Origin of the sequence: Limnospira fusiformis SAG 85.79 (assembly GCF_012516315.1) — a bacterium.
Classification (GTDB): Bacteria; Cyanobacteriota; Cyanobacteriia; order Cyanobacteriales; family Microcoleaceae; genus Limnospira; species Limnospira fusiformis.
The window spans coordinates 227,408-1,150,153 of the sequence record NZ_CP051185.1; the positions used below are offsets into that span (position 1 = coordinate 227,408).

General features: G+C 45.0%; 808 protein-coding genes, 7 tRNA genes, 1 rRNA gene, 3 other RNA genes, 68 pseudogenes and 3 CRISPR repeat arrays (2 of these 890 only partly in view). Of the genes and pseudogenes, 477 read left to right on the top strand and 410 right to left on the bottom strand.

All coding sequences use genetic code 11. The features are described from left to right. From HFV01_RS01250 to HFV01_RS01290, 9 genes and pseudogenes are all read left to right on the top strand, one after another. Positions 1-566, top strand: a pseudogene (locus tag HFV01_RS01250) (IS1-like element ISArma2 family transposase); it begins 116 nt to the left of the window's first position. A gap of 46 nt (positions 567-612) precedes the next feature. Continuing rightward, positions 613-847: pseudogene (locus HFV01_RS01255) on the top strand (hypothetical protein). A gap of 539 nt (positions 848-1,386) precedes the next feature. Next, the gene (arsB, locus tag HFV01_RS01260; protein ID WP_008054309.1) at positions 1,387-2,535 is read left to right on the top strand and encodes an ACR3 family arsenite efflux transporter; all 1,149 of its coding nucleotides are present in this window, start codon (positions 1,387-1,389) and stop codon (positions 2,533-2,535) included. 7 nt (positions 2,536-2,542) lie between these two features. Further along, the gene (gene arsH / locus HFV01_RS01265; RefSeq protein WP_008054310.1) at positions 2,543-3,187 is read left to right on the top strand and encodes an arsenical resistance protein ArsH; all 645 of its coding nucleotides are present in this window, start codon (positions 2,543-2,545) and stop codon (positions 3,185-3,187) included. A 26-nt stretch (positions 3,188-3,213) separates the two neighbouring features. Next, on the top strand, positions 3,214-3,615 hold the full coding sequence (arsC, locus tag HFV01_RS01270) for an arsenate reductase, glutathione/glutaredoxin type (RefSeq protein WP_006623281.1): 402 nt from the start codon (positions 3,214-3,216) through the stop codon (positions 3,613-3,615). 152 nt (positions 3,616-3,767) lie between these two features. Beyond that, positions 3,768-4,487: a Uma2 family endonuclease gene (locus HFV01_RS01275; protein WP_111890923.1), complete on the top strand. Its 720-nt coding sequence runs from the start codon at positions 3,768-3,770 to the stop codon at positions 4,485-4,487. A 567-nt stretch (positions 4,488-5,054) separates the two neighbouring features. Further along, on the top strand, positions 5,055-5,816 hold the full coding sequence (locus tag HFV01_RS01280; protein WP_006623282.1) for a Uma2 family endonuclease: 762 nt from the start codon (positions 5,055-5,057) through the stop codon (positions 5,814-5,816). A gap of 567 nt (positions 5,817-6,383) precedes the next feature. Next, positions 6,384-7,082: a Uma2 family endonuclease gene (locus tag HFV01_RS01285; protein ID WP_048895258.1), complete on the top strand. Its 699-nt coding sequence runs from the start codon at positions 6,384-6,386 to the stop codon at positions 7,080-7,082. A gap of 300 nt (positions 7,083-7,382) precedes the next feature. Continuing rightward, positions 7,383-9,122 (top strand): Rqc2 family fibronectin-binding protein, encoded by a 1,740-nt coding sequence (locus HFV01_RS01290; protein WP_006623284.1) that lies wholly within the window; start codon positions 7,383-7,385, stop codon positions 9,120-9,122. Positions 9,123-9,296: 174 nt separating this feature from the next. Here HFV01_RS01290 and HFV01_RS01295 read toward each other — a convergent pair whose 3' ends face one another. Beyond that, a complete protein-coding gene (locus tag HFV01_RS01295) occupies positions 9,297-9,770 on the bottom strand; it encodes a VOC family protein (RefSeq protein ID WP_006623285.1) in 474 nt (157 codons plus the stop codon). 290 nt (positions 9,771-10,060) lie between these two features. Here HFV01_RS01295 and HFV01_RS01300 point away from each other — a divergent pair, with 290 nt between their 5' ends. Then, on the top strand, positions 10,061-11,347 hold the full coding sequence (locus HFV01_RS01300; RefSeq protein ID WP_006623286.1) for a tetratricopeptide repeat protein: 1,287 nt from the start codon (positions 10,061-10,063) through the stop codon (positions 11,345-11,347). Positions 11,348-11,405: 58 nt separating this feature from the next. Here the strand turns inward: HFV01_RS01300 and HFV01_RS01305 are convergent, their stop codons facing one another. From HFV01_RS01305 to HFV01_RS01325, 5 genes are all read right to left on the bottom strand, one after another. Next, complete coding sequence (locus HFV01_RS01305; RefSeq protein ID WP_193520755.1) at positions 11,406-11,747, bottom strand: hypothetical protein; 342 nt, start codon at positions 11,745-11,747, stop codon at positions 11,406-11,408. A 243-nt stretch (positions 11,748-11,990) separates the two neighbouring features. Then, positions 11,991-13,517, bottom strand: coding sequence for a ferredoxin:protochlorophyllide reductase (ATP-dependent) subunit B (gene bchB, locus HFV01_RS01310; protein ID WP_006670229.1), 1,527 nt, complete (start codon positions 13,515-13,517; stop codon positions 11,991-11,993). Between the two features lie 319 nt (positions 13,518-13,836). Continuing rightward, the gene (locus HFV01_RS01315; protein ID WP_006670228.1) at positions 13,837-14,850 is read right to left on the bottom strand and encodes a GGDEF domain-containing protein; all 1,014 of its coding nucleotides are present in this window, start codon (positions 14,848-14,850) and stop codon (positions 13,837-13,839) included. A gap of 70 nt (positions 14,851-14,920) precedes the next feature. Next, positions 14,921-15,205, bottom strand: a complete 285-nt coding sequence (locus HFV01_RS01320; RefSeq protein WP_046318556.1) for a hypothetical protein — start codon at positions 15,203-15,205, stop codon at positions 14,921-14,923. 58 nt (positions 15,206-15,263) lie between these two features. After that, the gene (locus tag HFV01_RS01325; protein WP_315644977.1) at positions 15,264-16,334 is read right to left on the bottom strand and encodes an RNA-guided endonuclease InsQ/TnpB family protein; all 1,071 of its coding nucleotides are present in this window, start codon (positions 16,332-16,334) and stop codon (positions 15,264-15,266) included. A gap of 872 nt (positions 16,335-17,206) precedes the next feature. Here HFV01_RS01325 and HFV01_RS01330 point away from each other — a divergent pair. The 8 genes from HFV01_RS01330 to kaiC all read left to right on the top strand — a co-directional run bounded on the left by HFV01_RS01330 (position 17,207) and on the right by kaiC (position 23,763). Beyond that, positions 17,207-17,386, top strand: a complete 180-nt coding sequence (locus HFV01_RS01330) for a hypothetical protein (RefSeq protein ID WP_006625930.1) — start codon at positions 17,207-17,209, stop codon at positions 17,384-17,386. A gap of 352 nt (positions 17,387-17,738) precedes the next feature. Continuing rightward, the gene (locus HFV01_RS01335; RefSeq protein WP_193520191.1) at positions 17,739-17,960 is read left to right on the top strand and encodes a hypothetical protein; all 222 of its coding nucleotides are present in this window, start codon (positions 17,739-17,741) and stop codon (positions 17,958-17,960) included. A gap of 638 nt (positions 17,961-18,598) precedes the next feature. After that, positions 18,599-18,805 (top strand): hypothetical protein, encoded by a 207-nt coding sequence (locus HFV01_RS01340; protein ID WP_158536364.1) that lies wholly within the window; start codon positions 18,599-18,601, stop codon positions 18,803-18,805. Between the two features lie 576 nt (positions 18,806-19,381). Continuing rightward, positions 19,382-19,990 (top strand): low-complexity tail membrane protein, encoded by a 609-nt coding sequence (locus tag HFV01_RS01345; RefSeq protein ID WP_006623295.1) that lies wholly within the window; start codon positions 19,382-19,384, stop codon positions 19,988-19,990. Between the two features lie 170 nt (positions 19,991-20,160). Beyond that, positions 20,161-20,376: a hypothetical protein gene (locus HFV01_RS01350; RefSeq protein ID WP_006623296.1), complete on the top strand. Its 216-nt coding sequence runs from the start codon at positions 20,161-20,163 to the stop codon at positions 20,374-20,376. Between the two features lie 195 nt (positions 20,377-20,571). Beyond that, positions 20,572-21,429, top strand: a complete 858-nt coding sequence (locus HFV01_RS01355; RefSeq protein ID WP_006623298.1) for a circadian clock protein KaiA — start codon at positions 20,572-20,574, stop codon at positions 21,427-21,429. Between the two features lie 96 nt (positions 21,430-21,525). After that, positions 21,526-21,840: a circadian clock protein KaiB gene (gene kaiB, locus HFV01_RS01360; RefSeq protein ID WP_006618253.1), complete on the top strand. Its 315-nt coding sequence runs from the start codon at positions 21,526-21,528 to the stop codon at positions 21,838-21,840. Positions 21,841-22,209: 369 nt separating this feature from the next. Further along, positions 22,210-23,763, top strand: a complete 1,554-nt coding sequence (gene kaiC, locus HFV01_RS01365) for a circadian clock protein KaiC (RefSeq protein ID WP_006623299.1) — start codon at positions 22,210-22,212, stop codon at positions 23,761-23,763. Positions 23,764-23,993: 230 nt separating this feature from the next. On the opposite strand, the gene HFV01_RS01370 is transcribed toward kaiC, so the two are convergent. Further along, positions 23,994-24,218 (bottom strand): hypothetical protein, encoded by a 225-nt coding sequence (locus HFV01_RS01370; protein ID WP_081471220.1) that lies wholly within the window; start codon positions 24,216-24,218, stop codon positions 23,994-23,996. 336 nt (positions 24,219-24,554) lie between these two features. Between HFV01_RS01370 and HFV01_RS01375 the strand changes: the two genes are divergently transcribed. Further along, positions 24,555-24,746, top strand: coding sequence for a reverse transcriptase N-terminal domain-containing protein (locus HFV01_RS01375; protein ID WP_046318551.1), 192 nt, complete (start codon positions 24,555-24,557; stop codon positions 24,744-24,746). A gap of 118 nt (positions 24,747-24,864) precedes the next feature. On the opposite strand, the gene HFV01_RS01380 is transcribed toward HFV01_RS01375, so the two are convergent. Continuing rightward, positions 24,865-25,086 (bottom strand): hypothetical protein, encoded by a 222-nt coding sequence (locus tag HFV01_RS01380; protein ID WP_193520191.1) that lies wholly within the window; start codon positions 25,084-25,086, stop codon positions 24,865-24,867. A gap of 680 nt (positions 25,087-25,766) precedes the next feature. Between HFV01_RS01380 and HFV01_RS01385 the strand changes: the two genes are divergently transcribed. The 4 genes and pseudogenes from HFV01_RS01385 to HFV01_RS01400 all read left to right on the top strand — a co-directional run bounded on the left by HFV01_RS01385 (position 25,767) and on the right by HFV01_RS01400 (position 28,630). Beyond that, on the top strand, positions 25,767-26,642 hold the full coding sequence (locus HFV01_RS01385; protein ID WP_193520756.1) for an IS630 family transposase: 876 nt from the start codon (positions 25,767-25,769) through the stop codon (positions 26,640-26,642). A gap of 14 nt (positions 26,643-26,656) precedes the next feature. Further along, positions 26,657-26,929: pseudogene (locus tag HFV01_RS32265) on the top strand (group II intron reverse transcriptase/maturase); the annotation flags it as partial. A 332-nt stretch (positions 26,930-27,261) separates the two neighbouring features. After that, positions 27,262-28,204 (top strand): annotated as a pseudogene (locus HFV01_RS01395) (IS630 family transposase). A 267-nt stretch (positions 28,205-28,471) separates the two neighbouring features. Continuing rightward, positions 28,472-28,630, top strand: coding sequence for a hypothetical protein (locus tag HFV01_RS01400; protein WP_193520757.1), 159 nt, complete (start codon positions 28,472-28,474; stop codon positions 28,628-28,630). A 140-nt stretch (positions 28,631-28,770) separates the two neighbouring features. Here the strand turns inward: HFV01_RS01400 and HFV01_RS01405 are convergent, their stop codons facing one another. The 4 genes and pseudogenes from HFV01_RS01405 to HFV01_RS01420 form a co-directional block, all read right to left on the bottom strand. Beyond that, on the bottom strand, positions 28,771-29,646 hold the full coding sequence (locus HFV01_RS01405; RefSeq protein ID WP_006623305.1) for an IS630 family transposase: 876 nt from the start codon (positions 29,644-29,646) through the stop codon (positions 28,771-28,773). Between the two features lie 179 nt (positions 29,647-29,825). Further along, positions 29,826-30,701 (bottom strand): annotated as a pseudogene (locus tag HFV01_RS01410) (IS630 family transposase). Between the two features lie 448 nt (positions 30,702-31,149). Further along, positions 31,150-31,416 (bottom strand): 50S ribosomal protein L27, encoded by a 267-nt coding sequence (gene rpmA / locus HFV01_RS01415; RefSeq protein ID WP_006615800.1) that lies wholly within the window; start codon positions 31,414-31,416, stop codon positions 31,150-31,152. Positions 31,417-31,448: 32 nt separating this feature from the next. Next, positions 31,449-31,837, bottom strand: a pseudogene (locus HFV01_RS01420) (zinc ribbon domain-containing protein); the annotation flags it as partial. 927 nt (positions 31,838-32,764) lie between these two features. Here HFV01_RS01420 and HFV01_RS01425 point away from each other — a divergent pair. Next, on the top strand, positions 32,765-32,944 hold the full coding sequence (locus HFV01_RS01425) for a hypothetical protein (RefSeq protein WP_071533554.1): 180 nt from the start codon (positions 32,765-32,767) through the stop codon (positions 32,942-32,944). Between the two features lie 337 nt (positions 32,945-33,281). Further along, positions 33,282-33,503, top strand: a complete 222-nt coding sequence (locus HFV01_RS01430) for a hypothetical protein (RefSeq protein WP_193520758.1) — start codon at positions 33,282-33,284, stop codon at positions 33,501-33,503. Positions 33,504-33,773: 270 nt separating this feature from the next. Here HFV01_RS01430 and rplU read toward each other — a convergent pair whose 3' ends face one another. Both rplU and HFV01_RS01440 read right to left on the bottom strand, forming a co-directional pair. Then, complete coding sequence (gene rplU, locus HFV01_RS01435) at positions 33,774-34,160, bottom strand: 50S ribosomal protein L21 (RefSeq protein WP_006623310.1); 387 nt, start codon at positions 34,158-34,160, stop codon at positions 33,774-33,776. Between the two features lie 8 nt (positions 34,161-34,168). Beyond that, positions 34,169-34,333 carry a hypothetical protein gene (locus HFV01_RS01440; RefSeq protein WP_193521352.1) on the bottom strand — a complete coding sequence of 55 codons (165 nt, stop codon included), beginning with the start codon at positions 34,331-34,333 and terminating at the stop codon, positions 34,169-34,171. A gap of 242 nt (positions 34,334-34,575) precedes the next feature. Here HFV01_RS01440 and HFV01_RS01445 point away from each other — a divergent pair. The 5 genes and pseudogenes from HFV01_RS01445 to HFV01_RS01465 all read left to right on the top strand — a co-directional run bounded on the left by HFV01_RS01445 (position 34,576) and on the right by HFV01_RS01465 (position 39,898). Further along, a protein-coding gene (locus HFV01_RS01445) for an IS630 family transposase (RefSeq protein ID WP_193520759.1) occupies positions 34,576-35,450 on the top strand; the annotation gives its coding sequence in 2 pieces (ribosomal slippage) (positions 34,576-34,903 and positions 34,903-35,450; 876 coding nt in all). Positions 35,451-35,462: 12 nt separating this feature from the next. Beyond that, positions 35,463-36,425, top strand: a complete 963-nt coding sequence (locus HFV01_RS01450) for an APC family permease (RefSeq protein ID WP_006623313.1) — start codon at positions 35,463-35,465, stop codon at positions 36,423-36,425. Positions 36,426-36,460: 35 nt separating this feature from the next. Then, entirely contained in the window at positions 36,461-38,104 is a 1,644-nt protein-coding gene (locus HFV01_RS01455; protein WP_006623314.1) for an alpha/beta hydrolase, read from the top strand. A 113-nt stretch (positions 38,105-38,217) separates the two neighbouring features. Continuing rightward, a pseudogene (locus tag HFV01_RS01460) lies at positions 38,218-38,826 on the top strand (IS607 family transposase). Next, the gene (locus HFV01_RS01465; protein WP_231296516.1) at positions 38,789-39,898 is read left to right on the top strand and encodes an RNA-guided endonuclease InsQ/TnpB family protein; all 1,110 of its coding nucleotides are present in this window, start codon (positions 38,789-38,791) and stop codon (positions 39,896-39,898) included. The pseudogene HFV01_RS01460 and the gene HFV01_RS01465 overlap by 38 nt, the downstream one beginning before the upstream one ends. Before the next feature lie 28 nt (positions 39,899-39,926). Here HFV01_RS01465 and HFV01_RS01470 read toward each other — a convergent pair whose 3' ends face one another. Continuing rightward, positions 39,927-40,217: a hypothetical protein gene (locus HFV01_RS01470; RefSeq protein WP_006623316.1), complete on the bottom strand. Its 291-nt coding sequence runs from the start codon at positions 40,215-40,217 to the stop codon at positions 39,927-39,929. Here HFV01_RS01470 and HFV01_RS30015 point away from each other — a divergent pair. Further along, entirely contained in the window at positions 40,190-40,372 is a 183-nt protein-coding gene (locus HFV01_RS30015; RefSeq protein ID WP_071533556.1) for a hypothetical protein, read from the top strand. The genes HFV01_RS01470 and HFV01_RS30015 overlap by 28 nt on opposite strands. A gap of 528 nt (positions 40,373-40,900) precedes the next feature. Then, positions 40,901-41,134, top strand: a complete 234-nt coding sequence (locus HFV01_RS01475; RefSeq protein WP_006623317.1) for a hypothetical protein — start codon at positions 40,901-40,903, stop codon at positions 41,132-41,134. Positions 41,135-41,186: 52 nt separating this feature from the next. Here HFV01_RS01475 and ilvC read toward each other — a convergent pair whose 3' ends face one another. Then, entirely contained in the window at positions 41,187-42,185 is a 999-nt protein-coding gene (ilvC, locus tag HFV01_RS01480; RefSeq protein ID WP_006623318.1) for a ketol-acid reductoisomerase, read from the bottom strand. Between the two features lie 1,591 nt (positions 42,186-43,776). Between ilvC and HFV01_RS01485 the strand changes: the two genes are divergently transcribed. After that, complete coding sequence (locus HFV01_RS01485) at positions 43,777-44,061, top strand: hypothetical protein (RefSeq protein ID WP_006623321.1); 285 nt, start codon at positions 43,777-43,779, stop codon at positions 44,059-44,061. A gap of 266 nt (positions 44,062-44,327) precedes the next feature. On the opposite strand, the gene HFV01_RS01490 is transcribed toward HFV01_RS01485, so the two are convergent. The 3 genes from HFV01_RS01490 to HFV01_RS01500 form a co-directional block, all read right to left on the bottom strand. Continuing rightward, entirely contained in the window at positions 44,328-46,223 is a 1,896-nt protein-coding gene (locus HFV01_RS01490) for a tetratricopeptide repeat protein (protein WP_193520760.1), read from the bottom strand. A gap of 355 nt (positions 46,224-46,578) precedes the next feature. After that, a complete protein-coding gene (locus HFV01_RS01495) occupies positions 46,579-47,451 on the bottom strand; it encodes a 6-carboxytetrahydropterin synthase (RefSeq protein WP_193520761.1) in 873 nt (290 codons plus the stop codon). Positions 47,452-47,587: 136 nt separating this feature from the next. Further along, entirely contained in the window at positions 47,588-48,238 is a 651-nt protein-coding gene (locus HFV01_RS01500; RefSeq protein ID WP_006623328.1) for a J domain-containing protein, read from the bottom strand. A gap of 531 nt (positions 48,239-48,769) precedes the next feature. On the opposite strand from HFV01_RS01500, the gene HFV01_RS01505 reads away from it, so the two are divergent. Further along, positions 48,770-49,291: a hypothetical protein gene (locus tag HFV01_RS01505; RefSeq protein ID WP_006623329.1), complete on the top strand. Its 522-nt coding sequence runs from the start codon at positions 48,770-48,772 to the stop codon at positions 49,289-49,291. 1 nt (position 49,292) lies between these two features. Here HFV01_RS01505 and HFV01_RS01510 read toward each other — a convergent pair whose 3' ends face one another. Next, positions 49,293-49,763 carry a type IV pilin-like G/H family protein gene (locus HFV01_RS01510; protein ID WP_006623330.1) on the bottom strand — a complete coding sequence of 157 codons (471 nt, stop codon included), beginning with the start codon at positions 49,761-49,763 and terminating at the stop codon, positions 49,293-49,295. An 832-nt stretch (positions 49,764-50,595) separates the two neighbouring features. Here HFV01_RS01510 and HFV01_RS01515 point away from each other — a divergent pair. Further along, on the top strand, positions 50,596-52,191 hold the full coding sequence (locus HFV01_RS01515; protein ID WP_006623333.1) for a hypothetical protein: 1,596 nt from the start codon (positions 50,596-50,598) through the stop codon (positions 52,189-52,191). A 51-nt stretch (positions 52,192-52,242) separates the two neighbouring features. Continuing rightward, entirely contained in the window at positions 52,243-53,238 is a 996-nt protein-coding gene (locus tag HFV01_RS01520; protein ID WP_006623334.1) for a pentapeptide repeat-containing protein, read from the top strand. 460 nt (positions 53,239-53,698) lie between these two features. Here the strand turns inward: HFV01_RS01520 and psbA (HFV01_RS01525) are convergent, their stop codons facing one another. After that, on the bottom strand, positions 53,699-54,778 hold the full coding sequence (gene psbA, locus HFV01_RS01525; RefSeq protein ID WP_006621986.1) for a photosystem II q(b) protein: 1,080 nt from the start codon (positions 54,776-54,778) through the stop codon (positions 53,699-53,701). Positions 54,779-55,041: 263 nt separating this feature from the next. On the opposite strand from psbA (HFV01_RS01525), the gene HFV01_RS01530 reads away from it, so the two are divergent. Both HFV01_RS01530 and HFV01_RS01535 read left to right on the top strand, forming a co-directional pair. After that, positions 55,042-56,034 carry a Uma2 family endonuclease gene (locus tag HFV01_RS01530; RefSeq protein WP_108614680.1) on the top strand — a complete coding sequence of 331 codons (993 nt, stop codon included), beginning with the start codon at positions 55,042-55,044 and terminating at the stop codon, positions 56,032-56,034. A gap of 149 nt (positions 56,035-56,183) precedes the next feature. Continuing rightward, a complete protein-coding gene (locus tag HFV01_RS01535; protein ID WP_193520762.1) occupies positions 56,184-57,155 on the top strand; it encodes a Uma2 family endonuclease in 972 nt (323 codons plus the stop codon). Between the two features lie 209 nt (positions 57,156-57,364). On the opposite strand, the gene HFV01_RS01540 is transcribed toward HFV01_RS01535, so the two are convergent. Then, positions 57,365-57,556, bottom strand: coding sequence for a hypothetical protein (locus HFV01_RS01540; RefSeq protein ID WP_008054669.1), 192 nt, complete (start codon positions 57,554-57,556; stop codon positions 57,365-57,367). Positions 57,557-57,823: 267 nt separating this feature from the next. Here HFV01_RS01540 and HFV01_RS31905 point away from each other — a divergent pair, with 267 nt between their 5' ends. After that, positions 57,824-59,284 (top strand): helix-turn-helix domain-containing protein, encoded by a 1,461-nt coding sequence (locus HFV01_RS31905; protein ID WP_193520763.1) that lies wholly within the window; start codon positions 57,824-57,826, stop codon positions 59,282-59,284. A 36-nt stretch (positions 59,285-59,320) separates the two neighbouring features. Then, the gene (locus tag HFV01_RS01550; RefSeq protein WP_193520764.1) at positions 59,321-59,881 is read left to right on the top strand and encodes a Uma2 family endonuclease; all 561 of its coding nucleotides are present in this window, start codon (positions 59,321-59,323) and stop codon (positions 59,879-59,881) included. Positions 59,882-59,941: 60 nt separating this feature from the next. On the opposite strand, the gene psbA (HFV01_RS01555) is transcribed toward HFV01_RS01550, so the two are convergent. Continuing rightward, complete coding sequence (psbA, locus tag HFV01_RS01555) at positions 59,942-61,021, bottom strand: photosystem II q(b) protein (RefSeq protein WP_006621986.1); 1,080 nt, start codon at positions 61,019-61,021, stop codon at positions 59,942-59,944. A 143-nt stretch (positions 61,022-61,164) separates the two neighbouring features. Here psbA (HFV01_RS01555) and cofG point away from each other — a divergent pair, with 143 nt between their 5' ends. Together cofG and HFV01_RS01565 are read left to right on the top strand one after the other, a co-directional pair. Next, the gene (gene cofG, locus HFV01_RS01560; protein WP_193520765.1) at positions 61,165-62,145 is read left to right on the top strand and encodes a 7,8-didemethyl-8-hydroxy-5-deazariboflavin synthase subunit CofG; all 981 of its coding nucleotides are present in this window, start codon (positions 61,165-61,167) and stop codon (positions 62,143-62,145) included. Between the two features lie 22 nt (positions 62,146-62,167). Beyond that, positions 62,168-62,238, top strand: a tRNA-Cys gene (locus tag HFV01_RS01565). A 132-nt stretch (positions 62,239-62,370) separates the two neighbouring features. On the opposite strand, the gene HFV01_RS01570 is transcribed toward HFV01_RS01565, so the two are convergent. Further along, a complete protein-coding gene (locus HFV01_RS01570; protein WP_193520766.1) occupies positions 62,371-64,095 on the bottom strand; it encodes a CHAP domain-containing protein in 1,725 nt (574 codons plus the stop codon). A gap of 239 nt (positions 64,096-64,334) precedes the next feature. On the opposite strand from HFV01_RS01570, the gene HFV01_RS01575 reads away from it, so the two are divergent. The 8 genes and pseudogenes from HFV01_RS01575 to HFV01_RS01610 all read left to right on the top strand — a co-directional run bounded on the left by HFV01_RS01575 (position 64,335) and on the right by HFV01_RS01610 (position 76,544). Further along, on the top strand, positions 64,335-68,555 hold the full coding sequence (locus HFV01_RS01575) for an NACHT and WD40 repeat domain-containing protein (protein ID WP_193520767.1): 4,221 nt from the start codon (positions 64,335-64,337) through the stop codon (positions 68,553-68,555). 252 nt (positions 68,556-68,807) lie between these two features. After that, on the top strand, positions 68,808-69,827 hold the full coding sequence (gene bioU, locus HFV01_RS01580) for a (S)-8-amino-7-oxononanoate synthase BioU (RefSeq protein WP_006670726.1): 1,020 nt from the start codon (positions 68,808-68,810) through the stop codon (positions 69,825-69,827). A gap of 768 nt (positions 69,828-70,595) precedes the next feature. Continuing rightward, positions 70,596-72,104 carry a reverse transcriptase N-terminal domain-containing protein gene (locus HFV01_RS01585; protein ID WP_006670725.1) on the top strand — a complete coding sequence of 503 codons (1,509 nt, stop codon included), beginning with the start codon at positions 70,596-70,598 and terminating at the stop codon, positions 72,102-72,104. Between the two features lie 233 nt (positions 72,105-72,337). Next, positions 72,338-72,619 (top strand): annotated as a pseudogene (gene ssb / locus HFV01_RS01590) (single-stranded DNA-binding protein); the annotation flags it as partial. A gap of 97 nt (positions 72,620-72,716) precedes the next feature. Continuing rightward, positions 72,717-73,253, top strand: coding sequence for a hypothetical protein (locus HFV01_RS01595; protein ID WP_006623341.1), 537 nt, complete (start codon positions 72,717-72,719; stop codon positions 73,251-73,253). 285 nt (positions 73,254-73,538) lie between these two features. Next, entirely contained in the window at positions 73,539-74,486 is a 948-nt protein-coding gene (locus HFV01_RS01600) for a response regulator (protein ID WP_187758250.1), read from the top strand. 3 nt (positions 74,487-74,489) lie between these two features. After that, a complete protein-coding gene (gene ubiE / locus HFV01_RS01605; protein WP_006623343.1) occupies positions 74,490-75,200 on the top strand; it encodes a bifunctional demethylmenaquinone methyltransferase/2-methoxy-6-polyprenyl-1,4-benzoquinol methylase UbiE in 711 nt (236 codons plus the stop codon). Between the two features lie 111 nt (positions 75,201-75,311). After that, the gene (locus tag HFV01_RS01610; protein WP_006623344.1) at positions 75,312-76,544 is read left to right on the top strand and encodes a DUF445 domain-containing protein; all 1,233 of its coding nucleotides are present in this window, start codon (positions 75,312-75,314) and stop codon (positions 76,542-76,544) included. Here HFV01_RS01610 and HFV01_RS01615 read toward each other — a convergent pair. Next, positions 76,541-77,773 (bottom strand): NupC/NupG family nucleoside CNT transporter, encoded by a 1,233-nt coding sequence (locus HFV01_RS01615; protein ID WP_006623345.1) that lies wholly within the window; start codon positions 77,771-77,773, stop codon positions 76,541-76,543. The genes HFV01_RS01610 and HFV01_RS01615 overlap by 4 nt on opposite strands. Before the next feature lie 136 nt (positions 77,774-77,909). Here HFV01_RS01615 and der point away from each other — a divergent pair, with 136 nt between their 5' ends. The 7 genes from der (at position 77,910) to proC (ending at position 84,660) form a co-directional block, all read left to right on the top strand. Continuing rightward, positions 77,910-79,271, top strand: a complete 1,362-nt coding sequence (gene der / locus HFV01_RS01620) for a ribosome biogenesis GTPase Der (protein WP_006670724.1) — start codon at positions 77,910-77,912, stop codon at positions 79,269-79,271. Positions 79,272-79,332: 61 nt separating this feature from the next. Next, a complete protein-coding gene (locus tag HFV01_RS01625; RefSeq protein ID WP_006623347.1) occupies positions 79,333-80,295 on the top strand; it encodes an energy-coupling factor transporter transmembrane component T family protein in 963 nt (320 codons plus the stop codon). A 188-nt stretch (positions 80,296-80,483) separates the two neighbouring features. After that, positions 80,484-80,753: a transcriptional coactivator PipX gene (gene pipX / locus HFV01_RS01630; protein WP_006623348.1), complete on the top strand. Its 270-nt coding sequence runs from the start codon at positions 80,484-80,486 to the stop codon at positions 80,751-80,753. A gap of 25 nt (positions 80,754-80,778) precedes the next feature. Then, a complete protein-coding gene (locus HFV01_RS01635) occupies positions 80,779-81,450 on the top strand; it encodes a YggS family pyridoxal phosphate-dependent enzyme (RefSeq protein WP_006623349.1) in 672 nt (223 codons plus the stop codon). 175 nt (positions 81,451-81,625) lie between these two features. Continuing rightward, on the top strand, positions 81,626-82,753 hold the full coding sequence (locus HFV01_RS01640) for an RNA-guided endonuclease InsQ/TnpB family protein (protein ID WP_193520768.1): 1,128 nt from the start codon (positions 81,626-81,628) through the stop codon (positions 82,751-82,753). A 384-nt stretch (positions 82,754-83,137) separates the two neighbouring features. Beyond that, positions 83,138-83,752, top strand: a complete 615-nt coding sequence (locus HFV01_RS01645) for a cell division protein SepF (protein ID WP_006623353.1) — start codon at positions 83,138-83,140, stop codon at positions 83,750-83,752. A gap of 101 nt (positions 83,753-83,853) precedes the next feature. Continuing rightward, a complete protein-coding gene (proC, locus tag HFV01_RS01650) occupies positions 83,854-84,660 on the top strand; it encodes a pyrroline-5-carboxylate reductase (RefSeq protein WP_108614688.1) in 807 nt (268 codons plus the stop codon). On the opposite strand, the gene plsY is transcribed toward proC, so the two are convergent. From plsY to HFV01_RS01665, 3 genes are all read right to left on the bottom strand, one after another. Further along, a complete protein-coding gene (gene plsY, locus HFV01_RS01655; protein WP_008054730.1) occupies positions 84,657-85,337 on the bottom strand; it encodes a glycerol-3-phosphate 1-O-acyltransferase PlsY in 681 nt (226 codons plus the stop codon). The genes proC and plsY overlap by 4 nt on opposite strands. Before the next feature lie 69 nt (positions 85,338-85,406). Next, positions 85,407-86,456, bottom strand: coding sequence for a DUF3086 domain-containing protein (locus tag HFV01_RS01660; RefSeq protein WP_006623356.1), 1,050 nt, complete (start codon positions 86,454-86,456; stop codon positions 85,407-85,409). A gap of 56 nt (positions 86,457-86,512) precedes the next feature. Beyond that, positions 86,513-87,583 carry an RNA-guided endonuclease InsQ/TnpB family protein gene (locus tag HFV01_RS01665; protein WP_318286271.1) on the bottom strand — a complete coding sequence of 357 codons (1,071 nt, stop codon included), beginning with the start codon at positions 87,581-87,583 and terminating at the stop codon, positions 86,513-86,515. Positions 87,584-88,121: 538 nt separating this feature from the next. On the opposite strand from HFV01_RS01665, the gene HFV01_RS01670 reads away from it, so the two are divergent. After that, positions 88,122-88,343, top strand: a complete 222-nt coding sequence (locus HFV01_RS01670) for a hypothetical protein (protein WP_193520191.1) — start codon at positions 88,122-88,124, stop codon at positions 88,341-88,343. A gap of 549 nt (positions 88,344-88,892) precedes the next feature. Here HFV01_RS01670 and dxs read toward each other — a convergent pair. From dxs to hpsJ-B, 3 genes are all read right to left on the bottom strand, one after another. Further along, positions 88,893-90,809 carry a 1-deoxy-D-xylulose-5-phosphate synthase gene (dxs, locus tag HFV01_RS01675; RefSeq protein WP_193520769.1) on the bottom strand — a complete coding sequence of 639 codons (1,917 nt, stop codon included), beginning with the start codon at positions 90,807-90,809 and terminating at the stop codon, positions 88,893-88,895. A gap of 127 nt (positions 90,810-90,936) precedes the next feature. After that, positions 90,937-91,830, bottom strand: coding sequence for a glycosyltransferase family 2 protein (locus HFV01_RS01680; RefSeq protein WP_193520770.1), 894 nt, complete (start codon positions 91,828-91,830; stop codon positions 90,937-90,939). A gap of 167 nt (positions 91,831-91,997) precedes the next feature. Next, positions 91,998-92,834 carry a hormogonium polysaccharide biosynthesis protein HpsJ gene (hpsJ-B, locus tag HFV01_RS01685; RefSeq protein ID WP_006623363.1) on the bottom strand — a complete coding sequence of 279 codons (837 nt, stop codon included), beginning with the start codon at positions 92,832-92,834 and terminating at the stop codon, positions 91,998-92,000. 154 nt (positions 92,835-92,988) lie between these two features. Here hpsJ-B and HFV01_RS01690 point away from each other — a divergent pair, with 154 nt between their 5' ends. The 10 genes from HFV01_RS01690 to cobD all read left to right on the top strand — a co-directional run bounded on the left by HFV01_RS01690 (position 92,989) and on the right by cobD (position 104,666). Beyond that, a complete protein-coding gene (locus HFV01_RS01690) occupies positions 92,989-93,489 on the top strand; it encodes an adenylyltransferase/cytidyltransferase family protein (RefSeq protein WP_006670828.1) in 501 nt (166 codons plus the stop codon). A gap of 120 nt (positions 93,490-93,609) precedes the next feature. Then, positions 93,610-94,131: a CRISPR direct-repeat array (repeat unit 37 nt; unit sequence GTTTCCGTCCCCTGACGGGGAATTGGTAGGGTTGGAC). 501 nt (positions 94,132-94,632) lie between these two features. Further along, a complete protein-coding gene (locus HFV01_RS31910) occupies positions 94,633-94,848 on the top strand; it encodes a hypothetical protein (protein WP_438861255.1) in 216 nt (71 codons plus the stop codon). A 393-nt stretch (positions 94,849-95,241) separates the two neighbouring features. Further along, positions 95,242-95,421 (top strand): hypothetical protein, encoded by a 180-nt coding sequence (locus HFV01_RS31915; RefSeq protein ID WP_438861256.1) that lies wholly within the window; start codon positions 95,242-95,244, stop codon positions 95,419-95,421. A 1,355-nt stretch (positions 95,422-96,776) separates the two neighbouring features. Beyond that, the gene (locus HFV01_RS01695) at positions 96,777-97,499 is read left to right on the top strand and encodes a GUN4 domain-containing protein (RefSeq protein WP_008054798.1); all 723 of its coding nucleotides are present in this window, start codon (positions 96,777-96,779) and stop codon (positions 97,497-97,499) included. A gap of 149 nt (positions 97,500-97,648) precedes the next feature. Next, complete coding sequence (pilM, locus tag HFV01_RS01700; RefSeq protein WP_193520771.1) at positions 97,649-98,743, top strand: type IV pilus assembly protein PilM; 1,095 nt, start codon at positions 97,649-97,651, stop codon at positions 98,741-98,743. Between the two features lie 58 nt (positions 98,744-98,801). Further along, the gene (locus tag HFV01_RS01705; RefSeq protein WP_193520772.1) at positions 98,802-99,602 is read left to right on the top strand and encodes a PilN domain-containing protein; all 801 of its coding nucleotides are present in this window, start codon (positions 98,802-98,804) and stop codon (positions 99,600-99,602) included. Positions 99,603-99,652: 50 nt separating this feature from the next. After that, complete coding sequence (locus tag HFV01_RS01710; RefSeq protein WP_006623375.1) at positions 99,653-100,435, top strand: hypothetical protein; 783 nt, start codon at positions 99,653-99,655, stop codon at positions 100,433-100,435. A 248-nt stretch (positions 100,436-100,683) separates the two neighbouring features. Next, positions 100,684-103,035 carry a type IV pilus secretin family protein gene (locus HFV01_RS01715; RefSeq protein WP_193520773.1) on the top strand — a complete coding sequence of 784 codons (2,352 nt, stop codon included), beginning with the start codon at positions 100,684-100,686 and terminating at the stop codon, positions 103,033-103,035. 218 nt (positions 103,036-103,253) lie between these two features. After that, entirely contained in the window at positions 103,254-103,532 is a 279-nt protein-coding gene (locus HFV01_RS01720) for an HU family DNA-binding protein (RefSeq protein WP_006623382.1), read from the top strand. 63 nt (positions 103,533-103,595) lie between these two features. Beyond that, entirely contained in the window at positions 103,596-104,666 is a 1,071-nt protein-coding gene (gene cobD, locus HFV01_RS01725) for a threonine-phosphate decarboxylase CobD (protein ID WP_006623383.1), read from the top strand. 310 nt (positions 104,667-104,976) lie between these two features. On the opposite strand, the gene HFV01_RS01730 is transcribed toward cobD, so the two are convergent. Next, a complete protein-coding gene (locus HFV01_RS01730) occupies positions 104,977-105,768 on the bottom strand; it encodes a hypothetical protein (RefSeq protein WP_193520774.1) in 792 nt (263 codons plus the stop codon). A gap of 428 nt (positions 105,769-106,196) precedes the next feature. On the opposite strand from HFV01_RS01730, the gene uvrC reads away from it, so the two are divergent. The 5 genes from uvrC to HFV01_RS01755 all read left to right on the top strand — a co-directional run bounded on the left by uvrC (position 106,197) and on the right by HFV01_RS01755 (position 112,760). Next, a complete protein-coding gene (gene uvrC, locus HFV01_RS01735; protein WP_006623386.1) occupies positions 106,197-108,071 on the top strand; it encodes an excinuclease ABC subunit UvrC in 1,875 nt (624 codons plus the stop codon). Between the two features lie 97 nt (positions 108,072-108,168). Next, a complete protein-coding gene (locus HFV01_RS01740; protein WP_006623387.1) occupies positions 108,169-109,569 on the top strand; it encodes a cytochrome P450 in 1,401 nt (466 codons plus the stop codon). Between the two features lie 163 nt (positions 109,570-109,732). Further along, positions 109,733-110,290 carry a hypothetical protein gene (locus tag HFV01_RS01745; RefSeq protein WP_008054957.1) on the top strand — a complete coding sequence of 186 codons (558 nt, stop codon included), beginning with the start codon at positions 109,733-109,735 and terminating at the stop codon, positions 110,288-110,290. Positions 110,291-110,575: 285 nt separating this feature from the next. Then, on the top strand, positions 110,576-111,286 hold the full coding sequence (locus tag HFV01_RS01750; protein WP_046318504.1) for an FkbM family methyltransferase: 711 nt from the start codon (positions 110,576-110,578) through the stop codon (positions 111,284-111,286). Between the two features lie 121 nt (positions 111,287-111,407). Next, positions 111,408-112,760 carry a glycosyltransferase gene (locus HFV01_RS01755; protein ID WP_193520775.1) on the top strand — a complete coding sequence of 451 codons (1,353 nt, stop codon included), beginning with the start codon at positions 111,408-111,410 and terminating at the stop codon, positions 112,758-112,760. Here HFV01_RS01755 and HFV01_RS01760 read toward each other — a convergent pair. The 6 genes from HFV01_RS01760 to lhgD all read right to left on the bottom strand — a co-directional run bounded on the left by HFV01_RS01760 (position 112,739) and on the right by lhgD (position 120,602). Beyond that, positions 112,739-113,806, bottom strand: coding sequence for a hypothetical protein (locus HFV01_RS01760; RefSeq protein ID WP_046318490.1), 1,068 nt, complete (start codon positions 113,804-113,806; stop codon positions 112,739-112,741). The genes HFV01_RS01755 and HFV01_RS01760 overlap by 22 nt on opposite strands. A 40-nt stretch (positions 113,807-113,846) precedes the next feature. Further along, positions 113,847-115,379, bottom strand: coding sequence for a hypothetical protein (locus HFV01_RS01765; RefSeq protein WP_193520776.1), 1,533 nt, complete (start codon positions 115,377-115,379; stop codon positions 113,847-113,849). A gap of 120 nt (positions 115,380-115,499) precedes the next feature. Next, positions 115,500-117,011 carry a polyprenyl synthetase family protein gene (locus tag HFV01_RS01770; protein ID WP_315690173.1) on the bottom strand — a complete coding sequence of 504 codons (1,512 nt, stop codon included), beginning with the start codon at positions 117,009-117,011 and terminating at the stop codon, positions 115,500-115,502. A gap of 433 nt (positions 117,012-117,444) precedes the next feature. Continuing rightward, positions 117,445-118,587, bottom strand: a complete 1,143-nt coding sequence (locus HFV01_RS01775) for a pentapeptide repeat-containing protein (protein ID WP_006623395.1) — start codon at positions 118,585-118,587, stop codon at positions 117,445-117,447. 278 nt (positions 118,588-118,865) lie between these two features. Next, positions 118,866-119,069 (bottom strand): hypothetical protein, encoded by a 204-nt coding sequence (locus HFV01_RS01780; RefSeq protein ID WP_008054942.1) that lies wholly within the window; start codon positions 119,067-119,069, stop codon positions 118,866-118,868. Positions 119,070-119,411: 342 nt separating this feature from the next. Next, complete coding sequence (gene lhgD, locus HFV01_RS01785; RefSeq protein WP_193520777.1) at positions 119,412-120,602, bottom strand: L-2-hydroxyglutarate dehydrogenase; 1,191 nt, start codon at positions 120,600-120,602, stop codon at positions 119,412-119,414. A 78-nt stretch (positions 120,603-120,680) separates the two neighbouring features. Here lhgD and HFV01_RS30020 point away from each other — a divergent pair, with 78 nt between their 5' ends. The 4 genes and pseudogenes from HFV01_RS30020 (at position 120,681) to HFV01_RS01805 (ending at position 123,949) form a co-directional block, all read left to right on the top strand. Then, on the top strand, positions 120,681-121,241 hold the full coding sequence (locus HFV01_RS30020) for an ammonium transporter (RefSeq protein WP_235677530.1): 561 nt from the start codon (positions 120,681-120,683) through the stop codon (positions 121,239-121,241). Further along, the gene (locus HFV01_RS01790; protein ID WP_006623398.1) at positions 121,207-122,283 is read left to right on the top strand and encodes a PAS domain S-box protein; all 1,077 of its coding nucleotides are present in this window, start codon (positions 121,207-121,209) and stop codon (positions 122,281-122,283) included. Before HFV01_RS30020 ends, HFV01_RS01790 begins: the two co-directional genes overlap by 35 nt. A gap of 252 nt (positions 122,284-122,535) precedes the next feature. After that, positions 122,536-123,177, top strand: a pseudogene (locus HFV01_RS30025) (PP2C family protein-serine/threonine phosphatase). Between the two features lie 256 nt (positions 123,178-123,433). Continuing rightward, positions 123,434-123,949: a DUF3122 domain-containing protein gene (locus tag HFV01_RS01805; RefSeq protein WP_008054934.1), complete on the top strand. Its 516-nt coding sequence runs from the start codon at positions 123,434-123,436 to the stop codon at positions 123,947-123,949. Between the two features lie 37 nt (positions 123,950-123,986). Here HFV01_RS01805 and HFV01_RS01810 read toward each other — a convergent pair whose 3' ends face one another. Next, complete coding sequence (locus HFV01_RS01810; RefSeq protein ID WP_193520778.1) at positions 123,987-125,936, bottom strand: M48 family metallopeptidase; 1,950 nt, start codon at positions 125,934-125,936, stop codon at positions 123,987-123,989. A gap of 2 nt (positions 125,937-125,938) precedes the next feature. Further along, a complete protein-coding gene (locus tag HFV01_RS01815) occupies positions 125,939-126,550 on the bottom strand; it encodes a LemA family protein (protein ID WP_006623403.1) in 612 nt (203 codons plus the stop codon). A gap of 291 nt (positions 126,551-126,841) precedes the next feature. Between HFV01_RS01815 and HFV01_RS01820 the strand changes: the two genes are divergently transcribed. After that, positions 126,842-128,125, top strand: coding sequence for a valine--pyruvate transaminase (locus tag HFV01_RS01820; RefSeq protein WP_008054929.1), 1,284 nt, complete (start codon positions 126,842-126,844; stop codon positions 128,123-128,125). 174 nt (positions 128,126-128,299) lie between these two features. Next, on the top strand, positions 128,300-128,782 hold the full coding sequence (locus tag HFV01_RS01825) for a hypothetical protein (protein ID WP_006623406.1): 483 nt from the start codon (positions 128,300-128,302) through the stop codon (positions 128,780-128,782). On the opposite strand, the gene HFV01_RS01830 is transcribed toward HFV01_RS01825, so the two are convergent. From HFV01_RS01830 to radA, 3 genes are all read right to left on the bottom strand, one after another. Continuing rightward, entirely contained in the window at positions 128,727-129,473 is a 747-nt protein-coding gene (locus tag HFV01_RS01830; protein WP_008054927.1) for an SH3 domain-containing protein, read from the bottom strand. The genes HFV01_RS01825 and HFV01_RS01830 overlap by 56 nt on opposite strands. 86 nt (positions 129,474-129,559) lie before the next feature. Continuing rightward, a complete protein-coding gene (locus tag HFV01_RS01835; protein ID WP_006623408.1) occupies positions 129,560-129,787 on the bottom strand; it encodes a ferredoxin family protein in 228 nt (75 codons plus the stop codon). A gap of 65 nt (positions 129,788-129,852) precedes the next feature. Continuing rightward, positions 129,853-131,574 (bottom strand): DNA repair protein RadA, encoded by a 1,722-nt coding sequence (gene radA / locus HFV01_RS01840; protein WP_193520779.1) that lies wholly within the window; start codon positions 131,572-131,574, stop codon positions 129,853-129,855. A 150-nt stretch (positions 131,575-131,724) separates the two neighbouring features. Between radA and rpaB the strand changes: the two genes are divergently transcribed. From rpaB to HFV01_RS01865, 5 genes are read left to right on the top strand one after another with little or no spacing between them, the layout of a single operon-like run. Beyond that, positions 131,725-132,456 (top strand): response regulator transcription factor RpaB, encoded by a 732-nt coding sequence (gene rpaB, locus HFV01_RS01845; protein WP_006623410.1) that lies wholly within the window; start codon positions 131,725-131,727, stop codon positions 132,454-132,456. A gap of 34 nt (positions 132,457-132,490) precedes the next feature. Further along, the gene (locus HFV01_RS01850; RefSeq protein ID WP_006623411.1) at positions 132,491-133,156 is read left to right on the top strand and encodes a cofactor assembly of complex C subunit B; all 666 of its coding nucleotides are present in this window, start codon (positions 132,491-132,493) and stop codon (positions 133,154-133,156) included. Between the two features lie 20 nt (positions 133,157-133,176). Beyond that, complete coding sequence (locus HFV01_RS01855) at positions 133,177-133,698, top strand: DUF456 domain-containing protein (RefSeq protein ID WP_006623412.1); 522 nt, start codon at positions 133,177-133,179, stop codon at positions 133,696-133,698. Between the two features lie 52 nt (positions 133,699-133,750). After that, complete coding sequence (locus HFV01_RS01860; protein WP_035759110.1) at positions 133,751-134,122, top strand: hypothetical protein; 372 nt, start codon at positions 133,751-133,753, stop codon at positions 134,120-134,122. After that, positions 134,122-134,457 (top strand): hypothetical protein, encoded by a 336-nt coding sequence (locus HFV01_RS01865; RefSeq protein WP_006623414.1) that lies wholly within the window; start codon positions 134,122-134,124, stop codon positions 134,455-134,457. Before HFV01_RS01860 ends, HFV01_RS01865 begins: the two co-directional genes overlap by 1 nt. A gap of 61 nt (positions 134,458-134,518) precedes the next feature. Here the strand turns inward: HFV01_RS01865 and HFV01_RS01870 are convergent, their stop codons facing one another. Then, entirely contained in the window at positions 134,519-135,118 is a 600-nt protein-coding gene (locus HFV01_RS01870) for a gamma-glutamylcyclotransferase family protein (RefSeq protein WP_008054917.1), read from the bottom strand. A gap of 159 nt (positions 135,119-135,277) precedes the next feature. On the opposite strand from HFV01_RS01870, the gene mgtE (HFV01_RS01875) reads away from it, so the two are divergent. Further along, complete coding sequence (mgtE, locus tag HFV01_RS01875) at positions 135,278-136,657, top strand: magnesium transporter (protein WP_006623416.1); 1,380 nt, start codon at positions 135,278-135,280, stop codon at positions 136,655-136,657. Here the strand turns inward: mgtE (HFV01_RS01875) and obgE are convergent. The 3 genes from obgE to HFV01_RS01890 all read right to left on the bottom strand — a co-directional run bounded on the left by obgE (position 136,640) and on the right by HFV01_RS01890 (position 139,930). Beyond that, positions 136,640-137,650, bottom strand: a complete 1,011-nt coding sequence (gene obgE, locus HFV01_RS01880; protein ID WP_008054914.1) for a GTPase ObgE — start codon at positions 137,648-137,650, stop codon at positions 136,640-136,642. The genes mgtE (HFV01_RS01875) and obgE overlap by 18 nt on opposite strands. A 20-nt stretch (positions 137,651-137,670) precedes the next feature. Beyond that, on the bottom strand, positions 137,671-138,375 hold the full coding sequence (psb32, locus tag HFV01_RS01885; protein WP_006623418.1) for a photosystem II repair protein Psb32: 705 nt from the start codon (positions 138,373-138,375) through the stop codon (positions 137,671-137,673). A 142-nt stretch (positions 138,376-138,517) separates the two neighbouring features. Continuing rightward, complete coding sequence (locus tag HFV01_RS01890; protein ID WP_111891359.1) at positions 138,518-139,930, bottom strand: helix-turn-helix domain-containing protein; 1,413 nt, start codon at positions 139,928-139,930, stop codon at positions 138,518-138,520. A gap of 267 nt (positions 139,931-140,197) precedes the next feature. Between HFV01_RS01890 and HFV01_RS01895 the strand changes: the two genes are divergently transcribed. The 5 genes from HFV01_RS01895 to HFV01_RS01915 all read left to right on the top strand — a co-directional run bounded on the left by HFV01_RS01895 (position 140,198) and on the right by HFV01_RS01915 (position 144,133). After that, on the top strand, positions 140,198-140,596 hold the full coding sequence (locus tag HFV01_RS01895; RefSeq protein ID WP_006670681.1) for a hypothetical protein: 399 nt from the start codon (positions 140,198-140,200) through the stop codon (positions 140,594-140,596). Positions 140,597-140,650: 54 nt separating this feature from the next. Next, positions 140,651-140,986 carry a hypothetical protein gene (locus tag HFV01_RS01900; RefSeq protein WP_006670680.1) on the top strand — a complete coding sequence of 112 codons (336 nt, stop codon included), beginning with the start codon at positions 140,651-140,653 and terminating at the stop codon, positions 140,984-140,986. Positions 140,987-141,002: 16 nt separating this feature from the next. Then, the gene (locus HFV01_RS01905) at positions 141,003-142,490 is read left to right on the top strand and encodes an ABC transporter ATP-binding protein/permease (RefSeq protein ID WP_006670679.1); all 1,488 of its coding nucleotides are present in this window, start codon (positions 141,003-141,005) and stop codon (positions 142,488-142,490) included. A gap of 498 nt (positions 142,491-142,988) precedes the next feature. Further along, positions 142,989-143,597 carry a MiaE family protein gene (locus HFV01_RS01910; RefSeq protein WP_006670660.1) on the top strand — a complete coding sequence of 203 codons (609 nt, stop codon included), beginning with the start codon at positions 142,989-142,991 and terminating at the stop codon, positions 143,595-143,597. A gap of 53 nt (positions 143,598-143,650) precedes the next feature. Further along, a complete protein-coding gene (locus HFV01_RS01915; protein ID WP_006623426.1) occupies positions 143,651-144,133 on the top strand; it encodes a GNAT family N-acetyltransferase in 483 nt (160 codons plus the stop codon). 87 nt (positions 144,134-144,220) lie between these two features. Here HFV01_RS01915 and HFV01_RS01920 read toward each other — a convergent pair whose 3' ends face one another. Continuing rightward, positions 144,221-145,213 (bottom strand): ribose-phosphate pyrophosphokinase, encoded by a 993-nt coding sequence (locus tag HFV01_RS01920; RefSeq protein ID WP_008054907.1) that lies wholly within the window; start codon positions 145,211-145,213, stop codon positions 144,221-144,223. Between the two features lie 354 nt (positions 145,214-145,567). Between HFV01_RS01920 and HFV01_RS01925 the strand changes: the two genes are divergently transcribed. The 3 genes from HFV01_RS01925 to rrf all read left to right on the top strand — a co-directional run bounded on the left by HFV01_RS01925 (position 145,568) and on the right by rrf (position 148,500). Next, positions 145,568-147,532 carry a serine/threonine-protein kinase gene (locus HFV01_RS01925; protein ID WP_193520780.1) on the top strand — a complete coding sequence of 655 codons (1,965 nt, stop codon included), beginning with the start codon at positions 145,568-145,570 and terminating at the stop codon, positions 147,530-147,532. Positions 147,533-147,534: 2 nt separating this feature from the next. Next, on the top strand, positions 147,535-148,251 hold the full coding sequence (bioD, locus tag HFV01_RS01930; protein ID WP_006623430.1) for a dethiobiotin synthase: 717 nt from the start codon (positions 147,535-147,537) through the stop codon (positions 148,249-148,251). 132 nt (positions 148,252-148,383) lie between these two features. Then, positions 148,384-148,500, top strand: a 5S ribosomal RNA gene (gene rrf / locus HFV01_RS01935). 135 nt (positions 148,501-148,635) lie between these two features. Here the strand turns inward: rrf and argZ are convergent. Beyond that, a complete protein-coding gene (gene argZ, locus HFV01_RS01940; RefSeq protein WP_006623431.1) occupies positions 148,636-150,750 on the bottom strand; it encodes a bifunctional arginine dihydrolase/ornithine cyclodeaminase in 2,115 nt (704 codons plus the stop codon). Positions 150,751-151,116: 366 nt separating this feature from the next. Between argZ and HFV01_RS01945 the strand changes: the two genes are divergently transcribed. Next, positions 151,117-154,272 (top strand): efflux RND transporter permease subunit, encoded by a 3,156-nt coding sequence (locus HFV01_RS01945; RefSeq protein ID WP_193520781.1) that lies wholly within the window; start codon positions 151,117-151,119, stop codon positions 154,270-154,272. Positions 154,273-154,455: 183 nt separating this feature from the next. Here the strand turns inward: HFV01_RS01945 and HFV01_RS01950 are convergent, their stop codons facing one another. Next, positions 154,456-156,645 carry a WD40 repeat domain-containing protein gene (locus HFV01_RS01950; protein WP_193520782.1) on the bottom strand — a complete coding sequence of 730 codons (2,190 nt, stop codon included), beginning with the start codon at positions 156,643-156,645 and terminating at the stop codon, positions 154,456-154,458. Beyond that, the gene (locus tag HFV01_RS01955; protein WP_193520783.1) at positions 156,642-158,564 is read right to left on the bottom strand and encodes an ATP-binding protein; all 1,923 of its coding nucleotides are present in this window, start codon (positions 158,562-158,564) and stop codon (positions 156,642-156,644) included. The genes HFV01_RS01950 and HFV01_RS01955 overlap by 4 nt, the downstream gene beginning before the upstream one ends. A 271-nt stretch (positions 158,565-158,835) precedes the next feature. Between HFV01_RS01955 and HFV01_RS01960 the strand changes: the two genes are divergently transcribed. The 3 genes from HFV01_RS01960 to HFV01_RS01970 all read left to right on the top strand — a co-directional run bounded on the left by HFV01_RS01960 (position 158,836) and on the right by HFV01_RS01970 (position 162,030). After that, positions 158,836-158,988, top strand: coding sequence for a hypothetical protein (locus tag HFV01_RS01960; RefSeq protein WP_155839127.1), 153 nt, complete (start codon positions 158,836-158,838; stop codon positions 158,986-158,988). 83 nt (positions 158,989-159,071) lie between these two features. Continuing rightward, complete coding sequence (gene speA / locus HFV01_RS01965; RefSeq protein ID WP_006623438.1) at positions 159,072-161,033, top strand: biosynthetic arginine decarboxylase; 1,962 nt, start codon at positions 159,072-159,074, stop codon at positions 161,031-161,033. A gap of 85 nt (positions 161,034-161,118) precedes the next feature. Continuing rightward, complete coding sequence (locus HFV01_RS01970; protein WP_006623439.1) at positions 161,119-162,030, top strand: UTP--glucose-1-phosphate uridylyltransferase; 912 nt, start codon at positions 161,119-161,121, stop codon at positions 162,028-162,030. Between the two features lie 73 nt (positions 162,031-162,103). Here the strand turns inward: HFV01_RS01970 and malQ are convergent, their stop codons facing one another. Further along, positions 162,104-163,615, bottom strand: coding sequence for a 4-alpha-glucanotransferase (gene malQ / locus HFV01_RS01975; RefSeq protein WP_193520784.1), 1,512 nt, complete (start codon positions 163,613-163,615; stop codon positions 162,104-162,106). A 315-nt stretch (positions 163,616-163,930) separates the two neighbouring features. On the opposite strand from malQ, the gene HFV01_RS01980 reads away from it, so the two are divergent. Continuing rightward, on the top strand, positions 163,931-164,743 hold the full coding sequence (locus HFV01_RS01980) for a hypothetical protein (RefSeq protein ID WP_008054892.1): 813 nt from the start codon (positions 163,931-163,933) through the stop codon (positions 164,741-164,743). A 135-nt stretch (positions 164,744-164,878) separates the two neighbouring features. Here the strand turns inward: HFV01_RS01980 and HFV01_RS01985 are convergent. Further along, positions 164,879-165,007 (bottom strand): annotated as a pseudogene (locus tag HFV01_RS01985) (4-alpha-glucanotransferase); the annotation flags it as partial. Positions 165,008-165,275: 268 nt separating this feature from the next. Between HFV01_RS01985 and HFV01_RS01990 the strand changes: the two are divergent. From HFV01_RS01990 to HFV01_RS02005, 4 genes are all read left to right on the top strand, one after another. After that, the gene (locus HFV01_RS01990) at positions 165,276-165,485 is read left to right on the top strand and encodes a hypothetical protein (protein ID WP_006670650.1); all 210 of its coding nucleotides are present in this window, start codon (positions 165,276-165,278) and stop codon (positions 165,483-165,485) included. A gap of 17 nt (positions 165,486-165,502) precedes the next feature. Further along, positions 165,503-166,246, top strand: a complete 744-nt coding sequence (locus HFV01_RS01995) for a sirohydrochlorin chelatase (RefSeq protein WP_193520786.1) — start codon at positions 165,503-165,505, stop codon at positions 166,244-166,246. Between the two features lie 375 nt (positions 166,247-166,621). Continuing rightward, positions 166,622-167,870: a CRISPR direct-repeat array (repeat unit 37 nt; unit sequence GTCCAACCCTACCAATTCCCCGTCAGGGGACGGAAAC). A 118-nt stretch (positions 167,871-167,988) separates the two neighbouring features. Next, a complete protein-coding gene (locus tag HFV01_RS02000) occupies positions 167,989-168,732 on the top strand; it encodes a sirohydrochlorin chelatase (protein WP_187758141.1) in 744 nt (247 codons plus the stop codon). A 375-nt stretch (positions 168,733-169,107) separates the two neighbouring features. Continuing rightward, a CRISPR array of direct repeats spans positions 169,108-170,259; the repeat unit is 37 nt; unit sequence GTCCAACCCTACCAATTCCCCGTCAGGGGACGGAAAC. Between the two features lie 144 nt (positions 170,260-170,403). Further along, positions 170,404-171,150 carry a WecB/TagA/CpsF family glycosyltransferase gene (locus HFV01_RS02005; RefSeq protein ID WP_193520787.1) on the top strand — a complete coding sequence of 249 codons (747 nt, stop codon included), beginning with the start codon at positions 170,404-170,406 and terminating at the stop codon, positions 171,148-171,150. Here HFV01_RS02005 and HFV01_RS02010 read toward each other — a convergent pair whose 3' ends face one another. Together HFV01_RS02010 and HFV01_RS02015 are read right to left on the bottom strand one after the other, a co-directional pair. Further along, positions 171,151-172,521: a protein kinase domain-containing protein gene (locus tag HFV01_RS02010; protein ID WP_108614696.1), complete on the bottom strand. Its 1,371-nt coding sequence runs from the start codon at positions 172,519-172,521 to the stop codon at positions 171,151-171,153. A gap of 62 nt (positions 172,522-172,583) precedes the next feature. After that, the gene (locus HFV01_RS02015; protein ID WP_006623453.1) at positions 172,584-173,150 is read right to left on the bottom strand and encodes a 1,2-dihydroxy-3-keto-5-methylthiopentene dioxygenase; all 567 of its coding nucleotides are present in this window, start codon (positions 173,148-173,150) and stop codon (positions 172,584-172,586) included. Positions 173,151-173,222: 72 nt separating this feature from the next. Between HFV01_RS02015 and HFV01_RS02020 the strand changes: the two genes are divergently transcribed. Further along, the gene (locus HFV01_RS02020; protein ID WP_006623454.1) at positions 173,223-173,426 is read left to right on the top strand and encodes a hypothetical protein; all 204 of its coding nucleotides are present in this window, start codon (positions 173,223-173,225) and stop codon (positions 173,424-173,426) included. Positions 173,427-173,474: 48 nt separating this feature from the next. Here the strand turns inward: HFV01_RS02020 and rnpB are convergent. Beyond that, positions 173,475-173,857: RNase P RNA component class A (gene rnpB / locus HFV01_RS02025), an RNA gene on the bottom strand. Positions 173,858-173,970: 113 nt separating this feature from the next. Between rnpB and HFV01_RS02030 the strand changes: the two genes are divergently transcribed. Further along, positions 173,971-175,905: a CHASE2 domain-containing protein gene (locus HFV01_RS02030; RefSeq protein ID WP_193520788.1), complete on the top strand. Its 1,935-nt coding sequence runs from the start codon at positions 173,971-173,973 to the stop codon at positions 175,903-175,905. Here HFV01_RS02030 and HFV01_RS02035 read toward each other — a convergent pair. Both HFV01_RS02035 and HFV01_RS02040 read right to left on the bottom strand, forming a co-directional pair. Further along, complete coding sequence (locus HFV01_RS02035) at positions 175,896-176,372, bottom strand: response regulator (RefSeq protein WP_438861257.1); 477 nt, start codon at positions 176,370-176,372, stop codon at positions 175,896-175,898. The genes HFV01_RS02030 and HFV01_RS02035 overlap by 10 nt on opposite strands. Positions 176,373-176,689: 317 nt before the next feature. Continuing rightward, the gene (locus HFV01_RS02040; protein ID WP_006670859.1) at positions 176,690-177,400 is read right to left on the bottom strand and encodes a response regulator; all 711 of its coding nucleotides are present in this window, start codon (positions 177,398-177,400) and stop codon (positions 176,690-176,692) included. A 303-nt stretch (positions 177,401-177,703) separates the two neighbouring features. Between HFV01_RS02040 and HFV01_RS02045 the strand changes: the two genes are divergently transcribed. Both HFV01_RS02045 and aspS read left to right on the top strand, forming a co-directional pair. Then, complete coding sequence (locus tag HFV01_RS02045; RefSeq protein WP_006623458.1) at positions 177,704-178,822, top strand: ATP-binding response regulator; 1,119 nt, start codon at positions 177,704-177,706, stop codon at positions 178,820-178,822. Between the two features lie 87 nt (positions 178,823-178,909). Beyond that, the gene (gene aspS, locus HFV01_RS02050; protein WP_006623459.1) at positions 178,910-180,703 is read left to right on the top strand and encodes an aspartate--tRNA ligase; all 1,794 of its coding nucleotides are present in this window, start codon (positions 178,910-178,912) and stop codon (positions 180,701-180,703) included. 17 nt (positions 180,704-180,720) lie between these two features. Here the strand turns inward: aspS and HFV01_RS02055 are convergent, their stop codons facing one another. Beyond that, positions 180,721-181,113 carry a Fur family transcriptional regulator gene (locus tag HFV01_RS02055; RefSeq protein WP_006623460.1) on the bottom strand — a complete coding sequence of 131 codons (393 nt, stop codon included), beginning with the start codon at positions 181,111-181,113 and terminating at the stop codon, positions 180,721-180,723. An 85-nt stretch (positions 181,114-181,198) separates the two neighbouring features. Here HFV01_RS02055 and HFV01_RS02060 point away from each other — a divergent pair, with 85 nt between their 5' ends. The 20 genes from HFV01_RS02060 (at position 181,199) to HFV01_RS02155 (ending at position 195,613) form a co-directional block, all read left to right on the top strand. Next, positions 181,199-181,471: a DUF4007 family protein gene (locus HFV01_RS02060; protein WP_108614698.1), complete on the top strand. Its 273-nt coding sequence runs from the start codon at positions 181,199-181,201 to the stop codon at positions 181,469-181,471. A gap of 280 nt (positions 181,472-181,751) precedes the next feature. Beyond that, positions 181,752-182,006, top strand: a complete 255-nt coding sequence (locus HFV01_RS02065; RefSeq protein WP_006618799.1) for a hypothetical protein — start codon at positions 181,752-181,754, stop codon at positions 182,004-182,006. Further along, positions 182,003-182,155 carry a hypothetical protein gene (locus HFV01_RS02070; protein WP_006623462.1) on the top strand — a complete coding sequence of 51 codons (153 nt, stop codon included), beginning with the start codon at positions 182,003-182,005 and terminating at the stop codon, positions 182,153-182,155. Before HFV01_RS02065 ends, HFV01_RS02070 begins: the two co-directional genes overlap by 4 nt. A gap of 321 nt (positions 182,156-182,476) precedes the next feature. Next, entirely contained in the window at positions 182,477-183,403 is a 927-nt protein-coding gene (locus HFV01_RS02075; RefSeq protein ID WP_006623463.1) for a DUF4007 family protein, read from the top strand. A 4-nt stretch (positions 183,404-183,407) separates the two neighbouring features. Continuing rightward, entirely contained in the window at positions 183,408-186,923 is a 3,516-nt protein-coding gene (locus tag HFV01_RS02080; RefSeq protein ID WP_193520789.1) for a hypothetical protein, read from the top strand. A gap of 23 nt (positions 186,924-186,946) precedes the next feature. Further along, a complete protein-coding gene (locus HFV01_RS02085) occupies positions 186,947-187,555 on the top strand; it encodes a Uma2 family endonuclease (RefSeq protein ID WP_008055054.1) in 609 nt (202 codons plus the stop codon). Positions 187,556-187,622: 67 nt separating this feature from the next. Continuing rightward, positions 187,623-188,426, top strand: a complete 804-nt coding sequence (locus HFV01_RS02090) for a phosphoadenosine phosphosulfate reductase family protein (protein WP_046318432.1) — start codon at positions 187,623-187,625, stop codon at positions 188,424-188,426. Positions 188,427-188,453: 27 nt separating this feature from the next. Next, a complete protein-coding gene (locus HFV01_RS02095; RefSeq protein ID WP_046318430.1) occupies positions 188,454-188,963 on the top strand; it encodes a hypothetical protein in 510 nt (169 codons plus the stop codon). A 34-nt stretch (positions 188,964-188,997) separates the two neighbouring features. Further along, on the top strand, positions 188,998-190,353 hold the full coding sequence (locus HFV01_RS02100; RefSeq protein WP_193520790.1) for a DNA sulfur modification protein DndB: 1,356 nt from the start codon (positions 188,998-189,000) through the stop codon (positions 190,351-190,353). Between the two features lie 215 nt (positions 190,354-190,568). After that, entirely contained in the window at positions 190,569-190,844 is a 276-nt protein-coding gene (locus tag HFV01_RS02105) for a DUF4258 domain-containing protein (RefSeq protein WP_193520791.1), read from the top strand. Next, the gene (locus HFV01_RS02110; RefSeq protein ID WP_006623474.1) at positions 190,825-191,022 is read left to right on the top strand and encodes a DUF2283 domain-containing protein; all 198 of its coding nucleotides are present in this window, start codon (positions 190,825-190,827) and stop codon (positions 191,020-191,022) included. The genes HFV01_RS02105 and HFV01_RS02110 overlap by 20 nt, the downstream gene beginning before the upstream one ends. A gap of 80 nt (positions 191,023-191,102) precedes the next feature. Further along, a complete protein-coding gene (locus HFV01_RS02115) occupies positions 191,103-191,390 on the top strand; it encodes a hypothetical protein (RefSeq protein WP_318286102.1) in 288 nt (95 codons plus the stop codon). A 236-nt stretch (positions 191,391-191,626) separates the two neighbouring features. Beyond that, positions 191,627-191,866 carry a DUF2281 domain-containing protein gene (locus HFV01_RS02120; RefSeq protein ID WP_006670690.1) on the top strand — a complete coding sequence of 80 codons (240 nt, stop codon included), beginning with the start codon at positions 191,627-191,629 and terminating at the stop codon, positions 191,864-191,866. Beyond that, the gene (locus HFV01_RS02125) at positions 191,863-192,282 is read left to right on the top strand and encodes a type II toxin-antitoxin system VapC family toxin (RefSeq protein ID WP_193520793.1); all 420 of its coding nucleotides are present in this window, start codon (positions 191,863-191,865) and stop codon (positions 192,280-192,282) included. Before HFV01_RS02120 ends, HFV01_RS02125 begins: the two co-directional genes overlap by 4 nt. A 276-nt stretch (positions 192,283-192,558) precedes the next feature. Further along, on the top strand, positions 192,559-192,837 hold the full coding sequence (locus HFV01_RS02130; protein WP_006623473.1) for a hypothetical protein: 279 nt from the start codon (positions 192,559-192,561) through the stop codon (positions 192,835-192,837). A gap of 122 nt (positions 192,838-192,959) precedes the next feature. Further along, a complete protein-coding gene (locus tag HFV01_RS02135; RefSeq protein ID WP_006623474.1) occupies positions 192,960-193,157 on the top strand; it encodes a DUF2283 domain-containing protein in 198 nt (65 codons plus the stop codon). 80 nt (positions 193,158-193,237) lie between these two features. Further along, complete coding sequence (locus HFV01_RS02140; protein WP_318286103.1) at positions 193,238-193,513, top strand: hypothetical protein; 276 nt, start codon at positions 193,238-193,240, stop codon at positions 193,511-193,513. A gap of 157 nt (positions 193,514-193,670) precedes the next feature. After that, positions 193,671-194,297: a type II toxin-antitoxin system toxin DNA ADP-ribosyl transferase DarT gene (gene darT / locus HFV01_RS02145; RefSeq protein WP_193520795.1), complete on the top strand. Its 627-nt coding sequence runs from the start codon at positions 193,671-193,673 to the stop codon at positions 194,295-194,297. Between the two features lie 35 nt (positions 194,298-194,332). Continuing rightward, the gene (gene darG, locus HFV01_RS02150) at positions 194,333-195,388 is read left to right on the top strand and encodes a type II toxin-antitoxin system antitoxin DNA ADP-ribosyl glycohydrolase DarG (RefSeq protein ID WP_008055040.1); all 1,056 of its coding nucleotides are present in this window, start codon (positions 194,333-194,335) and stop codon (positions 195,386-195,388) included. Positions 195,389-195,460: 72 nt separating this feature from the next. Further along, positions 195,461-195,613 (top strand): hypothetical protein, encoded by a 153-nt coding sequence (locus HFV01_RS02155; protein ID WP_157234539.1) that lies wholly within the window; start codon positions 195,461-195,463, stop codon positions 195,611-195,613. Positions 195,614-196,025: 412 nt separating this feature from the next. Here the strand turns inward: HFV01_RS02155 and HFV01_RS02160 are convergent, their stop codons facing one another. Together HFV01_RS02160 and HFV01_RS02165 are read right to left on the bottom strand one after the other, a co-directional pair. Further along, entirely contained in the window at positions 196,026-196,712 is a 687-nt protein-coding gene (locus HFV01_RS02160; protein ID WP_006670695.1) for a hypothetical protein, read from the bottom strand. A gap of 19 nt (positions 196,713-196,731) precedes the next feature. Then, on the bottom strand, positions 196,732-199,896 hold the full coding sequence (locus tag HFV01_RS02165; RefSeq protein ID WP_006670694.1) for an HsdM family class I SAM-dependent methyltransferase: 3,165 nt from the start codon (positions 199,894-199,896) through the stop codon (positions 196,732-196,734). 189 nt (positions 199,897-200,085) lie between these two features. Between HFV01_RS02165 and HFV01_RS02170 the strand changes: the two genes are divergently transcribed. From HFV01_RS02170 to HFV01_RS02245, 16 genes are all read left to right on the top strand, one after another. Then, the gene (locus tag HFV01_RS02170; RefSeq protein ID WP_235720294.1) at positions 200,086-200,595 is read left to right on the top strand and encodes a MerR family transcriptional regulator; all 510 of its coding nucleotides are present in this window, start codon (positions 200,086-200,088) and stop codon (positions 200,593-200,595) included. An 82-nt stretch (positions 200,596-200,677) separates the two neighbouring features. Next, positions 200,678-201,016, top strand: a complete 339-nt coding sequence (locus tag HFV01_RS02175; protein WP_006670692.1) for a DarT ssDNA thymidine ADP-ribosyltransferase family protein — start codon at positions 200,678-200,680, stop codon at positions 201,014-201,016. A 102-nt stretch (positions 201,017-201,118) separates the two neighbouring features. Further along, complete coding sequence (locus HFV01_RS02180; RefSeq protein ID WP_187758636.1) at positions 201,119-201,460, top strand: hypothetical protein; 342 nt, start codon at positions 201,119-201,121, stop codon at positions 201,458-201,460. Positions 201,461-201,696: 236 nt separating this feature from the next. Continuing rightward, positions 201,697-201,936, top strand: a complete 240-nt coding sequence (locus tag HFV01_RS02185; protein ID WP_006670690.1) for a DUF2281 domain-containing protein — start codon at positions 201,697-201,699, stop codon at positions 201,934-201,936. Next, on the top strand, positions 201,933-202,352 hold the full coding sequence (locus HFV01_RS02190; RefSeq protein ID WP_006623471.1) for a type II toxin-antitoxin system VapC family toxin: 420 nt from the start codon (positions 201,933-201,935) through the stop codon (positions 202,350-202,352). The genes HFV01_RS02185 and HFV01_RS02190 overlap by 4 nt, the downstream gene beginning before the upstream one ends. Before the next feature lie 276 nt (positions 202,353-202,628). Further along, positions 202,629-202,907, top strand: a complete 279-nt coding sequence (locus HFV01_RS02195) for a hypothetical protein (RefSeq protein WP_006623473.1) — start codon at positions 202,629-202,631, stop codon at positions 202,905-202,907. A gap of 122 nt (positions 202,908-203,029) precedes the next feature. Further along, the gene (locus HFV01_RS02200) at positions 203,030-203,227 is read left to right on the top strand and encodes a DUF2283 domain-containing protein (RefSeq protein ID WP_006623474.1); all 198 of its coding nucleotides are present in this window, start codon (positions 203,030-203,032) and stop codon (positions 203,225-203,227) included. Between the two features lie 80 nt (positions 203,228-203,307). Next, the gene (locus HFV01_RS02205; protein ID WP_228116406.1) at positions 203,308-203,583 is read left to right on the top strand and encodes a hypothetical protein; all 276 of its coding nucleotides are present in this window, start codon (positions 203,308-203,310) and stop codon (positions 203,581-203,583) included. Positions 203,584-203,740: 157 nt separating this feature from the next. Beyond that, on the top strand, positions 203,741-204,367 hold the full coding sequence (darT, locus tag HFV01_RS02210) for a type II toxin-antitoxin system toxin DNA ADP-ribosyl transferase DarT (RefSeq protein WP_006670689.1): 627 nt from the start codon (positions 203,741-203,743) through the stop codon (positions 204,365-204,367). A gap of 35 nt (positions 204,368-204,402) precedes the next feature. Further along, positions 204,403-205,458, top strand: a complete 1,056-nt coding sequence (gene darG, locus HFV01_RS02215; RefSeq protein WP_006670688.1) for a type II toxin-antitoxin system antitoxin DNA ADP-ribosyl glycohydrolase DarG — start codon at positions 204,403-204,405, stop codon at positions 205,456-205,458. A gap of 180 nt (positions 205,459-205,638) precedes the next feature. Then, on the top strand, positions 205,639-205,980 hold the full coding sequence (locus HFV01_RS02220; RefSeq protein WP_006623478.1) for a DUF433 domain-containing protein: 342 nt from the start codon (positions 205,639-205,641) through the stop codon (positions 205,978-205,980). A 107-nt stretch (positions 205,981-206,087) separates the two neighbouring features. Then, positions 206,088-206,300 carry a DUF5615 family PIN-like protein gene (locus HFV01_RS02225; RefSeq protein ID WP_006623479.1) on the top strand — a complete coding sequence of 71 codons (213 nt, stop codon included), beginning with the start codon at positions 206,088-206,090 and terminating at the stop codon, positions 206,298-206,300. 158 nt (positions 206,301-206,458) lie between these two features. Continuing rightward, the gene (locus HFV01_RS31920) at positions 206,459-206,755 is read left to right on the top strand and encodes a hypothetical protein (RefSeq protein ID WP_006623481.1); all 297 of its coding nucleotides are present in this window, start codon (positions 206,459-206,461) and stop codon (positions 206,753-206,755) included. Further along, a complete protein-coding gene (locus HFV01_RS02235) occupies positions 206,707-207,057 on the top strand; it encodes a hypothetical protein (protein WP_006623482.1) in 351 nt (116 codons plus the stop codon). The genes HFV01_RS31920 and HFV01_RS02235 overlap by 49 nt, the downstream gene beginning before the upstream one ends. Further along, positions 207,050-207,463: an HNH endonuclease gene (locus HFV01_RS02240; RefSeq protein ID WP_006623483.1), complete on the top strand. Its 414-nt coding sequence runs from the start codon at positions 207,050-207,052 to the stop codon at positions 207,461-207,463. The genes HFV01_RS02235 and HFV01_RS02240 overlap by 8 nt, the downstream gene beginning before the upstream one ends. 10 nt (positions 207,464-207,473) lie before the next feature. Then, complete coding sequence (locus HFV01_RS02245) at positions 207,474-208,640, top strand: cysteine desulfurase family protein (protein ID WP_193520796.1); 1,167 nt, start codon at positions 207,474-207,476, stop codon at positions 208,638-208,640. A gap of 174 nt (positions 208,641-208,814) precedes the next feature. Here the strand turns inward: HFV01_RS02245 and HFV01_RS02250 are convergent, their stop codons facing one another. Next, positions 208,815-209,339: a DUF4149 domain-containing protein gene (locus HFV01_RS02250; protein ID WP_006623485.1), complete on the bottom strand. Its 525-nt coding sequence runs from the start codon at positions 209,337-209,339 to the stop codon at positions 208,815-208,817. 282 nt (positions 209,340-209,621) lie between these two features. Between HFV01_RS02250 and queC the strand changes: the two genes are divergently transcribed. Continuing rightward, positions 209,622-210,302, top strand: a complete 681-nt coding sequence (gene queC, locus HFV01_RS02255) for a 7-cyano-7-deazaguanine synthase QueC (RefSeq protein ID WP_006623486.1) — start codon at positions 209,622-209,624, stop codon at positions 210,300-210,302. Positions 210,303-210,730: 428 nt separating this feature from the next. Continuing rightward, a complete protein-coding gene (gene tatC / locus HFV01_RS02260) occupies positions 210,731-211,492 on the top strand; it encodes a twin-arginine translocase subunit TatC (protein ID WP_396442691.1) in 762 nt (253 codons plus the stop codon). Here tatC and HFV01_RS02265 read toward each other — a convergent pair. Then, the gene (locus tag HFV01_RS02265; protein WP_006669337.1) at positions 211,448-212,638 is read right to left on the bottom strand and encodes a glycoside hydrolase family 10-like protein; all 1,191 of its coding nucleotides are present in this window, start codon (positions 212,636-212,638) and stop codon (positions 211,448-211,450) included. The genes tatC and HFV01_RS02265 overlap by 45 nt on opposite strands. 176 nt (positions 212,639-212,814) lie before the next feature. On the opposite strand from HFV01_RS02265, the gene HFV01_RS02270 reads away from it, so the two are divergent. After that, positions 212,815-214,440 (top strand): calcium-binding protein, encoded by a 1,626-nt coding sequence (locus tag HFV01_RS02270; RefSeq protein ID WP_006623489.1) that lies wholly within the window; start codon positions 212,815-212,817, stop codon positions 214,438-214,440. Between the two features lie 431 nt (positions 214,441-214,871). On the opposite strand, the gene ftsH3 is transcribed toward HFV01_RS02270, so the two are convergent. Together ftsH3 and HFV01_RS02280 are read right to left on the bottom strand one after the other, a co-directional pair. Further along, positions 214,872-216,674, bottom strand: a complete 1,803-nt coding sequence (gene ftsH3, locus HFV01_RS02275; RefSeq protein ID WP_006623490.1) for an ATP-dependent zinc metalloprotease FtsH3 — start codon at positions 216,672-216,674, stop codon at positions 214,872-214,874. Between the two features lie 170 nt (positions 216,675-216,844). Continuing rightward, a pseudogene (locus tag HFV01_RS02280) lies at positions 216,845-217,240 on the bottom strand (zinc ribbon domain-containing protein); the annotation flags it as partial. 207 nt (positions 217,241-217,447) lie between these two features. Between HFV01_RS02280 and HFV01_RS02285 the strand changes: the two are divergent. The 3 genes from HFV01_RS02285 to HFV01_RS02295 all read left to right on the top strand — a co-directional run bounded on the left by HFV01_RS02285 (position 217,448) and on the right by HFV01_RS02295 (position 228,374). Continuing rightward, entirely contained in the window at positions 217,448-219,079 is a 1,632-nt protein-coding gene (locus HFV01_RS02285; RefSeq protein ID WP_006669334.1) for a class I SAM-dependent methyltransferase, read from the top strand. A 200-nt stretch (positions 219,080-219,279) separates the two neighbouring features. Further along, a complete protein-coding gene (locus HFV01_RS02290; RefSeq protein ID WP_006669333.1) occupies positions 219,280-220,320 on the top strand; it encodes an O-methyltransferase in 1,041 nt (346 codons plus the stop codon). An 8-nt stretch (positions 220,321-220,328) separates the two neighbouring features. Beyond that, the gene (locus HFV01_RS02295; protein WP_193520797.1) at positions 220,329-228,374 is read left to right on the top strand and encodes a glycosyltransferase; all 8,046 of its coding nucleotides are present in this window, start codon (positions 220,329-220,331) and stop codon (positions 228,372-228,374) included. Positions 228,375-228,376: 2 nt separating this feature from the next. On the opposite strand, the gene HFV01_RS02300 is transcribed toward HFV01_RS02295, so the two are convergent. The 3 genes from HFV01_RS02300 to wecB form a co-directional block, all read right to left on the bottom strand. After that, positions 228,377-229,174, bottom strand: a complete 798-nt coding sequence (locus HFV01_RS02300; RefSeq protein ID WP_008055013.1) for an SAM hydrolase/SAM-dependent halogenase family protein — start codon at positions 229,172-229,174, stop codon at positions 228,377-228,379. A gap of 109 nt (positions 229,175-229,283) precedes the next feature. Continuing rightward, positions 229,284-230,312 carry a DNA cytosine methyltransferase gene (locus HFV01_RS02305; protein WP_006623495.1) on the bottom strand — a complete coding sequence of 343 codons (1,029 nt, stop codon included), beginning with the start codon at positions 230,310-230,312 and terminating at the stop codon, positions 229,284-229,286. Positions 230,313-230,366: 54 nt separating this feature from the next. After that, a complete protein-coding gene (gene wecB / locus HFV01_RS02310) occupies positions 230,367-231,485 on the bottom strand; it encodes a non-hydrolyzing UDP-N-acetylglucosamine 2-epimerase (protein ID WP_008055011.1) in 1,119 nt (372 codons plus the stop codon). A 362-nt stretch (positions 231,486-231,847) separates the two neighbouring features. On the opposite strand from wecB, the gene HFV01_RS30035 reads away from it, so the two are divergent. Genes HFV01_RS30035 through HFV01_RS02320 form a run of 3 tightly spaced genes read left to right on the top strand, consistent with a single transcriptional unit; the run spans position 231,848 to position 234,337 of the window. Next, a complete protein-coding gene (locus HFV01_RS30035) occupies positions 231,848-232,366 on the top strand; it encodes a PAS domain-containing protein (RefSeq protein ID WP_318286106.1) in 519 nt (172 codons plus the stop codon). Then, entirely contained in the window at positions 232,327-233,745 is a 1,419-nt protein-coding gene (locus tag HFV01_RS02315) for a diguanylate cyclase domain-containing protein (RefSeq protein WP_318286272.1), read from the top strand. The genes HFV01_RS30035 and HFV01_RS02315 overlap by 40 nt, the downstream gene beginning before the upstream one ends. A 10-nt stretch (positions 233,746-233,755) precedes the next feature. Continuing rightward, positions 233,756-234,337, top strand: a complete 582-nt coding sequence (locus HFV01_RS02320; protein WP_006669328.1) for a pseudouridine synthase — start codon at positions 233,756-233,758, stop codon at positions 234,335-234,337. A 285-nt stretch (positions 234,338-234,622) separates the two neighbouring features. Here HFV01_RS02320 and HFV01_RS02325 read toward each other — a convergent pair whose 3' ends face one another. Then, the gene (locus HFV01_RS02325) at positions 234,623-234,832 is read right to left on the bottom strand and encodes a hypothetical protein (RefSeq protein WP_006623499.1); all 210 of its coding nucleotides are present in this window, start codon (positions 234,830-234,832) and stop codon (positions 234,623-234,625) included. Between the two features lie 2,207 nt (positions 234,833-237,039). On the opposite strand from HFV01_RS02325, the gene HFV01_RS02330 reads away from it, so the two are divergent. Beyond that, on the top strand, positions 237,040-237,603 hold the full coding sequence (locus HFV01_RS02330) for a hypothetical protein (protein ID WP_006623502.1): 564 nt from the start codon (positions 237,040-237,042) through the stop codon (positions 237,601-237,603). A 1,251-nt stretch (positions 237,604-238,854) separates the two neighbouring features. On the opposite strand, the gene HFV01_RS02335 is transcribed toward HFV01_RS02330, so the two are convergent. From HFV01_RS02335 to murD, 3 genes are all read right to left on the bottom strand, one after another. Next, positions 238,855-239,001, bottom strand: a complete 147-nt coding sequence (locus tag HFV01_RS02335; protein WP_162198551.1) for a hypothetical protein — start codon at positions 238,999-239,001, stop codon at positions 238,855-238,857. Positions 239,002-239,464: 463 nt separating this feature from the next. Beyond that, complete coding sequence (locus HFV01_RS02340; RefSeq protein ID WP_162198551.1) at positions 239,465-239,611, bottom strand: hypothetical protein; 147 nt, start codon at positions 239,609-239,611, stop codon at positions 239,465-239,467. Positions 239,612-239,959: 348 nt separating this feature from the next. Continuing rightward, the gene (gene murD, locus HFV01_RS02345; protein WP_193520798.1) at positions 239,960-241,324 is read right to left on the bottom strand and encodes a UDP-N-acetylmuramoyl-L-alanine--D-glutamate ligase; all 1,365 of its coding nucleotides are present in this window, start codon (positions 241,322-241,324) and stop codon (positions 239,960-239,962) included. A 272-nt stretch (positions 241,325-241,596) separates the two neighbouring features. Between murD and HFV01_RS02350 the strand changes: the two genes are divergently transcribed. Continuing rightward, positions 241,597-241,824, top strand: coding sequence for a photosystem II protein, Psb35-related (locus HFV01_RS02350; RefSeq protein ID WP_006623506.1), 228 nt, complete (start codon positions 241,597-241,599; stop codon positions 241,822-241,824). A 200-nt stretch (positions 241,825-242,024) separates the two neighbouring features. Here the strand turns inward: HFV01_RS02350 and ccmO are convergent, their stop codons facing one another. From ccmO to HFV01_RS02380, 6 genes are all read right to left on the bottom strand, one after another. Further along, positions 242,025-242,825, bottom strand: a complete 801-nt coding sequence (ccmO, locus tag HFV01_RS02355) for a beta-carboxysome assembly protein CcmO (protein WP_006623507.1) — start codon at positions 242,823-242,825, stop codon at positions 242,025-242,027. Positions 242,826-242,911: 86 nt separating this feature from the next. Further along, entirely contained in the window at positions 242,912-243,481 is a 570-nt protein-coding gene (gene ccmN / locus HFV01_RS02360; protein WP_006623508.1) for a beta-carboxysome scaffolding protein CcmN, read from the bottom strand. A 47-nt stretch (positions 243,482-243,528) separates the two neighbouring features. Beyond that, positions 243,529-245,169, bottom strand: coding sequence for a beta-carboxysome scaffolding protein CcmM (gene ccmM / locus HFV01_RS02365; RefSeq protein WP_006623509.1), 1,641 nt, complete (start codon positions 245,167-245,169; stop codon positions 243,529-243,531). A 164-nt stretch (positions 245,170-245,333) separates the two neighbouring features. Beyond that, complete coding sequence (gene ccmL / locus HFV01_RS02370; protein WP_006623510.1) at positions 245,334-245,642, bottom strand: beta-carboxysome shell vertex protein CcmL; 309 nt, start codon at positions 245,640-245,642, stop codon at positions 245,334-245,336. A 167-nt stretch (positions 245,643-245,809) separates the two neighbouring features. Continuing rightward, entirely contained in the window at positions 245,810-246,151 is a 342-nt protein-coding gene (locus tag HFV01_RS02375) for a carbon dioxide-concentrating mechanism protein CcmK (protein ID WP_006618785.1), read from the bottom strand. A gap of 223 nt (positions 246,152-246,374) precedes the next feature. Next, a complete protein-coding gene (locus HFV01_RS02380; RefSeq protein WP_006618784.1) occupies positions 246,375-246,686 on the bottom strand; it encodes a carbon dioxide-concentrating mechanism protein CcmK in 312 nt (103 codons plus the stop codon). Positions 246,687-247,121: 435 nt separating this feature from the next. On the opposite strand from HFV01_RS02380, the gene HFV01_RS02385 reads away from it, so the two are divergent. The 5 genes from HFV01_RS02385 to HFV01_RS02405 are packed head-to-tail and all read left to right on the top strand — an operon-like array spanning position 247,122 to position 254,121. Further along, positions 247,122-248,993 (top strand): NAD(P)H-quinone oxidoreductase subunit F, encoded by a 1,872-nt coding sequence (locus HFV01_RS02385; RefSeq protein ID WP_006623511.1) that lies wholly within the window; start codon positions 247,122-247,124, stop codon positions 248,991-248,993. 33 nt (positions 248,994-249,026) lie between these two features. Next, positions 249,027-250,544: an NADH-quinone oxidoreductase subunit M gene (locus tag HFV01_RS02390; RefSeq protein ID WP_046318406.1), complete on the top strand. Its 1,518-nt coding sequence runs from the start codon at positions 249,027-249,029 to the stop codon at positions 250,542-250,544. 53 nt (positions 250,545-250,597) lie between these two features. Next, positions 250,598-251,755, top strand: coding sequence for a CO2 hydration protein (locus tag HFV01_RS02395; protein ID WP_006669325.1), 1,158 nt, complete (start codon positions 250,598-250,600; stop codon positions 251,753-251,755). A gap of 35 nt (positions 251,756-251,790) precedes the next feature. Next, positions 251,791-253,536: an ABC transporter ATP-binding protein gene (locus HFV01_RS02400; protein ID WP_006623514.1), complete on the top strand. Its 1,746-nt coding sequence runs from the start codon at positions 251,791-251,793 to the stop codon at positions 253,534-253,536. Between the two features lie 42 nt (positions 253,537-253,578). Next, positions 253,579-254,121: a DUF3611 family protein gene (locus tag HFV01_RS02405; RefSeq protein ID WP_006669324.1), complete on the top strand. Its 543-nt coding sequence runs from the start codon at positions 253,579-253,581 to the stop codon at positions 254,119-254,121. On the opposite strand, the gene HFV01_RS02410 is transcribed toward HFV01_RS02405, so the two are convergent. Further along, positions 254,118-255,656, bottom strand: coding sequence for a SagB/ThcOx family dehydrogenase (locus HFV01_RS02410; RefSeq protein WP_006623516.1), 1,539 nt, complete (start codon positions 255,654-255,656; stop codon positions 254,118-254,120). The genes HFV01_RS02405 and HFV01_RS02410 overlap by 4 nt on opposite strands. A gap of 179 nt (positions 255,657-255,835) precedes the next feature. Continuing rightward, entirely contained in the window at positions 255,836-255,961 is a 126-nt protein-coding gene (locus HFV01_RS30040) for a hypothetical protein (RefSeq protein WP_006623517.1), read from the bottom strand. Between the two features lie 65 nt (positions 255,962-256,026). On the opposite strand from HFV01_RS30040, the gene HFV01_RS30045 reads away from it, so the two are divergent. Next, positions 256,027-256,398 (top strand): 3'-5' exonuclease, encoded by a 372-nt coding sequence (locus tag HFV01_RS30045; protein ID WP_318286112.1) that lies wholly within the window; start codon positions 256,027-256,029, stop codon positions 256,396-256,398. A gap of 84 nt (positions 256,399-256,482) precedes the next feature. Next, positions 256,483-258,468, top strand: coding sequence for an exonuclease (locus HFV01_RS02415; protein WP_318286114.1), 1,986 nt, complete (start codon positions 256,483-256,485; stop codon positions 258,466-258,468). Positions 258,469-258,542: 74 nt separating this feature from the next. On the opposite strand, the gene speD is transcribed toward HFV01_RS02415, so the two are convergent. Continuing rightward, the gene (gene speD, locus HFV01_RS02420) at positions 258,543-258,980 is read right to left on the bottom strand and encodes an adenosylmethionine decarboxylase (protein WP_006623519.1); all 438 of its coding nucleotides are present in this window, start codon (positions 258,978-258,980) and stop codon (positions 258,543-258,545) included. Between the two features lie 269 nt (positions 258,981-259,249). Here speD and HFV01_RS02425 point away from each other — a divergent pair, with 269 nt between their 5' ends. Then, positions 259,250-260,095 carry a DNA adenine methylase gene (locus HFV01_RS02425; protein ID WP_193520799.1) on the top strand — a complete coding sequence of 282 codons (846 nt, stop codon included), beginning with the start codon at positions 259,250-259,252 and terminating at the stop codon, positions 260,093-260,095. A 15-nt stretch (positions 260,096-260,110) separates the two neighbouring features. Here HFV01_RS02425 and HFV01_RS02430 read toward each other — a convergent pair whose 3' ends face one another. Further along, positions 260,111-260,251 (bottom strand): hypothetical protein, encoded by a 141-nt coding sequence (locus HFV01_RS02430; protein ID WP_006623521.1) that lies wholly within the window; start codon positions 260,249-260,251, stop codon positions 260,111-260,113. Between the two features lie 238 nt (positions 260,252-260,489). Between HFV01_RS02430 and HFV01_RS02435 the strand changes: the two genes are divergently transcribed. The 5 genes from HFV01_RS02435 (at position 260,490) to HFV01_RS02455 (ending at position 265,841) form a co-directional block, all read left to right on the top strand. Next, the gene (locus HFV01_RS02435; RefSeq protein ID WP_006623523.1) at positions 260,490-261,659 is read left to right on the top strand and encodes an ABC transporter ATP-binding protein; all 1,170 of its coding nucleotides are present in this window, start codon (positions 260,490-260,492) and stop codon (positions 261,657-261,659) included. An 88-nt stretch (positions 261,660-261,747) separates the two neighbouring features. Then, positions 261,748-262,839, top strand: coding sequence for a polyamine ABC transporter substrate-binding protein (locus HFV01_RS02440; protein ID WP_006623524.1), 1,092 nt, complete (start codon positions 261,748-261,750; stop codon positions 262,837-262,839). Between the two features lie 56 nt (positions 262,840-262,895). Then, entirely contained in the window at positions 262,896-263,813 is a 918-nt protein-coding gene (locus HFV01_RS02445; protein ID WP_006623525.1) for an ABC transporter permease, read from the top strand. Between the two features lie 88 nt (positions 263,814-263,901). Further along, a complete protein-coding gene (locus tag HFV01_RS02450; RefSeq protein ID WP_006623526.1) occupies positions 263,902-264,744 on the top strand; it encodes an ABC transporter permease in 843 nt (280 codons plus the stop codon). 77 nt (positions 264,745-264,821) lie between these two features. Then, on the top strand, positions 264,822-265,841 hold the full coding sequence (locus HFV01_RS02455) for a bifunctional riboflavin kinase/FAD synthetase (RefSeq protein ID WP_006623527.1): 1,020 nt from the start codon (positions 264,822-264,824) through the stop codon (positions 265,839-265,841). 416 nt (positions 265,842-266,257) lie between these two features. Here the strand turns inward: HFV01_RS02455 and HFV01_RS02460 are convergent, their stop codons facing one another. The 4 genes and pseudogenes from HFV01_RS02460 to HFV01_RS02470 form a co-directional block, all read right to left on the bottom strand. Next, positions 266,258-267,373 carry an RNA-guided endonuclease InsQ/TnpB family protein gene (locus HFV01_RS02460; RefSeq protein ID WP_369076548.1) on the bottom strand — a complete coding sequence of 372 codons (1,116 nt, stop codon included), beginning with the start codon at positions 267,371-267,373 and terminating at the stop codon, positions 266,258-266,260. After that, positions 267,330-267,935: pseudogene (locus HFV01_RS02465) on the bottom strand (IS607 family transposase). Before HFV01_RS02465 ends, HFV01_RS02460 begins: the two are co-directional and overlap by 44 nt. Before the next feature lie 112 nt (positions 267,936-268,047). Beyond that, positions 268,048-268,404 carry an RNA-guided endonuclease InsQ/TnpB family protein gene (locus tag HFV01_RS30050; RefSeq protein WP_071533561.1) on the bottom strand — a complete coding sequence of 119 codons (357 nt, stop codon included), beginning with the start codon at positions 268,402-268,404 and terminating at the stop codon, positions 268,048-268,050. Beyond that, positions 268,361-269,257, bottom strand: coding sequence for an RNA-guided endonuclease InsQ/TnpB family protein (locus HFV01_RS02470; protein WP_318286116.1), 897 nt, complete (start codon positions 269,255-269,257; stop codon positions 268,361-268,363). The genes HFV01_RS30050 and HFV01_RS02470 overlap by 44 nt, the downstream gene beginning before the upstream one ends. A gap of 692 nt (positions 269,258-269,949) precedes the next feature. On the opposite strand from HFV01_RS02470, the gene HFV01_RS02475 reads away from it, so the two are divergent. Next, positions 269,950-270,111 carry a hypothetical protein gene (locus tag HFV01_RS02475; protein ID WP_193520801.1) on the top strand — a complete coding sequence of 54 codons (162 nt, stop codon included), beginning with the start codon at positions 269,950-269,952 and terminating at the stop codon, positions 270,109-270,111. Positions 270,112-270,382: 271 nt separating this feature from the next. On the opposite strand, the gene HFV01_RS30060 is transcribed toward HFV01_RS02475, so the two are convergent. Further along, a complete protein-coding gene (locus HFV01_RS30060; RefSeq protein ID WP_273247593.1) occupies positions 270,383-270,514 on the bottom strand; it encodes a hypothetical protein in 132 nt (43 codons plus the stop codon). A 188-nt stretch (positions 270,515-270,702) separates the two neighbouring features. Further along, positions 270,703-270,840, bottom strand: coding sequence for a hypothetical protein (locus HFV01_RS02480; protein ID WP_192808266.1), 138 nt, complete (start codon positions 270,838-270,840; stop codon positions 270,703-270,705). Positions 270,841-270,887: 47 nt separating this feature from the next. Between HFV01_RS02480 and HFV01_RS02485 the strand changes: the two genes are divergently transcribed. Further along, a complete protein-coding gene (locus tag HFV01_RS02485; RefSeq protein ID WP_006623534.1) occupies positions 270,888-271,799 on the top strand; it encodes an AAA family ATPase in 912 nt (303 codons plus the stop codon). 216 nt (positions 271,800-272,015) lie between these two features. On the opposite strand, the gene HFV01_RS02490 is transcribed toward HFV01_RS02485, so the two are convergent. Then, positions 272,016-272,408 carry an AbrB family transcriptional regulator gene (locus HFV01_RS02490; RefSeq protein ID WP_006623535.1) on the bottom strand — a complete coding sequence of 131 codons (393 nt, stop codon included), beginning with the start codon at positions 272,406-272,408 and terminating at the stop codon, positions 272,016-272,018. 402 nt (positions 272,409-272,810) lie between these two features. Between HFV01_RS02490 and HFV01_RS02495 the strand changes: the two genes are divergently transcribed. From HFV01_RS02495 to fni, 4 genes are all read left to right on the top strand, one after another. Beyond that, positions 272,811-273,254, top strand: coding sequence for an Rrf2 family transcriptional regulator (locus tag HFV01_RS02495; RefSeq protein ID WP_006623536.1), 444 nt, complete (start codon positions 272,811-272,813; stop codon positions 273,252-273,254). A gap of 39 nt (positions 273,255-273,293) precedes the next feature. Beyond that, positions 273,294-274,295 carry an adenosylcobinamide-phosphate synthase CbiB gene (gene cbiB / locus HFV01_RS02500; protein ID WP_006623537.1) on the top strand — a complete coding sequence of 334 codons (1,002 nt, stop codon included), beginning with the start codon at positions 273,294-273,296 and terminating at the stop codon, positions 274,293-274,295. A gap of 95 nt (positions 274,296-274,390) precedes the next feature. Further along, entirely contained in the window at positions 274,391-274,924 is a 534-nt protein-coding gene (gene pyrR, locus HFV01_RS02505) for a bifunctional pyr operon transcriptional regulator/uracil phosphoribosyltransferase PyrR (protein WP_006623538.1), read from the top strand. Positions 274,925-274,960: 36 nt separating this feature from the next. Next, positions 274,961-275,992 (top strand): type 2 isopentenyl-diphosphate Delta-isomerase, encoded by a 1,032-nt coding sequence (gene fni / locus HFV01_RS02510; RefSeq protein WP_006623539.1) that lies wholly within the window; start codon positions 274,961-274,963, stop codon positions 275,990-275,992. 104 nt (positions 275,993-276,096) lie between these two features. Here the strand turns inward: fni and HFV01_RS02515 are convergent, their stop codons facing one another. Further along, entirely contained in the window at positions 276,097-277,779 is a 1,683-nt protein-coding gene (locus HFV01_RS02515) for an ABC transporter substrate-binding protein (RefSeq protein ID WP_006623540.1), read from the bottom strand. Between the two features lie 12 nt (positions 277,780-277,791). Continuing rightward, on the bottom strand, positions 277,792-278,919 hold the full coding sequence (gene cas6, locus HFV01_RS02520) for a CRISPR-associated endoribonuclease Cas6 (RefSeq protein ID WP_006623541.1): 1,128 nt from the start codon (positions 278,917-278,919) through the stop codon (positions 277,792-277,794). A 114-nt stretch (positions 278,920-279,033) separates the two neighbouring features. On the opposite strand from cas6, the gene egtD reads away from it, so the two are divergent. After that, positions 279,034-280,083 carry an L-histidine N(alpha)-methyltransferase gene (gene egtD, locus HFV01_RS02525; protein ID WP_006623542.1) on the top strand — a complete coding sequence of 350 codons (1,050 nt, stop codon included), beginning with the start codon at positions 279,034-279,036 and terminating at the stop codon, positions 280,081-280,083. Positions 280,084-280,191: 108 nt separating this feature from the next. On the opposite strand, the gene rpmB is transcribed toward egtD, so the two are convergent. The 3 genes from rpmB to HFV01_RS02540 form a co-directional block, all read right to left on the bottom strand. After that, on the bottom strand, positions 280,192-280,428 hold the full coding sequence (rpmB, locus tag HFV01_RS02530; protein ID WP_006669318.1) for a 50S ribosomal protein L28: 237 nt from the start codon (positions 280,426-280,428) through the stop codon (positions 280,192-280,194). A 373-nt stretch (positions 280,429-280,801) separates the two neighbouring features. Next, complete coding sequence (locus HFV01_RS02535) at positions 280,802-281,005, bottom strand: hypothetical protein (protein ID WP_071533559.1); 204 nt, start codon at positions 281,003-281,005, stop codon at positions 280,802-280,804. Positions 281,006-281,343: 338 nt separating this feature from the next. Next, entirely contained in the window at positions 281,344-281,523 is a 180-nt protein-coding gene (locus HFV01_RS02540; protein WP_008050473.1) for a hypothetical protein, read from the bottom strand. Between the two features lie 631 nt (positions 281,524-282,154). Between HFV01_RS02540 and HFV01_RS02545 the strand changes: the two genes are divergently transcribed. The 7 genes and pseudogenes from HFV01_RS02545 (at position 282,155) to HFV01_RS02570 (ending at position 289,067) form a co-directional block, all read left to right on the top strand. Continuing rightward, positions 282,155-282,379 carry a reverse transcriptase N-terminal domain-containing protein gene (locus tag HFV01_RS02545; protein WP_008054763.1) on the top strand — a complete coding sequence of 75 codons (225 nt, stop codon included), beginning with the start codon at positions 282,155-282,157 and terminating at the stop codon, positions 282,377-282,379. Positions 282,380-282,400: 21 nt separating this feature from the next. Next, positions 282,401-282,589 (top strand): annotated as a pseudogene (locus HFV01_RS32270) (reverse transcriptase N-terminal domain-containing protein); the annotation flags it as partial. After that, on the top strand, positions 282,563-283,987 hold the full coding sequence (ltrA, locus tag HFV01_RS02550; RefSeq protein ID WP_311737710.1) for a group II intron reverse transcriptase/maturase: 1,425 nt from the start codon (positions 282,563-282,565) through the stop codon (positions 283,985-283,987). The pseudogene HFV01_RS32270 and the gene ltrA (HFV01_RS02550), both read left to right, overlap by 27 nt. A 180-nt stretch (positions 283,988-284,167) precedes the next feature. Next, a pseudogene (locus tag HFV01_RS31930) lies at positions 284,168-284,248 on the top strand (IS607 family transposase); the annotation flags it as partial. Next, a complete protein-coding gene (locus tag HFV01_RS02560; RefSeq protein WP_438861258.1) occupies positions 284,217-285,848 on the top strand; it encodes an RNA-guided endonuclease InsQ/TnpB family protein in 1,632 nt (543 codons plus the stop codon). The pseudogene HFV01_RS31930 and the gene HFV01_RS02560, both read left to right, overlap by 32 nt. An 85-nt stretch (positions 285,849-285,933) precedes the next feature. Further along, positions 285,934-288,669 (top strand): type I DNA topoisomerase, encoded by a 2,736-nt coding sequence (topA, locus tag HFV01_RS02565; RefSeq protein ID WP_035759138.1) that lies wholly within the window; start codon positions 285,934-285,936, stop codon positions 288,667-288,669. A gap of 128 nt (positions 288,670-288,797) precedes the next feature. Next, on the top strand, positions 288,798-289,067 hold the full coding sequence (locus HFV01_RS02570; protein WP_006623548.1) for a hypothetical protein: 270 nt from the start codon (positions 288,798-288,800) through the stop codon (positions 289,065-289,067). A 399-nt stretch (positions 289,068-289,466) separates the two neighbouring features. Here the strand turns inward: HFV01_RS02570 and HFV01_RS02575 are convergent, their stop codons facing one another. The 5 genes from HFV01_RS02575 to HFV01_RS02590 all read right to left on the bottom strand — a co-directional run bounded on the left by HFV01_RS02575 (position 289,467) and on the right by HFV01_RS02590 (position 293,447). After that, positions 289,467-290,759 (bottom strand): M16 family metallopeptidase, encoded by a 1,293-nt coding sequence (locus HFV01_RS02575; protein ID WP_006623550.1) that lies wholly within the window; start codon positions 290,757-290,759, stop codon positions 289,467-289,469. Between the two features lie 91 nt (positions 290,760-290,850). After that, on the bottom strand, positions 290,851-291,207 hold the full coding sequence (locus HFV01_RS30070; RefSeq protein WP_071533561.1) for an RNA-guided endonuclease InsQ/TnpB family protein: 357 nt from the start codon (positions 291,205-291,207) through the stop codon (positions 290,851-290,853). Further along, positions 291,164-291,811, bottom strand: a complete 648-nt coding sequence (locus tag HFV01_RS02580) for an RNA-guided endonuclease InsQ/TnpB family protein (RefSeq protein WP_006669314.1) — start codon at positions 291,809-291,811, stop codon at positions 291,164-291,166. Before HFV01_RS02580 ends, HFV01_RS30070 begins: the two co-directional genes overlap by 44 nt. A 162-nt stretch (positions 291,812-291,973) precedes the next feature. After that, positions 291,974-292,780 (bottom strand): ABC transporter permease, encoded by an 807-nt coding sequence (locus HFV01_RS02585; protein WP_006669313.1) that lies wholly within the window; start codon positions 292,778-292,780, stop codon positions 291,974-291,976. Further along, positions 292,770-293,447: an ABC transporter ATP-binding protein gene (locus HFV01_RS02590; protein WP_193520802.1), complete on the bottom strand. Its 678-nt coding sequence runs from the start codon at positions 293,445-293,447 to the stop codon at positions 292,770-292,772. The genes HFV01_RS02585 and HFV01_RS02590 overlap by 11 nt, the downstream gene beginning before the upstream one ends. Before the next feature lie 242 nt (positions 293,448-293,689). Here HFV01_RS02590 and HFV01_RS02595 point away from each other — a divergent pair, with 242 nt between their 5' ends. The 4 genes and pseudogenes from HFV01_RS02595 (at position 293,690) to HFV01_RS02605 (ending at position 297,872) form a co-directional block, all read left to right on the top strand. Further along, positions 293,690-294,427: a transporter substrate-binding domain-containing protein gene (locus tag HFV01_RS02595; protein ID WP_006623554.1), complete on the top strand. Its 738-nt coding sequence runs from the start codon at positions 293,690-293,692 to the stop codon at positions 294,425-294,427. A gap of 12 nt (positions 294,428-294,439) precedes the next feature. Beyond that, positions 294,440-294,787: pseudogene (locus HFV01_RS30075) on the top strand (diguanylate cyclase domain-containing protein); the annotation flags it as partial. 9 nt (positions 294,788-294,796) lie between these two features. Then, a complete protein-coding gene (locus HFV01_RS02600) occupies positions 294,797-295,585 on the top strand; it encodes a putative bifunctional diguanylate cyclase/phosphodiesterase (RefSeq protein ID WP_338085933.1) in 789 nt (262 codons plus the stop codon). 40 nt (positions 295,586-295,625) lie between these two features. Beyond that, a complete protein-coding gene (locus HFV01_RS02605) occupies positions 295,626-297,872 on the top strand; it encodes an FUSC family protein (protein ID WP_193520804.1) in 2,247 nt (748 codons plus the stop codon). 508 nt (positions 297,873-298,380) lie between these two features. Here HFV01_RS02605 and HFV01_RS02610 read toward each other — a convergent pair. Continuing rightward, positions 298,381-298,602, bottom strand: coding sequence for a hypothetical protein (locus HFV01_RS02610; RefSeq protein WP_006669309.1), 222 nt, complete (start codon positions 298,600-298,602; stop codon positions 298,381-298,383). Between the two features lie 167 nt (positions 298,603-298,769). Here HFV01_RS02610 and HFV01_RS02615 point away from each other — a divergent pair, with 167 nt between their 5' ends. After that, positions 298,770-299,219, top strand: a complete 450-nt coding sequence (locus HFV01_RS02615; protein ID WP_228116408.1) for a hypothetical protein — start codon at positions 298,770-298,772, stop codon at positions 299,217-299,219. 165 nt (positions 299,220-299,384) lie between these two features. Here the strand turns inward: HFV01_RS02615 and miaA are convergent, their stop codons facing one another. After that, the gene (gene miaA / locus HFV01_RS02620; protein ID WP_193520805.1) at positions 299,385-300,350 is read right to left on the bottom strand and encodes a tRNA (adenosine(37)-N6)-dimethylallyltransferase MiaA; all 966 of its coding nucleotides are present in this window, start codon (positions 300,348-300,350) and stop codon (positions 299,385-299,387) included. 121 nt (positions 300,351-300,471) lie between these two features. On the opposite strand from miaA, the gene gyrB reads away from it, so the two are divergent. Beyond that, on the top strand, positions 300,472-302,409 hold the full coding sequence (gyrB, locus tag HFV01_RS02625) for a DNA topoisomerase (ATP-hydrolyzing) subunit B (RefSeq protein WP_193520806.1): 1,938 nt from the start codon (positions 300,472-300,474) through the stop codon (positions 302,407-302,409). Positions 302,410-302,500: 91 nt separating this feature from the next. Here the strand turns inward: gyrB and HFV01_RS02630 are convergent, their stop codons facing one another. After that, positions 302,501-302,905: an LCIB family protein gene (locus tag HFV01_RS02630; protein ID WP_160162552.1), complete on the bottom strand. Its 405-nt coding sequence runs from the start codon at positions 302,903-302,905 to the stop codon at positions 302,501-302,503. 504 nt (positions 302,906-303,409) lie between these two features. On the opposite strand from HFV01_RS02630, the pseudogene HFV01_RS02635 reads away from it, so the two are divergent. Both HFV01_RS02635 and HFV01_RS02640 read left to right on the top strand, forming a co-directional pair. Continuing rightward, positions 303,410-304,018 (top strand): annotated as a pseudogene (locus tag HFV01_RS02635) (IS607 family transposase). Further along, entirely contained in the window at positions 303,981-305,090 is a 1,110-nt protein-coding gene (locus HFV01_RS02640) for an RNA-guided endonuclease InsQ/TnpB family protein (RefSeq protein WP_318286274.1), read from the top strand. Before HFV01_RS02635 ends, HFV01_RS02640 begins: the two are co-directional and overlap by 38 nt. Positions 305,091-305,100: 10 nt before the next feature. Here HFV01_RS02640 and clpX read toward each other — a convergent pair whose 3' ends face one another. The 3 genes from clpX to tig form a co-directional block, all read right to left on the bottom strand. Beyond that, positions 305,101-306,444, bottom strand: a complete 1,344-nt coding sequence (gene clpX, locus HFV01_RS02645) for an ATP-dependent protease ATP-binding subunit ClpX (protein ID WP_006623564.1) — start codon at positions 306,442-306,444, stop codon at positions 305,101-305,103. A 12-nt stretch (positions 306,445-306,456) separates the two neighbouring features. After that, complete coding sequence (gene clpP, locus HFV01_RS02650) at positions 306,457-307,170, bottom strand: ATP-dependent Clp endopeptidase proteolytic subunit ClpP (RefSeq protein ID WP_006623565.1); 714 nt, start codon at positions 307,168-307,170, stop codon at positions 306,457-306,459. 203 nt (positions 307,171-307,373) lie between these two features. Then, a complete protein-coding gene (gene tig, locus HFV01_RS02655) occupies positions 307,374-308,774 on the bottom strand; it encodes a trigger factor (RefSeq protein WP_006623566.1) in 1,401 nt (466 codons plus the stop codon). Between the two features lie 357 nt (positions 308,775-309,131). Here tig and HFV01_RS02660 point away from each other — a divergent pair, with 357 nt between their 5' ends. The 5 genes from HFV01_RS02660 (at position 309,132) to HFV01_RS02680 (ending at position 317,063) form a co-directional block, all read left to right on the top strand. Continuing rightward, on the top strand, positions 309,132-310,148 hold the full coding sequence (locus HFV01_RS02660) for an aspartate-semialdehyde dehydrogenase (protein ID WP_006623567.1): 1,017 nt from the start codon (positions 309,132-309,134) through the stop codon (positions 310,146-310,148). Between the two features lie 69 nt (positions 310,149-310,217). Continuing rightward, positions 310,218-311,111, top strand: a complete 894-nt coding sequence (gene dapA, locus HFV01_RS02665; RefSeq protein WP_035759143.1) for a 4-hydroxy-tetrahydrodipicolinate synthase — start codon at positions 310,218-310,220, stop codon at positions 311,109-311,111. 133 nt (positions 311,112-311,244) lie between these two features. Further along, complete coding sequence (locus HFV01_RS02670; RefSeq protein ID WP_081587677.1) at positions 311,245-313,143, top strand: ribonuclease J; 1,899 nt, start codon at positions 311,245-311,247, stop codon at positions 313,141-313,143. Positions 313,144-313,434: 291 nt separating this feature from the next. Beyond that, entirely contained in the window at positions 313,435-315,945 is a 2,511-nt protein-coding gene (locus tag HFV01_RS02675; protein ID WP_193520807.1) for a sigma 54-interacting transcriptional regulator, read from the top strand. A 44-nt stretch (positions 315,946-315,989) separates the two neighbouring features. Further along, positions 315,990-317,063, top strand: a complete 1,074-nt coding sequence (locus tag HFV01_RS02680; RefSeq protein ID WP_006623571.1) for a DUF262 domain-containing protein — start codon at positions 315,990-315,992, stop codon at positions 317,061-317,063. A gap of 144 nt (positions 317,064-317,207) precedes the next feature. Here HFV01_RS02680 and HFV01_RS02685 read toward each other — a convergent pair whose 3' ends face one another. From HFV01_RS02685 to HFV01_RS02715, 7 genes are all read right to left on the bottom strand, one after another. Beyond that, positions 317,208-318,149, bottom strand: a complete 942-nt coding sequence (locus tag HFV01_RS02685) for an o-succinylbenzoate synthase (protein WP_193520808.1) — start codon at positions 318,147-318,149, stop codon at positions 317,208-317,210. A 10-nt stretch (positions 318,150-318,159) separates the two neighbouring features. Further along, on the bottom strand, positions 318,160-318,918 hold the full coding sequence (locus HFV01_RS02690; protein ID WP_006669532.1) for a ParB N-terminal domain-containing protein: 759 nt from the start codon (positions 318,916-318,918) through the stop codon (positions 318,160-318,162). 3 nt (positions 318,919-318,921) lie between these two features. Then, positions 318,922-319,779 carry a ParA family protein gene (locus tag HFV01_RS02695; protein ID WP_008055353.1) on the bottom strand — a complete coding sequence of 286 codons (858 nt, stop codon included), beginning with the start codon at positions 319,777-319,779 and terminating at the stop codon, positions 318,922-318,924. A 37-nt stretch (positions 319,780-319,816) separates the two neighbouring features. After that, complete coding sequence (gene menH / locus HFV01_RS02700; RefSeq protein WP_006623575.1) at positions 319,817-320,623, bottom strand: 2-succinyl-6-hydroxy-2,4-cyclohexadiene-1-carboxylate synthase; 807 nt, start codon at positions 320,621-320,623, stop codon at positions 319,817-319,819. 18 nt (positions 320,624-320,641) lie between these two features. After that, positions 320,642-320,830, bottom strand: a complete 189-nt coding sequence (locus HFV01_RS02705; RefSeq protein WP_006669528.1) for a hypothetical protein — start codon at positions 320,828-320,830, stop codon at positions 320,642-320,644. 93 nt (positions 320,831-320,923) lie between these two features. After that, complete coding sequence (locus tag HFV01_RS02710) at positions 320,924-323,047, bottom strand: PAS domain-containing protein (RefSeq protein ID WP_006623577.1); 2,124 nt, start codon at positions 323,045-323,047, stop codon at positions 320,924-320,926. After that, complete coding sequence (locus HFV01_RS02715) at positions 323,047-324,885, bottom strand: putative bifunctional diguanylate cyclase/phosphodiesterase (protein ID WP_006623578.1); 1,839 nt, start codon at positions 324,883-324,885, stop codon at positions 323,047-323,049. The genes HFV01_RS02710 and HFV01_RS02715 overlap by 1 nt, the downstream gene beginning before the upstream one ends. Positions 324,886-325,403: 518 nt before the next feature. Here HFV01_RS02715 and HFV01_RS02720 point away from each other — a divergent pair. Then, on the top strand, positions 325,404-325,763 hold the full coding sequence (locus tag HFV01_RS02720; protein WP_006623579.1) for a hypothetical protein: 360 nt from the start codon (positions 325,404-325,406) through the stop codon (positions 325,761-325,763). Here the strand turns inward: HFV01_RS02720 and HFV01_RS02725 are convergent. Further along, entirely contained in the window at positions 325,723-326,049 is a 327-nt protein-coding gene (locus HFV01_RS02725; RefSeq protein ID WP_006669627.1) for a hypothetical protein, read from the bottom strand. The two genes, HFV01_RS02720 and HFV01_RS02725, sit on opposite strands and share 41 nt — an antisense overlap. Further along, on the bottom strand, positions 326,039-326,626 hold the full coding sequence (locus HFV01_RS02730; protein ID WP_006669522.1) for a tyrosine-type recombinase/integrase: 588 nt from the start codon (positions 326,624-326,626) through the stop codon (positions 326,039-326,041). Before HFV01_RS02730 ends, HFV01_RS02725 begins: the two co-directional genes overlap by 11 nt. Positions 326,627-326,665: 39 nt before the next feature. Here HFV01_RS02730 and HFV01_RS02735 point away from each other — a divergent pair, with 39 nt between their 5' ends. Next, positions 326,666-326,830, top strand: a complete 165-nt coding sequence (locus HFV01_RS02735) for a hypothetical protein (RefSeq protein WP_164468734.1) — start codon at positions 326,666-326,668, stop codon at positions 326,828-326,830. 28 nt (positions 326,831-326,858) lie between these two features. Here the strand turns inward: HFV01_RS02735 and HFV01_RS02740 are convergent, their stop codons facing one another. After that, positions 326,859-327,791, bottom strand: coding sequence for a hypothetical protein (locus HFV01_RS02740; protein WP_006623582.1), 933 nt, complete (start codon positions 327,789-327,791; stop codon positions 326,859-326,861). Positions 327,792-327,829: 38 nt separating this feature from the next. Here HFV01_RS02740 and HFV01_RS02745 point away from each other — a divergent pair, with 38 nt between their 5' ends. The 18 genes and pseudogenes from HFV01_RS02745 (at position 327,830) to HFV01_RS02825 (ending at position 337,952) form a co-directional block, all read left to right on the top strand. Then, positions 327,830-328,342 carry a hypothetical protein gene (locus HFV01_RS02745; protein ID WP_006669520.1) on the top strand — a complete coding sequence of 171 codons (513 nt, stop codon included), beginning with the start codon at positions 327,830-327,832 and terminating at the stop codon, positions 328,340-328,342. Positions 328,343-328,345: 3 nt separating this feature from the next. Then, positions 328,346-329,221, top strand: coding sequence for a group 2 RNA polymerase sigma factor SigC (locus HFV01_RS02750; RefSeq protein WP_193520809.1), 876 nt, complete (start codon positions 328,346-328,348; stop codon positions 329,219-329,221). Next, the gene (locus HFV01_RS02755) at positions 329,218-329,799 is read left to right on the top strand and encodes a hypothetical protein (protein ID WP_193520810.1); all 582 of its coding nucleotides are present in this window, start codon (positions 329,218-329,220) and stop codon (positions 329,797-329,799) included. The genes HFV01_RS02750 and HFV01_RS02755 overlap by 4 nt, the downstream gene beginning before the upstream one ends. Further along, positions 329,787-330,368 carry a hypothetical protein gene (locus HFV01_RS02760; RefSeq protein WP_318286120.1) on the top strand — a complete coding sequence of 194 codons (582 nt, stop codon included), beginning with the start codon at positions 329,787-329,789 and terminating at the stop codon, positions 330,366-330,368. The genes HFV01_RS02755 and HFV01_RS02760 overlap by 13 nt, the downstream gene beginning before the upstream one ends. A 551-nt stretch (positions 330,369-330,919) precedes the next feature. Further along, positions 330,920-331,630, top strand: coding sequence for a hypothetical protein (locus HFV01_RS02765; protein ID WP_318286121.1), 711 nt, complete (start codon positions 330,920-330,922; stop codon positions 331,628-331,630). Between the two features lie 7 nt (positions 331,631-331,637). After that, on the top strand, positions 331,638-332,075 hold the full coding sequence (locus HFV01_RS02770; RefSeq protein ID WP_006623587.1) for a hypothetical protein: 438 nt from the start codon (positions 331,638-331,640) through the stop codon (positions 332,073-332,075). A gap of 6 nt (positions 332,076-332,081) precedes the next feature. After that, positions 332,082-332,525, top strand: coding sequence for a hypothetical protein (locus HFV01_RS30080; RefSeq protein WP_318286122.1), 444 nt, complete (start codon positions 332,082-332,084; stop codon positions 332,523-332,525). Positions 332,526-332,553: 28 nt separating this feature from the next. Continuing rightward, positions 332,554-333,057: a hypothetical protein gene (locus tag HFV01_RS30085; protein WP_318286123.1), complete on the top strand. Its 504-nt coding sequence runs from the start codon at positions 332,554-332,556 to the stop codon at positions 333,055-333,057. Between the two features lie 27 nt (positions 333,058-333,084). Further along, positions 333,085-334,284, top strand: coding sequence for a hypothetical protein (locus tag HFV01_RS02780; RefSeq protein WP_006623225.1), 1,200 nt, complete (start codon positions 333,085-333,087; stop codon positions 334,282-334,284). A gap of 146 nt (positions 334,285-334,430) precedes the next feature. After that, the gene (locus HFV01_RS02785) at positions 334,431-334,799 is read left to right on the top strand and encodes a hypothetical protein (protein ID WP_046319112.1); all 369 of its coding nucleotides are present in this window, start codon (positions 334,431-334,433) and stop codon (positions 334,797-334,799) included. Positions 334,800-334,820: 21 nt separating this feature from the next. Continuing rightward, on the top strand, positions 334,821-335,174 hold the full coding sequence (locus HFV01_RS02790; RefSeq protein ID WP_006669513.1) for a hypothetical protein: 354 nt from the start codon (positions 334,821-334,823) through the stop codon (positions 335,172-335,174). A gap of 3 nt (positions 335,175-335,177) precedes the next feature. Then, entirely contained in the window at positions 335,178-335,597 is a 420-nt protein-coding gene (locus tag HFV01_RS02795; RefSeq protein ID WP_046319114.1) for a hypothetical protein, read from the top strand. 1 nt (position 335,598) lies between these two features. Beyond that, a complete protein-coding gene (locus tag HFV01_RS02800; protein WP_006623222.1) occupies positions 335,599-335,916 on the top strand; it encodes a hypothetical protein in 318 nt (105 codons plus the stop codon). A 122-nt stretch (positions 335,917-336,038) separates the two neighbouring features. Next, positions 336,039-336,320, top strand: coding sequence for a hypothetical protein (locus HFV01_RS02805; RefSeq protein WP_006669510.1), 282 nt, complete (start codon positions 336,039-336,041; stop codon positions 336,318-336,320). Further along, positions 336,310-336,543, top strand: a complete 234-nt coding sequence (locus HFV01_RS02810) for a hypothetical protein (RefSeq protein ID WP_006623220.1) — start codon at positions 336,310-336,312, stop codon at positions 336,541-336,543. The genes HFV01_RS02805 and HFV01_RS02810 overlap by 11 nt, the downstream gene beginning before the upstream one ends. A 40-nt stretch (positions 336,544-336,583) precedes the next feature. Continuing rightward, a complete protein-coding gene (locus tag HFV01_RS02815) occupies positions 336,584-336,742 on the top strand; it encodes a hypothetical protein (RefSeq protein WP_155839128.1) in 159 nt (52 codons plus the stop codon). Between the two features lie 475 nt (positions 336,743-337,217). After that, a pseudogene (locus HFV01_RS02820) lies at positions 337,218-337,613 on the top strand (zinc ribbon domain-containing protein); the annotation flags it as partial. Further along, positions 337,614-337,952 (top strand): CBS domain-containing protein, encoded by a 339-nt coding sequence (locus tag HFV01_RS02825; RefSeq protein WP_046319119.1) that lies wholly within the window; start codon positions 337,614-337,616, stop codon positions 337,950-337,952. It abuts the pseudogene before it with no gap. A 146-nt stretch (positions 337,953-338,098) separates the two neighbouring features. On the opposite strand, the gene HFV01_RS30090 is transcribed toward HFV01_RS02825, so the two are convergent. Continuing rightward, a complete protein-coding gene (locus HFV01_RS30090; protein ID WP_432430806.1) occupies positions 338,099-338,278 on the bottom strand; it encodes a hypothetical protein in 180 nt (59 codons plus the stop codon). On the opposite strand from HFV01_RS30090, the pseudogene mgtE (HFV01_RS02830) reads away from it, so the two are divergent. Beyond that, positions 338,238-338,921, top strand: a pseudogene (gene mgtE, locus HFV01_RS02830) (magnesium transporter); the annotation flags it as partial. The gene HFV01_RS30090 and the pseudogene mgtE (HFV01_RS02830) overlap by 41 nt on opposite strands. Before the next feature lie 4 nt (positions 338,922-338,925). Then, entirely contained in the window at positions 338,926-339,561 is a 636-nt protein-coding gene (locus tag HFV01_RS02835) for a hypothetical protein (protein WP_108614711.1), read from the top strand. An 8-nt stretch (positions 339,562-339,569) separates the two neighbouring features. Here HFV01_RS02835 and HFV01_RS02840 read toward each other — a convergent pair whose 3' ends face one another. Next, the gene (locus tag HFV01_RS02840; RefSeq protein ID WP_006623594.1) at positions 339,570-340,514 is read right to left on the bottom strand and encodes an Hpt domain-containing protein; all 945 of its coding nucleotides are present in this window, start codon (positions 340,512-340,514) and stop codon (positions 339,570-339,572) included. A 6,656-nt stretch (positions 340,515-347,170) separates the two neighbouring features. After that, positions 347,171-348,172, bottom strand: a complete 1,002-nt coding sequence (locus tag HFV01_RS02845; protein ID WP_006623595.1) for a pentapeptide repeat-containing protein — start codon at positions 348,170-348,172, stop codon at positions 347,171-347,173. A gap of 538 nt (positions 348,173-348,710) precedes the next feature. Here HFV01_RS02845 and ssrS point away from each other — a divergent pair. Beyond that, positions 348,711-348,895, top strand: a non-coding RNA gene (gene ssrS / locus HFV01_RS02850) — 6S RNA. A 93-nt stretch (positions 348,896-348,988) separates the two neighbouring features. Here ssrS and HFV01_RS02855 read toward each other — a convergent pair. Next, on the bottom strand, positions 348,989-349,183 hold the full coding sequence (locus HFV01_RS02855; protein ID WP_006669505.1) for a hypothetical protein: 195 nt from the start codon (positions 349,181-349,183) through the stop codon (positions 348,989-348,991). Between the two features lie 464 nt (positions 349,184-349,647). Between HFV01_RS02855 and HFV01_RS02860 the strand changes: the two genes are divergently transcribed. Then, positions 349,648-354,072 carry a Calx-beta domain-containing protein gene (locus tag HFV01_RS02860; protein ID WP_193520811.1) on the top strand — a complete coding sequence of 1,475 codons (4,425 nt, stop codon included), beginning with the start codon at positions 349,648-349,650 and terminating at the stop codon, positions 354,070-354,072. Positions 354,073-354,337: 265 nt separating this feature from the next. Here the strand turns inward: HFV01_RS02860 and HFV01_RS02865 are convergent, their stop codons facing one another. Together HFV01_RS02865 and HFV01_RS30095 are read right to left on the bottom strand one after the other, a co-directional pair. Further along, positions 354,338-356,500, bottom strand: coding sequence for a polyribonucleotide nucleotidyltransferase (locus tag HFV01_RS02865; RefSeq protein WP_008054097.1), 2,163 nt, complete (start codon positions 356,498-356,500; stop codon positions 354,338-354,340). Between the two features lie 370 nt (positions 356,501-356,870). Further along, positions 356,871-357,262: pseudogene (locus tag HFV01_RS30095) on the bottom strand (zinc ribbon domain-containing protein); the annotation flags it as partial. 319 nt (positions 357,263-357,581) lie between these two features. On the opposite strand from HFV01_RS30095, the gene HFV01_RS02875 reads away from it, so the two are divergent. The 3 genes from HFV01_RS02875 to phaB all read left to right on the top strand — a co-directional run bounded on the left by HFV01_RS02875 (position 357,582) and on the right by phaB (position 362,898). Beyond that, positions 357,582-360,758: a sll1366 family intein-prone helicase gene (locus tag HFV01_RS02875; protein WP_006623600.1), complete on the top strand. Its 3,177-nt coding sequence runs from the start codon at positions 357,582-357,584 to the stop codon at positions 360,756-360,758. Between the two features lie 199 nt (positions 360,759-360,957). Further along, complete coding sequence (gene phaA, locus HFV01_RS02880) at positions 360,958-362,148, top strand: acetyl-CoA acetyltransferase PhaA (RefSeq protein WP_193520812.1); 1,191 nt, start codon at positions 360,958-360,960, stop codon at positions 362,146-362,148. Between the two features lie 27 nt (positions 362,149-362,175). Continuing rightward, positions 362,176-362,898: an acetoacetyl-CoA reductase PhaB gene (gene phaB, locus HFV01_RS02885; protein WP_006623602.1), complete on the top strand. Its 723-nt coding sequence runs from the start codon at positions 362,176-362,178 to the stop codon at positions 362,896-362,898. Between the two features lie 534 nt (positions 362,899-363,432). On the opposite strand, the gene HFV01_RS02890 is transcribed toward phaB, so the two are convergent. Both HFV01_RS02890 and HFV01_RS02895 read right to left on the bottom strand, forming a co-directional pair. Further along, the gene (locus HFV01_RS02890) at positions 363,433-364,053 is read right to left on the bottom strand and encodes a PQQ-binding-like beta-propeller repeat protein (protein ID WP_006669501.1); all 621 of its coding nucleotides are present in this window, start codon (positions 364,051-364,053) and stop codon (positions 363,433-363,435) included. Between the two features lie 162 nt (positions 364,054-364,215). Next, entirely contained in the window at positions 364,216-364,701 is a 486-nt protein-coding gene (locus HFV01_RS02895; RefSeq protein WP_006616661.1) for an allophycocyanin subunit alpha-B, read from the bottom strand. Between the two features lie 395 nt (positions 364,702-365,096). On the opposite strand from HFV01_RS02895, the gene rlmD reads away from it, so the two are divergent. Beyond that, the gene (gene rlmD / locus HFV01_RS02900; RefSeq protein WP_006623606.1) at positions 365,097-366,482 is read left to right on the top strand and encodes a 23S rRNA (uracil(1939)-C(5))-methyltransferase RlmD; all 1,386 of its coding nucleotides are present in this window, start codon (positions 365,097-365,099) and stop codon (positions 366,480-366,482) included. A 164-nt stretch (positions 366,483-366,646) separates the two neighbouring features. Here the strand turns inward: rlmD and HFV01_RS02905 are convergent, their stop codons facing one another. Genes HFV01_RS02905 through HFV01_RS02915 form a run of 3 tightly spaced genes read right to left on the bottom strand, consistent with a single transcriptional unit; the run spans position 366,647 to position 368,939 of the window. After that, positions 366,647-367,255 (bottom strand): hypothetical protein, encoded by a 609-nt coding sequence (locus HFV01_RS02905; RefSeq protein ID WP_006623607.1) that lies wholly within the window; start codon positions 367,253-367,255, stop codon positions 366,647-366,649. 2 nt (positions 367,256-367,257) lie between these two features. Then, on the bottom strand, positions 367,258-368,361 hold the full coding sequence (gene thiO / locus HFV01_RS02910; protein WP_006623608.1) for a glycine oxidase ThiO: 1,104 nt from the start codon (positions 368,359-368,361) through the stop codon (positions 367,258-367,260). A gap of 53 nt (positions 368,362-368,414) precedes the next feature. Beyond that, complete coding sequence (locus tag HFV01_RS02915; protein ID WP_006669499.1) at positions 368,415-368,939, bottom strand: hypothetical protein; 525 nt, start codon at positions 368,937-368,939, stop codon at positions 368,415-368,417. A 57-nt stretch (positions 368,940-368,996) separates the two neighbouring features. Between HFV01_RS02915 and HFV01_RS02920 the strand changes: the two genes are divergently transcribed. Both HFV01_RS02920 and HFV01_RS02925 read left to right on the top strand, forming a co-directional pair. After that, positions 368,997-369,251: a DUF8620 family protein gene (locus HFV01_RS02920; RefSeq protein ID WP_006623610.1), complete on the top strand. Its 255-nt coding sequence runs from the start codon at positions 368,997-368,999 to the stop codon at positions 369,249-369,251. Between the two features lie 138 nt (positions 369,252-369,389). Beyond that, on the top strand, positions 369,390-369,560 hold the full coding sequence (locus tag HFV01_RS02925) for a hypothetical protein (protein WP_187757818.1): 171 nt from the start codon (positions 369,390-369,392) through the stop codon (positions 369,558-369,560). Between the two features lie 452 nt (positions 369,561-370,012). On the opposite strand, the gene HFV01_RS02930 is transcribed toward HFV01_RS02925, so the two are convergent. The 5 genes from HFV01_RS02930 to HFV01_RS02950 all read right to left on the bottom strand — a co-directional run bounded on the left by HFV01_RS02930 (position 370,013) and on the right by HFV01_RS02950 (position 375,046). After that, a complete protein-coding gene (locus HFV01_RS02930) occupies positions 370,013-370,243 on the bottom strand; it encodes a FeoA family protein (RefSeq protein ID WP_006623612.1) in 231 nt (76 codons plus the stop codon). Continuing rightward, positions 370,243-371,694: a ferrous iron transporter B gene (locus HFV01_RS02935; protein WP_035759150.1), complete on the bottom strand. Its 1,452-nt coding sequence runs from the start codon at positions 371,692-371,694 to the stop codon at positions 370,243-370,245. The genes HFV01_RS02930 and HFV01_RS02935 overlap by 1 nt, the downstream gene beginning before the upstream one ends. Beyond that, positions 371,618-372,286, bottom strand: a complete 669-nt coding sequence (locus HFV01_RS02940) for a FeoB small GTPase domain-containing protein (RefSeq protein ID WP_193520813.1) — start codon at positions 372,284-372,286, stop codon at positions 371,618-371,620. The genes HFV01_RS02935 and HFV01_RS02940 overlap by 77 nt, the downstream gene beginning before the upstream one ends. Before the next feature lie 433 nt (positions 372,287-372,719). Then, positions 372,720-373,841, bottom strand: a complete 1,122-nt coding sequence (locus HFV01_RS02945; protein ID WP_193520814.1) for an SGNH/GDSL hydrolase family protein — start codon at positions 373,839-373,841, stop codon at positions 372,720-372,722. Beyond that, positions 373,838-375,046 carry an alginate O-acetyltransferase AlgX-related protein gene (locus tag HFV01_RS02950; protein ID WP_193520815.1) on the bottom strand — a complete coding sequence of 403 codons (1,209 nt, stop codon included), beginning with the start codon at positions 375,044-375,046 and terminating at the stop codon, positions 373,838-373,840. The genes HFV01_RS02945 and HFV01_RS02950 overlap by 4 nt, the downstream gene beginning before the upstream one ends. A 282-nt stretch (positions 375,047-375,328) precedes the next feature. On the opposite strand from HFV01_RS02950, the gene mfd reads away from it, so the two are divergent. The 3 genes from mfd to HFV01_RS02965 all read left to right on the top strand — a co-directional run bounded on the left by mfd (position 375,329) and on the right by HFV01_RS02965 (position 380,898). Then, positions 375,329-378,832: a transcription-repair coupling factor gene (gene mfd, locus HFV01_RS02955; protein ID WP_006623618.1), complete on the top strand. Its 3,504-nt coding sequence runs from the start codon at positions 375,329-375,331 to the stop codon at positions 378,830-378,832. A 619-nt stretch (positions 378,833-379,451) separates the two neighbouring features. After that, positions 379,452-380,195, top strand: a complete 744-nt coding sequence (locus HFV01_RS02960; protein WP_006623619.1) for an energy-coupling factor ABC transporter ATP-binding protein — start codon at positions 379,452-379,454, stop codon at positions 380,193-380,195. Between the two features lie 292 nt (positions 380,196-380,487). Continuing rightward, complete coding sequence (locus tag HFV01_RS02965) at positions 380,488-380,898, top strand: CAAD domain-containing protein (protein WP_006623620.1); 411 nt, start codon at positions 380,488-380,490, stop codon at positions 380,896-380,898. Positions 380,899-380,949: 51 nt separating this feature from the next. Here the strand turns inward: HFV01_RS02965 and HFV01_RS02970 are convergent, their stop codons facing one another. Continuing rightward, positions 380,950-381,903: a class I SAM-dependent methyltransferase gene (locus HFV01_RS02970; RefSeq protein WP_006623621.1), complete on the bottom strand. Its 954-nt coding sequence runs from the start codon at positions 381,901-381,903 to the stop codon at positions 380,950-380,952. 92 nt (positions 381,904-381,995) lie between these two features. Between HFV01_RS02970 and HFV01_RS02975 the strand changes: the two genes are divergently transcribed. Next, the gene (locus HFV01_RS02975) at positions 381,996-383,519 is read left to right on the top strand and encodes a serine/threonine-protein kinase (RefSeq protein ID WP_193520816.1); all 1,524 of its coding nucleotides are present in this window, start codon (positions 381,996-381,998) and stop codon (positions 383,517-383,519) included. Positions 383,520-383,594: 75 nt separating this feature from the next. Here HFV01_RS02975 and HFV01_RS02980 read toward each other — a convergent pair whose 3' ends face one another. Next, a complete protein-coding gene (locus tag HFV01_RS02980; protein ID WP_006623623.1) occupies positions 383,595-384,617 on the bottom strand; it encodes an NAD(P)-dependent alcohol dehydrogenase in 1,023 nt (340 codons plus the stop codon). 248 nt (positions 384,618-384,865) lie between these two features. After that, complete coding sequence (adhE, locus tag HFV01_RS02985) at positions 384,866-387,637, bottom strand: bifunctional acetaldehyde-CoA/alcohol dehydrogenase (RefSeq protein ID WP_006669489.1); 2,772 nt, start codon at positions 387,635-387,637, stop codon at positions 384,866-384,868. Between the two features lie 907 nt (positions 387,638-388,544). Between adhE and HFV01_RS02990 the strand changes: the two genes are divergently transcribed. Continuing rightward, positions 388,545-389,963 (top strand): helix-turn-helix domain-containing protein, encoded by a 1,419-nt coding sequence (locus HFV01_RS02990; protein WP_193520817.1) that lies wholly within the window; start codon positions 388,545-388,547, stop codon positions 389,961-389,963. A 187-nt stretch (positions 389,964-390,150) separates the two neighbouring features. Here HFV01_RS02990 and HFV01_RS02995 read toward each other — a convergent pair whose 3' ends face one another. Together HFV01_RS02995 and HFV01_RS03000 are read right to left on the bottom strand one after the other, a co-directional pair. Beyond that, complete coding sequence (locus HFV01_RS02995) at positions 390,151-392,061, bottom strand: S9 family peptidase (protein WP_193520818.1); 1,911 nt, start codon at positions 392,059-392,061, stop codon at positions 390,151-390,153. Positions 392,062-392,202: 141 nt separating this feature from the next. Continuing rightward, positions 392,203-392,544: a hypothetical protein gene (locus HFV01_RS03000; RefSeq protein WP_006623628.1), complete on the bottom strand. Its 342-nt coding sequence runs from the start codon at positions 392,542-392,544 to the stop codon at positions 392,203-392,205. Positions 392,545-392,826: 282 nt separating this feature from the next. Here HFV01_RS03000 and gor point away from each other — a divergent pair, with 282 nt between their 5' ends. Together gor and HFV01_RS03010 are read left to right on the top strand one after the other, a co-directional pair. Then, on the top strand, positions 392,827-394,170 hold the full coding sequence (gor, locus tag HFV01_RS03005) for a glutathione-disulfide reductase (RefSeq protein WP_006623629.1): 1,344 nt from the start codon (positions 392,827-392,829) through the stop codon (positions 394,168-394,170). Between the two features lie 3,394 nt (positions 394,171-397,564). Beyond that, the gene (locus HFV01_RS03010; protein WP_006669486.1) at positions 397,565-398,899 is read left to right on the top strand and encodes a GH39 family glycosyl hydrolase; all 1,335 of its coding nucleotides are present in this window, start codon (positions 397,565-397,567) and stop codon (positions 398,897-398,899) included. A 31-nt stretch (positions 398,900-398,930) separates the two neighbouring features. Here the strand turns inward: HFV01_RS03010 and HFV01_RS03015 are convergent, their stop codons facing one another. From HFV01_RS03015 to HFV01_RS03025, 3 genes are all read right to left on the bottom strand, one after another. Beyond that, the gene (locus HFV01_RS03015) at positions 398,931-399,563 is read right to left on the bottom strand and encodes a pentapeptide repeat-containing protein (RefSeq protein WP_187757825.1); all 633 of its coding nucleotides are present in this window, start codon (positions 399,561-399,563) and stop codon (positions 398,931-398,933) included. Between the two features lie 6 nt (positions 399,564-399,569). After that, positions 399,570-400,991: an HD domain-containing phosphohydrolase gene (locus HFV01_RS03020; RefSeq protein WP_193520819.1), complete on the bottom strand. Its 1,422-nt coding sequence runs from the start codon at positions 400,989-400,991 to the stop codon at positions 399,570-399,572. A 104-nt stretch (positions 400,992-401,095) separates the two neighbouring features. After that, on the bottom strand, positions 401,096-403,831 hold the full coding sequence (locus tag HFV01_RS03025; RefSeq protein WP_050786908.1) for a cation-transporting P-type ATPase: 2,736 nt from the start codon (positions 403,829-403,831) through the stop codon (positions 401,096-401,098). Positions 403,832-404,215: 384 nt separating this feature from the next. Between HFV01_RS03025 and HFV01_RS03030 the strand changes: the two genes are divergently transcribed. Continuing rightward, positions 404,216-405,046, top strand: a complete 831-nt coding sequence (locus tag HFV01_RS03030; RefSeq protein WP_008054054.1) for a sulfurtransferase — start codon at positions 404,216-404,218, stop codon at positions 405,044-405,046. A 3-nt stretch (positions 405,047-405,049) separates the two neighbouring features. On the opposite strand, the gene HFV01_RS03035 is transcribed toward HFV01_RS03030, so the two are convergent. Further along, positions 405,050-405,583 carry a pentapeptide repeat-containing protein gene (locus HFV01_RS03035; protein WP_006623635.1) on the bottom strand — a complete coding sequence of 178 codons (534 nt, stop codon included), beginning with the start codon at positions 405,581-405,583 and terminating at the stop codon, positions 405,050-405,052. A gap of 91 nt (positions 405,584-405,674) precedes the next feature. Here HFV01_RS03035 and HFV01_RS03040 point away from each other — a divergent pair, with 91 nt between their 5' ends. Then, entirely contained in the window at positions 405,675-406,007 is a 333-nt protein-coding gene (locus HFV01_RS03040) for a phage holin family protein (RefSeq protein WP_318286132.1), read from the top strand. Positions 406,008-406,259: 252 nt separating this feature from the next. On the opposite strand, the gene HFV01_RS03045 is transcribed toward HFV01_RS03040, so the two are convergent. The 3 genes and pseudogenes from HFV01_RS03045 to HFV01_RS30105 form a co-directional block, all read right to left on the bottom strand. Continuing rightward, complete coding sequence (locus HFV01_RS03045; RefSeq protein ID WP_193520820.1) at positions 406,260-406,766, bottom strand: hypothetical protein; 507 nt, start codon at positions 406,764-406,766, stop codon at positions 406,260-406,262. 121 nt (positions 406,767-406,887) lie between these two features. Beyond that, positions 406,888-407,433: a hypothetical protein gene (locus HFV01_RS03050; protein ID WP_008054049.1), complete on the bottom strand. Its 546-nt coding sequence runs from the start codon at positions 407,431-407,433 to the stop codon at positions 406,888-406,890. 639 nt (positions 407,434-408,072) lie between these two features. After that, a pseudogene (locus tag HFV01_RS30105) lies at positions 408,073-408,260 on the bottom strand (hypothetical protein). A 66-nt stretch (positions 408,261-408,326) separates the two neighbouring features. Between HFV01_RS30105 and HFV01_RS03055 the strand changes: the two are divergent. Continuing rightward, the gene (locus HFV01_RS03055; RefSeq protein ID WP_193520821.1) at positions 408,327-408,986 is read left to right on the top strand and encodes a PEP-CTERM sorting domain-containing protein; all 660 of its coding nucleotides are present in this window, start codon (positions 408,327-408,329) and stop codon (positions 408,984-408,986) included. A gap of 39 nt (positions 408,987-409,025) precedes the next feature. On the opposite strand, the gene metH is transcribed toward HFV01_RS03055, so the two are convergent. From metH to HFV01_RS03125, 15 genes and pseudogenes are all read right to left on the bottom strand, one after another. After that, positions 409,026-412,571, bottom strand: coding sequence for a methionine synthase (gene metH, locus HFV01_RS03060; protein WP_046319152.1), 3,546 nt, complete (start codon positions 412,569-412,571; stop codon positions 409,026-409,028). A gap of 98 nt (positions 412,572-412,669) precedes the next feature. After that, complete coding sequence (locus HFV01_RS03065) at positions 412,670-413,611, bottom strand: spermine/spermidine synthase domain-containing protein (RefSeq protein ID WP_006668593.1); 942 nt, start codon at positions 413,609-413,611, stop codon at positions 412,670-412,672. 240 nt (positions 413,612-413,851) lie between these two features. Beyond that, a complete protein-coding gene (gene proB / locus HFV01_RS03070; RefSeq protein ID WP_006668592.1) occupies positions 413,852-414,961 on the bottom strand; it encodes a glutamate 5-kinase in 1,110 nt (369 codons plus the stop codon). Positions 414,962-415,000: 39 nt separating this feature from the next. Then, positions 415,001-415,516 (bottom strand): YqeG family HAD IIIA-type phosphatase, encoded by a 516-nt coding sequence (locus tag HFV01_RS03075; protein ID WP_006623643.1) that lies wholly within the window; start codon positions 415,514-415,516, stop codon positions 415,001-415,003. 60 nt (positions 415,517-415,576) lie between these two features. Further along, positions 415,577-416,647 (bottom strand): endolytic transglycosylase MltG, encoded by a 1,071-nt coding sequence (gene mltG / locus HFV01_RS03080; RefSeq protein ID WP_006623644.1) that lies wholly within the window; start codon positions 416,645-416,647, stop codon positions 415,577-415,579. 54 nt (positions 416,648-416,701) lie between these two features. Continuing rightward, positions 416,702-417,277, bottom strand: coding sequence for a DUF3727 domain-containing protein (locus HFV01_RS03085; RefSeq protein ID WP_006668591.1), 576 nt, complete (start codon positions 417,275-417,277; stop codon positions 416,702-416,704). Positions 417,278-417,398: 121 nt separating this feature from the next. Further along, positions 417,399-417,845 carry a Holliday junction resolvase RuvX gene (gene ruvX / locus HFV01_RS03090; protein ID WP_006623646.1) on the bottom strand — a complete coding sequence of 149 codons (447 nt, stop codon included), beginning with the start codon at positions 417,843-417,845 and terminating at the stop codon, positions 417,399-417,401. Positions 417,846-417,853: 8 nt separating this feature from the next. Beyond that, positions 417,854-419,071 carry a GNAT family N-acetyltransferase gene (locus HFV01_RS03095; RefSeq protein WP_193520822.1) on the bottom strand — a complete coding sequence of 406 codons (1,218 nt, stop codon included), beginning with the start codon at positions 419,069-419,071 and terminating at the stop codon, positions 417,854-417,856. Between the two features lie 46 nt (positions 419,072-419,117). Next, positions 419,118-420,338: a F420-0:Gamma-glutamyl ligase gene (locus HFV01_RS03100; protein ID WP_193520823.1), complete on the bottom strand. Its 1,221-nt coding sequence runs from the start codon at positions 420,336-420,338 to the stop codon at positions 419,118-419,120. 537 nt (positions 420,339-420,875) lie between these two features. Continuing rightward, positions 420,876-421,499 carry a group II intron maturase-specific domain-containing protein gene (locus HFV01_RS31615; protein WP_006623649.1) on the bottom strand — a complete coding sequence of 208 codons (624 nt, stop codon included), beginning with the start codon at positions 421,497-421,499 and terminating at the stop codon, positions 420,876-420,878. A 46-nt stretch (positions 421,500-421,545) separates the two neighbouring features. After that, a pseudogene (locus HFV01_RS31620) lies at positions 421,546-422,454 on the bottom strand (reverse transcriptase domain-containing protein). 21 nt (positions 422,455-422,475) lie between these two features. Continuing rightward, the gene (locus HFV01_RS31625; protein ID WP_008052085.1) at positions 422,476-422,700 is read right to left on the bottom strand and encodes a reverse transcriptase N-terminal domain-containing protein; all 225 of its coding nucleotides are present in this window, start codon (positions 422,698-422,700) and stop codon (positions 422,476-422,478) included. A 220-nt stretch (positions 422,701-422,920) separates the two neighbouring features. Next, positions 422,921-423,508: an alpha/beta hydrolase gene (locus HFV01_RS03115; RefSeq protein ID WP_006668584.1), complete on the bottom strand. Its 588-nt coding sequence runs from the start codon at positions 423,506-423,508 to the stop codon at positions 422,921-422,923. 35 nt (positions 423,509-423,543) lie between these two features. After that, positions 423,544-425,772: an APC family permease gene (locus HFV01_RS03120; protein WP_193520824.1), complete on the bottom strand. Its 2,229-nt coding sequence runs from the start codon at positions 425,770-425,772 to the stop codon at positions 423,544-423,546. A gap of 24 nt (positions 425,773-425,796) precedes the next feature. Continuing rightward, a complete protein-coding gene (locus HFV01_RS03125) occupies positions 425,797-426,693 on the bottom strand; it encodes a LysR family transcriptional regulator (protein ID WP_006623655.1) in 897 nt (298 codons plus the stop codon). A gap of 476 nt (positions 426,694-427,169) precedes the next feature. On the opposite strand from HFV01_RS03125, the gene HFV01_RS03130 reads away from it, so the two are divergent. From HFV01_RS03130 to HFV01_RS03150, 5 genes are all read left to right on the top strand, one after another. After that, positions 427,170-428,600, top strand: a complete 1,431-nt coding sequence (locus HFV01_RS03130; RefSeq protein ID WP_006668582.1) for a form I ribulose bisphosphate carboxylase large subunit — start codon at positions 427,170-427,172, stop codon at positions 428,598-428,600. Positions 428,601-428,730: 130 nt separating this feature from the next. Then, positions 428,731-429,096, top strand: coding sequence for a RuBisCO chaperone RbcX (gene rcbX / locus HFV01_RS03135; protein WP_006623658.1), 366 nt, complete (start codon positions 428,731-428,733; stop codon positions 429,094-429,096). Between the two features lie 48 nt (positions 429,097-429,144). Continuing rightward, positions 429,145-429,480 carry a ribulose bisphosphate carboxylase small subunit gene (locus HFV01_RS03140; RefSeq protein ID WP_006623659.1) on the top strand — a complete coding sequence of 112 codons (336 nt, stop codon included), beginning with the start codon at positions 429,145-429,147 and terminating at the stop codon, positions 429,478-429,480. Positions 429,481-429,600: 120 nt separating this feature from the next. After that, positions 429,601-431,199, top strand: coding sequence for a glycosyltransferase family 39 protein (locus HFV01_RS03145; RefSeq protein WP_193520825.1), 1,599 nt, complete (start codon positions 429,601-429,603; stop codon positions 431,197-431,199). 210 nt (positions 431,200-431,409) lie between these two features. After that, entirely contained in the window at positions 431,410-432,984 is a 1,575-nt protein-coding gene (locus HFV01_RS03150; protein WP_231296317.1) for an NHL repeat-containing protein, read from the top strand. Positions 432,985-433,035: 51 nt separating this feature from the next. Here HFV01_RS03150 and HFV01_RS03155 read toward each other — a convergent pair whose 3' ends face one another. From HFV01_RS03155 to ftsH2, 3 genes are all read right to left on the bottom strand, one after another. Continuing rightward, positions 433,036-433,380, bottom strand: coding sequence for an SH3 domain-containing protein (locus HFV01_RS03155; RefSeq protein WP_006623662.1), 345 nt, complete (start codon positions 433,378-433,380; stop codon positions 433,036-433,038). Between the two features lie 153 nt (positions 433,381-433,533). Continuing rightward, positions 433,534-434,844, bottom strand: a complete 1,311-nt coding sequence (locus tag HFV01_RS03160) for an aminopeptidase P N-terminal domain-containing protein (protein WP_006623663.1) — start codon at positions 434,842-434,844, stop codon at positions 433,534-433,536. A 275-nt stretch (positions 434,845-435,119) separates the two neighbouring features. Then, positions 435,120-437,009, bottom strand: a complete 1,890-nt coding sequence (gene ftsH2, locus HFV01_RS03165; protein ID WP_006668579.1) for an ATP-dependent zinc metalloprotease FtsH2 — start codon at positions 437,007-437,009, stop codon at positions 435,120-435,122. A gap of 622 nt (positions 437,010-437,631) precedes the next feature. On the opposite strand from ftsH2, the gene fcmB reads away from it, so the two are divergent. Beyond that, positions 437,632-438,756 (top strand): filament morphology actin-like protein FcmB, encoded by a 1,125-nt coding sequence (gene fcmB, locus HFV01_RS03170; protein ID WP_006668578.1) that lies wholly within the window; start codon positions 437,632-437,634, stop codon positions 438,754-438,756. Positions 438,757-438,887: 131 nt separating this feature from the next. Then, positions 438,888-439,478 carry a filament morphology membrane protein FcmC gene (fcmC, locus tag HFV01_RS03175; RefSeq protein WP_193520826.1) on the top strand — a complete coding sequence of 197 codons (591 nt, stop codon included), beginning with the start codon at positions 438,888-438,890 and terminating at the stop codon, positions 439,476-439,478. Between the two features lie 33 nt (positions 439,479-439,511). Here the strand turns inward: fcmC and HFV01_RS03180 are convergent, their stop codons facing one another. From HFV01_RS03180 to HFV01_RS03215, 8 genes are all read right to left on the bottom strand, one after another. After that, positions 439,512-440,210, bottom strand: a complete 699-nt coding sequence (locus HFV01_RS03180) for a 4'-phosphopantetheinyl transferase family protein (RefSeq protein WP_006623667.1) — start codon at positions 440,208-440,210, stop codon at positions 439,512-439,514. Then, positions 440,211-442,436, bottom strand: a complete 2,226-nt coding sequence (locus tag HFV01_RS03185; RefSeq protein ID WP_193520827.1) for a GumC family protein — start codon at positions 442,434-442,436, stop codon at positions 440,211-440,213. Between the two features lie 162 nt (positions 442,437-442,598). Beyond that, positions 442,599-444,194, bottom strand: a complete 1,596-nt coding sequence (locus HFV01_RS03190) for an SLBB domain-containing protein (RefSeq protein WP_008053976.1) — start codon at positions 444,192-444,194, stop codon at positions 442,599-442,601. Positions 444,195-444,215: 21 nt separating this feature from the next. After that, the gene (locus HFV01_RS03195; RefSeq protein ID WP_006623670.1) at positions 444,216-444,935 is read right to left on the bottom strand and encodes a cyanoexosortase B system-associated protein; all 720 of its coding nucleotides are present in this window, start codon (positions 444,933-444,935) and stop codon (positions 444,216-444,218) included. Beyond that, positions 444,910-445,815, bottom strand: a complete 906-nt coding sequence (gene crtB, locus HFV01_RS03200) for a cyanoexosortase B (protein ID WP_006623671.1) — start codon at positions 445,813-445,815, stop codon at positions 444,910-444,912. Before crtB ends, HFV01_RS03195 begins: the two co-directional genes overlap by 26 nt. A 76-nt stretch (positions 445,816-445,891) precedes the next feature. Further along, positions 445,892-447,043 (bottom strand): DegT/DnrJ/EryC1/StrS family aminotransferase, encoded by a 1,152-nt coding sequence (locus HFV01_RS03205; RefSeq protein WP_006668574.1) that lies wholly within the window; start codon positions 447,041-447,043, stop codon positions 445,892-445,894. Between the two features lie 147 nt (positions 447,044-447,190). Beyond that, positions 447,191-449,323, bottom strand: a complete 2,133-nt coding sequence (locus HFV01_RS03210; protein WP_006668573.1) for a pentapeptide repeat-containing protein — start codon at positions 449,321-449,323, stop codon at positions 447,191-447,193. Positions 449,324-449,375: 52 nt separating this feature from the next. After that, complete coding sequence (locus tag HFV01_RS03215; RefSeq protein WP_006623674.1) at positions 449,376-449,696, bottom strand: hypothetical protein; 321 nt, start codon at positions 449,694-449,696, stop codon at positions 449,376-449,378. Positions 449,697-449,763: 67 nt separating this feature from the next. On the opposite strand from HFV01_RS03215, the gene HFV01_RS03220 reads away from it, so the two are divergent. Next, on the top strand, positions 449,764-450,192 hold the full coding sequence (locus HFV01_RS03220; protein ID WP_006623675.1) for a hypothetical protein: 429 nt from the start codon (positions 449,764-449,766) through the stop codon (positions 450,190-450,192). On the opposite strand, the gene HFV01_RS03225 is transcribed toward HFV01_RS03220, so the two are convergent. From HFV01_RS03225 to HFV01_RS03235, 3 genes are all read right to left on the bottom strand, one after another. Then, positions 450,189-451,022, bottom strand: coding sequence for a glycerophosphoryl diester phosphodiesterase membrane domain-containing protein (locus HFV01_RS03225; RefSeq protein ID WP_006623677.1), 834 nt, complete (start codon positions 451,020-451,022; stop codon positions 450,189-450,191). The two genes, HFV01_RS03220 and HFV01_RS03225, sit on opposite strands and share 4 nt — an antisense overlap. Before the next feature lie 233 nt (positions 451,023-451,255). Then, complete coding sequence (locus HFV01_RS03230; RefSeq protein ID WP_193520828.1) at positions 451,256-452,086, bottom strand: hypothetical protein; 831 nt, start codon at positions 452,084-452,086, stop codon at positions 451,256-451,258. A gap of 90 nt (positions 452,087-452,176) precedes the next feature. Continuing rightward, positions 452,177-454,441, bottom strand: a complete 2,265-nt coding sequence (locus HFV01_RS03235) for a tetratricopeptide repeat protein (protein ID WP_193520829.1) — start codon at positions 454,439-454,441, stop codon at positions 452,177-452,179. Between the two features lie 480 nt (positions 454,442-454,921). On the opposite strand from HFV01_RS03235, the gene HFV01_RS03240 reads away from it, so the two are divergent. Further along, positions 454,922-455,740 carry a creatininase family protein gene (locus tag HFV01_RS03240; RefSeq protein WP_193520830.1) on the top strand — a complete coding sequence of 273 codons (819 nt, stop codon included), beginning with the start codon at positions 454,922-454,924 and terminating at the stop codon, positions 455,738-455,740. A 27-nt stretch (positions 455,741-455,767) separates the two neighbouring features. Next, the gene (locus HFV01_RS03245) at positions 455,768-456,523 is read left to right on the top strand and encodes a DUF561 domain-containing protein (RefSeq protein ID WP_006668567.1); all 756 of its coding nucleotides are present in this window, start codon (positions 455,768-455,770) and stop codon (positions 456,521-456,523) included. A gap of 85 nt (positions 456,524-456,608) precedes the next feature. On the opposite strand, the gene HFV01_RS03250 is transcribed toward HFV01_RS03245, so the two are convergent. Further along, positions 456,609-457,271 carry a calcium-binding protein gene (locus HFV01_RS03250; RefSeq protein WP_006668566.1) on the bottom strand — a complete coding sequence of 221 codons (663 nt, stop codon included), beginning with the start codon at positions 457,269-457,271 and terminating at the stop codon, positions 456,609-456,611. A 79-nt stretch (positions 457,272-457,350) separates the two neighbouring features. Here HFV01_RS03250 and HFV01_RS03255 point away from each other — a divergent pair, with 79 nt between their 5' ends. After that, entirely contained in the window at positions 457,351-458,019 is a 669-nt protein-coding gene (locus tag HFV01_RS03255) for a DUF2301 domain-containing membrane protein (RefSeq protein ID WP_006668565.1), read from the top strand. Between the two features lie 286 nt (positions 458,020-458,305). Next, positions 458,306-459,772 carry a haloacid dehalogenase-like hydrolase gene (locus HFV01_RS03260; RefSeq protein WP_318286140.1) on the top strand — a complete coding sequence of 489 codons (1,467 nt, stop codon included), beginning with the start codon at positions 458,306-458,308 and terminating at the stop codon, positions 459,770-459,772. 77 nt (positions 459,773-459,849) lie between these two features. Here HFV01_RS03260 and HFV01_RS03265 read toward each other — a convergent pair whose 3' ends face one another. Beyond that, positions 459,850-460,353 (bottom strand): hypothetical protein, encoded by a 504-nt coding sequence (locus HFV01_RS03265; RefSeq protein WP_006623687.1) that lies wholly within the window; start codon positions 460,351-460,353, stop codon positions 459,850-459,852. 322 nt (positions 460,354-460,675) lie between these two features. Here HFV01_RS03265 and serA point away from each other — a divergent pair, with 322 nt between their 5' ends. The 4 genes from serA (at position 460,676) to HFV01_RS03285 (ending at position 464,253) form a co-directional block, all read left to right on the top strand. Further along, complete coding sequence (serA, locus tag HFV01_RS03270; RefSeq protein WP_006668563.1) at positions 460,676-462,259, top strand: phosphoglycerate dehydrogenase; 1,584 nt, start codon at positions 460,676-460,678, stop codon at positions 462,257-462,259. A 159-nt stretch (positions 462,260-462,418) separates the two neighbouring features. Continuing rightward, on the top strand, positions 462,419-463,312 hold the full coding sequence (prmA, locus tag HFV01_RS03275) for a 50S ribosomal protein L11 methyltransferase (RefSeq protein ID WP_006623690.1): 894 nt from the start codon (positions 462,419-462,421) through the stop codon (positions 463,310-463,312). 76 nt (positions 463,313-463,388) lie between these two features. Then, positions 463,389-463,811 carry a YeeE/YedE family protein gene (locus HFV01_RS03280; RefSeq protein WP_006623691.1) on the top strand — a complete coding sequence of 141 codons (423 nt, stop codon included), beginning with the start codon at positions 463,389-463,391 and terminating at the stop codon, positions 463,809-463,811. Between the two features lie 4 nt (positions 463,812-463,815). Further along, complete coding sequence (locus HFV01_RS03285) at positions 463,816-464,253, top strand: DUF6691 family protein (RefSeq protein WP_006623692.1); 438 nt, start codon at positions 463,816-463,818, stop codon at positions 464,251-464,253. Here HFV01_RS03285 and HFV01_RS03290 read toward each other — a convergent pair. The 3 genes from HFV01_RS03290 to HFV01_RS03300 all read right to left on the bottom strand — a co-directional run bounded on the left by HFV01_RS03290 (position 464,211) and on the right by HFV01_RS03300 (position 466,811). Beyond that, complete coding sequence (locus HFV01_RS03290; RefSeq protein WP_315690195.1) at positions 464,211-465,938, bottom strand: FAD-dependent oxidoreductase; 1,728 nt, start codon at positions 465,936-465,938, stop codon at positions 464,211-464,213. The genes HFV01_RS03285 and HFV01_RS03290 overlap by 43 nt on opposite strands. 399 nt (positions 465,939-466,337) lie before the next feature. Next, positions 466,338-466,547, bottom strand: a complete 210-nt coding sequence (locus tag HFV01_RS03295; protein ID WP_008053953.1) for a type II toxin-antitoxin system VapC family toxin — start codon at positions 466,545-466,547, stop codon at positions 466,338-466,340. Positions 466,548-466,550: 3 nt separating this feature from the next. After that, positions 466,551-466,811 (bottom strand): hypothetical protein, encoded by a 261-nt coding sequence (locus HFV01_RS03300; protein WP_273247438.1) that lies wholly within the window; start codon positions 466,809-466,811, stop codon positions 466,551-466,553. A 133-nt stretch (positions 466,812-466,944) separates the two neighbouring features. Here HFV01_RS03300 and HFV01_RS30110 point away from each other — a divergent pair, with 133 nt between their 5' ends. Beyond that, a complete protein-coding gene (locus HFV01_RS30110; RefSeq protein ID WP_006623694.1) occupies positions 466,945-467,136 on the top strand; it encodes a hypothetical protein in 192 nt (63 codons plus the stop codon). A gap of 146 nt (positions 467,137-467,282) precedes the next feature. Then, entirely contained in the window at positions 467,283-467,480 is a 198-nt protein-coding gene (locus tag HFV01_RS03310; RefSeq protein ID WP_187757758.1) for a hypothetical protein, read from the top strand. A gap of 97 nt (positions 467,481-467,577) precedes the next feature. Here HFV01_RS03310 and HFV01_RS03315 read toward each other — a convergent pair whose 3' ends face one another. Then, positions 467,578-467,979 (bottom strand): type II toxin-antitoxin system VapC family toxin, encoded by a 402-nt coding sequence (locus HFV01_RS03315; RefSeq protein ID WP_006668559.1) that lies wholly within the window; start codon positions 467,977-467,979, stop codon positions 467,578-467,580. After that, a complete protein-coding gene (locus HFV01_RS03320) occupies positions 467,976-468,233 on the bottom strand; it encodes an AbrB/MazE/SpoVT family DNA-binding domain-containing protein (protein ID WP_006668558.1) in 258 nt (85 codons plus the stop codon). The genes HFV01_RS03315 and HFV01_RS03320 overlap by 4 nt, the downstream gene beginning before the upstream one ends. A 180-nt stretch (positions 468,234-468,413) precedes the next feature. Here HFV01_RS03320 and HFV01_RS03325 point away from each other — a divergent pair, with 180 nt between their 5' ends. Together HFV01_RS03325 and HFV01_RS03330 are read left to right on the top strand one after the other, a co-directional pair. Next, positions 468,414-468,737, top strand: coding sequence for a hypothetical protein (locus HFV01_RS03325; RefSeq protein WP_006623699.1), 324 nt, complete (start codon positions 468,414-468,416; stop codon positions 468,735-468,737). 13 nt (positions 468,738-468,750) lie between these two features. After that, complete coding sequence (locus HFV01_RS03330) at positions 468,751-468,945, top strand: hypothetical protein (protein WP_006623700.1); 195 nt, start codon at positions 468,751-468,753, stop codon at positions 468,943-468,945. A 220-nt stretch (positions 468,946-469,165) separates the two neighbouring features. On the opposite strand, the gene HFV01_RS03335 is transcribed toward HFV01_RS03330, so the two are convergent. After that, positions 469,166-469,354 carry a hypothetical protein gene (locus HFV01_RS03335; protein ID WP_155839129.1) on the bottom strand — a complete coding sequence of 63 codons (189 nt, stop codon included), beginning with the start codon at positions 469,352-469,354 and terminating at the stop codon, positions 469,166-469,168. Positions 469,355-469,406: 52 nt separating this feature from the next. Here HFV01_RS03335 and HFV01_RS03340 point away from each other — a divergent pair, with 52 nt between their 5' ends. The 7 genes from HFV01_RS03340 (at position 469,407) to HFV01_RS03370 (ending at position 471,633) form a co-directional block, all read left to right on the top strand. Then, positions 469,407-469,637, top strand: coding sequence for a hypothetical protein (locus HFV01_RS03340; protein ID WP_006623702.1), 231 nt, complete (start codon positions 469,407-469,409; stop codon positions 469,635-469,637). Positions 469,638-469,796: 159 nt separating this feature from the next. Further along, positions 469,797-470,054: a type II toxin-antitoxin system Phd/YefM family antitoxin gene (locus HFV01_RS03345; RefSeq protein ID WP_006623704.1), complete on the top strand. Its 258-nt coding sequence runs from the start codon at positions 469,797-469,799 to the stop codon at positions 470,052-470,054. Positions 470,055-470,059: 5 nt separating this feature from the next. Further along, positions 470,060-470,473 carry a type II toxin-antitoxin system VapC family toxin gene (locus HFV01_RS03350; protein WP_231296322.1) on the top strand — a complete coding sequence of 138 codons (414 nt, stop codon included), beginning with the start codon at positions 470,060-470,062 and terminating at the stop codon, positions 470,471-470,473. A 147-nt stretch (positions 470,474-470,620) separates the two neighbouring features. Beyond that, entirely contained in the window at positions 470,621-470,848 is a 228-nt protein-coding gene (locus tag HFV01_RS03355) for a type II toxin-antitoxin system Phd/YefM family antitoxin (protein ID WP_006623706.1), read from the top strand. Next, positions 470,848-471,009 carry a PIN domain-containing protein gene (locus HFV01_RS30115; RefSeq protein ID WP_006668557.1) on the top strand — a complete coding sequence of 54 codons (162 nt, stop codon included), beginning with the start codon at positions 470,848-470,850 and terminating at the stop codon, positions 471,007-471,009. Before HFV01_RS03355 ends, HFV01_RS30115 begins: the two co-directional genes overlap by 1 nt. After that, entirely contained in the window at positions 471,009-471,392 is a 384-nt protein-coding gene (locus tag HFV01_RS03365) for a nucleotidyltransferase family protein (protein WP_318286146.1), read from the top strand. Before HFV01_RS30115 ends, HFV01_RS03365 begins: the two co-directional genes overlap by 1 nt. Continuing rightward, positions 471,364-471,633 (top strand): HepT-like ribonuclease domain-containing protein, encoded by a 270-nt coding sequence (locus HFV01_RS03370; protein WP_193520831.1) that lies wholly within the window; start codon positions 471,364-471,366, stop codon positions 471,631-471,633. Before HFV01_RS03365 ends, HFV01_RS03370 begins: the two co-directional genes overlap by 29 nt. Before the next feature lie 34 nt (positions 471,634-471,667). Here HFV01_RS03370 and HFV01_RS03375 read toward each other — a convergent pair whose 3' ends face one another. The 4 genes from HFV01_RS03375 to HFV01_RS03390 all read right to left on the bottom strand — a co-directional run bounded on the left by HFV01_RS03375 (position 471,668) and on the right by HFV01_RS03390 (position 472,963). Further along, the gene (locus tag HFV01_RS03375; protein WP_006668555.1) at positions 471,668-471,913 is read right to left on the bottom strand and encodes a hypothetical protein; all 246 of its coding nucleotides are present in this window, start codon (positions 471,911-471,913) and stop codon (positions 471,668-471,670) included. Positions 471,914-471,950: 37 nt separating this feature from the next. Further along, positions 471,951-472,091, bottom strand: a complete 141-nt coding sequence (locus HFV01_RS03380) for a hypothetical protein (protein ID WP_155839130.1) — start codon at positions 472,089-472,091, stop codon at positions 471,951-471,953. Between the two features lie 197 nt (positions 472,092-472,288). Continuing rightward, positions 472,289-472,735, bottom strand: coding sequence for a type II toxin-antitoxin system VapC family toxin (locus HFV01_RS03385; protein ID WP_006668553.1), 447 nt, complete (start codon positions 472,733-472,735; stop codon positions 472,289-472,291). 15 nt (positions 472,736-472,750) lie between these two features. Then, positions 472,751-472,963 carry a hypothetical protein gene (locus tag HFV01_RS03390; RefSeq protein WP_006668552.1) on the bottom strand — a complete coding sequence of 71 codons (213 nt, stop codon included), beginning with the start codon at positions 472,961-472,963 and terminating at the stop codon, positions 472,751-472,753. A 183-nt stretch (positions 472,964-473,146) separates the two neighbouring features. Here HFV01_RS03390 and HFV01_RS03395 point away from each other — a divergent pair, with 183 nt between their 5' ends. From HFV01_RS03395 to HFV01_RS03405, 3 genes are all read left to right on the top strand, one after another. Continuing rightward, complete coding sequence (locus HFV01_RS03395; RefSeq protein ID WP_006623713.1) at positions 473,147-473,335, top strand: hypothetical protein; 189 nt, start codon at positions 473,147-473,149, stop codon at positions 473,333-473,335. Beyond that, positions 473,335-473,721: a hypothetical protein gene (locus HFV01_RS03400; RefSeq protein WP_006623714.1), complete on the top strand. Its 387-nt coding sequence runs from the start codon at positions 473,335-473,337 to the stop codon at positions 473,719-473,721. Before HFV01_RS03395 ends, HFV01_RS03400 begins: the two co-directional genes overlap by 1 nt. Positions 473,722-473,801: 80 nt before the next feature. After that, positions 473,802-473,993: a hypothetical protein gene (locus tag HFV01_RS03405; protein ID WP_006623716.1), complete on the top strand. Its 192-nt coding sequence runs from the start codon at positions 473,802-473,804 to the stop codon at positions 473,991-473,993. Between the two features lie 573 nt (positions 473,994-474,566). Here HFV01_RS03405 and HFV01_RS03410 read toward each other — a convergent pair. Both HFV01_RS03410 and HFV01_RS03415 read right to left on the bottom strand, forming a co-directional pair. Further along, complete coding sequence (locus tag HFV01_RS03410; protein WP_006668548.1) at positions 474,567-474,947, bottom strand: hypothetical protein; 381 nt, start codon at positions 474,945-474,947, stop codon at positions 474,567-474,569. 18 nt (positions 474,948-474,965) lie between these two features. Next, positions 474,966-475,226 (bottom strand): hypothetical protein, encoded by a 261-nt coding sequence (locus tag HFV01_RS03415; protein WP_006668547.1) that lies wholly within the window; start codon positions 475,224-475,226, stop codon positions 474,966-474,968. Between HFV01_RS03415 and HFV01_RS03420 the strand changes: the two genes are divergently transcribed. Genes HFV01_RS03420 through HFV01_RS03430 form a run of 3 tightly spaced genes read left to right on the top strand, consistent with a single transcriptional unit; the run spans position 475,225 to position 476,846 of the window. After that, entirely contained in the window at positions 475,225-476,088 is an 864-nt protein-coding gene (locus HFV01_RS03420) for a CHAT domain-containing protein (RefSeq protein ID WP_071776781.1), read from the top strand. The genes HFV01_RS03415 and HFV01_RS03420 overlap by 2 nt on opposite strands. 27 nt (positions 476,089-476,115) lie before the next feature. Next, positions 476,116-476,460: a hypothetical protein gene (locus HFV01_RS03425; protein WP_006668545.1), complete on the top strand. Its 345-nt coding sequence runs from the start codon at positions 476,116-476,118 to the stop codon at positions 476,458-476,460. Positions 476,461-476,465: 5 nt separating this feature from the next. Next, positions 476,466-476,846: a hypothetical protein gene (locus HFV01_RS03430; RefSeq protein WP_193521257.1), complete on the top strand. Its 381-nt coding sequence runs from the start codon at positions 476,466-476,468 to the stop codon at positions 476,844-476,846. Positions 476,847-477,059: 213 nt separating this feature from the next. On the opposite strand, the gene HFV01_RS03435 is transcribed toward HFV01_RS03430, so the two are convergent. Together HFV01_RS03435 and HFV01_RS03440 are read right to left on the bottom strand one after the other, a co-directional pair. Further along, on the bottom strand, positions 477,060-479,684 hold the full coding sequence (locus HFV01_RS03435) for a P-loop ATPase, Sll1717 family (protein ID WP_193520832.1): 2,625 nt from the start codon (positions 479,682-479,684) through the stop codon (positions 477,060-477,062). Further along, positions 479,681-480,133 carry a hypothetical protein gene (locus HFV01_RS03440; protein ID WP_006623724.1) on the bottom strand — a complete coding sequence of 151 codons (453 nt, stop codon included), beginning with the start codon at positions 480,131-480,133 and terminating at the stop codon, positions 479,681-479,683. Before HFV01_RS03440 ends, HFV01_RS03435 begins: the two co-directional genes overlap by 4 nt. 310 nt (positions 480,134-480,443) lie before the next feature. On the opposite strand from HFV01_RS03440, the gene HFV01_RS03445 reads away from it, so the two are divergent. Together HFV01_RS03445 and HFV01_RS03450 are read left to right on the top strand one after the other, a co-directional pair. Further along, positions 480,444-480,866 (top strand): hypothetical protein, encoded by a 423-nt coding sequence (locus tag HFV01_RS03445; protein WP_193521353.1) that lies wholly within the window; start codon positions 480,444-480,446, stop codon positions 480,864-480,866. Positions 480,867-480,875: 9 nt separating this feature from the next. Then, complete coding sequence (locus HFV01_RS03450) at positions 480,876-482,279, top strand: hypothetical protein (protein ID WP_193520833.1); 1,404 nt, start codon at positions 480,876-480,878, stop codon at positions 482,277-482,279. 70 nt (positions 482,280-482,349) lie between these two features. Here HFV01_RS03450 and HFV01_RS03455 read toward each other — a convergent pair whose 3' ends face one another. The 6 genes from HFV01_RS03455 to HFV01_RS03480 all read right to left on the bottom strand — a co-directional run bounded on the left by HFV01_RS03455 (position 482,350) and on the right by HFV01_RS03480 (position 485,922). Beyond that, positions 482,350-482,682 carry a type II toxin-antitoxin system RelE/ParE family toxin gene (locus HFV01_RS03455; protein ID WP_006623727.1) on the bottom strand — a complete coding sequence of 111 codons (333 nt, stop codon included), beginning with the start codon at positions 482,680-482,682 and terminating at the stop codon, positions 482,350-482,352. Further along, on the bottom strand, positions 482,666-482,956 hold the full coding sequence (locus tag HFV01_RS03460; RefSeq protein WP_006623728.1) for a type II toxin-antitoxin system Phd/YefM family antitoxin: 291 nt from the start codon (positions 482,954-482,956) through the stop codon (positions 482,666-482,668). The genes HFV01_RS03455 and HFV01_RS03460 overlap by 17 nt, the downstream gene beginning before the upstream one ends. Before the next feature lie 111 nt (positions 482,957-483,067). Beyond that, the gene (locus HFV01_RS03465) at positions 483,068-483,355 is read right to left on the bottom strand and encodes a TMEM165/GDT1 family protein (RefSeq protein ID WP_006623729.1); all 288 of its coding nucleotides are present in this window, start codon (positions 483,353-483,355) and stop codon (positions 483,068-483,070) included. A gap of 34 nt (positions 483,356-483,389) precedes the next feature. Then, the gene (locus HFV01_RS03470; RefSeq protein ID WP_006623730.1) at positions 483,390-483,818 is read right to left on the bottom strand and encodes a TMEM165/GDT1 family protein; all 429 of its coding nucleotides are present in this window, start codon (positions 483,816-483,818) and stop codon (positions 483,390-483,392) included. Positions 483,819-483,899: 81 nt separating this feature from the next. Further along, complete coding sequence (locus tag HFV01_RS03475) at positions 483,900-484,256, bottom strand: YkgJ family cysteine cluster protein (protein WP_006668538.1); 357 nt, start codon at positions 484,254-484,256, stop codon at positions 483,900-483,902. A 43-nt stretch (positions 484,257-484,299) separates the two neighbouring features. Further along, positions 484,300-485,922, bottom strand: coding sequence for a Ycf66 family protein (locus tag HFV01_RS03480; protein WP_193520834.1), 1,623 nt, complete (start codon positions 485,920-485,922; stop codon positions 484,300-484,302). A 71-nt stretch (positions 485,923-485,993) separates the two neighbouring features. Here HFV01_RS03480 and HFV01_RS03485 point away from each other — a divergent pair, with 71 nt between their 5' ends. From HFV01_RS03485 to HFV01_RS03510, 7 genes and pseudogenes are all read left to right on the top strand, one after another. Continuing rightward, positions 485,994-486,131: a hypothetical protein gene (locus HFV01_RS03485; RefSeq protein ID WP_193520835.1), complete on the top strand. Its 138-nt coding sequence runs from the start codon at positions 485,994-485,996 to the stop codon at positions 486,129-486,131. Positions 486,132-486,404: 273 nt separating this feature from the next. Further along, on the top strand, positions 486,405-486,563 hold the full coding sequence (locus HFV01_RS32275) for a QAALIT motif small membrane protein (protein WP_498366155.1): 159 nt from the start codon (positions 486,405-486,407) through the stop codon (positions 486,561-486,563). Between the two features lie 179 nt (positions 486,564-486,742). Further along, complete coding sequence (locus tag HFV01_RS03490) at positions 486,743-487,591, top strand: EAL domain-containing protein (RefSeq protein WP_193520836.1); 849 nt, start codon at positions 486,743-486,745, stop codon at positions 487,589-487,591. 9 nt (positions 487,592-487,600) lie between these two features. Beyond that, entirely contained in the window at positions 487,601-487,726 is a 126-nt protein-coding gene (locus HFV01_RS30120; protein ID WP_006668533.1) for a hypothetical protein, read from the top strand. Positions 487,727-487,920: 194 nt separating this feature from the next. Continuing rightward, positions 487,921-488,772 carry a M48 family metallopeptidase gene (locus HFV01_RS03495; protein WP_193520837.1) on the top strand — a complete coding sequence of 284 codons (852 nt, stop codon included), beginning with the start codon at positions 487,921-487,923 and terminating at the stop codon, positions 488,770-488,772. Between the two features lie 163 nt (positions 488,773-488,935). Next, positions 488,936-490,123: pseudogene (locus HFV01_RS30125) on the top strand (sensor histidine kinase). Then, positions 490,062-492,719, top strand: a complete 2,658-nt coding sequence (locus tag HFV01_RS03510; RefSeq protein ID WP_193520839.1) for a PAS domain S-box protein — start codon at positions 490,062-490,064, stop codon at positions 492,717-492,719. Before HFV01_RS30125 ends, HFV01_RS03510 begins: the two are co-directional and overlap by 62 nt. A gap of 70 nt (positions 492,720-492,789) precedes the next feature. On the opposite strand, the gene moeB is transcribed toward HFV01_RS03510, so the two are convergent. After that, positions 492,790-493,962 carry a molybdopterin-synthase adenylyltransferase MoeB gene (gene moeB / locus HFV01_RS03515; RefSeq protein ID WP_006623740.1) on the bottom strand — a complete coding sequence of 391 codons (1,173 nt, stop codon included), beginning with the start codon at positions 493,960-493,962 and terminating at the stop codon, positions 492,790-492,792. 148 nt (positions 493,963-494,110) lie between these two features. Between moeB and sbcD the strand changes: the two genes are divergently transcribed. The 3 genes from sbcD (at position 494,111) to HFV01_RS03530 (ending at position 499,851) form a co-directional block, all read left to right on the top strand. Continuing rightward, on the top strand, positions 494,111-495,340 hold the full coding sequence (gene sbcD, locus HFV01_RS03520) for an exonuclease subunit SbcD (RefSeq protein ID WP_006623742.1): 1,230 nt from the start codon (positions 494,111-494,113) through the stop codon (positions 495,338-495,340). Positions 495,341-495,407: 67 nt separating this feature from the next. Further along, positions 495,408-497,468, top strand: a complete 2,061-nt coding sequence (locus HFV01_RS03525) for a thioredoxin domain-containing protein (RefSeq protein ID WP_006668527.1) — start codon at positions 495,408-495,410, stop codon at positions 497,466-497,468. A 463-nt stretch (positions 497,469-497,931) separates the two neighbouring features. Then, positions 497,932-499,851 (top strand): GTPase family protein, encoded by a 1,920-nt coding sequence (locus HFV01_RS03530; RefSeq protein WP_187757766.1) that lies wholly within the window; start codon positions 497,932-497,934, stop codon positions 499,849-499,851. A 697-nt stretch (positions 499,852-500,548) separates the two neighbouring features. Here HFV01_RS03530 and HFV01_RS03535 read toward each other — a convergent pair. Together HFV01_RS03535 and HFV01_RS03540 are read right to left on the bottom strand one after the other, a co-directional pair. Beyond that, on the bottom strand, positions 500,549-501,421 hold the full coding sequence (locus tag HFV01_RS03535) for an alpha/beta fold hydrolase (protein WP_006623746.1): 873 nt from the start codon (positions 501,419-501,421) through the stop codon (positions 500,549-500,551). A 7-nt stretch (positions 501,422-501,428) separates the two neighbouring features. Further along, on the bottom strand, positions 501,429-502,016 hold the full coding sequence (locus tag HFV01_RS03540) for a hypothetical protein (protein WP_223064657.1): 588 nt from the start codon (positions 502,014-502,016) through the stop codon (positions 501,429-501,431). Between the two features lie 97 nt (positions 502,017-502,113). On the opposite strand from HFV01_RS03540, the gene rdgB reads away from it, so the two are divergent. Beyond that, a complete protein-coding gene (gene rdgB, locus HFV01_RS03545) occupies positions 502,114-502,695 on the top strand; it encodes an RdgB/HAM1 family non-canonical purine NTP pyrophosphatase (protein WP_006668525.1) in 582 nt (193 codons plus the stop codon). 114 nt (positions 502,696-502,809) lie between these two features. On the opposite strand, the gene HFV01_RS03550 is transcribed toward rdgB, so the two are convergent. Then, entirely contained in the window at positions 502,810-503,148 is a 339-nt protein-coding gene (locus HFV01_RS03550) for a P-II family nitrogen regulator (protein ID WP_006616905.1), read from the bottom strand. Between the two features lie 425 nt (positions 503,149-503,573). On the opposite strand from HFV01_RS03550, the gene ilvB reads away from it, so the two are divergent. Then, the gene (gene ilvB, locus HFV01_RS03555; RefSeq protein WP_006623751.1) at positions 503,574-505,412 is read left to right on the top strand and encodes a biosynthetic-type acetolactate synthase large subunit; all 1,839 of its coding nucleotides are present in this window, start codon (positions 503,574-503,576) and stop codon (positions 505,410-505,412) included. Positions 505,413-505,548: 136 nt separating this feature from the next. On the opposite strand, the gene HFV01_RS03560 is transcribed toward ilvB, so the two are convergent. Next, complete coding sequence (locus tag HFV01_RS03560; RefSeq protein ID WP_035759187.1) at positions 505,549-507,234, bottom strand: hypothetical protein; 1,686 nt, start codon at positions 507,232-507,234, stop codon at positions 505,549-505,551. A gap of 332 nt (positions 507,235-507,566) precedes the next feature. Here HFV01_RS03560 and glmM point away from each other — a divergent pair, with 332 nt between their 5' ends. The 4 genes from glmM (at position 507,567) to HFV01_RS03580 (ending at position 513,083) form a co-directional block, all read left to right on the top strand. Continuing rightward, on the top strand, positions 507,567-509,030 hold the full coding sequence (gene glmM / locus HFV01_RS03565) for a phosphoglucosamine mutase (RefSeq protein ID WP_006668522.1): 1,464 nt from the start codon (positions 507,567-507,569) through the stop codon (positions 509,028-509,030). 156 nt (positions 509,031-509,186) lie between these two features. Beyond that, entirely contained in the window at positions 509,187-510,815 is a 1,629-nt protein-coding gene (hpsL, locus tag HFV01_RS03570) for a hormogonium polysaccharide biosynthesis protein HpsL (protein ID WP_006623754.1), read from the top strand. Positions 510,816-511,099: 284 nt separating this feature from the next. Then, entirely contained in the window at positions 511,100-512,263 is a 1,164-nt protein-coding gene (gene hpsO, locus HFV01_RS03575) for a hormogonium polysaccharide biosynthesis glycosyltransferase HpsO (RefSeq protein ID WP_193520840.1), read from the top strand. Positions 512,264-512,579: 316 nt separating this feature from the next. Next, positions 512,580-513,083, top strand: coding sequence for a GNAT family N-acetyltransferase (locus HFV01_RS03580; protein ID WP_006623756.1), 504 nt, complete (start codon positions 512,580-512,582; stop codon positions 513,081-513,083). On the opposite strand, the gene HFV01_RS03585 is transcribed toward HFV01_RS03580, so the two are convergent. Beyond that, positions 513,054-513,941 (bottom strand): alpha/beta fold hydrolase, encoded by an 888-nt coding sequence (locus HFV01_RS03585; RefSeq protein WP_006623757.1) that lies wholly within the window; start codon positions 513,939-513,941, stop codon positions 513,054-513,056. The two genes, HFV01_RS03580 and HFV01_RS03585, sit on opposite strands and share 30 nt — an antisense overlap. A gap of 145 nt (positions 513,942-514,086) precedes the next feature. Then, a pseudogene (locus HFV01_RS03590) lies at positions 514,087-514,515 on the bottom strand (HNH endonuclease); the annotation flags it as partial. A gap of 63 nt (positions 514,516-514,578) precedes the next feature. On the opposite strand from HFV01_RS03590, the pseudogene HFV01_RS03595 reads away from it, so the two are divergent. Further along, positions 514,579-515,456, top strand: a pseudogene (locus HFV01_RS03595) (IS630-like element ISAtsp1 family transposase). A 17-nt stretch (positions 515,457-515,473) separates the two neighbouring features. Here the strand turns inward: HFV01_RS03595 and HFV01_RS03600 are convergent. The 4 genes and pseudogenes from HFV01_RS03600 to HFV01_RS03615 all read right to left on the bottom strand — a co-directional run. Continuing rightward, positions 515,474-515,881 (bottom strand): annotated as a pseudogene (locus HFV01_RS03600) (group II intron maturase-specific domain-containing protein); the annotation flags it as partial. A gap of 2 nt (positions 515,882-515,883) precedes the next feature. Continuing rightward, positions 515,884-516,953, bottom strand: a pseudogene (locus tag HFV01_RS03605) (IS4-like element ISAtsp3 family transposase). Positions 516,954-517,119: 166 nt separating this feature from the next. Continuing rightward, a pseudogene (locus tag HFV01_RS03610) lies at positions 517,120-517,302 on the bottom strand (reverse transcriptase domain-containing protein); the annotation flags it as partial. A 206-nt stretch (positions 517,303-517,508) separates the two neighbouring features. Then, on the bottom strand, positions 517,509-517,715 hold the full coding sequence (locus HFV01_RS03615) for a hypothetical protein (RefSeq protein ID WP_146743403.1): 207 nt from the start codon (positions 517,713-517,715) through the stop codon (positions 517,509-517,511). 283 nt (positions 517,716-517,998) lie between these two features. On the opposite strand from HFV01_RS03615, the pseudogene ltrA (HFV01_RS03625) reads away from it, so the two are divergent. Next, positions 517,999-519,835: pseudogene (gene ltrA, locus HFV01_RS03625) on the top strand (group II intron reverse transcriptase/maturase). Positions 519,836-519,906: 71 nt separating this feature from the next. Here the strand turns inward: ltrA (HFV01_RS03625) and HFV01_RS30130 are convergent. From HFV01_RS30130 to HFV01_RS03640, 4 genes and pseudogenes are all read right to left on the bottom strand, one after another. Beyond that, a pseudogene (locus HFV01_RS30130) lies at positions 519,907-520,089 on the bottom strand (group II intron reverse transcriptase/maturase); the annotation flags it as partial. Positions 520,090-520,271: 182 nt separating this feature from the next. Further along, positions 520,272-521,147 (bottom strand): IS630 family transposase, encoded by an 876-nt coding sequence (locus HFV01_RS03630; RefSeq protein ID WP_006668515.1) that lies wholly within the window; start codon positions 521,145-521,147, stop codon positions 520,272-520,274. 164 nt (positions 521,148-521,311) lie between these two features. Next, a complete protein-coding gene (locus HFV01_RS03635) occupies positions 521,312-522,187 on the bottom strand; it encodes an IS630 family transposase (protein WP_108614721.1) in 876 nt (291 codons plus the stop codon). A 207-nt stretch (positions 522,188-522,394) separates the two neighbouring features. Beyond that, positions 522,395-522,721, bottom strand: a pseudogene (locus tag HFV01_RS03640) (transposase); the annotation flags it as partial. A 167-nt stretch (positions 522,722-522,888) separates the two neighbouring features. Here HFV01_RS03640 and HFV01_RS03645 point away from each other — a divergent pair. After that, positions 522,889-523,959 carry an IS4-like element ISAtsp3 family transposase gene (locus tag HFV01_RS03645; protein ID WP_048895229.1) on the top strand — a complete coding sequence of 357 codons (1,071 nt, stop codon included), beginning with the start codon at positions 522,889-522,891 and terminating at the stop codon, positions 523,957-523,959. Position 523,960: 1 nt separating this feature from the next. Here HFV01_RS03645 and HFV01_RS03650 read toward each other — a convergent pair. Together HFV01_RS03650 and HFV01_RS03655 are read right to left on the bottom strand one after the other, a co-directional pair. Continuing rightward, positions 523,961-524,110: pseudogene (locus HFV01_RS03650) on the bottom strand (IS630 family transposase); the annotation flags it as partial. A 79-nt stretch (positions 524,111-524,189) separates the two neighbouring features. Beyond that, positions 524,190-524,687 (bottom strand): annotated as a pseudogene (locus tag HFV01_RS03655) (HNH endonuclease); the annotation flags it as partial. Positions 524,688-525,155: 468 nt separating this feature from the next. Between HFV01_RS03655 and HFV01_RS03660 the strand changes: the two are divergent. Further along, positions 525,156-525,479 (top strand): hypothetical protein, encoded by a 324-nt coding sequence (locus tag HFV01_RS03660; RefSeq protein ID WP_006625613.1) that lies wholly within the window; start codon positions 525,156-525,158, stop codon positions 525,477-525,479. A 120-nt stretch (positions 525,480-525,599) separates the two neighbouring features. Here the strand turns inward: HFV01_RS03660 and ltrA (HFV01_RS03665) are convergent. Continuing rightward, positions 525,600-526,917: pseudogene (ltrA, locus tag HFV01_RS03665) on the bottom strand (group II intron reverse transcriptase/maturase); the annotation flags it as partial. A gap of 282 nt (positions 526,918-527,199) precedes the next feature. Here ltrA (HFV01_RS03665) and HFV01_RS03670 point away from each other — a divergent pair. After that, positions 527,200-527,406: a hypothetical protein gene (locus tag HFV01_RS03670; RefSeq protein WP_235677670.1), complete on the top strand. Its 207-nt coding sequence runs from the start codon at positions 527,200-527,202 to the stop codon at positions 527,404-527,406. Between the two features lie 205 nt (positions 527,407-527,611). Here HFV01_RS03670 and HFV01_RS03675 read toward each other — a convergent pair. After that, positions 527,612-528,014 (bottom strand): annotated as a pseudogene (locus HFV01_RS03675) (IS630 transposase-related protein); the annotation flags it as partial. A gap of 175 nt (positions 528,015-528,189) precedes the next feature. Further along, positions 528,190-528,915: a hypothetical protein gene (locus HFV01_RS03680; protein WP_006616009.1), complete on the bottom strand. Its 726-nt coding sequence runs from the start codon at positions 528,913-528,915 to the stop codon at positions 528,190-528,192. 69 nt (positions 528,916-528,984) lie between these two features. Here HFV01_RS03680 and HFV01_RS03685 point away from each other — a divergent pair, with 69 nt between their 5' ends. Beyond that, positions 528,985-529,533 carry a GNAT family N-acetyltransferase gene (locus tag HFV01_RS03685; RefSeq protein WP_006623763.1) on the top strand — a complete coding sequence of 183 codons (549 nt, stop codon included), beginning with the start codon at positions 528,985-528,987 and terminating at the stop codon, positions 529,531-529,533. A 289-nt stretch (positions 529,534-529,822) separates the two neighbouring features. Further along, positions 529,823-530,374: pseudogene (locus HFV01_RS03690) on the top strand (IS630 transposase-related protein); the annotation flags it as partial. Between the two features lie 20 nt (positions 530,375-530,394). On the opposite strand, the pseudogene HFV01_RS03695 reads toward HFV01_RS03690, so the two are convergent. From HFV01_RS03695 to HFV01_RS03715, 5 genes and pseudogenes are all read right to left on the bottom strand, one after another. After that, positions 530,395-531,232: pseudogene (locus HFV01_RS03695) on the bottom strand (IS630 family transposase). A gap of 396 nt (positions 531,233-531,628) precedes the next feature. Then, a complete protein-coding gene (locus HFV01_RS03700; RefSeq protein ID WP_008050473.1) occupies positions 531,629-531,808 on the bottom strand; it encodes a hypothetical protein in 180 nt (59 codons plus the stop codon). 395 nt (positions 531,809-532,203) lie between these two features. Next, positions 532,204-532,383, bottom strand: a complete 180-nt coding sequence (locus HFV01_RS03705) for a hypothetical protein (RefSeq protein ID WP_006625930.1) — start codon at positions 532,381-532,383, stop codon at positions 532,204-532,206. Positions 532,384-533,653: 1,270 nt separating this feature from the next. Continuing rightward, positions 533,654-533,727, bottom strand: a tRNA-Pro gene (locus HFV01_RS03710). A gap of 218 nt (positions 533,728-533,945) precedes the next feature. Next, positions 533,946-534,203 carry a hypothetical protein gene (locus HFV01_RS03715; RefSeq protein WP_081593276.1) on the bottom strand — a complete coding sequence of 86 codons (258 nt, stop codon included), beginning with the start codon at positions 534,201-534,203 and terminating at the stop codon, positions 533,946-533,948. Between the two features lie 282 nt (positions 534,204-534,485). On the opposite strand from HFV01_RS03715, the pseudogene HFV01_RS03720 reads away from it, so the two are divergent. Further along, positions 534,486-535,055, top strand: a pseudogene (locus HFV01_RS03720) (reverse transcriptase N-terminal domain-containing protein); the annotation flags it as partial. Between the two features lie 164 nt (positions 535,056-535,219). Here the strand turns inward: HFV01_RS03720 and HFV01_RS03725 are convergent. Beyond that, positions 535,220-535,399, bottom strand: coding sequence for a hypothetical protein (locus tag HFV01_RS03725; protein WP_008050473.1), 180 nt, complete (start codon positions 535,397-535,399; stop codon positions 535,220-535,222). 185 nt (positions 535,400-535,584) lie between these two features. Here HFV01_RS03725 and HFV01_RS31940 point away from each other — a divergent pair. Together HFV01_RS31940 and HFV01_RS30135 are read left to right on the top strand one after the other, a co-directional pair. Beyond that, positions 535,585-535,776 (top strand): annotated as a pseudogene (locus tag HFV01_RS31940) (hypothetical protein). 168 nt (positions 535,777-535,944) lie between these two features. Continuing rightward, a pseudogene (locus HFV01_RS30135) lies at positions 535,945-537,117 on the top strand (group II intron reverse transcriptase); the annotation flags it as partial. Between the two features lie 124 nt (positions 537,118-537,241). Here HFV01_RS30135 and HFV01_RS03740 read toward each other — a convergent pair. From HFV01_RS03740 to HFV01_RS03750, 3 pseudogenes are all read right to left on the bottom strand, one after another. After that, positions 537,242-537,909: pseudogene (locus HFV01_RS03740) on the bottom strand (IS630-like element ISAtsp1 family transposase); the annotation flags it as partial. Between the two features lie 27 nt (positions 537,910-537,936). Beyond that, a pseudogene (locus tag HFV01_RS03745) lies at positions 537,937-539,584 on the bottom strand (IS1634-like element ISAtsp2 family transposase). Positions 539,585-539,671: 87 nt separating this feature from the next. Then, positions 539,672-539,884: pseudogene (locus tag HFV01_RS03750) on the bottom strand (IS630 transposase-related protein); the annotation flags it as partial. Between the two features lie 102 nt (positions 539,885-539,986). Here HFV01_RS03750 and lipA point away from each other — a divergent pair. Continuing rightward, positions 539,987-540,865: a lipoyl synthase gene (lipA, locus tag HFV01_RS03755; protein ID WP_006615955.1), complete on the top strand. Its 879-nt coding sequence runs from the start codon at positions 539,987-539,989 to the stop codon at positions 540,863-540,865. Positions 540,866-541,921: 1,056 nt separating this feature from the next. Here the strand turns inward: lipA and HFV01_RS03765 are convergent. Next, complete coding sequence (locus HFV01_RS03765; RefSeq protein WP_006625930.1) at positions 541,922-542,101, bottom strand: hypothetical protein; 180 nt, start codon at positions 542,099-542,101, stop codon at positions 541,922-541,924. 834 nt (positions 542,102-542,935) lie between these two features. Between HFV01_RS03765 and HFV01_RS03770 the strand changes: the two are divergent. The 4 genes and pseudogenes from HFV01_RS03770 to HFV01_RS03785 form a co-directional block, all read left to right on the top strand. Continuing rightward, positions 542,936-543,515, top strand: a pseudogene (locus HFV01_RS03770) (IS607 family transposase); the annotation flags it as partial. 127 nt (positions 543,516-543,642) lie between these two features. Continuing rightward, positions 543,643-543,840 carry a hypothetical protein gene (locus tag HFV01_RS31945; protein WP_157234559.1) on the top strand — a complete coding sequence of 66 codons (198 nt, stop codon included), beginning with the start codon at positions 543,643-543,645 and terminating at the stop codon, positions 543,838-543,840. A gap of 6 nt (positions 543,841-543,846) precedes the next feature. Then, positions 543,847-544,368, top strand: a pseudogene (locus HFV01_RS03780) (nuclease/transposase family protein); the annotation flags it as partial. Positions 544,369-544,431: 63 nt separating this feature from the next. After that, a protein-coding gene (locus HFV01_RS03785) for an IS630-like element ISAtsp1 family transposase (protein ID WP_108614679.1) occupies positions 544,432-545,308 on the top strand; the annotation gives its coding sequence in 2 pieces (ribosomal slippage) (positions 544,432-544,761 and positions 544,763-545,308; 876 coding nt in all). A 225-nt stretch (positions 545,309-545,533) separates the two neighbouring features. Here HFV01_RS03785 and HFV01_RS03790 read toward each other — a convergent pair. The 18 genes and pseudogenes from HFV01_RS03790 to HFV01_RS03885 all read right to left on the bottom strand — a co-directional run bounded on the left by HFV01_RS03790 (position 545,534) and on the right by HFV01_RS03885 (position 562,023). Next, a complete protein-coding gene (locus tag HFV01_RS03790) occupies positions 545,534-548,893 on the bottom strand; it encodes a HEAT repeat domain-containing protein (RefSeq protein ID WP_273247425.1) in 3,360 nt (1,119 codons plus the stop codon). 190 nt (positions 548,894-549,083) lie between these two features. Beyond that, positions 549,084-550,130 carry a hypothetical protein gene (locus HFV01_RS03795; protein WP_235720160.1) on the bottom strand — a complete coding sequence of 349 codons (1,047 nt, stop codon included), beginning with the start codon at positions 550,128-550,130 and terminating at the stop codon, positions 549,084-549,086. Between the two features lie 123 nt (positions 550,131-550,253). Beyond that, positions 550,254-550,457: a hypothetical protein gene (locus HFV01_RS30145; protein WP_231296327.1), complete on the bottom strand. Its 204-nt coding sequence runs from the start codon at positions 550,455-550,457 to the stop codon at positions 550,254-550,256. Between the two features lie 112 nt (positions 550,458-550,569). Continuing rightward, on the bottom strand, positions 550,570-550,890 hold the full coding sequence (locus tag HFV01_RS03810) for a type I restriction enzyme endonuclease domain-containing protein (RefSeq protein ID WP_006623779.1): 321 nt from the start codon (positions 550,888-550,890) through the stop codon (positions 550,570-550,572). Continuing rightward, positions 550,839-551,126: a type II toxin-antitoxin system PemK/MazF family toxin gene (locus HFV01_RS03815; protein ID WP_006623778.1), complete on the bottom strand. Its 288-nt coding sequence runs from the start codon at positions 551,124-551,126 to the stop codon at positions 550,839-550,841. Before HFV01_RS03815 ends, HFV01_RS03810 begins: the two co-directional genes overlap by 52 nt. Next, positions 551,123-551,374 (bottom strand): hypothetical protein, encoded by a 252-nt coding sequence (locus HFV01_RS03820; RefSeq protein ID WP_006623777.1) that lies wholly within the window; start codon positions 551,372-551,374, stop codon positions 551,123-551,125. The genes HFV01_RS03815 and HFV01_RS03820 overlap by 4 nt, the downstream gene beginning before the upstream one ends. A 195-nt stretch (positions 551,375-551,569) precedes the next feature. Beyond that, a complete protein-coding gene (locus HFV01_RS03825; protein WP_315663180.1) occupies positions 551,570-551,848 on the bottom strand; it encodes a type II toxin-antitoxin system VapC family toxin in 279 nt (92 codons plus the stop codon). A gap of 121 nt (positions 551,849-551,969) precedes the next feature. After that, positions 551,970-552,218, bottom strand: coding sequence for a hypothetical protein (locus HFV01_RS03830; protein WP_006623775.1), 249 nt, complete (start codon positions 552,216-552,218; stop codon positions 551,970-551,972). Between the two features lie 700 nt (positions 552,219-552,918). Continuing rightward, positions 552,919-553,209, bottom strand: a complete 291-nt coding sequence (locus tag HFV01_RS03840) for a nucleotidyltransferase family protein (RefSeq protein ID WP_193520841.1) — start codon at positions 553,207-553,209, stop codon at positions 552,919-552,921. Positions 553,210-553,487: 278 nt separating this feature from the next. Next, complete coding sequence (locus tag HFV01_RS03845; RefSeq protein WP_193520842.1) at positions 553,488-556,583, bottom strand: type I restriction endonuclease subunit R; 3,096 nt, start codon at positions 556,581-556,583, stop codon at positions 553,488-553,490. Between the two features lie 62 nt (positions 556,584-556,645). Then, the gene (locus HFV01_RS03850; RefSeq protein WP_006623772.1) at positions 556,646-556,954 is read right to left on the bottom strand and encodes a HigA family addiction module antitoxin; all 309 of its coding nucleotides are present in this window, start codon (positions 556,952-556,954) and stop codon (positions 556,646-556,648) included. A 9-nt stretch (positions 556,955-556,963) separates the two neighbouring features. Beyond that, positions 556,964-557,077 carry a type II toxin-antitoxin system RelE/ParE family toxin gene (locus HFV01_RS03855; protein ID WP_081587642.1) on the bottom strand — a complete coding sequence of 38 codons (114 nt, stop codon included), beginning with the start codon at positions 557,075-557,077 and terminating at the stop codon, positions 556,964-556,966. Positions 557,078-557,205: 128 nt separating this feature from the next. Then, entirely contained in the window at positions 557,206-557,784 is a 579-nt protein-coding gene (locus HFV01_RS03860) for a restriction endonuclease subunit S (RefSeq protein ID WP_006621085.1), read from the bottom strand. Then, on the bottom strand, positions 557,781-558,836 hold the full coding sequence (locus HFV01_RS03865) for a PDDEXK nuclease domain-containing protein (protein ID WP_008053740.1): 1,056 nt from the start codon (positions 558,834-558,836) through the stop codon (positions 557,781-557,783). Before HFV01_RS03865 ends, HFV01_RS03860 begins: the two co-directional genes overlap by 4 nt. Continuing rightward, entirely contained in the window at positions 558,833-560,374 is a 1,542-nt protein-coding gene (locus HFV01_RS03870) for a type I restriction-modification system subunit M (RefSeq protein WP_193520843.1), read from the bottom strand. Before HFV01_RS03870 ends, HFV01_RS03865 begins: the two co-directional genes overlap by 4 nt. 169 nt (positions 560,375-560,543) lie before the next feature. Continuing rightward, on the bottom strand, positions 560,544-560,813 hold the full coding sequence (locus HFV01_RS03875; protein WP_006623767.1) for a type II toxin-antitoxin system PemK/MazF family toxin: 270 nt from the start codon (positions 560,811-560,813) through the stop codon (positions 560,544-560,546). Positions 560,814-560,834: 21 nt separating this feature from the next. Continuing rightward, positions 560,835-561,095, bottom strand: a complete 261-nt coding sequence (locus tag HFV01_RS03880; protein WP_006623765.1) for an AbrB/MazE/SpoVT family DNA-binding domain-containing protein — start codon at positions 561,093-561,095, stop codon at positions 560,835-560,837. Positions 561,096-561,145: 50 nt separating this feature from the next. Further along, positions 561,146-562,023, bottom strand: a pseudogene (locus HFV01_RS03885) (IS630-like element ISAtsp1 family transposase). A gap of 55 nt (positions 562,024-562,078) precedes the next feature. Here HFV01_RS03885 and HFV01_RS03890 point away from each other — a divergent pair. The 13 genes and pseudogenes from HFV01_RS03890 to HFV01_RS03950 all read left to right on the top strand — a co-directional run bounded on the left by HFV01_RS03890 (position 562,079) and on the right by HFV01_RS03950 (position 570,908). After that, complete coding sequence (locus tag HFV01_RS03890; RefSeq protein WP_318286156.1) at positions 562,079-562,573, top strand: hypothetical protein; 495 nt, start codon at positions 562,079-562,081, stop codon at positions 562,571-562,573. A gap of 69 nt (positions 562,574-562,642) precedes the next feature. Next, positions 562,643-563,056 (top strand): DUF4336 domain-containing protein, encoded by a 414-nt coding sequence (locus HFV01_RS03895; protein WP_228116391.1) that lies wholly within the window; start codon positions 562,643-562,645, stop codon positions 563,054-563,056. Positions 563,057-563,058: 2 nt separating this feature from the next. After that, a complete protein-coding gene (locus tag HFV01_RS03900; RefSeq protein ID WP_035759200.1) occupies positions 563,059-563,265 on the top strand; it encodes a hypothetical protein in 207 nt (68 codons plus the stop codon). A 305-nt stretch (positions 563,266-563,570) separates the two neighbouring features. Next, positions 563,571-563,924 (top strand): DUF433 domain-containing protein, encoded by a 354-nt coding sequence (locus HFV01_RS03905; RefSeq protein ID WP_006623786.1) that lies wholly within the window; start codon positions 563,571-563,573, stop codon positions 563,922-563,924. An 80-nt stretch (positions 563,925-564,004) separates the two neighbouring features. After that, positions 564,005-564,271 (top strand): hypothetical protein, encoded by a 267-nt coding sequence (locus tag HFV01_RS03910; RefSeq protein WP_228116390.1) that lies wholly within the window; start codon positions 564,005-564,007, stop codon positions 564,269-564,271. Between the two features lie 41 nt (positions 564,272-564,312). Further along, entirely contained in the window at positions 564,313-564,573 is a 261-nt protein-coding gene (locus tag HFV01_RS03915) for a hypothetical protein (RefSeq protein WP_006623788.1), read from the top strand. Between the two features lie 53 nt (positions 564,574-564,626). After that, positions 564,627-565,055: pseudogene (locus HFV01_RS03920) on the top strand (hypothetical protein); the annotation flags it as partial. Between the two features lie 90 nt (positions 565,056-565,145). After that, entirely contained in the window at positions 565,146-565,292 is a 147-nt protein-coding gene (locus HFV01_RS03925) for a hypothetical protein (protein ID WP_006668467.1), read from the top strand. A 137-nt stretch (positions 565,293-565,429) separates the two neighbouring features. Beyond that, positions 565,430-566,335: a hypothetical protein gene (locus HFV01_RS03930; protein WP_193520845.1), complete on the top strand. Its 906-nt coding sequence runs from the start codon at positions 565,430-565,432 to the stop codon at positions 566,333-566,335. A 50-nt stretch (positions 566,336-566,385) separates the two neighbouring features. Continuing rightward, positions 566,386-566,574: pseudogene (locus tag HFV01_RS03935) on the top strand (hypothetical protein); the annotation flags it as partial. Between the two features lie 91 nt (positions 566,575-566,665). Beyond that, positions 566,666-566,812 (top strand): hypothetical protein, encoded by a 147-nt coding sequence (locus HFV01_RS03940; RefSeq protein ID WP_006623791.1) that lies wholly within the window; start codon positions 566,666-566,668, stop codon positions 566,810-566,812. Positions 566,813-566,861: 49 nt separating this feature from the next. Further along, a pseudogene (locus HFV01_RS03945) lies at positions 566,862-567,050 on the top strand (hypothetical protein); the annotation flags it as partial. A 330-nt stretch (positions 567,051-567,380) separates the two neighbouring features. Further along, positions 567,381-570,908 carry a CHAT domain-containing protein gene (locus HFV01_RS03950; RefSeq protein WP_193520846.1) on the top strand — a complete coding sequence of 1,176 codons (3,528 nt, stop codon included), beginning with the start codon at positions 567,381-567,383 and terminating at the stop codon, positions 570,906-570,908. Between the two features lie 105 nt (positions 570,909-571,013). On the opposite strand, the gene HFV01_RS03955 is transcribed toward HFV01_RS03950, so the two are convergent. Both HFV01_RS03955 and HFV01_RS03960 read right to left on the bottom strand, forming a co-directional pair. Next, on the bottom strand, positions 571,014-571,814 hold the full coding sequence (locus tag HFV01_RS03955; RefSeq protein WP_193520847.1) for an EcoRI family type II restriction endonuclease: 801 nt from the start codon (positions 571,812-571,814) through the stop codon (positions 571,014-571,016). After that, a complete protein-coding gene (locus HFV01_RS03960; RefSeq protein WP_193520848.1) occupies positions 571,807-572,790 on the bottom strand; it encodes a DNA-methyltransferase in 984 nt (327 codons plus the stop codon). Before HFV01_RS03960 ends, HFV01_RS03955 begins: the two co-directional genes overlap by 8 nt. A gap of 414 nt (positions 572,791-573,204) precedes the next feature. Here HFV01_RS03960 and HFV01_RS03965 point away from each other — a divergent pair, with 414 nt between their 5' ends. Both HFV01_RS03965 and HFV01_RS03970 read left to right on the top strand, forming a co-directional pair. After that, positions 573,205-573,552, top strand: coding sequence for a hypothetical protein (locus tag HFV01_RS03965; RefSeq protein ID WP_193520849.1), 348 nt, complete (start codon positions 573,205-573,207; stop codon positions 573,550-573,552). Positions 573,553-573,581: 29 nt separating this feature from the next. Continuing rightward, a complete protein-coding gene (locus HFV01_RS03970; RefSeq protein ID WP_006668461.1) occupies positions 573,582-575,039 on the top strand; it encodes a hypothetical protein in 1,458 nt (485 codons plus the stop codon). 37 nt (positions 575,040-575,076) lie between these two features. Here the strand turns inward: HFV01_RS03970 and HFV01_RS03975 are convergent, their stop codons facing one another. The 4 genes from HFV01_RS03975 to pgl all read right to left on the bottom strand — a co-directional run bounded on the left by HFV01_RS03975 (position 575,077) and on the right by pgl (position 578,235). Continuing rightward, positions 575,077-575,430: an FHA domain-containing protein gene (locus HFV01_RS03975; protein ID WP_241081011.1), complete on the bottom strand. Its 354-nt coding sequence runs from the start codon at positions 575,428-575,430 to the stop codon at positions 575,077-575,079. 323 nt (positions 575,431-575,753) lie between these two features. Next, positions 575,754-576,458, bottom strand: a complete 705-nt coding sequence (locus HFV01_RS03980; protein WP_193520850.1) for a PRC-barrel domain-containing protein — start codon at positions 576,456-576,458, stop codon at positions 575,754-575,756. A 132-nt stretch (positions 576,459-576,590) separates the two neighbouring features. Continuing rightward, positions 576,591-577,430 (bottom strand): double zinc ribbon and FHA domain-containing protein, encoded by an 840-nt coding sequence (locus HFV01_RS03985; RefSeq protein ID WP_006623806.1) that lies wholly within the window; start codon positions 577,428-577,430, stop codon positions 576,591-576,593. 79 nt (positions 577,431-577,509) lie between these two features. Then, on the bottom strand, positions 577,510-578,235 hold the full coding sequence (gene pgl / locus HFV01_RS03990) for a 6-phosphogluconolactonase (RefSeq protein ID WP_193521258.1): 726 nt from the start codon (positions 578,233-578,235) through the stop codon (positions 577,510-577,512). A gap of 688 nt (positions 578,236-578,923) precedes the next feature. Between pgl and HFV01_RS03995 the strand changes: the two genes are divergently transcribed. The 5 genes from HFV01_RS03995 to HFV01_RS04015 all read left to right on the top strand — a co-directional run bounded on the left by HFV01_RS03995 (position 578,924) and on the right by HFV01_RS04015 (position 585,414). After that, on the top strand, positions 578,924-579,226 hold the full coding sequence (locus HFV01_RS03995; protein WP_006623809.1) for a hypothetical protein: 303 nt from the start codon (positions 578,924-578,926) through the stop codon (positions 579,224-579,226). Between the two features lie 238 nt (positions 579,227-579,464). Then, positions 579,465-581,852, top strand: coding sequence for an ATP-binding cassette domain-containing protein (locus HFV01_RS04000; protein ID WP_193520851.1), 2,388 nt, complete (start codon positions 579,465-579,467; stop codon positions 581,850-581,852). A gap of 180 nt (positions 581,853-582,032) precedes the next feature. Then, the gene (locus HFV01_RS04005; protein WP_231296330.1) at positions 582,033-583,187 is read left to right on the top strand and encodes an AAA family ATPase; all 1,155 of its coding nucleotides are present in this window, start codon (positions 582,033-582,035) and stop codon (positions 583,185-583,187) included. Then, a complete protein-coding gene (locus HFV01_RS04010; protein ID WP_006623814.1) occupies positions 583,181-583,711 on the top strand; it encodes a DUF4276 family protein in 531 nt (176 codons plus the stop codon). Before HFV01_RS04005 ends, HFV01_RS04010 begins: the two co-directional genes overlap by 7 nt. A gap of 149 nt (positions 583,712-583,860) precedes the next feature. Next, complete coding sequence (locus HFV01_RS04015) at positions 583,861-585,414, top strand: FAD-dependent oxidoreductase (RefSeq protein WP_193520852.1); 1,554 nt, start codon at positions 583,861-583,863, stop codon at positions 585,412-585,414. A 91-nt stretch (positions 585,415-585,505) separates the two neighbouring features. Here the strand turns inward: HFV01_RS04015 and psaK are convergent, their stop codons facing one another. Both psaK and HFV01_RS04025 read right to left on the bottom strand, forming a co-directional pair. Continuing rightward, positions 585,506-585,754 carry a photosystem I reaction center subunit PsaK gene (gene psaK / locus HFV01_RS04020; RefSeq protein WP_006623816.1) on the bottom strand — a complete coding sequence of 83 codons (249 nt, stop codon included), beginning with the start codon at positions 585,752-585,754 and terminating at the stop codon, positions 585,506-585,508. Between the two features lie 168 nt (positions 585,755-585,922). Next, entirely contained in the window at positions 585,923-586,579 is a 657-nt protein-coding gene (locus HFV01_RS04025) for a class I SAM-dependent methyltransferase (protein WP_006623817.1), read from the bottom strand. Positions 586,580-586,682: 103 nt separating this feature from the next. Here HFV01_RS04025 and hemH point away from each other — a divergent pair, with 103 nt between their 5' ends. The 10 genes from hemH (at position 586,683) to glmU (ending at position 594,950) form a co-directional block, all read left to right on the top strand. Then, entirely contained in the window at positions 586,683-587,846 is a 1,164-nt protein-coding gene (hemH, locus tag HFV01_RS04030) for a ferrochelatase (RefSeq protein ID WP_006668453.1), read from the top strand. Positions 587,847-587,926: 80 nt separating this feature from the next. Then, entirely contained in the window at positions 587,927-588,367 is a 441-nt protein-coding gene (gene ureE, locus HFV01_RS04035; RefSeq protein ID WP_006668452.1) for an urease accessory protein UreE, read from the top strand. Between the two features lie 32 nt (positions 588,368-588,399). Continuing rightward, a complete protein-coding gene (locus tag HFV01_RS04040; protein WP_006623820.1) occupies positions 588,400-589,083 on the top strand; it encodes an urease accessory protein UreF in 684 nt (227 codons plus the stop codon). 29 nt (positions 589,084-589,112) lie between these two features. Then, positions 589,113-589,871, top strand: coding sequence for a TIGR04283 family arsenosugar biosynthesis glycosyltransferase (locus HFV01_RS04045; protein ID WP_006623821.1), 759 nt, complete (start codon positions 589,113-589,115; stop codon positions 589,869-589,871). Between the two features lie 129 nt (positions 589,872-590,000). After that, the gene (locus HFV01_RS04050) at positions 590,001-590,486 is read left to right on the top strand and encodes a photosystem I reaction center protein subunit XI (RefSeq protein WP_006623822.1); all 486 of its coding nucleotides are present in this window, start codon (positions 590,001-590,003) and stop codon (positions 590,484-590,486) included. A 96-nt stretch (positions 590,487-590,582) separates the two neighbouring features. Then, a complete protein-coding gene (locus HFV01_RS04055) occupies positions 590,583-590,699 on the top strand; it encodes a photosystem I reaction center subunit VIII (RefSeq protein WP_006618478.1) in 117 nt (38 codons plus the stop codon). Positions 590,700-590,863: 164 nt separating this feature from the next. Next, on the top strand, positions 590,864-592,180 hold the full coding sequence (locus HFV01_RS04060) for a DUF8738 domain-containing protein (protein ID WP_193520853.1): 1,317 nt from the start codon (positions 590,864-590,866) through the stop codon (positions 592,178-592,180). A gap of 99 nt (positions 592,181-592,279) precedes the next feature. Further along, positions 592,280-592,543, top strand: a complete 264-nt coding sequence (locus HFV01_RS04065; protein WP_193520854.1) for a hypothetical protein — start codon at positions 592,280-592,282, stop codon at positions 592,541-592,543. A 75-nt stretch (positions 592,544-592,618) separates the two neighbouring features. Beyond that, the gene (locus HFV01_RS04070; protein ID WP_006623825.1) at positions 592,619-593,536 is read left to right on the top strand and encodes a tRNA (5-methylaminomethyl-2-thiouridine)(34)-methyltransferase MnmD; all 918 of its coding nucleotides are present in this window, start codon (positions 592,619-592,621) and stop codon (positions 593,534-593,536) included. Positions 593,537-593,582: 46 nt separating this feature from the next. Further along, entirely contained in the window at positions 593,583-594,950 is a 1,368-nt protein-coding gene (gene glmU / locus HFV01_RS04075; RefSeq protein WP_046320659.1) for a bifunctional UDP-N-acetylglucosamine diphosphorylase/glucosamine-1-phosphate N-acetyltransferase GlmU, read from the top strand. A 159-nt stretch (positions 594,951-595,109) separates the two neighbouring features. Here the strand turns inward: glmU and HFV01_RS04080 are convergent, their stop codons facing one another. The 3 genes from HFV01_RS04080 to HFV01_RS04090 all read right to left on the bottom strand — a co-directional run bounded on the left by HFV01_RS04080 (position 595,110) and on the right by HFV01_RS04090 (position 598,877). Beyond that, positions 595,110-596,216 (bottom strand): hypothetical protein, encoded by a 1,107-nt coding sequence (locus HFV01_RS04080; RefSeq protein ID WP_193520855.1) that lies wholly within the window; start codon positions 596,214-596,216, stop codon positions 595,110-595,112. Between the two features lie 6 nt (positions 596,217-596,222). After that, positions 596,223-597,746 carry a DNA methyltransferase gene (locus tag HFV01_RS04085; RefSeq protein ID WP_108614729.1) on the bottom strand — a complete coding sequence of 508 codons (1,524 nt, stop codon included), beginning with the start codon at positions 597,744-597,746 and terminating at the stop codon, positions 596,223-596,225. 198 nt (positions 597,747-597,944) lie between these two features. Beyond that, positions 597,945-598,877, bottom strand: a complete 933-nt coding sequence (locus tag HFV01_RS04090) for a DUF1517 domain-containing protein (protein WP_046320663.1) — start codon at positions 598,875-598,877, stop codon at positions 597,945-597,947. Positions 598,878-598,879: 2 nt separating this feature from the next. Here HFV01_RS04090 and HFV01_RS04095 point away from each other — a divergent pair, with 2 nt between their 5' ends. The 4 genes from HFV01_RS04095 to HFV01_RS04110 all read left to right on the top strand — a co-directional run bounded on the left by HFV01_RS04095 (position 598,880) and on the right by HFV01_RS04110 (position 605,049). Continuing rightward, on the top strand, positions 598,880-599,065 hold the full coding sequence (locus tag HFV01_RS04095; RefSeq protein WP_008053128.1) for a hypothetical protein: 186 nt from the start codon (positions 598,880-598,882) through the stop codon (positions 599,063-599,065). Further along, the gene (locus HFV01_RS04100; protein ID WP_006623831.1) at positions 599,065-599,664 is read left to right on the top strand and encodes a hypothetical protein; all 600 of its coding nucleotides are present in this window, start codon (positions 599,065-599,067) and stop codon (positions 599,662-599,664) included. Before HFV01_RS04095 ends, HFV01_RS04100 begins: the two co-directional genes overlap by 1 nt. 22 nt (positions 599,665-599,686) lie before the next feature. Beyond that, positions 599,687-603,145, top strand: coding sequence for a WD40 domain-containing protein (locus HFV01_RS04105; RefSeq protein ID WP_193520856.1), 3,459 nt, complete (start codon positions 599,687-599,689; stop codon positions 603,143-603,145). A gap of 98 nt (positions 603,146-603,243) precedes the next feature. Further along, complete coding sequence (locus HFV01_RS04110) at positions 603,244-605,049, top strand: ABC transporter ATP-binding protein (RefSeq protein ID WP_006623833.1); 1,806 nt, start codon at positions 603,244-603,246, stop codon at positions 605,047-605,049. Between the two features lie 17 nt (positions 605,050-605,066). Here the strand turns inward: HFV01_RS04110 and HFV01_RS04115 are convergent, their stop codons facing one another. Then, positions 605,067-605,897, bottom strand: coding sequence for a tetratricopeptide repeat protein (locus HFV01_RS04115; RefSeq protein WP_006669825.1), 831 nt, complete (start codon positions 605,895-605,897; stop codon positions 605,067-605,069). A gap of 61 nt (positions 605,898-605,958) precedes the next feature. After that, positions 605,959-606,564 (bottom strand): hypothetical protein, encoded by a 606-nt coding sequence (locus HFV01_RS04120; protein WP_006623836.1) that lies wholly within the window; start codon positions 606,562-606,564, stop codon positions 605,959-605,961. Positions 606,565-606,683: 119 nt separating this feature from the next. On the opposite strand from HFV01_RS04120, the gene HFV01_RS04125 reads away from it, so the two are divergent. Continuing rightward, positions 606,684-606,768: transfer RNA gene (locus HFV01_RS04125), tRNA-Ser, on the top strand. A 269-nt stretch (positions 606,769-607,037) separates the two neighbouring features. Here the strand turns inward: HFV01_RS04125 and HFV01_RS04130 are convergent. Both HFV01_RS04130 and HFV01_RS04135 read right to left on the bottom strand, forming a co-directional pair. After that, complete coding sequence (locus tag HFV01_RS04130; protein WP_006623837.1) at positions 607,038-607,379, bottom strand: hypothetical protein; 342 nt, start codon at positions 607,377-607,379, stop codon at positions 607,038-607,040. 523 nt (positions 607,380-607,902) lie between these two features. After that, positions 607,903-608,073: a ribbon-helix-helix domain-containing protein gene (locus HFV01_RS04135; protein ID WP_006623838.1), complete on the bottom strand. Its 171-nt coding sequence runs from the start codon at positions 608,071-608,073 to the stop codon at positions 607,903-607,905. A gap of 117 nt (positions 608,074-608,190) precedes the next feature. Between HFV01_RS04135 and HFV01_RS04140 the strand changes: the two genes are divergently transcribed. The 10 genes from HFV01_RS04140 (at position 608,191) to HFV01_RS30150 (ending at position 613,906) form a co-directional block, all read left to right on the top strand. After that, entirely contained in the window at positions 608,191-609,117 is a 927-nt protein-coding gene (locus HFV01_RS04140; RefSeq protein ID WP_006623839.1) for a hypothetical protein, read from the top strand. Then, entirely contained in the window at positions 609,114-609,272 is a 159-nt protein-coding gene (locus HFV01_RS04145; protein WP_006623840.1) for a hypothetical protein, read from the top strand. The genes HFV01_RS04140 and HFV01_RS04145 overlap by 4 nt, the downstream gene beginning before the upstream one ends. Beyond that, a complete protein-coding gene (locus HFV01_RS04150) occupies positions 609,269-609,472 on the top strand; it encodes a hypothetical protein (protein WP_006669822.1) in 204 nt (67 codons plus the stop codon). Before HFV01_RS04145 ends, HFV01_RS04150 begins: the two co-directional genes overlap by 4 nt. Before the next feature lie 89 nt (positions 609,473-609,561). Further along, the gene (locus tag HFV01_RS04155) at positions 609,562-610,047 is read left to right on the top strand and encodes a hypothetical protein (protein ID WP_006623842.1); all 486 of its coding nucleotides are present in this window, start codon (positions 609,562-609,564) and stop codon (positions 610,045-610,047) included. 56 nt (positions 610,048-610,103) lie between these two features. Continuing rightward, on the top strand, positions 610,104-610,364 hold the full coding sequence (locus HFV01_RS04160; RefSeq protein ID WP_006669821.1) for a hypothetical protein: 261 nt from the start codon (positions 610,104-610,106) through the stop codon (positions 610,362-610,364). After that, complete coding sequence (locus tag HFV01_RS04165) at positions 610,355-610,951, top strand: hypothetical protein (protein WP_111890736.1); 597 nt, start codon at positions 610,355-610,357, stop codon at positions 610,949-610,951. Before HFV01_RS04160 ends, HFV01_RS04165 begins: the two co-directional genes overlap by 10 nt. 60 nt (positions 610,952-611,011) lie before the next feature. Continuing rightward, positions 611,012-611,886 (top strand): IS630 family transposase gene (locus HFV01_RS04170; RefSeq protein ID WP_155839132.1). Its coding sequence is split into 2 segments (ribosomal slippage): positions 611,012-611,339 and positions 611,339-611,886, totalling 876 coding nucleotides; the frame shifts between segments, so codons are not numbered across the junction. Between the two features lie 738 nt (positions 611,887-612,624). Continuing rightward, positions 612,625-613,098: a c-type cytochrome gene (locus tag HFV01_RS04175; protein WP_006623847.1), complete on the top strand. Its 474-nt coding sequence runs from the start codon at positions 612,625-612,627 to the stop codon at positions 613,096-613,098. A gap of 70 nt (positions 613,099-613,168) precedes the next feature. Beyond that, positions 613,169-613,240: transfer RNA gene (locus HFV01_RS04180), tRNA-Thr, on the top strand. A 543-nt stretch (positions 613,241-613,783) separates the two neighbouring features. Further along, entirely contained in the window at positions 613,784-613,906 is a 123-nt protein-coding gene (locus HFV01_RS30150; protein ID WP_280949139.1) for a hypothetical protein, read from the top strand. Between the two features lie 191 nt (positions 613,907-614,097). On the opposite strand, the gene HFV01_RS04185 is transcribed toward HFV01_RS30150, so the two are convergent. After that, positions 614,098-614,974, bottom strand: a protein-coding gene (locus HFV01_RS04185; RefSeq protein WP_108614731.1) for an IS630-like element ISAtsp1 family transposase whose coding sequence is annotated in 2 segments (ribosomal slippage) — positions 614,098-614,283 and positions 614,285-614,974 — 876 coding nt in all. Because the reading frame shifts where the segments join, the coding sequence is not laid out codon by codon here. A gap of 2 nt (positions 614,975-614,976) precedes the next feature. On the opposite strand from HFV01_RS04185, the gene HFV01_RS04190 reads away from it, so the two are divergent. After that, entirely contained in the window at positions 614,977-615,387 is a 411-nt protein-coding gene (locus tag HFV01_RS04190) for an HD domain-containing protein (RefSeq protein ID WP_006623850.1), read from the top strand. A gap of 85 nt (positions 615,388-615,472) precedes the next feature. Here the strand turns inward: HFV01_RS04190 and HFV01_RS04195 are convergent, their stop codons facing one another. Together HFV01_RS04195 and HFV01_RS04200 are read right to left on the bottom strand one after the other, a co-directional pair. After that, positions 615,473-616,777 (bottom strand): RuBisCO small subunit-like domain-containing protein, encoded by a 1,305-nt coding sequence (locus HFV01_RS04195; RefSeq protein ID WP_006623851.1) that lies wholly within the window; start codon positions 616,775-616,777, stop codon positions 615,473-615,475. Positions 616,778-616,923: 146 nt separating this feature from the next. After that, the gene (locus HFV01_RS04200; protein ID WP_006669814.1) at positions 616,924-617,817 is read right to left on the bottom strand and encodes an RNA-guided endonuclease InsQ/TnpB family protein; all 894 of its coding nucleotides are present in this window, start codon (positions 617,815-617,817) and stop codon (positions 616,924-616,926) included. 1 nt (position 617,818) lies between these two features. Between HFV01_RS04200 and HFV01_RS04205 the strand changes: the two are divergent. Beyond that, positions 617,819-618,712, top strand: a pseudogene (locus HFV01_RS04205) (IS630 family transposase). Here the strand turns inward: HFV01_RS04205 and HFV01_RS04210 are convergent. After that, entirely contained in the window at positions 618,696-619,088 is a 393-nt protein-coding gene (locus HFV01_RS04210; protein WP_006669812.1) for a recombinase family protein, read from the bottom strand. The pseudogene HFV01_RS04205 and the gene HFV01_RS04210 sit on opposite strands and share 17 nt — an antisense overlap. Positions 619,089-619,455: 367 nt before the next feature. Between HFV01_RS04210 and hemC the strand changes: the two genes are divergently transcribed. Together hemC and HFV01_RS04220 are read left to right on the top strand one after the other, a co-directional pair. Beyond that, entirely contained in the window at positions 619,456-620,424 is a 969-nt protein-coding gene (gene hemC / locus HFV01_RS04215; RefSeq protein ID WP_006623856.1) for a hydroxymethylbilane synthase, read from the top strand. Positions 620,425-620,447: 23 nt separating this feature from the next. Next, positions 620,448-621,134, top strand: coding sequence for a glycoside hydrolase family 108 protein (locus HFV01_RS04220; protein ID WP_006623857.1), 687 nt, complete (start codon positions 620,448-620,450; stop codon positions 621,132-621,134). A gap of 179 nt (positions 621,135-621,313) precedes the next feature. Here HFV01_RS04220 and HFV01_RS04225 read toward each other — a convergent pair. Then, positions 621,314-621,808 (bottom strand): annotated as a pseudogene (locus HFV01_RS04225) (site-specific integrase); the annotation flags it as partial. Continuing rightward, positions 621,715-621,999 carry a hypothetical protein gene (locus HFV01_RS30155; RefSeq protein ID WP_006669811.1) on the bottom strand — a complete coding sequence of 95 codons (285 nt, stop codon included), beginning with the start codon at positions 621,997-621,999 and terminating at the stop codon, positions 621,715-621,717. The gene HFV01_RS30155 and the pseudogene HFV01_RS04225, both read right to left, overlap by 94 nt. Positions 622,000-622,112: 113 nt before the next feature. Here HFV01_RS30155 and HFV01_RS04230 point away from each other — a divergent pair, with 113 nt between their 5' ends. Further along, a complete protein-coding gene (locus tag HFV01_RS04230; protein WP_006669810.1) occupies positions 622,113-622,988 on the top strand; it encodes an IS630 family transposase in 876 nt (291 codons plus the stop codon). Positions 622,989-623,285: 297 nt separating this feature from the next. Here HFV01_RS04230 and HFV01_RS04235 read toward each other — a convergent pair whose 3' ends face one another. The 7 genes and pseudogenes from HFV01_RS04235 to HFV01_RS04265 all read right to left on the bottom strand — a co-directional run bounded on the left by HFV01_RS04235 (position 623,286) and on the right by HFV01_RS04265 (position 628,291). Then, positions 623,286-623,423, bottom strand: coding sequence for a hypothetical protein (locus HFV01_RS04235; protein ID WP_008048975.1), 138 nt, complete (start codon positions 623,421-623,423; stop codon positions 623,286-623,288). A 721-nt stretch (positions 623,424-624,144) separates the two neighbouring features. Continuing rightward, on the bottom strand, positions 624,145-624,351 hold the full coding sequence (locus HFV01_RS04240; protein WP_006669809.1) for a hypothetical protein: 207 nt from the start codon (positions 624,349-624,351) through the stop codon (positions 624,145-624,147). A 153-nt stretch (positions 624,352-624,504) separates the two neighbouring features. After that, positions 624,505-625,382, bottom strand: a pseudogene (locus HFV01_RS04245) (IS630-like element ISAtsp1 family transposase). A gap of 183 nt (positions 625,383-625,565) precedes the next feature. Then, on the bottom strand, positions 625,566-626,171 hold the full coding sequence (locus HFV01_RS04250) for a superoxide dismutase (RefSeq protein WP_006615995.1): 606 nt from the start codon (positions 626,169-626,171) through the stop codon (positions 625,566-625,568). Positions 626,172-626,493: 322 nt separating this feature from the next. Then, positions 626,494-627,675, bottom strand: a complete 1,182-nt coding sequence (locus HFV01_RS04255; protein ID WP_006623864.1) for a DUF58 domain-containing protein — start codon at positions 627,673-627,675, stop codon at positions 626,494-626,496. Continuing rightward, positions 627,642-627,860, bottom strand: coding sequence for a hypothetical protein (locus HFV01_RS04260; protein WP_006623865.1), 219 nt, complete (start codon positions 627,858-627,860; stop codon positions 627,642-627,644). Before HFV01_RS04260 ends, HFV01_RS04255 begins: the two co-directional genes overlap by 34 nt. Before the next feature lie 233 nt (positions 627,861-628,093). Then, positions 628,094-628,291 (bottom strand): hypothetical protein, encoded by a 198-nt coding sequence (locus HFV01_RS04265; protein ID WP_193521354.1) that lies wholly within the window; start codon positions 628,289-628,291, stop codon positions 628,094-628,096. 294 nt (positions 628,292-628,585) lie between these two features. On the opposite strand from HFV01_RS04265, the gene ltrA (HFV01_RS04270) reads away from it, so the two are divergent. From ltrA (HFV01_RS04270) to HFV01_RS04280, 3 genes are all read left to right on the top strand, one after another. Further along, entirely contained in the window at positions 628,586-630,397 is a 1,812-nt protein-coding gene (gene ltrA / locus HFV01_RS04270; protein ID WP_193520857.1) for a group II intron reverse transcriptase/maturase, read from the top strand. 160 nt (positions 630,398-630,557) lie between these two features. Beyond that, positions 630,558-632,492 (top strand): transglycosylase domain-containing protein, encoded by a 1,935-nt coding sequence (locus tag HFV01_RS04275; protein WP_006669807.1) that lies wholly within the window; start codon positions 630,558-630,560, stop codon positions 632,490-632,492. A gap of 129 nt (positions 632,493-632,621) precedes the next feature. Further along, positions 632,622-632,849, top strand: a complete 228-nt coding sequence (locus HFV01_RS04280; protein ID WP_006617421.1) for a type II toxin-antitoxin system CcdA family antitoxin — start codon at positions 632,622-632,624, stop codon at positions 632,847-632,849. Between the two features lie 688 nt (positions 632,850-633,537). Here HFV01_RS04280 and HFV01_RS04285 read toward each other — a convergent pair. The 3 genes and pseudogenes from HFV01_RS04285 to HFV01_RS04290 all read right to left on the bottom strand — a co-directional run bounded on the left by HFV01_RS04285 (position 633,538) and on the right by HFV01_RS04290 (position 635,216). Further along, on the bottom strand, positions 633,538-634,515 hold the full coding sequence (locus HFV01_RS04285; RefSeq protein WP_006669805.1) for an RNA-guided endonuclease InsQ/TnpB family protein: 978 nt from the start codon (positions 634,513-634,515) through the stop codon (positions 633,538-633,540). Further along, entirely contained in the window at positions 634,505-634,654 is a 150-nt protein-coding gene (locus HFV01_RS30160) for a helix-turn-helix domain-containing protein (RefSeq protein WP_228116618.1), read from the bottom strand. The genes HFV01_RS04285 and HFV01_RS30160 overlap by 11 nt, the downstream gene beginning before the upstream one ends. After that, positions 634,611-635,216: pseudogene (locus HFV01_RS04290) on the bottom strand (IS607 family transposase). The gene HFV01_RS30160 and the pseudogene HFV01_RS04290 overlap by 44 nt, the downstream one beginning before the upstream one ends. A gap of 174 nt (positions 635,217-635,390) precedes the next feature. On the opposite strand from HFV01_RS04290, the gene HFV01_RS30165 reads away from it, so the two are divergent. Together HFV01_RS30165 and HFV01_RS30170 are read left to right on the top strand one after the other, a co-directional pair. After that, entirely contained in the window at positions 635,391-636,167 is a 777-nt protein-coding gene (locus HFV01_RS30165; protein WP_006623869.1) for a hypothetical protein, read from the top strand. Continuing rightward, on the top strand, positions 636,152-637,159 hold the full coding sequence (locus HFV01_RS30170) for a GAF domain-containing sensor histidine kinase (protein ID WP_006623870.1): 1,008 nt from the start codon (positions 636,152-636,154) through the stop codon (positions 637,157-637,159). Before HFV01_RS30165 ends, HFV01_RS30170 begins: the two co-directional genes overlap by 16 nt. A 222-nt stretch (positions 637,160-637,381) precedes the next feature. Here the strand turns inward: HFV01_RS30170 and HFV01_RS04300 are convergent, their stop codons facing one another. Beyond that, complete coding sequence (locus HFV01_RS04300; protein WP_006623871.1) at positions 637,382-637,861, bottom strand: GNAT family N-acetyltransferase; 480 nt, start codon at positions 637,859-637,861, stop codon at positions 637,382-637,384. A gap of 158 nt (positions 637,862-638,019) precedes the next feature. Between HFV01_RS04300 and acs the strand changes: the two genes are divergently transcribed. Beyond that, positions 638,020-639,987, top strand: coding sequence for an acetate--CoA ligase (gene acs, locus HFV01_RS04305; protein WP_006669802.1), 1,968 nt, complete (start codon positions 638,020-638,022; stop codon positions 639,985-639,987). A gap of 851 nt (positions 639,988-640,838) precedes the next feature. Beyond that, on the top strand, positions 640,839-641,966 hold the full coding sequence (locus HFV01_RS04310; protein WP_193520858.1) for an RNA-guided endonuclease InsQ/TnpB family protein: 1,128 nt from the start codon (positions 640,839-640,841) through the stop codon (positions 641,964-641,966). A gap of 30 nt (positions 641,967-641,996) precedes the next feature. Here HFV01_RS04310 and HFV01_RS04315 read toward each other — a convergent pair whose 3' ends face one another. From HFV01_RS04315 to HFV01_RS04325, 3 genes are all read right to left on the bottom strand, one after another. Next, a complete protein-coding gene (locus HFV01_RS04315) occupies positions 641,997-643,769 on the bottom strand; it encodes a glycosyltransferase (protein ID WP_006623874.1) in 1,773 nt (590 codons plus the stop codon). 129 nt (positions 643,770-643,898) lie between these two features. Then, positions 643,899-646,214 carry an FkbM family methyltransferase gene (locus HFV01_RS04320; protein ID WP_193520859.1) on the bottom strand — a complete coding sequence of 772 codons (2,316 nt, stop codon included), beginning with the start codon at positions 646,212-646,214 and terminating at the stop codon, positions 643,899-643,901. Between the two features lie 238 nt (positions 646,215-646,452). After that, on the bottom strand, positions 646,453-647,235 hold the full coding sequence (locus HFV01_RS04325; RefSeq protein ID WP_193520860.1) for an HAD family hydrolase: 783 nt from the start codon (positions 647,233-647,235) through the stop codon (positions 646,453-646,455). A 108-nt stretch (positions 647,236-647,343) separates the two neighbouring features. Here HFV01_RS04325 and HFV01_RS04330 point away from each other — a divergent pair, with 108 nt between their 5' ends. From HFV01_RS04330 to psbV2, 7 genes are all read left to right on the top strand, one after another. Then, entirely contained in the window at positions 647,344-647,631 is a 288-nt protein-coding gene (locus HFV01_RS04330; protein WP_235677597.1) for a hypothetical protein, read from the top strand. 50 nt (positions 647,632-647,681) lie between these two features. Continuing rightward, entirely contained in the window at positions 647,682-648,497 is an 816-nt protein-coding gene (locus HFV01_RS04335; protein WP_006623879.1) for a prepilin peptidase, read from the top strand. 42 nt (positions 648,498-648,539) lie between these two features. Continuing rightward, entirely contained in the window at positions 648,540-648,767 is a 228-nt protein-coding gene (locus HFV01_RS04340) for a hypothetical protein (RefSeq protein WP_006669798.1), read from the top strand. Positions 648,768-648,806: 39 nt separating this feature from the next. After that, positions 648,807-649,754, top strand: coding sequence for an acetyl-CoA carboxylase, carboxyltransferase subunit beta (accD, locus tag HFV01_RS04345; protein ID WP_006623881.1), 948 nt, complete (start codon positions 648,807-648,809; stop codon positions 649,752-649,754). Positions 649,755-649,859: 105 nt separating this feature from the next. After that, complete coding sequence (locus tag HFV01_RS04350) at positions 649,860-650,009, top strand: hypothetical protein (protein ID WP_006669797.1); 150 nt, start codon at positions 649,860-649,862, stop codon at positions 650,007-650,009. Positions 650,010-650,162: 153 nt separating this feature from the next. Next, on the top strand, positions 650,163-650,654 hold the full coding sequence (psbV, locus tag HFV01_RS04355; RefSeq protein WP_006623884.1) for a photosystem II cytochrome c-550: 492 nt from the start codon (positions 650,163-650,165) through the stop codon (positions 650,652-650,654). Positions 650,655-650,844: 190 nt separating this feature from the next. Beyond that, complete coding sequence (gene psbV2 / locus HFV01_RS04360; RefSeq protein ID WP_006623885.1) at positions 650,845-651,333, top strand: photosystem II cytochrome PsbV2; 489 nt, start codon at positions 650,845-650,847, stop codon at positions 651,331-651,333. A gap of 58 nt (positions 651,334-651,391) precedes the next feature. Here psbV2 and HFV01_RS04365 read toward each other — a convergent pair whose 3' ends face one another. From HFV01_RS04365 to HFV01_RS04380, 4 genes are all read right to left on the bottom strand, one after another. Then, entirely contained in the window at positions 651,392-653,134 is a 1,743-nt protein-coding gene (locus HFV01_RS04365; protein ID WP_006623886.1) for a PAS domain S-box protein, read from the bottom strand. 137 nt (positions 653,135-653,271) lie between these two features. After that, positions 653,272-654,468 (bottom strand): S1 family peptidase, encoded by a 1,197-nt coding sequence (locus HFV01_RS04370; protein WP_006623888.1) that lies wholly within the window; start codon positions 654,466-654,468, stop codon positions 653,272-653,274. 138 nt (positions 654,469-654,606) lie between these two features. Further along, complete coding sequence (gene cobA, locus HFV01_RS04375) at positions 654,607-656,142, bottom strand: uroporphyrinogen-III C-methyltransferase (protein WP_193520861.1); 1,536 nt, start codon at positions 656,140-656,142, stop codon at positions 654,607-654,609. A 90-nt stretch (positions 656,143-656,232) separates the two neighbouring features. After that, a complete protein-coding gene (locus tag HFV01_RS04380) occupies positions 656,233-656,382 on the bottom strand; it encodes a hypothetical protein (protein ID WP_193520862.1) in 150 nt (49 codons plus the stop codon). On the opposite strand from HFV01_RS04380, the gene HFV01_RS04385 reads away from it, so the two are divergent. After that, positions 656,370-657,146, top strand: a complete 777-nt coding sequence (locus HFV01_RS04385; protein ID WP_006623891.1) for a hypothetical protein — start codon at positions 656,370-656,372, stop codon at positions 657,144-657,146. The genes HFV01_RS04380 and HFV01_RS04385 overlap by 13 nt on opposite strands. An 18-nt stretch (positions 657,147-657,164) precedes the next feature. On the opposite strand, the gene HFV01_RS04390 is transcribed toward HFV01_RS04385, so the two are convergent. Further along, positions 657,165-657,467 carry a hypothetical protein gene (locus HFV01_RS04390; protein WP_035759228.1) on the bottom strand — a complete coding sequence of 101 codons (303 nt, stop codon included), beginning with the start codon at positions 657,465-657,467 and terminating at the stop codon, positions 657,165-657,167. Between the two features lie 536 nt (positions 657,468-658,003). Here HFV01_RS04390 and HFV01_RS04395 point away from each other — a divergent pair. Together HFV01_RS04395 and HFV01_RS04400 are read left to right on the top strand one after the other, a co-directional pair. Beyond that, positions 658,004-658,468 (top strand): DUF2752 domain-containing protein, encoded by a 465-nt coding sequence (locus tag HFV01_RS04395; RefSeq protein WP_008053561.1) that lies wholly within the window; start codon positions 658,004-658,006, stop codon positions 658,466-658,468. Positions 658,469-658,598: 130 nt separating this feature from the next. Then, on the top strand, positions 658,599-658,865 hold the full coding sequence (locus HFV01_RS04400; protein ID WP_008053560.1) for a TM2 domain-containing protein: 267 nt from the start codon (positions 658,599-658,601) through the stop codon (positions 658,863-658,865). 283 nt (positions 658,866-659,148) lie between these two features. Here HFV01_RS04400 and HFV01_RS04405 read toward each other — a convergent pair whose 3' ends face one another. Beyond that, positions 659,149-659,370: a hypothetical protein gene (locus HFV01_RS04405; RefSeq protein WP_162198548.1), complete on the bottom strand. Its 222-nt coding sequence runs from the start codon at positions 659,368-659,370 to the stop codon at positions 659,149-659,151. A gap of 141 nt (positions 659,371-659,511) precedes the next feature. Here HFV01_RS04405 and HFV01_RS04410 point away from each other — a divergent pair, with 141 nt between their 5' ends. Next, entirely contained in the window at positions 659,512-660,054 is a 543-nt protein-coding gene (locus tag HFV01_RS04410) for a J domain-containing protein (protein ID WP_008053559.1), read from the top strand. Here the strand turns inward: HFV01_RS04410 and HFV01_RS04415 are convergent. The 5 genes from HFV01_RS04415 to gltB form a co-directional block, all read right to left on the bottom strand. After that, positions 660,047-660,208, bottom strand: a complete 162-nt coding sequence (locus HFV01_RS04415) for a hypothetical protein (RefSeq protein WP_231296333.1) — start codon at positions 660,206-660,208, stop codon at positions 660,047-660,049. The genes HFV01_RS04410 and HFV01_RS04415 overlap by 8 nt on opposite strands. A gap of 221 nt (positions 660,209-660,429) precedes the next feature. Beyond that, entirely contained in the window at positions 660,430-660,792 is a 363-nt protein-coding gene (locus HFV01_RS04420; RefSeq protein ID WP_193521355.1) for a hypothetical protein, read from the bottom strand. A 77-nt stretch (positions 660,793-660,869) separates the two neighbouring features. Continuing rightward, complete coding sequence (locus HFV01_RS04425) at positions 660,870-661,379, bottom strand: VHL beta domain-containing protein (RefSeq protein WP_193520863.1); 510 nt, start codon at positions 661,377-661,379, stop codon at positions 660,870-660,872. 11 nt (positions 661,380-661,390) lie between these two features. Continuing rightward, positions 661,391-661,636 carry a hypothetical protein gene (locus HFV01_RS04430; RefSeq protein ID WP_193521356.1) on the bottom strand — a complete coding sequence of 82 codons (246 nt, stop codon included), beginning with the start codon at positions 661,634-661,636 and terminating at the stop codon, positions 661,391-661,393. Between the two features lie 354 nt (positions 661,637-661,990). Further along, positions 661,991-666,694 (bottom strand): glutamate synthase large subunit, encoded by a 4,704-nt coding sequence (gene gltB / locus HFV01_RS04435; protein WP_006623899.1) that lies wholly within the window; start codon positions 666,692-666,694, stop codon positions 661,991-661,993. A 339-nt stretch (positions 666,695-667,033) separates the two neighbouring features. Between gltB and HFV01_RS04440 the strand changes: the two genes are divergently transcribed. From HFV01_RS04440 to HFV01_RS04480, 9 genes are all read left to right on the top strand, one after another. Beyond that, positions 667,034-669,472, top strand: coding sequence for a phosphodiester glycosidase family protein (locus HFV01_RS04440; protein WP_193520864.1), 2,439 nt, complete (start codon positions 667,034-667,036; stop codon positions 669,470-669,472). A 222-nt stretch (positions 669,473-669,694) separates the two neighbouring features. Continuing rightward, positions 669,695-670,105 carry a phosphomannose isomerase type II C-terminal cupin domain gene (locus HFV01_RS04445; protein ID WP_006623902.1) on the top strand — a complete coding sequence of 137 codons (411 nt, stop codon included), beginning with the start codon at positions 669,695-669,697 and terminating at the stop codon, positions 670,103-670,105. Between the two features lie 149 nt (positions 670,106-670,254). Continuing rightward, positions 670,255-670,584 (top strand): HesB/IscA family protein, encoded by a 330-nt coding sequence (locus tag HFV01_RS04450; protein WP_006623903.1) that lies wholly within the window; start codon positions 670,255-670,257, stop codon positions 670,582-670,584. Positions 670,585-670,788: 204 nt separating this feature from the next. Further along, positions 670,789-671,163, top strand: a complete 375-nt coding sequence (rpsL, locus tag HFV01_RS04455; RefSeq protein ID WP_006619092.1) for a 30S ribosomal protein S12 — start codon at positions 670,789-670,791, stop codon at positions 671,161-671,163. A gap of 125 nt (positions 671,164-671,288) precedes the next feature. Next, a complete protein-coding gene (gene rpsG, locus HFV01_RS04460) occupies positions 671,289-671,759 on the top strand; it encodes a 30S ribosomal protein S7 (protein ID WP_006623904.1) in 471 nt (156 codons plus the stop codon). A 69-nt stretch (positions 671,760-671,828) separates the two neighbouring features. Then, a complete protein-coding gene (fusA, locus tag HFV01_RS04465; RefSeq protein ID WP_035759237.1) occupies positions 671,829-673,922 on the top strand; it encodes an elongation factor G in 2,094 nt (697 codons plus the stop codon). Between the two features lie 111 nt (positions 673,923-674,033). Further along, complete coding sequence (gene tuf, locus HFV01_RS04470; RefSeq protein WP_006623906.1) at positions 674,034-675,263, top strand: elongation factor Tu; 1,230 nt, start codon at positions 674,034-674,036, stop codon at positions 675,261-675,263. A gap of 137 nt (positions 675,264-675,400) precedes the next feature. Further along, positions 675,401-675,718 (top strand): 30S ribosomal protein S10, encoded by a 318-nt coding sequence (rpsJ, locus tag HFV01_RS04475; protein ID WP_006619096.1) that lies wholly within the window; start codon positions 675,401-675,403, stop codon positions 675,716-675,718. Between the two features lie 105 nt (positions 675,719-675,823). Next, positions 675,824-676,465, top strand: coding sequence for an LON peptidase substrate-binding domain-containing protein (locus tag HFV01_RS04480; RefSeq protein WP_006623907.1), 642 nt, complete (start codon positions 675,824-675,826; stop codon positions 676,463-676,465). A gap of 1,390 nt (positions 676,466-677,855) precedes the next feature. Here HFV01_RS04480 and pheA read toward each other — a convergent pair. Then, entirely contained in the window at positions 677,856-678,710 is an 855-nt protein-coding gene (pheA, locus tag HFV01_RS04485) for a prephenate dehydratase (RefSeq protein ID WP_006623911.1), read from the bottom strand. Positions 678,711-679,035: 325 nt separating this feature from the next. Between pheA and HFV01_RS04490 the strand changes: the two genes are divergently transcribed. Continuing rightward, positions 679,036-679,653: a DUF1997 domain-containing protein gene (locus HFV01_RS04490; protein WP_006623912.1), complete on the top strand. Its 618-nt coding sequence runs from the start codon at positions 679,036-679,038 to the stop codon at positions 679,651-679,653. A 115-nt stretch (positions 679,654-679,768) separates the two neighbouring features. On the opposite strand, the gene HFV01_RS04495 is transcribed toward HFV01_RS04490, so the two are convergent. Together HFV01_RS04495 and rne are read right to left on the bottom strand one after the other, a co-directional pair. Further along, positions 679,769-680,440 (bottom strand): ribonuclease HII, encoded by a 672-nt coding sequence (locus HFV01_RS04495; protein ID WP_006623913.1) that lies wholly within the window; start codon positions 680,438-680,440, stop codon positions 679,769-679,771. Beyond that, a complete protein-coding gene (gene rne, locus HFV01_RS04500) occupies positions 680,437-682,683 on the bottom strand; it encodes a ribonuclease E (RefSeq protein WP_006623914.1) in 2,247 nt (748 codons plus the stop codon). The genes HFV01_RS04495 and rne overlap by 4 nt, the downstream gene beginning before the upstream one ends. 1,253 nt (positions 682,684-683,936) lie before the next feature. Between rne and HFV01_RS30175 the strand changes: the two genes are divergently transcribed. After that, a complete protein-coding gene (locus HFV01_RS30175) occupies positions 683,937-684,122 on the top strand; it encodes a hypothetical protein (RefSeq protein ID WP_071533565.1) in 186 nt (61 codons plus the stop codon). 400 nt (positions 684,123-684,522) lie between these two features. On the opposite strand, the gene HFV01_RS04505 is transcribed toward HFV01_RS30175, so the two are convergent. Then, complete coding sequence (locus HFV01_RS04505) at positions 684,523-687,255, bottom strand: TIGR03960 family B12-binding radical SAM protein (RefSeq protein ID WP_193520865.1); 2,733 nt, start codon at positions 687,253-687,255, stop codon at positions 684,523-684,525. 535 nt (positions 687,256-687,790) lie between these two features. Between HFV01_RS04505 and HFV01_RS04510 the strand changes: the two genes are divergently transcribed. The 10 genes from HFV01_RS04510 to HFV01_RS04555 all read left to right on the top strand — a co-directional run bounded on the left by HFV01_RS04510 (position 687,791) and on the right by HFV01_RS04555 (position 693,928). Beyond that, positions 687,791-687,985 carry a hypothetical protein gene (locus HFV01_RS04510; protein WP_006623919.1) on the top strand — a complete coding sequence of 65 codons (195 nt, stop codon included), beginning with the start codon at positions 687,791-687,793 and terminating at the stop codon, positions 687,983-687,985. A gap of 242 nt (positions 687,986-688,227) precedes the next feature. After that, positions 688,228-689,400: an LL-diaminopimelate aminotransferase gene (locus tag HFV01_RS04515; protein WP_006623920.1), complete on the top strand. Its 1,173-nt coding sequence runs from the start codon at positions 688,228-688,230 to the stop codon at positions 689,398-689,400. Positions 689,401-689,521: 121 nt separating this feature from the next. Further along, positions 689,522-689,662, top strand: a complete 141-nt coding sequence (locus HFV01_RS04520; protein WP_006623921.1) for a hypothetical protein — start codon at positions 689,522-689,524, stop codon at positions 689,660-689,662. A 541-nt stretch (positions 689,663-690,203) separates the two neighbouring features. Then, positions 690,204-691,232: a helix-turn-helix domain-containing protein gene (locus HFV01_RS04525; protein ID WP_193520866.1), complete on the top strand. Its 1,029-nt coding sequence runs from the start codon at positions 690,204-690,206 to the stop codon at positions 691,230-691,232. Between the two features lie 489 nt (positions 691,233-691,721). Next, a complete protein-coding gene (locus tag HFV01_RS04530) occupies positions 691,722-692,153 on the top strand; it encodes a hypothetical protein (RefSeq protein ID WP_006623923.1) in 432 nt (143 codons plus the stop codon). 133 nt (positions 692,154-692,286) lie between these two features. Further along, on the top strand, positions 692,287-692,577 hold the full coding sequence (locus tag HFV01_RS04535) for a hypothetical protein (protein WP_228116387.1): 291 nt from the start codon (positions 692,287-692,289) through the stop codon (positions 692,575-692,577). A 36-nt stretch (positions 692,578-692,613) separates the two neighbouring features. After that, complete coding sequence (locus HFV01_RS04540; RefSeq protein ID WP_006623926.1) at positions 692,614-692,778, top strand: hypothetical protein; 165 nt, start codon at positions 692,614-692,616, stop codon at positions 692,776-692,778. 7 nt (positions 692,779-692,785) lie between these two features. Beyond that, entirely contained in the window at positions 692,786-692,941 is a 156-nt protein-coding gene (locus tag HFV01_RS04545) for a hypothetical protein (protein WP_006623927.1), read from the top strand. A 138-nt stretch (positions 692,942-693,079) separates the two neighbouring features. Then, entirely contained in the window at positions 693,080-693,502 is a 423-nt protein-coding gene (locus HFV01_RS04550; protein WP_006623928.1) for a hypothetical protein, read from the top strand. A gap of 42 nt (positions 693,503-693,544) precedes the next feature. Beyond that, a complete protein-coding gene (locus HFV01_RS04555) occupies positions 693,545-693,928 on the top strand; it encodes a hypothetical protein (protein ID WP_006623929.1) in 384 nt (127 codons plus the stop codon). 134 nt (positions 693,929-694,062) lie between these two features. On the opposite strand, the gene HFV01_RS04560 is transcribed toward HFV01_RS04555, so the two are convergent. From HFV01_RS04560 to HFV01_RS04580, 5 genes are read right to left on the bottom strand one after another with little or no spacing between them, the layout of a single operon-like run. After that, positions 694,063-694,428 carry a hypothetical protein gene (locus HFV01_RS04560; RefSeq protein WP_006623931.1) on the bottom strand — a complete coding sequence of 122 codons (366 nt, stop codon included), beginning with the start codon at positions 694,426-694,428 and terminating at the stop codon, positions 694,063-694,065. A 5-nt stretch (positions 694,429-694,433) separates the two neighbouring features. Further along, positions 694,434-695,138: a lysophospholipid acyltransferase family protein gene (locus HFV01_RS04565; RefSeq protein ID WP_193520867.1), complete on the bottom strand. Its 705-nt coding sequence runs from the start codon at positions 695,136-695,138 to the stop codon at positions 694,434-694,436. 60 nt (positions 695,139-695,198) lie between these two features. Further along, a complete protein-coding gene (gene tadA, locus HFV01_RS04570) occupies positions 695,199-695,711 on the bottom strand; it encodes a tRNA adenosine(34) deaminase TadA (protein ID WP_193520868.1) in 513 nt (170 codons plus the stop codon). Between the two features lie 12 nt (positions 695,712-695,723). Continuing rightward, a complete protein-coding gene (locus HFV01_RS04575) occupies positions 695,724-695,993 on the bottom strand; it encodes a tetratricopeptide repeat protein (RefSeq protein ID WP_228116386.1) in 270 nt (89 codons plus the stop codon). Continuing rightward, the gene (locus HFV01_RS04580; RefSeq protein WP_193520869.1) at positions 695,947-697,539 is read right to left on the bottom strand and encodes a tetratricopeptide repeat protein; all 1,593 of its coding nucleotides are present in this window, start codon (positions 697,537-697,539) and stop codon (positions 695,947-695,949) included. The genes HFV01_RS04575 and HFV01_RS04580 overlap by 47 nt, the downstream gene beginning before the upstream one ends. Before the next feature lie 148 nt (positions 697,540-697,687). Here HFV01_RS04580 and HFV01_RS04585 point away from each other — a divergent pair, with 148 nt between their 5' ends. The 4 genes from HFV01_RS04585 (at position 697,688) to HFV01_RS04600 (ending at position 705,591) form a co-directional block, all read left to right on the top strand. After that, positions 697,688-698,779 (top strand): glycosyltransferase family protein, encoded by a 1,092-nt coding sequence (locus tag HFV01_RS04585; protein ID WP_008053468.1) that lies wholly within the window; start codon positions 697,688-697,690, stop codon positions 698,777-698,779. A gap of 116 nt (positions 698,780-698,895) precedes the next feature. Next, positions 698,896-701,433 (top strand): sulfotransferase, encoded by a 2,538-nt coding sequence (locus HFV01_RS04590; protein ID WP_318286162.1) that lies wholly within the window; start codon positions 698,896-698,898, stop codon positions 701,431-701,433. Between the two features lie 80 nt (positions 701,434-701,513). Next, positions 701,514-704,312: a sulfotransferase family 2 domain-containing protein gene (locus HFV01_RS04595; protein WP_193520870.1), complete on the top strand. Its 2,799-nt coding sequence runs from the start codon at positions 701,514-701,516 to the stop codon at positions 704,310-704,312. Positions 704,313-704,382: 70 nt separating this feature from the next. Beyond that, complete coding sequence (locus HFV01_RS04600; protein ID WP_193520871.1) at positions 704,383-705,591, top strand: sulfotransferase family 2 domain-containing protein; 1,209 nt, start codon at positions 704,383-704,385, stop codon at positions 705,589-705,591. Positions 705,592-705,728: 137 nt separating this feature from the next. On the opposite strand, the gene HFV01_RS04605 is transcribed toward HFV01_RS04600, so the two are convergent. After that, positions 705,729-706,013 (bottom strand): HU family DNA-binding protein, encoded by a 285-nt coding sequence (locus HFV01_RS04605; protein WP_048895214.1) that lies wholly within the window; start codon positions 706,011-706,013, stop codon positions 705,729-705,731. A gap of 78 nt (positions 706,014-706,091) precedes the next feature. Here HFV01_RS04605 and tnpA point away from each other — a divergent pair, with 78 nt between their 5' ends. Together tnpA and HFV01_RS04615 are read left to right on the top strand one after the other, a co-directional pair. Continuing rightward, positions 706,092-706,490 (top strand): IS200/IS605 family transposase, encoded by a 399-nt coding sequence (gene tnpA, locus HFV01_RS04610; RefSeq protein WP_193520872.1) that lies wholly within the window; start codon positions 706,092-706,094, stop codon positions 706,488-706,490. Between the two features lie 64 nt (positions 706,491-706,554). Then, entirely contained in the window at positions 706,555-707,349 is a 795-nt protein-coding gene (locus HFV01_RS04615) for a sulfotransferase family 2 domain-containing protein (protein ID WP_318286163.1), read from the top strand. A 70-nt stretch (positions 707,350-707,419) separates the two neighbouring features. Here HFV01_RS04615 and HFV01_RS04620 read toward each other — a convergent pair whose 3' ends face one another. Together HFV01_RS04620 and HFV01_RS04625 are read right to left on the bottom strand one after the other, a co-directional pair. Beyond that, complete coding sequence (locus HFV01_RS04620) at positions 707,420-712,240, bottom strand: tetratricopeptide repeat protein (RefSeq protein ID WP_193520873.1); 4,821 nt, start codon at positions 712,238-712,240, stop codon at positions 707,420-707,422. 61 nt (positions 712,241-712,301) lie between these two features. Then, positions 712,302-715,049 (bottom strand): tetratricopeptide repeat protein, encoded by a 2,748-nt coding sequence (locus tag HFV01_RS04625; protein ID WP_006670874.1) that lies wholly within the window; start codon positions 715,047-715,049, stop codon positions 712,302-712,304. Between the two features lie 184 nt (positions 715,050-715,233). Between HFV01_RS04625 and HFV01_RS04630 the strand changes: the two genes are divergently transcribed. Next, positions 715,234-715,527, top strand: coding sequence for a hypothetical protein (locus HFV01_RS04630; protein ID WP_006623945.1), 294 nt, complete (start codon positions 715,234-715,236; stop codon positions 715,525-715,527). An 82-nt stretch (positions 715,528-715,609) separates the two neighbouring features. Here HFV01_RS04630 and HFV01_RS04635 read toward each other — a convergent pair whose 3' ends face one another. From HFV01_RS04635 to HFV01_RS04650, 4 genes are all read right to left on the bottom strand, one after another. Beyond that, positions 715,610-717,298 (bottom strand): hypothetical protein, encoded by a 1,689-nt coding sequence (locus tag HFV01_RS04635; protein WP_193520874.1) that lies wholly within the window; start codon positions 717,296-717,298, stop codon positions 715,610-715,612. A gap of 165 nt (positions 717,299-717,463) precedes the next feature. Further along, the gene (gene rbp, locus HFV01_RS04640; protein ID WP_006623949.1) at positions 717,464-717,766 is read right to left on the bottom strand and encodes an RNA-binding regulator; all 303 of its coding nucleotides are present in this window, start codon (positions 717,764-717,766) and stop codon (positions 717,464-717,466) included. Positions 717,767-717,996: 230 nt separating this feature from the next. Further along, positions 717,997-719,805, bottom strand: a complete 1,809-nt coding sequence (gene sppA, locus HFV01_RS04645) for a signal peptide peptidase SppA (RefSeq protein WP_006623950.1) — start codon at positions 719,803-719,805, stop codon at positions 717,997-717,999. Between the two features lie 431 nt (positions 719,806-720,236). Further along, on the bottom strand, positions 720,237-720,911 hold the full coding sequence (locus tag HFV01_RS04650; RefSeq protein ID WP_006623951.1) for a HEAT repeat domain-containing protein: 675 nt from the start codon (positions 720,909-720,911) through the stop codon (positions 720,237-720,239). Between the two features lie 494 nt (positions 720,912-721,405). Here HFV01_RS04650 and HFV01_RS04655 point away from each other — a divergent pair, with 494 nt between their 5' ends. The 3 genes from HFV01_RS04655 to rimO all read left to right on the top strand — a co-directional run bounded on the left by HFV01_RS04655 (position 721,406) and on the right by rimO (position 724,251). Further along, complete coding sequence (locus tag HFV01_RS04655) at positions 721,406-721,648, top strand: (2Fe-2S) ferredoxin domain-containing protein (RefSeq protein ID WP_035760086.1); 243 nt, start codon at positions 721,406-721,408, stop codon at positions 721,646-721,648. Positions 721,649-721,665: 17 nt separating this feature from the next. Beyond that, the gene (locus HFV01_RS04660) at positions 721,666-722,775 is read left to right on the top strand and encodes a mechanosensitive ion channel family protein (RefSeq protein WP_006623954.1); all 1,110 of its coding nucleotides are present in this window, start codon (positions 721,666-721,668) and stop codon (positions 722,773-722,775) included. A 156-nt stretch (positions 722,776-722,931) separates the two neighbouring features. Further along, positions 722,932-724,251: a 30S ribosomal protein S12 methylthiotransferase RimO gene (rimO, locus tag HFV01_RS04665; RefSeq protein ID WP_008053450.1), complete on the top strand. Its 1,320-nt coding sequence runs from the start codon at positions 722,932-722,934 to the stop codon at positions 724,249-724,251. A 595-nt stretch (positions 724,252-724,846) separates the two neighbouring features. On the opposite strand, the gene aroA is transcribed toward rimO, so the two are convergent. Next, positions 724,847-726,199, bottom strand: a complete 1,353-nt coding sequence (aroA, locus tag HFV01_RS04670; RefSeq protein ID WP_006623958.1) for a 3-phosphoshikimate 1-carboxyvinyltransferase — start codon at positions 726,197-726,199, stop codon at positions 724,847-724,849. Positions 726,200-726,299: 100 nt separating this feature from the next. Here aroA and HFV01_RS04675 point away from each other — a divergent pair, with 100 nt between their 5' ends. Beyond that, positions 726,300-726,791: a hypothetical protein gene (locus tag HFV01_RS04675; protein ID WP_006623959.1), complete on the top strand. Its 492-nt coding sequence runs from the start codon at positions 726,300-726,302 to the stop codon at positions 726,789-726,791. Here the strand turns inward: HFV01_RS04675 and HFV01_RS04680 are convergent. Further along, entirely contained in the window at positions 726,788-727,267 is a 480-nt protein-coding gene (locus HFV01_RS04680) for a hypothetical protein (RefSeq protein ID WP_006623960.1), read from the bottom strand. The genes HFV01_RS04675 and HFV01_RS04680 overlap by 4 nt on opposite strands. Before the next feature lie 29 nt (positions 727,268-727,296). On the opposite strand from HFV01_RS04680, the gene HFV01_RS04685 reads away from it, so the two are divergent. From HFV01_RS04685 to HFV01_RS04705, 5 genes and pseudogenes are all read left to right on the top strand, one after another. Next, the gene (locus HFV01_RS04685) at positions 727,297-727,494 is read left to right on the top strand and encodes a hypothetical protein (protein ID WP_157883458.1); all 198 of its coding nucleotides are present in this window, start codon (positions 727,297-727,299) and stop codon (positions 727,492-727,494) included. Positions 727,495-727,526: 32 nt separating this feature from the next. Further along, positions 727,527-727,979, top strand: a pseudogene (locus HFV01_RS04690) (hypothetical protein); the annotation flags it as partial. A gap of 308 nt (positions 727,980-728,287) precedes the next feature. Further along, a complete protein-coding gene (locus HFV01_RS04695; RefSeq protein WP_108614736.1) occupies positions 728,288-728,587 on the top strand; it encodes a hypothetical protein in 300 nt (99 codons plus the stop codon). 86 nt (positions 728,588-728,673) lie between these two features. Next, positions 728,674-728,859 (top strand): transposase, encoded by a 186-nt coding sequence (locus HFV01_RS04700; RefSeq protein WP_006623964.1) that lies wholly within the window; start codon positions 728,674-728,676, stop codon positions 728,857-728,859. 51 nt (positions 728,860-728,910) lie between these two features. Further along, positions 728,911-730,362 (top strand): NACHT C-terminal alpha/beta 1 domain-containing protein, encoded by a 1,452-nt coding sequence (locus tag HFV01_RS04705; protein ID WP_318286164.1) that lies wholly within the window; start codon positions 728,911-728,913, stop codon positions 730,360-730,362. Positions 730,363-730,507: 145 nt separating this feature from the next. Here the strand turns inward: HFV01_RS04705 and HFV01_RS04710 are convergent, their stop codons facing one another. Together HFV01_RS04710 and HFV01_RS30180 are read right to left on the bottom strand one after the other, a co-directional pair. Continuing rightward, positions 730,508-730,873, bottom strand: a complete 366-nt coding sequence (locus HFV01_RS04710; RefSeq protein WP_006623966.1) for a hypothetical protein — start codon at positions 730,871-730,873, stop codon at positions 730,508-730,510. 73 nt (positions 730,874-730,946) lie between these two features. Further along, positions 730,947-731,069 carry a Z-ring associated ZapG family protein gene (locus HFV01_RS30180; RefSeq protein WP_006623967.1) on the bottom strand — a complete coding sequence of 41 codons (123 nt, stop codon included), beginning with the start codon at positions 731,067-731,069 and terminating at the stop codon, positions 730,947-730,949. A 134-nt stretch (positions 731,070-731,203) separates the two neighbouring features. Here HFV01_RS30180 and HFV01_RS04715 point away from each other — a divergent pair, with 134 nt between their 5' ends. After that, a complete protein-coding gene (locus tag HFV01_RS04715) occupies positions 731,204-732,685 on the top strand; it encodes a CIA30 family protein (RefSeq protein ID WP_006623969.1) in 1,482 nt (493 codons plus the stop codon). Positions 732,686-732,789: 104 nt separating this feature from the next. Here the strand turns inward: HFV01_RS04715 and HFV01_RS04720 are convergent, their stop codons facing one another. Next, the gene (locus HFV01_RS04720; protein ID WP_006623970.1) at positions 732,790-733,812 is read right to left on the bottom strand and encodes a DNA-methyltransferase; all 1,023 of its coding nucleotides are present in this window, start codon (positions 733,810-733,812) and stop codon (positions 732,790-732,792) included. Between the two features lie 83 nt (positions 733,813-733,895). Here HFV01_RS04720 and HFV01_RS04725 point away from each other — a divergent pair, with 83 nt between their 5' ends. Then, complete coding sequence (locus tag HFV01_RS04725) at positions 733,896-734,108, top strand: helix-turn-helix domain-containing protein (RefSeq protein WP_006623971.1); 213 nt, start codon at positions 733,896-733,898, stop codon at positions 734,106-734,108. Between the two features lie 5 nt (positions 734,109-734,113). Beyond that, the gene (locus HFV01_RS04730) at positions 734,114-734,602 is read left to right on the top strand and encodes a PDDEXK family nuclease (protein ID WP_006623972.1); all 489 of its coding nucleotides are present in this window, start codon (positions 734,114-734,116) and stop codon (positions 734,600-734,602) included. A gap of 305 nt (positions 734,603-734,907) precedes the next feature. Here the strand turns inward: HFV01_RS04730 and HFV01_RS04735 are convergent, their stop codons facing one another. Together HFV01_RS04735 and HFV01_RS04740 are read right to left on the bottom strand one after the other, a co-directional pair. Continuing rightward, on the bottom strand, positions 734,908-735,567 hold the full coding sequence (locus HFV01_RS04735) for a hypothetical protein (protein ID WP_006623974.1): 660 nt from the start codon (positions 735,565-735,567) through the stop codon (positions 734,908-734,910). Between the two features lie 24 nt (positions 735,568-735,591). Further along, a complete protein-coding gene (locus tag HFV01_RS04740) occupies positions 735,592-735,735 on the bottom strand; it encodes a hypothetical protein (protein WP_006623975.1) in 144 nt (47 codons plus the stop codon). Positions 735,736-736,026: 291 nt separating this feature from the next. Between HFV01_RS04740 and HFV01_RS04745 the strand changes: the two genes are divergently transcribed. After that, on the top strand, positions 736,027-736,581 hold the full coding sequence (locus HFV01_RS04745) for a GGDEF domain-containing protein (protein WP_231296334.1): 555 nt from the start codon (positions 736,027-736,029) through the stop codon (positions 736,579-736,581). A 32-nt stretch (positions 736,582-736,613) separates the two neighbouring features. Here the strand turns inward: HFV01_RS04745 and HFV01_RS30185 are convergent, their stop codons facing one another. The 5 genes from HFV01_RS30185 to HFV01_RS04765 form a co-directional block, all read right to left on the bottom strand. Then, positions 736,614-737,330, bottom strand: a complete 717-nt coding sequence (locus HFV01_RS30185) for a lipase family protein (RefSeq protein ID WP_318286166.1) — start codon at positions 737,328-737,330, stop codon at positions 736,614-736,616. 63 nt (positions 737,331-737,393) lie between these two features. Continuing rightward, positions 737,394-737,696 carry a hypothetical protein gene (locus HFV01_RS30190; protein WP_318286167.1) on the bottom strand — a complete coding sequence of 101 codons (303 nt, stop codon included), beginning with the start codon at positions 737,694-737,696 and terminating at the stop codon, positions 737,394-737,396. A gap of 76 nt (positions 737,697-737,772) precedes the next feature. Then, on the bottom strand, positions 737,773-738,735 hold the full coding sequence (locus HFV01_RS04755) for a lipoprotein N-acyltransferase Lnb domain-containing protein (RefSeq protein ID WP_318286168.1): 963 nt from the start codon (positions 738,733-738,735) through the stop codon (positions 737,773-737,775). A gap of 449 nt (positions 738,736-739,184) precedes the next feature. After that, positions 739,185-740,219: a M42 family metallopeptidase gene (locus tag HFV01_RS04760; RefSeq protein WP_006623981.1), complete on the bottom strand. Its 1,035-nt coding sequence runs from the start codon at positions 740,217-740,219 to the stop codon at positions 739,185-739,187. Between the two features lie 24 nt (positions 740,220-740,243). Next, positions 740,244-740,690, bottom strand: a complete 447-nt coding sequence (locus tag HFV01_RS04765) for a hypothetical protein (protein ID WP_006623982.1) — start codon at positions 740,688-740,690, stop codon at positions 740,244-740,246. A 558-nt stretch (positions 740,691-741,248) separates the two neighbouring features. Between HFV01_RS04765 and HFV01_RS04770 the strand changes: the two genes are divergently transcribed. Beyond that, complete coding sequence (locus tag HFV01_RS04770; RefSeq protein ID WP_006622681.1) at positions 741,249-741,407, top strand: hypothetical protein; 159 nt, start codon at positions 741,249-741,251, stop codon at positions 741,405-741,407. A 308-nt stretch (positions 741,408-741,715) separates the two neighbouring features. Here the strand turns inward: HFV01_RS04770 and HFV01_RS04775 are convergent, their stop codons facing one another. Continuing rightward, complete coding sequence (locus HFV01_RS04775; RefSeq protein WP_006623983.1) at positions 741,716-743,041, bottom strand: hypothetical protein; 1,326 nt, start codon at positions 743,039-743,041, stop codon at positions 741,716-741,718. A 127-nt stretch (positions 743,042-743,168) separates the two neighbouring features. Between HFV01_RS04775 and HFV01_RS04780 the strand changes: the two genes are divergently transcribed. Further along, positions 743,169-743,858 (top strand): diacylglycerol/polyprenol kinase family protein, encoded by a 690-nt coding sequence (locus tag HFV01_RS04780; protein ID WP_006623984.1) that lies wholly within the window; start codon positions 743,169-743,171, stop codon positions 743,856-743,858. Positions 743,859-744,136: 278 nt separating this feature from the next. Here HFV01_RS04780 and iscB read toward each other — a convergent pair whose 3' ends face one another. The 3 genes from iscB to HFV01_RS04795 all read right to left on the bottom strand — a co-directional run bounded on the left by iscB (position 744,137) and on the right by HFV01_RS04795 (position 746,780). Continuing rightward, entirely contained in the window at positions 744,137-745,408 is a 1,272-nt protein-coding gene (iscB, locus tag HFV01_RS04785; protein ID WP_193520875.1) for an RNA-guided endonuclease IscB, read from the bottom strand. Positions 745,409-745,675: 267 nt separating this feature from the next. Continuing rightward, complete coding sequence (locus tag HFV01_RS04790; RefSeq protein WP_006623986.1) at positions 745,676-745,828, bottom strand: hypothetical protein; 153 nt, start codon at positions 745,826-745,828, stop codon at positions 745,676-745,678. Positions 745,829-746,192: 364 nt separating this feature from the next. After that, positions 746,193-746,780 carry a thioredoxin family protein gene (locus tag HFV01_RS04795; RefSeq protein WP_006623987.1) on the bottom strand — a complete coding sequence of 196 codons (588 nt, stop codon included), beginning with the start codon at positions 746,778-746,780 and terminating at the stop codon, positions 746,193-746,195. A 149-nt stretch (positions 746,781-746,929) separates the two neighbouring features. Between HFV01_RS04795 and HFV01_RS04800 the strand changes: the two genes are divergently transcribed. Together HFV01_RS04800 and HFV01_RS04805 are read left to right on the top strand one after the other, a co-directional pair. After that, positions 746,930-747,334, top strand: coding sequence for an NIL domain-containing protein (locus tag HFV01_RS04800; RefSeq protein WP_006618054.1), 405 nt, complete (start codon positions 746,930-746,932; stop codon positions 747,332-747,334). Positions 747,335-747,344: 10 nt separating this feature from the next. Continuing rightward, positions 747,345-747,785, top strand: a complete 441-nt coding sequence (locus tag HFV01_RS04805; RefSeq protein WP_006623988.1) for a hypothetical protein — start codon at positions 747,345-747,347, stop codon at positions 747,783-747,785. Here HFV01_RS04805 and larE read toward each other — a convergent pair. The 3 genes and pseudogenes from larE to HFV01_RS04820 form a co-directional block, all read right to left on the bottom strand. Continuing rightward, positions 747,782-748,609, bottom strand: coding sequence for an ATP-dependent sacrificial sulfur transferase LarE (gene larE / locus HFV01_RS04810; RefSeq protein WP_006623989.1), 828 nt, complete (start codon positions 748,607-748,609; stop codon positions 747,782-747,784). The genes HFV01_RS04805 and larE overlap by 4 nt on opposite strands. Positions 748,610-748,803: 194 nt before the next feature. Next, complete coding sequence (locus HFV01_RS04815; protein WP_108614739.1) at positions 748,804-751,497, bottom strand: DUF4912 domain-containing protein; 2,694 nt, start codon at positions 751,495-751,497, stop codon at positions 748,804-748,806. A 302-nt stretch (positions 751,498-751,799) separates the two neighbouring features. Then, a pseudogene (locus tag HFV01_RS04820) lies at positions 751,800-754,155 on the bottom strand (IMS domain-containing protein). A 966-nt stretch (positions 754,156-755,121) separates the two neighbouring features. Between HFV01_RS04820 and pdhA the strand changes: the two are divergent. Further along, positions 755,122-756,153, top strand: coding sequence for a pyruvate dehydrogenase (acetyl-transferring) E1 component subunit alpha (gene pdhA / locus HFV01_RS04825; protein WP_006623993.1), 1,032 nt, complete (start codon positions 755,122-755,124; stop codon positions 756,151-756,153). A 276-nt stretch (positions 756,154-756,429) separates the two neighbouring features. Here the strand turns inward: pdhA and HFV01_RS04830 are convergent, their stop codons facing one another. Further along, positions 756,430-757,641, bottom strand: coding sequence for an acetate kinase (locus tag HFV01_RS04830; RefSeq protein WP_006623994.1), 1,212 nt, complete (start codon positions 757,639-757,641; stop codon positions 756,430-756,432). 503 nt (positions 757,642-758,144) lie between these two features. On the opposite strand from HFV01_RS04830, the gene HFV01_RS04835 reads away from it, so the two are divergent. Then, a complete protein-coding gene (locus tag HFV01_RS04835) occupies positions 758,145-760,562 on the top strand; it encodes a phosphoketolase family protein (RefSeq protein WP_006623996.1) in 2,418 nt (805 codons plus the stop codon). On the opposite strand, the gene HFV01_RS04840 is transcribed toward HFV01_RS04835, so the two are convergent. Further along, positions 760,537-760,698: a hypothetical protein gene (locus HFV01_RS04840; protein WP_155839134.1), complete on the bottom strand. Its 162-nt coding sequence runs from the start codon at positions 760,696-760,698 to the stop codon at positions 760,537-760,539. The two genes, HFV01_RS04835 and HFV01_RS04840, sit on opposite strands and share 26 nt — an antisense overlap. 23 nt (positions 760,699-760,721) lie before the next feature. Between HFV01_RS04840 and HFV01_RS04845 the strand changes: the two genes are divergently transcribed. From HFV01_RS04845 to HFV01_RS04855, 3 genes are all read left to right on the top strand, one after another. Next, positions 760,722-761,786 carry a glucokinase gene (locus HFV01_RS04845; protein ID WP_046320751.1) on the top strand — a complete coding sequence of 355 codons (1,065 nt, stop codon included), beginning with the start codon at positions 760,722-760,724 and terminating at the stop codon, positions 761,784-761,786. Next, positions 761,770-761,919, top strand: a complete 150-nt coding sequence (locus HFV01_RS04850; RefSeq protein WP_162198545.1) for a hypothetical protein — start codon at positions 761,770-761,772, stop codon at positions 761,917-761,919. Before HFV01_RS04845 ends, HFV01_RS04850 begins: the two co-directional genes overlap by 17 nt. Positions 761,920-762,088: 169 nt before the next feature. Further along, positions 762,089-767,839, top strand: coding sequence for an alpha-2-macroglobulin family protein (locus HFV01_RS04855; RefSeq protein WP_046320753.1), 5,751 nt, complete (start codon positions 762,089-762,091; stop codon positions 767,837-767,839). A 71-nt stretch (positions 767,840-767,910) separates the two neighbouring features. Here HFV01_RS04855 and HFV01_RS04860 read toward each other — a convergent pair whose 3' ends face one another. Continuing rightward, the gene (locus HFV01_RS04860) at positions 767,911-768,639 is read right to left on the bottom strand and encodes a HEPN domain-containing protein (RefSeq protein ID WP_006624000.1); all 729 of its coding nucleotides are present in this window, start codon (positions 768,637-768,639) and stop codon (positions 767,911-767,913) included. Beyond that, positions 768,623-769,687, bottom strand: coding sequence for a ParA family protein (locus HFV01_RS04865; protein WP_006624001.1), 1,065 nt, complete (start codon positions 769,685-769,687; stop codon positions 768,623-768,625). Before HFV01_RS04865 ends, HFV01_RS04860 begins: the two co-directional genes overlap by 17 nt. Positions 769,688-770,135: 448 nt before the next feature. Between HFV01_RS04865 and HFV01_RS04870 the strand changes: the two genes are divergently transcribed. Then, positions 770,136-770,208: transfer RNA gene (locus HFV01_RS04870), tRNA-Glu, on the top strand. Between the two features lie 75 nt (positions 770,209-770,283). On the opposite strand, the gene HFV01_RS04875 is transcribed toward HFV01_RS04870, so the two are convergent. Beyond that, the gene (locus HFV01_RS04875; protein WP_006670664.1) at positions 770,284-772,563 is read right to left on the bottom strand and encodes a transglycosylase domain-containing protein; all 2,280 of its coding nucleotides are present in this window, start codon (positions 772,561-772,563) and stop codon (positions 770,284-770,286) included. Positions 772,564-772,680: 117 nt separating this feature from the next. After that, entirely contained in the window at positions 772,681-773,817 is a 1,137-nt protein-coding gene (cofH, locus tag HFV01_RS04880) for a 7,8-didemethyl-8-hydroxy-5-deazariboflavin synthase subunit CofH (RefSeq protein ID WP_006624003.1), read from the bottom strand. Positions 773,818-773,885: 68 nt separating this feature from the next. Here cofH and HFV01_RS04885 point away from each other — a divergent pair, with 68 nt between their 5' ends. From HFV01_RS04885 to HFV01_RS04905, 5 genes are all read left to right on the top strand, one after another. Further along, positions 773,886-775,256, top strand: coding sequence for a tetratricopeptide repeat protein (locus HFV01_RS04885; protein WP_318286170.1), 1,371 nt, complete (start codon positions 773,886-773,888; stop codon positions 775,254-775,256). A gap of 671 nt (positions 775,257-775,927) precedes the next feature. Further along, positions 775,928-776,419: a 2-amino-4-hydroxy-6-hydroxymethyldihydropteridine diphosphokinase gene (gene folK / locus HFV01_RS04890; protein WP_006624005.1), complete on the top strand. Its 492-nt coding sequence runs from the start codon at positions 775,928-775,930 to the stop codon at positions 776,417-776,419. Then, the gene (locus tag HFV01_RS04895; protein WP_006624006.1) at positions 776,419-776,964 is read left to right on the top strand and encodes an NUDIX hydrolase; all 546 of its coding nucleotides are present in this window, start codon (positions 776,419-776,421) and stop codon (positions 776,962-776,964) included. Before folK ends, HFV01_RS04895 begins: the two co-directional genes overlap by 1 nt. A 12-nt stretch (positions 776,965-776,976) precedes the next feature. Continuing rightward, positions 776,977-778,401 carry an FAD-binding domain-containing protein gene (locus HFV01_RS04900; protein ID WP_193520876.1) on the top strand — a complete coding sequence of 475 codons (1,425 nt, stop codon included), beginning with the start codon at positions 776,977-776,979 and terminating at the stop codon, positions 778,399-778,401. A gap of 58 nt (positions 778,402-778,459) precedes the next feature. After that, a tRNA-Leu gene (locus HFV01_RS04905) sits at positions 778,460-778,543 on the top strand. 865 nt (positions 778,544-779,408) lie between these two features. Here HFV01_RS04905 and HFV01_RS04910 read toward each other — a convergent pair. The 13 genes and pseudogenes from HFV01_RS04910 to HFV01_RS04965 all read right to left on the bottom strand — a co-directional run. Then, on the bottom strand, positions 779,409-781,259 hold the full coding sequence (locus HFV01_RS04910) for a bifunctional serine/threonine-protein kinase/formylglycine-generating enzyme family protein (protein WP_193520877.1): 1,851 nt from the start codon (positions 781,257-781,259) through the stop codon (positions 779,409-779,411). A 129-nt stretch (positions 781,260-781,388) separates the two neighbouring features. Then, complete coding sequence (locus HFV01_RS04915; RefSeq protein WP_193520878.1) at positions 781,389-783,164, bottom strand: bifunctional serine/threonine-protein kinase/formylglycine-generating enzyme family protein; 1,776 nt, start codon at positions 783,162-783,164, stop codon at positions 781,389-781,391. 323 nt (positions 783,165-783,487) lie between these two features. Further along, positions 783,488-783,757 (bottom strand): hypothetical protein, encoded by a 270-nt coding sequence (locus HFV01_RS04920; protein ID WP_193520879.1) that lies wholly within the window; start codon positions 783,755-783,757, stop codon positions 783,488-783,490. A gap of 95 nt (positions 783,758-783,852) precedes the next feature. After that, positions 783,853-785,664, bottom strand: a complete 1,812-nt coding sequence (locus tag HFV01_RS04925; protein ID WP_193520880.1) for a bifunctional serine/threonine-protein kinase/formylglycine-generating enzyme family protein — start codon at positions 785,662-785,664, stop codon at positions 783,853-783,855. A gap of 126 nt (positions 785,665-785,790) precedes the next feature. Next, positions 785,791-787,641 (bottom strand): bifunctional serine/threonine-protein kinase/formylglycine-generating enzyme family protein, encoded by a 1,851-nt coding sequence (locus tag HFV01_RS04930; protein WP_193520881.1) that lies wholly within the window; start codon positions 787,639-787,641, stop codon positions 785,791-785,793. 441 nt (positions 787,642-788,082) lie between these two features. After that, positions 788,083-789,936 carry a bifunctional serine/threonine-protein kinase/formylglycine-generating enzyme family protein gene (locus HFV01_RS04935; protein ID WP_193520882.1) on the bottom strand — a complete coding sequence of 618 codons (1,854 nt, stop codon included), beginning with the start codon at positions 789,934-789,936 and terminating at the stop codon, positions 788,083-788,085. Positions 789,937-790,226: 290 nt separating this feature from the next. Beyond that, positions 790,227-791,960 (bottom strand): bifunctional serine/threonine-protein kinase/formylglycine-generating enzyme family protein, encoded by a 1,734-nt coding sequence (locus HFV01_RS04940; RefSeq protein WP_193521261.1) that lies wholly within the window; start codon positions 791,958-791,960, stop codon positions 790,227-790,229. A 50-nt stretch (positions 791,961-792,010) separates the two neighbouring features. Next, complete coding sequence (locus tag HFV01_RS04945; RefSeq protein WP_193520883.1) at positions 792,011-792,976, bottom strand: serine/threonine protein kinase; 966 nt, start codon at positions 792,974-792,976, stop codon at positions 792,011-792,013. A gap of 124 nt (positions 792,977-793,100) precedes the next feature. Then, positions 793,101-794,909: a bifunctional serine/threonine-protein kinase/formylglycine-generating enzyme family protein gene (locus HFV01_RS04950; RefSeq protein WP_193520884.1), complete on the bottom strand. Its 1,809-nt coding sequence runs from the start codon at positions 794,907-794,909 to the stop codon at positions 793,101-793,103. Positions 794,910-794,941: 32 nt separating this feature from the next. Beyond that, positions 794,942-795,076, bottom strand: a complete 135-nt coding sequence (locus HFV01_RS30195) for a hypothetical protein (protein ID WP_280949135.1) — start codon at positions 795,074-795,076, stop codon at positions 794,942-794,944. Positions 795,077-795,517: 441 nt separating this feature from the next. Further along, positions 795,518-797,464 (bottom strand): bifunctional serine/threonine-protein kinase/formylglycine-generating enzyme family protein, encoded by a 1,947-nt coding sequence (locus HFV01_RS04955; protein WP_193520885.1) that lies wholly within the window; start codon positions 797,462-797,464, stop codon positions 795,518-795,520. 355 nt (positions 797,465-797,819) lie between these two features. Then, a pseudogene (locus HFV01_RS04960) lies at positions 797,820-799,013 on the bottom strand (formylglycine-generating enzyme family protein); the annotation flags it as partial. 61 nt (positions 799,014-799,074) lie between these two features. Beyond that, a pseudogene (locus HFV01_RS04965) lies at positions 799,075-799,266 on the bottom strand (ISKra4 family transposase); the annotation flags it as partial. 180 nt (positions 799,267-799,446) lie between these two features. Between HFV01_RS04965 and HFV01_RS04970 the strand changes: the two are divergent. After that, positions 799,447-800,019: pseudogene (locus tag HFV01_RS04970) on the top strand (HNH endonuclease); the annotation flags it as partial. A gap of 122 nt (positions 800,020-800,141) precedes the next feature. On the opposite strand, the gene HFV01_RS04975 reads toward HFV01_RS04970, so the two are convergent. The 3 genes from HFV01_RS04975 to HFV01_RS04985 all read right to left on the bottom strand — a co-directional run bounded on the left by HFV01_RS04975 (position 800,142) and on the right by HFV01_RS04985 (position 801,989). After that, positions 800,142-800,357, bottom strand: coding sequence for a hypothetical protein (locus tag HFV01_RS04975; protein WP_193520886.1), 216 nt, complete (start codon positions 800,355-800,357; stop codon positions 800,142-800,144). Between the two features lie 880 nt (positions 800,358-801,237). Beyond that, positions 801,238-801,375: a hypothetical protein gene (locus HFV01_RS04980; protein ID WP_008048975.1), complete on the bottom strand. Its 138-nt coding sequence runs from the start codon at positions 801,373-801,375 to the stop codon at positions 801,238-801,240. Between the two features lie 434 nt (positions 801,376-801,809). Then, complete coding sequence (locus HFV01_RS04985; protein WP_071533566.1) at positions 801,810-801,989, bottom strand: hypothetical protein; 180 nt, start codon at positions 801,987-801,989, stop codon at positions 801,810-801,812. An 850-nt stretch (positions 801,990-802,839) separates the two neighbouring features. On the opposite strand from HFV01_RS04985, the gene petG reads away from it, so the two are divergent. Further along, positions 802,840-802,953: a cytochrome b6-f complex subunit V gene (gene petG / locus HFV01_RS04990; RefSeq protein ID WP_006616220.1), complete on the top strand. Its 114-nt coding sequence runs from the start codon at positions 802,840-802,842 to the stop codon at positions 802,951-802,953. A 171-nt stretch (positions 802,954-803,124) separates the two neighbouring features. Here the strand turns inward: petG and cpcD/petH are convergent, their stop codons facing one another. Next, a complete protein-coding gene (gene cpcD/petH, locus HFV01_RS04995; RefSeq protein ID WP_006669353.1) occupies positions 803,125-804,330 on the bottom strand; it encodes a bifunctional rod-capping linker CpcD/ferredoxin--NADP reductase PetH in 1,206 nt (401 codons plus the stop codon). 467 nt (positions 804,331-804,797) lie between these two features. Then, complete coding sequence (locus HFV01_RS05000; protein ID WP_006624014.1) at positions 804,798-805,160, bottom strand: ArsR/SmtB family transcription factor; 363 nt, start codon at positions 805,158-805,160, stop codon at positions 804,798-804,800. A 159-nt stretch (positions 805,161-805,319) separates the two neighbouring features. On the opposite strand from HFV01_RS05000, the gene HFV01_RS05005 reads away from it, so the two are divergent. Then, a complete protein-coding gene (locus HFV01_RS05005; RefSeq protein ID WP_006616223.1) occupies positions 805,320-805,487 on the top strand; it encodes a metallothionein in 168 nt (55 codons plus the stop codon). Positions 805,488-805,814: 327 nt separating this feature from the next. Here HFV01_RS05005 and HFV01_RS05010 read toward each other — a convergent pair whose 3' ends face one another. The 5 genes and pseudogenes from HFV01_RS05010 to HFV01_RS05030 form a co-directional block, all read right to left on the bottom strand. Then, a complete protein-coding gene (locus tag HFV01_RS05010; protein WP_046320780.1) occupies positions 805,815-809,348 on the bottom strand; it encodes a PAS domain-containing protein in 3,534 nt (1,177 codons plus the stop codon). 243 nt (positions 809,349-809,591) lie between these two features. Beyond that, positions 809,592-810,707 carry an RNA-guided endonuclease InsQ/TnpB family protein gene (locus HFV01_RS05015; RefSeq protein WP_260379045.1) on the bottom strand — a complete coding sequence of 372 codons (1,116 nt, stop codon included), beginning with the start codon at positions 810,705-810,707 and terminating at the stop codon, positions 809,592-809,594. Continuing rightward, a pseudogene (locus HFV01_RS05020) lies at positions 810,664-811,269 on the bottom strand (IS607 family transposase). The gene HFV01_RS05015 and the pseudogene HFV01_RS05020 overlap by 44 nt, the downstream one beginning before the upstream one ends. A gap of 109 nt (positions 811,270-811,378) precedes the next feature. Next, positions 811,379-812,224, bottom strand: coding sequence for a hypothetical protein (locus HFV01_RS05025; protein WP_006624018.1), 846 nt, complete (start codon positions 812,222-812,224; stop codon positions 811,379-811,381). Between the two features lie 41 nt (positions 812,225-812,265). Continuing rightward, positions 812,266-812,871, bottom strand: coding sequence for a DUF1517 domain-containing protein (locus HFV01_RS05030; protein ID WP_006624019.1), 606 nt, complete (start codon positions 812,869-812,871; stop codon positions 812,266-812,268). 95 nt (positions 812,872-812,966) lie between these two features. Between HFV01_RS05030 and HFV01_RS05035 the strand changes: the two genes are divergently transcribed. Continuing rightward, a complete protein-coding gene (locus HFV01_RS05035) occupies positions 812,967-814,391 on the top strand; it encodes an MFS transporter (protein ID WP_046320798.1) in 1,425 nt (474 codons plus the stop codon). Positions 814,392-814,867: 476 nt separating this feature from the next. Here HFV01_RS05035 and HFV01_RS05040 read toward each other — a convergent pair whose 3' ends face one another. Both HFV01_RS05040 and HFV01_RS05045 read right to left on the bottom strand, forming a co-directional pair. Then, positions 814,868-815,167 carry a hypothetical protein gene (locus HFV01_RS05040; protein WP_006624022.1) on the bottom strand — a complete coding sequence of 100 codons (300 nt, stop codon included), beginning with the start codon at positions 815,165-815,167 and terminating at the stop codon, positions 814,868-814,870. A gap of 72 nt (positions 815,168-815,239) precedes the next feature. Beyond that, positions 815,240-816,643 (bottom strand): DUF2079 domain-containing protein, encoded by a 1,404-nt coding sequence (locus HFV01_RS05045; RefSeq protein ID WP_006624023.1) that lies wholly within the window; start codon positions 816,641-816,643, stop codon positions 815,240-815,242. 115 nt (positions 816,644-816,758) lie between these two features. Here HFV01_RS05045 and HFV01_RS05050 point away from each other — a divergent pair, with 115 nt between their 5' ends. Continuing rightward, a complete protein-coding gene (locus HFV01_RS05050) occupies positions 816,759-818,633 on the top strand; it encodes an ArnT family glycosyltransferase (protein WP_187758268.1) in 1,875 nt (624 codons plus the stop codon). A gap of 555 nt (positions 818,634-819,188) precedes the next feature. Here HFV01_RS05050 and hisA read toward each other — a convergent pair. The 11 genes and pseudogenes from hisA to HFV01_RS05105 form a co-directional block, all read right to left on the bottom strand. Beyond that, complete coding sequence (gene hisA / locus HFV01_RS05055) at positions 819,189-819,962, bottom strand: 1-(5-phosphoribosyl)-5-[(5-phosphoribosylamino)methylideneamino]imidazole-4-carboxamide isomerase (RefSeq protein WP_174447167.1); 774 nt, start codon at positions 819,960-819,962, stop codon at positions 819,189-819,191. A gap of 308 nt (positions 819,963-820,270) precedes the next feature. Further along, on the bottom strand, positions 820,271-821,845 hold the full coding sequence (locus tag HFV01_RS05060; RefSeq protein ID WP_006624026.1) for a cation:proton antiporter: 1,575 nt from the start codon (positions 821,843-821,845) through the stop codon (positions 820,271-820,273). Between the two features lie 101 nt (positions 821,846-821,946). Further along, positions 821,947-824,013: an AAA family ATPase gene (locus HFV01_RS05065; RefSeq protein WP_193520888.1), complete on the bottom strand. Its 2,067-nt coding sequence runs from the start codon at positions 824,011-824,013 to the stop codon at positions 821,947-821,949. Further along, a complete protein-coding gene (locus HFV01_RS05070; RefSeq protein WP_006624028.1) occupies positions 824,010-824,252 on the bottom strand; it encodes a hypothetical protein in 243 nt (80 codons plus the stop codon). Before HFV01_RS05070 ends, HFV01_RS05065 begins: the two co-directional genes overlap by 4 nt. Before the next feature lie 279 nt (positions 824,253-824,531). Then, complete coding sequence (locus HFV01_RS05075) at positions 824,532-825,899, bottom strand: DNA phosphorothioation system restriction enzyme (RefSeq protein ID WP_006669361.1); 1,368 nt, start codon at positions 825,897-825,899, stop codon at positions 824,532-824,534. Between the two features lie 48 nt (positions 825,900-825,947). Continuing rightward, positions 825,948-826,370 carry a hypothetical protein gene (locus tag HFV01_RS05080; protein ID WP_006624030.1) on the bottom strand — a complete coding sequence of 141 codons (423 nt, stop codon included), beginning with the start codon at positions 826,368-826,370 and terminating at the stop codon, positions 825,948-825,950. A gap of 44 nt (positions 826,371-826,414) precedes the next feature. Then, positions 826,415-826,810 (bottom strand): annotated as a pseudogene (locus tag HFV01_RS05085) (zinc ribbon domain-containing protein); the annotation flags it as partial. A 621-nt stretch (positions 826,811-827,431) separates the two neighbouring features. Next, positions 827,432-827,800 (bottom strand): phasin family protein, encoded by a 369-nt coding sequence (locus HFV01_RS05090; RefSeq protein WP_006624043.1) that lies wholly within the window; start codon positions 827,798-827,800, stop codon positions 827,432-827,434. A 45-nt stretch (positions 827,801-827,845) separates the two neighbouring features. After that, an RNA gene (gene ffs / locus HFV01_RS05095) (signal recognition particle sRNA small type) lies at positions 827,846-827,942 on the bottom strand. Positions 827,943-827,967: 25 nt separating this feature from the next. Further along, complete coding sequence (locus tag HFV01_RS05100; RefSeq protein WP_006624042.1) at positions 827,968-828,234, bottom strand: YciI family protein; 267 nt, start codon at positions 828,232-828,234, stop codon at positions 827,968-827,970. Between the two features lie 8 nt (positions 828,235-828,242). After that, the gene (locus HFV01_RS05105) at positions 828,243-829,574 is read right to left on the bottom strand and encodes a DUF3370 domain-containing protein (RefSeq protein ID WP_006624041.1); all 1,332 of its coding nucleotides are present in this window, start codon (positions 829,572-829,574) and stop codon (positions 828,243-828,245) included. Between the two features lie 127 nt (positions 829,575-829,701). Between HFV01_RS05105 and HFV01_RS05110 the strand changes: the two genes are divergently transcribed. The 3 genes from HFV01_RS05110 to HFV01_RS05120 all read left to right on the top strand — a co-directional run bounded on the left by HFV01_RS05110 (position 829,702) and on the right by HFV01_RS05120 (position 833,728). Next, positions 829,702-830,514 (top strand): 2OG-Fe(II) oxygenase, encoded by an 813-nt coding sequence (locus HFV01_RS05110; protein ID WP_008053168.1) that lies wholly within the window; start codon positions 829,702-829,704, stop codon positions 830,512-830,514. 107 nt (positions 830,515-830,621) lie between these two features. After that, a complete protein-coding gene (locus tag HFV01_RS05115; protein WP_006624039.1) occupies positions 830,622-831,461 on the top strand; it encodes a 2OG-Fe(II) oxygenase in 840 nt (279 codons plus the stop codon). Between the two features lie 563 nt (positions 831,462-832,024). Further along, complete coding sequence (locus HFV01_RS05120) at positions 832,025-833,728, top strand: MBL fold metallo-hydrolase (protein WP_006624037.1); 1,704 nt, start codon at positions 832,025-832,027, stop codon at positions 833,726-833,728. Between the two features lie 9 nt (positions 833,729-833,737). Here the strand turns inward: HFV01_RS05120 and HFV01_RS05125 are convergent, their stop codons facing one another. Beyond that, the gene (locus tag HFV01_RS05125) at positions 833,738-834,049 is read right to left on the bottom strand and encodes a DUF6679 family protein (RefSeq protein WP_035760090.1); all 312 of its coding nucleotides are present in this window, start codon (positions 834,047-834,049) and stop codon (positions 833,738-833,740) included. A gap of 249 nt (positions 834,050-834,298) precedes the next feature. On the opposite strand from HFV01_RS05125, the gene HFV01_RS05130 reads away from it, so the two are divergent. The 4 genes from HFV01_RS05130 (at position 834,299) to fba (ending at position 838,912) form a co-directional block, all read left to right on the top strand. After that, positions 834,299-836,254, top strand: a complete 1,956-nt coding sequence (locus HFV01_RS05130) for a CapA family protein (RefSeq protein WP_006624035.1) — start codon at positions 834,299-834,301, stop codon at positions 836,252-836,254. Between the two features lie 189 nt (positions 836,255-836,443). Further along, positions 836,444-837,334, top strand: a complete 891-nt coding sequence (locus tag HFV01_RS05135) for an aldose epimerase family protein (protein ID WP_006624034.1) — start codon at positions 836,444-836,446, stop codon at positions 837,332-837,334. Positions 837,335-837,405: 71 nt separating this feature from the next. Continuing rightward, positions 837,406-837,477 (top strand) — tRNA-Lys (locus tag HFV01_RS05140). Positions 837,478-837,832: 355 nt separating this feature from the next. Beyond that, complete coding sequence (fba, locus tag HFV01_RS05145; RefSeq protein ID WP_006624033.1) at positions 837,833-838,912, top strand: class II fructose-bisphosphate aldolase; 1,080 nt, start codon at positions 837,833-837,835, stop codon at positions 838,910-838,912. A gap of 138 nt (positions 838,913-839,050) precedes the next feature. On the opposite strand, the gene HFV01_RS05150 is transcribed toward fba, so the two are convergent. Then, entirely contained in the window at positions 839,051-839,593 is a 543-nt protein-coding gene (locus HFV01_RS05150) for a DUF1176 domain-containing protein (protein ID WP_006624032.1), read from the bottom strand. Between the two features lie 150 nt (positions 839,594-839,743). On the opposite strand from HFV01_RS05150, the pseudogene HFV01_RS05155 reads away from it, so the two are divergent. The 6 genes and pseudogenes from HFV01_RS05155 to HFV01_RS05180 all read left to right on the top strand — a co-directional run. Next, positions 839,744-840,136 (top strand): annotated as a pseudogene (locus HFV01_RS05155) (zinc ribbon domain-containing protein); the annotation flags it as partial. A 112-nt stretch (positions 840,137-840,248) separates the two neighbouring features. After that, a complete protein-coding gene (locus HFV01_RS05160) occupies positions 840,249-840,908 on the top strand; it encodes an IS607 family transposase (RefSeq protein ID WP_193521262.1) in 660 nt (219 codons plus the stop codon). Next, positions 840,820-841,929 carry an RNA-guided endonuclease InsQ/TnpB family protein gene (locus HFV01_RS05165; protein WP_318286275.1) on the top strand — a complete coding sequence of 370 codons (1,110 nt, stop codon included), beginning with the start codon at positions 840,820-840,822 and terminating at the stop codon, positions 841,927-841,929. The genes HFV01_RS05160 and HFV01_RS05165 overlap by 89 nt, the downstream gene beginning before the upstream one ends. A gap of 628 nt (positions 841,930-842,557) precedes the next feature. Continuing rightward, positions 842,558-843,628, top strand: a complete 1,071-nt coding sequence (locus HFV01_RS05170; protein WP_193520890.1) for a class I SAM-dependent methyltransferase — start codon at positions 842,558-842,560, stop codon at positions 843,626-843,628. A 34-nt stretch (positions 843,629-843,662) separates the two neighbouring features. Further along, a complete protein-coding gene (locus HFV01_RS05175) occupies positions 843,663-845,855 on the top strand; it encodes a lytic transglycosylase domain-containing protein (RefSeq protein ID WP_006624048.1) in 2,193 nt (730 codons plus the stop codon). Positions 845,856-845,991: 136 nt separating this feature from the next. Beyond that, on the top strand, positions 845,992-846,960 hold the full coding sequence (locus HFV01_RS05180) for a hypothetical protein (protein ID WP_193520891.1): 969 nt from the start codon (positions 845,992-845,994) through the stop codon (positions 846,958-846,960). Positions 846,961-846,962: 2 nt separating this feature from the next. On the opposite strand, the gene pcrA is transcribed toward HFV01_RS05180, so the two are convergent. After that, entirely contained in the window at positions 846,963-849,302 is a 2,340-nt protein-coding gene (gene pcrA, locus HFV01_RS05185) for a DNA helicase PcrA (protein WP_008053116.1), read from the bottom strand. A 75-nt stretch (positions 849,303-849,377) separates the two neighbouring features. Next, positions 849,378-849,632 (bottom strand): hypothetical protein, encoded by a 255-nt coding sequence (locus HFV01_RS05190; protein WP_006624051.1) that lies wholly within the window; start codon positions 849,630-849,632, stop codon positions 849,378-849,380. Positions 849,633-849,734: 102 nt separating this feature from the next. Between HFV01_RS05190 and HFV01_RS05195 the strand changes: the two genes are divergently transcribed. Beyond that, complete coding sequence (locus HFV01_RS05195; RefSeq protein ID WP_160162553.1) at positions 849,735-849,911, top strand: hypothetical protein; 177 nt, start codon at positions 849,735-849,737, stop codon at positions 849,909-849,911. Between the two features lie 836 nt (positions 849,912-850,747). On the opposite strand, the gene HFV01_RS05200 is transcribed toward HFV01_RS05195, so the two are convergent. Continuing rightward, positions 850,748-850,981, bottom strand: coding sequence for a hypothetical protein (locus HFV01_RS05200; RefSeq protein WP_006624052.1), 234 nt, complete (start codon positions 850,979-850,981; stop codon positions 850,748-850,750). 93 nt (positions 850,982-851,074) lie between these two features. Next, the gene (locus HFV01_RS05205; RefSeq protein WP_006669371.1) at positions 851,075-852,406 is read right to left on the bottom strand and encodes a peptidylprolyl isomerase; all 1,332 of its coding nucleotides are present in this window, start codon (positions 852,404-852,406) and stop codon (positions 851,075-851,077) included. Between the two features lie 199 nt (positions 852,407-852,605). On the opposite strand from HFV01_RS05205, the gene HFV01_RS05210 reads away from it, so the two are divergent. Continuing rightward, complete coding sequence (locus tag HFV01_RS05210; protein WP_006669372.1) at positions 852,606-853,151, top strand: peroxiredoxin; 546 nt, start codon at positions 852,606-852,608, stop codon at positions 853,149-853,151. 75 nt (positions 853,152-853,226) lie between these two features. Here HFV01_RS05210 and HFV01_RS05215 read toward each other — a convergent pair whose 3' ends face one another. Continuing rightward, on the bottom strand, positions 853,227-854,096 hold the full coding sequence (locus HFV01_RS05215; protein ID WP_006624055.1) for a Uma2 family endonuclease: 870 nt from the start codon (positions 854,094-854,096) through the stop codon (positions 853,227-853,229). A 300-nt stretch (positions 854,097-854,396) separates the two neighbouring features. On the opposite strand from HFV01_RS05215, the gene HFV01_RS05220 reads away from it, so the two are divergent. The 4 genes from HFV01_RS05220 to HFV01_RS05235 are packed head-to-tail and all read left to right on the top strand — an operon-like array spanning position 854,397 to position 858,865. After that, positions 854,397-855,452 carry an ABC transporter ATP-binding protein gene (locus HFV01_RS05220; RefSeq protein ID WP_008053110.1) on the top strand — a complete coding sequence of 352 codons (1,056 nt, stop codon included), beginning with the start codon at positions 854,397-854,399 and terminating at the stop codon, positions 855,450-855,452. Positions 855,453-855,495: 43 nt separating this feature from the next. Next, positions 855,496-856,296, top strand: a complete 801-nt coding sequence (locus tag HFV01_RS05225) for an ABC transporter permease (protein WP_006669374.1) — start codon at positions 855,496-855,498, stop codon at positions 856,294-856,296. An 8-nt stretch (positions 856,297-856,304) separates the two neighbouring features. Continuing rightward, complete coding sequence (locus HFV01_RS05230) at positions 856,305-858,149, top strand: GldG family protein (RefSeq protein WP_006669375.1); 1,845 nt, start codon at positions 856,305-856,307, stop codon at positions 858,147-858,149. A 26-nt stretch (positions 858,150-858,175) separates the two neighbouring features. Then, a complete protein-coding gene (locus HFV01_RS05235) occupies positions 858,176-858,865 on the top strand; it encodes a DUF4340 domain-containing protein (RefSeq protein WP_006669376.1) in 690 nt (229 codons plus the stop codon). Between the two features lie 32 nt (positions 858,866-858,897). Here the strand turns inward: HFV01_RS05235 and HFV01_RS05240 are convergent, their stop codons facing one another. Next, a complete protein-coding gene (locus HFV01_RS05240) occupies positions 858,898-860,049 on the bottom strand; it encodes a CBS domain-containing protein (RefSeq protein WP_006669377.1) in 1,152 nt (383 codons plus the stop codon). 325 nt (positions 860,050-860,374) lie between these two features. Here HFV01_RS05240 and HFV01_RS05245 point away from each other — a divergent pair, with 325 nt between their 5' ends. Both HFV01_RS05245 and HFV01_RS05250 read left to right on the top strand, forming a co-directional pair. Beyond that, positions 860,375-862,252, top strand: a complete 1,878-nt coding sequence (locus HFV01_RS05245; protein WP_046320810.1) for a hybrid sensor histidine kinase/response regulator — start codon at positions 860,375-860,377, stop codon at positions 862,250-862,252. 56 nt (positions 862,253-862,308) lie between these two features. Then, positions 862,309-862,980, top strand: a complete 672-nt coding sequence (locus tag HFV01_RS05250; RefSeq protein ID WP_006669379.1) for an N-acetylmannosamine-6-phosphate 2-epimerase — start codon at positions 862,309-862,311, stop codon at positions 862,978-862,980. On the opposite strand, the gene HFV01_RS05255 is transcribed toward HFV01_RS05250, so the two are convergent. Next, positions 862,956-863,906 carry a ribonuclease Z gene (locus HFV01_RS05255; RefSeq protein ID WP_006669380.1) on the bottom strand — a complete coding sequence of 317 codons (951 nt, stop codon included), beginning with the start codon at positions 863,904-863,906 and terminating at the stop codon, positions 862,956-862,958. The genes HFV01_RS05250 and HFV01_RS05255 overlap by 25 nt on opposite strands. Before the next feature lie 60 nt (positions 863,907-863,966). Continuing rightward, positions 863,967-865,436, bottom strand: a complete 1,470-nt coding sequence (locus HFV01_RS05260; RefSeq protein WP_046320813.1) for a phytoene desaturase — start codon at positions 865,434-865,436, stop codon at positions 863,967-863,969. A gap of 286 nt (positions 865,437-865,722) precedes the next feature. Here HFV01_RS05260 and HFV01_RS05265 point away from each other — a divergent pair, with 286 nt between their 5' ends. From HFV01_RS05265 to HFV01_RS05300, 9 genes are all read left to right on the top strand, one after another. Continuing rightward, on the top strand, positions 865,723-867,192 hold the full coding sequence (locus HFV01_RS05265; RefSeq protein ID WP_193520892.1) for a hypothetical protein: 1,470 nt from the start codon (positions 865,723-865,725) through the stop codon (positions 867,190-867,192). Positions 867,193-867,366: 174 nt separating this feature from the next. Further along, positions 867,367-867,717, top strand: a complete 351-nt coding sequence (locus HFV01_RS05270) for a slr0373 family blue light stress response protein (RefSeq protein ID WP_006624065.1) — start codon at positions 867,367-867,369, stop codon at positions 867,715-867,717. Between the two features lie 109 nt (positions 867,718-867,826). Beyond that, positions 867,827-869,356, top strand: coding sequence for a stress-responsive protein Ycf46 (ycf46, locus tag HFV01_RS05275; protein WP_006669383.1), 1,530 nt, complete (start codon positions 867,827-867,829; stop codon positions 869,354-869,356). A 150-nt stretch (positions 869,357-869,506) separates the two neighbouring features. Then, on the top strand, positions 869,507-869,860 hold the full coding sequence (locus HFV01_RS05280; protein ID WP_006617969.1) for a DUF1257 domain-containing protein: 354 nt from the start codon (positions 869,507-869,509) through the stop codon (positions 869,858-869,860). Between the two features lie 367 nt (positions 869,861-870,227). Next, positions 870,228-870,869, top strand: a complete 642-nt coding sequence (locus tag HFV01_RS05285) for an HAD family hydrolase (protein ID WP_193520893.1) — start codon at positions 870,228-870,230, stop codon at positions 870,867-870,869. Between the two features lie 71 nt (positions 870,870-870,940). Further along, a complete protein-coding gene (locus tag HFV01_RS05290) occupies positions 870,941-871,546 on the top strand; it encodes an IS607 family transposase (RefSeq protein WP_071829370.1) in 606 nt (201 codons plus the stop codon). Then, complete coding sequence (locus HFV01_RS05295) at positions 871,509-872,618, top strand: RNA-guided endonuclease InsQ/TnpB family protein (RefSeq protein ID WP_235720216.1); 1,110 nt, start codon at positions 871,509-871,511, stop codon at positions 872,616-872,618. Before HFV01_RS05290 ends, HFV01_RS05295 begins: the two co-directional genes overlap by 38 nt. A gap of 167 nt (positions 872,619-872,785) precedes the next feature. After that, positions 872,786-872,920, top strand: coding sequence for a hypothetical protein (locus tag HFV01_RS30200; RefSeq protein WP_280949136.1), 135 nt, complete (start codon positions 872,786-872,788; stop codon positions 872,918-872,920). A 48-nt stretch (positions 872,921-872,968) separates the two neighbouring features. Further along, positions 872,969-873,502, top strand: a complete 534-nt coding sequence (locus HFV01_RS05300; RefSeq protein WP_006669388.1) for a helix-turn-helix domain-containing protein — start codon at positions 872,969-872,971, stop codon at positions 873,500-873,502. Positions 873,503-873,534: 32 nt separating this feature from the next. Here the strand turns inward: HFV01_RS05300 and HFV01_RS05305 are convergent, their stop codons facing one another. The 6 genes from HFV01_RS05305 to HFV01_RS05330 are packed head-to-tail and all read right to left on the bottom strand — an operon-like array spanning position 873,535 to position 879,308. Next, positions 873,535-874,050, bottom strand: a complete 516-nt coding sequence (locus tag HFV01_RS05305) for a hypothetical protein (RefSeq protein ID WP_006669389.1) — start codon at positions 874,048-874,050, stop codon at positions 873,535-873,537. Positions 874,051-874,099: 49 nt separating this feature from the next. Next, positions 874,100-874,669 (bottom strand): hypothetical protein, encoded by a 570-nt coding sequence (locus HFV01_RS05310; RefSeq protein WP_006669390.1) that lies wholly within the window; start codon positions 874,667-874,669, stop codon positions 874,100-874,102. 17 nt (positions 874,670-874,686) lie between these two features. Further along, positions 874,687-874,980: a hypothetical protein gene (locus HFV01_RS05315; RefSeq protein WP_006616747.1), complete on the bottom strand. Its 294-nt coding sequence runs from the start codon at positions 874,978-874,980 to the stop codon at positions 874,687-874,689. Positions 874,981-874,997: 17 nt separating this feature from the next. After that, complete coding sequence (locus HFV01_RS05320) at positions 874,998-875,273, bottom strand: WXG100 family type VII secretion target (RefSeq protein WP_193520894.1); 276 nt, start codon at positions 875,271-875,273, stop codon at positions 874,998-875,000. Positions 875,274-875,288: 15 nt separating this feature from the next. Beyond that, positions 875,289-878,690, bottom strand: a complete 3,402-nt coding sequence (locus HFV01_RS05325) for an FtsK/SpoIIIE domain-containing protein (RefSeq protein WP_193520895.1) — start codon at positions 878,688-878,690, stop codon at positions 875,289-875,291. A 60-nt stretch (positions 878,691-878,750) separates the two neighbouring features. Next, positions 878,751-879,308 carry a hypothetical protein gene (locus HFV01_RS05330; protein WP_193520896.1) on the bottom strand — a complete coding sequence of 186 codons (558 nt, stop codon included), beginning with the start codon at positions 879,306-879,308 and terminating at the stop codon, positions 878,751-878,753. A 480-nt stretch (positions 879,309-879,788) separates the two neighbouring features. Here HFV01_RS05330 and HFV01_RS05335 point away from each other — a divergent pair, with 480 nt between their 5' ends. Both HFV01_RS05335 and HFV01_RS05340 read left to right on the top strand, forming a co-directional pair. Continuing rightward, complete coding sequence (locus HFV01_RS05335; RefSeq protein WP_046320803.1) at positions 879,789-880,643, top strand: Uma2 family endonuclease; 855 nt, start codon at positions 879,789-879,791, stop codon at positions 880,641-880,643. A 117-nt stretch (positions 880,644-880,760) separates the two neighbouring features. Continuing rightward, on the top strand, positions 880,761-881,702 hold the full coding sequence (locus tag HFV01_RS05340) for a Uma2 family endonuclease (RefSeq protein WP_193520897.1): 942 nt from the start codon (positions 880,761-880,763) through the stop codon (positions 881,700-881,702). An 83-nt stretch (positions 881,703-881,785) separates the two neighbouring features. Here HFV01_RS05340 and HFV01_RS05345 read toward each other — a convergent pair whose 3' ends face one another. Further along, a complete protein-coding gene (locus HFV01_RS05345) occupies positions 881,786-882,103 on the bottom strand; it encodes a type II toxin-antitoxin system VapC family toxin (RefSeq protein ID WP_318286175.1) in 318 nt (105 codons plus the stop codon). A gap of 81 nt (positions 882,104-882,184) precedes the next feature. Further along, positions 882,185-882,418 (bottom strand): antitoxin family protein, encoded by a 234-nt coding sequence (locus HFV01_RS05350; protein ID WP_008053759.1) that lies wholly within the window; start codon positions 882,416-882,418, stop codon positions 882,185-882,187. Between the two features lie 139 nt (positions 882,419-882,557). On the opposite strand from HFV01_RS05350, the gene HFV01_RS05355 reads away from it, so the two are divergent. The 4 genes and pseudogenes from HFV01_RS05355 (at position 882,558) to HFV01_RS05370 (ending at position 886,212) form a co-directional block, all read left to right on the top strand. Next, positions 882,558-883,433 carry a Uma2 family endonuclease gene (locus HFV01_RS05355; RefSeq protein WP_193520898.1) on the top strand — a complete coding sequence of 292 codons (876 nt, stop codon included), beginning with the start codon at positions 882,558-882,560 and terminating at the stop codon, positions 883,431-883,433. A gap of 117 nt (positions 883,434-883,550) precedes the next feature. Beyond that, positions 883,551-884,387: a Uma2 family endonuclease gene (locus HFV01_RS05360; RefSeq protein WP_193520899.1), complete on the top strand. Its 837-nt coding sequence runs from the start codon at positions 883,551-883,553 to the stop codon at positions 884,385-884,387. Positions 884,388-884,716: 329 nt separating this feature from the next. Then, a pseudogene (locus tag HFV01_RS05365) lies at positions 884,717-885,097 on the top strand (zinc ribbon domain-containing protein); the annotation flags it as partial. Between the two features lie 149 nt (positions 885,098-885,246). After that, positions 885,247-886,212, top strand: coding sequence for a glycosyltransferase family protein (locus HFV01_RS05370; RefSeq protein ID WP_006669188.1), 966 nt, complete (start codon positions 885,247-885,249; stop codon positions 886,210-886,212). Between the two features lie 110 nt (positions 886,213-886,322). Here HFV01_RS05370 and HFV01_RS05375 read toward each other — a convergent pair whose 3' ends face one another. The 10 genes from HFV01_RS05375 to hoxE all read right to left on the bottom strand — a co-directional run bounded on the left by HFV01_RS05375 (position 886,323) and on the right by hoxE (position 895,718). Next, entirely contained in the window at positions 886,323-886,802 is a 480-nt protein-coding gene (locus HFV01_RS05375) for a hydrogenase maturation protease (RefSeq protein WP_006669189.1), read from the bottom strand. Between the two features lie 75 nt (positions 886,803-886,877). Next, positions 886,878-888,044 (bottom strand): SpoIIE family protein phosphatase, encoded by a 1,167-nt coding sequence (locus tag HFV01_RS05380; protein WP_006624078.1) that lies wholly within the window; start codon positions 888,042-888,044, stop codon positions 886,878-886,880. 39 nt (positions 888,045-888,083) lie between these two features. Next, complete coding sequence (locus tag HFV01_RS05385) at positions 888,084-888,587, bottom strand: PAS domain-containing protein (RefSeq protein WP_006624079.1); 504 nt, start codon at positions 888,585-888,587, stop codon at positions 888,084-888,086. Beyond that, a complete protein-coding gene (locus HFV01_RS05390; RefSeq protein WP_006624080.1) occupies positions 888,587-888,865 on the bottom strand; it encodes a (2Fe-2S) ferredoxin domain-containing protein in 279 nt (92 codons plus the stop codon). The genes HFV01_RS05385 and HFV01_RS05390 overlap by 1 nt, the downstream gene beginning before the upstream one ends. Positions 888,866-888,954: 89 nt before the next feature. After that, the gene (locus HFV01_RS05395) at positions 888,955-890,385 is read right to left on the bottom strand and encodes a Ni/Fe hydrogenase subunit alpha (protein ID WP_006669190.1); all 1,431 of its coding nucleotides are present in this window, start codon (positions 890,383-890,385) and stop codon (positions 888,955-888,957) included. 98 nt (positions 890,386-890,483) lie between these two features. Next, positions 890,484-891,032 (bottom strand): NADH-quinone oxidoreductase subunit B family protein, encoded by a 549-nt coding sequence (locus HFV01_RS05400; RefSeq protein ID WP_006624082.1) that lies wholly within the window; start codon positions 891,030-891,032, stop codon positions 890,484-890,486. Then, on the bottom strand, positions 891,020-891,736 hold the full coding sequence (gene hoxU / locus HFV01_RS05405) for a bidirectional hydrogenase complex protein HoxU (RefSeq protein ID WP_006669191.1): 717 nt from the start codon (positions 891,734-891,736) through the stop codon (positions 891,020-891,022). The genes HFV01_RS05400 and hoxU overlap by 13 nt, the downstream gene beginning before the upstream one ends. Positions 891,737-891,811: 75 nt before the next feature. After that, positions 891,812-893,461: a hydroxylamine reductase gene (hcp, locus tag HFV01_RS05410; RefSeq protein ID WP_006624084.1), complete on the bottom strand. Its 1,650-nt coding sequence runs from the start codon at positions 893,459-893,461 to the stop codon at positions 891,812-891,814. Positions 893,462-893,519: 58 nt separating this feature from the next. Beyond that, the gene (locus HFV01_RS05415) at positions 893,520-895,133 is read right to left on the bottom strand and encodes a NuoF family protein (protein WP_006669193.1); all 1,614 of its coding nucleotides are present in this window, start codon (positions 895,131-895,133) and stop codon (positions 893,520-893,522) included. Between the two features lie 48 nt (positions 895,134-895,181). Further along, positions 895,182-895,718, bottom strand: a complete 537-nt coding sequence (gene hoxE, locus HFV01_RS05420; protein WP_193520900.1) for a bidirectional hydrogenase complex protein HoxE — start codon at positions 895,716-895,718, stop codon at positions 895,182-895,184. A 382-nt stretch (positions 895,719-896,100) separates the two neighbouring features. Between hoxE and HFV01_RS05425 the strand changes: the two genes are divergently transcribed. Beyond that, positions 896,101-896,343 carry a HypC/HybG/HupF family hydrogenase formation chaperone gene (locus HFV01_RS05425; RefSeq protein WP_498366156.1) on the top strand — a complete coding sequence of 81 codons (243 nt, stop codon included), beginning with the start codon at positions 896,101-896,103 and terminating at the stop codon, positions 896,341-896,343. Positions 896,344-896,526: 183 nt separating this feature from the next. Here HFV01_RS05425 and HFV01_RS05430 read toward each other — a convergent pair whose 3' ends face one another. Then, positions 896,527-896,712 (bottom strand): hypothetical protein, encoded by a 186-nt coding sequence (locus tag HFV01_RS05430; protein ID WP_006624088.1) that lies wholly within the window; start codon positions 896,710-896,712, stop codon positions 896,527-896,529. Positions 896,713-896,734: 22 nt separating this feature from the next. Between HFV01_RS05430 and nifJ the strand changes: the two genes are divergently transcribed. Together nifJ and HFV01_RS05440 are read left to right on the top strand one after the other, a co-directional pair. Continuing rightward, positions 896,735-900,313 carry a pyruvate:ferredoxin (flavodoxin) oxidoreductase gene (gene nifJ / locus HFV01_RS05435; RefSeq protein ID WP_193520901.1) on the top strand — a complete coding sequence of 1,193 codons (3,579 nt, stop codon included), beginning with the start codon at positions 896,735-896,737 and terminating at the stop codon, positions 900,311-900,313. 141 nt (positions 900,314-900,454) lie between these two features. Continuing rightward, positions 900,455-901,465, top strand: a complete 1,011-nt coding sequence (locus HFV01_RS05440) for a dihydroorotate dehydrogenase-like protein (protein WP_006624090.1) — start codon at positions 900,455-900,457, stop codon at positions 901,463-901,465. Between the two features lie 61 nt (positions 901,466-901,526). Here the strand turns inward: HFV01_RS05440 and HFV01_RS05445 are convergent, their stop codons facing one another. The 3 genes from HFV01_RS05445 to HFV01_RS05455 form a co-directional block, all read right to left on the bottom strand. Next, positions 901,527-902,921: an AAA-like domain-containing protein gene (locus HFV01_RS05445; RefSeq protein ID WP_228116378.1), complete on the bottom strand. Its 1,395-nt coding sequence runs from the start codon at positions 902,919-902,921 to the stop codon at positions 901,527-901,529. A gap of 104 nt (positions 902,922-903,025) precedes the next feature. Beyond that, positions 903,026-904,702 (bottom strand): ABC1 kinase family protein, encoded by a 1,677-nt coding sequence (locus HFV01_RS05450; RefSeq protein ID WP_006624092.1) that lies wholly within the window; start codon positions 904,700-904,702, stop codon positions 903,026-903,028. 155 nt (positions 904,703-904,857) lie between these two features. After that, positions 904,858-906,000 (bottom strand): DegT/DnrJ/EryC1/StrS family aminotransferase, encoded by a 1,143-nt coding sequence (locus HFV01_RS05455; protein WP_006624093.1) that lies wholly within the window; start codon positions 905,998-906,000, stop codon positions 904,858-904,860. Positions 906,001-906,201: 201 nt separating this feature from the next. On the opposite strand from HFV01_RS05455, the gene HFV01_RS05460 reads away from it, so the two are divergent. Further along, on the top strand, positions 906,202-906,441 hold the full coding sequence (locus HFV01_RS05460; RefSeq protein ID WP_006619180.1) for an ABC transporter permease: 240 nt from the start codon (positions 906,202-906,204) through the stop codon (positions 906,439-906,441). Positions 906,442-906,598: 157 nt separating this feature from the next. Here the strand turns inward: HFV01_RS05460 and HFV01_RS05465 are convergent, their stop codons facing one another. Continuing rightward, entirely contained in the window at positions 906,599-907,474 is an 876-nt protein-coding gene (locus tag HFV01_RS05465) for an IS630 family transposase (RefSeq protein ID WP_006624094.1), read from the bottom strand. A gap of 165 nt (positions 907,475-907,639) precedes the next feature. On the opposite strand from HFV01_RS05465, the gene HFV01_RS05470 reads away from it, so the two are divergent. The 3 genes from HFV01_RS05470 (at position 907,640) to rpsU (ending at position 908,825) form a co-directional block, all read left to right on the top strand. Beyond that, positions 907,640-907,966, top strand: a complete 327-nt coding sequence (locus HFV01_RS05470) for a calcium-binding protein (protein ID WP_006624095.1) — start codon at positions 907,640-907,642, stop codon at positions 907,964-907,966. A 321-nt stretch (positions 907,967-908,287) separates the two neighbouring features. Beyond that, entirely contained in the window at positions 908,288-908,488 is a 201-nt protein-coding gene (locus HFV01_RS05475; RefSeq protein WP_006669199.1) for a hypothetical protein, read from the top strand. Positions 908,489-908,627: 139 nt separating this feature from the next. Continuing rightward, complete coding sequence (gene rpsU, locus HFV01_RS05480) at positions 908,628-908,825, top strand: 30S ribosomal protein S21 (protein ID WP_006616180.1); 198 nt, start codon at positions 908,628-908,630, stop codon at positions 908,823-908,825. An 88-nt stretch (positions 908,826-908,913) separates the two neighbouring features. Here the strand turns inward: rpsU and HFV01_RS05485 are convergent, their stop codons facing one another. Both HFV01_RS05485 and HFV01_RS05490 read right to left on the bottom strand, forming a co-directional pair. Beyond that, positions 908,914-910,020 (bottom strand): HAMP domain-containing sensor histidine kinase, encoded by a 1,107-nt coding sequence (locus HFV01_RS05485; RefSeq protein ID WP_193521263.1) that lies wholly within the window; start codon positions 910,018-910,020, stop codon positions 908,914-908,916. Between the two features lie 99 nt (positions 910,021-910,119). Further along, positions 910,120-910,617: pseudogene (locus HFV01_RS05490) on the bottom strand (HNH endonuclease); the annotation flags it as partial. Between the two features lie 467 nt (positions 910,618-911,084). On the opposite strand from HFV01_RS05490, the gene HFV01_RS05495 reads away from it, so the two are divergent. Then, a complete protein-coding gene (locus tag HFV01_RS05495) occupies positions 911,085-911,408 on the top strand; it encodes a hypothetical protein (protein ID WP_006625613.1) in 324 nt (107 codons plus the stop codon). 120 nt (positions 911,409-911,528) lie between these two features. On the opposite strand, the pseudogene ltrA (HFV01_RS30205) reads toward HFV01_RS05495, so the two are convergent. After that, positions 911,529-912,813 (bottom strand): annotated as a pseudogene (ltrA, locus tag HFV01_RS30205) (group II intron reverse transcriptase/maturase); the annotation flags it as partial. 366 nt (positions 912,814-913,179) lie between these two features. Here ltrA (HFV01_RS30205) and HFV01_RS05510 point away from each other — a divergent pair. After that, positions 913,180-913,323 carry a hypothetical protein gene (locus HFV01_RS05510; RefSeq protein WP_008053030.1) on the top strand — a complete coding sequence of 48 codons (144 nt, stop codon included), beginning with the start codon at positions 913,180-913,182 and terminating at the stop codon, positions 913,321-913,323. 261 nt (positions 913,324-913,584) lie between these two features. Here the strand turns inward: HFV01_RS05510 and HFV01_RS05515 are convergent, their stop codons facing one another. Then, positions 913,585-913,743, bottom strand: a complete 159-nt coding sequence (locus tag HFV01_RS05515; protein ID WP_228116377.1) for a hypothetical protein — start codon at positions 913,741-913,743, stop codon at positions 913,585-913,587. A 227-nt stretch (positions 913,744-913,970) separates the two neighbouring features. Beyond that, positions 913,971-914,132 carry a hypothetical protein gene (locus tag HFV01_RS05520; RefSeq protein WP_162198544.1) on the bottom strand — a complete coding sequence of 54 codons (162 nt, stop codon included), beginning with the start codon at positions 914,130-914,132 and terminating at the stop codon, positions 913,971-913,973. Positions 914,133-914,974: 842 nt separating this feature from the next. Between HFV01_RS05520 and HFV01_RS05525 the strand changes: the two are divergent. After that, a pseudogene (locus tag HFV01_RS05525) lies at positions 914,975-915,545 on the top strand (reverse transcriptase N-terminal domain-containing protein); the annotation flags it as partial. 64 nt (positions 915,546-915,609) lie between these two features. Here the strand turns inward: HFV01_RS05525 and HFV01_RS05530 are convergent. Next, a protein-coding gene (locus HFV01_RS05530; RefSeq protein WP_108614752.1) for an IS630-like element ISAtsp1 family transposase occupies positions 915,610-916,486 on the bottom strand; the annotation gives its coding sequence in 2 pieces (ribosomal slippage) (positions 915,610-916,155 and positions 916,157-916,486; 876 coding nt in all). Positions 916,487-916,573: 87 nt separating this feature from the next. Between HFV01_RS05530 and HFV01_RS05535 the strand changes: the two are divergent. After that, positions 916,574-917,508 (top strand): annotated as a pseudogene (locus tag HFV01_RS05535) (IS630-like element ISAtsp7 family transposase). Between the two features lie 27 nt (positions 917,509-917,535). Here the strand turns inward: HFV01_RS05535 and HFV01_RS05540 are convergent. Together HFV01_RS05540 and HFV01_RS05545 are read right to left on the bottom strand one after the other, a co-directional pair. Further along, positions 917,536-917,868, bottom strand: a pseudogene (locus tag HFV01_RS05540) (helix-turn-helix domain-containing protein); the annotation flags it as partial. A 32-nt stretch (positions 917,869-917,900) separates the two neighbouring features. Beyond that, complete coding sequence (locus HFV01_RS05545) at positions 917,901-918,971, bottom strand: IS4-like element ISAtsp3 family transposase (protein ID WP_006669216.1); 1,071 nt, start codon at positions 918,969-918,971, stop codon at positions 917,901-917,903. Between the two features lie 164 nt (positions 918,972-919,135). Between HFV01_RS05545 and HFV01_RS05550 the strand changes: the two are divergent. After that, positions 919,136-919,759, top strand: a pseudogene (locus tag HFV01_RS05550) (group II intron maturase-specific domain-containing protein); the annotation flags it as partial. A gap of 134 nt (positions 919,760-919,893) precedes the next feature. Here the strand turns inward: HFV01_RS05550 and HFV01_RS05555 are convergent. After that, on the bottom strand, positions 919,894-920,100 hold the full coding sequence (locus HFV01_RS05555; RefSeq protein ID WP_150105332.1) for a hypothetical protein: 207 nt from the start codon (positions 920,098-920,100) through the stop codon (positions 919,894-919,896). 203 nt (positions 920,101-920,303) lie between these two features. Here HFV01_RS05555 and HFV01_RS05560 point away from each other — a divergent pair. Beyond that, positions 920,304-921,180, top strand: a protein-coding gene (locus tag HFV01_RS05560) for an IS630 family transposase (protein WP_318286178.1) whose coding sequence is annotated in 2 segments (ribosomal slippage) — positions 920,304-921,116 and positions 921,118-921,180 — 876 coding nt in all. Because the reading frame shifts where the segments join, the coding sequence is not laid out codon by codon here. A 229-nt stretch (positions 921,181-921,409) separates the two neighbouring features. Here HFV01_RS05560 and HFV01_RS05565 read toward each other — a convergent pair. From HFV01_RS05565 to clpB, 3 genes and pseudogenes are all read right to left on the bottom strand, one after another. Then, entirely contained in the window at positions 921,410-921,589 is a 180-nt protein-coding gene (locus HFV01_RS05565; RefSeq protein WP_006625930.1) for a hypothetical protein, read from the bottom strand. A 394-nt stretch (positions 921,590-921,983) separates the two neighbouring features. After that, positions 921,984-922,229: pseudogene (locus tag HFV01_RS05570) on the bottom strand (transposase); the annotation flags it as partial. Positions 922,230-922,286: 57 nt separating this feature from the next. After that, positions 922,287-922,746, bottom strand: partial view of an ATP-dependent chaperone ClpB gene (clpB, locus tag HFV01_RS05575; protein ID WP_008052989.1) — the final stretch only. Its footprint extends 2,159 nt past the window's final position; 460 of the gene's 2,619 nt are visible here — the last part of the coding sequence; the start codon falls outside the window, past its right edge; it ends in the stop codon at positions 922,287-922,289.

Here is a 922,746-nt window from a genome sequence, read left to right on the forward strand (position 1 = left end):
AGGTTACAGTTCTGATGTCAAAGAGCTTTGTGTGAAAATTTCCCTCAATGGCATGGGATTTCGAGCCATTGAGAGAGTCACTGGTATTTCTCACAACACAATACTTAACTGGGTTAGAGTTGCAGAAACCCACATTGATGAGGAAAACTATGAAATTCCTGAAATAGCTCAAATTGATGAGCTTCAGACTTTTGTGGGTTCAAAAAAAAACCATCTGGGTCTGGACAGTTGTGAATACCAAACTGCCTGGAATTCTGAAGTTTGTCATAGGCGACCGCTCATTGCTGGCTTTTACCACATTATGGCAAATGATTCAGGGCTGGGCTGGTTTTCTATATATTACGGACGGATACAAAGTTTATCCTTGCTTAATTGAGGATTGCAATCATCTAGTCAGCAAAACGGCTATGACAAGAGTAGAAGGAGAAAACTGCCGTCTGAGGCACTATTTAGCCAGGCTACATCGCAAAACTTTGTGTGATTCCAAGTCCACTGAGATGTTGTACAAATCAATTCGCTTACTTATCTATTATTTGAAGCATGGACAACTTCCTCCGTTCTCTTAATCATTCTTCACTGTGCAATACCTAAAAGACAACGAAATCAACAACGATGGATTCTAACGTATTACCAGATATAGTCAAACTAGGAACTGATGGCATTACAGTTTTTTTTAGTCTGGCAGTTAATGAAGAAAAACCAGAAACTGATATCAGAGGTTAACTCCAGAGACAACGAACTAATGAAGCTGATTTACACAATCCTAAATCAATATAGGCAGTACCCAACAGGATTAAGCGATCGCACTGGCCGGATTAACCATCCCAGAGGAAAAGCCAAGGAGTAATTAATCAGACTGGCCCAATTGGGGACAACCTACTGGGAAAATGGACAATATAAGTACAAATTCCCAGCTAGGACAAAAAAGCGATCGCATCAAGTCCCTGGATACCAATCTGAACTGCTACAATTCCAAGGCTAAAGTAAACGCTTCGCCTCTATTCCTAATCTGACTCTGGGGCTAATGGTAAAACCCAAGTCTCCACTAGCCATCTCTGGGAAGAGGACAATATCAATATTTTTTGATTTTTATAGATTACCATAATCGCAATTAAACCGCTTATTGCTCAAAATTGCTATACCACAATTGTCTGTATTGACTTGCCATAGATGGTTTTAGCCAATATGCTCTCAGTCAATTCTGCCAGATTATATATATTCTGCCTACTTGACATATCAATTTTTTTTGAAATAATAGATACTATACCCAACTTGACCGGGACTAGGGGCCTGATTAATTAGGTTTCCGGGTCCCCGTGGGGTATGTATTTAGTCCCTCAACTTAGATATGGGGATTAAAGCAAGTCCTAATAGTCAGGATTTAACATGAGTAATGATTCGCCAAAAGTCAATAAATCAGCCGTACAAGCAGGGGGTAAATTAAACGTTTTTGAAAAGTACCTCACTGTATGGGTGATTCTCTGTATTATAGCAGGTATTGTCCTGGGTCGATTGTTTCCAGATGTGGCAGTAACCCTGGATTCAATGAGTATCTATCAGGTGTCAATTCCTATCGCCATTTGTCTGTTTTTCATGATGTATCCCATCATGGTAAAAATTGACTTTACCCAGGCGGTGAATGCGGCTAAAGCACCTAAGCCAGTGCTATTAACTCTGGTGATAAATTGGCTAATTAAACCGTTTACCATGGTGGCTTTTTCTCTATTTTTTCTGGGGTGGTTATTTCGACCAATTATCGCCGGAACTGAGATATTAAGAGGGGCAGAAATTCCCATAGCTGATTCCTATATTGCCGGGACTATTTTATTGGGAATTGCCCCCTGTACAGCCATGGTTTTAATGTGGGGTTATCTCTCCTACAGCAACCAAGGACTTACCCTGGTTATGGTGGCGGTTAATTCGCTGATGATGCTGTTTTTATACGCACCATTGGGACGGTGGTTGCTGTCGGCAAATAACTTAACTGTACCTTGGCAAACTATTTTATTATCAGTCCTGATTTATGTGGGTTTGCCACTGGCGGCGGGGATGTATACTCGCTATTTGATTTTTCAGTATAAAGGAAAGGCTTGGTTTGAAAGAGAGTTCCTGAAATATTTAAGTCCTGTGGCTACGGCGGCTTTATTAATTACCCTGATTTTGCTGTTTGCTTTTAAGGGTGATTTAATTGTGGAAAATCCCCTGCATATTCTGTTAATTGCTGTGCCACTATTTCTGCAAACCAATTTTATCTTTTTGATTACCTATGTGGCGGCTTTGAAAATGAAGCTATCCTATGAGGATGCTGCGCCAGCTTCTTTAATTGGCGCGAGTAATCATTTTGAAGTAGCGATCGCTACGGCGGTGACACTGTTTGGTTTAAATTCTGGAGCGGCTTTAGCAACTGTGGTGGGGGTATTAATTGAGGTTCCGGTGATGTTAATGTTGGTGAAGTTTTGCCAAAAAACGGCTTTTTGGTTTCCGCGAGAACCGGAAAAAGCTACACTGCTAGACCCCCGTTGTTTAAACTGCTAATTCAATCATGACTAATTTTGACCATCCTCCCAGAATCCTGTTTTTGTATGGTTCATTAAGAAAGCGATCTTACAGTCGGTTACTAGCAGAAGAAGCCGCTAGAATTATTACTGATATGGGTGCGGAAGTGCGTTTTTTTCATCCCCATGATTTACCCTTGCGCGATCGCTTTGATGAGTCTCACCCAGAAGTTCAAAAATTGCGCGAACTTAGTCAATGGTCAGAAGGTCAAGTTTGGTCATCCCCAGAAATGCACGGTAATATTACTGGTATTCTGAAAAACCAAATTGACTGGATACCTTTGAGTATTGGTGCGGTTAGACCTACTCAGGGTAAAACTCTAGCGGTGATGCAAGTTAGCGGAGGTTCCCAGTCTTTTAATGCGGTGAATACCATGCGAATTTTGGGGCGTTGGATGCGAATGTTTACCATTCCCAATCAATCCTCAGTTGCTAAGGCTTATCAGGAGTTTAATGAGGATGGAACTATGAAAGATTCACCTTATCGCGATCGGGTTATTGATGTCATGGAGGAACTCTATAAATTTACCCTACTGTTGCGGGATCAGGTCGATTACTTGACTGACCGCCACAGTGAACGCCAGGAAATCGCCAAAAAAGCAGTTATTGAAACTGCACAAAAAGCACTTTAGTTATACCTTAAAAATCTGGAGAAACCATGAAAAAAGTCATGTTTGTTTGCAAAAAAAATTCCTCCCGTTCCCAAATGGCTGAGGGGTTTGCTAAGGTAATCGGAAAAGATAAAATAGCTGTGACCAGTTCGGGATTGGAAAGCAGCGAAGTTAACCCTTATGCTATCAAAGCAATGGACGATGTGGGTATTGATATTAGCAAGCAAACCTCTAATGCTTTAAGTGAATTTAAACCCGAAGATTATGACGCGGTAATTTCCCTCTGTGGTTGCGGTGTGAATTTGCCAGAAGAATGGCTAACACGAGAGATATTTGAGGATTGGCAATTAGACGACCCAGCGGAAAAGCCGGAGATTTTTCCCAGGGTTAGGGAGGAAGTTCGAGACCGGGTGGAAAAGTTAATTAAAACATTGTTAGACGATAACTAACCTGATTGAGGTTCTGGGGTGGGTTGCTGTTGTTAATTCACCACAGAATCTGGTTTGAATAACATCTAGTTATTTCGGTCAAGCCTATATCAGCCAAGTTAGTCTAGGGTGGGGTGTATAATATATATCAGTGTAATGCGGAGTTAGGAATTATGATAGCAGTTGACACCCTGACCCATAAAACTGATGTTTTTTATCCGAGTGAGGACGGAGAACCCTTGGCAGAAACTTATGATCACGTTTACGCCATAATGGCGACTATGCTAGTTCTGAAAGAATACCTAAAAAACCGAAAAGCGACGGTTTTGGCTGACCAATTTATGTATTATGCGGCGGGTTTCCCTAAGTTGCGAGTAGCCCCTGATGTGATGGTGATTTTTGATGTGGAACCGGGGGGAAGAGATAACTATAAAATTTGGGAAGAGGGACAGGTTCCGGTTGTCATTTTTGAGATGACTTCTCCGAGTACAAAAGAACAGGACCAAACGGTTAAGAAAAATCTCTATGAAAGTTTGGAGGTGAAAGAATACTGGTTATTTGACCCGAAAGGGGAGTGGATAACTGAACAATTACGGGGTTATCGTTTAGTGGGAGATAGTTACCAATTAATTACGGATAACCGCAGTGCAACTCTGGGTTTGCGTTTACAAGTTGCCGGGAAAATAATCGAGTTTTCCCGAGAAGATAACGGACAAAAATTGCTAATTCCTGATGAGGCATACGAGGCTTTGCAAGAGGCTACTTTGGCTAGAATAGAAGCTGAACAACTGGCGGAAGCTGAAAAACAACGGGCGGAAGCTGAAAAACAACGGGCGGATGAATTGGCAGCATTATTAAATCAATATCGCGAGCAATTTGGGGATTTACGTTAATCAAGTAAATAACTGATCACAACCCTGATAAAATACATCAGGAATAATGGGGGGGTTTTCATTGACGGGGGGTACAGCCATCACCCCCAACTCCTCCCGGGGGAGGGGGCTTGAGAATGTGCTTGCCTAAGAAATCTGCTAGAGTAAAAGTTAGTAGTTAATTGAGATGATTTACTATTGACAAATTCCGGTACTTGACTTATGATGAAACCATGGGATAATGTGGCTGCATATATAAGCCAAAATTAATAATCCTGGTATTGAAACTGCTAAAATATCTAAAGACTAATAACTGTTATTTGAGGATTGGCAATTAGACGACCCAGCGGAAAAGCCGGAGATTTTTCCCAGGGTTAGGGAGGAAGTTCGAGACCGGGTGGAAAAGTTAATTAAAACATTGTTAGACGATAACTAACCTGATTGAGGTTCTGGGGTGGGTTGCTGTTGTTAATTCACCACAGAATCTGGTTTGAATAACATCTAGTTATTTCGGTCAAGCCTATATCAGCCAAGTTAGTCTAGGGTGGGGTGTATAATATATATCAGTGTAATGCGGAGTTAGGAATTATGATAGCAGTTGACACCCTGACCCATAAAACTGATGTTTTTTATCCGAGTGAGGACGGAGAACCCTTGGCAGAAACTTATGATCACGTTTACGCCATAATGGCGACTATGCTAGTTCTGAAAGAATACCTAAAAAACCGAAAAGCGACGGTTTTGGCTGACCAATTTATGTATTATGCGGCGGGTTTCCCTAAGTTGCGAGTAGCCCCTGATGTGATGGTGATTTTTGATGTGGAACCGGGGGGAAGAGATAACTATAAAATTTGGGAAGAGGGACAGGTTCCGGTTGTCATTTTTGAGATGACTTCTCCGAGTACAAAAGAACAGGACCAAACGGTTAAGAAAAATCTCTATGAAAGTTTGGAGGTGAAAGAATACTGGTTATTTGACCCGAAAGGGGAGTGGATAACTGAACAATTACGGGGTTATCGTTTAGTGGGAGATAGTTACCAATTAATTACGGATAACCGCAGTGCAACTCTGGGTTTGCGTTTACAAGTTGCCGGGAAAATAATCGAGTTTTCCCGAGAAGATAACGGACAAAAATTGCTAATTCCTGATGAGGCATACGAGGCTTTGCAAGAGGCTACTTTGGCTAGAATAGAAGCTGAACAACTGGCGGAAGCTGAAAAACAACGGGCGGAAGCTGAAAAACAACGGGCGGAAGCTGAAAAACAACGGGCGGAAGCTGAAAAACAACGGGCGGATGAATTGGCAGCATTATTAAATCAATATCGCGAGCAATTTGGGGATTTACGTTAATCAAGTAAATAACTGATCACAACCCTGATAAAATACATCAGGAATAATGGGGGGGTTTTCATTGACGGGGGGTACAGCCATCACCCCCAACTCCTCCCGGGGGAGGGGGCTTGAGAATGTGCTTGCCTAAGAAATCTGCTAGAGTAAAAGTTAGTAGTTAATTGAGATGATTTACTATTGACAAATTCCGGTACTTGACTTATGATGAAACCATGGGAGAATGTGGCTGCATATATAAGCCAAAATTAATAATCCTGGTATTGAAACTGCTAAAATATCTAAAGACTAATAACTGTTATTTGAGGATTGGCAATTAGACGACCCAGCGGAAAAGCCGGAGATTTTTCCCAGGGTTAGGGAGGAAGTTCGAGACCGGGTGGAAAAGTTAATTAAAACATTGTTAGACGATAACTAACCTGATTGAGGTTCTGGGGTGGGTTGCTGTTGTTAATTCACCACAGAATCTGGTTTGAATAACATCTAGTTATTTCGGTCAAGCCTATATCAGCCAAGTTAGTCTAGGGTGGGGTGTATAATATATATCAGTGTAATGCGGAGTTAGGAATTATGATAGCAGTTGACACCCTGACCCATAAAACTGATGTTTTTTATCCGAGTGAGGACGGAGAACCCTTGGCAGAAACTTATGATCACGTTTACGCCATAATGGCGACTATGCTAGTTCTGAAAGAATACCTAAAAAACCGAAAAGCGACGGTTTTGGCTGACCAATTTATGTATTATGCGGCGGGTTTCCCTAAGTTGCGAGTAGCCCCTGATGTGATGGTGATTTTTGATGTGGAACCGGGGGGAAGAGATAACTATAAAATTTGGGAAGAGGGACAGGTTCCGGTTGTCATTTTTGAGATGACTTCTCCGAGTACAAAAGAACAGGACCAAACGGTTAAGAAAAATCTCTATGAAAGTTTGGAGGTGAAAGAATACTGGTTATTTGACCCGAAAGGGGAGTGGATAACTGAACAATTACGGGGTTATCGTTTAGTGGGAGATAGTTACCAATTAATTACGGATAACCGCAGTGCAACTCTGGGTTTGCGTTTACAAGTTGCCGGGAAAATAATCGAGTTTTCCCGAGAAGATAACGGACAAAAATTGCTAATTCCTGATGAGGTATACGAGGCTTTGCAAGAGGCTACTTTGGCTAGAATAGAAGCTGAACAACGGGCGGAAGCGGAAAAACAACGGGCGGATGAATTGGCAGCATTATTAAATCAATATCGCGAGCAATTTGGGGATTTACGTTAATCAAGTAAATAACTGATCACAACCCTGATAAAATACATCAGGAATAATGGGGGGGGTTTCATTGACCGGGGGTACAGCCCTCACCCCCAACTCCTCCCGGGGGAGGGGGCTTGAGAATGTGCTGGTTTAAGAAATCTGCTAGAGTAAAAGTTAGTAGTTAATTGAGATGATTTACTATTGACAAATCCCGGAACTTGACTTATGATGAAATCATGGGAAAATGTGGCGGCATATATAAGCCAAAATTAATAATCCTGTTATTGAGACTGCTAAAATATCTAAAGACTAATAACTGTTAAGATGCAACCCGTAGATTATACCACGCTGATAGGGTCTTGTTGTGAATTGCGGTCTAACTGGTTACCAGCAAGACTTGAACAGGTGTATCAGCGCGATCGCTTTACTATTTCTCTCGCCCTACGAACGCTGAAGGGTAGGGGCTGGTTAGACATTTCTTGGCATCCCCAAGCGGCACGAATTTGTATTTCTACGCCGCCGCCACGGGTTGCTGATACGTTCACATTTAGCGACCAATTGCGACACCAACTGAGTGGTTTGGCTTTAGTAGACATTGCGGAAGTTGCGCCCTGGGAAAGGGTTTTAGACCTGCAATTTGCGAAGCGTCCGGGAGAAGCGGCGCTCTGGCATTTGTATGTAGAAATAATGACGAAATATAGCAATGTTATTTTAACGGGAAAAGATAACTTAATTGTGACGGCGGCGCACCAAGTGAGTTCTCAACAGTCTAGTGTGCGTCCGATCCAAACAGGCGATCGCTATGAATTACCGCCCGGTCTGACTGACCCCATTCCTAAGCTAGAAGAACCCCTAGAAAAGTGGCAAGAAAGAGTTAGTTTAATTCCCGATTTGCTGAAACGACAATTAATGAAAAGCTATCGAGGTTTAAGTTCGACTTTAGCAGTGGGTTTAATGGCGGCGGCGAATTTGGAAAGCGATCGCACTACGGACAGTCTAAGCAATGAAGAATGGGAAAAACTATTCCAGCAGTGGCGACAGTGGTTAACAGCGTTAGAAACTGGTAAATTTGAACCGGTTTGGACAGCCACAGGTTACAGCGTCATGGGTTGGGGAAAGATAGGGGAAAGTCCGGCGAATGTGCAGGAACTTCTCAATGAGTATTACACCCAGGAATTAAACGGTCAGGAGTTCAGACAATTACAGCATCAAATCAGCCAAAAATTGCAGACACTCCTAAAGAAATTGGGGGTAAAGTTAGCGGAATTTAACCAGCGCCTACAACAGTCAGAAAAAGCGGATTTATATCGTAGTCAAGCGGACTTATTAATGGCTAGTTTACATGAGTGGCAGCCGGGAATGAAATCAATCACCCTCGCTGATTTTGAAACATCTGCACCTGTAAAAATTCCCCTAGAACCGGAAAAAAATGCGGTGCAAAATGCCCAAAGTCTCTATAAACGCCATCAGAAAATGAAACGCGCCCGCATGGCGATCGCTCCACTAATTGAAGCTGTCCGGGAAGAAATCAACTATCTGGAACAAGTAGAAGCAGCCCTATATCAAGTTGCTAATTATAGAAAACCGGGAGATTTGCAAACCCTGACAGAAATTCGAGGGGAATTAATCGAGGAAGGATATCTAACAATTCCCGACTATCGCCCCCAAAACTTAGGAACAGAAACGGAATTTTATCGGTATGTAACCCCTGGTGGTTTTGAGTTATTAGTAGGTCGGAATAATCAACAAAACGATCGCCTCACATTTCGGGTAGCCACGGACTATGATTTATGGTTTCATACCCAGGAAATTCCTGGAAGCCATGCTTTATTAAGGCTACCAGCGGGACAGGTTCCTGATGATAATGATTTGCAGTTTACGGCTAATATCACGGCCTATTATAGCCGCGCGCGTCAGAGTGAACAGGTCCCCGTCATTTACACCCAGCCGAAATATGTTTATAAACCCAAGGGGGCGAAACCGGGAATGGTTATCTATAAAAATGAACAGGTTTTATGGGGTGTACCTCAACAGGCGATCGCCCTTTTGGGGCTAGATGGCTAAAAAGTTAATTTTTTTAAAAAATGTTGTGCTTTTTGTTACAATGCAATGGAGAGGTTTGAGAATTTATACCCGCTACTGAAGGCGGAACGCCCAGCTCGGGTATCCTCAAATCACAACAACAACGGTATCCTTATTTAGCGTGACCAGTCCCCGTCAGGAGTCTGGTCATTTTCATTAAGCCTGACCGGGAAGGCGATCGCAACGGATCTCTATCATAAATCCATCGGGGTCATACAAGTAGATACCGCGACCTGTGGGGCGGCTGATAGGTCCTCTGGCGATCGCGACATTATGATTCTGTAAAGCCTCAACAGCCGTATCAAAGAGAGTCGGATCAATATCAAAAGCCAAATGATTGGCCCCAGTAAACTCATGGGTCGGGTCAGGGTGGGGAGGTTGTAGGTTAGGTTCCGAAAATAAATCAATCACTGTGCCATCTCCGGTGACAAAGTTGGCTACTTTTCCGGCTGCAACTAATGATTTGAGGGTGCTGGGAACCTCATCCCCGGTTAGTTCATGGAGTCCCAGGACTTTGCCATAAAATTGACGAGAAGCCCGGATATCAGCAACATTTAAGGCGATATGATGGACGCGACGTAGCATCCCAGCGGTTAAGCACTTTTGATTATGATTGGAGATAGTCTGCATGGCGAAAACTCCGCAAAATAGCTATTGATCCATTCTAGCTAAATTAGTAGATAACGGGGGTGATATCTGGGGAGATTTTCTCAATTTTTGATTGATTATTAATGGGATGTAATTATAGCATATTTATTCCCGAAACGCCAGCCCAAATCAGTGGCAAAAAACCAGCAGAAGACCAATAGTTAGAGGATTCCGGTTGACCACCCCACGATTATCCTCTGTCACTATGGGGAAAAATTGCTATAATTGCGGATCATATTCAACCCATCAACTGGACCCTTGACAAATATTCTATGGTAAGACCAATTTTTAATAGCATTAAAATTAGTGCGATCGCCTTAATGTTAATAGGGGTAGGATTCCATTTTCCCACCCTTTCCGCCGCCGCCCAAAATCAGTCGGAAGAAGTAGATCTAGGAGTTCTCGATCCCTTTGCGCCTAACCCCCTGCTGAGTCAAGAACCTGACCCTTTATTACCTAACCCCCCCAGAGACGGAAATATCCTCAGTGAAAGTGAACAAGAAACCCTCGCCCCTGAACTCGATCGCCTGAACGCGGAAGCCACGGCTCTCCTGGCGGCGGGAAATGCGATCGCTGCTTTTGAATTATGGACTAGGGAACTGCGCTTACGTCGCTATTTCGGACCTTTGGAAGAAATCGCCGCCCTAGAAAGAGTCGGGTTAATTTCCTGGGAAAATGGTCAGCGTCTCTACTTGGAATTTATTACGGATCGCCTCCATCAAATTCTCCTCAACAGCCCCGATCAGACTATTTTAGAAGCCCTAGGAAATGCCTTTCAAACAGTCCGCGCCAAAGATTATGGAATCCAAGCATATCAGAGGCTGTTAGAAATTTATGCAGAAGATAATATCTGGCAAAAAGAAGGATGGTTAAATGCGATCGCTGTGATTTATCTTAACTGGTTAGACTATCCCCAAGCAGCGGCGGCTTACCGAGAATTACTGCGAACTCAACAACAGATCGAAAACCTGCGCCAACGGGGAGAACTACCGCCACCACCACCACCCATAGCCAACGGAAACCCCCCACCTTCGCGATTACAATCTCTCCGAAATTTAGCATTTATTTATGAACAAATGAGGGAATTTTTAGAAGCGATCGCCACTCGTGATCAACTGGTTGAATATCATCTTGGACAGTCCAATTTAGGGCCGATTCCCGACCTCAAAATAGCGATCGCCACCAACCATGAACAACTCGGTCAATTCCAACAAGCTGGTCAAGCCTATCAACAAGCCTATCAGTTTGCCATAAATATCCAACAATTTGAGAATGCTAGTATCGCCCTCGCGCGATTAGCGCAACTTTATATGGAACAAAATCAAACTGAAACCGCCTTAGAATTATATCAAGCTAAACTACTGGTTAATCAACGTTCCTTCAATTTTTTTTCCATGATGAACACCTATGATAATATAGGAGAAATCCATCGGCAAAAACAAGCATATCCCCAAGCATTACAAGCCTTTCAAAGAGCCTTACAACTCGCCCAACAACTCCAACACAAAGAGGATTATTTTCTCGCCAAAATTGATGAAATCAACCGCCAAATCAGATAAATAATTCCCCCTTAGCAGAGTATTTGATACCCTTTGAAAAAGTCATCAATTGTCCCGCTCAAAATCTAGTAGTTCTGGTTTTCAGTAAATTACAACCCACCAAAATTGAACTTATAGACAACAAAAATGTCAATAAACTGCCAGGACGCAGTATAATTCTGGCGTGTAGAAATACCAAGATAATTCCCAGCGATAGCAGTATCCAACCCAAATTTCCAGTTTCCCTAGGAAAAGAGATCAAAGCCACCAAACCAGAAACCATCAACAAAACACTCCCAGCGGTTGACATACTTCCGAACAAATTGAGTGACAACCTAGTAGCGACTATGATATTCTGACCGAGAAAATAAATCCCCAATAACACTAGCGCCAATCCTACCAATGGTGTTATAATTTTCATAACTCTCCATGACCTTGGTTAATTTGTGTTAATGCTAGTCTAGCATTTTCCTCATACCAATGGGGAAGAGTCTTTCACCCCGGAGAGTTGGTGAGAGTTGCTTTCCGTCCGGTCAACCCCTCACGTAAAACTCATGAAAATTCCCCACCAGTATCTCAACCTCCATTGTAGACTAAAATCATAGACTAAATAGATTGGTTTCTGGTGAGGAGTGTAACCTAGGGGGAATTGGCTGATATATTACTAAGCACCAACGGACTCTTTAGCCGCATACATGACTTCTAAGGTAATTTCTTGGAAACCGCGATCGCGGGCGAATTTCTCCGTGTTGCGCTTGACCTTACCCCGCACAAAACCGGGAACCTTATTTAATTCCGCCTGAGCATCTTTAGACCAACTCAAATCAGAATCAGCGGAAATTCCCTTAGTAATCACTTCCTTGGTATCATGACCACCGAAGATTTCCAACAGGTGATCTTCCATACCCAAGGTAAAGGAATTATACACCAAATCAGCAATCTGATTAGTTCCCTCATAGCCTAAAAATGGCTTATATCCAATGGGGAAATTTTGGATATGAATAGGCGCAGCAATGACACCACAAGGGATATTTAAACGCTTCCCAACGTGGCGTTCCATTTGAGTACCAAAAATAGCAGCAGGTTCAAGACGAGCGATCGCATCAGCGATCGCACCATGATCATCACTAATTAAAACCTGATCACAGTATTCGCTAACTTGCTGTTTAAACCAGTCCGCATCATACTTACAATAAGTTCCAGCCAAAACCACATGAATACCCATTTCCCGCGCCAGAATTTTAGTCATAGCTGCCGCGTGGGTATTATCCCCAAACACCACCGCTTTTTTACCAGTTAAATTCTGGCAATCAATCGAACGAGAGAACCAAGCCGCCTGGGAAACATACAGAGTTTGATTATTGATATATTCTTCATAATCGACACCAGCACCTTGAGCATTAATCAACTCTTGAATTTGGCGGATACACCGCGCAGTTTCTACCACCCCCATAGGAGTTATATCAACATAAGGCGTTCCCAATTCAGCCTGTAAATATTCAGCCGTCATCATTCCCAATTCCCGATAGGGAACTAAGTTAAACCAAGCGCGAGACAGATTTTTGAGGTTATGAACTGATGCGCCTTCCGGGATTACCTCATTTACCTGAATTCCCAAATCTGCCATTAACCGTTTTAATTCAGTACAATCATGTTGATTATGGAAACCTAGGGTAGACATTCCCAGAATATTAACCGAAGGTTGCGCCGTTTTTCCTTCCGGTAAATCCCCTTTTTTTCGGGCTTTTTCAGTATAGAATTGGACAATTTGTTGTAAGGTGCGATCGGCCGCCTGTAGTTCATTAACCCGATAGTGATTAACATCTGCTAACATCACATCCCCTTGAGCGTCCAACTGAGCGCGTTCTACAAAATTCGCCAAGTCTTCTTGCAGAATACTAGAGGTACAGGTAGGGGTCAAAACAATTAAATCTGGGTTTTCTTCCCGATCTTTACGAACAATATTATCAACGACTTTTTCCTGGGAACCGCGCGCCAAGACGTGGCGATCGACGATACTAGCTGTTACTGGGGTGTAGTCCCTTTCCCGTTCTAACATAGACCGCATTACATTAAAGTAATCATCCCCCAAAGGAGCGTGCATAATTGCGTGTACATTCTGAAAAGAACTAGCAATGCGGAGTGTCCCAATATGAGCAGGTCCTGCATACATCCAGTAGGCTAATTTCATACAATTTTCTCCCTTATTTATAATTACTGATCACGGGTTCTGGTGATAGTCTCAATCTGCCAATTTATCGACAGTACCGAGTAAAAACACCTATTTTCCTAGACGATACATTCAGGCTCTAGTGATTCAGTCTGCCACTTAAATAACCATTTGATGATGGGATGCAATGATTCTTATATTTATTGTTGAGATTTGTAAAGATTTCGGCAATTCCCTTGACAAAATTACCCAGATTATCCCACAAAAAATAATGGGTAAAATTTCTCATGCTCTATCACCTATATATCCCCCATCTGGCTCCCTAACGGTTGCTTTGTGATTAAACTAATTCGCTCGTGAAGCTAAAAACCCGATTTCTCCCTAGTTGTTTGGCTTGATAAAGAGCAGCATCAGCAGCAGCAATTAGAGTTTTAGTGGAGGTTAAATAAGTGGGGACTTGACTACTGACACCTAAACTTAGAGATACATAGGGAGAGACTTTTGACTGAATATGAGGGAGTTGTTTATCCTGGACTGCTAGACGGATTTTTTCAGCGATCGCCTCCGCTATTTCCAAATCAGTTTCAGGTAATACTACCGCGAACTCTTCCCCCCCATAACGAGCCACTAAAGCATTAGACTGCTCAACATTTTGATTGATAATTTGGGCGACATTTTTTAAGCAATCATCCCCGGTTTGATGTCCATAATAATCATTATAGTATTTAAAGTAATCGATATCCAACATAATTAAAGATATGGGAAGTCTGACTCGATAATGTCTCTCCCATTCTACCTGTAGAAAATCATCAAATCTCCGACGGTTAGAGATTTGGGTAAGCTGATCAAGATTTACCAACATTTGCAGTTCCAGGTTGGTTTCTTGTAGCTGTGCTTCTGTCTTTTTTAACAGTTCAATTGATACTTGGTGAACATATAATTGAGCCATCAGTAACTGTTGGGTATCTAACAATCTAAAATAGCCATGATTAATCTGTACCACTAACGGCTCATATAGTTCTTCTGTCGAACGATTTAAGGCTGCACCAGCGGCTTCAGCAATTAAAACATTAGCAGGTAAGATTAAAGGTTGAATCCTTAAAAAACGGTACATAGACCGCAGAGGACGGGTCAAAAATAGTTCTCTCCCATAGGGACGGCTGAGGGTACGCCAGAATTGTCGCTGAGAAATTATCCCCACGAACTCATCAAAATTATACAGTAGAACGCCGGGAAGACTGCCATCATTTTCAAAAATTTTAGCCAGCACATTTCCCGGCTGATTGATATCTGTTCGGATATCATAAAGCCTTAAATCCTGGAGAGTAGATTCTATATGAAGGTGGTCCATCATCACAAATTATAAAGGTTAACGATGATTCGCGACCTAATCCATTAAAAGCTGTGATTTCACCTCCATTAATTTAACGGATAACCCTGGGTAAAAACATTTGTAAACTCAAAGCCACAGTCAAGATGATAGCGATAATAGCTCCAGAAGGGATAGTAAATACACCGAACCAATGTAGCATTCCCATAGTGGTTAGTAACTGTCCTAACCCGGGGTTCCCTGGACATTGAAAATCCATACCAGTTGCGGAACACCCCAAGACATTAGCCAACCCGATCGCCAGAATAGCGATCGCCAAAGGAGTAATCATATAAATCAGGGAAACCCCGATCAGAATTACATTGATTTTGATCCACATTTTGCCTCGTCTGCTCTATAAAACTTAAACAAAACCGGACATAGCCGGATATTGATGTTTATTTCTTGCTTCGTCCGGGACTGTCGGCAGCACCCCGTCCACAAGTGTAATCGTCTGAACCAGGCGATTTTTCTAAATTTCTACTGGCGTTCAAATCTCTATCAATCTTCAAGTCACAGTTCTGACATTCAAAAGTCCGACGGACTAGGGGCATTTTTTGACGATAACCGCAATTAGAACACAGTTGACTGGATGGATAAAATCTATCGGCAATAATCAACTTTGAACCATAACGTTCTGCCTTGTAACCGAGTTGACGACGGAACTCATAAAATGAAGCATCAGCGATAGAACCAGCCAAACCATGATTTTTCAGCATACCTGACACATTCAAATCTTCAATGACGACTTGGCTGTGGTTCTTAGCCAAGAAAGTAGTTATTTTATGAATCGTGTCCCGCCGAATGTTTGCTACTCTTTGATGTAGCTTTTGAACTTTTAAGAGACATTTGGCCCAATTTTTCGAGCCTTTGACTTTGCGACTTAAATGACGTTGTAATCGAGCTAGTTTTTTGGTCGTTGCTTTATAAGCCTTGGGATTAGAGAATTGGGTCCCATCGGAGCAAGTCGCCAAATTGTTAATTCCTAGGTCAACCCCGATTCTCTCTCGATATTTCGGTGTGATTTCTGGTGTGATTTCTACGAAAAAGCTCATATACCAGTCACCTGCTTGGCGCGTTATAGTGACTTTCTTAACCCAACTTTCGGGTAGAGCCTCAAATGTAGAAACCCAGCCCACAAAAGGCAGCTTATGGCGAGTTCCTGACAGATTGAATGGCTTTCCGGAATTGTCAAGGGTAAAGCTATCATGGTAGCCTTTCTTCTTAAATTTAGGATAACTGCTTATTCCCTTGAAGAAGCGCTTAAAGGCATCCCCTAGATTAATGAAGGCATATTGATAAACTTTAGAAGACAATTCGGACATCCAAGGATATTGAGGTTTCACATAATTAGTAAAAACCTTTTTAATGGAGTTTATATTAGGCTTGAGTCCCTCTTCATAAGCTGACCTCCATAAGTGTAATCCCCAATTAAACACGAACCGAGCATAACCCGCGTGTTTGGCCATCAAGGTGGCTTGACGGTCATTGAGTTTTAGTTTGGTTCGGAAAGCTTTGTAAGGTTATGGTCGAAAGGGAAGTCACCTTCCCCAACTCCACTTCAAAACCGTACTTGAGACTTTCACCTCATACGGCTCCTAATGTAGATACCCTTTTTGTCACTAGGAACAGGGTTACGAACCCCCGCTTTATGATTCCAACTTTGGGAGCTTGGCATACAACTCGTAGTCTTTAAACTCGCTCTCGTCATATTACTCCTACTTGTCGCAGTCTCTATATCTACACCGTGACTAGTGGGCATATCCTAATCATTACAATTAGGCATTGGCTTTCAGTCACATCCTTTCCCCTCAATGGGTTAGGGATCGAGAGTGAAGTCACCTTCACCCTCTCCCATTCAGAACCGTGCTTGATAGTTTCCCATCACACGGCTCCTGGTGTGGATACCCTATTTGTCAAAGGAGCAGAATCAAGAGACCTGCTTTCTACTTCGATGTTCAGAGCTATATGCACCACGTAGTCTTTAAACTCGTCCTCGCCATTATACTCTTACTGACCGCAGTATCTATATCCCCACCGTGACCTGTGGGCATATCCCAACCATGACAATTGGGCTTTAGCTTCTGGTCACATCCTTCACCCTCTAAGCATGCGCTTACATTTTTCACTACTGCCTTGTGAATAGCATTACTCACTGGTTTATAGGCAGAGCATTAGAGGGGTTACAACGTTCCGATTATATGGGCATTCCATCGTTAGATTTGTCCTCTCCGCCGGGGTACTTTTAAAGGTCTGTGTAGGTAGTCGCACGAACCCCCTACTTTTCCCCTTGCCCTTTTGAGCGCAGCGTGTCAACCTATTTCGCTGCTAGTGTATTACGATGGTTCAAGTCGGACATTCGGTCTTGCTAATCATAGATGGTTGGCAGTGGTCGCGTCTTGGTAGTAGGTTCTACCTCACGCCTTCCGTTCCCCGCTTCAATCCTGGAGTTATGATTTCCAAAACTGGGGGTGGCTATCGCCGTTACTCTCTACTCCCTGATTTCTCAGTTCGTTTATGACCTTGAGTTCCCTGCCTTGCTTAGTTCCCTAAGCGTCGGGACATATAACCAGTTATGAGGATGGTCAGGAGAGGTCTCCTTATATCCAGATTCGGAGCTGGAATCCTCACCGGGTAGTTATTTCGGGCATTTCAGCCCTATTTCATACCCGAACGTCTCGCACTATACGCTTACACTTTTCACTACTCCTTGTGAGTAATATTGCTCACTTTTTTGATAAGGAGAACCAATGAGGAGTTTAAACGTTCCGTTTATATGGGCATTCCATCTTTAGACTTGTCCTCTCCACCGGGGTACTTAAAAAGGTCTGTGTAGGTGTTTTATGCAAAACCCTACTTTTCCCCTTGCTCTTTTGAGCGCAGCGTGGCAACCTATTACGCTGCTAAATCATTACGATGGTTCAAGCCAGACATTCGGTTTCCCTAGTCATGGATGGTTGGCAGTGGTCGCATTTGGTAGTAGGTTCTACCTCACGCCTTCCGTTCCCCGCTTCAATCCCAGAATCGTGTATCCTGAAATTGGGGGTGGCTATCGCCTTTACTCTCTACTCCCTGATTTCTCAGTTTGTTTATGACCTTGAGTCCCCTGCCTTGCTCAGATTTCTCCAAGCGTCGGGACATATAAACAGTTATGGGATGGTCAGGATACGAGTCCCTTATATTCCACCAAGGGGTGGAAGTCCCACTAGGAGGCTATTTCGGGCATTGCATCCCTATTTCACTCCTAAACGTCTCGCACGGTTATGGTCGAAAGGGAAGTCGCCTTCCCCAACTCCAATTCAAAACCGTGCTTGATACTTTCACATCACACGGCTCCTGATGTGGATACCCCTTTTGACATCGGGAACAGGGTAACGACTCCCTGCTTTTGTGATTTCAACTTTTGGAGCTAAATACAACATCGTAGTGTTTAAACTCGCTTTCGTCGTAAACACTCCTAATTGTCGCAGTCTCTATATCCACACCGTGACTAGTGGGCATATCCTAACCATTACAGTTAGGCATTGGCTTTCAGTCACATCCTTTCCCCTTAAAGGTATACGCTTACACTTTCACTACTCCGCAGGTACATCCTGCCACTTGAGAGCCTAAAAGGGGTTTAAACGTTCCGTTTATACGGGCATTCCATCTTTAGATTTGTCCTCTCCACCGGGGTACTTTTAAAAGTCTGTGTAGGTGATGTCATGATTACCCTACTTTTCCCCTTGCTCTTTTGAACGCAGCGTATCAACCTGTTTCGCTGCTAAATCATTACGATGGTTCAAGCCGGACATTCGGTTTCCCTAATCATGGATGGTTGGCAGTGGTCGCATTTGGTAGTAGGTTCTACTTCACGCCTTCCGTTCCCCGCTTCAATCCTGGGGTTATGATTCCCAAAACTGGGGGTGGCTATCGCCGTTACTCTCAACGCAATTGTTAAGGAATCATTAATATTTCCAGTTGGGCGTTTTGACCTTGAGTTCCCTGCCTTGTTTTGTATATTTCTATACCAAACGTTGGGACATATAAACAGTTATGGGATGGTCAGGGTACGAGTCCCTTATATTTCACCAAGGGGTGAAAGTCCCACTAGGAGGTTATTTCAGGCATTGCAGCCTTATTTGACTCCTAAACGTCTCGCACCATGGTTTGATTTTACCATGAAGAATCCGACTTGATGAGTATGTCGTCAAGGAAATTTGGCATGGTCTGGGGTTTGACCGTATACTCATTATTGTTATTGAGTTGCGAATCTTTGGGGTTATTGTACCTTATTGTCCTAAGATGTCAAGCAAATCTTGGATTAAATTCTTGCTCCATTATATCCCAAACTACTATCCTAGAGCGCCACTGTTACCGCCACCAATCCGATCCCACTGAATATGATATGAGTTTTCCCCTATTTGTTGTATGATCGTCCTAAATAGATGCAGGTTTTGCCGACTATTGGGCAACCCACCTAGATCATAATCAAAATCTGCCACCATCAACGTTAAGGAGTACGGAATAACCCATCATGCAACGGTTTAGACTCGATCCCTTTCTCTGGATTCATTTAGCCGGATTGGCAACTCTTCCCATTTGGCTAGGATTATGCCTATTGGGATTTGCCGTGGGTTATCCTGTATTTCCTGTCACCATAGAGTTTTTACTGGTGGCAGTCCTGGGTATAGTGCCAGTGCTATGGATGCAGTGGTTTAGGCCCTTCTATATATATAGCATTTTGGCGATCGCCATTAAGCCGGAACAACTAACCACAGAACAACAGCGGATTCTCACAGGTTTTAAAACCCAACGCCATCAGGGTTTTGCCATAATTACCCCCGTTTTGCTGCTGCCGATTTTGTGGCAACTGTACCGCATTGCACCCCTAGCCACCGATGTCGCCTCCATACTTCCGAATTGGAGGATTTTGGGTTTAGCGATCGCCACCATAGCCTTCTGCGGGTGTAACCTATTTACCCAAGTGCCAATCAGTGTACTATTAGTATTTTTGACCTCCCAATCAAAGCTAAATCAGCGTCATCCCCTATCAACCGATCAGATTAGCCAAGGATTTACCATCGTTGGCTGGAAAGTCGATCGCATCTTACCCATCACCCCCAACCCCGAAAAAACGTCATAGGCTCATCACTCAGATGGACCATAACCCAGATCAATTAACCAACTATGCAGAGATTAGCTTAAACTTTTGTAAAATTGTCATTATGATATAAAGATAGGTTCAGCCTGATATGATGTCTGATCCAGGCCAATCAGGTAGAGCCTCGAACACTGTTTAGTTAACGTATCGTCATGGCTCAATCTACCTCAATTTTCTGGAACCCTGATGCTGGAATGAACCGCCGGGACTCTCAGATCTGGTCTGATCTCAAACAGGCGATCGCCACCAGTTCAGGGTTCAAGGGTTGGCAGCTAGACCGAAATTCTGCCGAAAATCTCCAGAATCTCAATCTTGACCAACAGGTACGCATATATTTACGGGAAACCCTAGAAACCTTAGCCTATTAATCAAGTATCATCAACCCAGAACCGTTGTTCAACCCCAAACCATAACCCCAAAACATCAGTAAACCCTAGTGTAAGCGATCGGCTTACACCAATCAGAATCAATAATCAAAGGAGTAAGAGCTTCTGATTCAACACGAACCCGAAAAGCCAGGCGCAGTACCCAGCCACCTTTGGAGTCTGCAACTGTCCATATGTATGTTTATCCCATCGATTGAGTTATCTCAGTCGGTGTCCTCCTATTTGCCAAAAGAACACTACATAATTATTCAACTCGACTCCCCAGAGGAATTTATAGAATATGTAACAGAACATAAACACCAACTTGACTGTCTCATTCTGGAGTGGTCGCCTCAGTGGCAGGTTTTAGTTGATAAACTCCAGCAAAACTTAATTTCCATCCCCACCTTAATCATTATACCTAATGAGCAGTCCCCTGTAGTCCAGCCTAGCCTAACTGAACCCTCCGAGAATTATATACTTTCCTCAACAGAAGTCCAGTTAAAAGGTAAGCAAATTCATCTAATACAAGGATATATTGATAAAGCTATTAGCCAATTTATTACCCATGCTGTCACCACTCGTCTGACCGATGAATCATCCTCTGTAGATACCCCTACGGAGTTAACTAATTTCATTGTTCGCCAGCAGCGAAGACTCATGGACAAATTACATGAGCGACTAGGATATCTAGGTGTGTATTATAAGAGAAATCCTAAAAATTTTCTGAGAAACCTGTCCAAGGCAGATCGTCAGAAGCTATTGGAACAGCTTAAATCTCAATATCGCCAAATTGTTTTAAGCTATTTTGCTAACGATAAAAATTTGAATAATCAAATTGACGAATACGTTAACATGGCGTTTTTCGGGGATATTCCAGTGACTCGCATTGTTGAGATTCACATGGATTTGATGGATAATTTTTCCAAACAACTCAAACTAGAGGGACGTAGTGAAGATGTTTTACTGGACTACAGACTTACCTTGATTGACACTTTAGCTCATTTATGCGAAATGTATCGTCGTTCCATACCCCGGGAGTCATGGGGAGAATGAACAGGTAAAAGTCCCTGTCAATTTCATCATGGGTCTAATGTCAAAAAAATCTCTGTTACTCCCCCAAATTTTCATCTTATATCGGTAGATATATCTATGACTCCTCTGAAGAAAACTTATGTTCTCAAACTCTATGTAGCTGGGAATACCCCTAACTCAGTTCGAGCTCTCAAAACCCTTAAAGATATCTTAGAACAAGAGTTTCAGGGTGTTTATGCTCTCAAAGTGATCGATGTTCTCAAAAATCCTCAACTAGCCGAAGAGGATAAGATTTTGGCAACACCGACCTTATCCAAAATTCTGCCCCCACCAGTGAGGAAAATTATTGGCGACCTCTCCGATCGCGAAAAAGTGCTGATTGGATTAGATTTACTCTATGAAGAATTAGAAGACGACGATTATAACTTCTAGGTCAGCCATCAACCCCCTTAGCCACCGTTGCTCCCCTAACGCTTTCAGCTAGGGGAGAAACCCCATTGTCCGATCGCAGTTAAGGTCTCCGTGGGAATATCCCCGTCCGCCGATCAATTCGAGATGATCATATTCCCACTGATGCAGCCAAGATTATGGTAAATATAAATAACAGTTATAGCAACCACCAGGCTAAATAGAACCGGGAACAAAAAATAGCCAACTTTTGATATCTATCTTGTGGTTATTCTCGATTACCTTAATACAGTACAATACCAAAGCCTATATCTATATAACCCAGTTTCCATAGACACTGTTGATGGGGAAATATAGAATACTCAAAGCCGAACGTTTTTAAAATCAATAATTATGGTCAATAGCAACCCCCAACCAGAACCCAATAAACGGAACTTAATTAGTGTCCAAAAAATCCGCACCATGATTGAAGGATTTGATGATATCAGTCATGGGGGAATGCCAGCAGGTCGCTCAACCTTGGTTAGTGGTACCTCCGGTACAGGTAAAACTTTATTTGCCGTTCAATTTCTCTACAATGGTATCACCTATTTTGATGAACCGGGTATTTTAGTCACCTTTGAAGAGGCTCCTACCGATATCATCAAAAATGCGGCCAGTTTTGGCTGGGATTTACAGGGATTAATTGATGAGGGTAAATTATTTATTCTTGATGCCTCCCCGGACCCAGAAGGTCAAGATATCGTCGGCAACTTTGACCTTTCAGCACTCATTGAACGCATACAGTATGGCATTCGCAAATATAAAGCTAGACGGGTTTCTATTGATTCGGTAACTGCCATTTTTCAACAATATGAAGCCGCCGGAGTCGTGCGACGAGAAATTTTCCGATTAGTGGCTCGTTTAAAGCAAGTGGGATCCACCACAATTATGACCACAGAGCGAGAGTCAGAATATGGTCCGGTCGCTCGCTTTGGTGTGGAGGAATTTGTCTCTGATAATGTCATGATTCTGCGAAATGTTTTGGAAGGTGAACGCCGTCGCCGCACGGTGGAAATTTTGAAGTTGCGCGGTACTACCCACATGAAAGGAGAATATCCTTTTACGATTACTCAAAATGGGATTAGTATTTTCCCCCTCGGTGCTATGCGACTTACTCAACGGTCTTCTAATGTCAGGGTTTCTTCTGGTAATAAAACTCTTGATGAAATGTGCGGCGGAGGGTTTTTTAAAGATTCAATTATTCTGGCGACTGGTGCTACGGGAACTGGTAAGACTCTCTTAGTTAGTATCTTTGTTAATAACGCCTGTCAAAGTAATGAGCGAGCCATTCTATTTGCTTATGAAGAATCCCGCGCTCAATTGTTGCGAAATGCTCACTCTTGGGGACTAGATTTTGAAGCGATGGAACGTAAGGGATTACTTAAAATTATCTGTAGTTATCCTGAGTCTACAGGCTTGGAAGACCATTTGCAAATTATTCGCTCGGAAATTTCTGAGTTTAAACCTTCCCGCATTGCGATCGATTCTCTTTCTGCTTTAGCTAGGGGAGTTAGTAGTAATGCTTTTCGACAGTTTGTAATCGCTGTCACTGGATATGCTAAACAGGAGGAAATTACCGGCTTTTTTACCAATACAACTGACCAGTTTATGGGTTCACACTCGATTACCGATTCTCATATTTCGACTATTACTGACACTATTCTTATGCTTCAGTATGTGGAAATTCGTGGTCAAATGTCTAGGGCTATTAATGTGTTTAAAATGCGCGGTTCTTGGCATGATAAGGGTATTCGGGAATATACTATCACCGAACATGGTCCCCATATTACTGACTCGTTTAGGGATTACGAACGCATTATTGGTGGTTCTCCTACCCGAATTTCTATTAATGAAAAAAGTGAGTTGTCTCGCATTATTGAGGGAGTTCAAGATGATCAGGATTGACGACTAAACCTTTACCGTGAACCTTTCCCTATCTTCAATGTCACGCATTACGACTCCCGTTAAGGGTGCGAGACGTTCAGGCATGAAATAGGGTTGAGATACCCGAAATAACCGCCTGGTGGGGACTTCAACCCTTTGGTTGAATATAAGGAACGCACTCCTGACCATCCCCATAACTGTTTATATGTCCCGACGCTTGGAGAAATCTAAGCAAGGCAGGGAACTCAAGGTCATAAACCAACTGAGAAATCAGGGAGTAGAGAGTAACGGCGATAGCCACCCCCAGTTTTGGGAATCATAACCCCAGGATTGAAGCGGGGAACGGAAGGCTCCGAGATACAACCTAGTATCAGAAACGAGACCACTGCCAACCATCCATGATTAGGGAGACCGAATGTCCGGCTTGAACCATCGTAAGAATCAAGTAGCGAAATAGGTTGAAACGCTGCGCTCAAAAGAGTAAGGGGAAAAGTAGGAGGCTCCTTATACTACCTACACAGACCTTTAAAGTACCCCGGTTCTGAGGACAAATCTAAAGATGGAAGGCCCATATAAACGGAACGTTTTAAGTCCTCCTGGACTCTGACTATCTGGTCGAGGTAGTTAGTAGGGATAAGTGTAACCGCAAGTCCTAGAGGATGTGAGATGTGACCAAAAGCCAACGCCCGGCTGTAATGGACGGGAAATGCTAACAGGTCACGGTTTGATTGTAAGAATAGAGTCTAGTGGGTGTTTAAATGACGCAAGCGAGTTGAAAGAAAGGATTCGAGAAATCGAAACCAATCAAGACTATGAATAACGTATGGAAAGTTATCCCATGGGCTAAGGTTCAGCGGAAAGTTTTTAAGCTCCAAAAGAGGATATTTCAAGCATCTAAATCGGGACAGGACGCGAAGGCCAGAAGGTGGCAACGTCTATTGGTGAAATCATATTATGCGTGCGAGACGTTTAGGAGTGAAATAGGGATGCAATGCCCGAAATAGCCTCCTAGTGGGACTTCCACCCCTTGGTGGAATATAAGGGACTCGTATCCTGACCATCCCATAACTGTTTATATGTCCCGACGCTTGGAGAAATCTGAGCAAGGCAGGGGACTCAAGGTCATAAACAAACTGAGAAATCAGGGAGTAGAGAGTAAAGGCGATAGCCACCCCCAATTTCAGGATACACGATTCTGGGATTGAAGCGGGGAACGGAAGGCGTGAGGTAGAACCTACTACCAAATGCGACCACTGCCAACCATCCATGACTAGGGAAACCGAATGTCTGGCTTGAACCATCGTAATGATTTAGCAGCGTAATAGGTTGCCACGCTGCGCTCAAAAGAGCAAGGGGAAAAGTAGGGTTTTGCATAAAACACCTACACAGACCTTTTTAAGTACCCCGGTGGAGAGGACAAGTCTAAAGATGGAATGCCCATATAAACGGAACGTTTAAACTCCTCATTGGTTCTCCTTATCAAAAAAGTGAGCAATATTACTCACAAGGAGTAGTGAAAAGTGTAAGCGTATACCATTGAGGGGAAAGGATGTGACTGAAAGCCAATGCCTAATTGTAATGATTAGGATATGCCCACTAGTCACGGTGTAGATATAGAGACTGCGACAAGTAGGAGTAATATGACGAGAGCGAGTTTAAAGACTACGAGTTGTATGCCAAGCTCCCAAAGTTGGAATCATAAAGCGGGGGTTCGTAACCCTGTTCCTAGTGACAAAAAGGGTATCTACATTAGGAGCCGTATGAGGTGAAAGTCTCAAGTACGGTTTGGAAGTGGAGTTGGGGAAGGTGACTTCCCTTTCGACCATAACCCGGCTCTTAGCAGTGCGGCTGTAGGGGCGGGTTCCACGGTCAGCCATGCTTCCAACAGTCAGCTTAATGAACCCGCCCCCCAAGCGGGTCAAGGCCAAAAGACAGCCGGTGTCGATGGAATGATAGTAATATAGCACAAGACAGAACACTTAGGACGTATAATGGAGAGGACGAGATGACTAAGAAGACCAAAAATGCCAGCCCCCTATAGTTACGACCTCAGACAAAAAGTTATTGATGCCATTAAACTAGACGGTATGCCCAAAACAGAAGCCAGTCAAGTTTTCCATGTCAGCCGGAACACCATTAATCTCTGGCTGCAAAGAAAAGCACAGACCGGAGACTTCCTCCCTAAACCTCATCACCGACCTGGCAATAACCACAAAATTACCGACTGGCAGAAATTCAAGGCTTTTGCCCAAGAGCATGGCCACAAAACCTCCGCTCAAATGGCTGAACTTTGGGATGACGACATCTCTCCTCGCACCATATCCAGAGCCTTGAAGAAAATTGGCTTCACCAGAAAAAAAACTTACGGCTACCAAGAACGTTGGAAGCAACAGCGAGAGGAGTTTATGGCTCAGATTGAACAGATGGAGCCGGAAGAAGTGGTCTACCTCGATGAAGCCGCCATGAATAGTCAGGACTCGGATTACCCTTATGGTTACTGCGAGGAAGGAAAACGCTTCCATGCACTCAAATCAGGGAAGAGGCAGGGCAGGGTAAGTATGATAGCCGCATGGTGTCATCAACAACTCTTAGCTCCCTTTAGCTTTGAGGGTTGTTGTAATCGGACAGTGTTTGAGTTGTGGTTGGAGTTCATCTTAATTCCAACATTGAAGCCAGGTCAGACTCTAGTATTGGACAATGCAACGTTTCATAAAGGGGGGCGGATTGCTGAACTGGTGGAGGCAGCTCAATGCCGTTTACTCTATCTACCACCTTATTCGCCAGACCTCAAGAAGATAGAGAAATGTTGGTCGTGGCTGAAAGCCCGTATTCGCCACTGCATTGAGCAGTTTGATTCTCTCCATGATGCCATGGATTCCGTTCTCCAAGCTGCGTCCTAACCACCTTGACTAATGCTATATCTCCAGAACAAAGACTGACTTGAGCGGAGAACATTAAAGGAAATCTCAAAGCCAAAGCACTTAGGAGAGTATGGATACCAAAACCTGGCAGGGATGACAAATGCCCCCTGGGAATACCCACAATCCAAGACAGAGCGAGGCAAGCCTTGGTTAAGTCGGCACTTGAGCCTGAATGGGAATCAAGATTTGAAAGCACAAGCTACGGGTTCAGACCAGGCAGGTCAGCCCAAGATTCAATAGCTCGTATTTTCCTGAGTATAAACCGTTATGGTCGAAAGGGAAGTCACCTTCCCCAACTCCAATTCAAAACCGTGCTTGCTAGTTTCCCAGCACACGGCTCCTGATGTAGATACCCTATTTGTCAATAGGAACAAGGTTACGACCCCTTGCTTTATGACTTCAACTTTTGGAGCTTCATGCAACACGTAGTCTTTAAACTCGTTTTCGCCACTATACTCTTAATTGTCGCAGTCTCTATATCCACACCGTGACTAGTGGGCATATCCCGACCATTACAATCAGGCATTACAGCCTTTACACAAAACACAAAGTACGGTATAATGTATGGCTATTGTATAAGTGATCACAACCAACTACCATGAGCCGTTACTCTTTAGATTTTCGGAAAAAGATAGTAGAAGCCTATGAAAAAGGAGACACTTCTATCCGAAAAGTAGCGAAACGCTTTTTGGTGAGTCCAGACACGGTAAGGCGACTGGTCAAACAGTATCGATTAACGGGAGACTTATCTCCTCGTAAGTGTGGCACTAAAAAGAAAAGCATTTGATCTAAGCATGAGGAAGCCGTGATAGATATTGTAGAAGCCCACCCCGACCTGACCTTATGGCAATATAGTGATAAGCTCAGAGACAAGCTGGGTATAAATGTCAGTATGACCATGATAGATAGATTTTTAAAGCAGCACGATATAAGTCTCAAAAAAAACATACAGGAGCGAAAAAGTAGTAACAGAAGAAGTACAGAAAGCGCGAGTAGATTATTGGTAAAGAATTAGAGATGTGGCTCCTGAAAAGCTTGTGTTTATTGATGAAAGTGGGTTATGAGTAGGGATGAGCAGAGCGTTAGCCAGAGCGACGAAAGGGAAAAAAGTCTATGAACTGCGGAAATCCTATCGAGGTCAAAAAATGACAATAATTGGTGCAATTAAGCTCTCCGGAGTGGTAGCGACTCAAACATTAGAAGGGTCAATGAAAAAAGAGGATTTTCTCCAATTAATCAAGTTAGATTTATTGCCAAAATTAAAAAAAGGAGATGTAGTGGTAATGGATAACTGAAATTCTCATCATCGAGAAGAAGTCAAAGAAATGATAGAGTCAGTAGGAGCCAGGGTAGAATATCTGCCGGTGTATTCCCCTGAGTTTAACCCGATAGAGATGATGTGGTCACAGCTCAAAAGTTTAGTGTGCAAGTTCAGGACGGAGACCATGGAATTATTAGTGAGATTGGTAGAAGTGGCGGTAAGCCTTGTGGATTTACAGTGTTTGAATAACTGGTTTACCAAGTGTTGTTACTGTGCTTAATGATTGAGATAAAGGCTGTAGCTTTCAGTCACATCCTTTCCCCTTAAAGGTATACGCTTACACTTTTCACTACTCGGCAGATTCCTCCTGCTGAGAGCCTAAAAAGGGGTTTAAACGTTCCGTTTATATGGGCATTCCACCTTTAGATTTTTCCTGTCCACCGGGGTACTTTTAAAGGTCTGTGAAGATAATTTCCTCAATTTTCTTCTTTTCCCCTTGCTCTTTTGAGCGCAGCGTGACAACCTATTTCGCTACTTAGCATTTACGATGGTTCAAGCCGGACATTCGGTTTCCCTAATCATGGATGGTTGGCAGTGGTCGCATCTTGGTAGTAGGTTCTACCTCACGCCTTCCGTTCCCCGCTTCAATCCCAGAGTTGTGATTTCTGAAACTGGGGGTGGCTATCGCCGTTACTCTTTCCCATAATCGCCCCAAGTGGGTTTAATACTCCTCCTAGGTATACCTGGACGGTGAATTGCGATTTCTTAAAATGGGATTGACCCTGAGTCTCCTGCCTTGCTTGGTGTAAGTCCAAGCGTTGGAACATATAGCATTAGTCAAGGTGGTTAGGACGCAGCTTTGAGAACGGAATCCATGGCATCATGGAGAGAATCAAACTGCTCAATGCAGTGGCGAATACGGGCTTTCAGCCACGACCAACATTTCTCTATCTTGTTGAGGTCTGGCGAATAAGGTGGTAGATAGAGTAAACGGCATTGAGCTGCCTCCACCAGTTCAGCAATCCGCCCCCCTTTATGAAACGTTGCATTGTCCAATACTAGAGTCTGACCTGGCTTCAATGTTGGAATTAAGATGAACTCCAACCACAACTCAAACACTGTCCGATTACAACAACCCTCAAAGCTAAAGGGAGCTAAGAGTTGTTGATGACACCATGCGGCTATCATACTTACCCTGCCCTGCCTCTTCCCTGATTTGAGTGCATGGAAGCGTTTTCCTTCCTCGCAGTAACCATAAGGGTAATCCGAGTCCTGACTATTCATGGCGGCTTCATCGAGGTAGACCACTTCTTCCGGCTCCATCTGTTCAATCTGAGCCATAAACTCCTCTCGCTGTTGCTTCCAACGTTCTTGGTAGCCGTAAGTTTTTTTTCTGGTGAAGCCAATTTTCTTCAAGGCTCTGGATATGGTGCGAGGAGAGATGTCGTCATCCCAAAGTTCAGCCATTTGAGCGGAGGTTTTGTGGCCATGCTCTTGGGCAAAAGCCTTGAATTTATGCCAGTCGGTAATTTTGTGGTTATTGCCAGGTCGGTGATGAGGTTTAGGGAGGAAGTCTCCGGTCTGTGCTTTTCTTTGCAGCCAGAGATTAATGGTGTTCCTGCTGACATGGAAAACTTGACTGGCTTCTGTTTTGGGCATACCGTCTAGTTCAATGGCATCAATAACTTTTTGTCTGAGGTCGTAACTATAGGGGGCTGGCATTTTTGGTCTTCTTAGTCATCTCGTCCTCTCCATTATACGTCCTAAGTGTTCTGTCTTGTGCTATATAAACAGTTAAGGGGTGGTTGACTCCCCTCTAGGAGGTTATTTCAGGCATTGCAGCCCTATTTCACTCCTAAACGTTTCGCACAAGGGGAATACTATAGCACTAGTCAATACGGTTAGGACGCAGTCTTGAGAACAGAATCCATGGCATCATGGAGAGAATCAAACTGCTCAATACAATGGCGAATGCGGGCTTTCAACCACGACCAACATTTCTCTATCTTGTTGAGGTCTGGCGAATAAGGCGGAAGATAGAGTAAACGGCATTGAGCTGCCTCCACCAGTTCAGCAATCCGCCCCCCTTTATGAAACGTTGCATTGTCCAATACTAGAGTCTGACCTGGCTTCAATGTTGGAATTAAGATGAACTCCAACCACAACTCAAACACTGTCCGATTACAACAACCCTCAAAGGTAAAGGGGGCTAAGAGTTGTTGATGACACCATGCCGCAATCATGCTCACCCTGCCCTGCCTCTTCCCGGATTTGAGGGCATGGAAGCGTTGTCCTTCCTCGCAGTAACCATAAGGATAATCCGAGTCTTGACTATTGATGCCAGCTTCATCGAGGTAAACCAACCCTTCCGGCTCCATCTGTTCAATCTGAGCAATAAACTCCTCTCGCTGTTGCTCATCACGTTCTTGGTAGCCGTAAGTTTTTTTTCTGGTGAAGCCAATTTTCTTCAAGGCTCTGGATATGGTGCGAGGAGAGATGTCGTCATCCCAAAGTTCAGCCATTTGAGCGGAGGTTTTGTGGCCATGCTCTTAGGCAAAAGCCTTGAATTTGTGCCAGTCGGTAATTTAGTGGCTATGACCAGGTGGGCGATTAGGTTTAGGGAGGAAGTCGCCGGTGTGTTCTTTTCTTTGAAGCCAGAGATTGATGGTGTTCCTGCTGACATGGAAAACTTGACTGGCTTCGGTTTTGGGTATACCGTCTAGTTCAATTGCATTAATAACTTTTTGTCTAAGGTCGTAACTGTAGGGGGCTGTCATTTTGGGTCTTCTGTAGATATCCTTGCCATTATACGTCCTAACTGTTCTGTCTTGTGCTATATATTTCGGCATTTAACTCGCTTGTTGTGTACTCGTCTAGCTTAACGCAATTGTTGACCTTTGTCAATCGTTGTTCAGTGAATTGCCTAACAGGAAGAGTCTCTCCAAATCGCACTGTCTTAACCCCTTAAAACTATTTAACGATTCGGTTCTAGAGCCGGGAACTAGCACGCATTCCAGGGTAGGAACTTTAACTCTTGCTCTGAACGTAGCCAGTTACGGCTATAGCTGGTCAGCTATTCTGTTGCGGGAGGCACGAAGCCCCCGTGCTTCAGGCGGGGGTGCTGACTACAATATTTCCCCGAAAACTGAAAAAACCGGACACTTATGGAGTCCGGTTATGGAAAAAATATCTGACGAGGCTGGTGGGAAACCCGCCCTACTATGGCTAGGATGCCACTTCTACGGGATAAACGCTGACTTTCTTGCCGCTTTTCCCCCGGCGCTCAAATTGCACAACTCCATCTACTTTGGCAAATAGAGTATCATCTTTGCCAATGCCTACATTGTTCCCAGGGTGGAACTTACAGCCGCGCTGACGCACGAGGATATTACCTGCACTGACTACTTGACCGCCATAGCGTTTGACTCCCAAACGCTGGGCGTTAGAGTCGCGACCGTTACGGGTGCTTCCTGTTCCTTTCTTATGAGCCATGATCTTCTCCTAATTAACCTGATCTGATACATTTACGCGACATTTTTCCGGTTGTTCCCGGACAATGCGACGATAGCACTATTACCCGTTAAGGTAACAGAGGCGGTATCCCGCAAAGCTTTTAGAAAGATTCCAAAAGCACCGTTCCAGTCCCGTGGTAGAGTGAACCCGCACTCAGGACATCGGAACACTTTTGAGCCACCTAGCTGGGAATGGACATGACCACAGTGAGTACAGGTTTTGCTGGTGTATTCTTCGGTCACATCTACAACTGTTCAGTTATTTCCGCTTGATGTCTCAGGGTTAGTTTGAATCGATAATGCGCCCATGTCAGCATGGCTCGGGCAGTCTTAGACCTGATTAGACGCTTCACCTGACTGGCCATATTGGAAGTCTCGAAGGTGGGCCTAAAAATCAGGCTGTGTTATGGGATGGTCAGGGATGCGACCCAATCAACCAAGGGGTTGAAGTCCTCACCGGGTAGTTATTTCGCCCATTTCAGCTCTATTTCATACCCGAAGGTCTCGCAGTTATGGGCGAAAGGGAAGTCGCCTTTCCCAACTCCAATTCAAAACCGTGCTTGATACTTTCACATCACACGGCTCCTAGTGTAGATACCCTATTGTCACAAGGAACAGGGTTACAAACCCCCGCTTTATGATTCCGACTTTTGGAACTTATTAATACGACTCGTAGTCTTTAAACTCGCTCACGTCATATTATTCCTACTTGCCGCCGTCTCTATATCCACACCGTGACTAGTGGGCATATCCCAACCATTACAGTTAGGCATTGGCTTTCAGTAACATCCTTTCCCCTTATAGGGTTAGGGGTCGAGAGTGAAGTCACCTTCACCCTCTCCCATTCAGAACCGTGCTTGATAGTTTCGCATCACACGGCTCCTGGTGTGGATACCCTATTTGTCAAAGGAGCAGAATCAAGAGACCTGCTTTCTACTTCGATGTTCAGAGCTATATGCACCACGTAGTCTTTAAACTCGTCCTCGCCATGATACTCTTACTGACCGCAGTATCTATATCCCCACCGTGACCTGTGGGCATATCCCAACCATGACAATTGGGCTTTAGCTTCTGGTCACATCCTTCACCCTCTAAGCATGCGCTTACATTTTTCACTACTGCCTTGTGAATAGCATTACTCACTGGTTTATAGGCAGAGCATTAGAGGGGTTACAACGTTCCGATTATATGGGCATTCCATCGTTAGATTTGTCCTCTCCGCCGGGGTACTTTTAAAGGTCTGTGTAGGTAGTCGCACGAACCCCCTACTTTTCCCCTTGCCCTTTTGAGCGCAGCGTGTCAACCTATTTCGCTGCTAGTGTATTACGATGGTTCAAGTCGGACATTCGGTCTTCCTAATCATAGATGGTTGGCAGTGGTCGCGTTTTGGTAGTAGGTTCTACCTCACGCCTTCCGTTCCCCGCTTCAATCCTGGAGTTATGATTTCCAAAACTGGGGGTGGCTATCGCCGTTACTCTCTACTCCCTGATTTCTCAGTTCGTTTATGACCTTGAGTTCCCTGCCTTGCTTAGTTCCCTAAGCGTCGGGACATATAACCAGTTATGAGGATAGTCAGGAGAGGTCTCCTTATATCCAGATTCGGAGCTGGAATCCTCACCGGGTAGTTATTTCGGGCATTTCAGCCCTATTTCATACCCGAACGTCTCGCACCATACGCTTACACTTATCACTACTCCACAGGTACATCCTGCCGAGAGCCTAAAAAGGGGTTTAAACGTTCCGTTTATATGGGCATTCCATCTTTAGACTTGTCCTTTCCACCGGGGTACTTAAAAAGGTCTGTGTAGGTGTTGTATGGAAAACCCTACTTTTCCCCTTGCTCTTTTGATCGCAGCGTGGCAACCTATTACGCTACTCAATAATGACGATGGTTCAAGCCAGACATTCGGTTTCCCTAGTCATGGATGGTTGGCAGTGGTCGCATTTGGTAGTAGGTTCTACTTCACGCCTTCCGTTCCCCGCTTCAATCCCAAGGTTGTGTATCCTGAAACTGGGGGTGGCTATCGCCTTTACTCTCTACTCCCTGATTTCTCAGTTTGTTTATGACCTTGAGTCCCCTGCCTTGCTCAGATTTCTCCAAGCGTCGGGACATATAAACAGTTATGGGATGGTCAGGGATGTGAATCCCTTATATTCCACCAAGGGGTGGAAGTCCCACTAGGAGGCTATTTCGGGCATTGCATCCCTATTTCACTCCTAAACGTCTCGCACCCATACTTGGTATTGTAGCGCATCGCCCTAATTGGTTCAACTAATCTGCGATTAAATTAAGCTCTTATAATTCTAGTTTGCTTTAGTTGAGGACCAACTCCCAATTTATTCTGCTGTCGCGGCCTGGGGTTCTGAGGTTGGGTTTTCTGACTGTTCGCGACTGGCCAAAACTTCCCCGTTGAGAGTAATTGAATCAATCATCAATCGGGTTACTTCTTGGCGGTGGCCACGTTTTTTGCGGGTTTTCTTCTTGGGTCGCATTTTATATACAATAACTTTGCGATCGCGGAAGTGCCGCACAATTGTCCCCTCAATGATCGCCCCAGCTACTAGAGGCTGACCGATATGGACGTTACCATCATGCTGAACCAGCAGCACTTTCTCGATGGTTAGTTTTTCATCTTGATCTACTGGTAGCGATTCAACATCGTAGAACCTACCCGGTTCTACCCGCACTTGTTTACCGCCCGTTTCAATAATTGCGTAAGTCATGGAATTGCTTAGTAAAGTTGCCGTACAGGTAGCCAACAGTAGACGATCGCCTGTTTGTTTATGGTTGCCATTTCCACAAGGCGCGATCGCTCACCACTAGCATTTAGCAATATCTGAACCTGATCCGAGCCAGATTTAGACAGACAATCTCTTATTATTTCATATTCCATCACTGTTTGTCAAGCACCATTAACCCTATACCAGCAATTCTCATTTTGGAAATTCAACTGCTATCGGGTGGGATGTCTAACTCGAGACCCTCAAGCATAAAGGTCAGAAGGTGGTCCCAACTGTCGAAGTACAGTCTGGGTAAGCGCGCGCAAATCATTAAAGAAGGTTTGGCGGGTAGGTATAGCACAAGACAGAACACTTAGGACGTATAATGGAGAGGACGAGATGACTAAGAAGACCAAAAATGCCAGCCCCCTATAGTTACGACCTCAGACAAAAAGTTATTGATGCCATTGAACTAGACGGTATGCCCAAAACAGAAGCCAGTCAAGTTTTCCATGTCAGCAGGAACACCATTAATCTCTGGCTGCAAAGAAAAGCACAGACCGGAGACTTCCTCCCTAAACCTCATCACCGACCTGGCAATAACCACAAAATTACCGACTGGCATAAATTCAAGGCTTTTGCCCAAGAGCATGGCCACAAAACCTCCGCTCAAATGGCTGAACTTTGGGATGACGACATCTCTCCTCGCACCATATCCAGAGCCTTGAAGAAAATTGGCTTCACCAGAAAAAAACTTACGGCTACCAAGAACGTTGGAAGCAACAGCGAGAGGAGTTTATGGCTCAGATTGAACAGATGGAGCCGGAAGAAGTGGTCTACCTCGATGAAGCCGCCATGAATAGTCAGGACTCGGATTACCCTTATGGTTACTGCGAGGAAGGAAAACGCTTCCATGCACTCAAATCAGGGAAGAGGCAGGGCAGGGTAAGTATGATAGCCGCATGGTGTCATCAACAACTCTTAGCTCCCTTTAGCTTTGAGGGTTGTTGTAATCGGACAGTGTTTGAGTTGTGGTTGGAGTTCATCTTAATTCCAACATTGAAGCCAGGTCAGACTCTAGTATTGGACAATGCAACGTTTCATAAAGGGGGGCGGATTGCTGAACTGGTGGAGGCAGCTCAATGCCGTTTACTCTATCTACCACCTTATTCGCCAGACCTCAACAAGATAGAGAAATGTTGGTCGTGGCTGAAAGCCCGTATTCGCCACTGCATTGAGCAGTTTGATTCTCTCCATGATGCCATGGATTCCGTTCTCCAAGCTACGTCCTAACCACCTTGACTAATGCTATATATTTGGTTAGAGCGACGAGAACTAGAAAGCGCCTGGGGAGATATCCGTCAGGGAATTTGGATGGCTTTGGTACGCATGGGAGTGTTCCAACTGAGTTACACCCCAGACACCAAAAACTGGCGACCCCATATCCTCACCTTTTCCGGTGCGCCCAGTAAACGCTGGCTCTTAGTAGAATTAGCCTCCAGCCTCAGTCATAACCGTAGTTTATTTACTGTTAGTACAGTTTTACCCAGTGGAGCCAGGAACCAAGCCCAACGTAGTGAGATGGAAACCACTATTAGAGAGTATCTCAATAAACGGGGGATTCGGGGCTTAGTGCGGGTGATTATGGCTCCTGATACTTTCAGCGGAGCCCAACAACTCATCGAGTCCTATGGTATTGGTCCTTTAGTACCCAATACAATTTTATTAGGAGATTCCCAATCCCCTGAACGTCGAAAATCATATTGTGAAACCCTAGTACATTTTCACAAAACCGCTCGTAGTGTACTTATACTAAGAGATGAATCAGATCGGGGATTTGGCGCGCGACAGAAGATTGATCTCGGGTGGGGGGGTCTTAATACTAATGGAGGCTTGATGCTAATTCTGGCTTATTTGCTGCGGACGAGTCTGGAATGGCGCGGAGCCGAAATTAATTTAAACTTAGTTGTACCCGACGAAACAGCAGCCGTAGCAGCCCATACCAATTTGGCTAAAGTGGTTGCACAGTTACGCATTGGGGCTAAACCCCAGGTGATTGTGTCTCAAGGACAACCTTTCCCGGAAATTCTACGGTCTTCCTCTCAGGATGCCGATTTGGTATTTTTGGGTATGGCTACCCCCAAAGAGGATTTGCAGTACAGTAAATATTACGAGGGACTCCAGAAAATGGCTACGGGATTACCCGCTACAATTTTTGTGTTAGCTGCTCCTGATTTTGCCTTCTCTGAGGTGTTACAAAAAGATTAGGTTCACTTTTTTTTCAACCAGTAGTCTGAGGTGTTATGGGGCTGAACTTTCAATGGTCTAGGTTCAAGTTAGCTGTACTTTCGGCGATCGCATTGGGGACTCATATTGCGATCGCTACCCCAGTGAAGGCAGCAGAAACAATTATAGTTCGCCAAGGGATTATGTCTCTCTCTCTGGCAATCGAAGATTTAGAAACATTAGCCAACACCGGAAAAGTTCCCCCCGGACTCCGAGGTTATGAGCTGTTTCTGTCCCCCCAACAAAAACAACAAGTCCTGGGAGTCTTAAATTCTCAAGTAGGTATCCCACCCACCGCCGTCAGCAATTTACTGACAACCCAAATTGGCGAAAACATCCTTGACGAAATTGCCACCATTACCCGCACTCAGGACCCCCAAACCCGAGGCGCAGACATTAAAACCGCCCTATTAGAAGCAGCCGAAAGCGAGTCTGGGTTATCAATACTAGGGTTTTTACAAAGCTACCCTAACCCAGAATTGAGAATTGATATCGATGTCGCCTTTGATGTATTTAGTCGCCTCAACCGTTCTTTTTGGCAGACTCAGCAGTTTATGGTGGAAATAGTCCAACAATTAGGACCCACAGATGCTAATTTAACCCTCCCCCTAGACCCCACCCAACCGGGTCCTCACCAAGTGATCACCACTACCCATACTTTTGAGGATACAGCCAGAAACCGCACCATTGATGTAGATATTTACTGGTCAGAAGCCGTAACCAGCGATCGCCCTGTGGTACTGTTTACCCATGGTCGCGGTTCCGTTCGCAATGAATTACAATATGTAGCCCGCCACCTAGCATCTCACGGCTATGCTTTCGTCACCTTAGAACATCCCGGGAGTAACCAGACCTATATTAACCAAAATCTGGCAATGCAACCACAGGAGTTGTTAGAACGTCCCCAGGATATTAGTTTTGTTCTCGATCAGTTAACTCAACTAACGCAAACTGGTGGAGTTATAGAACGTAGCCTTAATCCTAACCGCGTTTTAGTGATTGGTTATTCCCTCGGTGGTGGTACAGCTTTAACTATAGCTGGGGGAGAGTTTCAACTCGACTCCCTACGCCGACGCTGTCAGCAGGACGCAATCACTTTAAGTTCAGGACAAATTACCCAATGTATCGCCACTGAACTACCAGGCGATCGCTATCGGCTATATGATCCCCGCATTAAAGCAGCGATCGCCCTTAATCCTACCGCATCGTTGCTTTTTGGTGAAACCGGACTAACTCAAATCCGAGTTCCCACCCTCATTTTCTCCACCTCCGCCGATAAACTCACCCCCGCCTTATCCGACCAAATCGCCATATTTCCCCAAATTCCCGCCCCCAAATGGTTAGTTGGGGTTTTGGGAGGAACCCACCTCAGCGCCAAAGACCCCGATTTTGTCTTAGATCAATCCCGCGTTCCCAGGACACCCCTATCTGGTGATGAGGTAGCAGGTATCGCCGCCGCCGATATCCAAAACTATGTAAAAGCCTTTACCCTAGCTATGGCTGCACAACTGACACCAGAAGCCGAAAAATATCAAGTTTTTCTTACCCCAGAATACTTTGAGTTTATTTCTACCGATGCCTTTCCAGTGCGGCTACTCACGGAAATTCCCGAACCCATGCAGGTCCTGGTTGATTCATTTCTGGAAAACCAGTTACCGTGAGATATTCCCGACCCTGACTCTACCCCCACGAGGGGAGCATGATTTAATCTCAAATTAGGTTAATATTTTAGGGCAATATGGTATAAGAAGCGAGAAGAGTTGAGGATAAACCTATTGCCAGATATGTCAAACCCAAGGAAGCGGCCCAAATCCTTGGAGTCCATGAAAGAACACTCCGCAGATGGGACGAAAATGGCTCAATCGAGACCATCAGAACCCCCGCTGGGCAACGACGATACAACGTTGAGTCATATACTGCTGCCAAATCAGGCAGTGACAAACGCAAAGTCGTTATCTATGCCAGAGTTAGTAGCCGCGCCCAGCAGTCCGACCTCAACCGACAGGTGGCCGCACTGTCCAACCTCTACCCCGAAGCAGAAGTCGTCTCAGAAATCGGAGGCGGGCTCAACTTCAAGGGAAAGAAAATGCTGGCCTGACTGGGACATCATTTGTCAGGAGATGTCCGCATGGTTGTCATTGCCCACCAAGACCGATTGGCAAGGTTTGGATTTGACTTGTTTCGATGGCTCTGTGAGCAAAACAGGTGCTCACTCATGGTTCTCAACCAGACAAGTCTCAGTCCAGAACCAGAAATGGTTGAGGACATCCTCGCCATCCTCCACTGCTTCAGTTCCCGATTATACGGACTGCGTAAATATAAAACTCAGGTCAAAGAAGATCCGGATTTACCCCAGCCCGGAGCTAAATCAAGTCTGGCGTAAATGGCTGGCTGCTTGTCGGTATTGCTACAACCAAGCAATTGCATTATCTAGGAGTGGTAAACGACTAAGCAAGTTAAAGTTACGCAATAAAGTGATGCAGAGCGACTTGCCTGCATGGGTCAAAGAAACACCCGGCCATATTCGGCAGAATGCTATCTTTGATGCCTATCTCGCCTTTTCAGCCAGTCCTGGCGCCAGGTTTAGGAGCTGTCGGGATAGTTCTCAAGCCATCAAGTTTAACAATGCTAATTTCTCTTCAGGGAGTTGGTATCCAAGACTAACGAAAGGATTAACTTTCATGGTTTCCGAAGCTATCCCTAAAACTTGCGGGCAAGGGACTCAGTTGGTGTTTACCAAAGGTCGATGGTTGGCGATTTTCCCTGAACCAGTTGCCGTTACCCCAACTGACGCTACTGGCGTAATTGCATTAGACCCGGGCGTCCGAACTTTCATAACTGGGTTTGATGGTTCACGATTTCTGGAATTGGGCTCCGGGGATATTGGAGGCATTACTAGGCTATGTCAACATTTGGATGATTTGATGAGCCGAATCGCCAAGGAACCCTGTCGTTCAAGAAGGCGACGGATGAGGCAAGCGGATCAACGAATGAGAACCAAAATCCGCAATCTAGTTGATGAAGCCCACAAACAAATTGCTCACTACTTGACTCACAACTACAGTATAATTTTTCTGCCGACCTTCGAGACTTCCAACATGGTTGCCAAGGTGAAGCGTCTAATCAAATCCAAGACTGCCCGCGCCATGCTGACATGGGCGCATTATCGATTCAAACTAACCCTGAGACATCAAGCCGAGATAACTGGAACCACAGTTGTAGATGTGACGGAAGAATACACCAGCAAAACCTGTACTCACTGTGGTCATGTGCATTCCCAGCTAGGTGGCTCAAAAGTGTTCCGATGTCCGGAGTGTGGGTTCACTCTACCCAGGGACTGGAACGGTGCTTTTGGAATCTTTCTAAAAGCTTTGCGGGATACCGCCTCTGTTACCTTAACGGGTAATAGTGCTATCGTCGCATTGTCCGGCCATAGCCGGATAAATGTCGCGTAAATGTATCAGGGGGCTTTCCGGCTAACAGCTAAACCTTACCAAAATGGTAGCTAGTGTGAGCCCCATTAGGGTAGAGAAAAGTGCAAACCACAGAGACATCAGGGTTATAAGTAATTAGCATCTCTTGCAATTTCATCTGTTTCCAATCGGATAGCATGGAATCAAGACTACTCATGGGACGATATTGGAATTGCCATTCTTCCAACTCTGTCGAGTTATTCTCCAACTGGCGCAACAGCACCACTGTTCCTTTTTCCCCACTGTTTTTATAGCCGCGATCGCCGATTTCCGATATTTTATCGGCATTGGCTTCAATCACGTAAAACTCCTGGGAGGGTTGGAAGCTCCGTGATTGATCACGGAGAGGAAAACCGACTCAAGCGGCTGACCGCCGCCAGCACCCCCTTGCGGGGTGGAGGGGTATGGTTGCCCCTCCATGGAGCTATGGTTGGCTCCGACTCCCTTGCGGGGTAATGTTTGCGCTTGCGCTAACGCGCACGCTGCGCGAACGCCAATGTTCAGAGTCGGTACTATCCAAATCGCACGTCCTTAACCCCTTAGAGATGTTTAACGATTCGGTTCTAGGGCCTGGAACTAGCACGCATTCCCGGGTAGGAACTTTAACTCTTGCTCTGAACGGAGCCAGTTAAGGCTATAGCTGGTCAGCTACCTGAAAGGGGGGCACGAAGCCCCCGTGCTTCAGCCGGGGGTGCTGACTGCAATTTGTTGTTCGGGAGTTTCTAAAACATCAGCCATAGTAATTCGCGATCGCCTCATCAGATCATCGAAGCCTTGCCCCTGGTAGGACTTAGGCTCGTAAACCCAGCCAGCACTGACCGTGCGGGGTGCTGAAAGGTTAACATAGAACTATCATCAGGAAACCCGAAACCGGAAACAGGGAAGAGGCATTCCTGGCATCTACCGTGAGATATAGTACATTGGCTATATCTATATTCCACCAATGTCAGTAACCCCACTAAATCTTAGCCCCAATCAGTTAATATGACTCCTAAAAAAATTCTCGGGCTGATAGTGTTCGCCCTAATTGTTACCTTTATTACCTCTGCTGATGGTTTTACCTTCCTACCCGACCCAGTGCGGGGCGCTAGTAAAACCAGCCGCGAATTTTTAATTGGGCTGGTTCCCGACTGGCTAACCCCCCGTAATTTCAACGAAGAACGGGAAAGGGATGTCGAACAGTTACAGAATACCACGCCAGCCAATAGCGGTAATTAAGGCAAAAAGTCAGCCGAGCAATAACTGAGGGACTCTCTCCCCCAGAGTATCATTAGGCTTTCTTTTTCAGCCAGCTAAACATCGCCCGCAGGTCATGACCAACTTCTTCGATAGGATGTTCGGCTTCCTGGCGGCGCATGGCGGTAAACCCGGCTTTACCAGATTGATTTTCTAACACAAACTCCCGCGCAAACTGACCTGTTTGGATCTCTTTGAGGATCTGACGCATTTCTGCGCGGGTCGCATCTGTAATTACACGGGGGCCGCGAGTATAATCTCCATATTCAGCCGTATTGGAGATACTATCGCGCATTTGAGCCAAACCACCCTCAACCACTAAATCTACAATCAGTTTCACTTCGTGGAGGCATTCAAAATAGGCTAATTCCGGCTGATATCCCGCCTCTACAAGGGTCTCAAATCCAGCTTTGATCAGCGCACTTAAACCACCACAGAGAACCGCCTGCTCGCCAAATAGGTCGGTTTCTGTTTCTTCCCGGAATGTGGTTTCTAAGATGCCACCACGAGTGCCACCAATACCTTTAGCATAAGCCATAGCGCGATCGCGGGCTTGTCCTGACGCATCTTGATAAACCGCAAACAGACAAGGAACCCCCTGTCCTTCTTCATATGTACGGCGCACCAGATGTCCGGGACCTTTGGGCGCTACCATGATCACGTCTACATTCTCTGGGGGGACAACTTGACCAAAATGGATATTAAACCCGTGGGCAAATGCTAGGGTTTTGCCTTCGCTGAGATTGGGTTCGATTTCGTTTTTGTAGACGGTTTTCTGCACTTCATCCGGCAGCAGGATCATAATTAGGTCGGCAATTTTAGCCGCTTCATCTACCGGATAAACTGTTAAACCAGCATCTTTGGCTTTAATGGCTGACTTACTCCCCGGATATAGCCCGACGATGACGTTCATGCCACTATCTTTAAGGTTAAGGGCATGGGCATGGCCTTGGGAGCCATAACCGACAATTGCAATGGTTTTACCTGCCAATAGATCTAGGTTGGCATCGGCATCGTAGTACATACGGGCCATAATCCGGGTTCTCCTTTTCAAGTCGTGTGTAAGGGGTACTTGCAAAACTTAAATCATATCATGGTTGCAGACCTAGTGGCATATATAATCCTGGCTACTATTTTCGTGGCTACTCAAAGCCGTCACCTGATAGCTTGGACAGATTTATCATAGATTTCGGGCAGAATACCCCATCCTTCTTGCCAGGTGGGGATGAATGCCCGACCAATATGCTCAATCCGATAGCACAATATACAAAACTGAACTTAACTTTTTGAATCCAATTCGATTGGCTCTAGGGTTCAAAGATTTCGTGATTACGTCTAAGCGGCAAAAATTCCCTAATCCTCGTTATTTTCAAGGTTCATTAAGACGCTGAACCATTCGACAAAGGAGGCTCAGTCGAAAATTTAAAGACTCTAATCACCGCGATAATAGAGGGTTAGACTGGCTAAAATTTACGCAAAAATGGCTAATCAACGATTAAATATCCCATAATAATTAGTCGCTAATTAAGGTGCGATAACCAAGCCATTTGTTACGAATACTTAAACAGTAAAGCCATGGTGAATCGGGATTTTGCTGAATATATTGTAACGTTTTTAGAATACCAATGGGAGTTATAAGGCTGCGAAATTTACCGAGCATATAGATTTTCAATTGCCCAAAAATATTCGATTAATGGGTATATAAAATAATATTTAACTCTATCAAATAGAGAAGGAAATTGTCCGTAATGCCATACATCTCATGATAGAGAGATTAATGCTTGTCTAAACCTTTGGCAATTTGCCGAGTTGAAAAGAGGGCAGGAAGTGTGCGAATCTACGCCTAACCAGACAGTTAAAAGGCGATCCTATCAAGAACGCTAGTTCTTGAGGGTAGGAAGCCCGACCCTCAACGTGGTAGTGTGGGGTACTTCATGTAAACATCTTTTACAAATTGTTAAATATCCGGGATCAATCTTGTTACATCATCTTAAATAGGCGATCGCTCAAAACTCTTGCCAACAGTAACTTAGGGTTTTTTTTGCTCAAATTTTGGCCGGGATTTGTTATTAAGTCTTGTATCAGGGTCTTGCTGTGAAGGGCAAATCTGAGTTTCAATTAGAAGTATAACCAACCATTTGCGGGATGGGAGTTGTTAAAGCCTCCAACCCAGAGTCAGCACCCCCGGCTGAAGCACGGGGGCTTCGTGCCCCCCTTTCAGGTAGCTGACCAGCTATAGCCTTAACTGGCTCCGTTCAGAGCAAGAGTTAAAGTTCCTACCCGGGAATGCGTGCTAGTTCCAGGCCCTAGAACCGAATCGTTAAACATCTCTAAGGGGTTAAGGACGTGCGATTTGGATAGTACCGACTCTGAACATTGGCGTTCGCGCAGCGTGCGCGTTAGCGCAAGCGCAAACATTACCCCGCAAGGGAGTCGGAGCCAACCATAGCTCCATGGAGGGGCAACCATACCCCTCCACCCCGCAAGGGTTCAACCTTTACCAACCCCGCAGGATCTACGCTTATGGCTATCGAATGGGCAATTTCGGGGGTATTTAACCCGGCTCAATTGCTGCTCCTATCCCAACCCACCCACAAGGGGATGGTGTTTCTCGGAGGAAGATCATGAAAAAACCTTCACAGTTGACACGGCTGATTTGGGATTTCTATCGAGAAAACGAAGCCGAATTGCAACAGCTTAGACCCTTGGGACAGTGTAAAGTCTATAGGCGGTGGGGTGTTTTGCATATTCAGTGCGTGAACAAGGACATCGCAGAGGCTGTGAAATCTTCCCGATCGCTAATTCAGGAACCTGTTGTTCTGATGCGACTGGCTCATAAAATTAAAATATCCGTTAAGAATACAACGGTGGCTGTGTTTGATGTTAATTGGGACACTATCATTGCCTAGAACCTTTTGGCAACCCATAATCTAGTCCCTACGGTCATCGGATTGTAGGGACTTTGTTTTTTTCACAATTTTTTCTCAAATTTCCCGGAGTGCTTCATCTGTGACGGGAATAGGAAAAAGTAGATGCACCCTGATGGTTTTCCCCTGGCTTCGGCTGGGGGATTTTTTTGCCAAATAGTGGACGGTTGCCAATTTTAAGGCGATCGCCACCTTAACCGAGCGATCGCCTTCACCAACATCTCAAATGATCAGCAGCTTTCCATCTATTAGGTGGGAACAGGTGAGAAACCATTATTATCACCTATCGATTGAGAAGCATTAGCCGATTTTTTGCCGTTGCGTAAATCCTTTTGAATGGAGATAGCTTTTCCCAAAGAAGCGATCGCCTCCTGATATTTTTTCAGTCGGGACAATAAAGCGCCCCTGTGTCGCCAACTTTCCGCATGATCTGGCTTTAAAGCAATCGCCGTATCAAAACAAGCGATCGCATCATCATGTTGTTCCATTTTCTCTAAACAGATTCCCCGTTGACACCAAGCCTGATAAGCATCTGGCTGTAAAGCAATCACCCGATCCCAATTAGCCAGCGCCTGTTCATACTGTTTTAAAGCCGTTAAAATCTCACCTCGCCCCATCCAAGCCTCATAGCTATCCGATTTCAGGCTAATCGCCCGATCATAACAAATCACAGCCTCTTCATAACGTGCTAATTTTACCAAAACTCCCCCCTGAGAAATCCAAAGTTCTGGCTCCTTAGAATTCAGAGATATCGCCTGTTCATAGCAAGATAGCGCCTCCGAATATTGATGAATATGACATAAAGCCATCCCTCGATTTGCCCAAATATCAAACTGACCTGGATTAATTTGAATCGCCCGATCATAAGATGATATAGCTTCCTGATAGCGTTTTAATTGACTTAAAACATTACCGCGATTATGCCAAGTTTCATAATGATTGGCTTCCAGCCTAATCGCCCGATCATAAGAATCCAAAGCCTGCTCATACTTCTGAAATTTACGCAGTAAAGCCCCCCGATTGTGCCAAACCGCATAATCATTAGGCTCAATCTTTAACGCCTGATTATAGGCTTCCAGAGCCGGGGAATAGCGTTTTAACCGCACCAAAACATTACCCCGATTATACCAAGCATCTGAGCGCTGAGGCTGAATTTTTAAAGCCCGATCATAACACTCCAAAGCCTGCGAATATTGTTGTAGGCGCACCAAAGCATTACCCTTTTGATACCAAGCCTCATCTAAATCAGGGTTAATTTCCAAAGCGCGATCGCAAGCTGCGATCGCTTGTTTATATTGACGTTCATTAATTAACGCTTCCCCCTTTTTGAGGAAATCATCCGCAATTAAAGGCTGAGAAGTGGGGGGATGCTTAGGAGGTAATGGATGATTAGATGTAGATTTCGAGGGTAGTTGAGACATAGGCGGCGCAGGAACTGGTACCCCTGGCGGCTCCACCTGTTCCATTGTCTGATTTCTATAATTTTGCAGCTCCATCATCATCTCTTGTACCTGTCTCAGATACTGTAGCTTCAGATGTTCTAGTTCTTGAATAGAAGCCTTAGAAGCCTCAACCTCTTTTCTTAAAAACTGAATATACTTTTGTGCTACTCTCACCTGAATTTCTAAATCTTTAACCAATTTTTTAGATTGATAATTAGAAGATTTTAGTTGTGATTCTAAACCATCAAACTTATCTAATCTTTTGTTAGTTTCCGTCACCAACTCTCGAATCACCAAGCGCCGCACTAACCAGAAAAACATCAAAGTTAAAGTGGGCGACAAAGTAGAAATTAACAGCAAAGTATTAAGTAATATAACCGTGTAGCCAAATTCAGAAGTACCCACAGAAGGACTCACCTTCGCCACTGACAAAGCTGGGGAAGCTGAAGCTATAAATACCACCTCATCTGTTGTTAATGATGAATCCTCGGCTAATTCTGGCTGACTCCAAGTTTCCGGGGCGCTAACAGTCGCAGTAAGTTCAGCTTGGCTAATTTCGATATCAATTTCATCAACCAAATTTTCCGTATCAGAAACCGGATTATAACTAGATGTTACATTAGGGGCAGCAGTTGCCTGATTTACCGATTCGTTAGCTGCAAGCGCAGTCAGAGTCAACAGTGTTAGGGTCGATAGCCTCATGGATATAACTCACTCTTGCTTGATGATTAGGGGGATGGATAACGGATAGCTAAATAGTGACTCCCCCCCCCGGTTTAATATCCTTTAAACTCAGGGAGAGTGTCTTAGCTAGTTCATAATTACAACCCAATTTTTACAGGTCAGGAAATTGACAGTTATAATCTAGGGAGTTCAGGATGGGTGAAGACGAGATCCTGTTCCTAACCCATCATCAAAGTTCCAGGTAGCAATGGCAGCCCCGACCCTCCGGGAAAAACTATGGGTTCGGATTTTATATAAACATCAAAAAAAGCAGGCAAAATACCTGCTTTGTCTCTGGAAAAATTCAGCTAATTGATATCCGTTGGGATATCCCTTATACACCTACTGCTACCGGTTCTCGATTGGCGGCGAGATGGGGTTGGTGTTCCGATGTTGTGCAGTATACCTCACAGGAATTGTTAGGGCTTTCAATCAACTTGATTTTATGGAGATGCGCTCCTAATTCATCAATGGGATTTTGCAGCAAGTCACGGATATAAACCGCAATATTTTCAGCCGTTGGTACTACCTTAGCAAAGTAGGGGATATCTTTGTTGAGGAAAGTATGATCGAAGGGTTCAACCACATAATCATCGATCGCCTTCTGCACAGCCCCTAAATCCGCAATCATACCCGTCCGGGGGTCAATTTGACCACGAATAGTCACTTCTAGGTGATAATTGTGTCCGTGACCGTGAGGGCGGGCGCATTTGCCATAAATTTTGGAGTTATCCTCATCACTCAGGAGAGGGTGAGCTAGTCGATGAGCCGCGCTAAAGTGGGTGCTGATGGTTAGATATGCTTCCATGGAGTTTCCTTGATAATCTGCCCAAAGTTGGGGGTGTTCAAATAGTTGAATGTTGGTTAGGGGTAAATGGGGGGCTAGACGATGCCAGATTAAATAAGCCAGAAATTCAGTTGTGGGTAGGGTGTCCTGAAATTCCGGCCATGCTTCATTCAGGAATGAAAAATCTAGAGGTTCGGTAACTTCACTTCTGATGGTATGTTTGACGTTCGACAGGTTAAGTACCATGCCATATTCGTCTAGTTCCCCCACCATTGAAACATACAGGACATAATTATGGCCGTGACCGGGGGCGCGGGCTGTTTGTCCAAATTTGGCAAAATTTTCGGCTTCGCTCAGTTCTGGCAACCAGTAACGGTGACTGGCTGAAAACTGGGCGCGACGGGTGATCAGGCATTGCATAAATGCAGGTTAATTTTTGCTTGTTAAGTTCTGTTAACTAATGTAGTCGGTTTCGGAATTTTTTTCAACCTCGATCCCGATGGTATGATGATCTGCTCAAGAAATTATGGCGATCGCTCTCTGGTTAAAGGACTGGTTAAAGGAATTTATGGATTTGGTCTTGGGCTTCTTGACGTAAGCGATCGGCAATGCGGAAAAATTCCTGGCCCGCGTGTAGATAGGATTCGTCATAGTTTAGGGTAAACATATTTAATTCTTCAATACCATCACCAATATGATTCAGACAGTAATAAAGATGCGCCGCCACTCCCGCAATATTCGCCGGGTTGGGAGCCGAACGAAATCGAGTTTGGCTTTCAGCTAGGATATCTCTACAGGTTTCAATATATGCTTGGAAATCTGCCATTAATTCATCATCAAAGGGGTCGCCGGATAAGTTATCTATTTCTTGTTTAAAGGGTTGAAAAATTCGGTCAATATTTTGATTCACAGGTCTATAGACTTCCTGCAACCATTGGTCTAGATCAAAATCTTTAGACCGCCCTTGTGGCTTAGGTTTACCTGGTCGGTTGGGGCGGCTTAGGCTGCGGTCATAATTCTGGCGTTTCTGGGGATCACTCAGCACTTCATAGGCTTGATTAATCCGAATAATTGTATCGTGATTGGCTGTTTCTTCCTGACTGTCTGGATGGAATTTTTTGGCTAATCTCCGATAGGATTTTTTGATATCGGTTTGACTGGAATGGGGGGCAACCTCTAAGATTCTATAGTAATCATCAGTGGGCATAATCTTTTCATGGTGATAATGATAGTTTAAAAGTTGCTAAAATTACCTGGTCTTTAGCTATTATATCAAGTGATGCAGCCCCGGCTATCTCTAGTGGCAATCATCATAATTAACCACATTGTCATATTTAAACACCCAGAAATTATTAGATGTCTGAAGTATTTTATACATAATAGCTGAATTGTATCATCAATATCTAGCCATCTTTTCGGGCCTTCCTTCACGTCGCTGGCCCTGGAGGACTGAGGGCCGACTACAGCCATCTGGTTTCTGGGTTAGGGGACTCAGCAATGGTCTCCTATCACCTATATTTATGCTGATGCTCCAAGTTATCTGGGTTAATCAAATATTAATTTATCCTTGAATCCATCTCCCGGATATCATTTGATGTTTTTTGTCAACCCCCCAAGCGCAGGAATATTATCATCTTTTGGCATATTTTGCTATTAACAACAATCTGTTAAAATTGTAACGGAGAGTGGAATATATCCCCAAGACTAAAACTCGCCAATTCGTCAATGAGGAAAATATATGAGTAGACTGCGTAAAATTCTCGCTGGGGCCGGAATTGCTACCGTCGGTGCTATTGGTACTAAGATGGCTGTCGATTATTTCCGCAATCGCAATAAAGAAGAAGTGGTTGACGAAACTGAAGATGATGTCGAGGAAGAAGAACTTCCGGCTGAACAAGTTAGCTATGCTGTGGTTCAGGATGATTCACTTCAGGAATTCCTTGATGCGGCTTTTGGTGCCCCCGGTCGCTATGTTCCTACCCGTCCTTCTAAGGTTTTCTCCTATCACGGGGAAGAGTATATGGTGGTTTGGACTTATGATAATGATAAGTCTAAAAATCAAATGTTGGCGTTTAAATACACTGATGCCGGACGGAAGATGATCGCTAGTGTTGGATACACCAGCGAGAAGACTGATTATAACTTGACTGGTTTGGATCAAACTGAATTTGCGATCGAGGTTAATGGCGAAAAAATCACTTCTGGTCAAGGGGAAACAGACGGCACAGATGATGTGGATTTTGTTCCGGTAACTGCCTAGATTAGCGTACTGGACTAGATCCGGGAGGACATTTTAATCCTTGACTAGGTACAGGGGTTGAGGATAATAAGGGGGGTACTTTAGATGGTGTGTCCGTTTGGCACAGGTTCGCCATCAAGACCACCCCTCCGTCGTTTTTTCCTACTGTCATGACACCACTATAACTACGCAGGTCATCGGTTTTGGCTGTGGCTGTTATGAAGACGGTTTGAGCCGTTTCGCCTTCGGTTCTAATGGCGTATTGATAACTATCGGTTTCCAGATTTAAATTACCAGATAGACCGTGAAGGGAACTGGCAAAATAACCTTGATTTTGATAATATGTCTGCTGTCCCAAGGCGATCGCTTTCATCATCAAAGGAGCGCGATCGCTGCTTCGCCACCCTGGTATATCTTCCAGGACAGATGAAAAATCCACCTGACAACCGGTTAAAACGATAGGAGCCAAAAATATCAAATATTTCCACATCATCTGAGTTTCCTTGACTTAACGCGATGCTAGACCTCACTACAAGGCGATCTGGCTTGATTCCTGAAATTCATCAGAAATCACAATTGGCTCGGAGATGGTTTCATGGGTGGCTAACCGCAACCTTTGGACAGTCCCGGAGATGACTATATGAGTATTTACTCATGGGGGCTTGACGGCGATCGCACCTCTGAAGCGATCGCTACTCGCATAATTATAGGTAAACTACCTTCAGGGAAGTGGTAGTGTCCTGGGGGATAATATGCGATCGGAGCTAGGGATTGTCCCAAAAGTGCTAAAACTTGGCGATCTTAGTTGAGGCTTTGGGTAGGATCAGCACCTATCGTTGGTAACCAGCTAACAGGCTACCATGGGCTGTGTCAACCGAAAACTATCCGATTATGATTGATATAGCCGGGGTCTGACGCAGCCTACGCCACCAATATCGCACTAAGCGTGCGATCGCATCAAAGTCCGCCATCAGTTCTGGGGGGGTAATCTAAATGGCTGAATGAGAATGATTAACCATTATACAATAAATGACCTACAATGTGTGAACAGGTACAACATTGTAGATAGAGCCGAGTTTGAAATGCTCTATCATGATGATTATTGGGTGTTTATATATTCCGTAAAATCAACTCAAATAATTCCGGTTGGCTTGGTTAACTTTGGCGAAATTATTGATTAATAATCCTACTTTACCAGGCTGAGATACAGGCAATATCTACCCAGATATATATTACCTGTAGATGAATGATTAATTTGGCGAATGTGTGGGCTCGCACTATCACAAAATAACTGTTTATTTATCAATAATTTGTAGGAGGCAAAAATGCCAGCCAAATCGATCCTGGATGATGTTGTGCAAAACTTGGATACCAGTGATGAGGTGTTTCGCATCAAAAAAATTATGATTTGTGCTACCCATGGTAAATGGGAGAGTGATTCAGCAGTCATAGAAAATACTCCTATGCGGGATTTAGTGCAATCTTTGTACTGGAGTACCCAAAGCCTTGAACGACTTAATAGTATTTTGAATAAAATTTTATCTAAAATTAACAAAAAAACAGAATATACAGTTATTGTTAATCTGGTATTGAGTCAAGTTGGGAGATTGTACCTTGAGGGAGATCAGGAATCTTCTACTGAGATGGTTATGACTTCCTATCAGTCGTCAGACCGTCCTCACTCTCAACTTGATTGGTCAGTTAATCCAGAAAACTTTAACCACAATCCTCCCCCCAAAAAACTAGATAATATCTTTGATATTCGTTTCAAGATCATGCAGACTGCCAACCCATTAAGGGTGAAGATATTGATATTTTCCGTCTTAGAAAATGAGTTTACATTTAGCGATCGCGACTGGCTACAACTCAAATCAATCGAGTTAGACAACCTGATTGAACAACTCTTTCAAATGTTCCCTAACTTTGAAGATTTGAAAGTTTATCTAAAAAAAATGGTCGCTTACTTAGAGGATTCTGATGAAGATGCTCAAGTCGCCACAATTTTAATTGAAGCCATGCGTCTTTGTTATGGTAAGCCATCATTTAATTATAGCTCTTTTCAGGAATTACCAGACTCCCATTATAGTCAGGATCAACAATTATCAGAAATAGCTAAAACTCAGGGAATTGATTTGAACGAAAGCCAGACTATTCAAGTATCAACCCCCGCCAATGTAACCCAATCAAACATCCCCGAAATATCAGGATTACAAACTGTACCAATTCCCACAGATTCCGGTCAACCCCTATCAAATAGTCAATTAGTACCAGAGTCATCCGGTAACCGTTCCAAGTCCAATATTATTCAGGAACGTTTGGGGCTAAAAGATGATATTCACAAGCGAGTTAGCCAAGGAGTTACCGAAGCCATAACATCGATCGCTAATACCTTACAGACCTTAGAAGACCAACTAGATGGCAGAATGATTAGCTATGATATTGAGCAGCAATTAAAATTTAAGTATGAGGTGCTTAAAGACTTCATTGCTCAAGTACAAGAACAAATCCTACAACTAGAAGAAATAGTTGATCAATCCGAAACGACAGAACGCCAACAAACCGCAGCCAAATCAGAGATTACTGACCCGTTACCAACACCTACTCAGATATCAGATTCCGGGGGTACTAATCAGGTGCTAGAACTAGCTAAACAGGGTAATCCTAAAGCGATCGCATCCTTCCTCAATCACTTAGTAAAATCCAAAGGTATCCACGTTTTAGCTCAATCTAAAAATCAGTGTTTGCATCTAATTCTCGAATCCCAGCACAGTTTCGCGCCCGAATCAACCACCCAGTTTATCCACAAAAAGTTACTATCCCTACAACTACAATCTATTAACATTGTCAAAATTTACTTCCGTAAGCCAGGTGATCAGTCTTTTATTTGGGCTCAAAAAATCAACTATGTAAACCATAGTTAATAATTGATAATTCCGAATAAATTAACAGCCAAAGTACAAGGATGAAGATGGATGGATGAGCGGACTTTCTTAAATCAATATCGAAGTGGAGAAAAATTGTTTCGAGGTGTTAACCTCCGCAATGCTGAACTAAGTAATGCTGACCTAATTGGAGCCAATTTAAGTGGCGGTGATTTTCAAGGAGCCAATTTTGTGTTAGCCTATCTTAATGGAGTTAACCTAACTAGGGCAAATTTAGAAAAAGCCAGATTAGGAGGAGCTAACCTATCACGAGCTAATTTAAGTGGCGCTCAACTAACCGACGCTGATTTTCATGGTACTATCCTGCAAGCAGCCGACCTGAGAAAAGCTAATTTAACCCTAGCCACATTAGTTGATGCTAACCTAATTCAAGCAGATTTACGCGGTGCTAATTTGCAAGGTGCAGATTTAAGGGGTGCTTGTCTACGGGGTGCAAATATGCGTTATGAAAGGCGTATTTATGAGAGTGTAAATTTACGAGGCGCAGATTTAAGAGGTACCGATTTACAGGGGGTTAATCTCACCGGGGCTGATTTAACTCGCGCTAACCTAACGGGGGCTAATTTAACTGAATGTGTACTGCGTGGCGCGATTCTCAACCAGACTAACCTTTCCGAAACCAATTTACAAGGGGCGATTTTAACAGAAGTTAATTTAAGTGGTGCTAATTTAATTGGTTCCCGCATGGTTAAGGTAAAACTAGAGCGAGCCATCTTGACTAACGCCCAAATGCCTAGGGTGGAATTGTGCGACTCAATTTTACCAGATGCTAATCTCAGTAATGCTAATCTCAGTCATGCTAACCTAAGCCGGGCGAATTTGGTACGGGCGGAACTAAATCGGACTAATTTAAGTTCGGCTAATTTGACTCAGGCTGATTTAACCGATGCTTCTCTTGGTCGGACAAATTTGCGAAATGCTAACCTTAGCTATGCCTACTTAACTCGTGCTGAGTTTAGTAGTGCTAATACCATTGGGGTAAACCTACATGGCGCGATCATGCCTAATGGCGAGATTCATGATTGATAGGGCTTTGATGTACTACTTTAGATATATTTGGTCGGGAATTTGGGCGCTTTTGGCAATACTTATGCTATAGTGTCCGCATGAGAGTTACTCAATCACTAAACAGAATAAGGCTGAGAACAGCACTTTAATTATGACCACAAGTGAAAGCACTAACTCATATTTAGAGGCTCCTCAGCCTAGCAATTGTTCAATTCACAATTCTTCTGAAACATTTTCCAGCATTATGCAAAAACTAATGAACTACGCGGATCGTAGCATTACGGTTTTATTTTCTATTCTGAGACAAGTTGAGGAGAACCTAGGTTAGAACTATAAACCCAAAAAACTTAAAAATCACCCGGTTTCTGTATCTTAACCTTCGAGTCAAAAACCGGGTGGTTTTTTTGGCTAGGTGAAGTTTAAACAAACAAAAAGCGCCCCCCGGCTGGGAGGCGCTTGATTTAATCTAAGCTATCAATTAGCCGATTTGAGGTGCAACCAAAGCTACAGGCTCAGACTCAGCAGAAGCTAAATCTAAGGGGAAGTTGTGAGCGTTGCGCTCGTGCATTACTTCCATACCCAGGTTAGCGCGGTTGATGACATCAGCCCAGGTATTGACTACCCGACCGCTGGAGTCCATTACGGACTGGTTGAAGTTGAAACCGTTGAGGTTAAAGGCCATGGTGGATACACCTAAAGCGGTGAACCAGATGCCGATTACCGGCCAAGCACCCAAGAAGAAGTGCAGGGAACGGCTGTTGTTGAAAGAAGCATATTGGAAGATCAGGCGACCGAAGTAACCGTGAGCTGCCACAATGTTGTAGGTTTCTTCTTCTTGACCGAATTTGTAACCGTAGTTTTGAGATTCGATTTCGGTGGTTTCACGCACCAAGGAAGAAGTTACCAAAGAACCGTGCATCGCGGAGAACAAAGCACCACCGAATACACCAGCAACTCCCAACATATGGAAGGGGTGCATCAGGATGTTGTGTTCTGCTTGGAACACCAACATGAAGTTGAAAGTTCCGGAGATACCCAGAGGCATACCGTCGGAGAAAGAACCTTGTCCGATGGGGTAGATCAAGAATACTGCACTAGCAGCCGCAACAGGTGCGCTGTAAGCTACGCAGATCCAAGGACGCATTCCCAAGCGGTAGGACAGTTCCCACTCACGACCCATGTAGCAGAATACACCGATCAAGAAGTGGAAAATTACCAACTGGTAAGGGCCACCGTTGTAGAGCCATTCATCCAAGCTGGCTGCTTCCCAAATGGGGTAGAAGTGCAGACCGATCGCATTGGAGGAAGGAACAACCGCACCAGAGATGATGTTGTTGCCGTACAACAGAGAACCAGCTACGGGTTCGCGGATACCGTCAATGTCCACGGGGGGAGCAGCGATAAAAGCGATGATGTAGCAGATGGTAGCAGTTAGTAGGGTAGGGATCATCAGAACACCGAACCAGCCTACATAAAGGCGGTTGTTGGTGGATGTTACCCAGCTACAAAAGCGTTCCCAAGCGTTGGCGCTCTCGCGCTGCTGAATGGTAGTAGTCATGTTGGATATGATTGCTATATTGAGTTTTCGAGGTACTTATCCGGCAGTTGTTTTTCTACCGTGTCTATAATATGACACACTCTGTTAAGGTTTGTAAAGGGGTTGAGCCACATTTATTTTAATAGCTGTCATAAGTAGGGCTTATCATCAATTCAACCATAATCGAGTCGAACCCTGAGAGAGCCTGTGGTTCCAGGCGACTATCGGCGGCTTGGGATATAATCATCAGCAACTGAGAAACACGAGAGACGGGGGAACCGCAAATGTCAGTTGAACTCACTGCCAATACTAGCCCCGAAACTGCTACCGAAACGGAATGGGAACCCCCCATGCCGCCAACAGATTTGATTTTTGATGATGGAGAGCCTTTGGAAAGTAACCGTCACCGCATTGCTATGAACGTCCTGATCAGGTCATTGCAACAGGCTTGGAGTGCGCGCCATGATTTCTATACAGGCGGGAATATGTTTATTTACTATAGCAGCGAACAAGCTAGGAACCGAGATTTTCGTGGCCCTGATTTCTTTGCTGTGTTGGATGTAGATGGCACTAAAGAACGACAGGGTTGGGTAGTATGGCAGGAAGGGGGTCGCTACCCAGATGTGATTGTGGAGCTAATGTCTCCCAGTACCGCCAGAATAGATAAAGGAAAGAAAAAGGAGCTGTATCAGCAGACTTTTCGGACACCAGATTACTTTGTATTTGACCCGTTTGAAGCCAACGCCTTTCAAGGATGGCATTTGCAGAGTTCGGGAGGTTATCAGCTTTTAGAGCCGAATGAGCGAGGTTGGCTGTGGTGTGAAAGTTTAGGCTTTTGGCTGGGAACTTGGTCGGGAACTATAGACCGTGAGGAGGCAATTTGGCTGCGGTTTTATGATACCGAAGGTAATTTGGTGTTGTTACCGGAAGAAGCCGAACGCCAAAAAGCCGAAGCCGAACGCCAAAAAGCCGAAGCCGAACGCCAAAAAGCCGAAGCCGAACGCCAAAAAGCCGAAGCCGAACGCCAAAAAGCCGAAGCCGAACGCCAAAAAGCCGAAGCCGAACGCCAAAAAGCCGAAGCCGAACGCCAAAAAGCCGAACAATCTCAACAGCTTGCTGAGGCAGAACGCCAGAAAGCCCAACAAGCTCAACAGCTTGCTGAGGCAGAACGCCAGAAAGCCCAACAAGCTCAACAGATTGCTGAGGCAGAACGCCAAAAAGCCGAACGTCTTGCTGAACGGTTGCGATCGCTCGGTTTAGATCCAGAGGAACTATAAAAGAAGCGATCGCACAACATCCACTTTCTAGGTAATTTACCCAACGCCGTCCCAGTGGGAGAATGTCTGTGGGAGCTAGTCCCCCAATGGGGAAAGTTGGGGATATAATCATCAGCAACTGAGAAACACGAGAGACGGGGGAACCGAAAATGTCAGTTGAACTCACTGCCAATACTAGCCCCGAAACTGCTACCGAAACGGAATGGGAACCCCCCATGCCGCCAACAGATTTGATTTTTGATGATGGAGAGCCTTTGGAAAGTAACCGTCACCGCATTGCTATGAACGTCCTGATCAGGTCATTGCAACAGGCTTGGAGCGCGCGCCATGATTTCTATACAGGCGGGAATATGTTTATTTACTATAGCAGCGAACAAGCTAGGAACCGAGATTTTCGTGGCCCTGATTTCTTTGCTGTGTTGGATGTAGATGGCACTAAAGAACGACAGGGTTGGGTAGTATGGCAGGAAGGGGGTCGCTACCCAGATGTGATTGTGGAGCTAATGTCTCCCAGTACCGCCAGAATAGATAAAGGAAAGAAAAAGGAGCTGTATCAGCAGACTTTTCGGACACCAGATTACTTTGTATTTGACCCGTTTGAAGCCAACGCCTTTCAAGGATGGCATTTGCAGAGTTCGGGAGGTTATCAGCTTTTAGAGCCGAATGAGCGAGGTTGGCTGTGGTGTGAAAGTTTAGGCTTTTGGCTGGGAACTTGGTCGGGAACTATAGACCGTGAGGAGGCAATTTGGCTGCGGTTTTATGATACCGAAGGTAATTTGGTGTTGTTACCGGAAGAAGCAGAACGCCAAAAAGCCGAAGCTGAACGCCAAAAAGCTGAAGCTGAACGCCAAAAAGCCGAAGCCGAACGCCAAAAAGCCGAAGCCGAACGCCAAAAAGCCCAACAATCTCAACAGCTTGCTGAGGCAGAACGCCAGAAAGCCCAACAATCTCAACAGCTTGCTGAGGCAGAACGCCAGAAAGCCCAACAAGCTCAACAGCTTGCTGAGGCAGAACGCCAGAAAGCCCAACAAGCTCAACAGCTTGCTGAGGCAGAACGCCAAAAAGCCGAACGTCTTGCTGAACGGTTGCGCGCGCTCGGTTTAGATCCAGAGGAACTATAAAAGAAGCGATCGCTCCCGCGAATCGCGCCAAGCGGATCCCGAAGGAGCGATCGCACTTTCCCTTCTGCCTCAAAATTGTCCAAAAACAAAGAAACCGGGTTTCTTCAAGAAACCCGGTTTCTGGTCTGCTCTGCTTGGGCGATTTCTCTGCCAGCGATCGCCCTAACTTGAGCATCGAATAAAGAAAGCGATCGGTTTTCCGGAGATATTTAACTATTACCTCCAATACCTCCAGAAGTACCAGCAGCAGCACTAGCGATGGCACTAATTTTCAAAGCCGCCAATAAGGGTGCAGGGTTCATTGCTATAATAGAACCGGCAGCTCCTAAAATGAGAGCCGTACCTACGCCAGCAGCAACGCCAATGACAATTTTTTCTGCGATTTCATCACCTTTAGACATTTCTATTCTCCTTAAATTCGTGAATCAATTTTTTTCATTATGATTTGAACGTAGCTTGCTTACCCTGTCAGTGAATGTGTATCAAAGATTCACACAGAACAAAAAACCAGATCAACTCGCGATCGTTTCCCTAATTTGATCCTGTAACCTTTATATGTGACAAGCCTAAAACAGTAAATTTGGTACACAATTTGTCTAATTATCCTGACGGAATTTAGTAGGATTTGGTAGGATTTGGTTGACACAGTAGGATTCGGTAGGATATCTTTGAAAAAAATTAAAAAATATCTCTATTTTTATCCAAATATTAAGAATGTTGAAGATATATTACAATGGGCGGATCGGTTGATACTTGATAAAACTCGAGAAAATCTGACATCTATAGAGGAGGCTATACTGACGGGGGTGTGGTCAGGAAAAAAATATCCTCAAATTGCTACAGAGTATAAGTGCAGTGAATCTCACGTTAAAAAAGAAGCCGCTAAGTTATGGGAAAAGTTACGGGAAGAATTAGGAGAAGACCTGAATAAATACAATTTTCGTTCCAAGGTACAGAAAAAATATCGGGTTTCTCAATCTCCCCAATCCGGTCACTGTTTACAAGTTGATGTTGATACTGTTAATCAATTTGATACTGTTAATATTGGTCATCAGTTTGTACAATCTATTAAAGATACTCAACACCGATCGCCCTCTTCTCCTGACTCTTCCCCTAACTCTTCTCCTGACTCTTCCCCCACCCAAAATCCCTCACCCATTATTGACTTAATCGATGCACCAGACCTCACGGACTTTGACAACCGCACCACCGAATTAAATACCCTCAAACAGTGGATCTTACAAGACCGGAGGCGCTTAATTACCATCTATGGATTAAGTGGCATTGGCAAAAGCGTACTAACCAGGCAACTAATCGAACAAATTCAGCCGGAATTTGACTATATTTGTTGGAAAAGTCTCACAGAAACTCCCACCTTTTCCTCCCTAACAAACCAACTGCAACAATTTTTTTACCAGTCACAAAATCCCCCATTTCCTACAATAATTGATTATTTCCGTCACTGCCGTTGCTTAGTCATATTGGATGACCTACACAATCTTTTTAAAAGCGGTGCATTGGCGGGGGAATACTTGACAGACTTTAAAGAATACCGGACAATTTTTCGGAAAATTGCCAAAAACCATCATCAAAGTTGCGTGATTCTCCTCGGTTGGGAAAAACCTAGAGCCATTGCTACCTTAGAAGCCGAAAAACACTCCACTTGCACGTTACACCTGAAAGGATTATCAGCCGATGCTGAGGAAATTTTGCGATCGCACCAATTAACCGACTCCGACAAATGGCCGGAATTAATCAACCTCTATCAAGGACATCCTACCTGGTTAAATATCATCGCCTCAACCATAGTCGAACTATTTGATGGTAGCGTTTCCCTATTTTTAAGCCACAGCGAGGACATCTTTTTAGGTGACTTAGAACCCATTTTAGAATCTCAGTTAGAACGATTATCCCAATTAGAACAACAGGTGATTTCTGGTTTCCGAGACCATCAAGCGATCGCCCTTTCTGAACAACCCACTAATCCTGAATTATCCCCATCTGAATTATGGTCAGCCATCCAATCTTTAGTTAGACGGGGGTTGCTAGAAAAAATATCAGAGGGAGAGCGAGGAATGTTTCAACTGCATCCGATTTGGCAACAGTATCTTAAATTTAAGCTAAGTTAGAATAGTTGAAAAAGAAAAACTAGGAGAATCCCTAAAATGCGTTCACCTTTATCCCTGTTTACCGTTGAAGACTATATCATCGCTGAAGCCGAAAGCACCATTCGCCATGAGTATATGGGCGGTTATGTGTTTGCTATGGCGGGTGCTAGTGAAGAACACAATCTCATTGCCGGTAATCTTTATGCCTTATTACGTTCTCATCTGCGGGGGAGTTCCTGTCGGGTATTCATGTCTGATATGAAAGTCAAAGTTCAAGACGATATTTTTTATTACCCTGACTTACTCGTGACTTGTAACCCCGAAGATAATCACCGATACTTCAAAACACAACCTAACCTAATTATTGAAGTGCTGTCAGAAAGTACCGAAAGCACTGACCGACGAGAAAAATTAATGAACTACCAAACCTTAGAAACTTTGAAGGAATATGTTTTAGTCTCTCAAGATGTTATGCAAGTGGAAGTCTATCGTCAAGACACTCCGGGGAGTTGGACAGTTCAAATCTTAGGAGAAGATAATCAGTTAACCTTGGAATCTGTGGGGCTAACTATGACCGTGGCGCAAATTTATGAAGATGTATTGAATGTGGGTCAGTGAATTTAAGCACGAAAAAGCGCCCCCCGACTGGGAGGCGCTCTATTTCATCTAAGCTATAAATTAGCCGATTTGAGGTGCAACCAAAGCTACAGGCTCAGACTCAGCAGAAGCTAAATCTAAGGGGAAGTTGTGAGCGTTGCGCTCGTGCATTACTTCCATACCCAGGTTAGCGCGGTTGATGACATCAGCCCAGGTATTGACTACCCGACCGCTGGAGTCCATTACGGACTGGTTGAAGTTGAAACCGTTGAGGTTAAAGGCCATGGTGGATACACCTAAAGCGGTGAACCAGATGCCGATTACCGGCCAAGCACCCAAGAAGAAGTGCAGGGAACGGCTGTTGTTGAAAGAAGCATATTGGAAGATCAGGCGACCGAAGTAACCGTGAGCTGCCACAATGTTGTAGGTTTCTTCTTCTTGACCGAATTTGTAACCGTAGTTTTGAGATTCGATTTCGGTGGTTTCACGCACCAAGGAAGAAGTTACCAAAGAACCGTGCATCGCGGAGAACAAAGCACCACCGAATACACCAGCAACTCCCAACATATGGAAGGGGTGCATCAGGATGTTGTGTTCTGCTTGGAATACCAACATGAAGTTGAAGGTTCCGGAGATACCCAGAGGCATACCGTCGGAGAAAGAACCTTGTCCGATGGGGTAGATCAAGAATACTGCACTAGCAGCCGCAACAGGTGCGCTGTAAGCTACGCAGATCCAAGGACGCATTCCCAAGCGGTAGGACAATTCCCACTCACGACCCATGTAGCAGAATACACCGATCAAGAAGTGGAAAATTACCAACTGGTAAGGGCCACCGTTGTAGAGCCATTCATCCAAGCTGGCTGCTTCCCAAATGGGGTAGAAGTGCAGACCGATCGCATTGGAGGAAGGAACAACCGCACCAGAGATGATGTTGTTGCCGTACAACAGAGAACCAGCTACGGGTTCGCGGATACCGTCAATGTCCACGGGGGGAGCAGCGATAAAGGCGATGATGTAGCAGATGGTAGCAGTTAGTAGGGTAGGGATCATCAGAACACCGAACCAGCCTACATAAAGGCGGTTGTTGGTGGATGTTACCCAGCTACAAAACCGTTCCCAAGCGTTGGCGCTCTCGCGCTGCTGAATGGTAGTAGTCATGTTGGATATGATTGCTATATTGAGTTTTCGAGGTACTTATCCGGCAGTTGTTTTTCTACCGTGTCTATAATATGACACACTCTGTTAAGGTTTGTAAAGGGGTTTAACAAAGTATTTAGTTATATGTTAGATAAGCAAAACTAATGTTTAGTCAGATGTCTAGGTTGGTTTCCTATTCTCCAGCTTATACGATAGTTCCGACCTATGAGTGTTTTAACCGCTGTAGTTACTGTAATTTCCGCAAGGAACCGGGAGATAGTCCTTGGTTAACTATGGCGGAGATGAAACAGGAACTGGCGGGACTATGTGAACAGGGAGTAGTGGAGATTTTGATTCTGAGTGGGGAAGTACACCCGAACAGTCCCCGGCGAGAGGCTTGGTGCGATCGCATTTATGAGTTGTGCGATGAAGCCCTAAATTGGGGATTTTTGCCACACACTAATGCGGGTCCGCTGAAATTTGAGGAAATGGCTAGATTAAAACAGGTTAATGTGTCGATGGGGTTAATGCTGGAACAAATGACTCGGGAGCTTTTACAAACGGTTCATCGCCACGCGCCTAGTAAAGTTCCTAGTATTAGGTTACAGCAGCTTGATTGGGCTGGGGAACTCAAAATTCCGTTTACGACTGGGTTACTTTTGGGAATTGGGGAAAGTCCCTCAGACTGGGGATGGACATTAGAAGCGATCGCCAAAAGTCACGATCGCTCTGGTCACATTCAAGAGGTGATTGTGCAACCCTACAGGGAAGGAAGCCGACAAGCGCAGCCAGGGTACGGATTTAATCTTAGCCAATTACCGGAAGTAGTGGCGATCGCCCGCCGTATTCTCCCCGAAGAAATCACGGTGCAAATTCCCCCCAACCTAGTCATGGAACCAGAGATATTATTAAAATGTCTGGAAGCGGGAGCCAGAGACCTAGGGGGAATCGGTCCCCAAGATGTAGTCAACCCGGACTATCCCCACATTAACCCGGAAACCCTCAGCCAAATTATCAACCGGAAAGGTTGGCAATTGCAGCGACGACTACCGATATATCCCCAATACGATAGCTGGTTATCGCCTCGATTACAGAGGAGTGTAAATTCTTGGCGAAAAAAGTTGCAGTTTCCCCAGCGGTTGTGATATATTAGTAAATCGCAGTGGTGGCGGCATAGCCAAGTGGTAAGGCAGAGGTCTGCAAAATCTCCATCCCCGGTTCAAATCCGGGTGCCGCCTTTTTTCTGGAAGGATTGCTCTAAGTGCGATCGGCGTTAACTACCTTAGCCAGGCATCCTACCTGATGACTCAAAAATCAATCAGAATCGAGTCCCTAGCCAGGGTAGATAACTCTATGGCATCACCCAGGTTTTAGTAAGTGGGATCACCAGTGATGAAAGCAGCGGAAACCCACTGATTGGTATTTTGAAGACGGAACCAGCGGTTCTCGTTTTTCCTTTCCCTTGTATCCCAATGGGTTGTGCCTACAGTTGTAGCATCAAAAGTGCGACGACTGCCATTGCTTAGAGAGCCGACGACAGAGAAGTTTGTCCCTGGTCCGCTGCGGATATTGAGAGTGGTATCTGCTGCGCCAGTGAACAGTGGATTGCCAGTGATGAAAGAAGCGGAAACCCACTGATTGGTGTTTTGAATACGGAACCAGCGGTTATCATTTCGCTGTTCGCGAGCGTCCCAATGGGTTGTGCCTCGTGCCACAGCGTCAAAAGTACGACTGTGACCAGGGCTCAGAGATCCAACTATCGAGTTGTTCGTCCCCGGTCCGCTGCGGATATTGAGCGCCCCATCTACAGTACCTCGGAATGCACTCGTTGAAGGCTGAGTAGGAAGTGGAGACGGAGTGCTAGCTAAAACGCCAGGAACACGGATATAGCGATCAGGGTTATTTGCCGTGTAGTCAACTATTCGGTGTAAAGTTCCTGCACCACCACCATCAAAATTATTCCTGTAGTGTGACTCCGAAAGAGTTACCCGCCTTACACCATTTTGCTGGTAAACCCTTTCCACAACAGCGACGTGATTTTGCCCATTCCTCGTCCACTGAGCAATATCACCTGGTTGAGGGTCGCTAACGATACGTGCGCCATTAGATAGCTGTGTATGCCACTGATTAGCATTACCCCGCATTGAGTTTAAAGCCGCAACACTACCTCCTAACTCTTTCACCCGACCATGTGCATACCAAGTACAGTTGCCTTCTGTATGACCACGACCACCAACTAAACTAGAACCAAACATCGACTGAGCAAAAATGTTACCAGTCGTGTAGAACTGAGGACGATTCCTAAAGTAGTTTGCATTTTGTTGGGTCAGTAAAGGAGTACGAGAAGATGACTGCTCTATTAGAGTAGCTTCGCCATTGATCATCACAGTGGCGGTATCATCTACTGCCATTAATGCCTCAAGTTCCCCGGCATCAAATTCCCGGCCTTGGACGAGACCGGAAAAAATCGCACCCTCATCTCCAGGTGTATCGGAGATGTTAATCTGCGAGTCGATATAATGCCCTATTTCCTCCAGCAGCACTGAGACGATCGCTTCTGGGTTATCAGCATTCTCAGCCACAAACTCACTGGCCAGATAAATATTGTTAGTTGCTGCCGCAAAAGCTCCGTTAGATCCGTTGATATCAGCAGCAGAAACAACCGTAGTCGGTGGCATCTCAAAAGTACCATTAGTCAAACTATCTGCCAAATCCTGAGCCGCCTCAACATCAAAATCATCTCCAAAAGCAATGCTCATCTGAGAGAGAAACTCTGGGCTATTGGCAAATTGCTGTAATTGTTCGTAAGTATTGGCTAAGGCCATTCCCGTTAACGAATCTACCGACGGCGCGGTGTGAGAATCCGTTTCCGCCGGATTTATTTCTTGGTCAACGGATATATCCAGAGCCATCACAAGACGATCGCCCTCAACTGGTACCAACGTTGGGAGAAGCACTGGCTCGACAGCCCCCGTTACTGGTAGTCCATGGGCATTGAAAGACTCTAAAATATCCCCATCACTGCGAGCGATCGCATTGGGATTTGTTCCCAGCAATCCGCTGATTTCTTTGGTATCTGTGTCCACAGAAAACATGGCTAGTTCCTCCGATCGCATTAACAATCCAATTATCGCGGTGGCAGTTGAGGCTCTGGGTTAGAAAATGATCGGGAAAAAAGTTAGTTTTTGTTAGGTAGGGTTTAGCCGCTTTGTGAGATGAAATCTCAATAAATGGGCAAAACAATGGGATTTTGGTCAAATTTTCTGGCTTGGGAGCCAGGAAACCGTCTATAATAAGTTAGTTTTTACCATGTCAAACTTGGGGAGTATCAGCCATGACTCCAGAAGAGGCCTTTGAGTTTGTTAATCAGAAATATTCATGCGATCGCCAAGGCAAACGTATTAGCGACTTGCAAAAACAAATTTTTTGTTGGTCTTGGCAGGGCAAAAAATATGACGACATCGAAATCCTGCTTAATTTTAATAAAGTTTATATCAGACAAGAAGCCGCCAAATTATGGAAAATACTAACCGATTTATTTGCTAAACCAGTAACCCGCACTAATTTTCGGTTAGTCGTGGAACAGGCCATCAAAGCCGATCGCGATCGCTGCCAATTTGCCTTTCCCCAACAGATGCGAGAATGGTTTGAAATTCTGGATTATGAATTTGATTCGCGCTACAATATTCAAGAAGTAATCGAGGGAAATCGATTTTTTGAGTGGATCATCAAAATTAAGGCCCGCCGAGGATACGATCGCATTCTCGTCCGGGGAGTAGAAGGGGAAGCAGAAATTTCCGATTTTAATGCTTTGCGTCAGTCTGTGGAAAACCAACGCACCAACGAGGGATGGTTAGTCGCTGTCCGTCGAGTCAGTAAAGCCGCCAGAAATGCAGCCCAAAAAAGCCCAAATAAAAACTTATTTTGCTACACATTCGACGAACTTATCGACCAAGAAGCAGACTTTAGTGGCTATTGTCAATGGCTAGAGCAGGAAATTCAACGGCGAGGTATCCACCATAAATATGTACCTCTCGCCTGCATAAAAGAGGAAGTTGACCCCTCTACCAAGCATAAATTAGGAGTCAGCCACTACGACGAAGACGATGGCTGGATCGATGGTTATGTTAATAGGTGGATTGACGATACCGCCAAAAAACATCTATCGATTTTGGGTGAGTTTGGCACAGGCAAAACCTGGTTTATTTTTCATTATGCCGGGCAACAATTAAACCGCTACTTAAAAGCCAAAAATAAAGGAGTGGAACGCCCGCGATTGCCCATAGTTATTCTCTTGCGAGATTATGCCAGTGCCATTAATATGGAATCGCTGTTTTCTGAGTTCTTTTTCCGGCAACATGAAATCCCCTTGCGAGGGGGTTATTCTGCCTTTGAATGGCTCAACCGCCAGGGCAAATTGTTGGTCATGTTTGATGGCTTTGACGAGATGGCTGCCAAAATTGACCGACAGCGGATGATTAATAACTTTTGGGAATTGGCTCAAACTGTAGTCTCTGGTTCTAAAGTTATTTTGACTTGTCGCACGGAGCATTTTCCCGAAGCCAAAGAAGGACGTGCTTTGCTGAATTCAGAACTACAGGCTTCCGTGGCAGCATTAACCGGAGAACCGCCACAGTTTGAAGTTCTGGAATTAAAAAAATTTAGTAACCAGCAAATTCGTCAGGCTCTCTCCTTTGAAGCCTCACCCGCCACGGTGAAAAAAGTCATGAATAATCCCCAACTTGTGGATTTGGCTCGCCGTCCGGTCATGAGTCAGTTAATACTGAAAGCCTTGCCGGATATCGAAGCGGGAAAAGCGATCGATTTAGCCAGAATTTATCTCTATGCAGTTACCCGCAAAATGCAGCATGATATACAGAAAAAGCGCACATTTACTTCTCTGGCAGATAAACTTTATTTTCTGTGCGAACTCTCCTGGGAGATGCTATCTAAGAATCGAATGAGTTTGAATTATCGGGAGTTTCCCGATCGCATTCGTCGCTTGTTTGAGTCGCAAGTGCAACAACAAAAGGATTTAGATCACTGGCATTATGATATGATGGGTCAGACTATGTTAATTCGCAATGAAGATGGGGATTATAGTCCGGCTCACCGTTCCTTATTAGAGTTTTTTGTCGCTTATAAGTTTGCTGCTGAATTGGGGATATTGGCTCCCGATTTCGTCGAGGTGGCACAGCCACAGTCCCATGTAAATCCACAGAAAACCGCTCAAAACTACACTTGGTCTAATTATTTTCGCCGCGAAGTTGATGTTAACGGAGAAGTGATTTTGATTTCGCCTCTCAATATGTTTTCTACGGAGTCTTTGGCACATTTGCGAACTACCTTTGGGGAAATGCCTCTCACGAAAGCAGTGCTAGATTTATTATTGCCGATGCTGCGTCCGGTGACCAACACTGATGAGGAAAACTTACAGGATATTTGCGATCGCTTGCGGGAAGTAGTGAAGGCGACACGGCGAAAAACCCTAGAAAAAGTCGGCTATGTTGGCGGGAATGCAATCACCCTGCTTTTGAAAACTGACAAGGCTGCTTTGGAGGGTTGCGATCTCAGTCATGCCGTGATTTTGGGCGCTGATTTTAGGGGTGCTAGTTTGCAGGATGTAAGTTTAGTAAAAGCCACTTTAACTAACTGTCTTTTTATGGAATCTATGAATATAGTTAGAGCATTAGATTTTACTCCTGATGGTAAACTTTTAGCCACAGGTGATGAATCTGGTCAAATTCATATTTGGCGAGTTGCCGATGGCTCAAAAATTGCCACATTGACAGGGCATCGCCTCTGCATCAAAACCCTAAAATTTAATGAAGATGGGCAAATTCTTGTCAGTGCTAGTTATGATAAAATCGTCAAGTTTTGGGATATGGCAAACCATGAATGTTTCCAAAGCATACTGATAGAGCCTAATTTGTTGTTTGATTCTAACCTGAGTCCAAATATGAAAATATTGGCGATTGGGAGTGTAGATGGTACAGTACAGTTGTGGGATATTAATAATGGTAAATGTTTGGCGTGTCTCCCCGGACACACCAGTTGGATTAATCGAATAGTTTTCAGTAATGATGGTCAAATTTTGGCAACCACAAGCAAAGACACAAATATCAAACTTTGGGATGTCGCTAATGCTAAATGCCTGAAAACTTTACCAGACCATGAAGAAGAAGTATGGGGTGTTGCTTTCAGTTATGATGGTCAAGTCTTAGCTAGTGGGAGTGCTGACGGAACCATTAAACTTTGGCAAATTGCTGATATAAATAATACTTCTCTGGCTGCTAGTATCTCCGCACACGATAGCGATCTCAGAGGATTAGCTTTTAGTCCCAATGGCAAAATACTGGCTAGTGGAAGTGGCGATCTCACGACGAAACTGTGGGACGTGAGCGATATTCATCATCCCCAACTCCTCAATACTTTACAAGAACATACTTCTTGGATAGAGGAACTGGCTTTTACACCAGATGGTAAAATATTAGCTATGTGTGCTGCTGATAAAAAGGTGAGTTTGTGGAATGTGGAAAACATTAATAATATCAAGCTCAACAGCATTTTAGGAGGCTGGTGTAATTGGATACGTTCAGTCGTTTTTAGTCCAGATGGTAAGACATTAGCCAGTGGTAGCGATGATTACTATGTCAGGATTTGGGATATAGAAACAGGGGAGATTTTAGCCAATTTACCGGGACATAAAGAACGAGTACAGGCAGTGGTTTTTAGTCCAGATGGTCAAACGATCGCTAGTGCTAGTCGAGATTTTACCGTCAGGTGTTGGAGTGTTGAGCATCATAAATGTTTAAGTACATTGAGGGCACACACAAACCAGTTATATGCGGTTGCTTTTAGTTACGATCATCAATTGTTAGTCAGTGCCGGGGATGACCGAACTATTAAGTTATGGGATGTGAATCCGACCCCCAAGTTAATCAAGGAAATTAACCCTTATCCTTGCAAAATATTTACAGTTGCCTTTAGTCCTGATAGTCAAAAAATCGCGGTGGGTGGGAGTGATAATATTCTGCAAGTGTGGGACATTGATTTCCAAAAACCTCCCCTAAAATTTGTCGGACATCAGGGAGAGATAATCTCAGTTAATTTCAGCCCTAATGGTCAAATATTGGCTACCAGTAGTAATGATAATACGGTGCGTTTATGGGATGTGACGACCCAAGAATGTCTGGCAATTTTTCCAGGTCAACAAGTTTGGACTTACCTGATTTCATTTAGTCCAGACGGTCAACTATTGGCGAGTGGAGGAGAAAACAATACGGTGCGTTTGTGGGATGTGACGACCCATGAATGTTATGCTACTTTTAACGGACATCAAAGTTGGGTGCTGGCAGTAGCTTTTAGCCCCGATGGTCAAACCTTGGCCAGTAGCAGTGCGGACGAGACAATTAAACTTTGGAATGTCCCAACGCGAGAATGTCTCAAAACTTTGAGAGTACCCAGACTTTACGAAAGGGCGAATATCTGCGGGGTAAAAGGTTTGAGCAATGCCCAAAAAGCAAGTATGAAAGTATTGGGGGCGATCGATTAACTGACGTTAATTGTTGTCTATTGGGTTGGGTTCCCACGGTGAGGGGTCAGAGTTTGATGGGGCGGTGTTGTCCAGGATACTACGACTTTGTGCGCTTCTAGCTAGGACGAGGTGGAGCATGGTATGGCACACCTGGGTAAGGATTAAGGTATGTTAACTCAAATTACCCTAAAATTAATGATTGCCGGAACAGCATTAAGATCAACATTTCCGGCTTGACCATTATAAATTGTCGAATTGACAGCATATTTTATGACGAATCATCAGCCAAATACTGACTTAACCAATAACCCCATACCTGTGGGAGTCCTAGGGTTTGGTGGTTTAGGACAAGCGGCGGCTAGGGTATTAACCCCTAAACAAGAAATGTGCTGGGTCGCAGCAGCAGATCAAAAGGGCTATATCTATTCCCCGGAAGGACTAGATCCAGACCTGTGCATCAGGACATATCGCGATCGCGGTTCTGTGGCAGACATAGAACCCGGCGGAACCCACAGCACCCAGAGTATTATTGACTTAATTAACCATGCTCCCCTAGTAAAGGGTTACTTTTTGGCGCTGCCTAATTTACCAAATACCTTTATGGCTTCCGTAGCCCAAGCCTTTATTAACTCCGGTTGGCAGGGAGTTCTAGTAGATGCCCTCAAGCGTACCAGCGCGGTGGAACAACTCCTAGAACTTCAGGAGGAGTTAAAAGCGGCTGGCATCACCTATATGACCGGTTGTGGGGCGACTCCGGGTTTACTCACGGCGGCGGCGGCGATCGCTGCCCAAAGTTATGCAGAAATTCACAGCGTTAACATCACCTTTGGGGTAGGTATAGCGAACTGGGAAGCCTACAGAGCTACTATCAGGGAAGATATTGCCCACCTTCCTGGTTATAACGTAGAAACAGCTAGGGCGATGACAGATGCGGAAGTAGAAGCCCTATTAGATAAAACTAATGGTTTGCTGAAACTGGAAAACATGGAACACGCCGACGATATTATGTTGGAATTGGCGGGTATTTGTTCTCGCGATCGCGTTACTGTTGGTGGAATTGTCGATACCCGTAACCCCAAAAAACCCCTGAGTACCAATGTACAAGTCACTGGTCGCACCTTCGAGGGGAAAATCTCCACCCACACCTTTACTCTGGGCGATGAAACTAGCATGGCTGCCAATGTCTGCGGTCCAGCTTTTGGCTATTTAAAAGCCGGGGTCAAATTGCACCAAAGGGGCATTTATGGACTGTTCACCGCCGCCGAAGTTATGCCGCAGTTTGTCCGTTAGGCTGGCACAGCCACAGCCGAGCAAATGCCTACAACTTGCTGCTTCACGGTTTGATAGAATGGGAGCCAGGCTGCTGCCTATAAATCACTAACCGGAGATATTGAATGAGTCTAAATGTTGTTACCCTGGTGGGAAGGGCCGGAATTGATCCGGATGTCAAATATTTTGGTGCGACCCGTTAGATGGAAAAGTTGCCCAGTTGGGTAGCGTGCCATCTGCGTAGACTAGGACAAGCGGTCACAGGTCTATGATAACTGGGTGTTTGGGTAGGTGAGGGTTTCACCAATTCCTACCGTCGTGATGCAGACGAAGCGACACCCCCACTGGGGAGACTGACTATCAATCTGGTGAAGCGGGGTGTAACGGAGGTAATCGCCAACCCATGGCGAAATCCCTTCTAGCTGAGATGAGTATGAGTAAGGTTAACTGAATCCACGTCTGAACCGTCGTTATTGATGACAGCCTAAATGGGTTATGGGCTGCGCCAAAAGGCAAGGATAAGGGCTGGGCAACTCGAAATTTGACCCGGAGCATCCCCTAAGAAACCCGGCGGATAGTGGAACTCTAACCTCATCGCAAAGCAGACACTCGGAACGGGGTAATCCGGCGTGCATCTCTCGGACAGGTCGATAACCGAGTAGGCAGTCAAGCCGCATGATGGCGCTGGAAAAGATTGACTCAGAAGCAAAGGCCTTTAGGAAACTAGAGGATAAGCCCACGGAGTCACGGTTACTTGGAGATGGATAATCAAGTCAGAGTTAATAAGCTATGAACACGGTAAAACCGATGTATGGATGGGAGACAATCAACTGGAAAAAAGTTGAATACCATGTCTTCAAGCTCCAAAAGAGAATCTATCGAGCCTCGGAACGTGGCGATGTCAAGGCGGTTCGTCGGTTGCAAAGGTTGTTGACAAATGCCATGGATGCCAAAATCCTGGCGGTGCGAGAACTTATCCAGGACAATGGTACGGAAAAGAGGGCGGGAGTTGATGGGGTAAACAGACTCAGGAATCAGGAGAAGCTAGATTTGGCTAACTGCCTGAAACTGGGAAAGAAAACTCAAACCCGCCGCCAGGTCTCGATACCTGAACCAGGAAAGGAGGAAAAGCCCGCCTTTGGTATCCTAATGATGATGGAAAAAGCCAAACAAGGGCTGGTTAAGCTGGCACTTGAACCGGAATGGGAGGCAAAGTTTGACCGGAATTCCTACGGGTTCCGCCCTGGAAGGTCTGCTCAAGATGCGATCGCAGCAATTTTCAATGGCATTAAGGAAGATCATAAATATGTCCTAGATGCACATATTGAGAAATGCTGTGAGGGAATTTACCATCAGAAACTACTAGCCAAACTAAATACCTACCCTAGACTCAGGCGACCAATTAAAGCCTGGTTGAAATCTGGGGTAATGGACGGAAAGGAATTGTTCCCGACGGAGACTGATACACCCCAAGGGGGATTGATGCCACTATTGGCAAATATCGCCCTTGACGGCTTGGAAAGTCTCCTAGAGGATACATTCAAGGGTGGAGTAGCAAACTGTCAGAATGGAAAAGCCACAGTGGTCAGATATGCCGATGATTTGGTGGTATTGGACGAAGAACTTGCGGTGATTCTGACAGCACAAGAAACTATAGAAGCCTGGTTGGGAGAAATGGGGTTAAAACTCAAAGACAGTAACACCCGCATTACTCACACTTTCACAGAACATAATGGGAATCTAGGCTGGGACTTTCTGGGGTACAATATCCGACAATATCCCACAAGCAAAAAGCGATCGCTCGCGACGGGAAACACGGAGCAGAAAATAGGCTGTCAAACTATCATCAAACCCAGTAAAGAGGCAATAAAACGCCACCTACAGAAAATAGATGAGATCATCGGAAGTCACAAAAACTCAAGTCAAGAACAACTGATCAATGCACTAAACCCAATCATTAGAGGGTGGTCGTCATATTACTCGACTGTGAGTAGTAAGGAAACCTTTGGTAAGATTGACAGTATTTTGTTCCACAAACTGAGAGGATGGGCTTTCTTTAGAAGGAATCGAAATCAGAATAACACGGATGTAATATCGAGTTACTGGGGAGTCAACCAAGGCATCGGATGGAAATTTATCACACCAGATCACAAATACTGTCTGGAAAAACATAGCCAAACCATGCTCAAACAGCACGTCAAAGTCAAAGGGGAAAAAAGCCCGTTTGATGGAGATTACGTTTATTGGAGTGAGCGGCTATTGAACTATCCGGGTGCGACCAATGCTATCGAAGTTTGACAGTAGATAATGTGATGGCAACTGATCACATTGATGGTAATTGAGCCAATAACACACTGTCGAACTGAGAAGGATAATATACGGACACTGCCATGATATCACAGACGCTAGAGGTATCTATTGATGACTGAGTAACTGAGGAGCCGTGTGAAGGGAAACTTTCACGCACGGTTCTGGAGCAGAGGTAGGAAAGGTGACTTTCTTATCGACTGTAATAGTCAGGAGCAGTAAAATGTCGATTACCGTTAGCTGTTGATCGTCGTAGTCGCAATAGCGATAAACCAGACTGGTTTAATTTAGACATTTGGGATAAGACGGCTGAAGTTGCTGCCAACTATGTCCGTAAGGGCAGTTTGATTGGAGTCAAGGGAAGATTAAGGATTGAGACATGGACTGACCGCAATACGGGTGTACCACGTTCGACTCCGGTGATTGTGGTTGATCAACTTGAACTACTAGGATCTCGTCAGGATAATCAGGCATCTGGTGTTCCTGAGAATTATGATGAGTTCTAGGGGTATGCTCTGGTAGTCGGGTTGATAACATAGTTAAAATCCGACTGCTAGGGGATACCACCCTTGATGTGTTGCACTATGAAAGTTCATTTTTGTTGTGAGTTCACCAGAATTAGATCAGATTTTGCATGAGTACAGATCTGGACAAATAGCCTTTGAACAGGGTCGATACCGCCAATCGGTGGTACATTTGGAAACAGCCAGAGATGCAGTGGAGGCTAACTCTGGCTTGGGTGGCGAGGTCCAGATTTGGCTGGTAACAGCCTATGAAGCCCTAGGGGAAAGACAAAAGGCGATCGCTCTTTGCAAAACCCTCAAATTTCATCCCAGCCTACAAACCAGGAAACAGTCGCGCCGGTTGCTAGAAATTTTGGAAGCACCCAAACTCTATAAGGGTTCGGAAGGGTTAATCGAAATTCCCGATCTGAGTAACTTAGGAGAAAACGCAGATAAATTTCCTGTAGCATCATCAAGCCGAGAAACTTCTGGGAAAGCAGCCCCAGTCAAATCTAAATCACCAGACCCAGAGGTTGATCTAACTCAGGTGAATACGAAGGATAATCAATTTTTGTGGGTGGCTCTGATTTTCCTGGGGTTGATAATGACTAGCTTACTCTTGCATAACATCGGGTAATTTTCGGCAGGAGCCAGAAATTACTGATCATCAATGCAGGTAAAGGATTAGACCTAGGTTAAGGGGGTTATGACACCTAACAGGTGAACGCCAGCCGGTTGCTCTGTCGTCTATCTTTAAGGACATGACGGAGGCAAACATTACCCGATCTGGGAGATGGCTTAAATGCCAGATTACCAAAATTACGTTTTTGTGGTTGACACCAAGGGGCAACCGTTAAAGCAGCTAAAGCGATAATAGTCTAAATCCCCTAATGCACGGAATCACTCGTAGTGTAACAATAGTATGGAAACGGAAACTCCAGACCTAGAAAGCATTAAGCGCCAGTTAATGAGTATTAGACGACCTAAAAAACCAAAGATGCTGGTGGTAGACGATGAACCAGATAATTTGGATTTGCTATATCGTACCTTTCGGAGAGACTTTAGCGTTTTTAAAGCGGAAAGCGGGGTCCGCGCCCTAGAAATTCTCTCTCAGGAAGGGGAGGTAGCAGTGATCATATCTGATCAACGGATGCCAGAAATGAAAGGGACTGAATTTCTCAGTAAAACTGTACCCCAGTTCCCTAACACGGTGCGGATTATTCTCACGGGTTTTACGGATATTGAAGACTTGGTGGACGCGATTAATTCCGGCCAAGTTTATAAATACATTACTAAACCTTGGGACCCGAATGAGTTAAAAACGGTGGTTCAACGAGCGGCGGAAACCTATGAACTGCTGAAACTGCGGACAGAGCAACTATGCCGAGCCAACAGCCAAATCCAACTCTTGAGCGATATTATGGGAATGGCACTCAAGGCGACGGAGATAGAGGAAACTCTACAGGCGATCGCTAAGGCTATTGGAGAACAGATAGAAGCTGATGGGGTGATTCTGCAAGTGGTTTCCTCAGATAGTTTGGCTCCCACAGTCGGAGCCTATGGTATCGTGGAGGATGCGAAGGGTTGGCTGGCTGATGATCCGATTGTCAGTGAAGCGATCGCTACTCAAATCGCCCAGGGAGAAATAAATATCCCCAATAACTCAGATCTAGCGGAAAGCGATCGCTATAAAAGCGCCAATATCCAAGCTCACCTGTGTACCCCCATTATCGATCGCAATCAAGTGGTCGCAGTGTTCTCCCTGCAATGGCAAAAACCCTGTCAACTGTCCCCAGATGACCTGTATACGGTTAAGTTGGTGGCTCAGGAAATGGCTCTAGTTTTATCTCGCTTACACCAATCAACTTAAAATATGAAGCTAGATAGAACCGAAGAACATATCCAAGACCTGTTTAACCGTATTGCTCCGGTCTATGACCAGATGAACGACTGGCTGAGTTTTGGGAGTCATCGCATTTGGAAACAAATGGCGGTTAACTGGAGTGGCGCTCGTCCCGGTCATATAGGGTTAGATCTATGTTGCGGGACTGGTGACTTAACCAGACTTTTGGCTATCAAAGTCGGTAGCTCAGGAAAAGTTGTTGGGGTGGATTTTTCCCGTCAACTGCTGGCTATTGCTGGCGATCGCCAACCACCCTTTACCCTATCCCCGGCTCCCATTACCTGGGTAGAAGCAGATGTACTGGATCTTCCCTTCCCGGATCATTACTTTGACTGTGCTACCATGGGTTATGGTTTGCGTAATGTGGTAGACATTCCCCGCAGCCTGAAAGAACTCCATCGCGTCCTGAAACCCGGTGGGACGGCGGCGATTTTAGATTTTCACCGTCCCGAAAATGCCTTTAAAACCTTTCAACAATGGTATCTCGATCGCATTGTTGTTCCAGTAGCTAATACTTTCGGACTAGAGGCTGAGTACGCCTACCTTAACCCTAGCCTAGAAAAATTCCCCACGGGTCCCCAACAGGTCGCCCTAGCAGAGGCAGCGAATTTTAGTCGGGCTACTCACTATGCGATCGCAGGGGGTATGATGGGAGTATTGGTTCTCGAATCAGGGGGTTGATGAGCTGAAACATCCCGATCCCAACAACCACCCTAATTCACAAAGGCGAATATACAAGGCAATTCGTCAGTTGTCCTAGTTACCTGGGATTTGCAGAAATGTTGTGGCATAATGGTCAATTTATCTCAAGTATCGATTTTTATCGTTCCCCCAATTTTGGGGGGAATTATCGGCTACTTTACCAACGACCTAGCCATCAAAATGCTATTCCGTCCCTATAAAGCCAAAAAGGTCGGAAAAATTCAACTTCCCTTTACTCCCGGTTTAATTCCCCGCAACCAAGAAAGGCTGGCGAAAAGGGTTTCTGATACTATTATGCAGTCCCTGCTGACACCAGAGGAACTCCAGAAAGTTGCGCGCCGCCTATTAAAAACCGAACGCATTGAAGCGACGATTTTATGGTTATTACAACTGGCGCTGGCTCAGGTAAAAGCTGATACAGAACAGAAAACCGCAAAAATTTTGGCAGGTATTCTGAGGGACTTTTTGGGGGAATCTTTACCTAGGATATTGCGGGTTATGGCGCGGCGGGAAGATTTTTTAGAGCCGCAGCTAAATCAGATTTTTGATCAAGTGATGTTGGAGTTCCAACTAAGTGACCAACAGGCTCAAAAACTTTCGGAATGGCTATTAGACCGAGTAATTCCCCCAGAAATTATCCGACTGACTTTAATTGATTTTCTGACCGATCGCAATATTTCGATTATTGACGAAGGCTTCCGGGAACAAAGCACGGGAACCTATTGGGTAGTGGCTAATATTTTCGGTCTCCGCACGACTTTAACCCGGTTAAGAACTTTTTGTCTGGATGAAAAAGAAGAAACTAATCACCGACTGGAAAAACTGTTAACTTCTCTGGGTGTTAGGGAGCGACTAAAGGAGTGGTTGCAGAATCTTTCGATGCAAAATTTGCCGCTGTCTACGGTGCGACAATTACGCAAAACTTTCCGGGATACTGTGCGAGAATATGTCCAAGAACAGGGTATAGATTTAATTCAGGAGTTGACTAAATCTATTGATTGGGAAAGGGTTTCCGCCTTAATTTTAAAGCGGCTGCAAACTTCCCCAGTGGTTAATAATTCCCTAGGATTAGTTAGTCAAGAGTTGGCGCTGGTTTTGGAACGCTACCTAGAAGAAGACTTAGAGAAATTGGTGGCTAAGGCGATTCCGATTTTGAATCTTGATGGAGTGATTATAGAACGGGTAATGGCTACTTCTCCACAACAGTTAGAAGTAGCAGTTAATGGAATTGTGAAAAGTGAATTACAAGGAATAGTTAATCTGGGGGGTATTTTGGGGGTAATAGTTGGCTCACTACAAACGGTGATTTTGCTATTGCGTTAAAGTAACATACCCGCCACACAAGCGGTCATAAAACAAGCGAGAGAACCAGCAATCATGGCTCGGACTCCTAATTGGGCTAGGTCTGCTTGTCTTTCTGGTGCGATCGCGGAAATGCCACCGATTTGAATGGCGATCGAGCCAATATTAGCAAATCCACAAAGGGCGTATGTAGCAATTAAAATCCCCCGGGGAGTAATGGTGGGTTCAGTAGTACCTACAACATTGGCATTTTCCATGAGTTGTTTCAGGTCTAAATAAGCGATAAATTCATTAAGAATAATCTTCTTACCCAGTAACACGCCGACGGTGGCGCAGTCTGACCAAGGTACACCCATTAACCAAGCGACGGGAGCAAAGATAAAAGAAAATAGCCATTCCAAGGAAAGTTGAGGTAATCCTATCCCGGCTCCTAACCATCCTAACACGCCGTTAACTAGGGCTAATAATCCTAAAAAAGCAATCAGCATGGCGGCGACATTTAGGGCTAATTTCATGCCTTCAGTGGCTCCGGTGGCGGCGGCATCAATGGCATTAGCAGAAGTGGGTTTTACTTCGATTTTTACCTTTCCGGCGGTGGGGGAAGGCTCGGTTTCAGGATAGAATATTTTAGAAATAGCTAAACTAGCAGGGGCGGACATTACGGAAGCGGCAATTAAATGTTCTGCGGGAACACCAAAGGAAATATAAGCGGCTAACACTCCCCCGGCGACGGTGGCAAATCCCCCGGTCATCATGGCATGGATTTCCGATCGCGTCATGGTGGCAATATAGGGTTTAACTAATAAGGGAGCCTCGGTTTGTCCGACGAAAATATTGGCGGAACAGGAGAGGGTTTCTGAACCGGAAGTCTTGAGGGTTTTCATCATTAACCATGCTACCCATTCGACTACTTTCTGTAAGATGCCATAGTGATATAAGATGGTGATGAATGAGGAAAAAAAGACAATGGTCGGCAAGACCTTAAAGGCGATGAAATGCTGCTCAAAATCGTCTCCAAATACAAATTGGGCTCCCGCATCGGAAAAGTTGAGAAACTGGGTGACAGCAGCGCCTAGGGCTTGGAAAATGGCGAATCCTATGGCGGTTTTCAGAATCACAATGGCAAATAAAATTTGCAGGGCAATGCCCCAGAAAACGGTAGGCCAGCGAATCTGCTGACGATCGCCGGAAAATAAATAGGCGAGGACTACAAATACTACAAGTCCTAATGCGGAAATTGCCCGTTCCATTTGCTGTTGTTAAGTTAGGGTGAGGTTGAGTTGAGCGATCGCTGGTCACAGGTCGCTGGTCACAGGTAGCGACGGTGACGGAGTATGTAACAATAGAGGGTTAGCACTATCAACGCCTGGATAAGGCGAAAGTTCCATGTCTCGACCCATAGTTGCCATTATCGGCCGCCCTAATGTCGGTAAGTCTACACTGGTAAACCGTCTTACACAAACCCAAGATGCGATCGTTCATGATCAACCGGGGATGACCCGCGATCGCACCTATCGTTCCGCCTATTGGCAGGATCGAGAGTTTACCGTAGTCGATACGGGAGGGTTAGTCTTTGATGATGATACCGAGTTTTTGCCACTAATTAGAGAACAGGCCTTGATGGCTTTGGCAGAAGCGACAGCGGCTATTTTGGTGGTGGATGGACAAACAGGACCGACGGGAGGGGATGAGGCGATCGCTAGTTGGCTACGACAACAAAAGGTTCCGATCCTCTTAGCAGTTAATAAATGTGAATCTCCTACCCAGGGACTGACTCAGGCGGCGCAATTCTGGGAATTGGGTTTGGGAAACCCTTTTCCGATTTCTAGCATTCATGGTAGCGGTACGGGGGAACTGCTGGATGCTTTGATTGAAAATTTACCAGCTTCCACAGACAATGAGGACAGCGAAGAATTGCGAGTGGCAATTGTGGGCCGTCCGAATGTGGGTAAGTCTAGCCTATTAAATACTTTTCTGGGTCAGGAAAGGGCGATCGTCAGTCCAATTTCCGGCACTACCCGTGATGCGATCGATACCATCGTAGAACATAATGGCAATACCTATCGGCTAGTAGATACGGCGGGGATACGCCGGAAAAAGCACGTTGAGTATGGGGCGGAGTTTTTTGGGATTAACCGGGCTTTTAAGGCGATCCGACGGGCTGATGTGGTGTTGTTTGTCATTGATGCTGTGGAAGGAGTCACAGACCAAGATCAAAAATTGGCGGGTCGTATTTCTGATGACGGGCGCGCCTGTGTGATTGTGGTAAATAAATGGGATGCGGTGGAAAAGGATAGTTACACGATCCTAGAGTATGAAAAAGTAATGCGATCGCGATTGTATTTTCTCGATTGGGCAGATATGATTTTTGTCAGCGCTATGACCGGACAGCGGGTTGAGAAAATTTTTAAATTGGTGGACAAAGCCGCCGAAGAAAATCGCCGCCGAGTCTCTACATCGGTAATTAATGAAGTCATCGAAGAAGCAGTCCGTTGGCATTCTCCCCCCACCAGTCGCCAAGGACGACAGGGTAAAATCTACTATGGAACTCAAGTTACCTCCAGTCCGCCCACAATTGTCTTGTTTGTGAATGACCCAAAACGGTTTGGGGATAATTATCGGCGCTACATGGAAAGCCAGTTCCGTCAACAATTGGGATTTGCTGGGACTCCCATTAGACTATTATGGCGGGGTAAAGCTATGCGGGAAGTAGAGAGAAATTCCTCTAACCGGGCGACTAAGGTTTGATTACTGACCAGTTGCGCCCAGTTGGCATTGATCCCCCCAACTATAGTTAATTGTTGAGAAAATGGACCTACTGCGATCGCTACCTATCGGTTTATACTTAGAACAACCGATTACTTGGCTTCATCGCCTTGATTCCCGGATTAAGCTAGTCTGGTTGATGAGCTTTCTCATTGCACCGATCCTCTCTAATGCCCTTTGGCGGTTGGGGTTGGTGGTGCTATTGATGGTGATTACCCTAGTGGCAGCAATTCCGTTCCGGGTGTGGAAGCGACAAATGGGCTGGCTATTAACTTTCTGTAGCTTATTGTTGATAGTAAGTGCTATCCTACCTGATGGGTTGAGTGTTAGCCATCAACCTCGCCTCCCCAGAGATGAGATAGCCTTGGAAATGCAAAGTCTTGGGAGAGTGGGAGGACTGGGAGAAAATGCCACAACGGCCGCTGATTCGGTGACTGAGACTGAGGGTTTACCTCAACCAACAGCCTATAGTTATATTCTGCTGGCAGCGGGTCCGTTAACTATTACCCGCTATTCCCTGGATCTGGGTGTTCGGATTAGTACCTTGCTGTTTACCCTGGTTTACAGCACTAATCTATATCTACTGACTACGGCTTCTGAGGAAATTGCTGTGGGGATCGAAAGCCTGATGAAACCATTGCGACGGCTGAAAATTCCGGTAACAGAAATAGCCCTCACCCTCACTCTGTCCCTGCGTTTCTTTCCCCTGGTACTTGAGGAAATTCAGAACCTATATAGATCTGTGCGTACTAGGGCGATCGACTGGAAAAAACTGGGCTGGCGAAGGGCGACTCAAATTTGGCTTTTGGTGGCAGAACGACTCCTAGAAAATTTATTATTGAGAGCAGAACAAATTGCTAATGCCATGAAAGTCCGAGGCTTTACCAGTCCTAACCAACATCGAGTTGAGTGGCATCAACTTCAAATTAATTGGTGGGATTGGGTCGCCCTATTAGCCTTAACTATATTTTGGGGTATGCGTTTGGTTTGGGGCTGGGAATCTTAAGACCAACACTCTTTCCCCGCTTCCCGGTGCGAGGCGCTATGACTTGAAAAGTGCGCCTGAGAGTGTCAAGATAAATCGGCTGATTATTTGATTCTGGGATATATCTCTGATAGACGGGCTCGAATAGCAGAGTAACACCAGGTAATTGCCTTTTTTCTAAGTTAGTGCTTGCTGATGCGTGAGGCGGAATGACAACAGAAACTTACATGAACCATCCCAACTTTGGCTTACTTTTTAAAGTTTGCCCAGTTGAAGATAATCAGGAATTATTTACTACCCTTTACGCCCAACGCCTATTTTTCTTGGTGACTCAATCACCGGCTGGCTTGAAGTTTGAACCGATAAGCCGCTCCGATGCCAAGATGTTAGTGGAAATTCGTTTGCGAATGTTGCGACGCACTGGCCAAATGGAGCCTTATAAAAAACTGCAAATAATTCATCAGCAGACCTTTCTATAGCTTGACTAACCCACTATGACTGACTATGACTGATTCGATCGCTGAAAGAATTGCCCAAATTCGGGCTGCTATTCCCCCAGAGGTGCGACTGGTCGCTGTGACCAAAACGGTTTCGGTGGAGGCTATACGCTTGGCTTATGAAGCCGGAGTGAGGGATTTTGGCGAAAATCGTGTTCAGGAAGCAGAGGCGAAACAACTTCAATTGCAAGATCTCAGGGATATTACTTGGCACTTGATTGGTCATCTACAAAGCAATAAGGCGGCGACGGCGATCGCTCATTTTGATTGGCTCCACTCGGTTGATAGTTGGAAATTAGCCCAAAGACTCGATCGCCTGGCTAGAGAACAGTCTCGCTGTCCCCGGATCTGCCTACAGGTGAAAATCCTCCCAGATCCTAACAAATATGGTTGGACAGTCCCGGAGTTACTGGCTGATTTACCCCAGCTTAATGCCTGTGAGTCCCTAAATATTCAAGGTCTAATGACAATTCCCCCCCAAGGCTTGACCGAAACCCAAACGCGATCGGTTTTTGAAAAAACCCGTCAGTTAGCGGCTGAAATTGGGGCGCAAAACTGGTCTAATATCAAAATGGCAGAATTATCTATGGGTATGTCAGGGGACTATTTACTAGCCGTAGAAGCAGGGGCTACTATGATTAGACCGGGACAAATTATATTCGGCCCAAGGAATATCTAAAGCGATCGGGTCGGAGCCAGAATTTAATCCAAGATTTGCTTTACATCTTAGGACAATAAGGTACAATACCCAAAAAGATTCGCAACTCAATAATGAATATACGGTGAAACCCCAGACCATGCCAAATTTCCCTGACGACATACTCATCAAGTCGGATTCATGGTAAAATAAAATCATGGCTTACAAAGCTTTCCGAACCAAACTAAAACTCAATGACCGTCATCGCACCTTGATGGCCAAACACGCGGGTTATGCTCGGTTCGTGTTTAATTGGGGATTACACTTATGGAGGTCAGCTTATGAAGAGGGACTCAAGCCTAATATCAACTCCATTAAAAAGGTTTTTACTCATTATGTGAAACCTCAATATCCTTGGATATCTGAATTGTCTTCTAAAGTTGATCAATATGCCTTCATTAATCTAGGGGATGCCTTTAAGCGCTTCTTCAAGGGAATAAGCAGTTATCCTAAATTTAAGAAGAAAGGCTACCATGATAGCTTTACCCTTGACAATTCGGGAAAGCCATTCAAGTTGTCAGGAACTCGCCATAAGCTGCCTTTTGTGGGCTGGGTTTCTACGTTTGAGGCTCTACCCGAAAGTGGGGTTAAGAAAGTCACTATAACGCGCCAAGCAGGTGACTGGTATATTAGCTTTTTCGTAGAAATCACGCCAGAAATTACACCGAAATATCGAGAGAGAATCGGGGTAGACCTAGGAATTAACAATTGGGCGACTTGCTCCGATGGGACCCAATTCTCTAATCCCAAGGCTTATAAAGCAGCCACCCAAAAACTAGCTCGATTACAACGTCATTTAAGTCGCAAAGTCAAAGGCTCAAAAAATCGGGCCAAATGTCTCTTAAAAGTTCAAAAGCTACATCAAAGAGTAGCTAATATTCGCCGTGACACGATTCATAAAATAACTACTTTTTTGGCTAAAAACCACAGCCAAGTAGTCATTGAAGATTTGAATGTGTCTGGAATGCTGAAAAATCATGGTTGGGCGGGTTCTATCGCTGATGCTTCATTTTATGAGTTCCGTCGGCAACTAGGTGACAAGGCAGAACGTTATGGTTCAAAGTTGATTATTGCCGATAGATTTTATCCATCCAGTCAACTGTGTTCTAATTGCGGTTATCGTCAAAAAATGCCCCTAGTCCGTCGGACTTTTGAATGTCCAAACTGTGGCCTGAAGATTGATAGAGATTTGAACGCCAGTATAAATTTAGAAAAATCGCCTGGTTCAGACGATTACACTTGTGGACGGGGTGCTGCCGACAGTCCCGGACGAAGCCAGAAATAAACGTCAATATCCGGCTATGTCCGGTTTTGTTTAAGTTTTATAGAGCAGTCCACCTGATGAACTATCAATAGGGGGGATGAGGAACTTTCGGGTTAAACTTTAATCATCTGCCTTTGTGTGAGGGGAGGAAATGTCTAAAAAAATGATGACAATCAGCCCCCACCAGGTCAGCTAGAGCGGTATCTTTAGAGCAGTTACTCAACATATGAGATCTTTAAGGGTTGTTTCCTCAATTGGGGATCTCGTGTAAATTTAGTTGACCCTGTGCTTTAGGGTACAAGGCCTGTCTATCCGGGGACTGGTTACAGTCTGGGTAATGCAGGCAGTAAATATCAAAATGTCAATGGTGACGTTTTGTGGCAGTTTTATGGAGCAGAGTGAGCCGTGAATACACTGTTTAGCAAACTTAGAGATTTCGTAGGACTCAATGAGTCAGTTGAGTACGATTACGAATACGATGAAATGGAAGGGGAACAATACCAGAATATGTATCAAGCCCCTCAACCACAGGCTGCTCCTCTCATGTCAGAGGAAGAACGTCGTGGGTCTCGTCGCCCCCGTGAACGTGCTGTGGCGGCGGTCGGAGGTGGTAATATGACATCTGAATCAGTAACAATGGGTTCAACAGGAATGAATAATGTAATTGGAATGCCAGGAGCGATCAACGGAATTTCGGAAGTGATGGTTATGGAACCTCGCACTTTTGAAGAAATGCCGGCCGCTATCCGCGCCCTGAAGGAACGCAAGTCTGTAGTTCTGAATTTGACGATGATGGACCCAGACCAAGCTCAGAGAGCGGTAGATTTCGTGGCTGGTGGCACTTATGCCCTCGATGGTCATCAAGAACGCATTGGAGAAAGCATCTTTCTGTTTGCTCCTAGTTGTGTTCAGGTTAGAACTCAAGGTGGGGTGGCTAATGAGGTTCCCGGTGTGCGTCCCCGCGTGAGTTCTAGTCCTTCCTCGGCTTGGCAACCAGAAAAGGTCCAGGCGATGCAGTAGTTGCGGGTGATGCAGATACGATGGGACAAGGGGAGATGTTTGGCAGGTGATAGTTATGCTTCTCCCCTAATCCTTAGCCCAAATTTTGAGATAATGGACGGATGAGTGAGTTTAAATTGGGATTGATTGGTGGCGGGGTCATGGGAGAGGCTTTGCTGTCGGGTCTGTTGGCGAAGCAGATTTATGCCCCGGGAATGGTGATGGTTAGTGACCCTTCTGGCGATCGCCGTCAGTTTCTGTCTGACAAATATGGGGTTGGGGTAACATCTGATAATCGGGAAGTGGCGAAAGCTACTGAGGTGCTGTTGCTGGCTGTCAAGCCTCAGATTTTTGGCTGGGTGGCTGACGATTTAAAAGGACTGCTAAAGCCGGGTACTATCATCATCTCTATTTTGGCGGGTGTTACCCTGTTTAAGTTGGAGAGGGTTTTTTCAGACTCTCCAGTGATTAGGGTTATGCCAAATACTCCCGCTACAGTAGGAGCCGGAGTTAGCGCTTTGGCTGCTGGTAGTTCCGTGGAACCTGCACAGATTAAACGCGCTACGGAGATTTTAGCAGCAGTTGGGGATGTGGTGGAAGTTCCAGAATATTTGATGGATGCGGTAACCGGTTTATCGGGTTCTGGTCCTGGATATGTGGCGATTATGATTGAGGCTTTGACTGATGGAGGAGTGGCGGCTGGACTTCCTAGAGCGATCGCCTCAAAGTTGGCTCTGGATACCGTTTGGGGAACCGCTCAACTCTTGCGGGAATCTCAATTACACCCAGCCGAATTAAAGGATCGCGTCACCAGTCCAGGGGGTACAACTATTGCGGGAATTGCGGAACTAGAGGCGGCGGGTTTTCGCTCGGCTTTAATTAAGGCGGTGAAAGCGGCTGGCGATCGCTCCCGGGAATTAGGGAATTAGGGGGTAGGGTCTGCTGAGAGTTTTTGACCAATGCGGGGTTCTGTACCCTGCAAAATCCGCTCGATATTGCTACGATGTCGCCAAATCACATAAGTTCCGGCGGCGATCGCAAAAATTTGGTAGGGGAGGGGTTGTCCGGTGATAATCATTAAAGCCGCGATGGTGATAGCCCCAGCAATAGAACTTAAAGATACAATCCGGGAAACAGCTAAAACCACCCCAAATACAATCAATGTAGCCAAAGCCAGCAGCCAATTGAGAGCAAATAAGATCCCCAAACTGGTAGCCACAGATTTACCGCCCTTAAAGCCTATCCATATAGACATTGTATGCCCGAATACGGCGATTAAGCCAGATAATGTGGCTATCGAGTAAGCCAAAACTTGAGGGGAGTCAATCCCAGCCATAGTAGCAATTTGGCGGGTTTCATTGAGGGAATACACCCAGAAAACCATAGCAATAGCAGCGACACCCTTCAAAATATCGACTGCTAAAACCATGATCGCTGGCAGTTTACCACAGGTTCTTAATACATTAGTTGCGCCAGTTGAACCAGAACCCTCCGCCCGGATATCAATACCATAGAACCAAAGGGCGATCGCATATCCAGTAGGAATTGAGCCCAGCAGATAAGCCACCACCAACACCACCCCATTGAGAATGAACCAATTAACCATATTTAATCAAATTTCCTGCATCCATCGACAATTTGCAAACCGAATCCGACTAGCCTATATCAACTGCCCTCAAAACCTATCGAAGGATGACTGAGCCGCCGCCTGTGGGTCAGGAGCAAAAGCCAACCAGAGGGGAAACTGGAGCAACGAGAGGCTAATTTTGTCCTCTGTATCATCAATAATAATAAACGGAAGCCGACCATCATTAACCAACCTGTCCGCTTTTTGAGCCAATAACTCTGGGTCTTCAAATAATCCCAACCCTCGCTCAGGTCCAAAATCACGGCGGTCAATTCCTAAGCAGTCTTGAAGTCCCCGCCGCCACTCTCCCAGGCGTTCTGGACTATTCGCCAAAACCAAAGTCCCCAAACGTCTGTCATAGAGACTTCTGAGAATAGATATAGTCGCCGAAGCCACCAGAATATTTTGCAGACGGCTTCCCATAGTCCGCAACGCACCGCGTCCACCTTGGTTAAAGAACCAATTAGAAACCTGTTTAGCGTGGATAGGCTCAAAAGTGCGGCGGAACTGCCAAGGGGGGCCATAATAGTCAGGATTAGTGCGGTATTGGTCAATAATCCGACGAATTTGTTTGGTTTGTTCAGCAAAAGCCGACTTCGTAAATTGAGTATTAGGGTCAGGTTCAGCCACGGACTCCGCCGACTGACCTGCGGGAGTGGAACTAGCAGCAGGGGGAGTGATGGGTTCTTCTGGGATTAACTCAAGCTGTTCTGCGGTAGCCGCCAGGTCTTGAAGACTACCAACCAAATAATCTTTAAAACCTTGGACTCGGATAGCCAAATCCTGAGAAACCCCTGCAAAAGTAGTTCGCATTTCTTGCTCAATGCGTTCTCGGCGACGTTCGAGTTTTTCTACTTCCACCTGTAGAGTCTGTCGCCTCGCCTCCAACTGGCTGAGGGCTTCAGAAACCAGGTTTCCCATAGATTGAGTGAGGGCGGTTTGTTCCTGCTGTAATTTTGCCTTAGTTATCTGAAGTTGGGCAATTTCCTGCCTCAAATCTTCAGCCTGACGCTTGAGGTAATCTATAGGCTCGTCGGGGGACTGAGAGCCTGTGGTTAAATTAGGTTCAAGTGGTGATGATTCAGGTTGAGAATTCAATGGTTGTACTGCTCTATAAAACTTAAACAAAACCGGACATAGCCGGATATTGATGTTTATTTCTTGCTTCGTCCGGGACTGTCGGCAGCACCCCGTCCACAAGTGTAATCGTCGGAACCAGGCGATTTTTCTAAATTTATACTGGCGTTCAAATCTCTATCAATCTTCAAGCCACAGTTTGGACATTCAAAAGTCCGACGGACTAGGGGCATTTTTTGACGATAACCGCAATTAGAACACAGTTGACTGGATGGATAAAATCTATCGGCAATAATCAACTTTGAACCATAACGTTCTGCCTTGTAACCTAGTTGACGACGGAACTCATAAAATGAAGCATCAGCGATCGAACCCGCCAAACCATGATTTTTCAGCATACCTGACACATTCAAATCTTCAATGACTACTTGGCTGTGGTTTTTAGCCAAAAAAGTAGTTATTTTATGAATCGTGTCCCGCCGAATGTTTGCTACTCTTTGATGTAGCTTTTGAACTTTTAAGAGACATTTGGCCCAATTTTTCGAGCCTTTGACTTTGCGACTTAAATGACGTTGTAATTGAGCTAGTTTTTGGGTGGCTGCTTTATAAGCCTTGGGACTAGAGAATTGGGTCCCATCGGAGCAAGTCGCCAAATTGTTAATTCCTAGGTCAACCCCGATTCTCTCTCGATATTTCGGTGTAATTTCTGGCGTGATTTCTACGAAAAAGCTCATATACCAGTCACCTGCTTGGCGCGTTATAGTGACTTTCTTAACCCAACTTTCGGGTAGAGCCTCAAATGTAGAAACCCAGCCCACAAAAGGCAGCTTATGGCGAGTTCCTGACAGATTGAATGGCCTTCCGGAATTGTCAAGCGTAAAACTATCATGGTGGCCTTTATTCTTAAATTTAGGATAACTGCTTATTCCTTTGAAGAATCGCTTAAAGGCATCCCCTAGATTAATGAAGGCATATTGATCAACTTTAGAAGACAATTCGGACATCCAAGGATATTGAGGTTTCACATAATGAGTAAAAACCTTTTTAATAGAGTTGATATTAGGCTTGAGTCCCTCTTCATAAGCTGACCTCCATAAGTGTAATCCCCAATTAAACACGAACCGAGCATAACCCGCGTGTTTGGCCATCAAGGTGCGATGACGGTCATTGAGTTTTAGTTTGGTTCGGAAAGCTTTGTAAGGTTATGGTCGAAAGGGAAGTCACCTTCCCCAACTCCACTTCCAAACCGTACTTGAGACTTTCACCTCATACGGCTCCTAATGTAGATACCCTTTTTGTCACTAGGAACAGGGTTACGAACCCCCGCTTTATGATTCCAACTTTGGGAGCTTGGCATACAACTCGTAGTCTTTAAACTCGCTCTCGTCATATTACTCCTACTTGTCGCAGTCTCCATATCTACACCGTGACTAGTGGGCATATCCTAATCATTACAATTAGGCATTGGCTTTCAGTCACATCCTTTCCCCTCAATGGTATACGCTTACACTTTTCGCTACTCCTTGTGAGTAATATTGCTCACTTTTTTGATAAGGAGAACCAATGAGGAGTTTAAACGTTCCGTTTATATGGGCATTCCATCTTTAGACTTGTCCTCTCCACCGGGGTACTTAAAAAGGTCTGTGTAGGTGTTTTATGCAAAACCCTACTTTTCCCCTTGCTCTTTTGAGCGCAGCGTGGCAACCTATTACGCTGCTAAATCATTACGATGGTTCAAGCCAGACATTCGGTTTCCCTAGTCATGGATGGTTGGCAGTGGTCGCATTTGGTAGTAGGTTCTACCTCACGCCTTCCGTTCCCCGCTTCAATCCCAGAATCGTGTATCCTGAAATTGGGGGTGGCTATCGCCTTTACTCTCTACTCCCTGATTTCTCAGTTTGTTTATGACCTTGAGTCCCCTGCCTTGCTCAGATTTCTCCAAGCGTCGGGACATATAAACAGTTATGGGATGGTCAGGATACGAGTCCCTTATATTCCACCAAGGGGTGGAAGTCCCACTAGGAGGCTATTTCGGGCATTGCAGCCTTATTTGACTCCTAAACGTCTCGCACCATGGTTTGATTTTACCATGAAGAATCCGACTTGATGAGTATGTCGTCAAGGAAATTTGGCATGGTCTGGGGTTTGACCGTATACTCATTATTGAGTTGCGAATCTTTGGGGTTATTGTACCTTATTGTCCTAAGATGTAAAGCAAATCTTGGATTAAATTCTGGCTCTGGGTTCAAACTAGGGTAAGGTAGGGTGCGTCAAACCTACTCAATATCGATCATAATTATGCGATCGCACCATACCCCTGCTATTTCAATCCCAATCGAATAATTTTCGCCAAAGAGTGCGATCGCCTCCCGTAGCCTCCGGTCGGGTGCGTCATAACCCGGCTATATAAATGCCTGGGGATAATTCCCTGCTGACGCACCATAGAGACTATATTTGTTATTGGGGAATGTTGACTGTTGAGGGTTCTTTGGTCAAGAACAATTCCCGGATTTTTTCAGCAATTTGGGAACTTGTCAGACCCAGATCAACTTTGGATTGATCCGGTGTAGCATGATCCACCAATTGGTCAGGAATGCCGAACCGCTTAACAGGTACTAAGACATCGTGATCCAGTAGTGCTTCTGCTACTGCGGAACCAAATCCACCCATTATGCAGCCTTCTTCCAGGGTGACGACTTTACCGATTTTTTGGGCTAAGGGTACAATCAGCTCTGTGTCTAGGGGTTTGACAAATCTGGCATTAACCACAGTGGCATCAATGCCGTGTTCACCGAGAATCTCAGCCACCTGCATAGCGGTGTTAACCATTGTACCATAGCCGAGTAATAGGAGATCATCGCCCTGGCGGAGAATTTCACCTTTACCGATCGCAATAGGTTCCCAGCCTTCTTCCATAAGTGGAACCCCATTACCGGAACCACGGGGGTAGCGCATAGCGATCGGTCCTGAAGTATGATTAATACCAGTCACCAGCATTTGCTGCAATTCGGCTTCATCTTTAGGAGCCATAATGGTCATATTGGGGAGACAGCGGAGATAGGCGATATCATACATTCCCTGGTGAGTGGGACCATCTACCCCTACAATTCCGGCGCGGTCCAAACAGAAGAAAACGGGCAAGTTTTGGATACAGACATCATGGATAATCTGATCATAGGCTCGTTGTAGGAAGGTGGAGTAAATCGCCACTACCGGACGCATTCCCTCACAGGCTAAACCCGCCGCCAGAGTAACCGCGTGTTGTTCAGCGATACCGACATCGATATACTGTTCGGGGAGTTTAGCTTGTAGTTTATCCAACCCTGTACCTGTTGCCATAGCGGCGGTGATACCCAAAATTTGGGAATTATCTTCAGCCAGCTTGACTAAGGTATCTGCAAACACTTTGGAATAGCTGGGAGGCTTGGGTTTGTTGGAGGGAATAGCCTTCCCGGTAGCCAGGTTAAAGGGTGATTGAGCGTGATAGCCTACTTGGTCTTTTTCTGCGATCGCATAACCCTTACCTTTGACGGTGGAGACATGAACCATAACCGGGCCTTTAATTTCATGAGCTTGTTGGAAGGTTTCGATCAAATCTTCCAAGTTGTGACCATCCACCGGTCCGATATAGGTGAAGCCCAGCTCCTCAATAATAGCACCCAATTTAGGTACAGCCAACCGTTTCATCCCTTCTTTGAGGCGTTCCATCTCCGGGGTAAAATTCTCACCCACAAAGGGAATTTGTTTAAACTGTTCCCGCAGATTATCTTTCAAAAATTGCACGGGGGGGCTCAGACGCATTTTATTCAAATAACGAGGAATCGCGCCGACATTGGGGGAAATCGACATTTCGTTATCATTGAGAACCACCATCAAGTTAGTGTTAGGTAGATGACCCGCATGGTTAATAGCTTCCAAAGCCATCCCCCCAGTCATCGCGCCATCGCCAATAATTGCCACTACTTTATAATTATCCCCCTGCATATCCCTAGCCAAAGCCATCCCCAGGGCGGCTGATATGCTTGTCGAGGCGTGTCCGGCTCCAAAATGGTCAAAACGACTCTCGCACCGTTTCAGGTAGCCTGCTACCCCATCTTTCTGGCGTAGGGTATTAAAATTGTTATAGCGTCCAGTAATCATTTTGTGGGGATAGGCTTGGTGTCCGACATCCCAAATGACTTTATCTCGGTCTAGGTCTAGGGTTTGGTAAAGTCCTAGGGTTAACTCGACCACTCCCAAACCCGGTCCCAAATGACCGCCAGTAGCTGCTACTGTTTCCAGGTGCTTTTCACGGATTTGTTGAGCCACTGCTTCCAGTTCATGGATAGACAAACCGTGGAGTTGATTGGGATGGGTCAGTTCACTTAGATGCATAGTTGAAAATACTGATGCTAAAAATAAATTAACAATCGGGCTTGTCTGAATATGATAGCCCAGTCTTGACGCTGACGCTGAACTTTGTGGGGAAGGGTTATCGGGAGTCCGCTACAGATAGACTTCCTCACCCCAAACCTTTCCCAGAAACTGAGGAAGTTTCATTGTCCATGGTCAATTGTGGGTGAGGTTGTGGGTCGCCAATAGGCATATTTTCGATTTCCCAGACTTTCAGGAGAATCAGATATTCATAAAAGGCTTGTAGAGTACACCAGGCGAGTCCAGGTTGACCGTCGAGGAACCCTCCCAGGATAAAATACATATAGACGAAGCGGATTAGGGGTCGAAATGGTAGACGCAGAGATAAATCCTTTAAGGCGTGTCGCCTTTCCACCTCTGTTTTGCCGAAAAATAGGTGATTCCAGTTTACCGTACCCGATCGCAATTGTTTGACTGTTTCGTGGGCTTCATCTGTAGAATAACGGTTGTGCTTTTCTATCCATCGCGCCATGCCTTTACTGTTGGTATAGTGGGGATAGGTTTCTTGGAGGAAACTGGTAAGACCCTCACAGACTTCTCTCTCCGTGTGACCATAATCGGTAAACCAGACCCGCTGCTTATCAAATAGACGCATCTGATAACGGGGGTATTGGGTACTGCGGCGAATCCAGCGACCCATAAACATGACTCTTTCGGCTGCATAATAACCGATATAGCCGTCAGTGTTTTGGGTTTGTTTTTGACACTCGGCGAATAGTTCCGGGGTCATGCGTTCATCAGATTCGAGAATATACGCCCACTGATATTTAGTGGTTACTTCTCGCAGCATCCAAGTCCGTTGGCGACCGTGGCTTTCAAACTTATGTTGCAGTACACGGACGGGGTACTGTTGAGCAATTTCTACGGTGCGATCGCTACTAAAGGAATCGACCACAATTATATCATCACATTGACTGGCTGACTCAATGCAGGCGGCTATATCAACTTCATCATTACAAGTCAGGATATAAATTGATAACATTATCGTGAGGTGGTGAATAATATAGATTGGGGAAAGGTTGTCATATTTTATGAACCATAAAACCAGATAATTGAGAGTACAAAAATAGGCTCCATCTTGGTGCAACATAACCCTTGATTGAGGTTTAATTTACAGGGGTGGAGCCAGTAATTCCTAGGGGGGGGGTTTTATCCGGGGTTAGAAGAGGGTTTACGACGACCTTTATTCAGGAGGCCTAAGCCTTTTAAACTCGTCCAACCCAAGACGATATAACCGATCGCCAATAGCAAACTACTCATCCCGGTTTGGAGACTAGATTTGAGCGATCGCGTTTTAGTTTCATCTTCTAGTTGTTGTTGGCGTTGGCGAATTTGGGTAAGTAATTGAACGGGGAGGGAGTCGGCTTGCTGTTCCAAGAACTCATCAAGGACGGCTGGATTAGTTCTAGATTCTTCCAGGACTTGTTGAATTTGCGGGGGAAGGTTTCCTTCCGCAATCACCTGATCTAATTGTGCCTCGTCTTGTATTAAGCCAGTCAACTGCGCTCGGAGTTCAACTTTTCGCTGTTCAATCTCCTGTTGAAACTGGGGACTTCCTAACTGGCTTTCCAGTTGAGTTTCGGCTTGCGCGGCTTGCTGACCAATCTCGGATAAAGCATCTCGTCGGGCTAACCGGGTATTATTTAGGTGCATGGGAAAAATCAGCAGGTAAAGTAACCCGAATAAGCTGGCGAGGATACCAACCCACAATCTTAGGTCGGAGATTTTTTTACCAGACTTAGGAGCATTCCCGAGGACGCTATCCATCCAATACCCCATTAAAACCAGAGCCATTCCTACCAGGGGAACTACGCCTCGGTCAACTAAGCTACTAGCGGTTTGAATTAACCAACCCCTATCGGTTAAATTGGGGGGAAATAATAGAACCAAATAATCGACCAAGGCTGACAGAATCAGGATTAGCCCAACTAATTTGATGCTAGAAGAGGCTTGAAAGGAAAATTGACGGTTTGCTGTTGATGTCATAGGACGGTTAAGGATACTCTAGGTTGGTCTACAGCCAAGATAACAGTTTTGGCTAGTATATAACTACTTTCAGATTTGCCAAGATGTGGGAATTGTTTAATAATTAGCCGCGGCTGAGTAGTGGTCAATGATATCAAAGAAAGGAGAGATAATCATGATTGAGGGCCTTTATTCTGTGGAACAACTACGGGAGGCGATCGCCTATAACCCTGAACAATGGCGACCTCTAGTTTTTAGCAATGGCTGTTTTGACTTGATTCATGTTGGACATATTCGCTACCTGACCCAAGCCAAAAGTTTGGGGCGATCGCTGGTAGTGGGTCTCAATAGCGATCGCTCTGTTCGCCTGATTAAACCCCACTCGGCCGGATATCCTCCCCGTCCTATTATACCAGAATTACAGCGAGCCGAAGTTCTCAGCCAGTTAAAACCCGTAGATGCAGTGGTCATTTTTCCAGAAAGCACTGCTACGGCGATTATTGAACAGCTACAACCTGATATATATGTTAAGGGTGGTGATTACACCATTGACACCCTACCGGAGGCCCCCACGGTTCAAGCCTATAACGGTAAAATCGTCCTCATTGCCGTGGAAATGCCTACTTCTACCAGTGGCATTATTAATCGGATTTTGCACGCCTCAACCCAACCCTAACCCTTCTACACCCCCAACAAGTTTTATCCCCCAGACTCGTCTTTTTCCCCCCTCCCCAACTGCGAAATTACCCCGCCATGACACGACCTCAACCCTCACAACATCCACACACCACCGGGCGTTTCCCTCCCCTCATGGGGAATTTGTAGGGTTGCACACGGCTGCAGTCATTCATCACTAATGTCGGGGCTATTAGTCGGTTTCCGTCCCCTGACGGGGAATTGGTAGGGTTGGACGCTGTAAATATTACGAAGTCAAAGCAAACGCCACTCTCTGGTCGTTTCCGTCCCCTGACGGGGAATTGGTAGGGTTGGACACCCCCGAAACCTGCAGTAGTTCTACGGCAAAGAAATGCGCGTTTCCGTCCCCTGACGGGGAATTGGTAGGGTTGGACCGAGCGAGAAAAGGTTAATTTCTTGGCTAGAAAATTTAGCCCGGTTTCCGTCCCCTGACGGGGAATTGGTAGGGTTGGACCACATATGGTGGGAAAACCAGCGTTCGCGATGGGATTCTTTAAGGTTTCCGTCCCCTGACGGGGAATTGGTAGGGTTGGACCTCGAAGAGCGTTTATCATTTCCATTAGGGGGTATTTTCCCCATTCTTCTGTTTCCGTCCCCTGACGGGGAATTGGTAGGGTTGGACGAGTGTGAAGACTGGGATTTAGTCTCCCAGATCGAAGCCTACAAGGCGGAGAAGTTTCCGTCCCCTGACGGGGGAATTGGTAGGGTTGGACAGACACACAGAAGGCAAAACAAATGAAAACACCGAACTATGAAGCAGTTTCCGTCCCCTGACGGGGGAATTGGTAGGGTTGGACACACCTATTGAAGATGTGTTAACTGCTTTAAATGAGTTTGTCTCTGGTTTCCGTCCCCTGACGGGGGAATTGGTAGGGTTGGACGTCAGGCAGTGGCTTGGGTGGGTTTTTCTGAAGTTGTATCAAGTTTCCGTCCCCTGACGGGGGAATTGGTAGGGTTGGACTTTCGTGCCAAACCATAGAGAAATCTAGTCTACTTGGATAGAGAGTTTCCGTCCCCTGACGGGGGAATTGGTAGGGTTGGACGAGAATATCATGGTGACTGCCCGTGTCCAAGCACTGCGGAACAAAGTTGTTTCCGTCCCCTGACGGGGGAATTGGTAGGGTTGGACACGACAAAGGCTAACAGTTTGAGATTAACCATCAGCACGGAAAGTTTCCGTCCCCTGACGGGGGAATTGGTAGGGTTGGACGAGTGCGAACCAATTGAACCAATTTCGGAACCGGAAATCAAGCCGGAGTTTCCGTCCCCTGACGGGGGAATTGGTAGGGTTGGACCTGATCCAGGCATGGGTGCTTGGTCGACAACAGGCAAAGAATAAACAGTTTCCGTCCCCTGACGGGGGAATTGGTAGGGTTGGACAGAAATGGGGAAGTTGCAGGAGTAAGAGGGCTGAGGCCTTAATGTTTCCGTCCCCTGACGGGGGAATTGGTAGGGTTGGACTTCGGAGCGTTCATGCGAGTGAACATCCCTGAAACAGGGCTAGTTTCCGTCCCCTGACGGGGGAATTGGTAGGGTTGGACCCATTGTCGGAAGTTTCATTAAACAGGAGACTGAAGAAATAAAATCCGTTTCCGTCCCCTGACGGGGGAATTGGTAGGGTTGGACGCGGTTTTAAGTAGTGGGGAAAAATTCACCCCCCACAACTACCCAATGTTTCCGTCCCCTGACGGGGGAATTGGTAGGGTTGGACCACAGATGCTAGATAAGGCCGATGAAAAGGGTCGAATCGTGTTTCCGTCCCCTGACGGGGGAATTGGTAGGGTTGGACTGGAGGTCTATCGGAGTACTAACTACTCCGGGTACGGCTTCAAGTTTCCGTCCCCTGACGGGGGAATTGGTAGGGTTGGACAGTTATAAACCATACCATGAAGATGAATATTTGGGAATATAGAGTGTTTCCGTCCCCTGACGGGGGAATTGGTAGGGTTGGACCTGAATTTGATGAGTTTATCACACCCACACCCCAACTAGGTGCGGTAAGTTTCCGTCCCCTGACGGGGGAATTGGTAGGGTTGGACTCAAAGAGAGGATCCGTAATGGACTGCGTCCTGAAGGGTGACTTGGTTTCCGTCCCCTGACGGGGGAATTGGTAGGGTTGGACATCGCGTATGCGATCTTCGTATTTGGGGTGCTTCCTCGGCTGTTTCCGTCCCCTGACGGGGGAATTGGTAGGGTTGGACTAGCTGATTCAACCGATATCACTCTACGAGTTTCATTGATTTCAGAAGTTTCCGTCCCCTGACGGGGGAATTGGTAGGGTTGGACTCATTACAGAAAAACATGAACAGCGTGGACATTTCTCTAGTTTCCGTCCCCTGACGGGGGAATTGGTAGGGTTGGACCATCGAGGCACCGAAATTTTTTACCCTGTTTATTTTCTTAGTGGTTTCCGTCCCCTGACGGGGGAATTGGTAGGGTTGGACGGGTAGTGAGTCAGTATTCTATTGCAAAAGGAGAAGACTATGGTTTCCGTCCCCTGACGGGGGAATTGGTAGGGTTGGACACTCGGGTAAAGGTTCAGGTCAAAATCCACGGCGAGTGGGTAGTTTCCGTCCCCTGACGGGGGAATTGGTAGGGTTGGACTTAGAACTTTAATTTTTTTAATAAAGGAATGTCTCCCTTGGTTTCCGTCCCCTGACGGGGGAATTGGTAGGGTTGGACCCTATACCTTTGGAAACCTTACGGTATGCGGTTTTCAAGGTGCGATCGCGCGAGAGCACGTAGAAGGTGCTTAACAAAACTTTACAGCCCTTTTTTCGGGGAGCAAATTCGTTTGTTTTCGCTGGATTTATATTATCAGCCATAGTGCCAGACTGTCAACCCCCCGAAACAAAAACTTTTCTTCGCGTGGCTAAAGTTTGCTTTAACTAGGGCAGGATTAGAAGTCGCGCGAGGTTATGAGAATCTGTAATATAACTTTACACAAGCCGAAACCATTACCCTGCAACGAATCCATCGATTAAGTAGGCACGATCGCCCCAAAAAACGGAAATAATTATGAGAATGACCTCGCCAACCATATCCGGGGGACAGGGGCGATGCCACAATTAAGCAAAACCGTAGCAGCCAGAGTCAAGTCCGAGGGGTAATTAAATATCCCGATTGTCCGTAGCGCGTTTATCTGAATCCAATGCACCTGTACAATGGTGGATTAATCACCTTTTTATATTATTGGGCCAAACCAGCCCAGTTACTTTTCCGCCGCCAGTTAACCCTAGGCGGTTTCCAAGCTACCGGAGAAATTCAATGACTGATTTGATCGCCTCCTCCGACCAAGACCTATCAATAGAGTTAAACCAACTGCGCTCACAACTAAACAGCGACAGCCAGACCCAGCAGTTAAAGGCGATCGCCTCATTAGCGACCCAGGGGGAACTTGGTTTAGATGTACTGATAGAATTTTTAATGTCCCAGCAGACCGAAACTCCCACCCCTGTCAGTGGTGAAGCCTATAGAGTCCTGTATCTAGCCAACCTCCCGAAAACCCAAGAGTTTTTGGAAACCCATTTTCCGACGGGAGTAGTTCCCCTAAACTCAGAGGTAGGGGCTGATTATTTTCCCCTCCAACAGGAATTGCTACAGCAAAACTTCCAAGCCGCCGACCTGCTGACCCTGAGAAACCTGTGTGAGTTAGCCAGCGACGCAGCAGTTAAACGAAACTGGCTATATTTTTCGGAAGTCGATCGCTTTCCCGTCGCCGACTTACAAACCATTGACACCCTGTGGCGAGTCCATTCCCAAGGCAAATTTGGCTATACCGTCCAGCGGGAAGTTTGGTTAGGTGTCGGCAAAAATTGGGATAAATTGTGGCAGAAAATTGGCTGGAGAAGCGATCGCACTTGGACCCGCTATCCCCAAGGCTTCACTTGGGAACTAAGCGCCCCCAGGGGACACCTACCCCTTTCCAATCAATTACGCGGTAGAAGAGTCATTGAGGCTCTGTTCAATCATCCCGCCTTCAGTAACTAGGAAAACAGCCCCCCCTTGGTAATACCTAAAAGTCCTCCTCCCTAGAGGACCGGGGAAGCCCTTAATTACCGTGGTGATGGTAACACATTCTGGGCGGAAAAATGCTATGGTTAACCTAAGTCCTCCCTTAACTCATCCAAAAAAAATCTATGGTTGGTTTCCTCAAAGGTATTTTTTCCAGTCGTAAGCCGGGAATGGGTATTGAACTAGCCGCCGAGCGAATTAATATTGTCGAAATTCGCAAAAAAGGCGATAAGTTCAAGTTGTTAACCTTAGCCACTGCCGAGGTTCCCGAAAATGTGGTGCAGGATGGTCAAATAGTTGATACTCCTACCATGTCGGAGTTAATCGAATCGACATTGGCGGACAATAATATCAAAACCAAAAACATCGCCACCGCTATTCCCGGAAGGGAAGCAGTCACTCGTTTAATCCCGGTTCCGGCGGAGTTAAATGAGGAGGAACTTAAAGAATATATGAACGCCGAAGCGGGTTTATATCTGCCTTTTCCCAGGGAAGAAGCCGACGTAGACTATCAGAAACTGGGAACATTTGTTGATGAAGATGGCATCGAAAAAGTACAGGTTTTGTTAGTCGCTACCCGCAAAGAAGTTACCAACACTTACATAGAAACCTTTGAACAAGCTGGCTTACAAATAGAGGTTTTAGAAATCAGTAACTTTGCCCTAATTCGGACTATGAAAAGTCAGTTAGAACACTTTTCTTCTAACGAGGCGGCGATTTTAGCTGACATCGAATTTGATAGCACCGAATTGGTGATTGTGGTCAATGGCGTTCCCCAATTTACCCGGACTATTCCCATTGGTTTGTATCAGGTACAATCGGGACTTAATAATGCCATGAACCTACCACCCTCACGGGATTTTCAGGAATTGCAGGCGATGACCCTTCCCGTAACTGATACAATGGGAGCATTGAGCGAACCCAATCCGGGAGTTAATGCCATAATTAAGGTATTAGCAGAGTTAGCCGATGAACTCCGACGCTCTATTGATTTCTACATCAACCAAAATGATGGTTTGGAAATCGCCCAGTTACTTCTGGCTGGTCCTGGGGCGGCGATCGGACAACTGGATGAGTTCTTTATGCAACGCCTAGCCATGCCAGCCACCCAGGTAGACCCCATAGAAGCCCTGAACCTGTTAACAGATGATCAGGAAATTCCCCCGGAGCAGCGTGCTAGTTTAGGAGTGGTATTAGGTTTAGGATTGCGCGTTACCTAGTTCCGGGAACTCTCACTGCTACCATGTCTATAAAAATACTACCAGAGGGTTTGTTAATATGTACAGCCTTGATATTAATTTTCTTAACGATCGCCCAGAGTATAAAACCCGAGTTATCAAGCCCCCCAAAGGCGCTGCGGGGAAACCCGTTGACCAAACACCCATTTTAATCGGACTGGGGGTAGCTGTGGGACTCAATGCTTTAATGGGAGGCGGTTGGTTTGTGTTAACTAGGCAAAATGCCAGCCTTTCCAGAGAAGTCGATGCTTTAGAGGTGCAACTGGGCGAAAAAAATGTCCAAGTCCAAGCCCTCGATCGCATTTATGCAGAAGCGAAACAGACCAATGAGGAAGCCGATGCTTTGGCTTTGGTATTCAATGAGATTAAGCCCTGGTCAGCTTTAAGTCAAGAAATGGCTAAGATCATGCAAATTGCTGGGGTGAGAATTACCAACCTCCGACAAACCGAACCCACCAACGAAGCAACTACCGCCTCTGAGGAAGAGGGACAGACCCCTGCTAGACAAACCGCACAAGTTACCATTGAAGGAAATGTTGGTTCTTTTGGGCAGCTTAATGATTTCATGTTGTTGGTCAACCAGTCGCCTTTCTTTAATGGCAGCACAACCCGGCTAGTTTCTGCTAGATTGCAAGATAACCCCACCCGTTTAGTGGTGGCTGACGGTTCCTCAGTGCCTGGGGGTCTGCCAGATTTACAGCCCATCGTGCAGTTTAGCATAGAAACCCGTCTGAGTTCTGCCACGGCTTCGGAACTGTTACCCCTATTAAAAGCTAATGACGCACTGGGTTTGGTTAATCGAATTGAAACCCTCACAGAACAAGGTGTAATTCGACCCTAGGCTTTTGGTCTCAGGGTTTTGATGTCAACAAAAAACGGAGGTTTTTTCCTATGGTAGCAGCAAATGAGTATCTTCTTGATGATGAGGAACCGGAGGAGGAGGAGGAAGGTTCTGGCCCAGTGATATTGGGTTTGGCTATCACTTCTAAGGTCGTCGGTATTGCTATTGGAGCCCTAGGCGCGATTTTGTGTGGGGTGGGTGTGTTTTACCTGGCTTTGCCGACTTGGGAAGAACAGCAAATACTCAATTCCAACATTCAAATTAAGCAAAGGGAAATTGAACAGCAAAACGAAAAGTTGCAGCAGCAAGAGGAGGCGGAACGTCAACGAGAGGAAGCTAAACAGCGACTGGCTAGTGTAACGGCTTTGTTTGCTGATGAAGCAAATCTGGAAATGTTGATGTTTGATGTTAATGAACAATTAAATCAAATTAATGCGGGTATTTTGGATGAAGAACTAAAAGCACGTTTGGTTAGGTTTCAACCCCAAAGTGATGGACCCATGCTAGTGACTGATGGTTCTCTCGGTTCCCAAGTTAACAATAAACTGAGACGACAAGAGTACGAGGTGGAGGTGGAAGGGAGTTTTGAGCAAATCCGCAAATTTATGATTTCTCTGGAGAGAATGCAGCCTATGCTAGTGGTTAGAGACTTTAGTTCTCAGTTGCTGGATCGATCGCCAGAATTGAAGGGGGAAATTCGCCAGGGTCGCTTTGTTCCCATAGATAACCAGCCTCAACGCCGCCTCAGAAGTACGTTTAAGTTACACGCCTTAATGCCTTTGAGTGACGAGCAGCGTGAGCAACAACAGCAACCAGAAGCTGAAAAAAAATAATGTTCTGGTTCACAGATAATCGAGCGATCGCCTTATCAACCCCAAATCATGGCGATCGCTCATTTTTTGGCAGAATGGGGGTTGACAAAATCGCTAAAATGTGATAGGTTGCCCAGATAAAATGCCCGTGGGTGTAGATAATTTCCTATTGTCCTGTTGCCCCGGATGAATTATGATTTTTCCAGGCCTAAGCAAACAGAATATATAAACCAATAGCAACGGTTGCTTTCCAACTTTTAGGAGGAAATGTGAGAGATATTTTAGGATTTGGTGGAGGAGTAGCGGGGGGAGTTGCAGCAGCCATGGTTGTGGCTGTGGCTCCCGCCCTGGCGTTTACAGTTGTCCGCGATATTCAATTATTCCAAGCTGACAACGGGGAAATTAACCTGGTGCTGGTCACTGACGGCGGCGAACGTCCAGCGGTGTTTGTGATTCGGCGGGGTAATGATTTTGTGGCGGATATTACTAACGCTCAATTGAGTTCTCCCAATGGCTCATTTCAGCAAAATAACCCGGCTCCTGGTATTGCTTCCATTGTGGTGAACCAGCTAGACCCGACCAGTATTCGGGTGATTGTGACCGGAACTACTGGCTCTCCTGAAGCGCGGATAATTCAGGGTGCGGGAGATGCTATTGCGATCGCGATCGCTCCAGAAGGGGCGATCGTAGATGCTCCGGCTTTTGCACCCCAACAACCTGGGAACGGTGCTTCTCAGGTAATGGTTCCCGACCCACCAGTTAGCATCACTGGTGATCCGACCGCCCAAAACGGCAATAATGATATGATGATGCCCGACCCAGCTTTAACTCCCCAAATGGGTCAAGCGCCATTACAGCCAAGGCGTTCCTTAGACACAACGCCACCCTTCCAACCCCGTGCGGTTGCGCCACCTTTAGGAGATATTGCCGTTTCTAATATCAATCCGGGTGTTTCCAATGTCAACCTAAACACCAACGAAATCATCCCCCGCCTAGTCTTGCGAGACGCATCAGTGCGGGAGGTATTATCATTGTTGGCGCGGGTTGCTGGCCTGAATGTTGCCTTCAGTAATTTAGAGAAAGATCTTACAACGGGACGTTTTCGACCGGGAAATGAAGAACAGGAATTTAGAATTTCCTTGGATATTGAAAATGAACCAGTCCAGGAAGTCTTTAACTATGTCCTGCGATTAACAGGATTACAAGCTAACAGGGTGGGAAATACTGTATTTGTAGGCTTTCAACTGCCTGAGTCCGCTCGAAATCTTGTCATGCGGACTCTGAGAATGAATCAGACCACAGCAGAAGGCGCAGCTAATTATCTCAGTAGCCAGGGTGCAGAAACCCAGATTCCCTTTGAGCAAGTTCAAATCCAGGTCGTAGGGCAGGGCATTAATCAGCGAATTGTAGAAACCAGGACCCCAAGTATTATAGCTGTGGGCGCAGCGGAAGGACAGGGACCTCTGTTGTTAAGGGGGCTGTCAGTAACTGCTGATTCTCGCTTAAATTCTGTGACTCTCGTTGGAACACCTGAACAGGTAGAGATCGCAACTGCTATGTTAATGCAGATTGATCTCCGTCAACGTCAGGTGGCGGTGAATGTGAAAATCATTGACGTGAACCTGACCGGGGAAGCCACCCAGAGCAGTAGTTTCTCCTTTGGGATTAATGATACCTTCTTTGTGAATGATGGCGGTGCGGCTTCTATCAACTTCGGCGGCATCAATCCCCCAACCCGTGGTCAGGCTACAGGTGGTGTCACCTCTCGCCCAATTATTCCCAACCCCCTAAGCGATCAAGACCCATTTTTTGATCGCGATAGCACTATTAGGACTCCGTTAACGGCTCCTGGGGGTGGTATTGGCTTGAGACCGATTCCACCTGTCACCGAGAGACCGGGAGGGGTTGGGCTTTCTGACTACGCACCTTTGACGAGAGACTTAACTGATGGAAGTCTGACTGGCCTTGGTAGCACAACTGCTTCCGTGTTTCCCTTCTTCCAATATCCTCGGCGGTTCCTGTCTACTTTGCAAGCTCAAATCGTCAGCGGTAGAGCCAAAATCCTCACCGACCCCACCTTGGTGGTACAAGAGGGAGAAACCGCTTCAGTGGAACTGATACAAGAGGTATTGCAATCAAGCACAACAATTTTTACAGATACTATTTCTGGTACTAGGCAAACAGAGCAGGGTGAAGTTGTAGATGTGGGCTTGACTTTATCGGTCAATGTTGAGCGAATTGATGATAATGGCTTTGTCACCATGAGGATTAACCCAGAAGTCAGTTCCCCAGGAACTCAGGTACCAGTCGGTAACAATAGTTCTTTCTTACGAGTCTTTCGGCGCAGTTTAGATTCAGGAAGGATTCGTCTGCGGGACGGTCAAACTCTGATTGTCTCTGGTATTATTCAAGATCAGGAACGGACTGACGTTAGCAAGATTCCCCTGTTGGGTGATTTGCCTATCCTGGGTTCTCTGTTCCGTAGAAGCACCACCAGCAGCGAGCGGGCTGAGGTAATTGTGTTGGTAACGCCCAATATCCTGGATGATTCCGATCGCTCTGGGTTTGGCTACCAGAACAATTTTAGCCCCGATGTCCGCCAGATGATGCAAGGGCGTTAAGATCTAGCGTTAAAAACCCCTTCAGCCAAAATCCCCCACCCCTGGGGGATATTTTTATCGGCTAATATCTTAAAAAAAGTGGAAAATTCCCCTAAATATATGACAATTTGGGGTTAAACCCTATCTATGTGGCGACAGAAACCTTAGAATAAGGCAGAAAAATCGTGCAAACCATTGGGGGTCATTGATTGGCCCCCAGTTCTCAAAAGGAGTAATTGATGAATAAGGGTGAATTAATAGATGCGGTGGCGGAAAAAGCAGGTGTCACCAAAAAACAGGCTGATGCGGTGTTGAGTGCGGCTCTCGAAAGTGTTATCGATGCTGTTGCTACACAGGAAAAAGTCACCCTGGTGGGATTTGGTTCTTTTGAAGCCAGGAAACGTAAGGCGCGCGAAGGCCGTAACCCCCAGACCGGCGAAAAAATGGATATTCCTGAAACTTGGGTTCCGGCTTTCTCGGCAGGAAAACTGTTTAAGGAGAAGGTCGCTGATAAATAGTCGTCCATAACCCACCACTAATCAGGATACCGATTTAGTGGGGGTCTGCACGGAGGGAGATTGATGAACAGACCCAGCCACGGGGGAAATTTGATGTGGGCGGCTTCGATCGCTGATTGTCCGCCATCGGAAATTGTCGATTTCTCGGCTAGTATTAATCCCCTCGGCCCTCCGTTAACGGCGATCGCCGCTTTGAATACTCATCAGGGGCAGATTAAAACCTATCCTCAGCCCGATTATATGGACCTGCGACAGGCTGTAAGTCGCTTTCATGAAGATTTACCGGTTGAATGGATTTTGCCGGGAAATGGGGCGGCTGAATTGCTGACTTGGGCGGGCCGGGAGTTGGCACAAATGGGGGCTACATATCTGCTGACTCCGGCTTTTGGGGACTATCGGCGATCGCTCAATGCTTTTAATGCTAGGGTGATTGAATGCCCTATTAGTCTTGAGGGTGGCGATAAGGTCCAATTTGATGGGTTGGGGGAATTAGAGGAAAGGGCGGGACTATTGCTGAATACTCCCCACAATCCCACGGGTATATTACTACGGCCAGAGTTGATTTTGCCCCTGTTGGAAAGGTTTGCTTTGGTGGTGGTTGACGAGGCTTTTATGGATTTTCTGCCACGGTCGGCACAAACTAGCTTAATCGAGAGGGTGGCAGATTTTCCTAATTTGGTGATTTTGCGATCGCTCACTAAGTTTTACAGTCTGCCTGGTTTAAGATTAGGATATGCGATCGCTCACCCAGACCGCCTAAATTTGTGGCGACAGTGGCGAGACCCTTGGTCTGTGAATAATTTAGCCGTGGCGGCGGGTATTGCAGTTTTAGGCGATCGGGCTTTTGAGGAAAAAACCCACCATTGGTTATCTATTAACCGCCCCCAACTCTATCAGGAATTAGGGAAAATTACCGGACTTTATCCTTATCCAGGGGTAGCCAATTTTTTGCTAGTCCGGTGTCAGTCGTCGGTGAGTGAGTTACAAACTCAACTACTTAAAGATTATCGGATTTTGATTCGCGACTGTTTAAGTTTTCCCGAATTAGGAGATAATTATTTTCGCGTAGCTATCCGCACCGAAGCTGACAATCAATATCTGATTAACGCCCTCAAAAATGTATTAATTACTTAGAAACCCGGTTTCTTGACTTCCGAGGGAGAAACCCAATTGCTTAGAAACCCGGTTTCTTGGAGAAACCGGGTTTCTTGACTTCCGAGGGAGAAGCCGGGTTTCTTGACCTCCGAGGGAGAAACCCAATTGCTTAGAAACCCGGTTTCTTAGAGAAGCCGGGTTTCTTGACTTCCGAGGGAGAAGCCGGGTTTCTTGACTTCCGAGGGAGAAACCCAATTGCTTAGAAACCCGGTTTCTTGGAGAAACCGGGTTTCTTGACTTCTGAGGGAGAAGCCGGGTTTCTTGACTTCCGAGGGAGAAACCCAATTGCTTAGAAACCCGGTTTCTTAGAGAAACCGGGTTTCTTGACTTCCAAGGAGAAGCCGGGTTTCTTGACTTCCGAGGGAGAAACCCAATTGCTTAGAAACCCGGTTTCTTGGAGAAACCGGGTTTCTTGACTTCTGAGGGAGAAGCCGGGTTTCTTGACTTCCGAGGGAGAAACCCAATTGCTTAGAAACCCGGTTTCTTGGAGAAACCGGGTTTCTTGACTTCTGAGGGAGAAGCCGGGTTTCTTGACTTCCAAGGGAGAAACCCAATTGCTTAGAAACCCGGTTTCTTGGAGAAACCGGGTTTCTTGACTTCCGAGGGAGAAGCCGGGTTTCTTGACTTCCGAGGGAGAAACCCAATTGCTTAGAAACCCGGTTTCTTGGAGAAACCGGGTTTCTTGACTTCCGAGGGAGAAGCCGGGTTTCTTGACCTCCGAGGGAGAAACCCAATTGCTTAGAAACCCGGTTTCTTGGAGAAACCGGGTTTCTTGACTTCCGAGGGAGAAGCCGGGTTTCTTGACTTCTGAGGGAGAAACCCAATTGCTTAGAAACCCGGTTTCTTGGAGAAACCGGGTTTCTTGACTTCCGAGGGAGAAGCCGGGTTTCTTGACCTCCGAGGGAGAAACCCAATTGCTTAGAAACCCGGTTTCTTGGAGAAACCGGGTTTCTTGACTTCCGAGGGAGAAGCCGGGTTTCTTGACTTCCGAGGGAGAAACCCAATTGCTTAGAAACCCGGTTTCTTGGAGAAACCCGGTTTCTTGACTTCCGAGGAAGAAGCCGGGTTTCTTGACTTCCAAGGGAGAAACCCAATTGCTTAGAAACCCGGTTTCTTGGAGAAACCGGGTTTCTTGACTTCCGAGGGAGAAGCCGGGTTTCTTGACCTCCGAGGGAGAAACCCAATTGCTTAGAAACCCGGTTTCTTAGAGAAACCGGGTTTCTTGACTTCCGAGGGAGAAGCCGGGTTTCTTGACTTCCGAGGGAGAAACCCAATTGCTTAGAAACCCGGTTTCTTGGAGAAACCGGGTTTCTTGACTTCCAAGGGAGAAGCCGGGTTTCTTGACTTCCGAGGGAGAAACCCAATTGCTTAGAAACCCGGTTTCTTGGAGAAACCGGGTTTCTTGACTTCTGAGGGAGAAGCCGGGTTTCTTGACCTCTGGGGGAGAAACCCGACTATAATTGATAATTGTATCGGTGTCTGACGCACCCTACTATTAAATAAACTACTATGACAATTATACCACTAATTGAAGATAGCGATCGCCTAGAAATGAGATTAAAAGAAATTCCCCCGGTTCCGGGTGTGTATTTCATGAAAGATGGTAATGAGAATATTCTGTATATTGGGAAATCGAAAAAATTGCGATCGCGGGTGCGTTCCTATTTTCGCGATCGCCAGAAACATAGTCACCGGATTAACTTAATGATTCAACAGGTGACAGATATTGAATTTATCGTTACTGATACCGAAGCCGAAGCCTTGGCTTTAGAAGCTAATTTGATTAAAAACCATCAACCTCATTTTAATGTCTTACTCAAGGATGATAAAAAATATCCCTATCTGTGTATTACTTGGTCGGAACCATACCCGCGCATTTTTATTACCCGAAAACGTAATTTAAGCAATCCCAAAGATAGATATTATGGCCCTTATGTAGATACCGGACTATTGCGAAGTAATCTACAATTGGTTAAGCGTCTATTTCCCCTGCGTCAACGTCCTAAACCTTTGTTTAAAGACCGTCCCTGTTTAAATTATGATATAGGTCGCTGTCCGGGAGTTTGTCAGCAGATGATCTCCCCAGAAGATTATCATCAAATTGTCCAAAAAGTGGCGATGGTTTTTCAAGGACGCACAGAAGAACTTATCAAAAATTTAACCGCGCAAATGCAACAAGCCGCCGCTGAGTTAAACTTTGAAACCGCCGCCAAATTCCGCGATCGCATTCAAGGTTTACAGTCTCTCAACCAAGACCAAAAAGTTTCCCTTCCTGATGAAACGGTGTCTCTTGATGCGATCGCTTTGGCTACTGACGGACAACAAGCCTCCGTGCAACTTTTCCAAATCCGCGCCGGACATTTGGTCGGTAGATTAGGCTTTTTGGCGAAAGTTTACCCTAGTGAAACAGCCTTGACTTCCCTAGAGTTGGGGGGAATTATTCAGCGGGTTTTACAGGAACATTATCAAACCGTTGATGCTGTGGAAATTCCCAGCGAAATTGTGCTACAATATAGTTTACAAGATGGGGAGTTAGTAGCAGATTGGTTAAGCGATCGCAAAGGTCGGAAAGTTACCTTAATTACTCCCCAAAGACAAGCCAAACTCGATTTAATCGCAATGGTCGAACGCAACGCTAACTATGAGTTAATGCGACTGCAAAAATTAAGCGATCGTCATCATCAATCTCTCCAAGACTTAACCGAAATTCTCGACCTTCCCGACCTTCCCCACCGCATAGAAGGTTATGATATCTCCCATATTCAGGGTTCTGATGCAGTCGCCTCCCGCGTGGTATTTATTGATGGTTTACCCGCCAAACAACACTACCGACAGTATAAAATTAAAAATCCTGATGTGCATTCGGGAAGGTCTGATGATTTCGCCAGTTTAGCAGAAGTAATTGGTCGCCGTTTTCGAGATTATCAGAATTTAGAACCCCAGGATAAGCCAGATTTGATTATGATTGATGGTGGGAAAGGTCAACTCTCAGCCGTCGTGAAAGTTTTGCAAGGTCTGGATATTTTAGAAGAGTTGAAGGTGATTAGTTTAGCCAAACGCCGAGAGGAAATTTTTGTCCCTGGTGAGTCTCAACCATTAACTACCCATCCTGAACAACCTGGGGTACAATTATTGCGACGACTACGAGATGAAGCCCATCGATTTGCGGTTAGTTTCCATCGTAACCAACGCAGTAAACGCATGAAGCGATCGCATTTAGATGACATTCCCGGACTCGGACACCACCGCCAAAAATTGCTATTAGGTCACTTTCGGTCTATTGATTATATTCGCATGGCAACCCCCACACAACTGGCGGAAGTTCCCGGAATTGGCGAAAAACTAGCCCGACAAATTTATGATTATTTCCATCCTTCTACCTGATGCAGATTAAGCTATGATATATGGCAGCTTCCGGGAAGATGTGCTATAAATAGGACTAGATTGGTCTGACTCAAAATCCTAGAATCTCAATCCCACCATGAAATTAATTGACGGTCCGCAAAATCATCCGACTATCCAAAAAATACAGTGGATAACTAACCCCCTTGGTTATATGGAGAATTGTCACCGTAAATATGGAGATGTCTTTGCAGCTAAAATCGGCGTTGCGGGTCGCCCAGTCGTCTTTGTTTCCCACCCCCAAGCTATCCAAGAAATCCTCACCCGCGATACTAAAGAATTTACCGCCCCTGGTTCATCTAATCGTATTCTAGAACCTGTGGTAGGGGATAAATCCGTGATTTTACTTGATGATAAAAACCACCTAAGACAGCGGAAACTCTTAATGCCGCCTTTCCATGGGGAAAGGATGTTTAATTATGGTAAATTAATCTGTGATTTGACCACAAAAATCGGCGACACTTTACCAATTGGCAAGACTTTTCTGGCGCGAGATTATGTGCAGAAAATCTCCCTGGCTATCATTCTTCAGGCTGTGTTTGGAGTCTACGAGGGACCCCGTTACGATCGCCTGAAAAAATTAACCACCGAACTGGTCGCTGTGACTGATTCTCCTATTAGGGCGAGTATCTTATTTTTCCCGATTTTACAACAAGATCTAGGGCGTTGGAGTCCCTGGGGGCGCTTCCAAGGTTTGCGGCGCGATATCGATAAATTACTGTTAGAAGAAATCGAAGAACGTCGCCAAAATCCCGATCCAAATCGCACCGATATTCTCAATTTGATGATGTCCGCTAGGGACGAAAATGGGGAACAGATGACCTATGAAGAACTACGGGATGAACTGTTAACTTTATTATTCGCCGGACACGAAACCACCGCCACCGCCATGGCTTGGTCTTTGTATTGGGTGCATAAACTTCCTACCGTGCGCGATCGCCTTTTATCAGAGTTAGCAACCCTCCCCCCAAATCCCGACCCGATGACTATTTATAGATTACCTTATTTAACAGCAATTTGTCAAGAAACTCTGCGAATTTATCCAGTCGCCATGGTGACATTTCCCCGGGTGACTACTCAAGCGGTGGAACTGATGGGATATCACATAGAACCCAATATAGAAGTGATTGGCGCTATCTATTTAACCCATAATGATCCGACAATTTATCCTGACCCCAAACAGTTTAAACCAGAGAGATTTTTAGATAAAAAATACTCCCCTTATCAATATTTACCTTTTGGTGGCGGTGCGCGTCAATGTATTGGTATGGCTTTGGCTCAATATGAGCTAAAATTAGTCCTAGCAACAGTCATGTTAAACTATCAACTAACCCTGGCTAATTCCCAGCCCGCCAAAGCCGCCCGCCGAGGGGTAACTTTATCAGCGACGGGAGGCATTCCTATGGTGTTAACAGGGCGGCGATCGCTATCTTCCAACCCTGTGGGAGTTGCACCGAAAGAAACCCCGCTTCTGGGTTAACTCTTCTGGTTAAGCCCAACTGTCCCCGAAGTTACCAGGTTGATGGGGAATTTCTCCCCTATTTAATCCTTTTTGGTCTTGATTTCCCTCACATCAGCAGTATAATATTGACAATGGCTTAATTTTTCATGGAGATGAGGTTCTGAAATCTCAAAAATTACCAATGATTGATACCTTGAATTGTTCCCCCCAACAGTTAGCGATTTGGCTGAGTCGTTTGGTGGAAATTTTGCGGAGTCAAGGGGGTTTAACTTGGCATAGCTTTGTTCAAACCGTTGCTGGTAAAACCGCGATCATAGAAATTGATGGCATTCAGTTGAGATTAAATGCCAATCACAGCGAACCTATCCAGGTAGATATTACTGATAATTCCGATAATTTAGAGTCAGTGGAAGCCTTGAATTTTGGCAGCCAAGCCGAAACCTTACGAGATTTAATTGGTGGTCGGTTGACGTTAGATCAAGGGGTGGCGATCGGTAAAATTCATTTGCGGGGAAGTTTATCGGAGTTGTTAGGTATTCATAAACTCACCATGGATATTGTCGCCGAAAGTGCCATTAATCCTCAACTACAGCGACTGTGGAAAGAATTTGACGATCTGTGGTTCCGTCCCAGTTTTCCTCCCCCAGTTTTGTCTCTGGAAGAACAAATAACCCCCCAGGGCGAATTGATTCTGAATGTCCCAAATGACGTGCTAAATATTGAGGTGGAACTGAAATAGAAAGGCTGAAAAACTAACTCTGGAGGGGGTAATTATTTTTATTCTTTGTGCCGTGGCATCTCGACTTTTCCCCGCTCCCAAATTTATCCAGACTCGAAGGCGAAAAAATAGGGTCAACCATCGGATCATCTGAGCCACTTAGAACGGTGCTAAGATGTGTCATACAGACTAATATGGGGGTAGATAAAGCCCCATCATAATGGTTTTGTTTTTTGTCTGATGCCCCGAAATCGGGTCGGATTCCCTCGATTTTGTCAACCTTTATTTTCTTATGTTTACTCTGATATGCTATCTGAATTATTCCATAAATTTGGTGTGCCGTTTTTTTTGTCAGTAGTCCACGATCCAAATCTTTGTATTTCTTGGTCACAATTTGGTGAAGATACTCTAATTTTAGAGTTGATTTCCAGAAATAAATCCAACCTATTTAGCAATTACTATGTTGACATCGGTGCTTATCATCCCAGTCGATTTTCTAACACTAAGCTTTTGAGTATGATGGGATGGAAAGGTATGAATGTAGATCCCAATCCTCAATCTGTGAAACTATTTGAACAGGAACGTCCCCAGGATATCAATCTAAATCTAGGTGTTGCTTCTTATGAAGGGGAGTCAGAAATCTATTGTTTCCGCGAAGGTGCTATCAACACTTTTAATGGGGAAATGGCCGAATATTTCATTAGACACGGATGGGAGTTTATGGGCAAGCAAAAAGTGAAGGTACTCCCCCTTAACCAGCTACTTGACACTTATCTTCCCGACGAAATTAAAGATTCAGAAATTGGTTTCCTAGACATTGATTGCGAAGGTTTAGACAAGGATATTATTCTGAATTTAGATATCGATCGCTATCGGCCTTATATCATTGCAGTTGAGGCACATGATTTCAATCTTATGCATCCTCTCGCTCACGAAATTGTTCAGTTTCTGATCGCTGCCGATTACCAGTTGGCTGCTTACACCGGACCTACCCTTCTGTTTAGACGGTCAACATGATGGTATTGACGTTGGGAAGTTTAATGAGAAAATATATGAATATTTAAGCCGGGATGGTTGGTTCGAGTTTTTCATCGGTTAAAGTTATAATAGAATTTCAGCCGGATTTTCAGAATTAAACATGGTCGATCGCATCGTATTAGCAACATCAGGTTCTTTGGGTGATTTGTATCCTTATTTGGCGATCGCCCGAGGATTAAAAGCCAGGGGGTATCAGCCGATCATCGCCGCCGCCGAAAAATACCGAAGTTATGTGGCGGCGGAGGAAATCGAATTTCACCCTTTGAGGGAAAGGATATGGGAACAGGATAACAAGTTCATGCAAATGCTAATGGACTCCCAACGGGAGGTCGAATACATTATTTGTTATCAATTGATGCCCCACTTGCGGGCGACTTACACCGACTTGATGGCAGCGGTACGGGGGGCGGATTTGTTAATAACTCATCCGCTGATTTTGCCCGGTCGAATTGTCGCCGAACAAACCCAAATTCCTTGGATTTCAACGGTTCTATCAGCCTTTATGTCAGTTTACGATTCGCCTGGGGGCGATAGCTTCGCTTCACGCACCGAGGCGATCGCTTCCCCAGTCTCGGAGTATGAACGGTGTTTGCAATGGGTCGCCAAAGATGCCGAACAACGCCAACTCCGCAGTCGGCTTCGCCATTGGAGTGCCCCCCTGCGTCAACTGCGGAGTTCGTTGGGATTGCCACCAGGCCCAGATCCCCTGTTTGAAGGGCAGCATTCCCCCGATTTAGTGCTGGCTTTGTTTTCCCAGGTTTTTGCCAGACCCCAACCGGACTGGCCCAGGCAAACTGTCGTCACCGGGTTTCCGTTTTATGATAACCCGTCCAATCAGGGGTTATCTGAGGAACTGAGAGAGTTTTTAGACAGCGGGCCGCCACCGATAGTGTTTACTTTGGGTTCAACGGTGGTATGGACTGCCGGTAATTTTTACTGGTCTAGCGCGATCGCCGCCCACCAGTTGGGCTATCGGTCAGTGCTAATGATGGGCCCTGGCGCGGATAGTGTCAGACCCGACCAATTGCCTGAAGGCGCGATCGCCGTCAATTATGCCCCCCACGGGCAAATTTTCCCCAGGGCGGCGGCGATTGTCCATCATGGCGGCATGGGAACCACAGCAGAAGCATTGCGATCGGGGCGGAGAATGCTGGTGGTTCCCCACAAGTACGACCAGCCAGAAAATGCAGCCCGCGTCGTCCGCCTGGGGGTCGCCCGAATGCTCCCACCCCAACAATATACTGCGGAGTTGGTAGCCAACGAACTTCGACAACTGTTGTTTGAAAAACAATATGCCCAAAAAGCCGCTGCCATTGGAGAAGCGATCGGGGCGGAAAATGGCGTAGAAACGGCTTGTGATGCGATCGCCAACCTTATCGGCCAGTACCCGAGTCGGAAACCCGCCAAATATTCCGACTCCCCCAATGATTCTCAGATCACATATTCCCCATAAACTAAGCCGGTGGCGAGCCATGTTTTTTCTCCGAGTTTAAGGGTAACGGCCGCGCGGCCGGTGAGTTCTTCAATAAAAGTATATTGCCGTTGTTGATTGTCGGGGACGATTAATTCTACTACCGACTCAAAATCAATTTCAATTAGCAATTGGTCTTGGTCATCAGCGGCGATAATTTCCAAGGCGCTGGGGGTTTGCAATAAGCGATCGCTAAATAATAGCGCCATAATTCCCGGCAACCTGGGGGGAATAACAGGCAGCTCCGACCAGTCCCAATTAATCTGTAAAGTGGCACCCAAAAACACTTTTCGCAATTGATGATTCACATAAATAAAAATATAGGGAAAACCCCCTTGCGAATGGTCTTTGTTGGTGCGTCTGTCCAATACCAAAGTGATGGCGGTGCCATCAATGCAGGTGCCAAAAGCGACGAACCACTCCCAACCGATATCTTCCCCCCAGCGGAAGCGACCAAAATTGCGATCGTGGTAGCAAAACCAGTTTGGGTGAATGGGAAACGATCGCCCACCAACGGATAAGTTTCCTCTCACCTGTAAGCCCGGTACTAATCCCCAGCCGATGAATCCACTGCCAAACGGTGAATTTTCCGTGACTAATAGGGGAGTGGCTGTAGCTGTCGCCGCCAATTCAATGAATAGCTGCGATCGCTGATCTTGTACTTCTAACCGCGTCTGGGTTCCGTTTACTTGCAATTCCATCCCTTGACCTTGCCAATGTACGGGTTCCGGGCTGATTTGACTGGGGTTCCACTCTTGGGAAAAAGTCGTTCCGAAACTGGCAAAAGGGGCCGCAGGGCGACAGTCTGAGTCGAGAAAATCAGTCGGAACTGTCACCATCAAACTGGTTTGAATTTCTCCAGTTCCCGGTCTGGCGATCGCCGTCAGATTTACGAGGACTCTAATCTGAGTATCAGGATCCAATAATACATAATGATACCAATCTTTCCAATCTAGGGGTGCGGTGGGATCGTCGAGAGGGATTCGCAGTTGTTCCACCCGGGCAAGTTTTTGTTCGTCAATGGTCATTTTTTCTGAGAAAATTAACTAAAATTGGGCGGTGGATAACTTATCGTTGTAGGGAACCTGGCTCGCTGAGAACGTCTTTAATTGGCGGGATGGGGGTTGGGGCGGTTGGGGACACAGACGGTGCGGTAGATGCGATCGCCTGCAATGTCGTAGCTATCCTGGGGGAAACACAACTGATTCCCAAAACAATCTTGAGAAACCAAGCCTCCCCATCTATTCCTAATTGGTTCACCAAGTCCGCCGCCGAAGTCTGGGAATTAGGCATTTGGGAACCAGCAATATCCCACAACCACTGTTCCCAAAACTTGAGCAAACCCGCCCTAGAAGCCGGAGTCCCCACGGAATTGTGAAAAGCGGTAGCCGTCGCTTGACTGACGGCGATCCAACGGGGGACGGAGGCGGCGGCTAAACTCAAAACCCCATTTTTACAGAACCGGGTGAGTCGCAATTGATCCAGTAGCATTCGACCTGGGGGGGTTTTGGCATAGTCGTCCCCTTTTTGGGCGAAAATTAGCAATAATTCTAACACCAACCAACGAGCCGGAAGTAAGTCTAATTCTGGCAATCGCGTCCCTAAATGATACAAGCAACCCGCTATGGTTTGGGGGGGAGGGGTGGCTGGGTTTAATGGCTTAATTTTCTGGGTGGCGATCGCCTCTATATGGGAGGCAATTCGAGGCGACAATGACATCAATCCTAGGAGAAAATAACCCAACCAGCGATCGCTATCTGTTCCCAGTTTAGCCACAAATTCTGTGGCTACAAATAATGGGGCGACGATGGGTTTAGCCGTTTCTGGGGCTTCTACGTCGCTTTCTACCAAACTCAACAGCCACCTTTCCCAAATATAAAGCAGACGTTGTTCCCGGCGATCGCCCTTGAGGACTTGACCGGACATCGATAAAGTTTCCGAAATCCAATCGGGGACTTTTGCCGTGGCCAGCACTGTCGATACAGTTGAGAAAAAAGCCGTTTTTCGCAGTTGCGAGAGCCGTTTTAAACCCTCTGGGGTGCAGGTGTATTCTTCTCCTTTTTGGCTGATGGCTACTAATAATTCTGCCACCAGCCAGCGAGAAGGAATGCGATCGAGGTCGTTCAATGCCGAAATCAATCCCCAGGCATTTTGGGTGGTTATGTCATCATAAATTGACGATTTATGATCCGCTAATTCTCTCGATGGAAAGCTGATATTAACCAGATATTCTCTAGGCTTTTTCTCCGCAATTTTAGCTTTAACATTTAGGATGATTAACAGAGGTTCTTCCAGTAATCCGGGAAATCTTAGCCCACTTTTAATAACCTGTCCTGGTTGCAGTTCTAAAGGTAGTTTTACCGTCACAGTTTGAGTGGCGTTTCCCGCACCAGAACCTAGATAAATATAGTCAGGTTCCACCGGATTAATGGTGGCAAAAATCTCCCCGTTATCGGCGAGCCAATTATCTAAAACTGGTCGCACCAGTAGAGTTTCACCGCTACCATTATGCAGGGACAGTCTCAGCACCAGTTCACCGCCTGGGTGAATTTCAGCTTGGACTGGGGGGGGCATTGCGATCGGGTTTTTATCTTCGATCATCTTGACAATCTCTCTATCTTATGGTAAAATAACTTCCTCAATACAACTTGATTTTATGGTTGGTCAATCCTCCTTAAAATGAGCCAGGGGCTATGGCTCGTATCATAACCCCCCAAAATGCTATAAATTTCGATAAATCACATAGTTAATTAATTCTTTCAGAAAGCGGCGATCGTGAACCGGAGTCTGCCATTTTTCACCGGGTCTGATCGGAGTTTCCGGCTCCATAAAATCCAGACTGTCCAAAATATCGGCAGCTTTTTGAGCTAAAGATCGGGCAACAGCCCAGCCATGTTCGATGCTACCATACTGGCGCATTTGTTCCATAACAAATTCTACCTGTTCCGGGGTCTTTTCCGGTCGGGGGGTGGCGAGAATTTCCAACATTCGGCGGGATTCGACCGGACTACTGTGGGCGATCGCATGATTGAGCATCAAAGTGCGTTTTCCCTCATAAATGTCTCCGCCAATTTCCTTCCCATAAGCCTTCATATCTCCCACCAAGTTTAATAAATCATCTTGGATCTGAAAAGCAATGCCCAAAATCATGCCAAACCGAGTAACTCCCGCCAAAGGTTCCACCAAATCTTGAGGATTAGCCGAGGAATTCCCCACAATCAAACCGATGCGACAGGGTGTCATAAAAGAATACCAACAGGTTTTTTTGACGCACATTTTAAAATAATCGCGATCGCTTAAATTGTCCGTATTTTCTGCCACCCAATCCAATTCCATCGCCTGTCCTTCCACCGATTGACGCGCCATAAACTCAATTTCGTGGAGTACATTCAGAGTTTTGGTTACCCCGATCGCCGATAAATTTTCCAGCAACAAACCCACAGCCAGTACATTGGTTGCATCCCCAACATTAATCGCCCGGGGAATCCCAATATTGTGGTGTAACGTCCCTTTTCCCCGGCGCGACTCTGACCCGTCCTCAATATCATCGTGAATCAGAAACGCATTGTGATACAGTTCCAAAGCCGCCGCCGTCGATAGCGCCACCTGTCCCATGCCACCCACCGCCCGCGCCGCACTAATACACATGGTGGGGCGCAGCATTTTACCTCCCCGAAACGGGTAATCGAGCAACAAATCATATAACGGTTCGTAGGAACCGATAACTTCTCGTCGCCTGCCAATAAATTCCTGAATTTTTGCCCCGATCGCTATCCGGGAGTCTTCTAGTGCTTGGTTAATAATGGTTTGATCAAACTGAGCCGGGTAGGGTGTCGGGAGGGTCGCCTCCGACACCGTATTTAAGTCCGCTTCCAGGTTCGCATCCTCCGGCAGAATCGAACCCCGGTTATTTTTACCGTCGGGAATGCGTTCCGGAAGCGTTGCGGATGCCACATCGCTGACTGCAATGGTGGCGGTTTGGGGAGTGCTGGCCATGCTGATTGGCTGATTTGATGAGGGAGTGCGTTCCGGAAGCGTTGCGGATGCCACATCGCCATTAGCCTCAGAAACCGCGATCGTTTGGGGAACACAGGACTGTAATTCACCAGCCGAGTCCGTTTCCTCAGTCCTCAGAAATGGCACAACAGACTTACCATTCCCACAGCCATTTTCCCCCAATTGAGCGTTCCGGAAGCGTTGCGGATGCCACATCGAGGAAGTAGATTTTTCCAACTGATCCGATACCGAGTCACTCTTGATCCCTAAAAACATCAAATTGAGCAGGATTCCCCAAACCGTAAAATATAACAGGATTCCCCAAAAGACTAAATTGGATGGAGGGCTAAGACCGAGCCAATTGAACAGCAATTCAAACATTGATCAAGTACAGCTAGAAGGGCAGATCGAAGGGCAGATCACCACCGTTAAAATCGGATACATCTTGGCATTATTCATCATTGCCTAGTGCTAGACAGGCAAAGAAAGCCAATTGACAATCTTTACAGAGGCTATCCCTAGGGATAGCCACTTATTTCCATCAATCAATGACAAAAAGCTCACCCCACCCGGTCACACCAGACAATGTAACCGGGTTTGAGGATGGATTTCAACCATGGGAAATTGATACCATCAACGGTAGAATAATTTGTCGTTGGGATTACCTTTATTAGGCAATTCCTAACAGTTGCTTCTGGGCATCATCAAGTTTAGCCCCCGTGAGGTTCGCATTACTGAAGTTAGCCCCAGTGATGTTGGCTCCCCGCAGGTCCGCATTTGTCAGGTTGGCATTGGTGAAGTTAGCCCCAGTCATGTCGGTTCCTTGCAAGTCCGCATTTGTCAGGTCAGCACCACAGAAGTTAGCATAGCCAAGATAGGAATAGCTGAGATTGGCATAGCCCAGATAAGCGTAACAGAAATTCGCGTAAGCCAAGCTAGCCTGGTTTAATTGGGCTCCAATTAGCTTCGCCTGACACAAGTTAGCAAAACTCAGATCCGCTTGGCTGAGAACCGCGTAGCTTAAATCGGCACAGCACAAATTAGCATAGCCCAGATACGCATAGTTGAGATTGGCATAGCCGAGATAGGCGTGACAGAGATAGGCGTAACCCAAATTAGCCGCGACCAGGTTAGTGGCTCCTAAGTTAGTCGCACACAAGTAGGAAAAGCTCAGATCGATACCGCTCAGATTCATTTTGCTCAAGTCTACTTGCGGCAAGTAACTATTCGGAAAATCTCGCTTGCCGATGTCATACGGAATCTTTATCTTTATGTGGCCTGGGGGTGTGGGGGCGCAGCCACCCTGTGGTGGTATGAAACTAGACCAGTCAACATTCGGCGGGGTCGGTTGTGGCTCCTCTGAACCCCCACTGGGCTGGGTCGGTTTCTCGCCTTCGCTGGAACTGCCATCTGGTTTCCCTTCCCACCAGGAGGGGGCTGCATCGCCAATCGAAGGCCATTCTAGCCAGATACCAGCTTTATTGGTCAAACCTAGTTGGCCGGGACGGCAAGACTGGGAGCCTTCTTTGGCTGTGGTTTGCAAGTTCCCAACCGGGTCGGCCATTTCAATGTTAAATACACTCCGGGCTGGGACGGCATTGGCAGGGTTCCCACCAATCACAAAGTGCAGCGTTCCTCTCGCGCCTTTACTCAGATCGATTTGCGTGTCCGGGTCGGTGTAGACAAACTCCCTCAAATCGGTGTGGTAGACTATCTCTTGGTCGTTCGCAGTTTGGGAATTTCCGTAGACAAAGTACCCTTTGCCATAGGTTTGGTTATTGTTAGTGACTGTCCTGAAGTACACTTTCACCATGATTGAAGTCCTTAATTTTGAAAGGCAATAAAATATCGAAATCGTAGTCTCTACAGAACTAGAGTCGGTGACGTAACACCGCCATCGAAAGTCATCAAAAACTAGCCCCCTCTTCCACTGGTAGAGCGGATTTTTGGGTATTACTAATCAGCCGGGTTTAAATTCAACCACATCGGCTCCCCAGCAACATCAAACCATGACATGACCGCGCGATCATGATGCTGGATAGATCACATTGGCTAATTTTTGAGACTAAGACCATCTTCCTGGGTTGATTTTCAAGCCCAGTTGACGCTATATACTTGATGCACCATATCCCCACTTAGATTAAGTTCTTTTAGACCACCACAGATGGCGTTCAAGCCAGAAACTAGACGCGCACTACTGGGGATATGCTTCGCTGTCACTGCCCAGTCGAAAATCAGTTCGGCGCTTAACCTAAGTTGACAACCAACATAACAAATTTGCGGTTTTTTTGTCAACCAAAATACAATTTTTTATTGTAAATATTTATGAACAGGCAACGAACACTATTTAGAGAGCCTAAATGGGCCATATATATAATGGTGTCCTCGCCTGGGTCATCACTCCCTAGATCCGTTTATGGTGGCCATGGGACTTTTTCAGCGACGGGAGGCATTCATTAGCTGTTAACAGGGCGGCGATCGCTATCTTCCAACCCTGTGGGAGTTGCACCGAAAGAAACCCCGCTTCTGGGTTAACTCTTCAAAAGCAATTCCCTTATTGTTATAATAATCAAAAAGGTAGTCGGAGAAATATAAATGAACACTTCATGATCCGCCCAAGACTGCGAGGAAATCAATTTATGAATAATTGGGGACTTTTTGAGCGATCGCTTTCCCAATTTCTAAAGAAGCCGTCGCCGCTGGTGATGGCGCATTACAAACATGAAGCGCACGGGGCTTTTCTACAATTAGAAAATCATCCACTAATCCCCCATTAGGCATTAACGCCTGTGCGCGGACTCCCGCATGGGTGGGGATGATATCCTCCCCTGTTATTTCCGGGATTAATCGTTGTAAACTCCGTACAAATGCCGCTTTACTAAAAGACCTGATAATTTCTTCCACACCATCACTCCAGTATTTAGCAGCCAGTTTCCATAGTCCTGGATAAGTCAGAATTTCCATTAATTCACCCAAATCAACATCAGTTTTTTTATAACCCTCCCGCTTCAGACTTAAAACCGCATTCGGTCCCGCGTGTACCGAACCATCAATCATCCGCGTAAAATGCACCCCTAAAAATGGGAAATCGGGGTTAGGAACTGGATAAATTAAATTCTTAACTAAATATCTTTTTTCCGGGATTAACTCATAGTATTCTCCCCGAAATGGGATGATTTTAGCCGGGGGTTTTACCTGGGTTAATTCCGTAATGCGATCGCTATAAAGACCAGCGCAATTAATCACAAAATCCGTGACAAACTCTCCCTGATTAGTGGCTAATACTAAACCCTGGGAAGTTTCCGTGATTTTATGCACCTTAGTATTTAACCGTAAATTTCCCCCTTTTTCCGCCACTAAATCTGCATATTTGGCGCTAACTTCACTATAGCTAACAATCCCCGTAGATCCAACTTTAATCGCCGCCAAACAACGCACATGAGGCTCAATTTCTGCTACCTCTTCCGGCGTGATTTTAGCCACAGGAATTTGATTATCTAAGCCTCGTTGATACAGATTATCTAACAATGGCAATTCTTCCGGTTCGGTAGCCACAATTATTTTACCACAGACATCATATTTAATCCCATGCTGTTCACAAAAGTTAACCATTGATAAATTTCCCTGACTGCAGAGAGTCGCCTTGAGGCTACCTGGTTTATAATAAATACCCGAATGGATAACCCCACTATTATTGCCAGTTTGGTGAAAAGCCCAAGATTTTTCTTTTTCCAAGATGATAATTTTAGCCCTAGGATGAGTTAAACTTAATGAATAAGCAGTAGATAGTCCGACAATGCCACCACCAATAATTGCTAAATTGTACATAATTTCGATTCTTTCCTGAATTGATTGCTTAATCCTATAAATATTGAACAGCCACCTTTTCCAACCATCTTATAATTCATGAATGATCTGATATGGCTGCTAATTTGCTCAAGTTTAGTATTCCTGATGCAGCCCGGGTTTATGTGTTTGGAGTCGGGGTTAACCCGTTCCAAGAATAGCATTAATGTTGCCATCAAAAACCTAGCTGACTTCGGAATTTCTGTCTGGCTATTTTGGGCGATCGGCTATGGGCTAATGTTTGGTACCTCCCAATTAGGACTATTTGGTTCTAGTTACTTTGTTTTAGATGTTAGCAACATCCCCAGTGTAGCTGCTTTGTTTCTATTTCAGACTATGTTCTGTAGCACCGCCACCACCATTGTTTCTGGGGCGGTTGCGGAAAGAATGCGATTTCAAGCCTATTTAATTGTCGCTGGCTTTACCTCTGGGTTAATTTATCCGATTTTTGGACATTGGGCTTGGAATGGTTTAAATAATGGTGTCGCTAATGGTTGGCTAGATCAGTTAGGGTTTATCGACTTTGCGGGGTCTACTGTTGTTCATAGTATCGGGGGATGGGTAGCCCTGGCTGCTTTATTAGTAATTGGACCCCGCAGCGGGCCGATTTCCTCAAGGTAAAAGTCCCCGTAAAATTCATGGGTCTAATTTACCTTTGTCGGTGTTAGGAGTGATGCTACTTTGGATAGGTTGGCTAGGGTTTAATGGTGGTAGCGCCTTGGTGGTCAACGATAAAATTCCCGTGATTATTGTGAATACTATTTTAGGCGGAGTCGCGGGAATGTTAGTCAATTTATTTGTGTCTTTATGGCGCACAGGTTGGGTAGAAATAGAATGTTTAATTAATGGCTCTCTGGCTGGATTGGTAGCAATTACTGCCTCCTGTAATGCGGTGGGAACTTTGCCAGCCATAATCATTGGAGCCTTGGGAGCTATCATTGCTACAGAGGTATCTAAACAATTAGTTAGGTGGGGCATTGATGATGCTGTAGATGCAGTGGCGGTTCATGTGGGGGCAGGAGTTTGGGGGACTTTGGCAGTGGGTTTATTTGGGCGATTAGATGTGCTAAATACAGGCTTAAATCGCTTTGGTCAAATAGCTGTACAAGTGTTGGGAATAGTCAGTGGTGCTATCCGGGGATTTTTACTCAGTTTGATTTTGCTGTTAATTATCAATAAATTCTACCCTTTGCGAGTTTCGGAAGAAGGGGAAAATATGGGACTAAACATTTATGAACATCGCGCTAAAACAGATAGTTATGAACTGTTTAAAGTTATGGACTTTCAAGCTCAAACTAAGGATTTGAGTTTGCGGGTTCCGGTGGAACCATTTACGGAAGTTGGACAAATTGCCAGCCGCTATAATTATGTAATGGATGCTTTGGAAGCAGCGGTGCGAAAAACGGAGGCGATCGTGGAGACTGCTACTGATGCTATTCTTACTTTTACGGTATCTTCTCTGGTGGTGTTGACCGCTAATCCTAGTGCTGAGGCTATCTTTGGTTATGGGAAAGAACAGTTGATTGGGATGGAAATTAGGAAATTGGTGAGGGCTGATGATAATTCCTACAATTGGGATAGTTTGCTAATTGAAAAATGGTTAAAATCTCCTTGTCAGTCGGCTATAGGATGGCGGGCTGATGGTTCTCAATTTCCGGTATAAGTTACGTTAAATCAGGCTAAATTAGGAAACAGATCATTTATGATTGGCACTTTTAGAGATATTACTGAAAGGCAAAAATCTCAAGAGTCCCTGGCTTTAGCATATCAAGAAATTAAAATGCTTAATCATCAGCTAGATTATGAAAATAAATCTCTGAATATGGAGTTGGAAATTACCCGCCGTCTACAACGTTTGCTGTTACCCAGTGAAGCGGAACTTCAGGACATTAAAAACCTTGATATTGCGGGTTATATGGAACCTGCTACAGACATAGGAGGAGATTATTATGATGTTCTCGCCTTTGGCGGCGGGGTGACTATCTGCATGGGAGATGTCACCGGACACGGTTTAGAAAGTGGTATGGTGATGTTAATGGCTCAAACTGCTGTCCGAACTTTACTGGAAGCGGGAGAAACTGATCGGGTCAGATTTTTGGATGTTCTTAATCGAACTATTTACCTCAATGTGGTAAGAATGAACTGTGATAAAAATATGACTCTGGTATTGCTTGATTATGAAGATGAATAAATCAGAATCTGTGGTCAACATGAGGAAGCAATTTTAGTTCGTGCTGATGGAAATATGCAACGTATCGAAACTATTGATCTGGGTTTCCCGATTGGATTGGTTGATGATATATCGGAGTTTATTAGCCATTATACTACCTATTTAAATGCTGGGGATGTGGTGGTTTTATATACTGATGGTATTACTGAGGCAGAAAATGCTGATCAGCTTCACTATGGAGTAGTTCGACTCTGTGAAGTGGTAGCGGAAAATCGTCATCTGACTGCTGCTGAAATTCGACAGTCTATTATTAATGATGTTATGGAATACATCGGCGATCATCAAGTTCATGATGATATGACTATGTTAGTGTGTAAACAGCGCTAATTTGTGATAATTAATCATCACTATAGCGCTTCTCATATCTATCAAATACAGCCCTCACCCCAAACCCCTCTCCCAGAAAAGGAGAGGGGCTTTGAAAAGTACCTCATCAGTCCGGGAACTGCTATATAAGCAAATATACTCCCAGCCGGGGACACCAGAATACTGGAAGAAATAGCCCCATTTAATGTGATTATCTGTTATTATAACTAAATGGTTAAGTTAACAATCAGTTGGCATCAAAGCTTTGTTTAAAGGGATGTTAGAACTAATGTTGATTAATGTCAGAAAACTGGTGTCGATTTTGTTGCTAATTATCCTCCCTTTGCTGTTGGTTATGGTTTCGCCTGAAACAGCGATCGCCTTAATTCAACAACAGGAGGAGGCTCCCGGACAGATACTTTATAAATCTCGCCATAGTTTGAGAGATCATCAAGGTAATTCTTGGCAGGTCATTCTGTTTAAGCGGGTCAAAAATGGGGAGGTAAAAGACGTTAGTTTGCGTTTGGTGGGGTTTCCGGGTTCGGTAACATTTAATCATCCTGAACCGTTGCAAATTGTGTTCAGTAATGGTAGGATACTTGAGGCGGTAGATGAGTTTGGCGAAAAAGCACCCGGCCCGAATGTTGGACAATACGATTTAACCGATATTTTGCCCAAAATTTCCCAAGCCGATCAAATTGAGCTTAACCTTTCGATCGCTCAAACAAAATCTGCGATCGCTGTGCCGTCTCCAGTGGTTCTGGAATGGAAGGCGATCAACAGTCCTGGTTAATAACTTGCTAGAGTGGAGAAAAATAATTGTCTCCACTCTATCTCTGATTGGCGCTGCTGGGTGCGTCTAAAAATGGTGGAATAGGACAGTTAAGAGAAATCACGATCGCCCTGAGTAACTCGGCTTGGTCTAAGGTGACATGGTGATCAGCCAGGACAGTATAGGCGCAAGCATCAACCACCGCCTGTTTAAGTTTGGGTGCGGCGAGTTCCAGACGTTTGAGACTCTCACCAACTTGAGTCAAACTATATTCACCGGGTTGAGTGGGTAAAGTTTCCCCGGAATTTCTAGGTAGGCGCAACAGTCCGGCTTGAAAAGCCATATCAACCGCCCCCGGAGAATCTTGGCCGACGCGAGCCAAAGCCGATAACACAATAACACAATCGGACCAAATCTGTTTAATCTCAGTAAACTTAACTTTAGGTTCCTGCTGTGTGGCGGGAAAGTAGTTAGTCAACCGTTGACGCAACACGACAAAAATTGCATACTCAGACAGACTCAGATGATTGTCAGCTTGAATCAAAACCCTGGCTTGTTTCAGCAGTTGGGTACACTGGCTAACACTTCCACCACGCAAAGCAGGTATGGCTAAATCAATCAACGGTAGACGAGTCCGCGCGTTCAAACTCTCGAGGTAAGGACTCAGGTTTTGGATCATTTCCAACACTGGCGGCGGGGAGGACTCTCGCAAGGAAGACATTTGGCGATCGCGCACTTCTGGGTCTGTATGCAACAATAAACTATAAATAATGGCGATCGCCCCATTTACATCACGGGTAGCCATGCGTACAGGTTCGGGGATATCCGCCAAAAACCCCCGCACATTATCAAGGTGTTTAGGGTTGGTAGTTCCCACTCCGGCGACTACCCGATCCGGTGAAACCGACAAGGACTCCGGTTGCGGCTGTGGTTGAGGCGATGAACCCGCAAACCCCGCCACCATTTCATTACCGGAAGCTATAGACGACATAGAAGCATTATTTCCGGTTTCTTCCACCGACCAAGTGCGACCCGCGAAACCTTCCAAACGCTTAACCCTTTCTTTCACAGGGGGATGAGTTGCAAAGATTTGTCCGAAACTCTCAAAAATCCCTGTAAAAGCCTCCCCAAAAAACAGGTGACTAGCTTCTTCAGCCCTAGGATTTGTTACCTTAGAACCAGATTTATAGCCCGCAATCTTTTGTAGTGCGCCACTAATACCGTCAGGGTTGCGGGTAAACTGAACTGCGGAAGCATCCGCTAAAAACTCCCGTTGTCGAGAAACGGCACTTTTGATTAACCTACCGCAAAAAAAGCCGATCCCACCAATAACTACCATTCCTAAACCAATAATCAAGCCCGAATCTTTGCCTTTTGACGAGGAGTTGTCACTACCCCCCCACCAACTACCTCTTAACATTACCCGACCCATAATATATATCAGGATTAAACCCTGAATAACTCCGATGAGTCGGAGATTTAGGCGCATATCTCCATTGAGAATATGGCTAAATTCATGGGCGATTACCCCTTGTAACTCATCGCGATCGAGTTGTTCTAAACAACCTCGCGTTACCCCAATTACTGCATCATTGGGAGTAAATCCCGCCGCAAAAGCATTGATTCCCTGTTCTTCCCCTAAAACATACACTTCGGGAACGGAAATTCCAGAGGCGATCGCCATTTCCTCTACAATATTAAGTAGTCGTTTTTCCAGTTCATCTCCGGTCATGCGATCGACTAATGTTCCCCCCAAATCCTCAGCGACTACCTTACCTCCCCCCCGTAATTGAATGGATTTATAGACACTTCCCCCACCCACAGTAGCCACCACTCCCAAGGCTACTAACAACAATAGTTCTGGTCGCCATATCAAAAAATTATCGTGCAGTGCATATACCACCACCCCATATAATAGGGCTATCATCACAATCACAGCCACCAGAAACAGACCCAGCAAATAAACGGTGTTTTGTCTGGCTTGGTCTTGATGCTCAAAGAAATTCATAATTAGAAGGAAACGTTAGGAACTTCTTTCACCTCGGGGGATGATTCTTCTAGTAATTGAGCTTCTTGGAAGTTGAAACTACTAGCGACTAAATTGCTCGGAAATACGTCTCTTTTGGTATTGTAAACAGTTACGGCATCGTTAAAAGCCTGTCGCGCAAAAGCAATCTTGTTTTCAGTCGATCGCAACTCTTCCATGAGTTGATCCATGGACTTATCAGCCTTTAAATCTGGGTAGGCTTCTGATAGAGCAAATAACCTTCCTAATGTACCGGTTAAAGCAGCTTCCGCCTGTCCTAACTGTTGCATGGCTTGGGGGTCACCAGGGTTGGCTGCTGCTTGATTCGTGGCGGTCACAGCAGCATTACGAGCCGCAATAACAGCTTCTAAGGTTCCCCTTTCATGAGCCATATAACCCTTAACTGTTTCGACCAAATTAGGGATTAAATCATGGCGGCGTTTGAGTTGAACATCAATCTGAGCATAGGCATTTTGATAGCGTCTGCGTAGACGTGCTAGGCTATTATAAGCCTGGACACCCACAATAGCCACCAGAATGACGACAACAATACCGATGACAAACAAAAGGGCGAAAATTCCAGCGAGTATCTCCACAGTCTAGGTTCTCCTTGGCGTGTGTCTGCATGGTTCGCGGATTGGACGCGGGTTCTACTCGGTCTATCAAGCTAGGCTAGATGAGTTTAATTATGTTTTCCCAATCTAATCAAGTAACCCGGCTCTGTGCGGCATTATAACACAATCAAATGTGGCTAACCCCAAATTGTTACACTTTTTAACTTGACCTGCACTCCCAACCCGGACAAAATACAAACTGGCTACTTGGCTTCCCCACTGTCTCCAGGTCTGGTTAAAATCTATTCTAGTTAATTATAGGTGAAGTTTACTATGAATCCGGCTTTGACGAACTTTGGCGATCGGATGTCTCGTTTAACGGGAGTCCGAGCTATTATGAAAGATATTATCGAAACGTTGCGCTCTGGTAAAGGTCAAGAATTTATTAATTTAAGCGCCGGAAACCCGGTCATCTTACCAGAAGTCGAACAACTCTGGCGCGAATGTACTCAGCAACTGCTATCTAGTCCCGAATATGGCGAAGTGGTCTGTCGCTACGGTTCTAGCCAAGGGTACAAACCTTTTATTGATGTCATTGTGGAAGATTTTAACTCTCGCTATGGGTTAAATTTAAGCGATCGCAATATCCTAGTCACTCCCGGAAGTCAATCAATTTACTTTTACGCCGCCAACGCCTTCGGAGGTTATAACAGCCAGGGAAACCTTAAAAACATTGTCCTTCCCCTCAGTCCAGACTATACAGGTTACGGCGGCGTTAGTCTTATTCCCGAGGCGGTTTGTGCTTATCAACCCACCCTCGACATAGACGAAAATTCCCATCGGTTTAAATATCGTCCCGACTTTAATCAACTCTCAATTAATGAGGATACAGGCTGCGTTATTTTTTCCCGTCCCTGTAATCCTAGCGGCAATATTCTCACCTCCGAAGAAGTGCAAAAAATCGCAGATTTAGCCTCCCCTTACGATGTCCCAGTCTTCGTAGATTCCGCATATTCTCCCCCTTTCCCGGCTTTGAATTTTACGGACATGGATCCGGTTTTTGCTGATAATATTATCCACTGTATCAGCTTGTCTAAAGCCGGATTACCCGGAGAGCGTTTAGGTGTGGCTATTGGTAATGAAGATGTGATTAGGGTTTTGGAAGCCTTCCAAACGAACGCCTGTATTCACTCCCCCCGCTACGGACAAGCTATAGCAGCTAGAGCGATTGGATCAGGTGCTTTATCGGATATTTCGGTTGAGGTAATTCGTCCCTACTACCGCCAGAAATTTACGATATTAGAAGCGACGTTAAATGATGCGATGTCGAAGGATTTACCCTGGTTCTTGCATCGGGGAGAAGGTGCTATTTTTGCATGGATTTGGTTTAAGGATTTGCCAATCACAGACTTGGAACTATATCAGGAGCTTAAAAAAGTGGGTATTATCGTAGTTCCTGGCAATTCATTTTTCCCAGGATTACAACAAGAATGGTCGCACAAAAATCAATGTATTCGCATTAGCCTGACTGCTACTGATGAGGAGATTATGGAAGGAATGAAGCTTCTGGCTGAGGTTGTGGAAATGGTTTATAGAAAGGCTATGTTAGCGGTTTAATTGATGATTAATTCTGTCTAATGACTACAGTTGATCGGGGTTCACAATGTCTGGAATTATGAACCCCCTTAAATGCTCGATCGCAGTTATTCGCACCTGGACGGGAAGGCGATCGCCTTTGAGTAAATTAGGGGAGATGAGAATCGATCGCCACGGGATGAGCATTAATGTAGAATGAATCAGGGACAATCTCAAATCTCACTCAGAGCCAATATGGGGTCGGAGGGACAAATGGATGAATTGAAGTATCTAGCTACTTGGGTTCGCGAACAACACGCACGGGAGTATATTTTCACTTGGTTACTGAATCAACCGGGGATCTGGTGGTCAAATGGTGATGTTTACCAAGCGGCTATACAAAAATCTGGTTCTCGTCTGAAAGAATATGTAAAAAATAGTAAACAAGAGGGTTTGTTTCAGGGGATTGCCGATAAAATCAGGAGCGATGAGGCTTGGGATGCGATCGCCCTAAGTTTAGCTCGCCTCATTGCTACCTATCAGGAAGAATTAGTCAAACTCCAAGAACAAAATCGGTTAGATATAAACAAAGTCTCGGAAATATCGCCAAAGTTCAACCCGGAAATAGATGATATTTGGTCTTCTAGTCTTCAGGAACCCCTACCGGACCCGAACTCTGACGCTCTGACGGGTCTGTAATGGGTCCATTATCGATTAATTGGGGTTGAATAATCAAATGAGTGGGAGCATGGGTGCGGATAAAATCGGTCATCAGATCCCGTTCTTCAATAGTAGGAGTAGCCAAACAGCCAGCGGTTCCGGTTTCTTCATTATCCTTAAAAACGGAAGGATCATAATGAACCCCAAACCCGCCGCGATCGGTTTCAAAGGTGGGAGTTACTGCTGACCAAACCCCGCCAAATTCGCCGCCAGCATATTCTACGGAACCTGGTATATCAAAAGTATAAACCCCAAAAGGAATGGGTGTTTGAGATCCAGGCTGGTCTGATGGTGTTTGCTGACCGATACGACCAGAGATACAGCGGACTGTATTAACTAACCATCCCCCAGCATCAAATAACTCTGTGTGATAGACCTTTAGACCACCAGCGATGGTCTCTTGTGTTTGAGTAGCGACAATTTTCGGTCCGCCAATAGTATTAGCGAGATGATCATCAGTTTCAGTGGTGGGGTTATGAACAGTTAAAAACTCTCGCGATACCCAGCGATCGCCACCAATAGGAACCCAAGTCAACCCTCCTTGAGGAACAGGAGTTCCGATCACTTCGACCACAGTTCCGGGTTCAACAGTATCAATAACGGGACCATAGGGACTAGAACGCACATTGAGGACATCACCACTGGTAGTCACGATCGCTTGCTGTATCATAATTCGAGTTGTAATGGTGTAGATTAGTGTTCATTGTTAGGGCGATCGCCAAGATCATAAACACACAAAGCGATCGTCACCTCAAGTTATTCTGGAGTTTGTTGCAACTCTGGTCTCTCTTCCGCTACAATAGCGCCTTCTACCGGACAGACCTGTAAACAAATCCCGCAATCAATACAAGTATCGAAATCAATCCAATACCAATCAGTTCCCTTAGTGTTCTTACCGGGACCGGGATGGATACAAGCCACGGGACAAGCGCCAACACAATCAGCGACCCCTTCGCAGACATCAGTAACAATAGTATGAGCCATAATAAATTCCCCCCCCTTGACAACGGACTGAAAAACTAGCAGTTTATACCTACTTTGAGCTTAACTCAAAAACCGATATCATCATCATCGAAATCATCATCAAAACTCTGAGACACATTGGGAGGTTGAGTAGGGATAGAAGCAAGAATCGCATCAATTACTCGACCCACGGGTAAAATTTGCATTCCCAAATCTTCTGGTTTTTGTCCCTTGGGTACAATAGCGCGTTTAAAACCCAACTTAGCCGCCTCCCGCAATCTTAACTCTAATTGTGACACGGGGCGCACCTGTCCGCCTAATCCGACTTCGCCGATTAAAATGGTGCGAGGATCAACAAGGCGATCGCGGAAACTAGCGACAATGGCGATCGCCACTCCCAAATCCGCCGCCGGTTCATCCACCTTTAACCCTCCCACAGAAGCGACAATCGCATCTAACTTAGAAAGAGGGATACCAACGCGCTTTTCCAAAACCGCCAAAATCTGCATCAAACGGCTACTATCAACCCCCGTAGTCGTCCGTCGCGCCGACCCATAACTAGCAGGACTCACCAAAGCCTGGATCTCGACCACAATAGGTCTAGTTCCCTCCATAGAGACAATAGTGGCAGTTCCCGGCGAGCAATCATCGCGATTTCCCAAAAACAATTCCGACGGGTTAGAAACCTCCTGTAACCCGTGGGAAACCATCTCAAACACGCCAATTTCATGGGTAGCGCCAAATCGATTTTTCATCGATCGCAATAGACGGTGAGACGCAAAGCGATCGCCCTCAAAATACAATACCGTATCAACCAAATGTTCCAAAACCCTGGGACCCGCCAGGCTGCCATCCTTAGTCACATGACCCACAATCAACAAAGTAATATTTTCCCGTTTCGCCACCTGCATCAAAGCCGAGGTACATTCCCGCACCTGAGCGACAGAACCGGGAGCCGATGTTAGACTAGCGAAATAAATAGTTTGAATACTATCGATGATCGCCAAAGTGGGTTTAAGGGATTCCAACTCCCGCAGGATGACCTCTAAATCCGTCTCTGGGAGCAAAAATAAATCCGCCTCCTCCCGAGAATCATGGCCATTTTCACCATTTTCCGACTCTGGGGATAATTCCGGTGGCGACTGAGCAGAAGATAAATGACCATTTCCTGTAGCGAGGGATGTCTGTTGAGGGTGTTGGTTGCGTAACTGTTGGGTAAACGGGTCAACATTAGTAACTTCCACAGCATCTGAACTATGGTGGTTATTTACTTGTGCATCATTGTCAGTCTGTAAGTCATGAGCATCATCATCAGCTACACTAGCCACTGATGGAGCATTCCATAAACGCTGCGATCGCAATTTTACCTGTTGACCAGATTCTTCCGCCGACACATATAGCACCCGGGCATGATGGGATAAACTATTAGCCACCTGTAGCAGTAAAGTAGACTTACCAATACCAGGTTCACCGCCAATCAACACCAACGACCCCGGAACAATGCCACCTCCCAACACCCGATCTAACTCTCCATATCCAGAAGGGATGCGCGATTGAGTCTGATCAGAAATCTGAGACAGCTTAAATGATAACCTCGGTTGTCCTTGATTGGGCTTATTGACAGTATCCTCCGTTAACCCAGACCCCAACTCACTCCAACTAAACCGCTGTAGAGACGGCGTGGGGGATGGTTCAACCACCTGTTCTACAAGAGAATTCCAGGCTTGACAATTGGAACAGCGACCAAAGTATTGGGAGAACTCGGCCCCGCATTCACGACAAACATATAATGTTCGAGGCTTGGGCATTGTTTAAAATAGTGGCTGTACAATCTTATTGTATATGCAAACAATGGGATCAACACGCGCTATATGCCACCCGCACAATAGAGGCGATCGCACCTACAGTTAAACTATATGAAAGTAAGTCTAGTGTTATAGAGGGAGTATTGAGGTCAATTGGAAAACCATAAGGAAAGAATTTTAGTTGTCGATGACGAAGCCAGCATCCGCCGGATTTTGGAAACTCGCCTTTCTATGATCGGTTACGATGTAGTAACTGCGGCCGACGGGGAAGAGGCTTTAGAAATCTTCCGCCAGACAGAACCTGACCTCGTGGTTTTGGATGTGATGATGCCTAAACTAGATGGCTACGGAGTTTGTCAGGAATTACGGAAGGAGTCTGACATTCCCATTATTATGCTCACCGCCTTGGGGGATGTCGCCGATCGCATCACCGGGTTAGAATTAGGCGCAGATGATTATGTCGTCAAACCCTTTTCACCCAAGGAACTAGAGGCCCGTATCCGTTCCGTCCTGCGCCGCATTGATAAAAATGGCGCTTCTGGAATTCCCAGTTCTGGAGTTATCCAAATTGCCAGTATTAGGATTGACACCAACAAGCGACAGGTCTACAAAGGTGATGAACGCATCCGCTTAACCGGGATGGAGTTTAGCCTATTGGAACTCTTGGTGAGTCGGTCAGGAGAACCCTTTTCCCGATCCGAAATTCTCCAGGAGGTCTGGGGGTATACTCCCGAACGCCATGTTGATACTCGCGTCGTGGATGTGCATATTTCCCGCCTCAGAGCTAAGTTAGAAGATGATCCTAGCAACCCAGAACTGATTTTGACCGCTCGCGGTACTGGCTATTTATTCCAGCGGATTATTGATCCTTCAGAAGTGGGTTGATCGGATCTCAGTTGTCCTTTAGAGCTTCTCATAAATGGCTCAAATAAATTCTAACCGAGTTCTGCGACTTTTGCCCCTGGTTGTGGGGGGTTTAGGGGGGGTGCTATTGCTCGTCAATCGTTTAGAAACCCCCCAGATTTTGGACTCTCAAGCCCGCTCGGATGCCTTGGGAGTCATATTAAGCGCTTTGTTGATTTTGACTGGCTTACTGTGGCAGCAAATTCAACCTGTCCCACCGGACGCTGTGGAGTTGGAGGGTCCCCAAGGTTTTGAACTCCAGCCGGATTTGCCTGATGTGGTCAAAACTGAACTGGCTTGGGCTTCTCTGATGTTGTTAACTAATACCGTCACCCGATCGCTTTTGGTGGTTTGGGATGCTCAGGTGTTACTCCGACGCGGCGTTTTAGGGGTTAATTCTCAAGTCGAACCCGGACCTATTGTTAAACGGGTTCAGAAGACCCGCAAACCTGTTTACTTGGTCAATTTGGCCTTGTATCCCGGAAGGGTTGAGTTTGACTATTTGCCTCCTAATACTCAGGGTGTCATCTGCCAACCTATGGGCGATCGCGGTGTCTTGATTTTGGGGGCGAATACTCCCCGCAGCTATACCAAACAAGATGAAGTTTGGATCGAGGGAATTGCTGATAAATTGGCTGATACTTTGGATCGCTCTGGTTGGTCTGATGCCACGAAAATTTAGAACTGAAAATGGGGTAGACAATGCTATTTTTATACTGGGTATTGGTGCTGGTAATGCTCCTGGGAGTCATCGGAGCCGTCGTTCCGGGGCTGCCTGGATCAGGTCTGATTGTTACCGCTATTTTGATTTGGGCTATCTTTGCTGGTTTTTCTGGTATGGGGTGGCCTATTGGTGTGGCGATCGCTGTCCTGCTTTTAAGTGTCGGTGTTGAGTTCCTCAGTGCTTATCTGGGTGCTAAAAAAGCTGGCGCTAGTAAATGGGGACAAATTGGCGCGATCATTGGCTTATTATTGGGGTTTTTTGGTCTCTTACCAGCTTTACCTTTTGGCGGACCTTTATTAGGACTGTTAATAGGTCCTTTGGTGGGCGCTTTTGTCGGAGAATTTCTCTATCGTCAGGATTTGGTCTTGGGTCTGCGGGTGCGCTCCGCTGTTAAGGCGGCGATCGGGATTTTTGTCGGGACCGTCCTCGGTAATTTACTCCAAGGGGTTTTAGCTTTCGCCTCCGTAATAGTTTTCCTGACCAGCACCTGGCCCTATTGAAACAGAAGACATAGTGAGCGATCGCTTAATCACGGTGAGGGGTGAATCTATTATGGATCTTGTGTTTGAATCCACTGATGAGTTTAATCAGGACTTAGCTAAATTTAGTCAGGAAGAACAATTAATTATCCTCAAGGAAGTTGAACATTGGCTTCCCTTATTATTAACTAACTCTAGTCTGCGGAGTAGACGACTTCATCAGTTTTGTCAATTTCATCTCAAAGATAACTACCGTTCTTCCCTATACTCATTTATTGTTAACTACTACCTGCGCGTAATTCTCACCATTGACGAAGACCCCCTATTTAATCGCCTGTTAATTACCCTATTTAAAGCCATAGAAAGCCGTCATGCTGCTACAGCTTATCGACAGGTCGGTAACTCCATATATCAAAAAATAATTGACCACAAGGATAGTTATTGATGTCATCACCATTTCCCCCATTAATTGACGATCGCGGTATTATTCGCCAAGCTATGGCAGTTTTTTCCGAACCTCAACAACTGAAATTTTTGGCGGCGATCGCGGAGTTACAAAATCCCCAATCCTATCAAAATCAATACTTTCCTATGAGTCGCCTCAAGCGATTAAAGGGGACTCACGCTAAGATTTACACCGTAGATATTGACCCGACATCAAAATGGATGTTTTACATTGAATATCAAAATGGTAATATCTATTTACGGGAACTTTATAAGCATACCAATAATCAGGCAAAAACCAGCTTGGATATTATTGCAGAAGTCAATGATTTCTGAGGTCTAATCATCAGCCGAGACCAGGCTAGGCTGGTCTCTACAGTAACCCATTGATAATTAATTAGGAATTCTGATAATTAACTTGTTGGCGTTGCAGATTATACATATGGTTAAATAGTTGCCAACAATATTCCTGAGTTAAACCACAGGTAACTGCACCCCGTAAAACTACATTAAAATACCAATCATTGGGGGCTAATTCTTGGGTGAGTTTATTAATGACCATATAAGTCCGCACGTTTTGATAATCCTTACCCTGAGAATGTACGTCAATCATTTCTGGGCGATATCCGCCAATATGAACCTGTTTATCCGGGTCAATTTTCACCTCTTCCCGTTCATCAAGGCGATCGCTTAAACGCCAAGGAAGTCGATACAAAACCCCTTCCACAGAAGAATTAGCATCTTTAACTATATCCAAAGCGCCACAATTGCGCCGCCGGGAATGGCGATAAAACCCCAACCGATAACCCCGTAGAGTAGCAGGTCCGATCACATAGGAATGAGTAGGTTCACCTAGAGTCCGTTGCAAATCTACCGGACACATACAGGAACCGTAGGCGAAATAGTAAAAACTCGGTTCAGCATGAGAAGTTGAGATAAATTTTTCGTCCCACTGAATGGGATCTATAGATTGAATCGTATCTGTGTCAGAGTTCAATGTTACTTCCTCCCGTCCTAGGTGACACCCCCTTATTTTAGCAAAATGCACTCATGTTCATGTATAGCAAGTCACTATTTTTGAGCGGGAATATACTAGATCATAGTGATTTTGCTATATCCTTAATACTGTAGTTAATTATTCCCAGGAGCTAAAACTATGCAGGAGATTGAGGAAAAGAGTTCCCGGAGTGAATTGCGAGCCATTGTTAGGGAACAATTGCGACTGTTATTAGAAGATCGCAACTGGGAAGGTGTTAAAACTCTATTATTGCCAGTGCAGCCTGTCGATATTGCTGAGGCAATAGATGGGTTGCCCAAAGCCATGCAATTGACTGCTTTTCGTTTACTCTCTAAAGCAGAAGCCGTAGAAGTTTATGAACACCTTTCTACAGATATTCAACAGTCTTTAATTGAGGAGTTTCGAGATTCCGAATTATTAGAGATTGTCAATAGTATGGCTCCCGACGATCGCGCGGGTTTATTTGATGAATTACCCCCTCGGTTAGTGCGGCGGGTTCTCGCCCAACTCTCACCCGAAGAACGTAAAGCCACCTCTCAGTTATTAGGTTATCAGGCGGGAACAGCCGGCCGTCTCATGACCCCTGAATATATCGCTTTGAGGTACAATTTAACCATTAAAGAGGCATCCGATCGCATTAGACAATTAGCACGCGATCGCGAAGTGAGTTATTATGTCTATGTAGTTGATGAACAGCGGCGGTTAATGGGAGTCGCTTCTCTGCGGGATGTATTATTAGCTGACCTTGATCAATTCCTCGGTGATATCATTAATCCTGATGTGGTTTTTGCCCAAACAGATACAGACCAGGAAGAAGTCGCCCGTTCCATTCAACGTTATGATTTAGTGGCTTTACCTGTGGTCGATCGCGATCATACCTTAGTCGGAGTCGTAACCGTAGATGATGCGATCGATATTTTGCAAAAGGAAGCCACCGAAGATATTTATATTATGGGTGCTGTCAGGTCTGAGGGGGAAAGCTATTTCCAATCCAATTTAGCCACCATTACCCGTAAACGTATCCCCTGGCTATTCATTTTGTTAATCACCAACGCCTTAACTATTTTGGTGATGAGCAATTTTGAAGCCGTCCTTGATGAGGTCGTCGCTTTAGCCTTTTTTACCCCTCTGTTAATTGATGCGGGTGGGAATGTCGGAGCCCAGTCTTCTACCGTCGTCATTCGCGGGTTAAGTACCGAAGAATTGAAATATAAAAAACCCCTTTGGGTGATTATACGCGAGTCCATGACTGGCGGACTTTTGGGGATTTTATTAGGGGTGGTAGTAATTGGGATGGTGTTTGTCTTTTTAGGACAAATTGAAATCGGTTTAACCGTCGGGATTAGTTTACTTTGTATTACTATTATTGCCGCCACCGCCGGGGCGGGATTACCCTTTCTGTTTCATTCCTTTGGGTTAGATCCCGCCTTGATGTCCTCTCCTTTTATTACCACCATTGTCGATATTTTGGGGATCTGGATTTATTTAAGTACCGCCAAATTACTCCTCGGTCTTTAAGTCATCCAAAAATCGCCAAACTTCCTGTAAAAGTGCCTCCAAACCAATGCGGGCTACCGCCGAAATAAGGAACACTCGAACCCCGGCGATCGCCTCAAGTTGAGAAGCGATCGCCTTACTTCTTTCCTCCGAGTCCCCCGCCGCATCAATTTTGTTAATCGCCAGAATTTGCCGCCGCCTTTCCAAACCTCGCCCATAGGCGATTAACTCCTGTTGAATAATTTGATAATTAGCGATCGGGTCTGTGTCGGTAATATCAATCATGTGTAGGAGAATGCGGGTTCTTTCTATATGGCGCAAAAACTCATGACCTAGTCCAGTCCCTCGGTGTGCGCCTTCAATCAATCCCGGAATATCCGCAAATACCGTCCCATCTCCCGTCGGTTTACGGACTACTCCCAGATTAGGAATTAGGGTAGTAAAAGGATAATCTGCCACCTTGGGACGGGCGGAAGATACTGCCGAAATCAGAGTTGATTTTCCCGCATTCGGTAAACCAATAATCCCCACTTCTGCCAACAATTTTAACTCTAGTCGTAGTCGCCGACTTTCTCCTGGTAGTCCCGGTAAAGCATAATCAGGGGCGCGGTTTTGGTTACTGAGAAAATGACTATTTCCCAAACCGCCTTTACCCCCAGCCGCCACGCAAAATTCCTGATTAGGGGTGACTAAATCCACCATCAGCTCTAAGGTATTGGCATCATAGACCACTGTACCACAGGGGACCTCGATAATGCGATCGCTTCCCGATGCCCCCGTTTTATTTTTCGGGCCGCCTCGTTTGCCATCATCAGCTTTAAAGCGACGGTTATACTGGAAGTCCAGGAGAGTTTGCAAGTCTTCCACCGCTTTCAGGATCACAGACCCCCCTCGGCCCCCATTGCCTCCCGCCGGACCTCCAGCCGGGACGTATTTTTCCCGGCGAAAGGCAACTATGCCATCTCCCCCTTTTCCCGCTTCTACTTCAATTTCAGTGCGATCAATAAACTGCATCGATTTAAATCAGCCCATTTTTAAGGCCGTTGAAGGTAATAATAAGTCGCCATAGGTGCGACTGTGGCAATTACTAGGACTACCACAACTAAGATCGTCGCACTTTTGTCGTCGGTTTCTTCAGCCGATTTAAATGTACTCCCCACTTGCAGATTTTCCAGGAGTTTAGGTGCGCCGGGATCTCCTTGTCCTGAGAGGACTTTGACTATACGATCCGTGGCCGCCAGGAAGGCTTCATTATACTTCTCACCTTCTCGCAGGGGGACTTGTAGGGTTTCGTTGGCAACACTCTCGGCGATCTCAGGAGTTAGCAACTCTTTTACTTTGTCTCCGGTATGGATGGCGCTATTATTGGTTTGGGTATCCACCATCAACAGAGTTTGATTAGCGGCCTCTTCTGCGGTGGGAAACCATTTCTCAAACAACTGATCTGTAAAACTTTGGGCTGTTTCTCCGTAGTCCAGGCGGCGGATCGTCACTAACCGGACCTCATACCCCGTCTCGGCTAGTTTCTCCAGGTTTTGGTTAATTCTGCCTTCGGTAGCGCGACTGAGAATATCCTCATCATCAATAATCCAAGTGCGATCGCCAGTTTTCAAGTCTGGCATTTGATAAACTCCTGTAGCCATAGCTGGCGCAGTGGACAATAGCAATACCATCACTATTGCTATCATTCCCGCCAACAAATGCCACCATTTTGACATGACGTTAAGCTGTTGATTCATAGGGCTATACTAATTTCTGTATTATTAGACCCCACTTTATCGCAAATTTTGCATTAGCGATCGCTATACTTTCACATTAGTTAATCCTACCTATAACCCCTCACCCTCACCAGATGATCACCCGGAAACCACCCTCCAACTCTCAGATTTCAGGTAGACCCCTCATTGAACCCTTCCATATATATTGTTTAAAGACCGGAGATAAACGGAACATCATTGTACCATTTTCCATGGTTTTTAGCAAGCATCGTCTCTGCAAAGATTGTAAACCTTTGATGATCTCCGTCGAGGATAGGGATAATTTTTCGGTTAACTGCGATCGCGACAGGGGACGGTCAACTTGGCTTAACTGTAAGGCGATCGCTTTTTCCATGGAAGATAATCGCTCGAAAACTTCTCCTAATTGACTACTCATTAATTCCGTGATTACCGGGGTGTCTTCTGCCAAAAACTCCGAGACTTTACCGCAAAACATATTCCTAATTAAATAGCAAATATCTTCCAAATAGACTGGATGACCTTCGTATATTTCGATTAAATTTGACCAGCTTTCTCGGTCTGATAATTGCAGGCTCTCTAAAATGTCTACACTATTCAAGCCGGATAAAGTTAAGGATTTGATAGGATATAGGTCATTATTGAGGGATAATAACATTTCTTGGGATTGTTCTTGGCTGATGACAATAATGCTGCTTTTATGTTCAATTTGTGCGATCGTCCTCAAAAATTGGCTATAGTTTTTATATGGTTTTTGGTATTGTCCCGCCAACTTGCCGCTGATAAATAGTTCTTGTAAATCATCAAGTATTAGCAAGCATTTTTGTTGTATTAACAGATTAATCAGGTCATGGATTTGATAATCTTTGGGGCTGGATTCCTTATTAAATTTAGTTAAAATATCATTAGCAATAGGCGTTAAATGTGGTGACAGTTTTAGATTTTTCCAACTCACCACCTCAAAATTATCTTTATGGCGATCGACTAATTTTTTGACTAGGGTAGTTTTGCCAATTCCCGCTATTCCCACCACTGATATTAAGGGGATACTTTCATCAATTAACCAACGGGATAGGGTATCTATTTCATCAGTGCGATCGCCAAATTTCCAGATTTTAGGTGCCATGGTTAAATCGTGGCATATTTTTTGGGGTGGCGGTGGTTGGGGAGTAGCGATCGCTTGTTCTTCCTGTTCAGAATTGCCATTCGGATAATAAGGACACAAAGTCACATTATTGTTATTAAAGCCAAATATTTGGGAATTTATTGCCCTTTCCAGAGTCCAACAAAAATTGGATTTTTTAATATCCTCGTTAAGCTGTTGAGATAAAATCTTAAATAATTTACGGCTAACATCTCCGATATAGTTTTCATTGTAGCCATCATTCCCGATATCTTCCGCGATATCCTTGTAAGTCTTCCCTGTCAACAGTCCTTGAATGATCGACTTTTGTAGGTCGTCTAGGTGTTCTCCCGTCTGTTGTGACACCAACCTATCCACAAATTGTAACAATTCCGTTATATCCATAAACTTAGGCTTGGTAAGGGTTTCAGCCATTATAACTCAGTTCTGAATCAGAAAATCAGGTTTTTTCTGGCATTCGTTTGACATTTTGTCACAAAATTGACCAGAAAATCTGTTTTTTTCTGGTTGCAGGGGTCAGGCGATCGGCTCTATAGTTAGGGAGAACTAAACTTTAAAGGAGTGTAATTCTTTCGATAGCGATCGATTATGGCGATCGTAGCTTTTTGTATGTAACCACACTATGGCCATATTGGTATATGGTTTACCTCATTACCGATACTCTTTCCAAGTCATGGACTTATGTTTATAAAATCTACCAACTCTTCGGTAAATTTAACCAGTCGCCAAAAATTCAAAAAAAACTTGGCAACTCTTCTAATCGCTTGCCTAATTTTGTGGACTCCGGTTCTAGTGGGACTCACATTCAAATACCAAACTTCCTGTCCTAGTCCACTGCTGACCTGGAGTCAACAGGCGAAACAATTATCAAAAGATTGTCAATCACAACTTAGCAATCATCAGGAAACTCAAAATTCAAACAAGGATAAGCCAGAGAATCCAATTAATCCCGATATTGCTGGTTTGATTATCGGAACTGCTACAGGGGCAGTAGTAACTGCTTTAGGAGCGCCAGTCGTCGCCGTAGCTGCTGCCGCTGTAGGTGCATGGTTTATTATCAGAACCATATTAAATAAATGACACCGGTGATTTTTTTCAAAATTTTTGAATCAACTAATTGAGGAGAATAATTATATGTCTGAACATGAAAAACAAGTCGCTCAATCAGCAACTTGGATCGATGTACTTCCCGCAGGACATATCCTGGTTGTCGGATTAGTAATTATTTTAGGGATAGCAACAATTATATTGTTTTCAGGTGAGAGTGGCATCAATATCTGCATTTTTGGGGATTGTGGTAGCCATATTACTTATGATATTACTTCTGGCGGAGGTGGTGTGATCGATAAACTCTTGCCTGTTGCCGCAGCAGGTGGAACAGTCATCGTTTTGACTACAATGTTTGGAATGTCTATTCTTCCTGCTGTTGGCGTTGCTGCCATTGCTTTTGTCATCGTCAATTTACTCTAGCTTTTAGAAAATTTCCATGAAAAGTTTAGTTCAAGTCAAAAATGTATCGAAGATTTTCAAAAAATGGTTTCAAAAAACTACTGTACTGGCAGATATAAGTTTTACGATAGAACCTGGAGAATTCGTCGTACTGAAGGGTCAAAATGGGTCTGGTAAAACGACACTATTAAATCTAATTTTGGGTTTGATAGAACCAACTGATGGAGAAGTTGAGTTGATGGGTTGTCCATCTAACGACCCCGAATCTAAAAGTTTGGTCGGTGTCGTTTTGCAAGAAACCAAGTTGCCAAACAAATTGAAAGTCAGAGAATTAATTAATTTGTTTCGGGGCTATTACTCAAACTCTATTTCAACAGAGGAAGCACTGAAACAAGTCTGTTTAACTGAGAAGAAAGACAGTTTTGCTGCGTCACTATCTGGCGGACAGAAACAGAGACTTTTATTTGCATTGGCATTGATTGGCAATCCTCAACTTTTAATTTTAGACGAGCCGACTCGCAATTTAGATAAAGAAGGATACGAAGAATTTTGGCATCAAATTACCGAGTGTAAAAAACGGGGCGTTACTATTTTGATGGTTACCAATAATAAAGCCGACTGGCAAGAACTCGAGGGTCTGGCAACTCGGTATCTCAATTTGCAAAAATTTTCTCCAAATTTAGAAGGTTCTCAAATTTCTGAAGAACCAGTCGCTGGAGCAGATTTTGAACAGAATAAAGATACTAAAACACAGTCTATTTTATTGCCCAAAAACACAGCGATAGGTTTGTTTTATCAATTTCAGTCATTTAAGGCGCAGATTTGGTCTGAAGTATTACAAATATATCGTACCCCAATTTATCTATTTGGAATTCTCTTGCCGATTGGCGGAATCATTTGTTGTATGATATTCAAACCAGAAACGAATACAGTAAAGCAAGCTTTAATTGGTTTATGTTGCGTATTTCTACTGACATTTTGTTTGCAATCATTACCGGGTCAAATTTCATCAGAACGTGCAGAAGGTTGGCTGAAGCTGATTCGCGCCACTCCACTTTCTTCGATCACCTATATCTTGTCTAAAGTTTTTGTATCTCTTTCGATTTGCATGATAGTTATCATGCTTACCTTAACCTATGGAAATATGCAATTAAAATTAAACTTTGATTTTCAACAATTAATTTATTTGGTGCTGACTTTTTTGATTGTAGCCATTCCCATTATAGCGTTCAGTTTAATTGTTAGTTATTTTGTAGACCCAAAAGCTGTCAATACTGTCAATGGCTTGTCGTTTTTGGGGATCGGATTGATTTCAGGATTGCTGCCCTTTTCTGAGTCGGTTTGGGTTGAAAATGCTATGCTATTATCGCCAGTGTATCACGCCCAAAAACTTATCTCGTTATCGGCGGGTATCAATGACGAACCAAGTTATACATTATTGCATTTACTTTGGTTGTTTTGGGCTAGTTTTGTTTTAATTATCATTGCGGTTTGGGCATATAAAAGAGATGGCTTAACTGAGTAAACGCTAATAAACTATAGCAGTTCTCCGACTCATGAGGTACGATTCAAAGCCCCTCTCCCATTCTGGGAAAGGGATTTTGGGTGAGGGTTAAACCTTATAGACATTAGAACCGCTATATAATAAGGTGCGTCAGTATCAATCATCCGGTTATCAGTCAGGTTGACCGCTTCTGACGCACCCTACTACTGTAGTGCGTCAGTATCAATCATCCGGTTATCAGTCAGGTTGACGGCTTCTGACGCACCCTACTACTGTGGTGCGTCAGTATCAATCATCCGGTTATCAGCCAGGTTGACGGCTTCTGACGTACCCTACTATTGATCACCTCTCAAAGTCCCTCTCCCTCTGTGGGAGAGGGATTTAGGGTGAGGGCAATGTATTAAGCGACTGGTGAACAAGCTGTATCAATCATCGGGTTATCAGCGAGGTTGACCGCTTCTGACGTACCCTACTGGGTCAGATCTGCTATGATTAGGGTGGCTTTTCGGTGGTCTTGATATGGGATCTGTGGTTTCTGGTTCACGAGCAACTATTAAATACTTGAAAGAACCTACGTCAATGGCTTGGGTTCAACAGGCGATCGCTAATTTGGATATCATCCTACTTGACCACTCCCACTGTGAACGTAAGGCGGCGGGAGTAGCCTTGAATTTGATGTTTCGTTATCCCTCTAGTACCCAATTGGTGCGAATGTTAACAGCGATCGCTCAAGAAGAATTACAGCATTTTGAACAGGTAAATCAGTGGCTCGAAAAACTACACATTCCCATGCGATCGCTTCCCTCTCCCCCCTATGGCGCGGGTTTGAATCGCCATGTCCGCCGAGAAGAACCACACAGAATGCTTGATTTATTATTGGTTTCTGGATTGATAGAAGCCCGCAGCCATGAACGTTTGGGCTTATTGTCTGAATATTGTCCCGATCCAGAATTGGCTAAGTTTTATCGCGGTTTGATGGCTTCCGAAGCGCGTCACTATGGCATTTATTGGGTGTTAGCAACTACTTATTTTGAACAGGAAACCGTTAGCCAAAGACTAGAGGAATTGGCTACTATTGAAAGCCAACTCCTTTCCACACTACACCCGGAACCCCGGATTCATAGTTAGTCTCTGCCCAATTCTCCGACTTCTTAACTGATTATATCACCGAATTAACGGTTATGAGAAAAGTATATAAAGATTTTATAATTCGTTCCTGGGAATCAGGCGATCGCCAAGTTGTTCAAGACTTAATCGCCTCAGTATTAGCTGAATATCGCTTAACTTGTGAACCGGAAGGCGCTGATATCGATGTCTGGGAAGTCGAAAAGTATTATCTTAATAATGATGGGGAATTTTGGGTAGTCGAACAACATCAAAACCTAGTCGGAACTGCTGCTTATTATCCGATTAATCGTGGTACAAATGCCGTGGAAATTCGGAAAATGTATTTACAGCCACAGGTCCGAGGTCTAGGGTTAGGCAAATATTTATTAACCCAATTAGAACAAGAAATTAACAGACGAGGATTTCAGGAGATTTGGATTGAAACTGCGACGGTTTTAAGGGAAGCCGTGAAACTCTATGAACACCATGGCTATGAACCGACAACGGGAGTAGAAACTCGACGATGCGATCGCATTTACAAAAAAACTTTGCCTTGACCAACCCGGCGGCGGTTGTAAACCGGACACTCAGCCTTTCCGGTAGAGTCCGCAGTTTTCCCGCCGCCAAAGCTAACAATTGGTCAATTAGCGGAACATACTACTAACGGAACTATCTTCGTGAATGCGCCAGATAGTTTCACCAAGTAAATTAGCAACCGATAACACAGTCAGCTGATCAAAAGTTTTATCCGGGGAAGCTGGGATAGTGTTAGTCACAATCACTTCCTCCAAAACCCCCGTAGACAGACGTTCAATAGCTGGGTGAGAAAACACCGCATGGGTAGCACAGGCATAAACCTGCCTAGCACCCTCTTCCCGGAGGAGGCGAGCGCCTTCGCTAATAGTCCCGGCTGTGTCAATCATATCATCGACCAAAACGGCTGTTTTGCCTCTAACGTCACCAATGACATTGAGAACCTCTGCTACATTATGAGACTGACGGCGCTTATCAATAATCGCCAGGGGTGCGTCATTGAGTTTTTTAGCAAAAGCTCTGGCACGAGCCACACCTCCGACATCTGGAGATACTACGACAATATCAGATAGTTGTTTACTAGCTAGGTAGTTTAAAATAACAGGTGAACCATAAACATGGTCGAAGGGAATATCAAAATATCCTTGAATTTGTGCCGAATGCAAGTCCATGGCTAAAATCCGACTCGCACCAGCTTGGGTGATTAAATTAGCGGTCAGTTTGGCTGTAATCGATTCGCGGCCAGCGGTTTTGCGGTCTGCCCTAGCATAGCCATAATAGGGTATTACGGCGGTAATTTGCCTAGCAGAGGCTCGACGACAAGCATCAATCATAATTAGGAGTTCCATCAAGTTGTCGTTGACTGGATGACAACAGGGTTGAATTAGGTAGACATCACAGCCTCGAATGGACTCCTGAATTTGGATGTAAAGTTCTCCGTCCGCAAACTGCTTGCGAACCATTGGCCCCAAATCAATGCCCAGATAGCGACTCACTTCGGTGGCTAAACCTGTATTGGCAGAACCTGAAAACAATCGTAGTCGATTGTGGTCGGTCATTAGTGCCTCAGAATGAGGAAGGGGTAGAGTAGCAGAACGGATCACGGCATTTCCTCGCAGTTCATTCCTAGTTATTTTACCATTATTCAGTAGCCTAGGAAACAGTTAAATTGGCTATCATTCACGGGTAACTCCCCTTATCAAAGGATCGGAACAGGTGGCGACGGTTGTTGATGATATGCTCAACCAAGTTGGGGCGAGCTTGGCTCAACATATAGGTTATGGGTAAATTGATTCAGACCAGACTAGACGAAATAATACAGCGACGGAAAGGGAAGGTTCACGGAAACATGGTTAAAAATGTTGTTAAACACAAATGAGGGGGGCACAATCAAGACTTTTTGACGGCTTCGCTTTGATTTATCTGTTAATTTGTAACCTATGACAAGTATCAATTCTATGCAATCGGCTATTCCACTAGGGACTGTTTTACAAAATCGCTACCGCTTGATCAGGGTTTTGGGTCAGGGGGGGTTTGGCTTAACTTATCTGGCTGAAGATCTTGGTCGCTTTAATGAGTATTGCGCGTTAAAGGAATTTACCCCGGTGCAAATGGGGACCTATGCTTGGGAAAAGTCTAAAGAACTATTTAGGCGGGAAGCTCAGGTGCTTTACCAAATCCAACACCCGCAAATTCCCAAATTTGGGGCGGTTTTTGAGGAAAATCAGCGCTTGTTTTTGGTTCAAGACTATGTGGAGGGTCAAACCTATTATGCGCTGCTCAAGGACCGGAAAAATGCCCCGGTGGGTCAACCTCGCACTTTTGCTGAGGCTGAGGTGATAACTTTCCTTCAGGAAATGCTACCGGTTTTGGAACATCTCCATGGTCTCAATATTATTCATCGCGACATTTCCCCGGATAATATTATCCGTCGCGATCGCGATCAGCTCCCGGTTTTGATTGATTTTGGGGTAGTTATTGAACAGGCGACTTATATTCAGTCTCCGGGTCTAACTCAGCCGGTGGGTCAAACTAGGGTGGGAAAATTGGGTTATGCTCCTGCTGAACAAATGCAAATGGGGAAGGTTTCCCCCAGCAGCGATTTGTACGCTTTGGCGGTAACGGCGATTTTTCTGCTGACTGGACGAGAACCGCAAGATTTAATTAACCAACAAAATTTAACCTGGATGTGGGAACCTTGGGCGACTGTCACCCCTCAACTGGCCACGGTTCTCAATAAAATGTTGAGCCGTAATCCTGGCGATCGCTATCAGTCAGCTAGGGAAGTAGAACAGGCTCTCAATAATCTCTCTGGAATTGTACCGACTCCCCCCACTACTGACCCGAATTTATCAGGACTCAAAACTCTGGCGGTGGGATCTCCTGTCTCTATGCGATCGGGGTCTAATCATCAAACTACTCCGGTGATATCTACCCCTTCCCTTCAGTCTTTCTGGAATAACCCAGTTGCTGTTATGGCGGCGGGAATTGCTGTGGCTATCATCGCGGGTTATGGGTCTTGGAGTTTGGTCAGCTATCTACTAAATTCTACCGGGTCAGATTCAGACCCAGACCCCATTACTAATGTTGAAACGGAACCTAGACCTAGACCTAGACCGGAACCTAGACCTAGACCGGAACCTAGACCTACGACACCACCAGAATCTGAGTCACAACCACAACCACAACCACAACCACAACCACAACCGGAAGTCTCAACTAGACGCTTAGATATTGCGGCGGGAGATACTACTGTTGTTGAAGGGGCGATCGCCGCGAACCAACTATCTGAATATGTCCTCTCGGCTACGGAAGGACAACAGCTTTATCTCTCTGTTACTGGGGATGGTGTTTTACTGACATTACTCGGACCTGACAACAACCCGGTTAATTCCCGCGCGACTGGGGTATCAATTTGGCAGGGTCCTTTATTTGCTGATGGTGACTATACCATTATCCTGGAAACTCTCCCAGGATTGTCTGAGACTGCATATACCCTAGAGTTGGAATTGATTAACTCTTTACCTCCTATCATTCCTACAGAACCGCAACCACAACCACAACCACAACCACAACCACAACCACAACCACAACCACAACCACAACCGGAACCTATACCGGAACCTATACCGGAACCGGAACCTATAGCGGAACCGGAACCAGAACCGGAACCCAAGCCGGAACCGGAACCCAAGCCGGAACCGGAACCTATAGCGGAACCGGAACCGGAACCCAAGCCGGAACCGGAACCGGAACCCAAGCCGGAACCTATACCGGAAAACCAAGAGAGGAATCTTGATCTGAGTGGGAACCCTAAACCATCGGAAAAATCGCCAACTTTTTTCCCGGAACCAGAGGCGGAGGTGGATGGTATGGGGAATAATGAGGTTAAGAATCTTGACAAATTAATCGCGCCATACTAACTGTGAAAAATACCCTGCTGATTACTGCAACTGATACGGAAGCCGGAAAAACGGTTTTAACTAGCGCGTTAATTGCCTATTTTGACAGTTACCAAAAGTCCCTGAGTTGGGGTGTACTCAAACCAATTCAATCGGGAATAGGCGATCGCGAATTGTATCAACGCCTATTTTTACGCGAAGAGTCCCTAGAGGCGATCGCACCGATTTATTTTGATGCACCCCTCGCCCCCCCCTTGGCGGCGGAAAAGGAAAATCGCCGGGTAGAACTTAATCAGGCTTGGTCAGCTTTGGTCAACCTTCAGCAACAGCGAGATTTTGTCCTGGTGGAAGCCTTGGGCGGTTTGGGTTCTCCTGTCACTAGGGAATTGACTGTGGCTGACTTGGCGCGGGATTGGGCTTTACCGACGGTTTTGGTGGTTCCTGTGCGACTAGGGGCGATCGCTCAGGCTGTGGCTAATGTGGCCCTCGCTAGACAGGCTAAAGTAAATTTGCGCGGCATTGTCCTTAACTGTCTTCAACCCACAGAACCCCAGGATGTTGAGAATTGGACTCCGGCGGATCTGATTACCTCCCTCACCCAAATTCCGGTTTTGGGTGTGATTCCCTATTTGGACAATCCCACAGACCTACAACAATTAGCCCCAGTCGCCGCCCAATTAGATTTAGAGGCGATTGTGCCGATCCGATGGGCGGCAAATCCTTGTCTATCAGGGGTTTGAGGAAATCTCAAAAAAAGTTTGATTTAGGGGTTGACATTTCCTGAACTATCCCCTACTATTAATAACTGTGCGAGAGAGAGAAGCGGCGAAAACGCTAAAGCGATCGCAACCAGAGAGAGATTTTAGGGCTTTCCTGGTGTCTATGGCTCAGTGGAACCACACCGATCCATCCCGAACTCGGATGTGAAACGCTGAAACGGCGAAGATACTTGGCGGGTAGCTGCCTGGGAAAATAGCAAGATGCCAGGATAATTATGAACTAGGACTTCCCGCCAGTGGTAAACGGTAGGAGGTCCTAGTTTGTTTTGATGGGGTATAGAGAGATGCTAATCTCCCCGATGATTAGATCGGGGGAGACTTGTGGCATGGTGTAATTATGGATGGTTAGACGGCAGTTTTGGCATCATAGCGACTGGTCAACCGGTCAAGTTGTTTGACTAACAAGCTGAGGAACAGCCCCACATCAGTGACGACACCCACAGACTCAACGGAACCGCGATCGCTTAACTTGGTAACCACAGCCGGGTTAATATCCACACAAACCATTTTAACCCCAGATGGAGTCATATTGCCGACACCGATAGAATGGAGCATGGTAGAGAGCATCAGAATCATGTCGGTATCTTGTAGCAACTGGTTATAGTGCTGCTGTGCTTGAATTAAATCCATCTGGGTATCAGGTAGAGGGCCATCATCGCGGATGGAACCCGCCAGGGAGAAGGGAACATCATTGCGGACACACTCATACATAATACCACTGGTGATTACTCCCTGTCGGACAGCACTAGCAATGCTACCGCAGCGCCGAATAGTATTAATCACTTTGAGATGATGGCGGTGTCCTCCTTTGACGGCGACTCCCTGTTTCATATCGACACCGAGAGAAGTTCCCATCATGGACTGTTCAATATCATGAACAGCGATCGCATTTCCGCCCAATAAAGCCTGGACATAACCCTCGCGAATGAGACGAGACAAATGCTGAGAGCCGCCAGTGTGAATAACCACAGGACCAGCAGTGACGACGACTTTACCACCGCGATCGCGAATTTGGCGCATTTCCCAGGCTACCTGTTCGACGATCAATTCTACGCGCCGTTCACTAGAAACCCCCGCCGACATAAAGCCAAATTCCTGATTATTACGCTGTTCACGAGATTCAGCTTTGCGGATAGTGCGGATACCCATAACATCGACAACTACTTTTTCGCCAACTTCGAGATCTCGCAACAATTTACAACGGGCGATCGGTCCTGAGGGTCCTTCGGTAACAGCGATCGCACCATCCATGCGCTGATTTTGAACTCTGACCCACTCACCGGCGATGCGTACTTCTGTGGGATAAATGGTAGTCACATAGAAATCATCGGGACTGACACCATGCTGATGGACAGTTTCCAGTTTCGCATCTTGAACATCCTCTTGTAGAGAAAACGCGCCGATATCAATAAGTTGACTCATAATCTCTTCCATGACCTCATGAGAGGGGGCTGAGATTTTAATTTGGGCGCTAGAGGTACTTTGGCGCTGTTCTCCTAGATTAAAATTCTGGACTTGGAAGCTACCGCCACCTTCGACGACTAGATCTAAGGCGCGGTTAATTAAACCTGCATCTAACAAGTGACCCTGTAAACAGACTGTGCGGCTTTCGAGTTGGGTCGCAGCATGGCGATCCTCAATAATGGGTTCAGTTACCCGCAGAGTTAAACATTTCGCCGCCCCTCCAGCTTTCAGAAATTCGGTCAGGGGAGTTTCAACGACATTAAATCCGGCTTCAGATAGCCTTGATTTCAGGTTATCGCTGATTTTGTTCATAATCACCGTCTGGTTAATATTGACGGCGTTACAGGCGAAATTAACCGCGTCTGGTTCATCAATAGCAATGCGCTTTTCTGGGGGAACTCGCAGTTCAATGAGACGATTTGAATAGGAATCAAAAGCTGGGGGATAGTACAGCAAATAACCCCCGGTTAAAGGACAAAAGCAGGTGTCGAGGTGATAGAAGCGATCGTCCATTAATCGCAGGGATAGGACTTCTATATTCAACCATTCCGCCAACAGCGAGTGAGAGTCGAGTTCAGACCGGAAACCATATCCCGCCCATAAATAGCGCCCTTCACGGTCTAATAAAGCATCTCCTGCGCCTTCAAAAGGGAGATCTTTGGGGAGTTCGTGGACGGTAAATCCTTGGCTTTCAAACCACGCCTTAAAATAGGGTTCCTCTCCTTGGCGTTCTTTATGGTAGAACCTACTGATAACGACAGTTTTATCTAAGACAAGTCCGGCGTTAGCTGTGAACACCATATCTGGCCAACCTTTCTCTGGTTGCACTAGATCGACGATCGCATGATCTTTAATGGTATGGTGAAGTTTCTGCCATTGTTCTACAGCGCGATCGTAGGATGATTTATGAATATTACCCTCCATCCACGGGTTGATCACATAATCTACATCATAGTGATCTGGGGGACACATAAGAAAGCGAATCGCATCAGTCATAATTAAGCTAATTGGTAGATATACACATCACAGCCACTAAACCACAAAAACCACTCCCACACCTGACAAGTGTTTTAGAAGTGGTCAAGTTTAGTCATAGTCAAGCCAACTTATCATTCTAACATGGCCGGACACTTTCCCCATTGTCATCTGCAAATGCTAGACTAGGTGCTGGGGACGATCGCATTTCTATCTCCAGTCAATGCACACACATTCTGTGGTGGATACATTGGCTGGCGTACAATAGTCTACTCTCCCCTAGACCTATACCTTTAACATCCACGGGAGAAATAAAGCTATTAAAGCCTTTCCCTCTTGGCAACCAAAACTGATTATATAAGATAACCGGGAATTAATTAATAAATTATGGCTAAAAATAGTTTTAATCTTTCCGAATGGTCGATTCGACAACCTGTTCCCACTTTGGTGCTGTTTTTGATTCTGACTCTGGTGGGGGTGATGTCTTTTTTTCAACTGGGAATTGATGATACTCCTAATATAGATATTCCGGCTGTTACGGTGACAGTTACACAACCGGGAGCGGGTCCTAATGAATTGGAAAATCAGGTAACTAAACCGGTAGAAGATGCGATCGCCGGATTAGGAAATATTGACCAACTTACCTCTACCGTCAGAGACGGAGTATCTACCACTACGGTGAGTTTTGTTTTGGGAACCGATAGCGATCGCGCTACTAATGATGTCCGTAATGCGATCGCCCAAATTCGCCAAAGCCTACCCCAAGATATTAACGACCCCATTGTACAGCGTCTCCGATTTGCGGGCGGGTCGATTATGACCTACGCAGTAACATCACCCACTCGCTCAGTAGAAGAACTTAGCGATCTTGTCGATCGCAACATTAGCCGCGCTTTACTTAACGTTCCCGGTGTCGCCCAAATTCAGCGAATCGGAGGAGTTGACCGAGAAATTTGCATCGAACTTCACCCCGATCGCATTCAGGGTCTGGGCCTTACCACTACCCAAGTTAACGACCAAATTCGTGCCTTTAATATTAACCTTCCCGGAGGGCGATCGCAAGTAGGCGGTAGTGAAAAAAGTATCCGCACCCTCGGAAGCGCCCAAACCGTCGAAGCATTAAGAGACTATCCAATTATACTCCCCAATGGTAACTCAGTTCCCCTGTCCAGTATTGGCACGGTTACCGATGGTTTAGCAGAAGTCCGCCAAGTCGCCAAATTTGCTGACTTTCCCCTCGACTCTAACAGTCAAATGGGTACTCCCGTCGTCGCCTTTTCTGTCCTCCGTAGTACCGGAAGCACCCTAGTATCTGTAGAACAAGGTATTCGCAATCGGGTGGTAGACCTACAAAAGACACTCCCAGAAGACATTAACCTAGAACTAATTGTTACCAGGGCTAACTCTATTCGCGAGTCCTATCAAGCCTCAGTGGATGCTTTAGTTATCGGTTCCATTTTAACCGTTGTGGTGGTCGGTATATTTTTGCGAAACTGGCGACCCACTTTAATTACCGCGATCGCCTTACCTTTATCGATTTTACCCACCTTCCTGGTGATGCGCCTGTTCGATTATACCCTCAATGGGATGACTCTATTAGCCCTAGCTTTAGCCATGGGAAACCTAGTAGATGATGCTATCTGTATGATGGAAAATATAGATCAGCACGTTGAGATGGGTAAACCTCCTTTTAAAGCTGCTATTGATGCTTCCCGCGAAATTGGATTAGCCGTAGTCGCTACCACCGCCACCATTGTCGCTGTCTTCCTTCCGGTCGCTTTTATGGGAGGAGTTCCCGGTCAGTTTTTCCAACCCTTTGGGGTCACAGTCGCCACCTCTACCATGTTTTCTACCCTGGTCGCCTGTACCATGACTCCCCTATTGGGCGCTAGGTTACTTCAACAAAAATCAACACCTCCCAAAACTGACACTAATCACACCCGGCGGCGCTTCTCTCCCTATCGCAGCCTTTTGGGTTGGTCTTTGCGACACCGCATCACTACCCTATTATTAGCGATCGCCTTTTTTGTCGCGAGTTTACAATTAGTTCCCCTCATCCCCAGAGGCTTATTTAATAGTGGAGATACTGGATTAAGTACCATTTCCCTGGAATTACCACCCGGTTCTACTTTAGCTGAATTGCAAACTACCACCCAGGAAGCGATCGCACTCTTAGCCGAAAATCCCGCCGTTGACAACGTTTTAGCAGTCTTGGGAAATCGTGGGGAAGGTGTCGTAGAAGTTAACCGAGCTACCCTGTCTGTAAATTTAGTCCCCTCCGATGAACGGGACCTATCCCAGGCGGAATTTGAAGCACAAATGCGAACCCGTTTTACTCAAATTCCTGGCGCGAGAATTAGCTTTCAGTCCCAAGGTGCAGGTGGCGGCGGGAAAGATTTATCTATTGTTCTGAGTGGTGATAACCCCGATTCTTTGTTAGAAACTGCTAATGCTTTGGAAAGACAAATGCGGTCAATTCCCGGACTCGTAGAAGTTACCTCTAGCGCTAGTTTGGTCAGACCCGAAATCTTGATTCGTCCTGACCCTAGAAGGGCTGGAGATTTGGGCGTTTCTGTACAGGCGATCGCTCGTACCGCTTTATTAGCTACCTTGGGTGATAATCAGTCCAATTTGGCTAAGTTTGACTTACCCGATCGCCAAATTCCTATCCGAGTACAATTGGCTGAGGAGTTTCGCAACAATTTTGATGCGATCGAAAATTTACGCATACCTACCCAGGATGGTCGATTAGTTCCCCTCTCTGCGGTCGCTGATATTACTATCGGTAGCGGTCCCGCTACTATTGACCGCTATTTCCGTTCCCGACAAGTACAATTGGAGGCTAATTTAGAAGGTCTTTCCTTGGGTGATGCTCTCGCACAGGTACAGGCTTTACCAGCTATGAACCCTCTACCGCCTGATGTACAACAGCAGTCCGAAGGTGATGCTAGAATTATGATTGATGTCTTCACCCGCTTTCTCTCCGCTTTGGGTTTAGCTGTCTTGGGGATTTATGCCATCCTCGTATTGCTTTACAACAACTTTATTATCCCCGTTACCATTTTGATGGCTTTACCTCTGTCCCTCGGCGGCGCATTACTAGCCTTGATGATTACTCAAAAAGAGTTGGGCTTATTTGCTCTCATCGGTATTGTCTTGTTGATGGGTTTGGTAACTAAAAATGCCATCCTTTTGGTCGATTGTTCTATGGCTAATCAACAGATGGGAATGTCTCGATTTAATGCAGTCCTAGAAGCTGGCTGCTCCCGACTGAGACCTATTTTGATGACCACTTTTTCTACCATCGCTGGTATGTTACCTATTGCTTTGGAATGGGGCGCAGGTTCTCAGGTACGCAGTCCTATGGCGATCGCTGTTATTGGTGGAATGACTACATCTACCCTCTTAACTTTGATTGTCGTTCCCGTCTGGTTTACCTATGTTGATGGTTTCCAAAACTGGCTGAAAAATCCTTTTAAACCCAAACGGCGGCGCGTATCACCTCCTAAAAGAATCCCTAAAAATATGGCTTCTATTAAATGATTTTGGGCTAGATGATTTTTTGTTCAACACCTCAAAAAAATCGCCTGATTTTGGGGGTAGGGGGTTGACAAATCATCAGCCCCCAGCTATGATGAGACTGTGGGGGTGATATGGCTATACGCTTGATTTTTTGTTCAACACAGAAAAACCTAAAGGGGTGGTAGTTTAGGGGGGGTGGAGGTTTCAGCCCTGAATGGTTAAAAAATACATTTGTCCGCCGCCATCACCAGCGACCACTGTACGGCCATCAGAAGCGATCGCACAGGATCGGACAGCAGAAGAAGTGATGAACTTAGCGAGGACGGTTCCGGTGTTCAAATCCCATAACAGGAGGGTATCGTCAAAAGAACCGGACACAGCCCGTTTAGCGTCTGGGGTAATCGCCACAGCATTAACCGATCGCCGATGACCGACAAGCGATCGCACTTCTCGCCCGGTGAGCAAATCCCATAACTTGAGAGTATCATCAAAGGAACCGGACAGAGCCTGTTTACCGTCTGGGGTAATCGCCAACGCATCAACCCAGCGGCGATGACCAACAAGCGATCGCACTTCCAGTCCAGTTTGTAAATCCCAGAGTTTAAGGGTGTTATCCTCCGACCCCGAAAGCGCCCACCTACCATCACAGCTAATCGCCACCGCTGAAACGGAATCATCATGACCGCTAAAAGACCGAATTTCCTTGAGAGTGATCATATCCCAAAGTTTCAGGGTGTTATCCTCCGACCCCGAAAGCGCCCACCGACCATCACGGCTAATCGCCACCGCCCTAACCGGGTCAGTATGACCATTCAAAGAATATAATTCTTGTCCCGACTCCAAATCCCACAGCTTGAGAGTAGTATCTTCCGACCCAGATAAAGCCCGTTTACCGTCTGGGGTAATGGCTACCGTCCTGACCCAATCACTGTGACCCACCAAGCAGCGCAACTCCTGTCCTGTCCGCAAATCCCACAACTTGAGAGTTTCATCATAGGAACCCGACAGAGCAAACCTATCATCAGGGGTAATTGCTACCGCAGAGATAGCATGACTATGACCGTGGAAACAATCTAACTCCTCTTCCGTACCCAAATCCCAGAGTTTGAGGGTCTTATCAAAAGAACCCGATAGTGCTTGCGTACCGTCTGGAGTGATCGCCACATCCCACACCCAACGACAATGACCCATAAAAGATCGCAACTCTTCCCCGGTTTGTAAATCCCAGAGTTTGAGAGTCTTATCAAAAGACCCCGACAAAGCCCTTTCTCCGTCCGGAGTAATCGCCACCGCATTCACCGAGTCTTCATGACCGACAAACGATCGCAACTCTTTCCCGGTTTGTAGATCCCAGAGTTTTAGAGTTTGGTCAAAGGACCCCGACAGAGCGCGTTTCCCGTCCGGAGTAATTGCCACCGCCCAAACTGAACCTTCATGACCGACAAGCGATCGCAACTCTTCCCCGGTTTGTAAATCCCAGAGTTTGAGAGTCTTATCAAAAGAAGCCGACAGAGCGCGTTTACCGTCCGGAGTAATCGCCACCGCCGCCACCAAATCCCCGTGACCGGTAAAAGTTCGTATTTCCTCCCCCGTCACCAAATCCCACAGCCTGATAGTAGTATCTTTTGAGCCTGACAGAGCGCGTTTACCGTCCGGAGTAATCGCCACCGCTGTCACCCAATCCCCATGACCGACAAGCGATCGCAACTCTTCACCCGTCCGTAAATCCCACATTTTGATAGTGTTATCATAGGAGCCGGAAATCGCCCGCTTACCGCTAGGGCTAATCGCCAAAGCCAAGACCCTACAAGTATGACCCTGAAGCGATCGCACTACCCGTCCCGTCTTCAAATTCCACAACTTTAGAGTAGTATCTCCCGAAGCCGACACACCAGCCCTACCATCAGGAGTAATCGCCACCGCATTCACCGAGTCTTCATGACCCTCCAAAGTCCGAATCAGCACCCCATCAGGGGAATCAAAACAGGGAAACAGCGGACAAAACCAAGACCGCTGCTGGTATTGTTTCACCTGTTCAATAAAACCCTTAATCCCCTCTTCCGAGAAATACAGTAGCCGTCCCATCAACTGTTCCGCCAACTGGTCGTTATTTTCCTCCAGGATATGAGAAGACATCAACAAAGACTTTTGAATCAATTGGAAAACCCGTTGCTGACCTGGGGACACTAAAGGTAAGGCTAAATCATAATCATCAATTATCGCCGCGATCCCCACATTGGCTAACTTTTGTTCCAAAAAGCCAAAATCCATTAACCAATCAACCAAGCGTTTTATATCCTTAATTTCCGCCAGATAAATAGGTTGGTGTCGTAACACATGGAGACGGTCTTCTGGTAACTGTTCAGTCAGCCAATTTGCCAGATTTTGGGTCATAAAGGCGCTCCCTTCGCTAAATTCTCCACAATACCACGTTTAAGTTCTTCAAGATTCACACCAGAATCAGCCGATTGCTTTTCCAGGAAATCATGAAAAGACCCGTGGTAAATACTATATCGAGTTTCGTTGTCAATAATTTGCACCTGCAAAAATTGATCCCATTGTTCCAGGAATGTAGATAGCACCGATTCTTCCACTCCTGTCAACTTAGCCAGCAAACGACAAGACACAGGTTCGCGCACTTTTGATAATACATAAATAGCACGAATTTGCGCCATAGGTAAGGATTTGTGGTTAATCCTCAGCATCTGCCAGTGGTGCTTATAATACCCCCACAAGCCAATCGGTAAACTTGCCAAAGTTTTACCATTATACACCCCATTATGTATATCATTCAACACATAGCGCAAATACATAAAGTTATTTTCACTTTTGGCGACCAGTTGAGTACAAAACTGTTCCGAGGTCAACTTTTGTGATGCCATCCACTGTTGAATAAAGCGACTTTGCGACAGCCGTTTATTGGTGTATTTACCAGCATCCCAAGCACTTTCTGACCGATACTGCCTTAAATTACAGATGGTTTTATTGTCACTGACGGGTAAAGGCAGTTTTTCATCACGTTTCGAGATGATAAAATAGACATTTTCCGGCAGTTTATCCGGTAAGTAAAGCACATTACTTCCCGGTGTTTGACTCGACAAATCCACCTCATTTAAAGCATCCACTACTACCACCAACTTTTTGCCCCGGGGTAGCTTCTGGCTGGCTTCTTTTAACAACCGTGATAAAACTTTACCATTTCGGAGGGCATTTTCTGGTAAACTGGTATAGTCCAGTTGATAATATTCAATTAGTTCAGTGCAGATATTTTCTAAGAATTGTCGAGCGGTCACTTTCCCTAAAGATTGGCTGTTAAAATAGCTCAGGCAATGACCTTCAAATAACTGCACACAACGCGCCAGGATAGAGGTTTTTCCATAGCCGGGATCTGCTTCCAAGACAAAATAACCTGGGGGTTCTTTTTCCAAAAACTCCTTAATGGCTTCAAAAACATGAGTCCGCCCCACAAAATACTTAGTTGTATCAGCTATGATACTTTCGCATTGTGGCGAAATCGTAAAAGGTGTTTTGCTCTGGTCAAAATATGGCTCTAAGGCTTCCTGAATTGACTCTAGTTTATCCTGTAGTCCAGTGTTCAACTGTTTTAAAATAGTTAGGATGTCTTGTTGGGTAATAGCAATTTTATGGGCTGAGGTTTGACCATCTCGCAGCAAGTCTAATACCATACTATGAAAAACTTTACCCCCTTTAGCAGCATCTTGTTTCCAGATTTCTGTGAGATTATGGGCGAACCGTTTATGCAAATGTTTGCTAATAGCTTTAATGGCATCTTGGTAATAGTGAATACCGTGGGATAAATGGGATTTATGTTGTTCCATTAACCAGGTGATTAAGTGTTCCCAACTTTGCAGATCCAGAGTTTTCAGGAAAATATCTGACCCATTAGCTGCTAATGTATAACGCAAATGGTGTTCACCGATCGCCTCATAGTCTGCTATACCTTCGCTACTGTGTTCGATTTGTAGCCAGTATTGTTGAGTATGTTTAGCTAAATGCTTTAATTCTCTGGCGATATGTTGATAGGTTTTTTTTTGGGCTATTTGCAATAACCCTAAAGCGATCGCACCTCCCACAGATTTGGCTAATTTTTCCTTACTCAAGCCTGGGGATTGTTCCCCCAATTTTTTGGCAAAATCCAGCAGTTTACTAGCGGTGATACTATTAACAGTAGGTCCCGAAAAATGTGTGTAAAACGGGGTTGCCGCTTTGGTATAACCTGTAACGACGGAACCCACAGACAGTAAGGCTGTCACCTCTAGGAAGAATTTGTGTTGCTTAACGGTGTTGATCATAATTCGATTTCTGCCAGTGATGTTAACCGAGCAAACCTCTAGGCAATTTTCCGAGGATAACTGGGATAGGGTCTATAGTAAGCTTAATTTTAGAGATAGCAGCAATACATAAACTTATTTTCACTTTTGACCCTGCTCCTAGGTAACTCTCCTAGGATAGATTTCTACATGAATACTCTGTGATATATTTTCAGCCGATATATCTTCAAGAATATCTTGATAGCTATATTCTTGAGCCGTCTATCATCGTCGCATAAATTTTGGACCCGAATTGTATCAGATTATGCGCTTCCGTGGTGATCTGGATCAACTAACCTGTGAGGTACAATTTCAGGCGATCGCTACACCAACACCGATCCTAAAGTTAATCAAAGTTGATCAAAGTTTAGCTAACGATGCCATGTCGCTCCGAAAACATTATTGACCCCAACTATAGTTTTCATGAAGATCCCCGACTTGTCAAGCTACACTGTCTCATAGACGCTAACAGTAAGGAACTTCGCGATTATGAAATTACAACCCCTGACCCCTTCTGCTTCGGACTCGGTTTCTGATCATGGGGTATCTGACCAAATGGGAACTTGGACTATTGAAGATAGCGAGAAACTCTACCACATTCAGGGGTGGGGTGAACCCTACTTTTCTATTAATGCTGCGGGTCATATCACGGTTTCCCCACAAGGCGATCGCGGTGGGTCTATTGATTTATATGAGTTGGTCGAGTCTCTGAAAAAACGAAATCTGGGGCTACCTTTACTGATCCGCTTTCCTGATATCCTGGAGGACCGCATTGAACGCCTAAACGCTTGTTTTTCTAAGGCGATCGCCCGCTATAATTATCCGGGAGTTTATCGGGGAGTTTATCCGGTTAAGTGTAACCAAGAACGTCATCTGATTGAGGATTTGGTGCGCTTTGGGGAGCCTTATCAATTGGGATTAGAGGCGGGTTCTAAACCGGAATTGTTGATTGCTTTGGCTTGTCTGACTACTCCCGGTGCTTTACTGATTTGTAATGGCTATAAAGACCGACAATATATCGAAACCGCCATGTTAGCCCAACGGTTGGGACGTAAAACTATTGTGGTGATGGAACAGTTAGAAGAAGTGGAATTAGCCATAGCCGCTAGTCAAAATCTGGGGATACAACCGATTTTAGGAGTGCGGGCGAAATTGGGAAGCCGAGGTGTAGGACGTTGGGGAGGTTCCACCGGCGATCGCGCTAAGTTTGGTTTAACTATTCCCGAAATTATCCAAGTATGCGATCGCCTCCAGGGTTTGGGAATGTTGGATTGTTTGCAGCTTCTACACTTCCATATTGGCTCACAAATCTCCTCTATTAGTGCGATTAAAGATGCCATCCGAGAAGCTAGTCAAATTTATGTGGAACTCGCTAAATTAGGCGCTAATATGCAATATCTGGATGTCGGCGGCGGCTTGGGGGTAGATTATGATGGTTCTAAAACTAACGCCCCCGCTTCCAAAAACTACAATATGCAAAACTATGCTAATGATATTGTGGCGGAAGTTAAGGAAGCCTGCGAACAGGGAAAAATTGATGCGCCTGTTTTAATTAGCGAAAGTGGAAGGGCGATCGCTTCTCATCAGTCTATCTTGGTTTTTGATATCCTGGGAAGTAGTGAACCCAGCACCGCCAACCCTCCGAATATTAATGATGATGACCATCTCCTACTCAGGAATTTAGCCGAAACCTATCAATCTATTAATCCCGATAATTACCAAGAAGCCTATCACGACGCGATCCAGTTTAAAGGGGAGGCGATTAGTGTCTTTAATTTCGGTTACTTGAATTTACGCGATCGCGCCAAAGCTGAACAATTATATTGGGCTTGTTGTCATAAAATCCGCGAGATTATTCGAGACTTGGAAATTATCCCGGATGATTTAAAGTCTATTGAGCAGATTATGGCTTCTATTTACTATGTAAATCTCTCCGTGTTCAAGTCTGCGCCGGACTCCTGGGCGATTGACCAACTCTTCCCGATTTTGCCAATTCATCGCCTTAATGAAGAACCAACTCAAAGGGCGACTTTGGCAGATTTGACCTGTGATAGTGATGGTAAAATAGACCGCTTTATCAATTGGGGAGATTCTAAACCCATCTTGGAACTGCACCCCTTAACCCCTTCACAGCCCTACTATTTGGGGATGTTTTTGGCGGGCGCATATCAGGAAATTATGGGGAATTTACATAACCTATTTGGCGATACCCATGTGGTTCATATTCAACTCAATCCTCAAGGTTATCAGGTAGAATATGTCATCAAAGGCGACACTATGAATGAGGTTTTGGGTTATGTACAATATGACAGTGAGGATTTGGTGGAAAGTATCCGCCGCCAAACTGAAAAAGCCCTTCAGTCCCAGAAAATTACCATCGAAGAATCTCAGCTTCTCCTACAAAACTATGAACGCAGTTTGACCCAATATACCTATTTGACCTCTCACTGATGCTCAAATTTTACGGAATGACCCCAATTTCAGCATAAAATAAGTTAAAATATACAGGTTTCCCTAAAGGGGATAATTTGAGACTATGAAAGCACAAGAAAATCGTCGGGTTCGCAAAGCTGTCATCACAGCCGCAGGATTTGGTACTCGGATGTTCCCAGCCTCCAAAATGATTAAAAAAGAGTTTTTCCCTATAGTTGATGCTGAGGGAATCGCTAAACCTGTGATTCAGGTGGTCGTGGAAGAGGCTATTAATGCTGGAATTGAAGAGGTCGGAATTATTGTTCAATCGGGCGATCGCTCCTTATTTGAGGACTATTTCCAAGGGTCTCCTAAACCGGAATTTTGGCGGAAATTGTCCCCCAGTAGTCGAGACTATAGCCACTATTTACAAACCTTGGGGGAACGGATTACTATTTTAACCCAGGAACAACAAGAAGGATTCGGTCATGCGGTTTTTTGTGCCGCCCCCTGGGTGCATGATGAGCCTTTTATGTTACTATTGGGTGACCATGTTTATGCTTCCGATTTGGAGGTAAACTGCGCCCGTCAATTGTTGGAGGTTTATGAGAAAGTTCAACAGAGTGTTATCGGTGTGCGAATTACTCCCGGCGATCGCATTCAGCACTATGGTTGTGTAGCCGGAACTCCGGTTAAAGATTCTGATTATTTATTTGACCTGACGGAAATCTATGAGAAGCCAACTCTCAATTATGCGCGGACAAATATGCGAGTTCCCGGACTGGAATGGGATCGGTTTTTGACTATATTTGGGCTGTATATCATTGAACCGAAAATCTTTGACCTCTTAGCCGACAATATCCGCCATGATGTCCGGGAAAAGGGAGAATATCAACTGACTTCCTGTTTGCAAACTCTCCTAGAAAAAGAACAAATTACTGGGTATCTTGTCCCAGGTCGCTGTTTTGATACGGGTCTACCAGAAACCTATTTTAAGACTCTGGTAGAATTCCGCAATATCAAGACTAAATCCTAGGGAGTACAGCCGATTTAATCAGGGGGGGGTTTATCAGTTACCCTCCCCAACCTTCCCTCAAAAAAAGGGGAATTTAGCGGCTATACATTTGGGTTAAATAGCGCAGGCGATCGCACAAAGGATGCGTTAACAATGTGGAACTTTCGTAGCGCCAACGCCAGTTTCCCGCATTGGTGCTAGGGTCATTCATCCTCCCTCGATTATCTAATCCTAACAGGTCTTGAAGGGGGAAAATCGCCAGGTCAGCAATGGAACTTAGGGCTAACCGAATTAACGCCCAATTAATATCCTCAATGGCTTCTGGGAAAGCATACCCTAAATAGCCAGCGACGTGCTGACGAATTTCGGGACTCATGGTTTGCCACCAACCCACTGTAGTATCATTGTCATGGGTTCCCGTGTAAACAATGGAATTTCTGGTATAATTATGGGGTAGATAGGGGTGGCGAGAATCTTCCCCAAATGCGAACATGAGGATTTTCATTCCCGGAAACTCAAAGCGATCGCGTAACTCTTCCACCTCTGGGGTAATGATTCCTAAATCTTCCGCTAAAACTGGTAAACTTCCTAACTGTTGACCGAGACTTTCAAAAAATTCCGCACCCGGCGCGGTCACCCACTCCCCATTCAAAGCCGAAGTTTCCCCAAAGGGAACCCGCCAATAGGCTTCAAAGCCTCGGAAATGGTCAACCCGAACCCAATCTACATATTCCAACGTGGCGCGGAATCTTTCAATCCACCAAGCAAAATTAGTCCGTTTTAGTTCATCCCAATCATAAACCGGATTCCCCCAAAGTTGTCCGGTAGCACTAAAATAGTCCGGCGGTACTCCCGCAATATAGGCAGGGTTCAGGGTTTCTGGGTCTAGTTGAAAGTTGTTGGGCGCAAACCAGACATCAGCACTATTATAGCACACATAAATCGAGATGTCACCAATAATTTTAATGCCCTTATTGTTGGTGTAGCGTCGCAGTTGACTCCACTGTTCAAAAAACTTGAATTGCAGAAACTTATGGTATATAATCTGGGTGTGGAGTTCTTCGGTTTTGGCTTGCAAGGCTTGGGGTTCTCGGCGAGCGATCGCAGGTTCCCACTGATTCCAGTCTTTACCGTCGTTCTGCTCTAGGAGTGCCATAAATAGGGCGTAATCATTGAGCCAGGAGGCTTTTTGTTGACAAAACTCCTCGAAAGGATGGTTAGGTTGTGATTGTAGGGACTCCCAGAAGCAATCAAAGGCTTGTTTGAGGTATTGTCCTTTATGAGCAATGACCCTGGGAAAGTCAACCCGCTGGGGGTTATGGTTATCTGGTAGGGGTAGCAATTCCCGGCTATTTAGCAGCCCTTCTTCCGCTAGGCGATCGAGAGAAATCAACAGAGGATTTCCCGCGAAGGTGCTAAAGTTCATAATGTAGGGGGAATGCTCATAACCGGTCGGACCGAGAGGCAGAATTTGCCAAACTTTCTGGCCACTGCGTTCGAGAAAATCGATAAACTCATAAGCGGCACGTCCCAAGTCACCAATACCAAAGCGACTGGGGAAGCTGGTGGGGTGTAGCAAGATACCGCTGGCTCGTTCAAGGTGCATAATTAATATATATTCCCGTAGAAACCGCTTTTATTTATATCACACAAATGATGCTGGATCTACCATGTATAACATGACCAAAAAAGCTGACCGATATAGTTTTTACCCAACTCCTGAACAGGAAAACCCACCAGGGAGAACTTGGATTTTGTGTCCCCACAGTGTACAACATGGGTAGGGGCGAAAAATCGGGGTCTTTTACTAGCCATGAGGGCGGAAATATGATGAAACGCTTATGGCGATCGCCACGGCTGCTGAAATCTCTTGTGGACGGATGTTCTCATGTCAAGCCACTTACTTGAGGTAATAGCGAATATGAATAGTTTAGTTGATACTCTGAGTCAAGTTTTGATTATTGCGTATAAAGAGCCTACTCAACAATTAGAAGAATACTTGACCAAAGAAGGATTTGAATGTCTAGTTATTCGCCAAGAAGATAAGCCAGAATATCAACAATTTTCTCCAAGTTATAGGTGTATGCTCAACCACCGTCAGGCTTGGGAAATAGCGACTCAGCAGAGCCAGCCTAGTTTAATTGTGGAAGCGGATTTTGTTCCGGTTTTAGAATTTGGACAACTGCCTTTACCTTTTGATAAGGAATTGCCTAATCTCGGAATTACCTGGATTTATACTTGCAGCCCTCAAGTATATTGGGTCTCTCCAGAAGGATATGCCGAAGGTTTTTCAGTCGGTACGGTCGCTTATATTGTCAGCCCCAAAGCCGCAGAACTTCTCATTAAATTCTCCGAGAAAATCACCGAAACAACTCAGGGAAAAACTTATTCTACTTGGGATTCGGAAATAGATACATTCTTGCGCTCTCATAATTTGCAAAACTTTATTCCTTTCCGCAATTACGGAGAACACGGAGGTTTGGCTAACCCTGAACACCGCAAACATGGTTTAAGTCCTGGTCATCAAGCCGATGTTCTCTGGGGAGAAATAGCCTTTGATCCATTATATACCCAGGCATATAATCCCCAACTGATACGCGCTAAAGCCCGCCTTAAAGGCATACTGCGATTACTAGCAGGTTATTTTGTCAGAATCAAAACACTCCGAAATAGTAGAGTTCCTTGGCGGTTAATTAGCTTTAGTTTTGGTCGCCAACTGACCTTGAGATTATAGGGAAAAAACCTGTGTTAGGAATACCCCCTATACTACAGAGGTGGCTTTCTAGCTTAGAAGCCACTTTCTGAAAACATTACCCTCACCCTAAATCCGAATCCCGGGGGGGAGAGGGGCTTCGAGATAGTATGGCCCAACTTTTTGGCCACTGCGTTCCAGGAAATCGATAAACTCATAAGCGGCACGTCCCAAGTCACCAATACCAAAGCGACTGGGGAAGCTGGTGGGGTGTAGCAAGATACCGCTGGCTCGTTCAAGGTGCATAATTAAGATATATTCCCGTAGAAACCGCTTCTATTTATATCACAAAGCGATCGCCTTTTTGGGGGGATTATTGCCTCGGTTAAACTTAAATGAATTGTGGGGTATAATAGAGGGTATCCCCCAGCACGGTTGATGCAAATCACAACTAAGAGCGATGGGGATCACCTGTTAAGGTGATCCAACTCATATGTAGTCGTCTGTATAATCACAGAAAAAATCAGCCACTTGAGGGAAGATATATATATAGTGGAGCATTGAGGTTAGGCACATGAGCAGCTACTATAACAGTATGACCAATTCTAGCGGTTCCCTTGAGGAAATGTTTGGTCAAGTGATGTTTTCCAGTGTGGTGACGACTGAAGACCGCCAAAAGTTGAAAGCTACCCTCCTCAAAGAAACCATCACGGAGGATGAACAGGCGATTATTAACCGCTTGTTGTACAATGTACGCCGGGGATGGGTTAGACTGATTGACTGAAGTTTCATTAGTAACCCGTGTTATCCACTGTTTTGCTTGTGTCCCACGGTAGTCGCGATCGCCGCCCTCAATTAGCTGTAGATAAGTTAGCACAACAGTTGAGCGATCGCCTCAAGGTGACTCAGGGTGGGGATAGTTTAACTGATTCTTTGGTGGGAAGTGCCGTTTTGGAGTTGGGACCGACTCCGCTATCTGCACAAATTCACCAATTCGCTGAGTATAGCCTGAGTTTAGGGATTCATCGAGTCCAAATTCTGCCGTTGTTTCTGTTACCTGGGGTCCATGTGGGAGAAGATATCCCCACCGAGGTGGAGTTAGCCCAAAAATCCCTGGGAACCGAGATAGAAATTTACCTACAACCTTATCTGGGAAGCCAACGCCAGCAGTTGTCTGTACTGCTGGAAAATGTTATGATTGGTTACGATGTTGATGCTTGGATTCTACTTTCCCATGGGAGTCGCCGCGCGGGTGGAAATGAAGCGATCGCTCACCTAGCCCATAAAATCAACGCTTCTGTGGCTTATTGGTCTGTGGCTCCGGGGATGGAGTCACGGGTTCAGGAGTTGCTACAAGCAGGATATCACCGGATTGGGATTTTGCCTTATTTCCTGTTCTCCGGTCGCACTACTGATGCGATCGTTGATTTGGTGGCTAATCTTGGTGACAGGTTTCCCCACAGCCAACTACACCTCACGCCACCCCTAGACCATAGCCCACACCTGGGCGATTTGATTTGTACTTGGGCGGAATCTTGCCTCTAGGATACCACCTGCCTGCTGCAGTGGGTGGTGATTCTCATAATTCTTTCGGTTTTGAGAGGCGATCGACACTCCCTAATGGCTCTGTTGCCTTGGGGGTAATAGTTGCGGGGTTTGTAAAGTTATATTACAGATTCTCATAACCTCGCGCGAGTTTGAATAGGGCGATCGTTCAAGTAAACTGGAGCCAACAACAGAAAAGTTTTTGTTTTTGGGGGTTGACAGTCTGGCGCTGTCTCTGATAGTATTAATTTACGTGAAAAAAAAGGAATTTGCTTCGACAAAAACAGCCTGTAAAGTTTTGTTAAGCACCTTCTAGGTAGTCTCGCGCGATCGCACCTTGAAAACCCCATACTGCAACGTTTCCAAAGGTATAGGGTCCAACCCTACCAATTCCCCGTCAGGGGACGGAAACCACCCCCCCGCTTCGTGGCTGAAAGCGACCAGATCCAAGGTCCAACCCTACCAATTCCCCGTCAGGGGACGGAAACTGCCCATGAGTTATCCCTTACGATCCGCGTGGGGTGATCCTCTTCGTCCAACCCTACCAATTCCCCGTCAGGGGACGGAAACAGGAGATAGTCCTCCGGGAGGAGAAGCTGGACTGCTATCTGCAGTCCAACCCTACCAATTCCCCGTCAGGGGACGGAAACCAAAGGAAAGTGATCTGTTTTTATTTTGTCCATTTTAGTTTAGGTCCAACCCTACCAATTCCCCGTCAGGGGACGGAAACTTAAAAACTTAGTAGCCCTAATTGACAGCCGCAACAGATCTGTTGTCCAACCCTACCAATTCCCCGTCAGGGGACGGAAACTTCTCCTGAAAGTTGTTGGTATACTTCGTACTCTATGTTCTCGTCCAACCCTACCAATTCCCCGTCAGGGGACGGAAACGGGAAACCATGTCGTCCAGTGGGTTCATGCACACCACTGGAAGCTCTAGTCCAACCCTACCAATTCCCCGTCAGGGGACGGAAACTTTACCGGTCTTGTACTGCCGTATGAAGGCATAGTTAGACAGGACGGTCCAACCCTACCAATTCCCCGTCAGGGGACGGAAACCTTCATGATTGAGGACTGGAAGGTGGGAGCAATTTCGAGTCCAACCCTACCAATTCCCCGTCAGGGGACGGAAACCCGGTGGCGGATTTAACTTCAGGAATTTCAAAAATCTCATGGATGGTCCAACCCTACCAATTCCCCGTCAGGGGACGGAAACTTATTCACTATTTCTATCACTTCTGGACTATCTTTGTGGAGTCCAACCCTACCAATTCCCCGTCAGGGGACGGAAACACTACTGCATAAGGAGCAAACTCCATTATTGTGGGGGACTCAGTAGTGATGTCCAACCCTACCAATTCCCCGTCAGGGGACGGAAACACGCGAACCATGCTACTCCGGCAATGACCAAAGTGTAAAGTAGATAAAGTCCAACCCTACCAATTCCCCGTCAGGGGACGGAAACTTCTGGCTTATATATTAATTTGATTAATAATACTCCATTTTTGGTCCAACCCTACCAATTCCCCGTCAGGGGACGGAAACAGTTAGAAGATAATTTTCTAGGTCCTCTGATAATTTATCATAGTCCAACCCTACCAATTCCCCGTCAGGGGACGGAAACTAAAAAAGCGATCGCCTTCTGCTTAGAGGTAAAGCAATACGAGTCCAACCCGACCGCTTGTTGTACAATGTACGCCGGGGATGGGTTAGACTGATTGACTGAAGTTTCATTAGTAACCCGTGTTATCCACTGTTTTGCTTGTGTCCCACGGTAGTCGCGATCGCCGCCCTCAATTAGCTGTAGATAAGTTAGCACAACAGTTGAGCGATCGCCTCAAGGTGACTCAGGGTGGGGATAGTTTAACTGATTCTTTGGTGGGAAGTGCGGTTTTGGAGTTGGGACCGACTCCGCTATCTGCACAAATTCACCAATTCGCTGAGTATAGCCTGAGTTTAGGGATTCATCGAGTCCAAATTCTGCCGTTGTTTCTGTTACCTGGGGTCCATGTGGGAGAAGATATCCCCACGGAGGTGGAGTTAGCCCAAAAATCCCTGGGAACCGAGATAGAAATTCACCTACAACCTTATCTGGGAAGCCAACGCCAGCAGTTGTCTGTACTGCTGGAAAATGTTATGAGTGGTTACGATGTTGATGCTTGGATTCTACTTTCCCATGGGAGTCGCCGCGCGGGTGGAAATGAAGCGATCGCTCACCTAGCCCATAAAATCAACGCTTCTGTGGCTTATTGGTCTGTGGCTCCGGGGATGGAGTCACGGGTTCAGGAGTTGCTACAAGCAGGATATCACCGGATTGGGATTTTGCCTTATTTCCTGTTCTCGGGTCGCACTACTGATGCGATCGTTGATTTGGTGGCTAATCTTGGTGACAGGTTTCCCCACAGCCAACTACACCTCACGCCACCCCTAGACCATAGCCCACACCTGGGCGATTTGATTTGTACTTGGGCGGAATCTTGCCTCTAGGATACCACCTGCCTGCTGCAGTGGGTGGTGATTCTCATAATTCTTTCGGTTTTGAGAGGCGATCGACACTCCCTAATGGCTCTGTTGCCTTGGGGGTAATGGTTTCGGGGTTTGTAAAGTTATATTACAGATTCTCATAACCTCGCGCGAGTTTGAATAGGGCGATCGTTCAAGTAAACTGGAGCCAACAACAGAAAAGTTTTTGTTTTTGGGGGTTGACAGTCTGGCGCTGTCTCTGATAGTATTAATTTACGTGAAAACAAAGGAATTTGCTTCGACAAAAACAGCCTGTAAAGTTTTGTTAAGCACCTTCTAGGTAGTCTCGCGCGATCGCACCTTGAAAACCCCATACTGCAACGTTTCCAAAGGTATAGGGTCCAACCCTACCAATTCCCCGTCAGGGGACGGAAACTCGTTTCTTTTTAAGCAGTCCATAACGGACTTCTGGTAGTCCAACCCTACCAATTCCCCGTCAGGGGACGGAAACGTATACTCCTAACTATCGTTATAGCCTCCTCCTGGAGGAGATAGTGTCCAACCCTACCAATTCCCCGTCAGGGGACGGAAACAGAATTAATTGATGTATGTCCTTTATATATTATAAAGGTAACAGTCCAACCCTACCAATTCCCCGTCAGGGGACGGAAACACCGGAAGATTCCGGTTGTTCCGGTTGTTGTTCCGGTTGTTCCGGGTCCAACCCTACCAATTCCCCGTCAGGGGACGGAAACCTATTGGGTGCGGGCAATTTGGAGTGTTTGGGAAAATTAGGAGTCCAACCCTACCAATTCCCCGTCAGGGGACGGAAACCCAGTGATAATTGCCTGTAAGGGCAAGAGGAAGAGGAGGGGGAGTCCAACCCTACCAATTCCCCGTCAGGGGACGGAAACTCAACGTCTGCTAAATCTTCTCGAAGCAACTCAGCATAAGACTGTCCAACCCTACCAATTCCCCGTCAGGGGACGGAAACAGTTTTAGTAGTCCCCGGTGGAGCGCAAATCCCAAGATTGGTGTTGTCCAACCCTACCAATTCCCCGTCAGGGGACGGAAACAGTCATAACTCGGCGTTCGACAGGTTTTTTTGTACGCCAATCTAGTCCAACCCTACCAATTCCCCGTCAGGGGACGGAAACTTCTGTTGAGGTCAATAGATAATAACCTTATTACCTTGAGTATGTCCAACCCTACCAATTCCCCGTCAGGGGACGGAAACTTAAATAAATGCCCTGCGCTGTTTTTAATTCCAACTTCTTGTCGTCCAACCCTACCAATTCCCCGTCAGGGGACGGAAACCTATGAATGCCATGATGGTCCACAATGGAAATGTGAACATCATGGTCCAACCCTACCAATTCCCCGTCAGGGGACGGAAACTCTTATTAATGTAGTTAAATTCTTTGCACTGCTTTAACTAAGCAGTCCAACCCTACCAATTCCCCGTCAGGGGACGGAAACGGCGGTGGAAGTGGCGGCGGTGGTGGTCAAGCTGTGTCCAACCCTACCAATTCCCCGTCAGGGGACGGAAACCGTTTCCGCTATTTTTGAGCCAACCAAACCATGGAGCCAACCGGACGATCGCATTTCCCAGACGAGGAAAGCGAAACCGCAGAAATTAGTTAATTTGGAGAGCGATCGCCAGTATAATTTTCTGTGAGGGAATTAACTCAATCCATGGCACCAAGTTCATTGACACCAGAAACACACCTACCAACTTTCCCGGTTTTGGGATTACCAGTACATCTGGCTGATAATTATAGCCAGTGGCTGTCATCGCGGCTGAGTCAGGGTTTGGGAACTAATGTCATCACCCTCAATGCTGAAATGGCGATCGCCGCCGAATCTAATCAACCCCTAGCCGAATTAATCCGAAACGCCGACCTAGTAATTCCTGACGGTGCGGGGGTGGTGCTTTATTTAAAATTCAAAGGACACCCTATCCAGCGTTGTCCGGGAATTGAATTAGCCGAAACCCTCCTCCATCAGTTTAACCAGCTAATACCCTCTGGATTGGTGTTTTTTTATGGTGGAAAACCTGGCATTGCTCAAAAAGCCGCAGAGCATTTTCAGCACCGGATTAAAGGTTTGGCGATCGCCTCTTATCACGGCTATCTGTCCGACTCCGAAGAACAGGAAATGCTTGCCAGTCTCCAGGAATTACAACCTCAATTAATTCTAGTCGGTTTAGGGGTTCCCCGTCAAGAGTTTTGGATTGCTAAAAATCGCCATTTATGTCCTGATGCTGTGTGGATTGGAGTTGGTGGCAGTTTTGATATTTGGGGGGGAGAAAAACAACGCGCCCCCGCTTGGTTTTGTGAACATCATTTAGAATGGCTTTATCGTTTGTATCAGGAACCTTGGCGGTGGCGGAGAATGTTGGCTTTACCCTATTTTGCTTGGAAGGCTTGGCTCAGGTCTTGATTAGCCGATGCCACACTCCTCTAATTTTGCCATAATTGCCAGAATTCTCGTCAATCCAAACCCTCCTAATTTCCCCATTAATCTACTGGCGATCGCAATATCCCCCACCCTCCCCGACGGGAGATGACCGGGGGGTGCTTTGTCTATTTCAAACACTAAGTTATTGTACCATAACCAGTCATTCGGTCGCCGCCATCCCACCTTTTCCCCAAACAGCTTATAAGTCTCTATATCCGCACTGGTAGAACCCCCGATTTCTTGCCAAATTCGATACTGGACACTAAATCCGAATCGACCATTACTATATTGACACCAAAGCTGATCAATGGTGCGGAATATATCACAGGGTAACTTCCCCAAACTCTCTATATCCAAATAACCTTGACTTTCCCTATGGGCTACTGCTAAAATTAACGTGGTGGTTTCTCGGTCGGCATCCTTCCATCTGCCACTTTTCAGCAGCTTTTCTAGGAAACTATAGTCCGTAGATGGTGATAACAATGCTTTCAGGTCGTCTCGGACTTCCGACGCACTTGAAGCCCGTTTATTGCTGCTGGTCATCACCATTTTATCTAGTATATCTGCGAGGGGAGAATTTAGGCGATCGCCTAAATATTTGCGCCAATTCCATTCCCCATCATGAACATTGTATAATTGCCAGGGGGGTACTTGGGTTAATAAATAAATACAGGTCACACCCAAGCTGTAGATATCACTGCTAAAGTTAGCCTGTCCCAACGTTTGTTCCGGTGCCGCATATCCCGAGGAACCTATGCTAGTCCCCGGACTGGTTAAAGCCTTCGCTGTCGCAAATTTTGCCGCCCCAAAATCCACTAAAATCAGTTGCTGGTCCGGGTGTCTTCTGATGATATTATCCGGTTTAATATCCCGGTGAATTACCTGCTTATTATGGATAAAATCCAACAGCGGTAATAAACTCCCCAGCAGATTAATCACCTGTTGCTGGCTGAATTTTCCCTGGGTTTCCAACTCCTTTAGCAGCGTTTTACCCGGGATATATTCCTGCACTAAATATTGGCGATTATCCTGGGTAAAATAGGCATAAAGTGCCGGGATTTGGGGATGATGTCCTAACTCATCTAAACGCACCGCTTCCAGTTCAAACAGTTGTTTAGCTTTCTCAATTCCCTGAGTCCCCACCCCTTGGGGAAAAAACTGTTTAATCACACAAAGAGGCTTCGAGGGTTTGTCCTCATCAACGGCTTTAAAAGTGCGACCAAAGCCACCTTGACCGATAATGGCGATCGCCCTATAGCGTTCTTTTAATAACAGTTTAGCACCACATCGCTGACAAAACCTGCTATCAGGTGGGTTATTAGCCAAACAGTCAGGATTGAGACATTGACTCATTCACCCTCCCTCCTAGACAACCCCCTAACCTTATCTTACCTAATCCCAGTGCGATCGCGCCATCAACCCAAAACCGCCGCCGCCGAATCCCGGGAAATCCGAATTTTAGTGTTAGTATATTCCGGGGTCCATCCCTCCGTATTACTAAAATAGCGCACCGCCTTAATTCTCTTAGTATCCGTCAAGTGAAACCAGTGTTCCGTCCCTGCTGGAACATTAATATATTCTTCCGCTTCAATGACTAACTCCATTTGACCACCATCAACACCCACAAAACCAAAGACACCTTCCCCCTCAATAATATAGCGCACTTCATCATCAGCGTGGGTGTGGCACTGCTCAAACTTAGCCAGTAAGCCGTCTAAGTTAGGGATATCAGGATGTAAAACGATTAAATCCCTGGACTGATAACCAGCCGTTTCCTGAAGTTCCTTAAAATACCCATCCAGAGATTGTAGCACCTGTTGTTTTTGGTTGTCATCCAAACTCGCCTCACCCAATAGGCGGCGAATTTCTGGATCTTCTCCCACAGGCCATCTATTTAGGTTAACATTCAAAGCGGAAAGTTCTCGCCTAATATCTTCTAGGTCAGTATAGGTAGCCCCATTTTCCAGGTGTAAAATTGCCATGGTTGTCCTTGATAATCAGCGCCCGTCATTATAGCATATTGACATAATAGCCCAACCCAGAAATCATCACTTATGTCCGAAGATACATCAAGCAACCATCAGGAGTTATTAGAAATTTGGCGATCGCAAATTCGCCAAGCCGATATTAATAACGTTTTCTGTCACTGTCGAGACTGTGAAGCCGAATGGGTAAGTTCAGCCTGGGACGAAAACTGCGCCAGTTGTGGAAGCACAAATATCGAGAGAATATCCTGTTGGCAATTTCCCGATGATTAACAATTCCCCGTCGCCGAGAAATCCCCTTTCTTTGTGGGTTGTTAAAAAGGCAAGAGCCAGACATAAGCCGGGTTCTGTTGTCTCAACTGCCAATAGCAATCAAGATAGCAGTTATCTATCTGGGATGTCTGTTACCAGACACCTCTAGCGGTACACCATAAACGGGATCGGTAAAAGACCAACCGTCATCCCTGCGACCTTGCTCCCAACCGGGGTTTACCGAGCCGATACCTCACGATATCGCTGGTGCGCTCTTACCGCACCTTTGCACCCTTACCAGTGAGCCAAATTAGCCCCTTTGGCGGTATGTTTCTGTGGCACTATCCTCACGATCGCTCGCACTGGGCGTTACCCAGCAAGTCTGGTCTTTGGGGAGCCCGGACTTTCCTCAGATCCAAATTAATGAATCCGCAACCGCCTGCGCCAACTCTCGCCCTAGGGTAATTATAACAAATATCGGCATTCCCCGGTTAAATTTCCCCCAGTCTTTCCCCGTGTGGGTAATAATAATAATGGGAATGGCTAGACCAAATGGGGATTAACCGTGAGTGGGAAGTGGTTGCAAGTTTTCAAAAACAAACGCGCAGATCTCAAAGAGATTATCGCCTGTGCGATCGCCAATGCGATCGTTATCCTGGCAATTTTGCTCCTGAAACAGGCGGGAGGACTCCAAACCCTCGAATTGATAGCCTTTGATATTATGGTGCGGTTGCGCAACGATTTAGAGCCAGATCCGCGATTATTGATAGTTGGTATCACCGAGGAAGATATAGTCGCCTTCAATCGCTGGCCTTTATCTGATGAAGTTATCGCCCAACTTTTAGATCGCCTCTCCCAGCTACAACCTCAAGCGATCGGTTTAGATATCTATCGCGACATTCCCTATGAACCCGGACATCAATCATTAATCCAACAGCTTGACAACCCCAAAATTATCACCATCAAAGCCCTAGGAGATGCAGAAGTTCAGGGAACCCTCGCCCCTCCCACCGTCCCCCCCAGTCGGGTCGGATTCAATGATTTATTGCTAGACCCTGATGGAGTAGTGCGCCGCAATTTAATGTTAGCCACCATTGAAGACGAACCCTTCTACTCATTTTCCATGCGACTCGCCCTCAGATACTGGCAAAAACAGGGAATAGAACCCACCAATAGCCCCCTTCACCCTGATGGTATTCGTTGGGGGGCGGCGGAATTTTTACCCCTTGACCGCACCAGTGGCGGATATCAGACCATTGATGACCAAGGATATCAAATTCTCCTCGATTACCGTTCCCGTAAACCCTTGGCTAGGGTGGTGAGTGTGAGCGAGGTTCTCTATGGTAACATCCCCTCCTCCTGGGTAGAGGATAAAATCGTGTTAATCGGAACGATCGCACCCAGCGGAAAAGATCTATTTCTGACTCCCTATAGTCCCAGCCGCAGAATTTCCCCGAAAATGCCAGGAGTGTTAATTCACGCCCAAATGGTTAGTCAACTTTTAGATGTGGTGGCGGGAGAACGTTCTCTGTTTGTGTTTTGGCCACCTTGGGCAGAATTTGTCTGGGCTATAGGTTGGGGGGTGGTAGGTGTCATGGTCGTTGTCGTGGTGCGTCATCCCCTGGTGTGGATATTTTGCCCCCCACTAATGTTAGGGGTTTTGTGGATGGGGGGATTTTACCTATTTTTAAACAGTGTCTGGGTTCCCATGGTTACCCCTAGCCTTACTCTCCTGTTTACTTCTGTGATTGTGATTATTTACCTGGGATTTCGCGCCCAGCGACAGCAACAGGTGGTGATGGGATTACTCGGACAAAATGCCTCCCCGGAAATCGCCAAGGCTTTATGGAATAGTCGCGATCGCCTGATGACTAATGGCAAGTTACCCGGGGAGAAACTGGTGGCTACTATGCTATTTACTGATATCCGCAATTTTAGCACAATTTCCGAGCAAATACCCCCAGAACAATTAATCGAATGGCTGAATGAGTATCTGGCTACCTTAACTCAATGTGTCCATAGTCATCGAGGTATTATCAACAAGTTTATGGGAGATGGGATTATGGCTGCTTTTGGCGTTCCTATCGCCCGCACTACGGAGGCAGAAATTGCTCAAGATGCCTATGCGGCGGTGGCTTGTGCTTTGGAAATGGGCGATCGTCTCATGGAGTTAAATAAACTTTGGCAATCCCAAAATCTACCCGTTATTGAAATGAGAGTTGGGATTTTTACCGGACCGATAGTTGCTGGCAGTTTAGGCAGTCGCGATCGACTAGAATATTGCTTGTTGGGAGATTCCGTTAATATTGCCTCTCGCCTGGAAAGTTGTGAGAAAGATAGACAGTCTGAACCCTGTCGCATCCTCATTGCTTATCAAACTTTAGTCTATCTTCCCGATGTATTTGAGGTAGAATCTTGGGGATTGATTCCTCTCAAAGGCAAACAGCAACTGATTGATGTTTACCGGATTTTAGGCTGGCAATCTCCACCTCAACCATAGGAACCCAGACAATATTCATTTCTAGGCTTTTTTGTCTTCTTTAACAACCCCTCCACTTGAGACAATAATAAATCCAAATTAATGGGTTTGTAAATGATACCATCCACATCAATCTGTGCCTGTTCTCTTTCTTCCAAATAGCCACAAGCCGTCATAATCAAGACCGGAATAAACGGGATGGTTGGTTGACACCTCAAGATTTTTATCACCTCATAACCGCTCATTTTTGGCATCATCAAATCCAAGATAATTAAGTCCGGCGGTGATGACTCAACCATCTGCAATGCCACCTGACCACTCTCGGCTGTTTGCACGTTGTAGCCAGCATCTTGCAGCAGAATTTCTACTAATAATCTGCCATCTATGGAGTCATCTACTATCAGGATATTAGCCGGGTTTTGGGGGATTACACTATCATAAATATTCATAGTCATTTTGTTGACAATATCCAACCAAATTTTCTGCAATTTACCCAGACAAAGCCAGGGGGAAAACTCTTAACTTATATCTGGGTTATTAGTATCATCGAGATGGCACGGAATTTGATGGTAGCCGATTTACAGTTACCCATTCCATACTCAATAACTTATAATATACAATACCCCCATCTATCCTCTATCTAGGGAAGTATAAAAATACCTATGTCAAGATTTGATGTCAACGCACCTAAAAAGCGGCTGATTAACATAAATCAACCGATAGTGTCAACAGGGTAAAACCCATTTGATTAGAGAGGAGACAATCGCAGAAAGCCAGAGGGGGTGGGGAATAGGAATTAAGGCAATTATTCAATCCAGCCGGAACGTAAAGCCCTGACCGCCGCCTGAGTGCGATCGTCAGCACACAATTTATTTAAAATACTGCGAACATGAGTCTTAACTGTACCCACAGTGATATATAACTTTTCAGCTATTTCGGCATTACTGCGTCCGCCGACAATCAATTCTAAGACCTCCAATTCCCGTTCAGTTAGGGGACAGGTAGATAAAAATTCTTTATACTCTGGTTCAACGGCATTTATAGTAACAGTAGCCGCATCCTTATTTTCACCTGGTAGATTTTGAGCCTGTTGTAAGACAGTGCGAGCAATCACGGGGTCAATCCAGGAATTGCCTTCACTGGTGACTTGGATAGCTTCCATTAAGCGATCGATACTCACATCTTTAACACTATAAGAATCTGCCCCCGCCGAAAAAGCACCCATCACAGCATCTTTATTATCGTGCATAGTCAGAATCAAAATCTTAGTATTTTGTCCCCCTTTTACCCGCAGATATTCTTTAAACTGTTGAGTTAATTCAATGCCATCTATATCAGGTAAACCAATATCAACAATTGCCACATCAGGTCGAGTCAATTTCAACACTTGTAAACCCTGGCGACCGTTGGAGGCTTCCCCCACAACTTCCACCTGTTCACTCTGTTGTAAGGCTGTTTTTAAACCCACACGAGTTAAATCATGATCTTCAATTAAAACCACCCGAATTTTTTTCATGATTTTACCTCCAGAAAATTTTATCAATACCAGTAAATCAATCTTAGGGGAGTTGTAACTGCTTTGTCGGAAAACAGCACTAGGCAAAATCTGCCATAATGTGCTGGTAGGAGGCTGACCCTGAGTTATTGTCAGCCACGAAACAATGATTGTATCATTAATAGGAGATGGGTCATCATCTCAGAGACAAGGCGGGAGTATCTCAACCCGATTTGACCCATTAACTGTTAAGGTGGTCTAAACGGACTCGATAGTGTGGCAAACTTTAGCTTTTTGGATAATTTCTGACAAAATACAATAACTATGTATTCTTCTGCTGTACCCTCAACACACTCCCGCCCAAATATCTTAGCGGTTGATGATTCCCCAGAAAATCTATTTCTGATTGAAGCCATGTTAGCTGACGAGGGATACACGGTTTATTGTCAACCGGACGGGGAGTCAGCCCTAAAAACGATATTAGAGAAGCCCCCCCAACTGGTATTATTGGATGTGATGATGCCGGGAATTGATGGGTATGAAGTGACGCGCCGTATCCGCAATAATCCCAATCTGCCATTTATCCCGATTTTATTGATTACAGCCCATGATCAGTCTAGTGTAGTGGAAGGACTGGACGCGGGGGCGGACGATTTTATCCGTAAACCGGTAGAAATTGACGAACTCCTAGCCAGAGTGCGATCGCTACTCAGACTTAAACATAGTATCGATGAACAGGCGCAAATGGCACGCCAACGGGAAGATTTTGTCTCTCGTCTCACCCACGACCTACGGACCCCCCTGGTGGCGGCGGATAGAATGTTAAAACTATTCCAGCAGGGTGCATTAGGACAAGTGACCCCAACAATGTCAGAGGCGATCGCTACTATGATTAGCAGTAACCAAAATCTGCTACAGATGGTAAATACCCTACTGGAAGTATATCGCTATGAAGCCGATCGCAAAACTATTGCCTTCTCTAGCCTAGACTTGAGTGCATTAGTCAAAGAGGTAGTGGAAGAATTGACCCCCCTGGCTATGGAAAAAGGCTTAACCATAGATATAGACCAGGTGGAAGCGGGGATATCAATGGTGGGAGACCCCTTAGAATTGCGGCGGGTGGTGATGAATTTGTTGGGAAATGCGGTGAAATTTACAGATATGGGCAAAATTACCGTCCTTCTAAAGGTAGCAGCCACGCCGACCCATGGCACACCTGAGATAATTTTACAAGTTGAGGATACCGGAGAGGGAATGTCTGATGGCGATCGCGCCATTATTTTTGATCGGTTTCGTCAAGGAAACCATAAGCGATCGGGAAGTGGCTTAGGACTGCATTTGGTATCCCGAATTGTCGCCGCCCATCATGGCAGTATTGATGTGAAATCCCAAAAGGGTCAGGGTAGCTGTTTTACGGTCAAATTACCTAAAAAGTTGGCCTAAAAAATTAGTGCGAGTTTTCAGCATAATCTCGTATACTGGTACACTGCGAGACTAAAATTTTCAATTGAGAACCTACCCGCGATAACCATGAGAACCTACTACTGCGGACACCTAAGAAGTGTTAATATTGGAGAAACAGTCACCCTCTGCGGCTGGGTCGATCGCTATCGCGATCATGGGGGGGTGGTATTTCTGGATCTGCGCGATCGCAGTGGTCTGGTACAAATTATCAGCGATCCTGAACGCACCCCTAATTCCTACAGCCTTTCTACTTCTGTCCGTAATGAATACGTTTTACGCATCACTGGTCGGGTTTCACAGCGTCCCGAAGAGTCCATCAACCCCAAAATACCTGGGGGGGATATAGAAGTATATGCTGATGAAATCGAGATCCTCAACGGACTAGGAAAGCCTCTACCATTCCTGGTATCTAGTAATGATACCGAATCGGTCCGCGAAGAATTACGCCTCAAGTATAGATATTTGGACCTGCGACGGGAACGCATGACCCGTAACCTACAATTGCGCCATGAGGTGATTAAGGCTATGCGGCGCTTCCTGGAAGATCAAGAACATTTTATTGAGGTGGAAACCCCAATTTTGACGCGATCGACTCCCGAAGGCGCACGGGATTATTTAGTTCCCAGTCGGGTTAACCCCGGGGAGTGGTTCGCCCTTCCTCAGTCTCCCCAATTGTTTAAACAAATGCTGATGGTCTCCGGGTTCGATCGCTATTATCAGATCGCCCGCTGTTTCCGGGATGAAGATCTACGGGCTGACCGACAACCGGAATTTACTCAATTAGACATGGAGATGAGTTTCATGTCTCAGGAGGAAGTTCTCGCTTTAAATGAGAACCTGGTTTGTCATATTTTTAAGACTGTCAAAAATATTGATTTACCCCGCCCATTCCCGCGCATGACCTATAGTGAGGCGATGGAACGCTATGGGAGTGATAGACCAGATACCCGCTTTGGCTTAGAACTGGCTGATGTTTCTGACCTGCTGAAAGATTCCGGTTTTAAAGTATTTTCCGCCGCCATAAAATCGGGGGGGATTGTGAAAATCCTGCCGATTCCTGGGGGAAATGATTTGATTTCTAATGTGCAAATTAAACCCGGTGGGGATTTGTTTAAAGAAGCCACCGAAGCCGGGGCGAAAGGATTGGCTTATATTAGGGTGAAAGCCGATGGACAAATCGATACTATCGGCGCGATTAAAGATAACCTGAGTGATGACCAAAAAGCGGAAATTCTGCAGCGCACTAATGCTAAAGCGGGGGATTTATTACTGTTTGGTGCGGGGGATGTAGCCACGGTTAATAAAACCTTGGACAGACTGCGATTAGTGATTGGTAACAGGTTGGGATTGATTGACCCGAACCAAATTAATCTGCTGTGGGTGACGGATTTTCCTATGTTTGAGTGGAACCAGGATGAAAAACGCCTGGAAGCTATCCATCACCCCTTTACTTCTCCCCATCCTGATGATATTAACGATTTGAAAACGGCGAGGGCTCAGGCTTACGATTTGGTGCTAAATGGTACGGAAATTGGCGGCGGTAGTCTCAGGATTTATCAGCGGGAAATTCAAGAGAAGGTGTTTGATGCGATCGGTTTATCTACGGAGGAAGCCTACAATAAATTTGGCTTTTTATTAGAAGCCTTTGAATATGGAACACCCCCCCATGGCGGTATTGCTTACGGTTTAGACCGCTTAGTGATGCTATTAGCTGGGGAAGATTCGATCCGAGATGTGATTGCATTTCCTAAGACACAACAAGCCCGTTGTTTGCTTACCAATGCACCGTCTGGGGTTGATCAAAAACAGTTAAAAGAACTACAGGTGGCTTCTACCTATAAGCCGAAAAAATCCGAGTGATTTGGTGGTGGAGACCATCAGGATTTGCTGTTCTTAGCACAGCGATCGCATAAACCAAAAAATTCCAGGGTATGATAGTAAATCTTAAAATGGTGGGATTCTTGTAAGGTGGTTTCTAAATGATGCACTGGACACTCATCAATCACAATTGAGTAACCACACTCAACACAGGTCAGATAGTGTTCATCCTCCTGTACCAGACCATAAACAGATTCCCCAGTCCCTAATAGCCGCACATGAACCAAACCCTCCTTTTTCAGTGCATCGAGGGAACGGTAAATTGTGGCTAGTCCCATAGCCTGGTCATTTTTACGCATTTCCATATACAGATCCTGAGCCGAAAGCGATCGCCTCAGGGTTTTAAGTTTGTTCAAAATTCGTTCTTGACTACGAGTCCGACGAGTTTTCATCACTTCCCATTACCATTGCTCAATTTGGCGCTTATCTATAGGCTATCATTAATGATAACAATAGCAACCGCTGTCTACAACTATTATGATTCAAAGCCCTTCAAGTATCCAGTCCCCCAATCCGGTTTTCGCCCGTCACGAGACGTTTCACCCTCGGTTTGGCTGGCTAAAAAAGGGGTTTGATCAATCCGAAAAAGATGATCGTATTTTTTTGGCGGAAGATGCGCCAGTGCGTCTCGGTGTGGGGAAAAATATGGTGCGATCGCTTCGTTATTGGTGTCAAGCCTTTAAGATTTTAGAAGGCGATCGCTCCTTAGACCCAATCAGACTTACACCGTTGTTATCCCTCAATTTTTAGTCCAAGGCAGAGAAAAAACTTAGATTTTTGAACCTGTGAACAGGGGGATATGCACTGTGGGGAAACACTCCGAGATATGCGGTTGATTGTGATTGACCAATGGAAAAAAACTGTCTTCAGTGACGTTTAATCTTCCGTGAAAGCGATCGCACGTTGAGGGTTAAGTAGTGGGAAGACCTGGCGGGTGATCAAACCTCCAGCGTACCCCTGGTGCAAAAGGTCACATAAAATCTGGTTATAATTTGTTCAAAATCTATCAATTGAACAGGCAAAATATACGATGGAAATTATCAAACTCAAAATCCGGGCGGATGGGGAAGGAAAAGTTATTTTACAAGTGCCTCAAGATTTAGCGAATCAAGAGTTAGAGATAGCTGTTATCTATCAATCCGCTTCTCCACCTTCCGCCACTCAAACCCCAGACGAATTAGGCTGGCCTCCGGGATTTTTTGAACAAACCGCAGGCTGTTTAGCCGATGAACCGTTGGTCAGATATGACCCAGGGGAATATCAGGTGAGGGAAGAAATCGAGTGATTTATTTACTGGATACAAATGTCTGTATTCTGTACCTAAATCGTCAGGATGAGAAGCCATGGCAGGAGAAATTTTTCCCCACCAAGGGCGATCGCCTCGGGAAAACCCGGTTGATCCGCCAACAGATTGAAGCGATCGCCCTGGTGTGAACTCTACCGCTTCTGGAATAGGAGGACGATGGCAGGGTCTCTATAGCCGCCGGTAGGTTGACTTTTTGCTCCAGCGCGGTACTATGGACGATGGACATATAGCGTTTCTCATGTCCATAAGGAATACGCCCTCACCCCAAACCCCTCTCCCAGAAAGGGAGAGGGGCTTTGAAAAGTACATAATGAGTCCACCGAACCGCTATAACAAGCTGATCCAGTCCCTGAGTTAAGAATGTAAAATTTTATTGCTCAGGCCGATCGCCCAGGCACAGACTGGGTGACAATAAGGGTTTTGTTTACCAGACGTCACCGGAAACCATCGTGATTCAAACCAGCCTCAATCGTCATATCATCGATCCACCCCAAAGCGTGAATCCGGTTTTTGCCCGTCACGAGACCTTTCACCCTCGGTTTGGCTGGCTGAAAAAGGGTTTTGATAAAGCTAAGGAAGATCCTGGGGTATTTTTGGCGGAAGATGCGCCAGTGCGTCTCGGTGTGGGGAAAAATATGGTGCGATCGCTTCGTTATTGGTGTCAAGCCTTTAAGATTTTAGAAGGCGATCGCCCTACAGTATTCGGCGAAAATCTTTTAAAAGATGACGGCTGGGATCCGTTTTTGGAAGATCCAGCTTCTCTGTGGTTGCTACACTGGAATTTGCTCAAACCCCCCTGCGACGCGGCAGCATGGCATTACACTTTTAATCAGTTTCGGCGGGTGGAATTTTCCCAAAATGATTTGTTCTTGGCGGTGTCCGACTATGGGAAAACTCTCAAAAAAAATCTGGCTGATTCTTCAATTAATAAAGATGTTAGCTGTCTGCTAAGGATGTACGTTAAACAAAGCCGAAATCATCAAGTGAGTGAGGATTCGATTGATTGTCCTTTTGCCGAATTGGGTTTAATTACTAGGGCTGGCGACTCTAAATATTACACCTTCCGAGTCAACCAGAAGCGGAATTTACCCCCGGAAATTGTAGTAGCAGCCTGCTTAGAATACGCTGAATTTGTGGGGCGTGAACAACGCACGATCGCCCTGTCTCGGCTGCTTTATGATATCGGTAGCCCCGGTATGGTATTTAAGTTGCCAGAAAGTGCCGTCTGTGATGCCATTGAACGGGTGGCGCGGGGGTGGGATGCGATCGGTTTATCGGAAGCCGCCGGATTAATTCAGTTTTACTTTACCCAAAATCCCCAAGAATTAGCGGATCATCTGCTGGGAATGTATTACAATAAAAGGAGAGTTGATTAATCCAATGCCTAAACTTTTATCAGATTATTTTAGCCTCAATCGTCGCTATTCTCGGTCTATCAATATCGAGCGGGATTTTGACAATGTGGAAGCCTTAGCCGGATATATTCTAACAGAGCGATCGCTAGATGCACTGCGGCGAATTTTGACCGGATTTACTAACCCCCAAGCTAACCGCGCCTGGACGCTAACCGGAGTCTATGGAACCGGAAAATCATCCTTTGCTCAATTCTTAATTGCCGCCTGTGGCGACGAAAAAAATTCCGCCCACCAGGAAGCCTTAGCACTAATTGAAACTACCCTTGGTAGCGACAGTAAAGAGTATTTATCATTAACTAAAACTATCCCCAAAGCAGGTTTTTTTAGGGCGATTGTCACCGCACAAAGGGAACCTTTAAGCCATACAATTATTAGGGCTTTATATCGTGGCTGTGAAAGTTTTTGGGCTGACAAAAACCCACAGAAAAGACCCCAAGTATACCGAGACTTAGTAGATTTAAATGCAGAAATTGACCACCAAAACTCTGTCAATAGTAAAGATGTTGTCACCCTAGTTAAAGAAATTAGTAAAGCCGCCGCAACTCCCCTGTTAATTATCATTGATGAGTTAGGGAAAAACCTAGAATTTGTCGCCCAAAATCAAGGGGCAGAAGATTTATATCTGTTGCAACAATTAGCAGAACTTCCTCGTGATAGCAATTCTCCCATTTATTTAATTGGTTTGCTACATCAAGCCTTTGCAGACTATGGGGAAAGATTGAGTTCTGTTCAACGCAACGAATGGGCGAAAATTCAAGGCAGGTTTGAAGATATCCCCTTTAAAGATTCCTCCCCTCAAATGCTTCGATTGGTGGGTAAGGCGATCGATGCTTCAAATGCCAAAACCTATACAGGCGCGATTAATGACAGGGCTAGACAATGGTTTGATTCACTACCTGTCGCACTTACCTCAGACATCACTACTGAGGTGCTGGGTGCAACCTATCCCCTGCATCCGTTGGCGGCGTTAGTATTACCTGAATTATGCACCCAATACGCCCAAAACGATCGCTCCTTATTTACATTCCTCACCAGTGCCGAACCCTATTCCTTTAGGCGCTATTTAGAAGAGACGATCGCAGATGATACGAAACTGCCGACCTTGAAACTCGACCGTGTTTACGACTATTTTATCGAAGCCGTGGGGATGGGTATCACCTCCCGCCCGAAACTGCAACGATGGATAGAAGTGCAGGGCTTAATTAACGATGTTTCCAAAACCTTGGATCCTGACAGTTTACGGGTGCTGAAAACTATCGGAACCTTAAATATTGTCACCACCACCGGGGGGCTGAAAGCTACACGATCGCTTGTGGCTTTGGCAATGTGTGACGGTGTGGACGAGTCCCAGGAGTGGGAAAAAGCGATCGAGAACCTGCTGCAAAAAGGAATCGTTACCTATCGGCGACAAGTTGATGAGTTGCGGATTTGGGAAGGGTCTGATTTTAATGTAGATAGCGCCGTAGCCGACTATTTGGGAAGCGATCGCACCACCCTAGTCGAACTTCTGTCGGAAATTCGCCCTTTGGAACCCCTAGTCGCCCAACGACACAGTTATGTTACAGGAACCCTGCGCTATTTTGAACGGCGCTATCTTGATAATCCTATACATCTCTCCGCTCTTTCTTGTACCCTGAAAGATGCCGACGGTGCGATCGCTTATTGGGTGGGGGAACAATTGCCCAATGTTATGCCAGAAATGACCACCGACGGCAAACCTTTAATCGTGGTTGGTGTCGCCAAATTGGAAACCTTGCGGATACAGGCGCGGGAATTGGCTGCATTGCGACACATTGAAAATAATGCTCCCGAATTGCAAAGCGACGGGGTGGCGCGGCGAGAAGTGCGTTACCGTTTAGTGCAAGCCGAGGAGTTATTTGATGATAGCCTTAGTCAGGCTTTTGACCTCGCGGAAAATCCCAACCAATGCTGGATTTTGGGAAAACAAGAAACCCTCAACCACATTACCCATTTTCACGCCCAACTGTCGCGGGTGTGCGATCAGGTTTATCCTCAAACCCCGATTTTGTGGAATGAACTAATCAATCGGCGCGACCTCACCTCCCAAGGCGCTAAGGCGAGACTGGAGTTGATTTCGGCAATGTTGCAATACGGCGATCGCCAACGGTTAGAATTGACAGGATACGGCCCGGAAGTGAGTATCTATTACTCCCTTTTGTCGGAAACCAAAATCCATCGCTGCGAGGATGACCAGTGGGGATTTTACCCGCCGCCGGAAGATGCGGGGATTTTCAACGTTTGGAAGGCGATTGAAACCTTTTGTCTGGAAGCGAAAGAACAACAGCAAACCTTAGATTTGCTTTATCAGCGCCTGCAAGCGCCTCCCTACGGCATGAAACAAGGGGCGATCGCCATATTGTTAGCGGCGGTGCTGCTTTACCTTATCGACGACGTGGGGGTTTATAAAGATGGCTCCTTTATCCCCGTGTTGGGATTGGAACATTTCGAGATATTGGTGAGGTATCCCGATCGCTTTTCCGTGAAATACTTTGAAGTCCTCGGAGTGCGATCGCAAGTCTTTAAAGAATTGGAGGCAATTTGGGGGAAACGCAAACCCCTCAATAAACCGGGGCTTCGTAATATCACCCTGTTAACAGTCGTTAAACCCTTGTTTCAATTCGCCAAAGCATTACCCCCCTACACCACTCAAACTAAGCGCCTCAGCGCCCAAGCAGTGGGGGTGTTGCAGGCGTTGCAGCGAGACCAGGAACCGGACGAACTGGTGTTTACATCTTTACCGCAAGCCTGTGGTTTGCCGGCAATTACCAGCCAAGAGGGAGAGGATACCAATATTGCCAAAACCCTCCGCACCAAGCTAGTAGAAGCCCTGCGAGAGATTCAGACGGCTTATGATTGCTTGCTCAACGACTGTCAGACGCGCTTATACGAGGCGTTTGGCATCAGAAGCCCCGAAACTCGCCTGCGGGAAGATTTGCGAGTGCGTGCGAGTTATATTAGCGGTCAATCTCTGGAACGTCGCCTAACCAGTTTTGCTCAGGCGGCAGCAGATGAGAATAAAAGCGATCGCCAGTGGTTAGAAGCACTGGTGATGATAGTTGCCGATAAACCTGCCGAGTCCTGGACTGATGAAGATGCCACCGGATTCGAGATTAAACTCAGCGACATCGCCAGAAGGTTTAAGAACCTGGAAGCGTTGCAGAAAGAAGTCGCCGCCAAAGGAGAGGGATTTGAGGCGCGGCGGATTACCGTTACCCGTCCCGACGGCAAGGAAACCCACGGCATAGTCTGGAGCGATCGCGAATCCCAAGGTAAAATCGAGGCGTTGGTTGAAGAAATATTGCAAAAACCGATTTTGCGAGATAATCCTCAACTCCAGCAAGCCTTTGTTGCTAAACTAACCGAAAGAGTTTTGGCAGCAACCTCCCCCGAGAATATTCCTCAAATGCAGGGAAAGCGTCAAACCCTGAAGCCTGAAGCCGATCAAATCAGTGTGAATTAATCGCCAAATCCAGGAGGTTTACCATGAATCCGACGAAAACTCCTCAGACTATGGAAAATCATCCGGTGGTGTTGCATCTCCATCCGGCGATCGAGTTAACCCCAGAGCAATTTTTAGAAATTTGTCAACTCAATCGAGACTTACGCCTTGAACGCACAGCCACAGGAGAATTAGTGATTATGCCCCCCACTGGCAGCGAAACGGGTGGACGCAATTTTAGACTACTCGGCCAGCTTTATAACTGGACTGAAGGAGACGAGACGGGAATTGGGTTTGATTCGGGTACGGGTTTTACTTTACCGAATGGAGCGCAAATTTCTCCCGATGCTGCTTGGGTGAAGTTGGAACGATGGAACGCCCTTACAGCAGAAGAACAGGAACAATTTGCTCCCCTTGCGCCGGATTTTGTGGTGGAATTGCGATCGCTATCTGACCCCTTAAAACTACTCCAAGACAAAATGCAACAGTACATCGATAATGGGGTGCAACTGGGATGGCTGATAGACCGCAAACAGCGTCGAGTTTACATATATCGTCCCGGAAATGCGGTAGAATGCCTCAATAATCCGGCTACAGTTAGTGGCGAGCCAATCTTGCCTGGGTTTGTTCTGGATTTAAGCAAAATTTGGTAAAAAAGCCCTCGAAAAACTTGCTAAAGTTAGGGTGAGCAGCCCGAAATGTGGGAAAATTACAGGAGATATGAGCAACAAACCCCTTCGACATATCCTCGGTTTATCCGGTGGCAAGGACAGCACGGCCCTCGCCGTACTCCTGCACAAACAGGTGCCGCAGATGGAGTATTTCTTCTGCGACACTCATAAGGAGTTGCCCGAAACTTACGAGTATCTCGATCGCATCAAAGCTCGCTTAGGGATTAAAATTCACTATCTGAGTGCCAAGCGAGGATTTGACCATTGGCTCGACATTCATGGCGGGTTACTTCCCTCACCCCAAAAGCGCTGGTGTACGGTGATGATGAAAATCAAGCCCCTAGAGGAATTTGTCGGGGACGACGAAACCATAAGCTATATTGGCATCCGCGCCGACGAAAACCGCGATGGTTACATCTCCACCAAACCAAATATTCGCCCAGTATATCCGTTTAAAGAAAAGGGTTTGGTAAAAGCTGATATCCTACGGTTGCTAGAAGAGAGCGGCATTGGACTCCCCGACTATTATCGTTGGCGCAGTCGCTCCGGTTGCTTTTTCTGTTTTTTTCAGCGAAAATATGAATGGGTAAAGCTGGCGGAGGAACATCCGGATCTGTTTGCTCAGGCGGTTGACTACGAGCAGAATCATAGTGACGGCAGGCATTACACTTGGACGGATGGGGAAACGCTGCTCGAACTACTCGAACGCAAGGAGGAAATTATTGCCAACCATGAGAAAGCAATGGCCAAGGAAATCACAAAATCAGTCCCCAATCGACCTTTAGCTGATGTCCTGTCTTCAGTCTTAGATGAGGAAGATGAGGATTTACCATGTTTGGCCTGTCATTTGTAACTTTATGAGTCAGTAATTATCCCTGCTATGTCTGATGTATATGATTTTGCTACTCAAAAGGCAGCAATTTCAGGTCACTTTGCAAGAGAGCATGAATTTATGCTCAGATGGTTGCCCCATTATGTAGAAAATTTTCCTATAGCAATGCGAGGAATTAAGTTAAAATGGGAAAATTGTAAATTTGTCAAAGCAGCTCAAGTTCAAATTCCTAACAAACATGGGGTTTACTGCTTTTCGATAAAACTAGGCCGTCCATTTCCAGAAGACATTCATTTGCCTCTCTATATTGGAAAAGCAGCACCTGGATATTTATCAGAAAGGTTTGAATCTTATTTGAAGGAAAGGGAAAATCTTCAAGGCCGCACCAAAATAGTTTTCATGCTTAATAAGTATAAAAATGAGTTGTATTTTTGGTGGGCAGTGTTACCCCGTATAAATGTTGATACAGTAGAAGAACACCTTCTAATGTGTTGTCAACCTCCCTGTAACACACAAATACCTTCAAGAGAAAAACTCTGGGCTAAAGCATTCGATTAATTGACTTTTGTTAAACGGAAGATAGGAGATCAGAATGGCAGATTATGTTCCAGCCTTAAAAGCGAGAATGGGTGATTGGCAATATTATGTAACCGTGATGAAGCTTGGTAAAATAGCACGAGAATGTCAAATTGCTGAAGACATTCGCCCGAATAAAGAGTTGAATGAGCTGATTCAAAGAGAAATTACCGGGCGTGTTGCCAAAGAGATGGTTCCATATTTATTGAATGAACAACAGAGGTTTTATGGGGCGTTGGTGGTTGCTGTCTATGGGGGTGAACCTGAATTTTCGCAAGTAACAGTTGATGAACATCCCTTGATAGATGATGATGACGATCGACATAGCTATGGTTTTGGTTTATTGCGCTTCGATGGAAGCCAAATTTACTATGCTCTTGATGGTCAACACCGGCTGCGGTCTATCCAAGAAGCCATAAGAATCAATCCCGATCTTGCCAAAGAAGAAATTAGCGTTATTATTCTGAAACATGAAGAAACGCAAGAGGGTCTACAGCGAACTCGCCGGTTGTTTTCTACTCTCAACCGCAGAGCTAAACCTACAACTGCTGGACAAAATATAGCCATTGATGAAGATGACGCTATAGCTATTGTTAGTCGTCAGCTTGTGAAAGAAAATGCTATTCTTAAAGATTTAGTTTCAATCAAACTAACGACAAAAAAAATCCAACAAAATAAAAATGATTATCCTTATATAACAACCCTTGCAGCTTTTTATGCAACCAATGAAATTCTCCTGGGGTGCTATGAGGGTGGATTGGAAATAGACCAAGACTTCAAGCAATTTAGACCTTCAAATGATGAATTGGAAAACTACTACAAATTTTTAGAGCAGATATGGATGTTGATGCTAAACAAATGCCCTGGATTTGAACCTGTGGTTAATGGCAAAAAGAAACCAGGAGATCTTAGGAGACTTATCAATGATGATGGGTCTATATCCTTTAATGAAAAAGGTAAACCTATGGCTGGAGGAAATGTTTTTGCCAGACCGATTGGACAATACATAGTTGCTGAAGTAATAAAACAAGCAGGAATTCAAGGAAAGTCTATAGAAAATGCAATCGATGCAATTATGAATAATGTACCTATGGACATTAATCTAGCTCCCTGGAAAAATCTGGTTTGGAATCCCTCTACACAAAGAATTGTAGGAAGTAAGAGTGAGAGAGCTTTAATTGTTTCGCTAATTAGTCATGCTTTAGGATTAAAAATTAATGTTAAAATACGGGAACTAAAGCAAAAATATCGTGACGCAATAGAGGATCAAAAAGCATCTTTATTGCCTCAAATTAATTGGTCGGGTAACTCTCATGACAACGAAGTAGAAAACGAAGTAGACAACGAAGTAGAAGATGATGAAAATGAATGAAAGAACATGATAGTTAGCGATCGCTACACTGTCAACTATAAAAGCGATCGCAGGTTTCCCGAATCCCCAATTGCTATAATAGAGCAACTCTTTCTGTGTTAGAGGTTTTCCAATGTCTATCATTACCATTGATGTCCCCGATGAACTTTCGGGACAACTGACACAAATAGGCGATCGCCCTTGATTCCTGTCAATCTAAACCGGAGGCGATAGCTTTGACTGCCGAAAAAAGGATAGAACTCAGTCAACACGCCTTACTAAAAATTGAAGTCTTAGAAACTCACGGAATCACGATTTCTCCAGAGATAATTCAAGACACAATCCGAGCGCCAGACAAAGTAGAGTCTAGGGAAGGAGAAAAATACATCGCTCAAAAAAGATTAAATGAGACTTTAGTTCTCAGAGTCGTTTACAGAGAATATGCCGATCGCATTTTAGTCATTACCCACTACCCAGGAAGGAGGTCGCGATATGAAACGGATTCGATATAGTCCAGATGTGGATGCTTTGCTGATTGAACTATCAGAGGAACCCATTGCCTATGCTGAAGATGAAGGCTCCCTAATTCTTCACTATTCTTCCAGTGGAGAGGTAGTGACAATCGAGGTTTTAGATGTCAAAGAATTTATGGCTAAAAACTCCACTGCTGAAGTGAGTTGTGAAAATTGACCTTTAGCTTGACGTTCCCACTTTAAATGCGTTAGTTAAACCTAACCATTTCCCATACATTGTACCACCAAATTACCAAATTGGCAGAAAGAGACAATATCTCCCTTGACCAATGGGTGGCGATCGCCTTTTCGGCTCAAGTTTCCCCTTGGATGACTCAAGATTATGTCGTGGAGCCAGCAAAACAGGGAAATTGGGAACAATTTAAACAGGTTTTGAGCAAGGTTCCCTTAGTTCCGCCGGAGGAAGTAGTTGTCAGATTTCTGAAGTGGCGATCGCAGATTTACCCTTCCTCTGATCAAATAGTACCACCTCTTCAAATGGTCGTATTTTACAAGATTTTCCTCAACTCAGCGCCCAAGATTTAGTCAATGCTTGGAACTATTCCCAGGCTAGAGGAAATGGAAGCGGCAATTCAAAGAAATGAGGATGATTGAAATAGGGTGCGTCTTGATGCCGATGAAAATTTCCCTCTTCCAATTGTCGAATTCCTGCGTTTAGCCGTTCACCATGTCCACCCAGCGATCGCGATTCTATGCCTGGATGGATCACAATCACTTTCAAGCTGATATAATACTCAATAAACTAAAAATGGAGATCCGCCATGAGCCTTGTTCAGACCATTGTGGAAAAATTGGAAAATTTACCTCCTGAAAAACAGCAGGAAGTGCTTAATTTCGTAGAATTGTTACACTTACAAATTGCACCCGATACAGATCTCTCTCAAGAAGATGAAACTGCCGAATCAGTTCTCACTAAAGCGGCACAATTTATTGGCTGTGTGGAAGGACCAGCGGATCTCTCAACAAACAAAAATTATCTTGAGGGATACGGCAGGTCATGAGACGGGGAATCATCATCGATACGGGGCCATTGGTTGCGTTACTTAATAAACGCGATAGTTGGCATGAGTGGGTAAAACAGGAAGTGGCTCAAGTTAAACCGCCTTTATTGACTTGTGAATCGGTAATTTCAGAGGCTTGTTTTCTTTTAAAAAACCTACATAACGGTCAAGAGTCAGTTATTTATTTACTAAATAACGGCACGATTCAAATCTCTTTTCGCTTGAATGAAGAAGCCGCTTCCATACAAGAACTGTCGAGGCGCTACCAGTCGATGCTGATGTCCCTTGCAGATGCCTGTATCGTTAGGATGGCTGAGTTATATCCTCAAAGTATGGTGTTAACCCTCGACAGCGATTTTACGATTTACCGCAAAAACCGAAATCAAGAAATTCCTCTCATTATGCCTCCCAGCTAAGTAGGTCGGCGGAATTAACCCGAAGTTGAGCAACCGGCATAACCCTGGCAGCAAAAGGGTTTTAGGCAAAACGAATCTGGAAATATTTTCGCCTACCTACTTAGTCCTGACTTTGTTTAGGGAGTGTTCGCTGGAAAGTTCCTCTTATATTTCTCTTGATCTACAGAGCGTATTCAGGGGGTTAAATTTCAGGGTGATGGCAGATGCTTTAAACCTTTCCCTTCTATCTCGACCACCTCTCTCTCTGCCAAGCAACGATTTGATTGGAGGTTCGATATGCCTAGAATTACCATTGATGTCCCCGATGAACTTTCGGGACAACTGACACAAATAAGCGAGATTCAGCCCAACTATAGAACCCAGTCTATCGATACTGATATCAATGCTGAACTCCATCAGTTTAAATTGTGGCGATCGCTCCCTTTATGGAAAAAAGCAGAGATAGTCAGCGGTTGGACAAACGGGGTTTGGCAAATGTCTCTCATGGCGATTCAAAACCACTTCTCCAGAGATAATTCAAGACACAATCCGAGCGCCAGACAAAGTAGAGTCTAGGGGAGGAGAAAAATACATCGCTCAAAAAAGATTAAATGAGACTTTAGTTCTCAGAGTCGTTTACAGAGAATATGCCGATCGCATTTTAGTCATTACCCACTACCCAGGAAGGAGGTCGCGATATGAAACGGATTCGATATAGTCCAGATGTGGATGCTTTGCTGATTGAACTATCAGAGGAACCCATTGCCTATGCTGAAGATGAAGGCTCCCTAATTCTTCACTATTCTTCCAGTGGAGAGGTAGTGACAATCGAGGTTTTAGATGTCAAAGAATTTATGGCTAAAAACTCCACTGCTGAAGTGAGTTGTGAAAATTGACCTTTAGCTTGACGTTCCCACTTTAAATGCGTTAGTTAAACCTAACCATTTCCCATACATTGTACCACCAAATTACCAAATTGGCAGAAAGAGACAATATCTCCCTTGACCAATGGGTGGCGATCGCCTTTTCGGCTCAAGTTTCCCCTTGGATGACTCAAGATTATGTCGTGGAGCCAGCAAAACGGGGGAATTGGGAACAATTTAAACAGGTTTTGAGCAAGGTTCCCTTAGTTCCGCCGGAGGAAGTAGTTGTCAGATTTCTGAAGTGGCGATCGCTACACTGTCAACTAGAAATGCGATCGCTGGTTTCCCCACTCCAAAATTGCTATAATCGACAGGGTAAGCCCATCTAATTCGGTATTAAATTTAATTGACAAAAAAGTTAGCTTACAGTATGTGGAAATTAAACGGGCGGGAATGAGTGATGAGTACATGATGCTTACCCTCAAATCCTGCTGTCACGCCTGATTGATATCTGCTTACCCTCCTCCGTCCCCCTATGATTGTCAGATGACCACCGATATCTACCATATTACCCATCTTAAAAATTTACCCTCTATTTTGCGTTCTGAGGGCCTCCTTGCTAACAATCGCTTAAAATCTCAGCGGATCAATTATGTAGATATTGCTCACGAAACCATCCAGAATAAACGCGCTCAAATTAATGTCCCTTGTTCCAGGGGCGGCACTCTTCATGATTACGTTCCTTGGTATTTTGCGCCTCGTTCTCCGATGCTTTACGCCATATCCAGAGGCAACGTTCAAGGATATGAACAGGGGCAAAGTCCGGTGATTCACTTAGTGGCAACAGCGGAGGATATCGCAGCAGCAAGTCTTCCTTTTGCATTTACGGACGGTCACGCAATTGTTAGGTATTCAGAATTTTATGACAATCTCGACTCTCTCAATGCGATTGATTGGGAGATTATGAATGCACGGTATTGGGCAGATACCCTGGAGGATGGAGACCGGAAGCGCCGCAGACAAGCCGAATTCTTGGTTTATGAGTTCTTCCCTTGGACACTCGTGCGAGAAATCGGGGTGATAGATGCCGGAAGAAAAGCCGAGGTTGAAGAAATATTACAAAACTTTACGATTTCGACACCTGTAAAGGTTTTTCGGGAATGGTACTATTAAAATTAAGGCATTGACCAAAAGAGCAACTCCCGGCAATGATTCACTTTAAGCAAGGCAACCTATTGACAGAAAAGGCTGATGCCCTGGTGAACACCGTTAACTGTGTCGGTGTCATGGGGAAGGGGATTGCTTTGCAATTTAAGCAGGCGTTCCCGGAAAATTTCCGAGCCTATAAAACAGCTTGTGATGCTAAGAGAATCCATCCGGGGCAGATGTTTGTAGTTGCTACGGATAAGCTATTCCCCAAATACATCATTAATTTCCCCACTAAGCGCCACTGGAAGGGAAAATCTAAAATAGAAGATATCAAAGCGGGATTAATTGCACTGGTTGAGGAAGTCAAACGGTTAGAAATTACCTCGATCGCAATTCCTCCTCTGGGATGCGGAAATGGGGGCTTAGATTGGGCGGCAGTTAAGCCTCTCATCGTTCAATCTTTTGCGGAAGTTCCCGATATTGAGGTGATGATTTTTGAACCGACTGGCGCACCGGTGGCGGACCAAATACCGGTGGCTACCTCTACCCCTAAAATGACCATCGGGCGTGCTTTATTGATTCGCTTGCTGGAATTGTACGGGATTCCTGGGTATCGCTTAACTAAGCTGGAAATTCAAAAACTCGCCTATTTTTTGCAAGTAGCTGGCGAACCGTTAAGACTGCGCTACGTCAAACATCAATTCGGACCTTATGCAGACAATCTTAATCATGTTTTGCAAAAGATTGAAGGTCATTACATTCGCGGATATGGCGATCGCACTGAAACTTCGGCAATGTATGTCTTAGAAAAGGGGCGTGACGCTGCCGATCGCTTTTTATCAGCACATCCCGATACGGGCGCGCGTCTGCAACGAGTCAGCGATTTAATTGAAGGATTTGAGACCCCTTACGGGCTGGAAATGTTGGCAACCCTTCACTGGGTGGCCACGGAAGATCCGCAAGCTGCCATCGATTGCGATCGCGCTATTGAAAAAGTACAGGAATGGAGCGATCGCAAGCGCCATCTATTTAAACCTAACCATCTGCGAATAGCTTGGGAACGCCTTGACACTCAGAACTGGTTTGATATCAATAGCGATGACGAAATCCAATAATGTTCATGACCCTAAAAAAATGTGCGAACGATAAGATATTGATGAAACTGCCCGATGTAGAACCGGAGGAATTTGATAAGCTGGAGTTGTAGATTGCTGAAGTTGCGATCGCCCACTCTAGGACGGGTCAGGCAGACTTCTAGAATGGCGATCGGCGATCGCCTTTCTATTCCTGGAAATGAATACCCACGATCGGCTGACAGAAAGACGGCGATTGTGCAATAGTTCAGACTTGAGTCAATGGATAGCAGTATAGACCCTATTTATGGCGATCGCCTATAGCAATCCTAAATGATTCCCTCACCCCCAACCCCTCTCCCTTTCTGGGCCGCCATCGGTTGGGGGTGAGGGCATTCCACAACTAATTTAGGGTTGCTATATTAACCTGGTTCTCGAATCATTCCCACTCAAACCCATGAAAAATTAGGCGGTTCCACTATTTTTTTTGAACAAACCGCAGGCTGTTTAGCGGATGAGCCATTGGTGAGAGAGGCCCAGGGGGAATCTGAGGTCAGAGCGGAAATTTAGGGATTTCTTGACTGGATACTAAGGTCTAAGAGGGTTTATAAAAGCAGGTGAAGTTAGAGTTGAAAACTTGCTGGAATGTGAAAATTATCCATTGCTAGTTCAGGATATCCTACAAACTTTTAGTAGTAATCGGCAAAATTAAATGGTGACAAAGAAAGTTAGCAGGATAAGGCTTTCCTGATGGAACTGTACGGTTATGTTTTGATATTTTATGAATTCTATTTAAAAAATGTGGGTGATGCTCCAAACTACAGGAAAGTTTGGCTTCAATATTACTAAATACTTTACTGGTTTCAGGGGAAAAAAGATACCCAAGCATACCGCCTTGGCTAGAAAATGGTGCGTATCGGCAAGTCAAAAATTCATTATTAATGTCGTTTATATACTCAGAAAGTTTCCCCTCCGAACGAAGTACCTTAGCTTCTAACGGCCACATCATTCTTCCGTCACCACCATGCATAACAAAAGCAATATCATATTGTGGTGACTGGGCAGGCGGTGCCTTCCTTGTTTCAAATTCATAGGGACCATGTTCTACATCAAATGGCTCCCATCCCGTCATACATTGTCGAATTCTGGGAACAAATCGCTGGGTAATCGTCCTCTCGCGCTCCTCATAATCTTGCTGCCAGCAAATTTCTAACAAGTCACACTCTCGGAGCCGGTCATATCCCTCCCAAACTAATGTTAAAATCAACATCGATTCGTCTTCACACCACTCTTTTGCTAATTTAACAAAATCAGGTGGAACTGGTAGGTTCTTGGTTTCCCAAGGTGTTGGTCGTCTCCTAGCCACTTATGACTCCTAATTTAATTTATGAGTAAGATTCCAATCCGCTGTGCCACATCATAATATCAGCAGCCACTTCGTCAGCATCCCGTAAAGCCATAGAGCGTGTCCAGTAGCGGATTTGATCTGGCTTTACAAAATACACAGTAGGAATGGTTTTTCCATTCAAGTGAATAGAATCATATATTTTAGCAACCCGCTGATAGAATATTCCCCCCTCCTCTATACTGGACTTTTTTAAAAAGGATTGATTTAACCCCTCTAACTGTTCTATAAGATCTAAAGAATCTACGGGTTCAACCTGGATTTCTTCACCCTCATCATTTAGGGTAAGATAAAAAGCAATTAAACGAAACGGCATATAGGGAGTATTATGCTCTTGAAAAATTTTAGCACAGATGTTTTTATTGGTGCCAAACCCAGCTTTAATCACCTTTAAAAAACAAGTGCAATATTCTTTTAAGACCAATTCCGAAGCTATTGTTCTAAAAAGAGTGCTAGATTGTGAACGAGTGCTTTGACGGCCAGGAGATGAACGATTACCTTTAAAATCAGGTAAGGTGTAATTAAAGATATCCTCAATTAGCAACCACTCACTATCCTTCAAGGAAAAGGCTTCACAGACCCGATTGTCTACATCATCAAAATCCAATGTTTGAATATCCTGCAATCGAATTGGATTTTCAGGAATTGGAACGCGCAGCAATTCATCAACATTAGGTTCAGGTCTATAAGAAGCAAAGCGTCCACTTGACAAAAGAAGATAATAAACAGCAAGCTTGCTGTTATAAGTTAGACAAGCCGCTTCTAAAATTGAAGTATATTGACGTGGAACATGGACAGTCACGTAACTTTCAGAACAAAGCACTCCTTGCTTATCCTCATCTGACAGGATAATTGCTGCTTGAAATCTTTTTGAATCAATTGTCCAAGCTTGCTTTAAAATTAGTTGGGGTATTTCAAACGCCGAAAAATCGCTAGAATCTCGTGAATGGGTATAAGGATCCTCGTTAGGCAGCAAATCTTCTAGATTGATAAAAATAAAGGTACGAGCGGGGAACTGCCGCACCAGGCGTTTTCCCAGGATATCTTCCTGATACTTTTTTCTATTACCCCGGATAATACCTTGTCTTTTAATGGCAATTTTAGCACGCTCCAGTTTTTCAAAGTTTTGTCCTTGGCTCAACCGGCGCACTAAAGCTAAGTCACGTCTGCCACCCCACATTAATGCAGTCCATACTAAAGAATCTTGGATTGCTTCTTGCGGATAAATTAAATTGATATCATGAGGTTCTATAACTATGCGGTAATCATCTTCATTACTGGCAACAGGCTTTGGGCAGATATAAGACAATGGTTCACCATTTGGTAATTCGGCAGATATCGTGACAATGCAAGTGGGTGAAATAGCGTCTTTGAATAACCCAAATCGCAAAGCAGATAAATTCACAATTTCATCTACTTTATATTCATAAAAAAGTTTTTCCCGAAATCTTTTTGCTGTACTAATTTGATTAAAAATTAGTGCAAGAGCAGGCTGGAGCATTGCAATCGGTTGACCAGCCTTTGCTAAAGCCGCAGATTTGGGCAAGAAAAGTGGGCCAATATTGCCGTAAGGAATCGGCCACTTATTTGTTTTTGCCCAAGACTTCGCAAATTGAGTAACTGTATTTTTTCCCCAAGGGGCATTACCTATCACTAAATCATATTGCCCCGCATCAGCCACTGTGCGAAACCCTTCTACATTTTCTTGGAAAAAGTCTGCAGATATTAATCTCTTGTCTCTCAGTCGTGGAAAGCGTACTTGCTCCCAATAATATCGAGGATCTATCTCATCACACATAGTCAAGTAAAGGCTAAATGAAGCAACCCTTACTGCTTGCGAATTAATATCTACTCCCACCAAATTATCTGTAAGAATTTGTTGCAATATGGGTGCAGTGATTTCTTCATTTGGATAAGATTTCTTCCATCTATAAATAAGTCGCTGAAATGCTTTGACTAGAAAAATGCCCGATCCACAAGCCGGATCTAGAATTTTCAGATTCCACTCGCCACTATCCCACGGCAAGACGCCATCCAAGATAAAGTCAACGATATGTCCTGGAGTATAGTGAACTCCTTTATCCGCATTTTTTTTTCCTTTGTCAACAAATTCTTCATAAATACTACTAATGAACTCAAGGGGTATGGCATCAAAGGAATACTGCGGCCAGAGGCAACCCTGTCCCGTTTCCATTTCCAGATCGCCACTGACAAATTCTGCAAGCAGATTGAGATGTTGTTCAGTGACTTTATGTTCCTCTGCTTGCCATTCGTGTTCGCGTTCCGCTTCTGTCGCTCCTTTTCCTGGAAATAAATCCCCATTAAATTTATGGTTAAGCCAGCGAAAAAAATTATAAGTATCTCTTTTATTTCGGAAAATATCAGTTAAATTTTCATAGCTTTCTAATAAGTGTCCTTGTTCATGTAAATGAGCTAGTAAGTCTGGATTTAAAGCGGCGTTTCCCTGAGAATCTTTTCTGTCAAATAGAAATTGAATAAAAATAATCCTGGCTAATAAATCGTGGATGGTGTCGTAATCGAGTTTAAGCTTATTAAGTTGCTTGCGGACACTTTTGAGATTGCTCAGGAGCATTTGGTCAGCAGACTGGCTACGCTGAAATCGCTTATTATTTGCTTGAAAAAACTGCCCTGACACCAAATCAGCCCAGTGGATGTGTAAAGTATCAGCCGCCTGTTGAGAGAGAGAGGTCTGATCGAACAATTCAAGTTGCTGACGCGAAACTTCAGCTACAGGTCTGAGATTCTCAAATTCGGTTGGGGGGCCTTCGTAACAGCTCCAAATTCGCAACCGATCCGGTTCCGCAGTAATTAGCGACGGAGAGCGAGCAAAACTCCATGCAAGTCTGTAAGTTTCTTTAAGCGTAGCCTCTGATACTGGAATAGGAAACTGACAGACCACGGCGATAGGGGCCTCAGTTTCATCCCCGTGAGGATTTGGAGCGAGCACTCCCACTTGGAGGTCAGCACCAGAACCATTTAAAAGATTTTTGATATTCCTTCCCAGTTTTTCCCGAGCTAGGCGTGCATACACGCTGGGCCCAGCACCTGTTGGCTCCATGACTTGAGCCAGTTCAGGCCAGTGGAGCTTTTGGTGAGCTAGTTCTAGTAATCCAGAAACAGACATAGGACGGTTTAACCTGCATTACAGCAGAAGACGACAAGAGGGCTATCGTGTTCTTGATTGAAGACGATTTTGCCTTTTCTTGCGGTGTTGTCACCCGTTATTATATTGCAGTAGCGCTAAAATTAAATAAATTGTATTATATTTTTGTAAAATTATAATAAATAAGGGATCCACACTCCTAGAATGGCTATGATAGAAGGATTCACTCGACGAGAAACCCTCGACCTCACGGCTACCACCTCCAATCGCCTGCAATACCTAGAACGGTGTCAACTGGTAGTCCCCCACCGAATCAGCAAGTCCCGAAGGCCCACAGTGATTTATACCTGGGAGCAGGTTTTAGAAATCCGGGCCATCAAAAATCTTCGAGAAGTCATCTCGCTCCAAACGGTGAGAAGCATTATTAAATTCCTCGATGAGAGCGGATTTGACGATAGCTTACGTGACAAGCAGCTAGTTGTCATTGATGAAGAGGTAATCTGGGTTCAGCAGGATTGGAAAGACTTTGCCGACAAACTCCCGTCAGCTCTGAAGGTGGCAGGACATAAAAACAAAGATGTGGGTCAGTATCTCTTAGTGGTTATTCCACCTCTATCTCAAATTGTGAACGAGGTATGGCTGGCGGCTGAAAAATCGACTGTAGTCCATTTTGAGAGTTTTAAGCAACGGGCTAAAGCCAAACCGACTCAGGTAGCGTGAAAGGATTCTCAGAGGGACACTTCAACAGCAACCCCTATGTCGTGGGTATCACCCCTAGATTTCCTCACGGGTATCACTCCAGATGGCGGAAGCAATTCTCTACCCTATTACCCATCTTAGAAATTTAACCTCTATCTTGCGTTCTGGTGGCATCCTCGCTAACAATCGCTTAAAATCTCAGCGGATCAATTATGTAGATATTGCTCACGAAACCATTCATAATAAACGCGCTCAAATTAATATTCCTTGTTCAATAGGCGGCCCGCTTCACGATTACATTACCTGGTATTTTGAGCCTCCTTCTCCGCTGCTTTACGCCATCTCCAGAGGCAACATTCAAGGATATGAAGAGGGGCAAAGTCCGGTGGTTCACTTAGTGGCAACAGTCGAGGATATCGCCGCAGCCGGAATGCCAATCTGACTGTATCATCACCTAGAATAAAAGAGATTTACAAGAAGCCGAACGTTTGGGCATCAGGATTTTATCACCCAAAGAGTTTCTGCAAGAAGTAGGAGAAATAGAATGAGCGACTTAATTGTTAAAATTCCCGATTCTTTGTACAAACAAGTGGCAGAATTGGGAGAACGAGAAAGTATCTCTCTGAACCAAATGGTTGCGATCGCCTTTTCGGCTCAAGTTTCCCCTTGGATGACTCAAGATTATGTCGTGGAGCCAGCAAAACGGGGGAATTGGGAACAATTTAAACAGGTTTTGAGCAAGGTTCCCTTAGTTCCGCCGGAGGAAGTAGTTGTCAGATTTCTGAAGTGGCGATCGCAGATTTACCCTTCCTCTGATCAAATAGTACCACCTCTTCAAATGGTCGTATTTTACAAGATTTTCCTCAACTCAGCGCCCAAGATTTAGTCAATGCTTGGAACTATTCCCAGGCTAGAGGAAATGGAAGCGGCAATTCAAAGAAATGAGGATGATTGAAATAGGGTGCGTCTTGATGCCGATGAAAATTTCCCTCTTCCAATTGTCGAATTCCTGCGTTTAGCCGTTCACCATGTCCACCCAGCGATCGCGATTCTATGCCTGGATGGATCACAATCACTTTCAAGCTGATATAATACTCAATAAACTAAAAATGGAGATCCGCCATGAGCCTTGTTCAGACCATTGTGGAAAAATTGGAAAATTTACCTCCTGAAAAACAGCAGGAAGTGCTTAATTTCGTAGAATTGTTACACTTACAAATTGCACCCGATACAGATCTCTCTCAAGAAGATGAAACTGCCGAATCAGTTCTCACTAAAGCGGCACAATTTATTGGCTGTGTGGAAGGACCAGCGGATCTCTCAACAAACAAAAATTATCTTGAGGGATACGGCAGGTCATGAGACGGGGAATCATCATCGATACGGGGCCATTGGTTGCGTTACTTAATAAACGCGATAGTTGGCATGAGTGGGTAAAACAGGAAGTGGCTCAAGTTAAACCGCCTTTATTGACTTGTGAATCGGTAATTTCAGAGGCTTGTTTTCTTTTAAAAAACCTACATAACGGTCAAGAGTCAGTTATTTATTTACTAAATAACGGCACGATTCAAATCTCTTTTCGCTTGAATGAAGAAGCCGCTTCCATACAAGAACTGTCGAGGCGCTACCAGTCGGTGCCGATGTCCCTTGCAGATGCCTGTATCGTTAGGATGGCTGAGTTATATCCTCAAAGTATGGTGTTAACCCTCGACAGCGATTTTACGATTTACCGCAAAAACCGAAATCAAGAAATTCCTCTCATTATGCCTCCCAGCTAAGTAGGTCGGCGGAATTAACCCGAAGTTGAGCAACCGGCATAACCCTGGCAGCAAAAGGGTTTTAGGCAAAACGAATCTGGAAATATTTTCGCCTACCTACTTAGTCCTGACTTTGTTTAGGGAGTGTTCGCTGGAAAGTTCCTCTTATATTTCTCTTGATCTACAGAGCGTATTCAGGGGGTTAAATTTCAGGGTGATGGCAGATGCTTTAAACCTTTCCCTTCTATCTCGACCACCTCTCTCTCTGCCAAGCAACGATTTGATTGGAGGTTCGATATGCCTAGAATTACCATTGATGTCCCCGATGAACTTTCGGGACAACTGACACAAATAAGCGAGATTCAGCCCAACTATAGAACCCAGTCTATCGATACTGATATCAATGCTGAACTCCATCAGTTTAAATTGTGGCGATCGCTCCCTTTATGGAAAAAAGCAGAGATAGTCAGCGGTTGGACAAACGGGGTTTGGCAAATGTCTCTCATGGCGATTCAAAACCACTTCTCCAGAGATAATTCAAGACACAATCCGAGCGCCAGACAAAGTAGAGTCTAGGGGAGGAGAAAAATACATCGCTCAAAAAAGATTAAATGAGACTTTAGTTCTCAGAGTCGTTTACAGAGAATATGCCGATCGCATTTTAGTCATTACCCACTACCCAGGAAGGAGGTCGCGATATGAAACGGATTCGATATAGTCCAGATGTGGATGCTTTGCTGATTGAACTATCAGAGGAACCCATTGCCTATGCTGAAGATGAAGGCTCCCTAATTCTTCACTATTCTTCCAGTGGAGAGGTAGTGACAATCGAGGTTTTAGATGTCAAAGAATTTATGGCTAAAAACTCCACTGCTGAAGTGAGTTGTGAAAATTGACCTTTAGCTTGACGTTCCCACTTTAAATGCGTTAGTTAAACCTAACCATTTCCCATACATTGTACCACCAAATTACCAAATTGGCAGAAAGAGACAATATCTCCCTTGACCAATGGGTGGCGATCGCCTTTTCGGCTCAAGTTTCCCCTTGGATGACTCAAGATTATGTCGTGGAGCCAGCAAAACGGGGGAATTGGGAACAATTTAAACAGGTTTTGAGCAAGGTTCCCTTAGTTCCGCCGGAGGAAGTAGTTGTCAGATTTCTGAAGTGGCGATCGCTACACTGTCAACTAGAAATGCGATCGCAGCTTTCCCGAATCCCCAATTGCTATAATCGACAGGGTAAGCCCATCTAATTCGGTATTAAATTTAATTGACAAAAAAGTTAGCTTACAGTATGTGGAAATGAAACGGGCGGGAATGAGTGATGAGTACATGATGCTTACCCTCAAATCCTGCTGTCACGCCTGATTGATATCTGCTTACCCTCCTCCGTCCCCCTATGATTGTCAGATGACCACCTATATCTACCATATTACCCATCTTAAAAATTTACCCTCTATTTTGCGTTCTGAGGGCCTCCTTGCTAACAATCACTTAAAATCTCAGCCGATCAATTATGTAGATATTGCTCACGAAACCATCCAGAATAAACGCGCTCAAATTAATATTCCTTGTTCCAGGGGCGGCACTCTTCATGATTACGTTCCTTGGTATTTTGCGCCTCGTTCTCCGATGCTTTACGCCATATCCAGAGGCAACGTTCAAGGATATGAACAGGGGCAAAGTCCGGTGATTCACTTAGTGGCAACAGCGGAGGATATCGCAGCAGCAAGTCTTCCTTTTGCATTTACGGACGGTCACGCAATTGTTAGGTATTCAGAATTTTATGACAATCTCGACTCTCTCAATGCGATTGATTGGGAGATTATGAATGCAGGGTATTGGGCAGATACCCTGGAGGATGGAGACCGAAAGCGCCGCAGACAAGCCGAATTCTTGGTTTATGAGTTCTTCCCTTGGACACTCGTGCGAGAAATCGGGGTGATAGATGCCGGAAGAAAAGCCGAGGTTGAAGAAATATTACAAAACTTTACGATTTCGACACCTGTAAAGGTTTTTCGGGAATGGTACTATTAAAATTAAGGCATTGACCAAAAGAGCAACTCCCGGCAATGATTCACTTTAAGCAAGGCAACCTATTGACAGAAAAGGCTGATGCCCTGGTGAACACCGTTAACTGTGTCGGTGTCATGGGGAAGGGGATTGCTTTGCAATTTAAGCAGGCGTTCCCGGAAAATTTCCGAGCCTATAAAACAGCTTGTGATGCTAAGAGAATCCATCCGGGGCAGATGTTTGTAGTTGCTACGGATAAGCTATTCCCCAAATACATCATTAATTTCCCCACTAAGCGCCACTGGAAGGGAAAATCTAAAATAGAAGATATCAAAGCGGGATTAATTGCACTGGTTGAGGAAGTCAAACGGTTAGAAATTACCTCGATCGCAATTCCTCCTCTGGGATGCGGAAATGGGGGCTTAGATTGGGCGGCAGTTAAGCCTCTCATCGTTCAATCTTTTGCGGAAGTTCCCGATATTGAGGTGATGATTTTTGAACCGACTGGCGCACCGGTGGCGGACCAAATACCGGTGGCTACCTCTACCCCTAAAATGACCATCGGGCGTGCTTTATTGATTCGCTTGCTGGAATTGTACGGGATTCCTGGGTATCGCTTAACTAAGCTGGAAATTCAAAAACTCGCCTATTTTTTGCAAGTAGCTGGCGAACCGTTAAGACTGCGCTACGTCAAACATCAATTCGGACCTTATGCAGACAATCTTAATCATGTTTTGCAAAAGATTGAAGGTCATTACATTCGCGGATATGGCGATCGCACTGAAACTTCGGCAATGTATGTCTTAGAAAAGGGTCGTGACGCTGCCGATCGCTTTTTATCAGCACATCCCGATACGGGCGCGCGCCGGCAACGAGTCAGCGATTTAATTGAAGGATTTGAGACCCCTTACGGGCTGGAAATGTTGGCAACCCTTCACTGGGTGGCCACGGAAGATCCGCAAGCTGCCATCGATTGCGATCGCGCTATTGAAAAAGTACAGGAATGGAGCGATCGCAAGCGCCATCTATTTAAACCTAACCATCTGCGAATAGCTTGGGAACGCCTTCACACTCAGAACTGGTTTAATATCAATAGCGATGCCGAAACCCCATAATGTTCATGACCCCAAAAAAATGAGCCAAGGATAAGTATTGATCGCCGAATACGGCAGGTCATCAGACGGCGAATTATCAATGCTATGACTTGGATGCCAAAACCTGAAAATTATTTTCATCTTTTCACCTCTAAGTGTTAGCCTTTCAGCTAAAATAGCAGAAAACTGAGTTAAGACAAAATGCAACTTCAGGATTACTTTGACATTCTCTCCTCTGATGAAATTCGCATCAAAGGCTCCCGAATCGGTATTGAAACGATTCTCTATGAGTACATCTATCGCCGTTGCACGGCTGAGGAAATCGCGAAAACTTATCCTTCGCTGACTCTAGAGCAAGTTTATGCCACAATTCTGTACTATCTTCACCATCGAGACATCGTAAGCAATTACATGGGTAACTGGTTGGAATATTGCCTAAAATCTGAGCGCGAACAGGATAATAATCCTCCGCCGCCTGTGGTCAGACTCTTAAATTTAAAAGCAGAAGGAGGGATAAAAAAGCCAGTTTTCCATGAACATTAAATACTTAATTGATGAAAACTTACAGCTTGTTCACCAGTCGCTTAATACATTGCCCTCACCCTAAATCCCTCTCCCTCTGTGGGAGAGGGACTTTGAGAGGTGATCAGATGATTTCTGAACAGGCTGTACCTCCTCTCTATCAAGAGCAAATTTTACGTCGTACCCGGGATTTAACCGTTTGGATGGTGGGAGACCCAGGAATTCCACCCAGAGGGACTCAAGATCCAGAAATATTGTTGTGGTGCGAACTCAACAAGTTTGTTCTGGTGACGAACAATCGCCGGTCAATGCCAGTACATTTGGCGGAACATCTAACCTAAGGTCACCACATACCGGGAATTTTTGTTTTGCGTCCAAAAGCAGAAGTTGGGGTCGTTATTCAAGAGTTGATTTTTATTGCGATCGCAGCAGAGGAAAATGAATTTCAAGACCTAATCATTCACATCCCACTGAAGTAATCTCAAACCTTTGATATCTGATGACTGACTCTCCCCCTATCTATCTCGACTACCACGCCACGACGACCGTTGACCCCAGAGTGGCTGAGAAAATCCTGCATTATATGACGGTAGAATTTGGGAATGCTAACAGTATAGACCATATTTATGGCGATCGCGAAACTCTTACTCAGGATGAGTTGTTACAAAAAAGCGATCGCACCCGGCAGTTTTCCGTTAAGGTGAAGTTATCCCCTCTGCCAAGCAACGATTTGATTGGAGGTTCGATATGCCTAGAATTACCATTGAAGTCCCAGATGAACTTTCAGGACAGTTAACACAAATGGGCGATCGCCTGCCCGAACTTCTGGTCCAATTTCTCCAACAACCGGCACTCCCGGTCCATATTTATCGCTATATCCTCAATTTTCTCGCCAGCGCACCCACTCCCGAAGAAATTGCCGCCTTTAAACCCACACCTGAAATGCAGGAACGCTTACAAACGTTGCTATCTCGTAGCAAAACGGGGCAACTGACACCCGCCGAACAGCAAGAATTGGATGAGTACGAACAAATCGAACATCTAATTATTATGCTGAAAGCTGGCAATCTTCATTATTTAAACCGGGTAAATGAGTGAAAACTATATCAGCGCATCACTTCGCCGTTTCGTTGAAGAACGAGCCAATTATCGCTGTGAATATTGCTTGCTTCCAGCAAATGTTGCATTTTTTTCTCACGAAATCGACCATATTATCGCCCAAAAACACGGCGGTATCACCGAGGCGAATAACCTGGCTTTGACCTGCTGGCGTTGCAATCGCCACAAAGGTAGCGATCTGGGTTCTTTCGATCCAGAAACGGGAGAATTCAGTTTTCTATTCAATCCTAGAACCCAGGAGTGGATAGAACACTTTACTCGGGAACAATTGACAATTTTGGGGGTGACTCCAGAAGGACGCACGACGGTTAAACTGCTTCAAATGAATACCCAGGATCGGCTGACCGAAAGACGGCGATTGTATAATAGTTCAGACTTGATTTGATAGATATTCAATGACTGACTCTTATCCCATCTATCTCGACTACCATGCTACCACTCCAGTTGACCCCAGAGTGGCTGAGAAAATCCTGCATTATATGACGGTAGAATTTGGGAATGCTAACAGTATAGACCATATTTATGGCGATCGCACCCAAAAAGCTGTATCCCAAGCGGCGCGACAAGTGGCGGAATTAGTCGGTGCTTCCCCAAGAGAAATCATCTTTACTTCTGGCGCTACTGAAAGCATTAATTTGGCTATTCAAGGTAGCATCATTAATCATCAATCCCCATATTTGCCGAGAATTGCCGTCTCTCCCGTGGAACATCCAGCCGTTTTAGATACCGGTCAGGCTTTAGTTAAACAAGGGTTAATTGATATCACTTATTTGTCCGTTGATAAACAGGGTCAAATCGACTTGGAATCCGTGGATAAGGTGTGCCGGGATCGGGTTTCTCTGTTATGTCTGATGGCTGCTAATAACGAAATTGGGACGATTTATCCCATAGCAGAAATTGGCAAAATTGCCCAAACTCACCAGGTCGCTTTTTTGTGCGATGGCTCCCAAGCTGTGGGTAAAATACCTATCAATTTTGAGGAATGGGGAATCACTTATTTGGCGATTTCTGGTCATAAACTCTACGGACCAAAAGGAGTCGGTGCGTTGGTGGCTAGAAAAGGTTATCCACTCAAGCCGATGATGTTTGGCGGCGGACATCAAGGAGGAATGAGGTCTGGTACTCTCAACGTGCCGGGAATTGTGGGGTTGGGAGAAGCCTGTCGCCTGCGAGGTTTGGAAATGGCAGAAGATGAGGCAAGAATTGCTAATTTGCGCGATAAATTACAGGATTTACTACTTGAAAAAATACCCGGTTTGGTGGTTAATGGAGATATTAATCATCGCTTATCGGGAAATCTGCATATTTCGATTCCAGATGTTCCGAATAGTGCGATTATAGCACGAGTGCGCGATCGCCTGGCGATTTCTACGGGGGCGGCTTGTTCCTCTGGAGTGGAAGCACCATCCCATGTTTTGCGGGCGATCGCTTTATCCCCAAATGCCATGGAAGGAGCCTTGCGAATTGGTATTGGCAAATTTACCACCGAGTCGGAAATTCATCGCGCCGCCGAGATTTTAGCGGGTGCTATTGGTACTATCCGCCAGTTGATGGAAGCCTAGGGCGATCGCCTAATTCCCTCAACTACGCCACACTCACCCAGGGGCTATTTTGCCTCAAATATCCTGTGCTATTATCCACTAATAAATCACGTCAACCATGAAAAAACTAGGCTACAATCCTGATATATTGGCGGGTTATAACCTAGTCAATTCCTAATAGTAATATTAGGGTCATTACTGTTCGATGGTTTCAGCAAAATTATGATTATGATAACACCAAGCTAAAATAGTCCCGGCGGCGAACAGTTTTAAGGATTCCAGACTTAAATAGCCAAAGTGTAGTTGGTTCATCCCCTCTGGAGTCGATTCAACAGGGTTAAATAGATTCAAATTCACCCCTAGGGCAGTCATTTGGGGGGTGAGGCTGTAGGTGTACAGTAGAGCGATCGCCAACAAGATAGAAGATAACACCGTCAGGGTACGAATCCGATTACTGAACCCTTCAGGTAGAGTCATTCCTAACACCATCATTCCGGTTAAGGCTAAGGCGGCGAAAAGGATTTCCATATGATTAAATGCCGAGAAAACTATTCCGCCTGTGGAGGCAAAACTAGGTTCTTGCATCATCCCAGATACATACATCGCTGGCATAATTACCACATCCAAAATCAGGCTGCCACCGACCCAAAATGCCATGGTGATCAGAACCAGAGTTAGCCAGCGGGAGGGACTGTATTGAACTTTAGGTATAAATGTCATGATTAATAATACCTCGTAACTTGTCGTTTACTTATTAACCAGTGTAGCGAATTTTTGGGGAAGTGAATATGAAGTATTTTTGCGATTTGCCGTCGGCAGAGAATTGTTAAGAAGTTTGTAGTAATTTAACTAAAGGCGATCGCCTTCTATCCCCTAGCAGATGGTGATTTGCTCCCCTCTTAGGGTCATAGCCCATAGATCTAGGTAATTGTTATTAACTTTTGTTACAATTAATTCTATAATTGAAGTAACAAAGATGAAGTTGGGTAAAGGCGAGATAACGTGAAAGCAGTAATTCTACTCTCTGGTGGACTTGATTCTTCCACAGTGCTGTATCAGGCGAAAGCTGATGGCTGTGAATGCTATGCACTGTCCTTCAACTACCAGCAGCGACACCTACGAGAATTGGAGGCGGCGGCCAAAATTGCCGAGGCGGCGGGGGTAGCAGCTCATCAAGTGGTAGAGTTTGACCTCAAGCGTTGGGGAGGGTCAGCCTTGACGGATCATAACATCGATTTACCTTGCGATCGCACTTTGGCAGAAATGTCCGCAACCATCCCCATTACATACGTCCCCGCCAGAAACACCATTTTTCTGAGTTTGGCGCTGGCTTACGGGGAAACCATCGGAGCCGATCGCATTTATATTGGAGTCAATGCACTAGACTACTCAGGATATCCCGACTGTCGCCCTGATTATATCGCCGCCATGCAGTCCGTGTTCCGTCTGGGAACCAAACAAGGACGCGAAGGTAATGCTATTACCATCAACACTCCCCTAATTGACCTCAAGAAAACAGATATCATCCAATTGGGGAACAGTTTAGGGGTTCCCTGGGAATATACCTGGTCTTGCTATGGGGGAGAAGCCCAAGCCTGTGGGGTATGTGATGCTTGTCGTTTGCGTCTGGCTGCTTTTGAAGCCTTGGGGTTAACTGATCCCATTTCCTATGCTAAAAGATAACATCTAACTAACTCTCTTGTTCATAGCGCCAAACACTCCCTAACAGTTCCCTAACAGTTAATTCTATGGAAGACCAATTTTCACAATCTCCTAATTCTGATGCTTATGAGGCTCTGTGTCAAGAGGCGACTGTTCTGCATCAAAGAATTACCAATCTCAAACAACTTCTCGCAGAAACAGAACGGGAGAATCAGAAACTACGCGCGGAATTGGAGGCGAAAGAGACTGCCAAAACTGAGAACCCCACTCCCCCAAAAACTCCCGTAATTCAACCAGATAGCTTGACTATGGCTGCGACTCCTCAACAGGTTTCCAGACCCGCCGATACTAATGGCAAAAATGGTCAAGCACCCTTGAACGGGAATGGCTCAGTTAATGGTTCCCAACCCGCCACCTCTACTAGGGCTAAAAGTTCATCAACAGCCACTCTGATTAAGCCACCAGAACCTCAAATTTCCCCCGATGATGATGACTACCTCAACCAAATTCCTGATGATGTAGAAATGTCTCTGTTTGACCACCTGGAAGAATTAAGACAGCGCATTTTTTACTCCTTAATTTCTGTGGTCGTTGGGATAGTTATTTGTTTTATCGCAGTTAAACCAATTGTCCAAATTTTAAAGGTTCCCGCTCAAGGGGTAAAACTTTTACAATTGGCTCCGGGAGAGTATTTCTTTGTCTCCCTGAAAGTGGCTGGATATAGCGGTTTACTGGTGGCGAGTCCGTTTATTATTTTTCAGATTATCCAGTTCGTTTTACCAGGACTTACCCTCCGGGAACGACGATTTTTGGGTCCGGTTTTTCTGGGGTCAACTTTTCTGTTCTTAATCGGATTGGTTTTTGCTTATCTGGCTATCGTTCCGGCGGCTCTGACGTTCTTTATTAATTATGGTTCTGAGGTGGTAGAACAGCTATGGTCAATTTCTGAATACTTTGAGTTTGTCCTGAAATTGTTGTTGGTAACTGCGATCGCATTTCAAGTGCCGATTATTCAGATTTTGTTGGGGATATTAGGTATTGTCTCTTCTCAGAAAATGTTATCTATCTGGCGATATGTGGTGATGGGAGCCGCTATTATGGGGGCATTTTTAACCCCCTCTACTGACCCATTGACTCAAAGTTTGTTGGGAGGCGCTATTGTCTTCTTATACTTTGGCGGCGTGGGAGCGGTTAAACTCCTGGGAAAATAACTTTTTCAGCCGATTTTCTCGCTCCTCTGGGGGGTCTTCCGCCCAATTCCACAGGCTTTCATAGAAGAAAAAAGATACTCCCGCAAAATGGCGATCGCGTACATTTATCACCTGTTCTTCTATGATATGGGTCGCGGTGGGACGATTGTTTAAACCGCTTAAAATCCCGATGACAACCGGAATATGATGTTTGGCTAATTCGATTTCTGCTCGTTCTATTTCTCTGATAAAATGAGACATATCAGAACGATAGATTTGCGGCACTAACTGTTCAATCCAACCTTTTCTCTCCCAAGTAAACCAGTCCTGAAGATAAGCCGGAAGCGCAAAATGTAGGGGGTTCGGAGACAGGGAAATCAGACAATCTTCTTGAATCGCTTTAACTCCATAAAAGACCCTCTCCATAAACTGATTCAGTTGGTCGGCTCGCCATCTCACCCAATAGGTATCTAGGGGATTTTCTGGCGGTGATTGACCGTGTTCATCCTGAAATAGTTGGACCGTAAAGGGGTCGTAACCTAACTCAGCAGGTAAGCCAAAATGATCATCAAATTGAATGCCATCAATATCATAGTTCTTGACAATTTCAGTCACTAGATTTAAAATGAATTGTTGTACTTCGGGATGAAATGGATTTAACCACACCCACTCAGGATTTCCTCCCGGTTTCGTGAAACTACCATCTTGGGTTTGTGTTAACCAGTTCGGGTGAAGTTTGGCTAATTCTGAATCAATGGGAGCCATAAACCCAAACTCGAACCAAGGGATAACTTTTAATCCCCGTTTATGTCCTTCCCGCACCACCTCCGAGAGCATATCTCGTTTTTGTAATCCGGGGTGGGGGTCTAGGGAAATACCAAAAACCTCCTCAGCTACACGGCTAGGATATAGGGTATAACCTCCCTGCCACACGGTCGGATAAATAGTGTTAAAATTCAGATTTCGTAGGCGGTCTAAAGCCTGAGTTAAGCCGGATTTTGAAAATAAAATATCACTGTCAACATTAGTTAGCCAAACTCCCCTGATTTCCGTGACAGACCTGGCTGGAATTGGAGAAGTAGAGGAAATGGCGATCGCCACAAAAACACTAACAGCTACCACCAATGAAATCAACAGTTTCCAGAATCTATAGGGTGTTTTGCTCATCTCCGATAATGGGTAGTTGTGTCTGTGGGTGAATCACTCTTAATTATCAACGATGATCGTCAATTATTAAAATTTCGGCTGGGAATCGGTTGCCATCTTCTTGTGGTAGACTCTCGGAGAGAATATGCTATTCTGAAAAAAATGGCTCTAGCAGTATTGATCGTGAGGTAAGTTGGATGAGTGCTTTCGGGTTTGGCACAATGGCACAGGATATAAATATATCACCATTATCTGACCTTACCGATATTATTGATCAGGAATCCATACGCGAGGAAGAAGAAGACCCGGAGATCGGACTCCTTGACAATAGCGATAATGACACCCTCCCCGTTGACAATGGCGATAATGGGGACAATGGCGATAATGGGGACAATGGCGATAATGACACCCTCCCCGTTGACAATGGCGATAATGGGGACAATGGCGATAATGGGGACAATGGCGATAATGGGGACAATGGCGATAATGGAGAGGAGGAGGAGGAGGAAATCCCTTTTATCCCAGAACCCGCGCCACCAATTCCTCAACCGACACCTGCACCTTTTGAACCCACACCTCCTCCGGTTGCTCAACCGACACCGCCGCCTCCGGTTCCCATTCCTACACCACCACCCACACCCACACCCACACCCGCACCGACTCCTACACCTACACCCACACCGACACCCACACCGACTCCTACACCCACACCGACTCCTACACCTTCTCAACCCACACCGACTCCTACACCTTCTCAACCCACACCAACTCCTACCCCTTCTGAACCCACACCGACACCTTCTGAACCCACACCTTCTGAACCCACACCCACGCCGACTCTACCAAGCGCAGATCATGTGTTTGAGGGTGGCGACGGTAATAGTTTAATTTTGGGAACAGAAGGAAATGATTTGCTCTATGGTGGGGGTGGTAATAATACCCTCTATGGTTTTACCGGGAATGACACCCTGATCGGAGGTGGGGGTAATGATCTCCTATATGGGGGTCAAAATAACGATTTCTTAGATGGCGGAAATGGTAACAATACCCTCTATGGAGGTTTAAATGATGACACCCTATTGGGGGGAATTGGTCGAGATCTGCTATTTGGAGAAGCAGGTAATGATTTCTTAGATGGTGGCGATGGTAATGATACGCTCTATGGCGGCGAGGATAATGATACTTTATTGGGTGGTAATGGTAATGATCTTTTGTTTGGGAATCAGGGAAATGATAGCCTAGATGGGGGTCCGGGTGATGATACTCTCTATGGGGGTAAGGGTGATGATACTCTGTTGGGTAGCCAGGGTGATGATATACTGCTAGGAAACCAGGGAAATGATATCCTCTATGGCGGAGATGGGGATGATTGTTTATATGGGGGTCAGGGTGATGATACTCTCTATGGCGGTCGAGGTAGGGATTATTTAAGTGGCGATCGCGGTAATGATTTCCTGGTTGGTGTTGATACTAGCGCTGATTTCCCAGGACTGACAACTATTGACACCCTGGTTGGGGGAGAAGGTTTTGATACTTTTGTATTAGGCAATGAAAAAGGACCGTTTTACGATAACGGTAATGATGATATTAATGGTGTGGCTGACTATGCTTTGATTTTGAATTTTAACAGCGCTACTGATGTCATCTTACTGAGTAATGACGATTATTTATTCTCTACTGATATCCCCCAACCACTCCCACAAGGGACTGCTATTTTCCGTCGGACTCCCGGCGAAAATGAGTTGATTGCTATCTTAGAAGGGGTCGTAGATCTTCAATTTGATGGCACTAATCTTGATGATGGACCGATTAGGTTTATCTAGCCAAATAGTAGGGAGTGACTGTATGCACATAATGGCGCTTTTGTCAAGAGGGACAAAAAAAGCGATCGCTTTTTGCCTCAAAACTCGTGCATCGTGAATTTAATATTTTGCTGAGAGAATAATTTATCTGGCGATATAATCGGGGTTGTAGCCTTTATTTTTGCATAAGGACAGAGCAAGCCCTTGGTATCGATTTCTGAGATGATAGCATAACCCCTATAATCTCGTCAACTTTTTGCGAGGGATTTTCAATAAAAATGTATTAATTCTTAACGTTCTTTGGAAATTCAAATCGATGGGGCTGCATAAATTAGTAAAGTTTATGTGATGGTAGGTAGGTTTTGGGGGGGAATGGATTGTCGATGAAAAAAAAGGCTATCCTGAAAGTGGATAGCCTGTGAATGAAGGAAAAATGGGGTTAAAAAGGAGGCTTAGGCGATCGCAGCCATTTTGACATCGCTAGAAGCTAATAACTCCTGCAACTCCTCAGAATCAACGGTTTCTTTCTCAATGAGCATTTCTGCCAAACTATCGAGAACAGGGCGATTTTCTTCGAGGACTTGACGAGCGCGTTTATAAGCCTCATCAACCAAAGCGCGGACTTCTTCATCAATAGCGGATGCGGTTTCCTCGGAGAAATCACGCTCGGACATAATATCGCGACCGAGGAAAACATTACCCTGCTGACGACCGAGAGCTACCGGACCAAGGCGATCGCTCATACCAAAGCGGGTAATCATTTGACGGGCTACCCGTGTAACCTGCTGAAGGTCATTAGAAGCACCTGTAGTCACTTCTTCCTCACCAAAGACAATCTCTTCGGCTAAACGACCACCGAGGGCTACAGCCATTTGATTTTGCAGGTAAGAACGACTATATAAACCAGAGTCCATGCGATCTTCACTAGGCATAAACCAGGTTAATCCCCCAGCGCGACCACGAGGAATAATACTGATTTTCTGAACTGGGTCATAGTCAGGCATCAACGCGCCAACTAAGGCGTGACCAGCTTCGTGGTAAGCCACTAGGGTTTTGCGTTTTTCGCTCATCACCCGATCTTTCTTCTCAGGACCTGCTAAGACGCGATCAATAGCATCATTAACCTCATCCATAGAGATTTCGGTGAGGTTGCGGCGGGCGGCTAAAATGGCTGCCTCGTTTAACAGGTTAGATAAATCAGCCCCAGTAAAACCAGGAGTCCGACGGGCAATTTTATCGAGATCTACATCTTTACCAAGGGTTTTACCTCTGGCGTGGACTTGCAGAATTTCGGAGCGACCAGAATAGTCGGGGCGATCGACTACTACTTGGCGATCGAACCTTCCCGGACGCATTAGGGCTGCATCTAGTACATCAGGACGGTTAGTAGCAGCAATAATAATAATGCCTGTATTGCCTTCAAACCCATCCATTTCGGTCAGTAACTGGTTAAGGGTTTGTTCCCGTTCATCGTTACCACCGCCAAGACCTGCACCCCGTTGGCGACCAACTGCATCAATTTCATCAATAAATACAATACAGGGAGCGTTGGCTTTGGCTTGCTCGAATAAGTCCCGGACGCGGGAAGCACCCACACCGACAAACATCTCCACGAATTCTGAACCGGAAATGCTGAAGAAGGGAACTCCGGCTTCCCCGGCTACGGCTTTGGCGAGGAGGGTTTTTCCGGTTCCCGGAGGTCCTACCAATAGCACGCCTTTGGGAATTTTCGCACCAATGGCGGTGAAGCGATCGGCGTTTTTGAGGAAGTCTACTACTTCGCTCAGTTCCAGTTTGGCTTGCTCAATACCTGCTACATCTCCAAAGGTAACTTGGGTTTGGGGTTCCATTTGGACTCTGGCTTTGGATTTACCAAAGTTCATGGCTTGGCTACCTGGTCCGTTTTGAGCGCGACGTAATAGGAAGAACAAGCCCACTAGGAGCAAAATCGGGAAGAACAGGCTACTTAATGCTCTGAACCAAAGTCCTTCCTCGGTTTGGGGTTGTACCGCAATGTCAACATTGTTTTCACTCAGAATGTTGATCAGGTCTGGATCATTGGGTAGATTTACTAGGATTTTGGAGCCATCCTGGGCTGTAACTAGGGCTTTAGTGCGATCGGCACTAATACTCACTCGTTCAACCCGGTTCTGTTGGACTTCCTGGACAAAGGTACTATATTTCCAGGTTTCCCTGCTTTGGGGTTGTTTGTCAAACAATGTCGTTGCTAAGGCGATGACGACAATAGCCAGCATTGCATATAAGACCGCGTTTCTCCACCGTTTATTCACGGGGGTCTATCCTCCTACTGATTTTTTGTCGATCCCAGATTCTCTGGTATCTTTGATATTATGTTTACCAATCTTAACGTATTTTTCAGAAATACGGGGTCTGGGAACAGATTACCTATATTCGACTGATACATTTACGCGACATTTATCCGGCTATTGCCTGACAATGCGACGATAGCACTATTACCCGTTAAGGTAACAGAGGCGGTATCCCGCAAAGCTTTTAGAAAGATTCCAAAAGCACCGTTCCAGTCCCTGGGTAGAGTGAACCCACACTCAGGACATCGGAACACTTTTGAGCCACCTAGCTGGGAATGCACATGACCACAGTGAGTACAGGTTTTGCTGGTGTATTCTTCGGTCACATCTACAACTGTGGTTCCAGTTATTTCCCCTTGATGTCTCAGGGTTAGTTTGAATCGATAATGCGCCCATGTCAGCATGGCGCGGGCAGTCTTAGACCTGATTAGACGCTTCACCTTGGCAACCATATTGGAAGTCTCGAAGGTGGGCAAAAAAATCCGGCTGTGTTATGGGATGGCCAGGGATGCGACCCAATCAACCAAGGGGTGGAAGTCCCACTAGGAGGCTATTTCGGGCATTGCATCCCTATTTCACTCCTAAACGTCTCGCACCCATACTTGGTATTGTACTGTATTGCCGTCAAATGTTAACCTAATTTGAGATGAAATCATGCTCTTATTGACCTGTACAGTTGGACTCGCATTGCTGAACTCATGGGGAATTTTGCTAATCTAACAGCCAGTTCTGAGGTTTTGGGACTTAATGAGCAGGCGGGAACTTGTCTGGCTTGTGGACGTTTCTCTGAGGCGATCGCAGCTTGTCATCAGGCCATCAAAACCCAGCCCCACCATTTTGGAGCTTATCATATCCTCGGTCAAGTGTTGCAAGCCCAGCATAAAAACTCGGCGGCGGTTAGGGCCTATCGTATCGCCCTAGAACTTAATCCTGATTGTACTAAGGCTCAACAGGGTTTATCACAAATTCTGTCTGGGGAGGATTTATGGTTTCCTCCAGGAGATTATGTCTCCTCTGGGTTGAGGAAAATTAAATGCGATCGCTATTTTCCTAATTTAGTGGTTGATAACATTAGTTCTAAGTGGCAATATCACCGCCGAGAAATTCCCCACAATCGCTACGTTGATCAACAATTCCCTACGGTGGGATTTATTACTAGAGATGAAGCCCATATTCTATATAATACCGCTTTACAATTTGCTGGTAAACCCGCTTTGGAAATTGGTTGTTGGTTGGGTTGGTCAACCTGTCATCTCGCTTTAGGCGGGGTGATTCTCGATGTCATTGATCCGGGTCTGGCTAATCCCGTTTTTGCTAGTCGCGTGGGTTCTGCTTTACAGGCGGCGGGAGTGACAGAAAGGGTTGAGTTAATTGCGGGTTACAGTCCCGCTAAGGTGGCGGAAATTGCTAGGAGTTGTCATCGTCGCTGGTCTCTCATTTTTATTGATGGGAATCATGAAGCACCCGGACCGTTTTTAGATGCTCAAATTTGTGAACAGGTGGCGGCGGATGATGCTTTGATTTTGTTTCATGATTTGGTTTCTCCTGATGTGTTTGCTGGGTGGAATTATTTTCGCGATCGCGGTTGGAATGTGGCAATTTATCAAACTAAGCAAATAATGGGGGTAGCTTGGCGGGGGAAAGTTAAACCTATTGCTCATCAGCCAGATCCGTCTGTTAGCTGGACTCTTCCCAGTCATTTACAATGGCAATGGATTTTAAATCATGATTCAGATTCAGTTAAAAATGATGGCTATTACTATCCAATTATTGATAAGTTAGTGGCGGATAATCCGGGACAAATGACGGTGGCAGAATATCGCTACATTGCTGATATTATTAATCACCAGTCTCCGGGAAATTTGCTAATTTTTGGTGTGGGTAAAGATAGCGGTTTATGGATGGATATTAACCGCCACGGTAAAACGGTATTTTTGGAGGATAGCCAAGGGTGGTTAACTCAGGTTAAAAATACCTATGCTGATTTAGAAGCCTATCATATAGATTACCAAACTCGGCGACAAAATTGGGCGGAATTGTTGATGAAATTTGAACAGGGGGAGGATTGTTTATCCTTGGATTTACCTAATTGGATTTATGATATATCCTGGGATTGGATTTTAGTTGATGGTCCGGCGGGGTATACACCGGAAACACCGGGGAGGATGAAAAGTATCTATCTGGCTTCTCAATTGGCTATAAAATATGGTGATACTGATGTATTTGTCCATGATTGCGATCGGCCTGTGGAAATTGCCTATACTAGCTATTTCTTTCCCAAAAATATTTTTATAAAACAAATCAATAAACTCAACCACTATAAACTATAAATGTTGAGTGAAAAGTTGATAATTATTAATGAGAATCATCAAGACAAAAAATATAGAGACGAATAGCTATGGGACAGAGGGTGTTGTAGTTCACCCAGTTCGGGTAACACCGACAAAATTAAGGTGTGTCATATTTGACTATATTTTTATGAACTATTATGATGTTGAGCCTCGACATCTGACTTAATATATAGTGACTCATGAGGAATCTTGCCCATCTCGATATCGATCGCCCTCCGACAGCTGTGGCGGTTTCACAACTCAACGCCCGGGCCAAGGCGGATCTGGCCGCGGGAAAATTAGAATCGGCGATCGCAATTTGTCACGAAGCGATCAAGTTGCAGCCTGACTGTTTCCAGACCTATTGCATCCTGGGGGGGGTGTTGCAAGCTGGAAATCAGACAGAAAAGGCGATTCGGGCTTACGAACAAGCCCTAGAACTGCAACCCCAGGCGATCGAGGTCTATCTCAGTTTAGAAGAATTGTATCGCCAGCAAGGGCATCGCGATCGAAGCGATCGCTGTCGCCAGCAAATTCGGGAACTGGAAACCCGCCGTCACCTGATCGACGGCGCGACGCAACCCAATTTGAATTATTTGGAGACATCGGGATGGGTTCAGTCTCTCAAACTTCTCGAACCTGTCAACGGGGCGCGACAGCCGATTCCCTGGTATAATTATCCGGCTATCGAGTTTGTCGAAAATCATTTGAAACCGAATTTTAATGTGTTTGAATATGGCAGCGGATACTCGACCCAATGGTATGCAGAACGGGTGGCGCGGGTGATCGCGGTGGAAAGCGATCCGAGTTGGTACGAAAAGTTGCGCGATCGGTTGACGGCGAACACCTCGATTGTCTTAATCGAAGATGAGGAGAAATATGCGGCTAAAATATTGGATTATCCTGACTGTAGCTTTGATATTGTAGTCGTGGACGGCATCAACCGCAATCAGTGCGCGATGCACAGCATTTCTAAATTGAAACCGACGGGATTTATTATTTTTGACAATACCGATCGGTACATCTACGATCGGGGCATCAAATATCTGATGAATGGCGGGTTCAAGCGGATCGATTTTTTCGGACTCGTCCCCACTCAAACTTATAAAACCTGCACGTCAATTTTCTTTCGAGATGACAGCTTTTTAAAAAATGCCCCGCTGCCCAGCGCCCGAAGCTCCTGTTTGGGAATTTCTTTGGGATATGCTGAAGCTCACAATCGCCAATATGATTCAATGTAATTATTGTGATGGAAACTCCTGTTATTTTTATTATCTATAATCGTCCTCAAACCACGGCACGAGTATTTGAGGTAATCCGGCAGGTCAAGCCGCGCCAATTATTGGTGATTGCGGACGGCCCCCGGAGCGATCGCCCGTCGGACTGGCAACGCTGTCAGGCGACGCGAAAAATAGTCGAACGGGTGGATTGGAACTGCGAAATTTTGAGGAATTATTCAGCCGAAAATTTGGGATGTCGGCGACGGATTTCGGGCGGTTTAAATTGGGCATTTGAACGGGTAGAATCGGCGCTAATTTTGGAAGATGACTGCATCCCGGATCTGACGTTTTTTCCCTTTTGCGAGGAACTGTTAAAGCGGTACGATCGCGAACCGAAAGTTATGGCAATCTCCGGAGATAATTTCCAATTCGGACGGCGATACACGGCGGATAGTTATTACTTTTCTCGCTACCCCCACTGCTGGGGTTGGGCGACTTGGCGTCGTGCTTGGCAACAGTACGACGATCGCATGAGTTCCTGGCCGCAACTCAGGGACAGTCAGTGGCTAGAAACGCTTTTTTCCGACCCCGAAGCGGTTAAATATTGGTCGGATATTTTTGAAAATAATTATCGGGGTTTTAACTCCTGGGCTTATGTTTGGACATTGACCTGCTGGAGTCGCAACGGTTTGACGATTTTACCCGCCGTCAATTTAATTTCTAATATTGGGTTTGATCGGGGTGCCACTCATACATCGAGTCCGAGCCCATTTGCCAATATGGAAACCAAATCGATGGTGTTTCCGATGGTTCACCCACATCAGATATCAGCACACCTTAAAGCTGATGAATTTACAGAAAAAATAATGTTTTCTGGTAAACATAATCCGAGGCTAATTACTCTAAAAAATACGACGCGGTGTAAGGTTTGCGGATCTACCTCTGAATTCTTTGATAGCGCCCAAATTTTAAACAAATATGATGTCGATTATTTTCAATGTGTCAACTGCGGTTTTATTCAAACTGAAGATCCCTATTGGTTGACCGAGGCTTATTCGGAACCTATCGCGGGTAGTGACGTGGGATTGGTTGCCCGCAATATGGAATTTTCCCAAATCGCAGAAAACTTGATTTTAAAACTGTTCAATCGGCGCGGAAAATTTCTCGATTACGGTTGCGGTTACGGTTTGTTTGTCCGATTAATGCGAGAATCTGGATTCGATTTTTATGGGCGCGATCGCTACTGCAAAAATCTATTTTACCAAGGCTTTGAAGGGGGTAAAAATATCGGAGAAAAATACGATTTAGTCACGGCCTTTGAAGTGGTGGAGCATTTGGCAGATCCTCTGAATGAAATTGAAGAAATTCTCGGATTTTCCCGCCACCTTTTTTTCAGTACAAAGCTGCTACCGAATCACAATCCCAAGCCCCGAGATTGGTGGTATTATGCCCTGTCGGAGGGACAGCATATTTCCATTTACACGGAGAAGGCGTTGTCCATTATAGCCCATCGGTTTAACCTCAACTTTTATACCTATGGGGACTCCCTACATTTGCTGACGGAAAAAGAGGTCGATCCGAGTCTATTCGCTCAACTGTGCCAGATCAAAGTCGGAAAAAAGCCCGGACAACTCACCGAAGCGGAGTATTTAAAGGAAATTGAAATTGCGAAAAATGCTGCCGGAAGCCGATGTCCTTTAAAAGTGATAGTTGACGGCGTTTTCTTTCAATTAAATAATACGGGAATTGCCAGGGTTTGGCGGTCGCTCTTTTCGGCGTGGGTTGAAGACGGTTTTGCTGACAACATTCTGGTTTTAGACCGGGGGGGAACTGCACCTCAGATCCCCGGAATTCGATATCGAGTGATTCCTCAATACGATTATCGTAACACGGAGGGCGATCGGCAAATGTTGCAGCGAGTTTGCGACGAAGAGAAAGCCGATCTGTTGATCTCAACTTATTATACGACTCCGGTTTCTACGCCATCTGTTTTTATGGCTTACGATATGATTCCAGAGGTCTTCGGACAAAATTTAAACTGTCGGGAATGGCGAGAAAAACATGAGGGAATTCGGCGGGCGGTTTCTTACATTGCAATATCGGAAAATACGGCTCGCGATTTGATTCGATTTTTTCCAAAAATTTTGCCCGATGCCGTGACGATCGCCCATTGTGGAGTCGAAAGCCAATTTTCTCCGGCTAGCGATGAAGAGAATGCCAATTTTAAGTTAAAGTACGGTATTTCAAAACCCTATTTTTTAATCGTCGGCGAAAGGATCGGTTGGCAAAGTGCCAAAAACACAATTTTATTTTTTCAAGCTTTTTCGCGTTTGTCAAATAGCCGAGATTTAGAAATTGTCTGCGTCGGTGGGAAGCCGACACTGGAACCGGAATTAGGGCAATATGTTTCTGAAAGTAACCTGAAAATTTTAAAATTGAGTGACGCGGAACTAAAGCCGGCATATTCCGGCGCGATCGCCTTGGTTTATCCGTCAAAATATGAAGGATTTGGAATGCCGATTGTAGAGGCAATGGCTTGCGGGTGTGCGGTGATTACCTGTCCCAACAGTTCTCTTTTAGAAGTAGCTGGGGAGGCGGCTATTTATGTCAGCGATCGCGACATCGACAGTCTTGTAAAGGCTTTGATAGACGTGCAAAAAGCCGACATTCGACAACAACTTATCGAGGTAGGTTTGGAGCGATCGCAAAAATTTTCTTGGTCTAAAATGGCGAAAATAGTTGGCAACGCCTTAAAAAAAGAGGTAGATAAAATAAAATCAAAATCTCAGTCATCTCCCCGAGTTTCCGCTATTATTTCTACCTATAACTCCGCTAATTTTCTAAGGGGATGTTTGCAGGATTTAATTAGTCAAACATTATACCATAAACAGCAGCTAGAAATTATTGTTATTGATAGTAACTCCGAGGAAAATGAGAAACAAATAGTTTCAGAGTTTCAAGCTAAATATACCCAAATTATCTACCATCGCACCGAACACCGAGAAACCCTTTATGCCGCATGGAATCGAGCCATAGAACTCGCCAAAGGGGAATATATAACTAATGCTAACACTGATGATAGACACCGTTTTGATGCTTTAGAATTAATGGCTAATTATTTAGACCAGCATTCTGATGTAGCCGTAGTATATGGCGATCAACTTATCACCCACAACCCCAACGAAACCTTTGAGAATACCCAAGCTAACCAACGCTGGAACTGGCCAGAGTTTAGTTATCAAGAATTAGAACGCCGCTGCTGTCTCGGTTCTCAACCTATGTGGCGGAAATCTCTCCATCAAAAATATGGCAATTTTAACCCAGAATTTAAAGTAGCGGGAGATTATGAGTTTTGGCTGAGAATTGGTAAAACTGAAAATATCGCTAAAATACCAGAAATTTTGGGGTTATATTTTCAGAACGATCGCGGTTTAGAAAATGCCGATCGCACTGCTGAATTGGAACTCAATCAAATTTTAAATCAATATGGTATTACTCAGCGAGTTATCCAGCGTCAAACTTCTATACCCGTTTCTTACAGTCATGGTCTGAACTCAGACGAACCCCTGGTTTCTATAATCATCCCTTGCTATAACCAGGGTCAATATTTGGATGAAGCGATCGCCAGTGTTGTGGCTCAAACTTATTCTAATTGGGAATGTTGGATCATCAATGATGGTAGTCAAGATCAGACAAGTTCCGTAGTTAAACGGTGGCTGGAAAAATATGGCGATCGTCAATTGAACTTAATAGAAACCCCAAATAGAGGAGTTGTCAGCGCCAGAAATCTGGGATTTTCCAAAAGTCGGGGAGAATTGATTTTATGTGTAGACGCAGATGATAAAATTCATCCCGAATTTATAGCAGAAGCCTGTCAAATTTTGTCTAAATATCCTCAAGTTGGCTTTGTCTATAGCGACATTCAACACTTTGGGGAAAATCACGAAACCGTCAGCCATGGAGATTTTGACCTGCGCTCATTCTTGCAGCAAAATCAAGCACCAGTAACCTCTTTATTTAGAGCCGAAATTTATCGGAACATCGGAGGCTTTAAAACCGTCATGGAGGCGGGATGGGAAGATTGGGAATTTTGGATTTCCGCTTGTGAAATTGGATGGTTGGGATACCGTTTACCGAAACCCTATCTTTTCTACCGTCAGCATTCTTCTGGTTCGCGACTACAAACCTTCAGCAGCGATCGCACAACTTTAGCTATCCAGAAAGCTAGAATTATTCAACTACACCCAAAATTGTATAATGTTGATGCGTTCATTTGGTCTTATAATATTCTGAGTCAATTGGAATCTGTCGGTAACCCAGTATCTCCAATGAAATCCCCTAAATTTCCATCCATTCCTCCGGTTTCTAACTCCATAAATCGTCCTCTGTGGTCGATTATGATTCCCACTTATAACGGCGATACCTATTTGGAAGAAACCCTCAATAGTATTTTAGAACAGGATCTAGATCCGCAGACTACCGAAATCGAAGTTGTTGACGACTGTTCCACCGCCGGAGACACAGAAGCGATCGTCAAAACTGTGGGTCGAGGTCGCGTTAAATTTTACCGCCAACCCCACAACTTGGGATTAGTTGAAAACTGGAATGCTTGCATTAATAGGAGTCGCGGTCATTGGGTGCATATTCTGCACCAAGATGACCGAGTATTACCAGGATTTTACCGCCAGATTCAACAGGTTTTTGAGGCTTTCCCCGAAGTCGGTGCTGTGTTCTGTCGCCATTATTATATTGACAACAGCGGCAAGTTTAAATTACTCTCTAATTTAGAACAGGAAAACCCCGGTATTTTGAATAATTGGCTGGAACGAATTGCCGTCCGCCAGGAAATTCAATTTCCCTCTATTGTCGTCCGACGCAGCGTTTACGAACACCTGGGGGGGTTTTATCCTCCGGTGGGTTATGCTGCGGACTGGGAAATGTGGAAACGCATCGCCAGTTACTACCCTGTTGGTTATCAACCAACCCCCTTGGCTTGCTGGCGAATGCACAGTTTGTCAGCAAGTAGTCGCTCTATTAAACAAGCAAAAGATATGGCTGATATGCAACATTCAATTGAAATTTCTGCCGAGTATTTACCACCAGATAAAACGGCACATCTTTCCCGTCAAGCTCAAGAAAATTATAGTTTATACGCGCTGCAAACTGCCCGAAAATTTTTAGAATCAGGTCAAGCCACTGAGGCGATCGCACAAATTAAAGCTGGATTGAAGTTGAGCCAATCTCCCCAAGTAAGAGATGGGGTAATCGCACTATTTATAGAATCTGAAGTTGATGCAGTTCAAGATACCCAAAAACTGGCAAGAGAGGTCGATTTAGCTGTTCAAAAATACCAAAATAATCCCCAGGACTCCGACGGTTTAAATAAATTGCGATCGCTCCGTCATCACCTAGCAGAATTATGGTTAAAATTAGAAACCGAACAACTCCCCAAGGCTTATCAGGAGAATTTAGGTCAAGCACATAAGTCGCTACTAAACTCTGGTATCAAAAACGAGATTTTCCGTGATGATGAACGCCTGTATTTTCAGGAAATTAAATCCTATTTGAGTCAAGGATTTAAGCAGCCGAAAACTTTTCAGTATTTACTCGCTGGGATGTTATATGGTCGTGCCGATCAGCTAATGCTTACCTTTGAGGAGTCTTTGATTCCCACTTGGCTGGCTGAGGACTATTTTAGATTTTTATTTGATGTTCCCCCCCTATTCCAAGAAATTGGAGACGCAGATAATTACTCCCGCTATCGGATACGGTTATTAGATTTTGTTCGGGAACGTCTCCAGCAGCAGCCAGACTATCCCCTATGGCAAAAGTTAACAACTATGTTGCTAGAAAGGGGTAATTTTATCCCGAACTATTTCGCGGATTTTAACTTAAAACCTCTGTTTTGTAGTCGCGCTGAGTTGTTTCATCTATTCCTACAAAGCCGCGATTTTCAGTTGGATTACTCCTTCCCAGAACCTCCGAGCGATCGCCAAAAAATTCGCCTAGGAATTCTTAACGACCATCTCAACCCCCAAACCGAAACTTACTTAACATTACCAGCTTTTGAATATCTCAATCGGGAACAATTCGAGATTATTTTATATGTTACCCAAGCCAACAATCATCCCCTAGAGCAATACTGTAGATCCCGCGCTGACCGTTTAGTTAGACTACCTGATGATAAGTTGGAACAAGCAGCCACTATTCGCGCTGATAACCTCGATATTTTGCTATTCGGAACTAATGTAACCGCCATTACTAAACCCGTCACCTTGTTAGCATTACACCGACTGGCGCGAGTACAAGCTACCCTATTTTCATCACCTGTTACTACCGGAATGAGATATATTGATTATTATATTTCTGGTCATCTTTCCGAGGGTGCAGAGGCTCCTAATTTCTATCGAGAAAATTTAGCGGTTCTCAACGGAACTGGCTTTTGTTTTAACTATTATGCGATCGCACCTCAACCCGCCACCGTTAAGCCTCACCGCAGCCAATGGGGAGCCAATGACCAAACAATTGTCTTTATGTCCGGCGCAAATTTCTATAAAATTATCCCAGAACAAGGGGAAACCTGGGTGAAAATTCTGGCTCAAGTTCCTAATTCGATTTTAGTGCTTTATCCCTTTGCTCCTAGTTGGAGTAATAACTATGCTAGTTCACAATTTATCCGCCGAATGCACGCCACCTTGAGCAAATACGGAGTTGCAGAAAAACGCTTAGTTTTGATTAAAACTCTCCCCAGTCGTACCGACGTTAAAGCCTGTTTAGAACAGGGGGATATTTATTTAGACTCCTACCCCCATTCTGGCTCAAACTCCTTAGTAGATCCCCTAGAAGTGGGATTACCTGTAGTAGTTAGAGACGGAGATACTTTGCGTTCTAAACATGGTGCCGCTATGATGCGATCGCTTGGTATTCCTGATTTAATTACCGACGATGAATCATCCTATATTAGTTTGGCTGTTACCCTCGCAAATACCCCTGAATTGCTACAGTTAAAACGCCAAGCCATTCAACAGAAAATGGCGGCTAATCCTGAATTTTTGGATAGTCGCGCCTATGGTGCGAAAATGGGAGCTTTGTTAACTCAAATCTTCCAAAATTACCAATCCAAACATCAAGTTATAGATTTAGATAATCCCCAAAAACAACAGCGGTTTTTATCCGAATTGGTGGATCAAGTTAATCTCTATGAACTTGACCCCACTAATACTATGGTGGTAAATAAATTACACACAATCCGTCGTGGTATGGTAGAATACTGGTTAAGACAACCAGCAGAGCAATTAGAAACTCTTTATCAACAACAGATAGGTAAAGGTTATCAAATTTTGCTCAATAGAGGCTTAAAAAAAGAACCCCTCAATGATGAGGAAAAAGCATTAGTTAACCATTGGACTAAGACTGCTATGGGACTGACTGAACCCCATGCAATTAATTGTTTGATGGCGGTGATGTTGTATTCTCAACCTGGTAAAATGTTGGTACGAGATGCGGTTAATCGTTTACCCGCTTGGTTGCTTCCTGATTATCAGCGGGTGTTTGAAAATGCCGATGCGATCGCTCAAATTAAACAAACCTTAGCTACCACTAAAACCCAGTCAACTCCTGTTAATTCTCCCCAGGTAACACCAACTGTCACTGCTGTAGATGTCTCAACTTTTGTGAATCGATTAATTGGGTGTGTCAAGTTATTTAAGATCGACCCCACAGATACTAATATCACCGTAGAATTGCGACAACTGCGGTGGCAATTTGCACAGTTTTGGCTGAATTTACCTGAACACAAGTTAGAGGAGATGTATCAGAGTCCCCTCGGTGATGGCTATCGGAGTTTGTTAAATAGTCGCCTGCAAAATGAAATGTTAACCCAACATGAATGGGATTTTCTACAACAAGTAGGAACCTATCTCCGACAAGGTTTAGATACACCGCGATCGCTTAATTATCTCATAGCGGCTATGCTATATTATCGGCCGGAACAACTGCAAATTCAAGACCTATCTCGCCTTCCTAGTTATCTGCAACGGGATTATCAAAATTGGCAAAATCCCTTGAGTAGTTGATTTTAATAGTTGATGATAACTGTCGCACCCCAGTCTATTTGTAAACGAGATTTGGCGCTATCTCCGTTAGCCGCAATTTCTATCCAACCGTGGGAACCAATGAGGGTTAAAAGATGACCTGGTTGCACTTCTCCATAGGTTGTATGGCTGCTAATTTTAGGACTTGGGGTGCATTCAGGAAAGCTAACATTCCAGGATTTATCTGCTACCATATCTCCCGGAATATTAGTAATTAAATTCCCAAAGTGATCGATATATTGAATACTGCCTTTAATGCTGGTTTCTGTGATTTCCAAGTTCGGCATTGACAGGGACATGAGGGTATCAGAATTGATCACAGTACCTAAATCCCGAATTGGCACACCAGAGGCGAGGTAAGCAGCCACAGGACTCAAGATATCTCGACCATGAAAAGTAGTGCTGGGTTGGGAATTTCTCCAGTATTGATGATTAGTTAATTCTACTGCTGTAATTACACCATACTGCTTAATTAAACCCCCGAATAAGCCGTTATCAGGTCCGACAACATATCCGTTAGGAAGTTGTAGTGCGATCGCCTTTCGTTCAGTTCCCACCCCCGGATCGACTACCGCCATGTGAACAGTACCTTGGGGAAAGTAGGGGTAAGCATTCATCAAACAAAACCTCGCCGCCATAAGATTTTGAGGCGGAATTTCATGGGTTAAGTCAATGACAGTTAGGTGGGGGTTAATTTGGGATAATACCCCTTTCATTACTCCCACATAAACATCACTTAAACCAAAGTCTGTTAATAGTGTAATTATACCAGATACAGACATATTTAGCACTCCTAGTCTCGGAATATTTAGGGTTTCTTGGGCTTGATACTTATGGTAGTATTTAGGACTATTCTTAGGTGGCGGCTTGTCTGGATTTTTATTAGGTAGTTCAGTTTAAACCCGTTGACCAATAAGGAGAAAAATAATCTGTGGGTGGAGATGGTTTATTCTCCAGTGTCATTTTCACAGATTTAGCGATCGCTTTGGCTAACAAAGGTGGTACAGCATTACCAATTTGATTAAACTGAGAATTTTCTGAACCCACCAACTCAAACCAATCGGGAAAACTTTGTAATCTCGCAGCTTCCCTAACTGTTAAACGTCTCCGGCGGCCATCTGGTAATAACAATCGCAACATATCACTGGTTGCGCCTGATAGGTTTCTACAGGTCAGAGTTCGGCAAGGAATATCAAGGTAAATATCCCTAGGTTTAACACATTTAGATTTTGCTTCATATCTGCCAATATATTCTAGCATACTAGGCGTGAGAAATTTTGCCCCTATAGGAATGGTAGAAGCCGTATCATAAATAGCATCTCCAGCCGTATAAGGCATAGCTAAGGTTTCAGCTTCTGGCCAATGCCATGCTGTTTGATAAGCCACAACAAACAGGCGTTCTCGTTTTTGTGGAACACCATAATTAACAGCATTGATAAGTTTGATGTCAACCCGATAATTCAGTCTCTCAAGTTCGGCAACTATTTTCTCTAAATACTGACGATTTTTATAAAGCATTCCTCGCACATTTTCAAAGATTGCTATTGCTGGCTGATATCGTTCGATCGCATCTAGAAAAATCGGAAAGCCATCCCTAGAGTCTCTAGGACCTTTTTGTAATCCACCTACACTAAACGGTTGACAGGGAGGACCTCCTATAATCACATCAGGATGATTGCATAAATCTTGACCAATTTCTAAAGTTTGACAATAACATATATCCTGAAGATTACGAGTATACGTGGCGGCAGCATCCGCTAACATCTCATAACCGATTGTTTCAAAGCCTGCGGCTTTAAATCCTAGAGAAAAACCACCACAACCCGCAAATAAATCAAGAACAACTAACTGAGATTGTATATCTTCATTCAGTTTTAATTCTTGGTTTAAATATTCCCAATAACTCAGTCTGTTTGACATGGTATTTTTCGATTATTTACTGCCTATTCAAAACTTGTTTAAAGCCAACTCAACCTAAGCTGACTTGAAATACTCATCGATATGTTGAATAATGCGTGAGGCGGCGTGACCGTCTCCAAAGGGGTTAATAGCGGTTGCCATTTTTTGGTAAGCCTCTGGGTCCCCCAGGAGTTCGCTAGTGGCTCTGAGGATATCTTGAGGGTCAGTTCCTATTAGTTTAGCCGTTCCAGCCGCGATCGCTTCTGGACGTTCCGTAGTTTTGCGTAACACTAACACAGGCTTCCCTAAACTCGGTGCTTCTTCCTGGAGGCCACCGGAGTCCGTCAGCACTAAATAAGCATCAGCGATCGCTGCTACCAGTTGACTATAATCTAGGGGTTCCGTGAGAATTACCCGGGGATGTCCTCCTAGCATTGTCTGTAGGGGTTCCCTCACCGTCGGGTTACGGTGTAGGGGTAGCAGTATCATTGTGTCAGCATACTGATCAAGAGTTTTTAAAAATCCTTCCGCAATTCCCTCTAGGGGTTCTCCCCAATTTTCTCGACGGTGAACTGTCGCTAAAATTAGTCGATGTTTTTCTAAGTTGAGATTGGGAATATCTAATTTTGGTTGGGTTTTCGCCACAGATAATAAAGCATCAATCACTGTATTTCCTGTTTGATAAATTTCCCCGACTACCCCAGATTTTCTCAGGTTTTCAACCGCTTTCTCCGTAGGTGCAAAGTGTAATTTAGTTAGTTGAGAAATTAGACGGCGGTTCGCTTCTTCAGGATAGGGATTAAATAGGTCATCAGTTCGGAGTCCTGCCTCGACATGGCCAATAGGAATTTTTTGATAAAAGGCCGCTAAAGCCGCAGCAAAGGCTGTTGTAGTATCCCCCTGGACTAAAACCATATCAGGTTTGATTTGCTCAAAAATATTTCCTAACCCTTGTAAGCTACGATAGGTAATGTCCGTCAGGGTTTGCTGGTGCTGCATGATTTCCAGATTGCGATCGGCCTTGATCTCGAAAAGCTGCATCACTTGCTGGACCATCTCCCGATGTTGACCTGTTAAAATCACTCGGGTTTCATAATTACAATTTTGTTGAAACTTTTGGACTAGTGGGGCCATCTTAATCGCTTCTGGTCTCGTGCCAAATACTATACCAATTCGATACTTTGATGTTGACATTTCTGATTAAATAGAGTTACAATAAAAGTATAAACCAATACAAAAAAATATCAAGTCCCGTTATAAAATTCAAGTGACTAATATAGGCTATGCCCCTAACAATGCTTGATCCCCAATGCTTAAATCAACCCTTAGCCTCAATTCTTATCACTGGATTCTCCCCCCATAACCTAGAACTTTATCGGTGTATAACCGGGAGCTATGTTGATATACAAATTTTTTCGACAATGTTTAATCATCCGTGATATTTTAGCATAAAATTGTTGAGATTGTCGTACAGGCAAGCACAGAATTTGGATTAAATATCATAGTAAAATGTTCCGAATGACAATTTCATCTAATGGCTTATGATCAACGTCAAAATGAGTGATTTTAGTCGTTTCCATGAACAAGACAACTTAGACTCTGAACACCATTATCATTTTGATGGTAACTTGCACCGATTGGCAACAGCAATTGAACAAGAGAGAAAAAGATTTGCGGGGCTATCTGAACCTACGCCTGTGCTAATCTGGGCTTGTAATGCGGAAGGATCGTATACATTTTTTAATGAAGACTGGTTAGAGTTTACTGGACGTTCCTTAGAAATGGAACGGGGAGAGGGCTGGTTCCGGGGGGTACATCCTGAAGATCGCCAAAATTGTTTAATCACCTATTGGCAAGCATTCGGCGATCGCAAACCCTTCCAACAGGAATATCGGCTGCGAAGGTTTGATCATCAGTATCGTTGGATATTTAATACCGGAGTTCCCCAATGGACAGCTAACGGTAAGTTTCTAGGTTATACAGGTTCTGCCATTGATATCAATATCGTAGTCTGTTTGAAAATGCGATCGAGGGTATTTTTCAGACCACCTGGGACGGTCACTATATTAATGTGAATCCAGCCTTAGCCAAAATCTATGGCTACGATTCACCCCAGGCTCTGATGACCCAACTGACCGACATTAGCCACCAGTTGTATGTTGATCCCGGTCGTCGCGCTGAGTTTATTAGCCAATTGCAGGAGTCCGATTCCATTACTAATTTTGAATCTCAGGTCTATCGTGCTGATCATCAGATTATTTGGATTTCTGAGAAAGCTAGGGCTGTCCGGGACGGCTTAGGACAACTACTCTATTATGAGGGTATGGTTGAGGATATTACTGAACGCAAGCAGGCTGAAGAAAATCTCCAACAGCAAGCCGAACGTCAACGGTTGATGCTTGTCATTACTCAACGCATTCGGCGATCGCTCAAATTGGATAAAATTTTACAGACTACTGTTAGTCAGGTTCGAGAGTTTCTCAATACTGACCGAGTCGTGATTTACCGATTTCACGATGATGGTAATGGCGTGATGGTATTCGAATCAGTCGCCCCGGGGTGGAAGTCTGTAGTCGGAACTATTGTTACTGAAGATTGCTGGACTCCCCACTATCTCGCTGGGTTCAGCCAGGGTCAAGTCCAAGCTATGGCCGATCTATCCACTCAAGACTTCAGCCAGTGCGATATTCGTTTGTTATCAGAGTTTCAAGTACAGGCTAATTTGGTCGTTCCCATTTTGACCCGAAGGCGCAGTGATACTTCTGCCGAGTTGGGGTTTGTCGCTTCTGAACCTTATAATCGCCTCTGGGGGTTGCTCATGGTCCAGCATTGTTCTGGTCCCCGTCAATGGGAGTCAACTGCAGTCGATTTTATTAAGCAGTTAGCCGTACAGTTGGGAATTGCCATTCAACAAGCTGAACTTTATCAACAGCTTGAACGCCTGGCTACTCTTGATGGCTTAACTCAGGTTCCTAATCGCCGACAGTTTGATACCTATTTGATCACCGAGTGGCGCAGGTGTATCCGCGAATTTACCCCCATATCCTTAATTTTGTGTGATGTTGACTTTTTTAAGCACTACAATGACACTTATGGACACCAAGAGGGCGATCGCTGTTTACAAGAGGTAGCCCAGGCTTTGACTCGCTCCATTAGACGACCTGGTGATTTGGTCGCTCGCTATGGCGGCGAGGAGTTTGCTATAATTCTTCCCAATACTGATGCTGAGGGTATGTGTAATGTGGCTGGCACAATTCGTGAGCAAATCCTACAATTACAGAGAATTCATGAAACCTCCCCTATTAGTGAATATATTAGTGTCAGTATGGGCGGCGTGAGTGTTTTGCCGAATAGCAATATGCAGCTTGAACATCTCATTTCTATGGCTGATACTGCTTTATATCAAGCTAAGGCTCAAGGACGCGATCGCTTTGTTATGCACACTATGTCCTAGACTTTTCTGTATGGCTTATCGATATATCTTGTTCTATAAACCCTATAATGTCCTCAGTCAGTTTACTGATCGTGATTCTCATACTCCGTCTCGACAAACTTTGAAGGATTACATCCCTATTCCTTCCGTCTACTCAGTCGGACGATTAGACCTTGATAGTGAAGGGTTACTTTTACTGACTGATGATCGCAAACTTAAATATCGACTTGGCCAGCCAGAATTTGCTCATCCTCGTACTTACTGGGTTCAGGTGGAAAGAATACCCACTACACAGGCCTTAGAACAACTGCGACGGGGAATCACCATTCAAAATTATCGCACCCGAACAGCGAGGGTTCAACTACTATTAACTGAACCACTTCTTCCCCCTCGTATCCCTCCCATTAGATTTCGCCAAAATGTCCCTACCGCTTGGCTCGAAATTACTTTAACTGAAGGACGCAACCGTCAGGTTCGACGCATGACCGCCGCCGTCGGCTTCCCTACTTTGCGACTGGTTCGTGTCGCGATCGCTCATTTGACTCTCAATTCACTTCAACCTGGCGACTGGCGAGATTTGCACCCCCACGAAATTCAGCCGTTTTTCAGTTGATTTATTTTTTCAAAAAAAAAAATAGCCCAGCCCGTCACCGCTCCAGGGGGTTGACAAGCCGAGCGAATGGGGATATGATAGAGTCATATCCTACATAATGGGAGGCATGAGTTAAATAAAAAAATTACGCATATCCCATTATATAATATAGTAGCAGAAGCGCCGCCCAAAAGCAAGGGTTTCCCCAAAAAAAGTGGCGCGGGGGGCCAAGATAATTTTTTTTTATTTTTCGGGATAAAATTACCTGTAGGGGCGGGTTCCGCAGTCAGCCATAATTCCCACAAGTCAGCTTGATAAACCCGCCCCCAGGGTGCTAGATCCGCCATCGGGAAAAACCAGCCAACTATATACACCCGCCCCAGGGTGCGTAGGGGCGGGTTCCGCAGTCAGCCATAATTCCCACAAGTCAGCTTGATAAACCCGCCCCCAGGGTGCTAGATCCGCCACGGGAAAAACCAGCCAACTACCTACACCCGCCCCCACGCCATAAAACACACCGGGATATTACACCCGCCCCTACCCCATCAATTCCCAACATAACTCCCGAAAGCGATCGCCACTGATTAAACTGATTAATGTTTATTTTTTCAAAAAAAAAAAAATAGCCCAGCCCGTCACCGCTCCAGGGGGTTGACAAGCCGAGCGAATGGGGATATGATAGAGTCATATCCTAAATAATGGGAGGCATGACTTAAATAAAAAAATCACGAATATCCCATTATTCAATATAGTAGCAGAAGCGCCGCCCAAAAGCAAGGGTTTCCCAAAAAAAAGTGGCGCGGGGGCGCCCAGATAATTTTTTTTTATTTTTCGGGATAAAATTAGTTGTAGGGGCGGGTTCCGCAGTCAGCCATAATTCCCACAAGTCAGCTTGATAAACCCGCCCCTGCGGGTTCCGCAGTCAGCCATAATTCCCACAAGTCAGCTTGATAAACCCGCCCCTGCGGGTTCCGCAGTCAGCCATAATTCCCACAAGTCAGCTTGATAAACCCGCCCCTGCGGGTTCCGCAGTCAGCCATAATTCCCACAAGTCAGCTTGATAAACCCGCCCCTGCGGGTTCCGCAGTCAGCCATAATTCCCACAAGTCAGCTTGATAAACCCGCCCCTGCGGGTTCCGCAGTCAGCCATAATTCCCACAAGTCAGCTTGATAAACCCGCCCCTGCGGGTTCCGCAGTCAGCCATAATTCCCACAAGTCAGCTTGATAAACCCGCCCCTGCGGGTTCCGCAGTCAGCCATAATTCCCACAAGTCAGCTTGATAAACCCGCCCCTGCGGGTTCCGCAGTCAGCCATAATTCCCACAAGTCAGCTTGATAAACCCGCCCCTGCGGGTTCCGCAGTCAGCCATAATTCCCACAAGTCAGCTTGATAAACCCGCCCCTGCGGGTTCCGCAGTCAGCCATAATTCCCACAAGTCAGCTTGATAAACCCGCCCCTGCGGGTTCCGCAGTCAGCCATAATTCCCACAAGTCAGCTTGATAAACCCGCCCCTGCGGGTTCCGCAGTCAGCCATAATTCCCACAAGTCAGCTTGATAAACCCGCCCCTGCGGGTTCCGCAGTCAGCCATAATTCCCACAAGTCAGCTTGATAAAAACCCGCCCCTGCGGGTTCCGCAGTCAGCCATAATTCCCACAAGTCAGCTTGATAAACCCGCCCCTGCGGGTTCCGCAGTCAGCCATAATTCCCACAAGTCAGCTTGATAAACCCGCCCCTGCGGGTTCCGCAGTCAGCCATAATTCCCACAAGTCAGCTTGATAAACCCGCCCCTGCGGGTTCCGCAGTCAGCCATAATTCCCACAAGTCAGCTTGATAAACCCGCCCCTGCGGGTTCCGCAGTCAGCCATAATTCCCACAAGTCAGCTTGATAAACCCGCCCCTGCGGGTTCCGCAGTCAGCCATAATTCCCACAAGTCAGCTTGATAAACCCGCCCCCAGGGTGCGCGATCGGCCACGGGAAAAACCAGCCAACTATATACACCCGCCCCTAGCGATAAAACACACCGGGAACTATATACACCCGCCCCTAGGGTTCTGCATTGTAGTGTTACCTGGGTTCAAATTGAATTTGGGCTGTTAGACATCCTTGGGAAACAACAACTAAAATTTGGATGGTATCCAGACCGAAGCCTGCCATTTTGGTGGAATACGCCACCCGGAGCAGAATGGCGAGGTTATTGCTCTATCCTTAAATTTGACGACTAACTAACATAGACTAACCCCCAACCAAGAAGCGATCGCTCAAGAGGTAAGCGATCGACCCTTAAACTCAAAAACCGCCCCGGTGCATTTCTTTTGTAAAGTGCAACTACTTGCAGTTATTTTGGTTCGCTAGGTAGCTATCAGCGAACTCAGTTAAAACCCTCCGCAGTTCTCGCTTAGGTATAACCGCAAGTTTGTCTTTTAAATCCTGGGCTACTCTAATGCCAAACAGTATATTCGCGGGTTGAGATCCTTCCTGTTTCAGCTTACTTGGATTCTTGTCTGTGAAAAAGTTGGGATTGCCAACTCGATCATAAACGCCTCTTCTGCCTCTTTTCATTTTTTTACCCTCTGTAAAGTTTTGTAAACAATTGCACGTTTTCGGTACTATTGTGTATAATCTTATCAGAGGGATAAGGAAAGAGCCGTTGCAGCGGCTCTGACCCATCAAATCTCTCAAAACGGTTAAGAACCAATTAACTCATCAGTTGAGGATTCTATATGCATACTACCACACAGAGCAAATCTTTGGCAAGTATCTTGTACAGCAAAGCCGCCGTCGCGCGGATTTGTGGTTGCTCTCACCAAATTATTGCCAGGGTTGAAATTTGGTGGAAAGTAATTTTTGTTGTTTTCAAAAAGGGTCACGGGTTGAGACCCAAGTTTGTCAGTAAAAAATCTTTTCATCAAAACTTCCAAACCTTCAGGAAACGCAACACCGGGAAGCTAGAAATATACCCCCACAATCAACCCTATAAATTTGCTGTTGTTAATCCCCAAGGAGACACCTATGAAGTGTCCATCGAAGAAGAGGAAATAACTTGCACTTGCCAGGATTTTGATTTCCAGAGTAAAAACCGTGATGTACTTACCCTAGAAACCGGAACGCGCTGGATTCCCAAGTGTAAGCATATTCACAAAGTATTAGAACTTGGCGATAGGGAGGAGCTTAGAGATTTGATCAACTCTGAAGGGGGTGTTGAGTTTGACGCAGACGACAACTGGTTAATCAGTGATGATTGGGTCAGTGATTATGAATACTCCCAAGTGCCACCCAACTGGTAATTTTCGGTAACTTCCAGGAATCGGTGATTAATCCCTCCCTTCACCCAACCTCGCCAACACAACGACTAAGGAATCCATCATGACCACCACTATCTATAAAAAACTGTTAACTGTCCGAGCCTCAATCTCCGATCTAAACAGAAGCGGGTACAACAAATTTAAGCAGTTTCATTGCTCGACTAATGTTTATTTTTTCAAAAAAAAAAATAGCCCAGCCCGTCACCGCTCCAGGGGGTTGACAAGCCGAGCGAATGGGGATATGATAGAGTCATATCATAGATAATGGGAGGCATAACTTAAATAAAAAAATCACCAATATACCATTATATAATATAGTAGCAGAAGCGCAGCCCAAAAGCAAGGGTTTCCCAAAAAAAGTGGCGCGGGGGCGCCCAGATAATTTTTTTTTATTTTTCGGGATAAAATTAGTTGTAGGGGCGGGTTCCGCAGTCAGCCATAATTCCCACAAGTCAGCTTGATAAACCCGCCCCTGCGGGTTCCGCAGTCAGCCATAATTCCCACAAGTCAGCTTGATAAACCCGCCCCTGCGGGTTCCGCAGTCAGCCATAATTCCCACAAGTCAGCTTGATAAACCCGCCCCTGCGGGTTCCGCAGTCAGCCATAATTCCCACAAGTCAGCTTGATAAACCCGCCCCTGCGGGTTCCGCAGTCAGCCATAATTCCCACAAGTCAGCTTGATAAACCCGCCCCTGCGGGTTCCGCAGTCAGCCATAATTCCCACAAGTCAGCTTGATAAACCCGCCCCTGCGGGTTCCGCAGTCAGCCATAATTCCCACAAGTCAGCTTGATAAACCCGCCCCTGCGGGTTCCGCAGTCAGCCATAATTCCCACAAGTCAGCTTGATAAACCCGCCCCTGCGGGTTCCGCAGTCAGCCATAATTCCCACAAGTCAGCTTGATAAACCCGCCCCTGCGGGTTCCGCAGTCAGCCATAATTCCCACAAGTCAGCTTGATAAACCCGCCCCCAGGGTGCGCGATCGGCCACGGGAAAAACCAGCCAACTATATACACCCGCCCCAGGGTGCTGTAGGGGCGGGTTCCGCAGTCAGCCATAATTCCCACAAGTCAGCTTGATAAACCCGCCCCTGCGGGTTCCGCAGTCAGCCATAATTCCCACAAGTCAGCTTGATAAACCCGCCCCTGCGGGTTCCGCAGTCAGCCATAATTCCCACAAGTCAGCTTGATAAACCCGCCCCTGCGGGTTCCGCAGTCAGCCATAATTCCCACAAGTCAGCTTGATAAACCCGCCCCCAGGGTGCGCGATCGGCCATAATTCCCACAAGTCAGCTTGATAAACCCGCCCCCAGGGTGCGCGATCGGCCATAATTCCCACAAGTCAGCTTGATAAACCCGCCCCCAGGGTGCGCGATCGGCCATAATTCCCACAAGTCAGCTTGATAAACCCGCCCCTGCGGGTTCCGCAGTCAGCCATAATTCCCACAAGTCAGCTTGATAAACCCGCCCCTGCGGGTTCCGCAGTCAGCCATAATTCCCACAAGTCAGCTTGATAAACCCGCCCCCAGGGTGCGCGATCGGCCACGGGAAAAACCAGCCAACTATATACACCCGCCCCAGGGTGCTGTAGGGGCGGGTTCCGCAGTCAGCCATAATTCCCACAAGTCAGCTTGATAAACCCGCCCCTGCGGGTTCCGCAGTCAGCCATAATTCCCACAAGTCAGCTTGATAAACCCGCCCCTGCGGGTTCCGCAGTCAGCCATAATTCCCACAAGTCAGCTTGATAAACCCGCCCCTGCGGGTTCCGCAGTCAGCCATAATTCCCACAAGTCAGCTTGATAAACCCGCCCCTGCGGGTTCCGCAGTCAGCCATAATTCCCACAAGTCAGCTTGATAAACCCGCCCCCAGGGTGCGCGATCGGCCATAATTCCCACAAGTCAGCTTGATAAACCCGCCCCCAGGGTGCGCGATCGGCCATAATTCCCACAAGTCAGCTTGATAAACCCGCCCCCAGGGTGCGCGATCGGCCATAATTCCCACAAGTCAGCTTGATAAACCCGCCCCTGCGGGTTCCGCAGTCAGCCATAATTCCCACAAGTCAGCTTGATAAACCCGCCCCTGCGGGTTCCGCAGTCAGCCATAATTCCCACAAGTCAGCTTGATAAACCCGCCCCCAGGGTGCGCGATCGGCCACGCACCCCACAAGCCAACTTTCGCTCGCCCCCCCTGGCTGTGCGTAGGGTGCGTCACATCCGATCAGCCACTGGGAAAACGAAAAACTTGCGCTATGTGACGCACCTTCTGAGGCCATGAAACACACAAGCCAACTTTCGCTCGCCCCCCCACGCCATAAAACACACCGGGATATTACACCCGCCCCTACCCCATCAATTCCCAACATAACTCCCGAAAGCGATCGCCACGATGTTCAAAACTGCGATACTGGTCAAAACTAGCACAGGCGGGGGAGAGCAAAACAGCCTTAGCTTGGAACACACTAGCCAATTCCGCCGCGCGGGGGATGGCATTTTCGAGAGTTTCCACAATTTCGACATTGTGATAGTCAGTTTCCTGTAACCTTTGAGCAAAGGTGGGGGCTGCCGTTCCGATTAATAAAACCGCCGCCGCTTTTTGGTGAATAGTATTAATCCAGTGGGTATCATCACCAGCTTTAGCTTCTCCACCAGCAATTAAAATCACAGGTGGTTCCACTGCGGCCAATCCGACCTGAGCCGCATCATAATTAGTAGCCTTGCTATCATTAATCCAGCGAATTCCCATCCAGGTGTTAACCTCTTCGAGGCGGTGAGGAACTCCAGGAAAAGTAGAAATAGCGTGAGCAATTGCTTCCTTGTCAATTCCGGCTATTCGGGCTGCGGCTACAGCCATAAGTAGGTTTTGGCGATTATGGTCTCCCACCATTTTCAGCGAGTCAACTGGTGCGATCGCGCATCCGTTTTGGTAGACCCAGTTTTCTTGAATATATACACCCCTCTGGCGATCGCCCAATAATTCCTCAGCACCATTAACGCTAGTCCAGACAGCTTGTGGCCAGAGTTCCGGTGCGGCTCGCCGGAGATAAGCGTCATCACCATTAAAGACCTGCACCTGGGAACGTTCCATTAAACGAGCTTTAATCCGAAAATAATTATCTAGCGTGTAATGGCGGTTAAGATGATCTGGGGTAAAGGTAGTCCAGATGCCGATTTGAGGCGCGAGGGTTGATGATGACTCAATCTGAAAACTGCTAATTTCAGCAATGACCCAATCTAAGGGTGTCGAGGAGTTTTGTTGTTGTTGCAGCGCCAACTCACAGACAGCATTACCAATATTTCCGCAAGCCGGGGCCGCACTTCCCGCCACTTCAAATATTTTAGCAATCAGGGCCGTGGTAGTAGTTTTGCCGTTAGTCCCCGTAATTCCCACCCAAGGGATATCCTGGAGATTTCGCCAAGCCAGTTCCATTTCGCCGATAGTTTCTATACCCAGACTGCGGGCGGTTTCCAATGCTGGCAAATCCCAGGGAACCCCGGGACTAACCACTACCAAATCTGGTGCCGTGTCGGGGTCGAAATTCTGCCTCAAATTAACTGTAATTCCTTCCTCAATGAGGGTCTGACACTGTTGCTGTAGAGATTCTGATGTGTTGCGATCGCTAACAGTTACCTGCCATCCCTGAACCTTTAACAGGCGCGCCGTGGCATTTCCTGATTTTCCCAGACCAATAATATGAGCGTTGGGCATTGTATCCTTACCCTGCACCTTGATTGAGCATTTTTGATTCTATCAGAAGAGGCTGATTTTAAGTGACCTTAGGGGAGTTTATCCGGTTATTAATATTTTTGGCGTTTAATTATATCATAAAAAATTATTTTGTCAAGTTACTTGACAGATTGTAACAAAAACGTTACATTGGTTAACATAAATTAATAAACGGGATTACCCCAAGAAGTTCCCACTGACCTTGGTGAAACTTTCTTAGTAGTAATTCTGATGCAATTATCGGAGGATAAAAAATGGTTATTTTAGCAGCTTTATTTATCAGTGGTTGGCTGGCTGTTTCTGTAATTGGAACTATGGCTTATTTTCGTGGTGAACAGTCCAAACCCATCCACATGAGAAACTGGAACTCTGATTCCTTTGACAGTCTTTCTCAGGCGTTAACAGGTGTAGCCGTAGACTATAGCCAACGGGTTCCTGCTTACAGTATGGATGCTTACCGCAGCCAGAATTTCTCCAAGTAAATTCTCTTCAGTCACCAATAGCTTTTAGACTCTCTTCTTGAGGGCAATCCTAACGGGTTGCTCTTTTTTTTTTATAGTGATATAATCATCACCCGTGGGGGGTAATTAGTTTTTAGTCTCTACCTTGAGGAGCATCATAATTTGATGTCAATTATCATGTCAAGGCGGGTTGAGAATGCGGGTTAAGAATCAAGAATATTTTAATCCCAGGACTCCATAGAAGAATCAGAAGTTTGATTATCCAAAGGTAAAGCATCAACAGATAATTGTTTGAGTTCGGGAAGTTTTACCACTTCTTTTTCAGTTTGTTTAACATTAATAGGTAACTGTAAAGGTTTGACCTTCTCAATCCAACAACTAGCCAGAGGTAAAGTTTGTTCAAGTTCATCAAGGGGACGAGGGATGACCATCACTGCATTTAATTCGCCAATGCGTTCAGCCTCATACATTCCAGCTTCTAAAGCCACTGCTACATCAGCAACCGAACCCCGAATAATAGCAGTACATAGTCCCGCGCCAATAATTTCATAGGAAGCGAAATAAACATCTCCCGCCTTCAGCATCGCATCAGCCGCGCCGACCATAGCAGGAAATCCTCTCGTTTCCAATAAACCTACGGCTTGATTACTGAGGCGAGAGTGACCGCCACTGGCTGCTAATTGGGAGAGACGAGACCCAATCGGTAAAACATACTCTAAGTTAGGGAGAGGCCTAGCAATGACTAGGGAAGAAACAAACTGATTGAACTGTTTAGCAGTATCAACTCCGGTTTCAATGGCTAGGCGGATATCAGCAATACGACCGCGCACAATAGCGGTACAGTAGCCACTACCGATTTTTTCATACCCAACCAGGTGAACACCTGCAGATTTCAGCATCATATCAGCAGTGCCGACGATCGCTGGAAAACTGCGGGTGGAGATTAACCCCAAAGCAGTATCTTTAAATTCTGGCTCAGTATTGCGCCTTTGGGGAAATGAGGTTTGCAAGTGTTCATCCATGACTGTATTTTACCTGCTAGAGAGAAGACTTGAGAATCCCGATGGATTAATCTGGGGATTTTCGCGTTCATCAACCCCAGTTTCTCTCAAAAATTAGGGGGTTTTCTATGGGGGAGCAAAGTCTTTAACAACTCATTGATTTGAGTTTGTCCGTAGACCTGCGGACCTTTGCGAATTGAGGGTTCTGGTTCTGGTTCTGGTTCTGGTTCCGGTTGGGGTTCTGGTTCCGGTTGGGGTTCCGGTTCCGGTTGGGGTTCCGGTTCCGGTTGGGGGATGAAATCAACCTCAGTAGCAGAAAAATTGACCTGACGAGATTGATCACCAATTAATGAACCGGAAGCTACAACGTGCTGAGATGGGATATCAGAATTAATCAAAGTTGACTCTGAACCAATACAAGCCAGAGCCCCAATTTTTCCAGCACCGACGATGAGTACAGTAGTACCAATACAGACACCCTTATCTATTTCTAGGATACCCTGATCAGCATGAATAATAGTCCCCATACCAATACAGACCCCAGCAGCGATCGCAATTTGGCTATCAGGAGCGGCGGTAATTACCACTCCTGGGGCGATGGCTACACTGGGGTCAATGGTGACATCGCCACTCACATAGTAAGCATAATCCGGGTGATGGGGTGGCGACATACACATTCGGCTTGAACCTCTGAAAAGTAAACAGGGATTTTCGAGAGAGTTAATTAAGGTCGTTGGATAATTTCCTCAAGAACCCGACGCTTGGCTTGAGCATCAATACCAATCAAGCGAACATACTCACCGCTATGTTCCTGCATACAGCCTTCTAGGGCTGCCATAACCTCCCGTTGATTATTAGAGTCGATGGGGGTACAGCTACGCCAGGACCCCGTGCGGAAGCGACGCTTATCAGCGTGTTCCGTGCCAATTTTATAACCCTGAGCCAGGAGGTTTTTAACTTGCTCAATAGTTTCAGAAGTCAAACTACTATTAGCAGATGAGTAGGATGATTGAGCTGAACGACTAGAGGGCGCAGGGGAAGCCGCGCTAGGACCAGGGGTAGCAGAAACCCTACCGTCAGGTCGTTGGATAATCTCTTCAACCGCCCGCCGTTTAGCTTTTTGGTCAATGCCAATTAAGCGGACATATTCCCCTGTATGCTCGTTCATGAAGGCATCTAATTGACTGAGAACAGCCGAAGCACTGGAGCTGTCAATTTGGGGACCACTACGCCAGGAACCCGTGCGGAAGCGACGCGCGTCGGCGTATTCCGTGCCAATTTTATAGCCTTGGTTCAGGATTTGGGAAACCTTTTGTGCCAAGTCAGAACTACCAGTAGCAGTAGTTCTGGAGGGGCTGGCTGTGGAAGCTGCGGCATTGGAGACCTGACCGTTAGAGGACTTACTAGCGACAGGACCATCAGGACGTTGGATAATTTCTTCAAGTACCCGGCGCTTGGCTTTGCTATCAATTCCCAACAGGCGGACATATTCGCCTTGATGGTCTTGCAGACAGGCGGCTAAGGCTGATACAACTTCGCTGGTGTTGCGGGAGTCAATGGGAGCGCAACTGCGCCAAGAACCTGTGCGGAAGCGACGTGCGTCGGCGTGTTCGGTACCAATTTTATAGCCTTGGGCTAGAAGTTGGCTGATGGTTTGTACCGTTTCTGGGGGAATAGGCCCTGCGCCTAGGTTGCTATGTCCGCCAGATCTAGCGCGGCCACCATTACTGCTGCTTCCCTTAGTTTCATTTCGTAGGGGACTGATGCAGGCGAGGTTTTCTGAACACTGATAACCTGCTGCTAATGCTTGGTTAACTCCCACCACATGAGTTGAGAATTTGATATCAGTATCTGTTACGCTCGGTAAGCGATCGGCTTGTTGTTGGTTAGTGATAATTGCTCCTGAGGGAACATATTTTCCGGGGGGAATTTCCACATCTTGGATGAGGGCGTGCATCATGACAATACAACCATTTCCGACTCTGGCATTGAATACAGTAGAGCGGAAACCAATAAAGCAATTGTCCCCGACATAAGCCGGACCATGAATCAGAGACAAATGGGTGATTGAGGAATTTTTACCAATCCAAACGGAGTAGGATTGACCATCATCTCCTTTGACTTTGCCTTCATCTAAGCCGTGAATAACAACGCCATCTTGAATATTGGACTCATCGCCAATATAAAAGGGGAATCCTTCGTCAGCGCGGATAGAGGTTCCCGGGGCGACCAGGACATGAGCGCCGATGCGAACATCACCGATGATATTCGAGAAGGAATGAACGTAAGCTGTGGGGTCAATTTTGGGCTCCGCCAGGTTTTTAGACCAGGGTGTGGGAGGAGCCGCATGGCCTTTAACTGCCATAACTGAATTTCTCCTAACTAACTTTTTATAGGGTTGACTTTTGGTGGTACGGATAATCGATGAATTATCCCTGTAGGGGCTGGTTATTCGGTATTTTCGCGCCTTCGGGAGTATACTTGCAAACCTCCCCGTACCAGGCTTTGGGGTTAACCCAGCTCTGTTGCTCAACCTAAACGGTTCTGCTGTTTTTGACTGTAAATCTGGCCATTAGCAGTGCTAACGGTGTCAATAATGGCAACTACGGCTGCATCACTGGGTCGATTTTCGCTTCCAGGAATTTGGCGAGCCGCACTTCCGAGACTAACCAGAACCCACTCACTAAAACCCGCACCCACATAGTCGCACGCCACTTCATATTTTGATGTTGGCTCTCCCTGTTCATCTAAGAGTTGCAATAGCAAAAACTTGGAACCTCGGAGACTGGGTTCCTTCTGGGTACTAACAACTGTGCCAATAACTCTGGCAATTTGCATCTTAATTTGATGTTAAGGAACTGTACGGCAGGAACATTTTTCCCCCCGACTGAGCAGGAAAATAGATGGGGTCAATTGGTAGATTGACCTACTACGGGCGAACTATGCAGTCGGTTCGGGCTTGGCTGTGGTTGAACTACATACCCCTAGGGGTCATTGGAGTTAACCTACGGACGGTTAAGAGGACGTATCCCGGCGACGCTTTCACGGAATTGTTCTACCGCTTCGGTGTAACGAATTGGTAGGACATATTCTAGGTTTTCATGGGGACGGGCAATAATATGGGTGGAAAGAACTAACCCACCATTTACCCGTCGCACCGACTCGGTTCCGGCGGAGACAGAAGCCTGAACTTCTGACACATCTCCGCGAACAATGACGGTGACACGACCGCTACCGATTTTTTCGTAGCCTACTAAGGTTACGCGGGCAGCTTTTACCATGGAATCGGCTGCCTCTACTACCGCTGGAAAACCCAGGGTTTCTATCATGCCAACTGCAATGGCCATAGTATGTTTTGACTCCTGAACCTCGATTTGATTACCACGCCTAGATGTCGCACAGAACACTGGTTTCTACTCGGTTCGGCTCTGATGGCTTCTCAGACAAGCTATCAACTCCCTGATCCTAATTTTCAGGGAGGGAGTTTTCAGAACTTAGAGACAAGATTGGCCTTGTCTGTACGACTTTTTCGGCGATCGGGTGAGGGGGTTAACGCTTGCCCCATTACGTCTAGTAGGACCGGAACTGTTCGACCGCATCGGTGTAACGAATTGGTAGAACGTACTCTAGATTTTCATGGGGACGAGCAATGATGTGGGTTGATGATACTTCTCCACCATTCACCCGTTTGACTGACTCAATGCCAGCGGAAACTGATGCTTGTACCTCGGAGACATCTCCTCGGACAATCACGGTCACACGACCGCTGCCAATTTTCTCATATCCGACTAAAGTAACGCGCGCGGCTTTTACCATGGAGTCGGCTGCTTCTACAACAGCCGGAAAGCCTATGGTTTCAATCATTCCAACAGCGATGGACATCTTACAACTACTCCTAATTACGGACAGACTGAACTCAACTGGGCAAATCTCTTGCTAACTGAGTCCCATGACCACAAAGACTAATGATTCTTTTTGTGTATGCGGAAAAATTTTTCAACCTCCCTCAAATTATAAGAATACGAGAATTGTGGCTTCTTTGACAATATTAATCTGGATTATAATTTCTCATGTTCGAGATTATTTTTATTGATTGTTAATAGAAATTAAGGTTTTTTAAACAAAGTTAATATTTGGAGACAAAAATGCCGATTTATCTTGACTTTTGTAACAACTTGTGCTATATCCCAAAGGCAGACCCTAGGTAATTTGACTAGAAATGGCTGGTTATTGGGGATGAATTTGACGATTAGCTCTGTTTAGGACGGAAATTCTGATATATTAATCTGAGGGTTAATATTTCTTTATGTAAGTTAAATGATTCAGTTCCTCCTACAAGCTAGTTGGTGGATACCCATATATGGTCTCATGGGGGCAGTGTTGACCCTTCCTTGGTCAACGGGGTTAGTCCGACGCACAGGGCCAAGACCAGCAGCCTACTTTAATATATTGATGACTTTAGTGGGTTTTATCCACGGTGCGGTAATTTACCGATCTATCTGGTCAATGCCGGGTCAACAAATTCACATTGCATGGTTACAAGCTGCGGGATTAGACTTATCTTTTGTCCTAGATGTTTCTCCCGTAAGCCTAGGAGCCGTGGAACTGGTCACAGGTATCAGTCTAGTGGCTCAGGTTTATGCCTTGGGGTACATGGAAAAAGACTGGGCGACGGCTCGGTTTTTTGGTTTGATGGGCTTTTTTGAGGCGGCAGTGAGTGGTTTGGCTTTGAGTGACTCGCTGCTACTTAGTTATATTTTGTTGGAATTGCTGACTCTCTCAACCTATCTACTGGTGGGTTTTTGGTATGCTCAACCCCTGGTAGTCACGGCGGCGCGAGATGCGTTTTTAACTAAACGAGTGGGAGATGTATTGTTGTTAATGGGGGTGGTTTATATCGGCACGATCGCCGGTAGTTTAAACTTCTCGGATTTAGAACTATGGTCGGAAACCCACAATTTACCACCCCTTACGGCGACTTTATTAGGATTAGCCCTAATTTCTGGACCTATTGGCAAATGCGCCCAATTTCCCCTACACCTATGGCTTGATGAAGCTATGGAAGGTCCAAACCCGGCTTCTCTACTCCGAAATTCGGTAGTAGTGGCGGCGGGGGCCTATGTTCTGATTAAACTACAACCAATTGTCGCGCTGTCTCCGGTGGTGTCGGACACTTTAATTGTGTTGGGAACAGTAACGGCTATTGGGGCTTCTTTGGTGGCGATCGCTCAAATTGATATCAAACGAGCGCTTTCCCACTCTACTAGCGCCTATTTGGGTTTAGTGTTTGTAGCCGTAGGTCAAAGCCATGTGGATATAGCCCTGCTGTTACTATTCACCCATGCGATCGCCAAATGTCTGTTATTCATGAGTGCAGGTTCAGTAATTTTGACCACCAACACCCAAGACATGACCGAAATGGGGGGATTATGGTCTAAAATGCCTGCCACCACCACTGCATTTATTGTTGGTGCATCAGGAATGGTAGCCGGATTACCTTTAGGGATGTTCTGGACTTTCCGAAGGTGGGTAAGTGGTTTCTGGACTGTACCACCTTGGTTATTGATTTTGTTGCTGCTGGTGAACTTCCTCACCACCCTAGGATTAACCAGAGTTTTCGGCTTAGTCTTTACTGGTCAGTCGCAACCGAAAACCCGACGCGCCCCAGAAGTCCTGTGGCCGATGGCTTTACCAATGGTTTCCATGACTATTGTGACTCTGTTAGTGCCGATGATGCTACAAAGCTGGCAACTATTACTGAGTTGGTCAGGAACCTTCGTAGAAGCGCCCGTCTCTGGAGTCCAAGAAGTAATTAACCATGTAGCTTTACCCCTGTTGTTGGTCTCAAGTGTATTAGGGGTGGGTATAGGTAGCAGTATTTATGTATACGGGCCGGGGAGAGAACCCTATAAATTCCCCTACCAACCCATACAGGATTTACTCGCTTACGATTTCTATATCGATCGCCTTTATGGTCTGACCGTTGTATTTTTGGTTAATCGTATCTCCGCCATCAGTTATTGGATCGATCGCTATATCATCGATGGGTTTGTCAACGGCTTAGGTTTAGCCACCCTCTTTAGCGGTGAAGGACTTAAATATAGTATTTCTGGACAATCACAGTTTTATGTCTTCACCATAGCCACAGGTATAGCCGTGTTGTTGATTTTAATGCTGTGGCCATTTTAGACCCCTTCCCGACCACATTAACCGTAAAAATCGATGCTAAGTGTTTTAATTTGGATTCCGCTGTTAGCTGCCCTCCTGATTGTACTCTGGCCAAACCTCAGCCCCCAATTATCCCGTCAAATCTCCCTATTAACCGCTGGCGGGTTATTGGTGTGGTCTCTAATTTTGGCAAGGTTATTTGATCCGACTGTAGCCGATCTACAGATGGTAGAACATATTACCTGGATTCAACCCCTCGGCTTAAATTACTATCTGGGGGTAGATGGTTTATCCTTGCCGTTGGTGATTATCAATGCCTTATTAGTAGCGATCGCTATTTGGTCTTCTGACTTAGACATTTCTCGACCCCGGCTATATTATCCCCTGCTGTTGATTATCTTTGCCGGAGTCGCTGGCACCTTTTTATCCTCCAACCTGCTGCTGTTTATACTGTTTTACGAAGTCGAACTAATTCCCCTGTATCTACTCATCGCCATTTGGGGAGGCAAAAACCGAGGCTATGCAGCCACCAAGTTTCTGCTTTATACAGCAGTTTCCGGTCTGTTAATTTTAGCCGCCTTTTTAGGCATAGTCTGGTTAACCAAAGCACCTGATTTTGATTTGGATACCCTCATAACTTCCACTTTGGGAGTGTCCGCATTACCCCTCACTACCCAACTAATTCTACTGGGGGGACTGGTAATCGGATTTGGTATTAAAATCCCCGTAGTCCCCTTTCATACTTGGCTACCCGATGCCCATGTGGAAGCCTCAACCCCTGTATCAGTTTTATTGGCGGGGGTATTATTAAAGTTGGGAACCTATGGTTTACTAAGGTTTGGGGTCGGTTTATTTCCAGATGCTTGGAATGCGATCGCCCCTTATGTCGCGAGTTGGGCAGTAGTTAGCGTTTTATATGGTGCTTCCTGTGCGATTTCACAAAAAGATATCAAGAAGATGGTCGCCTATAGTTCCATCGCCCACATGGGTTATATTATCCTAGCTTTTGCCGCCGCCTCTCCCATCAGTTTACTCGGTTCAGTCATGCAAATGGTTAGTCATGGCTTAATTTCTGCCCTGCTATTTTTAACAGTGGGAGTAGTTTACAAAAAATCGGGAAGTCGAGATATCGATGTGATTCGTGGCTTATTAAACCCTGAACGCGGTTTACCTTTAATCGGTAGTATAATGATTGTCGCGGTTATGGCTAGTGCTGGTATTCCCGGTTTAGTGGGATTTGTATCAGAATTTCTTGTCTTTAGAGGCAGTATGGAAGTGTTCCCCGTGCAGACTCTTCTGTGTATGGTGGGAACTGGTTTAACTTCTGTTTACTTTCTGATTATGATTAACCGTGCCTTTTTTGGTCGCTTGTCCGAGTCAGTCATTAATTTACCAAGGGTACAATGGCGCGATCGCATTCCAGCTATAGCCTTGGCTGTGATTATCACCTTTCTAGGACTACAACCGACCATCCTAGTTAAATGGACTGAAAGCACCACATCAGCACTCATGTATAAGCCCCCAATTGTAGCTCAAATTGAATCAAATGTCAAGGCGATCGGCTTAAATTAATCTCGTCACTCAATCAAAATTGCCCACCATCTAAACTTGTGAATTTATCCACTATGACCAGCAATCAAATCCACCCATTGTTCAAATATATTGAACGCTTAGAAGCTGGTGATGCCTTATTACCAGACTCTCCCCAAAACCTCCTTGAAGTAGTTGGCATCCTCAAAAGTTACGGCATAGTTTTAGATGCCTACTCCGACAACCTGATTTATGTGGCTGACCATCAATTTTTAGTATTTTTCCCGTTTTTTAAATACTTCAATGGCGATTTAAATATCCCCAAATTGCTCAAGTATTGGTGGCACGATCGCATTAATTATGAATATGCCGAATATTGCATGAAAGGGATGTTATGGCATGGGGGAGGCGGACTAGATTCTTACTTGGATTCATCACAATTCCAACAGTTAGCAGAAGCAGCTATTCAGACTAAATTTAAAGGCAATAGTTTCATTCTGCTACTACATCAGATGTTCCCAGAATTTCTACCCGAACAAGTACGACAGTCAGCCTATTATAGCGCTTTGGGGCAATTTTGGCGAGTCATGAGTGATATTTTTATCTCCCTTTCTGACCTCTATGACCAAGGGGAAATTAAATCCATTCCCGCCGTAGTGCAGCATATCTTAGATGGATTAGTTGCCGCCGCCAATAATCCAATTACTTATGGCGTTAAATTGGGGGATAAAACATTAGATATAATCCCTAAATCTGCCGGACTCACATTTTTAATGGATACAGCAGTTCCCTATGTGGAAGCCATTTTTTTCCGTGGTACACCCTTCCCGGGTACAGTATCCTATAACGCTCAAGTTCATCAAATCCCCAGCCTACAAAAAGAATTTACATACGGTGCTTTATACGCTGACCCCCTCCCCATTGGTGGTTCCGGTATTCCCCCCACTCAATTAATGCAGGATATGCGCCATTTTTTACCTGATTATCTCCACAATATTTATAATAATAGTTGCCGAGGAGAGGATGATTTGCGTGTGCAAATATGCCAAAGTTTTCAAAAGTCTATGTTTTGTGTCACGACAGCCGCCATTAAAGGACTAGCACCCTATCCCCTGAACACTGACGACCCCGAACAAAAAAAGGCTAATCGCGCCTATCTGGAAAATTGGTTAAATCGGTTTACCACTTCCCGTTTGTCTGAGGTTAATCAACCTACTTCGACAGATTTTCAACCGTTTCTAGTGCGTTCATAGTTCATCTCAATTGGCAAATTTTTACTTTCTGAATTATGAGTTATTCAAGACTGCAAACTCTGGGAAGATATCTGCGTCCCCATTGGCAAATATCACTATTAGGAACAGTGTCTCTGTTCGTGGTAAATGTGGTGGGGGTTTATATACCTTTACTTATTCGTAATGGTGTAGATGACTTACAAGATGCCGTAGAGTTTCAGGAAGTAGGATGGCAGGTTTTATTGATGGTCGCCCTAGCATCAATTATGTGGGTGATTCGCATGACATCCCGAATTTTAATTTTTGGGGTGGGGCGACAGGTAGAATTTGACCTAAAACAGAAGATTTTTAATCATCTTATTTTCCTGGAATCTTCCTATTTTTCTAATAGTAGAATCGGGGATTTAATTAATAGGGCAACCTCTGATGTTGATAATATTCGGCGGTTGGTAGGCTTTGCAGTCCTGAGTTTAATTAATACCATATTTGCTTATGGTTTGACTTTGCCAGTCATGCTGGCTATTAATATTAAGTTGACTATATTATCGATTTCGGTTTATCCGTTGATGTTAGTGTTGGTGCAGATTTTTAGCGGTAAACTGCGAGATCAACAGATGGAAGTGCAGGAAAAACTCTCCGATTTAAGTGATTTAATTCAGGAAGATATGAGCGGCATATCTTTGATTAAAATTTATGCTCAGGAAACCGCAGAAAGGCAGGCTTTTCGAGAACATAATCAAGGGTTATTATCGGCTAATTTGAAGTTGGCGAGAACTCGAAATTTCTTGTTTCCTTTATTGGGAGGTTTGGCGAGTTTAAGTCTCCTGATTTTGCTGGCTGTGGGAAATGAGGCGATCGCTCAAGGTGATTTAAGTATCGGGGATTTTGTCGCCTTAGTATTATATGTCGAAAGGTTGGTATTTCCCACCGCTTTATTAGGCTTTACTATTACCGCTTATCAGCGGGGAGAAGTCAGTGTTGACCGGGTTGAGTCTATCCTCAGTATTAAACCTAAAATTCAAGATCCACCTCAGCCTATACCCCTGATAACTCCCGTTAAGGGGTGGTTGAGTGCGAGAGATTTAAACTATACTTACCCCGCCGCCAAAACTCCCGCCCTTAATCATGTTAATTTTACCATTCTACCAGGGGAAACTGTCGCGGTAGTCGGTCCTATTGGGTCGGGAAAAACTACCCTAGCTAATGTAATTCCTCGGCTGTTGGATATTGATATAGATAGCTTTTTTATTGATGGTCAGGATATCACTCAACTCTCTCTGGCGCAACTGAGAAAAGTAATTGCTTATGTTCCCCAGGAGAGTTTTCTATTTAGTACCACTATTGCTAATAATATTTGCTATGGTAATCCCTCAGCATTGCGATCGCAAATAGAAGCCGTTGCGAAAATTGCTCAAATTCACGATGAAATCACCAATTTTCCCAAAGGTTATGATACAATAGTTGGGGAGCGGGGTATCACCTTATCTGGTGGGCAGCGACAACGAACTGCCCTAGCTCGTGCCTTGCTTTGTGATGCTCCTATCTTGATTTTAGATGATGCCCTCTCTAGTGTAGACAATCAGACAGCCACCGACATTCTCTATAATCTGACTAGCGGGACTGTACGCCAAACGGTGTTATTCATTTCTCACCAAATGTCAGCTACAGCCAAAGCCGATCGCATTTTGGTGATGGACCAAGGCACAATAGTACAGACCGGAACCCATGACCAGTTACTACAGGAAGAGGGACTATATCGGAGACTTTGGCAACAGCATCAACTCGAACAAATGCTGGCTTGATTACAATAGGAATCATCAACTGTCAATTTATGAAACCAGAGTATGAGTGTATCGGTTGGCAACGAGTTACTACAAAAGGGAAAAACCCTCCAGAATACGGGTTTGTGTGGTTTGACCATGCAAGTAGTTTTTGCCTTCGTCGCGATTTTATCATTAATTTTCACCACCACAGGTAGAAGTATTTCTGATGATGCTAACCCCGCCCTCGGTGTAAGTGTAACCTTTGCAGTTACCGGACTAATTATCGCCGGATTTAGCATTGTTATATCATTTCGCTATGCCAACATAGGCAAACAGTTATTATCCCTCAATACAGTCAAACCCAAAAAATCCGACACAGTTAGACTCTTGCGGGTCGGCTTATTATTGGGAATGGTTGGTATCCTGATTGCATTAATGGGGTCAGGTATAACCGCATCGGTATTAATTGCCAAAACCATTTCGCAGCCACCAGGAACCACCCTAACCGAAGCCAGTGAGGCGGTTAGAGCCCTGGATGTATTTGTGATGATTGCCAATTTAAATGTACTAGCAACCCATTATGTTGGCAGTGTAGCATCAATTTGGCTACTTTATCGAATTTAGTTGCCGCGCAATCTTCCTAGGGTAGTAATATAAATAACCGCTTCATCGGTGGGGATACCCAACACCTCATTAACCAGGTTATCAAAAAAACCACCGATACCACTAGCACCTAAACGTAGGTGGGTGGCGGCGAGGTTCAATCTTTGGCCGAGATGACCAGCATCGCTATGTAAATAACGATAAGCGCGATCGCCATATTTAGCGATCGCCTTGTTCAAGTCAGCAGTATGAAAAAGCAGCGCCGCCGCATCTCGTCCCAAATCTTGTCCCAAACACAGATAATGCAACTCTCGCCGAAAATTTTTAAAGCGAATTTGCCTAAGTTCCTGTGCTTTGGGGGCATAATAATAACATCCCTCCTCTAGTCCATTCACCCCAGAGACAGCGATAAAAGATTCAATCAGACTCAAATCAAAAAAGTCCGGTGCAGCATCTAAACCCTGATAACCGTAGTGCTGATGTTGATAGGTAAAATCCAGTAGAGCGAGTAATTCTTCCAGGTTGAGATTCCCCCCACTATAGCGACGGGTTGATCGTCGGCGCAATTGGGCTGTATTTAACCCCTTGAGGTCTTTTCCCCAATCAATGGCAGGGGTGACAGTCGAGACCTTGGTGCAGAAGGGGAAATTATATTTATCTTCGGGTTCTTCTTCTGATGCTAATTTTTTCCAGCCTTGGGAACCGGAGGTGTCCGATTTAATTTGGCTGGCACAGTGGAGGTAATGGAGCATTTCCCCATCGGGAATTTCGGGATAGTCGGTTTGGGTAGCCGAGGGTAAGGCGGTTCGGAATTGGGGAAGGTTCTGGTCAATTTCCAGTAAGTCAGCCAAAGCCACCACAGCGATCGCTGCTTCCGTTTCCGAATCCAGGTATAGTAAGTTATTAAGGGTTTCGTCGGCAAATCCGCCAATTAGATGGGGACGATAGGAATTTAAGGCTCCTGCTAGTTCCAAATTACCCAATAAGTGACCTGTATCGAGAAATATGCGACGATAGGCGCGGTCTTGGTATCGCCAAGCTGAACGGTAAAATACAGCAGTAACGACCATCGCCAGTTTAGTATTTTCCAGGCATGGATGCCAAAAACAGGCTTGTTTCAACTCCGACCAAATTTGGCTATCCCAAAATTGCACTAGGGAGTGATGTAGGGTTTGATAGTTATACAGTCCCGCTGGTAATTCTGGGGTTCCCCTGGAAACTAGATAGATTTCGGCTGGATACAGTCCCCCGGCTGAGGGTGACGATCGCAAATAGTGAAATCCGCTAGTTGTGGCTAGTTTAGCGGTTAACCCATAGGTATGTAGTAGTAGACTAGATAATCGCTGCCATGGGTCTGTGTTGGCTGTGGGAATTTGAGGATCGGATATTTCTTTGAGATAGGGTTTCAGGTCAAATACCGTGCCAATCTTGTATTCTTTGAAGGGTTCTGGTTGTTTAGTCCAGTCTAACTGTTGACCCTTAGAGGCTAAGGTGTCGGGATCGTATTTGGTTCGCTCATGGTAGTATTGGGCGATGGATTTCAGTGGTTCTGACATTATGACACAGGTTAAATGTGAGGACGGACAGAATCGTTAACGGGAAAGCCAGAGATGCGATCGCGCTATGTGGTCAAAGTCCTAACGCCACTCCCCAAGTTTACACTTTTTTAGTGCGATCAGCTCGCAGCAACTGAGCAAATCTTAGCACAGTTACCAGTCAATTAGGCTGTCTGGGTTCACGCTACACAGGTTTTTCCTGCCAAATCTTGATGGGGAATTTCCACAAAATGCTTTCGCAAGTGGCGAGAGTTAATCTGATTATCGGTGGCTGACCCATAGCGCCATAATTTACTGGTGAGCAAGATTTGTGGGAAAATCAGCTTATTAACTCACCCATCAGTATACATACTTATTGGTCTCCCCAACCATGAAACCCCAGACTAACTTTATTGTCATTGATACAGAAGGACAACCGATTCTGAAAGCTATGGCGATCGTTGATCATCAGGGAAACTTAATTTATGAAGCCTTTGACGAAAGACATTGCCAAAATCCCCAACTTATCGACCAAAGTAAACCCCTGAAAACCATAGTTAATGAATTCTTAGCTATAGCCGGATCTCAAACCATTATCTGTCACTATGCACGTCATGATATGGAAGTGCTTAGGAATACATTTCGCGCTGTCGGTGTCCGACCACCTCGCCTCAGTTTTCAATGCAGTTTTGAATTGGCTCAACGCTATCTTCCACAATTAGGAAGTAATAGCCTACAAACTATTAGCAAACAGCTAAATTGAAGCCGGGATGACCAGACCAATAACCGCGATTTCCTCCATCGTGCCAAACATGATGCCTTATTTACTTATCAACTTTATCGACGCATGATTAACGAACTATTAAAAACTCGACTGCAACATCAACCCAACCCCTTTGGAACCAGCAGGGTTGATACTCCTTTCCAAAGCCACATTGATTTTAGGGCGATTTTTGACAATGAATTTGAGCGACTAAAACATATTCTTTCTGATATTAAAAATGATGTCAATCATCAGAGCAAAGGAGCCGTAGTTATTGGGGAACCAGGTTCTGGCAAAACTCACCTAATGATGAGATTAGCCCAAGATTTATTAACTAAGAATAGGCTCTTATTTATTCGGCAACCTAATAATCCTGACACGGTTCTATTTCATACCTATAGCCGCATTCTGGAGTCTTTAATTCAAACAGTTCCTGACAGTTCACATACTCAGCTTGAATATTTGCTGGCTAATAGTTTCGCGCAAATCATCAAAAATACTCAGGATTATGCTACCCCTACCACCCAAAAAGATGAACGATTAATTGAGTTAATAAAAGCCGATAATCTCAAGCTATTTACCGACCTCGGAAAAGAGGATACTCGCCTGAAACGAGAATATTGGCAACACATAGAAAAACGTGCTTATGATTGGTGGATTAATCAGTTTTCTTCTGCTGGATATGCGCCCAAAATTCTCAAAGGGATAATTCGGTTTTGTGGCTATACCGATTTTAAACGCCGTCAAACTATTACTCAGTGGTTAGCTATGAATGATGTAGCACCCGAGGAGTTAGAAAAGGTCGGTTTGGAAAGCTGGGGAGAAGACACCAGTCGGGAGGAAATTTCCCTGGCGGCGTTGGCGGTTTTTAGTAAGCTGTCTCTCTTGGATGAACCCTTAATTATTATTTTTGACCAGTTAGAAGGTTTGGGTCAAAAACACAATGAACGACTGTTACAAAGTTTTGGAGAGGCGGTTAAGGAAATCTTTACCCATGTTCCCAATAGTTTAATTATCTTAAATCTGTTTCCCGATCGCTGGTTACAATTTCAGCAGGTTTTTGATGGTTCAATTATTGACCGTATTTCTCAATCTCAAATTATCCTAAATAAGCCATCTAATGAACAACTCAAGCAATTACTTGATTTAAAAGCACAGGTGGCTGATGTGACTATTGATGAATTATTTGAACCCCAGGAAATTGCCGACATTTTAACTGCGCCTTCTATTCGTTCAGTTGTGAATGCGGCGGCGGACTACTACCGCTATAAAATTGATGGTATTTGTTTACCTCAGCGACCTGATAAATCGGGTAATTCTGGGGTTATAGGGATGATGGAAAAACAAATTCATCAGTTGAGAGAAGAGGTGGCGGAACTCAAATTCATTGTCAGTAAATTAGTTGATACTTTTAATTTAGCCGACGGGGAAAATATTGTCAGAGTTTTTCCTAATGGTATGGCGGCTAGGTCGCCAATTAACTCTTCTCGGCGTAGTCAATTAGAAGATTATCTACGACAGCAAAGGGGTATCCTAGAACAGAATTATGGTCAACCAGCGATTATTTCGGAAAGTGATGATTTCGGGAAATTAAAGATGATTATTGAATCATTAAAGCTGGTTTTGTCTCCCCTGAGTGTGGATATTTTGCGACTGGGGAAACGGGTACTTCCTGAACATTTGGTGATTAAGACAGCAACCCATCAATTTGCGATCGCTTTTTTGCACCAAAGCGGGACTCGATTTTATCACCGGATGAGAAACTTAAACGAATTGGTCAGCCATCGTCCTGATATTCATTTTAACCTGTGTCGAGATGCGCGGGAAGATTTGATATCAGGAAAGTCTAGTAAGATAGAGTTAGAAAAGTTCTGTCAGGGGAACAATAGCCATTATCTTCTGTTTGACCGAGACCAACGCATCACTTTTGAGTTAATTTATCAGGCGATCGTTGATATCCAAAATCGCGATTTAGAGATAGATTTACCAGAAGCCTTAGATATTCTCCTGTTAGACTACCAGGACTATTGGCTATTCCAAAACCTCACTCAACTCACCCTAGATGGTTAGCAACCAAATAGCTGAATAGTTGAGTTCAGAAATAGGTTGGATGATGCTTTCGTCTCACCCAACCTATCGGTAACTTACGACACTGTAGACATCAACTTGGAAGAAGATGCAATTTCGGGTACTTTATTCCAAGTATGATCAGAGATGGTATCAGGGACTGGAACCGGATAACCCATACCTCGCCAAAATTCTTGAACTCTTGTTTGTTTAGCTTCCAGACGAGTTTTTAGCATTTCCGCTGCTTTCTCGGGTTCGCCACAACCACAGAAAAATAAATCAGCCGCAAAATAGCCATATTCAGGCCAAGTGTGAATGGCAATGTGGGACTCGGCTAGGGTAGCCGTGGCGGTTACACCATGAGGACTAAACTGGTGAACACAGATATCTATAAGGGTAGCACTTCCTGCTGCGATCGCATCAAGAATGGCTTGACGGATCAGATCTGGGTCGTTTAGGATATCAGCGGGACACTGCCACGCATCGACAACAATATGGGTTCCGAGTTGTTTCATTTTTGGTGATTTCACCCCCCTTTTCGTGGGTTGTAAATGGTTATGCTGGGCTCAAATCAGCAGTCGCTACTTCAGTTTAAGTCCGGGGAAAATAACCGAGTTTTAGAACTCTCCTCATGGGACAAATAGGGCCATCTTCCGGCGACGCTAGATTTTCGTACTCCAGCCTCTGCTATTGTAGCACTCTGTTATAATAATTGATCGCACTGAACATATAATTTAATTTTTCCGTTCAGTGCTATTGATGTACTTCTGGACTTCAGCCAATTTTGTCCCCAACCGACCACCCAACAGTCACCAGTCAACCCCAAACTACCCCCAAACCGTTTCTGAAGTGGGCCGGGGGTAAGACTCGCTTAATTCCTCAGTATACTACTTACTTTCCCGACAATTATCAAGCCTATTATGAGCCTTTTTTGGGCGGTGGTGCTATCTTTTTTTATCTGCAACCTAACCGAGCAATTTTAAGTGATATTAATAGCGAGCTAATTAATGCTTATCAATGTGTGCGTGATGATACTCAGTCGCTGATTAGCAAGTTAGAACAGCATCAGCAGAACCATAATCAAGGTTATTATTACCAGATGCGATCGCAAAAATTTGAGAATCGGCTTGACCAAGCCGCGCGCCTTATTTATCTCAACAAGACTTGTTTTAATGGCTTATATAGAGAAAATCGCCAGGGTCAATTTAACGTACCTATGGGGAAATATAAAAACCCGAAAATTTGCCCGAAAGAATTATTGATCACCGCCTCGAAAACTCTCCAATCTGCAACTCTTAAAGTCCAATCATTTGCAGCCATTGTCAATGAGGCTAATTCTGCTGATGATTTTGTCTATTTCGACCCTCCCTATCACCCCCTGAGTCCCACCAGTAACTTTACCAGCTACAGCCATCATAAATTTGGGGTTGATGAACAGGAAAAATTAGCCGAAATCTTTAAGACCTTACACAACAGAGGAGTGAAGGTGATGCTATCTAATTCTGATACTGAGTTAATCAGAGACTTATATAAGGACTTTAATATCCACCCTATCCAAGCGGGTAGGGCGATTAATTCAAATCCCCAAAATCGGGGAAAAATTACGGAACTTTTGATAACTTCCTATTAGGATAGGACGGCTAGTTTAATAACAAACTAACACAGAAACAATCAGAAAGATAGCCACAGCGCTATGTAGGAGATAATCTCGCTGAGGTTTGAGTGTAGCAGCAGGTTGAATAAAGTAAATCTTGGGTTCTTGCTTATCTTTGTTGATGGTATACATACTACTGGACTTGTTTGTGTGAGTTGCTTATCAGTAAATCTAAACAAAATCTAAAGTTTTGTCAAACAATATTGACAAAAGATTACTTATATGTATGATAAGCCAAGCGATCGCCTTGGAAAAATCGCACTCCCGGCGACTTTCGGGTGGAGCGGGTTGAGGGAACAGCAATGCCCAGGCTATAAATTTCTGGTAAAGTAGGAAGGGGATATCCCCTTGATAGCGCGAAAAGTAAATTATGCTACAAACCGCAGCCCAGAACCCAGGTGCAGTTCACAGCGATTCAAAATTCGATGTAGAACTCCGTAAAGTATTCAAAGTATTCAACGGGGAAACCGCAGTGAGGGCGGTAGACCTAGACATAAAGCGGGGAGAATTTTTCAGCATTCTCGGACCGTCAGGCTGTGGTAAGACCACGACACTGCGGCTAATTGCTGGATTTGAAACCCCATCCGCCGGGGAGATTCTCATCAGGGGTCAGTCAATGAACCAAACCCCAGCCTATCAGCGCCCGGTAAATACAGTTTTCCAGAGTTATGCCCTATTCAATCACATGAATGTCTGGGATAACATCGCCTTTGGGTTGAAATTAAAACGCCTAGGGAAATCGGAAATTGAAGCGAAAGTCCTGGAAGCCCTACAATTGGTAAAGATGGAATCGTTTGCTAACCGTTATCCGAACCAAATGTCAGGGGGACAACAACAGCGGGTAGCTTTAGCGCGGGCTTTAGTAAATCGTCCAGCGGTGCTACTATTAGACGAACCCCTGGGAGCGTTAGATCTGAAATTGCGTAAACAAATGCAGATGGAGTTATCAAATTTGCATCGCAATTTGGGGTTAACCTTTGTGATGGTAACTCACGACCAAGAAGAAGCGATGAGTTTGTCCGATCGCATAGCGGTAATGCACGAGGGTCGCATTGAACAAATTGGCAGCCCCAACGAAATTTACCAACATCCCCAGACCCCCTTTGTGGCTGACTTTATTGGAGACACTAACCTATTTAAGGGACAAGTTGAACAAGCCAATAAGGAGGCTATACAAGTATTAACGGACACAGGGTTACAGATTATCGTAGCCATGAACAAGCGATCGCGCAATGACTACCCAGCAGTATCGCCTCATCAATTACGAGGGGGGGCGAAGGTTGTAGTTAGTATCAGACCCGAAAACATTACCCTACATTCTGAACCGCCAGAGACTCCCGGAAATAGTTTTGCCGGAAAATTAGTCGATCAGATGTACTTAGGTACTCACTTACAGTACATTGTCAAACTGAACACAGGGGTAACCCTAATGGTGCGACAGTCTCAGAGTTTAGGAGAAAACCTAGATTATGATCGCAATATTTATGTCTGTTGGAAACCCACAGATTGTTTAGCCCTACCGGAACCTCAACACCGCTAAAATAGTTGTTGTAATATTATGGTTTTGATGGCAACGGTAAAAAACAGTGCCCCCAAGGAAATTACGCCCGTTTGGTTTTCATAAAGGGATGCAGACCCGGCGCGGGTTTCTGCAATCGACTATGGCGGCGGCGATCGCCTCTTCCGCGTCAGGCTGTGGGTGGACTTTAGGCGAAATCAAAACCACCCCCAGCACCCGCTTCTCATCAGATACCCTGTATATATATACTTGGGCCGGATACACCGATCGCGATCTGCTAGAACGCTTTACCCAGGAAACGGGGCTGAGAGTAGTGGCAGATGTATTCGATTCTAATGAGGCTATGTTAGCCCGTATACAGGCGGGAGGAGCGGGAGCATATAGTATCATCTACCCCTCGGAATACATGGTACAGAAGATGGTAGCACTAGGGCTATTAGCTGAATTAGACCATACCTTAATCGTGGGGTTAGAAGATCTATTTCCCAAATTCCAAAATCCCGATTATGACCCCAACTCCACTTATAGCGTCCCTCTGAGTTGGGGAACTACAGGTTTAATTTACAACAGCAGACTATTACCAAACTCTCCCGAAGACTGGGAAGATCTATGGACATATCAAGACCAACTCAGCCGTCGGCTAACCCTACTTAATGATGTACGGGAAGTGATGGGAGCTAGTTTGCGGCGTTTAGGCTACTCCTACAACAGCACCAATCCTAGGGAGATTAATCAAGCCTATCAGGAATTGGTCAAGCTGCGAGGAGCGATCGCATCTTTTACCACCGATGCTTGGCGACCTCAGATGATTGTAGGAGACTTACTCCTAGCCATGTGCTATTCTTCCGATGCGGCGGAAGTGATGCCCGAAAACGAAGATTTAGAATACATCACCCCCGTTAGTGGTTCTTCCCTGTGGATTGATACCCTGGTAATTCCCAAAAGCGCACCTAACCCAGAAGGTGCTTATCAGTGGATTAATTTTATGCTGCGACCAGACATCGCCACCCAAATTGTCGAACGCCTCAGCTTTGCTACCCCCTCCCTAGTCGCCTATCGTCAACTTCCCCAAGAACTCCGGGAAGACCCAGCCCTATTTCCCCCAGAAAGCGTGATTGCCAACAGCGAAACAGTTTCGCCCCTACCACCAGAGATAACCGCCCTTTTTGATCGCTATTGGACTAGACTCACCAGTGGTTAATTGGAACATCGGGTGCTACTACGAATTAAACCTTAAAAAAATGCTCAAACTCTATTATGGCTGTATCTACCCCCCCTAAGACCCCTTATGAACCTCCCACCACACCGGCTAAAACTGGCATCTCTCAGATCTGGTCAAAGTTAGCTGGACCCGTAATTATGCTGGGACCGGCGGGGCTGTGGTTACTACTATTGCTGGTGTTTCCCACCCTGGTGATTTTTCAACTCAGCTTAGTGGAGAATATTCGCCCTGGGGATGTGGTAATTCCTGATGGTCTGGGTAACTACCTGCGGGTATTTGAACCCATAAATTTGCGAGTAATTGCTAGATCGGTTAATTTTGCGATCGGAACCACAGTTTTTTGTTTGTTGTTAGGGTTTCCGGTAGCTTACTGGATAGCCGTTATGGCTCCACCCAAGTCGCGTAACCTTCTACTATTAGGGTTTGTTCTGCCTCTATGGACATCTTCCTTGCTGCGCTCCTATGCCTGGATTACCATTTTACGACCCACAGGAGTGCTAAACTCATTTCTGGGGTTATTGGGATTACCTACTTTAGCACTACTTAATAGCAGTCCAGCCGTTTTAATTGGCATGACCTATAGCTATTTACCCTATATGGTAACCGTGCTGTATGCCTCCCTGGAAAAACTAGATCGCCGTCTGTTGGAGGCTTCCGCTGATTTAGGAGCCAAGCCTCCCGAAACCTTCTGGAAAATTACAGTTCCCCAAGCTAGGACCGGAATTATCGCCGGGTCACTATTAGTATTTATTAGTTCCCTGGGAGATTTTGTCGATCCAGAACTGTTAGGCGGCGCTTCTAGTATGACCGTATCTCGGCTGATTTACAATCAGTTTTTAGGAGCCACTCAAAACTGGGGTTTTGGTTCAGCCCTAAGTATGGTGCTAATTTTTGGGGTGAGTATAGCGATCGCTCTTTTAATCCGCTACGGTGATGGCAGACCCTCAAAATAAACAGGCGACCAACTCCGGCGCGTGTATAAAGTTGCACCCTAGCGTCCAGGCTCACTCCAGCACCCGCCCCTACCAAACTTAAAATTCCATGCAGGATATTAACAATCACAATCATCAGTCAGACATTCCTCAAGAAATGCAAAAGCCTAAAATGAGATTTCGGGTATCTTGGCAGATCATATTTGTTGGTCTGATGTTCCTGTATATGTATCTGCCTATCTTGGTTCTCACCTTTTATAGCTTTAATCAATCCCGCTATAGTGCTGGGTGGCAGGGATTTACCCTACAGTGGTATGTCAAACTTTTTCAGGATACCCGCATCCTTAGCGCCCTGAAAAATAGCCTCACCGTTGGCTTGAGTGCCGTAGCCATATCAGCAGTCATTGGAACCCTGATGGCTGTCGGACTATCTAGGTTTCGGTTTCCGGGAAAAGGTATTTATCTGGGGGTATCTTACCTGCCCTTAATTATCCCCGACATTGCGATCGCTGTTTCCACCCTAGTATTTTTAGCAGCCTTAGCCATTCCCCTGAGTTTATCAACTATCATAGGCGCTCATGTAGTCTTCTGTCTCGCCTATGTCGCCCTGGTCGTATCCACTCGCCTGGCTGACCTAGACCCCCACTTAGAAGAAGCTGCATTAGACTTAGGGGCGACACCCGAGCGAGCCTTTATCAAAGTCTTGCTACCCCAACTGATGCCCGGTATCATTTCTGGCTGTTTATTAGCCTTTGTGCTGAGTATGGATGATTTTTTGATTGCCAGTTTCACCGCCGGAAGTGGCGCAACTACCCTACCTATGGAAATTTTTAGCCGCATTAGAACCGGAGTTAAACCCGATATTAACGCCCTCAGCGTCATTTTGATTATGGGTTCCGGGCTGTTAGCATTTGCCGGAGAGTTTCTCAGAAATCAAAGTCAGAAGAACTGAAAAATTGTCTTGGTTCCCGTATACGGGGTAAACTGTTTGTCTTGCTGTTCGCCATGAACGTGGCTTAAATTTAACCTGTGTGGATAACATCATCAAAAGATACGGTTCTAACTCCGACTGCTGTTGCCTTGGGTAACTTCGATGGATTTCATCGAGGACATCAACAGGTAGTCCGACCCATTCTCAACCCCAATCAAGTAGCCGTAGATTCCCAGAAGGTAGGGGGCGGATATTCCGAGACAACTCCGCCATTCGGGATTTCTGGCTATGGAACAGTGGTCACTTTTAATCCTCACCCCCAGGAATTTTTTACAGGTCAAACCAAAAAACTGTTAACTCCCTTACCGGAAAAAATTGAGATTCTACGCAGGTTTGGGGTTCAGCAGTTGGTGCTTTTGCCTTTTGACAAAGATTTGGCTAGTCTCACCCCAACTCAGTTCGTTGAGCAGATTTTGGTGGAGTATTTACAAGCTACTCGGGTGAGTGTCGGTTTTGATTTTCGCTTCGGTCGCCATCGCATGGGTAGTACCGACGACTTAAAGGCGATCGCCTCTCAGTATGGTATTGATGTCGAAATAGTTTCTCGCTTTCCCTGTCCTTATGGCGATCGCATCAGTAGTTCCATCATCCGAGAATCCCTTACAGAAGGTCATCTTAACCGTGCTAATCAACTATTAGGACGTGCTTATACCCTCCTCGGTGAAGTGGTACAGGGTCAACAATTAGGGCGGACTCTGGGATTTCCTACAGCTAATTTACAACTGCCACCAGAGAAGTTTTTACCTCGATACGGTGTTTATGCAGTCCTGGTTACCGGACTTGCTGCCCGGTACGGCAAAACTATCGCGCCTCAGTTAGGAGTGATGAATATTGGTTGTCGTCCTACTGTAGCTGGAGACAATCCTACCGTTGAGGTTCATTTATTAGATTGGGATGGGGATTTATATGGTCAGAGTTTGACTGTCAGTTTAGAGGGGTTTTTGCGACCAGAACAAAAATTTGCATCCCTTGAACAGCTAAAGGCGCAAATTCAAAGGGATTGTACCCACGCGCGAACCTATCTCCAGGCTAGGAAAAATCTGCCCCTACTGGATTAATCTAGTTGCCTGACTAATGTTGATTTTGAACTGCTCTATAAGGCTATAGTTCTCGTCGGGAATAAGGTTTCAATCCACACCTGCGCCCCAGAACATAGCTTTTTGAACGGTTGATATAGTAGGCGGCAAGGCCCATCAATTATTATTTCCGAAGCATACAAGGTTTTATTGCCTTTGTTCAAGATAATTGGTGGTTGTAGCAATTGTTGGATGTCGCTTATCTCTCCTTGGGTTTCCCTGAGTATGCGGTTGTTGTTACCAATGACTTTCTTGTTGATATGAATATACGTGGGTTTATTCTTAGGACGGCTACATTGCCAAGTAGGCTTCGGACCACGCCCCCCAGGAGTGATTTCAGGCATTTCGCCAGTTAAGGGAATGACCCACATCCTACCAATTCGTTGACACTGATACATTTACGCGACATTTATCCGGCTATTGCCTGACAATGCGACGATAGCACTATTACCCGTTAAGGTAACAGAGGCGGTATCCCGCAAAGCTTTTAGAAAGATTCCAAAAGCACCGTTCCAGTCCCTGGGTAGAGTGAACCCACACTCCGGACATCGGAACACTTTTGAGCCACCTAGCTGGGAATGCACATGACCACAGTGAGTACAGGTTTTGCTGGTGTATTCTTCCGTCACATCTACAACTGTGCTTCCAGTTATCTCGGCTTGATGTCTCAGGGTTAGTTTGAATCGATAATGCGCCCATGTCAGCATGGCGCGGGCAGTCTTAGACCTGATTAGACGCTTCACCTGACTGGCCATATCGGAAGTCTCGAAGGTGGGCAAAAAAATTAGGCTGTAGTTGTGAGTCAAGTAGTGAGCAATTTGTTTGTGGGCTTCATCAACTAGATTGCGGATTTTGGTTCTCATTCGTTGAGCCGCTTGCCTCATCCGTCGCCTTCTTGAACGACAGGGTTCCTTGGCGATTCGGCTCATCAAATCATCCAAATGTTGACATAGCCTAGTAATGCCTCCAATATCCCCGGAGCCCAATTCCAGAAATCGTGAACCATCAAACCCGGTCATAAAAGTTCGGACGCCCGGGTCTAATGCAATCACGCCAGTAGCGTCAGTTGGGGTAACGGCAACTGGTTCAGGGAAAATCGCCAACCATCGACCTTTGGTAAACACCAACTGAGTCCCTTGCCCGCAAGTTTTAGGGATGGGTTCGGAAACCATGAAAGTTAATCCTTTCGTTAGTCTTGGATACCAACTCCCTGAAGAGAAATTAGCATCGTTAAACTTGATGGCTTGAGAACTATCCCGACAGCTCCTAAACCTTGCGCCAGGACTGGCTGAAAAGGCGAGATAGGCATCAAAGATAGCATTCTGCCGAATATGGCAGGGTGTTTCTTTGACCCATGCAGGCAAGTCGCTCTGCATCACTTCGTTGCGTAATTTCAGTTTGCTTAGTCGTTTACCACTCCGGGATAATGCAATTGCTTGGTTGTAGCAATACCGACAAGCGGCCAACCATTTACGCCAGACTTGATTTAGCTCGGGGCTGGGGTAAATCCGGATCTTCTTTGACCTGAGTTTTGTATTTACTCCGTCCGTATAATCTGGAGCTAAAGCAGTGGAGGAGGGCGAGGATGTCCTCAACCATTTCTCGTTCTGGACTGAGACTTGTCTGGTTGAGAACCATGAGTGAGCACCTGTTTTGCTCACAGAGCCATCGAAACAAGTCAAATCCCCATATTGCCAATCGGTCTGGGTGGGCAACGACAACCATGCGGACATCTCCTGACAAGACTTGTCCCAGTAAGGCCAGCATTTTCTTTCCCTTGAAGTCGAGCCCGCCTCCGATTTCTGAGACGACTTCTGCTTCGGGGTAGAGGTTGGACAGTGCGGCCACCTGTCGGTTGAGGTCGGACTGCTGGGCGCGGCTACTAACTCTGGCATAGATAACGACTTTGCGTTTGTCACTGCCTGATTTGGCAGTATATCACTCAACGTTGTATCGTCGTTGCCCAGCGGGGGTTCTGATGGTCTCGATTGAGCCATTTTTGTCCCATCTGCGGAGTATTCTTTCATGGACTCCAAGGATTTGGGCGGCTTCCTTGGGTTTGACATATCTGGCAATAGGTTTATCCTCAACTCTTCTCGCTTCTTATACCATATTGCCCTAAAATATTAACCTAATTTGAGATTAAATCATGCTCCCCGCGAGTCACGCGACGGGGATTCTTGGTTCATCAACCGGACTTAACTGAGCAGGATTTTTCCAACCCAGCCAGAGGCCCGCTCTCCCCAAGCGTATAACTTCCCGTGTGCCCCACGGTAGTTAGTCCCAGGCGCAGGATATTGATGGCCGCATTCACATCTCGGTCAGCCTCATAGCCGCAATGCGGACAGTGGTGGGTTCTGACTGAGAGTGCCTTCTTGACTCGTTGGCCGCAGCTTGAGCAATCCTGGCTCGTATATTGGGGAGGAACGGCAATCGTTACCTTCCCGTACTTCCTGCCAAAATACTCCAACCAACAGCGAAATATTGACCATCCTGCATCACTAATCGACTTGGCTAGATGCCGATTGCGTACTAACCCTTTCACATTCAAGTCTGCCTTCGGCGCGCCGCTTCGCGTCTACGTAGGCAACCAAATCGTTAGATTGGATGACGCAGTAGGCGATGCTCTTCGCCCACTCATTACGCTGCCTACTTACCCTTAAATGCTTCCGGGCGTATCGGTTCCTAGCCCTGTGATAGTTCCCGGACTGTGGTTTTGCCCCCTTGCGGTACTTTCTGGACTTCTCTCGATTGGCCTTGTTCAACCGCCTTTCAGACTTGCGATAGAACTGCGGTGCTTCCACCACACTGCCATCACTGGCAGCGATAAAATACCGCAACCCTAGGTCAATGCCAACAGCTTTTTGACTCGGTTCACTCTGCACCTGAACATCAACCTGGATGCAGAACTGAACGTAGTAGCCATCAGCGCGACGGACTAAGCGAACCCGTTTAATCAGGGATTCGTCATAGCGTGCCAGATCGTAGGTTCCGAGCAACCGCAATTCCCCAATCCCGAAGCCATCGGTGAATGTGATGCGCTTCGGCCCGAGCAGTTTCCATCCAGAGGTTTTGTACTCCACCGAGCGGGAATGCTTTTTGAACCTGGGGAATCCTACGGGCTTAATGCCCTTTTTGCAGTTGTCGTAGAACCGACTGATTGAACTCCAGGCCCGTTCTGCTGAAGCCTGACGAGCCATGGAGTTGAGTTTCTTGGCAAAGGGAAACTCCTCAGCTAACGCTTTGCAGAGTTTGCTAAGGTCGTATTTGCCGACATCTTGGCTATCCATCCAATAGCGCAACGCCTTATTACGGACAAATTGAGCCGTCCGTATAGCGTCCTCTATAGCGGTAGCCTGGGCAGGCTTTACCCGTGCTTTGAACTCAAGTACAATCATTTTCCCTCATACTAGCATATCTGGCGTAAGAATGCGGCTAAAGCCGCCGTTGCTTTTCATCCCTGGGCTAAAGCCACAGGGCTTTCAAGCTATCGTCTATTCACGTAAGCTCCGGGAATTCTACCACTATACAAAAGATGCCTAACTCGGGTGGTGCTTACACCCATCAATTTTGCGGCTTGAGAAGTACCTATGAACATTATCGGCAAAAACTATTACGATAGTGTTATGGTCGAAGGGAAAGTCACCTTTCCCAACTCCAATTCAAAACCGTGCTTGCGAGTTTCCCAGCACACGGCTCCTGATGTGGATACCCTCTTTGTCAAAGGAACAAGGTTACGACCCCCTGCTTTATGACTTCAACTTTGGGAGCTATATGCTTGCGTTAGTCTTTAAACTCGCTTTCGCCATTAAACTCTTACTTATCGCAGTCTCTATATCCACACCGTGACTAGTGGGCATATCCCAACCATTACAGTTAGGCATTGGCTTTCAGTCACATCCCTTCCCCTTATGAGCTTGCGCTTACACTTTTCACTACTCTACGAGATGTACTCGTAGAGAGCCCAACAGGGGTTTCAACGTTCCGTATATATGGGCATTCCATCTTTAGATTTGTCCTATCCACCGGGGTACATTTTAAAAGTCTGTGTAGGTGTTGATAACAGTACCCTACTTTTCCCCTTACTCTTTTGAGCGCAGCGTGTCAACCTATTTCGCTACTTAATACTTACGGTGGTTCAAGCCAGACATTTGGTTTCCCTAATCATGGATGGTTGGCAGTGGTCGGATTGGGAATAGGTTTCCCTTACGCCTTCCGTTCCCCGCTTCAATCCCAGATTTGTGATTTCTGAAACTGGGGGTGGCTATCGCCTTTACTCTTTCCCAAATCACCCCAAGTGGGTTAAATACTCCTCCTTATAGTATACTTGGAGGATAAATAGTGTATTCTGTGATTTCTTATATGGGATTGACCTTGAGTTCCCTGCCTTGCTTAGTCTATGCTTAGTCTATACTCTAAGCACTCTAAGCGTCGGGACATATATACAGTTAAGGGGTTAGACTGGTTGAAGGTCTAATTGCCCTCTAGGAGGTTATTTCAGGCATTGCAGCCTTATTTGACTCCTAAACGTCTCGCACATAATAAATATTATAGCGGATAATCTCTGGTTGGTCGAAACTGCTGTCTGTTGAGGTCTGGGAATTCTTGGTGGGCAAGAATTGGCGGGGTTTGAGGCGATCGCCCTTCAGTAACACATTGGCATCCTCTGCTTTCGCGCTCTATGGCCAATGATTAGTGATCACCCAAGACAATCAATATTTAGATGGGCAGGGGGGCGGCGGAGTCCAGTTGTGGCAGAAGTTGAGAATAATTACACCTGATAAATCTCCCCTAATTGTAGTTGACAGATGAGGAAAAATAGCTCTCCGAACTCGAACACAACTCAGGTTAATGGGGATGTAAAAGCGATCGCTTCCCCGGCGCGAGCAGCCATCAGAAATCGTGGCGGAAAGGGGCTATGAGCAGATGGTGTTAGAAAATATCTATACAGATAGTCTGCGGATAGCTGTGCAACGGTCAAAAATGCTGTATCCTCTCACTCAGAGGGTTGAATCACCGGAGAATTGAATGAGAGAACGTATTGAACGATTAAAGCAAAATTTAGGTCGGACTATAGTTGGTAAAGAAGAGTCAATTCGCCTAACCTTGGTGGCGCTGCTGGCGGGGGGTCATGTGCTGTTGGAAGATGTACCCGGAGTAGGTAAAACTTTACTGGCTAAATCCTTGGCTCGTTCTATTGATGGAGTTTTCCAGAGGATTCAATGTACACCGGATTTATTACCAACCGATATTACTGGTACTAATATTTGGAATCCTAGCAGTGGTGAGTTTGAATTTTTGCCGGGGCCAGTATTTGCTAATATTTTACTTACTGATGAAATTAACCGAGCTACACCCCGCACTCAGTCGGCTTTGTTGGAGGTCATGGAAGAAAGACAGGTGACGATTGATCGGGTATCGCGCATGGTTCAGAAGCCTTTTTTTGTGATTGCGACTCAGAACCCGATTGAGTATCAGGGAACTTTCCCTCTCCCAGAAGCGCAAATGGATCGGTTTATGTTGTCTTTAACTTTGGGATATCCCAGTGAACAGGAAGAGTTGCAAATGTTGCGACGCTTGAGTGAGGGGGTACAGGTTGATGAACTTAAACCCTGTCTCAGTTTACAGGATATTCTGACTCTGCAAAAGGAATGTCAGAGAGTCCAGGTGGATGGGTCTTTACAGCAGTATATTCTTAATTTGGTTCGCGCTACACGGGAGCATGAGGATATTATGTTGGGCGTGAGTCCTAGGGGGGCGATCGCTCTTCATCGTACTACCCAGGCTTTGGCTTTTTTATCGGGACGAGATTATGCCGTTCCTGATGATATTAAATTATTGGCTCCCCATGTCCTTTCACATCGCTTGATTACTGGTGGTGGTCGCCGTTCTAAGACCGTTATTGAAGTCCTACTGCAATCTGTACCGATTCCATCCTAGGCTGCTACTGCTATTTATTAACTGCGACCTAAAATCTTCAGACGCAGCACAAGATACCCCTCTGTCTTTTATGGCTTTGAGGGGTTTTTTGGTGCTGCTCAGATGCTAACGATAGGTATGCGATCGCATTTGAATCACTGAGAAAACCTAGTTTCTCAGCATTATAGAAGTATCAAGACTAGACAATATACTACTTTCACAATTGCATCAACTCTGCTAATCTTCCGAGCCTACCTGTTTCAGATAAATGTGCTTACGTCCCAGAATAATCTCAAATTCATCTCCGGGTTGCAGATCCATTTGCTTCGTATAGGCTGACCCAATCAACAGGTTGTTATTAGATTGAACCGTAATTCTATAACTGGCAGAGCGTCCGCCGCGTCCATTTCCTTTTGGTTTCCCATCTAGTTCGATTCCTTCTGCCTCTATTAAGGCGTTAAGGAATTTCATCATATTAACTCGCTCTATACCGTCTTTGGTTAACGTATAGTATCCGCATTTTTTAGCTTTCTCTTCTTTCTTCATGTAGCCGAGATGTCGGACTTTTTCTAAGAGTTCTTGACCAGTGAGCTGTTGTGGTTGAGTTTCCGAATTGTTCTTCTTAGCCATGAGATCTTCCCTTGCATATTCGAGATGGTGTCATCACCCCAGTTATGGTTATCGCTCCGACAACCATAACTGTTCACGATGACCTGGTACCTGCATACCATCTTACACTAAGATTGCAGAATTATTTATCTCAATGATTAACATTTTTAACAGATGTAATCATCGGATAGCTGATTGTGTAAAGGCTTACCTGTTTGTGGTTTCCCAGAGCTATTACTCGCGCTGGTTGAGGTCAAACTCAGTTAGAATCTAGGCAGGACGGATTAAATAATGTTAATCAATGATGTATCCGTAAATTCCACTAGATAGATACGGATGAGTAGTCTAGGTTAAGGTTGGTAGCAACTGACGAGACTATCAAGCCAATAAACACAAAAATCACTGTTAATTTGAAAGGGATTAATGAAGTTAACTACTCGCGGACATTATAGTGTTAAAGCCTTGTTAGATTTAGCGGTGCTGCAAAACCAGGGTCCGATTTCGGTGCGAGCGATCGCCTCTCGGCAAAATATTCCCGCTCCCTATCTGGAAAAGTTACTAATTGAGATGCGACAAAGGGGGCTAGTAATTTCTGTAAGAGGCGCTCATGGGGGATATCAGTTGGCATATCCACCTGCTCAAATTTCTCTGGGACAAATTCTGGAAGCAGTTGGTGAGACCATAGAACCTTTATCTAACCATCAACCTGATGCTGAAAAAATAGAGGATTGGGTAACATTTACTCTCTGGAATCGTCTCCATGAAAAATTAAAGGAGGCTCTGTATAGCATCTCTCTGGAAGACCTTTATTATGATGCCCTCAGTTGGCAGGCGGCTCAGGGAGAGTCAGCTAGTTTTGTGGTTTAATTGTATGGAGGCAGTGAAGGATTACATGGCAGTCAATAAATGAGTGATTTCCCAACAATAGTAATTTTGGCAATAGCGGCTGGCTTGGATTATGCTATCGGTGATCCGTGGAATTGGCTGCATCCAGTTCAAGTTATGGGTTGGGTGATTACCAAATTCACTCAACCAGTTCTGAGATATTTGAAGAGTCCTTTATCTCAAAAGCTGGCGGGAATTTGGGTGGGGTTGATTTTGGTCATTGGTAGCGGATTGGTCAGTTGGCTGATGGTGGCAGCAGTTAAAACTATGACCGTGCAATTGCCGTTTCATGGTATTATCTGTGTGGGGCTACAAAGTATTCTTTTAGCTAGTTGCTTTGCTGCTAGGAGTTTGCGAGCAGCGGCTGAGGATGTACAAGAGGCTCTGCAACGGGGGGATTTGCCAACAAGTCGCCAGCGATTAAGTCAGTATGTAGGTCGAGATACCGAACAGTTATCGAAACCTGAAATTGAACGGGCTATTGTGGAAACTATTACCGAAAATGCGATCGATGGTATGATGGCTCCCCTATTCTATGGGATTATTGGTTTACTGATACCAGCAGTGGGAAGTGTTCCTCTGGCTTGGGCTTATAAAGCTGCCAGCACTCTTGATTCAATGATTGGTTATCGTGAAGCACCTTATACTCATATAGGATGGTTTAGTGCTAAATTGGAGGATGTTCTGACTTGGCTTCCTTGCCGCCTCAGTGTAATTACGGTTGCTCTGTTGTCCGGTCAACCTAGACGGGTTTGGCAAATATGTCGCCGAGATGCTATTCATGATCCTAGTCCTAATGCCGGTTGGAGTGAATGCGCCTATGCTGTAGCTTTGGGAGTACAATTGGGGGGAGTGAATCAATATGGAGGAAAAGTTAAACATAAACCTACTTTAGGAGATCCGATTTCCCCCATTACCTCAGAAACTATTGAACGGGCGCTGACCATCACCCGTCACGCGGTTTTTTTATGGTTAGGTTTGACTTTTATACTATTTATAATTAGGGCAATATTTTGGCAATAAAAATAAGGCATTATTGAGCCCATAATCTGGTCAGCATATATAGAGATGGGGCAGATATCTAAACCAGTCATTTTGTGAAGCAATCAACTTGAATCATGAGTAAAATTGTCGAGATTCTATCTGCTGAAGAAATGCGGCGAACTTTAAACCGTTTAGCATCGCAAATTGTGGAAAGGGGGGGAGATTTATCTAACCTGGTATTATTGGGAATATATACGCGGGGGGTTGCCCTTTCGGAAAGGTTAGGGAACCAAATCAACTTGCTGGAACAGTTGACGGTTCCTCGTGGCGCTTTGGATATTACTTTTTATCGGGATGATTTAGATAAAGTGGGGATGCGAACTCCCGCACAAACTAAAATCCCTTTTGACCTGACCGGTAAAAAAGTGGTTTTGGTGGATGATGTAATTTATAGTGGTCGTACTATTAGGGCGGCTTTGAATGCGGTAATTGAATATGGAAGACCGGAGACTATCCAACTGGCGGTTTTAGTCGATCGCGGTCATCGACAACTACCCATTCAAGCGGATTTTATTGGCAAGGAACTCCCGACGGCTAGGGATGAACAGGTGCGAGTATATCTGGAAGAGGTAGATGGATACGATCGCATAGAATTAAAGTCAGAATAAGTCCAAGGTATCCATATTAATTAGGAACTGTGAAAAATGGAATTTTCCACGGAAAGCCGCAAGGCTGATCATCTGCGAATTTGTTTAGAGTCTGATGTACAATTCCGCCAAAAAACCAATGGTTTCGATCGCTATCGGTTTACCCACTGCTGTCTACCGGAAATTAATCTTGGGGAGGTAGAGGTCTCCACAGAGTTTCTGGGTAAGTCCCTGGGTGCACCGTTGTTAATTTCCTCGATGACTGGTGGCACAGAACAGGCTAAACTAATTAATACCCGCCTAGCCAGGGCTGCTTTCAAACATAAAATTGCCATGGGGGTGGGTTCCCAAAGGGTGGCAGTGGAAAAGCCAGAATTAGCCCCCACTTTCGCCGTGCGATCGCTCGCTCCTGATATTCTGCTATTCGCTAATTTGGGCGCAGTTCAACTAAACTATAGCCATGGCTTAGAGCAATGTCAGCAGGTAATTGATATTCTGGAAGCCGATGCCCTAATTTTGCATCTCAATCCTCTCCAGGAGTGCATTCAAACCGAAGGCGATACTAATTTCCGAGGACTACTTGACAAAATTGCCGATTTATGCTGTAGCCTGCCAGTTCCGGTGATTGCCAAAGAAGTCGGTAACGGCATATCAGCTACTATGGCTAAAAAGCTGATAGATGCGGGAGTAGCTGCCATTGACGTGGCTGGTGCGGGTGGTACGTCTTGGGCAAGAATAGAAGGACAGAGGGCGACAGATCCTCGTCAGTGGCGCTTAGGGGAAACTTTCGCAGATTGGGGTTTACCGACGGCTGAGTGTATCACTGAGGTGAGGGCAAACTCTCCTGATATTCCTCTGATTGCTTCTGGGGGACTCCGCAACGGTTTAGATGTGGCATCAGCGATCGCTTTAGGTGCTGATTTAGCGGGTTTAGCGTGGCCTTTTTTACAGGCGGCGGCTGAGTCAGAGGCTGCTGTTGATAGTTTGGTAGACATTCTGGTAGCCGAAATATCCACGGTGCTATTTTGCACGGGAAGTAGAACCATTAAGGATCTTCAGCGACCACAAGTTTTGAGAGCCATATATTGACTCGCCGCCTACTAGGTAGGGGGAGGGGTTGGCTGATAGGGATTGGTTGGTTAACCGACCCCCAAAATGGGACAGTAGAGCATAGCGCCCGTCCCAGCTATCAGTTATTGAGAAGTGAATTTAGCCAAAGGCCAGAAAGGGAACTGTTGATTAGCCTGGAGGTTGACCCCTTGAATGTTGTTTTGGGCGAAAACATGGATTTTGTCTTGCCATAGGGGAATAAAAGGCACATCCTCAGCCAGGAGTTGTTGAATTTCGTGAAAGATAGCTTGTCGAGTCTCAGGATTAGCTTCAGTGCGCTGTTGTCGAATTAACTGATTCATGCGATCGCTATAATAAAAGGACCCATGATATTGACTAGCACCTTCGACGCATCCCGTTTCGGGGGAACCATTAGCACAATCCAGAAAGGGGTGTATATAGTTATCAGGGTCCAAGAAATCCGCATACCAATCGAGAATAAAAGTGGGATAAATTCCCTTCTCCAAATTTTGAAAAGCCGTAGTTGTGTCTACACTTTGGGGTTGTAACTGTAAAATACCCCCCAAATTATTATCAGATAAAGCCTTGAGAGTAGCCGCCAACTCTTGACGTTTCTGGGAGTTCGCACCATACCAAAGTTCAACTACAGCGGGGTTTTCGGGAGTAAATCCCGCCTCTGTTAACAGTTGTTTAGCCTGCTCAAAATTAGCATCTCCGTAGGCTTCCTTAAACACGGGAAGGTAACTTTCAAAAGTAGTAGGAATCAGACTATAAAGAGGTTCAGCTTGTCCTCGCAGCACCCTTTCATTAATTAAGTTTCTATCGACTAAAGAGGCGATTGCCTGTCGCACTTCCACCCGGTCTAGGGGTTCGCTGTTCACATTTAATACTATATAATTAATAGTATTTCCATCAGCAGTAATTGCTTGCCATCTTCCCTGTTCAGCGCCTTCTAATAAACTCGCAATTTGGTCAGGTTCCAGGGATATATAAGCGATATCGACAGCATTAGTTCGGAAAGAATTAAACAAATTAGCAGGACTAGAAAAACGTTGTAAATCGACACCTTGATTAGCTGTTTTATCCCCCCAATATTGTTCAAAAGGATTGAGGCGAATCAGATCTACACCATATTCTGTTAAAACATAAGGTCCGGTTCCGACAAAAGAATTAGGCCGAAATTTCCCAGGTCCAATTTCATAAGCACTAGGGGAAACCGCACAAGCTCCCGAAAATGCTAATAGGGAGGGGAAAGCCGCAAAGGGACGCTTGAGTTTAATAGTTAATTCATATTCCCCGGTGGCAGTAATCTCATCAACAATATCGGAGAGTAAAGAGGAAGGGGGTCCGCCGTTTTCAATAAACCGCCGCAGGGAAAAAGCCATCGCCTCAGCATTAAAGGGCGTGTCATCATGGAAAAGAACTCCCTGACGTAGGGGCATAGTATAGGTTAGCCTATCGTCGCTAATGGTAGGAAAATCGGTAGCCAGTTGAGGCTGGAGTTGGGTAGTTCCCACTTCATAGGCGTAGAGGCGATCGCCTAAATTATACAGAAGATTGCCAGAAATAACCTCATAGGCATCGGCTGGATCGATAGTGCGGAGAGTTTGGGTAGTACCAATAATAATCCGTTCGTCGCCGTTACTAGACCCTGGGGTAGTAGTGGTTTGATTATTGGGTTGACCGCAACTGATAATGAGGAAGCTAACCAAGCCAAACAGTCCTAAAAATTGCCATAGGACTCGGAACCGTCGCCGACTACCCCTAACCAAGTTAGATAACAGCATCTGGTGTTTTTTGTGCATCTGATGAATGTTTTAATTTAAGGCGCGCCGTGCTAGTTTAGCATAGGTTTTTACTGTCTGATATGGCATTTCCAAATCAGTAGCGATCGCTTGTAGAGATTCCCCCAACTCCCGACGCGCCAGAATAGTCGCCCAGGTTTCGGCTATGTCGGTGGCGCGGTTTCCCCCGGTGCGCCGTCTTTGGGAACGGAAAATTTCGGTTAATTCCAGAATGCGATCGGCTAGTATTTGTTGAATAGTAGAGATAGGCTGAATATCTTCTACTAACCAGCCTAAGCGAGTTTGTCCTAAACCAAAGGGGGTTTTATGTCCCGTTCCACAGTAGGGGGCTAGTTGTCCTAGGGCGTAAAATAGCTGTTGCTGCTGTTGGATATTTCCAGAAAACTTGGTTTTGCTTTTCTGGGAGGTAGCTAATTCAATGGCTCCGGTGAACCCGGTTACCATTCCCCGTTTTCCGGCTGCGACTTTGACGGACTGTAGGTGATGACGTTGGAGGATGACAAACTCATCGACCCATTCTAAAAATAAGTCGCGATCGCATTTGATGTCAGAAAAATCATTCCACCGCCGCAGGTAGCTATGGAAGAGGTTAACTGGAATTGGTAGGGGGAGATGATGTCCTTTGTGACGAAAACTGGTGGGAGAGAGGAAACTTAATTTCAGGTTTCCGGTTTTGGGGGACTGCTGTTCCCACAGTTGCTCATAGGTATTGGCTTCCAGGAAGACTTTACAGGAATTGATAGTTAGGGGGGCGTTTCTGAGTTCAATGCGGGGGGGTAGGTTTTGGGTCCATTTCCCTAGCCACTGAACTACCGGACGAGATAACCCCGTGACATACCAATGATAGAGGCGATCGCCTTGTAATTGCAGATTTTTTCCAGAGGTCATTAGGGAACCGGACAACCCTGAAATCGTAAAGGCTTTTTCTGATTGTCCATCATGGAGATATTGGGAAAGTTCTGGGTTAGTGTTACGCACTTGGTCAAGAAACCAGGCGTGTAGACCAATGGTATATTGGGGGTAAAGGGTATGATTGTCCGTAGCTGTGAGTTCAAATTCCAAACCTACCAATTCGCTTTCGGTAGACCACTGGGAATTTACCGAGGGATGCTCACGGTTACGTTTCTTAGGGTAAGCCATAACAGTTGATGGTTTTTGGGTTCGGTTAACATAACCTTTTGTTGACAATGGTATGGGACAATACATAATGGCAGCAGTTTTTTTGATGCCATTGCTGTGTATACTTTAGCCATAATGTATATCTCCCACCCTCAGACTACTACAGAAACGAGCGATCGCTCCCTACTCCAGCAACGAATCAGGATTGAATCTCTAGTTAATGCCAACCAGACCCCAGCCAATGAACCCGCCACGGGTTATGATATAATCGAGGGTCTAGCCAACACCTACCAGCCCAAAACTCTGTCCCCTAAGTATTTTTATGATGATCAGGGTTCTCTGTTATTTGAAAAAATCTGCGAATTACCCGAATATTATCCGACCCGCACAGAAACGGCTATTTTAAGGGATTTTGCGTCGGAAATTGCCACTTTAACTGGTCCGACGGAATTGGTAGAGTTAGGGAGTGGTAGTTCTACTAAAACTCGGATTTTATTAGATGCTTACCAAAGTTTAGGCTATCCTTTGCGTTATCTTCCCATTGATATTAGTGGGGGTATTTTGGAAACTAGCGCCTATCAATTGTTAGAAGATTATCCATCTTTACAAGTTCATGGAATTGTAGCCACCTATGAACAGGCTTTAGCGACATTAGAACCCGCACCGCTTCCCAGTCGCATGATTTGCTTTCTGGGTAGCACCTTGGGAAATTTAACCCCAAGTGAGTGCGATCGCTTTTTCTCACAAATTACAGCCGCTTTATTACCAGGGGAATATTTCCTATTAGGTGTGGATTTACATAAACCTACCGATATTTTAGAAGCCGCTTATAATGATAGTCAAGGGGTAACGGCAGCTTTTAATTTAAATATGCTGTCACATTTAAACCATCGTTTTGATGGTGATTTTGATATCAACAACTTTGAACATTGGGCTTTTTATAACCTAGAAGAACATCAAATTGAGATGCACCTACGCAGTCTCTGTCAGCAAACTGTACGTCTGCAAAGTTTAAACCTGACCGTCAATTTTAGCGCCCAGGAAACAGTCCGCACCGAAATTTCCCGAAAATTTGAACTAGAAAATATGCAGAATTATCTCAACCAGCAAGGTTTACAACCCGTCAAGACTTGGACTGATAGTAACAATTGGTTTGGTCTAATTCTGGCTAAATGCAAGGGGTAGGATAGGAAGTATATCCTGTAAAATTGATGCTCCCAGCCCGAGCGCCCTCTCCCAGAAGGAGAGGGAGTTCCATTATCAATAGAAATGGGTGATGTGTAGCCCGAAAAGCTAAAATTTATTGAGATCGATGCCAGCCTCTTTAGCCATAGCCTGTAACCCTTTCTTCTCAATAGTTTTAATAGCCTTAGTGGAAAGTTTCAGACGTACCCAGCGCTTACCTTGGGGCCACCATATCCGTTTCCACTGCAAATTAGCTTGTTGTAGTTTATGACTACGACGGTGGGAGTGAGAGACAGCCATTCCGTTATTAGCCCGTTTTCCTGTAAGCTGACAGACACGAGACATAGTACCCTCCAGTTGAAAATTAAATGCAAACCCTTATTATAAGCGATCGGGGGCTAAATCAAGTGAGATAGTTGGAAATGTTGGGTTAGGCTAGATAGTGCTGTGCGAGACGTTCAGGCATGAAATAGGGGTGTAATACCCGAAATAACCGCCTGGTAGGGACTTCAGCCCCTTGGTTGAATATAAGAAGCTCGCTTCTGAACATCCCTATAACTGTTTATATGTCCCTAAATTTAGTATCATAAGATACAAAATGAGGCAGGGAACCCAAGGTCAACAAACCCTGTAACAATTCTTAACATTTCTTAACAATCAGAGGGACGGGAAACCGAACCTAGGAAAAGACGGGGAACCGTACAGGAATGAAGGGAAATCAGGGTTGAGGGTGACGGCGATAGCCACCCCCAGTTTCAAGACCCACAAACCTGGGATTGAAGCGGGGAACGGAAGGCTCCGAGGTGTAACCTAACACCAGAAACGAGACCACTGCCAACCATCTACGATTAGGGGAACCTAATGTCTGACATGAACCACCGTAATTAGCCAGTAGCGTAATGGGTTGATACGCTGCGCCCAAAAGGGCAAGGGGAACAGCAGGGGTTTTGTACTACCACCTGCATAGACCTTTAAAGTACCCCGGTGGACAGGACAAATCTAAGGATGGAACGCCCATATAAACGGAACGTTTTAAGTCCCCAAGTGCTCTGAGGGAATTGGTCGAAGAACTCAGTAGTGACAAGTGTAAGCGTATGGTGCGAGACGTTCGGGTATGAAATAGGGCTGAAATGCCCGAAATAACTACCCGGTGAGGATTCCAGCTCCGAATCTGGATATAAGGAGACCTCTCCTGACCATCCTCATAACTGGTTATATGTCCCGACGCTTAGGGAACTAAGCAAGGCAGGGAACTCAAGGTCATAAACGAACTGAGAAATCAGGGAGTAGAGAGTAACGGCGATAGCCACCCCCAGTTTTGGAAATCATAACTCCAGGATTGAAGCGGGGAACGGAAGGCGTGAGGTAGAACCTACTACCAAGACGCGACCACTGCCAACCATCTATGATTAGGAAGACCGAATGTCCGACTTGAACCATCGTAATACACTAGCAGCGAAATAGGTTGACACGCTGCGCTCAAAAGGGCAAGGGGAAAAGTAGGGGGTTCGTGCGACTACCTACACAGACCTTTAAAAGTACCCCGGCGGAGAGGACAAATCTAACGATGGAATGCCCATATAATCGGAACGTTGTAACCCCTCTAATGCTCTGCCTATAAACCAGTGAGTAATGCTATTCACAAGGCAGTAGTGAAAAATGTAAGCGCATGCTTAGAGGGTGAAGGATGTGACCAGAAGCTAAAGCCCAATTGTCATGGTTGGGATATGCCCACAGGTCACGGTGGGGATATAGATACTGCGGTCAGTAAGAGTATAATGGCGAGGACGAGTTTAAAGACTACGTGGTGCATATAGCTCTGAACATCGAAGTAGAAAGCAGGTCTCTTGATTCTGCTCCTTTGACAAATAGGGTATCCACACCAGGAGCCGTGTGATGGGAAACTATCAAGCACGGTTCTGAATGGGAGAGGGTGAAGGTGACTTCACTCTCGACCCCTAACCATTGGGGATGTGAGATGTGACCAAAAGCCAACGCCCGACTGTAATGGAAGGGATATGCTAACAGGTCACGGTTTGATTGCAAGGAATAGAGTCTAGTAGGTGTAAAAATGGCGATAGCGAGCTTAAAGAAAGGGTTTGAGAAATCAAAACCAATCAAGACTACGAACAACGCATGGAAGGCAATCCCATGGACGAAAGTTCAACGGAGAGTTTTTAAGCTCCAAAAGAGTATATTTCAAGCAGCTAAATCGGGACAGAATGCAAAGGTTAGAAGGTTGCAACGTCTACTGGTGAAATCATATTATGCCCGGCTCTTAGCAGTGCGGCTGTAGGGGCGGGTTCCACGGTCAGCCATGCTTCCCAACAGTCAGCTTAATAAACCCGCCCCCCAAGAAAACCAAGGTAAAAAGACGGCTGGAGTGGATGGAAAGATAGTAATATCCCCTAAGTAAAGGCTAGAGATGGTGAAGGAAATCAAAGGGAAACTCAAACCCAAACCACTGCGACGGGTGTGGATTCCAAAACCTGGAAGGGATGAAAAACGCCCCCTGGGAATACCCACTATCCAAGATAGAGCAAGGCAAGCCTTGGTGAAGTCGGCACTCGAACCCGAATGGGAAGCAAGATTTGAAGGCACAAGCTATGGGTTTAGACCAGGGAGGTCAGCTCAGGATGCAATAGCCAGGATTTACCTGAGTATCAACAAAGGTGAATACTACGTGCTAGACGCGGATATAGCGAAGTGTTTCGATCGAATAAACCATGATTACCTACTGTCCAAAATTCATGGTCCAAGCTGCCTAAAAAGAGACCTGAAACAATGGTTAAAAGCAGGTGTGTTGGATAACGACGTATTCGAGGATACAGAAACAGGGACACCACAAGGAGGGGTAATAAGCCCACTACTTGCCAACATCGCACTGGATGGAATGGCAAGATTAATCGAAACAATGTATCCCAAGAAAAGGGGAACCGTTCAGGCTACCCTAATAAGGTACGCGGATGATTTCGTGGTAATCTCAAAAGACCTAGGAATCATTGAACAGTGCCAAACTGCAATCTCTGAATGGTTAAAACCCGTTGGACTAGAAATTAAGCCCGAAAAGACTCGGATTTGTCACACACTCAATTCTATGGAGTATAATGGCAAAACAGAGGAATCAGGGTTCGATTTTATCGGATTCAATATCAGGCAATACCCAGCAGGAAAACATAGAGCAGGGAAGATAAATAGGGACACAAGGAAAACCTTTGTAACTCACATTAAACCCAGCAAGAAAGCAGTTAAAGCCCACACTGAAGTGATGAAGGGTGTAATAAAACAACATAAAACAGCACCCCAATCAGCCCTGATTAGTAGACTAAACCCGATAATACGAGGATGGTCTAATTACTATTCCGGGGTAGTCTCAGTTGAGACATTCAATAAGTTGGATTACACAGTTTGGCAAATGTTGCGGGCATGGACAGTTTCAAGATGCGGAAAGGCAAAACATAAGAAACTGAGTAAATACTTTAAACCGGGAACGGTTAAACTCAGTAATGGGAAAGAAAGACAGGAAACTTGGATGTTTCAAACCAAAGATGGGTTACATCTGCATAAGCATAACTGGACCCCATTGGTCAGACATACCCTAGTGCGCCCGGACGCAACACCATACGACGGAAATTGGACTTACTGGGCAACCAGAAAAGGACAAACAACTGATACACCGACAAAAGTAGCCAAACTACTCAAAAGGCAAAAAGGTAAGTGTGCCTGGTGTGGGCAATACTTTACCCCATCAGACATAATTGAAGTAGACCATATTGTACCTCGAAGCCACGGCGGAAAGGATGAATACAAGAATATTCAATTACTGCACCGCCACTGTCACGATAATAAAACGGCATTAGACAATGCCAAAGCCGTATCCCTAACAATGGAGCAATCAAACTAGGAGCCGTGTGAAGGGAAACTTTCACGCACGGTTCTGAATGGGAGGGGATGGAGGTGACTCCATTCTCGACCCCTAATGGTGTTGCCTAAACAGTCCGACAAGAGCATGATTTAATCTCAAATTAGGTTAATATTTTAGGGCAATATGGTATAAGAAGCGAGAAGAGTTGAGGATAAACCTATTGCCAGATATGTCAAACCCAAGGAAGCGGCCCAAATCCTTGGAGTCCATGAAAGAATACTCCGCAGATGGGACTCCAATGGCTCAATCGAGACCATCAGAACCCCCGCTGGGCAACGACGATACAACGTTGAGTCATATACTGCTGCCAAATCAGGCAGTGACAAACGCAAAGTCGTTATCTATGCCAGAGTTAGTAGCCGCGCCCAGCAGTCCGACCTCAACCGACAGGTGGCCGCACTGTCCAACCTCTACCCCGAAGCAGAAGTCGTCTCAGAAATCGGAGGCGGGCTCAACTTCAAGGGAAAGAAAATGCTGGTCTGACTGGGACATCATTTGTCAGGAGATGTCCGCATGGTTGTCGTTGCCCACCCAGACCGATTGGCAATATGGGGATTTGACTTGTTTCGATGGCTCTGTGAGCAAAACAGGTGCTCACTCATGGTTCTCAACGAGACAAGTCTCAGTCCAGAACCAGAAATGGTTGAGGACATCCTCGCCCTCTTCCACTGCTTCAGTTCCCGATTATACCGACGGAGTAAATACAAAACTCAGGTCAAAGAAGATCCGGATTTACCCCAGCCCAGAGCTAAATCAAGTCTGGCGTAAATGGCTGGCTGCTTGTCGGTATTGCTATAACCAAGCAATTGCATTATCCCGGAGTGGTAAACGACTAAGCAAGTTAAAGTTACGCAATAAAGTGATGCCGAGTGACTTACCCGAATGGGTCAAAGAAACACCCTGCCACATTCGGCAAAATGCCATCTTTGATGCCTATCAGGCTTTGACCGCCAGTCCTGATGCCAGGTTTAGAAGTTGTCGTGACAGCTCTCAAGGGATTAAGTTCAATAATACTAATTTCTCTTCAGGGAGTTGGTATCCAAGACTAACGAAAGGATTAACTTTCATGGTTTCCGAAGCTATCCCTAAAACTTGCGGGCAAGGGACTCAGTTGGTGTTTACCAAAGGTCGATGGTTGGCGATTTTCCCTGAACCAGTTGCCGTTACCCCAACTGAAGCGAATGGCGTAATTGCATTAGACCCGGGTGTGCGAACTTTCATAACCGGGTTTGATGGTTCACGATTTCTGGAATTGGGCTCCGGGGATATTGGACGCATTACTAGGCTATGTCAACATTTGGATGATTTAATGAGCCGAATCGCCAAGGAACCCTGTCGTTCAAGGAGGCGACGGATGAGGCAAGCGGCTCAACGAATGAGAACCAAAATCCGCAATCTAGTTGATGAAGCCCACAAACAAATTGCTCACTACTTGACTCACAACTACAGCATAATTTTTTTGCCCACCTTCGAGACTTCCGATATGGTTGCCAAAGCAAAGCGGAAAATCAGGTCTAAGACTGCCCGCGCCATGCTGACATGGGCGCATTATCGATTCAAACTAACCCTGAGACATCAAGGGGAAATAACTGGAACCACAGTTGTAGATGTGACGGAAGAATACACCAGCAAAACCTGTACTCACTGTGGTCAGATGCATTCCCAGCTAGGTGGCTCAAAAGTGTTCCGATGTCCGGAGTGCGGGTTCACTCTACCCAGGGACTGGAACGGTGCTTTTGGAATCTTTCTAAAAGCTTTGCGGGATACCGCCTCTGTTACCTTAACGGGTAATAGTGCTATCGTCGCATTGTCAGGCAATAGCCGGATAAATGTCGCGTAAATGTATCAGAAAAAGATAAATTCTGGTCTCCCCCAAACCAGGGCCAGACCCCAAGTCCAGTTTGCTGCTATACGAAAAAGCTGCTATGTCAACTTTAGTTATCGTTGAATCACCGACCAAAGCCCGGACTATTCGTAACTTCTTACCGAAAGACTATCAGGTAGAAGCCTCAATGGGTCATATCCGGGATTTACCACCCTCTGCTGATGAAATTCCCGAAGAGTACAAGGGGAAAACATGGGCAGGGCTAGGGGTAAACGTGGAAGGGAATTTTGAGCCTATTTATGTAATCCCCAAAGATAAGCAGAAAGTGGTCAAAGAACTCAAAAAAGCGCTTAAACAAGCGACAGAGTTAGTTCTAGCCACCGACGAAGACCGAGAAGGGGAAAGTATTAGCTGGCACTTGTTGCAGGTGCTAAAACCGAAAATTCCCACCCGGCGTATGGTCTTCCATGAAATCACCTCGGAAGCCATACTCTCAGCCCTACAACATTGCCGAGACTTAGATGAACAACTGGTTCACGCCCAGGAAACCCGGCGGATACTCGATCGCCTCTATGGTTATACACTGTCACCACTGCTGTGGAAAAAAATCGCCCGAGGCTTGTCAGCCGGTCGGGTGCAGTCTGTAGCCGTAAGATTGATAGTAAACCGAGAGAGGGAACGTCGCGCCTTCCGACAGGGAGGATATTGGGATCTAAAAGCCTTGCTGGAACAAGGTAAAACCGAGTTTGAGGCGAAACTAATTACCCTAAATGGGGTAAAGGTAGCCACAGGTAGCGACTTCGATGAAAGCACTGGTAGAATCGCCGAGGGGCGTAATGTAGTCCTACTAGACTCAGACCAAGCCCAAGCCCTCAAGGAGAGACTGAGGGAGAAACTCTGGTCTGTCAGCAATATTGACCAACGCTCAGTTACTCGCAAACCCGCGCCGCCATTTACCACATCGACTCTGCAACAGGAAGCTAACCGGAAACTCAGACTTAGCGCCCGTCAGACTATGCAGGTGGCTCAAGGACTCTATGAGCGTGGTTATATTACTTATATGCGGACTGACTCTGTACATTTATCAGAGCAAGCCATAGTAGCTGCTAGAAACTGCGTTGAGCAGAAATATGGCAAAGAGTACCTGAGTCCGAAACCACGCCAGTACACGACCAAAAGTAAGGGCGCTCAAGAAGCCCACGAAGCTATCCGCCCGGCTGGAAGTTATTTCCGTACTCCCCAGGAAACTGAGTTAAGTGGTAATGACTTGAAACTGTATGACTTAATTTGGAAGCGGACCGTTGCTTCTCAGATGGCTGACTCTCGCCAAACTAATATCTCTGTTGACTTACAGGTGGAAGATGCAGGTTTTCGGGCGACGGGGAAACGTATTGATTTCCCTGGGTTTTTGCGGGCTTATGTAGAAGGGTCTGATGATCCTGATGCGGCTTTGGAAAATCAAGAAGTACCTCTACCACCTTTAAAAGTAGGTCAACATCCTGATTGTAAGGATTTGGAGGCAGTGGGACATGAAACCCAACCTCCGGCACGCTTTACAGAAGCATCTTTGGTCAAAACTCTGGAAAGTGAGGGGGTAGGTCGTCCGAGTACCTACGCGAGTGTCATTGGTACGATTATCGATCGCGGTTATGCTCAAATTAAGGGCAATGCTCTGATTCCTACTTTTACGGCTTTTGCCGTTAATAGCCTCCTGGAGAAACATTTTCCCGATTTGGTGGATATCCGTTTCACCGCTCGCATGGAGAATACTCTTGATGAAATAGCCACTGGACAGGCGGACCAGTTGCCTTATTTGCAACAGTTCTATTCCGGTGACGGGGGGCTGGAAAATCAGGTTAAGGAACAGGAAAGCCAAATTGATGCTAAGGTAGCCCGAACTATTGAATTGGAAAATTTGGGTGATGCTACTGATGGCATGACTTACCGTTTGTGTTTGGGTCGCTTTGGGCCTTATATTGAGGCACAGAAGGATGAGGAGATTATTACTGCTTCCATTCCTCAAGACCTGACTCCTGCTGACCTGACTCCTGAGTTAATTCAGGAGTTGATTGGACAAAAGACGGAGGGACCGGAAAAGCTGGGAGTTCATCCAGAAGCAGGGGAACCGATTTTTATGTTAATTGGTCCCTATGGTCCTTATGTGCAGTTGGGGGAAGAGTCGGAAACTAATAAGAAGCCGAAACGGGTCTCCCTTCCCAAGGGACTGGAAAAGGATGCGGTGACTTTGGATGTGGCTGTGTCGCTTTTGTCTTTACCTCGCCTTTTGGGACTGCATCCCGAAACGGGGGCTAAGGTTAAGGCTGCTATTGGTCGCTTTGGTCCTTATGTGGTTCATGAAAGTAAGGAGGCTAAGGATTATCGCTCTATCAAGGCTCCTGATGATGTCTTGACTATTACTTTTGAGCGGGCTTTGGAACTTCTGGCACAACCGAAGGTGGGACGCAGGGGGACTAAAAAAACTCTTACTCCCCTGCGAGAGTTGGGAGAACACCCGGAAGATGGAGAACCTCTCAATATCTATGATGGTCGCTATGGTCCCTATATTAAGCATGGCAAAATTAATGCTTCTTTGCCTAAAGAACAGGCGATCGAAACTTTCACCCTAGAACAGGCTCTGGAACTCTTAAAGGCTAAGGCGGCTTCTGGGTCGAAGTCGAAGTCGAGGTCGAAGTCTACTAGCAGTACCACTGCCAAAAAGTCCACTACTGCCAAAAAGTCCACTACTGCCAAAAAGTCTACTACTGCCAAAAAGTCTACTACTGCCAAAAAGTCCACGACTAGGAAAAAATCCAGCACTAAGGGGGAAACGGAATAAGTTTTGACATCCCGGGAAGGGCTGATATAATGGGAGAATGGGCGGGTTGTATCGACTAGCGATCGCCAATAGGGATACTGCGGAAACTCGCCTATGACCCTGTGAGTTGATGGGAATGGGGATTTATTATGTGGAAATATATCATCACGGCTTTGGTGGCTTTAGAATTGGTCTTGCTGAGTTCGTTTTGGTCTCCGGCTGCGGCGACGATTAATGATACAGAATCCTATATTTGGGATTATGCCTATGGCGGTAGTAGTCAATTGGTCTGTAAACAGGTCATTTTTCACCCGATAGGGGAACCTGTACCGGCTCATGAATCACTCACCCAACCGGCTACCCTACGATCGCATATTGTTGACAGCAGCCACTGTAAAAGCGTCAGTAAACCCAGTTAAATAGACGGTCTCAAATCGGAAACCATCAATTAAGGGGTCGATTCAGGTTGACCCCACAGGGTGATTTGTTGCCTGACCCAAAAATAAGTTTGGCTAATTGATACGGCTCAAATATATGGGATTTTTAAAATATTGTTAAGATTTGATACGTTTTTTTTGATAAAAAGTGGCAAAAAGTTGACGAGATTATCGGGGTTGTGGTAACATTGAGGAAACCGATACCAAGGGGCTATTGTGTCTTGATGCACCAATAAAGGCTGAAACCCCGATTCTCTGGCGATTAAAGTTATTTTTTGAGGGAAAACTGAAACTGGCGATGCACGAGTTTTGAGGATGAGTGGGGCTAGGGTTTTTAGACATCTTGACAAAATGGCGATTTTGTGCATGGCAGAGAATATGTTAGTGGGAGTAGGAAAAAGGGGTGACGATCGCCTGTGGACCGACCAAGACGAGGTAAGGTTGACAGAAGTATTTTTGAGATATTTCTAGGACTTGTGGAACTGTGACCGAGGCGACATCAATTTGAAATTGCTGGTCGAAGTCAATACCCAATTCTAGGGTTTCATACCATCCGTAAATTTGGGCGAGTTGGCTGTTAGTTTGCTTTCCGAGGGCATATTGTCCTAGTAGTTTATTTTTAGCGACCTGGAGTTCTTCTTCTGTGAGGGGGGTGTTGGTAAGTCGGTCTACTTCGGCGCGTAGTCCGTCAATAGCGATCGCAGTATTATTAGGGGCAGTACCCATATACACGACAAATTGGGAAGCATCTAGGCGGGTAGGATAGAAAGCCGAGACATCATAGGCTAGTCCCCGCTTTTCGCGTAATTCGACGAAGAGGCGACTGGATAGACCATTGCCCAAATAGGTGTTCATGACTTTGAGGGTGGCATAATCCTCGTGATAGACCGAGGCGGCGAGGTATCCTAGCATAATTACAGATTGCTGGGTTTCCTGGGGTGCTATCGCCTTGTGGGGGTTAGAGATGATTGTTGGTAGGGTGAGTTTGGGGAGGGGAGTCGGGGGTGCTTTCCAGTCTCCAAAGCATCTCTGTATGTGGCTTAGGGCTTTCTCTAGGGTAATGCGTCCCGCTAGGGAAATAATCAGATTATCTGGGCGAAAATAGGTCTGATGAAATTCCTGTAAGTCGGCGCGGGTAATTTGACTTACCGTTTCTTCGGTTCCGAGGCTGGAAATAGCATAGGGATGGTTTTGATACATTCCCCGTCGTAGATGGTCGAAAGCTACGGAAAATGGTTGTTCTTTCTGGGCTCTAATACCTTGAATGGTGATGCGGCGTTCCAGTTCTATTTCCGCTTCGGGAAAAGATGGGGCGCGCAAGAGTTGGGCGACTAACTCCAAAATATCCTCAAAGTCACCAGAAACGGTTTTGACACCGACGAGGAAATAGTCGGAGGAGGTGTCCGCGCTAACCCTCGCCCCAACTGACTCGACTCTTTCGGCAATTTCTAGGGATGACAGGCTTTCTGTCCCTTTGGTCATGACGGCGGCGAGGAGGTGAGAGAGTCCGGCTTGGTGTGGTGGTTCCCAACGGGTCCCAGTCCTCAAAAATAAACGGGTCGCGATAATGTCCGCCGCCGGGTTTTCAGTGACTAACAGGATAATACCGTTATCTAAAACATAGCGATGAACGTTCTGGGTATCTGAGAATGATGGGGTTAGGGTTTGAGTCACGGCTGCCTATGATGATGAAATGCGATCGCAGTTGATGCCAGGATCTTTTTTGACACTCCCCGCGAGTCACGCGACGGGGATTCTTGGTTCATCAACCGGACTTAACTGAGCAGGATTTTTCCAACCCAGCCAGAGGCCCGCTCTCCCCAAGCGTATAACTTCCCGTGTGCCCCACGGTAGTTAGTCCCAGGCGCAGGATATTGATGGCCGCATTCACATCTCGGTCAGCCTCATAGCCGCAATGCGGACAGTGGTGGGTTCTGACTGAGAGTGCCTTCTTGACTCGTTGGCCGCAGCTTGAGCAATCCTGGCTCGTATATTGGGGAGGAACGGCAATCGTTACCTTCCCGTACTTCCTGCCAAAATACTCCAACCAACAGCGAAATATTGACCATCCTGCATCACTAATCGACTTGGCTAGATGCCGATTGCGTACTAACCCTTTCACATTCAAGTCTGCCTTCGGCGCGCCGCTTCGCGTCTACGTAGGCAACCAAATCGTTAGATTGGATGACGCAGTAGGCGATGCTCTTCGCCCACTCATTACGCTGCCTACTTACCCTTAAATGCTTCCGGGCGTATCGGTTCCTAGCCCTGTGATAGTTCCCGGACTGTGGTTTTGCCCCCTTGCGGTACTTTCTGGACTTCTCTCGATTGGCCTTGTTCAACCGCCTTTCAGACTTGCGATAGAACTGCGGTGCTTCCACCACACTGCCATCAGAGGTTTTGTACTCCACCGAGCGGGAATGCTTTTTGAACCTGGGGAATCCTACGGGCTTAATGCCCTTTTTGCAGTTGTCGTAGAACCGACTGATTGAACTCCAGGCCCGTTCTGCTGAAGCCTGACGAGCCATGGAGTTGAGTTTCTTGGCAAAGGGAAACTCCTCAGCTAACGCTTTGCAGAGTTTGCTAAGGTCGTATTTGCCGACATCTTGGCTATCCATCCAATAGCGCAACGCCTTATTACGGACAAACTGAGCCGTCCGTATAGCGTCGTCTATAGCGGTAGCCTGGGCAGGCTTTACCCGTGCTTTGAACTCAAGTACAATCATTTTCCCTTATATTAGCATATCTGGCGCAAGAATGCGGCTAAAGCCGCCGTTGCTTTTCATCCCTGGGCTAAAGCCACAGGGCTTTCAAGCTATCGTCTATTCACGTAACACAAAATTAGGAGATTTCAGAAGTGGTGATAGTCGTTCCATGATAACAACTGCTCATTTTTTGGTGATCTGATCAAGGCGATCGCTTAGGAGTTGGTGACTGGGACTGAATAGGGCTAACCAGGCTAGTATGACGACTCCGAGAGTTCCGAGGGCGCTGGCGGAGGCGATCGCAAAGATAATCACAATCTGATAGCGTACAGCATCAAGGGGGCTGGCTCCGGCTAAAATTTGACCAGTCATCATACCGGGTAAACTAACTACACCCATAACCATCATAGAGTTAATCATAGGTATCATGCCGGTTCGGACTGCGGTCTGAATTTGTTTATGGCTGGCTTCCCACCTGGTAGCACCTAGGGCGAGTAGGGTTTCAATGCCATTACGGTTACTGACGACTCCTTCCATAAACCTGTCTAAGCCTAAAGAAATTCCGTTTAATGTGTTTCCGAGGATCATTCCCAACAGAGGGATTAAATATTGGGGATTGTACCAAGGTTGTACTTGAATGATGCCGATGACTGATAGGTTGGTGATTAAAAGGGCTGATACTAATACTGACAGTAAACTCCGCCAATAGATTCCCGCAAAACGGCGCGATGTTCGGTTTACTGCTGATATTCCGGCTATGGCTGCCATTAATAGGGCGATCGCTAATACTACCCAGGGGTTATCCAGGGCGAATAACCATTCTAAGATATAGCCCACCAACAATAATTGTACTACGCAACGCAGTGAGGCTATGGCGAGGGAGCGTTCTAAGCCTAGGCGTAATTGTACGGATAGGGCGACGTTGATGATAATTAATAAAACTGATGCGCCTAGTTGTCCATAACTGAGGGAAAGGTAATCATCCGACATATTCAGAAAGGATAAGTTGTTGATTGGTAACTCGTTGAATTTGCTGGGGGTCGTGGCTAGTCCAAATACAAGCACGTTGAGGGTTCGCCGCCAACCAGGAGGCGATCGCCTTTTCCACTTTTTGGGTGGTGTCCGGGTCTAAAGATGCTGTACATTCGTCTAATAATAAAAGGGTGGGTTCTAGTTGTAGCGATCGGATAATTGCCACAATTTGACTTTCTCCCCCTGATAGGTTGGCGGCGGGTTGGTAGAGAAACTCCGGGTGTCGGTTGAAGGTTTCGAGTAGGTCTCGGACTCGGTGAGGGTCATAGCGACGGTGGGAGTTAACCGCCAGTTGATAGACTGCCTTTAGGTTGGCTTCTACGCTACCCTCGAACATGATGGGGCGTTGATGTAGGTAAATGACTTGTGAGCGGTACAGGGGCAAATTCCAGGCGCTCAGGGAGCGATCTAAATATCTGATTTCTCCTTCCCCTAGGGGGTCAAGGCAGGCGATCGCTCTCAATAATAAACTTTTTCCGGTTCCCGTCGCACCGACCAAGCCTAATTGTATGCCCGGTTCTAGTTCAAACGATAAACCACGCCATAGCCACCTGGCTGCTTGCTCTGTGGTTTGGGAAGGTTGTATTTTTTGACAGCCGATTTTGATGGCTTCCAGAATTGCCATTGCTCAACACCAACAAGGTTGTCTCTGGCTAACTGTTCGGTTCAACAGATGTAACCAGAGATAATTGATAGTTCCTAATTATTCCTGGGGATGGGTAAACTGTCAACTATTGGTCTCTAGGCAGAAGATTGGGCAGATTTTGGTATGGGGTTGCTACTATCTATTATATGATAGACTGAATTAAAATGAATCACCATAAAATGAAGTTTGTTGCAGCGTTTAGTAGTTGCTTAATTATATCTATGCAGTTAGGGGTGTATGCTGCCCCGGCTACAACTACAGAGAATCTAGTTAGGGTGGGGATATATGAAAATAAACCCAAGATTTTTATTGATGAAACTGGTAAACCTGCGGGGTTCTGGGTAGATTTACTTAACCCTATAGCAAGGAGGCAAAATTGGCAGTTGCAGTATATCCCCTGTGAGTGGAATCAATGCCTAGAATTACTGGAGGAAGGACAACTTGATTTAATGGTAGATGTGGCTCACTCAGAAGAACGCGATCGCCGTTTTAACTTTAACCAAGAAGTTGTTTTACACGCTGCTGATGGCAGTTATTTATATGTGACTACCTCCCGTGAAATATTGCTAGGATATACCCCAGAGGAACTGATTGCCAAAAATCCCACTGATATTTTACAACCAGACCAATTATATCCGGTATCTCTGGAATCTTCCCTAAATATTTTACCGGGAATATCTCGTCCAATAATTTATCGAATCCGCCAAAAAAATGGACAATATATCTGGTTAGAAACTCTCACCAAAGTGATTTTAGATGACCAAGGAGAGGTCAGACATTTACAGAGTACATCTAGGGATATTAGCGATCGCATTCAAGCAGAAGAACAGTTAAAATATGATGCCCTCCATGATGGCTTAACCGGACTTCCCAACCGGAATCACCTAATGGCGCGCCTAGACATGGCTTTAAAGCGAGCTAAAAATAATCCTAATTTGCAGTTAGCCATCCTGTTTTGAGATTTAGATAATTTCAAGGTTGTCAATGATAGCTTAGGTCATTTAATTGGCGATAAAATGCTGTCATTAGTGGCAAAAATCATCCAAAATCTAGTCAGAGACACTGATTTATTGGCGCGTTTAGGAGGGGATGAATTTGTGATTGTCTTAGAAGATTTAGAGGCGACCAATGAGGCGACAAGGGTAGCGGAACGAATTTTAGAAAGTCTGCGATCGTCACCTTTACAAGTAGGGAAAAGAGACGTATTTGTGAATAGTAGTATTGGCATAGTTGTGCGGACAAACCGCCACGAAAAAGCCGAAGATTTACTCAGGGATGCCGATTTAGCCATGTATCGAGCCAAACATGAAGGACGGGGGAGATATGCTATCTTTGACCCGCTGATGCACTTCCAAGCTGTCCAACAAATGCACCTAGAAAATGACCTCCGCAAAGCCATAGAAAACAATCAGTTAGTTTTATATTATCAACCTATTGTAAATATCAAAAACCAGAGGATTCAGGGATTAGAAGCGCTGGTACGTTGGCAGCATCCGGAAAGGGGTCTTTTAGCTCCTGGTCACTTCATTAACATTGCCGAAAACACTGGTTTAATCATACCTATAGGGAGATGGTTATTACACACAGCTTGTCAACAATTAGCCGAGTGGGAAAATCAATTTCCCCACCATTTTTTAAAGATGAGTGTGAATCTTTCCGTTAAACAATTAGATATTTTTTTACTAGAACAACTTGACGAAGTGCTAAATAATTATAATTTGAAACAGAATAGCTTAGTCCTGGAAATTACCGAGAGTATGCTAGTGGCTAATATTGAAAAAACCTGTGATTTACTCAACCAAATTAAAGCCAAAGGTATTGGTTTAAGTATTGATGACTTTGGCACAGGTTATTCTTCCCTTAGCTATTTGCATCAGTTACCTGTTAATAGTCTCAAAATTGACCGTTCTTTTGTCAGTCCCGCCAATTTGAGTGACCGCCACCAGGTGATTGCCAAATCCATTATAGCTTTAAGTAAATTACTGAAACTTCATGTAATTGCTGAAGGTGTGGAAACACCCGAACAATTCCACTGGCTGAAAAAACTCGGTTGTGAAGCCGCCCAAGGTTATTTATTTTCTCGACCTGTTCCGGCTAGTGACATCACGGAGTTATGATCTCAAAAATTATTGTGTATTCCTGAGAGTAAATATTCTGATGAATTTAGCAAATAATCACCTGTTTAATTTTCTGCTGAAATTTGAAAAAAATATCGAAGCATACCGAGGTATTCGCGCGGGTATAGCTTTAGCAGTTCCCCTAGTAATCGGTCGGTTAATGGGTTATCCAGAGACGGGATTTTATATAGGTTTGACAGGGGTATTTTTTATTTTAGGGGCGGTGGGTGGCCCTTATAAAATTCGGGCAAAAACAGCGATCGCTACCCTGTTAGCAGGTCTTTTAGCTATTGGTTTGGGAACTTTGGTATCCCATATTATTTGGCTAAAATTACTGATGACCTTTTTGTGGATGTTTGCGGTAGGATATGCTGCAGTTTACGGACATCCTGGGATAATGACGGGAATTGTGACTGGGATTTTATTTCTGTTTACTATTCATACTCCCCCAGGAGATATCATAGTAGCCGGAGAAAGGATGTTGATTGGTTTGGTGGGAGGAATTTGGGCGATCGCTTTATGGTTCATTTTTTGGCCCCTACAACCTTATCTCCCCCTCAAAAAAGCCATAGCTGACTGTTATACGGCGATCGCTGATTATATACAAGTAGTTTTAAGTAATTCTACCAGTCTATCTGTCTCCGAATTACAGCAAGTTAAAGGATGGCGAGAAAAACTACAACTGGCTAAAGATGCTTTAGTCATCAACCGCCAAGGTCGCCGAGGTACTTCCGAAATCGGACAAGCTGCAGTCATCTTGATTCAAGATATTGAATACTTGATGACCGCTATCTCTACCTTAATTAAGTTATCGGGAATCCATCGACAAAATTCCGAAAATATCACCGTAAAAATATTGTTAAATGAGGCTTTTAAAGAAATAGTCATTAACCTGGAAAATTTAGTCCAAAAAATCCGCAATCAACCAGCTAAATTCAACTGTGATCGTCTCAAACAAATTACCCAAGCCCTAGATGAACAACAATCTTTTCAACGTCAAACTATTGGTAATCAGGTAGATGCTTATGTGAGTTTAATTTCTCTTGTCCGGTTAGTCGAAGCCTTAAATAGGTTGATTTCTCTACTGGAAAGAACCTATTTAGTCGTCGAGGAAATGAAACCCACTACTATTCCAGGAGAAAATAACTCGGAATTATCCGAAATAACTATATTGTTAGAAAAAGGTGATCAACCCTGGTTTCAACCTCTGTTAGATAACTTGAGTTTCGATTCTGCTATCTTCCGTCATGGACTCAGACTAGCTATTGCTACATCAGTAGCAGTGGCGATCGCTACTATTGAATCTATCCCCAGAGGCTTCTGGATTAGTTTAACTGTATTATTGGTTTTACAGCATGATTTTGGTAGCACATTTCGCCGCTTTTTTCAACGAATTTTAGGCACAGTTTTGGGTGCGTTAATGACCCCTATATTAACTGTGTTTATTTACACCCAAGCAGGCTTAGAAGCCATTGCTATTGTGTCCGTTTCCGTGGCTTTCTCCTTACTCAGGTTTAACTATGGAGTAGCCGTTTTTTTGATTACTGTATATGCTGTAACTCTCGAACAAAGCCGAACTTTTGAGAATGCTTGGATCGCGACTCTGCGAGTGATTGCTACTTTAATTGGTTCTGGGTTAGCTTTTATGGCTGCATTCTTTCTATTTCGCGATCGCCAGGAACAACAATTCTGGAGACTAGCCACTAATGCTATTAGCTGTAGTCGGGATTATTTCCAGATAGTCATGATGTCTTACTTGTCTAATAAATCTCCCGATTATCAGGCTATCAATAAACAGCGCCACCAGAATAGACTCGCTCAATTTAACGCCCAAATTTCTCTACAAAAACTCATTGATGACCCGCAAACTTCCCAACTCCAAATTGAAATAGCTTTAACTCTGATGACTAACTTAACTCGGTTCAGTCGCGCTATCACTGTTCTAATTGACCAATTAAATGATTTTAGTGGTACAGACCCTCACCCAGAATTAGAAACCTTTGTCAGTCGCATTGATTTGGGGTTGTCACAATTGGAAACTTCCCTAAAATCTCAAAGTCCTCTCCCCCCTATTCCCGATACAGTTACGCCATCGCAACAGTTTCAGCTTTACCTCAAGGGTCTACAACAAAAACGCTTAATCGAATTTGCTAACCGCGAAGATGAAACCCCCACCCGTCAAGTTTTACTGGACTATAGTATTGTGGCTTTAGAAATAGAGGAAATGGCAGATTATCTACAGGGTATGTATCACGCCGTTTCTCAATTGTCATGGCGATCGCAATAGTTTCAGGTTGACCTCAAGGGTCTACCACAAAAACCCCTCCCCCCTATTCCCAATACAGTTACGCCATCGCAATAGTTTCAGGTTGACCCCAAGGGTCTACCACAAAAACCTCTCCCCCCTATTCCCAATACAGTTACGCCATCGCAATAGTTTCAGGTTGACCCCAAGGGTCTACCACAAAAACCTCTCCCCCCTATTCCCAATACAGTTACGCCATCGCAATAGTTTCAGGTTGACCCCAAGGGTCTACCACAAAAACCTCTCCCCCCTATTCCCAATACATTTAGGCGATCGCAATAGTTTCAGGTTGACCCCAAGGGTCTACCACAAAAACCTCTCCCCCCTATTCCCAATACATTTAGGCGATCGCAATAGTTTCAGGTTGACCCCAAGGGTCTACCACAAAAACCTCTCCCCCCTATTCCCAATACATTTAGGCGATCGCAATAGTTTCAGGTTGACCCCAAGGGTCTACCACAAAAACCTCTCCCCCCTATTCCCAATACATTTAGGCGATCGCAATAGTTTCAGGTTGACCCCAAGGGTCTACCACAAAAACCCTTAATCGAATTGGCGAACCGCGAAGATGAAACCCCCACCCGTCAAGTTTTACTGGACTATAGTATTGTGGCTTTAGAAATAGAGGAAATGGCAGATTATCTACAGGGTATGTATCACGCCGTTTCTCAATTGTCATGGCGATCGCTATAGCTACGGGAGGAATTGACATAGTTAGATTTTCCCGCTAGGTATCAAGACAATCGCGGGTATCAATACCTATAAAATCACCAAATTTCTACCTTATGATAGATACAAAATAGCCCATAATTTGTGATTCTAAATGATAGATAAACTTATTTTTTGTCTACAATTGCAGTTAATTTAATGGGTTTTTTGATGAAACGATTGTCTGATTTTATGAAGTCTCTGAGATTAGATCATTTGGTGACGGTGTTAATGGCGGTGACTTTACTATTGGTGACAGCAGCTTGTAGCAACACTGAAACTGCTAGTTACAATAATTCACAAGCGGATCAGTATCAGGAAGATGTAGCAGAAAACTTGAGTGATTTTCGTCAGGAACTTGAAGACCTAGCCGCAGAAGTACAGACTAAGGTGGAAGAGGCTGCGGGTGTAGTTAAGGAAGAAGGTGGAGATATGACTAAGGAAGCCAAGCGACAATTAGAAGATGCTGCTGATGTAGTTAAGCAGGAAGGTGGAGATATGACTAAGGAAGCCAAACGACAATTAGAAGATGCTACCGATGTGGTTAAGGAAAAGGTGGGAGAGGCTAAAAAGTCTGCACAACGGACTATTGAGGATGTTTCTGATGCGGCGGATAGCTAATATAGTGGGCTAAAATACTTATAGCCTAGTGAATCTGTTTGTCCGCCACTAAAACTCAATCACTTGTGATACAATTGGAGGGTGATGTAATTCTCTCCTTGTTTTCCAAGTTACTCCTCATTTATCCTCAAGTTAGGGTGAGTGAGGGGCTTTAATCTCTATAGGTTAATGATAAGTTAAAAAACGGTTAATAGTTTCCCAAACTTGGTCTATTAAGTTGGTACTATCAGCATCAAACCAGTGAATTTGAGGAATAGCCTTAAACCAGGTGTTTTGTCGTTTAGCAAATTGGCGAGTATGCAAAACTGTCAATTCTTTGGCGGTGGCGAGGGTAATATCGCCAGCTAGGTATTGGCTAATCTCTTGATAGCCTAAAGTTTTCAATAGGGGTAAATCTTGACCGTAGCGATCGCCTAAACGTTGCACTTCCGCCACCAAGCCAGATTCTATCATAGCCTCGGTGCGATCGCAGATGCGACGGGTGAGGGTAAGTGGGTCTTGACAGGTTAGACCCAACTGCAAAATCGGGTAATTAGGGGGGTTTTCTCCTTGTTGGGCTGAGATGGTTTGTCCCGTGACATAATAAACTTCTAAGCCTCTGAGGGTGCGTACAGCATCATTAGGGTGAATTTTTTGGGCGGCGACAGGATCAACTTGCTGTAAAAGGCTGTATGCGAAAGGTTGACCCAAAGCCGTGAGTTGCGATCGCAATTGGGGATGTGGTGGAACTCTGGGAATTTTCAAACCAGCGGCGATCGCCTTAATATATAACCCAGTTCCTCCCACCAGAAGTAAAGGCTTACCCCGTGGCGCTAATATATGGGATTGGCCAATTAACTGATTAGCCCGATCCTGATAATCTGCGAGAGTTAGGGTTTCCGTCGGATCGCAGATATCAATCAGATAATGGGGGACTTGTTCCCTTTCTGCTAAAGTAGGTTTAGCAGTTCCGATGTCAAACTCCCGGTATACTTGGCGTGAGTCCGCACTGAGAATCACCGTTTCCAGGCGTTTAGCCAAAGTTAACCCCAAACCCGATTTTCCCGTAGCCGTCGCGCCACAAACCACAATCACCCCAGTTGGAGGAGTGAAAAGTTGACCATCGTCGATTGTATGATTGGTATATCCCATATCCAAACTTTAATTTAGCCTGCCCTCATCTCGTCTATAACCCTTTTGTGTTACAATTTTGGCTATATTTCTCATTTTTGAAGCCCCTGGGCTTCAGCGCCATTATTGGAGCAGTTTTTAGATGACCAGCACGTACTCAGCAGACCAGATCCAAGTTCTTGAAGGTCTTGAAGCAGTCCGCAAACGTCCGGGGATGTATATTGGTTCTACCGGACCACGCGGCCTTCACCACTTAGTTTATGAGGTTGTTGATAACTCCGTTGATGAGGCGTTAGCTGGCTATTGCACGCACATCGAAGTTGAGATCAACCCAGATAACTCCGTCAGAGTAACTGACGATGGTCGAGGTATCCCCATTGACACCCACTCCAAAACTGGCAGATCAGCCCTAGAAACCGTAATGACTGTTCTCCATGCAGGAGGAAAGTTCGGCGGCGGTGGCTATAAGGTATCAGGCGGCTTACACGGGGTGGGTATCTCCGTTGTGAACGCTTTATCAGAATGGGTGGAAGTAACAGTATTACGAGACCACAAACGATACGTTCAACGCTACGAGCGAGGGGTTCCGGTCACAGAACTAGAGGAACACTCTAGCAAAGAAACCCAAACGGGAACTTCTGTCTGCTTTAAACCCGATACCAAGATTTTCACCACGGGGATAGAGTTTGAATATGATACCATTGCCAGCCGTTTAAGGGAACTGGCTTATCTGAATGCAGGAGTACGCATTACTCTCACCGATAACAGGCTGGAGTTACTCAAACGGGAAGAGGCTAAGGTTGAGAGTTACTGTTACGAGGGGGGCATTAAGGAATATGTTACCTACATGAACCGGGAAAAGCAGGCTCTCCACGAAGATACTATTTATGTGTCTGGTGAACGCAATAATGTTCAGGTGGAAGTGGCTCTACAGTGGTGTGTTGATGCCTACAGCGACACGATTTTGGGTTTTGCTAACAATATCCGCACCGTTGATGGTGGTACCCATTTGGAAGGGCTGAAAACTGTTCTGACTCGCACCATGAATGCGATCGCCCGTAAGCGTAATAAGATTAAGGATAATGAGCCTAACCTGGGGGGGGAAAATGTCCGGGAAGGTTTGACTGGGGTGATTTCTGTTAAGGTTCCTGACCCGGAATTTGAGGGACAAACCAAAACTAAGCTGGGAAATACCGAAGTTCGCGGAATTGTCGATTCCCTGGTCGGCGAGGTTCTGACTGAGTTTCTGGATTTTAACCCTAATGTGGCTGATGCCATTTTAGAGAAGGCTATTCAGGCTTTTAAGGCGGCGGAAGCAGCACGGCGCGCGCGGGATTTGGTGCGCCGCAAATCTGTGTTAGAATCTTCTCCGTTACCAGGAAAGTTGGCAGATTGTAGCAGCCGTGACCCGGAAGAGTCGGAAATCTTTTTGGTTGAGGGAGATAGTGCGGGTGGTAGCGCTAAACAAGGACGCGATCGCCGTACTCAGGCGATTTTACCCCTGCGTGGTAAGATTCTGAACATTGAGAAAACCGATGATGCGAAAATCTACAAAAATAATGAGATTCAATCACTAATTACCGCTTTGGGATTGGGTATTAAGGGGGAGGAGTTTGACCCGTCTCAGTTGCGCTATCACAAAGTGATCATTATGACTGATGCTGATGTTGATGGCGCTCATATTCGGACTTTGCTGTTAACCTTTTTCTATCGCTATCAGCGAGAGTTGGTTGATCAGGGTTTTATTTATATCGCCTGTCCGCCTCTTTATAAGGTGGAAAGGGGACGCAATCACTACTATTGCTATAATGAGCAACAATTGCAGCAACAATTGGCTGAGTTCCCCGATAATGCTAATTATACCATCCAACGGTTTAAAGGTTTGGGGGAAATGATGCCGAATCAACTCTGGGACACAACGATGAACCCGGAAACTCGCAGCATTAAACGGGTGGAAATTGAGGATGCGGCGGAGGCTGACCACATCTTTACCGTGTTAATGGGCGATCGGGTTGCGCCTCGTCGCCAGTTTATCGAGGATCATGCTCCTCGTTTGGATATCACTGATTTGGATATCTAATTTTCCCGCCGCCTGAGAACTGATGTGCTGAGTTTTTGAAAGCGATCGCATCAGTTCTTTCCAGTTCACCCGTGGGTTAGCTGCTATCAACCTACAAAAATAGGTTTTTCTTGCCTCCTGGTAACTGAGAACTAACTAGATAAAAATCATGGGGATAAATCCAATGAGTATCCATCGGGCCGTGAATCTGAATCCCCGTCATAACCCCATAATTAAACACGAAATTATCCACCGGAGATAACAACTTTTCTACATCTTCTGAAATAATTTTACTAGCTAACTGAGTGATTTCTACTAGATTAGGTTTATCCCCATATTTAAGCGCCAAAATGATTTTTTGACGGATGATAGATTGCTCAATATCCTGCATATCGGTCATTAATTGCAGATAACCAGATTCTAACTCCTTAACAATTGCTTCTAAAGCACCACAAACATGGGAAGCCTTATCTATTCCCGACCGATAAACTTTGCCGATTTCTCCATGTTTAGAAATGGCAAAAGGTAGTTAATATTCATCAGTGTTAAAAATTATAGGTTTGGGGGAGTGCTAAGTCAATTTTTGGGATTATCGCTGTCTGAGTCTATGCACAAAATTAGTTTTTTGTCAAGAGGGTAAATTTGGAAAGACCCTAAATTACTGAAAACTCGTGCATCGCCAGTTTTAAAATCTGGTCAGCAAATTATCAAGTGGGCGACGCAATGGTGGTTTTAGCCTCTATTTTTGGCATTAGACACAGTAGCCCCTTTGGTGCTATTTCTTATATGGTACTACAACCCCTATAATTTCGTCAACCTTTTGGCAGTAATTATCAATAAAATCGTAACAATTCTTAACAGTAATTAGGTAGCCCTCTGTAAGGAAGCCAATGGGAGTTAGATTAAAGAACTCATTTTTGGATCTTCCTTAAACCAGAGAGAGAGCATGATTTAATCTCAAATTAGGTTAATATTTTAGGGCAATATGGTATAAGAAGCGAGAAGAGTTGAGGATAAACCTATTGCCAGATATGTCAAACCCAAGGAAGCGGCTCAAATCCTTGGAGTCCATGAAAGAATACTCCGCAGATGGGACAAAAATGGCTCAATCGAGACCATCAGAACCCCCGCTGGGCAACGACGATACAACGTTGAGTCATATACTGCTGCCAAATCAGGCAGTGACAAACGCAAAGTCGTTATCTATGCCAGAATTAGTAGCCGCGCCCAGCAGTCCGACCTCAACCGACAGGTGGCCGCACTGTCCAACCTCTACCCCGAAGCAGAAGTCGTCTCAGAAATCGGAGGCGGGCTCAACTTCAAGGGAAAGAAAATGCTGGCCTGACTGGGACATCATTTGTCAGGAGATGTCCGCATGGTTGTCGTTGCCCACCCAGACCGATTGGCAATATGGGGATTTGACTTGTTTCGATGGCTCTGTGAGCAAAACAGTTGCTCACTCATGGTTCTCAACCAGACAAGTCTCAGTCCAGAACCAGAAATGGTTGAGGACATCCTCACTATCCTCCACTGCTTCAGTTCCCGATTATACGGACGGAGTAAATACAAAACTCAGGTCAAAGAAGATCCGGATTTACCCCAGCCCCGAGCTAAATCAAGTCTGGCGTAAATGGCTGGCTGCTTGTCGGTATTGCTACAACCAAGCAATTGCATTATCCCGGAGTGGTAAACGACTAAGCAAGTTAAAGTTACGCAATAAAGTGATGCAGAGTGACTTACCCGAATGGGTCAAAGAAACACCCTGCCACATTCGGCAAAATGCCATCTTTGATGCCTATCTCGCCTTTTCAGCCAGTCCTGATGCCAGGTTTAGAAGTTGTCGTGACAGCTCTCAAGGGATTAAGTTCAATAATACTAATTTCTCTTCAGGGAGTTGGTATCCAAGACTAACGAAAGGATTAACTTTCATGGTTTCCGAACCCATCCCTAAAACTTGCGGGCAAGGGACTCAGTTGGTGTTTACCAAAGGTCGATGGTTGGCGATTTTCCCTGAACCAGTTGCCGTTACCCCAACTGAAGCGAATGGCGTAATTGCATTAGACCCGGGTGTGCGAACTTTCATAACTGGGTTTGATGGCTCTCGGTTTCTGGAATTTGGCTCCGGGGATATAGGACGCATTACTAGGCTATGTCAACATTTGGATGATTTGATGAGCCGAATCGCCAAGGAACCCTGTCGTTCAAGAAGGCGACGGATGAGGCAAGCGGCTCAACGAATGAGAACTAAAATCCGGAATTTAGTGGATGAAGCCCACAAACAAATTGCTCACTACTTGACTCACAACTACAGCCTAATTTTTTTGCCCACCTTCGAGACTTCCGATATGGTTGCCAAGGTGAAGCGTCTAATCAGGTCTAAGACTGCCCGAGCCATGCTGACATGGGCGCATTATCGATTCAAACTAACCCTGAGACATCAAGGGGAAATAACTGGAACCACAGTTGTAGATGTGACGGAAGAATACACCAGCAAAACCTGTACTCACTGTGGTCATGTGCATTCCCAGCTAGGTGGCTCAAAAGTGTTCCGATGTCCTGAGTGCGGGTTCACTCTACCCAGGGACTGGAACGGTGCTTTTGGAATCTTTCTAAAAGCTTTGCGGGATACCGCCTCTGTTACCTTAACGGGTAATAGTGCTATCGTCGCATTGTCAGGCAATAGCCGGATAAATGTCGCGTAAATGTATCAGATTAAGCGGATTCGGGCTTAGGCAATGAGGAAGGGTGGACGAGCAATTCAGCGGTCGATCGCTTTTCAACCATTTCCTGAGTAACCATACATCGTTTAACATCTTTACGGGAAGGCAGCTCATACATAACGTCTAGCATCAACTCTTCCACGATACCGCGCAAAGCACGAGCGCCAGTTTTACGGCGGAAGGCTTCTTGAGCGATCGCCCGAATAGCGTCAGCGTCAAACTCCAGATGCACATTATCCATACGCAGCAATTTTTGATATTGTTTAACCAAAGCGCTGCGGGGTTCCGTGAGAATTGACATCAAAGTTTTCTCATCCAGAGGATCGAGAACTGCCACCATAGGAATACGACCGATCAACTCTGGAATTAAGCCAAACTTAACCAAATCATTAGGCTCGATACCTTTGAGAGCTTCTGCATCTTTTTTGTCTTTGTCTGGGGTGACTTCTTGGCCGGAGTGGACAAAGCCCATAGACTTTTTACCGCTTCTTTGCTCAATAATTTTCTCAAGCCCTACAAAAGCGCCGCCGCAAATAAATAGGATGTTGCTAGTATCAATTTGAATGCAATCTTGATAAGGATGCTTACGACCCCCTTGGGGAGGAACATTAGCAGTAGTTCCCTCCAGCATTTTTAATAACGCTTGCTGGACACCTTCACCGGAGACATCTCTAGTAATGGAGGGGTTTTCACTCTTACGGGCAATTTTATCGATTTCATCGATATAGACAATGCCGCGCTGGGCTTCTTCCACATCAAAATCAGCCACTTGTAGGAGTCGCAGGAGGATATTTTCTACATCTTCCCCAACATAACCCGCCTCAGTGAGGGTGGTAGCGTCAGCGACCGCAAAGGGAACATCCAGCATTTTAGCGAGAGTTTCCGCCAATAGAGTTTTACCGCACCCAGTGGGACCAATTAGCAAAATATTGGATTTTTGCAGTTCGATCTGATCATCACCTTGTCTATGACCTGGGATAAAGCCTAGACGCTTGTAGTGGTTGTAAACAGCCACTGACAGGACTTTTTTGGCATCATCCTGACCAATGACATGATGATCTAGGTAGGCCTTAATTTCCCTCGGTTTAGGAATTTGATTTAAGGCGACTCGACTGGGAGTGTGGCGACGTTTAGGGCTAGGGGCTGCTTGGGGGCGGGGAGCCTGGGGAGTGGGAGGAGCTGAATTGGGGTCAAATAGCTCCTCGTCCAAAATTTCGTTACACAGTTCCACGCATTCATCGCAGATGTAGACTCCTGGCCCTGCAATTAACTTGCGAACCTGCTCCTGGGACTTGCCACAGAAGGAACACTTTAAATGGGAGTCGTACTTAGACATAATTGCCTCATTTTATGTTGCGCTAACAGATTCTCCGGGAACCGGAAGATTCTGTTTTAGGATCACATTATCTATTAGACCATATTCTTGGGCTTCAGCGGCAGACATAAAAAAGTCTCTCTCTGTATCAGCATTAATGCGCTCTATGGGTTGGCCGGTATGTTGGGCTAAGAGTGTATTCAGGGTGTGCTTGTGATAGAGAATTTCTTTGGCTTGAATTTCTATGTCTATTGCCTGTCCTTGAGCGCCTCCGAGGGGTTGGTGAATCATAATGCGAGAGCTAGGTAAGGACATCCGTTTCCCAGCGGTACCGGAAGCGAGGAGAAATGCGCCCATACTGGCGGCTAATCCATAACATATTGTCACCACATCGGGGCGAATTTGTTGCATGGTGTCGTAAATTCCCATACCTGCGGTGACTGAACCGCCAGGGGAGTTGATGTAAAGTTGGATATCTTTTTCGGGATCTTCTGATTCCAAAAACAACATTTGGGCGCTTACGGCATTGGCTACTTCATCGTCAATGGGTGTTCCCAGAAAAATAATGCGATCGCGTAGTAGACGGGAATAGAGGTCAAAAGCCCTTTCTCCCATTCCCGACTGTTCAACTACCATGGGAATGACACCCGCTGCAGATGAGTTAATAGTAACTGGTTGTGAACCACTAATTATGTGGCTGTTACGGGTGCTGCCAATGGAATCACGGGAATACTCAGAGATCATCATAAAGCGGATGGTAATTTAATCTTATGGTGGTTTTACGGTTAATGTACAGTTAATTGAAAATGTTAGGGACGGGCGCGAGGTGATTGTTGGGGGAGAAGAACAGAGCAACGGACTGAAAATTAGTGCGATCGCCTTTCTTTCCCCCACTCCATATTAGCGCTTTTCCAGAATTTTGGCACCTGAGCCCACTGGTGGTCAAATAGCTAGTCGGTAACGACTTCAGCTTCAGCGACGACCACTTCTTCTGAATCTTCTGAATCTTCTGGTTCTTCTTCCTCTGGGGTCAAAGTACCTTCAGGGACTAATTCAATGGTGGAATGTTCTTCGAGCCATTGGTAAGTCTTTTGGCTAATCAGGTCATCAGTAACCACCATGCGTAGGCGATCGAGGTTCACATCTTGGCCTTGAAGTTGCTCCATCATTTCTTCGGACTTAGCTTGAATTTCCTCCTCGGTGATAGTGATGGACTGTTGTTTAGCGACTTCTTTGATAGCCAAAGTTTCCTTGAGTTGAGCGATCGCATCAGGGCGCAGATGTTCTCGCATCCGTGGTACAGTTTCACTGTTAAACAGTTGTTTAAGGTCAATGCCCATATTACTCAACTGCATAGCCTGCTGAGTCAAGAGGCGGTCTACTTCTTCCCTAATGAGGGTTTCCGGCAATTCCACTTCCATTTCTGCCACTAAAGCCTCAGCCAAAGCCTTGTGTTTATTCGCCGTAGTTTGTTCAGCTTTTTCTTCCTGAAAACGCTTTTCTAGGGACTCCCGCAGTTCTGCCAAAGTCTCAAACTCGCTCACTTCAGCCGCAAAATCGTCGTCCAACTCTGGCAACTCTTTTTCTTTAAGTTCCAGTAGAGTAATGTTAAAAGTAGCGGGACATCCAGCCAATTCCGGTTTACCATAGTCAGCCGGAAACTCAATGTTTAACTCTTTAGTTTCCCCAGGACTCATGCCTTCAATGCCTTCGGTAAAGCCAGGGATAAACTGACCTTCCGTGAGTTCCACTTGGTAGTTATCACCTTGTCCCCCTTCAATTTCTTGGGGTTCAGTTGCTCCGGTGGGGGTAAAGTATCCCTTAAAGTCAACATAGGCTGTATCACCTTTTTGAGCGGGTCGGTTTTCCACCGGGACTAAGGTTGCCATTTTCACCCGTTCACGTTCGAGGATCTCATCAACTTGCTGCGGATCAAATTTGACCTCTTCAGCTTGGACCTGAAAATCCTGGTACTTGTTGAGTTTAACTTCTGGTTCGACATCTACAGCCGCTTTGATGGTGATGGGTTGACCAGGTTCGTACTGTTCGATCAGTTCTTCAATATTGCCAATTACTTCAAAACTGCCAATAGCCGGAATTTTCTCTTCTTCAACAATTTTTGGGAAATATTCCTGCATCAAATCATCGAGGGCCGCCGCTTTAATCCTAGAGGGTCCTAGTCGCTGCACTAGGATATGGCGGGGGACTTTGCCTTTTCGGAACCCAGGAATATTGGCAGAACGAGCATATTGGTTGATTACCTTCTCATAGGCTTTTTTGGAGATTTCTGGAGAAATTTCGATATCCAGCCCAACTTGGCTGGCGGGAAGTTTTTCCTGGGTTACTTTCATGATGTACCTTGTTTAAGCGCGGACTAAGGAAAGCGAGCTATCTAAACTGCTGTCTGGCCCTAAAGCCTAGACTGTTTGCTTCCAGATGCTGACAGTTCGTGGTATGGTAGTGTCATTGTTTCTGTACCACGATTTTAACTCTGGAGGACTATAATTGATAGACTAGCCAATATTTGATGCTATCAGTAGATGGGTCGAAATGGGTAGCGATCGCTATTGACCGTCACATCAACTGTCGCAGTTACCGATATAATAGCCTCTAGTATAGATACAAGACTGATTAGCCTTATATATTATTAAAATTTCTGATTGATTCTCAGATGATCGATTGTCTAAAGTTCCAGGGAGGAAGTCAATTTGTCAAAATCCTATAGAGTTGCTATTTTGGGCGCGACCGGAGCCGTGGGAACCGAGTTGCTGGAATTGCTTTTGAGTCGTGATTTTCCCCTGTCAGAGTTGAAGCTATTGGCTTCTCCCCGTTCGGCGGGAAATAGTCTCCGTTTTGGAGGAGAGCAACTGACAGTAGAAGCAGTTGGCGATCGCAGTTTTGATGGGGTAGATTTGGTATTGGCTTCCGCTGGAGGATCTACTTCTAAGCAATGGGCTCACAAAGCTGTAGCAGCCGGGGCGGTTGTAGTGGACAACTCCAGTGCCTTCCGCATGGACCCCCAAGTTCCCTTGGTGGTGCCGGAAGTGAACCCAGAAGCAGTAGTTAATCATCAGGGGATTATTGCGAATCCTAACTGCACTACTATTTTGATGAATGTGGCAGTTTGGCCCCTGTATCAGGTACAACCACTGCGGCGTATAGTAGTATCTACTTATCAATCCGCTAGTGGTGCGGGAGCCAGGGCTATGGAGGAGGTGAAAACCCAAGCCAGGGCGATTTTACAGGGAGAAACTCCCCAGGCGGAAATATTCCCCTACCCCTTGGCTTTTAATCTGTTTCCCCACAACTCGCCTATCAATGATTTAGGCTATTGTGAGGAAGAGATGAAAATGATTAATGAGACGCGGAAAATTTTTGGTGATGACAAGTTGAGAGTTTCCGCGACTTGTGTACGGGTTCCCGTACTCCGGGCCCACTCCGAGGCGATTAACTTAGAGTTTGAGCAGCCTTTTGATGTGGCTAAGGCGCGGGATGTCCTGAGTCAAGCCCCAGGGGTCAAGTTGGTGGAAGACTGGCAGGCTAATTATTTCCCAATGCCTATTGATGCAACGGGCTGCGATCCGGTTTTGGTGGGTCGTATCCGCCAGGATCTTTCTCACCCCTGTGGGTTAGAATTATGGCTGTGTGGCGATCAAGTTCGCAAGGGAGCCGCTTTAAATGCAGTCCAAATTGCTGAATTATTGGTAAGTAAAGACCTTCTGTAAGTCCCCCGTGTGGGGTGGAATAACTGAGAACAAGACGGCTAACTATACGGCACAATTGACACAAAAGAAATGGTAAGTTTTGGCAGAGTAATGACGGCAATGGTAACGCCGTTTTGGGAAGATGGTAGCATTAACTATGCAGAAGCAGAGCGGCTGGCGGCTCACTTGGCGGCTAATGGCAGTGATACTCTGGTTGTGTGTGGAACCACTGGAGAGTCTCCGACTCTGACTTGGGATGAAGAACATGAGTTGTTTAAGGTGGTTCAGCAGGCTGTGGCGGGTAAGGCTAAGGTGATTGCTGGTACAGGGTCGAATTCTACCCAGGAGGCGATCGCCGCCACTCAGAAAGCAGCTAAACTGGGGGTAGATGGTTCTTTGCAGGTGGTTCCCTATTACAATAAGCCTCCCCAGGAGGGATTGTATCAACACTTTTTGGCGATCGCCTCAGCTTGTGCAGATTTGCCGATTGTGTTATATAATATTCCTGGGCGTACCGGACAAAATCTCCAGCCCGAAACCGTCGCACGTTTGGCATCGGTTCCTAATATTGTGGCTATTAAAGAGGCTAGTGGCAGCCTAGACCAAGCTAGTCAAATTAGGCAGTTGACACCTAAAGAGTTTCAGATATATTCTGGGGATGATTCCCTGACTTTGCCACTGTTAGCAGTGGGCGGGACTGGGGTGGTGAGCGTAGCGAGTCACCTGGTAGGGAAGCAAATTCAAGATATGATCCAGATGTTTGAAGCGGGTCGGGTGCAGGAAGCAACGGAAATTCATATCAAACTCTTCAGTTTGTTTAAAACGTTGTTTATCACTACTAATCCTATTCCGATTAAAGCGGCTCTGAAATTGTTGGGCTGGAATGTGGGTCTGAGTCGGTCTCCTATGTGTGAACCATCCCCGGAAGTGATTGAAAAAGTCAAGGGAGTTTTGGGAGAATTGGGTTTGATGGAAACTCGGTAAATCGGGGTTTCAGACAATTGAATAGCTGTGATTATTCCTAGGTGTTGATTGCTGGTCAATTGATCCTTATAAAAGGGTGTTTAAACCGGGAAAAATCAACCATGGAAAACTAAGTAATTAATGAGGTATCATTATGTCAAGCAACGGCAAATCTTACACCAGAACTAGACCTTCTGCTAGGTCAGTGAAAATTACCAAAAAGTTGGATAATTTACCCAAAAACCGGGAACAAACCCCGGAAGATAACTCTCCGAAATTGAAAATAATTCCCCTGGGTGGACTCCACGAAATTGGCAAAAATACCTGTGTATTTGAGTATGAAGATGAAATCATCATCCTAGATGCTGGTTTAGCCTTCCCGACCGATGGAATGCACGGCGTAAATATAGTTTTACCAGATGTCACCTACCTGCGGGACAATCGGGATAAAATTAAGGGTATGATTGTCACCCACGGTCACGAAGACCATATCGGTGGGATTGCTTTTCACCTGAAACAGTTTGATATTCCCGTGATTTATGGTCCGAGATTAGCCATGGCTCTGCTTCATGGTAAACTAGAAGAGGCGGGGGTGAGCGATCGCACTGAATTAAGAACAGTAAGACCTCGCGATATAGTGCGTATTGGCAAAAACTTCCTGGTGGAATATATCCGCAATACTCACTCAATCGCTGATAGTTTTACCGTAGCAATTAATACCCCAGTGGGAGTAGTTATCCACACGGGAGACTTTAAGGTGGATCATACCCCCGTTGATGGCGAATTTTTCGATTTTCAGCGGTTGGCTGAATATGGGGAAAAAGGGGTTCACTGTCTGCTGAGTGATTCGACTAACGCGGAAGTGCCTGGGTTTACTCCCTCGGAGGCTTCCGTTTATCCGAATCTGGAAAGAATTATGGCGACCGCTTCTGGACGGGTGTTGGTGACGACTTTCGCTTCGTCCGTTCACCGGGTAAATATTATTCTGAGTATTGCTCAAAAATTAGGGCGCTCTGTGGCTGTGGTAGGGCGATCGATGTTAAATGTCATCGCTCATTCTCGGAATTTAGGTTATATAAAATGTCCTGATAATCTGTTTATTCCTCTCAATGCTATTCGCAGTTTACCTGACGAAAAAGTGTTGATTTTAACCACAGGTTCCCAGGGTGAACCCTTGGCGGCGATGACCAGAATTGCTAATGGCGCTCACCGACAAATTAGCATTAAACAAGGGGATACAATTATCTTTTCTGCTAACCCAATTCCCGGAAATACCATTGCGGTTGTCAATACTATTGATAAGTTGATGATGCAGGGTGCTAATGTGGTTTATGGCCGCCATCATGGTATTCATGTTTCCGGTCATGGTTGTCAGGAAGACCATAAACTGATGTTGGCGTTGACTCGTCCTAAGTTTTTTGTTCCTGTACATGGTGAACATCGGATGTTAGTACAACACAGCAAAACCGCTCAAAGCATGGGTATTCCACGGGAAAATATGGTGATTATCAATAACGGTGATGTGGTGGAGTTGACCGAAAATTCCATTCGCGTTGGTGGTAAAGTTCCTTCTGGTATTGAGCCGGTCGATTCCTCCCGCACTGGGTTTGTGCGTGATGATGTCCTGAAAGAACGCCAACAGTTGGCTGAAGATGGCTTAATTACTGTAGCGGTCGCTGTTAGTGATGAGGGGAAACTTTTGGCTATTCCTGAAACTCACCTGAAAGGGGTGGTGATGACTGCTGATCAGGCTACCTTTAAACAACAGATTGTTAAGGTGATTGAGGCGACTTTAAGCGATCGCTGGTCTGAGTTGAGCCGCTCCTTTGGTAATGGCGAAGGTAATCAAATTGATTGGGTGGGGGTACGCACCGAGATTGAAAGAGCGATCGCTCGTTTGTTGCGGCGTGAGTTACAAAGCAATCCTCTGTTAGTGGTGTTGATGCAAACTCCCGAAGAAAGTCCTGATTCTACCGCTTCTTCTACTACGGAAACTCCTCAGCCAGCTACCGGACGCAGAAGACCTCGCACAGCCGCTCGTGTCGCTTCCTAATTGACTGGAAAAGTTGCCATAAGTGAGCGGGTTTAGCAGCTTCAGATTTAACACTGGTCGCTGCTATCCCGCTCCGGCTTTGCTTGACCGTCAGACTCTCAAGTGTGTTAGTTTTTTTGCTGGCTGAAAAATACGGCAGCCAGAATAATTAACCCTAGTAATACGAGGGGAACTAACAGAGATAAAATAGGCGTATGAGTTGACATGATTTTGTCGGAATTGTGGGTTTTGTCTTAATCTGTGTTATAATTTAGGGTAACTTTTTCGGTGAAAGTTATCCAGGGAGAAACCATGAATCAAACTGATCTGGTGCAATGGTTGCAGGAAAGAACTGCACTGAGCCTCCTGGATGATGAAATATTACAGGCGATCGCACCTCAACTGGAAGAACGCACCATTCCTATAAATACCGTCGTGGTGACTAAAGGAACTTCCCCAGATCGGCTTTATATTTTGCGATCGGGTGATTTGGAAAACTCAGACGCACCCAAGGCCGATCAGTATTTACCAGGAATGGCTATTAATCTGCAATCGTTACTGTTAAATAATCCAGTTCAACAAACATTAATTACCCGAACAGATTGTCAATTTTGGGTGATGAAGGCTGGAGACTTGCAAAAGTTGGTAGAAGCCTATCCAGAAATCAATCAAGCCTTTTCTCAGCAATTAGCCGAAGAAGTAGAGGAACTTTCCGCTCAATTGGTTTATGAGCAGGAAAGGTTAGCAATTTTACAACCCTATTTGATTCCGAGAGCGCGGCGGGGAATTGTCGGAAAAAGTCGTTATGCGGTGAGGTTGCGATCGCAAATTAAAGAGGCTTCTAAAAATCGTAAATCCGTCCTAATTTTTGGGGAACCAGGAATCGAAAAAGACAACTTAGCAGCTTTGATTCATTTTGGGTCTGATGACCGCCGAGAACCTGTCATTCAAGTAAATTGTTCTAAACTCCAAACCAGTGGCGCAGATTTATTCGGACGGACAGGGGGAAAATATGGGTTAATTGAATCCTTGGGAAAGGGAACTTTAATATTTAATAATATCCAAGAATTACCCCCAGAATTAATCCCCGCCATCTCAAATTTATTAGAACTAGGAACTTATATTCCGGTCAGTAAAGGGGCCGCTGAAACCGTCAATGCTAAAGTTTCTCAAGCTCGGATAATCATTATATCAGAAAAGATGGTCGCTAAGATTGAAACCTTAGTCGAAACCGTCATTAAAGTGCCACCTTTGAGGGTCAGGAAATCTGATATTGGCGATTGGGTTAATTATAATATTAGCCTGATTTGTCGGAATAAAGGTATTAACCGAGTCCAGATGACCCCGGAAGCCTTGCGACGACTACAAGCCTATGATTTTCCCAATAATTTGCGGGAATTACGAAACCTCGTAGAAAGAGCGATCGTTCAACTTCAAGGCTGTACAGAAATCACCGAAGAAATTATTTGGCCGTCTCAAACTAAAAAGCAGCAATTCCGAGTTAATTTATTAAATACCTATCCGAAATTCCGCAAATTTCTCAGAAGTCCCTGGTGGCCGGATCGGATGAATTATGGCTTTACTGTAGCTGTTTTTGCCGCCGTCGTGGCGATTTTGTTTCTCGGTCCTCAAACGCGATCGCAAAATTTCGCTCTCAACCTATTTTGGGCCTGGTGGTGGCCATTAGTTTTGTTAATCTTCCCATTTTTAGGTCGCGTATGGTGTGCAGTTTGTCCCTTTATGATTTACGGAGAAATCACCCAAAAACTATCTCTCTGGCTGTTTCCGCGTCAATTAAAAAAATGGCCGAGACAGTCAGCCGAAAAGTGGGGAGGGTGGTTTTTATTCGGTTTATTCACCCTAATTTTACTCTGGGAAGAATTGTGGGATTTACCAAATACCGCCTATTTATCAGCTTGTTTATTGCTACTCATTACCGCCGGAGCCATGATTTTTTCAGCTATTTTTGAAAGGCGTTTTTGGTGTCGTTATCTCTGTCCCATTGGCGGTATGAATGGGATGTTTGCCAAATTAGCCATCACCGAATTACGCGCACAGCAGGGAACCTGTTCAGCCGAATGCAACACCTACCAATGCTATAAAGGAGGACCCCCAAAAGGCGAAGGAATGGAAACAGGCGGATGTCCTTTATATTCTCACCCAGCACAATTAGAAGATAATCGAGATTGCGTATTGTGTATGACCTGTTTAAAAGCCTGTCCTCATCGTTCAGTCGAGGTCAATTTGCGACCCCCAGGAATTGAATTATGGACTACTCATATACCTCGCACCTATGAAGTAGCTTTGCTATTTTTATTATTAAATGCCGTATTTTTGCATCATTTACCCCAACTAGAACAGTATTTTAATTTTAGCCTAAATTTAGATAATTTCTGGATACATTTAAGCCTGTCAACCGTAGTCTTAGCTTTACCTGCTATAATTCCCGGTTTCGCTTATCTGATTTATCGTTTAATTTCCCCAAGAAAGCCTCGTAAATTTATCGAGTTAGCTTATGGTTTACTTCCCTTTGTGTTAGCCATTAATTTGGCTCATTATCTACGGCTAGGGTTAGCAGAAGGTGGCAGAATTTTACCAGTTACCCTTGCTACTTTTGGCTTAGATGGTTCCAGTCTCCCCGTTTGGGTTGCTCATCCAGCCGTCATTGAGTTTTTACAGGGAACCACCTTATTATCCGGGATATTAATCGCCATTTTACTCACACAAAAAATTGCTCGCCAACCTATCAAAACCTTATTACCTCAACATTTAGCCACCATTATTTTAGGTTTCATCTCATGGAAAATAGTGGTAGGATTTTAGCATATTAATAACTTCTACTACACCAAATATCTAACTAATTATATATGCCAAAAACCGCACCCCAAAATTTAGAAGATAGTGATGAAGAACTACTTACTTTTAAGTATTCAATAACCAGTTATGGTGCTGATTATCCGGTTGATAGTTTAGTTAAACGGATGAAAAATGGCAGCATATATGTACCACAATTTCAACGAGGATATGTCTGGGACCATAGAGAAGCATCTCGTTTTATTGAGTCCCTATTATTGGGTCTACCAGTACCGGGAATTTTTCTCGCTAAAGAACAAGATACTCAAAAACTTCTAGTTATTGATGGTCAACAAAGGTTAAAGACTATTCAATATTTTTATGATGGGGTTTTTGAACCTAATCAAAGGGAATTTTCCTTAACCAAAGTCGCTGATGAGTTTGACGGATTAACTTATCAAACTCTGTCAGAAGAGGATAGACGTAGACTCGATGATTCAATTATACCTGCTACCATTGTTAAACAGGATGAACCCTCAGATGATAATAGCAGTATTTACTATATTTTTGAGCGACTTAATACCGGTGGTCAACAATTAAAACCTCAAGAAATTCGCGCCTGTATCTATCACGGAGAGTTTAATAATTTATTAGCAGAACTTAATTATCATCAGTGTTGGCGAGATATATATGGTTCCCCAAAACCTGATAAACGTATGCGAGATCAGGAAATGATTTTGCGTTTTCTGGCTCTCTATTTTGAGGGTGATAACTATCAAAAACCTATGAAAGGCTTTTTAAATCAGTTTCTGGGTCAAAATCGCTATTTGAAGAAGTATGATAAATCAGCAATCCAACTGGTTTTTATTCGCACTATTGAAACTGCTTATGAAGTTTGGGGAGGTCGAGCTTTTAAACCGAAAAATCAGATTAATGCAGCAGTTTTTGACTGTATTATGGTGGGTTTAGCTCGTCGATTAGAAAAAGGGTTGATTAATGATAAAGAATCACTCAATACTAATTATCAACATCTTTTAAAGAGTCAAAATTTCCTAGATGTAACTGTCAATAGTTCGCGTACTACTGAGAAATCTATTGTGCAAAGTCGCCTCAGTCAAGCTATCAATGCTTTTGAAAATGTACAATGAAAAATGTAAAATGCGTTATAAACAGCAGTAATAATTAGAGTATATTATCAAAATGCAGTTAAACTTGTTGATATGCTTGAGGAATTGTGTGAGGGTAAATCTGTTTAAAATGTGATCATTATGGGATGATTAATCATTTCTTAGTTAATCAGTATCGACAAACCAGTGATTAATACCAAATCCTACCGCGCGATTAGATTGACATAATTCTGAGGCTAATTTTAGTGACGCTTTTTGACCTATTTCGGTTTCAAATACTGAAGAAAATACCCCATCAATCCCTAAGCTATGATATAATTTCCTTAACTGCTTTGGAGAACCTACTATAGCTGGTTTAATCACAAAAATACCTCGCCAACCTTGTTGATAACATTGGTTGATTTGGGTGAGGGTCGCTACAGATTCATCTAAGGCTATGGGGGTTAAATGACCCTTAGTTAAGGCTAACATTCCCTCTAACTCATTAACACCTAGGGGTTGCTCTAAAAACTCTATTTTAAAGCTAGTATCCCCCAGGTTTATTCTATCACAAATATCTAACCAGCGATCGCCTTCCGAAAAATTTAACCCACCATTCGCATCGAGTCGCAGCGATAACCCTTGAATTTCACTCATTTGGCTGGCTAATATCTGCAACCAATTCAACTCATTATCAATACTATCAACCCCAATTTTCCACTTGAGAGTTTTATATCCCCTATTAACTAAATCTTCCCAACCAGATAAAGCCGCTTTTCCTGTGGGAAGCAGTCCACTATTTTCTAGCTTAGGTATTTCCTTATCATTTCCCTGTAATTCAGTGAAAGCAGACTCCAAACCAAACTGACAAGCTGGGAGACTCATAGGAATCGAAAAAATCAGATTTTCTGTAATTATCCCAGGTAGACTTTCACAAAAATCCATAGCCTCCCTGACAGTTTCCGACCCAAACCAACTAAGAGGCGCAATTTCTCCCCAGCCAACTTTACCCCTTTCGTCCATTAACTCAATAATAATCCCTTCCCTAACCTCCCAGAGTCCGTGATGAGTTTTTAAAGGCTGTTTAAATTTACGGGAGTATTTATTAAAGTTAAATTTAATAGTCATTGAATTGCATTTAACTAGACCAAGCATCAATAATTTTAATCATCGTTTTGTCCGCTAAACCCTTAACACTAGCAATCACTTGTTGATAATTGGTGAATTTACCCAGTTTTTCCCTGGCTTCAAAAATGCCTTTAGCTAGGTTGTTAGCATTACTAATATTAGACCTATTCAATCGCCTAAATAACTCCTCTTGAGTCAAACTATTGAATAAATCGAGGGGGTTAATAATGGGTTGATTTGGCGATTCTGACTCTCTCATTGAGGAAGGTTGGGCAGATTCTATGGCTTTAAATCGCCGTTCATTTTGTTGTTGATAATCCCTCAATTCCTGCTGAATTTGAATCACATAGTTTTCTAGTCGTTGTTCAAGATTATTTAACCGAGACTCTAAATTAGGAGATGGAGATGTGGTTAATGTTAGGGTTTCCCCTATCTGATTATTTATCAAACTAGGAGTTACCGTAAAACTCTCAATTAACTCGACCTGTTTTAATACCTTAGCCTCATGTTTCTCAGCAATCACAAAAGCATTAACCATCTCAGCTTCGCGGGGGTCTTTTTCCCTAGCCTTGACCGCCGCATAATATTCTAAATCCCCTGAAATAACTTGATAACTTTCTAACCCTTGCATTTTCAGGATTAAGGGTTTGATAATTCCCCCACATTCTAAAATGTTATCGGCTAACTCCTCTAATTCAGATTCCGAAAAATTAGACCGAGGGACATTGGAATTAATGCTTTTAACATCCACTAAGAAAAATCTGATCATGATTTATTTACCTAACTTTTCTAAAACTTCCTCTGTTAACTGTACAAATTCCATCGCCGCTGGTGAATCTGGCGCAAATTCTAGCACAGATTTGGGGTCTGGTATCTCTAAATCTCCCATAGTTATAGTCTGGTTGGTACATTGAGACAAAACTGTTCTTTCAAAGATTATGCTATTCATAATCGGTAAATTATGGGAATTTAACAGGGATTCTTTTTGCTTGGGAAAGACATAATTTAAAAATTTAGAGTTGGTGGATATTTTGGATGGCAATATTCCCAAGATTTCTAAATTATTTTTACCAATTAAGGCGCGAAATTCATCAATTTGACTAATAAACTCCAAGACGGTAGGTAATCCTTGATTAGCAAAGGGTTTTAAGTCTGATGGGATGATTAAATAATCCGCAGCATATAAGGCAATTTCTGTATAAATATCCCGCGATGGAGGAGTATCAATAATCACGATATCATAATCTTCTTCAACTCGTTTTAGCTTGGTGACTAAACGGGTTTTATAAGATGCAACTTGGTTCAGTTTAGACTGCTTTTGAATTAAGTTAATATGGGAAGGTATGACATCAATTTCTGGGTGATTGAATCCGTCGGTTTTTCTGACGACATCGGGAATAAAGTCATAATCACCTGATTCGATAACATGGGAAACATTGCGATCTCTTAAATCATCATCTTCCACAAATAAAAATTTCATTAAGCCAGTCGCAAAGGTAGAGTTGGCTTGAGAGTCTAAATCGATAAGTAGTATTTTGTGACCTTGTTTTTGTAAACTGGCGGCTAGGTTAATGGCGATGGTGGTTTTACCTACTCCACCTTTATTATGGTAAATAGCAATAGTTTTCATACCTGGTTATTTAAGGATAGGTTAAACATTATCATATTTAGCCAATAAAATCAAGGATTAAATCTCCCCAAATTCGGGGATTTTCGGCGTGGACGTTATGACCACAGCCGGGAACTATGATCATGGTTGCGAAGGTACATAAATCCGTAATTTCTCGGTTGATTTTTTGAAATTTATGGTCAAATTCTCCCACTAATAATAGTAAAGGTATCTGATTTTGAGATAACTTATCCCAGAGTGGTGGCTGGTTTCCGGTTCCCGAATTAATGAGAATTTTAGCTAATTGATTGGGGTTATTTTGGAGTCGATCGCCTATAATTTTATCAAAAATGGGCGAGTTTTTCAAGGATGTAAATAGGGGTAAACTATACCACCAGTTGAGGAAGTCTTCAAAAGGGATATTTTGTAACTGATCGGCTATTTTATCATCTGATAAACGTCGCTGCGATCGCTCAATTTCCGTTTTCAGTCCCGGCGATGCTGATTCCAGAATTGCTTGCTTAAATCGTGTAGGATAGTGTAAAATCAAATAGAGTCCTAAACGACCTCCCATAGAATATCCAACCAGGACACAATTATCAATTTTCAGGTAATCCAAAAGACCAATTAAACCGGAGGCGATCGCTGGCATTTTATAGGCTTCATCTCCTGCTAATACCTGAGTTTTTCCTTGTCCTGGTAAATCAATAGTTAAGCAGCAGAAATCATCAGGAAGGGAGGATATAGCCAGGTCAAAGTCTCGGCAATTTCCCATAAAGCCATGTAATAGCAAAATTATAGGCTGAGTGCGATCGCCTTTTAATTCACCATAAAAACTATAACACCCCACCCGCCATTGTGGCATTTAATGCACTCCTATTTATTAGTCAAACACCCAATGCAAAAATGGAACCGCCGCCGCACAAAAAGCCATAAACCCAAATAACCCCCCCAGCATTCCATACAGCAAAAATTGGTCGCCGCGATCCTTAGCCAATTTGACAATCACGTAACTGTAGCCATAGCAAACCAGGAAGAAAAGAACAATAAAGCCAGTGAAGTAATATTGCATAACCAAATCATGTCTAAAAAGCCTAATTGTCCATTATAGGAAAATTATGGTCAATCGCCTAAAATTTCACAAAAATTTAGTATTTCCCAGAGATTAATGAGTAACAGGCGTTTGCTGTTCAGGTATACTGAGGGTGATCACAAATTCTGTGCCGCCACCTACCTGGGAATTACACTGCAACTTTCCGCCGTGATTTTCGACTACAATTTGATGAGAAATAGACAATCCCAAACCCGTCCCCTGACCCACAGGCTTAGTAGTAAAAAAGGGATTAAAAATCTGTCTTTGGATCGATTCAGGAATTCCCGGACCATTATCAGCAATTTTAATAACAACCGAGTCTAGCTGGTCTGGAGATTTAGCTTTTTCCACTGTAGTTTTGATGGTAATTATCCGAGGGTCTGGTTGAGTGGCTAATGCATCGATCGCATTAGCCAATATATTCATAAATACCTGATTCAATTGACTAGGATAGCATTCCAACTTAGGTAATTCGCCATAATCTTTAATCATTTTAATTTCACAACCGTGGTGCATTTTCATGCGACCTTGTAAAATCAGTAAAGTGCTTTCGATACCCTCATGTAAATCTACAGCCTTGCGGGTAGCTTCATCGAGGCGAGAAAAGTTTCTTAAAGAGACAACAATATCTTGAATTCGGGTAGTTCCCAACTTCATTGAATCCAAAGCATTAGGTAAATCATCAAGCATAAATTTCAAATCTACTTCCTTAGCAAAATCGATAATTTCTTCCCTAGGTTTTGGGTAGTTTTTATGATATAATTTCACCAGTTCAATTAAATCTTTAATGCAGGTTTCTAGGTGCATTAAATTTCCATGTATAAACGCCAAAGGATTATTAATTTCATGAGCCACCCCTGCGACCATTTGTCCTAAACCGGACATTTTCTCAGCCTGAATTAATTGTGCTTGGGTGCGTTTTAATTCTTGTAGAGTTTTGGCTAACTCGATCGCTTTCTGGCGTTGTTGTATTTGTTCCAGTCTAAGGCTAACTTCCATAGCTTTGCGATCGCTAATATCCCTAACAATAGCCAATACCTGATCCTCACCACTAGGGACATAACGCGCCTCATAATGGTGATATCTACCCGAAACCGATAGCACATATTCTCCCTGCTGAATTTGTCCAGTGTTGAGGGTTTGAGTCAAATAATGGCGCGTCCATTCAGCCAAATCTTGAGAAAAAACCGCATCAATTTTCTGTCCCACAATATGGGGTGGTAAACCGGGATTGGGGCAATTTTTAGGCGGGAAGTAGTCAAGAATTATCCCCTGAGAATTTATCCTAAATATCAAATCAGGAATAGCCTCAATCAAGCTGCGATTTCTCGCCTCACTTTCTCGCCAAGCCGAGGCTATTTTTTGACGTTCAGTGATATCACTTTCCACAGCAATAAACTTAGTCAAATTTCCCAATTTATCAAAAATAGGATTGATACTTATCGACAACCAATAAGATTCTCCATTGCGTCTATAGTTAAGAATTTCTCCTTGATAAGGTTGATGTTGTTGGAGTGCTTTAGCAATCTCGCAGACGGTATCTGGGTTAGTGTCGGAACCTGGCAAAAACGAACCAGACTGGCGACCTCGTACCTCATCAAAGAAATATCCGGTAATAGTTACAAATCCGGTATTAACCCACTCAATATAGCCATCACAATCACAGATAATTACAGCATTATCAGTCTGAGTCGCCACCCAGGACAACTGAAGCAGTTGTTCTTCTATCTGAGGTCTAGTTTCATCTTTATTGGTAATTACCCAATAGCGAGAAGGAGATAATCCCGATGGTGCTTCCACAGGAACAATAGTTGTTTTTAGCAAAATATGTTGTCCGTTAGCAATATGTTGTTGAATTTCTCCTTCCCAAATCTTACCCTGATTGACAACTGACCATAATTGCTCCCAAAAATTAGGGGAATAATAAGGGGAGTCAAACAAGGGGTGAGGGTGATTAATCACCTGTTCCCAAGACTTACCCCACATTTCAATAAAGGGTAGGTTAGCATCTAAAACCGTCCCATGTTTATCAATCATACTAACCGGGTTAGTGCGATCGATAATGGTTCGCAGTTCCCCATATTCTTGCTGAGTTTGACGAAGTTCATTTTTGAGTTGACGTAACTCAGCGATCGCCGTTTGATAGGCGTTTAATAAATCTTCAGGATAGTTGTTAACAATTAATTCAGCGGTCATTAGCACTCCAGGGGGTAAATCAGGTTTTGGTTAAGAACTTCTTGGAAAATTTTTGACGCTATAGGTTGAGCCATCAAAAACCCTTGAGCCAATTCGCATCCCCAAGATTTGAGTTGGCAAAATTGTTCTAAGTTTTCAATCCCTTCCGCAATAGTTTCCATTCCCAGGGACTGAGCCAGCTTCACAATAGCATAGGCGATTTTAGTTTGATGTTCCGAAGCACTCATCCCCTGAATAAAAGAGCGGTCTATTTTCAGGGTATCAATAGGAAAACATGAGAGACGACTAAGGGAGGAATGTCCGGTTCCGAAGTCATCTATACATAATCTAATCCCCAAATCTTTAATTTTTCGGAGAGTAGTAACCGCCACTTCTGTCGATTCAGCGATCGCCGTTTCTGTCAGTTCAAACCTAATCAATTCAGGAGAGCATTTAGTGGCTTCTAATATCTCCTTAATTTTTTCGACAATTCCCTGATTTATTAGTTGTTTGGTCGATAAATTAACGCTCAAAAATGGCGGTGCGTCTTGATAAATACATTCCCATTGTTTAGCCTGAATACAAGCCTGTTCAATTACCCAATCTCCCATCTTAACAATTAACCCAGTTTCTTCAGCCATAGGAATAAATTGCTCTGGAGAAATCAAACCCAAAGTCCCATGTTCCCACCTAAGCAGGACTTCACAACCCACAATCCGATTAGTTTTCATCGAGATAATTGGCTGATAGTTAAGTAGCAATTCCTCACGTTTGAGAGCATAACGCAGATCCGTTTCTAGCTGTAGTTGCTGTCGGACTCGGTGGTGCATCGCTTGGGTAAAAATTGCATAACTTCCCTTCCCTCGGTCTTTGGCTCTATATAAGGCTGTATCAGCATCGCGGAGCATATCTGCACTGCAATTATACCCCATACTACTCAGAGCGATACCAATACTAAGACTGGTAACAGTTTCTAGGTGGTCTTCCCCCAAAATAATGGGTTTTTTGATGGTCTGTTGAATTTTATTAGTTAGTTGAGAAATTTCCGACAGGTCTTGAATATCATCAATTATAATAGCAAACTCATCTCCTCCCCACCGAGATAGAATATCTTGGGGACGGATACAGCTTTGTAGACGATCGCCAATTTCAATCAGTAGTTGATCTCCGGCTTGATGTCCAAAACTATCATTAATCAATTTGAAGCGATCGACGTCCATAAACAGCAGACCAAACAAATAGTCTTGACAGTTTTGTGTACGGTCTATCGCTTTCTGAAGTTCAGTTATAAAGTAACCTCGGTTATATAGACCCGTTAGGCTATCATGGTTAGCCTCGTAGATTAGGCGATTATGTTGATTTTGGCGTTCAGTCACATCTCTTTGAATAGCTAAATAGTGTGTTATCTGTTGGCGATCGTTATATATAGGTTCAATATGCCACTCATTGACAAATTCGCTTCCATCCTTGCGATAGTTAATCGTCTGACCATAAAACACCCCTCCATCTTTAAGATCCAGTTTCATCCTTTCCAAAATCGTGCGATCTGTTTTTTCCCCTTGCAAAATTCTAGGAGTTCGACCGATCGCCTCTGTGGGACCATAACCAGTCATTCTAGTAAATGCCTTATTGACAAACACAATTGCAGGTCCAGGAAATTCCAGATTAGCCGTAGTGATGACCACAGAATCATCAGCACAGCAAACCGCTGTTGCCAACAACTTCAAGTGTTCTATCATCTCTACACTTAAACCATGTGCCGAATCATTCTCACTACAAGAATTACCCCTCGCCACGATACTCTCATCAATATTGATTGGAGGAACTAACTGCCTCCTATAGGCATCCAAATCATTCATAGCCACTAATTTTGTTCCGTAAACGACGACTGACCGAACCCTGTAACGTTTCTCGGTTCAGCTAGACCCAATTAGCAGACCCCTAGGATGAGCCAGGTTCCGAGATGCAATAGGTGTATGAGAAGCTACTCTTGGTGATTTTACACCAAATCTTAAAAAAATACTAAGATTGGGGTTTCCGAATTATTTATGTGATACCTGCACAGTGGCATTATGGGACTCAGTTTTAGATAGAATTGTATACCCAAATTTCCATCGCACTGTATACCCAAAGACAGACTTTCAGGATTTCTCAGACAATGGGAAAATTAACTGACGAGGCCTTCCGGGAGCGATAGGTCTCGCCCTCTACCCGAAGCGGGTCGCTGCTATATGCAGTCCGCGTGCCTCCCAGAGAAGAAACCCAGCTTCTATCCTATCTTCAAACTTTGAACAATAAAAAGCCCCGCCTAGACAATTAATCAGCGGGGCCTGCTATAAAGCAAATTAGCCAAGCTACTGGACTCCTACAATCCCGCGTGATTAAGTCTCTGGAAAGGTTGCGCGAACAGGGCAAGGTTAAATATCTAGGATGGGTAGCCGTCACCCAGGGTGACGAAAATTTATCACCGGTGAAAACTTCCCAGAGCGATCGCCTAACCGTTCGCTGGAAAACCAAATCAGCATTCCAAGACACAAACGGCAATAAGTACGCTTATCTTTATCAGGGGAAAAAGCAGGTTTGTTATCTGGCAGGTCCTCATCTCAGCGAAAAAGCGAAGGCGATCGCCAACCAGGTAGAACAGTGGATCGAGTCGGACTGGTCTCTGGAAACTATCCTAGAGAAACTTCCAGCACTTAAATCGGGTGGTGGAAATTTCCCCGGCGGCGCGTCCTAAGATTTCCCCCAAAGGAGATTTTATACCCCCAAAAATTTTGTGATTTCACAGAAAAATCAAGGAGCGTTTCCCAACCTAAAACGGCGCTAAGTGCTACTGTACACTGGTTAGCGTCGTTTGCCGTGTGTAAGAATATTTGATGTTTTGTCCAAAATACCAAAGTGCCGAGTTTAGCGCTAAAATTGGAAGTATCTAAGGCAGTGTGTGGCGTTCGGCCCTCCAAAGCATAGCAGCAACCCATTTCTCCCTGGATAACACTGATAGCGATCGCTGCCTTAGATTTCATCGATCGCGTCTCGGATTTTTTGAGGATCAGCATCAATATAGCGCTGCAAAGATGACATGGATTTGTGACCTGTGATAGCCATGATGGTTCTGGTATTGACTCCCTTGTTATAGAGTTTGGTGATGAAAGTGCGGCGGTAACTGTGGAGAGAATAGCCCTCGTTTTCTAATCCCAGACGAGCGATCGCCGCCCTATGGAAAGAGTCTATCGCTTGAACGGTAACGGGCTTGGATATATCAGATGGGCTAGGAAACAGAAACTCGCCGCCACCGATGCGGTAAGTTCCGAGAATCTCTCTAAGTTTTTGGGAAATGGGAACTTGGCGGACTCCCCCATCTTTCCCGCCCGCGCGCTTACGAGTTTCGGATCGAAAAGTTATTTCTGGCAGGACAACACGGGAAGCTGAGGAAACATAAACGTCAGGGATTCGCAGTAACCTGACAGCTCCCACTCGTTCGCCGGTGTACATCAAGATTGCTAGTAAGGTTCGCTGCCAGTCATATTTGCACTGCTTCTGAATTCTGTAGGCGATCGCGTCGGGGATAATGGAAGCCTGACCGATTCGGTTTTTCTTCATAGGTTTGTAATTGGCTATGGTTTCTCCCCAGTTGCCCAGATGGTCGGATTAAGCGATCGCCCTTCCTGTTTACCTATTGTAGTGGACGGACTGAGCCAGATGGAATCAACTCGGAGACTTGGGGGATTGGCGGCGGGCGATCGGATCAGCCTCTCCTATATTTGTTCACCAGCCGGTAATGCGATCGCTTCCCCCCCATCTTAGGAAAACTCAGATTAAGGCGATCGTTTATCTACCAGTCTTCGTAATCGATAAACTCATTGATAGTAAATTCTCCCCCCTCTTTGGGGTTCGCTAGGTTGGGCGTATAACTACAAGTACACAATGGCCTAGTAGAACTCCAAGGGGATGGCATATCAAAAAATAATAGTTGACGGCTCATTGTAGGTACAACAGAAAACCCGCGTGCTGGTGATTCTACTGTCGCAACTTCACTATGTTCTTTAATCCAATTCGTTAGATTTATTAGTGTATCGTAGTTATAAAACTGCCAGGTATAGACGGCTATTTGAGTCATGACCATCGCCATAATTTCTCGCGGAATCAGGAAGACTTTAATCACTTCTCCAGGCGGCAGCCAAGAATCGTTAGAGGGATTAATGGTAAAGTTGTACATTTGACCAGGGAAAAACACATCAAACTGAAAAATTAAAACTCCATGTTCACTATAAAAGGTGTTATACCAAAGATAGTCATATATTCTGTTACTATCCGAATCTGCGTTGTCAGCTATAAAATTGGGTACGTGAACGGATTGATTTCCTGTACCCATAAAAGGTCTAATAGATAAATTCGGCATTGGCATATCGTCTATTTCTCCTGATTCTTGTCCTAAGTCATAATCAATTTCCGTTTCCTGTCTAACCCAGAGTTCTACCGTCTGGGTGGTGGCGGATGTCGCAAAAAGAGAGATTCCCCCGTCGCTGCTATCAAAATAGGTCGCATCTTCAAATACTGGCAATGAGCGATCGCTACCATCCCATCTGATGGAGAATGGATTTTCCCCCTTGATGGAAATTTCTCGCCTCACCGGGGACGATGTGGAGGGGATAATTTCCACCTCTTCCCCTGCCGCCAGTTGAACCGTCCCCGACTTGGAAAATCTATAATAAGCGCCCCCGCCGCTCCCGCCGCCGACCGGACGCATTTCAAATCGAATAGGCATTTATCGTAGAATGGAAGTAACCACTTCTATTGTCTCACATGAACATCACGCCGGGAGTCTATCCCGATTTTTCCGAAACTACACTAGAAGCCTTAACCTTAGCCATGGGGCGGCGATTGCTACAAAGACAAAAAGACCTGACGATTAACTTCACAGGAAAAGATATTATGGATTTAACTCTTAATGAAGAGGATTCTGTTATCAACCTGGATATTGACGAGCTAGAGGCTTATATAGAAAATGGCGCGATTAAAATAGTAGATCCGTTTGTGAGTAGTTTTCAACCCGGTATAGGTAGTTACCCCTTTGACCAAACCAATTTAGCCAGTGCTTTACTGCATTTAGTTGTACATCAACACATAGCAGAATTTAGCCCCGCACTAAACCCCGAACCCGCCAAAAAACATTGTGATTTTTCTATCCGACCTAACGTTAGGGGAGATGGACAATATCCGTTAATATGCACCATCAGCTTAACCGACTATCCCGTAATTGTTGACTACACCAATGGCATGACTTCCGCCGCCAAACCATACTTATTAACTCCTTAACCTATGGCAGAAAATCGCTTATCAGAAACCGACACTTTTTCATTTGAAATTAATCAGAGTAATGTCAGTGATTATGCAAGCAATCCGTTAACACTGTGGAATATTTCTGATGCTATTACTGCCATTTCTGCCCATATTGACCCCAGGTGGCTATGGCGAGCTAATGCTTTTTTAGAAAGTCTCACTGCATCAGTTTGGTGTCCGAGTTTTACTCGTTCTCCTTATCCCGAATTTTACCCAGAGGATTCAGCGGCGGAAAGGGCAGCTAAATTAATGAAATTAGAGAGCAATCACCCTAAGTTTGGTTTGCAATTACTGAGAAGAAAAGGCTCGTCAAATCCTTGGGTTGAGGCAGCTTGTCCGGTTATCCAAAACCGAGGGCGGCGGTTTTATGTGCCTCTAATCAACCCTTATTTAACTGCCAATGAGGTAAAAATATTTGGAGTAGATGACCAGTTAGGTTTAAGTTTTAAGGATTACGGTAACGGTATATTAGGCGGCGGTTCAATAGGCAGTAATCGCGGCTATGACACCATTTATATAGAGGGTGAATATCGGGTCGAATTAGATTTGATACTGATGGCTAAACGCCCGGCTAATACCTTGATGAACACAATAACAGTCGGACTTAATCCTATATTAATCGCCCCCGCTAATCCCAACCGTGCTTATTTTGAAATTCAGAACCAGGGAGAAACTCAATTGCTTTGGGGGTTGGGTGCATCGGGAAATAATGCAACTACTCACCCATTCAGAATGCCACCCGGTCAGATTTATTATCCCGGTAATGTATCAGGATTTATTCCGACTGACGCGATATGGGGTAAAGTAGTAGAAGGTTCGACAACTGTTTTAATTATGGAGAGTTCTTACACATGATGATAGCTTTTTATGGATTAGATGACTTAGAAAATTATCCGGTAGATTTATCCTTAGAATCTGCGGTTAATCCTGTTCATCTATGGGATAAGCGGTTAGAGATTCTTATAGCTACAAATAAGGATGTGTTTAACCGCCATTTTTTGCTACCAGGTCGCCCCGCCAATGGATATTTGATTTATAGAGAATTAAAAGCATTGGCTCATGTTCCCCAAGAATATAAAACCATTGTTGATTTTCCTTCCCCAGAAGAGAGGCAAAGAAGGATATCCCAAGCCAAAGACGAAAATTATCGTTTTGTCCTTGAGCAATGGCTGGAAAGAATAGAGTATTTGTGCCATATCTTTCCATTTTTGGAAGTGTTGCCAATTGCGGCTTTTTTGTCTGATTCTGTTAGTCCCTATCGCCCCCTGTCTGTTCCCACGCTAAAACAACGGAAAACCATTAAACTTGTCTCCTTGGAACCCATAGAAACAATGGAACGGGAATGGGTTGTTGGCGGACGAAAATTGACCAAAGAGGGATGGTTGCAACTATTTCCTGAGTTGATGCAGGAGTGCGAACCATGCGAGAAGTAGAGGAACGTAGCCGAAGGACAAAAGACATTGTAAGGAATCGCAACTATAGGCAAGCTATAGATGTCATAGAAAGAGAGGTTAAAAGACTAGAAGCCGACGACAAACCCAGAGCGCGAGTAAGATTTCCCCGTGACGATGGAGACATTGATATAGATGTGGGGGGGATAATTGAATTTGCCCAGGCAATGAAGCCAAAAATAAGCGCAGAGGAAGATTTACAAGATGGCAGAACTAGGAGAGGCATAAAAGCTGAGAAGATAGGCAGCACAGCCCGTGGATTTGTAGACCTTGATGAAGATGGCAACCCCAAAGGTTTTGGGGGAACAATTGACAGCATTAATGATGCCAATGTCTCGGTTTACTTTGGGGAATGTGAGCAAACCATGAGCGTAACCATGTTTGGCAAAACTGTCACTTTTGCTCGGAATGTTTGCGAGGATGATATAGAAGAACCATCGGAGACAGATGAAAATGAAACAAGTGATGATACAGATAATATTTTACCTCCCAGTGTTGGTAATCCTCCTTTTCCTCTAGGTTTCTCAGGGAGGTTAGCGGATTTTTTTTAGTCCATAGAGTAGGTCACATGGGTGGGTGGTTTGCAAGCACAAAAGAAAACTTTTTTGACCATTTTTCTAACGGAGGTGATGCTATTACCTCTTCCAGAGAGTTTTTCTCATCAATAGAGTTTCCCAGTTCTAGCAGTGAAGTTATATCTGTGCAAAAAATAGGAACTTTTCCTTTCTCGTTGGGCTACGAATATTATCGTGATTTACACATAAGTAAAGGTAGGGGTTTCCATCCCTCTACCTTTAGGTACTATCTGGCTAAATATACAGGTACAATCCATAACTTCAATGGCCCAAATGAGTATTTGGCAACAAGAACTTGTCGTGTCACTAATGGTCGCACGTGGTCGAAGCCTAACTTATTCGGATCAGTCACTATAAGAGTGTGTCCTGTTCATGTGCCGTATAGAAATCCTGAAACTGGCACGTTGCAGTCTTATTTTGTTGATTATACGACTAGGGGTTGGGTAGTCGAGTGGAGTCTTTTACCAACAACAATCAACAATCATCAACCAGAGCCGCCGCCAAGTTTACCAATATTAAGGAATGACATGAATCAACAATGCTGTGAAGATTCTACCAAAATGATTAGGGAAATCCATAAAGCCCTAGGGGTCAGGAAGTTGCTAGATAAGAGTTTCCAGATTCCGGCTAATATGATGATACCAGAGGGACGGGGAAATCACATAAACAAAGATTATTTGGAAATCATGTCTGACCTGTTCAAAACCATAGATAATTATGGTTTTGATGCTCCGGTTACCGTGACGGTTCAGGATACTAACAAAGCCCAAGAAGGCGACCAGTCTATTGAGTTAAAGTTTAATTCATTGGGGGCAATATTAAAGGCTCAGACTGAGCTTTTGATTGAGTTAAAAGGTGATAGCGCCAACCGGCTAAATATTCAGATTCGTTTAGCCTATATAATGACGAGAATGTATAGAACTTTGGCTAAGTTGTATTATCGAACGTCGGCGATTTTAGACGGGTTGGGAATTCCCATTATCTCGAAAGTGGTTACGTTGCCAATTGAGTTTAATGTGTTTGGTAAAAAACACTGGGGGGCTGGAAAGGGTTTTGGAAAGGATAACAAGAAAGGTCAGGAGCCTAAACTTGATTTGAATGATGAAGACACGACGGAAGCCATGCTGCCAGATTTGTTGGAGATTCACGACTATGAAATAGAGGTTGATGAGTTTAGGGCTAAAAGTAATGACCTCTATGAGGTTTTAATAGGGATAGCGGCAAAATTAAGGTCATAGTTTTATCATGAGTAAAAGAAGAGCGCCAAGGGGTTCGGGTAATTCCCAGCCGGATTCGGGTGGTGGGAAAAAACCGCCATCGGCAGGACAGGAAAAGGCTAAGTTTAAAAGTGACACTCGGAAAAGAATTGAGGAAGCGATCGCTGTGTTAGATTTCCGGCTGCATCTGGAATATTTAAATGTAGCATCAGCAGTTGGGGGCGGCGACTTTGAAGAGTTTAAACGTTCTTGGTTGATGAATTACTATAACGCCATGACAGCATCTGGGTTTAAGGATAAACCCAAGACAGCCCCCAGTCGGGAACAGCAGCCCCGCCTCATCAAAACTAATGACGAGTTAATGGAGATTCGTGATATTAAATCTGACAACTTGTCTACTGGAAAGTCGCCAAGCCAACGCCGCCGAGAAAGATTGTTGCCCAACAATGACCACGAAATAGGTTAATAAATTATGTCTAATGTTGTAGGTGTAGACCTGAAAGAACTAACTTCAACCGCTGTAGCTGGCAAGGAAATCGCAGCACAATGGTTTAATGCTTTTTCATCTCAACTGTATAAAGAGGTTCAGATTTTAAAATCTTTTGATTTTAAGAAATGGGCCGGAAGTCTTAAAGGTAGTGCTTTAGCTATTGGAGAAAACATCAAAAAAGGCAACTGGGGATTTTTCAAAGATTGGCTATTAGAAGCCCCTATGATTCCTAAAGTAGCAGGGCTTCTAGCGGGTGGTGTAATTGCCGGGACTGTGCTGCTTGTTGGTGGAAAAGCTGTAGGGCTTGTTGGTGCGGGTGTGGGGAGTTTAGTAGCAGCCCACCCGGCTTTTGTAGGCGGTTTTTTGGGGGGTAACAGTGCCTACACTAATGGGCAAATTAACCCAAGGAGTTTCTCAAGCGTATAATTTTGATTGGGCAGCATCTGACAAAAAAATGATGGATGATTTAAAACAAGCAGCTAACGCTTTATATGTTCCCTTGGGAGAGACAGTCGGAAAATCTCTGGCTGCTTTAGTTGCAGGCAAGGTAGGAAGCACGGCGACAACAACTCTAAGAATTAGAGAAGGCGCGATCGCCGCCATGTGTATGATTAACCCAACCATTAAGGATACTTTGGTAGAAGCCTTGTCGTCGCTTAGATATGCGGTTCAAGAGGTTGCTAAAAAAGCACTGTTTGTCATAACTTATATTAACACCAGGAAAGTAGCAGCTAAGTTGTTAGATAAGGAGGAGACTTGGGGGAAAGAAGGACAGTCGCCTTTTATCGTTTCTGAAAAGGTAGAGGAAACCTGGTCTAAGATTAAAGCAGATGAATATTTTGACTGGGTAAATGAACAACAGTGGGAGGGTATGGAATCATTAGCCTCTACTTTCTTTGAAACATTAGGGGATTTACTAACAGACCAGGGAACTTATGAGGAGTGGATTCCTGTGTAAATTAATCGGCTGAGAGAGGGAGTATTTATGGCAAATGTTGGAAGGCTAACCCAACAAACTTATATCATGATGGCTCGCCAAAGGCGCATCACGAAACTCTCGGATAAGCGCCCGGAACGAGTCCGAATAGAATTGCAACCCAACTGGGATGTTTACCAACTGCAGCCTGACAGAAAAAACCCAGATTACAAGCTGCTGATGGCGGGTTCCGAGTCAGCTTTGGCATTGCAGTTGTCTCAGCTCGGATGGATGGAGAAGATGATCGATCATCTCCTCAATGCCAGCGACCTAAAATTTGACGACTGGTTTGATGCTTGGGCGGCGGGTTATCCAGAGCTGCGTTATAGATCCAACCCAAAACTCCCCAATTTAAGCACCAACTATCCGGCGCGCAATCTAAGAAACAGCGACGGAGATACCATCCCCAGATGGAGAGGAGACGCGAGTTCTCGCCCGGCTTATATTGAGTGGCATCCTTCCGACAGAAAAACATCTAAGGAGGTTGGGCTTCACCGAACAATAGAATATTTTCCAGATCGCTCCGAAAACAAATCAGTTGTCTTGACCGGGAACGATAAGGAACTAATTAGGCAAATCCTGCAAATCCACTACGAGGGCAGCGGCAGTAGCGAAAAATCCGATAGCACAGTCTCAACGGGTATCAGTTACCGGGGCGCTCCTAAAGTTGTGCTGTACTTTTTGGAAAGAATTGAGGATGTGGAGAAAGGCTACCGACAACTGGAAGCGAGAGTCGGTTTCCGTTTGGTGGGAAAAACGGAAAATCCAAACGGAGTCGGGGACTTGCTGACGAAAGCCAATATCAGAAGTTTGGCACAAAGAATTTTCCAGCACTTTCTACAGCCCCAGCAGTTCCGGTTCCGCAAAGGAAGGGAATCGGTTAGTTATCGGGACAAATCCTCCGGGTTAGAATCGTTTGTTTTTGCGACCAGCACGGCGGAAGGTGTCAATCTCTACCAGCGCATCTGCCAGGTGATGCAGATCGAGTTTGACAACTCCAAAGTATTTACATCGACCAACCAAAATCCAGCCCAAGCGTTCCCTATCACATCTCCAGAAGTGACGATATTGGGTAACAAAATCAAACCGCCGCGCCGCCGTCCGGTCGGGTACGTCTACTTTAGGGAAGCAAAATTGTTTTTAGAGATGCTCAATGAGCCTATCCTGCTCTGTGACTACAACGGTCATCTATATAGAAATCCCGATTAGAAGACAACCCCAACACTTTTTTTAGACCAAACAAAACTCCTTGCATATCCGGAAACCCTATAGGTTTCCGTATATGTTCCACCTCCTAAAAATGTCTGCTATGAATGAAGTAGTAAGCAGTTTTGAAGCAACAAGGCGGGTATTGGATGCCAAGTTTAGCAGATACGAAAATTTATAGTTGGACTGCGCCCACCCCAGGCGGAACGGGAACCATGACAGTAGCGGCTCGGCTTTCTAATAGATACGATGGCATTGCTACTGACTTGGGAATGACAGCCCACGCAGACGCTAGTGGAGTCACCGCGCAAATGGTAAAGGCAAATCGAGCAGTCCAAGAGGGGCTCTTGATGAAAATGCGGATTAACTATCGGAAAAGTAACAAATATTTTGGGGCTGATATTTATGTACCCACAGACAAAGTTTCTGATGCTATCCAAAAACTAGCTGGCAAAGCCTGGGATGGTACTGGGGTGATTACTTCCTGTCGCGATCGCATAAGGGCTGATTTTCGTTAATAGAGAAAGGATAAAATATTAATGGCTAGAACACAACTCTGTCAGGCAATGGATGGTACTAAAGTTAGAGTCTTTAGAGCCAGTGCGGTAATGTATACAGCCGGAACTAAAGATGTTTTAGGCGTATCCCCAGTAGAAGAAGCCAACGCTAATGATCCAGTGTATGACACCGGGGAATTAATGCGAACTGGTTTGTTAGTAAGGCTTGCCGTTCAGTGCAACAACGGCACTACCAAACCGCCAATTACTTATAGACTTTTTTGCACAAAGGAAAAAATAAACGAGGCTTTGACGTATTACAATAGTAACGGTAGGACTCTAAATGGTAAGAGCGTCATGAACGCTGGTTTTGAACGCCGCCTAGTTATCAAATAAGGCATGGATTTTACCGACGCTTATGGTGCATGGAAACTGATAGCTTCAAGCTATCAGCCTACCCAAGAATGGATAATTCACAACCCCCCAATTACTGAACACTCATTATTGAGGTTTAAATTTTCAACTGATTGGGGGCGTTGGAAAAATCCCTATGATGGCTATAGGTCAATGCTGCTTATCAGAGGGCATTATCGTGATGATTCTGGGAGTTTTGGCTGGGTAACAGGACAAAGAACTGTATACGTTACAGAAGAACCACAACTGATTAATTATCCGCCCATAGAAGAATTTACAGATAATTCCTGGACAATTAGAAAGCTAGGAGTCCGCCGCCGGTTTTTCAAAAACGCAACATGGATCGAAAATCATCCTACAATGGATCTAAAGTTTAACGTAATAATTGAGGCTTTTGTAGCTTAACATGAATATCTCTCTCGCTCAATTAATCAACCATCTCCCAGATGGTTCAACCTTAAAAACCTTGCTGGGGTCATTAGGTTCGGAAGCTGAAAACGTAGACGCTACCGTAGAACTTTACGAATTTGTTGAGGCTTTTTACCAGGCACAAGTCGAACGCAACCAACTACCTGATGTTCAACGATTAAACGTAGTTTCTGCTCAGACATTGTTCAATATAGTGTTACAACCGGATGGCTCTGTGACAAGACAGATAGATAGACAATTGTCATTCTACCAAAAATTTGAGAATTCAGGAATTATTAGTAGACCACAATTCTAATTTGCCAACGGTCTAAATTTTTCGGGTGATTGGGAGTCTATCCGAATTACCCGAAAACGAAGTACCAGCAATTTTTTCAAAACTTAATTTTAGTTTTTGAAAGTACAGGAGTTTCTAACTTTATGCATCTAGAAATTGAAAAAATTGCTTTAATTATTGGTTGGCTTATTTCTTTTTCGGGAGGTATTTGGTATCTTTCAGCAAAACATACTGAACTCCAAATTAATGTCAAAAAAAATCAAGAAGATATCGATAGATTAAGAAGTTCAGTCAGAAGCGAATGTCGAGGGGACAAACAACTGGTCTGGCTTACTTTAAAACATATTGAAAGATATTTAGCCAAAACCACTGACTATAATGAATTAATCTTAAAAAAAGACAAAACAAACAACGATGAATTCTAATACATTACCTGAGATAGTCAAGCTAGGAACTGATGGAATTACAGTTTTTTTAGTCTGGCAGTTGATGAAACAAAACCAGAAACTAATTACTGAAGTTAACTCCAGAGACAACGAACTAATGAACCTGATATACACAATCCTAAATCAGTCCAGACAGAATCCCACCAGGTTAAGCGATCGCACTAGCCGGATTAACTGTCCCAGGGGAGAAAGCAAGGAGTAAGTTATCAGACTGACCCAATGGAAGGTAGCCTACTGGGAAAATGGACAAAACAAGTACAAATTCCCAGTTAGGACAAAAAAGCGATCGCATTAAGTCCCTTGACACCAATCTGGACTTCTACAACTCCAAGGCAAAGGTAAACGCTTCTTTCTATCCCTTGGGCGAGTTGAGACAGTCGCCTAGTGTTGGGTATGGCTAACCCTCCCACCCGCCCCTACCCAAGGAACCTAAAAGAAAGCCCGTTTCTATCACTGGGGCGGGTTTAGACAGTCGGCTGGTGTGGGGTACGGCTAACCGTTGAACCCGCCCCTACCCAAGGAATCTAAAAGAAAGCCCGTTTCTATCACTGGGGCGGGTTTAGACAGTCGGCTGGTGTGGGGTATGGTTAACCGTTGAACCCGCCCCTACCCAAGGAACCTAAAAGAAACCGGGTTTCTGGTTAGAAAAGTTCTGGGCAGGAGCAGCGATCGCTCATGTCACGCTAAGATTTTCAGTAGCAGTTTTGGAGCATGATTTCATCTCAAATTAGGTTAACATTTGACGGCAATACGGTATAATACCAAGTATGGTGCGAGACCTTCGGGTATGAAATAGAGCTGAAATGGGCGAAATAACTACCCGGTGAGGACTTCAACCCCTTGGTTGATTGGGTCGCATCCCTGGCCATCCCATAACACAGCCTGATTTTTTGGCCCACCTTCGAGACTTCCAATATGGTTGCCAAGGTGAAGCGTCTAATCAGGTCTAAGACTGCCCGCGCCATGCTGACATGGGCGCATTATCGATTCAAACTAACCCTGAGACATCAAGCCGAGATAACTGGAACCACAGTTGTAGATGTGACCGAAGAATACACCAGCAAAACCTGTACTCACTGTGGTCATGTGCATTCCCAGCTAGGTGGCTCAAAAGTGTTCCGATGTCCGGAGTGTGGGTTCACTCTACCCAGGGACTGGAACGGTGCTTTTGGAATCTTTCTAAAAGCTTTGCGGGATACCGCCTCTGTTACCTTAACGGGTAATAGTGCTATCGTCGCATTGTCCGGCAATAGCCGGATAAATGTCGCGTAAATGTATCAGTACACCGTAGGTCAGAGTTTAGAGCGTATTCGCAGTTTAGCCCATGTTACCGAAACCGTTTATTCTTTGTATGTCACCGACTCCGATCGCCATTTAATTGGCATTCTCTCCCTGCGCGACTTAGTAACTGCTCAGTTAGAGCAAACCGTTGGTGAAATCCTCAGCCGGGATTTTGTCTCTGTACAAACCTATACAGACCAAGAAGAAGTCGCCCGCATCATTCAGCGATATGATTTTCTAGCAGTTCCTGTCGTCGATAGTCAGCACCCCCGGCTGAAGCACAGGGGCTTCGTGCCCCCCTTTCAGGTAGCTGACCAGCCTAAGCCTTAACTGGCTACGTTCAGAGCAAGAGTTAAAGTTCCTACCCTGGAATGCGTGCTAGTTCCAGGCCCTAGAACCGAATCGTTAAACATCTCTAAGGGGTTAAGGACGTGCGATTTGGATAGTACCGACTCTGAACATTGGCGAAGCAAACATTACCCCGCAAGGGAGTCGGAGCCAACCATAGCTCCATGGAGGGGCAACCATACCCCTCCACCCCGCAAGGGGGTGCTGGCGGCGGTCAGCCGCTTGAGTCGGTTTTCCTCTCCGCTATAAATCACGGAGCTTCCAACCCTCCCAGGAGTTTTACGTGAAAAGCGACTCGTCGGAATTATTACCGTTGATGATATCTTGGATATCCTCGAGAAGGAAACCACCAAAGATATCTACGCCTTGGGTGGCTTACAGGCGGACGGAGATAACTATTTTCAGATCAGTTTACTCACCGTAGCCCGCCGCCGGGTCGTCTGGCTGTTAGTCTTGTTAGTGACCAATAGTATTACCGCCTCTATTCTCAAGACCCAGAGAGAGATTCTCCAAGACGTGGTAGCCTTATCCTTTTTTATTCCCCTGTTGACCGGAACTGGGGGAAATGTCGGCGCTCAGTCTTCCACGGTCGTAATTCGGGGGATGAATACTGATGAAATTTGGTCTTTGGGATCTTTCCAGGTAATTCGGCGGGAGGCGATCGCCGGTGCTGTACTGGGTGTCATTTTGGGGACCTTGGCGACTATATGGGCTAGTGTATTTATTGTCCCCGGTCAAATAGCAGTGGCGATCGCAGTTGGTATGAGTTTATTGGCCATTTCCCTGTTGGCTTCTGTCGCCGGTTCCGCTTTGCCTTTTTTGTTCCGATCGCTCAAATTAGACCCAACTTTGATGTCTGCGCCGTTTATTACCACCGCCGTTGATGTCTTGGGGGTGTTAATATATTTGAATTTAGCTCGGATGATTTTGCCAAGTAATAGTCTCAATTAACAGAATGTTGCATTACCGTAATCTACTAGAAATAGCTGAATATGTCGGTTTGGCGGTCACTGTGGTGGGAACTGTCGCCACTTTCACCGGCCGATCGCTATTATATGGCGGCATTCCTCTATTGATTTTTCTAGCTATTGGTCTAGTTAACCGCTATCTGTTAAAGCAATATCTGCGATCGCTTACTTTCAATGTCAAAGCTAACGTTGACTTGAACACTCAGGCGATCGAACAGTTAAATCATATTGCTCAGGCTAATGCTGTTTCTGCTAATATCAACACCCTCAAATCTACCGCTAATTTAGACATGGCGGCGCTGACCGATAATTTAACTACCCTTAATGGGACTCTCCAGAATATTTTAGAGCGCCAAAATGCCCTCGAACAGGCGATCGATGCTATTCAGGGAGAGTTGGAATTGGTTGTGCGAAAGTTTCAGCAGCGACCTGAGTTAGAACAGGTCGAGAATTTAACCCATGTCATTGTCGATTTACAGCAGTTTATCAATCAACTACCCCAGTGGGGAGCCCTTCAACAGCAACAGTTAAATGAGTTACAGGAAAGAGTTTCTGGGGCGATCGCTGATTTACCTCGACAGGTTGAAGTCGCCATCAGCGATCGCTTGGATAATTCCACTTAGAATCTCAATCAGGATTTGATGTGCTTGATCAACAATTGAGTGATCGCCTGAAGTTCTTTTTTGTTAAAAGTCTTCAGTAACACCTTCACCACTTCCTTCGGATCTGCTGGTATCGTAATTTCCTTAGCAGTCGCCGGGACTCTCCCTTGGCTACTTCCCAGTTTAACTAGAGCATCACTAGGCGCTATAGCATCAGCTTTTCCCGCTTCCAGGAGTTTCGCCGCCTGCTGAAGTTCCTTAATTACCGTATTTTTCAGAACCGGGAAAGGAGCCTTGGGATTAGCGATCGCGCCATGGGTAGTTTTCACTAAATTTTGCCAAGGTTCCACTCCTGGTGCAATTTTCAGCAAATGACCACACAGCCCCGCTATTTGTTTCCGTAGCGCCGGAGATTCCGGTTTGCTCAAACCCTGCAACATCGGTTTCAGAACCGCCGTCACCTTAGCCAGCGCTGACGGTACCGGTTTACTTCCCCCAGACGAAGCCGCCGCCACCGCAGGTGTTGCCTTGCCACTCATCAAATCCGCTAGATGCTTCTCCAGCATATCATACACCGGAAGGGCAGCCTTAGCAATTTTTTCCCCCATTTCCACTGATAAACCCGACGGACTTTGTGCCCTTTCAATCAGGTTCTTTAGTACCTCATAACACTTGTTTGACAGTGTAACAACCTTGCTATCAGCTTTTATGGGAGTGTCTTTAACCGACTTAAAACAATCTTCAAGTCGTTTAGAGACCTTATTAATACTGGCTAAACTCGGCATCTGTTGCGTTAACATAGCCGAGGCTCCCTTAATCGAGTGCGCCGCTCTGTACATAGTAATCATCGGTTCGCGATCGGAGTCAGCCATAATTTTTGGCAGATCCTTCAACCCCGTACTAAGTTCTTCGAGGCGTTCTCCCGCCTCTTCCATAAAGATAGCGATTATTTTTTGGTCTTGGCTCGTCGGCACGGCTGCCCTCCTATCGACAATTTAACGCCGAGCTTTATTATGAGCGGTACTGTTAACCTGGTATGTCTTAACACTACAAGTTAGAAGCCATTGCCAGACAACCCTACTCATCACTTACCCAAAATCATGGGTTTCAAGCTCCGCCCCCTTCGACCAACTCACGGCAAGCCTTCAAAGGCGACTGGCTTTCTCTCTGTTATACTATCACCTGCACAGTTTTTCCAGGTCTGACCACTATCATAGGTTGATTGTTTAATCAATTTTAAAAAATTGCCTCACCAGAATCCGCCTCAATCCTTGACAGCCACCGGAACTAATGATATAATCTTGACACCATCCTAGATGATAGTTAGTTTTGTAACTTTTTTGTTTTTCCCATAATTACCATATAAAATTGTAGGGGCGGGTTCTGCTGTCAATTTTCCATCCCTACCCGGATACTAATAAACCCGCCCCACCACCGATAATTAATCATTCAGAAACCCGGTTTCTTGACCTCTGGGGAAAAACCCGGTTTCTTGACCACGATATTCTGCATCAGATGAATAAAATTTGCCGTTGACCCGATAAGTTATCCCTCTGACGCTACGAGGGTAATAATTATTAATTATTAATTATTAATTATTAATTGTAGGGGCGGGTTCTGCTGTCAATTTTCCATCCCTACCCGGATACTAATAAACCCGCCCCACCACCGATAATTAATCATTCAGAAACCCGGTTTCTTGACCTCTGGGGAAAAACCCGGTTTCTTGACCACGATATTCTGCATCAGATGAATAAAATTTGCCGTTGACCCGATAGGTTATCCCTCTGACGCTACGAGGGTAATAATTATTAATTATTAATTATTAATTATTAATTGTAGGGGCGGGTTCTGCTGTCAATTTTCCATCCCTACCCGGATACTAATAAACCCGCCCCACCACCGATAATTAATCATTCAGAAACCCGGTTTCTTGACCTCTGGGGAAAAACCCGGTTTCTTGACCACGATATTCTGCATCAGATGAATAAAATTTGCCGTTGACCCGATAGGTTATCCCTCTGACGCTACGAGGGTAATAATTATTAATTATTAATTATTAATTATTAATTGTAGGGGCGGGTTCTGCTGTCAATTTTCCATCCCTACCCGGATACTAATAAACCCGCCCCACCACCGATAATTAATCATTCAGAAACCCGGTTTCTTGACCTCTGGGGAAAAACCCGGTTTCTTGACCACGATATTCTGCATCAGATGAATAAAATTTGCCGTTGACCCGATAGGTTATCCCTCTGACGCTACGAGGGTAATAATTATTAATTATTAATTATTAATTATTAATTGTAGGGGCGGGTTCTGCTGTCAATTTTCCATCCCTACCCGGATACTAATAAACCCGCCCCACCACCGATAATTAATCATTCAGAAACCCGGTTTCTTGACCTCTGGGGAAAAACCCGGTTTCTTGACCACGATATTCTGCATCAGATGAATAAAATTTGCCGTTGACCCGATAGGTTATCCCTCTGACGCTACGAGGGTAATAATTATTAATTATTAATTATTAATTATTAATTGTAGGGGCGGGTTCTGCTGTCAATTTTCCATCCCTACCCGGATACTAATAAACCCGCCCCACCACCGATAATTAATCATTCAGAAACCCGGTTTCTTGACCTCTGGGGAAAAACCCGGTTTCTTGACCACGATATTCTGCATCAGATGAATAAAATTTGCCGTTGACCCGATAGGTTATCCCTCTGACGCTACGAGGGTAATAATTATTAATTATTAATTATTAATTATTAATTGTAGGGGCGGGTTCTGCTGTCAATTTTCCATCCCTACCCGGATACTAATAAACCCGCCCCACCACCGATAATTAATCATTCAGAAACCCGGTTTCTTGACCTCTGGGGAAAAACCCGGTTTCTTGACCACGATATTCTGCATCAGATGAATAAAATTTGCCGTTGACCCGATAGGTTATCCCTCTGACGCTACGAGGGTAATAATTATTAATTATTAATTATTAATTATTAATTGTAGGGGCGGGTTCTGCTGTCAATTTTCCATCCCTACCCGGATACTAATAAACCCGCCCCACCACCGATAATTAATCATTCAGAAACCCGGTTTCTTGACCTCTGGGGAAAAACCCGGTTTCTTGACCACGATATTCTGCATCAGATGAATAAAATTTGCCGTTGACCCGATAGGTTATCCCTCTGACGCTACGAGGGTAATAATTATTAATTATTAATTATTAATTATTAATTGTAGGGGCGGGTTCTGCTGTCAATTTTCCATCCCTACCCGGATACTAATAAACCCGCCCCACCACCGATAATTAATCATTCAGAAACCCGGTTTCTTGACCTCTGGGGAAAAACCCGGTTTCTTGACCACGATATTCTGCATCAGATGAATAAAATTTGCCGTTGACCCGATAGGTTATCCCTCTGACGCTACGAGGGTAATAATTATTAATTATTAATTATTAATTATTAATTGTAGGGGCGGGTTCTGCTGTCAATTTTCCATCCCTACCCGGATACTAATAAACCCGCCCCACCACCGATAATTAATCATTCAGAAACCCGGTTTCTTGACCTCTGGGGAAAAACCCGGTTTCTTGACCATGATATTCTGCATCAGATGAATAAAATTTGCCGTTGACCCGATAGGTTATCCCTCTGACGCTACGAGGGTAATAATTATTAATTATTAATTATTAATTATTAATTGTAGGGGCGGGTTCTGCTGTCAATTTTCCATCCCTACCCGGATACTAATAAACCCGCCCCACCACCGATAATTAATCATTCAGAAACCCGGTTTCTTGACCTCTGGGGAAAAACCCGGTTTCTTGACCACGATATTCTGCATCAGATGAATAAAATTTGCCGTTGACCCGATAGGTTATCCCTCTGACGCTACGAGGGTAATAATTATTAATTATTAATTATTAATTATTAATTGTAGGGGCGGGTTCTGCTGTCAATTTTCCATCCCTACCCGGATACTAATAAACCCGCCCCACCACCGATAATTAATCATTCAGAAACCCGGTTTCTTGACCTCTGGGGAAAAACCCGGTTTCTTGACCACGATATTCTGCATCAGATGAATAAAATTTGCCGTTGACCCGATAGGTTATCCCTCTGACGCTACGAGGGTAATAATTATTAATTATTAATTATTAATTATTAATTGTAGGGGCGGGTTCTGCTGTCAATTTTCCATCCCTACCCGGATACTAATAAACCCGCCCCACCACCGATAATTAATCATTCAGAAACCCGGTTTCTTGACCTCTGGGGAAAAACCCGGTTTCTTGACCACGATATTCTGCATCAGATGAATAAAATTTGCCGTTGACCCGATAGGTTATCCCTCTGACGCTACGAGGGTAATAATTATTAATTATTAATTATTAATTATTAATTGTAGGGGCGGGTTCTGCTGTCAATTTTCCATCCCTACCCGGATACTAATAAACCCGCCCCACCACCGATAATTAATCATTCAGAAACCCGGTTTCTTGACCTCTGGGGAAAAACCCGGTTTCTTGACCACGATATTCTGCATCAGATGAATAAAATTTGCCGTTGACCCGATAGGTTATCCCTCTGACGCTACGAGGGTAATAATTATTAATTATTAATTATTAATTATTAATTGTAGGGGCGGGTTCTGCTGTCAATTTTCCATCCCTACCCGGATACTAATAAACCCGCCCCACCACCGATAATTAATCATTCAGAAACCCGGTTTCTTGACCTCTGGGGAAAAACCCGGTTTCTTGACCACGATATTCTGCATCAGATGAATAAAATTTGCCGTTGACCCGATAGGTTATCCCTCTGACGCTACGAGGGTAATAATTATTAATTATTAATTATTAATTATTAATTGTAGGGGCGGGTTCTGCTGTCAATTTTCCATCCCTACCCGGATACTAATAAACCCGCCCCACCACCGATAATTAATCATTCAGAAACCCGGTTTCTTGACCTCTGGGGAAAAACCCGGTTTCTTGACCACGATATTCTGCATCAGATGAATAAAATTTGCCGTTGACCCGATAGGTTATCCCTCTGACGCTACGAGGGTAATAATTATTAATTATTAATTATTAATTATTAATTGTAGGGGCGGGTTCTGCTGTCAATTTTCCATCCCTACCCGGATACTAATAAACCCGCCCCACCACCGATAATTAATCATTCAGAAACCCGGTTTCTTGACCTCTGGGGAAAAACCCGGTTTCTTGACCACGATATTCTGCATCAGATGAATAAAATTTGCCGTTGACCCGATAGGTTATCCCTCTGACGCTACGAGGGTAATAATTATTAATTATTAATTATTAATTATTAATTGTAGGGGCGGGTTCTGCTGTCAATTTTCCATCCCTACCCGGATACTAATAAACCCGCCCCACCACCGATAATTAATCATTCAGAAACCCGGTTTCTTGACCTCTGGGGAAAAAACCCGGTTTCTTGACCACGATATTCTGCATCAGATGAATAAAATTTGCCGTTGACCCGATAGGTTATCCCTCTGACGCTACGAGGGTAATAATTATTAATTATTAATTATTAATTATTAATTGTAGGGGCGGGTTCTGCTGTCAATTTTCCATCCCTACCCGGATACTAATAAACCCGCCCCACCACCGATAATTAATCATTCAGAAACCCGGTTTCTTGACCTCTGGGGAAAAACCCGGTTTCTTGACCACGATATTCTGCATCAGATGAATAAAATTTGCCGTTGACCCGATAGGTTATCCCTCTGACGCTACGAGGGTAATAATTATTAATTATTAATTATTAATTATTAATTGTAGGGGCGGGTTCTGCTGTCAATTTTCCATCCCTACCCGGATACTAATAAACCCGCCCCACCACCGATAATTAATCATTCAGAAACCCGGTTTCTTGACCTCTGGGGAAAAAACCCGGTTTCTTGACCACGATATTCTGCATCAGATGAATAAAATTTGCCGTTGACCCGATAGGTTATCCCTCTGACGCTACGAGGGTAATAATTATTAATTATTAATTATTAATTATTAATTGTAGGGGCGGGTTCTGCTGTCAATTTTCCATCCCTACCCGGATACTAATAAACCCGCCCCACCACCGATAATTAATCATTCAGAAACCCGGTTTCTTGACCTCTGGGGAAAAACCCGGTTTCTTGACCACGATATTCTGCATCAGATGAATAAAATTTGCCGTTGACCCGATAGGTTATCCCTCTGACGCTACGAGGGTAATAATTATTAATTATTAATTATTAATTATTAATTGTAGGGGCGGGTTCTGCTGTCAATTTTCCATCCCTACCCGGATACTAATAAACCCGCCCCACCACCGATAATTAATCATTCAGAAACCCGGTTTCTTGACCTCTGGGGAAAAACCCGGTTTCTTGACCACGATATTCTGCATCAGATGAATAAAATTTGCCGTTGACCCGATAGGTTATCCCTCTGACGCTACGAGGGTAATAATTATTAATTATTAATTATTAATTATTAATTGTAGGGGCGGGTTCTGCTGTCAATTTTCCATCCCTACCCGGATACTAATAAACCCGCCCCACCACCGATAATTAATCATTCAGAAACCCGGTTTCTTGACCTCTGGGGAAAAACCCGGTTTCTTGACCACGATATTCTGCATCAGATGAATAAAATTTGCCGTTGACCCGATAGGTTATCCCTCTGACGCTACGAGGGTAATAATTATTAATTATTAATTATTAATTATTAATTGTAGGGGCGGGTTCTGCTGTCAATTTTCCATCCCTACCCGGATACTAATAAACCCGCCCCACCACCGATAATTAATCATTCAGAAACCCGGTTTCTTGACCTCTGGGGAAAAACCCGGTTTCTTGACCACGATATTCTGCATCAGATGAATAAAATTTGCCGTTGACCCGATAGGTTATCCCTCTGACGCTACGAGGGTAATAATTATTAATTATTAATTATTAATTATTAATTGTAGGGGCGGGTTCTGCTGTCAATTTTCCATCCCTACCCGGATACTAATAAACCCGCCCCACCACCGATAATTAATCATTCAGAAACCCGGTTTCTTGACCTCTGGGGAAAAACCCGGTTTCTTGACCACGATATTCTGCATCAGATGAATAAAATTTGCCGTTGACCCGATAGGTTATCCCTCTGACGCTACGAGGGTAATAATTATTAATTATTAATTATTAATTATTAATTGTAGGGGCGGGTTCTGCTGTCAATTTTCCATCCCTACCCGGATACTAATAAACCCGCCCCACCACCGATAATTAATCATTCAGAAACCCGGTTTCTTGACCTCTGGGGAAAAACCCGGTTTCTTGACCACGATATTCTGCATCAGATGAATAAAATTTGCCGTTGACCCGATAGGTTATCCCTCTGACGCTACGAGGGTAATAATTATTAATTATTAATTATTAATTATTAATTGTAGGGGCGGGTTCTGCTGTCAATTTTCCATCCCTACGACTATCTTAATAAACCCGCCCTCTCCGGCTGTCAATTCTCCGCCCCCACCCGGATATTAATAAACCCGCCCCACCCTTTCCGGGGTAGCACAGGCAAAATCAAAAAGCAACCCCCCTGGGAGAGGGGGGAGTTCCATTATCTAATGCGACCATCTGGCATAATTGCACCAGTTAGGATAGCACCATTTAGGATAGCGCCATTGAGGGTAGCATCGCGGAAACTAGCATCGCGCAGGTCAGCATTTTCAAGGTTAGCACCATCCAAATTAGCACCCCAAAGGTAAGCACCCCGAAGGTTAGCCCCCGTGAGGTCAGCACCTCGCAGGTTAGCCAAATTCAGGTTAGTATTGCTCAAATCCGCATTTCTCAAGTCGCATTCTTGCAAGTCAGCCTTCATCAAATTAGCCTTAATAAACTGACCCCCGCGAATATTACTACCTTGTAGGTTAGCCTGTTGTAGGTTAGCTTCATCCAAGCGAATAAACCGCATTTGGGAATCTTTGAGATTAGTCCCCTGTAGGTTAGCACCTGCCATTTTAGCGCCACTGAGTTTAATTTCACTCAGTTCTAAACTACTAAAGTCGATCGCTTCTAAAGTTAAGCCATTCAGAAAGGCTTTTTCAAGTTTAACCCCGTTTAATTGCGCTCCTCGCAAGTTAGCCCCACTCAGTCGCGCTCCCGTCAAATTAGCCCAATTTAGGTTAGCTTTTTCTAAGTTAGCCGATCGCAAATTAATCCCATTAAGATTAGCGCCACAGAGATTCACACCCGGTAAATTAGCGCGATAAAGTGTCACCCAAGACATCACCGCGCCGCTGAGTTTTGCTCCCCTTAAGTTAGCTTTATGAAGTTGCGCGCCGCTCAAGTCTGCTTTAGTTAAATCAGCTTCAATTAAGCAGCTATCTCGCAGTTTCGCATAATTAAGGTTAGTACCATACAAAAAAGCCCCATTCAGGTTGGCTTCTAACATAAAGCATCGTTCCAGGTAAGCGCGAGCTAAGGATGCTTCTTTTAAATTAGAACCCGACAGGTTAGCCGCGATTAATTTAGCACCAATCAAGTTGGCTGCGGTTAAATCGATTCCACGAAAATCTCTTTCTCCCCTAAGATATCGCTCTAGGATTTCTGTTTCTTTCATGTTGAGGATCTCCTTTTTCATCACACAAGTTCTGAAACAGTCTCCGGCGATCGCTTAGTTGAGTTTCGACTGATTCAGATGCCTTAATTTGCTGCACCTCTGACGATAAAAGCTACTGCTAATAATCTCTTAATATTTATTTTATCTGTACCAGACAAAATTTGTGTATTTTGTTTACAAATGTTGATTTATCCTCTGATGTCTTTGTTGATTTTTTAAGCAATTTTAAAAAATTGTTCACGCCAAGCCGCCCCTAGAATTGACAGCCACCGGAACTCATGATATCATACTTTTATATAATTAAAACTTTGCTATTTTTAGTTTGTTAAAATGTATCCATCATTTAATATAATAGCAAAGCCAGGGGCAAAAGTCAACCCCCTCTCTATCTCCCTTCTAGCGCACCATCCCAGATCGCGAGTTGCTGGCCTGGGGGCGAGCAGATTGACGGGCCAGCCCTCTGGGGAGAGAGAGGGATTTGCATGATCCATTGTTAACCCCTAGACAATTTTTGAGAAAGCGCTATAATGGCAACAAGGTCCGGCTGTGACGTTGGTGACTGCCAAAATGTTTTTTTGATCTATAACTCTAAAAACAAGGGAACCCCTTAGAATCGAGTGGCAGTATACCGGGCATTGTACCCGGAAACTTGAAGCTCGGCAGTGGTGCCCACCTGGCTCGTCCAGGTCAAAAACTGAGGTAAGACGGCGTTGCGGTTGGGCTGTTTATTAACGAAAAACGAAAAAAGCCCGAGGTCGAGAAGTAGATAACTCGAGTTTTTCGGGCTGCATTTATTTGAGTGTAACCGTTGTGCTGTTAACTAGCCTGACGAGAAGCTATTTTTTCAAAATAAGCCTGAGTTTGCTGAAGCATCTCCTCCCGACTATCATTTTCTTTGGTTTTAGTTAAAGTAGGGATGAGGTTACGAGCCTGTAGTGTCATGTGTAGCTGGAGATCAGCCACATACTCGCTAACATCTTGACGAAGGGAACAAGCTGGGTATCTATCCATATCTAAATTCAAAGTGTTTCTCGTCTCTCAATCTAAGGTGTTCGTAATCACTCATAGAGAGTATCATGCTTATGTACAAACTTGACTAACCTTGTAATGATATTTAATCTTTATGATGGGCTTCTGTGACAAACCGTTACATTGACCGCCCCTGTGTCCCTGTACCCATCTACCCTAATCCCGGATGTTCAAGACCAGAGGATCTGAAGTTACCCACGGTTAAGTCTGGGGACTTCCCCTCGAAAACAGAAAACAAAAACTCTGGTATTGTTGATATTCAAAAAATTATGGGTAAACTTAAATCAATTCAAGAGACCCTCACAGCAACAGCAGCATAGAATAGCTAAGTTGCTTAGTTAGATCCGGAATTATGTGGATTATGCAATGATCCATAATCCAAGTGATATTGTGCGCTGACTTGATCAAGTTAGCAAAAAGGACTTATAAGGAAAGGTATCGTTAAGATGGTAAACATTATTATTGGCACTCCAGACCCGGATTTACTGTTGGGAACCTCAGAAGATGATGAAATTCAAGGTCTAGCAGGGGACGATACCCTTTTGGGGTTTCAAGGGAATGATACGCTGTTCGCCGGTGAAGGCAATAACTTGCTATTTGGTGGACAGGGGGATGATTATTTGTTCGGCGGACCAGGTAACGATACCCTATTCGGTGAGTTAGGGGATGATGTTATCTATGGGGGGGAAGGAAACAATTTCATCCTGGGAAATGCGGGGAATGACTCTATAGTTGGCGGGTCAGGAAACGACACTATTTATGGCGGTCAGGGGTCTGACACGCTGATAGGGGGGGAGGGAGATGATCTGCTATTTGGCGATCGCGGTAATGATATTCTCTACACAGGTAGTGGTTTTAACACCTTAACCGGGGGCGCGGGGTCAGATTTATTTGTAATTGGTGTAGGGTTCAATGGCGGTCAGACCGATGTAATTACAGACTTTAGACCGGGGTTTGACCTAATTGCTTTAGCTAATGGTCTGGAATTTGCCGATCTAGAAATTGCACAGCAGGGGAATGATACCCTAATTCGCGATCGCCAAACCAGAGAGAGATTAGTGCTACTAGAAGCCACAGATAGCACCATTCTCAACAGTGGCAACTTTACCAAATCCATCACCAGCATTACCTCAGTCTTGGAATTTTGGGAAGATAGCGTCAACGCTGACGAAAATCAGTCATTATTGCAAATCCCCATCACCAGAACCGGATCTCCTCTTGATAGAGTAGGAGCAACTCTAGTAGTAGCTGGTGATAGCACCGCTGACGTGATCGCAGAAATTCCCGTAATTTTTGAACCCTTTGAAACCTTCAAAGAATTTACCGTTTCTATAGTCGATAACGATACCCCTGACGGACCGAGACCAGTTACCTTAACCCTAGCCGATCCCTCTGGGGGAGCCAGTATTGGCCAAAGGAATGAGTTTATCATTAACATCCAAGATGATGAACCCGCCCCAGAACCGCCCCCGCCCCCAGAACCGACCCCGACACCCATTCCACAGTTACCGGCGCTAAATCTGCCATCAACTTCTCAGGTGAGTCTCAGTATTGAACCGGAAGCCGTAGAAGAAGATAGTGGGGACAGTTTAGTTTATACATTAACCCGCACACCAGATTCTTTGGGAGTGCCTATAGCCGTAGATTTTTCTATAGGTGGGACTGCTATTTTAGGGGAAGACTACACAGTTAGCGGAGCTGCTAGATTTGATGGCGATCGCGGAACCGCAATATTTGACCAAAACGCTACTACCACCCAATTTTTGATCACCCCCATTGCTAATGATATTTTTCAGCTAGACAGAACCATAGAAGTCGTTTTAGACGACTCAGGATTTTTGTATATCGCCGAAATCGGAGGGAATACGGCCACTGGCACTATTATAGATGATGACCCACCCCCCAGTCCCCCTTTATATGACTTCAGCGACAGTCGTTTTATAGGTGTTGAGGGAGATGATCCTAATAATCCTGAATTTGTGGAAGTCACCATTGAGCGTTCTTTCGCCACCGAGGCACCCTCACGAGTCGATGTGGCAATTACACCCATTACTGCTGAACCTGGTCGAGATTTTGAGCCCACTCCCGATCCCACCCCAGTCATGTTCGACGCGGGACAAACCAGCGCCACCGTTCAAATTGAACTAATTCCCAATACCGAACCAGACCCCACCAGAACCGCCAATTTATCCTTTACCAACTTCTTTATTGAGAGTACAGCCGGGGAAATTGAGGGGGGACAACCAGGCCGCCAGAACCCCGAGGCTACCCTAGTGATTTTGGATGATGACGGACCATTTAGCTATGAGTTCAGTCAGAGTTTGTTCACCACCCTAGAGGGTTCCGATACCAACGTCACAGAAGTTGTGACTGTTGAAAGAATTGGCAGAATTAGGGAAGCATCTTCAGTCACCGTTGAGTTAAGTGGTATTACTGCTGTTCCGGGAATAGATTTTGAGCCAGAGGAGATAACTATTAATTTCCAACCTGATCAGATTTCCCAAACTGTTCCCATCACCATTTTTGGTAATTTGGTGAGTCAACCTAATCGAAATCTTGAGTTAAGTTTGGTTCCCGCAGAAGGGGAACTGGTAGGCGAGGAGAACCCCACCGCTGAATTAATTATTATCGACGATGATGATATCCCCACCTATGATTTCAGTCGCAGTATTTTTGAGGTCTCGGAAGATGATGGTGTAACTGAGACTGTCGTGGTGGTGCGCGGTGGTAATGCCAGCAATGCATCATCTGTAACTGTGGTTTTGCAACCGGGTCCGGAAAATCCAGCTACGCCGGGAGTTGATATTGTCGAGACTGAGGTGCGGTTGGAGTTTGCGCCGGGTCAAGAAGTCGCTAGGGTTCCCCTGGAAATTGTTGATGACGAAATAGCTGAACCCACGGAGTCGATTATCTTATCTTTTGAGGATTTTGAACCGAGGGGACGCGCAGGTGTCACTCATCCTACTGCGACTTTATTGATTTTCGATAATGATTCACCCCCAACTTATGATTTTGGTCAGTCTGAATATGAGGTCGAAGAGGGGGATGAGCGAAATACCACCATGGTGGTGGAATTGTTGCGGTCCGGGGATCTGAGTTCTCCCTCTTCTGTGGATGTGGTTTTAACTGGAATTACAGCCACTGAAGGAGATGACTTTGTTGGTAGTGTGATACCAATTCAGTTTGCTCAGGGAGAAACACAAGCCCGGGTTCCTATTGAAATTCTGGGTAATACCCTGGTGCAGCCTGACCGAACACTGCAACTAGACTTAGATGATAATTTTGTGGCGATTGTGGACGGAGAGGAGCGAATCCTAGGTCAGACTGGCACTATCAATCCTAGTACGGTTTTGACGATTCTCGATGATGATATCGCCACAGTTTCCCTACAGGTGCTTACTCCCGATGCTGTGCAGTCTAGTCTGGATTGGGAACAAGACCCTCCGACTATCACTCGCTCTAGTAATGCGGTCTTGAGGATTAGTCGCGAACCTGATAATTTTGGGGATCTTGAGATAACTTTGGATCTGGAAGGAAATCGGATTTCTTTGGAAGATTATCAACTCGAAATTGATGGTCAAGTGATTCCCACAGACGGGGAAACGGCACAGGTGACGATTCCTGATGGTGAAAGTAGAATTGAACTGGAGTTGGTGCCGCTTGATGATGACCACGCGGAGGCTGATGAGTCTTTGACTTTCCGCTTGGCAGAATCTGATTTTTATATTGTTGACCCTAATGATAATCAAGGGACATTAACGATTCTAGCTAATGGTACTGGGGTCAGGCAGTTAACTGATAGTCTTGATACGACTGAAGAAGCCTATTTTGACAGTATTGAAGGGTCTTTGCGACAGGCGGTTATCAATGCTGTGAATTTTGGTGGCACACAAAAAATTACTTTTCTTGATGAGGCAGAATCAGGAACAATTAATCTGGTGGGTGCATTACCAACTCTCAATGGAGATATTTATTTTGACGGTCCGGGAGCCAATAATTTGACGATTCAGCGTGATCCGGATTTGACTGATGAGTTTCGCCTGTTTAGGGTCAATACGGGGACGATGACTTTTGATGGGTTAAGGTTGGCTAATGGTTTGGCACCTGGAACTGACCTAGACGTTTCTGTAAGCACTACTTCTGGTAGTCGCGGCGGTGCGATCACTATTGTCTCTACTGATGCGAATGTTACTATTATCCGCAGTCTGATTGAAGGCAATGCGGCTAATAATGGAGGGGCGATCGCTAATTCGGGAATTCTGAATGTTATCGATTCCACTATTGCTGATAATCAGGCTGTTAATGGTGGTGGCATCATTATTATTGATGGAGAGGTTAATGTTACCAACAGCACTATTGCTAATAACTCGGCTCAAATCGGCGGCGGGATTTTTAACTCTGTTGCTGATCTGACTTTGACCAACAGTACCATTGTTGATAATACAGCGATCGCCAGTGGTGGCGGTGTCCGCAACATTGGTGGTAGTGCTAGTCTCCAAAATACTTTGATTACTAATAATACCGCTCCCTTCGGTCCTGATGCCGCAGCGGCTCCTGAATTTGCCTTTAACAGTGGTGGGGGTAATTTGATTGGAGATGGCAGTGATGCCTCTGGCTTAACTGATGGGGTAAATGGTGATATAATCGGCAGCGCAGATGACCCTGTGGATGCTCTCATCTCTCCCCTGGCTAATAATGGAGGACTCATCCCAACTATTGCTCTTTTGGAAAATTCACCAGCAATTAATGCCGGGAATAATACCTTTGCTGGTGGTTTTGTTAATCCCGGAGAGTTCGACAGCCGGGGTCTCGGATTCCCTCGCATTGTCAACGATACCATTGATATTGGGGCTTTTGAGTCGGAATTTTAACTAGAAAAACTGGGGATATGGGAATAGTCCATTATGGACAAATAACTCCCCTATTCCCCTCACCCTTCTCTGTGGTTAATTACCAGATTGACTATTGACATCTGATGAGACTTGACCTACAATATTATCATGGGAAAATGTGGGCGCATATATAGTGTAAAATTAACCCTCACAGATTCCGAGGATGATTAATAAACAATTGTAGGGGCGAACAATTTTCGCCCCTACTGCGGGGAAACGCTTGTGGAGAGGGCAATTAGGTCAACTATTGCACAGTGCCACTACTAGCAGCAGCCTTGGCGGCGGCGGCTTCGTCGGGGTGTATTTTTAGGCGGGTTAAGTTAATCCGACCTTTGGGGTCAATTTCGCGGACTTTCACGATGACCTCATCTCCAACAGCCACCTCATCCTCAACTTTGGGGACTCGGTATTCTGCTAATTGAGAAATGTGAATCATGCCTTCCTTTCCAGGTAGAACTTCCACAAAAGCACCAATAGGAATAATCCTGGTAACTTTCCCTACATAGACATCTCCGGCGTTTAGCTTGCGGGTCATACCCTGAACAATTTGGTAAGCGCGGGCGGCGTTTTCGCTGTCTGTAGAGGCAATGGTAACAGTGCCATCATCGTCGATGTCAATTTTAACGCCTGTTTCTTCGGTAATTCCTTTAATGGTTTTACCTCCCGGACCAATGACCAGACCGATTAAGTCTGGATCAATTTTCAATGTCAGCAGGCGAGGTGCGAAGGGAGATAGGTCAGGACGAGGTTTGGGTAGGACTTCCAGCATTTTCTCGAGAATATGCAGCCGCGCGGGTTTAGCTTTGGCGATCGCATCTGCGACTACATCCAAGGACAAGCCAGTAATCTTCATGTCCATTTGTAGGGCGGTGATACCACTATCGGTACCTGCGACTTTAAAATCCATATCTCCCAAAAAGTCTTCAATCCCTTGAATATCTGTGAGGATACGAACTTCCGACCCTTCTTTAATCAAACCCATCGCCGCGCCACTCACAGGCTTGACAATGGGAACCCCAGCATCCATCAAAGCCAGAGTGGACCCACAAACGGACCCCATAGAAGTAGACCCATTAGAGGATAGCACCTCAGAGACAATCCGAATCACATAGGGGAACTGCTCTTTTGATGGTAGCACAGGCAATAAAGCCCTTTCCGCCAAAGCACCGTGACCAATTTCTCTACGTCCTGGCGATCGCATAGGTCTTGTTTCCCCCACAGAATAGGGAGGGAAATTGTAGTGGTGCATATAGCGTTTTTCATCTTGGGGGTGGAGGTCATCAAGATCTTGAGCATCTCCGGGGGTCCCCAGAGTAGCAATAGAGAGGACCTGAGTTAGACCGCGATTAAATAAACCACTACCATGGACTCGTTTTGGTAATAATCCCACCCGACAGGACACCGGACGCACCTGGTCTAAATTGCGACCATCAACCCGCACTCCCTCGGAGAGGATTTGCTGTCGCATGAGTTTTTTGGTGATGTCTTTAAAGATCATCCCCACCGCTTTAGGATTTTCGGTATTGAACAAGCTAATGGGGTCATCTTCTGGCATTAGTGCGATCGCACTGACAATTTGCTCTTCTTTGATCACATCAAGAGCAGCATCCCGTTCATCTTTGGTCAACTCAAACTGACCCAGAACCTTTTTAACTGGTTCTGTAACCCGTTCTTGGATAAATTCTATCAAAGTCGGATCTTCTGGTGGCGGTTCTTCGATCGGGTTCTCAATCCCCAATTCCTGCATAATTTCAGTTTGGGCTTTAATCAAATCCATGACCGCCTCATAACCGAAATCGATCGCCTCAATCACATCATGTTCTGGCAATTCATTAGCCCCCGCCTCCACCATGACCACACCTTGGGGCGACCCAGCCACCACCAAATCGAGGTCACCGTTTCTAATTTCCTTGTAGGTAGGATTAATAATGAAATCATCTCCCACTAATCCCACACGCACCGCCGCCATAGGTCCATAAAAAGGAATTCGCGCCAACAACACAGCCACAGAAGCACCTGTTACCGCCAGAACATCCGGTGGTACTTGCTCATCCATAGACAAAGTAGTGGCAACTATTTGAATATCATCTCTAATCCAACCGGGAATGAGAGGACGTAGGGGGCGGTCAATCAAGCGACTGGTGAGAGTAACGCGATCTGGGGGGCGACCCTCTCTCCGTAGAAATCCGCCGGGGATACGACCACCAGCATAAAGTCTTTCCTCATAATCTACTAATAGGGGCAGGAAATCAATTCCCGGTCTTCCTTCTGCACGAGTTGCTGTTACCAGAACTGATGTATCTCCTGATTCTACTAACAGGGCTCCCCCCGCCTGCGGCGCTAGTAATCCAATCTTGAGTCTAATATCCCGTCCATCAAAGGATATCGACTTATCAATTTCTTGCATCTATTTTCTCTTCCTTCCTGCTATCACAAATTCTCACCATCTTGACACCCACCTAAGCAAAAACAGGGGAACCATCCCAGGTATCCGCCTATCCAGTTTTTGTAGATGCGATCGCAATGGGTTAAAGATCTCCCCGCCCCATTATGGGGGAGTCATACCCCAGGCTGAAAATTTTTCCTGCCTATTTTTTATTTTTCAGTACCGATCGCTGCTGCCACCTTTAAAGATACATTTTCAGCTATGTTGGCACAGTTGACACATCGAGCGTGGGAGGGGTTTAATCAGTCAATCAGTAATTAGCCTAGCTGTAAGCCAGACTGTTTGTGATCATCTGATGTTTACATCAAGAGATATCAAGGGACTGATACATTTACGCGACATTTTTCCGGTTGTTCCCGGACAATGCGACGATAGCACTATTACCCGTTAAGGTAACAGAGGCGGTATCCCGCAAAGCTTTTAGAAAGATTCCAAAAGCACCGTCCCAGTCCCGTGGTAGAGTGAACCCGCACTCCGGACATCGGAACACTTTTGAGCCACCTAGCTAGGAATGGACATGACCACAGTGAGTACAGGTTTTGCTGGTGTATTCTTCGGTCACATCTACAACTGTTCAGTTATTTCCCCTTGATGTCTCAGGGTTAGTTTGAATCGATAATGCGCCCATGTCAGCATGGGTCGGGCAGTCTTAGACCTGATTAGACGCTTCACCTTGGCAACCATATTGGAAGTCTCGAAGGTGGGCCAAAAAATCAGGCTGTGTTATGGGATGGTCAGGGATGCGACCCAATCAACCAAGGGGTTGAAGTCCTCACCGGGTAGTTATTTCGCCCATTTCAGCTCTATTTCATACCCGAAGGTCTCGCACCATACTTGGTATGGTAGCGCATCGCCCTAATTGGTTCAACTAATCTGCGATTAAATTAAGCTCTCGGATGTTGACACCTATTGTATATCACTTCTGGAAAGTTTGAACCAGAGCTAATATTTCTCGAAATTGGGCTAATTCTGAAGAACAGAGCGACCATAGCACGCGATCGCTTAGAATTTAACCGGTTGCTAGTAGATACTGGGGGGCAATATGGCTATTTTACATGGAACTTGGCGGATTAACCCGGACGATAGTTATGTCTTCATTTGGGGGGAAACTTGGCGGGGGGGTGGCGCACAACAGGACAACCCGTCGGAAATAGCGCCCTATAGTTTCGCTATGACCGAGGAGGAACTCTCCCAATGGTCTCTCGGGCAAGATATAGCCTTATCTAAACTCTCTCCCGAGACTATCACAGAAGCGATCCCCCTTCCCACCCATATTGACAGCCATACTGGTCATCTTACCCCCATTCATTCCGCCGCCACAGAAGCCGCAGAAGCCGCAGATATCTACCTGTATCCTTGGTTAGTTACCGGGTATCGGCTGAACCCCAGTGATGCTTTTGACCTGTTCGAGTCCTTACCTTTAGGTGCGATAGATTTAGACTGGTTAGGAGAGGATGTCCGGTTTTGGTCTCATGTAAACCGCTGGAGTTTAGACCTTCTGGCTAGGCGTAAATTTTTACCTGTGATTAGCGCCAGTGACTCAAAAGCGATCGCCCAATGGCAGCCCATTCTTGATAGTGCCACAGATCGCGCCCGCCTGTTAAAATTTGCTGGCTTAATGCCGACCGTTTGTAGAATGTCCGGTTTATCGCCCCTACAGCCACAGAAGGGCTCATCTATCTTTTCTGCCCTATTTTTGCCCGGAAGGGCTGAGGATTTGATATTAGGGGCTTTAGGGGCAATCATTGATTGCCAGGTGCGTCCTATTGCCCAAGAAGTCGAACGCAAAGCCTTAACTAATGTAGCCATTCTCACCCCTGTGGTTAGAATGTGGTTGCATGGTTTAGCCGATGATGCTGGCGGCTACATAGAAGCTGATACGGAGGAAATAGATACCCTCCAGACCAGCTTAGAGAATTGGATGTTTCCCCTCCAACAGTCTTTGGTCGAACAAACCCTATTTAGGGCGAGTTTTAGTCTGCAACCTCCCCAGGGAAAAACTAAAGACTGGCGTTTAGAATATGGTTTACAGGCTATTGATGACCCTGATTTTGTCGTTGAGGCGGCGACTATTTGGGAACACCCAGTTGAGGCTTTTATTTATCGGGAAAGGACGATTCGTTATCCCCAAGAAACTCTCCTGGCTGGTTTAGGATTAGCTTGTAAATTATATCCGCTGATGGAGAAGAGTTTGTCAGAAGCTAGTCCCCAGGGCGGCTGGCTCGAATCTGGTCAGGTTTATGAGTTTATTACTCGTGTAGCTTGGCGATTTAATGATAGTGGCTTGGGGGTCATTTTACCACCAGGATTAAGTAATCGTGAAGGTTGGGCGAGTCGTTTGGGTTTGCGGATTAAAGCAAATACTCCTAAGGGTAAAACTCAGGGTAAAATTGGCTTAAAAAGTCTGTTAAATTTTAAATGGGAGTTAGCCATAGGTGGTCAAAGTTTATCTAAGGCAGAATTTGACCGTTTGGTGGCAAAAAATAGTCCGCTAGTTGAGGTTAACGGTGAATGGGTCGAGTTGCGAGAACGAGACATTAAAGCCGCTCAGGCTTTTTTTGCGAGTCGGAAAGAACAGATGAATCTTTCTCTGGAAGATGCTTTGCGTTTATCTACTGGAGATACTCAAACTATTGAACGACTCCCTGTCGTTGATTTTGAAGCTGGAGGGAAGTTGGCGGACTTGTTAACTGCTTTAACTGATAATCGTACCATTGATGCGATCGCTACTCCCCCCACTTTTAAGGGAGAGTTAAGACCTTATCAAGCCCGAGGTGCGGGTTGGTTGAATTTTCTGCAAGAATGGGGTCTGGGTGCTTGTTTGGCTGATGATATGGGGTTGGGAAAAACCATAGAATTGATTGCTTTTTTGCTACATTTACAGCTACAAGAAAATCTGATAAATCCAGTTTTATTGGTTTGTCCTACCTCCGTTTTAGGGAACTGGGAACGGGAAGTTAAGAGGTTTGGACCCAGTTTAAATACCTTGGTTCATCATGGAGATAAACGAGCCAAAGGAAAGGCTTTTCCCCCGGCTATTAAAGGCAAAAACTTGGTAATTACTAGCTATGCTTTGACCTATCGAGACCAGTCCGAATTACAATCAGTAAAATGGCAGGGTGTGGTTTTAGATGAAGCGCAAAATATTAAAAATCCCGAAGCCAAACAATCGAAAACAGTCAAGACATTAGAGGCAGATTTTAAAATTGCTTTAACTGGAACTCCCGTAGAAAATCGGTTATCTGAGTTATGGTCAATTTTGGAGTTTTTGAATCCTGGTTATCTAGGACAACGACCATTTTTTCAGCGTCGCTTTGCTATTCCCATTGAAAAGTATGGGGATACTGAATCATTGCAAATTTTGCGATCGCTCGTACAACCTTTTATTCTGCGTCGCCTCAAAACCGATAAAGATATTATTCAAGATTTACCCGAAAAGCAAGAAAATAACGTATTTTGTTCTCTTTCCAAAGAACAGGCTAGTTTATATCAAAAGTTGGTAGATGAATCACTCTCAGAAATTGAATCTTCTACCGGGATACAAAGACGCGGGATGATTTTAGGATTATTGGTAAAATTAAAGCAGGTTTGTAATCATCCCTTATTATTAGGTGCGAAAACCAAAGCCAAGAAAGAATCGCCAACCCTAAACCCCAACTATTCTGGGAAGTTGCAGCGTTTAAATGAAATGTTAGAGGAGTTAATATCAGAAGGCGATCGCGCTTTGATTTTCACCCAATTCGCCGAATGGGGTAAACTCTTAAAACCCTATTTAGAAGCCAAGTTAAATCGAGAAATCCTGTTTTTATATGGGGGAACGCGGAAACTTCAGCGAGAACAAATGGTCGATCGCTTTCAACAAGACCCCCAGGGACCTCCGGTGATGATTTTATCTCTCAAAGCTGGGGGAGTCGGTTTAAACCTAACCCGCGCTAACCATGTATTTCACTTTGACCGTTGGTGGAACCCAGCCGTAGAAAATCAAGCCACCGATAGGGTATTTCGGATTGGTCAAACTCGCAATGTACAAGTGCATAAATTTGTCTGTACCGGAACCTTAGAAGAAAAAATCCATGACCTCATAGAAAGTAAACAAGCCTTAGCCGAACAAGTAGTTAGTTCCGGCGAAGACTGGCTCACCGAAATGGATACCGACCAACTCAGAAACCTATTGATTTTAGACAGAAGTTCCATTATCGAAGAGTCCGAAGAAACCTAAACTTTCCTCCGTCCCCTCTCCGTCCCCTCAAACCAACAGACCTACCGCTGGACTTCTGGGTAATTCTCCATATTTTCCCCTACAAGTCCAGCATAAGTTAAAAAAACCTAACAAATTCCCTTCAGTTCAACAGCCAGTGATAGAGTACAACTGCAAAATTCGATGAATTAGTATCGAACTGGGTATTTTGGGAGGACTAATGACAGAAGTTTATATCGTCTCCGCCACACGCACCCCCCTAGGTAGGTTTGGGGGGGGGTTATCTGGATTTTCTCCGGCTGACCTAGGCGCTCATGCAATGAAAGCCGCACTGGCGAAAGCTGGGGTTTCCGGTGAAAACTTGGATCTTTATATTTTCGGAAATGTGTTGCGAGCAGGACACGGACAACTAATACCCCGTCAAGCTGCTTTGAAAGCAGGTATACCCGCTACAGTCGATGGATATGCCATTGATATGGTTTGTTCTTCTGCTATGATGAGTCTGATTAATGGCTGCTACACTATTAAAGCCGGAGAGGCTGATCTAGTGCTGGCAGGGGGGACTGAGTGTATGTCGCAAACGGGGTTCTTTTTGTCTCACCGCGCTAGGTGGGGTTATAAGTTCCTTATGGGAGCCCCAGAGCAGTTGATGGATATTCTGCTTTATGATGGTTTGACAGACTCTACTACCGGAGACGGTATGGGGGATGAAACTGAACGTTTGGCGGCTGAACATGGTTTCAGTCGTCAGGCTTTGGACGAGGTGGCTTTTTACTCCCAAAAACGCGCGGCGGAAGCTACCGAAAAGGGATTGTTTAAAAATGAAATCTCCCCCATTGAGGTGTCTAGCCGTAAGGGAACTCAGGTGATTGATACTGATGAGGGTATCCGCGCTGAGACTACTTTGGAAAGTTTGGCTAAGTTGCGTCCAGCTTTTCAGAAAGATGGGGTCTTGACTGCTGGGAATAGTTCCCAAATTTCTGATGGTGCGGCGGCGATTATTTTGGCTAGTGAGGCTGCTGTACAAAAGTATGGCTTGAAACCTCTGGCTAAAGTGCTGGGAGGCGCTTGGGCTGGTGGTGAAAGTTGGCGGTTTCCAGAAGTGCCGATTTTCGCTACTCAGAAATTACTGGGTCGCCTGAAAATGTCGGTTAATGATTTCGATTTGCTTGAAAATAACGAGGCTTTTGCTGTTAGTACCTTGTTATTTGATAAAATGTTGGGGGTCTCTCAAGATAAGTTGAATGTTAATGGTGGGGCGATCGCTCTCGGACACCCTATTGGCGCTTCCGGTTCCCGCATTGTTGTGACTTTACTTAATGCTTTGGAACAACATGATAAGAGTTTGGGTCTCGCCGCTTTGTGTCATGGTACTGGTGGCGGTACGGCTTTTGCTATTGAGCGTGTCTAGTTTTTTCGGTTTTTTTAAGGAGGATAAATGGTTTCTTTAGGACTTGAGGATAAGGTGATTATTGTCACTGGCGGCGCACGGGGTATCGGCGCGGCTATTGTGAAGTTATTGGTCGAGTTTGGCGCGAAAGTTGCATCTATTGATGTCATTGACGGGGAAACTCCCCCAGGTGGACTGGCGCTTAAAGCTGATGTCACTAAGTTGGACAGTATGGAGTCCGCTGCTAAGGAAATTGGCGAGAAGTTGGGGACTGTTTATGGTGTCGTCGCTAATGCTGGTATTACCCGCGATAATTTCTTTACTAAGTTGACTGATGAAGATTGGGATCAGGTTATTGCTGTTAACCTTAAAGGGGTGAAAAATACCATTCAGCCTTTTATTCAAGGTATGTATGACCAGAATGCTGGCTCTATCGTCGCTATTAGCTCTATCTCAGGCGATCGCGGTAATGCTGGACAAACTAATTATGCTTCCACTAAAGCTGCTGTCATTGGGATGATGAAATCTATCGCACGGGAAGGCGCTCGTTTTAATGTCCGCGCTAATGCGATCGCACCCGGTTTTATTAATACCGAAATGACTCAAAAAATCCCTGATAAAGTCCGCGATAAAATTACCGCAGAAATTCCTTTCCGGCGTTTTGGTGAACCTGAAGATATCGCCTGGGCTGTCGCTTTTTTACTCTCTCCTGTCGCTAGTAGTTATGTCACCGGAGAGGTATTGCGTGTTAATGGCGCTCACCATACCTAGGCTTTTCATCGCGGTTAGCTACTCCTAAATGGCGGCGGGTTTATTAGTCGGATTTCCGTTTTTCAAAACCTCCACTATAACCCGCCACTCCATAATCCCCATAATTCGCGATCGCTTGTTCAAAACTCACACTATGTTAAGTTTTGTAAACAAAAATTAATAAATGTTGCGAAAAATTTTTTTTGGCGGGGTTGCTTGCTTTTGTCGCTGAATCGTGGTATTATATTAGATAATCGGAGTATTGACATTTTTTTTATTTTTGCAAATATCCAATTATTTAAGAATATGTCAATATTGTACCACTACTCCCCGCCACCTGTCAACCCTATTTCCGAATTAATTATTAATTGTAGGGGCGCGCCTCTGCTGTAAATTCTCAATTCCCCGCGACCAGAGCTATAAACTCGCCCTACCCCACCGGGGAATTACAGGGGAAGGGGGAAGGTGAAGGTGCGTCAGTTGATAATTATCCGGTTCTCATCGCCATAGTCGGGGGGTCTGACGCACCCTAAAGTCGGGTGATCAATTATCCCGTTAAGAAGCCTCAGACGGACGTATCCATAAACGATTATCAGAAGTAGCAGCAAACAATTTCCCTTCACTAGCAGCCATAGCCACCACATTATTAGCATGACCAATTTGCTGCCAGATCAAATCCTCGTGGACAGTATCGCGCATCCAGAGATTATTGTCAGAAGTAGCAGCATAAAGTTTTCCACCCGTAGCAGTTAATCCCACCACATTATTAGCATGACCAATCTCGACCCAAGGAATATCCTCAGTATTGACCTCCCGAGTCAATAACTTATTATCCGAAGTAACGGCATAGAGATTACCGTCACTGGCGGTCATGGCTATCACCTTCTCAGCCTGACCAATCTTATCCCATTTGATATCCTCAGCCACCCCTTCACGGACCCAGAAGGAGCCATCTTGGGTAGCAGCAAATAACATATTATTAGCGGCAGCCATAGCGACAGCCTGATTAGCCTGACCAATCACCTGCCAGTTAATATCCCCAGGGACAGCCACCCTAATCCACAACTTATAATCTTGAGTAATTGCATAAAGGGCACCATCCATGGCAGCCATAGCGACCACATAGTTAGCATGACCGATGTGTTCCCAATTTATCTCTGTTCTATTAATACTCATTAACACCGACTCCTTCAGTTTTAAAGATCTGATGGCAGACCCATCATAGCCAAATAATTAACAAAATCAACCCCATGCCGACCCTGGGATGCGATCGCCCAACAATAGCCTTTAGACATGGGGTTGTTTGTGCCTATAGCCAAAAACCCAAACAATCCCTAGTTAGGACATAGCTTGGATAATAAAGTCAAAGTAAGGGGCTGCCTCCTTAGCATCTTCATCATCCAAAAGCGCCAGAGATGCTTCCTTGAGGCAACGGATAGCCTCTACCATTCCCGGCATAGGAACACCCAGAGAATTGTACATTTCCTTAACCCCAATCAAGCCAATGCTTTCAATAGGATCTTTATCTCCAGACAGAATGCCATAGGTAATTACACGCAGATACCAGCCATAGTCCCGCAAACACAAGGAACGTTCCCGCTGTCCAGCGGCATTACCACCGGGGGCAATAAAATCTGGGCGCTTCTTCCACAGTTGTGCACTAGCACGGTCAACAATCTTTTTTTCGTTTTCGGTAAGTGTATCGACAATCCGCAACCTTTGCTCACCAGTTTTCAAGAAATCACTAATATTCTTGAGTTCCCCAGTGGTCGGGTAACGGAGTTCATCGTCGGCCTTGAGAATAACTTGGCTTACTACAGTCATCGTTTTTCAAACAGATAAACAATAATTTCCGGTCGAGATAGCCTTGACAGCCTACCCCCCTATTGAGAATGGTACATTAAAGTTTCCCCTCATACCGATCCTAGTCTAAATGCTGGGGGTTATCGGTACGGCTTATGCTTACTAGTATTATTCAGGTTGACCCACTGATATATTCTGGCGATCGCATCATGAACAGATTGTCCCGGTCTGAGGGAGTCGTTAACTCGCGCTTTCCCATAAGGCTTCCCCTAATGGCTCTCAGACCACTAACATTAAGTAGTTTAGCGATTCAGGACTACAGAGGGCTACAGACACCAACCGAAAAAACGCTTATCCTACGAAAAAGCCTCCCAGAGGTTTTCACCTGCTCATTTCACACTATCGGATTTAAAAGTATGGCAACTTGGCAGCAAGGTCAACAGATAGAAGTCTCAATTACAGATTTAGCAGAAGGCGGAAACGGAGTCGGACGATATCAAGACCGAGTTGTGTTTGTCCCAGATACGGTCCCAGGCGATCGCGCTTTGGTCAGACTCACACGGGTTAAGTCTAAATACGCAGAAGCCAAAATACTTAAACTGATCACAACGTCATCATCCCGTATCCGTCCCCATTGCATTGTTGCTGACAAATGTGGGGGCTGTCAGTGGCAGCATATAGATTATGATTTCCAACTAGAAGCCAAAAGGGGTTTAGTAGTTAATGCGTTAACCAAAATGGGGGGATTTATAGAACCACCAGTAGCCCCAGTTTTGCCCTCCCCTCAATCTTTAGCCTATCGCAATAAAGTTACCTATCCCCTACGATTATCTTCTACAGGTCAGGTACAAGCTGGATATTATCAAAAGGGGAGCCATCGGTTAATTAATTTGAATCAGTGTCCGGTGCAAGATCAGCGCCTCAATCCTTTATTGGCTAACATTAAACAGGATATCCAAAATCGCGGGTGGCTGGTTTATGATGAACAACAACACACTGGCACTATCCGCCATCTTTCTTTTCGCATAGGGCGGCGCACAGGGGAAATTTTGCTCACTCTTGTAGTCAAAGATAATAATTTACCACAACTTAAAGAACAGGCTGATATCTGGCTACAGCAATATCCACAATTGGTGGGAGTTTGTCTTAATATCAATAGCGATCGCACTAATGCTATCCTTGGCAAAAATACCCATTGTCTCATCGGCAAACCTTATATACATGAGATATTTGCTGATTTAAAGTTGCGCTTGACTTCGGACAATTTCTTTCAAGTCAATACGGAAGCGGCGGAATCTCTGTTATCAGCTATTTCCTCGGAGTTGAATTTGCAGGGTCACGAAATTCTAGTAGATGCTTACTGTGGTATCGGCACGTTTACTCTACCCCTAGCAAAACAATTAGGACAGAATTTCCCCCCAGGAGAAATTAGGGCGATCGGTTTGGAGTCCCAAGCTGGGGCGGTAGAACAAGCTATTTCTAATGCTGATTTAAATGATATTAATCATGTAGAGTTTCGCGTCGGTAACGTCCAAAAACTCTTGCCAGAAATACCATTTCAGCCAGATATAGTTGTGCTAGATCCACCCCGACAAGGATGCGATCGCACTGTTATTCAAACTCTCTTAAATCTACAGCCTCAACGCATTGTTTATATCAGTTGTCGTCCCGTTACTTTGGCACGAGATTTACAACTACTCTGCGAAAACGGCATTTATCAACTCACCAAAGTACAACCTGCCGATTTTTTCCCACAAACCTCCCATGTTGAATGTGCAGCCTTTTTGACTCTTAGTCACTAATCTAACTCATGCCCAAAAACTCCTCCCACCCCTTCCTGTCTCTCTCTGATTAATTCCCAAATTTACTATTGACATATTATGCGACTTGACCTATAATAGTATCATGGGAAAATGTGGGCGCATATATATGGCTGTACTGGCTAGGGCAGCCCAGAGGGGTCAATCTATTGCCTAATTCTGACTTGAGTCCAAAACAGTTGCATAAGACCAACTCCAGTGAGACCAGCAACTATAGTCCAGGAGAGGGTCAAGCCAATAACATCTCCCAAGAAAAAGCCTGTCAACTGTCGCAAAATGCCACCTAATAGCCACCCTATAGGTAATCCCACACTCCAACACACAACACTAGCGACGACCCAGCGACGACCCCAAAATACGGACTCTCGCAAAGCCCACCATTGAAACAGTCCCAACGCCACACCGACCTTGAATCCTTCTATGACCCCATAAAACAGACGGAGAAACAGGTTAAGGGTCCGCGGTGCCATCCAACCCATAGCACCCATAGGAGTTAACCCCATTAAACACCAAGCGATCGCACTAACGAAAATCCAACGCCAGGGGTAAGAAATATGGTGACGGAGGACAAACCATTGCGCGCCGCCAACACTCAACCCACCAACAACTCCGACCAACCAATTAACATCAGGACGTTCTCCCACTTCTATCCATAGCAAACTGACCAGAAACCCAGCCACAGTGACAGCGACCCACTGGACCAAAAATCGGCTTTCAGCTTTAACCAGGGAAACGGACTGACACAGCCACCACATAATTAGCTAGAAAAGCGATCCCAGCAGAAGTATTCTAGTAGAGGGTCTGATTTGTCATAGCATACCAAATCAGCAATTAATTCAGCGGTAATAGGGGCTAGTAAAATACCATTACGGTGATGACCTGTAGCTAGGGTTAAATTCTCAAAGGGACTCCTACCCAAGATAGGTAATTCGTCGGGGGTAGTAGGGCGAAAACCGGACCAAAATTCCTCAATGGGAAACTCTGCGAGTCCGGGATAAAGTCGGGTAGCCTCTGAGAGGAGAGTATTTATTCCTTTGGGGGTGAGACTCTTGTGAAAGCCGACATTTTCAGCGGTAGCCCCCAGGACGATTAAACCATCACGACGAGGTACAATATAAATACCAGACCCAAATAGAACCTGTTTTAGGGGTAGTTGGGAAATATCACTAGGGACTCGCAGTGATAACATTTGACCTTTTATGGGGTATACTGGGATAGGCAGGATTTGACCTGACCAAGCTCCGGCTGCGAGAATGTAGTGGGAAGCGACGATCGCCCCTTGGTTAGTGTTGATTTGCTTAATTTTATTAGTGGTGGTGGCGATTTCTTGGACTTCTACACCATCCCTAATTTGGATGCCTAATTGTTGGCTGGCATGAATTAGCGATCGCATTAATAGGCGGCGGTTGTCAACTTGACCATCTTGTGGAAACCACCATCCTCCAACCACTTCTGAAGTTAAACCGGGTTGTTGAGTGATCAGCTGATCAGCTTCTAGCCAGATAGCGGGACTTTCAGGAGTTTGTGGTAGTTGTGTTTGGTGGGGATATTGGTAAACGGGGGCGAGAATACCACAAGGCCAATAACCGGTATCTAAGCCAGTGAGGTCTTGAATTTGTCTAGTCCAAGGTTGATAAAGCGATCGACTACGGAGGGCTAAATCAAGCAGAGGACTTGGGGGAATTCTTTCCGCCTGGGGTGCTAACATCCCCGCCGCCACATATCCCGCCGCCTCTTGAGTATTGCGGCTACAGACGGTGACAGTTGCGCCTCGCCATTGGAGAGCGATCGCCACAGATAACCCAATAATACCACCACCTATAACAATTATATCACTTTTTTGATGACTTGAGGTAATCATTGTTAGTCACAAATTCTGAATTATGAATTAATTTAGGTAGATCAATGTGGGTCTCAATTTTTTTTCTTGTTGTTGGGGGTGTCGGTTTGAGGAGGGGAGTGGCTGTCAGAAGACTTTAGGGCTTCATCTAAAACCATTCTAGCAGCTTCAGCATGGCTACGCGCTTCCCGGTAGCGGAGGTTAGCGACCGCAAAATTTTTCAAAGCCTTAAACCCTTCTTTGAGGTCAGTAATTTCTTCCATGGTGGTAGTTTGGTCACTAAAGAGGATATCAATTTGGTCACGGGCTTTTAGGGCTTCTTCGCGAGACTCCATCATTTTTAACTTGAGTGAAGCGAGGTTGCTAAGGGTCTGGACAGCTTCCGTGACAGCATCTTCTTCTCCAGTAGTTGCCATAGAGGTTTCCTTAACCTCCACAAACTGCTCTGGACCAAAGCCATCTTCCAACTCAGTGGGTAATTTTCCATCATCCATAAGTTCCATAAGTTTATCCATAGCCTGGTCACGGGCTTTAGGGGAGTCTTTACCCCGGACAGACAGGATAATTTCTGGACTTTGGGGGAGGGTGTAGCGAACCATATTGACACAGATTGCCTAGAATGACTATTTAGATAAATATTTTAGCAGAATCCGAACATGAAAGAACAAGTTATTCTCTGGTTGAACCGCCTTTTGGTAGCTGATGTGTTTTTGGTGTTATTGAGTTTCCTATGGTTGGCGATCGCTGTTTTGGGTAAATCTATGGGGGTTAACCTGGGATTAGAACTTTGGTATCAACTCTGGGAACCTGTTTTCACTCCGGCGATCGGTCTATTGATGGCGGGTGCGTTACTAATCGGGGCTATGAATCAAATCTCTAAATGGTTAGTACGTCCTGACTCCCAATCATAATCTATCATCCCCCTAAACAGTTAATGATTAATAGTCGATAGTTGACTCTCCCAATTATCGACTTTCTCTTTTACCGATACTCTCCCAACTTCCGACTTCTAAAAACCGCGACCTTTTCAAGTCAACGGGGAAACTCCTATGTGGGTAGGTTATATTTTACCGACTTCCCCAACTTCCGACTTTCTGTTTGAGGAAAACTCTCCCAACTTCCGACTTCACCAAACCGCGACCTTTTCAAGTCAACGGGGAAACTCCTATGTGGGTAGGTTATATTTTACCGACTTCCCCAACTTCCGACTTTCTGTTTGAGGAAAACTCTCCCAACTTCCGACTTCACCAAACCGCGACCTTTTCAAGTCAAGCTGAAAACTCCTATGTGGGTAGGTGATATTTGACAGACTTCCCCAACTTCCCACTTCCGAAAACCGCGACCTTTTCAAGTCAAGCTGAAAACTCCTATGTGGGTAGGTGATATTTGACAGACTTCCCCGACTTCCCACTTCGGAAAACCGCGACCTTTTCGAGTCAAGCTGAAAACTCTTATGTGGGTAGGTGATATGAGAGTAACTCTCCCGACTGGTGACTTTCCGTTTGAGGGAGACTCTCCCAACTTCCCACTTCGGAAAACCGCGACCTTTTCAAGTCAACGGGGAAACTCCTATGTGGGTAGGTGATATGAGGGTAACTCTCCCAACTGGTGACTTTCTATTTGAGGGAGAGTCTCGGACCTGTGAGGGTTGAGAAGATGAACTGACATAGGTTTAGGGTGATGCTTTAACCTCGACAAAAATAGTTTTAGCTGTTTCGGTATCTAAAGCGACCCGTGAACGTCCGATTTTGATAACATAGGAGGGAAAACGTTGCTCTAAAAATAGAGGTACTCCTGGCATAACTCCCATAGCAAAGAGTTTATGTAGGATAGTGTCCTGTTGGGTTTTAATCTCGACAACGATCGCATCTACCCTCAGATCCAAACTCACGAGAGAAATCATTAAAAATTCACCCCAACCAGGTCCAGTAAAAAATTCGCACCATATCCCATGGTAAAAGCAAAAGGTATAATCAATGCTACCATAATCAGAGTAATTTTCAAACCTTGTTCTTTAACCATTACCTGAAACTGCGCCACACAGGGGAGAAACAGAGTCAAAACTATGGCGGTAACTACTAATTGATTACCTGTTAATATACCAGTTTGAGTTAAATCAAAAAGTCCCGCCGCGCCATAATCACGACGAAAGAAACCATAGAGGAAAATAGGTGCGACTTCTCGAGGTAGTCCCAAGGCTAAAGTAATGGGTTCCAATAAACCAACCAACCAGTTAAAGACTCCGGTTAAATGACCAATCCAAATAAACACGGAAACCCAAATAAATAGGGGGACTATTTCCCAAAAATATCCCTTCATACGCAGATAGGTTTTGATGAGGATATTCTGTAACTTGGGTATTCTCAAAGGGGGAACTTCCATATAAAATTCGGATCTATTTCCGGGAATAATCCGAGAAGTTAATGCGCCGACTATTAGAAAAACGGAGAGGATAAATCCCCCCCAAATTAATAGGGCTGTTGGTTTCATGGAAAGTAGTCCTAAAATCACGCCCCACTGGGCGGCACAGGGAACAGCTAGGGCGAGGAGAAAAATGGTAATCATCCTCTCCCGACGAGTTTCTAGGGTGCGGGTGACGACAGTTGCCATAGTATCACATCCTAAGCCTAATACCATGGGAATTACCGCCCTTCCTGATAAGCCTATTATCTTAAATAACTGATCTAGCATGAGAGATAGCCGGGGTAAATATCCACTATCTTCTAATAGGGAAAACATGAGAAAATAAGTCCCTACTACGGGTAAAACAATAGCGATCGCATAACGAACTCCTAGAGTAATAATACCATAATCATTAGCCAATAAATCCTGGAATATCTCTAGGGGAATTACGGCGGCTACGAAAGCATCTACCCTGGGATTAATATAGGTTTCAAAACCGCCTTCAATTAGGTCTACTAGAGTCCCCGCGCCAAACTCACCGACAAATTTATAAACGCCGAAATATAGGATGATTAAAAGTAGAGGAAACCCGGTAATCGGATTAACTGTAATCTGGTGCAATTTTTCGGCTAGGTCTGAGGTGTCGGTGGCTGATTCGGTTAAGACTTCTTTTTCAATATTCCCGGCTTTTTCTTGTCGGGTAATGGCGATCGCACGACTAATAGGAACATCAAGACTGACCTGGGCTTCCATAATAGCCAGATCATATTCTTCCCGATAGGGGCTGGTTTTTATGGTCTCCAAAAATTGGGGATCTCGCTGCAAAATTAGTAGGGCTAAACTTCTATGGGAGAGGGTATAGGAGGGGAGACTATTATCTTTCAATAACAGAGATTCGATGTGAGCGATCGCTATTTCTATGGTCGGAGGATACACTACTGGACTCAACATAATCTACTACCTTGGTTTTTAATTCTTGAACTCCAATATTATGGGCTGCAGCCATTAACACTACGGGAATACCTAGCTTTTCCTCTAAGTCTTCAGCATTGATTTTAATACCAAGATGGTCGGCTTCGTCAATCAGATTAACTGCTAATAAAACTGGTAATCCGGCTTCTAGTAATTGTAGGGTTAGGTTTAGCATTCTCCCTAAATGTTGGGCATTTACTACATGAATGACCAAATCTATCCCCCTAGTCATCAATAGGTCTCGACCGACTTTTTCTTCTTCGGTAATGGGTAAGAGAGAATACATCCCTGGGGTGTCTATAATGGCGATCGCTTTGTCTCCAATTATCATGTCTCCTGTGGAAATATCTACGGTGGTTCCCGGATAGTTGGAAACTGTGGCATAATAGCTAGTTAGGGCATTAAATAATACGCTTTTTCCCACATTCGGAGAACCCACTAGGGCGACTGTAGGCTTATTTGACACCGCCGAGAAATGGCGATCGCTTTTCGGTCTCCACCACTTCCACCAAGGTCTCGGTGAGCTAGAAGTTTGACCTGAACAGTTTTTAGAGCAGTGATTACAACTCATGTAGATTATTAGTAATAATTTACTTTTATTTAATCCATGAATTATAGAATATCACTACAATATCGTCAATCACAAAAATTCCCGGTTTCTGGCTATAAAACATAATCTAGGATTATCTAAACATGGTTTTAGATACAAACATTAAATCAATCGAAAAAAATTTAGATGATAATGGTTCTCATTATCGCAGAAAATCTGACGAGAGAATCGGTACTTGACAAGCCCCAATGTTAATGATAGAGTGGAATCTATAGGTTATGCTCCTCTTGGTGTGGGTTATGTCAGCTACAAGATAAATTATAGGAACCCAAAGCCAGTAAAGCCGTAGTGACATTGACCAATTTCGGGAATAGAGACTCGAGAAGATTTCGCCGCGATGCACGAGTATTTTTTAGGCCAAAATTAGGGGGCTTGACAAAATTCCACATTTATGCTAATCCCCGTCAGAGTTGAAGTGGTGAGTAAGTAGATGTTTGGTAATTAATTCCGCCGCCAATGCGTTTCCGGCGATATTCCAGTGGCTGTCATTAGGTCGGTAGAGTCGGGTAGTCTGGGAAACCTGCCTAAAATCATCTAATAAGTCGATATAGTTGATATTGTATTGAGAAAGGCGATCGCGTAGGAGGCGGTTAGGGTGATCAAAATCCAAACCTTGGGGGTCATCAGGCTTGAGGATATCAATAACTTGGGATTGTAATTGTTTATTGACTTGTACCTCGCTAGGAATAATCACAATGGTTAGGTCAATATTTCGATAATCGCAAATCTCCTTAATGCGGCGAATATCCGCCATAGCGTCTTCAAAAAACCCTAGGAAAATGCCGTCCCTTGTCCTAATATCAAACATACGACTTAGGTTAGAAACCTGTTCAAGATAGGACTCATCAGTTAAGGTGGGGTGGTCGTCTTTATATTCGAGGTTATTGGGGTTATAGACAGTCCCTTCAAACTGAGTTTGGAGTTTAATCAAAGATTGTAAAAAGGCGACGGTATAGAAGGTGTGCTTATTTCTATCGAGGGAAGTTAGGTGATTGTCGATAAAATCATTACCAATATAAAAGGATAGGAGGATTTTATCAGGATTAAGCACTAACCCTTCATTAATCAATAAAGCCAAATAGGCGGCGGGTCCTAAGCCAGGAATTCCCATATTGATCACTTCGATATTTTTATCTTGGCTGTTTAGCTGTTTCTCAATCAAGGTTAAATAATTATAGTGATAGGGAACTATTCCAAAGGCGAAGGAATCACCAATTCCCAACATTCGATAAATACCCTCCGGTTTTGCTTGGGTAAATTCCACATCTTTAAAGCCATGGGAGTTTAGTTGAAAGTCAAAATCTTGGGCGTGGGGTCTTCCTCGCCAACGATTATATGAACGGTTATAGAAAACAAATGTGGGATTAATTCTGTGATAAATCCTGAAGGTAGCCTCGGTTAGCAGAAATGTAATTCCCGCGATAATTAAGGTTTGGCTAAAAAATTTACAAACTGGGTTATTAACAATGGCTTTTATCGGTAATTTTCGGGAAATGTTTAACTTGTCTTGGTTCATTTTTCCTCGGTGGCGAATACGGAGTCGGTAATTTTAACTAAGTGTTCAAACAAGATATCTTTAGCCAGTTGGTTTCCGTGGGAGTTCCAATGGGGTTCTTGGAATAGATAGAGATGGCGGTTTTGTTGTTCTACTCTAAATCTAGGAGTGAGGTCAATATAGGGAATGTTGTTTGACTCCAAATGGGAGATGAGGATATTTTGCTGACAGGTAATGTCATAATCATCTAAGTTTAGGTAAAAGGTAGACTGGAGTTGATTTAACAAGTGGTCGTTAACCTGGTATTCGTCGGGATAGATAGCCACGATAAACTTAATGTTCCTGGCTTGGAGAATGGCATTCATTTCTGAGATGCTATCCAAGATATAGTTAATGTTAGCATCACGATCGCCATTTTGTAGCTTCTCGATATTGCAGAAACTCATCCGACCACGTTCTACATCCAGAAATTTCTCCAGGGACAGAATACCTGGGGATGTTTCGGGTTCGTCTAAGGCGATCGCCTCGGTAGTCGCCACTAACTGACTCTGGGGGAGTTGATGAGACTGTTGAGACTGTTGAGACCTAGCGGCTTCTCGAAAGATTTTATATTTTTGTTGAATAAACAATAAGAGTCGTGATTTAGGAATAATCGGATAGCCAAATATTATTAACTCCTGACGGCGGTCAATATCAATGTAAAGGTCGTTAACAATAATTCGTTTTCGATAGGGGTCAGCATCAAGAAAATCATTCCCCACAAAAAAACCCAAGACGACTAAATGGGGATTATACTGCAATCCATATTTTTTCAATAAGGCTAGTTGTTCGGCGGTATGGGTTCCGGGATATCCAGCATTAATGACATCGACTTGATGCTGTCCGTAATGTTCCCGAAATTGGTTTTCTAATAAAGCGGTATAGTTGCCTTGTTGACCACCAGCCCAATTAAAAGAGTCGCTGAGAATGAGCATCCGAAATATATCAGGATCTGGTTGGAGGGGATAGTCTCGGTCATTGAAGCCAAATTGATTATTACCGTTAGCATGACCGCGAATTTTAAACCCTAAGTCAGGATCGTATTTATAGAGTCCGCGAAATAAATAGGGTTCGGAGACAATCATGATTACTTCTACTAAGAAGAAAGGTACAATTGTCCAGCAACACAGTAGGAGTAAAATTTGCCGTAAGGGCGGTAATTTTACAGATGGTAATAATTTTTTCATGAAGCCTTATGAATTTACTTCCTCGCATGATTAATAGGATAGCAGTCCCGACGGATATTGTCCATACCTATCTCTGATGGATAACTGGGAATAGGGAGGGGCATGGTTTGGGAGTAGAAATACTTGATAATAGTGTAATCAAAAGGCAGAAGGGAAATGGGCGGATGATGTGGAGTTGATAAATAGGCAATCAGGGTAAGTGGGGGAAATCAGAGAAGTTGCCGTCAAAATAGCCCAAAGGTTATAGAATATAAAAATATTTTGTTGTCAGTCGGCTAACTTATGACCTTTTCTGCTGTAGTTCGGACCTTGGGGCGATCGCCTCTGACGGCTGAACTTCTGACTAAACTGAACCAACAGCAAGCTCTTCACCTTAACGGTCTTCCCCGTGTTCCCAAAGGACTGACGGCTTCAGCTTTAGCCCAGGAAGCGGGGTTAAACCTATTGGTGATAACAGCTACTTTGGAAGAGGCTGGTAGGTGGTCAGCCCAGCTAGAGGTGATGGGGTGGCAGACGGTACACTTTTACCCGACCTCGGAAGCATCCCCCTATGAACCCAGTTATAGCGAAGAGATGGTCTGGGGACAGATGCAGGTATTAGCGGACTTAGTGGCAAGAAACACAGGGAAAGCAGACCCGGTGGCGGTGGTAGCTACAGAGAGGTCTTTACAACCCCATCTCCCTCCGGTGAGCGACTTCCAGAGTTATTGTCTAACCCTGAAGTTGGGGATGACCTGGGAAGGAAAAACCATAGACGAAAAACTCGCCCAGTTGGGATATCAACGGGTGGCAGTGGTGGAAACTGAGGGGCAGTGGAGTCGCCGGGGAGATATTGTAGATGTGTTCCCTGTGGCTTCAGAACTTCCGGTGCGTCTGGAATGGTTTGGGGATGAGTTAGAAAGAATTAGGGAACTGGACCCGGTGACACAGCGATCGCTTGATCGGGTTGAGCAACTAATTCTCACGCCGACGAATTTTGCTCCGATTATCGAAGCGAATTTATCCCTATCTACGGAGACCCTAGAAACTCTCAAATCGGCTCAGATATCGGAGACGAAAACCGGACTATCTCATCTGTTAGGATTAGCATATCACAAGCCAGCTTCTTTAATTGATTATCTACCGGAATTAACTTTAGCGGTAATTGATGAACCTGACCAATGTGCAGGTCATGGCGATCGCTGGTTTGAACATATCGATGAACAGTGGCAAAATGAACAAGGTAAGCTGGTAACAGCAGAAGGGATATCTGTGGAAATTCCGGCAATTCATCAATGCTTCCGGGAGTCCCTAGCGACGGTTGAAAATCGTTTTGATAGGCTGTATCTCAGTGAACTGGCTGATTATAAATCCCCTCTTATTCAGGCTTCCACAGCATCGATAAACTTAGCCAGTCGTCCCGTCCCGGTGACTCCCCACCAATTCGGAAAAATTGCCGAGGTGATTCGCCAACAACGCGATCGCCAATTTACAGTCTTTCTAATTTCCGCCCAACCTAGCCGCTCAGTGGCTTTGTTATCGGAACATGATTGCCCATCTAAATTTATACCCAACCCCCGCGACTATCCAGCCATAGACTCATTAATCCGTAATACCCCCATTGCTTTAAAATATACGGGACTAGCCGAATTAGAAGGGTTTATTCTCCCCACCTTCCGTTTAGTTATTATCACGGACAGAGAGTTTTATGGTCAACACGCTTTAGCTACTTCTGGTTATATCCGCAAACGCCGCCGCGCCGCCTCCAAACAGGTAGATCCGAATCGACTACAACCGGGAGATTATGTGGTTCACCGCCAACATGGAATCGGTAAATTTGTGAAGTTGGAAAGCCTGACTATTAATCAAGAAATCCGCGATTATTTAGTGTTACAATATGCAGATGGAACCCTAAGAGTGGCGGCGGATCAGGTGGGAACTTTATCCCGTCTAAGGCGGTCAGAGTCGAAGGTTCCCCAACTCAATAAGTTGACGGGTAAAGCCTGGGAAAAAAGTCGGGAAAAAGTGGGTAAGTCCATTAAAAAATTGGCGGTTGATTTGCTGAAACTTTACGCCGAACGTTCCCAAAAAACTGGATTTAGCTATCCCCAGGATACACCTTGGCAGCAGGAAATGGAAGATTCTTTTCCTTATCAACCGACTCCCGACCAACTGAAATGTAGCCAAGATGTGAAACGGGATATGGAAAGCGATCGCCCTATGGATCGTCTGGTGTGTGGAGATGTCGGTTTTGGGAAAACGGAAGTAGCAATTAGGGCGATTTTTAAAGCAGTTACGGCGGGGAAACAAGTGGCATTTCTCGCCCCCACAACGATTCTCACCCAACAACATTATCACACACTAAAAGAACGTTTTGCGCCTTATCCCATTGAAATTGGATTGCTTAATCGCTTCCGTAGCGCTAGTGAAAAAAAGTTGATTCAACAAAAGTTAACGACCGGAGAAATAGATATTATTGTGGGTACGCATTCGGTGTTATCTAAACATATTAAATTTCGGGATTTGGGACTGTTGGTAGTGGATGAAGAACAGCGGTTTGGGGTGAATCAAAAAGAGAAAATTAAAGCCCTAAAAACTCATGTGGATGTTTTGACTCTGACGGCGACTCCCATTCCCAGGACGCTGTATATGGCGTTATCAGGTATTCGAGAAATGAGTTTAATTACAACCCCACCACCCTCTCGTCGCCCAATTCAAACCCATTTAGGACCATTAAACCAGGAAACTATTAGGGCGGCGATTTGTCAGGAACTAGATCGGGGAGGACAGGTGTTTTATGTGGTTCCCCGCATTGAGGGTATTGAGGAGAAGTCGGCGGCGATTAGAGAAATGGTCCCTAGTGCTAGATTGGCGATCGCTCATGGTCAAATGGAAGCTGGAGAGTTAGAGTCGATCATGCTCACTTTTAGCGCCGGAGAGGCTGATATTCTCGTCTGTACGACCATTATTGAGTCGGGCTTAGATATCCCCCGTGTTAATACTATTCTGGTCGAGGATGCCCATAAATTCGGGCTAGGACAATTGTATCAGTTGCGCGGTCGTGTGGGGAGGGCGGGAGTTCAAGCCCACGCTTGGCTATTTTATCCGGTTAAAGGTGACGGACAGGCGGCTTTAACAGAAGATGCAGTTAAGCGACTGAGGGCGATTAAGGAGTTTACCCAGTTGGGGTCTGGTTATCAATTGGCGATGCGAGATTTGGAAATTCGCGGCGCTGGGGATATTTTGGGCGCTCAACAGTCGGGTCAAATGAATGCGATCGGTTTTGATTTATATACCGAAATGCTACAGGAAGCTATCCAAGAGGTACGCGGACAGGAAATTCCCCAGGTCGATGATACTCAGGTGGATCTGATTTTGACGGCATTCATCCCATCAGATTATATCACAGATTTAGATCAAAAAATGAGTGCTTATCGGGCGGTGGCATCTTGTCAGGATTCGGAAGAGTTAAGTAGAATTGAGGAAGATTGGAGCGATCGCTATGGTAAAATTCCCGCACCAGCCCAACAGTTACTCCGGGTAATGGAGTTAAAACAAATCGCTAAAAAGTTGGGGTTTGCTCGCATTAGACCGGATGATTCTAAGCAGAATATTGTTTTAGAAACACCTATGGAAGAACCCGCCTGGAATTTATTAAAGCAGAATTTACCTGAACATTTACAGCCTCGCTTTATCTACGGTCGCAAACAGGTAAAGATTCGTGGCTTGGGGGCCTTACCTCCTAGTAAGCAGCTCGATTGTCTGATTCAATGGTTGCAAACTATGCAGGAGGGAATCCAATCATAATTAATAATTAATAATTAATAATTAATAATTATGAAGGGCTGACGACCATCTTAAGAAACCCGGTTTCTTTGAGAAACCGGGTTTCTTGACTTCTGCGGTAGAAACCCGGCTATAATTAATAATTGGGTGGGGGCGCGCCTCCGCTGTGAATTATGAATTCCCCAAGACCATCTTAATAAACCCGCCCCACGGCGAATAATCACTGGTTAGAAACCCGGTTTCTTTGAGAAACCGGGTTTCTTGACTTCTAATAAATAATTGGGTGGGGGCGCGCCTCCGCTGTGAATTATGAATTCCCCAAGACCATCTTAATAAACCCGCCCCACGGCGAATAATCACTGGTTAGAAACCCGGTTTCTTTGAGAAACCGGGTTTCTTGACTTCTAATAAATAATTAGGTAGGGGCGCGCCTCCGCTGTAAATTATGGATTCCCCACGACCATCTTAATAAACCCGCCCCACGGCGAATAATCACTGGTTAGAAACCCGGTTTCTTTGAGAAACCGGGTTTCTTGACTTCTGCGGTAGAAACCCGGCTATAATTAATAATTGGGTAGGGGTGGGTTCCGCTGTGAATTATGAATTCCCCAAGACCATCTTGAAGATAAACGGCGTTTTGATGAAGCGATCGCATTGGGAATCTGATTGTAGCATAAGAGTTGAGAATCTGACATTTAGCTATGCTGGGGAAAAGCCAATTTGGCGGGAAATTTCCTTTAGCTTGAACCCAGGAGAACGTCTAGGGCTTCTCGGACCAACGGGGACGGGTAAAAGTACACTGATGGAAACCCTAATTGGCTTAAAAACTCCTAACAGTGGCAAGATTTGGATTCAGGGAACCTTGGTAGAACCGTCAAGCCTGCGACAGATACGCCGCCAGATAGGTTTTGGTTTCCAAGACCCTAACGACCAGCTATTTATGCCGACCATTTTTGAGGATGTCATGTTCGGTCCCTGTAATTATGGGGTTAGTAATGAGCAAGCCTCAGAAATCGCCCATCAATTATTAGCCCAATTTGGTTTAGCTAAATTGGCTCATCGGTCTGTCCATGAACTATCAGGGGGTCAGAAACGTTTAGCCACCTTAGCAGCCATTCTAGCCCTAAATCCTACCATTTTGATTTTAGATGAGCCGACCAATGGGCTAGACCCGTGGTGGCGGCGTAACTTAGCGGAAATTTTGGTTAATTTACCTATCGAAGTCCTATTGATTGCTTCCCACGATCTACAATGGGTAAGCCGAGTAACAGAGCGATCGCTAATTTTGGGAGATGGCAAAATTCAAGTAGATCGACCCACTAAAGAACTATTGCAGGATAGGGACACCCTGGAAAAATGCGGTTTACCGGATAATTGGGCCTGAAACCTAGCCCGGCGCAAGGGTGATCTATGAAAGTGACTCAATTGCAGGAATAGATCTGCAATACCAGGCGGTATTTCTTCTGGAAACTAGCGGACCGTCTCTGTGATAGGGTAGGGGTGATATTCGCCGAAAAACTCAACTTCAAGGCGTGGACTTGCAGCCGTGGGACACGCGGTGAAGATGCTTGGTGAGGGGTTAAGCGTTCGCTCCCCGAAGACCCAAGAATCCCCGTCCTGTTAGGGCTGGGAGTGTCAATAGCGATAATCTTGTATTAAGTCGAAGGAGATTTAACATGGTAGAACCTACCAAAAGTGCCAACCCCACCACAGCTTCCCCCGAAGGAGGAACTATGACACCCACACCAGACCAGGGACCGAATAAAGAACAATTTGAAGAAATCAAAGAGAAAGTAGTTGTCTTTTTGTCGGAACTACCAGGTTATGTTTCCAAGTTTTTTGGAGAGTATCAAAAACCTATTGTTACTATCCTGTTAATTGTGGTGGCAGTGGTCACAATTAAGGTGTTATTTGCGGTAGTTGATGCCCTCAATGATATTCCCTTGGTAGCTCCCACTTTTGAGTTGATTGGCATGGGATATGCGGCTTGGTTTGTCTACCGTTACTTGCTGAAAGCCTCCACCCGCCAGGAATTAGTACAGGAAGTTAACGCTTTACGCAAACAGGTTTTTGGCAATAAGTCCTAACTAGAAAAACGCCGATTTTCACTTGGGCGCAATAGCGCCCTATTTTTTAAATCAAGGTTTGATGGCAATAATAGTTCGATGACGGGGGTCAGTTTCGATGGTGGTTTGATAGTTCAATCCACATTCAGATAAGGCGGTTTCTACATCAAAGGTATAGTAATCATCCGTCCAGGGTTCTGTACTTTTCATTAAGGTAAATAGCACGGGTGGCAGATTTTGAATGACGGCGGATTTGGGGTTATTATCAACTATGGCTAACACACCATGCGATCGCAAAATTCGTAAGGCTTCTTTAAATATCTTCCGCGTGGCTGTTCGCGGTAATTCATGAATCACAAATTGCAAAGTTACCACATCAAAAGAATCATCAGGAAAACCCGTATTCTCAGCGTTAGCGTGTTTCCACTCACTAATTTTTCCTTGAGTATCCCGCATTTTTGCCACCGATAACATATAGGGAGATAAATCTAAGCCTACTGTTCGGATTGAGGTTTCTTGTCTGTGTTGATAATAACTATGTAAAGCCTGGGTAGAAATTCCCACGGAACAACCTATATCTAAAATATCATGAACTGGGTTAGGGCTATAGTTTTCTAAAACCTGATGAAAACTGTGCCGCAACCTTTCCTGGGCTGTTAGCCATGATAAATCCTCTTTTGGCCATACTCGCAAAGCCATTGAATAGGTAGCAGACTCCGCCTCAAAAGCAGCTTTCCAGCAAAGATTTCCTTCATCATAAGCATGAAAGGGAACTTGATAATAGTCGGGGTAAACTACTGTGGTATCAGTGATTTCTGGGAGTAAGGCTGTTACGCCAGACCCTTCGAGTTGCTGATAAGTTTCTCGCCAGGGAATGCCTTTCTTTTCGGCGGTTTTAATTAACACCCGCCTAGCCTGATATTTCATGAGGTTGAAAATTGGCTTAGTTTGGATGAGAAGATTCACAAATTGGGAGAGGAAATCACCACCAGCCCAGTCGGGTTTGATTTTATCGCTTGTATTCATCAGACGGACATTATAATCATCAACAGTTGATTATCTCATAGTCTTAGGATCTGTGTTAGAGTTAAGGGATAACTATGTCCCAGGGAAAAACTATGAGTCTTTGTTTTAATCCCGCCTGTCGCCACGAAAACCCCAAGGATATTGTATCCTGTGAACGCTGCGGTCAGTCATTAAAGTTAGGCGATCGCTATCGAGGATTGAGAGAAATTGGGTCTGGGGGGTTTGGAAGAACCTATTTAGGCATAGATGAAAGCGAAACTAATCACCCTCCCTGTGCGATTAAACAATTTTTCCCCCTTCTGACTAATGATGCTAAGGTATCCTCTCGCCTCTTCCGTCGAGAAGCCCAAAGTTTACAGGTGCTTAACCATCCCCAAATTCCCAAATTTTTGGCATATTTTTCCATAGATGAACAACAGTATATTATCCAAGAGTTCATTCCGGGAGAAACCTTAGAACAAGAATTAGCGGAAAGGGGGGTATTTGGGGAAAGCAAAATCCGAGATATCCTCAATCAAATTTTACCGATTTTACAATATCTACACGCCAGAAACCTAATTCATCGGGATGTTAAACCCGCTAATATTATCCGTAGACAAAGCGATAAACTTCTCTTTTTAGTAGACTTTGGGGCGAGTAAACTCCACACGGGAACTAACCTGGCTAAAACGGGAACTAGCATCGGAACTGCGGAATTTGTCGCCCCAGAACAATTACGAGGAAAAGCGGTTTTTGCCAGTGACCTGTATAGTTTAGGTGTGACCTGTATTTATTTATTAACGAATACATCACCGTTTAATTTGGTGGATGGTGATAATCATTGGGTATGGCGAGATTGGCTGGGGGAAAATGCGGTTAGTTCTCAATTAGCGGAAGTTTTAGATGGTCTAATTTCGCCAGGTCTAAGTAACCGTTATACATCAGCTTCAGCGGCATTAAAAGACCTCAATCAGCCTCGAAAAGCGAAAAATATCTATAGTAGGTATTTGTGGTTTGGGAGTGCGATCGCTGCATCTATAGCCCTGTTTTCTGTGTTCAAAACCACCCAACAATCATCAAAGATTGAACCGCCCACCTCACGAAATGAACCGATTATTCGCCCTAGTAATTTAGAGGCAATTCAATCATTATCTACTTATATTAATCTGCAAAACGAAGCCTATTTAGACACGGGAAAATTTATCGACCAACTCTCACAATTAATTGCCATACCTAGCCATTATTTTGAGGTACAAGTTATTAATAATCATGGAGTACAAATAGCCGCGATTCCTCGCCAAAGTGATAGTTATGGTTATGTAGCGGTTTTATGGGGGGGTAAAATCTCAGATGCGGATAACCAACGCCAACAAAATTGGCAACCTAAAGACCCGACAGATTTGGGAACTTTTAGTCTGCCTAGTTTTCGGAAAACCCCCTCTGATTATATCACGAGAGTTAACTATTGTGAAAGCATCCAAACGACGACAGAACCGCCATTATTATCAACGGTAGGGGAATCACTACCCCTTTCCACAGATGAATTACCCTGTCCCCAAGGTTATGCTTTTTCCCTGGGAATAATTGATGCGATCGCCAAATTATCCGCCACCAGTTCCCCGACAAATGTTCAGTAAAAATTAGCACCAAAATTCTCAGCAAGTATCTTGGCGCTATAACCTGGTAAATCTAGCCGTGATTGCAACTATTGGCTAATCAGCTAGTAAAACAATCCGATAGCGGGCTTGATTAGCGGCTACCTTATCCATAGCTTCATTGATTTGACTTAATGGCATAGTTTCAATCATCGGTTTAATCTGATTCACCGCTGCAAACTCCAGCATTTCCGCCATAAACCGCCGACCGCCGACAATGCTACCCACCACAGCTTTTTGACCAAAAATCAAAGGAATTAGGGGTATATTTAAAGTCGAAACTGGGATACCCACAAAACACAAAACCCCGTTATTAGCTAACAAGCTAAAAGCCGCATCCCAATCAGTTTCTGAAGAGATAGTAGAAAGCACTAGATCAAAACTTCCGGCGATCGCCTTCATTTCTTCAGCCGTCCCCCATTGTTGGAAGTTATGAGCGCCAAATTCCTTAGCTTGTTCTTGTTTATTTAAAGAAGTAGAAAACGCCGTAACTTCAGCCCCCATAGCCCTAGCAAACTTAATCGCTAAGTGTCCGAGTCCGCCAATTCCCATCACCCCAACTTTCATCCCGGGGTGTTTTATATAGGTCCGCAAGGGGGTATAAACGGTAATTCCGGCACATAATAGGGGGGCGGCGCTGGCGGAGTCTAAAGCATCGGGTATTTTATAGGTAAAATCTGCGGGAACCCGTAGGCGGTCAGCAAATCCCCCATGATGACCTACAATCAGACCTGTGTAGCCCTCGCGACAGATATTTTCTTCTCCTTGTAAGCAATGGTCGCAAGACCTACAGGAATTTCTAATCCAGCCAACCCCTATGCGATCGCCTTTATGTAGAGAAGTCACTTTTTCCCCAACTTCTGTAACTTCTCCAACCACTTCATGACCGGGAACCAGGGGATATTGACTGACATTCCAATCATTATCCCTCATGTGAAGATCCGTATGACACAAGCCGTTGTGAGTGACTCGAATTTCTACTTCATCAACCTGTAGAGGTTCTGGTTCATATTCCCAAGGTTGCAATTTTTCACCGGAATTTAAAGCCGCATAAGCCTTAAATTTAGTTGCTGTAGTCATATTAATATTTCCTGATTATTAGCATTGCCTTTTATTGTACAATCCCCTTTAATCACCCCAGTCAAAATTAACATTTTTTTAACTTTTGGGCGGGTGGCATTTTCAGCAATAGCCAGATAGTTGGGGAGAATTTGGTCAAGTGATGATTACTCAAAACAGGTCAATCAAATGGCGATCGCTATGTTATAGCGATCGCCAAAAGCCGAAAGTCAAGTAAATTTGATGGAAATATCCTCGATTACATGGGATTACATAACCCCAGTTTTCCACCAAGCATCATTTAACCCGATTAATGTATCCTTATCCAGGTCGCCAACAGCCATAGCCGACTCACCACCTTGACAATACTTGTCAATCATTTCCAGATATTGTTTTTGTTGAGTTTGCGCCGTATTTTCCGGCTGAGATTCTGGGTGAGTCGGTGCTTTTTTAACAGCCGGTTCATGATAAGCAGTAGCGTACAAATTCTGCAAATCAGCAATTAACGGATAACGGGGATTAGCAGCAGTACATTGGTCATCAAAAGCCTGGTTAGCCAAATTAGGTAAGTTACTCATAAATTCCTTTTCTTCGATGTCTAGTGATTGTTTAATGGTCAGTGGAATCTCAATTTTTTGCTTGAGAGATTCCACAGCTTCTATCAATTTTTCTACCTTCTCATCAAGGGTATTTCCGCCTAATTTGAGGTAGTCAGCTATTTCTGCATAACGCTGTTTAGCTTGGGGGTATTCATACTGCGGAAAAATCGCCTGTTTAAAAGGGACATCCGTAGAATTATACCGAATTACATGGGAAATCATTAAAGCATTTGCCAAGCCGTGAGGCAAATGGAAAGTCGAGCCTAATTTATGTGCTAGGGAATGACAAATACCTAAAAAAGCATTAGCAAAAGCCAGACCAGCAATAGTGGCAGCATAATGCACCTGTTCACGCGCCTTCGGGTCTTTTGCGCCATTTTGATAAGCAGAAGGCAAGTATTTAAACAGTAACCCTAATGCTTCTAATGCCAGTCCATTAGTAAACTGTGACGCACAAATTGAGACATAGGCTTCTAAGGCGTGAGTCACCGCATCAATACCACCATAAGCCGTTAGTTTTTTCGGCATATTTAAGGTTAATTCCGGGTCAACGATCGCCATATTTGGGGTCAGGGCATAATCAGCGAGAGGATATTTAATCCCCGTGCGATCGTCGGTAACCACAGCAAAAGGTGTCACCTCAGAACCCGTCCCAGAAGTAGTAGGAATTGCCACCATAATAGCTTTATTTCCTAGTTCTGGTAAAGCATAAACCCGCTTCCGAATATCCATAAATCGCGTGGCTAAACCGTCAAACTCAATTTGTGGATGTTCGTACATCAGCCACATAATTTTAGCCGCATCCATGGGGGAACCGCCACCAAAAGCGATGATCATATCGGGCTGATAACTATTCATAAGTTCCACCCCTTTATTAATATTAGAAAGTTTCGGATCTGGTTCCACATCATAGAACACATAATGAGGTACTTTTATCCGGTCTAACACCTCCGTAACTTGCGTAACTAATCCCAGATCAAACAGAGGTTTGTCCGTAACAATAAAAGCCCGTTTTTTACCCCGTAACTCTCCCAGGGCTACTGGTAAACATCCCCCCTTAAAGTAAATCTTGGGCGGCACTCGGAACCACAACATATTTTCCCGACGTTCCGCGACATTTTTAATGTTTAATAAATGGTGTGGTTCCACATTTTCGCTAATCGAATTACCCCCCCAACTACCGCATCCTAAAGTCAAAGAAGGAGACAGTCGGAAATTGTAAACGTCGCCAATAGCCCCCTGAGATGAAGGACTATTAATTAATACCCGCCCAGTGTGCAAACGATTTTCAAAATATTTAATATGTTCGCTATTCCCAGGGTGAGTATACAAAACAGATGTATGTCCTTTACCACCAAAAATAATTAACTTTTGGGCGGTCTCAACTGCTGCGGGGAAACTACTAGCCCGATACATTGCCAAAATTGGCGACAGCTTTTCATAAGATAAAGGTTCATTAACCCCAACTTCTGTAACCTCTCCTATCAGAACTTTGGTATTTTCTTCTACTTGAATACCTGCCATTTCTGCTAGTTTTTGCACCGACTGACCCACAATTTCCGGATTTAATCGCTCATCTTGAAGAATCAGTTGTCGGATGGCTTCTTTTTCCTGCTGTTTCAGAAAATATGCACCCCTGGCGATTAACTCCTGTTTAACGCTGGTATAAACCTCATCTTGAACAATCACTGCTTGTTCAGAAGCGCAAATCATACCATTGTCAAAAGTTTTGCTAATTAAGATAGAAGAAACAGCCATTTTCAGGTCAGCAGTCCCATCAATAATGGCGGGAGTATTCCCGGAACCAACCCCCATGCTAGGATGTCCAGATGAATAAGCAGCCTGCACCATTCCCGGTCCGCCTGTTGCTAAAATTAGGCTGATATCAGGATGCTGCATCAACTGTTGAGACCATTGGAGAGTTGGGTTATCTATCCATCCAATAATTCCCTCTGGTGCGCCAGCAGCTACCGCCGCATCTAGGATAATTTTGGCAGCTTTAATGGTGCATTCTGTGGCTCTGGGGTGAGGAGAAAAGATAATACCATTGCGGGTTTTCAGGGCTAATAAGGCTTTAAAAATAGCGGTAGATGTCGGATTAGTGGTGGGGACAATTCCCGCTAAAATTCCTAGGGGTTCGGCGATTTTTTGCCAGCCATAATGGGGATCAGACTCGATAACATCACAGGTCTTTTCGCCTTTGTATTTGTTGTAAATGTATTCAGAAGCAAAGTGATTTTTGATTACCTTGTCTTCTACTACTCCCATTCCGGTTTCTTCTACAGCCATTTGAGCCAGATTAATCCGGGAGGCGTTGGCGGCTAAAGCAGCGACTTGGAAAATTTTGTCTACCTGTTCTTGGCTGTAAGTCGCGTATTGGGCTTGAGCGTCTTTGACTTGTTGGATTAAATCATTCAGGTGAGTTTCTTGGCTAATTTTCATGGTTTACGCTTCTTTTTTTGCGAGAATTTGCGAGGCTATTTTTTGCCAAGGATATGCTATCAAATTGCTATCAAATATGGTGATTTTTGCCATACTCAGCCCCGACGATGATATTTAATCATTGCCAGCAATTATAGCCAATTCAGGTGATAGATGCCCTTTAGTTCAAAAAGGTAGGTATGGTCAACTTATTAACATGGGTGGTGAACACATACCTACACATAGACGAACTCTGATAAAATAAAGGATTCCAGTATGTAATCTGGACGAATTAGTTATTGGTAGCTAACCTTTAACTCTGCCCACTTTCATTTATAGCAAACTAAATTCTTTATGTCAGCAGCAAAAAGTAGGATTGTGTATCTACTTTTTTCGGAAAATCTCAGCTTGCTGGTCGCGAAATGGTAGGCAAAAGTTTCCCAAGTCGGATAAAGTTTGATTGAGTAGGATGGAGTGATTGCTAGTGGGATAAGGTAGTCTAAAGTAGTATTAAGTTGTCAAAAGTTGTCAAAAGTGGTATAAAATTCCCAGAGATAAGAGACCATTACTAGACATTTTCCGAATATATAACATATATAGCGCTTCTCATCTCTATGAAATACAGCCCTCACCCCAAACCCCTCTCCCAGAAAGGGAGAGGGGCTTTGAAAAGTACCTCATCAGTCCGGGAACTGCTATATATAGGACAGCCTCAAGGATTCTATGCCGTCTGTTACCTGTCCCTGGTCTCTCCCTCAACTCAGATAGTTGTTTTCGGTCACAGGTTGGAAGTTATCAGATCACAGATATATAGGCTGTTTTTCTCTGTGATCCGGTGTTATTCATTACGAGTCCCTTGTCCCCTGATCACCGATCGCTACTGGCGAAGATGAGACAATTTGAATAAGTAATAACACTTATTAGTATTATGGAAGTTCAACAAATTATCGAATGGGCTGACGGTCTAGTGTTGATCCAAACAGGAAAACACCTAGATGACCTGGAGACAGCAATTTTGCAGGGGACTTACCAAAATCAAAAATACTCGGAAATTGCCGCGGGCTACAACTGTAGCGAACCCCATGCCAAAAAGGTGGCTTGTCTGCTATGGAAAACCCTTTCCCAAGCGTCGGGAGAGGAAATCAATAAATCTAATTTGCGATCGACTTGTCAGAGGCTACAACTTCCGGCTTTGTCCAATAGCGAAGAATTTGTTACCATTGATACAGTCACTCAAACAAATTCCCCACCTCCCCAGGGTGAAACTATGGCTAAACCATATAACACTGAGTCCTTCAGGCGTATCGATCGCACTGATATACCTAATGGGGATTATTTTTGCGATCGCCAAGAAGAAGTGGCTACTCTCAAAAATTGGATACTACAAGATCGCAGTCATTTAGTCTCGATTTTGGGCCTTAGTGGTATAGGTAAAACCGCAGTCGCCCTGCATCTTTTACCACAAATTCAAGACCATTTTGATTGTGTGATTTGGCGGAGTTTACGCACCCTACCTTCCCTATCTTCAATCTTAACTTATTTAACCCAATTTTTGCCTCCCCCCAACCCGGATATCCGACCCCTGACCATCAGTTACGCTTCCACAGTCGCAGAAGCTCAAAACCCATCCCACCAATTAGCAGAACAATTATCATTAGTCATGGAATCTTTCCGACAACATCGCTGCTTGCTCATTTTAGACGATGTGCAGGCGATTTTAAATCCTCATAACCTGGTGGAAGGCTATAAACGGGGTTACGAAAGTTATCGATTATTCTTTAAAACGATTGGCGAACTATCCCATAACAGTTGTCTGATTATGAATAGTTCAATTTTGCCTCAAGAATTAATCGAGTTAACTAATAATAATCATCGGGTTAAATGCTTGACATTAGCAGGCTTGGGGTCAGATTCAGCCCATAATATTTTGACTTCTGCCAGTTTGTTAGACGCTGATAATTGGCAAGAATTGATAGATATATATGGTGGTAATCCCGGCTTTTTGAAAATTGTATCCCGGACAATAAAAGAGTTTTTTGGTGGTAGTGTGAAGCAATATCTAGCCAATAAGTCTATCTTGGTATTGCCAGAAATCAAGCATATATTAGATTATTTTTGGCAGGAATTATCGGATTTGGAAAAACAGGTAATGGGGCGGTTATCGGCATCAGATTCCGGTGTGTCTATGGCGGATTTGCTAGAGAATACTAACCATAATAGTTCGGATTTATTGTGGGCGGTTCAATCTTTACAAAAGCGGTTTTTAGTGGATAATATCCAACGGGAACAGCAAACATTATTTACGCTGATTCCGGTAATTAGAGAGTATACGAGACAATGTAGATAATTGGGAAACAGATGGCGACATATATCGGTTTAACCTCCCCTAATTCTGGTTAGGAATTAAGGAAGATTATATTTTGGTTAATGTCGCAGTTTTTTATGGGGAAAATAGTTGATAATTCCTAACTATCAAGAATCAAGAATCAATCATCAATTAATTTCCCCGGTAATCATTCCCCTGGGAGTAGCTATTAGTTACCAATCCCAAATACACGGATATAGAATTGAAACTCATCCTCTAAGGCTTTCTTAATATTATCAGCTTTACGGAAGCCATGTTGTTCATCAGCAAAGGTGACATATTCGACGGTTAAGCCTTTAGCTTGGAGGACTTGCACCATTTTCTCAGCTTGGTTAGGGGGGACGACTTGATCCTGGAGTCCTTGGAAAAATATAATGGGACAGTTGAGGCGATCGCTATGATGAATAGGCGACCTGGCTATATACAAATCCCGACCTTCTGGGTAAGGTGCAATCAAGCCATCAAGATAGCGAGACTCAAATTTATGGGTATCGGTAGCTAAAGCCTCCAAATCACTAACGCCATAGTAACTAGCGCCAGCTTTAAACACATCATGAAAAGTCAAGGCGCACAGAGTAGTATAACCCCCAGCACTACCGCCAGCGATCGCCATGCGATCGCCATCAACCAACCCTTGCGCCGCCAGAAACTTAGCACCATTAACACAGTCAGCGACATCAACAATTCCCCAGTTACCCTGAAGACGTTGGCGATATTCCCGACCATAGCCGGTACTACCACCATAGTTAACATCCAATACGGCAAAACCGCGACTGGTCCAATACTGAATTTTCAAATTGAGACTGCTAGAAGTCGCCGCCGTGGGTCCGCCGTGGCTTTTGACTAGGAGAGGTGGTTTTTCGGTATCAGGAGCCACATAGTCTTTATTTTGGGGTGGATAAAAGAAGCCGTAGGCGCTTTGGCCATTTTCGGTAGGAAACTCAATAGGTTCTGGGACCGATAAATAACCAGGGTCTAGGTCTATTTCGGTGGAAGATCGCACGACATTCATTTCTCCAGCATTGAGATCCAATTGCACCAAGGCGGTCGGTTCAGTAGCGGAAGATGCCAACATCAAAATACTATTGTTGTGAACTTTGACGGAGGAAATGTAGGTATAGGAAACATCAAAGGAACGTAATTGTTGAGTTTCTGGGTCTAAAGTGGCTAAGGACCAAATACCATTTTGAGTATAGGCACAACAAAGCCGCCGTTGGGAGATGAAACCGAATGTAGACATCCCAAAGACCCATTGAGGTAGTCCAAATTCCGCCGGGAGGGGAAATAATGGCTCAATTTTCTGATCACGAACCCGGTAGAGGTTCCACCAGTTAGCGCGATCGCTTACAAAATAAAGAGTTCCATCAGGAGACCATTGAGGCTGAAAAATTGACTCTTGGACTCCCCCTGCCACCCGTTGTTGTTGGTCTAAAGTCCCATTTTCGGTAACTTCAGCCACCCATAATTCTGTACCATCCCAAGGCATATTAGGATGATACCAGCAAATCCAACAGAGACGCGAGCCGTCTTGACTGAGGTTAGGGGAGGCGTAAAAATCGGCCCCAGTGGCTAAGATTTGGATATCTTCAGGGTTGTTAAGGTTAAGGCTAATGAGGGTATTAACGGGTTCTCCTGGTTGGCTGTGGTCTTCCCGCACACAAATCAAACGTCCCCGGCGGGTATCTATGAGCAAATCAGCATAGCGGAAATTTCCTTCTGGGGTGATAGGTTCGGGTACAATTTCGGTGGGTTGAGCAACTGAGGCGATCGCCTGACGGTAAATGCGTCCATCAGCAAAATTAGAAAAATATACCGTCCCCTCACTGACGGTATAAGATCCTCCCCCATACTCATGTACACGGGTACGAGCATTAAAAGCGGCCGGAGTGCAATCAATGCGATCGCCTTTGGGGGTTAGGCGCACAATCACATTGCGTCCCCCTTCGGAGGGTCGTCCCTCAATCCAGTATATATCATCTCCATCCCAGGCAGGACTTGCCAACCCGACTGCCCCTTTAATAATTAAGTCGGTAGTGATGGCCGATTGCCAGGAGCCATAGGGCGCGACGCTTAAACTCATAGTTTCTATCTCTATAACTCCAGTGGATTCCTATACAGGGAAATTCTACCTAAAATATCAGTAAAATACCTCTATTATCCACTAGGTTGCCAGAGATAGGGCAACTTCTACCCTGGTCCTCCTGACAATCAACAACTCACTTCAATCTTTTATCAAGGTGGGAGAACATTGCATAAAAGCTGCTTGAAAATCTCGATTTGCCATAATTTCCTGTTGAGTTGTCAGATTACTTAGCGCCAATAATTTGTCATCTGGCAGTTTACTTAAACGATCTAAGGTACAATTACAAAAGGCTTCTCCTCTTTGGGGGGAAATATTCTCAGCCGCCATTCCGGCTCGGCATCCTTGCAGATAATTGGTCTGAAATTCCTGGCGCTGTTGTGGGGTCAACGCTTGCGCCGGAAACATGGCAGTTATGGTGCTGCCAATTAGTGGGAACACCACCAGAAATTTAGACACAGTTTTGGGGGGACAAATTCTCATAATATTGTAACTTGCTAACCAGATGATTACTTCCCAATCATACGACTAATTCAACTGCGATCAGCAAAATTTGAGCCAAAGATGATGACCGCCATTATACGTCAAGAGTTATCAATTATGAATTAGATGGTAATTGATTTCTCATGGTCTGGACTGGTCAGGTGGGCAATAAGTTCCACAAATTTGGAGCCGGGTACTGATTGGGGTAAAATATATTGGAAGTCATTGGGCGATCCAAGTCATCTTAGAAAATTGATGTTTTAGACAAGAGGCTATTATTGTATGGCATACGATTATGATTTGTTTGTGATTGGTGCAGGTTCAGGGGGGTTGGCTTCATCGAAACGGGCGGCTTCCTATGGGGCGAAAGTAGCGATCGCTGAAAATTCAGTGGTTGGGGGAACCTGTGTGATCAGGGGTTGTGTCCCCAAAAAACTGATGGTCTATGCTTCCCAGTTTTCCCACCTATACAAGGACGCGGTAGGCTATGGCTGGAGTGAGGTGGAGAGTAGCTTTGATTGGCAAAAACTCACCCAAGCGGTTGATACGGAAGTTAAACGGTTAAGCCAACTCCATATCAGCTTTTTGGAAAAAGCCGGAGTGGAACTTATTGATGGATACGCTAAATTTATTGATGCCCATACACTAGAAGTAGGCGATCGCAAAATTACCGCCGATAAAATTCTGGTGGCAGTGGGAGCGAAAGCGGTGCGCCCAGAGATTCCCGGCATTGAACATAGTATCATTTCTGATGATATGTTTTTGCTGCCGGAACAACCAAAACGGTTCGCGGTTTGGGGTGGTGGCTATATTGCGGTAGAATTTGCGGGTATCCTCAATGGTTTAGGTTCCCAAGTCACAGAAATTATCCGGCGTGACCTGATCCTGCGGGGATTTGATCAAGACCTGCGGAACCATATTCAAGAGGGTATGACCAAGCATGGGGTGAATTTCCGCACCAATACCACCATTGAAAAAATCGAAAAAGTCGAGGAAGGTCTGAAACTCACCCTAACAGGTGATGATACAGAACCGTTGATTGTAGATGCTCTGTTGTGTGCGACAGGTCGCCAGCCTAAACTGGATGGATTAAACCTGGAAAATGCGGGGGTAGAAACGATTAAAGGGGCGATCGCTGTAACTCAAGACAGCCGCACGACTCAATCTAATATTTTTGCGGTGGGAGACTGCACAGACCGCGTGAACCTGACCCCAGTAGCGATCGCCGAAGGTCGGGCTTTTGCAGATACGGAATTTGGTCATTTACCGCGCTCCATCAGCCATGATAACATCGCTACAGCGGTATTCTCCCAACCGGAGGCGGCGACAGTAGGCATGACAGAAGCCCAAGCCCAAGAAAAATTCGGTGATGGGATTAAATGCTATCGGGCTGTGTTCCGACCCATGTTCCACAGTCTGACCGGGGCTGATGAAAAGGTATTAATGAAGTTAATCGTGGAAACTAATACCGATCGCGTTTTGGGGGCTCACATGGTGGGTAAAGACTCAGCAGAACTGATCCAAGGAGTTGCGATCGCTGTTAATATGGGAGCTACCAAAAAAGATTTCGACAACACAATGGGTATTCATCCCAGCAGCGGTGAAGAATTCGTCACCATGGGTTAATTGCTGATTCCTGATTGATACCTAGGAGGGTGGATAGGGGCGGGTTGATTAAAATTGTCGTCGGGAACCTTAACTAATTGCGGAACCCGCCCCCACAAATTTATCACCCTCCTTTTCCGCTTTACCTATATCTTGGCATCCAAATTGGAACATTAGCGATTTGGGGACCTTAGCTCTAATGTCGGAGCCATGATTTAGTCGTATATTTGCAGGACATCTTACGACAATAGCGTATAATACTTCAGAAGATTCGCAACTCAATAATTGATATACGGTTAAACCCCGGACAATGGCGAATTTTGCTCACCACCTATTATTGGGCTGGTTTTACTATGATTAGCAGTCCCTGGTAAGCAGTTAACAACAGGCAATAATTAATAATTAATAATTAATAATTAATAATTAATAATTGTAGGGGCGGGTTCCGTTGTCAATTCAACTGCCGACGACTATATTAATAAACCCGCCCCAGTCCCCAGGGTAAGAGGAGAGACAATTGAATTGATAATTCATAATCAATAATTGTAGGGGCGGGTTCCGTTGTCAACTCAACTGCCGACGACTATATTAATAAACCCGCCCCAGTCCACAGGGTAAGAGGAGAGACAATTGAATTGATAATTCATAATCAATAATTGTAGGGGCGGGTTCCGTTGTCAACTCAACTGCCGACGACTATATTAATAAACCCGCCCCAGTCCACAGGGGAAGAGGAGAGACAATTGAATTGATAATTCATAATCAATAATTGTAGGGGCGGGTTCCGTTGTCAATTCAACTGCCGACGACTATATTAATAAACCCGCCCCAGTCCACAGGGGAAGAGGAGAGACAATTGAATTGATAATTCATAATCAATAATTGTAGGGGCGGGTTCCGTTGTCAATTCAACTGCCGACGACTATATTAATAAACCCGCCCCAGTCCACAGGGGAAGAGGAGAGACAATTGAATTGATAATTCATAATCAATAATTGTAGGGGCGGGTTCCGTTGTCAACTCAACTGCCGACGACTATATTAATAAACCCGCCCCAGTCCACAGGGGAAGAGGAGAGACAATTGAATTGATAATTCATAATCAATAATTGTAGGGGCGGGTTCCGTTGTCAACTCAACTGCCGACGACTATATTAATAAACCCGCCCCAGTCCACAGGGGAAGAGGAGAGACAATTGAATTAATAATTAATAATTAATAATTGTAGGGGCGGGTTCCGTTGTCAATTCAACTGCCGACGACTATATTAATAAACCCGCCCCAGTCCCCAGGGTAAGAGGAGAGACAATTGAATTGATAATTCATAATCAATAATTGTAGGGGCGGGTTCCGTTGTCAACTCAACTGCCGACGACTATATTAATAAACCCGCCCCAGTCCACAGGGGAAGAGGAGAGACAATTGAATTAATAATTAATAATTAATAATTGTAGGGGCGGGTTCCGTTGTCAATTCAACTGCCGACGACTATATTAATAAACCCGCCCCAGTCCCCAGGGGAAGAGGAGAGACAATTGAATTAATAATTAATAATTAATAATTGTAGGGGCGGGTTCCGTTGTCAACTCAACTGCCGACGACTATATTAATAAACCCGCCCCAGTCCCCAGGGTAAGAGGAGAGACAATTGAATTGATAATTCATAATCAATAATTGTAGGGGCGGGTTCCGTTGTCAACTCAACTGCCGACGACTATATTAATAAACCCGCCCCAGTCCACAGGGGAAGAGGAGAGACAATTGAATTGATAATTCATAATCAATAATTGTAGGGGCGGGTTCCGTTGTCAACTCAACTGCCGACGACTATATTAATAAACCCGCCCCAGTCCACAGGGGAAGAGGAGAGACAATTGAATTGATAATTCATAATCAATAATTGTAGGGGCGGGTTCCGTTGTCAATTCAACTGCCGACGACTATATTAATAAACCCGCCCCAGTCCCCAGGGTAAGAGGAGAGACAATTGAATTGATAATTCATAATCAATAATTGTAGGGGCGGGTTCCGTTGTCAACTCAACTGCCGACGACTATATTAATAAACCCGCCCCAGTCCACAGGGGAAGAGGAGAGACAATTGAATTGATAATTCATAATCAATAATTGTAGGGGCGGGTTCCGTTGTCAACTCAACTGCCGACGACTATATTAATAAACCCGCCCCAGTCCACAGGGGAAGAGGAGAGACAATTGAATTGATAATTCATAATCAATAATTGTAGGGGCGGGTTCCGTTGTCAACTCAACTGCCGACGACTATATTAATAAACCCGCCCCAGTCCACAGGGTAAGAGGAGAGACAATTGAATTGATAATTCATAATCAATAATTGTAGGGGCGGGTTCCGTTGTCAACTCAACTGCCGACGACTATATTAATAAACCCGCCCCAGTCCCCAGGGTAAGAGGAGAGACAATTGAATTGATAATTCATAATCAATAATTGTAGGGGCGGGTTCCGTTGTCAACTCAACTGCCGACGACTATATTAATAAACCCGCCCCAGTCCCCAGGGTAAGAGGAGAGACAATTGAATTGATAATTCATAATCAATAATTGTAGGGGCGGGTTCCGTTGTCAACTCAACTGCCGACGACTATATTAATAAACCCGCCCCAGTCCCCAGGGTAAGAGGAGAGACAATTGAATTGATAATTCATAATCAATAATTGTAGGGGCGGGTTCCGTTGTCAACTCAACTGCCGACGACTATATTAATAAACCCGCCCCAGTCCACAGGGGAAGAGGAGAGACAATTGAATTGATAATTCATAATCAATAATTGTAGGGGCGGGTTCCGTTGTCAACTCAACTGCCGACGACTATATTAATAAACCCGCCCCAGTCCACAGGGGAAGAGGAGAGACAATTGAATTGATAATTCATAATCAATAATTGTAGGGGCGGGTTCCGTTGTCAACTCAACTGCCGACGACTATATTAATAAACCCGCCCCAGTCCACAGGGGAAGAGGAGAGACAATTGAATTGATAATTCATAATCAATAATTGTAGGGGCGGGTTCCGTTGTCAACTCAACTGCCGACGACTATATTAATAAACCCGCCCCAGTCCACAGGGTAAGAGGAGAGACAATTGAATTGATAATTCATAATCAATAATTGTAGGGGCGGGTTCCGTTGTCAACTCAACTGCCGACGACTATATTAATAAACCCGCCCCAGTCCACAGGGGAAGAGGAGAGACAATTGAATTGATAATTCATAATCAATAATTGTAGGGGCGGGTTCCGTTGTCAACTCAACTGCCGACGACTATATTAATAAACCCGCCCCAGTCCACAGGGGAATTAGTAAACCGGGAGGAGAGACACTTTTAAAGCCTATTGTATGATTACTGAAATGACTGTATCAAGATTAACTGAGAATTGACCAATGATTAAACAATTAACTAATTTGCGCCGAATTGGGCGAATTAAATGGCTTTCCGTGTTATTGGCAATAGCAGGAGGATTGCTATTTGTTGGGGTGAGCATAATTCCGGCGATCGCTCAAACTCAAGGGGATTTGACCATTGATTTTGCCACCACTCAACCAGGCGTTCAATCTATGAGTGGTTTTCTGTATGGAGTTGAACAAGATGAACCGCCAGATCATCTAATTGAACCCCTGCAACCCAGACTGTGGCGGACATCTCGCCTCAACCTTTATCCCCGCTTAACTGGATTTGGAGCAACATTTCAGTTGTTACTCAGTGATACTTGGGGATATGGAAGACCACGGGGGTGGCCCTATGATGACTATACTCGCTGGGAAAACCATGTTCGGAATTTGGCTAGAGAACATAAGGGAAAAAAGATGCTCTGGGATATCTGGAATGAACCCGATTTGCGCGATCCGTTTTGGCATGGAACCAGACAACAGTTTTTTGAAACCTACAAAAGGGCTTATCGGGTTTTACGGGAAGAGTTAGGCCCTGATGTGATTATTGGTGGGCCGAGTATTACTAAGTATGATAAGGGTTTTTTGACGGCTTTTTTAAACTATTGCCGAGACAATAATCTTGAGGTTAACTCATTATCTTGGCATGAACTGAATGATCAAACTATTAATGCGATCGCACCCCATATCCGAGATGCTAACCAGAGTTTTCGACAGAACCCAGCTTATCGCAGTCTGAAAATTCAGCGATTGGATGTTAACGAAATCATTGGACCGACTGCCCAATATCGACCCGCCGAAAATTTAGCCTATTTGTATTATACAGAACAGGGGGGCGCTTCTGCCGCCGCCAAAGCCTGTTGGGAGCCGAAAGGGGGGGGTCCAAATAACTGTTTTAACAAAAGTCTTGATGGTTTGGTGCAGCCGGGACCTTTTGCACCTAGGGCGGTTTGGTGGGTCTATAAAGCCTATTCTGATGGCTTTAGCACTAGGGTGAGGACTCAGGGAAATAACCCCAGAGTGATTGGTTTGGCGAGTCAGTCTAATGGTCAAAATCAAGCCCAAGTCTTATTTGGTTATTTTGAGCAAGGTCCTTCCGCCCGTCAAGCTACTGTTACGCTGACTCTCAGAAATCTTCAGCAGCTTGGTTTGGGACAGCCTGGACAGCCGTTAAATTTGACTATCTCCCGAATTCCAGACAGTGGGGAAGCGGTGGTTAAGGATTTAGCGATCGTCAAACGGCAGCAAATTACGGTCACTAATCAAATAGTCCGATTGACTGTTCCCAATATTCGCATCCATGAGGCTTATATTTTGACTATCGGCTAGGTAGCGCACCTTGAGTGATATCTTGGTGAGGTTAAAGGCGATCGCTTTGGCGAATTGACTCCAAGGGAGTACCATCTAAACAAGCCTCATCAAGACAAGCGCCGCCCCATTGTGTATTTTCGACAATCGCACAAAGTAGGTTAGCCCCTCGCAAATTCGCCCCTCGCAAGACTGCGCCACTCAGGTTAGCCTCTTCCAAATCAGCTTGGGAAAAGTCCACTCCCGAAAGGTTAGCATTTCTCAGGTCGCAGCCCTGCAAAATCGCCCGAGACAGACTCACCCCGCGCAAATCAGCCGATTGGAGACTAACACCACTTAAATCCAGATTACCAAATACCGCCCCCGTGAGAAAAGCCCCCGCAAAGGTAGCCTCTCGTGGGTCTGTATCTAATAAGATAGCACCCCGCAGGTCAGCATTGCGAAAATCTGCCTGTATGAGGTTAGCCCCGGTAAGATTAGCCCCTCGGAGGTTAGCCCTAACGATCGCCCTAGCCAAATTCGCCCCCGACAAATTCGCCCCCATTAGCTTGGCTTGGGAAAGGTCCGCGTCAGCCAGATCAGCCCCCGACAGGTCAAGACCGGATAAATCAGCATTAACTAGGTCTTTGATTCTACCATTTCTAATGTCTTCGATATTTAGGGATGCAGATTGATGATTAATCATAGGTTATTAATGTGTAATTTTGGGTGATTCTGGATGTTCAGAATAGGCGGGATTAGTGATTTCTTCTAGCCAGATATTCGGGAGTTGGGTCGGCTGAGTTGGTAACTGCATTAAACCCACTTCAGTTAACCTAATTACTGTGGCTAAGGAGTTCACCACAGCCGGATCAAATCTAGTGCCGCTGTATTTTTCACATTCATTTAGGGCATCTTTTAAGGTCAAAGCTGGGCGGTTTCCTCTGGGCTGAGTTAGTTCTTGAAAATAGCTAACTAGCCCTAATATTCTGGCTTTTATGTTGATTTGTTTTCCTTTTTGACCATCAGGAACTCCGCTACCATCCCAATTTTCTAAGTGGTGGTTAACCACTTGTTGCACTACTGTTAATTCTGGCATAGCTTCCAATAGTCTACCACCAATAGATGCGCGATCGCGCCAAAATTTTTGGGTGGCTTCATCCATTTCCGAGGGAGTTTTTAAAAACACTTCTGGGGGTGCAGATACCAGACCAATACGATGCAATAAACCTGCTAATTTCAGCCGTCGCAGCTTAACGGTTGGTAGGTCTAAAATCTGACCTATGGTTTCGCATAAGGCGGCGACTTGTAGGGAAGCACAAGGGTTAAAGGAGTCGCGTTCATCTACTTGTTGCGCCATGCGTAATAGGGCTTGCAGTTTGTTGGCGCTTAAATTCCGGCTAACTCGTTTGGCTTGTCCTTCCAATTGCCAGAGTTGTCTATTTTGGCGATTAACGGAGATTAATTCTTGTTGTGATGATTGTAAATATGTAACAATCCGAGAAACTACGGTGCTGAGGTCGGGAAATGTGGGGTTAGGGGTAGCAGTAATATTTTGATAAGATTCCCAGAGGCGATCGCCTAATTCCGGGTTATAGTTACGGAAGCGATTAATTAATATTTCGGTAGTTTGGTCTACTAGGGCTTTATCAAAAGTCCAGAGTCCATAAAATTTGCGTTCCGTGTCAATGGTAGGTTTCGCATTAGCCAAATATTCAGATTCTGATAATTCATGACAAAGAACCATCGCCCTATATCCAGGTGCTATAATTAACAGGTTCCACTCCTCTACTAGGCTATCATCTGGTTCCAGATTAATCAAGGAAACATTATCTAATTGACCTGTGGGATGTTCCGCAAAACCGCTATCAGGTACCGCGCTAATGACAACATGGCGGGAAAGTTGGGCGATTTGCAAATAGCGATCGGCTTCCTGGAGATACCATTTTCCTTGTTGAAAAGTCACTAAAACCAGGGGTTTTTCTCCGGTAGCTTCACCTGTTTGTAGAAGATGGTCTTCTAAAGCGTGACAGAGTGCGACCAGAGTATTTTTAAAGTAAACGCCAAAACTAGAGGGGAGTTTACCATCAGGTAAAGAGGCTTTAAGTAAGTTTAGTGTCGATTCAGGATTCATATTATTTATAGGATTTTTAACAGGGGACAGACCAAGGGAAGCGGGAAATTAATTAATAATGATTAATTATGAGCTATTTACTGCCCCCTGTCTAGTATCTAGGGTTAATTTTGGGCAATTTGGTTGGGTGGGTCAATGCGGTTAGCGATCGCCGCCACGATAATCATAGGTAAACCTACCAGGAAACAGGTTAACCATTGTTGCAGGTCTAGGGGCGCAGTGCTGAACAAAGTATTCATGAAGCCTACCTGACTAAAGATGACCTGTAGAACCATGGTAACAGCAATACCAATCCAAATTACTGGCGCTTGGGCGATTTCGGTATCTTTCCCCAGTAGTTTGGAGGAGAGAGTTTCGCCAATTTGACTGAGACTAATAAGATAGAATACCCGCCCAAATACCAGGGCTTGAATTGCCATGGTCCGGGCGATCGCTTCTTCTTCGGTAGTCATCCTCACCCATTCAAACATTCCAAAAATCAGCACCCAGTTAAAGACAGAAATCAACAGAATTCGCAGGAGTAGTGGCTTATTTAACAGAGGTCGATTAGGGGAGAGGGGGGGTTGTTCCATCACTTGTTTAGACTTAGGTTCAAAAGCCAGGGGAACCGTCATAGCGATGGAGTTAATCATATTTAACCACAAGACTTGTAGGGAGAGAATAGGTAACAATCGGTCGAGGAGGACACTAATAACAATAGTCATGGACTCCCCGCCATTGACAGGTAAGATAAAGGCGATCGCCTTAATCAAATTACGGTAAACCGTGCGCCCTTCTTCCACCGCCGCCTCAATAGAAGCGAAATTATCATCCGTCAAAACCATATCGGAGGCTTCTTTAGCCACCTCGGTTCCCGTTTGTCCCATAGCCACACCAATATCAGCCTGTTTAAGCGCCGGCGCATCATTGACCCCATCCCCCGTCATGGCGACAATATCTCCCCGAGACTGTAACGCTTCCACCAGGCGAAATTTTTGTTCGGGGGCGACCCGCGCAAATACCACGCCATCTTCAGCCGCGTTAATAAACTCTTGCTGATCCATCTGGCTAAGGTCTTCTCCGGTGAAAGCAATAACTCTCCCCGACCGTTTCAGGCGCATTTGGGAGGCGATCGCACTAGCGGTGATGATATGGTCTCCCGTAATCATTTTGACCCGAATACCAGCATTTTTACAGGCCGCTACAGCCCTAATTGCTTCTTCGCGTGGGGGGTCAATCATTCCCTGTAAGCCGAGAAACTCTAACCCTTGTGCAATATCCTCATGGTCTAGGGTAGTTTGCTGGGTGATTTTTCTGGCGATCGCTAATACCCGTAACCCAGAAGCTGCCATAGTTTCAGCCTGTTTATGAATTTCCGCAGCATCTACCGGAATGATTCTGCCGTCAGAGTCTAACATTTCATCGCAGCGGGAAACAATAGCTTCCACCGAACCCTTAACATAAATTACCAATGTTTGGCGATCGCTAGATTCATGCAAAGTCGCCATATATTGATATTCTGACTCAAAGGGAATCACATCTTGGCGAGGCATTTCTGCTTCCAATGCAGCCAGGGTAAATCCCACTTTGCGCGCGCTAACAATTAAAGCCCCTTCCGTCGGGTCTCCTACAACTTTCCAGGTATTTTCTTCCTGAATTAAATGGGAGTCATTACACAACATCCCCCCTCGCAAACATTCTTCAAGGACAGGGTGATATGCTAAGTTAATCTCTTCATCTGCTAAGGATATATTCCCCTCTGGTGTATAACCACTACCCGAAACCTGGTAATTTTCACCCCCAGCATAAATCTGCTGGACCGTCATTTGATTTTCCGTTAAAGTTCCCGTTTTATCAGAACAAATAACCGTCGCACTTCCCAGAGTTTCCACAGCCGGGAGTTTCCGAATAATAGCATGGCGGTTAGCCATCCGAGAAACCCCAATAGCTAGGGCGACTGTTACCACTGCTGGTAAACCTTCCGGAATTGCACTAACTGCTAGGGCGATCGTCGCTTCAAACACATCGTTTAAACTCTGCCCATATCCTAACCCTACCGCCAACGTCAACGCTGCCACTCCCAGGATAATATAAAGCAGTTGGCGGCTGAATTTATCAAATTTCCGAGTTAGGGGAGTAATCAGATTATTTTGTTTTTCCATTAACTGGGAAATCCGCCCCGTTTCCGTATTTTTCCCAGTAGCGATAACTATGCCTCGCCCTTGTCCTGCTGTCACAAAACTGCCAGCATAACCCATGCTTTTCCGGTCTCCCAGAGAGGCATTTGCCTCTACCGTATCTGGGTGTTTCTCCACCGCCGTCGATTCTCCCGTTAGGGCGGATTCATTAACCTGTAAATTCTTGGTTTCTACCAGGCGCAAATCTGCCGGAACTTTATCGCCAGAAGCTATAAATACAATATCCCCAGGGACTATTTCCGATGAAGGAACCTTGTTTTTTTCACCATTTCTATATACCGTCGCTTCCGTTTCTATGGACGATGACAGGGCGGCGATCGCATTTTCCGCTTTAGTTTCTTGGATAAAGCTAACTATAGCATTAATCAGCACTACCGCCCAAATCACCCAACCATTAGCACTTTGCCATCCTTCTAATAAAAACTTAATCCCCCCAGCAATAATGAGGATATAAAGTAGAGGTTGATTGAATTGTTCTAAAAATCGGATAATCGGATGTTTACCGCCCTTACTTTCCAGGCGATTTAAGCCAAATTGTTCCTGTCTTTTCGCAACTTCTTCCGAGTTTAAACCTTGTTCTAGGTTAGCCCCAACTTCAGCAGCAGTGTCAGCGATCGCTAAACAATGCCAGAGTTTTGGGAGTAAAGATTTATCGTCATTCATAATCTCAATTTGGTAATGTTCAAAGGGTGAACCATAGCCCACGAAAATATAGTTATAGGCGAGACAGTAGCCATGGTTAAGGTTATCGAAAGATTAAGATGTCCGCACAGAGAGGGTTAGTCATCCTACCAACTAGGATAAGTGCTTACATCCGCTCTCAACAGACTTAGTGATAACAATATGTATCATATCTAACAATCGTCTATTTTCCAAGTTTTTACCTGGGGGATGTAGTTCAATGTCAATTATACTGATTGGGCGAGACTATAGGAATCGGTGATGATTGAGGAGAAAATCGGGGGGATTTTGTCTAAAAACTGCCAATATATGATATAATACCCCGTGCAAATATCGCTAATCCGATAGCAGGGAGATGGAATTTTAATGGTGAATACTGAACCGATTGTTTCCCCCGAATGGTTACGCGAAAATCTAAATAATCCCCAGGTGAAAATTGTGGACTGTCGTTTTGCCTTGGCTGATCCAGCTTGGGGACAACAACAGTATCAAGAGAGTCACATTTTAGGCGCTTTTCATCTGGATCTCAACCGGGATCTGTCTTCACCAGTGACTAAACATGGGGGCCGTCATCCCTTGCCCAATATCGATGAACTAGGGGATAAATTGGGTAAAATGGGGATTGAATTTGGGGAAACTCATGTCGTAGCCTATGATGATGCCCGATTTGCCTTTGCTGGGCGGCTGTGGTGGCTGTTACGATATATGGGTCACGATCGCATTAGTTTACTCGATGGTGGCTTTAAGAGTTGGCAGGCGGCGGGTTATCCCGTATCTGAAGAGTTGCCAGGTTCACCACCTGCTAAGTTTACCCCCAAATTGCGATCGGATTGGGTGGTAAGTTATGAACAGGTGAAAGCGCGCAAGGATCAGCCTGGGGTGATTTTAGTTGATTCTCGTGACCATGACCGCTATTTAGGCAAACATGAACCCATAGACCCCATAGCCGGACATATTCCCGGCGCGGTGAATTTACCCTGGCAACAAGTCACCGATGATCAAGGTTTTGTGAAGTCTACACAACAGCAGCGGTGGACTGAGTATCAGGAAGCTGAGGAAATTATCGTTTACTGTGGGTCAGGAGTCACAGCCTGCGCCAATTTGTTATCCCTGGAATTGGCAGGCTTATCCCAGGGAAAATTGTATGCCGGAAGTTGGAGTGATTGGTGTTCCTATCAACTAGACCCCGAAGGCTGAAGCCTAACGACACCCCAGGGAGTAGCGGGTATCAACTCCAGTCCTAGAGTTGACACCTTCTGCCCTCAGACAGAGTTGGCGCAACTGTTCCCGATCAAAAATAGCATCGGTAAAGTCTGCGCCAGTGATTTTGGTATCAGCAAAAGTAGACCCCAAAAACAGGGCTTCCGTAAAAATCGAATCGCTTAGGTCTGCCTGGGAAAAGTCTACCTGATCCACCATAGCATAGGTGAGGTCTGCTTTTCTCATCGTCACCCCCAGCATAATTGCCCGACTGAACACAGAACCTCGCAATTCGGATTCGTCAAAGTTAGCATATTCCAGATTGGAGTTGGCAAATTCGGCGGCGGGTAGTTTTTGACCCGAAAAATCGCGGTTTTGCAGCAAGCTGTGGTTAAAAAACAGGTGGGACGGGTTCTCAGCTAGGGCTAACCCCGGTCCCATAGTTAATATTAGTCCTACCCATAAGGCGATCGCTAATGATCCAATCATCCTCTTCAATGCCAAAAGTCCCATAAAAATATCTCGAATAACCACAATCTATCTCCAGGATAGCGAACTAAAGCAGCCTTTTCACTACAATGGGAAACCAAAGACGAGGTTAAACTGTATTGATGATTATTTTTTCTTGACTTGGCTGTTAGCAGCTATTGCGCTGTCCATTACCGCTTATTTAGTGCCGGGTTTGGATCTGGAGAGTTGGCAAGCTGCTGCTGTAGGGGCGATCGTTATGGGGTTGGTAAATGCCATTATTAAACCAATTTTAACCATCCTCACCCTACCCTTAACCCTCTTAACCCTAGGTTTGTTCCTTTTTGTCGTTAACGCCATTTCCCTATACCTAGTCGCAAAATTTACCCCCGGTTTTACCATTAATGGATTTTGGCCAGCTCTATGGGGTTCTATCGTCCTCTCCTTAGTTTCCTGGGGTATGAGTCAAATCGCCAACCAAGCTGAGTAGATATGTAGATTGTTGAGATTTTCCCGACTCTAGGTTAAGGCGGTGGGTTATTCCTGGCAATATCAACCCCCCGCCTTTTTCATCCCCAACCCCCATTACAGCCTGTTCAGAAATAATCTGATCACCTCTCAAAGTCCCTCTCCCTCTTTGGGATCCAGATTTAGGGTGAGGGCAATGTATTAAGCGACTGGTGAACAAGCTGTATAAACTCTTGACTTAGATTGAACATCAAAAAGTCATCATTCTTAACTATTAACAGAGATTTTCAATCTTCAGATCCGTCATCTCTAAATGTTTGTAGGACATCCACCCTATTTTCTGTTCATAAAACCAATGTTGTTTGTCTGCGGTGCATAAAGGGCGACCACACCACCATATCCCCAGATTTTTATTAACATAAGTCGCATCGAATATCTCAACAAAGGCTCCTAATGGTAGCTTTTCGATAATGTTGTTACTATCGTTAGGGTTAGGGGATCTTCTCAAATTTAACCCATCAGTTTTCACCTTAGCAACAGATTCAAATACATCAACATGAACCCTGGGAACATACCAGCAAATAGAACGATTTTGTTCTCCTGAACCAAAATAGGAATCTAGAAACATCTGATAATGTCCGTCTACCACATAACGACGATTATTCCAAGACGCGATAAAACTAGCACCAGCCGGAACTTCGATTTTTTGATGACTAGGTAGTTGATTAGCATCGAGAGAGTCGGCTTTAAAAATGGTGCGGGTATGCACAAAAACTTTCATGATTAGTTACCTCATTAATAGAGATAGTTGAGTAGAGAGATATTAGGCGCTAAAATACTTAGCCGCCGGGTGGTAAGTGATAATAGCAGTAGTCAGATTAGACATCAAAAATTACTGATTTTTAACGAGGAACTATCCTTTGGTCTCTATTATCATAATCATACTTTAGCTCCGTCATGTCTAAATGTTTTGAGGACATCCAGCCTACTTTGGGATCAGAATATGCGTTAGAAAACCAATGTTGTTGGTCTGCGGTACATAAAGGGCGACCAGACCACCATATCCCTAGATTTTGATTAACATAAGTCGCATCAAATATTTCAACAAAGGCTCCTAATGGTAGCTTTTCAATAATGTTATTACTATCATTAGGGTTAGGGGATCTTCTCAAATTTAAACCCTCAGTTTTCACCCTAGCAAGACATTCAAATATATCAACATGAACCTTCGGAACATACCAACTACAACTGCGATTTTGTTCTCCTGAACCCAAATTAGAAGCGAGGATAACATGATGATGATCTTCGTGCCAAGGAAGACGGTGAATCTCAAACCGACCGATAAAACTAGCGCCCGCCGGAACTTCGATTTTTTTATGAGTAGGTAGTTGATTAGCCGGGAGAGGTTCGGCTTTAAAAATGGTGCGGGTATGCACAAAAACTTTCATGATTAGTTACCTCATTAATAGAGATAGTTGAGTAGAGAGATATTAGGCACTAAAATAGTTAGCTACTGGGTGGCAAGTGATAATAGCAGTAGTAGACTGTTCCGGGTTCAAGCTGTTCACTTTCATCTATATATCAACCAATTATCCATTTCAATCAATCTAACTCTCAGTCCGGTTAAACCTCAAAAAATATAGCGGATCAAGGTTGGTGTCACTCCAGAGAGTCTGAGATTGCCGATATGCCCTAATTGGATATTGATTTTTCCCTGCCCTGGGGTACTGGTCTGTTCAAACTTTACCAAAGATTTATATAAGAGCGATCGCTTTTTTACATAACCCCCCTTTTATTTATGAGTGGGATTCTGTTTACTTATCATATAACAACTCTAAATTTTGGTCAGCACCCCCGGCTGAAGCACAGGGGCTTCGTGCCCCCCTTTCAGGTAGCTGACCAGCCTAAGCCTTAACTGGCTACGTTCAGAGCAAGAGTTAAAGTTCCTACCCTGGAATGCGTGCTAGTTCCAGGCCCTAGAACCGAATCGTTAAACATCTCTAAGGGGTTAAGGACGTGCGATTTGGATAGTACCGACTCTGAACATTGGCGTTCGCGCAGCGTGCGCGTTAGCGCAAGCGCAAACATTACCCCGCAAGGGAGTCGGAGCCAACCATAGCTCCATGGAGGGGCAACCATACCCCTCCACCCCGCAAGGGGGTGCTGGCGGCTAAAGCTGCTTGAGTCGGTTTTCCTCTCCGCGATAAATCACGGAGCTTCCAACCCTCCCAGGAGTTTTACGTGATAATTGTTGGAGCGACTCTAGGGGGAAGATTCAGAGTCGGGAGGGGATGTTGTTGCCATTATTTTGAGCATATATCCAAACCTAACCTAAAAGACTATGAAAAATTTATGTAATCAAATCGCTCTATCTGCTAGTGTGACTATGGTTAGTGCGATCGCATTAGCCACCCCTAGTCATGCTGCTACCTTCCACGCCTGGGATGTTTTGGCGAATCGTGGAACCCCCAATCATCGGTCTGTCTTCTATGACCTAGAGTTTTTTGATCACAATGGTAACTTACTGGGGACAGGAGAACTTATTCACGCCGGAAAACCCTTTGAGGGAATTATAGATATGTGTGTGACTCCTTGGTGCAGGATTCCGCCTTTGGATATCAAGAAGGAAGATAACTTTTTTCTAGTACAGAGTTTTTCCTCGCCCATCCCCGGGTTAGGTGGGGCTCATTTTTTTCGACCCTTTGATGAGCAGTTACTAGCTGGTTTCCTTCCTTGTACCTCTGCCGGATGTATTGCCAACACCGGAGGAATTGGATTTACTTATAATTCCTGGGTTCTCAATGTCCGGACGGGGTTTAACTCACGAATGACTGCTAATGAGTGGAGTGTCAGTGGTTCTAGCATTCCACAGGTTCCAAATGGTTCGGGAACTTGGACCGCAACTCGTCGGGCTACCGTACCCGAACCCACATCAATTTTAGGATTCCTAGGATTAGGTGTACTCGGCACAGTTTCTTTACTAAAGCGCCATGGTTCTTAAAAATACTTGGGTGGGAAATTCCCCACCCGACTTAGATTGTTAGGCGCTAAAATACTTAGCCGCTGGGTGGTAAGTGATAATCGCAGTAGTAGACTGTTCCGGGTAAAGCTGTTCACTTTCATCCATATATAAACCAATCACCTCTGCTTTCAACAGATCTAACTGTTTATATTGGTCTTGCATATTCGGACAAGCCGGATAGCCGAAACTGTAACGGGAACCTCGATAACGCTGCTTGAGGATATCGCGAATATTATCAGCATCCTCCCCACCAAAACCTAACTCGCGGCGAATGCGCGCGTGTAACCATTCTGCCATAGCTTCAGCCGTTTGTACTGCCATACCATGAAAATACAAATAATTGGTATAATCATCAGCAGCAAATAGCTTCTGGGCGTAATCTGTCGCGATTTGTCCGACGGTAACCGCGTGCATCGGAAAAACGTCCATTTGACCGCTATCTTTAGGGGCGAAAAAGTCAGCAATACAGAGGCGACGACCAGACCGCTGGCGGGGAAATTCAAAACTGGTAATTGGTTCGGAAATTTCTCCTGCCTTAATTTTTTCGGGGTCATAAATTAACAGCGTGTTCCCTTCCGACTGACAGGGGAAATAACCATACACGGCGCGGGGGTGGAGTAGGTTTTCGCTAATAATTCGCTGTTTCCACTCTGCCAAAATTGGATAAACTTTAGCTTCTAAAAACTGGTTATATTCTGACCTGGGCTGTCCTTGGGGTTTACGGAACTGCCATTGTCCGGCGGTTAGGGCTTGTAAATCCAAATACCAGAATAATTCATCAAAGGGCATATCCGCAGGTTCCAGAACTTTTACGCCCCAGAATGGCGGGGTAGGACGGTCTATATCTACGGCTACGGCTTCGGAACGTCGGGTATCTACTACTTTGGGGGTGTCAGGTTCTGGCTGGTCTGGTTGTGCTGACTGTTGATTATCACCATTAGCCGTGATGGTTTCATCTTCGACAAATTCATCTAAAAAGCCTTTGAAATCTTCCCATTTTCCGGATTTCTTGGCTGGCATCAATTTATCCATAAAGGTGAGATCGGAAAAGGCATCTTTCCCATAAATGACCCGCCCTTTATAGGTGTTTTGACAGTCTTCATAGACAAATTTGGAGGTTAAAGCCGCACCGCCTAAAATCACGGGAACGGTAATTCCTTCTTGGTTGAATACCTCTAAGTTATCTTTCATAAAGGCGGTGGATTTTACCAGTAAACCACTCATGGCGATGCAGTCGGCGTTATGTTCTCGGTAGGCGGCAATGATATTATCAACGGGTTGTTTAATGCCTAAGTTAACGACTTTATAACCGTTGTTAGAAAGGATGATATCAACTAGGTTTTTGCCGATGTCGTGAACATCTCCTTTAACTGTGGCAATTACAAAGGTTCCTTTGGCGTTATTTCCAGATTCGGATTTTTCCATAAACGGCTCTAGGTAAGCAACCGCCGCCTTCATGGTTTGGGCGGACTGGAGAACAAAGGGTAATTGCATTTGACCAGACCCAAATAGTTCCCCGACAACTTTCATCCCGTCTAATAGGAAAATGTTAATAATATCTAGGGGTGGATACTTTTTGAGGGCTTCGGCGAGAGCATCTTCTAAGCCTATGCGTTCCCCATCAATGATATGCTGTTTGAGGCGTTCCTCAATTGGTAGATTAGCATCACCACTGCGATCGCGTTTAGTAGTTTTACCTTCAAATAGGGTGGTTAATTTAGTTAAGGGGTCGTAGGTACAAACATCCCCATCAAACTGTCTTTGGTCATAAATCAAGTGGCGACAGACTTCTTGATGTTCGGGTTCAATTTTAGCCAGAGGTAGGATTTTATTAGCAGTCACAATAGCCGAATCTAAACCTACGGCCATAGTTTCATGCAAAAACACTGAATTTAACACCTGTCGCGCCGCCGGGTTCAAACCAAAGGAAATATTAGATATTCCTAATAAAATATGGCAGCCGGGGAGTTCTTGGCGCATTTGGTTAATGGCTTCAATAGTGGCTTTCCCATTTTCGCGGTCTTCTTCAATTCCGGTAGAAATAGGTAAAGCTAGGGGGTCAAAAAAGATTTCGGTGGCGGCGATACCAAAGGCGATCGCATCATTATAAGCCCTTTTAGCGATCGCAAACTTTTTGGCGGCTGTCCGCGCCATTCCCTCCTCGTCAATGGTTCCCACCACCACACCAGCGCCGTATTTTTTCGCCAATTCCAACACCTTATAAAACCGAGGTTCCCCGTCTTCGTAGTTAGTAGAATTAAGTAAACATTTCCCCCCAGCGACCTTTAAGCCCGCCTCCATTTTTTCCCATTCCGTAGAATCCAACATCAGAGGTAAATTAACATTAGTCACCAGTCGAGATACCAACTCGTGCATATCTCGGACTCCGTTGCGACCCACATAATCCACGTTCACATCAAGAATTTGCGCCCCTTCTTTCACCTGTGCTTTAGCGAGGGCGACCAAACCATCCCAGTCCTCGGCATTGAGTAAATCCCGGCATTTTTTAGACCCGCTGGCGTTGAGTCTTTCACCTACAATTAAAAACGAGTTTTCCTGTTCATAACTCACGGTACTGTAGATAGAAGCCGCCGAGGGTGTAATCTGAGGATGGCGAGGTTTTGGGGTCAAGGTTTGGGCAATTTCCGCCAAGGCTTTAATATGGTCAGGACGGGTTCCACAACAGCCGCCAATCACCTGTACTCCCAAATCTTCTATAAAGTGCATTAAAGCCATTTTTAACTCTAGGGGGGTGAGTTTATAATGAGCTTGACCGCCGACATTTTCCGGTAAACCAGCGTTAGGAATACAGGAGACCACAAAGGGGGAATGTTCTGATAAATAGGCGATGTGTTCCTTCATTAAATCGGGACCGGTGGCGCAGTTTAGTCCCAAAATATCGATTTTATAGGGTTCGAGAATAGTTAGGGCGGCGTTAATTTCGGAACCGACTAACATAGTTCCAAAAGCCTCCATAGTTACGGATACCATAATTGGTCGCCGTTCCCCTTTCATTTTAAATACTTCTTCGATACCATTAAGGGCGGCTTTAATTTGCAGGACATCCTGACAGGTTTCGACAATAAACAGGTCTACCCCACCATCAAATAAGCCTTCTGCTTGTTGACAAAAAGCACGTTCTAGGGTATCAAAATCAATATGTCCGAGGGTGGGGAGTTTAGTCCCCGGTCCCATGGAACCTGCCACAAAGCGAGGTTTTTCGGGGCTGGAAAATTCAGCAGTGACGCTTTTAGCAAGTGTGGCGGCGGTTTTATTCAGTTGATAGGCTTGGTCGGCGAGGTCATATTCTGCTAAGACGATAGAAGTCCCCCCAAAGGTATCGGTTTCAATAACATCAGCGCCAGCTTGCAAAAATTGGCGGTGGACGGTAGCGACGGCTTCGGGTTTGGTATGGACGAGGTATTCGTTACAGCCTTCGTATTCTTTCCCCCCAAAGTCTTCGGCGGTGAGGTTTTGGACTTGTAGGTTAGTTCCCATTGCGCCATCAAAGATGATTACTGGACGTTGGGGACTGTGAAGGCGTTGTAAAAATAGGCTTTCCATAGGGGATTTAAAGATAGATTTTCTTTTAGATCGATTGGATATTATGGTTAAGATGCGATCGCAGCTATCCACTATTTTTACACAGTTTTCGCCCAGATTCACCCCCAATTATTTATCGAGTGATTTTGAGGGGGGTTGGCTAGGGTGTACACTTCGGTTTCAGATGCGATCGCATTTCGTAGGTAGGTAGGGATCTGAAATAATCCTAACAGAGTGTTTCCGTCTAACATCCTTAACCCTCCCTTCGTCTGGGTAGCTAATAACTGATTAACTGATTCCGGGTCAGGTCGGGAGGAAATCGGCTGTTTAGATGCTAACACAAACCCCCAAGGTTCTCCAAAACTGGGAACATCACTGCTATAGCTTTGGATATGGGGAAATACTTGATTGATGGTATGGGCGACTTTTGTATGAAACCTCAATCCAGCTAACGCGGTTGAGCCAGCTTGTACTACTAGGAAACCATCGGGTTTCAGGACTCGCGCCATTTTGCTAAAATATTCTTGGGTAAACAGTTGAAAAGATGGTCCTGACTCTACCGGGTCGGACAGGTCAGAGATAATCACATCCCACTGTTGAGAACTGTTATCTAGGAAGTTAATCGCGTTGTCAATATTAACTGTGGTGCGGGGGTCATCAAAGGCGCGATCGCTCATTTCGGGTAAATAGTTTTTACAGGCTGCTACCACTTCTTGATCTAGGTCTACCATCACTACTTCTTTCACGGTATGCCAGCGCAACACTTCCCGCACAGTCGCACCTTCTCCACCTCCTAATATAAGAACTTTTTGGGGTTTCCCATGATAAATCAAGGCGGGTTGCACTAAGGGTTCATGATATAAAAATTCATCAACCATACATGATTGCAGTTTCCCGTCTAAAACCAAAACCCGACCATAAGATACGGTTTCTAAAATCTCCATTTTCTGATAGGCAGTCTGCTGAGAAAGTAGAACCCTGATGACACCGTGAGCATAAATATCCCAAGATGTTATATAATCACTAAGCCACAAGTCGGCTGCTATCCGACTACCCACCATGAGTTATCCTCCTTGTTTATGGGTCGAATCCCACAGTAATTATAAATCATCTGATTTGGGTTCTGTGGTTAAATGGTCCAATCATAGGAATAGATCAGCCTGGGTATTTTTTGTTATGAATAGTGATTGCTCAGATGGCGCTATGTATCCCCCCAGTCCCTAGGTGACGGTGAAACCCAGCCTATATGACCATAGATAAACGTCATCATCTATGGTGGCATTGACAGCTAAAAAACCCGGCTACACAATGACTAAATTATCTCGATGTATGACAGTTTCCGCCCCATAATAACCGAGAATTTCGGGGATTTGTTCCGAGTGACAACCTTTAATTTTCTGCATTTCGGAACTACTATAGTTAACTAAACCCCTGGCAAATTCTTGGCTTTCATTATCACATAATTGCACAGAATCATTAGGGTTAAATTCTCCCTCCACCCTGATAATTCCTGCGGCTAGGAGAGACTTTCCCCCCTCTTTAATAGCTTTAATTGCGCCGGGGTCAAGGTAAAGTTTACCCATAGGAACCAAGACATTAGCGATCCAGTGGCGACGGGAATTTACGGGGCGAGATTGAGGTTCAAATTGAGTACCGATCGCATCTCCGCTGAGAATTTTTTTAAGATTAGTAGGATGTTTACCATCAGTAATGACAGTACGCACCCCGGAACTGGTAGCAATACGCGCCGCCTCAATTTTGGTAATCATCCCCCCAGTCCCCCAACTGCTGCGGGAGGAACCTACCTCGACTTGAAATTCTTGTAACTGTTGAATATTAGTAACTAAATGAATGGGTTTAGCATGAGGGTTACTGCGAGGGTCGGCGGAATAAAGGCTTTCGACATCAGTTAACATAAATAGCCAATCTGCTTCTACTAAACTAGCCACTAAAGCCGATAAAGTATCATTATCCCCAAACCGTAATTCATCGACAGCGACGGTATCATTTTCATTGACAATAGGAATGACACCTAATTTGAGCAGTTGTTGAAAGGTATTATAAGCGTTGACATAGCCGCTGCGTTGCACTAAATCTCCGCGAGTTAGCAAGACTTGGGCGATGGGTTGTTTGAGGGTAGTAAATAAATCATCATAAACCCTAATCAAGCGCCCCTGTCCGACGGCGGCGACGGCTTGTTTAAGGGCGATCGCCCTAGGTCTTTCGGTTAATCCTAGGCGATCGCGTCCTACTCCCATCGCACCAGAGGACACCAAAACCACGCGATTTCCGTTTCTGCGTAGATCGGTTAAAGTCTCTACCAGAGTCGCCAAGGTTGACAGCGCCAAGTTTCCAGTTTCCGACTGGGTTAAACTGGAAGTACCAATTTTGACAACAATAGTACAGGTCATAATTGTTGAGGGGAGAGGGGGGGGGAGGTTTGGGAGTGGTTAACTTTTCAAAACAGCGCCAAAGAGTTTAGATATCCAAACTTCGATAGATCTAGTTGAGAAAGATATACCAGTTTGCATGGGGTCCACCATGGGTTCCACTAGAATTGTAAACATTCCCAAACGGTTTCCCGCCAGAACATCGGTAAATAGGCGATCGCCGACCATTGCAATTTGACCGGTGGGGATATCCATAGCATCGACCGCTTGACGAAGTTTCCGACGGGAGGGTTTAGCGGCGGCGTTAATGTATGGTAAACCCAGGGCGTTAGCAATACCACTAATGCGAGTATTGCTGATATTGTTGCTAACTAACCAGAGGGAAAATAGGGGTCTAACATTTTCTACCCACTCTCGCAACTCATCAGAGACTTCCTGGGTGGTGATAGGTACTAAAGTCTCATCGACATCTAACACCAGTCCTTTGAGATCATACTGATGAAGGATATCAGGTGTAAGCTGCATAATCGAGTCGCCCAGAACCAGATCCGGTTCTAAAAGTTTTCCCCAGGACATAGCTGATCGTAGAGTTGAACTCTACCATCCTACATTAAAACAGAGTAACTCATGACATTTTTATTGATTAGCGAGTTGTCGTTCAACTTCTGCGATCGCCGCCTTATGTTCCTCTCCGGTGCGGCTAAAGATATGAGTACCATCATACCGAGCCATAAAATAGAGGTAATCTGTTTCGGCTGGATTTAGGGTAGCCTTTAAACTAGCCACACCTGGGGAGGCGATCGCTGTTGGTGGGAGTCCCACATTCAGATAAGTATTGTAAGGTCCCGGAGTTTCCACCTGTCTAAAAGTTAGAGGTTGGTCAACAGTTTGGCGAATCCCCAAACCATATTCTACCGTAGGATCTGCAGCCAATGGCATTCCCATTCTGAGGCGATTATGAAACACCCCAGAAATCAAATTCCGTTCATCAGCCACCACCGCCTCTTTTTCCACAATACTAGCCAGTGCTACCCATTCATTGAGATCGAGATTGTGTCTGTCTCGGCTTTGTTGATAAATTGGTAGCGCCACCCTTTCAAATTGAGTTAGCATCTGGTTAATCACCGCTTTAGGGGTAATCAAATCACTAGCCAGAACATAGGTATCAGGATATAAAAATCCTTCCAGTATAGGTAATCCTTGCGGCAACCATGGATATTGATCGAATGGTATTTGTTGAGCTTGTGCGATAAACTCTTCCGCCGAAAAGAATCCTTTGGCTTGGAAATATTCAGCCATTTCCTGAATCGACCACCCCTCTGGAATGGTAAAGCTGGTTTGCATCACTTCCCCAGTCCAAATGCGATCGGCAATTGCACTGAGGGACTCCGTAGGAGATAGCTGGTAATTTCCCGCTTTAAATTCTCCATCTGGGTCTCGGAAAACCAACCACCTAGACCATAACCGCCAAGCTGTCGATGATCTAATCAAGCCAGCGCTTTCCAAATCGAGACCAATTTGTTGGCTAGATGTTCCTGGGGGAATTGAAATCAGGATAGCAGTTTCCGATTTAGCATTTTCTCCGATCGCATCTTCATCTACAGGGGGGGAACTAGCCCAACTCCACCAACTCCATCCTTGCCACCCAAAAAACACCCAAACTAATGGTACAACGGTGTAAAAAATACCTTTAGAAATCCGTCCCATAACCTATTCTATCAATTCCTGATAACTACTTTTGCTCAATTAGCAGTTCGGCTTTTAGCTAAAATCTCCAAAGAGTTTTTCCTCAATCATCGGTAGTAGTGGTTCAATTTTATCTAACTCTTCAGAAGATAGCAATTGGGGTTCACCTTTCTCATTCATACGAGCCATAATAAAAAATGGATCGAGGGGAGTATAAATGCCATATTCTTGTTCTTCATGATAAAAAGTGGTGAGCATTAACAGTTCCTCATAATCTTCTTCCCCCCCGCCCACAGAGCCATTCTCTTCCACATCATTATCAAAAATGTCCTCTGGTAGTTCCCCAGCCACAGTCAAGGTGACTGCTGTACGTTTGAGGGTAAGGTTTTGTTCTTCCAGAACTACTTTAGCCGTATCAAAAATACTATCTATGACCGCTTCTGACTCTACCGGAACCGCCACCTCTTCATCCTCATCATCAGACCAAGTGAGGATTTCCACCGGGGTATCGAGGGGAAGCAGCAAAATATATTCTTCCCCGTCTAGGCTAAAAGATGACTCAATTGTGCATTCAATCGATCGCCCTTGTTCATCAGTTAGGGTAGTGGCCTCTGGTTCGGGGATATTCTCGTCGGAAAATTGGGATGGCATGATTTTTGAAAGTAGTATGGTTGCTCAAAAAGAATAAGGCAATGCTAATTGTACCGATGGGTACAATTGATACAGATCCACTTGCACCAGAAAGAATACCATAACAGTGATATCTTAACCCCTAGGATTTGTTTCGGCGTTGATCGAGCCACTGTTGCAGAATCAAGGCGGCAGCTTTGCGATCGATTAGCGCCTTATTCTCAGACAAGGGGATTTTTTGCCCTTTTAACATCTGTTCAGCCTCCACAGATGTTAAGCGCTCATCCACATATTCCACGGGTAGAGCCAGGGATTTTTGCAGTCGTCGGGTATATTTTTGGATCTGACGGGCTTGGGTTCCTAACTCTCCATTGCTCAAATAGGGTAAACCGACGACCAAAATTTGCACCTGGCGCTGTTGGATGATGGCTTGAAACTGGGCCAAATCCGCCTCAAAGTGGGTGCGGACAATAGTAGTTAACCCGGTGGCGATTAATCCGGTACCATCACAGCCAGCCACTCCAATGCGACGGCGACCGATATCTAAGCCTAGGGCTGATATATAGCCTTTGGGGATGATGTCATTCATCGGCGGGTTTAATTGGGGTCTGGCGCACTACTATCGGCGATATTTTGGGATGGCATTTTGGAAGAATCAGCAGTGCTGGTTTGATCATCATGGGTCTGATGATGATCCATGGGTCCCAGCCATGACATTCCCCCAGGAACTGGCTTTCTCGATGGTTGCAAACTTTGGAGAACTTCCGACCATTGGAGAGGTTCGGCGATCGTTTTTGACTCACGCAATTTGTGCCAAACCGATCGCGACATTAGCAAAGTGTGTTCCACCGGCTCCGCTCCGACTTTTTGTAAATAGGCTTCGCGTTCGGGTTGATAATCCACCGAAGCCAGTCGCAGGGACTGAGGCGGAAAATCTTGGACTAATTGAGCCATTTGACATAAAAGTTCTGGGTATAACCAAGTATAGGCAGGATGAACGGTTAATTCAGCTTGATGGGGTTGGCGACCATCTCGACACAATTGGATTTGAAAATAACCGATCGCCGCCTTGCGTTGGGGTTCAAACACATAACCGCTCACCTGTTCGATGCCATCAAGCCATTGTCGCACCCCATCGACGATCGCTCTGATCACATTAGTTTGAAAATCGAGAATATGGCGATCGAACACCTGTCGGACTTGGGGAGGCATAGAAACCGTATCTAATTGATACAACAATTGAGCATCAGCATTGCTGACCGGAAGTAGATTAGGGACATCCGCCACAGATTGGGCTAAATCAGCCAGCAATTCAGGTTCTACAGACCAGTAAGTGATTTTAGCCAGAGGTTGGAACCCATTTTGTCGATATAGAGCCAAATCATCTTTATCGTTAACATTGACCTCCAAAACCCAAGTTCTAGCTTCCCAGATAGTTTCAAAGCAGTATCGCAACAGTTGGGAACCAATACTACTAGACGAAGTTCTGGGGTCTACGGACACTCGTTTAACCTGCCAGGTGCTACGGGTACGGTTAAACGGGGAAACTCTGATCACTCCTTGAACCTGTCCCCCCTGTTCCGCCACATAGGTATTAAATAGATGCTGACAGGGGTTAGGAAACCAACTCAGAAATCGGAGTAAGCCATACCAGAGTCGCAGTTGTTTGGTTTCCGGGTCAATGGTGCGGTCTTCGCGCCATGGCTCATCTACCGGCTGGGTAAGCTGAGACAAACGCTCAAAAGCCTCTAAATCGCGGTATTGAAAGGCGCGAATTGTCGCCTGAGTTTGATTGGGAGAAGGAAATAAATTCATGTGAATTGTGGGGTTTTGGGGTCTTGGTAGATCATTTTAGGCAGAGTTAAGGGCTTTGATCCGATTCGGGACGGATCAGAACTAATGGGGTGCGCTCATCAGCATTTCCGGCGGGATTGCTTCTAAGCGATCGCTCCACTAAAGCCGTAGATAAACCAGAAGTAGCTGCTAATATTTTAACCGCTTTCAAGTCGTTAACGTCTACAATGGCCGCTTCTAGTCCCGTCGCTTGGCGAATACGGTTAACTACCCCTTGAGGGTCTTTTGGACCAAGAACAATAAATTGATCGTAAGGTGGTAAGGTTCCGGTGACATCATCAATAAGGCGTGCTTGTTCCCCTGCTAATTCGTAAAACCCGCCTGGATGACCTAATACCTTGCCAATAGCGCCTCCGACAAAGGCTCCGAAAACCCGCACCGGACCGACTATATCGACCAGGGTTTGCAGTCCGCAGGCGGTGGCTAGGCTGGAGGTGGGCATAAAAAAGTAACAAATTCGCACCGCTACCCATCCGGGTTTGACTTCCGTTGGGTGGCGGAACCTACCTTGAATTAAGGCTAGGGGAGTTTCTCCCATTGTAACAATATCTCCCGGTTTAGCGTGTGGCATTACATAACGCTGCACTACTTCCACGGGATCATCTAGTTGCGCTAGGAGATGGGTGCGGATCGGGAATACTTGACCGCCGCCTTCTACGGGGCGAGGAGTGGGGGGGATTTGCGGATCTGGGTATTGCATGGGAATCACCAAATGGCGGACTTTGGGTATTCTGCCTTGGGGTCCATAGGTGACGTAGCGAATTTGTACCCAAGCTGACTGGAGTTCCTTGAGGTTTGGGCTTTGAATGTCGATAATTACTTGAAATCGGGTGAGTTGGCGCGCTTTGACGATATAGGCTAACCAGTAATCATCGGCTCTGGGGGTGGTGGCTTCATGGGCGGCAATGATGCGGGTGTTTACCCTGGTATTGGCTAAACTCCCATCAGATAGGAGTTTGACTTTGGCTGTCACCTCCGGCACCATTATTTCTAGGGTCTTGGTCCGGTTGCAGAGTTCAAATTCTCCTTTGAGGAGGAGTCTTTGGGGTTCTGTGGGTGTCTTTTCCCAATTGACGGCTCTTAGTTCTAGGTCATTACCCGGACGGTTACGATGCTGCCATTCTAAGGCAATTAAAATGATGGCGATCGCTACTACAATGGCGATCGCTAAGGATAAAATCAGATTTACAATAATCACACCAGCCCCCCAATTAAAGCTATCAAACATGAGATCGACATTATTCTAGGTTATACGAACAGCACTGGAGCATGAAAACCTTGTCTCAAGAGAGCAAGGATGAAAGGCGACACGGGTACTTTAGTGCCCGTCAGCCCAAGACCTGATCAACTCTCGAACAACATCGCTGTTTTACTTGACACGCTTACTAGATAAATGCTACACCGATTGAGCGTGGATAAAGGTAACCAACCACTTAAAAAACCTTGTTGCCTCAAGGCGTACACTGAACCTTGACCATTGAATCTATGCGGTTTGGCTGCATTGTTCTAGCTTCCTCCTGGCAGCAGGTAAAAGATTCACAGGAACTAGACAAATCAGTTTTTGAGGTATATTTGCTTCAATCTAAACAGGATTGGCAGAAATGCAACTACGGTAGGGCATACCGAAAGTAACGCTTGGGAAGAGTCCCACCTCTGGGCTAGACGACGATTAGGGGTCGAGAGTAAAGTCGCCTTCACCCCCTCCCATTCAGAACCGTACATGAGACTTTCACCTCATACGGCTCCTAGTTTGACTGCCTCCCTGTTAAGAGTACAGCAACCTCTCTTCATCAAGAGCTGTTTTATCATCGCGGGTGTGGCGATGTAGTAACTGAAGGTTTTTGTATTCATCCTTTCCACCTTGGCTTCGAGGTACAATGTGGTCTACTTCAGCTATATCTGATGGGGTAAAGTATTGCCCACACCAGGTACACTTACCTTTTTGCTTTTTGAGTAGTTTTGCTACCCTATTTGGCGTGTCGGTTGCTTGTCCTTTCCTGGTTGCCCAGTAAGTCCAGTTTCCGTCGTATGGTGTTGCTTCCGGGCGTGTTAGGGTATGTCTGACCAATGGAGTCCAATCATGTTGCCATAGTGTGGTTCCATCATTGGCTTTAAATAACCAACTTTCGTGCCTTGTTTTTCCGTTACTAAGTTTAACCGTTTCATTCCTGAAATAGTTTCTTAGCTTTTCATGTAGGTTCGCCCTTCCACATCTTGATATTGTCCATGCCCTTAACATTTCCCAGATTATATAATCTAGTTTTCTGAAGGTCTCCGATGAGACGACCCTTGAATAATAATTTGACCATCCCTGAATCATCAGGTTTAGTTGACTTCTTAGGGTTAATTGAGGCGATGTTTTGTGCTGTTTGATTACGTCTTTAATCACTTCTGTGTGGGCTTTAACTGCTTTCTTGCTGGGTTTGATGAGGGTTTTATGACCTATTAATCGTCCTGTTGTCCCCCCCGGTTTTTCCAGACTTATGTTTTCCTACCGGATACTGCCTGATATTGAATCCTAGAAAATCAAAACCCGGGTTTTCAGTCTTGCCATTATACTCAATGGGATTGAGCGTGTGGCAAATTCGGGTCTTTTCTGATTTGATTTCTAATCCTACAGGTTTTAACCATTCAGAAATTGCAGTTTTGCACTGTTCAATAATTTCTAGGTCTTTTGAGATGACCACGAAATCATCGGCGTATCTTATTGTGGTAGCTTGTGGCTTGTTCCTTTTCTTAGGATACATTGTTTCTATGTGCCTTGCCATACCATCCAGTGCGATGTTAGCTAGGAGTGGACTTATCACCCCTCATTGTGGTGTCCCTGCTTTTGTATCCTCAAACACGCCGTTGTCCAAAACACCTGATTTTAACCATTGTTTTAGGTCTCTTTTCAGGCTGTTTGGGCAATGAATTTTGGACAGTAGATAATCATGGTTTATTCGGTCAAAGCATTTTGCTATATCCGCATCTAGCACGAAATATTCACCTTTGTTAATACTCAGGTAAATCCTGGCTATTGCATCATGGGCTGACCGTCCGGATCGAAACCCGTAGCTCGTGCCTTCAAATTTCGCCTCCCATTCGGGTTCTAGCGCCGACTTCACCAAGGCTTGCCTTGCTCTATCTTGGATTGTAGGAATGCCTAGGGGGCGTTTTTCATCCCTTCCAGGTTTTGGTATCCATACTCTCCTAAGTGCTTTCGCTTTGAGGTTCCCTTTGATTCTCTCGGCTAGTTCAAACCTTTGTTTTGGAGATATTATTTTTACCCCGTCAACTCCAGCTGTCTTTTTGCCTTGATTGTCTTGGAGGGCGGGTTTATTAAGCTGACTGTTGGGAAGCATGGCTGACCGTGGAACCCGCCCCTACAGTCGCACCGCTAAGAGTCGGGCGTAATATGATTTCACCAATAGACGTTGCCACCTTCTTACCTTTGCATCCTGTCCCGATTTAGCTGCTTGAAATATACTCTTTTGGAGCTTAAAGACTTTCCGATGAACCTTAGTCCATGGGATTTCCTTCCATGCGTTGTTCGTAGTCTTGGTTGGTTTGGACTTGCCAAATCCTCTCTTTGAACTCGCTATCGCCATGTGTACTCCTACTAGGCTCTATTTCTTACAATCAAACCGCGACCTGTGGGCATATCCCGTCCATTACAGCCGGGCATTGGCTTCTGGTCACATCTCTCATCCTCAAGCGTTAGGGGTCGAGAGTGAAGTCACCTTCACCCTCTCCCATTCAGAACCGTGCTTGATAGTTTCCCATCACACGGCTCCTGGTGTGGATACCCTATTTGTCAAAGGAGCAGAATCAAGAGACATTAGCATCTGTGGGTCCTAATTGTTGGACTATTTCCACCATAAACTGCTGAGTCTGCCAAAAAGAACGGTTGAGGCGACTAAATACATCAAAGGCGACATCGATATCAATTCTCAATTCTGGGTTAGGGTAGCTTTGTAAAAACCCTAGTATTGATAACCCAGACTCGCTTTCGGCTGCTTCTAATAGGGCGGTTTTAATGTCTGCGCCTCGGGTTTGGGGGTCCTGAGTGCGGGTAATGGTGGCAATTTCGTCAAGGATGTTTTCGCCAATTTGGGTTGTCAGTAAATTGCTGACGGCGGTGGGTGGGATACCTACTTGAGAATTTAAGACTCCCAGGACTTGTTGTTTTTGTTGGGGGGACAGAAACAGCTCATAACCTCGGAGTCCGGGGGGAACTTTTCCGGTGTTGGCTAATGTTTCTAAATCTTCGATCGCCAGAGAGAGAGACATAATCCCTTGGCGAACTATAATTGTTTCTGCTGCCTTCACTGGGGTAGCGATCGCAATATGAGTCCCCAATGCGATCGCCGAAAGTACAGCTAACTTGAACCTAGACCATTGAAAGTTCAGCCCCATAACACCTCAGACTACTGGTTGAAAAAAAAGTGAACCTAATCTTTTTGTAACACCTCAGAGAAGGCAAAATCAGGAGCAGCTAACACAAAAATTGTAGCGGGTAATCCCGTAGCCATTTTCTGGAGTCCCTCGTAATATTTACTGTACTGCAAATCCTCTTTGGGGGTAGCCATACCCAAAAATACCAAATCGGCATCCTGAGAGGAAGACCGTAGAATTTCGGGGAAAGGTTGTCCTTGAGACACAATCACCTGGGGTTTAGCCCCAATGCGTAACTGTGCAACCACTTTAGCCAAATTGGTATGGGCTGCTACGGCTGCTGTTTCGTCGGGTACAACTAAGTTTAAATTAATTTCGGCTCCGCGCCATTCCAGACTCGTCCGCAGCAAATAAGCCAGAATTAGCATCAAGCCTCCATTAGTATTAAGACCCCCCCACCAGAGATCAATCTTCTGTCGCGCGCCAAATCCCCGATCTGATTCATCTCTTAGTATAAGTACACTACGAGCGGTTTTGTGAAAATGTACTAGGGTTTCACAATATGATTTTCGACGTTCAGGGGATTGGGAATCCCCTAATAAAATTGTATTGGGTACTAAAGGACCAATTCCGTAGGATTCTACGAGTTGACGGGAGCCAGTGAAGGGATTATCTGCCATAATCACCCGGACTAAGCCTGCTATGGCTCGTTTTTCTAAATAATCGCGCAAAATCGCTTCTATTTCATTTCTTTGGGTCGGACTACGGGAGCCTGTGGGTAAGATGGTGCAAACAGTAAACAGGCTGACGTTATGAGAAAAATTAGCTGCTAATTCCACTAAAGACCAACGTTTATTGGGCGCACCGGAAAAGGTGAGGATATGGGGTCGCCAGTTTTTGGTGTCTGGGGTGTAACTCAGTTGAAATAAACCCCGACGCACTAGCGCCATCCAAATTCCCTGACGGATATCTCCCCAGGCGCTTTCTAGTTCTCGTCGCTCTAACCAAATATAGATACTAAAGACAATGATAGCCGCGATAATGGTGGCGATCGCATCAATGAGGAACATTACGCCTAAACAGCCGACGACTCCCAACAGAGACAATAGCCAGTGAACTTTGAAGGTGGGACGAAAGGAGGGACTTTCTAAAAAGGTCTCGATACCTGCTGCTAGGTTGAGTACCAAATAGGTGGTCAGAAAGAACATACTCAACACTGGGGCGATCAGGTTGAGGTCGCCGACAGCAACGGCGATTAATACAAATCCTAGGGTAACAACTGTGGCGATACGGGGTTCATTATCGGGTCCCGATCCGGTTCCTAGGAATTTTAACCAGTTGGGTAAAATGCCATCTTTGGCTAAGGCTTGCAGGACTCTTGGCGCTCCTAATATACTACCTAGGGCGCTCGATAGGGTGGCTCCCCACACTCCCAGCAGGATAGCGGGTCCCCAGAAAGCTATCCGTTTCATGATTAGCGCATCGACTAGGAGGCTGTCTGTATCCCCTTGCATCCACAATAGGACGGGTAGCAACATATATATTACATAACCTGTGCCGACGGCGGCGAGGGTTCCTGTAGGGATAGATTTGGTGGGGTTTTGCAGATCTCCTGACATATTGACCCCTGCCATAATTCCAGTAACGGCGGGGAAAAAGACGGCGAACACTTGCCAAAATCCTACTTTGGGGAGGTTGGTGGCAATTGCTATGTCTTGTGTGCTGGCTTCGACTGGACTACCGAATAACAGGGAGATTAGGGATAGGGCGATCGCTGCCATGATGAAGTATTGGGCTTTAATCGCTAATTTGGCGGACTTAATGGCAATTATAGCCACCATGATGGTGGTGATGATGGCTACAACTTTAATATTGAGTTGGGGAAAGGTGATGACTAGACTTTCGGCAAAACCAATGGTATACAGAGCAACGGAGATGGCTTGGGCAAAATATAAGGGTATCCCAATGGCTCCGCCGGATTCAATACCGAGGGAGCGACTAATCATATAATAGGCTCCGCCGGCTCTGACTACTTGATCAGTGGCGATCGCACAAATGGAAAGGGAGGTCAGAAAGGTGATAGATGTTGATAGGGTGACAATAGCTAAGGTTCCCCACAGTCCCACCTGACCGACTACCCATCCAAATCGCAGATACATAATCACCCCCAGGATGGTTAAAATTGAGGGAGTGAAGACACCACCAAAAGTCCCTAAACCTGCTCCGGTTTGGGAAGTTGGCGGGGGTTCTGATGATGGTGGAGATGGCAAAAAGGGTAGTTTCATGATCACACTATGTTTCAACCCAAGTCAATTAGACTTACCGGACTCGAGAAGATACTCTAAGAAGGTCTGGGCGACAACTGATAATTGTTTCCCGTTGAGGTAGGCTGCATACCAACAGCGTTGGATGGGAAATCCTACCACATCTAAAGTGGTTAGCTCTCCTCGATCGCCATACGAGTTTAATGTATGTTTGGATAAAACGGAAATCCCCAGACCTCCGGCGATCGCTTGTTTGATCGCTTCGTTGCTACCTAACTCTAGGCGTACCCGCACTGATACCTTACTCTTGTCAAATAATTTCTGCACTGCCCTACGGGTACCTGACCCAGATTCTCGCATGATAAATGGTTCATGGTTCAGCGCTTCAATGGGAATTTGGGTTTTACCGACGAGGGGATGGTTACAGGGGGCTACCACCACTAGGGGATTATCTAAAAAGGGTTTTGTACAAAGGTCTATATCTTCGGGCGGTAGACTTAGTATATATAGATCATCTTTATTTTCCAGCATCCGTTGGGTAATCTGTTGGTGATTGATCACCTGTAGGGCAATATCAATGGCTGGGTAGTTTTGACAAAAAGACCCTAACAGTCTGGGAATAACGTATTTAGCTGTGGTGACTACTGATAAACTTAATCGTCCCTGTTTAGCGCCTTTCAGGTCAGCAATGGTCATATCGAAATGTTCCAGGCGCTGGAAAATATCGTGACAGGTCGCTTGTAACTCCTGACCCGCATCAGTAAGATAAAGTTGTTTGCCAATTTGCTCAAATAGTGGTAGTCCCACCGCTTGCGATAGATGTTTGACTTGACTTGAGACAGTGGGTTGGGTGATCAATAACTCTTCTGCTGCGCGAGTGAAGCTACCGTGACGCGCTACGGCTTCAAAAACCTTTAACTGATGCAGTGTGGCCTGAATCACCAGCTTTGTCCTCCAAGTAATGGGCGATGATTGTACTATTGATTTAAGTCTATCAAAATATAGATAATATACAATAGATTGACACTGATATAATTACCTATATCGGTTATAGCAGTTCCTGGATCATAAGGGGGCAGAAAGCCTTTTTTCGGCTGGGACTAATTCCTGAGCCTGTATAACTCATGGGTATGGAGGGGCGATCGAGATTTTTGATCGCGATCGCTCAGATCCCAACCCTAAAACTTTCATATAGATTATATTTACAATACTTAATATTTTTTTTAGCCATTTAGTGATATAGATATTTTTTCCCAGATACCCGATATGTGGTTTTGCAAAGAAATATAAACAAATGTAATGGAAATATTAACAATATTAAAGGTTGACTGAAGCCATTTATTGATAGTATTTTAATCAATCGGCAAATAGCCGGAAATTTAAAGAGCGATTCCTCAGAAGGGAGATATAAAGGAGTTATGTCTTACTCTCAAACTCAAACCAAATCGAAAGCCGGATATCAGGCTGGTGTAAAAGACTATAAGCTGACGTATTACACGCCGGATTATACGCCCAAAGATACAGACATTCTGGCCGCGTTCCGTGTTTCTCCTCAACCGGGAGTTCCCCCGGAAGAAGCGGGAGCAGCAGTAGCAGCAGAATCTTCGACCGGAACTTGGACAACTGTATGGACTGACCTGTTAACAGACCTCGATCGCTACAAAGGTCGTTGCTACCACATCGAACCAGTACCCGGCGAAGACAATCAATATTTCTGCTTTGTTGCCTATCCGCTGGATCTGTTTGAAGAAGGTTCCGTTACCAATATGTTAACCTCCATCGTGGGTAACGTATTTGGATTTAAGGCTCTGCGGGGCTTGCGGTTGGAAGATATGCGGATTCCAATTGCTTACCTGAAAACCTTCCAAGGCCCTCCCCACGGTATCACCGTTGAGCGGGACAAATTGAATAAATACGGTCGTCCTCTGTTGGGTTGCACCATCAAACCTAAACTGGGTCTGTCGGCTAAAAACTACGGTCGTGCGGTTTATGAGTGTCTGCGTGGCGGTCTGGACTTCACCAAAGACGACGAAAACATCAACTCTCAGCCGTTCATGCGCTGGCGCGATCGCTTCCTATTTGTACAAGAGGCGATCGAAAAATCCCAAGCTGAAACCAACGAAATTAAGGGTCACTACCTAAACGTAACAGCCCCCACCTGCGAAGAAATGATGAAACGGGCGGAATTTGCCAAAGAAATCGGCACCCCCATCATCATGCACGACTTCTTCACCGCTGGCTTTACCGCCAACACCACCCTAGCTCGTTGGTGCCGTGATAATGGTCTGTTGCTGCACATTCACCGCGCTATGCACGCTGTGGTTGACCGTCAACGTAACCACGGTATCCACTTCCGGGTTCTCGCCAAGTGTCTGCGGATGTCCGGTGGTGACCACCTGCACTCCGGTACAGTTGTAGGTAAACTCGAAGGTGAAAAAGGTATCACCATGGGTTTTGTAGACCTGATGCGGGAAGACCACATCGAAGAAGATCGTTCTCGTGGTATCTTCTTTACCCAAGATTGGGCTTCTATGCCTGGTGTAATGCCGGTTGCTTCCGGTGGTATTCACGTTTGGCATATGCCAGCTCTGGTGGAAATCTTCGGTGATGATTCCTGCTTGCAGTTCGGTGGTGGTACTTTGGGACACCCCTGGGGTAATGCTCCTGGTGCAACTGCTAACCGTGTGGCTCTCGAAGCCTGTATCCAAGCTCGTAACGAAGGCCGCAACCTGTTCCGTGAAGGCGGCGACGTGATTCGTGAGGCTTGCAAGTGGAGTCCTGAGCTGGCTGTGGCTTGCGAACTTTGGAAAGAAATCAAGTTCGAGTTCGAGGCCATGGACACCCTGTAGGTTTCCTCAGATTTTGAGAAGTGATTTTGGATTGGGCAACTCCTCTAACTTGACAATTTTGGAGAGCTACGGATACAACTCAATCCAATATCTCAAACTTGAAGTCTTAACAGAGGGTTGGTGTCGGAACATGGATATCAAAAAAGTTGCTAAGGACACGACCAAGGTACTGACAAGTTACCTAACCTACCAAGCTGTAATCATCATCACCAACCAATTGACAGAGACTAACCCTGGTTTAGCTATCTGGCTAAGTGATTTTTCCTCTCAGGGGAAAATCCAGGATGGTGAGGCTTATCTTGAGGAACTGTTACAGGAAAATCAAGAACTGGCTTTCCGAGTGATGACCGTCCGAGATCATCTCGCTGAAGAGGTGGCGGGTTATCTACCGGAGATGGTTCGGCAGGGGATTCAGCAGGGAAATATGGCACATCGCCGCCAGTACCTGGAACGAATGACGCAACTCACTACTTCAGAGACTAACCCTCCCGACTAAGGTCGGAGCCTAAATAATTAATTTCAACAACTACCCTGGAAAATCACAATGCAAACACTACCAAAAGAGCGCCGTTACGAAACTCTGTCCTATTTACCCCCTCTGACTGATGCTCAGACCCAGAAACAGCTTCAGTATATTCTTGAGCAAGGCTTTATTGCTGGGGTAGAATTCAGCGAATCCTCTGCGCCTGAGCAACACTACTGGACTCTGTGGAAGTTGCCTCTGTTTAATGCAACTTCCGTTCGCGAAGTTATGGCGGAAATCGACGAATGCCGTCGGGAATATCCTAAGTGCTTTATCCGCGTTATGGGTTTTGATAACGTGAAGCAGTGCCAAGTTCTCAGCTTTATCGTTCACCGTCCCACTGGCTCACTGTACTAAATCACCCGCTAAAATTTAATCTAGGATTAGGCTAACCGCCAATTTCTAAAATTTTGAGGCAGGGGTGACTCCCTGCCTTTATGATATTGGTAGAATCGATAAAAACCCTTAACCACAGGAATGCTCTACCAACCAAAGGTGTTTACAGGTGGTCTACCCCGTCGCCTGGTTATTCTGTTAATGATCGTGATTGTCCTGGGGGTGTTGTTTCGTTTTGCGAGTCTCGATCGCAAACTATATTCCCATGATGAAGTTTTTACCAATTTGCGATCGGCTGGTTTTACCCGGGAACAGGTAGATCAGCAATTGTTCAGCGATCGCATTTTTACCCCCTCAGAAGTCCTAGAATATCAACGCCTCAAACCCGATAGCACCGCCGCCGATACTCTCGCATCTCTGCATAGAAACCCCCATCATCCCCCCCTATATTATCTCATGGCTAGGGGTTGGATGCGAGGCTTTGGCAGTTCGATTTTAGCTTCCCGTCTTTTACCCGCCGTCATTAGTTTAATATCCTTACCGCTTATTTATGCCTTAGCTTGGGAATTATTTCAATCTCCGCTAATTTCCCTCATGGCTACCGCTTTACTAGCTGTTTCTCCGGTGGATGTATTATTAGCGCAAACCGCTCGTCAATACAGCTTAATGACGGCTTTAATTATCGCCTCTAGTCTCATGTTACTCAAGGGGAGTCGGACTAACAATTGGCTGTGGTGGTTGGGTTATGTAATCACCTGCACTTTGGGACTATATACCCATTTATTTTTTGGATTAGTTATAGCTAGTCATATCGGTTGGGGAATCTTGATTTTTGGGTCAGAACCGAGACGGAATTATAAACCACGTCTGTCTTTGTTTTTCATTCAGTTGGGGATATCTATATGTTTAACTTTGGTTCTTTATCTCCCCTGGATAACTGTTATTATCCATAATTGGGAACAGGCTCAAACCTTAACCAGTTGGACTCAGCAATCGATGAGTTTACTGGATTTATCCAAGTTTTGGCTGCTCAGTTTTACGTCGGTTTTAGTTGATATTGACTTTGGCTTTAACAGCTTCTGGACGTATTTATTTAGGCTGCCGTTTTTACTGCTCATTATTTATGCTCTGTATTATGTAAGTGAAACCAATGATAGTCAAACCGGATTGTTTATTTTAACTGCCATTTGGATACCGTTTATCCTGCTGGTTTTACCAGATTTATTATGGGGAGGACAACGTTCCTCTGTCACTCGGTATCTGATCGCTTGTTTTCCGGCTATTCAAATAGCGATCGCTTTTTTATTAGGAACCCACCTTAATAGCGGTCGTAAATCATTATTAGATGGTGAAAAGTTGTGGCTGTGGGTATTAGCCATATTACTAAGTTTTAGTATTATTTCCTTGGGTTTGAGTACAGTTTCATCAACTTGGTGGGATAAAGGTTTAAGCTATTTTAATCATCAAGTGGCTACCGAAATTAATCAAGCCAACTCATCTGTGTTAATTTCCGATGCGGGAAATGGTACTAATACAGGAGATTTAATCTCCCTGAGTTATCTATTAAATAATGATGTGAAACTTATCCTGATGAGTAATCAACCATCATTACAATTAATTCCTGAACAGTCCACCATTTTTGTATTTAGACCTTCTCAGGAATTACAAGAGTTGTTACAGCAAAATTATGGCGACCTTGAGCAAGTCCTGGAGACCCCAGACCTGTGGAAAGTTCAATAATTGCAGAGGAGTTGTAGTCCTATGAAATCTATATTGATGGTTTATCTAATTATTGTTATAATGACAGTAATTGTCAGTATATTTGTGAGAATTTATCAACGAATATCCCATTATAGAACCTTCAAAGATATTAAGCATAATTACAATTACCGCCAACCTAACCAGTGTCTAGTCGGTTTTATTCTTCAACATAAAATCGAGGAAATCACGATGATAACTAATCCGGAAACTACCCCGGGAGTTTTACAATATGGAAAGCGGAAAATCATTGGTGTAATGCGTTATGAAGATGATTATAGACTGATTACCAAAGAATTTGACCAAGATGCAGAAGTGGTTTTGATGAATCCCAAAGTTTTAATATCGTCGAAAATACCTCCTTTGATTCGGATTATTAACCCCCGCAAAAAGAGAAGTTATTACTTTGTGGTTACTGATATATGGGGTAATATAGACCGCCGGAAAACTCGAGAAGTGTTTAATCAACTATCGGCTCATTTTCGGGGTGGAATCATCTCCTATGGTCAACCAACACAAGAGTTAAAAATATTTGTTCAGTCCCTAATAGTGGTGATGTTTATTGGACTGTTGACGACGATTTATAGTAGCTTCAATGCGGCGTATCCTCAACAATTAGGCTTTATTAGCGCCAGTCCCAATGGTGATGTTTTTACGACGGATCATCGTTATTTATATAACTTAGACTCTCAAGGAAATCTGCACAATAAATATGCTTTAAAAGATTTAGGTATTCGAGAAGGAATAACAGACCTACAGGTAAGCGATCGCTCTCAATTATTTCTCGGAAATTGGGAAACTGGAAGAATCGAATATTGTCAACTAGACCAAAATACTTGTCAAGAATTACCAGGTTTTCAGAAAGATACAGGAATAAATTGGGAGTTTCGCAGTACCTTTAAATTTGTTGTTGATCACGAAAAACAGTTAATCTATGCTACGGACACAGCCAGACATCGTCTGGTCGCCTTAACCATGAATGGGGAAATTCTCGAAAGTACCAGAGGGGAAGAAATTTTACCCACCGAGGAAGAAATGTTACTGTGTTATCCCAACGGTATCACCATTGACAATAACGGAAAATTGGCTGTTGCTGATAGTAACAATTTTCGGCTGATTACTTGGTTAACCAATAGCGAAGGCTTGGAAATTACCCCAGATCAACAAATTGATACAGTTCGACCACCACGACCTATTACGGAGTGTCTTCCTGACCACACAACTCGACCTAAAAATTGGATAATTCGCTCCTGGGAAAAACTCTTAAGAGATCATACAAATTACTACATCGAAGGAAGGAGGATCGCTTTAACTGTCGCAGACAGTGGAAAAACATTTCCGATATTTTTGGAACAGGATAACCAGGGCTTTTGGTGGGTGTTAGTTTCTGAAAGTTCCTTTTCCCGTTATAACCTGATTAGGTTCGATCCTAACTGGTCGAGACCCCGCAAAGTTTGGCTACCAGAAACTACTGATATTTCTAACATGACGATCGCAGAAAATCAGGTATTGTTAACAGTACCAGAATATGGTGAAATTTGGGCGATCGCAGTGGATAATTTATCATTCAGTATATTTGGGGATGATACCTTTAAACAGTTGATGTCGGAAATTAAGCAGTCAAAACAAAACTTATTGCGTGTTTATTATCAGAGTCTCATGCTCACAATAATATCCTGTGCTATGGTCTTGGTTATATATCTTTGGGAAAGCCACCAAAAAGCTATGAAATTATTAGGTCTTGACCCGAATTTACCGGGTTATTAGCGCGTCAAATAGTCCTCCCACCCGGTTTATGTAGTGTTTGATGGTAGTTATTTATCGATAAACACAATTACTTAAATATAGACTCCAAACAAAACCTTCTATGGGTCCGATAATGCGAGTCCAGTTTGGTCCTTCTCTACCGTCTGTTATTCCTAAAATTACGCGAGTTCCATTGGGTAAACTACCAACAATTTTACCAGCAGGAGTTGCTCGCACATTTAAGGGAGTTCCGGTAGGGTCATTGACAATACAAGCGCCTACAGGGGTTTGAGCGAGTTGTAATTCCTGAGACGGTTTAACAGAGTCAAAATCAGTAAATGCGATCGCTGCTGTTCCCCAACCCGTAGCGGTGACTAGGATTATTGAAATCATTACAGAACCAGACCAATTATTCATTTATCGGTGTTTGTTGGTGATGATTTGACTATTTCCATTATAGTTGTTAATCGACCGTAAGCAGCCATTTTTTAACCAAACTTAATATTGGTCACTCATGGGTAAGTTTAAACCGGGGTAGAAATTACCATAAATTCCACCCCCAAATTAAGCCTAACTTTCCATAGCTGACACCGACTTAGGGACTCCAGCCGTAAGAACCTCATAACCATCTGTTGTCACCAAGACATCATCCTCAATTCTCACCCCTATTCCCAGCCATCGCTCATGGATCTCTGGTTGTCCTTCCACGGGTTTAATATCCGGTTTAATATAAATCCCCGGTTCCACAGTTAACACCTGTCCTGGCTGCAATAATTGCGGTTCTTCACCCCACTGATAAACCCCGACATCATGAACATCTAAACCCAACCAATGTCCGGTTCTGTGCATATAAAAATGCTTATATTTTTGTTCCTTAATAATCTCCTCAATATCGCCTTTGAGTAATCCTAAATCTAGCAAACCTTCTACCAAAACCCGCACCGCCGTATCATGTAACTGGTTATAGGGATTTCCTGGTTTCACTTGTTCAATGGCGGCGATTTGTGCGCGCAAAACCAACTCATAAATAGTTTTTTGCTCTGGTGTAAACTTACCATTAACGGGAAAAGTGCGAGTAATATCAGCATTATAATATTGATAAGCGCAACCCGCATCAATCAACAATAAATCCTGGTCTTGCATTTGGCGATTATTCTCAATGTAATGCAAAATACAAGCATTTTCACCAGAGGCGACAATGGAAGGATAGGCGGGAGTCGCACCATGTTGACTAAAGAAATATTCAATTTCAGCTTGTACCTGATATTCATACTTCCCGGGTTGAGCAAATTCTCGCGCTCTCTGGTGAGCATCTACAGAAATTTCCGCCGCTTTTCGCATCAATTCCAATTCTTTGGGGCTTTTAATTAGCCTTTGAGGATGGAGAATTGTGCCAGCATCTTGGATAGCAATGGGACCTGTGCCATGTTTAGGATAAACCCGGATTAAATTTTGCCAATGGTTGAGAATTATCTGGTTAAATTGTTGATCAGGTCCTAGTCGGTAATAAATGCGATCGGCTTTTTGCAGGTATTGGGATAATTTTTCGTCTAATTCATGAATGGGATAAGCCTCGTCAGCACCATAAATAGTTTTAGCATTATCAACCCCAACTCGATATCCTGTCCAGGTTTCTTTTTCGGGGTCTTTGGGTTGTACAAATAGAATAAATTTATGTTTTTCGTGGTGGGGTGCTAAGACGGCGACGGCGTTGGGTTCATTAAAGCCAGTTAGGTAGAAAAAATCGCTATCTTGGCGGTAAGAATATTCAACGTCGTTGTGCATAACTGCTGTGGGCGCACTTCTAAAAATGGCAGTACCCCCACCAATTTTAGCCATTAACTGTTCGCGACGCTGTTTATATTCTACTGGTGTGGTCATTGGTTAACTGTTCCTGATAAAGATTCTTGTGGTGTTTGATAATATAGCAGATTTCATTCTGTCAAGCGGGATTGGTAATTGATAATGATGGGTGAGTGGGGGGTGATTAATATAGCGCGTCGCCTCCCGTGGCTGGATATGGTTTCCCTTTCCCGGAGTCGAAGGGGGAGCAAGTATGAGCAAAATTGTAGGGTATGGGGGGTACATGAAAAAACCCAGTCTCTTGAATAAGAAACTGGGCGGAAATTTTCAGAGCGATTTCTCAGGTAGAGAAATTATAATACTGGAGCAAACCGTTCTTTTTCGGGAACTTCAGTGTATTCGGCTACAATTTGCCGAAATTCGTCTCCATCAATGGTTTCTTTTTCGATGAGTAAATCAACTAGGCGATCGATAACTTCGCGGTGATCGCGAATGATTTGACAAGCATCTTGATAACAATGTTCGGCGATCGCTTTAATTTGAGAATCAATGCGGGAAGCAATTTGATTAGAATACTCAGTGCGGGTAGCAAAATCCCGACCCAGGAAAACCTCACCCTGGGAAGATTCCAGAGACAGCGGGCCGAGGTCAGACATACCATAACGAGTCACCATTTGACGAGCCATTCCCGCCACCTGTTGCAGGTCTCCACCCGCGCCGGTGGTAACTTCGGCATCACCAAAGATCACATCTTCAGCGGCGCGACCGCCCAAAGCGCCGGTAATACGAGCGAGAATTTGAGAGCGAGAAATCAAACCCTGATCCTCATCAGGCATAAACCAGGTCAAACCGCGAGCCTGTCCACGAGGAACTAGGGTTACTTTTTGAACGGGATCATGATCTTTAATCAGAGTACCAACGATCGCGTGTCCGATCTCATGATAAGCAATCAGACGCTTAGTTTTACCATCAAGGAGGGGGGTTCCTTCCATACCCGCCACTACCCGATCAACGGCATCATCAATTTCCGCCATGGTAATAGCCTCCTTGCGGCGGCGGGCGGTGAGGATAGCAGCTTCATTAAGTAGGTTCGCCAGGTCAGCCCCAGTAAATCCGGGAGTCCGACGAGCGATCGCTTCCAGAGACACCTGATCGGCAAGTTTTTTATTGCGGGCGTGAACTTCCAAAACTGACAGACGGCCCTTAATATCAGGAGCATCGACTATAACTTGGCGATCGAACCTTCCTGGTCGCAACAAAGCCGAATCAAGAACGTCTGGGCGGTTAGTAGCAGCAATAATAATAATGCCCGTGTTACCCTCAAAACCATCCATTTCAGTTAATAACTGGTTAAGGGTCTGTTCTCGTTCATCATTACCGCCGCCAATACCAGCACCACGCTGGCGACCGACCGCATCAATTTCATCAATAAAGACGATACAGGGGGCAGTTTCCTTAGCCTTCTTAAACAAATCGCGGACCCTGGAAGCCCCAACCCCAACAAACATCTCCACAAATTCCGAACCAGAGATGCTAAAGAAGGGAACCCCAGCCTCACCAGCGATCGCCTTAGCCAGGAGAGTTTTACCAGTTCCCGGAGGTCCAACCAACAAAACACCTTTAGGAATTCTCGCCCCAACAGCCGTAAAGCGTTCCGGCTTTTTCAGGAAGGTAACCACCTCTTGGAGTTCTTCTTTAGCTTCCTCAACCCCGGCTACATCATCAAACAAAACCCCGGTTTTGGCTTCCATAGAGAAACGAGCCTTAGACTTACCGAAGTTCATGGCTTGACCAGGGCCACCCGGCACATTATTAGAACGGCGGAACAGGAAAAACAGTCCCACAATCAACAAAATCGGGAAAACCAAATTTCCTAAAAGTCCCCAAATCGCGCCATCATTACGGGGAGGGTGAGAGTCAAAGCTAATATTAGCAGCACGCAGGCGAGAAATTAGTTCCGGGGCGTTATTAGGCAAATCGACCCGTAGGCGCTGCACTCCATTGTCTAATTGAGGATCAATTGCCTCGACGATCGCCGTCCGTCCCCCCTCATATAGATCGACACTGGTAACGCGCCCAGCATCGAGATAATCTAAGAATCGGCCATAAGTCATGCGAGTGCTGGCTGTATTATTTTGGGCTATATCTGTCGGGGAAGCAGCAAAAGCACCCTGCCATAGGAAGAACCCGATCACCAGAGCCGGGATCGTCCATAGCAGAATTGTTCTCCAAGACGTTTTCATAAATTCCGTTGCCTCTATGTCCTATACATCAGAAGTTTCTTAAAACTCAGCCCAGTTAATGGCTAAGATTAAAGATATTCATAATCTTAACTAAATTTAACGTAAGAGTCTGTGATCAGGCAACCAGGCCGGGGAGTTTAATGGCCCGCTACAGTTGATGAGGGGGAAAAGTCCTGATACGGAAAAATATCAGTGGGATATAATCTGACAATGGGGGACAGCAGGCTATAATCCTAGGAATTGTAGTTAGAGATGATTATTTCGCGCGCGAAGTAGGGTAAAGTTACCGTTGTTGGATTGCCTATATCTAAATCTCAGGAAAGTTATAACTATGGGAGAATTGTCAGAAGGTTGCTAGACACTCAAACTCATATTTCTGAATTCAAGTTGTGAGAATGGGGCGGCAACGTGGCAATTAACATCGAAAGCATGAGATTTAAGTACCCTGATGTACTGGTCAACTGGGTTGTGAGGCAACCCAAACGCTTCTTCTGATCTCAGCTTGACTGTTGAGAACTTTAGTTCCCGATGGCAAGTCTGATGGCCGAAAGAAGAATCTCACGGACTTAGTCCCTCTGAGTGTCACAATTTTTGAGTCTTCGTGAAGTAACGGATTTTTCAGATGCAGAGTAACAAACAGCCCGGACAGTCACAGTCACAGTCACCGTTAGCTAAAGCTACCACTACCACAACCAAACCGACCACTACTACTGTAGTCGGCCGCTCAACGATTCTCAGCGTTGACTTGGGGAGAACCGCAACTAAATCTTGTATTAGTCGCAACCCCGCAGATGTGGTTTTTGTTCCCTCGAATGTTGCTCAAATGAGTGTAGAAAAAGCCCGTGGCGGTGGCTTTGAGTCGAAAAACACCGATCCACTGTTGGATCTATGGCTGGAATATCAGGGAAATGGTTTTGCCGTAGGTCAACTGGCTGCTGATTTTGGAGCAAGTCTGTTTGGCGTAGATCCCGCCGCCAACCCCTCCAAGGTGAACGATGCCCTAATTAAGATCTTTGCTTGTGTGGGATATTTCAACCTTAAAGGTGATCTTGATGTGGTGCTGGGCTTACCATTTTACTCTCAAGAACAGTTTGAGCGGGAGAAAGAACAAATTATTAGTCTCCTCACTGGACCCAATACGTTGGTCTTTAGGGGTGAGCAAGTAGTGGTTGATATCCAGAGTGTTCGGGTAATGCCAGAAGGCTATGGTAGCCTGATTTGGTGTGAAGCCCAGGGCAGCAAGGATGCGCCTAACTTTGCGGATCTTTCTGTAGCTGTTGTTGATGTGGGACATCAAACTACGGATTTCTTGACTGTGGATCGCTTCCGCTTTGCTCGTGGGGTTTCTCAGAGTGAAGTGTTTGCCATGAGTAAGTTTTATGAGGAAGTCGCCGCTAAGATTGAGGGAGCCGATGCTCAATCCCTATTCCTCCTAGAGGCAGTACATAAACCTCAAGGACAGCGTTTTTATCGTCCCAGAGGCGCGACTAAACCTGCTAACCTAGATGAAATTGTACCTGAGTTGCGTAAGGTTTTTGCACGGGATCTTTGCGATCGCGTGGTAAAATGGCTCCCAGAAAGGGTCACAGATGTAGTGATTACTGGCGGCGGTGGTGAGTTTTTCTGGCAAGATTTACAACCCCTGCTCAAAGACGCTCAGTTAAGAGCTCATCTGACTCAACCGGCTCGTAAAGCCAACGCCCTAGGACAATATGTCTATGGGGAAGCTCAACTAGCCAAACGCTAATTAATTGGTTTTTTTCATCCCGTTGGGTGGTTTCTCAACGGGATAGCCTGTTTGGGGGTGAAATTAGATCTAATTACTGCTAAACTGGGTTAGTCCTCATTGGCAGGTCTGCCCATACGTCCTACCTAACTATGCTCTGGGTTAATAAAAAACTTACGCAGTCGGTTACTTTTACTGAGGATGCTGCTGATCAAACTCTGTTAGAGGCGATCGAAAAGGAGCTATCTCTCACCAAATATCAAACTTTTAGCAATCTCTGTAAACAGGCTTTGTGGCAGTTTCTGTTGAGTTCTCCCACCACACAGACCCCTGTGGTTAACAATGATTACCGCTCGGAAATTACCTCGGAAAGACCTGTAAACCCCCCTCCTAATCTAAAACCTATTGAAGAGGGTTTATTGAGTCTCCAGAGGCAATTAGGGGTTTTGGAGCGACAGCTACAAGCCCAAAAAACGGAAAATCAAACCCAACAACTTGAGAGTCAGGTTAATCAGTTAACCCAGCAGCTTGCTCAATTTCAGTCGGCGATCGCATCTAAACTAGATGCTACCAATGAGGCGATCGCTCAAATACCTAGTCAATTACCCCAAATTACATCACCTCCCCCACCACCAGAACCCCCTCGGTCAACTGCGCCATCTCCCCCACCACCAGAACCCGTCCACCCCCAAGAAGCCGACCCACTGCTTCAGCGTCTGAGTTCCCTGGTGGATGATTTTTAACATCAAGTTACTGTTGGGAGAGTTGCTATTGGCTTATTTATTCAGGGTCTCTACTGCTATAGCTGCCGCCCAATTGTCAATTTCCCAGGTTTTTAAATACCAATCTTGGGGGGAATATCCAACTATTTTAGCCCGGAAAAGTTGACCATAATTTTGGGGTAAAATCTCCACATCTTTTAAGCCCATTAATCCCGTACCAGTGGCTTTTAGTAAGGCTTCTTTCGCAGTCCAAAGCTGAAAAAAAGCCCGGTTTTGTGCGGATTTTGGATAGTTATAAAGTTGGGAATATTCCGCCTCACAAAAAAAGCGTTTGGCTAAGGTTAATCCATCCAGGGGGCGGATTTTTTCCAAGTCAATACCAACTCTGCGGTTCAAGGCGATCGCATATAGAGCCTTACCGTGGGAGTGGGAAAGATTAAACTGAATTTCACCCTGAGAATTTCCGGTAATTAAACCCGGTTTTCCCTGGGGAGTATAGGCGAATTCCAACCCCTGGGGAGCCACCCCCACATAAGAGGCTAAAATCTGGCGGAGAATGGCACGAGCGGCGGTAAAATGGAGGCGATCGCTCTCCCGACGAAACCGCGCCGCCCTTTGTCTTTCCTCAGCACTTAGGAGTCCTTCCAGACCAGCAATTTGACTTAAATTCAAATCCAAATCAGCCTGCCAAACCTCCACAGTCGGAGCGATCGCATCATCCCCAAACGGGGTAAAATGAACCCGTTGCCACATTTAACGCCTAGCGCCAGAAGGCAATTGAGGAATAGGCTGTAAATCCCTAGGTAAAGCCGGACGATCCAAAGAATCAACACCCTGAATATCAATCAATTCGCCATCATCTTCAGGCAGAAGACCGAGTTCAGCCCCATTAATAATAGCACCAAGTAACTTCGGCCGATATTTTTTCGGTCCAGTTTGCTCCTCATCAGTTTCCGTCAACTGATCAGCCAATTGATTCATCTGAGCCGACATAGTACAATTAGCTCTAGCCACCAAAACCATGCCATCAGTTAACGGTTCCAGAGTCAAGGCATCATTATGATCACTCCAAGCAGGTACATCGACAATCACCACATCAAAGCGATGGCGCACCTCTTTAAGTAAACGTCGCATCTCACTAGACTCTAGCACCGCCGTCACTTGTTTTAAGGGACCCGGGGAGGGAATCACATAGAGATTTTCCACATCTGGAACCATGCGGATACAATTATTCAAATCTCCGTAATAGCGCAAAGGTTCCCAACGGTCTTGAGAATCAATAGCCAATCGCATTCTCTCAGCTTGGCTTGGCGATCGCAAATCTGCCTCAATTATCAAAGTCCGTTTTCCGGCTTTCGCGGAGGCGATCGCCAAATTATAGGCTGTCAGAGTCTTACCTTCCGGTCCCTTAGTGCTAGTCATCAACACCACCTTCGGAGGTTTTTGGCCGTTACTGAACAAATTACTACGCACCTGCTCATAAGGTTCCAAATACCGAGAATTATGATGTAGTAGTAAAGGCATATCCCAATCCGCATGGTCATCCAAAACATTGGGAACCACCCCCAGAATCGGAATTTCTCGTTCTTTCAAAGCGCCCTGAATCTCCTCCCAGGTGTAGAATTTACCGCTAAGTATACCCAACGCAAAAATCAGCACCGCACCAACTATCACCCCACCAAAGCCACCCGCAGCCATGACCAGGATTAAACTAGGTGGTGGTGGTGGATCTTCCACATCAGGAGCCGCCGCCTCCTGAACCACCTGTAAACTGCTCACCGTTTCCGCTTCCGCCGCCTGAGCGTCAGCCAATTGCGCCTGCATTTTATCGTAGAGAGCCTGTCTATAACCCACCTGTTGTTCTAGCCGCATTTTCTCCATTTGCTTATTAGGAATAGTGGCATATTCCCGTTCTAGTCTTTGTCCCACCTCACGGCTAGTAGCAATTTCTTGGAGTAGAGTTTCTTGCTGAGTTTGCAGGTTAATTAAATTTTGAGCAATTTGCTGTCGGGAGGGGTCTAAGGAAGAATCAACCCGAATTTGGTCAACCTGTCGCAGGGGAGCCGCCACTCCATGACCTCCGAGAACCTCAGAAGCTCTCGCTTGTAATTGCTGTTCGCTTGCCTGTTGTTGTTTAATTAAATCTGCTACCTGGGGATGAGCATCGGTAAAATCCTTACGGAGAAACTCTAACTGAGACTCAATTTGATACAGTTGTACTCGCAATTGAGCAATAATTGGATCAGCGGTCAGCGCTTGGGAAACATAGGCCTGATCGACATTCAATCCTAGTCTACCTTCCAAACTAGCGATTTGAGCATTAATAGAATCCAGTCTCAATTCAAGCTGTTCTACATGATTTCTATTGGAAATAATCGACTGAGGTAAGGAACCACTTGTGATCGCCAATAAAGTAGCGCCTTCTCGCCTATCATACTCTTCCAGAGTATTTTCAGCTTCTCTCAAGTCCGCTCTCGCTGGTCCCATGCGATCTTGAATTGTGTCGATAATATTGCGGAGTTGTTCGGTATTAATTAAACGGCTCTGTTCGATAATCTCCCGCATTAATACATTGACCACTTCCACAGAGCGATCGCGATTATAATCTCTAAAGGTGACTTGAATTGTACCCGGTTGACCACCCTCTCCCGGTCTAATTTGAATCCTAGCGTTAGCACGAAAATCTCTAGGGGTAATCATCGTTTCATTTAACACCGCCTCAATCACACGGGGTTGTAGTAACATCCGGTCCGTGAGTTGTTGTCCTTGCTGTCGAATATTCTGACCTGTTTGGGAGAACAAAACGGGCGGATTTTTATAGGTTAAAACTCCTCTGGCTTCGTAGGGAGGTCTTGGCGGCGCTTCCAAAATCATACCCACCCCCCCAGAAATTCCCAACGCTACTACAAAGGCGGCTAATCCAGCAACTTTATAGTTTTCAAAGGCGATTAAATAGCGTTTAACAATTGGTAAAGTCATGGCAATCTCAGGATTTTGGGTAATAGCAATTTGGTATTTACAGCCTTTTCAGTAATCATGCCATAGGCCGTCAAAGTCCCTCTCCCCCATGGGAGAGGGATTTAGGGTGAGGGTAATGTTTAGCACAATTTATCAACAAGCTGTATACCTTTAATTATTCTGTTATTGGTCGGGTCCAAATAATCGTTCAGCCGAGTTAATGAGTTGTTGAAAGAAGAGAGTAAAACCGAGGACATCGCGAAAGGGTTGGGTAAAGTTATTGAGAAACACAGTGACCTGGGTAATCAGATTACGATTAATCACAATCACATCTTCATCTTGTAGTAGAATGTTGTCGGTTTGGTCTCCTCTAAGTACATTTTTACCATTCAGAATCTGAGTAGTTGTTTGTCGAGATTGTCGGTCATATCGAATCAGGGCAATTTTATCGAGGTCTCCAGTTTGTAAAGGTACATTGGCGAGGATATCAATAAAGGTGCTACCATTGGGTAAGGCTACAGCACCGATCGCATTTCCGGCATAACTAAGAATTCTGACGGTAATTTGCTGGTTAACTAAAGTTGAACTAGCCACTAATTTGCGATCGTAGTCTCTCTCATCCACATCAGGAGCTAGTGGTAGTACAATCACCGAATCACCATTAGATAGAGAAACATCCGGGAGAGCCGTAGCTTCTGCTAAGGGTGTATATAGATCTATGATATCTTCTAAAACTCGACCATCAACGGTAGTGCGACAAACTAGGACGGTACGCAAATCAGCAGTTAATGTCGCACCTCCGGCCGCTAACAGAGCCGTAGAGACGCGAGAACCCCCAGCCGGGAGGGTATAGAAACCTGGTTGCACAACTTCCCCAACGACGGTTACTTGGGCGGGAACTGGTGCAGCAGCCAGACTATAATTTTCTAACAGATCTCGCTCTACGCCTTCTGATGGGCTAACCTCCATAGTGGGAACTGTAATCACATCGCGATCGCTTAGGCGAATATTAGGCGGTTCCATACCCAATAATAGGGGGGTAAATAGGTCGATTTGGGTTTCGAGGGTTTGTCCGGTGGGTAAAGTCCGGCGCACAGTAATCCGTCGTAAATCTGCCCCTGGTCTAGTTCCCCCCGCCGTAGTCAAGGCGACAATTAGCTGTGGTGATGGTAGGGGATAAAAACCTGGTCTGGCAATTTTTCCGGTCACGGTGACTTGTACCGGTCGCTGATTGACCAGAGAGACGACAACTTCAGGGTTTCTGACAAATTGAGCTAGGCGGGGTTGAATATTCTGGCGCACCTGTTCTAAGGTTAATCCTTCCAATTCCACTAGACCAATTAAAGGCATAGCTAGGGAACCTTGAGGACCAATGGTAGCATTGGGAATAGTTAATTCTTGGGAACGCTGACCATTGACAAACACATCAATAAAAATCTGATCTCCAGGTCCTAGCTCATAACTTTTCATGCGATCGCCAACAGGGCCTTCAAACACAGAAGGTTCCACCGGAATACCAGAGGGTCTGGTCTGAATGGGAGCATCCACATTGCGGAAAAGCTCTAATAGTGTAGGCCAGTCCGGTTGTACTGGTGCGGGTTGTCCGCCGCCTCTCGGTAGGGGTTGATTCACAAAGGAGCGAGGTAAGATGCACCGATCAGGTATCCTTTGAGCCATAGACTTTCCGCCACTGGTGATGATGGCTAAAGGAATAATACTCGCCACTGAGTAGAGACTGGTGAGGAATAGGGATTTAATCGGGTTGAGGTTAGCGCCCATATCAACACTGTGGATAACTGTTTATTCTGGCTGGAAAATCGTGGTCATCAATTCTTTTTGGATATCCTGACCGAGGGATTGAGCTATAGTTGCCACTGTTTCTATGTCACCCAAAGGCTCCATAGGAATCATAATACTGACAGCTACCCAGGGAGCGCGATCGCCTCTTAGTTGAGCTTGGCGATCGGCAAAAAACCAGTGACTTGGTGCGGGAGAACCGCCATTATGCCAAGCGTACCATTGTACAAGGGCATAGGTTTGGCGGGGGTTCCAAGCCCGAAAAAATCTGGCGTTAATTGTCACTGGTTGGGGGGAGTCTAGGGTCAATTGCAGGGTACGATGGGAGTCAGTTCTGAGGCTCTGTAACCCTTGCAGATCCATCCATTCGACTTGGGGCTGGTCTTTATAATAGTTTTGGGGAAACAGCAATAGCAGGACTTCGGTATCATTTTGTTTGAGGCTCTGCAAAGACCATCTCCTCGCCCCCACTTGAATGGTATCGTGACTGGTAGTTTCCCACCCTGGTACGGTTAAACCCTCACGGCGAATGGTTTGCAGTTGAGGGAGAGCTTGAATATCAGGCATATCTGACCAGGACCAGCCACCCCGAAAGAAACCGGGAAGGGTCCCTACCAAAAATAGGACTAGGAGAAATCCCAATAGTACCCATTGAGAGGGTTTTAGCTGTAGTTTGGGGGTTTCATGGCTGGTGGGTTCAAGATTCGGGGCTGATTTGTCCATTATCTTCGGATTCCTCTTGCTCAGGGAAATAATATTGCATTAATTTCATCACAATCACCAATAGACCCAACATAGAAGCAGAATATAGGTCTCCTCCCCACCCTTCATGAAGCCAATCAAAAAGTTCTTGATTACCTGTGCCGAAAAACAGAGTTAATAGGGTATTGCGGATAATATTCGCGACAATACTCGTCAAAGCTGCTGCCACCAAGAAGAGGATGGTTTTGGTTCTCGAAGCGATCGCACCCGTCCAGTACAATAACATTAAACCGACATACAGACTGGTAAATAACATTTTCAGGCCAGCACAGTGTGGCGCAACCTCAACAATTTGTCCATTTACATAGAGATAGATTTGATCTACTGTCACCGGGACGTTAAACTGGATCAGAACAAATCCCGCCATATTAGCGATAAAGGTTTGTAGAGGCAGGGCTAAAGGCTCTATCAGATAGGGGATATGGTTAGGGGTTGCCAGTAGCACAAATAATAAGGCTATCCCCTGCAATTTTAACCCAGGTATTCCTTTTAGCCAGAGGCAGAGTCCGGCTAGAATCATCGGAAAGGACAGATTGACTAAATCGGAGATACTACTGAGGTAGAAAACGCCACCGAGTCCTAATAATACTCCCCCCAAGGGGTGCAGTTGATTGGGTAGTTTGTTCCACTGGTGGCGGTTATTCCATGCAATATAAGCCGCGAAGGGTAGACCAATTACGCCGTGGCTAAAATATTCATGTTCGATGCTAATGCTTTTGTTCAGCCAGCCATCGTACCAATGCACGAGCAAAGGGCCGTATAATAACACCAACAAGGCGCAAGCCAATCCGATAAATAGATTTCGCTCTATCGCCACAGGAATTTTCGGTTGAGTTTCCATAAGCCTTAATAATTGTGTAATCGAGCCACATTCCCACCTGATTCGATGTCCCTATTTGGTCGCGAACATCTCGCACCTACTCGTTTTTAATTCCCAAGGCTGTGCGAATAGCTGCGACTACCCGATTAATCTGATCACTGGTAATTCCAGGATACATGGGTAAAGATAGAATCTGCTGGCTGAGGGTTTCAGTTTTGGGAAAGTCTCCAGCTTTGTATCCCAGATCAGTATAACCGGGTTGCAGGTGACAGGGGATGGGATAGTGAATACCTGTTTGCACCCCTAATTCATTCAGTTTAGCTTGTAGTTGATCGCGAGTGAGGGAACATTCCTCGGTCACACGAATTACATACAGATGATAAACATGACCGCCTTCACTGTAGTTGTAAATGGGGATAATGCCATATTCTTTGAGTACCATCAATTGAACATCATACTGTTCGGCGGCTAAATTGCGATCGCGGTTCCACCCTGGTAAATGACGCAATTTGACGTTAAGAACGGCGGATTGTATAGTATCTAAGCGGCTGTTAGTTCCCAATTCCGTATGTAGATATTTTTCCGGTGCGCCATAATTCCTCAGAATTCGCGCCTGTTTAGCTACGGTTTCATCGGAAGTCACCACCATACCCCCACTACCAAAAGCGCCTAGATTTTTGCTAGGGTAGAAACTAAAGGCGGCGGCGCGACCGATAGAACCGGCGCGATAGTTTTCGCAGGTAGCCAGATGAGCTTGTGCCGCATCTTCAAATACAATTAAGTTATGAGTTAGGGCTAGGTCCAGCAGTTGGCTAGGGGTGACAATTTGACCATATAGATGCACTGGTAAAATCGCCTTAGTTTTTTCGGTGACCGCCCTTTCGGCTGCGGCTATATCAATTAAAGCGGTGTTTAATTCACAGTCTACCAAAACGGGTTTGGCTCTGGCTTGCAAAATGCCAATAATGGTAGCAATAAAGGTATTGGCTGGGACTAAAACTTCGTCTCCTGGTTTCACCCCACAGGCTTGTAAACCGATGGCGATCGCATCAGTTCCGCAGGCGACACCCACCCCATATTCTGCACCACAGGCTGTAGCAAAATCCGCCTCAAATTCTTGCAGAGCGCGTCCCAGAATAAAATCTCCGCGTCCAATTACTGCATGAATTGCCTTTTCAATTTCATCGGTAAGTTCCTGATATTGAAAGGATAAATCAACAAAGGGAATAGGTGCCATAGAATCGGTCATGATTTTAGCCAATATGGAACAATTTGGGTGTCTATTTTTTACGGTGAAATTAGCCGAATTAACCAAAATAAAGCTGGAGTCTGGGGGGGTTCAGTAGTTAATCCCTTATGACCATACCACTGAATCTAACTGCATTTAAAAGCCGTTTCATGACCCACAATTAGGATGAATTCCGCCTTGATTGCAGATATGGGTAATTTGAGCATCACTCAAGTTTTGCACTCTGGAAAAATCAGCCCCCTGCATTCGGTTTGAGGTTTCACCTTGATGGGTTTCTTCGATAAACTCATCAGTGCGAGTTTCCCGATTAACCACAAAGGTCACCCCCTCAAAATTTGCGCCATGTAGTCTAGCACCCTGTAGGTTAACTAAACTCAGGTCAGCATTACTCAGGTTAGCATTTTGTAACCTAGCGTTTCTAAAATTAGTGCCAGTGAGTTGAGCTTGACTGAGGTTAGCATTCTGAAGATTAGCGCCTTGGAAGTCAGCGCCGGATAAGGAACCCCTTTGTAGATCTGCTTCCCGGAGGTCAGCAAACATAAATTGGGTTCCTTGGGCGTTAATCTGACTCATACGGGCTAATTTGAGGTCTGAGCGTGACAGATTAGCGTTAGTGATATCTGCTCCGGTCAAACTAGCTTCTTTTAGATTAGCATTTTCTAGGTTAGTGCCAATCAGACTAGCACTGCTAAAATTACTGCCATTCAAATCAGCATTTGATAAATTAGCGCGGTCTAGGGTCCCATTTAACAGGTTAGTGCGCCGCATGATGACGGGACTCATAAAAGCGCCTGTGAGGTCAACAGAGGTCAAATCAGCGCCGCTGAGGTCTGAGATCAAGTCGTCAAAGGTGTTAAAACGTCCGTCAGGTCCTGGTGAAGCAAAGCGACTATTACGGAAATTTGCATGGGTCATGATCGCACTGCGGAAACTGATCCCAGATAGGTCGGTTTGGTCTAGTACGAGGGTAAACTGAGCGGGAGGGGTGGTAGTTTGACCGAGATGAACACGACTGAGATCGGCTTGTTGGATAAAACCGCCATAGACTTTGAGAATTTTGGCGATCGCCCTTTGAGTAGCCTGCTGTCGTTGGGAAACAATACGTCTTTGCCGTTGGTCCGCCCCAAACCTCATGAAATCGAGGTCATTTCTCAAGGCTTGATTCAGTTTGCGGATGTTAGGTAAAGCCACCGGACCTGTACTCACCAAAGCCTGTTGAATCACCTCTAGCAATATGGGGTCATCTTCTTGACCGAGTAAATCCACCAATAGGGGAACAGCGCGGGGGTCTTGTAGGGTTCCTAAAGCTAAAATTGCTCCCCGCCGTTGTGCGGGGTCGGTGTTGGCGGTGGGAGAAAGGCGACCCACCAGCGCCAGGAATATTTCGTTATCTTGATTTTGGGAGGCGCGAAGGTTGGCTTGATTTTGAATATAAACTTGAGTACCAATAAAGGTTCCCAAAACCGCTGCCATGCTGGCGCTACCGACGATAATTAGGGTTAAGCCAGGATATTGTCGCATCCATTGCCATAAATTCCACTCTGGGAGTTTTGGCTTAGAGGTCAAGACGATCGCTTTGACGGATTGGTTTTCTTCTTCCCAGTCGTAGGAGGTAAATGGATTGGTAAAGAAGGAAGTCGCCGCGGGTTGTACATAAGTACCAGCCAGCAAATCGTGTCCGGTGCGACTGTGGAAGCGCCGCCCCATTAGTCCGTCAGCCACGAGCATAATTCCCGATAACCCCATAAATACCAGGAGATTGGGGAATGCGCCTGTCGCTTGCCAAACTAGATAGGCGATACCGACGGGAATGCCCCAACGCCCGATGGTTTCCCTGGCGATAATCCGTGAAAATCCGGGGGGGAGTTGTCTGGAGTTGACTACACGAACCCCAAACCAGCGTTTGGGAAGGGTTTGTCCGGTGGTGGACAATAGATAAAGCTGCCAGGAGGCGATCGCTATCGGCAAAATTAAGGCACCAGACCAAAAGAAATTCGTCAATGGAGATACACGGGGCTGGCGATCGCGCATTGGTAGTCCCAAGGTAGCGGCCACAGTTTCGGCTGTTCCTCTTACTACTGGGTTGAGGGGGACTGACACAGAACCGCGATTAGCAATCGCACCGATGGTCAATGGGGCTAATCCCCCCACGATTACTAGGGAGATCTCGACCGCCCAAGCACTACAGCGACGCACCCAAAAGGGGAGTTGTTTGGCTTGTTTTTGCCAGGTAGGCGTTGGTTGGTCGATGCTGGGTCGGTTTGCAGTCGGACTAGCCATAATTAATAATTGCCTTTGTCTGAATCTTTGATGATGGGTTAAGCAGATTTCTTTAAATCTTGGGTTTTTGGGATGATTTGAATACTTGATAACCTATGTACACTATCACCCCGACTACCGCAAGACTTATGGCTAAGGAAATTAATTCGACAAGGGTTTTTAATAGGGCTAACCCGGCGATGACTCCCACACTGGCTACGGCTATCTGTCCGGCTTTGGGTAATCTCTTGAACCGCGCCATCAACTGACCATATAGGGTTTTTAGGCTGCTGTTTAAGTTGGAGGGGGTGGGATTTATGGGTGCATTGGGGTTAACTTCGGCTTCGAGTTCCTCGAGGCGACGATTGATTTTCGGGTCGTCTTGGTAGTTCAAGGGATTTCTCCTCCGGGGATATAAAACAACGCTTTACCATTGTACAAGGAGATTAAGAGGGTGGGTTATGACTAATATTAACTTGGGTCAAGTTTTCACCGCTGGACTTCTGGGGGTTTCCCTGTTTCTGGCTGCGGCGCAGTCGGCTTTGGCTGACAGGCGATCGGTTTCTCCTGGGGTGGCTATCACTTTATCGGGAACTTCGGGGGGAAGTTCTAATAGCCGAGACTGTGGTTGGATCGCTGAGAGTCCTAATCATATTCTGGATGTGACTCAGGATCTACCATATTGGAGTATTACTGTACAGACGGCTGGGGCTCCCACTTTACTGATTGATGGTCCGGCTGGTCGCTATTGTGTACTCCCGGAGAGTCCCTCTGGGTCTATTTTACAGTTTTCCGGTTATGGTACTCGCGGGACTTATCGGATTTTTATTGGCGATCGCCAACAGTCTCAACATCCTTATAGCCTTTCTATTTCTGACCGTAAGCCCTAGATTTCTGGCTTTTTGGGGCGATCGGTGACTCGATTCTGTTTCCCATTACGGCTGATTATGTCATAGTAAATCACTGCTGTAATGGATTGGAAAAACGGCCAAGTCAGCAGAATCATTGCAATTAACACAGCCAAGATAATTAAGAAATTCACCAAAGCTGCTAAGTCATACGGCAAAATTACACTGATAACTAATCGGCTGATTGTCATAATCAACTGACCCCCAATGCTGACGGGGAACGTGGCTAGACCTGCAACTATCGTAATCAAGATAATTTTAAAGGCTGATTCTTTGGTTATTTGCCAACTCTTGCTAATTGCTCCGGTGGCAGTCATCGGGTTTTCTACGGCTAGAATCACGTCACATATATACAGGCGGGCTGATATCCACATCAACCCTATATAAAACATGACAAATGCGACTACTCCTAATAAAAATCCTAGTAATAATGATACCAAACTTTCGGGACTCAGTAGGATAGATACCAAGAATCCGGCTATTCTCACAGCTATGGCTAAACCTATAAAAGCCCCAATCATAATCAATAGTAGCAGAAGTGATTGCCCTAAAAAACTCCATTTGCGCTTGTCTGTATAGCGTTTAGCGTCTGCTCCTGGTTCGGGGCGTTCGCTCACCTCAAAAAAAGCTAAACGAGCGATCGCTCCTGAAATCGCCGCAAATTTCGCCCAACCATAAATGGGAACAATCAGCCATAAAAAGCCGAAAAACGCCATAGTAAAGTATTGTTTAAAATGGTCTCGATAGATACGAAATCCGGCACTAATCACATCACCCAAGTTGAGGGATTTATGAGCATATTTATTAGTCATGACTAAATTTATAGATGCAGCTATAGGATTTTTGACTGTCTCCAAAATTACAGATTCTTGGTATCCTTGATTTCACCAAAGCCAGAAATGCTGATCGTCTTCACCTAGGGGGGGTTTAGGGGGGGATCCAGGAATCTGCTTTTAATTCACCAGCCAGACAATTCCTATGGTGGGGATTATACAGGAATCGACCAATTAGGGCGATTTTCTTAAACAAAATTTTATAAATACCTTCAGATTTCCAAGATTTTGGGGTTATCTGTGACTAAATCCTGTTCATCCTGATGGTTGATGAGGTCGTAGTAAATCACGGCTTTAATGGATTTGAAGAAGGGGATAGTCAGCGCCCCCATAGCAATTAAAACAGTTGATAAAACTAATAAATTCAGCCCAACTGCTACGTCAGCCGCCACTAGGGAATTGATAAGTAATCGGCTGAGTAACAAAATAAACCGAGTCGCTATGGGGAAGGGTAAGGTTGCTAAAACTGCGACTATAAAAATACCCATAATTTGAAACTCTGATTCTTCGGTAATTTCCCAACTTTTCTTGATAGAAGTTTTGGCGTTGGTCTGGTCTTCTAATGCCAGAATCACGTCACATATATACAGACGGGCTGATATCCACATCAACCCCATGTATAAGATGATAAATCCAAATACTGCCAATAAAAATATCAACCATGATAACCAAAAAGTCTCAATATTCAGTTTCATAAATATGAAGATTGCCGTACCAAGAACCATACTAAAACCTATGAAAATGCCAATGATAATTAATCCGACGAGCAGTAATTGTCCTAAAAAACTCCATTGGCGTTTGTTAGTGTAGCGTTTAGCGTCTGATGGAGGTTCGGGGCGTTCGCTCACTTCAAAAAAGGCTAAACGAGCGATCGCTCCTAAAGTGGCGAGACATTTAGCCCAACCATAAACGGGAACAATCAGCCATAAACAGCCGACCAAAGCCATAGTAAAGTATTGTTTAAAATGGTCTCGATATATCCGAAACCCGGCAATGATAACATCACTGATACTTAGAGAGTTTTGAGGGTATTGATTAGTCATGACTAGGTTATAGATAGAGTTAGAGGATTTGGCTAATGTCCCACAAAATTACCAACCAATATCTGGGATAAATTTTAGATAAAAACCAGGTTACTGTAATCGCTGAATTTGATATTGAGAATCCCGAAATCCCCCGGTCAAACCTTGCTCTAAAAACAGTTTTCCAGCCTGTTCAAAATCACTGATGGCACCTCGGCGATCGCCTAAAGATGCTCGGACCATTCCGCGACCATAAAAAGCACCAGCCAAATTAGGTCTGATGCGAATAGCTTGGGCGTAGTCTGCGATCGCCTCAGAGTAATTACCAAGTTCAGCATGAGCCTGAGCGCGATTACTGTATGATTCAGCATCATTAGGATTCAGACTAATAGCTTGGCTATAGTCAGCGATCGCCGCCTCATAATCCTCAGCCAAAGAGTGAACTAACCCCCGATTACTGTGAGCCTTAGAATTATTAGGTTCTAACTCAATCGCCTTAGTACAATCTCCAATAGCTGCATCATAATTTTGCACATTCAGATGAGCAATACAGCGATTATTATAATCCATAGCTGTGGGGTTTAATTGAATGGATCTACTACAACTTTCTATCGCCGCCTCATAATTCCCTAAATTGATGTAGGTACTGCAACGATTCCCGTATGCTTCAGCATTATCTGGTTCCCAACTAATCACTTGATTATAGTCTGCTAAAGCACCTTGATAATCTCCTAAATGAAACCGAGCGCGACCCCGATTATAATAAGCAGCAGCCGACTCGGGATTGAGTCTAATTGCTTCTGTATAATCAGCCATTCCTGCTTGTAAGTTACCAGATTTAACGTGAGCGCTTCCCCTAGCGCGATAGGCTTCACTATTGTTTGGTTGTCGCCTAATTACTTCGGTATAATCTAATATGGCGGCTTCGTAGTTTTCTTGGCTATAATGGGCGAGTCCCCTTTGATAAAAAGCATCTGTATCTTCTGGGTTCAGACGGATCACTTGATTTAGGTCATTAATAGCATTACCAAAATCTCTCATTTGATGGTATGCTAAACTGCGGTTAAAATAGATTTCAGGATTAGTAGGATCAAGTTTAATGGCTTGGGTATAGTCAGCGATCGCCTGCTCATATTTCTGGAGATCATAGTAAGCATTAGCCCGTTTACGGAAGGCTTCACTATTATCAGGAAATAGCTGGATTGACCGAGTAAAAGCCTTAATTGCCGCCTCTGGGTCTCCCGCTTCCAGACGTTCTACCCCTCTTTTTAGGGCGGCTTCTGATTTGACAGGATCGGGGCGGCTTAACACTTGAAATAAGCCAAATATCACGATTAAACCGACTAATCCGGTTGCCGCTATTCCCACTACAGTCCAGAGGCGATTTAAGGATATGTCTCGTCGCGGTTTGTGTGTTTTATAGGGGGGATGATTTGGGGAAGTTGGGTTAACTAACCCGGTTTTTCCGGTGAGTTGATTTAATTCAGCGATCGCATCAATAGCGGATTTATATCGTTTCCCATAGTAATGATGCACCATTTTATCTATAATACTAGCTAATTCGTTACTAACTCGCGCCCGCTGTCGCCAGGCAATTTCTCCAGATATAGATAGGCTAGGATCTTGGAGTTTGGGCAAATCTGAGCCTTCTAAACCAGTTAAAGCCTGAATAGCAATCATTCCCACAGCATAGAGATCGCTATTAAATTGGGGGTTTCCCTGGAATTGTTCGATCGGCATATAGGAGGGTGTACCCGTGGCGATCGTTCGCATGGGTTGATTATTTTCCTCAGCCAGTTGGCTAGTCACGGCTTTGACGGAACCGAAATCGATTAAGACTAGGGCTTGGTCTGATTTGCGGCGAATTAAATTAGAGGGGTTAACATCTCGATGAATTACGCCATTTTGGTGAACAAATACTAAAATATTGAGGATTTCTTCTAAGAGTTCGATCACTAGATCTTCTTTCCAAGGATGACCGGGAATTAGTTCTTTATGAAGGGGATGTCCTTCGATAAATTCTTCGACTAGATAGAAGTGATTATTATCCTCAAAATAGGCTAATAATAGGGGAATGCGATCGTTGCGTCCTAGCTTTTCTAAGATTTCTGCTTCCTGTCGAAATAGGCGTAAGGCTGTTTTCAGGATTTTGGAATTATTACTAGGGGGACGCAGTTGTTTAACCACACATTGAGGATGACCAGGACGGCGGGTATCTGCGGCTAGATAGGTCTGACTAAATGCTCCTGAACTCAAAATTTGTACAATTCGATACCTTCCATCTAGGAGTTGACCAATGATTTCCATCTGGCGTTGAGGTTTGAAACTTCTAGGGGAGTTCGAGGAATGGGGTTTGGAGCGATCGTCTAAGTTCATAATATGTTACAGTTTGATATAAAATGGCTGGAGAGAGCAAATGGAATCGGTTTTCCTATCGATTAACTGATTTTCATCAGGATTGAGAACTCACCATTGAGTTTCTTATGTCAATTTTGGCATAAAATTTTGGGTATAGTCTATATCAACCATAACAAGTGTCAGCACCCCGATCTAAAAAGACGGCGGCTCTCATTCCGCCTAAGCTGCTGACGAGCGATCGTCTTATACGGAGCGGGTTCTAAATAGTCTGGACTTCCATATAGATGATTAAAGAATATGCTTGTATGGGCGGGTTCTAAAGAATCGGGACTTCCATATAGATGATTACAGAACCCGCCCCTACTATATTGGCAAGTGAACCCGGTCTGATTGTACCATGCCCTTGGTCTTTAGGTAGGTATGCAGACCATGATCAAGATCTAGTTTCCTGAGATTACAAAATATTATCAATTTTTGGTGAAAATTACCTGGAAAACCATGCACAATTTTATCCCCCCTCATCGATTTTTCCCTTACCTAACTTGGACAGAAATTGCGGAAATGCCCGATCCAGAAAATACCGTAATTATCCAACCAATTGGGGCTATAGAACAACACGGCCCCCATTTACCGTTAATTGTGGATGCTGCTATTGCTACCGCCGTGACGGGTCTAGCCCTAGAAAAACTCGATCGCACTATTCCCGCCTATGCCCTGTCTACCTTACATTACGGCAAATCTAACGAACATTGGCACTTTCCGGGAACCATCACCTTAACCTCTGAAACCTTAATATCAGTATTAATGGAAGTAGGGGAAAGTATATATAGGGCGGGGTTCCGCAAATTAGTATTTCTGAACGCTCATGGTGGACAACCCCAGATTTTAGACATGGTAGCGCGAGACTTGCATCAACAGCATGAAGATTTCATGGTATTTCCCCTGTTTGTGTGGCGGGTTCCCCACATAGCCAAAGAACTATTTTCCCCGGAAGAATTGGAATTAGGGATTCACGCTGGAGACATAGAAACCAGTGTGATGTTATCAATTTTGCCTGATGTGGTACGCCGGGATAAGGCGGTGCGAGAGTTTCCCCACGGCTTACCCTCCGACAGTTTACTGAGTATGGAAGGAAAATTGCCCTTTGCTTGGGTAACGCGGGATCTAAGCGCTAGTGGTGTGTTGGGAGACGCAACGGCGGCTACAGAAGAGAAGGGGAGTCGCCTACTGGAGTCGGTGGTAGACAGTTGGGTAAAAGCGATCGCAGATATTTATAAATTTCAGCAGCCCCAGTGTTTCCGCTCTGTGTCAAAATAAATCGATATCGGAAATAGAGCCTAAGTAATGACAATGATCAACTCTACTCTACAGCAAGCCTTTAACCGAGGCCAAGGGCTGAAAGTAATTAGCGGTTTAATGAATTTCCATCGCCCCAATGTGGTGGCGGTGGTGAAAGCAGCAACTCAAGGCGGCGCGACCTTTGTAGATATTGCCGCTGACCCGGAATTAGTGGCGATCGCGCGTGATTTGACCCATTTACCTATTTGTGTGTCAGCCGTAGAACCAGAAAAGTTCCTCCCCTGTGTGGAAGCTGGCGCTGATCTGATTGAAATTGGGAATTTTGATGCTTTCTACGCCCAAGGACGGCGCTTTGAAGCCCCCGAAGTGTTGCAGTTGACCCGTCAAACTCGATCGCTACTTCCTGAGATTACCCTATCCGTAACAGTTCCCCATATTTTGGAACTGGATCAACAAGTCCAATTAGCCATAGACTTAGTGGAAGCTGGGGCGGATATTATCCAAACAGAAGGGGGAACTAGCGCTAACCCTGTGCATCCCGGAACTTTAGGATTGATTGAAAAGGCTGCGCCTACCCTAGCCGCCGCCCGGGAAATTTCCCGCGCCGTATCGGTTCCAGTATTATGCGCTTCTGGAATTTCTAGTGTAACAGCACCTTTGGCGATCGCCGCCGGTGCTGCCGGTGTCGGTGTCGGTTCAGCTATCAACCGCCTCGATAATGAATTAGCAATGATTGCAGCGGTTCGTAGTCTCGTGGAAGCATTAGCCACCGTGAATACTGCCCGGATTTATCAGTCTTAGAAAATCTCTACAGCCCCAGCGTTCATCTCTTTGGCAGTTATTAATTATCCGCCGATTACATGACACTTGGGGCTGTATTCTCATCTCAATCTCCCGCGCAAGTTAAAAACCAGATCGAATAATCTTCAATTAATTGATAATTATCAGACTCCTCATCTGTGCATTCTAAATCCGCTAGGTCTAGGGTAAATAATTTCTCATCGCTAACCCGTCGGACTTGCACTTGTAAGCCATATTCTTCATCAAATTTATCAGCAAAGCCCAGAATTTCAAAAGTATCTTGATGGGAAGGATTGTTGATTTTTTGTTTCTCGTATTCCTTTTTGCGACCGGAAGACAATAGATATTCTTCTTCCCAAGCAAATTCATCACTTGCGGTTACATAACAAGGTAACTTGATTTGTTTTTTCAGATATTGCAGATAGAGTTTAAGTTTTTTTCGGAAACTATAAGAAGGCTTAAAACCCAAGTTTTTTTCAGTCTTAGCTACCGCCATTTCCAGGTCAGCATCGGTCAAATAATCAAGGTATAAGTCATCAATACCTGGGATATTTTCGATATCACTTATAGTCAAGTTTTTGATGACATCCAACATCAACAAACGAGGATCTTCTGGGAGGTCTAATCGGTCTATACTGTTACCACTACGGATATTAAAAGTAATCGTCTCATCAATTTGAATCCCCTTGAGGTCAGACGGTTCGGGATGAGTCGAGGCGGATTTTAAGTTTTTCTGAAATTTTGTCATAATATTTAGGTTAGTGAACAACAGAACTTACTTTAATTTGTTCTGGATAGATCCGAATCATCAACAGGAGACCAAAATTGTGACCCAAACAGTACCAACCTCTCAGCCACAGATCTACCAAGGACAGTTTGGCGAGTATACCATCACTGATGACGATCGCCAGGGAGTCCTAGTATATAGAGTTAGTTTGGCGATCGCCGCCGTCTGCTTTGGTTTAGGGACCGCTTTAGTCTTATGGGACTCACACAGCCCCATATTCCGGCAACTGCTGACCCCTATTTATCTTGTGTTCTGGTTAGCTTTGGGAGTTAGCCTGTTCACAATTCATATCTATCTAATTATTTTACACAGATTCCTTCAGTTTTGTTGGCTCATTGGGGGTATTGCTACCCTGGTAGTGGCGATCGCAGATCCTGAACCCTTAGCCGTCACCGTTTATAATCAGCCATATAGCTTATTCGGTGTCGGCTTTACATTTGTGGCTCTAACAGGCATTTATTTTAAGGAGGCTTTTTGTTTTAATCGCATGGAAACCAAACTGCTAACTCCCCTAGTCCCCCTCTTACTGTTGGGATATATGGCGGGAGTGTGGACAGTCATCAATCAGAAATTTTTGTTGTTTTTCTGGGCTATTCAATTCGGGATTTTTGCCCTCCGCAAGTGTTTCCAAGCCATTCCTTCTGATATTGGTGATAAAAGTGTATTTGATTACCTTCACCAACAGCGATCGGCCCAATCGCACAATTAAGTATAATTGACCCCACTACCCAGTCATCAATCTGACTAGCAGCCCCTAGAAGCTGTTGTCAAAGATAACCGGTCAATATTAGCAACTTCTGCCCTTTTCCTTAGCCAGGGGCAGGATATCTCCAGATCAAGGCGATCGCAGATTATTCTTGACTGCTATAGCCACTAAGTCCATGATCGCATATATTTGATGATGGTAACATCCGTAATTTCACTCAAGACAATCTGAATACGTTAAATGCTTACTCCACCCTAAATCAAATTTTCTTGATCAATTCTGAAAACCTATGGCCACAATAGAGCCCGAATCAATGTCCATGGAACTACAAGGAAAACTTGTAATTGTAGATTTGGACGAAACGCTTTTTCTGCGAAACTCCACAGAAGAATATCTAAATTCTTTACAGCCTAAAACCTTGGGGGCTGTTTTATTAATTGCCCTAGATATTCTCAAGCCTTGGAACTGGTTACCCCAACCCCTCAAAGGAGACCAATCAAGGGATTGGTGTCGTGTAATTATCTCCACCCTAATTTTTCCCTGGACTTTAATTTTTTGGCAACAGCAAGCCCAGAAACTTGCCCATAATTATATCAACCAGGAACTGATCCTAAAATTCCTTGAACAATTCCCCTCACAAATAGTTATTGCTACCCTCGGCTTTGATCTAATTATAAATCCCATTATTAAGAATTTACAATTTTGTCCTGATGCTGTGATTAGTTGTCGGTTTTGGCAGGGAGGGGTTGATCGTCAACGGGGAAAGTATGAGTTAGTTAAAGCAGTATTAACTGACGAAGAAATCGCCAATGCCGCCGTCATTACAGATTCCACAGATGATCAGGTATTATTGGATGCTGTAGCATCACCCTATCTCGTGCAGTGGCCTGATGCTCAATATGTCCCGGCTATGGCTGATGCTTATATTCCATTTTTGTATCTGGAACGCGGTAAGCGCCCCGGCCAAAAATATTTCATCAAGAACATTATTGCAGATGATTGGTTAGTCTTGATTTTGGCGATCGCTTGGATAAGTCCTTATCCAGCTTTACAATCAATCATGATGCTGTTTTTGCTTTTATCTTTTTGGTGTATCTACGAGTATGGCTATGTAGATAATGATATCATCGCCGAAACTTTTGAGCAAAAACCTACTCTCAGCGCCACCTATCAAAACTACAAAAATCGTGTCAAACTCTTGCAGGTTTGGTTATGGGCGATAATTTTGGCAATACCCGGACTTTTCTTGTTAGAGGTGATAAAACTTCAATTAACCCCAAAAACTATCAATTTATCCCTACTCAGTTCTATGGGTTTAGATGGTGTCCTGTGGCTCACTTTTTTGAGCGTTGTATTTGGGTGTTTTTGGAGTTATAACCGCCTTGACAAACAAACTCGAATTTGGCTATATTTCTGCTTACAAGCAAGTAAATGTTTTGGGTTTTTGATAGTAACTACCACAAATAGCATAGGTATTATGTTATTTGCTTCTCAAGTTTTAGCTCGCTGGATCGCCTATATTGTGTATCGAGTCGGTAAACACACCGAATGGATGGAATTTCCGGGAGAGTTTTTCCGGTGCTTTTTGTTTACATTTCTGATTATTTCTGTCGCACTAGGAACCGGGGAATTATCCATTTTACTGAGTTGGCAAACTCTCGTGATTTTTGCCTGGTGTGCTTACCGAGGACGTAGGCAATTTGTCAATATTTGCCGTCAAGCATACCCAATATATAAGGATAAAACTCTGGTCTAATTGCCAAGCCAACAGCTTGCACAGCTAACCGTAATTGTGCAAGCTGCTAGGTAAGCTATCGGATCCTGCTGCCTTTTTCAGATACTATAACCCTGGATATTTTCCGGGTTAAATTGTTTGAGGGTGCGGGTAGCTTGACGGACTAAAGTTTCCGAACCTTGAACCACAACTAGATATTTACCAGCATTGAGGCGATTTCGATAGGGTACAGCATCTCCCCCGCCAATAATCAAGCCTACCCCGCCGCCAGCGAGAATGCTACCGAGTCCCCCAGAAATGCCCCCCAGAATGCCACCGATGAAATGATCGCCAATTTCCCCCGCCCAAGCAAAGGTATTAAGTCCCGTGATTAAGCTAAAGGTGTAGCCAGCCACAAAGCCAAAAGGAATCAACCAACTAGCCATAAGTTTAACCTGTTTGCGGGCCGGATCATAGGGGTCAATCAAGCCAAACTCATCAGCGCTTTTGTATCCTCTGCCTAAAATACTCACTTGAGTGATTGGGATTTCGTCTTTTTCTAAAGCCAAATAGGCAGCCTCAGCTTGAATGCGATCGGGTAAAACAGCAATTAGGTAGTTCATATATGATGATTAGATTATTGGATATACGGCTGCAATTCTGTTAGTCACTAGGTTTCATGATCCCCCTGTTAAGGTTGGTAAATTTACCATAATTCTGTGGTTAATTATCAAGGGCCATGATGCTGGGGACAATCCAAACTAAATTTACTAAATTTTTGTGAACAATTTGTGGTAGGTCGTCCCCCTTAACGCTAGAATAGTTCACTGCGGTATTTTTACCGCGATCGAGATCTGCATCAACAGACTCTCTCAATTTACCACGAATCCTTAAATCAAGGAAGTTGTGGTTAATCCCCTACAGTTGCAATTTATTAGCCCAACCATGCCTAAGGTTCTTGTATCTGATCCGATTGATCAAGTTGGACTTGACATTATCTCTCAGGTGGCTCAGGTGGATGTCAAAACCGGACTACCTGCTGAGGAACTGGTAAAGATTATTCCCGAATATGATGCCCTGATGATCCGTTCTGGTACTCGTGTCACCAAAGAAATAATAGAAGCGGGTACTCAGCTGAAAATTATTGGTCGGGCTGGTGTGGGGGTGGACAACGTGGATGTTCCCGCCGCCACCCGCCAAGGAATTGTCGTAGTTAACTCCCCCCAAGGTAACACGATCGCCGCTGCCGAACACGCTATAGCCATGATGTTAGCCCTATCGCGCCATATTCCCGAAGCCAATGTATCCGTAAAAAGCGGCCAGTGGAATCGCAAACAGTTTATTGGGGTAGAAGTTTACAAAAAAACCCTGGGGATTGTGGGACTGGGTAAAATCGGTTCCCATGTAGCCTCCGCCGCCAAAGCTATGGGGATGAAATTACTAGCCTATGATCCATTTATTTCCCAAGATCGCGCCGAACAGTTAGGCTGTCGGTTAGTAGATTTAGATTTACTGATCCGCGAGTCAGACTATATCAGTCTACATATGCCGAAAACTGAGGAGACCTATCATTTAATTAATGCACAGGCTCTGGCTCAAATGAAACCCACAGCTCGTATCATTAACTGCGCTCGTGGGGGTATTGTGGATGAAGTAGCTTTAGCAGAAGCTCTGAAAAATGATCAAATTGCTGGGGCGGCGGTAGATGTTTATGAAAACGAACCCCTAGAGGAAAATTCCCCCCTGCGGGAGTTGGGTCAAAAGGTGATCCTCACTCCCCACTTAGGAGCATCCACAGAAGAAGCTCAAGTTAATGTAGCCATTGATGTAGCTGAACAAATTAGAGATGTATTGTTGGGCTTACCAGCTCGTTCAGCGGTCAATATTCCTGGGTTGTATCCCGATGCTCTCGAACAACTCAAGCCCTATCTACAACTGGCGGAAACCTTGGGAAATTTGGTCAGCCAATTGGTAGGAGGTAGGGTCGATTTCTTGGATATCCGTTTACAAGGGGATTTAGCCAATCGCGATAGTAAACCGGTGGTGGTAGCGGCTCTGAAAGGTTTGTTATCTCAGGCTCTGCGGGAGCGGGTTAATTATGTTAATGCTACCATTGAAGCCAAAGAACGCGGTATTCGGGTCATTGAAACTAGGGATGCTTCGGTCTGTGACTATACCGGCTCTCTGCATTTGGAAGCTAAGGGATCTTTAGGTACTCATTCGGTGACGGGGGCTCTATTGGGCGATCGGGAAATTCGGGTGACAAATATTGATGATTTCCCCATTAACGTACCCCCGACTCGTTATATGTTATTTACTCTCCACCGAGATATGCCGGGAATTATCGGTAAAATCGGGTCGCTGCTGGGTAGCTTTAATGTCAATATTGCTAGTATGCAGGTCGGTCGTAAAATTGTACGGGGAGAGGCGGTGATGGTTTTAAGTTTAGATGACCCATTGCCGGACGGACTGTTGAGTGAGATCATGAAAGTAGCAGGTATCCGGGATGCCTATACGGTAACTCTCTAAACTCAAGGAAATTAGGGTGCTGGACTTAATGGCTCCTGGCAGACTAGACTGGAGAAAGTGGAGAATCAGATGCTCACACTACCTCTAGTGGGATAAATTATCCCCATACTTCTAGTGAGCTAAATGCTCGCATATTGTCTGGCCCCAAAAGTAACTGATATGGCACATAGCTGGTGGGAAATTCGAGTAGTCTGTGATTTGAACCTAGAAGAAACTGTCTTCTGGCGACTCGAAAATTTTGGCTTTCGGGGAACAGCCAGTCAAACTAAACATCAGTCTTGTTTGATTTGTGCCTATTTACCAGAAGAACAAGCTCATCTTTTGGACCTGGCGGCTTTATCTATTTTGCTGCGCCAGGATGCTTTGTGTATGGAAATGTCTATCCCTATTGTGCAATGGGATCTCATTGATGAGGAAGACTGGTCTAGTAGTTGGAAGCAGCATTGGGAACCAACGGAAATTGGCGATCGCTTTTGGATTTATCCGGCTTGGCTAACTCCCCCCGAAAATAGCGATCGCCTTATTTTACGTCTTGACCCTGGGGTGGCTTTTGGTACCGGAGCCCATGCTACTACTCAGCTTTGCTTGGAGTCCCTAGAAATGCGTTTGGGAATATTAGGGGAAAATCCGATCACTGTTGTTGATATCGGTTGTGGTTCGGGAATTTTGGGTATTGGTGCGATCCTATTGGGGGCGACTCAGGTTTATGGTGTCGATACTGACCCCTTAGCGGTGCGATCGGCTAATGAAAACCGCGACCTTAACCATATATCCCCAGAACAAATGATTAGTGAGGTGGGAAGTGTTGAGGAGTTGATTAAGCGTGCTAAAGGACCTGTTGATGGGATTTTATGCAATATTTTGGCTGAGGTGATTATGGATATAATTCCTCAGTTGGACTGTCTGACTAAACCTAATAGTTGGGGGGTTCTCAGTGGTATTTTGCTAGAACAGGCTAAACCGATCGCTGATTTGTTAGAACAACATGGCTGGATCGTCGCCACTCTCTGGAAGCGACAGAATTGGTGCTGTTTCAATATTAGACGTTCTTGATAGTTGCACATCTGAAAAACTCTCACAATCATGATAATTGAGAGGGTGAAACAGTGTTAATCGTTCAGGAGGTAATATGGCTGATTTTAACTGGATAAGTGCATTAATGGGCGGGGTTTTAATTGGTATGAGTGCTACCATATTATTGGCTTTTAATGGTCGGATTGCTGGCATTAGCGGCATGGTTAATGGGGCGATTACTTTTAAATCCCAGGAGGCTTGGCGATGGCTATTTATTCTGGGTTTAATAGCTGGTGCTGCTATTTATGAATATGGATTTCCATCGCCACCAACTCCCCCGTCAAATTCCGTACCTTTATTAATGATTATTGGTGGTTTTCTAGTGGGGTTTGGTACTCGTATGGGTAACGGTTGCACCAGTGGTCATGGGGTTTGTGGTTTGGGTCGCTTTTCTATGCGATCGCTGATAGCAGTTCTCTCATTTATGACCACTGCTTTTATTACTGTATTTATCATGCGTCATGTTTTAGGGGTGTAATTTTATGAACCTCAAAGAAAATATAATTGTCTTGGTTTCTGGGATTTTATTTGGTTTCGGGCTGGGTTTATCCCAAATGATGGATCGCGATCGCGTCTTGGGATTTTTGGATCTTGTGGGAGTTTGGGACCCTACTTTAATCTTTGTCCTCGGCGGCGCTGTGGGGGTGACAGCGATCGCTTTTCGGTTTGTCCTCCGTCTTCCTCACCCCCTATTTTCCAACAAATTTTATCTACCTACTCGCCAAGATATCGACCCCACTTTAATCATGGGAGCCGCTATTTTTGGCATTGGCTGGGGTATTGCTGGCTACTGTCCGGGTCCCGCCATTACCGCCCTAGTTTTAGGTATTCTTAACCCGGTATTGTTTATAATCGCGATGATTGCTGGGTCCTTGGCTTATACCCTCTCATCTAAGCTAACAGGTCCTGGGCCAAAGTAGGAAACCATCATTAAAGAACCAATTAGGGCTAAGTTCTTTAAAAATGCCGTTTTCTGAGCAGGATCATCTAGGAAATTGTGGAAAACTAGGGTGGTGGGGATTAAAAATAATATCAAAATAATCGCCCCCCAACGGGTTTTATAACCTAGAATTAAAGAAAAAGCCCCCACTAATTGAAACACAATATTTCCTAATAGCATTAAATTGGGATGTGGCAATCCCCGCAATGCTATCATTTCCTCGGTAGCGGCGAAATCCAAGATTTTGCTAACGGATGAATTGATAAAAATGGTGGCTAAAAATGCTCGTCCAATTAGGGGAATATAATTCATAATCCAATTATCTTGAGACAACAAATGCGATCGCTTTCTTTGGGATTTATCCTTAAAAAACTCGATAGCCGGATCAGGACTATTTAAAAAGGCAATTTCCCGGTAAGGGCGGATAATCGGTTTTAGCAGTCTCAGTCCTAAAACACAATCCCAGAACCAGTTATAGCCGACTGTTAAGCGATTGCGCCATCCCGGTAGATAACACATATGAATCACTAACCAAGTTAGCCAACCCAAAAATCCGGTGTTATTGAGGCGATCGCATGACAAAATCCCAGCATAGCGACTAATAATAGCAGCCTTGCCTTTATCAATATAACGAAAAGGTTGCGGAGATGTTCCCCGTAACTGATGCAAAATATTGGTCGCCACCGCTTCCCCCTGTTGGATAGCTTCCGGGGCGATACCGCTAAGACCATGATCAGGCCTGAGAAAAGCCACATCTCCGATCGCATATACTTTAGGATGATCGGGAACTCGTAAAATCGGTTCCACAATGATTTTACCCTTGGCGGCGGTAGAGATTTGGTCAAGCTGGCTGGGATGATCGACTTGTACCCCTGCTGTCCAGATAATAGTTGGGGCGGCGATCGCTTCTCCGGTGTCTAATTCTACCCCCTGGGAGTTGACCCGCAAAACCCGACGATTTAACCAGACAGATACCCCCAATTGGCGTAAATGACGTTCACAATAGGCGCTAAACCCCTGGGAAAAGTTGGGAAGTAGGCGATCGCCGGAATGTACTAAAATCACCTTCGCCAGGGGGAATAACCGCCGCCAACCTAACAAAGCGCGGAGTTGGTCGATTAAACCTCCGGCCAATTCTACCCCGGTCGGACCGCCACCAACAATCACAAATGTCAATAACCGGGCGCGATCAATGGGTTCAGGTTCTAAAATAGCCCGGCGAATGCGATCGACGATATGATGGCGCACAACCGCCGCATCTTCTAGGGTATTTAAAGTTAAGCTATATTTAGCAGCCCCAGGGATGTGATCTAATTGGGGACGGCTTCCGGTAGCGATGACGAGAATATCATATCTGATTTGTCCGTGATCTGTATCTACCCATTGATATTCATAATTAATCCGGTCAACGTTAGTCTGGATAAATTCGACATTGGGATATTTTTTGAATGCTGACTGGAGGGGATAAACGATTTGGTGGGGATATAGTAACCCGGTGGCTACTTGATACAGTAGGGGTATAAAAGTATGGTAGCAGTTGCGATCGATTAGCAACACATTCGCGCCCGCCTTAGCTAGGAGGCGGGTTGCTGTTAAACCACCAAATCCAGCGCCCACAATGACAATGCGATCGCTCTTTAACGCCATGGGACTCGGGTTGCTCAACTAACATTTTTCTGATGTTAACAAATTCCCGCCATTTTTGCCTTCCAGTAGCTTACTTCAACCCCAGCCTCTCACGCCACCCAGGGACTCTGCTGTTAGGCGCAAGTGAACCAACGGGGGTTGGTATAAGTTTATCTATTTCCTCACCCCTTCTCGGTTGAATAATTAGGGAGGCTTCCAGAAACCTTTTTACAGCCGATTCACCCTATCCCAAATATCCGAGGTAATTGATTGTGACTAATCCTAAATTAGCCAACATTTCTCAAAGAAAGCGGGTTTCTCGGTGGGGTGTCAAGAAACCGGGTTTCTCAAAGAAAGCGGGTTTCTGGTAGGATAGCGATCGCATCACCAAGATTTAAGAAATTAAACCGGTTTCGGGGGACAATAGGGGTGCTATCTCTATTTGTGATAAAATAGACTCATAAACTGTAACTGTTGTAATTTAGCCAAGTTTTGTTCTATTTTTTGTGAGCAATAAACCCCTTTGTAGAGTTCGGAAACCACAATAGAACTCAGACAAGACGATTGAAAATGCTGGGCGAATTTGGCTACAGCATTGGGATGATTTTTAAGTAAAGCGATACATACGTTAGTATCTAGCAAATACATAAATCAATCAAGATTAAATAATTCTCGACCGTGGTTTTGATGGCGTTGTTGAGCGATCGCTGTAAAGGTAGCATCTAAATCGGGTTGGTTTGACCAAGCACCAAATAGTTGACATAATTGCTGCCAATGTTCTTCTGGTGTCGGGGGGATGGGTGGGCTAATTTCCAGGATAATTTCAGAGCCGTCAGGGACCGCAATATTTTCGGTTAGCTCGATAGTTTTACCGCGTTTAATGCCTCGGATTTGCATAAATATGGCTCTCATTTTTCTTCAGTGCTATTTCAGTTTAGCACATAGATTCTTGAAAGACAAGAAACCCGGTTTCTGGTAGGATAGCGATCGCATCACCAAAATTTAAGAAATAAACCCCGTTTCTGAGTCTCTGGAATGGGGTAAAATGGGAGTGCTATTCCCTACCCGGTGCGCGGCTATGGATGAACAAAGAGTGCAGGCTTATCTCTCCCTGATTCAAGAACTCCTCAACTGTCCGGGGGAAGCACTGCAAATCCTCAACAGTCATCTGGAGTTGGTGGATGAGGGGTTTGTGCAGGTGTGCGAGTGGGTGGCGGCGCAGTTGCAGGGGGTGTGATGGTTGCGGTATATTTAGATGTGTGTTGTCTCAATCGCCCCTGCTCAAGACGGCTCGCAGACATGAACACCAATTAAAGGTAGCTATTCGTAATCCGGTGGTGTGGCTGATTGAGGTTTTACAGGAGCAGTAAACAGGAATTTTTCATGATGAACGCATTAGAGTTAAGAGAAAAGGGCTATCAGATTTTAGTCAGTCATTTGGGACAGTCTGATGCGATTCGATTTTTGCAACAAATGGGTTGTGGACAGGGAGATTATACCCAGGAAAGGCGCGAGGTTTTAGAGTCTGTGACGCGGGAGGAGTTTTTGGATGAGTTACGCAAAATCAGAAATCTTGAGTAGTCGGGTTTTTGGGGGGTTGGGCAAAAGAAACCCGGTTTCTAGCAGCATCTGGTGTTTATTCACAAAAAATCAAGAAGGAAACCCGGTTTCTGAGAGTTTATGAACCCAGCCGGTAAACCTGGGATAATTGCCCTAGCTTGACATCAAACGATGCGGTTTCATCACAGCCAGCCTGTTGATTGATGCGAACAATCAAATAATCAGAAAAATCAGCATTTCCCGACTTCATTTGATTAATTGCCCAAGCGATATCATCGGAATTTTCAAATACAAAAATATTGGTATTTAAGAGAGTTTCTAGGATAGTAATGAGTTGGTCTCGCTTAATTTTATACCGACTGCGTAATACCCAAGCAACTTCACAAAGGACAATATTATTAATCAAGCAGGTTTGATGATTTTCTAGGGCTTGATTGATGTATCGATCCGCTTGCTGCCATTGTGATTCATCGTCTCGGACTAGAAAGCGGACGATGACATTGGTATCCAAACCTTTCACATCGATTCTCCTGCCCCTTCAGCAATGGCTTGTTCCATTTCCGCTAGAGAAACGGGTTTTCTGTCTGGATCGTAGAGACAACCCGATAAGGTACGGACATCAATTTTAGCCGCTTTGGGGACGGGTTCTAAATAGACTTTGCCATCAGGAGAAATGGCGATATTAATCGGGTCTCCCGGTTTTAATTGCAGCCAGTCGAGAATTTCTGGGGGAATCGTTGCGGTTCCCTCTGGGGTAATTCGGGTCAGTGCCATAAGGGGGTAATTTAATGGGTTGGATGCCATCTATTTTAACGGGAATGTAGCCGAATTGTGCATCAAATCTCTAAAATAGCGGGTTTGGGCAAAAGAAATCGGGTTTCTGGCAGCATCTGGTGTTCCTTCACCAAGATTTAAGAAATAAACCCCGTTTCTGAGTGTCTGGAATGGGGTAAAATGGGAGTGCTATACCCTACCCGGTGCGCGGCTATGGATGAAGAGCGATCGCAGGCTTATTTATCCCTGATTCAAGAACTCCTCAACTGTCCGGGGGAAGCACTGCAAATCCTCAACAGTCATCTGGAGTTGGTGGATGAGGGGTTTGTGCAGGTGTGCGAGTTGGTAGCGGCAAATTGCAGGGGGTGTGATGGTTGCGGTATATTTAGATGTGTGTTGTCTCAATCGCCCCTGCTCAAGACGGCTCGCAGACATGAACACCAATTAAAGGTAGCTATTCGTAATCCGGTGGTGTGGCTGATTGAGGTTTTACAGGAGCAGTAAACAGGAATTTTTCATGATGAACGCATTAGAGTTAAGAGAAAAGGGCTATCAGATTTTAGTCAGTCATTTGGGACAGTCTGATGCGATTCGCTTTTTGCAACAAATGGGGTTGGAAGGAGATTATACCCAGGAAAGGCGCGAGGTTTTAGGGTCGGTGACGCGGGAGGAGTTTTTGGAGGAGTTACGCAAAATCAGAAATCTTGAGTAGTCGGGTTTTTGGGGGGTTGGGCAAAAGAAACCCGGTTTCTAGCAGCATCTCTGTTCCTTAACAAAAATTTAAGAAATCAACCCGGTTTCTGAGTCGCGGGGATGGGTAAAATCGGGATGGTGTTCCCAAGCCATAAAACAGGGAGTGATGCAGGAATTTAACCGGGAGAACTCGCCTAATATGAGCGATCGCCTCAGAATTTACTTAGATGCTTGCTGTCTCAATCGTCCATTTGATAATCAAACCCAGCCGAGAATCGCCTTAAAGAACCTGTAAAACTAGGATTTTCTGGATATGATGCCACCCATATTGCTAGTGCAGAGCGAAGTAATGCCGATGTATTTTTATCCACAGACGATCGCCTAATAAACAGAGCAAAGCGAAATATTAAAACGATAAATGTTGCCATCCAAAATCCCGTACAATGGCTAATGACTGTCAACCCCAAATAAAAAGCAATTATGAGCAAGACACAACAAGAAATCATCAAACAAGGCTATCAAGTCCTAATCAATTCCTTGGGAGTTGTTGATACAATCCGGTTTATTCAATACTTTACTCATGGTCAAGGCGACTATACCCAAGAACGCCATCAGTTTCTCGACCAAACATCCTTAAATGAGATTCTGCTGACCATGAAAAAACAGCCAACAGACAACAGCACCCAATACGACGAAATAATTGATAATTGATAATTGGGTGTTCTGGCAAAAGAAACCGGGTTTCTGGCAGTCTCTCGATTCCTTCACCCAGATTGAACAAACCAATCCCGTTTCTGAGGGTTCGGTTTTGGTAATATCGGGTAAAATATGAACTAGATTCGTCCGGCTAGTTAGTGGCGAGGTTAATTGATGAATAAAATCACCCTAGAAGAAGTAAGTCAAAATTTAAGCAATTATCTGCAACGCGCCCAAGCTGGAGAAAGTTTTGTGATTTTTCAGGCAGACCAACCTGTTGCTAAAATTGTTTCGGCGAAATCAGAGGGGATTTTAGAGGCGTTTGATGCGTTTCGCGATCGCCTTGTAGCCGAGGGGATAAACTTAGAAGTTGATGATATTTTTGCCAATGTTCGGGACGACACCCCCACTCCTGAAAAGCCCGGGTGGTGATGAGGATGAAATTTCTCCTAGATACTAACATTATTTCAGAAAGTATTAAGCTCCAGCCCAATCCGGCTTTTTTAGCGCAGTTTCGACACAATTTGCCAGAATCAGCGATCGCATCAGTGACATGGCATGAGCTTCTTTATGGGTTTCATCGCTTGCCCGAGTCGCGACGAAAAAGACTTTTGTCTCATTACTTAACCCAGGTCATCCAGAATAAAATGATTATTCTGCCCTACTGCGATCGGGCGGCGGAATGGTTTGCCATTGAACGGGCGAGATTGACCACTTTGGGTCGAACACCTTCCTACCCGGATGGACAGATTGCAGCGATCGCCAGGGTTAACGATTTGGTTCTAGTGACTCGTAATGTCTCAGACTTCGCTGATTTTGATGGATTAACCCTTGAAAATTGGTTGGCTTAGATAAAGAAACCGGGTTTCTCGCAGCATCGCTATTGCTTGACAAAGATTTAAGAAAGAAACCCGGTTTCTGAGGTTTGGGAATGAGGTAAAATAACCCGAGTGCTATTCCTTGGTGCTAGGTTATAGATGAACGAGGAAGGATAAGCGATGAAAATTATTGATATTAACCAAGCCTTACCGCAAATTATGGAACTGATAGAAATGGCTTTTGCCGGAGAAGAAATTATCATCAGTAAAAATAATCAGCAAACCATTAAAATTGCTCCCGTTTTATCACCTCAGCCGCGTCCCCCTTTATTTGGGTGCGATAAAGACCGGATTTCCCTCCGGGATGATTTTGATGAACCCTTGGATGATTTTCAGGACTATATTTAATGCGGTTACTCCTGGATACTCATACGGTTCTCCGGTTTTTTATGGGAAATTCTCGGTTGAGCGACAAGGTGCGTGATTTGGTCGAAGACGGTCATAATCATAAGGCGTTTGATGCGTTTCGCGATCGCCTCTTCTGCCGAGGGGATAGACTTAGAGGGTGATGATATTTTTGCCGATGATGGACTTAGGCGAATTGGATGTTAATGTTGACATGATTCAGACTGCGATCGCACTGCCGATGGAAGAAATTGCTGAATTTTGCCAAAAGTGGAAAGTCACCGAGTTTGCCTTATTCGGCTCGATTCTGCGGGATGATTTTCATGGGAATAGTGATGTGGATGTTATGGTACAATTTCATCCCGAAGCCCATCCCACCCTGTTTGATTTAGCTGAGATGGAAGAGGAACTCAAACAACTATTTGAGCGCGATGTTGATTTAATAACTCGAAAGGGAATTGAGAATAGTCGGAACTATCTGCGTCGCCAAGCCATTCTATCTTCTGCACGGGTGATTTATGGAACGGGATGTTCAATCCTTGCTTGATATGCTGCAATCCGCCGAAATCGTGACGGAATATATTTCTGGGCGATCGCGGGAAGATTTAGCGACTGATTTACAATTGCAAGATGCGATAATTCGGAGACTTTCACTGATTGGTGAAGCAGCAAAACGAGTTTCTGAACCGACTCGCGATCGCTTGACTACAATTCCTTGGTCAGTGATTAACGGGATGAGAAATCGACTCGTCCATGAATATGATGGAATTGACCTCTTTGATAAATAAGTTGGCCCAGCCAGAAGTATCAACAAATACACTATTATTCACTGGGCAACTCCCGTGAATAAATGGCTTCGCCAATATAGTCGTCGTGGCGAGATGCAATATCGTTATTTTCAGCGCTTAATGTGCCAATCAGTGCGGCAATTGGATCGTCAGGTTGGGTAGCTAAGTCCTCTAATGATTTTAAGATCATTGCTTCTAAAGAGAGGTTGATGATTTGAGCTTTGGATTCTAAACGTTGGCTCAGATCGTCGGGAAGTTCAAGGTTGATTTTTCGAGTCATTTTAATCAAGATGATATGAGTAATTAAGGGCTTGATCTTAACTTAAATTGCTGATACAATTAAACCACCAGTGCGATTCATTTTTCAAGCGGGTGACTCGTGCGGCGATCGCCAGGGGGTGATTTTCAGTAGGTTGCCGAGTCATGGTCAGGGTTGAGTTTTCAGATGATTGGAGCATCAGGATGATTATAACCCATCTTGTCAGAGAAAACTGAGTTTTGAGCCGCTGGAAAAGAAACCGGATTTCTAGCCGCATCTCGATTCCTTCACTAAGATTTAAGAAATAAACCCCGTTTCTGAGTGTCTGGAATGGGGTAAAATGGGAGTGCTATTCCTTACCCGGTGCGCGGCTATGGATGAAGAGCGATCGCCCGCTTATTTATCCCTGATTCCAGAACCGTTGATTGACCAGTTTTCGATGGAGAGTTCTTGGATAATGCCAAAATCAGACTGGTTGCACGTTAGGAGGGTGGCATTTTGAACCAGAGAAATGGCAGCAATTTTCAAGTCCATATTGCCTAAACGGGGGTAGGTTTTGCGGAGGCGTTGATGCTCGACTGCGGCAGGATAATCGAAGGGTAAAATGGGGATAAGACAATAGTCCTTTGCCGTTTTTTGCAGTCCTTCATAAGCGATGATTTGTTGCTCAACTGTTTTCGCTTGGGACAAAAAACTGAGTCTTCCTCTGATTTGTTCTTCATAAGTGATGATAGTGACAGCAACTTGAATATTCTCAACGGTTGCTATTTTTGCCAAAATCCGTTGACCGGGTTCACCATTGCGTTGAATGAGACTCAGATGATCCGTATCCAAAATATACATCCGATTTGCCTCACTTTATTGAGCCGTTTTGCGCCATTCTTGTCCGAGTTGAATCACCGTTTCAAAGGTCGGATCGTTGGCGTGACTCCCAGCAATGCGTTCCCACCAGGGTTGTTGTGGGGAGGTGACGGTGGCTAAGACTTGTTTAATTTGAGTGAGTTCGATTTCCAAGCTGGTGACTCGTGCTTCGATTGCCTGGGGCTGATTTTGAGTAGGTTGCCGGGTCATAGTCAGGGTTGAGTTTTCAGGTGATTGGAGTCTGTTGGATTATTATAACTCATCTTTTCAGGGAAGAAACCGGGCTTCTAGCCGCCGGAAAAGAAACGGGGTTTCTAGCAGCATCTCTATTGCTTCACAAAGATTTAACAAAGAAACCCGGTTTCTGAGTCGCGGGAATAGGGTAAAATCGGGGTGCTATCCCCTACCCGGTGCGCGGCTATGGATGAACAACGATCGCAGGCTTATCTCGCCCTGATTCAAGAACTCCTCAACTGTCCCAGTGGGGAGGAAAATGATGTCCTTAACCAGTCCAGTGAGTTAGTGGATGAGGGGTTTGTGCAGGTGTGCGAGTTAGTGGCGGCTCAGTTGCAGGGGGTGTGATGGTTGCGGTATATTTAGATGTGTGTTGTCTCAATCGCCCCTTTGATGACTGGGTGCAGGAGCGGGTTCGGCTAGAGGGAGGCTCAGTTTTAAGTATTTTGGAACGGGTTCGCACGGGAGAATGGCAACTAATTTCCAGTGAAGCCATTCTCGTGGAACTGGAAAAAATGCGGAATCTGGATAAAAAAGCCAGCATCTTTAATGTCTTGGCATTAGCAACACGAATGCAGGAAATCAATCAGGCAGTTGAGGAACGTTCACGACAACTAGAAGGTTTGGGGTTTGGGCTTTTTGATTCTTTTCATCTGGCTTGTGCAGAAGCGTCTGGGGCGGATATTTTTCTTTCTACGGGCGATCGCTTGCTCAATGACGGCTCGCAGGCATGAACTACAATTAAAGGTGGCTATTCGTAATCCGGTGGTGTGGCTGATTGAGGTTTTACAGGAGCAGTAAACAGGAGTCGTTGATGATGAACGCACTAGAGTTAAGAGAAAAGGGCTATCAGATTTTAGTCAATCATTTGGGGCAGTCTGATGCGATTCGCTTTTTGCAACAAATTAGGTTGGAAGGAGATTATACTCAGGAACGGCGCGAGGTTTTAGGGTCCGTGACGCGGGAGGAGTTTTTGGAGGAGTTACGCAAAATCAGAAATCTTTAGCTATCCAGTTTCTGGGTAGTCGGGCAAAAGAAACCGGGTTTCTAGCAGCATCTCGATTCTTTCACAAAGATTTAACAAAGAAACCCGGTTTCTGAGGCTGGGACACGGGGGAAAATGGGGTGGTGTTCCCGACAGTTCCCGACCTGATGCCTTGCTATGGATGAACCAGGGAAAAATCCTGTGCGATCTCAAATTTAATGCGTAGTGGCGACAGCAACAGTTTCTCTATTTGGCCTATATTTTATCGTATAATCCCAGAAAACGGGTTTTGCTCTGGGTTGCCCATACTTCGCTTTTTCCGACAAAAAACTCCGTATCCAATAAGCTAATACGCATTTAAACGGGATATTCACAAGTTAGTCAAATTGTCTTCAATCCTTCTTTTGTTCCCGGTTCACTGTTCCCCGGCATTCCAATTTATATAAAACCATAGCGACTTACTGCTCCGTTGGATAAATCTTAAAATACCCCCTTAATACCCTGGCACATCTGGCGAAAAAATAGGAAATTGCCCCCTGAATTTCCATATATTTATAGAATCTTTCTTGATTATGCAAACCATACATTAACGCTTCATTGTAAATAGATCACCCGATTTTGTTCGATATTTATAAAATTACGTTTTTGTAAATCCAAAATGATTTCATTTATGTCATCATCAGAAATTCCACCTTGAAATTGATACATAGATTTAATTGAATTCGTTAGAGATTTTATTTTTGTGGGTTTTAACTTCAATAGCCGGTTTTCAATATATTCGATAGTGTTCATATCTTTTGAGGCTTCCTTACCCGTAGTATTCTGATCGGTTGTTGCCTCAATTATCTCAATTCTATTTTGAGGGTTGGCATTTTCTTCTTCTTTTCTGGCCACCTGTATTAGCAATTGTGCCAGACGTAATTTCTCTCTATAACTTAGTGATTCACAAGCTAAAGCTATAACATTATAGTTCATTCGACTTAACTTTCCTTTCTAGTAGTCTAACAGCAAAAGCCACTGGCGACCAATAACCTCTAACTCAGCATCAGAAGTCAGCCAGAAGCGTAATGTAGCCAACAAGAACATCGTCAACCCAAAAGTTAACATCCGCTTCCCGTTGAATTCGTCCCTGTTGCCAATGATACAGCAAAACACCTGATCAAGTTGCCGAAGTTCAGGGGTTAACGGTTTAATCCTGATTTCGGAGCAGCGCCCAATTCCCGGCGATCGCGCAAACAACCCGGGCGCAAGCATTGCGCCCCTCCAAGACCTCTTCCCCAAGGGAGTCGCATACGCCCCCAACTGCCAAGTTCTGCAACAAGCCCAAAATCGGCAACGCCCGCACTTTAACCAACTCTTCGCTATCCAAAACCCCACCGAAGACCTCCAATTCACGGATATGGAAGTGGAAGCCATCCAATCCCTGTTTCACCCCCACCAAGTCCTCAAACATGACGAAGCCGAAAAAGCCGCCATTGATGCCGAAACCCTGAAAAATGCCCACTGTGTCCACTTCTCCTGTCACGGCTACTTCAACTTTGAAGATGCCCTCAAATCCGCCCTCATCCTGGCTAAAAGCGAATTTACGCCCCCTCCCCCAACGGATGACCCCAGCCGCTATCTGCCTCTAAAAGACAACAAACTGCTGGACCTGCAAAAATGTCTGACTTTAGAGGATATCTTACGCCTTGACCTGACCAACTGCCGTCTCGTCACCCTCTCCGCCTGCGAAACGGGTATCACGGACCTCACCTCCACCAGTGATGAATATATCGGTTTACCCAGTGGCTTCATTTTCGCGGGTTCTCCCAATGTGGTGAGTACCCTTTGGGCGGTAGCGGATATCTCTACGGCGATTTTTATGATTCAGTTTTATCAAACTCTCCAGCAGCAACCGGAACTGTCGGTGGTTCTGGCGTTGCAGCAGACTCAGAAATGGTTGCGGGAAGCGACGGTGCAAGATTTGTTAGACTGGATTGATAGCTGTGCCGTGATTAGTGAGGAACGGCGAGGGCAAATGAAATTTACCTTACAATGGGGGAAGACCGCCGAAAGTAAGCCCTTTTCATCTCCTTACTTCTGGGCTGCATTTTGCGCCATTGGACAGATAAATTGACCTGTATTGTATGAGGAAGAATCCCCAATGAATCCCCAAGATTTAATTGCTGCGTTTCTGGAAGTGTGGGACAGTAACCCCGATAATATTTGGCAAAGCTCAGGCGCTATCGAAGGCTTAGATCAGCTTAACGATAGTTTAGCAGCTTGTCAAGATAAGTCGGATTTGGAATTGGCGAATGAACTGGGGAAATGGTGTGCTTCCTATCCTCAACTGACTCAAAAAGTGATGGATAAGTTGGGGGAAAGGAAGCTAAAAGGTTCTGATAACGATTCCCCCAATACAGAGGACACGGCTTATATAAATCTCTATCCGAAAATTACGGAAATTCTGCTAACCCGCGCCCCGAAAATGGGCAAAAAAGAGGGTTAATCTTGATGGTTTTTATGGCAACTTTCAATAAACATCCGGTTTGGGAAAATTTATCAGAGGTTGTTAAGGGTATTGATGCTAATGCTCTGGTTTGGGAGCATTTGGCATTATGTGATTATCAAATATCCGGCTATTGGGATGAATGCGATCGCTTTTATGAAAATATCACCCTCCCTCGTCCTCTGTCGCCCGAATTAATCAGCAGTGGGGTGATTTTCAACGGAGATAAACGCCGCATTCAACTGAAATTTACCCTCAATCTCGAAACCACTAACCCTCCCATTTCTATCGCGGAACTGATGTTAGTCTATGATGAAAACCTAGAATTTGTTGATGAAAATTGGCAAATTGACCTGAACTCGGAATTTATTAAAGTTCCATCTTAAAATCGTAGGTTGGGTGAAGCGACAGCGCAACCCAACAAATCTGGGTAAAATGTTGGGTTACATTCCATTCGGTCTAACCTACAAAGCGCTTAAAATCGTAGGTTGGGTGAAGCGACAGCGCAACCCAACAAATCCGGGTAAAATGTTGGGTTACATTCCATTCGGTCCAACCTACAAAGCGCCAACCAACAAATTCAGCCAAAACGAAAATAACTATTTTCGCTGCCCCTGCCTCCGCTTAACGCCAAACCCATAAACGTATAAATCAGCCACAGCATAGCCATAACGCTTTTTATTCCTTCTTTCAGCTATCAAACCAATTTGCTGCAATCTTTTTAAGAAATTTTCAAAAGACCAATTAGATTGAGTAGCAACACTATCCCGCCATAAAGGCTCTAACTCTTCCACATTAAACAAAGAACTTAATTTATTCATACGCTCAAAAAATGCTAAGAATTCTGGATATTCATTTTTGATCGCATCACACCGTTCTTGAGAAGCAGCCTCCAAACCCTCAGTTAAAGACTTCCAACCTAATAAACGATTACTCGCTACATTTTTGGTTGGTGCGGCTAACTCTACCTCTCTGGCTTTCTTCAGTAAAATATTTAAAGAACGCGGATAAGTGTTGTTACTGGCATCAGTTAACCGGGAATACACCCATTGAGACACATAAGCATTTTTGCCCTTTTGAACCTTCAAACCCCATAACGGCCCCAATGCTTGACGTAAAGCATCTTCACTGGCTTCATCAATCTCATTATCCGTTAGGGGCCGAACACGGTTAGAAAGCATTTTGAAATCGATAGACCCCCCAATTGCTAAACGATAGGCTAAACGCAAAAAATCAATTTTTCCCCACTGCAATAGTAAAGTACGTGCTTCACCAAAATGACTTTTATTGGTGAAAATCAAATTACTCCAGATATCCTCTCGCAAAAATACTTTAAAACGAATATGATATAAACCTTGATTATTGAAATCGTAAATTAGACGCATAAACCCGCCCAATGCGGCTTGTTGGTAAGGACTATTTTCTTGAATATCCTGATCTAAATCATCATAAAGTAACCAGATTTTTTGTGCAACTTTACCCAAGGAGCGATCGTAATAACTCAAAGCATCTCGGCAACAGGAATTTAAATCGTCATCCGTGACAAATTCAACCAGTTTATCAGTATGTTTTGCTTCCCAAATATTGTACCTATCTAGGGAAAAGTTATATTTTAATCGAGACCGCAAACCTTTAAATTTATCCTGCTTCAATATTTCAAGGAATTCAGGAACTGAACGATAAATCCGAATAACAGCATAAGCCCGCCATAAGGATAACCAATCTTTTTGATGTTCATCAAGCTTTTGGTGAATTTGAGCAAAAACATCACCTGTGGGTCTAAATTGGTCACTATTGCCGTGGCCTGACAATATGGTTATATTTTCTAGCCGACCCCGTGCATACTTTTCAGCATTTTCACGATGCTGAGTAAATAAGGTGTATAGCGTTGACTTACCTGTACCTTTCCGCCCCCGAATTACCCAAACAGCATCGTCCAAGCAACGCTCAAAATCAGTTGTCTTTTGAAAAATTTTATCAAAATCATTGTCTAAAATACTAGCAGCATCACGTTCTGAAAAGGATAAAGATCTAAGTAAACTTAAACGGTTAGATGGATTAATTAGTGCGTCAGTTTCTAATACACTACTTTTTTCGAGTAAATAATTTGCAATGGGAGCGTAGTAAGGCAAAGCAGTCTCAACCGGAAACTGAGTTACACCCGCGATATTAGGATGATAAGGAATTTGGAACAGTTCTTTTTGCTGATCATTAGTTAACTCTAAAGAGTCTTTTATATTTTCAACTAAATTAGCGCCAATGATACCTTCAGGAACAGGGGATAACACTAATTTGACATCAGCATGACTCAGTTCATTTAAAGTGTTTTTCACAAAACGAACACCTTCAGCATTTTGTTCACTAGGATATAAGACGATAAAAATATCATCTGCCAGCCCTAACAAGGTGAAACCGCCCCATTCATTGAGGCCTGTTCGTGCATCAATCAGCATGATATCAGGTTGAAACTGCTCCCAAAGTTCCTGCTCAAACTGCAACCATGGATCATCAGCCTTATCAAAAAGGTGTGTAGTCGTCAACAGTGATAATCGTTGCACATATCTACGCCCAATATTTCCCGCAGGTACAACAAATAAAGGACGTTTAGAATGTGAATCGGTGACGCTATAGATAATGCCTTCCTCGCCCCCCAACTCAACTTGAGGTTGATGAACTTCATTTAAAAAACAAGTTTGGCGTTCCCATAAATAATCGACTAAACCTAGTTTTAAAGTGACTTTTTGAGGAGGGAGTAAAGTATGTAATCCCGGTGCCTCAACATCCATATCAACAATAACAACTCGCTTGCCAGAACGCATTAACTGAAAAGCAGTTTGGATTAATGCGGTAGTTCTACCGACCCCCCCCTTGTAAGAATAAAATACGACACGCTTGATCCGATGACTGTCTTTTTCGGAAAAAGTTTTGCCCGATGCTAACATATCCACAGCTTTTTGCCATGATGTCGGAATATCATTGTTTGTATCTGATAGTGCTATCCCTTGCTCGACTGCTTCATCAGGAGTATATAACTCAATGATGCCAACGGATAAATCAGCTTTTTTAATTAATGGTTCAACCTCTTGTAATCGCTCTGCCCTACTCTTTCCATTAAACTTTTCGGCAATAACGGTTAACAAAACAAAACCACCATCTCCAACATCCAGTTGAAAATTATGGGAGAATTTATGCTTCAGTTCCTCACGCAGTTTTGAGGGATTCATCCAATTCTTACCTCATTCTTTTCTAGCCAACCATAAACATAATCAAAGCTCTTTTTCCACTCATCCCGCTGAATGGATGATGCCTGATCTACATAACGTAAACCGATATAATCAACAGAGGTTGCACCAAGAGGGTAAATCAGACAGTTTAGGTGCTTTAGAAGTTGCTGATCTGATTTTGCCAATTTGAATAATTCTGGCATATGGCGTAGGGCTGTTGTCAAACTATGTCCTGGATTATGGATCTGCTGATTAAACATAGAGTCTTTCTTTCTGCGACTTTTTTCATCCCATTCACTGATGCTATGATAGTCAGCGAGCAATGACTTTAAACGACACTCAATACTAATGCCACCCAGATGCAAAGCGGCTATATTGTGGTCTTGTAGCTTCAGTAGAGCCTCAGCATCTTTTTTTCTTGCTAAACACGCACCAGCAAAATCTTCCATAACCAACTCAGATGTCACCTATCTAAAAAGCCACCAACTTTATAAGTAGGAGGGACTAATGATTTGTGAAATGCGGTAAGCTGTTAAATCCTGAAACCCTTGACCACTAAAGGTTACACAGGTTAAACCTATTTTACATTTAATTTTGCCTACCTACTTACTCAATTTATTTTACCACTTTCGATAATAATTAGCCTCGACGGTAGCACTCTCTGCATGAACCGGTCAATCAACCTAGATCCTCGCTCTGCCTCATTGTCAAGGAACCCCAATGGCAACTAACCCTCGCCGTTGAACTTAAAATCGTAGGTTGGGTGAAGCGAAGCGCAACCCAACAAATCTGGGTAAAATGTTGGGTTACATTCCATTCGGTCCAACCTACAACCCAACAAATCTGGGTAAAATGTTGGGTTACATTGCATTCGGTCCAACCTACAACCTTAAAATCGTAGGTTGGGTGAAGCGACAGCGCAACCCAACAAATCTGGGTAAAATGTTGGGTTACATTCCATTCGGTCCAACCTACAACCCAACAAATCTGGGTAAAATGTTGGGTTACATTGCATTCGGTCCAACCTACAACCTTAAAATCGTAGGTTGGGTGAAGCGACAGCGCAACCCAACAAATCTGGGTAAAATGTTGGGTTACATTCCATTCGGTCCAACCTACAACCCAACAAATCTGGGTAAAATGTTGGGTTACATTGCATTCCACCCAACCTACACGCCTTGAGGAAAAATAATGACCGATCGCATTTTCGCCCCTAATCTCTATTTATGCGCTTATCATCTCCGGGAAGATGACACAGAGGGAGAGACTCATCCTCTATGGTCAAATTGCGATCGCCTTTTGTCTCACCTCACTGACACCCGGCTAACCCCGCATCTTCACATCACCCAAAATCGTATCCTTCTCACCCCACCTAAAAAGCAGATTTCCTTCACCTTCACGGACTCTCCCGATATCGAAGGCTTTATCCAACCCGTCCAAATTCAAGACAGTTATGGGGTTTTTCTGAATATTGGCTATGATGATACCGACACCACCAACATTGTGGAAATTCTGGCGGTGGAACAGTTCAACCCTCACCAGATTTTACCCTTTCCCCAAACTCCTTATTTTCTCGGACAAACTCTCCTGTTAACCCTCCATTTGACCCCGGAAAATCAAGATTTGCAAGGTTCGGAATTGACGGAATTAGCCAATCAATCCTATCAGGCTTTATTCCATCAAAAGACTTCCCCATCCCGTCTGGGGGAATTATTTGGGAGTCCTATTTTTGAATATGGCAACCCCCGCGAACCGGATAAATCCCCCCATATTCTGGTCTGGCTATTCCGTGATGAAATCGCAGATACAACTCTAGGTAAGTGCTTTCAGTTGACCTTTGACCTATTTTTATATCGCCATAAAGTCACGAAAGCGTTTCAAGATAGCCGGGAAATTTATCAACAACTTAAACAATATTATCTCAGCCTAGACCCGACTTTAGACGCAATTCAATCCCAAATTGATGCGGCAACACCTGACCCGGAAAATAATGCCTATCTCCAACATTTTAAAACTCAGTTAAAACAACTAGCGGCTGATTCTTTGATTTACGATCGCCTCCTCCGCAAAATTAAGGATTTATTGAATACAATTAACATAAATCTTAACAATTATAATGAGACAATCGAGCGGATTTGTGCTACACTAGGAACCGATAAGGAAGAACTATCGTTTTGGCGACACTTCGGGGAACAAACAGCGCCCCAATTCCGGGGTCAAATTGCGGCGGATTTAAGTTATTTTGAACAGGGGACGGGGTTAATTTCCCAGGCGATCGCCTCTATTCGCGCCATTGTGGAAATTGACCAAGCACAATGCGATCGCCAACGCCAACAAGCGGAAGCGGACTACTACAGAAAACAACAAAAGGCTAACGGGGACCTACAAAACCATATCCAAGCGGTGGGTGTGGGAATTGCGGCGGGTGCGATCGTCGCTTCAACTTCCGGGTTAATCACTGAACCTTGGGAGCGTCCTGATAGCGATCGCTTTTGGCTACCTCCCCACCCGTTTATTATAGCATTGGTGGCGAGTATTATTTGTGCAGTTGGTGCGTGGTGGGTCGCCGAGAAATTGATTAAAAGGGTGAAATGAAATGTAACCCCCCATGAGGTTGTGATGAGGAATACAATTTAACCGCCTTAATTGGTGGCTTGGGGAGAGATTATACTTGGTTATCGCCATCTTCAGCAGTTAATGGGGGTTGTCTACAATGGCGGACATGAAGCACATAAACCACATCATCTCGAATCACAAACAGAATACGATAAATATTTGGCTGTTTTTTACCGTAGAGAAGTTGCCTAATTTCTTCAGGAAAAACATCATTTTCTATAGCCAAAGCGCAGCGCCGGGGCTGTTTTTGTAGGGTCGCCATTCTATTCATCAAATCGCGAAACCACTGATCAGCATAGTCAGGGGTTCGTTCTTTGAACCATTGGTAGGCTGCTTCAATTTCAATTTCTGCTTGACGACTCAGCCTAACTTGAAATTCCATATTTTTCCTGCATTTTCTGTTGAAATTCTGCTAGAGAAGAAGTGCGATCGGCGTTGACATCAGCTAATCCTTGTTTAATCGCCGCAAGTGTTTCCAAATATTCCATCATGTCTAACAATTTTTGGTAGGATACAGCATCTTGGACGACTAATTCAGCTTTCCCGTTTACAGTCAAGACAATAGGTTTCCCAGTTTCTTTCATCTGTGCTATAAATTCAGATGTATGGCGCTGGAAGTCGGAAAGGGAATGAATATCACCACTTAGGTTAATCATAGCTAGACAAACAGTAAATAATTGGCATGGAATTTCATCTTAACACAGGTCATCGGAATCTGATGGCACTTTGACGAGTCCATGAAAGCCAAGGTAGAGGGTTAAAGTAGGTTAATCTTCGGTGGGTTTGCTACTATTCCATAATAGGCGAGTTCCCATAATTGCAAAGCCGATCGCCGCCGCCATTTTCACCCATTGAGTCGGTAAAATTTCCGCCACACCCTGACCTACCAACACCCCTATCAGACTAGCCAGGACTAGGGCTGATGCTGTCCCAAAAAAGATGGCTTTAGGGGATTTGGTCGTACCACTTAGGGCGATCGCTGCTACTTGGCTTTTATCTCCCAACTCCGATAAAAATACCGTAATAAAACTCAGTCCTAACAGTTGTAAATCCATTGATATTCAGTATTTAATTTTACCAGCCAATCACTTAGTGGAAAACCTCCCAGAATATGATAGCAGAAATCACTAACAAAGTCAATCCCGCCGCCCGTTCTAAAGTTTGGGGTTGAATATGACGCGCCAACCATTGACCTAGCAAAACCCCCAATAAACTGGTGGTAATTAAAGCGCTTCCCGCGCCCAAAAACACCACCCAAGGATTATGAGATTCCGCCGTAATTAATAAGGTAGTAATCTGGGTTTTATCCCCCATTTCCGCCAGAAAGATGGTGAAAAATGTCGAAGTAAAAATCGCCCAAACTTTGATAGATTCAGCCGCACCCGAAACCATATCTGGCTGTGTGGAAGAGTCACCTGGGAGGCGCGCGGGGTCAATTATGGTAGTTTCATTTAACGGTTGTTCCTGAAAGTTAGGACTCACAGGAAGGCTATTAGACTGATTTGGGGAAGAATCCACAGGCTCGGAAATTAGTGTCACGGATATTTTATGAAACAATTATGAAATCCAATTTAACCTAATCTGCCCGAAGATGCAAGGTTATTCGTCCCAACCAACAGCCTGGTTAAACCGCTCCATTTCTGGGGAGTCCTCCCCATAAACCCCGATAATCTGTTGCTGACAGCAATCGATCGCAAAATCATTTAACTGGTCTGGTTCAATACCATAGAGGTCTTCAAAGACATCAGCCTGGACTCGACAAAACCGAGGGCGATCGCTGTAGATACTACATTCACGGGTATCATGATTGAAATGGATGCACCAACCATCAGAACCCACCAAGCTGAGATAAAGTTTGAGTTCCTCCGTTCCCAGATATTGGTCTAATTCCGGGCGTTCTGTCGGGTCAAGATGACAGCAAGCGCCACACTGTTTAACACAAAGCCAGGTTGCCACTTTTTCCCCCAAATAATGAATCGGATCGATATGTAACCTTAGATTATCTCTTGCGTTTAGGCTTTCTGGGACGTTTCAAGGCGCGGGGGGTTTTGTCGTCCTCCTCCTCGTCCTCCTCCTCGTCCTCCTCTTCCGCAACAACAGAATCAGATTGAGATTCAGATGAACTTCCCTTCTGCTCCTCTGTCTCTGTTGACGACTTCTCAGATTCTATCTTATCTGAGGTTTCAGGTTCTGGAGTCGCCATGATTGTCTCGGAGTCCGCCTTTTCCGCAGAATCTGTTTTTACCTCCTCAGAGTCCGCTACTTCAGAAACAGCCGTTTCAGCTTCTTTGGTGTCTTTCTGTTCCCCCGTTTCTGATGTCTCTATAGCGCTAGGTTCCGCCTCAGCTTTGATATTACTATCTGTAGCCTCCTCATCTGTAGGTTCTGGGGTGGGGACAGTCTCCACATCAGTAGCATCAGCTTTGATATTACTATCTGTAGCCTCCTCATCTCTCGGTTCTCCCGTTGAAACTGGGTCAGCAGCAGCACCACTATGCTCAGAGTCTATATCTGGGGTTGAAACTTGACCAGCTTCTGCTGTATCGGGGGAGTTAGTTTTTTCCGCCTCAGAGGGGGAAGCATTATCAGCCTCGGTTTCCCAACTATCATCATTATCATCCCAATCAGAAGCATCCGCTTGTTTTTCTGGAGCTTTCGGGTTGTCCAGAGAAGTATCCGGCGCTTCAGTTTTGGCGGGTTCTTTCTTTTTGCGATCGCCAAATATACCTTTTAAACGACCCAACAAGCTACCTAATCCTTTGGATTTCTTCGCTTCACTAGGTTTATCTTCTGGCACTTTAGCAGATTCTACCCGATCAGGTTTGCTGACCTCTGGAGTTTCTTTCACCTCCTCCGTGGGGGTTTCCTCCGCCTTCGATACTTCCTCGGATACTGTCTCCGATACTGTCTCGGATACTGTCTCGGATGCTGTCTCCGATACTTCCTCAGTCGTGGGGGTTTCCGCTGGCGCTGTTGTCGCGGCTTCGGGTACAACTTCCACAACTTCTGGCTGAGAAACCGCTAATTCTGGTTCCTCCGTGATAGTTTCTGGTTCAACTACTGGCGCAACCGCTTCACTGTCCGCCACCACAGGGGATGGTTCTGCTGGCGCTTCTGCTTCTTCTGTAGTAGCTACAGGTTCCGCCACAGGTTCCGCCACAGGTTCCGCCACAGGTTCCGCCACAGGTTCCGCCACAGGTTTTACTTCTTCTGGTGTCACCGGAGTGGCGGCGGGGGTTGGGGGTTGAGAAGCCTTTTTAGCCTTTTTAGATGATGGTTTAGGGGTGGTAGATTTTTTAACGCTACGGCTGCTAAATAAGCCTGAGACCTTCTGTTTTACGGGGTCTGGGAGGGGGGTTTGTAAATGAGGTGGCGTGACTTCCCGGCGCAATAACAGGGTCTGCCAACCTAACCAACCCAACAAGGCGACACTAGCAGTTTGACCCAAAAGAATTGCCCCGGTGAAGCGTGCTGCACACACCCATAGAATTAGGGCGTAGAAGAAACCCACACCACTCCAGATAAAGTCACTTTTGCGATGAACCTCTGGAAAGAAGAAGGCAGCCATGTATAGGGTAAAGCTCCCTAAGCCAACTGCGATCGCTAGGATGTATGCCAGCATCTTTAGCTCCACAAATCTCTACTGCAGACATTGTACATCTCAGCGCGACCTAAAGTAATCGATAATTAATAATGGCCTATCCTGATGGGTCAGTTTTCGATTTTCCGGTGATGAATGGGGTGGCTGGTTCTGACCCACCCTACCATATTCGCGGCTCTGGTGGGTCAGTTTTCGATTTTCGGGTGATGAATGGGGTAGCTGGTTTCTGACCCACCCTACCATTCTACCATTTGATTTTCGGGTGATGAATGGGGTAGCTGGTTCTGAGGCTAGGGGAATATATTGCGAAATGATAAGCGTAATTAAAAATACAGAAGCTCTCTAGGGATTTTGCTAATGTGACGGAAATCACAACAATTGAGTGTAGAAGATCATGATGATAACTGCATCAAATCATGGTCGTTATCTAACTAATTGTTTATAATCGATCCTAAATTCACAAAGGGTGCGGTTAATGTTTATCTGAAAAGGAGCGATCGGCTATGCTGGAAAAATTAATCCTGGCTGCACTTATCACTTTATCACTACACCTGCATTTAGGGTGGAAATGGACTTTTGATAACCGATTCTGGTTATTGAGTATCACCCCTAATACAGAGACAGTGCAAGTTTTCACGTCTCAGTTCGTAAATTTAGATTGACAACTGTGGATTTTCCGGTAAGTTTTCAGGGTCTCCGCAGACTATCAGACTTGGCTCGCCATAACTAACCTAAGAAAAATCTCATCAAATCTTCATGGTTATTTTACCTAGGCTAGTTATCGTACAAGTAGGCAATAATATCTGCTCACCTGTTTGAGCTAAGTTGGGGGTCAAGTTTTATGAGAAGGTCTGCGGCATTAAAAACTGATTTAAGTAATCGGTCTAAAGTTATTTGTTTACCTGGTGGCGATCTGGACGGCTGTGGCGATCGCATTCACCAGATTAACCGCCTGAAAAAGACTCGATCAGCACAGCGGTTTGGTCTGTATACTCAAGAAGCAATCTCCCTAAACAGTGGGGAGTCGAAGCGATACTGTGAAATTCTAATCCGCTTCATTGATGAACCAGAGCAAGTGGTTCCAGCTTCGTGGCTTGTACCAATAATAACCCAAGGCTATAGATTAGCTGAAAAAATAGACCGCTGGGTAATTGAAACAGTATTAGATTTGTTGTCGGAAACTAGCCCCGAAAATCGGGAAAAATATCGTTTCGCTATTAACATATCGAGTCGGACTCTATATGATTACCGACAGTGGCGAAAATTAGAGCGAGAAATACTTAAACGAGACCTGACACCGGATCTATTCTGCTGGGAAATTGCGGAATCAACTATTCTAGCTAACCCTCAAAAGGCGGCGGATGCGATCGCTAACCTGCAAATTCAGGGCTATTATGTTACAGTAGATCAGGTCGGTGGTCGGTATTCCTCATTGGACTATCTTAACTATGTCACCGTTGACTATCTGAAAATAGCCGATGACTTGGTGAAAGATATCGCGCAGGACTTAGGCGATCGCTCAATTGTCCAAATAATTCAGTTGGTGGCGCAGTCTTTAGCTATTGAGACCATAGCCAACGGGGTAGAAACTTCCCCAGCCTTTGAAACCCTCCGAGACCTGGAAATAGATTATGCTCAGGGATATTATCTGACTCAACCTCACCCCCTAGCCGCCAAATTTTTGGGGTGAACTTTGGGAATGGCAACTTTTTTAAGTGATTGTGAGTCTCAAATACGGGTAGAATATAGTTATGGTATCACACCCTGTGTAGTAGGGGCGATCGCTGTTTTCCACAGCCAATCTGCACCTAAGCGCGTCAATTAGATGATTGACCACCAAACCAGGGAGAAAGCCAAGGATTAAAAATGCGAACAGTAACATTAAGGAGGAACACACATTTTTTTCCTGAATTGTAGACGTTCACCCGAACTATTAAATAGTGCAACCATACCCTTTCAGCCTTTGGGATTCCTCGTAATGTTCTAGCCTGGCTTTTCCACCTTAACAACTGTTTAATTATGTTTAAAAACTACCTGCCACAACTCCGAAAAAATACCCGTCGCTTGCTGTATCCAATGCTATCAGTAACGGTGGTCTGTGGGATTTTATTAAGTTCTATATCCGCTACCCAAGCGATTTCTATCCCGGAGTTGATTTTTAGAGGAATTCAAGTTATCCAGCTTTCTACTATTTCCGATCGCCAAGAAGTCAATATTGGTAAACAGATCAATGATCAGATGGTAGGTCGCGAGTTTCGTTTGCATCGTAACCGCGATTTAACTATGTATGTTAACCAAATTGGTCAGCGACTGGCACAAACTAGCGATCGCCCTAATATTCCCTATACTTTCCAAGTAGTTGATGATTCCCGGATTAATGCTTTTGCTACTATGGGGGGATTTGTTTATATCCATACAGGTTTAATTAACGCCGCCGATAATGAAGCACAACTGGCTAGTGTAATTGCTCATGAAATTGGGCATATTGTCGGTCGTCATGCTATTCAACAAATGCGAGAAATGGCGATCGCTCAAGGTGTGGCTTCGGCGGCTGGACTTGATACTAATAGGGCGGTACAAATTGGGGTAGAATTAGCCCTAAGACGGCCGAATAGTCGCAGTGCAGAATTTGAAGCAGATGAACTGGGAATCATTAATTTGGGTAGGGCTGGATATGCTCAACAAGCAGCTCTAGACTTTATGACCAAACTTCTAAGTAGCAGTTCTCCTCCCACATTTTTAAGCACTCACCCCGCCACCCGCGATCGCATTGAAGCCATGAGACGGCATATTGATCCACAACTAGCAGGACAAAACGGAGGGATGAATAATGAAAGATACAGACAAATAGTCACACAACTGCTATCTTAGTTGAGAAGCGGTGGGAGAATTTGGCTCCCGGTTAAACTCTTCCCTTTGGTGAGGGGAGGGTTTATTATTATATGTGGTATGATTATGGGCGGTAGTCCCCAACCGACCGGCAACAGTTACCAGATAATTTCTGGAAAGTCCCCTATTGTTTTAATCGAATTTTGTGAACAGCTTAGAGCCAGAAAAAGGTAGCATTTTAATAGTTGACGATACACCTGATAATTTGCGGGTATTGTCGGCAACTCTTGGCGATCGCGATTATGATGTACAATGTGCGATTAACGGCAAATTAGCACTAATGGCAGTTGCCAACCAACCGCCGGATCTCGTGTTGCTAGATATTAAAATGCCGGAAATGGACGGTTATCAGGTCTGTGAAGCCTTAAAATCTCAACAGAAAACGGCTGAGATACCTGTAATTTTTCTGAGTGCTTTGGATGATGTTATCGATAAGGTGAAAGCCTTTGCGGTGGGGGGAGTGGACTATATCACCAAACCTTTTCAAGTTGAGGAAGTTTTGGCGCGGGTTGAACATCAACTGACCATTAGAAGACTACAGAAACAATTACAAAATCAAAACTTTCGTTGACAGCAGTTGAACGAAGATCTGAAACGTTCTAACCAAGAACTGGAACAATTTGCTTATATTGTTTCCCACGACCTACAACAACCACTACAGACCATTACCGGGTTTGCGGAATTGATGCTGACCCTGAAATCGCAAATTAACCTGGAGGAGGAAGCAGAAGAATATGTGCTGCCGATTTTAGATGAGGGAATGCGACTACAGCAATTAATTAAAAATCTGCTACACTATAGCCGGGTGGGAACGAAACAAGCTGCTTTTGAGGCGATCGACTGTAATATTATATTAGAGGAAACTCTGAGTAACCTAAGTTTAGCGATTCAGGAAAGTGGGGCGATTATTACCTCAGAGAAACTCCCAATGGTATTTGGCGATCGCCTTCAGTTAGGACAGCTATTTCAAAATTTGATTGCTAATGCAGTTAAATATCACCGTCCTGGTATACCCCCCCAAATCACGGTTTCTGTGATGCCGAAAAATCAAAATTGGCAATTTGGTATTCATGATAATGGGATTGGTATTCCGGCGGATAAAACCCAGATAATTTTTCAGATTTTCCAACGACTACATACCCAGCAGGAATACCCAGGAAATGGTATCGGTTTAGCGATTTGTCGGAAAATTATTGATCGCCATCGAGGGGATATTTGGGTAGAGTCTGATCTGGGTTTAGCCACCAGTTTCTACTTTACTTTACCGATATATGAATCACAATCACCGTCAATTACACCAGAAATTACAACAGCTAGAAACCGCCCTAGCTGAGAGTCAAAATCGCCTGCGAGATTTATTTCATTTAGCCCCCATTGGGATTGCGGAAATCTCAACGGAGGGCTATTTTTTAGAGGTAAATACGGCTTTTTGTCGGTGGGTGGGCTACTCCCAAGCGGATTTAATTAACTTGGATTTTAATGAAATTACCCACCCGGAAGATGGGGATATTTGTCGGCAAAAATTTGAGCAATTAATTACCCAACAAATTGATGAATACACCCTCGAAAAACGCTACCGTCATCGAGACGGACATTGGGTTTATGGGATTGTTACTTGTTATCTGCGTTTGGATGTCAAGGGAAATCCTCTCTGTGCGATCGCTCAAATTATTGATATTACCCAACGCAAACGTTCCGAACAAGAAATTCGCGAAAAAGAGGAGTATTTACGTCTACTTCTGGATAATATCCCCCAACAAGTATTTTGGAAAGATACTAATTTAGTATTTCGAGGTTGTAACCGAAATTGGGCGATCGCCGCCGGACTCGATAGTTCAGAATCAGTAGTCGGAAAGACAGATTTTGATTTATTTGCAGATGCTAATATTGCCGAGTTTTACCGGGAAAAAGATACACAGGTTTTGGAGTCTCGCACCCCGGAAATGAATGTGGTAGCCCCTAAACAAAAGCTGGGACCGGGAGGGCGGCGAATTTGGCTAGATGTTAGCAGAATTCCTATGTTAGATTCCCAGGGTAATGTGTTGGGAATTTTGGGGGTTTTAGAAGATATTACCGAAAGTAAGGAAATCGACGAAAAGCTGCGTTTAACTCAATTTTCGATTGATAAATCTAGGGATTATGTCTTATTTAGTGATATTAATGGCAGGTTTTTTTATGTGAATGAAGCGGCTTGTCAAATTCTGGGATATTCTCAAGAGGAATTACTGACCATGGAAGTGGGAGATATAGATCCCCTCGCTTCCCCTGGTGGTTGGTCAATTTCTTGGGATGATTTGCGAGACCAAGGTTCATTTACTTTTGAATCAACTCATTATACTAAAACTGGTCAGGCGATCGCTGTGGAAATTACCCTGAGTCATTTAGAATATAATCACCGGGAATATGGCTGCGCTGTAGTCCGAGATATTCGCGATCGCAAACAAACTGAAATAGCCCTTCAACAAGCCAAGGAAGCCGCCGAAACCGCTAGTCGGGCTAAAAGTGAATTTCTCGCCCGCATGAGTCATGAATTACGCACACCACTTAATGCTATTCTGGGATTTACTCAATTAATGGAAAGGGAATTATATCATAATCCTAATATTCCTCTATTTGACCATAAAGAACATTTAGAAATTATCGGTCGCAGTGGTGAACATCTCTTAGAGTTGATTAATGATGTTTTGGAGATGTCGAAAATTGAGGCGGGTAGAGTTTCTCTGAATCCCACGAATTTTAATTTAATCTCCTTACTTAATTCCCTGCGAGAAATGCTAGAATTGCCAGCCTCCTCGAAAAAATTAACCCTGGATTTTGCCATTGATGATCAGATCCCGACTTATATTTATGCCGATGAACAAAAACTGCGTCAATGCTTAATTAATTTGCTGGGAAATGCCATTAAATTTACTGTGAAAGGTGGGGTGATTTTGCGGGTGAAATTGGGTAAATTTAACCATGATTTTGGGCAACTATGGTTTGAAGTTGAGGATACCGGACCCGGTATTGACCCCTCGGAAATGGATTTACTCTTTGAACCGTTTTCGCAAACAGAAACTGGTCGTAATTCTCAACAGGGGACGGGTTTGGGACTCTCGATAACTCAAAAGTTTATTGGTTTAATGGGTGGGGAGATTCAAGTTAGCAGCGAGAGAGGAAAAGGCACAATTTTTCGGTTTGATATTCAAGTGACTATGGCTGAGGCGGCGACTAGAAACTCCGAAAAATCTCCAGGGAGGGCGATCGCTTTAGCAGAAAATCAGCCGGAATATCGGATTTTGGTGGTTGATGATAACTGGACTAACCGCAAATTAGTGGTCAAATTATTGAACCCCTTGGGTTTCCATGTCCGAGAGGCGGAAAATGGTCAGGAGGCGATCGCTATTTGGGAGGAATGGAAGCCCCATCTCATTTTTATGGATATGCGAATGCCAGTTATGGATGGCTATGAAGCCACTCAGCTAATTAAACGCCACCTCAAGGGTCAAGCTACTGTAATTATTGCCCTAACCGCCAGCGCCCTCCAACAAGAAAAATCTATTGTTTTATCGGCTGGGTGTGATGATTTTGTCCGCAAACCTTTCCGGGTAGACCAGCTATTACAAACTATCGTTAAACATCTCGGAGTCCGTTTTATCTATGAACAAAATCAATCCCAATTAGCCGAAAATCTGGCTATTTCTGAATCCCAAAACTCAGCCAATCGCAATTATAACACATCTGTTGATACAACGGAAATCAATCTTTCCGTAATGCCGGAACCGTGGCTAAAAGAATTACATCAAGCTGCCACTAAACTAAACGGTCGCTTAATTGCTGATACTATTGCGAAAATTCCTGGTCAATATAAACCCCTAGCTGATTATCTTAGCAAATTAGCTAATGATTTCCGCTATGATATTTTAATTGATTTAACCAAGCCCAAGTAGGGTGCGTCCGACGGATTAATCATCATGAATAATATAGAATAATCCCACTGACGCACCATTTTACACCCTGTTAGTATTGTGGAACCGAAGGATCAACCTCTTTACTCCAGGCAGTAATTCCGCCTTTAACATTAATCCCCTCAATACCAGCTTCCTTGAGAATGCCTAAAGCCTTAGCCGATCGCCCTCCCATTTTACAATGTGCAATTAGACGATTACCATTGAGAATTTCTTTAACCTGTTCAACCCCTTTACCCTGTTCAATGTCGGGTAGAGGAATTAAAACAGAACCCGGAATTTTGGCGATTTCGTACTCATTAGGGTTGCGAACATCAATCAACACAAAATCATCCGCACCACTGTCAATCAGAGATTTTAATTCCGTCACCGTCATTTCCGCGAGAGATCCGGCTGCTTGTGCTTCCTGCTGTTTAGCTTGGGGAATGCCGCAGAATTGTTCGTAGTCGATGAGTTTTTCAATCACCGGACGTTCAGGATTAGGCCGTAATCTCAATTCCCGGAAACTCATATCTAGGGAATTGTAAAGCAGTAAGCGACCGCTAAGAGTCCGTCCCTGTCCCAAAATAATTTTAATGGTTTCAGTGGCTTGAATAACGCCAATCATGCCTGGTAGAATCCCTAAAACTCCACCTTCAGCGCAGGAAGGAACCATCCCAGGGGGTGGGGGTTCGGGATATAGGTCGCGATAGTTGGGTCCGCCTTCATAATTGAAAACGGTAGCCTGACCCTCAAATCGGAAAATAGACCCGTAGACGTTGGGTTTATTTAACAAAACACAAGCATCATTGACCAGATAACGGGTGGGGAAGTTATCGGTGCCATCTACGACGACATCATAGGATCTAATAATATCCAGGGCATTTTCGGAACTGAGGCGGATATTGTATAACTCTACCTGGCAGTTAGGATTAATTTCGAGAATCCGATTTTTGGCAGATTCTATTTTAGGTTTTCCCACCCAGGAGGTCCCGTGAATGATTTGGCGTTGGAGATTGGAATTGTCTACAATATCAAAATCGACAATCCCAATGCGACCAATCCCTGCTGCAGTTAGGTATAATAGCAGAGGTGAACCGAGTCCACCTGTGCCAATACAGAGGACGCTGGCCGCTTTCAGACGCTTTTGACCCTCTAACCCGACTTCTGGTAAAATCAGGTGACGGGAGTAGCGTTCGTATTCGTCTGGCTGTAACTGGATTTCATCCAAATTCGGATTTAACATGGCAAGGTCTGGCAAGGGAATATGCAACCGTTCTCAAAAACCTACAATACCACAAAGTTTCTGGAAAACGACAAGCCCTTCAACCCCAATCTTTGGTACACTACTCAGTTAACAGTAACCTGCCATTGATACATTGGGCGAGAATTTGATGATTAAAGTCCTGCATCTTTCGGATATCCATTTGGGTAGTGGTTTTTCCCAAGGACGGATCAACCCGGAAACTGGCTTAAATACTCGTCTGGAAGATTTTACCAGAACTTTGGGGCGATGTATAGATCGGGCGATCGCAGAACCTGTGGATTTGGTTTTGTTTGGGGGGGATGCTTTCCCTGATTCTACCCCGCCACCATTTGTTAAGCAGGCTTTCGCTCAGGAATTTCGCCGCCTGGTAGATGCGGAAATTCCCACGGTGTTACTGGTGGGGAATCATGACCAACATTCCCAAGGACAGGGGGGGGCGAGTTTGGGGATTTATCGGACTCTGGGAGTGCCGGGGTTTGTGGTGGGCGATCGCTTAGAAACCCATCCCATTCCAACTCGCCACGGTTTAGTTCAGGTGATTACTATCCCCTGGTTGACCCGTTCAACCCTACTGACTCGACCGGACACTGAGGGGCTGTCTTTGGAGGCGGTTAATAAATTACTCATCGATCGCCTAACGGTAGCCCTAGAGGGAGAAATTCGACGGCTTGATCCGGATATTCCCACGGTATTGTTAGGACATTTAATGGTCGATCGCGCTAGTTTCGGGGCTGAGAGGTTTCTGGCGGTGGGGAAAGGTTTTAATCTTCCCTTGGGGTTGTTGACTCGTCCTCAGTTTGATTATGTGGCTTTGGGTCACGTTCACAAACACCAAAATCTTAATCCTACTAATAACCCTCCGGTGGTGTATCCGGGGAGCATAGAAAGGGTGGATTTTTCAGAGGAAAAAGAAGACAAGGGGTTTGTGTTGGTGAATTTGGCGAAGAATCAAACAACTTGGGAATTTTGCCCTTTACCAGTGCGCTCATTTTGTACAATTAGGGTGGATATTTCCCAGCAAGATGACCCCCTAACCGCATTGCTGGGGGCGATCGCTAAGAAAAACATTGATCAGGCTGTGGTGCGACTACTGTATCAGTTGCGACCAGATCAATTAGATGCGATCGATATGCCGAAACTGCACGCCGCCCTCAGTGCAGCCCATAGTTATACTATCCAACCGGAATTAATTAGTCAACTAGCCCGCCCTCGTGTCCCTCAATTGGCTGCGGGAAGTGCGATCGACCCCCTAGAAGCCCTAAAAACCTATTTGGATAACCACGACCATTTAAAGGGTTTACAGCAGGATATGATCGAGGCGGCTAGGGCTTTATTAGCTGAGAATACCGCCGAGTAAATTTAAACGCTATACTGAAAACTAATTATCCCAACATAGTCAATAGCACTAGAACTTATCTAATATTATGAGCAATCGTCTAGCCCAATCATCAAGCCTTTATCTCCGCAAACACGCAGATAATCCCATTGACTGGTGGCCTTGGTGCGATGAAGCCTTAGAAAAATCTCGAACTGAAGATAAGCCCATATTTCTGTCTATTGGCTACTCAAGTTGTCACTGGTGTACAGTTATGGAGGGGGAAGCGTTTTCTGATGCGGCGATCGCTGAATATATGAACGCTAATTTTATCCCCATCAAAGTCGATCGCGAAGAACGTCCAGAAATCGATAGCATTTATATGCAAGCCCTACAAATGATGACTGGTCAAGGAGGCTGGCCGTTAAATGTATTTCTCACCCCAGGCGATCGGATCCCCTTTTATGGTGGGACTTATTTTCCCATTGAACCTCGCTACGGAAGGCCGGGGTTTTTGGATTTATTGAAAGCCATTCACAACTTTTACCAGACTGACAAAAATAAACTCGAAACTGTCACCGAGGAAATTCTGACCCAACTGCGACAGTCTATGATTTTACCACCCTCGGAATTAACCGAAGATTTACTGAAACAAGGACTAGAAACTAACACGGGAGTAGTTGGTCGTAATAACTACGGCGGTCCTCGGTTTCCGATGATTCCTTATGCGGATATGGCTTGGCGGGGAACTCGCTTAATTTCTTCACCTAAAGTAGATGGTAAAGCAGCCTGTTTGCAACGGGGAAAAGACTTAGTGACTGGAGGAATTTATGACCATGTGGCGGGAGGCTTTCATCGTTACACGGTTGACCCGACCTGGACAGTTCCTCACTTCGAGAAAATGCTTTATGATAACGGTCAAATTCTTGAGTTTTTGGCAGACCTATGGTCTGATGGCGAGAAACAACCTGCTTATCAAAGGGCGATTAATGGTACAGTGGAATGGCTGAAACGGGAAATGACTGCACCGGAGGGCTATTTCTACGCGGCACAAGATGCTGATAGTTTTGTCACCTCCCAGGATAAAGAACCGGAAGAAGGTGCGTTTTATGTATGGACTAACCAAGAGTTAGAAACTTTCCTGAGTCCGGCAGAATTTGGGGAGTTACAAGCACAATTTACGGTGACAAAATCTGGTAATTTTGAAGGTAAAACGGTATTGCAGCGCTGGAATTGTGATGAGTTAGAGCCTTTGATAGAAACTGCTTTGGCTAAACTATTCGCAGTCCGTTATGGTGCGCCACCAGCGGAGGTTACAACTTTCCCGGTGGCTGAGAATAATCAGGCGGCTAAAGAAAGGGACTGGCCGGGTCGTATTCCGGCGGTTACTGATACTAAGATGATTGTAGCATGGAATGCTCTGATGATTTCGGGGTTGGCGAAAGCGGCGCGGGTTTTGGATAATTCCGAATATTTGGAATTGGCGACTAAGGCGGCAAAATTTGTCCTAGAACATCAGTGGGTTGATGACCGTTTTCACCGGGTTAATTATGACGGCAAGGTGGCGGTATTATCGCAGTCGGAAGATTATGCTTTATTTATCAAAGCGTTAATTGATCTACATCAAGCTAGTTTGCAACATCCGGAATTGGCAGATTTTTGGCTGACAAATGCTGTCAAAGTTCAGAATGAGTTTGACCAGTATCTCTGGAGTGTGGAATTGGGGGGCTACTTTAATACAGCCCTTGATGATGCTGAAACTTTGCTAATTCGTGAACGTAGTTATATGGATAATGCTACTCCGGCGGCGAATGGGGTGGCGATCGCTAATTTGGTGCGCCTATTTCTGTTAACAGAAGACCTCAACTATTTGGATCGCGCCCTCCAGGCTTTGGAAGCCTTTGCTAGTGTTATGCGCCAGTCTCCACAAGCCTGTCCGAGTCTGTTTGTGGCTTTTGATTGGTATTGTAATAATACTTTGGTTCGCACTAATTATGAGCAAATCGCTAAGTTAAACAAGCAGTATCTACCTACTGCTGTTTTTAAACTTGATCAAAATTTGCCTCCCGGTGCGATCGCCCTCGTTTGTCAGGGTCTCAAATGCAAAAAACCCGCCCAAGATGAGGCGGAAATGCTAACTCAATTGCACGAAAGTCTTACCCGTACATAATACCTCAAAATAGGCTTGGGATTAATTCCCAAGCCTACATACACCCTCACCCATACCCTCACCCAACAGTTGGCGCTATCGTCCCCAAATAGTTAAGTTTTGCTAATACATACGGCTAGAGAGTTTTGTTATTTTCAACGACATTAAGAATTAATAAGAATTTATTGCCAATTATTCTCAAATTATTGACGAGTTTATAGGGGTTCTGGTAGACTGTAATTAATGTTACCCAAGGGTTTATTGTGCCTAAATGCCAAAAACAGGGTCTATAACCCTTGTCATATAAGGATTTAGCATAATTCGCCGTCTCAAACTTGCCTCTGGCGATGCACGAATTTTCCCGAAAAAATGGACAGCCCCCAATAGGCATCTTGACAAAAGAGACATTTTGTGAATACCATCGCCCACCAGTTCCAGACAATAGGCAGAAATATGAGCTGATCAAGACTAGGAAAATGGAGAAATGGTACACTTAAAGCCTTGGCAATGGGCAATTATAGTCAGTCCGATCGCGATCATAGTTGGATTTTTATTAATCTCAGCGGGGTGGCAAATTCATAGCTGGGGTATTAACTGGATCTGGGGAATTGTCACGCTGCTATTATTGGGGTGGCGATGGTTATTAGTAAGGTGGACAAAGCCAGTTCTTGCCCAGATAGAAGCGGCTCGTGACGAAGCAGCCGCCAAGTTTGAATTAACGGAAGAAATGGCAGCAGCCACGGGAGGGAGTGAAGCGATCGCCCAGGTAGAAAAAGCGGTACAAGACATCCTGATACAATCGCGAAATGATCCGCCATTTTGGTTAGACTGGGGGCAATTTTGGGAACGCTGTAAACAGCTAGTAATTGTGATTGCTAATATATATCATCCCGAGGTAAAATATCCCCTACTTGATATTTATGTACCCCAGGCTTATGGATTAATTCGGGGAACAGTAGATGATTTAGATCGGTGGATGCAAGAACTATCCCCAGTGCTAAATAAAGTAACGGTAGGACAAGCCTATCAAGCCTATGAAGTTTACCAGAAATTAGAACCCTCAGCCCGGAAATTATGGCAGGTCTGGAGTTGGGCTTCATGGATACTTAATCCGGTATCGGCGGCGGCGAGGTTAGCGAGTCAGAAACCGAGCAATAAAGCGACTCAAGAACTATTAGTTAATTTAGGTCAAATGATGCGAGAGGTAGCCCTACAAAACCTCTCCCGACAAGCGATCGCCCTTTATGGCGGCGAACAAATTCCCCTGACGGCGTTAACTGTTACCGAGGAAAATTTACCCCAGGCGCAAACCCAAACTTTACAGGAGATTATCTCCCAGGCTGACCCTCCCGAAAAGGTGGAACAAAAACCGGTTAGCATTCTGTTAGTAGGACGCACTGGGTCAGGAAAAAGCAGCTTAATTAATACGCTATTTCAAGCTAACCTCGCGGAAGTTGATGTTCTTCCCAGCACCGATCGCATTAAAAATTATCACTGGAGTACACCGACAGGAGAATCCCTAAATTTGTGGGATACTCCCGGTTATGAACAAGTGAAACGAGAAGACCTGCGGGAGTTGGTGGTTAGTGAAGCCCAAACAGCAGATTTGCTATTATTAGTCACACCCGCCCTCGATCCAGCCTTACAAATGGATCGGGATTTTTTGCAGGATATGCGTGTGGAAGTTCCTGACCTGAAAGCGATCGCTATTGTCACCCAAGTTGACCGTCTGCGTCCGGTCAGAGAATGGGAACCTCCCTATAATTGGGAAACCGGAAATAGACCGAAAGAAAAAGCTATTCGGGAGGCGACAGAATATCGTCACCAACAGTTAGGAGAATTTTGCGATCTGGTTTTACCCCTAGTTACCAGTGATTCCTCAACTCAGAGAAATCCTTGGAATGCTGAGGTTTTATCCAACCATTTAGTGGAAGCAGTCGGACCGACCAAACAATTAAGATTAGCCCGATTTTTACGAGAGCAAAAATCCCGCACTCTCGCCGCCGCTAAAATTATTGACCGCTATACCCGGCAAATGGCAACCACCCAAGGGTTAACAGCCTTATTAAAAAGTCCTGTCCTCAAATTTATCTCTACCCTCACCACCGGAAACCCTACCCTCGCCTATCTGTTGGCTGAACAAATACCCATAGAGCAACTTCCGGTGGCGATCGGTAAATTGCAGATGGGTTATGATCTGTTTTGTCTCCTCACTAGCGATCGCACTAAATCCCCTAATTTTGACCTTCTCGCCCTCTGGCCGCTACTTTTAAATAACCCCGATCCACCTGACCATAATGCTTGGGCTTTCGGACACGCTTTAGTTGAATACTGGACCCAAAATCTCACCGTTCAACAACTCGAAAAGCGATTTGATTACTATTTCCAATTAAAGAAAACCTAAGACACACCTGCCCCGCCTTACCATCTCCTTGTAATTAATAATTAACAATTAACAATTAATAATTAATAATTAATGACCGGGTGGCGGGTTTATTCATCTTCTGGTCGGGAAATGTAATTAACAATTAACAATTAATAATTAATAATTAATAATTAATAATTAATGACCGGGTGGGGCGGGTTTATTCATCTTCTGGTCGGGAAATGTAATTAACAATTAACAATTAATAATTAATAATTAATAATTAATGACCGGGTGGGGCGGGTTTATTCATCTTCTGGTCGGGAAATGTAATTAACAATTAACAATTAATAATTAATAATTAATAATTAATAATTAATGACCGGGTGGGGCGGGTTTATTCATCTTCTGGTCGGGAAATGTAATTAACAATTAATAATTAATAATTAATAATTAATAATTAATGACCGGGTGGGGCGGGTTTATTCATCTTCTGGTCGGGAAATGTAATTGACAATTAACAATTAATAATTAATAATTAATAATTAATAATTAATGACCGGGTGGGGCGGGTTTATTCATCTTCTGGTCGGGAAATGTAATTAACAATTAACAATTAACAATTAACAATTAATAATTAATAATTAATAATTAATAATTAATGACCGGGTGGGGCGGGTTTATTCATCTTCTGGTCGGGAAATGTAATTGACAGCAGAACCCGCCCCTACAATTGTTAATTATCAATTAAAAATTCTTGAATAATTTTAAGGTAATTTGTAGGGTCTTCTAACATGGGGAAATGGGCAGTATTTGGTAAAATATTAAGCTGAACGTTAGGATTGAGAGTAGCCGCTTGTTTAGCCATTTCCATAGGGATAATTTGGTCATATTCCCCAGCTACCAAGAGGGTAGGAACTGTTAACTTTTTAAATTCTTCGGGAAACCATTGGGTAGCTTCTTTGCTAACGGATGTTAAAACAGTACCATAGGCGGCGGCAAAATCTGCTAATAAGAAATCCTCTAAAAATTCTCGGCTGACCTGACTAGGTAGGGGATGATGCAGAAATCTCGCCATAAATATTTGATGAATTAAAGGCAGTTTTGCCATCCATTTAGGGCGAAACATGACTACATAGCGACTGAATTTATGGAAAGTAGTAAAAGATTGTTCATCATATTCAAAAATGCCACTACAGGTTAAGATAGCCCGAACTACCATGGACGGATAAAGATTCATAAAAATGGCAGCCACGGAAGCCCCCATAGAGTGAGCGTTAATATAGACTTTGGGAATATTTAAAGCCTGTAAAAGGGCGGCTAAATCCTGAGCATATTCGGTTAATTCATAACCTCGATCGCTATCATTTACAGCCGGGCGATTAGACCGACCAAAACCGCGCATATCATAAAGTAAACAATGAAAGCGATCGCCCAAAGCCATAGCGGTACTTTCCCAATAGCGACCCGACCCACCCCAACCATGAATAAACACCATAACCGGCTTATAAGTTTCCCCATGGTAGGGAGTTCCCACCCATTGATAATAGTGTTCTACGCCATTAATAGTAATATAAGAACTCTCGGTCTGCTGAGTTAAATTAATCATCAAGCTATCAATTTGGTAATTTGCCAAGTTTTTTTAATATAGCAAATATTGCCTCAGATGCCATCATAGGAGAAGCTGTTTTTAAGCCAACTAACCCAGTTTCCAGCCACCAGCCCCAGGTCTGGTGAGGAAATCGCCACAAGTCCAAATGTTCTACAGGCGGGTCAGCATAGAAACCACCATCACCCGCACCTAATAGCCCAGAACTCCAGTGAGTAAAGCGATCGTGACTGATACGGTAAAAGGGAAAATTCCCGACCCGACCAACACCCCAACCATCGATCGCAATTAATCCCCTCACCTGACCCCCTGATTGTTGCCATCTGTAAGCGCCTACCATAGCAGCCACCACACCCGCACTAAAACCAATAAATATCAATGGTGTGCTATGGCGCGCGCCAAGATTAGCCTGTAAAAACTCCCCCAGGGCTCGCGGTGAGAGAGGGGAAGATAGATCAGCCGGAAACACCAACAGCCCATTATCCCCCCAGTCTACTCCCAATCTATCCAAAAACTGAGCCGTAAAATGGGGCGGGTGAAATCCTGGACAGATAACAGTAGTTATAGTTGTTGAATTGTCAATTTCCGTAGACAAAACAATTAAACCCCTCAGCACCTCAGAAATTAATTATCAATATATATTAACCGTCTGGGGTGATTTATGCTAATCAAGCAGATTTCAGGTGCATGATATGACCAAACTATTAGTAGTGGCAACCGGAAACCCTGGTAAGTTAAATGAAATGCAGGCTTATCTAGGTGGTATCGATGTCAAATTGCAGCTTAAGCCGGATAATTTGGAGGTTGAAGAGACCGGAAAGACATTTTTGGAGAATGCCTGCCTAAAAGCCAGTGAAGTGGCAAAGGCGACGGGAGAATGGGCGATCGCAGATGATTCAGGACTAGCCGTAGATGCCCTAGGGGGAATGCCAGGAGTATATTCAGCCCGGTATGCGTCCACCGATAGCGATCGCATTAGTAAATTACTCAAAGAACTGGAAACCGCGGCCGACCGTAGCGCTCAATTTATTTGTGCGATCGCCATATCTCGTCCTGATGGTTCTATTGTCCAACAAGTCCAAGGAATATGTCCAGGAGTGATTGCCCAAACCCCCCAAGGTCAAGGAGGCTTTGGCTACGACCCCATTTTTTATGTTCCTGAGCAGCAAATGACCTTTGCCGAAATGTCTCCAGAACTCAAGCGAAAAATCTCCCACCGAGGAAAAGCCTTTGACCTATTACTTCCCCAACTGAGTGCCCTTCTCAAGGGATAGTCAACCCGGCCACTGATCGACATAGCGATCGTCTCAAGGCGTGGATAAGAAACTCCCACCACTACTTCCCCAGGTGGGAGAGGCTTCATGGCGGGGAATAATCGCGGAAAGCGTTTAAATTGCTTCTAGGTTCTTTTCTCCTGTGCGGATACGAATAATTTGCTCAACTGGAGAGACAAATATTTTACCGTCTCCAATTTCACCTGTACGAGAGGCCGATACGATTTTCTCTACAACCATATCAACGTGCTCATCTTCGACCACAATTTCCACCTTGAGTTTTTGTAGGAACTCAACTGTATATTCCGAACCCCGATAACGCTCAGTCTGACCCTTCTGGCGGCCAAACCCGCGAACTTCCGAAACTGTCATTCCAACAATGCCAGCATTGACCAGGGCAATCTTGACTTCATCAAGTTTAAATGGCCGAATAATGGCTTCTATCTTTTTCAAGGTTTTCACTCCTAACGCTTACTGTTTGACAATCCTACACTTGGCAGTTGGGTTTACTGCCTGCTGATCAGGTCTTCCAGGCAATCGGTCGAACTTTGTTTGAGATCAGCTCACCAGCTATCTAAGATACTACCAGTTCGATGCAAATCTCCCCAGGGAGTAGACATTCGACCCCGATTTATTCAGCCATACATAGCCCAAACCATTTGATATCACTATCAAAGCCCCGCAATTGGTAAATCGTGATACAATTGCAGGAAAGCCTCGACCCCCTAACCCTATCGGAGCCAACCGTTAGGCTTAATAGTGGTGGCTGAACAATGTAAAATCTTGTTAAAACCCTAACCGTCCAGTCCCCTTAAACAAAATCCTTATCTAAAATAGAGGTTTTAACTCAACAATATAGTTAAATTAGAGGAGCGATCGTGCAACTTCAAACTAAAATTGCTGCCAAGCGTGCAACAGGTGCGTTTGCGCTCATTGATAGTCTTAAACGTCATGGCGTACAGCACATTTTTGGCTATCCTGGTGGAGCCATTCTCCCCATTTATGATGAACTGTATCGAGCCGAAGCCGAGGGCGATATACAGCATATCCTAGTTCGCCATGAACAGGGGGCATCCCACGCGGCGGATGGGTATGCCAGAGCTACCGGACGAGTGGGAGTGTGCTTTGGTACATCAGGACCAGGAGCCACTAACCTAGTGACTGGCATTGCCACCGCCCACATGGACTCTATACCAATGGTAATCATTACCGGACAGGTAGCGCGCCCCGCCATTGGTACGGATGCCTTCCAGGAAACAGATATTTTCGGCATTACCCTACCGATAGTCAAACATTCCTATGTGGTTCGTGAACCGGGTGACATGGCTCGCATTGTCGCAGAAGCCTTCCATATTGCCAGCACAGGCCGTCCCGGTCCGGTACTCATAGACGTTCCCAAAGACGTAGGTTTGGAAGAATTTGACTATATTCCCGTTAATCCAGGAGAGGTTTCTCTACCTGGCTATCGTCCCACGGTTAAAGGCAATGTTCGCCAAATCAACCAAGCCATTAAACTTATAGAAGAAGCAGAACGTCCCCTGATGTATGTCGGTGGTGGGGCGATTTCGGCCGGAGCCCATGCAGAAATTGCGGAATTGGCAGAGCTTTTTCAGATTCCGGTAACTACCACATTAATGGGGAAAGGATCTTTTGATGAAAAGCATCCCCTATCTGTGGGAATGTTGGGGATGCACGGAACAGCCTATGCTAACTTTGCTGTTAGTGAATGTGATTTGCTCATAGCTGTCGGGGCTAGGTTTGACGATCGCGTTACCGGGAAACTTGATGAATTTGCATCTAGGGCGAAGGTGATTCATATTGACATTGACCCGGCGGAAGTTGGTAAAAACCGGACCCCGGAAGTGCCAATTGTCGGAGATGTTCGCCAGGTGTTGATAGACCTGTTGCGCCGCTGCCGAGAAATTGGAGATGTCGGGAACGATAATCAAACTCAATCGTGGTTAGAGCGGATTAACCGTTGGCGGGAAGATTATCCTCTGGTGGTTCCCTCTTATTCTGATAGCCTCTCTCCCCAAGAGGTGATCGCAGAATTAGGAAAAATGGCACCGGATGCGTACTATACCACGGATGTGGGTCAGCACCAAATGTGGGCGGCTCAATTTTTGAAAAATGGCCCCCGTCAGTGGATATCTAGCGCTGGGTTAGGAACTATGGGCTATGGTATCCCGTCGGCTATGGGAGCTAAAGTGGCTTTGAGCGATCGCGAGGTGATTTGTATTGCTGGGGATGCCAGTGTGCAAATGAACATCCAAGAACTCGGAACCATAGCACAATATGGCATAAATGTCAAGACCGTAATTATTAATAACGGTTGGCAAGGTATGGTCCGCCAGTGGCAACAAGCCTTTTATGGTGAGCGTTATTCGGCTTCTAACATGGAAATCGGAATGCCAGATTTTGAAATGTTAGCACGTTCCTATGGCGTAAAAGGCATGGTCGTTAAGAGTCGTGACGAATTACACCAAGCACTAGCAGAAATGTTGGCTTATGATGGTCCTGTGCTGATGGATGTTCATGTTACCAAGGATGAAAATTGTTATCCTATGGTAGCACCAGGAAGGAGTAATGCTCAGATGATAGGATTACCTGAACGCCGCCAGTTAGAAAAAGCGGTTGAGTTAATCTATTGCAGTAATTGTGGCGCGAAAAATGTCGCGAGTAACAATTTCTGTCCTGAGTGCGGCACTAAACTATAAACACTCCTCTATTACCTGTCAGACATCAGCAATGATTCGGTGGTGCTTTGATTAGTCGATAAGTAGAGACAGGGTTGGTCTTGTCTCTACTGTGTCAATTCTCGATGAGGGGTTATGCTGACACCTAGCAGTCAAATTAATAGGGAGAAGCGGTTAACCTCCCGTCGGAATAGAAAATCAGATGGTCAGCCAAATCTGGATTTTTTAAGAGTAGCTGATATTGGGTGGGTGCAAACTTAATCACTTCGTAATCAAGAGTTTTTAAGGAATTTTTCGGCCAGGGTAAAAAGGAAGTTTCCGGGTTAGACAAGTTGAATTGATAAATCTCTGGGGTATCTTGTCTAATTAAAATTGTATCGTCCAATTCCCGTAAATTATGGTGCATGACTGTCTGAATGTTATTGGTGGTAAATTGTACCCTTTCAAAGGGTCCGTCACCGGGTTCGCGATTAAATGCGATCGCATATTTTTCACCTCCCCCAAATAGATACAAACCCTGTATTAAACCGGTCCGATAAATATAAGCACCCCGATAATTATCAGGAATAGCAGTAATAATAGCGGGGAGATTAGGGTGATCTTGTAACATTCCCAAAAGAATATTTTGAGAAATGGAACCAGCCACCCGCCAATTTTGGTTCAAAGATTGAACAGTTAACCCAAAAATCAACAGTAAAATTGAGGAAACCACCAAAATCAGCCGGATATTCATACACAAACACGCTAGGACTACGGCTAGATAAATTGACGCAAACCCAGAACCGAAATAGAGGTATCTTTCCCCTTGGGTATCTGTAATTGACACAAACACATTAATAGCAGGTAAAACCGCGACAAAAAAACTACCTGCTAAAAACAGCAGTAAAGGCGGGATACTTGGGTCGGGAGTGCGGCTTTTAAACAGTAAAGAAGTACAAGCCAAGGACAGGAGAACAATTAGCCAAAAAATCGATAACCACAGACTAAAACTAGAGTTAAAAATAGGGGGAAGAAAAGTTCTCGTTGGGTAGATAATCAAATTTTGGGCAATATGACCGAAATCAAACCTTAAATGAATATCCTCGCCGTATCCCCCTACCAGTGTACCAATTTTGATAACTCTCCAGATAAAATAAACCGCCAAAACTGCCAAATATGGAATAATTAAGCCTAGTCTTTTTTTCCACAATTTACCATCTTGTTTATGGGTAAAATAATGGTAAATTTCAAACAAAATAATCAACCCAGGAAAGGTGACGAGAGATTCCTTGGATAACACTGCCATAAAAAATAGGAGCAGGGATAATATATAAGGATATTTATATCGGGAATTTCTGCCGATTAAATAAGCGATAAAAGCGACAAACCCAAAAAAGCTAGAGATGACATCTGTGCGCGCGGAAATCCAGGAAACTGCTTCGGTGTGACTAGGAAGTAGTAAAAATACAAACCCGGAAATATAGGGTAAAACTATTTTATAGTGGCGACGAATGGGAAAATTCCGAACTAATAAACTAGCAATCCAACCTACTGCTAAAGCATTGCTGAGATGGAATCCCAAATTAGTTAAATGATAACCGAGGGGATAGTTACCCCAAATTTGATAATCTAGGAAACTGATTAAACTCAGAACCGGACGAAAAAACAAGGATTGACCATGTTGTTGATTGACCCACAATCCCCAAGGGCCGACCTGTTGAAAGATGGCAATTAAAACTAAATCATCTGACAGAAAAAATGAGTTAATAATAGGATAATAACAAACTATTCCGGCTAGAGCGATAATCACAACTAATATAGCCGGATAAATAATCAGCGATCGCCCTTGATTAATTTTGAACATTAAACTTAACTTTTCCCCAAATGATGAATTGAATATGCTCTCAGTATCAGTCTCGACCCCAGAGGCTGTCAAGGGATTGAGAATAACATAAAATCCTATCAATCCTATCAGTTGACCCTTAAATCTAGGAACCAAATAACCCCTAACTACGTCTAGCTAGGTCATGGCCATAATGATTAGCTGAGTGCTAATGAAAGGCGATCGCAAAACTTAAAATACCCTCATACCCTCCCAGACATCAACTCAAGACTTGAATTGTAGATCAAGGTTCCTCAGTTCCGGACGTGCTATCCTCCTCTGTGAGTGTGTGAACATCGAGAGGAGTGAATAACATGGTATCAACACCAGTCCCTTCCCAGAACATCAAACTATCCCGCCCAGTAGCAAATGCAGTCAACCCCGCCAAAACCCGTCCCGCATTTGGGGGGGAACTTCCTAGTAGTCCCCTATTTGGTACAGACGGCATTCGCGGGCGAGTCGGAGAACTTCTCAACGCGCCACTGGCGCTACAGGTAGGCTTTTGGGCCGGACAAATTCTCCGCCAGCAACAGGAAAATCTAGGGCCAGTCATCCTGGCACAAGATACCCGGATTTCGGGTAATATGTTAGCGATGGCCTTATCATCGGGGTTAACGGCAGCCGGACTAGAAGTATGGAATTTAGGAGTTTGTCCTACTCCGGGAGTAGCCTACCTCACCCAAACCTGTAAAGCTATGGGCGGGGTGATGATATCCGCCAGCCACAACCCCCCAGAAGATAACGGAATCAAATTTTTTGGCGCAGACGGCACAAAACTCTCCAGCGACCTCCAGAAGCAAATAGAAGCAGCCCTACGCGGGGCGGAAGCGTTCCCGGTTTATTCTGAGTCGTGTGGACAACATTACTACAGACCGGAATTAATCCAGAATTATGCTGATTCGCTATATGGTCCCCTGCTACCAACTACTAACCTACAGGGAATGCGGGTTGTGTTGGATCTGGCTTGGGGTGCGGCGGTAAATATTGCCCCCCAAGTATTTAGAGAAATGGGGGCGGAAGTAATTTGTTTACATGAGTCTCCCGACGGTCACAAAATTAATGTTAACTGTGGGTCTACGCACCTGGACCTACTCCGCCAAGCGGTTGTAGAACATCAAGCGGATTTAGGATTTGCTTTTGATGGGGACGCAGATCGGGTGTTAGCGGTCGATAGCCAGGGTCGTACCGTTGACGGGGACTATATCCTATACTTCTGGGGTCAGACCCTCAGAAACGCGGAGCAACTGCCCCAGGATTTGATTATTTCTACGGTTATGGCAAACTTGGGATTTGAGAGAGCCTGGGAAAAACTGGGAGGAAAAATGATCCGCACCCCGGTGGGAGATCAGCACGTCCACAGCGAAATGAAGCGCACGGGATCTATGTTGGGGGGTGAACAGTCGGGCCATATCCTTTGTCATCACTACAGCATCACAGGAGATGGTCTACTGACAGCATTACACCTAGCAGCTTTAGTGAAGCGATCGCAAAAATCGCTCAACCAACTGGTGGATGATAGTTTCCTCACCTATCCTCAACTGTTACGAAATGTCAGAGTTGAGAACCCGGACAGCCGCCGTAATTGGAAAAACTGCGAACCTCTACAAAATGCGATCGCTAATGCTGAAGCTGATATGGGGGATCAAGGTCGCATACTGGTGCGCGCTTCTGGTACTGAACCGCTGATCAGAGTTATGGTAGAAGCGGCTAACCCTAATCTGGTGCAATATTGGTGCGATCGCTTAGTGGGAGTGGTGCAACAATACTTAATTGCCTAATCTCTCCTCATGATGGGGATAACAGGGCGGATCAGATTCGGCAGTCCCCTAGTTGTTGGTATATAATTTGGATTAGCGTGACCAACCAAGGCGGTTTTTAGTCGGGGAGCAAGTTACAAATGCCTAGTTACTGCCCAACTTAGAATTGAACCCAAAATGGCATCTAAGACTAAATCTAAAAAAAAGAAGTCCCGGAAAAAAAACTCCAAACAACAGCAGAAAAAGCCGACCCTAACTAAAGCCCAACTTAAAGCTAAACAGCGCCAGTTTGCTAAAGACGTTAAAGCTGTTCTAGGCACTGTAATTCCCACTCTAATTGTTGGTGCGATCGTTGGGGTGGCTCTGTTTTTCGTCAAAGATGAAAAACTCGCCATTGCTGGTGGTGGTGGCATATTAGTCTTGGTTCTGTGCTATAAATACCCCCGCCATGGTCTGTGGGGTTTCCTAATCTATATGCCCTTCTCTGGAACTATTACTTACTGGATTGGGGGCGGAAATGTCATATTTCAGCTTGCCAAAGATGGCTTTTATTTTCCAGCCTTAGCTTCTATGTATAAAGACTGGAAAAGTAAAGGACTCCCTATCATTATTCCCAAGGCTATTAAACAACCTTTGCTCATTCTTTTGGGTTTTTGTATTCTCACCATCATTTGTGTGAATGGCTTGCAACAACTTGACCCCAGACCGGGCGATAAACCCATAGCTATGGGAATTTTGGGTTTAAAGGTATTTATGGGTTATATTCCACTAATGACCTGTGCCTACTACCACATTAGAGACAAAAAAGATTTGCTGTTTCTCACTCGCCTGACTCTAATACTGGCAATTATCTGTTGCCTTTTGGGGATGGTACAATACCAATTTCTTGCTAGTGGTCGCTGTCAAGGAACTGACCATCTGACAGGGGATGATCTGTTTCAAGCAACCATCGAGTATAAGTGTTTCGTAGGCGGTTCTTTAGTTTTTAGCCCCTCCCAAAATATGATCCGACTTCCGGGAACCTTTGTCGCTCCTTGGCAGTGGGCTTGGTTTTTAATTGCTAACGCATTTTTTACCTTTGCTACAGCCTTTAGTGATCCATCAGGGAAATGGCGTATAACCGGATTAATTGGCATGGCATTAGTATTTGTTAATGCTGTGATTTCTGGACAGCGTATTGCCTTAGCATTAGTGCCAGTCGTGACAATTATTCTACTGGTTCTCACTGGACAAATTGCTAATCTAAAGCGCTTTATTCCTATTGCTGGAGGTCTCGGATTACTTTTGAGTATAGTCATGATTACTAACCCAGAAGTAATTCAGGAAAGAGTTGATAGTTTTGTCAGTCGATGGAATGCTTCCCCCCCCACTGGCTTTATTTCTGACCAGTTTGATCACAGCAGTGGTGGACAACAGGGAATCTTTGGTAATGGTCTAGGACGGGCGACTAACTCGGCTCGTGTTTTTGGCAGAACTCGATTGATTGAAACTTACTATCCTAAACTCATTTATGAAATTGGACCTCTAGGGACTATCGCCTTTCTATTTTTTGTAACTGTGATTACTTTCACAGCTTTTAAAACTTACCGTTCCGTTAAAGACAAAAGTATCCGCAGTTTTGGGGCTTCTTTCTGGGTGTTTGTTTTGGTGATTAGTTACAACACCTATTATTATCCCCTCGATGTTGACCCGGTAGCGGTTTATTATTGGTACTTTGCTGGGGTTATCTATAAATTACCAGAAATTGATAAGCAAGAAATTAAACGACTCATAGAAGAAGGAGAATTAGATGAAGATGAAATCTAATATATAACAATCTTTTGATGAAAAACTTATCAAAAACTGGCAAGCATGATTAATAAATGCCTGGGAACACAGCCACAATTATTCCCCAAACACCTGGTGGTCTAGTTGGGTGTCTCCTGGTCTCTCAATTAGCTTTTTTGCCACAGTTAGGATAAACTATATTTATGGTATAGCACGGGTGAGCTGTTGATTAACTACGGCTTATTTAAGCCGTGGGAATATGCAATATCAATCATTAACCTTTACCCTCGACCTAATTAGCAAACAACAGGCAATTGATAGCCATGAAAATTATTGTCGCTAGTCACACTTATATTGTTGACCTCAACCGGGAGAAACTGCGGGTTTTAGCTAACCTTGAACCTGGTATTGAGGTGATCGTGGTTGTACCTCGTCTTTGGAACCCTGGCGGTGTCCAAAGTGAGCGGGTTAAATCTGAACCTGTGGATGAGGGGAATTTTCAGGTGGTTCCTATATCTAACCTCAGTCAAAATAACCAAGGTTTGCTCACTTTTGGTCTGGATCTAATTCCTCTGTTACAATCGTTTAAGCCTGATATTATCCAAGTAGAACAAGGGGCAAAAGCCTTAACATTTGCTGAATTTATTACTCTGAATAAACTGCTAGGAATAGGCGCTAAAAATGTGTTTTTTACCTGGTGGAATTTACCATATACTCTCAAATTTCCCGTGTCGCTACTGGAACAATATAACCTAGGTAACACTGATGGTATTATTGTAGGAAACCAGGATGGGGCGGAAATTTTGCGCGACCATGGATATCAAGGACCGATGGAGGTGATGCCCCAATTAGGAGTCGATGAAACCCTATTTAAACCGGAACCCCAACCAGAATTAAGGGCGGAACTAGGCATTGAACCCGATACGTTTGTGGTAGGGTTCGTTGGTCGGTTTGTGGAAGAAAAAGGACTCATCACCCTAGCTAAAGCATTAGCTCAGGTTAAACATCACCCTTGGAAATGGTTACTACTAGGGCGGGGAGAGTTGCGATCGCCACTTTTAGACCTAGCCCAAGAATTAGGCATTCAAGATAGGCTAATTATCGTTGAAAGTGTTGTCCATGACCGGGTTTGGCAATATATCAACGTCATGAATACCCTAGTTTTACCCTCAGAAACTACCTACAAATTTAAAACCCTAACTTCCGTGGGTTGGAAAGAACAATTTGGCCACGTTCTCATCGAAGCTATGGCTTGCCAAGTTCCCCTAATTGGTTCAGACTCTGGGGAAATTCCCTATGTAATTGACCAAGCTGGGTTAGTCTTCCCCGAAGGGAACCCCGAAGCCCTAGCCGACTGCCTCGAAAAGTTAATCAGTAACCCAGACCTTACCCAAGAGCTAGGTCAACGGGGATATGAGCGCGCCCAGTCCTGCTACACTAACCACGCCCTAGCCAAGCAACAGCTAGAATTCTATAAACAACTTTAACTCCAGGAAAATGCAGTATTTGCCAAGGACACAGGTTCCGCCATAGAAATTGGTAGTCTAAAATACCGATTTCTCTACAGTTACCCCTAATATTAGAAAGCGATCGCATTATGAAACCACCACTGGCAGCCCCAAATCCTTTCCGCGCTCTCAAGATTACTGACCAAAGCACTAACCAGACCATAAACTAGCCAAAGGCATATCTGAATGATTGTTTCAAGTTTATATTTAAGCTGCTGGGAATCAAATATTCACACTCAGAATATGTGGTCAAAGCCTGAGTGAGCAACTGCCAATAAACTGTGTACGGGAGTTTATGGAGAATAACTTGAAAATTCGTGATGCACTCGAAAACGATTTACCCCAAATTATCGAAATTTACAATTTAGCCGTTCCCCAAAAAATCGCCACGGCTGACCTAGAGCCAATTTCCGTTGAGAGTCGGTTAGGCTGGTATCGGGAATGTCAGTCAGCCCAACGTCCCCTATGGGTGGTGGAAATTGGCGATCGCATAATTGGATGGTTGAGCTTTCAAGCCTTTAAGAAGCGAGCCGCCTATGATGCCAGTGCTGAACTGAGTATCTACATCCACACCGACTATCAGGGACAGGGAATTGGCAAAAAACTACTCTATCAAGCCATAGAAGAAGGGCCAAAGTTTGGCTGTGAAACTCTACTGGCTCTAATTTTTGCCCATAACCAACCCAGCCTGAAACTCTTTGACAGTTTTGGCTTTCAACAATGGGGTTATCTCCCACAGATAGCTGTCATTGATGGAGTCAAACGGGATTTAGTGATTATGGGGCTGCACTTGTGTTGAGCCATGTTGAGCCAGAATATCCCGTAAGTGACCAACCACTTGCTCAGGCTGTTCGATCATGGCTAAATGTCCACAATTAGCAAGTTCAATCACATTTTGATAGCCACTGCGAAACAGATGATGAAAACTAGCCAGGTGGCGAACATATTGAGGTTCCATGATCTGATCGCACATTCCTGCCAAAAAATACACAGGCTGCTGTAATTGAGCCACCACTTGGGGGAGGCGATGCACTTCTGTCTCCGTAGTCGAATCCAATAAAGCACCTAAGGCCGCCTCTGGGTCCGCCATCACAAAATCAATTAATCGCTGGCGGCCCCATTCCCTAGAAACCGGACTAGCGACTTGCGCCCTGGTAAACAGCAAATCAATTAGAGGTAGGCAACAAAGCCATCGCGGACGAAACTTGACAATTTGTTCCCCTGTGACTCGGAAACGCTCAAATTCCTCTTTTAGGTAAATACCACCACCAGCATTCACGCAAACCACCCCCGCAATGCGATCACTCAATTGCTGTGCCGCTAATAGTGCGATCGTCCCCCCTAAAGAATGTCCCACAAGCCAAGCCTTAGAGATATTTAACTCCTCGAGTAATATCCCTAAATCCTGAGCATAAGAAGCCGGAGCATAGTCACAAGAATATGGATGGCGACTGGCTAACTGAGAATCGCCAAACCCTCGCAAGTCATAGCATAAGCACTGATACTGAGGTTTTAGGCGATCGATTACAGGTTGCCAATACCGACGACTCAGCAGCCAGCCATGAATAAATACAACAACATTGGACCCATCTATTGGCTCCGTCAGATCATAGGCGTGTCCAACGCTGTGGATTTTAATAGTTGCCATAGATAACATCCTACTCTGAATCCGTCACCAGCTAAAAACTTGCGTACTAAGCAGATGATTCCCCTATAATTGACATAATTAGGGGTCGAGAGAGATGTCACCATCTCCCCCTCCCATTCAGAACCGCACGTGAGAGTTTCCCCTCATACGGCTCCTAGTCTGATTGTTCCATTGTTATGGACACAGCGTTGGCGTTATCTAACGCCGTCTTATCATCGTGGCAGTGGCGGTGCAGTAGCTGAAGATTCTTGTATTCATCCTTTCCACCGTGGCTTCGAGCTACAATGTGGTCTACTTCAACTAGGTCTGATGGGGTAAAGTATTGCCCACACCAGGTACACCTGCCTTTTTGCTTTTTGAGTAGTTTGGCTACCTTTGCTGGCGTGTCGATTGCTTGTCCTTTTCTGGTTGCCCAGTAAGTCCAATTTCCGTCATAAAGTGTTGCTTCGGGGCGCACTAGGGTATGTCTGACAATCGGCGTGTAGTTATGTTTCCACAACTGATGACCGTCCTCGGTTTGGAATAACCAAGTTTCATGCCTTTCTTTCCCATTACTGAGCTTGACCGTTCCGGGTCTAAAGTATAGCACAAGACAGAACACTTAGGACGTATAATGGAGAGGACGAGATGACTAAGAAGACCAAAAATGCCAGCCCCCTATAGTTACGACCTCAGACAAAAAGTTATTGATGCCATTGAACTAGACGGTATGCCCAAAACAGAAGCCAGTCAAGTTTTCCATGTCAGCAGGAACACCATTAATCTCTGGCTGCAAAGAAAAGCACAGACCGGAGACTTCCTCCCTAAACCTCATCACCGACCTGGCAATAACCACAAAATTACCGACTGGGAAAAATTCAAGGCTTTTGCCCAAGAGCATGGCGACAAAACAGCAGCTCAAATGGCTGAACTTTGGGATGACGACATCTCTCCTCGCACCATATCCAGAGCCTTGAAGAAAATTGGCTTCACCAGAAAAAAAAACTTACGGCTACCAAGAACGTGATGAGCAACAGCGAGAGGAGTTTATGGCTCAGATTGAACAGATGAAGCCGGAAGAAGTGGTCTACCTCGATGAAGCCGGCATGAATAGTTAGGACTCGGATTACCCTTATGGTTACTGCGAGGAAGGAAAACGCTTCCATGCACTCAAATCAGGGAAGAGGCAGGGCAGGGTAAGTATGATAGCCGCATGGTGTCATCAACAACTCTTAGCTCCCTTTAGCTTTGAGGGTTGTTGTAATCGGACAGTGTTTGAGTTGTGGTTGGAGTTCATCTTAATTCCAACATTGAAGCCAGGTCAGACTCTAGTATTGGACAATGCAACGTTTCATAAAGGGGGACGGATTGCTGAACTGGTGGAGGCAGCTCAATGCCGTTTACTCTATCTTCCGCCTTATTCGCCAGACCTCAACAAGATAGAGAAATGTTGGTCGTGGCTGAAAGCCCGTATTCGCCACTGCACGTGAGCAGTTTGATTCTCTCCATGATGCCATGGATTCCGTTCTCAAAGCTGCGTCCTAACCACCTTGACTAATGCTATAATTCCTCAGTTTTTCATGACTTGCCTTTCCGCATCTTGATACTGTCCATGCCCGTAACATCTGCCAGATTGTATGGTCTAGCTTGTTGAAGGTTTCGACTGAGACGACTCCTGAGTAGTAATTTGACCATCCCCGTATTATTGGGTTTAGTCTGCTTATCAGGGCTGACTGGGGTGCAGTTTTATGTTGTTTGATTACACCCTTAATCACTTCTGTATGAGCTTGAACTGCTTTGTTGCTGGGTTTTATATGGGTTTTGTGTCCGATTAATCGGCTTGCTGTCCCACCTGTTTTTCCAGTTTTGTATTTTCCTACCGGGTATTGTCTGATGTTGAATCCTAAAAAATCAAAGCCTGGCTCTTCTGTTTTACCCTCACATTGTATGGGGTTAAGTGTATGACACACTCCTAAGTACAGGACAAAAGTTGTAGAGCCTGGTGAAACCGCCCTGAAAACAAAGGCAGATTAGAGAAAGTGCGGCGTAGAAAATCGAAGCCAGTGCGGAAAAGACTCTGGGAGCGTCGTCCGTGAGCCTTCAAAGGAATGGGTGAACCTTGGTGAATCCACAAACCCACCTTCATAGCCCAAGTAAAAGCCAGGCTAAGCAAAGCCAATAAACGGCTCAAGCGCTCAGGGTCCTTAAAGTGAGTCGATTCGAGACAGAAGCCCCGAGTCTTCAAGGCTCCGAAGAGGTTTTCAATACCCCAACGCCGAGCATAGTCGGGGAGGGCCGTTTCGGGGCAAGCGTTAGTGATGAGAATCAACAACTCCCCCGAATCAGCCAGACGAGAGCCAATGACGTAAACCTGCCGTCCCCAAACCCAACGGCGACCCGAAAGCTGGCGAAATTCTCCGGGTCGCAGAGAATCAAACATTCGTTCGCCGCTACGCCGAGTTCCTCCTAACTTAGGACTAATCAGCTCGCTGTGGCGGATGCGTAGGCGGAAAGGAACCTCGGGGTCGATGAGAAGATACGAGAGCCAATCTCGCCCCACAAATTCCCGGTCAGCGGTCAGACAAGCCACCTCCACGTCAGGAAATAGTGCCTCGAAGCGGTCGAATAAGTCCATGCGTTCGCCACTGTTGCTATTGCCCTTTTTGTCAAGCATCGTCCACAGCAGGGGAAAGGCAATCCCCTCGTGGACGACTGCCAACATCAAGATGTTGAAATGGGTTTGACCGAAAGACCAACAGGTGCGGTCGAGACTAAGAGTCCAAGGTTGGGGAATGTCAATGAGGCTAACGACGAAACGGGCAATCTCTGCCCGGTCAAATTTGAATTGCCGAAAAAACGTTGTAATCGCTGGTAATTTGAGGAAATTTGCACAGGATTTGCGAATACAGTCGCTATTTCCATCAGATTAACCGTCTTTGTTTGGAATAGCGCCATCAGGAACAGGCAGACAAAGTTTAATCTCGCCCCGTGCCAGGGCAAGTGAGGGCGCAAAGTGTCTCGTAATCGGTTAAGCTCGTTCATGAGAGGGAAGTTTGGTTTGTGGTAATTCCGATGTAACCCTCTCACCCCAACTTGGCGCTACCCCCCCACCCCTCGACTTTCACCTCAGCCCGGAGCGCCCCCTTCAGAATTTTCGGCTAGATTCCCTTTTGGCTAAGACTTTCAGCTTTTTTGTCCTGTACTGAGGACACACTCTGGTCTTTTCAGGTTTTATTTCTAATCCTACAGGTTTTAGCCATTCGGAAATAGCAGTTTTGCACTGTTCAATGATATCTAGTGATGGTGATATCACTACAAAATCATCGGCGTATCTCACTACTGTGGCTTGTACCACCTTCTTTTTCTTAGGATAGATTGTTTCAATTAACCTACCGTGCGAGACGTTTAGGAGTCAAATAAGGCTGCAATGCCTGAAATAACCTCCTAGTGGGACTTTCACCCCTTGGTGAAATATAAGGGACTCGTACCCTGACCATCCCATAACTGTTTATATGTCCCAACGTTAGGTATAGAAATATACAAAACAAGGCAGGGAACTCAAGGTCAAAACGCTAAATTAGAAATCTTAATGATTCCTTAACAATTGCGTTGAGAGTAACGGCGATAGCCACCCCCAGTTTTAGGATTCACAACCCTGGGACTGAAGCGGGGAACGGAAGGCGTGAAGTAGAACCTACTACCAGAGGCGACCACTGCCAACCATCCATGATTAAGGAGACTGAATGTCCGGCTTGAACCATCGTAAAAATTGAGTAGCGAAACAGGTTGATACGCTGCGTTCAAAAGAGCAAGGGGAAAAGTAGGAGGCTAGTAGTTCTACCTACACAGACCTTTAAAAGTACCCCGGTGGAGAGGACAAGTCTAAAGATGGAATGCCCATATAAATGGAACGTTTTAAGTCCTCCTAGACTCTGATTATCTGGTCGAGATATCAGTAGGAATAAGTGTAACCGCAAGTCTTAGAGGATGTGAGATGTGACCAGAAGCCAACGCCCAACTGTAATGGTAGGGATATGCTAACAGGTCACGGTTTGATTGTAAAGAATAGAGTCTAGTAGGAGTTACTATGACGAAAGCGAGTTTAAAGAAAGGCTTTGAGAAATCGAAGTTAATCAAGACGTGCGTTCGGATGGAAACAAATTCCCTGGGCAAAAGTTCAGAGGAAAGTTTTCAAGCTCCAAAAGAGGATATTTCAAGCAGCTAAATCGGGACAGGATGCAAAGGCTAGAAAGTTGCAACGTCTATTGGTGAAGTCATATTATGCTCGACTCTTAGCAGTGCGACTGTAGGGGCGGGTTCCACGGTCAGCCATGCTTCCCAACAGTCAGCTTAATAAACCCGCCCTCCAAGATAATCAAGGCAAGAAAACGGCTGGAGTCGATGGAATGAGAGCAATCTCATCAAGACAAAGGTTTGAACTTGTTGAGAATATTAAGGGAAACCTCAAAGCAAAACCACTGCGACGGGTGTGGATTCCAAAACCTGGTAGGGATGAAAAACGCCCTCTAGGAATACCCACAATCCAAGATAGAGCCAGGCAAGCCTTGGTGAAGTCGGCACTTGAGCCCGAATGGGAATCAAGATTTGAAGGAACAAGCTATGGGTTTAGACCTGGACGGTCAGCCCATGACGCAATAGCACGAATCTATCTATGTATCAAACATAGTAGTTATTATGTGTTGGATGCTGATATAGCAAAGTGTTTCGACCGAATAAACCATGATTACCTACTGTCCAAAATTCATTGTCCAAGCAGCCTAAAGAAAGACCTGAAACAGTTGCTTAAAGCTGGCGTGCTAGATAACGGTGTATTCGAGGATACAGACTCAGGGACACCTCAAGGAGGGGTAATAAGTCCACTCCTAGCCAACATCGCACTGGATAGAATGGAAAGGTTAGTTAAGGAAATGTATCCAAATAAAGGGACAACCACCCAGGTCAACCTAATAAGATACGCCGATGATTTTGTGGTCATATCCAAAGACTTAGGAATCATTGAACAGTGCAAAACTGCTATTTCTGAATGGTTAAAATCTGTAGGACTAGAAATAAAACCTGAAAAGACCCGAATCTGCCACACACTCAATCCTATCGAGTATAATGGCAAAACAGAAGAACCAGGGTTCGACTTTCTAGGTTTTAATATCAGGCAATATCCAGTAGGAAAGTATAAATCTGGAAAAACAGGTGGAGGAAACAGCCGATTAATCGGTCACAAAACCTATATAAAACCCAGTAATAAAGCAGTTACAGCCCATACAGAAGTGATAAAAGGTGTAATTCAACAACATAAAACAGCACCTCAATCTGCCCTGATTGGTAAACTAAACCCAATCATAAGGGGATGGTCAAACTACTATTCAGCAGTAGTTTCAACAGAAACCTTTAATAAACTGGATAGCATAGTCTGGTTAATGTTACGGGCATGGACAATTTCAAGATGCGGAAAGGCAAGTTACGAAAAGCTAGGAAACTACTTCCATAAAGGAACGGTTAAACTTAGCAATGGGAAAGAAAGACATGAATCCTGGTTATTCAAGACTAAGGATGGACTCACATTATGGCAACATAACTGGACTCCATTGGTCAGACATACCATAATACGCCCTGACGCAACACCATACGACGGAAATTGGACTTACTGGGCAACCAGGAAAGGACAAGCAATCGACACGCCAAACAGGGTAGCAAAACTACTCAAAAAGCAAAAAGGCAAGTGCGCCTGGTGCGGGCAATACATTACCCCATCAGACCTAATTGAAGTAGACCACATTGTACCTCGAAGCCTAGGTGGAAAGGATGAATACAAGAATCTTCAATTACTGCACCACCACTGTCACGATGATAAAACGGCACTAGACAACGCCAACGCTGTGTCCTTAACAATGGAGCAGTCAAACTAGGAGCCGTGTGAGGGGAAACTTTCACGCACGGTTCTGAATGGGAGGGGATGGAGGCGACTCCATTCTCGACCCCTACTCATACCATCCAGTGCGATGTTGGCGAGTATTGGACTTATTACCCCTCCAAGTGGAGTCCTAGCTTCTGTATCCTCGAATACGCCGTTATCTAGCACACCCGCTTTTAACCATTGTTTCAAGTCTCTTTTCAGGCTGCTTGGACAATGAATTTTGGACAGTAGGTAATCATGGTTCACGGTAAGAGCATTTTGTTATGGTCGAAAGGGAAGTCGCCTTCCCCAACTCCAATTCCAAACCGTACTTGAGACTTTCACCTCATACGGCTCGTGATGTGGATACCCCTTTGTCATTGGGAACAGGGCTACAACCCCCTGCTTTATGACCTCAACTTTCGGAGCTATAGCATTAGTCAAGGTGGTTATAACGCAGCTTTGAGAACGGAATCCATGGCATCATGGAGAGAATCAAACTGCTCAATGCAGTGGCGAATACGGGCTTTCAGCCACGACCAACATTTCTCTATCTTGTTGAGGTCTGGCGAATAAGGTGGTAGATAGAGTAAACGGCATTGAGCTGCCTCCACCAGTTCAGCAATCCGCCCCCCTTTATGAAACGTTGCATTGTCCAATACTAGAGTCTGACCTGGCTTCAATGTTGGAATTAAGATGAACTCCAACCACAACTCAAACACTGTCCGATTACAACAACCCTCAAAGCTAAAGGGAGCTAAGAGTTGTTGATGACACCATGCGGCTATATAGCTTACCCTGCCCTGCCTCTTCCCTGATTTGAGTGCATGGAAGCGTTTTCCTTCCTCGCAGTAACCATAAGGGTAATCCGAGTCCTGACTATTCATGCCGGCTTCATCGAGGTAGACCACTTCTTCCGGCTCCATCTGTTCAATCTGAGCCATAAACTCCTCTCGCTGTTGCTTCCAACGTTCTTGGTAGCCGTAAGTTTTTTTTCTGGTGAAGCCAATTTTCTTCAAGGCTCTGGATATGGTGCGAGGAGAGATGTCGTCATCCCAAAGTTCAGCCATTTGAGCGGAGGTTTTGTGGCCATGCTCTTGGGCAAAAGCCTTGAATTTCTGCCAGTCGGTAATTTTGTGGTTATTGCCAGGTCGGTGATGAGGTTTAGGGAGGAAGTCTCCGGTCTGTGCTTTTCTTTGCAGCCAGAGATTAATGGTGTTCCTGCTGACATGGAAAACTTGACTGGCTTCTGTTTTGGGCATACCGTCTAGTTCAATGGCATCAATAACTTTTTGTCTGAGGTCGTAACTATAGGGGGCTGGCATTTTTGGTCTTCTTAGTCATCTCGTCCTCTCCATTATACGTCCTAAGTGTTCTGTCTTGTGCTATAACTATAGGGGGCTGGCATTTTTGGTCTTCTTAGTCATCTCGTCCTCTCCATTATACGTCCTAAGTGTTCTGTCTTATGCTATAGCATTAGTCAAGGTGGTTAGGACGCAGCTTTGAGAACGGAATCCATGGCATCATGGAGAGAATCAAACTGCTCAATACAATGGCGAATGCGGGCTTTCAACCACGACCAACATTTCTCTATCTTGTTGAGGTCTGGCGAATAAGGTGGTAGATAGAGCAAACGGCATTGAGCCGCCTCCACTAGCTCAGGAATCCGTCCCCCTTTATGAAACGTTGCATTGTCTAGCACTAGAGTCTGACCTGGCTTCAGTGTTGGAATTAAGATGAACTCCAACCACAACTCAAACACTGTCCGATTACAACAACCCTCAAAGCTAAAGGGGGCTAAGAGTTGTTGATGACACCATGCGGCTATATAGCTCACCCTGTCCTGCCTCTTCCCTGATTTGAGGGCATGGAAGCGTTTTCCTTCCTCGCAGTAACCATAAGGGTAATCCGAGTCCTGACTATTCATGCCGGCTTCATCGAGGTAGACCACTTCTTGTGGCTCCATCTGTTCAATCTGAGCCATAAACTCCTCTCGCTGTTGCTTCCAACGTTCTTGGTAGCCGTAAGTTTTTTTTCTGGTGAAGCCAATTTTCTTCAAGGCTCTGGATATGGTGCGAGGAGAGATGTCGTCATCCCAAAGTTCAGCCATTGGAGCGGAGGTTTTGTGGCCATGCTCTTGGGCAAAAGCCTTGAATTTCTGCCAGTCGGTAATTTTGTGGTTATTGCCAGGTGGGTGATTAGGTTTAGGGAGGAAGTCTCCGGTCTGTGCTTTTCTTTGCAGCCAGAGATTAATGGTGTTCCGGCTGACATGGAAAACTTGACTGGCTTCTGTTTTGGGCATACCGTCTAGTTCAATTGCATCAATAACTTTTTGTCTGAGGTCGTAACTATAGGGGGCTGGCATTTTGGGTCTTCTTAGTCATCTCGTCCTCTCCATTATACGTCCTAACTTTCCTGTCTTGTGCTATACAATAACCCCTTTGTGCGAGACGTTTAGGAGTGAAATAGAGCTGCAATGCCTGAAATAACCTCCTAGTGGGACTTATACCCCTTGGTAGAATATAAGGAGTGCGCCCTGACCATCCCATAACTATAGCATTAGTCAAGGTGGTTAGGACGCAGCTTGGAGAACGGAATCCATGGCATCATGGAGAGAATCAAACTGCTCAATACAATGGCGAATGCGGGCTTTCAACCACGAACAACATTTCTCTATCTTGTTGAGGTCTGGCGAATAAGGTGGTAGATAGAGCAAACGGCATTGAGCCGCCTCCACTAGCTCAGGAATCCGTCCCCCTTTATGAAACGTTGCATTGTCTAGCACTAGAGTCTGACCTGGCTTCAGTGTTGGAATTAAGATGAACTCCAACCACAACTCAAACACTGTCCGATTACAACAACCCTCAAAGCTAAAGGGGACTAAGAGTTGTTGATGACACCCTCAGTACAGGACAAAAAAGCTGAAAGTCTTAGCCAAAAGGGAATCTAGCCGAAAATTCTGAAGGGGGCGCTCCGGGCTGAGGTGAAAGTCGAGGGGTGGGGGGGTAGCGCCAAGTTGGGGTGAGAGGGTTACATCGGAATTACCACAAACCAAACTTCCCTCTCATGAACGAGCTTAACCGATTACGAGACACTTTGCGCCCTCACTTGCCCTGGCACGGGGCGAGATTAAACTTTGTCTGCCTGTTCCTGATGGCGCTATTCCAAACAAAGACGGTTAATCTGATGGAAATAGCGACTGTATTCGCAAATCCTGTGCAAATTTCCTCAAATTACCAGCGATTACAACGTTTTTTTCGGCAATTCAAATTTGACCGGGCAGAGATTGCCCGTTTCGTCGTTAGCCTCATTGACATTCCCCAACCTTGGACTCTTAGTCTCGACCGCACCTGTTGGTCTTTCGGTCAAACCCATTTCAACATCTTGATGTTGGCAGTCGTCCACGAGGGGATTGCCTTTCCCCTGCTGTGGACGATGCTTGACAAAAAGGGCAATAGCAACAGTGGCGAACGCATGGACTTATTCGACCGCTTCGAGGCACTATTTCCTGACGTGGAGGTGGCTTGTCTGACCGCTGACCGGGAATTTGTGGGGCGAGATTGGCTCTCGTATCTTCTCATCGACCCCGAGGTTCCTTTCCGCCTACGCATCCGCCACAGCGAGCTGATTAGTCCTAAGTTAGGAGGAACTCGGCGTAGTGGCGAACGAATGTTTGATTCTCTGCGACCCGGAGAATTTCGCCAGCTTTCGGGTCGCCGTTGGGTTTGGGGACGGCAGGTTTACGTCATTGGCTCTCGTCTGGCTGATTCGGGGGAGTTGTTGATTCTCATCACTAACGCTTGCCCCGAAACGGCCCTCCCCGACTATGCTCGGCGTTGGGGTATTGAAAACCTCTTCGGAGCCTTGAAGACTCGGGGCTTCTGTCTCGAATCGACTCACTTTAAGGACCCTGAGCGCTTGAGCCGTTTATTGGCTTTGCTTAGCCTGGCTTTTACTTGGGCTATGAAGGTGGGTTTGTGGATTCACCAAGGTTCACCCATTCCTTTGAAGGCTCACGGACGATGTTCCCAGAGTCTTTTCCGCACTGGCTTGGATTTTCTACGCCGCACTTTCTCTAATCTGCCTTTGTTTTCAGGGCGGTTTCACCAGGCTCTACAACTTTTGTCCTGTACTTAGGATGACACCATGCGGCTATATAGCTCACCCTGCCCTGCCTCTTCCCTGATTTGAGGGCATGGAAGCGTTTTCCTTCTTCGCACTAACCATAAGGGTAATCCGAGTCCTGACTATTCATGCCGGCTTCATCGAGGTAGACCACTTCTTGTGGCTAGTAGGGGTCGAGAATGGAGTCGCCTCCATCCCCTCCCATTCAGAACCGTGCGTGAAAGTTTCCCTTCACACGGCTCCTAGTCTGACTGTTCCATTGTTAAGGATACAGCTTTGGCGTTGTCTAACGCCGTTTTATCATCGTGACAGTGGCGGTGTAATAGTTGAAGATTCTTGTATTCATCCTTTCCACCTAGGCTTCGAGGTACAATGTGGTCTACTTCAATTAAATCCGATGGTGCGAAATACTGTCCGCACCAGGTACACCTACCCTTTTGCTTTTTGAGTAGTTTTGCTACCCTGTTTGGCGTTTCAATTGCTTGTCCTTTCCTGGTTGCCCAGTAAGTCCAATTTCCGTCGTATGGTGTTGCGTCAGGGCGTATTAGGGTATGTCTGACAATCGGAGTCCAGTTATGTTTCCATAGTTGGAATCCATCCTTAGTCTTGAATAACCAAGTTTCATGTCTTTCTTTCCCGTTGCTAAGTTTAACCGTTCCTTTGTGGAAGTAGTTTCCTAGCTTTTCGTAAGTTGCCATTCCGCATCTTGAGACTGTCCATGCCCGTAACATTGACCAGATGGTAGGGGTCGAAAGGAAAGTCACCTTTCCCAACTCCCATTCAAAACCGTGCTTGAAAGTTTCCCTTCACACGGCTCCTGATGTGGATACCCTCTTTGTCAAAGGAACAAGGTTACTACCCCCTGCTTTATGACTTCAACTTTGGGAGCTATATGCTTGCGTTAGTCTTTAAACTCGCTTTCGCCATTAAACTCTTACTTATCGCAGTCTCTATATCCATATCGTGACTAGTGGGCATATCCCAACCATTACAGTTAGGCATTGGCTTTCAGTCACATCCCTTCCCCTTATGGGCTTGCGCTTACACTTTTCACTACTCTACGAGATGTACTCGCAGAGAGCCCAACAGGGGTTTCAACGTTCCGTATATATGGGCATTCCATCTTTAGATTTGTCCTATCCACCGGGGTACATTTTAAAGGTCTGTGTAGGTGATGACATAATTACCCTACTTTTCCCCTTGTCCTTTTGGACGCAGCGTATCAGCCTATTTCGCTGCTAACTAGTTACGGTGGTTCAAGCCAGACATTCGGTTTCCCTAATCATGGATGGTTGGCAGTGGTCGCCTCTGGTAGTAGGTTCTACTTCACGCCTTCCGTTCCCCGCTTCAATCCCAGATTTGTGATTTCTGAAACTGGGGGTGGCTACCGCCTTTACTCTTTCCCAAATCACCCCAAGTGGGTTGAAATACTCCTCCTTGTAGTATACTTGGAAGATAAAAGTGTATTCTGTGATTTCTTAAATGGGATTGACCCTGAGTTCCCTGCCTTGCTTAGATTCACAACTCCCTAAGCGTCGGGACATATATACAGTTGAGGGGTTAGACCGATACTGAGTAACCGTGTAAAGGTCTAATTGCCCTCTAGGAGGTTATTTCGGCATTGCAGCCTTATTTGACTCCTAAACGTTTCGCACTATGTGGTCTAATTTAACGAAGGTCTTTGATGAGACAACCCCTGAATAGTAATTTGACCATCCCCTTATAATTGGGTTTAGTTTGTTAATCAGGGCTGATTGAGGTGCTGTTTTATGTTGTTCAATTACACCTTTTATCACTTCAATATGGGCTTTAACTGCCTTTTTGCTGGGTTTGATGTGGGTTTTAAATCCCCACATTTTATGTGGGGTCTTGTTAAATAGGAAGCCTCCTTTTCTTCTTCCCCCACTCTTTCCAGATTTATATTTTCCTACTGGGTATTGCCTGATGTTGAATCCTAGAAAGTCGAATCCTGGTTCTTCTGTTTTGCCATTATACTCAATGGGATTGAGCGTATGGCAAATTCGAGTCTTTTCAGGTTTTATTTCTAGTCCTACAGGTTTTAGCCATTCGGAAATGGCAATTTTGCACTGTTCAATGATTCTTAGGTCTTTGGATATGACCACGAAATCATCGGCGTATCTTATTAGGTTGACCTGGAAGTTTGTTCCTATATTAGGATACATTTTCTTACCTAACCTTTCCATTCCATCCAGTGCGATGTTGGCGAGTATTGGACTTATTACCCCTCCTTGGGGTGTCCCTGCTTCTGTATCCTCGAATACGCCGTTATCCAAGACACCCGCTTTGAGCCATGATTTCAGGTCTCTTTTTAGACTGCTTGGACAATGAATTTTGGACAGAAGGTAGTCATGGTTTATTCGGTCAAAACATTTCGCTATATCTGCATCCAGAACGTAATAACCTCCTTTGTTGATACTCTGAAAGATTCTGGATATTGCATCATGGGCAGACCTTCCAGGTCTGAATCCATAGCTAGTGCCTTCAAATCTCGATTCCCATTCAGGTTCGAGAGCCGACTTAACCAAGGCTTGCCTCGCTCTATCTTGGATTGTGGGTATTCCCAGGGGGCGTTTTTCATCCCTTCCAGGTTTTGGAATCCACACCCGTCGCAGTGGTTTTGCTTTGAGGTTTCTTTTAATATTCTCAACAAGTTCAAACCTTTGCCTTGGTGAGATTGCTCTCATTCCATCGACACCGGCTGTTTTTTTGCCTTGATTATCTTGGGTCACTCGCCGCACTGCTAAGAGTCGGGCATAATATGATTTCACCAATAGACGTTGCAACCTTCTTGCCTTTGCATCCTGTCCCGATTTAGCTGCTTGAAATATCCTCTTTTGGAGCTTGAAAACTTTTCTCTGAACTTTCGCCCAGGGAATTTGTTTCCATACAAACGCACGTCTTGATTGGCTTTGATTTCTCAAAACCTTTCTTTAAACTCGCTTTCGTCATAGTAACTCCTACTAGACTCTATTCTTTACAATCAAACCGTGACCCGTTAGCATATCCCTACCATTACAGTTGGGCGTTGGCTTCTGGTCACATCTCACATCCTCTAAGACTTGCGGTTACACTTATCCCTACTGATATCTCGACCAGATATTCAGAGTCTAAGAGGACTTAAAACGTTCCGTTTATATGGGCATTCCATCTTTAGATTTGTCCTATCCACCGGGGTACTTTAAAGGTCTGTGTAGGTGTTTTATAGAGAACCCTACTTTTCCCCTTACTCTTTTGAGCGCAGCGTATCAACCTGTTTCGCTGCGGATTGATGACGATGGTTCAAGCCGGACATTCGGTTTCCCTAATCATGGATGGTTGGCAGTGGTCGCATCTGGTAGTGGGTTCTACTTCACGCCTTCCGTTCCCCGCTTCAATCCTGGGGTTATGATTCCCAAAACTGGAGGTGGCTATCGCCGTTACTCTCAACGCAATTGTTAAGGAATCATTAAGATTTCTGATTTTGCGTCTTGACCTTGAGTTCCCTGCCTTGTTTTGTATATTTCTATACCAAACGTTGGGACATATAAACAGTTATAGGGATGGTCAGGAGTGCGCTCCTTATATTCAACCAAGGGGTTGAAATCCCCACCGAGCGGTTATTTCAGGTATTGCAACCCTATTTCATGCCCGAACGTCTCGCACCCATATGTTCAATCTGAGCAATAAACTCCTCTCGCTGTTGCTTCCAACGTTCTTGGTAGCCGTAAGTTTTTTTTTCTGGTGAAGCCAATTTTCTTCAAGGCTCTGGATATGGTGCGAGGAGAGATGTCGTCATCCCAAAGTTCAGCCATTTGAGCTGCTGTTTTGTCGCCATGCTCTTGGGCAAAAGCCTTGAATTTTTGCAAGTCGGTAATTTTGTGGTTATTGCCAGGTGGGTGATTAGGTTTAGGGAGGAAGTCTCCGGTCTGTGCTTTTCTTTGCAGCCAGAGATTAATGGTGTTCCGGCTGACATGGAAAACTTGACTGGCTTCTGTTTTGGGCATACCGTCTAGTTCAATTGCATCAATAACTTTTTGTCTGAGGTCGTAACTATAGGGGGCTGGCATTTTGGGTCTTCTTAGTCATCTCGTCCTCTCCATTATACGTCCTAACTTTCCTGTCTTGTGCTATATAACATCGTGACGCTGTGTCCTGTCGAGCCAAAAGGATGACTAAGACCCCACCGATACTTGACCCCCACCTGCCTGTGGGGACGTGAACCGAGTGCGTCGCTCTTTTTGTTCAAAAACGCTGACCCATCAACCTTTGTCGGATACCCTCAGCAATTTTCTGACCCAAATATTCTGGGATCAAGCTCTCATTGGGGCCAAGAAGATACAGAATCAGACGAGTGCGACCCCGCCAGACCAGCAAGTTAGCATTGACCACCAACAGGTCTTCCTGCCAGATGGCATACATCACCTTATAGAATAATCCCGGCTGGTTATCTGCTTCAATTAACAAAGCTGGTAGGTGGAACACCGGGTCAACATAAAACTCCGTAGCTACATCCTCTAAACCCGCATCCAGGTTAAACTCGACGGCCAGCATTTCTTCTACCTCAAAATGCCCCGCCAATGCTTCTCTAATCGCACGACAAACGTTATCTGACGTTTTTTCTGTGAGTGCCTTACCACCCCTCGATACCACCAGCTTAATGAATACCAGCATCGGCGGGTAGATTTGTCCATACAAACTAAGATTATGGATGGTTAACCCATAGGCAGCCAGAACTCCAAAAATATCGCTCAACAAAAATGATTGATTGCGATAGGCGAAGTGTAGGGCGCTTCTGCTCCCTTCTGGCTTAATCTCAATCACCGCTTGTGTAGTTTTATAAACATTGTAGGCCAATTTGAGATTTTGCAATTGAATCTCACTGCTAACAAATTGCTCATAAAACTGCGGAAACGCCCGATTGAAGCGCTTTAGAAGTTCTAACGTTGATGATTTTAAACCCGGAGCCATAATTGAGGATCAGGTACGGGAGATATACTATCTAGTAAAGACATCATCTATTACCTTAACCACGCCTGCATGGGTTTTTGGAAAAATTTCTTTAGCGGTTCTGATTCTACCTCAATGTCCAAAACGGCGGAACAAGAGGAATGCTCTATCGAGAACCAATCCTCTTGGTCCCAGGTAACTCGGCAACCAAACTCTCGGAATTCTCGGATTTTTTTCAGCACGGATCGGGACATTGATCTATATGAGCTAGAAGAACTCTGTAATGCTGTCGGTTGGTCCCGTCGCCCTCTCAGGAAGGTCAAAAAGGCTATTCAGCATAGCTTTTTGGTCGTTTCCATGTGGCAAATGCGGGGCAACCAACGACGGCTAATCGGTTTTGCTCGCGCTACTTCCGATCATGCCTTTAATGCTACCCTTTGGGATGTCGTGGTTCACCCAGACTTCCAAAACAAAGGTTTAGGCAAGGCTTTGATGCGTTTTATCATCAAAAAGCTTCGCAGCGATGATATTAGCAATATCACGTTGTTTGCAGACCCCCATGTGGTTGAATTTTATCGAAACCTAGGGTTTATCTCAGATCCCGAAGGGATCAAGGGGATGTTCTGGTATCCAGACTAGCCCATTTTTGACCCCAAAAATGGGCTTCAAGCCTCGCCCTTTTAGGGCGAGTATTGAGAGAATCCTACACCGACTCCCATGGTCAGACGGAACCTAACCCCAGATTTTTTCCTTGAGGAGATAAGCGCCTTAAGAGAATCAGGAGGGGCGGAAAGTTTTTCCCCCCTTTGGTGGGTAAAATCCCGTCGGGTATGGGAAATTTTACCATGAATCTGAACCCCCTTCAAAAGGGTAGGTCAGACAAGCTATAGCACAAAACAGAACAGTTAGGACGTATAATGGCAAGGATATCTACAGAAGACCCAAAAGGCCAGCCCCCTACAGTTACGACCTTAGACAAAAAGTTATTAATGCAATTGAACTAGACGGTATACCCAAAACCGAAGCCAGTCAAGTTTTCCATGTCAGCAGGAACACTATCAATCTCTGGCTGCAAAGAAAAGAACACACCGGCGACTTCCTCCCTAAACCTAATCGCCCACCTGGTCATAGCCACCAAATTACCGACTGGCAGAAATTCAAGGCTTTTGCCCAAGAGCATGGCCACCAAACCTCCGCTCAAATGGCTGAACTTTGGGATGACGACATCTCTCCTCGCACCATATCCAGAGCCTTGAAGAAAATTGGCTTCACCTGAAAAAAAACTTACGGCTACCAAGAACGTGATGAGCAACAGCGAGAGGAGTTTATTGCTCAGATTGAACAGATGGAGCCGGAAGGGTTGGTTTACCTCGATGAAGCTGGCATGAATAGTCAAGACTCCGATTATCCTTATGGTTACTGCCAGGAAGGACAACGCTTCCATGCCCTCAAATCCGGGAAGAGGCAGGGCAGGGTGAGCTATAGCACTAGTCAATACGGTTAGGACGCAGCCTTGAGAACAGAATCCATGGCATCATGGAGAGAATCAAACTGCTCAATACAATGGCGAATGCGGGCTTTCAACCACGACCAACATTTCTCTATCTTGTTGAGGCCTGGCGAATAAGGCGGAAGATAGAGTAAACGGCATTGAGCCGCCTCCACCAGTTCAGCAATCCGCCCCCCTTTATGAAACGTTGCATTGTCCAATACTAGAGTCTGACCTGGCTTCAATGTTGGAATTAAGATGAACTCCAACCACAACTCAAACACTGTCCGATTACAACAACCCTCAAAGGTAAAGGGAGCTAAGAGTTGTTGATCACACCATGGGGCCATATAGCTCACCCTGCCCTGCCTCTTCCCTGATTTGAGGGCATGGAAGCGTTGTCCTTCCTGGCAGTAACCATAAGGATAATCGGAGTCTTGACTATTCATGCCAGCTTCATCGAGGTAAACCAACCCTTCCGGCTCCATCTGTTCAATCTGAGCAATAAACTCCTCTCGCTGTTGCTTCCAACGTTCTTGGTAGCCGTAAGTTTTTTTTTCTGGTGAAGCCAATTTTCTTCAAGGCTCTGGATATGGTGCGAGGAGAGATGTCGTCATCCCAAAGTTCAGCCATCTGAGCGGAGGTTTTGTGGCCATGCTCTTGGGCAAAAGCCTTGAATTTTTGCCAGTCGGTAATTTTGTGGTTATTGCCAGGTGGGTGATTAGGTTGAGGGAGGAAGTCTCCGGTCTGTGCTTTTCTTTGCAGCCAGAGATTAATGGTGTTCCGGCTGACATGGAAAAGTTGACTGGCTTATGTTTTGGGCATACCGTCTAGTTCAATTGCATTAATAACTTTTTGTCTGAGGTCGTAACTATAGGGGGCTGGCCTTTTGGGTCTTCTTAGTCATCTCGTCCTCTCCATTATACGTCCTAACTTTCCTGTCTTGTGCTATACCTACACAGACTTTTAAAAGTACCCCGGTGGAAAGGACAAGTCTAAAGATGGAACGCCCATATAAACGGAACGTTTAAACCCCTCATTGGCTCTGCCTCACGGCAGAGCGTGAAAAGTGTAAGCGTATGGTGCGAGACGTTCGGGTATGAAATAGGGCTGAAATGCCCGAAATAACTACCCGGTGAGGATTCCAGCTCCGAATCTGGATATAAGGAGACCTCTCCTGACCATCCTCATAACTGGTTATATGTCCCGACGCTTAGGGAACTAAGCAAGGCAGGGAACTCAAGGTCATAAACGAACTGAGAAATCAGGGAGTAGAGAGTAACGGCGATAGCCACCCCCAGTTTTGGAAATCATAACTCCAGGATTGAAGCGGGGAACGGAAGGCGTGAGGTAGAACCTACTACCAAGACGCGACCACTGCCAACCATCTATGATTAGGAAGACCGAATGTCCGACTTGAACCATCGTAATACACTAGCAGCGAAATAGGTTGACACGCTGCGCTCAAAAGGGCAAGGGGAAAAGTAGGGGGTTCGTGCGACTACCTACACAGACCTTTAAAAGTACCCCGGCGGAGAGGACAAATCTAACGATGGAATGCCCATATAATCGGAACATTGTAACCCCTCTAATGCTCTGCCTATAAACAAGTGAGTAATGCTATTCACAAGGCAGTAGTGAAAAATGTAAGCGCATGGTGCGAGACGTTCGGGTATGAAATAGGGCTGAAATGCCCGAAATAACTACCCGGTGAGGATTCCAGCTCCGAATCTGGATATAAGGAGACCTCTCCTGACCATCCTCATAACTGGTTATATGTCCCGACGCTTAGGGAACTAAGCAAGGCAGGGAACTCAAGGTCATAAACGAACTGAGAAATCAGGGAGTAGAGAGTAACGGCGATAGCCACCCCCAGTTTTGGAAATCATAACTCCAGGATTGAAGCGGGGAACGGAAGGCGTGAGGTAGAACCTACTACCAAGACGCGACCACTGCCAACCATCTATGATTAGCAAGACCGAATGTCCGACTTGAACCATCGTAATACACTAGCAGCGAAATAGGTTGACACGCTGCGCTCAAAAGGGCAAGGGGAAAAGTAGGGGGTTCGTGCGACTACCTACACAGACCTTTAAAAGTACCCCGGCGGAGAGGACAAATCTAACGATGGAATGCCCATATAATCGGAACGTTGTAACCCCTCTAATGCTCTGCCTATAAACAAGTGAGTAATGCTATTCACAAGGCAGTAGTGAAAAATGTAAGCGCATGCTTAGAGGGTGAAGGATGTGACCAGAAGCTAAAGCCCAATTGTCATGGTTGGGATATGCCCACAGGTCACGGTGGGGATATAGATACTGCGGTCAGTAAGAGTATAATGGCGAGGACGAGTTTAAAGACTACGTGGTGCATATAGCTCTGAACATCGAAGTAGAAAGCAGGTCTCTTGATTCTGCTCCTTTGACAAATAGGGTATCCACACCAGGAGCCGTGTGATGGGAAACTATCAAGCACGGTTCTGAATGGTAGAGGGTGAAGGTGACTTCACTCTCGACCCCTAACCTTAGAGGGTGAAGGATGTGACCAGAAGCTAAAGCCCAATTGTCATGGTTGGGATATGCCCACAGGTCACGGTGGGGATATAGATACTGCGGTCAGTAAGAGTATAATGGCGAGGACGAGTTTAAAGACTACGTGGTGCATATAGCTCTGAACATCGAAGTAGAAAGCAGGTCTCTTGATTCTGCTCCTTTGACAAATAGGGTATCCACACCAGGAGCCGTGTGATGGGAAACTATCAAGCACGGTTCTGAATGGGAGAGGGTGAAGGTGACTTCACTCTCGACCCCTAACCCTTTAAGGGGAAAGGATGTGACTGAAAGCTAATGCCTAACTGTAATGGTTAGGATATGCCCACTAGTCACGGTGTAGATATAGATACTGCGATTAGTAGGAGTTTAATGGCGAAAGCGAGTTTAAAGACTATCGCAAGCATATAGCTCTAAAAGTTGAAGTACGAAAGCAGGGGGTTGTAGCCCTGTTCCCACTGACAAAGGGGTATCTACATCAGGAGCCGTGTGCTGGGAAACTCGCAAGCACGGTTTGGAATTGGAGTTGGGGAAGGCGACTTCCCTTTCGACCATAACTGCTTATTGATTAAGCCGTCAATAATTAAGATTTGTTGCTAAGGGATATGCGCTAATTATCCTGTGTGTTAAGACTTAATGGGGTGTATTTTGTGCGCAACGGTACGACTATCGGGTTGAGCGATATTACCCGATAGTCGTCAGGATAAGGGTTTAAGTTAAATCGGGATGACAGGATTTGAACCTGCGACTCCCTCGTCCCGAACGAGGTGCGCTACCAAGCTGCGCTACATCCCGGAGTTTTATCTCACATTTAGCTATGATAGCACATTATATCTTTAATGTGCGAGACGTTCAGGCATTAAATAGGGTTTAGATACCTGAAATAACCGCCTGGTGGGGAATTCAACCTATTGGTTGAATACAAGAAGCGCACTTCTGACCATTCCCATAACTGTTTATATGTCCCGAAAATTGGTATCATACGATACCAAATCAAGGCAGGGAACCCAAGGTCAACACACTTTGCAACACAACGTAATAATTCTTAACATAACGGAATAGTTACGGCAAAGGTGAGGGTAACTGCGATAGCCACCCCTAGTTTCAGGATTCACAACCTTGGGACTAAAGCGGGGAACGGAAGGCTTCGAGGTGTAACCTAATACCAGAAATGAGACCACTGCCAACCATCCATGATTAGGGAAACCGAATGTCCGGCTTGAACCATCGTCAATACTGAGCAGCGAAATAGGTTGATACGCTGCGTTCAAAAGAGCAAGGGGAAAAGTAGGAGGCTATTAATACTACTTACACAGACCTTTAAAGTACCCCGGTGGAAAGGACAAATCTAAAGATGGAATGCCCATATAAACGGAACGTTTTAAGTCCTCCTGGACTCTGACTATCTGGTCGAGGTAGTTAGTAGGGATAAGTGTAACCGCAAGTCCTAGAGGATGTGAGATGTGACCAAAAGCCAACGCCCGGCTGTAATGGACGGGATATGCTAACAGGTCACGGTTTGATTGTAAGAATAGAGTCTAGTAGGTGTTTAAATGACGCAAGCGAGTTTAAAGAAAGGCTTTGGCAAGTCCAAACCAATCAAGACTACGAATAACGTATGGAAAGCTATTCCTTGGGCTAAGGTTCAGCGGAAAGTTTTCAAGCTCCAAAAGAGGATATTTCAAGCAGCTAAATCGGGGCCGGATGCAAAGGTAAGAAGGTGGCAACGTCTATTGGTGAAGTCATCTTATGCCCGACTCTTAGCAGTACGGCGAGTGACCCAAGACAATCAAGGAAAGAAAACAGCCGGAGTGGATGGAGTGATAGCAATATCCCCTAAGCAAAGGTTAGACTTAGCCGAGAAAATCAAAGGAAATATCAAAGCAAAACCACTGCGTAGGGTGTGGATTCCAAAACCTGGTAGGGATGAGAAACGCCCGCTGGGAATACCCACTATCCAAGATAGAGCGAGGCAAGCCTTGGTTAAATCGGCTCTCGAACCTGAATGGGAATCGAGATTTGAAGGCACAAGCTATGGGTTCAGAACGGGTAGGTCAACCCAAGATGCAATTGGTAGAATTTACCCTGCCATCAAAACAAGTAGTTATTATGTACTTGATGCACGTGCGAGACGTTCGGGTATGAAATAGGGCTGAAATGCCCGAAATAACTACCCGGTGAGGATTCCAGCTCCGAATCTGGATATAAGGAGACCTCTCCTGACCATCCTCATAACTGATTATATGTCCCGACGCTTAGGTAACTAAGCAAGGCAGGGAACTCAAGGTCATAAACGAACTGAGAAATCAGGGAGTAGAGAGTAACGGCGATAGCCACCCCCAGTTTTGGAAATCATAACTCCAGGATTGAAGCGGGGAACGGAAGGCGTGAGGTAGAACCTACTACCAAGACGCGACCACTGCCAACCATCTATGATTAGGAAGACCGAATGTCCGACTTGAACCATCGTAAAGCATGAGCAGCGAAATAGGTTGACACGCTGCGCCCAAAAGGGCAAGGGGAAAAGTGGGGGATTCTGCATTCTACCCACACAGACCTTTAGAAGTACCCCGGTGGATAGGACAAATCTAACGATGGAATGCCCATATAATCGGAACGTTGTAACCCCTCTAATGCTCTGTCCATAAACAAGTGAGTAATGCAATTCACAAGGCAGTAGTGAAAAATGTAAGCGCATGCTTAGAGGGCTAAGGATGTGACCAGAAGCTAAAGCCCAATTGTCATGGTTGGGATATGCCCACAGGTCACGGTGTGGATATAGATACTGCGGTCAGTAAGAGTATAATGGCGAGGACGAGTTTAAAGACTACGTGCTGCATATAGCTCTGAACATCGAAGTAAAAAGCAGGTCTCTTGATTCTGCTCCTTTGACAAAACAGGGTATCCACACCAGGAGCCGTATGAAGGGAAACTTTCACGTATGGTTCTGAATGGGAGGAGATGGTGGTGACTCCATTCTCGACCCCTAACATATAGCCAAATGCTCTTACCGTGAACCATGAATACCTACTGTCACAAATTCATTGTCCAAGCAGCCTGAAAAGAGACTTGAAACAATGGCTCAAAGCGGGTGTGCTAGATAACGGTGTATTCGAGGATACAGAAACAGGGACACCTCAAGGAGGAGCGATAAGTCCACTATTGGCCAACATCGCCCTGGATGGAATGGAAAGAATAGTAAAAGAAATGTATCCTAATAAAGGGACGACCACCCAGGTAAACCTAATAAGATATGCCGATGATTTTGTGGTCATATCCAAAGACCTAGAAATCATTGAACAGTGCAAAACTGCTATTTCCGAATGGTTAAAACCTGTAGGACTAAAAATTAAACCCGAAAAGACTCGAATATGCCATACACTCAATCCCATTGAGTACGAAGGTAAAACAGAGGAACCCGGCTTTGATTTTCTAGGATTCAACATCAGGCAATACCCTATAGGAAAATATCAATCCGGGAAAACAGGTGGAGCGGCGAGCCGATTAATCGGACACAAAACCCACATTAAACCCAGCAATAAGGCAGTTAAAGCTCACACAGAAGTGATTAAAGGTGTAATCAGGAAGCATAAAACAGCACCTCAATCAGCCCTGATAAGCAGACTCAACCCAATAATACGAGGTTGGTCAAACTACTATTCAGGGGTAGTTTCAACAGAAGCCTTCAATAAACTAGACCATATAGTCTGGGAAATGTTAAGAGCATGGAAAGTTTGAAGATGCGGAAGGGCAAACCTACATGAAAAGCTAAGAAACTATTTCAGTCACGGAACGGTTAAACTTAGCAATAGGAAAGAAAGGTATGAAACTTGGTTATTCAAGACCAAGGATGGATTTCAGTTATGGAAACACAATTGGACTCCGATTGTCAGACACACCCTAATACGCCCAGACGCAACACTTGATGACGGAAACTGGACTTACTGGGCAACCCGAAAAGGACAAGCAATTGACACACCAAATAGGGTAGCAAAACTACTCAAAAAGCAAAAAGGCAAGTGTACCTGGTGCGGGCAATACTTTACCCCATCAGACTTAGTTGAAGTAGACCACATTGTACCTAGAAGCCACGGTGGAAAGGATGAATACAAAAATCTTCAACTGCTACACCGCCACACCCGCGACAATAAGACGGCATTAGATGACGCAAAGCTGTGTTCTTAACAAAAGAAGCAATCAAACTAGGAGCCGTGTGAAGGGAAAACTTTCATGCACGGTTCTGAATGGGAGGGGTAGACCGTGAGGTCTATCTCGACCCCTAATTGAACTATAGCATTAGTCAAGGTGGTTAGGACGCAGCTTTGAGAACGGAATCCATGGCATCATGGAGAGAATCAAACTGCTCACGTGCAGTGGCGAATACGGGCTTTCAGCCACGACCAACATTTCTCTATCTTGTTGAGGTCTGGCGAATAAGGCGAAAGATAGAGTAAACGGCATTGAGCTGCCTCCACCAGTTCAGCAATCCGTCCCCCTTTATGAAACGTTGCATTGTCCAATACTAGAGTCTGACCTGGCTTCAATGTTGGAATTAAGATGAACTCCAACCACAACTCAAACACTGTCCGATTACAACAACCCTCAAAGCTAAAGGGAGCTAAGAGTTGTTGATGACACCATGCGGCTATCATACTTACCCTGCCCTGCCTCTTCCCTGATTTGAGTGCATGGAAGCGTTTTCCTTCCTCGCAGTAACCATAAGGGTAATCCGAGTCCTGACTATTCATGCCGGCTTCATCGAGGTAGACCACTTCTTGTGGCTCCATCTGTTCAATCTGAGCCATAAACTCCTCTCGCTGTTGCTCATCACGTTCTTGGTAGCCGTAAGTTTTTTTTTCTGGTGAAGCCAATTTTCTTCAAGGCTCTGGATATGGTGCGAGGAGAGATGTCGTCATCCCAAAGTTCAGCCATTTGAGCTGCTGTTTTGTCGCCATGCTCTTGGGCAAAAGCCTTGAATCCTACATTCCGCAGGTTGATAGGTAATTAACCGGATGCGTAGTAATAGCGCTCAACGGGTGGACCGAAGAGGTGAATAATCAATCGCCGTTCATCATTGAGATTGCTAATCTGCCTTTGCCCATCGAGATTAACCCAGTGGATTCCTTGAAACTTCTGCATAATCCAGCGAAAGGTCGGTTTAGCGGTGGGTTGTTGGCGTTGGTCGCGCACCGTTTGCTTCTGAGCATCTAGCGCCTGTCGCAGTTGGCGTTCGGCGAGGGTATACACCATAAGGGTTAGGGCCATGATGAGAGCTAAGGCCTCGACCCGCTGCGGCTTTTTGACAAAGACGCTACTGGCAAAGAAGAGGGGGTCTTTGAGGAAGCGAAAGCCTCTCTCGACGGTCTGTTGCCCTTTATATTCGCTCAAGCAGGTCTGAGCCGGCCAGAGGGATTGCTCCAGTTGATTGGTGGCTAGAATAAAGCGACTACGCTGACGGCTAAAGCGGTCTTCCGCCGTGGCGGTCTGCTGTAACGTGGCCTGGAGCCGATAGCCCTGAACTGGGGTGGGTTCGGCGGATTTGGCGGGACGACCGGGGGTCGCTTGGCCTGCACCGTCTCCAGGGAGACCTGAGTGAGCTGATGCACCTCGAGTCCATCTTGAAACTGCATCAAGGCCTCGAGGGCATCGGGTTTGCAAGCAAAGACCCGCTGGGTCAGCTTTTTCAATTGGCGGTTGAGGCGGTGTTCGAGCTTCTCTAATTCGGGTTGCCAGAGGTCGGCATTGGCTTTGCGGGTTTGGCTTTCGACGAGGCGTCAGCGCTGGCGCACTCCGGCATAGGTCTGCTCAATCTCCCACATCCGGTAATCCTTGGAGTTGCAGGGGACTTCAGTCAGTCGGGTGACATCGCTGTGCACCAGCTCTTGAGCCGCTTTTAGGGTCAGCGACGCCGTGATAGCCACCCCGTGGTCTCCATCTGCTGCAGATTGGCTGCTGTGTAAAAGGCGGCATCCATCACAACGATACCGTCGCTAGTCCATTGGTCACCAAACGCCTTGAGCACCTCTGCAAACTGCTGAGTGTCCTGTTCATTGCCACTGGCCAACTGCAACCATAGCGGCACGCCACCGTCGGCGGCACAGACTAGAGTCATCAAAAACTGTTTCAAATCTGGACGATGGTCTCGGGAATAGCCTCGACACAGCCGAATTGGGCTGGGTTCTGCTGATGTCTCACCGGGGGGAGCTGACTCAAGTCCTACCTCGGATTTCCCCTTCGAGCACCGCTGATACTTCCCTTCTACTGAGATCGAGGTGGCATCGAGATGACGCTGTTGAATATCAATTCCAAATCGTTCCACAGCCTGGAGCGCCACCTGGAGAAAAAATGATGTCGTCCCTTCTGCGTAGAGTTCATCCAACACTCGACCTAAGCGGTCGTCATTCAAGTGACGAGCCTCTACCCCTTCCCCGAGCAGATGAGACACCGCTTTACTCTCAAAAAACTCGCTGAATAAATACAACGGTGCACTGAGAAAGCCTAGGGCGTTCAAAATCATGGCTTTAACCACTTGTCCGGCACTCACATGCTCCAAGCTATGAGGTTCAATCCGCTTATCCGTCAACTCGACCAGGCCAAGTTCGTCAATCACTCCAGCCACTAAACCCAGATGGTCTAAATTTTTAATCTGCATCGCCAGAGCCTACCGCTCGAAGGAACCCTTTCTAGCCTAGACTAGCACCATATCTTTTATTCCCTGTCAACCTGCGGAATGTAGGTTGAATTTTTGCCAGTCGGTAATTTTGTGGTTATTGCCAGGTCGGTGATGAGGTTTAGGGAGGAAGTCTCCGGTCTGTGCTTTTCTTTGCAGCCAGAGATTAATGGTGTTCCGGCTGACATGGAAAACTTGACTGGCTTCTGTTTTGGGCATACCGTCTAGTTCAATGGCATCAATAACTTTTTGTCTGAGGTCGTAACTATAGGGGGCTGGCATTTTTGGTCTTCTTAGTCATCTCGTCCTCTCCATTATACGTCCTAAGTGTTCTGTCTTGTGCTATAATTGGCTAAAATCAAGCTAAACATATCATGAGCTACTATGGTATCTAAACCCGATTGGTTGAGAGTTAAAGCGCCCCAGTTCGAGCGCGTTGGGAACGTTAAAGGGATCCTGCGGGATCTGGGATTAAATACTGTCTGTGAAGAGGCTTCCTGTCCGAATATTGGGGAATGCTTCAACGCGGGGACGGCTACATTTTTGATTATGGGTCCGGCTTGTACCCGCGCCTGTCCCTATTGTGATATTGACTTTGAGAAAAAACCACAGGCTCTTGATCGGACAGAACCGGAAAGATTGGCTGAGGCGGTGCGACGGATGCAGTTAAATCATCTGGTGATTACGTCGGTGAACCGGGATGATTTACCTGATGGGGGAGCATCTCAATTTGTCCGCTGTATTGAATCGGTACGATCGCTATCTCCCAAAACTACCATAGAGGTATTAATCCCAGACCTGTGTGGCAATTGGGAAGCCCTAGAGACCATTCTACAGGCTAAACCAGAAGTCCTCAACCATAATACTGAAACTGTCCAACGATTATATCGGCGGGTTCGTCCCCAGGGTGACTATCACCGTAGTTTAGAATTATTAAGGCGATCGCGACAAATCGCCCCGTGGTTATATACCAAATCTGGGTTAATGGTAGGATTAGGTGAAACCGATGCAGAAATCCGCCAAGCCATGGTAGATCTGCGAGAGGTTGACTGCGATATCCTGACCCTAGGACAATACCTGCAACCGAGTTCTAAGCATCTGGCTGTAGCTGATTTTATTCCCCCGGAACAATTTGCGACTTGGAAAGCCTACGGGGAGTCTCTAGGGTTCTTACAAATTGTCGCTTCTCCCCTGACTCGTAGTTCCTACCATGCTGAACAGGTGCAGAAGTTGATGCAGCTTTACCCTCGCAGTTCCAATTAGCCAGCCATCAAAGTAGTAGCAGGTGAAAGGCTAATTGTGATCATGATCTCAGTGCGAGACGTTTAGGCATCAAATAGGGCTGCAATGCCCGAAATAACTGCCTAGTGGGTACTCCAACCCCTTGGTTGGATATAAGAAGCGAGCTGATGGCCATCCTCATAACTGTTTATATGTCCCAACGCTTGGACATGACCTTCCAAGCAAGGCAGGGAGCTCAAGGTCACAAAACAATTTGCTGAGTGGAGTCGTGACCCATTTCAGTAGAGAGCATGATTTCATCTCAAATTAGGTTAACATTTTACGGCAATACGGTATAATAAGCGAGAAGAGTGCGAGACGTTTAGGAGTCAAATAAGGCTGCAATGCCTGAAATAACCTCCTAGTGGGACTTCCACCCCTTGGTGGAATATAAGGGATTCGCACCCCTGACCATCCCATAACTGTTTATATGTCCCGACGCTTGGAGAAATCTAAGCAAGGCAGGGGACTCAAGGTCATAAACAAACTGAGAAATCAGGGCGTTGAGAGTAACGGCGATAGCCACCCCCAGTTTTAGGAATCACAGCCCGTCAGATTGAAGCGGGGAACGGAAGGCGTGAGGGAAACCTATTCCCAATAATCCGACCACTGCCAACTATCCATGACTAAGGAAATCTGAATGTTCCGGCTTGAACCATCGTAATTATTAAGTAGCGAAATAGGTTGATACGCTGCGCTCAAAAGAGCAAGGGGAAAAGTAGGAGTTTTCATCCACTACCTACACAGACCTTTAAAATTACCCCGGTGGACAGGACAAGTCTAAAGATGGAATGCCCGTATAAACGGAACGTTTAAACCCCTCATAGGTTCTCAGCAGGATGTAACTGCGGAGTAGTGAAAAGTGTAAGCGTATGGTGCGAGACGTTCGGGTATGAAATAGGGCTGAAATGCCCGAAATAACTACCCGGTGAGGATTCCAGCTCCGAATCTGGATATAAGGAGACCTCTCCTGAGCATCCTCATAACTGGTTATATGTCCCGACGCTTAGGGAACTAAGCAAGGCAGGGAACTCAAGGTCATAAACGAACTGAGAAATCAGGGAGTAGAGAGTAACGGCGATAGCCACCCCCAGTTTTGGAAATCATAACTCCAGGATTGAAGCGGGGAACGGAAGGCGTGAGGTAGAACCTACTACCAAGACGCGACCACTGCCAACCATCTATGATTAGCAAGACCGAATGTCCGACTTGAACCATCGTAATACACTAGCAGCGAAATAGGTTGACACGCTGCGCTCAAAAGGGCAAGGGGAAAAGTAGGGGGTTCGTGCGACTACCTATACAGACCTTTAAAAGTACCCCGGCGGAGAGGACAAATCTAACGATGGAATGCCCATATAATCGGAACGTTGTAACCCCTCTAATGCTCTGCCTATAAACCAGTGAGTAATGCTATTCACAAGGCAGTAGTGAAAAATGTAAGCGCATGCTTAGAGGGTGAAGGATGTGACCAGAAGCTAAAGCCCAATTGTCATGGTTGGGATATGCCCACAGGTCACGGTGGGGATATAGATACTGCGGTCAGTAAGAGTATAATGGCGAGGACGAGTTTAAAGACTACGTGGTGCATATAGCTCTGAACATCGAAGTAGAAAGCAGGTCTCTTGATTCTGCTCCTTTGACAAATAGGGTATCCACACCAGGAGCCGTGTGATGGGAAACTATCAAGCACGGTTCTGAATGGGAGAGGGTGAAGGTGACTTCACTCTCGACCCCTAACCCTTTAAGGGGAAAGGATGTGACTGAAAGCTAATGCCTAACTGTAATGGTTAGGATATGCCCACTAGTCACGGTGTGGATATAGAGACTGCGACAAATAAGAGTGTTTATGACGAGAGCGAGTTTAAAGACTACGATGTTGTATTTAGCTCCAAAAGTTGAAGTCACAAAGCAGGGAGTTGTTGCCCTGTTCCCGATGTCAAAAGGGGTATCTACATCAGGAGCCGTATGAGGTGAAAGTCTCAAGTACGGTTTTGAATTGGAGTTGGGGAAGGTGACTTCCCTTTCGACCATAACGTTGAGGATAAACCTATTGCCAGATATGTCAAACCCAAGGAAGCCGCCCAAATCCTTGGAGTCCATGAAAGAACACTCCGCATATGGGACGACAATGGCTCAATCGAGACCATCAGAACCCCCGCTGGGCAACGACGATAAAACGTTGAGTGATATACTGCTGCCAAATCAGGCAGTGACAAACGCAAAGTCGTTATCTATGCCAGAGTTAGTAGCCGCGCCCAGCAGTCAGACCTCAACCGACAGGTGGCCGGCCGCACTGTCCAACCTCTACCCCGAAGCAGAAGTCGTCTCAGAAATCGAAGGCGGGCTCAACTTCAAGGGAAAGAAAATGCTGGCTTTACTGGGACATCATTTGTCAGGAGATGTCGGCATGGTTGTCGTTGCCCACCCAGACCGATTGGCAATATGGGGATTTGACTTGTTTCGATGGCTCTGTGAGCAAAACAGGTGCTCACTCATGGTTCTCAACCAGACAAGTCTCAGTCCAGAACCAGAAATGGTTGAGGACATCCTCACTATCCTCCACTGCTTCAGTTCCCGATTATACGGACGGAGTAAATACAAAACTCAGGTCAAAGAAGATCCGGATTTACCCCAGCCTAGAGCTAAATCAAGTCTGGCGTAAATGGCTGGCTGCTTGTCGGTATTGCTACAACCAAGCAATTGCATTATCTAGGAGTGGTAAACGACTAAGCAAACTGAAATTACGCAACGAAGTGATGCAGAGCGACTTGCCTGCATGGGTCAAAGAAACACCCTGCCATATTCGGCAGAATGCTATCTTTGATGCCTATCTCGCCTTTTCAGCCAGTCCTGGCGCAAGGTTTAGGAGCTGTCGGGATAGTTCTCAAGCCATCAAGTTTAACGATGCTAATTTCTCTTCAGGGAGTTGGTATCCAAGACTCACGAAAGGATGAACTTTCATGGTTTCCGAACCCATCCCTAAAACTTGCGGGCAAGGGACTCAGTTGGTGTTTACCAAAGGTCGATGGTTGGCGATTTTCCCTGAACCAGTTGCCGTTACCCCAACTGAAGCGAATGGCGTAATTGCATTAGACCCGGGTGTCCGAACTTTTATGACCGGGTTTGATGGCTCTCGGTTTCTGGAATTGGGCTCCGGAGATATAGGACGCATCACTCGGTTATGTCAACATTTGGATGATTTGATGAGCCGAATCGCCAAGGAACCCTGTCGTTCAAGGAGGCGACGGATGAGGCAAGCGGCTCAACGAATGAGAACCAAAATCCGCAATCTAGTTGATGAAGCCCACAAACAAATTGCTCACTACTTGACTCACAACTACAGCCTAATTTTTTTGCCCACCTTCGAGACTTCCGATATGGCTAGTCAGGTAAAGCGGAAAATCAGGTCTAAGACTGCCCGCGCCATGCTGACATGGGCGCATTATCGATTCAAACTAACCCTGAGACATCAAGCCGAGATATAGCACAAGACAGAACACTTAGGACGTATAATGGAGAGGACGAGATGACTAAGAAGACCAAAAATGCCAGCCCCCTATAGTTACGACCTCAGACAAAAAGTTATTGATGCCATTGAACTAGATGGTATGCCCAAAACAGAAGCCAGTCAAGTTTTCCATGTCAGCAGGAACACCATTAATCTCTGGCTGCAAAGAAAAGCACAGACCGGAGACTTCCTCCCTAAACCTCATCACCGACCTGGCAATAACCACAAAATTACCGACTGGCAAAAATTCAAGGCTTTTGCCCAAGAGCATGGCGACAAAACAGCAGCTCAAATGGCTGAACTTTGGGATGACGACATCTCTCCTCGCACCATATCCAGAGCCTTGAAGAAAATTGGCTTCACCAGAAAAAAAAACTTACGGCTACCAAGAACGTGATGAGCAACAGCGAGAGGAGTTTATGGCTCAGATTGAACAGATGGAGCCGGAAGAAGTGGTCTACCTCGATGAAGCCGGCATGAATAGTCAGGACTCGGATTACCCTTATGGTTACTGCGAGGAAGGAAAACGCTTCCATGCACTCAAATCAGGGAAGAGGCAGGGCAGGGTAAGTATGATAGCCGCATGGTGTCATCAACAACTCTTAGCTCCCTTTAGCTTTGAGGGTTGTTGTAATCGGACAGTGTTTGAGTTGTGGTTGGAGTTCATCTTAATTCCAACATTGAAGCCAGGTCAGACTCTAGTATTGGACAATGCAACGTTTCATAAAGGGGGACGGATTGCTGAACTGGTGGAGGCAGCTCAATGCCGTTTACTCTATCTACCACCTTATTCGCCAGACCTCAACAAGATAGAGAAATGTTGGTCGTGGCTGAAAGCCCGTATTCGCCACTGCATTGAGCAGTTTGATTCTCTCCATGATGCCATGGATTCCGTTCTCAAAGCTGCGTCCTAACCACCTTGACTAATGCTATATCTCGCCTAATTCAATTAGTGATTTCCCTGGGCAAAAATACCCTACAACCGAACACCTAAGCCTCATCAATATGGTAGTAGCTTAGGGGTGGCTGCCATCGCCTTTTGGTGTCACCAACAACAACAATTATAGCCCAGTTTCCCGCAACCGGGTTATAGCAGAGCCATGTCCGATGCTCAGGGATTGAATGCTAATTTCACCGGTTCATCGTGCCAAGTTTTGCAACCACTGGAGGAGATGGGCAATCAAATCGGGGTCGCTTTCTAGGAATTGCGGTAATCGGCACTCGGGGAGGCGTTGGGGGACAATCACCGCCATGGGGGGATGGCTAAAGCGGGCGAGTTTATTGAGTACCGCGATATCAAAGCCTTGGGGGGGTGGGTCGGTGGGTTCTTCGTAGAGGATGAGGGCAATTGGATGGTCGCTGAGGTCATCCTCGCAGTAGGCTTGTAATTCGGCAATGGTACGGGGTTTACCGTCGGGACTGGGGGGACATCCGGCTTTTTTCAAGGTGGTGTAGATTTGCAAGGCGGGGTTACTAGGGTCGCTGAAGCGGCTGCCATCGATGCAAATGGCTTGGCAGTTGACGGGGTGGGTTTGGATGGCTTGGTTGAGGATTTGGGGGACAAGGGCGAGGTTACACTGTTGAATAAAGGGGGTGTTGTCTTCCACTTCGGGATGAGGGGTGGTGGGGAGATTGTGCCAGGGTTGATAAAATTCGGGATAGGGGAGGTTTTCGGCACAGTTGCAGATGAGTTTGTAGGATGCCTTGAATAGGTCAAAGTTGTTTTCGTAAACTTCATCGCTGAGGCAGTCTTTTAAGGCGGAGACGACTCCTGCATATTCTTCCGGTGTGGCGAGGATTTTCCCTAAACTCCATGCTGCCAGCCTACGGATATCTTCATCCTCAGTAGTGCGGATAATTTCGAGCAACCCAGCGATCGCCTCTGGATTTCCTGGGTCGATTTCCTCTAAACTATCTACCGCCAAGCTACGGGTACTTTCATTCTCAGTGGTGCGGATAATTTCAACCAACCCAGCGATCGCATCAGGGTTTCCCTGTCCGATTTCCTCTAAACTCCATGCTGCCCGCCAACGAGTCAATTTATCCTCAGTGGTGCGGATAACTTGGAGCAAACCAGCGATCGCATCAGGATTTCCCTGTCCGATTTTCCCTAAACTCTCTACTGCCTCCCTACGGGTCTTTTCATCCTCAGTCGTGCGGATAACTTGGAGCAAACCAGCGATCGCATCAGGATTTCCTTGTCCGATTTCCCCTAAACTATATGCCACCAGACCACGGGTATCTTGATCCTCAGTGGTGCGGATAATTTCAAGCAACCCAGCGATCGCATCAGGGTTTCCCGGGTCGATTTCCCCTAAACTATATGCCACCAGACCACGGGTATCTTGATCCTCAGTGGTGCGGATAATTTCAAGCAACCCAGCGATCGCATCAGGGTTTCCCGGGTCGATTTTCCCTAAACTCTCTGCGGCCAGCCAACGGGTATTTTCATTCTCAGTGGTGCGGATAATTTCGAGCAAACCAGCGATCGCATCAGGATTTCCTTGTCCGATTTTCCCTAAACTCTCTGCGGCCAGCCAACGGGTCTTTTCATTCTCAGTGGTGCGGATAATTTCGAGCAAACCAGCGATCGCATCAGGATTTCCCTGTCCGATTTTCCCTAAACTATATGCTGCCCGCCTACGGGTCTTTTCATTCTCAGTGGTGCGGATAATTTCGAGCAAACCAGCGATCGCATCGGGATTTCCCTGTCCGATTTTCCCTAAACTCTCTACTGCCTGATAACGGGTATATTTATCCTCAGTGGTGCGGATAATTTCGACCAATACAGCGATCGCATCAGGATTTCCTTGTCCGATTTTCCATAAACTTTCTGCCGCCTGAATACGGGTATATTCATTCTCTGTGGTGCGGATAACTTGGAGCAAACCAGCGATCGCATCAGGATTTCCTTGTCCGATTTTCCATAAACTTTCTGCCGCCTGAATACGGGTATATTCATTCTCTGTGGTGCGGATAACTTGGAGCAAACCAGCGATCGCATCAGGATTTCCTTGTCCGATTTTCCATAAACTTTCTGCCGCCTGAATACGGGTATATTCATTCTCTGTGGTGCGGATAACTTGGAGCAAACCAGCGATCGCATCGGGATTTCCGACACCGATTTCCTCTAAACTATATGCCGCTCGCCTACGGGTATCTTCATCCTCAGTCGTGCGGATAATCTCGAGCAAACCAGCGATCGCATCAGGGTTTCCCTGTCCGATTTCCTCTAAACTCCATGCTGCCCGCCAACGAGTCAATTTATCCTCAGTGGTGCGGATAATTTCGAGCAAACCAGCGATCGCATCGGGATTTCCTGGGTCGATTTCCCCTAAACTAAATGCTGCCTGATAACGGGTATTTTCATTCTCAGTAGTGCGGATAATTTCAAGCAATACAGCGATCGCATCAGGGTTTCCTGGGTCGATTTTCCCTAAACTATCTGCTACCCGCCAACGGGCCCATTCATTCTCAGTGGTGCGGATAATTTCGAGCAATACAGCGATCGCCTTGGGATTTCCTGGGTCGATTTTCCCTAAAGTCTCTGCTGCCTGCATCCGACTGTCCTTTTCTGGGCAATTCTCAATAAGTTCAATCAGTGCGGACATCGCCAAGGGTCTAATGGTTTGTGGTATCACCTCTCTCGCCGCTTCTTCGATGGGTTCTAAAAAGGTTTGCCATTCCTGTTTTTCAGTATTGAAATAACCAAACCCCCACTTCACCACCTGCCGCACAATATCGGTAGCCAGAGAACAAGTCTTAAATTGATTAATTTCAGCAGCAGCCAGCAAATATGTTTTATATTCATAAAAATCTCTGACCCCATCCTCAAACTCAACCAACGCCCGAATAAACTCCTCCTTCTTCTGAGCCTGAATCTCCTTACGCCCCAACCAACACAAAATCACCTGCTTCCACTGCTTCTCAAAAATCCGATACCGCCTCCCCGCCACCGGAGAATCAACATGATTCCGAGGCAGAAAATAATCCCAATCCTCCACCGCCAACGCTGCAAAATACTCCTGAAACGTCGCATGATAAAAGGCAAAAATACTATCGCCGCGTCCATCTCTGCCCACCCGATTTAACCAACCCAACCGCAACACCAAATAAGCCCACGAAGTCTGATCTGATTCCTCCCCTAGATGCTCTTCCACCAAAGCCTGTGATAACCGAAATCGCTGCCGGGGCAAATTCAGCGCCGCCTTTGCCAGTTCCCCCAATTGCCGATTCAAATTCTGCTTTAATTTCGTGGTATTCGTGCCACAAACTTCCGCATACTTTTCCAAGTCATTTAAATTCTGATTCCACTCATAAATTTTTCGCAGGTAACGCTGATATAACTCCGCCTGAGTGTCCGGCAACGACCCATCCCAAATCATGCAGAGCATCGTCAAACACAAGGGATTTTGGACTAAATCAAGGAGGTTTTCCCGTCCCGGTTCATGGAGGGCGGCGATTAGAGCATCTGCAGGAGTTGGGGCTAAATTTTTCATGGTATTCTGGTGGGAGTCAGGCATAAATTACTAGAAATTACCTATTGACAAAACGACCAAATAGTGCATTGAGAAATCTTGAGTGATCCAGTCAGAAAATACCCCCTAGTTGACATGAGAAACCCTGGCTAAATTTGACTAACCTACCCGACAAGAGTAGCGATCGCCCCCGCCAATAATCTGCATAAATTTAGTTGAGGTTTAACTGCTTGAGCAGGGCTTCACCTGTCGTCTGGGGAACATTATACTCAGATAGAGTTGTTGCGTCAATTGCACCGCCGCCATAGGTCAAAACTCCCCATTGCCCCTGTTCTTTTCGGAGCAACATCATCCCGGCTGTTTCCCCTTGCTGCCAAGTAAGTAAAGCCGTGTCATCAGCGATCGCCATTTTTTCAATGGTTGGGGTAGGCAACCCTGCTGCTAAGGCTCCCGGTTCCAAAAACATGAGGGCAATGCGTTGTATTTCTTGGCGGTCTGAAGTTGGCTGATTGCTGACTGTGAAATTATTGAGGTCAAACTGTGCAGAAATTTCGATGATCTGCTCTCTCGCATCGAGTTCTAGCTGATGCCAACGGGCTTTATCTGTAGTCACGTTGAGCGCCATTTTTTTAATGGTTGGGGTAGGCAACCCTGCCCCGGCTAAGGCTCCCGGTTGCCAAAACATAAGGGCAATGGGTTGTATTTCTTGGCGGTCTGAAGTTGGCTGATTGCTGACTGTGGAATTATTGAGGTCAAACTGTGCAGAAATTTCCATGATCTGCTTTCTCGCATCGAGTTCTAGCTGATGCCAACGGGCTTTATCTGTAGTCACGTTTATCTGTCGGTTTCCAACTAACTCTACAATGGTCTGGCGAGCTTCTGGGAGTAGCACAAAAACCTCATCAGAGTGGAAGTAGCGAATTGCATAGATATCTGCGTTCTCATTGAGCAAATATCCGGCACCATCACCCTCACTAGCCAGAGATGAAGAGGCATAAACCACTTGAATCAAGCCCTGGGAGTCAGTCATCGTGCAGAGCTGATAACGCAAATTCCCGACAATTTTTTCCTGTTGTTGACAGGCTCGCCGGGTCAAACGCTCAAATTCTGTATAAATTGCCTCGGCGTTGTAGTGCCTCGATGCCAACCCAGAGGGGCTGGATACAGTAACGGGAGATGAGGCGATCGCAGCGTTTTGGGGTAGAAAAGACTCCGAAGATGGTCTTATAGTCTGCTCAGTAGTCTGCCCAGTTGTCAACTGCCCACAAGCCAATAATCCACAACTCAACCCCAGGAGTCCAGCCCAGCTCAAAGTTTTGGTCATCTTTTAGTGACATCGAATAAATAGACTTTGAGTTTAGCATACTGCCTACAGCATCGTTTATCGTCCGGGTAAGGAGCGATCGCGCCGTTGGGGTTTGGGTGATGAGGGTAGAGCGATCGCGCCGTCCCTTGGCTCATTGGGAAAACATCTTTTTGACCAATGGAGCTTTATCGATGGTGTTTGGTCGAGAACAATTTGCCCTTCCTTACCCTGAAACTGGCAGGCAATTCGCGTCTGGTAGGCTTTCCCTTGTGTCGTCATTGGGGCAATAATCACCGTGGCAATATAAAGGTAGTCTCCTTGGCAAACTCTCTGTTTTCAGCGATCGCAATTAGCAACTATTTCAACCTACCACAGGGAGATAGCTTGACAATTATTTTGCTTTGTGATATCTCAGGTTTATTGGTGCGAAATTTAGAATTAACCGTGCTACGGAGACGAGCGCGCGCACTTTCCCGATGCGCCCAGTCAATTTCAGGCTCATTAGCAATTCATGGGCGATCGTTTTTAGGCTGTCATTGCCCATCACTTCCACGGCGCTTTCGTTCTCCGCCAGATCGTCATAAAAGGCGATTTCATCCGCAGAAAGTCCTTGTTCCTCGCCCCGTTGGCGGGCGGCTTTAATATCTTGAGCCAGATTGATTAATTCTTGCAGAACTTCAACCGTTGATCTATTGGTCTTGTTTGTAAACAATCAGCAATAGATTTTTGGGTTAATCCATTAACAGAAGAAGGATTAATTTCAACATTAGTTTTAATTTTGGCTTTTTTACTATTCCATTCAGTTATGGGAACAACTTGAATTATAGGAACTCTTTGATTATAAGTATTATTGGTCACAATAATACAAGGACGAATTTTCCCTGTTTCCGAGCCTTTGGTTGGCTCAAGATTAACGTCAATAATCATTCCTATTTCTAGTTTACTCATTCTACAAAATCCAATAATGCTGACTCAGTTAATTCTTTAAGTTCATTACTTTCTTGATATATTTCTGCATACAAATTAGCAGATTGTTCTAAATCTAATTCTTCTTGAATCTTCTTTTTAAGTGTTGTTTCTACTAATTTACTTGCCAAGAGATTTAAAAAATCTTCCTCACTTTCAGTAAATAGTTCTACAACAATTTCTTTAATCATATTTTTAAGTTGATTTTGTTCTAAGAATAAGTCAGACATAATAACCTCCGTAATGTATCAATGGCAGAATCAGGAATATTCTGGATTTCTTTAAGTCGTTTCGGCGAGATACTCATAATTTTGTCTCCGTCTCCTTTTGGTTTTTGTTTTCATCCCATTCACATTCCCTTGTAGGTTAAATACATTTTGTATATATATCAACAATAGCATAAGATTGAGTTTCAATAATAAAAATTAAATATTTTCCTCCGAATCCTCAAGTTGTAAACTTTTTACTCTTTGAAACTCCTTAGTATTATGAGTTACTAAAATCAGATTATTAGCTAAAGCAATAGCCGCAATCTGAAAGTCATAAGCACCTATAGGAGTACCTAATTTTGATAATTCCGAGCGAATTTCACCATAAATTTTCGCTGATTTACCATTAAAGGGTAAACTAACATATTGAGAGAAAAATAACTCATATAAAGCTAGATTTTGCTCTTTTTTAGCACTACGACAAGCAAATATAATTCTGCTTTGACTACATCACATAAACAAATATCTTGGCGAGGAGTAATTTTAAATTTATTGATTACATTAAGATTACGTCCCGTTAAATATTGAATACAGGTATTGGTATCTAACAAATAAATCATGATTCAATATCCCAAATTCTCTCATCACAATTTACTAATTCTTCTCTAATTAAAACTTCACCTTCCCACTTGCCCGCAGTCTTTTCAAAAAAATCAGCAGGATAACCTAATTCTTCAGGTGTTGGTATTGTTTCTTCAACCAAATCACTAATAACAATTTCTAATTCTTTGTTAGCTAATTGTTGGGGAAGTTGTAATAATAACTTCCCTTCAGGATCAGTTTTTAATTTGAGTTTGATTTTCATAGTAAAATTTCTCCCTAAAACTAAGAGGTGTCAAAAATTGCTAGATCTAGCATACACAAAACTTGATTCCTCGCCCAATTCCTGAACTGGCAAGGGGTTCAGCCTTTTTTAAAGGTGGATGTTATACAGAATCAAGGGGATATGCACCTTAGCCTCAAAAAGCTACAAGTCTTTACTGCCAGGAGTTACTGTTTTTAATCACTCTGGGCAAAGAATCACCGGATAAAGGTTTCCATCTGCTCCGCCTCAAAGGGTAAATTCGGATACACATCAAACCCGGAAAAGGCATTTTTATCGGCTTCCCAAACATTCACCCGACAAAAGGCGATACGGCTACCGCCACACTCAGCGATCGCTCCTTCAACTCTCGCCGACTTCAGCCATTGTTCCAGAATTAAAGCTACATCAAGGAAGATACCGAATTAGGTTTTTGCTACCTTCGGCTGTAAAAATAACAACCACCTTTTCACCTGGCTTGAGCAAGTCACGGGCTTTCACAAATCACTCCTACAATATCAATAATGGCAAGGTTTGATCAAACTGTACCCTGAAACTGGCAGGCAATTCGCGTCGGGTAGGCTTTCCCTTTTGTCGTCATTGGTGCAATAATCACCGTGGCAATATAAAGGTAGTCTCCTTGGCAAACTCTCTATTTTCAGCGATCGCAGCCAGCACGTCTCTTACTCTATTTTTCCAATTCCTAGAAGGCACGAATCGCCTCCTGAAAAACGGGTTCTCGTAGATCAAGTTTGAGGGAGTCGGGCGTACCTAGATCAACTGATCTTTCTAAAATCTCCTCTAGGTATCGTTTCAACCGGACAAAAGTGAATAACCCAACTGGACGATCAAACTCGACGAGCAGATCAACATCACTGTTTATGTGCGCTTCATCCCTTGCCACTGAACCAAAGATCATCCGAGACTTCACGCCAAAATTTTTTAGTGTGTTTTGGTGATTTGCGAGTAATGTCAGGGCTTCCTGTTTTCGCACTGCCTAACCTGCCAGAAAGAGACTTATTGAAAATTGTAGCGTATAACATTCCCTCTCGTGAGTGGTTATCGCGCCGTTGGGGTTTGGGTGATCAGGGTAGAGCGATCGCGATTGGTAAAAATCACAATCGCCCCAACTCCCGTAGATTCTGCAATTTCAACTCAAAATCTTCCACGTCGTAGGAGTAGAAGGGAATATGGCGATCCGGTCGGGTGCAGTGATTGGTTATGGGTTTTGGTACAATGGCTTCCCTATCGTTTTTTCGTGAATGGGTAGTCCTAAATCTGCCCGCCTACGTCTTTAAACTTCTCAACAAACGCCGAGATTTTCTGGAAAACGCTCTGCTTTTTGGTTTTGTATTGTGGATTAAGCGGACTCATTTTAGGCAGTGTTGAATTTAACTCAGTCCCATTCTCGCTGGCGAACTTGCGTTTCAGCGAGGCACTGATATAGCGTCGCGCCGCTTCTTCATTCAAGCCTTCTGAATGAATCAACTCATCTGCTTCGCGGGCTTGCTCGGCTTGGGCAAATTTAAAGAAAGCATCAATGATGCTCGCCTTATCTGCCATCTCATCGAGATTGGTTTGATTAATAAAATCTACAATCAGGCTTTCTTTGGCTCGATTGCCTAGGCTGGCTCGAATCAAGCGGCGCACTTCTTCGATCAACTCACCTTTATTTTGATTCTTTTTGTTTTGCTCAAAAATTAGCTCAAGAATGTAATCCAGATTTATTTCTTGGGATTTCAGCAAATCCACTTCAAACACCACATCATCCCAATCGATCGCCAATTTTGCTTGTTCACCGTCCGCTTTTTCCCGGCGTAACCAGTCGCGGATATCGTTGTAGGTCGAGCGGTAATCTTGAATGGTGCGATCGCTCGGAATTTTGATCGCTTGCAGTGCCGTCAGGTCTTCATCAGTTAAATAGTGTTCCTCTTTAAACGCTGCCACCGCCGCCGGGTCATTTATATCCACCTGTTGCAAGGCTTTCAGGCTGGCAAATTCATCGTAGTTTTGCAGCACATTTTCAACGCGCAAATATTCGCCAAATAGCTTGGCAAAGTCTTTTTTGTCTGTTTCTAAAAAAATCTCGTCGGGGTTGGGAAAACGCTCCTCTAATTCCGTGACTATTTCCAAAAAGCCGCGCCGTGCTTCACCCGTCACCGCATCCGTAAAGCCCTCCATATATTCCCTGTAGCTTTTTTCCAACACCACGTTTTTCGTGTTTTTATCGCCAAATAGGGTAATAGCGTCAATGGTGGCTTGTTCCAAATCGCGGAAGGTGACGATATTGCCAAAGGTTTTGGTAGCATTATAAATGCGGTTGGTGCGTGAATAGGCTTGCAGCAAACCGTGATAGCGCAGGTTTTTATCCACAAATAAGGTGTTAAGTGTGGGCGCATCAAATCCCGTCAGGAACATCCCCACGACAATCAGCAGGTCAATTTCTTGGGCTTTTACTTGCTTGGCGAGATCGCGGTAGTAGTTTTGGAAACCGTTGCTATCTACGCTGAAGTTGGTTTTAAACAGGGCGTTATAGTCAGCGATCGCCGAGCTTAAAAATTCTTTGGCGCTGCTGTTCATAGCTGATACATCAAAGCTTTCATCCAAAATTTCCCCCACGGCTTCTTGTTCTTCATTGGCTGCAAAGGAAAAAATTGTCGCGATTTTCAAAGGTTTCTCGCGGTCTTTTTGCAACTTATTAAATGTTTCGTAATACAGCTTGGCAGCGTCCACACTGCTCACCGCAAACAGCGCGTTAAACCCTTTGCCGCCCCCTTGCAAGCGGTGGGTTTTTTGGCGGAAGTTCTTCAAGATGTATTCAGAAATCTCGCGAATGCGATCGGGGTGTAACAGGGCTTGTTTGTTTTCGGCGGCGCTCAGTTTTTGCTGGTCTTGCTCCGTTTCAATCGCTTTGAACTTGGGACGAACATCGTTGTAGTCCACCTTGAACTTCAGCACTTTTTCATCACGGATCGCGTCCGTGATTACATAGGAATGCAATTCACGACCAAAGACGCTGGCGGTGGTGTCTGCGCCCAGGGCGTTTTGCGGAAAAATGGGCGTCCCAGTGAATCCAAACTGATAAAACCGTTTAAATTTTTTCCGTAAGTTCTTCTGCGCCTCACCAAACTGGCTGCGGTGGCATTCATCAAAAATAAACACCACTTGCTTTTTATAGATGGCTAGGTCGCTTTCGGTTTTCATCAGGTTATTGAGTTTCTGGATCGTGGTAACGATGATTTTATTGTCATCTTTCTCCAGATTACGCTTCAGCCCCGCAGTGCTGTCAGAGCCATTCACGCTATCGGGCGAAAAGCGTTGATATTCTTTCATGGTTTGGTAGTCGAGGTCTTTGCGATCGACCACAAAAAACACTTTGTCGATAAAATCTAGCTCCGTCGCCAGCCGCGCCGCTTTGAAGCTGGTTAGGGTTTTGCCGGAGCCGGTGGTGTGCCAGATATAGCCGCCGCCCTCAAGACGGCTCCAGTGTTTGGCTTGGTAGGCGCTGTTGATTTTCCATAAAATGCGCTCGGTGGCCGCAATCTGGTAGGGGCGCATCACCAGCAAGGTGTTATTTACATCAAACACCGAATACTTCAACAGGACACTGAGGAGGATGTTTTTCTCAAAAAAGGTGGCGGTAAAGTCTTTCAGGTCTTTAATCAGGGTGTTATCGGCTTTCGCCCAGTGCATGGTGAAGTCAAAGCTATTTTTATTGCGCTGGGTGGTGTTGGCAAAGTAGCGGGTATTGGTTCCGTTGGAAATAACAAACAGTTGCAAATATTTATAGAGGGAATGTTCGGCGTTAAAGCTTTCTTTGCTGTAGCGATGGATTTGGTTAAAGGCTTCACGAATTGCCACGCCGCGTTTTTTGAGTTCGATTTGCACTAGCGGCAAGCCGTTGACTAAGATGGTGACATCGTAGCGGTTGGCTTGGGTCCCCTTTTGTTCAAATTGTTCGATCACTTGTACTTTGTTGCGGGGAAGGTTCTTTTTGTCCAGCAGGTAGATGTTTTGAATGCGACCATCATCAAATACAAAATCATGGATATAGTTTTCATGGATTTTGCGGGTTTTCTCAATAATGCTGTCGCCCGGTTTATCTAGAAAGGTTTCTACAAAGCGCTGCCATTCGCTATCGGTAAACTGCACATGATTGAGGGTCTGCAACTGCTCGCGCACGTTGGCTAACATGGCTTGGGGTTTGGTTAATTTCGGCAGGTAATGATAGCCTTGATTAACTAAGTCCTGAATCAATTCGCGCTGTAAATCGCTTTCGCTTTGGTAACTATTGCTCTGCGGTATTTTGGTGTATTGATCCAGAATGATAAAGTTATTGGATTCGGCGATCGCCTTGTAGTCGGTCATCTATGCCTCCGTTTTGGGAAAGGTGAGCAGTAAATCGCGGTAATATTCGTATGGCTTTACTGTTAGTCTTGCCGGGAACAAACTTCCATTTTTAATTTTTCTCCGATTGCATCTTCAGCTACATCCAGATCATAATCCATTTGCAAACCCATCCAAAACCGGGCGGACATATTGAAATAATAGGCTAAACGTAGGGCTGTATCTGCCGTAATTCTACGTTTACCGTGAATAATTTCATTAATTCGACGTGCAGGTACACGCAAGGCTAGAGCAACCTGATTTTGACTCAGATTCATGGGCTTGAGAAATTCTTCTAACAGGACTTCGCCAGGATGTACAGGGGTCAATTTATCTAATTTATTTTTTGTCATGATTCCACCTCAGTGATAGTCAACAATTTCTACATCTGTTGCATCCCCATCTTTCCACCCAAAGCAAATTCTCCATTGGTCATTAATTCGGATACTATACTGACCGATTCTACTGCCTACCAAGCGTTCAACGAGTCACGTTAAACGTCAAGCGCAAATTTCTCAGAAAAAATTCTTTCTTTTCCGAGAGATGGAAGTTGAGCCAGCATGATCGCGTTATTGGATTGGGCGATCGCCTTGTAGTTAGTCATCTATGCCTCCGTTTTAGGAAAGGTGAGCAGTAAATCGCTGTAGTAGTTATATTGTTTTTGGCGATCGCTCAGTTCGGCGGTCAGTTCGGCGGTCAACGCTGTAAAAGTGTCCAAAATCCGCACGATTTCGGCTTGAATGGCAAGGGGTGGGATCGGGATTTCTAATTTAGCCAAATCGGACTTATTGACTGCGGGCACTCCCCCTTCTTTTTTTAGACCTAAAAGCAGATCGCTTTCTGACTGAAGAAAATAGAAAAGATATTTGTTGATGAGTAGAGCTTCATCTGTTGATCGTAGCTTGTAGCATAACGGCCCTAACCAAAACGGGGTCTTTTGATATCCAACATAGCAAATTCCCCCTTGACCTCGATATGGCGTTGTAACTGTGTCGCCTTCGCAATTGCTGCTTGCGGTATATCCAGATCTAGTTGTTCCTGCGTTAATGTAATCATAATCTGTCGCGTTATCAAAAATTTCAGTTGGCTTCTGTCCAGTATTGATCTCAGCAATCTCCCCCAAGGTATTCCACTCCACCGCCGCCCCATCTAACAGCCTCCCCAGGAAATTCCTACCGCTCATCCCACACCTCCATCAAACCCCATCAATTCCCGCTCAATCTCTTCAATACTCGGCAATTGAGTTTGTAACGGAACAGGCAAAGATTCCAATAACTTATATTCCGCAATACCCATAGGCTGGCTTTTATCTCCCAAAGCATACTCAGCCACCACCTTGTCTTTGCTTTTGCACAACAACAAACCGATCGTAACCCCATCCTCTTTAGCCTTCATTTGCCTATCCACCGCCGTCATATAAAACCCCAACTGCCCCAAATGCTCAGGCTTAAACTTGTCCGCTTTCAGTTCAATCACAACATAGCAGTGCAATTTCAGATGATAAAACAACAGATCAATAAAAAACTCCTCCTCACCCACTTGCAGCAACACCTGACGACCCACAAAAGCAAATCCTGCACCCAACTCCAACAAAAATTGTGTAACGTGCTTAACTAATGCCCTTTCTATTTCACGCTCCTGAGCCTCCTCAGTCAGACCCAAAAAATCAAAGCGATAGGGGTCTTTAATCGATTCACGGGCAAGATCGGAATCTGGCTTAGGCAAACGCTGCTCAAAATTAGAAACCCCATGACCCTGCCGCTCAATTAAGCGGGTTTCAATCTGCATCACCAGCACATTACGCGACCAATTGTTTTCTATAGCTTTTTGAGCGTACCAAATACGCTTTTCATTGTTGTCTAACTTATCTAAAAGTGCCAATTGATGATACCAGGGTAATTGTGCAAGCACCTCTTGCACAAATTCAATATCTGTCCATGTATGGGCAAAGGCTCGCATATATTTAAGATTGCGTGGCGAAAAACCTTTGATCTGAGGAAATGCACTACGCAAATCATGGGCAAGGCGATCGATAACCTTGGCTCCCCAGCCCTGTTCAGCTTGCCGAGCCAAAATATCCCGCCCAATTTGCCAATAAAGCAAAACCAATTCACGATTAACGGCTAATGTCGCTTTTTGTTGGGCTTTATGGATTCGTTCCTTGAGTTCCCTCAACCAGATGTTATAGCCATCAGGCACATCGATCAAAGCAATAGGACGTTTTGATTTATTCATGCTTCAATCTCCGCCACGATCGCATCAATCTCAGCCCGCAAGCGATCAATCTTCGCCACAGTAGTTTTTAACTCAGTATTAAGCGGGGTAATGTCAACTTTTTCGCGAGTATCCTTGGCTTCCACATAGCTACTAACCGACAGATTGTAATCATTAGCGGCAATCTCTTCACAAGGCACCGTTCGGGCAAAGTGATCAACGTTTTCTTTGCTATCAAACACCCCCATAATTTCGGCAATATGGTCATCGGTCAGGGTGTTATTATTCGTTTCTTTTTTAAACAAGCCACTAGCATCAATAAACTGGGTGGTAGAGTCGGGCTTGTCCTTAAATAGCACCAAAACCGTCACAGCGATGCCAGTACCGAAAAACAGATTAGGCGCGAGGGCAATCACGGTTTCAACGTAGTTGTTATCTACCAGATACTTTCTGATTTTGGCTTCCGCACCGCCACGGTAAAAAATACCAGGGAAGCACATGATCGCCGCGCGACCACTGCTAGATAAATAACTCAAGCAATGCAGCACAAAAGCAAAATCAGCCTTAGAATTAGGCGCGAGTACACCAGCAGGCGCAAAGCGATCGTCATTAATCAGCGTCGGGTCATCACTCCCAACCCACTTCACGGAATAAGGCGGGTTAGAGACGATCGCATCAAAGGGCTTTTCATCCCCAAAATGCGGGTCAGTTAACGTATTGCCCAACTGAATATTAAACTGGTTGTAATTGATGTTATGTAAAAACATATTCATCCGCGCCAAGTTATAGGTCGTGTGGTTAATCTCCTGCCCGTAAAAACCATCCTCAATCATGCCATTGTCAAAATACTTTTTGGCTTGCAATAGCAGGGAACCCGAACCACAGGCGGGGTCATAAATTTTATTAACACTGGTTTGCTGGTGCATGGCAAGCTGGGCAATCAACCGGGAAACCTGCTGCGGTGTAAAAAACTCGCCCCCCGATTTACCCGCATTAGCGGCATAGTTGGAGATCAGAAACTCATAGGCATCGCCAAACAGATCGATGTGGCTGGCATCAAAACCACCAAAATCCAGCCCTGCCACCCCTTTTAGTACCGCAGCCAAGCGCAGGTTTTTATCTTTAACCGTGTTGCCGAGGCGGTTGCTGGTGGTGTCAAAGTCAGCAAACAGCCCTTTGATATCTGGCTCCGAGGGGTAGCCATTGGCAGAGCTTTCAATCGCCGCAAAAATCGCAGCTAGGTCAGTGTTCAGGCTTTCGTTAGTGTTTGCACTAGCGGCGATGTTAGCAAACAACTGGCTGGGATAAATAAAGTAGCCTTTGGTTTTGATGGCATCATCTTTGAAGTCGTCAGGAATATCACTATCGGACAGCTTGGCATAGTCGATGCTGTCATCGCCGCCCTCGGCGTAGCTAGTAAAGTTTTCACTGATAAAACGGTAAAACAGCGTGCCGAGTACATATTGCTTAAAATCCCAGCCATCGACTGAGCCGCGCACATCATTGGCGATTTGCCAGATTTGGCGTTGCAGGGCGGCGCGTTGTTGGGTACTCGTCATTGTCCAAATTATGGTTCAAAGGTTTTGAATAATGGTCAGTGTGACCTCGGTTTTGTATTTTAGCAAGTATTAGGTATTATAATCCAGCGGTTCGAGATGTCGGGATACTCAAGGCTCACCATATCAGAGAGCCTCTGTGGGATTCTCGCACTGATGACCTAGGATTAGATCAGGGTAGAGCGATCGCGCCGTCCCTTGGCTCATTGGGAAAACATCTTTTTGACCAATCGAGCTTTATCGATGGTGTTTGGTCGAGAACAATTTGCCCTTCCTTACCCTGAAACTGGCAGGAAATTCGCGTCGGGTAGGCTTTCCCTTTTGTCGTCATTGGGGCAATAATCACCGTGGTAATATAACCGTTCATTTCATCCGGTGAGATAATCACACAGGGTCGTTTTTTCTGAATTTCACTGCCAATTGTGGGGTCAAGATTAACCAAAAAAACATCGAAATGCGATCGCTACCACTCCCATTCGCTTTGCTCCCAATCGGTACTGTTGACTGGATCGAGAAGAACATCATCTTGTTCTTTCGCCATTGCTGCAAAGGCTTGCTCCCAGCCTGTGCGTAACCGTCGTGCGTTGCGAATCGTGAGATGATCGCCCTCCACTTCGATTTCAACGTCTGTCTGAATACCACTTTGCTCTAAAAGCAGTTTAGGAATACGCACACCTTGGGAGTTGCCAATTTTAACGATTCGGGTTCTAATCATTTTGCTCATGCTGGGATGGCTTGAAAAGCAGGATGTAATTATAGCATTAGTCAAGGTGGTTAGGACGCAGCTTTGAGAACGGAATCCATGGCATCATGGAGAGAATCAAACTGCTCACGTGCAGTGGCGAATACGGGCTTTCAGCCACGACCAACATTTCTCTATCTTGTTGAGGTCTGGCGAATAAGGCGAAAGATAGAGTAAACGGCATTGAGCTGCCTCCACCAGTTCAGCAATCCGTCCCCCTTTATGAAACGTTGCATTGTCCAATACTAGAGTCTGACCTGGCTTCAATGTTGGAATTAAGATGAACTCCAACCACAACTCAAACACTGTCCGATTACAACAACCCTCAAAGCTAAAGGGAGCTAAGAGTTGTTGATGACACCATGCGGCTATCATACTTACCCTGCCCTGCCTCTTCCCTGATTTGAGTGCATGGAAGCGTTTTCCTTCCTCGCAGTAACCATAAGGGTAATCCGAGTCCTGACTATTCATGCCGGCTTCATCGAGGTAGACCACTTCTTGTGGCTCCATCTGTTCAATCTGAGCCATAAACTCCTCTCGCTGTTGCTCATCACGTTCTTGGTAGCCGTAAGTTTTTTTTTCTGGTGAAGCCAATTTTCTTCAAGGCTCTGGATATGGTGCGAGGAGAGATGTCGTCATCCCAAAGTTCAGCCATTTGAGCTGCTGTTTTGTCGCCATGCTCTTGGGCAAAAGCCTTGAATTTTTGCCAGTCGGTAATTTTGTGGTTATTGCCAGGTCGGTGATGAGGTTTAGGGAGGAAGTCTCCGGTCTGTGCTTTTCTTTGCAGCCAGAGATTAATGGTGTTCCGGCTGACATGGAAAACTTGACTGGCTTCTGTTTTGGGCATACCGTCTAGTTCAATGGCATCAATAACTTTTTGTCTGAGGTCGTAACTATAGGGGGCTGGCATTTTTGGTCTTCTTAGTCATCTCGTCCTCTCCATTATACGTCCTAAGTGTTCTGTCTTGTGCTATATATGGGTGGGTTTAGCGATCGCCCAACAGGAACTCACCCAGCAACGTTACCCTGAACTACGAGAAGCCCAACTCGACCAATTCCTCACCCCCGAAGAATACCAACTCACCCAACAAGGCAACCTCACCGATACAGAATGGGGTGATATCTTCATCCGCCTCAACATGGCAGCCTGTAAAAGGAGAAACGTCACCCAGCAGGAGGAGTTTTTTCGGGATGTTTCCCATAGTATTGATTCTGGTTTTGCGGAAGTCTGTGAACGGTTGGGGGTAATGGAAACCACCATCAGCGACTTGTTACAAACCCTAGAGGAACGCCTAGAGGGGTTGCGCCAAGAAGTGACGGAATTTCGTCAAGAGGTGCGGCAGGGGTTGGAGTGGCTGCACAATCAACCGAGGGGGCGATCATTCTCTAAACAGGAGTATCGCGCGCGTCAAAATATCTTAACTCAGATGCGATCGACAAAGTTGTTTTTAAAACCATAAGCTCCTACCATTAAACCTAGCCATCAAACTACTCACCAAAACCATGCTAAAAGAAGTTGATATAGATGTTTGGGTTGCAGAATAGACCTTCCGATATTTGGGACTCAGTGTCGGAACAGGATGACGGTTATTCGATTGGCTAATCGAGAACTCGCGGTAATTTCTCCAATTCAATCTAGCGACAGACTTGTCAGCCAGCTAGGTCAACTGGGAGTTGTCAAGTATATTATTGCCCCTAACCTTTATCATTATTTATTTGCAGCTAATTTCAAATCTATTTATCCCCAGGCAACCTTTGGGGCTGCCCCTGGTTTAGCCATTAAAAAACCAGATTTACCGATTGACCAGACCATCAGGGGCGATCGAGGTGAGTTATTACCTGGATTATACTTTGTCTTATTCGATGGTTTAAGAGTTTGGGGCTTAACGGGAATTGATTCACTTAATGAATGTGTGTTTTTCATTCTGCAAGTCGCACTCTGATTTTGACAGATACAGAATTGCACTTTGATGAAACATTTCCAATTATGACACAATTTTCAGCTAGACTGCTGGGAGTATATAAACAATTAAGTCTATCAATCATGGAACGGATTGCCACCAATGAAAAAGAGCGATTTAGACAATCGTTTGAACAAGTAATGTTATGGGATTTCGAGCGATTTATTATGGCTCATGGAAGTATAATTTAGCGAGATGGCACAGAAAAATTAAAGAAAGGGTATGAATCTTTTTGGCGTTGAAGCTACTGTTTACCTTATCCTAATTTTACCACTATAAAACCTGATTTTTACTCCCTAAATAAATGCACCGATCGCCTCTTACAAAAACACTTCGCCAACCTAGAAATCCAGAAAGACTAAAACTGACTCTAAGAAACCGGGTTTCTGTCAGGCTTTCTATATCCTAACAAAGATAGTAATAGAAACCCGGTTTCTGGCAACTTGGCTATAATAGTCGTAACCCCCTAGTATCAACCCATATCCCCATCCTCAATATGACATTCATCACCGATACTCCGGTAACTTGGCAATACCTAGACATTGATGCTCAAAATCAGGCAACTATTGCCAATAGTCGCGTTTCAGTTGCCCAACTGATTCAAGAAAAACACGCCCACGGCTGGAGTCCAGAAGAGCTGCACTTTCAACACCCAGAAATTTCCCTCGCTGCCATTTATTCTGCCCTCAGTTATTACTACACCTATCAACACCAAATTGATGCTCAAATTGCTCAAGAACAAGAAAAAATCCAGAACCTGCAAGCTGATTTAATTACAATGAGAGTCGGTCATCATACTGCCGATTTTCAACAAATGCTTCAGCAAAAACGGCAGCAGCAGCCAGGATGAAAATGGCAATATATTACTATTTCGATGCTCCACTCCATCGAGCGATTAAGATTGGTTTACAACTGAAATTGGTTGAGGTTATGACCGCTCAAGAAGACAATAATAGTAGTGCTATTGATGAAATAATTTTGAGTCTTTATGTGCAACTAAAGCGTCCTCTTGTAACCACGAATCATGATTTTCTAGTGTTAGATAAAAATTGCGTCAATCAAGGTAAAGCGTTTACCGGAATTTTCTTTTTCAGTCCTCAAGTGTCGATGGGTTATGCGATCGAAGAGTTAGAGGTTTACGCCAAAATGGGAGAATTAGAAGATTTCGCCAATCAAGTAATTTTTATTGGATGTTGAACTGCCGCCGCTTTATCCATGAGAGGAAAAGCCATGAACTAATGAACTTTGTTGTTGGCATCAAAAATACAGACTATGCAGCTTCCCTAGAAGTTCGCAAGATTTATCCAGTCTTACCCGACTCAAAAGCGAATAGTCATCAAATGCTGCGGATAATTGATGAATCAGGGGAAGATTACCTCTATCCTAACGCATATTTTATGCCTATTGAACTCTCTGCCTCTCTCCAACAAGTTCTGGAAATGTCTGAGGTTGAGTGGAATCAAAGAAACCGGGTTGCTGTCAGGGTTTCTGTATCCTAACCGAGATATCCATAGAAACCCGGTTTCTCAGCATTTAGCTATAATAGGATGACCAACTACCGCCGACAGCAGAAACCCTATGGTTGCGGATTTTAGGGACGGGGAGAGTCCAAAAACAAGCCTTGCAAGAACTCTATCAACTACCAGGAGACAATCCCACCCGAGAAACCACGCTAGAATTACTGTATAACCTGCGCGCGATGCTAGAAGCGCGGCAAAATTTAGACCCAGAAGAGAGAGAGTTAATCATGGAACTATCACCCCTGTATTTACAACGGTTACAAACTGTTAAGGAAGAAGGTATCCAACAAGGACAGCGATCGCTCCTAGAAAGTATGCTACAAGTGAAGTTTGGGGCGGTCGATGCCGAATTAGCTGAGATTATCGACCGGTTGATTGCAGTTCCCCCATTGGAACAAGCTCAGTTGATTTGGCAGTTATCACGGGAAGAACTTTTGGCTCGCTTTTCCCGTGACATATAACCGGGGGGTTAAGAAACCCGGTTTCTTTGAGAAACCGGGTTTCTCGGACAACAAGGAGTTCAGCAAGGACAACGATCGCTCCTAGAAAGTATGCTACAAGTGAAGTTTGGGGCGGTGGATGCCGAATTAGCTGAGATTATCGACCGGTTGATTGCAGTTCCCCCATTGGAACAAGCTCAGTTGATTTGGCAGTTATCACGGGAAGAACTTTTGGCTCGCTTTTCCCGTGACTTGTGAACTGGGGGGGTTAAGAAACCCGGTTTCTCAAAGAAACCGGGTTTCTCAGTTGGCGGGGTGAAGGCAGCAGTTGAGGGCTGCTGTCCGAGCCAGACTAGAGTATAATTAATAATTAGAGACCTCGAAAATAGCTATAAATGACCCGATTTATCTACGACCAATTCACCAAGCAATATATCCAGGAACTCTTAAAGCCATTAGGTAAAACTGAAACCAGCAAAACCCTAGCTTCAGAAAGGCGAGAAATTGACATCTTTTTCACACCCAACCCGGAAAATATCGCCCCAGCTAGTCACCTAGGCTTATTGGGAAGATTAGCCACCACCCCAGCGGTTTTTGAGCCTTTTAGCAATCCCGTTAGAGCCAGAGAAATTCGCAGTTGTCTGGTGAAGATATTAGAGATGAAGGCGCAATGGGAACGCCAAGCCGACCGGGAAAAAAGACGGCTCGCTCCCGGAGAATCACCCCGGTTGTGGATTCTGACCCCGACCGCATCCCCTGCCATCTTAGCAGATTTTGGCGCTACGGTAGACCTGGAAAACTGGATGAGTGGCGTGTACTTTATGCCGAAGGGACTGGAAAGCGCTATTATAGTAATCCACCAACTACCGCCGACAGCAGAAACCCTATGGTTGCGGATTTTGGGGACGGGGAGAGTCCAAAAACAAGCCTTGCAAGAACTCTATCAACTACCAGGAGACAATCCCACCCGAGAAACCACGCTAGAATTACTGTATAACCTGCGCGCGATGCTAGAAGCGCGGCAAAATTTAGACCCAGAAGAGAGAGAGTTAATTATGGAACTATCACCCCTGTATTTACAACGGTTACAAACTGTTAAGGAAGAAGGCATCCTCCAAGGAGTTCAACAAGGACAGCGATCGCTCCTAGAAAGTATGCTACAAGTGAAGTTTGGGGCGGTGGATGCCGAATTAGCTGAGATTATCGACCGGTTAATTGCAGTTCCCCCATTGGAACAAGCTCAGTTGATTTGGCAGTTATCACGGGAAGAACTTTTGGCTCGCTTTTCCCGTGACTTGTGAACCGGGGGGGTTAAGAAACCCGGTTTCTCAAAGAAACCGGGTTTCTCGGACAGCAAGGAGTTCAGCAAGGACAGCGATCGCTCCTAGAAAGTATGCTACAAGTGAAGTTTGGGGCGGTCGATGCCGAATTAGCTGAGATTATCGACCGGTTGATTGCAGTTCCCCCATTGGAACAAGCTCAGTTGATTTGGCAGTTATCACGGGAAGAACTTTTGGCTCGCTTTTCCCGTGACATATAACCGGGGGGGTTAAGAAACCCGGTTTCTCAAAGAAACCGGGTTTCTCGGACAACAAGGAGTTCAGCAAGGACAGCGATCGCTCCTAGAAAGTATGCTACAAGTGAAGTTTGGGGCGGTCGATGCCGAATTAGCTGAGATTATCGACCGGTTGATTGCAGTTCCCCCATTGGAACAAGCTCAGTTGATTTGGCAGTTATCACGGGAAGAACTTTTGGCTCGCTTTTCCCGTGACATATAACCGGGGGGGTTAAGAAACCCGGTTTCTCAAAGAAACCGGGTTTCTCGGACAACAAGGAGTTCAGCAAGGACAACGATCGCTCCTAGAAAGTATGCTACAAGTGAAGTTTGGGGCGGTCGATGCCGAATTAGCTGAGATTATCGACCGGTTGATTGCAGTTCCCCCATTGGAACAAGCTCAGTTGATTTGGCAGTTATCACGGGAAGAACTTTTGGCTCGCTTTTCCCGTGACTTGTGAACCGGGGGGGTTAAGAAACCCGGTTTCTCCGAGTATACCCCATCCCCACAGAGGGAGCGGACAATATCCAAGAGGCGATCGCTTCCTGACAAGGGGCCTGTACATCCTCCTTACCCCTATAGGGCCTCAACACCCCACGCCACCTCGGCTCTGACCCGTAAAACTGGGAAATCGCCGCAGGCTAAGACCAGGCCATTTGCGCCGTGGATGCCCAATGAGCTGAGATTAACCCGGTTGCTCGGAGTCGCCGGGTGGGGTATAATCGAGTTGGGGTCGCGCGAGGCTTCACCGCACCGACTACACCGAAACAAGACTCAGGGAGGCGGAACCATGTCCAGTTGGCGTGAGAAATGGCAAAATCTATGGCAGAGGCTCAACATCCTATTATTATTCGCCTCCCAGTCTCCCAGAACCTCCCACCTGACTGTTGAGGGGATATCCCCTGAGTATTTAGCAATTGGGTTAGAAATCCTGGAAGCCCAAAACAGCGGGTTAAGCAGTAGAAGTGAGTATTTAGCAATTTGGTTAAAAATCCTGAAAGCCCAAAAAAGCGGGTTAAGCAGGAAAAAAGTTTATCCCATTTTCCAAAAATACCAAGATAAACTCGACCTTGAGTTTGCCGAAACCCTCAGCCAATGGTTTCACTCCCAACTTGACCCCAAACGTATTAGGAAAAATGAAGACCTCGCCAAACATCTTAATAATTTTGCTGTTTATATTCAGCAATTCCCATTAGGCAGTCGAGCCAATAATCTGGAAATTGCCATTGTTGCCTACCAAGCCGCCTTAGAAGTCTTCACCCGCACCGCCTTTCCCGAAGATTGGGCAAGGACTCAAATGAACTTGGGGGCTGCCTACTGGAGCCGCATCCGGGGAGAGCGAGCCGACAATATCGAAGAGGCGATTCGCTGCTACCAAGCCGCCTTAGAAGTCTTGACCCGCACCGCCTTTCCCGAAGATTGGGCAAATACTCAAATGAACTTGGGGGTTGCCTACCAAACCCGCATCCGGGGAGAGCGAGCGGACAATATCGAGTCGGGGATTCGCTACTACCAAGCCGCCTTAGAAGTCATAACCCGCACCGCCTTTCCCGAATGTTGGGCAATGACTCAAGGGAACTTGGGGAATGCCTACTTATACCGCATCCGGGGAGAGCGAGCGGACAATATCGAGTCGGGGATTCGCTGCTACCAAGCCGCCTTAGAAGTCTTCACCCGCACGGCATTTCCCGAAGACTGGGCCAAGACTCAAATGAACTTGGGGAGTGCCTACTCTGACCGCATCCGGGGAGAGCGAGCCGACAATATCGAGTCGGGGATTCGCTGCTACCAAGCCGCCTTAGAAGTCCGCACCCGCACCGCCTTTCCCGAATCTTGGGCAACGACTCAAAATAACTTGGGGAATGCCTACTGGAGCCGCATCCGGGGAGAGCGAGCCGACAATATCGAAGAGGCGATTCGCTGCTACCAAGCCGCCTTAGAAGTCATAACCCGCACGGCTTTTCCCAAAGATTGGGCAATGACTCAAATGAACTTGGGGGTTGCCTACTCTGACCGCATCCGGGGAGAGCGAGCCGACAATATCGAAGAGGCGATTCGCTGCTACCAAGCCGCCTTAGAAGTCCGCACCCGCACCGCCTTTCCCGAATCTTGGGCAAAGACTCAAAATAACTTGGGGACTGCCTACTCTGACCGCATCCGGGGAGAGCGAGCCGACAATATCGAAGAGGCGATTCGCTGCTACCAAGCCGCCTTAGAACTCTTCACCCGCACCGCATTTCCCGAAGATTGGGCAACGACTCAAATGAACTTGGGAGAAGCCTACCGTAACCGCATCCGGGGAGAGCGAGCCGACAATATCGAGTCGGCAATTCACTGCTACCAAGCCGCCTTAGAAGTCTTCACCCGCACCGCCTTTCCCGAAGATTGGGCATGGACTCAAAATAACTTGGGTCTTGCCTACTGGAGTCGCATCCGGGGAGAGCGAGCGGACAATATCGAGTCGGCAATTCACTGCTTCCAATCCGCCTTAGAAGTCTACACCCCCTCCTCCTTCCCCCTAGACTGCCTCAAAACCGGACGCAACCTCGGCAACTTCGGCTATGACCTGCAAAACTGGGAAATCGCCATCCAAGGCTACGACAACGCCATCCGCGCCGTGGAACAGAGCCGGGACTGGGCGACTTCCCCGGACACGAAACGGCAAATCCTGGAAGATGCCCTGCCCCTCTATGGCAAAATGATAGAAGCCTGCATCCACCTGGAACGCTACGAGCAAGCCCTGCTGACGGTCGATCGCAGTAAGTCCCGCACCCTGATGGAAATGCTCACCAGCGCCGACCTGGTTCCCAAAAACGCCACCCCCGAACAACAGGAACAATACCGCCAACTCAACCGGGAAATCGCCGCCCTGCAACAATCCTTCGCCCCCACCGAGAACCCCACCGACGGGAAGACGGGGACACCGGGAAGCGGGGAAATCCGGGCAAACCTGGAACTCGCCACCGCCACCGAGGCACGGGGAACCACTCCCCTGCAAAGCCTGCTCCAACAACGGCAAACCCTGCTGGCGGAAATCAACGACCCCGCCTTTAACGCCTTCCAGACCGTGCGCCCCCAACTCCCGGACTTTCGCCAACTCCTGACCCCGGAAACGGCTCTCATCGAATGGTATCTCCCCCAAGACCCGAACTTGGGAGCCTGGGCGTTCACCGTCACCCTAGACCAAGACCGCCCCCATATCGACGTTTACTGCTACAGCGCCGACCAACGCCAGCGCCTCGACCAATTCAACCAAACCTACTTCGCCGACTACCGCCAAGCGAGTTGGTATCAAGCTCTAGGCGATCGCCTAGATGACCTCACCGAATATCTTCACCTATCGGATATCATCGCACCCCTGCCGCCGATTTGTCAACGGCTGATTCTGATTCCCCACCTCTACCTGCACCTGTTCCCCCTCCACGCCTTATCGGTTGACCTCAACGCCCCCGCCACCCCCTTACTGGAGCGCTTTAGCCAAGGGGTCAGCTACGCCCCCAGTTGCCAAATCCTGGACTACCTCCACCACCGCCCCCAACCCGCCACCGCCCCCCAATTCTTCGCGGTGCAGAACCCCACCAAAGACCTCAACTATGCCCAAATGGAGGTCGAGTTCATCCGCCCCTACTTCGACCCCAACTGCTATATCCTCAGCCAGGAAGCCGCGACCAAATCCGCCCTCAATCGCCGGGAAACCCTAGAGAAACTGCGCGAGAGCAATTTCATCCATTTTTCCTGTCACGGAGCCTTTGACGGCGAAAATCCCCTCAATTCGGCTATTATTTTGGCAGGGGATGCACCCCCCAAATCTCCCCCCACCGAGAAAGAACGCCAGACCCTGACCCTCCGGGATGGTCGCCGCTTCGACACGGGACAGCAAGGCTTAACCCTAGGGGAAATTTATCGGAATTTAGACATTCCCGCCTGTCGTCTGGTGATGCTTTCGGCTTGTGAGACGGGACTGATGGGGAGTTTATTAACGGATGAATATATTGGGTTAGCGAGTGGATTTTTGTATGCGGGAACTCCGACGGTAGTGAGTAGTTTATGGTGTGTGGATGATTTCGCGACGGCTTGTTTAGCGATTCGTTTCTATTATGAATTTTGGAAAGATGCGCGGGTCGTGATGGCGTTACATAAGGCACAAAATTGGCTAAGGGAGGTTTCGGCGGCGGGGTTTTTAAAGTGGTGTTCTGATGGTCTAAAAATGACAGAAGAGGAGTGTGAGATAATTGATTTAAAGTTGATGTACTATGATGAGGGTTGCCCGTTTGGCGATCGCCGTTACTGGTCTGCTTTTGTGGCGATCGGCTTGTAGGGGATTATGCCATCTCCGGTCCCCTCCCCTTGGCAAGGGGAGGGTTAGGGTGGGGTTCTTCCCTCCGGTCCCCTCCCCTTGGCAAGGGGAAAATTTTCTTGCATATTACCCTAGCTGATTTAAAATTCCTATGGATGTCTTTGCAATATCCATCATAATCTGTTGCATTTCATCCTCTTTCCAAGGTTCGCATCTTGCGTATATGGAAGCTGCTTGAAGCATGATGGAAGAGTTATTATGACCTATAAAGATATTCTTACAGTAGTTGTTGTTAATCTTCATGCAATAATTCGCTGCTGTTACCCTGTCAATTCTGTTCATTGTACCTGAGTTATGTCTAATTTCCACAAAAGAACCGTCTGGTTTGAATACCTGAACAGTTTCGGTTGCAAAATTTGAACCCTGCAAGAATACTGCATACGGGAAATGATATTCGTCCAGCATGAAGTTCCTAATTTCATTAATGTTTTTGTAAACTCTTTCGATTGCATTCCCCGCTACCATTAAATCTTTATCTTTGTTCTTCCCAACAAGTACCCCTGCCTTGATATTTTCAACATCTTTCCCCTGAAATTTTGCTTCGCTAACTAAAATTACCCGCCATTTCTTATCTTTGTCCCGAACCTCGATGATTCCTCCATCGGGTTGGATATTTGACACTTTTACAAAAAGAGTTTCTCCCAATCGCTTATCTATTGAGTTTAGCTTCTCATTTATCTCCTGTTTGCTGATCCCTCTCCTAAATCTGAATTCGTATTTCGGATATTCTTGTTTAAGCTTGTTGAATACATTCATACTTGCACTACGAACAGAGTTATCATGCACCTGAGCATCTTCGCCAAAGATACCGCTTGCACCTCCCGATGATATCTGCTGATTGGTTAGCCGTCTTGTTTGTCTACTCATTGGAATAATCCTTTACAATGGAATTACGCTGAAGTTCTTGATTTGCACAACCAATTTCATCAAGTACAGAGTCAATATTAGAATCTTTTATTAAGCTATATTCAGGCAGAAATATATTCGATCTAATCTGATCAATATGTTTGTCTAAATAACTGTGCAATTTAATATCTGAATCTACCAAGAGTGAATGCCGCCGCTCTTCTATGCAAACACGCCCCGTTGTTCCAGAGCCAGCAAAAAAATCAAGGACTATCGAACCCTCAAACGACAGAGCTTTAACAAAGCGTCGGATAAGCTCGGCAGGCTTTTGCGTTAGATGGCCAACTCTCTCCTTTGAATTGCCATTTAGTCTACCTATTTCCCAAACATTGGTAGGATTTTTCCCCTTGTCAATACTTTCCGGCTTGAGGCGCTTATCTTTTTTGTACATCTCTTTTGTCGCCTCATCAAATGGCACTCTAACAGAGTCCAGATCGAAATAGTATTTTTTCGTTTTGGAGAGCCAAACTGCTTCTTCATGCCTGTTGGCAAAAAAGCGATGTGCACTCATACCGTTCTTGTAGTACCAAATAATAAGATTGACAAATCGTAAATCTGTTTCATGGCGAGTGTAATGGAGGATTTCAAGGAGGTCTCCCTTCTTGAAATCCTGATATTGGAAGCCACCAAAAATGACACAATTACCTGAAGCAGATAACACACGATAAATTTGATTTAACCATCCTTTCGCCCAATTTAGATAGTTATGGAAACTATCCCAGTTGTCTATATCAAGATTATAGGGCGGATCTATTAAAATTAGTTGAACTGATGAATCAGGTAGTGCCTTTAAAAAGTCAACCGCATCTTGGATAAAGACACCATGAACACTACGATGCGGTGAAATTCCAGTAATCGTTGAACTATGCAGAACTCTATTTTTTTTTAATTTATTTATTGTAATATGTCCACTATTGAAATGCGATTTATTAGCCATATAGCGTTACTTTCTTTTGACTTTGTAGTGATTAATGACTGTTCAGTTTCGTCGTCCTACTGCCGCCTAACTATTTATTAGACAGCAAGTACAAGATAACTCACCCCTAGAGGGGTTGTCAAGCAACTGGGGTCTAGCTCCGGTATTATGGGTGTTATCCCGCAACTGCGGGATAACACCCGCTTTAGTGGTATTTTACCGCAAATGGTATCATGGAAGGAACCCAACCCGAACCCAACCAGCAACCCAACACGGAACCCAACCCGAACCCAACACGGAACCCAACACGGAACCCAACCCAAGAAGCCACAGCCAAAACCAAGTGGTAAAAAAGGGGGGTTTCTGTGTTAAAATGAGGTAAGACAGCTTAAATGCTGCCAGAAACAGGGTTTTCTAATCTAAGGAGATTGTACCATGAGCGATCGCATTCCGTCAGATTTCCAAATTATTGAAGACTTCCTGACCTGGCTGGAACAAGCAAAAACCGACCCCCAAAATTACCCGCAACTGTCGGAAAATCTACAAGCATTAGAAGACGAATTGACCGCCGCCGAGGATAAAACCTTAAAGCTGGCTAAAATCATTAAAGGCTGGTGTAACAAGCATCAAATCACAGAACAGTTAATAACTGTGCGCCTTCACATGGCTCAACAAGGGGATAAAATCCCGAAGCCAGCGGAGGGAGAACGCCCAGAAATTGTCTATAATAAGGCTTTATTAGTGGCTAGGGTGCGAGAGGGGAAAGAAGCAGCGCAGTCTTAACCTTTTTAGCCAACTTAGCAGCCAGAAACATGAGCGATAAAATAGCCCCAATTTATGCCCCTAGTTTATATTGGTTCGCCTATCAATATCATCGAGGGTTAGTGACATCAAATGATGATACCCCCGCCCAAACTTTAGACGACATTAACCCCCAATGGGTGCGGGCAAAATATGGCAGTATTTTTAACAAGTTCAAGGTAGACTTACCGCTAGATATTCGGTTAGATGAACCCTCCCAAAATTTCGATTTGCTCGTGGGGGCTGATGATAAAAGAGCTATCAAATTTTTTACCACCAAACAGGATTTGGAAGGGTTTATTTATCCTCAATGTCTCCATGATAGTTATGCCCTAAATCTGAATATTTACCAACCGGAAAACCCCGGACAAGATGAATATCAACTGGCGGATTTAGCTAAATTTAACCCGGAGAATTGCTTTAAACCGGAACCGGAATCGGCTGCTAATTTAGGGCAAACTCTGTTATTAAGTGCCTATTTAAACACGACAAAACCGGAGCATATCCGCGACTTGGAACCCTTGGCTAGAGAGGGCTGGATTAAGTTTTTTCACCTGGAAAATGGCGAAAATTTACCCCGTCTCTATCGCGCTTATAATCTGCTGGGGGGATATCTCTACGAGTACGGTAGTCCGAAGGCGGATTTACAGGAAAATCCCTACGGTCATTTATTGACTTGGTTTCTATTTGAAGAACAGCCAACTGTAATCCTGCAAAAGTGTTATTGGGAATTGCCGGAATTACTACTATATTATCACAAAATCGCCAAAAGTTTTCAAGATAGTCGGATTTATTACCATCACGCCGATCGCATTGTGACGGAAAATGAAATCCAATTAAGTGAGTTACATCAAAACTATCTGAATCGGGAAAAAACGGAAACGCTGTCCGCCGCCGAATTGCAAAAGTTGAAAATCACGTTAAAAACGCTGCTGGCGACTTCCCTCAACTATTCTCAACAACTGCGAAATATGGAATATGCGCGCAATACGATCGCCATCAATAGCAAAAACTATCAAACGACCTTAGAACGCATGGAACAACTAGCGGACACCACCCTAAAAGATTGGCGGTTATTTTACGAAAAGGAAGCGATCGCCTTTCAGGAACAAATCCGCGCGGATTTAAACTATTTTAACCCCGGTTCCAACCTACTTAATCAAGCCATTGCGACGATTCGGGGATTAGTAGAAATTGACCAAGCGGAACGCGATCGCCACATACAAGAAAAGCAGCAACAACTAGAGGATCACATTCAGGCGTTGGGGGTAGGAATTGCTGGGGGTGCGATCGTTGCTTCCTGTAGCGGATTGTTATTTGAACAGCAACGGATGACCTTTCCCTGGGAAGCAGAATTTGGCAAATATCCCCATCCGTTTTTGAGTGCGATCGCTATCAGTAGCCTGATAGCTTATTTAGCCTTCAAAGCTGCTCAATATGGGATTAAAAAAAGGCGATCGCGATCGTGATTTGACCAGATTAAAGCTAGTTAAATTCCCTGAATGTTTAATCATCATCATCATCATCAAACTCGATCCGGGTGGTATGACCTGGGTCGGATTCGGTGATATCATTGGCTGCTAAATCTTCTAAATCGGGGATATCTAATTGCTTGTTGAGTTGAATATCATTAACAGGTTTTAAGCGAATTAAAAGCCGGGGTCCGGTATGTCCTAAACGGACTACCATACCATCTACAATTCGCCTCTTGTTAACCATCTGATTATTAACATAAGTGCCATTAGCACCAAAATTGACTAATTCCCATCCAGAGGTTTTATTCCACAATTCCAGATGATGTCTTGAAACCACGGCACTACCAATAGTAACATCATTATCTTTCGAGCGACCAATACGCAAGATCGGTTTATCCTCAAAAGTCCAACGATGCAAAGGAATAGGTCGGCTAGAATGAAGCAGGATGAGAGTAATCACACCAAAATTTAATAGGCAAAAATATACAACAAACTGGTGAAGGATAGATAACCCACCTATAAGTTATAGTGTGATTAGCAGAGCAGATTTTGAGCCTTTTCTGCTAAGTTTTTCACTGGTCATCATAGGTGTAATCAATGACTACAGACAGCTTTAATATCAAATAAGTAAGTTTCCCAAAATCAAGACTAAGCCTTATATATGGTCATGGGAGGCATTTGGATCACCTACTTATTAATCTGATTCATCTATTGTGGCTGGCTTGAATCCTTAGAGCCAACTTTTTCGCTATCATCTTCGCGATCATCTTGATCAGCCACCCTTTCCAATGATTTAGATAACTTTTGGGCTTCTTGTTTTAAGCCTTCCAGGTCGCTGAGAGTCCTTTCCAAATCCTCCTGTAAAAATTCCGCCGCCTGACGAATTTTTTGATCTAAGCCTTCTGTATACTGGGGCGGATTTTCAACCATTGATTCTGACACAATTACTCGCTTACTACCCGCACTGGTCATGGCTGATGCTGGCATAATATAGACTCCCTGTAAAATGCCTCGCAAACCACCATCAGTTTTGAACAAATAATTAGTCACTGTACCCGTATCATTTTTAATTAGATAGTCAACCAGAACCCCCACTTTTTTACCAGCATTAGTCCACACTTCATGATTAATGCTAGAATCAGCATTTTCTGGCAATATAAAATTGCCCTCATCTGAGGATTTATTCACCAGAACAGCATCGACCCCAATAGTCTCAATTTGTTGCCAACTAAATGCCCGTTTTTTGCCTCCCACTGGTAACATTCCTGACTTGGTAGTGAAGCCTATCACTTGGTTGGAGTTCAGATCTGCTGCTCTTTCTTCGATGTGGCCTAATTGTTCGACACTTTGGCGATCGAGGACTAGGCGACCGATTAGGTCACTACGTTTGATGATTCCTTTCTTAGCGTTCATAGCCAATTTTTCCTTTTACAGTTACAGCCATTATTAATTGTAACATAATTGTTGACAAAGCACAGCCAATGTGTTAAAAATCATCCCGGTTTCCAGTGAGTTTTGAGTGGCTGGCAATTGACGGGTCAGGTCTTAGGACAACTGAAAAATAAACGACACCAGATCCCCTTTACCTAAAGCGATGCGATCGCCTGGTCGCAACCGATGACGGTTTCCTTTTGGCAGAGGAATATTGTTAATATATGTTCCGTTAGAACTACCCACATCCTCAATATAATAGGCATCGCCTTCTAGGCGAATATTAGCATGGGTTCGCGAAACGATTTCCGCATTAGTAAACCCAGAAACATCTATATCCGGGGGAACTAGATCATTAGGTTTACCAATATGAATCACGGGTAAGTTTTGGGGGATTTCTAGCGGAGTTGTACTTTGAACATGAATCAATTTAGCAGTTTGTTGCTGAAGTTGGGTGGCGTGAGTTCCCGCGCTCACCACTGCTGCTGGGGGGGGTGAGGATGGTAGGGGTATGGCTGTGGTGGGGACTGTTGTTGACTGAGTTGGGGGTTGTACTGGGTCTGGGTCTGGGTCTGGGTCTGGGTCTGGGTCTGGCTGAGGTGGCGGGAAAGATGGACTAGGACTAGCAACGGGTGAGGGACCTGATTTTTGTAAATTCACAGCCGAATTAGAACCAGATGCTACTGTGGGGACCTCTTCATCTGGTAAGGGGTCAGGAAGTACCAAATCTGGTAGCGGCGGAACTACTGTCGGAATTAAATCAGGGTTCTGGTTTTCTTCACCGCCTGGGGTCGGTAGCAAATTATAACCACACTGACCGCAGAAAGAAGCATCGGCTTGGACTGTTGCGCCACAATTGGGACAACTGGTGGTCGTGGGAAGGGGAGTATAACAAGATTCGCACTGAGTTGCGCCCTCTGGGTTCTGATGATTACAGTTTGGACAGACAATCATAGAGTTCTCCTTACGCTATCGAAAGCGATCGCACCATAGCTAACAATTAGATCCTAACCTAGCATCAGTCTCTAAAATCTCAGCTTTTCTGGATTTCTTCTCCCGCCGCCGCATCAAGTAGCCACCAAAGTTCACCCTGGGGTTGAATGAAGCGACTGGGGTAGGCGTTTGCATCCCCTGTGGGTGCAAAAACTTCAGCCAAAGCCGATCGCTTACTAGCCCCGGCTACCAGGAAGACGACACAATCAGCTTGATTGATTAGGGGAATGGTGAAGGTGATGCGAGGTTCACCGTCTTTATTGCCAACTGTTACTAGGCGATCGCACACTTGTAGTGCATCTGTAAAAGGAAACAGAGAGGCTGTATGGGCATCATCCCCCATTCCCAACAATATCATATCAAATCTGGGAAATTCTCCGGGAGCCACCCCAAAAAATTCTCGAATTTGGCGATCGTGCTTTTCTGCGTCTACTTGGGGATTGCCACTACCTGTGGGCATAGGATGAATGTTAGACTCTGGGAAGTTTACCCGATCTAACCAAGCACTGCGAGCCATTTTTTGGTTACTATCTGGGTGGTCTGGGGGTACATAGCGTTCATCTCCCCAGAAAATATGGATCTGGTCTAGGGGTAGATCTTGTTTGGCTAAGGCCTCATAAACGGGTTTGGGAGTCCCTCCCCCAGCTAAGGCTATGGTAAACCGATTTCGGCTTTGAATCGCCGCCTCCATTTTGCTGAGGATGATTTCTGGCGATCGCTCGACTATTTGGTCGCGGGTAGCTAAAACTTCGATTCTTTTGTGCATCATATCCTCAAAATCAGCTTTTACCACATCATAAAACCTTTTTCTGGCAAATCGTCAATTAGTTACCGAGTCTACCCTCACCGGGACAGTATAGCCTCCGAAAAATCACGGATTCAAGATCACAAGTCCTAGGTGTTTCATATCACAATCATATCTGATCAATTTCACCTGAACAAGGGCATAGTATCACTGAAATAAGAGATGTTTCCCACAATAATGAACATACAGGGCATAGTTTTTAGAGTTCATACCGATTTCAACCCAACTCTAACCCTCTAGTCCTCCCGCCCCTGATCTGTAAAGACTGAGGGCGATTTGATCAGAATTAAGCAGATGGATACTCAAATTGGTTACAAAAAACTAAAGTCTAATCCATTCACCACTTACCGTGACCCCATAAGTGGCAAATGGATCGTGATCAAGTCTGAGGAAAAAAAAACTCAAGCACAAGCGGCTTGAAGTGGCCAGAAACCTCAGAGTTAAACAATGGTCATGACAGTTGAAAGGTCGCCAAACACCTAGGTTGACATCTCAGTTATTATGCCAGTCTTTCTGGTTTTGGGTGACTACTACAGATCTAAATTTGATGGTTTTGGGAACTGTCACAGTTCAAATACTGTCACATACACTATCCCAAAGTTAATCAGACACTGGGTATATTACAGTTATCGAGTTCACACAAAAAACGATGACATCTACCATTTTTTCCCCTACTACCTCCGATGTTGAATCCAATTCTTGGCTATATCTAATTGCCGATGAGGTTGATCACTTTACTGGAGATGATTGGCTGGCCTTGTGTCCAGATATTGACGAAGGCGAACTTTATCGCGACTGGTTTATCTGGTATGATGCCGATGTTAATGGCAGTTGGGAAGCCTACGACCACTTAACAGGTGAACAAATTATTTCTCCTGATTTGGAGTGGATTAAGTCCCAAATTGATGCTATTGAAAATCGCCGACAACTGTCATATATTCATATAGCATAAACTTCTCTATTGGTGAAGAAAATTTTGATAAAACCCTATCAATTCTTGGGGATATTACCCCAGATTACTAAAATTATCCAACTGATTCAACCCTCGGCTACTTCCTTCGGTCCCCCTAATTCAGGGGGATTTTTAATTGTCCCTAGTCCCTAGTCCCCTGTCCATAGTCCCTGGTCTGTTAACTCAACAGGTGCATATATTTGCTATGCTGACCTGATAGGATTTGGGAGGTGTAGGGATGACGCGTTTAAATGGGAAGTCCAACTTATCTAAGAAGTCCCCCTATTTAGAATTAAACAATCAGGGACAAATTATCACCTTTGAATTGACCCAAAATCAGCATATTTTGGGGCGCGATCGCAGCCGCGCTGATTTAGTAGTTCCCGAAACCTGGCTGGTGATTTCCTCCGGTCATCTAATGCTACGCCAAATCGGAGACACCTACCATATTTTTGACGGAGACGGACAGCAACCCAGCACTAATGGTCTGTTTGTCAACCATACTAGAATTACAGTTAAGGAAGGCTATCGACTACATAGTGGGGTGGAAATTACCATCGGTCAGAATCCCAAAAATCAGATTAGGTTGCGCTACTTTGACCCCAATAATCCCAGCACCTCCCCCTATTCAGCCATTCCGGCTATCTCTTTAAAAGAGCGATCGGTGATGTTAGGTAGAGACTCCACCGCGACAGTACAGTTAGATTCCCCTATTGTATCACGATGTCATGGGATTATTGAACCATTAGACACGGGTCATTATATTTTAAATGATTATAGTGCTAACGGCATATTTGTTAATGGTAAAAGAATCGAGAAAGCTACGCGATTGCTAGATGGCGATACCATCAGAATCGGTCCGTTTACCCTGATGCGTCAGGGGGATAATTTAGAAATCATGGATTTAGGCGATCGCATTAGATTAGATGCTCAAAGATTGCTGCGATTAGTTCGCGATCGACGAGGGAAATCGAAGGTATTATTAAGTGATTTAACCTTCGCCATTGAACCCGGACAATTTGTAGCATTAGTGGGGGGGAGTGGTGCAGGAAAATCTACCCTAATGCGAACGTTATTGGGTCTGAGTCCGACTACTAAGGGTTCCGTTTATTTGAATGGTGACGAATTACAACAAAACTTTAATCTCTATCGTCATCAAATAGGTTATGTTCCCCAGGATGATATTATTCATCGCCACTTAACGGTAGGAGAAGTTCTCACCTATGCGGCTAAATTACGCTTACCCCCAGACGCAGATATTGAAGCCACAGTTACTAAAACTCTCTATGAAATAGAAATGCTCGATCGCCGTGATGTCATGGTGTCGCAACTTAGCGGCGGACAACGAAAACGGGTTAGTATCGGGGTGGAATTGTTAGCGGATCCTAAGTTATTTTTTCTTGATGAACCGACATCAGGACTTGATCCGGGGTTGGATAAAAAGATGATGGAATTGTTGCGTCGTTTGGCTAACCAAGGACGGACAGTGATTTTAGTTACCCACGCCACCGCCAATATGATGATGTGCGATCGAGTCGTGTTTTTAGGAAGGGGAGGAAGGTTATGTTATTTTGGACCCCCAGGGGAAGCCTTCGAGTTTTTTGATTTAGATACGGGAGATTTTGCCGATATTTATAATTTGTTGGAAGAGGGAGAAGCGATCGCTCAAGATTGGTCTTTACGGTTTCGCAAATCTCCCCAATTTCAGAATTATGTAGTTAATCATCTAACTGGGGGAGAAACACCCGAAAAACAGCGGCAACCTGCCACGCAAAAACTCGCCAATATTCCCCAACAATTATCAATTTTAACTCAACGCTATTGGCGGCTTATTAAGCGAGATCCGTTTAATTTATTACTGAATTTGCTAACCGCGCCTGTGGGAATTTTATTGATTAGGTTAGCTATAGGCGATCAAGACCCCTTTCTGGGAGATGCTGACATCAGTTTAGCATCTTTAGCGCGACAAGTGTTATTTGTTTTTACCTGTGCCTCTATCTGGGTGGGTTTATCTAGTTCTCTGCAAGAATTAGTGAAAGAAACCGCTATTTATACCCGCGAAAGGTTAGTAAATTTACGGATTGTTTCTTATTTAGGATCCAAATTCATTGTCTTATCAGGATTGGCCCTTTTACAAACCCTGTTCATGGTAGGGATAATTGCCATCTGCTTTCAATCTCCATCAACCCCTTTATTCCCATGGATTTTAGGGGTAAGTATTACCACCTTTTTGACCCTCATATCAGCCATGGGTTTAGGTGTGTTAGTATCCGCTTATGTGCAAAATAGCGCCCAGGCTAATAGTGCATTACCCCTGCTATTATTACCACAAATTATTTTTTCTGGGGTATTATTTCAAATGTCAGGAATTAGCCGAGTAGTTTCTTGGTTAATGGTCAGTCGCTGGTCTATGGGTGCTTATGGTTCCCTGGTCGATATAAATTCCCTAATTCCCCCACCCGTAACCCTCCCTGATGGCACAATTATTCCCCAACCCTTTGAGTTATCATCAGTTTATGAACCCACCTGGGAAAATTTATTATTAAATTGGGGTATATTGGGGTTACATTTATTGATTTATTGGGGATTAACTGCGATTATTCAGAAGCAAAAAGACATCATTTAGACTACTTACTATTTTACCATATACCCCGGCTAGGCTGCCAATCTTGGAGGATGGCTATAGTATGGCTACAGTAATCTCTCTGTCAAAATTGACCATGAGCCGGGATTTGTGTTATATTAGATTAGACCTATTTACCTATTTAAAAATTTAATGGTGTCCCAGTTTATTCATAGTCTAAAGTTGCGAAACTTGCTCTCCTACGGGAGTGATACAGAACCGCTTAAATTAGAGCCTTTAAATGTATTAATCGGTCGTAACGCTTCCGGTAAATCTAATTTAATCGAAGCCTTGGGGATTTTAAAAGCCACTCCTACAGATTTAACTACTCCCATTCGTCAAGGAGGAGGAATTAGTGATTTCCTGTGGAAAGGAACCCAAAAAATTCCTATAGCCGAAATTGACGCAACTATTGCACCCCTAGAAGGTTCAATGAATCTGCGCTACAGAATCAGTTTTACCGAAACTGGTCAGAGGTTAGAAATCATTGATGAAGCAATCGAAAATGAACAGCCTTATCCAGGAGAAAATGAACCATATTTTTTTTATCGTTATCAAGGGGGTCGTCCAGTTATCAATGAGGCTACCGAAGTTGATGGATACAAAAAAAGAGCCTTACGTCGAGAAACTCTGAGTCCCGAACAATCAGTTTTATCCCAAAGAAAAGATCCAGATATGTATCCTCAGTTAAGTTATCTGGCTGCTCAATTTGCACAGATTAATCTATATCGTAACTGGCAAATTGGCAGATATTCTGAACCCAGATTGGCTCAACAAACTGATTTACCTTCCCACCCAATATTAGAAGATATTAGTAACCTGGGATTGGTGTTAAATAACTTACAATATCAATTGGGAAGTCGGGAAATTATCGAGAATTTACAAAAATTTTACGAAGAAGCCGAGGAACTGATCATCAAAATTTATGGTGGTACAGTCCAGATATTTATTCGCGAAAAAGATTTAATTCAGCCGATCCCAGCTACTCGTCTTTCTGATGGTACACTGCGTTATTTATTTTTAATGGCTTTACTACTTGATCCGACACCAGGACCGATTTTATGTATAGAAGAACCCGAAATAGGTTTACATCCTGATATACTCCCAATGATTGCTGAAATGCTAATATCCGCCTCAGAAAGAACTCAACTGATTGTTACAACCCATTCTGATGCTTTAATATCAGCACTTCCGCCGGAGTCAGTATTAGTATGCGATCGCCATGAAAGTGGAAGTTTTATTCGTCGATTGGAAGCCGATAAACTCAAAAAATGGCTGGAAAACTACACTCTGGGAGACTTATGGAGAATGGGTGAAATTGGGGGAAATCGATGGTAAAGGAAATTCGCATTTATATTGAAGGTGGGGGAGATAGTAAAAATACTAAAGCTCGACTTAGAAGTAGTTTTAATCAGTGCTTTAGAGACTTGGTAAAAAAGGTTCGTGTTCGCCGGATCAAATGGAATATAATTATCTGTGGCTCGCGGAATAATGCCTATGAATGTTTTACCAAGGCTTTAGTAGATCATCCGAATTGTTGCAATATTTTATTAGTTGACTCAGAAGCACCTGTCACCAATAACAACCCATGGCAACATTTAAGAAATCGAGATCACTGGAATGATGCCCAAGTTAGCGATCGCTACTGTCATCTTATGGTACAAGCAATGGAGGCTTGGTTTATTGCTGATATTGATGCCTTAATTAAGTTCTACGGAAACGGATTTAGAAAAAACTTAATCCCTGAAAATTCTAATGTGGAAATCATAGCCAAGGACAGATTACCAACTATTCTCAATGAAGCAACTCGTCATACCCAAAAAGGCAAATATCAGAAAATTGCTCATGGTTGCCAGCTTTGAGAAATCATAGACATTAACAAAGTTCGTGCTGCTTCTAGTTATGGCGATCGCTTTTTCAGAACTATGGAAGAAATTATCGCAGAATAGAGTTAGAATATGAATAATTATTCCCAGTGTATTATCAAACTTGAAGATAACTTGTAAACGCCATGTCTCTGACTCAACAAATTCTGTCGCAAATTCCGGGAAACCCTCTCACCGGACTACAAAACGCCGATCGCCTTTGGGAAGCTATCAAAAACCATAGCCTACCCATACCAGAAACCGTCACAGAAACCGATCAACCCCTTAACCAAATTGATTATGATGTCATAGTTTGTGGGGGAACATTAGGAATTATTATCGGTGCGACCTTAGCCAAAAAAGGATGGCGCGTCGCCGTCTGTGAACGCGGACAATTGAGGGGACGAGAACAAGAATGGAATATTTCCCGCCATGAACTTCAGGTATTTGAGCAATTAAATTTACTCTCTCCAGAAGAATTAGAAAAAGCGATCGCCACTGAATATAACCCCGCTAGAATTAGCTTTCCTGACATTCCCGATATCTGGGTTAGAGATGTTCTTAATATTGGTGTTGACCCAGTTTATTTGCTAGAAACCATCAAAACCCGGTTTTTAGAAGCTGGCGGTCAACTCTTAGAAAATACCCCCTACCAAGCCGCCACCATTCACCCCAATGGAGTCACCGTAGAAACCGGAGTCAATCAAACTTTAACCAGCCGACTATTACTAGATGCAATGGGTCACTTTTCCCCCATTATCAAACAAGCCAGACAGGGAAAAACTCCTGATGCTGTTTGTTTAGTGGTCGGGACTTGCGCCACCGGATATCCTAGCAATGAAACCGGAGATATATTCGCTTCTTTTACTCCTGTGCAAAATCAATGTCAGTATTTTTGGGAGGCTTTCCCAGCCCGAGACGGACGCACTACCTATATGTTTAGTTATATTGATGCACACCCAGCTAGACCCAGTTTAACAGACTTTTTTGAGGATTATTTAACCCTACTTCCTCAATATCAAAATGTGGAATTATCCCAGTTAAATTTTAAACGAGCCTTATTTGGTTTTTTCCCCTGTTATCGCCAGAGTCCCCTAGCAACTCCCTGGAATTCTATTATCCCCATTGGTGATAGTAGCGGTAGCCAGTCCCCTTTAAGTTTTGGTGGTTTTGGCGCAATGGTACGCCATCTGAATCGCTTAACTAACGGTATTGATGAAGCATTGAAAGCTAATATTTTGGATAGTAAATCTCTGGCTTTGTTACAACCCTATCAACCCAGTTTGTCGGTGACTTGGTTATTTCAAAAATCTATGAGTGTCCCGATGGATAAAACCATTAATAGTCATAGTATTAATCAACTTCTCGCCGCCGTATTTCAGGATATGGAACGTTTGGGGGAACCAGTGCTTAAACCTTTTTTACAAGATGTTATTCAATTTCCCGCCTTAGCTAAAACTTTATTTACTACCGGAATTCTACACCCTGCTATTGTCTTAAAAGTGATTCCCCAGGTGGGGTTAGGAAATTTAGTTGATTGGACTATTCACTATTTGAATTTAGCCAGCTATAGTCTACTGTACCCTCTCGGAAAGTCTCTGAACCCTCTCACTCAAAAATTATCTGCTCAACAACAGTATTATATTCATCGCTGGGTTGATGCTTGGTGCTATGGTTCTGGGGGAGATTATCATAATTAATCTCCCATAAATAAAACCTCCTTTCCTGGTCTAATTTAGACTGAGGAAAGAAGGTATAAAAACCCTTGACAATCAGTGCCAAATCTAACTTTTAAAGTCCACCGACGTTAGCCAGTCCCAGAATTACACCAGCACCCAGGATATGACCTAAGCAAGCACTTCCAACTACAGCACCAGCACTCATACCAGCAATGGGGGTGGGTGCGCCTACGTTTTGTTGTTTAATGGTGAATTTACCAATAGCGATCGCCAAAACATTACAAACAATCATCACAATGGCAACATTGGGACTCCAGGGTAAAGTGCTAGGAGCCGCTGCAATTAAAGTTGAGTAAATCAATGGACTTCTCCTAATCTAAGGTTTAAACTTCAGCAGAATTGACAAATTTTACTATCTTTAAGTCCAAGTTTTTATCACAAAATTTTCGCAACTGCCTCAAAATGTAGCAATCCTTAATATTTCCACATATTTGTTAAAACTTGCTCCAAAAACTTAAACTTCTGTCAGTCAACTAGGCTTTTGGGCCTGAATAACTTGTAAACTCCCCCCAGCATAGAGACGAAAAGCAGTCCGGTCCGCCATGGGTGAGGAAAGATCCACTTGAAACCCCATAGAAGTCAGTAAGCCTTTTAAGTCGGTATCAATTAACTCCCAAGCGGTTTCCGTTTCAAACAACCATAGAAACATCGCCACACCCGGCCAAAATATGGGATTAGTCGGTTTATGGAAATCCACCAGAGTAAATATACCCCCTGGCTTGAGTACCCGGTAAACCTCCCTTAAAATTTGTTGTAACTGGTCGGGGGCCATCTCATGGAGGGCGGCGCTAGTATGGACTAAATCAAAACTACAGTCCTCAAAAGGCATATTTTCGGCAAAGGCTTCCACATACTCAGCAGTGGGGACATTAGCCCTGGCCCTAGAAAGCGATCGCCTTGATGCGTCCAAACCCGTGACTTGTTGCGAGTATTGTGCGATAATCTGGGTAGCCTGTCCGCTGCCACAACACAAATCTAACACCCGCGTTTCTGGGGTGATAGACAAACCCTCTAGGGCGAGGCGGCGAAACCGACTTTCACCACCTACAGCCAAAGCAGCCACGGCGGAAATCCCATCATACAGCCACTGATAGCGATAGCTTAACGGTCTCAGAAATGTTGCCATCAATCAAAAATCCTTAACTTCTGCTATAGACTTTGATCCTATTGATATATTATTTTGTTAAAATGGGTAACAATAATTAGAGTCTGGGAACCTGTTAAGCGCCATGGGAAGAGTTGGAGTCTTACTATTGAATCTAGGCGGACCTGAACAATTAGAGGATGTCCGCCCCTTTCTGTACAATCTATTTTCCGATCCAGAAATTATCCGGCTGCCATTTACTTGGCTGCAAAAACCTCTAGCCTGGATGATTGCCACCATGCGCCACACAAAATCCCAGGAAAATTATAAAGAAATTGGGGGTGGGTCTCCACTGCGAAGGATTACCGAAGAACAGGCGGTCGCCCTGGAAGAAAAACTTGGGGAAAAAGGTAATAATGCTCAGGTATATGTGGGAATGCGCTACTGGCATCCCTTTACCGAGGAAGCATTGGCTAAAATTAAGCGCGATCGCATTGACGAATTAGTGATTCTCCCCCTATATCCGCAATTTTCCATTAGCACCAGTGGTTCTAGTTTTAGGCTGCTTGAGAGGATTTGGGAAGATGACCCGGAACTACAAAAAATTGATTATACCGTGGTTCCCTCCTGGTATCAGCGATCGGGATATTTACAAGCTATGGCGCAACTAATCGCCCAGGAACTTGATCACTGTCCTAACCCTGATCAAGTCCATATTTTCTTCAGCGCCCACGGAGTCCCCCTTAAATATGTTGAGGAAGCCGGAGACCCCTATCAGGCTGAGATTGAAAGGTGTACTGAGTTGATTATGAAAACTCTTAACCGCCCTAACCCCCACACCCTGGCCTATCAAAGCCGCGTTGGTCCGGTGGAATGGCTAAAACCTTACACCGAAGAGGCTATCCCTGAATTAGCACAGCAAGGGGTCGAGGATTTATTGGTTGTACCGATTAGTTTTGTATCCGAACATATCGAAACTCTCCAAGAAATTGATATGGAGTATCGGGAATTAGCCGAAGAGTCCGGGATTAAGAATTTTTACCGGGTTCCGGCTTTGAACACTCATCCGGTTTTTATTAATGATTTGGCTGATATGGTGGTTGAGGCTTTAGAAAGTCCTAGTGTTCATTTCTCGGAAGTGGTGCGCCCCAGCAAACGGGTCAAAATGTATCCCCAGGAACGTTGGGAATGGGGTATGACTACAGCAGCGGAAGTCTGGAATGGTCGCTTGGCTATGATTGGAATTGTCGCTGTGATTGTCGAATTGATTACTGGTCAGGGACCTTTGCACTTTATCGGTTTGCTTTAGCAAAGTTGGGAAGGCTTATCCCCCTGATTCAAAAGGCGGATAAGCGTCCCCTAGTCCGAAATTACTTGGTGGTGACCATCATGTTGGTTTTTACTCAAAAATTAGCACCGGATCTCGATCGCATACCGGACTGGACGATCGCCCTAACAGCGGAACAACGCACTAAGACTAGACAACATATTGATATCCCCGGCGCCGATCGCATGACTTTATGTTTGGATCGTGGTGTGAATATCTCCGAGGGCGATCGCCTAATTTCCGAAACCGGGGATAAAGTTGTAGCTATTGTCGCTCAACCAGAACCCGTCATCACAGTTACAGCCCAGACTAATTTAGATCTCATTCGCGCCGCCTATCATTTGGGCAATCGTCATGTTCCCCTAGAAATTACCAGCCAGTATTTGCGCCTGGAACCTGATGGAGTTTTAGCAGATTTACTGATTAAGTTAGGATGCCATGTCACCCAGGAAATCGCCCCATTTTACCCCGACAGGGGAGCCTACCATGGGCATGATCATTAATTGGATAAGAGAAGGGAGGGAAGAGACAGGCTTTGATTTTACCATTATTACAACTATCTAGTCCGGCGTTGCCTTTAGGTGCTTATAGCTATTCTGATGGATTAGAAACTCTGGTCGAAACTGGATCTATCGCCAACGCCGAAAACCTGAATCACTGGTTAATTCAAGACCTCAATTATGGCGCGATTCGTCTGGAAGCCGCCCTAATGATGAGAGCTTTTCAGAGTTTTATCAATCAAGATTTAGCCAGTATATGTCATTGGAATAGTTGGTTAAGTGCCAGTAAAGAAACATCAGAATTGCGTCTGCAAAGCTGGCAGATGGGTAACTCTCTTTTGGCACTAATGGGGGAAATCTACCAGGCAAATAATGGCGATCATGATTATTTTCAATACATAAAATCAGCCATTGATCAGCCTTGTAATTATGCGATCGCCTTTGGAATTACCGCCGCCCATAGCCAGATAGACCCCCAAACAGCCCTACTGGGATATCTGCATAGTTGGGCTACCCATATCATCGGTGCCGGAGTCAAACTCATTCCATTAGGTCAAACCATCGGACAAAAACTGCTCTGGCAACTTTCCCCAACTCTCACCGAAATTAGCCAGCAAATACTGATGTTAAACGATGATGATTTAGTTAGCTGTAGTTGGGGATTAGGATTAGCAAGCATGGCTCACGAAATCCAGTATACCCGTCTGTTTCGCAGTTGATATATAATGCTACCAGTAATTGGAAACAGATGACCATTTTCAAGCCAGGAACCCCTAGATTGACCCAACCCCATAGCGATCGCCATATTGCCAACATTCCCCACATCTCAATTGTTATCCCCGTCCTCAATGAAGCGCAAACCCTCCCCCATACCCTCAAGCAATTGCAGGGTATCAAAGGCATTGAAGTAATTGTAGTTGATGGTGGCAGTCAAGATGAAACCGTTACCATCGCCCAATCTTTCAGCGTCCAAGTCATCACCACAGCAGCCGGGAAAGCCCGACAAATGAACGCAGGAGCCGCGCGCGCCACCGGAGATACTATCCTCTTCTTGCACGGTGACACCCAGCTTCCCGACGCTTTTAACCATTGGATAGAGCAAATTCTCCGTCAACCTGAGATTATCGCGGGAGCCTTTGAACTGGAAATCGCCGCCCCCATGTTACCACTGCGTTGGGTGGAATTCGGGGTAAAAATGCGATCGCATTATTGTCAACTCCCCTACGGCGACCAAGCCTTATTTATGAAAACCCAAACCTTTAGGGATATTGGCGGTTTTCCCGATTTACCAATTATGGAAGACTTTGCACTGGTGCGGCAACTACAGAAACGGGGCAAAATTGCGATCGCCCCAGTCCCAGTCATCACCTCAGCCAGGCGCTGGGAAAAACTAGGTATCCTGCAAACCACCCTAATTAACCAAATCGTCATTATCGGTTACCTTCTCCGTATTCCCAGCCCCACCCTCTCCCAGTGGTATCGGGCCAGAAAACGTAAAAATTTATGAACTTTTAGGATTATATGTGAACTTTTTTAACGCTAACTCCAATTTTTGTCGATAGTTTGCACAGGGCTGCTTAAAATATGAGCTTAACACCTGAACTCAAGATTTTAAGCGAACAGGAGAAAAATCAGTATGCCTCAAGCAACGGATCAAGGGTTGATTCAAGCCTACAACGGCGATCCCTTTGTAGGTCATCTATCCACCCCCATTAGTGATTCCGCCTTCACCCGCACCTTTATCGGCAACCTTCCCGCCTACCGTCCCGGTCTGTCTCCTCTTCTGCGAGGCTTAGAAATCGGTATGGCTCACGGTTACTTTATCGGTGGTCCCTGGGTTAAATTTGGAACCCAACGCGGCACTGAGTTCGCCAACCTCAATGGCCTGATTTGTGGCTTGGCTATGTTACTGATTGCCACAGCCTGTTTAGCCGCTTACGGTTTGGTAACTTTCCAAGGGGATAAATCCGAAGAAGGTGATTCCCTGCAAAGCGCCGCCGGTTGGAGCCAATTCGCTGGTGGATTTTTCATCGGCGGTATGGGAAGTGCATTTTTGGCATTTTTCTTGTTAGAAAACTTTGCTGTTGTTGACGCAATCTTTAGAGGTTTTGTCAATAATTAATCAGCACGATTCTGACTGAATTTTCACACAAATATCAGTCTGTCGGTTTTTTTGTAAAAAATTAACCTGAACTTTTGAAATTAGGAGACCTATAGCATGACTGGTGATTACGCTGCTTCCTTCCTGCCTTGGATTTTGATTCCTGTTGTTTGCTGGTTGATGCCTGCAGTTTTGATGGGTTTGCTGTTCATCCATATTGAAAGCGACGCCTAATATCAACCCTATTACCTAAACCGCTTAATCCTCCGCCTTTTGGTGGGGGATTTTTGGTGACTGATAGCCGGAATACTTAACTATATAATTATCAGAACTTTGACGATTTCAGGAAGTCCATGATAGCCTGACGGCGACAACTGTTGAATTATCCAAGAATTATCATGACTCCATCAGAATTAGGACTGGAAGCCTTGATGTCATCACAGCCAGGTCTGAATATCAGTCTGGAAGGCTTAAATAATACCATCCAATTTGGCACTGTAGCTAATGATACAATTGATGGCAGTGTTGGCGGTGGCAATAATCAGATCTACGGATTAGACGGAAATGATGTCTTATTAGCAGGCAATAATGATATTCTGTATGGTGGGTTAGGTTCTGATATCCTAGACGCATCAACTGGCAGCAATAACCAATTATTTGGCGGTCAAGGAGACGATGTATTAATTGGTGGCATTCGTAGCCAACTATTTGGAGACTTGGGGGATGATCAATTATTTGCTGGAATTGATGGCGACACTCTTACAGGTGGCCCAGGTTCTGACCAGTTTTGGATTTTAAATAACGGCAATTTCCCCATTAATCCCAGTGTAATTACTGATTTTGAACCCGGAGTTGATGTCATTGGTTTAGATGATCCTACTCTCAGTTTTGAACGGCTGACACTCACTGAAGTTAACCCTGATATAGTCATTAGTTTAGATGGCGTACCCCTGACCATAGTATTAGGAAAAACAGCGGCTGAGTTAACAGCAGATAACTTTGTATTTGCTTCGTCCCCTCTCAGCGAGGACTTGATTACCTATCCCTTATTCTGGCAAGGAATTTTCGGCTATACCGCCATCGGAGAATTTAGTTATGATAGGCGTTTTGAGGGAACCATAGTTACCCGTGATCAACTCAGTGATCTACAAATAACCTTCTTTGACCCTGATGGGAACCCCATACAAAGTTTTGACTACGATTTTCCGCTTCCTCCCACCAGTGAATTGAATTTCAACTTTGACACTACCACCACTACCATTTTGCAAACTGGCAACTTTAACGAACCTGATGGATTGGATTTGGGGGTAGAATTTAACCTGGAAACAGGTATAGACTTCATCACCTTTTTACAACCGCCAGACTTTCCCGAAGCAGTTATCTTTTTAGAAGAAGTAGTGGTTCCCGGTTCTGATGCTGATTTGATTGGACTGGATGAGGGAGGTATGTTAACTGTTATTGGTCTCGAAGTTGTCCAAGGTGTTTTGGCGGCAGCATCCCAACAGTTCATGTTACCAGATTCTGAATTGAGAATCATGGAGGCTCAACCAGCATTATGGCCTGATGGTTGCCTGGGATTACCGGAAGATGGTGCTTTTTGTACTTTAGCGATTGTCCCTGGGTGGAAGGTGAAAGTAACGGACGGCGCAAATGAATTGGTTTATCGTACCAATGAATCAGGTTCGTTGGTCAAATTGGATATGTCGGCTAGTTGAATTTAACTCGATCCTAACTTCTGCTATTTTGGTTTTATCCTGAATGGCTGTCCTGGTGGCTGCAATAGACTAACAGTTGACCACCAGGGAGAAGTTACCATGAGACGTTCAAACCGTGATAGAATTCGCTACGATCGCACCGAAATCGAAGGAAAAAATATCCATATTCACGTGGATCTTAACTCTGACCCTCGTTATCGATACGACTACGATTATGAGTCTCAAGGGTTGGGATCGGTTGGGTTTTTGTTTTTGTTACTGACAGCGTTAGTTATTTTTGTCGGTAGTTATGGCGGTCCAGATACTTACGCCGTCCCCGATTTTGACCTATCGCCAATTTTGCCTCAGTCTACTTCTAAATAGTGGGAAAAGTTGCACTAATCTGATTACCGGCTTCCCCGGCTGTAAATTTGCTATAAATCCCCCCAGATTCAAGATATGATTACCAGAGATACCCAACGGTTAAACATGATGTCGGCACCGCAGGATTTACCCCTACAGCCTACCGAGGATGGTTCTTTTACATTTTTTTCCCCAGAATTTGGGGAGGCTTTCCATAGTCGTTTTGGCGCGAAGGGAGAGGCAAAAAGTAAATTTGTCGAACCCCTGAATTTAGCGGCTAAAGCTACAGCACCCAGTCTGACAATCTTGGATATTTGCTATGGTTTGGGATATAACACAGCAGCGGCTTTAGCTGCTATTTGGGAAGTTAACCCTCATTGTCAAGTTGAAATCATCGGATTAGAATTAGATCAGGGAGTCCCCCAAAGGGCGATCGCCCAAGGTTTATTAAATGATTATCCGCTTCCTATTCCCGAATATCTCAAGACTCTGGGGACTCAATTACAGGTAACATCCCATAACCTCCAAGCCACACTGCTAATTGGTGATGCTAGACAGATGTTAAAACAGGTCTATGATTCCGGTTTTCAGGCTGATGCTATTTGTCTTGACCCCTTTTCTCCCCCCACCTGTCCGGGACTGTGGACGGTGGAATTTTTGGCTATGGTGGCTCAATGTCTAAAACCTGACGGACGTTTAGCCACTTATTCCTGTGCGGCGGCGGTGCGAACTGCTTTAATGATGGCAGGATTAGCGATCGCTTCTAGTACCCCCTTTGGTCGCCGCGCCCCAGGAACGATCGCCAGTTGGGACGGGGTAGGTTTACCACCTCTAAGCGAAAAGGAACTGGAACAGCTTAACACCCGCGCGGCTATCCCCTATCGTGACCCGAATTTGGGCGATCGCCACCAGTCAATTATAGACCGCCGCCAAACGGAACAAGCCACCTCACCCCTAGAACCTAGTAGCCACTGGAAAAAACGCTGGATTTCAGCTACTATAGACAACCAGTAATTTTGAGTCCGGGGCAAATTTAAAGACCCTATAAGTATTAAAACCGATGGTAGCAGTAGCAATTCTAGCAGCAGGACGAGGAACCCGCATGAAATCTGACCTTCCCAAGGTCTTACATCAATTGGGAGGGCGATCGCTTGTCGAATGGGTTTTAGAAAGCGCCCGAGACTTACAACCCTTACGAAAGTTGGTGATTGTCGGTTATGGCGGCGATCAAGTCCAGACTTCTCTGATGGCGAAATATGCGGACGCAGGCTTAGAATTTGTCGAACAGAAACAACAGTTAGGTACTGGTCACGCTATCCAACAGGTTTTACCCTATTTACAGGATTTTACTGGGGATTTACTGGTTCTTAACGGGGATGTGCCACTACTGAGACCCCACACCCTGCAACAGTTGATGACGATTCATAAACAACAGGGAAATGCTGCTACTATTTTAACGGCGAATTTGCCGAATCCCACCGGATACGGTCGAGTTTTTTGTGATAGTAAAAACCTGGTTAAAGAAATTGTCGAACATCGTGATTGTACGGAAGCGCAAAAGCAAAATCATCGCATAAATGCCGGAGTTTATTGTTTTAATTGGCAGGCTTTAGCTAAAATTCTGCCCCATTTAAAAGCAGACAACGACCAACAGGAATATTATTTAACTGATACGGTTCATGACCTAGACCCGGTAATGGCGGTTGATGTGGAAGATTTCCGGGAAATTATGGGTATCAATAATCGTCGCCATTTAGCCGCCGCCCATGAGGTATTTCAAGAATGGATTAAGGAAGAATGGATGGATGCGGGTGTAACTTTGATAGACCCTGATAGTATTACTATTGATGATACGGTGCAATTGGAACCAGATGTCATTATTGAACCACAAACTCACCTGCGAGGAAAAACTCTGATTAGGTCGGGAAGTCGTATCGGACCGGGAAGTTTAATTGAGAATAGCGAAATCGGGGAAAATGTGACGGTTTTATATTCGGTGATTTCTGATAGCACGATCGCCTCTAATACCCGTATCGGTCCATATACCCATTTACGAGGTCATGCTAACATAGCTGAGGGGTGCAGAATTGGCAACTTTGTGGAGTTGAAAAATGCGGAAGTCGGACCAAAAACTAATATTGCCCATTTATCCTATATTGGGGATGCGACCCTAGGGGAAAAAGTTAATATTGGCGCGGGAACTATTACGGCTAATTATGATGGATTTAAGAAACATCACACCACTATAGGCGATCGCACTAAAACCGGCTCTAACAGCGTCATAGTTGCCCCTGTAACCCTCGGAAATGATGTGACAGTAGCAGCAGGGTCTGTGATTACTAATGACGTGCCAGACGACTCCTTAGCGATCGCCAGAGAAAGGCAAATCGTCAAACATAATTGGCGATCGAACCAGCCACAGGATTAAATAGGATAGCTTACGCTATTCACAGATTAAATGGGTTATTTTTGGTTATGGGTTATGGTTATTCTTATTGTAAATAACCCGTAATTAATAACTAATCAACCATAAACAATATGGTTTAGCGATAATTTCGCGACAACTTCTTATCAGATTTTTGCCAGGCTACTTGACCACAAAAATTACGTCAGTGAGAGCCGTAAATGTCTGTGGCTTGCCTTTATATTTGAAAGAAATTTTCAGATCAGAAAGATTTTTATCGGCAAAGTTATCCAGGTAGCTATTAATCACAGGTTGCAGCAAATCCAGGTTACGCTTCAATTTCCAACTTCCACTGAAATCATTGGTATCTACCAGCACAAGAAATAGCCTATTTTCAGAGCCAAAGCGCATCTCACCCTGATTTTCATATAACCATCTCGCTAGGTGCTTAGGATGCTCTTGTGCGTGTAGGAGAATGTTCATTGTTTGAGCTTTTAGAGTATCAATTACTTGCTTAGATTCTTGAGTATTCTTGTCATTCATTTTTTCAAAAATTTCATAGTAAATGTCACTTGGTTTGCCCTTTTTATCAAACTCAATCTTTAACTCTTTGGCTTTTTGCTTGAGATAAGTCAGTTCTACAGGGAGCCCAAGGTCTTTTCTTTGAGCTTTTATATACTCTGCTGGCAGATACGTTACTTTTAAATCAAAGGGAGTATTTCTAATAAAGAAATCAAGATGTTTGATTTGACCCACTGTGGGTAAAACTTCTGGGTGGGATTTAAAAATGTGTTCAATGAGGATACTCGACCAATGATTGTACCAACTATTCAGAACATATCCTTGCACGGCGACACTGATCTCGGTGGCAAATTTGGAAACCAGTATTTCATAAGATTGCAGAACTTTTACATAACGACTGACCAAATATTTATCCAAAGAATTTTGGTAATCTCCACCCCACTCAAAGGACTTTAGTTTGTATAGCTCTGAAACCAGCTTGGTTGTATCTAGGCTGTGCAAAGCAATCTTGTTCTTTTTTTTCATGTAGGCATTTAACATGATATGTGATTTGGATGGTTCTTTGACTAGCAAAGCGTACAATTCTATAAATTTTTGATTTAAAGAAGTTTGATTTAAGGAAATCTGGTTTTCTGCCACAAATTCATCAATCAGGGGCTTTCTCATAATTGACTTGAGTTTAAGCCAAAGAAGCGCTGCCTCATCCGAGTTAAATTCCTCCCAATTTTCCCTTTCATATAAAGTCTGCCAAGAGTGAAAATCTTGCATTAAAAATTACTCTACTTCTTTTCGGGGCAATTGCGCTGACCAGTTCGGCAAGTTGGTAAAAGCACTGCACAAGGGATAATCACCATTAGCTTCTTGCTTCTGGTAAATGATAATATAGTCACTTTTCATCGCCCCTTGACGATTATCTTGGACAACCGAGGTGGCGGAGTATATCATCGGGAAGCAGCCGATAAATTTCAAGCACTCAGATGTATTTTCAATACATTTTAGGTATTCCCAGCTTTGCCGATCGCGAGCATTAAAATATAATGCCATATAACCAGAAGGCTTGAGAACCCTAGATGCTTTGACAAAAAACTCTGTCATATCAGCGTTATAAATCGTCTTTGATTTTTGTCGCTCTTTAGCATTCGACACCACAATTTCTCTCTCAAAATCAACGGTGTAACCCAATAATGAATTCCATAACTCACTTAATTCCAGATAAGGAATGCGATCGCTATGAGGCGGATCGGTGCAAATGAAAGAGACAACCTCTGATGGAATTTCTTTCAGTGCTATTCTAGCGTCTGCATTGATTAGCCATGAGTTTAGATGAAAATCTAAAGTATTAAGAGACGTTAGATTATTAGACACAATAAATAGGTTTTTTTCTTGCTCAGGGAGAGATTTAAGCAGTTTATTAGCGCGGTTTTGGAAGCAATTCCAGACGTTAATTTCAAAATGGGTATCGGGCAACCAAAACCCAATAACCCAACTACCTACCTCGATTTTTTCGCCATGGCTGTTTCTTTTGCTATTCCGCCGATTCTTAATCGCAAAGACCATATTAGACATCTGACCGGCGGCAGAAGTTAAAGTCAGCATTAGTGCGCGTTTCAAGGATGACGGATAACCGGAAATTGCTTCAATCAGCAGGTCAATATTTCGCATAGCCCGACCTGTAAAGATGTCACTAACAGACATAGTTGGCTTGACATTAATCCGAGAATTGGTAAAAAAATGGAGATGACGAAAATTCTTGGGTTGGTAGTGTTGGTAAGCAGAGTAAGACTGGAAATCTATGTCAGAAGGATCAATTTCAATTCGCCCTCGACCTGTTTCTGGTTTGCACCATACCGATACAATGCGATCGCCTTCCCACAGATAATGAGAAGCGATTTTTCCTGCCGTTGTCCGATAAGTATTGTGAATATTTTGAGCAACTTTTGTTTCAATTTCGATTAAAGCCTGATAATATTCTTGGCGATCGGGAAGATTGAGCATCAAAGAGGTATGCTCGATAGAAAATGGATTGATATCAATGCCAATAAAATGCCGATTTCGCAGCAGGCATTCACGAGATATTAAACCGGAACCGAGAAATGGATCCATGACGATATCACCTTCCTGGGTACAGTTTTCAATCAGATAACTGATGCTTTCTATGGGTTTCTTGCCCCAATATTTATGAAAACCAGCCAAACCAGTATATGTTTTGGGAGCCATCAAATCAGCTACCTTAGTTGTGGATACTGATTCAGGAAATAGGCTCATCTGTAAGAAACTTGATGGCTTTGTGAATGTCATGGTCATCCTTTTTTAGTTGGATTTTCTAAGATTCATCAGCGATTTACCAATAATCTGCAATTGGGTTATCAGTTATTAGTTATTAGTGTTTGTAGCGAAGTACCAATAACCAAGCACAAGATTAAGTCCCCTGAATATCGGGGTTGAGGTGCGTCAACTCCACACCAGCCGTGATGATTTGACGCACCGGACGACAGCCTAAACCAATCTGAGATTAGGATAGTAAGCCAAAATATCATCAGTGCTAAGGGTATCGCCACTGGCTTGGGGAGTCCAAAGAACTTCGATCGCCAATAGCTGTTCACTACCAATGGAACCTAAACGACTGATCGCCTGTCTCAAATCCTGGGAACTTTCAATTTTAGGCAATTCAAGCTGACCCAAAACTCCCACAACTAGGGTGACAATAATATATTCCCCTGGATTTTCGGTAGCATCTTGACTGACGATCGCCCCTTTGTCATCAGTAGCAGAAATGCGCTGATTATTGAAGTTTGAGAGAGTTTCTTCGGTAAACTTACTACGTTCTGCGATCGCCAACTGATTAAATTTCGCTTCCGCCGAATTTAAACGCATCCGATCCGCCTCACTCGCACCATAGACCCAATATTCTGGGTGACGTAGTAGGGCTAAAGTCGCTTCCTGAAGGACTTGGGCGCGACCTTCTGGGGTTCCGGTGTCAGCAGTGGCGGCGAGACGCGCGAGGTCCTGTTGGAGGTAGCGACCCTCAGCTAATAAACCCACCTGTACCTCAGCCACGGAAACTGTGGGATTATTATATTCGGCTTCTTGGACTCCTTCACCGACAGCGCGGAAACTTCTCACGATAAAATTGGCAATGGCCACGAAAATCAGGATAGAAAATAGTCCTCCGAAACCGCCAAAACCAAAGAAGGGAAGTAAAAATGGAAATCCAAACCCACCGCCGCCGTAATATCCACCCCCTGGGGCTTGTCTGGGACTGGGGGCTAGTGTGCGACTGGGGGCGCGAAATGAACCACCGCCAATCCGACCACCACTCCTGGCTGCTAGGGCGCTGTCAGCATGGCTAAATCCTAGGGCGATAACCAGGGCGATCGCTATTAGTGGTTTAAAAAACGGTTTAACAATTGCCAACAAATTTTTCAACATAAATGATCCTAATGTCTGCTTGGGACTGGAATTTGATCGAGGTTAGCATCAATTGTATTTCTTCCGGCGATCGCTTATCCAGTCGATATATCTACTACTTTAACGCCTCTAGCGTAACTGCTACAGCCGATCCAAGGTACGGACTTCCCCAATATAGGGGAGATATCCGCACCTTACCAGATTATTAATGGTTGATTATACCGTTGTGTCAGTTTTGAGCCAACTGGCTGCCAGTTTGGGGGCTATGGGACTAATGGTGGGAGTCAGAGTGTCTGATGGACAACAACAGACTCCTAGAATTTTACCTGTCCAACAAATTATATCCGCCCATCCACGATGTCCGGTAGATTTAAACCAGTTACTGACTGAGTTGGTGGTGGATTTACCCGCCTATGCTAACCGTGTGATTACGCGATCGCCACCTACCAACCATTTACAGGATATCCCTACATCAGTGATTTTAGCCACCAGTTTACCCCCAGAAACTATACCTGTTTCTGAGCATTTACCCACCGATTTACCTACTGGTGATGATATTGATTTGGGATTCATTCTTACCCGTGAAAGGTTGTATATTAATAATAGAATGCTCGTGATTCAACGGTATCATTGGTTATTCTTGCGTTCGACTCCTAACGGGTGGGAATTGGTGAAAATGTTATCTAAATCAGACCCTTATCCTGGTTACAGGATTTTACCCCAGCCTTGGGATAGTAGCCAAAGTGCGATCGCCCGCGCCATTCGCCTCTGGCTGCGAGACTGTCAATGGCGGACAGTCCCCAGATAAAAATGACTAAGAGGTTTTGATTATGTATCAAGTTGGTGGTAGCTTAGAGCGTAATGCTCAGAGTTATGTAGAAAGACAAGCAGACCGAGAACTTTATCAACATTTGAAAGCCGGAAAGTTTTGTTATGTTCTTAACTCTCGTCAAATGGGGAAATCCTCCTTATTGGCTCAGACAAGATACCGCTTAGAATTAGACGGATTTCGATGTTCTAGTATTGACTTAACCCTAGTAGGTCAAGACCAGATTACTTCTGCACAGTGGTATAAAGGTATTATTGTTGAATTACTCAGAGGATTTAAGTTATGGGAAAAATTCCAATTTTTTAAAGCCTGGTGGCAAAATCAAGATAACCTTTCCCCAGTACAGAAATTAGGCTATTTTATTGATGATATCTTATTGCCAGAAATACCCCACAAAAATCTGGTCATTTTTATAGACGAGATTGATAGTATGTTAAGCCTGGATTTCCCCTCTGATGATTTTTGGGCGTTGATCCGTTTTTTGTATAATCAAAGGGCCATTAATCCTGAATATAATCGCCTCACTTTTGCCATTTTTGGAGTAGCTACACCCTCCGATTTGATTCAAGACCGGACTCGGACACCTTTTAATGTTGGTAAAGCCATAGATTTAACAGGTTTTACCCTCTCAGAAGCACAGATATTAGCCCAAGGATTAAATATCACAGGTGGCGACAAAATAGCAGTTATTGAACGCATTTTATTTTGGACTAATGGGCAGCCTTTTTTAACGCAAAAAGTTTGTGATTTAATTAATCAAATTAATTTGATAGTCAATAATGCACCTGTGTTCATTAAGCCGGGAGAAGAAAGCCAGTTTATCGATGAAATAATTGGGAGTAAAATCATCTATAAATGGCAAGAACAAGACCAGCCAGAGCATTTAATGACTATCTTAAACCGAATCAAGTACAGGGTAGATATCATCCCTAAAATGCTAGGAATTTATCAAAAATTGCTAGAAAAAAGCCCGGTAGAAGTTGATAATACCCGCGAAAAATCCGAGTTAATTCTGTCGGGATTAGTTATTAAAAATCAAGGAAGTTTACAGATAAGAAACCTCATTTATCAAACTATATTTGATTCCACTTGGGCTGCTCAAGAGTTAGCCAATATTCGCCCCTATTCTCAGCTTTTATATTCTTGGGTTAAATCTGACAAAAATGATGTGTCTCGATTACTAACCGGACAAGCGTTAATAGATGCTAAAAGTTGGGCTCATTCCCGGAGTTTAAGTGACTTAGATTATCAATTTTTAGCCGCTAGTCAAGAACTAGAAGAACAGCAAATCAAAACCAGTTTAGAAGCTGCTAGAGTCCAAGAAATCAATCACCGACTCGCTCAAGAAAAAAAAGTCGCAAAATTGCAGCGGCTACTGTTACTGATAGCCACGGTAGCTTTGACCATTTCCTCTGGGTTAGGTGTCTTGGTATGGCGACAAAATCAGCAAGTACGGATTAGTGAAATTAGAGCCTTAGCATCTTCTTCTCATGGTTTATTAGCCTCCCATAACCAGTTAGATGCTATGGTGGATGCTATTAAGGCTAAACGTCGTTTAGAGGGTTTAGGCAAAGTTGATAGCTACACTGAATCCCAAGTTACATTTGCTTTAAATAATGCCATTTATAATAGCAATGAATTTAATCGTTTAATTGGTCATAAAGGCTCGGTTTTGAGTGTAGATATTAGCAGTGATGGTCAGTTAATTGCTACGGCTAGTAATGATAAAACTGTGAAAATTTGGCGGCAAGATGGAACCTTAATTAATACCCTACAACATTCGGGAACAGTCCATCGTGTGGCTTTCAGCCCTGACGGTAATTTGGTGGTTTCTGCTAGTTTAGATGGTCAGGTAAAACTGTGGAATGTAGATGGTGAATTATGGCAAAATATACAAGCTCATGATGCGGCAGTTTGGGGAATCAACTTTAGTCCTAATGGTCAAATTATCGCTTCTGCTAGTGGCGATCGCACTGTTAAATTATGGCGACTAGATGGCACATTGCTACAAACTTTGACAGGACATACAACCAGTGTTTGGAATGTGGCTTTTGATAAAACCAGTCAAATAGTAGCTTCTGTCAGCATTGATGGTTTAATCAAATTATGGAGTATCGATGGCAGATTATTAAACACCATAGAAGCACATCAAGGAGCTGTTTGGGGTGTAGCATTTTGTTATGATACCAATTTACTGGTATCTGTCAGCACAGATAAAACAGCTAAAATCTGGACAATAGATGGCACCTTGGTGAGAACTATGCAGGAAAAAGATGTAATTCTTGGGGTTGATTGTAGTGCTAATGGTGAATTCATTGCCACCAGTGGTACAAATAATACAGTAACCATTTGGAAAACAGACGGCACTTTTATCAAAACCTTACAACGACATAATGCCGTGGTTAGAGGTGTGGCATTAAGCGCTAATGGTTTGATGGCTGCTTCCGCTAGTGATGATGGAACCGTCAAACTATGGCGACGTAACGCATATTTATTACAACCCCTGTATAATCACGATGATATCCTGTGGAATATAGCCACCAGTGCCGATAATCAATTGATTGCTTATGTGTCTGGTGATCAAACTTATTTAAGACAAACAAATGGTCAGCTTTTAAGCATAATTAGTCACTCAGGAAAGTTAAATCGCGCTGTGGCTTTTACTCCCAAGGCAGATATATTAGCACTTGGTGCTAATAATGAAGTTCAACTTTGGGATATTAGAAATATCAGAAAATCTCCACCCGAACTACTCACCATATTAACTGGACATGAAACAGTTATTTATGCTATTGCTATTAGTCCTGATGGTCAAATGATTGCTTCCGCTGGGGATGATAAAACCATTAAATTATGGACGATTGATGGGGAACTGATCAATAGTTTTCCGGCTCATAGTGAAAGGATTTGGCAACTAACCTTTAGTCCAGATGGTCAAACTCTTATCTCTGCTAGTGAAGATAAGACTGTCAAATTATGGACTACAGAGGGTGGGCTTGTGAACACCCTAAATCAAGATGGAGTTATTTGGGGAGTTGACATTAATCCTGAAGGAAATTTGATTGCTTCTGCTAGTCGTGATGATACTTTAAAACTGTGGAGATTAGATGGTAGTTTGGTCAGAAAAATTCGAGCGAACAGCGGTGGATTAACCAGGGTTACCTTTAGTCCAGACGGTCAAAATATCGCCACTGCTGGTGTTAACAATCAGGTGAAATTGTGGAATCTTGAAGGGGAGTTACTCCAAACTTTACCCGGACATAATGCTATGGTAGTCAGTCTAGCATTTACGGCTGATGGTAATTTTTTGGTATCTGGTGGGGATGACCGGACGCTGATTATATGGGATTTAGAGGGAATTAAAAATCTCGATCCTATGGAATATGCCTGCAATTGGGTCGGGGATTATCTGCGGACTAATGTGGAGGTACAAGATAGCGATCGCCTTTTGTGTCCCTAAAATCTCAGCCCTTCATTGTGCATATATCTGATTTTTGGGTATAATCATTATTTACACTTGTTAACTTAGTTTCTGCTGACCCACCATTATCATTAACAATGCTTTCATCTCAACAACAAAGAAGCCTAGAAACGGACTGGCGGCTATTTTTGCGATTGCGAGACTATGCCAAACGCCATAAAAAACTGTTGGCGATCGCTATTATTTTACTCATTCCTCTCTCTATTTCTAGTGCGATCCAACCTATTTTGATTGGACAAACTATTTCACTAATTCGCCAAGAACCCACCTATAAATTTTTACAGGGATTATCTCTATCAGCAGGCTTAAATCTCTTAGCTTTCCTGTTATTATTGACAATTTCCCTCAGATTCACTCTTCAGGCTATCCAAGGATATGTCGTCCAGACCGTTGGACAAAAAATGACCGCAGATATTCGTAACGATTTATTTGACCATGTTACCTCTTTAGCTGTCAGATTTTTTGACCGCACTCCTGTCGGAAAACTCATTACTCGTCTCACCAGTGATGTCGATGCTTTGGGGGATGTATTCTCTACTGGTGCTATTGGCATTATTAGCGATTTATTCTCGATTTTAGTAATTGCGATCGCCATGTTTAGCCTTCAGTGGCAGTTGGCTTTAATGTTGGTTTTATCTATGTTCCCCGTCACCGCAATAATTATCTATTTTCAACAACAATATCGCACCGCTAATTATAAAGCACGGGAGGAACTCTCGGACCTCAACGCACAACTACAAGAGAATTTGATTGGTATTGGAGTCGTGCAACTATTTCGCCGGGAACGTTACAATGCCGAGTTATTTCACATCACCAATCAGCGTTATATTAAAGCCGTTGATAAAACCATTTTTTATGATTCGGCTGTCTCGGCAACCTTAGAATGGATTGCCCTAATAGCGATCGCCGCCGTCCTCTGGTTTGGAGGCAAACAAGTATTAAATCAAACCCTCAGCTTTGGCATACTTTCCACCTTTATACTATTCGCCCAACGTCTATTTGACCCCCTCCGACAATTTGCCGATAAATTTACCGCTATTCAAGCCGGTTTAACTGCTGTGGAAAGGATTAATGACATTCTGAACCAACCCATAGAAATCCGCGACCCCGAAATCGGAAAAGCCAGTGTTTTACCAACTAATAAATATGAGGCGATCGGCGAAATCAAATTTGAAAACGTCTATTTTGCCTATAAAAATGATGAATATGTAATCCAAAACCTTAATTTCACTATTCATCCTGGCGAAAAAGTCGCCCTAGTCGGACCTACTGGTGCTGGCAAAAGTTCTATTATTCGGCTATTATGTCGTTTATACGAACCTAGTCGCGGTCGCATTTTAATCGATGGCATTGATATCCGTGATTTACCTCAAGCCGAATTACGTCGCCATGTGGGGGTAATCTTACAAGATGGGTTTCTATTCGCCGGAGATGTTAAAAGTAATATTACCCTGGGGGAAACCTATACAATCGATGCCATTCGACAGGCGGCGGAAAAGACGAATGTATCTCAGTTTATTGAGGCTTTACCCGAAGGTTATGATACCGAACTTAGGGAAAGAGGCACTAATCTTTCCAGTGGTCAAAAACAGCTTTTAGCTTTTGCTAGGGTAGCCATTAGAAACCCGCAAATATTAGTTTTAGATGAAGCGACTGCTAACCTAGATGTGATGACAGAATCCCTAATTCAGGATGCCCTTGATCGGATGTTAATCGGCAAAACTGCCATTATTATTGCCCACCGTTTATCAACGATTAAAAATGTCGATCGCATTTTAGTTTTACAGCGAGGAAGACTGATAGAGTCCGGTTCCCATGACCAATTATTAAACCAGGGCGGACTCTACGCCAGTCTGTATCAGTTACAGATGTTAGGTTCGTGATCCTCGGCAATTTCCGCCTATTTGAGATTCAAAAATCTGTCTAAGGCTGCCACCAAAGCGGGAGGCCAACGACGGATATTAGCTACCCAATCAATATCTCGATAACGGGGGTCTAATCCAATGGCTGCTACCCAATTACTTTCGGCTTCCCCTATTTTACCACTATCCCACAAACAGGCGGTTAAAGCTGCCCGCATATCGGCAAAATTGGGGTATTTCCGAATCAGATTTTTGATGTTGCGGATAGCTTCTTTAGTCTCACCAGTCTGATACAAAGCCAGGGCGTAGTTAGCCCTAGCAAAAGCATAGTTAGGGTCTAATTCCGCCGCCTGGAAATAGTCGGCGATCGCCGCTTCCCAGTTTTCTTGTCCGGCTTCCGCATTACCTCGATTATTATAGGCGATCGCATCAGAGGGACTTAACTCTAAAGTCCGATTATAATCAGCGATCGCATCAGACCAACGCCCCAAACCCTCATAAGCCACTCCCCGGTTAAGGTAAGGGTCCGCAGCCGTCGGCGCTAATTCAATAGCCCGGTTATAGTCCCCTATGGCTTCCGTGAGGCGGTTTTGGCTAACTCGGATATTACCTCGGTTACTCCACATAGCCGGGTTATCCGGGTAACGATTAATAATTTCAGTCCAGTAATTCTCAGCTTCCGCAAACCGTCCCGCTTGGCTAGTCGCAAAAGCCCTCTCTAGTAGTTCATCCAATGATAAAGTAGAGATTTCCGCTACCGTTTCCCCCACGGTGTCAGTAGCAGCCCAGGCTAAATTATATGGCGATACTACCCCTAGCCATAGCCAGCAAAATACCACGGTTAGAAAAAGTATCAATCGGCGCATCATCAAAAAAAAGCCACAACAATCTGAAATTATACCGAAGTTAGCCACATATTGACCAGCTACGTCAGACTTTTACCCATAGCGCCAACCCTCCCCCTCGACCTCTGGCGGCGATGAAGTTTTCTTGAATTAGGAAATAGGCAAAAAAAGCCTGGTCTTTAACTAGGCGTTGATAAAAACTTTCCTCGCTAGTTTTCCCCCCACGAATATAGTTATCATAAAGTTTTATCCCCACGGCTTCCACGGCTAGACGGGTAAAATCAAAAGCCAGAATATCATTTTTGTCCAAAAACTTAGCCGGACCGCTAACAGTTAATGTCATTAGTCCGACTTGGATTTTGTTTTCGATTCTACCAGCTTCAAAGGTTTGGCGATCGCCGCTTTCCACCCCCGAAACTGGGGAATAGTTTAATAATACACTAACTAAGCCCGGCAGATAACGACCCGGCCCCATAATCACCCCTGCTTTAGCGCGAGTTTTTTTGGTTCCGGTAATGAAATATAATTGCCAACACCCACACAAACTCTCGAAGGGGTGCGGTTTCCGATTTTGGCGACCCGCCTTTTCCGCCGCCAATAAAGCATTAACCACCTGGTCAGGAGAAAGGCGATCGCCCCGAGATTTTAGCGATCGCGCCGTTTGGTCTAGGATGTCCAGATATTCAGCCAAGGTTCTGATTTCATCAAGATATGATAATTATCTCTTATATCATTTATTCGCATACCAAGACAAACTGATGGCTAATCTCAGCAGCTTTATGTTATAATAGTCAATGCTCACATCCCCTTGGAGAGGTGGCAGAGTGGTCGATCGCGCTCGACTTGAAATCGAGTGAGCCGCAAGGTTCCGTGGGTTCAAATCCCACCCTCTCCGTTGTTTCAGCCCCTAAACAAATACTTTTGGCTATAATTTGGCTATAATTTGGCTATAAATTTAGGCGATTATAGCCAAAACAATTTTTCAAAAAATCACCCCCCCGCCCCCATCCACAAAATATAATCCGTTCCTTATATATGCGTTAGCCAAACGGATTGCTATTGTACAGTGGTTAAATTTTGGGGCTAGATACAAAACACAGCCAACCTGTACCATGTCGCCTCCAAAACTGCCATAATATCAATGTACATTGATACATGAGAAGATTAACGGGAGCCTTTTTGTGTCAATTTGACATCAACTCCTAACAGCGTCAGAGCCTTGGTAATCTCCAATTTGATCGCGCCTCCATTGCCAGCCTTCATTTTTGTAGCAGCCAGGAGGATATCAATTATCTGTTGGCGACTCTGATCAGACAGAAGCTCACCGACTGCCTGGTGGTTGCCATTACTGTTTGCTGGCTTCTCAATCACATCACCCTGATCCAAACGATGAGCGATCGCCAATAGTTCATCTGCAAATACATCAGGAACTCGGATCGCGCGGGTCGGGGTGTTGATCCATTTGGGTTGTTTTAAACCACTGGTATCAGGATTGTAGTTGGCCATAATCATCCTATACATCTATCATTGTACATTGATAATGCTATCATTGTACATTGATAGCAGTCAAGTAGGCGATCGCACTTTGCGCCCTATTGTCCAATAATCTGGCCATATATTAGCCCCTTGCCTTAGATGATTACTATATCAATGTACATTGATAACCCGATAGGCGATCGCCTCAACCCTAAACCCACCAATCGCCAACAATCATCCTGTCCCCATCAACCCGTCAAGAGTAGGCCCAAAATATAAAACGGGCCATTTTTTTGTACAGCCAGTAATGGATTGAAAAAAAATCACAAATTTTTATTTTTGGGTGTCCTGCCTGTCCACTGTGGCTGTAACTGCTATAGCAAGGGAGTTACAAGGTGGACACCCAGAAAAAATTCTGCCTGTCCTCTGCCTGTCTGCCTGTCCGCTTCTGTTGGACAAAAAAATACCCGACCTGGTGCGATCGGGGGTTGGTGATTGTGTATTGATTGAACCTGCTATTAGAGAAACGCCCGCACAGACAAGGAGTGGGTGTTCAAATTTCACCTTTGTTCTTGGCTTCCTCAATTTCCAACTGCAACAGGCGGCGGATAAGGCTTGAAAGAGATCTTTGTCTCTTCTCTGCCAATTTTTTACCCTCTTCTAACATCTGTTCATCCAGGTAAACCTGTAGCTTTGGCTTGTTGCTAGGCACTGTGGCAGTCATATAGGTGTTACTCCAATTCTACTCTTGCTCAAAAAAATATGCTAGGGGTATTTACAGAGCATTCACTTTTATGTTACAGTTAATTTACCGAAAGGTCAAACACAAAATAACCCACTGGTGTCAGCCGCCAAGCAAGCCACCAGTGGGTCTGAAAACCCCTTTACAGGAGTAACTATGACTTTAGCAGAACTTAAAGCTAATGCGATCGCCCTAGGATTGTCAAAAGATGATATCCGCCAGTTTGGCGACCTGCGGTCAAAATCCACTTGGGAAGCCGCTATTGCCCAAGCCGAATCCGAAGCCGTACCAGAGGCCGAGCCTATCCCCGAATTTTTGCCAAACCAGGCTATGGTCAACCCCTTACATCAGGTTGAATCCGACCCCACCCAACAGCCAGAAAATCAATGTACATTGAAAGAATCGGAGAATCATTGCCGCTACCAACAAGATGTAATTTTGGTTACAGGGGCCTGTGATGGTATTGAGGAAGTTATTAGCTCTGGTGCTGACATTAAAGAGGCGAAACACATTGCCGATCAAGTTAAGTTAACTTTTGGGCAGCAAATCATAATCCGAGAGTTTGATGGTAGTGGTCAGATGTTCTACCGTCGCCACGATGATGAGGTTGACCCCGACATCCTGCCCGAACTCAAGGATAAAGACGATCGCTTTGATTGTTGGAGCCCATGGATGAAAGTAGGCGCTAAATTTACTACACCCCGGGGAAACCGCTTTACCATTGTTGGTTTTGACAAGTGGGGGAACTGTCACGCGATCGCCGATGGGGATGAGGAAACCCAAACCTTTCGGCTTAGTCATCTGATTCAGTACACCCCAGAAGCTGACGATGATACCCGTGACGAAATTATTGAAAAATTCCGCCAAGCCGGGGTATCCGATGCCGATATTGCTGAATTGAACGCCGCGCCCCTTTGCGTTACCGGAGCCGCAGTCGTTTTGGGTTTTCTGGAAGGCTTACTTGAGCCAATCCCTGCCACTGGTGTAGTTGTTGGTTTGGTGTTGAGTTTTTTCGCCCTGGGGTGAGGGATGCCGGATGGGTGGGGTTCAAGGCTTCCCTAACTGCCATGGCGATCGCTCTCCTGTGGCTAGGATTCTGGCTAGGGACTGGTGATCTGAGAATCCCCCCCTTTACCCTCACTGTAGATATTGCCAACCCCAACACAGAGCAACAGAAATGAACCCTAAATATGGGCAAATCAAACAGTTAGCCATGAAATTGTATTGTTTCATGCTTTCCCATCCTGAGACGATACCACTTAAATCCGAGTCGGTGCGCCGCCATATTGCAGCACTCTGTTTTGATGCCGCCGCCGATTTCTTGGCAGTCCAAGACCAGTGGATTGAGGAACAAGAATCCTCAGAAAAATCCGGCAATTAACACTTGATAAAAAATGCGATTGCCACGCGAGTGAGGGTGGCTGCCCGTTATCACCAAGCCTGTTAACCATTAGTTAGGAGCAATAAACCATGATTGGATTTCTCAGAGGCGACGATGTAAAAGGTGGAGCGATCGCACCCGTAGAGGGTCAGCATAGCAACCTTGACAAAGGGTCGGTTTTTGTCACCAGCCCGAACGGCATCACTCCCGACAACCCCGGTAGTTGGGAACATTTCCGTTTCGCTCCCGTGCTTGACCGTCCCCGTGTCCTTGATCCGGCCGAAGCCGATGCCCTCACCGACCTGGCTGATGAATCCGATAAGCACGTTGTCAGTACCCGCAAAGGATACCGAGCCTTAAAGCGACTAGATAACAATAGCCGCAAGGTCAACGAATCTTATGAGAAACTCCGTCGCCATCAGGCTGGAAATGAACACAAGATCCAATCGGCTAAACACGATTCTGCCAAATACCTGCACGGATTGCGACCTAAATATGCACGTTTAGGGCAGGGTCTGGAAAAGTCTGCACAACTGGCTGACCAGAAAATTAACGCCCTGATGTCTACTCTGTAATCCCATAAAAATGCCCCCATCATTGGGGGCAAAAATGCTAAAGGAAAGTGAGCAGAATGATTCAATTGTACAGAATTCTTGGATTGATTTTGTTATTTGGTGCTAGTGCTTCCACTGTATCACTGTTGGCTGTTAGCTACCAAAGTTTCCGCCTCCCGGCTTTCTGGCTTGCCTTAATTGCCGCCAGCATCTTGGGTGCAATGGGGGCGATCGCTTACTATCACAAAGGTAAATCTGAGGAATGGTGGCAGTGGTTAGTTTTTGCGATCGCTGTGGCTGCCGTTCTAATTATTGGGGGTGCAATCCAGTGGACGTAATTAATCCCAGCGCCAATAATCAAGCCATTCGGAGCAATTGGAGATTGTTAAACGGCATATCAGTCTTAATAGCAGTTACTGCTACACCAGTTTGGTTTTTTACGCCCTTCCTCACCCATCAAAATACCCTAAGATGGTTATCTATTGGCTATGGTATGGGGGGCGGTGCCGGATTACTCTTAACCAGTAATGAATTAGCCAAACTCAAACCAAAAATTACCGCATTAAATAAACAAGAGGAGGCAGACTTTAAGCATTCGGTCGCCAGTTCACTGTATTTAACTCAGCAGACTAACCAGGCAATTGCCGAGTTCCTAAATTTTCAGAGACATGACTCCCTTTATGCCCAACCAGAACTGCTAGAGTCCGCAGTATATGGGGAGTTAAGCGAGTTACCAGAAAAGTTAGAAAGTTCTGAGTTAGCTAGTCAGTTTGAACTTACCGAACTTTCTAAACTTGCCGAACGCTATCGCCAAGCCGTATTAGATGCCTTGGATAAAGGAGTAATAGAATCCAAGATTATCAAAGACATAATAGGGTTAGGCGGTGCTAAATATTCCAAGGGCCGTGCTGTACTTGAGTTATAGCACAAGACAGGAAAGTTAGGACGTATAATGGAGAGGACGAGATGACTAAGAAGACCCAAAATGCCAGCCCCCTATAGTTACGACCTCAGACAAAAAGTTATTGATGCAATTGAACTAGACGGTATGCCCAAAACAGAAGCCAGTCAAGTTTTCCATGTCAGCCGGAACACCATTAATCTCTGGCTGCAAAGAAAAGCACAGACCGGAGACTTCCTCCCTAAACCTAATCACCCACCTGGCAATAACCACAAAATTACCGACTGGCAAAAATTCAAGGCTTTTGCCCAAGAGCATGGCCACAAAACCTCCGCTCAGATGGCTGAACTTTGGGATGACGACATCTCTCCTCGCACCATATCCAGAGCCTTGAAGAAAATTGGCTTCACCAGAAAAAAACTTACGGCTACCAAGAACGTGATGAGCAACAGCGAGAGGAGTTTATGGCTCAGATTGAACAGATGGAGCCGGAAGGGTTGGTTTACCTCGATGAAGCTGGCATCAATAGTCAAGACTCGGATTATCCTTATGGTTACTGTGAGCAAGGACAACGCTTCCATGTCCTCAAATCCGGGAAGAGGCAGGGCAGGGTGAGCATGATTGTGGCATGGTGTCATCAACAACTCTTAGCCCCCTTTACCTTTGAGGGTTGTTGTAATCGGACAGTGTTTGAGTTGTGGTTGGAGTTCATCTTAATTCCAACACTGAAGCCAGGTCAGACTCTAGTGCTAGACAATGCAACGTTTCATAAAGGGGGACGGATTCCTGAGCTAGTGGAGGCGGCTCAATGCCGTTTGCTCTATCTACCACCTTATTCGCCAGACCTCAACAAGATAGAGACATGTTGGTCGTGGTTGAAAGCCCGCATTCGCCACTGCATTGAGCAGTTTGATTCTCTCCATGATGCCATGGATTCCGTTCTCAAAGCTGCGTCCTAACCACCTTGACTAATGCTATAACTTCCCCATCAAAACAGTTTGTTTGATGACCTTGAGTTCCCTGCCTTGTTTGGGGGTTCAATCCAAACGTTGGGACGTATAAACAGTTATGGGGAATGGTTCGAGGCTCCGACCTCTTATCCAGACTCAGGGCTGGCTTCCCCACTAGGAGGTGATTTCAGGCATAACAGCCTTATTTGGTCTCCTAAAGATTTCGCACTCTCTACTCATTGTTATCATGGGGTCATAACTTCCCCATCAAAACAGTTTGTTTGATGACCTTGAGTTCCCTGCCTTGTTTGGGGGTTCAATCCAAACGTTGGGACGTATAAACAGTTATGGGGAATGGTTCGAGGCTCCGACCTCTTATCCAGACTCGGGGCTGGCTTCCCAACTAGGAGGTGATTTCAGGGATCACAGCCTTATTTGGTCTCCTCAACATTTCGCACTCTCTACTCCCTGATTTCTCAGTTTGTTTATGACCTTGAGTTCCCTGCCTTGCTTAGATTTCTCCAAGCGTCGGGACATATAAAGAGTTATGGGGATGGTCAGAAACGAGCTTCTTATATCCAACCAAGGGATTGGATTCCCAACTAGGAGGTGATTTCAGGCATTACAGCCTTGTTTAGTCTCCTAAACGTCTCGCACCTTCCGAAACATTATACCGCATGGCCCGTAAATGTTGAATTAATCTTGGATTAAATTTAGCTCTGACAGATTCCACCGATAAATTCCACCTTGAGCGATCGCCACTTGCCCTCAACCCAGGAAAGTATTAAGCTGTACAGTGAACAAGTAAAGTTTTTTGTAGATTCGTGTATTCGTGTAGCTTTGGATAACCATATTGCCAACACTCATATAACCGAGATCATCCAGCGAGTGGCTTTGGTTGCCCTAGGGCTGATGGTGGTTATTCTCCTCTGGGTCTGGGGAGTCAGTTCCGTGAAAATTTCCGATCCCTACATTCAAAAAGTGTTGTCACTAACCGGAGACCCAACCCGAGGACACGCTATTTTTGAGATGAACTGTGCGGGATGTCATGTTAGCCAAGTCGAACATCAAATCGGTCCAAACCTGGAGGACATTTCCCAACGAAAATCACAAATTAGTATTATTCAACAGGTCGTTAGTGGCAAAACCCCTCCCATGCCTCAGTTTCAGCCTAATCCTCAAGAAATGGCAGATTTATTAAATTATTTGGAACAAATTTAGAAAACTATGATATACTAAGAAAACGTGGGTCGGTTGAGTGGTTGAAATCATCATTCCAGCTTTACCCCAAGCCAGTATAGCTCAGTGGTAGAGCATCCGCCTTGTAAGCGGACGGTCATCGGTTCAAGTCCGATTACTGGCTTTTTTTGAAAAAGACTGGGTAGGGGTCGAGAGGGAAGTCGCCTTCCCCCACTCCCATTCAAAACCGTGCTTGATACTTTCGCATCACACGGCTCCTGATGTAGATACCCCTTGGCAACGGGAACAGGGTTACCAACCCCTGCTTTTGTACTTCAACTTTTGGAGCTAAATACAACATCGTAGTGTTTAAACTCGCTTTCGCCGTTAAACTCCTGTTGATTGCAGTAACTATATCTACACCGTGACTAGTGGGCATATCCTAACCATTACAATTAGGCCTTGGCTTTCAGTCACATCCCTTCCCCTTAAAGGCATACGATTACACTTTCACTACTCAACAAGATGTACTTGTCGAGAGCCTAAAAGGGGTTTAAACGTTCCGTTTATACGGGCATTCCATCTTTAGATTTGTCCTTTCCACCGGGGTACATTAAAGGTCTGTGCACAACTTTCGTTGCTTCTGGGTAGTATATAAAAACTCCCACTTTTCCCCATGTTCTTTTGAACGCAGCGTATCAACCTGTTTCGCTGCCCAATGGTTACGATGGTTCAAGCCGGACATTCGGTTTCCCTAATCATGGATGGTTGGCAGTGGTCGCGTCTTGGTAGTAGGTTCTACCTCACGCCTTCCGTTCCCCGCTTCAATCTGACGGGTTGTGAATCCTAAAACTGGGGGTGGCTATCGCCGTTACTCTCAACTTCCTGCTATACTAGGTGGGTCGTGCGAGACGTTTAGGAGTGAAATAGGGCTGCAATGCCTGAAATAACTTCCTAGTGGGACTTTCACCCCTTGGTGAAATATAAGGGACTCGTACCCTGACCATCCCATAACTGTTTATATAGCATTAGTCAAGGTGGTTAGGACGCAGCTTTGAGAACGGAATCCATGGCATCATGGAGAGAATCAAACTGCTCAATGCAGTGGCGAATACGGGCTTTCAGCCACGACCAACATTTCTCTATCTTGTTGAGGTCTGGCGAATAAGGTGGTAGATAGAGTAAACGGCATTGAGCTGCCTCCACCAGTTCAGCAATCCGCCCCCCATTTATGAAACGTTGCATTGTCCAATACTAGAGTCTGACCTGGCTTCAATGTTGGAATTAAGATGAACTCCAACCACAACTCAAACACTGTCCGATTACAACAACCCTCAAAGCTAAAGGGAGCTAAGAGTTGTTGATGACACCATGCGGCTATCATACTTACCCTGCCCTGCCTCTTCCCTGATTTGAGTGCATGGAAGCGTTTTCCTTCCTCGCAGTAACCATAAGGGTAATCCGAGTCCTGACTATTCATGCCGGCTTCATCGAGGTAGACCACTTCTTCCGGCTCCATCTGTTCAATCTGAGCCATAAACTCCTCTCGCTGTTGCTTCCAACGTTCTTGGTAGCCGTAAGTTTTTTTTCTGGTGAAGCCAATTTTCTTCAAGGCTCTGGATATGGTGCGAGGAGAGATGTCGTCATCCCAAAGTTCAGCCATTTGAGCTGCTGTTTTGTCGCCATGCTCTTGGGCAAAAGCCTTGAATTTATGCCAGTCGGTAATTTTGTGGTTATTGCCAGGTCGGTGATTAGGTTTAGGGAGGAAGTCTCCGGTCTGTGCTTTTCTTTGCAGCCAGAGATTAATGGTGTTCCGGCTGACATGGAAAACTTGACTGGCTTCTGTTTTGGGCATACCGTCTAGTTCAATTGCATCAATAACTTTTTGTCTGAGGTCGTAACTATAGGGGGCTGGCATTTTTGGTCTTCTTAGTCATCTCATCCTCTCCATTATACGTCCTAACTTTCCTGTCTTGTGCTATACAACCCACCCCCATAGCCGATCTATCCATACGCCAACAATATTTTCTATTTGCTAATGTGGGGGAATTTTTCCCCGCCTTAGTAGTCCTGTCCATAGCCGCCGGAGCATCCCTACAGGAGTTTACTACCCTAATTAACCATTATCTGAATCCCGATGATGCGATCGCTCACCCCCAACCCGTCATTAGCGGGAAACTCTTAATGGCAAAATTGGGACTCTCTCCCAGTCCCTTATTAGGGGATCTACTCCAAGAGATACAAATTGCTAAGGCTGAGGGTCAAATATCCACCAGTGAAGATGCCATAGCGATCGCATCCCAGAAAATGCTTGAATTGAACCCACCCTAACTAGGGGTTGTAGCTGTTATTGTGGCTTCTAAGACTTTAATTAGGGGTGTGTCCCGGCGGACATTTCACCCCTACTTTTATGGTTTTAGGGACGCTGAATGATGGTTTCCACCACACGCCGCCGCTGTTTGGGGTCAATGCCTAACAGTCGCACATAGTCCTTTGGGTGTTGACTTAGGCAATTTTCCACAGAAGCGATCGCCTCGGGGATACCGCCATCAATAATAGCACAACTTTTCCAGGAACCCGTCTTAAAGTGACGCTGATCAGCATATTCCAAACCAATTTGATAACCCCCTGACCGGATTTTTTGCACCTGTTCCAAAACATCTAAACTCAGCTTACTGCTGACAGTTTGACCGTCAATAAAAGTAGTTGAACTGCTACTATCTCCCTGCCAATTAGAGGGACCTAAATCATCAAAAGCATGGGGAGGCATGACCGGGTTATAGGGAAGGTGTGGTTGATTAATCGGTTGAGGATTGCGGTTAATTGGCTGAGAATTAACCGTGCGGAATTGGTTATATTCTTCCACCAAGCGTAGTTTCTGGATTTGCTGCTGTTCTTCTACCATAGCACGCCCAGACTCGATCAGGTGTTGAAGACTAAAATCAGGCTGAGGAAGTTCGGGGGGTTTGTCGACACTATTAACTAGGCGGCGCGAGATTTTATCTAAGCCTTGATGATAGATAAACTCGCGGATTTGTTCGTCATAAATACGCGATCGCATAGCACTAAAGAAATCAATCGCCTGTCCGGTAAAATCATCAACCAATTTGATAATCTGACTATCCGAGAGTGAATCATCAGCAAAAATTCCCCGCACAATAGCAATGCGATCCTCCCGGCTAGGTTCCCAATAAAACTTATCCATCCGACCATCGCGAATTAAAGGGGCGTAGAGGGTAGAGAAATCATTTCCCGTTATAATAATCGGAATCCGATGTAATGGGGTTTCATCATAACTTCCGGGTAATTGCACATTAGTAGGATTGTCGGCAATATTCATTAGTGTAGCATTAACTAATTGAGTGTTAACCGTGTATTGAGTTCCTGAGTCAAACCTGCCAGCCCCGGCATCAAAATCATTAATAAAAATGGCGCACATTTGACCTTTTACCCGCACCTGTTCGGCCGCTTCCCGATACCGTAGCCGTAGCAGTCGGGAGGGATCTCCGGCATCAGGACTTTCTAATTCTCCCCCAGAAATCATCACGGGTTCAATTCCCATGGTCTTAAAGACAAGTTCACATTGGAAGGTTTTGCCTTCTCCCTTGCGTCCGTGTATTCCTAAAATTAGGGGAACTTTTATCCGGGGAATATCTAAAAAGTTTTTGGTAATATGGACGGAAACCTTATCAAGAAATCGAGGTGAAATGTAGTAAGACATAAATCTATTTTTGTGATAGTTATTAACCCAATTTTAGCGGGTTGGGTGCATCATAATCTCTCGCGAAAGGGCGGGTTGATTAATCTTCTGGCTCGTGGGGTCGGAACTAGCGCAGGGCTGCGATTCATATTATCGCCCTGATTCATTTAAGCTGAACATTCCTTAACATTGATTGACCATGCTCGGACTGTAACTATAACAATACCATCATTGCTGACAGTAAAGGAGGAATCCCTCAAAGCACGTAACATTATATTACGTGCGCCATTCGCATCTCTAGGTGTTTGACTACCACAGTGGGGACACTTATGTATCTTCGCACCACCTAGTTGGGCGTGGCGATGTCCACACGCTCCACAGGTTTTAGATGTGTGACTTTCGCCCACATCAAGCACCACGCAACCACGCTTTGCTGCCTGATGTTTTAGGATTAACTTAAAGCGATAATGCGCCCAAGTCAGCATACTTCTGACTGTTTTAGATCTAATTTTTCTTCTTGACTTGGCTACCATTTGGGAGGACTCGAAGCGAGGAAGAAAAATTAATCCATAGTTATTAGTCAGATAATGAGCTGTTTTTTTGTGTACTTCATCAATTAAGTTCCGAATCTTTTCTCGAATCCGATTAGCCGCTTTTCTCATTGAACGGCGTTGTTTAGCACTTACCTTAGTTGAACGGCTAATTAAATTATATTCGTGTTGACATAATCTCACGATTCGTCCCATGTCACCATTGCCAATTTCAATGACTTTATCGCCGTCATATCCGGTCAAAAAAGTTCTGACACCAGGATCTAAGGCAATTATTTTTGGGGAAGATGTATGCGTTGCGATTACGGGTTCAGGGAAAATAGCAAACCATAGGCCGCGCCGATAAACTAATTGAGTGCCGTACTCACATCTGACTGGTACTGGTTCACTTGCCTTAAACGATAGTGTTTTTGTTAACTTGCTGTACCATGTTCCTTTGGTGAAGTTATAGCACAAGACAGAACACTTAGGACGTATAATGGAGAGGACGAGATGACTAAGAAGACCCAAAATGCCAGCCCCCTATAGTTACGACCTCAGACAAAAAGTTATTGATGCCATTGAACTAGACGGTATGCCCAAAACAGAAGCCAGTCAAGTTTTCCATGTCAGCAGGAACACCATTAATCTCTGGCTGCAAAGAAAAGCACAGACCGGAGGCTTCCTCCCTAAACCTAATCACCCACCTGGCAATAACCACAAAATTACCGACTGGCATAAATTCAAGGCTTTTGCCCAAGAGCATGGCCACAAAACCTCCGCTCAAATGGCTGAACTTTGGGATGACGACATCTCTCCTCGCACCATATCCAGAGCCTTGAAGAAAATTGGCTTCACCAGAAAAAAAAACTTACGGCTACCAAGAACGTTGGAAGCAACAGCGAGAGGAGTTTATGGCTCAGATTGAACAGATGGAGCCACAAGAAGTGGTCTACCTCGATGAAGCCGGCATGAATAGTCAGGACTCGGATTACCCTTATGGTTACTGCGAGGAAGGAAAACGCTTCCATGCCCTCAAATCAGGGAAGAGGCAGGGCAGGGTGAGCTATATGGCCCCATGGTGTCATCAACAACTCTTAGCCCCCTTTACCTCTTAGCCCCCTTTACCTTTGAGGGTTGTTGTAATCGGACAGTGTTTGAGTTGTGGTTGGAGTTCATCTTAATTCCAACACTGAAGCCAGGTCAGACTCTAGTGCTAGACAATGCAACGTTTCATAAAGGGGGACGGATTCCTGAGCTAGTGGAGGCGGCTCAATGCCGTTTGCTCTATCTACCACCTTATTCGCCAGACCTCAACAAGATAGAGAAATGTTGGTCGTGGTTGAAAGCCCGCATTCGCCATTGTATTGAGCAGTTTGATTCTCTCCATGATGCCATGGATTCCGTTCTCAAAACTGCGTCCTAACCACCTTGACTAATGCTATAAATCCGACATCGCCTTTACGGACTCGCTCCCAAATGGCTCTAAGTCCTTTTCTTTGGAAATTAAGACCACTGGCGATATCAGTGACGAGCTCGGCGTTGGGGTAGACCTCGAGTAACTTTGCAACTTGGCGCGCGAGGTCTGCTTTTTGTCCGCGACTTGAAACGCGGGCATAAGCGATAATTGCCCGTTGCGTTCTCTCGTTTGATGAGACCGTGTAGGAGGCAATATCATATCGTCTCTGCCCTGATGGTGTCCTGAGCGCTTGAATTTTGCCGTTTTTTTCCCATCTTCTTAAAGTATGTAAACATACACCAAAGTATTGAGCCGTTTCACTTGGGGATGTATATTTCGGCATTTAGCTCGCTTGCTGTGTACTTATCTAGCTTAGACTGATTGTTGAGTATTGTAAAGCAATGTTCAGTTAATTTGCTAACAGGACGTAACTCTCCGACTCCCCCAGCCCTCTAGGTAGGGGGAACCATGATTGTCCCATTACCATTGTGATTGTGTCCCCGATGGGGTAGGCTAGATCGAGTGCAACTAACCGAACTAATATTTATTTTAGAGAGCGATCGCACAATTGATGTCAGCCACTAAGTCTAACCAGCCGGGACAAGACTGGCTAAGTTAACATTCCCCCAAAAGGGCGCTGTGGAGAGGAACATCAATTTCAACATTAAACCGTTCTAATCAGGACGGGGTTTCAGAGTCAAGGAGTTTCGATGACAACATCTGTATCTGCCCAAACCCGTACCATTCGCATTGCTTCACGCAAAAGCCAACTCGCCCTAGTTCAAACTTACTGGGTTCAGGAAGAACTACAAAAGCGCTTTCCTGATATCAAGTTTGAAGTTCATACCATGTCCACCCAGGGGGATAAAATCCTAGATGTAGCCCTAGCCAAAATTGGGGATAAGGGACTGTTCACCAAGGAACTAGAAGTGGGGATGCTTAACCATGATACTGATATGGCGGTGCATTCCCTCAAAGATTTACCAACAAACCTCCCAGAAGGTCTAATGCTGGGCTGTGTGACTGAACGGGAAGACCCCGCAGATGCTTTGGTAGTCCACGAAAACCATCGCGACAAACAACTAGACACTCTGCCACCCGGTGCGGTGGTCGGTACGTCTTCCCTGCGTCGTCTGGCACAACTACGCCACAATTTCCCGCATTTGGAATTTAAGGATATTCGCGGGAACCTGAACACGCGCCTGCAAAAATTGGATGAGGGTCAGTATGATGCGATAATTTTAGCAGTGGCTGGACTGAAACGGTTGGGAATGGCCGATCGCATTCACCAAGTCATTCCGGCTGAAATCTCTCTGCACGCGGTGGGACAGGGCGCTCTGGGTCTTGAATGCCGAGAGGGAGATACGGAAATTTTCGAGGTGGTTAAAGCCTTAGAACATACCGTCACAGCCCAAAGATGTCACAGTGAACGGGCATTTTTACGGGAATTAGAAGGGGGTTGTCAGGTTCCCATTGGTGTTAATACTATGGTGGAAGGCGATCGCCTAACTTTAACCGGAATGGTGGCTAGTTTGGACGGAAAACGCCTAATTAAAGATACAGTGACCGGACAGGCTAGTGACGCGGAACAGTTGGGGATTCAATTAGCCCACAAACTTAAACAACAGGGTGCTGAGGAAATTTTGGCGGAAATTTTTGCCGAAGTTCAGCGCAGTTAAACTTCACGCATGGGCGAGTAATTATGACACAATCTGATGAGAATTTTCAAATTGCCCTCAAATTTACCTTGAAATGGGAGGGCGGCGTTGGACACCCGGAAGACCTGGGAGGTGTGGTTAATTATGGCATCACCCAGGCGACCTACGACACCTATTTAAAAAATAAGGGTCAGGGGTCGAAATCGGTTAGGCAAATTACTCAGCCAGAGGTTGAAGAGGTTTATTATACGATGTACTGGCTACCGTCAAAGGCTGATTTAATGGTGTTACCTTTGGCGGTGGTTCAGTTTGATACGGCGGTTAATTTTAGTGTTCCCGGCAGTATTGAGTTTTTACAAGAAACTCTGGGAGGACTGACTGTAGATGGTCGCTTTGGACCGAAAAGCCAAGGGGTTCTCGAACAAAATAATAACCTGGAAACTGCCCAAAGATACTGTCAGGGTCGCATTGACTATCGCTACCAACGGGTTAAGACTAACCCTAGCCAACAGATATTTTTGGAGGGTTGGCTAAGACGCGATCGCGATTTATTGGGCTATGTTACCCAATTGGGCGGCGGTCAGGCTCCGGTTATTGATCCGCCCAAACCACCCAACACACCGAAACCACCCAACACAGAAACCCCGAAAGATTCGGAAATTATGGATAAACTCCAACAGGCGATCGCCCTTTTGCAAGAGGTAGCACAAAGCCTTAAACAAAAGGATTGACCTGTCTTGTGGGGGGCTGAAACAACGGAGAGGGTGAAATATTACCCCGAGAACCTTGCGGCTCACTCGATTTCAAGTCGGGACGGTATCAATACCCATTACCCTTATCCGTAAATGATTGTGGCGGTTTCTTGTGTCTGTAGGCTAAAAATTTATAGCCAAATTATAGCCAAATTGTCCTAAAGTTTGGGAATAGAAAGCCCCCGGTTTCGGCCTGCATAGTTTTGGTAAATAACTTGGGGTGAGTTGCCGACCCAAGCCGCAACGTCCTTAGCATCAATCCCGGCATCAAGACAGAGGGTGATAAAAGTGTGTCTCATTTGGTAGGGTTTCCGCTGCTTTATCCCCGATTGTTTGAGGACTGGGTGCCAGTGTCTTTTGCCAAAATCACCGTCTTGGATCGGCTTGCCCGTGATGCTGGGGAAAACTATTTCTGAATGGTTTTGCGATCGCGCCTCTCCGAGAATAGTTTGGACTTGTTCATTGCAGGGAAAATCGCGGCGCGTTTGACTCTTGAGGCCGTCGCAGCGCTTGCGCCCCCCTTCCCCGCGAACAATCACACTACTAAAAGTGATTTGACTTAGATCGGCAGCAACGTCTGACCATCGTAGAGCGATCGCCTCCGATGGGCGACACCCAGTGAAGAAACAGAAACGGACATACAAACTAAAATGGCTGTGAAGTGGATCCGAATCAAAACCCTGGATAATGCGATCGCGTTCGTTAGCCGTAAAAGGGTTAATCTCGTCAGAATCACTTGCTTTTTTAACCGATCAGCTTTAGCGCTTAAATCTTTAAATGGTGAGGGTTCGCTCACTAGCCTTTTTTCGATCGCCCACTTAAAACAAGCATTAAGTTGCGTCATCAACCGGGATGTGGTGTCAATTGTCAGGTTCTGAATAGCCCAATCAAATATAGCACCAGACAGGAAAGTTAGGACGTATAATGGAGAGGACGAGATGACTAAGAAGACCCAAAATGCCAGCCCCCTATAGTTACGACCTCAGACAAAAAGTTATTGATGCAATTGAACTAGACGGTATGCCCAAAACAGAAGCCAGTCAAGTTTTCCATGTCAGCCGGAACACCATTAATCTCTGGCTGCAAAGAAAAGCACAGACCGGAGACTTCCTCCCTAAACCTAATCACCCACCTGGCAATAACCACAAAATTACCGACTGGCATAAATTCAAGGCTTTTGCCCAAGAGCATGGCGACAAAACAGCAGCTCAAATGGCTGAACTTTGGGATGACGACATCTCTCCTCGCACCATATCCAGAGCCTTGAAGAAAATTGGCTTCACCAGAAAAAAAACTTACGGCTACCAAGAACGTGATGAGCAACAGCGAGAGGAGTTTATTGCTCAGATTGAACAGATGGAGCCACAAGAAGTGGTCTACCTCGATGAAGCCGGCATGAATAGTCAGGACTCGGATTACCCTTATGGTTACTGCGAGGAAGGAAAACGCTTCCATGCCCTCAAATCAGGGAAGAGGCAGGGCAGGGTGAGCTATATAGCCGCATGGTGTCATCAACAACTCTTAGCCCCCTTTACCTTTGAGGGTTGTTGTAATCGGACAGTGTTTGAGTTGTGGTTGGAGTTCATCTTAATTCCAACACTGAAGCCAGGTCAGACTCTAGTGCTAGACAATGCAACGTTTCATAAAGGGGGGCGGATTGCTGAACTGGTGGAGGCAGCTCAATGCCGTTTACTCTATCTTCCGCCTTATTCGCCAGACCTCAACAAGATAGAGAAATGTTGGTCGTGGTTGAAAGCCCGCATTCGCCATTGTATTGAGCAGTTTGATTCTCTCCATGATGCCATGGATTCTGTTCTCAAGGCTGCGTCCTAACCGTATTGACTAGTGCTATAGGTTGTATCTCGGAGCCTTCCGTTCCCCGCTTCAATCTGACGGGTTGTGATTCCTGAAACTGGGGGTGGCTACCGCCGTTACTCTCAACTTCCTGCTATACTAAATGGGTTCGTGCGAGACGTTGAGGAGTGAAATAGGGCTGCAATGCCTGAAATAACATCCCAGTGGGACTTCCACCCCTTGGTGGAATATAAGGGATTCGCCACCCTGACCATCCCATAACTGTTTATATGTCCCGACGCTTGGAGAAATCTAAGCAAGGCAGGGAACTCAAGGTCATAGACAAACTGAGAAATCAGGGAGTAGAGAGTAACGGCGGTAGCCACCCCCAGTTTTGGGAATCACAACCCCAGGATTGAAGCGGGGAACGGAAGGCGTGAAGTAGAACCCACTACCAGATGCGACCACTGCCAACCATCCATGACTAAGGAAATCTGAATGTTCCGACTTGAACCATCGTCATCAGTAAGTAGCGAAATAGGTTGACACGCTGCCCTCAAAAGAGTAAGGGGAAAAGTAGGAGTTTCAACTCACTACCTACACAGACCTTTAAAATTATCCCGGTGGATAGGACAAGTCTAAAGATGGAATGCCCGTATAAACGGAACGTTTAAACCCCTTTTAGGCTCTCGGCAGGATGTACCTGTGGAGTAGTGAAAAGTGTAAGCGTATACCTTTAAGGGGAAAGGATGTGACTGAAAGCTAATGCCTAACTGTAATGGTTAGGATATGCCCACTAGTCACGGTGTGGATATAGAGACTGCAATAAGTAAGGGTTTAATGGCGAAAGCGAGTTGAAAGACTAACGCAGACATATAGCTTTGAAAGTTGAAGTCATCAAGCGGGGGGTTGTAGCCCTGTTCCTACTGACAATAGGGTATCCACATCAGGAGCCGTGTGCTGGGAAACTCGCAAGCACGGTTTGGAATTGGAGTTGGGGAAGGCAACTTCCCTTTCGACCATAACATAACGTCCATCTTTCCAGCATTCTGTCTTGACCTTGAGTCTTCCTGCGTTGTCTGGTTGTCGAAGCCAGAGGTTGGGACACATAGATAGTTATGGGATGGTCAGGGTTACTTAGCTATCACATTAAGTCCCTTATATTCTACCAAGGGGTATAAGTCCCACGAGAAGGTTATTTCAGGCATCGCAGCCTTATTTTGTCTCCTAAACGTCTCGCACGCAATAGTAGGTTGTACCTAGTCCCGGACTTTTGTAGTTTGAGAGTCACTCCTTTGGGACATTCCCCCTTAAAGTCTTGATAGGCTTTCAGGAATCTAGCGCAACTCTCATCATAGTTACCCTTTCCCCCCACTGTAGGGAGTTTAGCGGCGTTACTCATTTTTTACTCACTTGTTACTCTACTACGGTTTTGAGTAACACCTAAGCAGCGGTAGAATAGGGGTTATAGGCTATGTATTAGGTTCAAGTCCGATTACTGGCTTTTTTTGCTGTCAGTGCGCCTGAGTCACTGATATAGCATTAGTCAAGGTGGTTAGGACGCAGCTTTGAGAACGGAATCCATGGCATCATGGAGAGAATCAAACTGCTCACGTGCAGTGGCGAATACGGGCTTTCAGCCACGACCAACATTTCTCTATCTTGTTGAGGTCTGGCGAATAAGGCGGAAGATAGAGTAAACGGCATTGAGCTGCCTCCACCAGTTCAGCAATCCGTCCCCCTTTATGAAACGTTGCATTGTCCAATACTAGAGTCTGACCTGGCTTCAATGTTGGAATTAAGATGAACTCCAACCACAACTCAAACACTGTCCGATGACAACAACCCTCAAAGCTAAAGGGAGCTAAGAGTTGTTGATGACACCATGCGGCTATCATACTTACCCTGCCCTGCCTCTTCCCTGATTTGAGTGCATGGAAGCGTTTTCCTTCCTCGCAGTAACCATAAGGGTAATCCGAGTCCTGACTATTCATGCCGGCTTCATCGAGGTAGACCACTTCTTCCGGCTCCATCTGTTCAATCTGAGCCATAAACTCCTCTCGCTGTTGCTCATCACGTTCTTGGTAGCCGTAAGTTTTTTTTTCTGGTGAAGCCAATTTTCTTCAAGGCTCTGGATATGGTGCGAGGAGAGATGTCGTCATCCCAAAGTTCAGCCATTTGAGCTGCTGTTTTGTCGCCATGCTCTTGGGCAAAAGCCTTGAATTTTTGCCAGTCGGTAATTTTGTGGTTATTGCCAGGTCGGTGATGAGGTTTAGGGAGGAAGTCTCCGGTCTGTGCTTTTCTTTGCAGCCAGAGATTAATGGTGTTCCGGCTGACATGGAAAACTTGACTGGCTTCTGTTTTGGGCATACCGTCTAGTTCAATGGCATCAATAACTTTTTGTCTGAGGTCGTAACTATAGGGGGCTGGCATTTTTGGTCTTCTTAGTCATCTCGTCCTCTCCATTATACGTCCTAAGTGTTCTGTCTTGTGCTATAAATAATCAAAAATTACCCGCCCCTCTCAACTGACCGCCCCCCAATATTGCCTTTGAGGGGGGGTACAGATTAAGCTAGAGCAGGTTAGCTAGGTTGGCTGAAAGGAATATCAAAGATATTAGCTGGCAGACGCGAGATTTTCAGCTACAAAGTCCCAGTTAACCAGATTTTCGATAAAGTTATCGATGAAACCTGGCCGCGCATTTTGGAAGTCCAGATAGTAGGCGTGTTCCCAAACATCGAGAGTTAGCAGGGGAGTTTTACCCTCAACCATGGGGTTAACAGCATTAGCAGTCTTGGTAACTTTCAGTGTGCCATTATCCAGGACTAGCCAAGCCCAACCACTACCGAACTGGGTAGCCGCTGCGTTCTTAAATTCTTGAATGAATGCGTCAAAGCTACCGAAATCTGCTTGAATCTTGTCAGCCAAAGCTCCTGTAGGTTGACCACCACCATTGGGCTTGAGGCACTTCCAGAAGAAACTGTGATTCCAGACTTGGGCAGCGTTATTAAATATACCAGACTTAGAAGGATCATTGTAAGTGGCTTTGATGATCTCTTCCAGGGACATATTAGCCATGTCTGTACCTTCAATAGCAGCATTAAGGTTTTTGACATAAGCTGCATGGTGCTTACCATGATGGTAGGATAGAGTATTAGCGGACATTTTGCTAGACTCTAGTGCATCCTGATCAAAAGGTAAACTGGGAAGTTCAAAAGCCATTGTGTTTTCTCCTCTCTCAAATATCTAGGCTTCTCGATTTGTCTTGAACGGGACAAATTTATGAGCGAGCCTACATAAAACTTTACAATATCCTGATCATATACCATCAACGGTCACTAAAACAAATCTAGTCGGGCTAACTTTGGTTTGTGAAGGTCTGCCCCCTCGGCTTATCTCCTACCCGGTGGCAGGTAAACCCCAGTATCTTGGTGCAATTAGTTTTGAGAATACCGCGCTTTAATGCCCATTTAGGGGATGGTTCTGCATTCAGGGATGATTCCCATCGGCTAACTTACTAAACCCGCCGGGCGGCTTGTCAAAGTCAATTATTTTGGGCCTGCAATTGTGGAACCAGAGGTTCAGCGGGATTAATCCTTACACCGGGACAGGGAGCGATCGCATCGGAGCCATATTGCATCCCCAACCCGGAGCGCGCGCCATGATTTTGTGGGGCAGGCAGTGGCCAAAGTAGCCAACGACTCTGAGGGGAAAGGCTCATGATACTGTCAGAATTTTGAGTAATCCAAATCAGTGGAACATCAGGGCGGTCAATGGTGCTATTAGATTGACCCGCAATAACCCCAGCCAAAACGGAGAGAACGCCCCAATTGCCTTCCACCAGTCCGTCGGAGGCAGTCCATAGCCGTACATTAAGTTGAGCGCGACGAGCGTAGAAATAAAGAGAAGCAGCCACAGAAACGGCGGTTTCAAAATCGGTATGGTCCCAAGAAAATGCACTATCAAGACAAATAACTACTTCCTGACCCCCAATAGCGACCTCCAATTCTCGGACTCGTAGATCCCCATAGCGAGCACTAGAACGCCAATGAATCAGTCTAGTAGGGTCGCCGATACGATAAGGGCGTAAAGTGCGAGTAATGCCTTCTGTGGCTTGATCAAGGCGAAAGCAAGAGTAAATCTCTGGACCTTGGTCTACTTCAATGCTATCAACAATAGGACAAGCAGTTAAAGGCAATACGGTGGGATAAACAATAGCTGTAGCAGGAACTTGGCGATCGCGACTACACCAAAATAACCCCAGGGGAGAAGCCGATCGCAGTCTCACCCCAGACCAATGGTAAATCCCCCGGCGTTTAGTAATACGGGAATATTTCCAGTGATAAACTTGTCCGGGTCCAATGACATCAATAGACTCCGAAGCATCTCCCAACTCTGTGGGGAGGCGATCGTAAATTTGAAATAGGGGACAAGATTTTTTCGACTGGTTTTCGATTTCCAGTTCAAAAGTGAGGCGCGAGCCCACACTGACCGGAGTAATAGGGTAGCGGCGAACCTGAAGGGGACGAAGACTCCGCCCTGGCAGAATTGCCGCGGCCAATAACAAAGCCAACCCCATACCACTAATCACATACAGCCACCCTGCCATAGTATTAGTAGCAGCCCCAAAGAAAAAAACCGTCAGAAACCCTAACAGCCAACCAGCATAAGCCGGAGTTACCCAGTTACGTTCTAACCAATTAGTAATTTTGCGTTTTGACCCCATAACATAATATCGCGCCGCTCACACCAGGATAACCAAAGTTCAACAAAAACTCCAGAAGTTTCCGGTTTCATCAGAAAAACTGGAAACAGTCTATAATTTTGGCGATCGCCCAACTGGCAAAAAAACCAAGAAGCCTCGCGCCTACTGGTTAGCTGAATGTCAATTTTGAGCAATTGGGCTAACATGAGATCCTCAATGCTATATTCTATGATTTGGTGCGAGACGTTTAGGAGTCAAATAAGGCTGCAATGCCTGAAATAACCTCCTAGTGGGACTTTCACCCCTTGGTGAAATATAAGGGACTCGTACCCTGACCATCCCATAACTGTTTATATGTCCCAACGTTTGGTATAGAAATATACAAAACAAGGCAGGGAACTCAAGGTCAAAACGCTAAATTGGAAATCTTAATGATTCCTTAACAATTGCGTTGAGAGTAACGGCGATAGCCACCCCCAGTTTTGGGAATCACAACCCCAGGATTGAAGCGGGGAACGGAAGGCGTGAAGTAGAACCTACTACCAAAAGCGACCACTGCCAACCATCCATGACTAAGGAAATCTGAATGTTCCGACTTGAACCACCGTAAAGAATAAGTAGCGAAACAGGTTGACACGCTGCGTTCAAAAGAATAAGGGGAAAAGTAGGGTAATTATATCAATACCTACACAGACCTTTAAAAGTACCCCGGTGGATAGGACAAGTCTAAAGATGGAATGCCCATATAAACGGAACGTTGTAAACCCTTTTAGGCTCTGATTATCTGGTCGAGATAGTCAGTAGTGAAAGTGTAAGCGCAAGCCTATTAGGGGGTGAGATGTGACCAGAAGCCAATGCCCAACTGTAATGGTAGGGATATGCTAACGGGTCACGGTTTGATTGTAAAGAATAGAGTCTAGTAGGAGTTACTATGACGAAAGCGAGTTTAAAGAAAGGGTTTGAGAAATCAAAGCCAATCAAGACTACGAATGTATGGAAACAAATTCCCTGGGCGAAAGTTCAGAGAAAAGTTTTCAAGCTCCAAAAGAGGATATTTCAAGCAGCTAAATCGGGACAGGACGCAAAAGCGAGAAGGTTGCAACGTCTATTGTGCAAATCATATTATGCCCGTCTACTAGCAGTACGGCGAGTGACCCAAGATAATCAAGGCAGGAAAACGGCTGGAGTCGATGGAATGAGAGCAATCTCACCAAGGCAAAGGTTTAAACTTGTTGAGAACATTAAAGGAAATCTCAAAGTAAAACCACTGCGAAGGGTGTGGATTCCAAAACCTGGTAGGGATGAAAAACGCCCTCTAGGAATACCCACAATCCAAGATAGAGCGAGGCAAGCCTTGGTTAAGTCGGCTCTCGAACCTGAATGGGAATCGAGATTTGAAGACACCAGCTATGGGTTTAGACCAGGCAGGTCTGCCCATGATGCAATATCCAGAATCTTTCAGAGTATCAACAAAGGAGGTTATTACGTTCTGGATGCAGATATAGCTAAATGTTTTGACCGAATAAACCATGATTACCTTCTGTCCAAAATTCATTGTCCAAGCAGTCTAAAAAGAGACCTGAAATCATGGCTCAAAGCAGGCGTGCTAGATAACGGTGTATTCGAGGATACAGAAGCAGGGACACCCCAAGGAGGGGTAATAAGTCCACTCCTAGCCAACATCGCACTGGATGGAATGGTTAGGCTCATAAAAACAATGTATCCAAATAAAGGAACAACCTTTCAGGTAAACCTCATAAGATACGCCGATGATTTTGTGGTCATATCCAAAGACCTAAGAATCATTGAACAGTGCAAAATTGCCATTTCCGAATGGCTAAAACCTGTAGGACTAGAAATTAAACCCGAAAAGACTCGAATTTGCCATACACTCAATCCTATTGAGTATAACGGCAAAACAGAAGTACCAGGATTTGATTTTCTAGGATTCAATATCAGGCAATATCCAGTAGGAAAATATAAATCTGGAAAAAGTGGGGGAAGAAGAAAAGGAGGCTTCCTATTTAACAAAACCCCACATAAAATGTTGGGTCTCAAAACCCACATCAAACCCAGTAAAAAAGCAGTTAAAGCCCATACAGAAGCGATAAAAGGTGTAATAAAACAACATAAAAAAGCACCTCAATCAGTCCTGATTAGTAAACTAAACCCAATCATAAGGGGATGGTCAAACTACTATTCAGGGGTCGTCTCATCAGAGACCTTCAATAAACTAGACCATATAACTTGGTCAATGTTACGGGCATGGACAGTATCAAGATGCGGAAAGGCAAATTACGAAAAGCTAGGAAACTACTTCCACAAAGGAACGGTTAAACTTAGCAATGGGAAAGAAAGACATGAAAATTGGTTATTCAAGACTAAGGATGGATACCAATTATGGAAACATAATTGGACTCCGATTGTCAGACACACCCTAATACGCCCAGACGCAACACCATACGACGGAAATTGGACTTACTGGGCAACCAGGAAAGGACAAGCAATCGAAACGTCAAACAGGGTAGCAAAACTACTCAAAAAGCAAAAGGGTAGGTGTACCTGGTGTGGACAGTATTTCGCACCATCGGATTTAGTTGAAGTAGACCACATTATACCTCGAAGCCAAGGTGGAAAGGATGAATATAAGAATCTTCAACTATTACACCGCCACTGTCACGATGATAAAACGGCGTTAGACAACGCCAATGCTGTATCCTTAACAATGGAACAGTCAGACTAGGAGCCGGATGAGGTGAAAGTCTCACGTCCGGTTTTGAATGGGAGGGGATGGAGGCGACTCCATTCTCGACCCCTACTAGCTAACAGGAGAAAAACTGGTCTAAGCTAATTATCAAGTTGAAAACCCTGTAGCTTTGTTTTCTGGAAGGAGTGGAATCAGCGTGTCATTAACAAACGTAACAGTCCGAGGTAGACAAAGGCTTGAGTCGCCACCGTCAGGCTTATTTGACTTCATCCAGTCAGTAAGCAAAGTTACCGCCGGAACCATATTGGGTACAACCATGTTAGCCAGTTCCGTGGTGGCAGGAGGGCTGGTGGGTCTAGCCGTTAGTTTCCGTAACTTACCAGACGTAAGGGTATTACAAAACTATATTCCCACCGAAACCACCCACATCTACGATATTCAGGGTAGACACTTAGCCAGCCTTCACGACGAAGCCAACCGAGAAGTAGTTTCTCTTGATGAAATATCCCCCCATGCAAAACGGGCGGTATTAGCTATTGAAGATAGCCATTTTTATGATCATCGGGGTATATATCCCACCGGGATAGTACGAGCTATGCTTGCTAACCTGGAAAGGGGGAAAACCGTAGAGGGTGGTTCGACCATAACCATGCAGTTGGTGAAAAACCTGTTTTTATCCCCCAGCAGAACCATTAGCAGAAAAGCGGCTGAGGCGGTCATGGCAATTCGCCTCGAACAAATTTTAGACAAAGACGAAATTCTAGAATTATACCTAAATCAGGTTTACTGGGGTCATAACCTTTATGGGATTGAAACCGCCGCCCAAAGCTATTTTAACAAACCAGCATCGGAGCTGAGATTATCTGAAGCGGCGATGATTGCGGGTTTAATTTCCGCCCCAGAAGACTATAGCCCCTTTGTTAATTATCCACTAGCTAAACAACGACAGGCTCAAGTGCTTAACCGCATGGTAGATCTAAATTGGATTACTCCAGAAGAGGCGGCGGAAGCTAGAAAAGAACCCCTATTAGTGGGTAGGATCACCTCATTTAGAACCAGTGAATTGCCATACGTGACGGAAGCGGTGGTTCAGGAGTTAACTAGGGAGTTTGGTCGTGATGCCGTCCTGAAAGGGGGAATGCGGGTTCAAACGACCATTGATTTGAACTTCCAGCGCATGGCAGAAAGAACGGTGAGGGAATGGCACGATCGCCTTTATTATCGAGGAGTATATCGCGATCGCAATAACGGTCAAATCGCATTAGCCGCCGTAGACCCCACTACCCATTTTGTCAAAGCCATGGTGGGAGGGTCTGATTATAATAAAAGCCAGTTCAACCGAGCTATTCAGGCTCAACGGCAACCTGGATCCGCCTTTAAGCCATTTGTTTACTATGCCGCCTTCGCTACCGGTAGATACGCTCCTAGTACCATTGTTCAAGATACCCCTGTTAGCTATCGCGACGGGTCTGGGTATTATTCACCCCGCAACTATGGCGGTGGCTTCTCCGGCGCTGTTACCATTAGATCAGCTTTAGAGACCTCCCTGAATATTCCGGCCGTCAAGCTGGGTCAATCTGTAGGACTCAATCAGGTAATCGAGGTTTGTCGCCTCCTGGGAATTACTAGCCCTATGGAGCCCGTCATTTCCTTACCACTAGGATCTGTGGATCTCACCCCTATGGAAATGGCTGCATCTTTTGCTACTTTTGCTAATGACGGTTGGCATTCTGACCCCACTTTTATTGTACAAGTCACTGATAGCCAGGGAAATGTCTTGCTTGACAATACCCCATCACCTCGCTTAGTTCTGAATCAGTGGGCTGTTGCCTCCCTAAATGATGTGTTGCAAGGGGTAATTACCAGTGGTACTGCCACCAGCGCCCGACTAGGACGACCAGCAGCCGGGAAAACTGGGACTACATCCTCCGAACGCGATGTCTGGTTTGTGGGTTATACTCCCCATTTATCGACAGCGGTTTGGGTTGGTAATGATGACTTCACTCGACTGGCTAGGGGAGTCACAGGAGGAACTGTCGCTGCTCCGGTATGGCGGGACTTTATGAGTCGTGCCTCTGTAGGGAAACCTCAAACTGGTTTTACTCCCGCTTCCAATTTTCCCCGACCTTAACCGGATGGGCAACAGGTGAGATTGAGATCGTACAATAGAATAAAGTCCCTAAATCATACTCAGTCTTGAGTTGAGCCTCCGGGATCAACCCCGGAGGTATTGGGTTTTCTGAATTAGGATGTTTGCGCCATGAATCTAAATACTTCTTCGACCTCTAGTGTACCAAGCAAAGTAGAGGTTTCTATCCATATTGATTCGGAATTATTGGATCAGGTCAAGCACTTGACTAATGATCCCAGTAAAGTCATTGAAACCGCTCTCCGACAATGGTTGCGGGGAGAACGCCCAGAAGATGATTTGGCTTTGAGTCTACAACGTAACCCTCCCGTGCCACCCCGGGGCGAGTGGAATGATTGAACAAAAACAGCGACGCACTCGGTCTACCTCACCGCCGGCAGGTCCGCAGGCAGGTGGGGAGAGCCTCATCAAAAATCTAGCATAGCCGGCGTGTTTGACCATCAAGCCACCTTGATGGTCATTGAGTTGGGGGCGGAAAGCCTTGTAAACCACGGTGCGATCGCCAGACTGATCCGGGTTCAATGTGTCAGTTGACATTGTACCCTAAAACGGGTACAATGGATGGGCAAGGTGGTGTTTAAGCCTTGACCGAAGCGGGTCAGCACCCCCGGCTGAAGCACGGGGGCTTCGTGCCCCCCTTTCAGGTAGCTGACCAGCTATAGCCTTAACTGGCTCCGTTCAGAGCAAGAGTTAAAGTTCCTACCCTGGAATGTGTGCTAGTTCCAGGCTCATGAACCGAATCGTTAAACATCTCTAAGGGGTTAAGGACGTGCGATTTGGATAGTACCGACTCTGAACATTGGCGTTAGCGCAGCGTGCGCGTTAGCGCAAGCGCAAACATTACCCCGCAAGGGAGTCGGAGCCAACCATAGCTCCATGGAGGGGCAACCATACCCCTCCACCCCGCAAGGGGGTGCTGGCGGCTAAAGCCGCTTGAGTCGGTTTTCCTCTCCGTGATTTATCACGGAGCTTCCAACCCTCCCAGGAGTTTTACGTGATTTGTGCGTGATATAAATAGCTGATACATTTACGCGACATTTATCCGGCTATTGCCTGACAATGCGACGATAGCACTATTACCCGTTAAGGTAACAGAGGCGGTATCCCGCAAAGCTTTTAGAAAGATTCCAAAAGCACCGTTCCAGTCCCTGGGTAGAGTGAACCCACACTCAGGACATCGGAACACTTTTGAGCCACCTAGCTGGGAATGCACATGACCACAGTGAGTACAGGTTTTGCTGGTGTATTCTTCCGTCACATCTACAACTGTGGTTCCAGTTATCTCGGCTTGATGTCTCAGGGTTAGTTTGAATCGATAATGCGCCCATGTCAGCATGGCGCGGGCAGTCTTGGATTTGATTTTCCGCTTGGCTTTGGCAACCATGTTGGAAGTCTCGAAGGTCGGCAGAAAAATTATGCTGTAGTTGTGAGTCAAGTAGTGAGCAATTTGTTTGTGGGCTTCATCAACTAGATTGCGGATTTTGGTTCTCATTCGTTGAGCCGCTTGCCTCATCCGTCGCCTTCTTGAACGACAGGGTTCCTTGGCGATTCGGCTCATCAAATCATCCAAATGTTGACATAGCCTAGTAATGCGTCCAATATCCTCGGAGCCCAATTCCAGAAATCGTGAACCATCAAACCCGGTTATGAAAGTTCGCACACCCGGGTCTAATGCAATTACGCCATTCGCTTCAGTTGGGGTAACGGCAACAGGTTCAGGAAACACCGCAAACCATCGACCTTTGGTAAACACCAACTGAGTCCCTTGCCCGCAAGTTTTAGGGATGGGTTCGGAAACCATGAAAGTTAATCCTTTCGTTAGTCTTGGATACCAACTCCCTGAAGAGAAATTAGTATTATTGAACTTAATCCCTTGAGAGCTGTCACGACAACTTCTAAACCTGGCATCAGGACTGGCGGTCAAAGCCTGATAGGCATCAAAGATGGCATTTTGCCGAATGTGGCAGGGTGTTTCTTTGACCCATTCGGGTAAGTCACTCTGCATCACTTCCGCAGCGTAACTTTAACTTGCTTAGTCGTTTACCACTCCGGGATAATGCAATTGCTTGGTTGTAGCAATACCGACAAGCAGCCAGCCATTTACGCCAGACTTGATTTAGCTCTAGGCTGGGGTAAATCCGGATCTTCTTTGACCTGAGTTTTGTATTTACTCCGTCCGTATAATCGGGAACTGAAGCAGTGGAGGATGGCGAGGATGTCCTCAACCATTTCTGGTTCTGGACTGAGACTTGTCTGGTTGAGAATCATGAGTGAGCAACTGTTTTGCTCACAGAGCCATCGAAACAAGTCAAATCCAAATCTGGCCAATCGGTCTGGGTGGGCAACGACAACCATGCGGACATCTCCTGACAAATGATGTCCCAGTAAGGCCAGCATTTTCTTTCCCTTGAAGTTGAGCCCGCCTCGGATTTCTGAGACGACTTCTGCTTCGGGGTAGAGGTTGGACAGTGCGGCCACTTGTCGGTTGAGGTCGGACTGCTGGGCGCGGTTACTAACTCTGGCATAGATAACGACTTTGCGTTTGTCACTGCCTGATTTGGCAGTATATCACTCAACGTTGTATCGTCGTTGCCCAGCGGGGGTTCTGATGGTCTCGATTGAGCCATTGTCGTCCCATCTGCGGAGTGTTCTTTCATGGACTCCAAGGATTTGGGCGGCTTCCTTGGGTTTGACATATCTGGCAATAGGTTTATCCTCAACCCTTCTCGCTTATTATACCGTATTGCCCTAAAATATTAACCGAATTTGTGATTAAATCATGCTCTTTCAAGATTCTGTTTCTAGCAGATAGAAAGATAGATCCACATCTGGGATAATTAAATTATTCCAGATTTTGCAATACTCAGAAACTTCCGGCTAATGCAAGATTTTTCCGGGTTAAATGTATCTGATAACAGTTCTCAGCTACCATTATCAGGCTTTGGGAACCTTTTACCCGGTTTGGATGCCGATCTAGTTTTTATTCAGAATCAATCGGGGGAGTATCTACTATTTTCTTGGCGACAATGCGATCGCCATCCCCTTCCTGTGGACAAAATCACGGGAACTAATATGGCAGATACATTTAAGCCTCTGGTACTCGGACCCTATCAAGAAAGAATCCACCGGATGATCACCAGCTTAATACCAGAGCGCTTCAGTTATCCATTTTGTTATGAAGAATACTATTTTCCCCTAGAACTGATTGTCAGTCCCATATTAAAATCTAACGGCACTGCTACCCATGTTCTGGTGATGGGGCGACTACTGGAAAATTCTCAACTGAATCTTAACCCTAATCAAGAACTGATTGCCTACCGCGCCTTACCATCTAATTTTGATATCCAGCAAAAAATGCTGGTTCAAATTGCCGGAACCCTTTGCCGCAGCGTTCCCCCCACTTCTCAAATTTATCAAACTATTATCAGCCAAATTACTCAAAAAATTCGCCGCACTCTGGATTTAAAAGAGATTTGGCAACAAACTGTTAACGGCTTGGGTCAGGTTCTTGGTGTCAGTCGCTGTATTATCTGTCCCTATCGCAGCACCTCTGATAAGTCTACCCAAGTGGTGGCTGAGTACCGCCAACAAGATGTCCCCATGATGTTGGGTTTAAATCTATCGAGTGAGTCGGAATTGGGTTGGCTCAAGCCTTAGCCACTTTAGAACCGATTATCATTGAGCGCAGTTCCCCTGAAAATGACCCCTATCAACGCTATTCGTTGATGGTTGTTGCTACTGCTTATCAAGATCAGCCTAATTCTTTGATTTTCCTTCATCAATGCGATCGCACTCGCCAGTGGACGGCGGCGGAAATAGATTTTGTCCGGGAGTTGGCTACTCATGTGGGAACCGCGATCGCCCATGCTACTCTTTATCAGGAGTTAGAAGAAGCTAGACTAGAAGCGATCGCTCTTTCTCGTCTCAAAAGTGAGTTCCTCGCCAATACTTCCCACGAACTCCGAACTCCCCTTAACGGTATGATCGGCTTCCTTCAGTTAGTCTTAGATGGTATGGCTGATGACCCAGAGGAAGAACGGGAATTTATCGAACAAGCACATCAAGCAGCTATTCATCTCCTGAATTTAATTAATGATGTTTTAGATATTGCCAAAATTGAAGCGGGTAAAATGGATATTGAACTCGCCTTGGTCAAAGTTGATGAAGTTATCGGAGAAATCGAACATTTTATTCGACCTCAAGTTGAACAAAAAAATTTGAAATTTACTATTCAACCAGAAGCTGTCAATAGTCAAATTATTGTTTATGGCAACTATCAGCGCATCTTACAAGTGATTCTAAATTTCCTGGAAAATGCGATTAAATTTACTCACAAAGGCGGCATTAATATTAGCATAGGAATTATTCGGAAAAATGTGATGATTCAAAATCAAAAATTTCCGGGATTTGTGGAGTTTAGAGTTGTGGATACTGGTATTGGTGTTCCCATTGAAAAGCAAGATAGATTATTCCACGCTTTTTCTCAGGTTGATAGTGGTTACACTAAGCAATATGGGGGGACGGGACTCGGTTTAGTTATTTCTCAAAAGCTGGTTCAAGCTATGGGAGGTAAGGTTAAGTTTTACAGTTTGGGGGAAGGCTTAGGATCAACTGTGACTTTTACTATTCCTCTCTATCAAGAACCATGATATTAATTACCAAAAGATAGGGGGTTGACAACCTCCGAAATATCATGGTACTATTTTGATATATGATTTTATAATGAAAATCTTGCCTTGTTAAATAAAATTGCGACTATTCCCATTATCTAAAATGATACCACAAGCCGACCGGAAAAGCAACCCCCACAGCTTCCCATCGGCAAATTTTTTTTGTTACAAAACTTAACAATAAATTTACAAATCTCATTGTTATTGTTGCAGTAAGCGTTGATAGTCCACTACTCGACAAATGCGCCATTCAGGTAGTATTGTGGCTCCTATATGTTGGTAAAATGCGATCGCCGATTGATTCCAGTCGAGGACAGTCCACTCTAAGCGCCCATACCGACGTTCTAGGGCTACTTGAGCGACCTGTTGGATCAAGGCTTTCCCAATGCCTAAACCTCGATATTCAGGCATAACAAATAGGTCTTCTAAATGAATGCCGGGTTGAGTCAAGAACGTGGAAAAGTTATGAAAAAACAGAGCAAAGCCTACGGTTTTTTGCTCCCATTCAGCGATAATGACCTCAGCCATTGGCCGATCGCCAAATAGATGCTGTTTCAAGGTTTCCAGATCTCCAGTGACTTGGTGGGAGAGTTTTTCATATTCAGCCAAAGCCTTAATTAAAGCCCAAATGACCGGAACATCATCAACAGTAGCAGGACGGATAATTAGTTGAGCAGGCATAGTTACTTAGAAGTTGACAACTGATTTTAATCGGTTCGACATGGGGAGGAGTTAGCTAGTTAGCAGTCTGCTCAAAAAAAGTAAAGATTCTTAGAGTTTAATCTAGGCCTAAAATGGTTATAATGGCTTCACTTTGTAATTAAAGTTACCATAACACCATGTCACAACCGACAATCGAATCAATTTTACACGAGAAACGGTTATTTCATCCGTCCGAGGACTTCTCCAAACAGGCCCGGATTAAGAGCATGGAAGAGTACCGGGAACTCTACGAGAAAGCCAAAGCTAACCCGGAAGCCTTTTGGGCAGAATTAGCCGAAAATGAGTTGCACTGGTTTAAAAAATGGGATCAGGTGCTGGACTGGCAGCCACCTTTTGCTAAGTGGTTTGTGGGGGGCAAAATTAATATTTCCTATAATTGCCTCGATCGCCATTTGACTACCTGGCGCAAAAATAAAGCCGCTTTAATTTGGGAAGGCGAACCGGGAGACTCTCGCACCCTGACTTATTCCCAACTACATCGGGAAGTTTGCCAAATGGCTAACGTGATTAAACAGTTGGGAGTCAAAAAAGGCGATCGCGTTGGGATTTATATGCCCATGATACCAGAGGCGGCGATCGCTATGTTGGCTTGTGCCAGAATTGGCGCACCCCATACCGTCATTTTTGGCGGTTTTAGTGCCGAGGCTTTAAAAGACCGCCTCGAAGATGCCCAAGCTAAATTGGTGATTACTGCTGATGGTGGTTGGCGCAAAGATGCGATCGTACCCCTAAAAGAACAGGTAGATAAGGCTTTACAAGCTGGTGCGCCTAGTGTTGATAACGTTTTGGTCGTACAGCGCACTCAGCAAAAAATCCAGATGGAACCCGGACGGGACCACTGGTGGCATGACTTGCAACAAAATGCTTCCGGGCAATGTCCCGCCGAAGAAATGGATAGTGAGGATATGCTGTTTATCCTTTACACTAGCGGGACTACTGGTAAACCCAAGGGAGTTGTACACACTACTGGTGGCTATAATCTTTACAGTCACATTACTAATCAGTGGGCTTTTGATTTACAGGATACTGATGTTTACTGGTGTACCGCTGATGTGGGTTGGATTACTGGCCATAGTTATATTGTCTATGGGCCTTTGTCCAATGGGGCCACAACTTTGATGTATGAAGGGGCTCCCCGTGCTTCTAATCCCGGTTGTCTGTGGGATGTGGTAGAAAAGTATGGGGTCACTATTTTCTATACTGCTCCTACTGCTATTCGAGCTTTGATGAAAATGGGTGAAAGACACCCTAATGCTCGTGATTTGTCTTCCTTGCGGATTTTGGGAACCGTCGGAGAACCCATTAACCCAGAAGCCTGGATTTGGTATAACCGCGTCATTGGTCACGGAAAATGTCCCATTGTTGATACTTGGTGGCAAACCGAAACCGGGGGTTTTATGATTACTCCTCTTCCCGGTGCGACTCCTACTAAGCCGGGTTCCGCTACTTTGCCTTTCCCTGGAATTATTGCTGATGTGGTTGATACCGAAGGCGAACCTGTTACTAATAATTCTGGGGGGTATTTGGTGGTGCGTCACCCCTGGCCGGGTATGATGCGGACTGTTTATGGCGACCCCGATCGCTTCCGTCGTACTTATTGGGAGTATTTACGACCTAAAAATGGCGATTATGTCTACTTCGCTGGTGATGGCGCTCATAAAGATGAGGATGGCTATTTCTGGGTGATGGGCCGCGTTGATGATGTGATTAATGTTTCCGGTCATCGCTTGGGGACTATGGAGGTTGAGTCCGCTTTGGTTTCTCATCCCGCTGTCGCTGAGGCGGCTGTGGTTGGCCGTCCTGATGAGGTTAAGGGTGAGGAAATTGTGGCTTTTGTTACTCTCGAAGGCGATCGCCAACCTGATGAAGCCTTGGAAAAAGAGTTGAAGCAGCACGTTGTTAATGAAATTGGCGCTTTGGCTCGTCCCGGAGAAATTCGCTTTTCTGATGATTTGCCTAAGACTCGTTCCGGTAAAATTATGCGACGTTTATTGCGATCGCTTGCTTCCGGCCAGGAGATTTCTGGGGATACTTCCACTCTCCAAGATCGCACCGTTCTCGAAAAGTTGCGCGGTGGCGCTTAGTTGAGCAATTCCCTCCCTCCTTAATTGAACCCGGATTTTCTTAGCCACAACTTTGGTGCGTCAGTTTCCCCCATTTCCCCATCGGGAAATCATTAATTAATTGCTCTGACGCACCCTTTTTTGATTTTTTCGTCAATATCCAAATCCGCCCCGCCGCAGGGGTTGACAGGGAGCCGAAATTTTGCTACGATATTAGTATCAAGTTAGATAATGGAAATATAATCTAATTTTTAAAAAATGCACATATTTCCATTATAACATAAGTATACTGTCAAGCACCCCAAAAGTCAAGCCCCTACCCCCAAAAAGCGAAATTTTTAACATTTCTTAACATTAATTGAGGCGGGATTTTCTTAGCCACAACTTTGGTGGGTCAGTTTCCCCATTTCCCCATCAGGAAATCATTAATTAATTGCTGACGCACCCGATCGCATTTTTGATTTTTTCGTCAATATCCAAATCCGCCCCGCCGCAGGGGTTGACAGGGAGCCGAAATTTTGCTACGATATTAGTATCAAGTTAAATAATGGAAACATAATCTAATTTTTAAAAATTGCAAATATTCCCATTATGATACAAGTATACTGTCAAGCACCCCAAAAGTCAAGCCCCTACCCCCAAAAAGCGAAATTTTTAACATTTCTTAATATTTGATTTTTTCGTCAACATTTCAGGTCATCTGGGGAGAGCAAGAATTTAATCCAAGATTTGCTTTATATCTTAGGACAATAAGGTACAATACCCCCAAAGATTCGCAACTCAATAATGAGTATACGGTCAAACCCCAGACCATGCCAAATTTCCCTGACGACATACTCATCAAGTTGGATTCTTCATGGTAAAATCCAATCATGCCTTACAAAGCTTTCCGGACAAAACTAAAACTCAATGACCGTCAAGCCACCTTGATGGCCAAACACGCGGGGTATGCTCGATTTGTGTTCAATTGGGGATTACACTTATGGATGTCAGCTTATCAAGAGGGACTCAAGCCTAACGTCAACTCCATCAAAAAGGTTTTTACGAATTATGTGAAACCTCAATATCCTTGGATGTCCGAATTGTCTTCTAGAGTTTATCAATATGCCTTCATTAATCTAGGGGATGCCTTTAAGCGCTTCTTCAAAGGAATAAGCAGTTATCCTAAATTTAAGAAGAAAGGCCACCATGATAGCTTTACCCTTGACAATTGTGGCAAACCATTCAAGTTGTCAGGAACTCGCCATAAGCTGCCTTTTGTGGGCTGGGTTTCTACATTTGAGGCTCTACCCGAAAGTTGGGTTAAGAAAGTCACCCTAACGCGCCAAGCAGGTGACTGGTATATTAGCTTTTTCGTAGAAATCACGCCAGAAATTACACCGAAATATCGAGAGAGAATCGGGGTTGACCTAGGAATTAACAATTTGGCGACTTGCTCCGATGGGACCCAATTCTCTAATCCCAAGGCTTATAAAGCAGCCACCCAAAAACTAGCTCGATTACAACGTCATTTAAGTCGCAAAGTCAAAGGCTCGAAAAATTGGGCCAAATGTCTCTTAAAAGTTCAAAAGCTACATCAAAGAGTAGCAAACATTCGGCGGGACACGATTCATAAAATAACTACTTTCTTGGCTAAGAACCACAGCCAAGTAGTCATTGAAGATTTGAATGTGTCAGGTATGCTGAAAAATCATTGTTTGGCGGGTTCTATCGCTGATGCTTCATTTTATGAGTTCCGTCGTCAACTAGGTTACAAGGCAGAACGTTATGGTTCAAAGTTGATTATTGCCGATAGATTTTATCCATCCAGTCAACTGTGTTCTAATTGCGGTTATCGTCAAAAAATGCCCCTAGTCCGTCGGACTTTTGAATGTCCAAACTGTGGCCTGAAGATTGATAGAGATTTGAACGCCAGTATAAATTTAGAAAAATCGCCTGGTTCAGACGATTACACTTGTGGACGGGGTGCTGCCGACAGTCCCGGACGAAGCCAGAAATAAACATCAATATCCGGCTATGTCCGGTTTTGTTTAAGTTTTATAGAGCAGTTGAAAGGGGGGATAATTATATGCGCGGGAAATTTGGGTCAAACTTTGATACCAATTATTGATAGTTTGTTGAGCAGGATAGGGACTATAATTGCGGGACTGTCTGAGAAATTGAATCATCTGGTGTTTGTCTTGGGTGTGATAGCTTAAAGCAGCTAACCAAACCAGGACTTGATAGCGACAGAGGGTTTCTAGGGGACGCATCCAATTTCGTAGGGTAGGACGAGAAAAGTAATTTTGAATAAGTTGATTACAGTCAGAGGAAAGGATAGCGATCGCATATCGTTTCAAGTTATAATCAGCCTCGACTGTTATAGTCCTTCTTTGTAGACAAATTCCCGCAGCGCCATGGGATGCTAAATTTAGCAATAAATCTATAGTAGCAGCATGGGGAGATAGACTCGAGTCAAACCCTCCCCAGCGTTTAACCCAGGAATTGCGGAATAAAATCGCACCAGTTTCCACCAATCGCCACAAGTCTGTTAACATCCAGATATGGACACCATGTAAACCGTCGCGACCCTGCAAAATTGGCGCGAGATTATTGTAAGGCTGAACTTCCGAAATTAGCTGATTTTCCTCCCAAATTTCCCAACCAGAGAATACCATTTCCAGTGAACCCGCACGATTATCAAAAGCATCTATCAGGTCTGATAAACTATGAGGTAGTAAAGTAGAACCCCCATCTAAAAACAGGATAAATTCTCCCCTAGCAATATCTAAGCCTCGGTTTCTAGCAGCCACAATTCCCTCGCCACATTGACCAACATATTGCAAAGATTTTCCATAACCTTCTAGGACTTCCGGGGTGTTGTCCGTCGAACCGTTATCAATCACAATAATCTCGCAACCATCGATATTTTGATTAAGGATACTATCAAGAGTTTTGGGTAAACTGATACCCTGATTATCGCTACAAACAATAATACTAATTTGGGGAGAATTAGCCACCGTCGCGGGGATTAAATAATCAGTAGCATCAGCAGTATTACCCGCGAAATGTCCTTGTAAAAGAGCTTGATTTTGCTTTGCTTCCCGTCCGTGAAACGCTTCGATGCGGTTTCCCCGAAGATGTCCGTAGTCATGATTTTGGTGAACAATCGTAATAGTTTGACTCCCGTTAATTACCCGATATCCTTGTTTTAATCCTTCTCCCACCATCCAATTATCCCAACCCGGACGACCAATAGCAAAAGCCGGAAGTTGATTAAACAGAGGTTTAGGAAATACAAAGTAATCTAACGCACCGATACCGCTAAATATTCCCGCTGTATGAATTTGATGATGTAGCTGTTGTTCCCAGTTAGGGTTATCAAAATTCACAGGTTCTTCAATATCCAAATTCCAACGTCGTCCCACCATCAGAAACCTAGAGTAATTAGCAATCACCTGTTGAACATTCCCGAGAAAATCGCTAGTTAGGATAATATCCGAGTTAATATATGTTAAAATATCGTGGGAAGCGTGATGATGTACTTGGCTAAAAATATCATTTAGCAGAGGGGTTCCATATTCGTTAACTTGGACATTCGGAATATGTCTCACCTTCAATTTACTAGCCACTTCTGCGGTTCCTGTCTCATCACCAAATAAGATAATTTCCGGTCTCGGAACCAGTTTAGTCCAACTGGTAATCGCATTATCTTGAATCATTCCCACACTTCCCACAAACGCTTTAGGAACCGCAAAAATAGTCACCTTAACAGTAGGTTGAATATTATCAAAAATCCAGACACGACCTTTTTTAGTTCCCATAGAAATTAACTGATACTACAAATCCTCTGTTCGTCTAATTTAGCGGTCAACACCTGGGAGAGTTGGGTGAGATAGTAGGTGGGTTAGGTAACACACATCCACCCCACCTTTTATATGGTAATTTAGATGTTAGTCTGGCATAGTTTCAGCAATAATTTTAGCAAACATCTTGACAAGAGCAGCATTATATGTATTCCCAGACTGTGCTACAGCAGGTTGATACTGTTGTACTGGCTGTCCTGGTGGCGACATATTTTGATACTGTTGTATATGCTGTATCTGTTGTATCTGTTCCCGCAGTTTTTGAATTTCCGACCTCGACTCTTCCAATTCTTTCTGCTGTTGCTGTAGTTGAGACTGCGACTCTTCCAATTCTTTCTGCTGTTGCTGTAGTTGAGACTGCGAACCCTCTAACTCTTCCTTAATTTTATGTAACTCAAATGTAGCCTGTTCAAGTTCCACCTGTACTTCATCTAATTGGAAGTTAGCCATTTCCAGTTCTTCCCTGGTATCATGTAACTCCGAGCGAGACTTATCGAGTTCCTGTTGAGTTTCCGTCTGTTTATTCTGTGCATTTTTAAGCTGGTCTTGAACTTCCTTAACTTTGGTTTCCAGTTTCTTCCTTTCAGACTGAGAGTTTTCCAACTCCTTCTGCTTCTGCTGAAAATCAGATTGAGACTTTTCGAGGTCTTTCTGAGTCTGCTGTAGTTGAGACTGAGAGTTTTCCAACTCCTTCTGCTTCTGCTGAAAATCAGATTGAGACTTTTCGAGGTCTTTCTGAGTCTGCTGTAGTTGAGACTGAGAGTTTTCCAACTCCTTCTGCTTCTGCTGAAAATCAGATTGAGACTTTTCCAGGTCTTTCTGAGTCTGCTGTAGTTGAGACTGAGAGTTTTCCAACTCCTTCTGCTTCTGCTGAAAATCAGATTGAGACTTTTCCAGGTCTTTCCGAGTCTGCTGTAGTTGAGACTGAGAGTTTTCCAACTCCTTCTGCTTCTGCTGAAAATCAGATTGAGACTTTTCCAGGTCTTTCTGAGTCTGCTGTAGTTGAGACTGAGAGTTTTCCAACTCCTTCTGCTTCTGCTGAAAATCAGATTGAGACTTTTCCAGGTCTTTCTGAGTCTGCTGTAGTTGAGACTGAGAGTTTTCCAACTCCTTCTGCTTCTGCTGAAAATCAGATTGAGACTTCTCCAGGTCTTTCTGAGTCTGCTGTAGTCGCGTATGGTATTGTTCTAATTCTGATAGGATTTGGTCTCGTTGATATTGAGACTGTTGTAACTCAGTCTGAGTTTGTTCTAATTGAGACTGGGAGTTTTCTAAGTCTTTCTGACTCTGTTTGAATTGAGAATAGGATTTCTCTAAATCAGCTAAGATTTGGTCTCTTATCCCCTTGGACTCTTCTAACTCTTCCTGACTTTGTTCGAGTTGTGAGTGCAGATTTTTTAATTCAAGCTGAGTCTGCTGTAGTTGAGACTGAGAGTTTTCCAACTCCTTCTGCTTTTCCTGAAAATCAGATTGAGACTTTTCGAGGTCTTTCCGAGTCTGCTGTAGTTGAGACTGAGAGTTTTCCAACTCCTTCTGCTTTTCCTGAAAATCAGATTGAGACTTTTCGAGGTCTTTCCGAGTCTGCTGTAGTTGAGATTGAGACTTCTCCAGGTCTTTTTGATGTTGTTGTAGTTGATATTTTAAAAGTTCCTGTTCTGATTCTAATTCTTGGAGGCGAGATTGAGTTATTTTAAGTTCGGTTGGTTTGGGTACTGTGGGAGGTTGGAGGCGAAGATTTTGGGCGATTTCGGAAGGAATTACTGAGGTATTGATTAGGTTGTTGTGAATATAAACCACTTCATACCGAGAGGGATGATAGGGAGTCGCTTGCGCTACGGGGGTGAAATAATGTTCATTGAGAAAGGCGTTAAGTTGCTCAAAAGTTGCGCCACCTTCAAAGAGTTTATTTTGGCTGGTTGTGCTGTAAATAGCATCAAGATGTTGCAGAATTTCTGAGGCTCCTGTTAAGGCGAGAAGTTCGGCTCCTTGGATGTCTAAACATAGTATATTATAGTCTTCTGGAAGCAGGTTAAGTTCCGTTAAAATGCTGTCAATTGTGCGGGTTTCAACGGGTATTTGCTGAGTTTCTGTGAGGTTGGGATACAGTTTTTTGTATTCTGTTAGTGACAAAATAGAACTGTTAGACTCGATGTTGGTAACGTGGAGAGTGGCGGTACTATTTTGGTCAGCGATCGCCACATGAACTGTCTGAATATTGGGTCGATCGCCTACAGCCATTTTCAACCTTTCACAGGTGACGGGATTCGCTTCTATTAGCAATATTTTCGCATTAGTAAACTTGGCAAAACGTTTGAGCGATCGCCCTTCTCCTGCTCCTACATATATAATACCACGAGGCGTAACTTTATGATCTTGAAAAATTTGGTGTAAGTTAAGTTTCATAGATACCAAAATATACTAAGTAAGTTGATTTCAAACTTTCCCGATAAGGCGACCAACATCTAGTTACTGTAGGCTGCCATATAGGGTATAATTAGGAAGTAGGTGTTAATCATCATGAGACATATTCCCGGATTTGCCAAATGCTAAATATCTGAGCGATCGCCTTCTTAATAGACTTTTATATAACCATCAATAAGTCAGCCATAACCGGAAAATTTTAGTGATGGTTTCCCGTTGATCAACTCCACGCCTCAAAATCCTGAGAAAATTGAGACAAAGACAATAAACAGATAGGGGGATATTCAGCCACCAAACGTCGCTCTATGGGGGTATTGTAGCCCCAGTCAGCCAAAAACAGTTTAACCTGTTGTAGGTCTGTTTGAGCTTGTACAGACAACAAAGTTTTCATTCTGTCTTCAACGAACCAGATCACCGGACTAGGATCAGAAAGAGTCATGAGATCCCGTAGAGTTTGGTGCTTAGGCTGTTTGTGTCCTTTCCCAAAAATCATACCCGGACCGAGAATAATTCCCTGTTGTCCGAGAAGCGATCGCACAAATCGTTCTTCCTTAGTAGTAATTATGCGTAATTCTATCATGTCCTGCTCAAGAATAACCCGAAGGCGATCGCATACCCCCGGATAAAAGCCATGTAAAGCCAACCACCCTGGTAGGTCTGTGGCGATCCACTCATCGCGAATTTGATCAAGTCGAGGGCCAAGAACTTCCGGTGACAAATGTTCTTGTTCCAGCAGTTGACGTGATATACTATGCCAATCGCTGAGAATCTCAGATTCAGTCCACCCCAAAACCAAAGCCCTGATCAAAAGAGGCATTTCCCAACCCGTTTCAATCACAGGTCTAGTGCAGTAGAATCTAGGGGGTAAATCATCCGGTGGGGTAGACTCAGGAGGCGACCAAACTTCGAGATATGTACGCCAAGCCGTCTGAAAATACTCCAGCAAGCCATCACAGAGAACACCATCAAAGTCCAAGGCGAGAAGATTGGGTCTATCTGACATAGTTTTAGTATGTTGTAGGGCAATTTACCGAAATTCTTGAGTTGTTGTGGTAGCTTTTAGTGTAGCATCTAAACAGGTGTGTTAATTAACCCTTGGGGAATTGTCTTTGTGGTTTATACCTCAAACTCAGAGTTAAAAAACCCGTTAACCCCGCCGAAAAACCCGGACTTACCCCTTAACCAAGAGTCGCGGATACAAGATCCCCAACTACTGAGGATAGCCCGACGGGTGTATCATGCTTATTCAGAAGTACACGCCAAACGAATGCGCCGTCCGTCCGGTGTAGCCATTCATCTCCGCAGCTATCGAAGTTTACTGCTTTTCTCCCCCAAACCTGTTTTGCTTCCGGGAGAATGTTTTATCCCCTTTGACCAGATAGAATTAGAGTTATTTTAGCCCAGGGTAGGAACCGCGTGTGAAACCCCCGTGAAAGGTGAGAGTCCAATATGGAGATTTTAGTTGATCTACCAGCTTACTTGATTATATTTGCCCTAGGCGCTTCCATAGGTAGCTTTTTAAATGTCATTGTGTATCGAGTCCCCGCTGGTCTGTCCGTGTGGTATCCTCCCTCACGATGTCCCCATTGTCATACCCGTTTGGGTTTAAGTGAAAATATCCCAGTTTTCGGGTGGTTGTGGTTGCGGGGGAAATGTCGCCATTGCCATGCACCGATATCTATGCGCTACCCTCTAGTAGAAGGGTTAATGGGTGTATTGTTCTTGCTGGTATATGTAACCATCATGCCAGGGACTATAGTACAACTGTTTGGCTTGTGGGCGCTATTAGCTTGGTTGGTGGCGTTATCTCTAATTGATATAGATACCTTAACCCTTCCTAACCCTCTCACCCAGTCAGGTTTAGTGGTGGGGTTGTGCTTTCAAGGGTTACTGGGATTAAAAACGGCTGGGGTGATAGACCAGTTAATGGTGGGTGTTTTGGGGGCGGTGCTAGGATTATGGTTATTTGAAGCGATCGCCTTTTTGGGGTCCATGGCTTTTGGACAGACCGCTATGGGGGCGGGAGATGCTAAATTAGCGGCTCTTATGGGGGCTTGGTTGGGGTGGAAGATGCTATTGGTCGCAAGTTTCATCGCCTGTGGTTTAGGAGCCTTTATCGGCGCAGGAGCCATGGCTGTGGGCATATTAGACCGCCGCCAACCCATGCCATTTGGTCCTTTTTTAGCGATCGCCGCTGGTATAACTGCCCTGTGGGGTGAGATAATAGTATCTATGTATATGGAGTTATTTTTCCCAGTTATCTGAGGTAAAGTGCATCGGGCTTTGTGCCTATCCTAGAGATATATAATGATCGTGTCTTGGATTACACTAAAAACCACTGCTATGCGCTGGGAAGCCGAGTTAATGCAACAAGTCCTCGCCTCCCATGATATCCCAGCACGGGTAATTAGCCTAGGAGTTGGGTCATATATGGGGGTGGGGGGTCCGGCTAAATTGCAAGTACCATCGGAACATTTGTGGACAGCACTACTGCTGCTTAGTCCGGTGGACGAGGAGCCAGAGGAAGCTCAATAAATCATTTCCTCAATCAAACATCAGAACGTATTTTAATTAATGTCTCTATTTGACTGGTTTGCAAATCGACAAAAATCAGTTCCCATTAGTCCCGATCGCCAAGAGCGAGAAATTGCCGATGGTTTGTGGGTAAAATGTGAAAAATGCGGTGCATTAACCTACACCAAAGACTTACAGGCGAATCTTATGGTGTGTCTGCAATGTGACCATCACATGAGGGTTTACAGTGACGATCGCATTAAACAACTGATTGATGAAAATACCTGGCAGCCCATTGCTGCTAATCTGTGTTCAGTAGATCCGCTGAATTTCCGCGATCGCAAACCCTACAGCGATCGTCTGCGAGAATACCGGGAGAAAACAGGTCAAATTGATGCTGTACAAACGGGGACGGGTTTATTAAATGGGGAATCGATCGCCCTTGGGGTGATGGATTTTCGATTTATGGGGGGTAGTATGGGGTCGGTGGTGGGAGAAAAACTCACCCGGATGATTGAATATGGGACTGAGCATCAATACCCGGTAGTGATTATCTGTGCTTCCGGAGGGGCTAGAATGCAGGAAGGAATGTTAAGCCTCATGCAAATGGCGAAAATCTCGGCGGCTTTGGAACGACATCGAGAGAATAAACTTTTGTATATCCCTGTACTAACCAATCCTACTACTGGAGGGGTGACGGCTAGTTTTGCCATGCTCGGTGATCTAATTCTAGCTGAACCCCAGGCAACTATTGGTTTTGCGGGTCGTCGGGTAATTGAGCAAACCTTGCGAGAAAAACTACCTGATGATTTTCAAACTTCTGAATATCTGATGGCTCATGGGTTTATTGATGCGATCGTCCCTCGCACTCAGCTCAAAAAAACCCTCACCCAATTGATTAAACTGCACCGACCACCACAGCCTACCGGAAGACCCTTTGTAAAATTGTCCGACTCTAACTCCCGCAGCCATGTCCATCATTCTGAGGAAACCCAACAGCATCGATAATCTCTAAATCAGTGATTGGATAGTACCCACTACTGCATATAATTGGTGGGTGATGCCGGTTTTGACTAATTGTCATCGGTTTTTGCGGATTGGTCTAGGGCTGAAATGGCCTGCGACTACCATTTGGCGATCGCACAGGTGCTTAAACTTGGCGATCGCCTAGTAATTGCCTACCAACATCCCCAAACCCGTATAGTTGAGGATGTCAAAGCAATTCTCTCCGCCATTGAGGCCACAAGTGATTCAGAATCGTAGATCCAACGATTGACAAAGATCATTTAACACAGGACTATTGAGATAAGACTTCTGAGACAGAATCGCTAAAAACCAGGATCACAACTGCTCAATATTGCCGATTGAGTTGTGGCTGTGGTGCGTTCTATAATCATCTAAAAGTTAAGGAGAACCATGCTAAAAAGGTACATTTGGTTGGCTGTTGCCACTGTATTCTTCACCTTTCAAATGTGGGTGGGTAATGCAAACGCTTTGGAATTGACTGAAGAATTGAGAACCCTTCCCATCAATGCTCAAGGCGATACTGCTGTCTTGAGTCTCAAAGAAATCAAAAAAGGCCAACAGGTATTTAACGCCGCCTGCGCTCAGTGTCATGCGCTGGGTGTGACTAAAACCAACCCTGATGTTAACTTGAGTCCTGAAGCCCTGGCTTTGGCTACTCCCCCCCGCGATAACATTGCGGCTCTGGTTGATTATGTCAAAAATCCCACCACCTATGATGGCTTCATCGAGATATACGAACTGCATCCTAGCCTGAAAAGTGCAGACATTTTTCCCAAGATGAGAAACCTATCAGAAGATGATCTCTATAATGTAGCCGCTTACATTCTCTTACAACCCAAGGTTCGCGGTGAACAGTGGGGTGGTGGTAAATACCTCCGTTAATCTTTCCGCCTGAAAGATTCACCTAACTAAGTTTCTGACTTTAGGTTTTGGTTTTTGGTGGCTACTAAGAAGGGTTACTAACTACTCTGAAATTGTAACCACTAAAGTCCGCGAATTATCTAGGATAATCAGCGGAGCTAAAATCTAAAGTCTCCGATTTGACTGCTGATATTAAATACCTCAAATTTCCATGTTTCGTAACAGTTTTTTGCGCTCTCTACTGCTCTTATTTATCACCAATATAGTAGGATGGCTGATTTTTAGTTTCCCGGTTCAAGCTCAAAATGTTGACCCCTATGTGTTAAGATATCTGACTGATCAACCTGTGGAAATACAGAGCGATCGCCAAGGTGGAACCCAGACCTTTTCGGTGGAGGATCTATCAGCGGGAAAAGTCTTGTTTACGGATAGTTGTTTGAACTGTCACGCTGGTGGTGTAACTATTCCCTATCCGACGGTTTCCCTGTCTCTGGAAGACCTGAAGGGAGCCACCCCTCCGAGGGATACCATCAAAGATTTAGTCGCTTATATGAGGCATCCCGTCAGCTATGATGGTAGTGATACTAACTACTGGTGTCGGGAAATTCCCGAAAATTGGCTTGACGATGCAGAAATTGATAACCTAGCCGCTTTTATCTTACAATCAGCCATAAAAGCACCCGGTTGGGCTAAAAAATGACGGGATTATAGCACATTAATAAACCCGAGTCAAGGGGTGAGTTAATTAGTTTTGCCAGCTAAATATCACCCTTACAGCGGGTTAAATAAATCTGAGCGACCTTATCTTGGGGGTTCCGTTCTAAACAGGATTCAAAAAGTGCGATCGCCTCAGAAATCTCGCCTAAATAATAGTGTAATAATCCTCGCTCAAACATAGTTTTTGTGGCTTGTTTTCCGGCGCGCAAGTCGGGGGGGTCAGCATCAAAGACCTCAAACACAGAAACCATTTCTAATTTACCCTTAACCTGAACATGATCAATAAGGCGGATACCATATTCATTAATATGGTTAAGTCGGACAAAGGTATAGTGAGAGATTAACAGAGACACCCCATAATTTTTAGTTAATCCTTCCAAACGGGAAGCCAGATTAACCGCATCACCAATTACAGTACCATCCATGCGAGATTTTCCCCCCACAGTTCCCAACATCAATTTTCCGGTATTAATACCAATACCAATTTCAATAGGAGGACGATAGGTAGGTTTGGTGGGGTCGGTACGCCGTCGAGTTTTGTTGTATTCTGCGAGTAAGTCAAGCATTCTAATTCCGGCTCGCAGAGCATCATCGGCGCTCTGGCTAAAGAGGGCCATAATTTCATCACCAATGTACTTATCAACAAAGCCTCGATATTCAGCGATCGCCGGTTCTACATGGGATAAATAAGCATTAATAAACTTAAAATTATCCTCTGGGGTCATTTGTTCCGAGAGGCTAGTAAAATCGCGAATATCAGCAAATAAAACCGACATTTCCCGTTGAACATTATCCCCCAGTTGAACATCAACAATACTATCTTTACCGAGATATTGTAGAAATTGGTGAGGAACAAAGCGGAAAAAGGACTGGTTGAGTTCAAATAATTCCGAGGTAAAACGTTCTAATTCTGCTTCAGCGCGTTTGCGTTCCGTGATATCTTCAACAAACCCTTGATAATAGAGAATATCACCATTTTCATCATTAACAATTCTGGCACTTTCAGAAATCCAAATAATCTCACCATCACGATTATAAACCTGAGATTCAAACTTAGAGATTTCGTGGCGCTGATGCAAAGTTTCTAATAATTCATCCCAACGATTTGGTTGAACATATAACTGTTTTTGGACATCAGTTATAGAGGACATGAGTTCCTTGGGGGACTCATAGCCATAAATCTTAGCCAAAGTGGGATTAGCATTAATAAACTTTCCATCAGGGGAAATTTGAAAAATCCCTTCCAGAGCATTTTCAAAGATACTGCGATATTTGCGTTCAGTCTTACCCAAAGACTCAATCAAATTGGCTTGGTCTTGGGTGAGTAATTCTAAGGCGCGGTTCATTTCCTGAAGCTGAAAATTTTGGTCAGTGAGTTGTTTTTGTTGCTGGAAACTGTTAATCGCTTCAGTAATGGTTAAAGTCAAATCTTCATTTTCCCAAGGCTTAGAAATATAGCGATAAAGTTTAGCATATTGAATAGCATTAAATACCCCATCAATATCAGCATGACCTGTCAGCATAATATTCATAGTATTGGGGGATAAATGATGAATGGCTTTTAACACCTCATCTCCCCGCAAACCCGGCATCATATAATCAGAAATGACTACCGCCAATTCTTCCCCAGCTTCAATCAATTCTTGGGCTAATTTAATGCCTTCACTGCCACTCCCAGCACATTCAAACCGATATTTGCCACCCAATGTTCTCCGAAGCAGTCGCCTCAGAGTGTCCAAAATCATAGGTTCATCATCGACACAGAGAATAACTGGTTTGGTCATTAGTCAATAAGGAAACGGGGGAAAATTAAAAAGTGTGCTGATGATTAGGAGCGACCATCTCTGTTTTCCTTGTTTGAAGTCAGGATAGCTGCTTTTTGTACACCCCAAACACACTTTACACCCTAATGCCTCAACTGTTATTGTGCCATTTCCTCAAGTTCGCGGATACGCTGTAAGGCATCCTGATGAGAATCTGAACGTCCCAGTTGTTGATAAAGTTCTGCGGCTTGGCGAAAGTCAGCTAAGGCTTCCTCAAATTCTTGACGACGGATATGACTGAGGGCACGATTATAATAGGCATCAGCAAAACCGGGATTAAGCTCGATCGCCCTAGTATAATCAAGAACGGGATTGGGGCCACGGGTTGGTTCATTCAGCACCAATAGTGTCCGCGCTAATCCCAAATTAAAATAGGTTTCTGGGGAATTAGGATTCAATTCTAAGGCTCGGTTAAAATCAGCGATCGCCTCCCACGCATAACCGCGATCCAACCAACTCAATCCGCGAAAGTAGTAGGTTTCCGCATTTTGGGGAGTATCCAACGACACAGGAGAGGCTTCTAGCGTGTCCGAATCGATTTGTAAATCATTAGGACTTAACTGAGCTTGTGATAGCTGTTCCAGAAACAAATTAATGGGAACGGCAGCATTAAACCCTGTTTTAATGGGGGTAACATCTCCAGAACGAGTTTGAGCAAATCCAAACTCACCTTGACCGTGTAAACCCACCACACGGCCTTGAGAATCAAATACTGGACCCCCACTCATACCACTCCAAGTAACAGCCTGATACCGCAAATTATAGCCTTCTGGGCGATTTTTGGGGCGACTGGTGACCAATCCAGGGGAGAGTTCTGGTTCCCGTGCCGCGCCGGTTAACCCCCCAGTAGCGGGATAAGCATAGACATAAATCTGAACCCCAATCACTACCTGTTCGGAATCGGCTAAAGTGGCGATCGGGTATTCTTGGGTACTTTCAAATCTTACTACTGCTAAATCGGGTTCATCCTTAGTAGTCTGTAGCCTAGTAACACTGGTGACCGGGTGACTTTGACCATCATGGGTGCGGATACTGTAGGCGACATCAGTTGCTTGTACTACATGATTAACGGTCAGGACTGTATAGATATTATCTTGTCTAGCAATAATGACCCCAGAACCGTCTCCGAGGGCGCTATTAATTTGAACTGTAATGGGTGCGGCGATTTCTGCGACTTGCTGGGCGCTTTTAGCAGCTAGGGCGACTTGACAAGTTATGACCAGGGCGGCAGTTGTTGCCATTCCGGTTAAAATGGTTGTCAGGGAATCAAAGCGAGAAAGACCCAAGTTGAACATGGTTATATCCCTAAAATTTAATTAGTTAGTCTATGGTAATCTGACGTAAACTCCATCAAGTTTGTTCGGGGTAGTTACGGGAAACAAAGGGTTAAATTATAGTGTGACCGGGTTCCGCTACAGCCTCGGACTTCCTGGCTAGGTTTTATCTATGATAGCCTGAGTGAGTCCTTCTAGGGTATATTCTTGGGCTTCAATATCGACCTTTCCTAGGAGAGTTTGGCAGGTCTGGGAGGTCTGGGGACCTATAGAGGCGATCGCTACTCCGGTGAGTAAATCTCGCCAGGAATCACCCGCAAAGCCTTCTAGGAGTTTACAGAAATTTTTGACAGTCTTGGAACTGGTAAAGGTGGCAATATCAATTGTACCATTTTCTAAAGCTAATTGAATATTAGGGTCGATGGTATCTGGACAAGCAGACTCATAGGCGGGAACTTCTACTACTTCCGCCCCTGCTTGGGTTAATTCTTTCACTAATATCTCCCGCCCTCCGGTTTCCACTCTGGGGAATAATAGACGTTTTCCGCTGACTGATTCGGGGAAGTTTTCCACTAGGGAATCAGCGATAAAATCCGGGGGGATAAAATCAGGATTTAGTCCCCATTGTCGCAATACCATGGCGGTTTTTTTGCCGACGACAGCAATTTTTGTATTGGCTAAAATGCGGGTATCTTTCCCACTAGCCATGAGTCTTTCACAAAAGAATGAGACAGCGTTAGCAGAAGTGAGTAATAGCCAGTCAAAAGGCTTTGATGTATCATAAAATGCGATCGCTTTATCCAGGGGTTCCCAAGTAGAAGGAGGCGTGATAATTAGGGTAGGCATTTCTAGGACTTCAGCCCCTTTTTGTTCCAGCAAACTGCGAAACTCGTTGGATTGTTCCGAGGAACGGGTGACTAAAATGGTGTGATTAAGTAATGGACTCAGCATAATTCTTGAGTGGTTTTGGCGAGGCTGTAGATAGGTTTGCAGTTGCACCACATTCCCCACAACTATGACACTGGGAGATAAAGATTCTCGTGATGTTTTATCTACAATATCATTTAACGTGCCAACGATTACCTTTTGATTAAAGCGACCCCCATTTTTAATAATAGCTATGGGAGTTTCAGGCGATCGCCCATGTTGTCTAAGTTGGTGTACAATCACAGGTAAATTTCGCGCCGCCATGAGAATAACTAAAGTTTCCAGTTCCGATAAACTCGCCCAATTTAGGGCTTCCGGTTCATGGGCTGTCATGACTGCAAAACACCGACTCATGACTGTATCGGTGACAGGAATACCAGCCAGTAGGGGGGCGGCCAATGCTGAGGAAATACCTGGAACCACCTCAAATTCACACTTAGCAGCAATTAAGGCTTGAATTTCCGTACTAGCGCGACCAAAGATAAATGGATCGCCGCCCTTGAGTCGCACCACCAGTTTTCCCTGTTGACAATATTTGACTAATAAACGATTAATTTCGCTTTGGGGGGTAGTGACTTGGCTACCCCGCTTTCCCACATATACTTTCAGACAATGGGGCGAAATTAGGGGTATAATTGACTGGTCAACTAGGGCATCATAAACTAGGACTTCAGCCTGCTTCACTAACTGATAGGCTTTGACAGTCAAATAAGCTACATTTCCTAATCCCGCCCCTACTAAATACACTTTTCCCGTGAATTTGGTCATGGTTTCTCTATACTGCACACCTAGTCACATATACTGCCCAAAATCTCTGATTTTCTGATTCTCTGATTCAATAGTACCATTAGCCGGTTTTCAGACTGTCACAGCGATCGCCATATAGGTTAACACCTTCTGCATAATAATGATTACCACCCCTGAGAGATTATACTCTACCTGGTCTTGGGGAATGTCCCGCAGTATGAAAATTTTGGACTTGAGGGCTTTTAAGTATGAAGTTACCATTTAATTTCGGTTTTTTTACCGCTGGATTTGTTTTGCTTTTATTGCTGACTTTTTCCATACTTCAGTGGCTAAATATTCCCAGTGGTAGTTTTGTGGATTGGATTATCGGTGGCATTACCTTTTGGTGGCTATTGTTAATAGTAACTGTTCCTTGGAATATACACTTTGATGCTAAGGAAGTTCTCGCCGAGGCGGCGGAGTCCGACAAAAAAGGGATTCGGATTGAACCCAGTCAGCGTTCTTATGTGCATAAATTAGTCAGTCGTTCTTTAGGGGTGGCGATCGCCTTACATATAGCTAGTGCGATCGTGCTTTTATCGTTATCATGGGCGGGAATTAGTGTAGTGGGATATATCGGCTCTGTAGCCGCGTTATTACTAACCATTTTACGTCCCTCTCTCCGAGGTTATCAATACTTAGTAACCCGTTTATCAATGGTACGTCGGGAGTTTTCTTATCCCCGCGAGGATGTAGTAGAATTGAGAAATAGAGTAGAAGTTGTGGAGGCTTTATTAGAGGTTACCAAGAAAAGTCTCGACCCGAATAAATCCAATTCTTGGGCATCCCAACAAAACCAAAAACTAGCTTTTTGTCAAAGTGAAATCACCCGTTTAGCCGCCGATATGCAAACTCTCAAAGCCACCAACCAATCCGAACATGAGCGCCTTTCGCGTACAGCCGAAAAGGCGATCGCGCAAATTACAGAAGATGGCAAAATTCTCAATAACGTGAGAGAAATTATCCGATTTTTCAAAGAAGCCTAATCATCCCTTGAAAATCTTTCACTCACTCATACCCACCTCATTAATTATTGATTGCGTTTGGTTATTGTTTATGGAGCTTCTCGCTTCTGTGTCCGTGTCTTGGTATTGGGGGACTTCTCCCGCTTCTGTTTCTGGTTTGGCTCCTTCTCCTGGGTCTGTTGTTTTATGGGCTTCCGGGGCTGGTGCGTCCTTCGTGGGCGTGCGTCCTTCTGCCCGGTCCTTCTCTCGCTGGGTTGGTGTGGTCTGGTTCTCCTCTCGTCGCGCCGCTGTGTCCTTCGGGCGTGCCGTGTCTTCCGAGGCGTTTGGCGGCGGGGTTATCACTGTTCGTCCCTCTGGGGGCTGGTGGGTTGTCTCAGTCCCCGTGTTTGTGGGCTCTGTTCGGGGTGGTCGGTTTGGTCGGAGCTTACCTCTGTCGGTGTGGGCGCTGTAGGGTGCGCCAACAACTATCGGGAAAACCAACTAACTAGGGGTTGCGACCCACGCGGAAAATTCTGTTGGGTGTCCCAACCCAAAAACACCATCTCTCACCTTCTGTTGGGTTTCACCCAACCTACAAAGCTGCTGTTGGGTTTCACCTAACCTACAAAGCCTGCTGTTGGGTTTCACCTAACCTACAAAGCCTGCTGTTGGGTGAAACCCAAGCGACAAAGCCTACAAAGCCTGCTTTTGGGTGAAACCCAAGCGACAAAGTTTAGTCGTAGCGATGATTGGTTGATGTAATTATTCTCATCTTTTGCCACCTTCACATCTGTACAATCGCCAACCTCATCAAAAGACTAGCACTATGATATACTTTGATCAGTATGTCAGGACATTCTCTGATCGGCAGTTTTGGGTTTGCTCAGGTCTGAAGTATAATGCGATTCCAGTTATCTTCCCAAAAATTATCTACTCAAGCCTTACAATGGCGCTATTTTAGCTTGTCTTGTGTCTCTTCTCCCCTTGTCGGTGCTTATTTATTAGGACATACTTCTGCTAGTTTTGGGTGGAAATGCCTGATTTTATCAGCGACGGGTATTCCTTGTCCTAGCTGTGGGATGACTCGTGCTTTTGTAGAAATTGCTAGGGGAAACCTCAGAGAATCTCTCTCCTATCATGGATTGGGAATCGGCATTTTTGTGGGTTTTTTATTGCTCACTATTCATTTATGTATTGAAATTTTAACCCGTCGTTATTTGTCTAGTTCCTTGCATGATTGGTTATTCAAGCATAAGATCGGGTTGCTAGGATGGTTTATGATCGTCTTATTCGGTTATCATGGGATTCGCTTGGCTGTTTTCTTCACAACCGGGGAACTCACCCTAAACCAGGCTTTCATCTAACCTGGGTAATGTCACAAATAATTGCTTAATGTAAACAAAAATTAAACAAATATAAATTAATTCTATAATTTTCCTGAGATGATCCCAATTGGGGCTAGTCTAAAAGAAAATGAGTTAGGGGTTAACATAGATGTCAGAACCTACATTACAGGAAGCCAATAGTAAGAAAGTTGCTGCTGGAGTTTTGGGAATTCTTTTGGGTGGATTGGGGATTCACAAGTTCGTTTTAGGGTATAATACAGAGGGGTTAATTATGCTGTTGTCAACCCTGTTTACTTGTGGAGTAGCAGCAGTAGTTGTAGGGGTAATTGGTTTGATAGAAGGAATTATTTATTTGACTAAAAGTGATGAAGAGTTTTTGCAGACTTATATGCTCAATAAAAAAGGATGGTTTTAACGTCTATAGACTGGTAAAATTCAAAAATCAGTATAATCTGAATATTACTGATTTTTTCTGATTATATTTCCGGCACTTTATCAAAAATGTTGATTAAGAGAAAGGCGATTTTATTAACTGGATTGACAGGAATCAGCCTCCTGTACTTTATAGCTTTTTCCAGTTTTTCGTTTCCGGTATGGATACGCGGTAATCTTGCCTTAATTCCCTTACAGGTGTTGGCTATTTTATACGTTATATACTGGAATAATCGACACTAAAATTGGGGACGGGTAAAATAAAGTTAGCGTCGATTCCCGTTTATAGGATTGGTGAAAGTCCTATGAAGGATACCTACAAAGTAACATAAGGGATGATGGCTAAAGGTTTGGGAAAAGAGGCGATACTGGCTGCTTCCGAGGGCGATCGCCTTTTCCGCAGTAGTATTAAATCTTTCCCCCCTACCCGCCTCTTTCCCGTAGTCGTAGGGTGCGACCCACGCGGGAGGTTCCGTTGCAGGTCTCAACCCAAAAACACCATCTCTCACCTGCTGTTGGGTTTCACCTAACCTACAAAGCCTTCTGTTGGGTGAAACCCAACCTACAAAGCCTGCTTATCAGTGAGGAATGGCATGGGAAGTAAATTCGCGAGAGACTTATCAGGAAATATGAATAACCAAGATCTTCATAAACACTTAGCGGTTCTTGAGCTGGAGCCAGGCGCTTCCTTAGAAGAAATTAAAGCCTCTTATAAGGAACTTGTTCAGATTTGGCATCCAGATCGGTTTGATAGCAATTCCAATTTACAGCAACGTGCTCATCTACAGTTACAGCGGATTAATGAGTCATATGAAATTCTCAAAGATTATTGCGAACACAATGAGTATCGAACTCCTGAAGATAGTTCACAGAATGCTAGACAGAAAACTGAGAGTCAAAGATCAACATCCAATATCTTGAAGCGAGTTATAAACATTTTGAACGAAGTGCCAGGAATGACTCCAGCACACCATCGAGATTTCAATCGTGCCATACCAAGATTTAAACTTGGTGATGGTTCAGTGGTGAAAACCTGGAAAAATCCTGTAGGTGTCGATCATGTATTCATTGCAGACAAAAGTGGCAATATGATTTTTGGTGGTTTTGTCGGTTGGATTCATTCAAATGCTCTTCAGGAAGCCATTGACGAAATTCATAAAGACTTCACTTAATGCGATCCTGGCTTCGCCCAGGCTGCGCGATCGCCCAACGACTCCCCAGGGCGATCGCCTTTTCCGCAGTAGTATTAAATCTTTCCCCCCTACCCGCCTCTTTCCCGTAGTCGTAGGGTGCGACCCACGCGGGAGGTTCCGTTGCAGGTCTCAACCCAAAAACACCATCTCTCACCTGCTGTTGGGTTTCACCTAACCTACAAAGCCTTCTGTTGGGTGAAACCCAACCTACAAAGCCTTCTGTTGGGTTTCACCCAACCTACAAAGCTACCCGCCTCTTTCCCGTAGTCGTAGGGTGCGACCCACGCGGGAGGTTCCGTTGCAGGTCTCAACCCAAAAACACCATCTCTCACCTGCTGTTGGGTTTCACCTAACCTACAAAGCCTTCTGTTGGGTTTCACCTAACCTACAAAGCCTTCTGTTGGGTTTCACCCAACCTACAAAGCTACCCGCCTCTTTCCCGTAGTCGTAGGGTGCGACCCACGCGGGAGGTTCCGTTGCAGGTCTCAACCCAAAAACACCATCTCTCACCTGCTGTTGGGTTTCACCTAACCTACAAAGCCTTCTGTTGGGTTTCACCCAACCTACAAAGCCTTCTACAAAGCTACCCGCCTCTTTCCCGTAGTCGTAGGGTGCGACCCACGCGGGAGGTTCCGTTGCAGGTCTCAACCCAAAAACACCATCTCTCACCTGCTGTTGGGTTTCACCTAACCTACAAAGCCTTCTGTTGGGTTTCACCCAACCTACAAAGCCTTCTGTTGGGTTTCACCCAACCTACTTCATCCGCTTATTTTCCACTCACCCCAACCGCTTTGCTAGTTGATGAAGCGGGTTGGTAAAAAAGTCTTGAGCAGCCTCCTAATCAAGCGTTCGCCTCTCCCCGGTAATCTTCTGGATTGAGGAAATTGCCATCTGAAATAAACCGTATCCCTAACGGCTGGCCGCAGGGCTGTGACGATAGTAATGCATTCTTCCTTTTCATCAGCCGTAACAATATACCATGGATGGGTCAAAAATGTATGTTGCATCCTACCCTTTCCTGGTTCGAGGCTGTCCTGATAAACAACCCGGTCACCGGAATAGTTTATCCAATAAATACGCAGATTTTTACCGGTTTCATTTTGAAAATAAATGGTGGTAGCATCACCTTTGAAAGACTGCATAGTTGAAATATCGGCGCAACTGTTTTGCACAAAGTGTTCAGCATTGAATACGGCAACGATTTGCTTTTGGGTAGCTTCATGATTCTCCTCACTATTTGTTTGGAAAGAAACCAAAACAATGGAAAAGGCAAAAAACAATGGAATGGTTCTGATTCTTTTCATGACTTTATTTTTTAGAAATTATGATAATTATATCGCCCAGTAAACACCGAAAATACCAGCCAGACATACAGTAATCGATCGCCTTTTCCCAACAGTTTTCTGTGTTTGGGGAATGAAGCGATCGCCCAACGACTCCCCAGGGCGATCGCCTTTTCCGCAGTAGTATTAAATCTTTCCCCCCTACCCGCCTCTTTCCCGTAGTCGTAGGGTGCGACCCACGCGGGAGGTTCCGTTGCAGGTCTCACCAAAAACACCATCTCTCACCTGCTGTTGGGTTTCACCTAACCTACAAAGCCTTCTGTTGGGTTTCACCTAACCTACAAAGCCTTCTGTTGGGTTTCACCCAACCTACAAAGCTACCCGCCTATTTCCCGTAGTCGTAGGGTGCGACCCACGCGGGAGGTTCCGTTGCAGGTCTCAACCCAAAAACACCATCTCTCACCTTCTGTTGGGTGAAACCCAAGCGACAAAAGCTGCTGTTGGGTGAAACCCAAGCGACAAAGCTGGTAGGGGCGGGTGCTAGATCAGCTACCGGAAAAACCCGTCAACTACCGGAACCCGCCCCCAGACGATCGCTTTTTAAGGCACAGCCGAACCGTGTCGCACCTGCCCTACACCGCAACCTTTTGATTACTAGCTGCCGAGGAAACCTCCGGCGTATTTTCCTCAGAAGGGGGAACCACTTGCCAGAATTTAGGTAGGAACTCAGACCAATTAGCCAAAATCGAAGCTGCCACCTTGCTACCAGTGCGATCGCTATGGTCTTGAATCAATCCCCGCAACTGAGCCTCACCTTGACTGGTCGCTACCCGTTGAATGCGGACAATTTCCCCATTCACACAATCCGGGAAAGATCCATCCAGGTCAAGGAAATAAGCAATACCGCCAGTCATTCCAGCCCCGACGTTACGGCCGACCTTACCGAGGACCACAACCACACCACCAGTCATATACTCGCAGCAATGGTCGCCTGCGCCTTCAATAACTGCTTGTCCCATAGAATTACGAACAGCGAAACGCTCACCCGCTTGTCCCCGTGCGAACAGAGTGCCTCCGGTGGCTCCATATAGACAAGTATTGCCAATAATCACATTTTCCCCAGAGTCCAGAGTCGAGTCATCACTGGGCTTAACAATCAACTCGCCGCCGTGCATACCCTTACCCACATAATCATTAGCCTCGCCATTGAGGGTTAAAATCATGCCGGGTAGGTTAAACGCGCCAAAACTCTGACCTGCTGACCCGTTAAAGGTGAGGGCAATTTCCCCAGAGAAACCACTATTGCCGTACATAGAGGCAATTTTCCCAGCAATGCGAGCGCCCACAGTGCGATCGGTATTGACAATATCCAAAGTTTTGGCAACCTTGTACTGATGGGAAATGGCATCAGAGATTTCTTGATCAGCCAAAATGCTGTCGTCTAACACCGGACCATTGCTGTGTACAGGTTCATGATTCAACCAATCATTACCCGGAGCGACCGGAGGCTGCATCAACACCCCTAAATCCAATCCTTTGGTTTTCGCCAGAGGTAAATCGCGCATTTTTAGGAGGTCCGATCGCCCCATCAAATCAGTCAGGGAACGGTAACCCAGCATAGCCAACAACTCCCGCACCTCTGATGCGACAAAATGGAAGAAATTAACCACATGGTCAGGAGTTCCTGGGAAGCGTTTACGCAACTCCTCCCGCTGAGTAGTGACCCCCACCGGACAACCATTGGTGTGACAAATCCGAGCCATGATACAGCCTTCGGAAATCATGGCGATCGTACCAAAGCCAAACTCTTCGGCTCCCATGAGAGCGCCCATGACCACATCCCAGCCGGACTTGAGACCACCATCAACCCGTAGGCGAACACGATCGCGCAATTGGTTTTCCATCAGTACCCGATGCACCTCCGTTAAACCCAACTCCCAGGGTGTTCCGGCGTGTTTAATGGAAGACAAAGGCGAGGCTCCCGTGCCGCCATCATGACCCGAAATCTGGATATAGTCCGCATTAGCCTTAGCTACCCCAGCCGCAATAGTACCAATACCAATTTCCGCTACCAGTTTCACCGACACCTGAGCATTAGGATTAATCTGATGCAAGTCAAAAATCAACTGTGCCAAATCCTCGATGGAGTAGATATCATGATGAGGCGGCGGAGAGATAAGCGTGACACCAGGTTTAGACCGTCGCAACATGGCGATATAGGGGCTAACTTTCTTGCCGGGCAGTTGTCCCCCCTCACCGGGTTTCGCCCCTTGAGCGACTTTAATCTCGATGGACTGGGCATTCATCAGATACTCTGGTGTTACCCCAAAGCGACCAGAAGCAACCTGTTTAATGGCAGAGGAGCAACTATCCCCATTTTTTAAGCCTCGTAGATATGGGCGACTGGGAGAAATGCCATCATCCCCGACATCAGATAAAGGCTTAAACCGGGCGGGGTCTTCGCCACCTTCCCCAGAATTTGACTTTCCGCCTAGACGGTTCATGGCGATCGCCAAAGTTTCGTGAGCCTCTGGCGACAGCGCCCCCAAAGACATTCCCCCAGTACAGAAGCGCTTGACAATATCCGTAATGGGTTCTACCTCATCAATAGAGATGGGAGAGCGATCGCTTTGGAAATCCAGTAAATCTCGCAGCGCCGCCACTGGGCTGTCTTTCAGGTAAGCCTGGTAAGTCGTGTAATGGTCTGCACCCTCACCGCGTACCGCCTGATGCAGTAACTTCGCCAATTCCGGGCTATTGCCGTGATATTCTCCCCGTTTAAAATAATTCACAAAGCCGTAGTTTTCCAGCTTTTTGCCTTGCATTTCCGGGAAAGCCTTAGCGTGAAACTGGCTGACCTCCATAGCCAACTCCGCCACAGTCAACCCTCCAATCCGAGAAGTCGTCCCCTTGAAGCCCAAATTCAACAGGTCTTCCCCGATACCGATCGCCTCAAAAATTTGGGCTCCTTGGTAAGAAGACAGTAGAGAAATCCCCATTTTCGAGAGAATTTTTAACAGTCCCCCTTCCACCGCCGCGCGATAGTTTTCCTGAGCCTGAACCATGCTCAAAGGTGGCATTTTCCCTTTTTCCATCGCCATCTGAGTTTTGGGTTCCGACCACCACTGTCGCACCGTCGCCAAAGCCAAATAGGGGCAGACAGCAGACGCACCATAGCCGATTAAACAGGCAAAATGATGGGTACTCCAGCATTGGGCAGTGTTCACCACCAACGAGCATTTCAAGCGGTCTCCCGACTCAATCAGATGGTGATGGACAGCCCCCACAGCCAACAGAGGAGGGATATAGGTATTTTCCCCATTCAAAGGCGATTGGCTCTCCGAGTTGCGATCGCTGAGAATCAAGATTTTCGCCCCCTGAGCCACTGCGGCGATCGCTTTTTCGCACAGAGCCTCCACCGCCAACCGCAACCCGTCCGGTCCCGTTGCCACCGGATACAGAGTAGACAGAGTGACCGCCTTTAAACCAGAGTCCGCCAGTTTTTGCAGTTCCGCCTCATTGAGGACTGGGGATGATATTTTTAGCATCCGCGCATCTTCCGGTTTAGGGTCTAGGAGGTTTCCGCGTTCTCCCAAGCGCATTTGTAGGGACATGACAATGCGCTCCCGTAGGGGGTCAATAGCCGGGTTAGTCACCTGAGCAAAGCGCTGTTTAAAATAGTCATATAGCAGGTGAGGTTGTTCCGAAATCACCGCCAGGGGGATATCATCTCCCATACAGAAAGTCGGTTCTTTCCCCAAACTCGCCATATCCGCAATCACCATTTCCACATCTTCCGAACCGTAACCAAAGGCTTTTTGGATAGCCAGGTCAGGAAGAAGAGGATTTTCTGTCCCCACAAAAGGTTGAGGCTCCAAATCGTAGCGGTATTTTCGCAGCCATTCCCCATAGTTGCATTTCGCCGCCACTTTCCGTTTAATATCCCAGTTTTTGAGGATTTCCGACTCCTCCAAGTTCACCGCGATAGTTTGTCCTGGTCCCAGGCGACCTTTTTCCAGAATTTCCGACTCCTCAACTTGTACTACTCCCGCTTCCGAGCCGACAATAATCAAACCCCCTTTGGTGATGCAGTAGCGAGCGGGTCTGAGTCCATTGCGGTCTAAGCAGGCTCCCACCTGTTTACCATCGCTAAATACTAGCAAAGCCGGACCATCCCAGGGTTCTTGTACTCCGCTGTGGAATTCGTAGAAGTCCGTAATTTCTGGATAGTCTTTCAGCAGCGGCTGATTTTGGTAGGCTTCTGGAACCATAATCATCAACGACTCGGAAGGTTCCCGTCCCGTCCGCACCAGGAGTTCCATCACGTTGTCGAGGTTAGCCGAATCGCTGTTATTGGCATCCACAAAGGGTTTCAGGTCCCAAAGGCGATCGCCCCAAACCGGATGAGAGAGGATACCTTCCCGCGCACGCATCCAGTTAATGTTACCCAGAAGCGTGTTAATTTCCCCGTTATGCCCCAGTAACCGCATCGGTTGAGCGAGAGGCCAGCGTGGCATAGTATTAGTGCTGAAGCGCCTATGATACACCGCAAATTGACTTTCATAGTCGGGATTTTGTAAATCACGGTAAAACTCACCCAACACCGCCGATCGCACCATACCCTTGTAAACAATAGTCCGACAGGACCAGGAGCAAATGTAGATATCCTGTCCCCAGACTAAGCCCTCTTTTTCTAGGGCTACCCCACACTGGCGGCGTGCTAGATATAATTGACGTTCTAGGTCATCTCCCACCAGACCTTTTTTTGAGCTAACAATAAGCTGTTCAATGCAGGGTTGGTTAGCTGCCGCCATTGGTCCGAGGACTTCCGGGCGCACCGGAACCACTCGCCAACCTATCAGGTTCAGGTTTTCCGACTCCAGAACTTTGGCGATCGTATCGCGGGCTAACTGTTGTTTACCTTCGCCGTCCGAAACCTGATGATTGGGGTCCGAATTTTCTGAAGAACCCGCCTGGGGTAGAAATACCATTCCTACTCCATAGTCACCCTCTGGACTGACCCCATATCCTTCCGCTTGCAGTATTTTCCAGGGAATAGTAGTCATCACTCCGGCTCCGTCCCCAGAGTCGTAATCGGCACTACATCCTCCCCTGTGTTCCAGACAGCCTAGGGCTTTTAAGGCTTTCTCAATTATGCTATGGTTGGCTTTTCCGTTTAGGTCTGCAATGAACCCAACGCCACAAGCATCTCTTTCTTCCACCAGCCACCGAGGACCCGCGTAGGGTGTACCCAGGCTATTTCCCTGGTTAGATAACCGGCGAACTTTCAGGGTAGGGGGTTGATGGGGGTTGAAATTGGTTTCTTTTCTATCCATGTCTCGATCAATGGGTTTTGCTAGGGAAATTGCTGTCTGGTGTCCGTTGTCCGTGAAATGCCCTTAGGTATTATTATGTAGCCAAGATTCGTAGGGTGCGTCACATCCGACCGGCTACGAGAAACACCAACCAAAAGCGTTATTGTGACGCACTCCGTGTTGATTTACTCCGAAATTTTCGCATCGAGGGGCGGGTTCTGACGCGCGACTCTATTTCCACGCCCATTGTTTGTGAACCCGCCTGTACCCTATTCCAAGCCATAGCTCATAATTACCTAGGATACACGCGATTTTTGGTCTTGACTCACAAAAGTTTAAATCTGATTACATTTTGATTTCATGTTTAACTCATCCCGATTTTCTGTAAATTTGGCTGCTTTTTTCTGGTTGTTGTCCTCTCCCGCCCTTAGCACTCCCACTGAGGGGTTCGGCGGGGGTGTGGCATTAGCGGCGGGGTATACCATTGTATCAAAACCTATTCAATCAGGAACCGACATTGCCATCAACGGACAAAATTTGCCAGTTAATTGGCTAGAGTGGCAAGATTCTCGCATACCAGACCGCCTTGCTATTGGTATTAGCGATTTGGGCTTAATGCACTCCATGGGAGTCGAACTCCTTGATACCGATAACCACCAACAACAGCCCATTAGTTGGTTTGCATTTTCCCATAACGTGCCTACACACTATCAATCTGGCTACCGATACCTAGAGATTAGCGAACTGGCAGCCAGGGAAAATTGGCAAATTCAGATCCAGGGAAACCGTCTCGAAATTGTCACCCCCCCTAGCACTATTGAATCAGTGCAGGCTGATTTCATTGAAGATAATATCTGTGTTCCCGTGGCGGGTGCTTGTAGGGGCGGGTGCAACATATCCCACGGGAAAAATCAGCCAACTCCCCACACCCGCCCCTCGGATCCGGTGTTGAGCGGGGCTGATTTCGGCATCCCCCCTTACACAGTCGCCCTAGCTTCTTTGGGGGAAACGACTGGTGACAGAACCGCCGGACGGGTTCAAGAATTATCTGACCTCCCCACCACAACACTCGTCAACCCGCCAGGACGCAACTCGGAAAATTTCTGTCGCCGTTTTGTCGTTAGACTCACCAACCCAGCCAATTGGCAAACTCCTAGTATCATCGGGCGCAGCATATCTCCCCAAAACCTCGATATATCTGATCTTCCCCCCCCTCTGCAAGAGTTACTTAAACCACCGTCCCCACAACCAGAACCAGAACCTGAGCCAACAGAGGAAACCAACTTAGAAGATGAAGGGGATAGGCAACCTTCACCCCCACCACCCCAGGAATTACCGCCTTTGGTATGGTGGTCAATTCCCTTGGAGGCTACATCGCCTCACCTCTCCAATAGTAGCGGCTCGCACCAGCTACTCGGTTCCGTAATTTTGCCTGGTAATAATATCCAATCTCTCACCCCCTCCGAGAGTTCATCAGATCTCTGGACAAATTTAATGGGGTTATGGGTAGATTCCCAGAACCAGCAAACTCGCCTGATTTTCAGCACTCCCACCGGGTGGCAGCCTGTGATCACCTCTAGTGCCGTGCTACCGGAAATTAACATCGAAATTCGCCCCGATTTTTGGCGCGATCGCAATATCGTTTGGGCTGAGGGACTGCGCTGGCAACAAAAATATATCGATCTTAATAGCCACCAGAGGCTATCTACACCCCCTCCCTCAAACTCTACTGGCCGCGAGTCGGCTAGGTTCCCAGTCGTTTGGTTAGAGATAGACTTAAATAACCAGGGAATTTCCCTACAACCGATTCTCAGCCGACCAGGATCTCGCTCCGGTGTCAGCCCCTTGGTTCATGTCGCTAGTAGCACCAGAGCCGCCGCTGCCATCAATGGCGGATTTTTCAATCGCAATAATCAATATCCCCTGGGAGCCATCAGACATCAAAATCGCTGGCTCTCTGGCCCGATTCTCAACCGGGGGGCGATCGCTTGGACAGACCAAAACCAATTTTTTATCGATCGCCTCGAACTTTCACAAACCTTGTTCCCCGACCGTCGTGAACCTATCCCCCTTGATCGCCTCAATAGTGCCTTTATTCAACGGGGACTATCTCGCTATACTTCTGACTGGGGAAGCACCTATAGCCCTTTTACTCCCAGAGAAATTGCTATCACTGTTCAAGGCGAAACCATTATTAGTCACCAAGTCCTCGACTCCATTAACTTTTCCGCCGTCCCTATTCCCGACGATGGCTATTTACTAATTCTGCGAAATGAACCCGAAATAGCTTTAGCCCTCGGCATAGATGAAACCCAGTGTATCGGGTTGGTTTGTCCCCCTAGCACCCAGACAGAACACCAACCCCTACCCGTGCAACTTGTTGATGAAACTAATCCGCCCGATTTTGCTGAATATCCCCATATTCTGGGGGCTGGTCCTCTGTTACTGCGGGGCAACCAAGTAGTCCTAGATGCTAGGGCCGAAAACTTTAGTGATGCTTTTAATACTCAAAGGGCTATCCGCAGTGCCGTCGGTCTGAAAACTAACACCCCAGGGCGATCGGGCAGCGACTCCCCAGCAGTATCGCTTTTATTAGTCGTAGTCCATCCACGTCTTGGTGGTCCTGGACCTTCTCTGGCTGAATTAGCAGAGTTAATGAAACAGTTGGGGGCTACTGATGCTCTCAATTTGGACGGTGGTAGTTCCACTGGTCTCTATTTAGGTGGGTATCTACTCGATCGCCCTCCTCAAACCGCCGCCCCTATTCACAATGCCCTGGGTGTGTTCTTATCCCCTTAAAAACTATGACTTCTATGTAAAGCTATGGGTGGCTACCGTAAAGTTTTGATAAAATCTGGTAGCTATCACCGCATTCTGAGGCAAACCGGGTGACATCTTCCCTAATCTGTTTGCTATGGTGGTTTGTAGGAATCAAGGCTCAATGTAAAGGCTCGAACCTCGAGCATCTAAAGCCCTGAGCTAGTGCCAAATTTATCCTAATTTTTTCAAGGACAGATTGCTATGGTAGCCATCAAAGAAAATCCTCAAGTTGCAGCCACACTCGTCGCCACCATTCCCCAATTGCCTTCAGCCACTGAGTTGCGGCCTTGGGGTTCTTTTACCGTATTAGAAGAAGGACCTGGCTACAAAATTAAACGCATTGAGGTAAACCCAGGCCATCGCCTTAGCTTACAAATGCACCATCATCGCAGTGAACACTGGATTGTAGTTTCTGGTACTGCTAGAGTTACCTGTGGCGATCGTGAAGAGGTACTATTTTCTAATCAATCGACTTATGTGCCTCAATGTACAACCCACCGCCTGGAAAATCCCGGCGTGATACCTCTGGTTTTGATTGAGGTTCAGAATGGAGAGTATTTAGGGGAAGATGACATTGTTCGTTTTCAGGATGACTACTCCCGCAGCCGCTAATCTCCAGGAATTCCGCATTCTATCAGTGTTGATTGCCTGAATTGCCTTAATGTATTTGTGTAGTTGTCTCCTGTAGCTGTATAATTACGGCTTGACCCAAAATCCAGGGTGCTTATGGTCGATCCTCAGTTATCGGTTATCTCTGAACTATGATTCATCTAACCCAATCTGCCACTAATGAAGTTTTACGCCAACAGTCTAGGAAGAATGACTCCAACCTATTGTTTCGACTAGGAGTTAAGTCTGGGGGGTGTTGTGATTGGGTTTATACCTTCAGTTTGGAACCATCAGCCACAGCCAACGATGGCGTTTATCAGTGTGGTTCGATTAAGATAGTGATTGATAGCCACAGCGCTCCCTACCTGGAGGGATTGACCCTAGACTATTCAGAGGATCTCATGGGGGGAGGCTTCCGGTTCGATAATCCTAATGCAGCCAAGACCTGTAGTTGTGGTCACTCTTTTGTCCGTAAGTCCTGATATTAGGGAGTTGCGTCCGATTCGCTTCCGTATTTCCAAAAAAAGTTTGCCAAAAGCAGTTAGATCGTTTAAAATAAAGTTTTGGGTATCAGAATCTAACTTATAGATAGAAAGGAAAATCCCATCCCCAAATCGGGGAGGGCTATTTCGGTGGAGATACCGCAACCCCTAAAATTGACGAATTCATAGATTATGTCGTAACTCATGCCCACTATACAGCAACTAATTCGTTCTGCACGAGAAAAGACTGATAAAAAAACCAAGTCTCCAGCCCTGAAAAGTTGTCCGCAACGTCGTGGGGTTTGTACTCGTGTTTATACTACAACACCTAAAAAACCGAATTCAGCACTTCGCAAAGTAGCAAGGGTGCGCCTGACTTCAGGATTTGAAGTGACAGCATATATACCGGGTATTGGTCATAACTTACAAGAACACTCTGTGGTAATGATTAGAGGCGGTCGGGTGAAAGACTTACCAGGCGTTCGATATCACATAATTCGTGGGACATTGGACACAGCGGGAGTCAAAGATCGTCGCAACGGCCGTTCTAAATACGGAGCCAAACGCCCGAAGGCTTAGGACCGGAGTATGAATTAACCCAAATTTTGGCAGCCTAATTTTATGGGCGGGTCTGGTTGACATGGGTTATTGTAGGTCTTGCTGGCTCGGCAGGAATTTAAGATTGTGTTGAGGGAAAATTTAGTATGTCTCGTCGTAGAGTTGTTCAAAAACGTCCGGTTCCTCCTGATTCTAGGTATAACAGTCGCCTGGTGAGCATGATGGTGCGTCGCATCATGAGGCACGGCAAAAAATCTGTAGCTCACAACATCGTTTATGATGCTTTGGCTACTATTGAGGAACGGACGGGATCTGATCCTCTGGAATTGTTTGAAAAAGCGGTGAGGAATGCGACTCCTTTGGTAGAAGTTAAGGCTCGCCGGGTGGGAGGAGCGACTTATCAAGTTCCCATGGAAGTGCGTTCCGAAAGGGGAACCACCTTAGCTTTGCGGTGGTTGATTCACTTTTCGAGGACTCGTTCAGGGCGATCGATGGCTAGTAGACTAGCATCAGAACTGATGGATGCAGCCAATGAAACCGGGAGTGCAGTTCGGAAGCGGGAAGAAACGCACCGGATGGCAGAAGCCAACAAAGCCTTCGCCCATTATCGGTATTAAAATATTGGATTAGCAGTCAGTTCCAGAAACGTATAAAATCTTAATAAAGGTTTAAAAAAGGAGGTAGCTGTGGCACGTACCATCCCGCTTGAGAGAGTACGTAATATCGGCATCGCAGCCCATATCGATGCGGGCAAGACAACCACTACGGAGAGGATTCTATTCTATTCGGGTGTGGTTCACAAAATGGGCGAGGTTCATGAAGGAACTGCTGTAACGGACTGGATGGCTCAAGAGCGGGAGCGTGGTATTACCATCACGGCTGCCGCCATTAGTACCAGTTGGCTAGATCATCGCATTAACATCATTGATACTCCTGGTCACGTTGACTTCACCATTGAAGTAGAACGGTCTATGCGGGTTCTTGATGGGGTGATTGCAGTTTTCTGTTCTGTCGGTGGCGTACAGCCTCAGTCAGAAACGGTTTGGCGGCAGGCTGAACGCTATCAGGTTCCCCGAATTGCATTCATTAATAAAATGGATCGCACCGGGGCGGACTTTTTTAAGGTCTATGGTCAAATCCGCGATCGCTTGCGAGCTAATGCAGTACCGATCCAGGTTCCCGTAGGTCGTGAGAGTGACTTTCACGGCTTGGTAGATCTAGTCGCGATGAAGACTTATCTGTACACCAATGACCTGGGAACTGATATCCAAGTCAGTGATGAGATTCCAGAGGAAGTCCAAGATTTGGTAGCAGAGTATCGGGAAAAACTCCTAGAAGCTGTAGCCGAAACGGATGAGGCTTTGATGGAGAAATATCTCGAACAGCTCGAAGGTGGGGAAGCTCTCACAGAAGAAGAAATTCGTCATAGCTTACGTCAAGGGACAATTAAAGGCTTGATTGTTCCGGTAATTTGCGGTTCTTCTTTCAAAAACCGAGGGGTTCAAAGGCTTCTGGATGCTGTGGTAGACTATCTTCCGGCTCCCACAGAAGTGCCTCCCATTAAAGGGGTACTACCGGACGGAGAAGAGGGGGTTCGCTATGCGGATGATGATGCACCGCTATCAGCCTTGGCGTTCAAAGTGATGGCTGATCCTTATGGACGTTTAACTTTTGTGCGGGTCTATTCCGGTGTTCTCCAGAAAGGAAGTTACATCTACAATGCCACTAAGAACAAGAAAGAGCGGATTTCTCGCTTGATCGTTCTCAAGTCTGATGAACGCATTGAGGTAGAAGAACTCCGAGCCGGGGACTTGGGAGCGGCTTTAGGTCTCAAGGATACCCTGACTGGGGATACAATCTGTGATGAAGCCAACTCGATTATCCTGGAGTCCTTATATATCCCAGAGCCGGTGATTTCGGTGGCGGTAGAACCCAAAACCAAACAGGATATGGAGAAACTCTCCAAGGCTTTGCAGTCCTTATCTGAGGAAGATCCGACTTTCCGGGTATCAATTGACTCGGAGACTAACCAAACGGTAATTGCTGGAATGGGTGAACTACACCTGGAAATTCTGGTAGACCGGATGTTACGAGAGTTCAAGGTGGAAGCTAACATTGGCGCTCCCCAGGTGGCTTACCGTGAGACTATCCGTAAGTCAATTCGCACCGAAGGAAAGTTCATCCGTCAGAGTGGTGGTAAGGGTCAGTATGGCCACGTTGTGATTGAATTGGAACCGGGTGAGCCGGGAAGTGGATTTGAATTTGTCTCCAAGATTGTTGGGGGTTCTGTTCCCAAGGAATATATTAATCCGGCGGAACAGGGGATGAAGGAAGCCTGCGAGTCCGGTGTGATTGCTGGTTATCCACTCATCGATGTCAAAGCTACTCTGGTGGATGGTTCCTACCATGAGGTTGACTCCTCGGAAATGGCCTTTAAGATTGCCGGTTCCATGGCGATTAAAAATGGTGTCACCAAGGCTTCACCTGTGCTGTTGGAGCCGATGATGAAAGTTGAAGTGGAAGTTCCCGAAGATTTCATTGGGAATGTCATCGGGGATCTAAACTCCCGCCGTGGTCAGATTGAGGGTCAGGAAACTGATCAGAGTCAATCCATTGCCAAGGTAGTGGCTAAAGTTCCTCTGGCTACAATGTTTGGCTATGCGACGGATATCCGCTCGAAAACTCAAGGCCGGGGGGTCTTCTCGATGGAGTTTAGCCATTATGAAGAGGTGCCTCGGAGTGTGGCAGAAACTATCATTGCGAAGAGCAAAGGTAACTAGAGATTAGGATGGTGGCGCGAGCGCGGTGGTGGTGTAAACTGCTGCGATCGCACCAACTATGCGGTCTCGAACTTGATCATTCATTACTAGAAGAACAAACGAAACAATAATATGGCACGCGCAAAATTTGAACGGAACAAACCTCACGTTAACATTGGTACGATCGGTCACGTTGACCACGGTAAAACCACGCTGACTGCTGCTATCACCATGACATTGGCTGCCTCTGGTGGTGCTAAAGCTCGTAAGTATGATGATATTGATGCGGCTCCTGAAGAAAAGCAGCGGGGTATTACCATCAATACCGCTCACGTAGAGTATGAAACTGAACAACGCCACTATGCTCACGTTGACTGTCCGGGACACGCTGACTATGTGAAAAATATGATCACTGGTGCTGCCCAAATGGATGGTGCAATTCTGGTGGTTTCAGCGGCTGATGGTCCTATGCCTCAAACCCGTGAACATATCCTGCTGGCGAAACAGGTAGGGGTTCCTAGTATCGTGGTTTTCCTGAACAAAGCCGATATGGTAGATGATGAGGAACTACTGGAACTGGTGGAATTGGAAGTTCGCGAACTGCTAAGTTCATACGATTTCCCCGGTGACGATATTCCCATTGTTTCTGGTTCTGCTTTGAAAGCATTGGACTTTCTGACAGAAAACCCCAAAACTACTCGCGGTGAGAATGATTGGGTTGACAAGATTCATGCTCTGATGGATGAAGTAGATGCTTATATCCCCACTCCTGAGCGCGATATCGATAAGCCTTTCTTGATGGCTGTGGAAGATGTTTTCTCGATTACTGGTCGGGGTACGGTGTCTACAGGCCGGATCGAACGGGGTAAAGTCAAGGTGGGTGACACTGTTGAACTGATTGGAATTAAGGATACCCGCACCACTACTGTAACTGGGGCGGAAATGTTCCAGAAAACTCTTGAGGAGGGGATGGCGGGAGATAACGTCGGTCTACTGCTGCGGGGTATTCAGAAAAATGATGTTCAACGGGGTATGGTAATTGCTAAACCCAAATCAATTACTCCCCACACTAAGTTTGAGGCGGAAGTTTATATCCTCAAGAAAGAAGAAGGCGGACGGCACACTCCTTTCTTTAAAGGTTATCGTCCTCAGTTCTATGTACGGACTACTGATGTAACCGGGACTATTGATGAGTTTACCGCTGACGATGGCAGCACCCCGGAAATGGTTATCCCTGGTGACCGGATTAATATGACTGTACAACTCATCTGCCCGATCGCTATTGAGCAAGGGATGCGTTTCGCTATCCGTGAGGGTGGTCGTACTGTTGGTGCGGGTGTAGTTGCTAAGATTCTGGCTTAGAACTAGAATCCGATCGCTAGATTCTGAACTGATCAATTAAGTGGCAGGAAAGTGCTCCGAGTTGAGGACACTTTTCTGCTCTCTCTGACCTTGCTTATTTAATTCAACTGAACCTCGAAAACTAAACAATTGAGACCATGGCTACCATTCAGCAGCAAAAAATTCGCATCCGTCTTAAAGCCTTCGATCGCCGCTTACTTGATACCTCCTGCGAGAAGATCGTCGATACGGCTAACCGCACCGGAGCTACGGCCCTCGGTCCGATTCCTTTACCAACTAAAAGACGCATTTACTGTGTCCTACGTTCTCCCCACGTTGATAAGGATTCACGAGAACATTTTGAAACCCGGACTCACCGCCGCATTATTGATATTTATCAACCTTCCTCAAAAACAATTGATGCTCTCATGAAACTCGATTTACCCGCTGGGGTGGATATTGAGGTGAAATTGTAGGGTCACTAGGGGCGATCGCTCTTCAATATATTCGGTGATCGAAACAGGGGTCGTCCGAAATCGGCTAAAGTATAAAGAAAGAAGCGCACACTGTACTAAGGGACAATGGCATCATCTTCCTCTCTTGCTGTTCGAGAACTTCCCCTGTTTCCTCTACCGGAAGTGGTTCTGTTTCCACATCGACCCCTACCTTTACATATTTTCGAGTTCCGTTATCGAATTATGATGAACACTATCCTAGACGGCGATCGTCGCTTTGGGGTTTTGATGTTCGATCCTACTCAAGGACAAGTGGCTTCGGTAGGCTGCTGTGCTGAGGTCATTCAGTATCAGCGTTTACCTGATGATCGCATGAAAATTGTGACCTTGGGACAACAACGATTTCGCGTCCTCGAAGCTGTCCGGGAAAAGCCTTATCTGGTTGGTTTGGTGGAATGGATCGAAGATGAGCCACCAACTACCGATCTTAGACCTTTGGCTAAGGATGTGGCTAATTTACTGCGAGATGTGGTTCATCTTTCCAGTAAGTTAATGGATCAGCCCATCGAATTACCCGATGATATTCCTGATTTACCCACAGAGTTATCCTACTGGGTTGCTAGTAACCTCTATGGGGTGGCAGCGGAACAACAGATGCTTTTAGAAATGCAGGATACTGTAGCTCGTTTGGAAAGGGAAGCTGAAATTCTGACTTCAACTCGCAATCATTTAGCTGCTAGAACTGTGTTAAAGGATGCCCTAAATTAGGGCAGTAGTTGACAGACCAAGCCTGCCTCATGAGACAAGGCAGCCCTTGTCTCTACGGCGGCGGGATTTTTTCGTTAATATTCTGCGCCTGGGCTTATTTATCCAGATTAAATGTTGAAAAAAAAATCAACACCCCTCGCGCCCAGCCTCACCCGGAAAAGGGGCTTGACTTAGTGAGTGAGTTGGGGTAGTATATTTATATAATGGAAATCTGTGCTTAAAAAATATTTTGGTCAAGCCTCCCATTATAAGGAATTACCTCCCAGCTTACCATAATTTCCCGCCACCTGTCAACCCATCTACGGGCGGCGACATTAATTTTTGTTGAAAAAAAAATCAACACTCCTCGCGCCCAGCCTCACCCGGAAAAGGGGCTTGACTTAGTGAGCGAGTTGGGGTAGTATGTTTATACAATGGAAATCTGTGCTTAAAAAATATTTTGGTCAAGCCTCCCATTATAAGGAATTACCTCCCAGCCTACCATAATTTCCCGCCACCTGTCAACCCCTCCACGGGCGGCGCAATTAATTTTTGTTGAAAAAAAAATCAACACTCCTCGCGCCCAGCCTCACCCGGAAAAGGGGCTTGACTTAGTGAGCGAGTTGGGGTAGTATATTTATATAATGGAAATCTGTGCTTAAAAAATATTTTGGTCAAGCCTCCCATTATCAAAAATTACCTCCCAGCCTACCATAATTTCCCGCCACCTGTCAACCCCTCCACGGGTGGCGACATTAATTTTTGTTGAAAAAAAAAATCAACACCCCCTCGCGCCCAGCCTCACCCGGAAAAGGGGCTTGACTTAGTGAGCGAGTTGGGGTAGTATGTTTATACAATGGAAATCTGTGCTTAAAAAATATTTTGGTCAAACCTCCCATTATAAGGAATTACCTCCCAGCTTACCATAATTTCCCGCCACCTGTCAACCCCTCCACGGGCGGCGCAATTAATTTTTGTTGAAAAAAAAATCAACACTCCCTCGCGCCCAGCCTCACCCGGAAAAGGGGCTTGACTTAGTGAGCGAGTTGGGGTAGTATGTTTATACAATGGAAATCTGTGCTTAAAAAATATTTTGGTCAAGCCTCCCATTATCAAAAATTACCTCCCAGCCTACCATAATTTCCCGCCACCTGTCAACCCCTCCACGGGTGGCGCAATTAATTTTTGTTGAAAAAAAAATCAACACCCCCTCGCGCCCAGCCTCACCCGGAAAAGGGGCTTGACTTAGTGAGCGAGTTGGGGTAGTATATTTATATAATGGAAATCTGTGCTTAAAAAATATTTTGGTCAAGCCTCCCATTATAAGGAATTACCTCCCAGCCTACCATAATTTCCCGCCACCTGTCAACCCCTCCACGGGTGGCGACATTAATTTTTGTTGAAAAAAAAATCAACATGGGGATTGTGGTTGATGGTTAAGAATGCTATAACTGCCAAAAATTTTGAGAGTTTCGGTGTGAGTTTTGAGTTCTTGCAAAGCCGATCGCACGGATTGATGATCAGTGTTAGCCTCAATATCAATAAAGAACAAATAATCGCCAAGCGATCGCTTAGTAGGACGGGACTCAATGCGACTTAGATTAATATTGCGTTGGGCAAAAATCTGTAATGGTTTAACCAAAGCACCAGGAACATTAGCGGGAACACTAAAAGCTAAGGAAGTATAATTACCCCCAGGCCAAGGCTGTAAACTGACGACCCAGAATCGGGTACAATTGTCAGGATAATCATTAATTGGATGAGCCAAAATAGGTAACTGATAAAGTTCAGCAGCGCGTCCAGATGCGATCGCAGCGGTAGTAGTTTCCTGCAAATATTGTAGTGCTTCTGTAGTGGAATTAGTAGGGATAGCCTGAACATTAGGGAGAAATTTTTCGAGCCATCCCTGACACTGAGCCAAGGCTTGCGGGTGGGAGTAGACAGTTTTAATGTCTGCTAATCCCTGAGCGTTAGATAGTAAAGCGTGGGAAATAGGTAAAACCAGGCCCTTTTGAATGCGAATTAGATCTAGCTTCCAGATAGCATCAAGGGTAATAGTAACACTACCCTCAATAGAATTTTCGACGGGAACGACTCCGAGAGCGACATCACCGTTAGCGACGGCTTGTAGAGTTTGGGTGATACTAGGATAAGGACATAGTAAAGGCCTATGTCCTGTAGTTTGGGTTAGATAGTCGGCATAAACCAGAGTCGCCGCCTCAGCATAAGTACCTGGGGGGCCTAAATGAGCAATAGAGACAGTCATTGTAACCACTAATCAATTAAATTTAGGTTGGTATGGTGTGAGGTTTGGGGGAGTGTGAACAGGGGTCGAAGGCGGTCTATTGAGTTGAACTTGGCTTATTTAGGACCAGTAGGGTAGGGATAAATGGACTCTCCCCAATTGAGGTTGTTGTAATTCTTTACAAGGTTCTCATCAATATGATGGTTATGATGGAAAGACTAAACGCCAAAACCCCAATCTAAGAATAATCTAAGACTACTTGAGGACTTGGGGTGATGGCAGTCACGTTCAAAAAAGTTAATTTTTGTTAATGTAGGTTAACAACTGTTGATTTATACCGTCTCCCATGCTTAATAGATTTACAGCTTCCCAATCGGTGGAAATTGCGGTAGGTGAGCAAAGTATTCCGATCCAGCACTATTTACGTCAGCCCCAACGTTTGGTGAACGCCTTAGTTGATCCAAATAGGCTACAGAGGTTGGAGGCGGACTGCTTTCGCTTAAAAATGCGTCCCCTGTCATTTATGATGCTGACCATTCAACCGACAGTAGATATGAAAGTATCAGCTTTGGCGAATGGAACGGTAAGGTTGCGATCGCGGGGTTGTGAAATTCGGGGTATTGAATACATTAACCAGAGGTTTTCGCTGAACCTATATGGCAGATTAGCGCCGTACAAAATCAATGGTATCACCTATCTGAGGGGTCAAGCGGATCTTGAGGTACAGGTGGAGGTCCCCTACCCGTTGTCGCTAACTCCTAAACCGATAATTGAAGCCACTGGAAACGGTTTGCTTAAAAGCGTTTTATTAACGATAAAACAGCGATTAATGCACAATTTATTATCGGACTATGAGCGATGGACTTGTGAGGTACAGGAGCAAGAAATTGCCACCCAACCCAATAGTCAAGTGGTTGTCGGGGGGAGTTCCGCAGTCAGTCATGATTCTCACCAGCCCACTTAGTTAACCCGCCCCCGCCTTAACGGTAGGGGGTTGTAGGGTGCGTGAGATTTGTATGATGGCATGGAAAACCCGGACACTAGGGACTGCGGGGCAGGCGGGTGGGTGCGTCACTGAGTTAACCCGCCCCCGACTCGAAATATTGACGGACGGGAGCAAAGGAGAAGCGATGGTGAAAACAAGGACCATAAGATTGTAAGGCTTGTTTATGTTGTTTAGTGCCGTATCCCTTGTGTTGAGCGAAACCATATTGTGGGTAAGTGCGATCTAAGCGGGTCATAAGTTCATCACGCCATACCTTAGCGACAATACTAGAGGCGGCGATGACAACACAATGGCTATCCCCTTTGACGATCGCCTGTTGTGGGATAGACAGATTGGGGATAAGTCTGTTCCCATCAACCAAACAAAATTGTGGTGGCGGTTGCAATTTAAGAATCGATCGCCGCATAGCGAGTTGGGTAGCTTGTAAAATATTTAGGCGGTCTATTTCCCGTGCCGAAGCCCAACCAATTTGACAAGCGATCGCCTTAGATCTAATTAAAGTAGATAAACTGAGGCGATCGTTGTGGGTCAATTTTTTACTATCTTTAACCCCAGCCGCAGCAAGTTCTAAGATAGTTGTTTCTGACAGTTGTACAGCCGCCGCTACCACCGGGCCAAACCAAGCTCCTCTTCCCACCTCATCTATACCAGCCACAGCAGTCCAGGAAAGTTGTTCAATGGGGTTATTTTCCCCCTGAATAAACAGGGGTAGGGAAGCGGATAGGTAGGGATAAGGGATACTCACTCAGGAACCGCCGAAGAACGGCGACGGCGGCGGCGAATAACGGGTGTGTCTTCAGGCGATGTCTCTAGGTCCAAGTTTTCGGAATCTTCCGAGACATAAATATAATCAGAATCTTCGAGTTCATCATTAGGATCTGGTAGTTGGCTGTTATCTGTTAAATCACTAACATCTAGTAGTTCCCCAGGCTCTGGGATTTCCGGGGACTCTTGAGAATCGTCAGTGGTATCTTCTACATCATCAGAAACCAGGTTTTGGTCATCTTGAGAGATCAGATTTGCAGTCGGAGGGACTTGTACGCTTTGAGGAATTGAGATAGTCGGCGCAGAGGAGGAGGAGAGGGTAGTGTCAGTTTCCTCCTCCAAAATAGTAGACAGAGGTAAAGGCGTATCACCTGGTAAACGAACTGTTACGATCGCATTTCTAGCATTTTTGACCGACTGATTAGAGAGTACCAAGGGAGAAATCCCCATGAGGGCATAAACATCTTGTTCATCCCCGGTCATTTCCACCGCCACCACTTCTGGAGGTTCTGGGATAGCCTTGATAGAATCAGACTTAACCGACTTAGGAAATCGTTCCGTAAGTTCTTGGCGATCGTTCAAGAGAACATCGGTATTAGCTTCCGTCCTAGTCGTGTCATTATAGGTATTAGCGGAGTTAACGCGGATAGAACGATTTCCCTCTTCCCCCTTGACTAAGGGTTCAATATCACCAATACGACGGCGGCGGCGGCGGCGGATATTGCTACCACCGCCAATGTCTTGATAACTGGGATGATTAAGCAACTCCAACTCTGGGAAATTACCTCCTGTATCAAGTTCACCAGAAACCATTTCCGAATCATCGCGCATAAGAGGTTCGGTAGATGATGCAGAAGATAAGGTTTGAACTCGGCGAGTTTCCTGTCCTAGTGCGGTGCGAGTTCCGGTATCAAAACCAGGGGGGTTAGATAGTGATTTGGGGCTAACCATGAATCGTTCAGAGGCTTCAGCGCTATCGGCTGCTGACTCTCCGGGGAGGTGAATCAGATGTCCCAAGCCGTTACAAGTGGGACAACTACGGCCAAACAACTCATAAATATTTTGTCCTTGGCGTTTTCTGGTCAACTCAACCAAACCCAACTCAGACAATTGAGCAATTTGTGGTCTAGACTTATCTGCTTTCAAGACCTTATTAAAGTGTTCAAGGACTTGTAGCTGATCTCTGCGGGAGTCCATATCAATAAAGTCAACAATAATCACCCCAGCGATATTGCGTAGGCGCAGTTGACGGGCGATTTCGGTAGCCGCTTCACAGTTAGTCCAGAGGACAGTTTCCCTAGAAGTTGCCGAGCGGGTAAAGGAACCGGAGTTGACATCAATCACGGTCAAGGCTTCTGTTGGTTCAATGATAATGTATCCTCCAGAGGGCAAATCTACTCTCGGGCGTAGTGCTTCTCGAATAGCAGCATTAACGCGGAAATATTCAAGGATAGGGATACGTTCTCGGTGGTGGTCAATCAAGACTCCTTGGGGAGTTTTACCAACACTCCAATTGACCAAATGCTGTTTAACTCGTCTAATGCCATCAGCGGAATCCACCACAATGCGATTAACTTCGGTGCTATACATATCTCTTAGCACCCGTTGAATAAAATCATTATCTCGATTCAGCAGTGCGGGAGGTCGGGTCGAGGTGGCCTCTTGTTGGATTTCTTCCCACTGTTTTTGTAAGGCTTCTAAATCTTCCAAAATGGCATCTTCTGCCATACCTTCGGCTTCAGTTCGGACTAATAAACCCATACCAGAGGGTTTAATTAAAATAGCCAAGGCTCTAAGGCGATTGCGTTCTGTCTCAAGGCGGATACGGCGAGACAGATTTACACCTCGGCCAAATGGCATTAAGACGAGATAGCGTCCTGGTAGGGTAATATTCCCTGTCAATCTTGGTCCTTTGGTGCCGGTGGGTTCTTTCATCACTTGGACAAGAACCTTTTGTTGAGGCATCAATAGTTCGGTAATGGAACCGGACGATCGCTTTAATCTTAGCGGTCCCAAATCGGAAACATGAATAAACCCGTTGCGTTCGGGGTCGCCAATATTGACAAAAGCCGCGTCTATTCCGGGCAGGACATTTTCAACAATTCCTAAATAAATATCACTAACTTGTTGGTTTCCGGTTGCCACCACAAGTTCTTGAATCTCGTCTTCAGAAAAAACTGCAGCGATCCTATGCTGCTCTGCAATAATAATTTGCTTGGACATTTAATTTCCTCAAAACTTTGCAACACTTGACCGAGTAGGCGGCTCTGCGTGAGCTTGATATTGTGGTGGCTAGAGCGATGAGAGAGCGTGCCGTTTGCCCAATAATCATCTGTGTGCGCGGGGCGAAGGGACTTACAATAGTAGCCATTGTCGGTTGAAGATGCTTCCGCCGGGAACTTTTGGTCTTATTCATATCACCATTTATCGAAACCACTAGGTCATCGAAGACACAAAGGCGGGTGAGTTCGTTGTTTGGCGTAGGGCTGGTGCAGAAAGTTGGCCGGTTTTTCTAATGCTGCCTGCGACCTCTGGGGGCTGGTGCAGAAAGTTGGCCGGTTTTTCTAATGCTGCCTGCGACCTCTGGGGGCTGGTGCAGAAAGTTGGCCGGTTTTTCTAATGCTGCCTGCGACCTCTGGGGGCTGGTGCAGAAAGTTGGCCGGTTTTTCTAATGCTGCCTGCGACCTCTGGGGGCTGGTGCAGAAAGTTGGCCGGTTTTTCTAATGCTGCCTGCGACCTCTGGGGGCTGGTGCAGAAAGTTGGCCGGTTTTTCTAATGCTGCCTGCGACCTCTGGGGGCTGGTGCAGAAAGTTGGCCGGTTTTTCTAATGCTGCCTGCGACCTCTGGGGGCGGGTGCAGAAAGTTGGCCGGTTTTTCTAATGCTGCCTGCGACCTCTGGGGGCGGGTGCAGGTAGTTAGCTGGTTTTTCCGATGGCGGATATAGCACCCTGGGGGCGGGTGCAGGCAGTTAGCTGGTTTTTCCGATGGCGGATATAGCACCCTGGGGGCGGGTGCAGGTAGTTGGCTGGTTTTTCCGATGGCGGATATAGCACCCGCCCCTACTACCGCGACAGGTTGGCTGGTGTTTCCCCCGTCGCGTGTCCCGCAGCACAAAGCCTGCTTCGGTTGGTGCGTCACATCAGAAAGCTTTTCGTGTTTATGCCAATTATCGGGATGCAGTCCACCCTACCGGGCTGGTTTCCCCGAAAGCATATCCCGTGCGGGGTACCTCGCGCACCCCCCCTACAGGTTTTCAAAAAAGGTCTTCCTAAGAAACTGGGTTTTTTTGCTTGTGTTTCTCATGGCGGCGCTAGCACCCGCCTACTTTTTTCCCGCAGCGGCGTGGTCTGACATACCCGCCCCTACCTGTTTTCTTGTCCGATTTTCACGAACCAATTTTGGTGATCATCTTCCGTCAGCCCAACCCAAGTCCTGCAATAATGATTTTAAGTCTGATTCCAGAACTGTAGCGGGCGATTCGGCATCATTCCACCAGAGCCCCCTCACGTAAAACTCCTGGGAGGGTTGGAAGCTCCGTGATTGATCACGGAGAGGAAAACCGACTCAAGCGGCTGACCGCCGCCAGCACCCCCTTGCGGGGTGGAGGGGTATGGTTGCCCCTCCATGGAGCTATGGTTGGCTCCGACTCCCTTGCGGGGTAATGTTTGCGCTTGCGCTAACGCGCACGCTGCGCGAACGCCAATGTTCAGAGTCGGTACTATCCAAATCGCACGTCCTTAACCCCTTAGAGATGTTTAACGATTCGGTTCTAGGGCCTGGAACTAGCACGCATTCCCGGGTAGGAACTTTAACTCTTGCTCTGAACGGAGCCAGTTAAGGCTATAGCTGGTCAGCTACCTGAAAGGGGGGCACGAAGCCCCCGTGCTTCAGCCGGGGGTGCTGACGGTTAACCCGACAGGGTTAGCAGGAGTGATCATAGAGGAAGGAGGAAGATGGATAAATCTGGGCGCTTATATCCAACGCTTACCACTTGAAACAGGCCAAGCCTGACTCTACCTTGGTTATAACCCTCAACCCGATCGCCTAAATTAGGCTTAGGTCTTAGGGTGAATCAGGTTTTGTACAGATTAGATCATTATACCCCAAATCAGCCGCACCTGTAACCTCGGCGCGTAGCGCTAGATGTTCTCGGTGGATGGAAATTAGTTGCAATTCCTGGCCGCTAACTTGTTCTAGCATATAAACCACTTGTTCTGGTCGCAGTTGAGTTCCATCATTGCGACAGGTTCCCAAATAACGCAATAGGGTAGCGTTTTGGGGTGGTTGGTCTAATTCCCATAGTGGAATTTTGACTGTTTCTTTTACGATCGCCTCTAGTTGTAACAACTGCTCACGCAGGTTAATAATTCTGATTCTACCCGATTTCGTAGTTTTTTCCCACAAGATTTCTGAACTGTTGAGTACAGCCTGCACCCAACCGGCCCAATGATTCGGGGTAATAGTCTCATCTGTGGCTTGTAAATGGATGATATAGGTAGCGTGTTCTATGGTTTCGGCGATCGCCGGCGAGTTAACGTCCACTTCTGCGACCCGATAAATGGGTAAGTTGTCGGGGAGAGAGGCGGATAGTTGCTGTTGAAAGGTTTGTATATCCATAGTCTCCGCCAGGTCAAAATCCGCAATTTCCCCGGTGCTAGTGGTCCCCAAAGGCAGTGCATTTCCCGGGGATATACGGGGGCCTGGATGATAGCCTCCGGTGAAGGATATGGGCAATTCTGCGCGTCTGACAGCCCGATCAAAAACTTTCATCAGGTCAAGATGTCCGACTAATGCCATGTCTCCCAATTTGCCAAACCAGACTCGCACCCGTTGGACTCGTTGGGAAGGCGGGACAAAATGACCAGCAAATTCGGGAATGGGTGGGGGTGTAAATACTACGTTATGGCCTAACTCTGGACCACATACCCCACAATGGGAGCAGGCGGCGAAAGAACAGTCGGGAACTGTGGCCGCTTCGATCGCCTTTTGTAGGTCTTGTTTCAGCCAGTTTTTGTCTATTCCGGTGTTGATATGGTCCCAAGGTAGAGGTTGGTCTAGTAGTTGTTCACGGTGGCTGTGGTCCTGGCTGTCCTCCGCGATCGCATTTTCCATGAGGTTCCATTCCCCCGCTTCTACTTGCCGATATTTCCAGCCTAACCCCGACTCCTCTATGGCTTGGGTCCAGGCGGCGAAGGCACGATCTAGGCTTTCCCACCAGGCATCCATTCCGGCCCCTAGTTCCCAAGCACGTTGGACTACCGGCCCTAGTCGGCGATCGCCTCTACCGATAAAGTCTTCCATAGCCGATATCCGCACGTCGGTAAAGTTGGCTTTAACGCCTTTGAGGCGGTGAAATTCAGCTTTTAGCAATTGCTGTTTGCGTTGAAATTCTTTGGTTGATACGCTGTGCCATTGAAAGGGTGTATGGGGTTTGGGGGTAAAATTGGAAATGGTCAGGTTAATGCTCAGGGGTCGGCGGCGGTGTTCCCGACATTCGCGCAGCAACCAGCGGACTGTTTCGGCGATACCTAGGACATCAGTATCCGTTTCTCCCGGCAAGCCGATCATAAAGTATAGTTTGATTTTATCCCAACCTTGGTCGTAGGCGGTTTTTACTCCTCGTAACAATTCCTCATTGGTGAGTCCTTTATTGATGACATCCCGCATTCTTTGGGTCCCCGCTTCTGGTGCAAAGGTCAGGCCACTGCTGCGGGTCCCGCCGATGATGTTGGCAATGTTTTCATCAAAGCGATCGACTCGTTGACTGGGTAGGGATAGGGATACGTTACTGTCGCGCAGACGGTTTTTGATTTCCATTCCCACTGCGGGTAATGATAGGTAGTCTGAACAGCTTAGGGATAATAGGGAAAATTCATTATATCCCGTTGCTTTCATCCCTTTGGCGATCGCCTCTACCACCGCTTCCGGTTCCACGTCTCTAGCCGGACGGGTTAACATTCCCGGTTGACAGAAACGACAGCCACGGGTGCAACCTCGTCTCACTTCCAAGGCTAGGCGATCGTGAACTGTTTGCACGAATGGAACCATTGTAATCGAATAGGCTGGCATCGGAGTCGCCACCCGGCGGATAATCCTTGTGGGTACTTCCTGATGGTTGGGATGAATTGACCCATCCCCTGCCATATCATAGAATTGGGGAACGTATACCCCAGGCACTTGGGCTAGGTCTAACAGCAGTTGTTCCCGGGTTAACCCTGCCGCTTTCCCTTCTTCTATCACTAAACCTATTTCCGGGAGGAGTTCCTCTCCGTCCCCCAGGGCGATAAAATCGAAAAAGTCCGCGTAGGGTTCCGGGTTCGATGTCGCCGTTTGACCTCCCGCGAAGATTAGCGGTATTTCTCCTAGGGGGGTTTGTCCATCCCGATTCTGCCTTTGTTTCCAGGTTAGGGGAATTTGGGCAAGATCCAGCATTTCTAGAATGTTCGTGGCCCCTAGTTCGTAGCTGAGACTAAACCCCAGAATATCAAATTCCCTCAGAGGACGGCGGGACTCTACCGCAAATAACGGGGTTTGCGTCTCTCGCAGTTTTGTGATCAGATCCGCCGCCGGTAAATAGGCGCGATCGCATAATTGTCGGGGCTGGGTATTGATGATATTATAGAGGATTATATGCCCCAGGTTCGAGGCTCCTACCTCATAGATTTCTGGATAGGTGAGAGACCAGCGCACTGCCGCTGATTCCCAGGGTTTGTGTTTCGCCCCTAATTCGTTACCTAAATATCGCGCTGGTTGGTTAATTTCTGGTGTGATTAATTCTTTGACTGAAACTGCCACTTTCTACCTCTTATGATTCTTAATCGGCAATCTTTACTTATACGTTTTGATTATGTTTGGCTTAGAAATGACGCATATAACACCATTATACATCATCGGTGCAATTCTGGTAAATTAAATTTTCCTGATTCACTACAGGACTTCCTGGCTGCCTATTTCCTGGGTTTTGGGGCTGATAATTAGTTGATAGATATCCAGATTTTGGGAATTAAAATATCCTCCCTATTTTCTATGCTGGGCTTGGTTGGCCATATTTGATGGGGCAGGTATTATATTACCCGTGGCACAAAGATTAAGTTTTTGTTAACTTATTCAGATACGATCAACTTGTCATGATATGACAAGAATTGTATTAAAAAACACAGACAAAAACTGTTTGATTGTCTCATAATATAGCAGCATCTTAATTTCTGCTATCACCAACCCCCAAGAGCCAGACTGCGTGATTTAGATCACATATTTATGGAGATAAAAATCACCAGCCAGACTGTTTATTGGTTGGAGAATTAACATAAGTTGAGTTACTTGACCACTCATGTCAGCCACCAATGGAATTCGAAAACTGGTATCTAAAGCACTTTACTTTAGATGTCTCACCCCCGAAATCGAAAACGGGATTAACTATGAACTGACTCGACTGGGTTATATTTCCGATGTGGATTATGAAGCCTTAGAATTACTGATGGACGAAATGGATGCCGGACGTATTCGCTTAGTACCTAGTCCCTAGGTTCGGAACCTAACACAGTTAATCAACCTGGGTCACCTTGAACCCGAAACTGTTGCATTTAATTTAGAGTTGTTGTTGCTGCCGATTTTCTTTTGGCAATAATTTAACTAAAAAGCCTGTAATTGAGGTGATCACAGGGTTGACATCGCCGTTCATTTACTGCTGTTCATGGCTGGGTTGTAAGAGTTTTCTGGTATAATTTTCTGGCTTATACCTAATGAACCAACCCCCTGTGAGTGATAATGCAGTTTGCTAAACGTTTAGAAAAAATCCCCCCCTACCTGTTTGCTGAAATTGACCGGAGACGCATAGAACTGGTTGCTCAAGGGGTAGATATAATTAATATTGGAGTGGGTGATCCTGACCAGCCCACTTTGGATCATATCAGGGTGGCTATGCACGATGCCATTGAAGACCCCTCCAACCACAACTATCCGCCCTATCGGGGTATGATAGAATACCGGGAGGCGGCGATCGCTTGGATGTCTCGTCGCTTTGGGGTGAATGGCTTAAACCCAGAAACCGAGATCATCTCCTCTGTCGGTTCTAAGGAAGCTATCCACAACACAGCCTTAGCTTTTGTGGAAGCTGGGGATATTGTCTTAATCCCCGATCCTGGTTATCCAGTCTATCGCACTTCTACCCTCTTCGCCGGGGGAGAGCCTTACTATGTTCCCCTACAGCCCGAAAATGGCTTTTTACCCGATTTACAAGCAATTCCAGAGGAGATAGCTAGGCGGGCTAAATTATTTTGGGTAAACTACCCGAACAATCCCACCGGTGCGATCGCCACCTTACAAGACTTTAGCACCATGGTAGATTTTTGTCAAAAGTTCGACATTCTACTATGCCATGATAACGCCTATTCCGAGGTTTGTTATGAAGGTTATCGAGCGCCCAGTGTCCTAGAGGTTCCCGGTGCCAAAGATATTGCTATTGAGTTTCATAGCCTGTCTAAATCCTATAATATGACCGGGTGGCGCATTGGGTTTGTCGTCGGTAATGAAATCGGGATTAAGGGATTAAGCCAAGTTAAAACTAATGTGGATTCTGGTGTATTTAAAGCTATTCAAAAAGCCGCGATCGCTGCTTATTTAACCTCAGAGTCAGACCGTCAAAAGCTGAATGATATTTATCAACATCGCCGCGATTTAGTGATTTCAGGATTGCGTTCTCTCCGTTGGAAAATTGAACCCCCCAAAGCCACATTATATATTTGGGTCCCGGTTCCCAGCAATTACACTTCCACAGAATTTGCCAAATTGCTATTAGAGAAATGCGGCGTGCTTGTCCCCCCTGGCAACGGTTATGGCGCGGCGGGAGAAGGTTTTATCCGCATGGCTTTAACTAACAAAGAAAGCCGCATTCAAGAAGCCATAGACAGAATGCGAAATGCGGGGATAACTTATCAGTAAAATCACTCCTTAGTTACACCACCCAAAACCCTCTCGACAGAGGGAAGGTTGATTATAGCAGTTCCCGGACTCATGAGGTACGTTTCCAAGCCCCTCTCTCTTTCTGGGAGAGGGGTTTGGGGTGAGGGCCGTACCTTATGGAGATGAGAACGGTTATGGCGCGGCGGGAGAAGGTTTTATCCGCATGGCTTTAACTAACAAAGAAAGCCGCATTCAAGAAGCCATAGACAGAATGCGAAATGCGGGGATAACTTATCAGTAAAATCACTCCTTAGTTACACCACCCAAAACCCTCTCGACAGAGGGAAGGTTGATTATAGCAGTTCCCGGACTCATGAGGTACGTTTCCAAGCCCCTCTCTCTTTCTGGGAGAGGGGTTTGGGGTGAGGGCCGTACCTTATGGAGATGAGAAACGCTATAATATTTTCCTGGGGAGGTGAGGAAGTAGCCGAAACCCCCCCAGTCCCCCTAAAGGTGGTGGCAGGAGTCTCAGAAACTGCCCCAATTACAGATAGTTCCAGGAGAATGCCCGAATATATCAAGGATAACCAAAAAACTGATATATGCCCGCACATTTTCCCATGCTTCTAGTATATGTCAACTTATGGGAGTTTGTCAAGAGGAAAGATAGAATTATCGGGCATAAATTTTGGTAGGATGAAGACACATTGAACCGTTGTATCATCAATGATTGGGTGTTACAACTAATCCCCATCTAAATTTTGGTAGGATGAAGACACATTGAACCGTTGTATCATCAATGATTGGGTGTTACAACTAATCCACATATATTGAAGCAGATTATGGTCAACCGTATAGATCTGTATCACCCGATGTGTGCTGAGTACAACGTTCGCCGAGCCTTGGCGCTAGACTCTCAGAGTGAAGTATTACCCACCTGGATAGAGGGGTTTCATTTAGGAGAAGGAGTATTTCGCATCGAACATCGAGAAGTAGCTTTTCCGGGGATAGAAATAGCGCATTTTTTCACGGAAAATCTGTTTAGCGATCGCCATGTAATTCCCGAAGGAGAAACCCATTTTTCCCTCAGCTTGTATCCCCATCATCCCATATTGTCTTGGATGGGCTATACAGACCCCATTGGTAATGCGATCGCCGTTCATCGCAGCCAGATCGAATATACATCAGGTTTTCCCCCCGGTTGGCATGGTTTATATATTTGTTTTAATGATGAACTCCTAGCCAACCTGGACCTATTACCAGAGAAATTTTGGGAAAATAGCCAGGACCCGAATCAAGCAGTTTTGACCGTCCACCCGATTAGGTTTGCCAACTTCACCAGATTTATGCAGCAGTGGTTTCCTACGGCTGAATGTCTGTATCGTCGAGGTCTTTTGGCTCCCCAGGAAGCCGCACTGTTGCGAGAAAAATTTTTGTGTCAGTTTCGGGAATTATTAGACTATACCTTTGAACAGCGTGGCGATCGCCAAATTTTCAAACCCACTCGACGGTATTGGATCTTTGCCACAGTCCAGGCCATGATCGACAGTAATTTAGCCAAAAACTTCACCAATGAGGAGTTATGTCAACAGTGTTGCATTTCCCCCAGAGCCATGCAATACGCCTTCAAAGAAATTACCGGCGTAGGGGTACAGCAATATATTCGCGCCCGCAAACTGAACGCCGTCCGGGAAGAACTTTGCGGACCTAGTGCAGACCCAAGCACCATTTATGCGATCGCCAGCGCCTACGGCTTCTCCCACATGGGCAGATTTTCCGAGCAATTCTATCGTTGCTTCGGGGAATATCCCTCAACCCTGAAAAAGTTGCACAAATCGGATATAAAAATGAGAAAAAGTATGATATCCTAGTCAAAGACGCGATCTAAATATCGCGCTTATCGCCAATAGTTAGAGCTTTCAATAACATTGTTAGCTTGCTTCAGGGTCTAGTCAAAAGCACTCCTAAACTATCCCTAACACTAGGGATAGTTTGGGAAGGCTTAAAAAAGGCATCATCCCTGTGATGTTGTTCTGTTACGGGAGTCTCGGTTGCGGGGAAGTCAACTAAGACGGGCTTTTTGATTCAGAATCCCCAACATCCCTAATTCTGACCCTGATTTTGCCACACATCCCATCAATAGAGAATGTTCTAGGCTGGCGATCGTCTAATCTGCCTTCTTTTCTTTAACCCAGTTAACATCCGAGTTTTCCCAGATGGTCAAGTGCAACCGTAAAAAGGGCGTTTGATTTAAAAAAAGCTGAAACCCTTGCCAGTAAATAAATTAATCAGTTTTTTACTACACAATGCAACATCTGCTTGATATGCGACCGAGTTGACCCGACGGAGAATATCGAGCAATGCTAATTACCGAAAATTTAGAAGCCATCATTGAGGAACAAACAGATGAAACCAGAAATTTTGTATTAAGGACGACTATTGTTCCCCAAATTGGGGTAGCAGTCTATGTTCGCAAGGGAGATATTGCTCACGATTTAGATATTGTTAATGTTCGCTATAATCCCGAATCGAATCGTTTACATTTATTGGTTCGTAATAGTGGACAAGCCAGTGTGATTGTGCAACCAGAATGGGTAATTTCTCAAGGAAATCAGGAAATCCAGAGTGGTCGTGGTGTAGATACTACGGTGATTGCGGAAAAAGAACGTTTGGTTAATATCAATTATAATCAACCCCTTGAACCGGGAGATTATCAAGTTTCTGGAAATTTGGGTTGGGGAGTAAACCGGAATACAAAAATACCATTCAGCGTAACATTAGCCGTTCCTTAACATGGTGATGAATGGAGTATATTATCAGTAAAATACTGCCATAATATGACGGCAATTAAGGCAGTTTTAACACTGAGTTATACCAAATATTTATAAGTGTTTATTTTGGGGGAGTTGTTTACCCTGATGGCTGTTGAAAATTTGTGGATACAATCTGCTTGTCCCAGACATCACAGAGGAAATCACCCCAGAATCACCGGAATTCACGATTTTTATGATTGGCTTAAATGCTGGTAGGCGCAATTTTAAAACTGGGGTATTTGTGCGCGGGTCAGTAACGGATAATGAGGTGATAAATTTTGGGGATTGGCTAATTCCTTATGATGAAGTTTTGCAGGTCATAAAGTTTACATCTACAGTTATATCAGATAATGAAGTCGACTTGCGATCGCCTTTTAAAATTGTCCGCCTTAACCTCGATTAAATTCGCAACTACCCCGAATTAGGGTTAGTCCTTTCTGTGCAAGATATTCAAGACTTATTTGATATTGAATCAGAATTTAGTTTTCGGGAATATGCAATTATTTTTGATGTCCCCGAAGTCAGAAGGGGGAGAAGAACCAGCCGGGAAAGACCGCCAGTAATTTTAGAAGGATTGCCAGAAATTTCCCCCCCCCAACTTTAACATTGGTATGATAGAACAGCGGGTTAATCTTACCAAAAACCAAGGTGTTGACCTGAACAACACAGGTCGCCTATCCGCCGTCGGAACAGTTTTAGATAGTAGTTGGTTTCTCACGCTTAATCAGGGAGACATAACCGACAGCGAAACCTGGCGATTATCCTAATTTCAAATCATCCGCCAAACTGAATCTAGCGATTATTTTTTAGGTTCTCAACGGAGATTTTGGCGAGACCAAAGGACTACAGGTGACTTTTGGGGATTTACTACTATTCAAAGGCGGGGATATTCTCCTAGTTCATTATTGGGTAGTGGTGCCGCCAACCCTCGCCAACGTTTGCAACCAGAACAAGTCACCCCCACCATAACAGGTAATGCTGAACCAGGAACTTTAGCACAACTGGTATCGAGTCGTTATCGTGGGGAAGTCATAGCAGAACAGTTTGTCGATAATTCTGGCTTTTACCGTTTTGATAATGTTCCTGTAGGTAGACAGGTTGGCAGAAATTACTATGTTTTACTTTACCCTGGCGGTTCTCTAATTAGTGAACCCATCATAGAAGAAGCTAGGTTTACCATTTTACCAGAACAACTGCCTCAAGGAGCATCAGCATTAGTAATTTCTGGGGGGTGGCAGCGTCGTTTTAATCCCGGTCATGATTTTTGGGGAGAACTCAACGAATTTAATGCCGGAGTTTCTCAGCGTTGGGGGATAACTGAAGATTGAACAGTCGGTTTAGGTGGCATTTATGATTCATCTACCCGTGGTTTGGCGGAAGTTTTTTATCAGCCTAAAGGAACACCTTTGCGAGTAGGTATTTCTGGCTTTGTGGGGGATGATGCTAATATTAATGCCGATGTGGTTTGGGATTCTCGACAATTTTATGCAACTTTCAATAGTGACTTTGATATAACTTGGTATAGTCTCAACTGGAGACTTGGGCGGGGATTGACATTATTTGGGAGTGGGGATTTAGATAGGTCTTCGAGTTTGGGTCTGCAATATTTTTGGGGTAGGCGCAATTTTTCTACTAATATCCGTGTCAGTGTTGATACAGATGAAACCATAAATTGGCATCTTAACCAACGTTTCGGCAACTTTTACCTAATACTATTACTATTGATGAAAATTCGGAGACATTGGAGGAGTTAAATATACAACTACTAGATTAATCTGGTGGTGGAGGTCTTCGGTTCCTTCCCGGAAAGCCATATATATGCCGCCACATTTTCCCATGATATAAGTATAAGTCAATTCCTAGGATTTGTCAAGAGAAAAGGGAATCTTTATCTAACTTCCCGAAAAACCTGGGAATGATTGAGCCAAATTTGGGAAATAAACTCTCGAAAACGTTGATGGTTTCTGGGTAACATTTCCTGCTTTTGTTCTGGGGGATTTAATGCGACTAAAAAAGGTATTACTTCTGTATCCAAAGCTACCCTAAATAACTCCCAGGGCCAAATCAAATCAGCACTGTCTCGCAAATCATAGCAAAGGGGCTGATTTTCTGTGGTCAATTCCACGAGCATTAAGGGACGCACCCAACAGACTTGGCGCAGGATAACGACTTGAATTACCTCGGCATAAAGAGAGGTATTTTCAGCATCAATAGCTACAATTTGACCGGAGTTAAATTGAGGTAAATTATTCATATATACTACAAACTATCAATCTCGATTAAAGCCTGATTTAAGTCTGACATCAACCTGATAGATTCTTTTTTTGCGGGACCTGTGGCATATTTTTTGACTTCTAGGGGTTTCCCAATTGTGACGTTAACTTCAGAGCGCCAATGGGGAATATTGGGGCTATAATGGATAGATATAGGCACAATCTTAACCCCTAAATTAGGATAGTGGGATTCAGCCTGAATTGCCAAACGACCTAATCCGGCTTTGAGAGGGTGAATTTGGTGATCCCTAAAAATGCCTGCTTCTGGAAAAATCACTAACATTTCTCCCTGGCGCAGTAAATCAACGCCATATCGCAAAGTGGCGATCGCTGGATGTTTTTGATTAACCGCAAACCCTCCGATTTGGCGAATAAACCACCCTTGAAGTCCTTGCATTTCATCAGCAGTTACCATAAACCGCGAATCTCGTCCAGTGACATAAGGACCTGTTGCAAATGGTACAATAAAAGCATCCCATCTCGCTCTATGGGTGGGTGCTAAAATTACCGGACCATCTTTGGGTAAATTCTCCCGTCCGGTGACGGTAATCTTTTTAAAATAGAAGGGAAGAACCACCAAGCGTCCCAGGGGATAAACAATAGAAGTTAACCAACGCGCGACTCCAGAGGATTTAGTCTCGCTAGAAGGAGATGAATTAGACCAGGGTTTAATCGATTGAACTGTTACCATGACAATAATTTGGGATTTCTAAACTCTATAAGTCTAATGTAAATCCTTTAACCCCCTCTGTCATGGCAGAGGATGACAGTTATTAGATTGTCTCAATGGTGACATATTACCGCGATGTTGAGCAAACCAGGATTGCAGTTGTTGGCGACAGGATGATTCGAGAATACCCCCTAGGACAGGGAGACGATGATAGGAGGCGGGACTGTCTGGAAGATTGAAAACGGTGCGAATGCTGCCAGTTTTGGGGTCGTCGGCACCATAGACCAATAAACCTATCCTAGCTTGAATAATGGCTCCTGCACACATGGGACAGGGTTCTAGGGTGACATACAGGGTGCAGGTGTCTAAATGCCAATCTCCTAATACCTGACTGGCTTGCCGTAATGCTATAATCTCAGCATGGGCGGTGGGGTCTCGATCGCGTTCCCGGCGATTTTCCCCCTGGGCAATCAGTTTTCCCTGTTGATTGACAATGACTGCACCGACGGGGACTTCTCCGGCTTCTCCTGCTGCTGCGCCTAGTTTTAAGGCCTGTCGCATCCAGTGACTATGGGTGGTGTAGGTTGGCTGCATGGGAAACTCTGGCTAAGGTCGCCTGGAATGTTCATCAGTCACCATGGCTTCTCCTAAATTGCGATAAAACCACAGGTGAACAGGTCCCGGCTGGAGGTCTATGGCTTTTTGATAATGAGCGATCGCTAATTGGGTTTGACCCTGGCTATGCAAAAGCTGTCCCAACTCCTGATGGAGATCAGGGTTGTTGGGACTGGCTTGGAGTAAATGCCGATAATGAGAAATCGGATCGGTTTTAGAGGCTACCTTTTTTTTTTGCGATCGCCTGCTTGAGAGCATCATAACCCTCTTCAAATTCTGGGTCAATGGTGATGGACTGTTTGAAATGAGCGATCGCTTCCTCTAAGCGTCCTTCCTCAGCCAAGGCTTGTCCCAGGTGATATTGTACATGGGGAGAGTGCGGATTAAGTTCGCCAGCTTTTCGATAAGCTATAATTGCCTCATCCCAGCGTTGACTCTGAGCTAGGGTATAACCTAGTTGATGATAGGCTACGGCTGACTGGGGATTGAGAATACAGGCTTGGTGAAATCCTATGATCGCATCTTCGATTTTTCCCTTGCTTCTGAGAAACTGTGCAAATTTTTCGTAGGATTCGCTAGAATTGGGATGAAACTCATGGCTTTCGCTATAGGCGGCGATTTCCTCGTCTAGGTGGCGCTGCTTGTCCTGAACTTCCTGTAGATGAGTTTGAATTTCAGCCTGGTTGGGGGGATTAAGATATAAGGCTTTTTGATAGGTGGCGATCGCCTCCGACCAATGGTAAAGTTTAGTCAAGACCTGACCTAAATCAAACAGGACTGGGGTGGAAGTGGGATGGAGTTCGGAAGCCTTTTGATAGGCGGCGAGTGCTTCTGATAGGCGATCGCATTTGGTTAAAGCCTGCCCTAATTGATGGTAGAATGAAGCAGAGTTAGGATCGACTTGGGTGGCTTTTCGGAATATATCAACGGCGGCTTCCCATTGATTTAATTGGGTTAAAACCTGTCCTAGGGGTTGCAGAATTTCTACCAAATTTGGGTCTAACTCCAAGGCTTTCTGATAACTCTCCGCCGCTTCCGATAGCTTTCCACTATTGGCTAAAGCTGTTCCCAGGTATTTATGACTGGTGGCTGAGTTAGGATCAACAATACAACAGCGACGGTATAGGGTGGCTAATTCCTCCCAACGTCCTTGGGACTCCAGGACTGTTTGCAATTTGGGCAGGGCTTCTGATAAATTGGGATTAAGTTCGTAGGCTCGACGATAGGAGGCGATCGCCTCTTCGGTTTCTCCCAAAGCCTCCAAAGTTTGACCCAAACTCATATAACAGTCAGACCAATAAGGGTTTAATTCTAACCCCTGACGATAGGCTGTAACTGCTTCTGAATATTGCTGTTGTTGGTGGTAGGCTTTACCCAAGCTGTGGTATAGTTCGGCATCATCGGCTGTTAACTCAATGGCTTTTTGCAATAGGGAAACGGCCTCCTCTGGGTGGCCTTGTTTGATCAGGACTAGGGCTAAATTGTGGTAAAACTGCCAGAAATATGGGTCAAGTTCAATAGCCTGGCGGAAACAACGAACGGCTTCTGGTAAGTTACCCTGTTGATTTAGGAGGGTTCCCAGATTATCATAAGACCAGGCAGAATTAGGGTTAAGTTCCGTAGCTTGACGGTAGGCTGCAATAGCTTCGTCGATTTTTCCCTGTTGGCTGAGGGCTTCTCCCAAGTTATGATAATACCAAGCTGATTTAGGACTGGCGGCGATCGCCTGATTGTAGGATGCGATCGCCTCGTCTAACTGACCTTTTCTTAGGAGTTGATTGGCTGTGTCGAAATAACTGACGCTCATGTTAGGATTTTTGACTATATTTTGATATGGAAGAACAGATGATTGATATTTGTTGGTTATGACCCGCCCTAGAGAATGACCCACAGTTTAACTGGATGTTCCCATCCCCTTACTCAATCGAGCCATCCCTCCCAATTGTACATAATTTATGGAATTTGACCGCCAAAAATTAGAACAAATCGACTCGGAGTTAGAGCGATCGCAGTCGTGGCTAGAACAAATCTCCCACCAGATGGAACAGTTACCCGCCCAGGGTAGTCCATCCCCGGCAATTATACCACCTAGCTTACCACAGCGAAAATCTATTTTATTTTATCGAGATTATCGGGGACTAACCGGAGGTCATTTAAAAGTCTGGGATTATTTTAATCATATTCTCGATTCCCCGGACTACCTACCCCAGATTTATTTTTCTCCCGAAAGTGCGATCGATGCTAATAACCCGTGGTTCAATATTGACAAACAACTAATTTTATCTCAACCGCTATCAGATCCCCACATTATCTTTATGGACGGTATGGACTGGGAATTTTTATCAGCCAGCCAGCGCCACAACTCCCCCATACCAATTATTAATCTAATTCAGCACATCCGGCACGCCTACCCAGATAATCCCCGCTATCAGTTTCTCAACCATAAAGCGATCCGCATTTGTGTCAGCCCAGAAGTGGGAACCTATCTGGCAGAATCACGTCGAGTCAATGGACCCCTGTTTATTATCCCCAATGGCTTAGATACCAGTAGTTTTCCCCAACCCCGACCCGACCCCCAACGGGATATCGAAATCCTGATTTCGGCCCTTAAACAACCGGAACTAGGCGAACAGTTACAACAAAGGTTAGCAGCAATGGGCTATGGGGTGCAACTGCTGACATCCCTAATTCCCAGAAGAGATTATCTACAGTACCTCAACCGTGCTAAAATTACGATACTCCTGCCTAACCGCGAAGAGGGAGAGGGATTTTACCTTCCCGCCCTAGAAGCCATGGCTATGGGGACTCTTACCATCTGTCCAGATTGTATAGGGAATCGGTGTTTCTGTTTTCCCGGTTACAATTGTATGCGACCCAAGTATACTGTGGAAGGACTGTTAGAATCGGTCAAAGAGGCGATCGCCTTTTCTGAGGTGCGGAAGTCTCTGGTCAAAAAAGCAGCCTTTCAAACGGTCGCTGAACATGGTTTAATGAAAGAACGGACAGCATTTATGGAAATCCTGAACCATCTGGAGGATTTATGGTAAACTCCCACCGACTGGCGGGCGAGGCTGTCAGGGTTAGTAGCTAGTCAGTTATGAACCTTAATAAACGCTATATTTGCCATTCACTTATAAACTAAAGATAAACCGACATTTATACCATGCCAGATAAAAAGAGCGAATCCCAGGTTTTAATTATGACAGGAATGCACCGTTCAGGTACATCCTTGACCGCTTCATTATTGCAAAGTGCTGGGTTGCACGTTGGTCGTCGGCTAATGCAGGGAACTGAGTTTAACCCCAAAGGCTACTTTGAGAATATTGATTTTTTTGAATTTCACCTAGATTTATTGCGATCGCAAGGTGTTAATATAGATGGTTGGACATTACAAGACAACCTGGATGTTCCCGAAGAGTTTATCGACAAAGCAAATGCAATTGTTGAAAAAAATTCTCTGAGTCATATTTGGGGATGGAAAGAACCTCGGACGACACTATTTTTAGATTTTTGGGCGCAGTTATTACCTGATGCTAAGTTTCTGTTGATTTACCGTTCTCCGTGGGATGTGATAGATTCTCTGTACCGCCGAGGAGATGAAATTTTTAGAAATCAACCCGAACTAGCAGTTAAATATTGGATATTTTATAATCAGAAAGTCTTAGATTTTTATAATAAATATGGTGATAAATGTTTATTGGCAAACATAGAAACAATTGTCAAATATCAAGATAAATATGTAGCGGAAATTAATCAGAAATTCGGGATAAATCTAACTAATCCTTCTCCGGCGGTTTATGATGATTCCCTAATGCAAACCAATATATCAGAAGATGGTCAACGTCCCAGCTTAATCGATTATTACTTTCCTGAAGCCATAGAAATGTATCAGGAACTAGAGAGTCGGGGATGGCATCCTAATCAAACTCCAGATTTATCATGGAATAATCAGATTAAGTCTTCTCCCTATATGGCTTGGGCTTTTAGAGATTGGGCGAATTATCGACTGTCCGCCGCCGAAAATAAGTCTCTTAGGGTTGAGTTAGAAGGGACTCAAGCTAAACTTGAAGAAACTCTGTCTCAGTTCAACCCAACTCGGGATGAATTGGAAGAAACTAGGTCTCAGCTACAGGAAACAGAGTCGATTGTAGAACAGTTAAAATCTCAGTTGGAACAAACGGAAGGGGTTTTAGAAAAAACTCACAGTCAACTGCAAAAAACTGAGTCAATTTTACAGGAGTCTCACAATCAACTAACTCAAAAGAATACCGAATTAAATCAAGTGCGATCGCAGTTGGAGTCGCAGTTTAGTCAAGTTCAGGAAGAACTAGAACAAGCCAAATCACAGTTGAGTCAAACTCAATGGGACGTGATGAAATATCAATCCCAACTACACCATACGCAGGAAGAACTAGAACAGGCGGAGCAACAAAACCGGGAAATTTTATCTAACCAAAATCAACTACAGTCTCAACTGAATGAGTCTGAGTCTCGGCTGATGAAAACTGAGATGATGTTTAGTCAATTAAGACTACAACTGGAGCAAGCTAACAAAACCCAAATCCGAACTATTGCTCAACTTCATGATACCCAAGGTAAACTAGAATATTCGGAGTTTCAACAACATCAGTATCTAGCAGAATTAGAACGACTTGAGCCACAACTGGAGAAAACTGAGATCCAATTGAGTCAGTCTTTGGTTAAACTTAACCAGGTTGAGAAAAATCATCAGCGAACTCTGGTACAATTACATCAAACTCAAGGTAACTTGGAGACCTGTCAATTGTATTTAGCTGAAAGTCAACAACAACAAACCCAGTATAAAAATCAACTGGAAGAGTGGGAAGGACTTTGGGGAGAATTAATTGAACAGGAAGATGAGATGGAAAAAGCGATCGCTCAGTATCAGGCAAAATTGCAGGCGACGGAACAGGAGTTAGAATCATCTCAACATCAACTACAGCAAACTCAAGAGGAGAAAACCCAATGGGAACAGAAAATTGAGGAGTACGAAAAACTTTTGGCGGCGGCGAGTACACAGGAAGATGAGATGGAAAAAGCGATCGCTCAGTATCAGGCAAAATTGCAGGCGACGGAACAGGAGTTAGAATCATCTCAACATCAACTACAGCAAACTCAAGAGGAGAAAACCCAATGGGAACAGAAAATTGAGGAGTACGAAAAACTTTTGGCGGCGGCGAGTACACAGGAAGATGAGATGGAAAAAGCGATCGCTCAGTATCAGGCAAAATTGCAGGCGACGGAACAGGAGTTAGAATCATCTCAACATCAACTACAGCAAACTCAAGAGGAGTTACAACGGTCGCAAGACCAACAGTTAAAAATAGAGGAAGAACTGGTTAGGTTGCGTTTAGAGCGATCTTTAAACCCGACTGGGGAGACGACAAAACAAGTAGAGTACAGATTTTTAGTATGGAAGGCATGGTCTTCATATACAATGGGGAACTATGATGACATGGTTGTAAGTTTGAGACAATCTTGGAAATTCCGAAACGACTCTCCCTCAGAGACGATTTTAGATTGGCTAAGAAGTTTTGAGCAATTCTCATCGGAGAAAAGCATCCCGTTTAATTCTGAGTCGCTAACCAAGTTACCGGAGTGGCAAAAACTGATGAAATTGGTCATGGCTAATAAACCCGTTCTAGTCAGCAACCTGTCAAATCCGAAACCCGTCACTTAGAGCCAATTAGGAAAGTTATGTTTTCGTAGCATATTTGATGAATTGAGTTTTGTTGTTTAGTATAATCAGAGATAAAATTTATGCCTCGCCAGTGTTATGTTTTTCACGACAAAAAGCTAGTATTATTTTGGTCTCCTAAGTGTGCCTGTACAGCGATAACCAATTGGTTATATTATGGTTTACTGGGGAACGTCACTTCTAACAAAAAGCCACAACAAGCTCCCAGGATATTGTTAGCTAAACAGGGTTTTTTTAGGTCAATCAATACTTATGAAGATCTTGACAAGATTAGCAACTATGATGGTTACTTGAAAGTTATATTCATGAGACATCCCTTGTCAAGATTGATCAGTGCTTATCTAAATAAGTTTGTTTATTATAATGGTAAAATATTGGATGAATTTCATAAATTAGAACCCTTTTCAAAAAAAGTAGTTCAGGAAATATACAAGTATAATAATTGGGATATTGACCAAAACTATAAAGGGATTCGATTTCGTGATTTGATTGATTATGTTAAACTCAATAAAAGCAAAAATAAACCGATAGATCATCATTGGGATACGCAAGTTTATGATAGTTATAATCCTCAATTATTCTCCTTTGATTATATTTTTCAACAGGAAAAATTTGTTGGAGGTATTAATCAATTGAACAATATTTTTAATATTGATTATGTTCCTCCCAAGATAAATAGTACCATCAATTATAGAAACCAAGATACCTCAAATGCTGAAGATTATGATATATTAAAAGAAGTCCAACTTGATGATTTATTTTCTGTGGATATATTGTCTTTGAATATTTTTGATGAAGAAAATTTGGCTAATATAGACACCCAAACTTTATACCGAAAATTTATCAATGATAAAATCATCAATTCAGTTTATGAAATCTACAAACAAGATTATCAAGTCGGCAAATATGACAAAAATGTTATCTTTGACATTAGCTCACAAAAAAATGAGGTAAGTGAAAACATGAAAAGTTTTGTTAACTGGAAGACTTTAGAAACTCAAAGAGTTGTTAGAGGCTGGATATTACCTGACTCCGGTATTTGTGAACCATCCGATATTATAGTATTAATTAATGGAAAAAAACTGACTGATGAGAATATTAACCTTAAACGTTTCCATAAGAATAGTAATACTTTTCAGGTTAATTTTTGCTTTGATTTATCTCCATATAATCTAAAAAATGGAGATCAAATACAGTTAGCCTTTAGAAATACAGGAAACATACTAGGAACCAGTCAATTTATTGAACAAAGTTCCCCATCATGTGATGATAATACTATATATTTGTTTATTCATATTCCTAAAACTGCTGGCACCTCTTTTAGAAAGGGATTAGAAAAACAATTTAATCCTTCTCAAGTTATCTATGATTATGGCATTAAATCTCCAGTCACCAGTCCTATAATTAAATCTTCAATTTACGGGGAATCTGCCAGTCCATTACAGCTTAAAGACTATGTTGATGAGAAAAAAATAAAAGTCATAGGAGGACATATAGGAGGCGCTAATCAAATTGCGATACAGCATTATTGCTCTATTTTTGGTAATCGTTTAAAATTAGTTACATTTCTGAGAGAACCTATCAGGCGGTGTTTATCTAATTATTTTCATATGTATGATCATTATGGTTATTCCGGTACTGTTGAAACATTTGTCAAACAACGACCTAATTGGCAATCGAGAGTATTAAAAGATATAGATCTGGAAAACTTGTATTTTTTGGGAATCACAGAGAAATATAATGAGTCTGTTGAATTTTTTAATCGTATTTCTCACACTTCCTTACCATCACTCAGCCTCAACAAAAACCCTAAAATTGAAAACTTTATACAAAATTTACCTCAATCAACATTAGATTTAGTTGTTGAAAATAATACTCTCGACCTAGAGTTATACGAAGCTGGTGTTCAACTTTTTGAGAGAAGATTATCAGAAAGTAGGGAATCAAACAAATCAGTGACTTATGTGAATTTTGACCAAAAGATATCTCACAGTGAAGTTCGTAAAATATGGCTTCGTCATCATCCACAACCTCTATACAATAAATCGCTTAATTTAACTTTAATTTTCTGCGCTAAAAGCGCTTGTAGCTTTGCTGTAAAGTGGTTTTTTTATCAGGCCGGACTTTATCAAGATGTAGAATCCTACCATCGTCATCCTCATAAGTATAGATCCGAGGTTTTTATCCAAGACCCTCAATACAAAAAACAGATTAGATCCACAAAGGAAATTTTAAATTCTCATATTTTATGTTTAATTAGAGATCCTTTTTCTCGTGCAGTTAGTAGCTACATTCATGCTATTAAAACTGGATATGATGATCCCGAAATCTCGAAATTTTTAGAAAGAAATATAAGCCGTGAAAATAGTTTTTGTTTTGATGAGTTTGTACAGTATTTAAAATCACTGGATATTAGAAATTGCAATATTCACCATAAGCTGCAAGCTCATCCTTTAATTGAGATGGGTATCATCAAACCCCATATTCTCAAAGTTGAGAACTTATTTGATGATTTTGCAAACATCGAAAAAACTTTAGGTCTTAGTCCGGCTCCACTTGAACAAATTAGCAAATCCTTAGAGTTTCATAAAAGACCAAGAGATCACGGATTTGAACAGGAGTGTCATCAAACCAAGTTCAGGTGGACTCAACAACAATTATTTCCACATTACAAATATTTCTACTCTGATGAGTTAGTTCGGGATATTGCTAATCTTTACCGCGCTGATTTTGAGATATTTGGGTACAAGCCAGAACTAGATTTAGAGTTGACTTCTCAGGCTCCGTCTCAACCTTCATTTGCTCAAATAGAAAAAGATCTGCTCAAGTGGAGAGATAACTTAAATAAAATCAGAGGTTAATAAGGTGGGCAGACAAACGGAGATGGTTATAATTTGTAGAGTTCCTAAATAAATTGAGGTAAGCCGATAAATGAAAAGTTCTGTAAACTGGAATAATTTAGAAAGCCAGGGAATTGTCAGAGGCTGGATATTACCTGACCAAGGAGGTTGTGACCCTTCTGATATTGTTGTATTAATTAATGGTCAAAAGTTGACTTCTGAGCAGATTAAACCTAAACGTTTCCAGAGAAATAGTGATAATCTACGGGTGAATTTTTGTTTTGATTTATCTCCCTATAATTTACAAAATGGAGACCAAATACAGTTGGCCTTTAAAGATACAGGAGAAATACTGGGAACCAGTAAATCAGGAAGTAAGGAATCCAAAAAAACAGTGACTTATGTTAATGTTAAAAAACAAATATCTTCCCATAAAATGATAAAAATATGGCTTCGTCATGCTCCACAACCTCTATACAATAAATCGCTTAATTTAACTTTAATTTTCTGCGCTAAAAGCGCTTGTAGCTTTGGTGTAAAGTGGTTTTTTTACCAGGCAGGACTATATCAAGAGGCAGAATCATACCATCGTTTTCCTCATAAGTATAGAACGGAAATTTTTATGCCAAATCCTGAATACCAAAAACATATCAGAGAAGTAGACCGCATATTAAATTCAAATATAGTCTGCTTGGTTAGAGATCCTTTCTCTCGTGCAGTTAGTAGCTATATCCACGCTATTAAAACCGGATATGATAATGATGGAATCTCAAAATTTTTAGGGATAAAGATAGGTCGTAAAAATAGTTTTTGTTTTGATGAGTTTGTACAGTATTTAAAATCACTGGATATTAGAAATTGTAATATTCACCATCAGATGCAAGCTCACCCTTTAATGGAGATGGGTATAATAAAACCTCACATTATCAAAGTTGAGAACTTGTTTAATGATTTCCAAGAAGTAGAGAAAAAGTTAGGCTTGAATCCTGCTCCACTTAGCGAAATTAGCAAATCCCTAGAGTTTCATCGCACCCCGAAGGATTCTGAATTTAAAAAGGAATGTTACCATATTCAGTTTCCTCCATCGAGAAAGCAATTATTTCCACATTACAAATATTTCTACTCTGAGGAGTTAGTTCGGGATGTTGCTAATATTTACCGCGCTGATTTTGAGATATTTGGGTACAAGCCAGAACTAGATTTAGAGTTGACTGTTCAGGCTCCGTCTCAACCTTCATTTGCTCAAATAGAAAAAGATCTGCTCAAGTGGAGAGAGAACTTAAATGAGATCAGAGGTTAATAAGGTTGTCAGACAAACGGAGATGGTTAGAATTTGTAGAGCCGCTCCCCAAATTAAAGCAATAGGGCGTATATAATACGCCCCTAAAGTTCTATAATACTAACAGGTTATCTCTGTTAATAGTTAATCAAATGTTGTTATTCTGAATCTGCCTCTTCTGTATCCTTAGAGGGTTTAATAACTCGGAAGTTAACGACTGTACGTGCTGGGACTTCAGTGGTTTCACCAGTTTCTGGGTTGGTTTTGGTTCTTGCTGGTTGCTCTTTGGGGGTAAATTTCCCTAAACCTCTGACGACAACTGGCTGACCACTCTCAATTTCCTGAGAGATAGCACTAAAAGCCAAGTCTAAAATAGCTCTAACTTTTTTCTTGGGAATTTTGGCTTCTTCGGCGACGCGCTGGACCAGTTCATTTGTTTTCATACCCAAAAACTCCTATGATTAGGTGGGAACAGCCAGATTATTGTTCTGAACTGACTTTACTATAACAACTTTTTGTCTATGTGTCAAGTCTATAGACACAATCTAACAACAAAATCTTTGATTAACTACCACTTTGTTTGGAGTTCTAGGCGCAAACGTAAGGTACTCAAGGGGATGGTAGCGATTAGACTTAGGGAGTTAATGGAAGAAGTGTGTCCAGATTTGGAGGTCGAAATCCTGACTCTGGATATACAGCCTAACTATGTCCACGCATTTTTGGATTGTCCGCCGACCCTAGCCCCGCATCAGATTATCCATCGAATCAAAGCCTATACAGCCCGTCACCTCCGTAAAGAGTTTGAACATTTGCTGGTGCTACCATCAATATGGACTCGTTCCTACCTAGTTTCGACATCGGAGACCATCTCTCAGGAGATTATTGAGGATTATGTGAAACACCAAGGGAAAAAAGGATGAAACAAGACCCAACAGACCAGTCGATAACTATCAATGTCTGGGCTGTTGAAGTTGATAGACTATCTTGGTTAAGGCAGTTATACTGTGGTATGCTACCCTAAGACAAATATCAATAGATGGGTTAGATACTGCATTACAGTCAATCAAATATAGTAAATTAGCTGGGAAAAACTTAGAGATTGAAATTATGACCGAATTCTCTGAAAAATTACCAAATAATACATTTTTATTTATTCATATCCCTAAAACGGCTGGGACTTCTTTTAGGTCTCAAATCGAAAAAAAACTCAAGTGTATTTTTGAGTATGGGGCTGACCCAAAAACTTCCCCATTGGTACATGAGACGATAGATAAAGGTGACTTAACATCTTTTGTGAAATCATTTAAATCGGAGGGCTTTGAAGCTGTATATGGTCATTTTGAGATGGCTAAGTATCAGCCAATTGTAAACGACACGACAAAATTTGCTACTTTCTTGCGACACCCAATTCAGCGATCTATATCTAACTACGAGCATTTTCGTAGACATTATGGGTATGATAAATCTATGGAGGAATTTTTCAGCAATCCCCATTTTTCTAATCAACAATCTAAAGCCCTTGAGGGGATAGAAATTGACGATCTATTTTTTGTAGGAATTACTGAGCGCTATAGTGATTCTATTAAACTATTTAATAAACTGACAAACCTTGGTATTAAGGATGTCCAAATAAATTATAACCCCCAAAAAAAAGTTGATGAGCAGTACGAGTTGGATTCTGAATCCTTGAAATTGATAGAAAGCAAGAATGAGAAGGACTTAGACTTATACTTTAAAGCTCAGTCAATTTTTGAGAGACGACTGGAAGAGATGATGTAATTGTTGGGGTTCCGGTAATTTACAAAGGTGTACGGAAGAAGGTTGAGTCCCTTCTTCCATGGGTGTCAATCTAATCGTCTGAGCTACCATGTCGCAGGTGTAATGTTGACAAAGGAATCTCATTCCCGTCTTCCATAGTAGCCAGAATCAAAATTTCTACTTCACTGGGTGTTTCACTGACATCAAGGGTTTTGACGAAGCCACTATCAATAGCATGGGGGACATCTGGAAATACTTTGGCGACATCACCACGTTCCTGGTTCATTTTGGATTCGCCAAGGACACGATCGCCACAGATAAACTTGATTAGTTTAGCCGGAGAGTGCTTACCAATCACCCATCCCTGAATCAGCATATTTTCTTTATTAAAAGGATGGTGTAGCTTGGGTGAGTCGATCGCACATCCTAAAAGCGCCTCCTTATCCTCAGACATTGATATCGCCACCACTTGATTTTCATCATTACTCAGACGAATACCATAATCTTGTCGTATGCGACTCAGGTTAGGGTTATAACAGGGGTCATTTTTGAGTACATCTCTCCACCGCTGTTTCATGATTTTAGTTTCTCGTTTAAACCGAGCTTCTTTTTCTGGCGTATCCTCATAACCGCGACTCTTAGACTCATAGTGATATAAAACCACATGGGGGAGATAAATATTCCGATATCCTCGGCTGACCAACTTTAAGCAAAAATCCACATCATTAAATGCAACTTCCAGCTCTTCATCTAACCCCCCGACTTCCTCAAATGTCTCTCGCCGACACATCAAACAGGCTCCGGTCACGGCGGAGTAATTATTCACCGTTACCAGTTGGTTATAATAACCAAAATGATGAGCCTGATAACCCTTATGGCTGTGACCTGCTACGCCGCCAATTCCCAGGACAACGCCAGCGTGTTGAATGGTATCATCGGGGTAGAGTAACAAAGCACCGACAGCACCAATAGAGGAACGTTGAGCCTGTTCTACCATGGCTTCTATCCAATCGGGGGTCAATACTTCGGTGTCATTATTTAGAAACAGTAAATAATCCCCCCTAGCTTTAGTTACCCCATAGTTATTAATTTGGGGGTAATTAAACGGTACATCGAACTCGTAACAGCTAAAGCGTTGGGGTTCTTTTTGTTTCCAGGCGTTGATAATATCGAAGGTTTCTTGTTCATCACTGCCATTGTCAATGACGACGACTTCATAGTTAGGATAAGTGCTTTTTTCAAAAATTGACTGTAAGCAATGATTGAGAGTAGTTCCCAGGTTGCGAGTGGGGATAATAATACTGACAAGTTTGTGTTCTTCGATGTGATAGCGAACAGTGTATTGACCGGGGAAATTCTCATGATCTGAAACAATTCGCGCCTTTTCCCCGCAACGAGCAAAGGACTCATTTAAGGCTTTTTCTGCTGCTATATAGGCGTATAGTTTACTGTTGGGGTCGTAGGCGGTGGAACCGCTATGCTGTCGCCAACTGTAGAGAATTTTGGGGATATGGAAAATCTTATTAGTTTTCTCAGTAACGCGCAAGACCAAATCATAGTCTTGACTACCTTCGTAACCAATTCGGAAGTTACCGACTTGATTAACCAGTTCCCGGCGATATACTCCTAAATGGCAGGTATACATCCGTGCTAAAAATGAGTCAGGACACCAATCAGGTTTAAAGTATGGGAACACCCGTTGACCGTACTGGTCTAATTTATCCTCATCGGAATAAATCATATCAGCATCAGGATTTTCATTGAGTACCAGTGCGACCTCATAGAGTGCTTCTGGGGTAATGACATCATCATGATCTAAGAGTGCTATATATTCTCCGATCGCCAATTCCAAAGCCGAATTAGATGCCGCACAGATGTGACCATTTTCTGTCCGAAAAGCGACTTTAATCCGGTTATCTTTTCTGGCATATTCTTCCAGCAGAGGTTTAATCCAAGGTTCGCTGGAATTATCATCAGCGATACACAGTTCCCAGTAGGGATAAACTTGGTTAATCACTGATTCGATCGCCTTTTTCAGGAACTTTTCCGGGGTATTATATACCGGCATAATCACGCTAATTAGCGGCTTATATCCGAGATAATTAACCGCCTGAGACATTTGCCGTAAGTCAGCGGGTCGGGGCAAATTTTCTCGGAGCCACTGTTCATAACCTTCTTGATCAATGGGACACCGATGCTCAGACGGACGGGATTTTTTCTGAGTCGGAAGAATCGGTTGCTCAGACGGACGGGATTTTTTCTGAGTCGGAAGAATAGGAGTTTCCCCGAAAGTTTCTTGAGGAATAAATAGGTCTACCCCCTCATTTTTTTTTTCAATCACCTGTTGTAGGCGAGAAGCGATCGCCCTATTGTCAGGGTCGAGGTCTTGAGCCATTTGGTAAAAAACGATCGCCCCATCCAACTGAGTTTGTCGAGCCAGAGTATCAGCCAACTTAACATAGAGTTCCGAATCATCAGGCTTAATCTCGATCGCCTTATGATAGGTATCCACATTATCTGGTTCCTGTTCCATCACCTGAAGATAACATCCCAGAGCCTCATCTAAATCGCCTTTAGCGCGTTCTCGCAGTGCATCAGCCAGTTTTTGTTGAATCCCAGGTAAATCCGACTGTACAGCCATGGCGGCGCGATATCCCTTAACCGCCTCTTCCCAATTTTGAAGTCTAACCGAAACCTCTCCCAAATTATAACTAGACCAGGGGAACTCTGGATTCAAGCGCGCCGCCTCTCGGTAAGCCGTAGCCGCCTCTGACCAGCGTTCCAACTTAACCAGAGCCTCCGCCAAACTGTTGTAGGACCAGGAATAATCCGACTTAATCGCGATCGCCTTTTGATAAGCCTCAACCGCTTCCGACCAGCGTTCCAACTTAAACAGTACATCAGCCAAACCATTGTGAGACCAGAACAAATTAGCGTCTAACTGATTAGCCTTTTGATAAGCCTCAATAGCCTGATCAAACGCTTGTTTATCGCGCCATATGTCTCCCAACTTTTGCCAAACCTCAGCATTATCCGCCGCCAAATCGGTAGCTTTTTGATAGAAAGCGATCGCCTCATCTAGCTGTCCCGTCTGTACCAGAGCATCAGCGAAACCCTTACACAGCTCAAAATCAGCCCCAGAAGCATCCAAAGCCATTGCTTGACGCAGAACCGGGACCACATCAGCCCAACGTTCTTGTCGCAGCAATACCCGACCCAACCCATAATAGGCAGCCGCCAGATTTTTGTCTAATTCCAGCGCTTTACGATAAGCCGCCTCCGCCTCTGACAAATTCCATTGTTGGTTGCGAAGTTCCCCAATTTGGTAGTATCCCGCCGCCCAATTAGGATTAAGCTGTAATAGCTGACCATAGAGAGCGATCGCCCCATCAAAGTCTTGTTTCCCGGCCAAACACTCAGCCAAACCCTGGTAAAAAACTCCTGATTTCGGGTCTAATTCAATAGCCTGACGGTAAGCCGCCTCCGCCTCTGACCAAGCCTGTCCATAAGCCTTCACCTTACCGATACCATAATAAGCCGGAGCCAGTTGTTTATTCAACTCCAAAGCCCGCTGATAACTCTCATAAGCCTGATCCAGCTTACCCTGAGCGAGGCGAGTATTTCCCAGACGCACATGATCTTCCGGGGTAGCCTTATTCGGTTCCAAAGTATAGGCTTTTTCCAGACATATAGAGGCTTCACCCTCTCGTCCCAGACGTTCGAGAACCTTAGCCAAATTGCGATAGACCCCGGCAAAATTAGGATTTTGAGCGATCGCCTGTTGATAAAAGGTAACCGCTTTTTCCAGGCGATCTTCCTGGGCGTACAAGCTACCCAAATTCGCATGAACCTCCGGGAATTGGGGCTTAACTTCCAGAGCCTTATGGTAGGAGCGCACCGCCGCCTCCATTTCCCCCAACACTTGCAAAGCATTCCCCTGAATTTTATATGCTTCCGCCAAATTCGGGTCAAGTCGCAATGCTTTCTGACAAGCCGAAACCGCCTGTTCCCATTTTTTCATAGCGCAGAATGCCTTAGCCTCTTGTAAAACCGTTTCCGGGTTAACCGGGCGACTAATAGGAACCCCCATTCCCTTCTCAATAGGAACTTGTGGAGATTGACCCACCACCAAAACATCTGGCTGAGGAACTTGCCTCGCAGCAGTTGCGGCCGATAAAGTATCTTGAGGAGTTGACACAGCCGCCGCCAAAGTATCCACCGGGTTAGAAACTGCTGGACTTGGGTTATTCAACTCAATAGCCTTACGGAAATAGGTAGCAGCCTCCTGCAATTTACCCTGTTGTTTAAGGGCTTCCCCCAGGTTTTGATAAGCGGCTGCCAAATTAGGATTAAGATTAATAGCATTTTGATAACAGGCTTGTGCTTCCGCGGCCATACCCTGCTGCATCAGACCATCACCCAAAGCCAGATGTTCTTGAGCGCTGACAGTGTGAGGTTCCAGGGTGTAGGCTTTATATTGAGTTCGGATAGCATCTAAGGGGCGATTAAGCTGAGTCCAGACCTTAGCCAAATTCCGATAAGCCCCAGCGAATTCTGGTTTAATCGAGATCGCCTTTTGATAAGCCGCCTGCGCCTGTTCCCACTGTTGCGATCGCGCATAGAGGCTACCCAAATTGGCATAAACCTCAGCCCAGTTGGGTTGTAGTTCCAGAGCCTTGGTATAATTTTGCTTGGCACCTTCGAGATCTCCCCCTCGCAAGGAAACATCTCCCAGGATTTTCAACCCCACCGCCGAGGTAGGTTGAATCTTCAATAATTGTTCACAAGCCTTACGAGCATCATCAACCTGTCCTTGTTGAAGATATGCTTCTGCTTGTTGTTGCAGGAACTGGACACTTTTTTGAAGGATCTCTTTAGCTTGCATGGTTTGGCTCAGTTCGGACGGACTCATTTTTTAATTCCCAAGGTTCAATTATACTCGTTGATGGTAATTGGATCACAAAAAATTTTTTTTATCTAATTTCCAACTTCTCTAAAATCTTCTCCAACCCGGTCAGATTTACCCAGATATCCTCAGTTAAGGGATTTTGGTACATTAGCGATCGCAAAGGGTAACAGGAAAACCCATCTCCCGTCAGGGAATAATGTTCCAATCCCAAAGCCTGAGATATCACCCAATAGTAATGGCGGTCATAATGGGGGGACATCAACTCAACCACTCTCACTCCTGGCTGACAGAAAACCAAATTGGTTAAACCACTCCCATGGGGACCTATAACTATTTCCGCCCGTGAGAATAAAGCCACCTGCTGAGAAAATGATAGTTTCTCTGGTAGCACCCGCACAAACCCCAACCGACTCAGCTGCGCCATCACCTGTTCTTCATTCAAAACCCGTCGATGTCTAGCCTGGGCGCGACTCACATAGATACGATTAGGGTAATCATGAGCATCACCCTTCGCCAGGGGGAGAAAAGTTCTTCGCAGGAAGTCCAGCCCCCAAGGTTGCAACCATCCCGTCGGAGAAGCAAACGAGGGGACTAGCAACTGTCGCGCCTGAATATGGGGGTAGCGATCGCTTTCGATAATTTTCGATTCCGCAATACCCAAGCGCCGCAAAGTTTCCCGCTGAAACCCTAGCCTAGCACTATTGACCACAAACCCATCTATCTGATTAAAGTCTACCCCCACCCGTCGCATTAATTCCCACCGTGGCAGTATATCAACCATCCAGTGAAAATAGATATGTCCCGAAAGTCCTGATAATACCGCCACCGTCCCATCAATATATTGGGGGGGACAAAGTTTAGTTTGGCGAAAAATCCAATGTTTTTCGGGATTATAGTTAATACAACCCGGAAGGGGGGCGGGATATTCCCGTGATAGGTCGGCTAACAGTTGATTATCCGGTGTTATGGTAGCGATCGCCCGACAGACTTTCCAGTGATTTTCTTGGGGAACAATCCAACATCGTCCCTGGGGAATACTTGCCACAAACGTTTCAAAGGGGACCTCTACAATCTTCGCATCTGCCACTCGCCTCTGAATACCATAACCTAAATTGCTCACCTCAAATCCCGCAAAAATTCGCTCTCGACAAGGGCTACAATCTAAACCGCCGCACTCTCTGCCCCCTACATTATCTAACTCTGCTGAGGGAGGCTGTTGTGCTACCGTTGGAATCGGGATATAGTGGCTGGTGTCTATATTATTCGCCTGTAGCCATGCCTGGGTTTTCTGATAAACTCCTTGGGGTGGCTGTTGTGGTCGGGGAATTTCTCCGGTTGATATAGTTCCGGTATCCCGCCACTCCTGCGAAACAGTAGTCAAATTCTCTGCTGTTTCCTGGTTTTCTAAAACCTTTGAATAATAAGCGATCGCCAATTCCCACCGTCCCTGCGCCTCAAGTAAACTCCCCAAAAGCCAATAGACTTCTGGGGAGTATTCAATCACCCCGGCAGTATGGCAAACTGTTATTGCCGCCTGCAACCTTCCCTGTTTAGCTAGACAGGATGCTAAATCCAGGTAAGTTTGTATTTTCTGAGGTTTAATCCTTAATGCTCGTTGATAATACCTAATTGCTGCATCCCACTCCCCATATTGATTTAGGGTATTACCCAAATGAAGGTAGGTGGCTTCTAGGTAGTTATAAACCGCATCCGGCACCTCAGTTACATTATGATCAGACTCCTGGGAGTTCTCAGAGTTCCCCAATTCCAAATCGGATTTTTGCAGAGCTTCCAAAAACTGGGCGCAGGCTATTTGTGCCTGTAGTAGTTCATCTGAACCTACTTCTAGGATAACGTCCTGATTAAAGCGTTGGATATAACCCTGCACAAATTTCGGGTCAATGGCGATCGCTTTCTGAAAACAAGCCATGGCTTGAGATAGCCAACCTATGATTAAGCAAGAACTACCACAATCGCTATAGAACATGATATTATCCGGTTCTATGGCGATCGCTTTCTGGAAATAACTTATCGCTTGTCTGTGGTTATTTTTTTGCTGCCACAACTTACCCAAGTTACTGTAAGCAATAGCTAAATCGGGTTTCAGGCTAATTGCCTTCTGGTAGGCGGCAATCGCTTCACTCAGCTTTCCTTGGTAAGTCCAAGCCCACCCCAAGTTATTATATACCAATGGCTCTGTCGGGTCAATATTTAGGGCTTCTTGAAAGATGGCGATCGCCTCATCTATCTGATTTTGCTGTAATTGCAAATATCCCAGGGTGTTGAAAATTTCCTTAAAATTAGGGCAGTTAATTCCGCCTTGTTGTAGAACTTTAATTGCTGTGTCAATGTCACCCCGTTCATTTAACCGCAGCCCCATATCCAAATAAGCCTGACCTAGCTTAGGGTTTAAGGCGATCGCCTTTTCGTAACAGCCAATAGCCCCTTCAATATTACCCTGCCAATGTAAAGCCGACCCTAAATGATAGTGTAAATCTGCCCAATTAGGAGATAGGTCGATCGCCTGTTGGTAAAATGAAATAGCTTCATCAAACCAGCCCATATTACGATATATTTGGGCTAGGTAAGCATAGCTAATGGCTTGGTTAGGTGCAAGTTCAAAGGCTTTTGTATAAGCCGACATAGCCGCCATTAATTGGCCATAATCTTCATGAATATTGCCTAGCAGTTGGTAAGCAATGGCACAATTAGGCTGTTGGCTGATAATTTCCCGACAAATAGCAAAAGCCCGATCTTGGTTTCCCTTGCTTAAATTATCCTGTGCCAACTTCAACAACTGTTCAACACTCATTCCCACTCCCGGTTTCCCTATTGCAGTCTACAACAGGTCTAGCGCTATCTTACCCAAGAATTATAGATCCTCTCCTGCTCATTTACTCAACTTTGATCCATCATCGTCTCGATGTCCATATAATATTGATTGATATTTGGTGGGAATATTGCTAAATTTTGATGATTGTTAGTGAGGACCGATCATGAAAACTATTCATGTCGTCTTAATTGCCGTTGCTACTGCCTTATTTAGTGGTGGTATTGGCTTTGTCGGAGGTACAGCGATCGGCGGTGTTGGTGGTGCCGCAGCAGGGGTTTTCTTAGGTATATGTATCACCGCAGAAACAGCCAGACAAGAGGGTTTTTTGACTACAGAACAAGCTGATAATCTCGTATCTATCATGCGTCAAAATGCGTCCACTCAATGGGAGATACCACCCGAAAGTTTAGAGAACTTTAACTGCGAGCAAATTACTCAAGATTTGGGTTCTGAGTAAATATCACTCACCCCAAAAGGCAGGCTATCATCCTGCCTTTCTTTATCTCAAGCCTCGCCAAAACGCCAAAAATATTAACTCCTCACTCTGGGTTATTTAAAATACATTTTGCATCAACAATCCACCAATTAGGCTGCTCAAAAACCGTACATATATTAACCTGTTCATATAAAGCGATCGCTGAATTTTGCTCCAGCAAATCCAAGGCTTTTTGACCTTCCTCAAAAATCAACATCCAATGATTATTTTTAATATATTCAGGCGTGAAAGCCGCCGGATCAATCAGCCAAAAATCCACATTATATTGACTAATAAAATTCTGAAGTTTCGGCAAATCATCCGTATAGTGAGCATTAATCATGTCCAAAGTTCTCGCCAAAATTTGATGATAATAACCCAAGTGATAAGGGATAGCATATTCTCGCGCCATCAAAACAGTTCTTTGAGCAAAAGTTGGCAGTTGATCCGCCTCTGCTGACAGAGAAGCTATCACAATATCTTTCCCTTGCTGTTGGCAGAAATCATAAACTTCTGTCATTCTACCTTTCTCATATCTAACCAATGGAAAATAAGGCACGAAAGCTGGATATAATAGGAGTATTGCCACTATTACCGTAATGAGAGTTACCGCCAACCATCGATAAACCCTATAGCTATGGTTATTCCTAAAAACTCTCAGAAGTGTATCCAATATTAAACTCAGAGAGATAGCCGTTAAAACCGCAATAATAATCCGAAAACTTAACTCTGTATATCGACCTGGAAGGTGTAGCTTAAACAAAAGTGCATGGGATGCAAAAAACATCAAAACCGATGATATTAACAATTGCAATAATACCCAAACCTGTGGTGTAATATATTTCCAGAGGGGAAACTGTCTCCGAAATATTAGTAAAAATGGCAGTAGTAAAGCCACACATTGAGTCGCGGGGGTAAATAAGGAACTGTGAAACATTCCGCTACGTCTTCCCGTGAACCAAATATCCATAAAATTATCGTGAAAAAACCTACTTCTTCCCCCCTCGAAAAATTCGGGAGAATTCATAGCTTGCGCGCGAGTAATGGTCGGACCAAATTCTGAGGAGGTGATAATATATGGAAGTAATACTATCAAAGCCACCAATAAACCCCCTGCTAAAATTTGATAATTTAGGTGATTTTTGCTTGGCTGAAATCTGCCATTTTCCCAATTAATAACTCTCAATATCAGCATGATAGCAGCAATGAAAACATATTGAGGATAAAATAAGCCAATAGCTGCTACTGTGACACAAACCCCCAGCCGAGAATGTTTCACTAGATAGTATAAAAATGCGATAAAAAGCGGGTTAATAAATGCTCTGGGTGTTCCTGATGCTAAATCGTCCTTTAACCATAAGGCTTGATTGATGATTAAACAGCCTATAAATCCGGTGACTGGAATTGGCAAAATTTCCAGACATAACCTGAAAAAATAATAAGTAACAAATAATCCTAAAATTGGCGGAAGAATTTTCGCGAAGTCAAAGGGGTTTATTCCTAAGATGATACCCAGTTTATACACTAGAGTATATCCCCGGGGAGCTACAGATTGAAAATAATCGGCTATTAAATCATTGGGAAACAGGTCGGGGTCAATAAACCGCAACATCCAAAAAATGTGCTGTCTTGCGTCATTATGGACTAAATTGGGTTCCGCAAAGGCTTGTTTTAGTGATAAAATACCGTATAGGGTGGCTAAACTCATGCTGAGGAAAAGCCACAATCGGGTCTGAGATGTATATTTTTTCATATTCTCATGGCTATTGACGGGTCTAGGGACACAAAAAAAGACCCCTACAACAATGAGGGGTTTTAATTAACTTAGTTTAGTAATTCAGCCACAACCATTAACAATTATTAAGCTGAAACGCGAAATTGCTAAATAAGCTGTAAGACTGATAGAAAAGTGGGAATCCTAGGACCGACGAGAGTAACCGCCACCACCACGACGACCGCCACCAAAAGAGCCGCTATTTTCGCGAGGCTTGGCTTTATTGACTCTCAGATCACGACCGCACCACTCAGCACCATCAAGAGCATCAATGGCTGACTGTTCCTCAGCTTCTGTGTCCATTTCCACGAAGCCAAAACCACGCATCCGTCCGGTTTCACGGTCTGTAGGTAGTTTAACCCGCTTAACTGCTCCATACTCTGCGAATACAGCAGTTAGATCTTCTTCTGTAACCTCATAGGACAGGTTACCAACGTAAATCGACATAAATTATCTCCAAAACCAGAGTTTCGTAGGGAGTGAGGTTCTCGGAGAGAAACTTGCCAGCATAAAACGTGAAAAACTCGTTGATACTTGAAACAAAAATACTACAACCGATACTTAATTCTCCATTGACTACAGTCTAGCACCCTAACTGATCATTTGGGAATAGGTATTATTACTTTTTTAGAAAAATTTAAGATTTGGTGAGCATATTGTGGCTCAGTGCTTTGGATCTAATCAATCTGCAAGTTAAACGGTAACCTGGTATATATTCCCCTAGGATCATTGAGATGCCTAAGCACGGAGAACTCATGATAGACTTTGAGCAGTTCCCTAGTCAAAGGGTCTGCTGGAGTGGCTTCGGTTCGCAGGCTTTCTAGCAAACGTTCCTCAAAACTAGGAATTCTGGGATATTCGGCGAGTTTCCAATCATCACCAAGTTCGGCTTTTTCGGCTACAGCAGCGATCGCATCTTGTAAACCCCCCAACTGATCAACCAACCCCAAGGCTTCAGCTTGTACCCCCGACCAAACCCGACCCTGAGACATTTCCAAAACCTCCTCTTGTGGTAAATCTCTCAATTGCGCGACGGAAGAGACAAACCGCTGATAAATCAGATCAACCATCTGCTGAACTTTCTCTAGTTCCTGGTCTGTTTTGGGACGGGAGATAGAATTAAGATCAGCAAAGGGTCCGGTTTTCACACCATCCCAGGTAATTCCATTCTGGTTAGCAATATCCTGAGCATTGAACAGCAGTCCAAATACACCAATTGAACCAGTGACTGTCGTGGGTTCAGCCAAAATGCGATCGCTACCCATAGCAATCCAATAACCACCGGAAGCGGCGGCATTGCCCATAGAAACTATAATCGGTTTTTCCTCTCTGGTCAATTGTACTTCCCGTGCGATTACCTCAGAAGCGGTAGCGCTACCACCGGGACTATTCACCCGCAGGACAATTCCTTTGACCCGATCATTATCCCGTAGCCGGCGTAACTCTTCGCTAAAGCGATCGCCGCCTACTTGACCAATCCCGCCACGACCATCGACAATTTCACCATCAGCATAGACTACAGCAATGATATTGCGACTGTTGGGATTACCAGCCCAACTTCCCTTAACTTCAGGAGTTCTGGAATATTCCTGTATCCCCACCCGTCGAAAAGGTTGTCTTCCCTCTTCCTTTTCTCCGGTCAATTCACGCAGTTGAGCCGCCACCTCATCTCTATGGGCGATCTGATCAACCATTTCGCGATCCTTCGCATCTGCAGCCATTAAAAATCCATCCTGATTCACAATTTGCTGCAACTGTGCTGTAGTCAGACTGCGACTAGATGCGATCGCCCCCGTAAACTCACCCCACAAATCTCCCAATAACTGCTGCATTTGCTGTCTATTTTCTGGGCTCATCTCTTGGCGCAAAAAAGGTTCAACAGCAGACTTATATTGACCAACCCGCGTCACCTGTACCCCAATCCCAAACCGTTCCAACGCTCCCGCTAAAAACACGGTTTGAGAACTAAACCCGCTCATCTCGACGGTCCCCATGGGGTGGATAATGATTTCATCCGCTACTGAACCTAGGTAATATTCACGCTCGGTCCAGTCAGTATCATAAGCAATAATAGTTTTACCGCTCTCTTTAAACCCTTCCAAAGCCCGACGGACTTCCTTTAAATTCCCAAACCCTGTGGGAGTTGTACCACTACCGCCTTCCAGGTACAGCCCCACGATTTTATCATCCTTACTCGCCCGCTCAATCGTTTCTAGCACTACCCGCAATGGCAAGAACCTAGACCGATCGTCTCTCAGGGTCTGTCCTATGGCGATCGATGGTGTTGGCTGCGGTGCCGTGTCCGCTATACCCACAGACAGGTCTAGCACCAATACTGATTTATCTCTGAGGGTGGTTTGTGTACCCCTCGAAGCACTAACTACTACTAAAAACGCGATTCCCCCCATGCCAAATGTGATCACTAGGAACAGTCCCAGTAAATTGCCAACTACACTGGCTAGGGTATATTTCAGAAACTCTTTCATGATTAGGTTTCCCTCAGCCGGGGACGGTTTGCTCTGGCTTAGTAGGGGTTAATCATAACAGAATACCACGGTTCAGATTTAATCAGCCACCATGCCTTTAGCTGAGGGGTTGACAGGATCAGATTTTGGCGGATATCCTCTATTTGATTTTTTATTCAACGTCGAAAAAACGCGGCGACACCGGCCGCACCGGTTGACAAATCAAGTGCGATCGCTTATCATATTCTCGTGAGGCTAACATGGCTTCTTGCTTGATTTTTTATTCAACGTCGAAAAAACGCGACGGCACCGGCCGCACCGGTTGACAAATCAAGTGCGATCGCTTATCATATTCTCGTGGGGGTGATATGGCTTCTCGCTTGATTTTTTATTCAACATAGCAACAATAAAGAAACCGGGTTTCCGGGTGAAAGAAACCCAGTTGCGAGGGTTTATAATGACTCTGCGAGGCGGTCAAGGGAAATCATAGCGGCTTCAGCGACTTGATGATGGCTGTCTTTAGCCAAGTATTTAAGGGCGGATAAGCTCTTAGGGCTAGGTAAATTTCCCAGAGCCTCGGCGAGACGCTGGCGAATTAACCAATCATCAGACTGAGCAAACTTGAGGATATGGTCTATGGCCTCGAGGTCGCGAATTTCACCCAAAGCAGCGATCGCCGCCTGTTGCAAAATCACCATATCACTATCAAGGGCAGACATCAAAACGTCACGGGCGCGGATATCTTTCAAATTGCCGAGAGAGACAGCAGCACTAAAACGCACTAGCCAGTCGGTATCCTCATAAAAAGCCCGCATGAGGGGTTCAACAGCCCTAGAGTCCCCCAAATACCCCAAAGCCCCGGCAGCATCGGCGCGAATGCCATAGTCGGGGTCAGTTTCTAATAATTTTACCAGAATCGGATAACATTCGTCAGTTTGTTTAATCCCTAGGGCGAAAACAGCCATTGACCGAATTTGTAGGCTTTTATCAAAGAGAACCTTCTTAATTAGGGGAACAGCTTGCTCTGGGGATACCTCGCGCAAGGAAGCTAAAGCTAACATCCGATCGCGGGTATTATCGCTGTCTAACTTACGGGAAATTTGGTCTAGGGGAATAATTACACTCATGAGATCAACTTATTAAAACTTTACATGGGGAATTTTTTCTATCCTATCTTAAAACTTTGAACAAGAAAAAGCCCCGCCTGAACAATCAATCAGCCGGGCCTTTAGCCAACAATCTTTGTAAGTAGGATTATTGCATATCCCACAGAGCCTTAAACAAAGTCTCAGCCAGCTTTCTGGATGTGGCATTCCTGGCAGCCTTGAGCGCCGCCCCAGATACTTTGTTCCCTTTGTGGCATGCTCTGGTAATCCAATAAACTCTAAGAGTGACTATACTATTTTGAGGTAGGGTTCCATCTGGTCTAATCTGGGCGAGTGCGGGTGATGATAACGTACACAGGTTAAAATACATGGCACAAGCCATTAAACCAAGAAACCCCGGTTGATAGTAAATTTGCTGTGGTTGCTGTGATTTTTGCCTCAACACTTTAACACTCGTGCAGATTCAACCCTTTCTGCTACCCAATTTTAAACTATCAGGACTTTTTTTCGATCTAATGTCTGTATCTAACTCTATCCAAATCATAATATGTCATAATCGGACCTGTCGTAAACAAGGCGCAGCCAAGGTTTTACAGGCTTTTCAGGCTGCCAATTTTTCCGTCGGGGTCATTACTCCTAGCGGCTGTCTGGGGTCCTGTGGTAATGGGCCGATGGTTTTGGTTTTACCGGAGCAAGTCTGGTATGATCACGTTACACCAGAACAAGTCCCCAGTATTTTGGGATCTATTGACAGTTAACAGTTGAAAAATTGACGATGGATATTTTAGAGATTTTACAAGAAGAATTATTGACCAATACCCTATCTGATTATTTAATCGCTTTTGTGATTATTGTGTTGGGTATTTTAGCCATCAGAGTCATCGAACAAATGATTTTGAGGCGGTTAAAACTCTGGGCGGTTAAAACGAATAGTCGGTTAGATGATGCCTTGGTGAAAATTGGGGATAGAGCCCTAATCCCCCTGGCTTATGTGGCTATATTTTATGTGGCAATCACTAACTTATCATTGCACCCAATTCTCGGTAATTTAATTAATGCGATCGCCTTAATTTTCTCCACCTTTTTAGGTGTGAGGCTGGTGGTATCCCTCGCTGAATATGCTATGCGGTTATACTGGTTAAATCGTCGAGAAATCGAAACCGTAGACCGCGCCCTAAATGCCCTATTGCCAGCCATTCGCACCGCCGCCTGGGGATTAGGAATTATCTTTGTGCTAGATAACCTCGGCTTCAATATTTCCGCCGTGGTAGCGGGTTTAGGAATTGGGGGTGTAGCCATTGCTTTAGCCTCCCAGGGAGTCCTACAAGACCTATTTAGTTATTTCTCCATCCTGTTCGATCGCCCTTTTGAAATCGGCGATTTTATCGTAGTTGGGGACATGGCTGGAAGCGTCGATTATGTGGGAATTAAAACCACCCGCATTAAAAGCATAACTGGCGAACAAGTAGTAGTTCCTAATACCAACCTCACCGCCTCTCGTATTCATAACTATAAACGCATGGAAAGGCGGCGGATACTGTTTAAAATTGGTGTCATCTATGAAACCCCCCAGGAGAAACTACAACAAATTCCTGCCCTCATTCGAGAGATTATCGAATCCATAGAAAACACCCTATTTGACCGGGCGCACTTCTCAAGTTTCGGAGACTTTAGCCTAGACTTTGAGATTGTTTACCACGTTCTCAGCAGTGATTATGCCATGTATATGGATATTCAACAGCGGATTAACTATGAACTAAAATCCGCCTTTGAAGCCAGGGATATTGAGTTTGCTTATCCAACTCAAGTCACCTATTTTGAGGGTATGAACAACCCCAAAAATAGCCCCAGCCGTGAACCTCTCAGGCAGATTTTGAACCCTTAGAATAAAAAGCGCCCTCACACTTACCCAAAATTTCGGAAACCGGAACTACAGAAAAGTAGTTATTGGTTGACTGATACCATTGCCAATTTTCAGGTTAACAGCTATAATAGCATACTTGTACTGTTCCGAGTTTGTGCATCCAAACTTTTACCAACTATGGCAACCAAGCCAACGATCGCATTTTCCCATTTAGGTTGCGAAAAAAATCGCATCGACACCGAACACATGATCGGTTTATTAGCCGAAGCCGGATATCAAGTAGACTCCAACGAAGAGGCGGCTGATTATGTGGTAGTGAATACCTGTAGTTTTATTGAATCAGCCAGAGAGGAGTCCGTCAATACCATAGTTGAACTCGCCGAAGCCCATAAAAAAGTAGTGATTACTGGGTGTATGGTGCAACACTTCCAGGAAAAATTACTTGACGAACTTCCCGAAGCTGTAGCAGTAGTAGGAACCGGAGATTATCATAAAATTGTTAATGTAATTAATCGGGTAGAAAAAGGCGATCGCGTCTCGGAAATTTCTGCCGACCCCACCTATATTGCTGATCATACCGTCCCCCGTTATCGCACCACCACAGAAGGGGTGGCTTATCTACGGATAGCCGAAGGGTGTAACTATCGCTGCGCCTTTTGTATTATCCCCCACTTGCGAGGAAATCAGCGATCGCGTACCATAGAATCAATCGTTACCGAAGCCAAACAATTGGCAGATCAGGGGGTCCAGGAATTAGTGTTAATCTCCCAAATTACCACTAACTACGGAACCGACATTTATGGTGAACCGAAACTCGCAGACCTGATCCGCGCTTTGGGTAAAGTTGATGTACCCTGGGTGAGAATGCACTATGCTTACCCCACCGGACTAACCCCTAAAGTGATTGATGCGATCGCCGAAACCCCCAATTTTCTCCCCTACCTAGACCTACCCCTCCAACATTCCCACCCGGAAATTCTCCGCGCCATGAACCGTCCATGGCAGGGTCAGGTTAATGACCAGATTATTGAGAATATTAAAACTGCTATGCCTAATGCTGTAATTAGGACTACTTTTATTGTCGGTTTTCCGGGAGAAACTAACAGCCATTTTGAACACCTCCTCAAATTTGTGAAACGCCACGAATTTGATCATGTTGGTGTCTTCACCTTCTCCCCCGAAGAAGGAACCCCCGCTTATACTCTTCCCAACACCGTATCCCAGGCGGTAATGGACGCGCGACGGGATGCACTAATGCAGGTACAACAGCCAATTTCTCTCAAGCGTAACCGCCAGTGTATTGGTGAGGTAGTGGATGTTTTAGTTGAACAAGAAAACCCCTCTACAGGCGAGTTTATAGGGCGATCGCCCAGGTTTGCGCCAGAAGTCGATGGTTTAGTATATGTAGAAGGAAACGCGCGTTTAGGGTCCTTAGTTTCCGTGAAAATCACCGATGCTGATATTTATGACCTCTATGGTCACACCCTAGAAAATTAACCCACAATTAATAATTAATAATTAATAATTAATAATTAATAATTATTGTCGGGTTTCTACCCCAGCAGTCAAGAAACCTCCCACCAGTCAAGAAACCCGGTTTCTCCAAGAAACCGGGTTTCTCAGCCAATAATTGACAGTCGAACCCGCCCCCCACAATTAATAATTAATAATTAATAATTAATAATTATTGTCGGGTTTCTACCCCAGCAGTCAAGAAACCTCCCACCAGTCAAGAAACCTCCCACCAGTCAAGAAACCTCCCACCAGTCAAGAAACCTCCCACCAGTCAAGAAACCTCCCACCAGTCAAGAAACCCGGTTTCTCCAAGAAACCGGGTTTCTCAGCCAATAATTGACAGTCGAACCCGCCCCCCACAATTAATAATTAATAATTAATAATTAATAATTATTGTCGGGTTTCTACCCCAGCAGTCAAGAAACCTCCCACCAGTCAAGAAACCTCCCACCAGTCAAGAAACCTCCCACCAGTCAAGAAACCTCCCACCAGTCAAGAAACCCGGTTTCTCCAAGAAACCGGGTTTCTCAGCCAATAATTGACAGTCGAACCCGCCTCCCTCCACAATTATTAATTATTAATTATTAATTATCAATTGCTGTAAACTTCCCACAAAATCCGGGTAGGAAATAGCCGCCGCTTCGGCGCGATGAATAGTGGTAGAACCCGCCGCATTTAAAGCAGCGATCGCCAAACTCATAGCGATACGATGATCCGTGTCACTGTCAACTTCAGCGCCGCGCAAAGGGAAGCCACCAGTAATTTCTAAACCATCAGGTAACTCGGAAATTTTCGCCCCCATTTTAGTCAATTCCGTAGCCATAACCTGAATGCGATCGCTTTCTTTAACCCGCAATTCCGCCGCATCTCGGATGGTAGTAGTACCCTCGGCAAAAGCCGCCGCCACTGCCAAAATCGGAATTTCATCAATTAACCGAGGAATCAAATCCCCCTTAATTTCACAGGCTTTTAATGGCGAGAAACGGACTCGTAAATCTGCCACAGGTTCCCCCGCCACAAGTCGTTCTCCTTGGGATTGAATATCAGCCCCCATCATAGCCATAGCCTCCAAAATCCCCGTCCGGGTGGGATTAACCCCCACATTTTCGATGGTTATATCGGAACCCGGAACAATAGAAGCCGCCACCAACCAGAAAGCAGCGGAACTGATATCACCGGGGACAATCACAGTTTGCCCCTGCAATTTAGCCGGTCCGAACACCGTCACGCTGTTAGTGTCTGGATTGACCGTTAATTGCGCCCCAAACGCCTTTAGCATTCGTTCCGTGTGGTCCCGTGACAAGGCGGGTTCCGTCACGGTTGTAGCCCCTTCTACCATCAATCCAGCCAACAAAATACAGGACTTGACCTGAGCCGAAGCGATGGGGGAATGATAATGAATCGGTTGCAGTTGTTGACCATGAACCGCCAGAGGAGCGAAAGAACCCGATCGCCGTCCCCAAATAGTCGCCCCCATTTGGGTGAGAGGTGCAATCACCCGATCCATTGGTCTTTTGACCAGGGAACTATCCCCTGTGATAGTAAAGAGGCGATCGGGGTGAGAAGCCAAAATCCCCAGCATTAGCCTCATGGTAGTGCCAGAATTGCCAGCATCAAGGATGCGATCGGGTTCCTGTAAATTACCGATACCACAGCCTTTCACCTTAATCTGTTGTGAGTTCAACTCGGAAATTTCTGCCCCCAACCCAGAGAAACATTCAGCGGTGCTGCGAGGGTCTGCACCCAAGAGTAAACCCTCAATGGTGGTAACTCCTTCTGCTAGGGCTCCTAACATTAAAGCACGGTGGGAGATAGATTTATCGCCGGGAATGCGAAGGCGACCCTGGAGGGATAAACCGCAAGAGGGAGGGTCAATTTTGAGTTTCTGTTGTTTTTCTGTATTTTCTAGGGTGACAACTACAGATGGCATTAGGATAGATGTAGGTAAGGATTAATATTAAGATCCTATCGCTTTGGGGGTCCTGAGTTGCTATCAGGACTGAAAATCCTATCAATTAACAAGATATTTTATGCTCACTCATCACCGTAAGCCTGTTCGTCTATCTTGGATTTCTACGGATTTACCGCTGCGATCGCAAATTGAGACGGCGGCTACCCTTTACCAAAAAGACAAACAGCAGTTTCACTTGATCCTACAGGAACCAGATCTGTTAGATTGGCAATTGGAGAGTGATGGCGATCTATCCCCAATTGTACCATTATCTCATCAACCCAGACTGCTATGGTTGGAAGTGTCCCCCGGTCGTGCTGTCATGACTATGCAGGGAAAAAGCAACTTTAGCTATCGTCACCTATGGCAAAAAGGGATGTACGGGCTCAGTCGTTATTATCTTCAGGGTCAGTCGGAGTCTTTACCGAATCAAATTCGCCTGCGAAATTTTACCCGCGACCTAACTTTAGTTGGTTATCCCCTGCCAGAATTTTTGCGACTGGAGTATGAACTTTGGTCGGAAAAATTGCGCCTAGGTAACTATGTTTTACTGCTAGAAATTCACCATTAATTAGTCGATTTCGGCGGACAAGAAACTAGCATTTCCTGGGTTATATTATCATGGCGATCGCCTGCTTGCTGAGTCCTGATTGTGGCTTGGTGCATTTGTTGTTTGGCTTGTTTAAGTTGTTGTCGTCCTTGAAAGCTAACGGGGATAGTTTGTCCGGTTTCCAGCACCTGAGCCGTTTGGGTGAGACCTATGGCTATCTCCCGGAAACTCTGGCTATAACCATTTTGAAAAGTTTGTAATTCCTCGTTGTGAATATCTAGTTTTTCTACTTGGTTAGCGATGCCATCAAGTGCTAGGGCTAACTGTTTGGTAGTCGCTATATCGTAGCGATCGCTTTGGGCTGTAATTAAGGAATTACCCCGGTGTACCACATCAATTAGTTTTTCGCATTGCTGTACTTTTCCCCTCAAACAGCCTCCCAAGAAAGTAGTTAGCAGCAAGCTGATTATTAAAAACTTACCACGAGATAAAATCATTGGCGATCGTACCCTCCCATTGATTGGATTTGTTGATTAGTTTAACTGATACCTGGCTATTATTTCAAAAAACTACCCCCATGGCAAGACATCATAACGAAAATCACCCGGTTTCTGAGTCGGGGGGGGGTCAAGAAACCCGGTTTCTCAAAGAAACCCGGTTTCTCAGTCGGGGGGGGGTGAAGGCAGCAATTGAGGGCTGCTGTCGGAGCCAGACTAGAGTATAATTAATAATTAGAGACCTCGAAAACAGCTATAAATGACCAGATTGATCTACGACCAATTCACCAAACAATATATCCAGGAACTCTTAAAGCAATTAGGTGCAACTGAAACCAGCAAAACCATGGCTTCAGAAAGGCGAGAAATTGACATCTTTTTCACACCCCGCCCGGAAAATATCGCCTCAGCTAGTAACCTAGGCTTATTGGGAAAATTAGCCACCACCCCAGCGGTTTTTGAGCCTTTTAGCAATCCCGTTAAACCCAGAGAAATTCGCAGTTGTCTGGTGAAGCTCCTAGACATGAAGGCGCAATGGGAACGCCAAGCCACTCGGGAAAAAAGACGGCTCGCTCCCGGAGAATCACCCCGGTTGTGGATTCTGACCCCCACCGTATCCCCTGCCATTTTAGCAGATTTTGGCGCTACCGTAGACTTGGAAAACTGGATGAGTGGGGTGTACTTTCTCCCCAAGGGACTGGAAAGCGCTATGACAGCTTGTTCATTAAATATGTGTAACAATGAATACCTATAACAACTTGGTGATCAACTAGGGCTAAACTCAATTCCAACTGGATTCACCCATGAGCCGTTATTCTGTTGCTTTTAGGAAAAAAGTGGTCACCGCCTATCAATTAGGCCAAGGCTCAATTAGGCAACTTGCAGAGCAATTTATGATGAGTCCTGCTACTGTTCATAGTTATATCAAAAAAATATCGAGAAACTCAAGATATAACTCCTCAAAAGCCCGGGCTCAATCGTCCTAGCCAGCTAGAATCTTATCGAGACTTTATTATTCAGATGGTACAAGATTACCCAGATGGGACAGTTCGACAGTATCGAGAACATCTCCTAAATGAGCTGGATGTTTATGTCAGCGTCGGAGGAATGTGTGAATTCCTCAAAAAAGAAGAACTAACTCTTAAAAAAAATTACCGGTCAGAAAAGGTAGCAACGGAAGAAGGTCAACAACAGCGATTTGATTACCGAGAGCGGGTGAGATGTACCTCAAAAATGATATTCATTGATGATACAGCTTTCTGGGTAGGGATGATTCCCTCTATAGCGAGGAGTAAAAAAGGCAAAAAGCATGATGTTTAATACCAGTTTATTAAGGCAGAAAAATGACCTTAATTGGAGCCATAAGTATCGAAAAATTGGTAGCTAAAAAAGCCATATAAGGCTCGATGAAAGGTAAAGATTTTCAGGATTTTATTGAACAGGACTTGGTTCCGAGACTGAATCCAGGGGATGTCGTAGTTATGGATAACCTTAATATCCATAAAATGGAGGGCATTGAAGAAATGATCACTGCTACGGGAGCCAGAGTAGAATATTTACCACCCTACTCACCAGATTTCAATCCTATTTAAATGTTGTGGTCAACGGTTAAGTCAGTGGTCAGAATGTTTCCAACACGAGCAATGGAAGCACTAGAACAGTTAATTAAACTGGCTCTAATGCTGATAGAAATACGTTTAAGAACTGGTTTACTAAATGCGGTTACTGTACTAATTAAATATCGAACAAGCTGTAAGACTTCGTGGGCTGATTTGGTGTTGCGGTTGGGTTGGTTAAATCGGGTGGGCAGAGATGGACGCGGCGATAGTAGTATTTTTGCCTTTTATCATGCGACGTTTCAGGAGTATTTTGCAGCCTTGACGGTGGAGGATTGGGATTATTTTATGCCTCGGAATCATGTTAATTTTCCGGTGGCGGGGATGCGGTATCGGATTTTTGAGCAGCAGTGGAAGCAGGTGATTTTGTGTTGGTTGGGGCGTAAGGATATTAAGGCCCAGAAGAAGGAGGAGTTTATTCGGGCGTTGGTTGAATTTAAGGGTGGGGTCAGAGATTTTTATGGAGATCAAGCCTATTTGCTGGCTGCTGCTGGGATTAATCAATTTAAGGCTTGTTCTCTGGCTACCGAGATGGTGCGGCAGGTGGTGAAGTGGGGGTTTGGTTATTTCAATACTGAAAAACAGGAATGGCGAACCTTTTTAGACCCCATCAAAGAAGCGGCGAGAGAGGTGATACCACAAACCATTAGACCCTTGGCGATCGCTGTATTGCTTGAAATTATCCGCACTACTGAGAATGAAAATAGCCGTAGGTGGGCGGCAGATAGTTTAGGGAAAATCGACCCAGGAAATCCCAAGGCGATCGCTGGATTGCTTGAAATTATCCGCACTACTGAGGATAAATTTACCCGTATTCAGGCGGCAGATAGTTTAGGGAAAATCCTCACCACACCTGAACAATATGCAGGAGTCGTCTCCGCCTTAAAAGACTGCCTCAGCGATGAAACCTACAGAGACAACTTTAAACGATTCGCTAAATGCTACGAAGTCATCTGGGACTGTGCCGAAAACCTCCCCTATCCCGAATTTTATCAAGCATGGCACAATCTCGCCGCCACCCCGACCCCCTTTATTCAACAGTGTAACCTCGCCCTTGTCCCCCAAATCCTCAACCAAGCCATCCAAACCCACCCCCTCAACTGCCAAGCCATTTGCATCGATGGCAGCCGCTTCAGCGACCCCAGCAACCCCGCCTTGCAAATCTACACCACCTTGAAAAAAGCCGGATGTCCCCCCAGTCCCGACGGTAAACCCCGTACCATTGCCGAATTACAAGCCTACTGCGAGGATGACCTCAGCGACCATCCAATTGCCCTCATCCTCTACGAAGAACCCACCGACCCACCCCCCCAAGGCTTTGATATCGCGGTACTCAATAAACTCGCCCGCTTTAGCCATCCCCCCATGGCGGTGATTGTCCCCCAACGCCTCCCCGAGTGCCGATTACCGCAATTCCTAGAAAGCGACCCCGATTTGATTGCCCATCTCCTCCAGTGGTTGCAAAACTTGGCACGATGAACGGGTGAAATTAGCATTCAATCCCTGAGCATCGGACATGGCTCTACTATAACCCGGTTGCGGGAAACTGGGCTATAATTGCTGTTGTTGGTGACACCAAAAGGCGATGGCAGCCACCCCTAAGCTACTACCATATTGATGAGGCTTAGGTGTTCGGTTGTAGGGTATTTTTGCCCAGGGAAATCACTAATTGAATTAGGCGAGATATATGGGTGGGTTTAGCGATCGCCCAAATATTAATGCTCACACAAACCGCGGCCAAAAATAACAGAATAAATGTGGGAGCCATCACCACACCGATCGCAAACCAAGTCCAAACATGAGCCACTAGAACCCCAGCATATAAACTGGCAAATCCCACCATCAATAACATTTGCTGCTGAGAACGTCCCACCGCTGTAAAAATCATCGTTTGCAGAGTCGCGATTAAATTCATGGGGACTAAGAAGGCGCAAATCATCCCACAATTAGCGCGGGAAAATTCGGCGATACTATTGACATCTAAAATCATGGTGTTTTATAATGGTAGAATTTCCTAAAGTGTAGCTGAGTTTTCCCAGGAAATACTGAATCTTTGCCAAAATTTAATCATCTTTTTTCCGTAGGGCTGTTGTCCAAAAATTCGTGAACATCATCAGCATCGCACCTAAAAAAATTATCCCAGCTAATCCCGCTGCGATCGCAGTTTCCCAATCAATGTTTTCCATAGAATGAATATCATGCTATCCGTCTAACCCACACCTTAGCACAAATACCCACCGCCAGAGAACGGGTAATCACCGACCCCCTAGATTCTGTAACATATCTTAATATAGTAAACAGCAACACCTGAAGGACAGATATGGCTACAGAAAATAAAAAAGCACCTTGGGACATCAATCGGTTTGTAAAAACCCTCAACTATTTTGGCGTAATTCCGTTTCTAGGTAGTTGTCGGTGGCTACAGAAGCTATTTGGGGGGGAAGCCAAGCCACCGAGTCCCCCCTCTGAAGTCGTCCTAGTGGTCGGTGCGACGGGGGGAGTAGGTAAGCGGGTGGTTAAACGCCTCCAGCAACAGGGTATCAAAGTAAGGGCCTTGGTTCGAGACCGGAAACGGGGACTAGAAATGCTGGGAAATAAGGTTGATATCATGGAGGCTGATTTAACCATCCCCGAAACCCTTACCCCCCAAGTCATGCAGGACGTGACGGCAATTATTTGTTGTTCAGGAACCCGAGTCCAACCCGTAGAAGGGGATACCCCCACCCGCGAAAAATACTATCAAGGGGTTAAATTTTATATGCCGGAGGTGGTTGATATTCCCGAATTGGTGGAATATAAAGGCATTCAAAATCTGATTAATGCTACCCCTAATACCTTGCGAAATTCTGGTCAAAAAATTCTGTTTGATTTTACCAAGCCAGACGCTGAACTAAAGGCGACTTGGGGGGCTTTAGATGATGTGGTGATGGGGGGAGTTAGTGAAAGTTCCCTGCGACTAATTGGGGATGCTGCTTTATTTACGGGCAATGTTTCGACGGCTAATTCTGGGGGGTTTGTCTCTGTCAGAACTCGGAATTTTGAACCGCCTTTAGATTTATCGGAGTTTGCGGGAATTGAACTGCGGGTGAAAGGAGATGGCAAGCGTTATAAGTTTATTGCCCGCTGTGATGAAAAGTGGGATAGTATTGGTTATTGCTATTCCTTTGATACGGTTTATAATATTCCCATGACTATCAGGATTCCTTTTGAACAATTGATTCCTGTGTTTCGTGCCAAAACCCTTAAAGATAATCCCGGGTTTAACTCAAAATCGGTCTATGCGTTTCAATTGATGCTGAGTAAGTTTGAATATGATGGGGAGTTAAACCCTAAGTTTGAAGCGGGTATGTTTCAACTGCAAATTGAATCGATTAAAGCCTACGGAAATGCGGCTAAACCTCGCCTGGTGATGGTGAGTTCTGCGGGTGTCACTCGTCCGGGAAAACCAGGATTAAATTTAGACGAAGAACCTCCGGCGGTGCGAATGAATGACCAATTGGGAGGTATTTTAACCTGGAAATTGCGAGGGGAAAATGTAGTGCGATCGAGTAATATTCCCTATACGATTATTCGCCCCTGTGCTATGACGGAAGAACCTGGCGGCGAGGCTTTGATGTTCGACCAAGGAGATACTATTAAGGGGAAAGTCAGTCGAGAGGATATTGCGGAACTCTGTATTAAGGCATTAAATCAACCATCTGCTACTAATGTTACTGTGGAGGTGAAGGCTTTGGCTAATGGCGATCGCTCTCCCCACTCGGCACCGGAGTCGGGGTTATTTGCGACTCTCCAACCTGATTAAATATTACCTTACTTAAAGTAGTGAAAGCGGGCGATAATGCCCGCTATTTTATGAGTTAATCGGGTCAATCCTATATATACTGATATATGATGGGTAAACTGATATTAAAAAAGCTGTAATTGCCGGGAATGAGGAAGAAGGGGGACTGATTCACCTAACATAACTTTTTGATGCAGTAAACTTAAATCCTGCTGATTAATCTTGTCTTCCATAAAGCGTAACGAAGAAGTCGCCACATATTCTAAATCTGTCTCAAAAGCCAACCAATGGCGGCATTCCTGTTCAGCCACAAATCCCGTGGTATTAGAACCAGAAAATATATCAACGACTATATCTCCGGGGTCTGTTAAAAGTTGAATAAAAAACTTAGGCAGTTGACTGGGAAAACGTGCAGGATGAGCTTTTAATCCCAAGGCTTTACATCCCCTGAGATATTGGCTATTGGAATCTGTATTAGGAATTTGCAAGAGATTACAAGGAATTGCACCGCCGTTATTTTTAGCAAAGGATTTGCTAATATCATGTCCAGATGGGCGCTTTTTGGCATTATAAAACTTGTCAGGATCAGCCAGCAGTTTTTGCATTCTGGGGCTATAATCAGTCAATACTTTAGTTACATCGGATTTGGGAAATTCCGACTTACTAAACCACCAAACTGTATTGATTGAATCTTTGACCCTAATCTTGCGTTTGTTAACCCATTCTATAGGACTTGGTAACTTGGAAGGATTAAACCAATAAAAATCTTCAGCCAGGAAAAAACCAATGCGATCGCAAAAATAAATAGGAACCCTAAAATTATACAAACTTCTAACAGGTTTTCCCTTTTCATAAGCACCACCTAAATCTAAAACAAAGCTGCCATCATCTTTCAACTTTTGATAGACAACTCTGGCAAATTGGGCTAACCATTCAATATATTCGCTCTGGGTTTTATTTCCATATTCTTTTTGTCTTTGTAGTGCAAAAGGTGGACTGGTTAAGACTAGGTTAATGCTCTGATCAGGAAGCTGATTTAACAATTGCAAAGAATCCCCACAGAATGCAGCCCCCAGACCAGTATAATAACTGGGTTTGCTATTGATTTTTGTGAGATCTAGTGGAAATTTAATCTGTTCTGTGGTCATGATTTATTAATTATGCTACTTATAGTCTGTAGATGTATGGTCATCACTACCTATATTATATAGGATATGTCAGCTATCAGAATATGCCATCTAGTGCTAGAAATATTTTTGCTAAAAGATTAAAGCAAATTCGTAAAATGCGAGGACTTTCCCAGGAAAACCTAGCTGATATAGCAGGTTTACATAGAACCTATGTAGGCTCTGTGGAACGTGGGGAACGTAATGTGTCAATTGACAATATGGAACGTCTAGCTAAGGCGCTTGATGTTGAAATTACTGAACTTCTGAGGGAATAGTAACTATGAAATCTCATCCAGACAAAGCTATTCTTGACGAGTTATTTCCATATATTCAGCAGTATCAAGCACTAGCTACTAAACACGGAATTAATGATATTTTTCAAGATAATGGAGGTAAACTTTTACAGGTAATTTTGGTAACTGGATTACAAATAATACCTGGAAGGGAGGGGAATGATGCTAAAGATGCTGATGGTAATGAATTTGAACTCAAGTCAGTTAATATCGCTCTAACTAAGAGTTTTTCTACTCATCACCACATTAACCCGCGCATAATTGATAAATATAGACAAGTAGACTGGATCTTTGCAGTATACCGGGGAATCAACTTGTTGTATATTTATAAACTTACATCCTCAGACTTAGAATATTTTTATAGGAAGTGGGAAGAACAGTGGTACAGTAAAGGTGGAAAAGATATTAACAATCCCAAAATCCCATTAAAGTACGTTATTGAACATGGACAGCTATTATACTCTATTGACAGTTAGGGGCTATTTTTGATAAGATTAACCCAGCAATGTATGGACTGATAAAACCTCAGAAAATTGTCAGCGATCGCTCTCCCCACTCGGCACCGGAATCGGGGTTATTTGCGACTCTCCAACCTGATTAAATATTACCTTACTTAAAGTAGTGAAAGCGGGCGATAATGCCCGCTAATTTATTATTTATGGAAACTGGGAAAATTAACCTGATATTAAAGAGTTATTCCCGGTTATGGTCTGCCCTAAAATTAGCCCTATTCCACCAAAAACCGGGTTTTAAAATTGTCACAATTCCAGCAAATTGGCAATTAGCGAACATCCACAGAAACTAATGTATCTAGGGGTAATTCCCCACCAATAGCCAGTATCCGATAAACTCCATTTTCTGGTAGCCGGGTAGAAATGTTTTGGGTTCCTGTCTCTAAAATCTTGCCATGAGGACCGGCGATCGCTAATTCGACTCCAAACCCTGTCACTTTCATCATTTGACCCTGGCGACAACGAATAGTTAGGGGTTGAATACTGCGCGCCGATAATGTGAACCCCACAGACCCGTTATATTCCCCTGAACGAATTACAATAGGGCGATCTGGTAAAGAACGATACTTAGATAATTTTTGGTTTATAGTATCGTTAGAATTATCTTTATCTTCTAGTTCGGGTTCTGGTTTGGGTTCTGGTGATGGTCGTTCAATTTGAACCTCAATAGCACAATTGGTAGACTCAATGCGTGGATAAATCATCACCCGATATATTCCAGTTTCCGGCATATTTCCCTGCCAACGACCCGAAGATACAAAGGCTAATTCGCGACCGGAAGGGCTATAAAGTTCAGCTTGCAAAGTTCCCGCCCAAACAATTAGTGTGACTTTTTCTGCTTTGTTAGCAGTGAAAATATAGAGGGTTGGTTGTCCGATATTTTCGCGAATTGTGCCGGATTCTGGCAAAGACAAAATTGGATATTGCATGGTAATTTACCTAATTAAATGTGGTTAAATTTCAGATATACTTTCGAGATGATTGACCTGTTTACATAGACGATCTAATAATTCTGCTAAAAATTGTTGTTCAGATGGGACTATAATTTTAGGCTGCTGTTTACAGGTGCGATCGCTTCGTTGATTGTGTGTTAACATAGATATAACCCCTGTTGCTAAGGTGATTAGTCAGATACTGATGTCTGTGCTTGTCTATGTTTTTACTGTAGGATTAAAACTCTCAAATGTGGCGATCGTAGGTGATACTATCACGACTTACACATCACTACCAGTGTCTTTGTGTTCTATAACCCCCGTTTAGGTAGAGGTCTGGGGGTGGAGTTGACCCCAGGTTATGGACAGTTGCGTAAATGTCATGCGATCGCGGTAGTCAAGGCTAATCAATACATGATATAAATGATATATGCCTCGAGTAAGGAGTGGGTAACTTTGCCACTAGATGAGATAAATTCTTACTCTCAAATTCCTACACAGCCAGAGTTACAGGACTCTGAATATCTGAACAGCAAAGATTGTTTTTGTTGTGTCAGTGAACCTAGAGCAGTCAAAAATCGCATTAACCAGTGTTTAGGCATTGCTAAACGTCACAGCCTACCCGTATCCTTGGCACTAATGGGGATGGAGGGTTTAGATCTGTGTCTCCAACAACAGGGATATCAGAAAACTGATCAGGTGTTAATGGAACTCATCCAAGAAATTCAGGATCACCTACGCGAATGCGACTGGGTAGCCTACTGGGGTAATAATCAATTTGTGATGGTGATTTTCTCGGACCCACCAGGGGCAAAAATTGCGCTCAAACGTATTTGGCAAGCCTTTAAAAGTCGCGAAATTCACTTAGATGATGCGGTAATTACCTGTTCTGCCAGAATAGGTTTTACTCAAGTGCATCATAATGAACACATGAATGCCTGTTTAGAACGCATGGAATCTGCCTTACATAAGGCAAAAACGACAAACAAAGCCTTGGCTTTTTTAGCTTAAATTAGCTCCCCAAAAGTTATGATTAGTGGCATTTACCACAAGCTACCACCACCGCCTTGATGATGCCGATAAATCTGATAATAATACCGATAACTATAAACATGAATCGCTATTCTTTCCTGTAGGATTTGTTGTAGCAAGTTAAGGCGTTTGGTATCAAAATCTGGGGATGGAGAAATCTGCTGTTGTTGTTGGAGAATCGCAAACTGTTGGTTAAGTTGATTAAGGCGATCGCTTCCTGTAGCTTTAATTAATCTTCCAAAGGGAACATAACCTAAAGCCCGATAGATAGGTTTCATGGGAGAATCATCATCATAAAGTAGCATATCCCCCGGAGTTTCAATGCGGATAATATTAGGGATCAAATCGGGATATTGACTAATAAAATTAGCTTGTGCTACAGGTCCAGATCCAAAAACTATAACTTTTAAATTTTCAGGATTAACCCCCGCATCAACTAACATCGCCGCATAGAGAATACTCGACCCACCTAAACTGTGTCCGGTGACGACAATTTCCACATCAGTTTTCGGGTTATTTTGAAGGTCTAGAATATCCTTGATCATCTCTTGGGAAATTTGATGATTAAACACAGAACCGGAATAATCACGGAACCCTTGATGAATTAACGCACCAGCACCAGGATAAAGATGTTCGGGTAAAGCAGAGACAGCGACAGCGATATCGTTGGGGTCTTCTAAGCTAGGATAAAGACCTTTAAACCCAATTACAAATGATACTTTTTCCATACCACCAGGGAGCAACTCTCCCCGGCTTAAAAAAACAGCATAGCCACCCAGATGCTGGTCTTTTTATACCAGAAAGAAATCCGATAATCTTAATCGGGTATTGACTACTTTGATAGCATCAGGTTCAGTTTCATATAGTGCGGCTATATTGGCGATCGCCTGCTGTCTAGCGGCTTGATTTCCAGTGTTCTCCGCCTGAAATAACTCGTAGATTAACTGGGTGGTGAAGTGAGAGGCTTTCCCAATCATTTCGCATTCTCTATTTCCCGACCTACATAGGGACTCAAACTCGGGAGAACTGATCAGGGGTACATTGGCTGAAGATGGTTGACGAATTCCGGTGGCTATAACTAAAGTTGCCACCATTGTTGAATACAGAAATAGCCGTTTTTTCACCATGATAATTTACCCTAAAAAACTGGGTAGTTAATGACTGCTAATACTACCAAATCATCCCGCCACCACCAGTGTTTTTTAACTCATCATTCAAATCAGCGATCGCCATTCCTTTAATCCCTCGACGTTGCAAAGCGTTGGGGGAAATATTGGGGATATGTTCCTGCAAAAATTCTAACTTAGTGTCATCTAAACTATCAGCCAAAAACTGATTAATCGCCTTTTGATCTAATGAGCCATTAGCCAATAAAATGGATATCTTTTCTCCGGTCGGTGCATTAATCAAAAGTTCCTCTTCTGAATGAGGATCTCTCTGATAGCCAATGGTTTGGTCAATGATTCTAAAGACTTCGGTAGTACAATTTCTACTCAGGCTATTATACATTTGAGTTAACCCAGCTTGGTGGCTTTTGGTTATAGCATTTAAAAGTAACTGATTTCTTTGTGTGGGGGTTAAGTTTAATTGAATTTGTTGAACTTTATGACCGTCTTGAATAATCATCCGTTGAACTCTGGACTCCAAAGAAACCAAACGATAGGCGATCGCAAAATTATCAAAGAAACCCGCCACCAAATCAAAGTTACCCCCCACCACGGCTACAGCTTCCACCGAAAAAATCAGGTCTTTTAGCTGCACGGGGGACTGGGGAGAACCGGGAATTTGAGGAATTAACACCACCTCGGAACCGGGAGAAAAACGGAATCTTAGTTGAGCATGGGAGGCGGGAAAGGGATATTCCAGTTGATAGATAACTTCGGCTACGGAGTTGGGGAGAATTTTAGCGACCCAAAACTGATTTTGGTGACTGACATTAGCTACAGCGATCGCCTCGGGTTCGATACCATATTCAGCCGCCTCAGCAGCAGATAAACGTCGCAGCGATCGCTGGTGACAGGAATTGATACACTGACCCTGATAAATTCCCCGTGGCATTTTAGCTTGAGGGTCAAAGCGATCGTTCAGATCACACCGACAATTAGCATCAGGGAGAGTAGGTCTAGTCTCCACAGCTCTACTAGACAACCCAGGAGTCAACAGGAAAATTGCCGAAGTGAGAGTAAGCAACTTGATCCTGAAAATCTGCCTATTTTTCAAGTATGCAGCCCTCCTAACGCATCGGACACCATTAGAGCTATTATAGCAAAAATCTGGCAACCATCACCTAATAAATTACCCCATCAGGTGAATTGATTAGCAGTGTAACTCGATATCATAATAAATACAGAGTTTAATATGAACTTTTATGCTTAACAAATCTTCACAATCCGCTGATCAAGTAGCCATTTTATTTTTGATAGGCTATCTGATTGTGTCGCTGGCTATAACTTTGGGGTTTCATATCACTGCACATTACACTGAATCTGTCACCAATTCCATGATTGAATCTGATTCTAGTTTAACCCCATAAATGGCTGTAAATGGCTGTAAATCCCATAAAGACCTGTAAATCCAGGAAATTATAACCCTTGACAATAACTCAACAAAATGCTAGTGCAATGAGAAATTGCCCCTAAATGAGCAATCTCAAATCCATGAGTATTTTGGGTAGGAAAACTCAAACAAGCCGCCCTAGAAATATGCCCAAACTTCATAGCAATAGAAGCATCACTACCAAACCCCCGAATAATTGCCGATTGAATCGATACATTTACTCGCTGAGATGCTTTCCGTAATTCAGCATTTAACCCCTCATCATAAATGCCATAACCATCTTGAGATAATAGCACGGGTTTCTCACCAGATTCTATGGGATATTCTGGCGCTAGGGGACAAATTTCTAAAGCAATTAAGGCATCCAGACGGGTGCGATTAGTAAAATATAAAGCGCCGATCGCCCCCACTTCTTCCTTAGCAGAGGCTACCAAATAGACGGTTACCGGAGGATTTTTAATCTGTTTAGCCAACTCTAATAAAATCGCCAAAGAGGCTTTATTGTCGAGGGTATAACTAGCGATATAGTCCCCCATGCGGAAAGGTTTTTTGCGATGTTTTCCTACTACTACACGAGTACCAGGATGCACCCCGGCTGCTTGTAAATCCTGTGGCGATCGCAGAGTTTCTACCCAAGCATCCTCCCAGGTTAACGCCTTCTCAGTCTGAAAAGACTTTTGGGGGGACTCATGGGAAATATGGCGGGAACCAAAGCTAAGAATGCCTGAAATTGTCTGATTATCTCCCCGTAGGTCTACGACTCCCTCACCATAAACCCAAGGAAAAGATCCCCCTAATTTCCGAATCCTGACCCGTCCGTTAGGTTCAATATTATTAACAATAGCGCCTATCTCATCTTTATGTCCGGTAATAGCGATCGCCACATCAGGATTTTGACCAGGTATTTCAGCGATGACATTTTCCGCCTGGTCTTTCCACACCTTCACCCCCAAATCCGAAAAGCGATCGAGCAGGAAGCCATCTATTTCGGACTCGTCGCCACTAGGAGAGTGACACATCACTAACTGTTCAATAGTGGCAAATAGTTGGTCAAATTCCAATTAATCCCCCCTATATGTTATGGATTATTTACTGTCTTTCTTGGGTTTAAAAATCGGCCCCCAAATTCCCAAAAAAATCAACACAATTAAAACTATAAATGCTCGTTCCGAATTCACATCGACCATTGATTGCATATCCATTAGAGGAGGCGGTTCGATAATGGGTGGGTTTAGATCGGGATTTCTATAAAAATCCTGGTAGTTGATCACAGGTCGCAGAGTATAAGGATACTCATGAGCAGGTCGATGGCGGCGAGGTCGATGGTATTGTACCGGGTGAGGATCATGGTGTGGGTGGGGGTCATGGTATCTAGTTGGCTGATCATGTCTAGGTTGTGGATGGGGTCTATGGGGCGGAAATGTATTGCACTCATCAATATAATGATGATGATGAGCAGAAGCCGACCCAACGGACAGAATACTCCCGACCATCGCCAAACCAGTTATGGTCAACAATTGCCACTTTTTCATGATCTACTCCTCACCACCGGATGACAATTGGTAGGGGTCGAAAGGAAAGTCACCTTTCCCAACTCCCATTCAAAACCGTGCTTGATACTTTCACATCACACGGCTCCTGATGTGGATACCCTATTTTGTCAGTAGGAACAGGGTTACTACCCCCTGCTTTATGACTTCAACTTTAGGAGCTATATACACCACGTAGTCTTTAAACTCGCTCACGGTCGTAAGCACTCTTACATCATCGCAGTCTCTATATCCACACCGTGACTAGTGGGCATATCCCAACCATTACAGTTAGGCATTAGCTTTCAGTCACATCCTTTCCCCTTATGGGCATACGCTTACACTTTTCACTACTCCAGTGAGTAATATTGCTCACTTTCTTATATGGAGAGCCTAACAGGGGTTTCAACGTTCCGTATATATGGGCATTCCATCTTTAGATTTGTCCTATCCACCGGGGTACTTTTAAAGGTCTGTGAAGATGGCTAGTCAAGTCCTCTTCTTTTCCCCTTGTTCTTTTGAACACAGCGTGTCAACCTATTTCGCTACCTCGATATTACGATGGTTCAAGCCAGACATTCGGTTTCCCTAATCATGGATGGTTGGCAGTGGTCGGATTTTGGGAATGGGTTTTCCCTCACGCCTTCCGTTCCCCGCTTCAATCCCAGATTTGTGATTTCTGAAACTGGGGGTGGCTATCGCCTTTACTCTTTCCCATAATCACCCCAAGTGGGTTGAAATACTCCTCCTAAGTATACTTGGACGGTATTTTGTGATTTCTTAAAATGGGATTGACCTTGAGTTCCCTGCCTTGCTTAGTGCAACAACTCACTAAACGTCGGGACATATATACAGTTAAGGGGTTAGACTGGTTGAAGGTCTAATTTTCCCTCTAGGAGGTTATTTCAGGCATTGCAGCCTTATTTCACTCCTAAACGTCTCGCACTGACTATTTATCAATAGCAAATGGCGATCAGTATATCACACATAGCAACCCTGGAAGCAGCTACAGCACCGGACCCGATCACTCAAAATTCCACGGCTTCCTCAACCTTCTTATTTGGGAAAGTCGGTAATTGAATAGCAGACCAAGACTCCAACTTCCGGCGATGCTGGGGATAGATTAAAGGTGCCGGCCAATTATCCCCGTTTGGTCCAGACCCCACCCCGGCTAGTTGAGGGTTAGCCACTGATTCCTCTACTGGCTCTGGTGCGGCATATTCCAAGCGGATACGCTGTAGTTCCTCATCTACCAATCGAGGTTTCGGCCACTCTTCCAGCACGGGTTCACCCGGCGGAACAATTGACTCAATAGATATCTCTGTAGAGGGTGGGGGTGCGATCGCCTCGGAATCGGAAACATCGGACTTTGGTGATTCTCCCTGAGATCCTAAACCCTCCTTAGTTGATAGTAAGGGCGGCATAACTGGGGTAGGGTTATCATCACCTTGGGTAGGTGTTGTTAATTCGTCTGACTCCTCTACCGATGACCCTTGTTGTGCGAATTGAGCAGACCAAGGTTGAACAGGTGAAGCCTTAGATAAATTCATGGTCTGGGAATCAATCACAAAGGATGGCGATGATACCTCATCATCAGTACAATTGACCTCTGGCGAGGGTGAATCAACGATTAACTCAGGATTTGGGCTTACAGCAGATTGGCGAATTTCCTTCATCATATCCAAAGCCGCCTTAAACTCAAGAGTGTAGCGTTGTTGGCGTTGTAAACGCGATCGCAACTCACGGCAGGTATTTTGAACCCTGACTAATTCGTGGGACTGTTCATTGTAACCTTGACGGGTCATTGCACATTCTCTTTCCATCTGAGCCATGCGAGTTTGACTCGTATCCCACTGTTCAGTCAGGTTCTCTACCAAAACTTGCTGTTGTCGAATCACCCGGTTAGCAACATCTAGCTTTTTGAACAGACGATTCACCTGTGCGCGGGTAAAATCTAGTTCCTGCAATTGTTGATCAGAATTACTTTTGTGTTCCCTTAACTGTTGATGACAATCTTCCAGTTGTTCGGACAGTTCAGCAATGCGATCGATTAAATCCCGGTTACAAGCGTGAAGTGCTTTAATCAGAGGAGTTTCCGCACTACCCTCAAGCTCATTAATCCCGCCAGTAGCTATCTGGGGCGCTGTTCCTTCCGCCCTAACAGAGGCATTTTCTGGGGATTCTGTAACCAGAGGAATTTGATCAATAGCGATCGCATCAGGAAAATTCACCGTTTCCCAATCATCATCCCCTGTGTGGGAAATGTGGGTCAGCGGCTGCGCCACACCAGCTTCATACTCTGGGATGGCTGCTTCATCGGGGGATTGATTCAGGGGGAGATCGGCTTCAGACATGGACATATCCCAGACAGTTAGATAATCTCAGTATTAGTTTATCTTGACAATTGACAAACTTGGAGCTTGAAACATAACCCAATATATTCTGAATTTGGTTTCCTATTTTATACACTACTGTGAATTTATGCTTTCTGATTTAACTGCAAATCCCAACATTTGGCTTCATATCTCTCTGGTGGGTCTATGGTTAGCCTTAGTCCTGATTATTGCTGAAGGACTCAACCGCCTATTTTCGGTAGATCCAGAAATATCCCGAAAGGTGGTGCATATTGGGACCGGAAACGTGATTTTATTAGCTTGGTGGCTGGATATCCCCGCTTCCATCGGTATAGCAGCCGGGGTATTATCAGCAGCGATCGCCTTAATTTCCCTAAAAGTCCCCATTCTCCCCAGTGTTAATAGTGTCGGTCGCCAAAGTTTAGGGACATTTTTTTACGCCATCAGCATTGGTATTCTGATCGCCTGTTTTTGGCCGCGCCAACAACCCCACTACGCCGCCCTAGGTATTTTAGTCATGACCTGGGGAGATGGTCTCGCCGCCACCATAGGTCAGAAATTCGGTTACCATAAATATCAGATCTGGGGAAGCCAAAAAAGTTGGGAAGGTTCCCTCACCATGACTTTAACCAGTTTTATAATATCCACCCTAATTTTACTGCCAGTCTATGGTAACACCTGGCAAATTTGGAGTATCTCCCTAGCCGTCGCCCTCGGTGCTACCCTGTTGGAAATGGTATCTAAATTAGGTATTGATAATTTAACCGTTCCCCTCGGTAGCGCGGCGATCGCCTTCTTTCTCCATCAACTTTCTTAATCCTACCCCACACCAAAAGCCCCCAACCAAACCATAGCCAACCCTAGGGCTAGTATAGACACCGCCGGACTAGGCATTGCATCTCCCATCCCTTGGCTTAGGTGAAAATACTAGCACTAACTGCTATAGGTTCTGGTTGGAGGACAATCCAATGCTCGAACTTTAAACCAACCCGCTAAGACCGTCTTGATCACGTAAACCTCTTGGGAGCGTGGAAGCCCCGTGTCTTTAGACCGGGGAGGAAACGCGACAGGGGGACTTTAGTCCCCGTCAATCTTTCAAGCATAGGCGTAACCATCCTTCCTGTGAATGGGTTGGCAGTATTTGTGGCTGATGCCTGCCACCCGTACCGAAGCGGTGGTAATATCAAAACTACCAGACGCACGGCAGAGAACCCGTCCTAGATATGAGCCAATTTTCTTCCCCGCTGTGACCAGTGCCGTCACCATGTCGCCAGTCTGAAAGCCTTTATGAATTTGCCTCCTGGAGCGGTGACGATTCGGGAATCCGTACTTATTCGTCCCGCACATCTGACGGGTTCCATGCCCCTTTGCTAAAATCAGCAACGGTTTTGAAGTCAGAACTTCCAGTGATTCGACTGGTCCAACACAGGCAGCATCAAGCCAGTGAGCTTTAGGTAGGTTGAGCCTCAGTCGATTGAACTTCGTTTGTCCGCCCGTTCCTGTGGTAACTGGGAGTCCTGTTGCTTTCAGAGCCTTGAACAAGGCCCATCGGGTCGAGTTAACGGCAGCCGCATCTTTAAGGGGTGATTTGGCCTGCCTGAGAAGACGACTCAGGACATCAGGCTGGCCCGATAAAAAATCCCGAATGTCCCCATTGCCTTTGGCTTGATTGCATGAGTGGCAAGCCATCGTCAGGTTAGAAACCCGGTCAGAGCCACCCTTAGAGCGAGGCTGGATATGCTCAACTTCAAGTAGTACATTTTGAGCCCCACAGTAAGCACAGGTTCTGCCCCACTTTTCCAACAGGTATTCCCTGATTTCATAGCCTTGTAATTCTCCCTGCTGATACTCAACACCTGAAATCTCAGGGTTTTCCATCAATTGCAGGTCGAACCGTACTAGCTCTTGGGTAATGCGGCCAACTGGGGCAAGTCTACGAAATCGGTGAACCCAGGTCATTAGAGTATCTACTCGATGCTGCCAGCTGGGAGCTAACCAACCTTCGGGACGAGTCCGATTCAAGAACCGAGCTGGTCGATATCGGGTCTTGCGGTTTCGTCGAGAACGTCGGAGTTGACGACGAGAGAGCAATGCTTCTTTAATCTGCTGTCCTCGGTGCTGCAACTCGGCAGCAAAGATAATATGATTCCCTTGCTTCAAGGCAATTCCAGTGACTTTAGAGCCTGGGTCTAATTTGAGTTCGAGGGGTTCAGGATTAGCGTCAACCTCCTTGTTTAGAATAATGGTGAATGGGTAGCGTCGAAATACCGATGCTTTCCCGGCTTTGAGCAGTGATCGTGCCATCCCTGGCTTGCACGGTGTCAGGGGCTTGCGGTTGGTATCTAAAACGAAAACATGGTTAGACATTGTTGCGTCTGTTCTGATTGCTCGTAACGTTTGCTTCGCCAAGGTTCAGAGTCGGTACTTTCCAAATCGCACTGTCTTAACCCCTTAGGACTGTTTAACGATTTGGTTCTAGTGCCTGGAACTAGCACGCATTCCAGGGTAGGAACTTTAACTCTTGCTCTGAACGTAGCCAGTTAAGGCTTAAGCTGGTCAGCTACCTGAAAGCGGGGGGCACGAAGCCCCCGTGCTTCAGCCGGGGGTGCTGACGCTGACTCTATCCCCTAGCGTTTACTTCAGGGCTGGGGAAGGATTTTTACAGGGAGTTCCTTCAAACGGGCTAGGACCTACTTCTGGATAAGCATCGTCAGTGGGGCTAAAAATCCGAATCACTGCTTCGGTTAGGTAAGCCATCATATTTGATAGTTTAGACATCATATTCATAAGAAAACCTCACTTTTCTCTTGCCTTATATACCTACTATACTAGATGAAATTTCTGGATTTGCACAATATTTGCAATATTTATTTGCAATCAACGGATAATTCACCATAATCGATAAATCATGTTATAATATATAGGTTTGCCTCCGTCTCCGTCTCCGTATCATCTACCTAGCTAAAATCAAGCGATCGCCTTCTCTAAGCAACTCCCTAAAATCAGTACAATTACTCAAAGAATATCCTCGGAAAGTTTAGTTAACAAAAATCACAGTTTTTTTTAAGTTTTGATAATTTTTGTAAAAAACAGTTAATAAAAAGCGAGATCCGCCGCCAAGAGGCGGGCAATGTAGCCCGCCCGAAAGGCTTTAGAGTTTGACTTGGCTACCGTGTGCGCGAGGATCGGTGTTAGCATCCCCAGAGGGGACAACAGGGGCTTTAAAAGTGGAAACCTGCCCCATAGTTTCGACTGTTGGCATCAAATTACCAGCGATCAAAGCATCTAAACGAGACCCTAGGTTAGGTCGGGGAATTTCTCCGATCGCCTCCCCCATAACTTCAGCTTGATCATTGAGAAAGACAAAATGGGGAATCCCATCAACTCGATACTTGAGAATTTCCGGGAGCCATTTAGTATTATCAACATTGAGCATGACAAAATTAATGCGATCGCCATAACTATCGCGCAGATCTGCCATATCTTCAGCCATAGCCTGACAGGTTGTACACCAATTAGCATAAAACTCCATCAAAGTCGGTTTACCATTACTCAAAGCCACCTCAAGAGGGGTTGATTCCGTGGCCAGTTCCGTTAAAGATATAGAGGTAGCATTAGTTCGGAAACCCCAAAAAACCAAGACACTGAGAACAATTGCCACAAGAGCAATCAGAAAGTTTCTCAAACGAGTTGTGAATGAAGAAGTAGTTAAACTAGAATCAGATGGATTTGTACTCATTTAATGCAGCTAGTCACACAGATGATCGTCTTGGGTACAGTGTAGCGAATTAGACAAGTGCGGGGAAAATAGAAAGCGATCGCCCCACCAAAACAGCCACCATTGGTGATCGCATGGTATGATAGAGATGCTGTATTCTGCCGGGAAGCATGAAAAAACGAGTCACTTTGACTTTTCCCAAACGTTCAGTGCAGATGCCAATTACCTACCGACTGGCCAAAGATTTTAATGTAGCTGCTAATATTATTAGAGCGCAAGTGGCCCCTAATCAGGTAGGAAAACTGGTAGTAGAGTTATCGGGAGATATAGACCAACTCGAGGCGGCGATCGATTGGATGCAATCTCAAAACGTGACAGTTTCCCTAGCCAGTCGAGAAATTATCATTGATGAACAAAGCTGCGTAGACTGTGGACTATGTACAGGTGTATGTCCGACAGAAGCACTAACTCTCAATCCCGAAACCTTTTATTTAACATTTACGCGATCGCGTTGTATTGTGTGTGAACAGTGTATTCCCACCTGTCCCCTACAAGCGATTTCCACCAATTTATAATCTGGTAGCCATGAAATCCCATCAGATCGCGCCTATGCTTTGGGTGTCAATTTTCTTACTGATGCTCACCTATATGGTGTTTGGGTGGGATTTATTTAACCGACAAATAGAGTGGCACTTTTGGGTAATTATTAAATTAACTATTATCTTACTCGCCCTGTTTTTCACAGTTCCTTTAGAGAATTTAAGCCGTCCTCTCAATCGCTGGTTTCAGTCAAATATTGGCGCTTTTTTATCTGTAGTGGTCGGTGCTTTCTTACTGGTAGTATTAGCCACCAGGATGGAAATTTTTACCACTCTTCTGATGTCTTTATCCGCCACCATTCTCACCCGTATGGAACTACAAACCCACAGCACCAAAAACTGGCAGGCATTTTTAGTCCTGTGTCTGGTGTCAATGCTGGGGTTAGTAGTCGGCTGGCAACTTCATCACCTAGCGAGTATAATTTAGGTGTAGGTAACGAGGAGTTCCGGTTGTAATACTTGATTTAATTTACCACTACGATATCCTTCTAGGTCTAAGGTAACATATACAAAACCCAATTCCTGAAAAGTTTTCACTAAAAGTGGCAAATCATTTTGAATTATAAACTCCTGAATTTGTGCTGGTGGCAGTTCAATCCTAGCCGTGTCTCCCTCGGAGCGCACCCGCAGATTTTGCCAACCCAAACGGCGCAAATAAACCTCAGCACGTCCGACCCTCTGCAATTTAGCGATCGTGATTTCTTCTCCATAGGGAAAACGGGAACTTAAACAAGGTTGAGAAGGCTTATCCCAGCAACTTAACCCCAGATATTTAGAGATTTCCCGTACCTCAGCTTTAGTAACTCCCACCTCTGCTAAAGGCGATCGCACTCCCCTTTCCTTAGCGGCTTGCACTCCCGGGCGATAGTCCTGCAAATCATCAGCATTCACACCATCAACTATGTATAAATAACCCCGTTGTCTAGCTAAGGGTTTAAGCTGGTCATGCAGTTCACTTTTGCAGAAATAACAACGGTTAACCGGGTTAGCGGTGTAATTAGGATTAGCCATTTCCTGAGTGTAGATTTCCTCATGAGATATGCCAATCATCGCCGCCTGAATGCGAGCATCTTCCAAATCTTCCGGTAACAGGGAAGGCGAAACAGCGGTGACAGCTAAAGCGCGATCGCCCAAAATATCATAGGCAATTTTCGCCACCAACGTACTATCTATTCCTCCCGAATAGGCAATTAATGCCTGCTCCATTTCAGCAAATAGGGATTGAAGTTGTTGTAATTTCTCGATCACCATAGTTTTTTGTGTTATTTACCCGTAATTACAGGTTATCATCTTCCCTCGGTTATGGCATACCCCCTCTCTACTAGGAGCGATCGCACAGACAAAAATTGAGCCGGGGGGTTTCGCATCAGGAAAACTCCGGCTCATGTTCTTAATTCGCAATTGCTAAGATCAGACTTTCATCATCGGTTATATCGCTTAATATCCTAACCCACCCACTCTAAAACGGCTTCCTCGCGGGTATTAGTGTGACGTTCGGGAGTTTCACGATTAAACTTCATGTGAATCGAACGGGTTTGCTCACCATCAGCAGCAACAGCCATAATTGGATAGTCAAATTGACCATCAGGGAAATACATTTGGAATCGGAACGTACCATCAGGATTGAGTTGAATCGGTCGTCCGCCAATACTAACCTTAGCATCAGGCTCAGTTGCACCATAAATGATTAACTCAGCATCAGCCACCAACCAGAATTTACGGGGACGAATGGGAGGCATTGATGCAGCCATCCCAATACCAGACATCCCGATACCGGACATAGAGTAGCCTAGGGCGGAACCGGACATAGTGAAACCGATACCAGACATCCTTTCCGCCATTCCGACACCGGACATTCCCACGCCGGACATGGAGTAGCTTAGGGCGGAACCGGATTCGGTCATTCCCACGCCGGACATGGAGTAACCCATACCGACACCGGACATTCCGACACCGGACATAGAGTAGCCTAGGGCGGAACCGGATTCGGTCATTCCCACGCCGGACATGGAGTAACCCATACCGACACCGGACATTCCCACACCGGACATAGAGTAGCCTAGGGCGGAACCGGATTCGGTCATTCCCACGCCGGACATGGAGTAACCCATACCGACACCGGACATTCCCACGCCGGACATAGAATAGCCTAGGGCGGAACCGGATTCTGTTACGCCTAATCCGACACCGGACATTCCGACACCGGACATGGAGTAACCTAAACCGACACCGGATTCTGTTACGCCTAATCCGACACCGGACATTCCGACACCGGACATGGAGTAACCTAAACCGACACCGGACATTCCGACACCGGACATGGAGTAACCTAAACCGACACCGGATTCTGTTACGCCTAATCCGACACCGGACATTCCGACACCGGACATGGAGTAACCTAAACCGACACCGGATTCTGTTACGCCTAAGCCGACACCGGACATTCCGACACCGGACATGGAGTAACCTAAACCGACACCGGATTCTGTCACGCCTAAGCCGACACCGGACATTCCGACACCGGACATGGAGTAACCTAAGCCGACACCGGACATTCCGACACCGGATATGGAGTAACCTAAACCGACACCGGATTCTGTTACGCCTAATCCGACACCGGACATTCCGACACCGGACATGGAGTAACCTAAACCGACACCGGACATTCCCACACCGGACATGGAGTAACCTAAACCGACACCGGATTCTGTTACGCCTAAGCCGACACCGGACATTCCGACACCGGACATGGAGTAGCCCAAGCCGACACCGGACCCGACACCGGACATGGAGTAACCTAAACCGACACCGGATTCTGTTACGCCTAAGCCGACACCGGACATTCCGACACCGGACATGGAGTAGCCCAAGCCGACACCGGACCCGACACCGGACATGGAGTAACCTAAACCGACACCGGATTCTGTTATCCCTAAGCCGACACCAGACATTCCGACACCGGACATGGAGTAACCTAAACCGACACCGGATTCTGTTATCCCTAAGCCGACACCAGACATTCCGACACCGGACATGGAGTAACCTAAGCCGACACCGGACATACCGACACCGGACATAGAATAGCCTAGGGCGGAACCGGATTCAGTCATTCCCACACCGGACATGGAGTAACCTAGGGCGGAACCGGATTGAGTTACGCCTAAGCCGACACCGGACATTCCGACACCGGACATGGAGTAACCTAGGGCGGAACCGGATTGAGTTACGCCTAAGCCGACACCGGACATTCCGACACCGGACATAGTTTCACCGACACCTGATGCCCACTTACCGACACCAGAGGGGAAAATATAGGAACTGATGCCATGTTGGAAACTGGAAACATGGTGCATGGAACCAAATAGGGAACCAGCGATGCGTTGAGCTTCTGCTTCTTTGGCTAGATTGAAGAGGTCGTCGTAAATGCGATCGCCATAAGATAAGCCAGGGGGTGATAGTTGGGCAAAAGTTTGACCTTTGAGTTCATCACCCCAAGATACTGTAATGAATTGGTCATCAATCCACTCAGAGGGATAAATGGGGGGAATCCGAACCGCCTGGGAACGGGCCATAGCTAACCAGCGACCATCAGCGCAACGGTAGCCAATTTCGATCACATAATCGCGATCGCTTACAGGAATTGGTAAATACCATTCCCGCGCCATTTCATCGCAAGGGTATTCCTGAACGCTGTGGGGACTCTGATTGCTGAGATTTATACCTGTTACGTCATAAATCCGTAAAGCCAGTTGTTGCCCACCTAATCGCCGGAATTGTTCTTTTTGTTGACTGGAGATATCCCAGTAAGCATAAGCCCATTCCGGGTCTCTTGCCATCAGAACTACGCGACTTTCACTATATCCGCTGCCAAGTTCCACTAGATTTTCATCAACTGAGGACAGGAAATCATCTGTTTGTTCTTCCTGGCCTAATGTAAACTTTGCTACTTCCACTTCTGCTTTTGCCTCCAAAGTACGGGATTGACTAGGGGATGAAAATCTTTGACGTTCAATATCTTGAATGGCAGCTAAAAGCTGGGCTTTACGCATTCGGCTATAGCGAGAAATACTGTACTCGCTGGCGACTTTGCGTAATTGTCGCAATGTCATTTCTTCCAAGGGGGGTCTTTCTTTTGCCATAGGTTGGTGATCTCCATGTGTTCAGACAGCAGGCTGTTGGCTCTGTAGATTTTCTTTGGGATCGTGGGGATCGCTCTCGTTAATCAACATATTGCAGAAAATATCCAGAGGGGTCAAGGGGTAATCCCAAAAATTATAAGTAAATATACTGTTTTATAAGGTTTTTGGGATCATTGTGTCATAGTTTCATGATATATCATGGCATTGGGGATCGTCTGCATCCAAAAAAAAATCCCCGGCGTGGGCCTGGGGTTGTAGGTAGATTCTTAAAAAGTGGAGTGGGGGGTTGGGCGTGGCCAAAGCTAACGAATTATCTCCCAATCCCGTATCCGCCAAGGACCCTGATCTCGGACGAGTTGATATCGAACCTGTAGGGTGCTATCCTCAGACCTCTCCATTTGATTACCTTGATAGAATTGGGTAACTTCCCGCACCTGAGCATCAACAGTACCTTGATTGGGATTATTCTCATTGACATCAACACTCTGGACCCTAACTTCATGCTGAAAACGCCTGTGGGAATTTTCCTGCCTTAATGACTCGGAAAGCCCCATCCACCGAGCCAGGGAAGGCTCAACCAAAATTTCCCTTAATCCTTCAGTTTGATGTTCAGGACCTAGAGCGGCAGATTTAGCAGTCAACCACTGATTAACTACCTGTTGGGCTACAGTGGGGTCCAGGTCAGCCGCTAGGGGGTTCTCTGGTTCGGGTTCAGGAATAGCGATCGGAGAATTATCAAGGCGGATTTCGGGTCCATCGACTGTCAATCTCGGCCCACCCATTCCCTCTAGGGCATTACCAATCCAACCCCAAATGGCACTCAAAATCATCCATAATAACCAAATCCCAAACAATCCCACCAAACCTACCAAGATTAATCTTTTAACCTTGTAGTTGGATTCATGAGTTGACTTACCCCTACTTCGTCTAGGAGAGTGAGACTGAGGGCTACCCTGACCCAGTGGTGGCAGATTAGCCGTAGGAGTACCGTTTAATCGGGCGCTAGAAGATGCCACCGGAGAGGGTTGATGAGATGTAGATGAACTCCCTCTGGCTGGTTTTTGTAGGTAGGTCGATTCATTAGTAGATTGATTGAATCTACCTGGCGGGGTGGTTTTGGGAACCTGTGCGGAGGGAGAATTAGCACCACTATGGGATGACTGAGAGCCTGTAGGCATTCCCACAGAACCGGTAGGCGAATGCCCATTGCTTAGACCATCAGGACTAGAGGAGTAAGGTGCTGATTGAGCGGGATTTGCAGATGTTGAAACTGCGGGGGTCGATCCCGATTGCGCGTAAGTCAATTCATTATCTGACCTACTGCTGCGGCGAGGTTGTACTACTACCCACTCATTTGATGTGGCACGCGCCTCGGCGGGAAGTGCCTCTAAATAGGATTGAACCTGCTTATTAGCAAAATATTCTTTCAGAGAAACTGACTGATTTTGCAAATCCCGGAAATGGGGGAAAACTTCTTCGGCTAACCAGTGTTCTGCATACAGACATAACCCGGGTAACAGGTCTGGCGAATCTACAGAATTTTCCCGAATAAAGGCGATCGCTTCCTGTTCCTGGCTCAAATCTAAGGCTCGACTAGCTTCTTCAGTTTGTCCTAGTAACAGACAACAAACTGCTTTTTCTAAATGCACGTCCTGGCGGCGACCTAACTGCATTAACATTAACTTAGCTTTGCGAATCAAAGCAGGTTGGGCGCGTGCAAATCCCTGAGCCAATAAAGCATAAACAGCCAGGTATGTGCTAACGGCGGAGGGACGATGAGCCTCCATCTCAAATAGGGTCTGTTGTTCGGTGGTGGTTAAAGAACTACGCAATTGCTGGATAAAGCGTAGAAAATCTTCGACATTCAGACCAGAGCGATCGTCACCGTGACCATCAATACCCCCCCTTTCGTGGAGCATTTCCCGCAACAATTGCAATCCCCGCCGACGTTCATCAGCTTTTTGTTCTGGTAGTTGCAGCAGTTCGATGATACGGTAGGGGCGCAGTTTATAAAGGTCTGCCTGCATTTCTCCCCGTAGACTCGCAAACAGGCTTTCTCGTAACAGTAAATCTTGACCCGATTCTAGGGAAATAGCAGCGTTTTCATATTGCCGAGACTGCCACTGTTCCCGACCTAGTTCTAAATATGCTAGGGCTACGGTGAGAATTATATCCGGCAAAACTAGATCAGGATCTCCAAACCGACCATCTTTCAGACCAATACTGCTGGTTCCTATCAAGGGACGAGTCAGGGCGACAACTTGTTCATATTCCCCTAATTCTTGCAAGATCAGCAATGCGCCGACAAACTGGCGATCGTCTATCTCTATACTGGCTCGGTGAGAATCTGCGTCCTTTCCACCCCCGGCCCCCGACAGGCTCATGACATTCGGGCCTCCGAGGGTTCTCACGGTACGCGAGCCAGGATCGTAGGTCTTGGCTAGAAAACCCATGTCATAGGCCCCGCGTTGGTCTGGGTCTGACAGGACTGCGTAGGCTTCATCAATTAACTGCTTTCGAGCATCGATCGCTAGATCAGAATACTCCCGCCTGGGAAGCTGCTGTTGGCGATCGCCTCGAATTAGCCTGCTTTAACTGGTCCGCAGTCGCTTGGATTGGTAAGCCTAAAATTCGGTAGTAATCTAGTGGAATACGCATTCTGGTTCATCCCCAAGGGCGAGCGACTGATTTAGGGCGGGTTGGGCATCTTCCCGGACCATGCCATCTCACTGTCCGGGATATAGGGCAGGGGTCAGGAGGAGTGGCGGAAGACGGAGTAGGGAAAAAAATTGTCGGTTTACTATTCCTATTCATCGGGTCTTTCCGAAAAACCAGTTTAACCGACCCCTACCAGGCGAGTTCGTGTGGCTTATCTGTCACGTAAAACTCCTGGGAGGGTTGGAAGCTCCGTGATTGATCACGGAGAGGAAAACCGACTCAAGCGGCTGACCGCCGCCAGCACCCCCTTGCGGGGTGGAGGGGTATGGTTGCCCCTCCATGGAGCTATGGTTGGCTCCGACTCCCTTGCGGGGTAATGTTTGCTTCGCCAATGTTCAGAGTCGGTACTATCCAAATCGCACGTCCTTAACCCCTTAGAGATGTTTAACGATTCGGTTCTAGAGCCTGGAACTAGCACGCATTCCAGGGTAGGAACTTTAACTCTTGCTCTGAACGGAGCCAGTTAAGGCTTAAGCTGGTCAGCTACCTGAAAGGGGGGCACGAAGCCCCCGTGCTTCAGCCGGGGGTGCTGACTACGATCTACCGGGCGTGAACCCGTCCCCACTGTCCCCGCGAATAAACCAACGGGGATTTTTAATTATATCCTACACAATGTGGTGCATTCTACCCCAAATATTAGGTTAATTATAGGTTAGTCCTTGCTATTTATCCCATCCTCGATCGCCTACCCTGAAAAAACTTCGTTTTGCCCCTATTCCTATAGAATAGTCTCTAGCAGCGGCGGGTTTATGTGGCGGGGAGGCAGCGGGTCTATGTAGTTCATCTGTTACTGGGATCTACCGGGCGTGAACCCGCCCCTACAAATTACCATATACCCCGTGAACCCGCACCTACTTATAATTAATTGGCAGCACGCAGCAGTAAACAGTTTCACAAGGTAACGCAATGGTTAAGGAACGCACAGTACCTAGTTTTCAAGTCGATTCTGTAGTCATCACCCGAGAGGAAGGGTTGATGCTTTATGAGGATATGGTGCTAGGGCGCTTATTTGAGGACAAGTGCGCTGAAATGTACTACCGGGGTAAAATGTTCGGGTTTGTTCATCTTTACAATGGACAGGAAGCCGTCTCTACCGGGGTAATTCGCTCTATGCGCCGCGACCAGGATTTTGTCTGTAGTACCTATCGCGACCATGTACACGCCCTCAGTGCTGGAGTTACCGCACGAGAGGTTATGGCTGAATTGTTTGGTAAAGCCACTGGTTGCTCTAAGGGTCGTGGCGGTTCGATGCATATGTTCTCGTCTCAACATAATTTGCTCGGCGGCTTTGCTTTTGTGGCGGAAGGTATTCCTGTGGCTACGGGGGCGGCTTTTCAGAGTAAGTATCGCCGGGAAGTAATGGGAGATGAAAGTTCTGATACGGTCACGGCTTGCTTTTTTGGGGATGGAGCCTGCAACAATGGACAGTTCTATGAGTGCTTGAATATGGCAACTCTCTGGAAGTTACCTATTTTGTTTGTGGTGGAAAATAATAAGTGGGCTATTGGTATGGCTCATGAACGGGCGACTTCTGACCCGGAAATTTATAAGAAAGGCCCCGCTTTTGGAATGCCTGGTTATGAAGTTGATGGTATGGATGTTTTGGCGGTTCGAGAGGTGGCTCAAAAGGCGATCGCTAGAGCCCGTGCTGGTGAAGGTCCAACCCTGATTGAAGCGTTGACTTATCGTTTCCGAGGTCACTCTTTGGCTGACCCTGATGAATTGCGCGATCGCGATGAAAAAGAGTTTTGGTTTGCTCGTGACCCTATTAATAAGTTTTTCGCCTATTTGACTGAACATAATCTCGCTGATAGTGACGAGTTGAAGGCGATCGACAAAAAGGTTCAGGATCTCATTAATGACGCGGTTGAGTTTGCTCAGACTAGCCCTGAACCTGACCCTAGCGAGTTATATCGCTATATTTATGCTGACGACTAAGGGATGGGTTGATACGCCACCCAATAGGGCGGGTTGATACGCCACCCAATAGGCGGGTTGATACGCCACCCAATAGGCGGGTTGATACGCCACCCAATAGGGCGGGGGCGGGGGCGGGGGCGGGTTTATGTGACTGATCTGTTACTACCATATAGCCTGGTGAACCCGCCCCTACAGAAGACCCTGGTGAACCCGCCCCTACAGAAGACCCCGGTGAAACCGCCCCGACAGAAGACCCCGGTGAAACCGCCCCTAAAAGGCGAGTCGGTTGCTAACCTAGGATTTTAGTAAATGCCAGCATTCAGTGGCGATCGCCCAATCTTCCTCGGTGTGGATCACAAATATCGGCACTTGGGAATCACTGGCGGCGATGTTACCATCTCCTTTAATGTTGCGGTTTTTATCGGGGTCTAATTTGAGTCCGATAAATTCAAAATCTTTGCAGGTTTCTTGACGCACTAAACCTGCGTGTTCTCCAATACCTGCCGTAAACACTAAACCATCTAGTCCCCCTAAACTGGCTAACATTGAACCTATCCCAGTTCGCAGGCGGTGAATAAACATCTCAAAGGCTAAGATCGCCCGTTCGTTGCCGCTATTCTGTTCCTCTTGAACATAGCGCATATCTCCAGATATTCCGGTAATTCCCTTTAACCCCGATTGTTGATTTAGCATTTGATTAAGGCGATCGCTATCCCAACCATATTCCCGCATCAAAAAAATCAAAATTGCTGGGTCAATCGAACCACTCCGAGTTCCCATCATCAAACCTTCTAAGGGGGTAAATCCCATAGTAGTATTCACACTAATTCCATCCCGAATAGCTGCCAAAGAACAACCATTCCCTAAATGGCAAGTAATTAACCGCAAAGACTCCAATGGTTTCCCAATTAATTGAGCTGCTCTCTGTCCGCAATATTTATGGCTTGTACCATGAAAACCATAGCGCCTAATCCCTTTAGTAAACCATTCATAAGGAATCGGATAAACCGCCGCATATAAGGGCATTTGACTATGAAAGGCTGTATCAAATACCGCCACCTGTGGCACATTTCCTAACACCTTTTCTATGGCTGAAATTCCCTGTAAATGAGAGGGGTTATGAGCCGGAGCTAGGGGGATTAATCGGGCGATCGCCTCTTTCACCTGCTCATCAATTATAGTCGCCCTAGAATAGTCAGTTCCTCCATGTACTACCCGATGACCAACTACATTAATTTCCCCCAGACTATTGAGGACTTTAGTCTCCCCTTCTATCAGGCTATTTAACATTTTGCCAATGGCTTCTGCCTTCTGTTCCGAATCAATTTTACTCTCCGATTTCACCCCATTGGCTTTCACTTTCATTTCCCCAAAAGGTGGCATTCCCCAATCAATAGCCGCCTCCCAAATAGGTTCTAGGGGAGATGATGGTAGGCTATCTCCGTTCAGATCATATAAGCAGCTTTTTTGGGAACTTGAACCAGCATTTAAAACAAGAATTTTCATAGTTTAAATTTATGATTTAATAATAGTTGATTGATGGCTTTTTGGGGTGTTTTAGTGATGACGGGCGAGTTGATGAGCCGGGAGAGGGCTGCGGGAGAGGGCGGGTTGATCTGGCTTATCTGTTACTACCATATATCGCCGTAAACCCGCCAGGAAAGGAACCCCGACCATATTGGTTTAACCGTTTGAGCAACATTTGGCTACTTCTATTAATGGAATTGACGATAATGGAGCCACCGAACTAATTAGTTAATGGAATGATGATCAGCAGCAAAATTTACCTTAAAATAGACTAAAGACCACTTAAAGTCAAGTTAAAATCAGGTTAAATCTTCATAAACATCACCCAATTAATCATGAAAACTTGCAATTTAGGGAATCTTAGGATATTAATAGAGAAACTCCGTCCTATCGGATCATCCAGAATGTTAGCATTAGCCTAACCTCCCTGGAAAGATCTATCTAAAGTAGGATGTCAATAAGGTAAATCAAGGTAAATATTTATGGTGGCAGCACCCTCTCAAACGTTAGAGACAACCTATCCTCTCAGTGACGAAGAGATCCGGAAAACTCATGCCTACTGGCGTGCCTGCAATTATCTTTGTGTAGGGATGATCTACCTGCGAGATAATCCGTTACTAAAAGAACCCTTAAAACCTGAACATATCAAATATCGCCTTCTGGGTCATTGGGGGTCTAGTCCCGGTTTAAGTTTTATCTACATTCACCTAAATCGGCTAATCAAAAAATATGACCTGAATATGATCTATATTGCGGGTCCAGGACACGGCGCACCGGGTGTTCTCGGTCCAGTATATTTAGAAGGAACTTACTCGGAGGTTTACCCGGATAAAAGTCAAGATGCTGAAGGGATGGGAAAATTTTTCAAACAGTTTTCATTCCCTGGCGGTATCGGTAGCCATTGCACCCCAGAAACCCCAGGTTCTATCCACGAAGGGGGGGAACTAGGTTATAGCCTCTCCCATGCTTATGGTACAGTATTTGACCATCCAGAACTGATTACCGCGGCTGTGGTGGGAGATGGAGAAGCGGAAACGGGACCCCTAGCAACGGCTTGGCATTCCAATAAATTTATCAATCCTATCCGTGATGGTGCGGTGTTGCCGATACTACACCTAAACGGCTATAAAATCGCTAACCCCACCATTCTCTCAAGAATTCCCAACGAGGAACTTAAAAACCTATTCCGAGGCTATGGTTATACTCCCTATTTGGTGGAATGTAGCCAAGATGAGGATTATGGGTCGGCTCATCGGAAAATGGCTGCGACCCTAGAACATTGTATCAACGAAATTCGCGATATTCAACAACAGGCTCGTAGCAGTGGAAAGGCTACCCGTCCCCAATGGCCGATGATTATTTTGCGATCGCCTAAAGGTTGGACAGGTCCGAAGGAAGTAGACGGTCGCAAAGTTGAAGGTTTCTGGCGCGCGCACCAAGTCCCCATGTCTAATGTCATTGGGAACCCCCATCAAATGAAAATCCTAGAAGACTGGATGCGAAGTTACCAGCCAGAAGAACTCTTTGATGAAAACGGAACTCTTATTCCTGAACTCAAGGAACTAGCGCCAACGGGTGTCCGTCGCATGAGTGCTAACCCCTTTGCTAACGGTGGTATTTGGCGGCGTGACTTAAATATGCCAGACTTCCGTAAGTATGCTGTAGAGGTTCCTAAACCAGGTCAAAGTGAGGCGGAAAACACTCGACCTCTCGGCAATTTCCTCCGGGATGTCATGGGTAAAAATATGACGAATTTTCGGATGTTTGGACCTGATGAAACTGCCTCTAATCGCCTTAATGCTGTCTATGAAGTCAGTAAAAAAACCTGGATGGGTGAGTTTTTAGAGGAAGACTTAGACGGTAGCGAATTAGCCGCTGATGGTCGGGTTATGGAAATGTTAAGTGAGCATACCCTCCAAGGCTGGTTAGAAGGCTATTTGCTGACTGGATGTCATGGTTTCTTCCATACCTATGAGGCTTTTGCTCATGTGGTCGATTCCATGTTTAACCAACACGCTAAATGGTTGGAAGTCTGTAAAAAAGAGGTGCCTTGGCGTTCTCCGATCGCCTCTCTGAATATCCTACTCTCTTCTACGGTTTGGCGACAAGACCACAATGGTTTTAGTCACCAAGATCCCGGTTATGTGGATTTGGTTACTAATAAGAGTCCTGATGTGGTTCGGGTTTATTTTCCCCCTGATGCTAATTGTTTACTGTCCTGTGCTAATCATTGTCTCCAAAGCAAAGATTATGTCAATGTCATTGTGGCAGATAAACAAAAACATCTACAATTCCTGAATATGGATGATGCTATTAAGCATTGTACTAAAGGAATTGGGATTTGGGAATGGGCTAGTAATGATGATTGTGGTAAAGACCCCGATATTCCTGATGTGGTGATGGCTGGTTGTGGTGATGTCGCCACTAAGGAGTCTTTGGCTGCGACCGCCATTCTCCGGTCAGAATTTCCGGAGTTGAAAATTCGCTTTATTAATGTGGTCGATCTGTTTAAGTTACAACCGGATACTGAACATCCACACGGTTTGTCTGATTGGGATTTTGATAGTTTGTTCACTACTGACAAACCTATTATCTTTAATTTCCATGGCTATCCTTGGTTGATTCATAAGTTGGCTTATCGTCGCACTAATCACCCCAATTTGCACGTGCGCGGCTATAAGGAAAAGGGTAATATTAATACACCCTTGGAATTGGCGATCGAAAATCAGGTCGATCGCTTTAATTTGGTGATTGATGTCATTGACAGAGTTCCCAAATTGCGATCGGCGGCGGCTTATGTTCGGGAACGCATGAGAAATGCTATCATCGAAAATGTCGCCTATGCCTACGAACATGGTCAGGATCAGGAGGAAATTAGTAATTGGAAGTGGCCTTTTTAGCTGATACCATCTCCGGGTTAACTGCTGACCCATTAGTAGGATAACTTAACTTGATTAGGCGATTCGCTGACAGTTGGTCTAACATATACTCATGCGATCGCCTTTTTTTATCCTCAGCATAGACGGGTGATCTCATCACTATTTCAGGAAACTAAAAACATGACCATTATTCTCGCCGGAGACATAGGAGGAACCAAAACTATTTTATCCTTATTTGACGCAAATTATCTCGATACCACCGCCGCCGTCCCCCAAGTTAAATCATTATTTGAGCAAATATATCCTAGTCAGAATTATATTGATTTAGTCCCCATAGTTAAAAAATTTTTACAAGCAGCCTCTCAGCAAGTTACTGAATACGCAAAACCGGAAAAAGCGGCTTTTGGGATTGCGGGTCCGGTGGTCAATAATAGCTGCGAACTCACTAACTTGAGTTGGTCTTTAGATAGCGATCGCCTTCAGCGAGAACTAGATATTTCCCCAATTAAACTAATTAATGATTTTGCTGCTATTGGTTATGGCGTAGTCAGTTTATCACCATCAGATTTACACATTCTCCAACCCGGAAAACCCGATGTTTCTGCGCCTAGGGCTGTTATAGGTGCGGGAACAGGTTTAGGAGAAGGTTTTGTGATTCCCCTTTCCCAAGGCGGCGGTTATCAAGTCTTTTTCAGCGAAGGCGGTCATACTGATTTCGCACCCAGATCCGAGTTGGAATTTCATCTCCTAGGCTATTTACGAGAACTCTATAATATCACCAGAGTATCCGTAGAAAGAGTAGTATCGGGGATGGGAATTACCGCGATTTATCAATTTTTGCGTGACCATGATATTTCTCAAGAATCTCCCGAAATTGCCCAAATTTATCATACCTGGAAACAGGAAATCGGACAAGAACACAAAACCGTAGACCTCGCCGCCGAAGTCTCTAAAGCCGCCTTGGCTAAAAGTGATTATCTCTCGGTTCAGACTATGAAAATTTTTGTGGAAGCCTATGGCGCAGAAGCCGGAAATCTCGCCCTCAAATTACTACCATACGGCGGGTTATATGTGGCGGGGGGAATTGCTGCTAAAATTCTCCCCTTAATACAGGAAGGAAACTTTATCAAAGCCTTGAAAGATAAGGGTCGCGTTAGTCCTTTATTAGAACAAGTACCTGTCTATATTGTTCTTAATCCTAAAGTCGGTTTAATCGGTGCCGCATTATGTGCAGCACAAATCTAAACAAAAAACTATTTCGGTTTGGGGGTTGACTTGCGGTGATGTTTATGCCATAATTATTACCATGGAAAAAGGTGGCGGCATATATAAGCTAAAATCTATGGTTAAGCTCATCGATAGTGCAGCTAATCAATAGTTAAACGGTCAACCCTTGAACCGATAGCTGGAAACGATAGCGGGAGTTGAGAGAGGAAAGAGAGATAATTCTACTCAGATAGAAACAATTAAGAATTGTGGAAGTTTCCGGGGTTGAGCAACTATGATGTGTTATGAAGGGAATACGAAATGCGATCGCATAATCTCCTATGGTAACAATAGGCTTTTCCCGTAGAATCTGGAAGCGGTTTTTCCTAGTCTCGCTGTTTATCCTCACCATAGCCGGGTGTCGAATTTTCAGCAGTCAACCCGTTGGTGAACCGATGGTCAACATATCCCCGCTACCTCTTCCCCAACTCCCCGAGTGGATAGAAGAAATTAGTCCTACAGAGGAAGCCACATCTTTAGGTCAGATTAGAATTACTTTTAGCAACCCGTTAATTCCGGTTGAACGTCTGGACTCTCCCAACCAGAGACAACAACTCAGACACTTTGACATCAACCCCAAAATACCGGGAAGATTCCGATTTCTGACACCCCGGATGGTAGGTTTTCAAGCGGAAGAAGCCATTCCCCTAGCCACCCGCTTTCAGGTGACGCTAAAAAAAGGACTCAGCGATCTCAGCGACCATCAACTAGAGTCAGACATAGCCTGGACTTTCAACACTCCAGCCATTCAACTGTCAAACCTTCCGGGGACGGAAGATAACCCTGGTTTCCCTGACCAACCGATAGGTTTAGACCCCACCCTAAAATTTACATCTAACGTAGAACTAGATCTCGCCTCAGTCAACGACCATATTAGAGTCATTTCCGACAAGACCAAAAAAGGGATTCCTCTACGGGTAACACTAGATAGACCGGAAGCTGATGGGGGGGATGTGGCGCGAGAAGACAGAGATAGTCTATTTTCCCATAGCTGGGATTATAACATAAAATTTCAGCAAAAGCTAGAAAAAGCCAGCCGTTACACCCTAGAAATCACACCGGGACTGCAATCAAAAACGGGAAATCTAGCCAGCCAATTTCTAATTTCCCACCCAATTTACACCTACGAACCCTTACAGTTTCAAGCGATACAATTTTATGGAGAACCTAGGGAAGGTGGAACCTATGGAAGATTTACGAATGGGAGTCCTCAACTGAAATTTAATAACGGAATTACGGCGCAATCAGCAAGAGAAAATATAACGATAAACCCTCCCCCAGCAGGAGATGCGCCGCCGCTGATACAATCATACGACGGTAACGATACAATCAGCTTAAATCCCTGGTCTTTGGAACCTCAAACAAATTATGTAATTACGATTGGCGCTAACCTGGAAGATACCTTTAATCAAAGGCTAGAGGAACCCATCAACCTTAACTATAAAACCGGAGATCTGGCGGCTGACCTGTGGACTCCTTCTGGTTTAAATATTTTTCCATCTGGTAACAATTTACAAATTAACATTTCTACTGTTAATATACCCGAATCCCGCTATCAAGCAGCTTATGCAATTATCCAGCCAGAAGATTTAGTCTATGCAGATCAAGCCTATCCGAGTCGGGAGGGTAAAAACTTACTACCCACCTCAGATAAATGGCAAACTTTTAGGATTAATGGTGGTGCGACTAATCAAACTATCGAAACTTCGATTAATCTGCGAGACAGGTTACAAGGGAAAACGGGAATGTTAGCCTATGGAATTAAAGCTAAAACGACTTCCTATCAAAAAAATGGTGTGACTCAATGGAATGAACCTAGCTTTTATGGGATGGTTCAGTTAACTAACTTAGGTGTGTTTTCCCAGTGGTTTCCAGAGTCGGGAATGGTGAGAGTTAATCATTTAGATGACGGTTCACCAGTAGCATCAGCATCGGTGGAAATATATCAATCTCAACTGAATGCTAGATCATTTCCTAAACCAACTGCTTGTGCTAGGGGAATTACTAATAACCAGGGATTGCTATTGTTAACGGCGGAAAACCTGCGGGGGTGTATGGGAGGTAATCGGTTTAATGAACCTCCAGAACTCTTGGTAATTGCTAAAGAAGGGGATGACTGGGCATTCACTCGCAGCTACTCCTACAGTGGCGCTTATGGCTATGGAGTTTATGCGGGTTGGGATGAAAATCAACCGATTTCTCGCGGAACTATTTTTTCAGACCGACAACTATATCAACCGGGTGAAGCTATAGCTTTAACGGGAGTGGCTTACTATTTACAAAATGGAGAATTACAGCCAGATAAAAATACGGTGTATAATCTCACGTTAGAAACTCCGACGGGGGAAAAACGAGAATTAGGGGATTATTCAACTAATCAATTTGCTACGTTTTCGGTAGAATTTACGGTGAAGCCAGATGACCCTTTGGGGAATTATGTAATTCAGGGTAAAGGTATTAGTGGGGTAGAAATTTTTGGTAATTTTCGGGTCGCAGAATTTAACCCCCCTAACTTTAAGGTTGATTTGAGTCTTGACCGTCGATTAGCTGTGGGTCAGGATAAGGTTATGGCGACAGTTCAGGGAGATTATTTATTCGGTTCTCCGGTAGTTGGTGGTGAGGCTAAATATTATGTGACGCGGACTGCTAGTGATTTTACTCCCATAGGTTGGGAAAAATATCATTTTGGAAGACAGTGGTTTTGGCCGGAAGAAAAACCGACGATTTCTAGTGATGTCTTACAGCGATCGCAAAATTTAGACGCGGCGGGTTCGGGAAGTGAAATGATCACTGTTAGCGGTGATGTTCCCTATCCCCTCAGATATCAAGTTGATGTGGAAGTGACAGATGTTTCTAACCTGTCGGTCGCGGACTCCCAAAGTTTTACGGTCTTACCTAACCATCAATTGATTGGACTGAAAAGCAAATTTGTAGCTAATGTTAATCAGGCTTTTCCGGTGGAAGTGATTGTTACTGATGTTGAGGGTAAATCAATTAATAATGTTCCGGTGAAGCTGGAATTGCAGAAAATGAATTACAGCAGTATTACCCGGGTGGTAGAAGGGGGACAAACTAACCGAAATCAACTGGAATATCAAACAGTGGATACTGTAGATGTCAGGAGTGGTAATACGGCGAAAACTGTAGAATTAACGGCGAGGGAATCGGGTTCTTATCGCATTCAGGCGAGATTTGCTTCGGACCCATTAAATACGCCGAAAGCTACTGATATTCAAATTTGGGTAACGGGTGATGGTCCGGTGAGTTGGGGAAATCGTTATGATAACCGCCTCGAAATTCAACTAGACCGCGATAATTATCAACCTGGGGATATGGCGACGGCTTTAATTCAATCACCCTATAGGGAGGGAGAGTTATTTTTCGCAGTAATTCGCGATCGCATTTTGTATCAAACCCTAATTCCGGTGAAAGGCGGCGCACCAGAAGTCCGATTTCAAGTCACACCCGAAATGCTACCTAATGTGGCTGTAGAAGCGGTCTTAGTCCGTCAGGGAGAACCTCTATCACAACTGGAACCGGGAAGTATAGATAATCTGGTATCTATCGGAATGACTCCGTTAAATGTTAGCAAAAATAGCAAATACTTACAAGTCAAAATTAACCCGAATCAATCGGAATTTCAACCGGGTTCCCAAGCTACGATTAACCTAGAGTTAACCAAGGATAATTATCAACCGATTAGCGGACAAATCACTTTAATGGTGGTTAATGATGCGATCTTGCAACTTAACGGCTACCGACCCCCCAACTTAGTAGATACTGTATATGCTGAACAATCAATATCGACCCGATTAACAGATAACCGTCCTGATGTGGTAGTACAATCATTAATGTCACCGTTAGCTAAAGGTTGGGGTTATGGTGGAGGATTTTCCGCCGCCACTGTTGATACATCTAAGTTGCGTCAAGACTTCCAAGCGTTAGCCTACTATAACGGTTCAATTATCACGGACAACCAGGGAAAAGCCACGGTTAATTTTACGTTACCTGATAATTTAACCACCTGGCGAGTTATGGCGATCGCTACTGACGAAAATTTAGAATTTGGGTCAGGGGAAGCGACATTTATCACCAGTAAATCCCTATTATCTAATCCGATACTACCACAATTCGCACGGGTAGGCGATCGCTTTTTGGCGGGAGTTTCCATCACCAACCGAGACCACCTGAAAGGACAATTAGACATCACCGGAGACCTGAGTGGTGGACTGTTATTTTCAGCGGGGAATAAAACCAGCCACCACCTGAAAACCCAAGCCGAAGTAGACACGCAAGCCTATCGTTTTCCGGTGTTAGTTGAACAAGTGGGAAATTCCCAGGTAAAATTCACCAGCAGACTGCAAAATAAAACTGATAGTTTTCAAGTTCCTTTGGAGGTAAAACCCCTAGAAACAACGGAACAGGTAATCGCCTCAGGGACCACCCGCGAAACTGTTACCATTCCCATTAATATTGATGAAAAGGTAGTCCCGAATGCGGGAGGTCTAACTATTTCCCTGGCTAATAGTTTAATCCCCCAATTAACCCAACCTGCGGCTCAAATTTTCCAACAGCCAACTTTACCATTCTTAGAACCAATAGCCAGTCGTTTATTGATAGCAAGTAATCTCCAGCTTCTGGATAAAAATCCTAATGATTTATCCGGCTTAAATTTGGAACTACAAGCTAATGATGCTATCACCAGATTAGCAGGCTTACAAAAAGAGGATGGCGGTTTCGGCTATTTTGCCGCCGCGAATATTTCCGATCCTGTCCTATCTAGTTACGCTGCCGAAGCTTTAGCCAAAGCATCTCAGGCTGGATTTACGGTTAATAATAATATGATTAACCGCCTGAGAAATTACCTTAATCAAGTAGTTGCTAATCCTGCTGATGATGGCTTCTGTGTTGATAATATATGTAAAAGCCGCCTGCGTCTTGAAGCCTTAATCGCCTTATCCTACTTGGGAGAAACCCGCAGTGATTTCATGGCAGAAATTTACGGCAATTGGCGGGAATTTGACCCCGCCACCCAAATTAAACTAGCTGGTTATTTAGCCAACTTCCCCCAATGGGAAACGGAATTTAATACCATTTTCCAAGATATCCAAAAACACATTTATCAAACGGGACGGACAGCGACGGTTAATTTACCCCCCGGATATCAATGGTTAGCCTCTCCGACGGTTTTACAGTCTCAAGCATTACGCCTATATATCACCCAAAACCAACAGCCAGAAACTATCAGTAGATTAGTCGAAAGTCTGTTAAACTTGCGTCGTGAGGGAATTTGGCAAAATGACTATGATACCGCCGAGGCGTTAACGGCGTTAGTGGCTTATCAACAAACCCAAACCACGTCGGAAAGTTTGCGGATTAATTTGCAAGTAGGGAACTACATATCACAGCAAATCGAGTTAGGAAATGATGGTAATTCTAGCTTTAATCTTAGCCTACCTATGGCAGAATTACCCCAAGGAAATTATCAACTATCGATTAAACCTGAAAATTCGGGTAATTTGCATTATTGGATCAAATACAGTTATCGCTTAGAAGGAAAACAACCGGGTCAACTTAATGGTCTTCGGGTTATTCGGACTATTAGACCAGCTAACGAAACTCAAATTTGGCAAACCTATAGCCTCGCAGCGGAGTCTAAACCTTTAACGGTCAAACCGGGACAGGTCTTTGATATTGGCTTGGAAATTATCGCAGATCATCCCGTGGATAAAGTGGTGATTGTTGACCCCCTCCCGGCGGGTTTAGAAGCGATTGATAGGAGTTTTGATACCAGTAATCAAGCGTTACAACCTCAGACTGATAGTTGGGAAATTGCCTATCAAACTATTTATCGCGATCGCATTATGGCTTATAGCGATCGTCTCATACCTGGTGCTTATCATGTTCATTATCTAGTACGTTCTGTCACTCCAGGCGAATTCATCTGGCCGGGTGCAGAAGCCTATCTACAATATAACCCAGAAGAGTTCGGACGAACTACCTCTGGATTGTTAGTGGTATCCGATAGATAGACTCGGAAAAACCGGAAAAACTCGCCCTATTATAGCATAAATGGAGGATAATAGCAAGTAATCATAATCAATTATGTTAAGACTTGGTGTATAGTTTCTACAAGTTGTTCAAGAAAATCAACGCAGTCGCTAACTAGACGGTCATCAATAGGCCATCTGTTTCCGATGCCAAAAGAAGGGTCTATATCAGCTTGATGAGCAATTTTATTTCTGCGATCGACTATTGCACTAAGTTGTTGTTTGATATCTTGTGCTGATTTCCCCATTTGCTGCGCTACCTCATCCCACAATTTTTGCTCATAAATAAGACGAATAGCATCGGCTATTTTATCTGGTTTTTGAAAACTCTTATATCCCAGGTTTTCTCGGAGTTCATCATTGAGTAATGAAGTCTGATTGAGTTTATTTTGAATCGCGCTTGATATCAGCGGAAGCAAATCTGATACACTGGGAGATTCTGGCAGAAATGACCCGGCTTGGCTTAACTGAATTTCTGTTTCTAACCAAGATTCAATATTCATCAGCATTAATCTGTCATTGGTAGTGTTACCTAATGACACTTGAAAACGTGAAAAGGCGGCAGTTTGAGGACGTTCACCTTTATAAATTTCTAACATTCCCAGGGTGACAACTTCATGGATATAGTAATCTAATGCACTTACGGCTAAAACCAGGGATGCTCGTAAAATATCAGATAAATCTAAAGCCGGGGTCGATTGAGATTTAATATAGTTATGAACATCAATTAAATCCCTAACACGAGCAATACTGACCCGAAATTGGTCAAGCGCTAATTGCATAACTCTGAGAAGTTAATCCGATAATTTTATCTGCTAGGTCGGCAAATACCTGATAAAATTCTTGCTGTTTTTTCTGATTGTTTTGGTAAACTTTGCCAGCTTGTTTTAATTGCTCACGAGTTAAAGCATAAATCGGAGTTTGATGCTGTTGAGACAGAGCAATCAGACTATTAAAGTTGGAAATCTTAGTTAAAGTAAAAGTTTCGCTAATACCTTGCTCAAGATAACTGGGAGTAGGTAACATTAAACCAGATTGTCTGAACACAGGAACCAATTTATCCTTAACATCTGCCTCGATTCTATCAATCCATTTTTGAAAAGCTACAGTTTCCCTACCGTGAATAATGCGATAATTCTGAATAATAGTTCCCAGAAACCGAAGTTTAAAATCAGGAAATGGATATATTGCCTCTTTTAAAATCGGTAAGGAACTGGCTTTTTTCGCCCATAATGACCATTTTGGCAAAATTTTACTCAAGGATTCAATCGCCATCACGGAGAAGAAATCAGCGGTAGTAGGAATGATAAAAAAGTCGCTGGTCATCAACAAATTTTGATTAATTGAATTTAAGCTAGGACTCATGTCAATTAAAATATAATCCGCATTAAACCGCGCGGCAGTTTTGTTAAACAAGTCAGTAATAGACCCGGGTAAATTTTGGAGTGTTTGAATCGAACTACTTAACTCTTGAGCAATACCTAGGGTAACTTCATACTCAGCAAATCCTACATTACCCGGAAGTAAAAATAAGCCTTCTTGACCTGATAAAGCAACACAATTTACGGCTTCAATGGGTTTGGGTTGACCTTCAAAAGCTGGCGCGAGTCCGGTTTTAATGTTGGAATGTGTATTGTAGATAGCTTCGATTCTCCCTTGGTCATCTTCGGTATCTTCACCTAAAGCCATACCAGTTAAATTACATTGTGGGTCAGCATCTACAATAATCACTTTTTTGCCTTTTGCTGCTAACATCCAACCTAAGTTAAATGTAGTGGTGGTTTTACTGACTCCGCCTTTGTGATTAAATAGGGCGATTTTCTGAACCATGATATTTACCCTGTTTTGAACTCCGCAATCAATTATGGCTAATTATAGCAAATAATCATTGCCCCAACTGTCAATAATAATCTCTATGGAGGTTTGAGACTCACTTCAGATGCTGTCTGATGATGTTGCTGTATCAATTCTGAGGTGATGGTGATGAGGTGAGAGTGGTTGGGGTCTCTGTGGATATGGGGAGACTCATGGCTAAATTTTATGGGTCATGTTAGGATGGAGCTAAAGGCTGGGCGGTGACGGTTATGGTTCTAGGGACGGCCGCGAAATCTATGGGGCTCTCAAAGGCTGAAACGCTTACCCAGAGGCAGATTAAGCCCCAACCGGAAAATTTTTTTAAAAAAATCGGCAAAAGGGTTGACATAAGTTGAAAGATTCGCTAAGTTAATAAAGGTGAGAGCGACACAAGCTCGAAACCAAAAGGCGAAACAAAACACAAGCCCCCATCGTCTAGAGGCCTAGGACACCTCCCTTTCACGGAGGCGACAGGGATTCGAATTCCCTTGGGGGTACTCAAAAGTTAAGATTAGGGTAGAGATTGCGAGAGTGGTCTCTACCCTTGTCTCTTTGGTGATAGTTGGCTAACCTCAAGGGAGGATCTGGCGCATATAATTGCCCCATAATTGGGCTGCATTAGCGCTACTGCCAAAAGTAGGGGAATTGTCGTCATTACCGAGCCAAATGCCTGTGGTGAGTCTCTGACTGGGTATGTAGCCAATAAACCAGAGGTCAACATTGGAGTTAGTGGTGCCAGTTTTTCCGGCTTCCCCTAAACCCAAACTAGCATCCTGACCTGTACCCCAACGAATTACCCCTTGTAGCATGGAGGTCATGGTTTCTGTGACGAGGGGAGAAAGGACCTGGGGGACTCTGGGATTTTCCCGATCATAGGCATAAATGACCCGACAGCTATTAATATCGAGGGGGTCGGTGCAATCACTACTATCTAAAATACGTCTAATGGCGTGGGGACGGTGAGCCAAACCTCGATTGCCGATGACATTAAAAGCGCCTGTCATCTCTAATAGGGTAACTTCACTTTGACCCAAAACCAAACCGGGAACGGGATTTAAATCGGAGCGAATGCCTAGCCGTCGTGCAATCTCGACGACGGAATTTAAGCCGACTTCCTGGGCGACTCGTAGGGCGGTGACATTTTCGGATAAAGCCATGCCGCGATACATATCGACAGACCCACTACTACGATCGCATCCTCGAAAAGTTTGCCCTTGCCAAGTCAGAGGTTCACAGGAATAGGTTCTACCAGGGGGGATACCCTTATCTAAGGCGGCGGCATAAGGAAACAGCTTAAAGGTAGATCCGGGCTGTCGTAGGGCTTGAGTGGCTCGGTTAAATTGACTATCCCCATAACTGAGTCCTCCGACCATAGCCATGACAGCACCATTGCCGGAGTCGAGAGTTACTATTCCCCCCTGAGAAAAGCCAGCGCCCGCCCCTACAGTAGCTAGATGTTGTTGCAGAGACCTCTCAGCGACGGCCTGCATTTGAGGATCTAAAGAGGTTTCGACAATAAAGTTACCCTCTCGCGCCAATTGACTGCCGAGCAGTTGCTCTATTTCGGTAAATACATAATCATAAAAGTAGGGGGCTATGGTACTTTCGAGAACTTCCCGCGCCCTGGGGTTAATTTCAATACGCGATCGCCGCGCCCGATCTGCCTCTTCTGAGCTAATCATTCCCAGGGCTTGCATTCTCGCCAAAACGCGATCGCGATACTGAACAGCTAACTCATAATTTTGAATAGGATTAAAACTATTAGGGGCGGGCAGAATCCCGGCGAGGGTGGCGGCTTCCGACAGGGTTAAATTAGTGGCTGATTTGCCAAAATAGAACTGAGCGGCATTTTCAAAACCATAGAGGTCTAAGCCTAAATAGACTCGGTTCAAATAGGTAAGTAACAGGGTATCTTTTCCGTAAAAAGTCTCTAATTTTAGGGCAACGATCGCCTCTCTAGCCTTGCGGCCGGGGGAATCTTCTGTGCCGACATACTCCCTAAATAAAGTCCGGGCTAACTGCTGGGAGATGGTGCTACCACCTTCTCGAATTTGACCCCCTTGTAAATTGGTGACAAAAGCCCTTAAAATCCCGATGGGGTCAATACCAAAATGCCAATAAAAACGGCTATCTTCGGAGGCTATAACGGCATTGGGTAGGTAAGAGGCAAAATCGGATAAAGCCTCCAATTCCAGTTGTAAATTATTGTTAGTGATACCCCGCAGCGGCTGACGATCGCGGGAATAAACGACGACGGGGCCATTGATAGAGCGAGGGAGAGGTCGCACTGTAAAATATTGCCACTGCCACAAGACGACCAAGGCAACTAAAGCACTAATACCACAGAAGGCATAAAGACCAGAGCGCAGTAACCGCACATACCAGCTAGGGGGATCTACATACTGAACCCTAACACCATTAGCAAGTTCTGGGGGACCCAAAGTAATGACATCCCCATGACGCAGGGGAAAAACCTCAAGTCGCCGCCGTCCCTTATAGATGCCATTGGTAGAATTTTCGTCTTTGATATAAAATTGTCGAGAGGGATGTTCTCCCAAAATGGTTTTATGTGGTGGTTGTCGTAGTAAACACAGATGCACTTGACTAACGACCGGATTGCGAACCACGATATCACTAGATCGCGAAGAACGACCAATGATATAGCGATCGCCCAATAGCGGATAAACATCAGCCTTATCCGCATCGGCATTTTGCACCCAAAGTTCAGGAACCCTACTATTAGGCTTTAGCAACAGCCGAGAGAAGTTAACCCGGGCGTGAATAGTCTGCACAACCTGGGTGATGGCATTTATAACTGTATTTGACTTCGGGTCCGGCTTTTTAGATGACATATTTAACGACATTCCGCATATAGCCGTTATGTGAGACTCACTGGCCGTAGCTGACTCGGAAAATTATAACACCTACTTTTCCTAGTCCGTCGAGTAGTGATTCACGGTTGGGGCAAATCAAGGGATAATTCTATAGAGAGTATCACGCTGGAGGGGTTTTCGTTGGACGGAGGCGATCGCCTCTTTCAGGTCTTCTACTGTCCTACAGGTTCCCCCCTTAGCCCCTGCCATAGTGGTGATATGTTCTTCCATTAGGGTGCCGCCGATATCATTACAGCCCCATTTCAGGGCTTCTGTGGCACCGGATAAACCCAATTTTACCCAACTAGGTTGATGGTTAATAATCCAGTTACCCAGGAAAATCCGGGCTACAGCCATTAATCTGAGGCTATCAGCTAAAATTGGTTGGTCTCTTCCTACTCGGCGGCGTAAGGGGGGAGGTGCTTGTTCCCCGACAAAAGGCAAAGCAATAAATTCGGTAATTCGGGCGGGATAATTCCGGTCTATAGCTTTTTGTTGTAGCGATCGCAATTTGTGCAAGTGGTCGATCTGCTGTTGGGGGGTTTCAATGTGACCACATAATATGGTGCTAGTGGTGGGAACTCCTAGACTGTGGGCGGTTTCTACAATTTCCAACCAGGTGGCTGTATTAATTTTTTCTGGACAGATGACCTGGCGAATGCGATCGTCTAATACTTCGGCGGCTGTTCCTGGCATAGAACCGACTCCGGCATCCCGCAGTGAACCTATGACTACATCATAACTGAGGCGATCGCCACGGGCAATAAATTGCACTTCCTGGGGGGAAAAAGCATGAAGGTGTAAATTGGGAAACTCGTTTTTGATGGTTTTCACCAACTGGAGATAGTAGGGTAAAAACTGACCGTTAATCTGAGCCTGGGGATTTAATCCCCCCTGCATACAAATTTCAGTCGCCCCCCTTTCGACAGCATCTTGGGCTTTTTCGAGAATTTGCTCAAAACCCAACCAAAAGGCTCCGGCTTCCCCTTCATCACGCCGGAAAGCGCAAAAATTGCAATGCTGTTCACAAATGTTGGTAAAATTCAGGTTGCGATTAATTACATAGGTTACAGTATCCCCACAATCACGCGATCGCCACTTATCTGCTACCTCTCGCAGACGTTCGGTAACTTTCGGGTGATTTGCTTCCAGTAGGGTTAATCCTTGCTCTGGGGATAAATCAGCCCCTTCTGAGGCGTAATCTAAGATGGCATCAACGGTTTGAGTTAACATACAATCTATTCGATAGTGTCCCAAGTTACATCGGTCAGCATATTTACTCAAGTTCTTTAGTTAATTGGATGACAGCAATGATATTACAATCTGCTTTATCTATTCGAGTTCCCAGACCACAACTGCTCTGGTTTTCCCCCAAATTGGGGAATGTACCGATGGTGATGCTTATGGGTGCAACTATGTTCCTGTTCACGATCGCACCTATTCTAGCTCAGGAAGAACCCGCACCGGAATCGTCCCCCACTTCCGAAATCGATCGCCCCTCTGTTGATCATAATCAATTACACAATCAGGGAATTGAACAATTCCATAAAGGGGAACATCGCGAAGCCCTAGAAAGCCTGGAACAGGCATTGCAAATTCGCCGCCAACAAGGCGATCGCCTGGCTGTAGCAGAAACACTCAATGCTATTGGTGAAGTTTACAGCAATTTTAACGAAAGCGATCGCGCTTTACCAGCTATTCAAGAAGCCCTAGAAATTTATCGCCAACAAAACCCCGAAGCCGCCTCGGAAACGGCTCTCGTCCAAAGGGGTAAAGCCCGCAGTCTCAATCTCCTCGGTTTTGTTCGCCGCCAACAGGGTGAATTTTCCGAAGCCCTCCAACACCACCAAGAAGCGCTCAGATTAGCTCAAAGTGCAGGCGATCGCAGTGAAATGGGGGAATCCTTACATAATATCGCGGCTGTCTATGCTAGTCAAGCTCAACCTACCCAAGCCCTCGACTATTATGAACAAGCCAGGGCTATCCGTCAAGAGGTGGGAGATTTACGGGATCTTTCTCGCACCCTGAACAATTTAGGCGCACTTTATTTTAGCATAGGAGAGGTAGAAAAAGCCCTAGAAATTTATCAACAAGCCCTAGCTTTTCGCCGCCAAATAGGAGACCAAGCGGGGGTAGGGCGGTTATTAAGTAATATGGCTTATATCTACCGCGAAAATGGAGATGATTTCCAAGCCTTAGTACATTTTCAGCAAGCGGCTCAACTCTTGGAACGCATCAGAGATAACGCTGGGGCGGCTCGTATCTTGAATTTAATGGGGATGATCTATGAAAATTTAGACCAGGTTCCCCAAGCGATCGAAACCTATCAGCAGGCTGCTAATTTGGCTAAGGAAGCTAATGATGTGGGTCTAGCGGGGACGGCACTTAGCCAGATAGGTCGCCTTTATAACAGTCAGGAAATGTGGGAAAAAGCCCTGGAAATTTACCAGCAAGCCCTAGAATTTTACCAAGAGTCAGACCAGCAGCCAGAGATTAGTCAAATCCTCAATAATATAGGTTCCATTCATGAGAACTTGGGGAACTATTCCCAGGCGCTAGAAACTTTAAAAAGTGCGTTATCTATCATCCAAGAAGCTGGAGACCCAGAAGCTGCACAGGCGACTCTCAACACGATTCAATCCCTCGAAGAAAGGTTAACGGAAAATGAATAATTAATAATTAATAATTAATAATTAATAATTAATAATTGTAGGGGCGGGTTCCGCAGTTAGTCATAGGAATGAGGGAAGCGCTTAATAAACCCGCCCCACCGGGGAATTAATAATGAATAATTAATAATGAATAATTGTAGGGGCGCGCCTCCGCAGTTAGTCATAGGAATGAGGGAAGGGCTTAATAAACCCGCCCTCACCCCACCGGGGAATTAATAAACCCGCCCCACCGGGGAATTAATAAACCCGCCCCCGCCCCCACCGGGGAATTAATTGTTAATTATTAATTGTTAATTATTAATTGTTAATTGTAGGGGCGGGTTCCGCAGTTAGTCATAGGAATGAGGGAAGGGCTTAATAAACCCGCCCTCACCCCACCGGGGAATTAATAAACCCACCCCACCGGGGAATTAATAAACCCGCCCTCACCCCCACCGGGGAATTAATTGTTAATTATTAATTGTTAATTGTTAATTGTTAATTGTTAATTGTTAATTGTAGGGGCGGGTTCCGCAGTTAGTCATAGGAATGAGGGAAGGGCTTAATAAACCCGCCCCCGCCCCCACCGGGGAATTAATAAACCCACCCCACCGGGGAATTAATAAACCCGCCCCCGCCCCCACCGGGGAATTAATTATTAATTGTTAATTGTTAATTGTTAATTGTTAATTATGGATAGTAATGTCGCAATAGGTTTGGGTAGTAATTTGGGGTTGTCTGGTCAAACAGTAGAAACCGCCCTAGAATTACTGGAAGGCTATGAGGGAATTAGGGTGAAAAAACGATCGCATTGGTATCGGACAATTCCTGTGGGACCCCCTCAGCCGGATTATATCAATGGGTGTGCTATTCTGGAGGTGACTGTCTCCCCTCAGTCCCTCTTGGAAACTCTGCTAGAAATTGAGAAGACATTGGGGCGGGTGCGTGGGGAAAGATGGGGACCGAGAACCCTAGATCTTGATTTATTGCTGTTCGATGATTTAATCTTGAATACACCTACCCTAGAAATACCACACCCGAGAATGCGCGATCGCGCTTTTGTGTTAGTCCCCCTAGCGGAAATAGCCCCGGAGTGGATAGATCCTATCAGTAAAAAGGCGATCGCCCAATTGCTGGAAACTATCGATCAGTCAGGAGTCCAAAAACTAACTTTAACTAACTAATGAAACTAGGTTCAGAACCCCCCGAAATTCTCGCACAACAACTCTTTTATCGAGGTCGGAAATTTAACTTTGATGTCCACCGCCTTCGCCTTCCTAATGGGGCGATCGGTCAGTGGGAATGTGTTAGACACCCCGGAGGTGCTTTGGTAATTCCCGTTACCCCAGAAGGTAAATTGGTATTGGTCAGACAATATCGATTTGCAGTGGAAGGGCGGACTTTGGAATTTCCAGCCGGGACGGTAGAAGTTAACGAAGACCCCGCCGAAACCGTCGGGCGCGAAATTGAAGAAGAAACAGGCTACCGCGCTCATAAGTGGCGTAAACTAGGGCAATTTGTCCTCGCGCCGGGTTATTCTGATGAAATTATTTACGCCTTTCTCGCGGAAGATCTCGAAAAACTAGAAACTCCCCCCGCACAAGATGAAGATGAGGATATAGACACGGTTTTGATGACTCCCCAAGAGTTGGAAAAGGCGATTTGGGAGGGGGAACCTGTGGATGCTAAATCTATCGCTAGTTTTATGTTGGCTAAACCCTTTCTATAACTCTGTGTGTTTATGTCGGATTTAATCTTATTTTGGCATCGTCGAGATCTGCGGATTTCCGATAACTGGGGACTGGCGGCGGCGCGTCGGGTGACTTCTCAGGTGGTGGGGGTCTTCTGTCTTGACCCGGCAATTTTGAGCGGTGATGATATCGCCCCCGTCCGTGTGGCTTATATGATCGGCTGTCTCCAATGTTTACAACGCGACTACCAACGGGGGGGGAGTCAATTACTGATTATTCAGGATAACCCGGCTCAAGGTCTGCGAAAATTGGCGGTGGCTTTGGGGGCGATCGCTGTTTATTGGAATCAAGACGTTGAACCCCTCGCCAGACAACGCGATCGCTCTGTAGAAGAGTCTCTCACAGAGGTGGGGATTAAAGTTGAGACTTTCTGGGATCAGGTTTTGCATTCCCCAGAAGCCATTTTTACGGGGTCTAAGGAACCCTATAAGGTTTATACTCCCTATTGGCGCAAATGGATTCAGCAGCCCAAACCAGAACCCTGTGATACCCTAAAATCTAGGGGGCTGACAGAGGCTCAGGAAAAGGCGGCGAGGGAGGGGGGAGCGATCGCTTTACCCACCGCTAAGGATTTGGGATTTATCTGGTCGGAACCTTTTATCCTAGAACCCGGAGAAACGGCGGCGAGCGATCGCTTGCAACTCTTCTGCGATCGAGCCATTTATGAGTATGACCAAGGGCGGAATTTCCCCGCTATTGATGGCACTTCTCTGTTGAGTCCGGCTTTGAGATTTGGGGCGATCGGTATCCGTACCTTATGGCAAAAAACCCAAGAAATTATGGCTTTAACTCGCAGTGACGAAGCCCGCGACCATATTCAAACTTGGCAGCAGGAAATCGCTTGGCGGGAGTTTTATCAACAGGCTTTATATCACTTCCCCGCCTTAGCCACGGGAGCATTTCGTCAGCCTTTTGACCGTTTTCCTTGGTCAGATAATCAAGAACATTTCCAGGCGTGGTGTCAAGGACGCACCGGATATCCTATTGTTGATGCGGCTATGCGTCAACTCAATGAAACCGGATGGATGCACAACCGTTGTCGCATGATTGTCGCCAGTTTTTTGACCAAGGATTTAATCATCAATTGGCAATGGGGAGAAAAGTATTTTATGCAAAGACTTATTGATGGGGATTTAGCCTCAAATAATGGTGGGTGGCAGTGGAGTTCCTCCAGTGGGATGGACCCTAAGCCTTTGCGGATTTTTAACCCCGCTTCCCAAGCTCAAAAATATGACCCGGAAGCTGAATATATCCGCCAGTGGTTGCCAGAATTGCGGAATTTGGACACCGCCCACCTCGTGACTGGCAAAATTTCCAGGAGCGATCGACAAGCCTGTGGCTACCCACAGCCCATTGTAGACCACAATCAACAACAAAAATTGTTTAAGTCGATTTATTCCCAATTAAAGGCTTGACAAATTCCCCCAACTATGGCAGGATATTAAATTGTGCCAAACAAATACACCCACTCATGCGGAACTGGCGGAATTGGTAGACGCGCTAGATTCAGGTTCTAGTGTTCGCAAGGACTTCCGGGTTCAAGTCCCGGGTTCCGCATTTGGAAGGAAATGGGCTGGGGGAAGTTGGGCTGATATATGCCACTGTTAACCGTGTTGGCATTTGCACTCGTTTTACACTCACTGCCAATAATGCGATCGCTTTTGAGTGCATCAGTGTGATGGTACAATGGGGGCTCAAGTTCCCGGTTCCCCATTGGGAAACAAACCCCGTTGGGCTGGGGGAAGTTGGGTTGATATATGCCACTGTTAACCGTGTTGGCATTTGCACTTATTTTACACTCACTCCCAATAATGCGATCGCTTTTGAGTGCATCAGTGTGATGGTACAATGGGGGCTCAAGTTCCCGGTTCCGCATTGGGAAACAAACCCCGTTGGGCTGGGGGAAGTTGGGCTGATATATGCCACTGTTAACCGTGTTGGCATTTGCACTTATTTTACACTCACTCCCAATAATGCGATCGCTTTTGAGTGCATCAGTGTGATGGTACAATGGGGGCTTAAGTTCCCGGTTCCGCATTGGGAAACAAACCCCGTTGGGCTGGGGGAAGTTGGGTTGATATATGCCACTGTTAACCGTGTTGGCATTTGCACTTATTTTACACTCACTCCCAATAATGCGATCGCTTTTGAGTGCATCAGTGTGATGGTACAATGGGGGCTTAAGTTCCCGGTTCCGCATTGGGAAACAAACCCCGTTGGGCTGGGGGAAGTTGGGTTGATATATGCCACTGTTAACCGTGTTGGCATTTGCACTTATTTTACACTCACTCCCAATAATGCGATCGCTTTTGAGTGCATCAGTGTGATGGTACAATGGGGGCTCAAGTTCCCGGTTCCGCATTGGGAAACAAACCCCGTTGGGCTGGGGGAAGTTGGGTTTCGCTGCGCTTCACCCAACCTACTAAAGCGCACAAGCCACCCGAAAACCGCAGCTGAAGTAGAGGAGGTCTGAGCCGCCCCTGTCGCGGTTGGCACAACGGCAGACTACTGGATTGAAGAGCCACGAACCGCCACGCAGCACCCTTCTTTCTTGGCTTTCCAAAAAGTTGACTAAATATTCAATAGGTTTTTGATAACGAATATCGTTGTCATAATCCCACACACCACCATCCGAAGGCGCACCATTGTAGCTGTCGTGCCAGGGGTCAGCGCACCATTCCGAAACATTTCCGTGGATATCATACAAGCCAAAGGCGTTGGCGTGTTGAAACTGACCGACGGGGGTGGTTTGTCCGCGGTAGGCTCCCAGGGGTCCTGAGCTATAGGTGTGGTTGCCATCGTAGTTGGCGAGGTCCGTCGTCAGGGTATCACCGACGTGAAAGGGGCTAGTGGTTCCGGCGCGGGCTGCATATTCCCACTCCGCTTCACTCGGTAATCGGTAGGGTTTGCCAATTCTCTTCGAGAGGCGGGCGCACCACTCCATTACATCATACCATGCAACCGATTCAACGGGAAGATTTAATCCTTTAAAAGCTGAGGGGTCTGGGTTCAGGTCCCGTTGGAGTTTGGGGAAACTAGCCACTTGTCGCCATTGTGCTTGGGTAACCGGATATTTCCCCATTAGGAAGGGTTTAATCGTGACTTGGTGTTGGGGTCTTTCCTTATTTAGTGAACTTCCAGCTTCACCACTCGGCGCACCCATTTTAAAGGTTCCCCCCGGAATTTTTACCATCTCCAGAGTCACACTATTTCCCAGGTCTTCGATAATACATTCAGCCTGACCGGGACGACGGTTAATTTCTCGACCCATTGAATTGACCGTAACGATATCAAATTCAAACTTCTGGGTTCCCGGTTGGAAAGCTTTATTGGGAGTCTGTTTAACAGTCTCTGGGATGACGGTTTGAGGACTTGTTGGGTTGGTCGGTTTCCCATAATCTCGCTGTAAATCTTCCCACACTTCCGCTACAGATTGATAGCGTTTTTTAAATACTGTCTCAACCAAACGCTCTAAGATTTTGCCTAGTTTCTCACCCACCTGATTGCCATTTAAATGCTCACGCCACACCCATTGTGATTCTAAGGGGTCATATAAATATGACGGACTCACTTGGGTTAGCAGATATAAACAAGTCACCCCTAAACTATATAAATCACTCCCATATTGAGGTTTTCCCATAGCCTGTTCCGGGGCGCAATATTCCGCCGAACCGATAACCGTTCCCGCTACGCTAAGAGATGTGCGCCGCACCTGTTTAGATGCTCCAAAATCCACTAGGACTAACTTATTATCACTGGCGCGTCTAATGATGTTTTCCGGTTTAATATCCCGGTGAATCACTTGATTTTGGTGGACGAAATCCAAAACTGGCAATAAATCCTCTAGCAGGGAACTGATTTGATTTTCGCTAAAAGCGCCTTGATTATCTAACTCCTGTTGTAGGGTTTCCCCTTTGATAAATTCCTGAATTAAATATTGACGGTTATCAGCCGTAAAATAAGCCAAAAGTTCCGGGATTTGGGAATGTTTGCCGAGGAGTTCTAAACGTTGGGCTTCTTGGTCGAATAATTCGGCTGCTTTTTGCAGGTTAGCGGTTCCTTGTGCCTGGGGAAGGAATTGCTTAATCACGCAGGGAGGTTTAGAAGGTTTGAAGTCATCCACTGCCAGAAATGTGCGTCCGAAGCCACCTTGTCCGAGGATGCTTTGAGCATAGTAGCGTTCTGCCAGTCGGAGTTGACTGCCACATTTTTGGCAAAATTGGAAACCTTCGGGGTTGATGTGGAGGCAGTCTGGGTTCAGACATTGGCTCATAATCAGGATGGTTATTGATACCTGATTCTACATTACCATAAATGCCAAAAATTAACCCGCTTTTTCACAGAAACCCGGTGGCTCACGGCTGGCTGGGAAGTTGGGTTTCGCTGCGCTTCACCCAACCTACTAAAGCGCTACCCGAAAACTGAGGAAGTCGTCGAGGAAGTCTGGGTCGCCCCAGTTGCGGAGGGCACAACGGCAGCTTTCTGGATTGTAGCTCCACGAACCGCCGCGCAGCACACGTCTTTCTTTGCTTTCCAAAAACTTGACTAAATATTCAATAGGTTTTTGATAACGACTATCGTTCCCAACATCCCACACACCACCATCCGAAGGCGCACCATTGTAGCTATCATGCCAGGGGTCAGCGCACCATTCCCAAACATTTCCGTGGATATCATACAAGCCAAAGGCGTTGGCGTGTTGAAACTGACCGACGGGGGTGGTTTGTTCGCGGTAGGCTCCCTTGGGTTCTGAGCTATAGGTGCTGCTGCCATTGTAGTTGGCGAGGTCTGTCGTCAGGGTATCACCGACATGAAAGGGGCTAGTTGTTCCGGCACGGGCTGCATATTCCCACTCGGCTTCACTGGGCAATCGGTAGGGTTTGCCAATTCTTTTCGAGAGGCGGGCGCACCACTCGATTACATCATACCATGAAACTTTTTCAACCGGAAGATTTAATCCTTTAAATCTTGAGGGGTCTAGGCTCAGGTCCCGTTGAAGTTTGGGGAAACTAGCCACTTGTCGCCATTGTTCTTGGGTAACCGGATATTTCCCCATGAGGAAGGGTTTAATCGTGACTCGGTGTTGGGGTCTTTCATCATCATCACTTTTAGCTTCACCACTCGGTGAACCCATAATAAAGGTTCCCCCCGGAATTAGCACCATCTCCAGAGTCACCCCATTTCCCAGGTCTTCGATAATACATTCAGCCTGACCGGGACGACGGTTAATTTCTCGACCCATTGAATTGACCGTAACGATGTCAAATTCAAACTTCTGGGTTGGGGGTTTTGGACTATCATCAGATGGCTGTAAATCTGCCCAAACTTCCGCTACAGATTGATAGCGTTTTCTAAAGACTGTCTCAACCAAACGGTCTAAGATTTCGCCTAGTTTATCACTCACCTGATTGCCATTTAAATGCTCACGCCAAACCCATTGTGATTCTAAGGGGTCATATAAATCTGACGGACTAACTTGGGTTAGCAGATATAAACAAGTCACCCCTAAACTATATAAATCACTCCCATATTGAGGTTTTCCCATAGCCTGTTCCGGGGCGCAATATTCCGCCGAACCGATAACCGTTCCCGCTACGCTCATAGATGTGCGCCGCACTTGTTTAGATGCTCCAAAATCCACTAGAACTAACTTATTATCACTGGCGCGTCTAATGATGTTTTCCGGTTTAATATCCCGGTGAATCACTTGATTTTGGTGGACGAAATCCAAAACTGGCAATAAATCCTTGAGCAGCGAAATGATTTGATTTTCGGTAAAAGCGCCTTGATTATCTAACTCCTGTTGTAGGGTTTCTCCTTCGATAAATTCCTGAATTAAATATTGACGGTTATCAGCCGTAAAATAAGCCAAAAGTTCCGGGATTTGGGAATGTTTGCCGAGGAGTTCTAAACGTTGGGCTTCTTGGTCGAATAATTGGGCGGCTTTTTCTAGGGTAGCGGTTCCTTGCGCCTGGGGAAGGAATTGCTTAATCACGCAGGGAGGTTTAGAAGGTTTGAAGTCATCCACTGCCAGAAATGTGCGTCCGAACCCACCTTGTCCGAGGATGCTTTTAGCATAGTAGCGTTCTGCCAGTCGGAGTTTACTGCCACATTTTTGGCAAAACTGGGAACCTTCGGGGTTGCTGTGGAGGCAGTCCGGGTTGAGACACTGGCTCATAATCAGGAGGGTTATTGATACCTGATTCTACATTACCATAAATGCCCAAAATTAACCCGCTTTTTCACAGACACCTGATTTATCACGGCTGGGAAAGTTGGGTTGCGCTGCGCTTCACCCAACCTACTAAAGCGCTGGGTTGAGACACTGGCTCATAATCAGGAGGGTTATTGATACCTGATTCTACATTACCATAAATGCCCAAAATTAACCCGCTTTTTCACAGACACCTGATTTATCACGGCTGGGAAAGTTGGGTTGCGCTGCGCTTCACCCAACCTACTAAAGCGCTGGGTTGAGACACTGGCTCATAATCAGGAGGGTTATTGATACTGATATATGCCACTGTTAACCGTGTTGGCATTTGCACTCATTTTACACTCACTCCCAATAATGCGATCGCTTTTGAGTGCATCAGTGTGATGGTACAATGGGGGCTTAAGTTCCCGGTTCCGCATTGGGAAACAAACCCCGTTGGGCTGGGGGAAGTTGGGTTGATATATGCCACTGTTAACCGTGTTGGCATTTGCACTTATTTTACACTCACTCCCAATAATGCGATCGCTTTTGAGTGCATCAGTGTGATGGTACAATGGGGGCTCAAGTTCCCGGTTCCGCATTGGGAAACAAACCCCGTTGGGCTGGGGGAAGTTGGGTTTCGCTGCGCTTCACCCAACCTACTAAAGCGCTAAGAGTCGGGGGGGGCACAGGCTACCCGAAAACCGACGTAGTAGTCGAGGAAGTCCGGGCTGTCCCAGAAGCGGTAGGCACAACGGCAGTTTTCTGGAAAGAAGTCCCACGAACCGCCGCGCAGCACTCGTCGTTCCTTGCTTCCCAAAAAGTTGACTAAATATTCAATAGGTTTTTGATAACGATTATCGTTCCCAACATCCCACACACGACCATCCGAAGGCGCACCATTGTAGCTGTCGTGCCAGGGGTCAGCGCACCATTCCCAAACATTTCCGTGGATATCATACAAGCCAAAGGCGTTGGCGTGTTGAAACTGACCGACGGGGGTGGTTTGTTCGCGGTAGGCTCCCTTGGGTCCTGAGCTATAGGTGTAGTTGCCATAGTAGTTGGCGAGGTCTGTCGTCAGGGTATCACCGACGTGAAAGGGGCTAGTGGTTCCGGCGCGGGCTGCATATTCCCACTCCGCTTCACTGGGCAATCGGTAGGGTTTGCCGATTCTTTTCGAGAGGCGGGCGCACCACTCGATTACATCATACCATGAAACTTTTTCAACGGGAAGATTTAATCCTTTAAAATGTGAGGGGTCTAGGTTCAGGTCCCGTTGGAGTTTGGGGAAACTAGCCACTTGTCGCCATTGTGCTTGGGTAACGGGATATTTCCCCATGAGGAAGGGTTTAATCGTGACTTGGTGTTGGGGTCTTTCCTTATTTAGTGAACTTCCAGCTTCACCCCTCGGCGCACCCATTTTAAAGGTTCCCCCCGGAATTTTTACCATCTCCAGAGTCACCCCATTTCCCAGGTCTTCGATAATACATTCAGCCTGACCGGGACGACGGTTAATTTCTTGTCCCTTTGAATTGACCGTAACGATATCAAATTCAAACTTCTGGGTTACCGGTTTGCCAGTTGTATTGTTAGTCGGTTTCCCATAATATCGCTGTAAATCTGCCCATACTTCGGCTACAGATTGATAGCGTTTTTTAAAGACTGTCTCAACCAAACGCTCTAAGATTTCGCCTAATTTATCACTCACCTGATTGCCATTTAAATGCTCACGCCACACCCATTGTGATTCTAAGGGGTCATATAAATATGACGGACTCACTTGGGTTAGCAGGTATAAACAAGTCACCCCTAAACTATATAAATCACTCCCATATTGAGGTTTTCCCATAGCCTGTTCCGGGGCGCAATATTCCGCCGAACCGATAACCGTTCCGGTGACGCTCATAGATGTGCGCCGCACCTGTTTAGATGCTCCAAAATCCACTAGGACTAACTTTTTATCACTGGCTCGTCTAATGATGTTTTCCGGTTTAATATCCCGGTGAATTACTTTATGTTTGTGTACAAAATACAAAACTGGCAATAAATCCTTGAGCAGGGAAATGATTTGATTTTCCGTAAAAGCGCCTTGATTGTCTAACTCCTGTTGTAGGGTTTCCCCTTTGATAAATTCCTGAATTAAATATTGACGGTTATCAGCCGTAAAATAAGCCAAAAGTTCCGGGATTTGGGAATGTTTGCCGAGGAGTTCTAAACGTTGGGCTTCTTGGTCGAATAATTCGGCTGCTTTTTCTAGGGTAGCGGTTCCTTGCGCCTGGGGAAGGAATTGTTTAATCACACAGGGAGGTTTAGAAGGTTTGAAGTCATCCACTGCCAGAAATGTGCGTCCGAAGCCACCTTGTCCGAGGATGCTTTTAGCATAGTAGCGTTCTGCCAGTCGGAGTTGACTGCCACATTTTTGGCAAAACTGGGAACCGTCGGGGTTGATGTGGAGGCAGTCTGGGTTGAGACACTGGCTCATAATCAGGAGGGTTATTGATACCTGATTCTACATTACCATAAATGCCCAAAATTAACCCGCTTTTTCACAGACACCTGATTTATCACGGCTGGGAAAGTTGGGTTTCGCTGCGCTTCACCCAACCTACTAAAGCGCTACCCGAAAACCGACGTTGTAGTAGAGGTTGTCCGGGTCGGACCTGTAGCGGTAGGCACAACGGCAGCTTTCTGGATTGCCGTACCACGAACCGCCGCGCAGCACTCGGTGGTCTTTGCTTCCCAAAAACTTGACTAAATATTCAATAGGTTTTTGATAACGATTATCGTTCCCAACATCCCACACACGACCATCCGAAGGCGCACCATTGTAGCTGTCGTGCCAGGGGTCAGCGCACCATTCCCAAACGTTCCCGTGGATATCATACAAGCCAAATGCGTTGGCGTGTTGAAACTGACCGACGGGGGTGGTTTGTTCGCGGTAGGCTCCCTTGGGTCCTGAGCTATAGGTGTAGTCGCCACGGTAGTTGGCGAGGTCGGTGGTCAGGGTATCACCGACATGAAAGGGGCTAGTGGTTCCGGCGCGAGCTGCATATTCCCACTCGGCTTCACTGGGTAATCGGTAGGGTTTGCTGATTACTTTTGAGAGGCGATCGCACCACTCCATTACATCATACCATGAAACCGATTCAACGGGAAGATTTAATCCTTTAAATCTTGGGGGGTCTAGGCTCAGGTCCCGTTGAAGTTTGGGGAAACTAGCCACTTGTTGCCATTGTGCTTGGGTAACCGGATATTTCCCCATTAGGAAGGGTTTAATCGTGACTTGGTGTTGGGGTTCTTCTTCGCCATGATAGCGACTCCATCGCTTTTCGGATGCAGGTGAACCCATAATAAAGGTTCCCCCCGGAATTAGCACCATCTCCAGGGTTACACCGTTTCCCAGGTCTTCGATAATACATTCAGCCTGACCGGGACGACGGTTAATTTCTCGACCCATTGAATTGACCGTAACGATATCAAATTCAAACTTCTGGGTTACCGGTTTGCCAGTTGTATTGGGAGTCTGTTTAACAGTCTCTGGGATGACGGTTTGAGGACTTGTTGGGTTGGGCGATTTCCCATAATATCGCCGTAAATCTTCCCAAACTTCCGCTACAGATTGATAGCGTTTGTTAAACACTGTCTCAACCAAACGGTCTAAGATTTTGCCTAGTTTCTCACTCAACTGATTGTCATTTAAATGCTCACGCCACACCCATTGTAATTCTAAGGGGTCATATAAATTCGACGGACTCACTTCGGTTAGCAGGTATAAACAAGTCACCCCTAAACTATATAAATCACTCCCATATTGAGGTTTTCCCATAGCCTGTTCCGGGGCGCAATATTCCGCCGAACCGATAACCGTTCCGGTGACGCTCATAGATGTGCGCCGCACCTGTTTAGATGCTCCAAAATCCACTAGGACTAACTTGTTATCACTGGCTCGTCTAATGATGTTTTCCGGTTTAATATCCCGGTGAATCACTTGATTTTGGTGGACGAAATCCAAAACTGGCAATAAATCCTCTAGCAGCGAAATGATTTGATTTTCGCTAAAAGCGCCTTGATTATCTAGCTCCTGTTGTAGGGTTTCCCCTTCGATAAATTCCTGAATTAAATATTGACGGTTATCAGCCGTAAAATAAGCCAACAGTTCCGGGATTTGGGAATGTTTGCCGAGGAGTTCTAAACGTTGGGCTTCTTGGTCGAATAATTGGGCGGCTTTTTCTAGGGTAGCGGTTCCTTGCGCCTGGGGAAGGAATTGCTTAATCACGCAGGGAGGTTTAGAAGGTTTGAAGTCATCCACTGCCAGAAATGTGCGTCCGAACCCGCCTTGTCCGAGGATGCTTTTAGCATAGTAGCGTTCTGCCAGTCGGAGTTTACTGCCACATTTTTGGCAAAACTGGGAACCTTCGGGGTTGCTGTGGAGGCAGTCCGGGTTGAGACACTGGCTCATAATCAGGAGGGTTATTGATACCTGATTCTACATTACCATAAATGCCCAAAATTAACCCGCTTTTTCACAGACACCTGATTTATCACGGCTGGGAAAGTTGGGTTGCGCTGCGCTTCACCCAACCTACTAAAGCGCTGGGTTGAGACACTGGCTCATAATCAGGAGGGTTATTGATACCTGATTCTACATTACCATAAATGCCCAAAATTAACCCGCTTTTTCACAGACACCTGATTTATCACGGCTGGGAAAGTTGGGTTGCGCTGCGCTTCACCCAACCTACTAAAGCGCTGGGTTGAGACACTGGCTCATAATCAGGAGGGTTATTGATACCTGATTCTACATTACCATAAATGCCCAAAATTAACCCGCTTTTTCACAGAAACCCGGTGGCTCACGGCTGGCTGGGAAGTTGGGCCCGGCTGCGCTTCACCCAACCTACTAAAGCGCTACCCGAAAACCGCTGTTGCGGCCGAAGCTGTCCGGGTAGTCCATGACGCGGTTGGCACAACGGCAGCTCACAGGAAAGTTTAGCCACGAACCGCCGCGCAGCACCCTCATGTCTTTTGTCCCTTTTTCCAAAAAATCGACTAAATGTTCAATAATGTTTTCATAACGATTATCGTTACCATAATCCCACACTCGCCCGTCCGAGGGAGCGCCACCATAGCCTTCGTGCCAGGGGTCAGCGCACCATTCCCAAATATTCCCGTGGATATCATACAAGCCAAAGGCGTTGGCGTGTTGAAACTGACCGACGGGGGTGGTTTTTTTGCGGTAGGCTCCCCTCGGTCCTGAGCTATAGCTGTAGCCGCCATCGTAGTTGGCGAGGTCCGTCGTCAGGGTATCACCGACATGAAAGGGGCTAGTGGTTCCAGCGCGGGCTGCATATTCCCACTCGGCTTCACTGGGCAATCGGTAGGGTTTGCCAATTCTTTTCGAGAGGCGCGCACACCATTCCACCACATCATACCATGAAACCGATTCAACGGGAAGATTTAATCCGGCAAATTTGGAGGGGTTATAGTTGAGGTCCCGTTGGAGTTTGGGGAAACTAGCCACTTGTTGCCATTGTGCTTGGGTAACCGGATATTTCCCCATGAGGAAGGGTTTAATCGTGACTCGGTGTTGGGGTCTTTCAGCGTATGAACTTCCAGCTTCACCACTCGGCGCACCCATAATAAAGGTTCCCCCCGGAATTTTTACCATCTCCAGAGTCACCCCATTTCCCAGGTCTTCGATAATACATTCAGCCTGACCGGTACGGCGGTTAATTTCTCGACCCATTGAATTGACCGTAACGATATCAAATTCAAACTTCTGGGTTACCGGTTTGCCAGTTGTATTGGGAGTCTGTTTAACAGTCTCTGGGATGACGGGTTGAGGATTTGTGGGGTTGGTCTGTTTCCCATAATATCGCTGTAAATCTGCCCACACTTCCGCTACAGATTGATAGCGTTTTTTAAAGACTGTCTCAACCAAGCGGTCTAAGATTTTGCCTAGTTTATCACTCACCTGATTGTCATTGAAATACTCATAGTCACGCCACACCCATTCGGCTTCTAAGGGGTCATATAAATCTGACGGACTCACTTCGGTTAGCAGATATAAACAAGTCACCCCTAAACTATATAAATCACTCCCATATTGAGGTTTTCCCATAGCCTGTTCCGGGGCCCAATATTCCGCCGAACCGATAACCGTTCCCGTCACGCTAAGAGATGTGCGTCGCACCTGTTTAGATGCTCCAAAATCCACTATAACTAACTTATTATCACTGGCTCGTCTAATGATGTTGTCCGGTTTAATATCCCGGTGAATCACTTGATTTTGGTGGACGAAATCCAAAACTGGCAATAAATCCTTGAGCAGCGAAATGATTTGATTTTCCGTAAAAGCGCCTTGATTATCTAACTCCTGTTGTAGGGTTTCCCCTTCGATAAATTCCTGAATTAAATATTGACGGTTATCAGCGGTAAAATAAGCCAACAGTTCCGGGATTTGGGAATGTTTGCCGAGGAGTTCTAAACGTTGGGCTTCTTGGTCGAATAATTGGGCGGCTTTTTCTAGGGTAGCGGTTCCTTGCGCCTGGGGAAGGAATTGTTTAATCACACAGGGAGGTTTAGAAGGTTTGAAGTCATCCACTGCCAGAAATGTGCGTCCGAACCCACCTTGTCCGAGGATGCTTTTAGCATAGTAGCGTTCTACCAGTCGGAGTTTACTGCCACATTTTTGGCAAAACTGGGAACCGTCGGGGTTGATGTGGAGGCAGTCTGGGTTGAGACACTGGCTCATAATCAGGAGGGTTATTGATACCTGATTCTACATTACCATAAATGCCGAAAATTAACCCGCTTTTTCACAGAAACCTGATTTATCACGGCTGGGGAAGTTGGGTTTCGCTGCGCTTCACCCAACCTACATCGTTGTTGTTTACACAAGGGCAATTTAAATTTAACATTTCTTTACACACAAATCCATATTTATGGTGTAAAATTGGGGAAATATAAAAAAAGCTCGCTGCGATCGCTCAAAAGGGTAAATGGCTAACAGGGTAAAGGGCAAAACCGCAAAAGCGCTAAGAGCTAAGAGTCGGGGGGGGCACAGGCTACCCGAAAACCGTAGTTGAGGTTGAGGATGTCCGGGCCGACCCAGTCGCGGAAGGCACAACGGCAGCTCTCTGGAAGGTCGTCCCACGAACCGCCGCGCAGCACTCGGTCGTCTTTGCTTTCCAAAAACTTGACTAAATATTCAATAGGGTTTTGATAACGATTATCGTTCCCAACATCCCACACACGACCATCCGAAGGCGCACCATTGTAGCTGTCGTGCCAGGGGTCAGCGCACCATTCCCAAACATTTCCGTGGATATCATACAAGCCAAATGCGTTGGCGTGTTGAAACTGACCGACGGGGGTGGTTTGTTCGCGGTAGGCTCCCTTGGGTCCTGAGCTATAGGTGTAGTTGCCATCGTAGTTGGCGAGGTCTGTCGTCAGGGTATCACCGACATGAAAGGGGCTAGTTGTTCCGGCGCGGGCTGCATATTCCCACTCGGCTTCACTGGGCAATCGGTAGGGTTTGCCGATTCTTTTCGAGAGGCGGGCGCACCACTCGATTACATCATACCATGAAACTTTTTCAACCGGAAGATTTAATCCTTTAAATCTTGAGGGGTCTGGGTTCAGGTCTCGTTGGAGTTTGGGGAAACTAGCCACTTGTCGCCATTGTGCTTGGGTAACCGGATATTTCCCCATTAGGAAGGGTTTAATCGTGACTCGGTGTTGGGGTCTTTCAGCATTAGAACTTCCAGCTTCACCACTCGGCGCACCCATAATAAAGGTTCCCCCCGGAATTAGCACCATCTCCAGAGTCACACCATTTCCCAGGTCTTCGATAATACATTCAGCCTGACCGGGACGGCGGTTAATTTCTTGTCCCTTTGAATTGACGGTAACGATGTCAAAGGAAAAAGAAGTCGTTTTTGGTCGGTAAAGGGGGGTGGGTTTCGGCGGTTCCAACAGCTTTAACCACTCCTCCATCGACTGAGGGCGCTGGGTTTTATTTAACGCCATCCCCGCCATAATCGCATCATTAATAGCATCGCTCACCGATGCCAAATCCTTGGGCGGCACCAACTCTTCCCGGTCTACCTTGCGGGAAAAACAGTCCCTCGGCAACTGCTTCGTTACGGCATAATAGAGAGATGCTGCCAGAGTGTAAATATCGACCGTGGGGGAGCGATCGCCTTTAATTAACTGTTCGTAGGGTGCAAAAGCCTTATTGCCAAAAATCTTGGAACTGGTGACACTGGGGACGACATTTCCAGCGATGCCAAAATCAATCAATACCGGCTGACGGTTACCTCGCAACATGATATTAACCGGGGTGGCATCCCGGTGAACAATACCAGCGCGATGCACCTGTGCCAAAGCCTGAGCCACCGGACAAATTAACTCCAGGGCGGTCGCTTCCGAAAGGGGGCCTTGTTCCTGCACCAGAGTATAGAGGTTTTTGCCCTCGATAAATTCCATTACCAGACAATGGGAGTCGGATTCTTCAAATAAGTCCTTGACGCGGACGATGTGGGGGTTGGGGTCCCTCTCCAGTTGGGCTAAAATTTGGGCTTCCCGGATGAAGCGTTGGACGTATTTGGCATAGTCGGGGTCATGTCGCAAAAAGGCATTGGGGGTTTTGATCACCACGGGGGCATTGAAGCCCCGATGCAGGGCTTTGTAGGTAATGCCGAACCCACCCTGTCCGAGGACAGTTTCGATGGTGAATTTGCCGTTTTGGAGTGAGTGTCCGTTTTGCCAGTACATTGTCCGGGTGTCAGTCGGTGAGGATGTCAATATTGTACACCCACCCAGGGCTATTTATTTAAAAATAGGGCGATTATGGTTGCGATCGCACCGAGAATGCCGGCAACAGTAGCAGCCAATTGAAGGGCGATCGGCAGACTATCCCATTGGGGAATTGGCGACCAGCGCCCGATTCCCAATTCCCGCAGAAATTCCGGTACACTCTGGGTGCGATCGCCCGGAATTAAAGCCATGGCATGAACGATCGCCTGATTAACCTTTTGGCTAATCTTGGGATTGTGCAAACGGGGGGGAGTCAAATGCACATCGGACTTGGTATCATGGCGATCTAAGGCACTTTCAGGTTTTTTTCCGGTCAGCAGCACATACAGGGTCGCCGCCAGGCTGTAAACGTCCGTCCAGGGTCCTTTGGGTTCCAGGTGGGAATACAATTCGAAGGGTGCAAAGCCATCAACGGTAATTTGTTGGGTGAGGGGATGATCGAAAGACCTCGCCAAGCCAAAATCAATTAAAATCGCCTCTTGTTTTCCGGCGCGAATCATAATATTTCCGGGTTTAAGATCTCGATGCAAAAGACCCCGTTGGTGGACGGAAATCAAAGCGGAACCAATTTGTTGAATATAGCCCAGGGCAATTTTTTCGGGAAGTTGAGGTTCTCCCCGCTGACCGAGACTGACCCCATCAATATAGTCCATGACGATACACGGATAGCGAGTATTGGCAAACCATCCCTCCCGCACCGCTTCCTCAAAAATTTCTCGCACTTTGACAATATGAGGATGTTGGCATTGGGAGAGTTTTAGGGCTTCATCATAAAATTTGGTCGCATATTTTTCCCGTTCCGAGGGCTTGAGATCTTTTAACATGGAAGCGTCGGGATTCAGGGTTTTAATGGCAACATAGCCATTCGTCCGCACTTCCTTGGCGAGATAGGTGACGGAAAATCGCCCCTGTCCCAAAATGCGATCGACCATATAGTTCCCGTTGTTGAGTTTCTGTCCGTTTTGCCACAACATGATGGAATCGATAAAATATGGGCGTATTTTACCAAAATCCGCTGCTGCTTGGGTTGCCGAAACAGAAACCCGGTGGCTCACGGCTGGCTGGGAAGTTGGGTGAAGCGCAGCGAAACCCAACCTACTAAAGCGCTACCCGAAAACCGTTGTTGTAGAAGAGGAAGTCCGGGTCAGCCCCGTAGCGGTAGGCACAACGGCAGTTATCTGGATAGTCGTACCACGAACCGCCGCGCAGCACCCTTCTTTCTGTTTTTCCCAAAGAGTTGATAGCTATTCGTGAAGAGTTGATAGCTATTCGTAATTGATAACGATTATCGTTACCAACATCCCACACACGACCATCCGAAGGCGCACCATTGTAGCTGTCGTGCCAGGGGTCAGCGCACCATTCCCAAACGTTCCCGTGGATATCATACAAGCCAAAGGCGTTGGCGTGTTGAAACTGACCGACGGGGGTGGTTTGTTCGCGGTAGGCTCCCTTGGGTCCTGAGCTATAGGTGTGGTTGCCATCGTAGTTGGCGAGGTCCGTCGTCAGGGTATCACCGACATGAAAGGGGCTAGTAGTTCCGGCGCGGGCTGCATATTCCCACTCCGCTTCACTGGGTAATCGGTAGGGTTTGCCAATTCTTTTCGAGAGGCGATCGCACCACTCCATTACATCATACCAAAAAACTTTTTCAACCGGAAGATTTAATCCTTTAAAATATGAGGGGTCTAGGCTCAAGTCCCGTTGGAGTTTGGGGAAACTAGCCACTTGTCGCCATTGTGCTTGGGTAACCGGATATTTTCCCATGAGGAAGGGTTTAATCGTGACTCGGTGTTGGGGTCTTTCAGCGTATGAACTTCCAGCTTCACCACTCGGCGCACCCATGGTAAAGGTTCCCCCCGGAATTAGCACCATCTCCAGAGTCACCCCATTTCCCAGGTCTTCGATAATACATTCAGCCTGACCGCGACGGCGGTTAATTTCTCTGCCCTTTGAATTGACCGTAACGATATCAAATTCAAACTTCTGGGTTACCGGTTTGCCAGTTGTATTGTTGGTCGGTTTCCCATAATATCGCTGTAAATCTGCCCATACTTCGGCTACAGATTGATAGCGTTTTTTAAATACTGTCTCAACCAAACGCTCTAAGATTTCGCCTAATTTATCACTCACCTGATTGCCATTTAAATGCTCACGCCACACCCATTGTGATTCTAAGGGGTCATATAAATATGACGGACTCACTTGGGTTAGCAGGTATAAACAAGTCACCCCTAAACTATATAAATCACTCCCATATTGAGGTTTTCCCATAGCCTGTTCCGGGGCGCAATATTCCGCCGAACCGATAACCGTTCCCGCGACGCTCATAGATGTGCGCTGCACCTGTTTAGATGCTCCAAAATCCACTATGACTAACTTGTTATCACTGGCGCGTCTAATGATGTTTTCCGGTTTAATATCCCGGTGAATTACTTTATGTTTGTGTACAAAATACAAAACTGGCAATAAATCCTTGAGCAGCGAAATGATTTGATTTTCTGTAAAAGCGCCTTGATTGTCTAACTCCTGTTGTAGGGTGTCTCCTTCGATAAATTCCTGAATTAAATATTGACGGTTATCAGCCGTAAAATAAGCCAACAGTTCCGGGATTTGGGAATGTTTGCCGAGAAGTTCTAAACGTTGGGCTTCTTGGTCGAATAATTGGGCGGCTTTTTCTAGGGTAGCGGTTCCTTGCGCCTGGGGAAGGAATTGCTTAATCACGCAGGGAGGTTTAGAAGGTTTGAAGTCATCCACTGCCAGAAATGTGCGTCCGAACCCACCTTGTCCGAGGATGCTTTTAGCATAGTAGCGTTCTACCAGTCGGAGTTTACTGCCACATTTTTGGCAGAAATTACAACCTTCGGGGTTGATGTGGAGGCAGTCTGGGTTCAGACATTGGCTCATAATCAGGATGGTTATTGATACCTGATTCTACATTACCATAAATGCCGAAAATTAACCCGCTGTTTCACAGACACCTGATTTATCACGGCTGGGGAAGTTGGGTTGCGCTGCGCTTCACCCAACCTACTAAAGCTGTGGATGCAGTCTGGGTTCAGACATTGGCTCATAATCAGGAGGGTTATTGATACCTGATTCTACATTACCATAAATGCCCAAAATTAACCCGCTTTTTCACAGACACCTGATTTATCACGGCTGGGGAAGTTGGGTTACGCTGCGCTTCACCCAACCTACTAAAGCGCTGGGTTGAGACACTGGCTCATAATCAGGAGGGTTATTGATACCTGATTCTACATTACCATAAATGCCCAAAATTAACCCGCTTTTTCACAGAAACCTGATTTATCACGGCTGGGGAAGTTGGGTTACGCTGCGCTTCACCCAACCTACTAAAGCGCTGGGTTGAGACACTGGCTCATAATCAGGAGGGTTATTGATACCTGATTCTACATTACCATAAATGCCCAAAATTAACCCGCTTTTTCACAGAAACCCGGTGGCTCACGGCTGGCTGGGAAGTTGGGTTACGCTGCGCTTCACCCAACCTACTAAAGCGCACAGGCTACCCGAAAACCGTTGTAGTTTTTGAGGGAGCCCGGGTCGAACCTGCCGCGGTTGGCACAACGGCAGTAGCCAGGAACGTTGAACCACGAACCGCCACGCAGCACTCTTCTGTCTGTTTTTCCCAAAAAGTTGACTAAATGTTCAACAAGGTTTTCATAACGATTATTGTTACCATAATCCCACACTCCTCCGTCCGAGGGAGCGCCACCATAGCCTTCGCGCCAGGGGTCAGCGCACCACTCCCAAACATTCCCGTGGATATCATACAAGCCAAAGGCGTTGGCGTTTTGAAACTGACCGACGGGGTTGGTTTGTCTGCGGTAGGCTCCCTTGGGTCCTGAGCTATAGCTGTAGTTGCCATCGTAGTTGGCGAGGTCTGTCGTCAGGGTATCACCGACATGAAAGGGGCTAGTAGTTCCGGCGCGAGCTGCATATTCCCACTCCGCTTCACTCGGTAATCGGTAGGGTTTGCCAATTCTTTTCGAGAGGCGGGCGCACCACTCCATTACATCATACCATGAAACCGATTCAACGGGACGATTTAATCCTTTAAATCTTGAGGGGTCTAGGCTCAGGCCTCGTTGGAGTTTGGGGAAACTAGCCACTTGTCGCCATTGTTCTTGGGTAACCGGATATTTCCCCATGAGGAAGGGTTTAATCGTGACTCGGTGTTGGGGTCTTTCAACATCAGAACTTCCAGTTTCACCACTCGGCACACCCATGGTAAAGGTTCCCCCCGGAATTAGCACCATCTCCAGAATCAAACCATTTCCCAGGTCTTCGATAATACATTCAGCCTGACCGGGACGGCGGTTAATTTCTCGACCCATTGAATTGACCGTAACGATGTCAAATTTAAACTTCTGGGGTACCGCTGGGGGAGTTGTATTGGGAGTCTGTTTAACAGTCTCGCGGTTAATTTCTCGACCCATTGAATTGACCGTAACGATGTCAAATTTAAACTTCTGGGGTACCGCTGGGGGAGTTGTATTGGGAGTTTGTTTAACAGTCTCTTGGATGACGGGTTGAGGATTTGTTGGGTTGGTCTGTTTCCCATAATATCGCCGTAAATGTGCCCAAACTTCCGCTACAGATTTATAGCGTTTTTTAAAGACTGTCTCAACCAAACGGTCTAAGATTTCGCCTAATTTATCACTCACATGATTGCCATTTAAATGCTCCCGCCACACCCATTGTGCTTCTAAGGGGTCATATAAATCTGACGGACTGGCTTGGGTTAGCAGGTATAAACAAGTCACCCCTAAACTATATAAATCACTCCCATATTGAGGTTTTCCCATAGCCTGTTCCGGGGCGCAATATGCCGCCGAACCGATAACGGTTCCGGTGACGCTCATAGATGTGCTATGCACCTGTTTAGCCGCCCCAAAATCCACTAGGACTAACTTGTTATCACTGGCTCGTCTAATGATGTTTTCCGGTTTAATATCCCGGTGAATTACTTTATGTTTGTGTACAAAATACAAAACTGGCAATAAATCCTTGAGCAGGGAACTGATTTTATTTTCCGTAAAAGCGCCTTTATCTAGCTCCTGTTCTAGGGTTTCCCCTTCGATAAATTCCTGAATTAAATATTGACGGTTATCAGCCGTAAAATAAGCCAACAGTTCCGGGATTTGGGAATGTTTGCCGAGGATTTCTAAACGTTGGGCTTCTTGGTCGAATAATTGGGCGGCTTTTTCTAGGGTAGCGGTTCCTTGCGCCTGGGGAAGGAATTGCTTAATCACGCAGGGAGGTTTAGAAGGTTTGAAGTCATCCACTGCCAGAAATGTGCGTCCGAACCCGCCTTGTCCGAGGATGCTTTTAGCATAGTAGCGTTCTACCAGTCGGAGTTTACTACCACATTTTTGGCAGAAATTACAACCTTCGGGGTTGATGTGGAGGCAGTCTGGGTTCAGACATTGGCTCATAATCAGGATGGTTATTGATACCTGATTCTACATTACCATAAATGCCGAAAATTAACCCGCTTTTTCACAGAAACCTGATTTATCACGGCTGGGGAAGTTGGGTTGCGCTGCGCTTCACCCAACCTACTAAAGCGCTACTAAAGCTGGGTTCAGACATTGGCTCATAATCAGGATGGTTATTGATACCTGATTCTACATTACCATAAATGCCGAAAATTAACCCGCTTTTTCACAGAAACCCGGTTGATAACGGCTGGCTGGGAAGTTGGGTTTCGCTGCGCTTCACCCAACCTACTAAAGCTACTAAAGCGCTTTCCCAAAGTTTGACTAAATTGTCAACATATATATCCTGACTATCCCACACCGTACCATCCGAGGGCGCACCAGCGTAGCCTTCGTGCCAGGGGTCAGCGCACCATTCCCAAACATTCCCGTGGATATCATACAAGCCAAAGGCGTTGGCGTGTTGAAACTGACCGACGGGGGTGGTTTTTTTGCGGTAGGCTCCCCTCGGTCCTGAGCTATAGGTGTAGCCGCCATCGTAGTTGGCGAGGTCCGTCGTCAGGGTATCACCGACATGAAAGGGGCTAGTGGTTCCGGCGCGGGCTACATATTCCCACTCGGCTTCACTGGGCAATCGGTAGGGTTTGCCAATTCTTTTCGAGAGGCGCGCACACCATTCCACCACATCATACCATGAAACCGATTCAACGGGAAGATTTAATCCGGCAAATTTGGAGGGGTTATAGTTGAGGTCCCGTTGGAGTTTGGGGAAACTAGCCACTTGTCGCCATTGTTCTTGGGTAACCGGATATTTCCCCATGAGGAAGGGTTTAATCGTGACTCGGTGTTGGGGTCTTTCAACATCAGAACTTCCTGTTTCACCACTCGGCACACCCATGGTAAAGGTTCCCCCCGGAATTAGCACCATCTCCAGAGTCACACTATTTCCCAGGTCTTCGATAATACATTCAGCCTGACCGGGACGACGGTTAATTTCTCGACCCATTGAATTGACCGTAACGATATCAAATTCAAACTTCTGGGTTACCGGTTTGCCAGTTGTATTGGGAGTCTGTTTAACAGTCTCTGGGATGACGGTTTGAGGACTTGTTGGGTTGGGCGATTTCCCATAATATCGCCGTAAATCTTCCCAAACTTCCGCTACAGATTTATAGCGTTTTTTAAAGACTGTCTCAACCAAACGGTCTAAGATTTCGCCTAATTTATCACTCACATGATTGCCATTTAAATGCTCCCGCCACACCCATTCGGCTTCTAAGGGGTCATATAAATCTGACGGACTGGCTTGGGTTAGCAGGTATAAACAAGTCACCCCTAAACTATATAAATCACTCCCATATTGAGGTTTTCCCATAGCCTGTTCCGGGGCGCAATATGCCGCCGAACCGATAACCGTTCCCGTCACGCTCATAGATGTGCGCTGCACCTGTTTAGATGCTCCAAAATCCACTAGGACTAACTTGTTATCACTGGCTCGTCTAATGATGTTTTCCGGTTTAATATCCCGGTGAATCACTTTATGTTGGGTGCATCTCAATTGGGAGATAAGTATAATTACTCAGGGCAAAAATCTACTCTTACCCTGATTAAGCAGCTAACGCGCCATTTAGGTAGGCACAGCGACGCCTCAACACCTTCGGCACATTCTCCTTTCGCCATTGTGCCCCCGGCAACTTCACCCTCATCCCAATTTGTTTCACCAACGACTCCACCCGACCCGAACCAATCGATTGCCCCGCTTCCTGCCCAGCCTGGTAGTCTATAATCCTAGTCTGGTGATAGCAGGGTTAGCTTCGCTGTAGAGAATGGCCGCAATCGCGTCAAGGTGTTGCTGGAGTTGAGCTGGTTTCTGAGAATCCATGAGTAGAGGGAGGGTGAGTGGTGCTTCGCTCATTATGTAGGGCTGTGGGTGAAGGTTGCACTAAGTACAATTACTCATTTCCTAACTGAGATGCACCCTGATAAACAAACTAAACCCGATTATTTGGGGATGGTCTAATTACTATTCAGGAGTCATCTCATCTGAGACCTTCAATAAGCTAGACCACACAATCTGGCAAATGTTGCGGGCATGGACAGCTTCAAAATGCGGAAAGGCAAACATCGAAAAACTGAGAAATTACTATAGACCGGGAACGGTCACACTCAGTAACGGGAAAGAAAGACATGAAACTTGGTTATTCAAAACCAAAGATGGACTTACACTATGGAAACATAATTGGACTCCGATTGTCAGACATACCCTAATACGCCCAGACGCAACACTTTATGACGGGAATTGAACTTACTGGGCAACCAGAAAAGGACAAGCAATCGACACGCCAGTAAAGGTAGCCAAACTACTTAAAAAGCAAAAAGGCAGGTGTACCTGGTGTGGGCAATACTTTACCCCATCAGATTTAACTGAGGTAGACCACATTGTACCTCGAAGCCACGGTGGAAAGGATGAATACAAGAATCTTCAGTTACTACACCGCCATTGTCACGATGATCAAACAGCTCTTGATGAAGAGAGGTTGCTGTACTCTTAACAGAGAGGTGCGAAACGTTCAGGCACGCGCATAGGGTGGCAATACCCGAAATAACTGCCCGGTGGGACTTACACCCCTTGGTGGAATATAGGGAGTCGCTTCCCTGACCATCTCATAACTGTTTATATGTCCCGACGCTTAGAGAAATCTAAGCAAGGCAGGGGACTCAAGGTCAAGACAGAACGCTTGAACGGTGGGAGTTGTGACCCACCTAGTATAGCATGAAGTTGAGAGTAACGGCGATAGCCACCCCCAATTTTGGGAATCATAACCCCAGGATTGAAGCGGGGAACGGAAGGCGTGAAGTAGAACCCACTACCAGATGCGACCACTGCCAACCATCCATGACTAAGGAAATCTGAATGATCCGGCTTGAACCATCGTCATTAATAAGTAGCGAAACAGGTTGACACGCTGCGCTCAAAAGAGCAGGGGAAAAGTAGGGGTGTTTCTTGGCTACCTACACAGACCTTTAAAAGTACCCCGGTGGACAGGACAAGTCTAAAGATGGAATGCCCGTATAAACGGAACGTTTAAACCCCTCATTGGCTCTCTCATAAATAAGTGAGCAATATTACTTACAAGAGTAGTGAAAAGTGTAAGCGTATACCTTTAAGGGGAAAGGATGTGGCTGAAAGCTAATGCCTAACTGTAATGGTTAGGATATGCCCACTAGCCACGGTGTGGATATAGAGACCGCGACAATTAAGAGTTTGATGACGAGTGCGAGTTTAAAGACTACGAGGTTGTATATAGCTCCTAAAGTTGAGGTTACAAAGCGGGGGGTCGTAGCCCTGTTCCTACTGACAAATAGGGTATCTACATCAGGAGCCGTGTGCTGGGAAACTCGCAAGCACGGTTTGGAATTGGAGTTGGGGAAGGTGACTTCTCTTTCGACCATAACACGGTCAAACTAGGAGCCGTATGAGGTGAAAGTCTCAAGTACGGTTCTGAATGGGAGGAGATCAAGGCGACTTTATTTTCGACCCCTAATGGCTATAGCCAGATAAATGTCGGGTAAATGTATCAGAATATGCGATATTAATCCAAGGAGTGCGAAACGTTTAGGAGTGAAATAGGGCTGCAATGCCTGAAATAACCTTCCAGTGGGACTTCCACCCCTTGGTGGAATATAAGGGATTCACCTCCCTGACCATCCCATAACTGTTTATATGTCCCGACGCTTGGAGAAATCTAAGCAAGGCAGGGAACTCAAGGTCATAGACAAACTGAGAAATCAGGGAGTAGAGAGTAACGGCGGTAGCCACCCCCAGTTTTGGGAATCACAACCCCAGGATTGAAGCGGGGAACGGAAGGCGTGAAGTAGAACCCACTACCAGATGCGACCACTGCCAACCATCCGTGACTAAGGAAATCTGAATGATCCGGCTTGAACCATCGTCATTAATAAGTAGCGAAACAGGTTGACACGCTGCGCTCAAAAGAGCAGGGGAAAAGTAGGGGTGTTTCTTGGCTACCTACACAGACCTTTAAAAGTACCCCGGTGGACAGGACAAGTCTAAAGATGGAATGCCCGTATAAACGGAACGTTTAAACCCCTCATTGGCTCTCTCATAAATAAGTGAGCAATATTACTTACAAGAGTAGTGAAAAGTGTAAGCGTATGGTGCGAGACGTTCGGGTATGAAATAGGGCTGAAATGCCCGAAATAACTACCCGGTGAGGATTCCAGCTCCGAATCTGGATATAAGGAGACCTCTCCTGACCATCCTCATAACTGGTTATATGTCCCGACGCTTAGGGAACTAAGCAAGGCAGGGAACTCAAGGTCATAAACGAACTGAGAAATCAGGGAGTAGAGAGTAACGGCGATAGCCACCCCCAGTTTTGGAAATCATAACTCCAGGATTGAAGCGGGGAACGGAAGGCGTGAGGTAGAACCTATTACCAAGACGCGACCACTGCCAACCATCTATGATTAGGAAGACCGAATGTCCGACTTGAACCATCGTAATACACTAGCAGCGAAATAGGTTGACACGCTGCGCTCAAAAGGGCAAGGGGAAAAGTAGGGGGTTCGTGCGACTACCTATACAGACCTTTAAAAGTACCCCGGCGGAGAGGACAAATCTAACGATGGCATGCCCATATAATCGGAACGTTGTAACCCCTCTAATGCTCTGCCTATAAACCAGTGAGTAATGCTATTCACAAGGCAGTAGTGAAAAATGTAAGCGCATGCTTAGAGGGTGAAGGATGTGACCAGAAGCTAAAGCCCAATTGTCATGGTTGGGATATGCCCACAGGTCACGGTGGGGATATAGATACTGCGGTCAGTAAGAGTATAATGGCGAGGACGAGTTTAAAGACTACGTGGTGCATATAGCTCTGAACATCGAAGTAGAAAGCAGGTCTCTTGATTCTGCTCCTTTGACAAATAGGGTATCCACACCAGGAGCCGTGTGATGGGAAACTATCAAGCACGGTTCTGAATGGGAGAGGGTGAAGGTGACTTCACTCTCGACCCCTAACCCTTTAAGGGGAAAGGATGTGACTGAAAGCCAAAGCCTAATTGTAATGATTAGGATATGCCCACTAGTCACGGTGTAGATATAGAGACTGCGACAAGTAGGAGTAATATGACGAGAGCGAGTTTAAAGACTACGTGTTGTATTAGTAGCTCCCAAAGTTGGAATCATAAAGCGGGGTTTCGTAACCCTGTTCCTAGTGACAATGAAGGGTATCTACATCAGGAGCCGTATGAGGTGAAAGTCTCAAGTACGGTTTGGAATTGGAGTTGGGGAAGGCGACTTCCCTTTCGACCATAACGATCAAAACTTAACATCAAGGAGTTTCAACGTGATTGAACCATTACTTTCGGGGATCGTCTTAGGCTTAATCCTGGTGACATTAGCGGGACTATTCTTTGCAGCCTATCAGCAGTACAAACGCGGAAATCAACTGATTGACTAAGATTCCCACAAGGCAGGCCTTGTCTCTGGGCTGCCTTGTCTCTGAGGTTTCGAGGAGCGATCGCGATTTTTTGATGATAATTGCCGAGAGCAGTCCAATCAGTCCAATCCAGCCACAAAAAGGGCGCGACTCAAGAGCCACGCCCGCCAGTCAAATGGTTAAGTTGATGTCCTAGTAGGTTTCAACGTGCCAACGGTGCTTTTTCTTGAGTTGCTTCTGATAATCAGACCAGTCAACATCAAACTTACCTGCTGCGGCCGACATTCCCTCATCAATGCCGCCTTCCATACCTTTGAGACCGCAAATATAAGTATGGGTGTTGGGTTTTTGGATCAATTCCCATAACTGATCGGCATTTTCCTTAATCCGATCCTGGATATACATTTTGCCACCTTCTGGGTTTTGTTGTTCCCGACTAATGGCTAATGTCAGGCGGAAGTTTTCAGGGAACTGTTGCTGTAATTCTTCAAGTTCCTGTTGATAGAGGATGTTGGGGCTGTAAGGAATGCCAAAGAACAGCCAAGCCAAGCCTTTGAACTTGTAATCTTCGTGCTGTTCCTTAAACATCCGCCACAGGAATGCCCGGAAAGGCGCAATTCCCGTACCCGTTGCCATCATAATGATAGTGGCATCCTCATCCTCTGGGAGCAGCATTTCTTTACCGACCGGGCCAGTAATAGCCACATCAGCCCCAGCTTCCAGGTTGCACAGATAAGTTGAGCAAACTCCATAGACGGTTTCCCCGGTTTCTGGGTGTTTATATTCCAACTGACGAACACATAGGGAAACTGTTTTATCATCTACATGGTCGCCATGACGGGTAGAGGCGATCGAATACAGCCTGAGTTTATGGGGTTTGCCATTGTTGTCAGTTCCTGGCGGAATAATACCAATACTCTGACCTTCGAGATAGCGCAAGTCGCCGCCACTGATATCAAAAATCAAATGGCGAACAGTCCCGGTTCCACCTTCCCTAACTAACTCTTCGTTAGACAGGCATTTGCCGATATATGGATTTTTGGGCTTGTAAATGTTAACAGGAATATCTGTTTTGGCTTTCGCTTGAGTCATAGTAGGGGTTTGGGTTCCAGATGATTGGCTCTGTTGTCCATTTTCTGGTGCCGCTTGAGTCCGAACCGGAGGGGTTTCGCCAGCAGGGTAGATATTGACAATCTTGGCCCCCATTTTAGATAGGCGACGCATCTCCTGGTTCATGCGTTCGTAGGGAACGGTGAGGTAGACTGTGCCACTGCGACGAATGGGATAGTTAAAGTTGTCAGTGTTCTGTCCCTGACGCATCCCTTCGACTTCAAAGACAAAGATACGGCCCGCCGCTCCTGTCCTCATAGCAACACCAGTTCCAGTTGGACTGTACATTCGTTATTTCTCCCTTAACAATACTGAGCTGTTCACCCAAAAACTGTGACAGATTGATCAGTTTCGGCGATTTTTAAAGCAAAATTGCTAAATTGTTCAGACCAATTACTCCCACACTCCTAGCCAGAGGTGGAGTTTATATTCCCGAACCTGTCACACTCCTAGCCATTTTATCAAAAAATGGGGTACAAAGCCCCATTCTTTAAGGTAGCCGAGGATGGCTTTTTGTCAGCAATTCTCATTTTGACCCGCATCCTGTCCAAGATGCCCGATGATGCCCAATCTTGAACGAAAGAATGGGGCTTTCAAGAATCGCTCTTGAGATGATTCTCAATAAGCTGGGGCAAAATTTCCATAATGAGAATTGCTGGCTTTTTGTGAAAGTTATTGCATATTTTTCGCTTGTATGGTAAAATTGCGGTTTTATAAATTGGTGGTCCTCCGGAAACAGAATTGGCGGTTGATTTTCACGGGTGATCTTCGGGTTCATCGAGATGTTCGGATACATCCCGATAAAGGTTGAAAATATGATGGTCTTTGAGACCATAGACTACATTGCGTCCCCTTTTCTGATAACTGACAAAGCGCATGGTCCTCAGAATTCTCAGTTGGTGGGATACGGCGGATTCGGTCATGTCAACGGCGGCGGCTAGGTCTCGCACACGCATTTCTTTCAGGGCTAGTGCTGACAAGATACGCCAGCGGTTGGGGTCTCCTAGGGTACTAAAAAATTCTGCCATCCGTTGGGCCTTTTCCATGCTCAAAATTTTCTCTGGGGCGAGGGGCTGGTGGTCGTGGTGATGGGGATTGCTATCAAGGGTGTCAGACATATTGTGATGTGGGGGTTTGACTGTGGGGGATTAATCTCAATTCTAAAGAAATTATTAAACTTCCAGATACATATATCTGAAAGTCTGTTCAGATGTTATAGTAGTTACTATGAAAGCTTGTTCAAGCATAAGTCTATTATATCTTGAGGAGAAGTTCTGATGACCACGGTAACTCAAATGAAATGCGCCTGCGAGTCCTGTCTGTGTATTGTGGATACGACAAAAGCGATCGCCAAAAATGGCCAATATTACTGTAGCGAAGCCTGTGCTAATGGCCATCCTAATGGGGATGGTTGCGGTCATAAGGGTTGCAATTGTCACCACTGATTAATTAATTTGGGGGGTAGCAGCAGAGTTGATGGATGGTGATAGATAATCTGCTGCTATTTTTTGGGGAATTTAGCCGATCGCTTTGCTGACTCTGGTTGGGTTACACTTGGTTTCACCCAACCTACAAAGTCTCTACCAAGTCTTTAGTTGGGTTACACTTGGTTTCACCCAACCTACAAAGTCTCTGGTTAGGTTACACTTGGTTTCACCCAACCTACAAAGTCTTTAGTTGGGTTACACTTGGTTTCACCCAACCTACAAAGTCTCTACCAAGTCTTTAGTTGGGTTACACTTGGTTTCACCCAACCTACAAAGTCGGAGTGATCATGAAGTTGAGGAAGAGTTTTGGGGAAGTTTTAGGGGTATTTCAATAACAAACTCGCTTCCCACAGACTCTTGGGAAACACAACGCAGGGTTCCTCCGTGTTTTTCGACGATAATTTGATAGCTGGTGGATAGTCCTAAACCTGTTCCTGAACCCACGGGTTTGGTGGTGTAGAAAGGGTCAAAGACTTTGGAGATGATTTCCTGACTGATACCAATACCGTTATCAGCAATGCGAATTTGGACGGTTTTTTGCTCGGTTAGCATGGTGCTGATCCAAATCATACCTGGCTCGTTGATAATTTGTTCCTGGGTCTGTTTTTTGTAGCGATCGCAAATAGCATCAATAGCATTATTGATTAGGTTGAGAAACACCTGATTAAGCTGTCCAGCACAACATTCAATCTGGGGAATATCTCCATATTGTTTATGGACTTGAATCGCGGGATGTAATGGTTTTTCTTTCAGACGATTATCAAGAATCATCAAGGTACTGTCGAGGTTTTCATGTAGGTTAATATATTTAACTTCCGATTCATCCAGCCTCGCAAAAGTTCGCAGGGATTTAATAATATCTCGAATCCGATCTGCTCCCAAAGTCATTGATTTAAATAGACGCGGCAAATCTTCTATTAAAAATTGAAAATCAATAGTTTCTATTTCTTCGGTGATTTCCGGGTGTGCTTGGGGGCAATGCTTTTGATATAGTTCAATTAGTCCTAATAAATCTCTGGTATATTCTTTAGCATGGGTAATATTGCCGTAAATAAAGCTGACTGGGTTGTTGATTTCATGAGCCAAACCTGCTACCATTTGCCCTAGGCTAGACATTTTTTCGGATTGCACTAATTGAACTTGTGCTTGTTGAAGTTGGTTTAATGTAGCTTCTAGGGTTTCAGTTTGCGCTTGTGCTACTCTGGCGGCTTCCTGGGTGGCGGCGTAGAGTTCTGCTTGGTTCAGAGCAATGACTAATTGATTAGCGATCGCTTCTAATAGCGCGACTTCTGAATGAGTCCAATTATGGATATCCTGACAATGTGCTAGGACTAAAGCTCCTTTAGTGTCTTGTTGTGTCTGAATGGGTAAAATCAAAACAGAACGGCATTCTAACACCAAAAAGAAATTGCGAATAGTGGGAGTCGGACAGGTGGCAATATCATCAATTCGCATCATTTCTCCAGATCGGATATATTTGCTAACTGGACGCAAAGCATCGCCGGGGTAAAGTTCAGAAATACTCGTGAGAGAGTCAATTTTGGCTTCTTTGCGAACTTCCCATTCAGGGGTATCTAAGTCGCTTCTATACCAGACAAAATAGGTGCGATCTATATTTAATACACGCCTAATTTCAGCGACAGCAGTTGCCAAAATAGTATCTGTATCCAGGGAGTTACGAATCAACCCAGATAGACAATTTTCGAGTGCTTCTCTTTCTGCTAGTTCTCGCAGTTGTGCTTCGGAAATTCTTAAATTTTCCTCAGTTTTTTTAAGGCTGCTAATATCAAAAGCTGTGCCAATAATTCGGTTAACTCTTCCCGAATCGTCTATAATAGGATTAAGAGTAGTGAGAAAAAAAAATTTATTTTGACCAAAATTCAAATATTCCTCATACTGTAATGATGACTTTTTCAGCCAACAAGTTTCATAGTGACAGCGGATAGCTTTAGCATATTCATCTAAAAACATATCTTCGGGTTTTTTACCGATAATATCCCTAGATTTGATGCCAGTAATTTTTTCGGATGCGGGGTTCCATCCCACAAACTGAAAGTCTCCATCTTGGGTAACATCAACGACAAAAATTGCTTGTTCAATTCCATCATAAATACTAGAGAGGAACTGCTCACGATCGCGCAAAATTTGCTCAGAGTTTTTGCGATCGGTAATATCCATAGCAATTTCAAATAGGCGCAGTACCTGTCCGACTTGGTTACGAACCGCCTCCCCGCGACCTTGAATATAACGAATGCCATCAGGTCTAACAATACGGTGGTCAATTTCGTAGGATTTTCCGGTAGCTAAAGCTCTCTCAACTTGGTTTAGCCAATTGTCGCGATCGTCAGGATGAATAAGTTTTAGTAATTCCTCAAAGGTTAAACAATCTTGGTCTTTGACCAAACCCAAAATCTGCAAAAATTCATCAGAACAAGTAATTTTTTGAGTAACAACATCATATTCCCAATTACCTATATGAGCAATACGCTGCGCCATTTCCAGGTTTTCAGCTACTCGCAAGGCTTCAGTTTCTTTCTGTTTACGTTGAGTAATATCTCGGTTACTAACCCGTTTTCCCTGATACTGTCCGGCTGCATCATAGATAGGCTGATAGTTATGACCAATCCAACGCACTTGTTGATCGCGGGTGATCATACGAAAATCTATTTCCTGGTTATTACGATCGCAGACATTTTCATATAAATAAGGAATTATGCGATCGCGATCTTCAGGATGAATAATTTTTGCCAATAGGCTAGGGTCTTGCATAAACTCCTTGACCGAGTAGCCAGTTATGCGTTCACAGGAGGGAGAAACATATACAATTTCCTGTTGAGGATTAATCCAATATTCCCAATCATAGGTAAAATCGATAATCCTTCGGAACTTATCTTCAACAGCCTTGAAATTATCGGCGATCGCTTTTTGTTCAGTAATATCTCTACCTACTCCATAAATAGACCCCGACTCGAACACAGGCACAAAAGTCCAGGACCACCATTGATAGGAGCCATCTTTAGATAAAAGTCGATTTTCAAACTGACGAGTTTTGCCATAATGTATAGCATTAAATTCCTGAAAAGTTATGGTTTGGTCTGGCTCATATACCAAACTCATAAAAGAACTATCTATCAGTTCATTAAAATCATAGCCTAAGCTAATTTCCCAGGCGGAATTAAGAAACTTAAAGTTACCTTCCAGGTTGAGAATTGCCACCAGGTCAACGGTATGGTTAAATAGGTGATCGATTTGATTTCTATGATGCCACCATTCAGCTAAACGTTTTTGTAGAGAAGCCAGTAACCTGTGCTGTCTGAAATTGAAAATATGAGTAAATTTCGAGGTAATAATAGCTGGCAATTTTGCGGGATTATTACCATCATGATAGTCCCCAGCCATTTCCGTATCAAAAATAAAGCCATTCAAGACAATATCGTGATTAGGTTTTCTCTCGGGCTTGGCACTGGCATATAGCAATTTCCATTGGCCATCTGGGGTGGTATATTGCCAATGTCTAGACCAAGTTTTTAAACTGGCTGCACAATCATAAATAGACTTATAAAAATTTTGGCGATCGCCCTTTTTTTTTAATCCAAAAATGTTGTCCGAATTGATGCAAAAATCATCTAATTCTACCCCATAAATATCTCTAAAATTGCCAATAATATAGGTATATTTTTCACTACCATCAGCAGACAATAGATATTGATAAAATACCCCAGAAATCCCCGCCATTAATTCTTGAAGTTGTTGGCATTCATTCATGAGATTTCCATGTTTACCTGTCAACTCAGATTGTACAGATGGTTCTGGGGTCATTTTCAGTGCACCTCTCTACTCAATCAGACCAAGGCTTTAAGGGCGCGTTTAACACTTGATGCAAGATTTGAATAGGTAATAGGTAACAATCCCAAGTTTCCACCCTATAACCCATTTTCCGCGCACTTTGCTATCTCCGATCATAAGCCATATTATTATCAAACAATAATAAGTTTTTAAACAGCACGCGGCCAGGAGTATCCCCTGGGCAAAACACTGGCATAGGGAGAGGGTCTGATACATTTACGCGACATTTATCCGGCTATTGCCTGACAATGCGACGATAGCACTATTACCCGTTAAGGTAACAGAGGCGGTATCCCGCAAAGCTTTTAGAAAGATTCCAAAAGCACCGTTCCAGTCCCTGGGTAGAGTGAACCCGCACTCCGGACATCGGAACACTTTTGAGCCACCTAGCTGGGAATGCACATGACCACAGTGAGTACAGGTTTTGCTGGTGTATTCTTCCGTCACATCTACAACTGTGGTTCCAGTTATTTCCCCTTGATGTCTCAGGGTTAGTTTGAATCGATAATGCGCCCATGTCAGCATGGCGCGGGCAGTCTTGGATTTGATTTTCCGCTTCACCTTGGCAACCATGTTGGAAGTCTCGAAGGTCGGCAGAAAAATTATGCTGTAGTTGTGAGTCAAGTAGTGAGCAATTTGTTTGTGGGCTTCATCAACTAGATTGCGGATTTTGGTTCTCATTCGTTGAGCCGCTTGCCTCATCCGTCGCCTTCTTGAACGACAGGGTTCCTTGGCGATTCGGCTCATCAAATCATCCAAATGTTGACATAGCCTAGTAATGCCTCCAATATCCCCGGAGCCCAATTCCAGAAACCGAGAGCCATCAAACCCAGTTATGAAAGTTCGCACACCCGGGTCTAATGCAATTACGCCAGTAGCTTCAGTTGGGGTAACGGCAACTGGTTCAGGGAAAATCGCCAACCATCGACCTTTGGTAAACACCAACTGAGTCCCTTGCCCGCAAGCTTTAGGGATGGGTTCGGAAACCATGAAAATTAATCCTTTCGTTAGTCTTGGATACCAACTCCCTGAAGAGAAATTAGTATTATTGAACTTAATCCCTTGAGAGCTGTCACGACAACTTCTAAACCTGGCATCAGGACTGGCGCTCAAAGCCTGATAGGCATCAAAGATGGCATTTTGCCGAATGTGGCAGGGTGTTTCTTTGACCCATTCGGGTAAGTCACTCTGCATCACTTTATTGCGTAACTTTAACTTGCTTAGTCGTTTACCACTCCTAGATAATGCAATTGCTTGGTTGTAGCAATACCTACAAGCAGCCAGCCATTTACGCCAGACTTGATTTAGCTCGGGGCTGGGGTAAATCCGGATCTTCTTTGACCTGAGTTTTGTATTTACGCACTCCGTATAATCGGGAACTGAAGCAGTGGAGGATGGCGAGGATGTCCTCAACCATTTCTCGTTCTGGACTGAGACTTGTCTGGTTGAGAACCATGAGTGAGCACCTGTTTTGCTCACAGAGCCATCGAAACAAGTCAAATCCCCATATTGCCAATCGGTCTTTGTGGGCAACGACAACCATGCCGACATCTCCTGACAAATGATGTCCCAGTAAGGCCAGCATTTTCTTTCCCTTGAAGTTGAGCCCGCCTCGGATTTCTGAGACGACTTCTCCTTCGGGGTAGAGGTTGGACAGTGCGGCCACCTGTCGGTTGAGGTCGGACTGCTGGGCGCGGCTACTAACTCTGGCATAGATAACGACTTTGCGTTTGTCACTGCCTGATTTGGCAGTATATCACTCAACGTTGTATCGTCGTTGCCCAGCGGGGGTTCTGATGGTGTCGATTGAGCCATTGTCGTCCCATCTGCGGAGTGTTCTTTCATGGACTCGAAGGATTTGAGCCGCTTCCTTGGGTTTGACATATCTGGCAATAGGTTTATCCTCAACCCTTCTCGCTTATTATACCCTATTGCCCTAAAATATTAACCGAATTTGAGATTAAATCATGCTCTCGAACCCACCCCCTAGATCATGATGTCAATTAACGTCGCCGTCTTCCAGAGGAACCGGAACGGCTGGGACTTCTACTACCACTACCAAAACTGGGTGTACGTTGTCTTTGGGGACGAGCCTGCTGAGACTGACGCAAATTGCTAGTTCCCGCGCCAGAACCGGTTGAGCGATTAACATTGGGGTTAGTTTGGCGAGTAGTAGAACTAGGGGAAGAACTGCGAGCGGTTCCAGTAGTGCGGAAGGTTTGCCGATTTCTAACGGAGGCGGGAGGTTCATTGTACCTAGTGCGATATTGGGTGACCGCCTGGTTGTAGGTGTTACCAGAACCGCCATAGCCAACTAATGAACTACCGGACTGATATGCGGGGGGAACATAGTAACGGGGGGAAAATAAGCTAGTGGCGATCGCACTACCCACAAAGGAAGCCGCAAAAGGAGTCCAGAAATTAGACTCTCGGCGCACCACCACCGTTTGAGTCTGACCAGTTTGAGGATCGGTGCGGGTTTCAGTCACATTGTGGACATACTCAATCTGGAAATCTTCCGTCAGGTAAAAAACTGGCTGATTATTTTCGATCAACAGATGACTTTTTTCACCAGCTTCAATTTGTTCGTCCGTCAGACGCGCCATTTGCAACTCAGAGGTCTGAAATACTGGCGGTCTGGCGTTCAGTAGCATTAAGCGATACTCTCCAGTAGCATCATCATATTGCGCTTGTTGAACGGGATATTTGCCATCAGCGAGTCGGTTAGTCGCCGATGCTGAACTGCGGACTGTTTGTTGAGTGGTGGTCTGTGAGGAAGACCCACAAGCCACGGTTGTCCAACAGAGCGCAAATACCATTAAAACCGTGATTACTTTTTTGGGTAACATAATTTTAGCTAAAGTTAACTTAGGAAATTTCTCTGCACCCTTTATAGGGGTACGAGTTCGGGAAAGTTTTGTAAAAGCTGGTCTTCCGTGAGTACATCACCCAACCGCGCCGGGGAAAAGTGAATTTGAATGGCGCGTAAACTCCCTTGGTAGTGGAGGTTAATGATGCTTTTCAGTCCAGCTTCCATGGCTTCAAAACTGGCTAGGTCAGTTTCAAGGTCAGGAACTTCCCCCTCACAAGCTATTGTAACTATTACAACCAAGTTATAGGTGATAGGTAGGGACAGGGGTTCGTCTGGATCGATTTCTTCTTGGTTCAAGTCCGGTTGACTGAGATACCTTTGGGCGGAGTCCGTGAATAACTCGTTCACATAGTCCCCGGCTTCTTCTTCATCCCAGATCACGTCTCCTTCATTACCAGCGGACTGCCAATAGGTATTGTACTGGAGAAGGCTTTGACAGACTTCTACGAGTCCCTCTCCCATGATTTCCAGATCTCCATCGTGGTCTATGGCTTCGCGGGTGACTTGGTTAAGAATACCTAGTAGTGGCGCAACTTCAGCGCCGCCTAAGTGTAGGAATAGCCGACAGACGACAAAGCGGGTCTTACCCATCATTTTATTAAAGCGATCGCCTAAGCTGGCCATAATTGACTCCTCATTGGATTACTGCAAACAGATCAGTTATGTTTTTAGGATATCGCGATCTTTTGTCTATCCTGGAACCTCTTGGGACAAAAATTATGAGTCATTCTTCCTCCTTTGAGTCATCTTCTGCTAGTCCTACTATTCCCAAAATGAAGTTTTCCACCAAGTTAGCTTTTGGGGTGGGAGACCTGGGGACGGCGATGACTGCTAATATTTTCGCTTTTTTCCTGTTGTTTTTTCTGACCACTGTCGCGGGACTACCAGCAGGAATGGCCGCCAGTGTACCCATGGTGGGTAAAATTTGGGATGCGGTTAACGACCCAATTATCGGGGTTTTAAGCGATCGCACTAAGCACCCATGGGGACGGCGCTATCCCTGGATGATTTTTGCTGCGGTTCCCTTTGGCATATTTTTCTTTTTAATGTGGATCGTACCTAGTACCAATACCCAGACTCTGTTTTGGTATTATGTAATTATTGCGATCGGCTTTCATACCGCTTACACCGCAGTTAATCTCCCCTATGCCACCCTCACCCCCGAATTAACTCGCGACTACAACGAACGTACTAGCCTCAATGGGTTTCGCTTTTCTTTTTCTCTTGGTGGTAGCATCCTGTCTCTAGTTTTAGCTTTTGTGATTTTTGATGCTATTGAAGACCCAGCTACCAGATATATGGTTTTGGGTTTACTCTGTACTATTATAGCAGTCCCACCCATATTTTTATGTGTTTGGGGAACTCGCGATCGCGTCGCCCAGGTACAGGCGGCCATGGGAGAAGTTGATGAACCTACATCTTTACCCCTCTCGGAACAGGTCAAAATTGCTTTTAGTACCCGTCCTTTTTTGTTTGTCATCGGCATTTATTTATGTTCTTGGTTGGCGGTACAACTGACGGCTGCAATTCTCCAATATTTTGTAGTCTATTGTATGGAACTTCCCGAAGTCTATTTTACTCAAGTGGCGATCGTCGTTCAGGGAACCGCTTTATTAACCTTATTTATGTGGAGTAAAATTAGTGAAAAATACGGCAGAAGAATTGTATATATCAGCGGCATGGGATTTTGGATAATTGCTCAATTATCTTTATTTTTTCTACAGCCAGGACAGTTGTTTTTGATGTATTTTCTCTGTTTTATTGCCGGATTGGGAGTATCTACCGCTTATCTGATTCCCTGGTCTATGATTACGGATGTTATTGATTATGATGAACTAAAAACCGGACAGCGCCGCGAGGGAATTTTCTATTCTTTTATGGTTCTCCTGCAAAAAATTGGTTTGGCTTTGGGTATTTTTATGGTAGGTAAAACTTTGGATTGGGCGGGTTTTATTGAATCCGTAGCTGGTCAACCTATACCAACTCAACCCGAATCAGTATTATTGGCAATTCGATTGGCGATCGGACCTCTACCTATGATCTTATCTATCGTGGGAATTATCCTTACCTATTTTTATCCAATTACCAGAGAATATCATCAAGAAATCTTACTGAAATTATATCAGTCTAATATTAATGAATAATTAATAATGAATAATTAATAATGAATAATTAATAATTGTAGGGGCGGGTTCTACTGCTTCCTAGGCTCCCAACCAGAAGATGAAGAAACCCGCCCTCTGGGGTTCTACTGCTTCCTAGGCTCCCAACCAGAAGATGAAGAAACCCGCCCTCTGGGGTTCTACTGCTTCCTAGGCTCCCAACCAGAAGATGAAGAAACCCGCCCTCTGGGGTTCTACTGCTTCCTAGGCTCCCAACCAGAAGATGAAGAAACCCGCCCTCTGGGGTTCTACTGCTTCCTAGGCTCCCAACCAGAAGATGAAGAAACCCGCCCTCTGGGGTTCTACTGCTTCCTAGGCTCCCAACCAGAAGATGAAGAAACCCGCCCTCTGGGGAGAGGGAGGGGGAGAATGATTTAGGGTGAGGGTAATGTTTAGTGCGATTTCCCGGCTGCATCAAATGATGTATGATGACCCTAATCTTTGGGGCGTATTTGAGATTACAATAATCTATTTTTCAGTCGTCTGATAATTTGCAAATCTTGTAAATGTGGAGTTACTCCTATTTCAGTTGATACAGGTTCCCTGTATTGTAGACAGTCTATGACAATCAAAGCCATGACAATGAAAAAAGCATGACCGAGATACTCTATCATGGTATTTGAGGCCAATTGACGAGGGCAATTCGGGGAAGGCGAGGCCATATCCCCTGTGGTGGTTTCTTCTGTGGGTAGAAGAGTCCGGGATATAGCAATGTCCTCAGAATTGTGAACAGGTGGGGTCAAATCAGTGCTAGACATAGGTTATTAATTAATGTGGTACTAACCTGCTTATCATCACTCCGGAAAATTCAAATTCCGGTTGAGAAAATCTTAATTTTTCGGGGAGGTGTCCCGGTGAAATAAAAGTACCCCGTCGCGACTATATCCCAATTGAAACTCTGGGATATTTTGAAGTTTGACGATGAGACCGTCCACAAGTTCCTGTGAACTATTCCAGCCTGGGTAAGTAGAGTTTAGTAAGACCCACTCAAACTGGGTGAGGTCCAAACTTTCCGCCCCTTGGGTAGCCAACATCAAAATCTGGCGGTGGGTAAGGTGGGGGGCGATATGGTCTGCGGTTAAGACGCTTCCGGGACTGTTGACGAGGGCGACAGCTTCCCGCGAGGGGGAAACAGTGTCAAAATGTTCGAGATATCGCGACCAAAAATAACCGTATTTAGCTAAAGCCAAGAAAGCTAGTAGCGACCATAACATAATATGGCGGGGGTTTCGTAGCCAATGGGAGTTACTCCCTAGGGCGGAAATTACGGCTAGTAACAAAAATGGCAGTATGGGGACAGAATAATGCTGGGTGAGGTTTTTTTGTTGGAGACTACTGCTAAGGAGGTTAAGGGCTAAAATTGGTAATGCGCCGATGATGGGGGTTAAATGGCGGGGTGAGAGTCCCCACAGCAGGGGAAGTATCAATAGCAAGAGATATTCTAGGTTGGCTAATGTGAAGAGTTGTCGCGCCACCAGTCGGGGTTTTAAGAAGAGGTTTTTGGCAATTTCTGTGACTGAGTTACCTAATTCACCATATCGCGCGACGGCTTCGGGTTGACCGCCGCTGAAGTGGGGGATGATGATACCTGTGGCGATTATAAACCATGTCAGCCCTAAAATTATGGCGATCGCACCACATCTACGTCTGTTTTCAAATAGGAATAACCAAACTCCCATCGCCGCCACGGTTAGGGACAGGACGGCTTTACAGCCCAAAATTACCAGGACCACTAGGGAAAACCACAGGACTTGTTTCGCCCTGGCTTGGTAAACGGCGACCAATAACAGGGGAAGCGCGATAACTTCTGGGTGAAAGTCGAATAAGTTGACGTTGAAAATCAGGGGATATAGCAAATAAACTATCGCCATTAAGTTAGCTTGGGTTGGCTTTAAACCCGCCTGTAAAGCCAGCCATTGGGTTGGTATCGCCCCGACTGATAGGGCTATGGCTTGGACTGCAAACAGCCAGTGTACATCGGGATATAGCTTGTAAAGCAGCGCTATGGGGTATAAAATCCAAGCTGCATGGTCGCCGAGTATGTGGATACCCCGAAAGGTGACAAAGGGTTTCTCGCCTTGGCTAATTAGATAAATGCCATTATCGAAAATTCCTAAATCGAAGGCGTTGGACTGAAATAGGGCGTGTCGCCAACTGCTACCAAAAAATAGGACTAAGCTAGTTAGGAAAATGATTAGGGGTAAGGAATAGGGCGGAAATAGGGCTTTTCTCATTCGTCCTCGCTGGAAAATGTTGATTAAAATTGTACATTTTCCACAGAGTACACCGATTTCAGAGTTGGGCTGTTAAATTAAGGGATTGTAGATCAGATTCTGGGAGTTAGACGGGTTGAAGTTAACTGGAAATATGGGAAAAACTTTGATGATGTGGGGTCGTCATCCTAAGTCGGGGTGGATTTTATCTATGGCTGGGTTAGTGGCGATCGCCATTATGGCTTTTCTGTGGCATCTTGGTAGTGTGGGTTTGGTGGATGAAACGGAACCTTTATTTGCTGAAGCCGCCCGTCATATGAAAATCTCCGGTAATTGGATTACTCCCTATTTTAATCAGGAAACTCGCTTTGATAAACCGCCTTTGATTTATTGGTTAATTGCCCTGGGTTATTATATGGTGGGGGTGAATGAGTGGGCGGTAAGATTACCTTCTGCTATCTCAGCGATCGCTTTAATGGTAGGCTGTTTTTTGACTGTACAACAATTCGTAACTACTACCCACCCACATCTCAAATTTGCCCAGATTAAGCCTTCTGCTTGGATAGCTACTGCCTTAGTGGCTTTGAATTTACAAACTCTCATCTGGGCGCGTCAGGGAGTTTCGGATATGTTATTAAGTGGCTGTATGGGTTTGAGTCTCTTTAGCTTTTTTTGGGGATATGCCACTACTAAGGAACCGGATCATAGTCCCGCTATTAAATTGATGGATAAACTCAGAAATTGTTGTCACTGGCAATTTCCGAATAAATGGTATTTAGGATTCTATATTTTTACAGGATTAGCCGTATTAGCCAAAGGTCCTGTGGGTATTGTGATCCCCGGCTTAATTGTGGTGGTTTTTCTGGCTTATGTAAATCGCCTGTGGTCAGTTTTGCCAGAAATGGGAGTGATTTGGGGTGGGATTATTTTCGGATTAATTACTGTACCTTGGTATATTTTGGTAATTATTGAAAATGGTCAAGACTATATAGATTCGTTTTTTGGTTATCATAATGTCCAGAGATTTACCAGTGTTGTTAATGGTCATAGTGCGCCGTGGTATTTCTATTTTATCGTGGTTTTAATCGGGTTTTTACCCTGGTCTATTTATTTGCCCATAGCCATATATCGGCTGGGATTTTGGCGGCGTAATCAATGGATTAATCAACCCAGAAATCAGCAATTGGGTTTATTTGCTTGGGTGTGGTTTGCCTGTATTTTTGTATTCTTTACTATCGCCGTTACTAAACTTCCTAGTTATGTGCTGCCTTTGATGCCTGCGGCGGCGATTTTAATCGGGATTTTTTGGGGAGAAGAATTTGCCAAAACTGGGAATTATATTAATCTTAAAAATCGCTGGTTTTTTAATACCGCATTAGTTAATATACTGTTTTTAGTGGTTTTAGCGATCGCCATTATTTACAGCCCCCAATTTATCGGACCCGACCCAGCCGTTGAAGATTTAGCATCAGTAGTTAATAACTCTGGCTTACCGATAAAAGGTGGTATGATCTGGACAGCTACTGCTGTTTTAATTGCTTGGTTAATAGGCAATAAACGTCAGTGGCGACTAATTATTGCAGCCAACCTCATCGGCTTTATTTTATTCTTTAATATGGTGTTTGTACCCGGATTATTCTTAGTAGATGAATACCGACAAATACCTCTAAAAAATATCGCCCAAAACTTGGCAACTTTCCAACAACCCCAAGAAGAGTTATGGATGATTGGATTTGCTAAACCTACCGTAGTATTCTATTCTCAGCAACCCGTCCATTTTTTCAGAATAAACGACTTTTTGAGGGCAGAAGGTGAACCCCTCTTGCATATCCTTGATGTCCTACAAAACACCTCAGAATCCCCCACAGCCCTCGTAGTTAGTCGCGCCAAGGATTTAGCCAGAATTGGACTACAACCGGGAGATTATCCGATTTTAATAGAACAGGGAAATTATCAACTGGTTCGCATTTCCAAGCAAATTTTATTATATCGTGTTATTCACCATGAATAATTAATAGCCCAGAAATCATGTAGGGGCGGGTTCTGCTGTTAATGACATCAAAGGGCGATCAGATGAATAAACCCCCACCCGATAATTAATAATTAATAATTAATAATTAATAATTAATAATTATTAATTAATAATTAACTCGCCCCACCGGATAATTAATAATTAATAATTAACCCGCCCTATTTATGGGGTTCTGCTGTTAATGACATCAAAGGGCGATCAGATGAATAAACCCGCCCCACCGGATAATTAATAATTAATAATTAATAATTAATAATTAATAATTAATAATTAACTCGCCCCACCGGATAATTAATAATTAATAATTAACCCGCCCTATTTATGGGGTTCTGCCGTTAATGACATCAAAGGGCGATCAGATGAATAAACCCGCCCCACCGGATAATTAATAATTAATAATTAATAATTAATAATTAATAATTAACTCGCCCCACCGGATAATTAATAATTAACCCGCCCTATTTATGGGGTTCTGCCGTTAATGACATCAGAGGGGGATAATATGAATAAATCCGCCCTCTGGGGAGAAGAGGATTAGGCAAAAGTTGAATTGCCAAAATCCGGGGGTATATCCTGAATACGTCCAGGACCGATCGCCTGTATAGCCTCTTTTAAAACCACATCTCCAGTATATAAAGCACGGCCAACAATGACATCAGTTACCCCCAAGGGTTCTAATCCCAATAACCCTAATAAATCAGTAATGCTACTGACACCGCCGGAGGCAATAATAGGGATTGAGACGATTTCCGCAACTTCCCGCAATGCCGCTTTATTGGGACCCTGTAAAGTCCCATCCCGGTGAATATCAGTGTAAATAATGGTAGCCACGCCCAACTGTGCCATTTGGTGGGCTAGGTCTGTGGCTTTGACCTCAGAAGTTTCTAGCCAACCCCTAGTCGCCACTTTACCATCACGGGCATCAATTCCCACAGCAATTCGTCCGGGAAACTCAGCGCATAACTCAGCTACCAATTGGGGATTTTCCACCGCTACGGTCCCCAAAATTGCCCTTTCTACCCCTAAATCAAATAGGGCGGCGACAGTATCACGACTACGCAACCCGCCGCCGACTTGAATCGGGACTTTGACAGCTTTGGCGATCGCACCAATAGCCGCATGGTTAGTAGGTTGTCCAGTTTTCGCCCCATCAAGATCAACTAAATGCAGACGAGTAGCGCCCTGGGACACCCATTCCTGGGCGACAGCCACAGGATCTTCATTAAAAGTCTCGGCTTGGGTGTAGTCTCCCTGATACAAGCGGACGCAGCGCCCTTCTAATAAGTCTATGGCGGGTATTACATTCATTGGCGATTGATAAATTGGAACAAGGTTAATAGCTTTGAAACTCCCGCCGTTAATCGCTAAAGCCATCTAACGGGGGATTCTGGCTTCTTTCAGACTGCCTCTTAACTATACCACTCAATTACTCTTGAAACCTCGGTAAGACCGACTCCACAAGCATTTTAAACTAGGTTTCTTCTCCCGGCTATGTTGTACCCTCACCCTAGTATCTAGGCGGTATTGTTTCCTCTAGTTACTGGTCAAAATTCATCTCGCCATTAAGGCGATCGCTTCTAACGGGAGTCATATAACTGCGCCAGACTCCTGGCTATTTATGCGGTTTCTGGGTCTTTCTCTTCCATAACCTCCGATAAAAGGGTTGATAGTTGAGTATTCAGACGGCCGGATCTAACAAATTCCGCATAGGTTTCCGCCTCAATATCAACTAATTCTTCCTGAAGTAATTCTATGGTCAACTCTTGCAGTTTGGGTTCTTGTGATAGTAACTGCTGAGTTTTGGTGGTGATAGCTTCTAATTTAGATTTAATCAATTGGGCTTGATGTTGATAAGCATCAGGGTCTAATTCCTGCTTAACAACCGATTGGGAGAGGTGGTTTTGTACTCGGTTTAGGGCTACACGACGGGCTACTAATTGCAGATATTCTTCACGCAAGGGTTGGTCTTTGAGTAGTCCTAACCATTGCAGGAGAGGCTGGGTAGTTAAACCCTGAAATAGTAGACTAAATAAAACCACCCCGAAGACTGTCGCGATCAGATTTTCCCGTTCAGGTATAGCTACTGGAACACTCAAGACTAGGGCGATAGAAACAGAACCTCGTAAGCCTCCCCACCACAGCATAGTTTGATTTTGTAGGTCTATTTCTGATTTGGCTAATGTGTTACTGATGGCGGTTAAAGTAAATGTGGATATTACCCTAGTTAGCATCATGGCTAGGACGGAAACCGCAATGGGTTTTATGTTGGTTGCTAAACTCGCAAATTCAATTTGAGCGCCAATTAATAAGAAGACGATTGAGTTCACCAAAAATGCCATAAATTCCCAAAACTCGCTGACGATTAATCGGCTACGGGGATTCATACCAATTCGGGAACCAAAATTTCCTAAAATTAACCCTACTACTACTACGCCAATAACTCCAGATCCGCCTAAGTCTTCGGTGACTACATAGGTTCCATAGGCGGCTAGGAGGGTGAGGGATTGTTCTACTAGGGGAGAGTCAAAACGCTGAGTTAGATAGGATATCCCAAACCCAATTATCCCCGCAATAACTACCGCAATTCCTGTAAATAATAAGAGTTTTAAAACGATCGCCGCCGGGGATATTTCGATGTTTCCCATAGGAAAACCGACTAAGATGATGAACGCTACCACCGCTATACCATCATTAAATAGGCTTTCCCCTTCCATTAAGACTCGCAGACGTTTAGGCGCTCCTAATTCCTTCATTAGGGCGACTACTGAGATGGGGTCGGTGGCTGATAAACTTGCACCTACCAACAGAGCGATCGCTATCGGCATTCCTACCGCTAAATCTAAGCCAATAGCTATCCCTACTACACAAATGACTACCCCAATAGTTGCATATAAAAATACCGGGAATAAATCTCGTTTTAGGTCTCGCCAATTCAGATTCCAGGCGGCTTCAAATAGTAAGGGAGGCAGGAAAATTTCCAGGATTAGTTCCGGTGATAATTGGATTAGGTGGATGTCTTCAAAGGCTAAAAATAATCCGACAATTACCAATAATAGGGTAAAGGGGATTTTGCGCAGCCAAGGGAATAGACGAGACATGGTGGCTACACTGAGGGAAATCAGCAGGACCAGCAAAAATTGTTCAAGATTCTCTTTGATACTGATCTCAGCGATCGCAACTTCTGGAGTCATAGTTTAAGATAGTAGCGACAACCACATCATACTATCACATTTACTCAGGATATTTTATAATTCCTCGCAGGATTGTTAGATGATTATCATACTTGGGATGTCTAAAATTCCGCTTCCACTTCGATGATTTCTGTGTACTCAAACTGATTGGGACTGAGTTTAACTAGGGGATAGTTAACCCCTTGTAAATTAATGAAATCTTCCTCACAATCGGGTTTGGACGAGTTGTAAACTAGGATATATTCTCGCCCAATTTTGGGTTGAATTTCTCTAGCGACTTCTCCTCGCCATTGGGTTTTGGTGACTAATACAACTAGCTGGTTAGCTAACTCTGGAATAATGCGGGCTATTTGGCGGCGGTAAATTTCATCTAAACTACCAAAAGGGGAATCCATCACAATGGGAAATGTACTGCTATCTGGTCCCATAAGGGTATTTTTTTGACTCCATTCTCTAACACCTTCGATAATTCCGCCAATAAAGGATAGACTGAGAATTTGATTTTCTCCGGTGGAAGAGGCTACTGGCGCATCTTCTCCAGAGGTTCTTTCCACTAATTTAAGTTCGTATTTGGGGCTGAGTTGCGGTTGATAGGGGGTAAAAGAAATTTTGGCAAAAATATTTTGCACTCGGCTTTCTAACTGTTGACGGAATTGCTGATCTAAACGTTCCAGGACTTGGGATAATCTGGCGATCGCATCTTCCGTCGCCGCAATGCGTCGCTGCGCTGTTATCTGCTTCATCTCATTCATTTGTTGGCGATCTATTTGTTTCGATAGTTTCTCGCATTCTTGAGTGAGAGTCTCAATTTGTTGAGAATTTGAACCCATTTCTCGGTTCAGTTCACCAATGCTGCTTTCGATTTCATCTAGGCGTTTTTGCAGTTTTTGAATATCCTCATCTGGGAAATTGCGTAGTTTTTTCTTAATATCATCTAGTCGGGTTTCTATTTGGGATAATTCCGCCCTATTTTTGCTGATAGATATTTGATGATGGTCAATTTCTTGCCAAAATTCTGCTAGTTGGCGATCCACATCATCAACTTGGGTAGACATACGGATAGCGGTTTCTTCAATATCTGCCATTCCGGCTTTATTTAACCAACTTTTGAGGCGATCGCATTCCGAACTTCCTTCTATTATAGGAGTTCCACAAATGCACTGCTGGCGGTTAATTAACTCATTCACAAATTGCTTAGTAATTCCTGTCATCAACTCTCCCTTTTCTCGCATTCCTGAAAATAGGTTACGAAAATCAGCGATCGTATCTGACAACAAAACCGGATAAGCCCTAGTTGATAACAGTTTATTAATCGATTGTTTCGACTTTTTTAAATTATCTCTGATTGAAATAATTTGACTCTCTAACTCACTTCGCAATTGTTGCAACTCCGCCGCCCCACTTAAATCTAATAAATGGGCATTTAGGGTACGTTTCAACTGTTCATGATGTGCTAATTCTATTTCGATTTCCTTTTGTCTTTTCGACAAATTATTGATTTCATCTTCCCGCTTTTTTTTGTCGTTTAAAAACTTTTTTGTCTCAGGATTACCAATTATCGATAAATCAGTTTCTAAAGACTTTCTCGCTTCCTTTAAATGTTTAATACCCCTATTTAATACCTCCACCCCTAATAACTCTTTAGTAGCTTCCGCAATTTCCGCTTTTCTCTCATCCCTAACAATTTGCTCTATACGTTCTCCATCAAAAAAGAAATACTGATGTAAACTCATCGGTAAAATGCGATTAATAATCTCTTCTGGTGGCTGCGGCGGCAAAGTCCAGCGCCCATCATCTCCCGCCACCTGCATATATAACTCACTGTCAGAATGTTCGATTTCCCCATTTTGTTTATAGGCGCGACAGACCCGTTTAACCTGATAGCGTTTATGGTCATGTTCAAAGATAACTTCCACCCAGCAACCTACCGCCTTCCCCGGTTCTGCTTCCGTTAGCGATCGCTTATTAACCAATTGTTCCGAAACCGCAAATGCTGCACTAAATTTCTCATATAAAACCCAGCTAAACGCATTAAGTATCGTCGTCTTACCCGCACCATTATTCCCATAAATTACCGTAGTATTTCGTTCCCCTTTAGCTAAATATATAATCGGGCTTTTTCCGTAAAATTGCCGAAAGTTACACAACTGAATTGATAGTAAATTCATTGTATGACCTCTTTAATAATCTTGAGAACATCATCATTAATGTTCCAGGGACTTTTCATATATAGTTTATCTCTTTCCGCCTGCAAAACCCTTTCGATAATTTCCCGAACCTCTGGTGGTGCATCTGTAATCGGGTCATGAACTAATGTCTGATTAGCGTTTTCTCCATAGGTAGATTTTGCCTCCGAGAATACATTAGAAATCGCGTGAATTAAACCCTCTGAGTATTGGTAAGACATAGACTATTCCAAACGTGAGTTATCGATGGTTTTTTACTAGCGAAAAATAGGCGATTTAACATAAATATATTTCATTATACCACAACCCCCATAATCACGTCAACTCTGAGACAACCAGAGATCATGTCTGGGCGGGTTATGCTGTTAATTAGACTTGGCACCAGTCAAAAAACCCGGTTTTTTAGAAAAATCTTGGTTAACAACCAGAAAGCCCGATAAAAACCGGGTTTTTCCGTCCCCGAAAACCACCCTCGGGGGTGATGGTTAATGATGGATGATTTATAAATCCAATAAACCATAGCGTTTTTGTAGCTGTAATAACTTCACCCTAGCCTCTCCTGCATTGTCCGCAATATCAGCAAACTCCATAAACCGGATCAGCTCTTTTTTTAACAAATTCCGTTCAACATCTAACGTATTTCTGCCCAAGTCTGGCGGTAAAACAATCATATCAAAAACCGTCGCCCTATCCTTTCCGGGATGAGGTCTAAGAACCCGTCCTCGACGTTGAATAAATTGGCGGGGGTTGCTGCTACTTGCCAGAATTACCGCATGACGAATAGCTGGAATATCTACCCCTTCATCAAGACAGCGAATAGCTACCAAACCCTGTAGTTGTCCTGATTCAAATTGTCGTCGCAATTCTTCCCTTTTTGCCATAGGAGTAGCGGCGGTATAGGTATTAACACGATAGCCCAATTCTGACCCTAATAAAAAGACGATCGCTTCTAGTTGTCGGTCAAAGCGAGTGCCTTTTTCCGTGATACCATCCCCACAATAAAATAGCGTGTGGCTGGTCTGTAAACGATTACTCATTAACTGTCTCAGGGCTTTAACTTTATTATTAGCAGCCCCAATTATTCTCGCCCTTTGCATCAATAGCGCCGTGATATTTTCGTTAGTTTCCCAGTCCTGATCATTGTCCATTAAAGCCCAACCAATGCGAGTAGTTAGGCGGGAATAAATCAGAGTTTCAGCCGGGGTTAATTCTACCAAAATCGGATAGTATAAATAATGAACTAACGCCCCTTGGCGGATAGCTTCAGCCAGGGTAAGTTCCGGTTGTAAAACCCGACCAAAATACTCCATTAAAGCATTTGTACCCTGGTCATCAAAATGACGTTCTGGGGTAGCAGAAAGTGCTAGACGTAAACCGATATGTCGTGGTAAACTAGCTTCTAGGCGAGGCGCACCTAAGTTGTGGGCTTCGTCGCCAATAATCAAAGTTTTGGGGGGGAAATACCGCAGTTGAGACTGAAAGCTATCGGAAATTAGGGTGGCGTTAGTGGTGATGACTGCGAGAAAGGGGAGATGACCCGAACTTATGTTATAAAGGGAGGTAGATAGGTGTTTCTGCCAATTGTGGACGCTTTCAAAGGCGAGTAGGGGAGTCATCCCAAATTTCTGGGCTTCCCGTCCCCACTGAGTCACTAGGTGGCGATAGGGACAGATAACTAAAACAACTTGTAAGCCAATTTTATGATATAATTCAGAGGCGATCGCTAAGGCTGTGATAGTCTTACCCGTACCCGTTGCCATTTTCAGGGTTCCCCGTCCCTGGTTAGCAAACCATTCGGACACCGCCTGACGTTGGTAGTGTCTCAGGTGTATTTGTGGGGGAATGACAGGGATACCAGGTAGACTCACCGCTGAAACACAAGCCCTATATAAATATCAAAAATCACCCATCAAAAATCAATCATGATCTGATTCCCAGTCAGGACAGGAGTCACCCTCCACACCTAATGGGTGCATTCCACAAACTAACAAATTCCCGCCGTAGATTTTACCATGATAGTGATTACATCCGCGACAGGCTGGGTTTTGGGTCGCGCTGGGGTGAACATAGGTGACAAAGGGATCAAAAGTTTCCTCCTCCTCAATATCATCTAGTCCCAAATCTAAGTATATATCCAGAATCGGCTCAAGGATATCATTTAAACACTGGTCTAAGTCGGGAATCAACTTATTCTGGACTTCCTCAGCAATTTCTTCGGAAAATTGGGTCAGGTCATCCATGATATGATTAAATTCTTCCGTCACATCTACAAAAAAATTTTCCACCTCAAGAACTGCGGCTTCTATACTCTTAACCAACTCATTAGACCAATCTTCCATTAGGCTTTAGCGGCTAACTGCTTCAATATTTGACACTGATACATTTACGCGACATTTATCCGGCTATTGCCTGACAATGCGACGATAGCACTATTACCCGTTAAAGTAACAGAGGCGGTATCCCGCAAAGCTTTTAGAAAGATTCCAAAAGCACCGTTCCAGTCCCTGGGTAGAGTGAACCCGCACTCCGGACATCGGAACACTTTTGAGCCACCTAGCTGGGAATGCACATGACCACAGTGAGTACAGGTTTTGCTGGTGTATTCTTCCGTCACATCTACAACTGTGGTTCCAGTTATCTCGGCTTGATGTCTCAGGGTTAGTTTGAATCGATAATGCGCCCATGTCAGCATGGCTCGGGCAGTCTTAGACCTGATTAGACGCTTCACCTTGGCAACCATATTGGAAGTCTCGAAGGTGGGCAAAAAAATCAGGCTGTGTTATGGGATGGCCAGGGATGCGACCCAATCAAGCAAGGGGTTGAAGTCCTCACCGGGTAGTCCCCACGCCCATTTCAGCTCTATTTCATACCCGAAGGTCTCGCACCATACTTGGTATTATACCGTATGGCCGTAAAATGTTAACCTAATTTGAGATGAAATCATGCTCTTGAGCTAATCATAGCCCTTTTTGGTTTCCCATACTCAGGTCTTACAGGATTATTTGACTACTCCCCGCGCTAAAGCGACGGGGATTCCCCGGAGGGATTTCAGAACTTCCGACAAGTCGGACTCCTAGGCGAAGTCAAATACGCCTCTATAGGTGGCCCGAAGGCTTCCTTTTACTTATTTTCATTCAATCACCTTTTGTCTCTCGCCAATGAAACGTCTTTGCTGCCGACATTTCTGCATGATGCAAGTCTGCCCTCACGGGATGTTAAGCCCCTTTCATTTGGGTCATAGAGAAGGCGATACCATTCTATCATAGTCATTGCGGCTAAAGCCGCCGAGTCGTTTTTCCGCCCCGCTTTAAAAAGACGGAGCTACCAAACTCCCGAATTTTTGCCGTGTCAAGGATAAACCCATCTTACACAGAGCGATCGCACTTCTGGATAAATTAAATCAATCATTTTCCAAATTACGCAACTCATCCTTGAGTTTATCAACCTGATCGCGCAAGTCTTCAATATTATCATCACTCGCCGGCGCTTCTTCCTCATCATCAATAATTTCGATGCGACGAGGTTGCGCCGACTGAGGTGGTGTAGGATTATAATCAGCGCCTGGTTCTTGTGCTTGTCGGAGAGCATCGTCAACAAAACGGCGGGCTTCTTCCGTCGTCATTTCGCCACGTTTCACCAGTTCATCTGCTAATTTTTGGGCTTCTACCTGTAACTCAGCCAGTTTATTCCCCGCCTTTTCCCCGGCGTAGGAAGCCAAACCAACCCCAAGGTAAACTGCTTTTTGGACTAAATCTCCAAAACCGGGCATAGGGAAAAACTCTCCAGGCAATAATTAGGGGAAGTTAAAAATGGGAGTGACCCGGATTCCACGCCTATCAGAAGCATCCCGTGTTGCTGCTACCTTCCGGTCCTGACAAGATTTAGGCGTTCTGACCGCATAGGTCCAGGCCACAAAATTTATTATAACACAGAAATTCACGGTGCAACCACACACCACTCAAAAATTTCGTAAGTCACGCAATTATTAACCACCAGAGGGTCATCAGCCACAATAGCTTGGGCGGCGGCCATAGACTCAGCCTCAAAAAGCAACATTCCGCCGCCTCGCCGGACCCAATAGCCGCTGCGCGCTTGATGTCCTTTAGCAGCCAACTGCTTGACATACTCGATATGGGCGGGGACATATTGATCAAAAACCGCCTTTTCGACAATTCCGGTTTCAATTTTGGCAAACCAAGGCATAATCGTGATTAATCTAATGTTTTAATCGTTAACACTTGGGGCGGACTCGCGTCTGGGGGATACAGAAAGTCAAATTCCACCTGTCGCCGTGTTCGGGGTTGAATGTCTAATTCAATCAAAGGTTCCCCCTTTTGTCCTCGGTTTTGGACTAGGTGAAAGTATCGGCTAACTGTAGTTCCCGAATCATCAGTATAGCGGAAACGCACTGTTCCTCTGAAAAATACCCGGCTGGGAGGTTCCTCGAAAAATTGCACTCCCCCGTCGGTGAGTTCATTACTTTTGAGGGGGGTTTCCATGGTGAGGACTACGGTTTTAGGGGTATTGGTGGGATTGGATAAGTCTAGGGTTAGGCTATATTGAATGCCATAGTTCCCATGGGCTTGATAGGCGGTATCCTCATAACGAACTACCATGGGGGCGCTTTGGTTTTGGTTGGTTCCTAATTTACCTCCAGGTAGGGAACTGAAAATATAGGAAATGGCTTGACCGGGTTCGGGAATGGTTAGGTTAGTTATCTCGGCTTTCCAGACTGAACCTAGGGCGACTCCAGCAACTCGACCATAAATGATGTTCTCTGGACTATTCGGGGGGGTGGGTGCTAGGTCGCGGGGAGTGACTAGAGAACCATTCTGTAATAATTCTACCCATGATTCTAGGGCGGGGCTAGATTCGCTACCGTCGGGGTTTTGGATGGCAAATTGAGCTAGACTAGCTATATGCACTGCACCGCTACTCTGGAGCCGCATAAGAAGCGATCGCCCATTGAGAGGTGGTTCTAATGTTTTTACCGGAATAGGGGCTTTAAAGACCATCTGAAACTGCTGTGGTGGAATGATTACTTGGTCGGGAGGTGATGACTGTCCCCCTACTCGCAAAATCTCCCCCATGACTCGACTTCCTGGACCTGCAAATACTGTCCCATCATTGTTGTCTAATACGGGGGGTAAGGGGATAAATGGTGCGTCTGGTTGGCTGAGATAGCTGGCTGCTTGTAATATCTCTAAGGTGACCGGTTCGCTGGTGGGGTTGTAAGCTAATAAGCCCAGATATAGGGTGCGTAAGTCTTCGGGGTCGGTAGGTCGAGCGATATGATGGGCAAAAATGTCGAACCTACCGTCAAAGGGAAAGTTAAGATGGGCATTGGTTTGGGTTTTACCTTCGGGGGGAAAGGTTGATAGTAAGATACCCTCGACTGGTACAACTTCCGGGCTATTGCTATTGAACACTGGAATATTATCTAGTTGACCAGGAAGGGGACGCACTTCTTGGGGTCGGGTGATGACTACTGGCGGCGGGGGGGTGACTGACAGGATTAGGGGAGCGATCGCTAGTGGTAGCATAGAGTGATGGTAATCTGGATAATTGAGAATGTTAACTTATGGATTATACTGATTGTCAAATACTTTGTGTATGGTAGGACAACTTTTTTGGCAAGTTGAGGGCTAATGTTCGTGCTATGGTAAGACTATGAATGGCGATCGCTTAAATCGGAAATCTTTAAATGTCACATCACCACGACTACAAAGATTAGTGGATCGGTCTATTGATGTGTTAGAGTCTCTGTTACAAGACCGGGAAGTTTCCCCTTTAGACCGGGCGGCGATCGCTCTGAAAATCCTGGAAGCGACGGGGAGTGATCTCCGTCAAACTTTACCATCTGTTAATGTTAATATCCCCGACTCTCCCCTAGTTTTGGGTAGTTATGTTCAGATGGAAAATTTCTTGTCTCCCTCAGAAAATAAACAGGCTTTACAAATAGCGATCGCTTCCGCTGACCAATTTGTGGCATCCACAACTACAACCGGGGCTGTCAACTACCGAGAATCGTCGATTCTATATGCGACTAAGTTCCCCGAATACTATAAATTTATGAAAGGTCGCATTTTAGAAACTTTACCGCAGGTATTATCTCAGTTGAAACATCCCCCTTTTACCGTCGCAGAAGTGGAAATGCAGCTAACCGCCCACCACAATGGTGGATATTATAAGATTCATAATGACTCTAGTAGTGCCAAAACCAAAACTCGCACCATCACTTATGTCTATTATTTTTATGACGAACCCAAAGCCTTTACCGGCGGACAACTGCGACTTTATGAAACCGAGTTACGCAATGGTGTCGCCTACAACAAAGAGACCTTTAAGACTATTGAACCCATTAATAATAGTATCGTGTTTTTTGATAGCCGTTGCAAACACGAGGTCATCCCTGTTAGTTGTAATTCCCCCAACTTTAAAGACGGTCGTTTTACCCTAAACGGTTGGCTGCGGCGGGGGTAAGACTAACACATCAAAAACCTGGTTGAGTTTTTATCTATAAGCGTTCAGCAATTCCAGATTAATTAGTAGCAAATACAATGCCAGCAAATCGGAGGATTAAATAAGTTGTGAATGACCAGTTACCCCCTCTCCTCAATAAAGCGATCGCCTCAGAAAAACGCCTAGATAATTTATTATCAGATTCTCTAACTTTAGTCGAAAACGCCCTAAATAGTTCTGAAATATCTCTATCTGAAAGAGTCGAAATAGCCTTAAAAATTTTGGATATCTCTGGTGTCTATCATCAATTAAATCGCCCCCAAAATTCTAATGATGATCCCGAAGTTGCTGAGACTAGCACCACAGACACCCCTAGGTTATTAGAAGCCAACTTTATCCAGGTTGACAACTTTTTATCACCCGAAGAACAAGCAGAAACCTTTAAGATAGCCTTCCAAAATCATGATAAGTTTTTCCCGTCTGGAGTCGCCAACAAGGAAGAAAATACCCGCAAATCTTCGGTTTTACTGGTGCAAAACTTTGATGAATACTACAACAAAATCAGACATAAAATTCTGCAAATTAGACCGCAAATCTTAGCCCAACTTAACTTACCGACTTTTTTGGTTTCCTGGGTGGAAATGCAAATGACAGCCCATAACCATGGAGATTATTATTATATCCATCAAGACATGGATGGCGAAAAAATTGCCAATCGAGTTTTAACATACGTCTACTATTTCTATGAACAGCCAAAAGCCTTCTATGGTGGAGATTTAAGGATTTATCCCACCTACATTAATGGTGATGGTTATACGATTGGTGAACAGTTTGTTACAGTGGAACCTCGCCATAACAGTATCATCTTTTTTGATAGTCGCATGAAACACGAAGTTCTCCCAGTTTTCTGTCCTTCTGGGAGGTTCGAGGATAGCCGATTTACCATTAATGGTTGGATTCACCGTTAAAATAACCCTATAGGGGGGGTTGACAATATACGGAAACTGATGCTATAGTATTGACATAATCTTTTTTAATAATCGATAATTTGCGTAAATTTTAAAATTGCAAATATTCCCATTATTTGAAATAATAACAGAAGTCACAAGCAAAAGCAACCTATCCCCCCCCAAAAAAATTTTTTGCAACATTTATTAACATTTTGTTACAAAAATAAAATTCACGATGCGATCGCCTGAGAGAAAGTTATGGTAGGGGCGGGTTCCGCCGTAGCGTGTTCGGTTCACAGGGGTTAGCCTAGTCAACCCGCCCCAGAACCCACCCGATAACCAGCACCACGCCATGGTAGGGGCGAGTTCCGCCGTAGCGTGTTCGGTTCACAGGGGTTAGCCTAGTCAACCCGCCCCAGAACCCACCCGATAACCAGCACCACGCCATGGTAGGGGCGGGTTCCGCCGTAGCGTGTTCGGTTCACAGGGGTTAGCCTAGTAAACCCGCCCGACAACGCACCCGACAACCCGCCCGATAATGCGCCCGATAATGCGATCGCCGTACCACGCCACAATCAAAAATGGACATAGCAGGTTCCCACAATTTAAGATTAAAATGTGAGATACTTCTTAACATTGTCTTAGCACGCATCCGACAATTATTTCAAATCACCGTGATTGATCTCGAGTGTTTTCCCTATAGTGTTGGACACGAAAATGATGGGGTATGTTTGTTGTTACGCATGGGGCCCCATCACATTTTGCTTGATTGTGGTTTGCGGGATATTTCCCCACTGCTAACATCTTCCCAAGCATCTATAGCTGACTTGGTGATTTGTTCCCATGCTCATGCGGATCATGTTAGGGGTTTGTTGGCACTACATGAAAGCTGTCCAGAGTTACCAATTTATGCCAGTGATGTTACTAGCCAATTGTTACCCATCAACTGGCCAGAGGAACTGTCATCAGGGCAAATGCCGAAATTTTGCCAACCCCTACCGCTGCGAACAGAAGTCCGACTGAAGGAAGGACTAAGCATCACCCTATTTCCTGCTGGTCACCTGCCCGGCGCGACTTGTATGCTGCTGAAATATAATGCACCGAATCGCACCTACAAGTTATTTTATACGGGGGATTTTTTCCTATCCAATTCTCGATTAGTGGAGGGTCTACCCCTAGGGGAGTTGCGGGGACTCAAGCCGGATGTGCTAATTTTGGAAGGGAGCTATGGAACTGCACGCTATCCCCACCGCCGCCAATTAGAAAACCAACTAGCCGAAAGAATTTATCGAGCGATCGCCTCTGGTTATTCCGTACTAATTCCCACCCCAGCATTAGGGTTAGGTCAGGAATTATTAATGCTACTGCGTTCCCACCACTACTTCACAGGTAGGGATATTGACATTTGGGTTGATGGCCAAGTCCAAACCGGGTGCGATATATATTTGGAACTGCTACCCCACTTCCCAGCGAATATACAGAACTTTGCCCAACATCAGCCACTATTTTGGGATGAGCGAATCAAGCCTCGTGTCCGTCGCCTCTCCCCCGAATTGTTGCCAGAACTGGAGCAATCCCCCTGTATTGTGATTGTAGATGACGAGACGGATATTGAACAGTATTTGCGCTATCGTCCTCGGTTGTGGACGTTATTTTTATCAGAAACTCCCGGACACACCAGGGAAATATCAACCTTGGTCAATTCTGGAGAAATTTTGTTAGAAAGCTATTTTCTGGCCGAACATTGCGACGGTCCAGGAACTACCCAACTGATTCATAACCTGCGACCCCAGCACGTGATTTTTGTGCATGGTTCTCCTATTTATTTAGCGGATTTAACCAATTTAGACGAATTGCGGAACCGCTACCAATTGCATTACCCAGCAGCAGGCGCACAGGTCCCATTACCCATTGGGGAGACTTTTCTACAACCGACCCTCCCAGAAACCCATTATCAGGGGGAGTTAACCGAGTCGGCTACCGAGTTAAATATTACCCTACCCAATGCTTTGTCTGTCGATCCACGGTGGTCTACCTTTGCAGATACGGGAATTGTGGAGGCCAGATGGCAGGGGGAAGAGTTAGTTTTGCGGGGAATTTCCCAGCGGGAATTTCTCAGCAGTCAGAGCGATCGCACAATGCCATCAGACTTAGACTGTTGCGGGAATTGCCAATATTACCGAAGCGGGCGTTGTTGGAACCCAGTTTCGGCTTTATATGGCTTTAAAGTCACCCCAGAGGGTTACTGTCCGGTGTTTGAGCCGTTAGCCCCCCGAGACCAGTAACAGAAGGGACTATTCGCGATCGGAGTCGGTGGAAGGGTTACGCAGTTGCTCGGCTTCTGGACATTCATCAGATACCTGTAGCTCGAAATAGCCACGGGGAACTGATGCCAACTTTTGACTAATAGATCCGATGCTCTCGAGGCGCACGATTTCTTCCCAAGAAGACACTTCGTCATCTTCTTCTGTTTCGTAGCGCAGCGTGACCAAATCCCCCTCGATATCAAGAATATGGGCTTTTTCGATCCACCTTTGCTGGTCCCGCAAAAAGATGCAGACTTCGCGGCCATCACAACAAAGTTGATAGATCTTGCGATGTAGCATTTTTAACTTAATCCTGAGAAGTTCGCTGGCTAGGTCAAATCGCCATATTAAGGCGTTGGTCTGATGGGGATGATTATAAGTCATCCATGCGCGCTTATTGTACCTGATGTTTGACTGAATCCCATCTGTGTAATTTTATTAATAGCGCATCATTGCTTATTATTATACAGTGTAATCACAAATTTCGGTATCACTCCGATCCATGCGGAGGCGGGAAGTTATTAATCTAGCCGGAAAAAGATCTCAATTATGGTTTACGCACAAAATTTATCCCAACCTACAGTATTTGACCTCGCGCGATCGGGTGATTTTCGGGCGATCGCCTATCTGATTAATAGCTACCTAGCCCCCCAGGGGATACAGGCGCGGGTCATCCCCGATCGCAAAGGATGTTTGCAGGTGCTGGTGGAGTTTCAACAAGAACCGATCGCCGAGAGAATTATTAAATATATTTGTCATGTCCTGTGGAAGCTGAACTCTCCCCAGGTCTTGGGGGTAAAAATTGCCGGTCGCTTCATGGGTGAACCAGATATCCTGTGGAACCAGTCCGTTCGTATTGTCACACCCGCCGCGCGTCAACATTTCCATAGACGAAAAGGGACTCGCCTGGACTTTAAAACCCTGCGGACCTTGCTGCTAATGACCTCAGTAACCGCTACTTTAGTTCTGGGATGTTGGGTGAGTTATTATGAGGTAATTGGTCGGGATGCTCAAGCTATGACCTATTCCCGTGGAGACGAGCGGAGGCAGTCGGGTCAGGTAGCGATGACATCTCCCCCAGTCACTAGACCTAATCAGGTGCGGGCAGCTTTAGAAACTGTCCCCGTGATTCAACATGAAAATGTATTAAATCCAGAGGACCCTACCGTAACATTAATGTTTGGGGGAGATGTGAACCTGGCTGGTTCCTTTGCTCAGAAAGTTGGTGATAATTATAGTTGGGCTTTTTCCGAACTACAGGAATATCGGGATGCGGATCTAGCTATGGTGAACTTGGAAAATCCTCTGACGAGAGCAACCCTCGCTCGCCCTAATCGACAATTTAATTTTAAAGCTGATCCAGAAGCAGTTAAGGTATTAACAGAAGGTGGCATCGATCTGGTCAATTTAGCCAATAACCATATCATGGATTACGAAGAAGCAGGACTGGTGGAAACTCTGGAAACCTTGCAGCAAGCCGGTATTCATGCGATCGGAGCAGGGCGGGATATCGTCGAAGCGCGACGACCGAAAATTATTGAGGTAAAAGGACAGCGGATCGCTTATTTTGGCTATTATGATGCTGATTTGAATGCGGCCGGGGAAAATCGGGCGGGAACTAACTCTCGTGATAATGAACAGATCGCCGCAGATATTAAAGCTGTGCGTGACCAGGTAGACTGGGTAATTGTTAATTATCACTGGGGAGTTGAACTTTCTGATTATCCCGGAGATTGGCAAATTGATCTGGGTCGCTATACCATTGACCAGGGAGCCGATGTGGTGATTGGACATCATCCCCAGGTTCTTCAGGGTGCCGAGATATATAAAGGCAGACCAATTGTTTATTCCTTGGGAAATTTTATTTTTGGTGGTAACAATCGCAGTGATTACGATACAGCCATTTTAAGGGTTTCACTAAAGCAAAATCGGAAAATGAAGGTGGAATTTTTACCCGTTGAGGTGCGAGGATATCAGGCTCGTGTAATGCAAGGGGAAAGCGCCAAGGCTACTTTACGCCATATTGAGCGCATTTCCCGGATTTTTGATCAGCCGATGCCGTACCAGGTAGTCCTGAAGGCTCGTTCTACTGAACCCGCTTTGAGTGATGCTATAACTACTCCTGAAGTACATCAGGAAACTTTGTCCCCTGGGTTATCGAGGAATGAAGAATCAACTACTATTATCTTAGATGATGCGGATAGTGAATCTTCCGTTGATGCTGATCAGCCGACAACCCCATGGTCGGAAACTTCTGGGGAGTCCAAGCAGTTGCAGCCTTTTATCAAAACTCCTTTTATTACCGAACCTTTTATTTCTCTCCCTCAACCTGAAGCGAGAACTTCAGAAGGCAGCTACAATGATTCCCAGTCGGAAATTTCCGGCTATTTAACAGCCGGGTCTCACCGCCAAGCTAAATGTGATCAGTCGATCGCTAAAACCGATAGGGTTTCTCCTCTGGCTCATAGTGGTGAGGCTATTCGTCTTCCTCAACTAGGGTGTTAGAGGTTTATTGGTCAGGATCTAAAACTTTCAACAATGTCAGCGTGCGTCACCCCATGTCATTTGTCGTGTTTCGTCAACAGCCCCACTCCACTTGCGGGATGGGGTTTCTCCGAGGAAGATCATGAAAATTATCACTGTGTGACGGCACCCGACAAACTCTACTAAATTCCCAAGGAAGAATAAATTACTGTGTTTGCGATCGCACTTAACCAAAAACAATATAAGACCTATACCCTATGTGACCATAAGGCAGAGTCCTGTCTGGAGGTAGTACCGGAAAGGGGTGGGTTAATTACTCGCTGGTCAGTTAAAGGTGAAGAACTGCTATATATGGATGAGGAAAGGTTTGCTGACCCCAGTTTGACCGTCCGGGGTGGTATTCCGATTCTGTTTCCCATCTGTGGAAATTTACCCGATAATAGTTATACTCACCAAGACCGGGAATATGGGCTAAAACAGCATGGCTTTGCTCGTGATTTACCCTGGAGCGTAAGAAAACAAGACGAAACCAACGCCGCCTCCATTACTCTAGGGTTAACTAGCAATGAGGAAACGCGATCGCTATATCCCTTTGACTTTGAATTAGAGTTTACCTATACCCTCAAGGGAAACGGACTAGAGATTTTCCAGCGTTACACTAATCTATCAGGGTTAGTGAACAGTATGCCCCCTGAGTCCATGCCTTTTTCAGCCGGTTTACATCCTTATTTCTGGGTCCCAGATAAAAGTCAACTGCGTTTTCACATTCCAGCCATGCAGTATTGGGACCAACCCACCCAGAGTCTCCACGATTTTCGAGGTTACTTTGATCCTAATGTCGAAGAAATCGATGGGATTTTTGGGCCTTTGACCGGATTAGGAGCGACCATGACTGATTTAAGTCGCAATTTAAGATTATCCCTCAACTACAGTGCAGCTTATTCCCGTGTAGTCTTTTGGACTGTCAAGGGTAAGGATTATGTTTGTCTCGAACCTTGGACTGCACCGAGAAACGCTATGAACACCGGAAAACTGCTAACTCACCTAAAGCCGGGAACCAGTTGCGAGATGGTAGTTTACCTTATGGCAACTTTTTTATAAAAAATGTTTGACAACCAAAATTAGCTATGCTACTATAGAAAACTGTGTGAGATTACAAAAACCACTCACGAGGGTCGCTAACTCAATGGTAGAGTACTCGGCTTTTAACCGATTAGTTCCGGGTTCGAGTCCCGGGCGACCCATTCGCACTGTGTTTCCAGTGATAATTGCGTAATTAGCTCCGCGCCGATAGGGGAGCGTCGGGATTAGTCGCTTTCCACTGAGGGGGGGGCGGCGGTAAGCCAGCTACGATGGGCGGAAAATTGACAGATTCATCGTTGATGGTATGATGGATACACCTGACAGGGCAGTAAATAGCGAGGAAAAACTGCTATACTCGGTTTGGTGGGTTGGAAGCCCGGGCTGTAGTTTGAGATTCAGCGTCGGGTAGTTCAGTAAATATAACTTGATACAATGAGCCATAAATCGTAAAATTGTTTTAAGATTGTTTTAATCAAAACCTCAATTAGAGATTAAGAAGACTTAGGAGGAGACTTTATGGCGATAGTACCGATGCGGTTGCTGCTAGATCATGCTGCTGAGAATGATTATGGCATCCCGGCTTACAACGTTAACAACATGGAGCAGATCCAATCGATCATGCAAGCTGCTCATGAAACCAACAGCCCCGTGATCCTGCAAGCATCTCGTGGTGCTCGCTCTTATGCTGGTGAAAACTTCCTGCGCCACCTGATCTTGGCGGCGGTGGAAACCTATCCTCATATCCCTGTGGCTATGCACCAGGATCATGGAAATTCCCCCGCCACTTGCTATTCTGCAATGCGTCATGGCTTTACCAGTGTGATGATGGATGGGTCTCTGGAAGCTGATGCCAAGACCCCCTCTGATTTCGAGTACAATGTGCGGGTAACTGCTGAAGTGGTTAATGTAGCTCACTCCATTGGTGTGAGTGTAGAAGGGGAACTGGGTTGCTTGGGTTCTCTGGAAACTGGTATGGGTGACAAGGAAGATGGTCACGGCGCGGAAGGTGTCCTGACTCGCGACCAATTGCTGACCGACCCCGATCAAGCGGTTGAATTTGTAGAACGTACTCAGGTTGATGCTTTGGCTGTAGCCATTGGAACTAGCCACGGTGCTTATAAGTTCTCCCGTAAACCGACTGGGGAAATTTTGGCAATCAGCCGCATTGAAGAAATCCACCGCCGTTTACCAAATACCCACTTGGTGATGCACGGTTCTTCTTCTGTTCCCGAAGATCTGATTGCTTTGATCAACCAATACGGTGGTCAAATTCCTGAAACTTACGGTGTTCCGGTTGAAGAAATCCAGAAAGGTATCAAGAGTGGTGTTCGGAAAGTGAACATTGATACTGACAACCGTTTGGCGATTACTGCTGCTATTCGTGAAGCTGCGGCTAAAGATCCTTCTAACTTTGACCCCCGCCACTTCATGAAGCCTTCTATCAAGTATATGCAGAAGGTTTGCGCCGATCGCTATCAACAGTTCGGAACTGCTGGTAATGCTGACAAGATTAAAGTTCAAACTCTCGACGAGTTCGCGGCTAAATATGCTAGTGGTGCTTTGAGTGCAACTTCTAAAAAAGCTGTGGCTGTGTAGTTAACTTATGTTAACTCAGAGATGGGTTTTTAAATAATTAATTTAACCCGGTTTTATGCCGGGTTTTATTTTTTGAGGAGGTTCGAGAAACAGGTTGATAGGAGAGGGTGAATTCATCAAAAGGGATTATAGAGGAGATTAGGGATAAATTTGGGGGTAATTTTCTGGCTCGACAAAATTACCATCACAATCAGACTTTTCTCGATATTCGATCGCCTTAAAATCGACTTGATCCCATTGATATTTAGCAAAAGATCCACAATCTCCTATACCCCGATATTTGGTAAAGACAGTTAAAACACCCTGAATAGGGTCATAATCAACCAAACCGACGACCTCATCAATCTGAGTTTCTACCCTTTGACCACTAGAGTTGATTTCAAATGATGGTAATTTAACCCGCGAGACCTTAACACCCTGATTAGTTTCTCGATAGACAAAGAAATTATAATTATTTTGGTAGGCTGTTTGAAAGCAGAGTAATTGTACCAAATATCCCTGAGTTCCCAAAGGATAAGCAAAGGAACCGACTTGAAAGGGGAAAGAAGTACCACCGGGACAAAGGGTTAATTGGTCACGATTGCTGTAAAAATACTGCATTATGGACTCAGGAACCCGAAAAAAAGGATCACCTTGCTCAAGGTCTTCGTCGATCGCTTCTGGAGCATGATTTAATCTCAAATTAGGTTAACATTTGACGGCAATACGGTATAATACCAAGTATGGTGCGAGACCTTCGGGTATGAAATAGAGCTGAAATGGGCGAAATAACTACCCGGTGAGGACTTCAACCCCTTGGTTGATTGGGTCGCATCCCTGGCCATCCCATAACACAGCCTGATTTTTTTGCCCCCCTTCGAGACTTCCAATATGGTTGCCAAGGTGAAGCGTCTAATCAGGTCTAAGACTGCCCGCGCCATGCTGACATGGGCGCATTATCGATTCAAACTAACCCTGAGACATAAGCGCGGAAATAACTGAACAGTTGTAGATGTGACCGAAGAATACACCAGCAAAACCTGTACTCACTGTGGTCATGTCCATTCCCAGCTAGGTGGCTCAAAAGTGTTCCGATGTCCTGAGTGCGGGTTCACTCTACCACGGGACTGGAACGGTGCTTTTGGAATCTTTCTAAAAGCTTTGCGGGATACCGCCTCTGTTACCTTAACGGGTAATAGTGCTATCGTCGCATTGTCCGGGAACAACCGGAAAAATGTCGCGTAAATGTATCAGTAACTTGCTCAGGTTGACCGGAGGGAGCATGATTTAATCTCAAATTAGGTTAATATTTTAGGGCAATACGGTATAATAAGCGAGAAGGGTTGAGGATAAACCTATTGCCAGATATGTCAAACCCAAGGAAGCGGCCCAAATCCTTCGAGTCCATGAAAGAACACTCCGCAGATGGGACTCCAATGGCTCAATCGACACCATCAGAACCCCCGCTGGGCAACGACGATACAACGTTGAGTCATATTCTGATTCCATATCAGGCAGTGACAAACGCCAAGTCGTTATCTATGCCAGAGTTAGTAGCCGCGCCCAGCAGTCCGACCTCAACCGACAGGTGGCCGCACTGTCCAACCTCTACCCCGAAGCAGAAGTCGTCTCAGAAATCCGAGGCGGGCTCAACTTCAAGGGAAAGAAAATGCTGGCCTTACTGGGACATCATTTGTCAGGAGATGTCCGCATGGTTGTCGTTGCCCACCAAGACCGATTGGCAATATGGGGATTTGACTTGTTTCGATGGCTCTGTGAGCAAAACAGGTGTTCACTCATGGTTCTCAACCAGACAAGTCTCAGTCCAGAACCAGAAATGGTTGAGGACATCCTCGCCATCCTCCACTGCTTCAGTTCCCGATTATACGGAGTGCGTAAATACAAAACTCAGGTCAAAGAAGATCCGGATTTACCCCAGCCCGGAGCTAAATCAAGTCTGGCGCAAATGGTTGGCTGCTTGTCGGTATTGCTACAACCAAGCAATTGCATTATCTAGGAGTGGTAAACGACTAAGCAAACTGAAATTACGCAACGAAGTGATGCAGAGTGACTTACCCGAATGGGTCAAAGAAACACCCTGCCACATTCGGCAAAATGCCATCTTTGATGCCTATCTCGCCTTTTCAGCCAGTCCAGGCGCCAGGTTTAGGAGCTGTCGGGATAGTTCTCAAGCCATCAAGTTTAACGATGCTAATTTCTCTTCAGGGAGTTGGTATCCAAGACTAACGAAAGGATTAACTTTCATGGTTTCCGAACCCATCCCTAAAACTTGCGGGCAAGGGACTCAGTTGGTGTTTACCAAAGGTCGATGGTTGGCGATTTTCCCTGAACCAGTTGCCGTTACCCCAACTGAAGCGAATGGCGTAATTGCATTAGACCCGGGTGTGCGAACTTTCATAACTGGGTTTGATGGCTCTCGGTTTATGGAATTGGGCTCCGGGGATATTGGACGCATTACTAGGCTATGTCAACATTTGGATGATTTGATGAGCCGAATCGCCAAGGAACCCTGTCGTTCAAGGAGGCGACGGATGAGGCAAGCGGCTCAACGAATGAGAACCAAAATCCGCAATCTAGTTGATGAAGCCCACAAACAAATTGCTCACTACTTGACTCACAACTACAGCCTAATTTTTTTGCCCACCTTCGAGACTTCCGATATGGTTGCCAAGGTGAAGCGTCTAATCAGGTCTAAGACTGCCCGAGCCATGCTGACATGGGCGCATTATCGATTCAAACTAACCCTGAGACATCAAGGGGAAATAACTGGAACCACAGTTGTAGATGTGACGGAAGAATACACCAGCAAAACCTGTACTCACTGTGGTCATGTGCATTCCCAGCTAGGTGGCTCAAAAGTGTTCCGATGTCCGGAGTGCGGGTTCACTCTACCCAGGGACTGGAACGGTGCTTTTGGAATCTTTCTAAAAGCTTTGCGGGATACCGCCTCTGTTACCTTAACGGGTAATAGTGCTATCGTCGCATTGTCCGGCAATAGCCGGATAAATGTCGCGTAAATGTATCAGGGAACACTACCATGCTGGCAGAATAAGCAGGCGATCGCCATAGTTAGGGCTAATTTTCGCATATTTTTAAATACAGATGAGCATATACTGTGGTCATACATCATCCGTAGGCACAAACCAGGTAATTTTAAATGTCAGCACCCCCGGCTGAAGCACAGGGGCTTCGTGCCCCCCTTTCAGGTAGCTGACCAGCTATAGCCTTAACTGGCTACGTTCAGAGCAAGAGTTAAAGTTCTTACCCTGGAATGCGTGCTAGTTCCAGGCTCATGAACCGAATCGTTAAACATCTCTAAGGGGTTAAGGACGTGCGATTTGGATAGTACCGACTCTGAACATTGGCGTTCGCGCAGCGTGCGCGTTAGCGCAAGCGCAAACATTACCCCGCAAGGGAGTCGGAGCCAACCATAGCTCCATGGAGGGGCAACCATACCCCTCCACCCCGCAAGGGGGTGCTGGCGGCGGTCATCCGCTTGAGTCGGTTTTCCTCTCCGCGATAAATCACGGAGCTTCCAACCCTCCCAGGAGTTTTACGTGATAGCCGGAACTAACCAAATTATGGGCAGATTTTTGTTAAATTAGCAGAAATGCACTTAATCTGTATATTGAGGATACTTGACCGGTGGTAGCAAACAAGCCGATATCTCTGAGCGATCGCCAAAATATGAACAACGCCATTTTATCAAACGCCATTTCATTAAAGGTAAAGCGACTCACAGCAGCCAGCGGTCAAATGAGCCTACCCTGTATCCCGTCCATGATAGACGAATACATGGACCAGTTTGATCGAATTTTAAAATCCCTAGGACAGACATTCACCCAGGAAGAAATGACAGCCCTGCGGGAATTAGTAGCGCGGAAACTAGGAGAAGGCTACAATCAATCACCCCATTCTCGGATAATTTTTAAATACGAGCCGCCAGACCCCACCCAAGGACTCACCAGCGGCTTAAAATTAAGCGTATTCACAGAAATTCTATCAGTCGAACAGAAGTATCAACGGTGGTTAACCAGTCGCCAGGGACCCTTGTTTGGCTCTCATGCTGACGCTAAACTGATGGATGTGGTAAAAGAGTTTAACCCCCCCTCCAACGCCCCCATTCTTGACGTAGGGGCTGGGGTAGGTCGCAATACCTTAGCTTTAGCGAGGCGGGGACATCCTGTAGATGCCGTAGAATTAACTCCAGAATTTGCCCAAATTATCGCGAAAGAAGCCCAGGAGAACCAATTACCGGTGCGGGTTATCCAAAGTAATATTTTGAACCCGTCTCTGCAATTACCCCAGAAAAGCTATCAATTAGTGTTGGTGTCGGAGGTGATTTCCCATTTTCGGAATAATCAGGATGTGCGAACCCTGTTAGCGAGAATGTGTAATGCTATCAGACCGGGGGGGCTGTTGTTGTTTAACACATTTTTAACAGAGCCAGGTTACGAACCTGATAACCGGGCGCGGGAACTTTCCCAGGTGCAATGGTCTTATTTAATCACGCGATCGGAGTTAAATTCGATCATGGCCGGTTTACCATTAGAGGTATTATCCGATGAGTCGGTGTATGAGTATGAGCGATCGCACCTCCCCTCCGAATCCTGGCCTCCAACGGGTTGGTTTGAAAATTGGAGTCAGGGTAGAGATGTCTTTCCGATACATAACCCTCCCATATCATTGCGATGGATACTCTGTCGGGTGAATTAAGTTTTAAGTAAAACAACTTACCGATTCAAGAATTATGTTAAAGGGAAAAGTTACCCAAGTTTCGCTGTATGTTGTGGCTGCTGTGGCAGCATTGTTGGTGGGAATATTTTTCCCGATGATGCAATTACCAAAAATTTGGTCTTCTCGGACCGGGGAAATGTCGGAAGTTTCCCAGCCTTCAGAAGCTGTGATGAGTTTGGCGGTGTTGTCTCCAGCATCCCGCCGCCAGGAATTAGAAGAAATTGCCACCACTAGAACTACCTCCGAAAATCGCGATCGCGCTAGATTTTTACTAGCCGCGGATTTATTAGAAGCCGGACAGCCAGAAGCCGCCCTCGAAAAGTTAGATGGATTAGAGAGGAGTTATCGTGTCTTAGCGGGTCATATCCTGAAAATGCGGGCTTTGGCTTATGAACAGCTTGGAGATACACGATTAGCCTCACAGTCATGGAAGGCCTTAGTGGATGGCCACCCAGAAGATCCCGTCGTGGTCATGGGGTTATATGCTTTAGGCGAAACTAATCGGGAATATTGGGATAGGGCGATCGCTGAATTTCCCGCCCACCCGCAGACCGTAGAAATTGCCAGAACCCTCCTGAGAGAGAATCCCGATCAATTCCCATTATTGCTATTAATTGCCCAACATGGTATTCATCTACCCGAATATGGCACTTATTTAGCCAAGTTAACTCAGAATTATCAACAACAACTTACCCCAGAGGATTGGGAAAATATTGCCTTTGGCTATTGGGAGAAGATGGATTATGCTCAAGGGGCGATCGCCTATTCCAAAGCCCCAAAAACCCCTAGAAATATGTATCGACACGCCAGGGGACTATGGTTAAGTGGCAAAATTCCCGAATCACGTCGCGCCTATCAAGAGTTAATTGCCGCATTCCCCACCCAAACCGATCCTGGGGGTGAAGATGCCGGCTTAGGAAGGATTAGACTGGCGCGGTTAGTCGAGCCTAGAGAAGCCCTACCCCTGCTTAATCAAGTAGTAGACAATTTCCCTAATCATGCCGCCGAGGCCCTGTTAGAGCGCGCTAATGTGCTTGATAAACTCAGATCTACCGAGACAGCTTCTCAGAGTCGTCAGTTATTGCTAAGTCAATATAGTGATTCCGAACCCGCCGCCCAGTTGCGTTGGACTCTCGCCCAACAGGGTGCTACAGCCGGAAGACTGGATCTGGCTTCAGAATGGGCACGACAGTTAATTACCAAAAACCCCGATAGTGAGTTAGCGCCGCAAGCTACCTTTATGCTGGGAAGGTGGGCGCGACAGCAGGGGAATTCACAAGATGCCACCAAGGCTTTTGAATATCTGTTAGCCAGATATCCTGAATCTTATTATGCTTGGCGGGCTGCCGTGTTTTTGGGTTGGCCAGTGGGAGATTTTACCACTGTGCGCCCCCTCTCTCCCCATGTGGAACACTTAGAACAGCTACCTATTCCGCCCGCAGGTTCCGAGGCAGTAAGGGAATTATATCGCCTAGGGCGCGGTCAGGATGCCTGGAATTTGTGGCAGGTCGAATTTAGTAATTATCGTCAGCAGCCTTCTGTCGCCCAACAATATACTGATGGTTTAATGCGAATTGCCGTCGGTGACAACTTAGATGGACTGTGGATGATTTCCAGCCTTAGCCGTCGGAATGACCCCGAAGAACATCAGGAATATCTGGCTTTGAAGCAAAAACCGGGTTATTGGGAGTCTTTATATCCTTTTCCTTTCCTAGAAACTATTGTGAGTTGGTCAAATAAACGCCAACTAAATCCAGTCTTGGTTACCGCTCTAATTCGCCAGGAGTCGCGGTTTATGCCTTCAATTAAGTCAGTGGTTGGCGCGACTGGATTAATGCAGGTAATGCCCGAAACCGGGGCAGAAGTAGCCCAGAAAATTCAACTGACTAACTACTCTTTAGAAGATGTTGAAGATAATGTAAATTTGGGAACTTATTACTTTGATTTTACCCACCGAGAATATAACAATAATTCACTGTTGGCTGTGGCGAGTTATAATGCCGGTCCGGGTGCGGTAGCTAATTGGGTAAGGCGGTTTGGCTTTAATGATCCTGATGACTTTATCGATAAAATCCCCTATCCTGAAACCTATGGTTATGTGAAATCTGTGTTTGGAAATTACTGGAATTATCTCAGGATTTATAACCCAGAAATTTCTCAAAAGTTGGCAGAACATATCCGCACCTTTAATGATAGATTTGACTAAAGTTATGGTGGGCTGACTGTTAATCTGCGAGAGGGGAGAGTCCAGAATTAATAAGAAAAATATATTTTGGTTCTCCCTTCCTGGCAAGATGGTGTATGATTCCGTTATTCCTAGCTGAATGTTGTGAGGGGCCAGTATGACCATTTTTAAACAGTCGGTTGCTCTTGCTTGTTTTGCGATCGTAGCCTTGAGCGGTAGTCAAGTTTTGGCGGCGGGGACTATTAAAGACTTTCAGGAATCAGAGGAAACACCAGTTAACAAAAATTTATTGAGTTTAGCCCAAGACTTAGAATCTCAATTAGCAGTTCCTGAAACCATCGCGGAATTAGTTAATACTAACCCAGAAGTTGAAACCATTGCGGAATTAGTTAATACTAACCCAGAAGTTGAAACCATTGCGGAAGTAGTTAATACTAACCCAGAAGTTGAAACCATCGCGGAATTAGTTAATACTAATAGCCAAGAAACTCCTCAGTATCTGTCAGAAATCAACGAAAATAGCCCTTCTACCGATGCAATTGATTTAAATGTGGTAGCCATACAACCACAATGGCGCATTGCTGAAGAGATAGCCTTGGGGGATGATATCTTAGGGGATGATATCATAGCTCAATCCTGGCAGGATAATCCTCGCCGCGCGGCTGACCGGAATAACCGCCGCTTGAGTAACCACTTCAGCTATTTTGCGGTTGGGGGTAATATTGGCGTTACCGGGAATGCTTCTGGTTTGGGTAAGGGAGGCGGCGGCACTTTAAGTAAAGCGGGATATTCTGAGAATCTATCTTTGCACACTGGCGGCGTGCTTATTGGTGAGGGTGCTAGTGTCACGGCTTTGACCTATAGCTTCCCCATGCGGGTAGATACAGGGGGTATAGTTGCCTCTCCGTTTATAGGTGCTGGCATCATTTATGCGGACCTATTCAATAGCGATTTTAGCTTCGGTCCCCTGTTTATGACGGGTGTTGACGTACCAATTTCCTACAGTTTCATCTTGACGGGTCGCTTTAATGTAGGCTACATCAGAGAGACTACGGAAGTAGGGGTGATGCTAGGGGTGGGTTATGTGTATACCCGCAGTATATGGAATATTCTGGGCATATTCTAGGCCTAATCTAGGGACTCTAAAGGTACTACACTAGGATTAAGAATTTTGGGGCTAGAACCCTGAAATTTAACGGCTATAGATAGCTTACCTTGCTTATCTCCGAAAATGTGGGTGATTTGACCAACACCAAAACTGCGGTGTAAAACGCGATCGCCCACATTCCACTCTTGGGGACTTTTCTTGGTAGTCCCCTTGGCTTTTTTATTCTTGGTGGTGGTTTTGGCTGCTTGGCGACGGGTCAAAGGTTTATATCCCTGCACTAGGTCTGGTGGTAATTCGCCTAGGAACATGGAAGGAACACAAGGTTCGCGATACCCCCACAAACGCCTTTCCCTGGCGTGGGTAATAAATAACTGTTCCTGGGCGCGGGTGATGCCTACATAGCAAAGTCGCCGTTCTTCTTCTAAACTGAGAGGGTCGTTAATACTGCGGAAGTTGGGAAATAGTCCCTCTTCCAAACCCACTAGGAAGACAATGGGAAATTCTAACCCCTTAGCGGAGTGTAGGGTCATCAGAGAAACGGCTTCTTCTCCTTCCTGAAGATTATCTAAATCTGAGGATAGGGATGCACTGGCTAAAAAAGCCTGTAAACTGGTATCTTCCTGTTCTTCCTGAAATTGGGAAACGGCGTTACAGAGTTCCCGCAAGTTATCTAGGCGGTTATCTGCTTCATCAGTGCCTTGTTGTTTGAGGTCTTGGGAATAGCCAGAGTCTTCCAGAATGCCATCTAAAATTTCGAGGGCGGTGGTAGTTTCTAGGCGCGCGCGCCAAGATTGAATCATTTGGGCGAAGCGATTAACAGATTTGGCGGCGCGTCCGCTAATAGTATTAACGGAGTCTTGATCACTAATAATTTCCCAGAGGGGAACCCCTAACTGTTGGGCGGCATTATTTAAGCCGTCTATGGTAGTGCGACCAATACCGCGCCGAGGTACATTAATCACCCTTTGCAAACTGACGCTATCAGCGGGGTTCGCAATAACGCGAAGATAAGATATGGCATCTTTAATTTCTCGGCGATCGTAGAACTTTAGCCCGCCGACAATGTTATAACGTATATTTTCACGCAGTAATACATCCTCAAAGGGTCGAGATTGGGCGTTGGTGCGATAGAGAATGGCAAAACTACCGAAGCCGATTTCGGGGTTTTGGTTGATAATGGTTCTGATATTATCAACTACAAAGTTAGCCTCTGCCATTTCGTCATCGGCTTTATGACAGCAGACCGGAACACCAGGCGATCGCGTAGGGCGCAGAATTTTGTCAATGCGGGTGGTGTTATTTTGAATGAGATGGTTGGCTACTTCTAGGATGTTTTCTCGCGATCGGTAGTTTTCTTCTAGTTTAATTAACGTGCGGCTGTCATCATCCGGTAAACCATCGCCAAAATCTTGTTGAAATTCCAGCATAATCCGATAGTCTGCCATTCGGAAGGAATAAATAGACTGATCTACATCCCCCACCACAAAAATAGACCGATTCTGCCAATTGTGAAAAGATGGCGGTGCTTCTCCATTGGTTGTTAATAGGCGAATCAGGTCATACTGGGTGCGGTTAGTGTCTTGATATTCGTCAACTAGAATATGGCAAAATTTTTGATGCCAGTAGGCTAAAACTTGTTCGTTTTGGCGAAATAAGGCGACGGGGACGAGAATTAGGTCGTCAAAGTCTAGGGCGTTATTAGCTGCGAGGGCATCTTGATATAAACTATAGACTTCCGAAGTTACTCGCCCCTGATAGTCGGGGTTCTCCTGTAGGTATTGTTGGGGAGACAATCCCAGGTTTTTGGCGTTACTGATTTTATAGCGAGTTTTGCGGGGGTCGAATTTTTTGTCGTCTAGGTTGAGGGTTTTGGTGACGATTTGCTTAACTAGGGCTAGTGCGTCTGACTCATCAAAAATTGAGAAGTTAGGTTTCCACTGACGGCCCTTTTCATCTTGGTATTTGTTGATATCGTAGCGAAGAATCCGCGCACAGAGGCTATGGAAGGTTCCCATCCATAGATGTTTGGTGAGTTTCCGGTAAATTTGCGATCGCAGTTGAGTTTGGGTAGCGGGTTCTAAGGCTGATAGGGGTTTCTGGTATTGTTTTTGGGCTTGCTGTTGGGCAAAAATTGACTCGATCCGGTTTTTGATTTCTCTAGCGGCTTTGTTGGTGAAGGTGACGGCTAGGATATTTTCGGGGTTGACTTTATGATTGTCGATCAGGTTGGCTACCCGATAGGTGAGGGCGCGAGTTTTACCGGAACCTGCGCCAGCAACTACTAACATTGGACCGCAGAAGTGTTCGACGGCTTGGCGTTGGGATGAGTTGAGGGAAGTTAGGAAGTCTACGGATTCCATAGTGGCTGCGATCGCTTAACCTTTAACAAAAGGGGGGTAGTATTCATCGTATACCATTACCATAGATTTGGGACTTCAGACAAGTTTATTGAGAATTGTCCAAACATCCCCATCAGAACGCACCTGGGGGACGGAAATATTGCTAAATCCGGTAATAAAGGGCTTATGGTACACCTGCCAGTAGAGGGGGGTGATTTCATCGGCGATCGCTTTCAGGGCTTTCGCTTCCGCTTGGAGTTCCCTGGATAGTTGGTTTATGCGATCGGCGTGTAGTTTCGCTTGCTGGCGGCTTTCTTCTAGTTGTTCTTCTGTAGGCTGGCTGCGTCTCAATTGTTCTAATTGCTGTTGTTTATGGCGCAGGTGGATTTTTAGGGCGGCGATCGCATCTTCTATACCTTTGACCTCTGCTGACTGGTGGGCGGTTTCTCGCGCATGGTTTCGGTAGGCTATGGCGATCGCTTCTGGAGAGCTATTCTCTGGCGTGATTTCTGGGGTGATTTGCCTATGCGTGAATCTGGATCTGGGTTTTTTCCCTTTCTAGGGCTAAAATTTGCTTCCGAGTTGCTTCGATTTCCTGGTCCAGCGGGTGCATCATTAGATTCGGCTTAGGATTAATCCCCCTATTGTAACATTCTCTTTACATTTGCCCGCTAAATTTAGCCATTTATTTATAGACAAACAACTCATTATACCAGATTCCGTGTCAATACAATGGTTTCTCAAAAATGGTCAACTTTATTAAGTAAAATCTTGTCAAACCCCTACAGACAAAAAGACACAGGATACTATACCCAGGAAAATAGAGAATATTTTTAACGAAATTTAATATATTTAGATTGTGTCACTCATTAAATTGTTAAGTTTGGTTTAATATGCTTGCACTTATATTTAATAGTGCTAAAGTAGTAATTGAAGTCAAACAGGCTTCTTTGACAGATACCAAAAGCGATGTTCAATCTGTCGGTTTTATATCTAAAAGGAGGACTAGAACGAATCCAAACTTGTTCATCGCCAATGTAGTGAAAATCAGGAGGTAAAACACTGTTTCATTTCGAGTCTGTCATGTTTGAGAGCAGCCCCTCTATAGGGTTCTGATATTTCCTCTACTTTTTCGATGGGAGCTATGCACTTAACTTTGTTAGTTTCGATGTAACTCCAGCCAAACTAGATTTATTCGAGGGAATCACTCGGTCAACCAGGAGGTATTCTAAGCTGTTCACTCTAAACTCTGTTTCGTCAAAACGCGGTAGTAGCGCCCACAAAGGTTCCTTATATTTCCTCAGATAGCGACGATGGGAGCAATGCAACTGGATATGGTTTCAGTTCACCTCCAGATAGTCTAAATCAACGAGAGGATGTCCCTGGGGAATGAGTTAGGGCGCTATTGCTGTTGTCGAATTTTTGACGGGACGGGAAAAGATGCGATATTGATTGAGTATTTATTGCTATCTAAGACCTAGTTGTTTTTTGAGCAAAAAGTTACCGACAATTAAGGTTAACAGAATTAGACTAAGTTTAACCGGCCAGGGAATAATCACAAAAAACCACATTGATGATATAGTGGCGATGACGGCGGCGAGAAGGCGGGGAAGTTCATCAAACCAGTGTCCGTGGTGACTGAGGCTGACCCAAACAGAAATACAAGCGATCGCCAGAGGAATTAAAGATAATGGTGACATAGTTTTAACTGGTGAGGAAGGGTAGGTAATAGTATTTAGTAATCTAGGGAACTAGACTGATAAGATAAAAATACAGTTCCCTAGGGTAAGAAATTAGCCAATAGTCAGGGCTAAATCTTGGGGTGAGAGGGTAAATAGTCCTTGTCTAACTAGATCAGGTTGTGCATTTTGAACGACTCCGAAAATACCCCCCTCTGGGAGAAGGATATGAGTATCATTACCCACTGAATTAAGGATTAATACTGATGGGTCAATATCGCCGACTACCGCAATGCGATCGCCTTCAGCGAGGTTAAAATCGAGAATCAGATCAGCCTGATCAATGGTAGCATCAGCATGGGTTAAAACAAAAGTATCAGCACCCTCACCACCGACGAGGGTATCAGCACCCAAATCACCAATGAGAATATCATTTCCAGCATCTCCAGACAAGTAATCATCACCCTGTCCACCGCGAATAAAGTCATCACCAGCGCCGCCATAGATAGTGTCATTTCCCCGATTTCCGTTGATGATATCATTACCATCATTACCAAAGAGGAGGTCATCACCTTGACCACCCCAAATCAGGTCATTACCAGCGCCGCCATAGATGGTATCATTACCCTGGTTGCCATTAATTACATCATCAATTTCTGAGCCAATCACTAAATCATTACCACCCCCGGCGAAAACTCCTTTAGGGTTTTGTTGGCTAATTTCCTGGGTAATTTCGATGACATTATCAGCATCCAAATCCCTTGGAAAGGCATAAGATAAGGGTAAGCTGGCGCGGTTAAGAGTGTTAATGAAACCATTTAAAAGTGGTACATCAGTGATTAGATTAGAGGTGCGAGTTGGTAAAATCCCAGCAAAAACTTCCGCGTCTTGAATGCGATCGCCTTGTTGAATTTGGTCAATGACATCAAACCCTTGCATTACCATACCAAAAACGGCATAATCACCATCTAAGCCGGGAGAGTCAACTAAGTTAAAGTAAAATTGAGAAGAGGCTGAGTCCGGGTCATTACCTGACCGCGCCATAGCGATCGAACCCTGGACATTTCTTAATACGGGAGGAACTGTAATTCCGGCTTGTTGAAAGGTTTGGCTGTAGATAGGTTCGGTAGCACCTTCTGGTATAATTTCCAGGGGAACATTGCGGACTTGTCCTGTAGCTGGGTCAATAAATCCACCAGTTCCTAATAAGTTAGGGGGAAAACCTGGAATAACGCTGTTAGGGTCGCCTCCTTGTACAACAAAGGGGAATGGTTCACGCACTACCCGATGGAAGGATACACCATCATAAACGCCAAGTTCAACTAATTCTACAAAGTTTCCGGCGGTGATGGGTGCATTATCACCATCAACTTGGATAACAATTGGTGATCCATTAACCACCATTGCTACTAATGCTTGACCATTTAAGGGTTGAATGTTTGTCATGTTTGAAATGGTATTTTTCCGTTAATGATGTTAGCTTGTTTGGGATCAGATCGAGACAAATTTGAGAGTTGTTGGTGAATTTAGGGGAGTATATGGTGCGATCGCACTTCCATGACTGCAAATATAGATTTAGGGTTCCGCCAGTCCGGTGAGGGCAGAGATATGTAAATATATGTAAAGAAATTTAGATCTGTGTGTTATGTTACGCCGAACCTTGATCAGTCTCATTTTAGGAATTGCGATCGCCTTATTTAACCTAAACCTAGCGAGTCCGGTCTTAGCCTTGGGGGGTCAACTTCCGCCGCTAAATGAACCCGCGCCAGAATTTACGCTTCCCACGAATACGGGAGATGGGGAGGTGTCTCTATCAGACTACGAGGGTCAGTGGGTAGTAGTCTATTTCTATCCGAAAGATTTTACCCCAGGATGCACGCTAGAAGCCCGTCGCTTTCAGGAAGACTTACCGAAATATATGGCTAGAAATACCCAAATTTTAGGGATTAGTGCTGATGATGTGGACTCCCACGCGGAGTTTTGCGACTCTGAGGGGCTAAAATTTCCGCTGTTAGCTGATGTTGATGGAAGTGTCAGCAAGGCTTATGGTTCATGGTTAAATTTCTTTTCGATGCGACATTCATTTATTATTGATCCTGATGGTATTCTCCGAGAAACCTTTGTGCGTGTGATTCCAGCCATCCACAGTCAGGAGGTCTTAGCGCGTTTGGATGAAATGATCAACTCCTGAGAGTTCAAATAGGGAGAATTTGGGAGAGCGATCGCCTCTAGGCTTTTCTTCGTAGGTGCGATCGCCTCTATTTATTTAAAGTTCTTCGGGGTTAATTCCCTGGGCGCGCAAAAACTCCGCTAGTCGTTCCGCCCGTTGGTGGTCAGCTTCCGCCCGTTGGCGTTCCTGCTGTAACTCTAGTTCAGCTTGTTGGCGTTCAGCTTCCGCCCGTTGGCGTTCCTGCTGTAATTGCAACTGAGCTTGTTCAAGTCGTTGTTCCGCCAGTTTTGCTCGTTCATCCCCGGTTAATAACAAATTACCCTGGCTATCCCACCAGCGCAGCCAAGGCAATTCTAGGTTGCCATACTGTCCGAGCCAAATGCCTAATTCTACACCCATGGGGTGAATGGGATAGTGACCTCTTTCATTCGCGGCCACTAACTCATAGTGATTTTCCATTAGGTGATAGACTTCTACACTGGCTTTCCGTACCTCATAGATAGCATAGAAAGGGGGGCGGATGATTTGTTCATATACCCAAAATTTACCGGGTTTTTGACGTTCTCCAGAAATTTGATATAAGGGAGTGCGATCGCGTTCTTCTGAACCGTCTCCCGACACAAATTCTATGGCAATTAAAGGGGGGATATATTCCTGCCATAATACATAGGAACGTCTCACCCTACCATCAAGAGTTGGGGGAACGTTGGGAACATAAAACCAGTCTGGACATTCCGCCCCCCGTTCTAGGGGTTCTGTTAATCGCCAATAGATACCAGAATCTTGACCTATGGCATATTGCTGGTCTGGGTGTAGACTATCTAGTGTTGATAGAATGGAATCAGTCAATAAGATACTTTGGGGATGCTCCTGAAAGTTTTTCACGAAAGTGCCATCGGAGTCGGGGAGTTGAGTATGGTCGGGAAGGGTAGTAATTCCCAGTTCTGATGATGGGGCGATGGTCATAGTCAGTAGTTTCTCATCGCAGGTGATGGCAGATAGTATAGCATTTGGCTAAATTTGATGGTCTACACCTATTGTGAAACACTGTTAAAACCAACATCGTCGCCTTTAAAGAATAATAGGGGTTGACAAAGGGAGGAGCGATCGCCTAGATTAAACCTGTGGGGGTTTCATGGCTATACTCATGACGAAAAAATCAACACGCCAAGGGAGAAGGGAGGACTGACCCAGGAAATAATCAGGAAGGTCCCGAAATCAGTTAATCTTGAAGATGATTATTGCCAGACCGATAGCACATAACCCATGATTGAAGTTGAGAATCTGTGCAAAATTTATGGCACAACCCCAGCCATTGAGGATGTATCCTTTTCTGTGAAAGCGGGGGAAATCTTAGGGTTTTTGGGACCCAATGGCGCAGGAAAGACTACCACCCTGCGTATTTTATCAGGCTATTTACCAGCCACAAATGGAACAGCTAGAATTGCTGGGTATGAAGTCCACGAACAATCAATGGCGGTGCGGGAGAGAATTGGCTACCTGCCGGAAACACCCCCATTATACCCTGATATGACGGTTGAGGGTTTTCTGCATTTTGTGGCGCGAATTAAACGGGTGGCGGCGGGCGATCGCCCTTTACGAGTACAAGCGGCTATGGAACGCTGCGGTATATTGGATCGCCGCCAGAGTCTCATTCGTAAACTATCTAAAGGCTATCGTCAGCGGGTGGGAATAGCCCAGGCGATCGTGCATGACCCACCTGTGATAGTGTTAGATGAGCCGACAGTGGGGTTAGATCCGCGCCAAATTATTGAAGTGCGGAATTTAATCAAGAGTCTAGCCGGAGACCATACGATTATCCTGTCTACCCATATTTTACCTGAAGTTAGCATGACCTGTAGCCAGGTGGTAATTATCAATAAGGGTCAAATTGTAGCGACGGGAACCCCCGATAATCTGATGGAGAAGTTGACGGCGGGTGCAGGGTATGAGATAGAAGTAGAGGGAGAAATCGAGGAGGAAACCCTAAACTCGCTGTTAGCAGTTCCTGGAGTGAAAATAGTTGACCTATTAACAACATCTCCCACGGAACCACGCCAGCGGTTACAGGTCGTTTGTGAAAATAACAGGGAACCCGGACCTGAGCTGATAGCCGCCTGTGTGACTGAGGGGATAAAAGTTTATGAAATGCGGCGCACTCGTGCTAGTTTAGAGGATGTTTTCCTAACTCTAACCGCCCAAGAAGAAGCGACGATCGCCCGATCGCCTTCTGAGGATAAACCCGATTCTCAGGACATAGCCAAAGACCAGCTAGAAGAAGACCAGCTAGAAGAAGACACAGAAGAAACAGTTGAGAATTAATAACTGATGATGGCTCCGGTTCTGCTTAAACTAATAGGAAACTATGCTAGTCGTTTTTAGTAATATCATCGCCATATATCGCAAAGAACTCCAGGGGTATTTTGCCTCTCCGTTGGCTTATGCGATCGCCGGAATTTTTTGGCTACTAACGGGATACTTTTTTATAGCTATTCTGTTAGGGCCAGAGGGACTGATTCAACAAGTAGCTTTGAGAGATCAAATGGGTTTAACGGAACCCCCCATTGATTTATCATTTGAGTTTCTGCAAGTATTTCTGAGGCTTATGGGAACCATATCTCTGTTTGTGCTGCCCATGTTATCAATGGGATTATATGCAGAAGAACGCAAACGAGGAACCCTAGAACTGTTGGCGACTTCTCCAATTACTAACTGGGGAGTAGCTACGGGAAAATTACTAGGAGTTCTCACCTTCTATAGTACCATGATTTTGCCACTGTTTGTGCTACAGGCGATCGCCCTCAGTGTGTCTAGCCCTCCCATGTCTCCAGGAATTATGATAGTATCTCATCTGGGGTTAATTTCACTGGCTGCTGGTGTGTTATCCCTGGGAATGTTTATTTCTTCCCTAACAGATAGCACCTTACTTTCGGCGATCGGTACTTTTGCCTTGGTGCTATTTTTATGGGTTGTGGATATCATTGGTCAAGCGGTAGGAGGACCCCTAGGAGATGCCCTCACCCATTTATCATTAATCTCTAATTATACTAATTTAGTACAAGGGGTTATTGAGATTAGGAGTTTGGTCTTGTTTGGCAGTTATGTAGTGTTAGGGGTGTTTCTCACCGCCCAGTCTATTGATGCGTTTCGCTTCCAGCGTTCGTAAAAGGTTTTATGAAAAAAAATCGAATTATTTGGCAACTCTTTAAATACTCATTTTGGCTAGGTCCCATGATTGCGATCGCTGGTTTATCAGCGGGTTTCGTATCAGGAATTTGGCAACCAGTTCCCCTAGCATTAATCATCGCTGGGGTGGTAATTATCGGGGTGTGGTTAGTATTAAAAGGTGATTTGGAAACTGACCCGCAACAAAAACGACTAGGTAATCGTCGGTCTACTCAAGCCGGGACTAACGCCCTATTGGCAACAGTTTCCGTGATGGTAATTCTCACCTCTATTAATATTATTGCAGTGCGGAACCCAGTTCGCATTGACTTAACCGAAAACCAACAATTTACCCTCGCCCCCCAAACCCAAACTATACTGACCAACCTCCCTGAACCTTTAAAGGTTTGGGTATTTGACCCGACCCAAAATCCTCAAACTCAATCATTATTAGACCGCTACCGAGAAAAAAACCCAGCCTTATTTAGTTACGAGTTTATTGATCCACAAATGCAGCCGGGTATAGCCCAAGAATTGGGGGTGAGAAATTTTGGTGAAATTCATCTGGAAGCAGGAAACCGTCGCCAACTTATTCGCCGGGAAGGAAGACAACCACTAACGGAAGTTACATTAACTAATAGTATTGAACAAATTTTTAGCGATCGCACTTCCCAAATTTATTTCCTCCAAGGTCACGGACAAAGACCACTTCAAGCCGGACAAGGAGGCTTTCAACAGGCTGTTGATAGTTTAAAAGAAAGAAACTTTATTGTTGAACCTCTGCTACTAGCAGGAGCTACAGGAATTCCTGAAAATGCAGATGTGATTGTCGTAGCAGGTCCCCAACAAAGGCTATTTGAAGGGGAAGTTAACGCCTTAATTGATTTCCTTGACAATGGCGGCGGTTTACTGTTAATGCTAGACCCGAAAACTGACCCAGGGCTAGATGATTTATTGGATAAATGGGGAGTAAAATTAGACGATCGCATTGCTATTGACGCAACAGGTAGCGGTCGATTAGTGGGTTTGGGTCCCACGGTTCCCATTGTCCGCGAATATGGCGATCATCCTATTACTAGAGATTTTGGTAATAATATATCTCTGTTTCCGTCAGCGCGTCCTGTGGAAACTCGCCCCGTAGACGGAATTACTGAAACTCCCATAATTTGGACAGATAGACAAAGTTGGGCGGAAAGTAATTTAGTAGAGGGAAGATTAGAATTTAACCCGGAAACCGATCGCGAAGGCCCTCTATCTTTGGGGGTCGCTTTAACCAGAGTTTTGAACCAGCAAGAAACTCCCACGGGGGAAACTACCGAAGCAGAAGAAACCACAGAAACTCCCACCCCGGAAACTACAGACACGGCGGAAACTACCGAAACTGAGGAAACCTCAGAAACTCCCACCCCAGAAACTACAGACACGGCGGAAACTATCGAAGCAGAAGAAACCACAGAAACTCCCACCCCAGAAACTACAGACACGGCGGAAACTACCGAAACTGAGGAAACCACAGAAACTCCCACCCCGGAAACTACAGACACGGCGGAAACTACCGAAACTGAGGAAACCTCAGCAATTCGTCAAGAAGCCAGACTGGTAGTATTAGGAAACTCTCAATTTGCGACTGATGGCTGGCTTGAGCAACAACTCAATAGGGATATATTTGTGAATACTATTGTTTGGCTGAGTCAACCAGACCAAGAAGTGTTATCTATCGGGGTTAAACCGGTTACCAGTCGTCGGATTTTGATGACTCCCCCATTAGGTCGATTGTTAAGTTGGATGGCGTTAGTGATTTTCCCGCTAATTGGATTTGCTGTATCAGCTTTCCTCTGGTGGCGGCGACGATAAGATAGCATTTCTTTGGAGGTTTAGTTATGAAATTGCAGCAATCAACCCGGATTTTAATGATTATTGCTTTGGTATTAGCGGGTGGTGTTTATGTGGTGGAAATTCGCGGAAAGTCTCAACAGCAACAAGTCCAAGCTAGACAAGATCGGATTTTTGATATTTCTCAAGATGAGATCCAATCTCTGATTATAGAAACAGGCGATCGCACTTTAAAAATTGAACGGGTTGGGGAAGATGAAACTGATGCAATCACCCCTTGGAAAATGCTTGAACCTATGGAATATCCCGCTAATATTGCTAGGGTGAATGCCGTTTTAAATCAACTGGTAAATACCCAGAGGATTGCATCGAATCCTAACTCCGGTATTAGTAAATTAACCATTTCTAAATCACAATTAGAGGATTATGGATTGGTTGATCCTCAAGAGTCGATCCAAATTCAACTACGAGATGAAACTACTCATCGCCTGGTTTTGGGTAAGTCGGATTTTAGTGGTGATGCAATTTATGCAATGACCAATCCTCCCGAAACTTTACCCGAAAATATCTCGATTTTAGTGATTTCTAAGACCGCGCGAGATGCTATTAGTCACCCCCTAGATGAGTGGATTATGGCTAGAGATGCGGAAGATTTATTATCCCCAGAAACTCCAGAAACTCCCACCGAAACTCCCACCGAAATGGAGACAGAAGAAGTTGACACTCCAGAAACATAAAATCACTAGCCAACTAGATTAACTGTATTCAATTAATTATGGTGATTAGATAGGTTGGTAATTAGATTGGTTAAACCGAGATTAGGGTTTTCTAGGAGTTGATCCAATTCAGCGATCGCCATTTCAGCGCGTTGAGTGTTTAAAATCATTTTGCGGGTAACTTCGTCTTCTTTATGAGCGATATCTTTCAGGTTATTAATATGAACTTTAAAATGACTAGAAACATTATTCATTTGTTGACTTAAATCAAGAGTTTGTTTAACCAGTCGATTCATTTCTAGGTTAATTTTACTTAAAACTGTTTGATTAGTCGAACTTTGTTGATAAGTTAAAACCGAAGCCTGTACCGAGAGATATCGGACTTTTTGGACAATTTCCGCCATAATTGTCGAAGCGGAATTAATAGTTTCCAAATCCCTAGAAATATTTTTAATCACTGACTCTAAATCTTCCGAATTTTTATGAATAGAATTAGCGCCGATAAAAATTGCATGAAATTCGCGATGACTTTCCTTAGAAACCAGCCGACCAGTCTGGACAATTTCTTGATAAATTTTGAGGATTTTTTGATAATGTTGATTAATGGCATTTTCCCTTTCTATAAAACGACTTTGATATAGCTTTTTCATAATATTTTTCTCAATATTGAGATTATGATTCGCCTCATTAATCCGTTGTTTTTCCTGATTTAACAGATTAAAATACTTCTGTTTCGTCTGTTCTTGCTGTTGAAGGATTTGACGAGATTTTTGTAAAATTACTGTTTGGGATTGACACAGAATCCGAAAATCTATCAACCCAAATTCATGGTCACTCCAGATAATCACAATCGGTTCATAAATCAGATTGACAGACCGATTCATCGCCAGTTGTACCGCTTCATTAATGAGAGTATCTGATGACAACATCAGGGGAGGAATCCGGGTAAAATCTAAAATTTTCTGAATCGGATTGTTGCTGTAAATTTCCTCCCAATTAGGTAAATGTATTTTTGCTAAAAATTTGCTGCGAGAAATCATCCCGATCAATTCGGAATCGTCGATAATTAATACCCCTGGTAGTTCGGGATTTTGGTAGAGTTCTTTCGCTACAATGTCGGCTCTAGTTACCCAACTAACCTGATAATTATGGCATGGTAGGTCGGCGATAGTTGAGTTAAGAGTGAGGGGTAATTGCTGAGTCATAAGGTTATATTTTTTAGACAAATACAATCAAACCATGTCCCAGCGGTCATCGCTATGGGAGATAGGCTTAATGGTTGAGGTCAAAAAAGTAGATCACCCTACCAGAGAATATGATAGCCACTACCACAAAAATATTAAAATAATCTGGCAACAAGTTTGACCCTGAAAACGCCTACATCAGCCACATGGAGAGACCAAAACCCTGAATCGAACCCTGATCGGAGGCGCTATAAATGAGATAGAGTGGTTTGGTGCTATCTTTAAGAGTGTACAGCAAAAGTCTGTGTTTGGTTAAATCTGTGCGATCGCTATATTTACTAAGCCTGTGGATGATTCCCTAAATAAGCAACTGGAAAGAGAGCGACTTTTAAATCAAGTGACGACCCAGATTCGCCAGAGTCTTGACCTGTCGGTGATTTTGTCAACTGCAGTCCAACAGTTGCGGGAATTTTTGCAGGTTGATCGCCTGGTGATTTATCAGTTAAACAGCTATCAGGTCCAGACTGGTGATCATACTAAAGACCTATCTCCTGATGTAGATGAACCTGACCTAAATACCGAAATTCCCGTCCCTCAAGCCGATCGCCATGATCAGATTCATGGAAGTATTACCTATGAGGCTAAATCTTCCGATGCGATCGCCTCACTCCTAGACTGGGAAGAAGCCGATCGCTGCTTTGCTCAAGTTCCCGAATATCAACAATACTATCAAAAATCTATCATCCACTGCATCCCCAATATCAAACTCTACTATCAATCATCCCCCGAATTGTATTCAATTTTACAACAAAAGCAGGTGACGGCGCAACTGGTGGCTCCAATTTTAGTACAAAAACAGCTTTGGGGTATATTAATTGCTCATCAGTGTTTTAGCGATCGTCAATGGAAAGAAAGCGAGCAAAAATTTATTAGTAAAATCACTCAACATCTATCGATCGCTATCTATCAAGCCCAACTATACGCCCAAGTTCAGCAACAAAAACAAACCTTAGAAAGACGGGTGAAAGAACGCACCCAAGCGCTTCATGATGCCCTCTTAGCCGCTCAATGTGCCAACCGTGCTAAAAGTGAATTTTTAGCCACTATGAGTCATGAATTACGAACACCCTTAACCCATGTAATTGGGATTTCATCGACTTTATTAAGGTTATATAGTCAGCCGGATAATTTTCCAGCCCTACCCCTAGAAAAGCAAAAACATTATCTGCAAACTATTCACGATAGCGGCGAAAATTTACTGGCTTTGATTAATGATATTCTCGATTTGTCCCAAGTTGAATCCGGTAAAACCGTCCTAAAATTCAGCGAATTTTCCCTACAAAAACTCGCTCAACAATGTTTACATACTTTGCGAGATTTTGCTAAAGAAAAAGGAGTTAATGTCAACTTACAAATTAAGGTTGATCAAGACCTTTTTCGGGCAGACTATCGCCGGGTTAGACAAATTTTGCTCAACCTATTAAGCAATGCTATTAAGTTTACGCCTAAAGGTGGTCGCGTTACCCTCACAGTTTCCCGGAAAGACAAAACGGCTATCTTTCAAGTTAAAGATACTGGTATCGGCATTTCTAAGGAACAACAATCCCTATTATTTGAGAAGTTTCAACAATTAGATTCTCCCTACCGTCGCCAATATGGTGGGACGGGTTTAGGGTTGGCTTTGACTAAGCAATTGGTAGAGTTGCATGGGGGTAGCATTCAGTTTGAATCGGAAGTTGGCTTAGGTACTAAATTTACAGTCTACATCCCTATTCAACCTTTAATTAACAAAAGTAGTTCTAATTACAAAACCTCCCTACCTTCTATGTATACAGATACTCCTCAAGGTAGATTAGTCTTGATTGAAGATGATGAGGAAACTGCTACTTTAATCTGTGAATTACTCACAGCGGCTGGTTATCAAGTGGTATGGTTAATGGATGGTTTAACGGCTTTGGCAACTATTCAACTTCTCAAACCAGATGCAATTTTCATAGATTTACATATTTCTGGACAAGATGGTTATGATATTGTTCGTCATCTTAGGGAAGATGCCACTACCCAAAAAATTAAAATTGTTGCCCTTACTACCAACAGCGATGAACAGGAACAATCCTTACAATTCGGGGTTGATAAATGTTTGAATAAACCTATATTACCTAATCAACTACTTAATCAAGTTGAATCGTTAAACTTGGGGATGGGGACAAAGAATTATGATTAAATTGACTCAATAGATGTTATAATTTGATGAGGATGATTGGTATCTAAAAAATATCTATGTTAACCCTTCCGTCTGGCTTAATTGTATCTTGTCAAGCCCCCGTTGACTCTCCGTTACATGATCCGGAAATTATTGCAGCGATCGCCAAAACAGCAGTTAAACGGGGGGCGGTAGGGGTGCGAATTGATACCCCCGCCCATATCACGGCGGTGCGAAAACAGGTCGCTCAACCAATTATCGGGTTATGGAAACGACAATTTCCGGGGTTTTCTGTTTATATTACACCTCGGTTTGAAGAGGCGGCGGCGATCGCTCAAGCTGGGGCTGATATTATTGCTATTGATGCGACTTTAAGAAACCGCCCAGACGGGGAAACTGTGGCATCTTTAATCGCCCAAATTCATCAAAAATTAGGTAAACCAGTGATGGCTGATATAGATACTTTAGCCGCAGCCATAGCAGCCGTTGAAGCGGGGGCGGACTGTGTGGGAACCACTCTCTATGGCTACACAGAGGCGACTCAACACCTGTCACCCCCAGGTTTTGAACTTCTTAGTCAATTGGTTAAACAGCTTGATTGTCCGGTGATTTGCGAGGGGGGTATTAGTTCCCCCACTTTAGCTAAACAGGCGATCGCTTTAGGCGCTAATGCGATCGTCGTCGGTACGGCTATCACTGGTATTGATTACCTAGTACAGGGATTTCAAGAAGCTACTACTAATTCCTGATTTCTGGGAATCTCATAACTCATAAAATCATAGGCCATTTTGGTATGGGGAAAAATTGCCCTAGCTTCCTTTAACAAATCCTCCAAAACTATATCATTTCCCGGTGCATAGCGGGGGCTAAAATGCGTCATTAATAGAGTTTTGACTCCCGCAGCCAAAGCCACCTGCGCCGCCATTGTAGACGTAGAATGCAGTCGCTGAAATGCCATATCAGCATCAAGATGAGAAAATGTAGCCTCGTGTATGAGAACATCTGCACCTGTGGATAATTCGATCGCCCCCTCACACAAGACAGTATCCGTACAATAAACCAATTTACGGCCGATTTCCGGTTTTCCACAAAGAGCAGAACCGTTAATTTGACGACCATCTGGAAGGGTGACAATTTCCCCATTTTTCAGTTTACCATAAATCGGTCCGGGTGGAATCCCCAAGGCTTGAGCTTTTTCCACATAAAAACGTCCGGGGCGATCCTTTTCTTCGATCCGATATCCAAAGGCGGGAACTCGATGTTTGAGAGGTCCACAACGGACAATATATTCCTCGTCTTCGTAAATTATTCCAGGTTTAACGCGATGGACTTTTACCGGATAAGAAAAGTGGGTTTGAGAATAGCGAGTGCAGGATTTTAAGTAATCTTCTAATTCTGGGGGTCCGTAGATATCTATGCGGTTAGCATTTCCGGCTAAACCACAGGTAGCTAGTAATCCCATTAAACCAAAAATGTGATCACCGTGCATATGTGTGATAAAAATACGACTCAGTTGGCTGACTTTTAATTCACTACGCAAAAACTGATGTTGGGTTCCTTCTCCGCAGTCAAATAACCAAAGTTCTGCCCTTTGGGGAAGACGTAGGGCGATACTAGAAACATTTCGCGATCGCGTGGGAACTCCTGAACTTGTGCCTAAAAATGTAATCTGCAAAATGGCTACTCCTTTGATTTTACTATGGCGATTTTAGTTAATGTTCATCCTGTCAAAATATCACGCTTTACCCACCAAATTAGACACAATTTTAGCCGAACTGATCACCCCTGGAATCCCCGCGCCCGGATGAGTACCCGCCCCGACAAAATACAAATTAGGGATATCTTCACTGACATTATGGGGACGAAACCAAGCGGACTGCATTAAGGTAGGTTCTAGGGAAAATGCACTTCCTAAATAGCTGTTAAGGGTATTTTGAAAATGCAGCGGATCTATATAATTTTCGGTGACAATATGTTGGGATAAATTGGGCATATATTGATTTTCTAAAAATTGAATTAGGCGATCGCGATAAGGTTTTGCCATGATTTTCCAGTCCGTATCTCCTGCTAAATTAGGAACCGGAGATAGCACATACCAACAATCACAACCCGATGGCGCTAAGGATGGGTCAGTCGCCGTAGGACGGTGTAAATACAGAGCAAAATCTGATGATAGGTGTTTTCGCCTAAACAAATCATCCATTAATTCTCGATAATTTGGTCCCATGATAATTTCATGGTGTGCCATATTATTATAACGTCTATTGGTACCAAAGTAAACTACAAATAGAGAAATTGAATGGCGCAGGCTTTTAATTTGGCGATCGCTATATTTTCTCCTAAATTTGGGTGAGATTAAATTGAGATAAGTAAACGCCACATCACCATTACTCACTACCGCCTCAGCTTCCCACATTTCCTGACTCTTCAAAATCACCCCCTTAGCTTTTCTGGTAGCCTCATCAATCACAATTTCCTCAACTTCCGCATTGACACATAAAACCCCCCCTATCTCCTCAAAAAGTCGCACCAAAGCCGCCACCAAAGCCCCCGTCCCCCCCATCGCAAACCAAATCCCAAAAACCTGTTCAAGTTTATGAATCATGGCATAAATCGATGTACTATTAAAAGGATTTCCACCAATCAATAAAGGATGAAAACTAAACACCTGGCGCAACCGTTCATCCTGTATATATTGATTCACAAATCCCGCCACAGATTTATAGGATTGAAGTTGTATCATGGCGGGCGCAACTTTCAGCATATCCCTAAATTTATGAAAAGGTTTAGTCATCAAAGGCAATCCTTTACTAAAGACTAAATCCGCCGCCCGACAGAATCTTTGATATCCCTGTACATCCCCAGGATTAAACTCTCGAATTTGCTCGATAAGTTGCTCGTAGTTATCATTATAGTTAAACACTGAACCATCAGGAAATCTGACCCGATAAAAAGGGTCTAGTTTGACTAATTGTACATAATCCGACATGGAGCGATCGGCTAAAGTAAATAAATCCTCAATTAATCCAGGAGCGGTAATAATGGTGGGACCGCCATCAAAGGTAAAACCATCCTGCTGATAGCAATAAGCCCGCCCTCCCGGTTTATCTCGCTTCTCAACAATAGTTACTTGATGACCTAAAGCCTGCAACCGAATCCCCGCAGCCAATCCACCCAATCCACTGCCAATAATGATAATATTCATGATTTTAGTTAATCGCACTGAATAGTTACTATAATATCTGAAAATATGTAATAATAAACAAGTGCTAAATAGAGACCTTTACAAATACCTGAGCCTAATGGTTCCCCATTAAGTTAACTTAAAGAGGGCGATCGCCCTTGGTGATCCGTCCCCACAATTGGAGCCTGAGCCGACATAATTAGGTAAGCAGATAGGAAATCAAACCCTTATCGAAATTAGCGGCTTCTCCAGACGGAAAAGTTAAAACCCAACTTGTCTGTATTCAGCGTCATTTGTCAGAACATCGATGAGTAGATTCTATAGTCTCCGGTTCACCGCCCAAATTTTAGCCCTGTTACCGATTGTACTTATGACTGGATGTTCCCAGTCTCAACAGTCGGCACACAACCAAGTATCGGAAAAAGCGATCGCCGCCCAGGTGTCTGAATCAGAATCAGTCCCCAATGCGATCGCCCAATCAGCCAATCAAATTATATCCAAATCCAATCACTGCGTCGAAACCAACCCCTTTGATGAATCAGTGCGTTTTGCTCTGAGAGCCTCCAATTTAGCCCAAAACGCCCGCACCAAGGAAGATTGGGACGAAGTAGCCCGTCAATGGGTGCAAGCCGTAGCATGGATGCAAGCCGTCCCTCCCCGCAGTCCCCGGCGCAGCTTTGCCGAAAGAAAAGTAGTAGAGTATATGCGTAACCTGACTTACTCCCAACAACAAGCAGCCAGAAGCAGGTCAGTAAGTGCTTTTCCCAGTTTTGACAGCGAACTTTTCGATCGCCAATTAGAACTATATCTATCCTATTTAAGCACCGTTGGTACGCCAGACATTTTAATTGTCGGCAGTTCCCGCGCCCTTCAGGGAGTCGATCCTAGTCAAATGCAGCGTTCCCTAGCCGCTAGAGGCTACGGAAACCTAAGAATTTTCAACTTTGGCATCAATGGGGCTACAGCCCAGTTAGTAAACTATTTAATTAGGGAAATCTTACCCCCAGAGCATTTACCTCCGATGATTCTGTGGGCTGACGGAGTGCGAGCCTTTAATAGTGGTCGTTTTGATCGCACCTTTGCAGCAGTTTTAGCATCTGCGGGACATCAACGCATAGGTTCTGGTATCCGCCCCCAACTAGCCCAAGCACAACCTTACCCAACCACCTGTCACGAGTTCCCAGCACTTTGTGTGGCGAGGGGGTCAAAATTCAATTTTTACCAAGCAAAGCCGGATATCACCTTAGAGCCGATCATGGCGGACTCATCAGCAGACTGGGAACTAACAGATTTAGTCTATCGCCCTGGACAACAGCCCTTTAATCTGACTCCCATATCTCTTGATAACATTGATGCTCAAGGATTCCTACCCCTAAGCGATCGCTATAATCCCCAGACCTATTATCAACGTCGCCCTTATGTCTCTGGTCGTTATGACGGAGACTATCAATCATTTAACCTACAGGGGGTACAAGCCAGAGCCTTTGATTCTGTCGTCGCCTTTACTCGCGGGCGCAATATTTCCCTAGTCTTGGTTAACCTTCCCCTGACCCAAGGCTATTTAGACTCTGTGCGCTGGTCTGCTGAACGTCAATTCCAGGATCGGATGACATACCTTTCCCGACAGCAGGGGTTCCTGTTTATTGACCTCTCCCAAAGGGCTCTCACCCAATACCATTATTTTGTAGACCCTAGCCACCTCAACCGTTACGGCGCGAGGGCTGTCTCTCAAAAATTAGTCGCTGAACCCTCTATTCCCTGGCCCAGGAGGAACTGAGCGCTCCGTAGCCCAGCCCTGTGCGGTGAATTGACCCACCCCACCAGTAGTTTTTTTGGCAATGATTGTAACGAAATATTACAAGTTTGACGTTATAGCAGCATAACCGCTTGACATCTGAAAAAAGACCGGCTATCTTGTCATACATACCCGGGTACACAAGTTCACTGTCCTATGCAAAGCAAGCAAAAGGTAACACTCTATATTCCACCTCAACTGCATCGCCAACTCAAAATCAAGGCAGCAGTTGAATCGGAACCCATGTCCGCTCTAGCTGAAAAAGCTCTTGTCTTCTATCTCACCCACCCAGAAATCGTAGATGAGTTAGAAGGACTACACGGACATAGCCACAAGGTTTATGCCTGTCCCGAGTGTGCCAGTTCCGTGGTCATAGACCAAGGCGAATTGGTATCACTCAAGAACCAACCCACTGTACTGTCGGACGAAGAAATTTCGGTTACGCAAGTGCGAGAAGTGGGTTCAACCACTGCCCACACAGGAGAAGAAGAACTCGTTCCCTGTTGAGGAAGTCAAAAAACCTAGCTTCGATGATAGTGCGATGTCGTGCTCACAATCGGATATGGGGAAACACCATTAGTAAACGTTGTACCGTCTCTACCCTGGATCGAGGACTATGCAAGAAGAACTTAGTATCCTAATTGAAGCTCGATATCCTCTGATCTACCTCGTGACTTTCGAGGAGGAGCGGTCTGAGCAGGCGATCGCCACCATTGCACAGAACTCGAAGCGCCAGCGGGAAGTATACGTTTGGACAGTAACGAGGGGACTGACCCAATACAGCGGGGAGCAAGCCCGTAACACAGTACAGTCTAACACCGTATCACCGCAAGCCGCGATCGAATGGGTAATTCGGCACAGAGAACCAAATGCTAGTGGCAGTATTTACATCTTTAAGGACTTGCACCCCTTTAAGGATTCCCCAGAGGTAACCCGGTGTTTACGCGATGCGATCGCTAACTTCAAAAACACAAACAAGACAATCATCTTGATGTCTCCAGTGCAAGAAGTACCCATCGAGCTAGAAAAAGAAGTAGTGGTTCTTGACTTCCCCCTACCGGACATGACAGAACTCAATCAGGTACTGTCCGCCCAACTTGAGCAAAGCCGTTCTAAGCGCATCAACACCGAAACCAGGGAAAAACTCTTGAAGGCTACCCTAGGTTTAACAAAAGATGAAGCTGAGAAAGTGTACCGCAAAGCCCATGTAACGGCAGGTAGGCTGACTGATAAAGAGGTTGAAATTGTTCTGTCTGAGAAAAAACAACTCATTCGGCGCAATGGCATCCTAGAGTTCATAGATGTTGATGAAACCATTGATGCCGTTGGGGGCTTAGAAGAGCTAAAACACTGGTTACAGCAGCGTTCTAATGCCTTTACCGAACGAGCCCGAGAGTATGGTCTACCCCAACCCAAAGGGATGCTAATTTTGGGAATTCCCGGTTGTGGAAAATCCCTGATAGCTAAAACTACATCTAGGCTGTGGGGTTTACCCCTGTTGCGATTAGATATGGGTCGGGTCTATGATGGCTCCATGGTAGGGCGATCGGAAGCCAACCTTCGTAACGCCCTCAAAACGGCAGAATCGATTTCTCCAGCCATCCTATTCATCGATGAATTAGACAAATCCTTTGCCGGAGGGAGTGGCTCTGCTGATTCAGACGGTGGCACATCTAGCCGCATCTTTGGTTCTTTCCTAACCTGGATGCAAGAGAAACAATCCCCCGTGTTCGTGATGGCAACCGCCAACCGAGTCGAAAGGCTTCCCGGTGAGTTCCTCAGAAAAGGACGATTTGACGAAATCTTTTTTGTAGACTTACCCACCAAGGAAGAACGACAAGCTATTTTTCAGATTCACCTCTCCAAACGTCGCTCAGATATTGATCGCTTTGATATCGATCAGCTCTCTACCATATCTGAGGGCTTCTCAGGAGCGGAAATTGAGCAAGCCCTAATCGCTGCCATGTATGAGGCATTTGCTCAGGATCGCGAGTTTACGCAGCTCGACATCATCGCCGCCATTAAGGCAACCCTACCGCTGTCCAAAACTATGAAGGAACAGGTCACAGCGCTACGAGACTGGGCCAGACAGCGGGCGCGACCGGCTGCGTCCTCCGTCGCTGAATATCAGCGCATGGAGTTCTAACAGGCTTTCTCCTGGTCCAAACAGGAGTAAAGGCTAGCACATTCGCTAGCAGTTTCTATCACAATCGTCTTTGCATCCCACGAAGAGCGATTAAAGTTCAAATCAAAACCGTTGTTGTTTCGTTTTTAGTTCCACTAGGAGGATACCTAAATGTCTCACTTTAGCACACTGCGTACCAAGATCACCGATGCCGAAATCCTGAAATCTTCTCTGCGTGATCTGGGTATCTCTGTGAATTCCAACGCTGACGTTCGCGGTTACAACGGCCAGCGCGTCCGTGCCGACTTGGTTGCCGTCCTTGATGGCGAGTATGACCTGGGTTGGTCTCGCAATAGCGATGGAAGCTACGATTTGATCGCTGACCTGTGGGGTGTTGCTAAAAAACACAACCAAACTGAGTTGATCAACTCTATTAATCAAAAATACGCCGTTAACAAGACTTTGGCTGATGTTAAGCAGCGTGGTCTCCAAGGCGCAAACGTCAAACTGGTTGTTCAAAAATAGAATCTCTGAGCGTTCCCAAGCTGGCGGGTTAACCATTATGACGGGTTAACCCGTTTTTTGTGTGGCTAGTTAATTTAACCATGGAAACGGCCCTGACCATGCTACCATCTTGGTTTTGGGCGGGTTTATTAACATCAACGGGGTGATTCTCCCATTGACTTGATGGCTTGATAATTAGGCATTAGTGGGGGAACTAGCTGAGTTATTACCCGCCCAGGGGATTAACCCGGAGGCATTATCAAGGCGGGTTAATACAGCCTGTTCAGAAATCATTTGATCACCTCTCAAAGTCCCTCTCCCTCTCTGGGATCCAGATTTAGGGTGAGGGCAATCTATTAAGCGACTGGTGAACAAGCTGTAAGTCAACTTGAATAGGGAAAAGGGAGGATTTGAGCAGTTGAAAACGGTTTTATTTTGGGATATTGACGGGACACTTTTAAACACTAAAGGGGCGGGGAGATCGGCGATGGAAGCAGCGATCGCAGATCTAATAGGCGATCGCACCGATTTGTCAGCTTTGAATATGGCGGGATTGACAGATTGGGATATTTGCAGCAGGATTTTAGAAAAGTGCAATCTTGAACCGACGGCGGAAAATATCGAACAACTTGAGAAACTCTACATTAAACATCTCCCCGAAATGTTGCTGCGATGTCGGGGATATGTGTTGGCGGGAGTGCGGGAAATTTTGGAGAATTTGCAACAGCGCACCGATGTTTTATCTTTGGTTTTAACGGGAAATATGGAAGCGGGGGGAAGGGCTAAATTGGCTCACTATGGTCTGGATTCATACTTCCCCCTAGGCGCGTTTTCCAGGCGATCGCGCGAGCGGGTGGAAATTGCACAACGGGCTATGATTTTAGCCGAGCAACAGTTAGGAAAACTCACGCCGGATCGATTATATGTTATTGGTGATACGCCCCATGATGTGCGCTGCGGTCAAGCGATTGGGGCGAGGGCGATCGCGATCGCTTCAGGACACCATGGCGCTGAAGAGTTGAGAGCATGATTTAATCTCAAATTAGGTTAATATTTTAGGGCAATATGGTATAAGAAGCGAGAAGAGTTGAGGATAAACCTATTGCCAGATATGTCAAACCCAAGGAAGCCGCCCAAATCCTTCGAGTCCATGAAAGAACACTCCGCAGATGGGACGACAATGGCTCAATCGAGACCATCAGAACCCCCGCTGGGCAACGACGATACAACGTTGAGTCATATACTGCCAAATCAGGCAGTGACAAACGCAAAGTCGTTATCTATGCCAGAGTTAGTAGCCGCGCCCAGCAGTCCGACCTCAACCGACAGGTGGCCGCACTGTCCAACCTCTACCCCGAAGCAGAAGTCGTCTCAGAAATCGGAGGCGGGCTCAACTTCAAGGGAAAGAAAATGCTGGCCTTACTGGGACATCAATTGTCAGGAGATGTCCGCATGGTTGTCGTTGCCCACAAAGACCGATTGGCAATATGGGGATTTGACTTGTTTCGATGGCTCTGTGAGCAAAACAGGTGCTCACTCATGGTTCTCAACCAGACAAGTCTCAGTCCAGAACCAGAAATGGTTGAGGACATCCTCGCCATCCTCCACTGCTTCAGTTCCCGATTATACCGACGGAGTAAATACAAAACTCAGGTCAAAGAAGATCCGGATTTACCCCAGCCCCGAGCTAAATCAAGTCTGGCGTAAATGGCTGGCTGCTTGTCGGTATTGCTACAACCAAGCAATTGCATTATCTAGGAGTGGTAAACGACTAAGCAAGTTAAAGTTACGCAACGAAGTGATGCAGAGTGACTTACCCGAATGGGTCAAAGAAACACCCTGCCACATTCGGCAAAATGCCATCTTTGATGCCTATCAGGCTTTGACCGCTAGTCCTGATGCAAGGTTTAGAAGTTGTCGTGACAGCTCTCAAGGGATTAAGTTCAATAATACTAATTTCTCTTCAGGGAGTTGGTATCCAAGACTCACGAAAGGATTAACTTTCATGGTTTCCGAACCCATCCCTAAAACTTGCGGGCAAGGGACTCAGTTGGTGTTTACCAAAGGTCGATGGTTGGCGATTTTCCCTGAACCAGTTGCCGTTACCCCAACTGACGCTACTGGCGTGATTGCATTAGACCCGGGTGTGCGAACTTTCATAACTGGGTTTGATGGCTCTCGATTTCTGGAATTGGGCTCCGGGGATATTGGACGCATTACTAGGCTATGTCAACATTTGGATGATTTGATGAGCCGAATCGCCAAGGAACCCTGTCGTTCAAGAAGGCGACGGATGAGGCAAGCGGCTCAACGAATGAGAACTAAAATCCGGAATTTAGTGGATGAGGCCCACAAACAAATTGCTCACTACTTGACTCACAACTACAGCCTAATTTTTTTGCCCACCTTTGAGACTTCCGATATGGTTGCCAAGGTGAAGCGTCTAATCAGGTCTAAGACTGCCCGCGCCATGCTGACATGGGCGCATTATCGATTCAAACTAACCCTGAGACATCAAGCCGAGATAACTGGAACCACAGTTGTAGATGTGACGGAAGAATACACCAGCAAAACCTGTACTCACTGTGGTCATGTCCATTCCCAGCTAGGTGGCTCAAAAGTGTTCCGATGTCCTGAGTGCGGGTTCACTCTACCCAGGGACTGGAACGGTGCTTTTGGAATCTTTCTAAAAGCTTTGCGGGATACCGCCTCTGTTACCTTAACGGGTAATAGTGCTATCGTCGCATTGTCAGGCAATAGCCGGATAAATGTCGCGTAAATGTATCAGATTGCGGTTCTTGGTGGGTTTGGGATGCACTTCCCCACCCCCAGCAGTTTTTGGAGACGGTGGGACTTAGGGAAACTATTGATTGAGTTGGGCTATGGCAACTCAAATTAGGGCTGGGAGTATCGCGCCACTGACTGATTGGGATTCAACTGTCTCAGGTGGTACTTCTTGCTGTTGATTTTTTAGTCATAAGTATAGCCACGCCAGCACCACAGGTTCATCTAATGCGATCGCTCCTCCCCTTGTCAACCCCTTTATTCTTTTATGGCGGCGATTTGAGCCAGGGATTATAATGGATAATCATAAAAAAGGAGATGTTTCGGAAGGAGAATTGAGAGGGGATGGAGTGGCAAAGTGTGGTTAACTCGATTGATGAGTTTGTGTTTGAAAAAACTGGGGAACACTTGGATAGCCTGCAATTGGCGATTTTAAAGGGAGTGCTGAATAGCCATAAGTATAGTGCGATCGGCAAGCAGTACGGATGTAGTACAGGTCATGCCAAGGATAAGGGATACGAACTATGGCAGTTATTATCAAAAGTCTTTGATCAAGATGTTAATAAATCAAATTTAGTCGCTACAGTTGAGCGTTTAGGGTTTGTAAATTATCAACATCATATTGTCAAGGATTCTGTCAAAATAAGTAATATTAATTTCTGTGGCAATTATGAAACAGCCAATTTAGAAAATCCGGATAAAGTCCATCCTGAATCTCCAGTCACAAATACCATATATGAAGACGAAATAGTTGAACAGATATTGCAAGAGACTAAATTTAAGGCGGTGGAGAAACTAAGTAAACTCGGTTTAACACCGGAACAAATTGCCGAATCCTTAGATTTACCCTTACCAGAAGTTGAGAATTGGATAGAGTAAATTAATGTTAATTTTGACAATTATGGATTAGATTATCTGGTATTGCAAGATGGCTGTTGGATGACGCTGTTTGGTTCCACGCTATCCATAAGCCAGCTATTTTTATTACCGTCAAAAATTAAATTAAAAATCAAACTTTCGCAGGGAGTCCGACCATTTTTCATGTGATATTTCAACCACACTTTAATTTTGGCTTGGCTATTATTTTTAGCAAACGTCTGGAAAGCATAAACATCAACTTTTCGGACAGAATCCCACCAATTATCCTTAACTCTTCGAGCTTCTCTTCGTCGCCAAGAGTCGCTGAGTAACTTGATAGCTTCTTGTCTATTGCTGGGGGCTAACTGATAATACCTAACAATTGTGTCTTCAGGAGCAGAAGTATTCCCTGTTCTATTTAAAGCTGACGAGCTAGTAGTATTGTTGTGAGACCTGGGAATATAAGATTGAGGCTTAATTAATATTGCTGCAATAATCAAAGCACCAGCAATCACACTACCGATAATTACCTGATCTTGCCAATCTATTTTTTGTTGATTTTCTTTCATATCTAATAGCTTCCTATTGAATTGGGTTTGACAGCATATCTTCAATAATTTATTTAGGTTGATTATGAGAATTTTGGGGATTATGATTTTTTTCTAATTCTTCTTGTCTCCTTTTTCTTTCGTTTTCTTGAGAAGTTTTAAAAGATTCTGCTAATTGATCTTCAATATTGGGTACACGATCAATTCTGGCAAAATCATAGTCGGTTTTATCCTCCTCTTGTTGTTCTATGGAAGAAATAGGTTTTGCTGATGACATGGCAATTTCTGAGGGAGGAGAAGCATACCCCAAACCAATGATTCCTTGTACAGTTTGAACTCCTGTAACAATTTTTTCAACAACATCACCTAGCTTCACCTTTCTTTGTTCCGCAGTCTTAATTTGTTGCACTAAAAACAACATATATTTTTCACAGCCATCAATTTCACCTTGATAAGTAGATGACAGTTTTTCAAACAAAGGTGCAAATTTATCAAATTGTTGATCGTGCCAAGTCAATTTAAGATTTTCCCATTGAGTAGCTACCTTTCCCCACTCTTGCTGTAACGTTCCTCGAAATTGATCTAACTGCCTGAGCAAGCACTCAGCATCTTCTAAGTTAAAAGAAGTTGGTTTAACCATATCTATCTTTTCCTGATTTATAAGTCGGCTAAACGTCCAGACAATTTTTGTTTTTTAGTCTCATTTATTTCAATTTGTTCTCGAACAAATCTGATGTATTGATCGCTTTCTTTTTCCGCATCATTATAAGTAGAGATAAATTTCTCAAATATCGGTTCAAATTTATCAAATTGTTGATCGCGCCAAACCGATTTAAGATTGCTCCACTGGTTCAAAACCCTTGACCATTCATCCCGGATAGCCTCGTGAAACTGTTCCAGTTCTTTGAGTAGATCTTCTGCATCTTGAGCATCAAATGAAGTTTGAGCCATAACCCTTTCTCCTTTTATTAATAATTTTGTTCAAACTCTTTCAAGATATCATCAAACTTTCTGAGCCATTCCAAGGCATCGTCACCCGCTTCTAAGGCTCTTTGTACCATGTCTTTGGTTTGGTCGAAATCTTTAGTAAATTTGTCTTTACTTTCTCCTTTCCAAGAATCATCACATTTTCTCCAAGTTCCTTCAACTGCCTTAAATTTATCAGTTGTTAAATCTTGGAAATCAGACAAAGCCGCAATAAATTTGGCTAACTCTTGTTCGTCAATATCCAAATCTCTTGACATCCTACAATCTCCTAATCACGTCAACCGTTGTTCAAAATTATGGCAGTATTCGCCAATTTCTTCTTTTGTGGGGACAGCATAAGGCTTAAATTTCTCTAAACCTGCTGTCGCCGAATCATCCCGAAAATAAGCTCTGAGTCGTGGTAACTTTTCTGCATGGACTTCTCCTAAGAGTAATCGAGAATCATCTCCCGGCATATTCAAGGCAACCCGCAGGTCAAAATGGGTTAGCCAAGAACGATTATCCCCAGTCAGTTTGAGAAATGTTTTCATATCTTCTAACCAGAAAATAGTATGGATACCCAATTCAGACCCTTGGGAAATTAGCTTGAGTAGTCTTTCGGCATCTTCGGAAGGTTCTTCACTACGACGACCCATAACAGGACGTAAATTTTGCGCTCTGTTTAACCCTCCCACTGCATAGACAAAAAATAGGGAATCTCCTAAATCATCGGGATTTTGGTCTGGGTTTTCTTCTCGTTGTTTTAAACGTCTTTCAAATTCTTCATAGGTCTCGTTTAATAAAGTTTCAGCTTTAATAACTTGACAATCTGGATCGGCAAAACGTTTAGCGATTTGGGTGGGGAAGTAAGAGTTAAAGGCATTCCTGAAATTGATGGTCATTTCTGTCCAGTCATTATCTTCATCAGGAATGGATAAATCAGCAATCATAAACCGTGCTTTTTGGGGTTGATAGCAATGAATTAAACTCATTAATATTCCCCCAATAATTCCAAAGACAATTTCTTCAGAAGAGCCAACTATCATCATGTTATTGCGGGGACGACGACGGAAAATCGCTTTAGTATGATCGCCAATTCTCATCGGTTCTCCCAGCCAAGCAATCCCCGGAGTTTCTTGAACCACCCAATCTGGTTCTTTAATAACTTGTTTATTTAATTCTTTCAGGGAGAGCCATTCAGTCATCTCCGATAATTTAACTAATTGTCGATTATGACTTAATTTAGTCGGTCGAGATCCATTAAATAGAATTAAAGGTTCTGAGCGCTGATAATGATTTTGATTGACAATTTCCTGAATATTGACTAAGGCATTGTATCTTTCTTTAGCAGAAATATCAGCGACTTGACCAATCTCATTTTGATTTTTCTTACCATAATCTTTGTTATAAATCACTTTACCTGGCTTGTCGAGCAAATCTACAGCATCGGTATTTCCTTCTGCTAATACTGAAGATGCTGTACTTTTATCCATTTGCTGTGCCATTCTTAAATCAATTTGTGAGTAAATACCTCGACTCATATTGGGTACATTGGGAGACTGAGATGCAATTAATAAATGAATCCCAAATGCACGTCCTTGTCGGGTTATATTATCCATCACTTGGTTGAGACTGCGGGTAATAGTATCATTTTCTTGGAACATATACTGAAACTCATCAATCACCACTAAAATTCGTGGCATTGTTTCTCCAGTTTTATCCCGGTAATCTTGCAATTTGTTTAAGTTTCCTGCCGATTTAAACTTGATGCTGCGTTCTTCGATTTGTTTATTGACATACTCTAAAACACTTAATCCAAATTCGCGATCGCTTTCAATGGAGACAACTTTCGCATGGGGTAAGGCTTTATCTTCGTTTAATTCTTCGGAATCGTTAGAGCTTTCTCCTTTGTCTGGATCGACATACATTTGAAACTCGACCCCCTCTTTAAAATCAAGTAAATACAACTCTAATTCATCGGGGGAATATCTCAGCGCCAAACTGACAATAATTGCATGAAGCGTATAACTTTTACCCGAACCTGTTTTACCTGCTAACAAACCATGACTGACCAGTTGTTTTTCTTGATTTTCACCTAACCAAAATTCCAACTTATCCATTGCACCCATTAAACCTATAGGCGATCTGATTTCTTTCCTGCTATCCTCAGACCATAGTGGTTGGGGATAAAGTTTGGAAAAGGGTAGAGTTTCAACACTAATCTTTTTCGCTTCTTCTGTAATGAGTTGTAGGATTTGATTAAATTGTTCGTTAGGTGGGGGTTCATCTAGTGCGACTTTGAAAACCAAATCATTAAGTAACTTCACCTCAAACAAGGATTGCTTGGTATTTGGAGACAAACGAAAATCTTTTTTTCCAGCGGCAGATGCTTCAGTCGGATTGATGTCCAAACAAGTTAGTTCAATTTCATTGCGACTATTATTGATTGAAGTGACTTTAACTACAATTTTCTCTTGAAGAGAAACAGCTTGTTCAGGTCTTTCGATTCTTTGAGCTACTAATTTGTTAGTCGGGACAAATCCTTGGGTATTAGGCAAAAACTCAACATAAGCTCCCCCATCTGTCAAGCTCGTCACATACCCCAAATAAACATTACCTGGCTGGGGTTTTGCTCCCACATTCAAGCCAAAAATAGGGTTAATGACAGTACAAAAATTCTCAAATGTTCGGTAATCAAAGTTTTTCGGTTTTTCTAAACTTTCGTCAATATGTAAAATTACATAAACACCAGCCCTAGACCCATTTAACAAAATACTTTTCAGATCTTCCCATGAGTTATTTTCAAAGCCACTGGGAAAATCAGCAATAAATAAATAGCGATAGGGTTCCGCTACAGACTGAGCCGCAATATTATAATCTTCTATGCTTTGGTAATTTTTCCCTAAATAGTTTTGTAGAACTTGCTCAATATGTTCGGTTAACCCTCGCAGTTGTTCTCGAATATCATCACTGCGAGTATAGGTTTTCTGACCTGAAATAAATTGATGTAAATTCTTGAAGGGAAAAGTATTTCCCATGCTTACTGGGTCAATAAATGTTCCTTTTAATTTTCTGACAGGGAAGGTACTAACAACTCGCAAAGCGATAGACTCTAAACCTGCAAGTGCGGCTTGACGAGATTCCGCATCACTGCTAAAAATAGCAATGTGTCCGGGCTTAAAGTTGGGCAAATGATTAGAAAAATCTCGGATTGGTATTAATGCTGGAACTCTAGCAGGTGGCTGTACTTGCTCCAGTAAAAATTCACCAATTCGTAAAACACCAGGAGCCAGACCACCATTTTGAGGTTTATAACTATCCCTATTCTCTGAAGGAGTCCAACGAGGATCATTCCATGGGGCTGATAATAAGCGGGGGTGATCTAGTTGATGGACTAATTGACTAATTTCTTTTTGTTTTTCTTCGCATTTTAGAGAAAAAGTTTCACCTTCCAACATTGCTCTTTCTTGAGCTAATTTAGTATCTTCATTGACTATATATATACTTGATAACACTTGTTTTTCCAAACTTTCTATTTGTTGTTTTAATTCAATTTTATTAGATTCTATTCTATTTAAAAATTTCTGTTCTTCTTTAAGAACTTGATTTTGCAAATGAGCTTGGTTTAGTTTTTTTTGTTGTTGCTCTTGAATGAGCTTATTGATATTTTTTAAAATTTCTAGAAGAGTCGCCATATTTTTTACCTATTTAACTAAAAAATTACAAACTAAAAAATATAATCTTGAATTTACTTGTCAAATTGCAGACAAAATTATCAAAAGGTATATTGATGTTACCAATAAAGTAGTATAAATTTCTTGCCAGATAATTGTAACCCACAAGGCAACAATAACAGTTGAAATAAGGCGAAACATTTTTTTATTTTTCAGGTCTTCTATTTTTCTTTCAATATTATCTAATTCCTGGCTAATTTTGATTTTTTCATCGATTAAAGATTGTAATTTTGATTGTTTTTCTGCTTTTATTGATTCTATTTCTAAATATTTTTTTTGCTTTGTATCTCGGATTTTTTCTAAGCTGATATTAATCTCATTTAACGTTTTATTGATGCGTTCGCGATCTGTATTTTCTCCAGAAACGTAGTTACAGTCAATTTTGGATAATAGTGATGAAACATCATCAAATCCAAATCCTTCTGCTAATCTATAAGCTTCTTGTTTGCGAGAATTATGCCAACTCAATTCTCGTTGAGCATCTAGCAGCTTTAAATGTTGAGTATTGATGGCATCAAGAGCTTGATAATAGTCTTGAAGCAGATTTAGGTCTAAATTTTCTGGGTAGTTTTGCTCCATTGTTTTGCCTTAACAGAGTAATTTGGTCAATCAAGCATTAAATGTATCTTCGTATACCATAAATTTTCCGGGTGTAGATCCTTTTCCGATTGATGTGGTTGACTGTTTCCTCGGAACAGCTTTGGCAATTTACTTAAAATAGTGGATGATTAACTCTGGTTTTAATTTTGCTCAAAATCAGAGCTATTGGCAAGTCGGAAAAGGACGGAAAAGGACGGAAAAAGACGGGAGTTTGATTAAGAAATGTAAAAATTTAGGATGCTTGCCTCTAATGGTAGATGACAAGATGTTTCCCAAGCGGAATTGAGAGGTAATGGAGTGTCAGCAGTGGAGCGATTCAACTAGGTAAGGCTTGGATAGTCTACCGTTGGTGGTTTAAAAGGAAGTGCGGAAGGGTCAAAAATAGAGAGCGATCGCTCTCGAAAATCCTACCCAAATGCTATACTGTCTGCCATAACCTGCGATGAGAAACTATTTACCATGACCATCGCCCCATCATCAGAACTGGGAATTACCACCCTTCCCGATCATACTCAACTCCCCGACTCCGACGGTACTTTCGTGAAAAACTTTCAGGAGCATCCCCAAAGTATCTTATTGACTGATTCGATTCTATCAACACTAGATAGTCTACACCCAGACCAGCAATATGCCATAGGTCAAGATTCTGGTATCTATTGGCGATTAACAGAACCCCTAGAACGGGGGGCGGAATGTCCAGACTGGTTTTATGTTCCCAACGTTCCCCCAACTCTTGATGGTAGGGTGAGACGTTCCTATGTATTATGGCAGGAATATATCCCCCCTTTAATTGCCATAGAATTTGTGTCGGGAGATGGTTCAGAAGAACGCGATCGCACTCCCTTATATCAAACTGGAGAACGTCAAAAACCCGGTAAATTTTGGGTATATGAACAAATCATCCGCCCCCCTTTCTATGCTATCTATGAGGTACGGAAAGCCAGTGTAGAAGTCTATCACCTAATGGAAAATCACTATGAGTTAGTGGCCGCGAATGAAAGAGGTCACTATCCCATTCACCCCATGGGTGTAGAATTAGGCATTTGGCTCGGACAGTATGGCAACCTAGAATTGCCTTGGCTGCGCTGGTGGGATAGCCAGGGTAATTTGCTATTAACTGGGGATGAACGAGCTAGAATTGAACGCCAGCGGGCGGAAAATGAACGTCAACGGGCGGAACAAGCCGAACAGCGTTTTGAACAAGCCGAAGTGGAGTTACAGCAGGAACGCCAACGAGCCCAAGCTGAACGCCAACGGGCGGAAAGACTAGCTGAGTTATTACGCGCCCAAGGAATTGACCCCGAAGAACTTTAAATAACTGTAAATAGAGGCGATCGCACCTACTGAGAAAAGCCTAGAGGCGATCGCTCTCGAAAATCCTACCCAAATGCTATACTGTCTGCCATAACCTGCGATGAGAAACTATTTACCATGACCATCGCCCCATCATCAGAACTGGGAATTACCACCCTTCCCGATCATACTCAACTCCCCGACTCCGACGGTACTTTCGTGAAAAACTTTCAGGAGCATCCCCAAAGTATCTTATTGACTGATTCCATTCTATCAACACTAGATAGTCTACACCCAGACCAGCAATATGCCATAGGTCAAGATTCTGGTATCTATTGGCGATTAACAGAACCCCTAGAACGGGGGGCGGAATGTCCAGACTGGTTTTATGTTCCCAACGTTCCCCCAACTCTTGATGGTAGGGTGAGACGTTCCTATGTATTATGGCAGGAATATATCCCCCCTTTAATTGCCATAGAATTTGTGTCGGGAGACGGTTCAGAAGAACGCGATCGCACTCCCTTATATCAAATTTCTGGAGAACGTCAAAAACCGGGTAAATTTTGGGTATATGAACAAATCATCCGCCCCCCTTTCTATGCTATCTATGAGGTACGGAAAGCCAGTGTAGAAGTCTATCACCTAATGGAAAATCACTATGAGTTAGTGGCGGCGAATGAAAGAGGTCACTATCCCATTCACCCCATGGGTGTAGAATTAGGCATTTGGCTCGGACAGTATGGCAACCTAGAATTGCCTTGGTTGCGTTGGTGGGATAGCCAGGGTAATTTGTTATTAACCGGGGATGAACGAGCTAGAATTGAACGCCAGCGGGCAGAAAATGAACGCCAGCGGGCAGAAAATGAACATCAACGGGCAGAAAATGAACATCAACGGGCAGAAAATGAACATCAGCGGGCAGAAAATGAACATCAGCGGGCAGAAAATGAACATCAACGGGCGGAACAAGCTCAACTAGAGTTACAGCAGGAACGCCAACGGGCCGAAGCTGAACGCCAACGGGCGGAAAGACTAGCTGAGTTATTACGCGCCCAAGGAATTGACCCCGAAGAACTTTAAATAACTGTAAATAGAGGCGATCGCACCTACCTATTTTTGGGAGGGCGATCGCCTGTTTACAGAAAAGTTTGATAAGTTCATTTTTAGGGAATGACAATAATTGAGCCAAATTGCCTAAAATGATTGTCTAAACTGAGAGCCTTGCTGATTTGTAATTTTTCGATAATGACTTTGCTGCTACAATCGGTAAAACTCCACTCTTTATCTGAAAATTGCCTGAAAATTTGCGATGTTAACTGAATGTCTGCTTCGCTGAGAAAGTAGAGTGTACCAAGCTGACCCGAAAAAAATGCTTTTCCCATAGCAAGCGATCGCGCCGTTTCTTTTCTGGCTCTTAATAGTGTCAGTGTTTCATCAACAATATAGTCGGTTGTCAGAAAAGCCTCGGTATTTTGACGCATCCACATACTGACCGATTGATGCTCTGGATCTGAAGGAACGACACTAGCAAACCAAGCACTCGTATCTACAAATATCATGATTTATTTCTGATGGGGATAGAGAATGCGATCGTGGTCGAATCCAGAAAAATTGTCGCGATCGCCTTCTAAGGGTAATGCGGCAATTTGAGCTAAAATATCGGTGGTATTTTTGTTCTCCTGAGTCGAGTCATTAGCAGTAATGATCACTTGAACTGATGTTCCTTCAGGTAGATCGACGGGCTGCATGAGTCGCAGCATTCCTTGTTCATAAATTGCTTGTAGTGTAAATGTCATGGTTCTGAATCAAATCATCTCAGGTATTTTTAGTTAATTATAAGCGATCGCGCCTACCATAACCCAAGGCGATCGCTCTCGAAAATCCTACCCAAATGCTATACTGTCTGCCATAACCTGCGATGAGAAACTATTTACCATGACCATCGCCCCATCATCAGAACTGGGAATTACCACCCTTCCCGATCATACTCAACTCCCCGACTCCGACGGTACTTTCGTGAAAAACTTTCAGGAGCATCCCCAAAGTATCTTATTGACTGATTCGATTCTATCAACACTAGATAGTCTACACCCAGACCAGCAATATGCCATAGGTCAAGATTCTGGTATCTATTGGCGATTAACAGAACCCCTAGAACGGGGGGCGGAATGTCCAGACTGGTTTTATGTTCCCAACGTTCCCCCAACTCTTGATGGTAGGGTGAGACGTTCCTATGTATTATGGCAGGAATATATCCCCCCTTTAATTGCCATAGAATTTGTGTCGGGAGATGGTTCAGAAGAACGCGATCGCACTCCCTTATATCAAACTGGAGAACGTCAAAAACCGGGTAAATTTTGGGTATATGAACAAATCATCCGCCCCCCTTTCTATGCTATCTATGAGGTACGGAAAGCCAGTGTAGAAGTCTATCACCTAATGGAAAATCACTATGAGTTAGTCGCCGCGAATGAAAGAGGTCACTATCCCATTCACCCCATGGGTGTAGAATTAGGCATTTGGCTCGGACAGTATGGCAACCTAGAATTGCCTTGGCTGCGCTGGTGGGATAGCCAGGGTAATTTGCTATTAACTGGGGATGAACGAGCTAGAATTGAACGCCAGCGGGCAGAAAATGAACGTCAACGGGCGGAAAATGAACGTCAGCGGGCAGAAAATGAACATCAACGGGCGGAACAAGCTGAACTAGAGTTACAGCAGGAACGCCAACGGGCCGAAGCTGAACGCCAACGGGCTGAACGACTAGCGGAGTTTTTGCGCGCCCAGGGAATTGACCCCGAAGAACTTTAAATAACTGTAAATAGAGGCGATCGCACCTACTGAGAAAAGCCTAGAGGCGATCGCTCTCGAAAATCCTACCCAAATGCTATACTGTCTGCCATAACCTGCGATGAGAAACTATTTACCATGACCATCGCCCCATCATCAGAACTGGGAATTACCACCCTTCCCGATCATACTCAACTCCCGGACTCCGACGGTACTTTCGTGAAAAACTTTCAGGAGCATCCCCAAAGTATCTTATTGACTGATTCGATTCTATCAACACTAGATAGTCTACACCCAGACCAGAAATATGCTATAGGTCAAGATTCTGGTATCTATTGGCGATTAACAGAACCCCTAGAACGGGGGGCGGAATCTCCAGACTGGTTTTATGTTCCCAACGTTCCCCCAACTCTTGATGGTAGGGTGAGACGTTCCTATGTATTATGGCAGGAATATATCCCCCCTTTAATTGCCATAGAATTTGTGTCGGGAGATGGTTCAGAAGAACGCGATCGCACTCCCTTATATCAAATTTCTGGAGAACGTCAAAAACCCGGTAAATTTTGGGTATATGAACAAATCATCCGCCCCCCTTTCTATGCTATCTATGAGGTACGGAAAGCCAGTGTAGAAGTCTATCACCTAATGGAAAATCACTATGAGTTAGTGGCCGCGAATGAAAGAGGTCACTATCCCATTCACCCCATGGGTGTAGAATTAGGCATTTGGCTCGGACAGTATGGCAACCTAGAATTGCCTTGGCTGCGCTGGTGGGATAGCCAGGGTAATTTGTTATTAACCGGGGATGAACGAGCTAGAATTGAACGCCAGCGGGCGGAACAAGCTGAACAGCGTTTTGAACAAGCCGAAGTGGAGTTACAGCAGGAACGCCAACGAGCCGAAGCTGAACGCCAACGGGCGGAAAGACTAGCTGAGTTATTACGCGCCCAGGGAATTGACCCCGAAGAACTTTAAATAAATAGAGGCGATCGCACCTACCTATTTTGGGGAGGGCGATCGCTCTCGAAAATCCTACCCAAATGCTATACTGTCTGCCATAATAGGCTATGAGAAATTATTGACTATGACCATCGCCCAATGAGATAATAGTAGCCAAAAGTTGGGAGCATGATTTAATCTCAAATTAGGTTAACATTTGACGGCAATACGGTATAATACCAAGTATGGTGCGAGACCTTCGGGTATGAAATCGAGCTGAAATGGGCGTGGGGACTACCCGGTGAGGACTTCAACCCCTTGCTTGATTGGGTCGCATCCCTGGCCATCCCATAACACAGCCTGATTTTTTGCCCACCTTCGAGACTTCCAATATGGTTGCCAAGGTGAAGCGTCTAATCAGGTCTAAGACTGCCCGCGCCATGCTGACATGGGCGCATTATCGATTCAAACTAACCCTGAGACATAAGCGCGGAAATAACTGAACAGTTGTAGATGTGACCGAAGAATACACCAGCAAAACCTGTACTCACTGTGGTCATGTGCATTCCCAGCTAGGTGGCTCAAAAGTGTTCCGATGTCCGGAGTGGGGGTTCACTCTACCACGGGACTGGAACGGTGCTTTTGGAATCTTTCTAAAAGCTTTGCGGGATACCGCCTCTGTTACCTTAACGGGTAATAGTGCTATCGTCGCATTGTCAGGCAATAGCCGGATAAATGTCGCGTAAATGTATCAGATAGCTTCTCTGAATCACGTCCTGGTTAGGTAAATCGGTGGAAAAGGTATTTTGATTGATGATAGGGGTAACTAGACCCTATTATTCGATAGTGTCATGAAAACATACCATTAGAAACTAAAACCTAGGAAACTAAAACCATGATTCAGGACTTTGGGATTATCATTGCTTGTTGTTTTAAGGACTACCACTTTGCGGCAGGATGTTGTGCTAGTATTCGCTACTTTTTGGGGGATGTTCCTATCTGTTTAATCGTTGATGGTGATTTTAATACAACCAGCTTAGAAAGCACTTACGGTGTTAAGATTATTAATCAAAAGACGGTCAAGCATCCGTTTCTCAAGGAAAATAGTTTTGGTTGGGGCTTGACTAAAATGATTGCCTTTTGGGAAAGTCCTTGGCAGAATTTTCTGTTTTTAGATGCGGATACAATAGTCTGGGGGGATGTGCTAGATTTTGGGGATCTTGAACATTATGACATGATTATTGATCATAACTTGGAAAATTGGAAGGCTGAAGATATTTCGCGTTTATTCTTTGACTTGGAGGGGATGAAAAAGCACTTCCCTGATTTTAATTATCAAGATAGACCCTATTTTGTTACCGGGGTATTTTGGGGAAAGAGGGGGATTTTTAGCTTGGCTGAATATGCGGAAATGTTGGAGTTTAAGAATCGATACCCTGATGTTTTTAAATATGGTGAACAAGGGCTATTAAATTTCATGATTTTTCGGGCATTAGATGAGGGCAAAATTAATGTAAAAACTGCGCTAATTCAGGTTTTGATGTGGAACTATTCCCAAGAAGAAATGCGTCAACGTTTCCCCATTGAGGACGGAAAAATTGGGAATCACGATTGGCAGAAAGAGGCTTGTGTTATTCATTGGGCTGGGATAAAACCATTTCTGGTTAATGATGTTTATTCAGACCCGATGAATTTTATGCAGCAGAAGTTTTATGAAGACTCTGAATGCCTAATTTATGGCAATGTTAAGATTAATTTGCTGCTGGAAGATTTGTGGCGATATCGACCCACCCGAAAATTTATTAAAAAACTGTTTTGGTATTTGGTCAAATCCCCCAGTAGTCTATTTTCTAACACCTAAACTGTGGGTCAAAATCGAGGCTGACAGGTTCAATTTTCTGATGATAAATTTGGTATTTGCCAGTTCATTAACCAGATTTAAAGAAAATTTATAATTTGTATATTCAGGGTTTAATTACTGTCCTCATTTGGTCGGGTATTGCTATAAGTGTCGATTAGCATTTGAATTTGGGTTAAAGCATGATTAACTCCCTCTTCTCCGGTGGGAGAAAGACAATCGCCTAAATCAAAGTTATCGCCGGGGACTGCTACTAGCCAGGCTTGGGGTGTGTATTCATAGAGAGTTTTGGCTAAGGAAAGAAGCGATCGCGGATTGATAGAATGACCCAAGTTAACCACTGTTTCTGAGTCATCAGGTGTCAGGGATGAAACTTCCAGGACTTCCCCAGTAATACTAGCATCGACGAAAATGGCATAGTCAAAATGGGTTAATTCTTCGGCTATTTCCGGGGTTAATTGGTGAACTGAACGCGATCGCACATTAGGTTTTTCCCACTCTTGCACCAGTCTCGCTACCTCCTGTCCAATACCATCATCACCCCTTAACTGATTACCATAGCCAATAATTAAAAAAGACTTGACATTTTCCATGGTATATGTTAGTAGTATAGTTATTCATAATTATCTGTGGAGAGTGTCTAAATGGTGAGACCATACTCGGATAATTTAACAATATTCTACGGTAACTTCTTTCTGTTTTTGTTTGAGTAAGTTTACCAAATCTTCAATTAAACTGCGTCGAATCGAGATATTTTTAGGAAGAAGAGGATTTTGGTAAAACTCATTAATCTGTTGACCAACCAAAAGGAAAATAGAATCAGCCTCTAAAATTTCTCGCGCCAGAAGTACCGCACCATTTTGGTCAGAAGGAAGTCTGGTGATATCACAATTACACTGGCGGAGAACTGCTGTAGCTTTAGAAATAGTCAAAATTCCCTCAGTGACCAAATCAATTTCGCTTAATTTACCGATAGGGGGTAAATCTTTTCGCATGGTGGAAATATCCATTTCGATAGTTTCTCCCATATAATTAGCCACGAGGTTTCCGGTAGTACCCCCACAGATAACTTTACGACCTTTAAAACTTAACAAACGTTCAGCATATAACTCATCCTTGGTAATATCTAAAGGAGGTCCGGTAAAAATCATAACCGGGTTACGTTTGCGGACATAAATACCAACAAAAGTAGCATCGTCTCCGATTTTATCTCGATAAAGCGATCGCGTTTCCGCCATCACCTGTTCAATAATGCTACGGGAGTTAGTCGCCTGAGTCATAAACACTTTTTCCATGTATTTAGCGATATTATCCCACCCCCAACCAAAATTCATGGTATCCCCTAAACCAGCATAAAGAACACCATCACTAATAGCACCCAGAAAGTCTCCCCTTTCTAGCTGTCCTTCCGAGGAAAGTATTTTTTTGCCGAGGATTTTTTCGGTCTTAGTGTCTAGTTTAATTACCCGTCCTTTGTTAAAATAAAAGACGGGGGGGTTATCAAAATTAATCACCTTAAACTGATTGGTTTGGTGGTCAATTTGAATAATGGTAAATGTGGCGTATGCAATATGGCGAACTTGACAAATTGGCAGAGTTCCAATCACAGTTTTGATAACTTCCTCTAGGGGAACATCAGCATTTAACATAGTGATTAAAATTTCTGTGGTCAGGGTAGCTAGGATATTAGCTTTTACCCCACTTCCCAAACCATCAGAGAGGACGATGGTGCTTTTAGTTTCAGTTTTGGTAAACTTAACCTGGTCTCCACAGAGTTCCTCGCCTTTTTTATTAAGACTGCGATCGCAAATATCAAAAAAGTTATCTTGACCCATAAGCCGACTCAACTACTTGGTTTGGTAAACAAAAATATGCTATTGGTTAATCATTTGGATAATTTTGAGAAGACTAACCTTAGTTTCGGCGGTAGTTTCTCCGAGTAGTCCAGCGATTTCTTGGGCAACCTTCATTTGATTGTCAACCACTTCGTTCACTTTTTTAACTGTTTGTTCCCGGATATCATGGATTTCCTTTTTTCGCTGCATTTCCGAGGTAATATCAGTCATAATGCAGGCGATGATATTTTCATCTTTAATCGGGAAAATCACCTCTTTTAAATACAGATGATGATTTTCATATTCCACCTCTATACCCTGCATCATTTGGTTTTTTTCCCAAACTTTTTTAAATCGGTCTACATTCCCCAACAAATTAAAAGCCGGAGTCCCAATAATCTCGGCAGCCTCGACTTTAAAAAAGTTACAAAATGCCGGATTCACAACTTTAATATTCATGGAGACATCCACGGCAATTAAACCGTTCGGGTCATATTCCCAAAGCAGTTGCCATAAATGGGGATTGTCATTATTTTCTAGCATTATGAATTCAATGGTAAATTACTATTTTGAATTATCGGCAAAATTTCACCGACAAATTTGTCCTCGATATTTTTAGGGCTGATATTAATAAAGTGTTGGTCTTGGTATTTCATGACAATACCGGAACTACAGGTCTCCAAGCAAAACGACCCTTTAAGTTCAATGCGGTTTTCTAGTTGATATTCTGCGATTAATTCCTGAAGTTTTGGTAACACTTCATAAACGCCCATTTGGTGACAAGCAGACCCCATACATAGGTATAAGTTTTGTTTTGCCATATCGATTAGTACCCAAGTCAACAATAAATATTCCGCTGTTGGCGGAGGCAACCAGTAGAGGTTGCCCCTATGTTTAATCGTAGTTAATGTTAATTACGATAAACCTCATCAACAATTGTGCCATCAGGTTTAAGTAACTCAATATGTAGTGGCATTTGACCAACAGCATGAGTTGAACAACTTAAACAAGGGTCAAAACAGCGAATTCCAGCTTCAACTCGGTTTAACAAGCCTTCTGGAATTTCATTACCATGGATATAGTGCTTGGCAATTTGGGTAACAGTTTTATTCATTGCCAAGTTATTTTGTCCGGTGGCAATAATCAAGTTCACCTTTTCAATTAAGCCATTTTCATTGACTTTATAATGGTGAAATAGAGTGCCGCGAGGGGCTTCACTAACTCCCACCCCTTCCAAGTTGTTAATTCCGGCATCAGCGCGAACGCGGGGGGAGGTAATATCAGGGTCTTCTACCAAAGCCTCGATCGCCTCAATACAAGCCATAATTTCGACGAGACGGGCGTAATGGTAGAAGAAGGAAGAAGTAGCAACCCGACCACCAGCGCGATCGCGAAATTCCCGCAATTCCCGATCAGCATCGGTAGTTCCAATTTGATCACAGACATTCAGCCGCGCCAAAGGTCCTACCCGATAAATACCATCAGGATATCCGAGAGGTTTATAATAGGGGAATTTGAGATAAGACCAATTTTCCACAGCCTCACCCAAATAGTCTTGGTAATTATCCTCACTCAAACCATCAGCGACAATATTACCGTCACTATCGATAAAGCGCAGATGTCCGCCATAGTGTTCCCAATTACCATTAGGGGCGACTAACCCCATAAATAGAGAGGGGAATTTCCCAAATATATCGACCTCAGAAGCCAAGTTACTATCGAGGAGACGCTTTAATAGATTTAAGGCTAATTCGGTAGTTTGGCGCGCTTCTGGGAGGCGGTCTTTTATCCATTCCAAACCGTCTTGGGAAAGAGGCGATCGCACTCCTCCAGGAACCGCCCAAGCCGCGTGAATTTTCCGTGCGCCCAATAGTTCAATCACGGTCTGACCAAACTGGCGCAGACGAATACCCGCCCTAGCCAAATCTGGATCAGCGGCAATTAATCCGAATACATTTCTTTTGGCGGGGTCACTATCCCAACCCAACAGAAAATCGGGGCTACTGAGGTGGAAAAAACTCAAAGCATGGGACTGAGTTAACTGGGCTAAATTCATCATCCGCCGCAATTTTTCCCCGGCTGGTGGCACTTTTACCGCCAGAATTTTATCCCCCGTTTTAGCGGCTGCTAAGAGGTGACTCACCGGACAAATCCCGCAAATACGGGCAGTAATTCCGGCCATTTCAAACATTGGTCGTCCTTCGCAGAACTTTTCAAAACCCCGAAATTCTACCACATGAAATCGGGCATCTTCCACCTCTCCCGCATCATCCAAATATATGGAAATTTTCGCATGACCCTCAATGCGGGTCACTGGATCAATAACAACTGTCTTAGCCATAGTATAAAATCACCTCTCCAGGGAATCAACAATTAATAATTAACCCGATAATTGCGGGCTAACCATTAATTTTCTAGTCAGTCAACAACAGGGAAACCTTAGCCAAACTTAATCATTTCTCGCCCTTCCATTTTCGGCATTTTCCCTTCCACCAAAGGCGCGAGGGTAGCCTTAATGCGATCGGCACTAGGGGGACATCCCGGCATAAAAATATCAACATCGACGACTTCATGCACTGGAGTCACACGTTCCAGTAATTCAGGAACAATACCGGGTTCTCTGGGAAGTTGTGGGGTAAAATCCCCTAGTTCCAAATAGCAGCGTTTGAGTACATGATCGGTGCTACCCAACATATTCCGCATGGCGGGAACATTAGCAGTTACGGCACAATCTCCAAAAGAAATCAAGAGTTTGGTGCGCGATCGCACTTCTTTAATTAGTTCCAGGTTATCTTCGTTAGCGATACCACCCTCGACCAAACAAACATCAACATTTTCGGGATATTCTTTCAGGTCACAACCTACCGGGGAGTAAACCACTTCGACTTTTTCCGATAGTTCAATCAGCCATTCATCCAGGTCTAAAAAAGACATATGGCAACCGGAACATCCTGCTAACCAAACCGTAGCAAATCTTATCTTTTCCATTCGTGTTTCTCCCGTGCATTAACTAAGAATTCTAATTTAGCGCGATCGCGAGTCATTTCGGCGACCGTCGCACCTTTACGGAAAATGGAACCCGTCGGACAAGCATCAACACACTTACCGCAGGAAGTACAGGCATCGACAGCCCCCCAAGGTTGATTAAGTCCTGTAATCATTTTAGCAGCCGGGCCGCGAAAAGCCACATCCCAAACATGAGCGCCTTCAATTTCATCACATACTCTTTGACAGCGAGTACAGAGAATACAGCGGTTGTGATCAATACCAAATTGAGGGTGAGAGATATCAACTTCTCGCTGTGGGAAACGGTAGGTAAAGCGGCTATGATCCATACCTACTTCAACGGCGACATCTTGCAATTCGCAGTTTTCATTAGCCACACAAACGGCACAAACATGGTTGCCTTCCGCAAATAGCATTTCCACAACCATTTTGCGATATTCTTTAATCTGGGGGCTATTAGTGCAAACTTCCATCCCTTCCGCAACGGTAGTTACACAGGAGGGCAAAAGTTTATTAATTCCGGCAATTTCCACCAGACATAAGCGACAAGCACCCACATCAGAAATACCATCCAAATGGCAGAGAGTTGGTATTCTGACCCCCGCCTCTTTAGCGGCTTCTAAAATGCTCGATCCTTGTTCGATCGCCACATCAATGCCATCAATTTTTAAGGTGACAACGGACATAGTTTCTCCTTTCATTAAGGGAACATCTTACCGGGAGTCGGGAATATTGTATATTCCCGATTTTCCCAGTTATTTCTAATTCAAACAGGCGGCTAAATCAGCTTCGGGAGTGGTAATAGCCTGTAGGTTGTATTTAGCCGAGAGGATAGCGAAGACATTAGGGGAAATGAAAGCTGGTAAAGTCGGACCTAAACGGATATCTTTGATACCCAAATATAATAGTGTCAGGAGAACCGCCACAGCCTTCTGTTCATACCAAGACAAAATCATAGATAGGGGGAGTTCATTAACTCCGATATCAAAGGCTTGGGCGAGTCCTAGGGCGATTTGAATAGCGGAATAGGCATCATTGCACTGTCCGACATCCATCAGCCGAGGAATGTTACCAATTTCCCCCATTTCCTTATCAAAAAAGCGGAATTTTCCACAGGCGAGAGTTAACACCACACAATCGGACGGAACCTGATCGACAAACTCTGTATAATAATTGCGATCGGGTTTAGCGCCGTCACAACCTCCCACTAGGAAGAAATGGCGAATTTTGCCTTGTTTAACCGCCTCAATCACCTGGTCGCTAACATTTAATACCGCATTACGGGCGAAGCCAGTTTTCACCTGACGGGGTGGTTCATCTTCTGCAAAGCCAGGTAAAGAGAGGGCTTTGTGGATAACAGCGCTAAAATCTGGGGTAAGATTTGCCCTATCTTCGAGATAGTTGATGTCAGGATATCCCACCGGACCGAGGGTAAATAATTTATCCTCATAGTGTTCGTGGGGAGGCATCAAACAGTTAGTGGTGATGACTATAGCACCGGGGAACTTAGCGAAATCCTTGGTTTGATTTTGCCAAGCTGTGCCATAGTGACCGTAGAGGTGGGGATATTTTTGTTTAAGGACTGGGTAGCCATGGGCGGGTAGTAACTCCCCGTGGGTGTAAACATTAATACCAGTATTGGCTGTTTGTTGGAGGATGGCTTCGAGTTGTTTAATGTCGTGACCAGATACCAAAATGGCTTTTCCGGCTTTCGCATTCAGAGGAACAACGGTGGGGATAGGATGACCATAATGGTTAGTGTGTCCCGCGTCGAGAAGTTCCATAGCCAACAGGTTCATTTCCCCGACTTTCATGGCTAGATTAACCCAATCTTCTAAACTGAGGTTAGGTTCTTCCAAGGCGGCGAGGGCTTGGTGTGTGAAACTATAAAGGCGATCGTCTTCCTGACCAAGTTCCTGGGCGTGGAAACTGTAGGAAGCCAAGCCCTTCAGACCGTAGAGGACGGTAAGTTTGAGGGAGAAGATATCGATGTCTTGACTAGAGTCAGCAATAAAGTTACGGGAAACTTCCTCCCCCTGGGCTACTAAACTATCAGTCCAGTCTGGTTGATAGGTAGCAGCTACAGACCAACTGATGGGCCGATCGCTAATCTGTTCAACTTGGGTTTTGAGTTTTTCCCGTTGAGCGATCGCCTCACGAATATAATGGTAAAAGCGTTTACGGTTAAAGTTAACATTCGTCATAGTGGCGAACATCGACTCACAGGAAAACACATCTACAGCATGGGTATCAATGCCCAATTCCTTAGCCTTCAAAGCCACAGGCGCAATACCCCGCAGACAGTACATTAATAGGTCTTGAACCGCATTTACATCCGGTCCTTTACCACAAGCGCCCCACTGGTGGCAACCTTGACCGCTGGCAGTTTGTTCACATTGTTCACAAAACATAAATCCCTTCTCCTCATTTAGCTTCCTAGTTTCCCGTTTAGCTTCCCGATGTGAAATATTAGTGAACCGCCACCTTACCGTTAGCAGTTTGAAGCAACTCCAAATACTCGCTCTCGAAATACTGCAAGGTACTGGTAACCGGGTTAGGGGCTGTCATTCCCAAGCCACATAAACTGGTAGCCTTCACCATGTCGCATAACTGTTTCAGTTTTTCCAAATCAGCGGAGGTAGCCTGTTTATTGAGTAACTTAGTAAGCAACTGGTACATTTGCACAGTACCCACACGGCAGGGGATACACTTACCACAGGTTTCACCCCGGCAAAATTCCATATAGAATTGAGCCACCTGCACCATGCTAGTGTTTTCATCCATCACCACCATGCCCCCAGATCCCATCATAGATCCCAATCTGGTGAGAGATTCATAATCTACCGGGGTATCAAGAAAATCAGCCGGGATACAACCGCCAGAGGGACCCCCTGTTTGCACGGCTTTAACTTGCAGACCGCCAGGAATACCGCCGCCCATCTCTTCGACAATTTCGCGTAGGGTAATACCCATCGGCACTTCAATCAGGCCGTTATTGCGGATTTTACCCGTCAGGGAGAAGATTTTAGTACCCTTGCTTTTCTCGGTACCAATTTGATTGTACCAGTCCGCCCCGTTGCGGATAATGGGGGCTATATTACCCAGGGTTTCCACGTTATTAATCAGGGTTGGGCAGTCCCACAACCCGGAAACGGCGGGATAGGGTGGACGAGGACGGGGGTTGCCGCGACCGCCACCAATAGAAGCTATCAGGGCGGTTTCTTCGCCACAAACAAAAGCACCCGCACCAACCCGAATATCAATGTTGAAGTCTATGGAGGAACCAAAGATGCGGCTACCTAACATACTCTGACGTTTAGCCTGTTGAATGGCTTTCTGTAGCCTAGTGATCGCCAGGGGATATTCTGCGCGAACGTATATATAGCCTTGGGTCGCACCGACTGCATATCCAGCGATCGCCATTCCTTCTAGGATACGGTGAGGGTCACTTTCTAAAACACTACGATCCATAAACGCCCCAGGGTCGCCCTCGTCAGCGTTACAGATCACATATTTTTGTCCTGGGGGCATTTTAGCCACAGTCGCCCACTTTAGACCCGTGGGATAGCCAGCGCCTCCCCGTCCCCGTAATCCAGATTTAGTAATTTCTGTCACTACTTCTTCTGGAGTCAGGTCATAAATTGCATGATGTAAGGCTCTGTAGCCTCCCACCGCAATATATTCCCCGATTTTTTCCGGGTCAATTTTGCCGCTAAATTCCCGAACGATTTTTAATTGGCGACTAAAGAAGGGATGATCAGGATCTCCTTGAACCGGTTTGGCTTCCCCGCCTTGCAGCGCTTCGATAATAGATGGCGCATCTTCGGGGGTGACTTTTTCATAATGAATGCCGTTAGGTTCGACTTCCACCATTGGGCCGCGTCCGCAAAACCCCATACACCCCACACCGACTATTTGCACGTCAGCCTCAAGTCCTGACCCCTTCAGGGCATCTTCCATGGCTTTTTTGACTTCTAGGGACTCAGAGGCTTGACAGCCTGTAGATGTGCAGCAGTGGATACGGATACTTTTTTGATTGTTGCGTTCCTTTTCGGCTAGTTCGACTAATTCGGTCAATTCCATAATATTTTAGATCTCCTCTCTCAATGGAGTTGGGGTTACAAGTGGCATTTAGTCGGCTGAACCCTGCCACTGTTCCAGTCGTGCTACGGCCATTTCTGGGGTTTGCTGACCTGCGACTTTCCCATCAAAGACTGCGGCCGGAGCAATACCACAGGCTCCGATACAGCGGGCGGTGACAATAGATATCTGGCCGTCGGGGGTGGTTTCCCCGGATTTGATTCCGGTTTTCTCTTCTAAGGCTGCTAGGACTTCTCCACTGCCTTTAACATAGCAGGCGGTTCCTAAACAGACGACGCAGGTATGAGCGCCACTGGGTTTTAGGGAAAATAGATGATAGAAGGTGGCGACTCCGTAAACTTGGCTCAGGGGAAGTTTCAGTTGTCGCGCAACGTATATTAATACGTCTTCTTCTAAGTAGCCAAATGCTTCCTGGGCTTTGTGCAGCACTTCGATTAAGGCATCCTGACTATATTGGCTGCGTTTCATGGTTATATCCAGTACCTTGAAACGTTTATCGCCACTGGGATGGTTTGACGCTGCTTTGCTTTTGGCAGATTTGGGGGCGGTTTCTGTGGGAGATGGCATAGTAGTTTTACCGTAATTTCTACACAGTTTCAACCCTATTAAATATGATCAATGTTGATCCCCACAGGGTTGATGTTCTATTTTGATGACAATTCATCCTATTTTGGGGACATTTTTGGGACAAATCCCCAAAACAACTGTAGGGTTGTTTATCTCCAAATATTTCGTTAGTTGAACATTACAACATTCTGTTCTAAATGTTAAGTATAACGGCAAACCCCGGAAAAAAGTATTAAGATAATTAAAAGAATTTCTGCCTCTGCTGGTGGGTCTGCTAACAGTGGTTATACTTAGTTAGCCTGTCATCAAACTACCACAGAGCCTACAGATAGCCTACAGGTTGCTATTGTCAACCTAAATGAGAATTATTGTCATTCTAGGGATGAAATATATGTGTCTAGCAGTTCCGGGAAAACTCGTGAGTATATCGGGAGATGATCCTTTACTAAAAAAAGGGCGCGTCAGCTTTGGCGGGGTAATTAAAGAGGTGAGTCTGGCTTATGTTCCTGAAGCGCAAGTGGGTGATTATGTTTTGGTTCATGTGGGTTTTGCTCTGAGTCGGGTAGAACCAGAGGACGCTTTACAAACCTTAGCAGATTTACAACAGATGGTCAAATTGGGTTAAAAATTGTTAAGACCTGATTTATATTTCCAGCCTCCTATAAGATAATAAATAGGGTAAGGTAGGAGGCAGTCAAGTTCCCAAAAACCCTTAACAAAGATTTAAAGATTGTGATCTGACTCAGGGGAAAGGAACCTTTGAATCAGACAACCGGCGCAGAGGTATTGTTGTCAAAATCTAGGTAAATTATCGACCCAATTTTTTTTGTTGTTGAATGACAAAATTTAGCGCGATCGCTTGGTAAAGAGAACTGTCAAGGACATGGCCTTGGCAAATAGTGCGATCGCCTAAAATTAGCTCGTCAATGGTTGTCCGGTCACAGCCATTAAGGCGGTTAATTCCGCAGTTTTTTGAACCTGGGTTAAATCCCAAGTAAATGAGAGGATTTTCAAGTATGAATACCAGACAGTATGCCACCCTAGACGGGAACGAAGCGGTAGCCCGCGTGGCTTTTCGTCTCAATGAAGTTATTGCCATTTATCCCATCACTCCATCATCACCCATGGGAGAATGGGCGGATGCTTGGACATCGGAAGGACAACCCAACATTTGGGGAACGGTTCCCGCAGTAGTAGAAATGCAAAGCGAAGGAGGCGCGGCGGGGGCTGTTCATGGTTCCCTACAGGGAGGGTCATTAACCACGACATTTACAGCATCCCAGGGATTATTATTAATGATTCCGAACCTGTACAAAATCGCCGGGGAACTAACCTGTGCGGTCCTCCATGTCGCCGCCAGGTCCATCGCCGCCCAAGCCTTGTCTATTTTTGGCGATCACAGTGACGTAATGGCAGTGCGGGCTACTGGTTGCGGATTATTATGTTCAGCCTCAGTCCAGGAAGCCCATGATTTAGCCCTAGTCGCCCAAGCAAGTACCCTAAAATCAAGGGTTCCATTTATCCACTTTTTTGATGGGTTCCGCACGTCCCACGAAGTGCAGAAAATCGAACTCTTGGAAGAGAGTGATCTGCGGGCGATGATAGATGATGAGGACGTTTATGCACACCGCGCCCGGGGACTAACACCCGATCGCCCTGCTTTACGAGGAACCGCCCAAAACCCCGATGTTTACTTCCAAGCGAGGGAAAGCGTTAACCCCTTCTATAACGTCTGTCCAGAAATTGTGCAAAAAGCCATGGACAAATTCGGGGAACTGACGGGACGGCACTATAAACTATTTGAATATCATGGCGCACCAGATGCCGATCGCATCATTATATTAATGGGTTCCGGCTGTGAAACCGTCCACGAAACCGTAGATTATCTGACCGCACAGGGAGAAAAAGTCGGAGTGCTAAAAGTCCGTCTGTATCGACCCTGGGATGCTAACGCCTTTATTGGCGCTGTACCAAAAACGGCAAAAGCGATCGCAGTTTTAGACCGCACCAAAGAACCCGGCTCAAGTGGCGAACCCCTATATTTAGATGTCGTCACCGCCATTAGTGAAAGCTGGGAAGGACCCGCCCTCAAAATCGTAGGTGGTCGTTATGGGTTATCCTCCAAAGAATTTAACCCGGCTATGGTAAAAGCCGTTTTTGATAACCTCCAACTCGACAAACCCAAAAATCACTTTACCATCGGTATTAACGACGACCTCAGCCACACCTCCCTACCCTTTGACCCGGAATTTTCCACCGAACCGGATAACGTCATCCGCGCCATGTTCTATGGTCTAGGGTCTGATGGTACTGTAGGGGCTAACAAAAACTCGATTAAAATTATCGGGGACGAAACCAATAACTACGCCCAGGGTTACTTCGTCTACGACTCGAAAAAATCCGGCGCTGTCACCGTATCTCACCTGCGTTTCGGTCCTAACTTAATCCGCTCCCCCTATTTAATCGAAAAATCCAACTTTATCGGCTGTCACCAGTGGAATTTCCTAGAAAAACTCAATGTAGTTGATGCAGCCACCAATGGGGCGACCTTCCTGCTGAATAGCCCCTACGGACCTGATGAAGTATGGAATTACCTACCCATTGAAATTCAAGAGCAAATTGTCCGCAAAAACCTCAAACTATATGTCATCGATGCTAATAAAGTAGCCCGTGACAGTGGAATGGGTAGCCGTATCAATACGGTGATGCAGGTCTGTTTCTTCGCTTTGGCGGGAGTTCTACCCAAGGATGAGGCGATCGCCAAAATTAAAAAAGCGATCGAAAAAACATACGGTAAAAAAGGTTCAGCCATTGTCCGCATGAACCTCCAAGCCGTAGACAATACCCTCGACAACCTCTTTGAGGTCAATATCGGCGAAGCCAATAGCCAGGTACGCATAGCGCCACCAGTCCCCGCTAACGCCCCTGATTTTGTCCGGGAAGTGGAAGGGATGATGTTAGCGCGTAAAGGCGACCAACTCTCCGTCAGCCAACTACCCTGTGACGGAACCTATCCCACAGGTACATCAAAATGGGAGAAACGCAACGTCGCCCAAGAAATCCCCGTTTGGGATGCTGATGTCTGTGTGCAGTGTGGTAAATGTATCATGGTCTGTCCCCATGCGGTAATTCGTGGTAAAGCCTACGATGAAAGCGCCCTCAATGGTGCGCCGGAAACCTTTAAAACTACTGCTGTCCGCGATAAAGCCTTTGAAGGGCAAAAATTCACCATCCAAGTATCTCCAGAAGACTGTACTGGTTGCGGTGTCTGTGTTGATGTCTGTCCGGCGAAAAATAAATCCATGCCTTCCAAAAAGGCGATTAACATGGAGTCTCAGCCACCCATACGAGCCACGGAACGGGAAAACTGGGAATTTTTCCTCAACTTGCCTAACCCCGATCGCCGTAATTTGCGATCGGATATGATTAAACAACAACAATGGCAAGAACCCCTGTTTGAGTTCTCTGGTGCTTGTGCGGGTTGTGGCGAAACTCCCTATATCAAGTTAGCAACCCAACTATTTGGCGATCGTATGGTTGTCGCTAACGCCACTGGCTGTTCTTCTATCTATGGCGGTAACTTACCCACCACACCCTGGGCGCAAAATGCCGAAGGTCGCGGCCCTAGTTGGTCTAATAGCCTATTTGAAGATAACGCCGAATTTGGTCTAGGCTTCCGTCTGTCCATTGATAAACATACCGCTTTCGCCTGTGAATTGTTGCAGAAGTTAGGCGGTCTTGTTGGCGATGAACTGGTAGCCAAAATTATCAATAACCCCCAAAAATCCGAGGCTGATATTTGGGAACAACGGGAACTCGTCGCCCAGGTTAAGCAAAAATTGCAAGGGTCTGATGATACCAACGCCAAACAGTTACTCAGTTTGGCTGATTACCTCGTCAAAAAATCTGTCTGGATACTCGGCGGCGATGGTTGGGCTTATGATATCGGCTATGGCGGTTTAGATCATGTCATTGCTAGTGGTCGCAACGTCAATATCCTGGTTATGGATACTGAGGTCTACTCTAATACTGGTGGTCAGTCTTCTAAAGCTACTCCTCGCGGTGCGGTCGCTAAATTTGCCGCTGGTGGTAAGCCGTCACCTAAGAAAGACTTGGGTTTGATTGCTATGACCTACGGTAACGTTTATGTCGCTTCTGTGGCTATGGGGGCGCGCGATGAACACACCCTTAAAGTCTTCCTGGAAGCTGAAGCCTACGATGGCCCTTCCTTGATTATTGCCTACAGTCACTGTATCGCCCACGGTATTAATATGACTACGGCTATGAGTCACCAAAAAGCAATTGTCGAAAGTGGTCGTTGGTTGCTTTATCGTTATCATCCTGACCTCAAAGCTGAAGGCAAAAATCCCCTACTTTTGGATTCGCGATCGCCTAAAAAATCCGTCGAACAATCCATGTATGCCGAAAACCGCTTTAAAATGCTCACCAAAACTAAGCCCGTTGATGCTAAACGCTTGCTGAAAGAAGCCCAGAAAGACGTTGACACCCGTTGGCAAATGTATGAGTATCTGGCGGCGCGTCCCTTGGATCAAGAAGGCAATCAGCCCAATACAGACACCTCTGGTGACAAATAGTGAACTTCCTAAACCCATTGTAGACAGAAACTCCTAGTCCGGTTCTCAATTATAGGGGCGTGCCTATTTTTCGCCCCTACAAACCGGACCCCTAGAACTTTTCACTGCTTCCGTTTCCACTTTTCATAAGGAATCTATATTATGGATTTGAGTACGACCTATTTGGGATTGAATTTGAGGACTCCTATTGTCCCTTCCGCCGCCGCCCCTTTATCGGAAGATGTCGATAATATTCGGCGTATGGAAGATGCGGGCGCATCAGCAGTCGTTTTACACTCCCTATTTGAAGAACAGTTACTGCGAGAAAAATTTGAACTTAATCACCATTTGGAATATGGAACCAATAGCTTTGCTGAGGCTTTAACCTATTTTCCTGAACCAGAAGAATATCACGTCGGACCGGAACTTTATCTTGAGCATATTCGCCAAGCTAAGGAGTTGGTTGATATTCCCATTATTGCCAGTTTAAATGGTTTCTCCTCCGGTGGTTGGGTGGAATATTCCAAACTCATGCAGGAAGCTGGTGCAGATGCGATCGAATTGAATATTTATTATGTTCCCACCGATTTTGATATGAGTGGGGCTGAGGTCGAGGAAAACTATATCACTACTCTCCGGGAAGTTAAAGCCGAGGTTACTATTCCTGTGGCTATGAAACTTAGCCCCTTCTTTAGTAATATGGCCAATATGGCGAAACGTTTAGATGAAGCTGGAGTCGATGGACTCGCTTTATTTAACCGCTTCATACAGCCAGATATTAACCCAGAAGAACTAGAAATTGAGGTTAGTTCCGTTTTGAGTTCTCCCCACGATATGCGCCTACCTATGCGCTGGATTGCTATTTTGTATGGTCGGATTAATGCCGATTTAGCCTGCACTAGCGGTGTCGCGCGCGGTCACGATGCTATTAAAATGTTGATGGCGGGGGCTAAGGTAACTCATGTTTGTTCCGCTTTATTGCGCCATGGTATTGGTTACATCCAAGTGATGGAAAATGAGATGAAACACTGGATGGAAGAACACGAGTATGACTCTGTTCAACAGATGCAGGGTTCTATGTCTCAGCGCCATTGTGATGATGAGTCAGCCTATGAACGCGCCCAATACATGAAAGCGATTACTTCCTACGTCCCAGAACATAGTTTATTCTAGGTTGATTCTAGGATAATAATTTCACCATATCATCACCCCTCAGTTTTTGCTGGGGGGGGGTTTATAACTGTTCCAAAAAATATAGCCGATATAAATCACAGCCAATTTGTGCTAGGTTATCCTCAAAGTTAACTAATCCTAGACTTTCTAATTTATAAGCAGTAATCGCCTCCAAAGGCACACCATTATCAGACTTGAGGACTTTATTTAAAGCAATATGCAGGTCGGAATCTTGTTGAATTGTTACTAATAAATCCCGCAAATAGGCGCTATAAATTCCATCAGGCTTGCGGGCATTTTTGATTAAATTTTCCAGAGAAATCCCTGATTTACTAATAGTATAAAAAGCCAGTTGTACTAGATAAGGATGTCCACCGACCATTGAGATTAAACCTTCTAGGCGTTTAAGTCCACTCTCTCCCGCCGCCCAACTTAATTCATATCTCAAAGCCAGATCTTGCACTTGTTCCGGTGTAAATTGGGGTATTTTTAACACCAAACCGACATTAAAAGGGGATTGATGTAACTGTAAAGGTACATAAACTTCGGTGCTGTGAACTACAATCAAGCGCAAATTTTCCCAGAGTTTATTATGTTTAGAGAGTTCGTGCCACGATCGCAACATGGGCAAAAAATCACTAGCAATAACCGGATACTCAAAGAGGCGGTTAACCTCATTCATAGCAATCACAATGGGGGTGTCTTTAGTGATGAATAGATATTCCTCAAAATACAGCCGACAGGAAACTTTAGTCCCTAAATCTATATCCCAATATTCATCGAGTTTCGCTGGTAGCTTTAACTGCTTAGTCGCATTAGCACAAAACCATCTGACCAATTGTTCTAGGGAATTAAAAGTCTCAGCGTCTACTTCCAGAAAATTCAGATAAACAGTTCCATATCCCCAAGAAACTGCTTGGGTTAACATCCTATTAAGTAGGGAACTTTTACCCATCTTCCGAGGTGCTTTAATCCTCACGACACACCCCGGTTGTTGCAGTTCATTATAGCCCATTTCTTCAATGGGTGGACGTTCTATATAAAAGGGAGAGTTTATGGAAATTGGACTCCCAGGTATTTCTATATTATTGCCATCATTAGGATTCAATGAATTACCTGCCAAAGTTCCTGATTTCTGAACAGGGGGGGAAGTTAATGGGATCTGGTGCCGAGATTTGAGGACAAGTTTTATATTTTTTTTGCTAACTTTGGTCCCCAGGGCCTCGGAGAGTTCCTGCCATAATCGTCCACCCACTTCTTTAACATAATCATTAGCGTATGCAGATTTCTGGGAAATTTCACTGTAGGTCTTACCCATCCATGATTCAGATAAAATTAAACGCTCAATAGGGGAAAGCGATCGCCGCAGGAATTTTTCTTCTATCAGTTTTAAGGCTTCAGGGACATTCATGCCAAGGCATAATAATTGAGCAAGGGCAATTTGATATATAATCACACTGTACAGATCATAACCAATAAAAGACCCAAATACTTAGACTTGGGCCTTTTTTTCAAGCATCCCTAACAAGGGAATTGTGATGATCTGATGAATAGCGATATTTATTGAATTCTCATAGCAGCCACTTGGGAGGTCGAAAACTCAGTTATTGCCCCCAATGCTACATCAAATAAGCGACTCGGTTTGAGGTCATCCTGAATTAAACCCCAGAGTCGTTGGACTTCAGCGGTATGTAGGCGATCGTCTTCGGTCAACGCCATGACAATTTGACGACGAAGGAAACTACCCTCTTCGGAAAACAGATATTGTAAACCTAGCTGTGCAGTGGGGAGAATATCAAAATTGCCATCAGTTTGAGCGATCGTAATCATATTTTCCAGACGATGCCACTGGAAGCGACCATCTTTAAATAACACCTCAATCAACCGTCGTCGCAAAGCCGGAGTTTCTCCCTTCAACAGGCGACGCGCCACATAGGGATAAGCCACCTCAACGATTTTAAAATCCGGGTCGAGACTGAGGGCAATTCCTTCCTGAGTTACTAGAGACCGAATAATCAGGGCAAATTTTGCCGGAACCCGGAAGGGGTAATCATACATCAATTCCGAGAAACTATCGGTAATAGTTTTAAAGTTAAAATCCTTAACACTCTCCCCAATAATATCCCCCATAACCGCCTCTAAAGCCGGAATAATGGGAGCCATATTAGTATTAGGTGCTAAAAATCCCAACCTGACAAAATCTTCCGCCAACTCCTTATAGTCTTTATTAATTAAATGAACTACGGAATCAACCAGAGTTTCCTTAGTTTGCTGGCTTAACTGATCCATCATGCCAAAATCAATAAATGCCATGCGACCATCAGGCATAGCAAACAGATTTCCGGGGTGGGGGTCAGCATGGAAAAAACCGAACTCTAGCAGTTGTCGCAAGCCACTTGTCACACCGACAAAAATCATTTTACTCATATCCAAACCCGCCGCTTGAACACTTTCAATATCGGTCAACTTCAAGCCGTTAATCCACTCTAAGACTAACACCTGATGGCTGGTATATTTCCAGTAAATTGATGGCACTTTTACGGTCGGATCATCATCAAAATATGTGGCAAACCTTTCGGCATTTCGACCCTCATTAATATAGTCGATTTCCTCAAATAATTTGAACCCAAATTCATCGACAATTAGGGTTAAATCATGACCCAAATTCAGGGGTAAAATGGGAGACAACCAACCCGCAGCCCAACGCATTAAATACAGATCCAGGGTCAGAGTTGGTAAGAGAAATGGTCTTTGGACTTTAACGGCGACCTCTTCCCCTGTCAGCAGTTGTGCTTTATAGACCTGACCCAAACTGGCTGCGGCTACGGGTTCAGGGGAAATTTGTCGGAAAACAGTATCTAAATCGCGATCGAGTTCTCTCTCGATGATCGCCATAGCGATCTTAGTATCAAAAGGGGGTAGCTGATCTTGGAGTTTGGTTAATTCTTCTAAAAAGTCCTTGCGAATGAGGTCAGGACGGGTTGATAATGCTTGACCTACTTTAATATAGGTGGGACCGAGGCGGGTGAGAATATTACGCAGCTGGGCGGCTCGTTTCGGGGTTTCCGTAACATTTCGATGTCGCCATTGATCCCAAAGTAGACCAATAATGAACCCTGAAAAAAACCATACAACCGTGATCACGCGCCAGATGGCCTTCCAAAGCCGACGGCGATAATATTGAGCAATGGCTTGAGGATCGTAAACTCGGCGATCGCTATTTTGGTAGGGGTTCACTCCTTTTATTTCCTCTTCATATTCCTAAGTTTGGTCAACTGGTTGCTTAGTTACCTGCAACCCAGGTCGGGGTAAATACATCCCCAGGGTGAATTGATGATTTCTTATCGTTATCTTAACTATAATCTACAAAACGACATATAACACTCACCCGCTCAACCTATAGCCCCCAATTTTAGGCAATCTTTGACAGCATAGATCACCCTATCTTGTTGTTCGCTGGAAAGTTCCGGGAACATCGGCAAAGACAAAACTTGGTGGCTGACCTGTTCTGCCATGGGAAAATCACCGCAGCCATAGCCTAAATCGCGATGAACCCCCTGTAGATGGAGGGGTATGGGGTAGTATACATTAGTGCTAACTCCGAGGCTCTGGAGTTGTTCTCGCAGGCGATCGCGTCCTGACGAGTCGCTATTATTACCCACATATCTGATAGTGTACTGATTCCAAACGGTCTCGCCGCCTAGACTTTCTGCTGGGACAATTAAACCGGGTATCCCCTCCAGTTCCTGACTATATCGAGAGGCGATCGCCTTTCTCTGTTGATTCCAGCGAGGGAGATACTCTAATTTAATGCTTAAAATCACCCCTTGTAGGGCATCAAGACGACTATTAATCCCCAACAGTTCGGAATTATATCGCTCAGGCTGACCGTGATTTTTCAGCACCCGCAACACACGCGCCAGATCAGGATTATTAGTTGCGATCGCCCCTCCATCTCCACAAGCGCCTAAATTCTTAGTCGGAAAAAAGCTAAAACAGCCTAGATCTCCCATACTACCCACCTTAGCATCACCCCAACTAGCTCCGGTGGCTTGGGCGCAATCTTCAATCACCGCCAAATTATGAGACCGCGCTACCGCCATTAATGCGGTCATGTCCACAGGGCGACCAAACAAATGCACGGGAAGGATAGCACGGGTTTGGGCAGTAATCGCCGCCTCAATTTGACTAATATCTAAGTTGAACGTATCCGGGTCAATATCCACAAATACCGGGGTGGCTCCCACGGCACTAATCACCTCAGAGGTAGCAATAAAGGAAAAACAAGTGGTAATCACCTCATCGCCGGGGCCTATTTCTAAAGCCCGCAAAGCCAAAAATAGGGCATCAGTACCAGAGTTGCAACTGACCAACTCAGAAGCCCCAATATACTCGGCAAACTTTTTCTCAAAACTGTCCACAGCATAGCCACCAATGTAGCGACCACTAGCCAGCAAGTCGAGTACCTCCTGACTAAGGCGATCGCTGATCATTTGATACTGTTGGGTTAAATCAAGGGCAGGAATTAGGTTCACGCGCTTCTCACACCACACTATACTAGAATGAGTTGTTCACAGGGTTTGCTGATAATTAGTTGATTTCCTTAGATTTTACAGACTTAGTGCTAATATTCGGACTGATGGCGATCGCCATTGGTCTATCAGTATCTGGGGGATTAGGCTTAGAATTCAAGCTAATCACTTCCGCCGGGCGCGCCTGAGCGCCAATTAGTAGTCTTGGGTTACGTCCTGGCTATTGTCTTTGACCCCACCACGACAGGCCAACCTCTCCTAGTCAGAGCCCTAATTCTGGCAATGATTACCCTAGTTGCCATTGTCTCCCGTAACCGCATCAGTCGCCAACTTCCACAACTTTTACTCTGGGTTTGGGTTTCCCTATTTATTAGCACTGCGGCGATCGATTGGGGGTCGAGAGAGATATTGCTACCTCCCCCTCCCCTTCAAAACCGTACGTGAGAGTTTCCCTTCATACGGCTCTAGTGGTGCTTCCACATCCCGATAATTGGCATAGACACGAAAAACTTCATGATGTGACGCACGCGCAGATTGCTCCATTGTTAAGGATACAGCTTTAGCGTTATCAAGCGCCGTTTGATAGCACTAGTCAATACGGTTAGGACGCAGCCTTGAGAACAGAATCCATGGCATCATGGAGAGAATCAAACTGCTCAATACAATGGCGAATGCGGGCTTTCAACCACGACCAACATTTCTCTATCTTGTTGAGGTCTGGCGAATAAGGCGGAAGATAGAGTAAACGGCATTGAGCTGCCTCCACCAGTTCAGCAATCCGCCCCCCTTTATGAAACGTTGCATTGTCCAATACTAGAGTCTGACCTGGCTTCAATGTTGGAATTAAGATGAACTCCAACCACAACTCAAACACTGTCCGATTACAACAACCCTCAAAGCTAAAGGGAGCTAAGAGTTGTTGATCACACCATGGGGCTATCATGCTCACCCTGCCCTGCCTCTTCCCGGATTTGAGGGCACCGAAGCGTTGTCCTTCCTGGCAGTAACCATAAGGATAATCCGAGTCTTGACTATTCATGCCAGCTTCATCGAGGTAAACCAACCCTTCCGGCTCCATCTGTTCAATCTGAGCCATAAACTCCTCTCGCTGTTGCTTCCAACGTTCTTGGTAGCCGTAAGTTTTTTTTCTGGTGAAGCCAATTTTCTTCAAGGCTCTGGATATGGTGCGAGGAGAGATGTCGTCATCCCAAAGTTCAGCCATTTGAGCGGAGGTTTTGTGGCCATGCTCTTGGGCAAAAGCCTTGAATTTGTGCCAGTCGGTAATTTGGTGGCTATGACCAGGTGGGCGATTAGGTTTAGGGAGGAAGTCGCCGGTGTGTTCTTTTCTTTGCAGCCAGAGATTGATGGTGTTCCTGCTGACATGGAAAACTTGACTGGCTTCGGTTTTGGGTATACCGTCTAGTTCAATTGCATTAATAACTTTTTGTCTAAGGTCGTAACTGTAGGGGGCTGGCATTTTGGGTCTTCTGTAGATATCCTTGCCATTATACGTCCTAACTTCTCTGTCTTGTAATCTAAGTATTCCTTATATTCTACCAAGGGGTAGAAATCCCACTGGGACGTTATTTCGGGCATTGCAGCCTTATTTGGTCTCCCAAACGTTTCGCACGGTGATGATACTTTGTACGGTGGTGCGGGTAATGACACTATTTTCGGTGGTGATGGTGATGATGTGTTGTTTGGAGATGAGGGTAATGATTCTCTGATTGGTGGCCCAGGACGCGATCGCTTTGTGATTTTTGCTAATGGCGGCACGGATACTATTACTGATTTTGTCTCTGGGGAAGACCTGATTGTTCTCGGTGGTGGTTTGCGCTTTGAGCAATTGAGTATTACTCAAAATGTCTCGTCGGCGGTGATTACCCTAGATACGGAAGAGTTGGTGATTTGGGAAGGGGTACAAGCGGCAGCTTTAACTGAGGATGATTTCATCACTTTCGCGATCTAAGATTAGGTGAGACTACTCCTCACGGTTTGTGCTGTGGGGAGATGGGTTCCTGGTTAAAGTTGAATGGAGGGGTGTTTGTGGCTCCATATCAAAGAATCGAGCAGCGTTTCTTTTCTGTGTTATTTGGGATCTTGATTGGGTTAACTTTGCTGGTTTGGGTTCTTAGGGGGTTAGGGGTTCTGGGATTTATCCCTGGATTGATAATCTGGGTGTTGTTGCTGTCAACCATCGCTATGGGGGTTCTGTCTAGAGTGGCTCGATAGCTCGGTTTGGTAATTATTCGGTCACTGGGATAGACGAATTGGGTTGAGTTGGGCTATAATGGCGAATGGCCTAAAACAAGGCGCTTCCTTAAATCTAGGTTGTGTGCGACGGGTTCACTTATTCCGAATAGCACCAATCGGATTTTTCAGAGGACAGTGTTGTTTATTGAGCTTCAGCCTACAGCCAGAAATGGCCTGGGCAACTGCTAAGGTGAAACTTCCTGGCAGTTGGCGAGAACGCCGCTTTCCAGTCTGGTAGCAGGATTGGGAAACTACGGTTCTATTGCGTAGCAATCGCTCGTGGTCGCGTTCATGTCTTCTCAAGTATCTTTCATATAGGAGGAGACGGGAAGACCTCAAGTAAAGTTATTATTTTTTAGAGAGGTGAAGGATAAAACATGACCCAAGTTATTCTGGGTGAAAACGAACAATTAGAATCCGCACTGCGTAGATTTAAGCGAGAAGTGTCTAAAGCTGGCATCCTGGCTGATGTTCGCAAAAAACGTCACTTTGAAACCCCTCCAGAAAAACGCAAGCGCAAGGCGATCGCTAATCAGCGTCAGAGACGAGCTTTCCGTAAAAAGCGGATGTTCTAAAGCGCTTCATAACCCGATATAACCGCGAACAAAACTCCTATTCTAGTTCTATTGGACTAGAGTGGGGGTGGCTGCGGTTTTTTGGTTATTAGATAATTTGGGAACTGGGTATTGGTAAGGAAAATGTGAAGGTGCTACCTTTGCCTAACTGACTACTAACGAAAATTTCGCCGCCTTGAAGTTCCACCAAACGCCGGGTAATAGCTAAACCAATTCCGGTACCTCCATAATTGCGCGATCGCGATCTATCAGCACGCCAAAATCTTTCAAAAACATGGGGTAAATCTGCCTCAGAAATACCAATTCCGGTATCGCTGACATCCACAAACAAGTAACCACCATGAGTATAAACTTCTATTTTAATTAGACCATGTTTGGTGTATCTGATGGCATTTCCTAATAAATTAACTAAAATTTGTTCAGTGCGATCGACATCAGCTAAAGCCAGGGGTAATTCTTCAGAAAAATCTAATTCTAATATCGGTCCTTCTTCCAGAAGTTGATCAGAAAAACGCTGCACCAAAGACTCTAATAAAGGCCGTAATGCTAAAGGTTGGGGGTTAATGGGTAAATATCCAGATTCAACCTTAGAGAGTTCTTGTAAGTTATTTATCAGCCTTTCCAGGCGTTTAGTTTCCTTGGTTAACTGCTGATAAATATCTGGTGATGGCGAAATTCTGCCTTCGGCCATTTCTTCTAAGTATCCGCGAACTACAGTGATCGGAGTTCGCAATTCATGGGTCAAATCACTAATTAATTCCCGCCGTTTTTGTTCAACATCTTGAAGACTACTAGCCATCTGATTAAAACTCATCGCCAGTTGATTTAATTCATGAATTTCACTAGATGACATCCTTTCTGAGAGATTACCCTTGGCAAATTTATGGGTAATTTCTTCCATCTCGGTGAGAGGCTGAGTAATGCGTTTAGTCACCCAATAACTTAAACAGACAGCAGCAGTTGTTCCGGCTAAAACAGACCAAAAAGTGCTACGATTCCAAGCAATTTCAAAGCCTTCTACTAGGCGAGTTCTTACATATTGTAAGCGAAAGCCAGGACCTTCTAGTTGTTCCAAACTACGGACAAAGAACCGAGGAGAGGAAATTTTGCCGATGATCACCAGGGATGTGACCCCAATCAGCATAACCAGGAGGTGGGATAAAAATAGGCGCGATCGCAAATCTACCTTTGCCATTAGTTCTGGGTATGTATGATCTAGTAGGGGTCGAGAGAGATGTCGCCATCTCCCCCTCCCATACAAAACCGTACTTGAGGCTTTCACCTCATACGGCTCCTAATCTGATTGTTCCATTGTTAATGATACAGCGTTGGCGTTATCTAGCGCCGTCTTATCATCATGACAGTGGCGGTGTAATAATTGAAGGTTCTTGTATTCATCCTTTCCGCCTAAACTTCGAGGTATAATGTGGTCTACTTCAACTAAATCCGATGGTGCGAAATACTGTCCACACCAGGTACACCTACCTTTTTGCTTTTTGAGTAGTTTTGCTACCCTGTTTGGCGTGTCGATTGCTTGTCCTTTCCTGGTTGCCCAGTAAGTCCAGTTTCCGTCGTATGGTGTTGCATCTGGGCGTATTAGGGTGTGTCTAACATTTGGAGTCCAATTGTGTTTCCATAGTTGAACTCCATCTTTGGTCTGGAATAACCAAGATTCATGCCTTTCTTTCCCATTGCTAAGTTTTACCGTTCCATGTTTGAAATAGTTTCTTAGCTTCTCGTAACTTGCCTTTCTGCATCTTGATGCTGTCCATGCCCTTAGCATTAGCCAGATGGTAGGGGTCGAAAGGAAAGTCACCTTTCCCAACTCCCATTCAAAACCGTGCTTGAAAGTTTCCCTTCACACGGCTCCTGATGTGGATACCCTCTTTGTCAAAGGAACAAGGTTACTACCCCCTGCTTTATGACTTCAACTTTGGGAGCTATATGCTTGCGTTAGTCTTTAAACTCGCTTTCGCCATTAAACTCTTACTTATCGCAGTCTCTATATCCATATCGTGACTAGTGGGCATATCCCAACCATTACAGTTAGGCATTGGCTTTCAGTCACATCCCTTCCCCTTATGGGCTTGCGCTTACACTTTTCACTACTCTACGAGATGTACTCGCAGAGAGCCCAACAGGGGTTTCAACGTTCCGTATATATGGGCATTCCATCTTTAGATTTGTCCTATCCACCGGGGTACATTTAAAGGTCTGTGTAGGTGATGACATAATTACCCTACTTTTCCCCTTGTCCTTTTGGACGCAGCGTATCAGCCTATTTCGCTGCTAACTAGTTACGGTGGTTCAAGCCAGACATTCGGTTTCCCTAATCATGGATGGTTGGCAGTGGTCGCCTCTGGTAGTAGGTTCTACTTCACGCCTTCCGTTCCCCGCTTCAATCCCAGATTTGTGATTTCTGAAACTGGGGGTGGCTACCGCCTTTACTCTTTCCCAAATCACCCCAAGTGGGTTGAAATACTCCTCCTTGTAGTATACTTGGAAGATAAAAGTGTATTCTGTGATTTCTTAAATGGGATTGACCCTGAGTTCCCTGCCTTGCTTAGATTCACAACTCCCTAAGCGTCGGGACATATATACAGTTGAGGGGTTAGACCGATACTGAGTAACCGTGTAAAGGTCTAATTGCCCTCTAGGAGGTTATTTCGGCATTGCAGCCTTATTTGACTCCTAAACGTTTCGCACTATATAGTCTAGCTTAACGAAGGTCTCTGTTGAGACGACCGCTGAGTAGTAGTTTGACCATCCCCGAATAATCGGGTTTAGATTACTTATCAGGGCTGATTGGGGTGCTGTTTTATGTCGTTTTATTACACCCTTAATCACTTCTGTATGGGCTTTGATTGCTTTCTGACTAGGTTTGATGTGGGTTGGGAACCCTAATGGTTTCCCATGTGGACTTTTCCCAGTTTTATATTTTCCTACAGGATATTGCCTAATATTGAATCCTAAGAAATCAAATCCAGGTTCTTCAAGTTTTCTATCATATTCAATAGGATTGAGTGTATGACAGATTCGAGTTTTCTCCGGTTTAATCTTTAACCCAATAGGTTTTAACCATTCGGAAATAGCAATCTTGCATTGTTCAATAATCTCTAGTGATGGTGATATCACTACAAAATCATCGGCGTATCTTATTAAGTTGGCTTTGACAGCCTTCCCTTTTTTCTTAGGATACATTGTTTCAATTACTCTAACCATTCCCAACAGTGCGATGTTGGCGAGTATTGGACTTATTACCCCTCCTTGGGGTGTCCCTGTTTCTGTATCCTCGAATACGTCGTTATCCAAAACACCCGCTTTAAGCCATTGTTTCAGGTCTCTCTTCAGGCTGCTCGGACAATGAATTTTGGACAATAGGTAATCATGGTTCACGGTAAGAGCATTTCGCTATATCAGCATCGAGAACATAGTATTGTCCTTGATTTATGGCAGTATAGATTCTACCAATTGCGTCATGGGCTGACCGACCGGGACGGAACCCATAGCTTGTGCCTTCAAATCTTGATTCCCATTCAGGTTCGAGAGCCGACTTAACCAAGGCTTGCCTTGCTCTGTCTTGGATTGTGGGTATTCCCAGAGGGCGTTTTTCATCCCTGCCAGGTTTTGGAATCCACACCCGTCGCAGTGGTTTTGCTTTGAGGTTTCCCTTAATGCTCTCAACAAGTTCAAACCTTTGCCTTGGAGAGATTGCTCTCATTCCATCGACTCCAGCCGTTTTCTTACCTTGATTATCTTGGGTCACTCGCCGCACTGCTAAGAGTCGGGCATAATATGACTTCACCAATAGACGTTGCAACCTTCTTGCCTTTGCATCCTGTCCCGATTTAGCTGCTTGAAATATCCTTTTTTGGAGCTTGAAAACTTTCCGCTGAACCTTAGTCCATGGGATTGCCTTCCATGCGTTGTTCGTAGTCTTGATTGGTTTGGGCTTACCAAATCCTTTCTTTAAACTCGCTATCGCCATATGTACATCTACTAGGCTCTATTTCTTACAATCCAACCGTGACCCGTTAGCATATCCCTACCATTACAGTCGGGCTTTGGCTTCTGGTCACATCTCACCCCCTAATAGGCTTGCGCTTACATTTGTCACTACTGATATCTCGACCAGATTATCAGAGCCTAAAAGGGGTTACAACGTTCCGTTTATATGGGCTTTCCATCTTTAGACTTGTCCTATCCACCGGGGTACTTTTTAAAAGTCTGTGTAGGTGTTATTAACAAAACCCTACTTTTCCCCTTGCTCTTTTGAGCGCAGCGTGTCAACCTGTTTCGCTACTGAATACTTACGATGGTTCAAGTCGGAACATTCAGATTTCCTTAGTCATGGATGGTTGGCAGTGGTCGTATTATTGGGAATAGGTTTTCCCTCACGCCTTCCGTTCCCCGCTTCAATCCTGAGGTTATGATTCCCAAAACTGGGGGTGGCTATCGCCGTTACTCTCTACTCCCTGATTTCTCAGTTTGTTTATGACCTTGAGTTCCCTGCCTTACTTAGATTTCTCCAAGCGTCGGGACATATAAACAGTTATGGGGATGGGCAGGTGTGCTATCCTTATGTTCAACCGAGGGGTTGAAATCCGCACCAGGCGGTTATTTCAGGTATTGCAACCTTATTTCATGCCTGAACGTCTCGCACGATAATTTCTATCCTACACTCAAACTTTCAACAGTAAAAAGCCCCGCTTGACCAACAAATCAGCGGGGCCTTTATAAGGAAACCTTTAAAGTAGGATTATCGCATATCCCAGAGAGCCTTAAACAAAGTCTCAGGCAGCTTTCTGGAGGTGGCATTCCTGGCAGCCTTGAGCGCGGCCACGGAAACTGTGTTCCCTTTGTGGTATGCTCTGGTAATCCGTGCGAGACGTTCAAGCATGAAATAGGGTTGAAACACCCGAAATAACCGCCTGGTGGGGACTTCAACCCCTTGATTGAATATAAGGAACGCACTCCTGAACATCCCCATAACTGTTTATATGTCCCGAATATTTGTATCACACGATACCAAATCAAGGCAGGGACTCCAAGCTCAACATACTTTGTAACAAAACGTAACAATTCTTAACATAACGGAAAAGTTACGACAAAAGGTGAGGATAACGGCGATAGCCACCCCCAGTTTTAGGACTCACAACCCGTCAGATTGAAGCGGGGAACGGAAGGCTCCAAGGTGTAACCCAACACCAGAACCGAGACCACTGCCAACCATCCATGATTAGGGAAACCGAATGTCTGGCTTGAACCGCCGTAAAGAGTAAGTAGCGGTGCGAGACGTTCAGGCATCAAATAGGGCTGCAATGCCCGAAATAACTGCCTGGTGAGGATTTCAACCCCTTGGTTGAATATAAGGAGCGCACTCCTGACCATCCTCATAACTGTTTATATGTCCCGACGTTAGTATAGAAATATACGTGTGATTCGTTTAGGAGTCAAATAAGGCTGCGATGCCTGAAATAACCTCCTAGTGGGACTTCCACCCCTGGGTGGAATATAAGGGATTCACACCCCTGACCATCCCATAACTGTTTATATGTCCCGACGATTTGTATCTTAGGATACCAAATCAAGGCAGGGAACCCAAGGTCAATACACTCTGTAACAAATCGTAATAATTCTTAACATAATGGAAAGTACGAAACAGAGGTGAGGGTAACGGCGATAGCCACCCCCGGTTTTGGGACTCACAATACCAAGACCGAAGCGGGGAACGGAAGGCTCCGAGGTGTAACCTAACACCAGAATCGAGACCACTGCCAACTATCTATGATTAGGGAAACCGAATGTCTGGCTTGAACCACCGTAACTAATAAGCAGCGAAATAGGTTGATACGCTGCGCTCAAAAGAGTAAGGGGAAAAGTAGGGTTTTCTATAGGACACCTACACAGACCTTTAAAGATACCCCGATGGATAGGACAAATCTAAAGATGGAATGCCCATATAAACGGAACGTTTTAACCCCTTTTAGGCTCTGATAATCTGGTCGAGAGAGTCAGTAGCGAAAAGTGTAAGCGTAAGCCTATTAGGGGGTGAGATGTGACCAGAAGCCAACGCCTTACTGTAATGATAAGGATATGCAGACGGGTCACGGTTTGATTGTAAAGAATAGAGTCTAGTAGGAGCACAAATGGCGCAGGCGAGTTTAAAGAAAGGCTTTGGTAAACCCAAACCAATCAAGACTACGAAAAACGCATGGAAAGCAATTCCATGGGCGAAAGTCCAGCGGAAAGTTTTCAAACTCCAAAAGAGGATATTTCAAGCAGCTAAATCGGGACAAGACGCAAAGGCAAGAAGGTTGCAACGTCTATTGGTGAAGTCATATTATGCCCGGCTCCTAGCAGTACGGCGAGTAACCCAAGATAATCAAGGCAAGAAAACGGCTGGAGTCGATGGAGTAAGAGCAATCTCTCCAAGGCAAAGGTTTGAACTGGTTGAGAGCATTAAGGGAAATCTCAAAGCCAAACCACTGCGACGGGTGTGGATTCCAAAACCTGGAAGGGATGAAAAAAGCGGGAATGGGAATACCCACTATCCAAGATAGAGCAAGGCAAGCCTTGGTCAAGTCGGCACTTGAGCCCGAATGGGAATCAAGATTTGAGGGCACAAGCTATGGGTTTAGACCTGGCAGGTCGGCTCAAGATGCAATAGCACGAATTTACTCAAGTATTAACAAAGGTGAATACTTCGTGTTAGATGCGGGTGCGAGACGTTCGGGTATGAAATAGGGCTGAAATGCCCGAAATATAGCATTAGTCAAGGTGGTTAGGACGCAGCTTTGAGAACGGAATCCATGGCATCATGGAGAGAATCAAACTGCTCAATGCAGTGGCGAATACGGGCTTTCAGCCACGACCAACATTTCTCTATCTTGTTGAGGTCTGGCGAATAAGGTGGTAGATAGAGTAAACGGCATTGAGCTGCCTCCACCAGTTCAGCAATCCGCCCCCCTTTATGAAACGTTGCATTGTCCAATACTAGAGTCTGACCTGGCTTCAATGTTGGAATTAAGATGAACTCCAACCACAACTCAAACACTGTCCGATTACAACAACCCTCAAAGCTAAAGGGAGCTAAGAGTTGTTGATGACACCATGCGGCTATCATACTTACCCTGCCCTGCCTCTTCCCTGATTTGAGTGCATGGAAGCGTTTTCCTTCCTCGCAGTAACCATAAGGGTAATCCGAGTCCTGACTATTCATGGCGGCTTCATCGAGGTAGACCACTTCTTGTGGCTCCATCTGTTCAATCTGAGCCATAAACTCCTCTCGCTGTTGCTTCCAACGTTCTTGGTAGCCGTAAGTTTTTTTTTCTGGTGAAGCCAATTTTCTTCAAGGCTCTGGATATGGTGCGAGGAGAGATGTCGTCATCCCAAAGTTCAGCCATTTGAGCTGCTGTTTTGTCGCCATGCTCTTGGGCAAAAGCCTTGAATTTCTGCCAGTCGGTAATTTTGTGGTTATTGCCAGGTCGGTGATGAGGTTTAGGGAGGAAGTCTCCGGTCTGTGCTTTTCTTTGCAGCCAGAGATTAATGGTGTTCCTGCTGACATGGAAAACTTGACTGGCTTCTGTTTTGGGCATACCGTCTAGTTCAATGGCATCAATAACTTTTTGTCTGAGGTCGTAACTATAGGGGGCTGGCATTTTTGGTCTTCTTAGTCATCTCGTCCTCTCCATTATACGTCCTAAGTATTCTGTCTTGTGCTATATAAGTTATCACAACCAACTACCATGAGCCGTTACTCTTTAGATTTTCGGAAAAAGATAGTAGAAGCCTATGAAAAAGGAGACACTTCTATCCGAAAAGTAGCGAAACGCTTTTTGGTGAGTCCAGACACGGTAAGGCGACTGGTCAAACAGTATCGATTAACGGGAGACTTATCTCCTCGTAAGTGTGGCACTAAAAAGAAAAGCATTTTATCTAAGCATGAGGAAGCCGTGATAGATATTGTAGAAGCCCACCCCGACCTGACCTTATGGCAATATAGTGATAAGCTCAGAGACAAGCTGGGCATAAATGTCAGTACGACCATGATAGATAGATTTTTAAAGCAGCACGATATAAGTCTCAAAAAAAAACATACAGGAGCGAAAAAGTAGTAACAGAAGAAGTACAGAAAGCGCGAGTAGATTATTGGGAAAGAATTAGAGATGTGGCTCGTGAAAAGCTTGTGTTTATTGATGAAAGTGGGTTATGGGTAGGGATGAGCAGACCGTTAGCCAGAGCGACGAAAGGGAAAAAAGTCTATGAACTGCGGAAATCCTATCGAGGTCAAAAAATGACAATAATTGGTGCAATTAAGCTCTCCGGAGGGGTGGCGACTCAAACATTAGAAGGGTCCATGAAAAAAGAGGATTTTCTCCAATTCATCAAGTTAGATTTATTGCCAAAATTAAAAAAAGGAGATGTAGTGGTAATGGATAACTGAAATTCTCATCATCGAGAAGAAGTCAAAGAAATGATAGAGTCAGTAGGAGCCAGGGTAGAATATCTGCCGGTGTATTCCCCTGAGTTTAACCCGATAGAGATGATGTGGTCACAGCTCAAAAGTTTAGTGTGCAAGTTCAGGACGGAGACCATGGAATTATTAGTGAGATTGGTAGAAGTGGCGGTAAGCCTTGTGGATTTACAGTGTTTGAATAACTGGTTTACCAAGTGTTGTTAATGTGCTTAATGATTGAGATAAAGGCTGTATATCGTGCTGCTTTAAAAATCTATCTATCATGGTCGTACTGACATTTATGCCCAGCTTGTCTCTGAGCTTATCACTATATTGCCATAAGGTCAGGTCGGGGTGGGCTTCTACAATATCTATCACGGCTTCCTCATGCTTAGATAAAATGCTTTTCTTTTTAGTGCCACACTTACGAGGAGATAAGTCTCCCGTTAATCGATACTGTTTGACCAGTCGCCTTACCGTGTCTGGACTCACCAAAAAGCGTTTCGCTACTTTTCGGATAGAAGTGTCTCCTTTTTCATAGGCTTCTACTATCTTTTTCCGAAAATCTAAAGAGTAACGGCTCATGGTAGTTGGTTGTGATAACTTATACAATAGCCCTAAGTACAGGACAAAAGTTGTAGAGCCTGGTGAAACCGCCCTGAAAACAAAGGCAGATTAGAGAAAGTGCGGCGTAGAAAATCGAAGCCAGTGCGGAAAAGACTCTGGGAGCGTCGTCCGTGAGCCTTCAAAGGAATGGGTGAACCTTGGTGAATCCACAAACCCACCTTCATAGCCCAAGTAAAAGCCAGGCTAAGCAAAGCCAATAAACGGCTCAAGCGCTCAGGGTCCTTAAAGTGAGTCGATTCGAGACAGAAGCCCCGAGTCTTCAAGGCTCCGAAGAGGTTTTCAATACCCCAACGCCGAGCATAGTCGGGGAGGGCCGTTTCGGGGCAAGCGTTAGTGATGAGAATCAACAACTCCCCCGAATCAGCCAGACGAGAGCCAATGACGTAAACCTGCCGTCCCCAAACCCAACGGCGACCCGAAAGCTGGCGAAATTCTCCGGGTCGCAGAGAATCAAACATTCGTTCGCCGCTACGCCGAGTTCCTCCTAACTTAGGACTAATCAGCTCGCTGTGGCGGATGCGTAGGCGGAAAGGAACCTCGGGGTCGATGAGAAGATACGAGAGCCAATCTCGCCCCACAAATTCCCGGTCAGCGGTCAGACAAGCCACCTCCACGTCAGGAAATAGTGCCTCGAAGCGGTCGAATAAGTCCATGCGTTCGCCACTGTTGCTATTGCCCTTTTTGTCAAGCATCGTCCACAGCAGGGGAAAGGCAATCCCCTCGTGGACGACTGCCAACATCAAGATGTTGAAATGGGTTTGACCGAAAGACCAACAGGTGCGGTCGAGACTAAGAGTCCAAGGTTGGGGAATGTCAATGAGGCTAACGACGAAACGGGCAATCTCTGCCCGGTCAAATTTGAATTGCCGAAAAAAACGTTGTAATCGCTGGTAATTTGAGGAAATTTGCACAGGATTTGCGAATACAGTCGCTATTTCCATCAGATTAACCGTCTTTGTTTGGAATAGCGCCATCAGGAACAGACAGACAAAGTTTAATCTCGCCCCGTGCCAGGGCAAGTGAGGGCGCAAAGTGTCTCGTAATCGGTTAAGCTCGTTCATGAGAGGGAAGTTTGGTTTGTGGTAATTCCGATGTAACCCTCTCACCCCAACTTGGCGCTACCCCCCCACCCCTCGACTTTCACCTCGGCCCGGAGCGCCCCCTTCAGAATTTTCGGCTAGATTCCCTTTTGGCTAAGACTTTCAGCTTTTTTGTCCTGTACTGAGTTAAACAACATAAAACAGCACCTCAATCAGCCCTGATTAGTAAACTAAACCCGATTATTCGTGGATGGTCAAATTACTACTCAGGGGTCGTCTCAATGGAGACTTTCAGTAAGCTAGACAATATAATCTGGCAAATGTTGCGGGCATGGACAGTGTCAAGATGCGGAAAGGCAAATTATGAAAAACTAGGAAACTATTTCAGTAATGGAACGGTTAAACTTAGCAATGGGAATGAAAGACAGGAAGCTTGGTTGTTCAGGACCAAAAATGGGTTCCAGTTATGGAAACATAGTTGGACTCCAATTGTTAGACATACCTTGATACGCCCGGAAGCAACACCATATGACGGAAACTGGACTTACTGGGCAACCAGACGAGGTCAGGCAATTGAAACGCCAAGTAGGGTAGCAAAACTACTCAAGAAGCAAAAAGGCAGGTGTACCTGGTGTGGGCAATACTTTACCCCATCAGACCTAATTGAAGTAGGCCACATTGTACCTCGAAGCCTCGGTGGAAAGGATGAATACAAAAATCTTCAGCTATTACATCGCCATTGTCACGATGATAAGACGGCACTAGATAACGCCAACGCTGTATCCCTAACAATGGAGCAATTAAACTAGGAGCCGTGTGAAGGGAAACTTTCATGCACGGTTCTGAATGGGAGGGGGTGAAGGTGACTTCACTCTCGACCCCTAATAAAACAAAGCAGGGAACTCAAAGTCAAAAACGCCAAACTGGAAATCTTAATGATTCCTTAACAATTGCGTTTAAAGTAAAGGCGGTAGCCACCCCCAGTTTTGGGAATCACAAACCCAGGATTGAAGCGGGGAACGGAAGGCGTGAAGTAGAACCTACTACCAGATGCGACCACTGCCAACCATCCATGATTAGGGAAACCGAATGTTCGGCTTGAACCATCGATAACACTAAGCAGCGAAATAGGTTGTGACGCTGCGCCCAAAAGGGCAAGGGGAAAAGTAGGGTAATCGCAACATCACCTACACAGACTTTTAAAGGTACCCCGGTGGATAGAACAAATCTAAAGTTGGAATGCCCATATAAACGGAACGTTTAAACCCCTCATAGGCTCTCTAATAAATATAGCACAAGACAGAACACTTAGGACGTATAATGGAGAGGACGAGATGACTAAGAAGACCAAAAATGCCAGCCCCCTATAGTTACGACCTCAGACAAAAAGTTATTGATGCCATTGAACTAGACGGTATGCCCAAAACAGAAGCCAGTCAAGTTTTCCATGTCAGCAGGAACACCATTAATCTCTGGCTGCAAAGAAAAGCACAGACCGGAGACTTCCTCCCTAAACCTCATCACCGACCTGGCAATAACCACAAAATTACCGACTGGCAGAAATTCAAGGCTTTTGCCCAAGAGCATGGCGACAAAACAGCAGCTCAAATGGCTGAACTTTGGGATGACGACATCTCTCCTCGCACCATATCCAGAGCCTTGAAGAAAATTGGCTTCACCAGAAAAAAAACTTACGGCTACCAAGAACGTTGGAAGCAACAGCGAGAGGAGTTTATGGCTCAGATTGAACAGATGGAGCCGGAAGAAGTGGTCTACCTCGATGAAGCCGCCATGAATAGTCAGGACTCGGATTACCCTTATGGTTACTGCGAGGAAGGAAAACGCTTCCATGCACTCAAATCAGGGAAGAGGCAGGGCAGGGTAAGTATGATAGCCGCATGGTGTCATCAACAACTCTTAGCTCCCTTTAGCTTTGAGGGTTGTTGTAATCGGACAGTGTTTGAGTTGTGGTTGGAGTTCATCTTAATTCCAACATTGAAGCCAGGTCAGACTCTAGTATTGGACAATGCAACGTTTCATAAAGGGGGACGGATTGCTGAACTGGTGGAGGCAGCTCAATGCCGTTTACTCTATCTTCCGCCTTATTCGCCAGACCTCAACAAGATAGAGAAATGTTGGTCGTGGCTGAAAGCCCGTATTCGCCACTGCACGTGAGCAGTTTGATTCTCTCCATGATGCCATGGATTCCGTTCTCAAAGCTGCGTCCTAACCACCTTGACTAATGCTATAAGTGAGCAATATTACTCACAAGAGTAGTGAAAAGTGTAAGCGTATGGTGCGAGACGTTCGGGTATGAAATAGGGCTGAAATGCCCGAAATAACTACCCGGTGAGGATTCCAGCTCCGAATCTGGATATAAGGAGACCTCTCCTGACCATCCTCATAACTGGTTATATGTCCCGACGCTTAGGGAACTAAGCAAGGCAGGGAACTCAAGGTCATAAACGAACTGAGAAATCAGGGAGTAGAGAGTAACGGCGATAGCCACCCCCAGTTTTGGAAATCATAACTCCAGGATTGAAGCGGGGAACGGAAGGCGTGAGGTAGAACCTACTACCAAGACGCGACCACTGCCAACCATCTATGATTAGCAAGACCGAATGTCCGACTTGAACCATCGTAATACACTAGCAGCGAAATAGGTTGACACGCTGCGCTCAAAAGGGCAAGGGGAAAAGTAGGGGGTTCGTGCGACTACCTACACAGACCTTTAAAAGTACCCCGGCGGAGAGGACAAATCTAACGATGGAATGCCCATATAATCGGAACGTTGTAACCCCTCTAATGCTCTGCCTATAAATAAGTGAGTAATGCTATTCACAAGGTAGTAGTGAAAAATGTAAGCGCATGCTTAGAGGGTGAAGGATGTGACCAGAAGCTAAAGCCCAATTGTCATGGTTGGGATATGCCCACAGGTCACGGTGGGGATATAGATACTGCGGTCAGTAAGAGTATAATGGCGAGGACGAGTTTAAAGACTACGTGGTGCATATATAGCATTAGTCAAGGTGGTTAGGACGCAGCTTTGAGAACGGAATCCATGGCATCATGGAGAGAATCAAACTGCTCAATGCAGTGGCGAATACGGGCTTTCAGCCACGACCAACATTTCTCTATCTTGTTGAGGTCTGGCGAATAAGGTGGTAGATAGAGTAAACGGCATTGAGCTGCCTCCACCAGTTCAGCAATCCGCCCCCCTTTATGAAACGTTGCATTGTCCAATACTAGAGTCTGACCTGGCTTCAATGTTGGAATTATATATTTTCAATAACCTCGTGATTGTTAAGGATAAAGAATCAGTTAAAATTTAGTTTCTTACTTGATGATTAGTTCTCTGGGTAATTTCTTGAAAGAAAGCCGCTCATTTTCGACATCAACATAGATGGTATTTCCATCATTAAACTCTCCCCGAAGAATGCCTTTGGCAATTTGTGTTTCTAGTTCCTGTTGAATAGCTCGTTTGAGGGGACGGGCTCCATAAACGGGGTCAAAACCGACATCAGCTAGGTAGTCCAGGGCGCTCTCAGACAATTTTAAGGACATTTTATGCTGCTCTAGGCGCTGAGAAAGATTGCCTAATTGTAGGAGGACAATTTCGCGCAATTGGTGGGGTTTGAGAGAGTGGAAAATAATAATTTCATCAATGCGATTAAGAAACTCTGGACGAAAAGCCGATCGCATAGAATCCATAACCCGGTGACGCATTTCCTCATAGCGAGAATCATCGCCAGCAATATCCAAAATATACTGCGACCCAATGTTACTGGTCATAATA

Excerpts from the sequence above, each read along its gene's own strand:
- arsB (WP_008054309.1), top strand. The coding sequence starts at position 1,387 with ATGAGTAATGATTCGCCAAAAGTCAATAAATCAGCCGTACAAGCAGGG.
- arsH (WP_008054310.1), top strand. The coding sequence starts at position 2,543 with ATGACTAATTTTGACCATCCTCCCAGAATCCTGTTTTTGTATGGTTCA.
- arsC (WP_006623281.1), top strand. The coding sequence starts at position 3,214 with ATGAAAAAAGTCATGTTTGTTTGCAAAAAAAATTCCTCCCGTTCCCAA.
- HFV01_RS01275 (WP_111890923.1), top strand. The coding sequence starts at position 3,768 with ATGATAGCAGTTGACACCCTGACCCATAAAACTGATGTTTTTTATCCG.
- HFV01_RS01280 (WP_006623282.1), top strand. The coding sequence starts at position 5,055 with ATGATAGCAGTTGACACCCTGACCCATAAAACTGATGTTTTTTATCCG.
- HFV01_RS01285 (WP_048895258.1), top strand. The coding sequence starts at position 6,384 with ATGATAGCAGTTGACACCCTGACCCATAAAACTGATGTTTTTTATCCG.
- HFV01_RS01290 (WP_006623284.1), top strand. The coding sequence starts at position 7,383 with ATGCAACCCGTAGATTATACCACGCTGATAGGGTCTTGTTGTGAATTG.
- HFV01_RS01295 (WP_006623285.1), bottom strand. The coding sequence starts at position 9,770 with ATGCAGACTATCTCCAATCATAATCAAAAGTGCTTAACCGCTGGGATG.
- HFV01_RS01300 (WP_006623286.1), top strand. The coding sequence starts at position 10,061 with ATGGTAAGACCAATTTTTAATAGCATTAAAATTAGTGCGATCGCCTTA.
- HFV01_RS01305 (WP_193520755.1), bottom strand. The coding sequence starts at position 11,747 with ATGAAAATTATAACACCATTGGTAGGATTGGCGCTAGTGTTATTGGGG.
- bchB (WP_006670229.1), bottom strand. The coding sequence starts at position 13,517 with ATGAAATTAGCCTACTGGATGTATGCAGGACCTGCTCATATTGGGACA.
- HFV01_RS01315 (WP_006670228.1), bottom strand. The coding sequence starts at position 14,850 with ATGATGGACCACCTTCATATAGAATCTACTCTCCAGGATTTAAGGCTT.
- HFV01_RS01320 (WP_046318556.1), bottom strand. The coding sequence starts at position 15,205 with ATGTGGATCAAAATCAATGTAATTCTGATCGGGGTTTCCCTGATTTAT.
- HFV01_RS01325 (WP_315644977.1), bottom strand. The coding sequence starts at position 16,334 with ATGGCCAAACACGCGGGTTATGCTCGGTTCGTGTTTAATTGGGGATTA.
- HFV01_RS01330 (WP_006625930.1), top strand. The coding sequence starts at position 17,207 with ATGGTTCAAGTCGGACATTCGGTCTTGCTAATCATAGATGGTTGGCAG.
- HFV01_RS01345 (WP_006623295.1), top strand. The coding sequence starts at position 19,382 with ATGCAACGGTTTAGACTCGATCCCTTTCTCTGGATTCATTTAGCCGGA.
- HFV01_RS01350 (WP_006623296.1), top strand. The coding sequence starts at position 20,161 with ATGGCTCAATCTACCTCAATTTTCTGGAACCCTGATGCTGGAATGAAC.
- HFV01_RS01355 (WP_006623298.1), top strand. The coding sequence starts at position 20,572 with ATGTTTATCCCATCGATTGAGTTATCTCAGTCGGTGTCCTCCTATTTG.
- kaiB (WP_006618253.1), top strand. The coding sequence starts at position 21,526 with ATGACTCCTCTGAAGAAAACTTATGTTCTCAAACTCTATGTAGCTGGG.
- kaiC (WP_006623299.1), top strand. The coding sequence starts at position 22,210 with ATGGTCAATAGCAACCCCCAACCAGAACCCAATAAACGGAACTTAATT.
- HFV01_RS01375 (WP_046318551.1), top strand. The coding sequence starts at position 24,555 with ATGAATAACGTATGGAAAGTTATCCCATGGGCTAAGGTTCAGCGGAAA.
- HFV01_RS01385 (WP_193520756.1), top strand. The coding sequence starts at position 25,767 with ATGCCAGCCCCCTATAGTTACGACCTCAGACAAAAAGTTATTGATGCC.
- HFV01_RS01400 (WP_193520757.1), top strand. The coding sequence starts at position 28,472 with ATGGTTCAAGCCGGACATTCGGTTTCCCTAATCATGGATGGTTGGCAG.
- HFV01_RS01405 (WP_006623305.1), bottom strand. The coding sequence starts at position 29,646 with ATGCCAGCCCCCTATAGTTACGACCTCAGACAAAAAGTTATTGATGCC.
- rpmA (WP_006615800.1), bottom strand. The coding sequence starts at position 31,416 with ATGGCTCATAAGAAAGGAACAGGAAGCACCCGTAACGGTCGCGACTCT.
- HFV01_RS01425 (WP_071533554.1), top strand. The coding sequence starts at position 32,765 with ATGGTTCAAGTCGGACATTCGGTCTTCCTAATCATAGATGGTTGGCAG.
- rplU (WP_006623310.1), bottom strand. The coding sequence starts at position 34,160 with ATGACTTACGCAATTATTGAAACGGGCGGTAAACAAGTGCGGGTAGAA.
- HFV01_RS01450 (WP_006623313.1), top strand. The coding sequence starts at position 35,463 with ATGCTATATATTTGGTTAGAGCGACGAGAACTAGAAAGCGCCTGGGGA.
- HFV01_RS01455 (WP_006623314.1), top strand. The coding sequence starts at position 36,461 with ATGGGGCTGAACTTTCAATGGTCTAGGTTCAAGTTAGCTGTACTTTCG.
- HFV01_RS01475 (WP_006623317.1), top strand. The coding sequence starts at position 40,901 with ATGACTCCTAAAAAAATTCTCGGGCTGATAGTGTTCGCCCTAATTGTT.
- ilvC (WP_006623318.1), bottom strand. The coding sequence starts at position 42,185 with ATGGCCCGTATGTACTACGATGCCGATGCCAACCTAGATCTATTGGCA.
- HFV01_RS01485 (WP_006623321.1), top strand. The coding sequence starts at position 43,777 with ATGAAAAAACCTTCACAGTTGACACGGCTGATTTGGGATTTCTATCGA.
- HFV01_RS01490 (WP_193520760.1), bottom strand. The coding sequence starts at position 46,223 with ATGAGGCTATCGACCCTAACACTGTTGACTCTGACTGCGCTTGCAGCT.
- HFV01_RS01495 (WP_193520761.1), bottom strand. The coding sequence starts at position 47,451 with ATGCAATGCCTGATCACCCGTCGCGCCCAGTTTTCAGCCAGTCACCGT.
- HFV01_RS01500 (WP_006623328.1), bottom strand. The coding sequence starts at position 48,238 with ATGCCCACTGATGATTACTATAGAATCTTAGAGGTTGCCCCCCATTCC.
- HFV01_RS01505 (WP_006623329.1), top strand. The coding sequence starts at position 48,770 with ATGAGTAGACTGCGTAAAATTCTCGCTGGGGCCGGAATTGCTACCGTC.
- HFV01_RS01510 (WP_006623330.1), bottom strand. The coding sequence starts at position 49,763 with ATGATGTGGAAATATTTGATATTTTTGGCTCCTATCGTTTTAACCGGT.
- HFV01_RS01515 (WP_006623333.1), top strand. The coding sequence starts at position 50,596 with ATGCCAGCCAAATCGATCCTGGATGATGTTGTGCAAAACTTGGATACC.
- HFV01_RS01520 (WP_006623334.1), top strand. The coding sequence starts at position 52,243 with ATGGATGAGCGGACTTTCTTAAATCAATATCGAAGTGGAGAAAAATTG.
- psbA (WP_006621986.1), bottom strand. The coding sequence starts at position 54,778 with ATGACTACTACCATTCAGCAGCGCGAGAGCGCCAACGCTTGGGAACGC.
- HFV01_RS01530 (WP_108614680.1), top strand. The coding sequence starts at position 55,042 with ATGTCAGTTGAACTCACTGCCAATACTAGCCCCGAAACTGCTACCGAA.
- HFV01_RS01535 (WP_193520762.1), top strand. The coding sequence starts at position 56,184 with ATGTCAGTTGAACTCACTGCCAATACTAGCCCCGAAACTGCTACCGAA.
- HFV01_RS01540 (WP_008054669.1), bottom strand. The coding sequence starts at position 57,556 with ATGTCTAAAGGTGATGAAATCGCAGAAAAAATTGTCATTGGCGTTGCT.
- HFV01_RS01550 (WP_193520764.1), top strand. The coding sequence starts at position 59,321 with ATGCGTTCACCTTTATCCCTGTTTACCGTTGAAGACTATATCATCGCT.
- psbA (WP_006621986.1), bottom strand. The coding sequence starts at position 61,021 with ATGACTACTACCATTCAGCAGCGCGAGAGCGCCAACGCTTGGGAACGG.
- cofG (WP_193520765.1), top strand. The coding sequence starts at position 61,165 with ATGTTTAGTCAGATGTCTAGGTTGGTTTCCTATTCTCCAGCTTATACG.
- HFV01_RS01570 (WP_193520766.1), bottom strand. The coding sequence starts at position 64,095 with ATGTTTTCTGTGGACACAGATACCAAAGAAATCAGCGGATTGCTGGGA.
- HFV01_RS01575 (WP_193520767.1), top strand. The coding sequence starts at position 64,335 with ATGACTCCAGAAGAGGCCTTTGAGTTTGTTAATCAGAAATATTCATGC.
- bioU (WP_006670726.1), top strand. The coding sequence starts at position 68,808 with ATGACGAATCATCAGCCAAATACTGACTTAACCAATAACCCCATACCT.
- HFV01_RS01585 (WP_006670725.1), top strand. The coding sequence starts at position 70,596 with ATGAACACGGTAAAACCGATGTATGGATGGGAGACAATCAACTGGAAA.
- HFV01_RS01600 (WP_187758250.1), top strand. The coding sequence starts at position 73,539 with ATGGAAACGGAAACTCCAGACCTAGAAAGCATTAAGCGCCAGTTAATG.
- ubiE (WP_006623343.1), top strand. The coding sequence starts at position 74,490 with ATGAAGCTAGATAGAACCGAAGAACATATCCAAGACCTGTTTAACCGT.
- HFV01_RS01610 (WP_006623344.1), top strand. The coding sequence starts at position 75,312 with ATGGTCAATTTATCTCAAGTATCGATTTTTATCGTTCCCCCAATTTTG.
- HFV01_RS01615 (WP_006623345.1), bottom strand. The coding sequence starts at position 77,773 with ATGGAACGGGCAATTTCCGCATTAGGACTTGTAGTATTTGTAGTCCTC.
- der (WP_006670724.1), top strand. The coding sequence starts at position 77,910 with ATGTCTCGACCCATAGTTGCCATTATCGGCCGCCCTAATGTCGGTAAG.
- HFV01_RS01625 (WP_006623347.1), top strand. The coding sequence starts at position 79,333 with ATGGACCTACTGCGATCGCTACCTATCGGTTTATACTTAGAACAACCG.
- pipX (WP_006623348.1), top strand. The coding sequence starts at position 80,484 with ATGACAACAGAAACTTACATGAACCATCCCAACTTTGGCTTACTTTTT.
- HFV01_RS01635 (WP_006623349.1), top strand. The coding sequence starts at position 80,779 with ATGACTGATTCGATCGCTGAAAGAATTGCCCAAATTCGGGCTGCTATT.
- HFV01_RS01640 (WP_193520768.1), top strand. The coding sequence starts at position 81,626 with ATGGCTTACAAAGCTTTCCGAACCAAACTAAAACTCAATGACCGTCAT.
- proC (WP_108614688.1), top strand. The coding sequence starts at position 83,854 with ATGAGTGAGTTTAAATTGGGATTGATTGGTGGCGGGGTCATGGGAGAG.
- plsY (WP_008054730.1), bottom strand. The coding sequence starts at position 85,337 with ATGGTTAATTGGTTCATTCTCAATGGGGTGGTGTTGGTGGTGGCTTAT.
- HFV01_RS01665 (WP_318286271.1), bottom strand. The coding sequence starts at position 87,583 with ATGGCCAAACACGCGGGTTATGCTCGGTTCGTGTTTAATTGGGGATTA.
- dxs (WP_193520769.1), bottom strand. The coding sequence starts at position 90,809 with ATGCATCTAAGTGAACTGACCCATCCCAATCAACTCCACGGTTTGTCT.
- HFV01_RS01680 (WP_193520770.1), bottom strand. The coding sequence starts at position 91,830 with ATGTTATCAATTTATATCCTGACTTGTAATGATGAAGTTGATATAGCC.
- hpsJ-B (WP_006623363.1), bottom strand. The coding sequence starts at position 92,834 with ATGACATCAACAGCAAACCGTCAATTTTCCTTTCAAGCCTCTTCTAGC.
- HFV01_RS01690 (WP_006670828.1), top strand. The coding sequence starts at position 92,989 with ATGATTGAGGGCCTTTATTCTGTGGAACAACTACGGGAGGCGATCGCC.
- HFV01_RS31915 (WP_438861256.1), top strand. The coding sequence starts at position 95,242 with ATGAAAAGGGTCGAATCGTGTTTCCGTCCCCTGACGGGGGAATTGGTA.
- HFV01_RS01695 (WP_008054798.1), top strand. The coding sequence starts at position 96,777 with ATGACTGATTTGATCGCCTCCTCCGACCAAGACCTATCAATAGAGTTA.
- pilM (WP_193520771.1), top strand. The coding sequence starts at position 97,649 with ATGGTTGGTTTCCTCAAAGGTATTTTTTCCAGTCGTAAGCCGGGAATG.
- HFV01_RS01705 (WP_193520772.1), top strand. The coding sequence starts at position 98,802 with ATGTACAGCCTTGATATTAATTTTCTTAACGATCGCCCAGAGTATAAA.
- HFV01_RS01710 (WP_006623375.1), top strand. The coding sequence starts at position 99,653 with ATGGTAGCAGCAAATGAGTATCTTCTTGATGATGAGGAACCGGAGGAG.
- HFV01_RS01720 (WP_006623382.1), top strand. The coding sequence starts at position 103,254 with ATGAATAAGGGTGAATTAATAGATGCGGTGGCGGAAAAAGCAGGTGTC.
- cobD (WP_006623383.1), top strand. The coding sequence starts at position 103,596 with ATGAACAGACCCAGCCACGGGGGAAATTTGATGTGGGCGGCTTCGATC.
- uvrC (WP_006623386.1), top strand. The coding sequence starts at position 106,197 with ATGACAATTATACCACTAATTGAAGATAGCGATCGCCTAGAAATGAGA.
- HFV01_RS01740 (WP_006623387.1), top strand. The coding sequence starts at position 108,169 with ATGAAATTAATTGACGGTCCGCAAAATCATCCGACTATCCAAAAAATA.
- HFV01_RS01745 (WP_008054957.1), top strand. The coding sequence starts at position 109,733 with ATGATTGATACCTTGAATTGTTCCCCCCAACAGTTAGCGATTTGGCTG.
- HFV01_RS01750 (WP_046318504.1), top strand. The coding sequence starts at position 110,576 with ATGCTATCTGAATTATTCCATAAATTTGGTGTGCCGTTTTTTTTGTCA.
- HFV01_RS01755 (WP_193520775.1), top strand. The coding sequence starts at position 111,408 with ATGGTCGATCGCATCGTATTAGCAACATCAGGTTCTTTGGGTGATTTG.
- HFV01_RS01760 (WP_046318490.1), bottom strand. The coding sequence starts at position 113,806 with ATGACCATTGACGAACAAAAACTTGCCCGGGTGGAACAACTGCGAATC.
- HFV01_RS01765 (WP_193520776.1), bottom strand. The coding sequence starts at position 115,379 with ATGATCGAAGATAAAAACCCGATCGCAATGCCCCCCCCAGTCCAAGCT.
- HFV01_RS01775 (WP_006623395.1), bottom strand. The coding sequence starts at position 118,587 with ATGGTGAAAGTGTACTTCAGGACAGTCACTAACAATAACCAAACCTAT.
- lhgD (WP_193520777.1), bottom strand. The coding sequence starts at position 120,602 with ATGTACAATTTAGCAATTATTGGTGGTGGCATTGTCGGACTATCTACT.
- HFV01_RS30020 (WP_235677530.1), top strand. The coding sequence starts at position 120,681 with ATGAATGATCTGATATGGCTGCTAATTTGCTCAAGTTTAGTATTCCTG.
- HFV01_RS01805 (WP_008054934.1), top strand. The coding sequence starts at position 123,434 with ATGTTAGAACTAATGTTGATTAATGTCAGAAAACTGGTGTCGATTTTG.
- HFV01_RS01810 (WP_193520778.1), bottom strand. The coding sequence starts at position 125,936 with ATGAATTTCTTTGAGCATCAAGACCAAGCCAGACAAAACACCGTTTAT.
- HFV01_RS01820 (WP_008054929.1), top strand. The coding sequence starts at position 126,842 with ATGAATCCGGCTTTGACGAACTTTGGCGATCGGATGTCTCGTTTAACG.
- HFV01_RS01825 (WP_006623406.1), top strand. The coding sequence starts at position 128,300 with ATGAATCAGGGACAATCTCAAATCTCACTCAGAGCCAATATGGGGTCG.
- HFV01_RS01830 (WP_008054927.1), bottom strand. The coding sequence starts at position 129,473 with ATGATACAGCAAGCGATCGTGACTACCAGTGGTGATGTCCTCAATGTG.
- HFV01_RS01835 (WP_006623408.1), bottom strand. The coding sequence starts at position 129,787 with ATGGCTCATACTATTGTTACTGATGTCTGCGAAGGGGTCGCTGATTGT.
- radA (WP_193520779.1), bottom strand. The coding sequence starts at position 131,574 with ATGCCCAAGCCTCGAACATTATATGTTTGTCGTGAATGCGGGGCCGAG.
- HFV01_RS01850 (WP_006623411.1), top strand. The coding sequence starts at position 132,491 with ATGGCTCAAATAAATTCTAACCGAGTTCTGCGACTTTTGCCCCTGGTT.
- HFV01_RS01855 (WP_006623412.1), top strand. The coding sequence starts at position 133,177 with ATGCTATTTTTATACTGGGTATTGGTGCTGGTAATGCTCCTGGGAGTC.
- HFV01_RS01860 (WP_035759110.1), top strand. The coding sequence starts at position 133,751 with ATGGATCTTGTGTTTGAATCCACTGATGAGTTTAATCAGGACTTAGCT.
- HFV01_RS01865 (WP_006623414.1), top strand. The coding sequence starts at position 134,122 with ATGTCATCACCATTTCCCCCATTAATTGACGATCGCGGTATTATTCGC.
- mgtE (WP_006623416.1), top strand. The coding sequence starts at position 135,278 with ATGCAGGAGATTGAGGAAAAGAGTTCCCGGAGTGAATTGCGAGCCATT.
- obgE (WP_008054914.1), bottom strand. The coding sequence starts at position 137,650 with ATGCAGTTTATTGATCGCACTGAAATTGAAGTAGAAGCGGGAAAAGGG.
- psb32 (WP_006623418.1), bottom strand. The coding sequence starts at position 138,375 with ATGAATCAACAGCTTAACGTCATGTCAAAATGGTGGCATTTGTTGGCG.
- HFV01_RS01890 (WP_111891359.1), bottom strand. The coding sequence starts at position 139,930 with ATGGCTGAAACCCTTACCAAGCCTAAGTTTATGGATATAACGGAATTG.
- HFV01_RS01895 (WP_006670681.1), top strand. The coding sequence starts at position 140,198 with ATGTTTATAAAATCTACCAACTCTTCGGTAAATTTAACCAGTCGCCAA.
- HFV01_RS01900 (WP_006670680.1), top strand. The coding sequence starts at position 140,651 with ATGTCTGAACATGAAAAACAAGTCGCTCAATCAGCAACTTGGATCGAT.
- HFV01_RS01905 (WP_006670679.1), top strand. The coding sequence starts at position 141,003 with ATGAAAAGTTTAGTTCAAGTCAAAAATGTATCGAAGATTTTCAAAAAA.
- HFV01_RS01910 (WP_006670660.1), top strand. The coding sequence starts at position 142,989 with ATGGGATCTGTGGTTTCTGGTTCACGAGCAACTATTAAATACTTGAAA.
- HFV01_RS01915 (WP_006623426.1), top strand. The coding sequence starts at position 143,651 with ATGAGAAAAGTATATAAAGATTTTATAATTCGTTCCTGGGAATCAGGC.
- HFV01_RS01925 (WP_193520780.1), top strand. The coding sequence starts at position 145,568 with ATGCAATCGGCTATTCCACTAGGGACTGTTTTACAAAATCGCTACCGC.
- argZ (WP_006623431.1), bottom strand. The coding sequence starts at position 150,750 with ATGACTGATGCGATTCGCTTTCTTATGTGTCCCCCAGATCACTATGAT.
- HFV01_RS01945 (WP_193520781.1), top strand. The coding sequence starts at position 151,117 with ATGGCTAAAAATAGTTTTAATCTTTCCGAATGGTCGATTCGACAACCT.
- HFV01_RS01950 (WP_193520782.1), bottom strand. The coding sequence starts at position 156,645 with ATGACCCAAAATCTGGCAAATTGGCTGACTGAACAGTTACCAGAAGAC.
- HFV01_RS01955 (WP_193520783.1), bottom strand. The coding sequence starts at position 158,564 with ATGATCAACACCGTTAAGCAACACAAATTCTTCCTAGAGGTGACAGCC.
- speA (WP_006623438.1), top strand. The coding sequence starts at position 159,072 with ATGAAATTACAACCCCTGACCCCTTCTGCTTCGGACTCGGTTTCTGAT.
- HFV01_RS01970 (WP_006623439.1), top strand. The coding sequence starts at position 161,119 with ATGAAAGCACAAGAAAATCGTCGGGTTCGCAAAGCTGTCATCACAGCC.
- malQ (WP_193520784.1), bottom strand. The coding sequence starts at position 163,615 with ATGCACCTTGAACGAGCCAGCGGTATCTTGCTACACCCCACCAGCTTC.
- HFV01_RS01980 (WP_008054892.1), top strand. The coding sequence starts at position 163,931 with ATGAATAGTTTAGTTGATACTCTGAGTCAAGTTTTGATTATTGCGTAT.
- HFV01_RS01990 (WP_006670650.1), top strand. The coding sequence starts at position 165,276 with ATGAGCAGCTACTATAACAGTATGACCAATTCTAGCGGTTCCCTTGAG.
- HFV01_RS02005 (WP_193520787.1), top strand. The coding sequence starts at position 170,404 with ATGGCACCAAGTTCATTGACACCAGAAACACACCTACCAACTTTCCCG.
- HFV01_RS02010 (WP_108614696.1), bottom strand. The coding sequence starts at position 172,521 with ATGAGTCAATGTCTCAATCCTGACTGTTTGGCTAATAACCCACCTGAT.
- HFV01_RS02015 (WP_006623453.1), bottom strand. The coding sequence starts at position 173,150 with ATGGCAATTTTACACCTGGAAAATGGGGCTACCTATACTGACCTAGAA.
- HFV01_RS02020 (WP_006623454.1), top strand. The coding sequence starts at position 173,223 with ATGTCCGAAGATACATCAAGCAACCATCAGGAGTTATTAGAAATTTGG.
- HFV01_RS02040 (WP_006670859.1), bottom strand. The coding sequence starts at position 177,400 with ATGAAAAAAATTCGGGTGGTTTTAATTGAAGATCATGATTTAACTCGT.
- HFV01_RS02045 (WP_006623458.1), top strand. The coding sequence starts at position 177,704 with ATGTATTCTTCTGCTGTACCCTCAACACACTCCCGCCCAAATATCTTA.
- aspS (WP_006623459.1), top strand. The coding sequence starts at position 178,910 with ATGAGAACCTACTACTGCGGACACCTAAGAAGTGTTAATATTGGAGAA.
- HFV01_RS02055 (WP_006623460.1), bottom strand. The coding sequence starts at position 181,113 with ATGAAAACTCGTCGGACTCGTAGTCAAGAACGAATTTTGAACAAACTT.
- HFV01_RS02060 (WP_108614698.1), top strand. The coding sequence starts at position 181,199 with ATGATTCAAAGCCCTTCAAGTATCCAGTCCCCCAATCCGGTTTTCGCC.
- HFV01_RS02065 (WP_006618799.1), top strand. The coding sequence starts at position 181,752 with ATGGAAATTATCAAACTCAAAATCCGGGCGGATGGGGAAGGAAAAGTT.
- HFV01_RS02080 (WP_193520789.1), top strand. The coding sequence starts at position 183,408 with ATGCCTAAACTTTTATCAGATTATTTTAGCCTCAATCGTCGCTATTCT.
- HFV01_RS02085 (WP_008055054.1), top strand. The coding sequence starts at position 186,947 with ATGAATCCGACGAAAACTCCTCAGACTATGGAAAATCATCCGGTGGTG.
- HFV01_RS02090 (WP_046318432.1), top strand. The coding sequence starts at position 187,623 with ATGAGCAACAAACCCCTTCGACATATCCTCGGTTTATCCGGTGGCAAG.
- HFV01_RS02095 (WP_046318430.1), top strand. The coding sequence starts at position 188,454 with ATGTCTGATGTATATGATTTTGCTACTCAAAAGGCAGCAATTTCAGGT.
- HFV01_RS02100 (WP_193520790.1), top strand. The coding sequence starts at position 188,998 with ATGGCAGATTATGTTCCAGCCTTAAAAGCGAGAATGGGTGATTGGCAA.
- HFV01_RS02110 (WP_006623474.1), top strand. The coding sequence starts at position 190,825 with ATGAAACGGATTCGATATAGTCCAGATGTGGATGCTTTGCTGATTGAA.
- HFV01_RS02120 (WP_006670690.1), top strand. The coding sequence starts at position 191,627 with ATGAGCCTTGTTCAGACCATTGTGGAAAAATTGGAAAATTTACCTCCT.
- HFV01_RS02125 (WP_193520793.1), top strand. The coding sequence starts at position 191,863 with ATGAGACGGGGAATCATCATCGATACGGGGCCATTGGTTGCGTTACTT.
- HFV01_RS02130 (WP_006623473.1), top strand. The coding sequence starts at position 192,559 with ATGCCTAGAATTACCATTGATGTCCCCGATGAACTTTCGGGACAACTG.
- HFV01_RS02135 (WP_006623474.1), top strand. The coding sequence starts at position 192,960 with ATGAAACGGATTCGATATAGTCCAGATGTGGATGCTTTGCTGATTGAA.
- darT (WP_193520795.1), top strand. The coding sequence starts at position 193,671 with ATGACCACCGATATCTACCATATTACCCATCTTAAAAATTTACCCTCT.
- darG (WP_008055040.1), top strand. The coding sequence starts at position 194,333 with ATGATTCACTTTAAGCAAGGCAACCTATTGACAGAAAAGGCTGATGCC.
- HFV01_RS02165 (WP_006670694.1), bottom strand. The coding sequence starts at position 199,896 with ATGTCTGTTTCTGGATTACTAGAACTAGCTCACCAAAAGCTCCACTGG.
- HFV01_RS02170 (WP_235720294.1), top strand. The coding sequence starts at position 200,086 with ATGATAGAAGGATTCACTCGACGAGAAACCCTCGACCTCACGGCTACC.
- HFV01_RS02175 (WP_006670692.1), top strand. The coding sequence starts at position 200,678 with ATGGCGGAAGCAATTCTCTACCCTATTACCCATCTTAGAAATTTAACC.
- HFV01_RS02180 (WP_187758636.1), top strand. The coding sequence starts at position 201,119 with ATGAGCGACTTAATTGTTAAAATTCCCGATTCTTTGTACAAACAAGTG.
- HFV01_RS02185 (WP_006670690.1), top strand. The coding sequence starts at position 201,697 with ATGAGCCTTGTTCAGACCATTGTGGAAAAATTGGAAAATTTACCTCCT.
- HFV01_RS02190 (WP_006623471.1), top strand. The coding sequence starts at position 201,933 with ATGAGACGGGGAATCATCATCGATACGGGGCCATTGGTTGCGTTACTT.
- HFV01_RS02195 (WP_006623473.1), top strand. The coding sequence starts at position 202,629 with ATGCCTAGAATTACCATTGATGTCCCCGATGAACTTTCGGGACAACTG.
- HFV01_RS02200 (WP_006623474.1), top strand. The coding sequence starts at position 203,030 with ATGAAACGGATTCGATATAGTCCAGATGTGGATGCTTTGCTGATTGAA.
- darT (WP_006670689.1), top strand. The coding sequence starts at position 203,741 with ATGACCACCTATATCTACCATATTACCCATCTTAAAAATTTACCCTCT.
- darG (WP_006670688.1), top strand. The coding sequence starts at position 204,403 with ATGATTCACTTTAAGCAAGGCAACCTATTGACAGAAAAGGCTGATGCC.
- HFV01_RS02220 (WP_006623478.1), top strand. The coding sequence starts at position 205,639 with ATGCAACTTCAGGATTACTTTGACATTCTCTCCTCTGATGAAATTCGC.
- HFV01_RS02225 (WP_006623479.1), top strand. The coding sequence starts at position 206,088 with ATGATTTCTGAACAGGCTGTACCTCCTCTCTATCAAGAGCAAATTTTA.
- HFV01_RS31920 (WP_006623481.1), top strand. The coding sequence starts at position 206,459 with ATGACTGACTCTCCCCCTATCTATCTCGACTACCACGCCACGACGACC.
- HFV01_RS02235 (WP_006623482.1), top strand. The coding sequence starts at position 206,707 with ATGCCTAGAATTACCATTGAAGTCCCAGATGAACTTTCAGGACAGTTA.
- HFV01_RS02240 (WP_006623483.1), top strand. The coding sequence starts at position 207,050 with ATGAGTGAAAACTATATCAGCGCATCACTTCGCCGTTTCGTTGAAGAA.
- HFV01_RS02245 (WP_193520796.1), top strand. The coding sequence starts at position 207,474 with ATGACTGACTCTTATCCCATCTATCTCGACTACCATGCTACCACTCCA.
- HFV01_RS02250 (WP_006623485.1), bottom strand. The coding sequence starts at position 209,339 with ATGACATTTATACCTAAAGTTCAATACAGTCCCTCCCGCTGGCTAACT.
- HFV01_RS02265 (WP_006669337.1), bottom strand. The coding sequence starts at position 212,638 with ATGAGCAAAACACCCTATAGATTCTGGAAACTGTTGATTTCATTGGTG.
- HFV01_RS02270 (WP_006623489.1), top strand. The coding sequence starts at position 212,815 with ATGAGTGCTTTCGGGTTTGGCACAATGGCACAGGATATAAATATATCA.
- ftsH3 (WP_006623490.1), bottom strand. The coding sequence starts at position 216,674 with ATGCTGGCTATTGTCGTCATCGCCTTAGCAACGACATTGTTTGACAAA.
- HFV01_RS02285 (WP_006669334.1), top strand. The coding sequence starts at position 217,448 with ATGGGGAATTTTGCTAATCTAACAGCCAGTTCTGAGGTTTTGGGACTT.
- HFV01_RS02290 (WP_006669333.1), top strand. The coding sequence starts at position 219,280 with ATGAGGAATCTTGCCCATCTCGATATCGATCGCCCTCCGACAGCTGTG.
- HFV01_RS02295 (WP_193520797.1), top strand. The coding sequence starts at position 220,329 with ATGGAAACTCCTGTTATTTTTATTATCTATAATCGTCCTCAAACCACG.
- HFV01_RS02300 (WP_008055013.1), bottom strand. The coding sequence starts at position 229,174 with ATGTCTGTATCTGGTATAATTACACTATTAACAGACTTTGGTTTAAGT.
- HFV01_RS02305 (WP_006623495.1), bottom strand. The coding sequence starts at position 230,312 with ATGTCAAACAGACTGAGTTATTGGGAATATTTAAACCAAGAATTAAAA.
- wecB (WP_008055011.1), bottom strand. The coding sequence starts at position 231,485 with ATGTCAACATCAAAGTATCGAATTGGTATAGTATTTGGCACGAGACCA.
- HFV01_RS30035 (WP_318286106.1), top strand. The coding sequence starts at position 231,848 with ATGAGTGATTTTAGTCGTTTCCATGAACAAGACAACTTAGACTCTGAA.
- HFV01_RS02320 (WP_006669328.1), top strand. The coding sequence starts at position 233,756 with ATGGCTTATCGATATATCTTGTTCTATAAACCCTATAATGTCCTCAGT.
- HFV01_RS02330 (WP_006623502.1), top strand. The coding sequence starts at position 237,040 with ATGCATACTACCACACAGAGCAAATCTTTGGCAAGTATCTTGTACAGC.
- HFV01_RS02335 (WP_162198551.1), bottom strand. The coding sequence starts at position 239,001 with ATGGCCGATCGCGCACCCTGGGGGCGGGTTTATCAAGCTGACTTGTGG.
- HFV01_RS02340 (WP_162198551.1), bottom strand. The coding sequence starts at position 239,611 with ATGGCCGATCGCGCACCCTGGGGGCGGGTTTATCAAGCTGACTTGTGG.
- murD (WP_193520798.1), bottom strand. The coding sequence starts at position 241,324 with ATGCCCAACGCTCATATTATTGGTCTGGGAAAATCAGGAAATGCCACG.
- HFV01_RS02350 (WP_006623506.1), top strand. The coding sequence starts at position 241,597 with ATGGTTATTTTAGCAGCTTTATTTATCAGTGGTTGGCTGGCTGTTTCT.
- ccmO (WP_006623507.1), bottom strand. The coding sequence starts at position 242,825 with ATGGATGAACACTTGCAAACCTCATTTCCCCAAAGGCGCAATACTGAG.
- ccmN (WP_006623508.1), bottom strand. The coding sequence starts at position 243,481 with ATGTGTATGTCGCCACCCCATCACCCGGATTATGCTTACTATGTGAGT.
- ccmM (WP_006623509.1), bottom strand. The coding sequence starts at position 245,169 with ATGGCAGTTAAAGGCCATGCGGCTCCTCCCACACCCTGGTCTAAAAAC.
- ccmL (WP_006623510.1), bottom strand. The coding sequence starts at position 245,642 with ATGCAAATTGCCAGAGTTATTGGCACAGTTGTTAGTACCCAGAAGGAA.
- HFV01_RS02375 (WP_006618785.1), bottom strand. The coding sequence starts at position 246,151 with ATGGCCATTGCAGTTGGCATGATAGAAACCCTGGGTTTTCCAGCGGTA.
- HFV01_RS02380 (WP_006618784.1), bottom strand. The coding sequence starts at position 246,686 with ATGTCCATCGCTGTTGGAATGATTGAAACCATAGGCTTTCCGGCTGTT.
- HFV01_RS02385 (WP_006623511.1), top strand. The coding sequence starts at position 247,122 with ATGATTCAGTTCCTCCTACAAGCTAGTTGGTGGATACCCATATATGGT.
- HFV01_RS02390 (WP_046318406.1), top strand. The coding sequence starts at position 249,027 with ATGCTAAGTGTTTTAATTTGGATTCCGCTGTTAGCTGCCCTCCTGATT.
- HFV01_RS02395 (WP_006669325.1), top strand. The coding sequence starts at position 250,598 with ATGACCAGCAATCAAATCCACCCATTGTTCAAATATATTGAACGCTTA.
- HFV01_RS02400 (WP_006623514.1), top strand. The coding sequence starts at position 251,791 with ATGAGTTATTCAAGACTGCAAACTCTGGGAAGATATCTGCGTCCCCAT.
- HFV01_RS02405 (WP_006669324.1), top strand. The coding sequence starts at position 253,579 with ATGAGTGTATCGGTTGGCAACGAGTTACTACAAAAGGGAAAAACCCTC.
- HFV01_RS02410 (WP_006623516.1), bottom strand. The coding sequence starts at position 255,656 with ATGTCAGAACCACTGAAATCCATCGCCCAATACTACCATGAGCGAACC.
- HFV01_RS30045 (WP_318286112.1), top strand. The coding sequence starts at position 256,027 with ATGAAACCCCAGACTAACTTTATTGTCATTGATACAGAAGGACAACCG.
- HFV01_RS02415 (WP_318286114.1), top strand. The coding sequence starts at position 256,483 with ATGATTAACGAACTATTAAAAACTCGACTGCAACATCAACCCAACCCC.
- speD (WP_006623519.1), bottom strand. The coding sequence starts at position 258,980 with ATGAAACAACTCGGAACCCATATTGTTGTCGATGCGTGGCAGTGTCCC.
- HFV01_RS02430 (WP_006623521.1), bottom strand. The coding sequence starts at position 260,251 with ATGTATACCATCAACAAAGATAAGCAAGAACCCAAGATTTACTTTATT.
- HFV01_RS02435 (WP_006623523.1), top strand. The coding sequence starts at position 260,490 with ATGCTACAAACCGCAGCCCAGAACCCAGGTGCAGTTCACAGCGATTCA.
- HFV01_RS02440 (WP_006623524.1), top strand. The coding sequence starts at position 261,748 with ATGCAGACCCGGCGCGGGTTTCTGCAATCGACTATGGCGGCGGCGATC.
- HFV01_RS02445 (WP_006623525.1), top strand. The coding sequence starts at position 262,896 with ATGGCTGTATCTACCCCCCCTAAGACCCCTTATGAACCTCCCACCACA.
- HFV01_RS02450 (WP_006623526.1), top strand. The coding sequence starts at position 263,902 with ATGCAGGATATTAACAATCACAATCATCAGTCAGACATTCCTCAAGAA.
- HFV01_RS02470 (WP_318286116.1), bottom strand. The coding sequence starts at position 269,257 with ATGATTGTACTTGAGTTCAAAGCACGGGTAAAGCCTGCCCAGGCTACC.
- HFV01_RS02485 (WP_006623534.1), top strand. The coding sequence starts at position 270,888 with ATGAGAGAACGTATTGAACGATTAAAGCAAAATTTAGGTCGGACTATA.
- HFV01_RS02490 (WP_006623535.1), bottom strand. The coding sequence starts at position 272,408 with ATGGCTAAGAAGAACAATTCGGAAACTCAACCACAACAGCTCACTGGT.
- HFV01_RS02495 (WP_006623536.1), top strand. The coding sequence starts at position 272,811 with ATGAAGTTAACTACTCGCGGACATTATAGTGTTAAAGCCTTGTTAGAT.
- cbiB (WP_006623537.1), top strand. The coding sequence starts at position 273,294 with ATGAGTGATTTCCCAACAATAGTAATTTTGGCAATAGCGGCTGGCTTG.
- pyrR (WP_006623538.1), top strand. The coding sequence starts at position 274,391 with ATGAGTAAAATTGTCGAGATTCTATCTGCTGAAGAAATGCGGCGAACT.
- fni (WP_006623539.1), top strand. The coding sequence starts at position 274,961 with ATGGAATTTTCCACGGAAAGCCGCAAGGCTGATCATCTGCGAATTTGT.
- HFV01_RS02515 (WP_006623540.1), bottom strand. The coding sequence starts at position 277,779 with ATGCACAAAAAACACCAGATGCTGTTATCTAACTTGGTTAGGGGTAGT.
- cas6 (WP_006623541.1), bottom strand. The coding sequence starts at position 278,919 with ATGGCTTACCCTAAGAAACGTAACCGTGAGCATCCCTCGGTAAATTCC.
- egtD (WP_006623542.1), top strand. The coding sequence starts at position 279,034 with ATGTATATCTCCCACCCTCAGACTACTACAGAAACGAGCGATCGCTCC.
- rpmB (WP_006669318.1), bottom strand. The coding sequence starts at position 280,428 with ATGTCTCGTGTCTGTCAGCTTACAGGAAAACGGGCTAATAACGGAATG.
- HFV01_RS02540 (WP_008050473.1), bottom strand. The coding sequence starts at position 281,523 with ATGGTTCAAGTCGGACATTCGGTCTTCCTAATCATAGATGGTTGGCAG.
- HFV01_RS02545 (WP_008054763.1), top strand. The coding sequence starts at position 282,155 with ATGGCGATAGCGAGCTTAAAGAAAGGGTTTGAGAAATCAAAACCAATC.
- HFV01_RS02560 (WP_438861258.1), top strand. The coding sequence starts at position 284,217 with ATGAAAGAATACTCCGCAGATGGGACTCCAATGGCTCAATCGAGACCA.
- topA (WP_035759138.1), top strand. The coding sequence starts at position 285,934 with ATGTCAACTTTAGTTATCGTTGAATCACCGACCAAAGCCCGGACTATT.
- HFV01_RS02570 (WP_006623548.1), top strand. The coding sequence starts at position 288,798 with ATGTGGAAATATATCATCACGGCTTTGGTGGCTTTAGAATTGGTCTTG.
- HFV01_RS02580 (WP_006669314.1), bottom strand. The coding sequence starts at position 291,811 with ATGATTGTACTTGAGTTCAAAGCACGGGTAAAGCCTGCCCAGGCTACC.
- HFV01_RS02585 (WP_006669313.1), bottom strand. The coding sequence starts at position 292,780 with ATGTCGGATGATTACCTTTCCCTCAGTTATGGACAACTAGGCGCATCA.
- HFV01_RS02590 (WP_193520802.1), bottom strand. The coding sequence starts at position 293,447 with ATGGCAATTCTGGAAGCCATCAAAATCGGCTGTCAAAAAATACAACCT.
- HFV01_RS02595 (WP_006623554.1), top strand. The coding sequence starts at position 293,690 with ATGCAGTTAGGGGTGTATGCTGCCCCGGCTACAACTACAGAGAATCTA.
- HFV01_RS02605 (WP_193520804.1), top strand. The coding sequence starts at position 295,626 with ATGAATTTAGCAAATAATCACCTGTTTAATTTTCTGCTGAAATTTGAA.
- HFV01_RS02610 (WP_006669309.1), bottom strand. The coding sequence starts at position 298,602 with ATGTCAATTCCTCCCGTAGCTATAGCGATCGCCATGACAATTGAGAAA.
- HFV01_RS02615 (WP_228116408.1), top strand. The coding sequence starts at position 298,770 with ATGAAACGATTGTCTGATTTTATGAAGTCTCTGAGATTAGATCATTTG.
- miaA (WP_193520805.1), bottom strand. The coding sequence starts at position 300,350 with ATGGGATATACCAATCATACAATCGACGATGGTCAACTTTTCACTCCT.
- gyrB (WP_193520806.1), top strand. The coding sequence starts at position 300,472 with ATGACCAGCACGTACTCAGCAGACCAGATCCAAGTTCTTGAAGGTCTT.
- clpX (WP_006623564.1), bottom strand. The coding sequence starts at position 306,444 with ATGTCTAAGTACGACTCCCATTTAAAGTGTTCCTTCTGTGGCAAGTCC.
- clpP (WP_006623565.1), bottom strand. The coding sequence starts at position 307,170 with ATGATGATCTCTGAGTATTCCCGTGATTCCATTGGCAGCACCCGTAAC.
- tig (WP_006623566.1), bottom strand. The coding sequence starts at position 308,774 with ATGAAAGTAACCCAGGAAAAACTTCCCGCCAGCCAAGTTGGGCTGGAT.
- dapA (WP_035759143.1), top strand. The coding sequence starts at position 310,218 with ATGGTAAGTTTTGGCAGAGTAATGACGGCAATGGTAACGCCGTTTTGG.
- HFV01_RS02670 (WP_081587677.1), top strand. The coding sequence starts at position 311,245 with ATGTCAAGCAACGGCAAATCTTACACCAGAACTAGACCTTCTGCTAGG.
- HFV01_RS02675 (WP_193520807.1), top strand. The coding sequence starts at position 313,435 with ATGAATCAAACTGATCTGGTGCAATGGTTGCAGGAAAGAACTGCACTG.
- HFV01_RS02680 (WP_006623571.1), top strand. The coding sequence starts at position 315,990 with ATGCCAAAAACCGCACCCCAAAATTTAGAAGATAGTGATGAAGAACTA.
- HFV01_RS02685 (WP_193520808.1), bottom strand. The coding sequence starts at position 318,149 with ATGACTATTAAATTTAACTTTAATAAATACTCCCGTAAATTTAAACAG.
- HFV01_RS02690 (WP_006669532.1), bottom strand. The coding sequence starts at position 318,918 with ATGATCAGATTTTTCTTAGTGGATGTTAAAAGCATTAATTCCAATGTC.
- HFV01_RS02695 (WP_008055353.1), bottom strand. The coding sequence starts at position 319,779 with ATGAAAACTATTGCTATTTACCATAATAAAGGTGGAGTAGGTAAAACC.
- menH (WP_006623575.1), bottom strand. The coding sequence starts at position 320,623 with ATGCCACAATGGCGGGTGGGGTGTTATAGTTTTTATGGTGAATTAAAA.
- HFV01_RS02705 (WP_006669528.1), bottom strand. The coding sequence starts at position 320,830 with ATGCAATATTACTTCACTGGCTTTATTGTTCTTTTCTTCCTGGTTTGC.
- HFV01_RS02710 (WP_006623577.1), bottom strand. The coding sequence starts at position 323,047 with ATGACCGCTGAATTAATTGTTAACAACTATCCTGAAGATTTATTAAAC.
- HFV01_RS02715 (WP_006623578.1), bottom strand. The coding sequence starts at position 324,885 with ATGAATGATTTGGATGCCTATAGGAGGCAGTTAGTTCCTCCAATCAAT.
- HFV01_RS02725 (WP_006669627.1), bottom strand. The coding sequence starts at position 326,049 with ATGAAATCTAAGGCAGCGATCGCTATCAGTGTTATCCAGGGAGAAATG.
- HFV01_RS02730 (WP_006669522.1), bottom strand. The coding sequence starts at position 326,626 with ATGAAGAAAAACCGAATCGGTCAGGCTTCCATTATCCCCGACGCGATC.
- HFV01_RS02735 (WP_164468734.1), top strand. The coding sequence starts at position 326,666 with ATGGTCGGATTAAGCGATCGCCCTTCCTGTTTACCTATTGTAGTGGAC.
- HFV01_RS02740 (WP_006623582.1), bottom strand. The coding sequence starts at position 327,791 with ATGCCTATTCGATTTGAAATGCGTCCGGTCGGCGGCGGGAGCGGCGGG.
- HFV01_RS02745 (WP_006669520.1), top strand. The coding sequence starts at position 327,830 with ATGAACATCACGCCGGGAGTCTATCCCGATTTTTCCGAAACTACACTA.
- HFV01_RS02750 (WP_193520809.1), top strand. The coding sequence starts at position 328,346 with ATGGCAGAAAATCGCTTATCAGAAACCGACACTTTTTCATTTGAAATT.
- HFV01_RS02755 (WP_193520810.1), top strand. The coding sequence starts at position 329,218 with ATGATGATAGCTTTTTATGGATTAGATGACTTAGAAAATTATCCGGTA.
- HFV01_RS02760 (WP_318286120.1), top strand. The coding sequence starts at position 329,787 with ATGCGAGAAGTAGAGGAACGTAGCCGAAGGACAAAAGACATTGTAAGG.
- HFV01_RS02765 (WP_318286121.1), top strand. The coding sequence starts at position 330,920 with ATGAATCAACAATGCTGTGAAGATTCTACCAAAATGATTAGGGAAATC.
- HFV01_RS02770 (WP_006623587.1), top strand. The coding sequence starts at position 331,638 with ATGAGTAAAAGAAGAGCGCCAAGGGGTTCGGGTAATTCCCAGCCGGAT.
- HFV01_RS30080 (WP_318286122.1), top strand. The coding sequence starts at position 332,082 with ATGTCTAATGTTGTAGGTGTAGACCTGAAAGAACTAACTTCAACCGCT.
- HFV01_RS30085 (WP_318286123.1), top strand. The coding sequence starts at position 332,554 with ATGATGGATGATTTAAAACAAGCAGCTAACGCTTTATATGTTCCCTTG.
- HFV01_RS02780 (WP_006623225.1), top strand. The coding sequence starts at position 333,085 with ATGGCAAATGTTGGAAGGCTAACCCAACAAACTTATATCATGATGGCT.
- HFV01_RS02785 (WP_046319112.1), top strand. The coding sequence starts at position 334,431 with ATGCCAAGTTTAGCAGATACGAAAATTTATAGTTGGACTGCGCCCACC.
- HFV01_RS02790 (WP_006669513.1), top strand. The coding sequence starts at position 334,821 with ATGGCTAGAACACAACTCTGTCAGGCAATGGATGGTACTAAAGTTAGA.
- HFV01_RS02795 (WP_046319114.1), top strand. The coding sequence starts at position 335,178 with ATGGATTTTACCGACGCTTATGGTGCATGGAAACTGATAGCTTCAAGC.
- HFV01_RS02800 (WP_006623222.1), top strand. The coding sequence starts at position 335,599 with ATGAATATCTCTCTCGCTCAATTAATCAACCATCTCCCAGATGGTTCA.
- HFV01_RS02805 (WP_006669510.1), top strand. The coding sequence starts at position 336,039 with ATGCATCTAGAAATTGAAAAAATTGCTTTAATTATTGGTTGGCTTATT.
- HFV01_RS02810 (WP_006623220.1), top strand. The coding sequence starts at position 336,310 with ATGAATTCTAATACATTACCTGAGATAGTCAAGCTAGGAACTGATGGA.
- HFV01_RS02815 (WP_155839128.1), top strand. The coding sequence starts at position 336,584 with ATGGACAAAACAAGTACAAATTCCCAGTTAGGACAAAAAAGCGATCGC.
- HFV01_RS02825 (WP_046319119.1), top strand. The coding sequence starts at position 337,614 with ATGTATCAGTACACCGTAGGTCAGAGTTTAGAGCGTATTCGCAGTTTA.
- HFV01_RS02835 (WP_108614711.1), top strand. The coding sequence starts at position 338,926 with ATGTTGCATTACCGTAATCTACTAGAAATAGCTGAATATGTCGGTTTG.
- HFV01_RS02845 (WP_006623595.1), bottom strand. The coding sequence starts at position 348,172 with ATGAAAGAAACAGAAATCCTAGAGCGATATCTTAGGGGAGAAAGAGAT.
- HFV01_RS02855 (WP_006669505.1), bottom strand. The coding sequence starts at position 349,183 with ATGGATAGATACCCAGCTTGTTCCCTTCGTCAAGATGTTAGCGAGTAT.
- HFV01_RS02860 (WP_193520811.1), top strand. The coding sequence starts at position 349,648 with ATGGTAAACATTATTATTGGCACTCCAGACCCGGATTTACTGTTGGGA.
- HFV01_RS02865 (WP_008054097.1), bottom strand. The coding sequence starts at position 356,500 with ATGCAAGAAATTGATAAGTCGATATCCTTTGATGGACGGGATATTAGA.
- HFV01_RS02875 (WP_006623600.1), top strand. The coding sequence starts at position 357,582 with ATGGCTATTTTACATGGAACTTGGCGGATTAACCCGGACGATAGTTAT.
- phaA (WP_193520812.1), top strand. The coding sequence starts at position 360,958 with ATGACAGAAGTTTATATCGTCTCCGCCACACGCACCCCCCTAGGTAGG.
- phaB (WP_006623602.1), top strand. The coding sequence starts at position 362,176 with ATGGTTTCTTTAGGACTTGAGGATAAGGTGATTATTGTCACTGGCGGC.
- HFV01_RS02890 (WP_006669501.1), bottom strand. The coding sequence starts at position 364,053 with ATGAGTATTAATAGAACAGAGATAAATTGGGAACACATCGGTCATGCT.
- HFV01_RS02895 (WP_006616661.1), bottom strand. The coding sequence starts at position 364,701 with ATGACTGTAGTAAGCCAAGTTATTCTCAAGGCCGACGATGAACTCCGT.
- rlmD (WP_006623606.1), top strand. The coding sequence starts at position 365,097 with ATGGCAACTTGGCAGCAAGGTCAACAGATAGAAGTCTCAATTACAGAT.
- HFV01_RS02905 (WP_006623607.1), bottom strand. The coding sequence starts at position 367,255 with ATGTGGTGGCTGTGTCAGTCCGTTTCCCTGGTTAAAGCTGAAAGCCGA.
- thiO (WP_006623608.1), bottom strand. The coding sequence starts at position 368,361 with ATGATTACCTCAAGTCATCAAAAAAGTGATATAATTGTTATAGGTGGT.
- HFV01_RS02915 (WP_006669499.1), bottom strand. The coding sequence starts at position 368,939 with ATGGTTCGCTACACCCTCCCCCAAAGTCCAGAAATTATCCTGTCTGTC.
- HFV01_RS02920 (WP_006623610.1), top strand. The coding sequence starts at position 368,997 with ATGAAAGAACAAGTTATTCTCTGGTTGAACCGCCTTTTGGTAGCTGAT.
- HFV01_RS02925 (WP_187757818.1), top strand. The coding sequence starts at position 369,390 with ATGTGGGTAGGTTATATTTTACCGACTTCCCCAACTTCCGACTTTCTG.
- HFV01_RS02930 (WP_006623612.1), bottom strand. The coding sequence starts at position 370,243 with ATGATTTCTCTCGTGAGTTTGGATCTGAGGGTAGATGCGATCGTTGTC.
- HFV01_RS02935 (WP_035759150.1), bottom strand. The coding sequence starts at position 371,694 with ATGTTGAGTCCAGTAGTGTATCCTCCGACCATAGAAATAGCGATCGCT.
- HFV01_RS02940 (WP_193520813.1), bottom strand. The coding sequence starts at position 372,286 with ATGAGTTGTAATCACTGCTCTAAAAACTGTTCAGGTCAAACTTCTAGC.
- HFV01_RS02945 (WP_193520814.1), bottom strand. The coding sequence starts at position 373,841 with ATGAACCAAGACAAGTTAAACATTTCCCGAAAATTACCGATAAAAGCC.
- HFV01_RS02950 (WP_193520815.1), bottom strand. The coding sequence starts at position 375,046 with ATGAAAAAATTATTACCATCTGTAAAATTACCGCCCTTACGGCAAATT.
- mfd (WP_006623618.1), top strand. The coding sequence starts at position 375,329 with ATGACCTTTTCTGCTGTAGTTCGGACCTTGGGGCGATCGCCTCTGACG.
- HFV01_RS02960 (WP_006623619.1), top strand. The coding sequence starts at position 379,452 with ATGAAGCGATCGCATTGGGAATCTGATTGTAGCATAAGAGTTGAGAAT.
- HFV01_RS02965 (WP_006623620.1), top strand. The coding sequence starts at position 380,488 with ATGGTAGAACCTACCAAAAGTGCCAACCCCACCACAGCTTCCCCCGAA.
- HFV01_RS02970 (WP_006623621.1), bottom strand. The coding sequence starts at position 381,903 with ATGAATACAAGCGATAAAATCAAACCCGACTGGGCTGGTGGTGATTTC.
- HFV01_RS02975 (WP_193520816.1), top strand. The coding sequence starts at position 381,996 with ATGAGTCTTTGTTTTAATCCCGCCTGTCGCCACGAAAACCCCAAGGAT.
- HFV01_RS02980 (WP_006623623.1), bottom strand. The coding sequence starts at position 384,617 with ATGACTACAGCAACTAAATTTAAGGCTTATGCGGCTTTAAATTCCGGT.
- adhE (WP_006669489.1), bottom strand. The coding sequence starts at position 387,637 with ATGAAAATTAGCCAAGAAACTCACCTGAATGATTTAATCCAACAAGTC.
- HFV01_RS02990 (WP_193520817.1), top strand. The coding sequence starts at position 388,545 with ATGGAAGTTCAACAAATTATCGAATGGGCTGACGGTCTAGTGTTGATC.
- HFV01_RS02995 (WP_193520818.1), bottom strand. The coding sequence starts at position 392,061 with ATGAGTTTAAGCGTCGCGCCCTATGGCTCCTGGCAATCGGCCATCACT.
- HFV01_RS03000 (WP_006623628.1), bottom strand. The coding sequence starts at position 392,544 with ATGAGAATTTGTCCCCCCAAAACTGTGTCTAAATTTCTGGTGGTGTTC.
- gor (WP_006623629.1), top strand. The coding sequence starts at position 392,827 with ATGGCATACGATTATGATTTGTTTGTGATTGGTGCAGGTTCAGGGGGG.
- HFV01_RS03010 (WP_006669486.1), top strand. The coding sequence starts at position 397,565 with ATGATTAAACAATTAACTAATTTGCGCCGAATTGGGCGAATTAAATGG.
- HFV01_RS03015 (WP_187757825.1), bottom strand. The coding sequence starts at position 399,563 with ATGATTAATCATCAATCTGCATCCCTAAATATCGAAGACATTAGAAAT.
- HFV01_RS03020 (WP_193520819.1), bottom strand. The coding sequence starts at position 400,991 with ATGAATCCTGAATCGACACTAAACTTACTTAAAGCCTCTTTACCTGAT.
- HFV01_RS03025 (WP_050786908.1), bottom strand. The coding sequence starts at position 403,831 with ATGAATGACGATAAATCTTTACTCCCAAAACTCTGGCATTGTTTAGCG.
- HFV01_RS03030 (WP_008054054.1), top strand. The coding sequence starts at position 404,216 with ATGGTGAATACTGAACCGATTGTTTCCCCCGAATGGTTACGCGAAAAT.
- HFV01_RS03045 (WP_193520820.1), bottom strand. The coding sequence starts at position 406,766 with ATGAAAGTTTTTGTGCATACCCGCACCATTTTTAAAGCCGACTCTCTC.
- HFV01_RS03050 (WP_008054049.1), bottom strand. The coding sequence starts at position 407,433 with ATGAAAGTTTTTGTGCATACCCGCACCATTTTTAAAGCCGAACCTCTC.
- HFV01_RS03055 (WP_193520821.1), top strand. The coding sequence starts at position 408,327 with ATGAAAAATTTATGTAATCAAATCGCTCTATCTGCTAGTGTGACTATG.
- metH (WP_046319152.1), bottom strand. The coding sequence starts at position 412,571 with ATGGAAAGCCTATTTTTACAACGCCTTCACAGTCCCCAACGTCCAGTA.
- HFV01_RS03065 (WP_006668593.1), bottom strand. The coding sequence starts at position 413,611 with ATGGTGGGTAGTCGGATAGCAGCCGACTTGTGGCTTAGTGATTATATA.
- proB (WP_006668592.1), bottom strand. The coding sequence starts at position 414,961 with ATGACCTGTACTATTGTTGTCAAAATTGGTACTTCCAGTTTAACCCAG.
- HFV01_RS03075 (WP_006623643.1), bottom strand. The coding sequence starts at position 415,516 with ATGTCCTGGGGAAAACTTTTAGAACCGGATCTGGTTCTGGGCGACTCG.
- mltG (WP_006623644.1), bottom strand. The coding sequence starts at position 416,647 with ATGGGACGGATTTCTAAAGGTATTTTTTACACCGTTGTACCATTAGTT.
- HFV01_RS03085 (WP_006668591.1), bottom strand. The coding sequence starts at position 417,277 with ATGCCATCCCAATTTTCCGACGAGAATATCCCCGAACCAGAGGCCACT.
- ruvX (WP_006623646.1), bottom strand. The coding sequence starts at position 417,845 with ATGAATGACATCATCCCCAAAGGCTATATATCAGCCCTAGGCTTAGAT.
- HFV01_RS03095 (WP_193520822.1), bottom strand. The coding sequence starts at position 419,071 with ATGAATTTATTTCCTTCTCCCAATCAAACTCAGGCGACAATTCGCGCC.
- HFV01_RS03100 (WP_193520823.1), bottom strand. The coding sequence starts at position 420,338 with ATGTTTGATAGCTTTAATTGGGGGGCTGGTGTGATTATTGTAAATCTG.
- HFV01_RS31625 (WP_008052085.1), bottom strand. The coding sequence starts at position 422,700 with ATGGCGATAGCGAGTTCAAAGAGAGGATTTGGCAAGTCCAAACCAACC.
- HFV01_RS03115 (WP_006668584.1), bottom strand. The coding sequence starts at position 423,508 with ATGGGGCTGAACTTTCAATGGTCTAGGTTCAAGTTAGCTGTACTTTCG.
- HFV01_RS03120 (WP_193520824.1), bottom strand. The coding sequence starts at position 425,772 with ATGAAACTACCCTTTTTGCCATCTCCACCATCATCAGAACCCCCGCCA.
- HFV01_RS03130 (WP_006668582.1), top strand. The coding sequence starts at position 427,170 with ATGTCTTACTCTCAAACTCAAACCAAATCGAAAGCCGGATATCAGGCT.
- rcbX (WP_006623658.1), top strand. The coding sequence starts at position 428,731 with ATGGATATCAAAAAAGTTGCTAAGGACACGACCAAGGTACTGACAAGT.
- HFV01_RS03140 (WP_006623659.1), top strand. The coding sequence starts at position 429,145 with ATGCAAACACTACCAAAAGAGCGCCGTTACGAAACTCTGTCCTATTTA.
- HFV01_RS03145 (WP_193520825.1), top strand. The coding sequence starts at position 429,601 with ATGCTCTACCAACCAAAGGTGTTTACAGGTGGTCTACCCCGTCGCCTG.
- HFV01_RS03150 (WP_231296317.1), top strand. The coding sequence starts at position 431,410 with ATGATAACTAATCCGGAAACTACCCCGGGAGTTTTACAATATGGAAAG.
- HFV01_RS03155 (WP_006623662.1), bottom strand. The coding sequence starts at position 433,380 with ATGAATAATTGGTCTGGTTCTGTAATGATTTCAATAATCCTAGTCACC.
- HFV01_RS03160 (WP_006623663.1), bottom strand. The coding sequence starts at position 434,844 with ATGACCACACCAGTAGAATATAAACAGCGTCGCGAACAGTTAATGGCT.
- ftsH2 (WP_006668579.1), bottom strand. The coding sequence starts at position 437,009 with ATGAAAACGTCTTGGAGAACAATTCTGCTATGGACGATCCCGGCTCTG.
- fcmB (WP_006668578.1), top strand. The coding sequence starts at position 437,632 with ATGCAGAGTAACAAACAGCCCGGACAGTCACAGTCACAGTCACCGTTA.
- fcmC (WP_193520826.1), top strand. The coding sequence starts at position 438,888 with ATGCTCTGGGTTAATAAAAAACTTACGCAGTCGGTTACTTTTACTGAG.
- HFV01_RS03180 (WP_006623667.1), bottom strand. The coding sequence starts at position 440,210 with ATGTGGCAACGGGTTCATTTTACCCCGTTTGGGGATGATGCGATCGCT.
- HFV01_RS03185 (WP_193520827.1), bottom strand. The coding sequence starts at position 442,436 with ATGACTTTACCAATTGTTAAACGCTATTTAATCGCCTTTGAAAACTAT.
- HFV01_RS03190 (WP_008053976.1), bottom strand. The coding sequence starts at position 444,194 with ATGGGCGCTAACCTCAACCCGATTAAATCCCTATTCCTCACCAGTCTC.
- HFV01_RS03195 (WP_006623670.1), bottom strand. The coding sequence starts at position 444,935 with ATGGACAAATCAGCCCCGAATCTTGAACCCACCAGCCATGAAACCCCC.
- crtB (WP_006623671.1), bottom strand. The coding sequence starts at position 445,815 with ATGGAAACTCAACCGAAAATTCCTGTGGCGATAGAGCGAAATCTATTT.
- HFV01_RS03205 (WP_006668574.1), bottom strand. The coding sequence starts at position 447,043 with ATGACCGATTCTATGGCACCTATTCCCTTTGTTGATTTATCCTTTCAA.
- HFV01_RS03210 (WP_006668573.1), bottom strand. The coding sequence starts at position 449,323 with ATGGCTAGTCCGACTGCAAACCGACCCAGCATCGACCAACCAACGCCT.
- HFV01_RS03220 (WP_006623675.1), top strand. The coding sequence starts at position 449,764 with ATGACTAATATTAACTTGGGTCAAGTTTTCACCGCTGGACTTCTGGGG.
- HFV01_RS03225 (WP_006623677.1), bottom strand. The coding sequence starts at position 451,022 with ATGACTAATAAATATGCTCATAAATCCCTCAACTTGGGTGATGTGATT.
- HFV01_RS03230 (WP_193520828.1), bottom strand. The coding sequence starts at position 452,086 with ATGACTAATCAATACCCTCAAAACTCTCTAAGTATCAGTGATGTTATC.
- HFV01_RS03235 (WP_193520829.1), bottom strand. The coding sequence starts at position 454,441 with ATGAACTTAGACGATCGCTCCAAACCCCATTCCTCGAACTCCCCTAGA.
- HFV01_RS03240 (WP_193520830.1), top strand. The coding sequence starts at position 454,922 with ATGCACAATTTTATCCCCCCTCATCGATTTTTCCCTTACCTAACTTGG.
- HFV01_RS03245 (WP_006668567.1), top strand. The coding sequence starts at position 455,768 with ATGACAATGATCAACTCTACTCTACAGCAAGCCTTTAACCGAGGCCAA.
- HFV01_RS03250 (WP_006668566.1), bottom strand. The coding sequence starts at position 457,271 with ATGACAAAATTTCAGAAAAACTTAAAATCCGCCTCGACTCATCCCGAA.
- HFV01_RS03260 (WP_318286140.1), top strand. The coding sequence starts at position 458,306 with ATGGCCACAATAGAGCCCGAATCAATGTCCATGGAACTACAAGGAAAA.
- HFV01_RS03265 (WP_006623687.1), bottom strand. The coding sequence starts at position 460,353 with ATGAACTACCTAATTGCTGTTTTACCCGATCGCATTCAAGCTGAGGCT.
- serA (WP_006668563.1), top strand. The coding sequence starts at position 460,676 with ATGCCTAAGGTTCTTGTATCTGATCCGATTGATCAAGTTGGACTTGAC.
- prmA (WP_006623690.1), top strand. The coding sequence starts at position 462,419 with ATGGCACATAGCTGGTGGGAAATTCGAGTAGTCTGTGATTTGAACCTA.
- HFV01_RS03280 (WP_006623691.1), top strand. The coding sequence starts at position 463,389 with ATGGCTGATTTTAACTGGATAAGTGCATTAATGGGCGGGGTTTTAATT.
- HFV01_RS03285 (WP_006623692.1), top strand. The coding sequence starts at position 463,816 with ATGAACCTCAAAGAAAATATAATTGTCTTGGTTTCTGGGATTTTATTT.
- HFV01_RS03295 (WP_008053953.1), bottom strand. The coding sequence starts at position 466,547 with ATGTATTTGCTAGATACTAACGTATGTATCGCTTTACTTAAAAATCAT.
- HFV01_RS03300 (WP_273247438.1), bottom strand. The coding sequence starts at position 466,811 with ATGAGAGCCATATTTATGCAAATCCGAGGCATTAAACGCGGTAAAACT.
- HFV01_RS30110 (WP_006623694.1), top strand. The coding sequence starts at position 466,945 with ATGGGAGTGCTATTCCCTACCCGGTGCGCGGCTATGGATGAACAAAGA.
- HFV01_RS03310 (WP_187757758.1), top strand. The coding sequence starts at position 467,283 with ATGATGAACGCATTAGAGTTAAGAGAAAAGGGCTATCAGATTTTAGTC.
- HFV01_RS03320 (WP_006668558.1), bottom strand. The coding sequence starts at position 468,233 with ATGGCACTGACCCGAATTACCCCAGAGGGAACCGCAACGATTCCCCCA.
- HFV01_RS03325 (WP_006623699.1), top strand. The coding sequence starts at position 468,414 with ATGGGAGTGCTATACCCTACCCGGTGCGCGGCTATGGATGAAGAGCGA.
- HFV01_RS03330 (WP_006623700.1), top strand. The coding sequence starts at position 468,751 with ATGATGAACGCATTAGAGTTAAGAGAAAAGGGCTATCAGATTTTAGTC.
- HFV01_RS03335 (WP_155839129.1), bottom strand. The coding sequence starts at position 469,354 with ATGGCAACATTTATCGTTTTAATATTTCGCTTTGCTCTGTTTATTAGG.
- HFV01_RS03340 (WP_006623702.1), top strand. The coding sequence starts at position 469,407 with ATGAGCAAGACACAACAAGAAATCATCAAACAAGGCTATCAAGTCCTA.
- HFV01_RS03345 (WP_006623704.1), top strand. The coding sequence starts at position 469,797 with ATGAATAAAATCACCCTAGAAGAAGTAAGTCAAAATTTAAGCAATTAT.
- HFV01_RS03350 (WP_231296322.1), top strand. The coding sequence starts at position 470,060 with ATGAAATTTCTCCTAGATACTAACATTATTTCAGAAAGTATTAAGCTC.
- HFV01_RS03355 (WP_006623706.1), top strand. The coding sequence starts at position 470,621 with ATGAAAATTATTGATATTAACCAAGCCTTACCGCAAATTATGGAACTG.
- HFV01_RS30115 (WP_006668557.1), top strand. The coding sequence starts at position 470,848 with ATGCGGTTACTCCTGGATACTCATACGGTTCTCCGGTTTTTTATGGGA.
- HFV01_RS03365 (WP_318286146.1), top strand. The coding sequence starts at position 471,009 with ATGATATTTTTGCCGATGATGGACTTAGGCGAATTGGATGTTAATGTT.
- HFV01_RS03370 (WP_193520831.1), top strand. The coding sequence starts at position 471,364 with ATGGAACGGGATGTTCAATCCTTGCTTGATATGCTGCAATCCGCCGAA.
- HFV01_RS03375 (WP_006668555.1), bottom strand. The coding sequence starts at position 471,913 with ATGACTCGAAAAATCAACCTTGAACTTCCCGACGATCTGAGCCAACGT.
- HFV01_RS03380 (WP_155839130.1), bottom strand. The coding sequence starts at position 472,091 with ATGCTCCAATCATCTGAAAACTCAACCCTGACCATGACTCGGCAACCT.
- HFV01_RS03385 (WP_006668553.1), bottom strand. The coding sequence starts at position 472,735 with ATGTATATTTTGGATACGGATCATCTGAGTCTCATTCAACGCAATGGT.
- HFV01_RS03390 (WP_006668552.1), bottom strand. The coding sequence starts at position 472,963 with ATGACCCGGCAACCTACTCAAAATCAGCCCCAGGCAATCGAAGCACGA.
- HFV01_RS03400 (WP_006623714.1), top strand. The coding sequence starts at position 473,335 with ATGGTTGCGGTATATTTAGATGTGTGTTGTCTCAATCGCCCCTTTGAT.
- HFV01_RS03405 (WP_006623716.1), top strand. The coding sequence starts at position 473,802 with ATGATGAACGCACTAGAGTTAAGAGAAAAGGGCTATCAGATTTTAGTC.
- HFV01_RS03410 (WP_006668548.1), bottom strand. The coding sequence starts at position 474,947 with ATGAACTATAATGTTATAGCTTTAGCTTGTGAATCACTAAGTTATAGA.
- HFV01_RS03415 (WP_006668547.1), bottom strand. The coding sequence starts at position 475,226 with ATGCTTGCGCCCGGGTTGTTTGCGCGATCGCCGGGAATTGGGCGCTGC.
- HFV01_RS03425 (WP_006668545.1), top strand. The coding sequence starts at position 476,116 with ATGAATCCCCAAGATTTAATTGCTGCGTTTCTGGAAGTGTGGGACAGT.
- HFV01_RS03430 (WP_193521257.1), top strand. The coding sequence starts at position 476,466 with ATGGTTTTTATGGCAACTTTCAATAAACATCCGGTTTGGGAAAATTTA.
- HFV01_RS03435 (WP_193520832.1), bottom strand. The coding sequence starts at position 479,684 with ATGAATCCCTCAAAACTGCGTGAGGAACTGAAGCATAAATTCTCCCAT.
- HFV01_RS03440 (WP_006623724.1), bottom strand. The coding sequence starts at position 480,133 with ATGGAAGATTTTGCTGGTGCGTGTTTAGCAAGAAAAAAAGATGCTGAG.
- HFV01_RS03450 (WP_193520833.1), top strand. The coding sequence starts at position 480,876 with ATGACCGATCGCATTTTCGCCCCTAATCTCTATTTATGCGCTTATCAT.
- HFV01_RS03455 (WP_006623727.1), bottom strand. The coding sequence starts at position 482,682 with ATGGAATTTCAAGTTAGGCTGAGTCGTCAAGCAGAAATTGAAATTGAA.
- HFV01_RS03460 (WP_006623728.1), bottom strand. The coding sequence starts at position 482,956 with ATGATTAACCTAAGTGGTGATATTCATTCCCTTTCCGACTTCCAGCGC.
- HFV01_RS03465 (WP_006623729.1), bottom strand. The coding sequence starts at position 483,355 with ATGGATTTACAACTGTTAGGACTGAGTTTTATTACGGTATTTTTATCG.
- HFV01_RS03480 (WP_193520834.1), bottom strand. The coding sequence starts at position 485,922 with ATGCTGGCATACATCCTAGCGATCGCAGTTGGCTTAGGGAGCTTTACC.
- HFV01_RS03485 (WP_193520835.1), top strand. The coding sequence starts at position 485,994 with ATGGCCTATCCTGATGGGTCAGTTTTCGATTTTCCGGTGATGAATGGG.
- HFV01_RS32275 (WP_498366155.1), top strand. The coding sequence starts at position 486,405 with ATGCTGGAAAAATTAATCCTGGCTGCACTTATCACTTTATCACTACAC.
- HFV01_RS03490 (WP_193520836.1), top strand. The coding sequence starts at position 486,743 with ATGAGAAGGTCTGCGGCATTAAAAACTGATTTAAGTAATCGGTCTAAA.
- HFV01_RS30120 (WP_006668533.1), top strand. The coding sequence starts at position 487,601 with ATGGCAACTTTTTTAAGTGATTGTGAGTCTCAAATACGGGTAGAATAT.
- HFV01_RS03495 (WP_193520837.1), top strand. The coding sequence starts at position 487,921 with ATGTTTAAAAACTACCTGCCACAACTCCGAAAAAATACCCGTCGCTTG.
- HFV01_RS03510 (WP_193520839.1), top strand. The coding sequence starts at position 490,062 with ATGAATCACAATCACCGTCAATTACACCAGAAATTACAACAGCTAGAA.
- moeB (WP_006623740.1), bottom strand. The coding sequence starts at position 493,962 with ATGTTAAATCCGAATTTGGATGAAATCCAGTTACAGCCAGACGAATAC.
- sbcD (WP_006623742.1), top strand. The coding sequence starts at position 494,111 with ATGATTAAAGTCCTGCATCTTTCGGATATCCATTTGGGTAGTGGTTTT.
- HFV01_RS03525 (WP_006668527.1), top strand. The coding sequence starts at position 495,408 with ATGAGCAATCGTCTAGCCCAATCATCAAGCCTTTATCTCCGCAAACAC.
- HFV01_RS03530 (WP_187757766.1), top strand. The coding sequence starts at position 497,932 with ATGGTACACTTAAAGCCTTGGCAATGGGCAATTATAGTCAGTCCGATC.
- HFV01_RS03535 (WP_006623746.1), bottom strand. The coding sequence starts at position 501,421 with ATGATTAATTTAACTCAGCAGACCGAGAGTTCTTATATTACTATTAAT.
- rdgB (WP_006668525.1), top strand. The coding sequence starts at position 502,114 with ATGACCAAACTATTAGTAGTGGCAACCGGAAACCCTGGTAAGTTAAAT.
- HFV01_RS03560 (WP_035759187.1), bottom strand. The coding sequence starts at position 507,234 with ATGTTCAAAATTAATCAAGGGCGATCGCTGATTATTTATCCGGCTATA.
- glmM (WP_006668522.1), top strand. The coding sequence starts at position 507,567 with ATGGTATCAACACCAGTCCCTTCCCAGAACATCAAACTATCCCGCCCA.
- hpsL (WP_006623754.1), top strand. The coding sequence starts at position 509,187 with ATGGCATCTAAGACTAAATCTAAAAAAAAGAAGTCCCGGAAAAAAAAC.
- hpsO (WP_193520840.1), top strand. The coding sequence starts at position 511,100 with ATGAAAATTATTGTCGCTAGTCACACTTATATTGTTGACCTCAACCGG.
- HFV01_RS03580 (WP_006623756.1), top strand. The coding sequence starts at position 512,580 with ATGGAGAATAACTTGAAAATTCGTGATGCACTCGAAAACGATTTACCC.
- HFV01_RS03585 (WP_006623757.1), bottom strand. The coding sequence starts at position 513,941 with ATGTTATCTATGGCAACTATTAAAATCCACAGCGTTGGACACGCCTAT.
- HFV01_RS03630 (WP_006668515.1), bottom strand. The coding sequence starts at position 521,147 with ATGCCAGCCCCCTATAGTTACGACCTCAGACAAAAAGTTATTGATGCC.
- HFV01_RS03635 (WP_108614721.1), bottom strand. The coding sequence starts at position 522,187 with ATGCCAGCCCCCTATAGTTACGACCTCAGACAAAAAGTTATTGATGCA.
- HFV01_RS03645 (WP_048895229.1), top strand. The coding sequence starts at position 522,889 with ATGAACGAGCTTAACCGATTACGAGACACTTTGCGCCCTCACTTGCCC.
- HFV01_RS03680 (WP_006616009.1), bottom strand. The coding sequence starts at position 528,915 with ATGGCTCCGGGTTTAAAATCATCAACGTTAGAACTTCTAAAGCGCTTC.
- HFV01_RS03685 (WP_006623763.1), top strand. The coding sequence starts at position 528,985 with ATGGGTTTTTGGAAAAATTTCTTTAGCGGTTCTGATTCTACCTCAATG.
- HFV01_RS03700 (WP_008050473.1), bottom strand. The coding sequence starts at position 531,808 with ATGGTTCAAGTCGGACATTCGGTCTTCCTAATCATAGATGGTTGGCAG.
- HFV01_RS03705 (WP_006625930.1), bottom strand. The coding sequence starts at position 532,383 with ATGGTTCAAGTCGGACATTCGGTCTTGCTAATCATAGATGGTTGGCAG.
- HFV01_RS03725 (WP_008050473.1), bottom strand. The coding sequence starts at position 535,399 with ATGGTTCAAGTCGGACATTCGGTCTTCCTAATCATAGATGGTTGGCAG.
- lipA (WP_006615955.1), top strand. The coding sequence starts at position 539,987 with ATGGTATCTAAACCCGATTGGTTGAGAGTTAAAGCGCCCCAGTTCGAG.
- HFV01_RS03765 (WP_006625930.1), bottom strand. The coding sequence starts at position 542,101 with ATGGTTCAAGTCGGACATTCGGTCTTGCTAATCATAGATGGTTGGCAG.
- HFV01_RS31945 (WP_157234559.1), top strand. The coding sequence starts at position 543,643 with ATGCAGAGCGACTTGCCTGCATGGGTCAAAGAAACACCCTGCCATATT.
- HFV01_RS03790 (WP_273247425.1), bottom strand. The coding sequence starts at position 548,893 with ATGAAAAATTTAGCCCCAACTCCTGCAGATGCTCTAATCGCCGCCCTC.
- HFV01_RS30145 (WP_231296327.1), bottom strand. The coding sequence starts at position 550,457 with ATGACGACACAAGGGAAAGCCTACCAGACGCGAATTGCCTGCCAGTTT.
- HFV01_RS03815 (WP_006623778.1), bottom strand. The coding sequence starts at position 551,126 with ATGAGTAAACTAGAAATAGGAATGATTATTGACGTTAATCTTGAGCCA.
- HFV01_RS03820 (WP_006623777.1), bottom strand. The coding sequence starts at position 551,374 with ATGTCTGACTTATTCTTAGAACAAAATCAACTTAAAAATATGATTAAA.
- HFV01_RS03830 (WP_006623775.1), bottom strand. The coding sequence starts at position 552,218 with ATGAAAATCAAACTCAAATTAAAAACTGATCCTGAAGGGAAGTTATTA.
- HFV01_RS03845 (WP_193520842.1), bottom strand. The coding sequence starts at position 556,583 with ATGACCGACTACAAGGCGATCGCCGAATCCAATAACTTTATCATTCTG.
- HFV01_RS03850 (WP_006623772.1), bottom strand. The coding sequence starts at position 556,954 with ATGACAAAAAATAAATTAGATAAATTGACCCCTGTACATCCTGGCGAA.
- HFV01_RS03860 (WP_006621085.1), bottom strand. The coding sequence starts at position 557,784 with ATGAGCGGTAGGAATTTCCTGGGGAGGCTGTTAGATGGGGCGGCGGTG.
- HFV01_RS03865 (WP_008053740.1), bottom strand. The coding sequence starts at position 558,836 with ATGAATAAATCAAAACGTCCTATTGCTTTGATCGATGTGCCTGATGGC.
- HFV01_RS03870 (WP_193520843.1), bottom strand. The coding sequence starts at position 560,374 with ATGACGAGTACCCAACAACGCGCCGCCCTGCAACGCCAAATCTGGCAA.
- HFV01_RS03880 (WP_006623765.1), bottom strand. The coding sequence starts at position 561,095 with ATGAGCAAAATGATTAGAACCCGAATCGTTAAAATTGGCAACTCCCAA.
- HFV01_RS03905 (WP_006623786.1), top strand. The coding sequence starts at position 563,571 with ATGACATTCATCACCGATACTCCGGTAACTTGGCAATACCTAGACATT.
- HFV01_RS03910 (WP_228116390.1), top strand. The coding sequence starts at position 564,005 with ATGACCGCTCAAGAAGACAATAATAGTAGTGCTATTGATGAAATAATT.
- HFV01_RS03915 (WP_006623788.1), top strand. The coding sequence starts at position 564,313 with ATGAACTTTGTTGTTGGCATCAAAAATACAGACTATGCAGCTTCCCTA.
- HFV01_RS03925 (WP_006668467.1), top strand. The coding sequence starts at position 565,146 with ATGCTACAAGTGAAGTTTGGGGCGGTGGATGCCGAATTAGCTGAGATT.
- HFV01_RS03930 (WP_193520845.1), top strand. The coding sequence starts at position 565,430 with ATGACCCGATTTATCTACGACCAATTCACCAAGCAATATATCCAGGAA.
- HFV01_RS03940 (WP_006623791.1), top strand. The coding sequence starts at position 566,666 with ATGCTACAAGTGAAGTTTGGGGCGGTCGATGCCGAATTAGCTGAGATT.
- HFV01_RS03950 (WP_193520846.1), top strand. The coding sequence starts at position 567,381 with ATGTCCAGTTGGCGTGAGAAATGGCAAAATCTATGGCAGAGGCTCAAC.
- HFV01_RS03955 (WP_193520847.1), bottom strand. The coding sequence starts at position 571,814 with ATGAGTAGACAAACAAGACGGCTAACCAATCAGCAGATATCATCGGGA.
- HFV01_RS03960 (WP_193520848.1), bottom strand. The coding sequence starts at position 572,790 with ATGGCTAATAAATCGCATTTCAATAGTGGACATATTACAATAAATAAA.
- HFV01_RS03965 (WP_193520849.1), top strand. The coding sequence starts at position 573,205 with ATGAGCGATCGCATTCCGTCAGATTTCCAAATTATTGAAGACTTCCTG.
- HFV01_RS03970 (WP_006668461.1), top strand. The coding sequence starts at position 573,582 with ATGAGCGATAAAATAGCCCCAATTTATGCCCCTAGTTTATATTGGTTC.
- HFV01_RS03980 (WP_193520850.1), bottom strand. The coding sequence starts at position 576,458 with ATGAACGCTAAGAAAGGAATCATCAAACGTAGTGACCTAATCGGTCGC.
- HFV01_RS03985 (WP_006623806.1), bottom strand. The coding sequence starts at position 577,430 with ATGATTGTCTGTCCAAACTGTAATCATCAGAACCCAGAGGGCGCAACT.
- pgl (WP_193521258.1), bottom strand. The coding sequence starts at position 578,235 with ATGCACAAAAGAATCGAAGTTTTAGCTACCCGCGACCAAATAGTCGAG.
- HFV01_RS03995 (WP_006623809.1), top strand. The coding sequence starts at position 578,924 with ATGACATCTACCATTTTTTCCCCTACTACCTCCGATGTTGAATCCAAT.
- HFV01_RS04000 (WP_193520851.1), top strand. The coding sequence starts at position 579,465 with ATGACGCGTTTAAATGGGAAGTCCAACTTATCTAAGAAGTCCCCCTAT.
- HFV01_RS04010 (WP_006623814.1), top strand. The coding sequence starts at position 583,181 with ATGGTAAAGGAAATTCGCATTTATATTGAAGGTGGGGGAGATAGTAAA.
- HFV01_RS04015 (WP_193520852.1), top strand. The coding sequence starts at position 583,861 with ATGTCTCTGACTCAACAAATTCTGTCGCAAATTCCGGGAAACCCTCTC.
- HFV01_RS04025 (WP_006623817.1), bottom strand. The coding sequence starts at position 586,579 with ATGGCAACATTTCTGAGACCGTTAAGCTATCGCTATCAGTGGCTGTAT.
- hemH (WP_006668453.1), top strand. The coding sequence starts at position 586,683 with ATGGGAAGAGTTGGAGTCTTACTATTGAATCTAGGCGGACCTGAACAA.
- ureE (WP_006668452.1), top strand. The coding sequence starts at position 587,927 with ATGTTGGTTTTTACTCAAAAATTAGCACCGGATCTCGATCGCATACCG.
- HFV01_RS04045 (WP_006623821.1), top strand. The coding sequence starts at position 589,113 with ATGACCATTTTCAAGCCAGGAACCCCTAGATTGACCCAACCCCATAGC.
- HFV01_RS04050 (WP_006623822.1), top strand. The coding sequence starts at position 590,001 with ATGCCTCAAGCAACGGATCAAGGGTTGATTCAAGCCTACAACGGCGAT.
- HFV01_RS04055 (WP_006618478.1), top strand. The coding sequence starts at position 590,583 with ATGACTGGTGATTACGCTGCTTCCTTCCTGCCTTGGATTTTGATTCCT.
- HFV01_RS04060 (WP_193520853.1), top strand. The coding sequence starts at position 590,864 with ATGACTCCATCAGAATTAGGACTGGAAGCCTTGATGTCATCACAGCCA.
- HFV01_RS04065 (WP_193520854.1), top strand. The coding sequence starts at position 592,280 with ATGAGACGTTCAAACCGTGATAGAATTCGCTACGATCGCACCGAAATC.
- HFV01_RS04070 (WP_006623825.1), top strand. The coding sequence starts at position 592,619 with ATGATTACCAGAGATACCCAACGGTTAAACATGATGTCGGCACCGCAG.
- glmU (WP_046320659.1), top strand. The coding sequence starts at position 593,583 with ATGGTAGCAGTAGCAATTCTAGCAGCAGGACGAGGAACCCGCATGAAA.
- HFV01_RS04080 (WP_193520855.1), bottom strand. The coding sequence starts at position 596,216 with ATGCAAGATTTTCACTCTTGGCAGACTTTATATGAAAGGGAAAATTGG.
- HFV01_RS04085 (WP_108614729.1), bottom strand. The coding sequence starts at position 597,746 with ATGACATTCACAAAGCCATCAAGTTTCTTACAGATGAGCCTATTTCCT.
- HFV01_RS04090 (WP_046320663.1), bottom strand. The coding sequence starts at position 598,877 with ATGTTGAAAAATTTGTTGGCAATTGTTAAACCGTTTTTTAAACCACTA.
- HFV01_RS04095 (WP_008053128.1), top strand. The coding sequence starts at position 598,880 with ATGATCCTAATGTCTGCTTGGGACTGGAATTTGATCGAGGTTAGCATC.
- HFV01_RS04100 (WP_006623831.1), top strand. The coding sequence starts at position 599,065 with ATGGTTGATTATACCGTTGTGTCAGTTTTGAGCCAACTGGCTGCCAGT.
- HFV01_RS04105 (WP_193520856.1), top strand. The coding sequence starts at position 599,687 with ATGTATCAAGTTGGTGGTAGCTTAGAGCGTAATGCTCAGAGTTATGTA.
- HFV01_RS04110 (WP_006623833.1), top strand. The coding sequence starts at position 603,244 with ATGCTTTCATCTCAACAACAAAGAAGCCTAGAAACGGACTGGCGGCTA.
- HFV01_RS04115 (WP_006669825.1), bottom strand. The coding sequence starts at position 605,897 with ATGATGCGCCGATTGATACTTTTTCTAACCGTGGTATTTTGCTGGCTA.
- HFV01_RS04130 (WP_006623837.1), bottom strand. The coding sequence starts at position 607,379 with ATGGCCAACTACAATCCTGATACCAGTGGTTTAAAACAACCCAAATGG.
- HFV01_RS04135 (WP_006623838.1), bottom strand. The coding sequence starts at position 608,073 with ATGACTGCCACAGTGCCTAGCAACAAGCCAAAGCTACAGGTTTACCTG.
- HFV01_RS04150 (WP_006669822.1), top strand. The coding sequence starts at position 609,269 with ATGAACCCTAAATATGGGCAAATCAAACAGTTAGCCATGAAATTGTAT.
- HFV01_RS04155 (WP_006623842.1), top strand. The coding sequence starts at position 609,562 with ATGATTGGATTTCTCAGAGGCGACGATGTAAAAGGTGGAGCGATCGCA.
- HFV01_RS04160 (WP_006669821.1), top strand. The coding sequence starts at position 610,104 with ATGATTCAATTGTACAGAATTCTTGGATTGATTTTGTTATTTGGTGCT.
- HFV01_RS30150 (WP_280949139.1), top strand. The coding sequence starts at position 613,784 with ATGGTTCAAGCCGGACATTCGGTTTCCCTAATCATGGATGGTTGGCAG.
- HFV01_RS04195 (WP_006623851.1), bottom strand. The coding sequence starts at position 616,777 with ATGTCTTACTACATTTCACCTCGATTTCTTGATAAGGTTTCCGTCCAT.
- HFV01_RS04210 (WP_006669812.1), bottom strand. The coding sequence starts at position 619,088 with ATGCCGAAATATACATCCCCAAGTGAAACGGCTCAATACTTTGGTGTA.
- hemC (WP_006623856.1), top strand. The coding sequence starts at position 619,456 with ATGACAACATCTGTATCTGCCCAAACCCGTACCATTCGCATTGCTTCA.
- HFV01_RS04220 (WP_006623857.1), top strand. The coding sequence starts at position 620,448 with ATGACACAATCTGATGAGAATTTTCAAATTGCCCTCAAATTTACCTTG.
- HFV01_RS30155 (WP_006669811.1), bottom strand. The coding sequence starts at position 621,999 with ATGACGCAACTTAATGCTTGTTTTAAGTGGGCGATCGAAAAAAGGCTA.
- HFV01_RS04230 (WP_006669810.1), top strand. The coding sequence starts at position 622,113 with ATGCCAGCCCCCTATAGTTACGACCTCAGACAAAAAGTTATTGATGCA.
- HFV01_RS04240 (WP_006669809.1), bottom strand. The coding sequence starts at position 624,351 with ATGAGTAACGCCGCTAAACTCCCTACAGTGGGGGGAAAGGGTAACTAT.
- HFV01_RS04250 (WP_006615995.1), bottom strand. The coding sequence starts at position 626,171 with ATGGCTTTTGAACTTCCCAGTTTACCTTTTGATCAGGATGCACTAGAG.
- HFV01_RS04255 (WP_006623864.1), bottom strand. The coding sequence starts at position 627,675 with ATGGGGTCAAAACGCAAAATTACTAATTGGTTAGAACGTAACTGGGTA.
- HFV01_RS04260 (WP_006623865.1), bottom strand. The coding sequence starts at position 627,860 with ATGTTAGCCCAATTGCTCAAAATTGACATTCAGCTAACCAGTAGGCGC.
- ltrA (WP_193520857.1), top strand. The coding sequence starts at position 628,586 with ATGACGAAAGCGAGTTTAAAGAAAGGGTTTGAGAAATCAAAGCCAATC.
- HFV01_RS04280 (WP_006617421.1), top strand. The coding sequence starts at position 632,622 with ATGAATCTAAATACTTCTTCGACCTCTAGTGTACCAAGCAAAGTAGAG.
- HFV01_RS04285 (WP_006669805.1), bottom strand. The coding sequence starts at position 634,515 with ATGCAGAGTGACTTACCCGAATGGGTCAAAGAAACACCCTGCCACATT.
- HFV01_RS30165 (WP_006623869.1), top strand. The coding sequence starts at position 635,391 with ATGCAAGATTTTTCCGGGTTAAATGTATCTGATAACAGTTCTCAGCTA.
- HFV01_RS04300 (WP_006623871.1), bottom strand. The coding sequence starts at position 637,861 with ATGCCTGCTCAACTAATTATCCGTCCTGCTACTGTTGATGATGTTCCG.
- acs (WP_006669802.1), top strand. The coding sequence starts at position 638,020 with ATGTCACAACCGACAATCGAATCAATTTTACACGAGAAACGGTTATTT.
- HFV01_RS04310 (WP_193520858.1), top strand. The coding sequence starts at position 640,839 with ATGCCTTACAAAGCTTTCCGGACAAAACTAAAACTCAATGACCGTCAA.
- HFV01_RS04315 (WP_006623874.1), bottom strand. The coding sequence starts at position 643,769 with ATGGGAACTAAAAAAGGTCGTGTCTGGATTTTTGATAATATTCAACCT.
- HFV01_RS04320 (WP_193520859.1), bottom strand. The coding sequence starts at position 646,214 with ATGAAACTTAACTTACACCAAATTTTTCAAGATCATAAAGTTACGCCT.
- HFV01_RS04325 (WP_193520860.1), bottom strand. The coding sequence starts at position 647,235 with ATGTCAGATAGACCCAATCTTCTCGCCTTGGACTTTGATGGTGTTCTC.
- HFV01_RS04335 (WP_006623879.1), top strand. The coding sequence starts at position 647,682 with ATGGAGATTTTAGTTGATCTACCAGCTTACTTGATTATATTTGCCCTA.
- HFV01_RS04340 (WP_006669798.1), top strand. The coding sequence starts at position 648,540 with ATGATCGTGTCTTGGATTACACTAAAAACCACTGCTATGCGCTGGGAA.
- accD (WP_006623881.1), top strand. The coding sequence starts at position 648,807 with ATGTCTCTATTTGACTGGTTTGCAAATCGACAAAAATCAGTTCCCATT.
- HFV01_RS04350 (WP_006669797.1), top strand. The coding sequence starts at position 649,860 with ATGGCCTGCGACTACCATTTGGCGATCGCACAGGTGCTTAAACTTGGC.
- psbV (WP_006623884.1), top strand. The coding sequence starts at position 650,163 with ATGCTAAAAAGGTACATTTGGTTGGCTGTTGCCACTGTATTCTTCACC.
- psbV2 (WP_006623885.1), top strand. The coding sequence starts at position 650,845 with ATGTTTCGTAACAGTTTTTTGCGCTCTCTACTGCTCTTATTTATCACC.
- HFV01_RS04365 (WP_006623886.1), bottom strand. The coding sequence starts at position 653,134 with ATGACCAAACCAGTTATTCTCTGTGTCGATGATGAACCTATGATTTTG.
- HFV01_RS04370 (WP_006623888.1), bottom strand. The coding sequence starts at position 654,468 with ATGTTCAACTTGGGTCTTTCTCGCTTTGATTCCCTGACAACCATTTTA.
- cobA (WP_193520861.1), bottom strand. The coding sequence starts at position 656,142 with ATGACCAAATTCACGGGAAAAGTGTATTTAGTAGGGGCGGGATTAGGA.
- HFV01_RS04385 (WP_006623891.1), top strand. The coding sequence starts at position 656,370 with ATGAAGTTACCATTTAATTTCGGTTTTTTTACCGCTGGATTTGTTTTG.
- HFV01_RS04380 (WP_193520862.1), bottom strand. The coding sequence starts at position 656,382 with ATGGTAACTTCATACTTAAAAGCCCTCAAGTCCAAAATTTTCATACTG.
- HFV01_RS04395 (WP_008053561.1), top strand. The coding sequence starts at position 658,004 with ATGCGATTCCAGTTATCTTCCCAAAAATTATCTACTCAAGCCTTACAA.
- HFV01_RS04400 (WP_008053560.1), top strand. The coding sequence starts at position 658,599 with ATGTCAGAACCTACATTACAGGAAGCCAATAGTAAGAAAGTTGCTGCT.
- HFV01_RS04410 (WP_008053559.1), top strand. The coding sequence starts at position 659,512 with ATGAATAACCAAGATCTTCATAAACACTTAGCGGTTCTTGAGCTGGAG.
- HFV01_RS04425 (WP_193520863.1), bottom strand. The coding sequence starts at position 661,379 with ATGAAAAGAATCAGAACCATTCCATTGTTTTTTGCCTTTTCCATTGTT.
- HFV01_RS04430 (WP_193521356.1), bottom strand. The coding sequence starts at position 661,636 with ATGGTGTTTTTGGTGAGACCTGCAACGGAACCTCCCGCGTGGGTCGCA.
- gltB (WP_006623899.1), bottom strand. The coding sequence starts at position 666,694 with ATGGATAGAAAAGAAACCAATTTCAACCCCCATCAACCCCCTACCCTG.
- HFV01_RS04440 (WP_193520864.1), top strand. The coding sequence starts at position 667,034 with ATGTTTAACTCATCCCGATTTTCTGTAAATTTGGCTGCTTTTTTCTGG.
- HFV01_RS04445 (WP_006623902.1), top strand. The coding sequence starts at position 669,695 with ATGGTAGCCATCAAAGAAAATCCTCAAGTTGCAGCCACACTCGTCGCC.
- HFV01_RS04450 (WP_006623903.1), top strand. The coding sequence starts at position 670,255 with ATGATTCATCTAACCCAATCTGCCACTAATGAAGTTTTACGCCAACAG.
- rpsL (WP_006619092.1), top strand. The coding sequence starts at position 670,789 with ATGCCCACTATACAGCAACTAATTCGTTCTGCACGAGAAAAGACTGAT.
- rpsG (WP_006623904.1), top strand. The coding sequence starts at position 671,289 with ATGTCTCGTCGTAGAGTTGTTCAAAAACGTCCGGTTCCTCCTGATTCT.
- tuf (WP_006623906.1), top strand. The coding sequence starts at position 674,034 with ATGGCACGCGCAAAATTTGAACGGAACAAACCTCACGTTAACATTGGT.
- rpsJ (WP_006619096.1), top strand. The coding sequence starts at position 675,401 with ATGGCTACCATTCAGCAGCAAAAAATTCGCATCCGTCTTAAAGCCTTC.
- HFV01_RS04480 (WP_006623907.1), top strand. The coding sequence starts at position 675,824 with ATGGCATCATCTTCCTCTCTTGCTGTTCGAGAACTTCCCCTGTTTCCT.
- pheA (WP_006623911.1), bottom strand. The coding sequence starts at position 678,710 with ATGACTGTCTCTATTGCTCATTTAGGCCCCCCAGGTACTTATGCTGAG.
- HFV01_RS04490 (WP_006623912.1), top strand. The coding sequence starts at position 679,036 with ATGCTTAATAGATTTACAGCTTCCCAATCGGTGGAAATTGCGGTAGGT.
- rne (WP_006623914.1), bottom strand. The coding sequence starts at position 682,683 with ATGTCCAAGCAAATTATTATTGCAGAGCAGCATAGGATCGCTGCAGTT.
- HFV01_RS04510 (WP_006623919.1), top strand. The coding sequence starts at position 687,791 with ATGTCAGCCACCAATGGAATTCGAAAACTGGTATCTAAAGCACTTTAC.
- HFV01_RS04515 (WP_006623920.1), top strand. The coding sequence starts at position 688,228 with ATGCAGTTTGCTAAACGTTTAGAAAAAATCCCCCCCTACCTGTTTGCT.
- HFV01_RS04525 (WP_193520866.1), top strand. The coding sequence starts at position 690,204 with ATGGTCAACCGTATAGATCTGTATCACCCGATGTGTGCTGAGTACAAC.
- HFV01_RS04530 (WP_006623923.1), top strand. The coding sequence starts at position 691,722 with ATGCTAATTACCGAAAATTTAGAAGCCATCATTGAGGAACAAACAGAT.
- HFV01_RS04545 (WP_006623927.1), top strand. The coding sequence starts at position 692,786 with ATGATAGAACAGCGGGTTAATCTTACCAAAAACCAAGGTGTTGACCTG.
- HFV01_RS04560 (WP_006623931.1), bottom strand. The coding sequence starts at position 694,428 with ATGAATAATTTACCTCAATTTAACTCCGGTCAAATTGTAGCTATTGAT.
- HFV01_RS04565 (WP_193520867.1), bottom strand. The coding sequence starts at position 695,138 with ATGGTAACAGTTCAATCGATTAAACCCTGGTCTAATTCATCTCCTTCT.
- tadA (WP_193520868.1), bottom strand. The coding sequence starts at position 695,711 with ATGCAGCCAACCTACACCACCCATAGTCACTGGATGCGACAGGCCTTA.
- HFV01_RS04575 (WP_228116386.1), bottom strand. The coding sequence starts at position 695,993 with ATGATGCTCTCAAGCAGGCGATCGCAAAAAAAAAAGGTAGCCTCTAAA.
- HFV01_RS04580 (WP_193520869.1), bottom strand. The coding sequence starts at position 697,539 with ATGAGCGTCAGTTATTTCGACACAGCCAATCAACTCCTAAGAAAAGGT.
- HFV01_RS04585 (WP_008053468.1), top strand. The coding sequence starts at position 697,688 with ATGGAATTTGACCGCCAAAAATTAGAACAAATCGACTCGGAGTTAGAG.
- HFV01_RS04590 (WP_318286162.1), top strand. The coding sequence starts at position 698,896 with ATGCCAGATAAAAAGAGCGAATCCCAGGTTTTAATTATGACAGGAATG.
- HFV01_RS04595 (WP_193520870.1), top strand. The coding sequence starts at position 701,514 with ATGCCTCGCCAGTGTTATGTTTTTCACGACAAAAAGCTAGTATTATTT.
- HFV01_RS04600 (WP_193520871.1), top strand. The coding sequence starts at position 704,383 with ATGAAAAGTTCTGTAAACTGGAATAATTTAGAAAGCCAGGGAATTGTC.
- HFV01_RS04605 (WP_048895214.1), bottom strand. The coding sequence starts at position 706,013 with ATGAAAACAAATGAACTGGTCCAGCGCGTCGCCGAAGAAGCCAAAATT.
- tnpA (WP_193520872.1), top strand. The coding sequence starts at position 706,092 with ATGTGTCAAGTCTATAGACACAATCTAACAACAAAATCTTTGATTAAC.
- HFV01_RS04620 (WP_193520873.1), bottom strand. The coding sequence starts at position 712,240 with ATGAGTCCGTCCGAACTGAGCCAAACCATGCAAGCTAAAGAGATCCTT.
- HFV01_RS04625 (WP_006670874.1), bottom strand. The coding sequence starts at position 715,049 with ATGAGTGTTGAACAGTTGTTGAAGTTGGCACAGGATAATTTAAGCAAG.
- HFV01_RS04630 (WP_006623945.1), top strand. The coding sequence starts at position 715,234 with ATGAAAACTATTCATGTCGTCTTAATTGCCGTTGCTACTGCCTTATTT.
- HFV01_RS04635 (WP_193520874.1), bottom strand. The coding sequence starts at position 717,298 with ATGAAAAAATATACATCTCAGACCCGATTGTGGCTTTTCCTCAGCATG.
- rbp (WP_006623949.1), bottom strand. The coding sequence starts at position 717,766 with ATGTCGATTTACGTTGGTAACCTGTCCTATGAGGTTACAGAAGAAGAT.
- sppA (WP_006623950.1), bottom strand. The coding sequence starts at position 719,805 with ATGAAAGAGTTTCTGAAATATACCCTAGCCAGTGTAGTTGGCAATTTA.
- HFV01_RS04650 (WP_006623951.1), bottom strand. The coding sequence starts at position 720,911 with ATGAGTGTAATTATTCCCCTAGACCAAATTTCCCGTAAGTTAGACAGC.
- HFV01_RS04655 (WP_035760086.1), top strand. The coding sequence starts at position 721,406 with ATGTCTGTATCTAACTCTATCCAAATCATAATATGTCATAATCGGACC.
- HFV01_RS04660 (WP_006623954.1), top strand. The coding sequence starts at position 721,666 with ATGGATATTTTAGAGATTTTACAAGAAGAATTATTGACCAATACCCTA.
- rimO (WP_008053450.1), top strand. The coding sequence starts at position 722,932 with ATGGCAACCAAGCCAACGATCGCATTTTCCCATTTAGGTTGCGAAAAA.
- aroA (WP_006623958.1), bottom strand. The coding sequence starts at position 726,199 with ATGCCATCTGTAGTTGTCACCCTAGAAAATACAGAAAAACAACAGAAA.
- HFV01_RS04675 (WP_006623959.1), top strand. The coding sequence starts at position 726,300 with ATGCTCACTCATCACCGTAAGCCTGTTCGTCTATCTTGGATTTCTACG.
- HFV01_RS04680 (WP_006623960.1), bottom strand. The coding sequence starts at position 727,267 with ATGATTTTATCTCGTGGTAAGTTTTTAATAATCAGCTTGCTGCTAACT.
- HFV01_RS04695 (WP_108614736.1), top strand. The coding sequence starts at position 728,288 with ATGGTACAAGATTACCCAGATGGGACAGTTCGACAGTATCGAGAACAT.
- HFV01_RS04700 (WP_006623964.1), top strand. The coding sequence starts at position 728,674 with ATGAAAGGTAAAGATTTTCAGGATTTTATTGAACAGGACTTGGTTCCG.
- HFV01_RS04705 (WP_318286164.1), top strand. The coding sequence starts at position 728,911 with ATGGAAGCACTAGAACAGTTAATTAAACTGGCTCTAATGCTGATAGAA.
- HFV01_RS04710 (WP_006623966.1), bottom strand. The coding sequence starts at position 730,873 with ATGATTTTAGATGTCAATAGTATCGCCGAATTTTCCCGCGCTAATTGT.
- HFV01_RS30180 (WP_006623967.1), bottom strand. The coding sequence starts at position 731,069 with ATGGAAAACATTGATTGGGAAACTGCGATCGCAGCGGGATTAGCTGGG.
- HFV01_RS04715 (WP_006623969.1), top strand. The coding sequence starts at position 731,204 with ATGGCTACAGAAAATAAAAAAGCACCTTGGGACATCAATCGGTTTGTA.
- HFV01_RS04720 (WP_006623970.1), bottom strand. The coding sequence starts at position 733,812 with ATGACCACAGAACAGATTAAATTTCCACTAGATCTCACAAAAATCAAT.
- HFV01_RS04725 (WP_006623971.1), top strand. The coding sequence starts at position 733,896 with ATGCCATCTAGTGCTAGAAATATTTTTGCTAAAAGATTAAAGCAAATT.
- HFV01_RS04730 (WP_006623972.1), top strand. The coding sequence starts at position 734,114 with ATGAAATCTCATCCAGACAAAGCTATTCTTGACGAGTTATTTCCATAT.
- HFV01_RS04735 (WP_006623974.1), bottom strand. The coding sequence starts at position 735,567 with ATGCAATATCCAATTTTGTCTTTGCCAGAATCCGGCACAATTCGCGAA.
- HFV01_RS04740 (WP_006623975.1), bottom strand. The coding sequence starts at position 735,735 with ATGTTAACACACAATCAACGAAGCGATCGCACCTGTAAACAGCAGCCT.
- HFV01_RS30185 (WP_318286166.1), bottom strand. The coding sequence starts at position 737,330 with ATGGAAAAAGTATCATTTGTAATTGGGTTTAAAGGTCTTTATCCTAGC.
- HFV01_RS30190 (WP_318286167.1), bottom strand. The coding sequence starts at position 737,696 with ATGGTGGCAACTTTAGTTATAGCCACCGGAATTCGTCAACCATCTTCA.
- HFV01_RS04765 (WP_006623982.1), bottom strand. The coding sequence starts at position 740,690 with ATGAAAAAGTGGCAATTGTTGACCATAACTGGTTTGGCGATGGTCGGG.
- HFV01_RS04770 (WP_006622681.1), top strand. The coding sequence starts at position 741,249 with ATGGTTCAAGCCAGACATTCGGTTTCCCTAATCATGGATGGTTGGCAG.
- HFV01_RS04775 (WP_006623983.1), bottom strand. The coding sequence starts at position 743,041 with ATGTCTGAAGCCGATCTCCCCCTGAATCAATCCCCCGATGAAGCAGCC.
- HFV01_RS04780 (WP_006623984.1), top strand. The coding sequence starts at position 743,169 with ATGCTTTCTGATTTAACTGCAAATCCCAACATTTGGCTTCATATCTCT.
- iscB (WP_193520875.1), bottom strand. The coding sequence starts at position 745,408 with ATGTCTAACCATGTTTTCGTTTTAGATACCAACCGCAAGCCCCTGACA.
- HFV01_RS04790 (WP_006623986.1), bottom strand. The coding sequence starts at position 745,828 with ATGAATATGATGTCTAAACTATCAAATATGATGGCTTACCTAACCGAA.
- HFV01_RS04795 (WP_006623987.1), bottom strand. The coding sequence starts at position 746,780 with ATGAGTACAAATCCATCTGATTCTAGTTTAACTACTTCTTCATTCACA.
- HFV01_RS04800 (WP_006618054.1), top strand. The coding sequence starts at position 746,930 with ATGAAAAAACGAGTCACTTTGACTTTTCCCAAACGTTCAGTGCAGATG.
- HFV01_RS04805 (WP_006623988.1), top strand. The coding sequence starts at position 747,345 with ATGAAATCCCATCAGATCGCGCCTATGCTTTGGGTGTCAATTTTCTTA.
- larE (WP_006623989.1), bottom strand. The coding sequence starts at position 748,609 with ATGGTGATCGAGAAATTACAACAACTTCAATCCCTATTTGCTGAAATG.
- HFV01_RS04815 (WP_108614739.1), bottom strand. The coding sequence starts at position 751,497 with ATGGCAAAAGAAAGACCCCCCTTGGAAGAAATGACATTGCGACAATTA.
- pdhA (WP_006623993.1), top strand. The coding sequence starts at position 755,122 with ATGGTTAAGGAACGCACAGTACCTAGTTTTCAAGTCGATTCTGTAGTC.
- HFV01_RS04830 (WP_006623994.1), bottom strand. The coding sequence starts at position 757,641 with ATGAAAATTCTTGTTTTAAATGCTGGTTCAAGTTCCCAAAAAAGCTGC.
- HFV01_RS04835 (WP_006623996.1), top strand. The coding sequence starts at position 758,145 with ATGGTGGCAGCACCCTCTCAAACGTTAGAGACAACCTATCCTCTCAGT.
- HFV01_RS04840 (WP_155839134.1), bottom strand. The coding sequence starts at position 760,698 with ATGAGATCACCCGTCTATGCTGAGGATAAAAAAAGGCGATCGCATGAG.
- HFV01_RS04845 (WP_046320751.1), top strand. The coding sequence starts at position 760,722 with ATGACCATTATTCTCGCCGGAGACATAGGAGGAACCAAAACTATTTTA.
- HFV01_RS04855 (WP_046320753.1), top strand. The coding sequence starts at position 762,089 with ATGGTAACAATAGGCTTTTCCCGTAGAATCTGGAAGCGGTTTTTCCTA.
- HFV01_RS04860 (WP_006624000.1), bottom strand. The coding sequence starts at position 768,639 with ATGCAATTAGCGCTTGACCAATTTCGGGTCAGTATTGCTCGTGTTAGG.
- HFV01_RS04865 (WP_006624001.1), bottom strand. The coding sequence starts at position 769,687 with ATGGTTCAGAAAATCGCCCTATTTAATCACAAAGGCGGAGTCAGTAAA.
- HFV01_RS04875 (WP_006670664.1), bottom strand. The coding sequence starts at position 772,563 with ATGTCATCTAAAAAGCCGGACCCGAAGTCAAATACAGTTATAAATGCC.
- cofH (WP_006624003.1), bottom strand. The coding sequence starts at position 773,817 with ATGTTAACTCAAACCGTTGATGCCATCTTAGATTACGCCTCAGAAGGG.
- HFV01_RS04885 (WP_318286170.1), top strand. The coding sequence starts at position 773,886 with ATGACAGCAATGATATTACAATCTGCTTTATCTATTCGAGTTCCCAGA.
- folK (WP_006624005.1), top strand. The coding sequence starts at position 775,928 with ATGGATAGTAATGTCGCAATAGGTTTGGGTAGTAATTTGGGGTTGTCT.
- HFV01_RS04895 (WP_006624006.1), top strand. The coding sequence starts at position 776,419 with ATGAAACTAGGTTCAGAACCCCCCGAAATTCTCGCACAACAACTCTTT.
- HFV01_RS04900 (WP_193520876.1), top strand. The coding sequence starts at position 776,977 with ATGTCGGATTTAATCTTATTTTGGCATCGTCGAGATCTGCGGATTTCC.
- HFV01_RS04910 (WP_193520877.1), bottom strand. The coding sequence starts at position 781,259 with ATGAGCCAATGTCTGAACCCAGACTGCCTCCACATCAACCCCGAAGGT.
- HFV01_RS04915 (WP_193520878.1), bottom strand. The coding sequence starts at position 783,164 with ATGAGCCAGTGTCTCAACCCGGACTGCCTCCACAGCAACCCCGAAGGT.
- HFV01_RS04925 (WP_193520880.1), bottom strand. The coding sequence starts at position 785,664 with ATGAGCCAGTGTCTCAACCCAGACTGCCTCCACATCAACCCCGACGGT.
- HFV01_RS04930 (WP_193520881.1), bottom strand. The coding sequence starts at position 787,641 with ATGAGCCAGTGTCTCAACCCGGACTGCCTCCACAGCAACCCCGAAGGT.
- HFV01_RS04935 (WP_193520882.1), bottom strand. The coding sequence starts at position 789,936 with ATGAGCCAGTGTCTCAACCCAGACTGCCTCCACATCAACCCCGACGGT.
- HFV01_RS04940 (WP_193521261.1), bottom strand. The coding sequence starts at position 791,960 with ATGTACTGGCAAAACGGACACTCACTCCAAAACGGCAAATTCACCATC.
- HFV01_RS04945 (WP_193520883.1), bottom strand. The coding sequence starts at position 792,976 with ATGTTGTGGCAAAACGGACAGAAACTCAACAACGGGAACTATATGGTC.
- HFV01_RS04950 (WP_193520884.1), bottom strand. The coding sequence starts at position 794,909 with ATGAGCCAATGTCTGAACCCAGACTGCCTCCACATCAACCCCGAAGGT.
- HFV01_RS30195 (WP_280949135.1), bottom strand. The coding sequence starts at position 795,076 with ATGAGCCAATGTCTGAACCCAGACTGCATCCACAGCTTTAGTAGGTTG.
- HFV01_RS04955 (WP_193520885.1), bottom strand. The coding sequence starts at position 797,464 with ATGAGCCAATGTCTGAACCCAGACTGCCTCCACATCAACCCCGAAGGT.
- HFV01_RS04985 (WP_071533566.1), bottom strand. The coding sequence starts at position 801,989 with ATGGTTCAAGTCGGACATTCGGTCTTCCTAATCATAGATGGTTGGCAG.
- cpcD/petH (WP_006669353.1), bottom strand. The coding sequence starts at position 804,330 with ATGTACAGTCCAACTGGAACTGGTGTTGCTATGAGGACAGGAGCGGCG.
- HFV01_RS05000 (WP_006624014.1), bottom strand. The coding sequence starts at position 805,160 with ATGTCTGACACCCTTGATAGCAATCCCCATCACCACGACCACCAGCCC.
- HFV01_RS05005 (WP_006616223.1), top strand. The coding sequence starts at position 805,320 with ATGACCACGGTAACTCAAATGAAATGCGCCTGCGAGTCCTGTCTGTGT.
- HFV01_RS05010 (WP_046320780.1), bottom strand. The coding sequence starts at position 809,348 with ATGACCCCAGAACCATCTGTACAATCTGAGTTGACAGGTAAACATGGA.
- HFV01_RS05025 (WP_006624018.1), bottom strand. The coding sequence starts at position 812,224 with ATGTTACCCAAAAAAGTAATCACGGTTTTAATGGTATTTGCGCTCTGT.
- HFV01_RS05030 (WP_006624019.1), bottom strand. The coding sequence starts at position 812,871 with ATGGCCAGCTTAGGCGATCGCTTTAATAAAATGATGGGTAAGACCCGC.
- HFV01_RS05035 (WP_046320798.1), top strand. The coding sequence starts at position 812,967 with ATGAGTCATTCTTCCTCCTTTGAGTCATCTTCTGCTAGTCCTACTATT.
- HFV01_RS05040 (WP_006624022.1), bottom strand. The coding sequence starts at position 815,167 with ATGTCTAGCACTGATTTGACCCCACCTGTTCACAATTCTGAGGACATT.
- HFV01_RS05045 (WP_006624023.1), bottom strand. The coding sequence starts at position 816,643 with ATGAGAAAAGCCCTATTTCCGCCCTATTCCTTACCCCTAATCATTTTC.
- hisA (WP_174447167.1), bottom strand. The coding sequence starts at position 819,962 with ATGAATGTAATACCCGCCATAGACTTATTAGAAGGGCGCTGCGTCCGC.
- HFV01_RS05060 (WP_006624026.1), bottom strand. The coding sequence starts at position 821,845 with ATGACTCCAGAAGTTGCGATCGCTGAGATCAGTATCAAAGAGAATCTT.
- HFV01_RS05065 (WP_193520888.1), bottom strand. The coding sequence starts at position 824,013 with ATGAATTTACTATCAATTCAGTTGTGTAACTTTCGGCAATTTTACGGA.
- HFV01_RS05070 (WP_006624028.1), bottom strand. The coding sequence starts at position 824,252 with ATGTCTTACCAATACTCAGAGGGTTTAATTCACGCGATTTCTAATGTA.
- HFV01_RS05080 (WP_006624030.1), bottom strand. The coding sequence starts at position 826,370 with ATGGAAGATTGGTCTAATGAGTTGGTTAAGAGTATAGAAGCCGCAGTT.
- HFV01_RS05090 (WP_006624043.1), bottom strand. The coding sequence starts at position 827,800 with ATGCCCGGTTTTGGAGATTTAGTCCAAAAAGCAGTTTACCTTGGGGTT.
- HFV01_RS05100 (WP_006624042.1), bottom strand. The coding sequence starts at position 828,234 with ATGCCTTGGTTTGCCAAAATTGAAACCGGAATTGTCGAAAAGGCGGTT.
- HFV01_RS05105 (WP_006624041.1), bottom strand. The coding sequence starts at position 829,574 with ATGCTACCACTAGCGATCGCTCCCCTAATCCTGTCAGTCACCCCCCCG.
- HFV01_RS05110 (WP_008053168.1), top strand. The coding sequence starts at position 829,702 with ATGAATGGCGATCGCTTAAATCGGAAATCTTTAAATGTCACATCACCA.
- HFV01_RS05120 (WP_006624037.1), top strand. The coding sequence starts at position 832,025 with ATGGACATAGCAGGTTCCCACAATTTAAGATTAAAATGTGAGATACTT.
- HFV01_RS05125 (WP_035760090.1), bottom strand. The coding sequence starts at position 834,049 with ATGCTACATCGCAAGATCTATCAACTTTGTTGTGATGGCCGCGAAGTC.
- HFV01_RS05130 (WP_006624035.1), top strand. The coding sequence starts at position 834,299 with ATGGTTTACGCACAAAATTTATCCCAACCTACAGTATTTGACCTCGCG.
- fba (WP_006624033.1), top strand. The coding sequence starts at position 837,833 with ATGGCGATAGTACCGATGCGGTTGCTGCTAGATCATGCTGCTGAGAAT.
- HFV01_RS05175 (WP_006624048.1), top strand. The coding sequence starts at position 843,663 with ATGTTAAAGGGAAAAGTTACCCAAGTTTCGCTGTATGTTGTGGCTGCT.
- HFV01_RS05180 (WP_193520891.1), top strand. The coding sequence starts at position 845,992 with ATGACCATTTTTAAACAGTCGGTTGCTCTTGCTTGTTTTGCGATCGTA.
- pcrA (WP_008053116.1), bottom strand. The coding sequence starts at position 849,302 with ATGGAATCCGTAGACTTCCTAACTTCCCTCAACTCATCCCAACGCCAA.
- HFV01_RS05195 (WP_160162553.1), top strand. The coding sequence starts at position 849,735 with ATGGTTTCGGTAGGCTATGGCGATCGCTTCTGGAGAGCTATTCTCTGG.
- HFV01_RS05200 (WP_006624052.1), bottom strand. The coding sequence starts at position 850,981 with ATGTCACCATTATCTTTAATTCCTCTGGCGATCGCTTGTATTTCTGTT.
- HFV01_RS05205 (WP_006669371.1), bottom strand. The coding sequence starts at position 852,406 with ATGACAAACATTCAACCCTTAAATGGTCAAGCATTAGTAGCAATGGTG.
- HFV01_RS05210 (WP_006669372.1), top strand. The coding sequence starts at position 852,606 with ATGTTACGCCGAACCTTGATCAGTCTCATTTTAGGAATTGCGATCGCC.
- HFV01_RS05215 (WP_006624055.1), bottom strand. The coding sequence starts at position 854,096 with ATGACCATCGCCCCATCATCAGAACTGGGAATTACTACCCTTCCCGAC.
- HFV01_RS05220 (WP_008053110.1), top strand. The coding sequence starts at position 854,397 with ATGATTGAAGTTGAGAATCTGTGCAAAATTTATGGCACAACCCCAGCC.
- HFV01_RS05225 (WP_006669374.1), top strand. The coding sequence starts at position 855,496 with ATGCTAGTCGTTTTTAGTAATATCATCGCCATATATCGCAAAGAACTC.
- HFV01_RS05230 (WP_006669375.1), top strand. The coding sequence starts at position 856,305 with ATGAAAAAAAATCGAATTATTTGGCAACTCTTTAAATACTCATTTTGG.
- HFV01_RS05235 (WP_006669376.1), top strand. The coding sequence starts at position 858,176 with ATGAAATTGCAGCAATCAACCCGGATTTTAATGATTATTGCTTTGGTA.
- HFV01_RS05240 (WP_006669377.1), bottom strand. The coding sequence starts at position 860,049 with ATGACTCAGCAATTACCCCTCACTCTTAACTCAACTATCGCCGACCTA.
- HFV01_RS05250 (WP_006669379.1), top strand. The coding sequence starts at position 862,309 with ATGTTAACCCTTCCGTCTGGCTTAATTGTATCTTGTCAAGCCCCCGTT.
- HFV01_RS05260 (WP_046320813.1), bottom strand. The coding sequence starts at position 865,436 with ATGAATATTATCATTATTGGCAGTGGATTGGGTGGATTGGCTGCGGGG.
- HFV01_RS05265 (WP_193520892.1), top strand. The coding sequence starts at position 865,723 with ATGAGTAGATTCTATAGTCTCCGGTTCACCGCCCAAATTTTAGCCCTG.
- HFV01_RS05270 (WP_006624065.1), top strand. The coding sequence starts at position 867,367 with ATGCAAAGCAAGCAAAAGGTAACACTCTATATTCCACCTCAACTGCAT.
- ycf46 (WP_006669383.1), top strand. The coding sequence starts at position 867,827 with ATGCAAGAAGAACTTAGTATCCTAATTGAAGCTCGATATCCTCTGATC.
- HFV01_RS05280 (WP_006617969.1), top strand. The coding sequence starts at position 869,507 with ATGTCTCACTTTAGCACACTGCGTACCAAGATCACCGATGCCGAAATC.
- HFV01_RS05300 (WP_006669388.1), top strand. The coding sequence starts at position 872,969 with ATGGAGTGGCAAAGTGTGGTTAACTCGATTGATGAGTTTGTGTTTGAA.
- HFV01_RS05305 (WP_006669389.1), bottom strand. The coding sequence starts at position 874,050 with ATGAAAGAAAATCAACAAAAAATAGATTGGCAAGATCAGGTAATTATC.
- HFV01_RS05310 (WP_006669390.1), bottom strand. The coding sequence starts at position 874,669 with ATGGTTAAACCAACTTCTTTTAACTTAGAAGATGCTGAGTGCTTGCTC.
- HFV01_RS05315 (WP_006616747.1), bottom strand. The coding sequence starts at position 874,980 with ATGGCTCAAACTTCATTTGATGCTCAAGATGCAGAAGATCTACTCAAA.
- HFV01_RS05320 (WP_193520894.1), bottom strand. The coding sequence starts at position 875,273 with ATGTCAAGAGATTTGGATATTGACGAACAAGAGTTAGCCAAATTTATT.
- HFV01_RS05325 (WP_193520895.1), bottom strand. The coding sequence starts at position 878,690 with ATGGCGACTCTTCTAGAAATTTTAAAAAATATCAATAAGCTCATTCAA.
- HFV01_RS05330 (WP_193520896.1), bottom strand. The coding sequence starts at position 879,308 with ATGGAGCAAAACTACCCAGAAAATTTAGACCTAAATCTGCTTCAAGAC.
- HFV01_RS05335 (WP_046320803.1), top strand. The coding sequence starts at position 879,789 with ATGACCATCGCCCCATCATCAGAACTGGGAATTACCACCCTTCCCGAT.
- HFV01_RS05340 (WP_193520897.1), top strand. The coding sequence starts at position 880,761 with ATGACCATCGCCCCATCATCAGAACTGGGAATTACCACCCTTCCCGAT.
- HFV01_RS05345 (WP_318286175.1), bottom strand. The coding sequence starts at position 882,103 with ATGCGTCAAAATACCGAGGCTTTTCTGACAACCGACTATATTGTTGAT.
- HFV01_RS05350 (WP_008053759.1), bottom strand. The coding sequence starts at position 882,418 with ATGACATTTACACTACAAGCAATTTATGAACAAGGAATGCTGCGACTC.
- HFV01_RS05355 (WP_193520898.1), top strand. The coding sequence starts at position 882,558 with ATGACCATCGCCCCATCATCAGAACTGGGAATTACCACCCTTCCCGAT.
- HFV01_RS05360 (WP_193520899.1), top strand. The coding sequence starts at position 883,551 with ATGACCATCGCCCCATCATCAGAACTGGGAATTACCACCCTTCCCGAT.
- HFV01_RS05370 (WP_006669188.1), top strand. The coding sequence starts at position 885,247 with ATGATTCAGGACTTTGGGATTATCATTGCTTGTTGTTTTAAGGACTAC.
- HFV01_RS05375 (WP_006669189.1), bottom strand. The coding sequence starts at position 886,802 with ATGGAAAATGTCAAGTCTTTTTTAATTATTGGCTATGGTAATCAGTTA.
- HFV01_RS05380 (WP_006624078.1), bottom strand. The coding sequence starts at position 888,044 with ATGGGTCAAGATAACTTTTTTGATATTTGCGATCGCAGTCTTAATAAA.
- HFV01_RS05385 (WP_006624079.1), bottom strand. The coding sequence starts at position 888,587 with ATGCTAGAAAATAATGACAATCCCCATTTATGGCAACTGCTTTGGGAA.
- HFV01_RS05390 (WP_006624080.1), bottom strand. The coding sequence starts at position 888,865 with ATGGCAAAACAAAACTTATACCTATGTATGGGGTCTGCTTGTCACCAA.
- HFV01_RS05395 (WP_006669190.1), bottom strand. The coding sequence starts at position 890,385 with ATGGCTAAGACAGTTGTTATTGATCCAGTGACCCGCATTGAGGGTCAT.
- HFV01_RS05400 (WP_006624082.1), bottom strand. The coding sequence starts at position 891,032 with ATGGAAAAGATAAGATTTGCTACGGTTTGGTTAGCAGGATGTTCCGGT.
- hoxU (WP_006669191.1), bottom strand. The coding sequence starts at position 891,736 with ATGTCCGTTGTCACCTTAAAAATTGATGGCATTGATGTGGCGATCGAA.
- hcp (WP_006624084.1), bottom strand. The coding sequence starts at position 893,461 with ATGTTTTGTGAACAATGTGAACAAACTGCCAGCGGTCAAGGTTGCCAC.
- HFV01_RS05415 (WP_006669193.1), bottom strand. The coding sequence starts at position 895,133 with ATGGAATTGACCGAATTAGTCGAACTAGCCGAAAAGGAACGCAACAAT.
- hoxE (WP_193520900.1), bottom strand. The coding sequence starts at position 895,718 with ATGCCATCTCCCACAGAAACCGCCCCCAAATCTGCCAAAAGCAAAGCA.
- HFV01_RS05425 (WP_498366156.1), top strand. The coding sequence starts at position 896,101 with ATGAAATATATGTGTCTAGCAGTTCCGGGAAAACTCGTGAGTATATCG.
- nifJ (WP_193520901.1), top strand. The coding sequence starts at position 896,735 with ATGAATACCAGACAGTATGCCACCCTAGACGGGAACGAAGCGGTAGCC.
- HFV01_RS05440 (WP_006624090.1), top strand. The coding sequence starts at position 900,455 with ATGGATTTGAGTACGACCTATTTGGGATTGAATTTGAGGACTCCTATT.
- HFV01_RS05465 (WP_006624094.1), bottom strand. The coding sequence starts at position 907,474 with ATGCCAGCCCCCTACAGTTACGACCTTAGACAAAAAGTTATTAATGCA.
- HFV01_RS05475 (WP_006669199.1), top strand. The coding sequence starts at position 908,288 with ATGGCGAATGGCCTAAAACAAGGCGCTTCCTTAAATCTAGGTTGTGTG.
- rpsU (WP_006616180.1), top strand. The coding sequence starts at position 908,628 with ATGACCCAAGTTATTCTGGGTGAAAACGAACAATTAGAATCCGCACTG.
- HFV01_RS05485 (WP_193521263.1), bottom strand. The coding sequence starts at position 910,020 with ATGGCAAAGGTAGATTTGCGATCGCGCCTATTTTTATCCCACCTCCTG.
- HFV01_RS05510 (WP_008053030.1), top strand. The coding sequence starts at position 913,180 with ATGGTTGGCAGTGGTCGTATTATTGGGAATAGGTTTTCCCTCACGCCT.
- HFV01_RS05520 (WP_162198544.1), bottom strand. The coding sequence starts at position 914,132 with ATGCCTGAACGTCTCGCACCGCTACTTACTCTTTACGGCGGTTCAAGC.
- HFV01_RS05545 (WP_006669216.1), bottom strand. The coding sequence starts at position 918,971 with ATGAACGAGCTTAACCGATTACGAGACACTTTGCGCCCTCACTTGCCC.
- HFV01_RS05565 (WP_006625930.1), bottom strand. The coding sequence starts at position 921,589 with ATGGTTCAAGTCGGACATTCGGTCTTGCTAATCATAGATGGTTGGCAG.